This is a genomic window from Streptococcus macacae NCTC 11558 (genome assembly GCF_000187995.2).
In the GTDB taxonomy this organism is placed as follows: domain Bacteria; phylum Bacillota; class Bacilli; order Lactobacillales; family Streptococcaceae; genus Streptococcus; species Streptococcus macacae.
On sequence record NZ_AEUW02000001.1, the window covers coordinates 1,153,430 to 1,916,985 of the forward strand.

Sequence of the window (763,556 nt, forward strand, 5' to 3'; positions counted from 1 at the left end):
GGTCTGATCCTTCAAGATAAAGATCAGCTGGATAACCAAGTTCTTGCCGTGCATTCATAACCCCATTCCATGACGAACCTGAATCAAACCAAACATCCATAATATCTGTTTCTTTAGTAAATTTCCCATTTGGAGACCCTGGATGACTGAAACCTTCCGGAAGAAGATCTTTAGCTTCACGTTCCCACCAGACAACAGAACCATGTTTTTCAAAGAGCTTCGCCACATGATCTATTACTTCCTTAGTCATAATAGCAGTCCCATCTTCTGCGTAGAATATAGGAAGAGGAACTCCCCAAATACGCTGACGAGAGATAACCCAATCTCCACGGTCACGGATCATATTGTAAAGACGGGTACGGCCCCATTCTGGATAAAAACCTGTACGTTCAATTTCATCAAGAATATCTTGACGGAATTTAGAAACTGAAGCAAACCATTGCGGTACTGCTCTCCAAATAATTGGTTTTTTAGTCCGCCAGTCAAAAGGATAGGAGTGAGTTATGACCTCAGAAGCTAGTAGTAAATCACCAAGTTTTTCTTTAACTGTTGGCAGCACTTTATCATAAAACTGCCCTTGAAAATCTGCCCCAGCATTTTCCATCATGATGCCACGCTCATTGACAGTTACAACTACTTCTAATCCATATTTCATACTAACATTGTAGTCATCCTCACCAAATCCAGGAGCTGTATGAACAATTCCAGTACCTGAATCAAGGGTTACATGGTCACCATTCATAACCAACTCTTCTACTTCCTCGTCCCAAGGATGAGCTGTTACAATACGATCAAGTTCAATTCCTTTATGCTGCGAAAGAACTTCAGGATTTTCCCAAGCAAACCGCTCAGTCAATTCTGGAAGCAAAGCTTTGGCAACAACAAATTTACGACTATCATTATTGGGTTTTACAACGACATAATCAAGATCGGGACCAACAGTTAAGCCGCGTGAAGCTGTAATAGTAAAAGGGGTAGTTGTCCAGACTACAATATAAGTCTCTTGATCTAGAACTCCCTTACCATCTTTAACTTGATTGGCATAAAAAAGTGAAGTTGAATCAATATCATGATATTCAATTTCTGCTTCAGCCAAGGCTGATTCCGATGACCATGACCAATACACAGGCTTCGCACCGCGGTAAATATAGCCTTTATCTGCCATAGCTCCAAAAACACGAAGCTGAGCAGCCTCATAAGCTGGAACCAAAGTTATATAAGGATTCTTCCAGTCTGCAGAAACACCTAGACGCTTAAAGTCTTCACGCTGTTTATCAACTTGGCTGAGCGCATAATCATGGCACATTTTTAAATATTCTGAACGATCCAGTTCTTTACGCTTAACGCCTTTTTTAGCTAAGACCTGCTCAATCGGCAGACCATGTGTATCCCAACCAGGAACATAGGGAGCTCTGAAACCTGACATTGACTTTGAACGAACTATAATATCCTTGGAAATTTTATTAAGTGCATGCCCTACATGGATATTTCCATTCGCATAAGGAGGTCCGTCATGCAAGAAGAAAGTCGGTTTATTAGCATTTAATTCCTGACGTCTGGTATAAACATCTGCCTCATCCCATTCCTTTTGCCATTGTGGCTCTTTATTAGGAAGACCTGCACGCATAGGAAATGCTGTTTTTCCAAGATTCAAAGTTTCTTTTAATTTCATAATAACCTCATCAATAAAATAATAAAAAAGAACCTTCATCAAAGGACGAAAGCTCGTGGTACCACCTTGGTTTAGATAAATACAGTATACTATATTTATCCCTCTTTGCTTGTAAGGTAAGCTTACCTCCTATCCTATAAATCATTTCAGATAGGAATAAACAAAAGGATAGGTCTTAATGAAGGGAGCGTAGATCTTCCACTGCCATCTACTCGCTGGATCTATTCATTAAACCTGTGTTTTTGTTAATCATTAATATTCAATTTAAAAGTTTGAGTTTCATTTAAATTAGGCTCATCAGAAGTTGTTTCATCGTCTGCTTCAATAATAATAGGCTGCTGATCAGTCTGAGTTTCTTCCAATTCTTTGTTACTTTCAGCAACACGACGATTCAGCTCTTCCATTTCCTCTGGAGTAAACTGATGTGTCACATCAATAGGTTCTGTTGATGAAGCTTCTGGGACATGTTCATCAAGAACTTTTTCAACAACTTCTTTAAAAGCAGCATCTGAATTTTGAAGATAAACAGCCGTAGGCTGTAAAAGATCTGTCCACTCAGGAGAATTTGCAAGGGTCAATTGCCCTTCAACAACTGATAAGAGGTGCTGATGGAAAACACGGCTTTGCCGTTTTAATTCTTCTGTTTCTACAGCAATACGTTTGGCTTCATCTGTTGAATCACGGAGAATTTGATTAGCTTTAGCTTTGGCTTCATCAATTAATTGCTGTGCCTCATAAGTCGCTTTATTAAGAATATTCGTTGATTCTGTGTTGGCTGAAATCTTAACTTTTTCAGCTGTTTCTTGAGCTAAAATAACGGATTGACTAAGAGATTCTTTCATCTCATCAAAGTATCCCAACTTATCTTCTAACTCTTTGATACGATTATCTTTTTCTCGATTTGTACGCACCAACTCTTCATAATCATCAACAACAATATCCAAGAACTCTTCTACTTCTTGAGTATTGTATCCAAACATTTTTGTACCAAAGGTTTTATCTTTGATTTCAAGTGCCGTAATTGCCATTTTTTTCTCCTTATTTATGTTTATATGTGATGCGATCAATTGTTAACTTATATTTTCCACTTTTTGAAAAACCATTGTCTCTTTTTAGGATAAACCTGCCATAACCTCTTATGCTAACTAAATCACCTACTTCAACCAAACAAGAAATTTTAGATTGAACTAGGTAATTCAGCTTGACTTTTTCACCTTCAATTAATTTACTTGCGGTTCCCCTGGAAACTTTTAAAACAGACGATATTACTTTATCCAAACGCATACTGGAAACCAAAATATCTACTTCTGTATAGTCCGAGGGATTTTCTAACTGCTCATTTAGTTCTAGTTTTTTAAAACTAACAGCAGCTTTACCTATTTTCGAAACCTGAGCTGTTAAATAAGAGACCATTGAGCTTTCAATAAAAAATTGTGCTCTTCTTTCTTGAACAATAATATCTCCAAGTATCTGCCGTTTAACACCAAGCTTATTGAGCAAAGTTCCTAATATCTGTGCATGTGTTAAACGATTAAACTTATTATTATAATTAATTTCAAGTAGACTTATCTCAAAATCTGCTATATCCAGCTCATAATAAACTGGAGCAATTAATAATCTAGCATATTCAGAAGGAATATAATCAGAACTAAGATAGACTTGTAAATCTGTCTGGCTGATAATCGTCTGCATCACTTTAACCTGTCTGGGGTTAATAAAATCTGTTACATAATGAGTATAGCTATCTTCTACCTGTTTGATTATATCATAAGTTTTTTCAATTAAGTCATGCTCTTCTATATTAAAATGCTGATAAATATTTTGTTTTGCCATATTAAACAAGTAACATCATTAGAAGACGTGTTAAACCATTTAAGACTATTATGACAAATATAATCGTAAAATCTAAACCAGCAAATTGAAGATTTAAACGTTCAAACGGTTTTAACACAGGTTCTACGATATCTCTTAATAATCTGCCCAAGAACGTATCGTAAGCATTAGGAAACCAAGACAAAAGAGCATAAAGAGCCAATAAAACAGAATAAATTTCTGTCACCCTTGCCAGAACAAATATGATATAAGCTGAAATCATATTAACGTCTCTTCATATCATAGTTAAAGTTAACATCTTGTCCATTTGCTGCTAAATTCATCTCTTCAATGTCAACAATAACGTTAATTGGAGTTAGAAGATACATAGAAGGTCCAACCTTCTGAAGGTTTCCTGCCAATACCTTACCAGCACCATCAATAAAATCCAAACAACGACGTGCTTGTGCTTCAAGCATATATTGGAAATCAATAAGAACACATTCATTTCTGATCAATAAATCAACAATCTCTTCCGCATCTTCATATTTACGTGGATACTTAAGGGCAATCGTTGTTTTTTCTTGAGCAGACTGCTGATTATTATTGACACGACGTGATGTAGGCAGAGGATGGATTGTCTCCTCACTCGGCCGACGCATTTGCGGTGCTGGCTGTTCTCCTTTTGAAGTTTGCCGAGACTGAGGCATGGGTGCCTGTCTCTGGGTAACAGGACGCTGTTTTGGAGCCTCTTGCTGTCGATTAGAAGAAGCTGCAGGCTCTTCTACTTCGCTAACTTCATCAGTATCAAAGTAAGAAATAATTTTGTTAAAGCTGTCTCTAAGTGCCATTGATCTCTCCGTTTCATTTAAAGAATGCGCTGCCTATTCTGACAAAAGTAGCACCATTTTGGATAGCGATTGGATAATCGCGGCTCATCCCTATGCTCAACTCAGTAAATGGCATATTCTTCAAATTTTTTTCTTTTAAGTTATTCTTTAATTTATTGGCTTTGCTGAAAATATCATCTAAATCTGCTTCTTGAGCATCTATGGGAGCCATAGTCATTAAGCCAACAAGTTCAATTTTATCAAATTGCTGAATTTCTTCAAGCACTTTGCTTATTTCAGATGGTTTAAAACCATGTTTGCTTTCTTCGCCAGAAATATTAACTTGAAGAAAGCATTTAATCTTATGTTGAGCACGTTTTTGAATCTCAGCTGCCAATTTTACAGAATCCAGAGCATGGAAATAATCAACAAGATTAATCACGTCCTTTACCTTTCGGCGCTGCAAACTCCCAATCAAATGCCAGGTTAAATCATAGTCAGTCAATGCTTGGTATTTATCAAGAAACTTATCTACACGATTTTCAGCAATATGCTTAACGCCGGTTTTGACAAGCTCCTCAGCTGTATGACTATCAACATACTTTGTCACAGCAATAATAGTCACCTCATCTTTATGACGGCCTGCTGCCTGAGTATGTGCAGAAACGTCCTGATAAATACGTTCTTTATTATGTTTTAGATCCATCATTAGCGATTTTTAAAGAAAGGAGGTGTTTCCAATTCGTCATCATCATCTGAATCAGCTGAGAAAGTACTCATTTTCAGCTGGCTGTCAATTTCGCCTTCAGTTGGTCGCGCGATACTCTCACGCCTTAAATCCCAATCACCAAAAGCTGATTGCTGATCTTGCGCCTCTTGGCGAGATTGTGTTTGCTGCGGATCAGCTGTTGGCACTTCAGGTGATTCATTCATATCAAAATCAAAATTCTGACGGCGTTCAAAATTTGGTTGATTAGTACGTGAACCACGATTTACAGGAGATTGTTGCTGCGGCCTTGGCTGATTGTATGAAGGAACTGAGCGAATGCCTGAAACTTGTTCTGCTTGATCGGGACGAACACCGGTAGCTACAACAGTTACGCGGATTTCATCTTTCATTGTATCATCAATTGCTGTACCAAGCCAAATATTAACACCTTGGCCAGCAGCCTGACTAACAATTTCTGAAGCTTCTTCCGCTTCTGTCAGAGTCATATCAAGTCCGCCAGTAACATTGACAATAACATCCTCTGCACCATCAATAGTTGTTTCAAGGAGCGGTGAGTAAATTGCTTTACGAGCAGCTTCAACAACACGTTCCTCACCAGTACCAATACCGATCCCCATAAGAGCGTTTCCTTTACTTGCCATAACTGTTTTCACATCAGCAAAGTCAAGATTGATAAGCCCAGGACTCGTAATTAAATCAGTAATGCCTTGCACACCTTGACGAAGAACATTGTCAGCTTCGCTGAGTGCTTCTAGTAAAGGTGTCTTTTTATCAACAATTTCTAATAAATTATTATTTGAAATAATAAGAAGTGTATCCACTTCGCTGCGCAGCTCATTAATACCTTCAACAGCAAAATTACTGCGCTTATTTCCTTCGAAACCAAATGGACGGGTTACAACAGCAACTGTAAGTGAGCCCAGCCCCTTTGCAATTCTTGCAATAACCGGAGCTGCACCTGTACCAGAACCGCCACCCATTCCAGCAGTAATGAATACCATATCTGCCCCTGTAAGGGCTTCTGTCAGAGCTTCTTCGCTTTCTTCTGCTGCTTTGCGGCCGATTTCAGGCTGTCCTCCTGCCCCAAGTCCGCGCGTTAATTTAGGTCCTAGCTGAACAACAGTTTCAGCCTTTGAACTGCTTAAAGCTTGAATATCAGTATTGGCTGCAATAAATTCGACTCCAGCCACGCCTTCATCAATCATACGGTTGATGGCGTTGCCGCCGCCACCGCCAACTCCGATAACTTTAATTACTGCACCTTGAACCGATGCTGCATCAAATGAAAATGCCATGTTACTTTTTCCTCGCTTTATTCTTAATCAAACATGTTACCAAAAAGATTACGTACACGATCACCCATTTTTTGTTTTGGCTGACCTTTTTCTTCACCTTGAGGCGGTAATTGCTCTAACTGAGTTTCAAGACTTGTAGATTCTTGAGGCTGAGCAAAACTTCTAGTCTTAGGAGCAACTCCAGACGGTCTGAGGTCAATTGGTTTTCTTCTTAGTTTTTCATCACCAGAAACAGCACCTTGAGCTATAACATCTACATCCGTAAGAGTTCCAACGTATTCAACAATACTGATAATATTAGCAAACATAGGATTGCGAATACCTACCTGATTGGGAACGTGAAGTTTAACGTTAGGTCCAAAAATTTCCTGAGCAACTTCAACAACTCCAGGCATAATAGCAGCACCGCCAACAATTACAATACCACCTGGCAAATCTAATAATCTGCCGCGTTCTAAATCTTGTTTAATACGGTCAAGCAAATGATGAACCCGAGCAGAGATGATCTCTGATAAATAGCGTTCCGTCACCTCTACGGGTTCCCTTTCACCAACAACTTCAACCTGAACTTTTTCAGTTGGGCTGGCTGCTGTTATATTAGCTTCTCCAAAATTAAATTTCAGAGCTTCAGCAACTTGATGAGAGGTCTTAAGGACTTTTGAAATATCTTTAGTGACATAATCTCCTCCCTCAGCATAAGTATTTGTAAATTGTAATTCCTGCGCCCGCATAGTAGCAACAGTCGTTTGGCCGCCGCCCATATCAATAACCGTAGCCCCGAATTCACGTTCGCCCTCATTTAATACAGACTTAGTCAAAGATAGCGGTGATATGATAATATTTTCCACTTCAATACCTGCGCGTTCCACAGTTGTTCGAAGGTTATGCAAAATAGTACTGGGGCCAGTATAAATCAAACCGCGCATTTCCAAACGGATCCCCATCATTCCACGAGGATCGCGGATCCCTTGAAATCCGTCAACGATAAACTCTTCAGGAATAAGTGAGATTACTTCACGTTCCGGTGTAATACTCTTAGTCAAGGCGGAACGCACTACACTATCAACATCTTCATCTTTAATTTCCTTTGATTCACTAGGAACAGGTATCATACCTTGCGTTGGCTCAATTTGAAGAAGATTGGCAGGAAGGCCGACATTGACTTTACTGATGGACATCCCTGCTTTTTCTTCTGCATCTTCTACTGCTGCTTTAATAGCTTCTGCTGCTGAATCTATGTCAATAATAATACCGTCTTTGACGCCTGAACTTTTGATATTACTGACACCAATGACATTCATACTACCTTCAATAAATTCAGCGACTAAAACTTTAATTGAACTTGTTCCTATATCCAATCCTGTAAAAAAGCCATCTCTAGCCATTTACTCGACCTCTCTATCTTTCCAATCTATTACTATTCAAAACTGTCCTAAACAGAATTATTCAGAAAATATTATACCATAAAAAAAGGTAAAATGTTAAGCATTTTACTCTTTTTGTTATATAAACTTAATTTCTTGTGCTCTATGGCATTACTGAGAAGTCGTGGCTTCCGTTACTGCATCAGAACTGCTTTGTGAACTATCAGCATCAGATGATGTATTTTCTTTGTCAGGAGTTGTCGAATTATTGGATGATTCTGAGTTGGCTTTAGATCTGTTATCATCAAGTTTCGCCTCAATTTCAGGTGATGTGCTATAAAGCCCAACTTCCATGTCAATAATACTGCCGTCTGCTTTATCCTTTTTAATCTTTGGATAGTAAGGCAGCTTGGTGTCAATATCAGACAGAGGAACTCGGATCGTGTAGCCATCCTTCATTTCTAACAAAAGCAAATCTTTTGTTGAGCGAGAATTAGCTGATGAAATTGTCTTAATTTGCTCAACAATCGCTTTATCCACCTTAGCCAACTTTTGAACAAGCCTACGAACAGCTTCCTTATCATCCAAGTTAATCTTTAAAAATGACTCCGGCAGTTCTGAAGCATTGACTGTATCAACCCGGGTGCCATTTTCTAAAATAGGAATATAGCCTTTATCGGTCTGTGTATAGGCCAAAATATTATATTCCTTTACTTTTATGGTAAATTTATTAGGAAAACGATAATCTATTCTGGCTTTTTTTATCCAGTTATCCTTTTGTTCAATGGCCTTTTCATAGTGTTTCCTATTAAAGATTAGATGAGTTAAATAATCGGACTTCTTTATACCAGACTTTTCAATAATCTCTGCTTCAATAGCATTCTTACTGCCAGAAACGCTTACTGTTTTTTGACGGCTGAAAGGACTGATCATAAATAAGGAAGCCATTAAAACAAAAGAGGAAATTATAATAATCAGCAGAGCCTGCCACAATTCTTTTCGAGGAATGACAGGAGCCTTTTTCTTTTTTTTAACTTTCTTCTTTTTGGTCTGAGCTATAGACTTGAAAGATTCCTCTTTAGCTTCCTTGGCGGATTTTTCATCTGTAGTCTCAGTTACCTTTTTAACAGGCTTATCTGTTTCTTTCTCAGCTTGAAACTGGGCCTTTTTTTCAGCCATGCGCTGTTCCTCTTTTTTTTCTTTTTCAAGTTTTTCTTCTTGTCTTTTTTTGAGGAACTCTAAATTACGCTGCTGCCATTGCGTTAAGGAAGCTGTTTCCTTATTTTCTTGTTTTTCCTTATCTCTATCTTTGTCTTTTGCCATTATTTTCCTTTACTTTGCTCTTTTATATCCTGCACTAAAAGAGCATAAAATTCATCAGGTGATTTTACTTCATTTGATAATTTCATAGCCTGCTTAAAACTCTCTTGCTGCATTAGCAAATCTTCTACCTTTGCATGGAGTGCTTCAAAGGTCAAGTCTTTTTCAGATAATTGCTGAGCATAGCCTTGTTTTTCAAAATACAAAGCATTTTCCAATTGATCTCCCCGACTAGCTTCTTTTCCTAAGGGAATGATTAAATGAAGTTTATGCATTGCTAAAAGTTCAAACAAAGTATTGGAACCGCCACGTGTTACAACAAGGTCTGCCATATCCATCAAAGGCTGATAAAGATCTGTAACATAATTCACACGATATAAATGTTTACTTAAACCATTTAAAGCTTGATCCCCAGAAATATTGATAATATTATAGTGCTGCATTAGTTCTGGAGATTCAGAAATAAAACGATTGAATACTTTTGCACCTGCTGAACCTCCAATAAAAAGCAATGTTTTTAAGCTGGGATCAAACTGTTTTTTTATTTCAGCAAGTTGTTTAGCATTAGGCGTTTTTTCAGAATTTTCAATTTTAGTAACAGCACCCACATGTTTTGTTTTATTTAAACTAGAAGCCTGTTTAAAAGTCGTATACATGGTTGTTGCAAACTTATAAGCAATTCTATTAGCTAATCCCATAGATAAGTCCGATTCATGAACAAATACCGGAACTTTTAAAAATCTTGCAGCAATGACTGGAGGAACCGAAACAAATCCTCCTTTAGAAAAAAGAACTTGCGGCCGGAGCCTTGCTATAATCACAAAGGATTGTAGAATTCCCCAACCAACTTTAAAAACGTCCAACATATTCTGCCAGGAAAAATAACGCCTCAACTTTCCTGTTGCAATAGAATGAAAAGTAACATCAAACCCAGACGCTTTAATCTGTTCATATTCAATACCATCTTTAGCGCCAATATAGTGTACCTCCCAGCCATCTTTTAAAAAACGGGGAATTAAAAGGAGATTTAGGGTTACATGCCCCACTGTTCCTCCTCCTGTAAAGACAATCTTCTTATTTGCCATTTTATTCTCCCTTAATTGCTTCAAAAGCTGCAATGAATTCATCACCACGTACTTCGAAATTTTTATACATATCCCAACTTGCATTGGCTGGGCTTAGAAGAATAATGTCACCTGGATTTGCTTCCTCAAAAGCTATGTGTGCTGCATCTGCGACATTTCCAGCATCTTTGTAGCTAACACCTGCCTTATCAGCAGCACGTTTAAGACGCGGAGCCGATTCTCCTAAAATAACCATCTTCTTCACCCCTCTAATATCTGGGATGAGTTCATCAAATTCATTACCACGATCAAGCCCTCCGGCAATTAAAATAACCTTATTTTTGTCAAAACCTGACAAAGCTTTCTGAGTGGCTAAAATATTGGTGGATTTGCTATCATTGTAAAATTGCACGCCTTTTACTTTTCCAAGAAATTGTAAACGATGTTTAACACCGCTAAAATGAGAAAGCGCTGCTGCAATGGCTTCATTTTCTACACCAGAAATTTTAGCTGCCGCAATTGCTGCTAAAGCATTTTCGATATTATGTTCTCCTGGCACACCAATTTCTTCAGCCTTCATGATTACTTGACCTTTAAAGCAGAGCTGATCACCATCCAGATAAGCACCATCAACTTTTTCTTTGGTTGAAAAAGGAATAATAGCCGCTTTTGTTTTTGCAGCCAATTCTTTTGCTAAATCTTGATTGAAGTTAAGAATGACAAAATCTTTTGATGTCATCTTTTTTTGAATATTCCATTTAGCTGCCACATAATTTTCAAAACTTCCATGATAGTCAATATGTGTTGGCATTAAATTGGTTATTAAAGCAATATGTGGATGGAAAGTTTCTGTTCCCATTAATTGAAATGAAGACAGTTCCATGACTAAAGTATCATTGGCTTTTGCCTTTTGTGCTACCTCGCTGGCAGGAAAGCCAATGTTACCAGACAGCAAGGCTGTCTGACCTGCTTGGTTTAATATATTGGCGATCATGGTTGTCGTTGTTGTTTTACCATTTGAACCTGTAATCCCAATGATTGGGGCCTCAGAAATTAAGTAGGCCAACTCAATTTCAGTAATAATCGGTATCCCTTTTTCAGCTGCTCGGACAACCATAGGATTACTGTAGGGAATTCCTGGGTTTTTAACCATGTAAGAAAATTCTTCATCAAGAAGCTCTAAAGGATGGCTGCCGCAGATAACCTTGATGCCTTCTTCCAATAATGTCTGAGCTGATGGATTTTCATCAAAAGCCCTACTATCATTTACGGTTACAATAGCCCCCAGCTCTGCCAGTAAGCGTGCTGCTGCTTCGCCTGAACGCGCCAAACCCAAAACAAGAATCTTTTTATTGTTAAATTGAGTCACATCTTTCATTTTAATTCCCTTCTTGTACAGTACATTCTTTATTATTCTACCTTTAATGGGTAAGTTTTTCAAGATTTAAAAGCAGAAAGAGATCTTCTATTGATTTATTTCCTAATGGCAGCTAAAGGTATTGAAAAAGCACCTCTGATACAGATAATCAGAAAAAAGGTGCTTTCATTATTAATTACTTTTTAATATTTTTCTCTTTTAGATTTTTTGGGCTTTGTACTTAATTTCATAACGTCATTAAGACTATAATACCCCACAGCTGACATACCAATTCCTACAAATATTTCAGGAGGTGATTGGATAAGGCGCATGAGGGCCATTCCTGTTAAAACCAAGAGAAGAGCAATAATGCCTACAAGAGAAATCATATTCATTGTGCTCTTGACTGTCTTAGGAGCGATAAAAATGTAATACATAAGAATTAAAATAGCAATGATAGCATAAAACATTTTTCCTTCCTCCTAGACCGGCCTCTTATCCTATTCTTCAGACGATTTCTTCTTTTTAGCCGCCTTAGCACGCTGGTTTTTATCTAAAATTTGCTTACGCAAACGAATAGATTCTGGTGTTACTTCCATATATTCATCATCATTAAGAAATTCAAGAGATTCTTCAAGCGTCAGAATACGCGGTGTTTTTATAACAGCTGTCTGATCTTTCGTTGCTGAGCGTACATTGGTCATCTGTTTTGCCTTAGTAATATTAACGGTTAAATCGTTATCCCGCGCATTTTCACCAATAATCATCCCTTCATAGACCTCAGTTCCGGGATTAACAAAAATAGTCCCACGCTCTTCAATAGACATGATTGAATAGGTCGTTGCTTTCCCTGTATCGATCGAAACTAAGGCTCCACGGTGGCGGCCGCCAATTTCACTTGGCACAACCGGCATATACTGATCAAAAGTATGATTCATAATACCATAACCATGTGTCATGGAGAGAAATTCTGTAGAATAACCAATAAGCCCGCGTGCAGGAACAAGAAAAACAAGACGTGTCTGTCCATTGCCAGTTGCCTGCATATCTAACATATCACCCTTGCGCTCTGATAAGGACTGAATGACTGAACCTTGATACTCTTCTGGTGTATCAATCTGAACACGTTCAAATGGTTCCATCTTGACGCCGTCAACTTCTTTAATAATCACTTCTGGACGTGATACCTGCAGTTCATAACCTTCTCGGCGCATTGTTTCAATGAGAATAGACAAATGCAGTTCCCCGCGTCCCGAAACAGTCCACTTATCTGGAGAATCTGTCGGATCAACGCGAAGGGAGACATCTGTTTGCAACTCCGCCAAAAGACGTTCTTCAACTTTACGCGAAGTAACCCATTTACCTTCGCGGCCTGCAAAAGGAGAATTATTGACCAAGAAAGTCATTTGGAGGGTCGGTTCGTCAATATGAAGAATTGGGAGCGGTTCTATAGCGTCGGTCGGTGTGATTGTTTCTCCCACAAAAATATCTTCCATACCTGAAACAGCAATCAAGTCACCGGCCTTAGCTTCCTTGATCTCACGGCGTTCCAGTCCGAAAAAGCCAAAAAGCTTGGTCACACGGAAATTTTTAGTCGAACCATCAAGTTTAGAAAGAGTGACTTGATCGCCAACCTTGATATTGCCGCGAAAAACACGTCCAATACCAATTCTTCCGACAAAATCATTATAGTCAAGAAGCGACACCTGGAACTGTAAAGGTTCCTCAGAATTATCTACCGGAGCCGGAATATGCTCAATAATGGTATCAAAGATAGGAGCCATTGTCGGTTCTTGGTCAGCTGGATTATCAGATAAAGATGATGTTCCATTAATAGCAGAGGTATAAACAACAGGAAATTCCAATTGATCGTCATCTGCACCCAGTTCAATAAAAAGCTCCAGCACTTCATCAACAACTTCCTCTGGACGAGCTGATGGTTTATCAATTTTATTAACCACAACAATCGGCGTTAAATTTTGTTCAAGTGCTTTTTTCAAAACAAAACGGGTTTGTGGCATCGTCCCTTCATAGGCATCAACAACAAGTACAACACCATCTACCATTTTCATAATCCGCTCAACTTCTCCCCCAAAGTCCGCATGTCCTGGGGTATCCATGATATTAATACGAACATCATTGTAAGCCACAGCAGTGTTTTTAGCTAAGATGGTAATTCCGCGTTCTTTTTCAAGATCGTTAGAATCCATAGCTCTTTCTTCTAATTCTTTATGTGCATCAAGTGTATGTGATTGCTTTAAAAGCTCATCTACTAAAGTTGTCTTACCATGATCGACGTGAGCAATGATAGCAATATTTCTAATGTCTTCTCTTAATTTCGTCATATTTCCTCTTATATATTTAAATTTATTTCAACTTTTCAATTATACCATAAAATATTTAAAAAATCAGGTCCCATCATCAGAGAATCTTGCTAAAAGAGAATACTTTCAGTTTACGATAAAAAGAAAATTCGATAGATTTTCAGTTTTTTCATTAAAGACTTCTGATATACTGCTTTCTTTAAGTTTTTTATAAATAATAAAAAAACAATTGTAAACAACCCCAACCAAGTTACATACAATTGTTTCTATCACATCAAATACTTTATCATCAAGAACGTTCTTTAACTTTCCCGTTCCAATAATCTAAACCATTTTTTAGGACATAAAGGTCTTTATAACCAGCTTTTTTTAACATAACAACAGAACGTGCAACTGCCTGTCCTCGTGTATTATCATAAAGCAAGATGGGCTTATCCTTTCGAAGAGCAGATAATGAATTTGAAAGCTGTTCAAAAGGGATATTGCGCGCTCCTAAAATATGCTTCTGGCGAAAAGCACTAGCTGAACGAAGATCGACAATCTGTGCGCCTCGCATCATACTTTCGAACTCAGCATTGGGAATATATTTGGCAGACCTGCGGACACGAAAGTAATTCCAAGCAAGCCATCCTAAAAAGCCAAGGATAATGGCCCAGGAAATAATATTAACAATTAACATAATACCCTTTCTATTTTTCTGAAAACTGACGGGCTAAACTGGCTGCTCCAATAATACCAGCATCATTTCCCAACTCTGCTATTTTAATCTTGGTTGATTGTTTTACTTGCGGAAAAGCAAACTCCTCAAAGTATTTTTCAATACGTGAACGCAGAAATTCACCAGATGCAGATACACCTCCGCCAACAACAACTGAGTCCGGATTAAGAATATTACTAATATTAGCAGTTGCCAAGCCCAAATAGAAACTCACTTTTTCTACAACAGAATCTGCAAACTTATCTCCGGCTGCTGCAGCCACAAAAATATCCTTACTTGTAACAGCATCACCATTATCAACTGCTGCCTTAATTTCTGAACTTCCTTCATAAGCTTCTGCTAACTGGCGGGCAAGTCTAACAACACCCGTTGCAGAAGCGACAGTCTCTAAACAGCCTTTATTTCCGCAAGTACATTCAAAACCATCTTTCGTCTCTACGATGATATGGCCGATTTCACCACCGGCTCCTGCAACACCATGAATAAGATTGCCATCAGCAATGATTCCACCGCCAACTCCTGTTCCCAATGTCATAAAAACAACATCTGGCTGATTATCTCCGGCTCCTACCCAGCGTTCTCCAAGAGCTGCAACATTAGCATCATTATCAATAGCAAAAGGGATATTCAGCTCTTCTTCAATGGCAGCTCCGACATCTTGTGTTTCATCCCAATTGAGATTATAAGCTCCTGTTACCGTTTTATTGTCACGATTAACAACACCAGGAGATCCCATACCAATACCAATAAAATCTGATTTAGGCAGGCGATACAGCTCCAAACGGTGCTTAATAGAAGCAATAATATCTGGAACAATGTGCTTTCCGCCTTCTAAAATATTGGTTTCAATAGCCCATTTTTCCTGAACTTCGCCATTTTCAGTAAGAATGCCAAATTTAATACTTGTTCCGCCTAAATCAATCCCTAAAAGTTTTTTGCTCATCTTCTTTTTCCTTTTCTATTTTGTGCTCCCTGCGTAAAACGAATTCAGCCTGCAGATAGACCTCTTTGGAAAGCAAACCGTTTTTATAGAGTTCTTCAAGCTCAATCTTCATCATTTCGATATCATAAAGCCGTTTACCCAAATAAACATAAACACCGAATTGCTTTAGCAGCTGCTGCACATCATATAATGTTTTCATCTCCAAAATTTTATCAAAAATAATAGTAATTTTCAAGATTTTTTGCAAGCGTTTGCTTCCTATTTTAAAAGAAAAAGAAAGTGGGGTTCAAGCGTGATTTAGCAAAAATCAATTTTGTCTCCCTGCATCCTCCTAATTGCTTAGCGTTAAGGTCAGCACAGGTGATCTTATTTATCACCTCCAACAGTCCAATCTTTAAAGGTTTGACCCTAACCACTGATGATAGGACTGCTAAATAAAAGGAGCTTGGGACCATTTCTTGTCCCAAGCTCCTTATGACGCTATTATTATTTTAAATTTCAGGGGATTGACCAAGTTCTGCTTGCAGCATCCAAATTGTTTTTTGAGCAGATGTTTGAGCTGCAGTAAAGATATCATTAGAAACATCATCGCCCTCTTCATCTGTCACATCAAGTCCAACTTTATAGAGGCTTGAGAGATAATGATAAACTTCTGATAAGCGTGTCAGATGTTCACTCATTGATTTATTAAAAGTGCCAGCAGTCTCATCAAGCTTGGAATTTTCATCAAATTCTTTCAGAGTTGAAAACGGAGCCCCTCCAATTGTAATTAAACGCTCGCTGATAACATCTAAATGTTCATTGAGATCATCCATAAGTTCATCCATCTTAGGATGCAGATACAAAAAACCTGTCCCGCGCATATACCAATGTACTTGATGAACAATAGAAGCTGCTTTTGAAATATCAGCTACTGCTTGATTAAGTACTGCTTTGGTTTTTTCGTTTCCTGAATCACCCTTTTTTTCAACTTGATGAACAATAGAAGCATATATGCTCTCAACAATTGTATTTACCATTATAAAAGTCCTCCTTAAAGTAAAATCTTTTATTTATGTTTATATTTTATAATGATTCTAAATAAAAAGCAAATATTTTATTTTTTATACGAATAAAAAAGTATGAAATTCTTTTTATTTTTTTGTCTAGGAAGTTCCCTTGGCTCTTTTATTGGTTTGATTATTGATCGTTTTCCTGAAAAATCAATTATCTTCCCAAACAGTTACTGCAATTACTGTAAACATTCTTTAGCTCCAAGAGATCTGATTCCAATACTGTCACAAATAATCAATAAAAACCGCTGCCGCTTTTGCGGATACCCCATCCCTTTTCATTATTTACTGTTAGAATTGTTTTGCGGCTCTATTTGCCTCCTGTATGCAAATGGCTGCTTTTCCTTTTCACAACTGATTTTGCTTTTTATGGGGATTCTCTTATCTCTCTATGATTTGAAAGATCATTCCTATCCTATCATTTTCTGGCTTGCTTTTACTTTCTTTTTAATGGTTTTCTATCCTTTAAATCTTATCAGCCTTTTTCTTTTCTTTCTAGGTCTTTATGCTGCTCTTAAAAATATTCAAATCGGCAGCGGAGACTTACTTTATTTATCGACTCTAGCTCTTTCTCTTAATTTTCAGGAAATATTATGGGTTGTTCAGATAGCAAGTCTACTAGGCATTGTTTATTACCTTTTCTGCAAAAAAGAAGAAAGTCCCATCGCCTTTGTTCCTTTTTTATTTTCTGGCTATATTGCTGTCCTTTTCTTTTTATAATTAAAATATAGAATTCCAAAGTTATTTTACTTTTGATAGTAACTGCCGGATCGAATAAAATCTGCTATTTCTTTTTGTTGGTTTTTGTGCAAGTCCCTAACAATTTTTGAGCCTACAATAACGCCATCTGAAACTTTATTAAAGCGCTCAATATCCGCTAAAGTAGAAACACCAAATCCAGTCAAAACTGGAATGGAGGCAAGTTCCGTCAAATGCTTTAAGTGTTTATCTAAGTCATCACGATAGCTATTTGCTTTGCCTGTTACACCATTAATGGCTACGGCATAAATAAAACCTTGAGCATCTTTAATCAGTTTTTCTTGCCTATCAAGACCTGTTGTTAGACTAACTAAAGGAATTAAAGCAAGATCTGAATTTTCTAAGTATGGTTTAATAAAGTCTTCTTGTTCATGCGGTAAGTCCGGGATAATTATCCCCTTAACGGAAGTTTCTTTAAGATCTTTAATAAAATTTTCAATCCCATATTGAAAAATAGGATTAAAATAAGTCATGATAACCAGCGGCACTCGTGTATTTTTCTTTTGCAACTCAGTAATAATTCCCGTCAATGTCGTCCCTTTGGCTAGACTGCGCTGACCGGCAAGTTCAATAATCGGCCCATCAGCTACAGGATCTGACCAAGGAACACCAATTTCAATTGCCGATACTCCCTGATCTTCTAAAAATGAAATGGTATCAAAGAGGCCATCCAAACCTTTATCATGATCTCCTGCCATAATATAAGGAATAAAAAGACCCTTTCTTGCTGCTTTAATTGCTTGTAAATGTTTTGTCAGTGTTTTGGCCATGATTTTACTTTCCTTCCTTTACTTCTGCCAAACGTTCCTTGACCTGTGCTACATCTTTATCGCCTCGCCCTGATAAACAAACAATAATAGATTTATCTGTCCCTAATTTTTGAGCAACTTTTTGCGTCAAAGCAATAGCATGGCTAGATTCAAGCGCTGGGATAATGCCTTCTAAGCGAGACAGGAGTTTAAATGCTTCCAGGGCTTCCTCATCTGTGATGGAATCGTAAGTAGCACGGCCAATTTCATTAAAGTAGCAATGCTCAGGACCGACACCAGGATAATCCAGTCCAGCTGAAATAGAAAAAGCTTCCATAATTTGACCATGTTCATCTTGGAGGACATCCATAAGAGCTCCATGTAAGACACCGGGATGACCTTTTGCAAACGTGGCTGCATGTTTATCTGTGTCAAGTCCTAATCCCGAAGCTTCAGCACCATACATAGCAACTGTTTCATCATTAACAAAGGGATAAAAAAGACCAATAGCATTAGAACCGCCGCCTATACAAGCTAATACAGCATCAGGCAAGCCACCATCGCTAAGATCAGCAAACTGGCGTTTAGCTTCTTTACCAATAACTGACTGAAAATCGCGGACGATTTCTGGAAAAGGTGCAGGCCCAAGCGCAGATCCCATGACGTAATGTGTGTCCTCAATATTAGCTACCCAGGCACGCAAAGCTGCATTTACAGCATCCTTGAGCACACGCGATCCATCTGTAACAGAGTGCACCTTAGCCCCCAAAAGCTCCATCCGAAAGACATTTAATGCCTGACGTTTAACATCCTCTTCCCCCATATAGATGGTACAATCCATGTCAAAGAGAGCCGCAGCGGTGGCTGTCGCAACACCATGCTGTCCCGCACCTGTTTCAGCAATAATCTTATTTTTCCCCATGCGCTTAGCTAAAAGAACTTGTCCCAGCGCATTATTAATTTTATGCGCACCTGTGTGATTAAGATCTTCACGTTTAAGATAAATTTTAGCTCCGCCAATATAATCAGTCAGACGTTTGGCAAAATACAAAGGGGTCTCACGGCCAACATAATCTTTTAAGAGTCCATCTAATTCTTTCTGAAAATGAGGATCTTCTTTAGCTTCACGATAAGCTTGGTCAAGCTCAATAACGGCTGTCATCAGTGTTTCGGGAATGAATTGTCCGCCAAAACTGCCATAAAATCCCTTTTTATTAGGTTGTTTATATGTCATTTTTTCACACTTTCTATAAATTTTTTAATTTTCACTACATCTTTTTGTCCATCTGTTTCAACACCAGATGAAACATCAAGAGCATAAGGTTCAAAATATTCAATACATTTTTTAACATTATCAGCCGTCAGACCGCCAGCTATAAAATAGGGCTGTTTAAAGGAAAGTTTGTCCAAAAGCTGCCAGTCAAATGTTTGCCCGCTCCCAGCTATAGGAGCATCAAAAAGCAGATAGTCAGCCTTACTTGTCACATTTTTCTTGCCTTTTTCAATTTGAACAGCCCGAATAAGTGGAACTGGAAGAGAAGTTTGCAAATTTTCATCATAATCACCATGAATCTGTACCAAATCAAGAGGAACTGTCTCTATGGCAATTTCTAATTCTTCCAAAGTTGGACTGACAAAAACACCAACCTTTTTGACCTTTTCAGGAATAGCTTTAGCTAGTTTTTGAGCTTGTTTTAGACTGACCTGACGTTTACTTTTAGCAAAAACAAAACCAATATAATCTGCTCCATTATTGACAGCTGCTGCAATTGCTTCTTGCGTTGATAAACCGCAAATTTTAACTTTTGTCAATAGCCAGCTCCTTTATTTTATCAGCAGCATTATCTGCCTGCATGAGGGCTGTCCCTACCAGAATAGCATTAAAGTAAGGAGCGATAATTTGACTGTCTTGTCTGTTGAAAATACCTGATTCAGAAATATAAACCTTATCATCCCGGAAATAGGCAGATAGCTCTAAGCTAGTATTGATATCGACTTCAAAAGTAACAAGATTGCGATTATTAACACCAATAATTTGTGCTCCAATACGATGGGCTATTTCCAATTCAGCTAAATTATGAATTTCTACTAGAACCTCTAAGCCTAGACCAAGGGCAAAATCATAAAGTTCTTTCAGCCTCTTCTCCGGCAAGGCAGCTACAATGAGTAAAATCACAGTTGCACCTGCATTGCGGCTGCGGACAATCTGCTTCTCATCAATAATGAAATCTTTAGCCAAGGTTGGAATGGATACACTAGTAGATATTTCTGTTAGAAAATCAATTTTCCCTTTAAAAAAAATTTCATCCGTCAAAACAGAAATCATAGCAGCTCCAGCCCTTTCATAAATTTGAGCTTGTTTAACAACATCAATATCTAACTTGATATCTCCCATACTAGGACTAGCTTTTTTTACTTCCGCAATAATCTGCAGCTGGTTTTGATGTTTTTGTAAAAAATCAAAAAGACGATAGCTTAAGCGAAGCGGCTTAAGCTCTTCCATAGTAAGACCAGCTACTTCTTCTTGCTTTTGTTTTAAAATAGTAGGTAAAAATTCTTTAGTCAATTTGTTCCTCCTGTAATGCCTGTAATTTGGCATAAGCTTTTCCTGATGCAATAACTTCACGTGCCAAATCAACACCCTCTTTGATAGAATTCACCTTACCATTAGCATAAAAGCCAAGGCCAGCATTTAAAAGAGTTGTCTCTAGGTAAGGACTAGGTTCATTTTTAAGAACACTGACAAGGATTTGGGCATTTTCTTTGGCATCGCCCCCTTTAATATCAGCAAGATCCACTTCTGGCATATCCAAATCTTCAAAAGTGAAGCTGCCTTGTGAAATTTGGCCTTTATCCAATAAAGTATAATAATTTCTGCCATAAAGGGCTGCTTCATCCATATTATCCGGTCCAGTAATAATAACGGCACGCTTGCGGCCAAGGAGCTTTAATACTTGAGCTAAATCATCTTGTAAATCTGCTTGATAAAGGCCTAATAACTGTGTTTCCAAGTTCATAGGGTGCGTTAGCGGCCCAATGAGATTCATAATTGTTGGAATCCCTAAGGCTTGCCTAGCAGGTGAAATGTAACGCATGGCTGGGTGCATCTTTTGGGCAAAGAGAAAAGCAATACCTGCTTTATCTAAAACCTGTGCTAATTTTTCAGGAGCTAAGCTAACGCTGATTCCTAATTCTTCAAGAACATCGGCTGATCCTGATTTTGAAGAAATAGAGCGATTCCCATGCTTAGCAACATGAACACCACCACCAGCAAGAACAAAGCTGCAAGTCGTGGAGATGTTAAAAGAAAATGATTTATCACCACCTGTGCCACAATTGTCCATTGCATCAGTTGTTTGGCTAGGAATAACAGCTGCATTTTTTTTAATTGTTTTAACGAGACCTAAAATTTCCTCTGGTGTCTCACCTTTGATTTTTAAAGCCATCAAAAAGGCTGCTATTTGTGCTTCTGACAGCTCTCCTTTAAAAATTTGTTCTGCAACCGCAGTCATTTCTTTCTCACTTAAGTTCTCACACACTGCCAGTTTTTCAAAAATGTCTTTCATCATTTATTTGTCCTCTTCTAATCTAACCAACCGTTTTTATAAAATTCTCAATCATTTTTAGGCCTTCAGGTGTGCCGATAGATTCTGGATGATATTGTAAACCATAGATAGGGAGCGTCTTATGCTGAATAGCCATAATTTCATGATCATCAACGGTTCTGGCTATGACTTCAAAATCTTCTGGCAGCTCATCAACTACGATTGAATGATACCGCATGATTTCAAGTTCTTCAGCCATATCCTCAAAAAGCGGAGAAGCCGTTATAAGAGTCATTCGGCTTTGTTTGCCATGCATAACCTGAGAGGCCAGACTAAGCCTACCGCCAAAACTCTCTGCAATCGCTTGATGTCCCAAGCAAATTCCTAAAATAGGCTTTTTCCAAGCAAAGTCTTTAATGAGTTTCTCCATCTTACCAGCAGCTGACGGCCAACCAGGACCAGGGGAAAAAATAAGACCATCAGCTTTTTCTGCTGCTTTATAAAGCTCATCAGCATCATTTCTCAGCACTTTAACATCAGTGAACTGACCAATGAACTGTGCTAAATTATAAGTAAACGAATCATAATTATCAATCAATAATATCATTGTACTTCTCCTATTTTAGTCATAGCCTTTGCTTTATTAATCGTTTCATAATATTCATTCTCAGGAACACTGTCATAAACTATCCCTGCGCCAGCCTGAACATAAGCTTTTTGATTTTTAATAACCATGGTTCGAATAGCGATAGCAAAATCTATATCTCCATTTGACGAAAGATAGCCAATAGCTCCTGCATAGACACCGCGTTTTTCTTTTTCCAGCTCATAAATTCGCTTCATAGCACGAATTTTAGGCGCTCCTGATACAGTACCTGCTGGCAGAGTTGATTTAAGAGCATCCATGCCTGTTAAGCCTTCTAAAAGCTGACCTTTAACAAGACTGGTTAGATGCATAACATAACGAAAAAGTTCAACTTCCATATATTTGGTTAGCTGGACAGTCCCAATCTCAGCAATTTTTCCAATATCATTGCGGCCTAAATCAACCAGCATACGATGTTCAGCTACTTCCTTAACATCTGACAACAAATCCTCGGCTAAGAGTTTATCTTCTTGCTCTGTTTTACCACGAGGGCGTGTCCCTGCTATAGGATTTGTAACCACCTCACCATTTTTAAGAGATACTAAACTTTCTGGACTGGCTCCAAGGATCTGATAATTTCCAAAATCATAGAAATAGAGATAATTGGAAGGATTAGTAACACGCAGATTACGATAAAAGTCAAAAGGATCTCCGGTGATATCTGCTGAAAAACGCTGACTGAGCACACATTGAAACATATCTCCCTGACGAATCAGCTCTTTTGCCTTGGCAACCATATCTTTAAATTCTCTTTCTTGCAAATGATTTGTAAAAGTCAGAGAATGTAAACGACGACTAGAAAATTCACGATCAGATTGTTTTTTTAAATCCGCTAAAACTTTTTGCAAGGCCTTCTTTTGCTCTGCTTCACTTCTATCGCTGTAGATATTATCTTCGACAATCATAATTTTTTCCTTTTTATGATCAAATACTAAGTAGGATTCATAAACAAAAAAATGCAAATCAGGCAATCCAATCGTATCTTTAGGGATAGAGCCAATATTTTCATAGAGGCCAATCATATCATAGCCTACAAAGCCAATAGCACCGCCATTAAATGGCAAATCTTGATTCTTCTGCTTTTTTACAGTTAACTGACTGAGGTAATCCAGCGGATCGCTTTCAATAATCTCGTCATTCTTCTTTAAAATACCATTTTCAAAGACAAGTTCAAAGACAGGATTGTAAGCAATAATTGAAAAACGTGCATTTTCCTTCTCACGCGGAATAGATTCAAGAATCATTTTATGCTGGCCTTGAAGACGCATATAAGCTAAAATTGGAGTAAGTATATCAGCAGGAAGAACTTTTCTCATTTGATTTTTCTACTTTCTATTTTATTTGTTCGTTACAGTGATTAGAAAAAGCTGCAAAAATAAGGTTATTAAGCTGTCTGCTTTCAACCAAAAATAAGCTTATCCTTGTCAAACTTAGCCAATTGACAAAATACTTTAGACAAGCCTATTGCCATTAGTTTTTAGACCTATTAGCCTTTTCTCAAAAGACAGAGCAATAAAAAACCTCACACAGAAATTCTGTGTGAGGGCGTTACATTCAGCTAACACGGTGCCACCTCAATTAACGGAAAAATAGAAATAAAACAGTCCTTCTTCCGTTATCTTAATCTCCTCTAACAAGGAGCTGCACGATAAGGGGTGCCCACCGGAAGAATATTGTTTATCTTCCCTTTATTGAAAACCAGCCCATTTCCTAATAATTCGCTATCTGTTCACAATGACCACAGACTCCCTGAAAACGAAATTACTGCTACTTTTTCTGATTTGCCTATGATTATACACTTTCTAAAAAAGAATTGCAAGCCTTACTTTAGCTCCTATTGATAATAATGATAGAAAGTCAGGTTAACAAAAGGTAATTTGATTACTGCCTCATCACCAGAAAGGACAGAATTGAGGAAGATTATCTCTAAAAACGGCTCCCAATTAACATTGTTTTTTTCTTCTGATTATGCTATAGTTAGAAAGGTTTTATTTATAAAATTATTAAGGAGAATTTATCACTGATGTTAAAAACAAGAGCCGAACTCAAAACAGAAGCTAAAGCACGCCTGAAAGGAAATTGGGCTTATGCTGTTGGCCTATCGGCCTTGCCGTATTTAACCATGCTAGCGATCGGACTGGCTTGTGCTATCGTATGCAGTGTCTTAGCTGCATCACTGTTTATGTCTTTAACTCCTCTAGTAGCTTCTTTGATTTTTGTACCTCCCCTTATTATAATATATCTTGCGCTTTTAGTAATGATGTTTACGGTTGAAATGGGTATTTCTCTTGGTTTTTTAGATTTTTTCAGAGGCAGTAAACCAACTTATACCAGCGCTAGCACTTATATCCTCAGAAAAAATCGCTTTTGGAAATTTTTCTGGACAAATATCATTATGGCTATCTTTTTATATCTGTGGACTATACTTTTTATTGTTCCTGGAATAATTAAAGGTTATGGTTATGTGATGACAAACTATATTCTCAAAGACAAACTAGAAAGAGGAGAAGAAGTAACAGTCACTCAAGCGATCACAGAAAGCCGCCGATTAATGCAGGGACACAAATGGGAATACTTTGTTCTTCAATTAAGTTTCCTTGGCTGGATGATTTTAGCCCTTCTTACCTTTAATATTGGCTTTCTCTGGTTAGTTCCTTATATGCAAACAACAAATAGTGCTTTCTATCAAAATTTACGTGACAATAGCTAAATCGCCAATTCTAAATTTTGACTAATAAAAATTCAACTAATCCTGCTTGTTGGATTACTAAAAAGAGAAGTAAAGACAATAAATTGATGGCATAAGAGACGTAGAAATCTATGACCTGCACTAACTATTAAATGATATTAAGAAGAGGCTAGAAAATGATTTGCACCCCCAAAAGTTAGACCAAAACTCTAACATTGGAGGTGCTTTTCTTATGGAGATAAGTCTAAACTATATGGACGGAAAAAAATCAGGTATTCCATAGTCTGAACGGCACTTTTTTTGTTTCTGCTCATGGATAAATAGGGTGTCAAAAATCATTCAAAAGACTAAAATAACGAATATTTCTCCAAACTCTTATTCGTTTACAATTGATTTCATCAGGAATCCATTATACCTGCCTGCAACTGATACATCTTGTAATAGCTGCCTTTTTTTGCCAGTAACTCTTCATGCGTTCCTGACTCAACAATTTTTCCTTTATCTAAAACGTATATACAATCAGCATCTTGAATAGTCGATAAGCGATGGGCAATAGCAATGGTCGTTCGGCCCTGACGCATTTTTGCCAGAGAATTTTGAACCATTTGTTCAGTCTCTGAATCAATATTAGCGGTTGCTTCATCAAGTATTAAAATTTTGGGTTCCGTGGCAATAGTTCTGGCAAAAGCTAAGAGCTGACGCTGACCTGTTGAAAAACTAGAGCCTCTTTCACTGACGGGTTCATCATATTTTTGCGGCAGTTTTTGAATAAACAAATCTGCATCCACAAATTCTGCAGCAGCCTGAATCGCTTCATCTGTTAAATTCTGATACATTTTAATGTTTGATTTTACTGAGCCATGATAAAGAAAAGGTTCTTGCAGGACCAAGCCGATATTCTGACGAAGCTCTTTGCGCTTATACTGACGAATATCCACACCGTCAATAGTCACTTGCCCCTTTTGAAACTCATAAAAACGCATAAAGACATTAATAATAGATGACTTGCCTGAACCCGTCGGACCTACGAAAGCGATCGTTTCTCCCTTATTCACTTTAAAGGAAATATGATCTAAAATAGGATGCTTTCCATCATAAGAAAATGAAACATCTTTAAATGCAATAGCACCATCTGTTATTTTAACATTCTTATTTTCCTGAGAAGGTTCATAGGCCCTTTCATCGATTAAATCAAAGACGCGGCCAGCTGATACCATCGAAGTTTGCAGCGTTGAAAAGTTTTGAGTCACTTCAATCAAGGGATCAAAAAGACGGTTAACATATTGAATAAAAGCATACATAAGACCTGCTGAAATTCCAATGGTTTGCCAGCTAAATCCAAAGTAAGCCATTAAAAGAGCATAGGCCAGCAGTTTTAATAAGGACATAGCTGGACGCAAAAAGAGACTGTCTAAAGCCATTGAACGGTTAGCATAGCGGACATGTTCTTCATTAATTGCTTCAAATTCAGCTTTCAAACGCTCCTCTTGGCCAAAAGCCTGAATAATCTTTATTCCTTCAATACTTTCGGATAAATTGGCATTAATATCACTTAATAGACTTCTTGTTTTAGCAATAACAGTCATTGATTTTTTACGGTAGAGATTGACTAAAATAAAAATAAAAGGCAAAAAAAGCATGACAAGTAAAGTTAAACGATAATTCAGCATAAACATCGTGTAAAGCGTAACACTGAAAATAAAGACAGCTGAAATAAAGCTGGATAAAATACCTGAAAACATCTCACTGATACTTTCAGTATCGTTTGTGAGACGCGAAACAATGGAACCTGCAGACGTCTTATCAAAGTAAGACATACCTAATTTTTCCATATTAGCAAAAGCATCTCTGCGGATATCACGAACTACACTGTAAGAAACACGTGCAAAAAAGATATTGCCTAAATACTGCAAAAGCGTCTGCAAAAGATAAAGACCATAATAGCCTATGATTAATAGAAGTGCAGCTTGATCAAAATGAGTTAAAAAATGGTCAATGAAATAAGAGGCTACTAAAGGAATGATACTTTTAATGACAGTCGTTGAAAGAAGAAAGAAGAGAGCGAAAAAAGTCAGCCATTTATAAGATTTTAGATAAGACATAAGACGCAAAAAGACAGCCCCTTGTCGGTCATTATTCTTCATAAGCTGCTCCTTTCATTTCCAATTGCTGCGATTCATAAGTTTTAGCATACCAGCCGCCTGCTTGAATCAATTCTTCATGACAGCCTCGCTCAATAATATTCCCATCTTGCAAAACTAAAATGATATCGGCATGGACAACTGCACTTAATCGATGAGCTGTTATTAAGGTGGTTTTGTTCTGTCGTGTCTTTTTAAGATTATCAATAATAGCAAATTCTGTCTTAGCATCTACTGCTGAGAGAGAGTCATCCAAGATAAGAATATCAGGATTTAAGACCATGGCACGGCTCATAGCAATTCTTTGCTTTTGGCCGCCAGATAAAGAGACACCCTTTTCACCAATAATGGTCTCAAATCCTTCAGGCATGTTCATAATATCATGATAAACCTGTGACAGTTTAGCAGCCTCCTCAACTGCTTCTAAACTTAACTTAGGATTGCCAAAACGGATATTATCTAGAATGGACATAGCAAAAAGCACTTGGTCTTGCGGAACATAGCCAATAAGGCTGCGCAAATCAGCCAAACGATAATCGCGAATATCATGGCCAGCTAAAGTAATCTCTCCCTCTTTAACATCATATTCTCTTAAAAGCAGTTTTAGCAAACTGGTCTTCCCTGAACCGGTCTGACCGACAAGTCCTAAGGTTTGGCCTTTTTCTAAGGTAAAATGGATATCTCTTAGCGTCACTTCATTTTCATAAGAAAACTGGTCAATATCATATGTCAAACGGCCATTTTTGATAACTGTCACAGGTGCTTTGGGATCTTTGATATCTGATTCTTCAGATAAAAGGTCAGCAATACGCTCATAAGATACTGCTCCGCGCTGGATAACGTTAAATAAAAAGCCAATAGCCATTAAGGGCCAGACCAGCATATCAAGGTAAGTGACAAAAGTAACCAGACTTCCAACTGTTACCTGACCGTCTTTGACAAAAAAAGACCCTACTAAAAGCGTTAAAGCATATGAAGCACCGACAAATAAAAGAACCAGCGGATCAAACATACTGTCATATTTCATCGTAACCATATTTTTAGCAAAGGTCATGTCATTAGTTTCTTGAAAAGAATGCCACTCATCCGCTTGATAGCCAAACGACTTCGTTACTTTAATCCCGGAGACACTTTCTTGAACTTTATTATTTAACTCAGAAAAAGCAGCCTGGGAATGTTTAAAACTTTCATGTGTCTTGCGTCCCAAACGGCTGGTAGCAAAGGCCATAAAAGGCAAAGGGAGAATGGCTACCAGCGTCATTTGCCAAGAAATACTAAAAAACATAGTCAATAAGGTCACTAAAGCTGTAATCGAAGCATCAACAGCCGACATCACCCCGCCGCCAGCCAAACGCGTTAAGGAATTAATATCATTAGTGGCATGGGCCATAAGATCACCTGTACGATGCTTTTGGTAAAAGGAAGGTGACATTTGAGTAAAATGGCCAAAAAGACGCGACCGCATAATTTGACCTAAACGATATGATGTCCCTAAAATATAAATTCGCCATACATAGCGCAGAGCATACATAGCAAAAGCAGACAGCAGTAAATAAACTAAATTCAGCAAAAGTGTCTCTCTGGTTAGATTTTTTTGGGTGATATGATCAATGACATGCCCCATCACTTTAGGTGGGATCAAATTAAGAACACTGACCAGACTCAAAGCCAGTATACCAATCACATAACGGCGTTTTTCTAACTTAAAAAACCACCATAACTTTTTAATAACAGACATCATTGTCCTTTCTTTTTTCCTATGATAAGAAAAACACCCTCTTATTTGAGGGAATTTTATCTAAAAGCTTTTAGAATTATTCTATTTTTTGAAATCACTATCTTATCATATAAGCAAGTCACTTATTATGCTCAGTTTTAGCAAACTTTTTCAGCTTTCTTTCAGCAAAAAAATAACAGAAAAATGCCAACAAACCGCCTAAGGTATTTGTCCATAGATCGTCAATTTCAAAGACACGGTTCGCATCAATAAACAGGTCTAAAAAAACCTGTGTCGTCTCTATGGCTAAGCTTATTCCAAAACTTAAATAAAGAACCCTTTGCCAGTTCCTTATTTTAGGAAATAAAATAAGCAGGCTCAACATTAGAGGAAAAAGCAAAAAAATATTGACCGCATTTTGTCCCAATACCCAAAAAACTTCCCAGCCATTACGCAGCTCAGCAAAATTCACGAAAGAATTAAAAGGAATTAATAAAACGACAATCCGGCCAAAATGCTGTATTCCAGGGGTTTTAACAGTTGTCAAATGATGCTGCGGCCAAAAGCACATATAAACTAGCAAGCATAAATAGATAAAGAGCAGCCCTTTTACTAGCCATTTCCCTCTGGAAGTTAACTGGGCTTTTTCGTTTAACAGTCCAAACAGCAGCATTATTGTAAGGTATCCGCAACTGCCTTTTGCCGGTCACGTTTCATAGTATTAGAACGCAGCTGTCCGCAGGCAGCATCAATATCAGTCCCATGCTCCTGACGTACCACACAGTTAACGCCGTTTTTCTTTAAAATATCATAAAAGACGTCAACTCTTTCCTTAGGGCTGCGGCTGTATTGGTCATGCTCTGTGACAGGATTATAAGGAATCAAGTTAACATAGGAAAGTTTGCGGATTTTCTTGGTCAAATCAGCCAGTTCCTGAGCATTCTCAGGATTATCATTGACACCGTTAAGCATAATATACTCAAAGGTTACACGGCGATTGGTTGTTTCAATATAATATTCAATTGCTGCAAAAAGTTTTTCTAACGGAAAAGAACGATTAATACGCATGATACTGGAGCGCAGTTCATTGTTAGGGGCATGCAGTGATACAGCTAGATTAACTTGAACACCTTCATGAGCAAATTCACGAATCTTATGGGCTAAACCAGAAGTTGACACTGTAATATGGCGGGCACCAATTGCTAAACCATTGTCATCATTAATCGTACGCAGGAATTTGAGCACATTGTCATAATTATCAAAGGGTTCACCGATTCCCATAACCACAACGTGGCTAACACGCTCTCCCCGGCCGCGCTCATCAAAATATTTTTGCACCAGCATAATCTGTGCTGTGATTTCACCATTAGTCAGATCACGTTGTTTTTTGATTAAGCCGCTAGCACAGAAAGTACAGCCAATATTGCAGCCTACTTGTGTTGTCACACAAACAGAAAGACCATAGTGCTGACGCATCAGCACCGTCTCAATCAGCATACCATCAGGCAGCTCAAACAAATACTTAACCGTTCCATCAGCTGACTCTTGGACAATACGTTGTTTAAGCGGATTGACAAGGAAACTGTCATTTAAAAGAGCGATCAAGTCTTTCGAAAGATTAGTCATCTCTTCAAAAGACTGCACACGCTTTTTATAAAGCCAATCCCAGATTTGTTTGGCTCGAAATTTTTTCTCCCCATGTTCAAGAGTCCATTCAAGAAGGTCTTCACGGGTTAAGCCGTAAATAGATGGTTTCACTACTACATTACCAAAAACGCTGTCTTCAAAGTAAACTAGCCATCTCTTAGAGCTTAAAAAATAGAAAACAAAAGGTCTAACAATCATCTTTCTTTTACTATTAAACAGCAAATAAGCTAGCTGTTTTAACCTTACCTAAAAATAGAAAGGAAGGCATCTGACTTCTATCAATTGTTTCCGTTTTTTATGACTGTTATTATCACTCTAAAACTGTACTAAATATAAACTCATAGCAGAAAACCAAAAACAAAAGGCCAATCAAGACTTCCCTTTATTTTGGTTTTTCATACAATTTTACTTCTTTCTTTCGCGTTTTTCCTTTCTATGATTTCTACTGTTCCTTTTTGCAGATCACAAAATGATGTTTACTATTGCGAATTTCCTGCAGCTGTTTACGTTCCTGATCCTTTTCATGCTGTCTTTTATCTCGCAAATGCATCTTTTCATTTTTACGGAATTTTTTCTTTTTATGACTGTCGCGCTGCTTATTTTTTTGAACAGATTCCTCTTCATTTTTGATTTCTTTTGGTTCAGGATTCTCTAAAACAAAATAAGCGCAGCCAAAATTGCAGTATTCCTTCAAATAGTCTTCTAAGCAATTAATATAAGAAGCCTTGTATTTCTTCTTATTTGTTTCTTTATAAAAACCTTTAAGACGCAGCTGCTCATTGCCCCAATCACCGACAATATAATCATATTTCAGTAAAATATCTGAGAAACGCTGGCTAAAAACAGTAGCATCAAAGCCATTTTTAACATCTTCTAAGATAAGGAGATCAATGTCGCCGCTCTTGACATGGCCGGCAAATACGGCAAACTGCGGTCCAGGAAATTTATTATAATTATACAGTTCTGGAGCAATTTCTTTTTTCATCAAGACTCCTTTCCGATACTATTTCAAGTCATTATTATACTACATTTCAAAAATATTGGATATTAATTTTTCGTCTTTTTCAAATACTGAACTGCTTCTTTAACATTTTTAACAGGAACAATTTTCATCTTAGTTCCTAGCTGTTTAGCTGCTTTTTTTGCTTCCTCATAGTTATTAAGCGCTTTTGGATTTTCCTTTAAAACAGCCTTATCAACTGGATTATTGGGAACAAAGAAAATATCAGCATGAATTTTATCAGCAGAAGCGACTTTCATACTGACACCGCCAATATCACCGACAGCACCATTTTCACCAATCGATCCGGTTCCAGCGATAACACGGCCTTTACGTAAGTCATCCTTTACCAGCTGATCATAAATATCAAGTGTAAACATCAGTCCTGCGCTAGGACCGCCAACACCATCTACACTAAACTTAATTTTATCATCAGACACAACTTTGGTATGATCAACAAGGCCGATTCCAATTCCGTTTTTCCCATTTGATAACTTAATAATTTTTCCTTTAGCTGATTTTTTCTGCCCTTCAGAAATGTACTGAACAGTAACTTGACTGCCCACTTTTAAACTAGATACTGATTTAATCAATTCTTTAGAGCTTGAAAAAGTCTTGCCATTGACACCAGTCACAGTATCTGCAATATTTAAAACACCTTTAAAGCTAGAATTCTTATTAACATTTAAAACATAAACACCTTTATATTTTAAACTGGACTTTTTGCCAGCTAATTTCAAAGCCTCCTGAACAGCGCCGTTTTGAGATGTTTCCATATAAAACTGATTAATGCGCATGTAATCCGCATCGCTAATACCGCCGGTTGTTTCTTGAGCACTGCTGACCTCTGTAAAAGGCGTTAACCAAGCATAAACAACCTGAGCAGGTGTTGCTCTTCCTACCTTGACAGCAACAAAATTATAAGAACCCTTTTCCTTATCCTCTTTATCATTAACAGAAATCACTGAGCGAACATCATAAGCTCCGCCAGGTGTTTCTATATAATAAGGCAAAGGGGCAAAAAAGAAAGCCAAAAGCAAGAGCGTACTAATACCGCTGATGATCCACCATTTAAATCTTTTGATTGTTTTCAAATATCTTCTCCACTTCTTTTAAAACTGAGTAAGGCACATAAGGTCTGATATCAGCCTTAAAATGAATGAGTTCACGTACCCGGCTAGAGCTGAGATAGCGATAGTTCAAAGCCGTTAATAAAAAGACTGTTTCAATCTCATGAGCCAGCTGACTGTTAAAAAAGGCAAGATTTGCCTCATATTCCAAATCTTGAGCATTTCTTAGTCCTCTGACTAAATGAGTAACTTGATGATGCCTGGCAATGGCAACTGCTAAGCTGTCCTGAGCGGTAATCACTTCAATATTGCCTATCCCCTCCAAAGCTTCCGCCAGCATTTTCTGCCGGCTGGCAGGGTCAAAAAGGCCTGACTTTTCCTTATTATAAAAGACGCCAATATAAAGTTTGTCAAAAAGTCTGCTGGCACGTTTAATAATATCCACATGCCCATTTGTCACAGGATCAAAAGAACCTGCAAAAAGTCCAATTTTATCTGACATAAACCGTCACCTTAGAAATTCCATAAATTTTTTGTTTCCAAATACCTAGCCCTGCCGCTTCTTCTGGCAGTACAACAGCCTTATCTGTTTCACAGACGATCATTGCCTCCTCAGACAAAAGACGACGCTCACAGAGTTCTTCAATGGTTTTTATAATTTCCTCCTCAGCATAAGGCGGATCTAAAAAAACCAAATCAAAGGCACCAGTCAAGCTCTTTAAGGCACGCGCAGCCTCCATTTTTAACAGCTGAAACTTACTGGCTTCTTTGGTCATCTTAATATTAGCTGCAATAACAGCCTGAGCTTTGCGATTTTTTTCTACTAAAACGGCCGAGGTCATTCCTCTTGAAACAGCTTCAATAGAAAGACCGCCGCTGCCTGCAAAAAGATCTAAAACCCGGCCGCCGTCAAAGTAAGGCCCAATCATGTTAAAAACAGCGCCTCTAACCTTATCTGAAGTCGGCCGGGTTATTTTTCCCTCCAAAGTTTTTAAGGGACGGCCGCCATAACTACCTGAAACAATTCTCATGTCTTTCATTATATCAAAAAAGAAAGTGGGAAAGAAGTTAAAAAATCAAAGATTGAAGAATTGATCTTTTATCTTTATACAGCACTCATTATCTCCATGCTAAAAAAGAAGAGCAGCTGCTGCTAACTAATCCTTTTGATGGCAATTAACTTCCCTTTCCAACTCAGTAAAGACTGCAATCATAGCAGACCAGATACTCTCAGCAATTTCTGGTGCAAGACCATATTTTTCGGCTAACTGACGGCGTGAGCGTAAAACTGCAGCTGCTCTGTCCTTAGCTTAGCTGCAACAGCATCTAAATTTCCCTTAGACTTCAACTTCTCTGCTTCTTGCACCTATTCTTGCCTTTAGGCTAATAATTGGATTCATTTCAAGTCAATGCGGTCAATAGCATCACGCACTTGCTTCAAAGTTTTATCCGTTTTATCTATCATCTTATTCTCCTTTGAATAACAGTTAATTCTTATTATAGCACAACAGCATATCAAAATTAGCAGCAAGCTATTTCATAAAATTTTACCTATGCCAACTAAAAAGAGGACTAATAGACCATAGAATGAGCTGTGATAATTCGGTCAAATTTAGAAATTAAGAGAGCACATATTTTTTCTAAAATATTACAAAATCTTTACATTTATGTTATACTGTATATAACAAACTTTAGGAGGTTCTTACTTAAACATGAAAAAGAAGAAACTAGTCATGCTAATGGCAGCATTTATTGTTGCTTTAAGCTCCCAGCATTTGCTGTTCTCTAACTCTGGCAATCATTTTTTTAATACCGCCACCGCATCAGCATCAACTCTTGATACTGACGCTGAAAAAGCTGTTAAAAAGCTGGAGGATCACCAGAAGAGAGAAAATCTGGTGAAAGCTCAACAAAAAGTTGATACACTATCAGATGTTACTAAAAAAGAAAAATTACAGCATCGTATTGACTTAGTTGAACAAGCTATTATCATCAAAGAAGCCCAAACAGCTGTTAAATATTTAGAAGATCATCAAGATAGAAATAATATCGCAGATGCCCAAAATAAAACCGCTTTGGTGACAGATGAAGGAACTAAAGCCAATTTAACCAATCGAATCAATCTCGTTGAAAATGCTATTGCAGTCAAAGAAGCTCAAGCAAGCGAAAATACAGTTTCTGCTCAAGAAGACAGAACAGTCTATGTTACTGGCGGCGGAAAATCAAAAGTTTATTGGTACAGCACAGACTCTATGCCTTGGAATACCAATAAAAACAATATTATCCAGATGAAAGAATCACAGGCTATTGCAGCAGGTAAACGGCATTCTCTGACAGAGCCTTAACAAAAACAACAATAGATAATCTTTAATATCCCCCTTTGCTTGATAGGTAAAGGGGGCATTATTTATCAGAAAGTCTGATCAGATCATCAAGCAATAGTTGATAATCTGCCTCTACAAACTTTTTCTGACTTGATCAATCAGTTCTTTAGTCATGCGGCGCGGGCCGCGGATATTGGTGACACCGTATGTTTTGAGACGTTTCATCGGAAAAACATTATCATCATATTTCGTCAGCAATTCCAGTCTCATTCTCTTTTGGCCTAAGTGCAATGTTTTTATATCTGCTTCTAATACTTTACAGGCATAGCGCAGGGCACGCGTTGGAGCTGTTATATAAATAAAGAGATAGTCACCTGCTTTAATGCTGGCTTTTTGCGGCCAATCCACTATTTTACGATCTGCAAATTCAGCATCAATATCATAATATTTGAGATTAGCTGGGATAATCCAGTAATCAGGCCCGTCAAGATTTCCTAAGGTCTTTCCTCCAGCCAAAGCTCTGCTATTAGCCAGCAAAGAAAAAAGAAAGTCATCCGAAACCTTCTCATCTAAGACAGCTGAGATCCAAGTCTTCTTACTCATATGGTAAGAAGGATAAATCCCTGGAATAGCCAGCAAGTCTTTCATATCAGCTGGATTAACTTTGAGATTGATCACTTCAATTTCCTGCTCCAATTCTTCTTGACACCACTCTTCTTCTCCTAAATCCAGCTTACCCCGGGCAATGACCATAATAAGGGCATACCACTTGTGGTTGGCAGGGTGGCGATAAGCAGAAAAGGCCGGATACTTGGCAAAAGGATGATCGTAGCTATCTCCATATTTTTTTGCAATCCTTTGTGCCAGACGATTTGTCTGACTTTTAAGAAAAGGCAGATTTTCAAAGCAGGCAGCGGCTATTTGTTCTAAAATCGCAATATAAGCTGCTCTGACCTGCCCGACAAAATTTCCTGTCTGGCTCTGCACTCGAAAAGCAAAGTATTCCTCTTTAATATCTAAATCAACCACTTTGCCAGATACTTGTCCTGCCTGTGAAATCTCTATCTGTGCCTGAAACTGACCCTCCATGAAATTTTCTTTATAAAAATAATCTTGACCATTTTTAACAAAGCCAAAATCTTCTAACTTTGAAAACTGCACCTGCTTTTTTTTGAAAAAATCCGATTCTAAAGACATAGACTCATCCTCCTTGTCCCATTAATTATCTGCTGCTGCAGTATGATAGTCAATATAATCATGGCCCCATTTTTTTAATTGAAAAAGAATAGGTTTTAGCGTTTCGCCAAATTCGGTCAATTCATAATCTACCCGGGGCGGAACGACAGGAAAGACCGTTCGTTTAATAATACCGCACTCTTCCAGCTTACGAAGCTGGTTGGTCAGCATACGCTGATTAATACCAGGAATTCGCTTTCTAAGCTCACCAAAGCGCAGGACCTTCTCATCTGCAAGATGAAATAAAATAGCTCCTTTCCAGCGCCCGCCGATTGCATCCATAGCAACCTCAACGGCACAGCCAAAAGGACAGTCTTCTTGTGTATCTCTCATTGTGATTATACTCCTTTAGTTACTTATTTGTTAGTATAAGCTAAAAAAGTGCCTACTTGGCTAATCATAACATAGATGTTATAATCAAGGCAAATCATCATTGATGATTTTTTCATTGTTAAGGAGGTATCGCAGATGAAAGCGTTACAAATCACAGACTATAAAGGACCTGAGACGATGAAGTATCAGGAAACCGAAAATCCAAGAGTTCAGAAAAAAGATATTCTCATCAAGGTAGATTATTCTGGAGTTGGGCTGATTGATGTTATTTTCTCCAGAGGCTTTGGCCAACTCCCTCTTCCAGCAACACCGGGGCTTGAAGTGTCAGGAACAGTTATAGAAGTTGGAAAAGAGGTGACTGATTTTCAGATTGGAGACAGTGTTGCTGGATTGACTATTAATACTTTGAAAGGCTTTTCTGAACGGGTCAGTCTTCATGAGGATTATGTGGTGAAAGTGCCTGAGCATTTGGAACTTGATCAGGCTGCAGCCGCTTTGACTAATACTTCCGCTGCTTTAATTCTCTTAAAAGAAATCGTCAATTTTCCCGTAGGCGGCAGTGTTCTTGTTTATGGTCCCACAGGCGGTTTGGGCTCTCAGATCGGCCAAGCTGCAAAACTCTTAGGTGCTAAACGAGTCCTTGCTGCTGCAGGAAATGAAACAAAACGCCAAAAAGCTCTGAAATTAGGCTATGATGCTGCTTACTTGCGAGAAGAATTTTTCACAGCTTCTGAGGAAAAATGCGATCTCATTGTAGACCCCGTAGGCGGAGAAAACCGAAAAAACAATCTGCTCAGGCTGAACGCTTACGGGACACTGGCCATTGTTGGAAATGCTTCTCAAAAAGAGCGGGCAGATATTGATCCCGATATTCTCTGGCTAAATAATATCAATCTGACTGGCTTTAACTTCGGCGGCTACTGTTCACAAAATATAAAAAAAGTAAAGGATTATCTAGTCTGGGCGTTAGAATTAATCGCAAATGAGCAAATCAAGCTGCCCAAACTCCATACTGTCCCTATTGACAATGCTGTTCAAGCTCTGTTAGAGCTAGAAACAGGAGCTATCAGCGGCAAGCTCTTATTAAAGCACTTCTAAAATCACACCAGAAATCATGAAGAAGGGCTATACTTTAAGCGGGCTTTAATACGTTGATAAATTAACTTTTATAGCCCTACTATAATAGTTATTTAAATCAGGTTAACTATGTTAACCTGATTTATTATCTCACACAGAACTGGGAGAACCTAAAAAACAAAAGGCAAGAATGACAAGCAGTGGTGGTTATGATGCTAAAACAGCTAATGAACAATGTCAAGGGTAAGACTAGGGCATTGTCATAAGCAGTCAGCCCGACTTCCAATCACCGCCTTATGCTGCTGTATAAAAAGAGCTTGGGACTATTTTATCCCAAGCCTGCTTCACTAATAATCTAGATGTTCAATAACTCCTTCCTTAATAAAGAGAGGGGTGGTAGGAATCTTTTTACCCTCAGATGTTGATTTATATAAACCACTATTAATCTAATCCCAACTCTCGGTACATTACTCCACTAGACAAATCATTCTTTCCATCAAGTAAGAGATTTTCAAAAAATGCTGTTAAAAATTCAGGGTGTTTCTGCAATACCTTAGCATTATCTAAGACTAAGGCATCTCGGAAAAATTTAGCATGTTTTTGAAAGGGTGTATTGTCAACTGTAAAGCCAAATTCTCGCAGATACTTGATCAGAAAAACTGTTATTGTTCGTGTATTTCTCTCACAAAAAGGATGAATTTGCCAAATGCCTGAAATGAAGGATTGAATGTGCTGAACCATAGTTTCCTTTGAAAGACCAGAGTATTGGAAAATTTTCTCCTGCTGAAAATCATAGTCCAAAGTGGCTTGAATCATAGGATAATCAGCATAAACCACACTTTCACCATTCAGTACCGCTTCTTTTTTGGAAATATTTGTCTGACGAATTTGGCCGACTGGTATAGAATCATCAAAAATATCCTGAAAGAGCTCTTTATGAATGGTCAAAAGTGTAGCCGGACTAAAACTAAAGCCACTTCGGGAAAGAAGTTCCGCAATGCGCAAAGAGACCAAATCTGCCTCAGCCGTGCTATCATCCGTTGATTGATGATAAGCTGTAATTTCCTCATAAACCTGCTCATAAGAATAGCTGCCACGCGCTTGCTTCTCAGCCAATTCCTCCATATAGACCGATGGCTTTAAACCATCTACCTGCTGAAGACCAAATGCCGTTTGCCAAAGGTCATGTTTGGTTTGATAAGGCAAATTGGGATTGTCAATATTATATGTTGGTTGCATACTACAATGATTCCTTTACTATCTTGAAAATGAAAGGTTATTTATCAGTTGGCTACCTTTCATTATACCAAAAAAATAAGCCCAATCGTATGACTGGGCTTGGGTGGGAGATTGCTTTTTAGTCCTTTTTCCTAAACCGATAAACATCTGAGCGCTTTGCTACATGAACATTTAGAATCACAAAATCCTTATCATCAATCTGGGCAATGATACGGTAAGACCCTACACGAAAACGAACATAGCCAGATAAATTCCCTGTCAGATATTTTCCTGGCGCTTTCGGAAAATCAACATCTACTAGATGTTGATTAATCCATCTGGCAATGACTTTCTGCGTTCCCCTATCCAGTTTGTCCATAGCCTTGAAAAGAGTTGAGGCATAACGAACCTGATATTTAGCCATAGCGCTTCATCATGTCATCATGAGAGTAGGTCACTTGCCCATTATCAAGCCAGTCCTGCATCGCTAAATCAGCTTCTTGGATATCAGAAAGATCTTCCAATTTTTCCGCCAAAACCTGCGCAATAAATTCAGACTTGCTAATATTGTGGGAATTGGTCCACAAGGTCAGTTTTTCATTTAACTCATCCGACAAACGGACTGAAGTTGGTACTGCCATGAAATCACTCCTTTTGAAATTTAATTTTTGTCGTAGTTATATTTTACTACAATTTGAAATAGGAAACAAGTTGGATAGGATTCCTAATTATTTATTCGGGAAAGGGTGGAAAATATTCCTCATAATCAAAACAAATTAGCCTTTGTAACTAGACATTTTATTTCCTTTATAAGTAATTACAACGTTTTAGAAAGTATTTGTTTAATATCTGTACGTATCTTCTCAAAAATTATTGCTATTTCAATATCTATCTTGTTACCAGCAATCTCAACATGTTCATTTAAATATACTTCTAAATTTCTAAACAGAAAATCACTAAAGTAATCCTCTTTAGCAAGTGAAATTAAATCATCAACATAGTTCATCATAATCTTTGCATCAATTGATTTATCAAAAAGAGTACTATATTTTTCAAGAAGCGGAGTATTAGGCAAGTTTCCTTTGAAATAATATCTGCGTTCCTCACTAAGCTCCGTACATTTAGTATACCAATAATCATTGATATATTTTTTTATTACTTTTAACAACTCAATAATAGTTTCATTTGAAAAATCTTTATAATGTTCTCTTAAATAATTAATCGAGCTGCCTAATATATCTCCCACACTATCCTTTTCAATTACACCAAGTATTTCTAAATTTTTATTCCCTGTAAAAATTCTATCCGCCACAATTGATTCTAAAATCTGAAACCTATATTGAGAAAATCGTTTCTTTGCAACTCTTTCCCAAGCAATACTATAAATATTTTGTTTGTATATCTCCGTGTTCTCATCTTTGGGTTCGTAATTTTCTTTTTTCTCAATTAAATAATCTGAAAGATAGGAACGTCCTAAATTTTTACTATAATTTAGATCTTCATCATTTTCAACCATACGATAATGAATCGTTATATCTCCTGTGTAATATTGAAAATAAATCTCCTCGTCAAAGTATGTTGTGCATTTCACCACTATCATTTCTAAGTCTTTTAAAGAAAATTCATAAAGGTAGTTACCTGAGTTTTTCGTTCCTAAAATTTGAGGCGTAATCTTAGCCTCTTCATCAAATAGTTTTCGTTCACAAACTAAAATATTTTCTAACGGGACATTATCTTCCATAAAAATTTTAATTTTTGCTTTTGCTGCAGCATTATCTTTTTCAATTATAAAATAGGGGCGTACTGAAGCAAAACGCTTTTCTCTATTTTCGAGATACTCTTTTTCTTCACGATCATTTCTTCTTTGCTCATCCTCAAAACGTAGTCCTTTTTCTTTCTCATTTTGACTATTAAAAATCAAGAAAGTTATAAGAATTGCCAAAGCTGACAGAACAACTCCATAGTAGTCCTTATTTGCTACAGATATAAAGTTATATATACTTGTAGCCAGAGGATTGTGATTCCTAAATAATGGTAAAAGAATAGCTGCTGCAATAACAAATAAATACAATAAAACTTTGAAACTCTTTTTAAACAATATTTAACCACCTTTATTGATTTATTCTCATTATAACAGAACAAATCTACTCATATTCCAAATCAATCTTATCTTAACAATACTATTTTAGAATAAAATAGATTGAAAAATTAAATACAAAAATCAATAAGCAAAACAAAATAAATTTAATTCCAATGTTATTTAATGACTTATCATAGAGGTATATATGGTTTTGTTCCAAAACATGTCTACCTATAATTGCTAAACTTAAAGAATTAACCACAGTTAAATAAATATTAAAAATATTATTTTTTATTATTAGAAATGGATCGCTCTTTATACTTACAGTAACCCATAGTTTAAATTTCTGCCACCATCTCATTTGCTCTAAATAATTATCTATCTTATGTTCCAAATTATTTTTTAGAATAATAAAAATGAATAGCCAAAAAGTAAAGAAGATTATGATTATTATGCCAAATTTCCAATATGGATGGTAATTGTTAGTACTAACTTTCATTTTGCTAGAAAGGTCGTACGAAATATATCCTATAATTAGAAATAATAATAACGCAACTATTAAAATAATAGACATAGTGAAATAGTTTTTATTCCATATAAACATAGTCATCAATACTACGATATTAATTAACCAACTCCATTTCACTATTCCAAGCATTAACCCTTTTACAGGATTGTGTACAAACTTTGCTTCATTATTCTTATTATCATGTATATGAACTGAGTGGTCAGAATTGTCAATCATTGTAGTACTATTATCAACTTCTTGATTAGAAATATTGTTATTATCACCCGTATTATTCTGTTTCCCAACTTGGAACTTACTGTCTTCACTAGAGAAAATATTTTTTAATAATTTTAAAACACTCTTCATTTTTCAAGAACTCTCCTAAATTAATTTTTGATCTTATTCCCCTAACCTCTTCATCTCTTCAATCCGCTCTTTCGTTGCGTCATACTTAGCCTGGTAGTCGGTTTGTTTTTGCCGCTCTTTCGCGACGATTTCTGGTTTGGCGTTGGCGATAAATTTTTCGTTGCTGAGCTTCTTAGCAGTCATAGCCAGCTCTTTCTGCCATTTGCTAAGTTCTTTATTTAGACGAGTCAATTCTTCTTCGACATTGAGCAGATCAGCCAGCGGCAGGAAGATTTCAGCTCCTGTAATGACGCTTGACATAGCCAGCTCTGGAGCGGCAATAGCTGAGCTAATTTCTAAATGCTCTGGATTGGTAAAGCGTTTGATGTAGTTGACATTAGCTTTGAAAAAGTCTTCCAAGCTGCTGTCGCTTGTTTTGATAAGGATAGTAATGGGTTTGCTTGGTGCCGCATTCACCTCTGCTCTGCTATTTCTCACGGCACGAATCAGATCTTTGAGACTTTCCACGCCAGAATGCGCAGCTTCATTTTCAAAAGCAGGATTAACGGTCGGATAGGCTGCTGTCACGATAGAACCTTCAGAAATTTGTCCAAAGATTTCTTCTGTGACAAATGGCATGATAGGATGAAGCAGGCGCAGAATTTTATCCAAAGTGTAGAGAAGGACAGAGCGGGTGATGATTTTTTCGGCTTCATTGTCACTGTAGAGAACTTCCTTGGTCAATTCTACATACCAGTCAGCAAATTCATCCCAGATGAAATTGTAAAGGATGTGGCCAGCCACACCAAACTCAAATTTATCAAAGTTTTCAGTAACCTTAGCGATTGTTTCGTTCAAGTTGTGGAGAATCCAGCGATCGGTCACATTTCCGGCTTTGCCACCGACCACTAGCTCAACATTGGCTGCTGCTTGGTCAAGGGTAAGGCCTTCATTGTTCATGAGGATATAGCGGGAAATATTCCAAATCTTGTTGATGAAATTCCAGGCAGCATCCATCTTTTCATAGCTGAAACGCACGTCTTGACCCGGAGCAGAGCCGTTTGACAGGAACCAGCGCAGAGCGTCAGCACCATATTTATCCACAACCTCCATAGGATCAATCCCATTGCCAAGAGACTTAGACATCTTGCGGCCTTGCTCATCACGGATAAGGCCATGGATAAGGACGTTCTTAAAGGGACGGCGATCGGTGAACTCCAGCGATTGGAAAATCATGCGGGACACCCAGAAGAAGATGATGTCGTAGCCTGTCACCAAGGTTGAGGTTGGGAAATAACGCTTGAAGTCTTCTGATTCAATATCAGGCCAGCCCATGGTTGAAAATGGCCAAAGAGCAGAGCTAAACCAAGTGTCAAGGACATCTTCATCCTGTTTCCAGCCCTCACCTTCCGGTGCTTTTTCACCGACATAGATATCGCCATCAGCATTGTACCAAGCAGGGATTTGATGGCCCCACCAGAGCTGACGCGAAATCACCCAGTCATGGACATTTTCCATCCATTGCAGGAAAGTATCGTTGAAACGCGGTGGATAAAAGTTCACTTTGTCGTCTGTGTCTTGGTTGGCTATAGCATTTTTAGCCAGCTCATCCATCTTGACAAACCATTGGGTTGACAAACGCGGTTCAACCATAACTCCTGTCCGTTCGGAGTGGCCAACAGAATGGATCATTTTTTCAATATTAACAAGGGCACCGAGCTCTTCTAATTTGGCAACGGTTGCTTTACGAGCTTGGAAACGATCCATACCATTAAATTCACCAGCCAGTTCATTCATAGTCCCGTCATCATTCATGACATTAACTTGCGGCAGATTATGGCGCTGACCAACCAGAAAGTCGTTAGGGTCATGAGCTGGTGTGATTTTCACGACACCTGTTCCAAACTCAGGATCCGCATGTTCATCGGCTACGATTGGAATAGGTTTGTTGACGATTGGCAGGATGACATTTTGTCCAATCAGGTCCTTATAACGTTCATCGTTTGGATTGACAGCGACTGCCGTATCTCCAAACATGGTTTCTGGACGGGTGGTCGCAACCTCAAGGGCGCCTGAGCCATCTTCCAGCATGTAGTTCATATGATAGAAGGCGCCTTCTACGTCCTTGTGGATAACCTCGATATCTGACAAAGCCGTGCGGGCAGCCGGGTCCCAGTTGATGATAAATTCACCGCGGTAGATCCAGCCTTTCTTATACAGCTCAACAAAAACCTTGCGCACCGCCTTAGATAAGCCCTCATCCAGGGTAAAACGTTCCCGCGAATAATCAACGGAAATCCCCATCTTGCCCCATTGCTCCTTAATAGTAGCAGCATACTCGTCTTTCCATTCCCAGACTTTATCCAAGAATTTTTCACGGCCGAGATCATAGCGAGAAATGCCTTCTTCAGCAAGGCGTGCTTCAACCTTAGCCTGAGTAGCAATCCCCGCGTGGTCCATGCCGGGCAGCCAAAGCGTATCAAAGCCCTGCATGCGTTTTTGGCGGATAATAATATCCTGCAAGGTCGTATCCCAGGCATGACCAAGATGCAATTTCCCCGTCACATTTGGCGGCGGAATCACGATAGAATAAGGCTTGGCCTTCTTATCACCTGACGGCTTGAAAACATCCTCCCCAAGCCATTTCTGATAGCGCCCAGCCTCAACCTCGGCTGGATTGTATTTTGGTGAAAGTTGTGTCATTTTGATTCTCCCTTAATTTTTATTGTTTTTTCTTTGTAGCACTTGATATGTGGCAATAAATTTTTTCCAATTAGGTAGTTTAATAAGTTCATTGATATTTTTCTTTACCATAGACTTTTTATGTGATCTAGCAATTAATAAGATAATAATACTAGGTACTCCTAATACTATAATAACCCCTATGAATACATATATTCTTATAATACCTTTAGTAAATAAATCATTTAGCTCTTTGTTTTTCGCGATCCAAGATTCAATAAGTGGAGCTATTATTAATGAAATATAAAACAGTAAAGTTAAAATATAGCCCAGAAATTTATTAAATTGCCAACTATATCTCAGAGAAGAGGGAATTTTAACTCCTTTCATTTTACCATTTCTCAAAAATATAATAAATTCCTCAGAATTTATATAATTCCACAACATTAATATTCCAGAGATCAATGCCCATTGTTTAATAGAAAATGTTCCCATAAATAATACAACTAAAGTTGCTATAGAAAATAATATCATCATCAATACAAGGTTAACATTCAGTAAAACTCCGAATATTTCTAACACTAAATAAAGAAGAATAGCTGCCAGTCCCCATAATATTAAGGGGCGAAATTGCAATATCCAACCTAAACTGTTTAGCCATAAAAGTCCTATTAATGATAGAACAATGATATTAAAACAATAAAATAGCCACTTTACAAAAATTTTAATAAAAATTTTTAATGAGAATTCTCCCTTAAATCTTTTAGGGTAAAACAAATAGATATTAAATATTGAACTAATACCTAATATTACTATATCGATATATAATAACGGCGATAGCGGAAGGTTGTTTAACCAACAATAGAGACAAAAGAGGAAAGATAACACAAATAACAACGAAAAGAAAATCTTTTTATTATTCTTACAAAGTTTAAATATTTTCATTTTGATTTTTCCTTTCTTCATCTGACTTCTTCACTGAACTGTTCGGTTTTTCCGAATAGTTCAACTTGCAACAATTCTTTACAGATTCCGGGTTTTCAACTTGTGCAAAATTTACACAGATTCCTAGCTCTTTTTAAACCTAACCCTATTTTCTTTCAGTTTACGAACAGTCGCGGATCAATGCCTGAAATGGCTAAAATTTCTTTTTCAGTGTATTTTTCCAAATCTTCCCGACTCAGAATTCTGCTCATCTCTACAAGCTTAAAGAAATACTGGAAAGTCATAGTAAAGCTTTTGCATTTTAAAAGGTCCTTTCATGCTGTTTTCTCCTTTCTCCCGCTAGCTCTACTAAAAAGTCCCTATCTAGCTATGCTAGACAGGGACGAATAACTCCGCGGTACCACCCAGTTTCGGGACCAAGCCCGCGACTTTCATTTCTATCTGATTAACTATTCAGCAACTAAGATCGACAGCTGTGCGGATTTCTCAGCAATACCGCTTTCTGTAACAGCAAGGACTCAACCCACCTCTGAATAAATTTATTTTAACAAATTCTCAGTTTAAACGCAAAATACTTATCCTTTAAAAGAAAGCCCTTTTTCTCTCAGCTGTTTGATAGTAGCAGGACCAATTCCCTTAAGAGTTAATAATTCTTTCTCCGTCCAATCAGCAAAGTCTTTAGCTGATTTAATCCCTTCAGCAAAGAAGGTTTCTAGACGAGCCTGAGCAACACCTTCTAATTCAGCTGCAAAACTTTCAAAATCGTTACTCTTTTCAGCTTGCTGCTTAGGTTCAACATTTTGGACCGTTCTTGCTTCTGCTCTTTTTGGTGCAGTATGTACTGCTGTTTGCCGGTTAGCCCGGCGTGAATCTGCTAATTGTTTTTTTAAACGTTTCTTGCGGTTTACTTTTTTCTTAGCCACTTTATCGATTTATCTCCTTTTGATTATTAATAATGACGTTGACCAAACAGTCCTTCAGGCATATCATGGAATCCTTTGCCAGCTTTGTAGTTCGCAAATTTTCCTTGTAAAAATTTATAAGCATCTAACCTGCTCTCATAGCGAATATAAGCATCAGCAGCCGTTTTGTCCTGCTCATTTTCTGCTATCAGCTTTTGGCTTTCCTGCATAGCTGCCTCATTGATTATCACCTGGGTATTCACCCAAGCTTCAAATTCTTTCAGAAACTCTGCTTCGTAGGACACGTTTCTTCCTCGCCTTCTAAAATTTTCGTTTATCATTATAGCATGAAAACAGTGACTTCTCAACGCTTTTTCTAATGTTTTTCAAACCTTTAGAAATGTTCTGAGTGTTTCATCTATAATGTATGCTAAAAGAAAGTAAAATTAACTTGCATAGAAGACCAATTAATGATAAGATAGATAAGTCGCCGCTATAGTTAAATGGTATAATAGAGCAATGGTAATGCTCAGTTCCGAGTTCAATTCTCGGTGGTGGCATCATATCTCAGTAAAAAGAGTAGGGACTTTTAAATGCTAGTCATTCAATTGGAGGTAAAATCCAACTTTGAGAAAGCCTTTAGTCCCTACTCTTTTTTATTCATTTATTTTTATCACGACAGATCATTATCTGATCTATTTGCTGCTCTTTACTTAACCTTCTTCTAGGTAAACTCAAGCAGCATCTCTTTAAAAGAAAACTAGACATTGGACACCGTATGAGGTTCCTTAAATAAAGACAGAACTTTATCACCAATTCGTTCAACATCATCTAGCAAACCACGCAATTCAAAGTCATCCAGCATTGGAAAACCAAACTGCTTGGCATACTGTTTTGCTGTTAAGCAATACTGATTGTTAAAATTTTTATTGCCAGAACCGACAATGCCATAACAATAACGATAATTATCGGAAAATGCAAGAAAATCACGCAAAGGTGTTGTCAATATTTCGACATCTCCACTATCAAGTCCATTACCGCCTTCCAGATAAGTTGGCAAAAAGGCAACAAAATAGTCTGACATAGCAAAATAGTCTGCTTGATCTTTAACCAGATCTTTAACATTAAGAAGCTTAACAGGAAGATCTGTTTTTCCTTCTAAATAAGCTTTCAAGCGTTTAACAAAGCTTTCCGTATTTCCGCTTAAGCTAATGTATATTAAATTGATTGATTTTACCATATGTATCATCCTTAATTTTTTAAAAATTATTTTTTTCGTCTCACTAATTTTACCACTGCTTCAGTCCTTGCTGTATGAGGAAACATATCCACTGACTGAATATATTTAACCTCATAGACCTTAAGCAAATGAACCAAATCTCTAGCCAGAGTTGAGACATTGCAAGAAACATAGACCATTTTTTCTGGCTGATAGGCTGTAATAGTATTTAAAAGCTTTTCATCAAGGCCTGTTCTTGGAGGATCTACAATCAGCGCCGACGCTCGGTAGCCATCTTTATACCAATTAGGAATAATAACCTCAGCCTTTCCTGTTTCATAATGCGTATTCGTGCAGCCCATACTTTCAGCATTTCTTTTAGCATCCTCAATAGCCTCAAAGATAATATCCATACCGCGCACAGAGCCCACTTTATCTGCAAAAGCAAGCCCAATAGTTCCTACCCCGCAGTAGGCATCAATTAAATGATCGTCCTTCGTCACATCAAGTGCTTGAAGGACTTGCTCATAGAGAATCTGAGTCTGCTGCGGATTTAGCTGATAAAAAGCTCGCGGAGAAAGGGCAAAGGAATAAGTAAGAACAGTTTCTGAAATGCTGTCATCTCCCCAAAGAACTTTTGTCTCTTGACCATAAATAGCACTGGATTTACTAGGATTAAAGTTGACAGCCACTGTTTTAATGACCTCAAAAGCTGCGGTTAAATCCTGAATAACTGGCGATAAATCAAGTTTTTTACTGGTGACAAAAATAAGCTGAACTTGATTGCTTGCCTGTGCTTTTCTAACCATAATAGTTCTGATACCAGCTTTTTGACGCTCATTATAAATAGGGAAATCATACTTCTCCAGCAACTGACAGGCATGGTTCACAATATCCTGTGTCAGAGGATCCTGAACCAAGCAGTCTTTTATATCTACTAAGCGGTGTGAGCCTTCCTGAAAAAGGCCGGCCCTGAGCTTGCCAGCAAATTTCCTCGTTTGAAATTGCAATTTCGCCCGATAGTGCTCCGGATTATCCATTCCAATCGTCGGACGAATATCAAAATGCTCATAGCCACGCGGCTGAAATTTTTTCAAAGCCTGTTTAAGCAGATCAACTTTAAAATCCAGCTGCTTATCATAGCGTAAGTGCATAATCTGACAGCCGCCGCACTCTTTATATATTGGACATTTAGGGTCCATTCTAAATTTTGATTTTTTCTTAATTGTTAGTAGTTTCGCTTGAACAAAATTCCGTTTTACACTGGTTATCTGGCAAACAATGTCTTCACCTTTCAGAGCCCCAGGTACAAAAACAAGCGTTTTTTTATAAAAACCAATTCCTTCTCCATTAATCCCCATCTTTTTAATCTTTAAGGGAATCTTTTGTTTCACTCGTAAATTCATACTACTATTCTATCATTTTCTGCTATAATAAAGGCATGAAAATTACCAAAATTGAAAAGAAAAAAAGGCTCTACCTAGTAGAAATTGATCATCATAATAAACTCTACGTTACAGAAGATACAATCGTCCGTTTTATGCTAAGCAGAGATAAAGAAATCCTTCCTGAAGAATTGGAAGGCATCAAAGCTTTCGCCCAATTTTCTTACGGCAAAAACCTTGCTCTTTATTATCTTTCTTTTAAACAGCGCACTGAAAAAGAAATTAAAGATTATTTGATAAAACATGACATAAAAACTGCTGTCATCTTTCAGATTCTCACTCAATTAAAAGAAGAAAAATGGCTGGATGACAGCAAATATATTGAAAATATACTGCAGCAAAACCTTCATTGCGGTGATAAGGGAGCTTACGTCCTTAAACAAAAATTATTACGAAAAGGAATTGAAGCTCAGTTGATAGAGAGCGCATTGAAGAATTTTGATTTTACCAGTATTTGCTTGAAAGCTGCTCAAAAACTACTAAAGAAATATCAAAAGAAACTGCCGCAAAGAGCACTTGAAGATAAAATCAAGCAGGCCTTATTAACTAAGGGATTTTCCCATCAAGAAGTCCAAATAGCTCTTGCAGAGCTGGACATTGAAAATGATTCTGAAAATGAAAAAGAGCTTCTTTACAAAGAATTAGATAAACAATATCGGAAATATCAGAAAAAATATGAAGGTTATGAACTCAAACGGCATTTAACTCAGTCATTAGCTAGAAAGGGATTTGACTATCATGATATCAAAAACTCCCTGCGAGAATATTTATAAACGGATTACAGAAAAAAGTGATTTTTTCTTCAATTTATGTTAAACTGTAGAAGACAAACTTAATTGTAGGAAGTTGGTAAGGCAATGAAATTACCTAAAGAAGGCGACTTTATTACAATTCAAAGTTACAAGCACGATGGGAGTCTGCACCGCACATGGCGTGATACTATGGTACTAAAAACAACTGAAAATGCAGTTATTGGTGTAAATGATCACACTCTGGTTACAGAAAGTGATGGCAGACGCTGGGTAACACGTGAACCTGCCATTGTTTATTTTCATAATAAATTCTGGTTTAACATAATAGCTATGATTCGGGATAACGGCGTTTCATACTATTGCAACTTAGCAAGTCCTTACATTATGGACCAAGAAGCCTTAAAATATATTGATTATGATCTGGATGTCAAAGTTTTTGCTGATGGTGAAAAAAAACTTTTAGACGTTGATGAATACGAAGATCACAAGCAGAAAATGGGCTACTCCTTAGATATTGACTATATTTTAAAAGAAAATGTTAAAATCCTGGTTGACTGGATTAATCATAACAAAGGGCCTTTCTCACAGTCTTATATCAATATTTGGTACAAACGTTATCTTGAACTTAAGAATAGATAAAGTTGTCATAAAAGCACTCCAGGCAGTGCTTTCTTTTTATAGAAAGGAGATTAGCACAATGGCATTCGCAAATACAAAAGGACGTTATGCAAGTTTTGGAATAGTAAGCAGTCTGCCGCCTGAAATCATTGATGTTTTTTGGGAAATCCTTGATCAAAATTTAAAAGATGTTTTTCTATTGGATGATTTATTAACTTTTCAACTGATCAATAATAAAGGCCAGCTAAGTTTCAAGTATTATGATAAATACAGTGATACTGCGATCATTTTAGATTATGCTGCAAAATTCGACCCTTTCTATCCCGATATCGTTCAAATAATTGATAATAATGGCAGAGAAACAATCATTCTCCCTCACGAGAAAGAAATCGACCTATAAACAAATGATAGCGTCATTTACCTCAAAACTTAGCTAGTTATTAAATACAAAACCTAAACCCTAACCTTTAGGTTTTTTTGCTACAGCAAAAAAGGCCTTATTAAAGGCCTTTAATTAAATAGTCCATACGGGATTCGAACCCGCGACCCCCACCTTGGCAAGGTGATGTTCTACCACTGAACTACGTTCGCATAAATGCCGGCTACATGACTTGAACACGCGACCCTCTGATTACAAATCAGATGCTCTACCAACTGAGCTAAGCCGGCCTCTCTCTTGCTTTCTCTTAAGCATGCGGGTGAAGGGACTTGAACCCCCACGCCCTTAAGCGCCAGATCCTAAATCTGGTGCGTCTGCCAATTCCGCCACACCCGCTTCTTATGACCCGTACTGGGCTCGAACCAGTGACCCTTTGATTAAAAGTCAAATGCTCTACCAACTGAGCTAACGAGTCCCTCCTCTTATCTTTGAAAGCGCTTCTTGCCTCTTTCAACGGTCCCGACGGGAATTGAACCCGCGATCTTCGCCGTGACAGGGCGACGTGATAACCGCTACACCACGGGACCTATTCGTACTCGGACTAAAGTCCTTAGTAACCTAACGGATGGGAGTTAACGGGATCGAACCGCTGACCCTCTGCTTGTAAGGCAGATGCTCTCCCAGCTGAGCTAAACTCCCTCTGGCTAAGCAACGCCCCTATCTCACAGGAGGCAGCCTCCCACTACTTCAGGCGCGCTAGGGCTTAACGGCTGTGTTCGGCATGGAAACAGGTGTATCCCCTAGGCTATCGTCACTTAACCTCTTCTTGAATGATCGCTCACTCACCATTGAACAGCTAAACCCTCTCCCTCAGCGCCTTGCGGTTAAGGCCTCGAGCGATTAGTATTGGTCCGCTTCACCTGTCACCAGGCTTACACTCCCAACCTATCTACCTGATCTTCTCTCAGGGCTCTTACTAACCTATCGTTAGGGGAAATCTCATCTTGAGGGGGGCTTCACACTTAGATGCTTTCAGCGTTTATCCCTTCCCTACATAGCTACCCAGCTCTGCCTCTGGCGAGACAACTGGTACACCAGCGGTAAGTCCACTCTGGTCCTCTCGTACTAGGAGCAGATCCTCTCAAATTTCCTACGCCCGCGACGGATAGGGACCGAACTGTCTCACGACGTTCTGAACCCAGCTCGCGTGCCGCTTTAATGGGCGAACAGCCCAACCCTTGGGACCGACTACAGCCCCAGGATGCGACGAGCCGACATCGAGGTGCCAAACCTCCCCGTCGATGTGAACTCTTGGGGGAGATAAGCCTGTTATCCCCAGGGTAGCTTTTATCCGTTGAGCGATGGCCCTTCCATACGGTACCACCGGATCACTAAGCCCGACTTTCGTCCCTGCTCGACCTGTCCGTCTCGCAGTCAAGCTCCCTTTTACCTTTACACTCTGCGACTGATTTCCAACCAGTCTGAGGGAACCTTTGGGCGCCTCCGTTACCTTTTAGGAGGCGACCGCCCCAGTCAAACTGCCCGTCAGACACTGTCTCCGTTGAGGTTCACTCAACCGGGTTAGAGTAGCCATCACACAAGGGTAGTATCCCAACAGCGCCTCCAAGTAAACTAGCGTCCACTCTTCCTTGGCTCCTACCTATCCTGTACATGTGTGACAGATACCCAATATCAAACTGCAGTAAAGCTCCATGGGGTCTTTCCGTCCTGTCGCGGGTAACCTGCATCTTCACAGGTACTAAAATTTCACCGAGTCTCTCGTTGAGACAGTGCCCAAATCATTACGCCTTTCGTGCGGGTCGGAACTTACCCGACAAGGAATTTCGCTACCTTAGGACCGTTATAGTTACGGCCGCCGTTTACTGGGGCTTCAATTCACACCTTCGACCTTAATCTAAGCGCTCCTCTTAACCTTCCAGCACCGGGCAGGCGTCACCCCCTATACTTCATCTTACGATTTCGCAGAGAGCTGTGTTTTTGATAAACAGTTGCTTGGGCCTCTTCACTGCGGCTCAGTTGCCTGAGCACCCCTTCTCCCTAAGTTACGGGGTCATTTTGCCGAGTTCCTTAACGAGAGTTCGCTCGCTCACCTGAGGCTACTCGCCTCGACTACCTGTGTCGGTTTGCGGTACGGGTAGAGTCTCTCTTCGATAGAAGCTTTTCTTGGCAGCCTGACATCGCTAACTTCGCTACTTAACTTCGCTCCCCTTCACAGCTCAATGTCTTAGCTAGAAGCATTTGACTCCTAACTCACCTCACTGCTTGGACAGACTCTTCCAATCGTCTGCTTTAGCTAGCCTTCTGCGTCCCTCCTTCTCTCCTGACTCTAGTACAGGAATATCAACCTGTTGGCCATCGGATACACCTTTCGGTCTCTCCTTAGGTCCCGACTAACCCAGGGCGGACGAACCTTCCCCTGGAAACCTTAGTCTTACGGTGGATGGGATTCTCACCCATCTTTCGCTACTCATACCGGCATTCTCACTTCTATGCGCTCCAGTCCTCCTTACGGTAAACCTTCTCTGCCCATAGAACGCTCTCCTACCATCCCTTACGGAATCCACAGCTTCGGTAAATTGTTTCAGCCCCGGTACATTTTCGGCGCAGGGTCACTCGACTAGTGAGCTATTACGCACTCTTTGAATGAATAGCTGCTTCTAAGCTAACATCCTAGTTGTCTGTGCAACCCCACATCCTTTTCCACTTAACAATTATTTGGGGACCTTAGCTGGTGGTCTGGGCTGTTTCCCTTTCGACTACGGATCTTAGCACTCGCAGTCTGACTGCCGACTATAACCGCTTGGCATTCGGAGTTTATCTGAGTTTGGTAATCCGGGATGGACCCCACACCCAAACAGTGCTCTACCTCCAAGGGTCTCTGGTCGACGCTAGCCCTAAAGCTATTTCGGAGAGAACCAGCTATCTCCAAGTTCGTTTGGAATTTCTCCGCTACCCACAAGTCATCCAAACACTTTTCAACGTGTCCTGGTGCGGGCCTCCAGTAAGTCTTACCTTACCTTCACCCTGCTCATGGGTAGATCACCTGGTTTCGGGTCTATAACAAGATACTCTCGCCCTTTTCAGACTCGGTTTCCCTGCGGCTCCGTCTCTTCAACTTAACCTCGCATCTTATCATAACTCGCCGGTTCATTCTACAAAAGGCACGCTCTCACCCATTAACGGGCTCGAACTTCTTGTAGGCACACGGTTTCAGGTTCTCTTTCACTCCCCTCCCGGGGTGCTTTTCACCTTTCCCTCACGGTACTGGTTCACTATCGGTCACTAGGGAGTATTTAGGGTTGGGAGATGGGCCTCCCAGTTTCCGACGGGATTTCGCGTGTCCCGCCGTACTCAGGATACTGCTCGTTTATAAGGCTATGTCGAATACGAGGCTCTTACTCTCTCTGGCTGACTTTCCCAAGTCATCCTTCTATACCCTTATGCACTCCTGCAGTCCTACAACCCCAGAGTGTAAACACTCTGGTTTGCCCTCCTGCCCTTTCGCTCGCCGCTACTCAGGCAATCGCTTTTGCTTTCTCTTCCTGCAGCTACTGAGATGTTTCAGTTCACTGCGTCTTCCCCCGCAACTCCTTAACAGAGTTGGGTAACAGGCATTAACCTGTTGGGTTCCCCCATTCGGATATCTTTGGATCTCCGCTTACTTACAGCTCCCCAAAGCATTTCGTCGTTCGTCACGTCCTTCATCGGCTCCTAGTGCCTAGGCATCCACCGTGCGCCCTTTCTACCTTAACCTCTTCTTGGTTCTTGGCTTTTTCGCTTCGGTTTCTTTTTTGTTATCTCTCTTTCTATAGAGTAATCTATAGAAAGAGGGGTTTAGCTATTCAATTGTCAATGAACCATCTTATGATATTAAGATCCGGTGCGGTTTGCCGCAAAACTTGCGTAGAATAAGGAGACAACCAACGACGTGTCCCTTAGACACTAGGCGCTTGTGACTTATTCCTAGGAAGTTTAGGATCGTATTCTAATATCAACTAAAACAAGACCTTGAGTTGAACGCCAGACTAACTTCTTAGAAAAAGCGAATCGTCTGTTCGTATCCTGTTTTAATGGAGCCTAGCGGGATCGAACCGCTGACCTCCTGCGTGCAAAGCAGGCGCTCTCCCAGCTGAGCTAAGGCCCCACAACCCTCTCAAAACTAAACAAGACGGCAAGTGCTTCTGTAACGCATAACAGAATTTAAGTAATTGTACTCAGGCTAAAAGCTGGTGATTTAGATAAATCGTCTTGTGTTCATCGAACACAGCGTCGATTTCCTAAAATCAAGGCGCTTTTTACGCCCTCTGTTACTTGTTTTTCCTTAGAAAGGAGGTGATCCAGCCGCACCTTCCGATACGGCTACCTTGTTACGACTTCACCCCAATCATCCGTCCCACCTTAGGCGGCTGGCTCCTTTACGGTTACCTCACCGACTTTGGGTGTTACAAACTCTCGTGGTGTGACGGGCGGTGTGTACAAGGCCCGGGAACGTATTCACCGCGGCGTGCTGATCCGCGATTACTAGCGATTCCGACTTCATGGAGGCGAGTTGCAGCCTCCAATCCGAACTGAGATTGGCTTTCAGAGATTAGCTTGCCGTCACCGGCTTGCGACTCGTTGTACCAACCATTGTAGCACGTGTGTAGCCCAGGTCATAAGGGGCATGATGATTTGACGTCATCCCCACCTTCCTCCGGTTTATTACCGGCAGTCTGGCTAGAGTGCCCAACTCAATGATGGCAACTAACCATAAGGGTTGCGCTCGTTGCGGGACTTAACCCAACATCTCACGACACGAGCTGACGACAACCATGCACCACCTGTCTCCGGTGTACCGAAGTAACTTCCTATCTCTAGAAATAGCACCGGGATGTCAAGACCTGGTAAGGTTCTTCGCGTTGCTTCGAATTAAACCACATGCTCCACCGCTTGTGCGGGCCCCCGTCAATTCCTTTGAGTTTCAACCTTGCGGTCGTACTCCCCAGGCGGAGTGCTTATTGCGTTAGCTACGGCACTAAGCCCCTTAGGACCTAACACCTAGCACTCAGCGTTTACGGCGTGGACTACCAGGGTATCTAATCCTGTTCGCTACCCACGCTTTCGAGCCTCAGCGTCAGTCACAGACCAGAGAGCCGCTTTCGCCACTGGTGTTCCTCCATATATCTACGCATTTCACCGCTACACATGGAATTCCACTCTCCCCTTCTGTACTCAAGTCTGACAGTTTCAATAGCTGACATTGGTTAAGCCAATGCTTTTAACTACTGACTTTCCAGACCGCCTGCGCTCCCTTTACGCCCAATAAATCCGGACAACGCTCGGGACCTACGTATTACCGCGGCTGCTGGCACGTAGTTAGCCGTCCCTTTCTGGTTAAGTACCGTCAATTGGAGAACTTTCCACTCTCTCCAACTTGCTTCCTTAACAACAGAGCTTTACGATCCGAAAACCTTCTTCACTCACGCGGCGTTGCTCGGTCAGGGTTCCCCCCATTGCCGAAGATTCCCTACTGCTGCCTCCCGTAGGAGTCTGGGCCGTGTCTCAGTCCCAGTGTGGCCGGTCACCCTCTCAGGTCGGCTATGTATCGTCGCCTTGGTAAGCCTCTACCTTACCAACTAGCTAATACAACGCAGGTCCATCTCTTAGCGATACTGTTGTACCTTTCAATCCCTCTAAAGGCTTAGAGAAATGTTATGCGGTATTACCTATCGTTTCCAATCCTTATCCCCCTCTAAGAGGCAGGTTACCTACGCGTTACTCACCCGTTCGCGACGCCGTCTCAGTTAGCAAGCTAACTCAGAACAGCGTTCCACTTGCATGTATTAGGCACGCCGCCAGCGTTCGTCCTGAGCCAGGATCAAACTCTCTTGTCCAGTCTGATGTGACTCTTACTTTGTTCCTGTCGCTGACAGTTCTTTGTTTGACGGGTACTAGTCCCCTAGCACCCTCACTTGGTCGTCTTGTTCAGTTTTCAAAGGACTCTAGCTGTCTTTATGAAACAGCAGCTTTAATAATATAACAGAAAATATATCAGCTTGTCAACAATTTTTTTAACTTTTTTTAAAAAAATGTTGACTTTGATTTAACTTATACTCAATGAAAGTCAAAAAGCAAACGAGGAAGCTAGGCGACGCTGACCTAGTTTGAAGGGATTTTCAAAGAGTATTAGATAGTTACAGTGATCAGAATTGCTTAAAAACAGTTTGAATCTTTTCAATAATTTGTTTTTTTAGTCTTCATCATCGGGTTTGCGGCCGTGGAGGCCTTTCTGACGCTGAATTTCTTTCAGTTTTTCTGGGGTGATATCCTTGCCTTCTTCATCAACAACTTTGATTCCTTCGATATGGTGGCGAAAGCTGCGGCGGTAACCTTCAATATATTCTTCACGGAGACGCTCTTGCTCAACTTTTTCCTCTCCAGTCAAACCTTCCGTTTTCTTTTTACGAGCTAATTCATTAATTCTTTCAATCTTTTTTTGATCCATAAGTTTTTCCTTTCTCATTTTTAAATAAGGATAACAGCTTTAGTTTACCTGTCATCTCACAGTCAATTGTCCTTTTATTTTGTATTAATTTTGTTAAAGGCTGCAATAGTATTTGCCTTTTCCATCAAATTGCTAAGAATGGCAAGACGGTTATTTCTTAATTCCTGATCCTCAGTCATAACCATAGTGTTATCAAAGAAAGCATCAATAATAGGGCTCAATGTAAATAACCTATCTATATTTTCTGAGACATCTTCTGTAAAACGCAACTCCTCAACAGCATCATATAATTCTTGCTCATGCTCATTTTCAAAAATACTTGTATCAACAGACTTGCTATTATAAGCATTTTCAGCAATATTGAAAACACGTGAAAGACTTTCGACAGAAGATTTAAAATTAGCATCTTCAGCTTTTGCAGCAAGGCTTGCTGCAGCTTCCAGCTGCAAACGGACAACACCAGCAGAACTGCCAAGAACCGCTTCACGGATATCTTTAGGAACTGATTTATCCATTAGCTTTTCAATACGTGCCTGAAGAAAAGCCATCACTTCTGTCTGATTTTTATAGCTTAAACTGTCCAAATGCAGCTGATAAAGATTGCTTATCAATTCATCTAGAGGAATTTCCCACTCAAAGCTATCTAAAATCCGAACAATCCCTTGAGCAGCTCGGCGAAGAGCATAAGGATCATTGGAACCGCTAGGGATTAGCCCGACAGAAAAGAAAGACAGCAAAACATCACATTTATCAGCAATAGCTAAAATGGCCCCAACTTTAGTAAGAGGCAGGTCTCCTTCACTGGTTACAGGTAGATAGTGCTCTCGTATAGCTCTTGCAACAGCTTGGTTTTCTCCAGCTAAAGTCGCATATTTTTCTCCCATAATGCCTTGAAGTTCATCAAATTCACCGACCATGCCGGTTAAAAGGTCAAATTTATAAATACTTGCTGCTCGCTCTACCTGTGCCTTTTCTTGCTCATCAAGTCCTGCCAAGTTTGCTAAATAAGCTGCTATCACTTTTGTTCGCATCATATGATCATATAAAGAACCTATTTTTTCATGAAAAGTAACAAGTTTTAACTTTTCAACTAAATCCTCAATTTGCAGTTTTTGATCTTCGCGCCAGAAAAATTCACCATCTTCAAGACGAGCCACTAAGACTTTCTCGTTCCCTCTAATCACATTCTCAATAAAGTCACTGTTCCCATTACGAACAGAAACAAAGTTCGGTAAAAGCTGTCCTTCTGAAGTGCGAACGACAAAATAGCGCTGATGATTTTTCATAGAGGTTACTAAAACTTCTTCAGGAACTTCAAGATATTTAGAAGCAAAATTTCCCATAAAAGCTGTTGGATACTCGACTAAATTTAGAACTTCATTTAAAAGATCATGGTCAATTTCAACAACAACATTATGATTAGATTCAATTGTTTTAATCTGATCTAAAATGAGTTTTTGACGCTCCTTAGGGTCAACAATCACAAATTGCCTGCGCAGATCTTCCTCATAACTATCTGCTGATCTAATGATGGTTTCCTTCCCTAAAAAACGATGGCCGCGGCTGATATTGCTAGAGACGATATCAAGAAAGGGTACCTGAATCACTTCTTTGTCTAAAAGGATCGTCAGTGTATGAACTGGACGGATATAATCAAACTGATTGGCAGCCCAATGCATACTAACGGGAAAAGAAAGGGAAGAGAGAACTTCTGTTACTTTAGGTACAATTTCAGAGGCATTTTTACCCGCTTCACGCTTGCTGACATAGGCATATTCTTCTCCCTTAACTTCACGAAATTCAATAGCATCTGTTGTGAGGCCCTTGCTGCGGACAAAACCTTGAGCAGCCTTCGTAAAATTTCCTTCACTATCTACAGCAATTTTTTTTGAAGGTCCTTTAAAATCCTCAGATAAATCCTTTTGCTTATCTGACAAACCCATAACACGGACAGCTAAACGGCGTGGAGTGGAGAAGGTTTGGATAGTTTCATAATCAAGGCGGTTTTCTTTTAAAAAGTCCGCCATTTTTTGTCCCAGCTGCTCTTCACTAGGTGTTACAACATAAGCCGGCAGTTCTTCTAAGCCCAGCTCTACCAATAAATTTTTTGTCATCACTTTTCCTCTTATTTAGAAATATACTTTTTAATGTTTTTCAGTTAAGGTTTGACACTGTTAGATGTTTCATAGCTGACACATTGATATCTTTATTAACTCATCTTAGAGCTAATAAATGAAAAGACAAATGCTCAAGACTTCATTTTTCTAAGCCAGCAGCATTAAAGTCTCAACAGCTCCATAACAGGTCTCTTAAACTTCTTTTAGCTATGCGCTAATACTCTAAACATCATCTTTCTCCAGCAATTTTGCTCGTGTGATTTCATCCAGCAGTGGATAGCCCAGCTTCTTGCGCTCTGCTACAAAATTTTTGGCCACAAGGCGAGCCAAATGGCGGATGCGAGCAATATACCCCGCGCGCTCAGTGACAGACACTGCACCGCGCGCATCTAATAAATTAAAGGTGTGCGAACATTTAAGCACATAGTCATAAGCCGGATGAACCAAGCCTTCTTCTAAAGCATGGTGAGCCTCTCTTTCAAATTTATTAAAATTATCAAGAAGCATATCTTGATTTGAAACTTCAAAAGAATATTTTGAGTGCTCATACTCTGGCTGGATAAAAATTTCACCGTATTTAACACCAGGAGCCCATTCAATATCATAAACAGAATCCACTTCTTGAATATAAGAAGCTAAACGTTCAAGACCATAAGTGACCTCGGCTGTTACAGGATCAGTTTCTAAACCACCAACTTGCTGAAAGTAAGTAAACTGGGTTATTTCCATCCCATCAAGCCAAACTTCCCATCCTAAGCCTGCTGAGCCTGTTGATGGGTTTTCCCAGTTATCCTCTACAAAGCGGATATCATGCTCCAGTAAGCTAATCCCCAGTTTTTCCAAAGAGGCAAGGTAAAGCTCTTGAATATTTGAAGGCGACGGTTTCATGACAACTTGAAATTGATGATGCTGATAAAGACGATTAGGATTTTCGCCATAACGGCCATCGGCAGGGCGGCGGGATGGCTCAACATAAGCTGCATTCCATGGCTCAGGGCCAATAGCACGCAAGAAAGTATAAGGACTCATAGTCCCGGCACCTTTTTCGTTATCATAAGCTTGCATAAGCAAACAGCCTTGCTCATTCCAGAACTGCTGAAGTGTTAAAATAATTTCTTGAAAGGTTAGTTTTCTACTCAATTTAGTATCCTCTTTCTGTTTTGATCATTCGGCGGCCTTTTCTTTATTCGATTATTTTTAGTAAGGAAAACTAGTGCGTCAACTAGGCAAATTGCCACAGGATTACCCTTAGATGCTTGCTCCCTTAGGAATACTAGTACCTTTGGCGAGGTAAAATGTTAATTTTTTAAACATTTTTCTCCTTTTATAAATCTTGCAGCTATGCCAAATAAAAAGCTGCTTCTCATTTGAGGAATGAGGGGATCACTGAGACAAGCCTTCTTTTTCTCTGATTACAATAGGATAAGTCTTCTGCCCTAGCACTTTGCAAGACATGATCCTAACAAAATGAAAAGTAAGCTCTTAAGAAACAGAAATTTCCATTTTTATTTTATTAGGTAGAGAGGCAGCAAAAAAGGCAGCACCTACTCTATCCCATACAGATCGCACAGGGGCGCAGAGACGCGGTTCCACCCTAATTTATAACTTCATTTATCTCATTGTAATAACTTGGTTAACTAGCCGTAATAACTTGGTTAACTAGCCAAGAGAAAGCTCCAGCTCCTTACCTCGTTTCACCTGACTCACACTTTCTCAGGTTCGCTGCAGAAAACTCCCATAAGGCCTTCTTTCTGTCTCAGATTATAACAAAAAACAGCAAAACTGTCCAGATTTAATCTATTTTCATCTTCTCAAAAATAAACATAAAGAAATCTCGGCTCACTTCAAAATGTCCATAGCGAAGCTGTCTGGCGTATTTCCCCCACTCTGGATGCTGTCTGGCTGCTTCAATCGAACAGGGACGGATAGACCTGTAATAATCAACGTCCCGCCTGAAAGGGACGAAATCCGGTGCCATTTCAAAGGGATAGACCCGGTCGTCCTTCATTTTGCCGACGGCTGTAAAAGCCTGCAGTTTTTGATTAGAATCCAGAGCTGCTTTGGGACTGTAATAGAGCAGGTAGTCTCCCGGCTTCATCCGTCTTAAGGGGCCGCCCTTGCCATGGCAGACTTGACAAAAGCCGCCTTTAACACCGATTTTAACGTGATTTTCTGAAACTACCCCAACCCAAAATCTAACCATTCATTTCCTCCAATTTTATCAACAGCTGATTGAAATCTGCCACCTGCTCTCTCAATTGACCAAAGTAAGCCTGATCAATTGCCTCAACAAGAGGCAGAGCTTGGTTCATGTGCTCTCTGCCTGAGTCCGTCAGAAAAACAACCTTTGCTCGGCTGTCTTTCGGATGTTCCCGCCGTTCAACCAAGCCCTTTTTTAACAAAAGCTTGAGAACCTGTGAAACCGTCATCACATCCATATCTGAAAAAGCAGCCAGATTGACCTGAGTAATCAAATCCTGCTGTAATTCCAAAGCTCCCAAACTGCTTAAAATGATAAACTGAGGGTGAGTCAAATCAATATTTTTAAGGGTGCTTTTAACCTTAGCATGCCAAGCATTGTATACTTTGGCAAATAAGAAACCTGTCGACTCCTGAGGGTTGTCAGCATACTGGGAATGAAAAGTTTTTGTCATGCTGCCTCCAATAGTTGTTTCAGCTGTCTTACAGATGCCGGCACATCGGCAAAAATCTGTTTCAAAAAGGCTAAGGCTTCCTCTGTCATATCACCGTCCATTAAAGAAACGGAATGTCTCAGTCTAATGGCAGCGGCAGAGCTTTCAAGTATCTCATGCTCAAAGAGAATACTGCCAAAAGGCGTTGCTGTTAAATCAGAAAAATACTGATTCTCACGCACCTCAACTAAAGTGAAGGCAAGTTCAGGCATGCCCTCCATCTTCATTTTTCCCCTTTGTCCTGTAGTGAAATCACCGTCCAAGCTGATCTCTTCTAAATCATTCTCCCAGACAAACCACTGATCAACTTGACAATAGTAGACCCAAGCGTCCTCTTTTTTAGCATTGATGGCCAACTCAAAAGAAAATTTCATAAAAAAACTCCTTCATATTTAATAAATATTTATATTATAAGTTAACTTATAATATATGTCAAGAAAAAAGGCAAAAGTTTGTTTTACCTTTTTTTGATACATAAATACAAGATTTGTAGACAGCATTTCCCTGTTTTCATTCTCTCTGTAAATGATTAGCAAGCTATCTTATTTTATTTTTATCATCTAGTTTCATAGCTTTTTTCACCAGCTAAATAAGTGGCTTGTAAATTCATTGCTGGGTCTAAAATAATAAAGTCAGCTGCATGCCCTTCCTTGATCTGACCGCAAACATCATCCAGTCCGACAGATAAGGCTGGGATAAGTGTTGCCATATGAACAGCTTGAGCTTTTGTCGCGATTCCCCAGTCAACAACATTTTTAACAGCATCTTTGAGCTCTAAAACAGAACCTGCCAAATTGCCTCCTTCTTTTAATCGCGCCGTTCCATCGGCTACTACAACCGGAAGCTCTCCCAGCATATAATCACCATCAGCTAGACCGCCTGCACTCATGCAGTCTGTAATTAAGGCGACATGATCGTGACCTTTTTGTTTCATCAGAATATGGCAGGCCTGCGGATGAACATGATGCCCATCACAGATAAGCTCCGCATAAGTATTGGGAAGCTGATAGACCGCACCGACCATTCCGGGTTCACGATGATTAAGCGAGCGCATGCCATTATAGGCATGCACCCAGATACTAGCACCTGCTTGTGCTGCTTCTACGGCTTGCTGATAAGTGGCATCAGAATGTCCCAAAGCTACCCTTACTCCCTTAGCTTTTGCATAAGCTGTAAAAAGCTGGCTGCCTTCACGCTCAGGAGCAATCGCTATTTTCTTCAAGAGACCCTGGCTGGCTTTTAGCCAGTCATCCAATTCCTGACAGTTAGGATTGCGCATGTAAGCTGGATTTTGAGCACCTTTATAAGTCTCACTGAAATAAGGGCCTTCAAAATAGAGGCCTTGAATATGAGCTCCGCTTTCTTGACCAGCAAAAGAAGCTGCTGTCTGACAGATAGCTCTTAATTCTTCAAAAGGAGCTGTCAAAGCCGTCGGCATAAAGCTGGTAACGCCAGCCGCCAGCAAAGCTTGACTCATTGCTTCTAAAGACTCTTGGCTATTATCCATGGTATCTGCTCCAGCATAACCATGGATATGAGTATCAACCAAACCTGGTGCTAAAGCATAACCACTGTAATCAATAATTTCTGCTCCAGCTGGCACTTTGCTCTGCCACTTTCCAAAAAAGCCATCATTAATTTCTAAGAAACCTTTGCCTTTTACCTCATAGGGATAGAAAAATTGATCTGCTTTGATATATTTTAACACTGTTAACGCCTCACTTTCCTTTATCTATTATACAGCAAATCATTTTTCCAATAAATCAAAAAACAAGAAAAAGTTACTCTTGATTGTTTTGACGATGAGATAAAGCACGGTTAATTTTTTGGGTCTTTAAATAAATATCCAAACGGACAAAACACCAGATAATAAAATAAATAAGGATGAAGTCAAACCAAAACCGAAATAAAGTGAGAAGATATCCCCAGCCATTGTAAATCATCATAGCAGATACCAAACCTAAGATTATCAAAAAATGAATGATTAAAAGCTGTAAAAAGGAGAAGCGATCACTTTCAAAAATCAGGTTAACAACACCGATACAAGCGCTCATAATGAGAACACTTATGATATTGCTTTTGCTGACAGATGATTTTTGAACATCAAAAAGCAAGACTAACAGATAAACGAGACCGCCTGTACGGACTCCTGAAAGTATAGCATTCATTATTTTTTTCATGTCACATTCCCTTCTAGATCCCTAAATGAACCATCAATTCTTTGACATACTTACGACTGACACTTGATTTGATATTATTGCTCAATTTTGCCATCATATTACCTGAAAAACTATCTGATAGAGATTCCAAATGGTCAAGATTAATCAGAGCATGCTTGGAAATTTGGATGAAATTGGCTCTATTTAGACGGTTTGAAAAATGGATTAACGTCTCCGTCGTGGTAAATACGCCATTTAAAGTAAAAATCTTAAGTGTTGTCTGATTAACGTCTGCCAAAACAATATCATCTAGCTTTAACATCACAATTTTATCCATAGTCTTGATAGGAATAGCATTGCTGGAGAGCATTTGATAATTATCAATATAATCCAACAACTGCTGAACTGCAGCCGTTTTTTCTGCCGCCTTAACTAAAACAAAGGGAAAATCTGCTGGAATTTGCGAATCTTGTTCAAATTGACTTTTTACCACCTATTTTTCCTCTCTAAACAAGGGAACGGCGCTGCCTCAAAGCATTTTGCAGACTAAAAATGAGAACAGCAGCCGCTAAGATACCTATCACTATATAGTAAGTGTCAGTATTTGTCAATAAATCCTGCCAATTCAAACGAATTCCCATCAGCTTTTCAAAATGGCCTCTTGCTCTTTCCTGACTAAAATTATCTTTAAGAGCATCCGTCATGAGTGTTTGTCTAAATAAGGAAGCAATATAAGCACCCGGTGTCACTTTCATGATGGTTTGAGCGGTATCGGGCAGAGCACCGATAGGAACATAAGTGCCTACAAGGAAACCCGAAGCAGCTCCAAAAATGGTGGCCAGTTTACCAAGATTATCAACCGATTGAATCCTATTTACAATCAGAGCATTGATAAGGGTAAAAATAAGCGTATTTAAAATCATGATAAAGATGAGCTGCGGAAAAACGGTCCAAGAAAGCGCCACCTTATCCACAAAATAGAAATAAGTGCCCATGATGGTTAGCATCATAAGCTGCATCATAAAACCAACAAAGGCAGCACTGATAATATAACTAAAGGATAAAGGCCAATAACCCAAGTCTGTCATTAAAAGGTCTTGACGCACATGACTTTCTTTGTCTTTTGTCCACTGGGAGAGACTGGATAAAGTGGTTGTAATTCCTGTAATAGTCAGAGTACCGCCAATAAGCCAAGTATCTAAAAGCTGATTGGTATCATCAATCTGAGACCAAGACGATTCAATATTATCCTTTAGAAAGACTAAATAAAGAATAAAAGAAATCAAAGCCCCCATCAGTGAAAAAACAACACCGCTGCGGTTGCGAAAATAAAGCAAACAATTGCGTTTCACTAAAGTCAACATTTAACGTACCTCCCGTCCAGTTAAAGCCATAAAAGCATCGTCCATTGTGCCAGAGCGAAATTCAAAATTATCAATCAAATCACGGCAGTGATTAATCACCTCCAAAGCCAAATGAGCTGTTTCTGGTTTCAAAATAATCTCTCCTTCTTTGACTTCCTCAATGATGGAATCATCCCGCAAGCGATCAAGCAGTGCCTCAACACTGCCTGTTTGCAGTTTAAGAATATTTTTAGCATATTTTTCTTTGATCTGATCTGCCCTTCCCTGTGCAATAATCTGACCATGATCAACAATATAAACGTGATCAGCGCTGTCTGCTTCATCCAGATAATGTGTTGTCAAAACAATTGTCATTTTCTCCTTTTTTTGAAGCAGATTCAGCAAGTCCCAGATAGCTTCTCTGGTCTGGATATCAAGACCTGTTGTCGGTTCATCCAAAAAGAGAATATCCGGACTATTCAGCAGAGCACGCGCAATATCAACGCGTCTCTTTTGTCCTCCCGATAGGCTCCCGTATGGCTGATGCATAAAATTAGTTAAGCCTAATTGTTCCGTCAGTCTCTCGATTTTCTCAAGGGTAACTCCCTTATACTGATGAGCACGAATCTGTAAATTTTCCTCAACACTTAACATATCATCTAAAACACTGTTTTGAAAAACAGCACCGATTTTGACATGTTCACTAGCATAATGAACTCTCCCTGAATCTGGCTGTGACAGTCCAATCAGCATTTGAATGGTCGAAGATTTTCCAGCACCGTTAGGTCCCAAAATAGCTGTAAAACTTCCCTTTTCGATTTCCAAATTGATATTATTTACTGCAATGTGGGAGCCGTAAGTTTTAATGAGACTTTGTGTTTTGAGTATCATAATACATTTCCTTTCTTAACTGATCTGCCCTTAGTCTATCAAAAGCCAAACTAAAAATCTTAGCTTTTTAGATAAGAGGTTAAAATGAATGGATAAGACGTCTCATTAGAAAAATAAAATACTGACTCTCTATAAAAGTATAAAAAAAGCAGGATAAGTTGCCCTGCTTTTGATTTTTACAATTCATATTGGAATTTCTGAAAAGTCTGATTTTCTCTTGCCTTTTCTTACTGCCTGTTTTTTACTATTTATCGCCTTTAAACCAAGCTGGTTTAAAGCTTAAGCTTTCTTTACACTTTTAAGCTGCTGCTTATAAGTTTTTTTGGAAGAGATGGTCATTAATGGCTTGGGCAACACCTGCTTCATCATTGGATTTAGTTACAAAGTCTGCCACAGCCTTGACGTCTGGACTAGCATTTCCCATAGCCACACTAAAACCTGCTGCTGCCATCATTTCAAGATCATTTGCTGCATCTCCAATCGCCATAACATCTTGCATTGGAATCTGCAGCCTGTGAGCAATTTCTTTTAAACCGCTGGCCTTGTTAATACCTTTGGGCAATACCTCAAAGAGATAATCCTGGCTTCTTACTGTACTAAGACGGCTTTTTAATTTTGCTTCATTTTCTTTCTGAAAAGCTGTTATTTTATCTGGCTCCCCCATATACATGGCTTTAAAGACAGGCTTTTGTAAATGCTTTAGCTCTTCCAATGTGGTTGTTTTAGGTGTCGTAAAAACCAAGCTAGCATCATAGGCAACCAAGTCTGCTACCTTATCTGCAACAACTAAATAATCACTATCAACAATCAAAGTAAGATAAATTCCTGACTTCTGCTCCAGCAGATGATAAAGAATGCTAATATCATCGAAAGCTAAACTGTGACAAGCAAGGAGCTGCCACTTTTCATCAATTGTATGCAAAGAACAGCCATTATTTAAAACAGCATACTCCTGTTCATCAGATAGAGCCAACTGAGCAAAATAAGGTTCAACTCCCGACTGCGCTCGGCCCGTACATATCACAATCTTATAGCCTGCATGCGCTGCTTTTTGGAGTGTTTCAATATTTCTCTGAGACAGTTCTTTTTGGCTGTCCAAAAGCGTCCCATCCATGTCAATAGCAATTAATTTAACCACGATCTTACAACCTTTTCTAAATCATTCTATTGTCTAGTCTACCACAATTGAAAACAAAGGGATATAACTAGCGCCCTATTAAGTAAAAATGAGCCGTTTAATTTCAGAAAACAAAAACAGTTTGTAGTAAATCTATTTGATCGCTACACTTCTGCTCCAAGCTCATAGTTGCTTCCCTTTAGAGCACGTTTTAGCGACCACTTGCTTGGATTGCCCCAAATTGTCACTTCATTTTTAGCAAGGTCAACCTTGACATGATCTACTTTTTTTAAGGCTGAAAAACGCTTTGTCACATTATCCGCACAGCCTTGGCATTTTAATCCTTTAATGTTATACGTTCTTTCCATGATTTTCTCCTTTAAAGTTTCTTAATTTTGAGGCGAAGGGCATTTAAAACAACGGAGACAGAACTAAAACTCATAGCAAGTCCCGCAATCATCGGATCTAACAAAGGTCCGCCAAAAAGATAAAGTCCTCCCATAGCAATAGGAATGGATAGGATATTATAGATAAAAGCCCAAAAAAGATTTTCTTTAACAGTGGCAATCGTAGCACGGCTAATTTTAAGCGCCTTAACCATATCAAGCATAGCAGGTTTCATCAGAATAATATCTGCCGATTCCATGGCAATGTCTGCGCCAGAACCCATAGAAATACCAATATCAGCTGTCGCTAGAGCAGGTGCATCATTGATACCATCACCAACCATAGCTACCTTCTTTCCTTGGGCCTGTAAATCAACAATAGCCTGCGTTTTTTCCTGGGGTAAGACTTGACTAATAACAGAAGCAATCCCTGCTTCTTTTGCAATAGCCTGAGCTGTTGCTTCATTATCACCTGTCAGCATAACTACTTCAATCCCCATATTCTCTAAAGCTTTAACGGTTGCTGCACTATCGCTCTTGAGCTTATCAGCAATAGTTATCAGCCCAAGCAATTGCCCATCACCAGCAATAAAAATCGCTGTTTCTCCCTTAGCCGTTGCTGCCTGAAAATCTGCCTGAGCTTGCCTTAGAGAGATACCTTCTTGAAGCAGCAATGTGTCATTACCAACCAGCAGCGTTTGATCAGCAACACGCCCTTTTAGTCCAAGTCCTGTCAGAGCAGCAAAATCCTCTGCGCTTCTTAACGAAATCCCTTCTTTTTTAGCATAATCTACAATTGCCTGACTAAGAGGATGTTCAGAAAGAGCTTCTAAAGAAGCTGTCAGCTGCAGCAAGTCTGCTCTGTCACTGTATACAAAATAACGGATAACTTCCGGCTGGCCTTGTGTAAGAGTCCCAGTCTTATCAAAAACAATGGTACCAAGCTGATGGGCTAATTCTAAGACATCACCGCGTTTATAAAGGATACCATTTTCAGCGGCACGGCCTGTCCCAACCATGATAGCCGTGGGCGTTGCAAGCCCTAAGGCACAAGGGCAGGCAATGACCAGAACTGCCACACTGACCGTCATTGAAAAAGTAAAATTCTCTCCCATAACAAAATACCAAAAGAGACCCGTCAAAACAGCAAGCGCTATAATAACAGGAACAAAGACGGCAGACACCTTATCAGCAATCTTAGCAATTGGCGCCTTGGTTTGCTGCGCATCTTCCACCAATTTAATAATTTGTGCCAGCAGGGTTTCATCACCCACTTTTTCAGCTTCAAAAATCAGGCTCCCCTGACCATTGATAGAGCCAGCATAAACAGGGCTGTCAGGATTTTTCTCAATTGGGACAGACTCTCCGGTTAACATGGACTCATCAATAGTAGAATGCCCTGAGAGAACACGGCCGTCTACCGGAATTTTTTCACCAGGTTTGACCAAAAGATGATCTCCAATTTCCACCTGCTCAATAGCGACTTTAACTTCTTCTCCATCCTGCCAAAGGGTAGCTTCTTTGGCAGATAAATGCATTAATTTTTTAATAGCGTCAGACGTCCGGCCTTTAGATAGCGTTTCAAAATACTTTCCTAAAGTAATAAGCGTTAAAATCACAGCAACCGACTCATAGTAGAGATGATGGGCATGATGAACATGTCCCAGATAAATATGGTAAGTCCCATAGAGACTGTAAAGAAAAGCTGCCGTTGTTGCCAAAGCAACCAGCGAATCCATATTAGGCCGGCCTTTAAAAAGGGCTCTAAATCCTCTGGCATAGAAAGTCCAGCTTAAGGCAATAACAGGAATCGTCAGCAGCAGTAAGACAGTTGCATAAGTCACAGCGGCTCTGCTTGGTGCTAAAAAATGCGGCAAGGGCAAGCCAATCATACTGCCCATGGCAATATAAAAAAGAGGAAGGGTAAAAATTGAAGTCCCTAACAGGCGCTTTTTGATAGCACCTAACTGATCTTCTTCTCGCTCTTCTTGATTCTTATCCAATGTTGGATCATAAACTTTAGCACCATAACCTGCAGACGCAACAGCCTTAGCAATATCTGCTTGGCTAAGCTTAGCCCTGTCATAATCTAGCGTCATTTTTTCTGTAGTGAGATTCACTGCTGCATCTTCAACACCGTCTAATTTCTTAACAGCATTCTCAACAGTGACAGCACAGGAAGCACAGGTCATTCCATCTATTAAAAAGACTTCTTTACTCATCTTGATGTCACCTCCAACGGTTCATGGCAAGAACACTGGCCTAAAATACAATGGCACTCAACCTCAGCTGCAGCACTGGCTTTTTTGGATAATAGCAAAGCTTCTAAGTCTTCAATATCAGACATAGTCATAGGCGTTTCTTGGATTAAGTTTTTGATTAGCGCTTTGTGCTTTTTCAAGCAGATACGCGAAAAAAGATCAGATACCTGCTGATTTAAGGCTTCTTCTTCTGTCATGACACTAGAATAAATGTATTTTCGCCCTTGACGCTGACTGGTCAAATAGCCTTTTTCCGATAAGCGAGTGATCAAGGTTTTGATCGTTGAAGCCGACCAGTCATAGGCCTGCCCCAATACCGCAATGATCTCACTGCTGCTTGTCGCCTTCTTGGCCCAGACTACTCGCATAACTTCCCATTCTGCATTAGAAATAACTGCCATAGCATTCACCTTCATTTACATTTGTAGATTTATTATAAAAAATATATCTACATTTGTCAACAAAAAAAGAAAAAGCCCCCCAAACCCTGCTCGCCCTTTGCTTTTAATAGGCCATGAAAATCAAAAAGCAAAGCAGGCAATGCTAAGGCAGAGCGAGGTGATGCTGGCCTCGTTTGAAGAGATTTTCAAAGCGCATAAAAGAAAAACAAAAAAGGCAGACCCCTGTGATGACTTTTTTTCTGTCATAAGGGGCTGCCTCAGCTTTTACAAATATAAGCTTTATAGCGTTTAGCTATCTTAAAAGCCAAAACACTGCTTCTTAGAAAGAGGCTTTATTTGGTTAAAATAGCTAACGTTTCCAGTAAATTTTCAACATTAACTTCAATCGTATCGCCTGTTGCTTTCATCTTAACTTCAACGACCCCATCTGCTGCTTTTTTGCCGATAGTTACGCGTATAGGCAAGCCGATAAGATCACTGTCTGAGAATTTGGAGCCAACGCGCTCATTTCGATCATCTGTTAAAACACAATAGCCTTCCGCCATTAAAAGCTGCTCAACTTTCTCAGTTAATTCTTGAGACGCTTGGTCTTTAACATTGACCGTTATTAAATGAACATCAAAAGGAGCTAATGTTTTAGGGAAATTAATCCCCCAGGCAAATCGATAAGCTCCTTTAGGAGTCTTATTAACGAAAATACGGGCGTGCTGCTCAATAACGGCTGAGAGAATTCGGCTGACACCTATCCCGTAACTTCCCATGATAACCGGGATAGAACGCCCGTTTTCATCAAGAATATTGGCCTTCATGCTTTCTGAATAGCGGGTTCCTAATTTGAAAATATGACCGATTTCAATGCCTCGGGCAAATTTGAGTACCCCTTTGCCATCCGGTGAGACTTCTCCTTCACAGACCTCGCGGATATCAGCATAATCCGCTTCGAAATCACGCTCAGGATTAACGCCTGTCAGATGATAGCCATCTTCATTAGCCCCGACCACAGCATTCCCTAGATCTTTGACCTTGCGGTCAGCAATAATCTTGACATTTTCAGGTAAATGAACAGGACCTAAAGAGCCAAAAGAAGCACCAAAAACGGATCTAGCTTCTTCTTCACTGGCAGGCTCTAAAAAGTCAGCTCCTAGATAATTTTTTAATTTAACCTTATTGACCTGATCATTGCCAACCAGCAAGGCAACAACAGGTTCTTCATCTGCAATGAAAAACAAGGTTTTGATCGTCTGCGACGAATCTATGCCTAAGAAGGCAGACACATCATCAATGGTTTTACAGTTTGGTGTTTCAACACGTTTGATTTCTTCATGGGCGACAACTTTGTTAGCGGGTTTGTATTCACTGCTTGCCATCTCAAGATTGGCTGCATAGTCGGACTCACTGGAATAAGCCAGGGTATCCTCACCCGAGATTAACCATGAAGACAGCTCCTGCTTAATCTCTTCTAAGACCGTTTCAGGAATTTCTTCAATCGAAGCAATGCTTTTATCCAGAACCAGCCAATGCGCCAAATCTGTACGGTCAGGCGTTACAGCCATAAATTCCTGACTGTCTTTTCCTCCCATAGCACCGCCATCTCCAATGATAGCCTTAAAGTCTAAGCCTACTCGTGTAAAAATAGCTTCATAAGCCTTGCGGTATTCTTCATAAGTTACATCTAAACTTTCATAATCCGCATGAAAGCTATAGCCATCCTTCATGATAAATTCACGCGTACGAAGCAAGCCATTTCTAGGGCGTTTTTCATCACGGTATTTAGGCTGGATTTGATAGAGATTTAAGGGCAGCTGCTTATAAGATTTTACAGAATCGCGAATCAAGGCTGTAAAAGTTTCCTCATGCGTAGGCCCTAAGATAAAATCTGACTGATCGCGGTTTTTCAGCTTGTAAAGATCTTCTCCGTAAGTCTCATAACGCCCTGATTCGCGCCAGAGATCAGCTGTCAAAAGAGCAGGTGCCAGCATTTCAACCGCACCGATCTTTTCAAATTCTTCACGCATAATCTGTTTGATTTTTTCAATCACTCTGTTGGCTAAAGGCAGATAGGAATAAATCCCTGCTGATACTTGACGGACATAGCCGGCACGTACCATAAGCGCATGACTGATTACCTGTGCATCACTTGGCATTTCACGCAAGGTAGGAATCAACATATTACTTTGTTTCATTTTTTCTTATACTCCATTTCATTCAATCAAAAGAATGTTCGCATGATGTCATTCCAGGTTACCGCTATCATAAGCGCAACCATCACCAAGACACCTGCAAGTGTAACATAGGTCTCTGTTTCCTGACGAAGAGGTTTCTTTCTGACGGCTTCAATCAGATTGATTAAAATCTTACCGCCATCTAGAGCAGGTATAGGAATCAAATTAAAAATTCCTAGATTAATCGAAAGCAGAGCCATTAATTCCAAGACCTGAATGATCCCTTCTTTAGCTGCTGTACTGCTCATTTGATAAATCGCTACAGGCCCTCCTAATTTATTAAGATTAGGATGCAAAATAAGATTTTTTAAGGCATTCAAAATCCTAAAAGCACTGTCCCAAGACAGTTTGAAAGCTCCGGCTACCTTATCTGTAAGGCCTGTTTTCAAAGCCGGCATAACACCTATAGTATACCTGCCCTTTACTTTCTTAGGACGGACATTAAAGGTTTTAAGCCCATGCTTGGTTTTAGCCCTAATCTTAATTTTTTCATTGGCTTTCAAATTTGCTGTGGCTTTATGGACAGCATCTGTCAGTGTCGCCCAGTCTTTAACTTTTTCATTTTCAATTTTTAAGATACGGTCATTATCTTGAAAACCCGCCTTTTCAACAGCAGATTGCGGAGAAATACGGACTTGATTGCTGGCTTCATTGGGAACTCCCCCTTGGATAAAAACAAGCAGCATAAAGACCAGAATCCCCAAAATGAAGTTATTCATAGGGCCTGCAAAATTCGTGATTAAACGGCCTTTGATACTGGCTTTTTGGTATTGGACATCAAGGGGAGCAATGCGGATCTCTGTGCCGTCTTCTTCAATGATAGTAGCATCATGGTCTACTTTATAGGTTTTCGTCTCATCAAGCACACGGCCAGTAATCTCAAGCTTATCTTCCAGATCATAGGCCGTAACATAGATAGGCAGGCTCGTTTGATCCTGCTGCTTGTCAGATAGATTGATGCGCGTGACAAGCCCTTGATCATTTAAGGTCAATGCCGCAGGGCTCCCTGTCTTAATCTCAGTGCTGTCTTCCCCCCAGCCGGCCATACGGACATAGCCGCCTAAAGGAAGGATTCTAATGGTATAAGCAGTCCCGTCTTTTCCCTGATGGGCAAAGACCTTAGGCCCCATCCCGATAGCAAACTCACGAACCAAAATACCTGATTTTTTAGCAAAATAGAAATGTCCATATTCATGAACAAGAACTAAGATCCCAAAAATAATGATGAAGGTTATTATTCCTGACATAAAGACAATCTCCCCTTAGAACAATCCAAAGAAGTGCATGATGGGAAAAACAAAGATCATACTGTCAAAACGATCCAAAATACCACCATGTCCTGGAATTAATTTTCCAGAATCTTTCACTCCGTAAAAACGTTTCACAGCACTCTCTACCAAGTCGCCAAATTGGGCAAAAATACTAAAGACAGCGACCAGCAGGAGCATGACAAGAAAAGGATAAGGAGCATAAACAGTCCTGTCTGCTAACATAAAAATAAAAGCCACAACGACTGCTGATAAGATCCCGCCAAGACTTCCTTCAATCGTTTTATTAGGCGATACAGACGGCATCAGCTTTCTTTGGCCAAATTGACGGCCAATCATGTAGGCTCCGATATCTGTAGCCCAAACAATAAAAAGCGCTAAGAAAACCTTATCAAGCCCTGCAATACGAGCGTTAACCAAGTTTTGAAAACCTATCCCCACATATAAACTGGAAGCAATGGGAAAGGCCGCATCTTCAAAAGAATAGCTCCCCATATTTAAAACCGTTCCAGACAAAATGAAAAAGATAACAATACTAAAAGCGCTAAAACTGCTGTCCATAGGCAAAAATGTTAAATAGCTGCCTAAAGGAATGGTCAGGACAAAGGCCGCTAACATAGCTAAAATACCTTCAAATGAAAAGATTTCCAAACCCTTCATTTTTAACAGTTCCATGACACCTATAGCCGCCAAAACAGCAGCAAAAAGCTGGAAAAAAATTCCGCCTAAAAATAAGAAAGGCAGAAAAACAGCCAAGGCTACCCCTCCAAAAATAACGCGTTTCTGCATAGTAAACGACTCCTCTTTCTAAACACCGCCAAAGCGACGGTTGCGACGATTAAATTCTTCAACAGCAAGACGCAGAGCTTCCCTGTCAAAATCAGGCCAGAGTGTGTCTGTAAAGTAGAACTCACTGTAAGCGGCCTGCCAGGGCAGAAAATTGCTCAGCCGCTTTTCACCGCTTGTCCTGATAATCAAATCTGGATCTCGGTAAAGATAAGGCAGCTGATGGGTCATTAGATAATTAGCCAGCAAATCCTCTGTAATATCTCCAGGATTAAAACGAGCATCTAAGACATCCTGGGCGATTAGTTTTACAGCTTGTGTAATCTCTGCTCGTCCGCCATAGTTTAAAGCAAAGTTTAAGATAAGCCCTGAGTTATGCTTGGTCAAGTCCATAGCACGCTCTAAAGCCTCTAATGTCGGTGCCGGAAGCTTTTCTCGCTCACCGATAACGGTGATGCGGACATTGTTTTTATGAAGCTCTGGAACATATTTTTCAAAAAACTCAACCGGCAGCCGCATAATAAAGGCCACCTCATCCTTAGGACGGGTCCAGTTTTCCGTTGAAAAAGCATAGACCGTAAGCACTTTAACGCCTAGATCTGACGCCCCTATCGTCACATCCTGCAAGGCATCCATGCCGGCCTTATGGCCAAAAACCCTAGGCTTCATTCTTTTTTTGGCCCAGCGGCCATTGCCATCCATAATAATAGCAATGTGGCTGGGAATCTTAGCCAGTTTTTTTACTTCTTTTTTTCTTTTACTTTTAAATGTAAACATGCTTTTTCCTTAAAAAAGATACTATTTTTACATTTTACCATAATTTCCACTTTGTGAATAGCTTTTAATGAAGACTTAAAAGGCCCAGCCTTTTCTGTACTGACTGCTAAAAGCCGGACATTCAGCCGAGCGATTAACTGACAGCCTCATGAAAGACTGGACATTTTCCTTATTCTTCAGCAGCAGCGTCTTTGTCAGCAGAATCTGCCGGCTCTTTGTCAGATTCAGCGGATTCAGAAAGCTGCTCAGCTTCCTCATTTTCTGGCTCTTGACTGGCTTGTGAAGTCTCAATCGCCTGGCTGCTTTCTTGATCCTGAGCTCTTTCTTCTTCTGCTGTTTGGCCTGCTTTTTGCACAACTCTTTTTATAGCGGTCATCTCAAAAGGCAGGTAAACACCGTCAACATCAAGTACAAGCTTTTGCTCCTGTGCATCCACTTCATCAACCGTCGCATACAGACCGCCAATGGTAATGACCTCATCTCCTTTAGCAATCGCATTGAGCTGATTTTGACGCTCCTGAGCCTGCTTTCTTTGGGAACGCTGCATAAAAAAGATAGCACCTATCAGGATGATCAACATAACAATAGTAGTATAAGACATAATATTCTCCTCTTTATAAATAAGTCATCACATACTATACCAAAATTAAGCCTTAAGGGCAAGTCAGCAGGCCTAGAAAGATAAAAGGAGCCCCTAGTGCTCACTTTTTGTCTGCTTGCTTATCTTTTTAGATAGGACTTCTGTTTTGAATGAGCAACAAGCCTTTTGCAGTCCCGCTCTTGCCCAGCTGATGGCTGACTGAGGCTTTCCGCAAAGGAGCTGTGCTTTTTTAGCCTTTTAGCCTAAGCGATAAAAGCCGCAATCGCTTCTTCTGACAGTGAAGAGTCACACACCAGCTTGACCTGGCCAGCTTGAGCCACTAAAAGTCCTGGCACCGTCTTGACTGAGTAGCTTTTACGAAGCTGGTTAATAGCAGGCAGGTCCGCTTGATCCTCACTGTTTAAAAAGGCGACAGGCTCTCCTTTTGCCTTAGCTGCACGGCTCAGTTTAGGAGCAAAGCGCTGGCAAAAAGGGCAGGTTGAGCGTCCGATAAAAAGGACAAACTTTTCACCGCTGTTTATCCGGTCTTGGGCGGCCTGAGCAGTGATTGGCTTAAAGTCTTGAATGGCTTCTTCAAATGATAGCATATCTTTCCTCCAAATTTTTTGCTACTACTATCTTAGATGATTTCAGGCTTTTTTTCAATTAATAGGCAATGAAAATCAAAAAGCAAAGGAGAAAGCTAGCCGCAAGCTGTGCTAATACTCAATGAAAATCAAAATTAGACGCGAAAGCGAGTCGCAGGCATAACTGTAGTTAGGCAAGATGAGCTGACAAAGTATCATTTTGATTTTCGAAGAGTATAAGGCAGAAGCAAGCTGATGCTGACCTAATTTGAAGGGATTTTCAAAGAGTATAATAAGCGGCTTGTAAAGCAAAAAAAGCTAGATCTTATGATAGCTGAGCTATCGCAAAATCTAGCTTCTTATCACTCCTTAGAGCTTAAAGCCCATCAACATTGTGGTACACTTTTTGGACATCTTCGTCGTCTTCCAGTGCATCCACCAGCTTTTCAAAGACTTGCAAGTCTTCTTCTGCCAGTGTCACCTCAGATTGGGGAATCATCTCCAGCTCTGTCACTTGAAATTCTGAGATGCCGTTAGCCCGCAGAGCCTCAAGTGCCTTGTGCAGATCTGTCGGAGCCGTATAGACGGTTAGAGAGCCCTCTTCTGCTTCGACATCTTCAACATCAATATCAGCTTCAAGGAGCTGTTCAAAGATACCGTCGGCATCTTCTCCTGCAAAAACAATGACACCTTTCTTATCAAACAGATAAGAAACCGAACCAGCTGAGCCCATATGGCCGCCGTTTTTACCAAAAGCCGTACGGATATTAGCTGCTGTGCGGTTAACATTTGACGTCAAGGTATCCACGATAAGCATGGAGCCATTGGGTCCAAAGCCTTCATAACGGCCTTCTGTAAAGGTTTCATCTGTATTGCCCTTAGCTTTATCGATAGCTTTGTCAATGACATGCTTTGGCACTTGTGCTTGCTTGGCACGCTCCAGTACAAATTTCAGCGCTGAGTTTGACTCAGGATCTGGATCCCCCTGCTTAGCAGCGACATAGATTTCAACGCCAAACTTGGCATACACTTTTGAGTTTGCCCCATCTTTGGCTGTTTTTTTAGCTACGATATTTGCCCATTTACGTCCCATGACTTTCTCCTTTATCTTTTCAATCCTTCCTTATTATAGCATAAGATAGGCCGCTTGCAAACACAGTTTGCCTCTCTTTTTCAGCCTGCAAAAAGCGTAAAAGAAAGCAGGAGGGCAAAAGGCTTGCTGCTAAATCACGATTGCGTCTAAGCTCTCAGTACTGGCAGGCTGTCACTCATCATTTCTCAGATCCTCAATGTTCTGCCGGTCCTGAGCTAAGCTTCCACATAGCCTTGTTTATTGTGATTTGCTCCTTATATGACAAATCAGCTATGTCCATTGCAAAGGAGTCAGCTCCTCTTTTTTATTGGATAGGGACTCGCCCCCATGTCTGCTCTGAGATTTTGGGATTGCCTAGCTGGTAAACCTGGTCAGCTTGCTGGCTCAAGCTATCCCAAGGATTTTGGCCGATACGGGAAATGAAGCGGACCTTATTTTTGACAGCAGCCAAGTGCCTGCGTCCGCTCTCGGTGAAGCCAAGAACACGGACAGCGCTTGGCAGGGCCGTTTCTTCATAGGCACCTACTAAGATATAGGTCAGGATGCGGCGCACACGCGCTTTGGTATAGCGCTTAGTAGCGACAGCTTCCACTAATTGGTCAAGGCTTGTCGCCTGCTGGATAGCTTTTTTGATTCGGCGGGCAAGTTCTTCATTGACTTGAAGGACTTGTGTCAGGTCTGGCTGGGTCACAATCTGGTAGTTAAGAAAGTGAAAATAGTCTGCCCAAGTCACCTGCGGACTGGCCTGAAACCAGTTTGAATTGGGCATGGCCTTAGCGAGAAAGGCTCTGTCCTTGCGATGGTGGCGAAGGCTAGCAGCAGAAGCGTAAAGCAGGTCTTTCTCCTTAGAATGGTAGTCTGCCCCTTGACGCAAAATGGGCTGCAGTTTTATGCTAAAGCCCGCGCAAGCTTTAGCATAGGCCAAGCCTAAAATATGATTGGGCGTTTGGCCTGTGAACCGGACGCCTGCAAATTTTTTCCACATGAGCTGGCTTTTCTGAGGATAGCTGAGGTCTTTTGGCAGAGCCGCAAGAAAGCCGCTCATGTCCTTGCTTTTTTCTTCATAAATCGCTGATAAGCGCTGATAGTCAAGGTCTTCCTCGCTGCCAAAAGCAAGAGTATCGATACCGGCTTTGCTCAAAATATCTACGGCTCCCTTGGCAAAATAATCAGCCGACTGAACAGCCGCCAAAAAAGGAAGCTCAAGCACAAGATCAGCACCATTTGCTAATGCCATCTGAGCACGTGTCCACTTATCAATAATAGCAGGCTCCCCCCGCTGAACAAAGTTGCCTGACATAGCAATGATCTTAAGCCCTTGCGTCTGCTCCAGTAAGTACTTATGCCCATTATGAAAGGGATTGAATTCTGCGATAATACCTGTAACTGTCATGATATGCTCCTGTTCCTTTTTATGCTATTATAGCAAAAAAGAGCGCGCTTCTTTTTGGACTTTTCTATCTTTTGTCTTAATTTTATTGTTAATGAGCTCATGACCAATTAAATTAGCCTTTTTGATAGGACTCAGAAAAAGCTTGCTAAGGTATCGGAGATAGCTTTAACATGATCTTGATTACTCACTGATCTTGTCATAACCAGAAGCCTTAGATTTCATACTTTTCTGAATGGATTTCGATAACTTACCTTTGATACTGCTGTCCATTTTTCCTGCTACAGCCTCTAAATTTGATTTGCTTTCACTGGCAATCTGTTTGACATGTTCATCGAAAAAAAGTTTAGCATCCTCTCGCTCTCCCTTGCGAATTGGCGCATGAACATATTTAATAGCCTCTTTATTCAAGGCCTTTAAAGCTGCTATCGTGTTTTCCCTAGCACCTTCTACACCATCTGAGATTTCACTGCTGACATCATCATAAGCATCCGATACAGCAGCTTTAAAATCATTCCAATTATTATACCAAGCCACCTATTTTCTTCCCCTTTCTTCTTTTTCTGCTAAATCAATCTTAATCAGTTCCCAGCGCAGAGCTTCTACTTTATCTTCTTGTTCTTCGTGCTTCTTTCTATAGTTTTGCTCAAACGCATCTTCTTCATCTATCAGTTTTTGCTGATGCATAAAAAACGCATCTTGATTCATTTGAATAGCCATTTCGGTCAAATCAACCAAACCTTGATAAGCCTCTTCAAAATAAGGATTATCACTATGCTGATGAAGCATCGCCATTGTTTCCTCATAATGCTCATCAATCCCGTATTGAAGCTGCTGTCTGTACTCTTCCAAGTGATTGTATCTTTCTTCAAAAGAGCGCTGTTTAGCACGATAGTTATCTTCCATCTCTTCAAGGATTTCCTGCTCCCGCCTTTGCTGAGCACTGACCTCATCCCACTTTTCATCCCACTTATTTTGCATTGATCATACCTGCTATCTCACTGTCTGTTTGCACGATTGCAGCGATCGTCTGTGCAATGCTTCCTTCTAACTGATTAAAGCTATTTGCCAATTCCTGAAACTTTCTCTGTTTTTCGGAGCAGTGCCTTTCGATCTTGCCGACAATACTGTCATAGGTACAGCCCGCTTCTTCATAAGCAGCTTTGACTTCATCTGGACTTAAAACCATTCCGAAAGGAACATCATCTAATTTGCCATAGATTTCCTCTGCCTTTTGACGAGTTTTCGCTCCTTCTGATGCTGCTTGTGTCACTGCCTCCTGAGAAACCGTCGTCAGCCCTCGACTGACAGCGGAAGCCTGTTCTGTATCCAGAAAGATTTTTTCAGAGCCCGTTAGACCTCCAGAAGAGTATTTGCCCTTCAGCTTTTGGACAGATTTCATCTGGTCATCAACGGTATGGAGAGCTTTTTGAACCTTTAGGTCAGAATCTTGCTTGGCTTTGGCGACAACGGCTCCTACCTGTTTCATTTGTTCACGATCATCTATGATGTCATCTAACGAATGGCTGCCAGAATTGGTAATAGCATAATCATCACCAATATAGACCCCTCCGACAGCCTTGGAAGCCTTGGTCAGCGGATCCCTTTCCGTCCTAAACCGCGTTACTTTCCCAGTAAAGGTCTTCTGATCAGCTATGATAGCATTCATATTAGCTGAGCTGCCAATCACTACTGCTAGAGCTAAGGCAGGATTTTGGGTTAGAGTCCCGACAATCCCTGAAGACGTCGGGACATACAGCGGGGCTGCATTATAGACAATGGTATTTTGAGCATTCTTTTTAAGAGCTACCCGCTGGGCTATATTGCCTCCTAAAGAATGTCCCGTCAGCGTTAAGTTAGCAGAACCGTATTTGGCCGCCATTTTATCGTAAAACTGATAGGCACTGTCATAATGGTAGCCTAGACCAGCAAAAATACTGGCGCCATCCGTCAGAACATCCTGCGCGATATCTCCCTTAGAATTAGTCCCCGTATAAGCGACGATAATTTCGCCAGTCGTTTTGTCCCGGAAAGCTGTCCCACTAGTCCCAATTGCGGCGTCGTGAAAGCTGTCGACGTAGTTGAGGTTGGAGGGTAAACCTTGGTCATGTAACTTGTTATTAGTAGAGTTCTTATTCTTATTTGGATCAATATCATCACTAACTCTCATAGTTTCTACTTTATAAGTAGCTTGCGAAGCATAAGCTGTATCTTGATTGCTATTAACTGCTTTAACTTTTTTCATTTTTTAAATCTCCCTTTCTAATTATAAGGCTTGTTTATTGATTCGCTAAATTCTGAAGTATCATTAAACGTAAATGTTAGAGTTCTAATATGATAATTCTTCCCCGAACCCGTTATTTCAAAATCGGTAATCCTTTGATCTTCTTTTTTTAGTAGTTTATTCACTTTAGAATCTTTTAATTGGTAATTAATTTCAAAAACTCCACTATTGGAATTATATGTATGTTTTTTTTCCTTTAACCCCTCACAGTAAGCTTGATTCAGAGTTAAATGTTGAAAGAGGAAGCCATCTATAGGCCAGTCCTTCTTAACTGTTTCATCAGAAAAAACAACTTGACCGTTTTGAACACCTACATTTGACAGTTTTTGTGTTTTATCATCCGCATAAGGTTCCTTTATAAATTGTCCCTTGATTTCTTTAGTCTTAGCATCTCCTTCTAACTCTAGCTGATACAAAACTCCTTGAGGAGTGGTATAATGTTGAACAATGTCAAACCCATCTGGAAAGACCTTAAACAAATCCTCTGGATTTTTAGTGGGATAGACCTTGTAGATATCCGACACCCGATTTTTTTCGATCCATTCCCGGCTGTTTTTGTTTAGTCCGCATGCTGATAATCCCGTCATAATAATACCTCCTAATATGATGATAAACAGGAATCGTTTCTTTAAGTTCATTTCCAACCTCCTACACTCTAGTATAAATGGATTAAGGTTCCTAATCAACTGATATTAGAGTGTCTGTTTTAAAGAATGTCCCGTCAGCGTTAAGTTAGCCGAGCCGTATTTGGCCGCCATTTTATCGTAAAACTGATAGGCACTGTCATAATGGTAGCCTAGACCAGCAAAGATACTGGCGCCGTCCGTCAGAACATCCTGCGCGATATCACCCCTAGGGTTGGTCCCCGTATAAGCGAGAATGATTTCACCCGTATCAGTGTCCTTAAAGGCTGTCCCGCTGGTTCCAGTACTGACGTCGTGAAAGCTGTCGACGTAGTTGAGGTGGGGAGGAATGTCCTTATCACTGTTATCTATTGCCTTTTGAATCTCCTTTTTTCCTGACTGTGTGCTAGGATCAATGTTATTCTCTACAATGGCTCTCTCTACATCATAAGTGATACTTGACAAATAAGCCGTATCTTGATTACTGTTGACTCCTTTAACCATAATTTTATTTCTCTCCTACCCTATTTGCTGTATTTATCAATCGTTTCAAAAAATTCTATTTTATTTGTAAATTTAAAATATAAAATCCTTTCGTAGTAGTCCTCACCACTACCTGATATTTCAAATTTTTTTATTTCTTCATCCTTTAGACTTAAAAAATTATTTATATCTGAATCAGATAGCTTGTATTCCAGACTGAAACTACCATTTTGAGTGTTAAAGCCATGATAAGTATTTTTTAGATTATTGACATATTCTTGATTAAGACTCCAATGCTGAAAAAGGAAACTATCAATAGGCCAGTAAGTTCTGGCGTTAGAATCTGAGAAAACATAGTGTTTCCCTTCAACTGAGACATCACTGACTTTTTTATTTTCACCAATTGGATCTTTAACGAGATCTCCACTGATTTTTTTCGTGTCAGGATCGCCTTCCACATTTAGCTCGTAAGTTACTCCGTTCTTACCAGTATAGGATTGTCTGATGCCAAACCCATCTGGAAAGACCTTAAACAAGTCTTCTGGATTTTTAGTGGGATAGACCTTGTAGATATCCGCTACTCGATTTTTCTCAATCCACTCGCGACTATTTTTGCTTAAACCGCAGACAATTAAACCAAGTCCTCCTAGTACGGATATTGTCACAAGTCCTTTCAGTACAGCTAGTATTATCAGCGGTAACCATTTCTTTAATTTCATATCTAATCTCCTATACCATCGTATACATAAGTTACTATACTTAGCTATTATAACATATATTACTCGTTTTAATCCGATTCTTAAGACTATATGCTATAATCCTATCATGATACTCCTCTAATATCATGATTAATATAACTGATAGGCATTGCCACAGCGGCAGCCTAGACCAGCAAGAGATTGAATTTTGCAATAATACCTGTAACTGTCATGATTGCTTTTTTATGCTTTCTTAACCTTATTTCTCCGCCACAAAAAACCAGCGCTTGCTTGTTTTTGTCGGTTTTTTATCTTCAAAATCGGCATAGACTTGGACATTTTTAAAGCCGGCCTGCTCTAATAAGATATCATAAGTCAGCAAGTCATAGGTACGCTCTTCATGAACCTCATCAAAGCGCTCAAAGCGCCCGTCCTCATCCTGAATGAAAAAGGTCAATTCATGGACGATAGAATGGGGCGCCTCATCAGCATAAGTATCCCAGACCATAGCAAAGTCTTCTGCATTTTCATGGTAGGCGTAGCCGGGAAAAACCTTATCCGTTTGATAAGTGGAGTGCACATCAAAAATGAAAATGCCGCCGCTGTTTAGATGGGCGTAAACCTGCTCTAAAACGTCGCTGACAGCTTGCTCGTCTTCCATATAGCAAAGAGAGTCCGAATAACAGGCCACCAAATCAAACTGCCCCAGATGGGACAAGTCCTGCATATTGCCCTGCACAAAAGGGATAGCCACTTGTGCTGCTTGGGCACGCTTTCGAGCCAAAGCCAGCATATCATGGCTCAAATCCAGCCCTGTCACCTCAAAGCCTGCCTGTCTGAAGCAGACAGACTGAATGCCTGTCCCACAAGCTAGCTCCAAGAGGGTCTTTTTATCGTTTGGAAAATGACGGAGCGAAAAGTTAGTCCATTGATCATAAAGCGAGTCGTCCATGATACTGTCATAGACAGCTGCGAATTTTTGGTAATTTGTCATCTTTCTATCTTTGATAGTTGGTTTTAAGCAGCGAGATCAAAACGCTTGCCAGCCTTCCTAAAGCGAAAGGCTGAGTCTTTTACTTTCCCTCGCTGGTAACAACGGCCTTTACTATGACTAGCTTTTCCTTACAAGGGCAACTATCGCGTAAAGCTCGCTTTGCTTGCCTTCTATCCTTTCTCTTTATTTTCAAAGAGGCTGGAACAAAAGTCCCCAGCCCCATGCATTTTTGTCGTTTTACCTGCAAGACGAAGTGATGGTTAGGATAGTCTTATCCCTTGCTGTACAAGTGATAGAAGCTATCCTAACCAACTGTGCGGAGGTGACAGTCAAAACAGTCCACAGGACTGTTTGAGGTCAGCAAGCAGAAACGAGGACTTGCTGAAAAATCATATTCTTCAAATGATGGATTTTTCTGTCCCACTCCCGTCTTTTAGGCTAAATATTCTGATACGTCTACTAACGGTGCTTCATGCCACAGTTTTTCGAGATCGTAATGGTAGCGCTCATCTTCTAAAAAGACATGCACAACAACATCATTGAGGTCAAGCAGCACCCAGCCGCCTTTTGAATCGCCTTCAGTATGGCTGGCCTTGCCCTTAGTTTTAAGCACTTTCTCCCGAATATTTTCAGCAATAGCTTCTAGCTGACGGCTATTTATGGCATGCATGATGACAAAGTAATCTGTCAGAGCCGTCAGTCCCTGCAAATCCATCACCACAATATCTTCAGCACGCTTTTCATCAGCAGCTTTCACGATTAATTCCAGTAATTCTTTTTCCTTCATTTAATCCTCTCTTAAAAAATCCACATAAGCATTATAGGTTTCCAGTGTCTGCGGATAAATTTTCAGCCCCTTGCTGGCCAAAAAAGCAACCGTTCTGGCTGTCTCATAAGCGACAGCTCTATCCAATGATTTCTCTGCAATAGCACGGGCTTTATCCACTCCTGGAAAGTCACGGTTGCATTCAATATAATCAGCGACATAAACGATCTTATCCAAGGTTGACATCTGATGTGAGCCCACGGTATGGATCTCAATAGCGTGCAAGATTTCCTGATCCTGCAGACCTAGATCCTCTTGAATTTTATAAATACCGACCATACCATGCCAGATATTATTGCCCCATTTTTTTAACTGCGGATCAAGACCATACTTGTCAATCAGCTCCAAAAAGGCTTGATCTGGCAATTTTTTAGCATAATCATGCAAAAGGCCTGCTAAACCAGCTTTTTCAGTGTCATAATGATTGATCTCAGCTAGATAGATACTAGCCTTTTCGACACCAATCATGTGCCTTAGCCGCTTTTGAGAAACTTTCTCTTTGATTTTTTCAAGCAATTGCTCCCGCGTCATGGCAAGATAAGTTTCATAGGTCATTGATAAAGTCCTTCTTTCTCAATATAATCAAGAACTGGTTTTGGCAAGAGAAAATGCGGTTTTCTATTCTTACGGATAAAATCTCTAATCATGCTGGATGAGATATCCATCAGCGGAACATCGACCCAAATGACTGGATAAGACGTTCCGGCTTTGTATTTAGGACGCTGTACACCTACAAACTGCACCATCTGAATCAATTTGTCAATCTTATGCCATTTAGGCAGATAATCCACCATATCAGCACCAATGATGAAATAATAATCAACATCAGGATTTTGCCCAACCAGATCCTTCATCGTATCGTAGGTATAGGAGATGCCTTTGCGCTTTAGCTCAAGGGTTTCAATATCCAGTCCTTCAATGTCATTAATAGCTAATTCTAACATCTTCAGGCGATGTTTTTCATCAATAGTCGTTTTTTTATCCGCATGCGGCGGCTTGTATTCTGGCATGAGCAAAACCTTATCCAGGCCCAATTGCTGCCGCACCTGATCGGCCACAAGCAAATGAGCATTATGGATAGGGTTAAAATTACCGCCTAAAATACCGATTTGTTTACGATTTGTATCCTTTGTCTCAGTGTCTAATTCAACTTTTGTAAATGGTGTTAAGAGCTCTAAAGCCATTGCTGCCTCCAAATTTTCAGGACTTATATTTATCAACTCAAGCCAATACGTCTAAATAACCTGTTACAGTTAGTCTGAGTCTTTTAAACTGCCTTTACTTTGATCGAAAGTTTCCGATTTTCCTTGCGGCTGGACTCCTTGTAGAGAATTAAAATCCGTCCGATTTTAAGAACCGTCTCAAGGCCTATTTCCTCCTCCAGCACGGCAGCAACATCAGCAAGATTTTCATCTGTATTCTGCAAAAGAGTCACCTTGATTAATTCACGCGCATCCAAGGCCTTTCTGATACTGGTTTTGATTGGGTCATTAAGCCCATTTTTTCCGATTTGAATAATGGGCTTAAGGCTATGTGCTTCTGATTTTAAAAAAGCACGCTGTTTACTTGTAAGCATATTCTTTTTTTCCTTTTTTATAAAATAGCAGAGTAGGTCTGCAGTTCTTAGAATGACAAACTTAACCTTATCAGCAGCAGAAATACTGAAAAATCATGATCAAATCAAAGCTTTTCTAGTCACAACAGCCACTCCTTTTGGTGCCCAGGCAGCAAGCCGCGCCGGCCCCTTGGCACAAATCCAGCCTAAACCTGAAAAAACAAGGTCTGTTTTTTCTTCTATTCTCAATTCGTGTCTGACCAATTGAGGAAAAGCTGCGACTTCTTTCTTATCCGGCGGTGTCAAAAGACTGCCGACATGCTTGTCATAGAAAGCATCTGCAAAAGCCAGCTTAGTCCTGTGTAATTTGAGATTATTATCAAAATAAGCGGTGAAGCCCTGCCTCTCACCCTCTATAAAATCAAAACGGGCTAAGCCGCCTAAAAAGAGCGTCTGTTCCGCATTTAGCTGATAAGTCTTGGGCTTTAGTTCTTTTTTAGGGTTAATATATTTCAGATCTTTAGCAGATAAATAGTGAGCCATTTGATGGCGGTGAATAATCCCCGGTGTATCAAAGATATAAGAGCCGTCATCCAATGGGATTTCTATTTTATCCAATGTTGTTCCTGGGAACCGCGAAGCGGTGATAACATCCTTATCTCCTGTAAGCTCTTGAATCATAGCATTGATAAGCGTTGATTTACCCACATTGGTAACACCGACCACATAGACATCCCGCCCCTGACGAAAGGTCTCAATAGCCGCTATAAGATCCTTAATAGCCTGCTTATTCTGCGCACTGGTCAGCATCACATCAAGAGGATGCAGCCCTTCTTCGTGAGCACGTTCGGTCAGCCACTGCCTTACTTTACTTGTCTTGACCGATCGAGGTAAAATATCCGATTTATTCCCCACTAAAAGAAGGTCATTGCCAGAAATAAAGCGCTGCAGACCAGGAATAACTGACCCGTTAAAATCAAAAATATCAACAACATTGACAACAAGGGCATTGCTGTCGCCTACTTCATGAAGAATCTTCAAAAAGTCATCATCTGAGAGATGCACATCCATGATGTCATTATAATGACGCAGCCTGAAACAGCGCTGACAGTATAATTCACCGCTTTCAAGACCTTTTTCCAAAGCTGATTTTGGCGTATAGCCAGCTTGATCTGGGGCTGTTGTTTGAAGGCATGCACCGCAGCCAATACAAAATAATTTTTCCACTTAAATTTCCTTTTTATAGTCAAGGGTCCCATATTTGTCTTCTAGTTTTTTCCAAACACGCCGCTCCCTTGCACGGTTAAACTTGGTATTCCAAGCATCTGATGTAACCAGAGGCTTAACTAAAATGCTTCGAATACCTGCACGATGAGCTGCTCGAATATCTGTCATTAGCTGGTCTCCCACCATAACGACTTCCTCTTTTGAAAAACCATAACGGTTAACAGCTATATTAATCCCACGCGCAAAAGGTTTCATGGCACGGCTGACAAAATCCACATGAAACTTTTCAACAGCCCGCTTAACACGCGCATATTTATTATTAGAAACAACCACCACAGGCATATCCGCCTCAGTCATACTATCCAGCCAGTCCCTAAGCTCAGGTGTTCCATCTGGATGATTCCAAGCTATCAAGGTATTATCCAAATCAACCAGAACAGCTTTAATCCCATACTTTCGCAGACTGTCAGGTGTCAAATCATAAACGGCTTCCACGACAAAATCGGGTCGATAATCTTCAATAGTCACATAGTTCTCCAAATAAGATATTACCCTTTATTCTATCATAAAATAAAGAATAAGGCGAGAAGGAAAAAGCCCTGCTGTCAGTAAAAACAGCTAGGGCTTCAATTTTTAATTGTCGTAAATAAAGGTCAGCTTAGCATCAGGATAAACAGATTTAAACAGAAGTTTATAATAATTTTCAGCCGATTTTTTTATCATATCAGAATACTGTTTTAAATATTTTTTCTGTTCTTTATTTGTTAGCGAGGCGCTCACTACTTTACCTGTATCTATTTCTTCTGTGGCATTGCTTAATAGCTCTCCGCTTTTATTATACAGTTTGTAGGGATGCCGACTGTCCAGTTCAATACCGATCACTTCAAACTTAGGAATTTTAATTTTAAAATTATTTTCTTTTGTTTTATGGATAGAAACAGCTTTTTTAATGCCTAATTTTGCAGCATAATTTAAGATAAGGATGGCCTTTTTTCGAGAATAAGGAATGGTGAGCCCAAATATCTTTTTGACATTAAAAGCTGTGTCTACTTTTTCAATACCAACATTAAGAAAAACAGTCTCATTTCGTTCTTCAATATATTTCACCATCGAATAAGTCTGAGAACTTTCAGCAAGCTTACTGTTTCTGTGATAGCTCCCGTGCCAGTAAAAAATAATGCCTACTAAGGCAAGCAATAGAACAAACCAAATATAAATTTTATAGCCAAAAAGTTTCTTTAACAGCTTCATCTTACCCTCCTAATCTTTTAAAAGCCAAACACAGGCAACAGCAAGAATTCCCGCTAAATAAGGATTCAAGAAAGCTAATAAGATGATAAGTACTGCTGATATGATCCATAAGTATCTTTTTTTCATATGATTCTCCACGTTTCATTGATTTCTGTCATTCTTATTATACAAAGTTTTCAAAAAGATTACAATATGTTTGGTATTGTTTTACAGATATTTTACTGACAGAATAGTCAAAAATGGAAATAAGATAAAAATCGGTCAGATCAAGTCTTTGATTTTTCAGCAAGTTTAGTTTCTGCTTGATGACCTCAAACAGTCTACAGGACTGTTTTGACTGTCACCTCCGCACAGTTGGTTAGGATAGCTTCTATTACTTGTACAGCAAGGGATAAGATTATCCAACCAACCACTGCGTCTTGCAATAGCTCATAAAAATCAAAAGAGACCAAGGATTTTGGTCCCAGCTTCTTCAGAAGATTTGAGTCCTTGGGCTCAAATCTTAGCTATGGAATTCGTTTGAGAAAAAGCATAACATAAAAGCTGGCTTAGTCTTTTTGCATCCTTTGACGCACTAGAGTCAAGAGATCTTTCAATGAAACCAGCAAGACAGCTAAGACAATAAAAAGCATACCGATAAAATCAAGGGGATAAAAAACTTCTTTCATAATGGTAACGGAAAAAAAGACGGCTGCAATCGGCTCTATAGCAGCTAATAAGCTGCCTTTTACTGCACCAATGAGACTGATACCTTTTAAAAGTGCCGTATAGGCAAAAATACTGCCAATAGCGATCAAGCCAATATAAGCAAAGCCAGTATTTGGCTGAAACTTAAGATCATACTGCCAGGCCTGAGTGAAGAGACCAAATACAAGACCTCCCATAAACATCCCAAGGCCAATGACTAACAGACTCCCCCACTCTCTTATAAGCTGAATAGGCAAAAGCATATAGAGTGTATAGGTGACGGCTGAAAACAGACCCCAAAACAAACCAAGCGGTGTTAGGGCCAAGTTGTTCCATTGGCCATGCGTTGCTATGATAAAAGTTCCCAAAATGGCCAGTATAATAGCTGTTATTTCACTGACTGCCGGCAAACTGCGATTCTTGATACAGGTAAAAGCCAAGACTAAAACCGGCGCCATATACTGCAAAACTGTGGCCGTCCCGGCATTGGTATAATGAATCGCCTGCAGATAGCTGAATTGATTAAGCAAAAGGCCGCAGATACTGAAGAGAAAAATACCAGCTAATACTCTTTTACTGGACAAAGCCCGCTTAAGCTGCTGAGGCTGCTTTATCAGAACAAAAGCTATCAAAACTATCCCTGACAACAAAAGCCGCAAAGATGTCAGCAAATAAACAGAAATCCCCTGCTTCATCAAATACTGGCCTGATACACCGGACAGCCCCCAGGCAATCGCAGCCAGAACAATCAACACAACACCGCTAAACGATTTATTCATAATAACTCCAAAAATAATAGTTTCTTTATTATTTTAGCACAATTTGTTCTGCTGGTAATGGCAGGCTGAATTAAAAATCAATAATAGACATCTGTTTATCCGGTTAAATCAAATGATTTTGCAGGCAAATCAAACTTTCTGGTCAAGTAATTGCTAGTCTGTTTTACTAAAGGTCTCGTGCTTGCCTATCCTTTTTCTATTTATTTCTGATTTATGACTATTTGCCAACCACATAAAAAAACAGCCAGTGCTAGGCTGACTGTGAAAGTTTTTCCATACGATGCTTACGTTTTTCAATGAACCAGCCGCTTAGCCAGCCCACAACCAGCAGATAATTTTCTGCTGCACCAAGACCATTGATCAGAGAGTGCGACTGCAGAAAATGCAAGAGATGATTACTGCCAATTCCGATACCGCCAAGGATAAGCGCTAATAGAACGACTCTTAGATAAAACCAGTCATACTTAATATTAACCGCCAGCAAAACCAGAATAACCGAAATATCCCAAAAAGCTATTTCTCTTTGCCAGCCATATGAAACACCATAACCTGACTGCCTTCCCATATAAGCAGGGAAAAATAATTGCAAAATGGTTGCTCCCATCATAGCTACAAGTACTAGTACAAACATGATTCTTAAAAATTTATTCATTCTTTTCTCCTTTCCACTATTTACTGTTGATTGATCGATACACGTTTTTTAAGTTCCTGACATTTTTCATCCGAAAGGAGAGGAAGCTGCTGACTGTTCAAAAAATAGGCTAAGTAATCAATTTTCTGAGAGAGAGCTAAATGAGATGAATCTGCAATTGTCGGATCCAGCCAAACATCCAGCAAAATGACAAATGAACTAGCCAATTCAAAGGGATAAGGACAGGAAAATTCACCATTTTGATTGCCCTGCTCAATAATCTCACTCACATACCTAGACAGCACATTAACTGTATTTCTTAAAGTAAACAGTAAACCAAAGGGAACCTTTTCCGACCAATTTATCTGAGATAACTGATTCAATCCTTCATCGCCAATCAAAAAATCCAGCAAATCCAGCAAACGCAGCTTCGCAGGCAAGTGTTCAGCTGCTGCCAACGCCTTCATAGCATCTGTTACCTTTCGCATTTCTTCTTCCATGAGCTGCTGTAAAATCTCCTCCTTACTTTGGAAATGATGATAAACCGCCCCTTTCGACAAAGCCGTTAACTGCACGATATCAGACATTGTTGTATCCTGATATCCTTTTTTAGAAAAAAGAGCTAAAGCAGCTTCTTTAATTTTTATCTGTGTTTGTATTGATTTCTCACTTTGTTTCATTTCATTCCTATCCTTCTCTCAAAAAACAGACTATCGGTCTGTTTTTATTATAAATGACCCCTGAAAAATTGTCAACAAGAAAAAAGCCAATAAGAATTGGCTTTTTTCTGAGATTTTTCTATTTTTTTAGAAATAATAAGGGGCTTTCAACAGAAGAATAATTCACATAGATTTGAGTTCTGCCTTGAGCAATATGCTTAACTCGTTCTCTGAATGACCCATTCAAAACAGTATATGCAAACTGTGGATTTAATTCTTTTTTGGAGTTATCATCAGTTCTCTGGTCAATATCATTTGCTATCTAGCCCATAATTTCCATCTGATTCAGTGTCTTTTTCTTAATCTGATATGACACTTACATGGGATACTCCTTTTTTAAAAATATGTCGTTAAAAGTATTACAGTACAAACAGATAGCTTATTCTTTGTCAAAAAGTTCTTTAATTTTATTTTTGTAAGTACTATTTGGAGAAGCAAATTTTACAATTCTTTTAAAAAACTTTTGTAAGTCTTCGTCTTGGATAATATAACGAACTTGACTATTGTGGTAAGCCACTATAAGTAAATCATCTGCTTCTTCATTTGACCACTCACTAATCTTGAACATTTTATTAATGATACGGTGAGTATTCGCAAAAGTATCACTACTTTCTAGTTCGTTAATAAGATCAATTTTTTCTTGTTCAGACTCATCCTGCTTAATATCATGAAATGCTTCATTTTTACATGCATACATTTTATTAAAAATCTTTTCATTATAAACCGTTTTGTCAATAATAAGTTTTAAAAGTCGTTCTAATCCTTCATTCTCAGAATAGTCCGCAGGTTCAAAATAACTAATACGATTATCTCGCATCATCTTGTGAACTTTACTTTTATCATTCTTTTTAGAGTCGTAAACTCCTATAGAATAACCTCCATGGGAATTTACCAGTTTCATACAAGGAATATCTGTATCGCTATCACCAATATAAACCATATTTCTAAAAGGGATTCTGATTTCCTCAGGCTTGAAGAATTCGTTAACACTCTGATCGTTTACATCAAGAACTCCCTTCGAAATCCTAAAAAGGAACTGTGTCTTATTGGTATAATTAACAACTTGAGCAGGCCAAACAGCGACTCCATCTTCGTCATAATAAAAAGAGGTCGCAAATATTTCTTTAAAGTTCGGAGCAATATCCGTCCCTTCAATCATTTCTTTTAAGCCAGAAGAAATAATGTAGTGTTCAACAATAATACCTTTTTCCTCACCATATTGTTCAATTCTTTCAAACCAAGCTTTTACACCTGGGAATAACTTAACTTTCGATCCATACTCAGCCAATTTTTTCTTTGTAAAAAGCATTTGACCTCTTGCTTTCTTTTTCATCGTGTACATATAAGCAAGGTTCTGATCCATGTCATTAGCACTAGCAAGACCATTTGACTCTTCCCAAAATTCTGCAACTTCATCATCACCGCTTTTTTGGACTTTTTGAATATAGCCTTGCGCCTGCATATCATCAGGTGATAAAGTTTTGTCAAAATCATAACAAATAGCAATAACTGGTCTATCTTCTTTTACTTCTCGTTTAAATTCTATTTTGGCCATAATCAATTCTCCTATCTTTCTACTTTCCCAAAATTTCATCTCTTATTAATAGATTGTAAAAGGGGAGTCCTGCGATTAACACTAATACAAGAAAATTTATAGTAACCTTGATTCAGTTTTTTATGAAAATATACTATTTTTCCCATCCCCACTCTCAAAACCGTGCTTCAATACCCAATAATTTTAGCTGTTCTTGAATAGTCTTTTCGAGCTCAGCAATTTCTTGATTGTCTTTTTCAAGGTCGGCTAAGACTTGTGCAAGGTCAATTGGTTCTTCTTCCTCAAAGGTATCAACATAACGCGGGATATTGAGATTATAGTCATTTTCAATAACTTCATCAAGAGTCGCTACATGTGCATACTTTTCAACATCTTTGCGGTTGCGATAAGCTGCTATGATTTTTTCAATATGTGCCTCTGTGATGGTGTTTTGATTTTTACCTTTTTCAAATTCTTTGCTAGCATCAATAAAAAGAATATCACTGCTTGATCGATTTTTTTTGAAAACTAAAATTGTCGTCGGGATACTTGTGCCATAAAAAAGATTAGCTGGCAAGCCGATGACAGTATCCAAATAATTTTTTTCAATTAACGTTTTACGGATAACACCTTCTGCCGCTCCCCTAAAAAGAACGCCGTGAGGAAGAACGATAGCCATTGTCCCTCTAGCATTTAAATGGTAAATACTATGCAAAATAAATGCATAATCTGCCTTTGAAGCAGGAGCCAATTTTCCGTACTCTTTAAAACGCGAGTCTTTTAACTTATTAGCATTGTTATCCCATTTAGCAGAATAGGGAGGATTGGCTACAACGGCATCAAAAGAGCGTGGATGGTCAATGCCGTCAGCATCTATACCGTCAGGCCAGTCAGATTCTAATGTATCCGCGTTGCTTAAGGTCATATTATTATAAGATACATTATGCATCATCAAGTTCATACGAGCCAAGTTATAGGTTGTTGTACTGAGTTCCTGACCGTAAAATTTAACCGCTCCTGCTTTACTGCCACCGTCCAACTCATTTCGAACAGTCAAGAGCAAAGAACCTGATCCCATTGTGGGGTCATAGACCGCAAAATGCTGATCGGTAATGCTAATATCTGCCGTTACCAATTTTGCTAAGATACGCGACACTTCATGAGGTGTATAAAATTCGCCTCCTTTTTTCCCAGCAGAAGCTGCAAATTTGCCAATCAAATATTCATAAATTTCACCAAGGATATCCTTACCGGACTCATCTTTATAAGCGATATTATCAACCAATTTTACAATACTATTGAGCGACTTGGCACGCGCATTGGTTGAACTTCCCAAACGTGAATCTCCAATATTGATGTCATTGAAGACACCTTGGAAATCCTTTGCGGCTTCTTCATTACGACTGGCATTGGCATTAAAATGCTCAAAAAGCGTCTGGTAATCGCTAGGCACAATCTGATTATTATGGATTTTACTAAGAAGTGCTTCCCAAGTGTCTTCTGGTGCAATCGCATAGCCAAGATCAGCTGAGATAGCTTCCAAATAATCCTCTAAACCGTCTTCTTTTACTGCTCTTTCATAAGCCTCGCTGATAGATTCCCCGTCTTCAATATCCACTAATTCATATTTTTGAATATGGGCTTCTTGGTGTTCTGACAAATAACGGTAAAACATGAAAGCTAAAATATAGTTTTTGTATTCTGAAGCATCCATATTCCCTCGCAGTTCATTGGCCATTGCCCATATTTGACTTGTTGTTGCTTGTAACTCTGTTGGCATGGTGTCCTTTCTATAACTCTTCTGTCTTATAAAGTGTATAGCCCTCATAGTAATAACTATGGTCTATACCTTTCATATAAATATCACGGCTGTCCACTTGATCGGTCAGTGCCTGCTGTAAAATATGCTTAATCTCAATAGCTCAAATAGAGCTGCGCTCCATAGCAAGAAGGTAATCTTCCTTATCCACCAAGGACCAGTCAATAACCTGATTAGGTTCACTTTTTAACAAATGATCTAACCACAAGCGCATACTGCGGCCATTACCCTCACGAAAAGGATGGGCAATGTTCATCTCAACATATTTTTCAATAATCTCATCAAAGCTTGTTTGCGGCATTTGTCACTATTGGCTAGGGCTTGTTCAAAAAGCTGCTTAGCGCGTTCTTTGCTGATGTTTTCCTCTGCCTGCGCCAATTCGAAAGAGAAAATTAAACCTAGTTTATTTTTCAATACCCTCTAGCTGCCTCCTAGACAAACATTTGCTGCAAGAGAGCCTTCTTGAGAGACTTCAAATGCTCCAGCTTACGCCGATGAAGGCTAAGCAAGTCATCCAGCTGACGGAAAAAAGTGCCGATGGCAGATTGCTCATCCATAGTAGGATATAGTAAACCAACTTGTTGTAAATCAGAATTCCTAATATGAACAATTGACTTCCCTTGAGCACGTTTTGATAATTCTTTTTGCTGGCTTCCGTTGGAAATTGCTAGCACTAAAAATACGGGATCAATAGTTTTATTGACGTTTATAATATTTAAATCGCCACCTAGAATAATCCCTTTATTTTCAACAACGGAAGCTCTTGCAATATTTTCAGAGGTCTCTCCAGATGCTGGAACAATTACCTCTCCTCCTTTACTCAGGACAGATTTTTCTTGTCGCTCAACAAAAGTATCAATTTCTGTAATCACTATTTCATACTGAGTGTAGAGTCTACCATATAAAATCACAGGACTTCCATCTTGGATTAAATCATTTTTTGAATAACCATTACCTTTAGAAAAATCCGCCACTTCCCCCAACTTCCGCTGTTCCCAGGCGTCAGTGAAGCCAGGAAAACGAACCTCTGGAACAACTTCTCCATTTTTCGGAAACATTTTTTGAAGCAAAGATTTCTTTAAATTTGCCACTGCCTCTAATTTACGCCGATGAAGGCTAAGCAGATCATCCAGCTGACGAAAAAAAGTGCCGATAGCTTCTTGTTCATCTTTATTTGAAGTGTACCAAACGTCTCTACTTTTTAAAATTGTAAAATGTCGTTTATATCCTTGCGGTTTAGGTTTGTAGCATTCCAATGTTACAAATAAATAATCACCATCAAATCCATCTGCACTTAAAATCTTCACTCCATCAGTTGCTACAAAAAACGGTTGCAAGGGATTATACAATGAAACAGTATGATCGCCAAATAATATAACTTTATGAAAATCTTTAAATGGTTTTCCGTTCGCATATCCTACTACCGGCTTATCACCTTGTTGAATAATTTTATATTTCCCCTTTTCAGTTGGCTCGGCTAGATAGTCACGAAACTGATGAGTCTTAAGCACTTTGGCAAACTTATCCTGTTCCCAAGCATCCGTAAATCCAGGAAATCTTAGTTTGGGTACTTTTGCCATTTAAATACCCCCAAAATTTTAGCTCTTTTAATCATCATTTACTGTTTTTCTCCTTGCTCTATTATCTTTTTAATTATAGCACACTGACACTGATTTTCAGCAAAGAACTCACTCTTCCCTGACCAAGGCATCAGCCAGTTCATAGATAGCTGCTCGAAGTTTATTGCGATATTTTACTTTCGACAGAAGTTTAATATCTGCATCTTGTGCCATGATTTGATAGGTCTTAACAGCCTCTTTTTGCCAATTGCTAATGGCGTTTGCATCATTGAGGTCTTGTTTCCCATAAGTATGTTGAGCTAAGATTTCTTTAAAAACGGCATTATTCACAACATCAGTCAGCCCCCATTTATAGCGAAACTCTAAAATTGTTTGATCAATATTAAGCGCATTCGCTTCTTCAATAACAGCCTTGCTGTCATCCAAATCATAAGGATACTTGAGTTTACTATTTTTATCTGGGTAAAGTTTCTTAATAATAGCTGATGCAGCATTTTTGATTTGTTTGGCATGCAAACGATCATCTAAACCATCTGCAAATTGGACAATTTTATCTTGTGTTTCTTGTGCTTCGTCCATTTGTTGATCATGCACTTGCCGAAGAAGCGTGGCAATGAGCTCGGTTAGATAGTCATAGTTGATACGAACATCCTTGATATGGCTCATACGAAGATCCAGCTGATAAACTGGGATTTCTTTATCTGCAGCCAATTTAGCTTTCAGTTGATTGGCTAAGACAGTTGTCAGCATGACTTCTTCTTCTGAGCTGATTCCTAGTTTTTCCAAGACCTTATCTGGTTCTGAATAGTCAAATCCCTCACCATCTTCTGGCTGATACTGTTTAATCTTAGCCATGCCAGCATTATAAGATCTCAGCAATCCATACATCTCTTCACACTTTTTCTCTGATGCTGGAATTTCATTGAAATCTTCTGTCATTTCACGCAGCTGGTCAATAACCTCCTTGACCTCTGTCAAGGTTGAATTAAAATCTTTGGCTGTAAGCCCGTCTTCTTGATTGCGTCTCTTACGCTCTTCATCACTTAGATCAGCAGACTTTTCATCCGCATAAATGGCTAAGGCCTCGTTCATGAGTCGTTCATTTTGTGCTGGCCAACGATAATTGACAATACGTCCCCAAGGTTTGGATTCCATATCAGCGACACGATTAGTACGTGAATAAGCTTGAATTAAACTAGCGTTTTTCAGGGTGCGGTCAACATAGAGAGTATTTAATTCTGGTGCATTAAAACCTGTTAAGAGCTGATCTACCACGATGACAATATCAAGATATTTTCCATCATCTGCTGTCTTTTTTAAGCGATCAACAACATCATCTGTATACTCTGACACATCACTCATGCCGAACTGCGTCCCAAATTCATCGTTGTAAGCTGAGATAGCACGGTGAAGGCCTTTATTGCTCTTTAGACTATGATCGCTATGATTGGTACTGTCTGCAAAAGTAACAGCGACACTCAAGCAGTTATCTGCTTGGCCCTGTTTTTTAAGTTCCTCATTTTTCTTCTGAAAGGCATCAAAATACATCATTGCCATCGGAGTGCTGGCCTTGCCGCCGCCAACATGTGTCGTCAAGAGAGCATTATATTTTCCATTATTAGAGCGATTTTTCCAGTTTTTAAAGACATCTTCTACTACTAATTGAATATGGTCTTGATTTTCATCATAAAAACTAGGTTGTACAGCATCATCCATATCCTCTGGACTTAGATTAGCAATCTTTTCACCAATCTTTTCTTCAGACCAATCGGGATGTTGAGCACGATAAAAGGCTGGAAGGTATTTCTCTTTCATAGCCTCCTGGTCAATTGTTGTTTCAAAATCAACCTTAAATCCTAAAACATTACGATCACGAATGGCATCACGAATGGTATAAGAATGAAGACAAGGACCAAACACTTCCTGCGTATAAGTGCCTTTTGTCGTATCTTCGACCATGGGAGTTCCTGTATAGCCAATCCAGGCAGCTCTTTTAAAGGCATTTTGGATAGCAACAAAACTATTCCCATTTGTAGAGCGATGCGCTTCATCTACAATAAAAACAATATTCTTATCAGGTGATTTGAAAGAGCGGCGTTTAACCAAGGTATCCATTTTTTGGATAGAGGTAACAATAATACTGCTTGATTTATCTTTAAGGCGACGCCCCAAAGCTGTTGTATTTTTAGTATCGTGAATACTGCCAAGAGCTGAGCCGCTTTCAATACTATCCGCTATATGTTCTGGATCGTAAGCCCGATATTCATCTCGCGTTTGATTGGTCAGATTCACACGATCAACCAAGAAGACGACCTTATCTACGTTAGGCAAGCGCGAAGCCAGCCAAGCTGTTTTAAAACTAGTGATGGTTTTTCCTGAACCTGTGGTATGCCAAATATAACCTAATTTATTAGTTCCAAGTTCAAAATCTGTATGCTTCAAGGCCTCAATAACCTTGCGAGTGGCCTCAACTTGATAAGGACGCATGACTTTAAGCATCTCTTTTGTCTTGGTTCCGTCCAAAATCATAAATGACGTTGCCATTTGGTGTGCCATAGGGATAGAGAGAAAGCGCTGAGCAAACTCCTTCCATTGTCTAACAGTGCGATAGCGGCTAACGCCTTTGCTATCCTCTTCTTTGACTTGCCAATTAAAAGCAAAATCTTTATTGAAGCGCTCAGAAGGTGTATTCGCCATATATTTTACATTATTGGGAGTAATCCCTACTAAGATCTGAAGAGTTGAAAAAATATCGCCATACTGCTTTTCATCAATGTATTCTTTCATTTGGTTGAGAGCTGCATTTACATCAATGGTATCTTTCTTCTCTTCAATTTGAACAATAGGAAGTCCATTAATCAAAAGTGTTGTATCAAAGCGACGGTCTATTTTACCAGTAACAATAGCGGGACGTTTAATTTGATTGACTACTTGGTAAATCGTATCATCAGCAGCAACCGCATCCTGTTTAAAAACAGTTAAATAGACATGCTTCCCATCATCCAAATCAATCTCAATTTGGGATGTCCCATTCATACCATAAAGAAATTGCCCAGCTTGATAAGGCGTATGCAGATTTGAAATAATCTTCTTCACCTGTGCAAATTCTGTTGCAGTCATGGAGCGATGTTCTAAGGCTGACTGATTATGCTGCTCCAAAATCTCTTTAAAGTTCTGCCACAGAGCATCTGTCGTACGAATATCAGGACGATACTCCCACATTCTCTGTTGTGGCAAAAAATCAATCAGCTCTTCTGCCACATCATTTTCCCCCAGAACACGCCCTGTCGATAGATATTCAATCAATTCTTTTTCAAAAACCAATTCACGCATATCGGTCTCCCATCTTTTTATTTCTATAACTTATTGACTTCACTTCGCAATTTATTTTTAGTCCAACTCCTGCTATTTCTATGCAGCAGAAAAACCGAAAATTTTAATCATTCATGATGTCATTTAAATTTTCCTTATGCATAAAAAAACCGCCAACAACGTTGACGGCCAAGAATTAATTTAGGAAGACGGCTGGTCGGCGTACCCAGCATCTCAGATACCTTCTCAGGTGCGGCAGGAACCTTTTCTGCCCTCGACTTCCCTTTCTACTCTCATTCTACTATTCTTTGAATAACCTGTCAACTTTTTTCAATCGTCCACTATATAAACGTTGTTTTACTTTATACTCACTAACAGTATACATGGTTGGAATATAATAACAATCATTTTTTCTATCAACCTTTAAGGCTAATAAAATATTAGTATCATACCGTTTAATCAACTCCATACTTTCAGTCTTTTCCTTTGGATTAATGCCTACATAATCTGGCTTTGAAATAATTTCAGCAATCTTATCAAAATAAATGAGAACATCCTTATGGTTTTGTTTTACCAAATGTTTTTTCAATCCCTCTTCAAAGACTGCTACATCTGTGATAGAGCTGTCTAGGCCAACTAATTCTTTGAAGTAAGGTAAAATCTTACCAATAATTTTATATTTCATCTATAATCCCTTTCAACTTCTCCATCATCAGCAAATGTTCTTGACCTAATTTTCTCTTTTTAAGACTTTCCAGTCGCAGCTGATTAAGATAAAGCGAACCAAGCAATTCCTGTTTTTCAAAGTTGGGAAGCGGTGGTAATACAACTTCTTTCAAAACACTTATGGTTACTTTCCGCACTAAGCTTCCTTGTAAATTAAGCTCTATTTGTTTTTTTACTTTTCTACTTTCATTCAACAGATATAGGAGGTATTTCTTTGATATACTTTCCTGAGGCTCTATTTTGACAAAGTTTTGCGTAAATAAATAGTGATCGTGTTCTTTTGAAACAAGAGCCCCTTGCCCTGAAATCATACTATAAACTAAATCGCCTTCTGACAACAGCAAAACATTATCAAGTGTCCGAATTAGCTTATTATTTATTTTTTGATCGGTATTACTATATAGATCTGCTTCCAAATGCTCTTGGGAATAAAAATGATAGATAGGAGCTGATTTCTCTAAGGATTTTTTTATTCTTGTTTGAGGATTGCCTGCTTGCAAAGTTGTATGTTTTTTCATTTTGTAATTTCCCTGTTTTTACCATATAGATTGATTGTAATATAAGATAAAAGAAAAAGCAAGCAAAATCTGCTTGCTTTTTTGTAAAAAGTAAATAATTACATTTTTAATCAGTTAATTTAGCCAATTCCTCATTAAGCAATTTTTGAGCAACTTGCGGATTGGCTTGGCCTTTGGTGGCTTTCATGATTTGGCCAACCAGAGACTTGGCTGCATTTTTGTTGCCGCCTTTGTAGTCATTAAGCGCTTTTTCATTGTTGGCAAAGACTTCTTGGATGATTGGCAGGAGCTGTGCTGGATCAGAAATCTGAATGAGACCTGCTGATTTGACATATTCTTTAGCAGAGCCGCCATTTTTGGCCAAATGAAGGAAAACTTTCTTAGCTATTTTAGAAGAAATAGTGCCATCTGCTACTAATTGAAGCATTTCTGTCAAGTTTTCCGGTGTTAAGCCAATTTGGTCAATCGTTTGATTTTCAGCATTGAGATATTGTGCTACATCTCCTTGCAGCCAATTGGAAACGGTCTTAGCATCTGCCCCTTGTGCAAGAGCTGCTTCAAAGAAATCTGAAACAGCTTTTGAGCTGGTCAGCTGGGCAGCATCATAAGCTGATAGACCCAAGTCATTGACATACTTAGTCCGGCGTTCTTTTGGAAAGGCTGGCAGGCTTGAGCGAACCCGCTCAATCCAATCATCTTCAATTTCAAAGATTGGCAGGTCTGGTTCTGGGAAATAACGGTAATCTGCTGATCCTTCCTTGACACGCATTAGCAGTGTTTCGCCCGTTGCTTCATCATAACGGCGTGTTTCCTGCTGAATTTGACCGCCAGATCGAAGCACTTCTGCCTGGCGTTTTTCTTCATAGGCTAAACCGCGGCGAACAAAGTTGAAGGAGTTCAAATTTTTTAGCTCGGTCTTAACGCCAAATTCTTCCTGTCCATAAGGCCGGATAGAAATGTTGGCATCCACGCGCATAGAGCCCTCTTCCATCTTGACATCTGAAATACCTGTGTATTGGATAATTTCTTTAAGGGCTGTTAAATAAGCATAAGCTTCCTCTGGTGAGCGCATATCAGCTTCTGATACAATTTCGATCAAGGGCACCCCTTGACGGTTGAGGTCTACATAAGAATAGCCATCAGCACCGTGTGTGTTCTTCCCAGCATCTTCTTCCAAATGTGCCCGCTCAATGCGGATTTTCTTGGTGCTGCCGTCTTCTAATTCAATTTCAATCCAGCCATTGTAGCCGATAGGTTCATCAAATTGTGAAATTTGATAGGCCTTTGGATTATCAGGATAGAAATAGTTTTTGCGGTCAAAATGCATGCGCTGATGAATATCCATATTAAGAGCAAGTGCAGCCTTGATTCCATAATCAATAACCCCTTTATTCATGACAGGCAAAACACCGGGGAAAGACCAGTCAACGATATTAGTATTAGCATTTGGATCTTCTCCAAAATGTGCTGGTGCAGGTGAGAAAATTTTAGAATTTGTTTTTAATTCAACGTGGACTTCTAATCCGATGATCGTTTCAAAATTCATTAGTGGCCACCTCCAAAAATAACTGGCTGCTGTTTATGATAATCTGTACTTGCTTCAAAAGCTCCTGCTGCTTGATAGATGGTTTGTTCAGCAAAAGGTTTGCCAATCAGCTGCATACCAACAGGCAAGCCTTCCACAAAACCAGCAGGTATAGAAATTCCTGGCAGACCAGCTAAATTGACAGGAATGGTCAGGAGGTCAGCTAAATACATAGCGACAGGATCGTGATGCTGAGAATCCAAATCATAGGCAACGGTTGGAGCTGTTGGCCCTAAGATTAAATCATAGTCAGCGAAGACTTTCTTGAAGTCTTCCACGATAAGGGTCCGCACTTGGCCCGCTTTTTTGAAATAAGCATCGTAATAACCTGATGAAAGGCTGAAAGTCCCTAGCATGATCCGACGTTTCACTTCTTCACCAAAACCTTCACTGCGGGTATTTACATAGACATCTTCAAGATTTTCATAATCTTCAGTGCGATAGCCATAGCGAATCCCATCAAAACGCTGCAAGTTTGAAGACGCTTCTGATGAAGCAACAATATAGTAAACGGCAACGCCGTATTTACTGTGCGGCAGACTGACTTCCTCAACAATAGCCCCTAAACTTTCAAAATGCTTAGCAGCTTTTAAAATGGTTTCTTTAACCTTTTCATCAATACCTTGGCCCATGTATTCCTTAGGAAGGGCAATCTTCATTCCCTTGATATCTTTACCAATAAACTGGGTGAAGTCTGGCACTTCTTCTTGTGAAGAGGTTGAGTCCTTCTTATCATTTCCCGAAATAACATTGAGCAATTGCGCATTTTCTTTAACCGTTTGTGAAAAAGGCCCGATTTGATCCAAGGAAGAACCAAAAGCAATCAGCCCAAAACGTGATACACGGCCGTAAGTTGGCTTGATACCAACAATTCCATTGAAGGCAGCTGGCTGACGAATAGAACCGCCCGTATCAGAACCAAGTGACAGACGCACCTGACCTGCAGCAACTGCTGTCGCAGAACCGCCTGAGGAACCTCCGGCAACCTTTCCTTGATCCCAGGCATTTTTAGTCAGCTTGAAATAGGAATTTTCGGTAGATCCCCCCATGGCAAATTCATCCATATTAGTTTTACCTACGATAATCATATCTTTACCATAGAGTTTTTCAACAGAAGTGGCATCAAAAATGGGCTTATAGTTGTAAAGCATTTTTGATGCAGCTGTTGTTAAAATATCTTTTGTCGAAATATTATCTTTAACAGCCAAAGGGATACCAGACATAACATTGTCTGCATCAATGCCTTTTTGGTCAATGGCAGCAGCCTGTGCTAAGGCTTCTTCTTCTGTTACAGTAATAAAAGAACCGACTGTTTCTTCACGTTCTTTAATATCCTCTAAGGTCGCTTTGGTCAATTCAACCGCTGAAATATCTTTCTTAACAAGAAGATCATGCAAGTCATCAATCGTTTGATCATTAAAAGTCATTAGGCATCTCCTCCTTCATCAATGATAGCTGGCACTTTAATCAAACCGTCTTCATGCTCTGGGACATTTTTAAAAAGCTGTTTGCGATCCCAGCCAGGTACAGAGACATCTTCTCGCATATAGTTAAGATTGTCTGCTACATTTGATGTAAAAGGCAGGCCTTGCGTATCAACTTCATTTAGTAATTCTACCATGTCAACAATCTTGGTCAAAGTTGTTGCAAACTCTTTCGTTTCATCATCTGAGAATTTTAACTTAGAGAGGTTAGCCACATGGCGAACTTCTGCTTCAGAAATTTTCATTCTTATCTCCTTATTTTCTAGCCAATCACTGCTGTTTTCAAGCAATAAAGCCAAGCAGCTCTATCACCAAAACAAAATCTATTGATAGTTACCGTTTTATTTTATCACAAATTCAGCTGCTTAGTCACGTAAGTCCAAGCGCAAATCTGCCAGCTGTTGATCTGAAACTGAGCTTGGGCTCTCAAGCATAGCATCAGCTCCCTGACCGTTTTTTGGAAAGGCAATCACTTCACGGATATTTTCTTCTCCTGCTAAAATCATCACCAAACGATCCAGTCCTAAGGCTAATCCTCCATGAGGAGGGAAACCATATTCCAAAGCTTCTAAAAAGAAACCAAAATCCCGTTCATAATCTTCTTTCTTCATACCAAGCAGCTCAAACATAGTCTCTTGAGTGCTGCGCTCATGAATACGAAGACTGCCGCCGCCGATTTCATAACCATTTAAAACAATATCATAAGCACGGCTCATCATCTTTTCAGGATTCTCTTTCCAATCACTGCCATCCTCAAAAGCTCCTTGGGTAAAAGGATGGTGCATGGCTTGATAGCGGCCTAGATCGTCATTCCATTCTAGAAGCGGCCAATCAACCACCCAAAGGAAATTCAGCTTGCTGTCATCAATCAAATCCAAATCTTTAGCTAATCTGACACGAAGAGCGCCCAAAGCTTCTTGAACACGTTTGAGCGAACCTGTGACAAAGAAGATGACATCTCCATCTTCAGCTTCGAATCGGTCTAATAATTCAGCATTATGATCCTTAAAGGTTGATTTCAAAGAACCTGTCACTTGACCGTCTGCTATCGTTGCGGTTGCAAAGCCAGCAACACCAAAGTCCATGACCAATTGCTTCAGCGCAGCCATTTGACGGTTAGTAAAAGCCTTACCAGCATTCTTAGCACAGATTCCCATAACCGCACCGTTATCTTTTTTCAGCCCTTTTTGCAAGAAGAGGGAGGAATTGCCTCGCGAAAGCTCTGTTAAGTCCTTGAGTTCCATAGCAAAACGCGTATCGGGCTTATCAGAACCAAAACGGCGCATCGCTTGTTCATAAGATATGATAGGAAAATCTTCTGTCAGTTCAACCCCTCTGCTAGCTTTAACAACGGCCTTAAGCATACCTTCAACAAGATTGCGGACATCTTCTTCACTGACAAAACTCATTTCCAAGTCAACCTGAGTAAACTCTGGCTGGCGATCACCCCGTAAGTCCTCATCACGAAAACAACGGACAATTTGATAATAGCGCTCAAGGCCAGCCCCCATCAGGAGCTGCTTTAGCATCTGCGGACTTTGCGGCAGAGCATAGAATTGATTTTTAAAGACCCGTGAGGGTACTAAGAAATCACGCGCTCCTTCTGGTGTTGACTTGGTTAAATAAGGTGTTTCAACGTCAATGAAATCAGCTTGATTGAGATAATCACGAATCGTTTTTGTGACCTGATGGCGCAGCTTTAAATTAGCAGTCATCTTCTCACGCCGCAAATCCAAATAACGGTATTTCTGCCGGATTTCCTCACCAGCATGCGCATGATTATCCAATTCGAAAGGCAAGGTTTTGCTGCTGGCTATGACTTCAATTTTTTCTGCCCGCAATTCTACTTGGCCTGATTTAAGATGTGGATTAACAAAGCGTTCATCACGCGCTACAATCTCACCAGTCACTGCTAAAATACTTTCTTTATGCAGATCATGGAGCTTATCAAAGTCAGCAATATCGCTATTGACAAAAACCTGCAAGAGCCCTTCACGGTCTCGAAGCTCAATAAAAGCCAATTTCCCATGATTTCTGATATTGGCCACCCAGCCCTTGGCTGTTACTTTTTGACCAACTTGTTCTAATCCGTAATTTCCAATAAATCGTTCTTTCATGCTATCCTCTTTTTCGTAAAAATAAAAAGCACCAGCTTCATCTAAACAGACGAAGACCGTGGTGCCACTGTTGTTTGTCATTAATCAAATCATTAATAACCTCTCGATTCGTAACGTGAATAAGGCGCCTATGTTTTTAAGATAGGAGATTAAAGTATGTTCTTCAGTATCTCTTGACTTGGCATCACTCACAGCAACAGATGCTCTCTGGACAAGTCGCAAGGCTTACTCTACTTCTCTTCATATTAACTTTTATTTGTTGATTATTCTATTATAGTTGCACCAAGCACATTTTGCAAGTGGTTTAGCGCAAATTGATGATTTTCTTGACTCAGGGAAGCTACTGCGGACTGAATCACTTCAATTTGATAACCGAGATTATAGGCATCAATGGCCGTATGCAAAACGCAAATATCTGTTAAAACTCCCGTTAAGACAAGAGTATCAATACGGCGTTCCCGCAGCCGAATATCCAAATCCGTTCCTGAAAAGGCAGAATAATGACGCTTATCTATCCAAAAGACCCGATGGTCATCTCTATACTTCTGGTAAAAATCAGCCAAAGGTCCATACAAGTTACGCCCGCTGGTTCCCTTGATATTATGCGGCGGAAAGAGCTTAGTCTCAGGATGAAAAGTATCACCCTCATCATGCCCGTCAATAGCAAAGAAAATATAATCTCCATTGTTGTAAGCTTTTTGTACCGCTTGGGCAATCGTTTCTGAGATAGCCTGAGCTGGCTTTCCTGCTGTTAACTTGCCATCATCCGCAACAAAATCATAGGTATAATCAATTGAAATCAGTGCCTTTGCCATATTAGCTGTAATCCTTCAGTTTTTCGAAAATCCCTTCATTGATAACTCTTAGGTAAGTTCCTTTCATGCCTAGTGAACGGCTTTCAATAATTCCGGCACTTTCCAGTTTGCGAAGAGCATTAACTATAACACTGCGTGTAATACCGATACGATCTGCAATAACAGAAGCTGTCAAGCGTCCTTCATTGCCATCTAGTTCACTTAAAATAGCCGCAACAGCCTTCATCTCTGAATAGGAAAGTGTGTTAATAGCCATATTAATAGCTGTTTGTTTACGGATGGTCTCTTCAAGATTTTCCGTCTGCAGATTAAGGAGCTGGATCCCTACCACGGTTGAAGCAATTTCAATTAAAATAAGATCATCATCATTAAATTCTTTGTCATTACGCCAGATAATTAAAGAACCAAGACGCATTCCGCCTCCATATATTGGAGCAATTGTTGTTAAACCATCTGGATAGATATCTTTTGATTCTACAGGAAAAATAGTGAGTTCATTTTCTACTGATAAATTGGCTTCCGTATCATAAATACGGCTGGCTGATTTAACATATTCATCTGGCAGCTTCTTGGCCTGGAAAAATTCTTCTACACGGTCTGTATTGGTTTTATACTTCATTGCATAACCAAGGAGATTACCGCTGCCATCAATAATACAGGCATTGCAGTCAATAATATTAGCTAGCTGTGCTGCCATGGTATTATAGGGCAAATCATTTTGGAGGCTCTCAACTGATTTTTGCAAAATCGAAGTAATACGACGTGTTTTCGATAATAAATTAGCCATAATTCACTCTTTCTTTGATAGTCAAAACTATTATATCAAAGCTTTTTTTAGAATGCAAATAATTGTCAGAAAATTCCCTAATATTCGAAATTTTTTGAAAAACCCTACTTTTGGTATTGGCGTAAAAACCGAGTCATCTTTTCCTGAATTTCTGAAAGTTCTTCAACACTTGGCAAATAAACAATGCGAAAATGGTCCGGCTCTATCCAGTTAAATCCCCGTCCATGTACTAGGAGAATTTTTTCCTGCTTTAGAAAGTCAAGAACAAACTGTTCATCATCATCTATCTGATATATTTCTCTGTCAATTTTAGGAAAAATATACAAACCTGCTTTTGGCTTTACTGCTGAGATCCCAGGGATTTCATTAATGGCTTTATAAATGAAATTGCGCTGTTCATATATGCGGCCGCCCGGCAAAAGAAGTTTATCAATAGACTGCACACCGCCTAATGAAGTCTGGATCACTTGCTGAGCAAGTACGTTGGAGCAAAGTCTCATATTAGACAGCATATTTAAGCCTTCAATATAGTCCTTCACATGCTTTTTAGGGCCTGAAAGAACCATCCAGCCTACTCGAAAGCCTGCTACACGGTGCGATTTTGATAGACCATTCATGGAAACACAAAATAAATCCGGTGCAAGACTGGCAATGGCGATATGCTCTTCTCCATCCATAACCAAACGATCGTAAATTTCATCTGCAAAAATAATCAAGTCATTCTGACGCGCTACTTCAACAATCGCCTCTAAAACTTCTTTGGGATAAAGAGCCCCTGTTGGATTATTAGGATTAATAATAACAATAGCTTTAGTGTTAGATGTTATTTTTGATTTGATGTCGTTGATATCTGGATACCAGTCAGCTTTTTCATCACAAATATAATGGACAGCATTGCCGCCTGCAAGACTGATTGAAGCTGTCCAAAGCGGGTAGTCAGGCGTCGGTACAAGGACTTCATCGCCATTATCTAAAAGACCCTGCATAGACATGGTAATCATTTCTGATACACCATTGCCAATATAAATATCATCCACATCAACATCAGGAATATTCTTTAATTGGCAGTACTGCATAATCGCCTTACGAGCAGAAAAAATCCCTTTGGAGTCTGAATAACCTTCACTCTCACGGGCATTCATGATTAAATCACGAATAACCTCGTCCGGCGCTGTCAAACCAAATGCAGCAGGATTCCCTGTATTAAGACGTAGAATTTGTTCACCATTTGCAATCATACGATTTGCTTCTTCTAGTACCGGTCCGCGAATATCATAGGCAACATGATCCAGCTTGACTGATTTTTTAAATTCTTTCATGATTTTACCTCATTGATCCTTGGTTAATCGTGTCATTATTGTAGCTTATTTTGGCTAAAAGCGCAACGAGACAGCAGTATTTTTGATAAATCCTTTACAACTTTTTTCAATGTTGTTTTCTAAAAGAAGTTATGCCATAATATAGTTACCCTAAATTATTTATAAGTTAACTAATGGAGTTTATCTAATGAAAACAAAGACAGTCGCTTCTATGGCAATGATGATTGCTGTCATTATAGTCCTCGGTTTTATTCCTCCTATTCCCTTAGGTATTATACCTGTTCCGATTATCCTGCAAAATATGGGGATTATGCTAGCTGGTGCTCTTTTAGGCGCCAAGCGCGGTTTTTTAGCTGTCCTTATCTTTTTATTTTTAGCAGCCTTAGGACTGCCTGTTCTTAGCGGGGGACATGGCAATATAGCCGTGTTTATGGGGCCTTCAGCTGGTTACTTATTTGCTTATCCATTTGCTGCTGGCTTAATTGGATTTGTAACAGAAAAAACTGGAAATCGTCGTTTTGTTGTTGATTATTTGCTGATTTGGTTGATTGGAGTCTTATTTATTGATAGCTTAGGAGCCCTTGGCTTAAGTATCCAGTCTCATATGCCTCTAGATAAAGCTTTTTGGGCCAACCTTGTTTTCATTCCTGGAGACAGTTTAAAAGTTTTAATGGTAACCCTTCTTTACAGGAGATTCAAAACAGCATAGCTGTGTTACCTATAATATAAAGAAGAATTTTACTTTTTATCTGAAAAAGTTTACAATAGAGTCAGAAAATAAAACGGAGGAAAGGTTATGTCTACTTACAAAAATATCCTTGTTGCTATTGATGGTTCTTATGAATCCGAATTAGCTTTTGAGAAAGGCGTTAGCGTTGCTCTTAGAAACGATGCTAAGCTGCTTTTAGCACATGTGGTTGATACAAGAGCCCTGCAAAGCGTAGCTACCTTTGATGCCTATATTTATGAAAAATTAGAAAAAGAAGCACACAGTGTCTTGGATGATTACGAAAAGCAAGCCCGTGAAAAGGGGATAACCAAGCTTCAGCAGATTATTGAATTTGGCAACCCAAAAACATTACTGGCTACCGAAATACCTGATCGGGAAAAGGTCGATCTTATTATGCTGGGTGCAACAGGACTTAATGCCTTTGAACGGCTGCTTATCGGATCATCTTCTGAATATATTCTCCGTCATGCTAAAGTTGATCTGCTCGTTGTACGCGATCCTGAAAAAACTTTATAACCTTTCATTCAAAGCTAGAAGCTCTTTCTAATTTGACCTAAAAATGACTTTGCATCTTGTAAAGTCATATCCTAAACTAAAAAATATCAGATGAACACTGAACTTCCTCCCAATCGTTAGATTTTATATCTAACTTTTAGGGAACAGCTCACATAAACATCTGATATTTTTTTAATGCTCTTTGCAAATCTCTTCAAGGCAGGTCAGCTTCGCCTATTCATTGTTGATGGCGTCAGTATTAGCTTTAAGAGGCTGAGATAAAAGTTCCCAGCCCCATGCATTTTTGTCGTTTTACTTGCAGCATGCAGTGCTTGCTTAGATAGCTGAAAAATCGAATTGACTTGAATGATTGATATCTGTCCTACTCTTTTGTCTGCGGTTTACTGCCTTGTTTACTCTGTCATTTTCATTGTGTCTAAACTGGCATGTTTTACTTACTGCTTTAGTGATTTTTGGATTTGGCGATCAAGTTCGTGTTTGATAGCTGGCTCTGGTGCAAAGCGTTCCTCCCAATCATCTGGCTTTAATATCTTATGTGTCACAGGATCAAAATGGGCTTTGCCATCTGGAAATATTTTTCCCATATTAGCTTCATGAACGGTATCAAAAAAGGGTTTAGGATCAACTCCCATTAAAACAAAAGAGCCATAGGTCAAATAAAGAAGATCTATTAGAGCATCAACTTGCCCAACTAAAGGAGTTTCAGGGTGTTTTTTTGAAGATACTTTATCTGCTGCTTTATCAATAGCCTTATGAAGATCTGCAATAGTTTGGGTAAAGGTTTCAGAATCACTGCTGCTTGCTGCATATAAGAACTCAACAATTTCCTCTACCTTAAAATCTGCTCTATGACTGCCTTCAAGGACATCATAACTGCGAGGGGTTTCACAGGTTTTACCATCCATTAAGAGATGAAAGTCCTTAACTTTATTAAAATTGTCATCCGAGCTTAAAAAGACCTGCGCCGATGGCTGATGAATGACACCAAAATGAGAGAGAGCTTTTGAAATGCCATCATCATTATTGCTGGCAGTTGTGTAAGCAGCCGCTTCTTTTACGCTTTCTGTTGCATTTCCCATAGCAATTCCTAAACCGACACCTGAAAGCATTTCAAGGTCATTGTCAGAATCTCCAAAAGCCATCACCTCTGACAATTCAATATCAAAGGCAGCTGCAATGCGTTTAATCCCTTGCAATTTAGACATCCCTCTTGAAATCAAATCAATGGAATAAGGACTGCTGTGGGTAACTGTCAAGTGGGGAAACTGCTGAACAATTTCACGGCTTTCACTTTGTGTAGCCACTAAAACAATTTGAAAAACCGGCTGACGCATAATCGTCATTAAATGACTCCGGTTTTGGGGCTTAATACGACGGATAATATTTTTAAAACTGCGCTCTATCGTTTTTGCTATTTTTTTAGAAACAAAGCGGCTAAACCACTGTCCAAACCGGCTTGTTCCCATATTAATAAAATGCGATCCTACCAAACCAGAAGCTGTGCCAAGTGAAATCTCCCGCCGATGTTCCCCAGCATACTTAATAACACGGTAAATGGTTGATTTAGGTATTTGATTTTGATATAAAATACGGTCGCGCGTAAAAATATACTGACCATTGTAAGTAATAGCAAAATCAAGCCCTAAATTTTCCATAAAAGGTTCGACAAAAGCAGGTCCTCTTCCAGTCGCAACACCAATCAGAATTCCCTGCTTTTTCATATTTTTAATTGCTTTTTGCGTTGATTTCGGAACAGTTTTACGGTCATTTAAAAGCGTTCCGTCAATATCAAAAAAAACTGCTTCGATGGCCACAGTATCGCCCTTTCATATCTCTTTAATTATGTTAAAATATAGTATATCACAATTTGAAAGAATTTTAAAAACCATGAAAAAGATCCTTGTTTTGCACACTGGCGGAACTATTTCTATGCAAGCTGATGATAACGGCCAGGTTATCCCAAACAGCTACAATCCAATGAATCAAGTCGGTATTGGACTTGATCAGATTGAAATTGAATCTATTGATTTTTTAAACCTCCCCAGTCCTCAGATCACAGTTGACCATATGCTTTTACTGGCACAGAAAATCAGAGAGACAGCCGGACTGTACGACGGAGTCGTTATCACGCATGGGACAGATACTCTGGAAGAAACTGCTTATTTCCTTGATACTATGACACTGCCTCACATTCCTATCATTTTGACAGGAGCTATGCGCTCTTCCAATGAATTAGGAAGTGATGGCATTTATAATTATCTAACCGCTCTTCGAGTTGCTGGCCATGAAAAAGCAGCTGAAAAAGGGGTCCTTGTCGTTATGAATGATGAAATACATGCCGCTAAATACGTTACTAAAACGCATACTAGTAACTTAGCTACTTTTCAGACGCCTACACACGGACCTCTTGGTATCATCATGAAGCGTGACATTCTCTTTTTTCAAACAGCCGAGCCCAGACGGCGCTTTCGTCTGGAATCTATAAAAGGAACTGTCCCTATTATTAAAGCTTATGCTGGAATGGGAGACTGGCTGTTTAGCAGCCTAAATAAGACAACTATTGACGGGCTTATTATTGAAGCTTTTGGTGCTGGCAATCTCCCGCCAGAAGCCGCTAAAAGTATAGCTAAACTTATTCAAGAAGGTATTCCCGTAGCACTGGTTTCACGCTGCTTTAATGGTATAGCAGAACCTATTTATGCCTATGAGGGCGGCGGTGTCAATCTTTATGAAGCTGGTGTTATGTTTGTCAAGGAAGTCAATGCCCCTAAGGCCAGACTTAAACTTCTCATTGCTCTAAATGCCGGACTTAAAGGTCAAGAGCTAAAAGAATATATAGAAGGCTAATACTCTTCGAAAATCTCTTCAAACTAGGTCAGCGTCACCTTGCCCTAGCTTAGCACTGCTTGCAGCTAGCTTCTTCATTTGCTTTTTGATTTTCATTGCGTATGAAGATAAAAATGAGAAGTTAGGCATCAGCAGTTAGACTTAGAGCTTTGTCCGTTCCAATGGCAATAAGACAAACTAATTAGACATCAAAAATCCCACTTTATCTTGTGGGATTTTTGCTATTTTAAGATCAGCATTATTTTTGCCACTGATTATTGATAACTGGCTGACCATAATTTAGAAATGGCTTGCCTTTTTTAAAATTTTTCTTATAATTTACGTTAATTTTTATGGTCATAACCTGTTCCTCGCTTTCTTTTAATGATGTTATTCTAAAAGCAACAACTTAAAAAAAGCTTAGAAAAAGCTAATACAAACCTTAATCTAAAATCTCTTTTTGCTTAAGATTTTGCACAAGCGCATTCCATCGTTTATCCTTGCGCCAATCTTTATCGGTCACAATCTGGGCAGCAACTTTTCTTGCCTCTTCTAAAATGGGATAGTCTTCTACGATATCAGCAACCTGAAATTCAGGAATACCAGATTGGCGGATACCAAAGATTTCTCCTGATCCGCGCATTTTTAAATCTTCTTCGGCCAAAAGAAATCCATCAGTGGTTTTTGTCATAATCTGCATTCGTTTTTTTCCAGCATTCGTCTTAGGATTAGCAACTAAAATAGCATAAGACTGCTTATCGCCGCGCCCTACACGCCCACGCAGCTGATGCAGCTGACTAAGACCAAAACGATCAGCATCCATAATAATCATGATCGTCGCATTGGGGACATTGACACCAACTTCAATGACAGTCGTAGAAACTAAAATATCAATCTTTCCTTTTTTAAAAGCCTGCATAATAGCCTCTTTTTCCTCATTTTCCATACGGCCATGCATCAAGGCAACATGAGCAGAAGCAGCAAAGTAAGCTTTAATCTCTTCCTCTAAGGCAACAGCATTTTTTAAATCTAAAGTTTCAGATTCTTCAATTAAAGGAGAAATAATGTAAATCTGAGCCTTTTGCTTTACTTGCTGACTAAGCCAAGAAAAAACCCTGTCCAACTGTTCATGTTTTACCCAACGTGTGATAATGGGCTTACGTCCCGCTGGCAGCTCATCAATAACAGAAACATCCATTTCTCCAAAGGCAGTGATGGCCAAAGTTCTAGGAATCGGAGTAGCTGACATCATAAGGACATCAGGATTTTCACCTTTTTCTCTAAAAAGCTGTCTTTGTTTTACACCAAATCGATGCTGTTCATCTGTAATAACTAAACCTAATTTATGATAATTAACGCTTTCTTGAATCAAGGCATGCGTGCCAACAATCATATCCACAGAACCATCAGCAATAGCAGACAAAGCTGCTTGTTTGACAGCAGCTTTCATCCCAGAAGTTAAAAGGGAAATTGAAAGTTCAGGAAATAAGGCTCTCAAACTATCATAGTGCTGTTCAGCTAAGATTTCTGTTGGTACCATCAGAGCTGCTTGCAGCCCCCCAGTATAGGCCGCATACATGGCCAGGCTGGCTATAATCGTCTTGCCAGATCCTACATCACCTTGTAAAAGCCGGTTCATATGAGCTCCTGATTGCATATCACTCAATATATCGTCTAAACTCTGCTGCTGCGCATTGGTCAGCGAGAAGGACAGAGACTGAATTTTCTCTGTGACTTTAGACTTTTGATAAGAAATAGCCAAACCATTAGTTTGAGACCTATTCTCAGCTCTTAGTATTTGCAAATGCATTTGAAAATAAAAAAGCTCTTCAAATTTAATCCGGCGCAAAGCCTGCTGATATTCTGCCAAATCTTTAGGAAAATGCATCGCTCTTGCTGCTGTTTGTCTATCTAACAAATGATATTTTTCCAGTAGTATGCCTGGCAGGTTTTCTGGCAATTCCCTAATATAGCCTGCATCAAAGGCTGATTTTATGGCCTTAATCACAGCAGACTGAGAAATACCCTGGGCTACATGATAAACAGGCTGCATGTCAGCTTCTGCCTGAATTAAGATTTTTATTCCCACCATAGAAGACTTAGCCTGATCCCATTTTCCAAAAATCGCCATTTCCTTTCCCAGCTCAATCTTATCTTTTAAATAAGGCTGATTAAAAAAAGAAATAGCAATGACTGCTTCTCCTTGTTTTAATTTAAAAGAAAGGCGATTCCGCTTAAATCCATAGTAGTGAACATTAGCTGGCGTTACAACAGTACCTGTAATAACAGCCTTTTCACCATCTAGCAAATCAAAAATAGATTTTACCTTAAAGTCTTCATAACGAAAAGGATAGTAAAGCACCAAGTCTTCAATCGTATAAATCCCTAACTTGTGAAATTTTTCAGCTGATTTAGGCCCTAAACCTTTAAGTTGCGCTAGGGGAGCTTGCAAATTCATAAGGACACCTCTAATACTTTTTTATGGCAACAAAAAACGAGCTACATTAGAAAAAGAAAACTAGAGTTCTGACTGTTTTTCATCTGTATACTAGCATTGGCAATATTCTTTTTCACCACTAAAATGGTTATTATCGCTATTATTTATATTTTCTTGGAATACGATCACTCAAGAGACAAAGCACCTCATAATTGATGGTTTCACGCTTTTGCGCAATATCAGTTGCTGAGATGCTGAGACTTCCATCATCACCAATCAAGGTTACCTCAGTACCTAAAGGATAAGCTTTAGGCAGACGAATGGTTATCTGATCCATAGATATACGTCCGACAATTTGACAATACTGTCCATCCACCAAAACATAAAAGTCCTGCAAAGCTCTAGTCCAGCCATCCGCATAACCTATGGGAACCGTTCCGATAAACTCTGCTTGCTTGGCCCTATAAGTTGCCCCATAGCCGATGGTATCACCTGCCTGCACTTCTTTTACCTGAACAAGCATTGACTTTAGCTCTAGAGCAGGCTTAAGCTCATAAGGCAGTTTTAAGGTCTTACCACTGGGGTTTAGACCGTACATCACAATTCCTAAGCGTACAGCATTCATAACAGTATCACTATGCCAAATACTAGTCGCCGAATTAGAAGCATGTATCAGCTGAGGTTTATAGCTTAAGTGAGTCACAATAGCGTTAAATTTTTCCAATTGCTGATTAAACTTAGTGGCAGAAGCTTCATCTGCTGTTGCAAAATGTGTAAAAATGCCATCAACACAAGCACCTGCTTTTTGCAGACCTGCAATAAGCTCATCAGCTTCCTTACTGCTTCTGACACCGATCCTTCCCATACCAGAATCCACTTTAATATGTACTGAAAGGCCATTTAAATCAATCTTTTTTGCCTGTACCCTATCCAGCCATTCTAAGTCAGCAACTGTAACAGTAATGTCTTTTTTATTTGCCAAGGCAACTTCCTCAGGGAGAAGCACTCCTAAAATAAGAATAAAATCTTCTAGCCCTGCCCGGCGCAGTTCTAAAGCCTCATCCAGATTTGATACGCAAAAGCCATCAACCTGCTGCTGAACCGCTTTGGCAACCTGTACAGCTCCATGGCCATAAGCATTTGCTTTGACAACTGCAAAAATTTTAGCATCTTGTTTAATATGCCTTTGAACCTGTTTTATATTAAAGGTGATATTTTCTAGATGAATAAGCGCAGCCGTTGGACGATGAGGGCTTGCTATCATAATTTTTCCTCCAAAATAACACTTGCCTCCACAAAATCTCCCGAATGAGATATGCTGACAAAAATATTCCCTTCAAAAGGAGAACAAGTAAAAACAGGGGCTCCCTTGGAATTAGATAAAATTTCTAAATCTAAAAAACGTAATTTACCAATACCGCTTCCATAAGCTTTGGCAAAAGCCTCCTTAGCAGCCCATCGGCCGGCCAGATACTCTAGCTGACGTTTGGCTTTTAACTGTGAAAAGATTGCGAATTCTCTTTTTGTTAAGACCTTCTGCGCAAAACGGCTGTTTCTTTCAAATGCTCTTTGAACAGCACTGATAGTCTGGAGATCTATTCCATGTCCTATTATCATATCATCTTTCTAAAGAACCTTGAGCCTTCAATTGTTTAATAAATAGACTGCTGCAGCGATTGTATCCCCCAGTAAATGTCACTGCTTTCTAATTAGTCTTATACTTTTAGCAGCATTCTGTTGTCTGTCTAGGTTATTTTAAAGCCTCATAAATTTCATGAATGAGCTTTTCTGTATTATCCCAGCCAAGGCAAGGGTCTGTAATGGATTTGCCAAAAATTTCTGGTTCATCTTGCCGGCCATCTTCCAAATAAGACTCAATCATAAAACCGCGAACATATTGGTTAATTTTATCATTCCAATCACGGTTAATCAGACTATGACGGACAATTCTGACTTGCTCTAAGTAATTTTTACCGGAATTATCATGATTAGTATCAATGACAATAAAAGGATACTTCAATTGCATCTTCTCATACTGTGCAATCAGTTTCAAAAGAATATCATAATAATAATTCGGCTCATATTCACCATGTTCCGTACTGGCACCGCGAAGAATGACATGCGCCATAGGATTTCCGTCTGTTTCAACCTCAGCACTGTTATAAATAAAATTTTGCTGGTTTTGTGCAGCATGAATGGCATTTAGCATGACCTTAAGATTACCAGAAGTTGGATTTTTCATACCAACCGGTGCATCAATACCTGAAGCTACAAAGCGATGTTCCTGGTCTTCAACCGAGCGAGCTCCTACCGCATGATAAGACACCAAGTCATCTATCAAAACCAAGTTAGAAGGATATAACATCTCATCTGCTGTTGTCAAACCTGTTTCTGTGATGACACGATAATGGAGGTTGCGAACAGCATGAATCCCATTAATCAAATCTGGCAGCTGTGATGTATTAGGCTGATGAATTAAACCTTTATAGCCATCTCCGTTTGTTCGTGGCTTAGCAGTGTAAACACGCATAACAATAAAGATATGCTCTTTGATTTCTTCTTGTAATTTTGCTAAACGTCTGGCATACTCCAATACGGCCTCTTCATTATCTGATGAACAAGGACCGATTACCAAAAGGATACGGTCGTCTTCACCTTTAATAATTTTCGATAATTCAGCATCACGTGCTTTTTTATGGGCCAAGTGCTGACCAGTTAAACGAGTATTTTCTTTTATTTCTGTGATATCAATGGCTGTACTTTTTTGATGAATTCCCATTTTATTTTCCTAAAGTCTCATAAATTTCATGAATAAGCTTTTCTGTATTATCCCAGCCAAGGCAAGGATCTGTGATAGATTTGCCGAAAACTTCCGGTTCATTTTGCCGGCCATCTTCCAAATAAGATTCAATCATAAAGCCTCGAACTGCTTGGTGAATTCTATCATTCCAGTCGCGGTTTATTAACGTTTGACGAACAATACGCACCTGCTCCAAGTAATTTTTACCAGAGTTATCATGATTGGTATCCACAACAATAAAAGGATATTTCAAGCCCATTTCCTCATACTGATCAATGGTGTCAATAATATTATCATAATAATAGTTAGGAATGTTTTTGCCGTATTCATTCACAGCTCCGCGCAAAATAACATGAGCCAGCGGATTTCCGCTCGTTTCAACTTCTTCACCGTTGAAAAGGAAAGATTGCTTATTTTGAGCAGCATAAATACCGTTAAACATGATATTAAGATTGCCAGAGGTCGGATTTTTCATACCAGTAGGGACATCAATTCCTGAGGCTACAAAACGGTGCTGCTGATCTTCAACAGAGCGAGCTCCAATTGCAATGTAAGAAACTAAATCATCCACCAAGGGTAAATTTTCAGGATAGAGCATTTCATCTGCCGTTGTAATACCTGTTTCGGTAATAACACGATAATGCAGATTGCGCACCGCTTTAATGCCATTGATTAAACTTGGAGCTGCTTCTGTATCTGGCTGATGCATCATCCCTTTGTAGCCATCTCCATTCGTACGTGGTTTAGCCGTATAAACACGCATAACCATAAAAATACGATCCTGAACTTCTTTTTGCAATTTAGCCAAGCGATGAGCATACTCTAGTACAGCCTCTTCATTATCTGATGAACAAGGCCCAATGACTAAAAGCAAACGATCATCTTCTCCTTTTATAATAGCTTCTAATTCACGGTCTCTTGCTTCTTTTTTTGCTAAAGAATTCCCCGTTAATTTGGATAGATGACGGACTTCTTCAATATTAATTTTTTTACTAACTGCTTTAAAAGACATTTTTTATCCTAACTAATTAACTTAAAACTGTTTGCGGCCATGACAATTTTTGAATTTTTTACCTGAACCGCAAGGGCATTTATCATTACGACCAACACCCTTAAATATAGAATCCTGTTCAGAATCTGCTGCTCTTGAGCGAGCTGCAATATTCTTTTCAGCTGTCGTTGTTGCATGTTCAGCTTCTTTTTCGCGCTCTTGTTCATGAATTTGTGCTTTCATCATTGTTCGTGTGACATCAAATTCAATCGCTCCAATCATATCTTGGAACATTCGGAAACCTTCTGACTGATATTCAACAATAGGATTATTTTGCGCATAGCCGCGTAAGCCAACTGAGCTGCGCAGCTGATCCAGTGCATCAATATGATCCGTCCATTTATTATCCACAACCATAAGAATAAGTACTTTTTGGAATTCCCAAACCGCTTCTTCATTATGCAGTTTCTCAATTTGACGATCATAATTTTTCATAGCTGCATCATACAAAAAATCTTTAATATCATCATATTTCAGATCTTCAATATCATGCATGCTGATGGAATCTTCAGGCAATAGGTTTGTTTTAGCAAAATTAAGAATAGCCTCAAGACTCTCTTCACGATTCAACTGACTGTGCGAATCCACTGTACGGTTGATCGTTCGTTTAATCATTGCTTTAATCTCAGGACCAAGATCACGCTCAGCAGTAATGACATCATAGCGTTCAGCATATATGATTTCACGCTGCTCCCGCATAACATCATCATATTGCAAGACCTGCTTACGCGTATCATAATTATTTCCTTCAACGCGTCTTTGTGCAGATTCCACCTGATTGGTCAGCATCCGTGATCTAATGACAACATCGTTGTCTTCCTCAATAAAGCGATCCAGAAAAGCTTTAATACGCTCAGAACCAAAGCGTCTCATAAGTTCGTCTTCAAGGGAAAGATAGAACTGTGATTCTCCTGGGTCTCCTTGACGGCCAGAACGTCCCCGAAGCTGATTGTCAATACGGCGGCTTTCATGACGCTCAGTACCAATCACACAAAGACCGCCGAGGTCACGCACGCCTTCACCGAGTTTAATATCCGTTCCACGGCCTGCCATATTGGTCGCAATCGTTACAGCACCGCGTTGGCCCGCATTCATGATAATCTGTGCTTCTTTAAAATGGTTCTTGGCATTCAATACTTCATGAGGAACATCTGACTGCACAAGCATCTTAGAGATTAAATCAGATGTTTCAACCGCAACTGTACCAACCAAGACAGGCTGTCCTTTTTCATGACGTTCTTTAACATCAGCAACGACGGCTTTAAACTTAGATTCCAAAGTTGGGTAAAGCAAATCCTGATGGTCAATACGTGCTACTGGACGGTTGGTTGGAATTGGAATAATACGCATATTATAAATTTCACGAAATTCTTCCTCTTCGGTCTTAGCCGTACCTGTCATTCCCGCTAGTTTTTTATACATACGGAACATATTTTGATAAGTTATTGAAGCACTTGTTTTGGATTCATCTTGAATAGGAACGCCTTCTTTAGCCTCAATAGCCTGATGAAGACCATCAGAAAAACGACGTCCTTCCATTGTCCGTCCTGTAAATTGGTCAACAATTAAAATTTCCTGTTCCTGACTGACAACATAGTCAATATCAAGCAGCATAATATAATTAGCCCGAAGCGCATTGTCTATATAGTGCGTCAAGGCAACGTTATCAATATCATAAAGATTGTCTAAACGAAAGTACTCTTCGGCCTTATCAATACCCGAGTCTTTAAGTCCTATCGTTTTAGTCGGTGTATCAATAGCGTAATCATCTTCAGATAAAGTTTTAACAAAACTGTCTGCACGGTGATAAAGCTGACTCGTTTCATTGCTGACTGGACCAGAAACAATTAGCGGAGTTCTTGCTTCATCAATCAAAACAGAATCCACTTCATCTACAAGTGCAAAATTCAGCGGCCGCTGAACCATGTTTTCCTTGCGGACAACCATATTATCACGAAGGTAGTCAAAACCAATCTCAGCATTGGTTGAATAAGTGATATCGCAGTCATAAGCTTCACGTTTTTCACTAGACGACTTAGCAGCTAAATTGATACCGACAGAAAGCCCAAGCCATGAGTATAATTCGCCCATCTCAGTAGCATCGCGTGTTGCCAAATATTCGTTGACCGTTACAACATGAACTCCCTCACCTGACAAAGCATTAAGATAAACTGGCATAGTTGCTGTCAGTGTTTTACCTTCTCCTGTACGCATTTCTGGGACATCTCCATGGTGGAGAACAACCCCTCCCATAATCTGAACGCGGTAAGGATAAAGCCCAAGAACACGTTTTGAAGCCTCACGGACGACTGCAAAAGCTTCCGGCAGCAAATCATCTAAAGTCTCACCGTCTTGGTAGCGTTTCTTAAATTCCTCAGTCTTAGCTTGGAGTTCTTCATCTGAAAGAGACTCCATCTCATCTGCATAACTTTCAACTTTCTTTGCTATTTTTGTTAATTTTCTTACTTCACCTTTATCGTTTTCAACGATAGCACGTAAAATATTTGCCATCTTTATTCCTTTCGAGAGTATTATCAGTTTATTCTATCACAAATAAGGGCTCCATTCAAGAAACAACTGACCTTTTAAAGCTAAATAAAAAAGAGGAAAGAAAAGCCAACTTCTGCCAAGTAATGGCTTTTACTCTACTCCTTTATTTTAGATTCAAAGCGGCGAAACAAGACCCCATAGACTATAAGTCTGCCGCCTCCTTTTTGAGCTGTATCAATAGCAAAACAAGACTTCCTTTTGCTGCTAAAGCTTAGTGATGTTCATTGGGATAACTAGCAATAGCTGTCAGGTCGCCTGTAAATTCCCACTCATTAACATCTGCCGGCAGAATAAAATGATCCCCTTTTTTAAGATCATAATGCTGCCTGTCCACTGTTATACTGCCTGCACCATCAAGTATACTGACCAAAAGATAAGGAAAAGTTCGATACATTTTTATTTCATCTTTGATTTGCCATTTATAGACAGTAAAAAAGGGGCTAGATACAAGCAAAGTAGATTCTAACTGCTCTAAGGACAGGTCAGCTGGGACCGAGTTAGCTGGTTTTCCAATCGTTAAAACATCAATAGATTGCTCAATATGCAGTTCTCGCTTTTGTCCGCTGCTGTCTTTGCGATCAAAATCATAGACACGATAGGTGGTGTCGCTAGACTGCTGCGTTTCAAGAACCATGATTCCCTTACCAATAGCATGCATAGTCCCGCTAGGTACATAGAAAAAATCACCAGCCTTAACAGCTACCTTAGTTAGCAAGCTATCCCACTGGCCAGCAGCAATCATCTGACGGAGTTCCTCTTTAGATTTAGCATGATGTCCATAGATAATTTCTGCGCCTTCTTCAGCAGCAATAATGTACCAGCATTCTGTTTTACCTAATTCTCCTTCGTGCTCAAGCGCATAAGTATCATCAGGATGCACCTGAACACTCAGCCAGTCATTAGCATCTAAAATTTTTGTCAAGAGCGGAAAAACAGGACTGGAACTATTGGCAAACAATTCTCTATGTTCTGCATAAAGCTTATCTAAAGGCATCCCTTTATAAGAGCCGTTTTTAATGACGGATACACCATTAGGGTGCGCTGAAATAGCCCAGTATTCGCCAGTTGTTTCACTAGGAATAGAGTAGCCAAATTCAGTTTTCAAATGATCTCCGCCCCAAATTTTTTCATGCATCTGTGATTGTAAAAACAAAGGTTCTGCCATAGTGTTCTCCTTTAAATTTATTCTATACATAAACTAACCGCCATTTAAGTTTTTCACTAGATGTTCTTAACATCTAATAGTGAGTATCCTCTAGTATCATAACGATTACGGCTCCACGAATACTCAATAGGACGCCCATTTTCTAAGTAAACGACCTGCTCCACCTGTAAAATAGGATCATTTTCTTGACAATTTAAATAATCTATGTCGTAGTTATCTGGCTTCTCAGCAGTGATATGTTTATAAGAACCTGCAAATTTCAAACCTAACTGATTTATCAGAAAATCATAAATAGAACTTTTTAGAACCTCTTCATCCAATCCGGGCACCAAATCAACTGGCATAAACGTGTGTTCAATAACATAAGGAATATCATCAAGTAGACGAAGACGCACAATTTTATAAACGGGAGCTGTCAAATCCAATTGAAGTCTTTCAGCAACTGTATCTTTAGGAAATTCCACCTCAAATTCAACAATCTGACTAGATAGATTAACAGCCTGATCCTGTAAATCCTTACTTAGTCCATTATAATTATCTAATCGAAACTTAGCATCACTCTTATCCCAAAATGAAGAGTCTAAAACCTTGGTCCCGTTTCCTTGCTTTGAAAAAACCAGGCCTTCAATTGTTAAGATTTCAATAGCCTTTTTGACAGTCATCCGACTAACACCAAATTCTTCAGCTAAATCAGACTGAATCGGTAATTTTGTATCAACCGGATAAGTTCCTTTAGAAATTCTGTTTCTAATAATACCGGCTATCTCTTCGTATTTTGGCATAAATTCACTTCCTTATGTTACTTCTGCTACATATCTTATGTTCATTATAACTCAGGATCTGCCTGTCTGTCTAGTACAAGAAGGAACGGATACCAAATAAGTCCAACAATAAGCACATCAATCAATTGTAAAATCCCGCCCATGACAGAATTAGTCGCCATCATTCCACTGAAGAAAACAGGAACAGTCCACGGTACAGAGACACCAGTCGGCGCCGGAACAAGGCCTATTAGCATAACCAAATAATTGATAACGGTTACAATTAGAGGTGATAAAAGCCAAGGAATCAAAATAGTTGCATTCATTACAATTGGTAATCCAAAAATGACAGGCTCATTAACATTGAAAATACCTGCACCAAGTGCTAGACGGCCAACATCTTTGTACATTTTTTTCTTAAGCACAAAAGCCATTATAAGCACAACTGCTAAGGTCATACCAGAACCGCCGAGCCCTACAGTAAAGGTCTCCATAAATGATTTAGAAATGATATGCGGAACGGCTTTCCCAGCTTTATAAGCTTCAAGATTTTCAAGGTTAAGTGTATTCCAGATGGGATCCATTACGGAATTAACCAAAATTTGGCCATGAAGCCCAAAAAACCACAGTAACTGAATAAAGAACAAAGCAACTAAAGTAGCTCCAAGACTTGATCCCAAACCTACCAATGGCTGTTGGATGATTTTATAAATGATATCATGAAGATTCACCTTAAAGACACCTGATAAAACAGCATTTAAAGCGAGAAAAATAAACAGAGTCAATGTTCCCGGAATAAGAGCCGCAAATGATTTAGCAACTGCCGGCGGAACCGTATCCGGCATCTTAATTTGCCAACCCTTATTGCTAAAACGGCTATACAATTCAGCTGCGATAAAAGCCGTTATCATTCCTAGAAACATCCCTTTTGCTCCAAGACGGTCAAGACTTAAAACATTTGAAACAGTTTTGCCACTGTCTGTTTGCATATAAAATGGTGTTAGGAGTAAGAAACTAGACAGAGCCACTGCTCCACCAAAAACTCCTTCAACTTCGTAGCCTTTTGATAAATAATAGCCAATACCAAAGACAACAAATATAGTCATAATAGACATAGTAGCTGATTGACCATTTCCTAGAAGGTCCGACAAAATTCCTTTTTGACTAGTATTTAAGAAGGGTAGATTGGTGATAACAACAATAATAGAACCAAACATAGTAATTGGAAATGCCAGCATAAAAGCATCACGCAATACTGTCAAATACCGATTAGAACCAAGAATATTCGCTAGCGGAAGTAACTTCGCACTAATTGCATCCAAAAACTTATTCATAAGTTTTTACCTACCTTTTTAATTTTTTATCCACTAACAATATATAATATTTCTTTATAAATGTCTATACTTTTAAATAAAAAAGATTGATTTTTTTAAAAAAAGATATATAATAAGGGTATATAATTAATCGAATTAAGGAGTTTCTTATGTCAAAATACACTTTTCCAAAAACATTTTTCTGGGGAACTGCATCCAGTGGTCCTCAAACTGAAGGCCGCTTTGACGGTGACGGTAAGGGCGACAGCATCTGGGATTACTGGTATGCAAAAGAACCTGAGCGTTTCTTTAATCAGGTAGGACCAGACAAAGCTTCTTATAATTACAAATTGTTTAAAGAAGATGTTCAGCTGATGAAAGCAACAGGTCATAACTCATTCCGTACTTCTATTCAATGGAGCCGTCTCATTCCCAACGGTGTTGGTGAAGTTAATCCGGAGGCTGTCACATTTTACAACAATTATATTGATGAATTAATAACAAACGGTATTGAACCTTTCATAAACCTTTATCATTTTGATATGCCAATGTTCCTGCAAGAAAAAGGGGGCTGGTTAAATCGAGAAACAGTTGATGCCTATGTCACTTTTGCTAAAACCTGTTTTGAACTTTTTGGTGATCGTGTCAAATACTGGTTTACTCATAATGAGCCTATTGTTCCAGTTGAAGGTGGCTATCTCTACGACTTTCATTATCCAAATGAAAAAAATTTCAAGCACGCTGTTCAAGTTGGTTTCAATGAAACACTTGCTAGCGCACTTGCCATCAAAGCATATCATGAAACACAGGATGGAAAAATCGGGATCATCCTCAACCTAACCCCAAGCTATCCTCGTGATGAAAATAATCCCGAGGATGTCAAGGCTGCACAAATCGCAGATGTCTTTTTTAACCGTTCATTCTTAGATCCAGCCATTTATGGAACTTTCCCAAAAGAATTGATTGCAATAGTTAAAGAACTTGATATTGTTCCAAAACATACTAAAACTGACCTTGAAATCATCAAGAAAAACACTATTGATCTTTTAGGCATCAACTACTACCAACCACGCCGTATCAAAGTTAAAGAAAATCATGCTGAAGCTAATCCACAAAACCCTATGCCTGAAGATTACTTTGATAATTATGACATGCCAGGTAAAAAAATGAACCCTTATCGTGGATGGGAAATCTATGAAAAAGGGATCTATGATATCATGATTAATGTCCGTGATAACTACGGTAATATCCCTTGCTACATTTCAGAAAATGGTATGGGTGTTGAAGGCGAGGAGCGTTATGTTAACGCAAACGGGCAAATTGAAGATGACTACCGTATTGAATTTATCAAAGATCATCTTCGCTACCTTCATCAAGCTATCCAAGAAGGTGCTAACTGTCTAGGTTACCATATGTGGACTTGTATGGATAACTGGTCTTGGACCAACGCTTACAAAAACCGTTATGGACTTATCGCTGTTGATTTAGACAAGAAAGGCAAACGTACCATCAAGAAATCTGGCTATTTCTTTAAAACATTGGCCGACAAAAATGGATTTGAAGATTAAATTTGTCAAAACTCCCTGAAAGTTTCGATACCTCAGGGAGTTTATTCATATTGTTCTTTGACTTCCTTAGAGTACTTCTTCCAAGTTCTAGACTTTTGAGACTGTCTATACCATCCCTTCTTATACCTTTTAAGTCATTGTCTTAAAGGTGTATTCGGAAATCTGATAAGTCTCTAGTAGCTGACTAAACGCCTTCGTATATTTAAGATACAACTGAACAATCTTTAATTTCTTTTCTGCGGATTTTGAACTTCTTTGGGACATAGGAAAACTCCCCTTATAGCTTCTAGTGAATTTTGTTTTTTCACTGTCCATTATATGGGGAGTATATCAGTATTATCTTCTATAGGCTTATTTTGCTTAGAGAGTATTATTTATTTTGCTTCAACTTTTTTGTAAAGTTCAAGCATCTCTAGTGCCACTTCACGCAAAGTCATTGTTGTCATCAAATGATCTTGAGCATGAACCATGATAATTTCCATATTGATTTCAGCACCACTGGCATAATCTTGGAGAAGTCTCGTTTGAGCATGGTGAGCTTCAAGTAACTCTGTATTAGATGTTTCTAATTTTTCAGCCGCCAGTTCAAGTTTTCCCTCACGCATAGCAACAAAGGCCTCATGAACAGTCGTCCTTGCATTACCGCTATTTAGAATAATGCCAAAGGCTGTCATTTGTAATTCTTCCTTATTCATCAAATGCTGCTCCTATACTTAGATATTATCTGTAATCAACTTAGCCATTTTTTCAACTCCCATTGGAATTGGAATATAGGCTTGAGGTGGTATTTGGACAACAGACTTACCAACCATTTTTCCAGCTTCAGCAAATTGATTGAAATACATTTTAGTTTGAGGACTAACCAAGTAAATATCAAATTGAGCTTCGCTAATTACTTTGTTTCCTTCAGTTGCACTAATAGCATCTACAGAAATATCTTTTCCTTCTTTTTGAAAAAGTTCAGTTGTTTTTTTAGCCATTAGAGATGAAGACATCCCAGATGCACAGATAATTAACGCTTTTGTCATAATAAAAACTCCTTTTTATCTATTAAATCATTACAAATTTGGGAAGGTGGACATAAAATTACTCACTGCACCAAGCAAGTTGGCATTACTTCTGAAATGACAAATTTCCAACTCAAATGATAAATCAGATGCCCCTGTTTCTTTTTGAATCTGCTGAATTCGCTGAATCAATGCATCTCTTAGATTCTTTCCAGCAGAGACAGCTCCGCCTATTGCGACCAACTCAGGGTTGAGGACAACAAGGGTATTGAAAATGCCTCTCGCCAAATCATCATAAAATTGATTAACAGCTTCATTAGCAGTTACATCTCCCTGTTCAGCCAAATCAAACAGGTCTTTACCAGAAAAAGATTCACCTAGTCCATGCCTTTGAGCATAACGCTTTGCTACTTGAACTGGGCTAACCGTTTCACTCAAGGTTTCCTTGCTTGTCAATCGCATAAAACCAAATTCCCCAGCAAACAAATCCGGACCTTTTCTCAACTGCCTATTAAGAACAACAGCTCCTCCAACGCCCGATCCAATGACAAAGAAAAGAGCATCCTTAGCATTCTTCGCCACCCCGAAAGTAAGTTCGGCCAAAGCAGCGCAATTAGCATCATTTTCAATACTTACTGGCAAACTAAGTAAAGATTCAAGCGCTTCCAAAATTTTGAAGTGATGAATATAAGGAACTGCACTTACTCCTTTTACAACGCCGTTATCAGAATCCACTGCACCAGGTGAGCTGATAGCTACACCTTGCAATAGAAAATCTTTACTAAATTCTTCTTTCAAAGAAAGCAACTGCGCTGTCATTTGCTCCCAGGTTTTGGGAGTGCAAAAAGACGATTTACGGTGTAATTTATCATCTTCATAGACAGCATACTTGACCGCCGTTCCACCAATATCAATTGTCAATATTGCCATAACAGCCTCCTTATATTTATGATTTAATTATAGCATCTCTTCGACAAAATGTATAGTCTTTTTTTAAATAAATATATATTTATTTAAAAAAGGATTGAAATAATTTCAATCCTTACTAATCTGATACAATACAAAATAGAAAATAGAAAAAAGTGCAAAGCTGCAGACAATGCTAAAACACATCAAAATAAGTCAACAATGCCTATAAAATGTTACCAATTCTATCTTACATGTTCAGATTTTTTCTTAGCCAAAGCAAAATTACCTAATGTAGCAGAACCATTTTCAGCCACTGCTGGTGTTACAATATAATCTCTGACATCTGGTACTGGCAGATAATCATTTAAAAGTGAAGTAAATTTCTCACGAACTCGGTTGAGCATATGCTCTTGTGCCATAACACCGCCGCCAAATACAATAACCTGCGGACGGTAAAGTAGCGTTGCCTGCACTGCAGCTTGCGCAATATAATAAGCCTGGATATCCCAAACATCAGAATTCTGTTCAATCAGCTCTCCTCGAATACCGGTCCGCGCTTCAAGACTAGGTCCTGCTGCTAAACCTTCCAGACAGCCCTTATGGAAAGGACAGGTCCCGTAAAAATCGTTGGCTGCATCGCTTGGATGGAGAGCTACATAAGTATGCCCTGCTTCCGTGTGTCCACTACCACCAATAAATTCCCCATTTTGAATAGCACCTGCACCAATACCGGTTCCAATAGTATAGTAAACAAGGCTGTTCACATTGTGACGAACAATTGTCTCTCCGTAAGCAGAAGAATTCACATCCGTTGTAAAATAAAAGGGAATGTTAAAATCTTTTGCAATTAAACCAACCAAATCAACATGAGCCCAATCTGGTTTTGGTGTTGAGGTGATATAACCGTAAGTTTCTGAATGCGGATCAATATCTATTGGACCAAAAGAGCCAATAGCAATACTCATTAAATTTGATTCAAACTGTTTGAAAAAAGCTGTGGTTTTCTCAATTGTTTCATAAGGTGTTGTGGTTGGAAATTGAACTTTCTCTACAACTTGAAAGTTATCATCCCCAACAGCACAGACAAATTTCGTTCCACCAGCTTCAATGCTGCCATATAATTTAGCCATTTATTTCCCCTCATCTCTTTTTTTCTGATTTTACATCTTATTCCAAAGACTGCCTAATCATTATATCATATTTTCTGAACCTATTAGTAAAACTTCTTTAGCAGACAGTTCGTTTAGCTTATATTTTATAAAAGCAGATCAAGCAAAGATATAAAAAAGCTTGATTCCTATTTTGAATCAAGCTTTTAGTATCACTTTTTTATAAACCGTTTATTTCTTAACTTCAAGTAAATCGTCTCCGACTGCAGCCCTTCCTGAAGCAAGAGATTCAACTGAAGTATAATCTGCTGTATTTGTAACAATAAACATCGTTGTATTATCAAGGCCAGCTTCTGCAATTTGAGCGCTGTCAAACGTTCCGAGAACATCACCTTTTTTAACTTTTTGATCAGCCTTAACTTTTTGGTCAAAGCCTTTTCCTTCCATTGATACAGTATCAATACCAATATGAATCAGAATCTCTGCCCCTTTATCAGATTTAAGTCCGTAAGCATGACCTGTATCAAAAGCAATCTGGATAATCCCATCAGCAGGTGCATAAACAGTATTATCACTAGGCTTAATAGCAATACCTTTACCCATAGCTTCACTAGAAAAGACGGGATCATCGACAGATGATAGTGCTACTATCTCACCAGCAAGAGGAGCTGCAAGGATTTCATCGCTCACGGATACTTCACTTTTAGCAGCCTCATCAGATACTGCTGTCTTTATTTCTGCTTCCTCAATAGCTTCTTCTGCAACTGCTTCAGCTGTGAAAACATCAGCAGCTTTTGCTTTACCATAAGCATAAGTTACTGCAAAAGCGATTACAAAACTAAGCAATTCACAGACAACATAAAACGGAATTGAAGACGCTTTGATTGAGAGGAAACCAAGGAAACCTGCAGAACCAAGAGAAACAGCAATAATTTGAAGCAAGCCTGCAGTTGCCGCAGCAATAGCTGAGCCCACTAAAGCACAAAAGAATGGGAAGCGGTATTTTAAGTTAACCCCAAAAAGAGCTGGTTCTGTAATCCCAAGAAGTGCTGAAACTCCTGAAGAAGATGAAAGTCCCTTCATTTTTTTATCTTTTGTTAAGAAATAAATAGCAAAGGTTGCTGCTCCCTGAGCGACATTGGCCATTGAAGCCGTAACAAAGATAAAGTCACCATGTCCAGCTCCTCTTTGGAAGGCTGTAATAAGCTGAGTTTCAATAGCTGGAAAACTTTGATGAAGACCTGTCATAACAATTGGTGAATACAAGGCACCAAAAACTCCCATCCCTAGGAAACCAGAGGTATCATACAGCCATACAATACCATTTGTAATCCAATCAGAAACCTCTTTCATCACAGGACCTATAACAATAAAGGTCAAAAATCCAGTAATAATAACAGATAGCAAAGGTGTGAAAGTAAAGTCAACTGCTGAAGGCAATTTTTTATGGAAAAATTTTTCTAAAACAGACAGGATCCATACAGCTACTAAGACTGGAATGACTTGATAGGTATAGCTAGTCTGAGTTACATGCAAACCAAAGATATCCCAAAATCCTGTATAAGCTCCAATGGTTGCTGCTTTTGAAACAGGAGCATTAGCTGCTAAACCAATGATATTGGCTGTCCCAGGTGCAACCATAATCATACCGATCGAAGCACCTAAAAACTGGTTAGCTCCAAAACGTTTAGCCGCAGAAATACCAACTAAAATCGGTAAAAACCAAAAAGGTGCCGCAGACATTAATTGGATCATGTCAGATGCCCCTTTAATAGCTGGGAATTGCTGAACCAAAGATTTAGCACCAAACAGTCCTTCTGATGTTAAAAAGTTATTTAAGGCCATCAAAAGACCGCCAGCTACCAAGGCAGGAATAATAGGAACAAAGATATCAGATAAGAGTTTAATCAAAGCCATTATAGGATTAAATTTTTTCCCACTGGCTGCAATTTTTTTCAAATCATCTGTTGAAACTTCCTTTAAACCTGTTTGCTTAATTAACTCGGCATAGACGAAGTTGACATCACCAGGACCAATGATGACCTGATACTGGCCATCTGTTTTAAAAGTCCCTTTAACATCAGCATTTTTATCCAAGGCCTTCTGATCAACTTGGCTATCATCCTTTAAGACCAAACGCAGACGTGTCGCACAGTGTGCAGCAGCAACAAGATTTTCTTTACCGACAGCCGCAATAACGTCACTGGCTACTTTGCTATAATCCATTTGCAAAAAAACTCCTTTAATAATTTCTTGAAAGCGTTTTTTTAACTTTCTACGCCTTATATTTTATCATCTTTTTACAATATGTCAATCGTTTTGCAGATTTTTATTATTTTTATAGTAAACGTTTGCTTTTTAAGAAGAAAACGTTTACTATAATAAGAAATAAAATAATTAGGAGCTTATTATGAATTTACCTCAGGAACTGAGATACCGTCCCTATGAAGATTGGACTAAAGAAGAAATTAAAAATATCAGAGAAAATGTTGAACGTTCACCTTGGCATGCGACTTACCACATCGAACCCAAGACAGGTTTGCTCAATGATCCCAATGGCTTTTCTTATTATAAGGGAAAATTTCAGCTTTTTTACCAAAACTGGCCCTTTGGAGCAGCTCACGGTTTAAAATCATGGGTACATACCGAAAGCAAGGATCTTGTCCACTTTAAAGAAACAGGTATTATTCTCAAACCAGATAATCCTCATGACAGCCATGGCGCTTATTCAGGAAGCGCTTATGAAATAAATGATAAACTCTTTCTTTTTTATACTGGCAATGTTCGCGATAAAAACTGGATCCGCCACCCTTTGCAGATCGGTGCCTTTATGGATAAAAAAGGGCATATTACAAAATGCAAAAATGTTCTTATTGATCAGCCTGAAGATGTTAGCGAACATTTCCGTGATCCTCAAATCTTTAACTATAAAGGGCAATTTTATGCTATTGTTGGCGCCCAAAACCATGCTAAGCAAGGCTTTATCAAGCTCTATAAAGCTCTTAACAATGATGTACTGCATTGGCAGTTTGTTGGTGATTTAGACTTTGGCGGCAAGGCTTCTGAATATATGATCGAATGCCCAAACCTTGTATTTGTGGGGGACAAACCCGTCCTTTTATACAGTCCTCAAGGTCTCAGCAAGTCTGAACTGCACTATGATAATATCTACCCTAACGCCTATAAAATATGTCAATCGTTTGACACTCACACTCCGGCTCTTAAAGGCGCTTCTGATATTTTGAATTTAGACTTTGGTTTTGAATGCTATGCAACTCAAGGCTTTAATGCCCCTGATGGCCGTGTGCTGACCGTTTCTTGGATTGGCCTGCCAGATATTGACTATCCTACCGATCGATATGACTATCAAGGAGCCATGAGTTTGGTCAAAGAATTGCAAATAAAAAACGGAAAACTCTATCAATATCCAGTAGAAGCTGTCACTTCACTTCGTTCTTCTCAAGAAGACTTCACTTCCAAGAGTGAGACGAACAATTGTTATGAATTAGAGTTACAGTTCAAAGCCAACTCTAAGACTAAGCTGACTCTTTTTGCTGATGACAAAGGCAATGGTCTAACCATCCTTGTTGATACAAGCCAAGGAAAAATTCTTGTTGATCGCTCTAAGGCTGGCGAACAATATGCCCTTGAATTCGGAACAACACGTTCATGCACTATTGAAGCAAAAGCAACAAGTGCTAATATCTTTATTGATAAATCCATTTTTGAAATTTTTATCAATAAAGGCGAAAAAGTTTTTACAGGACGTGTTTTCCCGCAAATGAATCAAACCGGTATTATCATTAATTCTGGTGAGGCAACCGGTAAATATTATGAATTGAAATATTAAAATTATGGTTACAAAATTAACAGATGTTGCTAAACTTGCTGGCGTAAGCCCTACTACTGTCTCTCGTGTTCTTAATAAAAAGGGCTATCTGTCTGAAAAGACAATTGCTAAAGTAAATGCTGCGATTAAGACCTTAGGCTACAAACCCAATAATCTCGCCCGCAGCCTTCAAGGGAAATCTGCCAAATTGATTGGGCTTATCTTTCCTACTATTAGTCACATTTTTTATTCTGAACTCATTGAATATTTAGAAACTAAGTTGTTTAAACAAGGTTATGAAGTGATTATCTGCAACAGTCAAAACAATCCTAAAAAAGAACGAGACTATCTGGAAATGTTAGAAGCCAATCAAGTCGATGGCATCATCTCCAGCAGTCATAATTTAGGTATTGATGACTATGAAAAAATAGCTGCTCCGATAATTGCTTTTGACCGCAATTTAGCACCTCATATTCCTATTGTTTCTTCAGATAATTTTAAAGGCGGCAAACTTGCAGCAGAGACTCTGCAAAAAAGCCAGTGCTGCAAACCTCTTATGATTGCAGGAAATGATAATTCTAATTCTCCGACAGGATTGCGGCAGTTGGGTTTCCAGTCTGTTTTTAAAGACGCTCCTATTTTTCATCTTTCTGGAAATCTATCGGCTATTCGAAAAGAAATGGAAATCAAAATGATCCTCAAAAAGGAAAAACCTGATGCAATCTTCTTATCTGATGATCTCACTGCTATTTTAACCTTAAAAATTATCAAGGATTTAAAATTAAAAGTTCCTCAGGATATCAAAATAATAGGCTATGACGGGACTCACTTCGTGGAACATTTTTATCCCTTCCTGACAACAATTAAACAGCCTATTGAAGAAATTGCTGACCTTCTTGTTGATGTTTTACTCAAAAAAATTGACTGCCAAAAGATTCCCAAAGATTATATCCTTCCAGTCAGTCTTTTATCGGGCCAAAGCATCTAATACATTCACGTTTTTACAAACTAAAAATCAGAGTTTACCTACTTGATAGCAAAGGTTCAAAATGACAGCTAACCTTGCACAAGCAGATGATAAACTCTGATTTTTTAGTTACTGATAAATTGACTCAAGACACCATTGACCAAGCGAATCATTGCTTAAACAAAAATACTTTATAAAATTTGTACAGAAAACTGTTGCCTTTTCATAGCAAAAAAAGCCATCAAACGATGACTTTTTCAGTGAGCTCCTAAATTGGTCCTCTCCAGAGTATAGCTTTTCGTCACCCACTACAGTTGACAATGAGCTTTTTTACATAGCTACCAACTTACAAAGGTTAATGATTCGATAAAGGTTGTTGGGGATACCTCTGTTCACTGATAATCTTTATATTTTTACAAGATAAAGTAGAGAACCAAACAAGCTCAATAGAACATCTAGTCTTGTTCAATTAAGGAGTAATAACATTATATGAAAATGGCGAAATACCAGTAACAGCAAAGAGGATTCTCCATAATTTTATTAATATACTAAAGCCCCTATTAAAAACTATATCCAAAAATTTTAACCATTTCAATTACTTTAAATAATCTGGCAAACATAGGATAGGGTACACAGCTTATATTTATTTTAACTTTTTAACAAATATCTGGGTTAAATCTTCAGATAAGCTTATTGAGCTATAAATAGCCAATATATAGAACATTATAGTCTTCTCTCCCTTCCAAAATAGAAAGATCAAACACATAATAGCTATAAATATAACTGTTGAAATAAATTCAGCCTTTAAGAATTTTTTCACAATGTTAAAACCCATAAGTTGCTCCATATATTAAGCCACCTTTAATTCCGTATCCAACTCCTTTTAAGGCAGCACCTTGCCAAGTACCCGTTTGTACAGCCCCCTTAATAGCTCCTCCAAGAGCTCCAATACCGACAGCTGCAGCTGCACCTTCAATAGTAGCGAGTGCTTCGTTGTCCATCATTTCAAATTTATCAAATGCTTTAATCATAAAAACTCTTTTTTTAAATAATCTATCACATTTTATTATGACCGATTTATTTTTTGCGATTTTTTACTTTTAGAGTAGATACCGAATAGCAATAATCCAGTTCCTACTACACCTAGAACTTTCTGCCACAATTCTGGTGAATCAAACAGCAGATAAACTCCCCAAAGTGTAACGAAAAGAGTCAAAAATAATTTTAGTTTAACTGTCATACAAAGCCTTTCATATTTCTTTTTTAGTATTTTTGTCTGCTTGACCAACCGACAAGTAAATATTTTATACTATTATCTTATCATTTTAATTTACAGTTTTTGAAAATTCGCAAATACGAAAATAAGTTGCTATATAACTAAGGAACTGTAAAAGCGATTCTTAGAAAAGGTGCTTAAATTCTATATTAGTGCTCTAAAAAATAGGATAAAATATTTGCAGCCGCAAATATTGTAAATCCTATAACTGCTAGAATTTTTGAAATAGGCCACAGCACCCAAGCAAGCATAAAAGCAGCCGGCATAAGTACCAACGCTTGTCGTCTTTGATTTCCTTTTTTCATTTTCAAACTCGATTCATTCTTCAAAAGAATCTATCACCTTAAACAAGAGTAAAGAGTCGCACCAGTAGCTAAAGCTTGTGCTCCGAGATACATTGAAACAACTGGTACAGCGGATGATGCAAGTGCTCCGGCACCAGCTGCTAGCGAAGCTGCACCAGCACTTAAGCAGGCATCTCCCATTTTTCCACCCTCAATAGCAGAAAGGGTTTCCTTATTCATTACGTCAAATTGTTCAAATACTGGTGTATTCATAGTATAATACCTCTTTTTATTTTTAATGTTTTGTCTGCTTGGCCAAGCGACACCTAGTATACCTAAATTTTTAAAGCGTGCACGCTTATAGCCTAAATAGGCTCTATTTTACCCTGAATAGCCAAAATCTCAATTTATATTGGCCATTCAGGGTATCACCCTCCATTCTTAAAAATTTCTGGCATAATAGAAGCACGTTTATAAAAGAAAGGAAGAGATATGTTTTATAAATACGTTCCTCAGGTAGATGAGCGGGATTGTGGAGTTGCTGCTTTAGCTTCCCTTGCCAAGTATTACGGCTCAATTCCCTAGCCCATCTACGAGAACTAGCTAAAACGGACAGAGAAGGGACGACAGCACTAGGAATCATCGAAGCTGCTAAGTCTATTGGATTTGAGCAACGCAGTTCATACTTCTGCCTCTGAAAGGCACCTAATAGTTTCGTCCCATTTGCTAAAAGCGTCGTAATCCCTATAGGTGATTGGGAGGTTTGCTGAAAAAATATCACAACTCACCAGTTTTCTATTCTTATTGGTCTTAGATGCTCTATCCGGATAGAGAGCATGAGCAGCTCATTTGAATCTTCAGACATTAAGTTTCTTCTCCAAACAAGTCTTAAAGATTCCGGTTTAGCCGCAACACAAGCACTTAAAAACAACTTTGCTGCTTATATTTTTAATTATAACAAAAAGCCTCATAAAACTTATAATAAAAAGCGTTCAAACAACTCATTAGAAAGTGACTTATGAGACATCTTTCAATACCACAGAATGACTTGGAATAACAGACCAAAACATTAAAATTAGCTTTGTTTCTCATCACCAATCTCACATTGAAAGACAGCCAACCCTTTTGATTATCCTGCTCCGCCTTATCCTCATTACCAAGGCAAAATGATCACATACGACTGGCAGAAACCTTCTAAATCCCTCTACTTATTGAGCAAGCTGGGAGGCCAACGCTTCTCAAGCTCAAGAAACGACGCTTTCAGTGCAAAGACTGCAAAAGAGTGGTCGTTTCTGAAACAAATGTTGTCGAGAAAAACTGCCAGATTTCCACATCTATGATCTACCGAAAGCTCGACCTATTTAGCTTCAAAGAGAGTTATGACAAGCTGCCAGAAGTCATGTCTTGGGATGAGTTCAACTTTCAAAAAGGGTAGCTAGCTTTTATCGCTCAAGACTACCACTCTAAAAATATTATCGCCATCCTTGAGAACAGGCGTCAAACCACTATCCGCAACTACTTCCTCAAATACTCAATCAAGGCTAGACAGGCTGTCAGAGTGATCACCTTGGATATGTCTGGGGCTTATATCCCACTCGCTCGGAGACGATTTCCAAACGCAAAAATCGTACTTACTAGACCGTTTCCACATTATCCAACATCTCAACAGAGCCACAAACCGCACTCGCATCCAAATCATGAATCAGTTTGACCGCCAATCCCTGCCCTATCGGGCTATCAAATACTTTTGGAAATAACTAATAAACTTATCAAGGATATCAAACACCAGGGCTTTGGCTACCGCAATCCCCCCAACTTCAAGAAGCGCATTTTCCTAATCTTGAATATCAAAAAGAAGAGAACCAATCTGATTCTCTCTCGTACCTCCTTATAAATCACCCACTACAGTTGACAAGGAGCCTCATAAACTCTGATTTTTTAGTTAGTGATAAATTGACTCAAGACACCATTGACAAACTTACTGGATGTTTCATCAGAATACTTTTTAGAAATCTCAATGATTTCATTAAGTGCAACACGTTCAGGCGTTTCATTGTGATGCTTAATTTCATATAAACCTAAATGCAGCAAAGTCTTATCAATGAGCGTTAAACGCGAAACCGTCCAGCCTGATTTAAGATGCTTTGAAATATCTTCATCCAGTTCTGTCTGATAGTCAGTAACCCCCTTCATTAAATCAAGTAAAAATAAAGGGAGCTCTTTTTTTTCTTCTTCTTTGTCATAAAAATAAGCAAACTGCGCTGCTGTTAATATATCTCCACCAAACTCTAAAGCAAACAAAGCTTGGAAGGCACGTTCACGGAGATCTCGTCTAGAATCCGCAAATACATTAGTCATCAAGAAAGTCCTCATCAAATAAAGTTTTCAGATCAGGCTTTGGAGCTTTCTCAGGCACAATTCCAACTACATGGACATTAACCGCAGACAAAGTGACTTCTGCCATTTCATAAACAGCCGTTTTAACAGCTCGCTGAATTTCAATGGAAACAGCCGGTACACTGACGCCATATTGCAGGTAAACATAGATATCAGCATCTACCGTTCCATCTTCTTCAGTCTGCAGGTAAACGCCTCTTCCATGAGAAACTTTACTAAGACTGTCGGTTACTGTTTTATTATGAAGTGAATGTACTCCTTCAACCTTAGTTGTCGCAATACCAGTAATTACTTCCAGAACACGCGGAGAAATGACGATTTCTCCTATCATTTCATTTGCCATCGGACCATCCTTTCTAATCAACCCAACTGTGGACACAGAAGCTTAAGCTCGGGAAACGTAAGTTCCTTCGGCTGTATTAATAATTAACTTTTGACCAATTTCAATGAAATCCGGAACATTGACCACTAGCCCTGTTTCCATTGTAGCTGGTTTCCCTGAACCAGTTACAGTAGCACCTTTAATGGATGGCTGAGTTTCAGCTACCGTTAATTCCACTGTTGTCGGAACTGTTACACCAATAACTTCTGTTCCATAAAATTGAATTTTGACTTCTGAGTTTTCTAAAATATAAAATAACTCCTGCTCAATATTTGCTGTCGGAATTTCATATTGCTCATAATTTTCAGCATCCATAAAAAATGCTGTATCATCCATTTGATAAAGATAAGTTGCCGGGCGGGTTTCAATGATGGCTTGTTCAAATTTTTCTTCCGGACGATAAGTCGTATCAAAAGTTGAACCTGTACGAACGTCACGCAGTTTCATGCGCATAACTGTATTGCCTTTACCTGGTTTATGATGGCTTGCTTCAAGTACTTTTATTAATTTGCCATCTGCTGTTTCAAACGTCATACCCGCTTTAAGCTTACTTGCTTCAATCATCTTATGTATACCTCATTATAAAATATTATCATCTCATTCTATCACAATGTAGCAGTATTCTCAAATCTTTTCTTAGACTTTAGCAATAGTAAAAAGCTTCTATGCTATAATGAATAAAAAAGAAAGGCCAAAAATATGCGACAAGCTATCTATAATATAATTGACACTAAAAATAGTAACAATACTATTGGAAAATACTACAACGCCATTATGCTGCTGACAATTGGTTTAAGTTTACTCCCTCTCACAATTAAAGCGAATCACGAATGGAAGTATGATATTGACAATATCACTTCTTTTCTTTTTCTTATTGATTATCTACTAAGGTTTAGTACTGCAGATTTTCATCTAAAGAAAGGAAAAGCTTCATTTCTGTACTATCCTTTTACACCTCTTGCTCTTATTGATTTACTTTGTCTATCTCCTTCCCTTTTACTATGGAATAACAGTCTAAAATTATTAAAAATTATACGTCTCACACGGATGCTGCGGCTCTTTAAAATCATCCGATATTCCAAAAATATTACTATTATCCTTAATGTTTTAAAAAAGCAAAAAGACTCTTTAATCATTGTTGATGTCTTTGCCTTGGGTTATATCTTCTTATCAGCTCTGATTATTTTTAATGTTGAACCCAATACATTTCCAACTTTTTTTGATGCTCTTTACTGGGCAACAATTTCTCTAACTACTGTGGGCTATGGGGATATCTATGCCATTTCCGCTATCGGTAAACTTATTACCATGTTCTCTTCTCTCATTGGTATTGCTATTGTAGCTCTTCCAGCAGGTATTATTACTGCGGGTTACATGGAAGAAATTAGAAACCATAAATAAAAAACTTCTAGAATGCGAACTGCTCTCCTTCAGTTGGTTTTTATATCCAATTTTTGAGATCAGTGAATTCCAAAAGTTTTTTTCATTATTTTTATTTTTCACCTAATTTGACACTTGGGACAGCATGCTGTACATATTCTACCCCTTTTTGTTTCATGAGTTTGACTGCAAAAGGATGTGGACGGTAAGCTGTTTTATAGGTGATTTTATTAATTCCAGCCTGTAAAAGGGCTTTCGTGCAATTAATACAGGGAAAATGTGTCACATAAATTTCTGTATTATTGGTTGAAATACCTTCTTTAGCACACTGAATAAGGGCGTTCATCTCAGCATGTACTGTCCGGATACAGTGGCCATCTTCCATCTCATGCCCGACATCATCACAATTGTCTGTATCAGCTACCCCACCGTTATAACCTGTTGCAATAATGCGATTATTTTTAACTAATACGGCACCAACATAAGCACGATTACAGGTTGAACGTTTAGAGATTAGCTCAGCATTTGCCATAAAATAATCTTGCCAGGATAAACGTTTATTTGTCATCTTTTTCTTCCTTTTTTGCTATCTGAATATAACACTTCAAGCTTTGAGTCTGAAATCGAGCTTAAAGAGACCTTTGTTAACTAACCTGTACGAGTTAATAAACAGGAGCTGTCATTTATTAGCTAGTTTTTTTAGGAGGTATTGTCCTGTAAAACTTTCTGCTACTTGTGATACTTCTTCTGGTGTTCCTGTTGCGATAATCTTACCGCCGCCAACACCGCCTTCTGGCCCTAAATCAATAATATGATCAGCTGTCTTAATAACATCTAAATTATGCTCAATGACCAGTACAGTATTACCATCATCAACAAAACGCTCTAACACCTTTAACAATCTGGCAATATCATCTGTATGAAGACCAGTCGTTGGCTCATCAAGGATATAAAAACTCTTACCTGTAGAGCGTTTATGCAATTCAGACGCCAACTTCATCCGCTGCGCTTCTCCTCCTGACAGTGTCGTTGCTGGCTGCCCAAGAGTGACATAGCCAAGTCCAACATCTTTGATGGTCTGAATTTTACGGGCAATCTTTGGTATAGGCGCAAAAAACTCTGCTGCATCATTGACTGTCATATTTAGGATTTCAGCAATGTTTTTTTCCTTATAATGAACTTCTAATGTTTCACTATTGTAGCGAGTACCATGGCATACCTCACAAGGGACATAAACATCCGGCAAAAAATGCATCTCAATCTTTATAATACCATCTCCAGAACAGGCCTCACAGCGTCCTCCTTTAACATTAAAAGAGAAGCGTCCTTTTTTATAGCCTCGGATTTTAGCTTCATTTGTCTGTGCAAATAAATCCCGAATATCATCAAAAACACCAGTATAAGTGGCTGGATTAGATCGCGGTGTCCGTCCAATCGGACTTTGATCAATGTCAATAAGACGATCAATATGTTCAACACCTGAAATAGAGCCATACTTCCCAGGCTTTTCAGAATTACGGTTAAGTTTCTGAGCAATGACTTTCTTAAGAATACTATTAACTAAAGTAGATTTACCAGAACCTGACACGCCAGTAACTACAGTAAACTTTCCTAAGGGAAACTTTATATTGATGTTTTGCAGGTTGTTCTCAGCAGCTCCCTTAAGTTCTAGAAAGCGGCCGCTGCCTTTGCGGCGTTCAAGCGGGACAGGAATTGCTTTTTTGCCTGATAAATACTGACCTGTGATTGATTTCTTATTTTTAGCAACCTGTTTAGGTGTTCCCGAAGCAATAATTTCACCGCCAAAAGCCCCAGCACCGGGACCGACATCAACGAGCCAATCCGCTTCCATCATAGTATCTTCATCATGCTCTACAACAATCAGTGTATTTCCCAAATCACGCATCTTTTTTAAACTTGAAATCAGACGGTCATTGTCTCTTTGATGAAGGCCAATTGAAGGCTCATCTAAAATATAGAGAACACCGCTCAAATTAGAACCAATCTGAGTCGCCAGACGAATCCGCTGACTTTCTCCTCCAGACAAGGTTCCAGCCGAACGCGATAAGGTGAGGTAGTTCAGTCCTACATTATTTAAAAACGTTAAACGATCCTTAATTTCCTTTAGAATAGGCTTGGCGATAATTTCTTCATTTTGCTTCAGTTGCAGTTGTGAGACTAATTCCAAATGATCGGCTATAGACAAATCAGATATTTGGCCGATATGAAGGCCTTTTTGCCCACCTACTCGAACAGATAAAGCCTGATCATTAAGACGATAGCCATGACAGCTAACACAGGTTAATTCATTCATATAAGCACGCATAACATTGCGTGTGAAATCGCTGTTTGTTTCATGATAGCGGCGGTTGATATTGCTGATAATCCCTTCAAAAGGAATATCAATATCACGAACACCGCCGAATTCATTTTCATAATGAAAATGAAATTCTTTTCCATCTGATCCGTATAAAATTAAATGTTTAGCCTCATCTGATAAATCCTGCCAAGGCGTATCCATATCAACACCAAATGCCTCCATAGCTTGTTCTAACATTTTCGGATAATACTGAGATGAAATAGGATTCCAAGGAGCTAGTGCGCCTTCTCTTAAAGTCTGCGAAGTATCTGGAATGACTAAATCCAGATCCACTTCCAATTTAATCCCCAAACCATCGCAAGTTGGGCAAGAACCAAAGGGAGCATTGAAGGAAAAGAGCCGCGGCTCTAACTCTGGTACCGTAAAACCACAGATAGGGCAGGAATAATGTTCTGAAAAGATCATCTCCTTATCATCCATAGTATCGATGATAACATAGCCTTCTCCCAAGCGCAAAGCTGCTTCAATCGAATCAAACAGTCGGCCTCTAATACCTTCTTTTTGTACTAAACGATCAACGACAACCTCAATGTTATGCATCTTACTTTTGGATAGTTCGGGAACTTCCGCTAGGTCAATAATATCTCCATCTACCCGCACACGAACATAGCCATCTTTTTGAATACGATCAAACACCGCCTTATGCTGTCCTTTTTTCCGACGGACAACTGGGGCTAAGATCTGCATACGTGTTCGTTCAGGCAGAGTTAAAACCTGATCTACAATCTGCTCAACTGAAGAGGCTGTAATCGCTCCATGTCCGTTTTTGCAATAAGGAACACCCACACGCGCATACAAAAGCCTCAGATAATCATTGATTTCTGTGACTGTCCCAACGGTTGAACGTGGGTTCTTACTAGTAGTCTTTTGGTCAATAGAGATAGCAGGGCTAAGACCATCAATCGAATCAACATCGGGCTTTTCCATATTTCCTAAAAACTGCCTCGCATAAGCCGACAAACTCTCAACATAGCGCCTTTGACCCTCGGCATAAATCGTATCAAAAGCTAAACTGGATTTGCCAGATCCTGACAAACCTGTCACAACGACCAATTTATCACGCGGAATTTCAACATCAATATTTTTTAAATTATGAGCACGCGCTCCATGAATAACTAATTTATCCTGCATAATTATGATACAAAAAACTAAACGCAAAGGGAAAATAAAAGATTGGCGGTGTACTTGCAGACAAGAAAAGCCTTCTTTTTTCGCACAGCATTTAGTTCATGTGTATTTCCTTTCTATGACACAAAACCATGAAACACCAAAGCAGGGCTCGCTAGGGCTCAAAAAAGTTTCCTTTTACCTGCAGTGTTTGGGCTGTATCTAATCCTTTCTAAAATACAAAATGCGTAACACTTATCTTCTTATTATAACAAATATTTAAGAATCAGTTCCCAAAAATGTTTTAAATGTAGTATAATGGTACAGAATGTATTTAAGTTAAAGAGAGGGAGGGCTTGTCATGAAGCAAATGTTTCTTTCAACGGCAACAGAATTTAAAAAAATAGAAACATTCGAGCCAGGTGCTTGGATTAATTTGGTTAACCCCTCCCAGGAAGAATCCTTGCAGATTGCTGAAAAGTTTAATATTGACATCACAGATTTGAGAGCTCCGCTTGATGTTGAAGAAACTTCACGTGTTTCTGCCGAAAATGATTATACTTTGGTTATCGTAGACGTTCCAACACACGAAGAACGAAATAACAAGAGCTACTATATCACTATCCCTCTTGGCATTATAGTAACTAAAACTGCTGTTATCACTACCTGTTTGGAACCTTTGGCACTCTTTGATAATTTTTTAAACCATCGTACACGCAATTTCTATACATTTATGAAAACGCGTTTTGTTTTCCAACTGCTTTACCGCAATGCGGGCCTTTACCTTACTGCCCTTCGTTCTATTGATCGTCAGAGTGATAAAATTGAAGCTGAATTGGAAAAAGCAACGCGCAATGAACAGCTGATTGATATGATGGAACTGGAAAAGTCTATTGTCTACTTAAGAGCTTCTCTTAAATTAAATGAGCGGATTGTCAAAAAACTCTCCAGTAATACATCTAGTCTTAAAAAGTATGTTGAAGACGAAGATTTGTTAGAAGATACCCTGATTGAGACCCAGCAAGCGATTGAAATGGCTGGTATTTATGAAAATGTCCTTAATGTTATGACCGAAACATCGGCGTCAATTATTTCCAATAATCAAAATACGATTATGAAAACACTGGCTCTTATGACGATGGCTTTAGATATCCCAACAGTGATCTTCTCAGCTTACGGAATGAATTTTCAAAATAATTGGCTGCCCTTAAATGGTCTGCCTCATGCCTTCTGGTATATTGTTCTCATCGCTGCTGCTATGAGTTCAATAGTGGTTATTTACTTTATTCGAAAGAAATGGTTTTAAGGGGGTAAGAATGCCGGGCACTAAAGTGCCTCGGCATTCTACGCCATCCGCTATCCAAGCGGTATGGCTAACCCCCTTACTTGCTCTAGGCTAAAATAAAATCGATTTTAGCCTCATCGCATCGTAGCTGTTTAACATTGACCGCAATTGCTCTGCCTTTGCTGCAAGAAAATATTTTCTTCAGGGATAAGTTTGCCGGGCACTAAAGTGTCTCGGCATTCTACGCCATCCGCTATCCAAGCGGTATGGCTAACCCCCTTACTTGCTCTAGGCTAAAATAAAATCGATTTTAGCCTCGTCGCATCGTAGCTGTTTAACATTGACCGCAATTGCTCTGCCTTTGCTGCAAGCAAACATTTTTTTCAGGGATAAGTTTGTTAAAAAGACTTTACTATTTTCATAAACAGGAGAATTTTAGCACATGGATTTACAAGATCTTACTAAAAAAAATCAGGATTTCATTAATATCGCTACACATCAATTGATGCAAAATGGTAAAACCGATGAGGATATTAAAATTATTCTGGAAGACGTTCTGCCAGATATCTTAGAACATCAGAAAAAAGGTATTCCTGCTCGATCATTTTTAGGAGCCCCAACAGCTTTTGCAGACCAATTTATCACAGAGTCAAAAGAACCATTGACTAAAAGCAGGCCTAAAAATACCAATCCTTGGCTGATGTGGTTAGATACATCTCTGCTTTTTCTTGCTATCATTACTATCGCAACTGGTCTAATGAATTTCTTTAGCAAACAATCCCCAACTTATGGCCTTATAACACTTCTTATCCTAGGACTTGGCGGAGGAGCTGTTATGTTTGCTAGTTATTATTTTATTTACAGACATTCTGGAAAACCTAAGGACGAACGTCCAAGTCTCTTTAAATCATTTGGCCTGCTTATTGTATTTATGATTTTTTGGATGTTTCTTTATGTTTTAACAGCCTTCTTACCAGCAGCTATAAATCCAAAAATTCCTGATATTGCGCTTATAGTTATTGCAGCTGTTGCTTTTGGCCTGCGTTATTATCTCAAGAAAAAATACAATACAGAGAATGCTTTTTCTCCTCAGCCAAGCTCCAACTAGCTCCTTCATTTAACCAGACTGACAGCTTAGACAAAAGTCCCCAGCCCATGCATTTAAGGCATTAATAAGTAAAAAAGGAGTTTATAATGAAAAAAGGATACATTTGGTATTTATTACTTGCTGCTTTAGCCTGTTATTTTATAGTTACAGCTTTTTTTCCTGCTTTGCATCTAGTGTTTAACACTATGCTTATATTGGCTATCGCCTTTATACTAATGGGATTAGGTAGTAGGAGTGCTATTTTAGCCTTCATCGGTCTAGGCTTTTTGAGTATCTATCTAAAAGATACCTTTCATTTTCACTACTCAATAGGACCGCTATTTGCCGGGCTGGTTCTTATAGGAGTCATCATCAACGGTATCTTAAAACCGCGTTACTCCTATCATTATAAGAAATATTTCAATCCTTATTTTGAAGGGAATAAAAGAACTTATGATAGTGATGATGAGGCAAACATCTATCTTAAAACCCTCTTTTCAGAAAATATGAGTTATATCACCTCTCAGCAAATAAGCCATCTATTTATCACTACTAAATTTGGAGGCCAGTATGTAGATCTATCTCAGGCACAATTTATGACGGATTCTCCTGAAATTCATTTAGATGTTAGCTTTGCTGATACAACTATTCGGATTCCAAGTCATTGGAAGATCATCAATAAGGCAAGTTCTCCTTTTGCAACCATTTCTTTTTCAGGTTATCCAAGCACAGAGGATCAGCAAATAACGGTCCTTCTAACAGGAACAGTAGCTATGGGAACTGTCAACATTCAGTATTAACAACTAACTTCTTTTTTAAATAAAAGTTATTTAAAAAGCCCATCGTAAAGATCTTAAACAGTTCTTCTACAATAGGCTTTTTATTTCAATCATTGTTTAACAATAATAAATAGTTTAGGAATCAATTGTAGAAACTACCGATTCCTAAACTATTTTTAATCCTCATTTACAAAAGGCATAAGCGCCATAACGCGAGCGCGTTTGATTGCTGTTGTTACTTTACGTTGGTTTTTAGCTGAAGTTCCAGTAACACGGCGCGGTAAAATTTTTCCGCGTTCTGAGATGAAACGGCTAAGAAGCTCAGTATCTTTGTAATCAACATATTCAATTTTATTTGCTGCAATATAATCAACTTTTTTACGGCGTTTAAATCCGCCACGACGTTGTTGAGCCATGTTTTTCTCCTTTATATTCTGATATTAAGGGCGTAAAAAAAGCGGCAGAAAAAGAAGAAATCGCTGAAAATTCAAATTTTCAAAATGATCTAACTTTTTCCAGGCTTCTAGCCCGAACTCAAAGTTACTTTGAGCAAAAGTCCAGTCTGCTAGAATGGTAAATCATCATCAGAGATATCCATTGGATTTGAGTTACCAAATGGATTCTCATCTCTGCCAAAGTTTGGTGCTTGCGATTGTGAAGGAGCGGACTGAGATGAAAAATCATTTCCGCTGAAATTATTGTTACCAGCATTATAGCTGCTAGACTGATTCTCACGCGCAGCCCGGCTTTCCAAAATTTGGAAATTGTCCGCAACAACCTCTGTAACATAAACACGCTGACCCTGCTGGTTTTCATAATTACGCGTCTGAATACGGCCTGTAATACCAAGAAGCGTGCCCTTTTTAGCCCAATTGGCCAAATTTTCAGCCTGCTGACGCCAAATAACGATATTAATGAAATCAGCTTCACGTTCACCATTTTGGTTTTTGAAATTACGATTAACCGCCAGAGTGAAAGTTGCGACTGCTTGGTTACTTGGCGTATAACGAAGCTCTGCATCACGTGTCATGCGGCCAACCAGTACGACATTATTAATCATACACTTACACCTTCTTAAGCATCCAATTTAACAATCATATGACGAAGAATGTCATTGTTGATTTTTGAAAGACGATCGAACTCATTGAGAGATACAGCGTCTTCAGTTTCAACAGTAATGACATGGTAAAGTCCCTCATGAAAATCTTGAATTTCATAAGCAAGACGGCGTTTTTCCCAATCTTTTGATTCAGCAATAGACGCACCATTGTCTGTCAAGATGGAATCAAAACGTGCTACCAAAGCATTTTTTGCTTCTTCTTCAATGTTTGGACGAATAATATAAAGAATTTCATATTTTGCCATTGATAGTTCCTCCTTTTGGTCTAATGACCCCAAATCATTGTAAGGGGTAAGTGAGGGTTACTCACAAAACATTATTATACAGGATTATAATCAGTAATGCAAGTAGCTCCTGTTCCATTTTCGCCTATCCTTAATATCTTCATGACCTTTCTAGCAGATCTTTATTGCTATAAGTAAATATGCAAACTAAAAAAGATATTTTTAATGGAATCATTAACCTTTGGAGCGTTTAAAACATTGGCATTTATCCTCTTGCACCAGCTCAAAGTGAAGTTTTTGAGCTGGCAAAGCTTAGCTGCTAAAGGTTTGAAAAGAAGCTATTGCTAGATTTAATCTCGAAAATCAAGGGAACCTATCCTTTTTGCTTTTGCTGAATTAACAGCATAGAACATCTAAATCTGATAACAATGCTATCATTCTTGTCAATAAAAAACTCCTGCTGTTCTCATTAAGAATCTCAGGAGTTTTGTTTTGAGCTTTTTATAATGTCATTGGCTTTCTCCTTTATACTCTTCCTTTAAGCTTAAGAGCTTCTTTTCATCAACACTTTACTTTTACATTTTAGGACTTTTATATCATCTTAAAAGAGTTCATCCTAATGATGTCATTTTTACGAGCAATCCATCTTTTTATACTAAACAGATAGTATCATTTCAAAACTGTAAAATTAAACTGCCTACTTTATCTTTTATCACCATTTTTATAGCGACTGATATCAAAGGTTAACATAAGCGCTACCTCCATATTAATTAAGAAAGAGAACAACTAAGAACAAACAAATAGAAAATTTAATCTCCGTTTTTATACCTTGCCTTATTCATTTTTATCATGTGAATACCTCCTTTTTAATAGGTATTTGTATCTATCCTTCTTTACATTTTTATTATATAGTAAGCGCTTCCATTTGTCAAGAAATAATTCGTATTTTTGGAAAATAAATAAGCTTTTGCTACAATATACCTTATGATAGATTTGAAAGATTATGGTATCCAGATGTGGGATAAGACTAAAATTGCTGATTTTAGAAGAACCCTCTTATCATGGTATGATCAGGAAAAGAGAGATCTTCCTTGGCGCAGAACGAAAGATCCTTATAAGATTTGGATTTCTGAGATTATGCTGCAGCAAACACAAGTTAGTACTGTTATTCCCTATTATAATCGTTTCTTAGAATGGTTTCCATCTATTTGGGATTTAGCTCAAGCTCCTGAAGAAAAACTGCTGAAGGCCTGGGAAGGGCTGGGCTATTACAGCCGCGTTAGGAATATGCAGGCTGCAGCACAGCAAATTATTAAAGACTATAACGGCAGCTTTCCACAGACTTATGCTGAAATAGTTCAATTAAAAGGAATCGGCCCCTATACCGCAGGAGCCATAGCCAGCATTGCTTTTGACTTACCAGAACCAGCTGTTGATGGCAATGTTATGCGTGTGATGGCAAGACTTTTTGAAGTTGATTATGATATTGGGAATCCAAAAAACCGTAAAATCTTTCAGGCTATAACAGAACAGCTTATAGACCCAGTACGGCCTGGAGATTTTAACCAGGCTTTAATGGATCTGGGAACTGATATTGAATCTGCTAAGAATCCAAGACCTGAAGAAAGCCCGGTAAGAGCATTTAGTGCAGCTTATCTGCATAAAACAGTAGATAAATATCCGATCAAACTGCCTAAGAAAAAACCACGGCCCATTCATTTGCAGGCTTTTATCATTCGTAATGATAAAGGAGAATTTTTACTTGAAAAAAATATTCAGGGACGGCTTTTAGGGGGCTTTTGGTCCTTTCCCATTTTAGAAACAGAGCCGATAGCTCAGCAACTTAATCTCTTTGAAAATAAAAGTGATACGATTTTAAAAAACCAGCCGCAAAAAAACTTATTTAGGCAAATTTATCAGTTAAAACCCCAATGGTCAGCAACAGTTTTTAAATCTGTCCAGCATACCTTCAGTCATCAAAAATGGCAAATTGAATTAATCGAAGGCTTCATAGCAGATGAAGTTCCTCTCCTAAAAGACAAAAACCTACGTTGGGTGGCTGCCAAAGAATTTTCAGCTTATCCTTTTGCAGCTCCGCAAAAGAAAATGGTGGACAATTACTTAGCCGCAAAATGGCCTTAACAAAAAACAAGGGAATGGTAAGAACCAATACTTCACTCTTTGGCTTCTTTTCCATTTCCTTGTTTTTAATTGATAATTCCAGATTGAAATCTTTTAAACTCATTTTGCCGCTTAAGCATTTAATTCAGCAATAATGGCTTTAAGTTGGTCTTTGGTATGAACACCAGCAACTTGTTTAACAACTTCTCCGTCTTTTTTAAAAAGAAGGGTTGGTATGCTCATGATACCAAAGTTTTGTGCTGTAGCAGGGTTTTCATCAACATCAATCTTAACAATTGTTAGTTCATCTTCTGAAAATTCTTCAGACAGCTGCTCTAAGATTGGTGCCTGCATGAGACAGGGACCGCACCAGGTTGCCCAAAAATCAACAAGGACGAGACCATCCTTTGTTTCTGCTTCAAAATTAGCATCTGTTACAACTTTTGTCATAAAAATTCTCCTTCTTTGATTTTTATAAATTTATTCTACACTAAAAGACCGTATTTGCCTAATATTTGCTACGTCATTTAAAACTAACAATCGTTGCACCAGATCCTCCTGCATTTTGGGGAGCATAAGCAAAGTCTTTAACATGTTTATTGCGACGCAGATAATTCTTGACACCTTCACGAATAACGCCTGTACCAATACCATGAATAATATCTACCTGAGCCATATTATTTAAAAGAGCTTGATCTATGAATGCATCTAGTTCCCTCATTGCTTCTTCATAGCGCTTGCCTCTTAAATCAAGCCTTGCACTCGGCGCCTTGTGAGAAGTCTTTTTCACAGACCGAGCCTGCTGTTTCTTAGATCCGTGATTTTTTCCTTTTGCTGCTAAATCAAATTCCCTTTCTTTCAAAGTCATTTTTATCAGACCAACCTGGGCTTCCCAGCGTCCGTCTTTAAGCTGTTTTATCAATGTCCCTCTCTGACCGTAGCTGCTGACAATAATATCATCGCCAGCATGGATAGCACGCTGTTTTTTAGCTTTTTTAAGGATTTTGTTTTTCGATAAATCAACTTCTGGTGCTAATTTTTCCAGCTTACTCTTTGCTTCTATCACTTGATGAGGCTTCAGCTGCGCTTTTTCATGAAGGTTTTTAAGGATCTCATTGCTTTCTGTCAAAGCTTTTTCAATAATACTTTGCGCTTCTAACTTAGCTTTATTTAATTCTTTATCTTTAGCATGTGAAAATTCCTGATAAAGTTTCTTGACAGCACGGTTAAACTTTAGATTCTCCTGCTCAACTTCCTGAATATTATCCAGACGTCTGCGGCTCTCAGCCATTTGTTTTTCCAACTGCTCAATCATGCTATTAACATCAGAATCAGCATATGTTAATTTTTCGGCTTCTGAAACAATAATTTCGTCCAAGCCCAAACGGCGAGCTATCTCAAAAGCGTTTGAGCGGCCTGGTACCCCTTGCATAAAACGATAAGTCGGACTCAGACTGGCCATATCAAATTCCATACTGGCATTTTCTACGAATGCTTTTTCAATGCCATAAGCCTTTAGTTCTGGATAATGGGTGGTTGCCATTGTTTTAATATGAGAAAGACGCAGATGTTCCAAAATACTTATCGCTAAAGCAGCACCTTCCTGCGGATCAGTTCCAGCACCTAATTCATCAAATAACACCAAGCTATCACTATCAGCATGAGTCAAAATTTCAACTATATGAGTCATATGACTTGAAAAAGTAGAAAGGCTCTGCTCAATAGACTGCTCATCGCCGATATCAGCAAAAATATCTTTAAAGACAGCTACCTTACTTCCGCTATCTGCTAAAATAGGAAGTCCTGACTGTGCCAATAACTGTGTCAGTCCTAATGTTTTTAGTAAGATTGTTTTTCCGCCTGTATTGGGGCCTGTGATCAAAATTGTTGTCGTTTGATCCCCAAAATACAAATCATTAGCGACTGGATTAAGTAAAAGAGGGTGGCGGACACTTAAAAGTTGGATAGAATGATTTTTGGTGAGGCTTGGCAGGGAAGCTTTTTTCTCTCTCATATAAAGGTATTTAGCCCGAACAAAATCAATATGGCCTAAAAGCCAAGCATTATTATTAATAGCTGGCGCTTGAGGACGCAGACTTTCTGCCAGCTTTTTCAAAATACACGCTATTTCATGGCGTTCATCAGCTTGAGCCTGTGTCAGATCTTCATTGAGCTTAACAACTCCTCTAGGCTCTATATAAACTGTATTTCCCGAAGCAGAAATATCATGCACAACGCCTTGTATCCGGTGACGATAGGTATTTTTCACCGGCAGGACACTGCGGCCATTGCGGCTGGCAACCAGGCTTTCCGCCAGCATCTCTCTCTGATTTTTCAGCATCTCCTGAAGGATTTGCCGAATTTCTTGCTCTTTTTGCTGAATTTTCTGCCTAATTCTGCCTAATTCTGGACTGGCAAAATCTTCAACAAAGCCGCTGTCATTAATAGATTGCAGACTGCCTTGCAAATCAGGAAAAATAACTAAATTTTGAAAAGTATAACCTAAAGTTTTTAAAGAAATATTCTCTAAATCTCTATAAAATTGGTGAGCGTGGGCTGACATCTGCAGAATCCGCTTTAAGGCTAAAAGTTCCTCAATATTAAGATCAGCGCCTAATTCTAAACGGCGCAAAGCTTCTGTAATATCTTGGCTGCTGCCAAATCCAAAACGCCCATATTCTTGGAAGATTTGTTCCATATCCGCAACTTCTGCAAAAGAACGCTCTATTTTTTCTATATTAGTCATGGGCAAAAGTTTGCTCAGCTCTATTTTCCCTTGCTCTGTCTGCAGCAAATCAGCAAAAGGTCTTTTGGCTTTATCAAATTCTAAAATATCTAAAATCTTTGTATTCATGGATTCATTATAACATAAGCATACAAAATGAACTGCACCCAAGCTGGATTTTTATTATCCAGCTTGGGTGCAGTTTAAACTAATCCTCTCTAGTCAGCGCAGTTAACAAAGCACTCTAAAATTTGAGAACTTTTCTTTTAAACTTTCATTTCATGATAGCCAAAAATAATGAATAAGCCATGAAAATAATGGAAAATCAATCAAAAAGCGAATCATGAAACTCTTTGCTAAAAATGACTGGATATTCTGTAAGGGAACAGCAGCCAGAACATTAAAAAACAAACTTAAAGACAGCATCGTCACAAGAACTGCTAGGCCGCCGCTCAAGTAAGTATAAAAGGGTTTATGGAAACGATCTGACTTTACAAAATGAACAAAAATCCCCAATACTCTAAAAACAGTATAAATAGCAAGATAGATGACAAAAAAAGATAGACCTGAATAAAAAATTTTATCTAAATCAAAAAGATCAACTGATTTAAAAAAGTTAACAGAGGTCTCTGGCGTTGCATTTGAAAAAGGAACCCAAAGGGTTAATACTTCTGACAGCCTCTTATAATAGATAGCCGCAGCCCCAATAGAGATGAGGCTGGAAAAAAAATAAAAGGTCTGCAAAATAATACCGCGATGACTGCCAATATAAAAATTCCAAGCCAAAAGCAATAACAGCAAAAGCGAAATCATTTCTTATCTCCGCTTTGCTGTGCACGGTTTTTAAGAATGGATAATTCCTTGGTTCTAAATTTTTCCAGCTCCTCTTCCTTTTTATCAAAATCAATCTCTCGGCTAAGCTGGGTTGATAAAGCATTAATTGCCATTAAAATAGCAATTGTCTCATCATCTGCCTGCGGTAATTTTTCCTTAATAGCCTCATATTTTTCTCTGGCAACACGTTCAATTTCTTCCATAAAAAGATTGTCTTTATCAGTTGTCAGTGTCAGCGTTTTTTCACCAAATGTGAACTTATAGCGATTTTTACTTGTCATAACTCCACCTCAAGTTTTATTATAACGTAAAATAACTTTTTCGTAAATTAAAGATTTTTCAGCAAATAAGCCGTAAATCTTTATCAGAAAAGGAATTTAAGCGATTTTTGACATTAAAATTTTTCTAAAAATATCTACAAAACTAAATCATTTATCAATAATATCTTATTAGATTCTTCCAAAGTTTAGGTACTTTATGCTAAAATGTTAATTATGGAGACTTTTGTTGTAAAACTTGATGAAAAAGCTATTAGCAGTTTAGAAGAAAAATTAAAAAGGCATCAAGTTCAAAATGCCAATGCCTATGTTCGCTTTGCGGCCAAAGTAAAACAAGTCACTGTTCTTATCTATAGCTCTAACAAGGTTGTTTTTCAAGGCAATGCTGCTCAGCAGCTAGCACAGCAGATGGGAGTTCTGCCAAAAAAACAGAACCAAACAGCTCCGTCGAAAAGTCAAAAAAAGGAAAAGAGTTCCGTTCTTGGAACAGACGAGGTAGGAAATGGCTCCTACTTTGGCGGTTTGGCTGTTGTGGCAAGCTTTGTCACACCCCATGAACATGATTTTTTAAAAGAAATGGGAATTGATGATTCTAAAAACTTAACTGATACTAAAATTAGGCAGTTAGCTCCGCTATTAGAAGAAAAAATCCCTCATCGATCACTTCTGCTGACCCCTAAAAAATATAATCAAGTCGTCGGAAAAGGACTAAAGCATAATGCTGTCTCTGTTAAAGTAGCTCTGCATAATCAGGCTATCTTTTTACTTCTAAAAGATGGCATAAAACCAGATAAAATTGTTATTGATGCCTTTACCAGTCCAAAGAATTATGACAGATACCTTCAAAATGAAAAAAATCGCTTCTCTTCTCCCATAAGCCTTGAAGAAAAAGCTGAAGGCAAATACTTGGCAGTGGCTGTCAGCTCTATTATTGCCCGCAGTCTATTCCTTGAGAATCTTGAACATTTAAGCCGGGAGATTGGGTTTCAGCTGCCAAGCGGAGCCGGCAGACAATCAGACAAGGCAGCCAGCCAGATTTTAAAAGTTTATGGAAAATCAGGGCTTGAGTTAACTGCTAAATGGCATTTCAAAAATACAGAAAAAGCCTATCATTTATTAAAAAAGTAAGGATATTATCATGAAAAATTTTCTAAAAGAATGGGGAATCTTTATTCTTTTCATTGCTGCACTTATATTGAGCCGTATCTTTGTTTGGGCTCCTGTACGAGTTGAAGGACACTCTATGGATCCTACCTTGGCCGATAAAGAACAGATTATTATCGTTAAAACAACATCTATAAAAAACTTTGATATTGTTGTTGCCAAAGAAGGCAAAAAAAACATTGTCAAACGTGTAGTCGGAATGCCTGGAGATACAATTTCATTTAACAACGACACGTTATCTATAAATGGTAAAAAAGTTGATGAAACTTATCTTAAGTCCTTTAAGAAAAAATTTGCTAAGGATAAACTGCAAAAAACGTATTCTTATAATAACTATTTCCAGCAGTTAGCTGCAAGTTCAGCTGCCTTTACAACTGACAGTCAAGGAAAAGCAAACTTCACTGTCACTGTTCCTAAAGGACAGTATTTCCTTTTAGGAGATGATCGTATTGTCTCTAAAGACAGCCGCCAAGTAGGAACCTTCTCGAGAAATAAAATTATCGGTGAGGTCAAGTTCCGCTTTTGGCCTTTAAAAGCCATTAAATTTATTTCAAATAAGTAGTTGTTTGCAGACATTGCACTGATGGAACGGGATAGAAACTCACTGTAGGAACTGTTGCCGCTCCTTTTTTGATAAGGAAATGCTATGACATATTATTTTTCAGGTACTATTGAACGCCTTATTTTCGAAAATAGCAGTAATTTTTTTAAAATTATTCTCTTAGAAATTGATGACACAGACAGTGGCTTTGAAGAAGCAGAAATTATTGTAACAGGCACAATTGCTGAGGTCATAGAAGGAGAGTCTTACACTTTTTGGGGAGAGCTGATCCAGCATCCAAAATACGGGGAACAATTAAAAGCAGAACGCTATGAACGTGCCAAGCCTTCTTCAACTGGTCTTATTAAATATTTTTCCGGCAAACATTTTAAAGGAATCGGACAAAAAACGGCGGAAAAAATAGTTCAGGTATATGGCGATAATCCTATTGATAAAATTCTCGAAAATCCTGATAAATTAGATACTATTTCTGGACTTTCTCAAAATAAAAAAGAAGAATTTGTCCAAAAATTGCGGCTGAACTACGGTACTGAACAAATTTTGGCTAAATTGGCAAAATATGGCCTTACTAATAAACTTGCCTTTCAAATTTATGATCATTATAGAGAAGAAAGTCTCAATATAATCAAAGACAATCCCTATCAGCTGGTCGAAGATATCCAAGGAATTGGCTTTAAAATTGCGGATCAGCTAGCTGAGCAAATCGGTATTAAGAGCGATGCAAAAGAGCGTTTTCGTGCCGCACTTCTCCACACTCTCTTAGAGACATCTCTTGATAAGGGAGATACTTATATAGAAGCTAAGGAACTGCTTGAAAGAGCTATTGAATTGCTTGAGGATGCTAGGCAAGTAGAATTAGAGGCTAATCAGGTTGCCCAAGAGTTAACCCAATTGATTAAAGAAGATAAAGTCCAAAATATTGAAACTAAAATTTTTGATAACTCTCTTTTTTATGCTGAAGCAGGTATTCAAAAAAATTTATCGCGCCTTCTTCAGCAAAAACTTGAAAAGAATTTCGATACTAAAACCATTCAAGCAGAAATCAAACAGCTTCAGCAAAAATTTAAATTAACTTATGACAATGTACAAAAAGAAGCTATTCAAAAAGCTATTCAGAGCAAGATTTTTCTATTAACTGGAGGCCCAGGAACTGGCAAAACTACTGTGATCAACGGAATCATAGAAACATATGCTAGTCTTCATAATATTGATCTGAATCAAAAGGACTGCCCTATCATTTTAGCAGCGCCGACTGGACGGGCAGCCAGACGTATGCACGAGTTAACAGGTCTTTCCAGTGCAACAATTCATCGGCATTTAGGTTTAAATGGTGACAGCGACTATCAGACGATTGATGACTACCTTGATTGTGATTTGATCATTATTGACGAGTTTTCCATGGTGGATACTTGGCTAGCCAATCAGCTTTTTAATGCGATTGCCACTCACACGCAAGTCATTATTGTCGGAGACAGCGACCAGCTCCCTTCTGTAGGACCAGGTCAAGTGCTGGCTGATTTACTGAAAGTTCCCCAATTAACGCAGGTTTCACTATCTAAAATCTTCCGACAGTCTGAGGATTCCACCATTGTTACCTTAGCTAGTGAGATCAAGCAAGGTTATTTGCCAGATGATTTCACAGCTAAAAAAGCCGATCGGTCTTACTTTGAAGCACAGAGCAGCCATATCCCTCAGATGGTTGAACAAATTGTCAGCTCTGCTATTCGAAACGGGATTGATGCTCAAGAAATCCAAATTCTAGCACCTATGTATCGCGGACAAGCTGGAATTGATCACCTTAATCATTTAATGCAAGAATTGCTTAATCCTCTAAAAGATCGGACAGAATTTCAATTTAACAACATTCACTTTCGCAAAGCAGATAAAATACTTCATCTTGTAAACGATGCTGAATTAAATATCTTTAATGGTGATATTGGCTATATTACAGACCTTATACCGGCTAAAGACACTGAATCTAAACAGGATGAAATGATTATTGATTTTGATGGTGCTGAAATTCTCTATCCTCGCAGTGAATGGAACAAAATAACTCTAGCTTATGCCATGAGTATCCATAAATCACAAGGAAGCGAATTCAAAGTTGTTATTCTTCCTATCACCAGACAAGGCGGACGGCTTCTAAAACGCAATCTCATTTATACAGCTATTACACGCTCAAAAAGTAAGCTCATCATGCTGGGAGAATTAACAGCCTTTGAGCTGGCTGTTAAAAATGAAGCAACAAGCCGTAAAACTTATCTGGTAGAACGTTTTACTTCTGTGGTTTCTGAAAATTCTAGCAAGCATAAAATTGAGCCAGACCAAGAAACAGCAGGAGAAAATGCAACATACATTTTAAGAGAAAATAATATTTTTGACATTAATCCCATGATTGGTATAACACAGACTGATATTGATTATTTTTTCAAAAAATAATAAGGGCCTGCCATTTAAAATCACTGTAAATTATGTTAAAATAGATGTATTGTAATAAATTTTTACTTTTAAACAAGGAGATTTTTAATGACTTACGAAGAAACAGCTAAATCATTTAGAACCAGCAATATTATCATTATCGTTTTAAATATATTATCGTTAATTTTAGGACTTATCAGCTTGCTAGGGCTTTTTATGACAAACCAAGCGATTAAACAGGGAAATACAGATCAATATAATCTTTCAGCTAGACAAATAGAAATCATTAAGCAAGCTTTGACGCCTTTGTCTCTGACTATTATTATTGTGGCAATAGCTATTAATCTTGCGATTGTTATTTTTTGCTTCATCAATCTATCTAGATTAAACCAAGAAACTGCCGTTACTCCTATCCCTTATTATATTGGACTTGTTCTTTCGGCTATATCAGTGATTAATACTACTTTGGCAGGAAATTTGTCCATTTTGTCTTTGGGTATTCAAGCTGCCTTCATTATTCTTTATTTCTATGCCATTCAAAAAGCGAGAGCTTTAGTCAAACTTCTTTAAGGCTAAGTTCAAGCTGTTTAATTACTTTTTATGATAGGTTAAGAAATTGGGATCTTTTCTCAGTTTCTTTTTTTGTTCAAAAAATTAGAATTCTCTCAGTTTCTTTCAAACCTTATTTGTCTGACTTCTCTTTTTAACTTTCCTAGCCCGTTTACTGTACAAGTTACCTCTTTGTGTTGATTTTTTTTGAAATCTTTTGATATTTTTTGCTTTTCTTTTTCAAAAACTATTGCTTTTTATATGAAAACGTTTTAAAATAATATCGTTCTTAAAATTTCTTTAAAGAAAGAAGAATGGTATTTCTTCTATAAAGTTCCTTCTTCTTTTGTCTAAGAAAAAAATATTATAAGGAGGAAGAACAAGAATGGCTATCGGAATCGTTATCGCCAGTCACGGTGAATTTGCTGCTGGTATCCACCAATCTGGTTCTATGATTTTTGGCGAACAAGAAAAAGTTCAAGTAGTCACTTTCATGCCAAATGAAGGTCCTGATGATCTTTATGCCAAGTTTAACGATGCAGTTGCTGCATTCGATGCTGATGATGAGATCTTGATCTTAGCTGACCTATGGAGTGGATCTCCTTTCAATCAAGCCAGTCGGGTCATGGAAGAAAGTCCTGATCGCAAGTTTGCTGTCATCACCGGACTTAATCTGCCTATGCTTATACAAGCCTATACAGAGCGCATGATGGATGCTTCTGCTGGTGTTGATCAAGTTGTGGCAAACATTATTAAAGAGGCAAAGGGTGGTGTTAAGGCCCTCCCTGAAGAACTTAATCCAGCTGAATCTGAAAAGACAGCAGCTCCTGCAGAGGAAAGCCCTGTTGCGCAGGGGGCTATTCCTGAAGGTACCGTTATTGGTGATGGAAAACTTAAAATTAATTTAGCTAGGGTCGATACACGCCTTTTACACGGACAAGTTGCCACCGGCTGGACACCTGCCTCTAAAGCTGACCGTATCATCGTGGCATCAGATACTGTCGCTAAAGATGAACTTCGTAAAGATTTGATCAAACAAGCTGCGCCAAACGGTGTAAAAGCAAATGTTGTTCCTATTAAGAAATTGATTGAAGCTGCTAAAGATCCTCGTTTTGGCAATACGCATGCTCTCATCCTCTTTGAAACACCGCAAGAAGCACTAGAAGCAATTGAAGGCGGCGTTCCCATCAAAGAATTAAACATTGGCTCTATGGCTCACTCAACTGGTAAAACGATGGTTAATAATGTCTTATCAATGGATAAAAATGACGTTGCTACCTTTGAAAAATTAAGAGACTTAGGTGTTTCATTCGATGTTCGCAAAGTACCTAATGATTCTCAAAAAGACTTGTTTGAGCTCATTGAAAAAGCAAATGTCCAATAAAAAGAGAGAAAACTACAAAGAGCTGCTAGCCTTTGCCTGCTTTTTTAATCTTTAAATGATTTAGTTTTTTCTCTATTTAACTATTTTACTTAATATTTCTTATCGTTTTACTCATTTATATCAGACTCATTGAAAGGATCTAGAAACATGTCAGATATTTCTATTATTTCCATGATTTTGGTCGTTATCATCGCTTTCTTTGCAGGGATGGATGGGATTCTTGACCAATTTCAATTTCATCAACCGCTGGTTTCTTGTACCTTGATCGGTCTTGTCACTGGTCATTTAGAAGCAGGTCTTATACTTGGCGGTTCACTTCAAATGATCGCTCTTGGCTGGGCTAATATTGGCGCAGCTGTTGCACCCGATATCGCACTTGCTGCTTCAGCAGCTGCTATTATCATGGTTAAAGGAGGAGACTTCTCTAATAGAGGTATCGGAGTAGCAACAGCACTTGCTGTACCTCTTGCAGTTGCTGGTCTCGCACTTACAATGATTGTCCGCACCCTATCAGTAGCTGTTGTTCACGGTGCTGATGCAGCAGCAAAACAAGGGAATATCCGGGCAGTAGAACGTGCTCATTATCTTGCCCTTTTCATGCAAGGTCTCCGTATTGCTCTGCCAGCTGCTTTACTTCTTGCTTTGCCTACCTCTACAGTGCAGTCTATGCTTCACTTTATACCTGATTGGTTAAAAGATGGTATGGTCATCGGCGGTGGTATGGTCGTTGCCGTGGGTTATGCTATGGTTATTAACATGATGGCAACTCGTGAAGTTTGGCCTTTCTTTGCTCTTGGTTTCGCACTTGCTGCTTTGACTAATTTAACCCTGATTGCTCTTGGTGCAATCGGTGTCGCTATCGCTCTTATCTACCTCAACCTGTCAAAACAAGGCGGTTCAGGCAATGGTGGTTCCTCAGGCGGTTCCAACGATCCCATTGGCGATATTTTAGAAGATTACTAGAAAGGAGCGAGAAATCATGGCAGAAAAAATCAAACTTTCCAAATCAGATCGCAGAAAAATTTGGTGGCGTTCTACCTTCTTACAAGGTTCTTGGAATTATGAACGTATGCAAAACTTAGGTTGGGCCTACTCACTGATTCCAGCTCTCAAAAAGCTTTACACAAAAAAAGAAGACCGGGCAGCAGCTCTTGAGCGGCACTTAGAATTCTTTAATACTCACCCTTATGTTGCAGCTCCTATTATGGGGGTTACCCTAGCTCTTGAAGAAGAAAAAGCTAACGGTTCTGACATTGATAATACCGCTATTCAAGGAGTTAAAATCGGTATGATGGGACCGCTTGCTGGTGTCGGTGATCCAGTCTTTTGGTTTACAGTACGTCCGATCCTTGGTGCTCTTGGAGCTTCTTTAGCCCAGGCTGGTAATATCATGGGGCCAATTATCTTCTTTCTAGGCTGGAATATTATTCGTATGGCCTTTCTTTGGTACACTCAAGAATTGGGCTATAGAGCAGGTTCTGAAATTACTAAAGACTTATCAGGCGGTATCCTCAAAGATATCACTAAAGGAGCTTCTATCCTTGGTATGTTCATTCTTGCCGCTCTGGTAGAGCGTTGGGTTGCTGTTAAATTTGCCGTTGGGCTGCCAGCAACTAAATTATCAAATGATAATGGTCAGACCTTTATCCCTCTCCCTAAAGGATCTGTCTCTGGTGAGAAACTGAAAGAGGCTATTGAAGGCTATAAGAACGGTCTTAATCTCGGTCCAATCAAGGTTAACACACTTCAAGATCAGCTGGATTCTTTAATCCCAGGACTTATGGGACTGCTCTTAACCTTATTATGTATGTGGCTGCTTAAGAAAAAAGTATCACCAATTACTATTATCATCGGGCTCTTCGTAGTAGGTATTGTTGCCCATGTCATTGGCTTGATGTAATCAAGATCAGCATAAATAGTTTTTATGCATGAGGTTGGATAAAATCCAACCTCTTTTAAAATAGACTAGAGATTTGGTTAAGGCAGCGGTATTGTTCAAATACTTAGCACACTATCTATAATAGTTTTATTTATCATTGCTAATGATAAATAGCCTAAGCTGGCTTTTTTTGATATAATGAGACAGTATCTAATTCAGGAGTAGTTTATGGCACAGTCAATTAATACAAAAGTTGAATACACAGGCAAGGGCGTCTCTTATCTCGGAATAGGCGGGACAGTTGGTAAATTTCTCCTTGGAGATAGAGGATTTGAATTTTATAATGATAATAATGTCGAACATTTTATCCAAATTCCTTGGACTAGTATTATAGAGATGGGAGCAAATGTTCATCGTCAAAAAGTCAGCCGTCATTTTGAGATCATCACAGACAAAGGCAAATTTCTTTTTGCTTCTTCTAACTCTGGCAAAATTTTAAAGATCGCCAGACAGCATGTAGGAAATGACAAAATTGTCCGCTATCCTAGCCTGCTGCAAAAAATCGGCAGCTTCTTTAGGAGAAAAAATAAAGATTAGGTTAGCTTATTATATAAGCAGCAAAGAGAGTCAGTAAACTTTTTTAAAATAAGTTTACTGACTCTCTTCTTCTTTAATTGCACTGTTTTCAAGAGCAATATATTTATCAAGTTTAAGAACTAACTGGCCACTCTTGAGAGATGTTGTTATTTTTTCTTTATAAAATTAAAAATTCTAATGACAGCTTCTTTCGCATTCAGTTATTTACATTCTTTTTCAAATCTTGTATAATAAAAACAACGGATAAGTAAGTTCAGTTATTCTTTCAGAAAGTCTGCGGTTGCTGTAAGCAGACAGAAAATTGACCCGAAATTCTACCGTGAAAATTCATTAAAAATGATAATTGAGAGCACAGTTGTTGTGAAGCTGGATGGAACCGCGCATAAGCGCTCCAGCATCATAATGGCTGTCTTTGTTTTTTAATTAGGAGGTAAGTATGTTAGATATTAAACGCATTCGCCACGATTTTGAGGATATCAGTCAAAAGTTAGCAAGACGCGGTGTTGACCAAGAAACACTGCAGCAATTAAAAGAATTAGATGAAAAACGCCGCCGCTTACTGGTAACAGCTGAAGAAGCAAAGGCTAAGCGTAACACAGCTTCCGCTGCTATCGCTCAGGCCAAACGCAATAAAGAGGATGCCTCAGAACAAATTGCTGCTATGCAAAAGCTAGCTGCTGAAATCAAATCATTAGATAGTGAGCTAGCTGCTGCTGATGACCAATTAACAACACTTACTACGACCTTACCTAATATCCCAGCCAAAGACGTTCCTGTCGGTGCTGATGAAAATGAAAATATTGAAGTCCGCCGCTGGGGAAAACCTCATCACTTTGATTTTACGATCAAAGCTCACTGGGATCTAGGGGAAGACCTCGGCATTCTTGATTGGGAACGCGGTGCCAAAGTAACTGGTTCTCGCTTCCTCTTTTACAAAGGCTTGGGGGCTCGTTTGGAGCGCGCACTTTATAATTTTATGCTGGATGAACATGCTAAGGAAGGTTATACAGAAGTTATCCCGCCTTATATGGTCAATCATGACTCTATGTTCGGTACCGGACAGTATCCCAAATTTAAGGAAGATACTTTTGAGTTAGCAGAAACAGACTATGTCCTCATTCCAACAGCTGAAGTCCCCTTGACCAATTATTATCGTGACGAAATTCTTGATGGCAAAGACTTACCAGTCTATTTCACGGCTATGAGCCCTTCTTTTCGTTCAGAAGCTGGTTCTGCCGGCCGTGATACACGAGGGCTCATCCGCCTCCATCAGTTTCACAAAGTAGAAATGGTCAAGTTTGCCAAACCAGAAGATTCCTATGATGAATTGGAAAAAATGGTTGCTAATGCTGAGAATATCCTGCAAAAATTAGACTTGCCCTACCGTGTCATCACCTTATGTACCGGCGATATGGGATTCTCAGCTGCCAAAACTTATGATTTGGAGGTCTGGATACCTGCGCAAAATACTTATCGTGAAATCTCATCTTGTTCAAATACAGAAGATTTCCAAGCACGCCGGGCACAAATTCGTTACCGCGACGAAGCAGATGGCAAGGTCAAACTGCTCCACACCCTTAATGGTTCAGGACTGGCAGTTGGACGTACCGTCGCAGCTATCCTTGAAAACTATCAAAATGCAGATGGTTCAGTTACTATCCCTGAGGTTCTTCGTCCTTATATGGGTGGTGTCCAAGTCATTTCACCTCAATCATAAAAAAGCAGAACAAATAAAAAGCACCCCAAAAATTAGACTAAAACTCTAACGATTGAGGGGCTTTTCTTATCATCTTATGTTATAAAGAGAAAACTGGTCTGGATAAACTGGAAAAATCAGATCTTCCATGATCTACATTTCACCATCCATTTGGCCTAAAGAGTCACAACTTAGATTATTTGGCTTTACTCATCAAAAGAAATTGTTTGCAAGTTTAAGCAACAAGCCCTTAATAAAATTTTGTTAGAAGGTCAGCAGTTCTAACGACAGTATAAGAAAATCTTTCTTTGGCATTTTGAAGCTGGAAATATTCTGTGGCTATGAAACCCACCTTTAAAAGTATTGGCCAGCTAAAATCAGCTATTACAGATTATATTATTTATACTCTTCAAACTAGGTCAGCTTCACCTTGCCTTAGCACTGCCCATAGCTAGCTTCCTAGTTTGCTTTTTGATTTTCATTGAGTATTACTGCAGTAACAAACAAATCAAGACAAAATTAAAAGGACTGAGTCCTGTCTAATACAGAAACACAATCCTTTTGACAAAATTAATTGTCCAATTTTGGGGATAGCAGAAATCCCGTCTTTAGAAATTTACGCTTAACTTTTACTGTTCCAAGGAATAGTAAAAATGGAATAAGGAATAACTATTCATTGATGCACAATAAATATATTTTTATTGACAGAAATTTGCCCAGCCTAAGCCAGCTCCTGATATAGCTCCTAAATCCCAACCAATTGCTGCACCAGCAATAGGACCGAGACCTCCGCCTTCAGCAGCAGGGGCAGATACAGCAGCACCAATACCAGCACCAGTACCAGCACCAGCTAAACCTCCTGCAAGTGCAGAACTGCCTGTCCCTACAATACATTGACCCCAGTTACCGCCTTCTACAGCAGCCAACATATCTACATCCATAGTATCAAATTGTTCCAATGTTTGAGTGTTCATAATAAAAACCTCATTTCTTTTAAATTTGTTAGCTTTACCTGCTAACACCCTCATTGTAAACCTTTTCATTATGTTTGTTAAGCGAAAAAGAGTAAGATAACCAGATATTAATGATAATGATAACATAAAGAAATGGGATATTAACATCTTGAAATACCATCTGGTCATTTAAAATGTCAGCTGCTTATGACTTCTGCATTAGACCATAAAATAGCAAGTTTTTAGTTTTCACCAGTTTAAACACTTCCAAAATAAAAATTCTCATCACTTTAAATATCAAAAAAGCGACAACAACTGCTATGGATTTTACGATTTATTTGTATTGTCAGCAGAGTAATTTCTCCTATTTTCACTTAGTAAATCTATGGTTGCCTTATAATATTAAAAAATGATTGGTCTTTCTCCAATAGAAAGACCAATCATACAAAATTCATGAGCTTATGAATACTAATAATTAATGTGTGTAATAATAATAAGCTTTACCCACAGCATAGCCTGCACCATAGACAAGTGTCACAGCAGCTATTCCTGTCCCAATAGCTGCCAGAACCTCTCCACCATTAACATCCATTAATTCGTCATCTGTCATCTCTGCATAGTTTGTTATCGAAGTTGTCATTGTCAGTACCATCCTTTGCTATTATTACTATTAGATTAATGAGCTGCATCATTGTAGCCATTATAGGCTCCTAAACCAAAAACAACTATAGCCGGAGCCGGACTAATGGCAACGTATGTAGCGGCAGCCTCTTTCCAAGTCCAACCACCTTCAACAGCAGCGAGAGCTCTTGCATCCATGACATCAAATTGTTCTAATGTTCGAGTGTTCATCATAAAAACCTCATTTCTTTTAAATTTGTTAGCTTTACCTGCTAACACCCTCATTGTAAACCTTTTTATTATGTTTGTTAAGTGAAAAAGAGTAAGATAACCAGATATTAATAATAATGATAACATAAAGAAATGGGATATTAACATCTTGAAATACCATCTGGTCATTTAAAATATCAGCTGCTTATGACTTCTGCATTAGACCATAAAATAGCAAGTTTTTAGTTTTCACCAGTTTAAACACTTCCAAAATAAAAATTCTCATCACTTTAAATATCAAAAAAGCGACAACAACTGCTATGGATTTTACGATTTATTTGTATTGTCAGCAGAGTAATTTCTCCTATTTTCACTTAGTAAATCTATGGTTGCCTTATAATATTAAAAAATGATTGGTCTTTCTCCAATAGAAAGACCAATCATACAAAATTCATGAGCTTATGAATACTAATAATTAATGTGTGTAATAATAATAAGCTTTACCCACAGCATAGCCTGCACCATAGACAAGTGTCACAGCAGCTATTCCTGTCCCAATAGCTGCCAGAACCTCTCCACCATTAACATCCATTAATTCGTCATCTGTCATCTCTGCATAGTTTGTTATCGAAGTTGTCATTGTCAGTACCATCCTTTGCTATTATTAATTACTATTAGATTAATGAGCCGCATCATTGTAGCCATTATAGGCTCCTAAACCAAAAACAGAAGCATTTGATACGATTGGCCATACAGTCGGATTAGTAGCAACGTATATAGCGGCAGCCTCTTTCCAAGTCCAACCACCCTCAACAGCAGCGAGAGCTCTTGCATCCATGACATCAAATTGTTCTAATGTTTGAGTGTTCATAATAAAAACCTCATTTCTTTTAAATTTATTAGCTTTACCTGCTAACATCCTTATTGTAAACCTTTATATTATGTTTGTTAAGCGAAAAAGAATAAAATAACCAGATATTAACATAACGATAAAGCAATAAAATAAAATGTCAATATTTTGAAATATTACCTGGTCGTTTTACAGTGTTAGCTGCTTATGGCTTCTGCATTAGACCATAAAATAGCAAGTTTTTTTGGCATGATACTGCTATTATATTCCAGAAAAATAGGCTCCAAATAACAGTGGAGCCTATTAAAAATTTCTTCAGCTAAATAGTAACATTACAACAACTCAGTTTTTTATTAGCAAAGTTTTTCTGTCTTAAAAGCGGCTGGATGATCCTGAACCGCGCCAAGATCTTCGAAACCAGCGAGCATAGCTTACAACTTGTTCATTTTCAAAAGCAGCAGCAAATCTTGCTATGTTCTCACTTCCTCCTTGGATAATAGCTAGATCAGCTGTATCCAATGCTTCAAATCGTTTCCAGGTTTCAGTTTGTATTTTCATAAAAAACTTACCTCACTTTAATTAGATTTATTAGCCTTTTTAGCTAATGATTTTATTGTATTCCTTTGTAAAAAAAGAGACAGGACTTTTGAAACCCAGCCTCTTCTTTTTATAAAATATTAGTTATAAGCTCCTTATTAACGTACTCTAAAAGGAACAATAACAGGCTTTGGAATGTAAAAAGATCCTATAGTTGCACCAACAATAGCACCTATTTCTGCCCAAGTCATACCGCCTTCTATCGTAGCTAACGTCTCTGTATCCATTGTTTCAAATTGATTGAATTTTTGTGTATTCATTAAAATATCTCCTTAATCATTTAATTTAATATCATGCAAGATTAACAGAATGATGCAATACCTACACCAGCTCCTGATATACCACCTATAATACCTCCCGATACATGGCCGATTATAGGTAAGGTCAACCCACCAGTGGTGCTGCCACCTAAAGCGCCTGTTCCAATCGTACCTGCTGTTCCGGCTACACATTTGAAACCTCTCCAGATACTGCCCCAGCCAAAACCACCTTCAACAGCGGCTAACATGTCTGTATCCATTGTTTCAAATTGATCCAACGCCTTTATTTCCATCATATAAATCCTCATTTCATCCATTTTGTCTGTTGCAACTGACACCTTCACTATAACAAGTTTTGTTTAAAATAAAGTAACAAATAATTGCAGAAAAACAACAAATATTTAATAAAGGATTAAAAAAGTAATATAACTTATGTCAATAATGATTAAGCTATTCAGTTAATAACAATAACTACAGCTATTCTAGGTTTACAAACAAAGAACAAATAAACAGTCTAAAAATTCCAAATTAAACTTTTCGCAGTCTTTTAGGCTGATTAATCCTAAATACCAAGAAGCTAGCCCAAAAATATTATAAAAACATTGTAACTTTCAAAAAAATAACATTATTATAACATTTCTCCTTAATGCCTTGATTATTAGCATTTACTTGATTATTATTAAATGTGTAAAATATAAAAATTTAAGGAGATATTTTTAATGAATACTTTAACTTTCGATCAATTTGACACTATGGATAATGAGGCTCTTTCTTCTGTTGAAGCTGGTGGTGTCATTTTAGGGGTAACTGGAGCAATAGCTGGTGGTGTCGGTGGCTTTTTCGCAGGAGGAGCAGCTGGAGGGGCTGTTGGAACAGTAACACTTCCTGTAGTTGGTACAATTGCAGGAGCCACAGCTGGAGCTATTGGCGGAGCTATAACTGGTGCTGCTACTCTCGGTATATCTGGGGCAAGTGTTAATACTTGGGGACCTTGGATTTAACTCTCTTGAGATGAAAGATTGATATTATGTTAACACCTAAATTTGCTTGGTTTGTTCTTGCCAGCTATCCTATTTTATTGCTTATCTCATTGCTATTGCCTATTAAGCATATCAAAGTGATCGTGTTTACAATACTACTGGCAGAAACCCTTTTAGTGATAGCCTTATATTTTAAAGGAAAATATTTCTCATAAAGTAGTAGGGTATCTACTTCAGTAAAATAAAAGGCACTTTAAAGCAAGAACTTGATTCTGGAGTAAGAAATCAAGTTCTTGCTTTTTTTATTTTGCTTTTTTCCAAAAGCGAAGGAATTCTAAAAATACAATTCCTAGAATATACCTTGCTGGAGCAAGCAGTGACTGCTTGGATATCCAAGCAACTGTCAGAGATGGGGGCAAAGCAGTCTGTGGACTGTTTTAGGTCAGCAGCTAAAAACTAAGACTTGCTGAAAAATCACATTTTTCGAATAATTAATTTTCGATCCCACTCTCATTTTAGATATTTTATACCCAAAAATGATAGAAGCTCTTGAATTTTATTAAAAATATATTATGATGTATGTAAATTATAAATTGGAGCTCGCAGTTATATTTTTAATATAACGTAACAGCAATATCGTAAACGGTAGTGATTTCATCTTAAATGGTTATTGACTAAATGATTTTAAGATTTGATAACATCTATTTACGGTTTTTTAAACTATTTGTGACAAAATTATAAGATAATAGAATTACAATTGTTATAATGAGAAAGGTAGAGGTTATGTTAGATTCCTTCAAATCTGCTTTACAGCAGTTCGCCGCCAGCATACGCTTTAAGTTCAAATCATTACGATCTTATAAATATGTTCCGCAGATAGACTCCAGGGATTGTGGGGTCGCTGCCTTGGCTTCCATCGCCAAATATTATGGCTCGGATTATTCATTAGCTCACTTGCGAGAACTGGCTAAAACCAACAAGGAAGGTACAACTGCACTGGGTATTGTGGAAGCGGCCAAAAAGATGAAATTTGAAACACGCGCTATTAAAGCCGATATGTCTCTCTTTGATGTAGAGGATATTCCTTATCCTTTTATCGTCCATATCGTCAAAGATGGCAAGTTGCAGCACTACTACGTTGTCTACGGTCAGGAAAAAGAAAAAGTAATCATTGGCGACCCTGATCCTACTGTTAAAATAACAAAAATGTCCAAATCGCAATTTGCAGAAGAATGGACAGGTGTTGCTATTTTTCTGGCACCTGAACCTAGTTATGAACCGCATAAAGACGAAAAGAATGGCTTATCTAGTTTTTTCCCTCTCATATTAAAGCAAAAAGCACTTCTTAGTTACATTATCATGGCCAGTTTAATGGTGACACTGATTGATATCGCAGGTTCCTATTATCTACAAGGTATTCTGGATGAATATATCCCTAATCAGCTCATTTCAACACTGGGTATTATCTCTATTGGCTTAATTATCACCTATATCATCCAACAGATGATGGAGTTTGCCAAAGGTTACTTACTGGTGGTCCTAAGTCAGCGTCTTGTTATTGATGTTATCCTTTCTTATATTAGACACATCTTTACCCTGCCGATGTCTTTTTTTGCTACAAGAAGAACAGGGGAAATTACCTCACGTTTCTCTGATGCTAATTCCATTATTGATGCCGTGGCTTCAACCATTTTTTCTATCTTTTTGGACCTTACCATGCTTATTTTAGTCGGCAGTGTCCTATTGATACAAAATGGCAACCTTTTCCTGCTTACACTCATTTCAATTCCTATCTATACAGTGATTATCTTTGTTTTCATGAAACCTTTTGAAAAAATGAATCAGGAAGTCATGCAGAGCAATTCGATGGTTTCTTCTGCCATCATTGAAGATATCAATGGTATTGAAACCATTAAATCTTTAACCAGTGAAACTGCCCGTTATCAAAATATTGACAGTGAATTTGTGGATTATTTGGACAAATCTTTCAAACTCCATAAATATGAAACGCTGCAAACATCACTTAAAAAAGGGGCTCAATTGATTCTCAACGTTGTCATTTTGTGGTGCGGTGCTCAATTGGTTATGGATGATAAAATATCGGTCGGCCAGCTCATTACTTATAATTCTTTATTAACCTACTTTTCTAATCCTATTGAAAATATTATCAACCTGCAAACCAAACTGCAGTCTGCCAGAGTGGCTAATAATCGTTTAAATGAAGTTTATCTTGTCGAATCAGAATTTAACGATACTGGAACTTTATCAGACAGTGACTTCCTTGCTGGAGATATTACTTTTGAAGACTTATCTTATAAGTATGGTTTTGGAAGAGACACTTTATCAGATATTAATTTAAGGATCAAAAAAAATGATAAAGTCAGTATCGTTGGTGTCAGCGGATCTGGAAAGACCACTCTAGCGAAAATGATTGTTCATTTTTATGACCCTTATAAGGGACATATTCGAATTAATGGCAATGACTTAAAAACAATTGACAAAACCACTTTGCGGCAATATATCAATTATCTGCCGCAGCAGGCTTATATCTTTAGTGGAACTATCTTTGAAAACCTAACATTAGGAGCTAAAGAAGGCATTAGTCAGGCAGATGTTCTAAAGGCTTGTGAAATTGCTGAAATTCGCTCAGATATTGAACAAATGCCTATGGGCTATCAAACAGAACTCTCTGACGGAGCCGGTCTATCAGGCGGACAAAAACAGCGGGTTGCTTTAGCACGTGCACTTTTAACAAAGTCTCCTGTTTTAATTCTTGATGAAGCTACCAGCAGTCTTGATGTCCTTACTGAGAAAAAAATTATGGATAACCTGCTGCAGATGGCAGACAAGACTGTTATCTTTGTTGCTCATAGACTCAGTATCTCTCAGCGGACCAATAGAGTTATTGTTATGGATAAAGGAAAAATTATTGAAGAAGGTACACATAGTGAACTTATTGCAGCAAATGGTTTTTATCATCACTTATTTAACAAATAGAAAGGCATGCAGATGAACCCAAATTTATTTAAAAGCGCTGAATTCTACCGAAGACGCTATCATAATTTTGCTACAGTTCTTATTATTCCTTTGGTTTGTTTACTTGTATTTTTATTTATCTTTCTATTATTTGCTAAAAAAGAGGTCACTGTCTTATCTAATGGCGAGATCTCTCCCCTTAAAGTAATTGATGTTATTCAATCTAAAAGCGACTATCCCATTTCTGAAAATAATTTAACAGATAATCGCGCCGTTAAAAAAGGGGATGTTCTCATCCAATATGTTAATCCAGCAGCAAATACAAGACAGGGCGGAAATAATCAGAATCAATCTCAAAACAAGCAAAATAAGAATCAGCAGCAAAACAATAAGAATCAAAAGAACGGCAATCAAGGTCAAAAAAATCAAAATCAGAACCAAAATAAAAAGGATCAGAAAAACAATAACCAATCTCAGCAAAACAAGCAAGGACAAAAGAAAACTAATCAATCCCAAAATCAGCAGAATAAGAATCAAAATAAAAACCAATCTCAAAACAAACAAAATGGGAATCAAAACCAAAATAACTGGAATCAGAATAATCAAAATGATAAAGTCACAGCCAGCCAAGATGGTGTTATCCATACCAACCCCAAATATGAAGGTGAAAACTTAATTCCTCGGGGGACTGAAATCGCACAGCTCTATCCAGATATTAACAAAACAAGACAAGTTCTGATCACTTATTACGTCTCCTCTAAAGATGTCACCCGCCTCAAACAAGGCCAAAAGACTCGTCTTGCTTTAACCAAGGTAGGAAATGATCAAATTTCCATTAGAGGAAAAATTAATAGTATCGCTTCAGCTGCTACAACGACGAAAAAAGGCAATGTCTTTAAAGTGACAGCTAAAGCAAAAGTTTCTAAAAAAGACAGCCAAACCATTAAATACGGCCTCCAAGGTAAAACCATCACAGTTGTTGAAAAAAAGACTTTCTTTGATTATTATAAAGATAAACTGTTAAATAAAAATCAAAAATAAAAAAACTAGGTTTTTAGCCTTTACCAAAAGTAACTCTTAATTAGTGAGTGCCAAAGCTAAAAGCATTTCATACCTTGCGAAAGTCAAAATCAAATGCATCAGTGTTGTCTTAACCTGCCTCAGGGCAGCCTGCAGCTAGCTTCTTGGTTTACTTTTTGATTTTTCATTGAGTTATTGATTAAAGATGACATAACTTATCTTACATATAAAAAACGGGGCTTTTGAACGCTCCGTTTTTTATATGTAAGATAAGTTTTATTATTTTTCTGCTACATTAAAACCTAGCCACTCTCTTGGATCAAGAGAAATAACATTTTCTTTTCTTTGATAAAAAGCACCGCCAACAATAGCCATCAACTCAGTTTCTGTCAATGTCTTTACATGATTTTTTGAATAATTCATCACATACCTCCTTCTATAAAGCTATTATACCCTAATAAGTTTATAAATGGATAAATTTACTGTTATTTATTCTAAAAAATATTCGAAAATATTCCCACCCATGGCTAATATAAAGGCTATAACAGCTATATATTTTGAAATAGGCCACAATAACCAACCTAGAAAAAAAGCAAGGGGTGTAAGAATAATGACTATTATTAGCTTCTTTGTTGTTTTCATTTTTAACTCAAACCATCCTGACTCATACAAGATCTGCTTATCTATTACTAAATAAAACTGTTATTGAATCTTTCAAATTTTTAATTTTGCTAAAGCATCATAAAGAAAAGATAAAAATGCTGTGATAGCCTTAGTCACTAGTTTTTTATCTGCTTCTTCATCTGTCATTTGTGATGAATCTGATTTTTGGCTTGCTGAAACAGCAGATTGTGCTGATTTTTGGCGAGGTGCAGGTCCTCCGCTCCCTGGAACAGTTTTTACTTGCTCAGTAGGATTAGTGGTGTTTTCTTTATCAGCAATAGGAGTATCTTTAAGAGCAGACGTCTGATTTCCAGATTTCAATTCTTCTTTATGATTGCTATTGCTGTATAACTTGTTGTAAAGCTCTTTTGAAGGGATACCGCTTCCTACCCAACCTGAAACTAACTGACCTTTATCAATAAACAAAGTCATTGGAGTCGCAAAAATCCCTACTTTATTCTTGAGAAATTCCTTAGCTGCTATAGTGAAGTCATCTCTGTCCGTATTATAATAATAAAGCTGAGAACCGGTCAAACCGTTAAATTCTTTCAAAATTGGAGAAAAGTCCCGGCAATAGTGACAAGTCGGACGGCCAATATATAAGGTATAGCTGTTTTCTGTGTCATCAAACATGTGGTAAACATCAGCCATGCTCACCGCTTTAAAATGAGAGACATTGGCTTCATATTTTTCCGTTGAAATACTTTCTGCTGCTGTATTTTGATTCTCCGAGGATTGCTCAGCTGAGGTATTAGCAGCAGCTTCCCCTTGAGATAACGGAGACTTTTCATTTTCTGCAGTTTGATCAGATGTCTTTGGTGGGGTTTGCTGTTCAGTATTGTCACCACCATCATTTTCCTTCTGCTCCTCTTTGTTTTCAGAAGAGGATAAGGCTGAAGCAGTCGTTTCTGTTGTTGACACTGTTTCTTTATTAACAGTAGTAGTGTCACTGCTTTGTACTTCTGTCGTTACAGCAGGTGTGCTCATTTCCGTTTTTTCCAAGTTTTCTCCTTGAGATACATCCTCTGCAAAAGCTGCACCGCCTGCTAATAATAGTATTGAGGTGGACAATAATAATATGGATTTGCTAAATTTCATTCTTGATCATTTTCCTTTCATATAGCTATTAAATTTATTTTTTCGAAGTGTACCAACTGCATTCTACGTTTATGCTCAATAAAAATCAAAAGCAAATGAGGAAGCTTACTAAAGGTAGGCTGACGTCATTTGAAGAGTATCAGGACTCTGGTTTAGTTCTTGCCAGGCAAATGCCATCTGCCAAATATTACTTGACGTTAACAGAACCTTAATCCCTAAGAAATGATTATCAAGGCAGAAAGAACAATTAGATATTTTCTCATAACTAGACACTCCTTTTACAGTTATTTATTGATTAGCCAACTGACAAGATTTAGTATAGCACTCTATTTTTGAAATAGAGCAAAATTCCCTGAATGGTAGCTATTTTAGCCTGAATGGTTAAAAAAGGAAGCTCTCGAAAGAGAGTTTCCACTATTACTATCACACTGTTATTGGAAGGTTTAGGATAGTACCAGCCTATTTATTTTTTTTATCTCGAGATGATTTCCGATACAAAATCGCAAAAACAAGGCCAATAAGGATACCAAAAAGAAAAGGATCTTCCATAATACTCACCACCAATAAGTAACTCCATCACTAGCAGCACCTAGACCAGCTGCAGCCGCAGCTGCAAGCAGACTACTTTTTATTCCAAATACTATAGGCCAAACCAATGGCTAGACCAATCAAAAGGCATAGTATATTAGATATAGGCATATTAATCACCACCAACTTTTGCATCCTTGTATAACCAATTAATCTTTTTCTGCGTACGAATATGGATAACATTAACTGAAAGGGCTATTCTTTTTCAGAATCCACCATAGATAAACTAGCTAGTATCCATATCTAATATTTGATAAATCTCTCAATTTCTTTAATTGACTAGACTGATGATTTGATAAAAGAATACCATTTTCTGTCACTATACGGGAAATGTCAACATTCATTCGGCTTAATATAAATGGGATTGAAATTTTTGGATTTTTTACTTCTTCCTTATACTGAAATAATATATTTTGCAAAGGCTGACTATTTCTATCTTCCTTTAGCTCACCTAATAATGCTTCAATGATCACTACTGCCTGCTCTTTTCTAGTTTTACCATCTGAAAACCATTTCAGTTTAGCCATTAAATAACTCCTCCTGAGTGCCAGCCAGCTTTGCCATCAGTAGCCCAATTCATTGCTGAATTATTTAGGATAGTTGTAATAGCTGTTCCCCAGTCCGTTGTACATCCTTTTTTAGTGCAAGTAACCCCATTTCCATAGTAAGTTCCACCTTCAATAATTGAAAGGGCTTCCTTATCCATTACTTCAAATTGTTCAAATACTGGTGTATTCATAGTATAGTACTTCTTTTTCTTTTTAATGTTTTATCTGCTTGGCTAACCGATGATATTACCCCAATTTTCAAACCATACCCGCCTGTATCACGACTGGTCGTTATTTTGCCATGAGCAGGACAAACAGCTACAATGGCTGTTTATCCTAAACTCTAGAATACTGAGTAGTGTACAGTAACTATTTTTTATCTGTTATTTTACAATACAAATCTACCTTTTCTTCCAAAATTTTACTACTAGACCAGCTAAATACAGTAATATACCAATAATTGCAAGCGCTATTTACCATAAATAATTTGAAGTCATTAAAACTGCGGTACCTAGAAACAGGACTATCAACGTACATAGAACGGTGATATTTTCCCATTTGTATAAATACCTTTACTCTATAAATGTTATTATAAGCTCAAATAAGTAATAGCTAAATAATATCATGAATAAAACAACAATAAACGAATAAAATTGCTTATCATTGAACCATTTTCTTTTTTTTAAATAAACTGAAATTAATAAAAAGAAGAAAAAGATAATAACTTTAATAATGAGTTCCATAGAAGTTAGTTATAGTCCTAGAAAAAAGATTCTACAACACCTACTGCGCATCCTGCTGCCATGCCAGCAGGTCCGCCCCATACCCCAAGCAAGGCATCGCCAGCACAATAGCCCGCAGCTTTGAAAATTCCAGACTTCCCTCCTTCAATTTGTGATAATTCATCTTCAGTCAAACTTTTATAGTCCATATAATCATTTTTAAGCATAAGATACCTCCTAGAAAAATCGAGAACTTAATTGTCCACCAACACATTTCAACCCACCTGCAATAACACCAACATGAGCTCCAACAAATGCTCCAACCGGTCCGCCAGCTAAGGCACCTCCAGCGGTTCCACTAGCAACTCCAGTCACAAAATCTCCAGTACAGTTATATCCACCTTCAACAACAGAAAGCGCTTCATTATCCATTACGTCAAATTGTTCAAATACTTGTGTATTCATAGTATAATACCTCTTTTTCTTTTTAATGTTTTGTCTGCTTGGCCAACCGACAAGTAAAATATTTTACACTATTATCTTACCATTTTAATTTACGGTTTTTGAAAATTCGTAAATATGAAAATAATAAAAAAAATAATTTGCATATTTGCGAATAATCTGCTTGTCCAATCTCGCAAATATAATAAGTGCTTTTAGCTACTGCCTTATTATCCTAAAGATAATCGCTTGACTGAGCTAAAAAAGCTAACCTTTGCTAAGAAGAACAGTAGCTATTTTGCCCTGAATGGTAACAAAAATAGAGTTTAGAACAAAAATAATCTCAAGCTCCCTTTCCTCCACCATCAATTCTGGAAAACATATCTATTCTTCGCATTTCATTTCCCTCGTAAACATTTACTCAACGACGAAGAAGAACTTACGGTTCGTTTCTAATGATGGTCATTAGAAATGCTTATTTCTAATATTTTCAATTTCCAAATCTACTAAGGTACCTATAGCAATTAAAAACATAAGCACAAGATACACATCAATAAAATGAGCTTGAGTCGTTATACTGGTGTAAAGATTTATGGCAGCCATAGCGATAAAGCCAAGCGTATAAATCACTAATGTTTCCTTTTTTTCATAAAGGCGAGTGGTTTTAACAGATTGCTTATTTTTTCTAACTTTTCCAGAAATCCATTCTGCTAGCACACAAAGGAATATTATAAATATAAAAATAAGGCTAGGGTCAATAAAATGCATTCCTTTTTTTAGACTTATATACCCCTTCATAAGCGTAATGGCGATAAAAACACAGGTAACTACAATTAGCTCCTTTTTTCTTTCCCGCAGATGATTAACAGTAGTAAACGGTTCATCTCTTTTCATTAGTATCCTCTTTTTGTTTCTATTTTTATACACATATTTGGCCATAACATCAATATATTTAAGACATAACAACTAAAAACAAAGGGAAAGCTAGCCTCTCCCTTTATCTTATCTATTAAATAAACTAACCACCAATCACATAACCCCAATATCCACTATATGCACCTGCACCCGCTGCACAAGCTGCTACTACCCAGGGGCCTCCTAAAGAACAGGCTTTCGCTCCTTCCACAGCACCCATTGCAGCTGATATTACTGCATTTCCCAACCTACGATCTCCTCCGGTAATTGAAGATAATTCTATATTTTTTAGTTCAGTAAATTTTTGATTAATATTTTTCATTGTTAAACTTCCTCCTACTTATGTTTTAAAGTCTTTGCTATAACATTATTGGAGCAAAGAACATAGCCGATGGTATAAACTGTTATAAAAACGTGTATATAAAAGAAAATAGAAAAATGAGATTCATGGTTGATAACAATCATACTGATTACAATGATAGCTAGAGTAATCATAACTAATGCTGTTTTTTTAATAAATTTACCAAATAATTGAAAGGTTTCTCTAAGATTGATATTTGAATGTTCTTTTCGACATAAATAGTGAATTAATAACTCAAGTAAATTACTTCCAATAACCAAAACAGCTATTTTCTTTATTGAAATATCCAATACAATACCAGAGAACTCAATTAACAAATCAGAAAGTGACAAAGCTACAACTATTCTAGTGATATTTTCCTTCATTTCACTACCTCTTTATGGATTAAACGGAAGTTGCGATCGCCCATGCTCCCGTACACCACTGGGAACCTAATATACCTCCAGCCCAAGTTCCTGCTCCAGGAGCAATCAAACTACCAATAGCAAGCTCCACTAGCTGTACAAATAGCACCTGCACGAGCTAGATCACCAGCCGATATTTTGCTTCCACCTTCAACAGCGGCAAGCTCTTGAGCATTCATTACTTCAAACTTTTCAATTGTCATTGTATCACAACAAACTCTTTTTTCTTTTTTAGTATTTTTGTCTGCTTGATCAACCGACAAGTAAAATATTTTACACTATTATCTTACCACTTTAATTTACGGTTTTTAATAATTCGTAAATATGAAAATAATAAAAAAATAATTTGCATATTTACGAATAGTCTACTTGTCCAATCTCGAAAATATGATAAGTGCTTTTAGCTGTTACTTTGTTATCATAAAGATAGCCACTTGACTAAGCGAAAAAGACTAATATTTGCTAAGAAGAACAGTAGCTATTTTGCCCTGAACCGTCATTTTTCTCTCATTTACAGCAAAGATAATGTTGCTCCCTGTAACTAAAAAAACACGTTAATCAGCACAACAAAAAACCTCTCTCTAAAATTCAGTTTAAGAGAAAGGTTCCTTTACTTATACATCTTTTAACAAAGAAAAATACAGAAAGAATTTTGAACTTTGCCAATTCTTCTGCGTCTTCCAATAAAACATAACGGTTCCTGCTATTTTCTTCTTCTTGCGATTAAGTGAATAGGGGTTCCTTCAAATACAAAAGCCTTACGAATTTGATTTTCTAAAAAGCGCAGGTAGGAAAAGTGCATCAGCTCTTCTTCATTGACAAAAATAACAAAGGTTGGCGGCTTGACTGATACTTGAGTGGCATAAAAAATCTTCAGCCGTTTCCCCTTATCTGTCGGTGTTGGGTTAACTGCAACAGCATCCATAATCACTTCGTTTAAAACAGCCGAAGGAATGCGGGTGTTTTGACTTTGACTGATTTGCTTAATCATATCCGGCAGCTTATGAAGACGCTGTTTCGTAAGAGCTGATACAAAAACAATCGGTGCATAGGGAATATATTGAAACTGCTCACGAATATCGGTCTCCCACTGAGCCATTGTATGATTGTCTTTTTTAATAGTATCCCATTTGTTAACAAGGATAACAATTCCCTTACCAGCTTCATGGGCAAATCCAGCTATACGCTTATCATACTCACGAATTCCTTCTTCAGCATTTATTACCATTAGGACAATATCAGAACGATCAATAGCCCGCTTAGCACGCATCACTGAATATTTTTCTGTATTTTCATAGACTTTACCTGATTTACGCATACCTGCAGTATCAATCATCGTAAATTCCTGCCCCTGTGCATCTGTGAAAGTCGTATCAATAGCATCACGTGTAGTCCCTGCTAGCGGTGATGCAATCACGCGCTCTTCACCAAGAATAGCATTAATGAGACTTGATTTACCGACATTGGGACGTCCAATCAAACTAAACTTAATCCTATCTGGATTTTCTTCTTCTGTCTGTATTGGCAGACTTTCTATAATCTTGTCCAAGAGATCTCCTGTACCAATACCGTGTACAGAAGAAACAGGATAAGGATCTCCAAGGCCCAAAGCATAAAAATCATAGATATCATTACGCATTTCAGGATTATCTACCTTATTAACGGCTAAAATAACAGGTTTATGTGTACGGTAAAGAATCTTTGCCACATATTCATCTGCATCTGTCACGCCTTCTTTAGCAGATACCACAAAAACAATGACATCAGCCTCTGTTATCGCAATATCAGCTTGATGCTTAATTTGCTCCATAAAAGGCGCATCAACATCATCAATGCCCCCTGTATCAATGATTGAAAATTGGCGATTAAGCCAGTTGGCATTAGCATAAATACGATCGCGCGTGACCCCTTCAACGTCTTCAACAATAGAAATACGTTCACCAGCAATACGATTAAAAAGCATGGATTTGCCAACATTAGGACGTCCAACAATAGCAACAGTTGGTAAAGACATTATCTCTCCTTTTATCTTCTATTTTCACCTTCTAAGTGAATCTCCTTAGCTAAATAGCGAATACGCTCCAGCACCCGTTTAGCTTGCCAGCTTTCATCACTTCCCTTTATATTAGCTAATTTAGCTTCTAAATCTTTAAAACTATAATTAGATGTGAAAAAGGTTGGCAGCTCTTCTAACATCCGATATTGCAGAATAACCTGCAAAACTTCATCACGAATCCAAGAGGTACTTTGTTCAGCACCAATATCATCAAGAATGAGAATATCAGTCTTCTTAACAGCATCAATCTCTTCTTTAACCGTTCCTGTATTGATAGCATTTTTGACATCAATCGCAAAGCTTGGAAAATGCAAGAGTGTGGTCTTTGCTTCTCTTTTCTTTGACAGTTCATAAGCCATGGCTGCCATTAGATAAGACTTGCCAATTCCCATATCACCATAAAGATATAGCCCTTTTTGCCCAGGGCTTGGATAATGCTCCACGAAATCAGCTATCATTTTAAACACATCTAGACGCTTGACATCATCAAGATTGATATCATCAAAAGAGATATTTTTATAAGAACGCGGTAAACTAATCACATTAATACGATCTGAAACAGCTTGTTTCTTTTGAGCTTCTTTTAATTCTTTGGTTTCTAAATAAGAAACATCAGCATAGCCTTCATTCATAACCAAGAGAGGCTGGTATCCTTTAGCAACATAGGCTTGATCCTTACTTTCAAAACGTTCACGCTCCAAAAGGTACTGATTAAACTTAGGCAGACTTATCTGAACTTGTTCCTGTGTTAAGTGATGGGCAGCAATAAAATCAATAATAGCCTGATCAGACAGAATTGCCTGAATCATCTCTTGATTAGTGTATTTGGAGTGAGTATTCTTTCTTGATAGGGTTTGACCGATTTTTTCCATCTACTCATCATCCTTTCTTAGTCTTGCGAGTGTTTGGCGTTTGATTTCATCCAGACGGCTTTGTTCTTCAGCTGTTGTCTCATTCTTATAGTCTTGATTGCTCCAAGCAGGTATATTGCTTTTTGCTTTTTTTCTGCTGTGATGCTGCTCTTGTTTGCGACGTTCAGTAAAAGAGCGCATCTTTTCAACAGCCTGCTCAGCAGAAGCAACTTTCTGATAGGAAAAATCATTAGCTATTTTCATCAGATAAGAGCGATTTAAATTGGCTGAATTTGTCTTGTTGATCGTATACAAAACCATAACATTGATAACTTCATCCAAAAAATGCATCTCTGCTAAATCTAACAAGAGTTGACGTTCATCCCTTGTAATAGCTGCATGCCTTGCCTTTTTGATCTTAGCCAGAAAAAGTTCAGGATTATCCGCCTTTGCTTCTTTGATAACAACCGTTTCTTCCTTAGAAAATGAAGATAGCTTCCCGATGGATTTTCCTTCCTGCTCTTTTTTGCTTACCATTCGTTTGGTTGCTATTTTATCCTTATAAGCTGTTTCTTTAGCCAGCAGATAAGTATCATACCAAGTTAAGTGATATTTTTCAGAAATAATATAAAGAGCGACAACATCTTTTTGCTCATTAGAAAACTGCAAACCATCTCTTCGCATCAGGCTTTTAAAACTCTCTAAATCAAAGTCTGTCTTACTTCCCAGCGATGCAGATACAACTCTCACCTCACTGTCCATTGTAAAGACATCTGAAAACTGCTGAGAGCGATCAACTGCTTCTTTTGGAAGCTGTAAATCCAAATGTTCCACAGCTACCTGACCGATCTTTTGTTCTAAAAGACTGCGGTAAACAGCGTTTTTAAGAAAGGTTTGCCCGCTTAAAGGAGCTAGTATCTTGATAAAATACTTTCCAGTCTTCTCATAAATGGCAATAAGATCCATTGCTGACAAAAGAGATAAGGATTGCTCCAAACGTGCCATCCCAAACTGGACATGATTAAGGATTTCACTAAATTTATGCCTCTTCTCACCATTATCAAAAAAGCTTATAAAATACTGATACAAGCTAGCAGCATCATTGCCAATTATTGGCAAATAAAATCTAATTAAACTAACTGTGTCAGGGCTTTGAAAATTTTGGCGAATATAGGAAAATTCATCAATCGGTTTCATCTACTTTACTCTTTTTCTTACTTCTCACACGATTTGTGATTTGCTGCAGTAAATCTTCGATTTCATCAACATCCTTGAAACTACGGTAAACACTGGCAAAACGGACATATGTAATCTCATCAAGCTCAGCTAATTCATCCATAACAAGATTCCCAATGACTTCACTGGATACTTCACTATCGTAGTCACTGCGAATTTTTTGCTCAATATCATTTACTACTCTTTCAATAGCACTGCTGGATACAGGACGTTTTTGAGCACTTCTGATAATACCATTAAAGATTTTATCACGTGAAAACTGCTCTCTGGTTCCATCTTTTTTTACCACTAAAAGAGGAAGCTCTTCAATTCTTTCAAAAGTCGTAAAGCGTGTATGGCAGTTTTCACATTCACGGCGGCGTCTGATGGTGTTTCCTTCTTCAGCTTGACGGCTATCAACAACACTTGATTTAAGATAACTACATTTTGGACAACGCATGAAAACTCCTCGCTTTTTAGATTTGATTAATACTTTATTCTACCACAAATCAAATGATAAAAAAAGCATACAAATTGCTTTTTCCTGTATGCTTACTCTTTGATTATTTATCACGAATGACATAGCCCATACCGCGGACAGTCTGAACATAGCTTTCTTTTCCAGGAACATCAATTTTCCCGCGCAGATAACGAATATAGACATCAACAACATTTGTCTCTGCTTCTTGATCGTATTTCCAGACATGTGCCAGCAACTCTTCTCTGGTCATTACTTGATTGATATTTTCCATCAAAACACTCAAAAGATCAAACTCTCGTTTCGTCAATGGAATAGTTTCTCCATTTCGAATAGCTGCTCTATTGTGTACATCAAGCTGTAAATCCCGATAGGTTCCATCTGGCTTAGTGACATATTTAGCTTTTTCAATATCCTGCCGCCGAAAAATAGCACGTACACGTGCTAGTAATTCCTCAATAGCAAATGGTTTCACAATATAGCCATCAGCACCACGATCCAACCCTGTTACGATATCCATAACAGAATCACGGGCCGTTACCATAATCACATATGTTGTTTTCTCCAGCTGCAGGCGGCGCGTTACCTCATAGCCGTCCATCTCCGGCAGCATCAAATCCAAAAGGATTAGATCATAATCTTTTTCAAGAGCTTTATTTAGTCCTGATCGGCCGTCATGTTCAACTTCGACCTCATAACCTTCGTGCTGCAGTTCCAAGGAAACAAATTTTGCTAAATTCTTTTCGTCTTCAATAATTAAAATACTTTTTGCCATACCCTCTCCATTTCATTTTAATGTAACCCTCATTTTTCAAATAGTTTTACAATCAAAGTATTATTTCCGTATAACAGTGGCATTACAGTCATGTAACGCCAAACATTTCTATTATACATGATGGAATAAACCTTTACTAATATAGGAATTCCCCTCTTTTTAAAAAAAAACTTTTTTTATTTTTAGTATTTTTAAAATCCCATCATTTTTTTCATTATACTATTTCTATTTTCTTTTTTCAATGAATATGCAACTTTTATTAAGTATTTTCTAAGAAAAAAATTTGAATTATCGAATAATTGGAATCTTTAAATTTATTTTCTGGCACCTTTTGATGCTTGTAAATCACTCATCAAAAAAGTCAGTCAAAGCTGCAAAGGGACTGTTTTCTGCCTTCTTTTCTTTTTGCATGCTTTGATATTGCTCTTCACTGAGAAGATTCCAATTTTGGCCCGATGGCAGCTTCTCAGCAGCTTTTTCATCTGCTGTTAAGACTTTTAAAGGAATATTAAGCAAAATATTATCCATAATACTTTCTTCTAAATCAATCGCATCATCTTCAAGAACTAAAACCAAATCATCTTCTACTAATTCTTGCTTTTCTTCGGCCTCACTGGCTTCAATAAAAACTTCGTGAACAGGCAGGCTGTTTTCTAATACAACAGCCTCTAACGATCGGCTTGAAGGCAGTGTAATAGTATAGTCAAGCTGATAATTCAAAAGATAGAAGCCATCATCATACTGAAGCTTTCCCTTTGCTGTGACATCATCAAGTGCTAGTACTTGGGAACTTCTCTCCATCAGTTTTGACTCAAGTGATAAGTTTTCATTAAATGAAATACCTTCCGGTATTTTTTTAATATCATTAATATTAAACATTGATTTTCTCCTCTCGATTTTGCAAGTATGTTGCTTTGGGGATTATTAACTGCTATGGTTATTTGTGATTTGATTGTGGTGTAAATGCTGAAAGTCCGAATGGTCACATTCAACAGCTGATTCAACAATATTGTAACGATGAAAAAGATGATGAACTTGATCTTTAATAAGCGCTTCATTTGCCTCAGTCTCTACCATAACATGGATCATAGCGACATGCCGGCGGCCGTCAAAAGACCAAACATTAAACTGAGCAATCCCCTTAATCTGGTCTATAGTAAGAATTTGTGCCTCTATATCTTCCAGATTTAAATTAGCTGGACGTTTTTCCAGAAAGATCTCCAAATTTCTTATAAATTTAGGTAAAGCCTGACTAAGAATAAAGAGAGCAATTAAGATAGATAAAAGCGGATCCAAAAAATACCAGTCAGTAAAGCGCAGAATAATAGAAACAAAGATGACAGCCAGCCAGCCTAAGATATCCTCTAAGAAATGCAGACTCAAAATAGACTCTTGCTCTGAGCTATCCTTATGTAATACACGGCTAGCTAAAAAATTAATAATGACCGCCACAATTCCTAATCCTAGCATACCGTTATAGTTAACAGGCTCTGGATTTTGGATTTTACCAACATTTTCCACTAAAACAATAATAGATCCTGTAATTAAAATAACTGAGGTTAAAATAGCACCTAGAAGGCTAAAACGCATATAGCCTAAAGTATACTTTTGATCACTTTTTTTCTGAGATAATCTTTCAAAATAATAAGAAAAACCAATAGCTAAAGCGTCCCCTGTATCATGAACAGCATCAGCAACAATAGCACTGGAATTAAAAAGAGATCCAAAAATAAATTCAATCAGAGCAAAACCAAAATTAGCTAAAAATGCAATAAAAATAGGTCTGCTGCTTGTTTGTCCTGTAGAATGTTGATGGGGCATATATTTCTCCTTTACTAGTTTTTGATTTATTTTAACATCAGCATAACAACCCTGTCAAAGTTTACAAAAACAAAGCAAGAGAGTGTCATAATTTTAATGACACTCTCTTGCTTTAATTTTACATTTGTTCCAGACGTTTAATCCTGTCTGCTATAGGAGGATGAGTGAAAAAGAGATGCTTCATACTTGATTTTTTCTGCGGATCATTAATATAAAGGGCTGCACTGGCATCATCAACATGATGCGCCATTGGCTGTGACTGTTCTAATTTTTGCAAAGCCTTAATCATTCCTTGCGGATTCCGAGTCAACTCAACAGAGCTGGCATCTGCCAAGTACTCACGCTGGCGGGAGATCGCTAGCTGAACTAAACTTGCTGCCAAAGGAGCTAGAATAATAGCTAAAATAGAAAAAATCAATAAGATAATCTGCAGATAGCCTCCACCTTCGCTATTATTAGAACGGCGGGATCTGCCGCCTCCAAACCACATCATGCGGCCGCCAATGCTAGCAATCAAAGTTACAGCACTGGCAAGAGCTACAGCGATTGTAGAAATACGGATATCATAATTACGAATGTGACTGACTTCGTGTCCTATAACACCTTCCAGCTCTTCTCGATTCATAATAGCGAGCAGGCCTGTTGTTGCTGCTACTGCAGCATTTTTAGGACTTGAACCAGTTGCAAAAGCATTGAGTGAAGGATCATCAATAACGAAAACTCGAGGCATAGGAATCTGTGCCACCATAGCCATATCTTCAACAATATGATAATACTCTGGCATATCTTCAACGGTAATCTCTTGAGCATTATTCATAGACATCACAATATTAGTCGATTGAAAAATCATGCTAAAAGCATAGATAAAACCAATTATCAAAGCTATAATGATACCGCCTACTAAACTGTCTAACCACAGATAGCCAACTGCCCCACCAATAGCTGCTAAAAGGAAAAAGAAAACAAATAAAAGAAGAATCGTTCTTCTTTTATTGCTGGCAATTTGATTAAACAACATAGCCTTCTCCTAAGCCATATCCCCAAAGTCAACTTTAGGAACTGTTTTTTCTTCCTCAGGAGTTTCCAAAAATTCCTTCACTTTAAAGCCAAATAAACCGGCAATTAAGTTGCTAGGGAAAGTTTCTAGCTTAACATTATAATTAGCTGTTGTGGAATTAAAGAGCTGTCGGGAATAAGAAATTTTATTTTCCGTATTGGTCAACTCATCCTGCAGTTTAATAAAATTTTGATTTGCTTTTAAATCAGGGTAATTTTCTGCAACTGCTAAAATACTAGCCATTTGTCTGCCTAAAGCATCACTTGCTTGCATGGCTTCATTTGGCGTACTAGCATTAGCGACTTGACTGCGCAGTTCCGTAACCTTTTCTAAAGTACTTTCTTCATACTTGGCATAGCCTTTTACTGTCTCAATTAAGTTGGGAATAAGGTCATTTCGACGTTTTAATTGAACATCAATTTGGCTCCAAGCTTCTTGCGTCTGCATACGACTTCTAACCAGACTGTTGTAGCCAATGATGACCCATATAACAAGAAGAGCTATAATAATTAAAATAACCCACATAAACATTTTTTGTTCTCCTTAAAATAAAATCCTTTTTTCCATTATATCAGAAAAAAGAGAAATGTGTTAGAATAAATTAATGATCAGTAAGGAGAAGCTATGACCCCTGAAGAATTTTACAAGGCGCTAAAAAAATATGATATTATCTTATCTCATCATCAAAAACAACAGTTTCACCTTTATTTTGAACTGTTAGTAGAATGGAATAAGAAAATGAACTTAACAGCTATTACAAAAGAAAAAGAAGTTTATCTTAAGCATTTTTATGACTCGCTTGCTCCTGTTTTAACAGGTTATATCCCTAATGAACCCTTAACTATTTTAGACATTGGAGCAGGGGCTGGCTTTCCTAGCCTGCCTATGAAAATTATCTGCCCTCAGCTGAAGATAACGATTATTGACTCACTGAACAAACGTATCCTGTTTCTTAAAGCATTGGCAGAGGCATTAGAGCTTACTGATGTTTATTTTTATCATGGCAGAGCAGAAGACTTTGGGCATAACCAGCATTTCCGTGCCCAATTTGATATCGTAACAGCCCGTGCTGTGGCTCGCATACAGGTTTTATCTGAGCTGACTATCCCATTTTTAAAAGTCGGCGGACAGCTTTTAGCCCTTAAGGCAAGTGCTGCAAGCGAAGAATTAGAAGCTGCCAAAAACGCTCTTAGACTTCTTTTCAGCCGAGTTTCTAAAAGTTACAACTATCACTTGCCAAATGGCGATGAAAGAAATCTCATCATTATCAGTAAAAAGAAAGAGACTCCTAATCAATATCCCCGCAAAGCAGGAATACCAAATAAGAAACCTCTCTAAAATAGTTATATAAAATGATTAAAAAGTCATTGTGCTTTCAATAATTTCGCAAAAAAAGTCTGGGAAATAATCCCAAGCTCTCAGATTGAAGAGAAAGTCTTCTTTTGAGACTTTCCTTGGGTGTACAGACGGCAGCCGCCTCCTTTGAAATTCCATATCTAAAATTTGAGCTTAAGGTCTCAAATCTTCCGAAGCAGCAGAAACAGTCATGTTTCTGCTGCTTGCTGCTTTCACCTTTTGGTTTTTAGGTTCAAATCCTTAACAGTCCAGTTTATCCCTTACACTGCAAGCGATAGCAAAAAGAGATTTCTGCCGAAACATGATGGCGTCCTATTTCATTTTCGATATCGTTATTTAAATCCATGTCTATAGTTAAAGGCATTGGCTTCAATTTCTTCAATGGTATCTGGAAACTGCTGCACTAAACGAGCATTCAGCAGTTTAGGAATACTTTGCTTTGGGTTTAACTCTCCAATTTCCAAAGCTTGGCGAATATATTCACGAATATGCCAATACTGTTTACCGTCCTCAACCAGCACTCGTTTAAATTTCTTAGGTCTGTTAAAAACTAATCGAAATAAAGTAACAAACACTATTAATCCTATAAGTGCATTATAGCTTAGAAGAGGAATAAAAGGTATTATCAAAATGGCAAACAATAACGCTGTTAACCATGGATGCCATTTCATAAATTTAAGCAATGTTTCTCCCTTGAAATTTTGGGTTAAATGTAAAATATCCTTTTGCAATTCTGAAAAATTGAGAACTGTTGCTTTCTCCGGAAAAGGATAAGGCCTACTTTGCAGACGGCCATCTACTTCTAAGCGGCACAAATCTTCACGCACAATGATATCGTATAATCTTGAGCGATACTCATTATACTGCCTAAGTCTTTTATCTTCAACAATTACAAGCGTCTTTTGTACTCCTAATTCAGCAGCTGCACTTCCCAAAGTAAGGCCTGCTCCAATTTTTAGACTATCCGTAAATAATCCCATTTCTTCTCCCTATGTATTTTTCTCCTATATAAATTCAAGACTTATCCTAACACCATAGATAACAAAACAAATAGGCAAAGCTATCTTGTGAGCTTTGTCTATAGTGATACTTTTGCACATCCAATATGTAAATAGCTAAGCGCTTGACCTTTTAATATATAGCTTTAGCAAGAGCTTTCGCTTCCACTCATAAACTATTTTATCACAAATTTCATTATCGTAGACTAAATTTTTTAACTTTTAGTTTTGAAGAAAAACAAACCTATAGAAGAAAGTCATTAAACAGCTTATAAATAGAGACAGAAGATCATTTATAAATCATTAGAATAACAAAATCCTTTTATGTTTATGAAAGATATTCTTTCTCATCTTAAAGCCAGGGATTATAAAAACGTCCCTTATTTAAAGAAATGAGATAAAAGCTTACTAATAAGAAGAAGACAGCAAGAAACATTGTTATCATATCTCCTTTATGAAAGGTTTGAAAACTGTACCATGATCTTTTTTTATTTTTTCCAAAACGGCGAAGCTCCATAGCCGTTGATATAGTGTCAATCTTTTCTAATGAACTAAAAATTAAAGGGATAACAATCTGAAGATTTCCTTTAATGCGCTGCCTTAAGGCTGCTTTTCTAGATAGCTCAATACCTCTAGCTTCCTGAGACATTCTTATCATGTAAAATTCTTCTTGAACATCTGGTATATAGCGCAGCGTCAGGCTCACTGAATAAGCTGTTTTATAGGGTATTCCTATCTGATTGAGGCTGGAAGCAAACTGACTTGGATGAGTCGTTATAAGAAAGATAACTGCCAAAGGAACTGTACAAAAGTACTTAATAATAAGATTAAAAAGGTAAAAGAGTTCTTGGCTGCTTAGATAAAAGCGTCCCCAACCTTGAAAAATAATAGTTTTTACCCCATATATTTTCTCGCCATAGGAAGGAGCAAAGAAATAGACCACTAAAACATTAATAAAAGCAAAAACAATGACTAAGAAAAAAATAAAGGAGACTTCTTTAAATTTGATATTGGCGGCTTTAAATAACAATAGAGAGAAAACGGCAATGGTAAGGGTAAAACGCGTATCATAGGTTGTCATACAGGCGATAGACACTAAAATGAAAAATATCAATTTAGAGGCACCAGACAGCTGATAAAGAAAACTATCGCCTGGGCGAAAGCCAATTAATCTATTCGTCATTGCTTTCCTCTCTTTCCATGAATATAAAAATCCGTTAAAGCGGCAGAGCTTATCTTTAGCTTTTCAGCTAATTGAAAAATACTCGTTGTTTTCAGGTGAGCCCGCTCAAGAAGTTCTTTATTTCCCAAAACCTCAATAGGACTCTTGTCAGCGATCACTTTCCCATCTGCAATCACAAGGGAGCGATCAGAATATTCCATCATCAACTGCATATCATGAGTGATCATGATAATCGTATGACCAGCTTTTTGCAGCTGATTCAAAAAGTTCATAATTTCTGTATAATGACGCTGATCCTGTCCAGCTGTTGGCTCATCCAACAAAATAATCTCAGGATTCAAAACTAAAATAGAAGCAATAGTCACTCGTTTTTTCTGTCCAAAAGAAAGTGCAGAAACTGGCCACTTACGAAAAGCATATAAGCCACATGTCCTCAAAGTCTCATGCACTCTTTCTTTAATCATTTTTTCATCAAACCCACGCAAACGCAGCCCCAGAGCTACTTCATCAAAAATCATGGTCTGGCTGATCATTTGATTAGGATTTTGCAAAACATAGCCAATCCGTTCGGCTCGCTCTCTGACAGTATCTTCTTTAATGGACTGATTATGATAGTAAATGTCTCCGTCTGCTGTAATAAATTGGCACATGGCCTTAGCTAACGTTGACTTCCCTGCTCCATTTTTTCCAACGATTGAAATACGTTCCCCTTTACCGATTATTAAAGAAATATCTTTCAAAATAGGGCTGCCTTTAGTATAAGAAAAGGTCACATTTTTTAAAGTAAGTAAGTCAGAATAATCATGGCTAAGCTTTTGATAAGGTCCTATTGTCTTTGTCTGCAATCCTGATAAATCAAGTTGGGACAGTTGGCTTAAGTGCTGCTGCTTGTCAAGTTTAAATCCTAAATCACGTAAAATACTAATATAAAGCGGTTCGCGAATGCCATTTTCAGCCAAGAGAGAGGTCTGCAGCAGACTGTCTGGATCACCATCAAAGAGAATTTCTCCTTCATTAATTAAAATAACCTGATCAACGCAGCGGTATAAAACATCTTCGAGCCGATGTTCAATAATAATCGTTGTAGCCTGATTATCTTTATGTATACGGTCAATTAAATCTATCGTATCCTGCCCTGATTTGGGATCTAAATTAGCTAGAGGTTCATCAAAAAGCAAAATCGGACTTTCGTCGACTAAAACACCTGCCAGACTAACACGCTGCTTCTGACCGCCTGAGAGATCCTGAGGCCGCTGCTGTAACAGATCGACTAAGTCTAATTTCTCCGCCCAAAAATGAACTTTTTCTCTCATCTTCGTTTGACTCAGGCAATCATTTTCCAAAGCAAAAGCGATGTCTTCAGCCACTGTTAAGCCGATAAATTGACTGTCTGGATCCTGTAAAACAGTGCTGACAAGCTCAGATTTATCATAGACAGAACGTTCAAAAACCTCCTGCCCTCCAATAGTCAGCTGACCCGACTTTGTCCCTTTATAAATATTAGGAATAATACCATTTAGGCATTGTCCAAGAGTAGATTTCCCAGATCCTGATGGACCTATAATAAGTACTTTATTTCCCTTTTTAATATTTAAATTAATATGTTTCAGAGTTGACTCACTCTGTGCATTGTACTTAAACGTAAAGTTTTCAAATGTAATAAAATCTGTCATATCGTTCTCTCATTTACCTAGTACCTAGGGAAATATGCTGAAAATTCCTTGTCCATATTTATTCTTTGGAAAGACTGCCTGCCTGTGTCTGTGTTTTAGCATAAATGGCTAAAAGGATTGTTCCGCCAACACCAATTGTCAGAGCATTTGAAACAGAAGCCACAAATCCTTGTACAAACAGATAAGACCAAGACTGCGCAAATTGAATTTTATCACCAATAGGTGCAATCAAAGCATAGCCCACAAATACCGATACTGTCTGAGCTAGATTAAACCAAATAATATTTGGCAGCTTAAAAATTCCTTTTGAAATATCATATTTTTGGCGTAAAAGTCCAATTCCCATGCCTACAATGCCGCTTCCCAAAATCCAAGCCCAAGATAAACTACCATATTGAATACTATCTTTAAGGGCATGACCGATAAAACCAATCAGAAAGCCTGCTACAGGACCAAAAAGGGTTGAAAAGAGAGCCAAAACAGCATATTGAAGCTGAATGCTCGTATTTCCAAAAATAGGAATATTGACAAAAATACCAATGATAATAAAAAGGGCAGAGCCAATACCTGTTGCAACAACTGATTTAATAGAATTATTTTGCATAATCGTTCTCCTTTAACTTCTTCTTTAGCTTCAAGCCATTTTTCTAATCTCAATATGCCAATTAGAACCGACCCCTACATTATAAGCTTTAGCAAATGACCCTTGATTAATAGCAAGGCCAACTCGATAAAGCGAGTTGATATAAATAATGGGCTGCCCGATTCGAACATCGGCAAAGGATTTGCCATAAACAACTTGATTTTGGTAAACCAGCATATCATTGTTATAAATAGTAATTTCGAAGCGTTCTCCAAAAACTGGCTTTAGTGAATAAAACTCATCACGTGTAATAGAAGTCCAAAGAGATCCAAAACGGACATCTAAGATATCCACTGCACCCCGAACAAAGTTTTCTTCAATAACTGTCTCAACTACTGGCAGTTCAATAATATCTTCAACAGCCAATTTGGGACCGACTTCTGCAAAAGTAATATGATTGCTGGCCAGTTTGGCTCCGGTAAAAGCATAAACATCACGTCCATGAAAAGTATAAGACAGTTCTGTATTATTGCGGCGATTGGCAACTTCAGAAATCTCACGGACAGCTTTGATACCAATATGTTTTTTTATAAAAGAAAGTGTTCCATTATCAGGAGTAACAATATATTGACCCTTGTTTGTCAAAGCAACAACGCTTTTGCGTGCAGAGCCTACACCAGGATCTACAACAGAAACAAATGTTGTTCCTTCTGGCCAATATTCTACTGTTTGAAAAAGCCGGTAAGAAGCTTCAAAGATATTATAAGGAGTAATCTCATGGGTTAAATTGTGCACAATAAGAGTAGGATCTTCCTGCAAAGCTACTCCTGTCATAGCAGCTACCGCACCATCAACCAGTCCAAAATCTGACTGTAAAACTAATAATTTATTGCTCATACTTTCTGCCTTTCTCTATGATCAACACCCCATTGTAACATAAGAGGTATTCCTTTTAAATATCCTAAAAGAAATAAAAATAGAATAAGTCTTACTGATAAAAATTGACTGTCTTTCCTTCTTTTGCAAACATATAAAAAGAGCGGAGAAAATAAATTTTAAAACTTCTGCATTTTCTCCGCTGCTCCTTGCCTTTTAATGACTGTCTTAAATACTATTTTTATCGTTCATTTTCTTCAAAACACAACAGATACTTTTTGATTATCTGATAAACGGATATCAATAAAACTCAAAAATACTGTTTACTGACTTGATTGGTCAGCGATGGCTAACTTTGCGAGTCAGCAGATCTCCAATAAACTGGATCGCAAAAATGAGAAGGACGATCAAAAGAGCTGCTACAAAAGTAATATCCATATTGAAATTATTAAAACCATAAGAAATAGCAACATTTCCCAGACCGCCTGCCCCAATAGCTCCTGCCATGGCAGTCTCTCCAACTAGCGAGATTAAAGTGACTGTTGATACACGAATCAAATCTGGCAGACCTTCGCTAAGATAAACTTTTACAATATCCCAAAAAGTAGCGCCTGAGGCTTGTGCTGCCTCAATAACACCACGATCCAATTCAGAAAAAACGACTTGAACCTGACGGGCAAAAAAAGGAAAAGTAGCAAATGACAGAGGTACCAATGCCGCTGTTGCTCCTAAATTTGTCTGCAGCAGCAAATAAGTCAGCGGTGCCAGTATGGCAACTAATATAATAAAAGGTATCGCACGAAAGATAGAAGTAATTTTATCAATAATCCAGCAAAGCTTTTTATTTTCAATAACACCATCTGGCCCCATAAGTACCAATAAAAGACCAAAAAGAAGGCCAACGCTTCCTCCGATAATAAAAGGAAGGACCGTCATATAAAGTGTACTTAAAAAAGCCGTCAGCCACCCTGTATCTCCTGTAAGGCCTAGTTGATAAACGTTTGGCAGATAAGTTTGAATTAAATTCATCATTTAGCTCCCTTCTTTAAAACTGTCACTTTGACATCTGAATTTTTCAAGTCACTGAGTGCCTGCTCTATGCTTGAGACTTCTCCGTCTAAAATAATTATCATTTCTCCCACAGGCGTACTTTCCAAAATTTCAATGTTGCCATAAAGGATATTAGTTGTGACTTGATATTTTTTATAAAGGTCATTTAAAATGGGTTCATCCGTTGCTGAACCTGAATATTTTAGCTGCAAAAGAACTGAACCAGCCGATAAATTTTTAACAAAATCCTGCTCTTCAATTTTGGCTAAGGCTTCATCAATGCCGGTTGCTGTTTTGATAAAGTCTTTTGTTAGACTCTCCTTAGGATTGGAAAAGATATCCAAAACAGAACCCTCTTCGATCAAAGAGCCATCCTGCATTACCGCCACACGGTTGCAAATGTCTTTAACAATTTGCATTTCATGTGTAATCATCACAATGGTTAAATTCAGTTTACGGTTAAGCTCCTGCAGAAGCGTTAAAATTTGTTTCGTTGTTTTAGGATCAAGAGCAGAAGTTGCTTCATCTGAAATTAAAATTTTAGGATCATTAGCCAGAGCACGCGCAATAGCGACACGCTGCTTTTGTCCTCCTGAAAGCTGAGCAGGATAATTATCAGCTCGATCAGAAAGACCAACTAGCTCCAGCAGCTCAGATACCTTCTGATTTTTTTGATCGGCACTAAGATCAGAATGACGCAAGGCAAAAGCAATATTTTCACGGGCAGTCTTCTGAGCCATTAAGTTAAAATGCTGAAAAATCATACCAATATCACGGCGTTTTTGGCGCAACTCCTGATTGGACAGCTGAACTGCGCCTTTTTCAAAAGTAACATCATTATCAATGGTAATTTTTCCTTCATTTGGAATCTGCAAAAGATTAATAACACGAACAAGCGTTGATTTCCCCGCTCCAGAATAACCTACAATACCATAGACATCTCCTTGTTTGATGCTAACACTGACATCTTTTACGGCCTCAATTGTATGCTTTTTTTGATGAAAAGTGATCCCGATATGATCTAATTGGATAATAGCTTCATTCATAACTTCTAATTAACTCCTTGATTAATTCAATATGCCTATAATAATCGGCCAAGCTGACATTTTCATCGCCGCCATGATCCCGGCTGTGAGGATTACCAAGTCCAAAAGCCAGCATAGGTACCCCTAAAGCTTGATATACTGTATACATGGGTCCAGTCCCAGCAGCGGTTGGCAGCACTGAGACTCCTGCCTTATAAAAAGTTTTTGCCAAGTCAATAACATTTAAGATAGCTGGTGCGCTCATATCACTGCGGTAAGATTCTTCCCCCAGAGTAAAAGTCACTTTAACATGCTCAAAGCCATGCCTTCTGAGATGGGTGTTTATCTTATCAAAAACATAACGCGGACTGAGTCCTGGAACCAAGCGCATTTCCATTTTAGCACTGGCAGATGCTGGCAGAATGGTTTTAACCCCCTGTCCCTGATAGCCCGAGGAAATACCTTCAATGGATAAGGCAGGTTCAAAGAAATAAGTTTTAAGAAACTGCCGACGTTCTTTTTTTAATACCGGTAATTTAAGTCCATAGACCCTGCGCAAACCATCACTATTTTCAAGCGCAAATCTTTCTACAAGGTCTAACTCCCGTTCATTAGGAGCTAAAATCTTATCATAAATGCCATCTATCAAAATCTGGCCATCATCTGCACGCATACTAGAAATAGCATTTAGCAGATACCAAGTTGCAGACTCCACTACAGCTCCGTATTTTGAATGAATATCAACTTCCGCACTGGAAACAGATAAATCAAAGGTAATAATTCCTTTATTGCCTCCTGTAATTTCCAACTGTCCTAAATTATTTTTAACCCCTTGCTCCCAAATAAGGAGTTCAGCGGGCAAGAGTCTCTCTGCATATTTTTCTAAATATTTTTCCAGGTCCGTGGAAGCTGACTCTTCTGCACCTTCTATAATAAAAGTAATATTAACAGGGAGCTCGCCAATTTCTCGGATATATTTGCGGACAGCAGTTAAGCGTGCTGTGATATGCCCCTTATCATCATCTACTCCTCGACCGTACATATAGCCTTTACGTACAGTTAATTTAAAGGGATCGTCTGTCCACAGCTGATCATTATCTGCTGGCACTGTATCATAATGATTGTAAAAAATAATGGTTTTTGCGTCAGGATTAGGACTCTTAAATTTTGCGATCACAAAAGGAGCCTTATAGGTTTCATCAATTGTAACTTCTGCACCAACATTTGCAAAAATTTCCCCTAAGTAAGCAGCAACATCTTGCAGACCGATCTGCTGTGCAAAAATAGATTTTTTAGAAACCAAAGTTCGCAAAACTTCAAAATAATGCTGCGCTACTTCATCTTGTTTAAACTTAACAAGCTGTTCTTCTTCCGTTGAAAATGTCATGTTTCTCCCCATTATAAATCAAAGGGCGCTTTGAACACGCCCTGATGTTTATTATGTTGTCATTACCAAACAGGTTCATCCACACCTTTTGCTGTTTTTTCAATAACTTTCTTAACAGCATCTGTGTGATAGGCTTTAATTAACTTTTTGATTGTTGCAGCTTTTTTAGATTTTTTCCAATTTTTTTGTGCAGCAATAATATTCACCCACTGTTTAGAATCGGCTGTTACCTTTTCTTTATAGAGAGAAGTCTTAAAGTCAAGTTTGGCAGGAACGGCATAGCTATTATTGACAACAGCTCCATCAACAGATGATAAATTGCGTGCTGTTTGGCTGGCATCAACTTCCTTGATATCTAAATCTTTAGGATTGGATTTAATATCTTTTTTGGTCGCCAAAGTATCTGCTGAAGATTTCAATTTAATCAAACCAGCAGCCTGAAGAAGGAAAAGAGCTCTGCTTTCATTGGTTGGATCATTGGGAATAGCGATTTGAGCGCCATCTGGAATTTCTTTAACATTTGTATATTTAGCCTTGCCGTTTTCAGTTCCTGGGAAAAGATTAACTGGACTGATATAGGTTTCAGCAGCCGTCACCAAATTGCCATGGTTCTTTTTGTTCCAGTCATTTAAGAAATTACGATGCTGAAAGGCATTGACGTCAACTTCACCATTTTTTAAAGCTTTATTAGGCTGAGAATAATCTGTGAACTCTTTAAATTTCAATTTGATATTCTCTTTTTTAAGAAGTTCTGAAATTTTATCCCAACGTGCCTTATCTGATGATGTCATTGTCATAACACCGACAGTCAATGTATTTTTATCGTTTTTTTGACCGCAGGCTGCAAGGAAAAATACCGCTGCAATAGCTAGTCCTAAAATTCCTAAATATTTCTTTATTCTCATTGCTGTTTCTCCTTTTTAATTAAAGTAAATTCATTTTCTCATATTTCCTTCTAGCTATCAAATTGTTATTTCAAAGACAGCCTTATAGGTATTAGCTATAACCGTTTCAAGAGCGGGATCTACTGCAGCTACAATAAAAGGAGAGCAGAGTGAACGCATCTCCAAAAATTGGGCGTTTAGGTCCCTTTTTTGAAAGATCGTACAGAAAAAAGCTCTCCTTTTATCTGTCTTATATAGTCTGCCAAAAAAGCTAGAGCCTCTTTTCAACTTTAAAATGAGCAGTTGAAAAGGACAATACTGAATTTCTCCTTTCTTTCTTGGTCAGAAATAAGCCCTATTATTTGATATCCTTTTTATTAGGCAGATAGCTTCCGCCGAGGTATTTTTGTGACAGTTTTTCAAGCTTCCCATTATCATAAAGTTTCTTAATACGCTTATTAACATATTTTTGCAGATCTTTTTGATCCTGAGAGAAAATAAAGTAAATATATGGCTTTTGCGCAGAGCTAAGCTCAATTGTTTTGAGATTGTCTAAACCTTGCTGTTTAATGATTGTCTGAGCTGAAATCTTTTCAAAAATTTTAAAATCATAACGGCCGTCGCTGACATTGCGAATCTGCTTAGATAAATCTTCATCTGTATAGTTTATCTTAACTTTATCTGATCCTGATTTTTTAGCATTAAATTTTTTCAGCAAAACTTCACTGGTATTACCAGCAACAACTTGTGTTGAGTGGCCTGCAATATCATCGTATGATTTAATGGCACTATTTTTTGGCACGATTAATACCATAGGATTTGAGGCAGTTGGATTGGAGTAAAGGTACTTTTTAGCACGCTCCTTGGTATAGCTAATATTGTTTGCTCCGATTTGGAAACGGCCGCTATCAAGCCCTGAAAAGACACTTTTCCACTCTGTCTTTTTATATTCTACTTTATATTTATCAGAACCTTTGAAAACCTCTTTTGCTACTTCAATGTCATAACCTGTTAATTTTCCGTCTTTTACAAAAGAAAAGGGATTCGTTGTTCCAACAGTTGTAAGAACAACTTTCTTTTTAGACGACTTTGAGCTGCAGGCGGTTAATAATAATGTTGAGGCCAGCGCAACAGCACCGATTTTTAAAATGGTTTTTAATTTCATAGCTTTCCTCCTAAACTTAACTATTTCTATCTTATCACTTATCGATAACCTTGCCTATTATATAATTTCTATCAGCTGATAACTATTTTCTATCACATTTTAACTGAGTTTAAAAAGAAAAGAGCAGCTGAAACGATCCTAAAAGATCATTTTCAGCCTACTCTTATTTGATGACAATGTTAACTAATTTATTTGGTACGGCAATCACTTTAACAATGGTCTTACCTGCTATTTCAGTCTGAATTTTGGTATCTTCCAAAGCTATTTTTTCAAGTTCTTCACGGCTAGTATCCTTGGGAACAAAGATTCTAGATCGAACCTTTCCTTTAATTTGCAAGACAATTTCAACTTCGTTTTCAATCAGCTTGCTTTCATCATAAGATGGCCAAGATACATAAGAAATAGACTGATCAGACTGCGTCAGCTTCTGCCAAAGCTCCTCCGCTAAATGCGGTGCAAATGGTGCCAGCAGCTGAACAAATCCTTTAGCATAGTCCGCAAAGATCTGCTCTTCTTTATTGGCTGCATTAACAAAAATCATCAGCTGCGAAATAGCTGTATTAAAACGCATAGCTTCTAAATGCTCAGTCACTGTCTTAACAGATTCATGATAAACCTTATCTAAATGGCCATTGTTTTCAGGAACAAATTCTTTAGAAGTGATCAGGCGATAAACACGATCAAGAAATTTGCGGCTTCCTTCCAATCCCTCTTCAGACCAAGCTATTGAAGCATCTAAAGGCCCCATAAACATTTCATAAACACGAAGCGTATCTGCACCGTATTGTTCTATCACATCATCAGGATTTACAACATTCTTAAGTGATTTAGACATCTTAGCCGGTGCTTGCTCTAATTCTTCACCTGTCTCACTATGAAAGAAGGAAGAATCACGCTTTTCTACCTTATCTGTTGCAATGAGAGCTCCGCGGTGATCACGGTAGCTTGTCCCCAAAATCATACCTTGATTAAATAATTTTTGAAAAGGTTCTTTGGTTGGTACGATACCCAAATCATAAAGAAATTTATGCCAAAAACGTGCATAAAGCAGATGAAGAACCGCATGTTCAGCACCGCCGACATAAATATCCACCGGCAGCCATTGTTTGAGCAGCTCTTTATTGGCTAGTTCTGTCTTATTATGGGGATCAATATAGCGAAGGAAATACCAGCTCGATCCTGCCCATTGAGGCATGGTATTTGTCTCACGGCGTCCTTTAACACCATCTTTTCGAGTCACTTCCAGCCAATCTGTTAGATTAGCCAGCGGACTCTCTCCAGTACCAGAAGGCTTGATATCTCCCGTAACTGGTAAAACAAGCGGCAAGTCGCTTTCAGGGACAGCTGTTGAGGTCCCGTCTTCCCAATGAATAATCGGAATAGGCTCTCCCCAATAACGCTGACGGCTAAAGAGCCAATCACGCAAACGATAAGTCACCTTCTTACAGCCCACACCATGCGCCTCTAACCAAGAGATCATCTTCTCAATAGCCGCTTCTTTAGTGAGACCATTTAAGAAGTCTGAATTAATATGCGGTCCATCTTCTGTAAAAGCAGCTTCTGATACATTGCCTCCTTCTAAAACAGGAAGAATAGCAAGGTTGAACTGCTTAGCAAATTCCCAGTCTCGTTCATCATGTGCTGGTACAGCCATGATAGCCCCGGTCCCGTAACTAGCAAGAACATAATCTGCAATCCAAATTGGAATTTCTTTGCCATTGACAGGATTTATGGCATAACTGCCAGTCCAGACACCCGTTTTTTTCTTAGCCAGATCTGTACGTGCTAAATCTGATTTAAGACTGGCTTGATAGCGATAATCAGCTACAGCTTGAGCCTGTTCTTGGCTTGTAATAGCTTCCACCAGTTCATGCTCCGGAGCAAGAACGGCATAAGTTGCCCCAAAAAGCGTATCAGGACGAGTTGTAAAGACCGTGAAGGTCTTATCTGTATCTTTAACTTTAAAAGTCACATTAGCGCCGGTAGATTTGCCAATCCAGTTACGCTGCATATCTTTAATAGACTCTGGCCAATCAAGATCTTCTAAATCTTCTAATAAACGTTCTGCATAGGCCGTTATTTTCAGCATCCACTGGCGCATAGGCTTGCGGACAACTGGATAGCCGCCGCGCTCTGAAGTCCCATCTGGCAGCACCTCTTCGTTAGCAATAGCTGTTCCTAGCTCTTCTACCCAGTTTACAGGGACTTCAGCCTCATAAGCTAAACCTTTTTCATAAAGCTTTGTAAAGATCCATTGAGTCCATTTATAATAATCAGGATCTGTTGTATTAATTTCACGATCCCAGTCATAAGAAAAACCAAGAGATTTAATCTGGCGTTTAAAGGTTTCAATGTTTTTAGCTGTAAATTCAGCTGGGTCATTTCCCGTGTCCATAGCATACTGTTCAGCAGGTAAACCAAAAGCATCCCAACCCATGGGATGAAGGACATTATAGCCTTGAGCACGCTTAAAACGGCTAAGAATATCTGTTGCCGTATAGCCTTCTGGATGCCCTACATGAAGTCCAGCTCCTGAAGGATAAGGAAACATATCCAGGGCATAAAAATTTGGCTTTGAAGCATCTTCGCCAGTTTTAAAAGTCTTATTTTGATCCCAGAATTTCTGCCATTTTTCCTCAATTGCTTTGTGATTATAATAAACCATAGTATTCTCCAAAATATAGTATTGCTATTTTATTATAGCATTTTCAAAAGTGTTTTAAAACATGAAAAAATCACTGAGTTTTTCAGCAAAAAAGTAAAACGCAATCGTGATTTGGCAGACATCAATTTCCCTCGCACTCTTAATTTCAAGACTCTAACCTAAAAATCAAAAGACAAAAATAGCCATCAACAGCAACTGCTAAACTAAAGCAGTCCATAAACAGTACAAGGGTTAAGCCTAAAACGAACAGCGTCAATCAGCCTATCCCAAAAGCTTTGCTGCTACTAGCCTATATCGTTTTACTGAGATTTAGCCTCACTTCAATGATATATCTACTGCTTCTTAGAAACCTTATGGTAATTTTTCAAAAATTGCTCTGTAGAGTTGGGCAAGTTAACAGTTGAGCGATAAACATCAATGTCTTTAACAACTTTTTTTCTCTTGCCATTTTTAGTTTCTTCTGTATAAACGTCTTTGTAAACATAGGTGCCCTTTTGCTTTACCAAAAGGGGTTCAGATGGATAAGCTGGACTTTTAATCTTTTCAATCTGTCTTTTGAAAATCTTCCTTTTTTTGACGTCCTTAACAGACTTAAAAGTAACAGTCGCTGACTTGAGCAGGCGAAAATAATACTTATTATTGTTCTTCTTGTAGGTTCCTTCCAAGAAGGTCAGCTCTGGATTGACTTCATTGGGGTAATTGTCCATGCGTTCATCTTCCAGCTCATCTTCAGATTTATAATTGCTATCATTTATCAGCATGACCCATCGATGATTTTTTAACAATTTAAAATTATCATAGCCTTCATAGGTCTGATTCAGTGCTATTTCTGAAACGGGCTGATTATAAAAACCAGACCATAAAAAATAAGCCAACCCGCCTGATAGAGCAAGGACGAACAATCCTAGACTAATTTTTTTCATTCTTCTTGTCATACTTATTTTCCTTCACCAATTTTTTGTAAGCCCTAATCGCCTTACCAACTCTTTGAAAACTGCTGCTGCCATCTTTAGCATAGTGGCCATTTTTGTTAAAATAGCTATCTTCCCAACGCAGCTGACGATTAGAGAACCTTGATTGTTTCACTTTATTCGGCGCTTTAAAAATAGCCTGATACTTCTGTAAAAATGTTCGGCGAAATTTGGGATCATGCAAACGCACAGGATAAATATCTAAATAGCGGTGCTGGCTGTTATTTTCATTAGCATAGTTAAAACTAGCACCATTAATCACACCATTTTCAGTTGTCACTTCAGGATCCAAGACATTGACAAAATGGCCTGATTCATTAAGGATAAATTCACTATAGAAATTCATAACAATTTTAAAATTAACCTGATCCTTGCCATCAGGATAATACTTCATTTTATTCATTAGTGAATCGCTAAAAACAGCAACTTTGTTGTGCAGGCGGGAGGATTCTCCAAAATTATAATTATAATAATAGTCAGATTTATCAACACCGATTTTTTCGAAAAAATTATTGGTTTCATCCATATCTTTCATGTAATGAGCTAGAGCTTGGGCATCTGTCATACCTGTTTTTCGATAAGTATGGCGCACCCATTGTGCTTGCTGGGCAGAAATGACATAACGCAGCTGATGCACTCTTTGCTCTAAATCACCTGCCCGGGCTAAGCTTCGATCTGGAAAGGCGCGCTGAACAGCTTCTGCCAGTAACTTCCAAAAGTCATCATTAGGTTCTATATCATTTGAAAAATGGCTGATGAGTCTAGCAGACTCTTTTTTGCTGACTGATATTTCCTTAGGCATACCTGCCGTATTGACCGCGATTTTGAGCTGTCTCTTTGCAGCAGACCGGGTTTTTGATTTCCCTTCAATTTCCCACATTTTTTGAAAATCTGAGCTGCCTAAAACTTTGATGGTCTTAAAACGTTTGTCAAAAACAGCTGCAATCTGAGAAGCCCTTATCGTAGCAGACGGCCTTTTCAAGAAAATACTTTGAATGGCTTGATTGCTCCAGCCGAGTTTTTGTAAATCACCTATTTCTGTTTGCAGCTGCTGACGTATGCTTGCTTTCTCTGCTGCTGATAGGTTTTGCTTTAGTCGGTTCACATAAGTTTCTAAATCCTGATAGGGCTTTTTTTCAACGACATTAGCTGCTGGCTGCCGCAAAAGCAGTCCAAAACAGAGGAAAATACTCCAAAATACCATCCTAGATTTCTTCATAAAATGATTGTAACAAAAAGGACACCATAAAAAAAGCTGCTGCCTTTAAAATGAATCCCACCAATAAAGCTGTAAGCTAACCCGTTATTTATTTCCAGTTTGCAAATTCTACCAATTGAACTCGACTGATCTTAACAACTTTGACAATGAAGAGACTGACTATAAAGAGAGTTCTATCGCCAAGTATTCGATCGTTTTTCATAATAGCTGAGATCAAATCAAGCACCGCAATGATCTTATCAAAGGGCGAAGTCTTCTAGAATGAAGCAAGAGAGCAAAGAGATAAGCTTGACATTGAGAAAAGACGCTTGTAGAATTATATTTAGAAACAGTCAATAACTATTTATAATATATAATAAAGAGAGAGGACTTTCTCTATGAGCCAAAAAAGATTACCCGATACTGAATTTCTTGTAATGAAAGCTGTGTGGCAATGTCCAGAACTCCCTGTAAGCACACATGATATTATGAAACATTTGCCAAATGATAGGGGCTGGAAGCCTCAAACCGTTTTAACCTTACTAAAACGTCTGGCAGATAAAGGCTTTTTAGAAAGCGAACGTAAAGGAAAAGAACGCTTTTATACACCTATTATCAGCGAAGCCGATTATCTAGCTATAGAAACAGATAACTTTATGAAACGCTATAAGGGAAATTCCATTAGTTCCTTAGTCCGTACTTTTTTCACCTCCAATGATGTTTCAGCTGAAGAGCTGGAAGAGTTACGTCATTTGCTTGAGGAGTGATTTCTATGATAATTTCCATTTTTTTATCCTTAGTAACAACAAGTATTACTATCTCTTTTTTAATGGTTTTGTTCGCCTTTATCTCACGAGCCTTTCCACGGCTGATGTCGTCTAGAACGCGTTATTCGATTTGGATCCTTATCCTTTTATGCCTCTTACTGCCTATTAGACCTTTGCTGGGAAATGTCTTTTTTACCTTAACCTTACCGCGCATTACTCAACACACGACAGCCATAAATACCGTTGCAGCATCCGTCACGAAAGCAAGTCAAGCAGACAAGAGCTTACCAGCAGCTCAAATGCTGCTTTATGCTTTCTTCCTGCTTTGGTTATTAGGCAGTCTCCTTTTTCTTATACGCCATGCTGTTCAATACTTCAAACTCCGCCGCTTGATCCAAAGAACCGGTCAAAAAATAACAGACAGGCAAATTTTACAGCGTTTTGAAGACCTTATGGACTGCATGCAGATCAAAAATAAACAGATACAGCTCATCCGCTGTGCTTTTATTAAAAGTCCCATGCTTACAGGTTTGCGCCGGCCTGTCATCCTACTTCCCAACCAAGAATTTTCTGACCAGCAAATGGAAATCGTCTTAGAACATGAATTAACCCATTATCAGCACCGTGACCTTTTCATTAATTTACTAATGATTCTTACAGCCAGTCTGCATTGGTTCAACCCCATCATAAGGTTTGCTAATCGTGTTATTCAGGAAGAAGGAGAGATTCTTTGCGATGAGTCTGTTCTACGCGGAAAAAACTTAAATTACCGCCGCTTTTATGGAAAGACTATTCTCAGTCTTATTGAAAACGGTGAACCTAAATCGATTGCCTTATCTACTTGTTTCTTTGAATCTAAAATGAATCTACAGCATCGCCTAATAGCCATTTTAGATATCCACAATCCCATGAAGCGATTATCCTATCTAACCCTTATGGCTTCCATTTTTATTATACTTTTTTCTAATTCTGTTTTTGCTTTTGCAACAAGCATTGAGAAAGACCCTGTCCCGCACAGAACAGCTCAGCATCATAAAATAGTTAATAAAAAGCAAGATACCACTTCCTCTTCTCATAGCAGCAAGCCCCAAAATACCAAAAACAAACAAACCCCGCCGGCTACTTCAAACGCTAGCACTGCAGCTGCTCCTCCTCCTAGATCAGAAGCTCCTCAGCCGACAGCTCCGCCAGCAACAAATCCCGCTACTGGAGCCGTTACTAATCCCTCATATAAATCAAATCCTTCTAAGGAGGCTGATGATGAAAATGAGGCTGATGAACAAGAAGACAATAATGATGATTAAAAATCCCAATAAACATAAAGAGAGGCAGACTGTTACTCCTATAGCAAAGTTTGCCTCTCTTTTTATTTGTGCCGCAAATATCCAAGTTTCATCTGCTTTTAATTATGATAATCAGTTTAAAAATGTTACTGTTCTTTAAAAATTCAAACATAGACATTGACAGTTATTAAAGACAAGTGTAGAATTTTAATAAAGATGTTATCTACATTTGTAGAAGAACATCTGGTACTTAACTTGCATGGCAAACAAAACCTCTCCTTTCATTTATCCCCTCATAACCCTAAATTAGAGAAAGTTTGCCGTGCATTTAAGTATTTCATTAAAAGAGAAAAATAGAAAGAAGGGCAATTATGGCGGCAAAATCCATTCAAAAAGAATTCCAAAGAAGAGAAATTAAATATCTCATTAAACCTGAAATCTGTGAGCAACTGCAAAAAGAATTCATGGAGTATCTAGTCCCTGATAAGTTCTCTCATTCGGTTATCACTAATATCTATTTTGACAGCCCTAACTTTCAAATTATTAAAGACTCCATCAACCATCTCCATGGCAACGAAAAAATCAGGATGCGCACTTACGACCCCAATCCTTCCCTCACCAGCCAAGTCTTTTTAGAAATCAAAAAAAAAGAGCATAGGGGCGAGCAGGAGATAGGTTATAAATTTCGGCTGACTTCTAATCCTATGTCCATTTGCAACTATGTTCAATACGGTATAGCAGATGATAATATTAAACAAGATGACAGAGTAAATAATGAACTGGCTGTCTTACGGCAGCGTTATCAAAAACTGCTTCCAAAAATGTTTATCCATTACAAACGTTTTTCACTAAAAGGGATTCAAGATCCTAAAGTTAGAGTCACCTTTGATCGTGATATTGTTTATCGTAAAGAAGAGGTCAATTTAACCTCTGGATTGGAAGGAAACCCACTTTTACAGGACGGCAAAATGATTATGGAAGTTAAAGTAAAAAATGACCTTCCTCTATGGATGGAAAAAATCTTCAATAAATATCATCTAGTCCCACAGCCCTTTTCAAAGTATACAACTGCTTATTTAAAAGCTTATGGATTAACACCTGAAGCTATTAGAGAGGAGACTATCTCCAATGCTTAGTCAACTATTTAAAAGTGTCTTCTCAAACCGTAGTATCAGCATTAACCCTGATATGTTTATTTTATCTCTAATCATCAGTCTTCTCCTAGGTTTATTGCTAGCCAAAGCTTACAAATATAAAACGATCTATACAAAAGAATTTATCATTACTCTGGCAACTCTGCCTGTCCTTATTTCTATCATTATTTTTCTGGTTAACGGCAGCTTAGGAACCAGTGTTGCTGTTGCAGGAACCTTTGGTTTGATCCGCTTTCGCTCTGCTGCTGGCGGAGCTAAAGAAATCCTTTATGTCTTTTTCGCTACAGCTATTGGCATTGCAACAGGTATGGGATTTTTAGTCTTGGCTATTCTGTTTACCCTTGTTTTGCTGCTAGTGCTATGGCTGTATGAAAATTCAGCTTTTGTTCAGGTCAGCACAAGCAGACGCCAGGCGACTATTACGGTTCCCAACAATCACACAGACTATACACCTATTTTAGAGAAGATTTTAGACAGAAACTGCCGAGAAGCTAATCTCAGATTCATCCAAAACAATAATAAAGACAGCAAGATCCAGATGGATTATGACTTAGAACTTAGACCTCATATCAGCGATACAGGGCTTATCCATGATATCACCGCCTATGATCCCGATATTGAAATTTCTTTGGACACTAGTGCCAAAAAGAAGAAGATTTTATAGAAAATCCATTAACAAATCGCCAAACATTTATAGCCAGCACAGCCCATTTTCATAAATGTTTAGGGATTGATAAGGAAAAAGATTTAAAAGCCCTGTATCTTAAAGTTAGCTACACAAAATCTAACAGTAAGTTACAGGGCTTTTTAGTTGCTATAGTTCTGCAATCTGATATAATTCCAGCTCAGCCTGTGTTTCTGAACCAAACATATTGATCATAATTTTAACTTTATTATTTTCAATTTCAACGACACGTCCTTCTTGTCCCATAAAGGCACCGTCAATAATCTGAACAACATCGCCTTCTTTGATATTAGTATCAATAATATCAACAGTTTGCCCCATCGAAAGAAGAATAGAACGGATTTCTTCCTCAAGAAGCGGAGTTGGTTTTGAACGGTTCCCATGGGAACCAACAAACCCAGTGACGTTTGGTGTATTACGCACTACAAACCAGGCTTCATCGGTCATAACCATTTCAACCAGCACATATCCAGGAAAACGATTTTCCTCAACTTCTTTTGTTTTACCATTTTTCTCAACATTTACCGTCTGAGTCGGAATTTCCACACGTAAAATATTATCCAGCATATTATAAGTCTGAGCTCGCTGCAAAAGATTTTCCTTAACTTTATTTTCATAGCCCGAGTACGTCTGGAGAACAAACCAACCTTTATCAAATGAATCTAACATAATTTTTCCTTTCACTATAAAAAAGCCTAAGCGGCTTTTGGACTTTTCAAAGTTATTATAACATAAAAATAACAAAAGCAATAATTTTATTTTAATGAAAAAAAGCAAGGGCAAACTTGATAGAGCAGTTTTACCCTTGCCTTCTTTCTATTAAAAACGTGCTAATAATTCAGCCAAGCCTAAACTCAACAGTCTATCAAAGATAAAAATAACGACCGTAAAAAAAGCTGAGTATTCAAGGATGGAAATAAAATCATGCCAAGCTTGCTTGCGTGTAGGCCATGTTGTATTTTTCAAAACTGAAAAAACACCTGCAATAAATTTCATTACTTTCTCTCCTAACGTGTTTCCTTATGTAAAGTATACTTTTTACAATGTTTGCAATATTTATTAACAGCCAGCCTATTAGGTTTTGGGCTGCTGCTTACTCCAATAGAATAATTGCGAGACCCGCATTCTGAACAAGCCAGGCTTGCTTTTTTTTGTGCCATAATGCCTCCCATAGCTTTTTTATTTTATCACGCTTTTATGATTCTTGCAAATCATCTAAAATAGCGAACCACGCCATCCCAAAACTTCTTAGCTTTGTCAACAATATTTGAGTCATCCACTTTATTTCTAATCGAATCGGTTGCTTTTTTAGCTTTCTCTTTAACGCTGTCAATAATACTTTGCGAATCTGAATTTGTCTCATTTGACTTATCATCAGGGTCATAAGCAGATCCAATACCGTCTCGTAAGTAGGCATTTTTCACTTTGAATGAAGTCCCCTTTGTATAAGGAAGAATATAGCTGGCCTGTGTACTAAAAATATTAGAAGCCGTTCCTGAGCTGGAATCATTCAAATAGTGATTCTGATCTGTTTTATTAAAGCCTAGCCACTGACTAATGACAACATCAGGAGTATAGCCAATAACCCACTGATCGCTTGAAAGATTAGGATTAAAATCAGTTTCTGTCGTTCCTGTTTTACCAGCTAAAGTATAACCGTAGACATTGGCATTTACACCTGTTCCATTAGAAAAGGTACCCATCATCATACTAGTCATTTTATCCGCAACAGATTTGCTGATAACACGCTTATCTTTTGCTGTAAATTTTTTAAGAATCTTGCCGCTGGCTGTTTCAATACGTGTGATAAGGTGAGCCGTCGGCATGACCCCATCATTAGCAAAAGTAGCATAAGCACGAGCCATCTCAAGCGGATTTGTTGTGACTCCCCCGCCTAAAGCAACTCCAAGCTCTCTTTTAGCAGAATCCATATTTAGACCAAACTGCTTCCCATATGTAAAGGCCTTGTTAATCCCAAGCTTATCCAAAGTATAGACAGCAGGAACGTTATAAGAATTGGCTAAAGCTTGGTACATGGGAATATCTTCCGTTTCAATTCCACCGTAATTGCTTGGTTTATAGCCGTCAAAATCTCTCGTTTTATTTGGCAAGGTCTCATTCATAGACCAGCCAGAAGCAATAGCTGGTGTATAAACAGCCAATGGTTTAATGGTAGAGCCTGGGCTTCGTTTAGACTGAGTTGCATAGTTATAACTTCTAAAGGTAACATCTTTAGTGCTGTTCACTCGGCCAACTAAACCTCTGACTCCGCCAGTTTTAGGATCAAGTGCTACACTAGCTGCCTGAGCTGTTGTATTGTCAGAAGGCGATGTCGGAAAGAGTCCTGTTTGATCAAAAGTCTGCTGGATACCATATTGATAATTTTGATCTAATTCTGTATAAATTTTATAGCCATTATTAACAATATCTTTTTCACTAATCCCATAAACAGAACTAGCCTCACTGATAACGGCATCAAAATAAGAGGGATACTTGTAATCATCTGTTTTAGCTTCATAAGTATCATTGATCCGATTAGCCATACCAACACTTTTAGCACTGTCTGCCTGTTTTTGTGAAATTTTACCAGCTGCTACCATGTTTTGAAGAACGGTATCACGGCGGTTGGTGGCGTTTTGAGTAGAATAAAGCGGATTGTAAACTCCTGGTCCCTTAAGCATGCCAGCGAGAGTAGCTGCTTCATCCAGCGTTAGCTGACTGGCCGAAGTCCCAAAATATTTCTGACTAGCATCCTCAACTCCCCAGACACCATTCCCAAAATAAGCATTATTGAGATACATTGTCAGTATCTCTTTTTTACTGTATTTCTTGGTCAATTCAAGTGCTAAGAAAAATTCGCGTGCCTTTCTTTTAATGGTTTGATCCTGCGTCAAAAAAGCATTCTTAGCAAGCTGCTGGGTGATCGTTGAGCCTCCTCCAGAGATTCCAAAAGTCGCCACTGCCAGAAGCATCCGTTTATAGTTAATCCCGCTGTTCTTATAGAAACTTCTATCTTCTGTAGCAATCACTGCATTTTCTAAATCATCTGAAATAGCATCCAGCTCAACATAAGTCCCTTTTTGTCCATAAAGCGAGCCTGCCTGATGTTCATTTTTATCATAAATGACAGTCGTTGCCTTAAGGGCTTGTTTCAAGTCAGCGACATTGGTTGTTTTAGCGAGGTAAAAAAGATAAGAACCTACTAAAAGAACAAAAATTCCCACAGCAATCAAAAGAATTTTACCAACATTATATCGGCGCCAATACCTACGGATAAAGCCATTTCGGGAGAGCCCCACTTTATTGAGCAGCAGATGAAACTTTCCAGCAGGCTCCTCATCATGTCTTCTATGATAAAGATGGCTTGAAGTATCTTTTTCTTGGCTATCTCTATTTTCTAAATCGCTTTTTTCTTCAGTACTTTCTTTTTTATCTGTATTTGGAAAAAACTTCTTTTTTAATAATTCAAAAATACTCATAGCCCTATTATATCAATTTTAAGGAAAATGATATAATAAAACCATGACTTTTACTGTAAAAATTCAAAATCCTTACTCTGCTGAAACGGTCAAAGAATTACTCGAAGACTATTTGCTCATTCCAAGAAAAATCAGACACTTCCTGCGAATCAAAAAAAACATCACGATAAACGGAGAAACCATTAATTGGCAAACGCCTATAAAAAAAGGTGATCTCGTGGAATTAACTTTTGAGGATGATGATTATCCACAAAAAGATATTTCTTTGGGCAATCAAAAATATGTAGACTGCCTATATGAAGATGAGCACCTTATCATTGTCAATAAAGCAGAAGGGATGAAAACCCATGCTAACCAGCCTAATGAAATCGCCCTTCTCAATCATGTTTCTGCTTATGCAGGAACAACATGCTATGTTGTTCACCGACTTGATAAGGAAACCAGCGGTGCTGTCGTCTTTGCCAAGAATCCTTTCATCCTTCCCATACTCAACCGCATGCTGGAAAAGAAACAAATAAAACGTGAATACTGGGCTTTAGTACAAGGATGTTTTCTCAAGACAAGATGTACTTATACAGATAAAATCGGACGAGACCGCCATGATCCTCGAAAACGGATTGTCAATTCTCAGTACGGCAAGAAAGCCATTACTCAAGTAACCTTATTGCAGCATTATGCTAACTCCAGTCTTATCAAATGCCATTTGCAAACAGGGCGTACCCACCAGATTCGAGTTCATCTTGCTCATCATAAGCACGCCATTATAGGAGATCCACTTTATGGACAAAAAATCTCACCTAGGCTTATGTTGCATGCCTATCAGTTAAGTTTCACACACCCTCTTACTCTTGAGAAAATTAAAGTAACAGCAAGTTCGAAAACATTCAAACAAGGTATTCCAGATAAATGAAATTTTTAAATGGCTGACAGCCCATTAGTAATTTTTAGACCATAATAAATGAGGGGAGGACAAAGGTCCTCCCCTCATTTATTTACATTGGACAGTCTAGCTGACTGTACTAGGGACACGACAAAGCTAAATTGATAAAATCACGCTTTTCATTTCATCATTTTTTAATTGAACAATCTTTTTTATTTTAGATTGCGTCTTATTTCTTAAGCTATCAACTTACAAAGGCTCAACTAAAAGACTGTTACATCATACCGCCCATCATTCCTGGATCCATACCTGGAGCTGCAGGTGCATCAGAAGAAGCTTCAGGATGGTCAGCTACAACTGCCTCTGTTGTCAGGATAAGGCTAGCAACACTTGCGGCATTTTGTAAAGCAGAACGCGTTACCTTCACAGGATCAATGATACCAGCTGCAATCATATTAACCCATTCACCGTTAGCTGCATTAAAGCCTGTTCCTGCTTTGCTTTGTTTCAATTTATCAATAATAACAGAGCCTTCATAACCAGCATTCTTAGCGATTTGACGAACAGGTTCCTCAAGAGCACGAAGAACAAGATTGCGGCCTGTTGCAGCATCATCTGTTAAATCAAGCTTAGCAACTTTTTCCATTACATTGATCAAGGCTGTTCCGCCGCCTGAAACAATACCTTCTTCAACCGCTGCACGTGTAGCATTGAGAGCATCTTCAATACGAAGTTTCATTTCTTTCAGTTCTGTTTCAGTTGCTGCCCCTACTTTAATAACAGCTACACCGCCAGATAACTTAGCCAAGCGTTCTTGCAATTTTTCACGGTCAAATTCTGAAGACGTCGTAGCTATTTGTGATTTAATGAGTTTGACACGGTCATCAATAGCTTCCTTGCTGCCGGAACCTTCTACAATAACTGTTGAATCTTTGTCTACAGTTACTCGAGATGCTTGACCTAGAGCATCAATAGAAGCATCTTTTAATTCCAGTCCCAGATCTTCAGTAATGACAGTTCCTCCTGTCAAGATAGCTATATCTTCAAGCATAGCCTTACGACGATCACCAAAACCAGGCGCTTTAACAGCAACTACATTAAAAGTACCACGGATTTTATTCAAAACAAGTGTTGGCAGTGCTTCACCATCAACGTCATCAGCAATGATCAAAAGCGGACGGTTTGTTTTGAGTACTTCTTCAAGAAGCGGCAGAACATCTTGAATGTTTGAAATTTTCTTATCTGTAATAAGAAGATAAGGATTTTCTAAATCTGCTACCATTTTTTCATTGTCTGTTACCATGTACTGTGAAAGGTAGCCACGGTCAAACTGCATACCTTCAACGACTTCAAGTTCTGTTTCCATACCGCGTGATTCTTCAATAGTAATGACACCATCATTACCAACTTTTTCCATTGCTTCTGATACGTATTCACCAACTTTTTCAGAACGCGAAGAAACAGATGCTACCTGTGCAATAGCTTCCTTGCCGCTAACTGGCTGAGCAATAGCTTTCAATTCTTCCACAGCTGTTGCAACAGCTGTTTCAATTCCACGGCGGATACCAATCGGATTAGCCCCAGCTGTTACATTCTTAAGCCCTTCACGAACAATAGCCTGTGTTAAAACAGTCGCTGTTGTTGTTCCGTCACCTGCAATATCATTTGTTTTGGAAGCTACTTCAGAGACTAATTTTGCCCCCATATTTTCAAAATGATCTTCCAACTCGATTTCTTTAGCAATAGTGACACCATCATTTGTAATCAAGGGAGAACCAAAAGATTTCTCCAAAACAACATTGCGGCCTTTAGGTCCCAAAGTTACCTTTACCGTATCAGCTAAAACATCAACACCACGTACCATGCTACTTCTTGCATCTGCTGAAAATTTAATATCTTTTGCCATTTTCTACTTCCTTCTAATTTCTAATCTCTAAACCTTAGTTTTCTATTATTGCCAAAACGTCTGCTTCACGGATAATAAGATAATCTTTATCATCATCTTTAACAGATGTCCCAACATGATTTTCGATTAAAACAGTATCATCTTTATGAACACTCAAAGCAACTAAGTCGCCATTTAGAGTCCGAACTCCTTCTCCAACAGCAACAACTTGAGCTTTCTTGGTTTTTTCTTGTCCACTGCCGGCAAGGACAAAACCTCCAACTTTTTGCTCTTTTTCTTCTTTTAATTCTACGACCAGACGGTCACCTAAGGGTTTTAACATAAGCTACCTCCATTTTTTATTAGCACTCTTATATGATGAGTGCTAACTTTATCTATTATTCTATCACTTGGTCAGAAATAGTCAAGAAAAAACTTTGCTTTTCAGCAAAGTTTTTTGAAAGAATTGAGATTACTTATTTTCCAAAAAGTGTAACTTTTCCTCAAAGTCATCAACTACTTTTTGGACATTAATCCGACCCTTGTAGATTCCATAACCAAAGACCAGCATAGCTAAAATGCCTAAGACCATTAGAACAATGCCTAATATCAGGCCGATGAGATTCGCTGAGAAAGAATATATCACAACAGCACCGATACTCGCAATAACAAACATTAAAGTGAACCAACGCCCTAGATTTTCAATCATATGCTTTTGATAAGCAATTTCTTTTTCATATCCTTTGATAAATTCTTCTCTCGTTAACATAATCTCTCCCTTCGTTTCTGAGTCTTTGACATTAGTATTTCAATCCTGGATCAAAGAAGCCTGTAACAACACCAAGGAAGGCAATAACGACTAAAAGAAGCATAACCTTAATAGGTGATAGATTTTTCTTAGCCATTAACCACCAGCAAAAAACAGTGAATAAAGCGGTTAAAAGACCTGGATAAACACCATCAAGTTGTTTTTGTAGAACTAAGAAGGATTTTCCAGAAGAATTTTTTAATTCTAGCGCAGTTTTAATAGGTACCCAAGTAGCTGCAACAGCCCCTACAACCATACCACCAACAATGGCAACAGCCTTACGAATAGCTTGACCTTGTGAGCCAACCAAAACTTCAACTGCTTTATCACCAAGTTCATAACCTTTGAAATAAGCAAACCGCATACCAAAGTAAGCAAGCAAATTCCAAACAACAATATAGAAAATTGCACCAACTGGTGAACCATCCGTAGAGAGTCCCATAGCGATTCCTAAGATGATTGGAATTAAAGTACCAACTACAAGTGAATCACCGATACCAGCAATTGGCCCCATAAGACCAGCACGTAGACCATTAATGGTTTCATCATCAACACCATCAGCGCCATTAGCACGCGCTTCTTCAAGTCCTGCTGTAATCCCCACAACCAGTGAACCTAATTGAGGTTCTGTATTAAAGAAGGCTGTATAAGTTTGCATAGAACGCGCTTTGTCATCTTCATTATCATACAACTCTTCTACGATTGGCAGCATTGATGTTAGGTAACCAAATGTTTGCATATGTTCTTGTGAGAAACATGTTAAGTTACCATAAAACCAATGATGGAAAGATTTAGTTAATGTTTTCTTTGAAATTTTAGTTTGAGCCATCTTAAATGTCCTCCTCATCATCGTCATCAAAGTCAGCAGTTCCAGCTGGAGCCGTAGCTCTCATATTCTTAATTGTTTCAAGTTCATAGAATAATGTTGCAAAAATTAAAGAAATAACCGCACATGATACCAAATTCAATCCAAGTGAAGCTGCCAAAGTGAAGCCAACAAAGAATGGAATAAAGTCAACTGCTTTGTCTACAATTTGTTTTAACAAAATAGCGATCCCTACACACGGAAGGAGCGAACCAACAGTAAAGAGGGTTTTCATTGGAATACCATCCATTGGAAGGGCATTTTTAAGAGCAGTAACAGCATCAGCCCCTAATTTACACATGATCAAAGTTGGAATGAAAGAAAAGACAATATGTGAAATCCAAGGAAGTCCCCAGTCTACCAGATAGAGTCTCTTAAATTCTCTTTTTTCAACAGCTTGCCATCCAATATGCTGCCAAACAAGGTTCATCGTAGCAGTTCCATAAAAGAGAACTGTCCCAATAGTTCCTACAAGTGTTCCCATTGATTTAGCGAGGTTAGCTGCATCTGATGAAGTTGCTGATAAACCTTGAGAATGAATAGCAACCATTGCAAGCGGAATACCAATATAAGATACGGCACGCACATCAGCAGAAACAGTACCACCAGGTGTTACAAGAGCAATGTAAACAAGCTGCATAGCAACACCGCAAACAACACCTGTTTTAATATCTCCAAGAACCAATCCACAGACGAGTCCGCCAACTAAGGGACGGCCCAGAGTGTAATTACCAATTGTTGTACCACCAAGACCAGGCATTGAAGATAAACAGGCAAACAATCCCAGTATGGCAGCTTGTAACCAAGAAATTGTCATAATAATTCTCCTTTTATTAAGATATGAAGGGGTCTAAGAATAGCGTATGGTAAAGGAAACAAAATTCTAATACTCCTCTACAATCACTTCAAACTAGGTCAGCATCACCTTGCCCTGCCTTAGCACCACCTAAGGTTAGCTTTCTCGTTTGCCTTTTGATTTTTATTGAGTATAAAAACTCCAAAACCTTTTTCGCTACTGATACTTAGCCCATGTTTAACTGATTTAAACTATAAAAGTTATTCAAGACAGATATAAAGCTTTAATAGCCGAATTTGCTCTTAAAATCTGACCAATAACCAATCGAAACATCTGGCAGAAGTTGGAATTTTACTTTATAGCCAGCTTTTTCAATCGCCTCAATAGCATCTGCTTCTTCCTGAGTAATAGATTGGTTATTGCCAAGTTTAACAGCTCCTGGACGATCATTGGCTGGACCGACAATGATTTCTTTTACATCACCTGGAACAAAGCCTTGATCAACCAGCAGCTCTTTCATATCTATAGGGTTTTTCGTGATCAGAAAATAGCGGCTGTCAGAATCTAACACTTTTTGTGATTTTTGTTTAAAAGCTTCTTTTGTCCAGACAAATGTTTTCTTATCAGAAGCTCCTTTATAAGCTTGTATTAATACTTTATTATCTGCTGCTGCATCATTGACAGCAATCAGCCCATCGCAAGGATACTCCTTAGCCCAACGTGTCACGGTTTGACCGTGAATCATACGATCATCAATACGTACAAATGAAACTGCCATTTTATATCTCCTTTTATTTTATCTATTAAATATCATCATCTTCATCGTCACTATCATCTGAAGCAACTTTAAATTCTTGAAGAGCGGCTTTAGCTTCTGGCAACACAGCTCCTACAAAATCATCACCTTCCAGTGCATCTTTCATAACAACAGATGTTAAGGCCATTGGCAAATTCATACCGCCTAAAACAACTGCTGAATCGAGCTTCCCGAGTTCATCTAGAACACTGCATGCAGTTGTTAATGGGCTGCCACCAACAATATCAGCTAAAACAACCACACGATCTTCTTCTTTAAGCGGCGCTAAAGCTTCTCGAAATTCTAAAGCAAAATCATCAACAGACTTCCCATTTTCCAGTCCTACAGCAATGACTTGATCTATCTTATCGCCAGCAAACATCGCTAAAGAAGTTTTCAAGCCTTCAGCAAAGCCTCCGTGGCTAACGAGCAATAGGTACTTCATTGGTACAACCTACTTTCTTTTAAATTCACCTTTATTTTACGACTAGTGAAACCGTTATCAAAGTATCAATTGTCATTTTTATATACCTGACAAATATCAGTTATAAATTGACAATTGTCATATTTCTTTCTTATTATTCAACTACTGCCAAATCAGAAAAATAGATAATAAAAAAGACACTTGAAATCATTAAAGACTCAAGCGTCTTGTTTGCTGCCTCATAAGAACTGATTAATCAAGCTAAAATGCCAGTTATTGCCACCCTATTCTAATTCATCATTAATTTCTTTTTGGATATCTGATAAATCATTTTCAATAGTATCTTCTTCTAACGATTTGGTAATAAGATAGCCAGCCTTTTCATAAATAGTATTATAGGACTTAAATTTTGGAGTTACCGTAGCTTTTTTCATCATACTATCTAAGGTATTAACGGTTAGAGCTTTTGAACCAAAATTATCATTTTGTAAAAGGGCCTTGCTCTCCTGACTCTTCATGACAGATTTTAAAACAGATGCCCCTTGAGAACTTTCGAATAGTTGCTGCTGGGTTTTCTTATTAGCACACAAAAGTTTGAGAAAGTCCCAAGCCAGTTTAGATTGAGATGTTTTTGCTGACATAGCATATAAGGAGGTATTGAGCTGAGTAGTCATTTTATTGGGATTTTGAGAGGGCATTTCAATACAGGTCCAAGAAAAGGAAGAATACTTAGAGACATGATAAGGATATGGTTTATAAGTTCTATACTGTGCGAGTGTCATTGGATAAAAGGCAACTTTACCTTCATCAAAATCTTTAAGCGTTACATTATGATTGTGAGTTAAGTTTTTTAATTTGGTTACTAAAGATAAGGCTGATCGCACCTTTTTAGTATTAAAATAAGCTTCTGTTCCAGCATTATTAAAGAGTTTAACATTGTAAGCTGCTAGGGCTTCCTCCCAATTGTAGCCTAAGCTGCCGTATTGATCAACAACACCGTCGCCATCTGTATCTCTCGTAATTTTTTTACAAATATTGTAAAATTCATCCACTGTCCAGCCAGACTTAGGAAGACTGATCCCCTCTTTTTCCAGCAAATCTTTATTGATACACATCATCGTCGGATTGCTTTCATAGGGCAAGGCGTATTGTGTATTGCCATATGTCCCTGCCTTATAGGCTGCAGCATAAAAACGAGAGGCATTTAAATTCTGATTAATATATGGGTTTAACTTCTTGAGGACCCCTGTTGAGGCAAGCAAATTAAAATCATTCTCTGGTATCATAAAAATATCAGGTTCTCTTCCCTGAACAATACGATCCGACAGCCAAGAAGAATAATCATCTTTAGAAATACCGCTTTCATAAACAATTTTAACATTGGGATGTTTTTTTTCAAAATCAGCAATTACCTTATCAATGATCTTATATTCATTACCATTAGGTACTCCCCAGCTGCTTCCTGAATAAATACCCAAATTTAAGGTAATTTTTTTATAAGAGCTGTCATAAATAAACCATACTCCTAATCCTATCAATAATAAAATGAATGTTAAAAAAAGTCCCTTTTTCCTTCTGCTCCATTCTCCTTTAGTCATTGCTATCCCCTATATTTTTTGTTGTGACTCCAGTTTGAACAGCCCAAATAGCTAACTGCGTTCTATCTCGTAAATTCAATTTAGACAGGATTGTCGAAAGATAGTTGCGGACAGTTCCTTCAGATAAAAAAAGTTTTGCGGCAATCTCTTTATTAGATAAACCAAAGCCAACCTGCTGGATAATCTTCCATTCTACCTTTGAAAGACCATCAATACTGTTTTCTTCTACTTGAATAGCGAAATTGGACTGTGCCATACGTGAAAAGATTTTAAATACTTTAGTAGCAATATCAGGGTTAATCATGGCACCGCCATTGTAAACAGTTAAGATTGACTGATATAAATCTTCAGTTGAAATTCCTTTTAAAATATAGCCTGAGGCGCCATATTTTAAAGCACTGAAAATAAAATCATCATCATCAAAAGTTGTTAAAATAATAATCTTTATATCAGGATACTGTTCTTTAACTTGTTTCGTACAAAGAACACCGTCTAATTTAGGCATACGAATATCCATTAAGATAAGATCGGGATGGTAGGTTTTTAATTTTTCCATCACCTCTTCACCATCCCCGACGGTATCAATAGTTTCAATATCCTCATAAGAGGATAAAATAATCTGCAAAGATTCCCTGATAAGAGCTTGATCATCTGCAATTAAAATCTTCATTTACCTTCTTCCCCCTTACTCTTTGGAATTGAAATAATGGTTTTAAAGCCATTGTCATTATAAAATTCAGCTTTCCCGCCTATTATAGAAAGACGTTCCTTCATCTGGGTCAATCCATAACCATAATGTAAGTCATCAAATCCAACACCGTCATCTTGTATAATAATATAATAAACTGTATCATTAACCATACTTATAGTGACCGTCTGGGCATGCCCGTGACGCAGGGAATTAGTCACAGACTCTTGGATAACACGAAAAATAACATCTTCTTTGGTCATATCCAAATCAACATCTCCCCATTCATAACTAAAATTGATTTTCAATTTAGAAAGTTCCTGATAATCAGAGACCATTTTTTCCAAACCATCTTTTAACGTCCGTCCTTCAAGGGCGCCAGGGCGCAGCTTTTCCAAAGAACGCCGAACATCACGAATACCGTCGCGGACAACTCCTGACATACTTTTTAACTGTTCTTTGGCCCGGTTTGGATCAAGATCAACAAGCACCCTTACAGCATCAATGCCCGCAGAAATTCCAGTCAGCGCATGTCCTAAGGTATCATGAATTTCTCTGGAAAGCCGTTTCCTCTCACGATCTTCAACGATCTTTTCTGTGACGGCAACATAGCTGTTTAATTCAATGTTTGTCTGAGAAGCCATGCGCAGTTCTTCTTCAATTTTATGATTTTCAGACACTGTGTACATAATATAAGTAACTAAAGAAATGATGAAAACAATAATATTCAAAGATGCTATAAAATTCTTTAATGATAGGGTGATCAAACGCACCGTTGTTGGAAAAAAATCCAAATAGGTATCTAAAGACGGAATTTTGATAACTAACGATAAGATATCATAATTAGAAATCAAGAGAGCTCCAAAACTCAAGGCGATAAAGAAAAACCAATAACGGCGTCTCTGTAAAATGTAAAAGTCTGTAAAACTATAAAACACATCTATAAAAACTAATAAGATAAGACCATTATAGGACGATTGCAAGAAGATAAAGGTGGTTAATAACAATAAGAGCTCCAGACTTAAAAGCCAGCCATTATTTGTCTTTCCTTGTTCTGATAAACGATTGCGCATCTGCATGACCAGTAAAAGACAAAAGAAAGATAAAATAGATGACCAAAACATAACGGTCGGAGCTGCAGGAACAGCATTTAATTTTTCCAGCAAAGAGTGGCTCAAGCCTTTTTCTGTAATATATTTTGTTGCAAATAAATATAAGGAAGCATTATAGACAACAGCCGTAAAATTAATCAAAATCAATAGTTGCCGTAAAAGTCTTATCGCTTTTAAATTACTCATTACTGCCACCCCGAAAGATCAAACTGATTAATATTTTTTTTATCGATCAGTGTCACTGGAACTGTGATAATACGTTTGGTTTTTTCTTCTTTAAAAAGTTTATAAGCTGTTGAAACAGCTATTTTCCCCATAGAAATAGGGGATTGAGCTACCGTTGCCTGAACATCAGAGGTATTATACAAAAGGCTTTTCATATCTGGTGAGCCATCAACTCCATAAATATAAATTTTATTTTTTAATTTCTTTTCTTTGACAGCTGCTAAGGCGCCGATGGCACTGCGATCGTTTAAAGCCATAATGACATCAAAATGCACACCCTGATCAATGACTTTCTCAACAATAGGCATGGCAATTTCTGTTTGACCATAAGATTCCTTGCGAGAAACAACATGGTAATGTGGATTTTTAGAAATAGTATCTAAAAATCCATTAATGCGATCTACTGCAGACAGAGTGTCCTTATGCTCTAAAAGCAGAATATCAGCCTTAGATACGGTACGCATCATCTTTTTAGCATCTAGAACACCTGCCTTATAATTATCAGAAATAATCGTCGTATCAGAAAGCCTCTTATCCCGCAGCTGACTATCGACAACAACGATCTTAATACCTTCTTGTTTGGCTTTTTTAAGGCTTTTATTGATTTTTTGATTGCCGCTGTCAACAGGATTTATAATGATAGTATCCACACCTTTTGATATAAACGATTTAATTTGCTCACACTGCTTATCAACACTTAAAGCAGGATCCCGATTGTAAAGAGTTCCTCCTCTTTCATCCACAACTTTTTCGATCTCATCATTAACAATTTTGTAAAAGGAATTATTCATTGTCATATAAGTTGTGCCAATTTTAATTTTTCTGGGAACTGTTGAAGAAAAAGTATACTGACCGTAAATTCCTAGAACAAGTAAGCCTCCTAATAAAACAGTTACCAAATAGTTCACTTTAGAATTTTTAAACATCGTTTTCACTTTCCTATAGATAAGCCTAAAGGTACTTTTCTAAAACCATAGCAATACCGTCATGATCATGATCGGCTGTACTATTTCCAATTCTGTTTTGAACTTCCTTAGGTCCATTTCCCATAACATAGCCTGTTCCAACAGTCTCCAGCATATCAAGATCATTGAAGTTATCCCCAAATGCAATCGTTTCACTAAGTGCTATTCCCATATGGTCACTCAACACTTTAACAGCATGTCCTTTTTTGATTCCTTCAGTCATTATTTCAATCAAATAAGGGGCTGATTGAGCAATAGATAAACTCGGATACAATCTTTTTAGCTCCCTTTCAAGCGGTCCAATAATCGTCGGAGATCCCATCAAAAGAACTTTATGCACAGATTCTAATGCTTCTAATTGTAACAGAGAACTTTCTTGGGATTTAACATTGACAATAGCTTCTTCTCTTTGAATCCAGTCATTTTGTCTATCCTCAGAGAACCAAGCATGATAACTATACACATTCCAAACTATCTGGGGATATTGGTCTGAAATGAATTGGCAAATCGCTAAAGCTATTTCTGTTTCCATAGTATTGGAGGCAATTATCTCCTTATCCTGATCTTGTATCAAAGCACCATTATAAGAAATAACAGGAGTGACAATACCAATACTGTCCATAATAGGAATAATAGCTTCCGGCATACGGGCAGAAACAGGAATGAAATGCATTCCTTTCTTCACTGCCTGCCAAATAGCTATCTTAGTGCGCTCAGTGACTTGAAAGTGTTTATTGATCAAGGTTCCATCAATATCACTAAAAATAGCTTTCATTTTTCATTATTCCCTTTCTATCAAATTTATATTTATCATTATATTATAACATAATTAAAGTTTTTCTTTGGAGCCTGCCCATATCTATAAGATACAAGAAACAATTCTAGCGAAAATAAATAAAAATTATCCTAGCTCACCAAAGACTTTTTCAGCTCAAACTGCATAGCCAGCTAATCTTTGCTGCCTTGCTTTTGCCGCAAAAGAAAAACAGCCCATCACTGCACTGTCATAATACCTTTTTATAAAAATAAGGGCTAGGACGAGAACTAAAAATCTTCACGGCAAGTTCTGTCCTAGCCCTTGATAAGCTGCTCTTTCGCACCTAAAAGTGAACAAAGAATACCATCAGCTATTCTATCTATATTTGTTTCTCATAAATCTAAGTCTAGAACATTTTGCCCTAGCCTTCTTAACTCGTTAAAACACTTTCTAGTCTCAATTGAAGCTAATCTATTACGGTCTTAAAAAGGCAGCTCTTCACCTTCAAGAACAAGATCTGCTAGGTCTTTTTCCGAATTATTCTCACGCACTGCACGCTGAGCACGGCTTTCCAGCAGCTGAAAAGATTGGCCTAGAACTTCTGTCACAAAATGCGTCCTGCTGTCTTTCTCATATTTTCGTGTACGTATTTCACCATCTAATGAAATAAGACTGCCTTTATTGCCATAAGATGCTAAAGTCTCAGCTAACTTTCCCCAAAGGACAACATTGACAAAATCAGCCTGCCGTTCTCCATCTTTTCCTTTAAAACGGCGATTAACAGCTACTGTTACGCGAGTAACGGACTTATCATTGGATGTTTTAACCATCTCAGGTGCTGCTACCAAACGGCCAATTAAAATAACTTTATTATACATACTTTATCCTCCTACTGTCTCTATTCGCAAACAGCCGAATTATTCGGCAGATTTTGAAAATAAAAAGTCAATAAAGTAGTTCAAAGGTTAATGTTAAAATAACGGGCAAGCAGCTGCTGCTAGTCTTTTGATAATGCTTCCATAGGCAAGTGCATTGCCCTCCAGCCTTCCAGAGCTCCCGCCAGTTCATAAGCTTTAAAGCCCGCTCCTAAAAGAAGAAATAAGGCCTGTTTTCCCAAAATACTCCCGCCATTCCAGTCATAAACAACATAAGTCTTACTTTTATCAAGCGCTGTCAAATGATTTGCTAAGTCTTTAACAGGCAAAGCTCGCGCCCCTTTAATCTGGTCTTTTTTGAGATGAGCTGGAGCATTTCGGATATCTAATATAACATAATCTGAATTTTTTGTTTTTATAGCTTCCAATACTGTAAAATGATCAAGATATAAATCAAGATACATTTCTAAAAATTCTAATTTAGTCATCTTTTCCTCCCTTTATTTTTTCTGACATCATCAGAATAGTCTTTTGCTGACTTTTGCTTAAAGAGTTACTAACCCTTTCTTCTATTTCTCGCATAAGCTCCCACTTCTTTACAACAAGGGACTTCCCCTGAGCAGTTAGAAGGATTCGATTTTGCCTCTTATCCTCAGGATTTTTTTGTCTTTCAAGCAATCCTTTGTCCTCTAACTGATTAATCAGCTGACCAATAGTTGTGCGGTCAATCTGCAATAAGTCCCCAAGATCAATCTGTGTCAGATTGTTATTATTAAATACTTTTACTAAAATACCATAATCCCTAGAGTCAATATCAAAAGTTTTTAAGTCTTGGGAAAAACAGTCATCCATTTTTTGGGCTATTTTGCTCAGATTGAATCCCCAAGATTCTTCAAGATCCATATAATCACTCCTTCTGATAATCAGTTTAACTGATTATTTGTTTCTTGTCAATTTTAAAATATAAAAATATCCAGAAATAATTGCAGGATAACATTTTGAAGCCTACGATTAGTTTAGCTTAGGACTGTAAAATACTGTTCATAGCATTGCTAATATAAAAAGGGCCTTGGTAATCCAAAGTCCTTTTAAAATATTTCCTGATTTTCGTTATTCTGTGAAACTTTTTAAAGATGCTAAATAAAGCGAACCACCAATAATAGCGAGGATACCACCAACCCATCCTAAAAATGGAATAAGCGAAACAGCACCTCCAATAATCATTAAAATACTTGGTGCAGCACCCACTCTACTATCTTCTTTATAATAAACCGCACCTATAATTCCTAAAATGAGAATGGCTAGTTTAACAATATAAACAAAAGCAGTCATTAAGCCTGTAGCAGCGGTTGAGCCTGTGGCTGCAGCTCCAAAAATAAACCAAATGGCAATGAGAAGAAAGATACCTCCAATTAATCCAACAATACCATTTGTTAACGCTAAATTCTTTGTCTTCATCAAATTCTCCTTATTTTTCAGAATATTAACAAATCTATTATATAGATATATATGACAGATGTCAATAACTTTATCAAACTATAAGAATCTAAAGCTTTCGCTTTAGATTCTTGATATTTTTAGATTTGATTAAAATCAACAATAGCCTGCTAAGTTCCTGGCTGAATCAGTGTAAATAAGAAAGAATCTAGTCTTACTGTAAGAGCTAAAAACCTACAAACCCGATAAACAGGCAGTTTACAATAATCACTTGCCTAATCAAAAATTTGAATGAGAGAGCCTGCTTCCAATTGTACCGGTTTTTTAGGCTGTACATGGAGAGTTCCTGGCAAAGAGCCTTCCTTTGAACCATCAAGGGAGATGGTAATATGACCAAGTCCTGTCAGATTTTTCTCAACTACGCTTCCAACAGCTGTAATTTGACATTCATTGCCGTTAAGAATAAGTTTTCCCTTCTGCCGAATGCTTCCTGTCAGTTTTTTATTATCAATCTTATAACAGTATTCAGCTAAATCATCTGGTGCTTCTTCACCAAAAAGGATAATCATGTTAGCATCATTGAGCATACTAAGTGCCTCTGGGCCTACCGTTAATACTTTTGCCTCGAAAATTTTTGTCATTTTACTTTTCCTCTTCTAACAAATGATTTCTTTCTTACTGATAAAGTCCAATGCTTGCGATCCATGCGACAATCACACGCGGGACGCCATTTAGGAATCGCGAATAAAGAACGGATGGGACACCTACTTCGACTGTTTCTGCTGTTGATTCAGACAAGCCAAGTGCAACAGGAATAAAATCACAGCCATTTTGCGTATTGATAGCAAAGAGGGCTGGTAAAGCCATCTGCGGCGGTATTGTCCCCTTACCGATTTCCACCCCAATCAGTGTTCCAATAATTTGTGAAATAACAGCACCTGGTCCCAAGAGAGGCGATAAAAAGGGAAGAGAGCAAATAAAACCAATGATGATCAATCCCCAAATGTTACCAGCCAAGGGAACCATGAGCTTTGCCAGCCATTTTCCAACACCAGAACCTTGAATAACACCAATCAAGAGAGACACAAAGGCCATAAAAGGAAGAATTGTGTTTAACAGTGTCTGAATAGCATCACGCGCAGCCTGATTAAAGACAGCTACTACTTTACCAGCTCCCATACCAATACGGGCGATTAGGCTCTTTTCAGCTCGCTGTTCTGTGATTTTTTTGCTTGTATCATAAGACTTTGTTTGTGCTTCAGCAGCTTTTTCAGCTTTCACATCTGGAGATCCAGCTGTTTCTGCAGTTCCTGTAATTTGATCCATACCAACAGCAGAGACATAAATATCTTCTGTGATATACTGCGCTAAAGGACCGCTTTTTCCTGTTGCTACAATATTGATTGTGGGAATACCTTTTTTAGGATAAATACCGCAGCGCAGAGTACCACCACAATCAATAATTGCCAGAGCGATTTCTTCATCTGGAATAGAAGTTTTAAAACCATTAACAGCTTCCATTCCTGTCAATTCAGCAATTTTATCCACAATTTCAGGCTTTTCACCGCCGCCTGTGACATAGATAAATTTGTGTTTTTCTTCCGTCGGTGTAATAACCAGAGGACCGCCAAAGCCTCCATTACCTTTTTCCACTTTAATACTTCTATAAGTCATAGTCCTTCTCTCTTTCAGTAAGTTAAACGTGCTTGGCTTGTGCACCGCCTTATTTTTGCTTGATCTTGGGCTATATAGAAACGAGATTGGTTTTATGATAGCCAATTCCATTATCAATGAAGTGTTTTACTTAAGCTAACTCCTTGCTGTCTGCAGACCCAAGCCGTTGTAAAATCAGTTGTCCAGCCAGAAATAAAATTCATCAAAAGTCCCACTAGCATATAACGAATAGCCAGATCCATCTGACTCAGACCAAGAGTCTTGATTCCTGAAGCAATCCCCATCCAAACAAATAATTCACCAGGATTGATATGAGGAAAAACACCATTTGAAGTATGGCAAAACTGCATTTGGGCCGCAACATAACTAGGCTTGTAATATTCTGGCATAAAACGTCCCATACTGATAGCCATGGGATTTCCTAACATAAATGCGGCTATAAAGGGCAAAATCATATAACGGCTAATAGGGTTTTTAGCTGACATATGGGCTAATTTGTTGACCTTTTCTTCTCCAAGCAAAGCAATCAAGGCATTCATCGCTACTAAAAGCATCAATACTACCGGTACAATGCTGGTCATCCAGCCGACAAAGTTTTTACCGCCAGCTTGAAAAAGTTTCATAAAACCTTCGGCAAATTGTGTAATATAAGACATAATAAACTTCCTTTTAAAATATGTGAATACGATACTGAAAACCCAAATAGGGATTCATTTCTTAAGTGACATCAGCTATTTTAGGGCTTTCTTATGATTTTTTCAGTTTTTCTTTTACTTGTGCTACTAATAGTTTGGCTCGCAGCCCAATATCAGCCAGCGGAGCTGGCTTAGGAACTTCCTTGTTCCCTTCTGCTTCTGTTTTTAGGAAAACAGATCTAGCATCTTCAACAGCTATGCGCAATAACTTATCTTCCTTTCTGATCAAGGGATTATAACCATCAAAATAATGAATATCTTCGCCGATATAATCTAACATGTCTTTAAAACGCGCCGTTACAGTTACTCCCTGCATCTTTTTCGCATCCAAAACCTTGCCTTTTTGATCAATTGCAAACATAACGATCACACCTGCTCTAAGCTTGCCAGAGCGGCGTCCAATAGCTACACGGCCCTTTCGTCTAAGCTGACCATAAATTTTATTAAAATGCTTAATCTGCTGCAATCCTAAAAAGATTTGAAGGCCATAGGCTATTAGAATAAACAGCCCAAAAATAATCATAAAATGCATTACAGTACTCCTTTTTCCTTGGTAAAAATAACAAATTCTGCCTGATTTTTTACTTGTCGCAAAGCTGTTTTGAGTTCCTTGTCACCGGCAATTTGAAAAATATCATCGTACAAGTCTAAAAGTTCTGCTTCTGTTTGGGATTCAATTTCACTGGGAATCGCAAGCAAAAAAATGAATTCAAGACTTTCTTTGTCTGTCTGATAAGCTTCTTCCAAGATCCCTAGCATCAAAACGGTCTTTGTTGATAATTGATTAATAGTATGAGGAAAGGCCACATCATTGCCAAAAATGGTTGACTGCTGTCTTTCTCTTTCTAAAATACGTCTTCTAAAGTCAGCATCAACTAAGGCTGATTGTTCCAGCTCGGAAATCATCGCCATTAAATACTCTTTATAACTATCAGCCTTAGCCAAGCGGGAAAACTTCAAAGTTATCGTTTTCAGGTTTTTTCGGTGGTAATGGCTGACGCGCTGCCATTCTTCACGCAGCCACTGATCATCAAAAAGATGTGTGATTTGAATGACAGGAGAATTGAGATGTTCCAATTTTAAAGGAATGGTTGTAAAAATAGCAAAGTAATGATCATTAAGCTTAGGATTAAAATCCTCTTCTGAATATTGAGTAATTTCAATCTCATTCCCCAGCACGCGCCTTAATTGACGTTTGATCATATTCGCTGTCCCGCGTCCTGTCGTACAGACCACTGCAATCTGATGCTTTTGCCGGTAGGAAGCGCCTTCATTTCCATGTAATACTAACTCGAAATAAAGCGCCAAATAGCTTATTTCAGATAAGCCTAATGAATAGCCAAAATGAGCAGCTAGCTCTTCACTTGATACTCTAGCCATTTCAAAAGCCAGAGGATATTTGTTTTGAATTTCACCATGGAAAATATCATTTGCTTGGACATGAAAAATAAGCCGATTAAGAAGAAATTTAAAATGGGTCTGCATCTCAAAAAAGAGCTGTTTCTCATCAAAGTCAACTAAGAGCGTATCCTTAACCTGTTTAATCATTTTCCCATAAAGATTCTCCACTTCCTGCCTCTCAATGGGACGATAGGCCAATTTATCAAGGTATTGGATATTAAAAGGAAAACTTAGAAAATCCTGTTCATACTGGCTAAGTGATATTTGATAAGTTAGTTCAACATGGTAAATCAATTGTTCTATCATTTCTGATTCAGCTAGCTCATTGACATAATAGCTGATGGGAGCTGTCAAAAGCTTTTTTTGCTGAACTCGGTCAACTGTTATCGCAATAACCTTTATCAGCAATTCCTGTGTTTTCCTTGGAATCTTATAGTCCCTGCATAAATCTTTTAAAAAACGATACATTTCCTTGGTTAGGATATCTGTTTCAAAATAAGAATAGACATGATGAAGGTAAAATAAACGTAACTGCAATTCTGTCCCAATCATTTCTAAACCGCGATTAGGCCGGCCAGATAAACGAATCTGATAGTCTTTAGCTAGAGATTTAATATGCTTCAAATCTTTATTAATTGTTGTTCGACTGACGCCAATTTCTTCGGCCAGATCATCAATCAGCAGAGGTGAGACTGCTTGAATTAAACGTTTAATGAGATAAGAAGCCCTTTTATTTGAAGAATTGAAATCAGACTCCTTGCGCAAACTGCCTGCTAAGATCGTTTCCAATCTAGCATAGTCATAGACTTCCAAGTACAATCTATTAGTTTTTTGTCTGATTTGAACAGCTTCATCTAAAACGTCATTAAGCTGCTCTATGCTTGTTAATAAAGTCTTCATACTAATACCAAGCTCTTTGCGCATAGCTTCAAGAGAGGTATTAGGCTGAGCTACCAAGATTTCTAAAATACGATACCAGCGATTTACTAAGGCCACAATCTCTCATCCCCTATGCTTATTTATCCACGAGTTTTACCTCCGGCAATATTCGTTGTTATCCCCGTGATATAACTTGAGCGATCTGAAATGTAGTAAGCTGCCAAATCAGCTACTTCTTTCAATTTCCCGCTGCGTCCAATCGGTGTTGTACTGGTTGAAGCATATCCTGCACGAATTTCATCAACTGTTTTCCCTCTAGTATATCCTAGGGCTTCTTCATACGCAAGCGTCCTTAAACCCGTTGCTTCCATGATACCTGGCGCAATACCAACCACTCGCACACCATATTTGCCAAGTTCTTTGGCCCATGAACGCGTATAGCTGTATACAGCAGCTTTGGTCGCCGCATAAGCACTCTGGCCTTCGGAGCCTTCTAAACCAGCCTCTGAAGCCATATTAATGATGACCCCTTTCTTTTTTGCCACTAAAATGCGCCCTACAGCTTGACTGACAAGATAAAGGCCCTTTTGATTAATCAGGGTAATCTTTTCAAAAGTATCGTCATCAAGCTCATATTGCCCATGAGGATCTTTGGGGTCAATTAGGAGACGCGGAATATTGATTCCCGCATTATTAATAAGTGCATCAACTGTACCAAAACGTCCTACGACAGCTCCTACAGCAGTTTCTACCTGCCTGCGTGAAGTGACATCAACTTTTTGAAATAAAAGATTTTCTGCTTTTTTCCCATTATCAGCAAGATCAAAATTGGCTACTTTAACACCCAACTCCAGCAGCTCTTCCACAATTGCCTCCCCTATTCCTGATGAAGCACCCGTTACAATTACTGTTTTTCCAGCAATATTTAACCAATCTGTCATGTTCTTCACTCCTTTGTTTATTTTTATTGAATAGCTTTATTATAAAGCGCTTACAAAAAAGAATTAAGACACTCTTTTTTCAAAGATGGAAAAATTTAGTGTATGAATCTATAGAATATAAACAAAAGGGAGTGAGGCAGACAGCCATGATTGCTGCGCACTCACCCACAGAAAAGGTGTCATCATGAAGATTACGTATAAAAAGTCCCAAGCCCCGTACATTTTTGTCCTTTTACTTGCAAGACGCAGTGGTTGGTTGAATAACTTTATCCTTTGCTGTACAAGTGATAGCAGCTATCTTAACCAACTGTGCAGAGGGAAATTCTAGGTTAACTAAAGTCAACAGAAATTCACCCAACTACTGCGCGTCTTGTAAATAGCTCAGGAAAAACAAACGAGGCCAAGGATTTTTGTCCCTGGCCTCATTTTGAAAGGTCTTAGAAATATTTATTTGACTTTGATGCAGTACTTGAAAGCAGAATTGACCAGCTGTGTTAACTTTAAGAGCAACAGTCTTCTTTCTGACTATCTCAGTCTAAAAATAAAAAAGGAGGAAAATCAATTTCTGCGAAATGACAATTGTGTCCTCCTTTCCTATGATTTATTTACAAACGTGCATTTAGTTCAGCACTAAGCTCTTCAAATCCGGGTTTTCCAAGCAGAGCAAACATATTTTTCTTATAAGCCTCAACTCCCGGCTGATCAAATGGATTAACACCATTTAAGTAACCAGACAGACCGATTGCCAGCTCGAAAAAGTAAATCAGATAGCCCAAAGTGAAAGCATCTTGTTCTGGAATGGTCAAGAAAGTATTAGGTACGCCCCCATCTGTATGAGCTAAGAGAACACCGTCAGTTGCTTTTTTATTGACATAATCCACATCTTTACCTTGAAGATAGCCAAGACCATCAAGATCTTCGCTTTCTTCTGGAACGGCAATATTTTTGCGCGGTTTCTCAACACGAATAACCGTTTCAAATAAATTGCGGTTGCCTTCTTGGATAAATTGACCAAGAGAATGCAGATCTGTTGAAAAATTAGCAGAAGTTGGATAGATACCTTTTTGATCCTTGCCTTCTGACTCACCCGCTAACTGCTTCCACCATTCGCTGAAATACTGAAGAGTAGGCTCATAATTGGCTAACACTTCTGTTACATAGCCCTTACGATAAAGGATATTGCGAATAGCTGCATATTGATAAGCTTCGTTTTCGCTTAATTGGGCAGAAGAATAAGCTTGACGTGCTGCATTAGCACCTTCCATCAATTTTGTAATATCAGCACCGCTTGCTGCAATCGGAAGCAGGCCGACAGCTGTTAAAACAGTAAAACGTCCGCCAACACTGTCTGGTACGACAAAAGTTTCCCAGCCATTAGCGTCAGCTTCAACTTTAACAGCCCCTTTAACACGGTCAGTCGTCGCATAAATCCGCTTGTTAGCTTCCTCTTGTCCATATTTTTTAACCAAAAGTTCCTTGAAAACACGAAAAGCGATAGCTGGTTCAGTGGTCGTGCCTGATTTTGAAATCACATTAACTGAAAAATCCTTATCAGCAACATAGTCTACTAAATCAGCTAGATAATTGGAAGAGATTGAATTTCCAGCATAGAGAATTTGCGGTGCCTTACGCTCTTTTTGACTTTCAAGATTAACAAAAGAACTATTTAAGAAATCAATAGCTGCACGGGCGCCAAGATAAGAACCGCCAATACCAATAACAATCAACACTTCGCTGTCTGCTTGAATTTTAGCTGCTGCCTTTTGAATGCGGGCAAATTCTTCTTTGTCATAATCCTGTGGCAAGTTCAGCCAGCCCGTCATTTCAGCGCCTGGTCCACTACCCTTACGCAATGCCTCATCTGCTGCTGTCACTTGCATTTGAATATAATCCAACTCATGCGCTGCGACAAATTTTCCTAATACTTTTGAATAATCAAATTTAATATGTGCCATTATTTCCTCCATAAATAAATTACAAACGTACTATTATCTTACTCTTTTCCAAGCATTTTTGCAATCATTTTTGCCAATAGTCCTTAAAAAGTGAAAGCCTTATCATTTCTTAAGAATTCGAAAATGAAATCAACTAGCTAAGGGTAAGAAAAGGCAGCTAAAGAGAAACACCGATCTTTACTAAAACTCTTTAAGGTGCAAACTCAAAGAACGATTAGGATAAAAGAGTCTAAGCTCATTAGTAGTTATGGTAGTTTGGCACAGTGGTGGGCGGTTTCTCGCAATCTCATTTTTAGCCGCTGATCATTCATAATCCAGCAGACTGGTTTTTTTTTGCCCTTTGTCAAACTTTTAGCTGCCGAAACCTTAAAAATCTAAAAACGAAAATTCTCATTACTTTAAATACCAAGAAAGAGAGGACAACTTGTCCTCTCTTTTCTGTTTTAAGATAAATCATGTCAAGCCACTATAGCTGCCAATAAATCATCAATTTTTGATAAATGATGAGATACTTTTAATAATATATCAACTATCTCCGAAAAGAAAGAAGTTAAATGCATGAAAAGTACCTCTTTAACAATTAATTTATCTCTTCTAATCCAAAATAAATTAACCTATTTTATTAGTTAGTGATACACTTTAACCAAGTCCTTAATTAAGTTAAAATTGCAGCTCCAACAACTACTCCTGCACCAGTTACAGCTCCTGCAATAAACCAGCCATCTCCATATAGTTCTGAAGAGTCCATTTCTTCAAAAAATAAATTGTGGTTAATACTATTATTTTCTGTCTTTTGCATATCCTTGTTTACTCCTTATTATTTAATATCTTATCTTTCAAGTGAGAGATTAAGTAATAATTGCTCCTGCAATCGTTGCACCAGCTGCTGCTCCTAAAATAAAGTCACGTGCGGCACCATTCAACTCTGTAGTGTCTACTTCTTCAAATAACATTTCTGCTTTTTGTTCTTTCATATCTCTTTTCCTTTTCTTTATTTAAAATTAAGTTAAAATTGCAGCCCCAACAACTACTCCTGCACCAGTTACAGCTCCTGCAATAAACCAGCCATCTCCATATAATTCTGAAGAATCCATTTCTTCAAAAAATAAATTGTGATTAATACTATTATTTTCTGTCTTTTGCATATCCTTATTTACTCCTTATATTTAATATCTTATCTTTCAAGTGAGAGATTAAGTAATAATTGCTCCTGCAATCGTTGCACCAGCTGCTGCTCCTAAAATAAAGTCACGTGCGGCACCATTCAACTCTGTAGTGTCTACTTCTTCAAAAGTAACGAATTGAGAATCTTGAAATTCTTTTTGCATATCCTCACCTCCTTTCAATTCAATATGCTTTACTAATAATTTATTTATTTTGTTTCCCTTGCTATTTTAATGCCAAGGGCTGATAGTACGATAGATAATGCTAACAAAAGGTAAGCAATTGTTGCATGATTTGTTTGCATTAAGACAATAGCAGCACCGTTTAATAATAATAAAGACTCAAAATATTGCATCAACTTCATTAGTTCACCTCCCTTCATACAGTCATCTCTAATTAAAGCTAAGAGAGCAAGGTCATTTTTTATATCCCTGACACTCTTGTCAAGGTTAAACTATTTTAACTTTACTGATATTTCAAAACTTTCTTAGCAATCATTTTCAAGGCCCTTATAAGCACCTCCTCATCACTGTTAAAGGGAGGCATGATGGAAATTCCTTCCTCTTCTTCATTCGCATAAAGATAAACTAACAGGCCAAGTTTTTCTAATTCTTTCATGACTTGAGCTGAATAGCCTTCTTTGATTTTCACCGTCGTCATAATTCCCTCATTACGGTAAGCTAAAGCTTGATCATCAAAAATCTTTCGAATGAGATGAGACAAATGACTGACCCTGCTTTCCAGTTCATTGCTATGTTCAAGATAATAATCTAAAACAATATCAGCACTAGCCATTCCTAAGAGATTACCGTTTTGCGTTGAAAAATGTTCCTTGATACGCTTTGATTGTTGTAAGGAAGCATCTAACTCTTCACTAACACAGACACAGCCAAAAGCAGCGATGCCATTGTTAATCCCCTTACTCAAGCATAAAATATCAGGTGTTTCTGATAAGCGTTTGAAAAAGAAGGAGGAGCCTGTTTTAAAAAATCCTGTTGCGACTTCATCAAAAACAATCAGCACTTTATTTTTCCTTAAAATTTGCAGCAAACGATTAAAGAAATCTACACTAGCACTATAAACTCCTGCTGAGGCTAGGATAGGTTCAATCATCATGACATCATAAAAAGCAGCAAATTTTTCAAGGTCAGCTAAAACGTCTTGTTCTTCTTGAGCCGTTTTGGGATAATCCAAAAAAGTAACTTCTCCATATTTAGGATAGAAAGAATGGTTGATCTCTTGGTCAATACCACTGACTGAAACACCACCAAAAAAAGTTCCATGATAAGAATCTTTAAAAGCTAAGATACGGTTATGCCAAGCTTTTTTATTGACATAGTCTGCTATTTTTAAAGCTAACTCAGTATTTTCTGACCCTGAGTTAGTATAAAGTACTCTTTTAAAAGGAGCACCTGTTAGTTTTAACACTTTTTCAGCTACTTGGTCATAAGCATCATGCTGAAAAGAATGGCTGTCGATATAGGGCAAGTTCTTTGACAGTACCTGCTGAAAACGATTTAAAACGCGCTCATACAAAGCTTCTTCATAGCCGAGCGAAACATTCCAAAGGCCGCTTCTTAGATCGAAATATTTTCTATTTTGCTGGTCATATAAATAAGTATGATCGGCCCGTACAGGCTTAAAGTCATACATCGTTTCATTGGTGTAAGCACCGTTTAATAAAGCATAATTTTTCACAATAGCTCCTAATAATTTAAATAAAAACAGAAATAATGCTGTAAGCAAAGCTGATGATAGACAGTAAAATCAGTATATTATTAATAACTCCTAGAACAAAGATGTCTAAGCGAAATTTATTTTGTCTTGAAAGCATGCCCTTGAAGTAAGCCATATAGTCATCAACCTTCAATAAATGACTAAGATACCAATAACCGTCTAATTTTAGAAAGGGCAGTAAATTAGTGATAATCAACCCTAGATTAACAATCAGCAAACCAACAACAAAAGTTGAAGGATAAACCGTCGCTATGAGAGTTAGGAAAAACCAGATAGCCACTTGAAATTTAACACCTGCTAAAATTAGTTCATTTTTTTCCTTACCCTCCAGCAATCGATAAAAAGGAACTTTAATAAAGAAAACAGGCATTGAAAAATAACGAAGCGAAAAACCAAAAGTAACTTTAGGCGGTTTGAAATACTTATAATAGACTGAAAAATGAGCATACTCATGTAACGGCAAAATCACTAAAGTGGTTGTCATATAAATGAGAAAGACTTCTAGAGCTGAAAATTGATCCATCGAAAACCGACTTAAAGAGTTAGGCAGTACAGAAGTAATCCGTGGCAGGGCAGCAATACTCAGAATCAGCATGATGAGTGTCAAATAGCCCTTATTTAAAAAGAGAGAGACTTTGTAAAAGGACTTAATTTTCAAACTATCCAAAATAATTCTGATAAGATGAAAATTGGTCATTTTTCCTCTCTTATAAGGAGAAATATAGAAATCATGCAAGGGACTGGTTGGCTGATCAATATCTCCTAAATAATTTTCTAAGGGATGTTCAGAGACGATCATTCTGTCATTTCTGATATTATAGAGCCAACGCTTATGATTATGAATACTGTACTGGATGTTTTGGTATTCTTCAATTGTTTGAGGCATCTCTTTTCCTTTCTATACAATGGTGTAACCATAATCTAAAACAAGATTTTGCCCTCTGATAGATTTACTTTGATCACTGAGTAAAAAAGAGATAGAATGACTGACATCTTCTAAATCAACAAATCTTCGATAAGGAATTCGTGCCAATAATCGCTGACCAAAATATGAGTTCAGCAAATCTTTATTCGCTTCATTTTTAACATAAGAAGGTGATATGGTATTTATGCGAATATCTTTATCTTCTACAAGAGCATAATCGACAGACAGATTCCTAGCTAAGTGAATCAAAGCACTCTTAGAAGAACCATAATCTATCCTTTGACTGTGAGCAACAACACCATTTTGTGAAGCAATGAAAACAATTGAGACAGTATCATCTAAGTAATCGTAAATAGCTTTCATGGAGAACAAAGCGGCCTTAACATTGACATCAAAGGTTGCTTCCCAATCTTTTATCGTTACACCAAAGGCATCATTCATATAATTAACAGCTGTAGCAAAAACAACCTGAGAAAAATGCATAGATAGTTCTTTTAAGAATGAGGCTATTTTTTCAAAAGCACTGTTGTCACGAAAGTCAACTGAAAGATAGTCGTCTAACTTATCAGAAGTCTGAGGTAAATCAATACCTACAATATGGTCATAGTGCTTACCATATCTTTCCGCAAAATCCTTACAGACATGGCTTTCTGAACCTATTAACAATAAATTTTTATTCGACATGAAATACTCCTTCAACCATGGTATAATTTTCAGAATCTGTCACGATATGAATAGCCATACCTAGCTCTTCAAAAATCGCTCTCACTATTTGATAAGAATAATAATATTTTATAGAAATCCCTAATTTTTCTGAGTTGACGAGGTTATAGATGATTCTTTTTTTATCCTTATCAAAAAAGTTCGTATGATAATACTTCTTACCATCTATGACATTAGTCTGAATAACTCCCATAGAACTCTCAAAGAAGTCTTCTTTTAGAAAATCAAAAACAATAGATTTAATAGAAGGCTGCTTTTGCAAAAGACTCTTTAAAAAACTTTTCAAATCGCTAGGACTAAAAAGAGAGACTGAGGTAGCTGGAATAATAACGACCTCAATATCATTTTTAGGCAACAGTTCAATATCCTGCAGTGTCAGTTGGTAGATTCTATTCTGCCCTCTTCTTGCAATATAGCGGGACATCTCTGAAGAAGGTTCCAAACCATAGATATCATAACCTTCTTCAAACAAAGGGTTAAAAATACGTCCTGTCCCGCTACCGATTTCTAAAACGGGAGTTTGTTTATTAAAATAATTCTTATATAAAGAAATATCGTTTTCCAGCAAATCATCATGATTCACAACTTGTTTGTAGTAATCCGAAAAAGTCTCATCCTCATATAAGTTATCAATAACTGTCAAATGCTGAGCGCGTTTTTTAAATTTTTCATAAATTAGTGCATCCTTATCCATAGGTTTGCAACATCTCCCTAACTTGTTTCATTTCTTGATCAGCTGGCTCTGATACTTTATTCTTGATAATATATTCAAATTTTTCAATAACAAGATGGTTCACTTTAAAAAGGCGTCCTGTTTGAATATTGAAAACAAAACTGTCTGTATTATTTTGGAAGGCAATCCAGTTTAGTGACTGTGTTTTTTCTTCGATACTCTTTAGATGATAAGCATTATAGGGCGTAATAAAATTGACATCCCTATAAACCTGATGAATACTTACTAAAATAGGAAATAGATAGTTTACTTCATCTCGGGCAGTCACCTTATCTTGAGCAGATAATTTCAAACTTGCTTCATTAAAGAGTTTATAATAGCCATCTCCTGACTGTCCGATAGGACAGCGCTGAGCTGAATCAAGATAAAACTGTTCATTTTCAAAAATCAAAGAATGAAATTGAGCTAAACCTGCCAAGTATCCATAATCTAAAATATTGGACTCAATCTTAATTTCCCCGGTCGCCACAAAATGATCCATATGTCGCTGCAAAGACTCTGCATTAATTTTGACAAAAGTTTCTGTATCAAAGTCAGAAAGTGATTTGATAATGACAGGCAGAGGATTTTCTCTAGATGAAATATCTGAATAAATGGCGCTGTTAATAGCAAAATGGCGCAATAAATCTTGATTCTTTTCTAAAAAACAGTCTAAATTATCCACAGATACATGTTTGAGCAATCCCTTGGTTAAATGAGGATAAAGGCCTGTTCGAAATGCTTTGAAACCATTTTGAAAGACATCTTTAGTGTTTAAGGCTATAGTTTTTTGATAAAAACTGTCTTCTTCTAATGCTGCTTGCAGATTTTCTATTTCCTGATTTGATAATAATTCTTTTAAAGCAGAGAAATCAACCACATTTATCATACATTCCAAATTTTCCTGCAAATAATCAGCTAGACGCTGCAAACGGTTCTTTTCATGTAAAGCGACAAAAATATATTTTTCAAATTCTAAAAACTCTAAGTAATCGATAAAATCATCTATACTTTGATTGTCAAAATCAAAGTAATCAAAACTGTAGTTATCATTTACTTTTGAAGACAAATTCATTGAGTATAATAATTCATCTTTTTCATATACAATATTTAAACCAATCATATTTCCTCCATTTCACCTTCCTAGTAGGGAAGAGCGACAATGAAAAAATGTTTCATTGTCACTTTTCCTCACTAAGTAAGGCAGCCTTAATGAGCTATTGATTAATAAACAATAACTTGAACATGGTCAAAAAACCAACCCAAAACGCCTTTCATCATCTCGCCTCCTTTACAGTAAATTTTAATTCTAAGGCCTCATTCATATCTTTCCAAGCAAATCTAAGCCTATTGAATCGTTTTTCTCTTTTTAATGATAAAAATAGTTAATAACCCTAAGCTAATGATCCAGACAAGCAAGGTAAAACTAGGCAGCAGCTCTTTAGTCCAAGAAAAATCTTCCCATTTCTTGAAAAACTTAGTAAAAAGCCCCATGAAACTGTAATCTGTTATTTTAGCAACTGTTTTATCAAGGTTTGCCATCATCGGTAAAAATGCCACGATAAACAAAGCAGGTACACTGATGACTTGCGCAGCGACCTGTGTCTTAACCAGTAAACCTAACAAAAGGTAAAACAGTATAATGGCGACTGCTGTCAAAAAAGTAACAATAATATAATCAACTGTATTAATGATCGAAACACCTAAGATAAGCGGAGTCACTCCTATAACGATAAAAGTCAAAACAAGAGGAAGAATTAAAGTAGATAGAATGTACTCATACCCCTTAACCCCACTTAGCAACAAGGTACTCAGATTATGTTTTTCCCTTTCTTCCGATAAAATAACAGTAATAGGATTGCCCACAGCCATCGTTAGAGAGAAAGGCAAGCAAATCATTAAATACATCAATAACGTTTCTTTATTCTTCCCCATACCTTGAGTGTCTATAAGGTACTTATAAAAGTAGGTTAAGCCAAATGGTAAAAGGACCTGAAGTAAAATACTTTTATTGGAAAAGATAATCTGGCAGCGCAGCCACAATAAGGCCATTAATCTTTTAAACATTGAGTTTTCCTCCCGTTAAAGTAATAAAGATATCTTCTAAAGTAGGTTCACAGGAATGAATTGCAATCATTTCCTCAGTACTGCCAGCTAGGGTTGAGGCTAGTTCTGAAAAAGCAACAGTTAGCTGATGCTTATCTTGATAAGTGATAGTCACTTTCTTATCAGTATTATACTTTTGGATTAAATTTTCCGGACTGCCTTGTTCTACCAAGACACCTTTGTTTAACAATGCTAAATTATCACATAAGAGAGTAGCTTCATGCATATCATGCGTTGTCAAAAAAATGGTCGTCCCTGCTGCTTTTAATTCCAAAATTAAGTCATGGATGGTCCGAGATGTTGCTGGGTCAAGACCAGATGTCGGTTCATCCAGAAAGAGGACCTCAGGCTGATTGATCAATGCTCTTGCTAAGAGCATCCGTTGTTTCATACCTGTGGATAATTTTTCCACCGCCTTTTTACGACTGTCATACAAACCTACTCTTTTAAGCAGATCATCTAAACGTGATGGAGCCACTTGATAAAACTTACTGTAAAAAAGAAGATTGTTATAAAGCGTCATTTTTTCATAAGAACCGCTGCTGTCACTGACTAAGCCGATTTGTTCTAAGGTATTGCTGCTTAACTGCTGCGAAGCTTTTCCTAAAATCAATGACTGGCCTTTATCAGCTGCCAGCTGACCGGTTAAAATATTGATAGTGGTCGTCTTACCAGAACCAGATGGCCCTAGGAAACCAAAAATCTGGCCTTTCTCAATGGAAAAGCTAATATCTTCCAAGGCAACAGCTTCCCCAAAACGCTTACTGATGTGTTTGACATCAATGATCTTGTAACTCATTCTTTTATTCCTTTTCTTAGTATTACTTCTATATAATGATTAAATAAACATTAACCTTAGCTTATTTAAGCTTATAAGGAGCTCACTCTGATATAAAGATCACCTTTTTAATATGAGCCAAATATCATCCAAGTAACTACTACTGACAACAAAAGTCTTAAAAATTTCATGCTTTCTTTTATCCTTTCAAATGATAGTATTATTATAAATGAGATGGAAATGATTGACCATGACATAAATGTCACCTTCTTTGCCACCATCTCCTAGAGAGGCAAAAGTTAAAGCTTCTTGAGTATAGGTCATGCCTTTAGCTTCAAACTTTATGCTCTTATTATATAAGAAGGTATAAAAGAAGACCATGACATTTATGTCATGGTCTTCTTTTATATTCCATCACTTTTTCTTTCAGCAAGAAGATTTGCTTCTAGGACTTCATCCCCGAAATTTTGTGCTAGCAAAGCAGCTAAATCATAACACTCCTTTGCTTTTTCTTTATTATGTTCTGCATAAAGATAATATTTAGCTTCATATATTAACACTAACGGCTTAGCGCTGTGCTGCTGCGTTTTAGTCACGACCTCACTCATTCTATCAGTTAACGTTTTTAGCCTAGAATAGGACCCATGATCTAAGTAAACACCCGCTACAGCTGTCAATACTCCTAAAAGCTCAATGTTATAATACTCATCGCCTGAAGTTTCTTGCTGTAGAATCTTATTCTCTAGTGTTTGTAAAGTAGCTTCATCATAAGTTTTTGTAGACTGACATTGGATAGCATAATATTTGACTAATAATAAATCATTCAGGGAATAAGTATCTTTTAGTAAGAGCTGTTTAAAGAAATCTTCAAAGATAACTTCTGCTGAAGCGGTCTTGCCAATGGTCAGATAATCTAGAGCGTTATCCATTAATTCTAGGGTAAACAATTCTTCTTCTGGCAAAATCTCAAAATACTTTTCATAAATATCTTCAATCATTTGGACCTTTTTAGACAGCCGTTCTGAATCACCATAGCTAGGAAATTTAAATAATTGATATTTCATAGCGAAATAGTCCTCCGGGATTGTGATATTCTCCCCTGCAAGCAGAGTTGACAAATCAGTCTTCAAAACATCAGCAATGTATTCTAACTTCACAATAGAAGGCAAAGACTGCCCCAACTCAATCCGGACCAACTGCCGAACCGTTAGCTCTTCCTCCCCAGCACACAGCTGCTCTCGTGATAAACCCTTTTTCTCCCTTTCTTCCCTAATCTTCTGACCAATGGTCTCCTTTACACTCATGACTCCTATTTCCTTCCTTCAACTAGTCGTTTATCACGATTTCATAAATTTCTTTTTACTTATTATTTGCCTCTATAACACAAAAATAGAGCACACAGCTTACATCGCTTAGGGCTGCTGAATTCCTCCCCTGACCCGCTTCACGCAAAGCTGTTGCTCCACTATTTATTATAGCATAAATTGAAAAAACTGCCAACTTAAAATGGTTGCTTAAAAAACACGACGTACGCATGAAAGATAATGTTCCACCTTATCTCCTCCCTCTGCTGGTCATTTTTAACTTACAGTAAGTAATCCAAATAATGGGCAAAATCCATACTATGGGGATATTTCCCCTTTTTAATCAGAGTGACGCTCACCAGAACTTGAGCATCTAAGGTCACAAACACGCCTTGCAGCGGTATCATGGGAGAGGATACCATTTTCTAATTTATGAACACAACGTAAAGAAGACTCATAGGCTTTCCCAAAGTCTTCACTATCTTCCCAGTATTTGACTCTTGCATTGATTTACCTTAATCTTTCTAAAATAGGAGGTTTTGGCAATGGGGGCAACGACGGTCTGGTTCAGGCTATACTATCGGTAATATTTTAGAAGACTACTAAGAAGGAAGGAGAACTAGTATGACTGATAAATTACAACTTACAACATCTGATCGCCGTAAATAAGAACCTGTATTCACAAAAAATGTTAAACTAAAGATATGATGAGAAAACCGTATGCTACCGATTTGACCGATCAAGAATGGGCTAAGCTTGAACCTTATTTCTCAAAACACCGCACCTATAAATGGTCTAAACGAGAACTCGTTAATGCGACTTTGTACATCACCAAAACTGGCTGTCAATGGCGGATGCTCCTACACAGTGCCCAATATTTGGCTTGATTGTTCCGACACCGCAAAATTGATTCTTTTTGCTATATTTTCTAAACGCTTTCGTAATTCCTTTTATCTCAATCGGATCTCCTAACATTGTACCTGTGCCATGTGTCTCAATATAACTAACATCACTAGGATTAATATTTGCCCTTTCCCAAGTTTTAATATGAGATTAGTCTGCGCCTGTTGGTCTGGAGCGGTAATTCCATTTGAGGCTCCATCATTATTAATGGCACCCCCTTTGATTACCGCATAGATTTGGTCATGGTCTTGCAAGGCTTTATCTAAGGGTTTTAATACAACTGCTCCAGCACCCTCCCCCCATGCTGTTCCTGTAGAATATTTATCAAATACTCGAAATTTAGTATCCTTATTTTCTATATCCATCAACATCTGATCGTTCAGTGGCATTTCAAAAATATTAATACCTCCTGCAATCGCTAAATCACAATCATGATTATGGAGAGCTGTACAAGCGGTATAAATAGAGACTAAACTTGATGAACAGGCAGTGTCAATACCATACTTGGTCCTTTCAGATCCATAATATAAGCAATTCTACTAGCCAGAACACTTGCTGAATTTCCTACTGTAGCCAAGAAATCCGGTTCTTTGATCGCTGACATATAGGAATATTTGCTATCGCCACTATGGTCTACTCCGACAAAAACACCTGTCTTACTACTACGTATGCGTTCACCCGTACATCCTGCATCTTCCATAGCTTTGTAAGCTGTTTCTAGGAACAGTCTTTGCTTAGGATCCATCAGCTTAGCCTCTTGTGGTGAAAGTCGGAAAAAGGTATTATCAAACTTGTCTATCTCTTCCAAGTACCCCGCTTCAAAGTAGTCTTTTTTCTTAGTCTCTGGAAAAACCTTATTGACATCTTGATAGCGACCATCTGGAATTACCCGAATTGTCTGCTGATGATTGATTAACAGTTTCCAAAATGCCGTTTTATCATTGGCATTTGAGAATTTTGCTTCTAATCCGACCACAGCGATATCAGTGTTCTCTGAAAAATCACTTGAGGTTATTTCTTTTAGCAGATTGGCAGCGATTTTAGGATCTAGGGTTGCGTTCTTAACTTGTTCAAGTATATAGCTTTTAATGTTATTCTTTTTATCCCATTTGCACCTCTGAATTTGTATTTTGCTACACTGCTTTACTATTTTGAGATCACATCTGGCTTATTGAAGTACAGTACATAGTTCTAGATAAGCCCTCCTATTTTTGAGAGGGTGGAACTTTTCTTTTGACTATTCATTCTTTTTATCAGATATATATAAGCGCAAGGAATTTAAGGCAAGTAACCCAAATATCACTGTAGCGACTTGCCAATTGATAAACCAAGTGACAACAGCAATAATGACATATACTACTAGAAATAATAGGTGGGTACGACGATTATTCATTTTATTCTCCTTTATGGTACGCACGCAGTCCATTTTAGCATTCAATTGTAAATAACTAGTTGACAGACAGCATAACAAAATTAGTTAGCTTTTAGCTATCTATTCTTCTTATTAATGACGGCTACGGATTCGGAAATAGTTTGCAACAGCAAATAGAAAAGCTGTAAAAGCTAAGAAAATCAAAAGATGAGCTAGCTCTTTTCCTTGATTAAAGCTAGTACTTGCCCAGTGTGCATTGAGATTATCTCTGAATATCTTAAAAGGGATGAGTTCAGCAACTTTTTCGATCCAGCCTGTAAGTTTAAAGCCACCCATTGTTCCTGTAAGCAGAGCGATTCCAAAGTAAACAATCATTGCCACCCCCTGGATCATATTAAACCCTTTGAAAACTTGGGCAATCGTGAAAGCAACTAGGTACAAGGCGGCAGTTAATAGTAAAACTCCAGCAAATATGTTAATAACTGTCAGAGTACTTGGCTTAGGAAGTGACATTGTATTAAGCAAGACAACTATATAAATCACCGTAACTCCTGTGACCAATATAACAATCGAAACGAACTTAGCAATCAATTGCTTGACTGTCGAATAACCAAAGAGATTCAACCGTGTCACAACTCCAGATTCCGTATCTCGTCCAAAGGCAATGGTAAAGGGAAGGATAACAAGGCCTAATGGAATCATTGGTAACAGAGTGGAGAAAAGGCTGATAGATAAGCTCTGATTAGCAGCTGTATTAGAGGTACTATGATAACCACCAATCGCTAAAATCAACGGAAGTAAGCCGCCAACTATCATGGCAATGCTATAACCTAACGTATTTTTCAGTTCAAATTTAATGTAATGAATCATGCTTCTACCTCTTTCTTTGCAATGTCGGAATCAGCTAGTGCATTCAGATAAATCAGCTCTATGTTTGTATTTGTGATCATAAACTTATAACCTTGTTTAACCAAATCCTCTACGATAGCCTGCTGCTCGTCCTCATCTTTACAAGCAATAGCTACCTTACCCTCTTCTCCTTTGATTACTTTATAACGCTCGAAATTTGATGCTTCTTCAGAATCAACAACGATTGCTGAATAACCGACATATTTTTGGAATAAGTCATTTAGATTTCCAAAATCAATCAACCTTCCTTTTTCGATAATCAAAAGCTTCTTGGCTAGTTGTTCTAGCTCGTCAAAATAGTGTGTAATTAAGAGCAGAGTAGCTTTTTTATCAGCATACCATTCTCGAATTTTCCTCATCAGTTGCGATCTCGTCTCAAAGTCCAAACCTGTGCTCATCTCATCAAAACAAGTCAACTCTGCATCTTGATAGAGAACCATAATGATAGTTAGACGTTGCTTTTGACCACCTGATAATTGAGAAAATTTCTTTTTCAAATTCTTTTCAAAGTCAAAGAAACGAACCAATTCAATAAGTTTTGTATTTTTAGGGTAAGAGGTTTTTAGCAGACCCTCTAAGATAGTTTGACAATTCACTGTGGTTGGGTAGGCATTTTCTTGCAAATGAACTGCTACAGATTTTGGCTTTTCGAGTAACCCTTCATACTTTACTTGATTGGTCAGTGCTTTGATAAGAGTGGATTTCCCAGCTCCATTTCCTCCAATAACACCTACAATCTCCCCTTCATCAATTTCAATTTCTTTATCAATGTTAAGAGCAGTGAAATCTCCATAGTTTACTTTTAGATTTTTAATTTTTAGCATATATAGTAGTTTTCTCCATTTTTATATTCTGTTAATCATAGCCTATTTAATTGTTCCTGTTTCTTAAAATCTAACTTCAGCTGGAATTCTGAAAAGTCTTTATATTGGTAAACTTCTTCATCTTCTGCGTCCCCCCAACATAAATCCTTTCTATATGAGCTCCTGTTTCCGATACCTTTATACCTAGATAGGTATTTTTATTGACAAAATTGTAAAAGTAAAGAGAGAGCAATATAAAAGAGGCACTCATCACAGCAATAGCAAGCAATTTTATCTTCACTTCTTTTCTCATCCTTCCTATCTAAATATGATTTCACTTCAACTTTGATTATATGCTCTTAATGATACAACACTTCTAGACTCACAGAATAAATAGAACCGCTTTATGAGTTTAAAACTATCTTTGCTCCTTCCATATTTTTTGATATTTCCACAGTCTCATTATAGCAATTTCATCTCATTTTTCAAGAATTCCATTAAACCAAGCAAGGCTGGAACAACAATAGTCAATCCTGCCTGCCCGCTATCCATATAAGACCATATGATTTTTGAAAAAGCGGTTATAATCAAAATCAAACCGACTAATTTCCAACTGTGCAGCCAAGTTGCTCAAACGATGACGATTAAAAAACTAATAACCAAACAAGCAAAGAGTCTATTTTTACCTGTCAGACCAGCTTGCAGAAATTTCTGCTCATAAATTAGAAATTCCCTAACTAAAGGAGGAGTCGATTGTGGTACAGGAAACCAAATCATACTGGTAAAAAGAGCTAATATGCTGATTGATACCCCTATAATTTGCCTATGATAAGCAAAAAACAAGATAGGAAGAATCAGAAATAGGACGAATGTACCAGCTTAGCTGATTTTGGTGGTGTTCAAAAGCCCATGCTTGAAAGTCCAATATTCAGTACTAAAAAACTAATAAAATCAAGGTAAGGCCGAGTAAAAAAGCTGAAATAAACCATTGTTTCCGTCTAGTTATTTTTTCTCCTTTGCCTAAAAAAATCCTGCATCATTTTGGCGCATTCCTTCTCAAGAATCCCAGACTCCACTTCCACACGATGGTTGAGGCGCTCATCGGTTAAAATATTGTAGAGGCTGCCTGCTGCGCCAAATTTTTGATTGGCAGCACCGTAAATGACCTGCGAAATACGTGCCAAGCTAATAGCACCGCTGCACATGACACAGGGCTCAATGGTCACAAAAAGTGTACAGTCCAGCAGGCGCCAGCTAGCTTTTGTCTGATTGGCTTCATTGATAGCCATGATTTCAGCATGCATGATAGCTTGATTAAGTTCCTCACGCGCATTGTGGCCTCGGCCAATAATACGTCCGTCCTTAACAATGATACAACCGATGGGTATCTCTTCCTTTTGAAGTGATAACTGAGCTTCCCTCAAAGCTTCTGCCATGAAAAATTCTTTTTCTTCCTGAGTGAAGTCTGCCATCAGCAGTCACCGATTTCCCATGATTTATGCGGCTTTGCCAATTCCACAGAAATGCCATTAGAGTAGGACTCTGTCTGGCTTCTGAGTATTTCTAGATGATTATCTGGGGTGATATCTTTTGGCGGCAGCGGCGGCATGTGGGTCAACACTAAGCGTTTCACACCAGCCGCACTGGCAATTTGCCCAGCTTCTTTGGTCGTTAAGTGAGCTGGGTGATTTTCGTTACCCTCATAAAGATAAACATCCGCTAAAAAGAGATCAGCGCCTGTGACAAATTCAGCCAAACCTTCAAAATAGCCTGTGTCCCCCGTGAAGACAAAGACCTGCCCTGTTTTACGCTCCACAATACGAAAGGCATAACAAGGCACAGGATGCACTGTCTTGATAAAAGTGATGTCAAAAGGACCGATCTGCTCAAGGCCATCAACATCATAGGCTGATCCTTTAGACACACCCTCAAGGGTTAGCTTAGCAAATTCATAAGCATCCTCATCGTGCCCATAAATGGGTAAAACTTTAGGTTCCCAAAGGTGCTTGGGGTAGAGCTGAAAATAATGGCGCAAAACGCCCAAATCAGCTACATGATCTGGATGATAATGGGAAATAATGACCGCGTCCAAATCCAACGGACTGATCTCTTTTTCTAGCTCTGTTACAGCGCGGCTGCCCGCATCTATCAAGAGCTGAAAACCGTCTTCACCTGTCAAGAGATAAGAGGTTGTTCCGCCGTCTTTGTAGGGATAGGCTCCCCAGCAGCCAAGTGTGGTTAATTTCATAAAAACACCTTCTTTGTTTCTAATTGTTTTTATTATAACAAAATGAACTGGCTTTTGAATATCATAAATCTTCTATGTTATTTAAAAAAAATATGAAACAAAGAGACAATAAGCCAAGCATAGAGAATGATAAACAACCATTTGAGATAAACAACAATAGCAATGAATTCGCGGATAAAAGCACTAGGAATATAATAAGGAGCTGTTGAACAGCCTAAGCCATCACCAGCCATATGCAAACGGCGTGCGTAGACACTGGTTCGAAAAACATGATAAGCATTGGTTACAAAAAGAAAGCGCGGCGCTTTCATTTCTTTTTGGGCTAACTGTTTGGAAAAAAGAAGATTTTCATAGGTGGAATGAGATTGTTCTTCTAAGAGAAGTCTGTCCTTTGGAATATCGCTTGCCTGTTCTTTTATATAATTGGCTATAGCTTGTGCTTCAGAAATCGTTTCCTTAGGACCTAAACCACCGCTAGCAATCAGTTTAACTTGTGGATTTTTAGATTTTCTAAAAGCCTCCAAAGCTTTATCAATCCTGCGCTTTAATAAAGGTGTCACTTGATTGCCATCTAAAAGCCCTGCACCATGAATAATAATATAATCATAATGTTTGTTTTTAGGAATCATAAGATACAGAATCGAATAGAGCATGAAAGCAACAAAGGAAATACCAAAAATCAAGAAACTAAACATTCCTACAGCATATAAAAAATCAAAAAATGTCGGCTGAGCAAAGTGAAATGGTTTGCTAAATCTTATATAAATCAAGAAAAAGAAGATATTGATTAGAATCCCCAAAAGAAGAGAGGCAAGATTCAGCTTTGAAAAGCCTTCTTTATGCAAAAGGACAAGGCCATTATAAATTAAGAATAAAGCAGCCCAAAAAATCAGCAGAGGCAGGGCTGTTAAAATCAGTAAAAAAATACCATATGCTGTATGTAAACTATGGCGATAAAAGAAGTCACCTGCCGCCAAATACGCTGTCATTAAAAAAGCTAGAAGTAAAAACGGATTGAGTAAGCTGCGTGCTTCATGATAAATGGAAAATACCAGTAAAGCAAATAAGACCAAAACTAAAATCCCCATCATCAGTCCTCCTTATCTATCTAATCAGAAAAAAAGCTAGAATATACAGCACCCACAAATGCAAGGGATAATAAATGTAAAAGAACCATTTGTGCATAGGCTTAGAGCTGCCCTTTTCACCATTATATAATAATAATAAAGGCAAAAAGAGAAAGGTCAGACTATCACTGTTGTAACAAAATTCCTCAAACCAAAGTCCAAGTGCGGGATAGCCTCCCGGCAAAGGCGGCAGAGCCAATAGCAGATAAAGGCCATTCCAAGCTAAAAAAGCCAATACTTGTTTTCGACGCTTATCATAAAAAGCCCAAAAGATCAGTATAGTAAAAAGAATAGGCAGACCGCCTTCCAAGGCAAACTGATAAGCGCCAAGCGATAGGGGCAGTATAGAGAGCACTAAACCTAAAAGAAAAACCAGTGTCCCCATATAATAAAACTTTTTGCTGCCCTCTTTTCCCTTTTGTAAGAGATAAATGACAGTATAGCCTAGTGCCAAGGTTAAAAAGATATTATCTGTAATCTGATGTTTTAAACCAAAAATAAAAAAAGAGATAAAATCACCACATTGCATTAGAATAGCAGCTAGCCATAGACGGCGCAAATGGTTATGGCGATTTCTTGTATGAAAAAATCCCTCAACTGTAAAAAAGGCAAACAAGGGGGCTACAAAACGAGTCAGTAAATGTATCCAAGAAGGCAGACTGTTTGGAAAAGCAAAAAAGATAGAATCTAAAGTCATGAAAGCAAGAGCCAGATACTTTAATTGGTTGGCATTATAGTTTTTCAATTTTCTTATCTCCTTTAACAAAAAGTTCTTTATAGGTTATTTATTTTCTACCTTTATTGTAACTAAATAAACAAGCATACTCACTTACACTTTTGTAAGTGACTGAAAAAACCTTGATAAAAAGAGGATTTTTAAGAGAAGATCAAGCTGCTGTACTTTCTCATATTGGCTTAAGAAAATAAACTTCTTACTTTGCCAAATTAGTAAATTATAAGAAAAGAGCCTAGGATCGTTTATTATCTGGGCTCTAAAAAAGTATTAAAAATTTCTTTGAGAATGGTTATAACCATACTTTTCTATAAAATCTTCTCGAAATTCTAAAAGATTATCATCCATAATAGCCTGGCGAATGTTGCTCATGAGATTTAATAGAAAATAGAGATTGTGATAGCTTGTTAAGCGAAGTCCAAAAGTCTCATCTGCTTTAATCAGATGGCGAATATAAGCGCGTGTATAATGTTGACAGGTATAACAATCGCAATCATGATCAAGCGGTGTGAAGTCCTCGGCATACTGAGCATTTTTAACCACCAAACGTCCTTGCGAAGTCATACAAGTCCCGTTTCTAGCAATCCGAGTCGGCAAGACACAGTCAAACATATCAATTCCGCGAATGACACCATCAATAAGACTGTCTGGCGCACCAACACCCATAAGGTAGCGCGGCTTGTTTGCAGGAAGTAAAGGGGCTGTAAAATCAAGAACTGCGTTCATTTCTGCATGTGATTCTCCAACAGCAAGACCGCCGATGGAATAGCCAGGAAAGTCCATGGAGACTAAATCAGCTGCCGACTGACGGCGCAAATCTTTAAAACCTGCCCCTTGAACAATGCCAAAAAGCCCCTGATCCTGAGGCCGGCGGTGAGCATTTAGACCTCGCTCTGCCCAGCGGCTGGTTCGCTCAATCGAAGCTTTGACATAGTCATAAGGCTGATAAAACTGCGGACACTCATCAAAGGACATCATGATGTCTGAGCCCAGATTATTTTGAATAGAAATCGCCTTTTCTGGTGTTAGAAACATTTTAGCACCGTTAAGGTGATTTTTAAAAGTAACGCCTTCTTCAGTAATATTGCGTTTTTCAGCTAATGAATAGACTTGAAAACCGCCTGAATCTGTCAAAATAGCTTGGTCCCAATTCATAAATGTGTGCAGTCCCCCAGCTTTTGCGACTAAATCATCTCCTGGCCGCAGCCAGAGATGGTAGGTGTTAGCCAAAATGATGCCAGATCCCATTTCTTTTAATTCTTCGGGGGACTGTGTTTTGACAGTAGCCTGTGTTCCAACGGGCATAAACATAGGTGTAGGAAAAGTCCCATGCGGTGTTATAATTTCTCCTAAGCGTGCTCCAGTATGCTTTTCCCTTTTGATTAAGCGATATTGAATCGGTGAATAAGTCATTTTTACTCCTTGTTTCCAAGAACAAGTCTTGGGCAGTCAACCTTATAAATTTTATCAAAAAAGCCAGCAGATGTCATTAAGTATTTCTTAAACCTCTTTTTAAAAAACATACAGCAGCCCATATTTGACATTTAATCGGATATCAATTAAAAGTCTAAAATTAACATCTTATAAAGTCTATTGCATGCCATTAACACAGTTATTAAGTTCTAATTTTTGAAACGGTTTCAGGTTCACAAAGCTTCTAAAAACGGTTATAATGACCATGTTAGTAGCAATACTAACAATAAAAAAAGGGGGTATTCTCATGAATACAAAAACATTGAAACAATTTAAGGCTATGGATGCTGAAACACTTTCTCATGTCACTGGGGGCGGTCTTTATGATGGCGCTAACGGCTATGCTTACCGCGATGCTCAAGGACATTGGGGTTATAAAGTAACAAAATCTCCTGCTCAAGCATTGGCTAACGTTGTTGTAAACAGCTGGGCTTCATCTGCAGCTAATGGTTTTGGAACTTATTAAACCAATAAATAGACAAACACCTCATCTTTTATCAAAGATGAGGTGTTTTTTTGATATCATTCCCTTACTCTTACAAAAGATAAGCTGATTACTAGGCCTAGAATAAGACATTTTACTTCCTTAAAACAAATAGATAAGGCCTTTTAAAAAGCAATGCTGATGACAGCTCTTCATGAACCTTATGGTAAATGGTGCTGCTTTACTTCAATTTGAAATACTCAATCTTAAGACACTTGTTCATCACAATTTTATGGCGGCCGGCAGAGCGTAAGATTTTTTCTGCTTCTTGACTTTCCAGTCCCAATTGCGCCCAAAAGACATCAGCATCTGTTTCAATGAAGTCCTTGGCAGCATCTGCTAAAAATTCACTGCGCCGAAAAACATCTACAATATCAACATGTTCAGCAATATCCTGCAGGCGGGCATAAACTGTTTCCCCTAAGATTTGCTCTCCGGCCAATCTGGGATTAACAGGTATGATCTTATAGCCAGCCTGTTGCATCCTTTGTGCAACTTCATAGGCTGCGGTTTCTTCTCTTTTAGATAAGCCAACCACAGCAATGGTTTTAGCTTCTTTTAAATAGGCAAAAATTGTATCTTGACTGGGATTTTGAAAACGATAAGCCATAAAGCGGTCTCCTTAAATTTTAACTAGCGGATTCTTAAAGCAGCAAGTAGGATAAAATAGTGATATCATGGCAGCAGGCAGCCCTTGTTATTTTGCTTCGTACCAGGTCTTGCCTGCATTTTCATCTGCTACAAGCGGCACTGAAAGCTCAATAGCTGTTTCCATGATTTCCTTAACTAATTTTTGAACAGATGCAAGTTCAGCATTTGGTACCTCAAGGACAATTTCATCGTGTACTTGTAAGAGCATTCGCGATTGATAATTTCCCGCACTCAAGGCCTTATCTAAATTGATCATGGCCACTTTGAGAATATCAGCTGCGCTGCCTTGAATAGGCGAATTAATAGCTGTTCGCTCTGCAAAAGAGCGAATATTGAAATTACGTGAATTGATATCTGGCAATTCACGGCGCCTATGAAATAAAGTCTCTACATAGCCCTTATCACGCGCTTCGCGAACCACTCTATCCATATAATTTTTAATTCCTGGATAACGCTCAAAATAAGTGTCAATATAATTTTTAGCAGCCTTGCGGCTAATACCTAAATTATTAGCCAGTCCAAAATCAGAAATACCGTAAACAACACCAAAATTAACAGCCTTAGCATTACGGCGGTCATTAGGAGTAACATCTTCTGGTCTTTCAATACCAAAGACACGCATGGCTGTTGAAGTATGAATATCTGCCCCTTCTTTAAAAGCAGCGATCAAGTGCTCATCTCCTGAAATATGGGCTAGAACCCGCAATTCAATCTGTGAATAATCCGAACTGAGCAGCACACTGTCTTTCCATTCAGGTACAAAAGCCTTACGGATCAGACGTCCCTGCTCCAAACGGACAGGAATATTCTGAAGATTGGGATCAATACTTGATAAGCGGCCAGTCTGAGTTAGATCCTGCAGGTAGCGGGTATGAATTTTATCATCAAAGGAAATGGCCTCTTGCAGACCAATGATATAAGTTGACTGTAGTTTAGCGATCTGACGGTATTCCAAAATCTTAGCAACGATTGGTGAGCGGTGAGCTAAACGTTCCAAGACATCAACAGCTGTTGAATAGCCTGTTTTGGTCTTTTTAGTGGCTGACAAAGGCAGACCCAATTTTTCAAAAAGGATCACTCCCAACTGTTTTGGGGAATTGATATTGAACTCCTCGCCAGCTAAATCATAGATTTCCTGCGTTAGAGCCTGCAGTTCAATTTCATTGGCTTGCTCCATGTCCTGCAGTGTTTCTTTTCGAACTGAAATTCCTGCAATTTCCATCTTAGCCAGAACATGAGCTAAAGGAAGTTCCATATCAAAAAGCAATTTCAGCTGATCATTAGCAGACAGCTTTTGACGCATAGGCTGCTCACTGGCAAGCAAAACGCTGACCTTTTTAGCCAAATGGCTAAGCAAAATATCTTTTGGCGGAACAGCGCGTTTGGCACCTTTGCCATAGACTTCATCATCTGTCTCCAAAGGTAAATCTGTGTAAAGTCTGGCAATGGTTGAAATAGTGTTATTTTCAACCGTTGAAAGGAGATACTTAGCTAAGCGGCTGTCAAAACTAGCCGTCGGTAAATCTATATCTAGATGGCTGAGCAAAACTTTGCTGCGTTTAAAATCATAAGTTTTGATCGGTTTTTCAAGTACTGATTTAAACAGAGGGTCGCTCAGCAATTGTGTATCTGTGCTGGCGTAAATACCGTGATCATCCCCCCAAGCAAAACCAATGATTTCTTCAGTATGATAGTTGTCATTCAAAATCTCAAAGTAGAAGAACTGATCTTCTCTAAACATATCAGCTTTTAAGTCCTTCACTTCTGTGTAGGTTACTTCAAAAGTCTGAGGTGAAACCGACTGACTCAGCTGTCCCCTAAATTGCTTGAAATCCATCTCATCATAAAAAGAGATGAGTTGCTCCTTCTGCACTCCCGCATAAGCAATGTCTTCTAAACCAATGGTAAGAGGAGCCTGAGTATTGATCGTTGCCAAAGTCTTCGAAAGGAAAGCCTGCTCTTTATCATTTATCAGATTCTCTTTCATCTTGGATGTTTTAAAAGAATCAATATGCTCATAAATAGCCTCTAGACTGCCGTATTCATGCAGCAGTTTTAGCCCTGTCTTCTCACCAATTTTCGTTACACCTGGAATATTGTCAGACTTATCTCCCATGAGAGCCTTGAGGTCAATAAACTGCTTAGGCGTCAGCCCCATTTTTTCCATGAGATAGGCTGGTGTAAATTCTTCAAACTCAGCAACTCCCTTTTTGGAAATCTCAACTGTTGTATTACTGTCAGTCAGTTGGATAAGATCTTTATCCCCACTAACAATGGTAACATCGTATTCCTCTTCATTTTCAGCTAACTTATCAAGAGTTCCAATGATATCATCTGCTTCATAATTTTCCAGATCATAATAAGAAACGCCTAAGGCTGTCAGCATTTCTCTAATATAGGGCAGCTGCTCACGAAATTCTTCTGGTGTTTTAGCACGGCCCGCCTTATAGTCTGCAAACATCTCTGTTCTAAAAGTCGTTTTACCAGCATCAAAAGCCACTAGAACATGTGTTGGTTCTACCCTTTTCATCATATGATCCAGCATCAGATGAAAGCCATAGATAGCATTGGTATGCAGTCCAGCTGGATTTTTAAAGCGCTCAATTTGATTATAAAGAGCAAAAAAAGCACGATAAGCAACGGATGAGCCGTCAATCAATAATAATTTTTTCTTGTTTCCCATAGACCTATTGTAACATAAATCTTTACTGACATACTGACAATAAGGTTCAAAATAGAAAAACAAACGATAAAAAAGGAGTAAGACAAAAATCAGTCATTTACAAGTCTTCGAATTATTGATTTTCTGTCCCACTCTTTACTCTCATCCCCTTATGTCTTTCAAATAGCTGAAAAAATCAAAGAGGTATTATGGTTTGACCTGAGGCCTATTTTGAAAAGAGAGCAAATTTTGCCATGGCACTTTCATAATTCCCATAAAAAACAGGAGCATGGACGTCCTTTTCTTTGCCACTATCATAAAGACAGCGGCAAACAAACAATAGATCTTGAATATTGCCATGCAGTGTCATGATTTTACGGGTTAGCACTTTTTTGGCAAACATGCGTTTCATAAGAGGGGCAGAAATCATCGCTGGTAATTGATAGGGCAAAAGCTCATTCTTGTAATTCTTCAGATTAACGCCCCGGCTAGCCACGATTTGGGAAGTTTCACGAACAGTTTTGACAGCTTCCTTTAAATAAGGCACAGAATTCATGAGCATTTCTGCAGCTGCACTTGTATCTCCAGCATCTCCAAACTTCCCCATTACTGAAATGACAGCTGCATTGATCCCCATATGCAGCCAGATCCACTCCAGCATATCGTAGGGCTGCTCTAGTTTAATCTGACAGTCCGCAAATAACTCTTCTAATTCTTGATAGTTAGGAATAGCCGCTTTTTCCCTTCTTTCCAGCATGAAATGGTCAAAAAGGCAGCAAGACAGCCTATTATCCATGATATTGCCCCCAGCTACTGGATAAGCTAAAATATAAGGCTGCTCCTTCACCAAACGTTCAATAGAGAGACGATCCTCCCAGATTCCACAGGCAAAAAGCAAGGTGCCAGAAATACCATCTCTTCTCAGACTATCAATAACAGAAGCAATCCTGCCTGATGGGACACTGACAAAGATAAAGTCATAGCTTTTACCTGAACAGTATTTCACTTGATAAGAATCTCTGCTTTGGATGCCATCCTTTTTTGTCCGGCCATCCAGCAAATCCACCTGGAGTTCCTTGATGGCTGTTTTAGGACTGTCTTTTCTGAGATAATGCTCAACTTCATGACCGGCCTTCTGAAACAAATAGCCATAAATACTGCCAATAGTCCCCAGACCAACTATTAAAATTCTCACTTAAAACAACTTCCTTACTAAATCATATTTTTAGGGCAAACTATTGCTGTTTAACAGCAAAAGCTGCCTGCTTGCTCTCGTACAAATAACAACTGTGTCAATGCAAACCTCAAGTGTGTCCGTACTATTACAAGTGTGAACTGGCAAAAGAATGCTTCTAAAATCATTCGCAAAACGATTCTATCTCTTATGACGGCGTTTGATTAAATCATTGATCTCAGCTGTTGTCCGCTTGATATAAAAGATATCCAACAAAAGGGTACAAAAATAAAAGGCAGCCCCCATAGTAACCAAGAGCCAAAGCGACAAAGTGGATAGCCAGTTAAAACACCAGCTAAAGAGCAGTAAAATGCCTTCTATGACTAAGATATTCCCTAATAATTCTAAAAACCTATTTTTTATATCGCAGCGCTCAATCCAAAGAAAACTCAAATGAATCAGGACATTGGCAGCAAGAACCTGAAAGACAGTCGCCAAATACAAAACATGAGCCTGATAATAAAATAAAGCAACCAAAGACAAGAGCACAAGAGAAAGGCTGGTTGTTGCTAAAATATTAACTATTAATTTTTTCACTTAGAGCCTCCTCTTAAAGCCTTTTTAAGACTCGCTAAATAATGACGGCTGATATAGACCTTTTCATTATTTCGTAAAGTCGCTTCCATACGGCTATTAAAAATAGGGCGAACGCTTTCTAAAACATTAAGGTTTAGTAGACAAGCTTTACTAATGCGGATAAAATCATCATTTTTTAAATCTTCCAGTAATTGATAAAGGCGGTTATTTGTCTGGTAGACAGCTTTTTCTAAGTAAACAAAAGTCTTTTTATCCACACTTTCAATATAATAAATATCTGAAAGATTAACCTTCATTTGCCGGCCAGTTTCATCATAACAATCCAGTTGCTTATCAACCGTTGCTAAAAAAGAAAGAAGACGCTGCACCAAATCATCTTCTTTGGGATATTTTAGTGTTACTTCCACATCTTCACAGGTAGGATCTTGTTTGCTATTTACTTTCATCTCTTTACTCTCCCAGTTATTATACCATACGCTTTGCTGACCAGAATATCGCGATGAACTAAGTTACAGTTTTTAAAAACCAACTTACAGCCCTACCTGCAGCACTAACTAAGAATACTGACAAAAAAACTGAGCTGGACTGCAAAAATCCAACTCAGAAATCACGATGATAATAGCAATCTTTTATGCCTCATCCAAGCTCTTAATGATAGTGACAACATTGTCTACTGTGAAACCATAGTTTTCAATGACTTCTGCTGCAGGGGCTGAAGCACCAAATTGATCAATACCAATAACAGCACCGTCAAGGCCAACGTATTTGTACCAAGGCTGACTAGCAGCCATCTCAAGGGCAATACGGCGGCGGACAGTATTAGGTAAAATAGCTTCTTTGTAAGCATCAGGCTGTGCATCAAAAAGATCAGTTGAAGGAACAGAGACTACACGTACCTTTTCACCTTGCGCTTCCAATTCTTTAGCAGCTTTAACAGCTAAGTTTACTTCTGAACCAGATGCTAAGAGAATGGTATTAAAATCAGAGCTGCTTTCGTAAATGACATAAGCACCTTTGGCAACTGACGTAAAGCTTGAACCTGCTTCTACTTCAAGATTTTGGCGTGTCAAAACAAGAGCCGTTGGCGTGTTTTGGCTTGTCAAGGCATAATGCCAGGCAGCTTGCGTCTCACGCGCATCTGCCGGACGAATAACATTTAAGTTTGGAATAGCACGCAGTCCTGCTAAATGTTCAATAGGTTCATGTGTAGGACCATCTTCTCCAACAGCGATAGAATCATGCGTAAAGACATAGGTCACTGGCAAACCCTGTAAAGCAGACAAACGGATAGCCGCTTTCAGATAGTCTGAAAAGACAAAGAAAGTACCGCCATAAACTCTCAGACCACCATGCAGAGCCATCCCATTTAAAACCGCAGCCATAGCAAATTCGCGAACACCAAATTGAATATTGCGGTTGAGAGGATGTTTGGCATCTTGCAAGCCATCTTCTTTAATATAAGTCATATTAGAGTGAGCCAAATCAGCAGAACCCCCAAGAAAAGTTGGCAGGACACTTGCTGCTGCGTTAATAGCATCTTGGGAAGAGTTGCGTGTTGCTTGTGAAAAGCCATCTTCATAAGCCGGAAAGTCTGCTTCTGTAATGACTGCTGGATCTTGACCGGAAATAATGGCATCCACCTCACTAGCTTCTTTAGGATAGGCTTGACGGTACTGACCAACTAGATCTGTCCAGGCATCATAAGCAGCTTTCCCACGATCAGCTACATTGATCTTAAAATCATCATACACTTCTTGAGGAAGCTCAAAAGGAGCATAATTCCAACCCAGGGCTTTACGAGCAGCTGCCAATTCTTCAGCTCCAAGAGGAGCACCGTGAACAGCATTTGTCCCCCCCTTAGTTGGCGCCCCATGGCCAATAACAGTCTTAATTTCGATCAAGCTGGGTTTGCCAGTAGATTTGGCTTCTTCAATAGCAAGATTAATAGCATTAACATCTGTGCCGTCTTCAACCAAACGTGTATGCCAGCCGTAAGCATCATAACGTTCCCGAACATTTTCTGTAAAGGCTTCATTAGTCTCCCCATCCAGACAGATATCATTTGAATCATAAAGAACGATAAGTTTACCCAGCCCTTGCTTAGCAGCGTATGAAGAAGCTTCTCCTGACACTCCCTCCATAAAGTCCCCGTCACCAGCAATCACATAAGTGTAATGATCAAAGAGGGGATAGCCGTCACGATTGTATTTTGCCGCTAGGAAGCGTTCTGCTTGAGCAAGTCCCACAGCTGTTGAAATTCCTTGACCAAGAGGACCAGAAGTTGCATCAACTCCTTTAGTATGACCGAATTCCGGATGCCCTGGCGTCTTTGAATTCCATTGGCGAAAACGTTTAATTTCTTCTAAGCTGACGTCTTCATAACCAATGAGATGAAGGAGGGCATAAAGAAGCATGGATCCATGACCTGCTGAAAGAACAAAGCGATCGCGGTTGATCCAATCAGGTATATCTGGATTGACCCGAACATGGTTGGTGTAAAGACTGTAGGCCATAGGGGCAGCACCCATCACAACACCTGGATGGCCTGATTTAGCTTTTTCAATAGCATCCACACCTAGAAAACGAATGGCATTAACGGATAAATCTGACATAATTTTCTCCTTTTTAAGTAGTATAGTTATTTTATCACAAAACAAAGACTTGTTCCAGAAAGCCCCAAAAGAGTTATGAGTTATTCTAAAGATATCCGCACATCATCTGATATGCGGATATAAAATGCTATAGGATAGTTTCAACGATGTCTTTTCCTTATTTCAGATGAGAGCAAAAGACTGCCTTCTTCCAATTGATCGCTATAGAAAGAACAGCACAATAGCTAACCAGCAGTTTCTATATCTCTTCCCATAAAAGGAAAGGCCGCTCATTAAAATAGACAGAAGCTAAAGAAACCCTCCCTACAATAAAGACACTTATAAGAGAGCTTTAAATTGGATATTAGAATCATGCTCGAAACAGTCATCGAAGCCGCGTGGATGATGGTATTCTATTCTATCCTTATCTTGCGGATAAGTGTACTTACCGCCGACTTCCCAAATAAATGGATGGAACTGATATTGCAGCCGTTCTTTGCGCATCTTCCAAAGGACAAGAATCTCATCTGTTGAAGCCATGAAGTTAGACCAAATATCGTAGTGAACAGGAATAATAACTTTGGCCCGAAGATTTTCAGCCATACGCAGAAGGTCAATCGAGGTCATCTTATCTTGAATACCGACCGGATTGTCGCCGTAATTGTTGATGGCAACATCAATATCAAAGTCCTTACCGTGTTTAGCAAAGTAATTTGAGAAATGAGAATCAGCACCATGATAGATGGTTCCGCCAGGCGTTTCAAAGACATAGTTAACAGCCTTGCGTGCCATTTCTTCGTCTGTAACAGAGAGACCTTTAAGATCATCATTATTTTCTTTAGCCCCTTCAACTGGCAGAGTAACCAGACAAGTGCGGTCAAAGGATTCAACAGCCGTTACCTTGATATCTTTAAACGCAAAGCTCTCACCTGGTTTGATAACGATGATACGTTCTTCTGGAACACCCCATTTTTTCCAAATTTCACCGCATTCATATGGTCCAACAAATTTGACATGATCTAACTTGGGATTATTAACAATAGCAGCAGCTGTATTGATATCAATATGATCACTGTGAAAATGAGAAACAAGATAATAATCTAATTCATTGATAGCAAATGGGTCAATAACCATGGGCTGTACACGAAGATTGGGCTGCAATTTACGAACACCAGCCATATTAGCCATTTGGTGACCCCAAACCATATCTTTTACTTTTTTAGTAGATTTGCCGCGGTTTGACCACAAGTCCATGACAACATTTGCTCCGCCAGGTGTTTTAATCCAAACGCCACAGTTGCCCAGCCACCACATGGCAAAGTTATTAGCAGGAACAACTTCTTCTTCAATTTCTTCATTAAGCCAAGTTCCCCATTCTGGGAAGGTACTCAAAATCCATGATTCTCTTGTAATATCTTTTACATTAGCCATTTTTTTGTTTCCTCCTACATCTTGAATGTTTAATTTATTCCACACGTTTATAATACCGCTGCCAAATGATTTATAAAAGACCAAATAAAGCACAAGCTTGTGTTCACATTTGGACTGTTTATTCTTTTAACCATGCTCAAGCCTATTTCCTTAAGAAAATTATCCTAGAGCTTCATTTATCATCTCTTTGTCTGTCTAAAAAATAGGCCTGGAAAAACTTGTCCCAGACCTTATTCACTTAAAGAAGCGCTGTTTCTTGTTAGCATCATAAAGCAGCTCTTCATTGATCAAACGCTCTATCTTTGTTTTAAGGGCATAAGAATCACTATCATTTTTAACATAATGACGAATATAGGCTTCTAACTTTTTATCAAAATCATTATCATTCTGATCTGTTTGTCCTTGCTGCTTGGCAAAATGAATCAATTTAATAACATCAGCATCTCTTAAAATAGAATGTACAAAAAGAGTTGGCAGCTGCGTGTCTAACGTATCATTTGTTGAAATAACCAAGTCAACAGCAATAATATCAGCAACACTGTGAAATTGTTCAGATGTCAGGACAGCTTCAATCTTACTATGAGGTAAATAGGCTTTGCACTGCTGCATCAATAGTTTTTGCACGCCAATTCCCTCATCACAGACTAAAGCCAAGCTTTTTGGCGGTATTGGCTTGGCTGCCGACTGTTCCAACTCACCGCCAATATGAATGGTGATATAAGCAATATCATCATCGTTCATTTTAATAAACCAAGCATTTTCTAAAATCGAAAGACAGTCCTTGGTCATGGCAAATAAATCTGCATATTTTGTTTTGATTTGGTCTGTCAGAGGATTAGCTGAGACAATCCCATAAGTCTTTCTAAAAAGGAGCGCTTTGCAATGGGTTAATAACTGATTGAGTAAGAGTTGCTTATTCTTAAAATGGATATGATAATCAAGCTCAAAAGCATTTATAAAATGAGTTAAGATCTGCCGCATATCATCATAATCATGACTTTCAAGATGCTTATCTTGGTCTTTTCGATAAGATAAGAGTAAAACAGCGATTAAAGAGGTTTCAATCTCATCTAATGCCATATCAAATTTTTGGTTTAAATCTTCTCTGAGATGTTTTGCAATTTCATATTCCTTACGCTCTTTGATAGGTGAAAATTCTCTTAATAAATCCCTTTGTTCAAGCTCAGATAAGCCTAAGTTCTGATAGCTTAAAAGCTGATAAGGCAGGGTAGCCGCCATAAAATGGATATCTTGGTCATTAATTTTTTTACCAAGCAAGGCTTGAGATGCCTGTAATTCTCTTCTTATAAAACGGGAAACATCATCAGAAAAGTAAGCCGATAGATTGGCAAAATCTCTTAATTTATCACGCATGATAGCAATAAAATTAGGATTGCTGTCTGTATAAATGGTATGAAGAAGCTTGTTTAAATACTGCATTTTAGAGAGAGGGTGGCATTCCAAATGGTAGCCTTTGGACTTAGTAGCCTGCAGCTGAATACTATATTGCTCAAAAGAAAGACGCTGCCGAAGCTCATTGAGGTCATTAAGAATGGTATTGCGGGAAACATCATTGATTTGCATCAATTTTTCAATGGTAACACGGTCTTTGGCAACAGCAATATAAGTGATGCTAAGCAAAAGACGCTCCTGCATGCTCATCACATAAGAATAATCATCTAAATCAGCCAGCAGGCTTTGACAGGCTGTTTTTTGCTGCGGCGAAAGCAAAATACCTATACGGGGATAGCTGATAATTTTTGGAATGTCAGATGGCAGGGCTTCATTTATTTTATCAAGATGATAATAAACTTTACGTCTAGACTGATCTAAAGCCTTAGAAATACTCATAACTGTCTTATGTTCTTCTAACTTTATTAAATAAGAAAGAAGATCATAACTATTTCTATCTAAAATAATCATTTTTACTTCCTTCACTAAGGATTCCTTATGTCCATTATAGCACACTTTTGAGCCGAAACCTGAAACTTTTAAACTTGATAGTTGGCATTCTAAAACAATTCTAATGTTTAACTTTTAATAAATCATTCCATTCTATCTTAAGCAGAAAGGGTCACTTAGTTAGTTAGATCAAACCAATCAGGCATCTAATAGGACAGGTGCCCCTGTTTCTGACTATTACATTATTAAAGTAAATAAAACGGCCTGACTTCCTTACAATTCAGGAGTCAGGCCGCTTGCTTCATGTTTATTATGTAACTGTCTGCTGGACAGAAAAAAGAGGGATTTATGATCTTTTTGGGAATATATTTGCTTTTTACTCTTCAGTTTTGTTCATACGAAAAAAACTGAAAACAGCCATAGCGGTGATTATAATAACTATTAATATGGCTATGATTTTTGAATTTGACCACTCAACCAAAGCAAGGCCCGCAGCAAGCAAAAACCAAGACAGCAAAGTTACCAGCCTTCGTGTTTTTTCATCTTTTATTATCATATTAATGTATCCCAATTATTAATTAGCGCCATAGTAAATGGCCGCAGCACCTGCACAAGCTTCAGCACCTAAATATAATGCAGCACCAACTGCTAGTATTCCCCAGCCAATAGGCTTATTCCTGTTTTTATACTATTGAGCTTTTACCCCTCTTTTTGCTTGTCACCTGCTGAAATGGTGCTTACAAGGCTTTATGAAGAATGTCTCCCTCTCCAATAAAGTATGATGACTAAAATATTCTCTATCATAAATATCATAAACACAATCAGTTTAATATTTTTGATTGGCAATAACACTGAAAGAAGCAATAAAATGGGATAACTGAAAAGAACAAATTGCCCCAGTTTGGATGATCGCATAACTGACTCCTTATATATTAAGTATGCTCTAGGATTAAATAGAGGTGAAGGCACGCTTGTACTTTTTATCTTTAATATACCACTATTATAATACTTATCATTTCTATGTTCAATAATAGTATTTTTGACATAAAATCTCATTTACAAATAATAAGCAGAAGAAAAGCTTTAGCAAGGCCAATGCTGTATAGAATATTATTATCTGCTGCCGAATTAGAGAAGCTTGAGTTGATTATGTATCCGGAATATTGCCCTATACATCGGCATTTTATTCACATTTATAAAAAACTTGGCCTTCGCCTGCCAACAATATTTGAAGTTGACTATAGTGAGTCTACTATTGCTTTTGTAGCCAATTCGGATTTTTTAACCATCCTTCCTAAATCTTTGGCTTTAACTAAGATGACTAATGACACTTTAAATCTCACTATGAAAGAATTAGATTATTCATTTACACGCAGTGTCTCCATATTTTCAAATAAAACCTTCCCAATCTCTGATTTTATAAACAGACTAAATAATATCGCCAAAACCTAAATAAAGAAAAAGACCTAATCGCAAAGTTACGGCTTGCGATTAGGTCTTTTTCTTTATTTTTTAGATTAATGACTGCCCCCTTTTTGGCCATAGTAAGCATTTTTACCATGTTTACGAAGGTAGTGTTTGTCTTTCAGTGCTTGAGGTACTTCCTCTACTTGCGGATTGATACTTTCTGTATAGCGCGCCATGCGGGCAGCTTCTTCGAGAACAACGGCATTGTAAACCGCAGACTTTTCATCCTTACCCCAGGCAAATGGGCCGTGATTGCGCACCGTTACACCAGACACCGCCAAGGGATCAAGACTGCGTTTTTCGAATTCTTCAACGATAACTTTACCCGTTTCTTTTTCATACTCACCATTGATTTCTTCGGGAGTTAGGGCACGCGCACAGGGAATTGGTCCATAAAAAGTATCTGCATGGGTTGTTCCATAACAAGGAATATCCCGTCCAGCTTGAGCCCAAGCTACTCCTTCTGTTGAATGGGTATGAACAATACCGCCAACTTCTGGAAAAGCTTTATAGAGTTCCACATGAGTTGGCAGATCAGATGACGGATTGAGATCGCCTTCAAGGATATGGCCATCAAGGTCTGTCACAACCATATTCTCAGGTGATAATTTAGCATAAGCAACACCAGATGGCTTGATAGCGATATAGCCGCCCTCACGGTCAATGGCAGAAACATTTCCCCAAGTAAACTTGACCAAGCCATGTTCTGGCAGTTCCATATTTGCTTTATAAACACGTTTACGCAATTCAGGTACCAGCATTAGCGTAACCCCGCTTTCTCAATTAATGGATAGAGGAAATCCTGTGCTTCTTTGATAGCTGCACGGGTCTCCTCTACTGTTTCACAATTTTCAGACCACATTTCAATTAAAAATGGGCCATTGTAATTGGTCTCCTTTAAAACATCAAACATAGCTTCCCAATCCACACAGCCTTGACCAAAAGGCACATCGCGAAATTGCCCTTGTGAACTTTCCGTAACAGCATAGGTATCTTTTAAATGAAGCGCTGCAATAGAACGGTGCCCAATATAAAATTCACTCCAGAGATCATTTCCCCAAGCCGAAACATTTCCTGTATCAGGATAGGCAAAGAGATAAGGAGAATCAATTTCCTTTTCAACAGCCAAGTATTTTTCAATAGAATTGATGAAGGGATCATCCATGATTTCAATGGATAAGATAACTTGTGCTTCTTCAGCCCAAGTACAGGCTTTTCGTAAATTTTTAATAAAACGGGCACGGGTTGCTGGAGATTTCTCTTCATAATAGACATCATAACCTGCCAGCTGAATGTTACGAACACCAATGTCCTGTGCAAACTCGATGCATTTTTCCATCATCTCAAGCGATCTCGCTTCTTTTTCTGGATCATTGGAACCAAGCGGATAACGACGGTGTCCGCTGAAAGTAATGGTAGGAATACGTACACCTGTCTCAAAGATAGCTTTAACCAATTCTAGACGTTCTTCTTTAGACCAATCCAAACGAGCCAAGCGCTCGTCGCTTTCATCAATGGACAGTTCCACAAAATCAAAGCCAAGTTCCTTAGCAAAATACAGGCGTTCTAACCAAGTAAAATGCTTAGGAGTAGCCTTTTCATAAATACCAATCGGACGTGCCATAGGCTTACCCCCAAATCCGTTTGATTTCATCTTTAAAGGCACGCGCAGAAGCGGCAGGATCTTCTGCTTCTGTAATCCCGCGGCCGGCAATAAAGGTGAAAACATCAACTCCCTCAAAGAGTTTCAAGGTATCAACACTCAGGCCGCCCGTTACAGAAACACGAAAGCCCATATCAATTAATTTTTTAACCTTATTCAGATCTTTTTCACCCCAAGTCTCCCCAGCAAGCAGGGCATCACGTGACTGATGGTAAATAGCTTGTGAGATCCCAGCATCAAGCCATTGCTGGGCTTGTTCAAAGGTCCAGTCACCATAGAGTTCAATTTGAATTTCGCCTTTATCAGGGTTCACTTCTTCAATAGCCTTGCGGGCAGCAGCCATTGTTGGAATAGTAGCGCAGCAAATACAAGTCATCCAGTCTGCCCCGCGTTTGGCATTATTTTTAGCAACAGTACCACCAGCATCGGCACATTTGGTATCAGCAACGATAATTTTTTTCGGGAAAAGGCTGCGCAGAACTTCTACCAGCTCACTTCCCACTTGGAGCAAACAAACGGTGCCAGCTTCAATAACATCCACTTCTTCACCTACTGAAACAGCTGCAGCAATAGCACCTTTTAAATCAGAATGATCAAGCGCCACCTGCAAATAAGGCAATGTTTTTGTCATTTTAGATCTCCTTCTTTCTTCTATAAAACAGCCATTATGGCAGCTTGCAACTTTTTAAACTATTAAGAAGATACACGTTTAAATATCATCTTCCAAGAAAACTTAACCTTCTAGATCCAGTCCTTCAAGATAAGGGCTGTCTTTAGACGCATCAATCATAGCTAGAACCTCTTCAGGTGTCTTAGCAGCCTGAAGGCGCTTAACAGCATTTTCCAAATCAAAAAGGGCAATAATCTGCGGAATAGCGACTGAAGTATGAATTCTCGAACTAGTTGCTGCCAAAGCTAAGAGAACACTGACTTCTTTGCCGTCTGAAAAAGTAACAGGTTTTTGTAACGTGACTAAAGAAAAAGCATCACGTTCAACACCTGCTTCTGGTCTCGCATGAGGCATAGCCATACCTGGAGTTAAGATATAGTAAGGGCCGTATTCATTAGTAGATTTGATAATAGCATCATAGTATTCTGGTCTAACCGCACCGCTTTCAATTAGAGGATCAACAGATAGCTTTACAGCTTCCTCCCATGTAGCTGCACTTAAACCAAGACGGATAGAATTGTTATCTATTAATGCTTGTTTTAAATTCATAATATTTTTTACCTTTCATTTATCATTAAAAAAGAGAGCAGAATGAAAAGCCGGCAGCCAAACACTGCATCATATAAGGCCATTTCATAAAATGAAGGAGGGCAGGACTTTCATCCCACTCTCTTTTTCCTTTATTTTAATGCTTCCTTCAGTTTTTCTTTGATTTCATTATCATCCATCAAATTATCGAGGCCAATTAATTTACCATTGGTACGGCCGTCTAATTCATGAATCAGATGATTGGAAGCCACAACAATATCATAACCTGAAGCCAGACCTTTTGCTTCTCCTACTGAGCAAGAAGCAGATTCAATATCTGTCACTCCTAACTGACGAAGAGCATTTTCAACTTTCATCTTGATAACCATTGATGACCCCATGCCGTTACCGCATGCTGTAAGTACTTTTACCATAACATTTCCTCCTATTTATGACATTCATCTTTACTTTATAATCTAATAGCATTATTCTTCAGCCTGTAAATCACCGCGATAGTAAGCCTCTTTATCTTTTGCTTTGGCAAATTGTATTTGAGGAATCGCAAGCAGAAACAGACAAACCAAGACAAAACCAATAATACCAGCGTATTTAAAGACATAACCAAACGGAACCCAAGGAATCTCAAAATCAATATTTCCATGATAACCGCCGAATTTTGAGAGACCCAAAAGAGCAACAGCAACAGCTCCAAGAGCTACTTGGACAATCCCTGATATAAAGGAGAGAATAACAGCAGCTCTCCAGCCTCCGCGTTTATCAGCATAAACAGCTATAGCGGCATTATCAAAGAAGACGGGCACAAAACCTGTGATGATAAGAATTGGATTTTTGAAAACAATCAATAAAACAATAGTAATTAATTGACCAATCAAGCCCGTTGCAAAACCAAAGAGTACAGCACTAGGTGAGCCAAAGCCAAAGGATGCTGCCACATCAACCGCTGGAAAGGAACCAGGGAGAAGCTTATTGGAAATACCTTGAAAGGCATTGGTTAATTCAGCAACGAACATTCTGACACCTTGCATCAATACAAAGAGATAAACAGAGAAGGTGAAAGCCGTTTGAACAACATACATAAAGTAGGCTTGTTTAGTGGGATCAAATGGTGTACCTGTCGTAATAATTTTAGCATTGGACATGATATCCGGACCAAGGATAGCTAAAATAGCACCGAAGAAGACGAGCATCAGGGTTGCTGAAGCAACTACTGTATCGTGAAAAATATTTAAGAAAGCCGGCAGTTTTAAGTTGTCCAGATTTTCTTCTTTTTTGCCCAGTTTCGGTGCGATCTTATCTGTGAACCAAATAGCAAATTGCTGCTGATGTCCGATAGCAAAGCCGCCACCGCCAGTTAAACGCTGCGTTGGCTCAACGGTCATATTTGAGCTGACTGCCCAGTAAAGACCGCAGATAATGCCAATGGCCAAAGTTCCCCAAAATGGATGGCGCAAAACCGGTACAAGGAGAATAACCATCAAAGTAACAGTTGCAGCTTGCTGAACCATGATATGGCCAGTGATGAACAAAGTCCGAATCTTTGTCACTTTACGAAGAGCCACTAGTAAAATATTGACAAAAAAGCCAATTAAGAGTGCTGTAGTTGCCGTACCAACAAATTTCGGAAACTCCTCTGCAATTTTTGCATTGGCTGCTGTCAATCCAAAATAGGGGTCTATCACCGCTGCACCTATTTTAAATTTGTAATTCAGAGCCGCTAAAATAGGGCGAAAGGTCGTCACCAAACCAGTAGCGCCGACATCTAGAATCATATAGCCAACAGTTGCTTTAATAAAGCCCGCAAACACATCGTGCAATGGCTTTTTGAGGAGCAAGTAGCCGATAAATACCAAGATACCTACGAAGAAAGCCGGTTTTTGCAAAATATTTTGCGAAAACCAAGTCAGAATAGTGATAATAGCATTCATTGCTTTTCCCCTTTTCTAAATAATTTAACTTTTTGACATTTTTATTATAAATCTTGAAAGCGCTATCAACAAGACCAATAATCACACAAAAAAGTGTTCACACTTGGACTATAAAAAATCCTTAAAAAGGGAAAAACTTAAATCTAAAAAAAGCAAAGCTAAAAAGGATTAGCTTAGCAGCTTAAGCTTATAGGTTTATTTTTAGGAATGATTAAAGCTAGGATCACTTATCCATAGCCTTAATCACTGCTTTGTCTGCTTATTTGTCAGACACAAAGCCGTTAGCCTTCAGGCCTTTTCTATTACAAAGGCCCCCACACGCTCTCTAAGATATTGGTTTGATCACGGTCAGGGCCTACTGAGAAGGTTGAAATCCGCACACCAACCAATTCTCCGATACGGCGGACATAATTGCGGGCATTTTCCGGAAGATCTTCTAAACTGCGAACGCCTGTGATATCTTCTGACCAGCCTGGAAGCTCTTCATAAATAGGCTCGCAGCGTTTCAACTGTTCAAGACTGGCTGGATAATGATCAATACGTTTACCATCTAAGTCATAGGCCACACAAATTTTCACAGTATCTAAGCCCGATAGCACATCAATACAGTTAAGAGAGAGGTTGGTAAGCCCCGACACACGGCGGCTATGGCGCATGACAACCGAGTCAAACCAGCCAACACGCCGCGGACGTCCTGTTGTCGTTCCGTATTCATGACCAACTCTGCGAATACGCTCACCAATCTCATCAAAAAGTTCTGTAGGGAAAGGACCATCACCTACACGGCTGGTATAAGCCTTACAGACTCCAACGACCTTATCTATTTTACTGGGCCCAACACCAGAACCTATCGTAACACCGCCTGCAACAGGGTTAGAAGAAGTAACAAAAGGATAAGTTCCTTGATCAATATCAAGCATAACGCCTTGAGCTCCTTCAAAAAGGACGCGTTTCCCTTTATCCAGAGCGTCATTTAAGATAACAGATGTATCTGTCACATACTGCTTAATTTTCTGCCCGTAAGCATAGTACTCCTCAAAAATAATATCAAAATCTACTGGATCGCACTCATACATTTTTTCAAAAAGCCGGTTTTTTTCTGCTAAATTCATCTGCAGCCGTTCGGCAAAAATATCTTTATCTAAAAGATCTGCGATGCGAATACCAACACGGGCAGCCTTATCCATATAAGCCGGCCCGATACCCTTATTAGTCGTTCCGATCTTATTAGTCCCTTTAGAGGCCTCTTGCAATCGATCTAATTTTATATGGTAAGGCAAAATAATGTGTGCCCGGTCAGAAATGCGAAGGTTAGCAGTTTCAACGCCTTCCTCATGAAGATAGTCCAATTCTGCTACCAACGATTTAGGATTGACCACCATACCATTTCCAATAACAGAAATTTTTTCCGGAAAAAAAATCCCTGAAGGAATGAGATGCAGTTTAAATTTCTTACCATCAATGACGATAGTATGCCCAGCATTGTCACCGCCTTGATAACGTGCAATCACTTCTGCATCAGCAGACAAAAAATCAGTAATTTTGCCTTTTCCTTCATCTCCCCACTGGGTTCCAACAACAACAACTGAAGTCATAATTCTGATACTGAGCTGTCCAAAAACAGCTCCACATCCTTTCTCAATAGACATGGCAGGAGTTTCACCTGCAAGAATATCTTACTTATAAAGTATATGAAATTTCTGCCTATTTTTCAAGAAAGGCTGTAAAGAATTGTCAGAAGACAGCCATTTAGTGTAAACTAGTAGTAAGATAGAAAGAAGCGAGGTAGCTTATGTCAGTCAACCAACTCTTACAAAAAGCACCTGCGGACTTACCTCTCCTTCAGGCTAATTTTGGTTTGGAAAGAGAAAGTCTACGCATTGATAAAAATACCCAGCGCGTGGCTCAGAGCCCTCATCCTGACAAACTCGGCTCACGCACTTACCATCCCTATATTCAAACAGATTACAGTGAACCGCAAATGGAGATGATTACACCTGTTGCCCACTCTACCAAACAAGCTCTGCGCTTTTTAGAAGCTATCACTGATGTTGCTAGTCGCAGTATTGCCACCGATCAGTATCTCTGGCCTTTGTCTATGCCTCCTAAAATTACAGAAGCAGAAATCAAAATGGCTCAGTTAGAAGATCCTTTTGAGTATTCCTACCGTCAATACCTAGGAGAAAAATACGGAAAATTGCTGCAGTCCATGTCAGGAATCCATTACAATATGGAGTTAGGAGCAGATCTGTTCAAAATTCTCTTTAAAAACAGCGGCTATACTTCCTTTCTTGCTTTTAAAAACGATCTGTATCTAAAACTTGCTCAGAATTTTTTGACTTACCGCTGGCTTTTAACTTATCTTTACGGTGCCAGCCCTATTGCCGAAAAAGGGTTTTTTGAGCACAATTTGAAGCAGCCGGTTCGCTCCATTCGAAATAGTCGCTTGGGCTATGCCAACAGTACAGATATACAAGTTCCTTTTGATAATCTCCAAAACTATGTTTCAAAGATTGAGAGCTATGTTCAAAACGGTCAGCTATCTGCAGAAAAAGAATTTTATTCCTCTGTCCGCCTGCGCGGCAGCAAACACAACCGCGACTATCTTACAAAAGGAATTACATATTTAGAATTCCGCTGTTTTGACCTCAATCCCTTTACCAATCTCGCCATCACGCAGGATACTTTGGATACTGTCCACCTCTTTGCCTTAGCTATGCTGTGGCTTGATGCACCTAAAGACAGCCAGCAGACTATTGAAGAAGCACAGGCACTTAATGAAAAAGTGGCTTTAAGCCATCCTTTGGAAAAATTACCCCAAAAAGCACCTTACTCTCTTATCCTTGAAGCAATGGCAGAATTAATTGAACACTTTAAACTGCCCCTTTACTATAAAAAGCTTTTATCTCAAATTAAGGAGCAAATCAAAGATCCTTCTTTAACCATTGGGGGACGCTTGTACCAAAAGATCCAGCAGTCTTCCTTAGAAGTATTCGGACAGCAAAAAGGTCAAAAATATCAGGACTATGCCTGGCAGGCCTACTACGCTTTAAAAGGATATGAAAACATGGAGCTCTCTACTCAAATGCTGCTGTTTGACGTGATTCAAAAGGGCGTTCATTTTGAGCTTTTAGACGAAAATGATCAGTTTCTCAAACTATGGCATAAAAACCATATTGAATATGTCAAAAATGGCAATATGACATCCAAAGATAATTATGTCATTCCGCTAGCCATGGCTAACAAGGTTGTTACTAAGAAAATCCTTAAAGAAGCTGGTTTCTCTGTCCCAGAAGGAGCTGAACTTGACAATAAGGATGATGCCCTGCGCTATTATGCTCAGATCAAAAATAAAGCTATTGTTGTCAAACCTAAATCCACTAACTTTGGTCTTGGCATCTCCATCTTTAAAGAACCAAGCGATCCAGAATCCTATGCAAAGGCCTTAGATATCGCATTTTCTGAAGATAGCTCTATTTTAGTGGAAGAATATATTGCTGGTACCGAATACCGCTTCTTTATTTTAGATGGTAAATGCGAAGCGGTTTTGCTTCGAATTGCGGCAAACGTTGTCGGTGATGGACAAACAAGTATTCGCGAGCTGATTGCAGAAAAAAATCAGAATCCTCTGCGCGGCCGAAACCACCGCTCTCCCCTTGAAATCATTAATCTAGGAAATATCGAATTGCTGATGCTTAGCCAGCAAGGTTATAGTCCAGATGATATCCTGCCTAAGGGTGTTAGAGTCAATCTGCGGGAAAATTCCAATATCTCTACTGGCGGAGACTCTATTGATTTCACTGAAAAGATGCCAGCTTCCTATAAAAAATTAGCCGCTAAGATGGCAAGAGCTATGGGAGCCTGGGCTTGCGGTGTTGATTTGATTATTCCAGATACCAATGTAAAAGCCAGCCAAGAAAATCCTAACTATACCTGCATTGAGCTTAATTTTAATCCTTCTATGTATATGCACACCTATTGCCATGAAGGTCCCGGACAGATTATTACTGGAAAAATTCTGAAAAAACTCTTTCCAGAACTAAATATACACTTTTAAAAAAGAAATAAAAGCAGCCGGAATGAGCTCTAGCTGCTTTTTATTTCCTATATTTTTTTGGTTAACCCCAGTATATCAGAAAGCTAGGCATTTTATGTTGCATCTCATTTTACAAGACGAGTTTTCATCTCTATTTTTTGATATCAGAATAAAATGATACAAGCAGCTTATTTGCAAATATCAAAATTAATTTTCATATTTACGAATTTTTAAAAACTGTAAATTGAAATGGTAAGATAATAGTGTAAAATATTTTACTTATCGGTTGGCCAAGCAAACAAAAATACTAAAAAAGAAAAAGGAGTTTGTTATGAATACAATGACAATTGAAAAGTTTGAAGTAATGAATGCTCAAGAGCTTGCCGCTGTTGAAGGTGGTATTGTAATTACTGGAACAGCGGTTGCTTTGGGTGTCGGTATTGCTGCTGGCAGCTTTGCTATTGGGTATACTATTGGCCAGTCTCTTAAAAGATAAAAAGAGATAAAATATCTAGGAGGTTCCAGATGAAAAAAACAAAGACGATTATTTCTGGAAAGACAGTTTTACGTTTAGTGGCTCTCTTTTATTTCATATTTTTCATCGGCTTTATCATGGAAAGAATACTAAGCCATCGCGAAATACCGCTTAATATTATACTTTTGCTTTTAGGAACCAGCCCTTTATTAGTCCTCTTAATAATATCTAATAGAGGGAAATGATAAAGGCCTCTTCTGTAGTAAAAAAGGAGCAGGAGGCAAATTTATTTATATGGAGGGAATGGGACCGAAAACCAATCATTCGAAGAATTTGATTTTTCAGCAAGTCTTAATTTCTAGTTGCTGACCTAAAACAAACAGTCCACAGGACTGTTTTGACTTTCACCTCCGCACAGTTGGTTGGATAGCAAGGGAAAGGTTATCCAACCAACCACTGCGTCTTGCAAGTAAAATGACAAAAAACAAGGGTACCAAAACCCTTGTTTTTTGCAATATAGAGATAACCTTTAATAAATTATTATTGTCTAGAAATATTTATTTAGAAAGGCTAGCTTCCCAAGCACTTCATTAAAGCAAAGTATACAATAAAAAAATTTTATCTTAATCAATCATGATCTGTGTTCCCCCCTTCTCTGAAATAACTTTTCCGACATTTTCTAAAGAAGTGATAATAGCTTTTCCTTTGGGATAGGCCTCAACAAAGGCAAGCGCCGCCTCTACTTTTGGCAGCATACTGCCTGCTGCAAATTGCTGCTGATCTATCCATGTTTTTAGCTGGCTCGCCCTTATCTTTTCTAATTTTTCCTGATTTGGTTTGCCATAATGAATATAAACATGATCAACACCCGTTAAAATAATCAACAAATCAGCCTCAATCTTTTCAGCTAATAATTGACTGACAAAATCTTTGTCAATGACGGCTTCTACACCTACTAAATCTTTTGTTTTAGGATCTTCAATTACCGGAATCCCTCCGCCGCCAGCTGTAATAACCACAGTCCCTGCTTCCATTAAAGATTTAATAGCTTCTATTTCCTGAATAGCAATCGGTTTAGGAGAAGCAACGACTTTTCGCCAGCCTCTGCCTGCATCCAACTTATAAACCGCACCAGTCATCTTTCCCTGCAAATAAGCTTCTTCTTCACTCAGAAAAGGGCCAATAGGCTTACTAGGATTTTTGAAGGCTGGATCGTTAGCAGACACCAGTACCTCTGTCACTACAGATACAACTTCCTTATCAATGGATTGCTTTCTCAGCTCATTAATTAGAGCATTTTGCAGCCAATAACTAATTGACCCTTCTGTCATAGCCACTAAAGTATCTAAGGGAAGTGCTGGGTTTTCATAAGAATCAGCAGCTGTTTGCTGTAATAATAAATTTCCTACTTGCGGGCCATTTCCATGAGTGATGATTAAATCATCTCCCTTTTTTATGAACTGAACTAAATACTTAGCAGTCTGAGCCAATGCTTCCTGCTGTGCTTTTGCAGAAGCATCTCTTGATAAAATTGCATTTCCTCCCAATGCAATGACAATTTTTCTTTTTGCCATATATTTTCTCCGCTTTCACTGATTTATTTCATTCTTTTAAGTCGCAGGTTCCTGTTGGGTAATACAATGAATGTTACCGCCGCCGTAAGCAATTTCTTCTGTTCTCACGCCAATAATTTTTCTATCTGGAAACATTGCTTTTACTTGCTGCACAGCCAGTTGATCGTTTTCATCTCCATACTGAGGCAAAATGATACCGCCATTAACAATTAGAAAATTCAAGTAAGAAGCGATAGCTATTTCGCCTTCTTCACGCGGAATACTGCTCTCACCATAATCAATGGTATCCGCAGCTTTCAAATAGCACGGCTTTTTAGTGACACACATCTTATGAACCTTTAAATGACGTCCCTTAGCATCTGTCTGTTCAGATAAAAAGTTATAGGCTGCCTTGGCTTCTTTGTAAAAGGGGTGATTTTTATCATCTGTATAAATGCAAGCCACTTCTCCCGGTTGGATAAAGCAGGCAACATCATCAATATGACCGTTTGTTTCATAAGGATCAATACCATCTTTAATCCAAAGAATCTTTTCGGCATTCAAATAATCTTTCAGTTTATTTTCAATATCTCCTTTAGACATATGAGGATTGCGGCTAGGATGCAGGAGACACATTTCCGTTACCAAAACAGTCCCTTCCCCATCTACATGAATGGAACCGCCTTCTAAGACAAAATCTTTCGTCTTATAAGAATCCACACCTTCTATTTCACAAACTTTACGAGCAACTAAAGCATCTTGATCCCAAGGAAAATAAAGGCCGTCAACTAGACCTCCCCAAGCATTGAATTCCCAATCAACTGCTCGTAAACCTCCTTTATCATTAACTAGAAAAGTTGGCCCACAGTCACGAATCCAAGAATCATCATTAGTCATTTCAATAACTCGAATATTATCTCTCCCTAATTCCGATACACGTGCCCAAGCATTTTCATACTGCTGCGGTGGAACACAAAGAGAAACTGGCTCAAATTCACTAATGGCCTTAACCACCTCTATAAAGGCTTTTTGAGCAGGTTTTGCCCCTAGCCTCCAATTATCATTGCGCCAAGGCCAAAGCATCCAAATTTGTTTTTGCCTCTCAAATTCACCCGGCATTCTATAGCCATCTTGTTTAGGTCTAGTATTTATGATACGTTTTGCCATTTTCTTACCTCATTTCTTTATTTTTTTAATCACTATAATAAGCTCGCCTATTCCTATGCAAATGACAGAGCCAAACGTTATCGGTAATTTTGAAGCTAAAGTCTTAGGATCAAATGCCAGTGGTAAAGCTGTAAAAATCAAAGAAATGACAATTAGAATCATTGGAGAAATGACAAGTAATCTCAAGAAGGCTTTATTACCGCTCACTCTAAAGGGACGCGGTGCATCAGGATCTATTTTCCTTAATTTAAAGAAAGCTGGAAATACAGGGACATAAGATAATAAGAACATAACTAAATTTAAGGAAAAGAAGGCCCAAAACAAATCCTGATTGGGTAAAAAAGGCGCCATAACAATCACAATGCTGGCAACAAAGCCATTGGCAAGAGCAGCACCAATTGGCATGTCTCTCTTATGACTTCTTTTAGCAAAAAATTGAGGCAGATCCCCTTTTCCTGCAGCATAAGAAGCAGTATTATTGACACCAAGAGACCAAGAAATCATATTTCCAAACAAGGTTAGCAAAAACAGAAAAGCCATAGCCATAATAAACCAACCGCCGCTTGAGCCGGTCAATAATTTAAAACTATCCATCATACCACTGCTGGTTGAAATTTTATCTGTTGGAATAGAAACTCCAATACCAAAAGCTGAAAAAATATAGATAGCGGCAATAACAAGACCAGCGACAATAATGGACTGAGGTATTTGTTTTTTAGGATTTTCCATATCCCCCGCAAAAGTACATATAACTTCAAAGCCTAGCAAATTAAAAATAATAACTGAAATATAAGATAAACTATTCAGATTAAAGGAGGGCAGAAGTGATTTTAAGGTCATTTCATTCGCCATACCCTTGGTAAAAGCTACATAAAGACCCAGACTGCCTACAAGCAAAGCTAACAGCATTTTGATAACAGCTGCGCCATTTAAAATCCATATGCTGTCACTGACTGGATAAAAACTAATCCAAACAATTAACCAAATAAAAATCAGCTCAACAACAATAGCTTCAAATGTTGAAAAAGAATAGCCCGTAACCGTTGTTAATAAACCCGGTGTCATAACGGCCAAAGAAGCTAGCCAGAGCGGAAAATTAATCCAATAATACCAAGCTACCCGAGCCCCCCATTTATGTCCAAAGGCCTTGGTTACCCAATCATAGATACCTCCGTCACCAATATAAGCCGTTCCTAATTCAGATGAAATAAGTCCATAAGGCAAAAGAAAGGCAATTAATAAAAAGAGCCACCAAAAAAATTGCGAATTGCCAATAGCTGCAACTGGAGCTGCTGCCTCAGCTACAAAAACAACACAAATGACAGAAAGTACCGCGCTAAATAAATTAAATTTTTTCTTTCCTTCCATAGGTATCTTCCTTTCTTTTAAATAGGGAAGTCAAAAAGAGACTTCTCATCAGCTTCCCACTATCAATTACCTACTCTGGCTTCAAAAATGCTTGTAATTCTTCCTTAGCCACTTCCTGTTTCACCAAATCATAAGGATTCTTTTCCCTATAATCTCTCAGAAGATAAACGAGCAGTCCTCTAATAGAAGTCAAACGATTTTCTGCTTCGTCAAAACAAATAGAATTAGGGCCATCTATCACCTCATCTGTCACTTCTTCACCACGTGTTGCTGGCAAACAATGCATAAATTTACAGTTAACACCGGCTCTAGCCATCATTTGGCCATTAACCTGATATTTAGGAAAGAAAATTTGCAGCCGTTTCTCTTCAGACAATTCCGCTTCATACAGTCCATACCAAACATCCGTATAAAGGAAATCTGCCCCTTCAATCGCATCTTCATGATCTGTAACGGTGTATTTCCCACCGGATACTTCACAAATTCGATCCAGTTTTTCTTTGTGCATCTCATTTAATTGGAAACCTTTTGGTCCAAAATGAACAAATTCCATTCCCATTTTTGTTGTTATTAGGGCAAGAGAGAAACAAACCTGTGTGGCGTCACCAACAAAGACGACCTTGCAGTCTTCTAATCTTTTGCCAATCGGCAGATGCTCTATCATGGTACATAGATCACCGAGTTCTTGAGTCGGATGGTTATAATCAGACATCCCATTGATAACGGGGACGAAAGCACATCTAGCTAAATCTACTGCACTTTGATGACGCTCAACACGTGCCATCAAAATATCATCTAATCTAGAAAGAACAGTTGCAGTGTCTTCAATGGTTTCATGGCCACCAAGCTGAATTTGGCCCGGTGCTAAATATTGGGCATGGCCGCCAAGCTGGCTCATAGCCGTCTCAAAAGAAACTCGCGTCCGTGTTGAAGACTGCTGGAAAATCATTCCTAAACTCTTATTTTTTAACAAAGGTGGGTAGTAGCCATTTTTGACACAAGCCTTAATTTTCAAGGATAAATCTGCCATTTTCAGCAGTTCCTCTTTAGAAAAATCCTCTGTCGTAATATAATCTGTCTTATTCATCATAGAATCCTCCTCTTTTTTTCAGTCTTATCATAATGTTTTAATCATTAGTTTACAATAAACTTTAAGCTATAAATCATAATCAAAAGGTTTAGCTGTCTAAACCCTCTGAAATAAGTTCTTTTAAAAAAATAAACTCAAGGTTTAGGTCTTTTTAACAAATGCAATAAAATAAAAGTTTATTTGAATGATATAATTATGATAAGCATTAAAGAGAAACTCAAAGGAGGGTTCTTCCATGAAAACTGAACTCATCTATATTTATAATCTATTGTTAATGATGCTTTATGCTGTTACACTGGCTTTTTCAGTAAGTTTTTTTATAAGAGAAAAAAATAAAAAAAGGAAATCACTTTACTTAATCATTTCCCTTTATCTACTCTTTTTTATCTTAGATAATTCTATTATTTCAATGACTGAAATTATCTCAAGTTTTGGAGCCGACTATAACACATCTTTTCAGGGAACTTCTTTCATTAAAACAACTATTTTTCTCGTTAACAATTTCTGTCAGTTATGGATTATTCACTATTTAAGTAAAAGAAAAATGCCTTGGTGGGAATATCTGATCCTGCTAGCTATTTTCCTCTTTATGCTCTTCCCCTCTTCGCCAAATACAGCCACCAAAGTATACCTCTACTATTTACCCAATCAATTACTATTATTTTATACAGGTCTAATAGCTTTTTTGAGTAGTAAAAAGAACCATTTAAACAATTTAAGCAAAAAATACTTAAAATGGATTGCTCTCTTAGCGATAATTGCTAGCATTGTTATTCTCATTGAAGACACTTTTGTCATTTTCACTATTGATCAATACCGTATTTTCAATGTAAAAATTATGAATAGAAATATTTCAGAAGATCTCTTTTCTATCACTGTTTGTTTACTCCTACTTTATTATTTCTTAAAAGATTATCCTCTCTTTGAAAAAAGAGTCCAAACTTTACTCCCTAAAAATGCTAACCAAGCCTTCTTTGACTACTACCGCCTAACCGAACGAGAGCAAGATATTTGCCGGCTCTTACTGGAACATAAACAAAATCAAGAAATCGCTAAAGAACTCTATCTGTCTATTGGCACAGTCAAAACTCATATTCATAATATCTATATCAAAATGGCCATCAATAAGAGAGAGCAGCTCTTCTCTCTATACAAAGAGTTTCTTGCAAATGACACTTAAATGACTTACTCGATTTTTTAAATAGCAAACTTTGAATCATAAAAGAGAGTGGGACAGATAAATTTGTCTCACTCTCTTTGGTTTATCTTATTAATCAAATAACTCATTTTTATTTTCAGCAATTAGCCGCCAAAAACTTTAAAACGTTCTTGGTCTGCCATAAATTCCTTTTCGCCTGCTGGTGCTTCAATAGAACCAAAAGGTGCTTGTGTGCGAAGTTTCCAATTAGCTGGGATATCATATTTTTCAGCAAGCTTTGCATCAACCAATGGATTATAGTGCTGTACATTCATGCCAATATGCTGCTCTGCTAGGGCTAACCAAGTAGCATAAAGAGCAATGCCATGGGCCTGTTCAGACCAAGGCTGAAAATTATCTGCATAAAGCGGGAAACTTTCTTCTAAATTCTGAATCACATCTTGATCCTCAAAAAAGAGAATCGTCCCCACTCCGGCAGCAAAGCCCGCTAGCTTAGCCTTTGTTCCTTCAAAAGCTTCTTTTGGTGTGACCTTCTCTAATTCACTATAGGCAATTTTATTCCAAAAATCAACAGAATCCTGCCCAAAAAGAATGACAGCACGGCTGCTTTGTGAGTTAAAAGCTGACGGTGCTTGCTTAATGGCATTTTGAATAAGCTCAGTTAGCTCAGTTTTCGATAAATCAACTTTTTTGCCTAAAGCATAAATGCTGCGGCGTTGTTTTTGTAAATCTAAAAAATTTGACATAATAGCCTCCATTTATAATTGTGATATCATTATACAATTATTACTAATTAGTAGCAAATAGTTTGCTTATTATTTTTTAAAAAGCAAAAAATCTATAATCGCAGAGTTCTACAAATACTGCTTCCTTCTGATTTATGTTAAAATAAAAAGTATGGATAAACTCATCAAATCAATCGCAACTTCTGGTTTTTTTCGGGCCTATGTGCTAGATAGTACTGAAACCGTTAAAGAGGCACAAGAAAAACACCAAACTTTATCAAGCTCTACTGTCGCTCTAGGACGTACACTAATAGCTAACCAGATCTTAGCTGCCAATCAAAAGGGAGACAGCAAGGTAACTGTCAAAGTAATCGGCGACTCTTCTTTTGGTCATATAATATCAGTAGCTGATACCAAAGGAAATATTAAAGGCTATATTCAAAATCCTGGTGTAGATGTTAAAAAAACAGCAACAAATGAAATCATTGTAGGACCTTTTATGGGTAAGGGACAGTTTGTCGTTATCACAGATTACGGAACCGGCAGTCCTTATACCTCATCTACACCTTTGATTTCCGGAGAAATCGGCGAAGATTTAGCCTACTATCTGACAGAAAGCGAACAAACGCCATCTGCTGTTGGCCTCAACGTTCTTCTGGATGACAAGGACAAGGTTCAAGTAGCTGGCGGTTTTATGCTGCAAGTTCTGCCAGGAGCTCCAGATGAGGAAATTGCACGTTATGAAAACCGTATCCAAAAAATGCCAGCCATATCAGCCTTACTAGAGGCTGACCAACCTATAGATGCTCTTTTAAAGGCTATTTATGGAGAAGAAAGCTATAAAATCTTATCCCAAGAGAATTGGCACTTTGCTTGTGATTGTTCTCGAGAACGCTTTGAGGCAGCTCTTAAGACACTTGGTCAGGTGGAATTGCAACAAATGAAAGAAGAGGATCACGGTGCAGAAATCACTTGCCAATTTTGCGGCCAAAAATACCAATTTAATGAAAAAGATTTAGAGGAGATGATTCATGACAAAGCTCAATAGTTCATTTACAATCGGTAATGTCGAAATTCCGCATCGTACGGTGTTAGCTCCCATGGCAGGTGTTACCAATTCTGCTTTTCGAATGATTGCTAAAGAATTTGGTGCTGGACTTGTCGTGATGGAAATGGTATCCGATAAAGGCATCCAATACAATAACGAAAAAACGCTTCATATGCTTCATATTGAAGAAGGGGAACATCCTGTTTCTATTCAGCTATTTGGCAGCGACGGTGATAGTTTGGCACGCGCTGCTGAATTTATTCAGAAAAACACTAAAACAGACTTAGTAGATATTAACATGGGCTGTCCCGTTAATAAAATTGTTAAAAATGAAGCTGGTGCTATGTGGCTTAAGGATCCTGAAAAGATTTATTCTGTTATTTCCACGGTCAAATCTGGCCTTGATATTCCTTTAACCGTCAAAATGCGCACAGGCTGGTCAGATCCTTCCTTAGCTGTTGAAAACGCTCTAGCTGCTGAAGCAGCTGGTGCTGCAGCTCTTGCTATGCATGGACGTACTCGTGAACAAATGTATACTGGACAGTGCGATCACAAGACTCTCGCAAAGGTTGCTAAAGCTCTTACTAAAATCCCTTTTATTGCTAATGGTGACATACGTACAGTTGCTGATGCAGATTTTATGCTTGAGGAAATCAAAGCAGATGCTGTGATGATTGGCCGCGGTGCCAGAAACAATCCTTATATCTTCACGCAAATCAATCACTTCTTTGAAACGGGAGAACTGCTTCCAGATCTGCCTTTTAAGCAAATGCTAGCCATAGCCCAAGATCATCTCAGACGGCTCGTTAAACTCAAAGGTGAAGAAATAGCTGTCCGTGAGTTTAGAGGCCTGGCTCCTCATTATCTGCGCGGAACATCTGGAGCTGCTAAAGTTCGCGGAGCAGTAGCGCGTGCTCAAACAGTGGAGCAAGTCCAGCATATTTTTTCACAGATTTCTTAGTCCTTAGCCTAAAATAACACTAAAAAAAACTCTCTGCCCATCTCCTTAGGCAAAGAGTTTTTCGTTTGTTCTAAATAAAGCCCAACTTAAATCAAATCAAATTTAAGCCTGTCCTTATGAACACCAATTTTTAGGGAATGACCGCTAGATAGCTCTCCTGAAAGAAGAAATTCTGCCAGCTTATCCTCTACTTCTGTTTGAAGGGTTCGGCGTAAGGGTCTTGCCCCCATTTCAATGTCATATCCACTTTCTGCCAAAAACTTAAGGGCAGATGGCTGGAATTTAAGAGAAATATTTTTTTCTGCAAGATGCGCAATCAAGGGCTGAACCATAATTTTAACAACGTCACGCATATTGTTCTGACTGAGACTATGAAAGACAACTTTTTCATCAATCCGATTGATAAACTCAGGACGATAAGTCTTTTTAAGTTCCTCTAAGATACGAGATTCCATCGCTTTATAATCATGAGCAATATTTTTAACACCAAAACCGACTGTCTTGTCATCACGTAAAGCCGTTGCCCCCAAGTTAGACGTCATAATAATAATCGTATTGGAAAAATCTACTTTGCGGCCGCGGCTATCCGTTAAAACGCCATCATCTAAAACCTGCAGCAAAATATTGAAAATATCAGGATGGGCCTTTTCTACTTCATCAAAAAGAAGGACAGCATAAGGCTTATTGCGGACTTTTTCAGTTAATTCACCGCCTTCTTCATAGCCTACATAGCCCGGAGGAGCTCCATTCAGACGCGAGGCAGCAAATTTTTCCATATACTCACTCATATCAAAACGAATGAGTGCTGATTCATCATCAAAAAGAATCTCAGCTAAAGCTTTTGCCAATTCTGTCTTTCCAACACCTGTAGGCCCCAAAAACATAAAGGAACCAATAGGGCGTCTCCCAGTACGGATTCCGGATTGATTGCGCCGGATAGCGCGGCTGACACTTGATACAGCCTCGTCTTGACCAATCACACGTTTATGCAGCTCTTTTTCAAGATTAAGGTATTTTCGACTATCTGTCTGGTTTAGTTTGCTGACAGGTATACCAGAGAGCTTGCTTAAAGTTTTCAAAATATCTGTTTCAGTTACTGCTGCACGTTTTTTTAGCAAAGGCTCTTCTTTTTTCTTTAACAGTTTTTTAGCCTGTGTAAAATCACCATTCAATAAAGCATTATCCAATTCGGTTAGAAAAGCTGGTGCTTCTTTTTTTACCAGACCTTGTACAGTCGCGCTTGTTTCATCCAATAGATCAATGGCTGAATCTGGCAGATGCTTACTGGTTAAATAGCGGTGTGCTGACTTGACAGCTGTCATAACCGTCTCATCTGAAATACTGACATAGTGATAATCTTCGTAACTTTTTTTCAAGCCAAGAAGTATTTGATAAGCTTCTTCTACACTTGGTTCTTCAATTGTAATCTTAGCAAAACGGCGTGAAAGTGCGGCATCCTTTTCAATGTGTTTTTGATATTCTTCTTGTGTTGTCGCGCCTACTGTCCTAAGACTGCCTCTGGCTAAAGCAGGCTTTAGAATATTAGCTGCATCAAGTGTGCTGTCAATACCGCTTCCTGATCCCATAATGGTATGCAGCTCATCAATAAAGAGAATGATATGACCATCAGCCTCAATATCAGAGATAATCTGATTCATGCGTTCTTCGAAATCTCCGCGAAAACGAGTTCCTGCAACTACACTCATCATATCCAATTCAAGGACCTTCATAGCTGCCAATTCAAAAGGAACAGCACTATCTACAATACGCTGAGCTAATCCATAAGCCAAAGCTGTCTTACCAACACCAGCTTCTCCAACCAGCACAGGGTTATTTTTAGTTTTACGGCTAAGGATTTGAATCATACGAGAAATTTCTTCTTCACGGCCAACAACAGGCTCTAAGCGGCCTTGGCGGGCCAATTCTGTCAAATCCCTTGTAAAATCAGCTAATTCTCCCGTCATACTAGGCGGTTTCATCAAGTCCGAAAAATGATTTCCTGTTTTATTTTTCTTAGGTTTGCGCATCTCAAAAATAGCCTTAAGATCTTCTTTGGTAAAACCAGCCTGACGCTCTACTACCCTGCGCAAATCAACCAAACGGACAGCTTCTCCATCTTCTTTTGCTCGAAAACCAACCAGCTCTAGAATACGTGTCGCTAATAAATTAGGATTTAAAAGCATAGTAAATAAAACATGCTCTGTCCCAACTTCTTTCGCATGCGTTACCTGACTGATTGCTTCTGCCTCTGCTAAGAGCTTGCGCAAAGCATGCGATTGTTCTAATAAGGTTAGCTTCCCCTTTGGTTTTTGAGGGGTACGGCCCACAGCTAAAATAACAGCAGCTTGATATTCTTCAAATTGAACATCCGCCTCAAATTCTGCAAAACTTAAACCTGCAACCGAACTATCAATCTCCACCATTGCCAGAAGAATATGCCAGCTTTCCAAATAAGCACTCTGGTAGCGGGCAGCTTCAAATTGTGCTAATCTAAAGACTTCTTGCATTTTTAATGAGTAATGGGTCATATAGGTTATCCTTTTCTATCTAAACGTTGTAATATTCTACGAAGCATTCGAGCTCGAATTTTAGGGCCGTCGTCTCCAAGTACCTCATCACAAGAAGCTGCTAAGATAAGATTTCCCTCCTGCTCACTGATAATTTTCTCATCAAACAGCAATTGAATAATATCTGTGAAAACTTGGTCGCTAATCTGCTCACCTATCGTCATTTCCAGATTGTTTAACATCTGATGCTGATCCGAAAAACGAATCTTAGCAATACGAATATAGCCGCCCCCGCCGCGCTTACTCTCAACAGCATAACCGCGGCTCTCAGTAAAACGCGTTTTAATAACATAATTAATTTGACTGGGAACAACACTAAAATTATCAGCAAGAACACTTCTTTTAATTTCTGCAAAACCAGACTGCGCTAATATTTGCTTAATATAGGCTTCAATGCTATCAGAAGTATTTTTTGAAGTCATTACATCACTCTCCTTCCCAGCCACTTTGACTATAACTGACTTTTATTATATCAAAATCTTGGTTATTTTTAAATGAAAAGCACAGTCTAAACTTTTTTGAACATTACAGCTTGTCTTTCTGCCAAAGATAAGCTAAAATGAACTGTAATACAAAAGAGAGGTCTTAGATTGAATGAATTATCTCATTACATTTATTATTTCCATGGTACCGCTAATCGAGCTTAGAGGGGCTGTCCCTTACGCTATCACTACTGGTATTCCTATGTGGCAGGCGATCTCCATTGGTGTTATTGGAAATATGCTCCCTGTTCCGATCATCTTTTTCTTTGCCCGCCGTGTCTTAGAGTGGGGAGCCGACAAGCCAATTATTGGCACATTTTTTACTTGGTGTCTAAAAAAAGGTCACAGCGGCGGTGCTAAATTAGAAAAGGTAGCAGGAGAAAGAGGTGTTTTCCTTGCCCTTATGCTTTTTGTGGGCATACCTATTCCAGGGACAGGAGCTTGGACTGGAACACTCGCTGCCAGCGTCCTGGACTGGAAATTTAAAACCAGTGTCCTGGCTGTTGTTTTAGGCGTTATCTTAGCCGGAATCATTATGGCAGTCCTGACAACTATCGGTTTAAAGGCTTTTGTTTAAAAGCTTTTTTTGATTTGACTCAGAAAAATCAAACGAGGCCATGGACTCTTGTCCCAGCCTCGTTTAATATAAGGAAAAAGAATATTTGAGTTTTTAGAAGAGAAAAAGGATATCATATTCACTGTTTTATCAATATAAAAAGTGGTTAAGTCTTAAAGTCCTCTTAGTTGCGCACATCATCTTTTAGCCAAAAAGCTAAATAGCTTGCTTTTCGATTGATGCATCAGATCTCTTCCTTTCCGTTAAAAAGGCAAGCGGTATACATACTAAAACAATAATACCGCCAATATTAAAGACTTGATCAAAGGCCTTGCTTAACTCATCATTTTTTGATTGGGTAATAGCATGCAAGGAATCCGTTAGTTCTTTTTTCTGAGCTAATAACTGTATAGCTGAAGTCATTTTCTTTTGACCTGCACTCAAAGTAGTTAGGCCTAATTTGATTTGCGGAATCGGAATATTGGCGATAAGTTTTTCAGAACCATTGACTAACAATTTATTGGCATCATAAAGTTTACGATAATCACTTCCTTTTTTAGGTTGAGGCAGTTGACTGGTATCACGCGCAGCCTTCTTAATTCTTTTAATCATGTGGCGTTGTTTACCAGATACCTTAGTGCTATCTTTAGACGTTTTAAAAGTAGCTTTAATCTCTTCACGTGCAACTTTTTTTACTTTTGATGATAAAACATGTCTGTCAATTTGGTGATAGGCCGTATCTTTAATATTTGTTTTTGCTGTATTAATATTTCCATTTAAAATAGTTACCAGCAAGGCTATGCCTAGAGCTTGTCCAATATATCTAGAAGCATTAACAATACCAGAACCTATTCCTGTTTTAGTAACGGGTAAGTATTTTACTGAGGAGGTCAGTGACATGGCCATAAAACCAAGTCCAAGTCCGATAATAATATTGCAGCAAATGATAATGCTCTTAGGGGTGTCATACTCAACAAGTCCCAGCATAAATAAACCGCCAGCTGTAACAACTATTCCAATACCAATTAACAGTTTGGCACTAATTTTTTGATACATTTTTGTTGCTAAAGGCATGCTTACTGCGATAGCTAAAGATGCTGGAACAATTAAATAAGCCGAATGCAAAGCTGAGTAATTGCGAACATTTTGCAAGAAATAATTGACAACAAATGACGGAACAATAATAGCAAAGCCAAAAATCATATAAACAATGCTAGACGCTGTAAATGTCTTTTCTTTAAATAAAGTCAGCTCAATGATTGGTGATTTAACCTTTCTCTCAGTGAAAATAAGAAGAATCAAACCTATCAAACTTGATACAAAGCTTGATACAATCATCTGAGAACTCCAGCCATATTCTCTGCCTTCTAATAGCCCGAAAACGAGACCGCCTAATGTGATCGTCAAAAAAATCATTCCTAGCCAATCAATACTTTTTGAAATAGTCTTATCATAGGATTCCTTGGTTCCAATTAAAATAAGTAAGAATGCTAATATCGCTATTGGAATATTGATACCAAAAATCCAACGATAACTAGTCCAATTAATGATAACACCACCAATAACCGGACCACCAGCTGCTGCAAGCGCCCCAAAGGCTCCCATAACAGCTGTAATACGACTTGTTTTTTCCTTTCCAAATAATTCAATTCCCATTGGTAAAACAATCGGAGTCAAAATGGCACCGCCTAGCCCTTGGAAAAAACGATAAATAATCAGAGGCAGTAAAGAATTGGCAGTCATACAGGCAAATGAAAAGCCTCCAAACAGAACAACTCCGATTAACATGACTAATTTACGGCCATAAATATCTGCTAACTTAGATACCGTAATAATAAAGACTGACATGGCTAAAACGTAAATGGTAGCAACCCAACTAGTCTCCGTCAATCCTGTGTGCAAATCATCCATGATATCTGGAATAGCAATGTTAACAATAGTCGCATCCAAAGCTCCCATAAACATCGCCAAGATGAGACCAATAAAACCTACAGTTTTTCTTGTATTTGACATTAAGATGTCTTCCTTTCTTATTAAAATATGTCAAAATGAATAGCTTTAACGTTAATAGGTTGTAAAGTTATTCTTAAAGAATTATTAATAATATTATTGACAATTCATAAAAAAGAATATAACATTATAGGCAAAATAGCCATAACAAAATTGAACAAGTTGTTAAATTAAGGGAAAAATGAGTAAAACAAGACAGACACACAGCATTGAGCATTTAAAAGAAGCGTTGATTGATTTACTATTAGAAAAAGAATATCATAAAATAACTGTTGGCAATATTACTAAGAAAGCAAGGGTTAGCCGTGGTACTTTTTATCAGCACTTTCTTGATAAGGATGATTTAGCTTATACTATTGGTGAAGAAACCTTACAAAGATTTTGGAATATCCTTGCTCAAAGGAACTTAGACAAAAGAGAAAAAGTTATAGAAGCTTTAGAACATATCCAATTGGATTTTAAACACTTTAAAGCTATCTCTCAAGCTTCTCATGTTCATTTTTCCAAAAAAGTTCAGGATCTCATAAAAAATATAATCAATAATAATCCTGCTTTAAAAAAGAGAATAAAACAGCACACTAAAGTTGATAATGATATTATTATTCAAGTTTTTTGTGCTTCATTTGAAACTATCATTTCAACTTGGATCAAAAACAGTTTAAAAGAGAGCCCTTCAGAAGTGGCTGATACGATTATGAAAATTGAAGATATCTTTTGGAAATAAGAAATGAAACTAAAAAATGCTAATCTCGCTTAATAAGAGATTAGCATTTTTCATTTGCAGTCCTTCTTATCTTCCTTATATTTTTCAAAACAGTAATGAAGCAGAAGCAATCCCAGTTCTATCGTTATTTTATTGAATTTTTTATATAAAAATTTTATAAGAGGATAAACTTTTGACAATTTCCTCTGCTAGGTCTGCCGGTTCTAGCTGAAAATCATTTTCTAACCAATATAAGGAAATATTCCACACTCCGCCAATAACTATCAAATCTGCAAACAGTTCATTTTCACTTGAGTTATGATGCCATGGCAAATCAGAATACGGCAATACTTTAAGAAATTTCTTTCTCTCTATATCAAGAGCAAAGTCCAATAAATTATGCCTTTTAAATAGCTCCAAATAGTATTTATTCTTTTTCCAAAATTCAAAATATATAACCAATAAACTGGTAAAATCCTCTATTTCCCTTTCATCAACAGCCAATAGATAAGCATCTAATAGATCTTCTATAAAAAACTGGACAATAGAATATTTATTTTTAAAGTAGCGATAAAATGTACTTCTAGATAGATTAGCTTCTCCGACTATTTCAGAAATGGTTATTGCATTAAAATTATCTTTTTCAAGCTTTTTAAAAAAAGTATCAGCAATTACCTTTTTTGAAGCATAAACTCTACTTGTCATTACTTTCCTCCTGCTTATAAATGAGACATAATCATTAATTTGTAACATATAGCGATAGCTGCTTGATAATACAAATATGAAGGTATATAATGCTTTTCAGATTTAAAATAATAATGAAAGAGGGTTAAAAATGAATCTATTATCTAATTATTTCATGTTACCGATACTTTTTATCTTACACGATTTCGAAGAAATGATATTTGTTCCTTTATGGAAGAATAGTAAGAAAGTTCAGTCTTTAAACAAAACGGCGAAATTTTTTGGACGAGTTAATAATGGCTCTGCCTTTTCAATAGGAGTATTAGAAGAATTCGTTATATTGCTTATCATTTCAGCTATTTGCCAAGCAACTCATAACACTGAGCTCTATCTAGGTTTTTGTATTGCCTATGCCTATCACTTTTTGATTCACTTTAGAATGTGTATTCAGTATAAAGGATATGTCCCAGGAATATATACCGTTATCCTTCAAATTCCAATTATGGTCATCATTATTTTACATTACTGGAAAGTAGACATTTTTTTCATTTTCTATTTGATACCAATCATGCTTTTATCATACATAAATCTTTACATCATGCATAAAATCATGCCCTCTCTACAGCATTGGCTGTTAAACTTATTTAAAGGCTAAAAATGTAAAAACCATAATCAGCTCACATCCAGACCTAAAGATGCGAGCTTTTAATTTGTACAAATTCTCTTTATTTCAGCCTTTTATTATCCGTTAACACTAATTGCTACCTCCAAGCAGAATGATAGACATTCAAAGGTCTCTTCTAAAGCTTGTTCAGTAATTTTATATAAAATAGTCTCATACCCCTAAAATTATATTATTTCCTCTAAGTTGCTTTCGAAAATATCTGCTAAACGAGTTAAATTGTCACTATTACTCATACTTGTAAAATGATTTCCCGAAATTTTAATTACATTTACATAACCCGAGGTATAATTCTGCCAATCTTTAGCATCAGTTTTCTTCATATTCATATTAATATACATTTCTTCAGGCATATTTTCTTTTGCTGAAAATACAGTTATATCAGAGTTCACTACTTCTTTTGATTGATTTAATAAAGCAATATGATTGGCTTCCCAAATACCAAAGATATCTTTTAGATAATTCGTATCAAAGCTCTTAGGTAAAGCATTATTTTCTTTCATACTATTGATTATAGCCTCAATACTTGAGTAATCCTCAATATAGCTTAAATCCACATTAGAATCTGTCGTTTTAGCGGACATAAAGCTTAATGCCAAAGGAAATATTTTTAAATAAGAATCTCCAGAAGGCTGCTTCTTAGGATATGCTTCTGGCACTAAGCTATCTATCATGTAAATTCTTTTAACTTCAAAACCATCTTTTTCCAATATTCTAGCCATTTCAATTGCTACATTCCCTCCAAATGAGTATCCTCCTAAAAGATATTTTCCTGTAGGTTGTATGCTTCTTATTTGTTGGATATATATTTTAGAGAGTTCTGTAATATTTAGCCTGCTGTCAATAGTTTGAGGGAAAGAAATAGCATAAATATTTAAAAAATCTAAGTCAATATGTTTAAATAATTCTTTAAAGCAGAAAATACTGCCCCCTGCAGGATGTATTAAAAATAAATTTTTCGATCCTTTTTGCCCTTTATTTAAGCAATATACATTTGATAAATCAATATTAGATTGATCAGAGTATTGGAAATCATTTAAAATATGAGCTGCTAATTCCCTTGGAGTTGGGTAATCAAGAAGAGTATCTGTACCCAATTTAACATCAAATTTTTTATTGATTCTATCAATTAAACCTACAGCAATTAGTGAGTCTCCATTTAATTCAAAGAAATCACTTGTCTCTAGAATCTCTTCTCCAAGTTCGTCTTCCCAAATACTACAAATGTCAGAAATAATATCCGACTCAGTCAAGCCTCTATTTTTCGGTTTCGTAGCACTAGTGCTATTTGTCTTTTTCAACAAAGATCCATCCGGAATTAAGGAATAATTTTGCTCATTAAACGAGTATGTTGGCAGTGAAATAAATCTTCCTTCTTGCACAGTGCTAGGACTTTTATCGGTAGTTTCACCATTAAATAATTTCTCAATTAACTCTGGGATGCTAGCTGCTTCAAAATTATACTTATTTTCAAAATGTTTTCGACCTTCATTTAAGGTTCGTACAACATCAATTAAGTTAAGTTCAGAGTGCTTTTCTAGAAATGAGGCCAATTTATTCCTATAGTTATCCAGACTATTTTTACTTTTAGCAGATATCTGAATGACATACTCTTTGAATTCTGCTTTTTTATCATTTTCAGCAGATAAATCACTTTCTAAAATGACATGTACATTTGTACCCCCTATACCAAATGAGGAGACACCTACATAGTTTTTCTTATCTTTTGGAAGCTCAGTGTTGTTTTGCGGGTCTACAAATAAATGAGAACTTTCTAAATTAGCTTGAGGATTTTCTGAGGTAAATCCAATACTTTTTGGAACAATACTATTTTTTAGTATTAGAGCTCCTTTAATCAATCCTGCAATTCCCGATGCCGTATCTAGATGACCAATATTAGATTTTACCGAACCTATTTTATGAGGCTTTTGGAAATGATAGGCTTGCGACAACGCTCTAACTTCAATTGGATCTCCAATTTTGGTTCCTGTTCCGTGAGCCTCTATATAATCAATACACTCAGGATCAACTTTAGAAGAAGCAATAGCATCTTTGATAGCTGCACGCTCTCCACGAATGGATGGAGCCGTGTACCCAACTTTACTATTGCCATCATTGCTAATTCCAATACCAGAAATCACTGCATAAATATTATCATTATCCAATAATGCACGGTCATAAGGTTTTATAACAACTACTCCGCATCCATCTCCCTTAATCATACCATCAGCATCTTTGTCAAAAGCCCTGAGTTGCCCGCTTCTAGAAAAAGTGGTTCCTTCTTTATAACTATAGCCGCTAGCTAATGGAAAAGTGATACTAATACCTCCTACCAAGGCTAAATCACAAGTATCTGAATCCATATTGCGACAGGCTTCATTTAGTGCAACAAGGGCTGAAGAACAGCCACTTTGCACAGACATAGACGGTCCTGTTAAATTTAACTTATAGGATACACGAGTAGCATTAAAGTCTGTTTCATTCCCAATATAAGTAGAGTAGTCAAATCTGATATTTAAACCTTTACTCCTAAAGATATTAGATATTAGATAAGAGCTTTGTGCAGATGAAGCAAATACACCAATTCTGTCTTTACTATTTACTTGCGAAGCATCTTCTAAAGCCTCATAACAGCATTTTAAAAAAATACGTTGTTGAGGATCTGTTAATCTTGCTTCGGCAGCGGTCATTTTAAAGAGATCAATATCAAAATCATAAACATTATCTATTGTTGAAGTCACTGGAATAAAATGTTCATCTTGAGAATAGGGACTTTCTTCTACTTCTTTATTACTTAATTTTCGAAATGACGACTTACCGTTTAACAAATTATCAAAAAATTGAGTCGGAGTATTAGCATCTGGGAAACGTCCTGCCATTCCAATAATTGCATATTTTTTCATTGTTTATTTCTCCTTTAGTATATTCTCAATAAATTTTGATACTTCACTTGGAGTGACATAATCAAACAAATCAATCATGGTCATATCATTCTCTGAAAGTTCAAACTCTTTTAACATCCTATAATATATTTCTGTAATTAAAACTGATGTCCCTCCAACTTCAAAAAAGTTATCATCTCCATTTATTTTAGTTCCTAACACATCACTCCAAATATTTTTGACACTTGCTAAAACAGTTGTTTCCTCGTCAGCAACAAGGGAAACTGATTTTTGCTGCTCTGGTGTTTTCTTTACATTTACTTGAGGTAATTTTGAACTATCTATCTTCCCGCTGGTATTAAGTGGAAATTCTTCAACCTCTATAAAAAATGATGGGATCATATAATCTGGTAATTTTGTTTTAATTTCTTTTCGTATGAGATCTGCCTCTATCTTTCCATATGAGGACAGTCTATAATAGCCAACTAATCTTCTATCTCCAGTAGCAAAATCTTGAGCCATGACATAAGATTCTTCACAACTTTGACAACTATTAATGGCACTTTCAATCTCGCCTAATTCTATTCTATGTCCACTGACTTGTACCTGTTTATCAATTCTGCTAATATATTGTAACTCCCCATTTAATAATACTTTAACTAAATCACCTGTTTTAAATGAATTTGTCTTTTTATCAAATACTTCTTTTGTTTTTACTTCATTCTTATAATAGCCTTTTGATACAGCTGGACCAGAAATAATTAGTTCTCCTTCAAATCCTGGTAACACCATCTTATTATTTTTATTTTTAACATAAACTAAAGTATTATCAATGGATTTCCCAATATTATTTCTTTTTTTATTATCCACATCATATTGCGAAATTTGATGGGCTGTCGAAATAATCGTTGTTTCTGTTAAACCATAAAGATTAAATACTTTTGGATGCTTATAGCCGTACTTATCAAACCATAAAGATAAATCTGCAAATTTAACATCTTCCCCACCAATGAAGATATATTCTAAAGATTCAATGAAATTATCTAGAGATGTATCAACCTTTTGTAAAGATAAAAAGGCTGATGGAGTTTGTGTTAGAATATTAATATCATTCTCAATTAAAAAGTTACGAAAACGATCAGGAAATTTTCTGATATTTGTAGGAACAATATTTAATGTTCCTCCTGAAGTGACAGGTGCAATAATTTCAAAAATAGAGTAATCAAACCCATATGAATGGAATAGAATCCAGTTTTTCCCAAAAGGATTCTTTAATTTCTTTTTGCAGTCACTCATTAAAGTAAATAAGGAACTATGTTTGACTTCAACACCCTTGGGTACTCCCGTTGAACCAGATGTAAAAATAATATAAGCAACCTCATTATTTTTAATAGAGGCTTCTGTTATATTAGTGTAATGTTCAATATCTTCTAATAAATCGTCTATATTTAAGTTTGCTTGCCTATTAAAAATAGGACTGTTATAATCTGTTAAGATCAAAAAATTATCTAATTGCTCTAATATGACAGTTTTCCGCTGTTCAGGCATATTCTTATCTAATGGCACATAAATTTTCCCAGATTTAAATATTCCTAAAATAATGGCAATTAAGCGAGAATCTGATTCCATTGATACTACGATTTTTTCTAAATTAATCGTCCTCAGTTTGTTTGCTATTTTGGTAGATAAAACGTCAAGTTCTTTATAAGTGAGTTCAGTTTCTTTATATCTAACAGCAAGAGAGTCAGGATGTAAAGTGCATTCATCATGAAATAGTTCAAGTACAGACCGATTAATATCTTCTGGTAAGATAGCTTCTATTTTATCATTCTCTAATGCAATCAATTCATTTTTCAGATCTTTTCCCATCGCAAAATCATTTTGAATACTTTTAGTTAGAGAGTCCATACTTAAAAGAATATCTTTAAAATATCGACCAATAAAGTAAGGACTATACTGGCCACTGGTTTGAATATGAACAATAACTTTATCATTACTATTTTCAAATTCCATTGCTAAAGGAAACATTGAGCTTGTCTGTTCAACTATAATATTTTCACAAGCTATATGATTAAAATCAAAATTAACTTCATATTTATAGAGAGTCACTGAATTATTCATAAATTTATAGTTTTCTCTACTATCAACCAACTCTTTTAAATGAGATTGAAGATCAAAAGACTGAAATCTTAAAAGATTATGCAAATTAAAGCTAACATCTTGCAATAAGTCATGAAGCTGTTCCGATTCTCCGACATTAATAATCAATGGAAGATTATTAACAAAGCAACCATGAGAATGCCTTTCTTCAGGATGTCTATTAGCAAGCGGAATACCAATTGTTACAATTTGTTGTGATGTTATACTAGAAAGTAAGATAGTATAGGCAGTAAGTAATACCTCAAATTCTGTTTTCTTAGACAAATTCATTAGCTTTGTAACAACATTTCGGGAAACAGTTATATCAATGTTTCTTCTATTAGATGTATGTTCGATTGTCAAAGAAGGCTGTTCTAATGAACTTATTAACGGTAACCTTGAACTAAAGTAATCCTTAGCTCGTTGTTCCCGTTTTTCACTTATTTTATTAACAGAAAGTGGTTTCTTTTCCTCAATTAAGGTAGTTACCTTATTATTGTATCTATCACTAATTTCATTTATTATTTCATAGGCACTATAAATATCACAAATCAAATGACTCACATTAATAAAAAGAAAATATTCTTCAGAAAAATCACGAGTATTAATAAAAATAATAGCTTGCTGTAATGGCCAAACGTTATTGTTGAATGGAATATTAGCATATATTTTTGCTTGTTCCATAACAGCACTTTCAAATTCTTCATCAGTAAGATAAGTCATTTCGATTATTTTGGGTCTAAATTTTGTATTACTATCATATACTAATTCACCATCTTTCAAAAAAGAATGGTAGACAGCATGATTATTGAATGTATTCATCAGCGAAGCATATAATTTATTAACTTTTACTTGACCTGTAAGTTTCCAAAGATAAGGTAAATTGTAAGAAGCATTATCAGGCTGTAGTTGCTGATTCAAAATAATTGATTGTTGTAAACTAGATAGTTCTTTATTCATTCTTATTTATCCTTCTTTCAATTTAAATTTATATCCGTATTTCCAACTAGTATTTCCGGAACGTGATTGTTTTCTAACAACTGACATAACTTCACGGCCAATCAGACTATGAATACTTTCAATCTCTGAACATTCTATTATTTCTCCTAATACATCCACTCCTTCTGCTAATTCTATTACTGATAAATATCTGGGACTAATCTCTCTATAACCGATAACAGCAACTTGCGAAATTGAATTTATTTCAATATTTTTTATCTTCCCCATACCAGAAAATTTGTAGGTCTTTAAAGATCTACAAAAGCAATAAGGGCAGACAAATCTTCTTGGATAAAATAATTCGTCACAGTGAGGACATTTACTTCCTTCTAACCGAGTTAAGCCTCCTTGCTCTCTCCAGTCTTTAAGAGATGATTCAATAGTAGGATTTGATATTTGTTCATTAGAAAACATTTAATACTCCTCATTTTTTAAAACAATAGCCGCAGCTGTCGCATATGCTCCGCCTATCACAGTTGATAAACCATATTGCCGCTTCTTTATTTGCATACCAGAAGCTCTTCCTTGAAGCTGTTTTACAATTTCAATAATTTGATATAAACTAGCTCCTCCTCCCGCATGACCTCGAGCAATATTACCACCATCTGTATTTATTGCCACTGAACTATCAATAGTTCCTCCCCCATTACAAATATATTCTATTGCTTCTCCTTTCGGGCAAATACCTGCGGCTTCCATAGAAATAAAACTATTGAGACCTTGATCATATAATTCTAGAATATTTAGATCTTTTGCACTTATTTTCGCTTCTGAATACGCTTGATTTATGGATAACTCCAAAGGTATCCCATTAAACATTCCTACTTCATCATTTGAATCCTTATTTTTATGATGAAGTAACTTTTCCTTATATCTATGAGGAATATAATGCGAGGTGTTAGTATACCCTCGACCTGCTATAATCACTTTCTCTTGACTACTATTTTTATTATTAGCTTCCATAGCGGATAATATAACAGCACTGGCTCCTTCTCCAGCACTCATAGCATTCCCAAAAAAAGGTTGGTTTTCAAGTTCTTTTGAAGTTGGAAGCTCTTTTCCAAAATTTGAAGAAACTTTGTTGACTGCACCATACTTCTTCATTAATGTTGAAAACTTTAGCAAAGCTTCCTTTAGTTTTATCGGCTGGATTCCATATTTACTTATGTATTCCTGCTGCAATAAAAAAGCATCAATATGTGAAAAGCCTAAGTTATAATCATACAAACTATCTGTTGACATTAACATATAGTTTTCAAAAGGAAGGATATCCGTCATCTTATCAAAACCTGCTACTAAAACATGCCTATAGCGTCCGCTTTCAATCATTTCACATCCTTGTAAAAGAGCCATATGAGAACTTGCACAATTTCCAATATTAATGTAACCTTCCAGAGGCGCTAAACCTAAAGCATCCACTAATGTAGGGACAATCCCCCCATGTCCAATTTCTCCCTCTCCAGCATAAGAAAAACTAGCGCCATCAATTAAATGAGGAGAAAGAAAAGCATCTTCTAATGCTTTATAAGCAGCTTCTACTAATAGTTCTTTAAAGGATTTATTAATATGCGGTAAGCCAGGAGCATTGGTACAACCTACTCCACTCACTTGAATTTTTATCCCCATACTTATTCTCCTTACTAAATAAATGTCCCTAGAGATATCTCAGGCTGACTGTATTTAAATTCATGCTTCATAGCCTCAGAGTAATTGATATCTTTATAATTTTTTAACTTATCTATTATTTTATTTTTGAATGTTATTTCCTCAGTTACTCTAAAAATAACTGTAGTAGAACCTGAACTATGTCCATATCCACACATTAAAATAATATCTCCTACTTCAGCATTTTCAAGAGCTGCTAACATAGAAATAATAGGAGAAGCAGAACCGATATAACCTAGATTTTTGAAAATATCTTGATTTATCACATTATCAAAATGGAAAAAATGAGAAAATTCTTTATAAGTCTGCTCCGTGCCATCTTGAAAAACAAAATATTTGATATCTTCAGCTTTTAAAGAAGCATTTTCTAAAGCATTATTTATAGATTCCAAACTTCTTTTAATTCTTCCTTCCTTTACAACAGAATAATTCAAATTAGCAAGGACTCGCAAATATCTATTATCCTCTGTTCTTCCTTGCTCAGGAAAAGAAGCATTTGAATTTCCTATACCAATAATTTCAGCTAATATATCTTCACCTTTACCTAATATAATACTAGCTGCTCCTGAGCCAATGTACGGCTCTCTTAGTTCACTTGGAAATATATTTTTACTTAATGTATCAGCACTAAATATTAAACTTGTATTACTTAAACCAGAACTTACTAAAGAATACCCTAAAACTAAAGAGGCAGCCCCTGAGTTCTCAGAGGCTCTAATATCACATCCAAAATAGTCATTTTTATTAAATAAAAATGACATCAGTTGATTAGCATTACTTTTAAAAATATCTGGTGTAGTACAACTACCAAGTAATATACTATCAATTTTTGCAACATCTTCCTTAAAATGTAAAACCGCTTCTTGACCAGCTTCCATAGCTAGCGTCAGCGTGTCCTCATCAGAAGATACTACTGTTCGTCGCTTTACGCCTATTTTATTTTTTATATAATCAACATTATTGTTGTTCCAAACCTTTATTGTTTCTTCCACTGGAAGACGAAAATATGGAATTGATATTCCATAAGATTTTATACCAATTTGTTTATTGCCCATGTCCCCTCCAAAATAAATGAATTATTATTAAAAAGTTTCTTTAATAATACAATTAGACTACCAAGTTTTCATAAAAAATACTATAACAAATGTTAATAATCTGTTTAAATAATGGTCCAAATGATTAAGTAAGCTAATTAATAATGATTGAAACGATGTAAAAAATGCTACCATTTTCTCTTTTACAGATATTAGAGGGTCCTATTTTGACATGCAAAAAGAGGCCAAGGATAGAAGTCCTGCCTCTTTTCAAATATATTAGACACAGCAGTTGGTTGAATAACCTTATCCCTTGCTGTACAAGTGATAGCGGCTATCCTAACCAAACTGTGCGGAAGTGGAACAGAAATCAAATTCTTCGAATTATTGACTTTTCTGTCCCACTTCTCTTTTATTAGTTGGTTTGATCAGTTATTTAAAGCTGCTGCCATTGTAGCGGCAACTTCATTTTCAAAATCATTGGCTGCTTTTTCGATACCTTCTCCAACTTCAAAGCGGACAAAAGCAATAGCTTTAACACCTTGGTCCTCAAGATATTCTTCAACTGTTTTGCTATCATCCATAACATAAAGCTGTGCCAAAAGAGTATATTCTTGATCGACTTTAGTGTTATCAAGTAAGAAGCGAGCCATTTTTCCTGGAATAATTTTATCCCAGATTTTTTCTGGTTTGCCTTCTGCTTTCAGCTCTTCCTTAATGTCTTCTTCAGCCTGAGCTATCACTTCATCTGTAAGCTGACTCTTTGAACCATATTTTAAGAACGGCAGAGCAGGCTTGTTAACCATTGCACGGCTTTCATTGTCTTGTTCAATTTTATGATTCATTTGAGCCAACTCATCGTGAATAAATTCTGAGTCAAGCTCAGCATATGAAAGTACTTTAGGGCTCATAGCTGCAATATGCATTGATAATTGTTTAGCAAGAGCTTCATCTCCGCCCTCAATCACTGAGATAACGCCAATACGGCCACCATTATGCTGATAGGCACCAAAATGCTGACTGTCTGTTTTTTCAATAATCGCAAAACGGCGGAATGAAATTTTTTCACCGATTGTTGCTGTAGCGCTAACATAAGCTTCTGCTAGTGTTTCACCACTGGCTACTTTCAAAGCAAGGGCTTCATCATTAGTAGCTGGTTTACCTTCAGCGATAACTTTAGCTGTTTCATGAACCAAATCTACAAATTGAGCATTTTTAGCAACAAAGTCTGTTTCTGCATTGACTTCTACAATAGCTGCCACATTGCCATTAACATAAAGTCCAGTCAAACCTTCTGCTGCAACACGGTCAGCTTTCTTAGCTGCCTTAGCCATACCCTTTTCACGAAGAAGCTCAACCGCTTTTTCCATATCGCCTTCAACTTCAACTAATGCTTTTTTAGCATCCATAACGCCAGCACCAGTTTTTTCGCGCAATTCTTTAACAAGAGCTGCAGTAATATTTGCCATGATAAATTCCTCCAATATTAGATGATAAGGAGCCTAACAACACTAGCATTCTAAAAAGCCGCTTTAATACTTGAACCTCTATAGCCGCTTCTCTTTTCCCACAGTGTTTAGGCTGATTCCTTTATTGACATAAAAAGGACAAGGGCCTCGCCCTGCCCCTTTCTTAAGTTTTGTGTCATATGATTAGGCTGAACAGCTCATCAAACCAGCTTAAAACAGCCTTTAAAGACTTAATCTTCGTTTGAACCTTCTACAACTTCAACAATTTCTTCAATTGAGTCTGCTTCAGCTTCCTCTGCTGCCAATTCTGCCTCGACAGCTTCAACACTGTCTTCACCTTGACGGCCTTCAATAACGGCATCAGCTAATTTGCTGGTAATCAGTTTAACAGCACGGATAGCATCATCATTTGCTGGAATAATAACATCAATGTCGTCTGGATCAGCATTGGTATCGACCATAGCAACAATTGGAATTCCTAGCTTTTTAGCTTCTTTGACTGCAATTTGTTCTTTATGCGGATCTACGATATAGATAACATCTGGGATGTGCGGCATATCTTCGATACCGCCCAAAAATTTTTCAAGGCGAGCACGTTGCTTATTAAGTAGAGCAACTTCTTTTTTAGGAAGGACTTCAAAAGTTCCGTCAGCTTCCATTTGTTTGATTTCTTTCAAGCGAGCAATGCGCTTTTGGATCGTATCCCAATTGGTCAGCGTTCCCCCCAACCAACGGTGGTTGATATAATATTGACCTGCACGTTCTGCTTCTTCTTTAATCGCTTCAGAAGCTTGTTTTTTCGTACCAACAAACAAAATAACAGCATCATTTGCTGCTGCATCACGCACAAAATCGTAAGCTTGATCAGCTAATTTTACAGTTTGTTGAAGGTCAATAACGTGAATTCCGTTACGTTCTGTAAAGATGTACTTAGCCATCTTAGGGTTCCAGCGACGTGTTTGGTGACCAAAGTGAACACCAGCCTCCAGAAGTTGTTTCATTGAAATAACTGCCATGAGTATTTCTCCTTTATGTTTTTTTTATCCTCTCTCAGACTTCAGCTTGCAATCTAACCTACAAGGCAACCAGACCACAATTCATCTCAGATGAGTATTTGTTGCTCAAGCAACCTATTTAGTATACTAAAAACTTGCAGATTTTGCAAGATCCATAAGTTATAGTGATTCCTAAAGTAAGTCACTTTCAAGAATCCTCTTGACCTGACTGTCTTTTTAAGGTAAAATAATGGAAGTTACGGCGGTATAGCCAAGTGGTAAGGCACGGCTCTGCAAAAGCTTGATCGTCGGTTCAAATCCGTCTACCGCCTTTTAATGACTATCTCCCAGATAAAACTGGGAGATTTTTTGTAACTTTTAGTTTATCTTGAAAGGAAATTTGATGAAAAAATTAACATATGGGGATCATATTAGAGTTCTTAGTCCGTCTAACTCTATTGAAAGCCTAGGCGGCTTCAAGATTAATCTGCCGGCCAAGCGAAATCTTGAAAAATTAGGCTTTTCAGTTTCATTTTCCAATCATTATATGGAAAATGATCTTTTGGGCTCCAGTTCTATCGCCAGTCGTGTTTCTGATATTCACGATGCTTTTAAAGATAATCTTGTCAATGCCATTTTACCTACCATTGGCGGTTTCAATGTTAATGAAATTTTACCCTACCTTGACTATGAATTAATCAAGAGCCACCCTAAAATTATCTGCGGCTATTCAGACACAACAGCCCTTTTAAACGCTATTTATGCCAAAACTGGAATGGAAACCTATATGGGACCTTCTTACTCCAGCTTTAAGATGAAAGAGGGGCAAGATTATCAAAGCAGAATGTGGTTAAATGCTATGACTAGGCGCTCTTATAATCTTGTCCCTAGTAAAGAGTGGACAGATGACCCTTGGTATGACTCCGCACAGCAGCGGCATTTTAAACCAACAGAATGGAAAATTTATAACATGGGCTCTGCACAGGGAACTGCTATTGGAGGCAACTTATCATCTTTTCATCTTTTAGCTGGCACAGAATTTGCACCTAAGCCAGATAAGTATATCCTTTTTTTAGAAGGGGCTGAAGAAGAAGATTACAGAACTTTTTCACGCTGTCTAAGTGCTCTTTTGCAAATCTATCCAGAACCACAGGCTCTTGTTTTTGGGCGCTTTCCTGAAAAATGCGGAATAAGTGAAGAACTTTTTCATTTTATTTTAAATAAATATCCACATCTGCAGCAAATTCCAGTCATGTACGATCTTGATTTTGCTCACACGCAGCCTCTATTTACCTTTACAATCGGCGCAGAAGTCACGATTGACACCATTTCTAGATCCATTCAATTTAAAACAAAATGAGCTCAGACTAGAAACTTATTTTTGCCTAATCAGCCCTTTAGCTAACGAAAAACGCTTGAAGTAAACAATTTCAAGCGTTTTTATTAATTCTTTAAAAGCTGCAACTACCAAATAATAATGCGATCTGCTTCATCCCGCCACATGTTATCCCCTTCTTTGACATCAAAGGCTGTGAAAAAGTCATCAAAATTAGCTACTTGGACGTTAGTCCGTAATTTTCCCGGTGCGTGAACATCAACAGCTGCTAACATCTGCATGTACTCAGGGCGGGCTTTCATTCGCCAAATTCTAGCAAAGTTGGTGAAATAATCACGTGCTGAAAAATCAGCCTCTTTCTTAGCCGCTGCCAAGGCACAAGCCAGACCACCTAAATCTGCGACATTTTCAGAAACGGTCAGCTGACCATTAACCTTAGCACCATAGGAATCCAAACCATCAAATTGTGCAACAACTTTATCCGTTCGTTCTTTAAAGGCCTTATAATCCTCATCGCTCCACCAGTTATTAAGGCTCCCATTTTCATCGAAAGAAGCCCCATTAGTATCAAAAGCATGAGAGATTTCATGGGCAATAACAGCACCAATACCACCGTAATTAGCAGATGAGCTTTGATCTAATGAGTAAAACGGAGCCTGTAAAATAGCAGCCGGAAAGACAATCTGATTTTGCTGCGGATCGTAATAAGCATTGACCATATGAGCCGGCATATGCCATTCCTTGCGATCAACAGGCTTATTCCATTTACTCCAGGCATAAGCTATTGAAATTTCACTGAGCTTCTGAGCATTTTCCACCAGACTAAGATTTTCATCAATAATCTTTTGGCGGTAGGTTTTTGGCAGCTGCTCTGGATAGCCAATATGAGGAGTAATGACATTCAGTTTAGTAATGGCTTTGGCGCGTGTTTCTGAATCCAACCAAGCCGTCTTATTTAAACGCCCTTTATAAACCTCAATCATAGTAGCCACTTTAGCTTCCACATCTCGCTTAGCTTCAGGAGAGAACCGCTCACCAGCATACCAAAGACCTAAGGCTTGATTATAAGGACCCTGAGCTAGATAAAAAGCAGCTTTTTTCTTATCCATAGGCTTAGGTGTTCCAGAAAGGGCACGGTTGTAACTTCCTGAAAGAATCCGAATCTCATCTGTTAAGTAAGCAGTCCAGCTGTTAACAGCAGAAAGCAACAAGCTAGCCTTAAGGTATTCCCAGTTTTTTTCTGAATAAAAGTCTTTGGCATACTTCGTCCAAAAGCGCTCTTCAGGAACGATAACCTTATCAGGCTTTTGGCCCAAAATTTGTGTAAAAATCGCATCCAAAGGCAGCTCGGGCGCTAATGTCGTAAAATCAGACCAATCATAAGGATGATAAAGCTTCACATATTCTGAAGATTCTTCGCTAGAGAGGACATACTGAGCTAGTTTTGCATCTAAAGCGATCACTTTATCTAGAAGATCCTTAATTTCTTCTTTTTTAAAGCCAAATTTAGGTAAAAGCTCCTCATGCATAGCACGCCACTTAGCAAGCAGCTCCTTACCCTTTTCATTATCTTCAGCATAATAAGTGGTATCTGGCAAGATAAGACTTGGTGCCTCTGCCCAAAGAACATTCATTTGAGCGTTCATGAAATCCGGAGCCACACCAAATGGCAGCAGATTAGGCTTGCCAGCCATTTCATAGTCAGCTATTTTTGAAGTAAAATCTGCAAAAGAAGTGAGGTGCTTATATTCTTCTATGAGAGGAAGTACTGGCTTTACTCCAACTTCTTCGCGCTTATCATAATCTGCCACCTGACGATGAAATTTCACAAAGTTTTGCAAAATACTGTTATCAGGAATATCGTTCCCAGCCAGCCACTTGTCTGTAGTTGCAAGCATCAAATCCTCAATCTCGTCAGCCAAATCAGAAAAGCCTCCTGTCCGCGGTTTATCTTCAGGAATGACAGCTGTCTCTTCCCACTCGCCATTGACCGCCTTATAAAAATCATCTTGTAAACGTACCATAACATTCTCCATTTCTATATGCCTTCTATTGTAGCAAAAAAGTTTAATTAAAACAGTATTAGACTTTAAGATAAAGAGAACACCTGCAAAAAATCATACAGATATTCTAGATTGTTCATTTAGTACTTTGCCCAAACTATTTTTAATCCCATTTCTATAGGTCTAAAAATTTTATAATACTTTATCACTCACCAATTAATTTTAATTTTTCTAAGGACAGCACAACAAATCCTTCCTAAAATCTATGATAGTTGCTCTCCTTAACGAAAACGAAAAAGTGATTAGATGCAACTAACTATAGCATTTCTTTACCCTATCATAAAATATTAGCATTTCCAGAAATTTGCCAATATGAAAATTTTTAGTTATTTATTTGCAGATTTGCGAATAATAAAATTTAGGGTTTTTATCTGCTATAATGAATAGTAAGAGAACTTATGATAAGACACACTATTTCATTTGTTCTCTGACTGCTGATTTTCTTTGTACTGTTTTTATTGTAAGAGAAAATTGGTTATTCTTTTTTTCATACTGCTTCAAAAAAGCCATTAGGTCACTGTTCTAATGGCTTTTTTGTCTAATGATCTTGATAGCTTGCAGCACATTTAAGTAGCTTAATTTTTCATTAGTGTAATACAAAAACAAAAATCTTTTTCATCTTAATTCAGACAAATAATACAGCTGAAACCAGTAAATAAATGGAGAAAACAGCTGTATAATCCAGCATACTATAACCCAATAAATGAACACCATATAATACCATGACTAGAACAATCAGATTAAATAAAAGAGAGGTCACAAATACCAAAAGAGTAGGAAGAAAACTTTCAGCCATATGAATCAGAATCATATTTTTTCGGGAAACTCCCAAGGTACGCAATTGTTGAATATCTCTTTTATCTTGATTTGAAGCTAAAATAGTAAGAGAGACGGCATTTGCTAAAATCACTATAATTGGTGCTGCTAAAAAGGACAAAATGGATACTTTCATTTCTGTAGCACTATCTTCTTGAAACCTTACTGAGATATTTTGAAAGAGAAGCAAAAAGCCAGAAATTAAAGTAAGCCCCATTGTCATTGAAGCCTGTAAAGTCTTTAAATAAGCAGTTTTTTGTAAAATATCCCATTTAGCAAGGAGCAAAGCATAATATGATTTTGAATATAATCTGGATCCTAACCGCAGCAAGAAGATTTGAAGACGGGGAGCTAGTATCCTGATTAGTATACAAAATAACACTAAACTACTTTAAACCGTACTTTGAGTATTTATTTTTTATTTTTCTTTTTAGTATCTTTGTCTTTCTTTTTATGGAATGAATCATCAACTGCAAATATTCCGCCAAAAATGGCAAGAAAAATAAGAAGCCAAAATGTAAAAGACATATTATATTTACCTCCTCGAAATTGCTAACGAATACTTATAATAGCATAATTCTCTTATGCCAATTGTCAACTTTGTATTGATAACATCATTTTACCATCAGATTCCATGATTATTATAATTTGCATATTTGCAAATAGAGAGTTTCCACTTATTTATTTGCTATAATAGAAATAGTAAAAGAGAAATATTTATGCGAAAAAGATTAGTTACACTTGGGATTCTACTCCTCTGGCTATTACTATCACTTATTTAATCAAAAAAACCTTTCATGCAATAACTCCAAAAAAGGCCATTAAGATTTTTCTTAGTGGTCTTTTGACTTACTCTTATCATTTTTACAAATCAATTAATATCATCAAGATTATGTACCTTTTTTGTCATTATTTTTCTTATTTTTTCTGTAAGTTGTTGCCGAAAACGATCCACTTATAACTAAAATAAGAACAATAAACCAAAATGTATTAGGCATATTGCCTCCTCTAAAAACTTCCATAAAAATATCAGTAACATTATAAATGTTTCTAGTGCTATTTGTTCTAAATTTACTCTAAAAAACATAGCCATTGTTGGATTGCCCAATTCTTCAGTCATTTCAATATAATGGTACAACCTAGCCTTATTAGACAGCTCCCCCTGCAAGTAAGAAAGAAGCAATTTACAAAAATTTATAGTAGAGCAGGCAATAAAAGAAGTGGTAGACAAAAAATTGATAAAATAATACGTTGAGCCATATAGAATAACCTCCTACTATTATTATAACTGTAAAAATATTAAAAATTCATTATTCGCAAATCTGAAATTTATTTTTTATTTATTTTCAGATTTGCGAATTTATAATAATCATCGAAATTAATAATTATTGAAAATTATATTTCATTATCTCTATGATATCTATATTAAGTACATTTTACTTCGGATGCCATGGAAATTTTTGTTAATTCTTTACTCATATAAATAAAATATTGCTTTGCATAATGTTGATTAAGTGCTAAAATTATCACAGAGTTCATGCCAGACAGGTCTCCAGTAACCCCCTGTGCTTTCCATGCCGACGGCTTCTATATGAAACTGACTGAGAAAATCATGACAGGTTTTTTAATCCTTTTGTCGTTGTATCAAACTGAGCCATCTCACGTTTTGGACGAGTAGAAGTAAGCGGCCCATGCAGAACACAGACAACAACAGTAGCTTAGTGGCCATCAATGCCCGCACAAGATTGATAGAGAACGTCCATTGTGATTCCCTCCATTTATAAAATTAGAGAGCTTGTCTACCGATAACATTGTTGGATTTTTATACTCATGCACAAGGCGATATTTTGGGGTGCTCGTCGATAGAGGGGATTAGTTTGTCTCTCGAGATGATTACTCAAAAACGTATCAACCACAAAGCCCTCATCTAGATTACACTCCTAGATGAGGGCTTTGTCTCTTTCATGCTTCTGTGGGTGAGGGCGCAGCAATCATGGATGTCTGACCCAAACTCTTTTAAAATATTTAATTTAATGATTTGGCAGCAATTGCTTTAGATTTACCCTGAGGAACATAGCCATTGTTGGATTGCCCAACTTCTCAACCATATCAATATAACGCTCTAATTCAGATGTATCTTTTATTTCTCCCTGCAGATAAGCAATCATTTGCTTCAAAAAATTTAAAAATACTGTGGCGAACATATCTTGGTATGTCAACAATTTTTCCAAGTGATTTATAAAATAGGTTGCATGGTAAAGTTCTTTTCCCTCAATCAAAATCATAATTAAATTTAAAAGAGCAATTTGTGCATTTTTCTTATTAATCGGAATGGAAATATATAATTTATTACGCTCTATAAAGGATTTACCCAAAAAGATTAAGTCATTATTTGATAAAATAATCATGGTATTACCAAAAATATAAAGCTCATACTCAGTCCACTCTTCAATACTGTAAAGATAATTTGTGAGAAACTCTTTATCCTCATCTGATATCACATAGCTATTATCCAGAGTATGAATAGCCACACGAATAACTAACTGATTTAAACGATTATAAGTATCAAAACTTTCATAATGACCATAGGTATTGAGAACTTCTTTTAAGCCCTTGATATCTTGCTTAGACTGAAGGTCTACAAGTTTCTTCCCCAATTTAAAAAATGTCGGTTCTTCATAATTATTTAGGGCATGGCTAAATTCTGAAAAAGTCATGTGGATGCCTTCAATAGCTAAGAGCAGTTTATCCGCAGCTAACATACTTTGTCCATTTTCGAATTTTGATAATTGCGACAGTGACAGATTGTCTTTTGCTACATCTTTCAGTTTAAGTCCCCTAGCGATTCTCAGCTCTCGGTAGAGTTCCCCTAACTCTATAGAACGGTTTACTTTCATAAATTCTCCTTTTATAAAAACAGTCATTCCTAGATCAGTGTTTTGCCTTCTTTTTTTCATTCTATCAAAAAGCCTTATAAAATCCTAATTTTTCATACTGTGTAACCTTCTTTTAACCTAAAATAAAAAGAAGCGATAGGTATAGTACCTATTGCTTCTTTCTTAGTACTGCTATTTTGTCTTATACTTTTGCTAATATAGCTATTGTTTGATAAGGTTTTAAAAGAATCTTATCTATCAAGGCATCTTCCTCATAATTACTGATGAGAACAGTCCCTCTTTGATAAGCTGCTGGCAAGTCTAACTCAACTGTCTCAGCAAAGAAATTATTAAGAACGAGTAATTTTTGATCCTGCCATTTACGCTCAAAGGCATAGACCTTAGTGCTGTCTGACAAAGCTGCTTTGTAAGTTCCTTCAGCAATCAACGGCATTTCTTTTCGCAATTGGATCAGCTTTTGGTAAAAAGGAAATATTTTACCCTGCTTTTCACTAGCAACATTAATTTGCTGATAACTTCTGCCTACTTTCAGCCATGGCTTGGCTGTAGAAAAACCTGCGTTTGCTGTATTATCCCACTGCATTGGCGTACGGGAATTATCTCTTGATTTGGCCTGAATTATTTTAAAGGCCTCCTCAGGAGATTTTCCTTTATCTAACATCTCTTGATAGGCATTAAGGCTTTCCACATCAACATAGTCCGACATGGAAGTATAATCTGGGTCAATCATGCCAATTTCTTCTCCCATGTAAATATAAGGTGTCCCACGAGATAAATGGATAGAAGCTGCAAGCATCGTAGCGCCTTCATTGCGGAAGTTTTTGATATCAACAAAGCGATTAAGTGCTCGCGGCTGATCGTGATTATTCCAAAAAAGAGCAGACCAGCCATCACCTTGGCTCATTCCTTCTCCCCATGTGTGGAAAAGTGTCTTTAACTCTTCAAAATCAAAGGTCTTGCGTGTCCACTTTTGGCCATTGTCATAATCTACTTTGAGATGGTGAAAATTGAAAACCATATCCAGTTCATGGCTGTTAGGATTACTATACTGTACACAGTTAGGAATATCTGTAAAACTCATCTCTCCTACCGTCATGCTGTCTTGATCACGGCCAAACGTTTCCTTATTTAGCATTTTAAGATAGTCATGATTAATCGGTTTATCCGTATACTCTGGTTTACCATCAAAGTTAGGATTGTCTTTAAGCTCTTCATCTTTGCCAATCAGATTAATGACATCAAAGCGAAAGCCCTTAACCCCTTTATCACGCCAAAAATTAACAACTTTAAATAGTTCTTCGCGCACATGAGGGTTGCGCCAGTTTAGATCGGCCTGTGTTTTATCAAAAAGATGTAAATAGTACTTGCCTGTATCTCCAAAAGGTGCCCAAGCGCTGCCGCCAAATTTAGAAACCCAATCTGTCGGCTGATCTCTTAAAATAAAGAAATCTTGATAAAATTTATCTCCTGCTAGTGCTTTTTGGAACCATTCATGCTCTGTTGAACAGTGATTAAGCACCATATCCAGCATAAGCTCAATGCCGTATGCTTTCCCCGCATGGACAAGAGCTTCAAAATCGGCCATCGTCCCAAACAAAGGATTTACTGCTGTATAATCAGAAACATCATAGCCGTTATCACGCTGAGGACTTGGATAAAAAGGATTAAGCCAAATGACATCCACGCCTAAATCTTGTAAATAAGGCAGTTTTTCGATAATACCCTGAAGATCTCCAACACCATTGCCTGTCGTATCTTTATAAGATTTAGGATAAATCTGGTAAACCACTTTTGTCTTATCTAGTGTCATATACTACACTCCTTGCTGAATAATAAGTAAGAAAGAGAATGGGACAGTAAATCAACCATTCGAAGAATTTGATTTTTCTGTCCCATCTCCGCACAGTTGGTTAGGATAGCCGCTATCACTTGTACAGTAATATCCAACCAACCACTGCGTCTTGCAAGTAAAACGTTAAAAATACACGAGGCTTGGGACTTTTGTCTTAGCCTCTTACAATTTGTTTTTGCTTTTAAATTTTGCTGGCTTTTAAAAGAGCATCGCCGCGTTTGATCTCATGTGGGAGCTGCTCAGCGGTATCCACTTGATAATCTTCTTGATTGGTTACAATAACAGGGGTTTCAGTAATATAGCCAGCTTCTTTAATGACATCACGATCAAAGCTAATCAGCTTATCCCCTACTGCTACCTTGTCTCCTTGCTTAATGTGGGCTTCAAACCCTTTGCCTTCAAGATTGACTGTGTCCATCCCAATATGCATCAACAATTCTAATCCTTGATCAGTGATCAAACCAACAGCATGCTTTGTCGGAAAAAGGACAGAGACAACACCATCAACAGGAGCCGTCAGAAGTCCTTCACTTGGCTCAATAACGACACCTTGTCCCATAACACCTTGGGCAAAAACAGGATCTGTTGCTTCAGACAAAGCTTTTACCCGTCCAGTCAAAGGACTTTTAACCTCAGCCACTGTTCCTACTTGTACAGTAGCTTTTTCTTCAGCCACAGCAAGTGCTTCGTCCTGAGAATCAACCATCAGTTCATCTTCTGCCTTAGTCAGAAAACCAACCTTGCGGAAGAAGAAGGTCAAGGCTATCGGAACAGCAATAGCGATTAACATGATAAAGAAAAAGGGCAGCATATATTTCACTTTGATAGACAATATGCCTGGAAGGCCTCCAATACCTATAGCATTGGCTGTTACATTAAAGGTAACAGATAAAAAGCCGGCAATAGAAGAGCCAATCATTCCAGCTACCAAAGGATAAACATACTTGACGTTAACCCCAAAGAGAGCCGGTTCTGTTACACCTAAGTAAGCAGAGATCGTCGCTGGGAGTGAGACTTGAGCTTCTCTTTCTTTATGACGGTTCATCAGATAGTAGGCAAAGACAGCTGAACCTTGAGCAATATTGGACAGAGCAATCATCGGCCATAAGCCTGTTCCCCCTGTATCTGTTACCAGCTGGGTATCAATAGCATTGGTCATATGGTGGAGACCTGTAATAACAAATGGTGCATAGACGGCTCCAAAGATAGCACCAAAGAGCCATTTAACAGGACCCGTCAAACCTGCATAGACAATCGTTGAAATCCACTGTCCAATAGTCCAGCCAATCGGACCAAGTACTGTGTGTGCCAAAATCAAGGCTGGAATAAGAGATAGGAAAGGAACAAAAATCATGGAGACCACTTCAGGAATCCTTTTGCGCCAGAAAATTTCAAGATAGGAAAGAGAAAGTCCGGCAAGCAAAGCTGGGATGACCTGACCTTGATAGCCAATACGCCTAACTGTAAAGAAACCAAAATCCCAAACCCATTTTTTAGCAATTTCAGCTGCTGGAGTCGAAGCAACGTCATAAGCATTCAGCAGCTGCGGCGATACCAAACAAATCCCAAGAACAATCCCTAAAATTTGGCTGGTTCCCATTTTACGGCTGACAGACCAGACGATACCGACCGGTAAGAATTGGAAAATAGCTTCACCTGGCAGCCACAAAAAAGCACTGATCCCACTCCAAAATTGAGAATGCTGAGCTATCGTCTGACCGCCCCAAAAGCCCCACTGCACTTGATCAATAATATTACGGAAACCAAGAATAAGACCCCCAACGATGATAGCAGGAATAATCGGTGTAAATATTTCTGCTAATAAAGTCATCACGCGCTGTACAGGGTTCTGATTATTTTTAGCAGCAGATTTAGCTGCTTCTTTTGAAACGCCTTCAATACCTGAAACTGCTGTAAAATCATTGTAAAAAATAGGCACATCATTGCCGATAATAACTTGAAACTGACCTGCATTGGTAAAGGTTCCCTTAACAGCAGGAATCGCTTCAATTGTTTTAACATCTGCTTTTTTTTCGTCATTTAAAACAAAACGCATACGTGTTGCACAATGCGTAACCGCAGAGACATTTTCCTTTCCGCCAATAGCATCTAACAGTACTTTGGCGTCTTTTTCAAATTTTCCCATAAGCTCTTTCTAGGTCCCCCTAGACCTCCTTAAGATTTATTTACTTTAATTGTAAACGATTGCAAGCTTGTAAGCAAGTCCTTCATGGTAAAAAAATAAACTTTTTGTTAAACTAAAGTCAGTTGTATGCTTTTTATTAGACAAGGTAAAAAAATGAAAAAATATGAGCTTATTTATAAAGATCTAGAAAATAAAATCAATAAAGGCGACTATGCCATTGAAGAGTACTTACCAACCGAAGCTGAACTCGCCCAGACTTACCAAGTGAGCCGAGATACCGTCAGAAAAGCTCTCAAGCTTTTAAACAAGGCAGGTCTGATAAGAAAAATGCAAGGGATTGGCTCAAAGGTTATTAAGCATGAGCATATTAACTTTCCTGTCTCCGAATTAACCAGCTATAAGGAAGTCACGGAAAATTTAAAGATCGATTCACAGACCAATGTCATTGCTATCGATAAACTCATCGTTGATGCCAAAGTTAGTCAATTAACCGGTTTTCCCATCCAAAGTTTAGTCTGGCGCATAACTCGGCAGCGTATTGTTGAAGGACTTGCTTCAGTCCTTGATATTGATTACCTGCTAAAAGATTTTGTCCCAGAGATAAGCCGGGAGGTTGCAAAGACCTCAATTTATGCTTATTTAGAAAATCAGCTTCACCTTGAAATTGCCTATGCCCAAAAGGAAATTACCATTGATCAGATTACCGACAGGGACAAAATTTTACTTGATTTAGACTCTGAAAACCATGTTGTCTCTGTTAAATCCAAAGTTTATCTCAGTAATCAGCAGCAATTTCAATTTACAGAAAGCCGGCACAAACTCGAAAAATTCCGCTTTGTTGATTTTGCCAGACGGCAGCATGATTAAAGATATAATAGACTTACTATCGATAGACGACACCATCATAAACTATTTAAACAACAGCCTGCCTCCCCATACCATAAGAAGCAGGTTGTTTTTTGTTAGCTTATCAGCAACTGACTATTGAAAAGGCTGGTTATAATGATCAGTAAATCATATGAAGAGCTAAGAAAAACGAGCCTCTCTTTATTCGTTGTCCAAATAAAGAGAGGCTCGTTTTTTAATGACCTTGTATTTTAGAAAAGCGATTCTTTCTTGTATTATATGATCTTTTGCACACTTTTATTTTCGTTTGTGTCTTAAGCTTAAGAAACCTGCTAGTCCTATCAAGATAACACCTGCTCCGACAGCGGTTAAAAGGCTTGAGCGCTTTTTGTCTCCTGTCTGAGGCAGCTCATTTTCTTGTTTGGGATTTGATACAAGCGGTTTTGCAGAACTGTGATCTGCTTTTTCAAAAACTGGCTGAGGAATTGGTCTTTCTTCGCTTATCTTATTAACCTTTTCAGGATCCTTTTTTTCCTCTGTAGGATGTGGCCTTTCAGGCTGAACAGGGACTTCTGGTGTTTTCGGTGTTGGAAGAGAAGGATTAGCTGGGTCAGCCGGTTTTTCAGGATTTTGCGGCTGATCAGGTGTTTCTGGTGTTTTGGGCTCTTCTGGTTTGACTTTTTCGGCAATATAGATCATATCCCATAGTGTCAGTCTTGGAACTTGAATATGAAGGACAGGATTGCCGGCAGCATCCGTATCTACTTTCGCACTGACTTTCATCATGCTGGATTTTAACCAGTCATCTGGCGAAGTAATATAGACTTGGTTGGCCAAACGGTTCGCTTCTGCCAAAGAAACGCCGCTTAAGGGATAATCTACAACTAAATCAGTTTGTTCTTTAGGTGTTTTATTATTCTCGCTGCCTTCTTCATTTTTCCAATCCGGTGTAATTCCCATCAGATTAAGTAATTGAATCGTTCTGAAATCCGAACCTTTTTTAGCATAGGTCCATACTTGATTTCCTTCAACCCCTGTATCATTCAAAGAAACTTGCTGACCATTAGCATTAAAAGTTTTAACTGAAACAGTATCATTTTCGACCTTGTCTCTTAAAAGATTCTCATAAGCCGTAATAAACTGCTGATAGTCATAATTTTTACGATTCAGTTCATCAGAAACTTTAAGGCTTTGTGTCGGATAATAGGCTGTTTCTAAAACGCCGACATTTTGACCGTCGTTAGGATTGGCCAAAGCAGCCAAAGACATATGATAGCCGCCGGCTGCTGCAATGGCAGCGGTTGTTAAAAGAACAGCATCTTTTTGATAGTAGCCTGCAGCTAAACTATCACGTGCAGCTCCATTCAGTGGATTTCTTTGCTCATCAAATTTAGGCTCTTCCATGTAAGCACCAACAACTAAAGATTTTCCTGTTGCCTGACGAACTTGATCAATACGTGCTTTTAAGTCCCCGTAAGTATTTTGAGAACGGCCGCTTAAAGCAGATGAGCCAAAAGGCCATAGCTCATTATAGATAATATCTTGTTTACTAGAACTGAGTTTTTCAATATTTTCACCGTTAATATCGTTAAGTGTGAAATAATAATCTGGCAGTTTTTCTTTAATAGCATTCACAAAGCTGGCATAAGCATCTGAAAGCATGAAAGGATTTTCTTTATTATCCTTATTTTTATAATCAAGCACTCGGTTATCACCGATAGTATCGCCTTGCCAGCCATCAAAACCACCATTTTTCATAGCTTCTTTCATAGCATTGGCAATGTAATCCTGCCACTTAGTACTCAATGGATTGTAATAATGCTGCAAAGGTTTGCCATCAATGGAATAAGTCATGACATGTCCGCTTTGACCAAAATCACTGCTGTCATAATTATAAGCATATTCAGATTCTGGCAGGACAGCTTTTTCATCGGGATTCTGCGCCAAAATCATATTATAGAGCATGGCAACAGCTCCTGAATCATGAACACGATTGACTAAAGCTTTAACAGCATCTGTTTCTACCTTTGAATGGCTCCACCAGTTCCATTTTTGGTTAAATTGCGAAACATCTGGAAAGGGATCCGTCGCAGATTTATAGGCATCATAAAAGAAGTAAGAATTAATATTCATATGCTTCATTTGTTCCAAAGCTATCTGATAATCAGGTAAATCTTCTTTTAAAATGCTGTTATTATGCTTGCTAGAACCGCCAATCACACCATAACGCGGAAAAGTACGCCAGTCTGTCTCAACAGCAATAGCTTTATTGCTGCGGCCTAGTTCATTTTTGTTTTGATCTGTTACAAGGACCGTTACCAGATAGCCGCGATTATTGGCCAGAGAACCGGCTGGTATTGTCAGCTCACCATTTTTAGTCGTGTAACTTTCACCAGGCAGGAGGTATTTTGTATAATGATAACTATCTAATTTATTTTCAAGAGAATAGACATTGGCTGAGGCTGTGATATTTTGAGCTTGAGCTGTTGTATTTTGAAAAGTTAGGTTTAAATGAACAGCTTCCTGGGGCTGATAGACCGCCTTATCCATTGCTACTTGCTTGACAGCACTTGTACTGGTCTGGGCTGCGGCTGTTTGCTGAGCCTGTACTCCAAAGGAGGACGCAGGAGCTTTCTGGCTTTTAGCTACAGAGGCTTGATCCTCTTTGTTTTCCTGTTTTGAAGCAGGAGAAGTTTCTTCCTTAGGTTTAGCAGACGCAGAAACAGCCGCTTGGCTTTCTCCATTTGTATTCTGACTTGGATTTGCTGCAGACTCTGTATCATTTGCCACCGCCTGCTTATCATTATTTTGTTCCATATTAGGTTCGGCGGTTGTTTGAGAAGCTTGGGGTTCCTGAATCTGAGCCTCAGCCTGTGACTGATCAGAAGCAGGCTGGTTTAAATCACCCGCAGGACTTTCCTGACTGACATTGGCAGTATCTGGCTGAATATCATCAGCATAAACTGCAAGGCCATTGGTAAACAGCAGGATTGTTACGACAGATAATAGGAACATCCTTGCTATTGTTTGTTCATTCTTTTTCATCTTTTCAACTACTCCTAGTAAGTAAAAATTTGATACTAACCGATAAATCCGATTTTATCAAAAATGCAATGAAATTTCAATGTAAATTTCAAGAATCTTTTCAGAAATAGCTTCTTATAGAGCTGACTATTTTCAGACAGGTACTCTTAGCACTTAAAATTAAAAAAGAGTCAAGCGACTCTCAGATATTAAAATATAGCAGCTTAGACAAATTTTTCAGCCCGTTTAACATTTTACTCAGCCATTCTTCGTATCTAAAATGATGGTCACCGGCCCATCATTAAGCAGACTGACTTGCATATCTGCGCCAAAAAGACCTGTTTGGACAGGAAGAAACTGACCTAGTCTTTGATTAAACTGATCATACAAATAACGAGCCCTATCAGGTTTGGCAGCTCCTGTGAAAGCTGGACGGTTTCCTTTTTTAGTATTGGCAAAGAGAGTAAACTGTGAGACTGAAAGAATTTCTCCTTTAATATCTTGAATAGATAGGTTCATCTTACCTTCTTGATCAGAAAAAATCCGCATGTGAACAATTTTTCGGACAGCATAGTCCAGATCTTCTAAAAAGTCATCAGGAGCAATTCCTACAAGTAAGAGAAGGCCTTGCTGAATACTCGCCCTTTGCTCCCCATTAATGGACAGACTGGCTTTAGAAACACGCTGTATTACAATCTTCATAACATCACCCATTTGTTCTTTTGACGGAGTAAACGTCTGGAATAATCTTAATTTTATCAACAACCGCTGTCAAAACTGTCAAGTTAGGAATTCCAAAAGTAACATGAATATTTGCAAACTTCATATCTCGAGTTGGCTGTGCATTGACAGAAGAAATATTCTTGGTCTGATTGGACAAGATTTGCAAAACATCATTTAATAGACCTGGTCGGTTAAGGCCATAAATATCAATTTCTGCCAAGTATTCTTTCGTTGACGGGCTTTCTTCCCACTCAACATCAATCAAACGCTCCTCATACCCTTCTTGACTCTTGATATTATGGCAGTCTGCCCGATGAATAGCTACACCGCGCCCTTTGGTAATATAGCCCTCGATAGGATCACCAGGAACAGGATTGCAGCACTTGGCAATCCGCATAAGCAGTCCTGAAGAGCCTTGAACAATAACGCCGCCTTCACTTTTAACCTTCAGCACTTCCTTTTTGTTATCGTGCTTTACTTCGCCGCCCTTCATAAGCTCTTCTGCTTCGGCTTTTGCTTTGGCCCGTTCCTGTTCACGCCGCTCTTTTTCTGTCAATCGGTTGAAAACAGCCCCTGGTGAAATCTCACCAAAACCTATAGCAGCATACAAAGCTTCCTCATTGCGGTAATTAAGGCGGCCAAGGACAGCTTCAAGATGCTTTTTGTCCAAATATTTATTGGCTACAAACCCTTGCTCTTGAAAATAATTGACTAGGAGGTCATGTCCTTTTGTAATCGAGAGTTCTTTATCTTGATTCTTAAAAAACTGACGAATCTTATTGCGCGCCTTATTGGTCTTAACGATTTTAATCCAGTCGCGGCTAGGACCAAAAGGATTAGGATTAGTGATAATCTCAACAACATCACCAGTTTTTAGTTTAGCTGTTAAGGGAACCATACGGCCATTCACTTTAGCACCAGTTGCTTTCTCCCCAACCTGGGTATGAATAGCATAGGCAAAGTCAATTGGTCCAGATTCTCTAGGAAGTTCCTGAACAGCACCATTGGGTGTAAAAACATAAATCCGCTCTGAAAAAATATCCTCTTTAACGGAGTCCACAAAGTCAATAGCATCCCCATTAGAAGCATCTTGCAGTTCAATGAGCTCTTGAATCCAGTTCATGCCGAGTGCTGACTCTTTATTGTCAACCTTTCCCTTAATACCTTTTTTATAAGCCCAATGAGCTGCTACCCCATACTCAGCCACTTGATGCATTTCTTTGGTGCGAATCTGTACTTCAATCGGACCTTTAGGACCATAAACCGTCGTATGGATAGACTGATAGCCATTAGCTTTTGGATTGGCAATATAATCCTTAAAACGCCCAGGCATAGGCCGCCAAAGTTCATGAATGTAGCCCAGCATAGCATAAACATCGCTTGGTGTGTCCAAAATACAGCGAATAGCAATTAAATCATAAATTTGGTCAAAACGTTTCTTCTTATCCCGCATTTTACGGTAAATAGAATAAATGTGTTTAGGCCGTCCGTAGATTTCTCCATACAAAGACTGCTCTTCTGTATACTCTTTAATTTTTTTAACAATCTCATCAACAAGAGCTTCGCGTTCCCTACGTTTTTCCTTCATAAGACGTGAAATCTTATAAAATTCGACCTCATTAAGATAGCGAAAAGCTAAATCTTCTAGCTCCCATTTAATACGGCTGATCCCTAAACGATGTGCTAAAGGAGCATAGATTTCCATAGTTTCCCGCGAAATGCGCTCCTGCTTATCTTTGCGCAAATGCCTCAATGTACGCATATTATGCAGACGGTCTGCCAGCTTGACTAAAATCACACGAATATCTCTAGACATGGCCATCAGCATCTTGCGGTGATTTTCTGCCAGCTGTTCTTGATGCGATTTATATTCTACTTTTCCTAATTTCGTCACACCGTCTACAATATTGCGAACATCAGTCCCGAATTTTTCCTCTAGATCATCTAAAGTCGCTTCTGTATCTTCAACAACATCATGCAAAAAGCCGCAGGAAACTGTAATAGCATCTAAATGGAGATCTGCTAAAATACCTGCAACCTGAATGGGATGAATAATATAAGGCTCCCCTGATTTACGAAGCTGTCCGCTATGACACTGCTGAGCATAATCTAAAGCTTTTTCAACAAAAGCAACATCTGAAGCATTCATATAGATAGAGCAGATATCAACAACTTCTTGTCCCGTCAAATTTGCATCTTTTGCCATAATTTTCCTCTTTAAAAATATCTTATTCTTATTCTAACACTTTAGGTGAAAAAGAAAAAGAAACCGGGACTTTGATCCCAATCTCATCTTTCATTATTCCTTAAATCTGCTTGGCAGGCCAGTCCAAAATGATCACTGATAACAGGATAGTTTTCTCCATCAAAAATGACTTCTGACTTCTCTGCCTGAAAATCCTGACTCATAAAAATATAATCCACCTTGAGAGCCTGTTGATTTCCTTGCCAGCCATCTATTTCAGCCTGAATAGTCGCCTCACCATAAGAAGTGACAGCCGTTTGATGGCTGTCTTGCAATTGCAAGCGGCTATTAAGGATTAGTTGATAGCCTTCTTTATCATAAGGATTATTGAAGTCTCCCATCAAGATGATAGGAGTCTCTACTCTCAGCAAGGCCTTCTCCAACTTAGCCCATTCTCCTTGAAAGCCTTTGTCCCACCAAGACATATGAAGGCTGGCAACAGTTATCTCTGTGTGATCTAACTTTGTTTTTCCTAAAAGAACCCGTCTGGTATGATAGTCGTGTTCATCATCAGCTTCTGAGATCAAAAGACCTTCACTTATCAAGGGCTGTTTAGATAAAATCGCTACACCTTCCTGAAAACGATCATAGCCAATATGGTTATAAGCCCAAGACCAATAATATGTCTTCCCATTTTCCAGTAAAAAAGTAACCAATTTTAAGGCGTAATTATCCTCATGAATAGCCGGTGTCCCTGCAGCCTGGCAATAGTTAGGCAGGTCCTTGGCTGCTTTTGAGTGCAGCAGCTGGTTCACTTCCTGAACACAGATAATATCATAATCGTTGGCAAGGATCGTTTTTCCTAAAATCTCTAAATTTCGCTGCGGCTCAGCTTCCATCCAGCTGTGACTGTTAATTGTTAATAATGCGACCATAGGCCCTCCTTTATCAATCAAGAAAAGGAGTGGAACACAGAAATCACACTCAAAGTTTTTTTAGATTTTCTGTTCCACTTCCTTTTTATTAGTTAAAGTTCAACTTTAGCAACAATTGTTTTAGCAGCTTGCTGGCCAGTTTTTTCAAGAGCTACAGATTTAAGCTCAGCAGTATTTGTAAAGGCTACGATAGTCGTTGTTTCACGGTCGGCAGATTTAATAGCATCTAAGTCTGCTACCAAAAGCAAATCACCTAACTCTACACGCTGACCGTCTTTTACCTTCGCTGAGAATGGAGCGCCATTTAGAGCTACTGTATCCAAACCAACATGCACTAAAACTTCCAGGCCGTCGTCAGTCAATAGACCAAGAGCATGCTTCGTTGGGAAAACACTGGTGACTAAACCTGATACAGGAGAATAAATATTACCGTTCTCAGGTTCAACTGCAAAGCCATCACCCATCATTTTTTGTGAGAAAACAGGATCCTGAACATCTGTGATAGGAATGACCTCACCATCAGCTACAGTCGCAACTTCTTCTGTTACTCCCTTGAAATCAACTTCTGTTGAAGATTGTTCTTCTACAGCCTCAACATCTGTTTTAGGAATTTCTGCTCCTGAATCCAGTAAATCTTGGATATCGGATTTAAGCACATCTGCTTTAGGTCCATAAACAGCCTGAACACCATTGCCTTTAACAATAAGACCCATAGCTCCTGCTTTTTTCCAGTGTTCTTCATCGCCGACTTTAGAGATATCAGCTACTGTTATACGAAGACGTGTCATACAAGCATCAACATCTGAAATATTTTCTTTACCGCCTAAGAGGTTGATAATTTTAACGATTTGTGAATTGGCATCTGCTGTTCCTTTGTTTGCAGAAGACTCTTCAGATAAATCATCACCTGTATCATAGTTTCCATTACGTCCAGAAGTAGCTAAGTTAAATTTCTTAATCATGAAGTTAGCAATAAAGTACATTGCTACTCCAAAGACCACAGATACAATCACAAAGTTAACAACATCCATAGCCAGTCCTGCTTTAAAAGCCATTGGTGTCCTTGTTAGAAATTCAATATTACCAAATGAGTGAACACGAAGATGGATTAAATCAGCAGTTGCAAAGGCTAAACCTTGAATGAAAGCATATACAATATAAAGCGGAAGGGCTGCAAACATAAACATGTATTCCAAGGGTTCTGTTACACCAGTCAAGAAGACCGCAACAGCAGCTGAAAGGAACATCCCTTTATATTTTTCTTTTTTATCAGGATCAACATTACGGTACATAGCAAGTGTAAGTCCCATAAGAATTCCTGAAGAACCTATCATTTGACCCACTTTGAAACGGGCAGGAGTCACAGTTGTCAGCAAATGATGATACTGACTCATATGGCCTGAACCTTTTAAGTTAATAAGGTCTGTTACCCAAGCTAACCACAGAGGATCTTGTCCTAAAACAGTATGCCCTGCTTGAGCACCTGTCAAAATGTGATAAGTACCGCCAAGCTGCGTATAGTTCATTGGAATCGTCAGCATATGGTGCAATCCAAACGGCAAAAGAAGACGTTCTAAAGTTCCGTAAAGGAAAGGTGCTAAAAATGGTGCCGTATCTTGAGAGGATGCAATCCACATACCAAAGCCATTAATACCAGATTGGACAATTGGCCAAAATACAGAAAGAATCAAAGCAACAATTGTTGAACGTACAATAACAACAAAAGGTACAAACCGTTTTCCATTAAAGAATGACAAAACATCTGGAAGTTTTCGGAAATTGTAATATTTATTGTAAGTTGTTGCACCGACAAAACCTGAAATAATACCGACAAACACACCCATATTCAAGGCAGGCTGTCCAAGTACATTGATAAAGTAATCGGCAACATGCATTCTGCCGCCAAAGATATTATGTACGTAGCTTGATTTATCAGCCAGCATGTCGACTGTAATACCATAAAAATTACCAGTGATCAGGTTAATCAAGATAAAGGCCAGCGCAGCTGCAAAAGCACCTCCAGCCCGCTCCTTAGCCCAGCTGCCGCCGATAGCGATAGCAAACAAAATATGCAGGTTGTTAATAACACCCCAACCTATTTGGGCGATAATGTTAGCGACAGTTACCAGAAGCGTTGACTTTGGATCAATTAAAGCCAAAGAGTTTCCAATAGAAACCATCAAACCTGCCGCAGGCATAACAGCAATAACAACCATTAAACACTTTCCGAATTTTTGCCAAAATTCGAAACTAAAAAGCTGTTTATAATTTTTCATTACATCCTCCTATTACAAATGATTTATGCAAGCGTTTGCAAATCGATAATTTTATTATAGCACTAATTTTATTTTTGTAAAGCCCCTTTTTAAAAAACATGAAAAAATTATAACAGTCAAAAAGTTCCAAGCCTCTACAATGAGAGGAAGCAGCTAAAATATGAAAATGGCTCAAATCTAACTGCTGCTTTACTGCAAAAAGACAGCAAGCTCAAAAATCAAAAGAAGGCAGCTAAAAAAACACTTGACCAAATAAAGGTATCAAGTGCAAAAATAGAATATTAAGAAGTCCCCTTTGCTGCATTTAACTCTAAAGCGTAGCTAACACTCGCTAAAGCATACAAGGGAGCTGTTTCAGCCCTCATAATACGTGGTCCCAAACCTACTTTCATCCCTCCTGCTTGTTCAAAAGCAGCCGCTTCTTCTGGCGAGATACCTCCCTCAGGCCCAAAGATAAAGAGCAGTTTTTCACCAGGATTAATCTCTGCCAGCCTCCTTGCCAAGACAGTGTTCTCGCCTGCTTTAGCTGATTCTTCATAGGCGATAAAAATCTGATCAAAGGACACAAGCTCTTTTAGAAATGCTGCTTTTTGCTCAAACAGCTTAAGCTCAGGAATCACATTACGTTTACTCTGTTCTGCAGCACCTCGAATAATTTTAGCTAATTTGTCTGTTTTCTTTCCTAATTTTTTAAGATCCCACTTAACGACGGACCAGTCTGCCGGGAAAGCCCAAATATGACTGGCCCCAAGCTCAGTTGCTTTTTGGGCAAGAAAATCCAGTTTATCCCCTTTGGGAAAGCCTGCAGCAATGGTGACATCAACCGGTAATTCTGTATTCTCATCTAGCTTCTCCAAGATTTCCAAGGACTTCTGGGCCGGATCCAAGACCCGAGCCAAGCGTTTGATTCCATCCTCAAAAACCAGAATCACCTCATCTCCCTCAGTTAAACGCATAACGTTAAACATGTGCTTGACCGTATCCTTATCTGTGATGGTGACAGGATTTTCAGCTTTACCATTTACGAAATACTGCTGCATACTAGCCTCCAATCACACCTGCTAGATTATTTGTTTTTTTGAAAACACAAGTATTCCATTCTCCTTGAACCATGTGGGTTTCAAGGACAAAGCCTGCGGCTTCGGCCGCCTCCTTCACCAGTTCCCACTTTTCAGAGATGATACCGCTCATGATCAGATAGCCTTCGTCCTTGAGCAGGCGATAGGCATCCTCGGTCAGATCGACCAGAATATCCGCCAGGATATTGGCCACGATGACATCCGCTTCTGTCTCCACCCCCCGCAGTAAATCTCCTGCAGCCACCTGAACATTGTCCATACCGGGGTTGAGTTCAATATTTTCCCGGGCCACGCGCACCGCTACATCATCCAAATCATAAGCATAGATTGCTTTTGCTCCCAAGAGGGAACTGGCAATGGAGAGCACACCTGAACCAGTTCCGACATCAATAACCCTCTCACCGCCGCGCAGCACCTGTTCCAGTGCAAAGAGGCTCATCTTAGTGGTCGGATGAGTTCCCGTACCAAAGGCCATGCCGGGATCCAGCTTGATGATTTTCTCACCCGGATCTGGCTCATAGTCGGTCCAGGAGGGCACAATGGTCAAGTCATGCGTAATACGGGCTGGCTCAAAATACTGCTTCCAGTTGTCCGCCCAGTCTTCCTCTGCCAGTTCCTGAATGGACAGCTGCACATCACCTGTCTGCAGGCCAAAATCAGCCAGCTCAGCCAAACGTTTATTGACCTGCGCAGTGACAATCGCCATATCAGCTGTTTCAGGATAATAAGCTGTGATGCGAACCATCTCAACCTGCTCTACTTCCGGAAAAAGTTCCCCGTACTTACCAATACTGCCTAAGTAGTCCGCGCTATCATCAATCGCCACCCCCTGACTGCCCGACTCAATCAAAATGTTAGAAGCCGCTTCCTCCGCTTCACGATTAACTGTGACGGTTAATTCTTGCCATTTATCCATGTTTTTCTCTCCTTCGTCTTTTCATATTTCTTGTCAAACTATCTAATGAGCTGATAAGAGTAAAATATAATTTCTTTCTTGTGATGAGAATAGTGTTCAAGCTCTCTTGCTCTTCCGATTTCAAACGGTAGTAACGTAAGGCCTTTTCCAAGTTCAACTAAACGGAGAATATTTTCAAAAGAATCCAGATGAATGATTTTTCTGCTATTTGCAAAATCATGCAGTGATTGCTTCCTAAAAGGACAGGCTGGGTCTTTATTTACTAGCAAAGGAAGATTTTGACGAGGTAAATCCAGAGCTTGATAAAAATATGCAGCTTCCAGCTTTTTTTGAAGCATTTGATAACTTGAAAGATTTTTTAAGCGCTGAAAGCAATAAATCAAGTCATACACTTTGCTGCCAATTTGAGAAGGGATTTCAGAAGTTCGTTTGATATCAATTTCATCCTTAGCAATATCAATCTTTTGCTCTGTCTGAATATCAATATTCAAAAGCATTTCAGATGTAAGAATGTGCTGTACTCCTGAATTTATCCCATTTTTAAAACGATTCAGTTCACTGATTGTCTGCTGAGCAAACGAGTAAAATTTCCTTCCTTGCTCCGTCGGTAAGATTCCATTATATCTCCTGAAAAACAAAATGGTCCCTAACTCTTCTTCCATACTTTTTAATCTAGCACTAATGTTAGATTGGGCACAGCCTAATATTTTAGAACTTTTATTCAGAGAACCCGTTTCATATATTTTTAAAAAAATAGTCAAGTCATTTAAATTCATAGTTGGCACCCTATCATTTTTTGTGATAAATATATCATATTTTGGTATTATCCAAAAGAAAAGGGATAAAGTACAATAAAAGAAAAAATAAAGGAGAAGTTCTTATGCAAGCAATGCGATATGATATCACACTTCCATCTGATTATGACATGGCCATTATTCGTAAAAGGGTTCAAAACACAGGATACTTAATGGATCATTTCCCAGGCTTATTCTTTAAAGTTTATCTGATCAATGAAAAACAAGAAGGTGCATTTTGTAATAGCTACAGCCCCCTCTATATTTGGAAAGATACAAAAGGAATGAACCAATTTGTCTTTGATGGCTACTTTGATAATATTATACAATCTTTTGGATGGCAAAACATTGAAATTGGTATTACATCAAGCGTTGAGTTAGCTAAAAACTTTAAACAAAGCAGATATGTAACAGAAGAAACTTTTAATATTTTACCATCGCATCATTCTTTGAAGGGTACGATGGCAAAAGAAATCCTTGCAACTAATGAAACTGGAAAAGTTGTTATCTATAATCCGGATAAATGGAAAAAAACGATTTTTACTTTTTATGAAAAAAAGCCCCAAACGCTCTGCCGGTGTTTTGAAATCTTACATATTTCCAGCTAACCATTTTTATTCATCACCATATGTAACAGTCTCAAAGAAGAGACTGTTTTTTTATCCTATTTCAGTATCAGCCTTTTTCTGCTATATAATAAGACAGGGAAGGTTGAGATACACGCAGAATTGCCAAGGGCTGATTCCCTTTCTTTTCGGAAAATGGCTCAAGCCTCTAATACCTGGGATAAGGATAAAATTCCGTTTCTGTCAGTTTTGCTCGACCCTCATCAAAAGCCTGGCTATTCCAGCTAATCTCAAACTCAGCAGCCTCAGGATCTGCCAAAAAGTCCAGCAGGGCATCCAGGCCTTCCTCAGCTGTCTGGCTCAGGAAATCTACGAAATAAGCCAAAAACTCGCGGGACAGGCCCTTCTTGGGCTCATAAGGCAGGGCGGCCAGATAATCTCCTGCTGCGATTCTGGACTTGGCAGGATTGTAAAAGATCACTGCCTCCTCAAAGAAAATATCCTGATCCATCGTCTCCCCTGCCTCATCCAGCAGCTCGATACCCGACTGGTTTTCTGCCTCCAGCAGAAAGGCCACTTCTACTGCGTGATTTTTCTTGTTCCAATTGATCTCATAATCAAAAGGGAAGGACTTACCCAGTTCCTCATCCAGTACATCTAAAAAACCGTACTTAGCCATTCTATACTCTTTCTAATCATCTGATACGCTATGAAAATCAACAGCAGAGCGCGCAGACACTTCAGACAATAGCCAGAGTTAAGCACAGTAAGCTAACGAACTGCCATTGATTTTCGAAGACTATGAAATATGTTAAAATAGATATCACCATAGTATCATATTTAAGAAGAGAAACAAAGCTGTTAGAAATGAGGTGAACTATGTCAGAAAATCTCGCTATTCGGATGCGGCCGACCAGTATTGACCAGATTATCGGTCAGCAGCACCTGGTCGGCCCTGGAAAAATCATCCGCCGCATGGTCGAAGCCAATCGTCTGTCTTCCATGATTCTCTACGGACCGCCAGGTATTGGCAAGACTTCCATCGCCTCAGCCATCGCTGGGACTACCAAATACGCCTTTCGGACTTTTAATGCGACTGTGGACAGTAAAAAACGCCTGCAGGAAATCGCCGAGGAAGCAAAATTTTCAGGAGGCCTGGTTCTCCTGCTGGATGAAATCCACCGATTGGACAAGACCAAACAGGACTTCCTCTTACCACTCTTAGAAAACGGCTTCATTACTATGATTGGCGCCACAACAGAAAATCCTTTTTTCTCTGTGACCCCTGCTATTAGAAGCCGCGTTCAGATTTTCGAACTAGAGCCTCTCAGCAATGATGATATCCGCTCAGCCATTCAGACAGCCTTGAGCGACAGCGAACGAGGCTTTGACTTTCCGGTAGAGCTGGATGATGATGCATTAGATTTTATCGTTACATCCACTAATGGTGACCTACGTTCTGCTTATAACTCTCTTGATTTAGCTGTTCTATCAACTCCTGAGGATAAAAAAGGCAAACGGCACATTACGCTGGAGATTATGGAAAACAGTCTGCAAAAAAGCTACATTAGCATTGATAAGGACGGTGACGGCCACTATGATGTCCTCTCTGCCTTGCAAAAGTCTATTCGCGGATCAGATGTTAATGCTAGTCTTCACTATGCTGCTCGTCTCATTGAAGCAGGCGATTTGCCAAGTCTGGCTAGACGCTTAACTGTTATTGCCTATGAGGACATTGGGCTTGCCAATCCTGACGCCCAAATTCACACCGTGACAGCTATGGAAGCTGCTCAGAAAATCGGATTCCCAGAAGCACGGATTCCCATTGCTAATGCCGTCATTGACCTTGCTCTTTCACCCAAATCCAATTCTGCCTATGAAGCCATGGATGCTGCGCTGACAGATTTACGCAAAAAGGGGAGTCTGCCTATCCCGCGTCACCTTCGAGACGGACATTACACAGGCAGTAAAGAACTTGGCAACTCAAAAGACTATAAGTATCCTCATGCCTATCCAGAAAAATGGGTTAAACAGCAGTATTTACCAGACAAATTATTACATACCAACTATTTTGAGGCTAATGAAACCGGTAAATACGAGCGGGCTCTTAAAGCCAATAAAGAAAGAATTGACAAACTTTCTCATTGAAGCCTTTTCAAAATTTTCAATTTTTATCTTGAATTTTTTAAGCATTATGGTATGATAAATAAAGAAGAATTGCTGTGGTATACGAATCCACATCTAAGTGTTGACCGACTAAATTTGTATGATTAGGGAAACAAAAGTCTTCTAACAGTATGCAAGCCGTCTCACACGGAAGCGACTAAGTTAGAGCGAGTTGCCCACCTGCTTTTACCGTGCGGGTTCAATACAAATCGTGGATCACCGGTACCAATACAGCTTCTTGCCTCCTTAGCTCAGTTGGTAGAGCAGTGGACTCTTAATCCATGGGTCACAGGTTCGAGCCCTGTAGGGGGCATAGATATATAAAAGAAAAAGCCCTTAGATTGGGCATTTTTTCATCTTAATAAAAATCCTTATCATTTCTATAGGATAATCCTAATAATCCTACAAAAATGATAGTTTAGTTCTTAAATAAGCTGACCTTTTTCACATTTAAAGCAGAGAGAAGCTTTCTAATAGAGGAAGTATCAAATGAAACAAAATATTACCAGTCTAATAAAAGTATACAGGAAAAAAAGAGGGCTCACTCAGTCCGAATTAGCAAAAGGTATTTGCACACAAGCTATTATCAGTAAACTAGAAAACTCTGAAGTTTCTCCTTCTACAGATAACTTTGTAGCCTTATGTAAAAAATTAGAAATTCCAACTTCAGAAATACTTAAAATCTTAGAATTTAAACCTGAAGAAAAGCATGAGGAATTTTTCTTCAGCGAAGAATTTCAAACGATTTATTATAAACAAGATTTTGAGGCAATTAATAAATTTATAGAAAAATTTATTTCATTTGACAGTCTCAATGATGAAGAAAAAGTTTATTACGAATGGCTTAATGCAACCTTAGACTTTTATTGCAGAAACAATCAAGAAGAAGCTATCGCTGCCATCACAAAGATCATAGAAAATCATTCGTTAAATAGCCTAAAGCTTTATGACCGTATAGTACAGTCCTTAGCTATAATGTACCATATACAAGGAGACGAACAAAAAGCCTTAGAATTATTTAAAACCATTGCTTATCGCATTAATGCCTCAATAAGCCTGAAATTTAAAGTCAGCAGCTTATTTTATCTGGCAGAAATCCATCGTTCTTTAAACGATAATCAAACAGCACATCATTATATTTCTCAAGCTATTGATTTATTAATAACAGCAGAGGATTTATTTAAGTTAGGAGAACTTTTCCTACAAGAATCAGAAATTTTATATTCCCAAGAATTATATACCGAATCTTGGGAAAGCTGTAATAAAGCTATCGCCATATTTGATATAGAAAATAAGAATTTTTTAAAAACGAAGGCCTTATCTTTAAAAGTGAACATAAAAAAGCACTTGTAATACCACGAGCCCTTCCGTCATAACATAATACACAAAGCGGCTATTGTTAACTGTAGTAGGTTAACAATAGCCGCTTTGATATGAATTAACTTACTCCTGTCTTTCGTATACAGATTCAATCAAGGTTCGTTTCTTCTTATAAAATTCCAAGACAGCATACTTTGCAACTAATTCACTTAGAAATAAAGAAGATACTAAATATAATAGACTTAACAGATAAAAATTCTTTTTTAAGTGTTAGAAAAATAAAGCCATAATTCCCCCTTAATTTTGTGACACCTTATCATATAGCAACCAAACAGTTTGCAGCATCTAAAGAAGATGAGAAAGCGCTCTAGTCTTTATGATGGACTAGAGCGCTTTCTATCTTTTAATCCCACTCAAAATCATCTTCATCATCTTCTAGTTTCGCATGTCTTCTATGCTTGATTGTTATACTAATCAATAACAAAAGAGAGAAGAAGCTCAACAGACTGCCATAAACAAATCCTTGAGGAATATAATACAGGTCAATCCTATGCTTACCGGAAGTAAGTTTGAAAGCTAGCATAGATTGCCAAACTTTTTGTGTTTTAACCGATTTTCCATCAACCCTAACATGCCAACCTTTATTATACGGTATAGAGGTCAACAGGTAATCTTTACCTTGGACTTGATTTATTTGACCTGAAACAGACAAAGAAGTTACTCGGCTCGGATGCCATTTCGCTATTTTTCCATTTTTCATGAATTCTTGGAAACGCTCATCATTAAAACGATAAATTTGCAGGCCTGTTAAATCAAGCGGCTTATCATCTGACAAAGTAAGCTCAAATGTTTGTTTTTGCGATTTACTGTTAGAAGCTAGACTCCAAAGCTGAGGATGGCGATAACGATCAAAAACAGTATATTTTTCCCCATTCAGACTCAGCTTAAGACGGCTTAAATCTGTTGGCATTATATGAGAAGCAGATAAATAATAAGAATTATCATCAGGCGTAAATTGGTAGCGAATTATACCAGGACGGTCAGAAGATTGCCGTTTATATACTTGTTTACCATTTGTGCTATCTACAGTGACATTTTCCAAAGAAACTGCAGCTTGTTTATCAGGCTCCAAGACATTTTCTAAACTGTCTGTTAAACCATGGTAAATTTTATTTTGATTAGCTGCTGGGTCTTGCTTAGTGAGCCTTTCCTTTAGCATGGCAGCATCCCCAGAGAAACCAAGTCCAAGCACTTGATTGTTTTCTAAGAGCTGTCCATTTTTAACTGTTTGAACAGGTTTATAATATTTCAGCAGATCCTTTCTAGCTGTATAAGACCAAGTCCCATTTGTGACATAATAACGCAGATTGACTAAAGCATCTGTCAGCGGCGTCCCTCCCACATACATAGAAATAGCTGTTGAAGAAGGCAAACCTAATCTTCCTAGAAACTCAAGGTTGCCATATTCGACACTGGAAGTAAAGTGGTTCACTCCATAATAGTTGTAAGTTAGTGAATCATTCCAAGTATTGCCGCTGCTTTTTTCCAGGCGCGATAAATCAGACTGCGAAAGTTTTAACTGTTTATAAAAAGCTTCATTGTTTTTTTCAGCATCTAAAACCGCAGCCGGTGAATGCCATAGATCTCTTTCAATAGTAAACTTAGCATTAACTCCCATATCAATGAGTGTAATAAATAAGGCAAGAGTGAGCTGCCATTTTTTAGAGAGGCCCTTGGAAATTAATAGCAAAAGCACAAGAACTGCTGACAGCATGATAAATTGCTGTCCTGCGGTTACCAGCAAATAACTTTTTTCTTTAACAGCAAAATAAACATAGGCATTGGCTAACAAGGCAAAAGCAAAGGTACAAATCAGTTGGGTATAGTGCCAGGATTTAACCTTTTGGAAAGCTTGATAAGTCAATAATAAAAGAACAGCACTCAGTAACCAAGCATTTCTATAGTAAAAACCAACCGGCATTTGCCCCATGTGCCAAAAACGTGTAACTGCTGCATTTGAAAAGGCAAGAATCAGTACTGCCAGAAAGAGAAAGCTGCCAATCTTCTTACGAGCTGTAATTGTTTTTGTAAAGAAGTAATTGAACAAGCCAATAAAACTAAGAACACCAGCATAAAAATTTGGCAGTGTGTTAAAATCTCCCCATTCTTGTCCGCTAGCAGCCCCAGGAACAAATTTGATCAGTAAACGCAAAGGATTGTAAAGAAAGGAAAATGACCAAGGGAAATGATCCCCTGAAGCAGCTTTGGTATCCAATAAAGCATAAAAAACCGGCAACAGCCAAATAGCACTTAGTCCGACACCTAGCAAAGAATAAAGAAACAGACGCAGCAATTGTTTCACTTTAAATGAAAATGCAGCTTCTTTAATCAATAAATAATAACAGCTATACAAAACGATAAAAAGACAAGCCATGTAAGCTGTATAAAACTGCACAATAAACATGGCAGCTAAAACCAATGAATATTTGATACTGACCTTACCATCTAAAATCTTTTCAATCCCCACCATTAACAGCGGTAAAAAGATCATATTATCCAAAAAGTTTGGATTCATCTGATTGGCAATCAAAAAACCGCTCAGACCATAAATACTGGCAATACAAACTGCTAAAATTCTATTTTGACTAGCTTGATAGCGTTTATGCAAGAAATAGTAAAAAGTAAGCCCAGCAAAACCTTGACGTAAAAGACTAAGACTAAAAATTGCAATGTTCAGATAAGCTGCTGGCGTCAAACCAAGAGCTAAGCTAAAAGGGCTGAGACTGTTAAAGCCCCAGACAGAAGGCATAACGCCACCCAAACCTTTATGCCAGGACCAAAAAAGAGCACCAAAATCTAAATGTTTGAAAGCCTGTCCCAAAGCTCGATAAAGAGGGACATACTGCAAAGTATAGTCTCCACTCATCAATGTATTTTTGCCAAAAGGATACAGCCGCAATACAGCAAAAACAGCTATCATAACTAAAATAGGAAAACTAAATGCTGCTAAAAAGCCTAAAGTATCTTTAAGGCGGGACTTAACAGGCTGCTTATCATCATCTTGCAAAGCCTTTTTTTCTGCTTGTCCTCCTAAGCGTTTTCGATTTACTCTGCTAAACTGTCCGATTGCTTGTTTGCCTGTTTCCTGAGTTTCCATCATATCTCCAGTCATTTTTTATAAACTTTTCCCATTGTATCATAAATTACAAGCTTTGTTAAACCCCTTAGAATGCTCTCTTTTGCAAGTATAAAAAGTTCATCAGCAATGATTGATATTTCTTCAAACTAGGTCAGCGTCACCTTGCCCTAGCTTAGTACTGCCTGCGGCTAGCTCCCTAGTCTGCTTTTTGATTTTCATTGAATATTAGAATACCTGATGCTAAATATTACATGAAAAGCTAGCAAACTAATCAAGAACATGAAACGCAGCACTTTTGGCTTTCGGAGGATGACAGCTTTAAAAAACGCATTCTCATTGCTTTGGATATCAAAAAAGAGAGGACGAAGATCGTCCTCTCACCATGTTAGATTATGGCAACACTACAGTTGACAAAGTGCTTTTTTATAGGAAGCCTAAAGGATAGACTAGAAAACAGTCTGACACTAAGTAAAAAAATTGTTTGAATCCGCTAACCAGAAGATCCAGTTAATTTCTCCACAATACTAACTGTATCCTTTCAAGTCTGATTATTCTTCAAAGCCTAAAGGATGCCGGCACTGCCAGCGCCAAGAATCTTCACACATACGTCTTAAATCAAAATTTGCCTGCCAATGCAATTCTGCTTTGGCCTTTGATACATCAGCATAGGATACTGCAATATCACCTGCTCTTCTCTCTACAAGCTGATAAGCAATAGGATGGCCAACAACGGCTTCCATTTCAGTGATAATATCTAAAACAGAGCTCCCTTTGCCCGTTCCCAAATTATAGATAGAGAGCCTTGATCCTTTGGCTAATTTTTGAATAGCAGCTACATGCCCACGCGCAAGGTCAACGACATGAATATAATCACGCACACCTGTTCCATCTTTGGTCTTGTAGTCAGCGCCAAACACTTGGACTTCTTTCAATTGGCCGCTAGCAACCTGCGTCACATAAGGAAGAAGATTTGTCGGAAGTCCTTTAGGATCTTCTCCTAAATCACCTGACGGATGGGCTCCAATAGGATTGAAATAACGTAAAATAACAATATTCCATTTTGCATCTGAACGAGCTAAATCAATCAGCAAATCTTCAATAATCAGTTTCGTTCTAGCATAAGGAACCGTCGTTGAGCGAGGAGCACTCTCCAAAATAGGGACAGCCGCTAAATCACCATAGACACTGGCTGAAGATGAAAAAATAATATTTTTGCAGGCAAACTTTTTCATCACCTCCAATAAGGTGATTGTCCCAGAGACATTATTTTCATAATATTCTAAAGGAGCATAAATAGATTCACTAACTACCTTAAGCCCAGCAAAATGGATAACAGCATCAATATGTTCATGTTCAAAAATGGCTTCCAGCTGGTCTTGATCCCGAATGTCTATTTGATAAAAACAAATCGAACGAGAGGTTAAGCTTTGTATAACCTCCAGACTTTTAAAACTTGAATGCTGCAGATTATCAACAACAACAAGTTCATAACCTTGATTTAATAGTTCTACACAAGTATGAGAGCCAATGAAACCAGCCCCACCAGTCACTAAAATTTTTTTAATCACATTACCTTCCTTTGCCGCATCGCATATTAATTATAGACAAGATCACACTTTTTGACTATGATCGCGCCATTTCAAAAAGACAATGATAAGGAGAGAAATAAAGGAAACGGCTAGCCCTATCAGTAAACCTTGCGGTCTAAAGGACATTTCAATACGGTGTTTGCCGCTTGTAATCGGGAAGGAGAGAAGGCTTCCCCAAGCTTCACTCGTTTTAACCTTTTTACCATCCACTTTAACAGTCCAGCCAGGGTTATACGGAATACTTGTCATCATCACATTACTTTGGTCTGTTATATTAACATGTCCTTTGACAAGAGTGTTTGTCCATTTGGTGACAGTCATATTTTGTTTGCGTCTCTCCTGCAGGACCTTCTTAATGGCCGTCTGGTCTGCTCGCACTAAGGCCATGTTCGTTAGATCCAGCTGATCTTCTTTGGAAGTTTGCAGCTGGAAGGTCATTGTTTGACCCTTGGCTTTATTGGCCAAATTCCACAGCTGAACCTGATCGTAGCTTTGAGAGTAATGGTACCACTGGTTATTCAGCATAATAGAGACATTTCCCATTGATTTGCGCAAACTATAAGGTGCTTGGAAATAATAAGTATGGTTTGTCTGAGGAGTGAAGATGATACGCACTGTACCTGCTTGTTTTTTATCAATGCGTTTAAAAATACGATGGCCGTTTTCATTTACTTCCTGCATATTAATCAGCTCAATTCGAGGAATACCGATATATTCAAAATATTTGCGATTGGCCCCAGACATTGAAGATAAGATAATATTCTGATTAGAAACAGGGTTGTTAAGTCCAAATTTGATATTACGCGTTAAAGTGTTGGTGCCAAAGGCTGCTGAGAAGACATTTGGATTTTCATAAATAGTAAAACGATTGTTATGGTAAATCGGATGGTAGTAATCTTTTAAATCCGAACGTGTCGCATTGCGGTTAAAGAGATACCAATTAGGATGCTTTTCGATATCAGACGTTGTATAATTTTTAGCATCCATATAGTAACGAACACCATAAAGAGCATCTGTCAGAGGTGTTCCATTAGCGTAGAAAGTTGCCGCATTTCCGCCAACATCCCCCATAGAATTAAAGAGATTAATCGTTGATTTTTCCATATTGGAACTAAAACTGCTCAAACCTGGATAAGAAACAAGGAAAGGGTCATTCTTAGCATAAAGAAAGCTTGAGCCAACACGATAAAAACCAGCCTTATTCTTTTTCTTAATGACATCTGATAATTCTTTCATATTTTTGGAAATATCAGTAAACTTGTAAGCATCTGTATAAGCTAAAGTCACCTGAGAGAGATAAGCATTATAACCAAGTTCAAAAACAGTCATTGCTAACAGGGCCAAACCAACCCACTTGTTTTTAGGCCGCAGAGCCAAATAAACAAGAACAAACAGCCAGGTCATAAGGGTCAAAGAGACCTGTGTCAGTAAGAAGCCCTTGTTTAAAAGATACAGAAAAACAGGAATGGCAAGCAAACAAGCAGCAACTGTACATATACGAGTTTCCCTATACTGTTTTAAATGCGTCCAAGCATAATAAGCTAGAGCACCAAAAATAAGCAAAGCAATGATCAAAACGATCAGCTGATGGGAGTTAACATAGTTTGTAACAGCTGTTGGCTGATATTTAGGCAAATAAGTATAGTTTTGTCCCGATACATAATAAACCGCAGCAAAACTAAAAATAATTCCAGCGACCAAACCCTTCCAGCTCAAATATTTTCCTTCTCTTATAGCCAAATAAGCCAAAAGAACCATAAAGAAAGAAAGAAGCCATGAAAAACGGAAAAAGAAACCAGCAGGGTTTTGTCCCATATGCCAAATCTTATTAACAAATTCATTAACAAAAGAAACAAAGAAAATCAAACCTATAAGAGCTGCTGCTGCTTTTCTAAACTTGTGGGCTTTTGCTTGTGTAAAATATAGGAAAAAGCCAATCAGAGCCAGTGCCCCAATATAAACATTAGGCAGATTAGGGCCTGCTGACCAAGAAGAGTCATTATCAAAACCACCAATCATCAGTTTAGATAAGATGTCCAAAGGATTAATCTGCAAAGCAAAACTAAAGGTCATCGGACTGTCATAAGCTCCCTTGCTTCGCAGAAGATTTAAGAAGATGGGATAAAGAAGAAAGAAAACAGAAGTAATGGCTAAAACAGAATAGCAAATGACACGCCAAAGAGGTTTTAGAAAATCTAGCAGTTTTGTCTTCCAAGCCTTTTCACCTGCTAATTTAGGCGCTGCATAATAGCATGAATAAAGAGCAATAAAGAGACAGATCATATATCCCATGTAAAAATGAAAGAGCATGGTCAGAGCTAAAACAAGTATATATTTAAAAGGTTTCCCTCCATCAATCAGCTCCTCTAAACACAAAATCACAAGCGGCAGCATGATCATAGCATCATAGAAAATAGGATTCATCTGATAAGAAACAATCATCCCTGACAAAGCATAAGCCGTTGCCATTACTGGAATTAACAGATGATTATAAGAAAGAGCCTTATAACGTTTTATTAATAAGTAAGCAAAGCTTAATCCCATAGCTCCATAACGCAGCCAAATCGTTAAAAAGACAGCCCACTTAAATTGCGACAGCGGCAGTAAAATATAAAAGAGGTTAAAAGGACTGATCAAATTAAATCCCCAAACACCAATCATAGCTCCGCCAATGGATTTTGAAAAGGAATAAAACAAGCCCGACCAATCTCCAGTCAGTACAGTCTCTTTTAAGAAACCATAAAGTCCAATATACTGCTGACCAAAATCAACAGCCATTAAACTATTGCGGCCAAAAGGGAAAACTCCCATAAAAAGCCATACAACCAGCATGATCAGCATAGGCAACAGTGCACTGGCCCAAAGAACCTGACTTTTTTTAGTTAAAGAAAAATCTTTTTTTTGTTTATGTGTTGTTCTTGAACGACTCATCCAACCAAATCCTCTTTTGCTTTCTCAATATTTGTTTCATCCACAATATAGTGCGGACGACGTTTAACTTCATAATAAATCTTACCGATGTATTCTCCCAAAACACCAATGGAAATAAGCTGTACACCGCTAAATAAAATAATAGCGGCTAAAGTTGTAAAGTAACCACTGACAAGTATCTCTGGCTTTACAAAATAAGCGACAAACATGGCCAATAAATATAAAAGAGCAAAACCAATACAAACCAAACCAAACTGGATACAAATCCGCAAAGGTTTATCATTAAAGGAAATAATCCCTTGAAAAGCATAATTCATAGACCGTTTAAAGCCAAATTTACTTTCACCAGCTTCTCGAACGTGATTCTTATAAGGGATGACCTTTTCATTAAAACCAATCCAGGAAAAAATACCTTTCGAAAAGCGATTATATTCAGGAAGCGCTAAAATCGTATCAACAGCTTTTCGGCTAAAAAGTTTAAATTCGGATATTCCATCTGTCAGCCGAACATCCATTAAGCGATTAGAAAAACGGTAAAACAGTTTCGCAAAAAAGGTACTCTGCTTAGATTCTCCTTCTCTATTGCGCTGACCACTGACCACATCATAGCCTTCTTTAAAAGCTGCTACAAACTTAGGTATCAAGGCTGGCGGGTGCTGCAAATCACCATCCATTAACATGACAGCATCTCCAGTCGCATATTTTAGACCAGATAAAATAGCCCCTTCACGGCCAAAATTACGACTAAAGCTGATAAACCTGACATGATTATCAGTTTTGGCAATCTCTTTCATAAGATCTAAAGTCCTATCTCTGCTGCCATCATTGATATATACCAGCTCATAAGCATCAATAGTACTACTGGTTAGCATTGTCTGTAATTGTGCCGAAATTTCACTATGCGTCTTTTCTATCATTTTTTCTTCATTATAGAAAGCGACGACGATTGATAATTTCATACTTTTTCCTTCTTAATTGACTTGATTTAGCTCATCTAAGTACTTTAAAATAGCATAATACCAGCTGTATTTTACCATATTTCACAATAGTTTTCGACTATTTTTTAAAACTGACATGAAATTTACACATACAAGTAAAAAAGCAAGAGGCTTTAGCTTTAAAGAATACAATGATTGTGCTTATTGAAGCCTTCGCTTAGGATTCAAAAAGAAGATTAATAATTTCTTTGTTCCTATTTTATATTAAATATTTCTTTCATCTCAGCCAGCCCATTCTTTTTTGAGTAATTACTGATTTTAATTCCTATCGTTTTATATTATAATAAACAGCATGATAAAATTTTTAATTCCAAGCGCCAAAGAAATGAAGTTTACTGCTCAGCCTTCTTCTTTTCTTTCACAGCCTGCGCAAAAATATCAGCCTATTATTGACACATTAAGTGTATTGACTAGTGAACAGTTAGAAAGATTATATAAAGTCAACCCTAAAATGGCTAAAACAGAATGGCAGCACATACAGGCTATAAAAAATCAAACAGCCCTGACCTATCCAGCACTTGATTTATTTAACGGCTTAATGTATCGCCATATCAAACGACAGGATTTATCAGAAAAAGAATATTCTTATCTAAAAGACAGAGCCTTTATTACTTCTGCCTTATACGGTATCATTTCCGTTTTTGATCACATTGCGCCGCACCGTCTTGATTTTAATGTCAAACTAGATATTAAAAAGCAGCCATTAAAAAGTTACTGGCGACAAGAATACGATAATTTTGTTAAAAAAGATGATAAGGTCATTTCATTACTTTCCAGTGAATTTGAAGATGTTTTTTCACCAAAAGTCAGAGCACATTTTCTTAAGCTTAAATTTTTAGAAGAAAAAAACGGCCAACTCAAATCCCACTCTACTATCTCTAAGAAAGCGCGCGGGGCCTTTTTAACTCAGGCACTAAAAAAGCAGTGTCAATCCGTTAATGAGCTAAAAGAAATTCACTTTCAAGGCTTTGCTTATGAAGAACAATTATCAACTAAGAAATTGCTCGTTTTTGTCAAATACAGCAACTCCCAAGGTTTCTTATAAGCTTATTATCAACAAATCAAAAATATGTCATCTATAATTGACATATTTTAATAGTATGTTATAATATTGTCCTATATATAAGACAATATTATAAGGAAAAGGGGAAGGAATACATGTGAATAAAGTAAAAGAATTTCGTAAAATCTTAGGGATTTCTCAATTAACGCTTTCTCAAAAAGCAGGAGTCTCTAGACAAACTATCAATCTTATTGAAAATAATAAATATAATCCCTCTTTGGAAATCTGCATTAAAATAGCAAAAGCATTAAATACAGATCTTAATGCTCTTTTTTGGGAAAAAAATTAAAAGACTAAAAAGAATCCAGAGAGTGATGGAAAAAAAGCTATTTAAATCAGCTGATACTTCTTAAGATATCAATATAAAAGAGAGACAATGATACAATAACTAACAAGGAGGACCAACCCTTATGATAACTTTCGAACATGTTACAAAAATGTACGGTGACAATGCGGCATTAAAAGATCTTAATGTAACAATTGAAAACGGCGAAATATTTGGCCTCATTGGCCATAATGGGGCAGGAAAAACGACTACTATCAGTCTGCTCACTTCGATTATCGAAGCCACAAGCGGCAATATCTTAGTTGATCAGCAAGAACTTAGTCAAAATCGCGAAACCATCAAAAAACGAATCGCCTATGTCCCAGATTCTCCTGATATTTTTCTCAATCTAACAGCAAGAGAATATTGGGAATTCTTAGCAACAATTTATGGGGTCCAGCCTTCTGAGAGAGATAAACGTATTGATGAACTAACTCAACTTTTTGATATCAAAGATCGCCAATATGAAACGATTGATAGTTTTTCCCATGGTATGCGCCAAAAAACCATTGTCATCGGAGCTTTGATTCCCAATCCAGATATTTGGATTTTAGATGAACCCTTGACAGGTCTTGATCCTCAAGCTTCTTTTGATTTAAAGGAAATGATGCGTCAGCATGCTAAAGCAGGCAACACGGTTCTTTTTTCGACCCATGTCTTATCTGTAGCTGAACAGTTATGTGACCGAATTGGTATCTTACGCCGCGGAGAACTTATTTTTGTAGGCAGCTTAGATGAGCTAAAAGCACAATACCCAGAAAAAGATCTAGAAGCGATCTATCTAGAATTAGCAGGGCGCAAAGAACCTCAAAAGGCAGGTGAGGAGGTATGAATTGGAAAAATATTTGGGAACTCATTAAAATTAATATCCTGTATTCCAATCCACAAGCACTGACGAATATTCAAAGAAGACAGGCTAGAAAACCTAATAAAAATTTATCTTCCTATAAATCCGTCATCAGACAGCAAGTAAGTGTCGCCGTTCTTTTCATCTTTATTTATGCCTACATGTTCTTAAATATTGATTATCGCCACTCTAAAGGTTATTTTTCTTTTCAAATTGCCATGTTTATCCTTATTGCAATTGTTTCAGGATTTACCACCTTATTTGCTGTTTTTTACGATAGTAACGATACAAAATTATATTTACCACTTCCTGTTAAAGAAAGCGAAGTTTATATTGCTAAAGTAATGTCCTCTCAAGGCGGGAGCTTGCCCTTTCTCATGCCTATTATACCGCTGTCAATGATTGCTTATTTGCAGCTGTCCAATCCTATTTTAGCTGTTTTTGGAACGCTCATTAATTTTTTGATAGCTCTGTTATTATCTAATGCTATTAGCATTCTTCTGGTCTATTTTATTGGACAGATGCTTGTTAAAAGTCCTTATAAAAAAACCATCTCCACTGTCTTAATGGTTGTATCAACGCTTTTAGCAGTTGGGGTTGTGTTCTACCTATCCTCCCAAAGCAACAATAACAGTATTCAAGGCAATACCAGCATACAAATGCCATTACTGCCTTATTTTAGAGGCTTTATAGATGTCATAATCAATCCTTTATCAACAGCCAGTCTTTTAAATTTCTGGTTGGGCTTATTAGTATTAGCTGGCCTTCTTCTTTTAATCAAACGAGTGATTATCAAAAATTACTTTAAGCAGTTTCTTTCTATACAAGCAACGAAAGCTCATAAAAGAAAGAAAGTAAGAAATACTAAAAACCAAACACTTTCACAAACACTGCGCAGGCACCATTTATCGACGATTAAAGATGGTACTTTGATTCTGCAGACTTATCTGATGCCCTTAATATTTGTCTTTGCTTTTCTTGCTCCAAGTTTATCAAGAGGAGGTCTGACACTTTCTGGAATTAGCAATAGCTTTTTTGGAGTTGCGCTTTTATTAGGAGTCATGTTTGGAAATCTTATTTCTGCTTCTGCTAATACTTTCCTTGCCGTTGGTATTTCTTTGGAAAAGGACAACTATATCTTTTTAAAAACACTTCCTATTTCTTTCAAAAAATTCTTAATCAGCAAATTTTTAACTCTTTCTACCATTCAGTTGTCAATTCCCATTATCATTTACCTATTGGTCGGCCTTTTCTTATTAAAGACCCCAATCATTCTAATAGTAAGCTTTAGCATTGGAACGGCCTTAGCAGCTCTCATCACTGGCCAAATACTGTACTGGAGGGATTACCGACTCCTTAATTTAACTTGGCAAAATGTTACTCAGTTATTCTCCAGAGGAATAGGACAATGGTTTAGTTTTATAACCCTAATGGCAGTGATTATTGGAGGAAGCATGCTTACTGCTCTCAGTATCATTTTAGCTCTTCAAACCTCTGCTTTAATTATTAGTTTTATTTTAACACTTCTGATTTTAGCTCTTCTTGCTCCAATTCAGCTATTCATTTACCATAGATTTTGGAAAAAACTAATCTAAGACACAAGAAAGAATGGTCTAAAAGTCGATTTATATGAATGACGACTTTTAGACCGCTTTTTTCTTCCATCATAAAATAAATATTGCAGCAAAAGGCTCTTTTATAGTCTCTTCACTCGCTAAATCAAACCATCTCTATCTATTTGTTCATAATTTTGCTGCCCATCATTTAGTCTATCCCAAATCACAATTTCACCCGATGTCAGCGATTTAGGAACATCAATGATCCGTTGATTAGAAGAGCCGCGAAACTGCAGCATCAGATTCTTTTTAGCTTTATCAAAACGGCCATCAACCAAAATATCAATCAAATTTAACATTTCCAATTTATCAGGCGTTTCTAACATTAATTCTTCCCAAGTATAACCTGTCCAAGACCAAATATCTTTCTCAGGCAATTCTTTACGGATACGCTTTAATAGGGGCAAAAGTATACCAGTATTCAAAAAGGGTTCCCCTCCTAGAAGTGTTAAACCTTGAACATAGGGCTGAGCCAAATCCTCCATGATCTGTTCCTCTAATTCTTGTGTATAAGGGATACCAGCACTAAAGGACCAAGTCGCTACATTATAGCAGCCTTCGCAATGAAACATACAGCCAGCTACATAAAGAGAGTTACGAACGCCCTCCCCATCCACAAAATTAAAAGCCTTGTAATCAATAATACGCCCTTGGCTTAATTCTTCACTCTTCCATTCTCCTGGTTTTGGGGTATTCCAAGTCATCCTTCTTCCTCCAAATCTATCCAATAACGCTCTATATGATCTCTAACATCTTCCAAAACACCACCATTGGCTATAATAACCGCTCGACTGGCAGCATTATCCGCCTGACAGGTAATAAGAGCCTTTTTAATATTTTTGTTCTTAATCTCTAACAATCCTAAACGCAGTTGTTCTTTTGCGTATCCCTTATTCCGTTTAGATGGGCGGATAGAATAACCAATATGTCCTCCCTGATGGCGTAACAAGTCATTGAGCCGCAGACGAATCTGTAAAAATCCTAGAGCCCGTCCTTTATCATCAAAAGAAACAAACTGAATAGCAGGAACAAAATTATCCGGAAGATGAAGCCCTATTTCATAATCCAAATTCATTTGCAGCCAGTCTTCATAATGAAAATCCTCATTTTCCTTCCAAATACCACCATCATGTTCTGAACCGCTAATGCTAAATTCAGTTAGCATCTCTAAAACAGCCTGTTTATCCTCAGGTCCTGGTCTTCTTAATTTCATTGGCTTTTCACCTTCTCTAAAAATGGCATGTGCCTTTGTACGCAGTGAATGTATCTTTCTTTTTATTCTAATGGGCTAAAATTTTTAGTTCACACTCTTCTTTATGAAATGACGAGTGAGAAAAAAAGAGCAGGATAATCTCCGAAATTCAAAGATTTCCGACTCTCACTGCTCCCTTCTTTTAATCAGCAATGTGATCTATCCCACATAAGCCAGACTGGCCTTTTTCAATATGAAGCTGAACTTTTTATGTCTTTTTAATTTAATCACTCTGGCGATAAAAATAAAATTTATGCTGGGACATGGTGACCAGGATTTTTGATAGTGGAACCATTCATATGTTTCACTCGAGAGGATATCTCTTTATGACGGCCATTGACCATAGGACGTGCCTGCGGATTGCCAAGATAACCACAGGTTCTTTTGACAACATCTACCGTTTTAGGATCGGTATTGCCGCAGTTTGGACATTTAAATCCCCGTTCTGTTGGCTCAAAATCACCCTCAAAATCACATTTATAGCAATGATCAATCGGAGTATTGGTTCCAAGATAACCAACACGATCATATGCATAATCCCAAACAGCTTCAAGAGCCTTTGGATTCTGCTGCAACACCGGATACTCACAATAATGAATAAATCCACCTGTAGCACCCGCATCAGGATAGTCCTTTTCAAAATCTAGTTTTTCAAATGGGGTTGGGTTCTTTCGAACATCATAATGAAATGAATTTGTATAATATTCTTTATCAGTAATGTCTTTAATAACACCGTATTTTTCCGTGTCCAAACGGCAGAAACGATCCGTTAAACTTTCAGATGGCGTTGAGTAAACTGAAAAATGATAATCATATTCATTAGACCATTTCCCACAAAGGTCTTTCATTTGCCGAACAATATCAATCGTAAAGTCTTTAGCAACAGGATTAGATTCCCATTCCCCACCATAAAAGACTGTGGCAACTTCATAAAGTCCTATATAACCAAGTGATACAGTTGCACGGCGTTCTTTAAACAAGTCATCAACAGGGTCCTCTTTACTCAGACGCTTTCCAAAAGCACCATATTGATAAAGAATAGGAGCATTGGCTGGCGTAGCTTCCTTAACACGGTTAATACGATAAACCAAAGCATCTTTGGCAACAGCCATTTTTTCACGGAAAATATCCCAAAACTTCTCAATATCCCCGTTTGACTCAAGAGCAATGCGCGGTAAATTCACTGTCACAACACCAAGATTCATCCGGCCTGAATTAACTTCCCTGCCATTTTCATCTTTCCAGCCTTGAAGGAAAGAACGACAGCCCATAGGAACTTTAAAAGAACCAGTTAACTGAATAATCTTTTCATAAGATAAAATATCTGGGTACATCCGTTTGGTAGCACATTCCAATGCCAATTCCTTAATATCATAATTAGGACTGCCTGGTTCCAGATTAAGACCACGTTTCAAAGTAAAAATCAGTTTAGGGAAAATGGCGGTACGATGTTCACTGCCAAGTCCCTTAATGCGAATATTAAGTATCGCTTTTTGAATTTCACGTTCAAACCAATCTTTTCCTAATCCAAAGCCCAAAGATGTAAAAGGAGTCTGCCCATTTGAAGTAAACAGTGTATTAATTTCATATTCAAGACTTTGCATTGCATCATAGATATCTTTCTTGGTTTTTTCGCGCGCATAGTCTTCTTGTTTATCTTTGGTCACCCATTTCTTTGCATCCTGTAAATGCTTTCGATAATTTAATTCAGCATAAGGCGCTAAAGTCTCATCAATTCGGTCCGCCGAACAGCCTCCATATTGACTTGAAGCAACGTTCGCAATGATTTGAGAAATCTGAGCCGTTGCCGTCTGAATAGATTTGGGGCTTTCAACATCAGCATTCCCAATTTTAAAGCCAGATTCAAGCATGCCTTTAAAGTCAATCAAACAGCAATTGGTCATGGGCGTGTAGGGACTGTAATCCAAATCATGAAAATGAATATCTCCCTTAAGGTGTGCATTGGCAACATGATCCGGCAGCATTTTAAGTCCAATAGATTTACCAACAATGCCAGCTGTTAAATCACGCTGTGTGTTAAAAACATCACTGTCTTTATTAGCATTTTCATTAACAACTGTCTGATCCTTATTAATCAATTTATCAATTGTAAAATTAATATCTGTTGCCTGAGAGCGTTTGAAGTCGCGTTGTGTACGGTAATTAATATATTCCTGAGCAATAGCATATTCACCAGCTTGCAAAAGCTCATGCTCTACAATATTTTGAATTTCATAAATTTTAATATTTTCACTAAACCGATCATAAATTTCAGCAACCACCTTATCAGCAATACCTGTTAATTTTGTCTCAATAAAAGGTGTTAATGGAGCTATTTGGTTACTAGCTCTAACAATAGCCTGATAAATTTTACTTTTGTCAAAAGCAACCTGACGGCCATCACGCTTTATAACCACAACCCCCGGCTTTGCAAAAATATTTTTTTCAAGTGCAATCATGTGTCCATCTCCTTACAGAAAATATTATAGCACAAGAAAGGGAAAAATCAATATGTTGTGTCTAACTTTTTTAGCAAACACAACATATTGATTTTTTATTTTAATTTAGCTTATAAACGGCAAAGTGGGGACTGTTCTTCAAGGAAACTTTCTTATATTTTTTTACAATATCTTTTTTTAAAGTCGGTGACAAATGCTCTGAATCTTCATTAACAACAACATAAGAAGCTTCATTTTGCAGCAGTTCATCCTCCAATGCTTTTTGATTTGATGCTTTAACTGTATTAACCATTGGTAAAGGAAATAAAGCACTCGATCGCCTATCAGAATCCATATAAATCTTTGCACTCGTATCCCAAGTATAAATAACAGCATTTTCTTTGGTATTTTCCCTAATATAATTTACAATATGGGCTCTCTCTTGATTCATACTATAAGAGCCAATATAGTGAACAATAGGCTGAGCTAAACCATATAACAGCAATAAGCAGGGCAGATAAAAATGGCTTAACAAAAAAAGATCAAAAACTCTACGGGATAAACGCCTATTTTGCCGACGGCGCGATCGCCGTTTAAGTGAGTCGCTGTATTTATCATCAAGAAAAAGACTTGTTAAAATTAAACCAAACGGCAAAAGAATTAAAAATTGATAGGTTACAAAACTTTGCGATAAAATGATAAAAATAAGACTGAAAACAAAACTCAAAAATACAATAGACTTCACTAAATCATCACGGTCACCTGCTTGTTTAAGATGATTAAAGAAAGTCAAAGCTCCCATTAACAAACCTGAAGCAAAAAGAATAATAAGCTGAAAGAGAATACTTAATAAAATATCTTCTTTTCCTAAAGCAAAATAAGTAAAATAATAAGCACCTGCCTGATCAATATACGACGATAGTATCTGCATATTGAGAACAAAATAACCAAGTGTATAAAAGATCAGTAAACTACCAAAAACGAAGCAAAGAAACTGGTAAAATCCATGAGCAAAACGGCGCTTTTTCATATTATTAACACAAATAACAGCTAATGAAACCAACCAAAAGAAAAGCGTCCTAGGCTCTATCAAATAAGCTAAGGCTCCTGTTAAACCATAAATAATAAAGCCTTCATCCCTTGTCAAACCAGCAAAATATTTAGTTAGAAACCAAAGCGCGAGTAAAATAAAAGGTGTCGCAAATTGGATAGGATAAAGGCCGCCAAAACCAAGAGCAAAATTTGCCAAATAAAAAAGTAAGATAGCATTAATAGTTACCTCTTCTTTAGAGGTCATATGATAGATAATCTTATAAAGATAAATACCCGAAAAATAAAAGCTAGCAAATTGAACAAAAACTAACCAAATACTGCTTCCCATAAAGTAACTTAAGGCAATCACAGCATAATAAAGAAGACCTCCTGTCGCAAAAATTTCACTATAAGGCAAATGATTTTGCGACATCATCAAACCAGTATAAAGATTTTGCGATTGAACAGCGTTGCCAAAGTCCGTAAAAAAAGGCATAGCAACACAAAAAAAACTAGCAATTACACTAAATATAATGATATAAAATCGATGTAAAGAACTTATTTCAACACTATTTTTCGCTTTATGATTTTGACTGCGCAAATCAGATTCCTGCGAATCTTTGTTAGGATAATTCCCTTGTCTTTTGTCCAAACCTATTCTCCTTGATTTTTCCTATTTAAAAGTATAACAAAATCTATTTATTAGTCAATTTAGTTATTATTAAACAATAGGTTAAAATCTCCCTAAAATAATGTAAGGATTTCTTTTTATAAGTCTCTAAAAATAATTTTTCCTCTAAATTAACTTTTTTTAACTGCTTCAAATGTTCACCCCCATTTTACTATTCGTAAATAAAGAGAATAAAAAAGCAAGGACAAAAGTCCTTGCCTCGTTTGATTTTTCTGAGCCATTTACAAAGTGCAGGGCAGGGGTGAAACGACAAAATCGAAGACTTCGTCTGACCGTTTGTCTCACTCCCTTTTCCATATTAATTTTCATCTAAAAAACTATTAAAGACTTCTTCAATCATATCCCATTCAGCATCTGAATCCTCAGGAATTGGCTGGAGGTTTCCTTCTGTACCATCTTCATTTTCGAGATAAGAATAAGCCTGAATTTCAATTTGACCATTTTCATCTTCTTGAGCACCTGATGGTACTAAAAGTATATAATTCTTTCCAAACTCTTCTTTACCATCAATGGTCAAAAGAATTTCAAACAAGGTTTCATTCCCCTGTTCATCAACAAGAGTAATGAGCTCATGCTCTTGATTATGGTCATGTTCATGATTATGTGACATACAGCCTCCTATTGTTTTTCTCTTTTTAAAACAGCTCTAATACTGCGTTAGAACATACGATCTAAATAATTCTGCAAAATCAACTGAGCAGCTAATTTATCAATAACCTTTTTGCGCTTCCCACGGCTGATATCGGCCTGCTCTACAAGCATGCGTTCAGCCTGAACTGTTGTTAAGCGCTCATCTTGATAGTCAACTGGAATATCAAAATATTCTTTTAATTTTTCAGCATAAGCCTGACTAGCTTCAACTCTTGGCCCGCTAGAATTATTCATATTTTTTGGTAAGCCAACAACAAATTTTTCAACTTGATATTTTTCAACTAATTCAGACAAACGCTGAAAGCCAAATTTTTCTTTGACTTCATCAATTTTAATAATCTCTACACCTTGTGCAGTAAAACCAAGAGGATCACTGACAGCTACGCCGACTGTTTTTGATCCAACATCTAGCCCCATTATCCTCATTAAAAATCAATTCCATTTCCTTGCAAATAGTAACGCACAAGCTCTTCCACAATTTCATCACGTTCATATTTACGGATTTGGTTCCGAGCATCGTTATAGCGGGGAACATATGCCGGATCTCCGCTTAAGACATAACCTACAATCTGATTGATTGGATTGTAGCCTTTTTCCTCCAATGACCGATAAACATGTGTCAATGTTTCGCTAATCTCTTTTTTGTTACCATCGTCAAGGTTAAAACGAACCGTTTCATCTGTAAATCCCACAATAACACCTTCTTTCTCATAGGGAATACCATGTTACATTATATCTTATTTTAAGCATTTTCACAAGGATAAGACCCACTTATCTTAAATTAAGCGCTATTATCCAAAACTATACTGTTTCAGAGCTTTTTTTTAAATAACCTTTGCTTAATTTTCCAACTTTTCTAATAAAAAGAAGGCAGCAACTGCAACAATACACAACTATCTAAAAGCATATTAAACTATAAAACAAACTTAAGAACTTTTCATGGAGTTCTTATAGAATAACTTATTTTCTTTTCCGATAGGCAAAAAAGAAAAGCATAGGATAGATCATAATGATCATATAGCACTCTCAAAAAAACTGGCTGAAACAAAAATGACATGCTCCCTCATATTGAACAACGAATTCAACAATTGGGAGGCATGCCTACATTTTTTAATAATAAAACGATTTGCTGTCTTTTCTAATAATCCTACAAAGCTGCACGCAAACGCGCTTCCGTATTTTCAACATTTCGAATTGCTCGTGGTAAGAAAGCACGTATGTCATCTTCTTTATAGCCGACTTGCAGACGTTTATCATCTATTAAAATCGGACTTTTCAAAATACGCGGATTCTCTTGAATTAAATCAATAACCTCACTAACACTTAATTCTTCGATATTGCAATTTAGAGCTTTAGCATAACGATTTTTTGAGGAAACAATACTTTCAATTCCGTTTTCTGTTTTTGAAAGAATATCTAGTATTTCTTCTTTTGTTAAAGGATCCTTTGCTAAGTTTTGTTCTTTATAAGGGAGTTTATGAGCGTTAAGCCATGTTTTTGCTTTTCTACAGCTTGTACAACTTGAAATTGTATATATCTTAATCATGTTTAATTCTCTCTTTCCTTACATGATACTATCATCTTAGCATAATTTACCTTATAAAGAGTCGGTCTTAGGACCTATTTTTATTTAGTCCTCAAGCTCAATAGCGTCATCGAGCTCTAAGATGAGATCCTTCTTATCTTTTTCTGGACTTTCCTGTCTTTGAGAATCAGTCGTTTGTTTTTCTTCCTCATCCTCTTCAATAAGGCCATAGTGAATACGTACTTTGCGATCAATAGCATCAAAAATTTGGGGATGTTCGGCTAAAAATTTTTTAGCATTTTCGGAACCCTGTCCAATTTTTTCCCCTTCATAAGAATACCATGCACCAGCCTTTTGGATAATTCCTAAGTCACTGGCAATCTTGACTAGTTCACCTGTACGAGAAATACCTTCTCCATACATAATTTCTACGAATGCTTCTTTAAATGGCGGTGCAACTTTATTTTTAACAACTTTAATTTTAGTTTCCTTACCAATATTAGCATCCTTAGTATCACCAGAACCCTTAATCTGCGTATTTCCACGGACATCAAGCCGCACTGATGAGTAAAATTTTAAAGCGCGTCCCCCTGGAGTTGTCTCAGGATTTCCAAACATAATACCAACTTTTTCACGTAATTGATTGATAAAAATAGCAATTGTCTTTGTTTTATTAATAGAAGCTGATAGCTTACGCATGGCTTGACTCATCATACGCGCTTGCAAACCAACATGACTATCACCAATATCACCATCAATTTCAGCACGCGGAACCAAAGCTGCTACAGAGTCAACGACAACTAAGTCAACTGCACCTGAATCAATCAATTTCCCTGCAATTTCTAAGCCTTGCTCTCCTGAATCAGGTTGCGATAAAAGCAATTCGTCAATATTTACTCCTAAAGCTGCTGCATAGGCAGGATCTAAAGCATGCTCTGCATCAATAAAAGCAGCTATTCCTCCGTCCTTTTGAGCTTGCGCTACAGCATGAAGAGCAACAGTTGTCTTCCCGGATGATTCTGGGCCATAAATTTCGATAATCCGGCCTTTAGGATAGCCACCTGCACCTAAAGCAATATCTAAGGCTAGACTGCCCGAGCTCATTACTTGAACTTTTTGCTCAGCACGTTCGCCTAAGCGCATAACAGCGCCCTTGCCAAAATCTTTTTCAATATTTTTTAAAGCATCGTCCAAAGCTTTACGGCGATCATCGCCAAATTTTTTTGTAACTTCTTCTGTTTTTTTTGTTCGTTTTGCCAATATTATTCTCCTAACTTATATTTCAAAAACATCCATTATTATACTAAATTTTCTTCAGATAATAAAGTTTGGCGTATCAGGTTAAAAGCGTGTAAAACCGCTATTTTCCGTACATCAGAACGACTTCGTCCTCCAATAACGACCTTTATAGACTTAACATTTTTTCTAGTAGCAAGACCGATAAAAACAGTTCCTGCTGGCTGGTTCTCCAACTCATCTGGACCAGCAACCCCCGTCAGGCTAACGGCCAAATCAGACTCCGTTAAAATACGTGCTTGCTCTGCCATTTTTTCAGCAGTAAAACTGCTGACTACGCCATGTTCCTGTAAATCCTCTAAAGGGATCTGCAGCATTCTTGCTTTCTCTTTTATGCTGTAAGTGACATAACCACCGTTGAAAACCTGAGAGGAACCCGGAAAATCAGCTAAGTTGGCCTGAAACAAACCCGCTGTCAAACTCTCTGCAGCTGTAAGTGTTTGACTTTTTTTCTTAAGCAATTGAAATACTACTTTGGGCAGGCTATTATCATCTCCATAGCCATAAAGCAAGTCTCTTAATCTATTTTTTTCAAGTGTCTGAACTGTTAAAATCTGTTCTTCTAATTGATCTAACTTAGCATCTGCTTGCACTTGGGTTTGAGCTTTAGTTGACAGGCGAAGTGTAACTTCTCCTGTTTTAGCATAAGGTGCTATTGTAGGGTCTGTCTGTCCTGTAATTAAATCAGACAAAATTGTTACTAACTGGCTTTCACCAATACCAAAAAAACGAAGCACGCGCGAATATAATCTTTGATTGCTTTGCAATAACAACGGCACAAGAGATTTTAAAACCATCGGTTTAAGTTCACTAGGCGGACCAGGCAAAACCACATAAGTTACTCCATCTGCTTTCAGCATCCCTCCAACAGCAAGACCAGTCGTATTTTGAAGGGGATAGGAACCTGCTATTATTTGTGCCTGACGTTCATTATTTGGTGTTCTGGCATACTGCGGCCGGCTTGCAAAAAAATCATCTAAACGCTGATTTGCTTTAGTATCAAATACCAAATCTCGATTTAAAAATTTTGCTAAAGTCTGTTTTGTTAAATCATCTTCAGTAGGTCCCAAACCGCCGCAAAGGACGACTAAATCACTACGGCTTCTAGCAATTTGTAAAATAGACAGAAGACGCATTTCATTGTCACCAACAGTTGTTTGGAAATAAACATCAATTCCCAGCTCTGCAAACTTTTCTGATAAAAATTGGGCATTCGTATTAACTATCTGGCCAGTTAGAATTTCTGTTCCAACTGCAATTATTTCTGCTTTCATTTCTCCTCCTCTTTAATTATTCGTATTTATTTTATCATATTATTATACTAAAAAATTTTTGAGAAATTATTTTAAACGTTGCTGATATTTTAATAAAATGATACAATGAATTTTGTATTGCTATAATAATACAAAAATTAATCTAATTAAGGAGACATTATGACAAGGTTAGAACTAAGACATATTAAAAAAGCCTATAAACTTGGGCGAGAAACATTTCCTGTATTAAAGGGTATTGATTTATCTTTTGACAACGGAGATTTCACTAGTATTTTAGGAGAATCCGGAGGCGGTAAATCAACCCTGATGAATATTATTGGGGGGCTTGACCGTGATTATCAAGGTGACGTCATTTTAAATGGAAAAAAGCAGAAGGATAAGAAAGAAAAGGCTATGGATACTTATCGCAGAGATACCATTGGCTTTATTTTCCAATCCTTCAACCTTGTTAACTACCTTACCGTTTTAGATAATGTTTTACTCAGTCTTAAAATGACTCAGTTATCTCAGCACGATCGCAAAAAACGTGCTGAAGAACTCTTACGTCAAGTTGGCCTCTATGATCATCGTAAGAAAAAGCCTGCTCAATTATCAGGCGGTCAAAAGCAAAGAGTTGCTATTGCACGCGCTTTAGCTAACGATCCAGATATTATTATCGCTGATGAGCCTACAGGAGCCTTAGATAGCCAAAATACGAAAGAAGTATTGGCCATTCTGCAAGATATCGCAGCATCTGGAAAAACTGTCATAGTAGTGACGCATTCACAAGATGTAGCTGACAGCGGCAGCCGAATTGTACGTTTAGTAGATGGTAAAATAACCGAAGATAAACGCATTCGCCCAGCTTTCTCAGATAAAGAGCCTGAAAAGGGCTACAAGTCTAGATCACTAAGCTACATGTCTAGCTGGAAAATGGCTTTCTCTCATTTCAAGAGTGCTTGGAAACAAAATCTTATTATCACGATAGGGACTGCTATTGGACTTTTTTCGGTAATGTTCTTCTTAGGTCTTGGAAATGGCGCCAACAAGTATATGAACCATTTTATTGATGGTATTGCTAATCCTAAAGCTATTCAGGTCAGTCTAAAAGACACAGCAAAAGCAGCCAGCCAAGGTATAACAGCAGACAATTACAAGCAATTAAAAAATATCAAACATGTTCAAAAAGTTAACTATGGTTACTATGCTCCTATATTTAATCTTAGTTATAAGAACAAACGCATCCAATCTCAAATTTTGCAAACCAGCAATGATACTATTTTGAAGAAGTCACTTTCCAACAAAAAATTTCCTAAAGATAATGAAATTATTTTATCAAAGGCTAATGCCAAGAGTTTTGTTGGTAAAAAAACCAAAAAAATTATTGGCCAAAAAGTGACACTGGCTCTTAGCATTGCCAATGGTCAGCAAGCCCCTACTTTAGTCTCCAAAACTTATACTGTTGTTGGAACAACAGAAGGTTCAAACATCGTTTCTTACACAGGGTTAACATCTGCTGCTAAAGCAGCTAATGCTAAACTAAAACCTAACTTTGTCACTTTAACTATTGATGATCTTAATAATACAAAACAAGTTCAAAATAAGGTAAAAGCGCTAAAATCAAACCACAAAACACTCTATTCTATTGAAGGAATCGGAGGAATCTTAGATAATATCGTTCAAATTGTTTATATCGTCAGCTTTGTTTTAGCATTAGTGGCTGGAATTTCACTATTAGTTAGCATTTTAATGATTATAGCAACCACTTATATGAGTGTCGCTGAAAGAACCAAAGAAATTGGAATTTTAAGAGCTATGGGAGCACGCCGTAAGGATATCCGACGGTTATTTGTCAACGAAAGTCTGCTATTAGGGATATCTGCTAATCTCTTAGCTATAATGACCGTTTTCTTGGTGCAATATGGTGTCAATAAATTAGTCTATAACACTATTAAGTTTGATATTATCCAAGTTTCTGCGACAGCCACCCTAGTTACAGTCCTTATAGGAATTATCATCGCTCTGTTAGCAAGCATTGCTCCAGCAGGAAAAGCAGCTAGACTTAATCCAATTGAAGCTTTGGCATCTGAATAATTTTTGATAATTAAAAACAGGGCTTTCTGCCACTGTTAACTTACACCTAAATACAAAAAATGAGGAGTTGGAAAATACTTTAATCCAACTCCTTTTGTTTTATTTGAAGGCACAGTTTTCCTCATGGTCATTAACTAGGCCAACAGCTTGCAAATAAGAATAAATACAAACAGGTCCTATAAACTTAAAACCATAATTTTTTAAATCTTTTGTTATCTCCTCTGATAACTTGGTCTTAGACGCCACTTCTTTATAATCCTTAACAGCATTGATAATTGGCGAAAAATTTACCCAAGACCAAAGGTAACTATCAAAAGAGCCAAACTTTCTTTGTAATATTAAAAAAGCTTGCGCATTAGTTCTAGTGGCATAAATTTTCCGTTTATTCCTAATAATATGCTCATTTTGCAAAAGTTCCTCTAGATCAGCATCCGTCATTTGAGATACTTTTTCTATATTATAATTATAAAAGGCTTCTTTAAAAGCGGCCCGCTTGTTTAAGACGACTTCCCAGGAAAGACCTGATTGATAACTTTCCAAACATAATAATTCAAATAATTTTTGGTCATCATGAAGCGGCTTTCCCCACTCTTTATCATGGTAAGCCACATACAAGGGATTGCTTTCCTTTACCCAGCTACAACGTTGCATATGCTTCTCCTTTATCTAACACTACATGGAAACCCTTTGAATATCTATAAAATAAACCAATAGAAGAGGTTAAATTAGCTTTGCATAGCATTTAGAGATAAAACAGTTTTATTTCATTAGCATTTTAAGGCTAGATTTAATGTAGTTTTCAGCTGTATCGGTCGTTCCTTCGAAAAATTTCTTAATTTTTCGAAGTTCAGCAGCTTTATATCCTAAAGCTAACATAGCTTCCATAGCTTCTTCTAATGCTGTATTCTCCTTAATACTAATTTGGGTCTTTTTAACCGCTATTTCCTTGGAATCCGTAAATTTTCCAGCAAGATCAAGAACCATTTGCTGAGCTGTTTTTTTCCCAATTTTGGGAAATTTAGTTAAGTAGGTAACATCATTATTATCAATAGCGCGGACCAAGCCTTCATTGTCATCAACTGCAATAATAGCTAAGGCTGAAGTAGGACCTATGCCAGAAACTGAAATAAGATTAAGAAAGACAGCTTTTTCTGCTTCTGTATGAAAGCCATAAAGCAGCTGTGCATCTTCCCGAACAAGATGATACAGGTAAACCTGTAGTTCCTGATGCAGCTGTTCTGAAAAACTATAAGGATTAGCCACATTGATCCTATATCCAATACCTGCCACTTCAACAACAATATAATTTGCTGTAACTTGACTTAAAATACCTTTTAAATAATCGTACATATCTTCTCCTTTTTCCTTTTCTAGTATAGCACAATTAATTTAGAAATAAGCTTCCTTTTCTATGGCGATATTGACTTTGGAAAAGATTATAGAGAAAGATTCTATTTTCTACTAAGAAATAGCAGTTCTTGATGTTTTATCTTCTTATTTCTTACAACAAGCAGGCTTTTTATGAATGCTATTGTTATGAAAGACAGCCCCAATAAATCAGTATTTGCCTAATTCTCTTAAGCTCGTATGATTTTCCTGAATACGACGGAACATTTTTTCCATATCTGCTTTCGTAAAATGAACGAGAACCGGTCGACCGTGTGGGCAATTATATGGATTTTTACATTGGGCTAACTGCACTAAAAGATTCCTTGCGGAATGATCATCTAACACATGATTGGCTTTAATGGAGCGTTTGCAAGACATCATAATAGCCAGTTCTGCTCGATATTTTTTAACAGAGACTTTATTTGTTAAGAGCAGCATATCACACATTTCATAAATAGCAGACTCTATTTCATCTTCTTCTAGCCAAATAGGATGTTCGCGCAGAATAAAAGTATTTTCCCCATAAGCTTCTAAATGAATACCCAACTGATTTAAAAAAGGCATTCTCTCTTGCAAAGTCATAAAATCGTTGGCTGGAAACTCAAATAAATAAGGGACTAATAGCTGCTGCAGGCTGTTGTTGACTTCCCCAATTTTTTCACGATAATACTCATATTTAACGCGTTCTTGCGCAGCATGCTGATCAATAATATAAAGGCCTTCTTCTCCTTGTGCAAAAAGATAAGTTCCATGCATCTGCCCAAAATAATCCAATTCTGGGAAAGCAGCATTTCCCTCATTTTCCAAATCAACTACTGCCTTATCCAATTGACGTCTTTTTGACTTATCTGTAAAATTAAAATTTGGATGTTCTCCATAAAGTTTCTCATTTTCTAAGCGTTCAGCATATTTGACAGAGTTCGATTTTTTTGTCTCCTTTACATCTTTGTCAAGAGGTGTAAAGTCAGCTTCTTTTTCATTTACTGTTGTTTCATGAAGGAAAAAATCGTTTTTATCAGTATCATAATAAAGATTAGTCTGCTTTAATGGAAGAGTTGTCTGGGTTGCTTTTTGAGCACTGCGTGTGCTAGATTTAGCCAAATTTTCTAAAGCATCAGGAATAAGATCCTGCTTTCGCAATCCTTCTGAAATAGCTGTACTAATCAGCTGCATTAATTCCTTTTCCTTCGATATGCGGACTTCCTGCTTTGTCGGATGAACATTAACATCTGCAAGATAAGGGTCAATTTGAATGGCTATAACTGCTATGGGAAAGCGCCCCACCATAAGCTTGGACTTATAGCCATCTAAAATAGCACGATTAAGTAAAAAATTTTTTATATAACGTCCATTAATAAGAATAGTAATATAATTTCGATTAGCGCGTGTTAATTCTGGCAGACTGACATAGCCTGTAAGATCAAAATCAAGATCAGAACCTGTAATTTCAATCATTTTTTTAGCCGTATTAAGCCCATATATACCAGCAATAGCTTGTCTAAGATCTCCATTTCCTGAAGTCTTGGTCAACTCTTTCCCATCATTTATCAGAGTAAACGCAATTTCAGGATGTGCTAGGCTCATACGATTGACAGTATCAATAATATGCCCTAATTCAACCTGTAAGCTCTTCATGTATTTTAAACGAGCTGGTGTATTGAAAAAAAGATCTTCTACTGTAACCTTAGTTCCAATTGGTGTACTATAGGGCTCTTCTTGCTCAATTTTTCCACCAATAGATAGCAACAGAGTCCCATGACTTTCTTTAGCAACAGCCGTCTTGATAGTCATTTTGCTTACAGAAGCTATTGAAGGTAGGGCTTCACCACGAAATCCTAAAGTTCGTATACGAAAAAGATCTGATTGATTTTTAATCTTACTAGTAGCATGGCGGCGTAAACTCATAGCAACTTCTTCTTTTTCTATTCCTTGCCCATTATCTGTTACTTGGATCGTTTTTAGACCAGATTCTTCCACTTCAATCGTTATTTGGCTGCTTTTAGCATCGATAGCATTTTCAACTAATTCTTTGACAACACTGGCAGGACGTTCAATAACCTCCCCAGCCGCTATCTGGTTTGCTAATATTTCTGGTAATTCAATAATTTTAGACATAAGATTTCCTCACTAGACGAATTTATATGATATCACAAGTAAAAAGCAAATTTATTTGAAAATAGTTATTAAAGCAGATCTTTTAGATCAAAAAGAGTATTCATTGCCTCTCTTGGCGTCAAATTAGCTACATCTAAATGTTTTAATTTTGCAATCAATTCACTGTGATCATCATCAACATTAAACAAGGATAATTGCTCATCAACAGAGTGGTTTTGTTCTGCTTTTGCCTTTGTCTGGACAGAAACAGCTTGACTACTGCTCTCTAAATCAAAAAGAATATGGTCTGCATGAGAAAGTAATTCATCTGGTAAGCCTGCAATTTTAGCAACATGAATACCATATGACTTATCTGCAGGACCATCTGTTATTTTATGTAAAAAAGTAACTTCTCCATCTTTTTCAAGAGTAGCCACATGAACATTTACAAGGTTTGTCAACTTAGTTGACAGATCTGTCAATTCATGATAATGTGTCGCAAACATAGTTTTAGCTCCTATCCTATCATGAATATGCTCAATAATCGCTTGCGCCAAAGCCATACCATCATAAGTAGCAGTTCCACGGCCTAATTCATCAAAAAGAATGAGTGACTGTCTACTAGCTTTCTTAATAGCCTGATTAGCCTCCATCATTTCTACCATGAAAGTTGATTGACCAGAAATCAGATCATCTGCTGCTCCTATACGTGTAAAGATAGCGTCAAAAATTGGTAAACTTGCTAAATCAGCTGAAACAAAGGACCCTATCTGCGCCATAATAACTGCCAAAGCAAGCTGGCGCATATAAGTGGATTTCCCGCTCATATTTGGTCCAGTAATGAGCTGAATACTAGTTTTAGAATCAAAATAAATGCTATTAGGAATATACTCTTGAATGCCCATGACTTTTTCCACAACAGCATGTCGGCCATTTTCAATTCTTATTTCTTCCTGATCATTAAAAACAGGTTTAATATAATGATTATTTTCAGCAACGACAGCTAGACTCTGGAGGACATCAACAGTAGCCAAGTGCTTAGCGAGTTGCTGCAGCCGTCCGATATACAATTCCACTTGTTTGCGCACGCGCATAAAGATCATATATTCTAAATTTGCTGATTCTTCACGTGCTTCTAACATTTCACCTTCTATCTTAGCTAGTTCCGCCGTTCCAAATCGTTCTGAATTTTTTAGCGTTGCCTTCCTAAAAAAATAATCAGGAACTAAGGATAAGTTGGAATTGGTGACATGAAAATAGTAGCCATCTTTTTTATTATAATCAATTTTTAACGTATTAATCCCGCTGGCTTCTTTTTCCTTTGCTTCAATATCAGCAATCCAACTGGCTCCTTCGCGCATTACTTTACGATATTTATCTAAAGTCTCATCAAAACCGCTTCGAATGATATTTCCTTCAGTAACTGTTATCTGTGCATCAGGATCAATAGCTGTACGGATAATACTTTCCAACTCTGGTAAAGGATCTATTTGATCAACTAGAGCTTTCAGATAAGGACTGTCAAAACTTTCTAAGATGGCCTTAATAGCTGGAACTTGAGCCAAGGTATGACTTAATTGTAAAAGATCCTTGGGATTGGCTTTCCCAAATGATACACGGCTGGCTAAGCGTTCAATGTCATAAACTCCCTTTAGACTGTCACTTAAATCACTGCGCTCAAAAAAATGTTCCAAAAAAACCTGAACGATATTTTGACGATTTATAATGAGATCACGATTAACTAAGGGTCTATCAATCCAAACTCTTAACAGCCGGGTTCCCATAGCTGTTTTAGTTTCATCTAAAAGCCAATAGAGGCTTCCATGTTTTTTCCCGCTTCTAGCATTTTCTAACAAATCCAGACTTGATTTTGTTGCATAGGTCATTTGCAGATAGTCTTTAATTTCATAGTGAACGAGTTTTTGCAAATGGCTTAGTTCACGTTTTTGAGTCATATGAACATACTGCAATAACTTTTCTGCTGCGGTTATCTCTAAAGCATCTAAATTTTGGTCAATTAATTGACTGTCTTTATAGGTTTCTCTTTCAAATGATAGTAACAAATTCATTTGTTTTTGAAAAAGCTGTTCTTCTTCTGCTGTGAGATCAAAACCAATGACTAACTCCCGTGCTTTAAGATTAAGCACTTCACTCCTAACAGCTGCTAAATCTGTTAGGCTGGTAGCATAAAATTCCCCAGTTGACACATCCATATAAGACAAGCCAAAATGAGAATCATCTCGATCAAGAGCTATTAAGAAATTATTAGCATTATCTGGTTTTGCTGAATCTACAACAGTTCCTGGTGTAACAACCTGAATTACCTCACGTTTAACCACTCCGACTGCTGTTTTAGGATCTTCCATTTGTTCAGCGATAGCCACCTTATATCCTAAATCAACTAATATATCAATATACTGCTGAGCAGAATGATAGGGAACACCAGCCATAGGTACCGGATTGTCTGCATTTTTATTACGGCTGGTTAGGCTAATTTCTAAAAGCTGCGCCGCTTTAACCGCGTCTTCATAAAACAATTCATAGAAATCTCCCATACGAAAAAGCAAAAAAGCATCTGGATAGTCTTTTTTGATATCCAAATACTGTTTCATTCCTGGAGAGAGTTTATCATTTGTCATTATTCAACTCCTCATTAATTCGCTCTTCTAACGTTTTTGTAACATACTGCAAAAGATCACTAGCATCCTGCATTTTACTGCGATAATCCTGAACAATTGGCAGTTCATTTAATACTTCACTCATCTGTTTAGCATTTTGGTCTGCCTGCTTTTGAGCTTGTGGTTTTTCAATCTTCTGAAAAAGCACCGCATCTTGCTGATAGGCTTTCATATCATGAACCATTTGAGTTAGTTCAGGTACTTGTCTTATTTTTTCCTCTATCGCTTGATAAGCTTGAATATTTTCGTCTTCTTGCAAAAGGGTCTTTAATATTTTTAATTTTTCTTCAAATAAAGTCATAAATGGGAAAGAATATCATTTTCTAAACGATTGGCTGACGCCTCATCTTTACAGACAACAAGGAGGGTATCTGCACCAGCAATTGTACCAAGAATTTCAGGACTTTCATTATCATCAATTAAGTTAGCTAAAACATCTGCCTCTCCTAAATTGGTGTGCAAAACAAGCATGAAACCAGCTCGAGACACCTTGAGAATATAGGTCAAGACTGCCGAACTAAAAAAGGAAGAATCTCCCTCTGAAAGACTATAGTAAAGCTTGCCTGACTCATCTCGCAATTTTAGCAGTCCGATCTCTCGCAGATCACGTGAAAGCGTCGCCTGTGTAACGACAACACCTTCATTAAGAAGAGAATTTTTTATCTCTTCTTGAGTCCCAATATGCTGTGATTGAATAATTCTTTTGATTTGCTTCTGACGTTCCTTTTTGTTCATTTTTCCCCTCGAATAGCAATTTGCTTCATTATATCAAAAATTCAATCTTTTTTCATTTTCGCAACATTTAAGAGAGCCTATTAAATGACTGTTTTTTATTATTTTCGGCACAAGCTTCATATTTATGTTAAAATAAAATGATTACGATTTAGGAGAAGTACATGAATAACAGACAGTTAGTTGCAGAACAAATTGCTAAAGCAGTAACAGATTTAGATAAGGATACTATTATAAGCCTGCTTGAAAGACCTAAAAAATCTGATATGGGAGACATTGCTTTTCCAACTTTCAGCCTCGCTAAGACACTGCGTAAAGCTCCGCAAAATATTGCTAATGATATCGTCGAAAAAATTGATAGCAGTCATTTTGAAAAGGTCCAGGCTGTAGGCCCTTATATTAACTTTTTCTTAGATAGAGCAACGATTTCCGCGGCTGTTTTAAAAGAAGTCATTGAAAAGAAGGAAGATTATGCGCAGCAAACAGTCGGACAAGGGCGAAATATTACCATTGATATGTCTAGTCCAAACATTGCAAAACCCTTTTCAATCGGACACTTACGCTCAACAGTAATTGGGGACTCTCTTTCAAATATCTTTAAAAAAATGGGCTATAAGACAATAAAGATTAATCATTTGGGCGATTGGGGCAAGCAATTTGGCATGTTAATTGTCGCTTATAAAAAGTGGGGAAATGAAGAAGCCGTAAAAGCCCACCCAATTGATGAGCTTTTACAGCTCTATATCCGTATTAACGCTGAAGCTGAGAAGCATCCAGAACTGGATGAAGAAGCACGAGATTGGTTCCGCAAACTTGAAAAGGGCGATGAAGAAGCCCTTACTTTATGGCAATGGTTTCGTGATGAAAGCTTGATTGAATTTAACCGTCTCTATGCAGAACTTGACATTGACTTTGATAGTTATAATGGCGAAGCCTTTTACAATGATAAAATGGCTGAGATCGTTGATCTATTAGCAGAAAAAGGCTTGCTGGAAACTTCAGAAGGAGCCCAGGTTGTCAATCTTGAAAAATATGGTATTGAAAATCCAGCCTTAATCAAAAAATCCGATGGAACAACTCTCTATATTACACGTGACTTAGCAGCTGCTCTTTACCGTAAACGTCAATATGATTTTGCTAAATCTGTTTATGTTGTCGGGCAAGAACAAGCAGCTCACTTTCAACAATTAAAGGCTGTTTTAAAAGAAATGGGCTATCAATGGAGTGATGATATCCAGCATGTTGCTTTTGGACTTGTGACAAAAAATGGCAAGAAGCTATCAACGCGTAAGGGAAATGTTATCTTACTGGAGCCGACTATCGCCGAAGCTGTCGGACGTTCATTAGCACAAATTGAAGCTAAAAATCCTCATTTAGCAGATAAAGCTGCTGTTGCTCATGCTGTTGGAGTAGGAGCTATCAAATTTTATGATTTAAAAACTGAGCGAACACATGGCTATGATTTTGATTTAGAAGCTATGGTGTCATTTGAAGGGGAAACAGGTCCTTATGTACAATATGCTCATGCACGGATTCAGTCTATTCTTAAAAAGGCAGAATTTACTCCTGATGCAGATGCAACTTACCAACTAAATGATGCTGAAAGCTGGGAGATTATTAAATACATCCAAGACTTCCCTAATGTGATAGCCAAGTCTTTCGAAAATTTAGAACCTTCTGTTATCGCTAAATTTGCTATTAACCTAGCCCAAAGTTTTAATAAATATTATGCCCACACTCGTATTCTTTCGGAAACACCCGAACGCGACAGCCGTCTAGCATTAATCTATGCGACAGCTACAGTCTTAAAAGAAGCCCTTCGTTTACTCGGTGTTGAAGCACCAAATGAAATGTAAGCAATGACAAATATACTAAAATAAGAAAACTAGTGAAAAAAATTCAGCTGAAATAATCTTCACTAGTTTTTTTATACTGTTAAAGCGAATTGAAAATCATAAAATGAACTTCGATGATACTGTTCTGGTTTTTTCGTTCTCACCTCCTAGCTCAAACTTCTATTTCAGACATGATGTCATTAATCTTGTTTTTTCTAGCCATAACAGATGCCTGTGATTTATCCCACGGTCCAAGCCGCTCCTTTTGATACAGGACTCCATCTAATAAGAACCATACTTGATTGGCTTTTGCTGCTACTAACGGATCGTGGGTAACTATCATAATAGTACTGCCCTTCTGATTGATATCAACAAATAAATTCATAATTGCTTCTGAAGATTTTGAATTCAGCGAACCAGTAGGCTCATCAGCAAATACAAGCTTCGGATCATTCATAAAACTGCGGCATATACTGACTCTCTGTGCTTGTCCGCCAGATAAAGACATGGTATCGCGATCGGCCAGTTCATTAATCCCAGTCAGCTCCATTAAGTTTTTTGCTTTTTCATCAATAACACTATCTACTTTTTTATTGCGTATAGAGGCTGCTAATATAATATTTTCCTTGACCGTTAAGGAAGGAATTAAATGCGGCTGCTGAAATACATAACCAAATTTATGCAGTCTTACATCTGCCAGTTCGACTTGGTTCAAGCCACCTATATTCTGTCCTTCAAGAACAACTTCACCGCTTGAAGGCTGATCCATGCCACTGATATTATAAAGCAAGGTTGATTTCCCTGAACCAGAAGGTCCCATGATTGCTATAAAATCGGCTTCCTCAACATCAAAACTGATGCCATTAAGAACGTTTACCGCCTTTTGACCGCTATCATTAAAATCTTTCTTTAAATTTTTAACACTTAATATTGTTGTCATCATTACCTTCCTTTACCTTATTTTTGAATGAGACTTATACGATTGAGCATATAACTGGATACATATATCATAATTGTTGCAACCATCAAGATACTTAGCGGAAACAAACCGTAGACAATAAATGGATTGCTTATCAATACTATTTTAGGGGCTCCAAAGGAGGCTGCGAACATGCTTACCAAAGGCTGTCCCGCTATCAGTACTAAAACAGAACCAACGATGATGCCAACAATTAGTGGAATGATGATTCTCGTTCTATATTGAGATCTGATATCGCTATTTTTATACCCCAAAGCTTTCATAACAGCAATATCATCTTTGTATCTGATGATTAAAGTTCTCATGAAGACAGTAATCGTCAGTATTGTCACTAAAATGGCAATAAGCAGGGTTATCAGTGTAATGATATTAAATTGTGAAATAATATCTCCCAGGCTCTGTCTCACGTAATCAGCAATATCCGTTACCTTTCCGTCTCGGAAATCAGATCCCAAGTTTTCTTTTACAGTCTGTTTCTTCTTTTCAGATGAAAGATTAATATTAATAACACTTCTGATAACTTTCGCATTTGGAACGCTCTTAATGACCTTAGCACTCTTGCCGCCATTTGTGATATCTTGATAGATTCCACTCACTTTATAACTGTATTTAGTGCCAGACAGCGTAAAGGTCACCTTATCCCCGACTTTAATCCCTAAATCGTTTGCTAACAAGTAAGAAACAGCAACTTCATTAGAATGCTTTGGAAGATTACCAGTTAGACAAGATAAAGAAAATACTGAATAATTGCCCCTTTCAAAATTTACTGTAACAGATTCACCCTTTGCATTTTCAGTTTTGGCTGAATAAGTATTAAATATCTGATAATTTTTTATATCATGATACTTTGCAAGAGTTGATGAAGCCTTGCTTTCATTAACTCCGCCCTGCTGAAAATCAATTCGAAGGTCAGATGAAGCAACTCCCATATACGAGGTAAACTGACTTGATTTAAGAGTGCTAGTCATCTGTATTGGCAGTAAAACCAAAAAAGATAAGGCTATAAAGATAAGGACAAGAATGCGGTATGGCTTTTTATAACTTAGTAAGTATTTAATGCCTAGTTTAAAATTAGCCCAAGCCCCACCTTTTCCAAATAAGGAAGGACGCTTAATAACCCTGTCACTGGAAATTTCATTATTATCTTGCAATGCATTGACGGTATTTACCTTTTCAATTCTTTTAATGCTTTTTCTGCATAGAAGAATAATAGAAGCACCTATCATCATAACAGCTAATATTTGGATGCCATAATTGATGAGATCTTTATCAGCTAAGCCCATATAAAGCTCAATATTCTGCTGGACTAATGGCGTTAGTCTAAAAGAAAGCAAATAACCAATCGTACAGCCAGCTATCGTTAGTAAAGAGTATTTGATCTGGTAAATACTTTCGATGTACTTATTAGGAATACCTAAACCCCGCATAACAGCGATATCCATATAATCTTGATTAATACTTGACAACATAGCAAATCTGACACAAAGCACTGAAATAATGACAAGGAATACCACAACGATCATAAGCATTGCTGCTGTCAGTATATCCGTTAAGCCATTCAGCAACTGCATTTCGGAATAAGTAATAGCTGCTCCATTCGATGGCAGTTTTTTATCCTGATAGGCTGTTTCAACAGCATTGGTGTCCTTTATATCCTTCATCCGAAACTCTATGAGGTATTCTAATGTTCCTGTTTTGTTTGCAACCTTATCCCAGTCTTTTTGATTGACTAAAATACGTTTAGAGGAAACAAACGAAGAATTCATCTCAGAATCCTTAACGAAATCTGCAATTTTAAATGTCTTATACTGACTTCCCGCTTTTATTTTTATGGAATCTCCTGCTTTAAGATGATATTTAATCTTATAATAGACAGGAACAAGGGCTTGTCCTTCTTTGACAGAAGCAATCTTATTTTTCGAATTTAATAAAAAATCAAATTTGCTGTTTTGCACAACCAAAGAACAATCTATAACACTGCCACTCTCACTGCTCCCCTTACGATTCATATATAAGTCTTCAGCAGCGATATTTAACATTTTAACAATCTGATAGTCTTTCACAGATTTATTGTTTTCTGCAAAATGACTGATAGCATCTGAATTCAAATGCCCAGAATGCATTTGCAAAAGGTGAGACGTCTTCGCCGTTTTGCTAAAGGTATTGAGTGAGCTATTGAGTGAATATAAAAGATCTGTGGCTGATGCAAATAAAGCAGAAGCCATTGTAATGAAAACAATCAGCGTGATGCAGATAATTTTACCTTTTTGCAGCTCCTTGCAGATTATTCTTTTTTTCATATCTCTTTTAATCCTCCAAATCATAGTTCAAGCAATTGGCTTCCATCTGCTTCAAACTTTTACCGCTCTTCAGAAATGGACTTAAAACAATCATCGAAATGCCGCAAATGATAAGCATCAAGGCAATGCCTCTTTCAGAGCCTGTCCCCACAATTTTTCCAACTGAGTTGGCTAAGGCTCCATTTTTAGACAACAAGGGATTAAAAACATAATCTGCAAGAGCACCAGAAACAGCATAGGCGACAATATAGCCAAGCTGAGAAATAAATGAAATTAATCCCCACGCTCTCCCCTGAGTATCCTTACTAATATTACATCTCATTAGGACATCTAAACACACATTTGAAACCGGAATAGTTAGAAAGAACAAGAAGGCAACCACAGAAAGCCACATGAGATTTGTTAAACACCCAATAATCATTATAGTTATTCCCATGACTAAAAAGGACAATGACAGTGACTTGAGATAGCCTTTCTGTATACCTTTCACACCTAAAATCAAACTTGAAATGAGCATTCCGACAGCACTAAGAGACAATATCATTCCAAGTGTAGAAGAATCCGTTAATTCCAATAGCATTGGTTTTATGAGAGTTTCTATGATGCCCACATAAAATGTAATGATGATGGACAGTAGCAGCAGTATTTTCACACCCTTTGTTTGGGTCAGCTCTTTATAGCCTTCAGCAATATCCTTTACAATATGCACCTTAGAATCTTTAATTTGCTGGCACTCATTCATTACCTTTCTTGAATAAGTTACTGTAAAGAAGGTTGTAAAGAACGTACACATATCAATGACTAATATGAGATAGATGCCAGAAATTTGATAAATTAAACCGGCAAATATGGGTGATAGTAAATATTTGGCAGAAGACGCTAGCTGAACAAGACCTCCAGCTTTGGAGAATTCTTCGGAGGTCAGTAAATCCGTCACTGTTGCTTTGTAGGCCGGATCAAGTATCGCCGCAAAACATGAACTAAGAAATACCCAGATACAAATCGCAGGAATATTGTTGATTCCCATACTAATCATGACAAACATGCCGCCTAAACAGACAGCAGAGAAAAAATCACCAATCAGCATCAATTTCCCTCTGCTAAATTTGTCTGCGATTGCACCAGAGATGGGCGTAAAGAAAACCAGCGGAAAAAAAGCACACAGAGTAACTAGCGAACATGCCAAGGCGCTGCCTGTTTTTTCAAAAACATAAACATTTAAGCCAAAAGAAGTTAAGCCGCTTCCTATACTGGAAATTAATTGTCCTCCCCATAGGACTAGAAAATATTTAAATCTACTTTGATGAATCAATTTTTTGCCTCCAAATTCAAGTTTAAAAATGCTGTTATTCTAGCAGCCACTTCCTCTGTATACTTTTCCAAATACATATGTCCAGCATTAGGTTTATCCTTGCCTGGGAAAGTATATCAAAGTGTGAATTGCTCTTCGCTCAATCTCTATCGCCGTTTCTGGCTAATGACTGCTTTTAACTATTTCTGATAATAGTCAGCTCGGTTCGAAAACCATTTAACTCAATAGAATTCTCTGAGTCTTGAGAAGAAAAATCAGCTGTCTTATGCCCATTATCCTCAAAAGTCAGACTGGTCCCCAGCCCTCTTTTAAGCGCTCTAAAGGCGTAAGCCGCAGGCAGATAGATTTTGGAAGCTGCCAAAACTTGGTTAACAGCAATGTTTCCTTTATGATCAGTGACCTTTATCACCATATCAAGCTTGCTATTGAGCTCCTTCTCCCCCTGACCGCCATCAATGATTACTTCTGACACCCGACCGTCTAACTCAAAGTTCTCACTGCAAATCTGGATTAAGTCCACCTTCTCGCAATTCACAGAAAGTTCAACATCTAAAAGATAATGCTGAGGCAGATCCACAAAAACAACGAGTCCTTCTTTGGCCATTGTCTCTGTCAGCCCGGCTAATTTTTTTAAGCCCACATCCATCTTGCCTTTCGTCTCATCGATTTTAACTTTGAGATCCTTGGCCAAATCCTTAATAGAATTGCTGGCTAAGCGCACTTTGATTTTTTCACTGTCGCTAGATCGCAGAACAAGATGATGAAGACCTCCTAGTTTTAAATCAAAATGCTTCTGAGCATCCAGATCATATTCTGTCCAGCTATCATAAAGAAAATCCTTTTGAGGGCTGCCTGCTTCTCTTGAGGAAAGCAGATCATCTACGGAAACCTGACATAAGTCAGCAATAGCCTTCAAATTAGCAATATCCGGCATACCCCCGCCTGTTTCCCATTTTGTAATAGCTTGTCGAGAGACATGAAGGTTTTCAGCCATTTTTTCTTGTGATAAGCCTAATTGTTTTCGATAAGTTCGTAATGTTTTGCCAAATGCCATCTGTCATTAGCCGCCTTCTAAAATAAATTATCGTTCTAAAACGATTCGTCTGTTCACAGTTTAAGATAAAGCATTGAAAAGAGAAAGAAAGCAGGCATGACATTTCCCAAAAAGACAGCTACTCTTTGTAGCATTTCTCTCTAAAACACCTCTAGCAAGGCTTTTTGGCCAAGCTTGTCAGCTCGGTTCTCTTTTTTTACCCTATAATCTATTTTCCAAACTTTGCAGAGACATTATAAGTAGCGCAAAAATTTAGGAATGTCAGCCTTTGTTTCTCTTTTAAATGTTTTTGAGATGCTATAGTAAAAAGGCATTATTAAAACAAAGGCAGGTAATCATATGACTAAAAAAACAATTATTTCAGCGCGGCATTTAAAAAAGAGTTTCGGTACAGGCAGCAGCATACAAACTGTTTATTCGGATTTAAATATAGATATTTATAAAGGAGATTTTACTGTTATTATGGGCCCTTCTGGTTCTGGAAAATCTACACTAATGTACTCTCTTTCAGGAATGGATAAGCCTGATGCTGGTCAAATTATTTTTGACAATACAGATATAAGCCACTTAACAAGTGATCAATTAGCCAAATTTCGCAGAAAACAATGTGGATTTATCTTTCAGCAAATCTATTTCATGAAGCGTCTCAGTGTGATGGATAATGTGATAACAGCTGCAATACTAACAAATAGAAAGCAAAAAGAAATCGTATCCAGAGCCAAAGAGCTCTTCTCACTAGTCAATCTTCCTGAGCAAACTCAGGAAAAGCTGCCATCAGCCATTTCTGGCGGTGAGGCCCAGCGGGCAGGGGTTATTCGTGCCATTATTAATGATCCAAATATTTTATTTGCAGATGAACCTACAGGAGCATTAAATTCAGCAAATTCTAAAGCTGTACTTGATATTTTCTCTTCATTGCATAAGAAAGGTCAAAGCATTGTTATGGTAACACATGATAAAGAGTCTGCCCTTCGCGGCAATCGTATTGTTTATATCAAAGATGGGCAAATATTTGGAGAATGTAATCTGGGCAACTATAGTCAGTCCGCTGAACGTAAAGCTAAATTTGAAAGCTTTCTTATAGAGATGGGGTGGTAATATGAGGCTTGCTATTCAGAATCTTAAAAAAAATAAAAAACAGTACACTTCTTTTGGAGTCATGCTTTTCATTGCAGCATTTACAATTAATATTGCACTTGTCCTCGCCTTTCAAACATCAAGGGCATACGATAAACAATTTAAAAAGTTAAATACTGCAGCTATAAATGTTCTCATTCCACTTTCTCAGGATCAGAAGAACCTATTAAAACAAATCAACAATATAAAAGGTGTTGCTGCTACAGAAAAACACAAGGGGCTCTACTCAAAAGCAACCATTCACCATTTTGCAGGAACAGATTTCGAAATGAATACTGTTTTTTATAATAAGGAAGAAAGGAGGACACTAAACCACTTAGATATCTTAACTAATACAAAAAATTCTAAAAATGAGATCTATATTCCAAACTTTATTGCAAAATTAGGAAAATTTCATACAGGTGATAAAATAACGTATTCCTTAGGCCAAAAGAAATACTCTTTTACCATTGCAGGAGCAGTCAATGAAATGCAGTATGGTAACTATGGAACAAGTTTAATTGGTGCTTATTTGCCTCAAAAGGCCTATCAAACGATAAGCTCGGAAAATAAGGAAAAGTCAGTTGCGGAATATTCCATAAAAACAAGAAAGCACGCAAATAGTAATACCATAAAAGATCAAATTAGCTCATTGATTTCTAACAAAGGAATCTCATTACTGCATATCAACGATTACAAAACCACCAAACAAGCGCGAATGATGATTTCCAATCTTTTAATCGCTATTTTTATCGCTGTAGCTCTTATCATTTTCCTTATTAGCCTATTTTTAAGCAGCTTTCACATACACAGCCATATTGAAGAAGGAATCATTGATATGGGCGTATTAAAAGCAATCGGGTACACCAGCTCTAATATTATCTTATCTGAAATGATTCCTTACTTACTCATATCAGCACTAGCTACCTTAACCGGGTCTTTGTTTTCTTATACCGTCTTACCTACAATTGCTAATTTTTTAGCTATCCAATCAGGATTTTCTTTTACACCAACCTTTGATTTAGTGAGCATTTTTAGCATCATTGCCACTACAATAGGTATCTTCGCTATTTATACTTATGGTTGTTCAAGGAGAATTTGGACACTTGAAGCTATTAGCGCCATTAGAGGGGGCGGACACCATTCCTATCATCATTATTTCCCACTCGCGACCTCTAAATTAGGAGTAAAGCCTTCACTGATTTTAAAACAAACGTTTACTTCTCCAAGCCAAAATATTTTACTGTCTATCCTTACTTTTGGCATCATGACCCTATTAGCCTTTTCAGGAAGTTTACTTTATAATGTGAACATTAAGCCTGATCATTTTTTTAAGACAATTTCAGAAGAAAATCCATCTGCGATCTTTACAGTCAATACGACTGACAATTTACAAAGGTTAAAAACCACTCTTAAAAAGGATAAGAGAGTCCAAAAAGTATTAGAATATGCTTCAGTACCACTAAATAATGAAGATGAAGCCGTTACAGGCTTTGTAGCTGAAGACTTTTCACGTCTTACAAATAATATTGTCTATAAAGGCAAAAATCCCCTTAAGAGCAATGAAATAGCGATTGGAAGCACCTTAGCTAAAAAGCATAAAATAGGAAGCAAAATAAAAATACGAGAAGGCAATACAAGCTACAAATACACTGTAACCGGCTATATCCAAAGCATAAACTATCAAGGTAAAGTCTGTGAATTAACTAATAAAGGCTATCAAAAAATCAGCCCAACAGCAGCAACTAGTCTCAATGTGTATTTAAAGAAAAAAGGGGCTTCTGCTGCAAACAGATTTATCAAAGCATACAAAAGAAAATTAACACATGTAAAAGTCAGTGCTGTCAATTATGAACAATTAATGAAAAATAATCGGCTATTTTATGCTAGTCTCGTTTCATCAGTAATAGTCATTATTTTTATAATAGCTATGCTTATTATATTATTAGTGATGTTTATGATTATCAACTCACTCATTATGACTCAAAAACAAGAATTTGGTATTTATAAAGCTTTGGGTTGGTCAAACAGTCAGCTCACCTTGCAATTGTCTTTAAGTTTTACACCGATTATTTTTATTTCTGCTGTATTTTCAGCATTAATAGACCTTTCTCTTATTCCCATTATAACGAATAATATGTTTAGGCTGTTAGGAGCTATGAAAAATCATTTTAAGGTCTCATTACATATATTTTTACTGCTCGCCTTTATAGTTGTTGCTATTAGCTTTATTATCAGTATGATTCTAGCTAGGAAAATTAAGAGAATTGACCCTTATTCTCTTTTGAAGGCATAAACTATTATGAATTATAATGAGAGCTAAAAAATCAACAGTTAAAAGCTTGGAACAAAATAGGTCCAAGCTTCTTTTGTCTCCCAGCACTATCATGAGGTCAGCCTTGTTGGTCTTATATTTTATAGTGGCAGCCCAGTGCAAAATACAAAAAACCCAAAAGTTAGATTGATGCGATCTTACTTTTGAGTTCTTATTTTATTGAAATACAGCGGAAAAATGCAAACTAGTCATCTTCTATAAAACGGCCAATAATATTGACATTATCTGCCACGGATACGAAAGCATTTTTATCTGTTTTTTTCATAATATATTTAAAATCATTAAATTCAGCACGTGTGATGATGGCAATCAAAATAGCTTTATGCTCATGATTATAAGTCCCTTCGGCATCATTAATAATAGTAACACCTCGGTGTAATTTATGATGAATCATCCGGATAACGCGACGAGGTTTACTGGTAATAATCATTGCCTGCATTTTCTTTTGTTTTACAAATACAGCATCCGTCATTTGACTAGAGACAAAAATGGTCACCATCGAATAAAGAGCATAACGCCAGCCAAAGATCATACCTGCTATTGTCATAATCAAAATATTAACAATTAAAGATACCCTTCCTACATTGCGGCCCGTTTTTTTACGAATCAGGAGGCTGACTATATCGGTACCGCCGCTAGAGACATTATTGCGCAGAGCAAAGCCAATGCCTACCCCCATCACTAAGCCGCCAAAAATAGCATTCATCATCGGGTCAGGTGTCAAGGTCATTTGAGGGATGACTTGGATAAAAAGAGAGCTTAAGGTTACTGTGATAAATGTAAAAACAGTGAATTTACGGCCAATCATATACCAAGCTATGATCAAAAGCGGTATATTAACAGCATAAAAAGTTACTGAAACAGGAATGACAAGATTCAAATACTTAATGGACAAAGCTGATACAATCTGAGCCAATCCTGTAGCACCGCTCGCATAGACATGTCCAGGCTGAAAAAAGAAATTAACAGCAATCGAGGATAAAAGAGCATAAATAATAGAACCTGAAATACGCTCTCCATATTTTTCTCGAGATATAGAAGATAGGACATGGAATAACTGATAACGTTTCGCCAGTTTTTTTAGGTATCGTTTAAAAATAATCTCAAATTTATCTGTGTTCATTTTTTTCTGAGTGATTTTGTTTTAAAACTTCCAAATAGAGTTCATCCAGCTGTTTAGCAGAAACAAGACTTGGTGCCTGAGTCATTGGATCTGAAGCTTTATTATTTTTAGGAAAAGCGATCACTTCGCGGATATTGTCTTCTTCTGCCAATAGCATCACAAAACGATCAAGGCCAAGAGCTAAACCGCCATGTGGTGGAAAACCATAATCCATAGCTTCAAGTAAAAACCCAAACTGTTCTTTAGCACTTTCATTACTAAAGCCAAGAGCCTGAAACATTCGCTCCTGCATTTCCTTTTGATTGATACGAAGACTGCCGCCACCAAGCTCATAGCCATTGAGAACAATGTCATAAGCAAGAGCACGAACCTTGGACAAGTCTCCTTCCAATTCATGAGCAGTATCAGCTTGAGGCAATGTAAAGGGATGATGAGCACTGACATAGCGTCTTTCTTCTTCTGACCACTCAAACATTGGCCAATCCACAATCCATAAAAAGTTGAATTTAGATTTATCTATGAGATGGAGTTCTTTAGCCAAATGATTGCGCAGAGCACCAAGACTATTATTGACCACTTCAAGTTCATCTGCCACAAAAAGCACTAAATCATTGTCTTCAAGCTGTAAACGCTCTGTCAAGTCCTTTGCAATACTGGTCAAAAATTTGGCAACCGGTCCAGCTATTTCTCCATTGCTATACTTAATCCAAGCAAGGCCTTTGGCTCCAAATTGCTTGGCAAAGTCTGTTAACTTGTCAATATCTTTACGAGAATAGTTATCAGCGGCATTTTTAGCAACAATGGCCTTTACAGCTGGGGCTTGTGAGAATACCTTAAACTCAACATCCTTTACAATATCTGTCAAGTCCTGTAAAGTCATTTCAAAACGTGTATCTGGTTTGTCAGAACCATAAAGATTCATGGCTGTATCATAAGACATTCGAGGAAGAGGTAATTGAAGCTCAATTCCCATCGTCTCTTTCATGACACAGGCAATTAAACCTTCCGTAATATCTTGAATCTCCTGATCAGATAAAAAGGAAGTTTCTAAATCAACCTGCGTAAATTCAGGCTGGCGATCTCCGCGTAAATCTTCATCACGAAAGCATTTTACAATTTGGTAATAACGATCAAAACCTGCATTCATCAAAAGCTGTTTAGTAATTTGCGGACTTTGAGGAAGCGCATAAAAATGGCCTTGACTAATACGGCTTGGCACTAAGTAATCACGAGCACCTTCTGGTGTTGATTTGCTCAGCATTGGGGTCTCAACATCAAGAAACCCCAGCTCATCCAGATAGTTGCGAATAACATGTGTCACTTTAGCACGTAACTTAAAATTTTTCAACATTTCAGGACGGCGGAGATCTAGATAACGATAGCGCAGACGCAAGTCATCATTCACATCAATACCATTTTTTATTTCAAATGGTGTCGTCTGAGAAGTATTTAAAATAATTAGCTCTTCCACCTGCATTTCGACTTGTCCAGTCGGTAATTTGTCATTAACTTGACTCCGTTCAACAACGGTACCTGTCACTTCAATAACAAACTCTGTACGAAGTGTCTCAGCTTTTTCAACAACCTCTGGCAAAGCTTCTTTCGGATTGATAACCAATTGAACAATGCCTTCACGATCACGTAAATCAATAAAAATAAGGCCTCCCAAATCACGACGGCGGGAAACCCAGCCTTTTAGCGTTATTTTTTGACCAATATGTTTTGAGCGAACAGCACCAGCATACATAGAACGTTTCATATCCCATCAAGTTCCTTCTCTTGTGTCTTTTTCTCTATCTATTTTAACACAAAAAAGATGAATTAAAAGCAACTTTATCAAAAAATCATCATACTATCTAAAGCTTACAATAGCCTAAAGTTTTTCCTTAATTTCAGCCATTAAGATATTAAAAAAACAGATCCTATCTAAAAAATTGACATGACCTGCTCTTTTCCAATTATTTTTGTTAGCACAACTCTTCTAGTATACTTGCAAAATTAGATCTGATATCATCAAAATCAGCTAGCACTTCTTGGCGCGTTGTATTATTTTTAACGACAGCTTGATTTGCTTCAACTTCATTCTCACCAAGAGTAATAATCGTTTTAGCTTTAAAGCTATCAGCTGCTTTAAATTGCGCCTTGATTTTACGATTAAGATAATCACGCTCTGCTGTAAATCCCTGATGGCGAATAGCTTGTATAAGCTCTAAAGCTTTACTATTTACGCTGTTATCCAATACAGCTATATAAACATCCAAACTCTCATCAAGCGGCAGTGCAATATTTTGCTTATCTAAAACCAGCAAAAGACGTTCCAAGCCGAGTCCAAAACCAAAACCAGCTGTTGCAGGGCCGCCAAAGTACTCTACCAAGCTATCATAACGGCCGCCGGCACAAATAGTTAGTTCACTATTATCAACCTTAGTAACAAACTCAAAAATGGTATGATGATAGTAATCAAGGCCACGAACCATATTAGTATCTATCACATAAGGAATACTAAGGGCCTCCAGCATATCACGCACAGCATCAAAATGAGCCTGCGATTTCTCATCTAAATAATCAAGAATAGACGGGGCACCCTCCACCGCAGCTTTATCCTCTTTTTCTTTAGAATCTAATACGCGCAAGGGATTTTCTTCCAAACGGCGCTGTGAATCCTTAGAAAGTTTATCTTTCATTGGCAGCAAATAATCTATTAATGCTTGCCGATAAGCTTTACGGCTCTCTGTATTTCCTAAACTATTAAGGTGCAAAACGACATCTTTGATTCCCAATTCATTGAAAAGTTGATAAGCCATGGCTATCGTTTCGGCATCAGTAGCCGGATTAGAAGATCCGAAACATTCCACTCCCAGCTGGTGAAATTCTCGTAGCCGCCCAGCTTGCGGGCGTTCATAGCGAAACATTGAGCCAATATAGAAAACCTTAACCGGTTTTTGCACCTCAGGAGCAAAAAGCTTATTCTCCACATATGATCGTACAACTGGAGCAGTGCCTTCAGGCCGAAGAGTCACATGACGATCTCCTTTATCGTAAAAATCATACATTTCTTTAGTGACAATATCCGTCGTATCGCCTACAGAACGGCTAATCACTTCATAGTGCTCAAACATAGGTGTTCTGATTTCTCCATAATGGTACTTTTTAAAGATTTTACGTGCAAAATCTTCTACATATTGCCACTTAGCCGTTTCCTGAGGTAAAATATCCTGCGTTCCTTTTGGTTTTTGTAATGTCATAATAATATACAAAGTGCACTGCAGATCAAAGCCAAAGCAAATAATCACCTGCATGCCTTTAATACCAGACACTGCGATTTATTGCATAGAGCAGATCTTAAGCCTGTGTTTGATTCCTTTCCATTCCATCTTCTTTAAGCTTATTCTTTTCTATTTTACCATAAAAATAGCAGGTCAGACAGCTGAAATTCTTTCAGCTGCTGTCTGCTCACTTTCTAATGCACATCACACTAAATATAGCCATATCAACAGTAGCAGCATTCAGCCACATTTATTAAAAATGAAGAAATTTATTGATTTTTCCTAAAATTTTTGTCAAGTAACTTTACTTTACAAAAATCTTTTGCTATACTGTTAAAGTTGACGTAAGTCATAGTAATCAAAAACAATTGGAGCTCAAAAGCTCATCATATTTTATGGAGGAAAGAAAAAATGGCAGTACCTGCACGTCGCACTTCAAAAGCGAAGAAAAATAAACGCCGTACGCACTATAATTTGACAGCACCAACTGTGAAATTTGACGAAACTACTGGAGATTACTCACGTTCTCACCGTGTATCCCTCAAAGGATACTACAAAGGACGCAAAATCGCTAAAGCTAAAGCTGCGGAATAAATAGAAGGGAGATACCATGCGCGTAAATATTACACTTGAACACAAAGAATCTGGTGAACGCTTGTACCTTACTTCAAAAAACAAACGTAATACCCCAGACCGTCTTCAATTGAAGAAATATTCACCAAAACTGCGTAAGCACGTGATCTTTACTGAAGTTAAATAAGAAGACACTGCACTTCAATAAATATTAAAAAACGCTTGAAACAAGCGTTTTTTCTTTTGGTTATCATTTATATGTTTTAAAGCAGTTGGAAAGTTGTGGCTTTCTACTTTAGTTTTTCTCTTAATCGTTTTAATTCCTCAATTAAAACTTCTTTTTGTTTTAAGCCAATTTCTAGGCTAAATTTTTGAAATTGATTTACCCGCTTTTCGATTAACTTTTGAAGTTCCAGTAATTGCTCCATACTGTCTTCTTGTCTCATCAATTCAACATCAATCATTTCTCTTTGCTTTTGAATAGATAAGTTATCTGCAAAATACATCCTTACCATAAAATCCCACTTATTTTTTCTGGGCTCAATTTCTGTTTGCAGGTATTGATGAAAGGCTTCCGTCCCCTTTTCAGTAATCGTATATACTTTTTTGTCAGGCTTACCATCTTGATGAACAACTGAAGATTCAATCTTTCCTTGCTGCTCAAGCTTATGTAGAATTGGATAAATACTTCCAAAAGAGGCATTATAAAAATTACGAAAAACAGTTTCAAATTTTTGTTTAATTTCATATCCCGTTGAAGAAGATTCAAACAGAATCCCCAAGACAACATCATCACTTCGCATATTTAGTATCTTTCCTTACTTTTTGAACTGACTTGGAAGGAGTAAAAACAGCAGCGCCAATATCAGTGCAGCAGGTGCTGTATAAAAATAAAGACTGGTAAATGAAGAGATATAATCCTGCAATCCCTTTGCTAATGAGAGATTATAAGTTAATCCGCTAATAAAAAGAGTTGTGGCCAAAACGGTTCCTAACTGCCGCAAGACACCTATAACACTCTGTGAGACTGTTAAACGGCTTCCCTTAAAATCAGAAGTTGATAAAACACTGATTGGCCCAACAATTACTCCGTATCCCGCTCCTATAAATATACTACAAATACTGTAAAAAATATAGTTAAAAGGTAATTTAAGAAAAGATAGACTCAGATAACCAAGGCTAATGATGAAAAAGCCTAAAGCCAGTAGATAGTAGGGGCGTATTTTCCTCATTAACTTTCCTGCAAAAGGAGACAGCAAGAAAATCATAAAAGTAGAAGGGCTAATAAGTAAAGCGGCTTGTAAAGCAGTCTTATGAAAAATAGTTTCAAAAAAGGTTGGCATTAACACCATAAACCCAACAAGTAAAAGCTGTCCTAAAATAGTCCCAATAGCCGCCATATTAAAATGAGAACTCTTAAATAAGCCAAAATCTATAATTGGATAAGCCATTTTCTTTTCATAGCAGATAAAGATAAACAAAGCCAGTATCGAAATACACAACAAGGCTAACATAAATAAAGATAGGCCTTCACTTCTGAGATTTATAAGAAATAGCGTTAATGAGAAAAGACCAGCGACCATACATATTGTTCCAAACCAATCTATTTTTGTTTTTTCTACCTTTTCTTCAGGCAAGGTTAAGTAAAAAATAGTCAGCAGCAGCGAAACTGCAGCAATCGGAAGATTCATAAGAAAAATCCATCGCCACCCTAAGAAATGGATAATAATACCGCCAATAATTGGACCAAAGGCAGAAGCTGAACCTTGAGTAATACCAACAATCAAAGTAGCTTTGCCGCGATTCACTTTTCTCTGAGAAGAGATAGCCATATCCATGCTTAACGGAAAGATAGCACCTGCCCCAATACTTTGTAATATCCTGCCTAAAGTCAGTAACAAAAGGGTTTGAGACCAACCACTAATAAGTGAACCAAAAGCAAATAAAATTAAAGCACAGAGATAAAAACCCTTCTTTCCAAAGATATTGGCGAATTTCCCTAAAGGAATAGTAAGTGAAGCAAAAAGTATTGTGTAAGCATTTAAAGCCCAAGATAAATCTGAAAGCGTAATAGAAAGACTCTTTTGAATACTTGGTAAGGCAATATTCATAATAGTCGTATCTAACATAACAATAAATGTACCTAAACACATTGCAAAAATAGTCAGTTTATGTTTCTTAGTCAAAATAATCCCTCGCTTTATAATATGAATTAAATTTATATAAATTTAATTCATATTATAAGCCTTTTAACTGATTTGTCAAGGGTGACTATTTTAAATAATACTTTTACATAGGCGAAGACAAACTAATAGGGGGCTTCTTAAATCAATGTCCAAATATCCTTTACATACCGATAATCTTTAGCTTTAAAATCAATGATTACGAGTTTATCAAATAAAAGTTTGCTTACTATTCTAGATGCAAAACTGACTTTAATAATAGATCTTATTTTGATATTTTCCATTGTTCATTCTCAAAAATGTATAATCTAAACAAACTCTATCATTTAGATTTTCTTTTTCTAAATGCCCCTGCCTGTGCATAAAGAAGCCAAGCTAAAGCAATCATAATAGCTGCAAAAACAGCAATTCCCGAGAAACCTGTAAATTTCACAAAGAGAATGCCTCCGACAACACCCGCAATCGCCTCTCCTAAATACATGGCTGCATTTGATAATGAGGAAATGGTACTGCGTACCTTTTCAACTGTACCTTGTAAAGTCGTCATAAACAATGGGAAGATAAAACCATTGTTTATATAAATAATAATTAACAAAATTTCTGCAAGCCAAAAATTGGAAGCAAATGGTAAAATAAGATAAAGAATAACAAGTGTAATCAGCTCAGCCTTAAAGGTTTGCTGCAAGCCAAACTTCTTAACAATTCGACTGCCAAATAGGGAACCAAATAAGTTTCCCGCACCAACCGCAATAATAGCCGTACTAATATTAGTCAAGCTCATATTAAAGTCATGGGTAAACCATGTGGAAATAAAGGTGATTGCCGTAAAAGACCCTGTTTGAAAAACGAAATAAGCAATAAGATAACTGATTGATTTTCTATTAGCCAGAATATCTTTATAGGCTTCTGTAACTGAAATTTTGACGGCTTTTCCAACTTCTAATTTAGGTAAATAAATATGAATCAAGATAAGTAATATAAGAGAGGCTATAGCAATTGAATAAAATGGAGTCTGCCAGGAAACACTAGCTAGATAACCACCTATAGGAACCCCAGCCATTTGGGAAGCAGATAATCCTGCAGTAGCGTATCCCATAACCTGTACAATATGTTTTCTTTCAACTATAATAGGAATGGATGCCCAAACTTGAGGGGTTACAAATGAAGCACTAATTCCCGCAAATAGGCGGAACAGCAGCATTAAAGGGAAACTTGTCGCCAATCCACATAAAAATGTCGAAAAGGCGAAAGCAGCTAGTCCATAACTCATTACTTTTTTTCTATCTCGGCCATCAGAAATAGGGCCAGAGACAAGAGCAAAAAACGCGTAGCCAATCGCATAAGCACTAACCATCCACCCTGAAACCGAAGAGTCTATTCCGTATAATCGCGTTAAAGTTGGAAGTAAGGGAGAAATTAAGAATGTATCTGTTCCAATGATAAACATTGTTAAGAAAAATAAAATAGAATATTTTTTCATTGATAAGTACTCCTTGAAAATAATTTAATAGTTCAAAAACTTTTTAACTTTGTTTAAAAGTATAGCATTGACGAATTAAAAATTCAAGAGTAAAATAATTTTATGACTATTAACCAATTTTTTGACAGCCAAGATGAGATAAGAATTAAAATTTTCAAGGCACTAGCTGACCCTATCCGCCTACAGATTATTCGTATCCTAAATGATAAAAAGGAAGAATTAAGCTGTGGTGAAATGGGACAGCTGTTAAATATGAGTAAATCTGCAGCCTCTTATCATTTTAAAACATTACGTGAAGCTGGGCTAACGTCCACACGGAAAGCCGGACAAAATAAATTTGTTCAATTAAACAAGGAATCATTCCAAAGCTTTTTACCAGGATTTTTAGAATCTCTGACCACTGAAAGATAATAAAATCATAAAAATAACCATCCATCAAACGGGAGATGTATTTTCTCGTTCGTATCGTGCAGAGCAAGATGGGCTAAAGTCGCATAATAAACAAAGGGTTTCAGAATAAATCAGCTGAAACCCTTTTTTTAAATAATACTTTTGCACGAACTAGAAGATTATTGATGCTTCTTTTTAATGAATGAGTCTTGCTTTTCCTTTATCATCTAGCTGATAGGTATGTCCTTCATACTCTAGTGTTCGGTTGGTCCAGAGTTCACCGGAATTTGGATCAAAGTAATATTTACTGTGATTAATTTCCACTAATTTTCCTTTGACTTGAACCCCCCGAGTGGTCATTAAAGTATATTTCTTACGCTCAGAAGTATCCTCACCTAGACGGCCGGGACTGAAATAATAGACTTTTCCATCAATAGTCTGCCAGCCTGTTACAGCAACACCATCAGCATTCAAATAATACCAGTTATCATACGATTGGTAGAAACCATTTGATTTCATTTGCCCTGTCTCTGTATCAAATAGATAAACCTCACCATCAATAAGATTGAGTCCTTTAGCTCGTGTATAGGCTAACCGATAAGCAAAAGACATAGCGTTTTCAGGTTCAATGGTATAATAGGTCTGTCCATCCTTTTTGTACCAACCCTGTAAGAGTTTCCCGTCAGGACCGTAATAACCGACTGTATTTTCATAATAGGGATTGTAACCAAAAGTAAACAGTCCGTAGGTCACTAGTTGATCTTTAATAATCTCGTCTTTGCTGACATAATAATAATCGTCATCATATGATAAGGCATGTGAAACATTGCTAGAGACAGAAGCACCATTAGCTCCAAAGTAGTAGAGTTTTCCATCAATTGTCTGAAGTCCGCTGACACCATAACCATCCTTTCCAAAATAGTAGCTGTTATAGTAACGGCTCCCTTTTACGCCATAAAGGAGATTGTCCTTATCTACGATAATTTTATCTCTGACCATTTGCCCTGTCTCTTTATCAAAATAATAATTTTTATGATCAATAACAGTCAAACCTTTAGCATATTCACCGTTTTCTAACTGATAGTAAGTTTGACCATCTTCTTTAGTGATAAAACCGTAGTTTTCCTGAACCTTGCCATCTTGACCCAAAGTATAGTCTTTGCCATCAACAGTTACTGTTTGGTTTCGCAGAAGTTCACCACTATTGGGATCAAAATAATATTTAGCCCCATCAATTATTAGCATTTCTCCCTTGATTTGTCCGAATCTCACACGATGAGAACCCGTATCGTCTAATTTAGCAAAATAATAAGTCTTACCATCAATAGTCTGCCAGCCTTCGGCCAACTGTCCGTTTTGATCGGTGTGATAAAAGATTAGATAATCGTGATCGTCTATCGTGAAATGAATAGGGATAAAAGCATTTTTAACGGAACGGCCATTGCTATCCAAGTAATAAAAACCAGGAAGACTGCCATCTAATCCTTGTTCCTGCTGATGATAGATAGTATCTTTGTACTGACCGCCGTACTTTTTATCAAAGTGATAAAGTACCCCATTAATTATTTGATCTCCTTTGACAGCTGTCCCATCCGCTCCAATGTAAAGCCAGCCGGTTTGATGGGAGATTCTGTTAATATTTGTTGGGTAGTCTTTATCAAAGGCAAAACGATTGCTGACAGTATGTCCATTTTCATCAAAATAGGTGATAGTCGCATTTCCTTGAACAAATTCTCTAAGGACCTTATCGCGATATTGATTGCCATCTTGATCAAAGTAGGTCTTATGCCCATCAATAGTGGCATGGCCGACGGCAAATTCTCCTTGATCTGTAATATATTTCCAATGATGATTGGCGTCTTGGACAAAGTGCCCCTTAGCTTTTTCACTGTTTTGAATAATACCAGTATCCTTATCAGTAACAACGAGTTTTCCTGCAGTATCGTAGCCAGCCCCTTTTAATTGTCGGCCGTCTGGATCAAAGTAATAATTCAAGCCATCTATCGTTTGATAGCCCTGCGCTAAAACACCATCCTTACCAGCAAAGTAGAATTCTAAAGAGCCATTTGCTTGATTAGAGCGGATGATAAATTGATCTTTGTAAAGGGCTCCTGTCTCATCGTTGAAGTAATAAGATTTATCGTCAATTTTTTTGATCCCTTTAGCCATTTCAAAGTTAAAGCCATCGGGCGTAAAATGATAAGTCTGTCCATCAATATTAGCCCAGCCTGTAAGAGCTTTACCATCTTTTCCGAAATACATATTATGTTGAGGATTCCAAGCAGAAGTAAGCAGGCTGAAATCTTTTAAATAATAATGGTAGACTGTTTCGTCCTTTTTGAATACAACATCAGTCCTCGAAGAATAAACAGCTGAATAGTGATTAACATAATACAATTTGTTATTAAAGGTGTAATAACCTTCTTTAAGAACCCGCTTACCTTCTAAATCATAGAGATAGCCTCCTTGGATGCCTTGCGGTGCATTAGTGGCTGCGCCTTTTAAAGCAGCTCCTGTCTCAGGCGTAAAGTAGTATTCAGCACCATCAACTGTTATATACTGATTTTTTATAAGATGACCGTCTGAATTAAAATAGTAAAGATCTTGACCAACACCTTTAAGTCCCTTGCTTACAGCACCTGAATCAGGATCAAAGTAATAGGTCCCTCCATCAATATCTAGAAATTTTCCTTTAGCTTGCCGGCCGTCTGGATCAAAATAAAGTCGAACGCCATCAATAGTCTGCCAGCCGGTTACTTTTTCTTTAGCAGCGTTAAGATAGTACCAATTCCCATTTTCCTCGTAGAAACTATTGGCTCTCTTATCACTATCTTGAGTTTTGCTTTCTGAAAGAGCTGCTGATACCGCTTGATTTTCCTTATCACTGTCAGAAGTGACTGCCTTACTTGTAATTGGCTCGGACTCTGATGGTTCTTGGCTGTCTTGCTTATCTTTCTTTACAGTCTCAGCTGGCGTAGTATCATTATTGGCTTTTGTCGCTTGTGAAGTAACTTGACTGCTTTCAGTAGTCATTTCGTTGTTGATAGCAGCATCCGCTGGGGCTGTGCTATCTGTGTTGCTTTTTACAGTGCTGTCCGTCGTTTGGGCGGACTGTGTTTGGGTGACATCATTTGTCTGTACTTCTGAACGAGTTGTTTGTTCATCAGCCTGTACAAGACCTGTACCGGCTAGTGCAAAGCCTACAATAACCGTTCCGGCAATTGTTATCCAATGTTTTTTAACTTTATGTAGTTTAAAACGTACTTTTTCTTTCATCATTTTCCTCCTTAAATTAAAAGCATTAGCAACACACTGTCACTATAGCATTTTTAAAAAATAATGTAAACGCTATTTTAAAGATTTTTACATTAGACCAGTAAACCTATACACGCGAACCTATTCTGGCATTAAGTAAACTCCTTGATAATGTTCCGTTCAACCAATAGATAGACAATCATTTTTCAGCCTCTATCACTTGTAAATTGTCAAAATGGAAAGCTTGGCGCTTTATTTTAAATCCCCTTCTTTTCAGCTCTTTTAATAGCGTCAACATAAAAAAGCTGTTAATGATTCTGTTTATGCCTTGCTATTTCCATTATATTCAAACGGCTATTATTTGGAGAAAACAAGGGGTTTACAAAGATAGCTTTTCTTTATAAAAATTTATCTTTTCAACAAGCTTTTCTCTATTATGCAACAGAACCGCTATATTTTGATCTAAAACCTGCAAATGTTCTTCCAAGAGCTTTAGCCTCTCCAAGTAAGTCTCCTCCCCTGCTTCTCGCAGTTGGGAGTAATGCTTGATTTCCTTTATGGGCATACCGACAGCTTTCAAACGCAGAATAAAAAGAAGCCATTGATAATCCCGCTCATCATAATACCGCCTGTTGCTGCTGTCCCTTTTCGGTTTTAACAGCCCTTCTTTTTCATAGTACCTCAATGTGTGGATACTAAGATGTGTTAATGTTGAAAATTTTCCGATTGAATAGTGCATTTTATCTCCTTTTTTGGCTTGACCTCTAGTTTACTCTAGGTGTTATCCTTATTATAACTTAAAAGGAGGTATTGAATATATGATAAATTCAAAAAATTATGTTTGCATCACTGGAGCCAGCTCTGGTATTGGACTAGAAAGCGCAAAAGCCTTTGCAAAGCTGGGGAATAATCTTATTTTAGTTGCCAGGCGTCAGCACCGATTAGAAAAACTCAAGAAAGAGATCCTTTCTTGTTTTCCGCAAATCGATGTCGTTATTGAATCAACGGATCTTTCTCTGGCAGAAAATGCTTTTAAACTTTATCAGAAATTAAAAGCTTATCCCATTATAACTTGGATTAACAATGCTGGTTTTGGCAATTATGACAGTGTCTATCATCAAGATCTGGATAAAATTAGACAAATGATTCATCTCAATATTGAAACTTTAACAATTTTGTCAAGTCTTTATGTCAAAGACTACAAAAATACAGAAGGTGCTCAGCTTATCAACCTTTCTTCCAGAGGCGGTTATATGATCGTTCCAAATGCGGTGACCTACTGTGCCAGCAAATTCTATGTCAGCGCTTTTACAGAAGGACTGGCACTCGAATTAAAAGCCAATCATTGTCCTTTAAAAGCAAAGGTTTTAGCTCCTGCTGCCACTAAAAGTGAATTTGGGCAAATTGCCACTGATTCACCTGCTTACAATTACGATGATCATTTTACAACCTATCATACCAGCAAAGAAATGGCCGACTTTCTCATTGAACTCTATCAGAGTGATCAGACGGTAGGATTGGTAGATGTCAGCAATTTTGAGTTTAAGCTGAGCGATCCGCTTTTTAATCACTGATTCCTCTTCCATTTCAAATGAAAATAAAAGCTTTTAAATTAATTAAAGCAATAACCTTAGCCCGTCTTTTTTTAACAAAAAGCCAAAAAGACAGCAAGATGAGATTTACCTTAAGTTACGATTGTCTTATTTTTGTAACATAAGCTTGATATACTATTAAGTAATAGAGAACTTTTAACATTTTAGATATCGCTTAGTTTAAGCTAGGCGTAAACGCTTGTTAAGGAGAAAACTATGGATCAAGAACCAGTTATTGAATTTAAAAGTATTAACAAAATTTATGGTGATAATGTTGCTGTTGAGCATATCAATCTCAAAATTATGCCAGGAGAATTTGTCTGTTTTATCGGTACAAGCGGCTCTGGTAAAACGACCATTATGAGAATGGTCAACAGAATGCTAAGACCAACATCAGGCCAAATTTTAATAAAGGGAGAAGATATTTCTAATCTTAATCCCGTCCAACTGAGACGTAAAACAGGTTATGTTATCCAAAATATTGGTCTTATGCCGCATATGACGATTTATGAAAATATCACACTCGTTCCTAAGCTATTAAAATGGCCAGAAGAAAAGAAAAAAGCTAAAGCCAAAGAACTTATAAAACTTGTTGAGCTGCCTGAGGATTTCTTGGATCGCTATCCTTATGAATTATCAGGAGGCCAGCAACAACGTATCGGTGTTATTCGGGCTTTAGCGGCTGATCAAGATATTATTTTGATGGACGAACCTTTTGGTGCCTTAGATCCCATTACTCGCGAAGGCCTGCAAGATTTGGTGAAATCTTTGCAGGAAAAAACTGGGAAGACCATTGTATTGGTTACTCATGATATGGATGAAGCTTTAAAATTAGCTACTAAAGTTGTTGTTATGGATAAAGGCCATATGATTCAGCAAGACAGCCCTACCAATTTGCTTCGTCACCCTGCGACACCATTTGTTCAAAAAATGATTGGCGAAGATCGTTTAATTCAAGCACGCGCTGATATCACCCCTGTTAAGACAATCATGCTTACAAATCCTGTTTCTATCTCTCCAGATAAAACCTTACAAGACGCAATCTCTCTAATGAGACAACGTCGTGTTGATTCACTCTTAGTAACAGATGAGGATAACAAACTACTAGGCTTTATTGATATTGAAACTTTAAATAATAATTATAAACAAGACCTTTTAGTCTCTAACATTCTAAACAAAGTTAATTTTTATTTAAAAGAAGAACAGCTTTTAAGAGACACTGCCCACCGTATCTTAAAGCGCGGTGTTAAATATGTGCCCGTCATTGATGAAGAAAACCACCTAAAAGGGATTGTAACGCGTTCTTCCCTAGTAGATATGCTCTATGATATTATTTGGGGTAATCAAGATACGGAGGAATCATGATGACTGAATTTTTAGCACAGCACGGCAGTGAACTCGTTATTAAAACTTGGGAACAAATTTACATTTCTGCCTTGGCTCTCCTACTGGGAATCATTGTTGCCGTTCCAATAGGTATCGCTTTGACACGCTTTCCTAAATTAGCAAAAATTTTCATCGGACTTGCCAGCATCCTACAAACTATCCCTAGTCTCGCTCTTTTAGCTATTATGATTCCGTTTTTTGGTATTGGAAAAACACCTGCTATTTTTGCCTTGTTCGTTTATTCCCTTCTCCCAATCATGAGAAACACTTATATTGGTGTCAATAATGTTGACCCTACCTTAAAAGACAGTGCAAAGGGTATGGGAATGACACCTATTCAATCAATCCTTCAGGTTGAGCTGCCGCTGGCAGTTCCCGTCATTATGACAGGAATTCGATTATCTGCCGTTTATGTTATTGCTTGGGCAACGTTAGCATCCTATATTGGAGCAGGCGGCTTAGGCGATCTTATTTTTAGCGGCTTAAGCTTATTCCAGCCCTCTTTAATTATTGGAGGAACTATTCCTGTTATTTTACTTTCTCTGATTGTTGATTACCTACTCGGACGTTTGGAATATTATTTAACACCAAAGCAAAAGGGGAATTTATGATATGAAAAAACGGACTTATTTTCTACTCAGCCTTACCGCTATTTTGATAACTGTTTTAACAGGCTGTCACTCTAACGGCGCCTCTAAAAGCAACAATTCTGCTAACATTAAAATTGCAGCCATGAGCACTACAGAATCTAGTATTATGGCCAATATGATTAGCGAACTAATCCATCATGAGTTGGGATATAACACTACTTTAATATCTAATCTTGGTTCTGCAAATGTAGGACACCAAGCACTCCTGCGAAAAGATGCTGATATTGCAGCTACACGTTACACAGGAACAGACTTAACCGGAACACTGAACTTACCTGCTGAAAAAGATCCTAGTAAGGCAGCCAAAATCGTTAAAAAAGAGTTTACCAAAAGGTATGATCAAACTTGGTTCCCAACCTATGGCTTTGCAGATACTTATGCTTTCATGGTGACAGAAAAATTTGCTCAGGAAAATCAACTGAAATCTGTCTCAGATTTAAAAAAGCTATCTGCAACAGCACGTACAGGAGTTGACAGTACCTGGATGAACCGAAAAGGAGATGGCTATAAAGATTTTAGCCGAGCCTATAAATTCTCTTTTAAAAAGATTTATCCTATGCAAATAGGCCTTGTCTATGATGCTGTTGAAAACAATAAAATGCAGGTTGTTCTTGGATATTCAACAGATGGCCGTATTCAAAGCTATAAACTTAAGATCCTAAAAGACAATAAACACTTCTTCCCTCCTTATGATACTTCAATGGTAGTTAACAATAGTATTCTCAGAAAATACCCTAAATTAAAAAAGCTGCTTCATCGTTTAGATGGCAAAATCAGTCTCAAAACAATGCAAAAACTTAACTACAAAGTAGACGACCAACTATTAGAACCATCACTGGTTGCTCAACAATTTTTGAAAGAACATCACTATTTTCGAGGAGGCGATAAACAATGAGTCATATGGGACTTATACAGCAACTGGTTTATTACTTTAATCATAATGGCAGTTATGTTTTAACGCAATTCTTACGGCATTTTTTAATTTCTATATATGGAGTTCTCCTTGCTGCAATTCTTGGTATTCCATTAGGTATATTAATTGCTAAAAAAGGAAAACTCAAAGGTTTTGTCATCGGTATGGCTAACGTTATCCAAACGATTCCTTCATTAGCAATGATTTCCATTATTATGTTAGGATTGGGACTAGGTACAAAAACCGTTATAACAACAGTATTTTTGTATTCTCTCTTACCAATTATCAGCAATACCTATGCTGGTATCACAAATGTCAACTCTGACTTGGTTGATGCTGCAAAAGGTATGGGAATGACTAGCCAACAGCAATTGCTAATGGTAGAACTCCCCCTTTCACTAGCCGTTATTATGGCTGGAATACGCAATGCCTTAGTTGTTGCAATTGGGATAACAGCTATAGGAGCCTTTGTTGGCGGCGGCGGATTAGGAGATATTATTATTCGCGGAACAAATGCTACTAATGGAGGAGCAATCATTTTAGCGGGTTCCCTGCCAACGGCTTTAATGGCTGTAATGTCTGATATTATACTGGGAATAGTTCAGCGTTATTTAGAGCCTAAAGGCATTGCATCAAATCACTAATCTTGCTTTTTATATGCCTAATATAAAACTTTACGGCCTTATCAAGTTAGTGTAAATTATTTATAAGGGACTAGATACTATGAACAGCTGATATTTTTAGAGAATCCGTATAAAAAAAGCTTTACAGTTTAGTAAAGCTTTTTATTATTCCATGTTTTTTGATCTGGTAACAGAGACTTTTTTGAAATTCTTGAGACATGCCGGTTACCAGAAACATAAAAACAAAGCGGTTCATTTCGCCAATCATCTGTACAAGTCACTCCAATTCGAGGACGAACAGCAATCCGAAGCGGCTGCAAGTTTTCTTTTAACTGAAGCTTTGAAGATTCAATAGATTTTCCATCAAAAGCTTTATCAATACCAGCAAACTTTGTTAACTTTCCAGGACCATTAGCTACTACATTTCCATCAGCTGTTTCAAGCGCTCGAATTAACACAGCTTCTGCTATATCTTGGGGTTTAGTCACTAAATTAAGCATTTGATGGCCATAAATCTGATAGATATACCAATGACCAGCTGCTAAATACATAGACTCATTTTTAGGCGTCCGACGATTGTTAGCACTATGACAAGCACTGTCCTTACTGCCCAAATAAGCTTCTGTTTCAACAATCCTGCCTAACCTTTTTCCATCTAAAAGCAAGTCCATCCCCAATAAAGCCTTGGCTGTTGCAATGGTATCTGTTCTCATTAAATCATAAAATTTTTTTGATAGCATAATATTATTGTAACACGATTAAAGCTTTTGCAGAACTTATAATAAAAGAAGGTAGCCAATTTTTACTTCCTTTATCACTATTATGGCTATAACAGCCGTTTAGGACAGTAGGGGCTTGTAAATTTTAATTATTCTAAGTCCAAAATTAATACATAATCTCTATCATACTATTTAGTTCATTGCTAGCACCCAATTACTAAATATTTTTCAGAAAATAATGACATTTTCCAATAATAGGATGATTAGCTTATTTATTTGTGCTATAATGAGGGTGTTAATATCCTACATATATCATATTATGTCGAAAGGAAGCGGTCAAATGACTGATAAAGAGAAGCTGAAAAATTTAAGAAATCGTAGCTCTGTGTACGATTCAATGGTCAAGTCACCCAATCGTGCTATGTTGCGTGCAACTGGCATGACTGACAAAGATTTCGAAACACCTATTGTTGGTGTGATTTCTACCTGGGCTGAAAATACACCATGTAACATACATTTACATGATTTCGGAAAACTAGCAAAAGTTGGTATTAAAGATGCAGGAGCATGGCCCGTACAATTTGGTACAATCACAGTTGCAGATGGTATTGCTATGGGAACCCAAGGCATGCGTTTCTCCTTAACTTCACGCGATATTATCGCTGACTCAATTGAAGCGGCTATGGGAGGACATAACGCTGATGCTTTTGTTGCTATTGGCGGCTGTGATAAAAACATGCCCGGATCTGTCATTGCTATGGCTAATATGGATATCCCAGCTATCTTTGCCTATGGCGGTACCATTGCTCCTGGCAGTTTAGATGGTAAAGATATTGATTTGGTATCTGTATTTGAAGGAGTCGGTCATTGGAATCATGGAGATATGACTGAAGAAGAAGTTAAAGCTTTAGAATGCAATGCCTGTCCTGGACCTGGTGGCTGTGGGGGAATGTATACTGCAAATACTATGGCAACAGCTATCGAAGTACTAGGACTCAGTCTTCCAGGCTCATCATCTCATCCTGCTGAATCGGCAGATAAAAAAGCTGACATTGAAGAAGCTGGCCGCGCTGTTGTTAAAATGCTTGAGTTAGGAATTAAACCATCAGATATTCTAACGCGTGAAGCTTTTGAAGATGCTATCACTGTGACTATGGCATTAGGAGGCTCCACTAACTCGACGCTTCATCTTTTGGCTATTGCTCATGCTGCTAATGTTGATCTAACTCTTGATGATTTTAATACCTTCCAAGAGAAAGTTCCTCATTTAGCTGATTTAAAACCATCAGGACAATATGTTTTCCAAGATCTTTATGAAGCTGGCGGTGTTCCAGCAGTTATGAAATACCTTTTAGCTAATGGCTTTCTCCATGGAGATCGTATAACTTGCACTGGTAAAACAGTTGCTGAAAATTTGGAAAACTTCTCAGACTTAGCTCCCGGCCAAAAAGTTATCATGCCACTTGATCATCCTAAACGAGCTGATGGTCCCCTTATCATTTTACACGGCAACTTAGCCCCAGATGGTGCTGTTGCTAAAGTCTCTGGTGTTAAAGTTCGCCGCCATGTCGGACCTGCTAAAGTTTTTAATTCAGAAGAAGAAGCCATTGAAGCCGTATTGAATGATGATATTGTTGATGGAGATGTCGTTGTCGTTCGGTTTGTGGGACCTAAAGGCGGTCCTGGTATGCCAGAAATGCTGTCACTATCATCTATGATTGTCGGTAAAGGACAAGGTGAAAAAGTGGCTCTGCTCACAGACGGACGGTTTTCTGGCGGTACTTATGGATTAGTTGTCGGCCATATTGCTCCTGAAGCTCAAGATGGCGGTCCTATTGCTTACCTACAAACAGGTGATATCGTGACGATTGATCAGGATACAAAAGAATTACACTTTGATATCACAGAAGAAGAGTTGAAACACCGTCAGGAAACAACCCAGCTACCACCGCTTTATTCACGTGGAGTACTTGGTAAATACGCTCATATTGTATCATCAGCATCCAAAGGAGCTGTAACAGACTTTTGGAAACCAGAAGAGACTGGTAAAAAATAAGTATCTAACACCATTCTTATTTATAAACAAATAACCTCTCATAAGCTATAGGTATGTCAGTAGCTTATGAGAGGTTATTCTTTTGATAACTTTTAATGGCATGCATAAAAGGAAATCTGGCTGCCCTTTCTTTTAGTATCATTATTTGGGACTAATACCAAGTGCTATTCTGCCAAAACGGCTGATACGTGTTATTTTCCAAGCAGGTGACCAGACCACCTCAACTCCCACCTTATTAATTCCTTCAATTTCTGAAAGAGAATCAATAATCTCTGCCGGAAGTGTGTCAATACAGCCACAATTAACTTCAGTAAAAGTAATCACTAATTTACAAAAACCTGTTTCATCTAAATGGATTTCATAAATCAAACCGAGATTATAGATATCCAACTCTATTTCAGGATCATAAATTTTTTCAAGTTTTTCAATTAGTTGTTCGCTAATAGCTGCAGCTCGATCATTTATTTTAATATCATCTCTCATCCATTTGCTCCTTTGATAAAGTAACTTGGCTATATTTTCCCATAAATAGACATTTTTTTCAATATTAATATTGTTGAATCAAAGCATAAAATGAGATAGAGAATGATTATCATTTATCTCATTTTATTCGAGTTTTAATGGTTGGCATCTTTCAAAACTTTTTTTCGAGCAATAACTAACCCTAAAACAGCAAAAATAAGAAAGAATAAACTCAAAAATCTGATTTGACTGCCGATATTACCTGTCATTGAAATGGTTTCTCGCAGCCCTGAAACAGAATAACTCATAGGCAGATAAGGATTAACCGTTTGGAAAAAGGAATCGCTTAAAGCTAAAGGATAGGTTCCTGCACTGGAACCTAGTTGAAGCAAAAGCAATACTAAAGCAGCGAATGCCCCAAACCTATCATTCCAAGTAACAAGAGTCGTAACTAAAGTCATAAAAGTAATACTTGTTAAAATAGTCAATCCTAATGTTTTAAATTCAAAATTGGCAGATAAGCCTATCATATGAACGCCTAAATAAAGTATAATGGCTCCTAAAACAGCAATTAAGCCATTAACAGCTAATTTTTGATTTACCCACATACCTAAAGAAGTTGCCTTTTTGCCAGATAAAGCTGTTCTAAAAATAGTATTGGTTGACAAGGCCATTACCATAAGAGCTGCTGACATCATATAAGGAGCCATACCAACCCCATTTGTAGCAACATTATCCTTGTCACTATGTTTAACAGAAACTGGACTTGCTAAAGTTTTAGCGTTTGTTTTATCAACAGATACAAAAGATAATTTATTTTTAGCTGTAGATAAAGATTTATGCAGTTTATCATTACCGCTTGACAATATTGACAAGCCACTAACTAGCGTTTGACTGCCATCTGATAATTGACTTGAACCAGTTGACAATTTGTTTATTCCGCTTGCCAGTTGGTTGCTGCCGCTTGTCAAGTTACTTGAATTATTAGACAAAGTATTAGCACCGTTGACAAGCTGATTGACACCACCTAATAATTGATTATTATTAGCCGCTAAAGTATTTGCCCCTGTATTAAGAGTATTTACAGCACCAGCATAACGATTGAAACCAATTGACAATGTATTAGCTCCAGCACTTAAACGATTTCCCATCAAACTAGTATTGTTTACAATTGCTTTGCTTACTGGAATGAATTGGTTGGTCAAGCTTGTATTAATCTGCATTAAAGCACTTGACATACTTGTCAACTGAGATGCAGCTGCAGGAAGTACAGTGTTTGCTGTTTCTTTTAATTGTGTCAGGCTTTGAGAATCTGCAGTTTGCTGTTTTGAAGTTGCAGTCTGTAAAGTTGGTAATAAATTTTGGATACTCTGAACATTATTTATAATAGCTTGTGCTTGATTAGCAATATCTGGGTTAGCCGTTGTCGTAGATGTTGCTGAAGAGCTATTCGTATTGGCTAAAGCTGCAGCAATTTCTGCCTGATCTTCAGAAGATAATTTCTTATAAGCATTAGTAGCTTGAACAGCTGCAAGTGAATTTGTAGGCTGTTGATTTGTTGTAGTTGTCGTTCCTGACGAATTCGCAATAGCCTGTGCTGCTGTTGTAATAGAAGTCAAATAAGCACTGATATTTGAATTTCCTGAAGAAGATGCTGCTGAAGAATTATTTTCACTATAACTTTGAATAGCTTTATTCAAGCTTGTTAGCGAAGCTTCCAAACCTTGGATTTGCTTAAGTTGTTCTCCATTTGGCAACTTTGCTGATAAGGTTGAAAGACCTTGATTTAATTGATTGACTGCTGATACTAATTGATTGATCTGACCAGAACTATTACTTAATTGTGCAAGTCCTCCTAGCAATCTCTGTGATTGTCCATTGAGCAGTTCTGTACCAGTTGCTAATTGATTAACACCTCCTGTATAAGAGGTCACTCCTGTTGATAAACTTGATAAGCCTGTAGAAAGTTGATCTACTCCTCCTGTATAACGTGATAAACCTGAATACAGACTATCTGCCCCTTGAGCTAAAGTACCACTAGCATCCGATAAGCTACCTAAATTATTAGCCAACAATTGTCCACCGTTAAATAATTGCGTAGAACCATCGGCTAATTTTTGACTAGCGTCTGAAGCAGCTCCTAAACCTGTTTGCAATTTTGCTATATTGCTAAAAAGAGCTATGCTATATGAACTGGTCAAATCTTTAGAAACGGATTCCTTTAAAGTTTTTGCAGCAGTTTCACTCATTTTAGAAGCAACAAAGCTATGGCCCTTAGAAGTTTGATAAGGAATGGTCAATTGTTTGGGATTGTGGGTGAGAATACTAGCAGCATTTTTTGATAGATCTTTAGGAAGAGTGACTATCATGTAATAGTCGCCTTTATGAAGCCCAGTCTGAGCTTTTTTGCTATCAACAAAATGATAATCCAAATTTTTATTTTTAGACATGCCAGAAATAACATCCTTACCTACAGTCATACTTTTCCCATTATAAGCTGCAGGTTTATCTTCATTGACAACGGCAACTGGTAATTGAGAAACCTTACCATAAGGATTCCACATTGAACTCAAAAATATGATATTATACAAGGCAGGAACTAAGGCAACTCCAATCATTGTAATCCAAAGCATTGGTTTTTTAATAACCGACTTCAATTCTTTAAACATTTTTTCCTCTCTTTGTACATTATGTCTAAATATTTGATATAATAAATTATACTCATATATACTAATTAAACAAGTTAAAATTTTTATTTTTAGACATGATGTATAATTTTGTTCAAAAGGAGACTTCTAAGATGAAGAATACTAAAAAAGAAAAAACTAAAAAAGCCCTTGAAGAGGCAATGGCAAATTTATTAAAAGAAGAAAGTTTTAACACTATCACTATCACTCAGCTAACACATGCTGCTCATCTCAGCCGCAGTAGTTTTTATACACATTATAAAGATAAATATGAGATGATTGATAAATACCAGCAATCGCTTTTTAATAAACTAGAATACATTTTTGATAAAAACTCAACCAAGCAGGACAAGACAATTCTAGAAATTTTTCAGTTTCTCAATCGTGAACCTTTGTTTGCTGCGCTTTTATCTGAAAATGGAACTAAAGAGATACAAGACTTTTTAAAAAATAAATTTAAGATTTTAATTAAGCACAATTTACAAATTGGAGATTCTATATCTTTTAAACATAAAAAACTATCTCATGTAGAAACTGAATATGGGATTATGTACATTATTAATGCCTTATTTGGTGTTTGTCAAATGTGGATAGCTCGCGGAAAAATTGAAAGCCCAGAACAAATGACTAGTTTTATCATTAAAATGATGCACTAGTATTTTAGGATATAAGAAAAAACCTTATTAGGCTTACCTTTCAATAATTGAATGACTCAACATTAAGTAAAAGGTAAAATTTAGCCATAAATAAGGTTTTTGAATAAATACTAAAGCATTTTGTTATAGAATTCAACGATAAGTGCTTCATTAATTTCTGGATTAATTTCATCGCGTTCAGGAAGGCGAGTTAATGAACCTTCCAGTTTATCAGCATCAAATGACACAAAAGCTGGACGTCCAAGAGTCGCTTCAACAGCTTCAAGGATAGCAGGAACCTTCACTGATTTTTCACGAACCGAAATCACTTGACCAACTTCAACACGGTAGGATGGAATATCAACACGTTTACCATCAACAAGAATGTGCCCATGGTTAACAAATTGACGCGCCTGACGGCGAGTGGTTGCTAAACCAAGACGATAAACAACATTATCAAGGCGACGTTCTAACAAAAGCATAAAGTTGTAACCAAGAATGCCACCTTTAATCTTAGTAGCTTGAACAAAAAGATTACGAAATTGTTTTTCGCCAACACCATAAGTAAAGCGAAGTTTTTGTTTTTCAGCCAATTGCAATCCATATTCTGAAAGTTTCCCACGATTGTTAGGACCGTGCTGTCCCGGCACGTAATTGCGACGTGCTAATTCCTTGCCTGTTCCTGTCAAAGACAGTCCAAGGCGACGTGATTGTTTCCATGATGGTCCTGTATAACGTGACATGTTATAAAGTCCTCCTCTAAAAAGTAAATTTTGAGGAAATAACGATTTAGAAAATCCTGATTCGTGCAGTTAATTTTCATCTAAACAGCCAAGACTACTGACCTCTGCAGAATTTCTATTTAATAAGCTATGCCATAAAACCAGAAAATCTGCTAGAAGAACTAACTGTTGACGAGCTTCATATTTTCCTGCTGTTATTTCACACGAAGAAAAGTATACCATAGAATAAGAGTCTTGTAAAGAGAATTATCACTAAGAAACAGCACTGTATCATTCGAAAGTGATCACATCCCATAGTGCTGTCTTACAATGAAACGATCTCTTTTCAACTTTTAATTGATGGTCAAAATTTTTAAATCTATCTTAACCCTATGCAAAATATCATTAGCCTATTGAAACTACGGAAATTTTAAAGAATCGGTATCCTAAAAGTTAAAATTAATCAAAATAACGAATTAATGTTTTTTCTGTAAGAATATCAGAATATGTGTAAGATTCTACATAGGTATTATCAATTTCACCTGGAACACTAGCTTTATCTTTGTATTCTACAATAAAAAGAGAGGAGTAAACCTCAATTAAACGGCCAACTTTATTTTTCTCACGTTTACGTCCGTTTTCGAGTGTTAACTCAACTTCTTGACCTTCATGAGCTTTAATAGCTTCTTTAATTTTTTTCATTTTTGCAACATCTGTAAATGCATCACTCATTGTTTAACCTCTCTTATCTTTCTTCAAATTGGGCAATACTAGAAAACTTATTATATTCTTTCTGAAACATCAACTTCACCGTTCCTCTAGCTCCTGCACGATTTTTTTCCAAAATAACTTCTATCGTATTATCTACTAACTGATCTTCTCCATCTTTGTCACTGCGCTCATAGTAATCATCACGATACAAGAAAGCAACAATATCTGCATCCTGTTCAATAGAGCCTGATTCACGAATATCAGACAAGACAGGCCTTTTATCTTGCCGCTGCTCAACTCCACGCGATAATTGGCTCAGTGCAATGACTGGGACTCTAAGTTCTTTAGCTAAAATTTTTAACTGACGAGAAATGTCAGAAACCTCCTGCTGACGATTTTCTGGCCGCGTACCAGTAATCAATTGCAAATAATCAATAACAATCAAACCTAAACCATCTTCAAGCTCTTTATCCAGCTTGCGCGCACGCGCTCTAATTTCTGTAACTTTAATTCCTGGAGTGTCATCGATATAAATAGGTGCATCAGCAAGAGTCCCTTGAGCAAGGGTTATATTTTGCCAATCCTGTTCAGTTAACTGACCGGTACGTAAATTATGGGCATCTACCATACCTTCTGAGGCAAGCATCCGATCAACTAAACTTTCTGCCCCCATTTCTAGAGAAAAAATAGCCACAGGTTGTTTCATTTTAGTTCCAATATTTTGAGCAATGTTGAGAACAAAAGCAGTTTTTCCGACAGCCGGTCTGGCAGCTAAAATAACTAGTTGATCAGGGTGTAAACCTGTTGTAATCTTATCTAGATCTCTGAAGCCTGTTGCTAAACCAGTGACATCTGACGTTTGCTTTGAACGTACTTCCAGATTTTCATAATTAACAGCCAGAACATCTGAAATTTTTCGAAAACCGCTTCGATTGCTATGTTCGTTAACATCAATCAGCGCTTTTTCAGCATTTGCAATGATATCCTCAGAATCCGTTGCTCCTTCATAAGCCTGGTTAACTGTTTCTGTCAACTTTGAAATAATACGGCGCAGCATGGCTTTTTCTGATACTATTTTGGCATAATATTCAGCATTTGCACTTGTTGGTACACTATTAACCAACTCTGCTAAATAAGAAATACCTCCAATATTTTGAAGATCACCCTGATTATCAAGCATTGCTCTGACAGTCGTTGCATCAATAGCATCATTTTGATCACTAAGGCTAATCATAGCTTTAAAAATCACACGATGAGCATATTTATAAAAGTCCTCTGGTTCAATAAACTCTCGAACAGCAATCAATTTATCTGGAGATATAAAAATTGATCCTAATACAGACTGTTCCGCAACTAAATCTTGAGGCTGTACACGCAATTCAGATGTATCCGGCAAAAGGCCACCTCCTAACTCCGATATTCATTAATAACTTATTATTCTTATGCCTCATTAATTTGAAGCTTAATAACACTAGCCACATTTTTATGAAGTTTTACAGGAACTTCAATCAAACCAATAGCACGAATGGGATGTTCAAGCTTAATACTGCGTTTGTTAATAGTTATCCCAAACTGCTTTGTTAATTCCTCTGAAATTTTTTTAGCTGTGATAGAACCAAATGTTCTGCCATCTGGACCTACCTTTTCACTAAATTTAAGCAATGTTTTTTCATTTTCTAACTGTGATTTAATGTTCTGTGCCTCAGCTAAAAGTTCTGCTTGAGCCTTTTCTTCTGACTTTTGTTTTCCTTTCAGCTCATTAATGGCTTGATTAGTAGCTTCTTTAGCTAAATTCTTTTTAAGTAAAAAGTTTTGAGCATAGCCAGTAGGAACCTCTTTGATCTCACCTTTTTTGCCTTTGCCTTTAACATCTGCTAAAAAAATAACTTTCATCTTAAGAACCCTCTTCCTCTTTAAATTCTTCTTCAATTTTTTCTATCAACTGCTGACGAGCCTCTTTAATGCTAATATCCTGTAATTGACAAGCCGCCAAATTAAAGTGGCCTCCGCCACCCATTTCTTCCATGATACGTTGGACATTAATTTTATCATGGCTTCTAGCTGATATACAAACTTGTCCTGAACTATTTTTAGTGATTACAAATGTTGCTTCAATACCCGCCATATTTAACATAGTATCAGCAGCTTTACTAGCAATAACATTTGTATAGCTTATATCATCTTCTCCTGTAGCAATAATAAGATTTGGAAAAACTTTCTCTCCATGTAAAATAAGTTCATTTATCTTACGGTATTCATCAAAATCAAGAGCGGATATACTTTGTATTTCGACATTATCACTTCCGAGAGTACGTAAATAGCTAGCAACATCAAATGTACGGCTGGTAACACGTGCAGAAAAGTTTTTAGTATCCAACATAATTCCTGCCATGACGATACTAGCTTGAATTTTACTCAAGCGGATTTTTCCATTTTGAAATTGCAATAGCTCTGTAACCAATTCACTTGCACTGCTAGCACCACTTTCAATAAAGGATAAAACAGCATTATCTGGAAAATCTTCTTCTCTTCGATGATGATCAATAACAATTACTTCTGTAAACTTACTGTAAAGATCCCTTGACAGTGTTAATTGTAATTTAGAGTGGTCAACCATAACAAGAAGAGAATTTTCAGTAACTTTCTCCAGTGCTTCTTCAACTGTCAAAAGCTGGGTCTTTCCATCATCTTTTAATCGTTGAATAGCGCGCTTAACATCATGGCTCATGCTATGCTCATCGTAAACTACATAAGCTTCATCAATGATATTTCTGGCAAAAGTCTGCATACCAACAGAAGCTCCTAAAGCATCCATATCCAGATTTTTATGGCCAACAACAAAGACACAGTCAGCAGTTTTGATTTTATCTGAAAAAGCAGTCATCATTGCACGTGTTCTAGTCCTAGATCGTTTAATCGTTGAAACAGTTCCACCGCCAAAATATAGGAGTTTTTTATGCTCTCCATTTTCACGAATAACGGCTTGATCTCCACCACGAACAAGAGCAATATTAAGATTTTTCAAAGCAACCTGACCAATTTGGTCATGATTAGCAATTCCATAAGAAATTCCCATGCTTAATGTTAAAGGCAGCTGACGTTCCTGTGCTTCTTTTCTAAACTGTTCCAAAACATCAAATTTATCTTCTATCAGTTGATTCAAAATACTATAGTCTGTAAAGAAATAAAAGCGGTCCATACTAACACGACGATAGAAAATTTCTCGATTTTGCGCAAATTCAGAAATGAACCCTGCAATAAAACCGTTAATTTGTGAGACATCAGCGTCAGCTAAAGTTTCAATGATATCATCATAATTATCAATAGAAATAACACCAATAACAGCTTGTAAATCTGAGATCTGTTTTTGATCTTCATTTTCTCTCACTAAATTAAAGAAGTAAAAGATACCATTGATTAAATCTAAATAAACAGAATATTTGTTCTCTCCCACTTCCATTGTTTGGTCAGCCGAACCCTCTTTTCGGTTTTGGATAACTTCACCGATAAATTCATGATCAAATTCTCCATCTTCTTTAGTGAAAATAAGTTCAGCAAAAGGATTAAACCATTCAATTTTATTTGTTTCAGGATCAAATTGAATGACACCTACTGGCATTTGATCAAGCATTGTAATCAATTTATTTTCAGTTTGGCTGTTCAAAAGCTCTATTTGTTCTAACTCAGAAATTTCATAAACACTTTTTTGATAACATAGAATAAGAACAACCACTACACAGACTAAAAAAATAATCAGCATTAATAAGGGCGAATCTGGAAAAACGCGAGTACTGATAGCCAAAACTCCAAATAAAATCATACCAATCATGATGAGATGGCTAGTTGCAAAACGAAATCTTTTCATTATCTAAACCTCTTAAGCCCTAATTATAACACAAATACTTTATAAAATATAGAGGCGGAACTATGTTTAACTTTAATGTTTATCTAGCATTATGAGATTTATTTCGTCCTTCTAAGTAGACCATTAAAATTGAAATATCTGCTGGATTAACTCCAGAAATACGACTAGCCTGACCAATTGTCTCAGGATTGATCTTTTTAAATTTTTGGCGCGCCTCAGTCGCAATCGAATCAATGTTATCCCAGTTGATATTTTTAGGAATTCGCTTTTCCTCCATTCGTTTCATTTTCGCCACCTGATCCAGCGCTTTTTTGATATAACCCTCGTATTTAATTTCAGTTTCCAAAAGTTCAATGACTTTAGCATCTAAAGTTTCAGCAGCAGGACCAATAAATTGAATAACATCAGCATAAGTGACTTCTGGGCGGCGCATAAATTCTTTTGCAGTAACAGCATCTGTTAAAGGCTTAAAACCCAGCTTTTTCACTTTCTCGTTGGTTTCTTTCACTGGTTTTAATTTTAAAGAATTTAAGCGGTTTAATTCATTTTCAAACTGAGCTTTTTTTGCTTTAAATTGACAATAGCGTTCATCATCTACCAAACCAATTTGATAACCTAATTCAGTTAGGCGTCTATCTGCATTATCGTGACGTAAAATGAGCCGATATTCTGCACGGGAAGTTAACAGCCTATAAGGTTCAAGGGTCCCTTTTGTTACCAAATCATCAATCATAACACCAATATAAGCATCACTGCGTTTAAGAATCAACTCTGGCTTACCCTGAATTTTCAGAGCTGCATTAATGCCTGCAATGATCCCTTGACCTGCAGCTTCCTCATAACCTGATGTTCCATTAGTTTGGCCTGCTGTGAAAAGTCCAGATATTTTCTTTGTTTCTAAAGTTGCTCTCAGCTGATGCGGTAAAACAATATCATACTCAATAGCGTATCCAGTACGCATCATTTCAGCCTTCTCGAGCCCTTTAATAGAATGAACTAAGTCCTTTTGGACATCCTCAGGCAGACTTGTAGACAAACCTTGAATGTAAACTTCCTCAGTATCCCGCCCTTCAGGTTCTAAAAACAACTGATGACGTTCTTTATCTGCAAAACGAACAATTTTGTCTTCAATAGAAGGACAATATCTCGGGCCAACCCCTTGAACAATACCTGAAAACATAGGTGCTCTATAAAGATTTTTATTAATAATATCATGACTATTTTGGTTTGTATAAGTTAACCAGCACGGGATTTGATCTTTAAGATAGTCCTCTTCTTTTGAAGAAAATGAAAAAAGATTAGGTTTTTCATCTCCTGGCTGAATTTCCGTTTCATCATAGCTAATAGAATTCGCTTTAACACGTGGAGGAGTTCCCGTCTTAAAGCGCCCCATTTCAAGTCCAAGATCACGTAAATTATCTGCTAGTGTCACTGAAGCCAGACTATTATTAGGGCCTGAAGAATATTTCAATTCACCTAAAATAATTTCACCGCGCAAAGCTGTACCTGTTGTAACAATAACAACTTTGGCACTGTATTTTTGATTAGTTGCCGTTCTAACTCCAATAACTTTACCTTTTTCAACTAGAATTTCATCAATCATGGTTTGCCGTAAAGTTAAATTCTTTTGACGTTCAACAGTATGTTTCATATTTCGAGCATAAAGGCTTTTATCAGCCTGAGCTCGAAGAGCACGTACAGCAGGGCCCTTTCCTGTATTAAGCATTCTCATTTGGATATAGGATTTATCAATATTTTTACCCATTTCACCACCTAAAGCATCAATCTCACGAACGACAATTCCTTTAGCAGAACCACCAATAGATGGATTGCAAGGCATAAAAGCCAGCATTTCAAGATTAATAGTAGCCAGTAAAGTCTTACAACCCATCCGGCTAGTTGCAAGACTAGCTTCAACACCAGCATGTCCTGCGCCAATTACAATAACATCATAGTTTTCAGTAAATTTGTGTGTCATCTTGTTTCCCCCAAAAAACAAAAATGGTCAAAGCTTTAGAAAGGGTATGGCAAAAACCTACCACCTTCTATGAGCTTTGACCATCATAGTTAGTATCATTAAATATTTTAACAAATTAAATCAATATGTCAAGAATCATAGTTTAGCAGTAAACTTGACAGAATTGTAAACTTATATATATTGACAAACCTTCTTTCCTTGGTAAGCATTGTCAATCAATCCACCACCTAAACATTCATCTCCATCATAGAAAACAACTGCTTGTCCAGGAGTTATAGCCCTTTGAGGTTCAGCAAAAACGACCTCGGCATTGTTTCCATTAACATATACAGTCACTTTTGAATCTGGTTGGCGATAACGAAACTTAGCCGTACATTCAAGTGTAAAAGATTTTGGTACATCTCGTGTAAAGTGTATCATACTTGCTGTCAATCTAGTTGACATAAGAGACTTATGATAGAAACCTTGACCAACATATAAAATATTTTGTGATAAATCTTTTCCAACCACAAACCAAGGTTGATTGTCGCCACCGTGTTGACCACCAATACCAAGTCCTCCGCGCTGACCAATAGTATAATACATCAAACCAGAATGCGGTCCCATATCTTTACCATCTATTGTCAGCATACGCCCTGGTTGAGCTGGTAAATATTGGCTAAGAAAATTCTTAAAGTTCTTTTCTCCAATAAAACAAATACCTGTAGAATCTTTTTTCTTTGCAGTGACAAGTCCTGCTTTTTCAGCTATTTCCCGAACTACTGATTTTTCCAGATGTCCCAAAGGGAACATAACTCTTTTTAACTGCTCTTGGGATAATTGACTTAAAAAATAAGTTTGATCTTTATTAGTGTCAACACCGCGTAACATGTGAACTACTCCATTTTGATCACGCATCACCTGAGCATAATGCCCAGTCGCTACATAATCAGCTCCTAAAGTCATAGCATAGTCAAGAAAAGCTTTAAACTTAATTTCTTTATTACACATAACATCAGGATTAGGGGTACGCCCTGCACGATATTCTGACAGAAAATATTCAAACACACGATCCCAGTATTCTTTTTCAAAGTTAACAGAGTAATAAGGGATATCAATCTGGTCAGCTACTGCAGCAACATCTTTATAATCTTCAGTTGCCGTACAAACACCAAATTCATCTGTATCATCCCAGTTCTTCATAAACACTCCAACAACATCATAGCCTTGATTCTTTAATAAAAGAGCCGTTACAGATGAATCAACGCCTCCGCTCATACCAACAACTACACGTGTTTTAGCGTTATTACACATAACTTTCTCTCCCATCTTTTCGTAGAAATAACGATTTGAAGGTCGTATTTCAATCAAATTTGATTTCAAAAAACGATTTGAAGGTCGATTTTGAAACGCACCAAATGCGCAAAAAGTATTATAACACAAATATGAAGCAATACTCAAACTTTAATTTATCAGTTTTAAAAAATAAAAAAACACCTATAAAAAGTGTTTTTACATCCCCCAAGCAGATAAACCTTGAGATTTATAAGCATTGATTGCTGAATTAACTTGATCTTGCACTGTAGCTGTTGAGCCCCATCCTGGCATAGTTTGAAAAAGACCTGCAGCTCCTGAAGCATTTCTAACATTTGATTGGCCATTAGATTCACGTGCAATAATATATTCCCATGTTGATTGCGAAACTCCAGTAGCTGCTGCCATTTGAGCTGCAGCGGCAGAACCTGTAGCTCCTGCAGAATTTCCGTTAGTTAAGTTTCCATTAGCATTAGCAGCTTGGGCTGTCTGCGAAGCATAAGCAGTTTGATAATTCGCCTGTCCTTGATTTTCTGTTTGCGCTTGAGTAACTTCTGCAACAGATATTGTAGATTCGGCTTCAGAAGGTGCTGCAGTCGTTGCAGGAGAATTGACTTCTTGTGCTTGAGCAGCGTTCTTTTTAGCAAGTACAGATTCTGATTTTTTTATATGAGCCTCTGTATTAACAGATTCTCCCGTAAATAGGCTTACTGCTCCTACTAAAAAAGGTAAAACCAGCACCTGGCCTTTCATCATTTTTTTCTTTTTCATTTTTGTTCTATTAACTCTACTATACATAAAAACTGTTTCCTTTCATAATACCTTTTCTATGATAACCAGAAAACATTACTGCAACTTTATTTTTATATTAAAAATATTACAAAATTATTTTAAGTACATAAAAACACTTAAAAATACTAGCTTTTAAGTGTTTTTAAACAATATGGATAATATTTTAGTACCAACCATTAGCATTCCAAAATGCTTGGGCTGCTGTCCATGAACCATAACGCTTGGCCACATAAGCATTTGCGACACGTTCCTGATTTTCAGCTGAATGATCTCCATTTAAATAGGCATCTGTTAACTGATAACGTCCATAATACTGACCATTTTGAGCGTTATAGTTCCCTCCAGATTCTTTCTGAGAAATAAATTCTTTGGCAGCAGCATCGGAAGCACTTAAGCCATTTGTAGTTGTTTGTTTTGTTTCTGCAACAGATTTAGTTTTAGAAGTTACATTAGCAGCTGAAGCCGTTGCTGCTGGGGCTGCTTTTGCTTTAGTTGTAGTTGCTGAAGGTTCTACAGTTGAAGTAGCCGCACTTGCTTTAGTCGTTGCCACAGCAGATGTACTTGCTTCAGTTGTAGTTGAAGTACTTTCTTGTGCCACTGTAGTTGCATCGGTTGTAGCCGGAACTTCTTCTGAAACGGCTGGAGCTGTTTGATTTGCAGCTGAAGCTTCTTCTGAATTTACTGCATTTTCTGCAGATGTAGTTGAAGTTGTTTCCTTTTCTACTGCTGTGGGCTGTGCCGTTTTAGAATTATCAAGTTCTAAAACTTGATTTTCATAAATCATATGCTTATTATCAATTTTGTTCAATTGCGAAAGTTTTTCAACTGTTGTTCCATGTGTTGCCGCAATTTCTGATAAGGTGTCACCTGATTTTACAGTATAAGTATCAGCATTTGCAACTAATGGTAAAATAAGAGAGGCAGCTGTTGCTATTCCAGCAACTCCTGCTTTTACAGTTTTTGTTTTATTTTCTAACATATCTTTAATTAACATTATTTTAACTCCTTTTAATTAGTGCTTTATCTATCATACTGAACTTATATTACTAAAGTTTTGTTTACCTATTAAAAATATTACATTTAGATTTAAATTTAAAAACCATCTATCTAAATAGATGGTTTTAACGATTTTTTAAAAAGAATAAGAGCAGTCCAAGTATGCAAATGACTATTAATGATAAACTATCCTTATATGTCCATTGTAATTTACGATATTTACTGCGCCCCTCACCTCCTTGATAGCCACGAGCTTCCATTGCAGTCGCCAAAGCGTCTGCCCGTTTAAAACTAGAAGCAAATAAAGGGATAAGAATGGGAATAACTGATTTTATTTTTTGTATTAAACTACCTTCACCAAAATCAACTCCACGTGCTTTTTGAGCATTCATTATTCGAGTTGTATCATCCATCAATGTCGGAACAAAACGTAAACTCAACGATAGCATTAATCCGATTTCATGAACAGGGACTTTCAATGGCTTTAGAGGACGTAACAGTGATTCAACTGCATCTGCCAAACTCAGCGGTGTCGTAGTCAAAGTTAAAAGTGTTGAAAAAATAATGATTAAAACAAAACGCATAAAAATTAAAGCTGCCTGATTTAAGCCACCATTGGTTATCCTAATCATCCATAATTGAAAAACAGTCTGCCCGCTTTGTGTAAAAAGAATTTGGAAAAGGGTCGTAAACAAAATTAAGCCTATCATCGGCCTCAATCCTTTTATAAAAAAGGAAATTTTAATACCTGACAAAAAAATTAAAGACAGAGTAAAAAGAAACGTCAAAAAATTTGTTATGACATTATTAGCCCAAAAAATAATTATAATAAAGAGAAACATCGACAAAAGTTTACTTCTGGGGTCTAATTGATGGATAAAAGAATTTCCAGGAATAAAACGTCCGAGAATAAGATTAGTCATCTCTTACTTCCTCCACAAATTCCTTTAAAGTAATTGGTAAAGATTTAAAAGCAATGCCTCTTTTTCTTAGTTGCGCAGCAAATTCTGTTATTTTAGGAACACCTAAATGTTTACTTCTAAGAAATTCAATATTTTGGAAAATTTTTTTAGGACTGCCCGATTGAATAATACGCCCTTTTTCTAAAACGTATACCCAATCAGCATAATTTGCAACATCATCCATTAAGTGAGTCACTAAGACAATTGTCATACCTTTTTGATGCAATTTCTTAAATAGCGCCATCAACTCTTGACGTCCTTTAGGATCAAGTCCTGCAGTTGGTTCATCTAAAACCAAAGTATTAGGTTCCATAGCCAGTATTCCTGCAATAGCCACGCGCCGCATCTGTCCACCTGATAATTCAAAAGGATTTTTTTCAAACAATGTATCTGAAATACCTACTAATTCTAACTTTTCCCGAGCTAATTTTTCAGATTCTGCTTTTGAAACACCAAAGTTTTGAGGGCCAAATGAAACATCCTTTAATACGGTTTCCTCAAAAAGCTGACTCTCCGGAAATTGAAAAACTAACCCTACATTCTTACGAATACTTTTAATATCTTTGCTTTTAGAATTGGACTGTATAAGCACATCACCAATATGAACTGTTCCTTCACTAGGAATATTAAGACCATTTAACAGTTGCATAATTGTGGATTTTCCACTACCTGTATGTCCAATAAAAGCTGTAAAGCTCTTATCTTTGATCTCCAAATCAATATCAAAAAGGGCACGTCCCTCAAAAGGAGTTCCCGCTTGGTAAGTATAGCTTACTTTTTGGAGAGCAATGTCCATAATCGATTTTCTAATTCCTTTTCTAACAAATAATTTTCATCAAATATAAAATGAGCTTTCTTCAATTCTTTTATAACTGCTGAAGTAAATGGAATATCTAAACCTAAACTTAGCAATTCATCCCCTCTGGAAAATAATTCCTGTGGATTTGAAATGGATTCAACCTGACCCTTTTTCATAACAACAACACGATCACTGAGAGAAACTTCATCAAGATCATGAGTAATAGAAATAACAGTCATTCCATATTGCTCTCTTATCTTTTGAATGGTAGCAATAAGTTCAAAACGTCCTTCAGGATCCAGCATACTGGTAGCTTCATCTAATATAATAATCTTAGGGCGCATAGCTATGGCACCAGCAATTGCCACTCTTTGTTTTTGACCTCCAGATAGTCTAGCAGGTTCCCTTGTTTTAAATTCAAACATGTCAACATGCTGTAAAGCTTCATTGACACGAGCTTTCATTTCAGGAAGTGGGAGGCCTATATTTTCTAAACTAAAGGCAACATCATCTTCTACTGTTGCCCCAACAAACTGATTGTCAGGATTTTGAAAAACCATTCCAATTTTACGGCGGATATCCCAAACATTATTGTCTGTTAATATTTGGCCATCTATGAGAATTTGCCCTGATTCAGCCTCTAAAAGCCCATCCATTAAACGGACAGCTGTGGATTTTCCACTACCATTATGTCCTATAATAGATAGCCACTCTCCACGTTTCACGTGAAACGTGATGTCATTCAGCGTTGGTATTTCCTGATTTTCTTCATAGCGAAAAACAATGTTTCTTAATTCGATAATTCTATCTGCCATTTTTTATTTAAAAGTATCCTTAAAAAGGAAACTAGCTCCCTTAAAATAAATATAACCTGAATAAATGGTGAAGAACAGAGCAATATAAAGTAAGATAGTTCCTATTAATTCAAAATGGCACAGTAATAAAATAATAGAAAACATTTGTGTAACAGTCTTTATTTTGCCAGGCATTGCAGCAGCCAAAACTTCTCCACCCGTTTCGACTAAGAGCAAACGTAATCCAGTTACTGCAAGTTCACGACAAATAATAATAGCAGAAACCCAAGCTGGAACTAAATTTATGCCGACAAGCATTATAAAAGCACTCATAACCAACATCTTATCAGCCAAAGGGTCTGCAAACTTACCAAAATTTGTCACAACTTTCCATTTACGTGCTAAATAACCATCTAAATAATCAGTAAAGCTAGCAACTGCAAAAATAACAGCTGCTGCTATATGCCAAGAGATACTGTTTGTTAAAGAAGTCAAAAGCAGAAAAAGTGGGATCATTAAAATTCTAATAACTGTTAATAAATTAGGAATATTTTCTTTTTTAAGCATTAATCCAATCTCCTTATTGAATAGTCAAATTAATGCTATTTAGACCAGCATTAACAAGATTCGACGTATCTAATTTTTGCCCATTAATTGCGATTTCTGCATTGCTCAGTGAATTAATAGTCAACGTCGAATTAGTGGCACCTTCTGCCAAAGTTGCTGTGTAAGATTTATTATCTGCTGTTAAAGTTGTTTGGGCTTCCCCCTCATTTGTATTAGTCACTGAAAGCCAATTATCTTCAGAACCAGTTAAAGTAACTGTAATTTCTACTTTTCCATTAGCATTTGAAACGGTAACATTATTCCCCCCATTTGCAAAATCTGTTTCTAATTTTGTTTGATTTTGAGCAGTACTTGTTTTGTTATCATTGCTATTGGATGATGACTTTTGGCTTGAACTTCTTTCTGTCTTATGAGAATCTGTTTGTAATTGATTATAGACAACATAACCAACATAGCTAACTATTCCCAAAGCCAAAAGAATAAGCACAAGTAAAGTCCAAGGGAATCCCTTTTGCGGTTCTTTGCCATAACTGTGTCTGCTTAAACGAGAAGGAAGCTTTTCAGATTCTTCAGGAGCAATATCTGCATCTGATTTCTTTCTTTTAGATTCTTTATCACTATTCTTTTCAGATTTATTCGATGTGATTTCCTGAGTAACATCTATGTCAATAGGCAATTCTTGAGTGACATTAAAATATTTATCTGCAACCTTAACTTCTATTTCCTCGGTATTATCATCTTTATCATCAGTTTGTGGTTCTGGAGCAGCATTGTCATTAGGAGCCGGGACAATTAGATCATCGCTTAATTCTTGATTTCTATACCCATGAATAATACTAACGGGATCCAAATCAACAGCTCTGGCATATTGTTCCAGATATTCATTTGTTTTGCCTTCTGGCAGTAATTTTAGCTGATCTAATTCCATTGCTAAGATGTAATGAGGAGCAATTCCTGTCTTTTCGACAACATCATCAAAACTTAGCCTTTTCTCAATACGCGCATCACGTAAAAGTTCACCTATTTTATTATTCATACTACCTACCTCAGTCTCTTGTCAATCTATATTTTTAATATATTATAACATTATAACAAATTTTAAATAGTTTTTCTGACTATTTTGGAAATAGTGTAAAATCAGTTATTTGTGCTTCTTTTAAAATCTCTATTCCAAATTTTTGAATATCCTCTAACTTAATATCTTGTAAAATTCTTAAATAATCAAAATAAGTTTCTTTTTCTGTTAAGTATTCTATAAAACGATTAGATAGTTCATCAATCGAATCTAAACTCCTAATAAAATCACCGTATAACTCATTTTTAACTGTCTGTAAAGATTCTTCTGAAAAGTCTAAACTTTTTTCAAAATTTTTAAAACTTTGTCTAATTTGATTAGACATTGCAATCGGCTCTTTTGTATCCAAAAGAATAACCGCAAATTGAGAAAATATGGATACTTCAGTTTTTATATCAAAAGAATCATCAATCCTACCATCTTCGTACCATTTTTGATAATTTTCTGAAGTCCAGCCAAATAACAGTGAGAAAAATATTTTTACTAATAACTTTCTTTTCAACAAAGAATCTTTATTTTTTTTTCTAGTAAAATCAAAACGAAAACCTATCGCCAACTTAGGAATCGTAACTTCTTTTTGTATAGAACTTGCCGATTCTACAGGAAATAAGTCTAAAGGCAAACGTTCAACACTTAATTTTTCTTCTTGTAGGTTTTGTTTTTGAAAAGCTACAATATCTTTATATACTTTTTTAACTTCAAAATTCCCCGCAACTAACAAAGTCAGATTAGTAGGATGATAAAAACATTGAAAATTTCTTCTTAAATCATCAATAGTAATATGATTAATACTTTCTTTGGTACCAGTAATATCAATGCTTAAAGGAGACTTAGGATAAAGTTTAGCCAAAATTCCTTGATAAAGATAATCGTCAGGATCATCTTGATACATGTCAATCTCTTGAGCTATAATAGCCTTTTCCTTTTGTATTGACATATCTGTAAAGGATGGTTTACTCGTAAAATGCTGCAATAGTTCCAGATTAGCACTTATATGATTTACACTGGAGAAATAGTAAACAGTTCTTTCAAAACTCGTATAAGCATTGCTATCAGCACCTAGTTTTGTAAACTCATAAGAAGCATCCTTGTTTTTTTCCATTTCAAATAATTGATGTTCCAAAAAATGAGCAATACCAGCAGGATAAGTTTCAGTTTTACCATTTACTGTAAACTTTGTGTCAATTGAACCAAAATTGCTGCTGACAAGTGCATACGTCTCTTTAAAATCTGTCTTTGGCAAAAGATAAACCTTTATACCACTGGCCAATTGATTATAATAAAATTCTTCTTCAATTTCTGGAAATTTTCGTCTTTTTAATCTTGTCGATGCCAATCTATTCTCCTTCTAAAAAATAAATTGATTGTAATTTAATCAAGCTAGCAACTCTACTAATATCATCTTTACTAACTTTGTCAATCTTATCAATCCATTGACTAAGAGTTAATGATTTTGCTCCAAAAATCTGTTGATTATACATTACTTCAATAAGACTTTTAGGATTATCTTTAGATAAATGGGCAGAGCTTAGCAACATTCTTTTTGTCTGACTGACTAAATGACTCGAAATTCGACCCAATTTTAAATCACTCATTTGCTTATTAACCAACTGCAATGTCTGTGGACGCTGCTTGCTGTCAATTCCGGCGTAAATATGTAGTAAACCTCTGTAAACATCTAAACGACTGCCAATATTATAAGAAAGGCCTGCTGATTCTCTAATTTCTGTAAACAACTTTGAATGCGGATATCCCCCTAAAATACCATTTAAAATTAATAATGGATAATAATCCTCTTCTCCATAAGCTATAGGCGAATAGTAGCCCAGCTGTAAAATAGACTGCTGATTTTCTTTTCGTTCAATTTTTTCATTTGCAATATTTGAATAACCTTGTCTATAATTAAACTGAAGATTCGTTTGACGATCCACTAAAGGAAATTCTTCAAATAGTTGTAAAGCATGGTATTTATCAAAATCGCCCAATACAAATATATCAATCCTATCTTCTCTTAACATTTTTTGAAATTCTTGATAGGCTGTATAAGAATTCTCAGCTTCAACTAAATCAGCAGAGGCATATTTTGAAAACGGTATCGTTTTTTCTTTAAAAAATAGCTTTTGTAGCTCTAAATAACTATAGTAAAAAGGATCTTCCTTATCTGAATCTAGATATCTCATTAAATTTGTTTTTTCAGTTTCAAAAGTTTTAGTCTGATAATGTTCTACAGCAACAAGAGGGTTAAACAGTACTTCTCTTAAAAAAGCAACTGTTTCTTCTAAAAGAGAGCTACCTTCTGGCAGAAAGGAATCTGAAAGAAACGAAATATCAATATCTATAATGTGAACAAGTCCTTTAGTTGAAATGTTTGTTGACAGTTGAACACCGTATAAATCAGCTAATTTTTTTTTAAAAAGCTGAAAACTTGGGTAAGTATTATTAGATGTTGCTAACATCTGTGCGACTAAAACTCGACGGGCAACCGTCTTACTATTAAATACTCCAGAAAAGCGAAAAGTAATATGATTTGTTTTAAATTTAATCATTTTATTCAAATGTAAATAGACATCTTGTGCTAATTTCATAGTCTTTCCTTTACATGATTATTTCTGTTCATTATATCATTTTATAATGCTTAAAAAAAGAACACCACTGCAACTTTACTCTTAACAATCCAATTTTCTATATTTTTTATCTCTTAGGCACAAGTCCCTTTTTATGCTATAATAAACTAACAAAAAAGAATGAGGAAAAATATGGAATATAAACTTTTTGATGACTATATTACTTTACAAGCATTGCTGAAAAGTTTAAGTCTGATTTCCAGCGGTGGTGCTGTAAAATCTTATTTAGCTCATACTGAGGTCTTTTTAAACGGACAAATTGAAACAAGGCGCGGTAAAAAATTACGTATTGGAGATAACATTACAATTCCAGAAGCAAACGTTGCTATTTCTATCAGCTCACCTACTCCTGAAGAAAAAGAGAAACATCTTATAGCTATTGCTGAAAAAGAAAAGGTTAAGACTATTGTGAAAAAAATGAATAAGGCTAACAAAAAGAACCAAAAAAATAATATTGCAAAAAAACCTATAAAATTTCCTGGCACTTAATTATGTGGATTAAAGAAATTAACTTAAAGAATTACCGTAATTACAATTCAATTGAAACGAATTTCTCTCCCAAATTAAATATTTTTGTTGGCCAAAATGCACAAGGCAAAACAAATTTTTTAGAAGCTATTTATTTTCTTTCTTTAACACGCAGTCACCGGACAAGATCTGATAAAGAGTTAATAAAATTTGGAGAAAAAGAACTAATGGTTTCAGGAGTTATTAACCGCGTTAATGGAAAGATACCACTAGAAATTAATTTATCTGATAAAGGTAGGACAACCAAGGTAAATCACCTTAAACAATCCAAATTATCTGATTACATTGGGACAATGACTGTTGTCCTTTTCGCTCCCGAAGATTTACAACTTGTAAAGGGAGCTCCTAGTCTAAGAAGAAAATTTATTGATATCGATTTAGGGCAAATTAAATCAATATATTTATCTGATCTTTCAAATTATAATCATACTCTTAAACAAAGGAATACTTATTTAAAAACACATAAGAAAATAGATTTTAATTTTCTTTCTGTCCTAGATGAACAATTAGTTAATTATGGCAGCAGAGTTATTGAACATCGTTTGAATTTTATCAATGACTTATCAACAGAAGCCAAAAAGCACCACTTAAAAATTTCAAATCAAACAGAAACATTAAGAGTTTCTTATCTTCCTTCCATCAAATATGATGATCAAAAAAATATTCAAGAGAATTTTTTATCTCAATTACAAAAAAACCATCAGCGTGATATTTTTAAAAAAAGTACAGGAATTGGTCCTCATCGTGATGATTTAGAATTTTTTATCAATGAAATAAATGCTAGTTTTGGAAGTCAAGGACAGCATCGCAGTCTTATCTTATCACTAAAGCTAGCAGAACTTGAACTTATTAAATCAGCTTCTGGTGACTATCCTATTCTCTTATTAGATGATGTCATGAGTGAACTAGATCATTTTAGACAAACGAAACTTTTAGAAAGTATAAGTGAAAATGTTCAAGCCTTTATAACAACAACCAGCCTTGAACATCTTACAAGTCTTCCCAAAGAATTTCAGCTATTCACAATTAAACAGGGGCAAATAGTATAAAATTGACACCAGTTAACATTATTGTCAATATAGTTCACTAAAACGTAAACAATCTGTCAACTTTCATTTATTATAACAAGAAATATAGTTTTAATTTGTAAATAGTACTTTTCCAGAGTTGTAAATATAATAAAAAATAGAGTAAAAGATGTAGTTTCATAAATACCAATTCTAATTTTCCTATTTCAAAATAAGTGACTAAAACCAAAACTATAAAGTAAATCTTATTGTTATTTTAATCATCACTCAAATTGTTTAAACTATCATCTTAAGAGTGATCTAGACTAATCTTATGTAAATAAAAGAAGAGGGTGCGGTTCAATTCACTTTGTCCCACCCCTCTTTTATTTATTAAATTATTATTGAACAGAGTAATTTGGCGCTTCATTGGTAATTTGTACATCATGTGGATGACTTTCAATCAATCCTGCACCTGACATTTCTATAAATTGAGCATTATCATGTAATTCTTGAAGAGTTGCTGCTCCCACATACCCCATGCCTGAGCGAATACCGCCAAGCATTTGAAAAACAATATCAGCAGCAGCACCTTTATAAGCCACACGTCCTTCAATACCTTCAGGAACAAGTTTATTTGCTTCATTAACAGAACCTTGGAAGTAACGGTCACTTGAACCTTTTTTCATAGCTGCAATTGAACCCATACCGCGATAAGTCTTAAATTTACGGCCTTGAAAAATCTCCGTTTCACCAGGTGCTTCATCAGTACCTGCAAACATTGAACCAAGCATAACAGCATTTCCCCCTGCCGCTAAAGCTTTTACAATATCACCTGAATACTTAATGCCTCCATCAGCAATAATGGTTTTATTATATTCACGAGCAACATTTGCAGCATCATATATGGCTGTAATTTGAGGAACACCAACACCTGCAACAACACGTGTTGTACAAATTGATCCTGGACCAATACCCACCTTAACAACATCTACACCAGCATCATAAAGTGCACGCGCTCCTGCAGCCGTTGCAATATTTCCTGCAATTAAAGTTTTGTCTGGGAAATATTGACGAATCTCAGCAATTTTACGAAGTACACCAGCAGAATGGCCATGTGCTGTATCAATAACAATGGCATCAGCTCCAGCTTCAAAAAGAGCTTCAGCACGCTCAAAAGTATCTGACGTTACACCAACAGCACCTGCAACAAGAAGGCGGCCAAATTCATCCTTTGCCGCATTAGGAAATTCAATAACTTTTTCAATATCCTTAATAGTAATAAGTCCTGAAAGACGACCTGCTTCATCAACCAGCGGTAGTTTTTCAATACGATGTTCATGTAAGATACGCTCTGCCGTTGCAAGGTCTGTCCCTACAGGAGCTGTTACTAATTTCTCACTCGTCATGTGTTCGGAAATAGGCGTATTATAATCAGAAATAAAACGCATATCACGATTTGTTATAATACCAACTAATTTTCGATTGTTAAGAGTTTCAACTACAGGAACACCGCTAATACGATAACGCTGCATCAGCTCTTCTGCCTCAGAAATTTTATGTTCTGGTGTTAAAAAGAAAGGATCAATAATAACACCGTTTTCTGAACGTTTTACTTTACGCACCTCTTCTGCCTGCTCTTTAATGGACATATTTTTATGCACAACACCTAAACCACCGGCACGTGCAATGGCAATAGCCATTCTACTATCAGTAACAGTATCCATAGCTGCAGTAATAATTGGAATATTCAATGTCAAATTTTTTGCCAATTTTGTCTGCATATCAACTTCGTTTGGAAGAACATGGCTTTCAGCCGGAATAAGTAATACATCATCAAAAGTATAACCTTTTTTTAAAAATTTAGTGTCCCAATTTGACATTAAAATAATCCTCTTTTCTATACATTTTCGCTTATCAGCTAACTATTGTTATTATAATAACACGCTAAAATCATTTGTCAATAAAATTTAAGGAATTGCATAATCATGATAAAGAAAAGCCAGAGGCATCTATATAAAATTAAGCTCTGGCTTTCATTGTTATTCAATCTAAAAATAATTAATCCCCATAGCTTTCTTTACTTCATCAAGTGTTTCTGAAGCCTTACTGCTAGCTTGTTCGCTACCCTTTTTCAAAATATCAAAAACATAGTCCATATTTTGAGCATATTCTAAACGGCGTTTGCGGATAGGTGCTAATTCACGTTCTAAAATATCAATAAGATAACGTTTTGTTTTAACATCTCCTAAGCCTCCTTTTTGGTAATGCTTTTTCATATTTGCGATTTCTTCTTGTTCTTCTTTATGACCAAAAATATCAAGATAATGAAAAACCATATTACCTTCAATTTGTCCCGGATCTTCAACACGTATATGATTAGGATCTGTATACATGCTCATAACTTTTTTATGAACAGTATCAGCATCATCTGATAGGTAAATACCATTCCCAAGAGATTTAGACATTTTTGCATTGCCATCTAAACCAGGTAAACGGCCAGCAGCTTCATTTTCTGGAAAAATTCCTTCTGGCTCAATTAAAATATCAGTTTTATAAGTATGATTAAAAGAGCGAACAATTTCACGAGTCTGTTCAATCATTGGTTTTTGATCATTACCAACTGGTACTAAATTAGCTTTAAAAGCGGTTATATCAGCAGCTTGAGAAATAGGATAAACTAAAAAGCCTGTAGGAATGCTTTCTCCAAAACTTTTTTGAGATATTTCTGTTTTTACAGTTGGATTACGCTCTAAACGTGCAAGAGAAACTAAATTCATATAATACATAGTCAGTTCAGCCAACTCAGGAATTTGACTTTGTATAAAAATCGTAACCTTTTTAGGATCTAAGCCAACAGCTAGATAATCAAGAGCTACATTAGCAATTGAATCTTTAATCATTTCCGATTCTTTGGCGTGATCCGTCAGAGCTTGCTGATCAGCCAAAAAAACAAACATATCATATTTATCTTCATTTTGTAAAAGTACACGTTTTTTAAGGCTGCCAACATAATGTCCTAAGTGCAGATTTCCCGTTGGTCGATCGCCTGTTAAAATAATAGGTCTAGTCATTTTTACTCTCCTAAAATACAATTATCTAAATTATAACATAATTCTTAGAAACAATTTGACGAATAGGAATAAAATCATTTTATCCTCATACTGTTTTCTTTCTGCAAAATTGAAAAAATACTGCTTTTCTTGTAAAATGGAAGAATATTAATCTTGTTGAGGTGAAAAATTGTTAACCGTATCTGATATATCATTGCGTTTTAGTGATCGCAAACTTTTCGACGATGTAAACATTAAGTTTACAGCTGGAAATACCTATGGTTTAATTGGTGCCAATGGTGCAGGTAAATCAACTTTTTTAAAAATTTTAGCAGGTGATATTGAAGCAACCACAGGACATGTCTCTCTTGGTCCTGAAGAACGTTTATCTGTTCTAAGACAAAATCATTTTGATTATGAAGAAGAACGTGTTATTGATGTTGTCATCATGGGTAATCAAGAGCTTTACAATATCATGAAAGAAAAAGATGCCATTTACATGAAAGCAGATTTCTCTGATGAAGATGGTGTTCGCGCTGCCGAACTTGAAGGACAATTTGCTGAACTAGGTGGTTGGGAAGCTGAAAGTGAGGCTTCCCAACTACTGCAAAATCTCAATATTTCAGAAAACCTTCACTACCAAAATATGAGTGAACTTACGAATGGTGATAAAGTTAAAGTCCTTCTAGCAAAAGCACTTTTTGGTAAACCAGATGTTCTTTTACTGGATGAACCTACTAACGGTCTTGATATTCAATCCATTAATTGGTTAGAAAACTTTTTGATTGATTTTGAAAATACTGTAATCGTTGTTTCTCACGATCGTCACTTCCTTAATAAAGTTTGTACTCATATGGCTGACTTAGACTTTGGAAAAATTAAACTTTTTGTTGGAAATTACGATTTTTGGAAGGAATCCTCTGAATTAGCAGCAAAACTTCAGGCTGATCGAAATACCAAAGCAGAAGAAAAAATTAAAGAGCTCCAAGAATTTGTTGCCCGATTCTCAGCCAATGCTTCTAAATCGAAACAAGCAACTTCCCGTAAAAAAATGTTAGATAAAATTGAACTAGAAGAAATTATCCCTTCAAGTCGTAAGTATCCATTTATTCACTTTCAAGCTGAACGTGAAATTGGAAACGATCTTTTAACAGTAGAAAATTTATCTGTTAAGGTTGAAGGCGAAATAATTTTAGAAAACATTAATTTTACTTTATCTCCTGGTGATAAAACAGCAATTATTGGGCAAAATGATATACAAACAACTGCACTTATTCGTGCTCTTATGGGAGATATAGACTATGAAGGAACAATAAAATGGGGTGTGACAACCAGCCGTTCCTATCTTCCTAAAGATAATAGCAATGAATTTATGAATTCCGAATCTATTTTAGAATGGCTTAGACAATTTGCAAGTAAAGAAGAAAATGATAACACATTTCTTCGCGGCTTTTTAGGCCGTATGCTTTTTACTGGTAATGAAGTTAACAAATCTGTCAACGTACTTTCTGGTGGAGAAAAGGTACGTGTAATGTTGTCTAAACTTATGCTTCTTAAGTCAAATGTTTTAATACTTGATGATCCCACTAACCATTTAGATTTGGAATCAATTTCTAGCTTAAATGATGGTTTAAAAGAATTTAAAGAATCTGTTATCTTTGCAAGTCATGATCATGAATTTATTCAAACATTAGCAAATCATATTATTGTTATCTCAAAAAACGGTGTTATTGATCGTATTGATGAAACATATGACGAATTTTTAGAAAATGAAGAAGTTCAAAGAAAAGTGGCAGAACTTTGGAACAAAAATTAAATTTTTCTTTTATTAACTTGACACAACAGAGTATAAATTGACAACGTTATTTACACATAAAATCCATATAATATAGTATTATTTAATTATGTCATCAATATAATGTAAAAAAGAAGTTTACACTATCTTGATAATTTTCAAATCAAATAACTAACAAAAAGGAAATAGATACTCAAAGTTTTATCAATAAGTTCATACTGGTGATTTGTTCTACGGTTATAAGTCGCTCATTCAACTACAACTAGGGATAATGATCTGCTGAATGAATTTCCTCTTTTAGTTTCGTCCCACAAGTATCTACATAATAGCCTTTACACCAAAATTTCCGATTACCATACCTATATTTTAGATTGGCGTATTTATCGATAATTATGAGACTGCTCTTACTTTTTAAATAACCCATAAAACTAGCAACACTGAGTTTCGGAGGAATACTTACTAACAGATGAATATGGTCTGACATCAGATGACCTTCGATGATTTCTACTCCTTTATAGCTGCACAATCGTCGAAATATGGCTCCCAAACTACTTCGATATTGATTATAGATGATTTTTCGTCTATACTTAGGTGTGAAGACAATGTGGTATTTGCACAGCCACTTTGTATGTGATAAACTATGTGCCTTTTGCGCCATATTTTTCTCCTTTCGCTTTACAGTAGGCTTGAACACCTTTATTGTATTGCGTTTGGAGTTTTTTGGTATAACCTTCATCGCGCACCTTACGGAGCGTGACGGACTTAAAGTCACATAATAAAAAACCCTATATCTAATATTAGATATAGGGTTAGTGTCTTATCACTCCGGCAGTAGGACTCGAACCTACGACATCATGATTAACAGTCATGCGCTACTACCAACTGAGCTATGCCGGAATAAATAGTCCGTACGGGATTCGAACCCGTGTTACCGCCGTGAAAAGGCGGTGTCTTAACCCCTTGACCAACGGACCATCAATGTTTGTTCAACACTTTTACTATTATATCAGATATCTTCTATTTGTCTACCTTTTTTTGAAAAAAATATAATAATATTTCTAGTCAATTGACAGTAACATGCTATTTTTGTTAGAATAGAAGAGTTGCTAGGTCTCATAGCTCAGCTGGATAGAGCATTCGCCTTCTAAGCGAACGGTCGCAGGTTCGAATCCTGCTGAGATCATCAACACCCCCCTTTAAACTCTGATATCTCCCTTTTAGTGGACAGTGAAAAAACAAAAATTCACTAGAAAGGAATATATATCAAGTTTTTCTAGGGGGTTTTTCTATATTTAAAAAATAGATTAATATCGCCATTGGTGCAAGTAAAAAATAAAGACTGCTTTCATTTAAATATCGGCATAAAATAGTTGATGACATTACCCCTAACATAAAAGCAATAATAACGAGTACAATATACACACCTTGTCTTATAATTGATTTATTGGCTTCTATTTTTCCTTTCAGTAAAAGATAAGAAGCATTTTTTATATTTCCTGTCATCATTGTATTGGTGTATGTGTACCCTCTAACCCTTTTAAAAGTTGCAAGCTGAAGAGAAGCAAAAAATGCTAAAGCAGATATCGTAAAGATTGAAGGTACGATCGGACTTAAAATTGCGATGATAACCAATAATACAAATAATACATAAGCACTTAATTTATGCCACCGCAAATTTTTATGAGTAACCCATTTTCTAAGAAAATAGTAAAAAAATTGACCAACTATAAAGAAAAGAATTGGTATCAAAAAACTTAAAGCTTCTTTAAAATGACCATTTGAAAATTTAATCATCATATAAAGCAAATTACCAGTTTGCATACTTGCAAAGCGACCCTTCTGAGTTATAAAAGTATAAGCATCAATAAAACCACTTATAAAAGTTAAAAGAGTGGCTACTCTTAAACCTTCAAAATTTTGGTAGTTTTTACTCATTTTGTCTCCTTTTCGTTTCACGTGAAACTTTTTTCCGTACAGTAATTATGCCTTAAATTTTAATTTACTTATGATAAGGACTGCCTTCTTGAATCATAAAAGCACGATATATTTGTTCCATTAAGACAAGTCGCATCATCTGATGAGGGAGTGTCAATAAACCAAAACTCATTAAAAGATCAGCTCTTTCTTTAATCTCCTGTGATAATCCTAAACTTCCTCCAATGATAAAAACAAAACTTGAATATCCTTTTAAAACTGTATCAGCAAGAAGTTGACTAAATTCTTTAGAAGGAAATTGTTTTCCTTCGATAGCTAAAGCAATGGTAAAATCTCGATTTGAGATTTTATTTAAAATTCTCTTCCCCTCTTTTTCAAGAATTTGCTGATTTTCTGCTTGACTAGCAGCTGCTGGCGTTTTTTCATCAGTCAATTCTATAATCTCACATTTTGTAAAAGGTCTGAGGCGCTTTGTATATTCGGCAATACCCTTCTCCAGATACTTTTCTTTTAGTTTACCTACTGTAATAACTTTTATTTTCATATTTTTATTATATCATGCTCAAGGCAGCAAAACTATATCTTTTCTTTTACTGAAATGCTTTTCAAAAGTTTTCCACAGCCTGTGGATTCTTTCTTTTTTTCCCTTTTTAAGGTATAATTAAGTCAAATTATTTAGAGTTTTATTATAAATTTTCGGAGGTCATTTTGAGTGAATAATATGAAATCAAATCCTTTTTTAAAATGGTTTTTGCCATTTTTAGCAGTATTCCTTAGTTTTATACTCGGAATTTCTGCAATACTTATTTTTAACTGGGTATCCGGTAATGGTGGAAAAACAAACCAAAAAACAACTGTCAGCAGTGTCGTTTATGATATTAATACTGAAACAACTAAAGCTGTCAAAAATGTTAAAAATTCTGTAGTCTCAGTTATTAATTATCAAAAAATAGATAATCGCTACTATAATTACGATAATGCTTCTGAAGGAAAAAATAAATCAGAAGATGGGTTAGGTGTATACGGCGAAGGGTCTGGCGTTATTTATAGAAAAAGTGGAAATGATGCTTACGTAGTCACCAATAATCATGTTATTAAAGATGCCAAAAAATTAGAAATTATGTTGGCTAATGGAAAAAAAGTTGTTGGTAAACTTGTGGGTTCAGATACATACTCAGATTTAGCTGTTATTAAAATTTCTTCAAAACAAGTTACTACAGTAGCAGAATTTGCTGATTCTGATAAACTAAAAGTAGGAGAACCAGCCATTGCAATTGGTAGTCCATTGGGTAGTGATTATGCTAATTCTGTTACAGAAGGTATTGTGTCCAGCCTCAGCCGTACCGTAACCTCGCAAAATGAAGAAGGCGAAACTATTTCAACCAATGCTATCCAAACAGATGCTGCAATCAATCCTGGTAACTCAGGAGGTGCTTTAGTCAATATCAAAGGACAAGTCATTGGAATTAATTCAAGTAAAATTGCATCAAGTACTGGCTCTAAAAATGGCGTTGCTGTGGAAGGAATGGGATTTGCCATTCCCGCTAATGACGTTCGTTCCATTATCAATCAATTAGAAGAAAATGGTGAAGTAATTCGCCCTGCCCTCGGTATTTCAATGGCTAATTTAAGTGAAGCTTCAACAAGTGATAGAGATACACTTAAAATCCCAGAAAACGTTACAAGCGGTATTGTCGTTCTTTCGACAGAATCTGGCATGCCAGCCGATAACAAACTGAAGAAATATGATGTCATTACGGAAATTGATGGTAAAAAAGTGGCTTCTATTAGTGACTTACAAAGTGCCCTTTACAAACATAAAAAAGGTGATAAAGTGAAAATTACTTTCTATCGCGGTAATGATAAGAAAAACATTGAAATCGAGTTAACAAAAACAAGTAAAGATCTCAATCATTGAGTTTAATAAATACTAAAAAATGAGGCTGGGACTTTTGTTCCAGCCTTATTAACATTCTCTCAAATTTAGTATTATAAGATCTAGAAACAGACTAACAAATCTTATCTCAAACAACTTTTTAGAGAACTTAAGACAATAATAAAAATTAATTTGGTCTCTATAAAATATTGTTTTAGTATTTTATTTGTTCATTCTTATAGACAGGAGATTAAGATGTCTGAAGAACTCCAATATATAAATTACAAAGATATTAATTCCAACCCTTATCAACCAAGACTTCATTTTGAAGAAAATGAACTAAAAGAACTTGCACAATCTATTAAAGAAAATGGTTTAATTCAACCCATTATAGTCAGAAAATCATCTGTTTTTGGATATGAATTAATCGCAGGAGAAAGACGGCTAAAAGCGCTTAAAATGGCAGGTATTAATAAAGTACCTGCTATTATAAAAGAATTATCTGATAACGACAGTATGAAACAGGCTATTATTGAAAATTTACAACGTTCAGATCTTACTCCTATTGAAGAAGCCAGAGCTTATCAGAATCTGGTTATCAAAAATCAGATGACCCACGATGAAATTGCCAATGTCATAGGAAAATCCAGACCCTATATCACAAATAGTATCAGATTATTAAATTTGCCTTCTAACATTAGCCAAGCACTTGAAAAAGGAATAATCTCACAAGGCCACGCACGATTACTTTTAGGTATTGAAGAGAAAAATGAACAAGAAAAATGGTTTCAAAAAATTATTAATGAAAATTTAAGTGTAAGACAAATGGAAAAAGCTCTAAAGAAGGTAAAAAAATCTCCCAAAATCATAAAGGATATTTTTATATCTGAAAAAGAAAAAGAGCTTAGCAAATCATTAGGTTTAACTGTATCTATTTCTTATAACAAAAAAGGAAAAGGGGCTGTAAAAATTAGCTTTTCTTCAGAAGACGAATTTAACAATTTAATAAACAAGCTGAATTAGCTTGTTTATTTTTCTTTTTTTATCCCCAATTTTTCCACATCTAAAATTTTATAAGTTTATTGTATTAACAAGCAAACAAGAGTTTTCCACAACGTGTGGAAAACTCTTATCCACATTGTGGATTTTCTTTTTTTGCCTGTGGAAAACTTAGTTCTTTTGGTGGAAAACTTTAAACATTTATGATAAAATTTCTTTAATCACAATTTCTCTAGGAGCACACTATGACAGAAAATGAAAAAATTTTTTGGGATAGGGTCTTAGAACTTGCACAAAGTCAATTAAAACAGGCTACTTTTGACTTCTTTGTTTCAGATGCAAAGCTCATCAAAATAGAAGGAAACGTAGCAACAATTCTTCTTGATGATATGAAAAAACTTTTTTGGGAAAAAAATTTACAGCCTGTTATTTTAACAGCTGGATTTGAAGTTTTTAATACAGAAATTTCAATTAATTATGTTTTTGAAGATATACCAATACATGATAATAGAGAAGCCGCTGCTACTAATACAGATACAAGTATTGAAAATCTTCCAATCGTGCAAAATGATCTTAATCCAAAGTATAGTTTTGAAAATTTTGTAATTGGTGATGAAAATCGCTGGGCTTTTACAGCTTCTGTTTCTGTCGCTGATTTACCCGGTACAACCTACAACCCTTTATTTATCTATGGTGGACCTGGTTTAGGAAAAACACACCTTTTAAATGCAATTGGAAATGCTGTTGTGGCCAATAATCCAAATGCGCGTGTGAAATATATTTCTGCTGAAAATTTCATCAATGAATTTGTTGTTCACATTCGACTGCAGAAAATGGATGAACTTAAACAAAAATTTCGTAAATTAGATATACTTCTCATTGATGATATCCAATCTTTAGCTAAAAAAAGCTTAGCAGCAACTCAAGAAGAATTTTTTAACACATTTAACGCACTCCATGAAAATAATAAACAAATTGTACTGACAAGTGACAGAACTCCTGATGACTTAAACGATTTGGAACAACGTTTGGTCACACGCTTCAATTGGGGACTAACAGTAAATATAACCCCTCCTGATTTCGAAACACGCGTTGCTATTTTGAATAATAAAATCCAAGAGTACAATTACAAATTTCGAACAGAAACAATCGAATATTTGGCGGGACAATTTGATTCAAATGTCCGTGATTTAGAGGGAGCTCTGAAAGATATTAACTTAGTGGCCAATTTTAAAAATCTTGATGTCATTACTGTTGAAGTTGCAGCAGAAGCTATACGTGCCCGAAAACAAGACAGCAGTCCTAAAATGATTGTTATTCCCATTGAAGAAATTCAAAAACAAGTCGGGAAGTTTTACGGAGTTACTGTCAAAGAAATCAAATCAACTAAAAGAACACAAAATATCGTTCTTGCTCGTCAAGTAGGTATGTACCTAGCGCGTGAAATGACAGATAATAGCCTTCCAAAGATCGGTAAAGAATTCGGTGGACGCGATCATTCTACAGTTTTACATGCTTATAATAAAATCAAAAATATCTTATCTCAAGATGACAGTCTAAGAATTGAAGTAGATACCATAAAAAATAAGATAAAATAAATTGTGTATAAGTTTAAAAAAGTTCTCAAATTTTCCACAACTTGTGAACAGTTTTTAAAGCTTACAGTTTCTGGGATAAGCTATGTTTTTCCCAGTATACACAAGACCTATTACTACTACTAACCTAATACTTATAAAATAAAGGAGAAATAATGATAAAATTCTCAATCAACAAAACATTTTTCTTACAAGCTTTGAATGCGACTAAACGAGCTATTAGTTCTAAAAATGCTATTCCTATTCTTTCAAGTTTGAAAATTGAAGTTAACTCTCAATCGCTCACTTTAACAGGATCAAATGGACAAATATCTATTGAAAATACTATATCAACAGAAGAAAATGATGCAGGACTTCTAATTACTAATTCAGGTTCTATTCTATTAGAAGCAAACTTTTTTATTAATATTGTTTCAAGCCTTCCTGATATCAGTTTGGATTTTGAAGAAATTGAACAACATCAAATTGTTTTAAAAAGTGGAAAATCAGAGATTACTTTAAAAGGGAAGGATGTTGAACAATATCCTCGTTTACAGGATGTAACAACGACAAAACCTTTAGTTCTGGATACAAAATTGCTAAAAACGATCATTTCAGAAACAGCCTTTGCAGCTAGTACCCAAGAAAGCCGTCCTATCTTGACTGGTGTGCATCTTACTTTAACAGAACATAAAGAATTTAAATCGGTAGCTACCGATTCACATCGTATGAGTCAACGCAAACTAACGTTGGATAGTGCTACGGATAATTTTGATGTTGTTATTCCAAGTCGTTCTTTGCGGGAATTTTCAGCTGTATTTACAGATGAAATTAAAACGGTTGAAGTATTTTTCTCAAATAGTCAAATTCTTTTCAGAAGTGAAAATATCAGCTTTTATGCACGGTTATTAGAAGGAAATTATCCTGATACCGATCGTTTATTAGTTAATAATTTTGAAACAGAAGCTGTCTTTAATACCAATGCTCTTCGTTATGCTATGGAACGTGCTTATTTAATTTCTAATGCTAGTCAAAACGGCACTGTTAAATTAGAAATTAGTAACAATCAAATAACAGCACATGTTAATTCTCCAGAAGTTGGAAAAGTAAATGAAGAATTAGACACAGAAAGCTTATCAGGAAATGATTTAACAATCAGTTTTAATCCAACCTATCTTATTGAATCTTTAAAAGCTTTAAAAAGTGAAACTGTGAAGATTCGTTTTGTTTCTCCTATCCGCCCCTTTACATTGACACCAGGCGATAACAGTGAAAACTTTATCCAACTTATTACTCCGGTACGTACAAACTAATAGAAGCTCCATCTGTGGAGTTTTTATTATGTTATAATTAATTCTAAATAAAATGACATTAATGTAAAGGACAGTATATGTATAATTTAGGATCTTTTGTTGAAATGAAAAAACCCCATGCTTGTCTTATTAAGGAGACAGGAAAAAAGGCTAACTGTTGGGAAATTATTCGATTGGGTGCTGATATCAAAATTCGTTGTAGTAATTGTAACCATATCGTTATGATGAGCCGTCATGATTTTGAGCGGAAAATGAAGAAAGTATTGGAAGCAAAGAAATTCAATCAATAATTTTTAACTAAAGTAATGATGGCGAATAACTAAATTTTCTTTTGAACAAGTTATTATTTTGATGATTATTTTTAATTAAGTTCGAAAGTATTTGAGCTTTTTTTACATTTTCTGCTATAATAATAATGATTGAATAAAATATTGGAGATTAAAGATGGCTTTAACAGCAGGTATTGTTGGTTTACCTAATGTTGGTAAATCAACTCTTTTTAATGCAATTACAAAAGCAGGGGCAGAAGCTGCTAATTACCCTTTTGCTACTATTGACCCAAATGTTGGTATTGTTGAAGTACCAGATATACGTTTACAAAAGTTGACAGAACTTATTGTTCCTAAGAAGACTGTTCCTACAACCTTTGAATTTACAGATATTGCAGGTATTGTCAAAGGAGCCTCAAAAGGTGAAGGGCTTGGAAATAAATTTTTGGCCAATATCCGCGAAGTTGATGCCATCATCCATGTAGTTCGAGCTTTTGATGATGAAAATGTAATGCGCGAGCAAGGACGTGAATCAAAATTTATAGATCCAATTGCAGATATTGAGACCATTAATTTAGAATTAATTTTATCAGATCTTGAGTCCATCAATAAACGCTATGCGCGTGTTGAAAAAATTGCTCGTACACAAAAAGATAAGGATTCTATAGCTGAATTTAAGGTTTTGGAAAAAATAAAACCGGTTTTAGAGGATGGAAAATCAGCTCGTACAATTGAATTTACAAAAGATGAAAAGAAGATTGTTAAAGGTTTATTTTTACTAACAACTAAGCCTGTTCTTTATGTGGCTAATGTTGACGAAGATAAGGTAGCTGATCCAGATTCTATTGCTTATGTTCAGCAAATCCGTGATTTTGCAGCAACAGAGAATGCTGAAGTAGTTGTCATTTCAGCACGTGCTGAGGAAGAAATTTCTGAACTTGATGATGAAGATAAAACCGATTTTTTAGAAGTAATGGGTTTGAATGAATCAGGTGTTGATAAATTGACACGTGCTGCCTATCATTTGCTTGGACTTGGAACATACTTTACAGCAGGCGAAAAAGAAGTTCGTGCTTGGACTTTTAAACGTGGTATTAAGGCTCCACAGGCAGCTGGAATTATTCATTCAGATTTTGAAAAGGGATTTATTCGAGCAGTAACAATGTCCTATGATGATCTTATAAAGTATGGTTCTGAAAAAGCTGTAAGAGAAGCTGGTCGCCTACGTGAAGAAGGTAAAGATTATATCGTTCAAGATGGGGATATTATGGAATTCCGATTTAATGTTTAAAAGAATTGTCCATTATAATTAAAAGGTTGGAAGAACTTTCCAGCCCTTTTAGTCTTAGAGAGGAAATTATGGCTAAATTAATTGTTGGTCTTGGTAACCCAGGAAGTAAATATCATGAAACAAAACATAATATTGGTTTTATGGCTCTTGATAAAATTGTCAAGCCTTTAAATCTTAAATTTACAATGAATCAAACATTTAAAGCAGAAACAGCCTCTACTTTCATCAGTGGAGAAAAAATTTATTTTATTAAGCCAACTACATTTATGAATAGGAGCGGTGTAGCTGTCAGAGCTTTTTTAGCTTATTATAACTTAACTGTAAAAGATCTGATTGTCATTTATGATGATCTTGACATGGAAATAGGAAAAATTCGATTTCGTCAAAAGGGCTCTGCTGGTGGCCATAATGGTATTAAAAGTATTATAAGGGAGATTGGCTCTCAGGATTTTGATCGTGTCAAGATTGGAATTGGACGACCAAAATCTGATATGACAATTATCAATTATGTCTTAGGGAAATTTGATAAAGACAGTCAGATAATTATCTCTGATACACTTGATAAAGTTGACAAAGCTGTAAACTATTATTTACAGACTAAAGATTTTGAAAAAACAATGCAAAAATTTAATGGATAAAATGAACTTAGTAGATTTATTTAAGCAAAACCCAAAACTAACAGAGTGGCTGGATCATCTTACTGCTTCTAATAGACAATTAGTAATGGGATTGACAAACTCTAGTAAAGCACTAGCAATGGCAGCAGCACATGATAGCCAAAAGGGAAAGATTGTTATTGTCACTTCAACACAAAATGAAGCTGAAAGATTAGCAGAAGATTTAGCTAGTTTGATTGGCGATAAAAAAGTTTTTAATTTTTTTGCGGATGATATGGCAGCAGCAGAATTTTTATTTGCTTCACAAAATAAAACAAATTCTCGTGTAGAAAGTCTGAATTTTCTCTTAGATAAAGAGCAAACAGGGATATTAGTCACTAGTATTGTAGGAACAAGAATCTTACTTCCTAATCCTCAAAATTATCAATCTGCCAGATTAAAAATAGAAGTTGGTGGAGAATATGATTTGGATAATTTTGTAAAGAATTTGTCAAGTTTTGGCTATCAAAAAGTTTCACAAGTTTACAATCCTGGAGAGTTTAGTAAAAGAGGAGATATTTTAGATATTTATGAAATAAATCAGAAGTTACCATACCGTCTTGAATTTTTTGGTGATGAGCTTGATGGTATTCGTCAGTTTGATATAATTACTCAAAAATCTCTCAATAATCTTGATTCTTTTATATTGAGTCCATCTGATGATATTATTTTAACAGATAGTGATTTTGAACGGGCTTGCCAACATTTTGAAAAAGCTCTTATTACTGCAGATGAAAATTTACAAATTTATCTAAAAGAAATCTTGTCGGCAACAAAAGCTCATTATCGCCATCAGGATATTAGGAAATTTTTATCATTTTTTTATCAAAAAAAATGTACACTTTTAGACTATTTTCCAAAGCATACGTTGCTATTTTTTGATGATTTTCAAAAAATAATGGAACATAATAGTCGTTTTAATTTGGATATAGCTAATCTTTTAACAGAAGATTTATATAATAGTAAGGCTACTTCAAATATTTCTTATTATTCAGATACATATCAAGACTTGAGACAATATCAATCAACAACTTTTTTTTCTAATTTTCATAAAGGATTGGGAAATCTTAAGTTCGATCATCTATATAACTTTACACAATATCCAATGCAAGAATTTTTCAATCAACTTCCCTTACTAGTTGATGAAATTAAACGATATCAAAAATCTGAAGCAACAGTTCTTGTACAGACCGATTCACAGCAAGGTCAAGAACGTTTACAAAAAACTTTACAAGAATACAATTTAGATTTACCTATAAGTCAATCTAATCAACTTTTAAAACATCAAGCGCAGCTGGTAATTGGTAAACTTTCTGCAGGATTTTATTTTGCTGATGAAAAAATTGCTTTAATTACTGAGAAAGAAATTTTTCATAAAAAAGTAAAACACAAGTTTCGGCGAACTAATATAAACAATGCTGAACGTCTTAAAGATTACAATGAATTAGAAAAAGGGGATTATGTTGTACATAATGTACATGGTATTGGTCGTTTCTTAGGAATTGAAACGATTGAAGTATCTGGTATTCATCGTGATTATTTGACAATTCAGTATCAAAATGCAGATCGTATATCGATTCCTGTTGAACAAATTGAGTTACTTTCTAAGTATGTTGCCAGTAATGGAAAAGAACCAAAGATCAATAAACTCAATGATGGTCGATTTCAAAGAACCAAACAAAAAGTATCCAAGCAGGTGGAAGATATTGCAGAAGATTTGTTAAAACTCTATGCTGAACGCAGTCAGTTAAAAGGTTTTGCATTTTCTCCTGATGATACCAATCAAGAAGAATTTGATAATGAGTTTTCGTATGTTGAAACTGAAGATCAATTGAGGTCTATTAAAGAAATCAAAAAAGACATGCAGAAAGATCAGCCAATGGATAGGCTTCTTGTTGGAGATGTTGGTTTTGGAAAAACAGAAGTTGCTATGAGAGCTGCTTTTAAAGCAGTTAATGATGGTAAACAAGTTGCTGTGTTAGTGCCAACAACTGTTCTTGCTCAGCAGCATTATAATAATTTTAGGGAGCGTTTTGAGAATTTTCCAATTAATATTGATGTAATGAGTCGTTTTAAAACAAGGGCTGAACAGATGGAGACTTTAACAAAACTGTCTAAAGGTCAAATTGATATTATTATTGGAACACATCGTTTGCTTTCTAAAGATATTAATTTTAAGGATTTAGGATTACTTATTATTGACGAAGAACAGCGTTTTGGGGTTAAACATAAAGAAACTTTAAAAGAATTAAGAAAGAAAATTGATGTTTTAACATTAACAGCAACCCCTATTCCACGCACTTTACATATGTCTATGCTAGGAATACGTGATTTATCGATTATTGAAACACCTCCGTCAAATCGTTACCCTGTTCAAACTTATATTATGGAAACTAATGATGAGATAATCCGTGAAGCTATTATCCGTGAAATGGAAAGATCTGGACAAATTTTTTATGTTTACAATAGAGTTGACACAATTGACAAGAAAGTTTCTAAACTACGAGAGCTAATTCCAGAAGCTAATATTGGCTTTGTTCATGGTCAAATGAGTGAAATTCAATTGGAGAATACCTTATTGGACTTTATCAATGGTGAATATGATGTTTTAGTGACAACAACAATCATTGAAACTGGAGTTGATATCTCTAATGTTAATACTCTATTTATTGAGGATGCTGATCATATGGGGCTGTCAACCTTGTATCAACTTAGGGGACGCATAGGGCGAAGTAATCGGATTGCTTACGCTTATCTTATGTATCGTCCTGATAAGGTTTTAACAGAAGTTTCAGAAAAGCGTTTAGAAGCTATTAAAGGTTTTACAGAACTTGGATCAGGCTTTAAAATTGCTATGAGGGATTTATCTATACGTGGGGCTGGCAATATCCTTGGTTCTTCTCAAAGTGGTTTCATTGATTCAGTTGGTTTTGAAATGTATTCACAATTATTAGAAGAAGCCATAGTAGCAAAACAGGGGAAAAAACAGATTCGTTCTAAAGGTAATGCAGAATTAAATTTACAAATTGATGCTTATCTGCCAAATAATTATATTAGTGATGAGCGTCAAAAAATTAATATTTATAAGAAAATACGAGAAATTAATAACCGTAAAGATTATGAAGAATTACAAGATGAGTTGATTGATCGCTTTGGTGAATACCCAGATCAGGTTGCTTACTTACTTGAAATAGGACTTGTTAAATCTTATATGGATAAAGCTTTTGTAGCTTCATTGGAGCGAAAGAAAGATAATCTTATTGTCACATTTGAGACATCATCTCTTTCTTTTTATTCAACACAAGACCATTTTGAAGCTTTATCTAAAACTAATCTTAAGGCACGTATTAGTGAGAATAAAGGAAAAATAGAAATTATTTTTAATATTCATAATAAGAAGGATTATGAAATTCTAGAAGAACTTATCAAATTTGGAGAAGCCTTTGTTAATATTAAGGAAAGAAAGTAAAATATCCTGATAAAAAGTTGATTGGAGTTACAAAAGATAGGTTAACCAAATTAAATGTCACAATTAAGGGCTTTCAGCTCTTTTTTGCTTGATATAGTTTAGAACTGCTATTTTAAAAAAAAAATGCTAAAATAGAAAGAATAGTGAGGAAAAAATGAGATTAGATAAATACTTAAAAGTATCACGTATTATCAAACGCCGTCCAATTGCCAAAGAAATTGCTGATAAAGGACGTGTTAAAGTAAATGGTATCCTAGCAAAAAGTTCAACTGATTTAAAAATAAACGATGAAGTAGAGATACGTTTTGGCAATAAAATATTAACTGTTCGTGTTCTGGAAATGAAAGATAGCACAAAAAAAGAAGATGCTGTAAAGATGTATGACATTATAAATGAGTTGAGGGTTGAGTCAGATGGAGAAGCCTAATATTGTACAGCTAAATAATCAGTATATTAATGATGAAAATATGAAAAAACGCTATGAAGAGGAAGAAACAAGAAGGCGTCACCGTTTTATTGGCTGGATATTAGTATTCATTATTTTACTGTTTATTTTACCTGCCTATAATCTAGTTGCAAGTTATATAAGTCTTCAAAATAAACAGGCACAAATTGTAAGATTACATAAACAGCAAAAACGGCTGGATGCTAAAACAGAATCTGAAAAAAGGTTTGCAGAGCGTTTAAAAAATGATACTTTTGTTGAGAAGTATGCACGTGCCAAATACTATTACTCAATTGATGGAGAGACTATTTATCCGGCACCAAATTTATTGCCTAAGTAAAATGATTATGGAAGAATTAATTCAAACAATTGAAAAATTTTTAGCCCATTCGGATGAAAAATTAGATGAATTAGCCAAAATAAATCAAAGTTTACGGAAAGATCTAGTAAAAGAAAAGGAGGAGTAACATGAAAAAACTATTAGCTTTTATGTTAATATCAGTTTTTTTAGCTCCTTTTACTGTTATTAGTACAGAAAGAAAACAAAGTAAATATTTTGATAAGATTCCTGTAAATCCTAATTTTTCACAAACAATTTCTACTTTTCCTACACAAAATTTAACTGGAAAAACTCAAAAATTAGCACCAAATTCTAGTTTTAAAATTAAAGAACTTACCATAAATAAGAAAAAAATTCCCATCTTCAAACTATCAAACGGCCGTTTTATTAAAGCAAGCCGTAGTAACATTTACGAAGATGTTGTTCTTAAAAAAATGAATTATGACAGGAATTATTGGCTGAAAGCTAATTTTTCAATTTATAACACCCCATATACGGTAAGTGCAGAAAAAATAAATACAAAATTAACCAGCTTTTCCAAGGTACACGTTTCCCAAAGAGCTGTCACAAAACATGGTGTCTACATGAAAGTAGATAATCAAGGTTGGGTCGCTGAAAAAAAATTATCATTACAAGATAATCGTATGGAAAAAGTCCAAAATTTATTAAATAAAAAGTATAATAAAGCTAATTATTCCATTTATGTTAAGCAATTAAGAACTCAAAAATCAGCAGGCATTAACTCTAATAAAGTCATGTATTCTGCCAGTGTTACAAAATTACCTATTTTGTATTTTACAGAAAGACAAATTCAAGAGGGAAAATTTAAACTTTCGGACAAATTAAAGTATGTTGAACAAGTTAATCACTTTAAAGGAGCGTATAAAGTAGAAGGCAGTGGAGAAATGCCCAAAAAGGCAGATAATAAAAATTATACTGTTGACTATTTATTAAAGGCAGTTGCACAGCATTCTGATAATGTAGCAAGTAATATACTTGGTTATTATATTGCTCATAAATATGATGAAGCTTATCAAACGACAATTACAAAAGCAGTAAAAACTAATTGGAATATGGAAAAACGAGATGTATCTTCCAAAACAGCGGCTACTATAATGGAATCTCTTTATTCACAAAAAGACTTGATATTGAAGTATTTGTCATCAACAGATTTTGACAATACACGTATTTCTCGTGATATAACGGTTCCAGTTGCTCATAAAATTGGGGATGCCTATGATTATAAACATGATGTGGCTGTTGTTTATGCTGGTGAACCATTTATTTTATCCATTTTTACGGATAAGGCTTCTTATGAGAACATTACAACAATTGCAAATGATGTCTATGGTGTTTTAAAATGACTTATAAAAAAATATTTAGTTATATTCAAAGCAAAGGATATTTTGCAGATCATAAATATGTTTTAATAGCAGTTTCAGGTGGAGTAGATTCGATGAATTTACTGCATTTTTTACATCGTTATCAACAACAGCTTGGGATTAAAATTGCGATAGCACATATCAATCACAAACAAAGGATTGAGGCGGACAAGGAAGAGGCTTATCTTAACAATTGGGCCAAACAGCATAATGTCCCTTTTTACACTAAAAGTTTTACAGGAAAATTTTCTGAAAACACGGCTCGTCAGTTTCGCTATAACTATTTTAAAAATATAATGTTTGAAAAAGGCTATACAGCATTAGTAACAGCCCATCATGCAGATGATCAGGCAGAAACTGTCTTTTCTCGTTTCATAAGAGGGGTCAGACTTCGCTATTTATCAGGTATTAAAGAAATTCAACATTTTGGTCCTGGTCAATTAATTCGTCCTTTTTTAACTTTTTCAAAAAAAGAATTTCCAGATATTTTTCATTTTTATGATGTTACTAATGCTAAAGACACTTATCTAAGAAATAGAATTCGAAACAACTATTTACCCATTTTAGAAAAAGAGAATTCAAAAATTTCTCAGCATCTTATTCAATTGGGTGAAGAAACACATCTTATTTTTCAGGCCTTTGAAGATTTAACATACCATTTGGATTTTCAAAACTGTTCTGTTTTTCATGAGCAAAGTGAAGCAGTACAATATTTCTTGCTTCAAAATTATATAAAAAAATTTCCCGAATTAGAATTAACAAAGGCTCAATTTGATGAAATTTTACATATTATCAAAACAAGAACAGATTACTACCAATATGTGAAAAATGGCTATTACTTAAAAAAAGATGCTGTAAGGTTTGAATTTTGTAAAATAGGTCCCAAGACGGATAGGTTTAAATCAGAAAAAGTGCTAGAATATGACAGTATGGTCAAATATGGTCAGTATACTTTTTCATTTCAAAAAATGTTGGATTCAGAAGGAGGAATTCCTATAAAATCTGATTCTCCCATCATAATACGTAAAAGAAAACCTGGGGATAAAATTCAATTAGGAAATTATTCAAAAAAAATTCGCCGTTTGTTTATTGATGATAAAATACCAGCTTCAAAACGCTTAGATGCTATAATATTGGAGCAGGATAAAGAGATTCTTTTAATTCTTTTAGATAATGTTACCTATTTGAGAAAAGATTTTAAAGATGATATAATGAAAGGTAAACTGTATATTCAAAAATAGAAAAATGGTGAAAGATGCTCGAACAAGATATTGAAAGGATCCTTTATTCTGAAGAGGATATCATTATTAAAACAAAAGAATTGGGAGCTCAGTTAACAAATGATTATGCAGGGAAAAATCCCTTATTAGTCGGTGTTTTAAAGGGTTCTGTTCCTTTTATGGCTGAGTTAATGAAACATATTGATACACCTATTGAAATTGATTTTATGGTCGTTTCAAGTTATCTTGGTGGAACAACAAGCAGCGGTGAAGTAAAGATTTTAAAGGATGTTGATACTAATGTTGAAGGACGCGATGTTATTTTTATTGAGGATATCATTGATACAGGGCGTACTTTAAAATATCTACGTGATATGTTTAAATATCGGCAAGCAAATTCTGTTAAAATTGCTACTTTATTTGACAAACCAGAAGGACGTGTTGTCGAAATTGCTGCAGATTATGTTTGTTATGATGTCCCTAATGAATTTATTGTTGGGTTTGGCTTAGATTATGCAGAAAACTATCGTAATCTTCCTTATGTTGGGATTTTAAAAGAAAAAGTATATTCAAAATAAAAAAGAAGGTCGTTAATTAAGTAGATGAAAAATAATCGTAATAATGGTTTTATGAGAAATTCCTTTGTTTATATTATATTGATTCTAGCCATTGTGACAGGAATTCAGTATTTTTTCAAAGGTACAAGCTCACAAAGTGAAAAAATAAGCTACACTACTCTGACTAAACGTATCCAATCAGGTGATGTGAAATCACTTACTTATCAGCCAAGTGGGAGTATTGTCCAAGTAACTGGCGAATATAAAAAGCCAAAAGAAACTAAAGTAAATAATGATTTAGCATTTTTTAGTGGAACAACTACAAAAGTGAATAAATTTAATTCAATAGTTCTTCCTAATAGCTCTTCCATTGAAAAAATTGAAAGATTAGCTGATAATAAGGGAACCAAAATTTCTGTAAAACAGGAGAGCTCAAGCGGGACTTGGATATCTTACCTAATGAGTTTCCTGCCTATTGTCATCATGATTTTCTTCTTTGTGATGATGATGAATCAAGGTGGTGGCGGTGCTCGTGGTGCTATGAGTTTTGGCAAAAACAGAGCACGCTCTACTTCTAAGAGTGATGTTAAAGTTCGGTTTTCAGATGTTGCTGGTGCTGAAGAAGAAAAACAAGAACTTATCGAAGTTGTTGATTTCTTGAAAGATCCAAAACGATACAAAGCCCTTGGTGCTCGTATTCCAACAGGGGTTCTTCTTGAAGGTCCTCCCGGGACAGGTAAAACTTTGTTAGCTAAAGCTGTAGCAGGTGAAGCTGGGGTACCATTTTTTAGCATCTCTGGTTCTGATTTTGTGGAAATGTTTGTTGGTGTTGGTGCTAGTCGTGTACGCTCACTTTTTGAAGATGCTAAAAAAGCAGAACGTGCCATAATCTTTATTGATGAAATTGATGCTGTTGGCCGCCGTCGTGGTGCTGGTATGGGCGGCGGAAATGATGAACGCGAACAAACACTTAACCAACTTTTAATTGAGATGGATGGTTTTGAAGGAAATGAAAGTATCATTGTTATTGCAGCCACAAATCGCAGCGATGTACTTGATCCGGCTCTTTTGCGTCCAGGTCGTTTTGATCGTAAGGTTCTTGTTGGTCAGCCTGATGTTAAAGGACGTGAAGCAATTTTACGAGTTCATGCTAAAAATAAACCTTTAGCTAACGATGTTGATTTAAAAGTTGTTGCGCAACAAACCCCAGGTTTTGTTGGTGCAGACTTAGAGAATGTTTTAAATGAAGCAGCTCTTGTTGCAGCTCGTCGCAGCAAAAAAGTCATTGATGCCAGTGATATTGATGAAGCCGAAGATCGTGTTATTGCAGGGCCATCTAAAAAAGATAAAACAATTTCTGAACATGAGCGTCAAATGGTTGCCTACCATGAGGCGGGTCATACCATTGTCGGCCTTGTTCTGTCTAATGCGCGTGTTGTTCATAAGGTAACCATTGTTCCGCGTGGACGTGCAGGTGGATACATGATTGCTTTACCAAAAGAAGATCAGAATCTTTTATCAAAAAGTGATATGAAAGAACAATTAGCTGGTCTGATGGGTGGACGTGTTGCTGAAGAAATTATTTTTAATGCCCAAACAACAGGAGCTTCTAATGACTTTGAACAAGCAACTCAAATGGCGCGGGCAATGGTAACAGAATATGGAATGAGTGATAAGCTTGGTCCTGTTCAATATGAAGGAAACCATTCTATGGCGCCAGGACAGTTTGCACCTGAAAAGACTTATTCATCACAAACAGCTTTGTTAATTGATGAGGAAGTTCGGGAATTGCTCAATGAAGCTCGTAATAAAGCGGCAGATATTATTAATGGTAATCGTGAAGCTCATAAATTAATTGCAGAAGCTCTTCTTAAGTTTGAAACTCTTGATGCAGCGCAAATTAAGTCTATTTATGAGACAGGAAAGATTCCGGAAGAATCTGATGAAGCTTCAGAAGAAGCACATGCTTTGTCTTATGATGAAATTAAAGAAAAGATGACTGAAGAAGAGAAAGATTCTGAAGATAATTAATAACAGTTTTAAAAATTGGAAAGCTTTCATTTCATTTTTATTGATAAGTGAGCAAAATACAAAATAATAGAAATATAAGTTAATCAATCTTTCTTACTTTTTATGGTATAAGTCAGAATAACTTGACTAAATCATATATAGAATAGAGGCTGGTTGTTAAAATCAATTTCTTCTGAAACAATGATTTTTAGCCAGTCTTTTTTCATGCCATTAAATTTACAAGTTCTTGCTACTGTGCTAAACTAATTAAGTTGTTACAAAATTAGGAGACATAATGAATATTTTTAGAAAAAAGAATACAACTTTAGATAGAACTGAAATGAAACGCCATCTTAAAATTATTGATTTGGTATTTCTTGGCTTAGGTTCAATGGTTGGTACAGGAATTTTTACAATAACAGGAATTGGAGCTGCGAATTATGCAGGTCCTGCTTTGGTTATTTCGATTGCTATATCGGCTATAGCGGTTGGTATTTCAGCACTTTTTTATGCAGAGTTTGCTTCCAGAATACCAGCTAATGGCGGAGCTTATAGTTACCTTTATGCAACATTGGGAGAATTTCCTGCATGGTTAACTGGATGGTATATTATCATGGAGTTTTTAACTGCAGTATCTGGGGTAGCTTCAGGATGGGGGAGTTATCTAAAGGGACTATTATCAAATTATAATATACAATTGCCAAAAGCTTTGAATGGAACTTTTAACCCCTCTGAGGGAACATATATTGATCTTTTTCCTGTTTTGGTCATTTTTTTAGTGACAGGTATTGTACTATTAAATTCAAAAATTGCTCTTCGTTTTAACAGCAGCTTGGTTATTATGAAATTTTCTGCTTTAATACTTTTTATTACTGTTGGGCTTTTTTACATTAAACCTGAAAATTGGTCTAATTTTTCCCCATTTGGCTTTGGCCAACTTTATGGTGGAAAAACTGGCATTATGTCAGGTGCTTCACTTATGTTTTTTGCTTTTTTAGGATTTGAATCTATTTCGATGGCAGTAGATGAAGTAAAAGAACCTCAAAAAAATATTCCAAGAGGAATTATTGCCTCTTTATCAATTGTAACAGTGTTATATATTAGTGTTACTTTAGTTCTAACTGGTATTATACCCTATAAAAAGCTAAATGTTGCTGATGCTGTAGCTTTTTCGTTGAGAAGTATTGGTTTAAATTGGGCTGCTAATTATATTTCAGTCATTGCAACATTAACTTTGATTACAGTATGCATTTCAATGACGTATGCTTTAGCAAGAACAGTTTATAGTATAAGTCGCGATGGTTTGCTTCCTAAGCAATTCAGTGTTGTAACAAAGCATAGTAAGGTACCTAAAAACGCTACTCTACTTGTAGGATTCGTATCAATGGTTTGTGCCGGCGTTTTTCCTTTGTCAAGTATTGCTGAATTTTTAAATATATGTACGCTCGCCTATCTTATTCTGCTTGCTATTGGTATTATAAAATTAAGGAAAAATGAAGGAAAAGCAAAAGAAGGGGAATTTAATACCCCATTGGTACCTCTATTACCAATTATTTCAATCATAATTTGTTTTTCGCTTATGAGTCAGTATAAAATAATTATTTGGGTTGCTTTTGGAATCAGTACGATTATAGGCATACTTACCTACTTATTTTATGGTTATAAAAATTCGACTATTAATCAAAAATAAAAAAGCCCAGAAAAGAGGTTGACAAAGTTGTTTAGAGTTGCTAGAATATAATAGTTGTCTCAAGACGAGACGAGTCCTTTGAAAACTGAACAAGACGACCAAGTGAGGGTGCTAGGGGACTAGTACCCGTCAAAACAAAGAACTGTCAGCGACAGGAAAAGAAGAGTCACATCAGACTGGACAAGAGAGTTTGATCCTGGCTCAGGACGAACGCTGGCGGCGTGCCTAATACATGCAAGTGGAACGCTGTTTCTGAGTTAGCTTGCTAACTGAGACGGCGTCGCGAACGGGTGAGTAACGCGTAGGTAACCTGCCTCTTAGAGGGGGATAAGGATTGGAAACGATAGGTAATACCGCATAATATCTCTCTAAGCCTTTAGAGGGATTGAAAGGTACAACAGTATCGCTAAGAGATGGACCTGCGTTGTATTAGCTAGTTGGTAAGGTAGAGGCTTACCAAGGCGACGATACATAGCCGACCTGAGAGGGTGACCGGCCACACTGGGACTGAGACACGGCCCAGACTCCTACGGGAGGCAGCAGTAGGGAATCTTCGGCAATGGGGGGAACCCTGACCGAGCAACGCCGCGTGAGTGAAGAAGGTTTTCGGATCGTAAAGCTCTGTTGTTAAGGAAGCAAGTTGGAGAGAGTGGAAAGTTCTCCAATTGACGGTACTTAACCAGAAAGGGACGGCTAACTACGTGCCAGCAGCCGCGGTAATACGTAGGTCCCGAGCGTTGTCCGGATTTATTGGGCGTAAAGGGAGCGCAGGCGGTCTGGAAAGTCAGTAGTTAAAAGCATTGGCTTAACCAATGTCAGCTATTGAAACTGTCAGACTTGAGTACAGAAGGGGAGAGTGGAATTCCATGTGTAGCGGTGAAATGCGTAGATATATGGAGGAACACCAGTGGCGAAAGCGGCTCTCTGGTCTGTGACTGACGCTGAGGCTCGAAAGCGTGGGTAGCGAACAGGATTAGATACCCTGGTAGTCCACGCCGTAAACGCTGAGTGCTAGGTGTTAGGTCCTAAGGGGCTTAGTGCCGTAGCTAACGCAATAAGCACTCCGCCTGGGGAGTACGACCGCAAGGTTGAAACTCAAAGGAATTGACGGGGGCCCGCACAAGCGGTGGAGCATGTGGTTTAATTCGAAGCAACGCGAAGAACCTTACCAGGTCTTGACATCCCGGTGCCATTTCTAGAGATAGGAAGTTACTTCGGTACACCGGAGACAGGTGGTGCATGGTTGTCGTCAGCTCGTGTCGTGAGATGTTGGGTTAAGTCCCGCAACGAGCGCAACCCTTATGGTTAGTTGCCATCATTGAGTTGGGCACTCTAGCCAGACTGCCGGTAATAAACCGGAGGAAGGTGGGGATGACGTCAAATCATCATGCCCCTTATGACCTGGGCTACACACGTGCTACAATGGTTGGTACAACGAGTCGCAAGCCGGTGACGGCAAGCTAATCTCTGAAAGCCAATCTCAGTTCGGATTGGAGGCTGCAACTCGCCTCCATGAAGTCGGAATCGCTAGTAATCGCGGATCAGCACGCCGCGGTGAATACGTTCCCGGGCCTTGTACACACCGCCCGTCACACCACGAGAGTTTGTAACACCCAAAGTCGGTGAGGTAACCGTAAAGGAGCCAGCCGCCTAAGGTGGGACGGATGATTGGGGTGAAGTCGTAACAAGGTAGCCGTATCGGAAGGTGCGGCTGGATCACCTCCTTTCTAAGGAAAAACAAGTAACAGAGGGCGTAAAAAGCGCCTTGATTTTAGGAAATCGACGCTGTGTTCGATGAACACAAGACGATTTATCTAAATCACCAGCTTTTAGCCTGAGTACAATTACTTAAATTCTGTTATGCGTTACAGAAGCACTTGCCGTCTTGTTTAGTTTTGAGAGGGTTGTGGGGCCTTAGCTCAGCTGGGAGAGCGCCTGCTTTGCACGCAGGAGGTCAGCGGTTCGATCCCGCTAGGCTCCATTAAAACAGGATACGAACAGACGATTCGCTTTTTCTAAGAAGTTAGTCTGGCGTTCAACTCAAGGTCTTGTTTTAGTTGATATTAGAATACGATCCTAAACTTCCTAGGAATAAGTCACAAGCGCCTAGTGTCTAAGGGACACGTCGTTGGTTGTCTCCTTATTCTACGCAAGTTTTGCGGCAAACCGCACCGGATCTTAATATCATAAGATGGTTCATTGACAATTGAATAGCTAAACCCCTCTTTCTATAGATTACTCTATAGAAAGAGAGATAACAAAAAAGAAACCGAAGCGAAAAAGCCAAGAACCAAGAAGAGGTTAAGGTAGAAAGGGCGCACGGTGGATGCCTAGGCACTAGGAGCCGATGAAGGACGTGACGAACGACGAAATGCTTTGGGGAGCTGTAAGTAAGCGGAGATCCAAAGATATCCGAATGGGGGAACCCAACAGGTTAATGCCTGTTACCCAACTCTGTTAAGGAGTTGCGGGGGAAGACGCAGTGAACTGAAACATCTCAGTAGCTGCAGGAAGAGAAAGCAAAAGCGATTGCCTGAGTAGCGGCGAGCGAAAGGGCAGGAGGGCAAACCAGAGTGTTTACACTCTGGGGTTGTAGGACTGCAGGAGTGCATAAGGGTATAGAAGAATGACTTGGGAAAGTCAGCCAGAGAGAGTAAGAGCCTCGTATTCGACATAGCCTTATAAACGAGCAGTATCCTGAGTACGGCGGGACACGCGAAATCCCGTCGGAAACTGGGAGGCCCATCTCCCAACCCTAAATACTCCCTAGTGACCGATAGTGAACCAGTACCGTGAGGGAAAGGTGAAAAGCACCCCGGGAGGGGAGTGAAAGAGAACCTGAAACCGTGTGCCTACAAGAAGTTCGAGCCCGTTAATGGGTGAGAGCGTGCCTTTTGTAGAATGAACCGGCGAGTTATGATAAGATGCGAGGTTAAGTTGAAGAGACGGAGCCGCAGGGAAACCGAGTCTGAAAAGGGCGAGAGTATCTTGTTATAGACCCGAAACCAGGTGATCTACCCATGAGCAGGGTGAAGGTAAGGTAAGACTTACTGGAGGCCCGCACCAGGACACGTTGAAAAGTGTTTGGATGACTTGTGGGTAGCGGAGAAATTCCAAACGAACTTGGAGATAGCTGGTTCTCTCCGAAATAGCTTTAGGGCTAGCGTCGACCAGAGACCCTTGGAGGTAGAGCACTGTTTGGGTGAGGGGTCCATCCCGGATTACCAAACTCAGATAAACTCCGAATGCCAAGCGGTTATAGTCGGCAGTCAGACTGCGAGTGCTAAGATCCGTAGTCGAAAGGGAAACAGCCCAGACCACCAGCTAAGGTCCCCAAATAATTGTTAAGTGGAAAAGGATGTGGGGTTGCACAGACAACTAGGATGTTAGCTTAGAAGCAGCTATTCATTCAAAGAGTGCGTAATAGCTCACTAGTCGAGTGACCCTGCGCCGAAAATGTACCGGGGCTGAAACAATTTACCGAAGCTGTGGATTCCGTAAGGGATGGTAGGAGAGCGTTCTATGGGCAGAGAAGGTTTACCGTAAGGAGGACTGGAGCGCATAGAAGTGAGAATGCCGGTATGAGTAGCGAAAGATGGGTGAGAATCCCATCCACCGTAAGACTAAGGTTTCCAGGGGAAGGTTCGTCCGCCCTGGGTTAGTCGGGACCTAAGGAGAGACCGAAAGGTGTATCCGATGGCCAACAGGTTGATATTCCTGTACTAGAGTCAGGAGAGAAGGAGGGACGCAGAAGGCTAGCTAAAGCAGACGATTGGAAGAGTCTGTCCAAGCAGTGAGGTGAGTTAGGAGTCAAATGCTTCTAGCTAAGACATTGAGCTGTGAAGGGGAGCGAAGTTAAGTAGCGAAGTTAGCGATGTCAGGCTGCCAAGAAAAGCTTCTATCGAAGAGAGACTCTACCCGTACCGCAAACCGACACAGGTAGTCGAGGCGAGTAGCCTCAGGTGAGCGAGCGAACTCTCGTTAAGGAACTCGGCAAAATGACCCCGTAACTTAGGGAGAAGGGGTGCTCAGGCAACTGAGCCGCAGTGAAGAGGCCCAAGCAACTGTTTATCAAAAACACAGCTCTCTGCGAAATCGTAAGATGAAGTATAGGGGGTGACGCCTGCCCGGTGCTGGAAGGTTAAGAGGAGCGCTTAGATTAAGGTCGAAGGTGTGAATTGAAGCCCCAGTAAACGGCGGCCGTAACTATAACGGTCCTAAGGTAGCGAAATTCCTTGTCGGGTAAGTTCCGACCCGCACGAAAGGCGTAATGATTTGGGCACTGTCTCAACGAGAGACTCGGTGAAATTTTAGTACCTGTGAAGATGCAGGTTACCCGCGACAGGACGGAAAGACCCCATGGAGCTTTACTGCAGTTTGATATTGGGTATCTGTCACACATGTACAGGATAGGTAGGAGCCAAGGAAGAGTGGACGCTAGTTTACTTGGAGGCGCTGTTGGGATACTACCCTTGTGTGATGGCTACTCTAACCCGGTTGAGTGAACCTCAACGGAGACAGTGTCTGACGGGCAGTTTGACTGGGGCGGTCGCCTCCTAAAAGGTAACGGAGGCGCCCAAAGGTTCCCTCAGACTGGTTGGAAATCAGTCGCAGAGTGTAAAGGTAAAAGGGAGCTTGACTGCGAGACGGACAGGTCGAGCAGGGACGAAAGTCGGGCTTAGTGATCCGGTGGTACCGTATGGAAGGGCCATCGCTCAACGGATAAAAGCTACCCTGGGGATAACAGGCTTATCTCCCCCAAGAGTTCACATCGACGGGGAGGTTTGGCACCTCGATGTCGGCTCGTCGCATCCTGGGGCTGTAGTCGGTCCCAAGGGTTGGGCTGTTCGCCCATTAAAGCGGCACGCGAGCTGGGTTCAGAACGTCGTGAGACAGTTCGGTCCCTATCCGTCGCGGGCGTAGGAAATTTGAGAGGATCTGCTCCTAGTACGAGAGGACCAGAGTGGACTTACCGCTGGTGTACCAGTTGTCTCGCCAGAGGCAGAGCTGGGTAGCTATGTAGGGAAGGGATAAACGCTGAAAGCATCTAAGTGTGAAGCCCCCCTCAAGATGAGATTTCCCCTAACGATAGGTTAGTAAGAGCCCTGAGAGAAGATCAGGTAGATAGGTTGGGAGTGTAAGCCTGGTGACAGGTGAAGCGGACCAATACTAATCGCTCGAGGCCTTAACCGCAAGGCGCTGAGGGAGAGGGTTTAGCTGTTCAATGGTGAGTGAGCGATCATTCAAGAAGAGGTTAAGTGACGATAGCCTAGGGGATACACCTGTTTCCATGCCGAACACAGCCGTTAAGCCCTAGCGCGCCTGAAGTAGTGGGAGGCTGCCTCCTGTGAGATAGGGGCGTTGCTTAGCCAGAGGGAGTTTAGCTCAGCTGGGAGAGCATCTGCCTTACAAGCAGAGGGTCAGCGGTTCGATCCCGTTAACTCCCATCCGTTAGGTTACTAAGGACTTTAGTCCGAGTACGAATAGGTCCCGTGGTGTAGCTGTTATCACGTCGCCCTGTCACGGCGAAGATCGCGGGTTCAATTCCCGTCGGGACCGTTGAAAGAGGCAAGAAGCGCTTTCAAAGATAAGAGGAGGGACTCGTTAGCTCAGTTGGTAGAGCATTTGACTTTTAATCAAAGGGTCACTGGTTCGAGCCCAGTACGGGTCATAAGAAGCGGGTGTGGCGGAATTGGCAGACGCACCAGATTTAGGATCTGGCGCTTAAGGGCGTGGGGGTTCAAGTCCCTTCACCCGCATGCTTAAGAGAAAGCAAGAGAGAGGCCGGCTTAGCTCAGTTGGTAGAGCATCTGATTTGTAATCAGAGGGTCGCGTGTTCAAGTCATGTAGCCGGCATTTATGCGAACGTAGTTCAGTGGTAGAACATCACCTTGCCAAGGTGGGGGTCGCGGGTTCGAATCCCGTCGTTCGCTTTAAGAGGCCGGGGTGGCGGAACTGGCAGACGCACAGGACTTAAAATCCTGGGAAGGATACCTTCGTACCGGTTCGATTCCGGTCCTCGGCATAAGATAGAAAGAGCACCCTTGGCTCAACTGGATAGAGTACCTGACTACGAATCAGGCGGTTAGAGGTTCGAATCCTCTAGGGTGCATAGGGATGGAAGAAAGGGAGATCAGATAGTGACGGGAAGTAGCTCAGCTTGGTAGAGCACTTGGTTTGGGACCAAGGGGTCGCAGGTTCGAATCCTGTCTTCCCGATTATTGGCGGTGTAGCTCAGCTGGCTAGAGCGTCCGGTTCATACCCGGGAGGTCGGGGGTTCGATCCCCTTCGCCGCTATTTTTGAATATGGATGTTTTGGACCTTTAGCTCAGCTGGTTAGAGCACTCGGCTCATAACCGAGCGGTCGTAGGTTCGAGTCCTACAAGGTCCATGTTTAATCACTGCATTTTTGGAGGATTACCCAAGTCCGGCTGAAGGGAACGGTCTTGAAAACCGTCAGGCGTGTCAAAGCGTGCGTGGGTTCGAATCCCACATCCTCCTTTAGGAAGAACGCGGGATGGAGCAGTTAGGTAGCTCGTCGGGCTCATAACCCGAAGGTCGTAGGTTCAAATCCTGCTCCCGCAATAGCAAGAGGGCTCGGTAGCTCAGTTGGTAGAGCAATGGATTGAAGCTCCATGTGTCGGCGGTTCGATTCCGTCTCGCGCCATTACTTATAATAAGCGGGTGTAGTTTAGTGGTAAAACTACAGCCTTCCAAGCTGTTGTCGCGAGTTCGATTCTCGTCACCCGCTTTTCATAAAATGTAAACCAAGCATTGGCTTGGGCGCGTAGCTCAGCTGGTTAGAGCGCACGCCTGATAAGCGTGAGGTCGGTGGTTCAAGTCCACTCGTGCCCATATATTGGAGAATTACTCAAGAGGCTGAAGAGGACGGTTTGCTAAATCGTTAGGTCGGGAAACCGGCGCGGGGGTTCGAATCCCCCATTCTCCGTAGTTAAACGAGTTATCTAACGATAAACTCGTTTTTATTTTGTTTAGCTTTGGGAGTTAGTGCGTGATGAAAAGGGTTCGGTTTTCTCGTTTTATTGTTTTTGTTACCACTTTAGTGATAGCAATTTCAATAGGTATTTTTTTTATTCTAAATGATAAATTAGTTATAAAGTCTGTTTCAAATCCTGTTAATTTGGTTGTATCAAGTGTTGATAAGGCTGTTCATTTACCAGTACAATTGGTTGAAAATGTTAATAATCTTTTTAAATCTGAATCTGAGAACAAAACTCTTAAAAAGCAACTAACGAATTATCAAGTTAAAAACAGAGACTTTAAAAAATTAAAAGAAGAAAATAGTGCGCTTCGGGATACTTTAAAAGTTAAAGAGAGTTTTTCAGGAAATACAGTTTTAACTTCAAAAGTTATCGTTCGCTCACCTATTTCCTGGTTTGATATTTTAACGGTTAATATTGGGAAATCTAGTGGCGTTAAGAGAAATATGCTGGCTTTATCAAACGGCAATTTAATTGGGAAAGTCAATCAAATTACTCTAGCTTCTACAAGCATCAAATTATTATCAAATACAAAATCAACAGATGAGGTTCCTGTTAAAATTACTTCTGGGCAAAAAGAAGTGTTTGGTATTTTAACAAATTATGATAAAAAATCTGGAAACTATGAAATCACGCAGCTAACTTCTTCTTTAAAAATTAAAAAGGGAGATAAAGTTAGCACAAGTGGTTTAGATGGGAAAAGTCCAGAAGGTTTAACTGTTGGAAAAGTTGATTCTGAAGAAAACAATTCGAATACCCTTTCGCGAAAAGTATTTGTTAAACCGGCGGTTGATTTATCTAATATATCGTATGTAACATTAGTGGGTGAATGATATGGTCTTTTTTAAGAATAAAATGCTTGCATCGTTGCTTGCTTTAATCCTTTTATTATTAGATGGTCAAATTTCTTTGTTTTTTAGATTTTTATTCCATGGTGATTTTGTCATAACCAGCCATATAATGATTATTTTCCTATTATATTACACTATTTTCTTTAATCCCTATTATGTTTTCTTCCTTTCAGTCTCATTAGGTATTATTTATGATTTTTATTATTTAGGCATTTATAATTTAGCTATAGCAACAATCCTTTTTCCTTCTTTTATCGTGTTAACTATAAAAGCTTGGAAACATGTTGCCCCTAAAAGGCTCCAATGCTTTCTAATTTATTTTGTATCGGTGTCGATGCTGGATTTGACAAGTATTGGCTTAGCTTATTTATATCGATTAACAAGCTACCCTTTAAGTGACTTTATTACTTACAATTTAGCACCTTCTCTTATTTTTAATATGCTTCTTTTTCTTTTATTACAGAAACAGCTGAAGAAAATCTATTTGTGAAACGCACCGTTAAAGCATTTTAAACGATATTGTAACACTTCTGTAACAAAACACCTTCCTTTTTCTGTTATAATTATAGGGTCTTATCGAAAAGGAGTTATTTTAGAATGAAAAAAAGAATCTTATCCGCAGTCCTTTTAAGTGGTGTAACCCTTAGTTCTGCATCAACATTATCAACAGTTAGTGCTGACGATTTTGACTCGCAGATTGCTTCGCAAGATACAAAAATCAATAATTTAACTGCGCAGCAACAAGAAGCGCAAAGTCAAGTTAATACGATCCAAGGTCAAGTTAGCACATTAGAATCACAACAGGCTGAATTACAAGCTGAAAATCAAAAGTTAGAAGCACAGTCAGCTGCTTTAGGCCAACAAATTCAAAATCTTTCATCAAAAATTGTTGCACGTAACAATTCATTGAAAGAACAAGCTCGTAGTGCACAAAAGAGCAGCACAGCTTCAAGCTATATTAATGCAATTGTAAACTCAAAATCAGTTTCTGATGCTATTAATCGTGTTTCTGCTATCCGTAAAGTTGTTTCTGCTAATCAAACAATGCTTAAGCAACAAGAAAATGATAAAGCAGCTATTGAGCAAAAACAACAAGAAAATCAATCAGCTATTAATACAGTTGCAGCCAACCAAGCTACTATCGCTCAAAATAAGGATGCTTTAACAACTCAAAAAGCACAATTAGAAGCAGCTAAGTTGAACCTGCAATCTGAGTTGACAACAGCTAAAGATCAAAAAGCTACTTTAGTTGCTAAGAAAGCTGCAGCAGAAGAAGCAGCTCGCCAAGCCGCAGCGGCTCAGGCAGCAGCCCAAGCAAAAGCGGCACAAGAGGCTAAAGCCCTTCAAGAACAACAAGCCGCAGCTCAACAAAAAGCACAGCAAGCAGCGCAAGCTTCTGAACAAGCACAAACATCAGAAGGACAACAGGCACAAGCCGCAGCACCTGCAGCTGAACAAAATAATGCTAATACACAGCAAGCAGCACAGGATTCTGCACAACAGTCTTCTTCATCTGCTTCAGCTTCAACCAATCAACAAAATACGCAACAAGCTGCTCCAGCAGCGCAAGCCGCAGCAAGTCAAACAAGTACTCCAGCTGCCAATACTTCATCAGCTAATACTTATCCAGCAGGTCAATGTACTTGGGGAGTTAAATCATTAGCTCCTTGGGTTGGTAACTACTGGGGAAATGGTGGTCAATGGGCTGCAAGTGCAGCAGCGGCAGGTTATAGAGTTGGTTCTACACCATCAGCTGGTGCTGTAGCAGTATGGAACGATGGAGGTTACGGTCACGTTGCTTATGTAACTGGTGTTAATGGTGGCCAAATCCAAGTTCAAGAAGCTAACTATGCTGGAAACCAATCAATTGGTAACTATCGTGGCTGGTTCAATCCAGGTAGCGTAAGCTATATTTATCCAAATTAAGAAATGATTTTAGAGATCGAAGACAAAAGTCTTTAGGTCTCTTTTTTATTTGTTGAAAATCTAATTTAGCAAGAGACAGTTGTGGAAGTTTTTAATAATTAGGGAAGATTGATTTTTGTTTGTAAATCATAAGCCAACAGAGCTAGTTTTAATGGCTAATAAAGGTTGCTTGAAAATGAGCTATTTAAAAAAATGAAAGATATTATTTTGAGATCGCTCATCTTTTTTACTTCCCTTATTTTTATTATTGATGATAATTGAAAAAACATCAAAAAATGTTAAAATGATAAGGAAGGAAATCTTTGGAGGTATCATGTCTTATTCTAATTTAAAATTGTTTGCACTTTCTTCAAATAGGGAATTAGCGGAAAAAGTGGCTAAAACAATAGGAATTGATCTTGGCAAATCAACAGTTCGTCAGTTTTCTGATGGTGAGATCCAAGTGAATATTGAAGAATCTATTCGAGGGCAACATGTTTTCATTTTACAATCAACCAGCTTACCAGTGAATGATCATTTAATGGAAATTTTAATTATGGTTGATGCTCTTAAGCGTGCTAGTGCGGAAACAGTCAGTGTGGTTATGCCTTATTACGGCTATGCTCGCCAAGATCGTAAGGCGCGTTCTCGTGAACCCATTACCTCTAAACTTGTTGCTAATATGCTGGCTGTGGCTGGTGTTGATCGTTTATTAACGGTAGATCTTCATGCCGCTCAGATTCAAGGTTTCTTTGATATACCTGTGGATCATTTAATGGGGGCTCCCTTGATTGCAGATTATTTTGAGCGCCGCGGTATGTGTGGCAGTGATTATGTTGTTGTTAGTCCTGATCATGGTGGTGTGACGCGAGCTCGAAAATTAGCGCAATTTCTAAGGACCCCTATTGCCATTATTGATAAACGCCGCAGTGTTAATAAAATGAATACGAGTGAAGTGATGCATATTATTGGTAATGTTGCTGGTAAAACCTGCATTTTAATAGATGATATGATTGATACGGCAGGAACAATTGCTCATGCAGCTGATGCTTTAGCAGAAGCAGGAGCTACTGCTGTTTATGCTTCCTGTACTCATCCTGTTTTGTCTGGCTCTGCTTTAGATAATATTCAGAATTCAGCTATCAAAAAACTAGTGGTATTAGATACGATTTATCTGCCAGAAAATCGTTTAATTGATAAAATTGAGCAAATTTCTATTGTTGATTTGATCTCAGAAGCTATTATCCGTATCCATGAAAAACGTCCGCTTTCACCATTATTTGAATTTACTAATCCTAGTTAAAAATAGAATGATGATAAAGTGGCATGACATTGATCATTTTAGAAGATAAGCTCAATTGGCTGTTTTGCCTGGGCTGCAGATAAGTTAATTGTTAGTTAGCATCCATCAAGAGGATAGGACAAGAAGTCTTATCCTTATTTATTTTAGATCTAGGTGAAAAACGATTTATTTTTTTGTATAATAGTGTTAATAGCGTTGCAAGGGAGCTCTACTATGGATTTAACAAAGCATTTTAATAAAAATTTAGATCAGATTGAAGTTTCTATGATTCGTCAGTTTGATCAATCAATTTCAGATATTCCTGGAATTCTAAAACTTACTCTAGGAGAACCGGATTTTCCAACGCCGGATCATATTAAGGAAGCTGCTAAAAAAGCGATTGATGCAGATAAAAGTCACTATACTGGCATGGCAGGTTTATTGGAATTACGTCAGGCAGCCAGTGCTTTTGTCAAGGAAAAATACCATCTCTCTTACCAAGCAGAAAATGAAATTTTAGTCACTATTGGAGCGACAGAAGCCCTGTCGGCTACTTTGATTGCTATTTTAGAAGCTGGTGATAAGGTTTTGCTTCCAGCACCTGCCTATCCTGGTTATGAACCGATTGTTAATCTAGTTGGTGCTGAAGTGGTAGAGATTGATACAAGGGGCAATGACTTCGTTTTGACTCCTCAAATGTTAGAGAAGGCTATCTTGGCAGAAGGAAGCTCCTTGAAAGCAGTCATTTTGAACTATCCAGCAAATCCTACAGGTGTCACTTATTCTCGCCAAGAAATAAAAGCTTTGGCAGATGTTCTTAAGAAATATGATATTTTTGTGATTAGTGACGAAGTTTATGCAGAGTTAACTTATACGGATGAGCCCCATGTATCTATTGCAGAATATCTGCCTGATCAGACAATCCTAATTTCAGGATTATCAAAATCTCATGCTATGACAGGATGGCGTTTAGGCTTTATTTTTGCACCCGCTGCTTTTACAGCTCAGCTTATTAAAAGCCATCAGTATCTGGTTACGGCAGCTGCTACCAGTGTTCAATATGCTGCTATTGAGGCTTTAACCAAGGGTAAAGATGATGCCCTGCCTATGAAAGCGGAATATATTAAACGTCGGGATTATATTATAGAACAAATGGAGAAAATAGGCTTTAAAATTATTAGACCTAACGGCGCTTTTTATATTTTTGCTAAAATTCCTCTTGCGCAAGGGCAGGATTCTTTTCGATTTTTACAAAAATTTGCTAAAGAAAAAGCCGTTGCTTTTATTCCAGGTGTGGCTTTTGGGCAGTATGGAGAAGGCTATTTGAGAATTTCTTATGCGGCAAGTATGACAACAATTAAAGAGGCGATGAAACGCCTGCAAGAATTTATGGAGCAATATGCAGACTAAGAAAAGCCGCGGTTTGATACTTTATAATCGTCCCTTTCGAGAGGATGATAAGTTGGTCAAAATTTTTACGGAGAGTTCAGGAAAACACATGTTTTTTGTTAGGAAGGCTGGGAAATCAAGGTTATCATCAGTTATTCAGCCCCTAACAGTAGCTGATTTTATCTTAAAGATTAATGAGTCTGGGCTTTCTTATATTGAAGATTATCAGGAAGTTACTATTTTTAAAGAAATTAATGCAGATATTTATAAATTAGCTTATGCTTCTTATATAGTAGCTCTGGCTGATGCTGCCATTTCAGATGGTTTTTATGATGCTCATCTCTTTTCCTTTTTGGTAAAGACCTTAGAATTGATGGATGAAGGCCTTGATTATGAAATTTTAACCAATATCTTTGAAGTACAGATTTTAGAGCGCTTTGGTGTTTGGCTTAACTTTCATGAATGCGCTCTTTGCCATCGCGTTGGCTTAGCTTTCGATTTTTCTTACCGTTATACAGGACTTCTGTGCCCTAAACATTATGACAAAGATGAACGCCGCAGCCATTTGGACCCCAATATTTTTTATCTTTTGGATCGCTTTCAGTCACTTCATTTTGATGATTTAAAAACGATTACGATTAAAGCCGATATGAAAAAAAAATTAAGACTGTTTATAGATGATATCTATGACAATTATGTTGGGCTGCGTTTGAAGAGTAAAAAATTTATTGATGATTTAGACAAATGGGGACAAATAATGAAATAAAAAGAACTGTTATTGACACCTAAGAAGAGATTGGTATAAACTTGGTCTGAAAGCTGCAGTCCATACTCTACTCATGCAGAGCAAAGGAGGAAGCAGGCTCCAGCAGAGATTTTGAGTTTGAAGATGATACTGCCCTTTCTGCTAGCAGGGCCAGGTAAAACTGGCTTGGTTTGAAGAGTTTGGGAGAGTATCAATAGACAATAGGGTAAATTAAGTATATAATGGACAAAAATAGAAAAAGGATATCTATGGCCGTTAAGCAAAATCTTTTAAAGGGAAAATCAAAACAGCGTTTTGCTATTGTGATCATCTTGCTTCTATTGATGTATGGAGCTTATGATGTTTATAAGCGTTTCTCTTTTGTTCAAAAAGTGGGCTCTCCTATTGAGCTGATCTTTAAAAGGTATAGAGACAGACCGATTCTTAAAGGTGAAAAGCAAAATACCCCTACGCTGGATAGAGATCTTATTCTCCAAAAAGAAAGCTTCCAAAAGCCTGTTATTTATTGTTTTTATAAGGTGGGCTGCTCAACCTGCCAATCCAATTATCAGGCAGAAAGATCAGCTATAACGCATTATAAAAGCCAGACACCCTTTTATTGGGTCAATGTTGACAATCCAGTAGGGAAAAAGCTGGTAAAAACCTATGGTGTTACCAGAGCATCTACTATAACAGCAGTGGATCGGCTGGGGCATCATCAAAATCATATCCTGCCCAGAAAAGCTGATAAAGAAACGATCCTCCAGATTCTTAGGCTATTGGAAAGCTGAGAAATCAAAGGGCTAAAAAACTGTAGTTTGTCTGCTGCTAGAGACTTTTCTTTTGTGAAGGGGCTGGTATTATTGAGCAGTTTTCAAGTGTTTGGCGTCTATTTTAATCGTATTTGTTATCTGTTTGTAACATTTAGGACTCTTTTGTTCGTGGTATAATTAAACATAATTGTCAAAAAGGAAATTGAAATGAAAAAAATTGCAATTGATGCTATGGGAGGCGATAATGCACCTAAGGCTATTGTCGAAGGTGTTAATCAGGCTCTGGCAGAATTTTCAGATATAGAAATTCAGCTTTATGGTGATAAAGAGGCTATCACAAAATATTTAAAAGCAGAAAAAAGGGTTAGCATCATCCATACGGCTGAAAAGATTGCTTCTGATGATGAGCCTGTTAAGGCAGTCCGAAAGAAAAAGCAGGCTTCCATGGTTTTAGGTGCTCAAGCTGTTAAAGACGGCAAGGCAAATGCTGTTATTTCAGCTGGTAATACAGGGGCTTTGCTGGCTGCGGGTTTATTTGTTGTTGGAAGAATCAAAAATATTGACCGTCCCGGTTTGATGTCTTCTTTGCCGACAGTTGACGGTAAGGGCTTTAATATGCTTGATTTAGGAGCCAATGCGGAAAATACGGCTCATCATCTGCACCAATATGCTATTTTGGGTTCTTTTTATGCCAAAAATGTCAACGGGATTGCTAATCCAAGGATTGGTTTACTAAATAATGGAACTGAAACGACAAAAGGGGATCCTTTGCGTAAGGAGACCTTTGAACTGTTAGCAGCTGATGATTCTCTTCATTTTATAGGAAATGTTGAAGCACGCGATTTGATGGATGGTGTGGCAGATGTTGTTGTAGCAGATGGTTTCACGGGAAACGCTGTTTTGAAATCTATCGAGGGAACGGCTTTGGGCATTATGCGCCAACTTAAAAGCTCTATCCAAGCAGGCGGCTTAAGAGCTAAGTTAGGGGCCTTGCTGCTTAAAAACAGCCTTTATGATATGAAGAACTCTTTGGATTATTCAGGAGCAGGCGGAGCAGTTCTTTTTGGGCTGAAGGCTCCTGTGGTAAAATGCCATGGTTCTAGTGATGCCAAATCTGTTTATTATACGATAAAACAAGTGCGTACTATGCTGGAAACCAATGTTGTCGGTCAGCTTGTAGATGAGTTTTCAAAGAAAGGGGATGCTGATGACTGAAGACGAAATCTTTACAAAAATTTCAACTACTATCAAGGAGCAATTAAATAACAAGGATTTAGTGATTACAAAGGACACTAATATTCAGGATGATTTAAATGTCGATTCAATCGCATTAATGGAATTTGTTATTTCATTAGAAGATGAGTTTAACCTGACTATTCCTGATGAAGATGTTGAAGCCATACAATCCATGGGAGAGATGACAACTTATCTTTCTCATAGATTGAAAGAATAAAAGAATCATTTTTGGGACTGTTTAAGGCTCATGGTCAACTTACAGCAAAGAGACTTATCTTGGCAGCAAGTGAGTCTGGCTTTACCTGTCCTCAAAAATGAAATCAAAAATAGCGAATGAAAGGATTTAGCGACACGAAGGCTAAATCCTTTTTAATTATTGCTCAGGTGACATTTTTGTCACTACTTTTTAGTTTCCTCCCTTTTTATAATAAGGGCATAGCTTGATAGAGTAATCTGATAGCTGATAATTCTAGAATTAAATGGTGAAGAAAGGGGAGAAGACATATGGTTGAAAACAAAATGGATTTTGTGACATTGTCGGATGACGAGTTAGCTGCTATTGAAGGCGGTTTTAACCCTCTTAAAGCGATTGGCGATGCCGCTCATGATTTTGCAAAAGGTTTCCATCGCGGATGGTAAGTCAAAACATGAGAGCAGTTTCTTACTTGAATTTATCGGAGGTAACAAATGGAAGTTTCATATCAAACATTGACAGTGAATGAACTGTCAGAGCTTATCGGCGGCTTCTCAGCTTATCAAGCTGGCTACGCTACTGGACGTGCTATTGCTATTGCAGCAGTTGCAGCTACTTTTGCTGCTTTATAAGGTAGAAGAATATGACTAAAAAATTATTTGCATGGTTTATTGTTATCATAGCGTCGCTTTTATTAGTTATTAAATGGCTCACTAGCCAAACAGCAGATATTGGCGGCTTATTGGGCTTGTTCATTATTATTATGCTTGCTTTGAAACTAGCTGTGAATGGGCATATTGGTGCTGGAAATAGCAGCAAATAATATAAGTCTTTACCGTCCAAGCAAAAACTCTTGCTTGGATGTTAAAGATTTATATGATGAAGGAAAAATGATTTTGGTCTTTTATTATTGATAGGATTAAATTTTGGACTATGGCGGTTAATCAAACTATTTGCTATTACACAGCCTGATCAGCTGCTAGATGGATGGCCATCAAGATGTTCTCATTATGAAAGGAAGAGACAATGTCAGTTTTAGAAGTTAAGCAGCTTCATTTTCAATTTGGCAAACAAACGGTATTGGATAATGTTTCTTTTGCTTTAGACAAGGGAGATATTGCTGGATTGATCGGGGATAATGGTGCAGGGAAAACAACCCTGATGAAGATTATTTCTGGTATTTTGCCTGGTGCTGTTGGAAAGTGTGATTTGTATACAGACAGTGTGGGAGCCCTCATTGAAGAACCTGCTCTTTATCCTTATCTTAGTGTTCAAGAAAATCTTAAGTTTTATTGTAAATTATATGGCAAGGACTATGCTATTATTGATCAGTTTAAAGAAGCTCTTGATGTAACAGTTTATCTCAATCGAAAAGCTTCTAAGCTCTCTCTTGGTATGAGACAGCGTGTGGGACTTTTTATTGCTTTAATTGCTTCAAATGAATTCATTTTGCTGGATGAACCAACAAATGGACTGGATCCTAAAGGCATTAACAGTTTGCTGAATCTTATCAACAAATTAGCAAAGCAATACGGCATTACATTTATCATTTCAAGCCATATCTTAGCCAATTTAGATCAGGTGTGTAACAAGAACTTTTTGCTTCGTCATCATCAGCTAACCTGTCTTGATGATGAAGCACATGCTAAATATAAGATTTACAGCGAAGATAGGAGCCTTAAAGATCTCATCGCTATCTTGACGCGCTATGGTATCACCTTTGAGAGAAAAAATCACACTATTGTTGTTAATGATCTTCAAGCAGTTAAAGATAAGCTAACTAAAGAAGGGATTGTTATCCAATATGAAAAGGCAGGATTAAGTGAGGTATTTTTCGATGAAAACTAAGCAAAGAAGTGTATTTTTAAAGCAAGGGCTTCTCTCAAAAAGTGTTGTTGTCTTCATGGTACTGACATTACTTATGGGAGCTCTTATCATTGTTGCTGATGGCTACTGCCGTACACACTTTGGAGCGGGCAGTCTTATTAGCAGCTATTCCTTTGTAGCTGATATTATGTTTGTTTTCCTAGGTGTTTCTAGCTTTGGCAAGGAATTTCAGTACCGTACCATTAATATGATTCGTATTAGTCATTTATCGGGATTTGAAGTGCTTGTGCGAAAATTACTTGATTTCATTTTTTTAGCACTTCTTTCTGCTAGTTTTTTACTTGCGGAACTGGCCATCTACAAGTATGGTTATCATTATAGTGAAGTCAATCTAGTAACTTATCTTAAACATATCTACCTTGATTTTGCGATTTATGCTTCCATATTAGGTGATTCTGTATTGGAGCTAGAATTAAAGAAAGAAAAGAAAAAAGATGGGCTGTAAGGGAATAACTTTTCAAAAGAACATTCGTAAAAAACGAATGTTCTTTTGAAATTTAATTATAAAGTTTGTGTCATGTTGAATTTAAGCTTGATGTATGTTAAAATAAGATGAATACTTTAGGAAAGGCGAACATTTTGATGACCAGACAACTTATTTATTCAGGTAAAGCAAAGGATATCTTTGCGACGGAAGACGAAAATGTGATTATTGCTCAATATAAGGACCAGGCAACCGCCTTCAATGGTGTGAAAAAGGAACAGATTGCAGGTAAGGGGCAGCTCAATAATCAGATTTCGTCTTTTATTTTTGAAAAATTAAATTCAGCAGGTGTTGCAACACATTTTATTGAAAAGATCTCAGAAACAGAACAGCTGAATAAAAAAGTCCGTATTATTCCTCTGGAAGTTGTTCTGCGTAATGTGACCGCCGGTTCGTTTTCAAAACGTTTTGGTCTTGCAGAAGGTATTGAGCTGGAACAGCCAATTGTTGAGTTTTATTATAAAAATGATGACTTGGATGATCCTTTTATCAATGATGAACATGTAACATTTTTAAAACTTGCTAATGAGAAAGAGATTGCTTTCCTGAAAGAGGAGACGCGTCGCATCAATGGACTTTTGTCAGCTTGGTTCGATCAAATTGGTCTCAAATTAATTGATTTTAAATTAGAATTTGGTTTTGATCAAGAGGGTAAGATTATCTTAGCAGATGAATTTTCACCAGACAACTGCCGGCTTTGGGACGCAAAAGGAAACCATATGGATAAGGATGTCTTTCGAAGAAGTCTTGGTGAGCTGACAGATGTTTATGAAGTCGTTTGGGAAAAATTGCAATTATTAAATTAAGACTAGTAGCAGCTCTTCAAGTCTAAGAGTACCTAAGCTAAACCTGAGGTCTTTTTATTGTACTGGGGAACTGAAAGAAAAGAGCTAGACTGATTCTGAGGGGCAATAGAAGACTGCTGGGTGATATTATCCTAAGGGTCAAAAGACCTAGGCCGGTAAACGGTTATGGGAATTGAGATGTTAATTGAAATTGAGTTAGGGAAAGGCGAAAGCAGTTTTGCCTTTCCATCACATTCAAAAAGAATAAAGGAAGGATTGAAGCCGTCCGGAAAGCTTGGAAAAAAGACAGCCTGTTTCTGAAATTCTGATTTCAGATGGCCTCCTATTTTCTTTCGCTTTCTTGTCGGACTTGGTAGCTTGTTGATGGATAAACGTATTTTCGTTGAGAAAAAAACAAACTTTGGCATTAAATCAGAGTCGCTGGTTAAAGAGCTGACGCATCATTTACAATTAAGCTCATTAAAAACTTTGCGTATTGTGCAGGTTTATGATGTCTTTAATCTAGAAGAAAACTTATTTGCGCGTGCGGAAAAACATATTTTTTCAGAACAAGTAACAGATCATATTTTAAATGAGGAACAAGTGACAAAAGCACTGAAAGATTCGGCTTTCTTTGCTATTGAAAGTTTGCCGGGTCAGTTTGACCAGCGGGCAGCCTCTTCTCAAGAAGCCTTGCTTTTGCTTGGCAGCAACAGCCAGGTGACAGTAAATACGTCACAGCTTTATCTTGTTAATCAAGATATTGCTGCTGCTGAGCTGGATGCGGTGAAGAAATACTTATTGAATCCAGTTGATTCGCGTTTTAAAGATATTACTGCTCCTATCGCCCGGCAAGATTTTTCTGAGTCAGATAAGACCATTCCTCAGCTCGATTTTTTTGAGACTTATACGGCTGAGGACTTTGCTCAGTATAAGGCCGAGCAAGGTTTAGCTATGGAAGTGGCTGATCTGGTCTTCATTCAAGATTATTTCAAGTCAATCGGGCGCGTGCCAACTGAAACTGAGCTCAAGGTTTTGGATACTTACTGGTCAGACCACTGCCGTCACACGACTTTTGAGACAGAGCTGAAGAATATTGACTTTTCAGCTTCAAAATTTGAGGCACAGCTGCAAGCTACTTATGATAAATATGTGGCTATGCGTGATGAATTAGGACGTTCTGAAAAACCACAGACCTTGATGGATATGGCAACCATTTTTGGTCGTTACGAACGTGCTAATGGTCGTTTGGATGACATGGAAGTGTCTGATGAGATTAATGCCTGCTCGGTTGAGATTGAAGTGGATGTTGCAGGTCGAAAAGAGCCTTGGCTTCTTATGTTTAAAAATGAGACCCACAATCATCCAACTGAGATTGAGCCATTTGGGGGTGCTGCGACCTGTATTGGCGGTGCGATTCGCGATCCTTTGTCAGGCCGTTCTTATGTTTATCAGGCCATGCGTATCTCTGGTGCAGGGGATATTACAGCTCCAATCGCTGAAACACGCAAAGGGAAATTACCGCAGCAAGTTATCTCTAAGACGGCAGCACATGGCTACTCTTCCTATGGGAATCAGATTGGTCTGGCGACAACTTATGTCAAAGAGTACTTCCATCCAGGATTTGTTGCTAAACGTATGGAACTTGGTGCGGTTGTTGGGGCAGCGCCAAAAGAAAATGTTGTCCGTGAAAAACCTGAAGCTGGTGATGTGGTCATCTTACTTGGCGGTAAAACTGGGCGTGACGGTGTCGGCGGTGCTACAGGTTCCTCTAAAGTTCAAACCGCTGCATCTGTAGAAACAGCTGGCGCTGAAGTTCAAAAAGGAAATGCTATTGAAGAGCGAAAGATTCAACGTCTTTTCCGCAATGGCGATGTGACGCGTCTGATTAAGAAATCCAACGACTTTGGTGCTGGCGGTGTTTGTGTGGCTATCGGTGAATTAGCAGATGGCCTTAACATTAATCTAGATAAGGTACCGCTTAAATATCAAGGCCTTAACGGAACAGAAATTGCCATTTCAGAATCGCAAGAACGTATGGCAGTGGTCGTTCGTCCAAAAGATGTTGATGCTTTTATTGCTGAATGCCATAAGGAAAATATTGATGCTGTTGCGGTGGCAACCGTAACTGAAAAGCCCAATCTTGTCATGACTTGGAATGGCGATACTATAGTTGACTTGGAACGCGCTTTCCTTGATACAAATGGGGTGCGTGTGGTGGTTGATGCCAATGTTGTTGATAGTCCAGCTGATATGCCAGAACAAGGCACCACCTCAGCTGCAACCCTTGAAGCAGATACCATCAAGGTCTTATCTGACCTTAACCATGCCAGTCAAAAGGGTCTTCAAACCATCTTTGACTCTTCCGTTGGCCGCTCAACTGTCAATCATCCCATTGGCGGCCGTTACCAAATCACCCCAGCGGAAAGTTCAGTGCAAAAACTGCCGGTTCAAGATGGTGAGACAAGGACAGCTTCTGTAATGGCACAAGGTTTCAATCCTTATCTTGCTGAGTGGTCGCCATACCACGGTGCAGCCTATGCCGTTATTGAAGCAACAGCTCGTCTTGTTGCGACAGGAGCAAACTGGTCTAAAGCTCGTTTTTCATATCAAGAATATTTTAAGCGTATGGATAAAGAAGCTGAACGCTTTGGACAGCCAGTCGCAGCTTTATTAGGTTCTATCGAAGCACAAATGCAGCTTGGTTTGCCGTCCATTGGCGGTAAAGATTCGATGTCAGGTACTTTTGAAGAATTAAATGTACCGCCTACTTTGGTTGCCTTTGGTGTCACAACAGCTGACAGCCATCAGGTTCTATCTCCAGAATTCAAAGCAGCCGGTCAAAATATTTACTATATTCCAGGTCAAGCCATCTCTCAAGATATTGACTTTGATCTTATAAAAGCTAATTTTGCTAAATTTGAAGCCATTCAAAAAGCCCATCATATCACTTCAGCGTCTGCTGTTAAATATGGCGGTGTCATTGAAAGTTTGGCACTGGCTGCTTTTGGTAATCACATTGGAGCTAAAGTAGAATTGGCAGAGCTTTCTGCTTGCTTGACAGCACAGCTTGGCGGATTTATCTTTACATCAACAGAAGCTATTGCTGATGTGGTTAAAATTGGTCAGACAGTCGCAGACTTTACAGTAACTGTCAATGATGTCAACTTATCCGGTCTTAAATTACTCAATGCCTTTGAAGGGACCTTAGCAGAAGTTTATCCAACTGAATTTGAACAAAGTGAGGATTTGCAAGATCTGCCAGCTCTTGCTTCAAATGCTGTTATCCAAGCTAAAGAAAAAATTGAGCAGCCGCTTGTTTATATTCCTGTTTTTCCTGGCACTAATTCAGAATATGATTCAGCCAAGGCTTTTGAGAAAGAAGGAGCTGCTGTCAGCATGATACCATTTGTGACCCTCAGTGAAGAAACTATTGCTGCTTCGGTTGACACTATGGTTGACAACATTGTCAAGGCTAACATCATCTTCTTTGCAGGTGGTTTCTCAGCAGCAGATGAGCCAGATGGATCGGCTAAGTTTATCGTTAATATCTTACTCAATGAAAAAGTTCGCACAGCTATTGACAGCTTCATTGCAAAAGGCGGCTTAATGATTGGTATTTGTAATGGTTTCCAAGCTCTTGTCAAATCAGGTCTTCTGCCTTATGGTGACTTTGAAAAAGTTTCCGAAACCAGTCCTACCCTTTTCTGCAATGATGCCAATCAGCACGTGGCTAAAATGGTAGAAACCCGTATTACCAACACCAATTCACCATGGTTGGCAGGCGTTAAAGTCGGTGATATTCACACTATTCCCGTTTCTCATGGTGAAGGGAAGTTTGTCGTGACAGCAGAAGAATTTGCTGAGCTTCGTGACAATGGTCAAATCTTTAGCCAATATGTGGACTTTAACGGCAAGCCTTCTATGGATTCCAAATATAATCCAAATGGATCTGTTAATGCTATTGAAGGTATCACAAGCAAGAACGGTCAAATCATCGGTAAAATGGGACATTCAGAACGCTACGAAGACGGTCTTTTCCAAAATATTCCGGGAAATAAAGATCAGCATCTTTTCCGCAGTGCAGTAGCCTACTTTACTGGGAAATAGATAGATTGAACAGCACAGAGCTTCCTCAAAATTTAATTGTAATGACTATTAGAGAAAATTGTGAGTGAAGCGAGCTCTAACCGTATCTCTCCGCCGCAGTGATATTTGGGAGAAAGTCAGCGAAGAAAGCTAAGAGCCTCCCCGCTGCCTAAGGAGAGCTACAAAAAGATAATTAGGAAAAACATAATGACATACGAAGTAAAATCTCTTAATGAAGAATGCGGTTTGTTTGGTATTTGGGGACATCCCCAAGCTGCGCAGGTGACTTATTTTGGCCTTCACAGCCTCCAGCACCGCGGGCAAGAAGGAGCTGGTATCTTATCCAATGATCAAGGAAAACTTTTGCGTCATCGTGATACAGGTCTGGTTTCAGAAGTTTTTAAAAATCCAGCTAATCTGGAGAAGTTAACAGGTCAGGCAGCTATTGGGCATGTTCGTTATGCAACAGCTGGTGAGGCTTCTATTGATAATATTCAGCCCTTCCATTTCAAATTCTATGATATGGAGTTTGGTTTGGCTCACAATGGAAATTTAACAAATACACAGACCTTAAAGAAAGAATTAGAACATAGTGGTGCTATTTTTTCATCATCATCAGATACGGAAATCTTAGCTCATCTCATTCGGCGCAGCCATAATCCTAGTTTTATCGGTAAGGTCAAGGAAGCTCTCAATACAGTTAAAGGCGGTTTTGCTTATCTTGTCATGTTGGAAGATAAGCTGATAGCGGCCCTTGACCCAAATGGTTTTCGTCCTCTTTCTATCGGGAAAATGGCGAACGGTGCCATTGTCGTTTCCTCTGAAACCTGTGCCTTTGAAGTAGTCGGTGCCAAGTGGATTCGCGATGTTAAGCCTGGAGAATTAGTGGTCATTGATAAAGAGGGGATCCACTATGATCGCTATACAGATGAGACGCAATTAGCTATCTGCTCAATGGAATACATTTACTTTTCACGGCCGGACAGTGTGATTCACGGTGTTAATGTTCATACGGCTCGTAAGAATACGGGTCGCCGTTTGGCACAGGAATTTAAACATAAGGCCGATATTGTAGTCGGGGTGCCTAATTCATCACTTTCAGCAGCCAGCGGTTTTTCCGAAGAATCAGGACTGCCTAATGAAATGGGCTTGATTAAAAACCAGTACACACAGCGTACTTTTATTCAGCCGACACGTGAATTGCGGGAACAAGGGGTTCGTATGAAACTATCTGCGGTGTCTAGCATTGTCAAAGGCAAGCGCGTGGTTATGGTAGATGACTCTATTGTGAGAGGAACAACCAGCCGCCGTATTGTCCAGCTCCTGCGTGAAGCAGGTGCGGCAGAGGTTCATGTCGCTATTGCCAGTCCGCCGCTGGCTTATCCTTGTTTTTATGGGATTGATATTCAGACACGTAAGGAATTGATTGCCGCTAATCATACTGTCGAGGAAACCTGCGAGATCATTGGGGCAGATAGTTTGACTTATTTATCTCTTGATGGCTTGATAGCCTCTATAGGCCTTGAGACAGATGCACCCAATGGCGGTCTTTGTGTAGCTTACTTTGATGGGAAGTATCCAACTCCGCTCTATGATTACGAAGAAGACTATCGTAAGAGTTTGGAAGAGAAAACGAGTTTTTACTAAGACTCTTTGGCAATCAACCTTGGCAGCAGTAGATCTCTTTGATGCACTCTATACCAATCTGCATCGGTCTGCCTTTGTCAATCCTTGATTATCAGTGAGTATAGAATGAAAGGAAAGAGCCATGAAATTAGATATTCGTGCAAGCGATCATAGTAAAAACAAGGATTTCCACTATGAATTTGCAATTTCCGATAAGATCTTGTTGGGTCTTGTGGCTGTGAGTTTTGGAGCAGCAGCTGTGATAGCAGTCTCTAAAAATTGGAAATCCCAACGTAAAAAATGGTGGCAATAAGTTTGCCTGGTTAGTGGAAGTAAGGGAGTTAAATATCTCCATGAGGTCTAGGCTCCACTTTCTTCTCGATAACAAGGGTGTTTACCAAAACATCGCAGTACAATAGAGTTTCTAAAAATAGAAAGGGACTATTATGTCTGAAAATAAAAATGCATACGCCCAATCTGGTGTTGATGTTGAAGCGGGCTATGAAGTGGTTGAACGTATTAAGAAACATGTGGCGCGTACCGAGCGTCTTGGTGCTATGGGAGCGCTTGGTGGTTTTGGCGGTATGTTTGATTTGTCCAAGGTTGCTGTCAAGGAGCCAGTCCTCATTTCAGGTACTGACGGTGTTGGCACCAAGCTTATGTTAGCCATCAAGTACGACAAGCACGATACTATCGGTCAAGACTGTGTGGCCATGTGTGTCAATGACATTATCGCTGCTGGTGCTGAGCCCCTCTACTTCCTTGACTATATCGCGACCGGGAAGAATGATCCGGCTAAGCTGGAGCAAGTCGTAGCTGGCGTTGCTGAAGGCTGTGTGCAATCCGGCGCTGCCCTTATCGGCGGTGAAACCGCTGAAATGCCTGGTATGTATGGCGAGGAGGATTATGACCTGGCTGGTTTTGCAGTCGGTGTAGCTGAAAAATCACAGATGATTGACGGCTCCAAAGTCAAAGAAGGCGATGTTCTCCTTGGCCTTGCTTCCAGTGGGATTCACTCAAACGGCTATTCGCTTGTCCGCCGGGTTTTTGCAGATTATACGGGCGAAGAGGAGCTTCCAGAGTTAGAAGGCAAAAAGCTAAAAGAAGTTCTGCTTGAACCGACACGTATCTACGTTAAAGCAGCTCTGCCGCTTATCAAAGAAGAATTGGTAAATGGAATCGCCCACATCACAGGCGGCGGTTTTATCGAAAATGTCCCGCGTATGTTTGCGGACGATCTGGCAGCAGAAATTGAAGAAGATAAGCTGCCAGTGCTGCCAATCTTTAAGGCCCTTGAAAAATACGGCGAGCTGAAACACGAAGAAATGTTTGAAATCTTCAATATGGGTATTGGTCTCATGCTGGCTGTCAGCCCCCAAAAGGTTGACCGTGTCAAAGACTTGCTTGATGAACCCGTTTATGAGCTGGGCCGTATCGTGAAGAAGGCTGATGCAAGTGTGGTGATGAAATAATGAGCAAAAAAATTGCTGTTTTTGCAAGTGGTAACGGTTCGAATTTCCAAGTTATCGCAGAACAATTCCCAGTTGCATTTGTTTTCTCTGACCACCGCGGTGTCTATGTCTTGGAGCGTGCTAAAAATCTAGATGTTAAAAGCTACGCCTTTGAGCTCAAAGAATTTGCCAGCAAGGCTGCTTATGAACAGGCTATCGTTGACTTGCTGGATCGGCATCAGATTGACCTGATTTGCCTAGCAGGCTACATGAAAATCGTAGGTTCGACCTTACTGGCAGCCTATCAAGGCCGTATCATCAATATCCACCCAGCCTACCTGCCAGAATTTCCCGGTGCTCACGCAATAGAAGATGCTTGGAATGCCGGTGTTAACCAATCCGGTGTCACTATCCACTGGGTAGACAGTGGCGTTGACACAGGGAAAATTATCAAGCAAGTACGCGTGCCGCGCCTGCCAGACGACACCATTGAAAGTTTTGAAGAGCGGATTCATAAACATGAGTATCAACTCTATCCAAGAGTTATTAAAGAATTGATAAACAAGAACTAAAATTATAGGTTAACTATACAATTACGAAGGAATTGAATAATGAAAAGCACAAACTACACCAAACAAATTATCTCTGATTATTGTGTTTTAGATACTGAAACAACAGGATTGTCAGCTTATTATGATGAAGTAATTGAAATTGGTATTCTAAGAATTAGAGATAATAAAATTGTAGGACGATATTCTCAACTAATTCAGCCGAAGTATGAAATTGATCCTTTTATAACTTCATTAACAGGTATCACAAATGAGATGGTTGCAAATATGCCATCCATATTGGATGTTAAAGAAGAGGTGTTAGCATTTATTGGAGATGATATCATTATTGGTCATAACACCTCATTTGATATTAGGTTTCTTAATGAAGGATTTAAAGAATTACTTGATAATAGATATATGGATACTATTCAGTTTGCACGTAAATTATATCCAGAATTAAAACATTATCGGCTTTCTGACTTAACTAAATATTTGGGGCTTTATAATAATGAGCATCGTGCCATTGCTGATTGTATTGCGACAAAGGAATTATATGATGACATAAAATCAACGATGGGTAAGAAAGGTCTAAAAATAGAAAACCTATGGGTAAACAGTAAGTATAATGGTGGGAAGAGTATTGATATTAAATCAATAGCCCCAACAACTGTTGATATAGATGAGGACAATTTTTTCTACGGTCGACATGTTGTGTTCACTGGGAAACTGGAAAAAATGATTAGACGAGATGCTATGCAAATAGTGGTAAATCTTGGTGGGGTTTTAGATAAGAATGTAACTAAACAAACTAATTATTTAATATTAGGTAATAATGATTATAATGCTATTCTTAAGGGAGAAAAGTCTTCAAAACAGAAGAAAGCAGAACGGTTAAAACTTAAAGGTCAGGATATAGAAGTTATAGATGAATTTACTTTTTATGACTTACTCAATAATTAAAAGATCTTAGGCTTATTTTAAGTATTAAATTTCAAAGGAAGACACTTTAAAAAGAAAGGAATTGAAGCCGTCCAGAAAGCTCGGAAAAAAGAGAAACATCTCCTAGACACAAGCGTTTATGTCTAGTTTCCTATTTTTCAGTCGCCTTCTAGTCGGACTTGGTATCTTCATTATGACTAAACGCGCACTTATCAGCGTCTCAGATAAAACGGGCATTGTTGAATTTGCCCAAGAACTTAAAAACTTAGGTTGGGACATCATCTCAACTGGTGGAACCAAGGTTGCCCTTGATAATGCTGGGGTTGCAACCATTGCTATCGATGATGTGACTGGTTTTCCTGAAATGATGGACGGCCGTGTCAAGACCCTTCATCCAAATATCCACGGCGGGCTCTTGGCTCGCCGAGACCTTGACAGCCATTTGCAGGCGGCTAAGGACAACAATATCGAACTTATTGATTTGGTCGTAGTTAACCTCTACCCATTCAAGGAAACCATCCTCAAACCAGATGTAACCTATGCGGATGCTGTAGAAAATATTGACATTGGCGGTCCTTCCATGCTGCGCTCGGCAGCAAAAAACCACGCCAGTGTGACAGTTGTGGTTGATCCAGCCGACTATGCTCTTGTTTTAGAAGAACTGGCTGACGCAGGTCAGACGACATTTGAAATGCGCCAGCGCTTGGCAGCCAAGGTTTACCGCCATACCGCAGCTTATGATGCCTTGATTGCTGAGTATTTCACCGCCCAAGTCGGCGAAAGCAAGCCTGAAAAACTAACCCTTACTTACGACCTTAAACAGCCAATGCGCTACGGTGAAAATCCACAGCAGGATGCGGATTTCTACCAAAAAGCCCTGCCAACAGACTATTCTATCGCCTCTGCTAAACAGCTCAACGGTAAAGAGCTGTCCTTTAACAATATCCGTGATGCTGATGCGGCCATTCGCATCATTCGTGACTTCAGAGAGCGTCCAACCGTTGTGGCGCTTAAGCACATGAACCCATGCGGTATTGGCCAAGCTGACGACATTGAGACAGCTTGGGACTATGCCTATGAAGCCGATCCAGTCTCTATTTTTGGTGGTATCGTAGTTCTTAACCGCCAAGTTGACGCAGCAACAGCAAAGAAAATGCATAGTATTTTCCTTGAAATTATCATTGCACCAAGCTACACTGATGAAGCACTAACCATTCTTACTACTAAAAAGAAAAACTTGCGTATCCTTGAGCTGCCATTTGAATCTCAGGAAGCTAGTGAGACTGAAAAAGAATTGACAGGTGTTGTCGGAGGGCTCCTTGTGCAAAATCAAGATGTTATTGAAGAGAATCCGGCTGACTGGAAGGTTGTTACCAAACGCCAGCCAAGTGAAACTGAAAAAACAGCCCTTGAGTTTGCTTGGAAGGCGATTAAGTATGTCAAGTCTAACGGTATTATCATAACAAACGACCACATGACTCTTGGTGTTGGTCCGGGGCAAACCAACCGTGTGGCTTCTGTCCGTATTGCTATCGACCAAGCTAAAGATCATCTTGATGGTGCTGTCCTTGCTTCTGATGCCTTCTTTCCATTTGCTGATAATGTAGAAGAAATCGCAGCCGCAGGGATCAAGGCCATTATTCAGCCAGGCGGCTCTATCCGCGACCAAGAGTCTATTGACATGGCTGACAAACACGGTATTACTATGATCTTTACCGGTGTGAGACATTTTAGACATTAAGAAAAAGAAAAAAGAACTTTAAGTTTTCTGAAAGAAAAGTTTAAGGACAAGTTAAGCTAGTCCGACTATACTATAGTCATCCTAGCAATAGGATATCCTAAAACTTTTCTTTTTCATAAATCTCCTAGAAAGCACCAACTCTTTTGAGCTGGTGCTTTTGTTGTTTCATCTAAAGGGTATTTTTATCTGATTTCTGTTATAATAAAAGAACAGGATAAGCATAAAATAAAAAAAAAGGGAAATCATGGCACAAATCAAACACTATAATTGGGCAACTTTAGGAACAGGCGTTATCGCTAATCAACTGGCGCAAGCCTTAGAAGATCAAGGCCGAAAACTTTACTCGGTAGCTAATCGCAGTTATGATAAGGGCTTAGCTTTTGCCCAAAAATATGGCATTGCCAAAGTCTATGAAACTATTGATGAGGTCTTTGAGGATCCAGAGGTTGATATTATTTATATTTCGACTCCGCATAACACCCATATCCATTTTTTACGCAAGGCCTTAGCTCATGGGAAACATGTTCTTTGCGAAAAGTCTATCACTCTAAATTCAGAAGAATTAGCCGAGGCTGTCCAGCTAGCTGAGAAAAATCATGTTATCTTAGCAGAAGCCATGACCATTTTTCATATGCCCATTTACCGCAAACTCTCAGAGATTGTGAATGCTGGCAGACTAGGGGAACTAAAGCTCATTCAGATGAATTTTGGCAGCTATAAGGATTATGACATGACAAATCGTTTCTTTAATCGCGATTTAGCAGGAGGTGCCTTGCTGGATATTGGCGTTTATGCTCTCTCTTTTGTCCGCTGGTTTATGACGTCAAGCCCCAATCAAATAGCTTCGCAGGTTAAGCTAGCACCAACCGGTGTGGATGAGCAGGTGGGAATTCTCCTAACCAATGAGGAAGGGCAGATGGCAACGGTTGCTCTCAGTCTTCATGCTAAGCAGCCAAAACGTGGCACTATCGCTTACGACAAGGGCTATATTGAACTTTACGAGTATCCCCGCGGTCAAAAGGCAGTTATTACCTATACTGATGACGGTCATCAAGAAATAATCGAAGCAGGAGACACCGCACAGGCCCTTGCCTATGAAGTAGCAGATATGGAAAAAGCTGTTGCTGGCATCGAAAACACCATGCACCTAGACTACACCCAGGATGTCATGACGATCATGAGCCAGCTGCGCAGAGAATGGGGCATGACTTATCCTGAAGAAGAATAGAGAAGGATTATTTCTTAATCCTTGACAAATTACGGATAACTTTAGTAAAATGAAATCAATAGGACCGCCCACCTCTCTCTCTGATGTGACAAGGCGGACATTTTTTTATATGGATGATGGGATGGAAATTAAAGAATTTAAGACTTTTGAAGAGCAGGTAGCCAAACTAGTTGAACACGGATGCGAGAATATAACCTCCGAGGAATATGCTATCAATATTCTGAAACGTATCAATTATTATCGGCTAACTGCTTATTTTTTACCTTTCAGAGATGAAAAGACTCAAAAATATAATAATAATAAAATATCCCTAGAAAAGGTTTATAGCCTCTATCAGTTTGATTCAGAACTCAGACTACTGTTAATGGAGTATCTTGAAGATATTGAATTATATTTTAGGACACAAATAGCCTATCATCATGCCAACCAATATGGTGCATTAGCTTATAAAAACAGCCAAAACTTTAATAAGTTTCATAAACACGAAGAGTTTATGGAGAATCTCGAAAAAGAGTTAAGCTATCGAAGAAAAGATCCTGTTTATAAACATCATCAACTTAAGTATGATGGCGAATTTCCTCTCTGGGTCTTGGTTGAATTTTTCTCATTTGGTATGACTTCTAAATTTTATGCTGACAGTCTAAATGACATTCAAAGTATTATTGCTCAGGATTTAAAATTAAAAACAACTCAAGTTCGTACCTACCTTGAAGTCGCAGTTGTCCTCAGAAATTATTGTGCCCATTATGGTAGATTGTATTATAGAAGTTTTACAAAAATTCCCCGGCAACTTCCATCTTTTATGACTGAAAATATCAAAATTAAAAATCGCCTCATGGCTCAATTGTATGCCATTAAACAGCTATATGGTGACAATGAAAAATGGAATAAAGATTTTATTTTGCGTTTAAGAGCACTATTTACGAAATACCAATCCAGTATCCGTTTATACCACTTAGGCTTCACCAATGATTGGGAAGTTGTTTTGAAGAAATAAAGATACAAGAAGTGAGCTGGTAGGCTTGCTTTTTTGGTATAATAAATAGAGAATAACTATGTTAAGAAGTTAGGAATATGTCTAAACAGAAGAAATTAAATAACGTTGAATTAGTCAATCATTTAGAGGCAAAAGGGATAACCTTTAGAAATATTTCTAAAGGTCAAGCGATTACTTTTATTGATAAGACTAATTATTATTACAAAATTGCAGCTTTTCGGAAGAATTTTAAAAAAAGAGATGGCAAGTATATTGACTTAGATTTTGAATATTTAAAAGATTTAGCTTCTATAGATATGCAGATTAGAAATTTGTTATTCTCTATTTCGATTAATACTGAACATTTTATAAAAACAGAGATCTCAAGGCTTATAAATAATAATTCTAAAGAAAATGGTTACAATATCATAAAGGAGTTTCAAAACTCTAAAGAATACAAAAGATATTATAATTTAACAAAGAAAAAATTCAAACAATCTCGTTATCAACATGATATGTATGAAAAGAGGAAAAAAGATTATCCTTATTGGGCTTTGTTGGAACATATGGATTATGGCTGTTTAATAAAATTTGTTAAGTTTTACTATTCTAAATATAAAAATAAATCAAAATCATTAAAAAAAGCAGTTGAATTAGGTGATAATGCACGTTATATTAGAAATGCTTGTGCTCACAATAGTGTATTTATCATCAATGTTTTTGAAGAAAACAGTAAATTAAACAATGTTAATGCAAATGTAACGACCTTAGCGAAGCAGATAGGTGTATATAAATTCAAGAATTATAAAAAGGTAAATGACTTGTTATCGTTGTGTGCTTTATCAAAAGCTTATTGTTCAAAACCTGTTTTAGAGTATCAAAGAAAAGATTTAGATAACTTTTTAGAGCGATATTATCGTAACAAGGATTATTATAGAAAAAATCTGGAGCTCACTAAAATGATAACCGTTTTTGAGAAAATTCAAAAAATTATTTGAAGGTTATGGCTTGACGTTTATTTACCATTCGTGATACAATGATAAAAACGTGTAAGACTGATTAAGTTCAGCGCCCTATAACTTATGCGTGCGTAAGTAAGGGAATTCTAATTTATAAAAAGACTAGCTGATTTTTTATCAGCTAGTCTTTTTATGTTTTTAAGTGATCATCTTTTATGTAATCTTTTGCGAAATTTTCTATTATTAATAATTACTTTTACAAGACCATTTTGAGGTTTATAAAAAATAGTTTGGAACAATAACCAGCTTATTATGGATAAGAATACTCCACTGAGGATGCTATAAACGGTTAAAGTGTAATAATCTGAAAACTTATTCAATGTACTTAGAAGAAAAGGTAACTTTTTTGTACTTATTAAATTAGCTAATATGTTAATAGATATTGTAGTGTAAAAGAGTAAAATAGTTAGAAAATTTTTAATGAATTGGAAACTTTTGAAAAAAATAAATTGTTTTTTAATTGTATTTCCTGTTGTAGAAAGGTTTTGAAAAACTATAGGGATAATGGCTGGTAAAGTCAATGTAATGATATTATTACCTTTTTCATTGGGAAACAGTGACATAAGAAAGCCCACTAAAGAAGTTGTACTAATAAAGATTATGATAGCAATAAAAAGTACTTTTGCATCTTTTTGTTTAAAAGAATATTTTGTAAAAAATAGTATTCTAGCGTATAAAGTTAAAATATATATCAATATGATAGCTGGAATAAATGATATTTTCAAATAGTCTGGCTTGGATACTGTGACTATTACCGCTAACAATAGATAGAAAGATAATAATTCTCCAATAATCATGCACTTTTGGTTAAAGAAAAACGACAGCTTTCCAGCTAGTAGTTTTATGATGAATAGATATCTAAAGAGAATTAAAATAATAACAAAAATAGTAGTAGGAAATGGTGATGGATTCCAATAGAATATAGGAGTTAGAATTAATATCGTGAGAAAATCCGTTAGAATATGTACCCAAGGTTTGTTACTTATGAGCCATTTTGTAAAAAAGATTCCCAATAGATTAAGTAAAAAGAACAATAAATAGTTTAGTGAATGAGATAGATCAATTGTTTTAGAAAAATGATCAGTAAGTCGATTTAAAGTGGTAAAGGTTAAAGGCCAAAAGTATAAAAAGAAAAATAAAGAGGATCCAAGCTTAGATTGACATTTTGAATTACTTAATTCTTGACAAAAATAAAATGTGATTATAATTTTAATAAGAGCTATGCATGTAATTAATGAGTAAGTGAATATTAGATTAGTTTTTACAAAATGAACTATAAAACTGTGTACGATTATTGATATTGTGTCAATTAGTAGTAATATAGGAATACTAGGGAGTAAATTCTTTTTCTCAATAACTTTTGCCAGTGCTTTCATATTATATCTCCGTTATCTAAAATAATATAATGTTGCTATTGTACTTTATTATATTATAAATATCAATGCGGGTAAGATTTTACCGAACAAATATGTTATAATAGTCCTATATAATTCGCAAAATGAAAGGAATTGAACTTGTAGAAATTATCCGGGAGATGATTTCTAGACGAGCCTGAAAATGTGAAAGTGAGTAGAAAGCTCTTAAGGTCAATTGTTTCGTAAGTTTTGGTTGGAGAGGTAGATAAAATGAAACTTTTGGTTGTTGGTTCTGGGGGGCGTGAGCATGCGATTGCTAAGAAGCTGCTGGCGTCTCCGCAGGTAGAGCAGGTCTTTGTAGCGCCTGGAAATGATGGTATGATCCTTGATGGTCTGGACTTGGTTGATATCGGAATTTCCGAACATTCCAAACTGATTGACTTTGCGAAAGCAAATGATATCGCTTGGGCCTTTATTGGTCCTGATGATGCGCTAGCGGCTGGTATCGTTGATGATTTTAACAAAGCTGGGCTCAAGGCCTTTGGTCCGACTCGGTTAGCTGCGGAGCTGGAATGGTCTAAAGACTTTGCCAAGGGAATCATGGCCAAATACGGTATTCCAACGGCAGCCTATGCTACATTTTCCAACTTTGAAAAAGCCAAAGTTTACATTGAAGAGCAGGGCGCTCCCATCGTGATCAAGGCAGATGGCTTGGCACTGGGTAAGGGCGTGGTTGTGGCTGAAACCATGGAGCAGGCGGTTGAAGCAGCACAGGAGATGCTGCTGGATAATAAGTTTGGCGATTCCGGTGCACGTGTGGTTATCGAGGAATTTCTGGACGGTGAAGAATTTTCTCTCTTTGCCTTTGTTAACGGCGATAAGTTTTACATGATGCCGACAGCTCAAGACCACAAGCGGGCCTATGACGGTGATAAGGGTCCTAATACAGGCGGTATGGGGGCTTATGCGCCAGTGCCTCAGCTGTCGCAAAGCGTGGTTGACAAGTCGGTTGACACCATTGTCAAGCCAGTCCTTGAAGGCATGCTTAAAGAAGGCCGTCCCTACCTCGGTGTACTTTACGCTGGTCTTATCCTGACGGCTGACGGTCCTAAGGTTATCGAGTTCAATTCGCGCTTTGGTGATCCTGAGACCCAGATTATCCTGCCGCGGCTGACTTCTGATTTTGCACAGAACATCGCGGATATCTTGGAGGGCAAGGAGCCTGATATTACGTGGACAGATGGGGGCGTGACTCTTGGCGTGGTGGTCGCTTCAAACGGCTATCCGCTGGCCTATGAAAAAGGTGTGCTTCTTCCAGAAAAGACCGAGGGCGACATCATCACCTACTACGCCGGGGCTAAGTTTGCTGAAAATGGCAAAGCTTTGCTGTCCAACGGCGGCCGGGTCTATATGCTGGTCACCACAGCCGACAGTGTCCAGGCGGCGCAGGAAAGAATCTATGACCAGCTGGATAAACAAGCCACGGCTGGACTGTTTTACAGAACTGATATCGGAAGCAAAGCTTTATAAATCAGGCGCATGAAATATTGAAACATGAGGCTTGCATATAGAATTTTGGTGTTTGAAACATGAAAAACAGACTGCTATTTTTAGAAGGTTCTAGCTTAACTTCAAGAGAGACTCTAACAGTGTTGCTGAAAGAGGGCTATAAAGTTGATGTTCTGTCCCCTAGTAAGCTTTCCATTGCAGCATTCAGCCGGCTCACTCACAGAATTCCGACAGTAGATGTGAATCGTTTTCCTATAGACTATCTGAAACAGGTTGATCAGCTATGCCGTCAAGAAAATTATGCGGCTATTCTGCCAACACATGAAGAAGGCTGGTTATTGGCAAATGGGAAGAAGTTTTTACCAACTCGTTTGCCAATAGCGCTTGCTGATAAGGAACAATTTGAAAAGCTAGCTGGGAAGATCGCTTTTGCTGAAATGTCAGATCAGTTAAATCTGCCGATTCCTAAATGGGAGCGTGTGGAAAAACTAGAATCTATTTCGCTTCCTTATCCTTATTGGCTAAAGGCAGACTATGGCACTGCCGGACGTTCGGTTTATAAAATTACAAGTAAGGAAGATTTGGCGAGAGCTGCGGACGTTTTATTAGCTAATGATGAAAAATGGATGGTTCAGCAAGATATAAAAGGAGAATATGGGCAAGTTCAAGCCATATTTAATCAAGGGAAATTACTGGCGGTTCATTCTAGTATAAAGATTGCATCTGGTGCTGGCGGTTCAGCTGCTGCTAGATTAAGTATAGAATCTGAAATAACCAAAAAACATGTTGAAAAGTTAGGAAGTTATTTAAAATGGCACGGTAGTCTAACCTTGGATTTTATACGTGTTCATCATCAGTTTTATTATATAGAGTGCAATCCCAGAATGGTGGAGCCTGCTAATGCTTATAAAGCGGGGGTTAATTTCCCGAAAATGATGATAGCATTAAGCAATGGCAGTTACTCTCAGCCTGATATCGGTATAGGAAAGGCTGGAGTAAAAACACACAGTCTGTTGGCATTGATAATTGGCACTGCTGAAAGAACCAAGAGCAGAAAAAAGATATTGCAGACAATAGGGCAGTGGCTTTTTAAAAGTGACAGCGAGGAGGTTTTAACTCCAGTTTGGAAAGATTTCCTAAGTTTTATCCCTCTTGCCACTATTACAATCCGATTATTGATAAATCCTAAAAGTGTCACAAAACTGGTCAATAATACTGTTAAAGATTACAGTGTGGAAGCAGCTGCCCTAAAAAATATTTGAGTAAAAGATTTCAATTATTCAAAGGGTAAAGGAACATTCCCTTAGTTTACTTATTCTTTTCTAAGGGATTTTCGCAAATAATAAAAAGTCGCTATAACATAAAAAAACGAAAGGAACTGAACACGGGACTAATTTCCTAGGAAAAAAGATAAAACTGCCTAGACGCAAGCGTCGTCGTTAGTTTTCCTATTTTTCTACGGAAATTTTCGGTAAACCGAAACGTCCCTTTGTATCTTAATTATGAAATCAATCGTATCCATCATCATGGGCTCCAAGTCCGACTGGGCAACCATGCAAAAAACCGCCCAAGTCTTAGAGAAGTTCGGTGTGGCTTATGAGAAAAAAGTTATCTCTGCTCACCGCACACCAGACCTCATGTTCAAACACGCAGAAGAAGCACGCGCACGCGGTATCAAAGTCATCATTGCAGGGGCTGGCGGTGCAGCTCATCTGCCAGGCATGGTGGCAGCCAAAACAACACTGCCCGTTATCGGTGTGCCTGTCAAATCGCGCGCTCTTAGCGGGCTTGACTCCCTCTACTCTATTGTGCAAATGCCGGGCGGTGTGCCTGTAGCAACAATGGCTATTGGCGAAGCGGGAGCTACCAACGCTGCCTTGACGGCTCTTCGTATCTTGGCTATTGAAGACCAAGACTTGGCGAAGCAGCTTTCTGATTTTGCTCAAGAACAAGGAAAAATCGCGGAGGCCTCAAGCAATGAACTCAACTAAAACAATTGGTATTATCGGCGGCGGCCAGCTGGGACAGATGATGGCTATTTCTGCTATTTATATGGGACACAAGGTAGTGACGCTGGATCCAGCCGCCAACTGCCCAGCTTCACGTGTATCTGATATGATTGTGGCGCCTTACGACGATGTAGATGCTTTGCGGCAATTAGCAGAGCGCTGTGATGTGCTCACCTACGAGTTTGAAAATGTCGATGCCGACGGATTGGACACCGTCATCAAGGAAAATCAGCTGCCGCAGGGGACTGATCTCCTCAGAATCTCGCAAAACCGCATTTTTGAAAAGGACTTTTTAGCTAATAAAGCTGGTGTGACTGTTGCTCCGTATAAGGTGGTCACATCCAGTCTTGATTTAGAAAACCTTGATTTTGCTAAGAATTATGTTCTTAAAACTGCCACAGGCGGCTATGACGGTCATGGCCAAGTTGTCATTAAACTAAAAGAAGATTTAGAAAGAGCCAATCAATTGGCCAATTCAACTGAGTGTGTCTTAGAAGAATTTGTAGACTTCGACCTTGAAATATCGGTTATCGTCTCAGGCAATGGTGAGGATGTGACGATTTTCTCAGTTCAGGAAAATATTCACCGCAATAATATCCTGTCTAAAACCATTGTTCCAGCCCGCATTTCTGCAGAGCTTGCCCGCAAGGCACAGGAGATGGCAGTCAAAATCGCTGTTCAGCTGGAGCTCTCGGGGACACTCTGTGTGGAAATGTTTGCGGCAGGTGATGACATCATTGTCAACGAAATCGCACCGCGCCCTCACAACTCGGGCCACTATTCTATTGAGGCCTGTGACTTCTCGCAGTTTGATACTCATATCCTAGGAGTGCTGGGTCAGCCTCTCCCAGATATCAAGCTTCACGCCCCAGCTGTCATGCTCAATGTTCTGGGCCAGCATGTTGAAAAAGCACAAGATTACGTTCAGGCCAACCCTAGCGCCCACCTCCACCTTTACGGCAAGGAAGAAGCCAAGCATAACCGCAAAATGGGACATGTAACCGTGTTTAGTGATAAGCCGGATGAAGTAGAAGAGTTTGGAGTAGAAGTGGATTGGTAGATTTTATGCTGCAAGTAAATCAATTAGAGAACTGGTATTATATTGCTATAATTCTTGGAAGTATTGTGCCTGCATTTGCTGTAATTGGAAAAGTTGTTAAATATTTTCTTGATAAAAAAGATAAGGAGTACGAGCTATTTATAGAGGAAAAAAGAAATAATCAAGAAAAATTAGCAAAGACCTACAATGAGTTACTTAGGATAATATCTTTATTTCCAAATAGAACTCCATATGATGTCATGACTCTATTACCATATGGACCTACCTTTCGTTCAGAAAACTTTGATACGGTAAACAGAATTTTAGAAATTCAGATTAAAGAGGATTATAAAAGAAGACTAGAAAAGCCTGGATTGACTTATCAAGATGAGGAAGATATAAAAACGGAAATTAGCAATAGGGAGTATTATATAGAGGAAATAGCAGAAATTAAAAATCAATATTTTGCTGCGAAACAAGAGTATGAACAGTTTAGAAATCAGGATAAAACTATTAAATTATATTCAAGTCAAGAAGTAAAAAATTGTTTAATAGAATTTGAGGTGCTCCTGAATAACTCCTTTATAGCTGGTCGTAAATTGGAGTATAATGATGGAAGGTGTAATAAGCTGGATGGCATTCTTTGGAAATTAGAACAGATAATTAGAGCTGATATTGGTGTTCAATAAAAATATAGAGGAATAAGGTTTGAATATTAAGTTTTATTGGTGAATTATCTTAAATGGGAAGCTCATCAGCTTATCAACTTATCAACTTTATAGTGTTGATTCTAAGGTATTGAGTCACTGTCTGCTTTAAAATAGGAGAAACTATGGTAAAATCTAATAGAAAAGCCAGTTTTCCCTATCCTGTTGATAAGGTATGGGAACTTGTCACTGATTTATCAAACCAAACTTGGAGAAGCGATCTTGGCCGCTTTGAAAAAATAGATGATCATCATTTTATTGAATACACGAAAGATGGTATTCAAACGGATTTTAAAGTGACGAAGGCAGATTTACACAAGCTTTGGGAGCTTGAGTTTGAAAATAAAAATATCCGAGGGACTTGGATAGGCCGTTTTGAGGCTCATGAAAATAATACCGTTTTGGATTTTACAGAAGATGTTACAGTCAAAAAGACTTTCATGAAGCCCTTGGTCTGGTTTTATTTGAGAAAACAACAAAGACAATATTTTCGAGATTTGGAAAAAGCGCTGCAGGTTAAATAGTGAAAAACAAAACTGCCTGTTGGGGCAAAGAAAAAGCAGGATAGTGTGTTCTTTGAAATGAACACGGACTAAAAAGCGACACAATTAGTGATAAATGGGAATTTGTTGTGGTAAAATAGGAGTGTAATTACAATAGGATATATGGCTGGTGTCTAGCGATAAGTCAGATGAGGTGCAGGAGTTTTGAAAAGTTATTGAGGCTTGTCTTTATCAATAGAGGATGCTGTAAATTCTCTATAGAAACGTGAGGTAAACTTATGACTGAATATAAAGGAGTTCTTGAAATAACAGATTATGCTCAAGAATTAATTGGTAATGGTCAGGCTCGTATAGAGGGTGCAAATGTAATATGGAATCCAGGTTCAGGGAATACTGGCATTGTTGAATGGGGGAAATTCTATCTTACTAGTCCTGAAGATAGCAAGCATTTAAAAACTACATCAATATTAAGTGGTGGTATTGCAATTGGAGTTGTGACTGTGGGTGTAGGGAATCTTATCTATAAAGGTTTAAAGGCCCGACAAAATAAGGTAAATAGAATAAATAATAATTTGATTAGTAGCTTATCATTATATATTCTAGAAGTTAGCGAAAATACTGTACAACCATCAACAAAGTTAGATTTAAAGTTAGCCATTCAAGAATATATTGATAATACAAAACTATTTAAAAATAAAGTTGATACGAACTTACTACGAAGTATAGATATTGTTCTGAATAATTCAGGGTCTGATGATAAGTTTGAGCTGGATGATAAAATTATTCAATTAAAAAATTTTATAGAAAAAAATAATCAAAGAAAGAATAAAAAAGAACCAAATAATTCGTCTCTGATTAGAAAAATAGATTAAGTTGAAGATAGGTAAAATCATGAAAAATGAAAACCTTATTAGTGAGTTAGAGTTGCTTTTACAAGTAATAAGAGATTACGAAAATGCAATTAGTCGGCAAAAAGAAATAAATAATGCTATTGAAGAATTAAATATATCTAAAAGTAGTTCACTTGAAGCATTCGATAAGGAATATTTATCGAAATATATAAAAGATAAAATTGGTGATAGGCCAAAAGATTTTGCTTTATATAATCCGATGAAGTTTATTAAACCATTTGCAGATAAAAAAAGTTCTGAACTTCAAAAATATAATGAGGCTCAAAAGAAAGTAACTAAACGATACTATATAGATTTTGCTGATCAAAGAAGTAAAATTAAACAAGAGGCAGAAATAGATTTTAGTCAAAAGTTATCAGTTTTGAATGCAGAAGATAATGAGTTACATTTAAAAATTGAAAATCTTAAAAATCAAATTAGCGGTAAAAAACTATTGCCTCAAAAATTTATAAGCAGTAATTCCGTAAAAAAAATAATAACTTATTTGGAAGATTGGAGGGCGGACAGTATAAAAGAAGCAATCGCTATTTTATGCTTTGAGGAAGAATTGAAACGGCATGCTCAAGAAATTGATTTAAAATTAATGAAATTAGAAAAGGATATTTATAATTTCAACGAATCAATAAGGGAAGAGATAGAAATAAAATTTGATGATATCAATTTATCTTTGAGTAATCTGAATAATGAGTTGCACAGTCTAAAAAGTGATTAAATCGGAAATAAATTATAAAAAAAGAATCGAAAGGAACAAGGGATACTGTATTCAGTTTAGAGGATACGGGCTGCGTATTTCCTAATTGTAAATAAAGAAAGGAAATGGGCAGCTAGTTTGCAGAACTGAACCCGGGCAGAAAGCTCGGAAACATCTAGCACCATTCCTACAAATTTGATACTATAATTTTAAGAATAGAAAGGAGTAGAGGGCAAATTCAAGTAGAGAACTCAGACTTGCCCAATCTCCTAAAAAATAAAAATAAAGAAAGGAACAAGGGTCTCGTATTCTGAACTGAATACGGGCTACGGACTTGGCCAAAAAGATAGTTTTTCCTAGAACCTTGAGGTTCTTCGTCAAAACTCCTATTTTGGCTGTGTCCGCTTAACGCCCTTAATATCTTAAACATGATCAACCGTTATTCACGCCCTGAGATGGCGAACATTTGGAGTGAGGAAAACAAGTACCGTGCTTGGCTTGAGGTGGAAATTTTAGCAGATGAAGCCTGGGCTGAGCTGGGTGAGATTCCCAAGGCTGATGTGGCTAAAATCCGTGCTAATGCTGACTTTGACATTGACCGCATTTTGGAAATTGAGCAGGAAACCCGCCACGATGTGGTGGCCTTTACCCGTGCAGTATCTGAAACGCTTGGGGAGGAACGTAAGTGGGTTCACTATGGCTTGACGTCTACTGATGTGGTGGACACAGCTTATGGTTATCTCTATAAGCAAGCTAACGATATCATTCGCAAGGACTTGGAGCATTTTCTTAATATCATAGCTGAGAAGGCGCGTGAGCACAAGTTTACCATCATGATGGGACGCACCCACGGAGTCCATGCAGAACCTACGACTTTCGGTCTGAAGCTCGCCACTTGGTACAGTGAGATGAAGCGCAATATTGAGCGTTTTGAACATGCCGCAAGCGGTGTAGAAGCAGGGAAAATCTCTGGTGCGGTTGGAAACTTTGCCAACATTCCGCCATTTGTGGAAAAATATGTCTGTGACAGGTTGGGCATCCGCGCGCAGGAAATTTCAACGCAAGTGCTTCCGCGTGACTTACATGCTGAGTATTTTGCAGTACTTGCTAGCATTGCTACGTCTATTGAGCGTATGGCGACCGAAATCCGCGGACTGCAAAAATCCGAACAGCGCGAAGTGGAAGAATTCTTTGCTAAAGGGCAAAAGGGCAGCTCTGCCATGCCTCACAAACGCAACCCAATCGGTTCTGAAAATATGACAGGGCTTGCCCGTGTGATCCGCGGTCACATGGTGACAGCTTATGAAAATGTGTCTCTCTGGCACGAACGTGATATTTCCCATTCTTCAGCTGAGCGCATCATTGCTCCGGATACGACTATCCTCATTGACTACATGCTCAACCGCTTTGGCAATATCGTTAAGAATTTAACCGTCTTCCCTGATAATATGAAGCGCAATATGGCTTCTACTTTTGGTCTCATTTTCAGCCAGCGTGCCATGCTGACCTTGATTGAAAAAGGCATGACGCGTGAAGAGGCTTACGATCTTGTGCAGCCTAAGACGGCTCAGTCTTGGGACAATCAAGTGGACTTCAAACCGCTCCTTGAAGCTGATCCGGAAGTGACTTCCCGACTGACTCAGGATGAGATTGATAAGATTTTCAATCCGACCTACTATACCAAGCGCGTGGATGAAATTTTCAAGCGTGTTGGGCTAGAGGAATAAGACGGCTGTCTTGAAAATTGTGCTTTCGCTTTGCCTTGTCTCCTTTTTGACTTATATTTGTTATAACATAAAAACAGCATTCAGCTGTTTTTTTATGCTATAATCAATTTATGAAGACGGAAGAACTTATCCACATTTTTTATCATCAGGCAGACAAGGAGCAAGCAAGAGCTATGGCTGCTTATATGCAAAATCGTTTTTCTTTTCTTGGCCTAGCGCAGCCTAAACGAAGAGCACTAGCCAAAGAATGGTTTAAAGAGGCTAAAAAACGAAAAATAATAGACTGGGATTTTGTAGATCAGTGCTGGTCCTTGCCAGAACGTGAATTTCAATATTTAGCTTGTGATTATTTACGTGCCCTACAATCGTTTTTGATAGAAGATGATCTTCCGCATTTAAAGCAACTGGTGATCACAAAGTCGTGGTGGGATACTGTGGACAGCTTAGCCAGAACGATTGGCAGTATCAACTATCCTAGCCCCATAGTAGATCAAGAAATGCTGGAGTTGTCAGTAGCTGATAATATCTGGCTTCGCCGTATTGCTATCAACCATCAGCTCTTACGCAAAGAACAAATGAATACAGACTTGCTGAGTAAAATCATTGTGAATAATCTTAACCAGACCGAATTTTTTATCAATAAAGCTATCGGCTGGATTTTGCGGGATTACTCTAAAACCAATCCTGCTTGGGTTAAAACGTTTATTAAGAGCCATAAAGAAAATATGGCAAAACTTTCGATAAAAGAAGCAAGCAAATATTTAAAATAGTGGCAGAAAGTTTAAGAAGGATTTGCAATACAGATGGCTGTCGCTATACTATCACTAGCATTTATCGAATAAGGAGATAGCTAAGTTGCTTTAAACGATTAGGGATAAGATAGAAAGGAGTCCATTATGTCAATTGCCCTATTTTCTTTACTTGGTCTGTCTTTGTTTATGATTCATGAATTTGATGAACTGATTTTGGTAAAACCATGGATTGCCAAACAAAGTGAGAATCCAAACTATCAAAAGGAATTATTCATTATGGGGAAAAAACGCTACCCCTCCACAGAAAGTATTGCTGTAATGATTGGTGAAGAATTTCTTTTGGCTAGTCTCCTTTTAGCTTTGGCTTCTTATTTTTCTCTGCCGGAATTAGCAGCGGCAATTTTAATTGGGCATCTGCTGCATTTGCTGAGCCATATCAAAGAAGCTCTTCAGTTTCACCGCTTTGTACCGGGAAGTTTTACCGCTGTTGTCACTTTTCCTCTTCTCTTATTTTTTCTGACTGTCTTTCTTGTCAAACAGCCTTTAAACATTATTTTGCTGCTGTGTCTCATCCCTTTAGTTTTTCTTTTATTGATAGGAAATCTTATGCTGCTGCAGCGAAATGTCCAATCTATTGATAAATGGATTCAAAAGTTTGTTTGCTAGTTTTTGAAAGGCTTGCTCCCAATTCTCTTTCGGTTCCTTTCAGTAGACGCCTTTACTGGTTTTATGATAAAATTCATACGAAGTTTTTGGAATAAGTAAAGTAGAAAGACATTTTAGTTAGAGTGAAAGATTTTGGAAAAAGAGTCAAAAAACTAAGGTTAGAAAGAAAAATCACGAAGGAAGACTTTTGCTGTGACGGTGCTGAATTATCTATTCGTCAACTGACACGGATTGAGTCAGGTCAGTCCTTTCCTACCCTTCCCAAAGCAAAATATATTGCCCAGCGCTTAGGCGTAACACTTGATTATTTGACAGATGGAGAAAAGCTATCTCTTCCTCAGCGTTATAAAGAACTCAAATACCTGTTACTGCGTACCTCAACATTTGGCAGTCATAAGAGACTGATGGAAAGAGAAAACTATTTTGATGAAATTTTCACTTATTTTTATGAGTCCTTGCCTGATGAGGAGCAGTTGGTTATTGAAGTGTTACAGTCAAAGCTGGATATTCATTATACAGAAAATATTGATTTTGGAGTTGGCTTATTAAACGATTGCTTTGATCAAATATTATTAAAGACTACCTATGATGTCAATGACTTGGTCATTATTGATCTTTATTTCTCCTGTATCATTGTCAGCGATTTTGATCTTTCTATTTTTGATTTAGAAAAATACAACCAGCTGATGACGGTTCTGCTCATGCAAGAAAGCTATCTTTCTTTAGAAGATTTACCCATACTAAATAATGTTTTACTGAATAATTTTGAAATTCTTTTTAAGATACAGCAGTATGATACGATTAGGAAAGTGATTACTTTAGCTAATCATATTATGGCGCGGACCCAGAACTTTCAAAAGAAACCCATTGTTAATATTTTAGAGTGGAAATACAGTCTGATTGCTGAGCAGGATCAAGATAAGGCAGAAGAAATTTACAATACAGCTGTTTTATATGCCCAGCTGACGGGAAACCATTTTTTAGAAGAAAGGCTAAATGCGCAGTGGCAAGATGATTTTCAAAAGAGGACATAGATGTCCTGTTCTTTTTGATAGAACTTTTTTATAATAAAGTTATCAAAGAGAAAGGAGAAAAGATTAATGGTACTTTTAAGAGCTTTGCCTTGGTGGAGTCTTTAAAAATAACCCTCTTATTTTAGTCCCCCAGTAAAAGGGCTCTATAATATCTGCAGTGGGTGATCCCATTGCGGAGATTATAGGGTTTTTTAAATACAAAAAACCATATGGCCTCTTATAAAAAGTGATACTCACCTTAAAGAAGAAGCCATATGGAACAGCTTATAAATACTGTATAATGAAGCAGATGAAATCCTAAGATCAGCCATTTTCTTGTGCTTAAGCGTTAAAGGTATAAGAGAGATGGAACTCCATCAGCATTTTAGATTTTACTGCAGTTGATAAGGAGCTCATCTGCTGGCTCAAGCAAACTTATAAAAGTTATGACTTGCTATCCTCACTTGGAGGAGTTCCGTTTCCAGGGAAGGCAGGATGATGCCCATTTGGAAGGAGAGGCACCGTATCTTTTGAGACATGTCTGCCTGAAGGATGAGAAGTTGTTTCCTTTGTTGCTGTAACAGTCGTTTTATGACCATCAGATGTCTTAACCGTATAAGTTTTACCTGCTCTGATAGCCTTACTTGAAAAGACAATATGGTCAAAATCAACATCTGATTTTGTCTCTGCGACAACACAGCCTCTTTCGTCCGTTATAGTAATAGTATCACCAGCTAATCCGGAAACAATTGCAGCGACGTAAGGCTGTTTAGTACCCGTTGAGAAACCTTGAGCAAATCCCATATGCCCTATTGCCCAAGTTGTTCCTCCAGAAGCAAAGCCTTTACCATCATAATCAATGGCTGAACTGTAATCAGTGGTTGATTGAATTTTGAGACTGCCATCAGTAATGTAGAGATTCCCATTTGAATCCACACCGTCGTCTTTACCAATACCACTGACATTAGCACCGGAAATAACAATAGCAACCTCATTTTCGATATCATTCTTACTGTTTTTCAAATGCGATAGGTCAGCATCATCTTTGCTTGTCCACTCAGTCGCGTTGATAGCATCATCACCGGCGTTAATTGTGATCTGACCCTTTTTCAAATTCACATAGCGCCCTTCGATTCCTTCAGAACCAGATGTAATAGTGATGGCTGTTGAACCTTTGACGTCTATCTCGTCGTTAGCTGTGATGCCTTTACTTGTAGAGGTGATTTTGACAGTAGAATCTTTGATCTGGATATCTCCTGAATTAACATCGGTATTATCGTCAGCTTGAATCCCATCGTCTTCTGCTGAAATGGTAATATTTGATTTTGTAATAGAGACGTTTGATGTAGCATTAATCCCATCTTTAGCAGAAGACAGCTCCAAGGTCACTTTATCAGCTTCTAAGCTGTTTGCTTTGATAGCATGGCCAGCTGTGCTTGTCACCTTTAAGCCGCTTTTCCTTTTGCTTGAAATGTAGAGTGCTCCCCCTGCTTCAATGGTATTTTTTAAGGAAGATGAGATAGAACTATTTGACAGGATGTTGATATCCAAGTTCTTTGGTGAATAAATCGTTGAATTAGATAAATTGGCAGAATCCAGTTTAAGTTTAACGGTATCAGCTACATTATCTGCTACTGAGATGTTATAACCGCTGGCAGCCCCCTTAAGGGTGTAAGTCCCTGCAGCTGTAATGGTGATATTTGTCCCATTAACGTTTACACGAGATGATGATGTTTTGACTCCTGTATTATCAAATGTGATATCTGACTTCTTATCTTCACGATCTTCATGATCTTCATGGTCTTCATCCTCATCATCGTCGTCCTCTTTATCATATTTTGCTGCTGATGTTGTGAGGCTGTTTGGCTGCGCGTGCTCGGATGTAGCCTTGCTGTTTGTTTCCTGACTAGAAAGACCTTCATTGGACTGTTCAGTCTGCTCAGAAGTTGCTGCTTTGCTGCTTGTCTCAGCGTCATTGGCTTTAGATGCCGCCTCGCTGCTAGCAGCAGTACTGTTTTCTGATGAAGGAGTCTCAGTATTAGCTTGACTGCTATCCACCGTTTGAGAGTCTGCTGCGGAGTCTTTATCAGTGTTAGCTTGGGATGTGGTATGGCTTTCTGGAGCGGTCAAGTCATCAGCTGTGGCAACTTGGCTGCCTCCCAGTAAAGCTATAGCTCCTGCTAAAATAATTCCTGCGACTAATCCTTTAGAGGATTTGCGTTTGATGCCATGTCCTTTCGCTTTTGAAAAGACCGAGCGATTAAAAAGATAGTTCTTGTTCATTTCAGTTTCTAGCCTTTCTAAAACAGTAGGAATATAAGTTTTGTTAAAAACTTATTCAACCTAAATAAAATATAAAAAAGTATGATAAACGTTTGAAGCTATCATACTTTTTTTTACTGTCTTAACTATTATACCAAAATTCAGAAAATTCACAAGATATAAGCAAAAAGGTTTGTACTACTCTGCTTACTTCGTTTTTGCTATAATAGTCTTATGACTAGAATTTTAGATAATCATTTGATGGGAGACGAAGAATTTGCTGAACGCACGCTTCGTCCGCAATATTTACAGGAATATATTGGTCAGGATAAGGTCAAAACCCAATTAAAGATTTTTATAGAAGCTGCTAAACAGCGTGATGAAGCCTTGGATCACGTTCTTTTATTTGGCCCTCCGGGCTTAGGGAAAACAACCTTAGCCTTTGTGATAGCAAATGAACTAGGAGTAAACCTCAAGCAGACAGCAGGTCCTGCCATTGAAAAAGCGGGGGATTTAGTTGCTATTTTAAATGATTTAGAACCTGGTGATGTTCTTTTTATTGATGAGATTCATCGTTTGCCAATGTCGGTTGAAGAAGTCTTGTACAGCGCGATGGAGGATTTTTATATTGACATTATGATTGGAGCTGGCGAGAATTCCCGCAGTGTGCATTTAGATTTGCCGCCTTTTACCTTAATTGGAGCAACGACACGTGCTGGTATGCTGTCCAATCCTTTGCGTGCTCGTTTTGGCATTACAGGGCATATGGAATACTACACGCAAGCTGACTTAACTGAAATTATTGAACGCACTTCAGATATTTTTGATATGAGCATTACTTCTGAGGCTGCTCTTGAGTTAGCAAGACGTTCACGCGGAACGCCCCGTGTTGCCAATCGCCTGCTTAAGCGTGTGCGTGATTACGCCCAGATTATGGGAGATGGGACTGTTGATGCTAATATTACTGATAAAGCCTTAACGGTATTAGATGTCGATAAAGAAGGACTTGATTATGTTGATCAGAAAATTCTCAAAACAATGATCGAAATGTATCAAGGAGGTCCTGTTGGGCTTGCTACTTTGTCTGTCAATATCGCTGAAGAAAGGGAAACTGTTGAAGATATGTATGAACCTTATCTCATTCAAAAGGGATTTGTCATACGAACACGAAGCGGCCGCATAGCAACTGCCAAAGCTTATACTCATTTAGGATATCATTACGATGAGAAAGCTCCTAAAAACCAGCATGATAGCTAAACCATAAGTACCCGTGTTTCTAGAAGGCAATCAATAAAAGTAAACTGAAAAACACTTAATCCTTTTGGTATATCTCGTTTAACTTTTATGGCATGCTGTAGATATATAATAGTAGAAAGGATTTTAAAATGAGAAAAATATGCTTTGTCTGTCTTGGCAATATTTGCCGCAGTCCAATGGCTGAATTTATGATGAGAGAACTAGCCTCAGATAAAGAGTTAGAGATTGCCAGTCGGGCAACATCAGGCTGGGAACATGGAAATCCTATTCACCATGGAACCCAAAAGATTTTAAAAAAATATAAGATTGCTTACAATTCTTCTAAGTATTCCCAGCAGATCAGTTTGGAAGATTTTGCTTATTTTGATTATATTATTGGGATGGATAAGACTAATGTTGATGATTTGAAGCAACTGTCTATGGGACAATTTAATCAAAAAATTTTCTTATTTAATGATGATGGTGTGCCAGATCCTTACTATACCGGTGATTTTGAAGAAACCTATACTTTGGTTAAAAAAGGATGCCAAAATTGGTTAGAAAAAATTAACTGATATCGCTTGTTATATCTGAAATTTATAGTAAAATGACATATATATTAAGAAGAATTGACTGAATGGGTATCATGAAAAAAATACAGATAACAAGAGAACGTTTAGAATTATTGGCGGTTATTATCATTATTGTGTGCGGATTATCTGTCTTTACAGTAAAGCTAGGCGGTAATGCTACTTTAACTTATGAAGGAGGCAGGCTTAATTATACTGGATATGTGGTTAATCATCGCATGAATGGTCAGGGGAAGCTGACCTATCCTAATGGAGATACTTATGAAGGCCGTTTTGTCAACGGTGTTTTCAACGGCCATGGTACTTTTAAATCTCACATGGGCTGGTCTTATGAAGGTGATTTTAAAAAAGGCCAGGCAGACGGTCAAGGGAAATTGACTGCAAAAGATAAAAAAGTCTATAAGGGAAGGTTTAAACAAGGGATTTATCAAAAATGAGAATAAAATGGTTTTCTTTTGTTAGGGTAACAGGGCTGTTTTTAGTCCTATTTTATCATTTCTTTAAACAAGCTTTTCCGGGCGGATTTATTGGTGTAGATGTCTTTTTCACTTTCTCAGGTTATTTGATTACAGCGCTGTTAATTGATGAGCATGCCCGTCATAAAACGATTGACCTTCTAGGCTTTCTAAAAAGACGTTTTTATCGGATCGTTCCTCCCTTAGTTATCATGGTTTTAGTAACCCTGCCTTTTACCTTGCTGATTCGTAAAGACTTTGTTGCTGATATTGGGCATCAGGTGGCTTCTGTGATCGGCTTTACAACAAATCTATATGAAATTTTAACAGGCAGCAGTTATGAAAGCCAGTTTATTCCGCATCTGTTTGTCCATACATGGAGCTTGGCGATTGAAGTCCATTTTTACTTGTTCTGGGGTATTCTGATTTGGCTTTTATCAAGAAAAATTAAACAGCCCAAGCAGTTCCGCGGTATCATCTTTCTTATATCATTGGGTTTGTTTTTTACCAGCTTTTTGACAATGTTTATACGGGCTTTCTTTGTTAGCAATTTTTCAGTCATTTATTTTTCGACCCTGTCGCATATCTATCCCTTTTTCTTAGGTGCCATCTTTGCGACAATATCAGGTATTTCAGAGACAACAGGCCGCTTTAAGAAAAATGTTATGCTTTGGGATACCAGACGTGTCATTATCTATATAGCGCTTAGTGCTGCTTTATTGTTATTGCTAGGCTTTATACTGGACTTTAATAGCATTATCACTTATTTGTTTGGTTTTGTTCTGGCCAGTCTATTTACAGCTGTAATGGTCTATTCTAGCCGAGTTTTGAATGATAAAACTCCTAATATAAAAGAACCTGTTCTGATCACCTATTTAGCCGACACCAGTTATGGTGTTTACCTCTTTCACTGGCCTCTTTATATTATCTTTGGTCAGTTAATGCCTAATTGGCTGGCTGTGGTTTTTACACTTTTATTCTCTTTTATTTTCGCCAGCCTTTCTTATTATGTGCTTGAACCTTATATTGCAGGAAAACAGCCGGCATTTTTGGGTCTTGAAATAAACCTTAATGCCTATAAAAAATGGCTTTATGCTTGCTTAGGGGTACTAGCAGCTATTGTTTTTGGTATTCTTGCAACAGCTCCAAAAGTAGGTAATTTTGAAACAAGTCTTTTAGTGGATTCACTCAATCAAGCAGAGAATTCACTAAACAGAACTCATACACTTGCTGCTGGTGATGCATCGGCTATTAGCGATATCACTGTAATTGGAGATTCAGTGGCTTTGAGATCAAGCAGTGCTTTTTCAGAACTTTTACCAGAAGCTCAGGTAGATGCGGCTGTCAGTCGTAATTTTGAAAATGCTTATGAAATCTACCAAAACCATATTACTAACAATAGCCTGTCAAAGACAGTTATCATAGCTGTAGGTGTCAATTCGCTTGAAGATTATAAAAATAAGATTAAACAATTTGTTGATGCACTGCCTAAGGGACATCGTCTGATTTTTGTAACACCTTACAATGCCAAAGATGACCGTATCCCTAGTGTTCGTGATTATGAACTTGAATTAGCTAAACAATATAACTATGTTACTGTAGCCGACTGGTATGAAACAGCAGTCAGCCATCCTGATATTTGGGCAGGATCAGACGGTGTTCACTACAGTGACAGCAGCAATAGTGAAGGTGCTAATCTTTACGTAGATACAATCAAGAAAGCTATTGCCAGGTCAGCGAAAAATCCTGCCAAGGGCGAAGCAGCAGAGTAACTATATAGGAGCGGGATATTAAAGTCCTGCTCTTTTTATTTCTAAAATATGAATTTAGTTAGCCTTTTATGCGAGAATGGAGGAGGAATACTATTTTTGAAAAAATTTTTGGATAAATAGAAAGAAATCGTTTACAAATAATTAAAAATAGGATATAATAAAAAACGTAAAAATTGTGAAATTTTTAACAAATAAACTATTTACGTCACTGGAGGAAAAATATGGCTGAAAAAAAAGGAAAACCAGAACAGAAAGTACAAGAAGCACAAGAACATGTAGATGAACTTGTACAAAAAGGTTTGGCTGCTTTAAAGGAGTTTCGTAAGCTAGATCAAGAACAGGTTGATTACATTGTAGCTAAAGCTTCTGTTGCTGCTCTTGATGCTCACGGCATTTTAGCACAGCATGCCGCTGAAGAGACTGGCCGCGGTGTTTTTGAAGATAAGGCAACAAAGAATTTGTTTGCCTGTGAGCATGTTGTCAATAATATGCGGCATACAAAAACAGTCGGTATTATTGAAGAAGATGAGGTCACAGGACTTACTTTAATCGCTGAACCGGTAGGGGTTATTTGCGGTATTACACCGACAACAAATCCTACTTCTACAGCTATTTTCAAATCTTTGATTTCTCTTAAGACACGCAATCCAATCATTTTTGCCTTCCATCCTTCTGCTCAGGAATCGTCAGCTCATGCAGCACAAATTGTCCGTGATGCAGCAGTAGCGGCCGGAGCTCCTGAAAATTGTATCCAATGGATTACCAAACCGTCTATGGAAGCAACATCTGAGTTAATGAATCATGATGGTATTGCAACAATTTTAGCTACAGGCGGCAATGCCATGGTTAAAGCAGCTTATTCATGCGGCAAACCGGCTCTTGGTGTAGGTGCCGGCAATGTTCCTGCTTATGTTGAGAAATCAGCTAATATCCGCCAGGCAGTACATGATATTGTCATGTCTAAATCTTTTGATAATGGTATGGTTTGTGCTTCAGAACAAGCTGCTATTATTGATAAGGAAATTTATGATGATTTTATAAAAGAATTCAAGTCTTATCATACTTATTTTGTTAATAAAAAAGAGAAGGCTCTGCTTGAAGAATTCTGCTTTGGCACAAAAGCCAACAGTAAAAATTGTGCAGGAGCGAAATTGAATCCTGATATTGTCGGTAAATCAGCGGTTTGGATTGCAGAGCAGGCTGGTTTTGAAGTACCGGAAGATACTAATATTTTAGCTGCAGAAGTCTCAGAAGTAGGAGAAAAAGAACCGCTGACACGTGAAAAATTATCTCCAGTGATTGCCGTTTTGAAAGCAGATTCTCGTGAAGACGGAGTTAACAAAGCCCGTCAAATGGTAGAATTTAACGGTTTAGGGCATTCAGCAGCCATTCATACCAAAGATGCTGAATTGGCAAAAGAATTTGGAACTCAAATCCGTGCTATTCGTGTTATTTGGAATTCACCGTCAACATTTGGTGGTATCGGTGATGTTTACAATGCCTTCCTGCCGTCATTGACTTTAGGCTGTGGTTCTTATGGCCGTAACTCTGTAGGGGATAATGTCAGTGCCGTTAATTTATTAAATATCAAAAAAGTAGGAAGACGGAGAAATAATATGCAATGGTTTAAGGTTCCTTCAAAAACATACTTTGAACGCGATTCGATTCAATACCTTCAAAAGTGCCGTGATGTTGAACGTGTGATGATAGTGACTGATCATGCAATGGTTGAACTTGGCTTTTTAGACCGAGTTATAGAACAATTAGATCTTCGTCGCAATAAGGTAACTTACCAGATTTTTGCAGAAGTAGAACCAGATCCAGATATTACTACTGTTTATAAAGGTACAGAATTAATGCGTACCTTTAAACCTGATACTATTATAGCGCTTGGAGGCGGCTCACCAATGGATGCTGCTAAGGTTATGTGGCTCTTCTATGAACAGCCAGAAGTTGATTTTCATGATCTTGTCCAAAAATTTATGGATATCCGTAAACGCGCTTTCAAGTTCCCAGAACTTGGTAAAAAGACTAAATTTATTGGTATTCCAACAACATCAGGTACAGGTTCAGAAGTAACCCCGTTTGCTGTCATCTCTGATAAGGCAAACAATCGTAAATATCCGATTGCAGATTATTCTTTGACTCCTACTGTGGCCATTGTGGATCCAGCACTGGTGCTGACAGTCCCAGACTTTATTGCAGCTGATACGGGTATGGATGTTTTAACACATGCTACAGAAGCTTATGTTTCACAAATGGCTAATGACTTTACAGATGGTTTGGCTTTACAGGCGATTAAAATTGTCTTTGAATACCTTGAAAGATCTGTTAAAGAAGCAGACTTTGAATCTCGTGAAAAAATGCATAATGCCTCAACAATGGCAGGTATGGCATTTGCTAATGCATTCTTAGGTATGTCTCACTCCATGGCTCATAAAATTGGTGCACAGTTCCACACCATTCACGGACGGACAAATGCTATTCTTTTGCCTTATGTTATCCGTTATAATGGGACTCGGCCAGCTAAGACAGCGACTTGGCCAAAATATAATTATTACCGTGCAGATGAAAAATACCAGGATATTGCTAAACTTTTAGGTCTGCCAGCATCAACACCAGAAGAAGGAGTGCAATCCTACGCTAAGGCTGTTTATGATCTTGGCTGTCGTTTAGGCATTAAGATGAACTTTAGAGATCAAGGTATTGATGAAAAAGAATGGAAGAAACACTCTCGTGAGCTTGCCTTTCTCGCTTATGAAGATCAATGTTCACCGGCTAACCCTCGTCTGCCGATGGTTGATCATATGCAAGAAATTATTGAAGATGCTTATTATGGTTATGAAGAACGTCCAGGGCGTCTTAAATAGAAAAATCAAAGGAGGCAGGGACAAAAGTCCTTGTCCTCCTTTGATTTTTCTCAGCTATTCAAGCAAGGCAAGCGGTTAGCAGTCTTTGTTATAAAGAAAAATTGTTTGTCAAAGTTCTCCCAATTTTGACTAAAATTATGATATGATAGATGAAAACGATCTATTTTACAAGAGGATAATTATGACATTAGTTTATCAATCAACGCGGGATGCCCAAAATACTGTGACAGCTAGTCAAGCTATCTTGCAGGGTTTAGCAGCTGACGGCGGCTTATTTACGCCAATCGCTTTTCCAGAGCTAGAGCTTGATTTTGAAAGTTTAAAGGATGCTTCTTATCAAGAAGTCGCTAAGTTAGTCTTAGCAGCTTTTTTGGATGATTTTACAGAAGAAGAACTAGATTATTGTATTGACAATGCTTATGATGGAAAATTTGATACAGCAGTTATTGCACCGCTTATTAAGCTGAATGATCAGTATAATCTTGAACTTTTTCATGGTTCTACAATTGCCTTTAAAGACATGGCTTTATCAATCTTGCCTTATCTTTTAACAACTTCTGCCAAAAAGCAAGGGGTTGACAATAAAATTGTGATTTTAACAGCAACATCAGGGGATACAGGAAAAGCAGCTATGGCTGGCTTTGCAGATGTCCCTGGAACAGAAATCATCGTTTTTTATCCTAAAGATGGTGTCAGTAAGATTCAAGAGCTGCAAATGACCACACAGATAGGTGCCAATACGCATGTTGTTGCCATTGATGGCAATTTTGATGATGCCCAGACACATGTTAAGCAAATGTTTAATGATAAAGAGCTTGGTGCAAAGCTGCTGGCCAATCATGCCCAGTTTTCATCGGCGAATTCCATGAATATAGGACGTTTAATTCCTCAGGTTGTTTACTATGTCTATGCTTATGCACAGCTGCTTAAGACAGGGGCTATTCAAAATGGCGATCACATAAACTTCGCTGTTCCGACAGGAAATTTTGGTAATATCTTAGCTGCTTATTATGCCCGTCAAATTGGCCTGCCAGTTGGCCGGCTGGTTTGTGCTTCAAATGAAAATAACGTTTTAACAGACTTTTTTAAAAGCGGTATTTATGATAAAAAACGTGAATTTCATGTAACAACTAGCCCTTCTATGGATATTTTAGTGTCATCAAATCTTGAACGCTTAATCTTTCATCTTTTGGGCAATAACTCTGCTAAGACAAAAGAGCTGATGGAAGCTTTGCTGGAAAAAGGTGAATATCGTTTAGAAAATGCAGATGCAGCTATTTTAGAACTATTTGCAGCTGATTTTGCAACTGAAAAAGAGACTGCAGCTGAAATAAAGCGCATTTATGATAGCACACACTATATTGAAGATCCTCATACAGCTGTTGCTTCAGCGGTTTATCATAACTATAAACTGGCAACCGATGATAAAAATCCAGGAGTTATCGTATCTACAGCCAGTCCTTATAAGTTTCCCCGTGTAACTGTAGCAGCGGTTACAGAAGAAGATAGCCAAGATGATTTTACAGCAATAGCTGATTTGCAAAAAATATCTGGGACAGCTGTTCCTAAAGCTGTTGCTGGATTAAAGACAGCACCGGTACTTCATAAGAATGTGGTGGCTGCAGCAGATATGCAAAAGGCTGTTGAAGCTTATTTAGGACTTTAAATGAGACAAAGCTGTGATTTTATAATAATCGCTTGCAGATCTTTAGGTCTTTATCCGCTAATTCAAACAATCTTTGGGGCTGTCTGCGCTATCATTTGCTTTTAAAAAAGAGTTAGCAGCCAATCAACTGCATCTGCAGGACTATTTAACACAATGAATGAGGGCAGGACTTTTGTTTCTGCCCTCTCTTTCTCCATACCTATGAAACAAATTAAAGAAATTCTTAATATTGCTCTGCCTGCTATGGCAGAAAATTTTTTACAGATGCTGATGGGCATCGTAGATAACTATTTAGTTGCGCAACTAGGTATACTAGCTATTTCAGGTGTATCTGTTGCTAATAATATTATTACTGTTTATCAGGCTATTTTTATTGCTTTAGGGGCCGCGGTAACAAGCGTTGTCTCAAAAAGTTTTGGAGAAAAAGATGCTTCTGCATTAAAAAACCATGCCAGACAGGCTATCTCTGTAACGATCATCTTGAGCCTTGTTTTAGGCCTCTTTTCTCTTATTTGCGGCAATAAGATACTGACCTTGTTAGGAACAGAAACAAAAGTGAGTGCTATAGGAGGGCTTTATCTGGCAATTGTTGGAGGAGGTATTGTATCTCTTGGCTTAATGACCACACTGGGAAGCCTTTTACGGGCTATAGGGAAAGTACGTTTTCCGATGTATGTCAGTTTATTGAGTAATTTTTTAAACGCTGTTTTGTCTGCTCTTGCTGTTTTTGTTTTAGGCTGGGGTGTTCTTGGTGTTGCCAGTGCAACGGTCATATCACGTTTGCTAGGAACAGTGATACTAATGAAGCGCTTAGAATTAAAACCACACCATTTCCTTCCTCAGTTTCAAATAGACAAAGATTTAATTCAGATCGCTTTTCCTGCAGCTTTAGAGCGTTTAATGATGCGGGCAGGTGATATTGTTATCATTGCTATCATCGTAAAATTTGGCACTAAGATTGTGGCAGGAAATGCTATTGGCGAAGTTTTAACCCAGTTTAATTATATGCCGGGATTTGGTGTGGCCACAGCCAGCGTCATGTTAACGGCCTATTACTTTGGACAGGGAAATCCGGCAGAAATAAAAAAGAGTGTACAAAGTACTTATTATATATCTGTTTTGTTAATGGGTCTTGTCTCTTGCAGCGCCTTTCTTTTAGGACATCCCTTAGGCAGCTTGTTCACTGCTGATAAGAATGTATTAGCAGCCAGTCAAACGGTTTTATTGTTTTCATTTCTTGGAACTCCGGTATCTGCTGGGACACTGATTTATACAGCAGCTTGGCAAGGCTTGGGTAAAGCCAGACTGCCTTTTTATGCTACAACAATCGGCATGTGGCTGATTCGAATTGTTCTGGGTTATTTTTTAGCAGTTCATTTTCACCTAAGTTTAGCTGGTGTCTGGCTAGCTACCTTGGCTGATAATGCCTTTAGACACCTATTTTTGTATAGTTTATATAAAAGGTACCTTAACGATTTATTTAGTACAGCAAGCAGCCGAGAAGATGAAAAAAATTGAAAACAGCTCTCATTTATAATATAATAACGGCGAATCTTATAATATAGAAGGGAAGTGTTTTTTATGAAAGCAGCAACTTATACGGCGGCGAATCAGCTGAAGCTGATTGACCAGGCTAAACCAACTATTATTGATTCAACAGATGCTATTGTTCGAATATTAAAAACGACAATCTGTGGAACAGATCTGCATATATTAGGCGGAGATGTCCCAGAAACAAAACCAGGAACTATTTTAGGGCATGAAGGAATTGGTATTGTAGAAGAAGTTGGCTCAGCAGTTAGTAATTTTAAAGTAGGTGACAAGGTTATTATTTCATGTGTAACGGCATGTAATACTTGTTATTACTGTAAACGTCAGCTGCCTTCCCATTGTTTAAATGGCGGCTGGATTTTAGGCCATTTAATCAACGGAACACAGGCTGAATATGTCCGTATACCTCAAGCTGACGGGAGTCTTTATCATGCGCCAGAGACAGTTAGTGACGATGCTCTGGTTATGCTGTCTGATATTTTTCCGACGTCCTATGAAATCGGTGTCCAATCTTCTAATGTAAAACCGGGAGATACGGTCTGTATTATTGGGGCTGGACCGGTTGGTCTGGCAGCTTTGTTGACGGTTCAGTTCTATTCGCCAAGCAAAATTATTGTGGTTGACTTATCTGAATCACGTTTGGCAGCTGCTAAGAAATTGGGAGCAACAGATACTATCTGCTCTTCTGATATTGAAAAGATTCAAAAAGAGATCAATCATGTAACTTCTGGTCTAGGAGTTGATATTGCGATGGAGTGTGTCGGATACCCAGAAACCTTTGACGTTGCTCAGAAAATTATATCGATCGGGGGCCATGTGGCTAATGTAGGTGTTCATGGAAAACCTGTGCTGTTTGCTCTCCAAAATTTATGGATTAAAAATATTACGCTATCAACCGGCTTAGTTAATGCCAATACTACAGAAATGTTGCTAAGTGTTTTAGAAACTGGCAAAATAGATGCCACAAAGCTAATCACACATCACTTTCATTTATCTGACATTGATCAAGCTTATCACGTTTTCAAAAATGCTGAAGCCAATCAAGCACTTAAAGTAATTATTGAAAACGACATCAGTCCAGCTTAGAATATAGAAGAAAGGCAAAAGGTTAACAGCTATCAGATAACTTTTTGCCTTTCTTTTTTGTGCTTAAATTAATCCATAAAAGCAAAGTGTTAAACTTACTGAGGGCGTATTCTAGATTAAAAAACAAAAAACTTTTAAAAATAATGACACAAGGCCTTGCAAAGCCTTGTGAAATCTGATATCATATTCTAGTGCTGTTTTAAACAGCTTTAGCTTTGATGCAAGAGGTTGCGACACGCTCGGCTGCATTGCCACGCAGGGGGCTATCGGTTTTCTTGTGGAGCTAGCCTATTATTTGAAATAGACGAGAGGAGAAAAGATGGCAAATAAAAAAATCCGCATCCGTTTGAAAGCTTACGAACATCGTACACTTGATACAGCGGCAGAAAAAATTGTAGAGACAGCAACCCGTACAGGTGCAAGTGTAGCTGGTCCGATACCGCTTCCTACTGAGCGTAGTCTTTACACCGTTATTCGCGCGACGCATAAATATAAAGATTCTCGCGAGCAATTTGAAATGCGTACGCACAAGCGTCTCATTGATATTGTAAACCCGACGCAAAAAACTGTTGATGCACTGATGAAGCTGGATCTGCCAAGCGGTGTAAACGTAGAGATTAAACTTTAATCACAAAGGAAACAAAAGCTGAGAAGCTGGTGTTCGATAGAAATTGAACACGGGCTGAAACTTCTGTGTGAAAAAGAGACGCAACCGTTTCAGTGTTAGCTGAATTACGGGTGTTGCTGCCTTTAGGTATAAAATTATCTTGGCTCATCGAGTTTTCGCTGATTCTCCTGTTTTCACCTTGAGTTTGATGCCCTTTGTATCTTGATTTGAGCATAAAAAACGCTCGTAAAAAACTTTTTAATATATTCAGAAAAGGAAATATTTTCTCATGACAAAAGGAATCTTAGGGAAAAAAGTGGGAATGACTCAAGTTTTCACCGAATCAGGTGAGTTTATCCCTGTTACTGTCATTGAAGCGACTCCAAACGTTGTGCTTCAGGTTAAGACTGTCGAAACAGATGGTTATGAAGCGGTTCAGGTTGGTTTTGATGACAAACGTGAAATTTTGAGTAACAAACCTGCCAAAGGCCATGTAGCAAAAGCTAACACAGCTCCTAAGCGCTTCATTCGTGAATTCAAAAACATTGAAGGCTTAGAAGTTGGTTCAGAAATTACTGTTGATACTTTTGAAGCTGGCGATGTTGTTGATGTAACTGGTACGACTAAAGGTAAAGGTTTCCAAGGTGCTATTAAACGCCACGGACAATCACGCGGACCTATGGCGCATGGTTCTCGCTATCACCGTCGTCCAGGTTCTATGGGACCAGTTGCTCCAAACCGTGTGTTTAAAAATAAACATTTAGCTGGACGTATGGGCGGCAATCGTGTCACTGTTCAAAACCTTGAAGTGGTTCAGGTTGTTCCAGAAAAAAATGTCATTCTTATTAAAGGCAATGTCCCAGGTGCTAAGAAATCTCTTATCACCATTAAATCAGCAGTGAAATCTGCTAAATAATAAAGAAAGGGGAAATCAGTTAACATGGCAAACGTAAAACTATTCGACCAAGCCGGTAAAGAAGTGAGCTCGGTTGAACTTAATGATGCTGTCTTTGGTGTTGAACCAAATGAATCAGTAGTATTTGATGTCATCATCAGTCAGCGTGCTAGCCTTCGTCAAGGAACTCATGCTGTTAAAAACCGTTCAGCTGTATCTGGCGGCGGACGCAAACCATGGCGTCAAAAAGGAACGGGACGTGCACGTCAAGGTTCTATTCGTTCACCGCAATGGCGCGGCGGCGGTGTAGTCTTTGGACCAACTCCGCGTTCATATGGCTACAAACTGCCTCAAAAAATACGCCGTCTTGCGTTGAAATCTGTTTATTCAGAAAAAGTTGCTGACGAAAAATTTGTAGCTGTAGATGCTCTTTCTTTTGAAACACCTAAAACGAAAGAATTTGCAAAAACACTTGCTGCCCTTGATATTGACTCAAAAGTACTTGTTATTCTTGAAGAGGGCAACAAAGCTGCTGAATTGGCAGCGCGCAACCTTCCAAATGTAAAAGTTGCAACTGCAGTGACTGCAAGTGTTCTTGATATCGTAAACAGCGACAAACTTCTTGTTACCAAAGAAGCGATCTCTAATATTGAGGAGGTTCTTGCCTAATGAATTTGTACGATGTAATCAAAAAACCTGTTGTTACTGAAAAATCAATGCACGCACTTGAAGAAGGAAAATATACTTTTGAAGTTGATACTCGTGCACATAAACTTTTAATCAAGCAAGCTGTTGAAGCTGCATTTGAGGGAGTCAAAGTGGCAAGTGTTCGCACAGTAAATGTTAAACCAAAACAAAAACGTGTTGGACGTTATACAGGTTTTACAAGCAAAACAAAAAAAGCTATCATCACTCTTACAGCTGATTCCAAAGAAATCGAGTTGTTTGCAGCTGCTGAAGCAGAGTAATCTAAGGAGGAAATCAAGGTGGGTATTAAAATTTATAAACCAACGACAAATGGCCGTCGTAACATGACTTCTTTGGATTTTGCCGAAATCACTGCAACTACTCCTGAGAAATCATTGCTTGTTTCTTTGAAGAATAGGGCAGGCCGCAATAACAATGGCCGTATTACTGTTCGTCATCAAGGCGGAGGCCATAAGCGCCATTACCGCTTGATTGATTTTAAACGCAATAAAGATGGCGTTGAAGCAGTTGTTAAAACAATTGAATACGATCCAAATCGTTCAGCCAATATTGCACTTGTACATTATACGGATGGTGTAAAATCTTATATCATTGCTCCAAAAGGAATTGAAGTAGGACAGCGCATTGTTTCAGGTCCAGAAGCAGATATTAAAGTCGGCAATGCATTACCGCTTGCTAATATCCCGGTTGGTACTATTATTCATAACATTGAGCTTAAGCCTGGAAAGGGTGCTGAATTAGTCCGTGCGGCAGGAACTTCTGCACAAGTACTTGGTCAAGAAGGAAAGTATGTTCTTGTCCGCCTTCAATCAGGTGAAGTCCGGATGATTCTTGCTACTTGCCGTGCTACGGTTGGTACAGTAGGTAACGCTGAACATTCGCTTGTTAATTATGGTAAAGCTGGGCGTAACCGCTGGAGGGGTATCCGTCCTACAGTTCGCGGTTCTGTAATGAACCCTAACGATCACCCGCATGGTGGTGGTGAAGGTAAAGCACCAGTTGGTCGTAAAGCGCCATCTACACCTTGGGGCAAACCAGCTCTTGGCCTTAAAACCCGCAGCAAGAAAGCTAAATCTAATAAGCTTATTGTTCGCCGCCGTAATGAAAAATAGCAGCCAAGCAGCAAAGTCTGTCAGCTAACTAATAGATTTTGCTGTCAGATTTCTGCCATAGATAGGTTGGATACAATTGCCAATTATCTGTAATGGAGCGTGTTTTTTCTGATCTCTATGGTTAGTTAGGCTATTGAAAATTTAATGAAAATAATTTATCCGCCAGCTCGGTAGGGAGCACAGGAGAATCCAGCTTGTTTAACAGCTTATTATTGCCTTATAGGCTCATTAATGTGTTTTTAAGGAGCTATGTAAGGCTGAAAGGCTAAAATACGTTAGGATTTATCTTTTTCCCAAGCCGCTGTGGTACACATTTAAAGGAGAAAACTATAAAATGGGACGCAGTCTTAAAAAAGGGCCTTTCGTCGATGAGCATTTAATGAAAAAAATTGAAGCTCAGGCTAATGACGAAAAGAAAAAAGTAATTAAAACTTGGTCACGTCGTTCAACGATTTTCCCAAGTTTCATTGGATACACAATCGCAGTTTATGATGGACGCAAACATGTTCCTGTTTACATTCAAGAGGACATGGTAGGTCACAAACTTGGTGAATTTGCGCCAACTCGTACTTACAAAGGTCACGCAGCTGACGATAAAAGAACACGTCGTTAATTAGGAGGAGGACACAATGGCAGAAATTACTTCAGCTAAAGCAATGGCTCGTACAGTCCGTGTTTCACCTCGTAAAACACGTCTTGTGCTTGATCTTATTCGTGGTAAGAACGTTGCTGATGCAATCGCAATTTTGAAATTTACTCCAAACAAAGCAGCGCGTATTATTGAAAAAACGCTTAATTCTGCAATTGCAAATGCAGAAAATAACTTTGGTTTGGAAAAAGCTAATCTGGTAGTATCTGAAACATTTGCAAATGAAGGACCAACAATGAAACGTTTCCGTCCGCGTGCAAAAGGTTCAGCTTCACCAATTAATAAACGAACAACTCACGTCACTGTAGTTGTAGCAGAAAAATAAGGAGGTAAAATCGTGGGTCAAAAAGTACATCCAATTGGTATGCGTGTCGGAATCATTCGTGATTGGGATGCAAAATGGTATGCTGAAAAAGAATACGCGGATTACCTTCATGAAGATCTTAGAATCCGTAAATTCATTCAAAAAGAATTAGCTGATGCTGCCGTTTCAACTATTGAAATTGAGCGCGCAGTAAATAAAGTAAATGTTTCGCTGCATACAGCAAAACCAGGTATGGTAATTGGTAAAGGCGGAGCAAATGTTGATGCACTTCGTGCTAAGCTTAATAAATTGACTGGAAAACAAGTTCACATTAATATTGTTGAAATTAAGTCTCCAGACCTTGATGCGCATCTTGTTGGCGAAAATATTGCTCGTCAGTTAGAGCAACGTGTGGCTTTCCGCCGCGCTCAAAAACAAGCGATTCAGCGGACTATGCGCGCAGGAGCTAAAGGAATCAAGACACAAGTATCGGGCCGTCTGAATGGTGCTGATATTGCACGTAGTGAGGGTTATTCAGAAGGAACTGTTCCGCTTCATACACTTCGTGCTGATATTGATTATGCCTGGGAAGAAGCAGATACAACTTATGGTAAGCTTGGTGTTAAAGTTTGGATTTATCGTGGAGAAATTCTTCCAGCTCGTAAAAACACTAAAGGAGGCAAATAACAGATGTTAGTACCTAAACGTGTTAAACACCGTCGCGAATTTCGTGGAAAGATGCGCGGTGAAGCTAAAGGTGGGAAAGAAGTAGCATTTGGGGAGTATGGTCTTCAAGCTACAACTAGTCACTGGATCACAAACCGTCAAATTGAAGCTGCTCGTATTGCTATGACGCGTTATATGAAGCGTGGAGGTAAAGTTTGGATTAAAATTTTCCCTCATAAGTCATACACTGCAAAAGCTATCGGTGTACGTATGGGATCTGGTAAAGGGGCTCCAGAAGGCTGGGTTGCGCCTGTCAAACGTGGCAAAGTGATGTTTGAAATTGCCGGTGTATCAGAAGAAGTTGCCCGTGAAGCTCTTCGTCTTGCAAGTCATAAATTACCGGTCAAGACCAAATTCGTAAGACGTGAAGCAGAATAAGGAGAAAACATGAAACTTCAAGAGATTAAAGATTTTGTTAAAGAGCTTCGTGGTCTTTCTCAAGAAGAACTTGCTAAGAAAGAAAACGAACTTAAGAAAGAACTTTTTGACCTTCGTTTCCAAGCTGCAGCAGGCCAACTTGATCAAACTGCCCGTTTAAACGAAGTCAAAAAGCAAATTGCACGTGTTAAAACAGTGCAATCTGAAATTAAAGAATAGATTGGGAAAGGAGAAATCTAAATGGAACGTAAACAACGTAGAACACTAGTTGGTCGTGTTGTGTCAGATAAAATGGACAAAACAATCACAGTTGTAGTTGAAACAAAACGTAACCACCCAGTCTATGGTAAACGTATTAACTACTCTAAAAAATATAAGGCACATGATGAAAATAATACTGCTAAAGAAGGAGATATTGTTCGCATCATGGAAACTCGCCCGCTTTCAGCTACAAAACATTTCCGCCTTGTTGAAATAGTTGAAGAAGCTGTTATTATTTAATTAAGCCTGAAAGGAGGAAAAAACTTAAATGATTCAATCAGAAAGTCGTTTAAAAGTCGCTGATAACAGTGGTGCTCGCGAAATCTTAACTATCAAAGTTCTTGGTGGTTCTGGACGTAAATTCGCTAACATCGGTGATGTCATCGTTGCTTCAGTTAAACAAGCTACTCCTGGTGGTGCGGTGAAAAAGGGTGACGTTGTCAAAGCCGTTATCGTTCGTACCAAATCAGGTGCTCGCCGTGCAGATGGTTCTTATATCAAGTTTGATGAGAATGCGGCTGTTATTATCCGTGATGATAAAACACCTCGCGGAACTCGTATTTTTGGGCCTGTTGCTCGTGAATTGCGTGAAGGTAACTTCATGAAAATTGTGTCATTGGCACCAGAAGTACTTTAAAACTTGATAACAGTTAGCTTTGCTTTTCATAAGTAAACTAATATTAGAAAGTCAAACTAATCTGTTGTCAAAACAAACTTAGTCCCCTAATGTAGATTAGGGTGCCCTTAGGGCGTAAGAAATTTAAAGGAGTTAACTCAAAATGTTTGTAAAAAAAGGCGACAAAGTTCGCGTTATTGCTGGAAAGGACAAAGGTGTTGAAGCAGTTGTTCTTAAGGCTCTTCCTAAAATAAATAAAGTTGTTGTTGAAGGTGTTGCTATCATTAAGAAGCACCAAAAACCCAATAATGATAACCCTCAAGGTGCTATTGTTGAAAAAGAAGCACCGATCCATGTTTCAAACGTTCAAGTTCTTGATAAAAATGGCGTTGCAGGGCGTGTAGGTTACAAAGTTGTAGATGGCAAGAAAGTTCGCTACAACAAAAAATCAGGCGAAGTGCTTGATTAATCACGAAGGAAAGGAGAAGTATAATGGCAAATCGCTTAAAAGAAAAATATCTTAATGAAGTAGTCCCTGCATTGACAGAAAAATTTAACTATTCATCCGTAATGGCTGTGCCAAAAGTTGAGAAAATTGTTCTTAACATGGGTGTTGGTGATGCTGTTTCCAATGCTAAAAATCTTGAGAAGGCTGCTGAAGAATTAGCACTAATTTCAGGACAAAAACCACTTATTACAAAAGCTAAAAAATCAATCGCCGGCTTCCGTCTTCGTGAAGGAGTTGCTATCGGTGCGAAAGTTACTCTTCGTGGTGAACGTATGTATGAGTTTTTAGATAAGTTAATTTCTGTTTCACTCCCTCGTGTCCGTGATTTTCATGGAGTACCAACTCGTTCATTTGATGGACGCGGAAATTATACGCTTGGAGTAAAAGAACAATTGATCTTTCCAGAAATCAACTTTGATAATGTAGATAAGGTACGTGGACTTGATATTGTTATCGTTACAACAGCTAACACTGATGAAGAGTCACGCGAATTACTTGCAGGCCTTGGAATGCCGTTTGCAAGATAATAAGGAGGTTTAAATTGGCTAAAAAATCTATGATTGCTAAGAGCAAACGCCGAGCAAAATACTCTACGCAAGCTTATACACGCTGTGAAAGATGCGGCCGTCCGCATTCAGTTTACCGTAAATTTAAACTTTGCCGTGTTTGCTTCCGTGAGTTAGCATATAAAGGACAAATTCCTGGTGTTACCAAGGCTTCTTGGTAATTTAAGATGTGAGAGCGTTAAGAGAACGCAGTGAAAATAGGAAGTTTGTTGCCGGAGCATCGCTCCTATGTGAAATCTAACTTTTTGTACAGCTTGTAGCCCGTGTTCTAATCAGCTAGACTCACTTAGGAAATGAAAGCTATAAAAATAATATTTCTGAGCTTAGCTCAATCATTAACTAGCAAGTGAAATCTTCAAACTGCTAGTAAGAGGAGAAAAAAATTAATGGTTATGACAGATCCAATTGCAGACTTTTTGACCCGTATTCGCAATGCTAATCAAGCGAATCATGAAGTACTTGAAGTGCCTGCATCAAATATTAAAAAAGGGATTGCTGAAATCCTTAAACGTGAAGGTTTTGTGAAAAATGTTGAAGTTATCGAAGATAACAAACAAGGGATTATTCGTGTATTCCTTAAATACGGTCAAAATGGCGAAAAGGTTATCACTGGTTTGAAACGTATTTCAAAACCTGGATTACGTATCTATTCAAAACGCGAAGATGTTCCTAAAGTCTTAAATGGACTTGGAATTGCAATCATTTCTACTTCTGAAGGGCTTTTGACCGATAAAGAAGCACGCCAAAAGAATGTTGGTGGAGAAGTAATTGCCTACGTTTGGTAAGATTAAGATACAAAGCTCGTAAAGAACAAAGCAAAATTAGTTAGAGTAGTTTGTTTACAAACAAACCACCTTATCTATTTTGCATAGTTCTTAGAGCGTGTTCAGTTCAACTATTGAACTAAATCGGTATCTGATTTCGTTGAAGAACTAATTGAACACGGGCTAAAGTCTGTGTGAAAAAGATAACCTTTCCTAGAAACTAAAGTTTCCTCGCCAAGTTTCCTATTTTCACTTTGACTTTTTAACGCCCTCTGTATCTTAGTTCCCCGTGAAAACTTGTCACAGAAATGTGATTTGACAATTTAACAGGAGAAAATATATTATGTCACGTATTGGTAATAAAGTAATTACATTGCCTACTGGTGTTGAAATCACTAACAATAACAATGTTGTTACTGTAAAAGGACCTAAAGGCGAACTTACTCGTGAGTTTCCAAAAGCTATTGAAATTAAAACTGAAGGTGCTGAAGTCACTCTTCACCGTCCTAATGATTCAAAAGAAATGAAAACAATTCATGGTACAGCTCGTGCAAATTTAAATAACATGGTTGTTGGTGTTTCTGAAGGTTTTAAAAAAGAGCTTGAAATGCGCGGAGTTGGTTATCGTGCTCAGCTTCAAGGAAATAAACTTGTTCTTTCAGTTGGTAAATCCCATCAAGATGAAGTTGAAGCACCAGAAGGAATAACATTTGAAGTTCCGTCAGCTACAACTATTATTGTTAATGGTATCAATAAAGAAGTTGTCGGCCAAACAGCTGCTTATATTCGCGGTCTTCGTATTCCTGAACCATATAAAGGTAAAGGGATTCGCTATGTTGGCGAATATGTTCGCCGCAAAGAAGGTAAAACAGGTAAGTAAAGTCTGTTTTAGTATCGTGTGGAAGATTGTTTTTCAATCCTCAGGATTGAAAAGATTATCTTTGTCAATAGATAAAACATAAATTTAAGAGGTGAAAATTGTGATTTCGAAACCAGATAAAAATAAAGTCCGTCAAAAACGCCACCGTCGCGTTCGCGGTAAACTCTCTGGAACTGCTGATCGCCCACGTTTGAACGTTTTTCGTTCTAATACAGGCATCTACGCTCAAGTGATTGATGACGTAGCGGGTGTAACGCTCGCAAGTGCTTCAACTCTTGACAAAGAAGTTTCAAAAGGGACTAAAACTGAACAAGCCGTTGTTGTCGGTAAACTTGTTGCTGAACGCGCAGTAGCTAAAGGTATTTCAGAAGTGGTGTTTGACCGCGGTGGATATCTCTATCACGGACGTGTTAAAGCTTTGGCTGAAGCAGCTCGTGAAAACGGATTGAAATTCTAATAGGGAGGAACACTTAATAATGGCATTTAAAGATAATGCAGTAGAACTTGAAGAACGTGTGGTTGCAATTAACCGTGTTACAAAGGTTGTTAAAGGTGGCCGTCGTCTTCGTTTTGCTGCTCTTGTAGTTGTTGGAGATCGTAATGGACGCGTTGGCTTTGGGACAGGTAAAGCACAGGAAGTGCCAGAAGCTATTCGTAAAGCAGTAGAGTCTGCTAAGAAAAATATGATTGCAGTACCAATGGTAGGGACCACAATTCCACATGAAGTTCGTTCTGAATTTGGCGGAGCTCGTGTATTGCTGAAGCCTGCCGTAGAAGGAGCCGGAGTTGCTGCTGGTGGAGCTGTGCGTGCAGTCATTGAATTAGCTGGGGTTGCCGATGTTTCATCAAAATCACTCGGTTCAAATACTCCAATCAATATTGTCCGTGCAACAGTTGAAGGTTTAAAGCAGCTTAAACGTGCTGATGAAGTGGCAGCATTGCGTGGCGTTTCAGTTTCTGATTTAACTTAAGAAAGGAGAAGGTCATGGCACAAATTAAAATTACTTTGACTAAGTCTCCAATCGGCCGTAAGCCAGCACAACGTAAAACAGTTGTTGCACTTGGACTTGGTAAAATGAATAGCTCAGTTGTTAAAGAAGATAATGCAGCTATTCGCGGTATGATTAACACAGTCTCTCATTTGGTAACTGTAGAGGACGTTAAATAAAAAAAGACAAATGGGCACAAGTTAAAGCTATTAGAGGGCATTTTAATAAATAATGACAATGCGATTTTTAATATGCTTACTCTTATTGCCCGTATTTTATGTTGTTGATGAGCTAGGTTAGTTTTTTGTTAAGTTGACTACTAGCTCATCAGGTTCATATTTTAATTTTGAAGTCGCTTTGTGTATACACTTTGCGACTTCAGCTAAATTTTAGTATAGGCGAGTTTTTATAGGGAACACCTTTTCCCCTATAAAGGCGTTAGCATTTTACAAATAAGGAGAAAATAAATGAAACTTCATGAATTAAAATCTGCTGAAGGATCTCGAAAGATTCGCAACCGTGTAGGTCGCGGCTCATCATCAGGAAATGGTAAAACAGCCGGACGCGGTCAAAAAGGCCAAAAAGCTCGCAGCGGCGGCGGAACTCGTCCAGGTTTTGAAGGTGGTCAAACTCCCTTATTCCGCCGTCTTCCAAAACGTGGTTTTACAAATATTAATGCTAAAGAATATGCACTTGTCAATCTTGACCAGTTAAATATTTTTGAAGATGGTACAGAAGTTACTCCAGATATCCTTAAAGAAAAAAGAATTGTTCGTAATGAGAAATCAGGAGTTAAAATTCTTGGCAATGGGGAACTAACAAAAAAATTAACTGTTAAAGCAGCGAAATTTTCAAAATCTGCTGAAACAGCAATCACTGCTAAAGGTGGTTCGATCGAGGTGATCTAATGTTCTTTAGGCTTTTAAAAGACGCTCTGAAGGTAAAAAGTGTTAGAAAGAAAATCTTTTTCACTATTTTTATTATTTTTGTATTCCGTGTTGGAACACACATTACTGTGCCAGGGATCAATGCTAAAAGTCTTGAACAATTAAGTGATTTACCTTTTCTAAATATGCTTAACCTTGTGAGCGGTAATGCAATGAGTAATTTTTCGGTTTTCTCTATGGGGGTTAGTCCCTATATTACAGCTTCCATTGTTGTTCAGCTTTTACAAATGGACATTTTACCTAAGTTTGTAGAATGGGGAAAGCAAGGTGAAGTCGGACGGCGTAAACTTAATCAAGCCACACGCTACATTTCATTGGTTCTTGCTTTTCTGCAATCAGTCGGTATTACAGCAGGTTTCAGTGCTCTTTCCAGTGTTTCGCTTGTCAAAACACCTAATGTTCAGACTTACTTGTTGATCGGTGCTATTTTGACTGCTGGAAGTGTGGTTGTCACTTGGTTGGGAGATCAAATTTCAGACAAAGGCTTTGGTAATGGCGTTTCAATGATTATCTTTGCAGGGATTATTTCATCAATTCCATCAACGATTAAGTCTATCTATGAAGATTATTTCGTTAATGTTCGTTCTGGTGAGTTGACTAATTCCATCATTTTTGTGGGACTTTTAATTTTAGCAAGTTTAATCATTGTATTTTTTACAACATTTGTAGAACAAGCGGAATATAAAATTCCAATCCAATATACAAAATTGACGCAAGGAGCTGCAACAAATTCTTATCTTCCTTTAAAGATAAACCCTGCTGGAGTCATCCCTGTAATCTTTTCAAGTTCAATTACAACTATTCCAAGTACAATTATTCCTTTCTTTCAAAATGGAAGGGATATTCCTTGGCTGACAACTTTACAAGAATGGCTTTCTTATACAAATCCAACAGGTATGGTTGTTTATGCAGTTCTTATTGTCCTTTTCTCATTCTTTTATACATTTGTTCAGGTAAATCCAGAAAAGACAGCTGAGAATTTACAAAAGAACGCTTCTTATATTCCAAGTGTTCGACCTGGACGAGAGACAGAAGAATACCTTGCTTCGCTGTTAAGGAAACTAGCTACAATTGGCTCGATTTTCTTAGCGTTCGTAGCTTTGAGTCCGATTGTTGCTCAGCAGCAATTTGGGCTGTCGTCAAGCGTTGCTTTAGGAGGAACAAGTTTATTGATTGTTATTGCAACAGGTATTGAGGGAATGAAACAATTAGAAGGCTATCTCTTAAAGAGAAAATATGTTGGCTTTATGAATATTACTGAATAAATAAAGAAATACTTTTTAACAAAATAGAACCCAGTTGTTTGTTTTATTAACGCGAAAGTTTATATGCAAACATTTTAAGGGGTAGAAAGCTAATCTTAATAGCTATGCTAAAAGTGGCTTCTACTCCTTTCTATTTTGTTTCCGAATGGGTTCATTAACAATAAGCCCATTCGGAAACAAAATAACTTTACTTTAAAAAATTTTTAGGTATCATTTTTAAAGTTTCTATAATATTGAAAGGGAGTTTATATGAATCTTTTAATTATGGGGCTGCCAGGGGCCGGCAAAGGAACTCAGGCTGCACGAATCGTTGAAAAATTTGGAGTTGTTCATATCTCTACAGGGGATATGTTCCGAGCAGCAATAGCCAACCAGACTGAAATGGGACTTTTAGCTAAGACTTATATTGATAAAGGAGAATTAGTCCCAGATGAAGTAACAAATGGTATTGTTAAAGAACGTTTAGCTCAAGAAGATGTGAAGCAAAAAGGATTCTTACTGGATGGTTATCCTCGTACAGCCGAACAGGCTCATGCTTTAGATACTACCTTATCTACATTGCATATTAAATTAGATGGTGTGATCAACATTATTGTTGACCCGGCTCATTTAGTGGAACGCTTAAGCGGTCGAATTATCAATCGTAAGACAGGCGAAAGTTATCATAAAATATTTAATCCGCCGACAGACTATAACGAGACAGATTATTATCAGCGTGAAGATGATAAGCCAGAAACAGTTAAGCGCCGTTTAGATGTTAATATCGCGCAGAGCCAACCCATTATTGATCACTACCGTACAAAAGGTTTGGTCTACGATATTAAGGGAGACCAAGAGATCGAGTTTGTTTTTGAAGATATAACAGAGGTTTTGTTGAAATTAAAGTAAAATCATTATTTCTTTATTGATTTTTATTGCAAAAAGTGATAGACTAAGATAGTCTGACTTATATTGTTTCCTCTATTATTAGAGGACGCCAAATCGAAATTTAGGGGGTACTTTTGCGTGGCAAAAGAAGATGTGATTGAGATAGAAGGTAAAGTTGTAGAGACTATGCCAAATGCTATGTTTACAGTTGAATTAGAAAATGGACATCAGATTTTAGCGACCGTATCTGGAAAAATTCGAAAGAACTACATTCGAATTTTAGTTGGAGATAAAGTTACTGTCGAAATGAGCCCATATGATTTAACAAGAGGACGTATCACATACCGCTTTAAATAATCGAAATAAATGGAGGGATAAAAATGAAGGTAAGACCATCGGTTAAACCAATTTGCGAATACTGTAAAGTTATTCGCCGCAATGGACGTGTTATGGTAATTTGTCCAACAAATCCAAAACACAAACAACGTCAAGGATAAAATAGAAAGGAGAAAAAATGGCTCGTATTGCTGGAGTTGATATTCCAAATGATAAACGTGTTGTCGTTTCATTAACTTATGTATATGGTATTGGTCTGCCAACTGCTCAAAAGATACTAGCAGCAGCAGGCGTTTCAGAAGATATCCGTGTTAAAGATTTAACATCTGACCAAGAAGATGCTATCCGTCGTGAAGTTGATGCTATTAAGGTTGAAGGTGATCTTCGCCGCGAAGTTAATTTGAATATTAAACGTTTAATGGAAATCGGTTCATACCGTGGAATTCGTCATCGTCGTGGACTTCCTGTCCGTGGACAAAATACGAAAAATAACGCTCGCACTCGTAAAGGTAAAGCTGTAGCGATTGCCGGTAAGAAAAAATAGGAGGTAAATAAATTGGCTAAACCGACACGCAAACGTCGCGTGAAAAAGAATATTGAATCTGGTATTGCTCATATTCACGCAACTTTCAATAACACTATTGTTATGATTACAGATGTGCATGGTAATGCTCTTGCATGGTCATCGGCTGGCGCACTTGGATTTAAAGGTTCACGTAAATCAACTCCTTTTGCGGCACAAATGGCTGCTGAAGCTGCTGCTAAGTCTGCTCAGGAACACGGACTTAAGACAGTTGAAGTAACAGTAAAAGGTCCTGGTTCAGGTCGTGAGTCTGCTATTCGTGCTCTTGCAGCTGCTGGTCTTGAGGTTACTGCTATTCGCGATGTGACTCCTGTACCGCATAATGGTGCTCGTCCTCCAAAACGTCGTCGTGTATAATCATAATAATGGTACTACACTAGATTGTTTTAGAGGAGTAAAAATAGATGATTGAGTTCGAAAAACCAATAATAACAAAAATTGATGAAAATAAAGATTACGGCAGATTTGTCATTGAACCGCTTGAACGTGGATATGGTACAACTTTAGGAAACTCTTTACGTCGTGTACTCTTATCTTCACTTCCGGGTGCAGCTGTAACGTCAGTAAAGATTGATGGAGTATTGCATGAATTTGATACCATTCCAGGTGTTAGAGAAGATGTCATGCAGATTATTCTTAATATCAAGGGACTTGCTGTAAAATCTTACGTTGAAGAAGAAAAAATTATCGAATTGGATGTAGAAGGACCTGCAGAAATTACTGCTGGGGATATTTTAACAGACAGCGATATTGAAATTGTTAATTCTGACCATTATCTTTTTACCATTGCGGAAGGTGCTAGCTTAAAAGCGACAATGACCGTAGAGACAAATCGCGGTTATATTCCAGCTGAAGAAAATAAAAAAGATGGTGCGCCAGTAGGAACCTTAGCAATAGATTCAATCTATACGCCGGTTAAAAAAGTTAACTATCAAGTGGAGCCAGCTCGTGTTGGCAGTAAGGATAGCTTTGATAAATTGACAATTGAAATTATGACAAATGGAACCATCATTCCTGAAGATGCTCTTGGATTGTCTGCTCGTGTTTTGATTGAACATTTAAATCTCTTTACCGATTTGACAGAGGTAGCTAAAACTACTGACGTAATGAAAGAGACAGAACAAGTTTCGGATGAGAAGGTATTGGACCGCACGATTGAAGAACTTGATTTATCAGTGCGTTCATATAACTGTTTGAAACGTGCTGGTATTAATACAGTCTATGATTTAACCGAAAAAACCGAACCTGAGATGATGAAAGTTAGAAACCTTGGACGTAAAAGTCTAGAAGAAGTTAAGGTAAAACTTGCTGAACTTGGTTTAGGATTGAAAAATGATAAATAGAAATAGGAGGAAAAAATGGCTTACCGTAAACTAGGACGTACTAGCTCGCAGCGCAAAGCAATGCTTCGCGATTTAACCACAGATTTATTAATCAATGAATCTATTGTAACGACTGAAGCTCGTGCGAAAGAAATCCGTAAAACAGTTGAAAAAATGATTACTCTTGGTAAACGTGGGGATTTACATGCCCGCCGTCAAGCGGCTGCATTCGTTCGTAATGAAATTGCAACTGAAAGTTATGATGAAGCTAATGATAAATATACTTCAACAACTGCTCTTCAAAAACTTTTTTCAGAAATTGCTCCTCGTTATGCAGAACGCAATGGCGGATATACAAGGATTCTTAAAACAGAACCACGTCGTGGAGATGCTGCCTCAATGGCAATTATTGAATTAGTATAAGATCATCAATTTTGTTGAGTGTTATGATGATGGAATTATTTTTATTCTTAGTCTAGCTCTGGTCTCCCATTAGGCTTTTGCCTAGTGGGAACACTCATCATATTGTTTGGATAGCGTTTATTTAGGAAATGTTTTTCGTTGGAGGCTTTTCCTAAGTAAGCGCTTTTTGCTTTTTTCAGTAAATTTGTTATAATAATTCAAATATACGGAGGAAATTATGACAAAAGCTGTTGAATTGCTAAAGCATTATTATTTACGTAATATTCAGGAAAACCCAGAAAGTTTTATAGGAATTGAACTTGAATATCCCATTGTAAATTTGGAACAAAAAGCAACAGATACGAAAGTGACTAAATCGTTGATGTTTGCTCTTACAAAAGAATTACCATCATTTGAAATAGAAGAATATGATATAGAGGGTAATCCAGTTCAATTATGTGATCAATTAACTGGTGATAAAATTCTGTTTGAAGTTTCCTATAATACACTAGAATTTGCTTTTGGTAAGGTGAAGAAAATACAAGATGCTGAAGAACGTTTTAAGAAATACTTGAATACTATTCAATCTTTTTTAAAACGTTATCACCATGCTATTCAAGGAAAAGGGATACATCCTTATTGGTATTTGAATGATAATAGTGCGGTTAAATTGCCGCGCTATCAGATGTTAATTAAATTTTTGGAATTATCAAAAAAGAAGGAAGATATATTTTTTCATTCTTTTCCAAGATATGGAAGTTTTATTTGTGGAAATCAGGTGCAATTGGATGTCAGCAAAGAAAATTATTTAAGAGTCATAAATGCCTTTAATCAAATAGAAGCAGTGAAAGCTTTTTTGTTTTCAAATTCGCCGTTTGAATTTGAAAATAGCTCTACTAATATATCTCGAGATATATTTTGGGAAAATTCTATGCACGGTGTTTTTGAAGAAAATGTAGGAGTTAATAAAAGCTTATTTCAATCAGAAGATGAATTTTTTGACTATCTTTCTCGTTCTGCTATGTTTTATGTAGAAAGAGACAAAGAAATTTATTACTTTGAGCCCATACAGGTAAAAGATTATTTAGGAAAAAAAGAAATACAGGGATGGAAATTAAATGGTGAAAAGATAGTTATAAAACCTAGAGAGGAAGATATTCAGCACCATAGGAGCTATCAATATCAAGACTTAACAAAACGTGGGACAGTAGAGTTTAGAAGTGTTTGTACACAGCCCCTTGGAAAAACTTTTGCACCTATAGCTTTTCATGTAGGTCTTTTAGAAAATTTGGATAAGCTTGAAGTTCTTTTAAAAGAAAGTGCCTTTCTAAAACGTTACAATTATGATTATAAATTTTTAAGAAGAAAGTTTTCGGAAAATGTTTTGACATCAGAAGAAACTGCAGAAATAACAGACTTTGCTAAAGATATTATCAACTGCAGTATAGTAGGTTTAAAAATGCGTGGTTATGGAGAATCGGCCTATATAAGAGGATTTTTAGAAAAAAGGTAAAAAAAGCCCAGAAAAGAGGTTGACAAAGTTGTTTAGAGTTGCTAGAATATAATAGTTGTCTCAAGACGAGACGAGTCCTTTGAAAACTGAACAAGACGACCAAGTGAGGGTGCTAGGGGACTAGTACCCGTCAAAACAAAGAACTGTCAGCGACAGGAAAAGAAGAGTCACATCAGACTGGACAAGAGAGTTTGATCCTGGCTCAGGACGAACGCTGGCGGCGTGCCTAATACATGCAAGTGGAACGCTGTTTCTGAGTTAGCTTGCTAACTGAGACGGCGTCGCGAACGGGTGAGTAACGCGTAGGTAACCTGCCTCTTAGAGGGGGATAAGGATTGGAAACGATAGGTAATACCGCATAATATCTCTCTAAGCCTTTAGAGGGATTGAAAGGTACAACAGTATCGCTAAGAGATGGACCTGCGTTGTATTAGCTAGTTGGTAAGGTAGAGGCTTACCAAGGCGACGATACATAGCCGACCTGAGAGGGTGACCGGCCACACTGGGACTGAGACACGGCCCAGACTCCTACGGGAGGCAGCAGTAGGGAATCTTCGGCAATGGGGGGAACCCTGACCGAGCAACGCCGCGTGAGTGAAGAAGGTTTTCGGATCGTAAAGCTCTGTTGTTAAGGAAGCAAGTTGGAGAGAGTGGAAAGTTCTCCAATTGACGGTACTTAACCAGAAAGGGACGGCTAACTACGTGCCAGCAGCCGCGGTAATACGTAGGTCCCGAGCGTTGTCCGGATTTATTGGGCGTAAAGGGAGCGCAGGCGGTCTGGAAAGTCAGTAGTTAAAAGCATTGGCTTAACCAATGTCAGCTATTGAAACTGTCAGACTTGAGTACAGAAGGGGAGAGTGGAATTCCATGTGTAGCGGTGAAATGCGTAGATATATGGAGGAACACCAGTGGCGAAAGCGGCTCTCTGGTCTGTGACTGACGCTGAGGCTCGAAAGCGTGGGTAGCGAACAGGATTAGATACCCTGGTAGTCCACGCCGTAAACGCTGAGTGCTAGGTGTTAGGTCCTAAGGGGCTTAGTGCCGTAGCTAACGCAATAAGCACTCCGCCTGGGGAGTACGACCGCAAGGTTGAAACTCAAAGGAATTGACGGGGGCCCGCACAAGCGGTGGAGCATGTGGTTTAATTCGAAGCAACGCGAAGAACCTTACCAGGTCTTGACATCCCGGTGCCATTTCTAGAGATAGGAAGTTACTTCGGTACACCGGAGACAGGTGGTGCATGGTTGTCGTCAGCTCGTGTCGTGAGATGTTGGGTTAAGTCCCGCAACGAGCGCAACCCTTATGGTTAGTTGCCATCATTGAGTTGGGCACTCTAGCCAGACTGCCGGTAATAAACCGGAGGAAGGTGGGGATGACGTCAAATCATCATGCCCCTTATGACCTGGGCTACACACGTGCTACAATGGTTGGTACAACGAGTCGCAAGCCGGTGACGGCAAGCTAATCTCTGAAAGCCAATCTCAGTTCGGATTGGAGGCTGCAACTCGCCTCCATGAAGTCGGAATCGCTAGTAATCGCGGATCAGCACGCCGCGGTGAATACGTTCCCGGGCCTTGTACACACCGCCCGTCACACCACGAGAGTTTGTAACACCCAAAGTCGGTGAGGTAACCGTAAAGGAGCCAGCCGCCTAAGGTGGGACGGATGATTGGGGTGAAGTCGTAACAAGGTAGCCGTATCGGAAGGTGCGGCTGGATCACCTCCTTTCTAAGGAAAAACAAGTAACAGAGGGCGTAAAAAGCGCCTTGATTTTAGGAAATCGACGCTGTGTTCGATGAACACAAGACGATTTATCTAAATCACCAGCTTTTAGCCTGAGTACAATTACTTAAATTCTGTTATGCGTTACAGAAGCACTTGCCGTCTTGTTTAGTTTTGAGAGGGTTGTGGGGCCTTAGCTCAGCTGGGAGAGCGCCTGCTTTGCACGCAGGAGGTCAGCGGTTCGATCCCGCTAGGCTCCATTAAAACAGGATACGAACAGACGATTCGCTTTTTCTAAGAAGTTAGTCTGGCGTTCAACTCAAGGTCTTGTTTTAGTTGATATTAGAATACGATCCTAAACTTCCTAGGAATAAGTCACAAGCGCCTAGTGTCTAAGGGACACGTCGTTGGTTGTCTCCTTATTCTACGCAAGTTTTGCGGCAAACCGCACCGGATCTTAATATCATAAGATGGTTCATTGACAATTGAATAGCTAAACCCCTCTTTCTATAGATTACTCTATAGAAAGAGAGATAACAAAAAAGAAACCGAAGCGAAAAAGCCAAGAACCAAGAAGAGGTTAAGGTAGAAAGGGCGCACGGTGGATGCCTAGGCACTAGGAGCCGATGAAGGACGTGACGAACGACGAAATGCTTTGGGGAGCTGTAAGTAAGCGGAGATCCAAAGATATCCGAATGGGGGAACCCAACAGGTTAATGCCTGTTACCCAACTCTGTTAAGGAGTTGCGGGGGAAGACGCAGTGAACTGAAACATCTCAGTAGCTGCAGGAAGAGAAAGCAAAAGCGATTGCCTGAGTAGCGGCGAGCGAAAGGGCAGGAGGGCAAACCAGAGTGTTTACACTCTGGGGTTGTAGGACTGCAGGAGTGCATAAGGGTATAGAAGAATGACTTGGGAAAGTCAGCCAGAGAGAGTAAGAGCCTCGTATTCGACATAGCCTTATAAACGAGCAGTATCCTGAGTACGGCGGGACACGCGAAATCCCGTCGGAAACTGGGAGGCCCATCTCCCAACCCTAAATACTCCCTAGTGACCGATAGTGAACCAGTACCGTGAGGGAAAGGTGAAAAGCACCCCGGGAGGGGAGTGAAAGAGAACCTGAAACCGTGTGCCTACAAGAAGTTCGAGCCCGTTAATGGGTGAGAGCGTGCCTTTTGTAGAATGAACCGGCGAGTTATGATAAGATGCGAGGTTAAGTTGAAGAGACGGAGCCGCAGGGAAACCGAGTCTGAAAAGGGCGAGAGTATCTTGTTATAGACCCGAAACCAGGTGATCTACCCATGAGCAGGGTGAAGGTAAGGTAAGACTTACTGGAGGCCCGCACCAGGACACGTTGAAAAGTGTTTGGATGACTTGTGGGTAGCGGAGAAATTCCAAACGAACTTGGAGATAGCTGGTTCTCTCCGAAATAGCTTTAGGGCTAGCGTCGACCAGAGACCCTTGGAGGTAGAGCACTGTTTGGGTGAGGGGTCCATCCCGGATTACCAAACTCAGATAAACTCCGAATGCCAAGCGGTTATAGTCGGCAGTCAGACTGCGAGTGCTAAGATCCGTAGTCGAAAGGGAAACAGCCCAGACCACCAGCTAAGGTCCCCAAATAATTGTTAAGTGGAAAAGGATGTGGGGTTGCACAGACAACTAGGATGTTAGCTTAGAAGCAGCTATTCATTCAAAGAGTGCGTAATAGCTCACTAGTCGAGTGACCCTGCGCCGAAAATGTACCGGGGCTGAAACAATTTACCGAAGCTGTGGATTCCGTAAGGGATGGTAGGAGAGCGTTCTATGGGCAGAGAAGGTTTACCGTAAGGAGGACTGGAGCGCATAGAAGTGAGAATGCCGGTATGAGTAGCGAAAGATGGGTGAGAATCCCATCCACCGTAAGACTAAGGTTTCCAGGGGAAGGTTCGTCCGCCCTGGGTTAGTCGGGACCTAAGGAGAGACCGAAAGGTGTATCCGATGGCCAACAGGTTGATATTCCTGTACTAGAGTCAGGAGAGAAGGAGGGACGCAGAAGGCTAGCTAAAGCAGACGATTGGAAGAGTCTGTCCAAGCAGTGAGGTGAGTTAGGAGTCAAATGCTTCTAGCTAAGACATTGAGCTGTGAAGGGGAGCGAAGTTAAGTAGCGAAGTTAGCGATGTCAGGCTGCCAAGAAAAGCTTCTATCGAAGAGAGACTCTACCCGTACCGCAAACCGACACAGGTAGTCGAGGCGAGTAGCCTCAGGTGAGCGAGCGAACTCTCGTTAAGGAACTCGGCAAAATGACCCCGTAACTTAGGGAGAAGGGGTGCTCAGGCAACTGAGCCGCAGTGAAGAGGCCCAAGCAACTGTTTATCAAAAACACAGCTCTCTGCGAAATCGTAAGATGAAGTATAGGGGGTGACGCCTGCCCGGTGCTGGAAGGTTAAGAGGAGCGCTTAGATTAAGGTCGAAGGTGTGAATTGAAGCCCCAGTAAACGGCGGCCGTAACTATAACGGTCCTAAGGTAGCGAAATTCCTTGTCGGGTAAGTTCCGACCCGCACGAAAGGCGTAATGATTTGGGCACTGTCTCAACGAGAGACTCGGTGAAATTTTAGTACCTGTGAAGATGCAGGTTACCCGCGACAGGACGGAAAGACCCCATGGAGCTTTACTGCAGTTTGATATTGGGTATCTGTCACACATGTACAGGATAGGTAGGAGCCAAGGAAGAGTGGACGCTAGTTTACTTGGAGGCGCTGTTGGGATACTACCCTTGTGTGATGGCTACTCTAACCCGGTTGAGTGAACCTCAACGGAGACAGTGTCTGACGGGCAGTTTGACTGGGGCGGTCGCCTCCTAAAAGGTAACGGAGGCGCCCAAAGGTTCCCTCAGACTGGTTGGAAATCAGTCGCAGAGTGTAAAGGTAAAAGGGAGCTTGACTGCGAGACGGACAGGTCGAGCAGGGACGAAAGTCGGGCTTAGTGATCCGGTGGTACCGTATGGAAGGGCCATCGCTCAACGGATAAAAGCTACCCTGGGGATAACAGGCTTATCTCCCCCAAGAGTTCACATCGACGGGGAGGTTTGGCACCTCGATGTCGGCTCGTCGCATCCTGGGGCTGTAGTCGGTCCCAAGGGTTGGGCTGTTCGCCCATTAAAGCGGCACGCGAGCTGGGTTCAGAACGTCGTGAGACAGTTCGGTCCCTATCCGTCGCGGGCGTAGGAAATTTGAGAGGATCTGCTCCTAGTACGAGAGGACCAGAGTGGACTTACCGCTGGTGTACCAGTTGTCTCGCCAGAGGCAGAGCTGGGTAGCTATGTAGGGAAGGGATAAACGCTGAAAGCATCTAAGTGTGAAGCCCCCCTCAAGATGAGATTTCCCCTAACGATAGGTTAGTAAGAGCCCTGAGAGAAGATCAGGTAGATAGGTTGGGAGTGTAAGCCTGGTGACAGGTGAAGCGGACCAATACTAATCGCTCGAGGCCTTAACCGCAAGGCGCTGAGGGAGAGGGTTTAGCTGTTCAATGGTGAGTGAGCGATCATTCAAGAAGAGGTTAAGTGACGATAGCCTAGGGGATACACCTGTTTCCATGCCGAACACAGCCGTTAAGCCCTAGCGCGCCTGAAGTAGTGGGAGGCTGCCTCCTGTGAGATAGGGGCGTTGCTTAGCCAGAGGGAGTTTAGCTCAGCTGGGAGAGCATCTGCCTTACAAGCAGAGGGTCAGCGGTTCGATCCCGTTAACTCCCATAAACTGCGGGTGTAGTTTAGTGGTAAAACTACAGCCTTCCAAGCTGTTGTCGCGAGTTCGATTCTCGTCACCCGCTTTTAATAAAATGTAAACCAAGCATTGGCTTGGGCGCGTAGCTCAGCTGGTTAGAGCGCACGCCTGATAAGCGTGAGGTCGGTGGTTCAAGTCCACTCGTGCCCATAAAATAATGGTCCGTTGGTCAAGGGGTTAAGACACCGCCTTTTCACGGCGGTAACACGGGTTCGAATCCCGTACGGACTATTTGATTTTTGGAGGATTACCCAAGTCCGGCTGAAGGGAACGGTCTTGAAAACCGTCAGGCGTGTCAAAGCGTGCGTGGGTTCGAATCCCACATCCTCCTTTAGGAAGAACGCGGGATGGAGCAGTTAGGTAGCTCGTCGGGCTCATAACCCGAAGGTCGTAGGTTCAAATCCTGCTCCCGCAATAGCAAGAGGGCTCGGTAGCTCAGTTGGTAGAGCAATGGATTGAAGCTCCATGTGTCGGCGGTTCGATTCCGTCTCGCGCCATATAAAATAATCTTTGGAAGGGTAGCGAAGAGGCTAAACGCGGCGGACTGTAAATCCGCTCCTTCGGGTTCGGGGGTTCGAATCCCTCCCCTTCCATATTTTACGGGCATAGTTTAAAGGTAGAACTAAGGTCTCCAAAACCTTCAGTGTGGGTTCAATTCCTACTGCCCGTGTTATAATTACTATAATGGCGAGTGTGGTGAAGTGGTTAACACACCAGATTGTGGCTCTGGCATGCGTGGGTTCGATCCCCATCACTCGCCTTTATTATTGGGGTATAGCCAAGCGGTAAGGCAAGGGACTTTGACTCCCTCATTCGTTGGTTCGAATCCAGCTACCCCAGTTGTTAATATATTATATTGCTTGCCGGCGTGGCGGAATTGGCAGACGCGCTGGACTCAAAATCCAGTGTCCGCAAGGACGTGCCGGTTCGACCCCGGCCGCCGGTAGTATTGATTTGACAAGGTTTTTAGACCTTGTTTTTTTCTTTTCAAAAATTAAGTGTGGAATTGCTAAAAATTTCTAGTTTATTTTTAAAGAACACTTGCTAAAAAAAGCCCTATAATCTCCGAAGTGAATACTTTCACTGCAGGTATTGCAGGGTCAATTAAAATAGATATTTAGGGAAGCAATAGGCTGTGCTTTGAACTGCTTTTTAGCTTATCTATCCCAGAAAATGTAAGATCCCTGTATAGCAAAGCTTATCAAGGGTAACTGTTTTAAAGTCTGTACTAATGCTTGCCATGGCTTCTGCTTGTTTGGCTGTCGGATGGGTTATCGGATAAAGGGAGGAGAGCAAGCTTATCAAGTAATAATCAAAAAGTGTCATTTCCTCCTCTGAAAGAGCAGGATTGATCTTTTTCAGGCCGGAATGAAAGAGCTTAAAGGAGGAAAAAATAAGTGCTTTGAAATTTACTAGGCGTTCAAATGCAACTTTTTCTTCGATGATAGTATAGAGGATGGAAAAGAGGCTCAGCATTTGCGGGTATTGAAGACTGGCGTCAGTCAGGATACGTGCAAAGCTTTCTTTGGTCATATTTTGCTGTTTGGCTAATTGGTCTTCTATTTGGCGTACAAACTTGAGATAGTAATGCTGAAGTAAGTCCAGCATAACCTCTTCACGGGTTTGGTAGTATTTATAAATAGCCTGACGGGTAAAACTGGTTTCTTTAGAAATATTGGTAAAAGTGACAGCCATATGACCCTGGGTTTGGTACAAGTTTTGGGCTACTTTTAAGATTAATTCCCGCCGTTGTGAGATTTGCTCCTTTGTTCGTGCTCGGTAAAATCCCATAATTTCGCCTTCTTTCTCCTGTTTTTCAATATTATTATTGTAAAACAGACACCTCAAAATAGCAAGTTTATCGTTATTTCGTCTATTCTTTTGCCATGAAATTTTTTGAGGACAACTATCAGTAAAAATTTCTTGCGAGCCTTCTGTCTTCTTTTTTGGCGTGAAAATGAATGAGGCCTACTGTATTTAAGGATCTAAAAAGAACTTTCTCTGCCTGCTTGTTGGTGTAGAGAGTTTTTAGTTTTTCAGTGAAATAGTAAGTGCTGATAATGAGGAATTTTTTAGTCTTCTAGTCTGAGCCTCATTTTTGATAATAATATCTTGTTGTGTGTAAAATTTCTACTAGGACTGATGAACAAAATCATATGTACTAGAAGGAATGGATTGAAGGCTGCCTGTCAATGCACAAGGATAGGAATGCTTCTAGAAAACTTAGTTTAATATAGAAAAAGAGATCTGATCATTTAAATGAATGATCAGATCTCTTAACTTGATAGCATTGGGCTTGTCCCCAACCTTCTCGTCTAGCTCTTTAATTTATTTTGGTTTACATAAAGGCTGGTTTGTCCCCATCACTGCCTGGTTTATCAATTCCTATGTTCTCATGGCTGTAAAGGGATGGATTTTTAGCAATCTCTAGGGCAACTGCTGCGACACTGCGGCGGGAAATTTCTGTTCCCTTGAAAGGTTCATCACGAAGAGTGATTTCATAGTCTACTTCCTTTTTATTGGTCAGCCAGGCTGGACGCAAAATGGTGTAGTCCAGGTCAGATGCTTCAATGAGGTCAGATGCCTCACGGTATGGCGGGATGTAAGGGCCAATGTTGGCTGTATTCCATTTACCAAAGGTGCCTGGAACTTCATCAAAGATGCCTAAGGTTGTCACAAAGCTTATACGCTTCACGCCCACTTGATCCATGGCTGCAATGATGGCCTTGGCGTGTGCTGCCATATCACCAGCTAAGCTGGCAAAGACATAGTCCGCACCTTTGATAGCTGGGATTAGGTTTTCTTTTTGATCCGCACTGCCTTCAAAGACCGTCACACGGTCAGCTGGTAGGTTCAGATCGGTCAACTTACTTGCATTGCGCAAGAAAAGATTGAGTTCAGCATCAGTAGTGGTTAAAGCAAGATCAATAGCTTCTAGACCAATCTGACTGTTGGCTCCAATAATGGCAATTTTCATGAGAATTCTCCTTTTCAATTTTAACATAAGGTATGCTGCTCTAGGCGGCGAAGCTTTATAGTCTGTGAAAATCTCTTCAAATTTCGCTAGTGCCGCCTTACCGTAACTCAGTACAAACTGCAGCTAGTTTCCTTGTTTGTTCTTTGATTTTTTGACTATCAGTTTAATTTTTCACTAAAAAAGGCTGCCAGCTTATCAACAGCAGGATTAACATGTTCTCCTTTGTCATAAAGGGATACGTGAGTCGCTCCGTCAATGGTAAAGAGCTCTTTGTCTTTAGAGGCGGCACGCTTGATGACTGACTCTGATTGGTATGCTGTGTCTGCTTGGCTGCCAATGATCATTAAAAGCGGTTGCGTTAACAATTTATCAACAAATTCAAAAGCATCATAAGAAAGAACACGTGGGAAGCTGCGAAGTAAGATAGTGTTGGCTGCTGTTGGGTAGTGAGCACGCGGGGTATTGTAGTATTCATAGGCTTCCTTAGCATACTCAGGCGTTGCATCTGTGAACTCTTCTGGGGAGTTTGGCACATAGCTGGCTGTCAGGAAATCTGCACCTTTTGCTTCAGCACGGCGCCCTTCTGCGACTTGGTCTAAGGTCGCGATGACTGTTGGGAATGGATCTTGGCCAAAAGCATCACGAAAGAGCCAGCCGATATCGATACCTGATACGGTTGCAACGGCTTTGACGCGGCGGTCAATCTGAACAGCATTCAAGGCATAGCCTCCTCCTGCGCAGATTCCCATGAGACCAATGCGGCTGCTGTCAACATTATCATGACGCTCCAGGTAATCCAAAACCCAAGAAATGTCCTCTACACGGTCTGATGGACTTTCAAGGAAGTGGGGCACGCCGCCGCTTTCTCCTTGGTAACTGGCATCGTAGGCGACGGTGATAAAGCCAAAGTTGGCCAATTTTTGTGCATAGAGGCCAGCCGTTTGTTCTTTAACACCACCGCCAGGATGGACAACGATCAAAGCAGGATAAGCTGCTTCTGCATCAAAGTTGTCTGGTGTGTAGATATGAGCTGAAAGATCGATAATATTACGCGGAATGCGGATTTTTGTTTGTTGCGGCATGAGATATTCCTCCTTTTGTTTACATAGGTGATTCGTTGTACAATGTTTTGTTTATTAATTGATTTGCAGAAAGAAAACAGCTTTTCTTTTTAGAGATGTTTTCCGAAGAATTCAGCCATTTTCTCAACACTTTGGGTCACATAGGGCTCTAAGTCATACATGTCAAAGTGATTAGCTCCTTCCACGAGGAAGAGTTCCTTATCGTCACGGTTCAAAGCGTCAAAGGTTTCTTGGCTTTCCCAGAGGGTAAGGGCTTTGCTGCCAGCGATAAAGAGCACAGGCTGTGTGATCAGGTCGGTCAGGTTAAAGGCTGAGAAACCAAGGATTCGGTCAAAGTTGACCAGAGGTACTTGGTTGGTTGATCGTGGGTGGCCTGCACGCGGTGTACGGTAGTAAAGGTGACCTTGCTTGGCTTCCTCGGTCATATCATCACGAAGTTCATTTGCTACCCAAGTGCTGTAGGTGATTTCTGCTCCATTTGCTTCTGCTGTCCGAACTTGGGCAATGGTCTCTAAGAGGGGGAATGCTGTATCAGCTAAGGACTGATCCCCTGTCCAGCCACGACGGAAGATCAAGCCGATATCTGCTCCGCTAATGGTTGCCAGAGCTTTGATCCGTTTGTCCGTAGCAGCTGCCTTAAAGGAGTAGCCACCGCTGGCACAAATCCCAAGGACGCCAATACGATCATTGTCTACATAAGGCAGAGTGGTCAGATAATCAACTGTCGTCCGGAAGTCTTCCACCCGACTGTCTGGATCTTCCATATGATGAGGTTCGCCGTCGCTCTCGCCTTGGTAGCTGGCATCAAAAGCAATGGTGACATAACCATACTTAGCCAAACGTTCTGCGTGGAGGCCTGCTGTTTGTTCTTTGACTCCACCTGCAGGATGTCCCACGATAATGGCTGGTTAAACCTTGTTTTCATTAAAGTTTTCCGGCAGGAAAAGGTTGGCAGCGATTTTCAGACCAGTCGCATTTGGATAAAATACTGTCTTCATTCGTTTTCTCCTTAATATGTCTAGGCAATTTATTTTATAAGCCTAGTTTAAATTTTAAGTTGCACTATGTCAATTATTTTGTTTCAGGACTATAAGAATAATCGAAAAATATAAAAACCAGTCCCGCCGATAGAGGAGAGGCTGGTTTTTATAGCTATAACTATACAAGAATTTTCAGTCAGAATAAACGCAGTTATTCTTATCTCTTTGAAAGTTTTTGACGATACTGGCTGATAGTCTGGCCTGTCCATTTCTTAAAAGCTCGGGAAAAAGAGGAAACCTCGGCATAGCCGATCAGATAAGCCACTTCGTCTGTAGAGAGATCAGGTTTTTTGAGATAATGAAGAGCTAGGATTTTCTGGACATTTTGCAGCTCTTGGTTAAACTTGGTGCCCTCACTGCTGAGGTTGCGCTGCAGGGTCCGGCTGCTGATCCCCAGCATCTGAGCGATGTCTTCAATGGAAAATTCCCCACTTGGAATGGCTTGATAGAGCTTTTGCTGGACGATACCAGTGAAGCTATCGCCAGTTATATTTTCTGCCAGACGTTCCTTAAGCTGGGGCTCTAGGTAGTCCAGCATGATATTGTTAGCCGTGAGGAAGGGCAAGTCCAAATCTGCTTTGGTAAAGATTAGTTCATTGCCTTCCATGAGCTCAATATGGCAAGCAAAGGCAGCCTGCACTTCTGGACCATACTGGTAAGGAGTGCCTAGCCTGACTGGCTTAATATCCTGCCCAGTCCCTGTACGAATCATGTCCAGGAGCAGGTGCTGTTCATTAAGCACAGCAAAGCGAGGGAGGTCTAATCCTGCGTGATCGTAGCGAAAGCTCACGCGCACTAAATCATCAAACTCAGTCATCTCTACAATGACAGGACCGATGATTTTCTTATACTTAGCAAAATGCTCTATAGCTAGTAAGCCATTTTGAGACGATAAAGCTGCAAAGAAAGGCGGCATAAACATCTGGATATTTTGGAGCTGACTCATGGCCAGGATCTGCTCATCTGTCAAAACAGTATCAAAAGCCTGTAATAAATGATAATAATTTAGAGTTGACAGCTTCATCTCTTCCTTCCAGCTGCTATCAGGTAATTGAGCTTTTTCGAGGACTGTTTGAAAATCGACACCAATACTGCTTAAAAACTGAAGATATTGAGGGCTCATACTTAATTTCATAAGATTCTCCTTTATTTTTGAGGGAGATAGGGTTTTGTATCAATTGCTTTTACCAATGATTTGGAAAAAATGGCCAAATGGCTATCTTTACCTATTCTATTTAAATTAGCGCATTTGGCGTAACATAAGGGCGTCGTAAACACGATCGCCAAAGAGACGGCGAAGGCCTACCAAGAAGTGAGAACCTTGGCCGACCAAGTAGCGGGTCTTGGGACGGCGGGCATTGATAATTTTCAAAACGGTGTTTGAAATAACCTTTGGATCAGAACCTTTCATCGGTGGGTTTTCCATGGCTTTGATATAAGCATTGACCACTGTCTTGTAGGGTCCATTTTGTGATTCAAAAGAAAAGTTATCACGCACCCCTTGAGTAAAGCCTGTATTGATCATACCTGGCTCAAGGACAACAACCTTGATGTTAAATTCTTTAAGCTCAATTCGCAAACAGTCACTGAAACCTTCAATAGCATGTTTAGTCGCATGGTACCAAGCCCCAAGTGGGGTGTAGATTTTTCCGCCCATTGAGGAAGTATTGAGGATCAAGCCCTCACGTTTTTCCCGCATATAAGGAAGAACAGCCTTGGTCAGGCGTGCTACGCCGTAGACATTGACTTCAAACTGCTGCTGCACTTTTTCCATAGACAGATCTTCCACTGGTCCATAGAGCCCGTAGCCGGCATTGTTCCAGAGAACATCGATGCGACCCTGCTCCTTGATGACCTTAGCAACCACTGCCTCAATATCTGCTTCATTGGTCACATCCATCTTCATGACATGGCCGCCTATTTGCTCTAAATCTTTCATCTTATCTACGCTGCGAGCTACACAGTAAACGATATGTCCGGCTTTGATAAGATCTTGGGCCGATAGTTTTCCCATGCCAGATGATGCACCTGTGACTAAAATAACTTTTTTGTTTGACATTTTCTATACCTCTATATTTGATTGATAAGTCTATTATAACGGAATATTATGAATAAGACCATAATATTTTACGACAGAGTGATAGCAGTTTATGACACTTAAAAGATTTTGATTAAAAAAGAAACGGCAGGAATTGTAAAAAACCACCGTCTCTTTTCTTATCTCCTTATACTTGATAGCTAAGTGTCCAAACTTATCAGTTTACAGCAGCAGGGATCGCTCATTAGATAGTTTTATCTTTCCCCTCATTTCTAAGAGCACTGCTGTTGAACTGTTGATCCTATCTTTATCCCATATTTCCAATTGAGAAGTTGACAATCTGCTGATTCATAGCATCAGTTGCTTGACGGTCATTATACAAGAAACCTGTTGCGGCAAATTGATCGACTAAGATTGATTTTTCGACATTTTCAAAGTTAAGTGCATTGCCGAAGTTACCAAAGCCTGAAACGAATGTATCTTGGCTTTCTTTACATCCGCCCCATGTCAAGTAAGCATTAAACCAAACCATTGGAGGGGTCGTATTGACAGTGATCCCTCCGTAGTTGAGCTCACTCAAAGCTGCTTGAAAGCTTACTTCGTGATTGGCCTTAGTTTCATCATCTATTAAGATCATGCATCCAAGAGTACCCAGTAATTCTTCGTTGGCAAAAGCTGTCGCTGCTGGCAAGAAAGCTTCTGCAGTTGCAGGGACATCCAAAGCTACTTCACCCATAATCTGACAGAAGGCCTCATGCTTTACCCCATAAGCGTCTTTATCCATATCTGGAATGAAGATGAAATCTGAATGTGGATATTGGTCGTCTTCTGCTGTGATGATTTCTGCTTGTGGATGGTTGTTCAGGAAAGCTTCACGCACCTCTGCGCTCTTTGGATAGTAAGTGCCAACAGCAAAGGTATTAGCAGCTGCTGCACGAATAGCCTCTAAAAATTCCTCACGCTGTTCCCACTGTTTTGACGTGATAAAGGTCTGTGGACGACCGCAGGCTGCTCCGCCATTTCCTTTGGAAATAGATACGATCAGTTCAGCTTGATTTTTGATTTCTTCTGCTGTCCATTTACGGTCACCAGGAACAATAATTGCTGGGTTGTTGCCGCCGCATTCTGAGATGAGAGGCGTATCGGTTGAAGCCATAATATTTTTGGCAACAGCAGTTGAACCAGTGAAGTAGATGGCATCAAGACCTTCTAGCTGAATTAAATCGCGGCTGTATTCTACGCCTGCAAAAGAGAGAGCTTGGCGCTCTACCAGCGGTGCAAAGATTTTCTCCCAAACCTTGTCTGTTTCTTCATTTAAGCGATGGGCTTTGTGGATGACTGTTTTATTGTCAAAGAAAATAGCCTTAATCGTTTCAATAGATGAACTGTAGTTTCCAGCACCAGAAACTGCAATCACGCCAGCCGGTTTGTCCAGTGGACTGACTTGTTTGGGTTTACCATCTACACGCAAGTAACCATGCTGGCTGGCTGCTGCGTATTTGTCTGTTGGTGTGATAGGAAAGACTTCGATCTCATAAGTTCCATCTCCTAAATCACGGATTGCTGCAGGTTCCGGCATTTTTCCTGTTTCTGCCAAAGTTTGGTAGATAAAGCTGCTCGCATTGATGACGTTGGCCACTGCTACAAGAGTTTGCAGCATTCCGTCTGTTTGCGTATAAAGATTAGCTCCGACCAGATTATTTTTCATCTTCATCTCTTTTTGTCCAAGCTCTTCGCCATAGAGGCGCATGTTGGCCTTAATGGCTTCCAAAATTTCTAAACGCTCTGCAATAGAAACCTGTGTCCAAGCTTCTGGTTTCAGTTGATTAAAAGCTTCTTGTGCTGTTAATATCATATTGAATTCCTCATTTCTAGTAACTGAAAACTGCACACACTCAAGTGAAATCCTCAGTCATTATTTTTTTGACAAGTTAGATTATAGTTCTTCTTAAGTCTGTTTTGAATGATAGTTGACGCCGTATTTTTATCAATTTACGCCAAAAGCAGCCGGAATAATTGTTGCAAAATGAGCTAATTTTTCAAAGGAACAAGCAGACTCTTTTCAGTTTACGCGGCTTCGGCACTAAAGATAGTTCGCTAAATAACGCTATACTTGAAAGAATATTCTTTTTCTGACTTTTAATCGTCATTCCTTTTGAATTGTGATAAAATAGTGTTAGTAATTGCGAGGATTGGATATGTCAGAGTTATTTCGAAAATTAATGGATCAAATTGAAATGCCACTTGAAATGAAGTCTTCAAGTGCTTTTTCTTCTGCTGATATTGTGGAGGTGAAGGTTTATCCTGAGAGCCGTATTTGGGACTTTTACTTTTCTTTTGAGACCATCTTACCCATTGAACTTTATCAAGAATTATTTTGGAGATTGACCTCTAGTTTTCAAAAAGCTGATATTAAAGCTGTTTTTTCTATTGAAACAAGGACTGCTATTTTTTCTGATGAGCTTTTACAGGCCTATTATAAAGAGGCTTTTAATCTTCCGCTTTGTAATGGCGCTAGTTTTAAGAGCTCTTTTTCACATTTACCGGTTTATCATCGAGATGAAAAGGTTTTTATTTCGGCTCCGCATTTTGTAAATAATGATCATTTCCGTAAAAATTATATGCCTAAACTGGCAGAACAGTTTGAGGCATTTGGATTTGGGAAACTCGATTTCGATATTGTGACTGATCAGGAAATGACGGAAACATTAAAAAATAATTTCGCTGCCTCTCGTGATCAGCAAATTCAAAAGGCTAGTCAAAAAGCTTTAGAAGCCCAAAAGTCTTTAGAGTCTTCTATGCCGCCTGCAGAAGAAAGCAGCAAGCCATCGTTTCATTTTAAGGAGAAGATCAAAGAGAGACAGGCTGCTTTTGAAAAAGCTGAGATCACTCCTATGGCTGCTGTTGAATCTGAAGAAAACCGTATAACTTTTGAAGGTCTTGTTTTTGACCTTGAACGTCGGACAACACGCACGGGCCGTCATATTATTAATTTTAAAATGACAGACTATACTTCCAGCTTTCCTATGCAGAAATGGGTTAAAGATGATGAAGAGCTAAAAAAATATGATTTGATTACTAAAGGATCGTGGCTGCGCGTGAGGGGAAATATTGAGAACAATCCTTTTACCAAATCATTGACAATGACTGTTCAAAATGTCAAATCGATTGTCCATCATGAACGCAAAGATTTAATGCCTGATAGTGAGAAGCGTGTTGAATTTCATGCCCATACTAATATGTCAACAATGGATGCCCTGCCAACAGTTGAAGAGCTAGTGGCTAAAGCTGCACAGTTTGGGCATCCAGCTGTAGCCATTACAGATCATGGGAATGTTCAAAGTTTTCCCCATGGTTATCATGCTGGCCGCAAACATGGCATTAAAGTTCTTTTTGGTTTAGAAGCTAACCTAGTCGAAGATCGTGTACCGATTGTTTATAATGCGGCTGATTTAGAGATGGATGAAGCTACTTATGTCGTATTTGACGTGGAAACGACAGGACTTTCAGCAGTCAATAATGATTTGATTCAGATTGCGGCTTCTAAGATGTATAAGGGGAACATTATTGAGCAGTTTGATGAGTTTATTGATCCTGGCTACCCCTTAAGTCAATTTACAACAGAGTTAACGGGTATAACAGATCAGCATGTCAAAGGTTCAAAACCCTTGCTCCAAGTTTTGCAGGAATTTCAAGCATTTTGCCGCAATACGGTGCTTGTTGCCCATAATGCTACCTTTGATGTTGGCTTTATGAATGCCAATTATGAGCGAAATGGTCTGGCTAAAATTACGCAGCCGGTTATTGATACCTTGGAATTTGCCCGTAATCTTTATCCCGAATATAAGCGGCATGGTTTAGGACCATTGACTAAAAGGTTCCAAGTTTCGCTAGAACATCACCATATGGCCAATTATGATGCTGAAGCTACCGGCCGTCTCCTTTTTATTTTCTTAAAAGAGGCTAAGGAAAAGCGCGGGGTGACAAATCTTTTAGATTTAAATACAGATATTGTGGATGATAACTCTTATAAGAAAGCACGTGTTAAGCATGTTACGATTTACGTCCGCAATCAGCAGGGACTGAAAAATCTTTTCAAGTTAGTTAGTTTATCAAATGTCCGTTATTTTGAAGGTGTTGCCAGAATTCCAAGGACAGTTCTGGATCAATACCGTGACGGCCTGTTATTAGGAACGGCTTGTTCAGACGGTGAGGTTTTTGATGCTGTTTTATCCAATGGTATAGAAGCTGCCGTTGAAGTTGCAAAATACTATGATTTTATTGAGGTAATGCCGCCAGCATTATATGAGCCGCTTATCGCACGTGAACTGATCAAGGATCAAAAAGGGGTTCAAAAGGTCATTAAAGATCTGATAGAAGTCGGCCGGCGTCTGGATAAACCTGTCTTAGCTACTGGTGATGTTCATTATTTAGAACCAGAAGAGGAAATCTATCGTGAGATTATTGTGAGGAGTTTAGGTCAAGCTGCTATGATCAATCGTCCTCTTGGGAGAGGTGAAAATGCACAGCCAGCCCCGCTTCCTAAGGCTCATTTTAGGACCAGCAATGAAATGCTGGATGATTTTGCTTTTTTAGGTGATGAATTGGCAAAAGAAATTGTTATTCAAAACCCTAATCTTATGTTAGAGCGTTTTGAAGATGTGGAAGTTGTCAAGGAAGATCTCTATACTCCCTTTATTGAGAATTCTGAGGAACAGGTTGCTGAGATGACTTATAAAAAAGCATTTGAAATTTATGGTGATCCTTTACCAGATATCATTGACCTTCGTATTGAAAAGGAATTAACCTCTATACTAGGTAATGGTTTTGCGGTGATCTACCTAGCTTCGCAAATGTTGGTTAACCGGTCAAATGAGCGGGGCTATCTAGTAGGTTCCCGTGGGTCTGTTGGGTCTAGTTTTGTAGCGACCATGATTGGTATTACAGAGGTTAATCCTATGCCGCCTCATTATGTTTGTCCTAACTGTCAGCATTCAGAATTTATTACAGATGGTTCTGTTGGTTCAGGTTATGATTTACCCGATAAAATCTGTCCAAAATGCGGTAGGGACTATCAAAAAAATGGACAGGATATTCCTTTTGAAACCTTTTTAGGTTTTGATGGGGATAAAGTGCCTGATATTGATTTGAATTTCTCAGGTGATGATCAGCCTAGTGCTCACTTGGATGTTAGAGATATTTTTGGAGAACAGTATGCCTTTCGTGCTGGTACAGTGGGTACAGTTGCTGATAGAACAGCTTATGGATTTGTTAAGGGTTATGAACGAGATTATGGCAAGTTTTACCGAGATGCAGAAGTAGATCGCCTAGCTCAGGGAGCTGCTGGTGTTAAACGAACAACTGGTCAGCATCCAGGAGGTATTGTTGTTATCCCTAATTATATGGATGTTTATGACTTTACACCCGTTCAGTATCCGGCAGATGATTTATCCGCTGAATGGCAGACGACCCACTTTAACTTCCACGATATTGATGAGAATGTCCTTAAATTGGATGTACTTGGTCATGATGATCCCACTATGATTCGAAAGTTACAGGATCTATCAGGGATTGACCCAAAAAACATACCGGTTGATGACAGCGAAGTGATGAAACTTTTCTCAGGGACAGACGTTTTAGGCGTTACAGAAGAGCAGATAGGTGCTTCTACTGGTATGCTGGGTATTCCTGAGTTTGGAACCAATTTTGTCCGTGGAATGGTTGAAGAAACGCACCCTACTACTTTTGCCGAATTATTGCAGCTGTCAGGTCTGTCCCATGGGACAGATGTTTGGCTGGGGAATGCGCAAGATTTAATTAAACAAGGAATAGCTACCCTCTCGACTGTCATTGGCTGCCGTGATGATATTATGGTTTACCTCATGCATGCTGGTCTGGATCCTAAGATGGCTTTCACGATTATGGAGCGTGTGCGTAAAGGAGCTTGGCTGAAAATTTCTGAAGAAGAACGAAATGGTTATATACAAGCGATGCGGGATAATAAGGTTCCCGATTGGTATATTGAGTCTTGCGGGAAGATTAAATATATGTTTCCTAAGGCTCATGCTGCTGCCTATGTTTTAATGGCTTTGCGTGTTGCTTACTTCAAAGTGCATTATCCTATTTATTACTATTGTGCTTATTTTTCGATTCGAGCTAAGGCCTTCGAACTTAAGACAATGAGTGCTGGTTTAAACGCTGTAAAAGCACGGATGGAAGATATTAAACAAAAGCGCAAAAATAATGAGGCTAGCAATGTTGAAGTTGATCTTTTTACAACTTTAGAGCTTGTTAATGAAATGCTGGAGCGCGGTTATACATTTGGTCAGCTGGATCTCTATCGCAGCGATGCTGTTGAATTTTTAATTGATGGAGATACTTTAATTCCTCCTTTTATTGCTTTAGAAGGGCTGGGGGAAAATGTAGCCAAACAATTGGTTAAAGCACGCAGTGAAGGAGAGTTTCTTTCGAAGACAGAATTGCGCAAGCGCGGCGGGCTGTCTTCTACCTTAGTTGAAAAAATGAGTGAAATGGGTATTTTAGGAAATATGCCAGAGGATAATCAGCTGTCATTATTTGATGATATTTTTTAAAGTATAGATAAAAGATGAGACAATAAGTAATTTATTATAAAAAAGTTATTTTTGTCTCATTTTTTTAATAAATTTTTTTCTTGCATTTACCACTAATTAGTATTAAAATGAAAAGAGGTAATGGTCATAGGGGGTATTGTATGGGTAGTTTAGACGAGAATCCTGCAGTTAAAGCTATGGTTGTTTTCCGTAAAGCTATGCGAACGATTGATGCTCATGTTGCTTCCAGTTATAAAAATAACGGTCTAACGCAGACTCAGTTTTCTGTTTTAGATGTTTTATATGCAAAAGGAGAGATGACAATCAGCTGTTTAATATCTTCAATATTAGCAACGTCGGGCAATATGACAGTTGTTATTAGAAATATGGAGCGAAATGGTTGGATCTATCGAACTCCGAATCCAGATGACAGGCGTGCGTCTGTTGTCGGTTTAACTGAGATTGGTAAACAATTGATTCAGAAAGCTTTACCTGAACATATCGCTTTGGTAGAAGAGTCTTTTTCTGTTATGACAGAAGAAGAACAATTGACTCTTATTAACTTGTTAAAAAAATTTAAACCGAAACAAAGATAAGACACTTGACAAAAATGAGTTAATCCACTTTTTACTATCAGTTAGTGTTACGTTATTAAATAAAATAATTTAAGGAGACATCATGTCAAAAAGAATTCTATTTATTATTGGATTTTTTAGTGAAGGATCATTTAATCGTCAATTAGCAAAGAAAGCAGAGAAACTCTTAGCTGATAAAGCAACTGTTTCTTATCTTGATTACACTCGTCTGCCATTCTTTAATCAAGATTTAGAAATGCCAGTGCATTCAGAAGTAGCACATACGCGTGAAGAAATTCAAGAAGCAGATGCTATTTGGCTATTCTCGCCAGTTTATAATTACGCTATTCCAGGAGTTGTAAAAAATCTCCTGGATTGGCTATCACGCTCCCTTGATTTATCTGATCCAAGAGGGCCTTCTGTTCTTCAAGATAAGCTTATAACAGTTTCTTCTGTAGCCAATGGAACTTCACCAGAAGAAGTTTTTAAAGATTACCGAGATCTCCTGCCTTTTATTCGTATGAATGTGGTGGACCACTTTACCGGTGTTCCTATCAATCCAGAAGCTTGGGGAACAGGTATACTTAAAGTTTCGGATGATAAATTAGCAGAATTGTCTGCTCAAGCAGATGCTCTTTTAGCTGCTGTTGAGAAATAAAAGCAGCTCATCTAAGAAAGCGGGACTAAATCAGGAGGTATAGGATTGATTTTTCCTTACCTTCTTATTTTTAGGCTGGACTAAAATGGTTACTCTTACCCTTGTAACGATTGATTCGAGTGAGCTTTATCGCTTGAGGGCAGTCATCCATCAGCACCAAAGTATCTAAAGATGAAAGACAAGGTCAAACTGGTCTAGTCAGTCTGGTTTTCAACTGCTGCATCAACAGTTTGTTCTAATGTATTTTAAAAGAGGCTGGAAATTAAAACCCAACCCCTTTTTATTTATCTTATTTTAGCTTTTTTTTGTCCTATAAAAAGTTTGTGAAAAAAATAATTTTTATTTAAAAAATCCTTTATTATAAATAAATAAAGCGGTTAAAAAATTTGCACTTTGTGAAATTTTGGGCTATCATATAAAGAGATAAGATTATTTGGAGGATGTTATGGTAACCTTAGCTAAAGAAGATTACTTGGATATGTTTTTAAAAATGCAGCGTATCCGCGATATAGATATGAAATTAAACAAACTTGTACGCCGTGGCTTTGTACAGGGGATGACTCATTTTTCAGTAGGTGAGGAAGCGGCTTCTGTTGGGGCAATCGCAGGTTTGACAGATCAGGATATCATTTTTTCCAATCACAGAGGTCATGGTCAAACTGTCGCAAAAGGGATTAACATTCCAGCCATGTTTGCTGAATTAGCCGGAAAAGCCACAGGTTCTTCAAAGGGACGCGGTGGTTCTATGCACTTAGCTAATCTTGAAAAGGGCAATTATGGTACTAATGGTATTGTTGGAGGCGGCTATGCTTTGGCAGTTGGGGCTGCTTTGACACAGCAATATCATAATACGGGTAATATTGTTGTTGCTTTTTCAGGAGATTCGGCAACTAATGAAGGATCTTTTCATGAATCGGTCAATTTAGCAGCGGTTTGGAACTTACCTGTTATTTTCTTTATTATTAATAATCGTTATGGAATTTCTACAGATATTTCTTATTCAACCAAGATTCCTCATCTCTATACTCGATCAGATGCTTATGGGATTCCTGGGTATTATGTAGAAGACGGGAATGATGTCATTGCTGTTTATGACAAAATGCAGGAAGTCATTGACCATGTTCGTTCAGGAAATGGCCCCGCCCTTATTGAAGTTGAATCTTATCGTTGGTTTGGACATTCTACTGCTGATGCGGGAGTTTATCGAAGCAAGGAGGAAGTCGATAGCTGGAAAGCTAAAGATCCTCTCAAGAAATACCGTACTTATTTAACTGAGAATAACCTGGCAAGCAATGAAGAACTTGATGCTATTGAGAAAGAAGTGGCAGAGGAAATTGAGGATGCAGTGAAATTTGCCCAAGACAGTCCTGATCCAGACCTGTCTGTGGCCTTTGAGGATGTTTGGGTAGATTAATTAATAAGGTAAAAAATTCTAATTAGTTTACGTGAAATGTCATCATGGCATGCTTCTTCTGAGGTGATTAGATTTATATCACAGGCAAGAGCTAAAGAAAAGCTAGTCGCCTTTGAGCTTTCACGACCAAATAAAAACTAGGAGAGAGAGATGTCAGAAACAAAAGTAGTAGCCTTACGGGAAGCGATTAACCTTGCTATGAGCGAGGAAATGCGTAAGGACGATAACATTATTTTAATGGGGGAAGATGTTGGTATTTACGGCGGTGACTTCGGAACTTCTGTGGGTATGCTGGCCGAATTTGGCGAAAAACGGGTCAAAGATACCCCTATTTCAGAGGCAGCGATTGCTGGATCGGCTGTTGGCGCTGCTCAAACTGGGCTTCGTCCCATTGTAGATTTAACCTTTATGGATTTTGTGACCATTGCTATGGATGCTATTGTAAACCAAGGTGCTAAAGCTAACTATATGTTTGGCGGCGGCCTTAAAACGCCAGTAACTTTCCGTGTGGCGTCTGGATCAGGAATTGGTTCAGCAGCACAGCACTCACAATCGCTAGAGGCTTGGCTGACTCATATTCCGGGGATCAAGGTGGTGGCACCTGGTACGGTTAATGATGCTAAGGGATTGCTAAAATCATCTATTCGTGATAACAACATGGTTATTTTTATGGAGCCAAAGGCTCTTTATGGTAAAAAAGAAGAGGTCAATTTAGATCCAGATTTTTACATCCCGCTTGGAAAAGGCGACATTAAGCGTGAGGGAACGGATATCACTATTGTGTCTTATGGCCGCATGTTAGAACGTGTTCTCAAAGCTGCTGAAGAAGTGGCAGCAGAAGGGATCAGCGTGGAAGTGGTTGATCCGCGGACACTTATTCCGCTGGATAAGGAATTAATTATCAATTCTGTTAAAAAGACTGGCAAGCTTATCTTAGTTAATGATGCTTATAAAACAGGCGGTTTTATTGGAGAGATAGCAACAGTCATCACAGAAAGCGAAGCCTTTGATTATTTGGATGCCCCAATTATCCGTCTGGCTTCAGAAGATGTACCAGTTCCTTACTCTCATGTTCTTGAAAATGCTATTTTACCAAATGTTGAAAAAATAAAAGCGGCTATCTATAAGCAGGTCAATAAGGGCTAATAAAAAGTGAGGACTAATGAGATAGTTCTGTCACTGCATGTTATATCAAATAGTAAGGAAAGGAAATGGAATGGCTATAGAAATTATCATGCCTAAACTCGGTGTGGATATGCAGGAAGGTGAAATCATCGAGTGGAAAAAACAAGAAGGCGATGAGGTTAAAGAAGGCGACATTCTCCTTGAAATTATGTCTGATAAGACAAATATGGAAGTTGAAGCAGAAGAATCAGGCCTTCTTTTAAAAATTGTTCATGGAAATGGTGAGCTTGTTCCTGTTACAGAGGTTATTGGCTATTTAGGCCAAGCAGGTGAATCTGTTGAAACAGCAGCTCCTAAAGCCTCACTTGAGGCTGTTTCTTTAAACAGCAATGAAATGCAAGAAGTTTCTGCTTCAGCAGCCCAACCATCACAAGGAGCTGTTCCAGTACAAGACTTAGAAGGAAAAGTTCGGGCAACACCTGCAGCACGCCAAGCAGCGCGTGATTTAAAGATTGAATTGGAACAGGTCTCTGGGACAGGTGCAAGGGGGCGCATCCATAAAGAAGATGTGGAAACATACTCTAGAAACAATACTGTTCATCTGTCTCCTTTAGCTCAAAAGATGGCTAGGGATTTAGAAATCGATACTGCAGCGATTAAGGGGACTGGTTTTCGCGGTAAAGTTATGAAAGAGGACATCCTTGCGGTACTAGAAACAGAACGATCAGCCCAAAATAAAGATCCAGAAAACACTCCAGATCAAGCTAAAACTTCTGAGTCACCAAAAGGAGTGGAAGTTATCCAAATGAGTGCTATGCGCAAAGCGATTGCTAAAGGAATGGTAAATTCTTACTTTACGGCACCTACCTTTACACTTAACTATGATGTGGATATGACAGAACTAATAGCTCTTCGTAAAAAGTTAATGGATCCGATTATGGAAAAAACGGGTTTGAAAGTAACCTTCACAGATTTGATTGGGCTGGCTGTGGTTAAAACACTGATGAAACCCGAACATGAATACCTCAATGCCTCATTGATAAATGATGCTAAAGAGATTGAATTGCACCGTTTTGTTAATCTAGGTATTGCAGTGGGTCTTGATGAAGGGCTTATTGTCCCTGTTGTCCAAAGAGCAGATAAGATGAGCCTGTCTGACTTTGTTGCAGCCTCTAAAGATGTTATTAAAAAGGCACAGTCAGGGAAACTAAAGGCTGCTGAAATGTCAGGCTCCACCTTTTCCATAACTAATTTAGGTATGTTTGGAACAAAAACATTTAATCCTATTATCAATCAGCCTAATTCGGCTATCTTGGGAGTTGCCGCGACAGTTCAGACCCCAGTTGTTATTGACGGTGATATTCAAATTCGTCCCATCATGGCTCTTTGTTTGACTATTGATCATCGAATAGTTGATGGAATGAATGGTGCAAAATTCATGCTTGATTTGAAAAAATTGCTGGAAAATCCATTTGAATTGCTGATTTAACAGCCCAAAAAGTTCCTTTTTATACAGAGGAACTTCACATTCTATCTTGATATAAACTAAAGTTATAAATAAAAAAAGGAGAGACAAATGGCTGCAGAAGTAATTATGCCTAAGCTCGGTGTGGATATGCAGGAAGGTGAAATCATCGAGTGGAAAAAACAAGAGGGAGATGAGGTCAAAGAAGGCGATATTCTCTTAGAGATTATGTCTGATAAGACAAATATGGAAATTGAAGCCGAAGAGTCTGGTGTCCTGCTTAAAATTGTCAAAGGAAATGGAGAAGTTGTTCCTGTAACGCAAGTGATTGCTTATATTGGTGAGGCAGGTGAGGTTCTTGAAACAGATGATACGTCTGCTTTAGCTAAGGATCTTAAAAAGGCTGGTCTTGAAGTTCCTTTAGAAACAGCTAAAACAGAAGCTCCAGCAGCCCAAACAGCAGCTTTAGCTGCTGATGAGTATGATATCATTGTTGTTGGCGGCGGTCCTGCTGGCTACTATGCTGCTATTCGCGGTGCGCAGCTTGGCGGTAAGATTGCAATTGTTGAAAAGTCTGAATTTGGCGGGACCTGCTTGAATAAGGGCTGCATTCCAACTAAAACCTATCTTAAAAATGCAGAGATTTTAGACGGCCTTAAGATTGCGGCTGGTCGCGGTATTAATCTGGCTTCCACTAATTATACGATTGATATGGATAAGACAGTTGACTTTAAGAATACTGTTGTTAAAACATTGACAAGCGGGGTTCAGGGGCTTCTCAAGGCAAATAAGGTCAGCATTTTCAATGGTTTAGGACAAGTTAATCCTGATAAGACAGTAACTGTTGGTTCAGAAACGCTTAAAGGGCGTAATATTATTCTTGCCACCGGTTCAAAGGTATCTCGTATTAATATTCCAGGTATTGATTCACCTCTTGTTTTAACATCAGATGACATTCTTGATCTTCGTGAAATTCCAAAATCACTGGCTGTTATAGGTGGGGGAGTTGTTGGTATTGAACTGGGACTTGTTTATGCTTCTTATGGAACGGAAGTGACTGTTATTGAAATGGCAGATCGCATTATTCCGGCTATGGACAAAGAGGTATCGCTTGAGCTGCAGAAAATCCTTGTCAAAAAAGGTATAACGATTAAAACTTCTGTTGGCGTTTCAGAAATTATTGAACATCATGATCAATTGACACTGAAACTCAATGATGGTTCAGAAGTAGTTGCTCAAAAAGCGCTATTGTCAATTGGGCGTGTACCTCAGCTAAGGGGGCTTGAAAATCTTAATCTTGAAATGGATGGTAACCGTATCAAAGTAAATGATTATCAAGAGACTTCTATCCCAGGTATCTACGCTCCAGGCGACGTTAACGGAACAAAAATGCTGGCGCATGCAGCCTACCGTATGGGAGAAGTGGCTGCTGAAAATGCTATTTGGGGCAATGTCCGCAAAGCTAATTTGAAATATACGCCGGCTGCCGTTTATACCCATCCAGAAGTTGCTATGTGTGGTTTGACAGAAGAGCAGGCACGTAAGCAGTATGGCAATGTACTTGTCGGTAAAAATAGTTTCAGTGGCAATGGCCGGGCTATTGCCTCAAATGAAGCACAAGGGTTCGTTAAAGTTATCGCAGATACAAAGTATCATGAGATTTTAGGAGTTCATATCATTGGTCCCTCTGCAGCTGAGATCATAAATGAAGCTTCAACCATCATGGAGAATGAATTAACCGTTGATGAATTGCTTCGTTCTATTCATGGGCATCCTACTTTCTCAGAAGTTATGTATGAAGCCTTTGCAGATGTTCTCGGTGAGGCTATCCATAACCCGCCAAAACACCGTTAATACGGATAAAATCCTATTTGATAGGATAGATTAAAGAGCGATTTTAAGCTATCCTCGTTTTTAGACTAAGTGGAGAGAAAATGAAATATATTATCAGTCATTCCAATGATCCAGCTTTTAATATTGCCCAAGAAGCTTATGCTTTTAGAGAAATGCTTGATGAAGAGGACATTTTTATCTTATGGATCAATGAGCCAACAATTGTTATTGGCAAACATCAAAATGCTATTGAGGAAATTAATAAAGAGTATACGGATAGTCACGGTATCCATGTTGTCCGCCGTTTGTCAGGCGGCGGTGCCGTTTATCATGATCTCAATAATCTGAACTATACTATCATTTCTAACAAGGCAGACGAAGGAGCTTTTGATTTTAAAACCTTTTCAAAACCTGTTATTGATACCTTGGCGAAATTAGGAGTTAAGGCTGAGTTCACAGGCCGCAATGACCTTGAAATTGATGGCAAAAAATTCTGTGGTAATGCCCAAGCCTACTACAAAGGCCGAATGATGCACCATGGCTGCCTCATGTTTGATGTAGATACGTCTGTTTTAGCTGATGCTCTTAAGGTTAGTAAGGATAAGATTGAGTCTAAAGGAATCAAATCAGTTCGTGCGCGTGTGACTAATATTAATGAAGAATTACCCCAAAAAATGTCTGTTTTAGAATTTCGGGACGCTCTCTTAAAACAAGTGAAAGAAGAAAATCCAGACATGACTGAGTATGTCTTTTCAGAAGCTGAATTGGAGCGCATCAAGCAATTAGCCAAAGAACAGTTTGGCAATTGGGATTGGATTTATGGAACTGCTCCAGACTATACTGTTAAGCGCAGTGTCCGTTATCCTGCAGGTAAGATCACAACCTATGCTGATGTTGAAAAGTCAGTTATTAAATCCATTAAAATTTACGGTGATTTCTTTGGTATCGGTGATGTTTCAGACATTGAAGAACTGCTAATTGGCTGCCGCTATGACTATAAGGATATTCTAGCAAGGCTTGACATCATTGACACCACTCATTATTTTACGCGTATGACAAGGCAGGAAGTTGCTAAAGCTATTGCAGCTTAGCGATTAAAGGTGAGAATGATAAGCAGTAGTAGCTATGGTGCTAAAGCACCTCAAGAACAATGCAGAGAGTAAGGCTAGGAATGAGAGATGGCATAAGCAGTCATCCTTATTTTCATCTACTACCTTATCAGATTGTGGCTGCACAAAAGGAGCTTGGGACAAAAAACAGTCCCAAGCTCCTTTTGGCATGCTATGAACAATAAAGGTCAAAGCTATAAATTTTTCTTATGAGGCCTTATAAAAAATATAAATTAGGCAAGTTGAAAGAGAGGTGATAAGATAGTTTTAAAGGGAATACCGGGAGGGAAATATGCCAGAGCAGTTATATGAAAGATTAGCAGAAATTCGTCATTATCTTCACCAAAATCCTGAAGTTTCAGAAAATGAATTTAAAACCACTGCTTTTATTAAGGATTATTTGAAAAAACTAGGAATTGAGCCTTTGTCCTATCCTTTGAAAACGGGAGTCATTGCAGAGATCGGTTCAAGTAAGCCCATCATTGCTCTAAGAGCTGATATTGATGCTCTGCCTATTATCGAAAAAACAGGGCTTTCTTATGCCAGTGATAATGGAGCTATGCATGCCTGCGGCCATGATTTCCACCAAACCAGTCTTTTAGGAGCTGCTGAGATTCTTAAAGAAAGAGAAGCTGAAATCAAAGGAACAGTCCGTTTGATTTTTCAGCCTGCTGAAGAAAATTTTCAAGGGGGTCGACAAGTCATTGAAGCTGGTGGTATTGACGGCGTTTCTGCTATTATTGGCTATCATAATAACCCTCATTTAAAACCAGGACAGATTGGCCTGAGATCAGGGGCTATCATGGCTGGAGTGGAACAATTTGAAGTAACAGTTGAGGGTATAAGCTCCCATGCAGCACGTCCCGATTTGGGAGTTGATACGGTCTTAACTACCACTATGATTGTCAATAACCTGCAAAGTATTGTTGCACGCACAGTCTCTCCTTTTGATTCTGCTGTTTTATCAGTGACGCATATTGATGTGGGCACTACTTGGAATGTTCTGCCGGCTAAAGGATTTTTTGAAGGCACAATTCGCACCTTTAATCCAGATGTGCGATTAGCCCTTATTGAAAAGTTTAGCAAGATTGTTGAGCAGACAGCAGAGCAATGTGGTGCGAGGGTTTCTATCCAGTGGGGAAATTCGCCTAAAGTGACTTATAATGATACTGCTTTAACACCTATTGTCTTTGAAAATTCCAAGAAATTTGCCCAAGTAATTGAAACCCTGCCATCAACTGGCGGAGAAGATTTTGCTGCTTATCAGGAAAAAATTCCGGGTGTCTTTGCCTTTGTTGGTTCAAATGGTGATGAGAATGCGCCGGACTGGCACCATGATGATTTCATTGTTAAAGACCAAGCCTTACCGACAGCAGTTCATTATTTTGTTGAGAATGCCTTTAAATTATTAGAATACTATGGAGATCAGCATGGCTAAACGTATTATTCGCATGAGCCCTGCTGAATAGCTCAGAAAAATCAAACGAGGCCAAGGACTTTTGTCCCGGCCTCTTTTTGGATTATGGCGGTACTTATTCAATCAAAAGCAATCCTTCCTTGACCTCAAAAGGATTTTTTTCGTTGATACGATCATAGAACATAATGCCATTGATATGATCAATTTCGTGCTGAACGACGATGGCATTATAGCCTTTGAGCTTGATTTTCTTTTTTTCGCCTGCTTTATTGATGTATTCAACAGTAACACGAGAATGACGGATAACATAACCCTCTACTGTACGATCAACAGAAAGGCAGCCTTCACCGTCAGCCAGTGCAGCATCTTGAACAGAATGAGCAATAATCCTAGGATTATACATGACTTCTTCTAATGCATAGGCCTCTTTAGGAGGATTTCCTTCTTTGTCTTCGGGGTTGGGAACTAAAACAGCAATGATACGTTTGGAAATATCTAATTGAGGCGCAGCGAGACCAACACCGCCGCGCAGCCCCATTTTTTCTGCAATGTCAGGATCTTGAGAATTTTTAAGAAACTGAAGCATTTTTTCACCCAAAAGAATATTTTCATCTGATAAAGGGAAGCTGACATCTTGAGCAACTGCCCGTAATGTTGGATTCCCTTCACGAATGATATCGTTCATATCAATCAAATGACTTGGCTTGGTAATTTTTTTGATAGCAGACATGCTCTTCTCCTTGTTTTAATCATATGATAACTATAGCATAAAATGGTTTGTAAATAAAGTTAGAGCAAGCAGCTCAGTCTTTGATTTGCCACTTACTTAACTGCTTTTTATCCCTAATGTGATAATACGGTTTTTGTTTGCCGATAAGGCCCTGTTTTATAAATTCTTGAATGACTCTTAAAAGATGACGGTAACTAACACCGAATGAATCAGCTAAAGTAGCTAGTTCCAGACGAAAAAATCCCTGATTTTGCACAGCCAAAATATGGGTGGCAAGCCGTTCTTTGACTGTATAGGAAAGGTTGGTAGCTGCTCGGACATTTTGGTCATAAAGTGCTTGCGCTAATCCTTGTCCAAGTTTCAAGAGAAAGCTAGGATCTGTTAAGAGAGCTTCTTTATTTTTTGGCAGCGGCAGCTGAATGACCCAAGCTTTTTCAAGAGCCATGACGGAAGAGACGGTTTTTTGCTTAGTCAATAGTTCAATATCTCCAATAAGAGTCGGTTTATCCTGTATGTCTAAAATATGCTCTTTTCCATTAAAAAGACGACGGACGATCTTGATTTTCCCTTTGATAAAATAAGACAGAGCCCTTAGGTCTTCCCCTTGCTGGCAGATAGCCTGGCCAGGTGAAAAGGACTTGACTTGAAGTTTATCAAAGTAGTGGGCAGGAAAAATATTTTCTAGCTTATAGTCTTCTATCCAATCTTGCAAAGATTTCATTTTCTCACACCATTTAGGACATATGTCCTATTTTTCTTTCTTAAGTTTGATTATACTCTATTTAGTTTAAAAAACAAGTCTAAGGAGTTGCTATGAAAAAATTAATGGAGAAAATGAGCCTCTTATCCTTATCTTTTATGTTGGTATCTACTTTTTCAGTATCCCCGGCGCTTCCTAAAATGATCGCTTATTACCAAACATATGGCTATACAGCTTCTCAGGTTGAAGGCCTCATCTCACTGCCGTCTTTTGCTATTCTAGCAGTACTCCTGTTAAATCCTTGGGTTAATCGGATCTTGCCAGAACGTTTGATTATTATTGTTAGTTTGCTCTTACTGTCGACTGGAGGGATCTTGCCTGTTTTTATCCAGCTCTATCCTTTGGTCTTTTTGTCTAGGCTTCTTCTGGGGGTAGGGATAGGTTTGATTAATGCTCATGCTATTAATATTATCAGTGAGCGCTACTTCGGAAAAGAACGCATCCAGATGCTAGGAATCCGGAGTTCAATTGAGGTTCTAGGTTCGGCTGTTTTGACTTTTCTAGCTGGTCAGTTTTTAGTTTTTTCTTGGACCTTTGCTTTTCTTATTTATGGATTTGGTTTTTTAATTTTTATTGTTTATTTTGGGATTATCCCTAAGACTCAAAAAAGAGAAAAAGAGCAAGATAAACAAATAAACGTTCAGTTTAAAGAAGGTTTTACCTTTCGTCAATGGCTTTATATTTTAGGTTTAGCTTCTTATGCTGGTTTTGTGATCTTGATTAATTCTGCCAATACGCTTCGTATTCCGATCCTTGTTGAAAAATTGAGCCTAGGGACAGCCAGACAGGCTAGTTTTATCCTCAGTTTAATGATGTTAATGGGAATTTTAGCCGGCATACTTTTTAGCCCGCTGCTTCAATGGTTTAAAGATTGGTTGATGCTCATGATTACTCTAGCCTTAGGTCTTGGGATGCTAGTGCTTTGGCAGGCGGCTAGCTTCTTACTTTTAAGCACAGGAGCTCTAATAGTTGGTTTCGTTTATAGTTTGGGGGTTACTTTAGTATTTCATAAGCTTTCTGAAACGGTTTTGAAAAAACAGTTGGCGACAGCTACAACTGTCGCTTTAATTGGCTGCAATTTAGGCGGTGCCTGCGCTTCTTTTGTCTTACACTTATTAGCCGCTTATGGGTTCTCAGAACCTAAAGACAGCTTTGGTATCTTTGCAGCCTTAAGTTTTCTTCTTAGTTTCCTGTTATTTATGCCGTTTATGATGAGGACTGTAATAGGAAGCAGAAAATAAAAATGCTATTAACTGTTTTAGTCTCATTTTTAAAGCAGGACAAAAGAACCTGTTCTCATTGACAAACATTTTAAACACTGGTACAATAGCTAATGTCTGTTAGACATATCAACTTTTTCTTGGTTATAGGAAGATGCCGTCCTATCACTCGGATTAAGGATAAAAAAGGAGAAAAATTATGGCAATCTCAAAAGAGAAAAAAAATGAAATTATCGCTCAATATGCGCGTCATGAAGGTGATACAGGAAGCGTTGAAGTTCAAGTTGCTGTGCTTACATGGGAAATCAACCACTTAAATGAGCATATCAAACAGCACAAAAAAGACCATGCGACTTATCGTGGTTTGATGAAAAAAATTGGACACCGCCGCAATCTTTTAGCTTACCTTCGCCGTACAGATGTTAACCGTTACCGCGAATTAATTAACTCACTTGGACTTCGCCGCTGATCCTTGCAGGCTGTTATGGGTGAGTGTTCAAGGCCATAACGGATTTAAACTTTGCTAAATGCCCTGCTATCTCTAACTAAGTTTTAGATTTTGGATGCAGCATTTAGGATGTGGCGTAAATATAAGGTGTATGGCACTGGCATTCCGAAAGTCAGAGGAAATCTCGCTTTCGGAGTGTTTTTTTATTGTAAAAGCAGAAAAGACTCATTTTAAAGAAATTAGACTGTTTACAAGGAAAAAGCAGCTGATATTAAAGTCTTTAAAAAGGGGCTTGTCTGTCTTTTTCTTTTCCTTAAAAATATGTTAAAATGATTAAAATACGTGGTTTTATGCAAAATTAAGAAAATAACAGCAGAGCTATTATGTCATAAAGCTCTGTATCTAGCGATCAGCTGTTTATGTAATTATTTTAATTTTGTAGAAAATACGTAAAAGAAAACTTTCAGGAGAAAAACATGTCAAAACAAGTGTTTGAAACAATTTTTGCAGGTAAAAAATTAACAGTTGAAATCGGTCAAGTAGCCAAGCAAGCCAATGGATCTGCGATCGTCCGCTATGGCAATTCGACTGTTTTAAGTGCTGCGGTTATGTCGAAAAAAATGGCAGGCGGAGATTTCTTTCCGCTGCAGGTCAATTATGAAGAAAAAATGTATGCGGCCGGTAAATTTCCAGGCGGTTTCAATAAGCGTGAAGGACGGCCGTCAACAGATGCGACTTTAACAGCCCGTCTAATTGACCGTCCCATTCGGCCCATGTTTGCAGAGGGTTTTCGCAATGAAGTGCAGGTGATCAATACTGTGCTTTCTTATGATGAGAATGCCAGTGCACCTATGGCGGCCATGTTTGGCTCTTCATTAGCCTTATCTATTTCGGATATTCCTTTCAATGGTCCGATTGCTGGCGTCCAAGTTGCTTACATCGATGGAGATTATGTTATTAATCCCACAGCAGAGCAAAAAAAGGCTTCTCTTTTGGAATTAACTGTTGCAGGAACTAAGGAAGCTATTAACATGGTGGAATCTGGTGCTAAGGAATTATCAGAAGACATTATGCTGGAAGCTCTTTTCAAGGGACATCAAGCCGTTAAAGAGTTAATTGCTTTTCAAGAAAAGATTGTTGCAGCTGTTGGTAAAGAAAAGACTGAAGTTGAACTGCTTCAAGTTGATGCAGATTTGCAAGCTGAAATTATCGCTAAGTATAATAGTGAACTGCAAAAAGCCGTTCAGATTGAGGAAAAACTGGCGCGTGAAGCTGCAACAGAAGAAGTCAAAGAAACTGTTAAGGCGGAATACGAAGAGAAATTTACTGATTCACAAGAGCTGGAACATCTCATGCGGGATGTTGCCGAGATTCTTGAGCAGATGGAACATGCTGAGGTACGCCGTCTTATCACAGAAGAGAAAGTCCGCCCTGATGGCCGTGGTCTTGATGAGATTCGATCACTTGAAGCTGAAGTAGACTTTTTACCCAATGTACACGGTTCAGGTCTTTTTACACGCGGGCAGACTCAGGCACTTTCAGTTTTGACTTTAGCACCTATGGGTGATACACAAATTGTAGACGGTTTAGATGAAGAATATAAAAAACGCTTTTTGCATCATTATAATTTTCCGCAATATTCTGTAGGTGAAACAGGCCGTTATGGTGCACCTGGACGTCGGGAAATCGGACACGGCGCTCTTGGTGAACGCGCTTTAGCTCAGGTTCTTCCAAGTTTGGAGGAGTTCCCTTATGCCATTCGTTTAGTGGCTGAAGTGCTCGAGTCCAACGGCTCATCTTCTCAAGCTTCAATTTGTGCGGGAACGTTAGCTTTGATGGCCGGAGGTGTTCCTATCAAAGCTCCTGTAGTAGGAATTGCTATGGGACTTATCTCGGATGGTTCTAACTATACAGTCCTAACCGATATTCAAGGTCTAGAAGATCACTTTGGTGATATGGACTTTAAAGTGGCAGGGACCCGCGCAGGTATCACAGCCTTGCAAATGGATATCAAGATTGAAGGCATTACCCCGCAAATTTTAGCAGAAGCTCTGGCACAAGCTAAAAAAGCTCGTTTTGAAATCCTTGATTTGATTGAAGCAACCATTCCTGCACCACGTCCAGAATTAGCACCGACAGCACCTAAGATTGATACGATTAAAATTGATGTTGATAAAATCAAGATTGTCATTGGCAAAGGCGGTGAAACCATCGATAAGATCATTGAAGAAACAGGTGTTAAAATTGATATTGATGAAGAAGGCAATGTTGCTATTTACTCTAACGATCAAGCAGCTATAAAGAGAGCTAAAGAAATCATTAAGAGCTTAGTACGTGAAGCTAAAATTGGTGAAGTCTATGAGGCTAGAGTTGTCCGTATTGAAAAATTTGGTGCTTTTGTTAATCTCTTTGACAATACAGATGCTCTTGTCCATATTTCTGAGATTGCTTGGACCCGTACTAATAAAGTAGAAGATGCCTTGGCTATTGGCGATACGGTCACCGTTAAGGTCATCAAAATTGATGAAAGAGGGCGTGTTGATGCTTCTATGAAGGCTCTTTTACCTCGTCCGCCAAAACCTGAAAATATAACAGATATAGATAAAGAAGAAAAACATGATAAATAAATTTAATAAAGAACTTGATATAGCTTTGAGAAGCTTCATCAAGGAACCAGATAATTTTTTAAATAGTTTGACGCTTGTCAACAGTCTCCATTCTTTTCCGGTTTTAGCCAGCGATCAGCCTTATGCTATTGCTTTAGATGGACAAAAAGTGACCCCGGTCTTTACCGATGCAGATGACTTGAAGCTTTTTAGAGCACAGCAAACCAGTGCTAGAAACCAAAATTGGATTGAGCGCACCAGCTTGGAAGTGCTGCAAGAAGCTATTGCTAACCGTTTAAACGGACTTGTTTACAATATTAAACGAACGGGTGATTTTGGAAATTCAACTATTTTTAAGACGAGTGAAATGGTTGAATTTATCAATAACTATACAAGTATCTTGAATAAAGTTTTTAATGAAGATAATCAGGAAGCAGCTATTTTAGACCGCTACTATCTGGTACCTGCTTTCATTAACCCTAAGGAAAACGGTGATTTTGATAAGGGTTTTCCGACCATGTCAAATCCAGACGGTGAGAGCTATATTCCAGTCTTTTCAAATTTACCTAGCTTTGTCAAATGGTATCACGATCAAGAATTTGGCCTTCCTTTCAGAGAGGCGCAAGGTGTGATTATGACCTGGAAAATTGAAGATATTCAAGAATCAGAAACAAAAGATTCAACTTTGGGGATTGTCATTAATCCATTTGATGACAAACAAATTGTTGTCGAATGGTCAGGCCTAAATTAAAAGACCAAAGGAGGCACTATGGGTTGGTGGAGAGAGACCATTGATATTGTAAAGGAGAAGGATCCGGCAGCACGGACCTCGCTTGAAGTTTTTTTAACTTATCCAGGTGTAAAAGCGCTCGCTGCCCACCGGCTTTCCCATTTTTTGTGGAAGCATCATTTTAAATTACTGGCACGAATGCATAGTCAATTTTGGCGTTTTTGGACACAGATTGAAATTCATCCAGGCGCTGAAATAGCTGAGGGGGTTTTTATTGATCATGGCTCAGGCCTTGTTATTGGTGAAACGGCTATTGTTGAGAAAGGTGCCATGCTTTATCATGGTGTAACTTTGGGGGGAACGGGAAAGGAAACAGGGAAACGGCACCCAACTGTTCGCCGCGGAGCTCTTGTTTCTGCCCATTCACAGGTTATTGGACCGGTTGAGATTGGTGCCAATGCTAAAGTTGGTGCAGCAGCCGTCGTTTTAACAGATGTACCAGAAGATGTTACTGTTGTAGGAGTTCCTGCTAAAGTTGTCCGTGTTCATGGTCAAAAAGATGAGCAAGTGATTAAAACTTTGGAAGAGGCCCGCGAGGCAAGTTACTATTCATCTAAATTATGACTTAGCTTTTAAGTTACTAATGCTTTAGATCTGCTAATAAGCGGCTACAGGAGCTGAGATGAGAAAAACTAAGAATGAAAGGAATAAAAGGCGAAGAACAAAATAGGATTTATAACAGTATTAAGGCAAAAGCTTTTTAGACTTAGCTTTTCTTTGAAACTGGTTATTTTATTAATTCAGGTTTTAGTTTGAAGGCCTTTAATAACTTGATATGATTAGAATTTATGATACAATGACGCGCAGTTTGCGGGATTTTCGGCCGATTGAAGAAGGTAAGGTTAAGATGTATGTCTGTGGACCAACAGTTTATAATTATATTCATGTCGGGAACGGCCGGTCAGTAGTGGCTTTTGATACCATTCGCCGCTATTTAGAATATCGAGGTTATGAGGTAACCTATATTTCTAACTTTACAGATGTGGATGATAAAATCATCAAGGCAGCTGCTAAAGCAAGTATGACCCCTAAGGAATTATCAGACAAATTCATTGCAGCTTTCAAGGAGGATACCGCAGCACTTGGTGTTAAACCTGCAACTGAAAATCCTCGTGTTATTGATTACATGGATGAAATTATAGCTTTTATAGCAGCACTCGTTCAAAAAGGCTTTGCTTACGAATCTGAAGGAGATGTTTATTTTCGTGTTGAGAAGGCCTCTCATTATGCTAAATTAGCTAATAAAACGCTTGCAGATTTAGAAGTTGGTGCTTCTGGGCGTACAGATGAAGAAACAGCGCGCAAAGAAAATCCTGTAGACTTTGCCCTTTGGAAATCAGCTAAAACTGGGGAAGTCTCTTGGAAAAGTCCCTGGGGGAATGGCCGTCCGGGCTGGCATATTGAGTGCTCTGTCATGGCTACTGAAATTTTAGGCCATACTATTGATATCCATGGCGGCGGTGCTGATTTAGAATTTCCGCATCACAGCAATGAAATTGCTCAGTCAGAGGCCAAGACAGGTCAGAAATTTGTGAATTACTGGATGCATAATGGTTTTGTTAATGTGGATAATGAAAAAATGTCTAAATCACTGGGCAATTTTGTAACTGTTCATGATGCTTTAAAAACGGTTGACGGGCAAATTTTACGTTTCTTTCTGGCTACTCAGCACTATCGCAGGCCTCTTAATTTCACGGATAAGGCACTTCATGACGCTGAAACAAATCTTAAATATTTGAAAAATACTTATGAACAGCCCTTTACAAGCACTGTAGATGAGGCTGAATTTGCTGCACTTTTGGAAAAATTCCAAGAAGTTATGGATGAAGATTTTAATACAGCAAATGGTATTACGATTGTTTTTGAAATGGCCAGATGGATTAATTCAGGCAATTATAATCAAGCTGTAAAGGATAAATTGGCAGAAATTCTTCAAATTTTTGGTGTGATTTTTGTTGAAGAAGTTTTGGAGGCTGAGATTGAAAAGTTGATTGAAGAACGCCAAGAAGCGCGTGCCAAGAAAGATTTTGCCAAAGCTGATCGTATTCGTGATGATTTAGCGGCGCAAGGCATTAAGCTTCTTGACACCAAGGATGGAGTGAGGTGGAGCCGTGACTGATATAAGACTCCTTAATGGCATGGCTTTGGCTTTTGAAGGAGATGCTGTTTACTCCCTTTATATCCGCCGATATTTAATTTTTCAAGGGCTGACAAAGCCCAATCATCTTCATAGGCAGACAACCAAGTATGTCTCAGCTAAAGCGCAGGCTAAATTAATTCATAAACTCTTACAAGCAGGCTTGTTAACGCAGGAAGAAGAATTGATTTATAAACGCGGCCGCAATGCTCACAGTCATACCAAAGCTAAAAATACCGATATTGTCACCTACAAGATGTCAACGGGCTTTGAGGCGGTGATGGGCTATCTGCACTTATTAGACAGAATAGATCGTTTGGAGGAATTAATTAATTGGTCTATTCGACAGGTTGAAGACGATAGTCTGTAAAGCGTTTTTGATGATAGTTGAGACAAACAAAGAACTTCCAAGCAGCTCTTCTAGTCTATAATGTTTGATTTTTATTCATTGTGGATTAGAAGGGCTTTTATACTGCCTTATTTAAGCGTTCTGATCGATCTTTATAGGAAGGCTTATACTTGCAGCACTTGATTTTTTCTGCTGTTTATCAGCGGATGCAGTGCATTTTAAGAAAGTGGCGACAAACTATTTAAGTTTGGATAAGCTCGCAATTTTAAAATAGATTTTTCATCACTTTTAGAGAAAAGCGTTAGACTTGGCTTAAAGGAGTATGCTATAATTTTCTTATGGAAACGAAAGATATTGTTTATGGCACTCATGCTGTAAGTGAAAGTCTCATTGCTAATACTGGCAATAAACTTTATATTCAGGAAGATTTACGTGGAAAAACCGTCGAAAAAATAAAAAGATTAGCTGCTCAAAAGAAAGTTCCCATTTCTTGGGTAGCTAAAAAAAGATTGTCAGAGATGACAAATAAAGCTGTACATCAAGGCTTTGTTCTGCGGGTGTCAGCCTTTGCCTATACAGAATTGGATGTTATTTTAAGCAGAGCAGAACAAGAAGATAATCCTTTGCTTCTGATTCTGGATGAGCTCAATGATCCTCATAACTTTGGCTCCATCTTACGCACTGCAGATGCAACCAATGTATGCGGAATCATTATCCCTAAACATCGTTCTGTCGGCGTAACACCAGTTGTTGCTAAGACGTCAACTGGTGCAGTTGAACATATTCCAATTGCTAGAGTAACTAATCTTAGTCAGACCTTAACGAAGCTTAAGGAAGCTGGTTTTTGGATCTTTGGTACGGACATAAAGGGGACGCCTTCCACAAAATGGAATACTTCAGGCAAGTTAGCCTTAATTATTGGCAATGAAGGCAGAGGCGTTTCCGCAAATATTAAAAAACAAGTAGATGAAATGCTGACTATTCCTATGAACGGACATGTCCAAAGCTTAAATGCCAGTGTAGCTGCAGCTATTCTGATGTATGAAGTTTTTCGCAACCGTCTACATGCAGCTAAGTAGGAGAGTACAATGACATTTAAAATAATAACAGATTCGACCGCTGATTTGTCAGAAGATTGGGCGAGAGAAAATGATGTGCAGATATTAGGACTGACTGTCCAGCTAGATGGAGTAACTTATGATACAGTAGGCTCTCATCGTCTGACCAGCGAAGTCTTATTAAAAAAAATGGCTGCTGGCAGTCAGCCAACTACCAGTCAGGTTAATGTAGGGCAATTTGAGGAGGCCTTTCGTCAAGCTGTCCAAGCAGAGCAAGCAGTGCTTTATATTGCTTTTTCTTCCGTCCTATCGGGGACTTATCAGTCTGCTGTTATGGCACGTGACCTTGTTTTAGAAGATTACCCAGATGCAAAAATTGAAATTATTGACACCTTGGCTGCGGCTGGCGGAGAGGGTTATTTGGTGATGTTGGCTGCAAAGGCTAGAAAAGAAGGCAAAACACTTGAGGAGACTCAAAAAATCATTTTTGACATAAGCCCTCGTTTGAGAACCTATTTCCTGGTTGATGATCTCTACCATCTGATGCGTGGCGGACGATTGTCTAAAACTTCTGCGGTTGTCGGTAGTTTGGTTAATATTAAACCTTTACTCTGGATAGATGCAAAGGGTAAACTCGTTCCGATAGCGAAAGTACGCGGACGTAAAAAGGGAATGAAAGAGATGCTTAAAGCAGCTAGTCAGGATATAGGACACGATACAGCTGTTGTGGCCTATGCCAATGATAATGAGGCAGCTGAAAGCCTAAAAGAGCAGCTTTTAGCTTCTGAAGGTATCCGTAATGTTCTTATCATGCCCCTAGGTCCGGTGATTTCAACACATGTCGGTCCCAATACTTTAGCTGTCTTTACCATTGGAAAAAAAGATAGATAAGTTGATTTGTTTGAATATCTTAGACAGTTAGGGTAAAATAAAAGGAGTTTTGTGAAGAAAGGTTTTTTTATGAAGAAGAAATTATTGGAATGGCTGTCCTTATTTTTGATAGGAACTGTTGCTATTTTAGGTGGATTACTGGCAGGCAAGGCCTCAGCTGCTGAGCAGGGAGATGTCATCACAAAGATGTATGTAACAAATAGGGAAGGCAACCCCCTAACAGATGAAATTGATCAGTGGGAACAGTTTCGTTTAAATGCAGATTTTAAGCTTCCAAATAACACCGTAAAAGCAGGTGATACGACAACTGTTAGTTTACCCAAAGAAATTACCTTTGCAACCAGTGCTTCATTTGACGTTCAGGATAGCTCTGGAAATGTTGTTGCAAAAGCAGTGGTAGATAAGGATACTAAAAAGGTCACCTTGACCTATACAGATTTTGTTGAAAATCATTCAGATATCTCAGGGACTTTTTTCTTTTATATCCGAGCAGACCATACGCAGATAACTGAGAAACAGCAGGTTCCTTTAAATATTACTGTCAATAATAAAGTATTTCCTGCTGGCAGCTTTACTTTTAAGGGGATTACTGTACCTAAAGGAGAACCTATTGAAAAGTCTGGTTGGCAAAATGCCTCCAATCCTAGGATTGGCCAATATTATATTGCTGTCAACCGTGCTAACACCAACTTGAAAAACACAAAGATTGTTGACAAACTTCAAGGTTCTTATTTGAATTATGTTCCTGGTTCTTTTATTATTGAAAAGGGAAAGTGGGTCTATGAAAATGGTGACTGGGCTTTAAAAAATGCCAGCACAGTGACCGACCAGTACCCGGCTAAGATTACTGGCTCTAGCTTTAGCATAGATTTTGGAGATCTAGATGCTGATACAGGCTTTGCTATCTCCTATCAAGTTAATATTCCCTATACCCCTGTTGATGGTGAAGCTTTTGGCAACAGTGCAACCCTGACTGCTAATAATAGGAGTGCGCAGACAGTTGACAGTAAATATTACTTTTTAGCAGCCGGCGGTCAAGCTGAGGGCTACACTTACAATGTCAAGATTAAAAAGGTTAACGAACAAGGGCAACCATTAGCCAGTGCTGTTTTTGATCTGATCCGTGTCAAGACAGGTCAAACAGTTGGTCAGCTAACAACTGACAACAGTGGTGAGGCGACTCTTGGAGGACTCTTAAAAGACGCCTATATTCTGCGCGAAACCAGTGCACCCAAAGGCTATGTCAAAGCTGATGACATTTCTGTTTCAGCCGATGATTTTGATACAGGAAGTAAAACAGCTCAAAAAACAATTACTAATAAAGCTGAGGTTACCACAACGACAGAAACTTCTACGACAGAAAGCAGTACAGTAACAACACCAGAAACATCAAGTACGACCAACACAACAACAGAAAGCACAACACTAGAGGACACAACTACCGAAAACTCTACAACAACAGTAACAGAAGGTAGTACGACGACAACAGAAGTATTGACAGAAACGACTGATCCAACCACCACAGCTGTAGAAAATGTGACAACAGCAACTAGTACGACCAGTGCAGAAACTACAGTTTCTAATACCAATACAACAAGTCAGTCTCTATCTACATCCAGTAGCGTAAGGGAAACTTCAACAACTGACCAAACGACAGTTATTCCTCAAAGTTCAGCCTCTACTATTAGCAGTAATGTAGATAAAATCTCTTCTAGTACAAAAAGGTCAGCTGTAGAAAAAACGGCTGCCAAAACATCATCTAGCCAGACTAAAAAGTCCCATAAATGGGGCTTGCCATCAACTGGAGAATATGCTTCTGTTTATCTGTCTCTTTTAGGTCTATTGTTGATCAGTGCTGTCGGTATCTATCACTATAAAAAGAACAGTTCTTTATAAAGAGTATGAATTCCAATGTTTTATCATAACTCTGAAGCGTTAGCTAATGAAAACACAGCTATGGGCTTATCTTAAAAGGCTTCATTTCTGCTGTATTACATTAAAAATGACTTGGCAAATAAGCTTTTATCTGAAGTAAAAGGCCTTTGCTACTATTTATCAAGTCTTATCAATGCTTTTAGCCTAAATTATTTCCTGACAGGAAGCTAAATGAGCTTTCTGTCTTTTGTTTTTCTCAGATTTCGGGGCAATATCAACTAAAGCAGGGAATTTAATATACTCAATGAACATCAAAAAGCAGACAAGAAAGCTAACCGCAGGCAGTGCTAAGGCAGGACCAAGGTGGCCCTGACCTCCTAGTTTAGAGAGATTGTCAAAGAGTATAAAGAATCCTTCCTTTTTGCAGATAGCAAATGGCTTGCTCATCTAGCCTAATAATATGTGCTTTTATGTAAGATACCTAAATAGTATTTTTAACCATTTTGTTTATGAAAGTCTTTCCTTGACAGATGGTTTTTATTTTCATAAAATTAGTTAACAAGAGTAATTACTTTTATTAACTAAAAGGAGAAATCTATGAATTCTATTAGGAAACAATTTTCGGATCTTTATGATAAGGCCTTAATTCGCTACCAAACCAGTCCTCTTCGCAGCACTGATTTCCCCGATATGTCTGCTAATGAGGAACATTATATTGATATTTTATATGGTTTGGGACAAACAACGTTAACAGAGTTCTCAGAAAAAGCTAAAATTTCTAAACCAGCTGCTACACGTATTATTCATGCTTTTTTAAAGAAGGGCTATTTAGAGAAAACACCGTCACAGACAGATAAACGTGTCTTTTATTTGGAACTCATTCCAGATTTACAGGAGCATTGTCGAAAAAATTTTCAGCTAGCAGATACTATCTTTAGCGATATGCTATTGGTTTTGACAGAAGAAGAGCGTGACCAGCTTTCTTATCTGATTACTAAAGTGAATAAGGAGTTTGATGCTTAATGGAACAAAAGAAAATTGAGCAAAGGGCCTTAGTCATAGGAACCATTGTCAATATGCTGATGGGAATTGTTGGCCTAATTGTTTATCGTATTACGATGATTGAATCTCTTTTTATTGATGCTTATTATACCCTTATTGATTTGTTTTCTGGTTTATTAGCTATCTTTATCTCCAAAAATAGTACTAAAAGAACTGCTCTATTTCCTAATGGTTTCTTTATTTTGGAACCTTTGTATGCTTTCTTTAAATCAAGCCTGTTATTAGTGCTTTTGACTTCATCTGTTATTACCGTTTCGATAAGAGCTTATAAATATTTTACTACCGGACAGGGAGAGATTCTCAATGCTTTGCCGATTGTTCCCTATGCTGCTGTTATGGTCTGTCTGTGTCTGGGCTTGTCTTTTTACTATAAAGAACAAAGCAAAAGAATGGGTAATATCAGTACCATGTTAATGTCTGAGACCAAAAATTCTTTCATTGACGGTATGATTTCAGCAGGAATCGGACTTGCTGCTCTTTTGGTGCTTATGATTGATATAAACTCACCTTTAAGTTTTCTCAAATATACTGGGGATTTTTTCATAACAGTTAGCTTGGTAATCTTTACCATTAAAGGACCAATTTCAATTATTCGCAGTGCCAGTTTTGAAATTGCGGGTGGGACTTTGAAAAACGGTTTGGTAAAAAAACATATTGAAAAGTGTATTTATTCCTATTTTGATAAGGGAGGAATGATTCAGCATTGTTTTATTTATAAAATCGGTACTTCTTTTACTATCCATCTTTTATTGAGCGAAGAAGCGGCATTTCTTGATTTAAAAGAGCTTTCAGTTAAAAAACAAATTATCCTTAATGAACTTAAGCAATCTTATGAATTTATTGATTTGAACTACATTTATTAGTTAGGAGAAATGCAAATGAAGATTACTATTTACAATGAATACGCTCCTTTAAAAACAGTCATTATTGGTGATGCTAGCCGCTTGTTCTTTCCAGACAGTCATGCTATTGAAAACGAAAAAAGCAAACCCTGGTGGGAAAAACTGCGGAATAATATTATTTTCCCCTTGCTAAGAGGTAAGGAAGTGCCTCGTTTCCTCACAAAGCATTTTCAAAAAGAATTGGATGATTTTGAACAGTTACTTCGAGAAAATCAGGTAACAGTCTTGAAAGTAGACGCCATCACACCGCCAGCTAGTAAGAACCCTGCAGAATTAGGCACGGGACAAATGTATGCCAGAGATAGTGCTATGTCTATAGGGGATTTATTTATTCAGGGCAATATTCAGATTGAGATGCGTAAAAAAGAACGTTTGGGTTACCAAAGGATTGTCCAGAATATTAAAGAAAATAATAAAGTTGTGACGATGTCACAATCAGATCCAGTCTATCTTGAAGGGGGCGATGTTATTGTTGATTACCCAAATGTTTTTGTTGGTATTGGCAAATATGCTAGTAATTTAGCTGGTATTGAGTGGCTGCGTAAGCAGTTAGATGATTCCTGGAATATTGTTCCTGTTTATTTGAATGACGATGGCATCTTGCATCTAGATTGCTGCATGACCATTATTGGCCCTAAAACAGCTATTATTTGCCGTGAGGTTTTAAAAGATTTGCCAAAGGAATTATCTGATTATACCTTTATTAATATTGATAAAAAAGTAAGACAGGAAATGGCTGGCAATGTTCTGGTTTTGGGGCATAATAAGGTTATTGTTCAAAAGAGGCATAAAAAGCTGCAAGAGGATTTGAGAAAACATGGTTTTACCCCTTTACCGCTATCTTTCACTTGGCATGCTCTGTTGGAAGGTGCTTTTAGGTGTGCCTCTTGTCCCTTGGAACGTGAATAAGTTTCCATGAGGCTGAGTAAGTATTGCTTGCCAGTTATTGTTATAACAGCTATAAGAAAAACTGTTCTATTTGATTATTATTGGCTTTTCTTTATTCTTAAAAACTAAGGCACATACAAGCCAAAAGAGGTCTTGACCCAAAGGTTATTTTTTGATATTATATAAAGCGGTATTGTTTACCCCATTTGAAAGGCCCCGGAACCCTTCAAATAACTTGTGGACCGGAACATCCACTTTGTAAACATAAAGATTCGTATAGGAGAAATCATGAACAAAACAACATACATGGCTAAGCCAGGTGAAGTTGAACGGAAATGGTACATTGTTGATGCAACAGATATCCCTCTTGGACGTCTTTCAGCAGTTGTTGCCAGCGTTCTTCGCGGGAAAAATAAACCTACTTTCACACCGCATACTGATACGGGTGACTTTGTTATCGTTATCAATGCTGAAAAAGTGAAATTGACTGGTAAAAAAGCAACCGACAAGATTTACTACACACACTCAATGTATCCAGGTGGCTTGAAACAGATTCCAGCAGGTGAACTGCGTGCTAAAAATGCTGTTCGCTTGATTGAAAAATCTGTTAAAGGAATGCTTCCGCATAATACTCTTGGACGCGCACAAGGCATGAAATTAAAAGTCTTCGTTGGTTCTGAGCACACACATGCAGCACAACAGCCAGAAGTACTTGATATCACAGGTCTTATCTAAGAGGAAAGGAGAGCAGAAAATAAATGGCACAAGCACAATATGCAGGAACTGGACGCCGTAAGAATGCTGTTGCACGCGTTCGCTTAGTTCCAGGTACTGGTAAAATTACAGTAAATAAAAAAGACGTTGAAGAATACATTCCGCATGCAGATCTTCGCCTTGTTATCAATCAGCCATTCGCAACAACATCTACTGAAGGTTCTTATGATGTTTTTGTTAATGTCATTGGCGGCGGCTACGCTGGTCAGGCAGGTGCAATCCGTCATGGTATTGCACGTGCACTGCTTGAAGTTGATCCTGATTTCCGTGATTCACTCAAACGCGCTGGCCTTCTGACACGTGATGCTCGTATGGTTGAACGTAAGAAACCAGGTCTTAAAAAAGCTCGTAAAGCTAGTCAGTTTAGTAAACGTTAATCTGTTTGTTCAGATTATCTTACAGCTCAGACACTTCTCGATTTCGGGAAGTGTTTTTTATTTAAATTGACGGTAGCTGTTGCGACTTTAGTCGCTTACAGATAGGGAGGTGTGCACAGAAAAACACAATTTTAGCGTCTCAAAACGCTAAGAAACGACTGCAATACAGCAGCATAACACTTCATGGTTCACATCATGGGGTGTTTTTTTGCTGCATTTTTTGGAAAATTGATAGCAATATATTTTAGGTATTAGTGGCAAATAGTAATAGTCAAAGGGTTAGATGATGTATGTAGTGGATGATGTTTCTCAACTCTAAGTATATTACAACACTAATAGGCGTTAAGAATAAAGTGCAGTTGACTTTGATTGTTCCATTTCAAATAGAAATCCAATAATGATAGTAAGGTTGTAATTTTTTAATTTTAATGTTCATCATCATTGATTTAGAGCCTTTGGAAATTGAAGTAGATCAACAGCAAGTTTATTTACCTATTAAGAGAGTTGCATATCCAAGTTTAACTGAAATAAAAATTGTCTCTGATAGAAATCATTTGATTATGTGACTTTAAGTCCGTCACGCTCCGTAAGGTGCGCGATGAAGGTTATACCAAAAAAACTCCAAACACGATACAATAAAGGTGTTCAAGCCTATTGTAAAGTGAAAGGAGAAAAATATGTCGCAAAAGGCACATTGTCTTCACACCTAAGTATAGACGAAAAATCATTTATAATCAATATCGAAGTAGTCTGGGAGAAATATTCCGACGCTTGTACAGTTATAAAGGTTTGGGTAGAGTGGTATACGGTAGGTCTTAATTGAAGCCACGATAAAGAAGTATATTCAGGAACAAGAATGATATAGCTCTTGATAAATTGAGTGTGAAAGAGTATGAAGTTCCCTTTAGGGATAGTGGCAAGTAGTACGAACGCCTCTTTAAGAGGCTAGTGACGAGTCAATAGCGGTTAGGCTTGAACAAAGTGAAAGCCAGCGTCTTTAGGCGCTGGCTGGTGATGTGGGCTTATAGCCCTTGTTCAAACCACCCGTTTGACGGTGGTTATGATTATGCGACTTTTAGACTATTTTACTCTGAAGGCGTAAAATAAATAAACCGCCTCTTTAGCGGTTGCGCGACGCAGGCTATATACGAAAAACGCTAAACGCGATACACTAAACTTTTTGCATGAAGCGAAGTATTATGAGCCAGACGATAAAGTTGTATCAATTCTTGAAAATAATATTGTCAGCTGTCATCTTAGAATTAGTGATAAAATTGAACAAAAATAGGATTAATTTCCAAATTTGAGTGATGGTGAAAAAGTCATTTTGCATTTCAAGTATAATGCAGGAGAAAAAATGATAATTTCATAAGCTTCAGAAATCAATGGAAAAAGTCGAAATTTTGCAAGTAGATTATTGGAAGAGCTTCTGGATAAGGAAATCATAGAATGGCATGGCACTAGTAAACAAGATCAAAATTATTACTATACATTAGATCAATAAAGGTGTAGTCTTTATAAGTAGAGGGTACAGATCATTATTTTTAGATTTATAAAAAAGTTTAAGAAGATCCAAAATTTTAGAGATATTTGAGAATTGATTGATACTTATTTGATTTTCAAATTCTATATTTAAAATAAAAAAGAAATACAGTTATGAAAAAACAGCTGCTGCTAAACAAAATTGCTAGCTTAATCTATAAGTTGGCTATAGGCTGCTAATTGCTGAATTTATGATAAAGTTATCTGTAATTTGTGAAATGTGTAGAGATGAAATAGGTCTCCAAACTGTTTGGCAGAAAGATACCTTTTCTTATTTGAATATATTGGCAATAATACAGTTTTCTAAGCAGTAAATCACTTCTTTTAGATTCTGATATTGTTCATCTTTAGGGATTATCATTAAATCATGGACAGTATCTGGAATAATGAATTAAATATTTTAAAATATCTAACATATTCTATCATATTTATCTTAGCTACAATCATTCTTAGTATTATAGTTAAATTTAGAAAAATAAAATAAAGCAAAGAATTTTTAATGTTACTTTGAAAAAACGGTGTTCAAGATTTTTTTAGGAGAGTGAGAAATGGTGATTGAACTAAATGGAATTAATAAAAAATTGGGACCAAAGAAATTATTAAAAATTTATCTTTGACAATAAATAGAGGGCAAGTATTTGCTTTACTGGGTCCTAATGGAGCAGGAAAGACAAGCTTAATTCGTATTATGTTAGGATTGCTTAAACCGGAGTTTGGGACTGTGAAAATATCAGGCACAGAACTAACAGAAGCCACACGGTCCGATTTACTCCTAACTATTGGGGTTCAAAATGATGGCAATCTTTATGAAAATCTAACAGTTAAAGAAAATTTAGCTATTTGGGGCGAGATATACAGTTTAGAGCAGTTAAGGATAAGCCATAGAATTACGGAAGTTAGTAAAATGTTTCGCTTGGAAGCGTATTTAGAAATGCCTGTAGGAAGTTTAAGTAAGGGAAACAGGCAGAAAGTTTTATTGGCTAGAGCTATGTTTCATAATCCGGATATCTTAATTTTGGATGAACCAACCACTGGTTTAGATCCTGAAGCGGTTGATGAATTTTATACTTTCATTAAGCAACTGAAAAAAGATAATGTTACCATCATTATGTGTACACATTATTTATATGGTCTGGATGATCTTGTTGACAGCATAGGTGTGTTAAAAGATGGGGAGCTGTTAACGAGCGGGGAGATAAGGAAGCTAAGAAATTCAGACAAAATAGTGCATTTTTATGGCAGATTTAATCAAGATGATGTTCTTAGGTTAAACCATCTTGGGACTGTTAGTGGAAATACAAAAGCGGAGTTTAGTATTCTATTGGATAATTATGATATTGTACCGGCTATTGTCAGAGAATTATCCTCTAAGGGAAATGATATTGATGAAATTCATAGGCAGAATGAAACTCTAAAAGAAATTTACTTTAGAATCATTGAAGGAGATTGATTGATATGTTTTGGTACCGGATTAAAGTGATGATAAAAAAAGATTAAATAGAACTGCTTAAGGATAGAGGTTTACTACTATCTTTGATAATTGTACCAATTATTTTTAGTATCGTTTTTCCAGTATTAATATTTTTGCTGGGCACTAACAAGGAAATTTCAGCTAGCATTTCAGGCTTACAGATGTTCTTAGAACATTTTAAAATCTTAGATTATCCCAAATTTATTACCACAGATACACTGCCATTATATGCTATTTTTACTTATTTTTTTCTACCGCTGTTCATGTTAATTCCAATAATGATTTCAACGGTTTTAGCCAGCAGCAGCTTTATTGGTGAGAAGGAGAAAAAAACGCTGGAAGGCTTGCTGTATACTCCGCTGTCTCCTAAGGTGTTAATTCTAGGTAAAGCTTTAGCTTCTGCTATTTCAGCAGTTTTACTAACAATTATGTCGGTTACCGTGTATGCTGTGATTGTTAATGTATTGGGATGGAGATATTTTGGCCATATTATTTTGCCAAATCTTACTTGGGTTTTGGTTATTTTCATTATTTCGCCATTGCTTGTTTTGTTATCCATTTTACTAGTGATTGGAAGTTCACAATATTTAAAAAGCAGCAAATCGGCACAAGGAGTTGCAATGATTATTATTGCTCCTATTCTTGGAATGTTGATTTCTCAATCCACTGGGGTCTTGATACTTGGCCTTACCGAAACGTTGATTTTTGTAGTTGTTTTACTATTATTAACGACAGCAACCTTTATTTATGTTGCAAAAAAATTTGATTTTGAAAAATTTATCTTAAATAACTAGCCTATAAAGACTTGATAAATTATGGGGATAAGGAAGCGGTATTTTTTGACTTAGTGAGAAGTTAGTATATTAACTTTTTCAAATGGGAAAAGCCGTCTGTTTTCTAGAAGGTATGATGATTTGATGACTGAAAATAAAATAGGAAAATTTTTAATATACTATCTTTTTGTCTTTTTATGAAGAAATCATTTAAACTTTTCAATTACTTATATTACTGCTATAATGGAAGGATATTAAACGACTTGTATAGAAAAAACGGAGGATAAAAATGGAACTATTCAAGACCATTCGCAGTATCTTATATACTAGCATGCACTGGGTCTTTCCGCTGTCGCTTATTTATACAGTTGTTGTTATTATTCAAAATCTTTTTTTGCTGCCATCTAGTTTTTTCTCAGTGACAGCAGGTTTAAAACTTTTTAAGATTAGTTGGATGCCCTTCTTGATAGAACATTCTATGCGTTTTAATAGGATTGTGATCTGTCTGATTGCCTGCTTATTTACGGCTCGGTTTATACAGCTCCTCTTGAAGAGACATCAAATAGACTCCTTTGTGCCTAGTATTATTGTGTTTTTAGTGACCTGGCTTTTGTTTGGTCAAATTAATTTTGAGGCGGATATGCGTACCCCTTCTCAGCCTATCTGGCTTTTTTTAATATTGGGTATCTTACTGTTCTACGGTTTTATTTTGCTCAATCAAAAATTTGGTTCTCATTTAGTGACCTTTAGATGGCTTTTGATTTCGGTGTCTCTTTATTTGGCGCTTTATTGGGGAGCAACGGCTTATAAGCTCCCCTTGTTAAATGTGAATTTCTACTTTCAGGAAGGCTTTTCAAATTTGTTAGGGAGCGGCCCTAGCCATTTAGCGGAAGTTATTTTGCTGTCTTTTTTTGCGGTCATCTTTTTTTCAGTTGGGTTAATTGTACCAGATATTTTGAATGCACCAACTTTCTCTTTAGATGTGGTTAGTGACAATTTAGATTCTATTTTAGAGCATTCGACACAAAAAATTCCGCACTTATTTACCTTGTATACCTTGCAGGATGCTTTCGCCCTTTTTGGAGGTGTAGGGTTATTGCTTGCTTTAGCTATAGCGATTATCATTGGAAGTAAGCTAGTGCAACAGAAAACCTATTCTAAGATGGTTTACTGGTCCTTCATTCCTTTATTATTTGACCAGCCTCTGCCTTTATTATTAGGTTTTCCTATCTTATTTCAGCCGCTTTTGTTAATTCCTATGCTGCTGACGACTTTCGCAGCGGAGCTGCTTGGTGCTTTTGTTTTGATGACAGGCATGCTTAATCCATCTGTTTATGAAGTCCCTACGGGGACGCCCAATATTCTTTTTGGCTTTTTAGCTTCTAACGGAGACTGGAGATATTTAGTAATGGTGGCTTTAATCCTGTCTATTTCAGTGATCATTTATCTTCCCTTTGTCAAAATAGTTTTATTAAGAGAGGCTCATGATGAATAAGTTTTTAAAAACTGCTGGTATGATTTTTTTATTTGCGCTGCTAGTAAGTATGCTTATTTTGGGCAGAGGTTATATGAATACCTCCTCTAAAACCAAAATAAGAAATTACAACTCACGGATTAACCCAACGATTATGCTGCCAGGCTCTGAAGCAACTCGAGAAAGGTTCAATGGAACTATTGACTCTTTAAATAAAATGGGGAAGAAGCACAGTGTTTTAAAATTAACAGTACATAAAAATGATAATATCACTTATAGCGGCCAAATAGCTGCTAATGACGTGAACCCTTATATTGTTATTGGTTTTGAAGATAACAGTGACAGCTATGCCAATATTAAGCGGCAGGCCAAATGGTTGGATCATGCACTGGCAGAGTTGCAAAAAAAGTACCATTTCAGAGACTTTAATGCGATTGGCCATTCAAATGGAGGATTGGACTGGACGGTTTATCTGGAGCAGTATTACTCTGATGAAGATTTTAATATGCAAACTTTGATGACGATAGGAACACCTTATAATTTTGAAGTTGTCAACAGTTCTAACCGTACACAGATGCTGCAGGATCTGATTAAAGAACAGGATAATTTACCAGATGACTTGACCGTCTACAATGTAGCAGGAACAAATAATTATGATGGTGATTATATTGTCCCTGTTACCAGCGTTGAAACTGGGAAATACATTTTTCAAAAAACAGTTGACCAATATACACAGGTAACAGTGACAGGCAGTGAAGCGGAACATTCTGACTTGCCTGAAAATAAAGAAGTTTTAGATTTGATTTCAGAAAATATCTTGCATAATAAGTCTAAGAAACTGAAACCTCAAAATTAGACTAAAGCAAAATGACTAGTTTATTTCTGCTTTCTTTTTGCACAGGTAGCTGTAATCCCTTAACTTTCCTTGTTTTTTCCTCTCAGTTTACAAGGCTGCGCGTGTTTGAAGTTTATAGAGACAGCAAAAAAGGAAGCTGCTGGGGAAACCTTTGTTTTGCTTTCTTTTCTTTCAGCATTCCTTCAGAAAAGTGATATAATAAATGGTATGACAAATCCTCAGATTGAAGAAAAAAAAGTTTTAGAAAAAAAGATAGCTAGAGGCAAGGCTTCAGGTAAAATTATTTTAATGGGAGAGCATGCTGTAGTCTATGGCCAGCCGGCTATAGCGATACCTTTTTCTGCTGTAGAAACAGTTTCAGAAGTTAAAACAGAAGGAGAGAAACTAACAGTAACCTGTGATTTCTATGATGGTTTGGTTCATGAAATGCCAGAGATTTTAGAAAGTTTAAAACATGCTATTCGTTTTTCTCTTTATAGGATCAATGCCCCTCAAGATCCAGCCATTCATATTGATATTCGTTCAACAATACCAGCAGAAAGAGGGATGGGGTCAAGTGCAGCGGTAGCTGTGGCTATTGCAAGAAGCCTCTTTAATTTTTATGGTAAAGTACTAACCGATAAGGAATTGTGGGAAATTGTCCAGTCGTCTGAAAAAATCGCCCATGGTAATCCTTCAGGCATAGATACTGTTACAACTAGTGGCAAATCCCCTCTTTTTTTTGTCAAAGATCAGCCTATTGAACAGCTAACTATTCATATGGATGCTTATTTAGTCGTTGCTGATACAGGCCAAACAGGTCAGACTTTCAAAGCAATTCAATCGGTTAAAGAACTTTTGCACAAAAGAGATGACCAGCCAGCTACTAGTTCTGATTCTAGACAAGCAATCCAAGAACTGGGGAAACTAACCCGATTGGCTAAAGAAGCTTTACTGAATAATCAAGTTTTAGAACTAGGAGAGGCGATGAATCGGGCTCAGCAGCTTTTAGCAAGTTTAACAGTTTCTGATCAGCTTTTAGATGAGCTCACTCAAGTGGCTAGACAGGCAGGCGCCTTAGGAGCTAAGCTAACTGGCGGCGGGCTAGGAGGCTGTCTGATTGCTTTAGCTAAAGATAAGGAAAGTGCTAAAAAAGTTTCAGCTGCTCTAGTGAAAAATGGTGCTGAAAAAGTTTGGTGTCAGTATTTGGGCGACCTTTAAACCAACTTGTCTCTTAGTCCCCAAATTAAGAAAGTCCCAAATCCGCTACTCTTTATTTCAGAATAGCAGCATCACTTTTCCTAGATTTTCTAAGACTTGCTTATGCAGCTTGCACCGTTTTGTCAGTCTTATGTGAAGCTCAACAAACCCCATTGGGCTGATTGATTGCAGTTATAAAATCATTAAAAGGTTTTATCCGCAAAAAGGGGGCAATTTGGTATAATATTTCTGACAAAGAAGAGGATAGATATGACACCTAACAAAGAAGATTATTTAAAAATTATTTATGAGCTGGGAGAATACGGAGAAAAAATCAGCAATAAGCAAATTGCAGAAAAAATGTCTGTCTCTGCTCCAGCTGTTTCAGAAATGGTCAAAAAACTTTTGTCAGAAGGATTAATTCTTAAAGATAAGCAGACAGGTTATTTACTAACGAAAAAAGGGCAGATCCTAGCTTCATTTCTCTATCGCAAGCATCGTTTGATTGAAGTTTTTTTAATGAATCATCTTAATTACACAGCAGATGAGATTCATGAAGAAGCTGAAGTACTAGAACATACTGTTTCTAATATCTTTATTGAACGTTTGGACAAGTTACTCCACTATCCAAAGGTCTGTCCGCACGGAGGAACCATTCCTCAATATGGTGAACTCTTAGTTGAAAAATATCATACCACTTTGAAAGATACAAAAGAAGAAGGAACTTATGTGTTAAAACGCGTTCAAGATAATTTCCAGCTTTTGAAATATATGGAGCAGCACCATTTAAGCATTGGCGATGAGCTGACTCTTTTAGAATATAATGATTTTGCAGATGCTTATACGATTGAAAAAGAGGGCAAACAGCTGCAAATAACATCAGCAGTTGCTAGTCAGATTTATGTCGAAAAGAAAAAAAGCTAGCAGGCAATATTTTTTCTTAAAAAGTTTAAAAAAGCAAACAAAAAGAGAGTAAAGCAGCATTCCTTAGATAAATACTGCTTTACTCTCTTTTTATGACTTATCGTTTAATCTTGAGCTTGAAAGCTTAAAGAGCTTGTTTTAAGGACTTACTTAGCCTTAGCAGGGAACAATTAGGCTTCAAGAGGTCTAAAATTTCCCACGATGAGACCGATAATTCTTGGATTTTCCGCGTAGGGAGCAAACATATCAGCGTATTTTTTATTTAGAGAAACAAGACGCAAACCGTCTTTTTCACGATAAACTTTTTTGATATAAGTCTGATCATTCCAGTCTACGGCATAAATAGCGCCGTCATAATCAAAACCTGTTTGCTTGATAAGGGCAACCTCACCGTTTAGGAAGGTTGGCTCCATAGAATCTCCGAAAATCCAAGAAGCAAAATCATGGTCAATTTCTTCATCATAAAAGACAGTATCAAAATTACCGTCTCCAAAATAGGAGTAACCTGTACCAGCCGATAATCTTTCGTAAACTTTATAAGGATAATATTTCTTTTTCATTAAATCTACCACCTTGTTTTGTTGCTCTAATAATTTTTGTGAGTATAGCAATGTTTTATTTTTATTGTCCTCATTCAAATGAGAATAAATTTCAACGATGTCGTATTGGGATAAGAAATAGGCGGAGTCTACCTTTAATAATTGAGCCAGTTTCTTCCAATTTTTTTGATTAGGTTTTGTTTTTCCAGCTTCCCAGTTGAAGTAGGAAGGTCGGCTGATCCCCATTTGATCGGCCAGCTGAGCTTGTGAAAGACCAAGCTCTTGACGTCTCTTTTTCAATTTTTGATTTGCAAACATAGCTTTAACCTCTATTAGTTTATAAACTAATTATAGTTTATCATTTAAGATCAATAAAAGCAAGTATCTGATCAGTAAGGTTTCGAAGATAGTGTGCAAAACTTAAAAAACAGGAAATACTAGTAATTTCCGAACATTACAGCTGTATTTGATATAGAATTTTCAGGTTTTTTATGCTAAAATGTTAAAAATAAAGAATCATAGGAGGCTTTTATGAAGGCGATTATTACAGTTGTTGGTAAGGATAGAGCTGGTATTGTTGCAGGGGTATCAACAAAAATTGCAGATCTGGGGCTCAATATTGACGATATCACGCAAACTGTCCTAGATGAATATTTTACAATGATGGCTCTTGTATCTGCTTCTGATAAAAAAGATTTTACACAATTGCGTTCAGAACTTGAAAAGTTTGGTGCTAGTTTGAACGTCAAAATTAGTATCCAAAGCGCTGCTATTTTTGATGCTATGCACAATTTGTAAAATAGAGGAGTTTGTGTAAATTATGGATATTAAGCAGATTACAGAAACGATTGCAATGATTGAGGAACAAAATTTTGATGTTCGTACCATTACTATGGGAATTTCACTTCTTGACTGTATCGACTCTGATATGAATAAGGCAGCTGAAAAGATATATCACAAAATTGTTGAAAAAGCTGGAAACCTTGTCAAAATAGGTGATGAAATTGCAGCAGAACTAGGAATTCCTATCGTTAATAAGCGCGTTTCGGTTACGCCTATTTCAATTATTGGGGCAGCAACGAAAACAACTGATTATACTCCCTTGGCTAAGGCGCTTGATCGTGCTGCCAAACAAATTGGTGTTAATTTTATTGGAGGTTTCACTGCCTTAGTGCAAAAAGGCTATCAAAAAGGAGACGAAAACCTTATTCACTCCATCCCTAAGGCCTTAGCTGAAACTGATTTTGTGTGTGCTTCTGTTAATATTGGTTCCACGAAATCAGGTATTAATATGACAGCTGTACGTGATATGGGGGATATTATTAAGAAAACAGCAGCTGCTTCTGAAATGGGTCCTGCAAAATTAGTTGTTTTTGCTAATGCTGTTGAAGATAATCCATTTATGGCAGGTGCATTTCATGGTGTTGGTGAGGCAGACGTTGTTATTAATGTCGGTGTATCAGGCCCTGGTGTGGTCAAACGAGCCCTTGAAAAAGTAAGCGGGCAAAGTTTTGATGTTGTGGCTGAGACGGTCAAGAAAACAGCTTTTAAAATTACACGTATTGGGCAGCTTGTTGGTCAGATGGCCAGTGAACGTTTAGGAGTTAAATTTGGGATTGTTGATTTGTCGTTAGCCCCAACCCCAGCTGTGGGAGATTCTGTTGCGCGTGTACTGGAAGAGATGGGGCTAGAAACAGTAGGTACGCACGGGACGACTGCAGCCCTTGCTCTCTTAAATGATCAGGTTAAAAAAGGCGGTGTCATGGCCTGCAATCAAGTGGGCGGTTTATCAGGGGCTTTTATCCCAGTTTCAGAAGATGAAGGAATGATTGAAGCTGTGGAAAAAGGAACTTTGAATCTTGAAAAATTAGAGGCTATGACGGCTATTTGTTCTGTTGGTTTGGATATGATCGCTATTCCCGAAGATACTCCAGCTTCAACCATTGCAGCCATGATTGCTGATGAGGCAGCAATTGGGGTTGTTAATATGAAAACGACTGCTGTTCGCATTATACCTAAAGGTAAAGAAGGAGATAGGATTGAATTTGGTGGTTTGCTCGGATCTGCCCCGGTTATGCCTGTTAATAAAAACTCTTCAGCCGATTTTGTAGCACGCGGCGGCCAAATTCCTGCACCTATCCACTCTTTTAAAAATTAAAGTAGGCCAAAAATGTATTTCATCTTTCCTAGGTAAGACTGCCTAAAGAAGGGTGAACAGAAAAAAAGCCTTAGATATTGTGATTTTTACTGTCAAGCCCAAGCTGCTCTTGCTTCCTATCCTTTTTAGCTGATAAGATAAGTTCTTCCAGCATACGCTCCCCCTTTTGTTTTTAAAATGGTATAATAATAAACGGACAAAATCAGGAGGAATTATGACAAAAACGAGACTATATATTGCGCGTCATGGTAAAACAATGTTTAATACTATTGGCCGTGCTCAAGGGTGGAGCGATACGCCATTGACAGCAGAAGGAGAACGGGGAATTCATGAACTGGGAATTGGTCTGCATAAGGCCTCTATACCCTTTAAATATGCTGCTTCCAGTGACAGCGGCCGAACAATGCAAACGATGGAGATTATTTTAGAAGAGCTGGGTAATCCTACTATTCCTTATTCAAGGGACAAACGTATTCGGGAATGGTGCTTTGGCAGTTTAGACGGAGGCTATGACGGGGATCTTTTTCAAGGAGTGCTTCCTCGGACAGCTGCTTTTAATACAGGGAGATCTTATGATGAAGTTACCTATCCTGAATTGGCTGCTAGTCTTGTTGAAGTAGATACAGCTAATTGGGCTGAGCCTTGGGAAATTTTAAGCAAACGTATTTATGATGGTTTTGAAGCAATTGCTCAGTCTGTGGAAGCCTCAGGCGGAGGCAATGCAATTGTCGTCAGCCATGGCATGACAATCGGTACTTTTATGTGGCTAATTGACCGTAAACAAGAAAAAAAGGCTATTGCTAACGGCAGTGTGACTGTTGTTACTTATGAAAATGGAAAATTTTTCATTGAGACCATTGGTGATATGTCTTACCGTCTTCGAGGAAGGGAATTTTTAGAAAAAAATGAGAAAGAAAATTAGTCCCTTATCTACTTTAGTATTATTGACATTTATTTTGATTTTTGTTTTAGGACTTTACTTCTTTTTGCAAAAAAGTCGTCAGACTGGTACTGATAAAAGCATTCATCAAAAAGTGGAGCGAAGTAAAACATCTTCTGCAGCTCATCCACATAGAGGGATATCATCTAAAGATTGGGAATTGGTTCTCGTTAATCGTGATAACAGAAAATCGGAAATGAACCCTGAGCTAACGGATATCAATGGTATTAAGGTAGATTCGCGAATTGCAGAAAATACAAAGAAATTTTTGGCGGCAGCTCAACAAATTGATGCTAGTGAACATTTAATATCAGGTTATCGAAGTGTTAACTATCAACAGGAGCTTTTTAATAACTATGTTGAACAAGAAAAGGCAGCGGATCCGAGTTTAAGCCAGGAAGATGCTGAGAAAAAAGTACAAACCTATTCGCAGCCTGCAGGAGCCAGTGAACATCAGACCGGTTTAGCTATTGATATGAGTACAGTAGACAGTCTTAATGAAAGTGACCCCAGTGTAGTGGCGAAAGTGGCTTCGATTGCTCCTAAGTATGGTTTTGTATTGCGCTTTCCGAAGGATAAAAAAAGTTCTACGGGGATTGATTATGAAGACTGGCATTATCGCTATGTCGGTGTAAAATCTGCTGAGTATATGACAAAGCATCATTTAACTTTGGAAGACTATTTAAGGGAATTAAAGGAGAAATAGATAGTGAGAACGAGACTAAAATTTAGGTCTTTTATTACCGTTGTTTTCATTCTTTTCTTTATCATTTTTATGCCTATTTTATTTAGCGGGGGATTAGCAAATGCTCAAAAGGAAGTAGCTAGCCCCTATACCCATAAAGAGTTTATAAAAGAGGTGGCTCCTACAGCCCAAAAATTATCCAAATTATATGGAATAAAAAGTTCCATTATCATAGGACAGGCAGCTCTCGCTAGTCATTATGGACATACTTTTGTCTCTAATAAATATCATAATCTTTTTGCTCTCCGAGCTCTTCCAGGTCAAAGCGGCATCCGTCTGCAAGATCGTGAATATAGCAAAGGAGCTTGGCATAAGGTATCCTATCGTTTTCTTGTTTATCCTTCCTGGAAAGAATCGCTCTATGATTATTTAGCTCTCTTGCGAGGAGGTAAACTTTGGGATAGTGCCCTTTATAGAACGATGGCTACCTCAAATGGCTATAAGACAACAGCGAGAGCACTTCAGTCATCAGGTTTCAGTGATGACCCAAATTATGCTGAGAAATTAATTGCTGTTATTGAAGAAAACGGACTCACAGATTACGATCAGTAAAAAAGAAGGTTTGTTGATTCATTAGTTCAGATTGCAAGATAAAGTATTTTTTAAAGAAATAGAAGGATTTTAGCACTCTAAGAAAAAGAGTGCTAAAATTTTGCATTTTTTTCTTGACAGAAATTTAAATTGGAGTATAATAAAAACATGAACTTAGCAGTCTATGCTTAAGAGTGCTAATTTTGTTGTTAAAGATTGGAGGATGGCTTAGATGATTACACAGCGTCAAAAAGACATTCTTGATTTGATTGTTGAGACTTTTACTAAGACTCATGAACCTATTGGTTCAAAAAGCCTTCAAAAGTTTGTTGCTTCAAGCAGTGCTACTATTAGAAATGATATGGCTGTTTTGGAAAAGTTAGGTCTTCTTGAGAAAGCTCATACATCAAGCGGACGGCTTCCAAGTCCTAAAGGCTTTAAATACTTTGCTGAACATTCTTTAAATCCAGCTAGTTTGGATGAACAAGATGTTTATCAAGTGATGAAAGCTTTTGATTTTGAAATTTTTCGTTTGGATGATCTTTTAAAAAAGGCCAGCAAACTACTGGCAGATTTAACAGATTATACAGCCGTCATTCTTGATGTAGAACCAAAAAGACAAAAATTAACAGCTTTTGATATTGTTAAACTCAGCAGCCATGATGCTTTAGCAGTTTTAACCTTAGATGAGGCCAGTTCAATAACCGTTCAGTTTGCGATTCCGAAAAATTTTTTGGATAGTGATTTAGAGACTGTTATTCAAATCGTTCGAGAACGTTTTTTACATCAGACTGTCTTGGATATTCATTATCGTTTGAGAACAGAACTGCCTCAGATCATTCAAAAATATTTTCTGCGTACAGATAATGTGTTAGATTTATTTGATCATATTTTTAACCAAATTTTTCAAGAAAAAGTCTTTATTTCTGGTAAGGTAAATAGTTTAGAATTTGCAGGATTAAAAACTTATCAATTCTTAGAAAACCTACAGTCTGTAGCTTTAGAAATTCGGCAAAGCCTTCCAGAAGAAGAAATCTATCGGGTACAGGTTGCAGAAAGCAGTGAAGCAAGCCTTTCGGGCCTAACGATCATTAGTCAGAGATTTCTCATTCCTTATAGAGGTTTTGGAGTTTTATCTATTATTGGTCCGATAGACTTAAACTATCAAAGGACAGTTAGTCTGCTTAATGTCGTCAGTCGCGTTTTGGCCATTAAACTTGGTGATTTCTACCGCTATCTCAGCAGCAATCATTATGAAGTTCACTAAGGCTAAGTCAGTCGGTTATTGAGTTAGTTATTTTTGGATATAGCCTATCCATATCATATAGAAACTAAAAGGAAAAGAGGTGCATACTTTGTCAAAAAAAGAAGATAACAAAGAGAAAAAAGAAGAAAACACAGCAGAAGCTAAAACAGCCGAAGAAATAACGGAGTCTGTTGAGGGAACTGAGGAAGTTCAAGAAGCTCCTGCTGAAAAATCTGAGCTTGAGCTTGCGAAGGAACGTGCTGATGACTTTGAAAATAAATATCTTCGTGCTCATGCGGAAATGCAAAACATCCAGCGTCGAGCAAATGAAGAGCGTCAAAATCTTCAGAAATATCGTTCACAGGATTTGGCTAAAGCTATTTTACCAAGCCTTGACAATCTCGAACGTGCTCTTGCTGTAGAAGGATTGACAGAGGATGTTAAAAAGGGCCTTGAAATGGTTCAGGAAAGCTTAGTTGCAGCTCTTAAAAATGAAGGAATTGAGGAAATTCCAGTCGAAGAAAAATTTGACCATAATCTCCATATGGCTATTCAAACTTTACCGGCTGATGACGAACATCCAGCAGATACTATTGCACAGATTTTTCAAAAGGGATACAAGCTTCATGATCGTATCCTGCGCCCGGCAATGGTAGTTGTTTACAATTAAGATGCAAAGGGCGATGGAACAATCTAGCTTGTCCGAAATGACAGAAAACTATAATGAAAACGATAGATGCAAGCCTATGGCTTGCTCAATCCGATATTTCCTGCCAAGGTGTGAAACAGGTAACAATTCTTATTATCTGACAGGGAAATTTTGCAGCCATAGGTTCAAAATTTAGCAATGAATTTCCAAGAGTAGTTGCTTGTATTTTCCACCATATAAGGAAAATATCAAAAATAAAAATGGTAAAAAGAGGAAAAAACATTATGTCTAAAATTATTGGTATTGACTTAGGTACAACAAACTCAGCAGTTGCAGTTCTTGAAGGAACTGAAAGTAAAATTATTGCAAATCCAGAAGGCAACCGCACAACCCCTTCTGTAGTCTCCTTTAAAAATGGTGAAATTATTGTTGGTGATGCGGCTAAACGTCAGGCAGTAACAAATCCAGAAACGATTATTTCGATCAAATCTAAAATGGGAACATCTGAAAAAGTTTCTGCCAATGGTAAGGAATACACTCCACAGGAAATTTCAGCTATGATTCTTCAATATATTAAAGGTTATGCTGAAGATTATCTTGGCGAAAAAGTTGAAAAAGCTGTTATCACAGTTCCTGCTTATTTTAATGATGCTCAACGTCAGGCGACTAAAGATGCTGGTAAAATTGCAGGCCTTGAAGTAGAACGTATTGTCAATGAACCCACTGCAGCTGCTCTTGCTTATGGACTTGACAAAACGGAAAAAGATGAAAAGATCTTAGTGTTTGACCTTGGCGGCGGTACTTTTGATGTGTCTATTCTCGAATTAGGAGATGGTGTCTTTGATGTGCTGGCTACTGCAGGTGATAATAAACTTGGCGGAGATGACTTTGATCAAAAAATTATTGATTTCTTAGTGGAAGAATTTAAGAAAGAACACGGTATTGATCTGTCAGCTGATAAAATGGCACTTCAACGTTTGAAAGATGCGGCTGAAAAAGCGAAAAAGGATCTTTCTGGTGTTACTTCTACTCAAATCAGCTTGCCTTTCATTACTGCAGGGGAAGCAGGACCTCTTCACTTGGAGACAAGTCTTTCTCGTGCTAAATTTGATGATTTGACGCGCGATTTGGTTGAGCGCACAAAGACTCCTGTTCGTCAAGCCCTTTCAGATGCAGGTTTATCCTTATCAGATATTGATGAAGTTATTTTAGTGGGAGGTTCAACACGTATTCCAGCTGTTGTTGAAGCTGTTAAATCTGAAACTGGCAAAGAGCCAAATAAATCCGTTAACCCTGATGAAGTTGTAGCAATGGGAGCTGCCATCCAAGGCGGTGTTATTACTGGTGATGTCAAAGACGTTGTCCTTCTTGATGTTACACCGCTATCACTTGGTATTGAAACTATGGGTGGTGTCTTTACTAAATTGATTGAACGTAACACAACAATTCCAACTTCTAAATCACAAGTCTTCTCAACGGCAGCCGATAATCAACCAGCTGTTGATATCCATGTTCTTCAAGGAGAACGTCCAATGGCAGCAGACAATAAGACGCTTGGTCGTTTCCAATTGACAGATATTCCAGCTGCTCCTCGCGGTGTCCCACAAATCGAAGTAACTTTTGATATTGACAAAAATGGTATTGTATCTGTTAAAGCTAAAGACCTTGGCACTCAAAAAGAACAACATATTGTTATTCAATCTAACTCAGGCTTGACTGATGATGAGATTGATAAAATGATGAAGGATGCTGAAGCAAATGCTGAAGCAGATGCAAAACGTAAAGAAGAAGTTGACCTTAAAAATGAAGTAGATCAAGCAATCTTTACAACTGAAAAGACGATCAAAGAAACTGAAGGAAAAGGTTTTGATACTGAGCGCGATGCTGCTCAAACTGCTCTCGATGATTTGAAAAAAGCACAAGAAGCTGGCAATCTTGATGATATGAAGACTAAACTTGAAGCGCTTAATGAAAAAGCTCAAGCTCTTGCGATGAAACTTTATGAACAAGCGGCAGCAGCTCAACAAGCACAAGCAGGCCAAGAAGGTGCTCAAGACTCATCTGATTCATCAAACGGTGGCGGTGATGATGTCGTAGACGGTGAGTTTACAGAAAAATAACACGTTAAGAATGACTAATCACTAAAGTGACTGTCATTCTACGGCAATCGCTATGGCGATTTGCCTAAACGCCTTACTAGCTCGATTTTCGAAAATCTCACGTCGTAAATAGATGAAGAAATCCAGAGGTTGCAAACCAGCCTCTGTTTTTGGCTAAAAGGGCTCAATGCAGCTTATAATTTAGTATAGAAAGGAATCGAACCCGCCCTAAATGCTGTGTGAAAAAGATAAATTCTTTTGTGAGCATCGCTCACGGCAAGAATTTCCTATTTTCACTTTGCATTTTACGGGCTTGGTATCTTATATGAACAATACAGAGTATTATGATCGTCTGGGGGTATCTAAAAATGCCTCTCAAGATGAAATCAAGAAAGCCTATCGTAAAATGTCCAAAAAGTATCACCCGGACATTAATAAAGAGCCTGGTGCTGAAGAAAAGTATAAAGAAATTCAAGAAGCTTATGATACTTTAGGTGATGAGCAAAAACGTGCTAATTATGATCAGTTTGGTCCAGAAGGAGCAGCCAATGGCGGTTTCGGCGGCGGAGCAGGTGGCTTCAGCGGTTTTGACAGTGCTGGTTTTGGCGGTTTTGAAGATATTTTTTCAAGCTTTTTTGGCGGCGGCGGAGCTTCGCGCAATCCTAATGCACCGCGTCAAGGAGACGATCTCCAATATCGTGTCAATCTTAAATTTGAAGAAGCCATTTTTGGAACTGAAAAAGAGGTCCACTATAATCGTGAAGTGACCTGTCATACTTGTGATGGTTCAGGAGCTAAGCCTGGTACTAGCCCTGTTACTTGTAGTAAATGTCATGGCTCAGGTGTTATCAATGTGGATACTCAAACACCGCTTGGTATGATGCGTCGGCAAATGACCTGTGATGTTTGTCATGGCAGCGGTAAAGAAATTAAAGAACCTTGTCCAACCTGCCATGGTTCAGGTCGTGAAAAACAAAGGCATAAAATGGCTGTTACAATTCCAGCAGGTGTTGAAACGGGACATCAAGTGCGTGTCGTTGGTCAAGGGGAAGCAGGTTTTAACGGCGGTCCTTATGGAGACCTCTATGTCATTATTAATGTTTTGGCGAGTGATAAGTTTGAGCGAGATGGTTCAACTATTTATTACAATTTAGATATTAATTTTGTCCAAGCCGCCTTGGGGGATACCGTAGAAGTTCCGACAGTTCATGGAGCAGTTGATCTTAAAATTCCAGCAGGCACACAAGCGGGTAAAGTTATCCGTATTAAGGGGAAAGGTGCTCCTCGTTTGAATGGCAATGGACAGGGAGATCAGCGAGTTACAGTGAATGTTGTGACGCCGACAAAGCTTAATGAAGCTCAAAAAGAGGCCCTTCAAGCTTTTGCTAAAGCAAGCAATATGAATCCTGTTCATCCTAAGAAAAAAGGCTTTTTTGACAAAGTTAAAGATGCTTTTGAAGAGAAATAAGAGAATGAGATTTCAGTGTTGAGTTTGAAGTAGCTCTTAGATGATTTATTCATTGACAACATGATATCATCTGTTAGAAAGATTAATAGCGTATCTAGTGCAGAGTAGCGATAAAAGTCGTTTTAAAATTTTTGGTAGTTATCGCTGAAGTAGTCCATCTGTAATTCGTTTTTATAGAACTCAAGCTGATTCATGATGCACCTCCTCAACTAATGCTATAGAGATGATATGATTTAAACTAATTGAGAGAGTTGGGAACTGTCCAAGAGGGCAGTTCCTTTTTGTATGGTCAAAAAACAAATTGGACTCGGATGTTATCAATAGTCATTTGGGGTTTATCTTATTTTTCCATTGACTCGACCTCATCAATAATGAGATTAAGGCCTGGCTTTCATTGACAAAACCTGACTAGTTAATCACAATGGCTATGGACAGCTCTTGAGCTGTATTTTTTACGAAAAGGAGCTAACACAGTATTGGAAAATAGACGTGTGTTATTGGTCGGTTCAATCTTCATTTAGAGATAATAGAAGTATGACTAAAATTAAATTGAAAAGTATATATTTATTTAGTATCTAAGGGGAGTTCGATGATTGTTCTAAAAAATTGATTTTCTTTGCTTTGAATTTTCATAGTTCCGTTATGTACTTCAATTATTTGTTTAGAGATTTTAAGTCCTATCCCATGGCGACGAATTCCTGAAATATCAAATTCAGTAATTTCTTCTTCGTATAATCTATTAAGTTTATCAATAGTAACACCAATACCATTATCTTCAATAATTACAACTAAAAAAGAATCTTTTTTCTCTAAATAAATAGATATATTACAACCATTTTGGTTATGTAAAACAGAATTGTAGATTATATTGTGGATGACACGAGAAATTAGATTTTTTTCGACTGTTATTGTATGTCCAATCAAGGAATGATCATAATTGAATTCAAAATTTGAATTCTCCCATATCCCTTGATTAATAATCTGAATAATGATTTCTTTGAAAAATGAAATTATTTTTACAGAATCTAAATTTAAGAAAAATTTAGTATTTTTGAGTCTTGCAAATATATTTAAATCATTTACGATGTTTTGTATGTAGTAACTTTCATTAATGATTGAACGGAGATGTCTTTTTTGATCAGAATTATCTGTATCATCACTGATAAGTGAAGCATTTGAAATAATAACAGAAAGAGGTGTCTTTATATCATGTGCAATACCAGAAATCCAGTTTTCTTTAAAACGTTCCTCATCTTTTAATTTTTTATCAACTATATTTATAGCATCAGTCAGTTGTTGCAGTTCATCTTGAGACGGGACTGCTTTGTGAAGTCCCTGCGGTAAATTTTTAATGGCTAGAGCTAGAGGCGTGAGCTTACGTGAAATGAATTTGGTGCTATAAGTATAGATAGCCAATAAATACAGACAGTTTATTATAAGAAGTAGTATAGCTAGAATAATAACATTATGCAAATCTGACTTTTCATAATAATCAAATGGAAAACGAAAGACCTCAGTTTTTGAAAAGCCAAAAACTTCTATTTTATCCCCAATTATTTGTGTGAAAACAGGATAATCATTTAAATAATAGCGTGTAAATTTTACAACATCTGCTAGATTATATTTGTTTGGAATTTCAGAAGGTTTTCTATATTGATAAATTTCATGTCCTGTATTTGCATCTAGAATCATGATCCACACCTTCTTGGTGTTTGCTAGCCTTTTTCCGCTTTTGGAAATTTCAATAGAATCAGATTTAATATCAATTTGCTTAACTAATTGCTTAACTGTATCTATAGAATTGGTCTGTTGAACATGACTAAAAATAAATCCTCCTAGAATAAATAGATTCATGATAGACATGAAAATCAAAGAGATAATAAATTTTTTAATAAACCGAGTCATTGCCTTAAATTTCAACACATGCCCCCCCTCTAGATTACAAGTTTATAGCCTAGTCCCTTTACTGTAATAAGATATTCTGGCTTTGAAGGATTAGATTCAATTTTTTCTCGAATATTTCTAATATGAACCATTAATGATTTTTCATAACCATAACTGTCAATTCCCCAAACAGAGTCACAAATTGATTCGGTAGATACTATATAGTTTTTATTAGTGTATAGCTTACGAATAATTTGAATTTCGATTGGTGTTAAAGAAAATTCTGTTTCATTATTTAAAACAGTAGCATTTCCTAAATTAATGATACTGTTTTTTAATTGAATAATATTGGTATCTTCTTTGTAAGAACGCCTAAGCAGAGAAATAATTCTATAAATTAAAACTTTAGGTAGGAAAGGCTTTGTAATAAAGTCATCACCACCTGATTTTAGCCCTTTTATTTCATCTTCGGGATTGTTTTTAGCTGTTAAGAAAATGATAGGAATGTCTGAAGATTTACGTATATAATCTGAAAGTAAATAGCCTTCTCCATCAGGAAGCATAATATCTAAAATTATCAAATCAATATTTTGGGTGGTGAAAATATTGATTCCTTCAGTGATATTATAGGCGCAGCTAATTTCTTTAAAACCAGATATTATTAAGATTTCTTTTATAGAACTATTTAATTCAACATCATCATCGACTATTAATATATGTTTATTTGGAAATTGTGTTCTGATATCCATAATTCCTCCAGAAACAGTTTGAATTTATTTTATTATATCAAAAATCTCAACCTCAGGTTTGCAACTAACAAATCTTAAGGATTTCTTTAAGTTGGCATTACTTTGTCTTTAACTATTGTTTATAAAATTAAATGGTACAGAAAAAGGTGCTACCTTTTCAATTAATAATATAAAAGAGGTATAAATAAAATGAATAACGTAATTGAACTTAAAAATTTGAGAAAAGATTTTAAAGGATATAATTCAGTTGATTTGAATCAATTAACTGTAAGAGAAGGAGAAATTTATGGTTTCCTAGGTCCAAATGGTGCTGGAAAAACAACAACAATGAAAATGATCTTATCTTTAATAACTCCTTCATCTGGCTATATTGGGATAAAAGGTCAATCAATCACGGATACTATTGACTATTTAAATGAAATTGGTTCAATGATTGAAGAACCTTCCTATTATCCTAATTTGACTGGTTATGAGAATCTTTTAGTATTTCAAAAAATGTTAGGATTTAATAAAGAGAATATTTGGGAAACTCTAGAGTTAGTTGGATTAGCAGAGGAAAAAAATAAAAAAAAGCTAGTAAAAGATTACTCATTGGGAATGAAGCAGAGATTAGCATTAGCTTTTGCTTTAGTCAAAAAACCAAAAATTCTTTTGCTTGATGAACCAACAAATGGACTAGATCCGGCCGGAATACACGAAATAAGAAAATTAATTATTCATTTAGCAAAAAGTGAAGGATTGACGGTATTTATTTCCAGTCATATTTTATCTGAAATTGAACAAATTGCTGATAGAGTAGGAATAATTAATCACGGGCAACTGGTCTACGAAGGAGAAATTGAAAAAATAAACTCTAACAATTGGATAGAGTTTCGAGGTAGATTTGAGCCTAATAAACTGAGACATTTTTTAAATAGTCATTATACACTGAATGAGTTTGAAGTAGATCACAATATTTTAAAAATGAATAATATTGATGATGAAGAAGTTTCATTTGTAGCGAGAGAGTTGATAGAAATGGATTTTCCAATTTTTAGAATAGAGTATAAAAAGGAAAGCCTGGAAGATATCTTTTTACAATTAACAAAGGAGATATAAAATGCTGAATGCGTTAAGGATAGAACTTTTAAAAAGTCGCAGAACAAAATCATTTTTTATTACTGTTGTATTAATGATAGTAGCTTTATTATGGAATATTGTCAGTTTAGGAGATGAGCTGCACTCAATAAAATTTGATTCTGTAGGAGTTTTGTTTAATAATCAGACAATGAATAGTTTCTTTTTACCGATTGCAATTAGTATTTTTACTAGCAGAATTGTGAGTAATGAAATTAATGGACAGACATTTAAATTACAAAATGCCAATGGAACGACAACCACTCAGATATTTAATAGAAAATTGATATTAGCTTCGCTATTTTTCTTGTTTATTTCAGCAGTAGAAACAAGAGCTACTAGTATATTTGCGCTTATCAATGGTACTCATGTCTCTATGCAAATAATTATAGTGCAAACTCTCGGCCAATTTTTGGCTAGTTTTACTTTAATATGTATATATTTATCTCTTGCGATGATTATAAAAAAACAAGGGGTGCTATTATCTTTAGGGTTTATAGGAGGTTTTATAGGTTTAGTCTTAGCCTCAAAAAGCACTTCATTTTGGAGTTTTCTAATTCCCTGGATTGGATGCTCATATTTATCGCCATATAAATTTGCTTTAATTGATAGCACAATCTATAACTATTTTTTGGATCAGTTGATATTGTTTAAAATGCTTGTATATTTACTCTACGCTGTACTATTATATTTTGTTGTACGAGCTATAATAGAGAGGAAGGAGAGGGTTTAGAGTGAGACAATATATATTAGCAGAATGGTATAAGTTGAGAAAAGTTCAATTATTCTGTATAGGAATGGTCTTTGTTGGACTTGCAAGTTTTATTGGTTTAGGTATATATTTTGCGAATCAATCTGTTTTGATTAATGGAACACAAAATGAGGTTATGTGGGGGCAGCTGACGTTTTACTATAGTCAAATTTTATATCCCCCTATGCTAGGAATCTTTTTAGCTATCTCCTTAAATCAAGAATTTGAGCGAAAAAACATAGAGATGTTACGCTCAAATGCTATTTCTATAAAAAATTGCTTTTCAGTAAGATTACTGTACTTATTGGCATTACTATCCCTATCCAGATGTTGCTTCTCTTAGTATATATATTTGGATTGGAAGCTGCACATATTAGATTAACTCCAACTTTATTGTTAAATGTTAAATGGATTTTTTTATCTGTTGCTGCTTCTATTGCTATATTTTATATACAAAGTTATATCTTTGCAAAAACAAGAAATTTTAGCCAGTCAATTGGATTTTCTGCTATTGGTTCAATGGGGGGATTTGTGTTGCTTTTTATCAATGAAAAGCTGGTTCAATTTTATCCATACTCTCAACCAATGATAGCACTACGGAGTCGAGCAATTCAAGATTTTTCGCTTGATGAACTTATTATATTTATTGTTGTGAATCTTATTTTTAGTATTATATTCTATAATTTATCTTGTATAGAATTGGAGAAAACAAAATAATTCATTAATTATAGATAGTTGTGTTAACTTAATAGATTTGAATAACTGAAATTAAGTAACTAAATGTTGTTACTCTGTATCGAAAAATTTAGATAGGGCAATAACGATTTTATACTGATTTTGTGATAAAAGAAAAAGTAGTTAACCGTTCTATCAATCTTAACCTTTTGACTGAGAAAAGCTAAGACCGAACACAATTTTGCCTGTTCTTTTGTTGTCTTAGGTTTTTTTAGTTTCAAAACTGTCCCCTGACAGATGAGTTTAATTATTCTTGCTCTCATCTTTTCAGGGTGATATAATTTCTACTATGGTACGATATAAAGCAATTGTTTCTTATGATGGTAGTAATTTTTCGGGTTTTCAAAAGCAAGTACAAGTAAGAACAGTTCAAGAAGAAATTGAAAAAACTCTTTTACGTTTGAATAGTGGTAAGGAAGTTAAGATACACGGAGCTGGGAGAACGGATGCAGGTGTGCACGCCTATGGTCAAGTCATTCATTTTGATTTGCCTCAAGAAAGGGATTTAGAAAAGCTGCGTTTTGGATTAGATACTCAGACAGCTGAGGATATTGATGTTATTAAGGTAGAGCAAGTAGCAGATGATTTTCATGCTCGTTATCAAAAGCATAGTAAAACTTATGAATTTTTAGTAGATTTGGGACGCCCTAAAAATCCTTTGATGCGCCATTATGCTACTCATTTTCCTTATCCAATAGATTTTTCAGCTATTGAGGCAGCTATTGAAAAACTACAAGGAACTCATGATTTTACAGGTTTTACAGCGGCTGGTGCTAGTGTAGAAAATAAGGTCAGAACCATCAGCCGTGCTGATGTTGAAAAAGATGACAAGATTGGTTTTCTCATTTTTACGTTTACGGGAAATGGTTTTCTTTACAAGCAAGTCAGAAATATGGTAGGGACTTTATTAAAAATCGGCAATGGCCGCATGCCTATTGATCAAATTGACAGAATTTTGGAATCTGGCGATCGCAATTTAGCCGGTCCAACAGCTGCGGGAAATGGACTTTATCTTAAGGAGATTATTTATGACGACTAAGTATATGTTAGCAATTTCGGGTAATGATATTTTTAGCGGAGGAGGCCTTCATGCTGATCTAGCAACCTTTACAAGCAATCACTTGCATGGTTTTGTGGCAGTAACTTGCCTAACAGCGATGACTAACAAGGGGTTTGAAGTATTTGCGACAGACAGTACCGTCTTTGGCCATCAGTTCAATAGTCTCAAGGATGTGCCATTTTCAGGAATTAAGCTTGGACTTTTACCTAATGTAAACATAGCGAAGCAGGCTTTGGATTTTGTTAAGCTGCACACTGATATTCCGGTAGTGCTTGATCCTGTCTTAGTTTGTAAAGAGAGTCATGATGTAGAAGTATCAGCCTTGCGGGAAGAACTCTTGAACTTTTTTCCTTATGCTAGCATTATTACACCAAATCTGGTTGAAGCTGAACTCCTATCTCAAAGGTCAATCAAAACGCTGGCTGATATGAAGTTGGCGGCGAAAAAGCTCTATGATTTAGGTGCGAAAAATGTAGCCATTAAGGGCGGCAATCGTTTGGATGAGAAGATGGCGATTGATATTTTTTATGATGGCAAACGTCTGCAAGTTTTAGAAAAGCCTGTACTCTCAACAAATAATATCGGTGCAGGCTGTACTTTTGCATCAAGTATTGCCAGCCAGCTAGCTCTAGGCAAATCAGCAGCAGAAGCAGTGGTGATTTCGAAAGATTTTGTCTATCAAGCTATTCAACATTCAGATCAATATGGAGTCCATCAACATTATGAAAAGAAATAATTTACAAACAATCACCCTTTTAGCTATTTTGGCAGCCTTAAGTGTTGTTTTTGGTTTGTTTGTTAAAATTCCTACCCCGACTGGATTTTTAACTTTATTGGATGCAGGTATTTATTTTACGGCCTTCTATCTAGGAGCTAAAGAAGCTGCTTTTGTTGGTGCTTTAGCTGGTTTTCTGATCGATTTGATTTCTGGCTATCCTAATTGGATGTTTATTAGTTTGGTAGCTCACGGTTCTCAAGGCTATTTTGCTGGCTGGACTGGGAAAAAGCAAATTTTAGGTCTTCTTTTGGCTTCTCTGGCAATGATTGGTATTTACTTGATTTGCTCCATTCCTATGTATGGACTGGGAGCATCAATTGCAGGTGTTTGGGGAAATGTCCTGCAAAACTTTTTTGGCATGGTTGTTGGCTATACGCTTAATCTTGCTTACAAACGTGTGAATCCTTAAAAATCTGCAAATTACTAATGACAAACGAGAGTAAAGGAGTTGAAAATGGATTTAGAAAAATTAGCAGAAGACGTTAGACTTATTTTAGCAGATCTAGTTCAGCGGAGCGGTATCAAGAAGGGACAGATTTTTGTTTTAGGTCTATCTAGCAGTGAAGTTGCCGGTGGTGTAATTGGAAAGAAGTCCAATCTTGAAATAGGAGAAGTCATTGTCAAGACAATTCTCACTGAACTTAATGACAGAGGGGTTTACCTAGCCGTTCAAGGCTGTGAACACCTCAATCGCGCTCTTGCAGTTGAGCGTGAATTAGCTGAGAAAAAGGATTTAGAAGTTGTAAATGTGCTGCCGACTCTTCATGCAGGAGGGAGCGGTCAGCTGGCAGCTTTTAAATTTATGAATGATCCTGTAGAAGTTGAAAAAATTGAAGCTTTTGCAGGTTTAGACATAGGTGATACGGCTATTGGTATGCATGTTAAGCATGTTCAGGTGCCGCTGCGTCCTTTGCACAAAGAATTAGGAAAGGCGCATCTTACTGCTCTTGCCAGCCGTCCTAAGCTTATTGGCGGGAGCCGTGCCCACTATCAGGCGGATCCCATTCGTAAATTTTAAGCTCCTAAAGATAAACTTGAGTTTATTAGTATTAAGCCCCTCGTTAGATATAATGCTAACGAGGGGCTTTTAGAACTTATAATTATTTTTGAGTCATTATCAACGACAGGGAATTTATGCTAAATGTACTTTTAATCGTTGATGCTGATCATTATCGTCATCTTCTTATTTTTTGGTAATAGGTATCGTATTAGCAGTTGGCAGTGAAATCCCATTAGACAGCAGAGCCTCTTGATAGAGGCGGTAAAAAGTATAGTAGATATGGCTTTGTTTGCCATTTTGGACAAAAATATCGACACGAAAAACGATCTGTCCTGTAGCAAGGGAAGTTGTAGCCCCTAAGATATTAGGAACACCGACAATTTCAGAGAAATGGCTCACATTATCCTCGTTAACTTGTTTGATAATACTTGTTACCTTTTCAAGGTTAGTAGTGGCATAAATAGGAAGGTCAATTTGTGCTCGCATATCTCCGCGGGACAAGTTGCTGACAATAGTAATATTACGATTTGGAATGAAATGCAAAGTACCGTCAAAATCACGAATCTGTGTCGTTCGGATACCAACGCTAGAGACTGTTCCGGAAATCGTTCCTGCTGTAGCATTTAGTTTAACAGAATCTCCTACATCAAACTGACGTTCAAAAAGAATAAAAAAACCGGTAACTAGATCTGTTAGAAAGCCCTGAGCACCGAGACCAATCGCAATCCCTGCGATTCCTGCTCCAGCCAGAAGACTGGAGACAGGCAATCCAATAATGGCTAAAACCCAGTAAATGAGAAGGAAATAGAGACAGTAATCCATGATATTATGGAATAATTTGATCAGTGTTTTTTGTCTTCCTGGTTGATACTTTGCTAAGGATACAGATTTTACAATGGTTTTTTCAAATAAAAAAGTGATCACCCTTTTGCCGATAATAAAGAATACAAGAAGAAGGAGAATAGATAATAACTTAGACAGAAGATCAAATGCCAGTGTTTCTAGATTAAGACTGTTAAAATAAGAGCTTATAAATTTCATAATGTAAGTGTAACAAAAAAAGGATAATTTAAAAACAGATGAAATCATTTTCTTGGCTCATGAAAAGGATTTCATAAGGGGAAAACAAAAGGGCTGTTCTATTAGCAGCTTAAGAAAAATTCTTAAATAAATAGCCAGTAAAACTTTCAAATTAATAACAATTATGATACACTGAAAAGGCAAATAAATTTTAAGGAGAAATGACTTCATGTCTACATCATTTGAAACTAAAGCAACGAATCGTGGTGTTGTTACATTTACGATTGGTCAAGATGATATTAAACCTGCACTTGATCAAGCTTTCAATAAAGTAAAAAAAGAATTAACTGCTCCAGGTTTTCGCAAAGGGCATATGCCGCGTGCAGTTTTCAATCAAAAATATGGAGAAGAAGCGCTTTATGAAGAAGCTTTGAATAGTATTTTACCATCAGCTTACGAAGGAGCTATTGCCGAGCTGGAACTTGATGTCGTTGCACAGCCAAAAATTGATATTAAATCAATGGAAAAAGGCCAAGATTGGGAACTTACTGCAGAAGTTGTAACAAAGCCTGAGGTAAAACTAGGAGCTTATAAAGATCTTGAAGTATCAGTTGATGCTGCAAAAGAAGTGACTGATGCAGAAGTAGATGAGAAAATTGAGCAGGAACGCAATAATTTAGCTGAGCTTGTTCTTAAAGAAGATGCAGCAGCTGAAGGAGATACTGTTGTTATTGATTTTGTCGGTACAGTTGACGGTGTCGAATTTGATGGCGGCAAAGGCGATAACTTCTCACTTGAACTTGGCAGCGGCCAATTTATACCAGGATTTGAAGAACAGTTAATTGGTAAAAAAGCTGGAGAAACCGTTGAAGTCAATGTGACTTTCCCAGAAGATTACCAAGCGGCTGATCTGGCTGGCAAGGATGCTAAGTTTGTCACAACCATTCATGAAGTTAAAACAAAAGAAGTACCAGAGCTAGATGATGAATTAGCTAAAGACATTGATGAGGAAATTGATACTCTTGATGAGCTGAAAGCGAAGTACCGTAAAGAGCTTGAAGACGCTAAAGAAACAGCCTATAATGATGCTGTAGAATCAGCAGTTATTGATTTAGCCGTTGCAAATGCTGAAATTGTTGAATTGCCTGAGGAAATGATTAAAGATGAAGTGAATCGTGCCATGCAGGAATTTATGGGAAATATGCAGCGCCAAGGGATTTCCCCAGAAATGTATTTCCAATTGACAGGAACAAGTGAAGAAGATCTTCAGAAACAATATGAAGCAGATGCTGACAAGCGCGTGAAAACGAATCTTGTTATTGAAGCTATTGCTAAAGCAGAAGGATTTGAAGCTTCAGATGAAGAAATTGAAAAAGAAATCAACGATTTAGCTGTTGAGTACAGTATGGATGTTGATCAAGTTCGCTCCCTTCTTTCACCTGATATGCTAAAGCATGATATTGCTATGAAAAAAGCAATTGATGCCATAACAAGTTCTGTTAAAGTCAAATAAAAAGGTATTTAGTCAATAATATCTTTTCCTTATTGAAATGATTAGCCCTGTTTTTGCTGTAAATCAGTGGCGTTTAAGTTGCAGTATTGCTAGTTGAAGCCACTTTTTTACAATTAAGGCTATGGTTAAACTGTACAGAGTGAGAAAATAAAGCAGCTGTTAAAGGCAGCTTGATTCTCACTCTTTTTATTGTTGGAAGACAAAAAAGATTTTTGACTATTTAATACTTTTAGCGTAAAATAATAAGCAGTGATAAATTTAAAGAATAAAAAGAGTGAGAAAGTCTTGAGCTGGCTTTGCTAGCTTAGTTTCACATTCGGTTAAGGAGAATCAGTTTGGAATTAGAAGTATTTGCCGGACAAGAAAAAAATGAGCTATCAATGATTGAAGTTGCCCGTGCTATTTTAAATGCCCGTGGCCGTGATCATGAAATGTATTTCAGTGATCTGGTCAATGAAATACAAAACTATTTGGAAAAATCGGATTCAGATATTCGTCATGCCTTACCTTACTTTTATTCAGACTTAAATACGGATGGCAGTTTTATTCCGCTTGGTGATAATAAGTGGGGACTGCGTTCTTGGTATGGGATCGATGAGATTGATGAAGAGATTATCACTCTAGAAGATGAAGAAGACGGTACGCCTAAACGGAAAAGAAAGCGTGTCAATGCCTTTATGGACGGAGATGAGGATGCTATTGATTATAGCGATGATGATCCAGAAGATGAAGGATTTGAGGCAGCTCATCAAGAAGAAGAGTACGATGATGACAATCCTGATGATGAAAAATCTGAAGTGGAGTCTTATGATTCTGAAATCAATGAGATCATTCCTGATGAAGACCTTGATGAAAATGTTGATCTTGATGAGGGGGATGAAGAAGATGAAGATGACTATCCTGATGACGAGGAATAAGGGATTTCATCTTTACCTAAACAATAAAGCCAGTAACTATTCTTTTTAAAAATATAGCGACTAATTTTTCATTGACAAAACTCATAAGATAGTTTATATTATCTATTGGGCACCTCTTTGAGGTCAGAATAAGCTCCCTGAATGAGGGAGCTATTTTTATTTTTCCCTCTATTGTGTTTCAGTTTTGCCTGTTTTTAACTTTTAAGGTATTTGAATATTGTCTTAAATCGATTACTAGCATGGTATGGACTGATTTACAATGAGTAAGTTTATTTATGAGGAGTTTATAGTTAATGACGAAGTATATTTTTGTTACTGGTGGTGTTGTTTCGTCAATTGGTAAAGGAATTGTTGCAGCAAGTCTTGGCCGTTTGTTGAAAAATCGAGGTCTTAAAGTAACAATTCAAAAATTTGACCCTTACATTAATATTGATCCAGGGACCATGAGTCCTTACCAGCACGGGGAAGTCTATGTAACAGATGATGGTGCTGAAACAGATTTGGATCTTGGGCATTATGAACGTTTTATAGATATTAATCTTAATAAGTATTCCAATGTAACAACAGGTAAGATCTATAGTGAAGTTTTGCGCAAGGAACGTAAAGGTGAATATCTTGGTGCAACGGTTCAGGTTATTCCTCATATTACAGATGCTTTAAAAGAAAAAATTAAGCGTGCCGCAACGACAACAGATTCAGATGTTATCATTACTGAGGTTGGCGGTACTGTTGGAGATATTGAAAGCCTGCCTTTCCTTGAAGCACTCCGCCAAATGAAAGCCGATGTAGGTGCTGATAATGTCATGTATATTCATACCACTTTGCTTCCTTATCTTAAAGCTGCAGGTGAGATGAAAACCAAACCAACTCAGCACTCTGTTAAGGAATTGCGTGGTTTAGGGATTCAGCCAAACATGCTTGTCATTCGGACTGAACAGCCTGCTGGTCAGGGTATTAAAAATAAACTAGCCCAATTTTGTGATGTTGCTCCAGAAGCTGTCATTGAATCACTTGATGTTGATCACCTTTATCAAATTCCACTGAACCTGCAGGCACAAAATATGGATCAAATTGTTTGTGATCATCTGAAGCTTGATGTACCAGCTGCTGATATGGCAGAATGGTCAGCTATGGTTGATAAGGTGATGAACCTTAAGAAAAAGACCAAGATTGCTTTAGTCGGCAAATATGTCGAACTGCCAGATGCTTATCTGTCAGTTGTTGAGGCTCTCAAACACTCAGGCTATGTTAATGATACAGCTATTGATCTCAAGTGGATTAATGCTAATGAGGTCACAGCTGATACTGTTGCCCAACTATTAGGCGATGCTGATGGTATTATTGTTCCAGGTGGCTTTGGTCATCGCGGGACAGAAGGCAAGATTCAGGCAATTCGCTATGCGCGTGAGAATGATGTTCCTATGCTTGGGATCTGTCTTGGTATGCAGCTGACCTGTGTCGAATACGCTCGCCATGTTCTTAATCTTGAAGGGGCTAATTCTGCAGAATTGGATCCAGACACTCAATATCCTGTTATTGATATTATGCGTGATCAAATTGACATTGAAGACATGGGCGGAACCCTTCGTTTGGGGCTTTATCCATGTAAATTAAAATCAGGAAGCAAAACAGCAGCTGCTTATCATAACCAAGAAGTGATTCAGCGCCGCCATCGTCATCGTTATGAATTTAACAATGATTTTCGCCAGCAGTTTGAAGAGGCAGGGTTTGTTTTTTCAGGAGTATCTCCGGATAATCGCTTAGTAGAAGTTGTTGAGTTGACAGATAAAAAATTCTTTGTTGCGGCTCAGTATCATCCAGAGCTTCAGTCACGTCCTAATCATCCCGAAGAACTTTATACAGCTTTCATAACTGCAGCAGTTGAAAATAGTAAGACCAACTGATATAAAAACAAAGAAAAAAGCAGTGCCTGCCACTGCTTTTAAGTTTTTAGTAGTAGAAGGTATAATAAAACGATTGCCTAAGCTAGCCTTGCTTTAACCAATAGACTTTGCTAAGTCCTTCTTCTTGATCTCGTTTACTGGATTTCAAGAAGAAGACTTTATTTTAGCGCCAGGCCTTTGGTTTTCGCCAGTTTAAAATATAGACAATCTATTTTTCAGCGTCAAATTTTTAGCTTTTATCAATTTCAATTGTCATTTCTCTTATTTAGGCGAGGAAAGCAATCTCCAAACGAGACTTTCCGCCGTGATAAAAGAGAGTGGGACAGAAAATCAATAATCTAAAGAATGTGATTTTTCAGCAAGTCCTAGTTTCTACTTGCTGACCTAAAACAGTCCACAGGACTGTTTTTACTTTCACCTCTGTGTCTTGCAATGGCTCAGAAAAATCAAAGGAGGCCAAGGATTTTGATCCCGGCCTCCAGAAATTAAGATATGTCAACCTACTATGGTTGATATAAAGCATTATCTGTGATGGTACTCATTTCAAAAAGGGATGAATCATGTTAACTATTACTAAGATACACTCCAGCATAAAAATTCCAAAACAGATAAGTTTAACAGCGCCACTTCGGCTATATTTAGAAATCAAGACTAATACTGCAAAACTTAATAATATTAACGAATAAATAATAAACATCATATATTCAACTCAACTTTTTTATAATGGGGTATTATAACCAACTCCAGCACCAAGGACAGCGCCGGCAACAGTACTGACAGCAACGACTCCAGCCTCAGTAGCCCAGCCAAAGCCAGGGATACACATAACAGGAAGTGCCGCAGCACCTCCGGCTTTGGCTCCAGCAAGAGCTCCAGTAACACCGCCAGCGACAGCTCCTACCCAACCTTCACCTTGAATTTATGTGAGGTGATCAGCATCCAAAGATTCAAACTCTTCAAAAGCTAAACTATTCATGCTAAATTCCTTTAAAGAATAAAAATAAATATAATTTTTTATATTCGTTGTGCTAAAAAATGGAACAACAAACGAATATATGTATAGTTTAGTTTTTTTTAAGAAAAGTTCAAGAACATTTTTAATATTGTTGTCATTTTTTTATTTTTTGGAAACTATTTAGTTATTTTTCTGTTTTTTTTATTTTATTTTCATTATAAAATCTTTTAATTAAAATCCATCATAATTATAATTGAAAATGCCATTATTCTTTAAATATCAGTCATTGCATTGATTTCTTTGGAATTAGAACAAGCTGTACTGCGCATAGAAGTATTAGATGGTTTACTTACTTCATAACGATAGCTATGATAGCTTAAATGAGTTTAGAATTGATATGGACTAAGGCTGAAGAATTTTGTAAAAATGAGAAAATATCCTTGACACTACTTCGCTTAGTTGATATAATTTAAAAAGTTGCTGTCGCGGGGATGGCGGAATTGGCAGACGCGCAAGACTAAGGATCTTGTGACCGCTTTTGGTCGTGAGGGTTCAAGTCCCTCTCTCCGCAGTGTAAGAGCTGGCTGTTCAAGCCGGCTCTTTTTGTCTTCCGAAAACCACCAGTTCACACTGGTGGTTTTGATTTTTGGGAGAATTAAAAATAAGAAAGTAAAGTATTTTACCATATAGCTAATTACAAAAATGGTAAGCAAATGGCGGGATAAATAATTCTTTTTAACATAGGGAACCTCAACCTTCTTCATATTTATTTTTATTCTACTAAGAAATTTTTGGAAAACAGCATATTCGCAAATACGAAAATTTTTAAAAAATATCAGATTTGCGAATTTCTAGAAATCGTAAACTGAGATGATAAAATAATGGTGTAAGATATCAACTAAATATCTTACACCATTATTTTATTGAGAATAGTTTTATTCCTAATGATTTGATTAAGGGAGTTGAATATTTAGTATCTAAAAATATAATTAATCATAATCATATTGGTTTAATAGCTTCTAGTGCTGGAGGAATAGTGGCGGGAGCTGCTCTAAACGAAACCCCCCAACTGTTTCGAAGCATACTCCTATTTTCTCCGTTTATTAATCCTTATGACGCACTTCAAAGAGATGATGATCCTCTATCTAAAATGGAGGTTTTAGAATGGGGAGACATAGGCGATAAAAAAGTTCGTGAGTATATTAAAACATATTCCCCTAGACAAAATGTTAACAAGGCAAAGAACTCTCAGACAACTGTGATTAGTTTATTAGGGGGAAAGGATCCATATATTAATAATAGTGATGTGTTTGATTGGAGTAATAAGTTGGAGTCTTACAATGTTAATAGTTTGGTTTATTTGAATGAAAAAGCCGGTCACGGAGGATTAACAATTGCAGATAATACATTGATAGGTGTGCTGAATTATTTTTTTGAAGAAATAGAAAAACAATAGTAATGAAAGGAATCTATATGTTAGAAAAAAAGCATTAACTGCGACTCATCTCTCAAAAAGTTTTCGACTGGATGTTCAGAGGAATATCTCAGTTTTAGAGGATATTTCCCTGAGTGCTGACTATGGTGAATTTATCTCCATTTTAGGTATCAGTGGATCTGGAAAGTCGACGCTATTAAAGTGTCTCGCCAGTTTATCAGAACCTACTAGTGGTCAAGTGAGTATTAATGGTGTTAATCCCTATAGATTACGCGATACAAAACTCGCTAAGCTGAGAAGACAGGATATTTCTGTGATTTTTCAATCTTATAATTTGGTTCCCGCTCTTCCCGTTTTAGAAAATGTTGCCCTCCCATTACGTCTCTCTCATAAAAAGGTCGATAGAGAAGCTATTCGTAAACTGATGAAACAGTTGAGATTTGAAGCTGGTCTAGATGCTTTTGTATCTACCTTATCAGGTGGCGAACAGCAAAAAGTGGCTATTGCTAGAACTATTTTATCTGATAGCAAGGTTATTTTTGCGGATGAACCAACCGGTGCTTTGGATAGTTTATCTCGCCAAGTTATTTTTGATTTATTACGACAGTTAGCCAATCAGGGAAAGTGTATCTTAATGGTGACTCATGATATTGAATTGGCCAGTCAGACAGATCGCTCTCTGATTTTAAAGGATGGTGTCATTTATCAAGAACTCTTAAAGCCCACGTCTCAATCCTTATACCAAGCTCTTGAAGCAGAAACAATAAAATGAGAGGAGACTAACGATGTTAAAACTCATTTACTATCAATTCAACTATAGCAAGAAGCAGTGGTTAGGGACTTTGCCGGTTTTATTGGTTTCTAGTCTGATTATTGGAACTTCAATGAGTGGGATTTTTAATATCACGAAGCATACTGAGATCTTTAAATATTTAGCAGATCCAACGCCACTTTTTGAAATGATCATTTTCTTTGGTGGGTTGACATTATTTTTACTGATTTCAGGATTAATAAATTTTTTGATTTCAATTTTTAAGGAAGATTATCAACTCTGGACTGTTTTAGGTGCCAATCGTTCGCAGCTTTCATTATTGATTGGCGGGCAATTGTTTTTAGTGACCTTTATCTTCAGCATCGCCACAACCATTCTTTCGACTTACTTAGCTGGCGGATACTATTCCCTCATACAGTCCTTTGTAGGTGAAAAGAGCCTTCCTAGTATTCCTTTTTCCTTTGATTGGCGGGCAGCCTTGCTTAGTTTATTCACAGTACCCTTGATTGCCGGGGCTAGCGGATACTATTATTCGAGAAAACTTTTGAAAATTGGAGCGCTTGATAGAGAAAAGATAAGCAATAAAAGGCGTCCTCTTCATTTAATCACTAAGGGGAGCTTTGCACTTCTTGTTCTGGGTTTGTGGCTAAATTGTATCTATCTTTTATATTCAGCCTCCTTCACTAGTTCTCTCAATGTTAGATTTGACAGACTCAGTTCAATTTTCTTTATGCTTTTGCTACATTTGCTCATTATTTACTTGCTGACTCCCTACCTTCAAATTTTTCAACTAAAATTCTTATCCAAAGTTTTAGCGAAATCTAATTACGCCATGATTCTAGCCAAATGGACTATTTTGCATAAACCTTCCTATTTAAAATCCTTACAGAGTTCAGTAGCCATGGGGATTACTTTAATTTCTGGTTTTTTATTATTAGCTCAAAACATCTCTGCTAGGTTCCAAACGGATAGTGTAACAGAGACCAAGGTTAGCTTTTTAGCTTTTCTTGCGGCTCCTATAGTTGTTATATTAGCTAACGTTATTTCTGTCACTATTTTATCTTCTTATCAAGATTTAAAAGATGTTAAACAGTTAAGTATTTTAGGAGTGTCAAAGCAAAATCATCTCTGGCTCTTGCTATCCTATAGCTTGATTCACTCCCTTATTGTTTTTCTCACTTCGCTTTTGTTTAATCTTGTTATTCTTGCGATGGTTATGTTTGGTGTCCATTTATTTAATTATTCGATGGTAGACTATACCCCTGTTTTTACTATTGATTTACTTGTATCAGTTTTACTATTTGTTTTTATATTTATAACTAAATTCATCAGTATATTGCATGCAAATAGTCTTGATATAACAAAAAATGCATAATATTGGCTTATCTAATATCATTTCAAGATTCCACAGGAAAATCTCATCATTCAGAAATCAAAAATATAGAAATAGATAAAGGTCTCCGTGGTGCTAATTAAACTCAAGACAACAAGAAAAAGCCCAAAAGGACTATACTGTAAGTGACGAAAAGCTATATCCTGGAGAGAACCCGCTTGGTTCTCTCTTTTTGATATTCAAGATTAAAAAAATCCGTTTCTTGAAGTTAGGGAAATTGCGATAGCCAAATCCTTGGAGCTTGATATCTTTGATAAATTTATTAATTGCTTCGAGTTTGGCGTTTGAGCAGTCTCATTCTAAAGCGTTTGCCATGTATGGCTTGTATTTTCAAAGGTCTGAAAAACCGTCTGAAATAGCGGATTAGCAGTATCTTTGCGGTCAAACTGATTCATGATTTGGATGCGAGTGCAGTTCATGGATCTGTTGAGAAGCAAAGATAATTTTGATATTTTGGTCTTTTATTCCAAGTAATTCTGTGGTATTGAAAGATGTCTCATAAGTCACTTTCTCATGAGTTGTTTGAACGCTTTTCATTATATGTCTTATGAGGCTTTTTGGGTATTCAAAAAGCCCTATAATCTCCGCAGCGGTTTTACCCACTGCAGAAATTATAGAGCCCCATTATTTGGCTAGGTGTCTTTTTTGTTTTAGAATTTTCAATCCTTTCTTTTATCTGAAAATGATCTAAAATTCTTTTAAGGCTGGTTTTTTATACTAATTTGTGCTAAAATTAACTTTGTAAACGGGTTCAGACCCGAAAAATTAATAGGAGGCCTTTAAAAATGGCAATCGTTTCAGCAGAAAAATTCGTCCAAGCAGCTCGTGATAATGGCTATGCTGTTGGTGGATTTAACACTAATAATCTTGAATGGACTCAAGCTATCTTGCGTGCGGCAGAAGCTAAAAAAGCTCCAGTTCTCATTCAAACTTCTATGGGTGCTGCCAAATATATGGGTGGCTACAAACTTTGTAAGGTTCTTATCGAAACTCTTGTAGAATCAATGGGAATTACTGTTCCTGTTGCGATCCATCTTGACCATGGTCATTATGAAGATGCTCTTGAATGTATCGAAGTAGGTTACACTTCAATTATGTTTGATGGTTCACATCTTCCAGTTGAAGAAAATCTTGAAAAAGCTAAAGAAGTTGTCGCAAAAGCACATGCTAAAGGTATTTCAGTAGAAGCTGAAGTTGGTACTATTGGCGGTGAAGAAGATGGTATTGTTGGCCGCGGTGAATTAGCACCGATTGAAGATGCTAAAGCAATGGTTGAAACTGGTATTGATTTCTTAGCAGCTGGTATTGGTAATATTCATGGTCCATACCCAGCAAACTGGGAAGGCCTTGACCTTGATCACTTGAAGAAATTGACAGAAGCTGTTCCAGGTTTCCCAATTGTCCTTCACGGCGGTTCAGGTATTCCTGATGATCAAATTCGCGCAGCAATCAAACTCGGTGTTGCTAAAGTAAACGTAAACACTGAATGTCAAATTGCATTTGCTAAGGCAACACGTCAATTTGCTGCTGAATACGAAGCAAATGAAGCAGAATACGATAAGAAAAAACTCTTTGATCCGCGTAAGTTCTTGAAACCAGGTTTCGAAGCTATTACAGAAGCGGTTGAAGAACGTATTGATGTTTTCGGTTCAGAAGGCAAGGCTTAATTTTATTGAGCTGGTCAGTCAAAAAATCCCGCTTAAGCGGGATTTTTTTATTATAAGATGAAGATTAATCAGGCAGAAAAAGAATTAAAAATAGGCTTATATCAGTTTGTGCTTATTGACAAAATTTTTAGAAATAGTAAAATACTACTGTTAGCCGATTTAGCTCAGCTGGTAGAGCAACGCACTCGTAACGCGTAGGTCACAGGTTCAAGTCCTGCAATCGGCATGTAAAATGTAATATAAATCAAAAGAGGCAAGGCAGCTCAATTGAGTTCCCTTGCCTCTTTTTGCAGTGTATCAGAAAAGTTATCGAAATTAGTAAAGGAAAAAGGTAAATGACTAATTACATAGATTTAGAAAAAAACAAATTGCAAAGCAAGAATATAATAAAAAACTAAAAGTTGGTAAAGAAGTTACAATTAACAGAGGAGCTAAAATCGGTTTAAAGACCCCATACTAAGTCAAAGACAGATAGACTTATGTTATACTATAAGTAAATTAGTCCTCGTTTATTTATAAAATAACATAAAGGAGAGCAGATGAGCAAAACAATTAAAATTGTTGGTATAGTGATCGCTAGCATTTTAGCTGTCGGAATAGTCATTATAGGAGGATATAAAATCATGCAAAAAGTGGAATACGACCAAATGGTGAGGGTTGTTAAGAGTGAGGAAGTCAAAAAGATTATAGAGGATGATTTGAAAGAAATGGATCAATTTGCTTTGACAGATAAAGGGAAGATTCAGTCCTATCAAATTAATGAGAAATCCATCAAACATAATCCAATGGGAGGGATAAACTTTACAATTCACATTAATAAAAATCAAGAGTTAGAAATAGAATATACTATTGATAAAAATTCAAATACAGGAAAGTTAGAGTATTCAAGTGGAGCTTACTCACCTAAATTAGATGACTTAATAGAAAGGGAAAAATCTCATGAGTAGTGATATATATAGTGAACATGAAAGGCAGAAAATAGCGCAAGCTGAATATAAGAATCTGAAAAGAAAACAAAAATTACGCATCACGAACGATAAAGGCAAGAAAGAAACCATCGGCACTGTCCGTGAGGTTGTCACTAATAAAACGGGTTTAAAGGCCTATGTGGTGGAAAGTCCGGATAAAAAGGAAGTCTCAGTGCTGTATCAAGGCTCAGTTTCCCCTCCGGGGAAAGGCTCAAAAGCTGACTGGCTGGACAATGATATCCCCATGGCTAAAAACATTATAATGAAGAAAAAAGAAGCGACACCCCAGCTGAAGTCGGCTGCGGCTGCTTTGAATCATGTGCTAGCCACATACCCCAAAGCTAAGGTAACAGTCTATGGTCACTCTCTGGGGTCAATGAATGCGCAGTATGCTCTGGCAAATGTCTCTGATGTTAAGCGGATCTCTGGCGCTTATGTTTATGAAGGCCCAAATGTCTATCCCGTTTTAACCGGTAAACAAAAAGCAAAAGTGGCTGCCTTAAAGTACCGAACCCATAATTATATTGATCCTAAAGACTCTGTTCCATTAGGCTACGTCAAAGATACGCTTAACTATAAAGTTGATTTAAACAGTGAGAATGCTGTGGGAATCGTTTATCATGTTGACAGTAAGACTGTTTTTAATCCGATTGAGCAGCATATGTGGGGCGGCTATCAGTGGCGCTCGGATGGTTCGCTAAAAATCGAAAAAGACAGCTCCGCTAGAGAATCGAAGTACCGTTCTGCCTTGGACAGTGTGGCTCTTGGGATGTACCATTTTCCAAAGCTCAAAGCCCAGCGTGAGAAGGGCGGCTTATCTGGCAAAGAAGAGTTTTTCTTAGACAGTACACAGGCAGCGGTGGTTGCCTCTGGTCTGGTTAAAGCAGCCGCAAGGGTTGAAAAAGAGGTGGCGTCCGCTAAGAAGAGCGCCGTTGAAGCGGCGGAAATATTGTTCAATACAACCAAGACAGCCCCTTTTATGGTCACCGAGCTCAGCCCTGAAGAGATCCAGGAAGCCTATGCGGAAGCAGGGGTTACCTATGACAGTATTGTCGGGAAAACCGAACGTCATTTTAGCAAAAAAGTTAAGCAGGCTGAGAAGATTGCCCAAGCCTATACAGATTTGCAGGGCAAGATTCAGTCAGGAGTCGAAGAAGCTTTTGCCGAAGATGCCAAATTAGCAGGAGAATTTAAACAATGGTCAGAGAAATAAGTCGAAAAGTCGATCACCTTGAAGCTGTTATCAAAAAATATAAGGCTGAACTGGATACGCTGGAAGATGATTACAACTTTCAGCGTCGTCAGCTTGAAGAAGCTGCCTTTGATTTAGATGATTTGAATCGCTCTCTCAATGATTATTATGAGGAAACGTACGAAGAAGTGGCGGCTGATTTAAGGCAGCAAGAAGAAGATACTTCGGAAGCCTTTATGGTTTTAAATAACCTGATAGCTGAGTATATGGATGCAACAGAACTCAGTTATCAAAAAGAGCGCCAGCATCTAGATGATAAGCAAGAGGAGCTGTTTCAGGCCTATCAGAAAGAGCGCATTGGTACTGAGGATGCTATAGATGACTGCCTGGCACAAAGGAAGAGGCTTTTAGCGTTTTAGGCATAAGGAGGTGCAAATGGGAAGTGTTGTAGAAACTGTTGAAGAAGTTTTAACGGGTAAAGCAGATCTCAAAGAAGTCAAAAAGAAACTGGAGAGAGCACTGATTAAAAACATCTATGCTCCCTTGATGAAGAACAGCCGGCATGGGATTGTTTCTAAATACGATACGCAAATCACTGAAGCAGCCAGTGAAGGAAAGACAGCGGTAGAGACAATTATTGGTCAGCTGGATACCAGTATTAGAGGAAAAGGCCGCAAGGCAATTGAGTCAACTATTAAGAAACACAAAGCTGATTATGACCATTTATAGAAAGCAGCGATTTTGAAGATTTCCATTATCCTCAAAAACTAAGGCACAGACGACTTTTTAGTAAGTATTGTCAAATGTTCTTTATTTTGCTATAATGTTACGGTATGTGGTGAAAACACCTTAAACTAAACAGGAGGAAATAGATAAATGGCTAAGGTATGTTATTTTACAGGACGTAAAACAGTATCATCTAATAACCGTTCACACGCAATGAATAAGACTAAGCGTGCAGTAAAACCAAATCTCCAAAAGGTAACTGTTCTTATTGACGGAAAACCTAAAAAAGTTTGGGCTTCAGCTCGCGCACTTAAGTCTGGTAAAGTAGAACGTGTTTAAAGAAAAAGCCTGAAGTTTCAGGCCATAACCAAACCTCCATTTGGAGCGTTTGGTTTTTTATTTGATGTTTTTCAGGCATTTAATTTGTTCAATTAAGAAAATCAATCCTAAGGAGCTTTCATCGCCGTTACCAAATGTATGGAAAGAGGCGGTACTTTACTTTTTGGCAGTAAATGTGATAAGCATTGCCAAAATGTTCCTGAAGAGCTTGTTCTTCTGTATGGATACGAATGGCATAGCCTATACTTAAAACTATCAGAACAAGAAGGATGCTAAAAACATTTAACGTTACAAAAGCTAAGCCCAAAATGGAAATGATAGTTCCGCTATAAGCGGGATTGCGCACAAGAGCATAGGGACCGCTCCTTACCAATTCCTGTTCATCTGTAGTCTGAACATTCAAAGTAAAGGCCTTACCCAGATAGTTAATGGCATAAACTCTAAGAATGATCCCGCAAAGCATCAAAATAATACCTAAGTAAATCCCCCACTCTGGCAGAAGAATCGTAATCTTAAAAGGATTATTTAACATAGCTATGGACAGCACAATGCTAATAATAATAACATATCTTGTTCCCTTATCTTGGGAATTATCAGAACCATTGGTTTTAGTCCTGTTTTTAATAAACCATTCTGTCAACCCCCACAGAATCAGTAAACCATAAAGAATAGTCGTTTGGTAATGAATCATTGATAAACCTCCAATTATTAGTATTCATTTTATATGCTATGGAGTAAATTGTAAAGGGGTTAAATCTCTATATTTTTACAAGGGTTTTATATTATGGTAAAATAAACTGATAAAAACTTTTTTGAGGTAGCAAGATGACAGTAAAAATTAATACAAAAGATGGTCAAATTGAATTATCTGATGATGTAATTGCAACGGTAGTTGGCGGATCGGCCAATGAAATCTTTGGTGTTGTAGGTATGGCCAGCAAAAGCGCCATTAAGGATAATTTTCAGGCACTTTTGCGCAGGGAAAATTATTCTAAAGGAGTTGTCATCAAGTCAACGGAGGAAGGCATCTCGATTGATGTTTATACTGTGATGAGCTATGGCGTCAAGATTAGTGAAGTCTCAAAAAATATTCAAGAAAGAGTTAAATTTAATCTTGAAAATCAGCTGGGCATATCTGCTGATATGGTTAACATTTATGTGCAAAATATTAAAGTTGTAGGAGAAGACTAGTGGCAAATATTACAACAAGTTTATTCCAACAGATGGTGCAGGCAGCTGCGACTAGACTTGGTAAACAAGCAGAATATGTTAATTCACTTAATGTTTTCCCTGTTCCAGACGGCGATACCGGAACCAATATGGGAATGACAATGGATAACGGAGCAAAAGAAGTATCAGATAAGCCTGCTGCAAAGGTGGGTGAAGTTGGACAAATCCTTTCCAAAGGACTCTTGATGGGGGCACGCGGAAATTCAGGTGTCATTACTTCTCAGCTGTTTCGCGGCTTTGGCCAAAGTATTAAGGATAAAGATGAGCTGACCGGAAAAGATCTAGCCCAAGCTTTGCAAGCAGGTGTTGAAGTAGCTTATAAGGCTGTTATGAAACCTGTGGAAGGTACTATTCTAACAGTATCACGAGGAGCCGCTACAGCAGCGCTGAAGAAATCTGAAAGTACAAATGATGCTGCTGAAGTGATGCAGGCTGCTTTAGATGGAGCAAAGGCAGCCTTGGCTAAAACACCAGATCTACTGCCTGTTTTAAAGGAAGTTGGTGTCGTAGACTCAGGCGGTCAAGGGCTTGTTTTCATTTATGAAGGCTTTTTATCAGCCATGACAGGTGAGTATACTGTTTCAGAAGACTTTCAAGCAACCCCTGCCAATATGACAGAAATGATTAATGCGCAGCATCATAAGTCTGTAGCTGGCCATGTGGCTACAGAAGATATTACTTTTGGTTACTGTACTGAAATCATGATAGCACTTAAACAAGGACCTACCTATGTCCGAGATTTTGATTATAATGCTTTTCAGAATTATTTAAGCAATCTTGGCGACTCGCTTTTGGTTGTCAATGATGATGAGATTGTGAAAGTGCATGTTCATACGGAAGATCCAGGCCTTGTCATGCAAGAAGGCCTGAAATATGGCGCTCTGGTTAAAGTTAAAGTTGATAATATGCGCAGCCAGCATGATGCGCAGATACAAAAAGAGACTGCACAAGCGGTGCCAAATGATGTTAAAGAATTTGGACTTATCGCTGTAGTTGCTGGTGAAGGCTTAGCTGAAATATTTAAATCGCAAGGAGTGGATTGTATTATTTCTGGCGGACAGACAATGAATCCTTCAACAGAAGACATTGTTCGGGCTATTAAGTCTGTTAATGCTAAGAATATTATTATCTTACCGAATAATAAAAACATTTTTATGGCAGCACAAAGCGCAGCAGATGTTGTTGATGTTCCAGCTGCAGTTATTGAAACAAAAACAGTCCCTCAAGGTTTCACGGCTTTATTGGCTTTTAATGAAGCTAACACACTTGAAACGAACATAGCAGCTATGACTGAAAGTCTGGCAGAAGTGATGAGCGGCAGTGTCACAATGGCTGTCCGTGATACAAGTATTGATGGACTTGATATTCATAAAAATGATGTTATAGGGATGGTGGATGGCCGCATTTTGGTTTCTGCTCCAGAAATGAATAAGGCTCTTCAGCAGACATTTGAAAAGATGATTACTGAAGAAAGTGAGATTGCTACTATATATGTTGGTGAAGAGGGCAGTCAGGACGAGGCACAGGAATTGGCTGCTTATCTTGAAGATAAGTTTTTAGACCTTGAAGTTGAAATTCATCAGGGTGATCAGCCTGTTTATCCTTATCTTTTTAGTGTTGAATAGGAAGAAAAGGCCATTTGGGAATGGCTTTTTCTTTGTGAAAAAATCTTGAAAATAAAGTTAGATTATTAGCAAATTAGCTTGCAATATTTTTCAAAAGTGTTATGATAATAACTAAGTGATTTGAATTTTTTGAAAATTTGAACAATAGCTGAAAAGGAGGGTTCTGTGGAAAAAATACAACTCGAAAATCCTAAGTCGGGATCGGATTTGCTTCTTGACACTTTGGAAAATTTAGGAATCACAACCATTTTTGGCTATCCTGGCGGTGCTGTACTGCCGCTCTATGATGCGATTTATAAGCATCATCGTATTCGTCACATTTTAGCACGTCACGAACAAGGTGCTTTGCATGAGGCAGAAGGTTTTGCGAAATCTACCGGTAATATTGGAGTATCTGTGGTAACAAGCGGACCGGGAGCAACAAATGCTATTACTGGGATTGCTGATGGTATGAGTGACAGTGTTCCTATGCTGATCTTTACTGGCCAAGTTGCAACACCAGGGATTGGTAAAGATGCTTTTCAGGAAGCAGATATTATTGGAATTACAATGCCTATTACTAAGTATAACTACCAAATCCGTAATGTAGCAGATATTCCGCGTATTATTACAGAAGCAGTTCATATTGCAACAACGGGGCGTTCAGGTCCTGTAGTGATTGATCTTCCTAAGGACATTTCAGATCAAAAGACAGATTTCTATTATGATACAGCAGTTGCAGTTCCAGGCTACCAGCCTACGATTGAGCCCAATAATTTACAAATTAAAAAAATTTTAGCCCAGTTAAAAAAGGCTAAGAAGCCTTTGATTCTTGCGGGTGGCGGTGTTAATTATGCTGGAGCCTCATCTGAGTTGATTGCTTTTGCCGAGCGTTATAATATTCCTGTTGTTTCTACCCTCCTTAGTTTGGGAGTTATGCCAATGGCACATCGTTTGTCATTAGGAATGGGCGGAATGCACGGTTCTTATGCTGCTAATATGGCTTTAACTGAGTGTGATTTTTTAATCAATTTTGGTTCACGATTTGCAGACCGTTTAACAGGCAATCCAAAGACCTTTGCTAAAAATGCTGTTGTAGCCCATGTCGATATTGATCCTGCTGAGATTGGTAAAGTTGTAAAAACAGATATTCCTGTTGTAGGAGATGCTAAGCAGGCTTTAAAACAATTATTAGAGTTTGATAAGGTATCTACAAGGCATAGAGAATGGACGGAGAAAGTTTTAGAAAATCAAGCAAAAGCTCCCTTTAGCTATAAATTTGATGAACAAATTATTAAGCCTCAGCATGCTATTGAGATAGTTGGCAGGCTAACTAAGGGAGAGGCAATTGTTGTGACAGATGTTGGCCAGCATCAAATGTGGGCTGCGCAGTTTTATCCTTATCAGAATGAACGTCAAATTGTCACATCGGGCGGTTTAGGAACAATGGGCTTTGGTATTCCAGCTGCCATCGGGGCTAAGTTAGCTAATCCTGATAAAGAAGTCATCTTATTTGTTGGTGATGGCGGCTTTCAGATGACTAATCAAGAGTTGGCTATCTTAAATGGCTACGGTGTTCCTATTAAGCTGATCTTAATTAATAACCACTCACTTGGCATGGTTCGCCAGTGGCAGGAGTCTTTTTATGACGAACGCCGCAGTGAGTCGACTTTTGACGATGAGCCTAATTTCCAATATTTGGCTAAAGCTTATGGCATCAGCCATTATAAATTTTCAGATCCTCTAACTTTAGAAAAGGATTTGGAAGTTATTTTGGAAAATAAACCCATGTTAATTGAGGTGAATATTTCTGATCGTGAACACGTTTATCCAATGGTACCATCGGGTAAAAGCAATGCGGAAATGCTGGGGGTGACTTTTAATGCGTAGAATGTTAACAGCCAAGCTTCAGAATTCCACAGGTGTTCTAAATCGTTTTACGGGTGTTTTATCTAGACGCCAAGTCAACATTGAGTCTATCTCGGTCGGTCATACAGAAAGCCCCAATATTTCAAGAATCACTATTATCATTGATGTAGATTCGCTTGAAGAGGTTGAACAAATCATTAAGCAGCTAAATCGTTTAATTGATGTTGTTCGTGTTCGAGATATTACTGATAAACCTCATTTGGAGCGTGAAGTTATTTTGATAAAGGTTGCTGCTCCTACAAGTAAGCGTGCGGAAATTTTGGCTATTATTCAGCCCTTTCGTGCCAGTGTTGTTGATGTAGCACCTAAATCGATTACTATCCAGATGACAGGTGATGCTGATAAGATTGAAGCTTTGATTCGAGTTATTCAGCCTTATGGTGTAAAAAATGTTGCCCGTACGGGAGCAACAGGATTTACAAGAGATTTATCTTAATTTTAACTTTGTTATCCCTTGCCTTATAGGCAAAATAAAAATATTTTTTAGAAAAGAGACTTTTTATTATGGCAGTAGAAATGTTATATGAAGCAGATGTAAAGGTTCCAGCTCTTGATGGTAAGAAAATTGCTGTTATCGGCTATGGTTCACAAGGGCATGCTCATGCGCAAAATTTGCGTGATTCAGGACATGATGTTATTATTGGTGTTCGCTCAGGAAAATCATTTGATAAAGCAAAAGAGGATGGTTTTGAGACCTATGAAGTTGGTGAAGCAACAAAATTAGCAGATGTCATTATGGTTTTAGCACCAGATGAAATTCAAAAAGATATTTATAAAGCTGAAATTGCGCCTAACTTGAGTGCTGGTAAAGCTATCGGCTTTGCTCATGGTTTTAATATTCACTTTGGTTATATTAAAGCTCCAGAAGACGTAGATGTTTTTATGGTTGCTCCTAAAGGACCAGGTCATCTTGTGCGCCGTACTTATCAAGAAGGTTTTGGGGTGCCTGCACTTTATGCTGTTTATCAAAATGCGACAGGCAATGCAGAAGATATTGCCAAAGATTGGGCTAAAGGTATTGGTTCTGCGCGTGTAGGACTTTTGGTAACGACCTTTAAAGAAGAAACTGAAGAAGATCTTTTTGGCGAACAAGCTGTTCTTATGGGCGGTTTGACACATCTTATTGAAGCTGGATTCGAAGTGCTGACAGAGGCCGGTTATGCTCCCCAATTAGCTTACTTTGAAGTTTTGCATGAAATGAAATTGATCGTTGACCTTATTTATGAGGGTGGCTTTAAAAAGATGCGTCAGTCATGTTCAAATACTGCTGAATTTGGTGATTTTGTAACTGGTCCGCGTGTCATTGGTCCAGAAGTTAAAGAAAATATGAAAGCAGCTCTTGCTGATATTCAATCTGGTAAATTTGCACAAGAATTTGTTGAAGATCATGATGCAGGCTTCCCTCGCTTAAAAGCTTTCCGCAAAGAAGCTGAAAATCTTGAAATTGAAAAAATTGGTGCAGAATTGCGTAAAGCAATGCCATTTGTTAATCAAAATGATGACGACGCCTTCAAAATTTATAATTAATCATTACAATAGCTTGTTTTAACGATATAGGCAGGATTATAATCAAGCTAAGAGAGGATCAAGCGAAAGCGATTCTCTCTTTTTGTTTTGCTATTAAACTTTTGAGCTTTTTTTGTTACAATAATAGATAGAATATTTTGAAAAAGAGGGCCATTATGATTTCAGCTAAAGATGTTGTTGCTGCCAATAACATTTTAAGAGATGTTGTTGTTCGGACACCGCTTGATTTTGATCGTTATCTGTCGGAGAAATATGGGGCAACGATCTATTTAAAGCGTGAAAATATGCAAAAGGTACGTTCATTTAAAATTCGCGGAGCTTACTATGCTATCTCGCAATTAAAAGATGATGAAAAGATTAGAGGTGTGGTTTGTGCAAGTGCTGGAAATCATGCACAAGGCGTTGCTTATACCTGCAATGAAATGAAAATTCCCGCAACCATTTTTATGCCAGTTACCACACCGCACCAAAAGATTACTCAAGTTCAATTTTTTGGTGGCTCATTTGTGACGATTAAGTTAGTGGGCGATACTTTTGATGCTTCTGCTCAGGCTGCTCAGGATTTCACTAAATCTGAAGGAATGACTTTTATTGATCCTTTTAACGATACAAATGTCCAAGCCGGCCAAGGGACAGTAGCTTATGAGATTTATGAACAAGCACAGGAAGAAAATGTCAGTTTTGATAGTATTATTGTTCCTGTTGGCGGCGGAGGGCTTATCGCTGGTGTGGCAACTTACATCAAGGATGCTGCTCCTGAAATCAATGTGATTGGTGTGGAGGCTATGGGAGCCCGAAGCATGCGAGCTGCTTTTGATAAGGGACATCCTGTAAAACTGGAAAAAATTGATAAATTTGCAGATGGTATTGCTGTCCAAAGAGTTGGTGAAAAGACTTATGAGGTGGCCCGTCAAAAAGTAGATCAGCTTATTGGTGTTGATGAAGGTTTAATATCAGAAACTTTGATTGATATGTATTCTCGTCAAGGCATCATTGCTGAGCCTGCCGGAGCTGCCAGTATTGCAGCATTAGAGGGAATGAAGGAAGAAATTAAGGGTAAGACAATCGTTTGTATTGTTTCTGGAGGAAATAATGATATTAACAGAATGCAGGAAATGGAGGAGCGAGCCCTTATTTACGATGGTGTCAAACATTATTTTGTCGTTAATTTTCCTCAACGGCCAGGAGCTCTACGCCAATTTGTAAATGATATTTTGGGACCAAATGATGATATTACGCGTTTTGAGTATATTAAGCGTGCTAATAAAGGGACTGGCCCCGTTTTGATTGGTATTACCTTATCAGATAAAAATGATTATCAAGGCTTGATTGAGCGCTTAGGGGCTTTTGATCCAAGCTATATTAATCTTCATGGCAATGAGAGTCTCTATAATATGTTGGTCTAAATTGCGCTTGTTAGCAGTTAGCAGTTAGCAGAAGGTTTATGTTTATAATGTAGAAAAAATAATAAAAGTAAGGAGTTTTAGCTATGGGAATTTTTATTTTTTTATGCCTCGTTTTACTGTTTGCCATTATTCTTATTTCAAGCGGTCTTTATGTTGTGCGGCAACAAACCGTTGCTATTATCGAACGGTTTGGCCGATATCAAATAACCTCAACCAGTGGTATCCATCTACGGCTGCCTTTTGGTATTGATAAAATTGCAGCACGTGTCCAGCTGCGCTTGCTGCAAACAGAGATTATTGTAGAGACAAAGACCAAAGATAATGTTTTTGTAACACTTAATATAGCTACTCAGTATCGTGTTAGCGAGCAAAATGTAACGGATGCTTATTATAAGCTGATGAAACCTGAAGCCCAGATTAAATCATATATTGAAGATGCTTTACGTTCATCTGTTCCTAAATTAACGCTTGATGAGCTTTTTGAGAAAAAAGATGAAATCGCTCTTGAAGTTCAGCATCAAGTGGCTGAAGAAATGTCAACCTATGGTTATGTTATTGTTAAAACTTTAATTACAAAGGTTGAACCAGATGCTGAAGTGAAGCAGTCTATGAATGAGATCAATGCTGCTCAGCGTAAACGTGTGGCTGCTCAGGAACTAGCTAATGCTGATAAGATTAAAATTGTTACAGCGGCTGAGGCTGAAGCAGAAAAAGACCGTCTTCATGGTGTAGGTATTGCCCAGCAACGTAAAGCTATCGTAGATGGTTTAGCAGAGTCAATTTTAGAACTAAAGGGAGCGAATGTGTCTTTATCAGAAGAACAATTAATGTCTATTCTTTTGACCAATCAATATTTGGATTCCCTCAATACATTTGCTCAGCATGGCAATAGTTCTATCTTTCTTCCGGCAAGTCCAGAAGGAGCAGAGGACATGCGCACACAGGTCTTATCTGCTTTAAAGGCAAATTAAGGAATTGGTTTAATGTAGGACTGTCTATCAAATAAATCCATAATAAAAGTCCCAGCTTTTATTCGTAAAAGCTGGGAACTTTTTGTGCAGCGCTAATGTTTAAGTTGTTAAAAAAGTTAAGATTTGTTTTTCAATTAATTTTAAATCCTGTTCTTCAGACGAACTGGCTATATTTAAAATAAAGCGTTGGGCAAAGTAGGCAAAAAGCAAACCAACATTGGTTCTAATGACCTCCATTTCAGTCAAATCAGGGTTAATTTGAGGGTTGTTTTGTTTCAGTGTCTGCCAATAATCTACAAGATCACTTGTGATAGATAATTGAATATTAACGAGAAGGGTATTTCGCAACTTTTTGTTTACGAGAGCTTCTTGTATGAGAATCTTAATGAGATCAGCATTTTGTGCTAAAAACTGAAAACGATCCTGAACGATGAAATGGATAGCCTCTTTTAGATGGGTATACGTTTTTAATTGGGGAAGAAAAGCCCTTTTTAATTCGGGGATCATGGGCTGCATAATTTCCGATAACAGATCGCTTTTGGTTTTAAAGTATTTAAAAATAGTAGCTTGACTGATATCAGCTTTTTTTGCAATTTGAGCTGTGGAAGTTCCGCTATAGCCTTGCTGAGAAAAGAGTTCAATAGCAGCAATCAATGTCTTCTTTTTTCCAGCGGGCATTTTGTGATGCTCTAACCAGTCTTGATAGTTGTGTAAAATATTATTGTCTTCCATACTTCCCCTCACATTTATTTTACTATCATTATACCTTGCGATAACGTTTAAGTCCAATAATATTAAGAACTGTCAAGATGATTAAGAAAAGAAAGAGAACAAATAAATCGGATTTTAGATCGAAAATGCTAGTACCATGCAGAATAATTTGAGATAAAGCATGTCCAGCATAATAGAGAGGGAGAATTTTTCCAAAAGATTGTACCCAATCTGCCATAGAGCCTAAGGGAATAATGCCTGAGAAAAATATTTGCGGAACAATAATAAGAGGGATAAATTGCATCATTTGAAATTCAGACTGTGCCAAGGTTGACAGTAATAGTCCAAATGACAGAGCAACAAGGGCAAAGAGGATATTGACCGCAATGACGTCTCCAATGCAGCCAAGAACTTCTATGTTTAAAAGCCAAATTGTTGAAAAAACGATAACGGCAGTTTGAAGTGCTGCAATCATGCCATAAGATAGCATATAACCAAAGACAATATCTGAGCGTTTGACTGGAGTGGCTAAGAGACGGTCAAGTGTTCCTGTTGTGCGTTCTTTCAGTAGAGCCATGCCCGAAATAAGAAAGACGAAGAAAAAAACAAAGAATCCCATCAAGATTGGTATCATTTTAATAAAGAAAGTAGTATTTTTGTTGCCATAAACATAATTTTCAAAAAGGTTTGCCTGACTTTGTTTTGTAGGAATCTGTTTGGTTTGATTGCTTTTAGGGCTGTTATTAACTGTTTGATTTTGAACAGCAGTGTTTCCAGCAATTTGAGCTTGTGCCTTCTGAGCTGCTTTGGCGCTTTCTTGCTGGGCTTTTTTGAGGTTTTGGATTAATTCTTGAATTTGGTTTTGTTTCAGAGTATTTTTAATAACCTGACGGGTTAGATTAGTTTTGCTGGAATCTGTGTTAGCATAAGTAATGCTATAATTTTTCCTATCTTTATAGACGAGGACTGCATCAACCCTTTCTTTTTTCAAAGCTTTATTAGCAAGTTTTTCTTTTTTGTATACTTTAATCTGAATGTGTTTAGTATGATCTAATGACTTTGTAATGCTGCTTGGGACTCTAACAGAAGCTAGTGTCACATTAGTATCTGTACTAGCAGAGAAAGTAAGATTTAAAAGCCACATAATAAAAATAGGAGCGATAAACAGTAAGGCTAATGATCGCTTATCTCGCAATAGTTCTGTTATTACTTTTTTTGATATGGCTAAAATTTTCATACTAATTCTCCTTCTGCTTTTAGGAAAACATCCTCAATAGAATGGGCGCCATAATTTGCTTTTAGCTTAGCAGGACTGTCAAAAGCTATGATGTTACCATCTAGCAGCAAGCCAACTTTATCTGTTAATTCAGCTTCGTCCATGACATGTGTCGTCACTAACAGTCCAACTCCTTCTTTTTTTAGTTGGCGCAACTCCTGCCATACTTTTCGCCGCAGAGCAGGATCTATGCCGACAGTTGGTTCATCAAGGATAAGAAGGCGAGGATTTCCTAAAAGTGCAATCGCTAAAGACAGACGTCGTTTCATTCCCCCAGAATAACTTGCGACTGTTTTGTTAAGGTGTTCAGATAAATCAACAAGTTGGGCAGCATGATCAATGGCTGTAGATATTTCTGCTTTAGCTAAACCTTTCATTTGAGCGAAAAATACCATATTTTCGAAACCAGAAAGTGTTTCGTAGAGAGCGTCAGATTGTGCCATATAGCCAATTTCGCCTAAAATATGCCGGTTTGGCATATGATGGTTGAGAACAAGAGCCTCTCCTTCATCTGCTTTTTCCATGCCAAGCATCGTTTTAATCAGGGTTGATTTACCTGCACCAGATGGGCCAATTAAGCCAACAATTTCACCAGCTATTAAACTAAAATTAATACTCTTGAGAACAATTTGGTGATTAAAGCTTTTTTGAAGATTTTGCAGAGCTAATAGTTTTTCCATAAGGACCTCCTTTGATAGGTGATTAATTACTCACCTACATACAAATTATATTATAGTGAGTGGATACTCACTTGTCAAGAAAAATTCTTTAAATATTTTTGATATCAACAAAAAATACAGACATAAAACTTTATGTCTGTAATCATAAAAATTTGAGCCTTATAAAGTGAATTATCAAAACGAGGCTGGAACCAAAGTTCTTGGCCTCTTTGATTTTTTTCAGTTATTTGAAGGACATAAGGAGTTGGGTGAATTTCTGTTGACATTAGTCAGCCTAGAATTTCCCTTCTGCACAGTTCATAAGTTGCTTTAAGGCCAATGAACTGTTGCTTAAGCAGGATCTATTTAGCTGATCAATTACCCTTTTTATGCGAGCAAAGCGAGCTCCAAACGAGACTTTTCGCCGTGATAAAAGAGAGTGGGACAGACAGCCATGATTGCTGCGCATTCACTCTCTTTTATGTTTAAAGCAATCTTATTATTTGCCAATCTGGTTTTCTTTGTTGATAATGTGATTTTGGATCCAGGTTTTTAAATAGGTATAGCGGAAACAGCTGCCGATTATGATACTGAGCAAATTGAGGGTAATATCGCCTAAGTCAAGAACACCTAAATGAAAAACATATTGACAGCTTTCTATTAGTACAAGCCCTAACAAGGTTAAACTGAGGTTTAACTTTGTGAGTGAAAAAAGAAAGCCTAGGGGGATGAACATAACTAGATTCATGAAAGGAACGAATCGGCTTCCGTGACTTATATCCCTAATAAAAGAAAGCGGATTAAGTATTAGTCCTTGACTGCCAATGTTTTTTAAGAAAAGAAGATAGATAAGCGTTAAACCATAAACCATGTAGCAGCTAATGATAGTTGTATTTTGTATTTGCCGTGTCTGACAAAATTTTAGAAAAACATAGGTAAAATACGTTAAGATGAAGGTAATGATGATATTAAGCCCCAAAGCAAAACTAAGACCATAATTAGAGATGTAGTGTGAGTAACTGATTAGAAAGTGGTCATAAAACCATTTTGAAAGGATAAAGGAGAAAAAGACAATTAACAGGTTTTTTGTGTCATATTTTTGATGAGTAATCATGGCCAGCCCTCCTTTAATTGATGATGTTATATTATAACTAAGAAAACTTATACTTTTTTTAACTCAACTAAAAAAACTGCGGGAGCGCAGCATTCCAACTCCCACAGGCCTGTAAACTTAGTGATTTCATTTTATCTTGACTTATTTATACAGTAAAAAGGAAAGGGTAAAAGACCGTTAGGGCAGCAAAGATTTATGACAAATAAAAGCGATCTTGTTCAATCTTGTCAGTTAAGAGAAAGAGACTTGCTTTATTTCAAAAAACGCTGCAGAAAGCTTTTTGTCCGCTCTTCCTTAGGAGCTTCAAAGATTTGTTCAGGTGTTCCGCTTTCAGCAATAAGACCTTGATCCATAAAAATAATGCGATCTGATACATCACGAGCAAAGTCCATCTCATGAGTAACAATAAGCATGGTTAATCCTGATTTAGAGAGATCTTTAATCGTCTTTAAAACTTCATTAACCATTTCGGGATCAAGGGCAGAAGTCGGCTCATCAAAGAGAATTGCTTCTGGATTAACAGATAAGGCACGTGCGATAGCAACGCGTTGCTTTTGTCCCCCTGACAGTTGATTAGGCTTAGCCTTCCAGTACTGTTCGGTCATACCGACTTTGTTAAGATTTTCTTGAGCAATTTTTTCAGCTTCAGCATGATGGCGCTTGAGAACAGTTGTTTGAGCGACAATAGCATTCTCTAGAACATTGAGGTTATTGAAAAGATTGAAAGACTGAAAAACCATTCCTAGGTTTTCCCGGTATTTAGTTAAATCATAATTTTTTTCTAAAACATTTTGTTTATGATAGAGGATTTGGCCGTCCGTTGGTTCTTCAAGGAGGTTTATAGAACGTAAGAGAGTTGACTTACCTGATCCCGAAGAGCCAATAATGGAAATAACTTCTCCTTTTTTGACGGTCAAAGAAATATCTTTAAGAACTTCATTTTTTCCAAATGATTTTTTTAAATGCTTAATTTCTAAAATAGTATCTGACATTAATCTGCGTCCCCTTCAATTTTAGTATAGTTGTCTTGATCCATTTTTCTTTCAACCAAACGAAGAATGCGGGTTACTGTAAAGGTCAAAATAAAGTAAATAACAGCAATAATAAAGAATGTTTGGAAATACTGATAAGTCTGTGTAGCGACAGTATTGCCTGAGAAGTAGAGTTCTACAACAGAGATAACGTTCAGTACAGAGGTATCTTTGATATTAATAACAAATTCATTGCCGGTTGCTGGCAGAATATTGCGGATAACTTGCGGTAAGACAATTTTGCGCATGGTTTGTCCATGTGTAAAACCAAGTGCTGTTGCAGCTTCAAACTGTCCTTTATCGACTGCGAAGATACCGCCACGGACAATTTCACTCATATAAGCACCAGTATTGATAGAAACAATAAAGATAGCTGCCAGTGTGCGGTCAAGTGAAATTCCAAAAGCTTGTGCTGTACCGTAATAAATAACCATGGCTTGTACTATCATAGGAGTTCCGCGAAAGACTTCAATGTAAATATTCAAAATCCAGCCAAAGATTTTTTGCAGCCAAGCAAGAACGATATTTGAAGCTTTAGGTGCTGTGCGATAAACACCAATGAGAAGGCCAATCATTAAACCGACGATTGTACCAATAATGGAAATAAGCAAGGTGATACCTGTACCGCGTACAAGAGCTTTCCAATTATTTTGCAGAATTTTAAGAACTTGATCGAAAAATCCAGATTTCTTTTCTGTATCGTTCTTTTTATCTTGACTAGGCTGGAGCGGAATCATCCTGTTCATGAGAGCTAATTGCTCCTTTAAAGGAAAGTGGGCAAGGCTGGCATTGACTTGACTGATGCGTGTATCACCTTTACGCATACCAACAGCGATAGCAACATCAGAATCAGCAACTTTGAACCCTTTCTTTAAAGAAATTGCCTTGAAATCTGGATTGGCTTTGGTTGAAGAAATAGCTTCAGGGCGTTCTGAGATATAAGCATCAATAACATTAGAAGCTAATGCTTGGCGCATTTGAGAAAAGTCTCCCATAGCAGTTTCTTGAGAAACATTTGGAATTTGGCTGATGAGGTTATAAAGGTAAACCCCTTGCTGGGAAGTTACTTTAGCACCTGAGAAATCTGCCAATTTCTTGGCCTTAGCATATTTACTGTCCTTGCGCACAACTAAGACAGGCTCGCTTGTATAATAACGGTCTGAAAAGGCTATCTGCTGTTTACGTTCTTTTGTGGGGCTCATGCCGGCAATAATCATATCAATTTTACCTGAGGTCAGAGCAGGTACAAGCCCATCCCATTTTGTTTTGACAATTAATGGCTTTTTATTCATTGAGCTGGCAATTTTTTTAGCCACCTGTACATCATAGCCGTTGGCAAATTGGGAAGTGCCTTCAATTTTAACAGCTCCGTTTTTGTTGGTATTTTGAGTCCAGTTAAAAGGAGCATAGGCTGCTTCCATCCCAATACGTAAATAATCATCTGCTTGAGCACTTGATATGCCTATAAAAAGCATAAATACAGCTGCAAAACAGGTAAAAAATGTCTTTTTCATCAGAGACTCCTGTATTCATTTTTTCTTAATTATTTTACAGTAAAAAGAACTGTATTTCAATATTATTGCGTTAATAAGAAAAAGGTATCTTCAATGGGGGAATTTATGATAAAATAAGTATGAAATTTTCAAAATTGAGGGAAAAGAATGAAAAAAATTCTAGCTTGTTTAATACTTTGTTTTTCTTTACTGGCAACAAACCTTGTACAGGCAGATGATATAGAGTATAGCGTCAGTCTTTATAAAGGAAAATTGACTTTGCATCAAGATAATACAGCTACATTTCAGCAGGACATTGTCTATGATTTTGACTCTGCTTACAATGGTCAATATGTAACGCTAGGGACAGCAGGCAATGTTCCTAAGGGTTTTAGGGTAGACAGAAACCCTGAAGTCAGTGCCTATGGAGTTCAAAAGGGCAATTTGAAACCACGTTCTATTACTAGGCAGGTGGAGAAAGTGTCAAAAGGCTATCGTGTTAAAGTCTATAATGGCGGCAAAAGCGGTGATCGAGTTGTCTTATCTGTAAAGTGGAAGCTGCACCATGTGACAAAGCTTTATTCTGATATTGCTGAGCTGAACTGGAAGCCTGTCAGTGATTGGGAAACTTCCTTAAAAAAAGTTATTTTAACAGTGAAAGGACCGACAGATTCTTTGACTAACAGTAAATTGTACGCTCATACAGGCTACTTTAAAAAACAACCTCAAGTTAGCCGAAAAGGGAATCAGTATCGTATTAGTCTGAATAATTTGGGCGAAGGTAAACCTTTAGAATTGCATGCTTATTGGCAGCGTTCAGATTTTACTGCTGCTAGTGACTCCTCAAGCAAGAAGCTTCAGAAATTTCAAGCTTTAGAAAAGAAAATTGCACAAAGGCAGAAATTCTATCCGCTGCTTGTTGGAGGCATTCTGCCATTAGCTATTTTTATGCTTTTGCTGATTTCTCTTGTTTTGTATTTGACTTGGAAGAGTGTCCTTGGACAAAAGAAGACTTCTAAGCGGCTGCATTTATTTGCACCTCCAGAAGACTTACCTCCTCTTGTTTTAGCGCGTTATGTCTATGGTTTAGAAGTCAAAGAATTGTCTCCTTTAGCATCAAAACATAAGCGTTATGACTTAGGCTTTAAAGAACTAATACAAGCTGGTATTTTAGATTTAGTTGATCAAGGAAAAATTTTAATCTCAGATGATCAAGCTTCCTTTGTTGTTTCGGATCCAAATAAGCTAGAAGCTTATGAACAGAGTTTTCTTACCTTTGTTTACGGTAAGGAAAATATGCCTATTGACAGTGCTTTTGCAGATTATAAAGTGGATAAAAGTATCTTTAAGGGTGGCAGTGAAACTGAGGTACGCCAGCGTGGCCAAAAAATTCTTGACTTATTTAAAGGCCGTATGGACAGTTTAGATAAGGCTATTGAAGAAAAGATTGAAGAATTGGGATTGGTGAGTGTTCATAGGCAAAGGACAAAAGAAGAAAAGAGACTATTAGGCCTTGCTTATCTATTTGTTGTTCTTTCTTTTCTCTCAGCTCTTGGACTAGGGATTTTTGCTTTGGTCAAAGGTTACTGGTTAGGCTTAGGAGTCAATGCTTTAATAGTTCTTTTGTCTCTTATTTTCTGTGTTTCCTATTATACAAAGGATGACTATTACAAGGTTTCGGGTATTCTTACTGAAGAAGGCCTAAGTTTAAAGCAGGGTTGGGATTCTTTTGAGAATATGATCCGAGATATTAAAAAATTTGATAAAGTTGAGCTGGAAGGGATTATCGTTTGGAACCGTATTTTGGTTTATGCTACTCTCTATGGCTATGCAGAGCGTATCCAGAACTATCTCAAACTGAATCGTATTGAACTTGAAAATCCACAAATGACGACTTATCTTGATGTTAATTCTAGTTATTATATAGGACTGTCAACTGCTTATTTATCAACCTATACATCGACTGCCACAAGTGCTTCTAATTTTTCAGTATCATCTGGCAGTTCAGGAGGCAGCGGCGGCTTTTCTGGCGGCGGCGGAGGCGGCGGAGGCGGTGCCTTCTAAAAAATCTTGCCTGCGCTTGCTTTATTCAGCTGATAAAAGTTTAAGTTTTGATAATCAGGTATAAAGGAGAAAAAATGCTTATCATTGAAATTATAAAAGCTATTATCTTTGGTGTTGTAGAAGGTATCACAGAGTGGCTGCCAATTTCCAGCACTGGACATTTGATTTTAGTTGAGGAATTTATCAAGTTTAAGAATGCAAATGCAGCCTTTACTAATATGTTTAATGTTGTTATACAGCTGGGTGCCATTTTAGCGGTGGTTGTGACTTATTTTGACCGCTTAAATCCCTTTAAAAGGGGAAAAACAGCGCGCCAAGTACAAATCACTTGGCAGCTGTGGGCTAAGGTTATTATTGCAGCCTTTCCAGCAGCAGTAATAGGTTTGAAGCTAAATGATTGGTTGGATGCTCATTTTCAATATTTTGTTCCTGTGGCTATTATGCTCATTGTTTATGGTATTGCTTTTATCTATGTTGAAAAGCGCCATAAAAACATTGAACCTCAAATAACCAGTCTTGAACGTATGCCCTATAAGACAGCATTTTATATTGGCCTCTTTCAGGTGTTATCCTTAATTCCAGGAACCAGCCGTTCAGGAGCAACGATTCTTGGTGGTATTTTAGTAGGAACCAGTCGGGAAGTAGCAACAGAATTCACATTTTTCCTTGGCATTCCTATTATGTTTGGAGCTAGTTTGTATAAAATTTATAAATTTGTGAAATCAGGAACTATTTTAATGGGCAGTCAATTTTTGATTTTATTAGTCGCTATGGTAACGGCGTTTGCTGTCAGCCTTTATGTTATTCGTTTCTTAACCGATTATGTTAAAAACCATGATTTTACTTTCTTTGGAAAGTATCGTATCGGTCTTGGTCTGCTCTTGATTGCTTATTGGTTAGTAACTTTCATTTTTTAAGTTTTTCTTAAAAGATAATATTTATGAGAGCTTAATTCCGCTTTTTTCTTGTTGGGCTGAAAAAAGAAGTTAGAATTCATTTCTTTGAAAGAATGGTATTTTTCCTTCCTTTTGTTTCTTTAAAATTGAAAAATAACGGCTTTTTCTGTATAATGAATTGACTACTCGCAAAGAGGTAATAACAATGAAAATGAAACAAATCAGTGAGACAACACTAAAAATCACTATCAGTATGGAAGATTTAGAAGAAAGAGGAATGGAATTAAAAGATTTTTTAGTTCCGCAAGAAAAAACAGAAGAATTTTTCTATGCTGTTATGGATGAATTGGAGCTGCCGGAGAATTTTAAAGACAGCGGTATGCTGAGCTTTAGGGTGACACCAAGAAATGATAGAATTGATGTTTTTGTGACGAAATCAGAGATCAATAAAAACCTCAATCTCGAAGATTTATCAGATTTTGAGGATATTTCAAAAATGTCACCGGAAGATTTTTTTAAAACTTTAGAAGAGACGATGCGTGAAAAAGGGGATGCAGAAGCGCTTGACAGGCTGGCGGAAGCTGAAAAGCAAGATGAAGAGAGTGCTGACAAGGAGCAGCCTGAAGAAAGAGAAAATTTGGATTATATCCATTTTGTTCTTGATTTTCCTAATGTCCAATCAGCAGTAAATTTTGCCAAAACAGTAGATTATGAGGTAGAAGCTTCTGAGTTTTTTAAGTCGCAAGATGCTTATCATATGACTATTTTGTTGAATCTTGAAAATAAACCTGATTATTATGCCGATTTAATCTTTGCAAAGATGCTGGAACATGCTGATAAGGGAACAAAGACACGTGCCTATCTCTTAGAGCATGGCGTTCAAATCATGGTGTCAGATGCCTTAAAAGAATTACAAATGATTGGATGAGGTAAATAATGCCGCTTACGCTGAAATACGTTCTTGTACTCATTGCAACTTTTTTGCTGTCTCTTGTTTTAACGCCTTTAGTAAGATTTTTATCTTTTAGAATCGGTGCAGTGGATAAGCCTAATGCTAGAAGAATAAATAAAGTTCCTATGCCAAGTGCAGGGGGCTTGGCCATTGTCATTTCTTTTACCCTGTCCACCTTAGTTTTTATGCCTATGATTCTAAAGACCCATATTTGGGGGCAATCTTACTTTGACTATATTTTACCTGTTGTTTTAGGATCCTTAGTTATTGCTGTTACAGGGTTTATTGATGATATTTATGAGCTGTCTGCTAGATTAAAACTATTAGGTATTTTAATAGGAGCTGTCCTAATTTGGTTTTTGACAGATTTTCGGTTTGATAGTTTTAAAATTCCCTTTGGCGGGCCTATGCTTCATTTTGATCCATGGCTTAGCTTTCTCTTAACAATTTTATGGGTTGTCGCTATTACTAATGCGGTGAATCTTATTGATGGTTTAGATGGTCTTGTCAGTGGTGTTTCCATCATTAGTCTGACAACAATGGGCTTGATTTCTTATTTTTTCCTATTTGGGACAGATATTTTTTTGACGATGACCATTTTTGTTCTGATATTTGCTATCGCCGGTTTCTTTCCTTACAATTATCATCCTGCAATTATTTATTTAGGGGATACAGGTGCTTTATTTATAGGTTTTTTAATAGCAGTTTTATCACTGCAGGGGTTAAAAAATGCTACTGCTGTAGCAGTGGTAACACCTATCATTGTTTTAGGTGTTCCAATCGTTGATACAGCTGTTGCTATTATTAGACGGACCTTGTCGGGTAAAAAATTCTATGAACCTGATAATATGCATTTGCACCATAGGCTTCTTGCACTTGGCTTTACACATAGAGGAGCTGTATTGGTTGTTTATGGCATTGCGATGTTTTTCTCCTTAGTTTCTTTATTGTTGAATGTATCTAGTCGTTTGGGAGGTATTTTACTGATGGCTGGTGTTGCTTTTGCCTTAGAAATTTTTATTGAAAGTTTAGAAATTTGGGGACCAAAAAGGACACCGCTTTTTAAGCTCCTAGCCTTTATTGGCAACAGTGATTACCGTCAGGAAGTAATCACTAAGTATCGTAAAAAGAATAAAAAATAATATTTAAAACAAGAAGAAAGTCCATTTGGACTTTTTTTGTTATAATGATTATTAACAAGAGGAAAGGAGAGTACAATGTCTGTACTAGAAATAAAAGACCTTCATGTTTCTATTGAAGATAAAGAAATTTTAAAGGGTGTTAACCTCACCTTGAAAACGGGAGAAATTGCAGCCATTATGGGACCAAATGGAACTGGGAAATCTACTCTATCAGCAGCCATTATGGGGAACCCTATTTTTGAAGTGACTCAAGGAGAGGTTTTGTTTGATGGTGAGAATATTCTTGAAATGGAAGTTGATGAACGAGCTCGTTTGGGATTGTTTCTTGCCATGCAGTATCCATCTGAAATTCCGGGTATTACCAATGCTGAATTTATCCGTGCAGCCATGAATGCCGGCAAAGAAGATGATGAGAAAGTGTCTGTTCGAGACTTCATTACGAAATTAGATGACAAAATGGAGTTGCTAGGAATGAAGGAGGAAATGGCAGAACGCTATCTTAATGAAGGCTTCTCAGGCGGAGAGAAAAAGCGCAATGAAATTTTACAATTGCTGATGCTTGAACCTACTTTTGCTCTTCTTGACGAAATTGATTCAGGACTTGATATTGATGCTCTTAAAGTAGTTTCAAAGGGCGTTAACGCCATGCGCGGAGAAGGCTTTGGGGCTATGATTATTACGCACTATCAGCGTCTTTTAAATTATATTACACCAGATGTTGTGCATGTGATGATGGAAGGACGTGTTGTCCTTTCAGGTGGACCAGAGTTAGCGGCTCGTCTTGAAAAAGAAGGCTATGCTAAGATTGCTGAAGAACTTGGTCTTGAATATAATGAAGAAGTCTGATTTGTAACTTCTGATAGAATTGAAAGGAGTAACAAATGACACAAGAAACTATTTTAACTTTTTCGCAAAAAAAAGCGGAGCCCGCATGGCTTAGAAGTCTTCGTTTGGATAGTTTTGATAAAATAGAGGAGCTGCCTCTTCCTAAAATTGAACGTGTTAAATTTCAGCGTTGGAATTTGGGAGATGGGACGATTGCAGAAAGTGAAATTTCTGCCAATATTCCTGATTTTACAGAGCTTGGAGAAGGAGCAAGACTTATCCAAGTAGGAACGCAAACAGTATTAGAGAGTTTACCTGCAGAGCTTGCTCGTCAGGGAGTGGTTTTTACAGATTTTTACTCAGCTTTGGCAGAAATTCCAGAAATCGTGGAGACATATTTTACGACAGCTGTTAAGCCCGATGAAGATAAATTATCAGCCTATCACACAGCGTATTTCAACAGCGGTGCAGTACTTTATGTCCCCGATAATATTGAAGTTGATTTTCCTATTGAGGGAATGTTCTACCAAGACAGCAGTAGCGATGTTCCTTTCAATAAACATATTCTAATTATAGCTGGACGTCATTCAAAAATTAATTACTTGGAACGTTTTGAAACCCTAGGAGAATCCTCTGTTGAAGCGACTGCTAATATCACTGTAGAAGTCATTGCACAGGCAGGAAGTCAAGTGAAATTTGCAGCTATTGATCGCTTAGGTGCAAATGTGACTACCTACATTAGCCGCCGCGGGCGTATTGAAGATGATGCTTCTATTGACTGGGCTCTAGGGGTTATGAATGAAGGAAATGTCATTGCTGATTTTGACAGTGACCTAATTGGAAATGCCAGCCATGCAGAGCTTAAAGTCGTCGCTGCTTCCAGCGGACGTCAAATACAAGGTGTAGATACTCGTGTGACTAATTATGGAAATAATTCAGTAGGCCATATTTTGCAGCACGGGGTGATTTTAGAACGCGGGACCTTAACTTTTAACGGTATCGGCCATATTATCAAAGGAGCTAAAGGAGCAGATGCTCAGCAGGAGAGCCGCGTACTTATGCTATCGGATAAAGCCAGAAGTGATGCTAATCCTATTCTTTTAATTGATGAAAATGAAGTAACAGCAGGACACGCCGCTTCTATTGGTCAAGTTGATCCAGAAGATATGTACTATCTGATGAGCAGAGGAATTGATCAAGAAACAGCAGAACGCTTAGTTATCCGGGGTTTTCTTGGAACGGTTATTACTGAAATTCCTGTTAAAGCTGTGCGTGACGAGATGATTGCTGTCTTGGATGAAAAATTGGATAAGAGATAAGATAATGATATTAGATAGTGAAAAAATCAGACAAGACTTTCCTATTTTAAAACAGGATATCAATGATGAACCTTTAGTTTATCTTGATAATGCTGCTACTACGCAAAAACCACAGCAAGTTTTAGCTTGTTTGAATGATTATTATCAGCAGGATAATGCCAATGTTCATCGCGGTGTCCATACTTTGGCTGAACGTGCAACAGCCAAATATGAAGCTAGCCGAGGCAAGGTCCGAGATTTTCTTAACGCTGGATCAGTCAAAGAAATCCTCTTTACGCGTGGAACAACGACTGCTCTCAATTGGGTAGCGAAATTTGCTGAACAGGTATTGCAACCGGGAGATGAAGTCCTGATTTCAATTATGGAGCACCATTCTAATCTTATCCCCTGGCAGGAAGCTTGTCGAAGGAAGAGAGCAAAACTTGTCTATGTTTATCTCAAAGATGGTCAGCTCGATCTAGAAGATTTTAACAATAAGCTGACTGCTAAAACAAAATTTGTTAGTTTAGCGCATGTATCTAATGTGTTAGGCTGTATCAATCCTGTCAAAGAGATTGCAGAGCTAGCGCATTGCTATGGTGCGTATGTAGTTGTTGATGGGGCTCAGTCAGTACCGCATATGCCTATTGATGTTCAGGATTTAGACTGTGATTTTTTTGCCCTTTCAGGTCATAAAATGCTAGCTCCTACTGGTATCGGTGTTCTTTATGGCAAGGAAAAATTACTTGAGCAAATGTCTCCTATTGAGTTTGGCGGTGAGATGATTGATTTTGTGTATGAGCATGAAGCTAGTTGGAAGGAGCTGCCTTGGAAGTTTGAAGCAGGAACACCTAATATTGCTGGAGCTATTGCCTTTGGAGAGGCTATTGATTATCTCATAAAATTGGGAATGGAACAAGTACATGCTCATGAACAGGAATTAGTAGATTATGTTTTACCCAAATTACAGGAAATAAGGGGATTAACTGTCTATGGTCCGGCTGATACTGCTAAGCATACAGGCGTTATTGCCTTTAATCTAGATGGCCTTCACCCTCATGATGTCGCTACGGCCCTTGATTATGAAGGCGTAGCTGTACGTGCAGGCCACCATTGTGCGCAACCCTTGATCAATTATTTAGGTATTCATTCAGCAGTACGTGCAAGCTTTTACATATATAACACAAAAGAAGATTGTGATAAATTAATAGAAGCAATTTTTAAAACAAAGGAGTTCTTTAATGGCACTCTCTAAATTAGATAGTCTTTATATGGCGGTTGTCAGTGATCATTCTAAAAATCCGCATCATCATGGTTTTTTAGAAGATGTCAAACAGATTAATTTAAATAATCCTACCTGCGGGGATGTCATCAGCTTATCGGTTCAATTTGATGGTGATACAATATCAGATATTGCCTTTGCAGGGGAGGGCTGTACGATTTCTACAGCTTCTTCAAGCATGATGACAGATGCCGTTATTGGCAAGACTAAAGAAGAAGCCCTTGAACTGGCAGAAATCTTTTCAAAAATGGTTCAGGGTGAAAAAGATGAACGTCAAAAAGCATTAGGAGATGCAGAATTTCTTGCGGGAGTCTCTAAATTTCCGCAACGTATCAAATGTTCAACTCTGGCATGGAATGCCCTCAAAAAAGCGATTGAACAAGAAGAACAAAAACAATAAAGAAAGGCTTTTATGTCAGAAATCGAAAAAATACAACCGCAGCCTATTGACTTAGGTGATTATCAATTTGGTTTCCATGATGATGTTAAACCAATTGCCTCAACTGGTAAGGGACCAACGAAAGAGGCTGTTGAAGCAATGTCTCGCATCAAAGGTGAACCAGAATGGATGCTGGATTTTCGCCTTAAATCATTGGAAGCATTTTATAAAATGCCTATGCAGGACTGGGGTCCAGATCTATCAGGCATTGATTTTAATGATATTATTTATTACCAAAAACCAACTGATAAACCTGCTCGTTCTTGGGATGAAGTACCAGAGCAGATTAAGGAAACTTTTGAAAAATTGGGAATACCAGAAGCAGAACGTGCTTTCTTAGCCGGTGCATCGGCTCAGTATGAATCAGAAGTTGTTTATCATAATATGAAGGATGAATATGATAAACTTGGTATTATCTTTACAGATACCGATTCTGCTTTAAAAGAATACCCAGAGCTTTTCAAAAAATATTTTGCTAAATTGGTGCCGCCAACTGATAATAAATTAGCTGCCTTAAATTCAGCCTTTTGGTCAGGCGGAACTTTCATTTATGTGCCAAAAGGTGTTAAAGTGGACATTCCTTTGCAGACCTATTTCCGTATCAATAATGAGGGGACGGGCCAGTTTGAGCGAACCCTGATTATTGTTGATGAAGGGGCCAGCGTACATTATGTGGAAGGCTGTACAGCCCCAACTTATTCAACGGCTAGTCTACATGCTGCTATTGTTGAAATTTTTGCACTTGATGGTGCTTATATGCGTTATTCAACCATTCAAAACTGGTCAGATAATGTTTACAATTTGGTTACCAAACGAGCCAAAGCAGCAAAAGACGCAACTGTTGAGTGGATTGACGGCAATCTTGGTGCGCATACCACCATGAAATACCCATCTGTCTATCTTGATGGTGAAGGGGCGCGCGGTACGATGTTATCTATTGCATTTGCCAATCGCGGTCAGCATCAGGATACAGGAGCTAAGATGATTCACAATGCTCCGCGAACCAGTTCTTCTATTGTTTCCAAATCCATTGCTAAGGGTGGGGGCAAGGTAGATTATCGTGGACAAGTGTCTTTTAATAAGTCATCCCAAAAATCTGTTAGTCATATTGAATGTGATACTATTATTATGGATGATATATCAGCATCTGATACGATTCCCTTTAATGAAATTCATAATTCACAAGTCGCTTTGGAACATGAAGCTAAAGTATCTAAGATTTCAGAAGAACAGCTTTATTACCTCATGAGCCGCGGCTTAACAGAAGCAGAAGCTACAGAAATGATTGTTATGGGATTTGTTGAGCCTTTCACCAAGGAACTTCCGATGGAATATGCGGTTGAGCTTAATCGCCTGATTTCCTATGAGATGGAAGGCTCGGTTGGTTAATAGAAATATATAAGTTTTAGAATGGTTTAGCAATCTTTCTAAGACTTTTTTATTTATATATCAGTATAGCAGAAAAAAAGTAAAGTTTAGCGATCAGTAAAAAGGTATCTTAACGTGAAGGCCATAAAAAATGCTAAGACATCCTCTATACATCAGTAAGCAAGTATAGTTTTTAGTCTTAGCCGTTTATCGTTTATAAATTTTTATTGACATATTTAACGAAATGATTCCACAATACTTTTAAAAAGAAACTGCGCTTCACTTCTTTTTGAGCAATTAGTTTAACATGAGGTGGAGATTCAAGATAACCTTGACCAATTGTATTTTTATCTTCTAAGGACGCTCTTGCAATAGTTTGTCCTTTTTTGACAGTTGCAGAAATTTCTTTTTGGGCAGGAATAATTTTTAGCACATTTTGTTTATCAGATGATTTATTGCGGACAACTGAAAAATCCTTTTGAGCAACAGCAGTAACATATGCTTTTTTGCCATCAGTAACCTTAAGCTTACTGCCCTTATAGCTTTCTCCTTTATGAATCAGAGTTGTTAATTCATAGGTTTTATTGATGTAGTTAAGCAAATCATTGGTAGCTTTAAAACGAGCGGATTCATCATTGTTAGAATTATCTGCATTTAGGATAACAGAAATGAGGCGCATGCCGTTTTCATTTGAAGTCGCTACAAATGATGCTCCGGCTAATTCAGTGGTTCCTGTTTTAAGTCCGTCAACTCCTTCGCGTGCATAAGGCATGTTCTGGAGCATATAGTTATATGTTTCCATTTTCGTTCCTGAGAAATCAGCACTTGTTTTTTGACTTATTTTGAGAACCTCAGGAAAATCTTGTATCAAATGTCTTGCTATGATAGCAACATCTTTGGCACTCATCATGTTTTCATCATCGGATTTAGAACCAGGATAGATATTCTTGCCTAGAGTTTTGTTATTAAGACCAGAAGCGTTAACAAGTTTTGCATCAGTGATTCCCCATTCTTTTAACTGTTTGGTCATCATATCAACAAATTTAGGTTCTGTACCGCCGACTTTTTCAGCTAAGGCGATAGCTGCACTGTTAGCACTAGCAATCATTGCTGCTTCGACCAAATCTTTTACAGAGTATCTTCTAGCTTCCATAGGAACATTGCTGGCATCATAATCTCTAGTTAATTGATAAGGATAGTCTGATATTTTTACTTTACTGTTCCAAGATAAGTCACCTGACTGGATCTCTTTATAAACCATATAAACAGTTAAAATTTTGGTGATAGAAGCAATGGCGGCTGAACTATTAGCATCTTTTTCATAAAGTATTTTACCAGTATTAGCTTCAACAGCAATAGCATGTTTGGCAGCGGCATTAAAAGTTTCTTCTGCTTTGACACTGCTGCTAATGAAAGAAAATGCTATCAATAAAAGAAATAGAAACTTTTTCATCATAAGAAATATTATAGCATAATTTTATGGAGCTAACTTTGGTTCTTGTAAAAAGAAAAGCCGAAAGATTTTTCTTTGTAAACTTGCTAAAAGATGTAAAATAAGATAGGATAATATTAACTATTTTCAGGCTATTTTACAATCATATAAAGGGGAACGATATGATAAACAAACAGAAAATGAGGAAATGCGTTAGCTTGGGTGGAGCTGTATTATTACTGGCTTTCATTCTATCAGCTTGTGGCCGTTTTAATATCAATTCGTCAAAGTATGAGATTAACTGGTATTTTCCAGAAGAGATTGCAACTCTTGATATCTCAAAAAGTACAGATGTTCAGTCTGGAATAGCCATTGGTAATTCACAAAGCAATCTGCTTCGTATTAATGATAAGGGAAAGCCAGTGCCTGATTTAGCCTCTAAAGTGGAAGTGTCAAAGGATGGCTTGACTTATGTCGCTACACTTCGTAAAGGGATTAAATGGTCAGATGGCAGTGCGATCACTGCTGAAGATTTTGTGTATTCATGGAAACGTATTGTTAATCCTAAAACAGCTTCTGAGTATTCCAAACTTGCAATTGAATCACATGTTAAAAATGCTAGAGCGATTAATAATGGTCAAATAAAGGATCTGAACGCTTTAGGTGTTAAAGCTCAAGGAAATAAAGTTATTTTTAATTTAGAATCACCTTCGCCGCAAATGCATTATTTTCTGGCTTTTACAAGTTTTATGCCGCAAAAAGAAACTTTTATAAATAAGATCGGTAAAAAATACGGAACCAATGCAGACAGTCAATTGTATTCTGGGCCTTATACCCTTTCAGGATGGAATGGGACAAATGGTAATTTTAAATTGAAAAAAAATAAACATTATTGGAACGCAGGCAAGGTTAAGACCAAAGTTATCAATATTCAAACGATTAAAAAGCCCGATACAGCAGTGCAAATGTATAAACGCGGGGATCTAGATAGTGCTAATATTTCTAATACAGCGGCTCTTTATAAGGCTAATAAGGCTAACAAGGACGCTATTAACATTTTTAGTGCAGCTACTGCCTATATGGAATACAATCAGACTGGCTCTAATAAAGCTTTAGCCAATAAAAAAATCCGTCAGGCTCTAAATTATGCGACGAATCGCCAAGCCTTTGTGAATACAGCAGTTCCCACAGGTTCCAGGCCGGCAACAGGGATTGTACCATATAAATTAGCTAAAGTAGGCAACCAAGATTTATCGGATTACGTTGCACCAGGTTATGAGTATAATATCAATAAAGCGAGACAGTTATTTAAGGAAGGTTTGAAAGAAATTAATGAGACCCACGTGACCTTGTCTATTACATCCGATGCAGACTCCCCAATCGCCAAATCTGGTCTTGATTATATTAAGGGGTCTTGGGAAAAGTCTTTTTCAGGTCTGACTGTGGAAGAAAAGTATGTTCCTTTTAAACAGCGCCTTCAAGATTCACAAATGCATAACTTTGATATCATGATGACCACCTGGGGCGGTGATTATCCTGAAGGTTCAACTTTTTATGCTCTTTTTACAGAGGATTCGCCGCAAAATAATGGCCGCTTTTTAAACTCTGCCTATAATCAAGCTTATAATAAAGCAACGACAACTGATATTTTAAATCCTTTGAAAAGAGCAGATGATTATAAAACAGCCGAAAAAGCTTTGCTGGATGAAGCCAATATTAATCCGCTCTATTTTAGTGCTTCCAAAACGCTGCAAAATCCTAATATCAAAGGGTTGATTCGTAATTCTACAGGTTTAAATGTTGACTTTACCTATGCTTATAAAAAATAAGCATAGAATGTTAACAAATAAAGAAGTAAAGAAGCAGAAAAAAAGCAGCATCTCAAAGACAATTAGTTCTATACTTAAAAGCAAACTCGCCAAATCTCCCAAAAGACAATAGTAATCAAACAAAAAGGAAGGCTTATGCTGAAATATCTTTTCAAACGTTTCATCATTTTATTGATAACTTTATTTATCATTGTCACGCTTACCTTTTTTCTTATGAAAGCAATGAAGGGCAGCCCCTTCAATAATCCTAAATTAAGTCTAGAAAATCTTCTTGTTTTGAAAAAACAGTATGGTTTAGATAAGCCTGAGTGGCAGCAGTATTTGCTTTATTTAAAAAATATTGTTACTGGTGATTTAGGGGTTAGTTTTCAGTATTCAAATCAATCAGTAACGACTTTGCTGCTTCAAAGATTAGGAGTTTCAATACAATTAGGTTTTCAAGCGCTTATTCTAGGTATAGGCCTTGGAATGTTGGCTGGTTCTTTTGCTGCTTTGCATCATCGTACCAAAATAGACCATCTCTTAAGTTTTGTTTCAACTCTTGCTTATTCTATCCCTTCTTTTATTATCGCTGTATTTTTATTAAATAGTTTTGGCTACAGGCTCCAGCTTTTACCAGTATCTGGCTGGGGTTCTTTTCTGCAGACGATTTTGCCAACAATTGCTTTGGCAATCCCTCCCTTTGCTATAATAAGCCGCTTTGTCAGAGCTGAAATGCTTGAAACCTTACATTCAGATTATATTCTATTAGCACGGGCTAAAGGCTTAACGAAACATCAGATTACCAACCAGCATGTCTATCGGAATTCAATAATACCTGTATTAACCGTAATTGGTCCTATGGCAGCTAACCTGTTAACAGGCTCTGTTTTAGTTGAAAGAATCTTTTCTATTCCTGGAATCGGAGAACAATTTGTCAATTCTATTTCATCAAACGATTACCCTGTTATCATGGGAACAACCATTGTTTATGCTATTATATTGATGGTTATGATTTTATTAACTGATATTGCCATAAGTTTGTTTGACCCCCGAGTTCGTTTGCAGCAAGGAGCGTATCATGGCAGATAAAAATAGAAAATTTATTCTTGTTGGCAAGAAGGATATTTTAGCACCAGAAAAGATTGAAGAAAGGCCTTTATCATTTTCTAAGCAGATATGGCAAGAGTTAAAGAAAAATAAACTCTCTATCATTGCTTTAGCTTTTCTCACCCTTCTAATAGTCTTTTCTTTGATCTCACCTTTGCTGGTAAGCCAAAAAGAAGCTAATAGCTTTAATCCTGACAAAGTATCTACTTATAGAAATTTACCACCTAATAGCGGATTAGGAATACCAGGTTGGAATGGTGTTTTTAAAATACCAGGTTCAAATGTAGCTTCTGATGTTTATAAGGAACAATCGGTTCCAGATAACAAAATTTATGTATTTGGGACAGACAATTTAGGACGCAGTTTAGGTAAGCGGCTTATTGTTGGTATTCGTATTTCACTTTTTGTCGCTTTGGCTGCAACTTGTCTTGATTTACTGCTGGGAGTGACTTATGGTCTCATTTCAGGCTATATTGGAGGAGCAGTAGATACTTTTATGCAACGTATCATTGAAATTATCTCTGCAGTTCCTAATTTAATTATCGTGACAATGTTAGGGTTATTATTTGGCAAGGGGATTTTTGCGATTATTTTTTCTATTGGTTTAACCGGTTGGGTAGCTATGGCAAGACAGGTTAGAAATATGACCTTAAGCTATAAGGAAAGGGATTCTATCTTAGCGGCTAAAGTATTGGGGGTAAGTGGTCCAAAAATTGCCTTGAGACATATTTTACCGAATATTTCAGGTGTTATCATTGTTCAGGTTATGATGACTATACCTTCAGCAATAATGTATGAAGCTGTTTTATCAGCTATCAATTTAGGCATTAAACCACCAACTTCGTCTTTGGGAAGTCTTATTGCAGATGCTCAGGAAAATTTACAGTACTATCCCTATCAAGTTATCTTACCATCACTGATTCTTGTACTTATTTCTCTTGCTTTTATTATTTTAGGTGATGGTTTGCGTGACGCATTTGATCCAAAGTCAGATCGATACTAGGAGAAAAAATGGACAAAGAAACAATCTTACAAGTCAGCAATCTTCATGTTAGTTTTCACACTCTGGAAGATACAGTTCAAATTATTCGCGGTGTTAATTTTGATTTAAAAAAAGGGGAAACGTTAGCGATTGTAGGAGAATCAGGTTCTGGAAAATCAGTTCTTGCGCAGGCATTAATGGGTTTATTAACTAAGAATTTTCAGATAAAAGGAGATATAAGCTATAAAAAATGGGCTCTTAATGACTTAAAAGAAGAAGAATGGAACACTATTCGTGGAAAAGAGATCTCTATGGTTTTTCAAGATCCCTTGACCAGTTTAGACCCGACTATGAAAATAGGCTTACAGATTGCTGAACCCCTTATAAGACATCAAAAAATAAAGCGAAAAGAAGCCTTGAAATACGTTCTTGAAATGATGAAAAAGGTGGGATTCGCAAATGCTGAAAAGCATATTAACGATTATCCTTACCAATGGTCTGGCGGAATGCGTCAGCGAGCTGTCCTTGCCATGGCGCTTATAACTAAGCCTGAAATTCTAATAGCTGATGAGCCTACAACAGCTCTTGATGCCACGACTCAATTGCAGATTCTTCATTTCATCAAAGAAAAGCAAAAAAATGAAGGCTCATCAACGATTTTTATTACACATGACCTAGGTGTTGTGGCAGGCATAGCAGATCGTGTAGCCGTTATGTATGCAGGTAAGATTGTAGAGTCTGGGACAGTTGATGAAATCTTTTATAATCCTCAGCATCCTTATACATGGCAGCTTTTAGATTCTCTGCTCTCTGCCAGTGAATCCTGGGAAAAGATGAAATTTATTTCAGAAACTCCTGTGGCTTTCACACAAATCATTGAAGGAGATGCTTTTGCTCCAAGAAATATGTTCGCTCTTGATATTGATTTTGAAGAAGCTCCCCCGCTGTTTCAAGTGAGTCAAACACATTATGCAGCAACATGGTTGCTTGACAGCCGCGCTCCTAAAGTTGTACCGCCAGAAAGTATCTTGAGACGTTGGGAAAAATGGGCGCTATTAAAGGAAAGGCGAAGAAAATGAGTTATAAAAAAGAGAAGTTAGTGGAGCTGAAAAATGTCACTCTAACCTTCAATAAAGGAAAGCCTAATCAAATAAAAGCGCTGAATAATATCAATTTAGATATTTACAAAGGTGAAATTTTTGGTCTTGTAGGAGAATCGGGTTCAGGAAAAACAACTTTAGGAATGTCTCTTCTTGGCTTACAGAATATAGATAAAGGTAAAATAAAATTTGCTGGGAACTCTATCTCACAGTTAAGAGAAAAAGAACTGTTTCGTTTTAGAAAGTTAGCACAGATGATTTTTCAGAATCCACGAGCTAGTCTTGATGGAAGGATGAAAATAAAGGATATCGTTACTGAAGGATTGGTAGCTCATAAAAAAAATATTTCATCTAGGGAACGAGATGTACAAGCAAAGGCATTGTTACAATTAGTAGGTCTAAGTGAAGATTATTTATATCGCTATCCCCACGAACTATCAGGAGGTCAATGCCAACGTGTAGGAATTGCAAGAGCCTTGGCTGTTGAACCCGCCTTTGTCGTTGCAGATGAACCCATATCGGCGTTAGATATGTCTATTCGATCACAAATAGTTCATTTACTAAAAAAGTTACAACTAAACAATGGCTTAACTTATTTATTTATTGCGCATGACTTATCAATAGTTAGTCAATTTTCAGATCGTATAGGTGTTATGCATCAAGGAAAAATTGTAGAAGTAGGGCCTTCACAAGTTATTTGCCGGCGTCCGATTCACCCCTATACCCAGAATCTTTTATCTGCTGTACCAATACCTGATCCTGAAATTGAAAAAAATCGGACCTATAAAGCCTATACTGCTAAAGCTATTGAGTGCAACACTAAAGAACAGCGATTAAGAGAAATTGAGCCAGATCATTTTGCCTTATTAACCGAAAAAGAAGCCAAAAATTTGTAAAAATATTTTTTTATTAACTTAAAGAATCGGCCTATATAAGAGGACTTTTAGAAAAAAGGTAAAAAAAGCCCAGAAAAGAGGTTGACAAAGTTGTTTAGAGTTGCTAGAATATAATAGTTGTCTCAAGACGAGACGAGTCCTTTGAAAACTGAACAAGACGACCAAGTGAGGGTGCTAGGGGACTAGTACCCGTCAAAACAAAGAACTGTCAGCGACAGGAAAAGAAGAGTCACATCAGACTGGACAAGAGAGTTTGATCCTGGCTCAGGACGAACGCTGGCGGCGTGCCTAATACATGCAAGTGGAACGCTGTTTCTGAGTTAGCTTGCTAACTGAGACGGCGTCGCGAACGGGTGAGTAACGCGTAGGTAACCTGCCTCTTAGAGGGGGATAAGGATTGGAAACGATAGGTAATACCGCATAATATCTCTCTAAGCCTTTAGAGGGATTGAAAGGTACAACAGTATCGCTAAGAGATGGACCTGCGTTGTATTAGCTAGTTGGTAAGGTAGAGGCTTACCAAGGCGACGATACATAGCCGACCTGAGAGGGTGACCGGCCACACTGGGACTGAGACACGGCCCAGACTCCTACGGGAGGCAGCAGTAGGGAATCTTCGGCAATGGGGGGAACCCTGACCGAGCAACGCCGCGTGAGTGAAGAAGGTTTTCGGATCGTAAAGCTCTGTTGTTAAGGAAGCAAGTTGGAGAGAGTGGAAAGTTCTCCAATTGACGGTACTTAACCAGAAAGGGACGGCTAACTACGTGCCAGCAGCCGCGGTAATACGTAGGTCCCGAGCGTTGTCCGGATTTATTGGGCGTAAAGGGAGCGCAGGCGGTCTGGAAAGTCAGTAGTTAAAAGCATTGGCTTAACCAATGTCAGCTATTGAAACTGTCAGACTTGAGTACAGAAGGGGAGAGTGGAATTCCATGTGTAGCGGTGAAATGCGTAGATATATGGAGGAACACCAGTGGCGAAAGCGGCTCTCTGGTCTGTGACTGACGCTGAGGCTCGAAAGCGTGGGTAGCGAACAGGATTAGATACCCTGGTAGTCCACGCCGTAAACGCTGAGTGCTAGGTGTTAGGTCCTAAGGGGCTTAGTGCCGTAGCTAACGCAATAAGCACTCCGCCTGGGGAGTACGACCGCAAGGTTGAAACTCAAAGGAATTGACGGGGGCCCGCACAAGCGGTGGAGCATGTGGTTTAATTCGAAGCAACGCGAAGAACCTTACCAGGTCTTGACATCCCGGTGCCATTTCTAGAGATAGGAAGTTACTTCGGTACACCGGAGACAGGTGGTGCATGGTTGTCGTCAGCTCGTGTCGTGAGATGTTGGGTTAAGTCCCGCAACGAGCGCAACCCTTATGGTTAGTTGCCATCATTGAGTTGGGCACTCTAGCCAGACTGCCGGTAATAAACCGGAGGAAGGTGGGGATGACGTCAAATCATCATGCCCCTTATGACCTGGGCTACACACGTGCTACAATGGTTGGTACAACGAGTCGCAAGCCGGTGACGGCAAGCTAATCTCTGAAAGCCAATCTCAGTTCGGATTGGAGGCTGCAACTCGCCTCCATGAAGTCGGAATCGCTAGTAATCGCGGATCAGCACGCCGCGGTGAATACGTTCCCGGGCCTTGTACACACCGCCCGTCACACCACGAGAGTTTGTAACACCCAAAGTCGGTGAGGTAACCGTAAAGGAGCCAGCCGCCTAAGGTGGGACGGATGATTGGGGTGAAGTCGTAACAAGGTAGCCGTATCGGAAGGTGCGGCTGGATCACCTCCTTTCTAAGGAAAAACAAGTAACAGAGGGCGTAAAAAGCGCCTTGATTTTAGGAAATCGACGCTGTGTTCGATGAACACAAGACGATTTATCTAAATCACCAGCTTTTAGCCTGAGTACAATTACTTAAATTCTGTTATGCGTTACAGAAGCACTTGCCGTCTTGTTTAGTTTTGAGAGGGTTGTGGGGCCTTAGCTCAGCTGGGAGAGCGCCTGCTTTGCACGCAGGAGGTCAGCGGTTCGATCCCGCTAGGCTCCATTAAAACAGGATACGAACAGACGATTCGCTTTTTCTAAGAAGTTAGTCTGGCGTTCAACTCAAGGTCTTGTTTTAGTTGATATTAGAATACGATCCTAAACTTCCTAGGAATAAGTCACAAGCGCCTAGTGTCTAAGGGACACGTCGTTGGTTGTCTCCTTATTCTACGCAAGTTTTGCGGCAAACCGCACCGGATCTTAATATCATAAGATGGTTCATTGACAATTGAATAGCTAAACCCCTCTTTCTATAGATTACTCTATAGAAAGAGAGATAACAAAAAGAAACCGAAGCGAAAAAAGCCAAGAACCAAGAAGAGGTTAAGGTAGAAAGGGCGCACGGTGGATGCCTAGGCACTAGGAGCCGATGAAGGACGTGACGAACGACGAAATGCTTTGGGGAGCTGTAAGTAAGCGGAGATCCAAAGATATCCGAATGGGGGAACCCAACAGGTTAATGCCTGTTACCCAACTCTGTTAAGGAGTTGCGGGGGAAGACGCAGTGAACTGAAACATCTCAGTAGCTGCAGGAAGAGAAAGCAAAAGCGATTGCCTGAGTAGCGGCGAGCGAAAGGGCAGGAGGGCAAACCAGAGTGTTTACACTCTGGGGTTGTAGGACTGCAGGAGTGCATAAGGGTATAGAAGAATGACTTGGGAAAGTCAGCCAGAGAGAGTAAGAGCCTCGTATTCGACATAGCCTTATAAACGAGCAGTATCCTGAGTACGGCGGGACACGCGAAATCCCGTCGGAAACTGGGAGGCCCATCTCCCAACCCTAAATACTCCCTAGTGACCGATAGTGAACCAGTACCGTGAGGGAAAGGTGAAAAGCACCCCGGGAGGGGAGTGAAAGAGAACCTGAAACCGTGTGCCTACAAGAAGTTCGAGCCCGTTAATGGGTGAGAGCGTGCCTTTTGTAGAATGAACCGGCGAGTTATGATAAGATGCGAGGTTAAGTTGAAGAGACGGAGCCGCAGGGAAACCGAGTCTGAAAAGGGCGAGAGTATCTTGTTATAGACCCGAAACCAGGTGATCTACCCATGAGCAGGGTGAAGGTAAGGTAAGACTTACTGGAGGCCCGCACCAGGACACGTTGAAAAGTGTTTGGATGACTTGTGGGTAGCGGAGAAATTCCAAACGAACTTGGAGATAGCTGGTTCTCTCCGAAATAGCTTTAGGGCTAGCGTCGACCAGAGACCCTTGGAGGTAGAGCACTGTTTGGGTGAGGGGTCCATCCCGGATTACCAAACTCAGATAAACTCCGAATGCCAAGCGGTTATAGTCGGCAGTCAGACTGCGAGTGCTAAGATCCGTAGTCGAAAGGGAAACAGCCCAGACCACCAGCTAAGGTCCCCAAATAATTGTTAAGTGGAAAAGGATGTGGGGTTGCACAGACAACTAGGATGTTAGCTTAGAAGCAGCTATTCATTCAAAGAGTGCGTAATAGCTCACTAGTCGAGTGACCCTGCGCCGAAAATGTACCGGGGCTGAAACAATTTACCGAAGCTGTGGATTCCGTAAGGGATGGTAGGAGAGCGTTCTATGGGCAGAGAAGGTTTACCGTAAGGAGGACTGGAGCGCATAGAAGTGAGAATGCCGGTATGAGTAGCGAAAGATGGGTGAGAATCCCATCCACCGTAAGACTAAGGTTTCCAGGGGAAGGTTCGTCCGCCCTGGGTTAGTCGGGACCTAAGGAGAGACCGAAAGGTGTATCCGATGGCCAACAGGTTGATATTCCTGTACTAGAGTCAGGAGAGAAGGAGGGACGCAGAAGGCTAGCTAAAGCAGACGATTGGAAGAGTCTGTCCAAGCAGTGAGGTGAGTTAGGAGTCAAATGCTTCTAGCTAAGACATTGAGCTGTGAAGGGGAGCGAAGTTAAGTAGCGAAGTTAGCGATGTCAGGCTGCCAAGAAAAGCTTCTATCGAAGAGAGACTCTACCCGTACCGCAAACCGACACAGGTAGTCGAGGCGAGTAGCCTCAGGTGAGCGAGCGAACTCTCGTTAAGGAACTCGGCAAAATGACCCCGTAACTTAGGGAGAAGGGGTGCTCAGGCAACTGAGCCGCAGTGAAGAGGCCCAAGCAACTGTTTATCAAAAACACAGCTCTCTGCGAAATCGTAAGATGAAGTATAGGGGGTGACGCCTGCCCGGTGCTGGAAGGTTAAGAGGAGCGCTTAGATTAAGGTCGAAGGTGTGAATTGAAGCCCCAGTAAACGGCGGCCGTAACTATAACGGTCCTAAGGTAGCGAAATTCCTTGTCGGGTAAGTTCCGACCCGCACGAAAGGCGTAATGATTTGGGCACTGTCTCAACGAGAGACTCGGTGAAATTTTAGTACCTGTGAAGATGCAGGTTACCCGCGACAGGACGGAAAGACCCCATGGAGCTTTACTGCAGTTTGATATTGGGTATCTGTCACACATGTACAGGATAGGTAGGAGCCAAGGAAGAGTGGACGCTAGTTTACTTGGAGGCGCTGTTGGGATACTACCCTTGTGTGATGGCTACTCTAACCCGGTTGAGTGAACCTCAACGGAGACAGTGTCTGACGGGCAGTTTGACTGGGGCGGTCGCCTCCTAAAAGGTAACGGAGGCGCCCAAAGGTTCCCTCAGACTGGTTGGAAATCAGTCGCAGAGTGTAAAGGTAAAAGGGAGCTTGACTGCGAGACGGACAGGTCGAGCAGGGACGAAAGTCGGGCTTAGTGATCCGGTGGTACCGTATGGAAGGGCCATCGCTCAACGGATAAAAGCTACCCTGGGGATAACAGGCTTATCTCCCCCAAGAGTTCACATCGACGGGGAGGTTTGGCACCTCGATGTCGGCTCGTCGCATCCTGGGGCTGTAGTCGGTCCCAAGGGTTGGGCTGTTCGCCCATTAAAGCGGCACGCGAGCTGGGTTCAGAACGTCGTGAGACAGTTCGGTCCCTATCCGTCGCGGGCGTAGGAAATTTGAGAGGATCTGCTCCTAGTACGAGAGGACCAGAGTGGACTTACCGCTGGTGTACCAGTTGTCTCGCCAGAGGCAGAGCTGGGTAGCTATGTAGGGAAGGGATAAACGCTGAAAGCATCTAAGTGTGAAGCCCCCCTCAAGATGAGATTTCCCCTAACGATAGGTTAGTAAGAGCCCTGAGAGAAGATCAGGTAGATAGGTTGGGAGTGTAAGCCTGGTGACAGGTGAAGCGGACCAATACTAATCGCTCGAGGCCTTAACCGCAAGGCGCTGAGGGAGAGGGTTTAGCTGTTCAATGGTGAGTGAGCGATCATTCAAGAAGAGGTTAAGTGACGATAGCCTAGGGGATACACCTGTTTCCATGCCGAACACAGCCGTTAAGCCCTAGCGCGCCTGAAGTAGTGGGAGGCTGCCTCCTGTGAGATAGGGGCGTTGCTTAGCCAGATTCCGGCATAGCTCAGTTGGTAGTAGCGCATGACTGTTAATCATGATGTCGTAGGTTCGAGTCCTACTGCCGGAGTTATTCTATCAAGTTAAAATAAGATTGGGTTATCCTAGTCTTATTTTTTTATTTGGTCTTTTAATTAGAAGTTTAAGCATCCCTTTACTTTGAAAAATAGATATAAAACAATTCTTATGCTATATTGAAGATAAAGGTATATAGTCTTTTATATTTTTGCTTTATTTTATATTATTTTTAGAACAGGACATTTATGTCCTGTTCTTTTAGAGAATTTATCTATATAATATCCATATGGGAGGAGATTATGAAATATATGAATGAAGATTTTGAAGATATTTTTGAAAAGGTAAAACCAATAGTTTTAAAGATAAAAAGGCATTATTTTATAAAGCTTTGGACCCATGATGATTGGTATCAAGAGGGGATGCTCATACTCTATAAGCTTTTAAAGGAAAGACCTGAAGTGGTAGCAGATGATACTAAATTATTTATTTATTTTAAAACGAAGTTTTCAAATCATATTAAAGATGTATTGAGAAAGCAGGAAAGTAAGAAAAGGCGTTTTAATAAAATGCCCTATGAAGAAGTTGGGGATATTGCTCACTGCCTTTCGGATAAAGGTATGTTGCTTGATGAATATGTTATGTTTCATGAATGTTTAGATCAATTTAAAAAAAGTCTGGATGACAGTGAACAAGAGAAATTTGAACGTTTAATTGCGGGAGAAAAGTTTGCTGGCAGACAAGCATTGCTTAAAAAACTAAGAATAAGTTTGAATGACTTCAAAGAGGAGTAATTCAGTGTTTATATTATGATAAATTAACCTTATCTTTGAACTTTTTGTTATAATGATTTTAATAACTTTTGGAAAGGTAAAGTTAATGGAAATTATTGAGAAGGCTCCTGCTAAAATCAATCTTGGTTTAGATATTGCTGGTAAACGTATAGATGGTTTTCATGAATTATCAATGGTCATGATTAGTGTTGATTTAAATGATTATTTAACATTTACTGAACTAGAAGAAGATAGAGTGATTGTTGAATCTAGTAGCCATAAATTACCTCTTAATAGTAAAAATGATGTTTATAAAGCTGCAAAAATGATTAAAGAGAGATACGGTATTAAAAGAGGCATTCGTATTGTATTAGAAAAATCAATTCCTATTTGTGCTGGGCTTGGAGGAGGCTCTAGTGATGCGGCTGCTACATTGCGGGCACTTAATCGCCTCTGGAAACTCAATATTTCTAAGAAAGACTTGATAGCTATTGGCTTTAAAATTGGCAGCGATGTCCCTTATTGTCTTGAAGGCGGTTGCGCTTTGGTCTCAGGTAAAGGAGAAATTGTAGATTGTTTAACAAATAGTTTTTCTTTATGGGTTGTTTTAGTAAAACCGAATTTTGGAATCTCTACTAGGACAATATTTAAGGAAATTAATACAGAAACGATTACTCGTGTTGATATTGCTGCTTTAAAGAAGGCTATTATCTCTGATGATTATGAAGGCATGCTAAATAATATGGGTAATTCTCTTGAAGATATTACTATCGTAAAAAGACCTATTATTAATAAAATTAAAGATCGTATGGTGAAGTGTGGTGCTGATATCGCCTTAATGACCGGAAGCGGACCTACAGTTTTTGCGCTCTGCCCGACAGAAAAGAGGGCTGATCGAGTTGTTAATAGTATGAAGGGATTTTGTAAAGAAGTTTATAAGGTAAGAATGCTATAGAATCAATTCCATTTGATTCTTTTTTTTGTTTATGGTAATATGAGACAGTGATAAACTTAACTGGTTAATTAAGGGGAATAAAATGCTAGAATATAAAATTGATGAACTGATTAATCGTATTCTTCTAATAGCTGAGAACCAGCATGAATTACTAATTGGTTCTTGTCAGAGTGAAGTACAGTTGACAAATACCCAAGAGCATATTTTAATGTTGCTGTCTCAAGAGAATTTAACAAATTCTGAATTAGCTAAAAAATTGAATATCAGTCAAGCAGCTGTTACGAAAGCAGTTAAATCATTAGTGCAAAAAGAAATGTTACAGGCGATAAAAGACGAAAATGATGCAAGAGTTACTAATTTTTGTCTAACGGATCGGGCTCAGCCGATTGCTGCAGAACATGATCGCCATCATAAATTAACCTTAGCTGTTTATCATGGGTTATTGGAAAATTTTACGAAAGATGAGCAAGAAATTATCAGTCGTTTCCTGAGTGGATTAGAAAAAGAAATAGAGGGTTAATTGTGAGATATATTACAGTAACAAATCTTTCCTATCAATATGATGCAGAGCCTGTTTTAGAAAATATCAATTATTATTTAGATAGCGGTGAATTTGTAACTTTAACTGGCGAAAATGGAGCCGCTAAGTCAACTTTAATTAAAGCTACTTTGGGAATATTAAAACCTAAAGTTGGTTCTGTTGTCTTTTCTAAAAAAAACAAAGATGGAAAAAAACTGCGTTTAGCTTATTTACCGCAGCAAATTGCTAGTTTTAATGCTGGTTTTCCAAGTACTGTTTATGAATTTGTAAAATCAGGACGTTATCCTAGAAACGGTTGGTTTAGAAGACTCACTGAACATGATGAAGAACATATTAAAGCAAGCCTAGAATCTGTTGGAATGTGGGAAAATCGTCATAAACCTATAGGAAGTCTTTCGGGAGGTCAAAAGCAACGTGTTGTTATTGCTAGAATGTTTGCATCTGATCCTGATATTTTTATTTTAGATGAGCCAACTACAGGTATGGATTCTGGCACTACTCAGACTTTTTATGAACTGATGCATCATAATGCTCACAAACATGGAAAGTCTGTATTAATGATTACTCATGATCCAGAAGAAGTTAAAAATTATGCTGATCGTAATATTCATTTAGTTAGAAATCAAGAGTTACCTTGGCGTTGCTTCAATGTACATGAAAAAGATGGAAAGGCGGAAAAACATGTTGGCTAATATTTTATCATATGATTTTATGCAGCGTGCACTTCTTGCTGTTGTTGCTATCAGTATGTTTGCACCGATCCTTGGTTTATTTTTAATTTTGCGTAGGCAGAGTTTGATGAGTGATACATTAAGTCATGTTTCGTTAGCAGGTGTTGCTTTTGGTATTTTATTAGGAATTTCACCAACTTGGACAACGCTTGTTGTTGTTACCATTGCTGCAGTAGTTCTTGAGTATTTGCGCACTGTTTATCGCCACTATATGGAAATTGCTACGGCTATTTTGATGTCAATGGGCTTGGCCATTTCTTTAATTGTAGTAAGTAAGTCTGGAAGTGCTAGCAATGTAAGTCTGGAACAATATCTTTTTGGCTCTATCATCACAATAAGTTTAGAACAGGTGATTGCTCTTTTCGTTATTGCCGTGCTTGTATTGCTCTTAACGATCTTCTTTATTCGTCCCATGTATATTTTAACCTTTGATGAAAATACTGCTTTTGTAGACGGCTTGCCTACTCGTTTAATGTCTGTTTCATTTAATATTGTAACAGGTATTGCTGTATCTTTGATGATCCCAGCTGCGGGGGCTCTACTTGTATCAACCATTATGGTTTTGCCAGCAAGTATTGCAATGCGATTGGGTAAGAGTTTTAAAACAGTGATTTGGTTAGGAGTACTAATCGGATTTATGGGGATGGTATCTGGTATCTTTATTTCTTACTTGGCAGAAACACCGGCTAGTGCAACTATTACTATGATTTTCATTTGTATCTTTATTTTTGTTAGTCTTTTAGATAAAGTATTAAAAGATGATTAATTTGATTTTCGATTTAAAAAGAGGGTAGGACAAAAAAGTCCTACCCTCTTTTAAGGGATTATTTATGGAACAGTGATTGGTCTGCCTATTTTACCTTTATGGACTAAGAGTAAGACAAACTATAGAAAGTGCGATAAAAACAAATAGTCATTTAACTTAAAAAGAGGTGGGAATTAATAAGTCAAAAGGTAATATTTCTTTTTACCGCGACGAATAACACTTAATTTCTGTTCGATTTTATCTTGCTCTGATAGAGTATAATTTAAGTCCTGAATACGATCACCGTTAAGGTAGATGGCTCCGTTTTGAACATCTTCACGTGCTTGACGTTTGGAGGTCACAATGCCAGAAGTAACTAACAATTCAATTATATTAAGATTATCATTGGCTTGTACAGCATAATTGGGTACATTACTTAGTCCCTGCTCAAGTTCTTTAGCAGATAGATTCTTGATATTTCCAGTAAAAAGCTGTTCTGTAATTTTAATAGCTTGGTTGTAAGCTTCTTCACCGTGAACAAATGTTACCACTTCTTTAGCTAATATTTTCTGAGCTAAACGTTCTTGAGGTGCTGCTTCAAATGCTGCTCGAATATTTTCAATTTCATCCAGACTTAAAAAAGTAAAAATTTTAAGAAAACGAATAGCATCATCATCCATGACATTAAGCCAAAATTGATACATTTCATAAGGAGAGGTTTTAGCTGCATCAAGCCAAATAGCATTTCCTTCTGACTTACCAAATTTTTTGCCGCTGGAGTCTGTGATTAAAGGAACTGTTATAACATGCCCTTGTGTATTAGCTTTACGGCGGAGCAGTTCAGTACCGGCTGTCATATTACCCCATTGGTCAGAGCCGCCGATTTGCAGAGTAACTTGATATTTTTGATTGAGAACGTAAAAATCATAGCCTTGCATAATTTGATAAGCAAATTCTGTATATGAGATCCCTGTTTCAATCCTTTTTTTTACGGATTCCTTACTCATCATATAGTTAACAGTAAAGTATTTACCAATATCACGGAGGAAATCAATGAAAGTCATTCTTTCCATCCAATCGTAATTGTTAACCATTTGAGCTTGATTATCACCATTGTTAAAATCAATAAAACGCTCAAGCTGCCTTCGGATATTTCTTACCCAACCTTCCACTGTTTCCTTGGTCTGAAGGCTGCGTTCATCGTCTTTAAAAGAAGGGTCTCCAATAAGTCCTGTAGCCCCGCCAACTAATGGATAAGGTTTATGCCCAGCTAGCTGAAGATGTTTCATAACCAAAATTGGTACTAAATGGCCTAGGTGAAGGCTGTCAGCTGTTGGATCATAGCCTGAATAAAAAGAAACTTGTCCGTCATTTAAAGCTTTTTTAAGAGCTTCCTCATCTGTTGTTTGAAAGATTAAACCTCGTGCTTTGAGTTCTTCGAAAATAGTCATAGCTTTCTCCATATCTTATAGCGCTACAGGTCATTATACCAGAAAAATAGATAGCTATGCAAGTTATGATGAGTGGCTGTTTATTCAAAAGTAAAGTGGGCTTCTATATGTTAACAAAGACTAGAAATTTGGTATAATATATGCTGAGGTGTTGTCATGTCCATATTGAATAAGTTAAAGACAATCAAAAAAAATATTCATGTAAGGTTAAAAAAGATTAGTCGAAGAAGAGTTCATTCTTCAAGTTTTTCTTTTAAAAGATTATTGAAGAATGTTAAAAATTTTTTTAAGAATCAAAAAAAGCAACAGTTGTATCATTCAGATTACCTTGATTTTGGAGCTGTTTTTTTACGTACTCTTAAACTGCTGTCTAATTTTACCTATATTCTAATTCTTTTGTTTGCTTTGCTGGGGCTAGGGGTTGGTTTAGGCTATTTCGCTAGTCAAGTTGACAGCGTTAAAATTCCTAAGAAAAGTACTTTAGTGACAAAAGTCAATGCATTGACTCGTATTTCTAAAATGACTTATTCTGATAATTCTTTAATTTCAAACATTGATGCTGATTTACTAAGGACTCCTGTTGAGAGCAAAGATATTTCTCAAAACATGAAAAAAGCAATCATTGCAACAGAGGATGAAAATTTTAAAACGCATAAAGGGATTGTTCCTAAGGCTGTATTTCGAGCAACGTTCGCTTCTGTATTGGGATTTGGGGAAGGAAGCGGCGGCTCCACTCTAACACAGCAATTATTAAAACAGCAAGTTTTAGGAGATGATCCTACTTTTAAAAGAAAAACCAAAGAAATGATTTATGCCTTGGCTTTGGAACGGTATATCGATAAGGATACTATTTTGACTGATTATCTAAATGTTTCACCCTTTGGACGCAATAATAGAGGTCAAAATATTGCTGGCATTGAAGAGGCAGCTCAAGGTATTTTTGGCGTTTCTTCTAAAGATTTAACGATACCTCAAGCAGCTTTTTTAGCGGGATTACCGCAAAGTCCAATTAATTATTCACCTTATACAGCTGCAGGTCAGTTTAAAAATCAAAAAGAAATGCGTCTAGGACTGAAACGTGCTCAAAATGTTCTTTATAATATGTATCGAACCGGAGTATTGTCTAAATCTGATTATAATAATTATAAGGCTTATGATTTGACAAAAGATTTTAAACAGCCTCAAATTGCAAAAGTAAATGAACATGACTATCTTTATTATTCTGTTTTTAGAGAAGCCAGACAAGCTATGTACGATTACTTGATTAAGCGTGACAAGGTCTCTTCAAAAGATTTAAAGAATGATAAAACTAAGGAGGCTTATAAAGATAAAGCAACACAAGAACTTCGTTTAGGCGGCTACAACATTACAACAACCATCAATAAAAAAGTTTATAATGCTATGCAGACAGCAGTTGCTCAGCATGGAAATGCACTTGATGATAAATCTGGAAAAGTGGAAGTGGGAAATGTTCTTATGGATAATTCCAGCGGAGCTGTTCTTGGCTTTATTGGCGGACGTAACTATAAAGAAAATCAGAATAATCATGCTTTTGATACAGCTCGTTCTCCTGGCTCTAGTATCAAACCAATGCTAGCTTACGGTCCTGCTATTGATCAAGGTCTTATCGGAAGTGCCAGTATGCTGTCCAATTATCCAACAACTTTTTCAGGTGGACAGAAAATCATGCATGGCAGAGACGAAGGGACGGCCATGGTTGATCTTCAGGAGGCTCTTGATGTTTCATGGAATATTCCAGCCTATTGGACTTATCAAAACTTGCTTAAAAAAGGGGTTAATGTTTCTGATTATATGGAAAAAATGAACTATGCTATTGCTGATTATAATATTGAGAGTCTGCCTTTGGGCGGAGGAATTGAAACAAGTGTTGCGCAACAAACAAATGGCTATCAGACAATTGCCAATGGCGGAGTCTATCAAAAGCAATATATGGTTGAGAAAATAACAGATAGTTCTGGAAAAATCATCTATCAGCATAAATCAGACCCTGTCCGTATTTATTCAAAGGCGACAGCAAGTATTTTAAATGAACTGTTAAGGGGACCTATTAGTTCAGGGAGAACAACGACTTTTAAAGATAAATTAAAAAAACTGAATGCAGGCTTGGCTGGAGCTGATTGGACGGGAAAAACAGGGACAACCGACGATTATTCAGATGTTTGGCTGCTTCTTTCAACTCCTAAAGTGACACTTGGTGGCTGGGCAGGTCATGATGATAATAGATCCTTGGAATCTTCAGCAGGCTATCATAATAATGCACAGTATATGGCGTATTTGGTTAATACTATTAATCAAGCAGATCCTCAAGTCTTGGGAACTAATCAGCGTTTTAACCTTGATGCCAATGTCATCAAAACTAATGTTTTAAAATCAACAGGCTTAAAACCTGCAGCTGTCAATGTAAATGGTAAAAAGATTACATTGAGCGGACAGCAAACAACAAGTTATTGGGCTAAAAATGGACCAGGAAATACGACTTATAAGTTTGCTGTTGGTGGCAGTGATAGTGATTATCAAAAAGCATGGAATGCTATTTTGGGACGTTAAAATATTGACAAATTAGCTATTATAAAGTATAATATGTTATAGTATTTGTCGTCTGCTTTAGTTGAAATATTGTCCAATTAAAGCTTACAGCAGTTAAATCAAACTTTCTAAAGTCAGATTTAGCTGCTCTTTTTGTGCCCATTTTTTGGAAAAAAATATTTTGTAAAGAATATTTAAAATTTCTAAAAATTACATTAAGGACAAAGTTGTTAATGCATGACTTATGGATGAGTCTAGAAAGAAAAAGGAGTTAAAACTTGGCAGGACATAAAGTTCAATACGGGAAACACCGTACTCGTCGTAGTTTTTCAAGGATTAAGGAAGTTCTTGATTTACCAAATTTGATTGAAATCCAAACGGATTCATTTCGAGATTTTTTAGATACAGGTTTAAAAGAAGTTTTTGAAGATGTACTTCCAATATCAAACTTTACAGACACGATGGAATTAGAATTCGTTGGTTATGAGTTAAAAGAACCGAAGTATACTCTAGAAGAAGCGCGTGCTCATGATGCCCATTATTCTGCACCTATTTTTGTCACTTTTCGTTTAATTAATAAGGAAACAGGTGAAATTAAAACTCAAGAAGTCTTTTTCGGTGATTTCCCTTTGATGACGGAAATGGGAACTTTTGTTATCAATGGAGCTGAACGTATTATTGTTTCTCAGCTTGTGCGTTCACCAGGTGTTTATTTTAATGATAAAGTAGATAAAAATGGTAAAGTAGGCTATGGTTCAACGGTTATTCCTAATCGTGGTGCTTGGCTTGAACTTGAGACAGATGCTAAAGATATCGCCTATACTCGTATTGATCGTACCCGTAAAATCCCATTTACAACCTTAGTGCGAGCTCTCGGCTTTTCAGGTGATGATGAGATTATTGATATTTTTGGAGATGGTGAACTTGTTCTTAATACGATTGAGAAAGATATCCATAAAAATTCTAATGATTCCCGTACAGATGAGGCTCTGAAAGAAATTTATGAACGCCTTCGTCCAGGGGAACCAAAGACAGCAGACAGTTCCCGCAGTCTTTTGATTGCACGCTTTTTTGATGCGCACCGTTATGATTTGGCAGCTGTTGGCCGTTATAAAATCAATAAAAAATTAAATATTAAAACGCGACTTTTAAATCAAGTTATAGCAGAAAATTTAGTTGATTCAGAAACGGGTGAAATTCTGGTTGAAGCTGGTACAAAAATGACACGCAGTGTTATTGATTCTATTGCTGATTATCTAGACGGAGATCTCAATAAAATCGTTTATACACCTAATGAATATGCTGTGTTGACAGAACCTGTTGTACTGCAAAAATTTAAAGTATTTTCCCCAAATGATCCAGACCGTATTGTTACTATCATCGGCAATGCCAATCCAGATGATAAAATTCGTCACTTGACTCCGGCGGATATTTTAGCTGAAATGTCATATTTCCTCAATCTGTCTGAAGGGCTTGGGAAGGTAGATGATATTGACCACTTAGGTAATCGCCGTATCCGTGCGGTTGGTGAGCTCCTTGCAAATCAGTTTCGTATCGGGCTTGCCCGTATGGAACGCAATGTACGTGAACGTATGTCTGTTCAGGATAATGAGGTTTTGACTCCGCAGCAAATTATCAATATTCGACCTGTTACTGCTGCCATTAAAGAATTTTTTGGCTCCTCTCAGTTGTCTCAATTTATGGATCAGCATAATCCACTTTCTGAACTATCTCACAAACGCCGTCTTTCAGCTTTAGGACCAGGTGGTTTGACACGGGATCGTGCTGGTTATGAAGTGCGTGATGTGCACTATACACATTACGGCCGCATGTGTCCAATTGAAACCCCTGAGGGACCTAATATTGGGCTCATTAATAACTTATCGTCTTACGGACATTTGAACAAATATGGATTTATTCAAACACCTTATCGGAAAGTTGATCCTGCTACTGGCAAAGTGACAAATGAGATTGAATGGCTGACTGCAGATGAGGAAGATGAGTTTACTGTAGCTCAGGCCAATTCTAAACTGAATGAAGATGGAAGCTTTGCTGAAGAGATTGTCATGGGGCGTCACCAAGGTAATAACCAGGAATTTCCAGCAAGTTCAGTTGAGTATATGGATGTGTCGCCAAAACAAGTTGTTGCAGTAGCAACAGCCTGCATTCCTTTCTTGGAAAATGATGACTCTAACCGTGCTCTTATGGGAGCTAATATGCAGCGTCAGGCAGTACCGTTGATTGATCCTAAGGCTCCTTTTGTTGGAACTGGTATGGAATATCAAGCTGCTCATGATTCAGGAGCTGCGATTATCGCTAAAAATGATGGTAAAGTCACTTATTCTGATGCAGATAAAGTAGAAGTTCGCCGTGAAGATGGTTCCCTAGACGTTTATCATGTCACAAAATTCCGCCGTTCCAATTCAGGGACAGCCTACAACCAACGAACATTAGTTAAAGTTGGAGATAGTGTTGAAAAGGGAGACTTTATTGCTGACGGTCCTTCTATGGAAAAAGGGGAAATGGCTTTGGGTCAGAACCCAGTTGTTGCTTATATGACTTGGGAAGGCTACAACTTTGAGGATGCGGTTATTATGAGTGAACGTCTTGTAAAAGATGATGTTTATACTTCTGTTCACTTAGAAGAATTTGAGTCAGAAACGCGTGATACTAAGCTTGGACCTGAAGAAATTACACGCGAAATTCCAAATGTTGGTGAAGAAGCTCTTAAAGATCTTGATGAAATGGGCATTATCCGTATTGGTGCCGAAGTTAAAGAAGGAGATATTCTAGTTGGTAAGGTCACTCCTAAGGGTGAAAAAGACCTTTCTGCAGAAGAACGTCTTTTACATGCTATTTTTGGAGATAAATCACGTGAAGTTCGCGATACCTCTCTTCGTGTCCCTCACGGTGGTGAAGGTGTTGTGCGTGATGTGAAAATCTTTACACGTGCTAATGGAGATGAGCTGCAATCTGGTGTTAACATGCTGGTCCGAGTTTATATTGCTCAAAAACGTAAGATCAAGGTTGGGGATAAAATGGCTGGACGGCATGGGAATAAAGGTGTTGTTTCACGGATTGTTCCTGTGGAAGATATGCCATATCTTCCAGATGGAACACCAGTTGATATCATGCTAAATCCACTTGGGGTGCCATCGCGGATGAATATTGGTCAGGTTATGGAACTTCACCTTGGAATGGCTGCTCGTACGCTTGATATTCATATCGCAACCCCGGTCTTTGATGGAGCGACTTCCGAAGACTTATGGGAAACAGTCAGTGAAGCTGGTATGGACAGTGATGCCAAAACGGTCCTTTACGATGGACGTACTGGGGAACCGTTTGATAACCGTGTATCAGTTGGTGTTATGTATATGATCAAACTTCACCATATGGTTGATGATAAACTTCACGCACGTTCGGTAGGACCTTATGCGACGGTCACTCAGCAGCCTCTTGGAGGTAAAGCTCAGTTTGGCGGTCAGCGGTTTGGAGAGATGGAAGTTTGGGCACTGGAAGCTTATGGTGCATCAAATGTGCTTCAGGAAATTTTGACTTATAAATCAGATGATGTCACTGGCCGACTTAAAGCCTATGAAGCTATTACTAAAGGTAAACCAATTCCAAAACCAGGTGTTCCAGAATCTTTCCGCGTTCTTGTTAAAGAATTGCAATCGCTTGGACTTGATATGAGAGTCTTAGATGAAGATGATGGTGAGGTAGAACTTCGAGATCTTGATGAAGGTGAAGATGATGATGTTATGCATGTTGACGACCTTGAAAAGGCACGTGAAAAACAGGCCTTAGAAGCTGCTGAGTTTGCAGGCAGAGATGAAAAATAAAAAGACAGTAAAATAGAATGGTACTTTACTAATATCAACGATAAAATAAAAGTTATTATCTATTTACTGTTTGCTATGATATAAAAATGATCTAGAGTTATGTGAAGGTTAGGATTTTCTTCTTAACCTTAGTGAGAGTTATTAATAATAAGAAAGGCAAAATTAGTGGTTGACGTAAATCGTTTTAAAAGTATGCAGATTACATTAGCTTCACCAAGTAAGGTCCGTTCATGGTCTTATGGTGAAGTTAAAAAACCTGAAACAATCAACTATCGTACGTTAAAACCTGAGCGTGAAGGCCTCTTTGATGAGGTGATCTTTGGTCCTACTAAAGATTGGGAATGTGCTTGTGGGAAGTATAAACGTATTCGTTATAAAGGAATTATTTGTGACCGTTGCGGTGTTGAAGTAACGCGTACTAAAGTCCGTCGTGAGCGCATGGGGCATATTGAGTTGAAAGCTCCTGTATCACATATTTGGTATTTTAAGGGAATTCCAAGCCGAATGGGCCTAACTCTTGATATGAGTCCTCGTTCTTTAGAAGAAGTTATTTATTTTGCAGCTTATGTAGTGATTGATCCTAAAGAGACACCCCTAGAGGCTAAAACTCTCTTAACAGAGCGTGAATATCGTGAAAAATTGCAAGAGTACGGTCCAGGTTCTTTTGTTGCTAAAATGGGAGCAGAAGCTATTCAAGACCTTCTAAAGCGTGTTGATATTGAAGCAGAGATTGCAGAACTTAAAGAAGAGCTGAAAACGGCGTCAAGTCAAAAACGTATTAAAGCAGTTCGCCGTTTAGATGTGCTTGATGCTTTTCAAAAATCTGGCAATAAACCTGAGTGGATGGTTCTTAATATTCTTCCAGTTATTCCGCCAGATCTTCGTCCTATGCTTCAGTTAGATGGTGGCCGCTTTGCATCATCGGATTTGAATGATCTTTACCGTCGTGTTATTAACCGTAATAATCGTTTAGCACGTCTCTTGGAACTTAATGCTCCAGGAATTATCGTTCAAAATGAGAAGCGTATGCTGCAAGAGGCAGTTGATGCCCTTATTGATAATGGCCGCCGCGGCCGTCCTATTACTGGACCAGGAAGCCGTCCGCTCAAATCATTGAGTCATATGCTTAAAGGGAAACAAGGACGATTTCGTCAAAACCTTCTTGGTAAACGTGTTGATTTTTCAGGACGTTCGGTTATCGCTGTTGGTCCAACGCTTAAAATGTATCAATGTGGTGTACCGCGTGAAATGGCTATTGAACTTTTCAAACCATTTGTTATGCGTGAAATAGTGGCTAAAGATATCGCACAAAATGTAAAAGCTGCTAAGCGTTTGATAGAACGCGGCGATGAACGCATTTGGGATATCCTTGAGGAAGTTATTAAAGAACATCCTGTTCTTCTTAACCGTGCTCCTACTCTGCATAGGCTGGGTATCCAAGCTTTTGAACCTGTTTTGATTGATGGGAAAGCCCTTCGGCTGCATCCGCTTGTATGTGAAGCGTATAATGCAGATTTTGATGGGGACCAAATGGCTATTCATGTTCCATTGTCTGAAGAGGCGCAAGCAGAAGCTCGGCTCTTGATGCTGGCAGCAGAACATATCTTGAATCCTAAAGATGGAAAACCAGTTGTAACGCCGTCACAGGATATGGTTTTAGGGAACTATTATCTTACGATGGAAGTTTCTGGCAGCGAAGGAGAAGGCATGGTTTTCAAAGACCGTGATGAGGCTGTTATGGCTTATCGCAATGGACATGTACATCTTCATAGTCGAGTAGGCATTGCTGTTGATAGTATGCCTCATAAACCATGGACAGATAATCAAAAACATAAAATTATGATTACAACTGTTGGTAAAATTCTCTTTAATGATATTATGCCGGCAGACCTTCCCTACCTTCAAGAACCAAACAATGCTAACCTGACAGATAAGACTCCAGATAAATATTTCTTGGAACCAGGATCTAATATTAAAGAAGCTATTAAAAATCTTGAGATTAATGTTCCATTTAAGAAGAAGAATCTTGGAAGTATTATAGCAGAAACCTTCAAACGTTTTCGTACAACTGAAACTTCGGCTTTTCTTGACCGTTTGAAAGATCTTGGTTACTATCATTCAACGCTTGCTGGTTTAACTGTAGGAATTGCAGATATTCCAGTTATTGATAACAAACAAGAGATTATAGACAATGCACACCGTCGTGTTGATGACATCACCAAAGCTTTCCGCCGAGGCCTCATGACAGATGAGGATCGTTATGAAGCAGTTACCTCAACCTGGCGAGATGCTAAAGAACAGCTGGAAAAACGTTTGGTTGAAACGCAGGATCCTAAAAATCCGATTGTTATGATGATGGATTCAGGTGCCCGCGGTAATATTTCAAACTTCTCCCAGCTTGCTGGTATGCGTGGTTTGATGGCAGCTCCTAACGGCCGTATCATGGAATTACCTATTCTGTCTAATTTCCGTGAAGGTCTCTCTGTTTTGGAAATGTTTTTCTCTACCCATGGAGCTCGTAAAGGTATGACCGACACAGCTCTGAAAACAGCCGACTCTGGTTATCTGACACGACGCTTGGTTGATGTTGCTCAAGATGTTATTATACGAGAAGACGACTGTGGCACTGACCGTGGACTCACTATTGCTGCTATTACAGATGGCAAAGAAGTTACTGAGACATTAGAAGAGCGTTTGCAAGGACGTTATACGAAGAAATCCGTTAGACATCCTGAAACTGGTGAAGTTATAGTTGAACCAAACACCTTAATTACAGAGGATATGGCTCATCAAATTATTGAAGCAGGAGTTGAAGAAGTTACTATCCGTTCAGTCTTTACTTGTAATACACGCCATGGTGTTTGTCGTCATTGTTATGGTATTAATCTTGCGACTGGAGATGCGGTTGAAGTTGGTGAAGCGGTCGGCACGATTGCAGCCCAATCTATCGGTGAACCTGGAACGCAGCTAACCATGCGTACCTTCCATACCGGCGGTGTTGCTTCAAATGCAGATATTACTCAAGGTTTACCGCGTATTCAAGAAATTTTTGAAGCACGTAATCCTAAAGGGGAAGCTGTTATCACAGAAATTAAGGGTCAAGTTACTGATATTGAAGAAGATGCAGCAACTCGTACTAAAAAAGTTTATGTCAAGGGTGAAACCGGCGAAGGCGAATATATTGTACCGTTTACAGCTCGTATGAAAGTTGAAGTTGGTGATGAAATTCATCGCGGAGCACCGTTGACTGAAGGATCCATTCAGCCTAAACATCTCCTTGAGGTTCGAGATACGCTTTCTGTAGAAACTTATTTGCTTGCTGAAGTCCAAAAAGTTTACCGCAGCCAAGGGGTAGAAATTGGTGATAAGCATATTGAGGTTATGGTTCGTCAGATGCTTCGCAAAGTACGTGTTATGGATCCAGGCGACACGGATCTCCTTCCGGGTACACTTATGGATATTTCTGATTTTACAGATGCCAATAGAGATATTGTCATTTCTGGTGGTATTCCTGCTACTAGCAGACCAGTTCTTATGGGAATTACAAAAGCTTCTCTGGAGACAAATTCATTCTTATCAGCAGCTTCATTCCAAGAAACAACCCGTGTTCTTACAGATGCTGCTATTCGAGGTAAGAAAGATCATCTTTTAGGGCTTAAAGAAAATGTGATTATTGGTAAAATCATTCCAGCTGGTACTGGCATGGCACGTTACCGTAACATTGAACCACAAGCTGTCAATGAGGTAGAAGTAATTGAAGAAGTCGTTCCGGTTTTAGAGAACGTAGAAGCAGAAATGGAATAATTTAAAGGTCAGCAATAGTGATTATTGCTGCCTTTTTTTATTAAAAGAGAATAACTAAAATTAAATGAGTTTCTTATGAGTTACATATTTGAAATTAATGAGCAATTTCTTTTAAAAATAACTGAAATTTTTGTATAATGGCTTTGTAAGGAAATTGTATTATGTATCAAGTAATAAGAATGTATGGAGATCTAGAACCATGGTGGTTTTTAGATGATTGGAAAGATGATATTGTAAAGGTTTCTAGCTTTGAGAATTATTATGAAGCTTTAAGATATTATAAAAAAGAATGGCTGTCGTTATATAAATGTTACCCTCAATATGACAGTCGAAGCAGGATAATGACTGCTTTTTGGAATCAAAAAGACCAGCGTTGGTGTGAAGAATGCGGCGATTTTTTACAGCAATATGATTCTATCGCTCTCTTGAAAAATTGGAGGAATATACCCAAAAAATGGTATCGTCCCGGCTATTCCAGACGCTATGATAAGACTTGTACGCATCCAAAGCGTCATAAAATTAGAAGAAAACTGCAAGATTAATCTTGTGGTTTTTTTATTTAAAAGAGTTGTCAAACCCTTTTAAATAATTTTGAATGGCTAAAATCTTTACGAATAATTAAAGTAGGAGGTTTTATGGTTCAAAAATTAGGAAAGGAAATTATTAGCAAGGCGGTTAAGGAAAAAGTCCAAGATATTTATATTGTTCCTAAGAAAGACTTGTATGAATTGTACATGAGGATAGGAAATGAAAGAAAATTTATTGATGTCTATGACCATCATCTCATGGTTAATCTTATTAGCCACTTTAAATTTGTTGCAGGAATGAATGTTGGTGAAAAAAGAAGAAGTCAACTAGGTTCATGTGATTACTATTATAATGAGACTAACATGGTATCTTTAAGACTCTCTACAGTTGGTGATTATCGTGGCTATGAAAGTCTTGTCATTAGGCTTTTATTTGATGGACGTCAAGATTTACATTTTTGGTTTAATGGTGTCCATCAGGTCTTAAATGCTATTAGAGGAAGAGGACTGTACTTATTTTCAGGTCCAGTAGGCAGTGGTAAAACAACTCTTATGTATCAAATAGCAAGGGAAAAATTCTTCAATAAACAAATTATTACTATTGAAGACCCTGTTGAAATAAAAGAAGCCAATATGCTGCAGCTGCAATTGAATGAAAATATCGGTATGACCTATGATAGTTTAATAAAGTTATCTTTAAGACATCGTCCTGATATTCTCATTATTGGAGAAATCCGCGATAGAGAAACGGCTAGAGCCGTTATCAGAGCTAGTTTAACAGGAGTACTTGTCATGTCAACCGTCCATGCTAAAAGTATCCCTGGAGTTTATGCTAGATTGTTAGAATTAGGAGTCAATCCAAAAGAATTAGAAAATACTTTAGGTGGAATCATTTATCAGCGTTTAATAAGTGGGGGAGGTGTTTTAGATTTTGCAAAAGATAAATTTCAAGAGCATTCAGCACAAAAATGGAATGCTCAGATTAATAGGCTTTTTACAGAAGGATATATTACTGAAGAGGAAGCTGAAATCGAAAAAATTAAGAACTAAAAGACAGAAAAAAGTGATTCAGCTGCTGAATAATCTTTTTACAAGCGGTTTTAATTTACCAGAGATTATTAATTTTCTTGATAGAAGCCGTCTATTATCTAAAATTTATATTAAGGAAATGAGAAGAGGACTTTTAAGCGGTATGGGTTTAGCTGAAATCATGAGTTCTTTGGGATTTTCAGATGATGTTGTTACACAATTAGCATTATCAGAAATTCACGGTAATACTCAAAAAAGTTTATTAAAGATAGAATCATATTTAGAAAATGTTATGGCAGTTAAAAAGAAGCTGGTTGAAGTGGCTACCTATCCAATCATTTTACTTGTTTTTTTAGTACTTATTATGCTGGGATTGAAAAATTATTTATTTCCCCAACTTGAAAAAGGAAATGCAGCAACTCAGGTGATTACCCAGTTTCCCACTTTCTTTTTGCTTAGTGTAGTCATTATTATGTTCCTGTTAAGTAGCCTGTACTTGCTGTCACGTAAAGTAAAGAAAATAAAATTAATGGCTTTTTATGCCAGACTGCCCTTTATTGGAAACTATTTTCAACTTTATTTAACAGCCTATTATGCACGAGAATGGGGCAATCTTATTGGTCAAGGGGTGGAAATGAGTCATATTGTAAAATTAATGCAGAGTCAAAAATCCCAACTATTTAAAGAAATTGGAGCTGATATGGAGCAGGCTCTTTTATCTGGACAAGGCTTTCATCAAAAAGTTTTGGATTATCCTTTTTTTCTTAAAGAACTGAGCTTAATGATTGAGTATGGTGAAGTAAAATCTAAGTTAGGCAGTGAATTAGATATTTATGCTGAAGAAACGTGGGAGTCTTTTTTTTCAAAAATTCAAAGGGTAACACAATTGATACAGCCCCTCGTTTTTATTTTAGTCGCTTTTGTGATTGTCATGATTTATGCAGCTATGCTGTTACCCATTTATCAAAACATGGAGGTTCATTTATAATGAAGAAATTAAGAAAAATCAGTGTTAGAGCTTTCACTTTAATTGAGATGTTAGTAGTCCTTCTTATTATCAGTATTCTTTTGTTGCTCTTTGTGCCTAATCTAACTAAACAAAAAGATAAGGTAAAAGATACTGGTGGTTCTGCTGTCATAAAGGTTGTTGAAAGTCAGGCTGAACTTTATGAGTTAAATAAAGCAGGTTCAGCTACCCTTTCAAAATTAGTGGAAAGTGGAGATATTACAAAAGAACAGGCAAAATCTTATAATGATTACTATGCAAAGCATCCAGGGCAAGCACGTCATGTGGCGAATTAAAGCCTTTACATTATTAGAGAGTCTTATAACGTTAGCAGTAACGAGTTTTATTCTTTTAAGCTTTTCTGGAGGAATAAGTCGATCTTTTGCTAAGGTAGAAGAGCAGCTCTTTTTTCTATCCTTTGAGCAGCTTTACCGTGATACACAAAAGTTAAGTATAAGCACCAGACAGATGAAAGTGTTAACAATCAGTAATAAAGAAATTTCTAATGGAAGTCAAGTGCTTGAAGTACCTAAAAATATTAAAACGGTTAAAAAAATGGCCTTAGAATTTGATCAAAAAGGTGGAAACTCCTCACTTACAAAAATAAAGTTTCAAACACCAGAAAAAATAGTGACTTATCAATTATATATAGGGAGTGGTAAATATAAAAAAGCGGAAAGTAAGAGCTTATATTCTCCTTGAAGCTCTGGTATCTTTAGCAATTCTTGTAACAGTTACATCTCTGATATTACATCAACTAACATTAAATCAAAAGCGGTTAGCCAAAAGTATACAGCAGCAAGAAATGTTAAATTTAGCCATTATGGCTGTTCAGACGAAACAAGACAAACTTAATTTAAATAATAATGAGGTGCAAATTGTTCGAAGTGAGAATGGGCTTAAGATTTATCATAATCAAAAGGAGGTTATGAAAGTTGTTAAAAAGATCCCTTAAAGCCTTCACACTTTTAGAATGCTTAGTTGCTTTGTTAACAATAGCAGGAAGTATTAGTATTTATAATGGATTGACAAAAATAGTTAGCAGTAATGTACATTACCTATCTAATAATGAAGAAAGTGATTGGCTGCTATTTTGCCAACAATTTCGTTCAGAACTTGAAGAGACAACTTTTCAAAGAATAGAGGATGGAAAGCTATATGTCAAAAAAGATAATAAGGAGCTGGCGTTTGGTAAGTCAAGGTCAACAGATTTTAGGAAAACAAATGCTGATGGAAGGGGGTATCAACCTATGTTATTAGGGATAAAAGAGGCAACTATCAGTCAATCAGCTAAAATTGTGAGAGTTGACATTGTATTTGAAAATGGATTAGAGAGGACCTTTATGTATGCTTTTGAGGAAAATTAAAGCTGGTATCCTTCTCTATGCTTTACTAATGGCTGCAGTTTTTAGTCTAATGTTACAATTTTATCTAGATCGTGTTGTTGCTACAGAACGTCAGAATAAGATGCAGCTATTATCCAGTAAATCTTATTTAATTGCTCTCATTACACGAGATTCGGTTAAAGAGCACAGTGGGCAATTTGAGTTTTCTGATGGAGTATCTCATTATAATATTGTTAATGGACGTCTGCAGATAGATATCAAAATGAAAGATGATGTTTTTTATCACTATCATTTTCCTTATAAAGTAAAAGACAATCAGAACAAGATAAAAGAAAATAAAGAGATAAAAAGAGAAATGGAAAGAAAAGATATAAAATAAGATCAACTATTTTTGCCACTTTGTTTTATTTTTGATATGATAACTGCTGGAGGTAGATATGAACTTTGAAAATATAGAAACTGCCTATAACTTGATTTTAGAGAATTGCCAGCGCTTAGAGATACAATTACAAACAACAAATCTTTATGAAGCTTTGATTGAACAAAATGTTTGTTTTATAAATTCTGAAGATATCACAGATAAGAAAATTAAAGAAAATAATGAAAAATTGCGCTATCTTAATCTTAGTGAAGAAGAGTGGCGAAGAAGTTTTCAATTTATTTTTATTAAGGCTATGAAAGACCAGTTTTTACAGGCTAATCACCAATTTACACCGGATAGTATAGCTTTCATTCTTCTTTATTTATTAGAAGAATTAACTCACTCGCCTCAATTGGACATTCTTGAAATTGGCTCGGGTACCGGAAATTTAGCAGAAACTTTGGTTATTAATAGTCAGAAAACGCTGGATTATATGGGGATTGAAGTTGATGATCTCTTAATTGATCTAGCGGCGAGTATTGCAGATGTCATAGGGACAGATATTTCTTTTGTTCAGGAAGATGCCATTCGCCCACAGATTTTAAAAGAAAGCGATGTTATCATTAGTGATCTGCCTATCGGTTATTATCCTAACGATAATATTGCAAAGCGATATCAAGTAGCTAGCCTAAGCGAGCATACTTATGCTCATCATCTTTTAATGGAACAATCGCTTAAGTATCTCAAAAAAGATGGAATTGCTTTATTTTTAGCACCAAATAATTTATTAACCAGTCCTCAAAGCGATCTTTTAAAAAAATGGTTAAAGGATTACGCCAACCTCATCGCAGTTATTACTTTGCCGGAAAATTTATTTGAAAATAAGGCTTATGCAAAAACGATTTTTATTTTAAAGAAACATATAGATAATATACCAGAGACTTTTGTTTATCCTCTATCAGATTTGCAAGCTCATGAAAATATAACAGCCTTTATGGAAAGCTTCAAAAAGTGGAAATTGGATAATTCCATTTAATATAAAAATCTGCTATAATATCTTTATCTTGGAAACGCTTTATGAGGTGACTATATGACAAAAACAGTTTCAATCAATGCCGGAAGTTCAAGCCTTAAATGGCAGCTTTATGAAATGCCAGAAGAAAAAGTTTTAGCTAAAGGTTTAATCGAGCGGATTGGTTTAAAAAATTCTATTTCCACTGTAAGATTTGGGGATCAAAAAGAGGAACAGGTGCTTGATATTGCTGATCATATTCAAGCTGTTAAGATTCTTTTAGATGATCTGATAAAGTTAAGGATAATTAAAGATTTTGCAGAGATTACAGGTGTCGGGCATCGTATCGTTGCTGGGGGTGAAGATTTTGAAGATTCTACCATTGTTGATAATGAGGTTTTAGCTAAAATTGAAAAATTATCAGCCCTAGCCCCTCTTCATAATCCAGCTAATGCAGCTGGTATACGTGCTTTCAAAGAAATTTTGCCAGACATTACTAGTGTTGCAGTATTTGATACGGCTTTTCACACAACTATGCAGCCTGCTACGTATTTGTATCCTATTCCTCCTAAATACTATGAAGAATATCAAATACGTAAATATGGTGCACATGGTACAAGCCATCGCTATGTGGCTCAAGAAGCTGCTAAAATATTAGGACGATCTTTAGATGAATTAAAACTCATTACAGCTCATATAGGAAATGGTGTTTCTATTACTGCAAATTATCACGGAAAATCAATAGATACTTCTATGGGATTTACACCTTTAGCAGGACCTATGATGGGGACACGTTCTGGAGATATTGACCCGGCTATCATTCCTTATCTTGTAGAGCATGATCCCAATTTAAAGGATTCAGCGGCAGTCATCAATATGTTAAATAAACAATCTGGTTTAGCAGGTGTTTCAGAGTCTTCTAGTGATATGCGAGATATTGAAGCGGGGATTAAGGCTAAGGATCCTAAAGCTGTTTTAGCCTATAATATGTTTATTGATCGACTTAAAAAATTTATTGGACAATATTTTGCAGTTCTAAATGGAGCCGATGCCATTATTTTTACAGCGGGTATAGGTGAAAATGCTGTTAATATGCGTAATGATGTTATTCAAGGTCTCTCATGGTTTGGTATTGAGCTTGATCCTGCTAAAAATGTTTTTGGGTATACAGGAGAAATTTCCTCTGCTCGTTCGAAAGTGAAAGTATTGGTCATTCCTACGGATGAAGAATTAGTGATTGCTCGTGATGTTGAGCGTTTAAAAAAGAAGATATAGCAATTTGTTCGAGAGACTGAGATTCAGCTAATATCTCAGTCTCTTTTTTATATTCTATTTTATTTTTACGTTCAGCTATTGATCAGAAGTATTCTGAAAATTGTAAAATCATGTTATAATAAGTCTTACTTTAATTTTTAAAAGTATAGTATAATAGTTATTGTTATTATAGAAATTGTATGAAGGCTAAAGCAGTTTTAATAAGAAGTTATAGATAGGAGAAGTAATGAAACGCATTTTAAAAAAGCTACTAGCTGTTTTTGCTATCATAGGTTTGTTTTTATTAAGTCAAATACCGGATATAGTAATGCTGGTTTTGGAAAAAAGGACAAACCATTTGGATCTAGGGCAAACACTGATCATCTTAATGATGCAGCTTTGTGTTATTGTGGGCTTTTATTTTTTAGCTAGGAAGAAAGAGTTAATTAGTCCAGGAACTCAATATTGGTTGAGCTGGAAAAGTGTTAAAATTGCTGTCTTAGGAATTTTGACTTTGTTTGTTGTAAGATTTATCGGAGTGATGATTTTGATTCTTGAAGGTAAAACAACAACAAACAATCAGGAAAATGTTCTTAAACTATTTGATTCTTCACCGCTTTTGCTACTGTTTGTTATGATTGTCATTATGGCCCCTTTGACAGAAGAGATTATTTTTAGAGGTCTTATCCCCAAATTATTTTCAAAGCGCTTTGAAGGACTTGGTTTTGGATTGGGAACTTTACTTTTCAGTTTAGCGCATAGTCCAACAGATATAGGCAGTTTTGTCATTTATGCTGGAATGGGGGCTGTTTTAGCAGTTATTTGCTATAGAACTAAGCATTTGGAATATAGTATTTGGGTACATGCACTTAATAACGGTCTTTCTTTTTTTCAGATTTTACTTGCATTATTTTTGAAAAAATAGATAAAAAAACTGGTGCGGTTCAATTTCTCTTGACTGTTTACTTTGTAAGTCAGTTTATAGAGTTTAATTCAACGTAACCAGTTTTAGTTTTTACATTTTTTCTGATTTATCTATAGTAGCATCAATGGCTGAAATGACACTAGCTGTAAATCCTGTTTTTTCTAACTCCAGCAGCCCAGAAATAGTTGTTCCTCCAGGACTTGAAACTTTATCAATAAGATCATTTGGCTTATCCTGCCCCTGAGCAAGATAAGTAGTGGTTGCCAATATGGTTTGACTAACAATATCAAAGGATAATTCTTTGGAAAATCCGTGTTTAACTCCTGCTTTTGTTAAGGCTTCAATAAAGAGTGCAATATAGGCAGGGCTGGATCCTGCCAGTGCAGTAAAGGTATGGAAATCTTTTTCAGCTATTTCAAAGGTTGTTCCAAATGCATCTGTTATTTGCTTAGCAGTTTTAAAAAGGGCTTCAGTGACATTTTTATTGCGACAAATAGCCGTACTGCTTTGTAGCAGTTGTGCATTAAGATTTGGCATAATACGGATGATAGGCAGGTCTGCTTTACTCAGTTGAGCTAGATCTGCCAGAGATACACCAGCAGCCATGGATAAAAGAGGTTTGGTAATATTTAAATTGTTTAAAACAGAAGGTAAGATTTGAGGTTTGAGGCCTAGAATGATTAGATCGGCCTTTTCAATCAAGTCTTGGTGGGACTGTGCAAAATTAACGTGCAGTGTGTCAGCCTTTTCCTTACTTTTTTGAAGGCTGCTGTCTGAGATAATCAGCTCGAAGTTTGTTTGCTTAAGTCCTGCGATAATAGCACTGGCCATCTTTCCTACGCCAATAAATCCAATTTTCATTATCATATCTTACAGCCAGAAAAATAAAAGTTAAGTCGCTTTCATGCTAAAAACTTTTCTTTAGGCTGTATTTTCCTTTCTAATATTCTTTAATCAAATCAACAGTGGAGCGATCAAGTTTTTTAATGATAGCTTGCAAAAAGGTCTGTGCTTGTACAAAATCATCCATAGCGTAAAGTGTCTGGTGGGAGTGAATATAGCGCGCGCAGACACCGATAGTTGTTGATGGAATGCCTTCGTGTTTTAGGTGGGCAGCACCAGCATCAGTTCCGCCTTTAGCAGCGTAATATTGATAAGGAATTCCAGCTTCTTCGGCGGTTGTTAGTAAAAAGTCACGCATATTTTTGAGCATGATATGACCAGGGTCAAAAAAGCGAATAAGAGGGCCTTCCCCAATTTTTCCTTGGCCGCCATAGACATCACCAGCAGGAGAACAGTCAACTGCTAAAAAAATTTCGGGGTTAAATTTTGTTGTTGAGATATGAGCGCCGCGCAATCCTACCTCTTCTTGAACGTTAGCTCCAGCTATAAGCGTGTTGTTCAATGCTTGGTCTTTTAGGTTTTCTAAAAGTTCTGTTATCATGAGAATTCCATAGCGATTATCCCAAGCTTTGGAAATGATATTTTTGTGGTTAGCAGTTAAGACGGCCTGGGATTTTGGAACAATAATATCACCAGGCGAAACACCATAGCTTATGGCCTCTTCCTTATTTGCAAAACCACCATCAAAGACTACATCTTCAATTTTAGGCAGGGAGCCAGTGCTATTATTAGAATGTAAAAAATGAGGCGGGACAGAGCCGGAAATAATGGGGATAGAGGTTTGATGACGTGTATAGAGAGTGAAGCGCTGTGAGCTAACAACCAATGGGTTCCAGCTTCCAATACTGATGACACGAAAAGTACCATCTTCTTTTATTTCACTCACCATAAAACCAACTTCATCCATATGAGCGGCTGTCATAATGCGTGGGGCATTTTCATTTTGATTATTTTTAAGGCCAAAAATACCTCCAAGGCCGTCTGTGCTTACTTGGTCAACTAAGGGGGTTATTTTAGTACGTAAGAAGTTACGAATATTATATTCATAACCAGCAATTCCGTCTAAGTCAGTAACTTCTTTGATTTTGTTAAATAAAGCTGTCATTTTAGACCTCCATTTATTTCTATCTTATAGTATAGCAAAAAAGAGATGTTTAAGCCCGGAGATTTTGGGAAATAATATAAATTATGATAAAATAAAAATATGAAGAAACAAAAAATAGTTTGGCTTTCTGGAGCTTTGGTTTTAACAGGCTTTACAGTTGCAGGTCTTGTTTTGAAAAAACGCTACAGGCAAAAAAGAAAAAATGAAGTAATAGAACTTGTCCGTACCACGTTTGCTCCTTATGGTGATATTGCTGTGGTTTATATCAATGACTTTGAATCAACAGCCCAATTGATGACTGGAGGACTGGTTCTTGAAAATGGCAGGAATTTTACTTTTAAATTTGAGAAGGGACAGCTTTTCTATCAGGAGGAAAGTAACAAATAAATAATGATTATACCTAAAAATCTTGAAGAGCTAGCAGCTTATACTGAAAAATCAGGTAAGCAGGTTTTCTTTTTTAAAGCAGATTGGTGCGGCGATTGTCAGTTTATTTATCCATTTTTGCCAGAGATTGAGAAAAGATTTCCAGAGATGGCTTTTATCCAAGTTGATCGTGATGAGTATATGGCTTTAGCACAAAAATGGGCTATTTTTGGTATTCCTAGCTTTGTTGTTGTCGAAAATGGGAAAGTACTTGGCCGTTTGGTCAATAGACAAAGAAAAACAAAAGAAGAAATTATCAGTTTTCTAACTGATTTAGATTGAGGAAATATGATTTTTATTTATAATAAAAAATATGTCGGTGATGTTTTGATGATTATCGTGAAAGACAGTAAAGGAGCTAAACAAAACAGTCAACGTAAAGGTAAAATAGCCCGTGTTTTCACGCATGAAAACAATGAGACTGTCGCCTGGAATATCTTTGGCGTCTCTAGTTTATTTGATCTTGAAGGTGCTGGACAAGTGTTTCTGACAGATGAGCAAGTAACAATTTTAAATACTGAGCTTGCTAAAGAAGGTTTTAAGGAGATAATTGAAAATGATACAGCTCCTAAATTTATTGTTGGTGAGATTGAGAGAATGGCTGCACATCCAGACAGTGATCATCTTAATATTTGCCAGGTTAAGATTTCAGATGATCAAACTGTACAAATTGTAGCTGGTGCTCCAAATGCTAGAGTAGGACTAAAAACAATTGTTGCTTTACCAGGAGCTATGCTGCCAAATGGTAGACTTATTTTTTCAGGTTATCTTCGTGGTGAGAAGAGTTTTGGCATGATGTGTTCTCCTCGTGAATTAGCTCTTCCTAATGCCCCGCAAAAGCGTGGAATTATTGAATTAAGTACAGCTGCAACTGTTGGCGAAGCTTTTGATGCCGGCAAACATTGGAAAAGCTGACAACTTAATGGTTCCTAAAAAAGCTTTCTTAAAGTAAGGCTTCTGACTTTGAGAAAGCTATTTGCAGATAGGCTTAGAAATCACTAGCCAAACCATAATTTTTTGCTATAATATTAACGAATAACTTTTAATGGGAGAACAATGATATGACTGTACAAAAAATGTCCGCTCAAGAAATTATCGCTTTTATTGGAAATGCTAAAAAGAAAACCAATGTTAAGGTGACTTTTGAAGGCGATTTAGCTGGAGAAATTCCTGCTTCTGTTATTAAACTTGGAAATGTGCTTTTTGGTGATTGGCAAACTATTGAGCCGCTTTTGGCTAATTTAACTGAAAATGAAGATTATGTGGTAGAGCAAGACGGCCGTAATTCAGCTGTGCCTTTGCTTGATAAGCGCTATCTTAATGCTCGTATTGAACCAGGTGCTATTATTCGTGATCAAGTAACGATTGAAGATAATGCCGTTGTCATGATGGGAGCTGTGATCAATATTGGTGCTGAAATCGGTGCAGGGACTATGATTGATATGGGAGCTATTCTTGGCGGACGTGCAACGGTTGGTAAGAATAGTCATATTGGAGCTGGTGCTGTCCTTGCTGGTGTCATTGAACCTGCTTCAGCAGATCCTGTCCGTATTGGAAACAATGTCTTGGTTGGCGCCAATGCTGTTATTATTGAGGGAGTCCAAGTAGGAGATGGTTCAGTTGTAGCAGCAGGTGCTATTGTTACTCAAGACGTCCCTGAAAATGTTGTGGTAGCTGGTGTTCCTGCACGTGTAATCAAGCAGATTGATGCTAAAACACAGCAAAAAACAGCTCTTGAAGATGCTCTTCGTAATCTGTAAGATAGCTGTTTGTGTGTAATATTTCAATCTCGTTAATGACATGGCTGTTTCATCAAGCAAAGCAAACAGCTTGTTTGATGAATGGTTATTATAGCTGAAAGCTTGTGATTTCACAGGTTTTTCTAACAGTTAAGGGAGACTTTATGGCACTTGATTTGATTAATATCCGACGGAATTTGCATCAAATTCCAGAACTTGGTCTGAAAGAGTTTAAAACACAGACCTATCTTTTGGAAAAAATCGCGGATATAACTGCAGGGAAAGATTTTGTTGAACAAAGAACCTGGCGGACAGGTATTTTAGTATTTCTAAAAGGATCAGCTGCTGAAAAAACGATTGGCTGGCGTACAGATATTGATGCTCTTCCTGTTGTGGAAAAAACGGACCTGCCTTTTGCCAGCCAGCATGAAGGCTGTATGCACGCCTGCGGCCATGATATACATATGACAGTTGCTCTTGGCTTGCTAAATGAATTAGTGCAAACTCAGCCAAAAAACAATGTCCTTTTTCTTTTTCAGCCTGCCGAAGAAAATGAAGCAGGCGGTATGCTCATGTATAAAGATGATGCCTTTGGCAGCTGGCTGCCTGATGAGTTTTATGGGTTGCATGTGCGTCCAGATTTAAAAGTTGGTGATATAGCTACCAACAAGGGAACCCTTTTTGCTGGGACTTGTGAAGTGTTCATTACTTTTAAAGGAAAAGGGGGGCATGCAGCTTTTCCCCATAATGCAAATGATGCTTTAGTTGCGGCCTCCTATTTTATAACACAGGTACAATCTATTGTTAGTCGTAATATTGATCCGATTGAAGGCGGAGTCATAACCTTTGGTTCTATGCATGCAGGAACAACTAATAATGTTATAGCTGAGACAGCAACACTGCATGGGACTATCCGGACTTTAACACAGGATATGAATGTACTGATTCAAAAACGTTTAAAAGAGATGGCTCAAGGAATCGCAGTTTCTTTTGGCTTAAAAGCAGATGTTGAACTTAAGCAAGGTGGTTACCTTCCTGTTGAAAATGATCCTAATCTTGCTCAGCAGCTAATGACTTATTTTGAAAATAGGAGTGATGTTCATTTAATTGATTGTCTACCAGCTATGACAGGAGAAGACTTTGGCTATTTGCTCAACAAAATTCCTGGTGTTATGTTCTGGCTGGGGATTGATACACCTTATGCTCTTCATCATCCTAAAATGAGTCCTAAAGAAGAAGCTCTGCCATTTGCAGTTACAGCTATTAGTGGTTTTTTAAAGACAAGGATTTTATAGCATTCAAAAGATAATATGTTATGTTTTGAAAATAATAAGGCTCAAACGCATAGGCGTTTGAGCCTTATTTATACTTTCATTAAAAAGGAGGCTGAGGCAAAGGCCCCAACCTCTAGGAGATTTATGAAAAAGGAGAAAAAATAGATTATTATTTCTCCAACCACTTAACAAGTGGTCTTTCAGACTACTACTATACTTCATAAAGCTTAAAGAAAACTTAAAACAAAATATGTGAAAAAGGTTCAATTTTACCTTCTGAAATTCTATTGTTACTTATGACTAAAAAATAGGAAAAAATGGAGAATCATGCTATTATAGTAGAATGGATAAAAAAGAAAACCGTGCAAATATCATCAGGCAATTAAAAGAGCAAGAAAAATCTGCCAAGGAGTTGGAAGATAAAAAATTATTAGCTCAGTTTTTACAATTGGAAAGTTATAAAAAGGCTCAGTTTCTTGCAACTTACTTAGCCTTTCCTTTTGAGTTTGATACTTCCTTACTAATTGAACAGGCGCAAAAAGATGGTAAACAGATTGTTGTCCCTAAAACGTATCCTAAAGGACAGATGATTTTTGTGATTTATGATGCAAATGATTTGCAAGAAACGACATTTGGACTTAAGGAACCTAAAAATGAGGAAGCTGTTCCCAAATCTTTGATTGACCTTATTCATGTCCCTGGTCTAGGATTTAACGAGTTAGGCTATCGAATTGGTTACGGCGGTGGTTATTACGACCGCTATTTATCGGATTTTCAGGGAGAGACGGTGAGCACTATTTATTCTTTTCAACAGTTCACTTTTGAGCCTAGTTTTTTTGACATTCCAGTAAAGGAGGTGTTGGTCAGTGGAGACCTTTAAAAAATATCCTGTAACTTCTTTTCTTGTTTTGCTGACGACGCTTGTTTTTTTGGCCATGCAAATTGTTTATTTTGGTGCGGCAGATAGGCCTGCTGCCATTCTTAATTTTGGCGGCATGTACGGTAATTTAGTTATTCAGTCCCCAGATCAGCTTTGGCGATTAGTAACACCAATCTTTGTCCATATTGGTTGGGAACATTTCTTATTTAATACTTTGATTTTATATTTCATTGGTCAGTTAGCTGAGAGTATTTGGGGATCATGGAAATTTTTGCTTCTTTATATTTTATCCGGTATAATGGGCAATATTTTTACACTTTATTTTACAGCTGATGTTGTAGCAGCAGGAGCTTCTACATCTTTATTTGGTCTTTTTTCGGCTATTATTGCTCTTAGTTATTTCACAAAAAATCCTTATTTAAAGCAAATTGGCAGCAGCTACCAAATTTTGATTGCTATTAATCTTGTCTTTAATTTATTTATGCCAAGTATTAGTATAGCAGGACACTTGGGCGGTTTATTTGGAGGAGTTTGCTGTGCGTTTATGCTTCCAAGTGCAGCTGAAAAAAATATTTTTTCAAAAAGACAGCGTTTCTTAGCAGCATTTCTTTATTTAGCTTTTGCAGTGGCTATGCTGTTTTTTGCTTTTTAATAATAGCTGAAATAGAAAAAACTCGGATTTTACCCGAGTTTTTTCTATTTATCTAATTCATGGCCTAATTGGATAATGTAAGCTTTTAGATCTTCTTTAATCTGCGGATGCTTAAGTGCATAATCAATAGATGTTTTCATAAAGCCAAACTTATCTCCAACATCATAACGTTTGCCTTTAAATTCCCGTGCAAAGACACGCTGAGTTTTATTGAGTGTATCAATAGCATCGGTTAGCTGAACCTCGTTTCCAGCACCTGGTTCTTGCGTTTCAAGAATTGTAAAAATTTCAGGTGTTAATAAGTAGCGGCCGATAATAGCCAAATCACTAGGAGCTTCTTCTGGAGCAGGTTTTTCAACAAAAGTATCAACGCTGTATAAACCATTTACACCTTCGCCTTGAGGAGCGATGACACCGTAAGCAGAGACTTCTTCATGGGGAACTTTCATAACAGCTATTGTCGAAGCATGGGTTTCTTCGTAATCATTCATGAGCTGTTTGGTTAAAGGAACAGCCTTATCATCTGTGATATCCATTAGATCATCACCAAGCATGACAACAAAAGGTTCATTGCCAACAAAAGCTTTAGCTTGAAGAACAGCATCTCCTAAACCTCTGGGATGACTTTGACGAATAAAATGAAGATTAATAGCTGTTGTATCATTAACTAATTTGAGAAGGTCGGTCTTTCCCTTTTGTTCTAGATTATATTCGAGTTCAAAGTTTGAGTCAAAGTGATCTTCTATTGAACGCTTTGATTTACCAGTAATGACTAGGATATCTTCAATACCCGATTTTAAGGCTTCCTCAACAATGAATTGGATAGTTGGCTTGTCTACAATAGGAAGCATTTCTTTGGCAAGCGCTTTGGTAGCTGGAAGAAAGCGCGTTCCTAAACCTGCTGCGGGAATAATTGCTTTTTTAACTTTTTGCTTCATTTTTATTTACTCCATTCATTTTCTGCTCTAAATTCATTGGTCATCATGGATATAATGGCTTCTTTGATATTTTTGCCTTCATAAATAGCCTGGTAAATAGCAGTAGTAATTGGCATATAAACATTGCGTTCCTGAGCGAGTTCATAAGCAACTTTGGTTGTTGAAATGCCTTCAATGACCATTCCCATATTTTTTTCAATATCTGCTAATTTTTCGCCGCGTCCCAGAGCATCACCAGCACGCCAATTACGCGAATACGGTGATGTTCCGGTAACGATTAGGTCCCCGACACCTGAAAGACCGCTGTAAGTTAAAGGATCAGCTCCTAAACTGACACCAAGGCGTGTAATTTCAGCCAAACCGCGTGTAATAACAGCAGCTTTCGCATTGTCTCCATATCCCATTCCATGCAGAGCACCTGCTCCAACTGCAATAATATTTTTAAGGGCGCCGGCGGTTTCCACACCAATAACATCTGGATTGGTATAGAGCCGGAAATAATGATTGCTAAAGACTCTCTGTACGTATTTAGCAGCTTCTAAATCTTTTGAAGCTGCTGTAATCAGTGTAATATCACGGACAATCGTTTCCTCAGCATGGCTGGGCCCGGAAACGACGACAATTTCGCTTCGCAGTGAAGCAGGAATTTCTTCTTCCAGAATGACTGATAAACGTTCGTGAGTTCCAGGCTCCAATCCTTTGGAAGCATGCATGATAACTACTTTATGATCTAATATTTCTGCCACTTGTTTAGCTACTAGACGGGTTACTTTAGTAGGAACTACAAAGAGGATAGCATCTACACCTTGAAGCGCTTCGCTTAAATCTTTATAAGCTTTTATGTCATCATCTAAAATAATATCTTTAAAATACTGTTTATTCGTATGGAATTCATTAATTTCATCAACTTGTTCTGGAATATTTCCCCAAATGCGCACTTCATGACCATTATCATTAAGGACCTGAGATAGAGCAGTTCCCCATGAACCGGGACCAAGAACAGCAATCTTTTGTCTTGACATTTTTTTCTCCTATAACTATAGAGCATTTTTTTAATTATATCACAAAGAGAATTCATTTGTCTTTACCCTATTGTAAGAAATATTAGTGTTTGGCTGTTTTTTCAAATTATTTTTGGTTTCTTACTGGCAAGTCATTTTGAACTTTGCTTTTAAAATACGAATACTTTATAATAAGATAAACGATTCGATAAGAATTCATAGGAAGTAAAAGAAAGAGGAAAAATATGACAATCCGTGGTTTTGAACTCATTTCCAAGTATGAAGATGAAAATCTCTTGCCTAAGCGGGAAACTGCCCATGCTGCTGGCTATGATTTGAAAGTGGCAGAGCGGACAGAAATTCCTGCGGGAGCTATTGTTTTGGTTCCAACGGGAGTGAAAGCTTATATGCAGGCTGGCGAAGTTCTATACCTTTTTGACCGTTCTTCTAATCCTCGTAAAAAAGGCTTGGTCTTGATCAATTCAGTCGGTGTTATTGATGGGGACTATTATAACAATCCTAATAATGAAGGTCATATTTTTGCCCAGATGCAAAATATCACAGATGAAACAGTTGTTTTGGAAGCTGGAGAGCGTCTTGTTCAGGGAGTTTTTATGCCCTTCTTAATTGCTGATAGCGATAAGGCCGAGGGTGTTCGCACTGGTGGATTTGGTTCGACAGGGGTATAGGATGGCAGATTATTTACTGGTTATTGATATGCAGGAGGATTATATTGGTGAGGGCTGTCCTTACCCCGATCCGACTCTGGTTCAGACGGTCAATGAAAAAATTCTATCTTATCCAAGTCAGAGAGTTTTCTATGTAACCAATCGCTTTCTTTGGGAATGGCAAAGCCATAAACAGATCGCTAAGAATCTTCTGAAAGTGTCACATTGTGTATATGAAAAACGGCTTCCATCTTGCTTTTCAAATACAGACCTAAAAAAACAGTTGAGCACTGCCTCGTCTCTAGAGTTTGTCGGAGTAGATGGCAATGGCTGTGTCCATTTCTCCGTTTTATCAGCGATCAAACTAGGCTATCAGGTCAGCTGTGATCTAGACTGTATCGGTATTTTGAATAAGGCCAAGTTTGCAAAAACTTTGCAAAAATGGAAAAAGAGAGAAGTTGAAATAAAAGGAGAATTATCATAGCTAAGAAAAAAAGAACTTTTGTTTGTCAAGAATGCGGCTACAACTCGCCTAAATATTTAGGACGCTGCCCTAATTGTTCCTCCTGGTCTTCTTTTGTGGAAGAAGTGGAAGTTTCAGAAGTTAAAAATGCGCGTGTTTCGCTGACAGGTGAAAAAACGCGCCCAGTCAAATTAAATCAGGTAACCTCCAGTCAGGTCTCCAGAACTAAAACCGAGATGGAGGAGTTCAATCGTGTTCTGGGCGGTGGTGTTGTTCCGGGAAGTTTAGTTCTTATTGGCGGAGATCCTGGTATTGGAAAATCGACCTTGCTTCTACAAGTTTCAACGCAGCTAGCCAAACAGGGAATCGTTCTTTACGTTTCTGGAGAAGAATCAGCTCAGCAAATCAAGCTGCGCAGCGAACGTTTAGGTGATATTGACAATGAGTTTTATCTCTATGCGGAAACGAATATGCAGAGTATTCGCGCTGAGATTGAAAAAATTCAGCCTGATTTTTTAATTATTGATTCTATTCAAACAGTTATGAGTCCAGAAATTTCCAGCGTTCAAGGTTCTGTTTCCCAGGTACGCGAAGTAACCGCTGAGCTCATGCAGCTAGCTAAGACCAATAACATCGCTACCTTCATCGTTGGTCATGTCACTAAGGAAGGAACACTGGCTGGACCTCGTATGCTCGAGCATATGGTGGATACTGTACTCTACTTTGAAGGGGAACGTCAGCATACTTTTCGTATCTTAAGAGCTGTTAAAAATCGTTTTGGATCTACGAATGAAATTGGTATTTTTGAAATGCGATCGGGTGGTTTGGTTGAGGTTTTAAATCCTAGTCAAGTCTTTTTGGAAGAGCGCCTAGATGGTGCGACCGGATCAGCTATTGTTGTTACTATGGAAGGGACAAGGCCTATTTTAGCAGAGGTGCAGGCCCTTGTAACGCCAACAGTTTTTGGCAATGCCAAACGGACGACTACTGGTTTGGATTTCAATCGTGTCAGCCTGATTATGGCAGTTTTGGAGAAACGCTGCGGTTTGCTTTTGCAAAATCAGGATGCTTATCTTAAATCAGCTGGAGGTGTACGGCTTGATGAGCCAGCTATTGACTTGGCCGTTGCGGTTGCGATTGCTTCTAGCTATAAAGAAAAGCCAACAAGCCCTAAGGACTGTTTTATCGGTGAGATTGGCTTAACAGGAGAGATACGGCGTGTCAATCGGATAGAACAGCGTATTAATGAAGCTGGTAAATTAGGTTTTACAAAGATTTATGTGCCTAAAAATTCGTTGACGGGATTAGCGGTTTCAAACACTATTCAGATTATTGGAGTAACAACAGTCAATGAAGTATTGGAAAGGGTATTTGCTTCAAGGTGACAAAGTGATAGAAAAATGATATGATACAGCTACGTTTATGAATCAGTTATTTTGATTTCATATTAGTTCATAACTTGAGATAGAAAAGGGATACTATGTCTTATTTTGATCATTTTATAAAAGCTAATCAAGCTTATGTGGACTTGCATGGAACGGCTCACTTACCCCTTAAGCCCAAAACGCATGTTGCCATTGTTACTTGTATGGATTCCCGTTTACATGTGGCGCCTGCTTTGGGCTTGGCCTTAGGAGATGCTCATATTTTGCGCAATGCTGGCGGACGTGTGACAGATGATGTCATTCGCTCTTTAGTGATTTCTGAGCAGCAATTAGGGACACATGAAATTGTAGTGCTGCATCATACAGACTGTGGAGCTCAGACTTTTACTAATGAGGAATTTGCTGCGCAGCTAAAACGAGATTTAGCTGTTGACGTCAAAGGTCAGGACTTCCTTCCTTTTACAGATATTGAAGAGAGTGTACGAGAAGATGTTGCTCTTTTAAAAGCTTCTCCTCTTATTCCTGAAAATATTACCATTTCAGGAGCTATTTATGATGTTGATACAGGGAGAATTACCGAGGTGCATTAATCAAAAAGAGTTTTAGAGATCTTAAATTGTCTCTCAGACCTTATATTTTTTGAGGGCCAGTATACTAAAGGCTCTCTTTTTTTGATTGACAAAGGGCTTTGGAAATTATATAATCTCATTGTACTACTTCAATAATACATAAAATATTTAAGGAGGCTTTGCCATGTCTGATGATCGTATGAAATACACTGTTGATAGTAATATGCAGTTTCCTTTGGTGGAGATTGTGCTGGAAACGGGAGAATCAGCCTATATTCAGCGTGGGAGTATGGTCTATCATACACCAAGCGTAACTCTTAATACCAAAGTTAACGGACGTGGTTCAGGGGTTGGAAAACTAGTGGGAGCTATTGGCCGTTCTGTAACTTCAGGAGAAAGTTTTTTTATTACTCAGGCAGTGTCAAATGCTGATGATGGAAAATTAGCCTTGGCACCTTCTATGCCGGGTCAGGTCATTGCTTTGAAATTGGGAGAAAAGCAATACCGGCTTAATGATGGGGCCTTTCTTGCCTTGGATGGTTCTGCCCGGTATCAAATGAAGAGCCAGAGTATTGGACGAGCTCTTTTTGGAGGTCAAGGCGGTCTTTTTGTGATGACAACAGAGGGTCAGGGGACCTTACTTGTCAATAGCTTTGGCTCTATCAAAAAAATAGAATTGCAAAATCAAGAAATCACAATTGATAATGCCCATGTTGTGGCCTGGAGCAGAGATTTGAACTATGATATCCATTTGGAAAATGGTTTGATGCAATCAATCGGAACAGGTGAAGGCGTTGTTAATACCTTCCGAGGTACAGGTGAAGTTTATGTTCAAAGCCTTAATCTGCGACAATTTGCTGGTGTTCTGCAGAATTTTCTGACGAATGCCAATCGTTAAATTTAACCTTCCTGATGCAATGAACATCGTGACTATAGTTAAAAAAGCGAGAGTGGGACAGAAAAATCAATAATCTAAAGAATTTGATTTTTCAGCAAGTCCCAATTTCTAGTTGCTGACCTAAAACAGTCCTGTAGACTGTTTTGACTTTCACCTCCGCACAGTTGGTTAGGATAGCCGCTGTCACTTGTACAGCAAGGGATAAGGTTATCTAACCAACCACTGCCTCATGCAAGTAAAACGACAAAAATGAATGCACGGGACTTGGGACTTTTGTCCCAGCCTTTTTTCTTAGCCCAAGCAGCAAGGATATGCTATAATAAAAATGATTGAATTTTATGAAAAACAGGCTGGAAACCGTCTCTTTTAGAAGTTTTCTAGGAACTGTTATATCGAAATGACAGGAGAAGATCATGACAAACAAAATTCGTGTACGCTATGCACCAAGTCCAACAGGGCTTTTACACATTGGAAATGCGCGGACTGCGCTCTTTAATTACCTTTATGCCCGCCATTATGGTGGAGATTTTATTATTCGTATTGAAGATACGGATCGTAAACGCCATGTTGAGGATGGGGAGCGTTCGCAGTTAGATAATTTGAAATGGTTAGGTATAGATTGGGATGAAAGCCCTGAAACGCATGACAATTACCGGCAATCAGAACGTTTGGAACTTTATCAAAAGTATATTGACCAATTACTGGCAGAAGGAAAAGCCTACAAGTCTTATATAACCGAAGAAGAATTGAATGCCGAACGCGAACGTCAAGAAGCTGCAGGAGAAACACCGCGTTATATCAATGAATTCCTTGGTATGTCAGAAGCAGAAAAAACAGCTTATATTGCAGAGCGGGAAGCTTCAGGTATCATTCCGACTGTCCGGCTGAAAGTTAATGAGGCTGGTGTTTATAAATGGCATGATATGGTAAAAGGTGATATTGAGTTTGAAGGCAGTAATATTGGCGGTGATTGGGTTATTCAGAAAAAAGATGGCTATCCAACCTATAACTTTGCCGTTGTTGTTGATGATCATGATATGGCAATCTCTCATGTTATCCGCGGAGATGATCACATTGCCAATACGCCAAAGCAACTTATGGTTTATGAAGCGCTGGGTTGGAAAGCTCCTCAATTTGGACATATGACACTTATCATCAATTCTGACACGGGTAAAAAATTATCAAAACGTGATACCGATACTTTACAGTTTATTGAAGATTACCGCAAAAAAGGCTATCTGCCAGAAGCAGTCTTTAACTTTATCGCACTTTTGGGGTGGAATCCTGGCGGTGAAAATGAAATCTTTTCACGTTGTGAACTTATCAACCTTTTTGATGAAAATCGTCTCAGCAAATCACCAGCTGCCTTTGACCAAAAGAAATTAGACTGGATGGATAATGACTATATCAAACATGCTGATTTTAAGACGGTTTTTGAACTTGCAAGACCCTATTTAGAATCAGCTGGCCGTTTGACAGATAAGGCTGAAAAATTAGTTGCCCTTTATCAGCCGCAAATGAAGTCTATTGATGAAATTATACCTTTGACAGATCTCTTTTTCGAAGACTTTCCACAACTCACTGCAAAGGCCAAAGAATTTATGTCTGGAGAAACGGTGCCGATTGTTCTCCAGTCCTTTAAGGCAAAACTGGAAGCTATGCCAGATGAAGATTTCAAATCAGAAAATATTTTTCCGCAAATCAAAGCCGTTCAAAAGGAAACGGGAATCAAAGGCAAAAATCTTTTTATGCCAATTCGTATTGCCGTCTCAGGAGAAATGCATGGACCAGAATTACCAGATACTATCTTTTTGCTTGGAAAAGAAAAATCAATACAGCATCTTTCTGATATGTTAGAACAAATAAAATAAATGATGAAAGCTTTGTTGACGGACGAAGCTTTCATCATTTTTCTTGTAATAAGAAAAGTAAAAGTCATGAAAGAAAGGAAACTTGGAAGTTGAAACGAAGGTTCTATTTACAACAAGCTCACGGCACTTGTCAATATTGAAAATTAAAAGGTTATTGAAAGGGCCTGTTTTTTATAGTACAATTAAGAAAAAGTTTTAAGTTAAGGAGATAAGATGTCAGAAGATTTTAATAATGGAAATAATCCAGAAGGGAAAGATATCCCTAATGCAACTGAGCAGGCAGCGCTAGAAGATCAAAAACAAGACTCTCAGGTAGAGCAGCCCAAAGAAGCTGCTGCAGATATGGCAGCTAATCAAGACAATTCTGTTCAGTCTGTTTCAGATTCAGAAAATAGTGTTGAACCAGCGGCTCCTACGGAGCAGCTGGTTCAGCAGACACCACCAGTAGCACCTGCGGTTTCTAATGTATCTGTAAAACGCAAGGAACTCATTGTGCTGCCTATTATTTCTTTAGTTGTTTCTGTAATAACATTCCTTTTAGCATGTTTTGCACCTATTCCGATTATTTATGTTATTATTGCTTTTCTGGGGATTATTTATGCTGTCGTCAGTTTGATTGTTAATATTAATCGTAAAAAGGTCTTGTCTATCATTGCTTTGGTACTTGCAGGAGTTGTTTTCTTAGCGAGCGGGGCTGTTTTGTTTGTGCGTCAGGCGGATAACCATGATAAGACAGAAAAGATCAGTAAAAGCTCTGATGATGAATCTGATGACAGAGATATAGATGAAGATGATGATGACGATGAAGTGGATAGTACAGATCCTAAGGATTATATAGCGGATTCTTCAGATTATAAATTTAATTGGTCAAAATCTAAATTTAAAAAATTAAAGTTTGCCGGCTATGGTTCTGATTCTAATAAGGGTGATACTCTAAAATCTATTATTAAAAAATATGGAAAAGCTAAAAATGCTAACATGTTAGATGATAGACTTAGATTAGAGTACAAACAAGAAAATTCCAAAGAAACTATTTATAGTGTGCTCTTAACCTTTAAAGAACGCTCTGATGGTAAGTTTATTCTTGAAAGCGGCAATTGTATATTTAACGCAAGTGACGTAAAAACAAATCCTAACTATAAAGCTAATTTGACACGGTCAGATATTAATAGTTTGAAAGTTGGCAGCCTTGCTACAGGGGCTGGCGGTACTAATCTGAAAGATATTATTGCTAAATATGGTGCCCCCAAAGAAGCAAGGATAACACTATCAAATTATGGGAATAAATTAGACAAATTATTAACGGTTATCTATAGTGATTATCATAGGAGTGATCGGTCTAAATTAGATTATGCAGCCTTGCATTTCAGGCAACAAAGAAATGGTGATTATTTACTCATCAATAAATATCCAAGATAATTTGACTTATAGTTATCTCCAGTGGAGGACTTATCTTAATATCGAGAGAGGACAAATTTGTCTTCTCTTTTTTTGCTGTTCCCAGTGATGCAGATTTTTAGCCTTAATGTTCTTTGGCTGCTTAGTTTAGTATTGGCTAGTGTGTTTCGAATTATCTGGTATTTATTTAGGAAGTTTTGGTTACGACCAGCTAATCAACAGTTCTTTTTCAAGGATTATAGTTATGTTATAATAAAAATTAAGATTTTAATAAATAAGAAAAGGAAAATGATTTATGGTCAAAATGGTATTAGGAAGCTCTGATACCCAAGCCAGCTCAGTGGGAACGCTTGCTGATAATTATAAGGCTGGTTTTGAACAGCTGGTCAAATCCATAGACCAGCTGGCTAATGAAGACAGGCTGTCTGGTTCGGCCTACAGCAATATCAAGAACTATGGCAGCAGTGTGGTCAAACCTTTAGCCCAAGCCTTTGTCCTTCGTATAACTTCGTATAATGTATGCTATACGAAGTTATTACGACTCAACCCTTTGCGTTGGAATTTAAGGGACTTTCAATCGGCCAGCAAATGGGCTAAGGGCAGTAAGATACTGGGAGCTGCGGGAACCGTTATCAATGTGGGCTCCAATATCAAGGAGAATTTCTTTGATGATAAGACATCTTCCATGGGGAAGAAGATTCGCAACTTTTCAGTGGATACAGCGGTTGACTTAGGTTCTGGTGCTGGCGCTGCCTATGCCGGAGCTGCCGTTGGCACCATGATTGGCGGACCAATTGGAACGGTTGCTGGCGCTGCGGTAGGTATGGGAATGTCTTGGCTTATGAATTTCAAAGTTAAGGAATTTGGCAATAAATCCGCTACAGATCTTGCCAAGGATGGTTTAAAAGGCGCCACAGATGCCATTGGCGGTGGTTTAAAAACAGTAGGAAGGTGGTTTGGCTGATGACAAAGACAAAAAAGAAAACCAAAGTACCTAAGAATACTATTCCCAGAGATCGCTATCATGGGCCTTTGATAACCGGTGGGGTCAGTCTGGGCTATATTAAGTTCTACCCTTGGCTCAATCTGCCTTTTTCCATTTTCTTCTTTTATCTAGGTCTTTTAGGCGAGTCAGCTGCTCACTTAGGTCTTATTAAAATTCTCTTCTTAACTTGTATCATTATCAATGCAGTCAGTATCCTTTTTTCCTTTTTCCATTCTCTAGTGAATCGTTTTAAATCTCTGGCTTATGTGTTGATTGCTTTAGTGTCTTGGACAACACTGTTATGGATAGATTTTATTGGTTTGATGATGTTTGTGTCATCTGGAGATTCAGGTAGTATCGAAGATTTATATGTCTCTCCATTGACCTTATTTTATGTCATTCCCATGTTGCTGCTCTTTTTCCTTACCTGTGGTTTTTACGCTTGGCATTACCTGCCTCAAAACCAAGGAAAGGTTTGGAAGATTAATCAGTGGGAGACTTATGGTGGCAAAGCGAAAGGTAAGAAAAAAGAGCGGCTGACCAATTTTGGAGCAGCCTTTGGGGTGGTTTTGTTTGTGCCAGCTGTATTAACTGGCTATATTGCCAATGCTTTTGGTGTCTTCTTGGGAATTTTACTAACCTCCACTTTATCCGCTGTCATCGTTGATGCCTTTTATGCAGCTGTTTATATCAGAAAACATCCAGAGGATGATTCTCTTTAATCATACCGTTATTGGTGTAGAGCAGGTATATGAATTTCAAAGTTAAGGAATTTGGCAATAAATCCGCTACAGATCTTGCCAAGGATGGTTTAAAAACAGTAGGAGGGCGGTTTAGCTTGAAAGACCCCATCTCGTTTAGAAAGAATGTAAGAGGAAATCTATGGAAATCAGATCTAAAAAATTAAGCCTTTATCAATTATTCGGCTATAAAGAAAGCGGGTTAACAGCTGTCCCGATTGATCAGCTTTGTCAAGAAGTCTATCCTTTATGCTGGGAGTTTATTGAGGATATGCTGGATACAGTCTATTCAGATGGGCCTGTTTGTTTTAAAAGCTATCCTTTTTCTCAAGCAGGAAATTGGCTTATCTTCACGACATTTGGCAATGAAATACGTCCGACAAGTGATGATGTATACCCGATTTATTTTGAAGACAAACTGTTTATTGAGAGTGAGGATTTTGCTAGTTTTAGGTCAGCTGATTTGCAGGACTATTATGACGATTTAGCAGCCAAGTACGCTGACAGAGATTTAAGCAGCTTAGCTGTCTATCACGTGCTGTATCACCCTAGTGCAGAAGGTATATGGGTTGACGCCTATAGCAGTTGGGAGGAAGTGTAATGGATTATATTGTAGCAGAAGGAGTTACTAACGAAGCTATTTTTGAAGCTCGCTATGTGATTAGAAAGCGTAAGACTTTTCACGTGAGTCAGATGCGAGCAGAACTAGATGCTTTTATGGCAGCGGTTGAGGCGGTAGGGGGGCACCCAGCCGGCCCGCTCGTCTATAGTCTCAATAATGTGCCTTATGAAGGGGAGATGGCGATTGAATTTTTCCTCCCTTTAGAAGAAGATTATATTGAAATTGAGGGGATGCGCTTTTCCTCTTACTTTGAGCTTAACAACGTGATTATGATTTCGCTGGATCATGATTATGAAGAGCTGACCAAAGAAGCTTATGCTCGCTTATTGTGGACTTTAGATCAAAATGGTCAGGAACAGTATACCCCCTTTTATCATGTTTTAAACCCAGAAGAGCCTGGCAGTGTCACGGTCCTGCTGGGCTATGCCTATTGATTGCCGCAGCTGTTTTAGCGTCTCATAGCCACCTGCAGCGCAGGGACTTAACTTAACATCTGGAGAGGACAGATTTGTTCTCTCTCTTTTGCTGTTTCGAGTGCAATAAGGTACTAAGAGGTGAGGAGATTACAATCAATTTTAGAGAGACGGACAACCTTTAACTTAAAACTTACTTACAAAATGCAAAATGCGGCTTTACTGGCTAAAAGTAAGGTGTAAAGGTAAGAATTTTTGAGTCAGATAATGGTATATTGCTATTTATTTAGTGGACTATCTGGAGATTAAGACTAGTAGAAGGTTTATTAGAAATTCTCTATTCAGAAGAAACGAAATTACAAAAGCAAAAGAAGACATTTTTCATGCGTATGCTGTAATTTAAAAGTCGTTAGTATGGATATAGTTTTATTAATTATGGTATACTATTATTTGAAAGTTTAAAAAGGAATAATATTAATGAAAAAGAGTAAAATTTTAACTTTATCAATATTACTAATTTTAGTTAGTCCGCAGTTACTATCTCTTACTGCTATTGCAGATGAAATGGCAGTAACTGCTAGTACTGAAGAAAGGAGGACAGAGTCTTCAGAAGAAGAAAGCAGCGATGGTTCGTCAGTATCCAAAAAAGAAAACTCATCTGATGAACTTAGCCAAACGGAAGCAAAAACCTCTGCAGATTCTACAGCCACTACTTCTACTGAGACTCAAAATTCTTCTACATCTGAACCTTCTTCAACAGAGTCTTCCTCTGAAGCTTCTCAGAATGAAAATAGCACCCAAGCTAAAACTTCTAAAACATCGACTGAAAATAATGGAACTAAGGTTTCCAAACCATCTATAAAAGATAAAAAAAGAGGAGCTGGTTTATCTTCTAAAATATCTTCAAAGGGCTCATTTCTTGCTCGATCTGAATCAAGAACACAAATCCAGAAGGCTGCCTCTTTGTTTAGATCATACAATACAGAAAGTTCAAATTTATTTGATTCAAGTTCCCCATCACTTTCACCATCGGTTATCTCAGTTGCATATGTAGAACATTGGTCAGGTCCGGATGCTTATCATCACAACCTGTTATCTCATCGTTATGGTATTACTGCGGCACAGCTTGATGGCTTCCTAGCTTCGACTAATATTTCCTATGATAAACATCGGATTAATGGAGCTAAATTATTAGAATGGGAAAAAGTCAGCGGATTGGATGTGCGTGCTATCATAGCTATTGCTATGGCTGAAAGTTCTCTTGGTACAGCAGGTGTCGCTACTGTTTCAAAAGCAAACATGTTTGGGTATGGAGCGTTTGACTATAATACTTCCAATGCGATTAATTTTTCTGATGAAGAGGCTGTTAAAAAATTGACAGCAGAAACTATTATTCAAAATAAAAATATAACCTTTAAAATTCAAGATGATAAGGCGAAAAAATATAGCATGAGGCAATTAAATACAGTGGTGGAAGGTGGTGTTTATTTTACAGATACTTCCGGTACTGGAAAGCGTCGTGCTCAGATTATGCAAGAAATTGATTCTTGGATTGATCGGCATGGAGGGACTCCAGCGATACCAGAAAATCTTAAACATTTAAATAGTACCAGTATTGCAACAGTTCCAACTGGCTATAAACTTACAGCTCCCATCAATACTGCAACTTATATAGCATTGTCTTATCCATGGGGGCAATGTACATGGTATGTATATAATCGTGCCCGAGAGTTAGGTTATCTTTTTGATCCCTACATGGGCAATGGGGGTGATTGGCGGTATAAGTCGGGCTATGAACTTACCCACAGCCCCAAGGTTGGGTATGCTATATCATTTGCACCAGGGCAAGCTGGAGCAGATTCAAGTTATGGCCATGTTGCTATTGTTGAAGAGGTGAGAAAAGATGGCTCTATTTTAGTCTCAGAATCCAATGCACTTGGAGAAGGGGTTATTTCTTATCGAACTTTTAATGCACAACAAGCATTAGAATTAACTTATGTTATTGGAAAAAAGATATAATCCAATATAGTACTTTTATTAATGATAATAACTAATTATAATCACTATTTAGTCGTGTAAATAGAGACTATAATCTGACGATTCAGCTGGCTAATAAAAGGTTCAATGCCAACTGTAGTGGATGACTTATAACGAAGCGCGAGAGAGAATCAGATTGGTTCTCTCTTTTGATTTTTTAAGAGACAAGCTAAAACGGTCTCTCCCCAGACTGTTTTACCCATTTTAGAGATTATAGAATTATTTTTATTCAAAAAAATAAATAAAATTCAAAATTACACTTGATTTTTGAATAAATATACATTATAATAAAGTTGTTCGTTGATAATACAGCAAATTTATATAGAAAAGAGTTAATTTATGCCAAAAGAAAAAGTGATTTTAGCCTATTCGGGTGGACTTGATACCTCAGTTGCTATTACCTGGTTAAAAAAAGATTATGATGTAGTAGCTGTTTGTATGGATGTCGGTGAAGGAAAAGATTTAGAATTTATTCATGAGAAAGCCCTCACAGTAGGTGCTATCGAATCTTATGTCCTTGATGTTAAGGATGAATTTGCTGAAGAGTATGTCCTTCCCGCTCTTCAGGCTCATGCTTACTATGAACAAAAGTATCCTTTGGTTTCAGCGCTCAGCCGTCCTATTATTTCTAAAAAGCTGGTTGAAATTGCCCATAAAACAGGTGCGACAACAATTGCTCACGGCTGTACTGGTAAGGGGAATGACCAAGTTCGTTTTGAAGTTGCTATCGCTGCTTTAGATCCTAAATTAAAGGTTATTGCTCCTGTTCGTGAATGGAAATGGTCCCGCGAGGAAGAAATCAATTATGCTAAAGAAAATGGCGTCCCTGTTCCAGCTGATCTAGATAATCCTTACTCAGTCGATCAAAATCTTTGGGGTCGTGCCAATGAATGCGGGGTCTTGGAAAATCCATGGAATGAAGCGCCAGAAGATGCTTTTGGTATTACCAATTCAGTAGAAGAAGCACCTGATACACCTGAATATGTAGAGATAGAGTTTAAGGCTGGTAAACCAGTTGCTATTGATGGTGTTGAGATGAAATTAGCTGATCTTATTCAAAATCTCAATAATCTTGCTGGCAAGCACGGTATCGGCCGTATTGATCATGTGGAAAATCGGTTAGTAGGAATTAAATCACGTGAAATCTATGAATGTCCAGGTGCCTTGGTCCTTTTAACAGCGCATAAAGAAATTGAAGATTTGACTTTGGTACGTGAGGTATCGCACTTTAAACCTATTCTTGAAAATGAGCTGTCTAATCTTATTTATAATGCTCTTTGGTTCAATCCGGCAACTGAAGCTATTTTAGCTTATATAAAAGAAAGTCAAAAAGTTGTGAATGGTACAGCTAAAGTAAAACTTTATAAAGGTTTAGCGAAGGTCGTAGCTCGTAAGTCTCCTAACTCTCTTTATGATGAAAACTTAGCTACTTATACATCTGCTGATACTTTTGATCAAGAAGCAGCTGTAGGCTTTATCAAACTTTGGGGTTTGCCAACAAAAGTAAACGCTCAAGTACAGGAGCATTCAAATAAAGATTAATGGCCATAAAGTTAATTTTATAAGAAAAGAGTTTAGCAATTACCACAAGGCTACAAGACTGACTGTTTGAACAGTTAGGGCCGTTTGACATATAAAAGATGTTAAAAAACTGCTACATTTCAGATAAAAGGGTACAGAGATACCCATCTGAGACTCTTTTCTAATACTATCTGACAAAGGTATTCCAGTGAGGATACTTCAGGCTCAGAAAAAGGCGTTTCTGAGAAAAAGGCTTCCGGCGAGGAGTTCAATAAGTCTGAGACCAGAGTCCCAGACTTATTGTTTATTCTATTAAACTTTTAAGGAATTAGAAAAGAGAGACATTATGACAGGACAAAATCATAAATTATGGGGCGGTAGATTTGAGACTGGTTTAGAACAATGGGTCGAAGAATTCGGAGCTAGTATTTCTTTTGATCAAAAGATGGCAGAATATGATATGAAAGGCTCTATTGCTCATGTAACTATGCTGGGACAAAAGGGAATTATTTCGCAAACAGATGCTGCAGCTATCAAATCAGGCCTAGAAGAGCTTTTAAAAGAATACCAGGAAGGGCAGCTGGTCTTTGACATTAGTAATGAAGATATTCATATGAATATTGAGACTCTCCTGACAGAGAAAATTGGATCAGTTGCAGGGAAATTACATACAGCGCGCTCCAGAAATGATCAGGTTGCAACGGATATGCATCTTTACCTCAAAGCAAAGCTTGATGAAGTTATTGAGAAACTAGACCATTTAAGAAAAACTTTGGTATATGTAGCAGAAAAGCATGTTGATACGATTATGCCAGGCTATACTCATCTTCAGCATGCCCAGCCCATATCTTTTGGCCATCATCTTATGGCTTATTATAATATGTTTACCCGTGACAGTGAGCGTTTTGCCTTTAATAAAAAGCATGCTGATCTTTCACCGCTTGGGGCAGCTGCACTTGCAGGAACAACTTTTCCTATTGATAGGGAAATGACAGCTGATTTAATGGAATTTGCCCAGCCCTATAGCAATTCTCTGGATGCGGTATCAGATCGCGATTTCATTTTAGAATTTTTAGCGAATGCTAGTATGTTGATGGTGCATATGTCGCGTATTTGTGAGGAAATTATTAATTGGTGTTCTCATGAGTACCAATTTATAGTACTTTCGGATACTTTTTCAACAGGCTCTTCTATTATGCCGCAAAAGAAGAATCCTGATATGGCTGAACTGATTCGTGGGAAATCAGGCCGTGTCTTTGGCAATCTTTTTGGTCTATTGACTGTAATGAAGTCTTTACCGCTTGCTTATAACAAAGATCTGCAAGAAGACAAAGAAGGAATGTTTGATACGGCTGAAACAATTACAGTTGCTATTGATATTTTAGCAGGTATGCTGGAAACGATGACAGTCAATAAAGAACGTATGGCAGAATCAACAGAAGAAGATTTTTCAAATGCAACTGAGCTAGCAGACTATCTAGCTAATAAAGGTCTTCCTTTTCGTCAGGCACATGAAATTGTAGGTAAGTTGGTCTTAGAATGTACTAAGAATGGCCATTATTTACAAGACCTTCCTTATGAGCGTTATCAGGAAATTTCAAATCTTATTGAGAAAGATATCTATGAGACACTGAAATCGCATACTGCTGTTGAACGTCGGCATTCGTTTGGAGGAACTGGATTTGATCAGGTGAAATGGCAAATTGAAGAAGCGAAAAAAACCTTTAAATAAGGAATTGGAAAAAGCTAAAAAACAAGATGTTTTTTGGCTTTTTTTTATTTTATGATATAATAGGTTGAATTTAGATAATTTGGAGTTATGTTTTGAAAAAAAGCTATCGCGTCAAAAGTGATAAAGATTTTCAAGCCATTTTTACTAGCGGTCATAATGTTGCTAATCGGAAATTTGTTGTTTACAGTTTGGAAAGAAAGCAGGAACATTTCCGTGTCGGTTTCTCGGTTGGCAAAAAATTAGGAAATGCTGTTACTAGAAATGCTGTCAAACGAAAGATGCGTCATGTGCTTATGGAGCTTATTCCTTATTTAAGTGCAAAAGACTTTGTCGTTATTGCCAGAAAAGGCGTTGAAGAATTGAACTATGGTGAAATCAAGAAAAATATGATCCATGTTTTAAAATTGGCAAACATATATCAGGAAAGGAAGAATCGGTGAAAAAGAATTATAAATTAGTTGGACTGGCTCTGGGAGCGTTCGTGTTTTTATCGGCCTGCGGACGTGGTCAGGTTACAGGACAATCCAGCGGTATGTGGGAAAGATTTGTTTATTTCTTTGCTGAGGTCATCCGCTATCTTTCGATAAATGGTCAAATTGGTATTGGTATTATATTGTTTACACTTATTATCAGGACCATACTTTTACCGCTTTTTAATATGCAGTTGAAGTCCGGCCAAAAGATGCAAGAGCTTCAGCCAGAGTTAAAAGCTCTGCAGGCTAAATATTCTGGAAAAAAAGACAGAGAAAGCCGCCTTCGCTTAACAGAGGAGACTCAGGAGCTCTATAAAAAACACGGTGTCAATCCTTATGCCAGTTTATGGCCTCTTGCCATCCAAATGCCAGTATTGCTGGCACTTTATCAGGCTTTATCAAGAGTGGCTTTTTTAAAGGAAGGAACTTTTTTATGGGTTGATATTGCTAAACCAGACCCTTATTTTATCCTTCCCATCTTAGCGGCAGTATTTACTTTCTTATCTTCTTGGCTGACAAATAAAGCGGCTAAGGAAAGAAATGGAATGATGGTTGTTATGACTATTGTTTTGCCAATTTTTATCCTCGTTATTGGTATAAATATGGCAAGCGGGATCGCTCTTTATTGGGCTTTGTCAAATGCCTATCAAGTATTCCAGATTTTGCTGCTTAATAATCCATTTAAAATCATTGCAGAACGCCAGCGATTGGAAGCTGAGGCTCGTGAATTAGAAGCTAAAAAGAGACGTGCCATGAAAAAAGCACGCAAAAAAAGGAGATAAGGAGAGCAAAATATGGTGTTGTTCACAGGAAAGACGGTTGAAGAGGCTATTGACGATGGTTTAAGACAAATGGGGCTTTCTCGTATGAAGGCTCATATCCAGGTTATTTCTCGTGGGAAAAAGGGGTTTCTTGGGTTTGGAAGAAAACTAGCCCGTGTTGAAATAAAAAATATCAGCGATAACACGATTCATAAGGAGGACAGGCAAGCAATACACGAAGTCCCTGATACTATCAATGAACAAAATCATTCTGCTGCTTCTATGGTAGAAGAAACCAAGGAACAAGTGCCAGATCAGCATCCGTCTCTTCAGGATGGGTCGGATCAAGACTCTAAACAGCTTAAAGAGCAGTCAGAAAAGAGCACAGGTAACAATAAGGAGGCTGCTGAACAGACTTTTGAAGAATTTGTTGCCAATGAATTTGATACGGTGGATGATGGTAAAGACATTGCTTTAGCAAGTGAAGACGTCTCAAAATATGTCCAAACGATTATTTATGAAATGGATTTGGAGGCAAGTATAGAGACAACTTATACCCACCGTCAAATGAATCTGCAAATTGAAACGCCAGATGCTGGAAGAGTTATAGGCTATCATGGAAAAGTTCTAAAATCGCTGCAGTTACTGGCGCAAAATTTTTTACATGATCACTATTCAAAATATTTCACTGTTTCCTTAAATGTTCATGATTATATGGAACATCGGACAGAAACGCTGATTGACTTTGCCCATAAAACAGCTGCTAGAGTATTGGAATCAGGCCGTCCCTTCTTTATGGATCCAATGAGCAATAATGAAAGAAAAGTGGTGCATAAAGCCATTTCAGCTATTGCAGGTGTTGAAAGTTATTCTGAGGGAGACGATCCTAATCGCTATGTTGTTATTGCGGTCAAAAAGTAAAGCATGCATTTGTTGACATTATTGTGACATGAAGGCCAGCGGACTAAGCTAAAATCTGCTGGTCTTTTGACTTTTACCATATTGATATCAAACCGATCTTTCAAAACTAAGATATTATCATTTTCGAATGATACCCAAAGAGAATATATCTTGACACTGTCCTTTCTTTGTTATAAAATAGTCTAGTATGTTTAGTAACTGATCAAATAATAGCCGGCTAAACGAATACGAAAATCTATGAGGAGGTATTCAAAGTGAAACGCACTTTTCAACCAAGTAAAATCCGTCGCCAACGCAAACATGGTTTCCGTCATCGTATGGCGACTAAAAATGGCCGTCGCGTCTTAGCTGCGCGTCGCCGTAAGGGCCGCAAAGTCTTATCAGCTTAATAAAAGGAAATATTAATGCAAAAACCAACAGAAACTCGAGGCTGTTGGTTTTTTGTATATAATTTTATCCTTTGGTCATTTTATCTTAGCCCTTATTAACAGTTTGTATCTTTCTAGGAAACAGCAGACTTGAGCAGATAGCTAAGATAATGACTAAAAGCGAATAGCTGTAAAGTTTTGTGAAAGCTTTGGTGTATCTTTCAACAGAATAATCTTTAATATGCTTAACAGCTGCATTGATCTGCCTATTAATCTGCGCTAATTTTTGCTCTACGCCAGATTTGACCTTTTTATAAATTTTCTGTTTTTGAATTTGAGAAAGACTGCGTGGATATTTTTGCAGTGTTTTTTGATAAGCCTCATTGATAATTTCTTTGCGTTCGGCTTTGGAAAAGTGATCAGAAAGCTTATTACGGCTTTTTCCTTTTCCTAGAGATTTAATAGCAGTTTCCTGAATGGTTTTCTGTTTGGTCTTTGAAACATCAATAGTTTTAACTTCTGTTTTGATGTATCTGACAGCCTCTTTTCTAGCTGTGCTGAGATTTGTATAGAGTCCCGTGACATAGACAGCGACGGCTAGAACAATTCCCACCTGTCTGAGGACACCGGCGACACTTTGGGAGGCTGTTAGCAGATTTCCGGTAAAGTCTGAGGCAGCTAATACCGTGATAGGACCAGCGATAATACCATAACCAGTCCCTAAAATTAAACAAGTTAAGGTGGTTTGGGTGCTGTCTGCCATATCAATTTTTGTAAACAGGATATAGGCAGCTGCCATTAGAGTGAAACCAGTGGCAATGACAAGACGAGGTCCCAATTTATCAATAATGAAAGCAGCGAGTGGTGAAAAAATAAAAATCATGGCAGTAATCGGAGTTACCAGTAAAGCAGCTTCCAATTCGGTCTTGCTTTGCACACGGGTAAAGTAGGTTGGTAAAACAACAGTTACGGCTACTAGAAAGATATTACTGAGAATGATAGCAAGAGCAGAGCCGGTAAATTCCTTATTTTTAAAGAGTTCCAAAGGTACCGTGGGTGCCTGACAGCGTTTCTCCCACAGGATGAAAATGATAAGAAAGATGGCTGAACTAATCAGTAAAGTCAGAATCCCAGGACTCGTCCAACCCCAATCCCGTCCTTTTACAAGCCCCAGAGTCAGTGCAAATAAGGTTGCCATGCTAAGCAGAGCGCCAAGATAATCAATCTTGGCTTTTTCTGTTGCTTCATGCCAGTCTAAACATACCAGACAAATTAGCAGAGAAATAATCATTAATGGAATATTGACAAGAAAAATCCAGCGCCATCCTAAAAACTGTGTCAAAACCCCTCCAATGGTCGGTCCCAAAGCAGCAGCCAATCCTTGCGTAACTCCCAGAGCTGCAATAACACCTTTACGTGCAGTCAGGCTAACCGTATTAATCCCAATTGTCATCGATAGAGGAAAGACAATGGCTGTTCCAATACTCTGCAGCCCGCGCCCAAAAATTAGTAGCTTAAGGTCAGAGCTAACTGCCGAAATAAGAGAGCCTCCCATAAAAATCAGCAGTCCCAGTAAATAAAATTTGTGCTTGCCAAACTTTTCAGCCAGTTTGCTTAAGGGAATGGTCAATGAAGCAAAAATAATAGTGTAGACATTGAGTGACCATTGAAGGTCATTCAGGTTGACGCTTAAGCTGTCCTGAATAGCCGGCAGGGCAATATTCATAACAGTTGTGTCCAGCATACATAGGAAGATACCAATGCACATGGCAATAATAGCAAATAAACGTTTCATAGAAACACCTCTTTTTTATATTAACAATGATAATATAAATTAAATCAATATAATTGTCAATAGTTGATTACTGATGTTATTTATATTATGATAAATAATATAAATAAAGTGAGGTAATCCTATGCAAGGGAAAGACATCATTCTTGGGATTTTAAGCAAACAAAAGCGTTCGGGTTATGAAATTAATGATATATTGCAAAATCAGCTCTCTTATTTTTATGATGGTACTTACGGCATGATTTATCCGACCTTGAGAAGACTTGAAAAAGAAGGAAAGATTTTAAAGGAAGTCGTTATTCAAGAGGGCAGGCCAAATAAAAATATTTATGCCATCACAGAATCCGGCAAGGAAGAATTTGATGCTTATTTACAGTCAGAAATAGATGATGAAACTTTCAAGTCTGATTTTCTGATGAGACTCTTTTTTGGAACGTCCTTAGATAAATCAGCTCTAAAACAGATGCTGACAGAAGAAATAGCGAGGAAAGAAGAAAAAATCAAGAGATTAAATGATAATTTTAAAGTATGGAAAAATGAAGGCGGACTGACTTCCACTCAGGAAATGACTATCAAGTACGGTTTGGCTCAGTATGAAGCAACTAAGAAAGTTTTGGAAGAGGAGCTGGTAAGGTTGGACAAGCCATTGAAATAGATGACAGTTCTATTGTTTGTGCTCAAAGCACAAACAGAAAAAAATCCCAGCAGATTCATTCAGAATTTGCTGGGATTTTAATTATCGTTTTAGTCTAGGAAAGAAATGTACCAAATGCTTTAGATAGAATATTATCATAGTTTGCTGAACCTAAACTCTATCATCTAACTCAGCAAATTATCATATTTAGTTTAGCATATGGTATAATGCTAATATGATAAAAATTTTCGATACACATACTCATCTCAACGTGGAAAACTTCACAGGAAAAGAAGCAGAGGAAATTGCTTTTGCGCGTGAGCTGGGTGTGACTAAAATGAACATTGTTGGTTTTGATCAGGAAACTATTAAAAAATCACTGGCGCTGTCCAATCAGTATAATGAGCTCTACAGCACTATTGGCTGGCACCCGACCGAGGCTGGCTCTTATACGCAGGAAGCAGAGGATATGATTGTCAGTCACCTGCACGATCCTAAGGTCATTGCTTTGGGCGAAATTGGGCTTGATTACCACTGGATGGAAGATCCCAAGGAAGTACAGATGGACGTTTTTAAGCGTCAGATTCAACTGTCTAAGGATCATGATCTGCCTTTTGTTGTCCATACTCGTGATGCTTTAGAAGATACCTACCAAGTTATCAAAGAAGCTGGCCTTGGCCCTCGCGGGGGCATTATGCACTCTTATTCAGGCTCTCTGGAAATGGCTCAGCGTTTTGTTGATTTGGGCATGACTATTTCATTTTCAGGTGTCGTTACTTTTAAAAAGGCTCTGGATGTCCAAAAAGCAGCGCAGCAATTGCCATTGGATAAAATCCTAGTTGAAACAGACGCCCCTTATCTTGCCCCTGTGCCTAAACGCGGCCGTGAAAATCGCACTGCTTACACCCGCTATGTCGTTGATAAAATCGCAGAGCTCCGCGGCCTTACGACCGAAGAAGTCGCCCAAGCTACCTATGACAATGCCATGCGGGTATTTGGATTGAAAGAGTAGATTAGAAGATAGCGACCATAGGTCGCTTAAGCCGATAGTTTCCGTCGTGATGAAAGTAACAGCATTCATGCTGTTACGAGGGATTTTTGAGACTTTAGACTCAAAAATAAGTATGGAACGCCGTAGGCGGTTGCTTACGTCCCCATCACCTGAGGAAACTGTCAAAAAGAGAATTATGAAAAATAAAATTAAAATACAAGAAGTCCTTGTCGTCGAGGGCAAGGATGACACTGCCAATCTCCGCCGTTTCTACGATGTGGACACATATGAAACCAGAGGCTCTGCCATCACTGATGACGATCTTGAGCGTATCGAAAAACTGAATGACCTGCGCGGGGTCATTGTCTTTACTGACCCCGACTACAATGGTGAGCGTATTCGTAAAATCATCATGGAAGCAGTGCCGACTGCCAAGCATGCCTTTCTCAATCGCGGAGAAGCCGTGCCCAAGTCCAAAACTAAGGGACGATCCCTTGGTGTTGAACATGCCAGCTTTGAAAACTTGCAAAAAGCCCTGTCTGGCGTGCTGGGCAGCTATGATGACGACAATCGCTTTGACATCACTAAATCTGATCTTATGCGCCTTGGTCTCCTCATGGGTTCAGACAGTCGCAAACGCCGCGAGTACCTGGGCGAAAAGCTGCGCATCGGCTATTCCAACGGCAAGCAGCTCCTCAAACGCTTGGAGCTGTTTGGTGTGACATTGGCGGAAGTTGAGGGAGTGATGGCAGTGTATGAAACATAAAAAAAGAGAATCGCTTTGTTAGTTCGCTTATCCTAGGTTTAGCCATTGGAAAGGGATGAAAAGTTGCTTTGTTTACAATGAAGGAGAAATTATATGTTTATTATCAATTTAACTTATGTGAAACCCTTAGCAGAGGTTGAAAAGCACTTAGAAGCACACATTGTCTTTTTAAATAAATATTATCAGAGCGGAAAATTTATTTGTTCAGGACGGAAGCATCCTCGAACAGGCGGGATTATTTTACTAAAAGCAGAGAATAAAGAGGATGTGAGACAGATAGTTGCAGAAGATCCTTTTTATCAAAACAAAATAGCAGAGTACGAGATTATTGAATTTTCACCAACAAAGTATGCAGATGGTTTCGAACAAATTTTAAAATAAGTCAGTTCAAGGGAGAAAGTAAAGCATGAAAAAAGTAATCATTACCGGCGGAAACAGCGGGATTGGTTATCAAGCTGCCAAGCAGCTAGCTGAGAAACACTGTCAGGTAACTCTCTTTTGCCGTAATGAAGAGAGAGCTAAGAATGCTTGTGAAACCATTATTCGTGAGACTGGTAATCCCCATGTAACCTCTTTTTTGGCAGATCTTTCTGATATGGACAGTGCCCGGCAGGCAGCTGCAGCCTATATTAAGGAACAGGAGAATCTGGATATCTTAATTAATAATGCAGCTGATTTTGATTTGTCAGTGAAAAAGCCTGTTCTTACAAAAGATGGATTGGAAAAGCAGTTTGCGACCAATGTAGTTGCACCCTTTATACTGTCTCAGAATTTTATGTCTTTGTTGAAAGAATCAGATAGCGGTCGCATTCTTAATATCTCATCACAAGGTTTACAAGCCTATCCTTTTATTCAGTTGGATTTTGATAACCTACAAGGGGAAAAATATTACAGCCCTTCTAAGACCTATTATCAAAATAAGTTGTCTCTCTTAATGCTGTCACTTTACATGAGAAAGCAAGTTAAAGATGTGAAGATTCAGGCTATTAGGGTACCTAGTGTGAAGGTAGATATAAAGCGTTACAGCAATCTCTCGTACTTCATGAAAAAGCTGTATCAACTGAAATCTTATTTTTCAATTTCACCTGACAAAATGGCGAAAACTTATGTTACGCTTGCCACAGAAGATGGGTACAAGGGTTTTTTATATACTGAAAAATGTCAAGAGGTCAAGGCCAACCGTTTTGCCTATGATGCAAATGCACAAAATAGACTCTATCAATTGCTGGGGCACATCACTTCTCCAGAAGCTAATAGAAAAAACTAAAAATGAGAAAAGAGAATACATGAGAATTGCAGATTACAGTGTCACCCGCGCTATCTTGGATCGTCACGGGTTTACCTTTAAAAAAATATTTGGTCAGAACTTTTTGACTGACACTAATATTTTGCAGAAGATTGTTGACACGGCAGAGATTGACAAGAATACTAACGTTATTGAGATTGGTCCCGGTATCGGTGCTCTAACTGAGTTTTTGGCGGAGAATGCCGCTGAGGTCATGGCTTTTGAGATTGATGACCGATTAGTGCCGATCTTGGCAGATACGCTGCGTGATTTTGACAATATCAAGGTAGTCAATGAGGACATTCTCAAATCAGACTTGCAAACGCGTATCAAAGAATTTAGTAATCCAGCTCTACCTATTAAGGTCGTAGCCAACCTGCCTTACTACATTACAACACCTATTCTCATGCACTTGATTGAAAGTAAAATCCCATTTGCAGAGTTTGTAGTCATGATGCAAAAAGAAGTGGCAGACCGTATCTCGGCTGAGCCCAATACCAAGGCTTACGGCAGTTTATCAATTGCAGTGCAATATTATATGGCAGCTAAGCTTGCTTTTATCGTACCGTCTACTGTTTTTGTACCCGCACCCAATGTAGACTCGGCCATTCTCAAGATGACCCGCAGAGAACAGTCCTTGGTGCAAGTTCAGGACGAAGATTTCTTCTTTCATTTAGCAAAGACAGCCTTTGTTCACCGCAGAAAGACTCTGTGGAACAATCTCACCAGCCGCTTTGGTAAGTCAGAAGAAGTCAAGGCTAAATTGGAGCAGGCTCTTGAGAAAGCGGACATCAAGCCATCTATTCGCGGCGAAGCCCTGTCCATTTCAGAATTTGCCAAATTGGCTGATGCTTTGAAGGAAGCAGGATTCTAAATACTTCAAGAACCGATCTAGGGAAATACCCGTACTTTTCTAGTGAAGGGTACAAAGAAGTATTAGTTAGTAGACACAGACTGGGCGGGCAGTCTGCCCCGCTTTTTCAAGGCTATCAAACCATTGGGGATTAGGGTTGAAGATATTGCCTATCTTTTAATTACCCATTATCACCCTGATCATATGGGGTTGGCACAGGATTTGATGAACTTGGGTATTCAGCTGCTGGTTATGGATGTACAAAAGGATTTTATTCATCAGTCAGACAGCATTTTTGAAAAAGAGGGGAGGGCAATCAGGCCTTCAAATCTATTTGTGATGAGAAGATTATTTTGCTTTCTTGTGATGCTAGCCGAGCTTTTCCAGCGAATTTAGGGATTACTGGCGAAGTTATTTCAACCCCTGGTCATAGTGAAGACAGCGTATCTTTGGTTTTAGATAGTGGCGAGGCGGTGGTTGGGGATCTTTATCCTATAGCACAGGTTCCGCTTTATGATAATCCGGTTCTCACAGAGACTTGGCAAAACTTGCCGGCGCATCATCTGGAAACGATTTGCTATGCCCATTCTCTGTCAGATGATATCAGCAGCACTCTTTCATTTAAATAAAAGAGTAGAAATGATAAAAATAAAGTTACTTGCTGTCTTTTGTGCGGTACTCTTTTTATATAGGTTTTCCTGCCTTGTCTAATTTTATCTAGTCTGCCTTTAGGTAACTTTTTTTAGGAAATTTTACGCTGCTTTTCCTCCTTAGCTGAGCCCAGCCAATCTTTTCTTTTGACCTTTATAGCAGTCTTTGCTTCTTATTCCTATCAAAAAATCTCACTGACTCAGTGAGATTTTTTTGATGATATTGCCTGTCTTATACGCAATGAAAATCAAAAAGCAAACGAGGAAGCTAGCTGCAAGTGGTACTGACGTACGGCAAGGTGACGCTGCCCTAGTTTGAAGAGATTTTCAAAGAGTATTAATTTCTGCTATAAGGGATGGTTTATTGGAAGCGATCCTTTAGTAGTGCCATTAAAGGTTTACTGATTTGTGCTGCCTGCTGAAAAGGTGATGATACTTTGGGCAGGTAAGCTAGGAAGGGCTTTAGTCAAGGACTGTAGAATGTAATGCAGAAAGATTTATCGTTAGCAGATTTTTTAAGATTTTGCTTAGTCTGATTTCCTTTGGAGGTTTGTTAGTCTTCTTTTAACTGATTCTTAGGTAAATAGAGCATAATTTCTGTGAAGGAATTTTTTTTAGATTGGATGGTCATATGATAGTCATCACCATATTGAAGTTTCAGGCGCTGATCTACATTTTTTAGACCTATCCCTCCTCGTTTAAGCGGACTTTGACTGCTGGTTTTACCTTCTTTATCATAACCTATGCCATTATCCTTAACACTCAGTATTAAAAAAGTGCTGTCCTGTTTGACTGCTATTTCAATTTTTCCTGGACCTTCCACTTCTTTAATGCCGTGATAGATGGCATTTTCAGCCAAGGGCTGTAAAATGAGCTTGGGAATGCGAACTTTATCAAACATTGGCAGATGGCTTACCTTATAGGATAATTTATCGCCATAGCGCTGTTTTTGAATAAAGAGGTATTGTTCAACGTGTTGGAGTTCATCTGTCAAGGCAATAAGGTCATTTCCTTGGTTGAGAGCTAAGCGAAAATAGCTGGCTAAAGATTTCGTCACTTCTACCACACGCTTGTTATCATTGAATTCAGCCATCCATATAATAGTATCCAAGGTATTATATAAAAAATGCGGATTAATCTGGCTAGCCAAAGCCTGCAAGCGGTACTGTCCAATGGCTTGTTCTTTTTTAGCTACAGAGGACATCAGCTGATCGATTTCGTCCAGCATGGCATTAAATTGCTTAGCTAGAACCGTTAATTCTGGTGAGCCAGTTACTTTAGCCCTGACGCTACTATCTCTATTTTTGATGGTTAAAATTGTCTTTTGTAAATCTCGGATTGGCTTTAACCACAGTCTGGTAGCAAAAAAGATTGCTAGCCCGCAGATGATGACTGCTAAGATACCAGTTCCGATAAATGACCAAAAAATTTGCTGCTGGACCATTTGCAGTTGGTCCAAAGAAGCCACTCCTACCAAGGTCCATTGGCTATTTGGGATCGTCTTTTGATAGACAAAGCGGTGTTTTGTTTTGCTATAGCCATTTTTAACTTTTAGATAGGGTTTCATAGCAGCCATTTCCTGACTAGAGCTATAGACAGACTTTTGAGGGTGATAAACAAATTCATGTTGTTTATTAACAATAAAGGCAAAACCTGATTTTCCCAGATTGAGCTGATCCAGAGAAGCTCTCAAGCTAGTATAGCCAATGTCTAGACGCAGTACGCCTAAATTACGGCCTTGCTCATCAACGACCTCTTGTGTCACTGAAATAACCCAGTCTGCAGAAGAAGCAGAAGCCTGCCTGGCAGGTGTGACTACTGGCATAGCATCTTGATGAATGGCATTCTGATACCATTTTTCCTCCATCATATGATTAGAGGTTTTCATGGTTAATTTGGGGTCTGTAGATACCACTTGTCCTGATTTGGTAACTAAGACTGCTGATTTCAGATCAGAATTGCTAGATAAAATGGTCTTCATCAATCTTAGGACAAAACGGCGATCGTTTTCCTGATTGTTCTTAGCATAAGCCAGAACAGTTTGTTCCTTTGCTAAAGTATCTGTGGTATCCTTTAAATGTTTTAAATAGGTATTAATAGCTTGTCCGCTTTGTCCGATGCTTTGACGGGTATCTTTTTCAATGAGCTGACGAATATTGGCTGAGCTGGTTTGATAGTAGAGGCCGCCTAAGGTTATAATCAAGACTAAAATAATAAGAAAGACAGTAACAATCAATTGCAATAGCAGAGGATAGCGTCTCATGAAGTCTCTCCTTTTTTATATTGTCTAGGCGTCATTCCAACGACCTGTTTAAAACGCTGTGAAAAGTAATTGATATCCTCAAAACCAACCTGTTCTGCGATTTCATATACACGCAGATCTGTCGTTAACAGCAAAAGCTTAGCTTTCTTCATTCGTTCTTGGATTAAATAGTCCTGAAAAGACATTCCTAAGTCTTTTTTGATAAGGACGCTGAGATAATTTGGACTAAATCCTAATTCCTGTGCCAGACTTTTCAGGCTAAAGCTGCTGTCGTCAAGATGATTTAAAATAGCCTTCTTCAAATGCGAGCCTTCTCTTTGTTCTGCCAGCTGCTGAATAGTTTCCTGCCTTCTGGCTAAATCCAATTTTTCCTTTATTTTGAGTAAGATAATTTCCACATCAGTCTTTGAAAAAGGTTTGAGCAGGTAATCATCTGCTCCTAATTTGACAGCAGATAAGGCATAGTCAAACTCATCATAGCCAGTCAAAAAGACCAAATGCGTATCAGATTTTCTTTCCTTAATGAGTTCTGCCAGCTGTATACCATTCATTTTGGGCATATTGATATCTGTTAAGACGATATCAAATTCTTTTTCTTGGTATAATTGCCAAGCTGTGAGACCGTTTTCGGCTTCACAAACCTGTTCAATACCAAATTGTTTAAAATCTACCAAAGAACGAATACCCTGGCGGACAAGGTATTCGTCTTCAACGATTAGTAATGAGTACACCGATTTTCTCCTTATTTTCCTTATCTTGATTATATCAAAATTTTGAGAAATGGTTAGTTGATATAAGGGAGGAGATAGCCATAGCCTTTCTTTTCCATATCAGCTTTGGGAATGAAGCGAATGGATAAGCTATTGATACAGTATCTTAGACCGCCTTGCTTTTTTGGGCCGTCTGTAAAGACATGTCCCAAGTGTGAATTGCCAGATCGGCTTCTTACTTCCGTTCTGACCATATTAAAGCTCGTATCTTCCTTGTAGCGAAGGACATCTGGGCTGATTGGCCTTGAAAAACTTGGCCAGCCGCAGCCAGAGTCAAATTTATCTTTTGATGAAAAGAGCGGCTCACCTGTGACAACATCTACATAAATTCCTGCTTCAAATTGCTTCCAGTAGCGATTGGAAAAGGCCGTTTCAGTCTTATTTTCCTGAGTTACCTGATATTCATCCTTAGATAATTTGGTTTTGATAGCCTCCTTGTTAGGCTTTGGATATTTGGCTGCATCAATAACTGGATAGGTTGCCTGATTAACATTGATATGGCAATAACCATTGGGATGTTTCTTTAAATAGTCCTGATGGTAGTCTTCTGCCTTAATAAAATGTTTTAAAGGTTCCTTTTCCACGACGATTTTCTTATCATAATCGCGGGCCTTTTCCTGAAAGACTTCCTTGATAGTGGTTTTGTCATCTTTATCGGTATAATAAACACCTGTACGGTACTGGCTTCCGTAATCATTTCCTTGTTTATTCAAGCTTGTTGGGTCGATGATTCTAAAGTAATGGAGCAGAATTTCTTTAAGACTGATTTTATTAGCATCATAAGTGACACGGACAGTTTCTGCATGTCCGGTCTGAGACAGAAGCTCGTATTTAGTAGTATCGCTCCTGCCGTTAGCATAGCCTGACACAGCATTCAAAACACCATCAACTCTGGAAAAGTACTCCTCAACGCCCCAGAAACAGCCGCCAGCTAGATAAATTTCTTTTTTCTTTGTATTAGTCATCTTGTCTCCTTTTGACTTGTTTTTTTGAATCGTATTTGGTTGATTGAAGGCCTTTTGATTTTGAAAATTTAGACGAGCAGTTGACGAATTCGATCTATTGAAATGATAGACTGTTAAAAAGATCAGAATTAAACTGATGGCTGCCAACACCCAGAATATCTTGCTTTTCATCATAAATGCCCTCTTCTATTTAATATCTTTTAGTGTTTTTTCAATGTTTTTCTTACTCATATAGCCAATATGTTTTTTTACAAGGACCCCATCGCTTCCTATAAAGGCTGAGGTTGGGTAAGATCGGACACCATAGGCCTTTAGAAGTTCACCTTTTGAATCTAACAAAATAGGTAAGTTCTTATATTCTGTACCAGATAGCCACTTTTTAAAAGTTTTTTCAGATTTTTCGTTATTCTGCTTTGGAGCAACAACAGTTAAGACCTCATAATCTTTATTTTTCATAGCAGCTAGTTCTTTCGTATCAGGCAAAGTTGATAGGCAGATAGAGCACCAAGAAGCCCAGAATTTAAGATAGACTTTCTTTCCTTTATAATCTGAAAGCTTATGCGTTTTCCCCTTGACATCCATCAGGGTAAAATCAGGAGCTCTTTTCCCTGTATTTTTTAGTTTTGTGCGGTCAGATGTCAATTTATGCTGATTGTCCTTCATTTGTTCACCTTTCTTAATTTTGCTGGATGATCTTGTTGTCATTTGTTGTTTTGCTGTCATCGAATCTTTCTTGGGCATTATACTTTCCTTTTGAGCGCAGGCGGTCAGTAAGGCCAAACAAGATAGACTCGTTAAAATCAAGCTTATTTTTTTCATTCGTATCCTCCTTATTCAAAAAGTGATGCAAAAATATTCAGATTGCCAAACATGAGGAGCAGTCCCATCAGAATAATCAGAAAGCCGCCGATTTTTTTCAAAAGGCCCATATAAGGTTTGATTTTTGCAAGATGCTTCATTAAGAAATCTGAAGCAAATGATAAGACTATAAAAGGAATGCCCAGTCCTAGAGTATAAACAATCATCAAGAGTCCGCCTTGGAAAGCGCCATTTCCCCCTCCTGCTGCCAGAGCTAAAACAGAACTTAAGACTGGTCCAACACAAGGTGTCCAGCCAAAACTAAAAGTTAAACCTAGGATAAAGGCGTTTAGAAAACCATTTCTTGACGGTTTATGATGAAAGGTTAGACCCTTTTGAAATTGTAATTTTTTGATGGTAATCCATTCCATCTGATGAATGCCAAGTATAATGATAATTCCGCCTAAAAGATAGCGAAACCAGTCCTCATAGAGGACATTTCCTAAAAAGCCAGCTCCGTAGCCTAAAATGACAAAGACAGCAGATAAACCTAAGATAAAACATAAGGTCTTGATAATTCCCTGCCAATAGGCCTTTTTTGTTTTGCTGGAGTACTGATTGTTGTCTAGCAAAATACCTAAGTAGACGGGCAATAAAGGTAAAATACAGGGAGAAAAGAAGGAAAGTATCCCTGCTAATAGGACTGAAATAAGGTAAACCATCCTTAAGCCTCCTTTCTTAACTAAGTCTATTATAGGAGATCTTTTACTGAGAAAACATAGAAATACTTATTCTAAAACTTGAAAATAATATGCAAGATAAAAAAATCCCACTAACATAAGTGAGATTTCAGTTTGAAGATAAAGTCTCATTTGGAGCACGCCTAAATGAGAGAAATTACAATTGAAATTGACAGATTAAGCTATTTACTTAGACAAGCTGGTTCATTATCTTTTGATGGTTAAGGAAAGGACGGGATTTGAACCCGCGCGTGAACAAAGTCCACTTGCCGGATTTCGAGTCCGGTGCCGTACCAGGCTGGGCCACCTTTCCAAATGAAAACAAAAGCCACAAAAACGGCTAAGGTAATTGAGGCTGTATAAGTGGCTTTTTATCCGAATCTAGAAGAGACAGCCGCTGCAGATAGGATTGATTTGAAATCCATTAAGGTCAACTGACAGCAGCTAGGATAAAAATATGCGGAGAAAGGGATTTGAACCCTCACGCCCTAAAGGGCACATGCGCCTGAAGCATGCGTGTCTGCCGTTCCACCATCTCCGCAATTATTTATATACTAATATTATATCCTTTTTTTCTTATTTGCCAAGAAGGAAATCAGCAAAAAAGCTATTTTTTTGATATAATGAGTCTATTATAATTAAAAAGGAGAACGTTTGCAAGGGAAAATTATTAAGGCTTTGGCCGGTTTTTATTATGTTGAGTCGCAAGGAGATATTTATCAGACCCGCGCACGTGGAAATTTTAGAAAAAAAGGGCACACGCCTTACGTTGGCGATGAGGTTGAATTTTCGGCTAAAGAGCATTCAGAAGGCTATATTTTAGCTATTCATAAGCGTAAAAACAGTTTAGTAAGGCCGCCAATTGTCAATGTTGACCAAGTGGTGGTCATGATATCAGCAAGAGAACCTGACTTTAATCCTAATTTGTTAGATCGTTTCCTCATTCTCTTAGAACATAAGAAAATTAATCCCATAATCTATCTTTCTAAGACAGATTTATTAGAAGATTTAGCTGATCTGAAAACTGTTCAAAAACAGTATCAAGAAATCGGCTATCATTTTATTTATCATTTAGAGGATTTAACGCCTCTTTTAAAAGACAAAATAACTGTTTTTATGGGACAGACAGGTGTTGGAAAATCAACCCTGCTCAACACATTAGCGCCTGATTTAAAACTAGAGACTGCTGAGATATCAGATAGTTTGGGCCGCGGACGGCATACAACGCGGGCTGTTAGTTTATATAAGGTATGCGGCGGTGAAATGGCAGACACTCCGGGATTTAGTTCCCTAGATTATGAAATAACAAGCAGTGAAGACTTAAACGCAGCTTTCCCTGAATTTTTAAAGCGAAGTTCTGCCTGTAAATTTCGATCCTGCACACATACGCATGAACCAGATTGTGCTGTCAAAAAGGCTTTGCATGCCGGTCAAATTTGGCAGAGCCGTTATGATAATTATCTTCAATTTCTTAGTGAAATTGAAAATCGCCGGGAAACTTACAAGAAAACGATTAAAAGAAAGTAGGTTATTTTACAATGAATAAAATCGCTCCTTCTATTCTAGCTGCTGACTATGCTAATTTTGAAAAAGAATTAAAACGCATTGAAGATACAGGTGTGACCTATGTTCATATTGACATTATGGACGGCCAATTTGTTCCAAACATTAGTTTTGGGGCAGGTGTTGTAGCTAGTATGCGTAAGTACAGTAAGTTAGTCTTTGACTGTCATCTTATGGTAGTAAATCCAGAGCGTTATGTTGATGATTTTGCACAAGCTGGTGCAGATATTATGACCATCCATACAGAAGCAACTCCTCATATTCATGGAGCTCTTCAAAAGATTAAGGATGCAGGCATGAAGGCAGGCGTTGCCATCAACCCAGGGACACCAGTTGCCTCTTTAGAAACGGTTTTGAATGTAGTTGACCAAGTCCTGATCATGACCGTCAATCCTGGTTTTGGAGGGCAGGCTTTTATTTTAGAAACACTCGAAAAGGTTAGACAAGTTGCTAAGCTTCGTGAAGAAAAAGGCCTTTCTTTTGATATTGAAGTTGATGGCGGTATTGATAATAAGACTATTGCTTTAGCTAAAAAAGCAGGAGCTAGTGTATTTGTTGCTGGTTCATATCTCTTTAAAAAAGATCTAAAGGCCCAGATTGATACTCTGAAAGCAGCTCTGCATGATTAATATAGCTTTATTTTGTGGCGGGGATCTGGATTATTTTACAGATGATTTTGATTATTTTGTTGGAGTTGACCGTGGCTCTCTAGTTTTGATTGAAAATCATCTGCCTTTAGATCTGGCCATAGGAGATTTTGATTCTGTATCTGCTGATGAAAGGAACCTTATAGGTTCTAAGGCTAAAGAATTTATAACTGCTCCAGCTGAAAAAAATGATACAGACACCGAATTCGCACTTAAGACCATCTTTAATCGTTTTTCAGACACAGCTCAGGTTACTCTCTTTGGAGCTTTTGGAGGAAGAGTGGATCATACTCTGGCGAATATATTTTTACCTAGTGATCCAGAACTGTATCCTTATATGCAAAATATCAAAATACAGGATTGTCAAAATGAGCTTCACTTTTTTCCAGCAGGGAGACATCAAGTTGAACAAAAAAGCGGCATGAGCTATATATCATTTATGACAGCTGATGCTTCTAGAATAGAAATTATGGATGCTAAATACGAATTGTCAGAAAAGAACTATTTTTTGAAAAAAATTTATAGCAGTAATGAATTTGTTGGAAAGCCTATTCATTTCAAGGTTTATTCTGGCTATGCCATTGTAATACAAACAAAAGATAGGATTTAATTTTATCATGACTATTTTAATTATCTTACTGGTTTTAACTGTTATTTTCATCAGCATAGCTATCTATTTGAAGTTGGATAAAAAACAGTTAGAATTAGAAAAAAAGTTAGATAACAATGTAGATAATCTCTCTGATCAACTGTCTTACCAGCTGGAAATGTTTAATAAGAATCAGCTTCTTGAACTGAGTAAGGAAATGACAGGTTTGCGAAATGATCTCCATCAGCAATTCAATGACTTAAGAGAAGTCTTGTATCAAAATCTAAGTGATAGCCGCGATCGTTCTGACAAGCGCTTGGAGCAGATAAACACCCAATTGGCACAATCTGTAAAAGAAATGCAAAGCTCTAATGAAAAACGCCTGGAAGAAATGCGGCAAACAGTCGAAGAAAAACTTGATCAGACACTTCATAATCGCCTAAAAACTTCATTTGAAACTGTTTCTCAGCAACTAGAGAATGTTAATCAAGGTTTAGGAGAGATGAAAACAGTGGCACGTGATGTCGGTACGCTGAATAAGGTCCTTTCAAATACAAAGACACGCGGTATTTTAGGTGAGTTACAATTAGGCCAAATTATCGAAGATATTATGACTGAAGCTCAGTATGAGCGAGAATTTCCAACCGTGGCAGGATCTAGCGAACGAGTGGAGTATGCCATTAAGCTGCCAGGGAACAACAAAGATGATTATGTTTATTTACCGATTGACTCTAAATTTCCTTTAGAGGATTACTATCGCTTAGAGGATGCTTACGAGTTAGGCGAAAAAGAACAGATTGAGCTCTGCAGAAAGGCACTTCTGGCTAGCCTTAAGCGTTTCGCCAAAGATATTCAAAAAAAATATCTGAATCCACCAGAAACAACGAATTTTGGCATTATGTTTTTACCCACTGAAGGACTGTATTCAGAAATAGTGAGAAATGCTAGTTTCTTTGACAGTCTTCGTCGCGATGAACATATCGTTGTTGCAGGACCTTCAACTTTATCAGCTCTTTTAAATTCACTGTCAGTCGGTTTTAAAACCTTAAGTATTCAGAAAAATGCTGATGATATCAGTAAAGTTTTAGGAAATGTTAAAGCAGAGTTTAATAAATTTGGCGGTTTATTAAGCAAGACACAGCGTCAGCTGAACAATGCCAGCAAAAATATTGATAGCTTGTTATCTACACGGACTAATGCGATTGTGAGAGCTTTGAATACTGTAGAAACTTATCAAGATGAAACAGCCAAAACATTGCCAGATATTTCGGCTTTAGAAGGTTTAGAAGGCGAGGAAGCAAATGAAAATTAATCAAATGAAAAAAGATGAACTTTTTGAGGGTTTCTATCTTATTAAATCAGCAGACTTGCGAAAGACACGAGCAGGCAAAGACTATCTTGCTTTCACCTTTCAGGATGATACAGGGGAAATTTCAGGAAATCTCTGGGATGCTCAGTCTTATAAAGTTGAAGAATTTACGGCTGGAAAAGTTGTTCATATGAAGGGGCGGCGCGAAGTTTATAATGGAACTCCGCAGGTTAATCAGATCAGTCTCAGACTCCCTCAAGAAGGAGAGCCAAATAATCCTAAAGATTTTAAACCTAAACCTCCTGTTGATGTTGAAGAAATCAGAGAATATCTGGAACAGATACTTTTTAAGATTGAAAATGCAACTTGGCAGCGCATTGTTCGTGCCTTGTATCGAAAATACAATCAAGAATTTTTCAGTTATCCAGCTGCGAAAACAAACCACCATGCATTTGAAGCAGGTCTAGCTTATCATACTGCAACCATGATAAGATTAGCAGATGCCATGAGTGATATCTATACTAATTTGGACAAGAGTCTTTTATTTGCAGGAATTATGCTTCATGACTTGGCTAAAGTTATTGAACTTTCTGGCCCTGACAAGACTGAATACACTATGCGGGGCAATTTGATCGGCCATATTGCCTTGATTGATGAAGAAATAACAAAGGTATTATCGGAGCTGGATATTGATGATACAAAAGAAGATGTTATTGTCCTTCGCCATGTTGTTCTTAGCCATCATGGTCTTTTAGAATACGGCAGTCCTGTCAGACCTAAAATTATGGAAGCAGAAATCATCCATATGATTGATAATATTGATGCTGAAATGATGATGATGACGACGGCTTTATCCAGAGTAGCAGAAGGAGAAATGACCAGCCGTATTTTTGCAATGGAAAATCGTTCTTTTTACAAACCAACCAAAAAACTTTAAAACACGAAAAAAGACGGATATTAATATTTTAATGTTCGTCTTTTTCTATGAATATGATATAATAGCAAAAAAATATTAAGTAGGTTAGCATGAAATTAAGACGCAGTGAAAGAATGGTTGTTATCTCAAATTATTTGCTTAACAATCCCTATCAATTAATCAGTTTAAATGTATTCGCTGAGAAATATGAGGCAGCCAAATCTTCTATTTCTGAAGATGTGGCTATTATAAAGAAAGCTTTTAATGACGGAGATATTGGCTGCATTGAAACAGTGACGGGAGCTAATGGAGGCGTTGTTTTTACACCGGCGATTTCGACTGATGAAGCAAGAGAAATTGCTAAGGAGCTTTGCCAAAAACTGTCGGAAAACGACCGTATCTTACCGGGAGGCTATATTTATTTATCAGATTTATTGAGTACACCGGCAATTTTAAAAAATGTCGGCCGTATTATAGCCAATGCTTTTAAAGATAAAAAAATTGATGCTGTTATGACGGTAGCGACTAAAGGTGTTCCTTTAGCAAACGCAGTAGCCAATATATTAAATGTTCCTTTTGTCATTGTACGCCGCGATTTAAAGATTACAGAAGGTTCTACAGTCTCTGTTAATTATGCGTCAGGCTCTAGTGATCGTATTGAAAAAATGTTTTTGTCTAAGCGAAGTCTTAAGCCTAACAGTCAAGTTTTGATTGTTGATGATTTTCTAAAGGGCGGCGGTACTATCAGCGGCATGATTAGTTTATTAAAAGAATTTGACAGTAAATTGGTTGGTGTAGCTGTTTTTGCAGATAATATTCAAGAAAGACGCCACCATCTATCTTATAAATCTCTGCTAACGGTCACAAATATTGATGTTAGGACAAACAAAATTGAAGTGCAGTTAGGAAACATTTTTGATAGTTGAATGGCTGATTAAATAGACAAGCAAGAAGAGATAGGGAAATTCCATTTTTAACTCATCAAAACGATTTGTTTGAAGACTGATAAGATTTAAAAAAATATTGACAAAGAAGTGCTTCCATGTTACCATGATACATGGTACTTTTTTACTTTTGGTCTCTCAAAAGTGTACAGAGACGTGCTGACAAATGTTGCAAAAGTACATACGGATTGAGGCTGTCACCAAGCGCTTAATCAACCAAAAATAAAAAAATTACAGGAGAATGTAGATGCCTACAATTAATCAGTTGGTACGTAAACCACGTAAGTCTAAAGTAGAAAAATCTGACTCACCAGCATTGAATATTGGCTATAACAGTCATAAAAAAGTCCATACTAAACTTGCTTCACCTCAAAAACGAGGCGTTGCGACTCGTGTTGGAACAATGACACCTAAGAAGCCTAACTCAGCGCTTCGTAAATTTGCTCGTGTTCGTTTGAGTAACCTTATTGAAGTAACTGCCTATATTCCAGGGATCGGTCACAATTTGCAAGAACACAGTGTTGTTCTTATCCGCGGCGGCCGTGTAAAAGACCTTCCAGGGGTACGTTATCATATTGTTCGCGGAGCACTTGATACAGCAGGTGTTACTGACCGTAAACAAGGCCGTTCCAAATATGGTACTAAGAAACCAAAAGCATAAGAAGGGAGAGATTAGCAAATGAGTCGTAAAAATCGTGCGCCTAAACGCGAAGTATTACCAGATCCATTATACAATTCAAAGCTTGTAACACGTCTTATCAACCGTATTATGCTTGATGGGAAACGAGGTACAGCGGCAAGTATTGTCTATGGAGCTTTCGAGCAAATCGCAAAAACAACAGAAAATGATGCACTGGAAGTTTTCGAAGCAGCAATGGAAAATATCATGCCTGTTCTTGAAGTTCGTGCTCGCCGTGTTGGTGGTTCCAACTATCAAGTTCCAGTTGAGGTCCGTCCAGAACGCCGGACAACTCTTGGCCTTCGTTGGTTAGTTACTGCATCACGTGCTCGTGGTGAACATACTATGAAAGAACGGTTGGCTAAAGAAATTATAGATGCATCAAATAATACGGGTGCATCAGTTAAAAAACGCGAAGATACTCATCGTATGGCTGAAGCTAACCGTGCCTTTGCACACTTCCGCTGGTAAGATAAGATGTAAGGACGTTAAGAAACTTCAAGGAAAAATAGGAAATCTGACGAAGAGCATTTATGCTCTAGGAAGATTTATCTTTTTTCCAGAAGTTTTAGTCCGAACTCAATTTTAAAGTGCGAAAACCTTAAAAGAGTCCAACTAAATATGATACGAAGAACGAAAAAAGGTACAAAGGAAAAATAGAAAATCGAAGCAGGCTGCGGTTGCAACCAATGAAATTGATCTTTTTCTCCAGACTCTTAGTTTGAGCTCGATTTGAGTAGAAAGACTTACAGTTCGGTTTGATTAAACAAATACCCGTTTTGACTTTTGTCAATGGGACAGAAGAAGAAACAATAAGCGGGTAGGTTCTTGCCTATCCGCTTTTATGAATAAAAAATAAAATCTAAAAATAGGAGTAAACAATCTCATGGCTCGTGAATTTTCACTTGAAAAAACTCGTAATATCGGTATCATGGCTCACGTTGATGCTGGTAAAACAACTACAACAGAGCGTATTCTTTATTATACCGGTAAGATTCATAAAATTGGTGAAACACATGAAGGTGCTTCACAAATGGACTGGATGGAGCAAGAGCAAGAACGCGGTATCACCATTACATCTGCTGCGACAACTGCTCAATGGAACAATCACCGTGTAAATATCATCGACACCCCAGGACACGTGGACTTTACTATCGAAGTACAGCGTTCCCTTCGTGTCCTTGACGGGGCTGTAACGGTTCTTGATGCTCAATCAGGGGTTGAACCACAGACAGAAACAGTGTGGCGTCAGGCGACAGAATACGGTGTTCCTCGTATTGTTTTTGCCAATAAGATGGATAAAATTGGAGCTGATTTCCTTTATTCAGTCAGCACACTTCATGACCGTTTGCAAGCAAACGCTCATCCCATCCAGCTGCCAATTGGTTCAGAAGATGATTTTCGTGGTATCATTGACCTGATTACTATGAAAGCAGAAATCTATACAAATGACCTTGGCACGGATATTCTTGAAGAAGATATTCCGGAGGAATATGCAGATCAAGCTAAGGAATATCGAGAAAAGTTGATAGAAGCTGTAGCTGAAACTGATGAAGACTTGATGATGAAGTATCTTGAAGGTGAAGAAATCACTGAAGAAGAATTAAAAGCAGCTATTCGTAAAGCGACTATCAATGTTGAATTCTATCCAGTTCTTTGTGGTTCTGCCTTTAAAAATAAGGGAGTACAAATGATGCTTGATGCAGTTGTTGACTATCTGCCAAGCCCGCTTGATGTACCAGCTATTAAAGGTATTAATCCTGATACAGGTGAAGAAGAAAGCCGTCCGGCTTCTGATGAAGAGCCATTTGCGGCGCTTGCTTTCAAGATTGCGACAGACCCATTTGTAGGTCGTTTGACTTTCATCCGTGTTTATTCAGGTGTTATGAATTCTGGGTCATATGTTTTAAATACAACAAAAGGCAAACGCGAACGTATCGGACGTATCTTGCAGATGCATGCCAACAGCCGTCAGGAAATTGAAACAGTTTATTCTGGTGATATTGCTGCAGCTATCGGATTGAAAGAAACAACTACTGGTGATTCATTAACAGATGAAAAGGCTAAAATTATTCTTGAGTCCATTGAAGTGCCAGAACCTGTTATTCAATTGATGGTAGAGCCTAAAACGAAAGCTGACCAAGATAAGATGGCAATTGGTCTCCAAAAACTTGCTGAAGAAGATCCAACTTTCCGTGTTGAAACAAACCCTGAAACAGGAGAAACAGTTATCTCAGGTATGGGGGAACTCCATCTTGATGTCCTTGTTGACCGCTTGAAACGTGAACATAAAGTTGAAGCTAATGTAGGTGCTCCTCAGGTTTCTTATCGTGAAACTTTCCGCACTCCGACACAGGCTCGTGGATTCTTCAAACGTCAATCAGGCGGTAAAGGTCAGTTTGGTGATGTTTGGATTGAATTTACACCAAATGAAGAAGGTAAAGGATTCGAATTCGAAAATGCTATCGTAGGTGGTGTCGTTCCTCGTGAATTCATCCCGGCAGTTGAAAAGGGACTTCAAGAGTCTATGGCCAACGGTGTTCTTGCCGGTTATCCAATGGTTGATATCAAAGCTAAACTTTACGATGGTTCCTACCATGATGTCGATTCTTCTGAAACGGCTTTCAAGATCGCAGCATCCCTTGCTCTTAAAGAGGCTGCTAAGTCAGCACAGCCTGTCATTCTTGAACCTATGATGTTGGTTACCATCACTGTTCCTGAAGAAAATCTTGGTGATGTTATGGGCCATGTGACAGCCCGCCGAGGACGTGTTGATGGTATGGAAGCACATGGTAATAGTCAAATTGTCCGTGCTTTTGTACCACTTGCTGAAATGTTTGGCTATGCGACTGTTCTTCGTTCTGCATCTCAAGGACGCGGTACCTTTATGATGGTATTTGATCATTATGAAGATGTACCTAAATCTGTTCAAGAAGAAATCATTAAGAAAAATGCTGGAGAAGCTTAATATTAGAATAAGTATATAACCAGTTGTTTATAAAGGGTAAGCTAAGCTTTAAAATGAAACTTAGCTTGCCCTTTTCTTTTTTGGAGATAGAAAATCGTTTGCAATTTTCCTAAAATAGTTATATAATAATTCTGTTGAAAGGTTAGCTTGTGCTTGTATGCTTGTGTAAGTTAATTTTTTCACAGCTGTCTAAAAGGCTGAGCCTTTTAAAATAAATTTTTTTGATTTTCATAAGGAGGAAATCACTAATGGTAGTTAAAGTTGGTATTAACGGTTTCGGTCGTATTGGACGTCTTGCTTTCCGTCGTATCCAAAATGTAGAAGGTGTTGAAGTTACACGTATCAATGACCTTACAGATCCAAACATGCTTGCTCACTTGTTGAAATATGATTCAACTCAAGGACGTTTTGACGGTAACGTTGAAGTCAAAGAAGGCGGATTTGAAGTTAATGGAAAATTCGTTAAGGTTTCAGCTGAACGTGATCCAGAGCAAATTGATTGGGCTGCTGATGGCGTAGAAATCGTTCTTGAAGCAACTGGTTTCTTTGCAAGTAAAGAAGCTGCTGAAAAACATTTGCATGCTAACGGCGGTGCTAAAAAAGTTGTTATTACCGCACCAGGTGGTAATGATATTAAGACAATCGTCTTTAATACCAATCACGATGTTCTTGATGGTACTGAAACAGTTATTTCAGGTGCTTCATGTACTACAAACTGTCTTGCACCAATGGCTAAAGCTTTGCATGATAATTTTGGTATCCAAGAAGGTTTGATGACAACTATTCATGCCTACACTGGTGACCAAATGCTTCTTGATGGACCGCACCGTAAAGGAGATCTTCGCCGTGCTCGTGCTGCAGCTGTAAATATTGTTCCTAATTCAACTGGTGCTGCTAAAGCTATCGGACTTGTTATTCCTGAATTGAATGGTAAACTTGACGGTGCTGCACAGCGTGTTCCAGTTCCAACAGGATCAGTTACTGAATTGGTTGCAGTTCTTGATAAGAAAGTAACTGCTGATGAAGTTAACGCTGCTATGAAAGCTGCTGCAAATGAATCTTACGGTTACACTGAAGATCCAATCGTATCTTCAGATATCGTTGGTATTTCTTACGGATCATTGTTTGATGCAACTCAAACTAAAGTGCTTGATGTTGATGGTAAACAATTGGTTAAAGTTGTTTCATGGTATGACAACGAAATGTCTTATACTTCACAACTTGTACGTACTCTTGAGTACTTCGCAAAAATCGCTAAATAACCACTTATTTACAGTTAAAGAGAGCTTTGGCTCTCTTTTTCTTATGTTATTCATCTTCTGCTTGCACAAAAAGAGAAATTCTTTTTGCTTCTTTAGCTGATTTTGTGATATAATTAGCATGTATAAAAAATTAAAGGAGTCTATATTCATGGCAAAATTGACTGTTAAAGACGTTGATTTGAAAGGGAAGAAAGTCCTTGTTCGTGTTGACTTTAACGTACCTGTAAAAGATGGGGTTATTACAAATGATAACCGTATTACTGCAGCTCTTCCCACAATTAAGTATATCATTGAACACGGTGGTCGTGCCGTTCTTTTCTCTCACCTTGGACGTGTGAAAGAAGAAGCTGATAAAGAAGGGAAGTCACTTGCACCAGTTGCTGCTGATTTAGCTAAAAAATTAGGTCAAGAAGTTGTTTTCATTCCAGGAGTAACTCGTGGAGCAGAACTTGAAGCAGCTATCAATAGCTTGAAAGATGGAGAAGTCCTTCTTGTTGAAAACACACGTTTTGAAGATGTTGATGGCAAGAAAGAATCTAAAAATGACCCAGAACTTGGGAAATACTGGGCATCACTTGGTGATGGCATCTTCGTTAATGATGCATTTGGTACTGCACACCGTTCCCATGCTTCTAATGTAGGTATTTCTGCAAATGTTGAAAAAGCAGTTGCTGGTTTCCTTTTGGAAAATGAAATTGCTTATATTCAAGAAGCTGTTGACAACCCTGTTCGTCCATTTATCGCTATCCTAGGTGGTTCAAAAGTTTCAGATAAAATTGGTGTTATTGAAAACTTGCTGAAGAAAGCTGATAAAGTCCTTATCGGTGGCGGAATGACTTATACTTTTTATAAGGCTCAAGGTATTGAAATCGGTGATTCATTGGTTGAAGAAGATAAACTGGATGTCGCAAGAGAACTTCTTGAGAAATCAAATGGTAAATTAATCTTACCTGTTGACTCAAAAGAAGCTAATGCTTTTGCAGATTATACTGAAGTTAAAGATACAGAAGGTGAAGCCATTGATCCTGGTTTCCTTGGTCTTGATATCGGTCCAAAATCAGTTGCCGAATTTGATAAAGAATTAACAGGTGCGAAAACAGTTGTTTGGAATGGTCCTATGGGTGTCTTTGAAAATCCTGACTTCCAAGCTGGTACAATCGGTGTGATGGATGCTATTGTCAAACAGCCAGGCGTTAAATCAATCATTGGCGGCGGTGATTCAGCTGCAGCTGCAATCAATCTTGGCCGTGCTGATAAATTTTCATGGATTTCTACAGGCGGTGGCGCATCAATGGAACTTCTTGAAGGTAAAGTATTACCTGGCTTGGATGCACTGACTGAAAAATAGGCAGTAAGTTAGAAATCTTTGATTTCATTGACGCAGTTACTGCGCTATAAGTAGATGAAAAGAGCTGACTTCCAGCTCTTTTCTAGTGCATACGCTAAATTTTCTGCGAAAAGAAGTGAGCTTAGAAAATCAGTGAAGGTAAAGAAAAGTACTTCCAGATTTAGCAGCCCTTGCTGATAAGTGATGACATTTTATAAGGAGGCGAGCTTGGAACAAAAAAGTTCCAAGCTCGTTTTTTTATGTAGAGATAAAACTATAAATTCTATATAATGATAACTAAGACTATCTTTTTTCTGACAGAACATGTTAGAATATTAGTATTAGAAGAAAAAGGTAGGAACAGTGTTTAGTAAGTTTAAATTTGATTTTAAAAAATTCAGGTTAGGAATGAGAACTTTTAAATCTGGTTTAGCCGTATTTTTAGTCTTATTACTTTTTGGTCTGCTTGGCTGGAAAGGACTGCAAATTGGAGCTCTAACTGCTGTATTTAGTTTACGTGAAGATTTTGATAAAAGTGTACATTTTGGGACATCACGGATTGTAGGCAATAGTATTGGAGGTATTTATTCTCTTATATTTTTTTGTATCAATAGTCTATTTCATTATCACTATTGGACGACAGTTGTTTTTGTCCCTATATTTACGATGTTAACCATTATGACAAATGTTGCTATAAACAATAAAACAGGTATTATTGGCGGTGTTGCAGCACTGTTAATTATCACTCTTTCTATTCCTAGTGATGAAACGATTTTTTATGTTTTAGCTAGAATATTTGAAACATTTATAGGTGTTTTTATTGCCATTTCTGTAAATTCTGATATTGATAAACTGCGGCAATTTTTAAAGAAGGAAAACTTTTAATTTTTATGTCAGAAAATATAACATATAGGTTGACAGAGAAAAATTTTCAGAATATAATAGAGAACGAAAGGAGGAAGTCATGAAAGAAAAAGAACTGAGACGGTCTATGGCAGTCTTTCCTATTGGAACTGTAATGAAGTTGACGGATTTAACAGCTCGCCAAATTCGTTATTATGAAGATCAAGGTTTGTTGACACCGGATCGCAGTTCAGGAAATCGGCGCTTATATTCACTCAATGATATGGATGTTTTGCTTGAAATCAAGGATTTCTTAGATGAAGGGCTCAACATTGCTGCTATTAAAAAAGAATATGCTGATCGTAGAGATCGTGCGCTGAAAAAGCAAAAAACTTTGACAGATGCAGACGTTCGACGTATCTTACATGATGAACTCCGAAACCAGGGACGTTTTAGCAGCCCAACACAGCACCTTGGTGGTTTACGTATGTAAAATGCGTAACTACAGCAATTGATTTGATTTTTTAAAAGGAGGCCGATATGGCAATCACAGCAGCAGACATTCGTCATGAAGTTGAGGAAAAAAATGTTACCTTTCTTCGTTTAATGTTTACAGACATTTTAGGGATCATGAAAAATGTTGAAATTCCAGCAACTGAAGAACAATTAAATAAAATTCTTTCCAACAAAGCTATGTTTGATGGTTCTTCCATTGAAGGATTTGTACGTATTAATGAATCTGATATGTATCTTTATCCTGATCTCAATACTTGGACTGTTTTCCCTTGGGGTGATGAAAATGGAGCAGTAGGCGGCCTTATCTGTGACGTCTATACGGCAGAAGGAGAACCCTTTGCTGGTGATCCGCGCGGTAATCTGAAAAAAGCTCTTAGGCATATGGAAAATGTTGGTTATAAGTCATTTAACCTTGGTCCAGAACCAGAATTTTTCCTTTTCAAAATGGATGAGCTAGGAAATCCTACTACTGAAGTCAATGACAAGGGTGGATATTTTGATTTAGCACCGACTGATTTGGCTGACAATACTCGCCGTGAAATTGTTAATGTATTAACAAAAATGGGGTTTGAAGTTGAAGCAAGCCATCATGAAGTCGCTGTGGGGCAGCATGAAATTGATTTTAAATATGCCGATGTATTAACTGCCTGTGATAAGATTCAATTATTTAAGCTGGTTGTAAAAACAATTGCTCGCAAACATGGTTTATATGCAACTTTTATGGCAAAACCTAAATTTGGTATTAATGGTTCAGGAATGCATTGTAATATGTCCTTGTTTGATGCGGATGGAAAAAATGTTTTCTTTGATCCAGAGGATCCAAAAGGGATGCAGCTATCTGAAACTGCTTATCAGTTTTTAGGCGGTTTGATAAAACATGCTTATAGCTATACTGCGATTATGAATCCAACGGTTAATTCATACAAGCGTTTGGTTCCTGGTTATGAAGCACCGGTATATATTGCTTGGGCAGGACGTAATCGTTCACCGTTGATTCGTGTTCCTGCTTCTCGCGGTGTTAGTACACGTCTGGAATTGCGTTCTGTTGATCCCACTGCAAACCCCTATTTAGCTTTGGCTGTTCTTCTTGAATCTGGACTTGATGGTATTGAAAATAAAATCGAAGCACCTGCACCTGTAGAATCAAATATTTATGCTATGACCGTTGAAGAACGTAAAGCAGCAGGCATTGCTGATCTTCCATCAACACTTCATAATGCTTTAAAGGCTTTGCAAGAAGATGAAGTCGTTAAAGCAGCCTTAGGCAATCATATTTATACTAGCTTCCTTGAAGCTAAGCGTATTGAATGGTCAAGTTATGCTGCTTTTGTATCGCAATGGGAAGTGGATAATTACTTAGATCTTTATTAAATAAAATATCGCAAATAAAAAGAGTAAACAGATAAGTATGACTGTAGTCCAGTTATAAGCGTTCTGTTTACTCTCTTTTCATCTAAAAAAAGACTTATTTCTATTATTTTGTTACTTTTTTTAATTTCTCCTTAAAATTTTTGAAATAAAAGTAGGTTATTATAGTATTACTACTATGAAGGAGTAAATGAAATAATAGTTATGAAAAAACATTTGTTAGAAAAAGCGGCTTTTACCGTTGCAGCAACAGCAGCAACGGTAGTTTTGGGAAATAAGCTAGCCGATGCAGACACTTACACACTTCAAGAAGGGGATTCCTTCTATACCGTTGCTCAAAAATATAATATGGATGTTTATGAATTAGCAGCACTTAACGGAAAGGATGTTAGTAGTCTTATTTTACCAGGTCAAACTTTAACAGTTAATGGAACTCCGGCAGAACAGCAAGCAGCTCCTGCTAATCAGCCGGCAGCAGAACAAGAGCAGCAACAACAACAGCAAACTACAAATGGCAATACTTATCCAGTCGGTCAATGTACATGGGGAGTTAAGGAAGTAGCTCCTTGGGCAGGAGACTGGTGGGGTAATGGTGGCGATTGGGCTGCCAGCGCTGCTGCACAAGGTCATGCTGTCGGAAATACCCCAACTGTTGGTTCTATTGCCTGCTGGACAGACGGAGGTTATGGGCATGTAGCCTATGTTACTGCTGTTGGTGCAGATGGCAATATTCAAGTCTTAGAGTCTAATTATAAGGATCAACAGTGGATTGATAACTATCGTGGATGGTTTAATCCTAATAATAGTGGGACACCAGGTTCTGTCAGCTATATTTATCCATAATTAAAAAGAAACTAAGCAAAATATGCTGACTTCAAAAGTTAGATAAAAAATATTAATGAGAGATTGAGATTTGTATTAACAAGACTCAATCTTTTTATTTTACTTTTAATCATTTGCTCTTATCCTGTTCTCCATCGTGTTTTAGTTCATCTAAAATGTTTTAGATAGCATAATCTTCTTGTTTGACTTTACCCATTAGTATTTTATTTTTTCTAACTTAATATTTCCCAAAAAACACCCTAAAAGTTAGATATAAAATCTAACTTTTAGGGTGTAAGTTATTTCTTTTTTTAATGTTTATCCGGTGTTAATATCATCGGAATGATAATGGGTTCTCGTTCTGTTTTCTCATATAGATAAGGTCTTAAGGCATTGACAATAGCTCCGTTAACAGATTGAATGCTAGCTTCTTTATTTTTCAAAGCGATACGAATAGCATTGAAAAGAATGCGCTGACTGTTGCGGATCAGATCACCTGATTCACGCATATAAATGAAGCCTCTGCTGAGAATGTCGGGTCCAGCCAAAATCATTTTGGTTTTAAAGTCGACTGTAGCAACGGCTAAAACAACTCCATCTTCTGAGAGATCGTGACGGTCACGCAAAACAGCTGCGCCAATATCGCCAATTCCATTGCCATCAACATAAATATCTTGGGCATTGAAGTGGCCTGCTCGTCTGGCAGAATCTTTTGTCAGAGCCAGAACATCTCCATTTTCCATGATGAAGATGTTTTCTTTAGGAACTCCTGTGTCAATAGCTAGACCTGCATGGACTTTCTGCATACGGTATTCGCCATGAACCGGCATGAAATATTTTGGTTTAATCAGACGAAGCATAAGCTTTTGTTCTTGCTGACCGCCGTGGCCGGATGTGTGGATGTTATTAACCTTACCATGGATGACTTCGACGCCAGCTTCTTGAATCGTATTGATTAGTTTATTAACACTTGTTGTGTTGCCAGGAATGGGGCTGGATGAGAAAATAACAGTATCGCCTGGCTGCAGTTGTACTTGGCGGTGTGTTCCATTGGCAATACGTGAAAGTGCTGCCATAGATTCCCCTTGGCTGCCAGTACACATAATCATGATTTCACTGGCATGGTACTCTTTTATTTCATTTGGTTCAATAAAGGTTCCTTTAGGGACTTTTATATAGCCTAACTCCATCCCATTGACAATAGCTTTTTCCATTGAACGGCCAAAGACAGCAATTTTGCGGCCTGTTTTAACAGCAGCTTCTGCTGCTTGCTGCAGACGGAAAATATTGGAAGCAAAGGAGGCAAAAATAATGCGTCCGTGAATGCCTTCAATGATGTTCATGATTGATTGGCCAACAACTTTTTCAGAATTGGTAAAGGTCGGAATTTCTGCGTTGGTTGAGTCAGACAAGAGACAAAGCACACCATCTTCACCAAGAGCTGCCATACGGTGGATATCAGCAGGTTCTCCAACTGGAGTCCAGTCAAATTTAAAGTCACCTGTGCAGACAACTTTTCCTTGAGGAGTATGAATAACGATACCTAATGGTTCTGGTATGGAATGGGTTGTACGGAAAAAAGTGACATTGAGATTCTTAAAAGTCAGCTCAGTATTATGGTTGATTTCATACATCTTAGCATCACGCAAGAGACCGTGTTCCTCTAATTTGCCGCGAATAAGAGCCAGCGCTAAAGGTCCAGCATAAATAGGGATATTAGCCTGCTTAAGCAAAAAAGGGATTCCGCCAATGTGATCTTCGTGCCCATGTGTGATGACAAGAGCTTTAATACGATCAATATTTTCTATAATGTAAGAATAATCAGGAATAACATAGTCAATACCAAGCAGATCATCTTCAGGAAATTTAATTCCTGCATCAACAATAATAATTTCGTCTTGATATTCAATTCCGTAGGTGTTTTTACCAATTTCTCCTAGTCCGCCTATGGCATAGACACCTACTTCTTCAGATTTTAAATTAATATTTGCCATTTTAGAACTCCGTTAATTGAAAGGCACCTGTTTCTTTTTCGTACTCAAGGTGCTTATCTGAGAGTAACTCAACTAGTTCGATGTTGTAAGAAGTTTTTTCTTCGACCATTTGACGGGCTTTGATGCGTCCTTCAAGTTCGTTTTGAGCATCAACACTGAGGTAGAGAGTTTTAGTCTGTTCACGGCGCGGACTGCGGTCTTTGGTTTCTTGATAGAAAACTTTATAAATCATTTTGTTCCTTTCTGTTATATCATGATTAATCCAAACTACAAAAAATCGGTCAAATATAAGATCTTGTTATATTTGACAGGAAATTATGAAATTTTTATGAGTAATAGGTTTAACCTTGATTCGTTAACAATTAGTTCAATTATATCATAAAAGCAGGAATTGTAAAAGAAAGAGAAAAATAAGGGAGTGAGGCAAACGCTCAGACGAAGTCTTCGATTTTTCAGCAAGTCCCAGTTTCTATTTGCTGACCTCAAACAGTCCACAAAGACTGTTTTGATTCACCTCCGCACAGTTGGTTAAGCTCAAAAGATCCAAGAGGACGTTTTGAGACTATCACTTGTATAGTAAGGGATAAGGATGTCCAACCAACCACTGCATCTTGCCAGTCAAACGACAAAAATACGTGGGGGGTATGGGGCTTGGGACTTTTGTCTTAGCTTTTTATTGAGAAATTCTGCTCTTTTTGAAAGTCATTTTAAGCGGTACCCAATAAAAATTTTACTCATTTTTACATATAGTTCTCCTTTAGAAAATTGATTTCCTAGGACAAATACCCATGATTGCGGTACCATTTGATCGTATCTAGCATGGTTTCTTCAACTGGTCTAAACTGCCCTCCTAATTCATTTTTCATCTTGGTTTGGTCAAAGTGGGTACGTTGGTATTCTTCATTAAAGAGTTCCACCAGATCTTTACTGACTAAAATAGGCTTTCCAGTGATAAAGTGATAAATTTCATTCCAAATGGCAAATAATCGAAGGAGAGGCATGGGGATCCGTTTTTTAGGAGCAGGAATGCCTGAAACCTTCTCCAAAGTTTTCATCACTTCTTCCATGGTCATGTATCTGCCAGCAGCTAAATATCGTTCTCTATTACGTCCGTACTTCATAGCAAGAATATGAATATCAGCAACATCTCTGGCATCCGCAACACTGTAACTGGCTTTGATGATTCCTGGAAGTTTTTGCTGCATGTAATTCAAAATCATCTGTCCAGTTGATGTGGGCCCCATGTCACCTGGACCATACATTGATCCCGGCAGGACAAAAGTGATAAAGGCATCAGGATGCTTATCAAGGAAATTGTGGACAGCTTGATCGCTCAGAATTTTGCTGCGGTAGTATTCAATTTTTGTACTCGGATCTCGTGACATGGTTTCATCAATGAGCTGATTGGGCTCACCTTTAAGGACTGCTATAGAAGAGGTGTGGACTATTTGGCGAATTCCGGCATCATAGGCAGCCTGCAGAAGATCGAGGGTGCCTGTAATATTGGTATCATAGAGTTCTTGCCAATGCTTTCCGCCTTTATGGCTATCGCGGAAAAAAGCGGCTGTGTGAAAAAGACTGTCACAGTCTGCTAGGTAATCTTTGTAACTTTCAGGCTTGAGTATATCTCCTTGAACAAGGTGGATAGGCAGCTGGTCAAACTGTTGTTTAGCTTTATCCATAGAACGTACGAGAGCAGTGACTTCTATATTTTCTTTGAGAAGAGCCCGAACGAGATTATTGCCTAAAAGACCTGTAGCGCCAGTTACAAAGGCGTGTCTAATAGTGCGAGATGAGTTATTAGTATTCATAGTTGCTGTTCTCCTTTTTGGCTTATTGCTAAGAGTATGACGGTAATAGATGACATGTCATCTATTACTTATCGTATCTTTTTAGTATTTTATTGTCAACAATTTGCTTAATCTGGTGTAAAATAGTAGAGAACATTAAATGAAAGAGGAGGAGATATGGCATCCTTAGGGAAACAATTTAGATATTTATTTAGAAGCGCAGATAATATAGCTATGGAAAAATATGGTCATCTAATGGCCTCTTTAGGCCTAACGCCTAATCAAAGCGAAGTTCTCCTCATTTTGAATGAATATGCCCCCTTATCTTTGAAAGCTTTAGGTGAGCTGCTGATTTGTGAGAAAAAAAGTCCCAGTAGGTTGGTAAAAAGCTTGATTCAAAAAGGATTGGTCACAAAAGAAATCTCAAAAGAAGATCGCCGCAGTGCCTTGCTTTTTTTAACGGAAGCTGGCAGACATTTAATTCCTAAAATTGAGCAGCAAGAACAGCTTTTTGATCAATCAATGGAGCAAGCTTATCCGCAAGAATTGAAAATCATCAATGATTTGCTGACAAAGTATATTCAAGGCAGTTTTTACGAAGACAAATTAAAGCGCCGCTCCCTCTGGGATGAAGAGTAGAAGGGAAAGTTATGAAAATTTTAGCATTTGATACATCAAGCACAGCGCTTTCTGTTGCTATCTTAGAAGATGATCAATTATTGGCAGATACTGTTTTGACAATCAAAAAAAGTCATAGCAGCAGTCTGCTGCCAGCCATTGATTTTCTGATGCGATCAGTCCATTTAAGTCCACAAGATTTGGATAGGCTTGTTGTTGCCCAAGGTCCCGGATCTTATACGGGTCTGCGCGTGGCGGCAGCGACAGCTAAAACCTTGGCCTATACCTTGGCTATTGAACTGGTAGGAGTATCTTCCTTGCAGGCCTTGGTGCCTGCAGATACAGTTGGTTTAGTGATACCGATAATAGATGCACGGCGGCAATATGTTTATGTTGGCTTTTATGAAAATGGCAAAGCCAAACAGCCTGATACTTATATTGCTTTGACAGATTTGCTTGAGAAGCTTAAGGATATAGCGCAGCTGACTTTTGTTGGAGAAGTCGAAGCTTTTCGGTCTCAGATTGAGAGGCATTTTCCGCAAGCTAAAATCATTGAGACTTTGCCATCTGCTTTTGAAATTGGGAAATTAGGCCGAAAATTGCAGCCAGTTGACGTTCATGCTTTTGTTCCCAACTATCTCAAAAAAGTAGAAGCAGAGGAAAACTGGCTCAAGACTCACAAAGAATCTGGTCTCAGCTACGTCAAGCGGGTGTAAGCGATGAAAGATGGGAAAAACCAAGAGACAGCAGCTATTATTTTTGAGATTTTAAAAGATGTTTATGAGATCTCCCCTTGGAGTAAAGAGCAAATTTTGGTGGATATGAATCGTCCGGAAGTTGATTACTTTTTTGCCTATGATGGCAAGGAAATTGTTGGTTTTTTATCCATACAGCACTTAGTTGGAGAATTGGAACTGACCAATCTAGCTGTCAAAAAAAATTATCAAGGGCAGGGTTTGGGCAGTCAGTTGCTGGAATTTTTAACCAAGGAGGAGCTTCCTGTTTTTTTGGAAGTTAGAGCTTCCAATCAAACAGCACAAGCCCTGTATCAAAAATTCGGTTTTCAGGCTGTTGCGAAAAGAAAAAATTATTACCGCAGTCCTAAGGAAGATGCGATTTTAATGAAACGTGAAAGTTTAATCGGTTATTAAAAAAAGAAAGAAAGACATGACAGATAGATATATTTTAGCCATTGAATCGTCTTGTGACGAGACTAGTGTGGCCGTTTTAAAAAATGAAGATCAGCTTTTAAGCAATATTATTGCCAGTCAGGTAGAGAGTCATAAACGCTTTGGCGGTGTAGTGCCAGAGGTTGCCAGCCGCCATCATGTTGAAGTGATAACGCTTTGTATTCAGGATGCTTTGCAGGAAGCAGGAATTGAGGCAGGTGACTTAAGGGCTGTTGCGGTGACTTACGGACCGGGTCTTGTTGGAGCCCTCTTAGTAGGGATGGCAGCGGCTAAGGCCTTTGCTTGGGCAAATCATCTGCCTTTAATTCCAGTTAATCATATGGCGGGGCATTTGATGGCAGCACAAAGTGTAGCAAAATTAGACTATCCACTAGTGGCACTTTTAGTATCAGGCGGCCATACTGAGCTTGTATATGTTTCTGAACCGGGAAATTACAGGATTATTGGAGAAACGCGTGATGATGCTGTTGGCGAAGCTTATGATAAGGTAGGGCGTGTCATGGGACTTACCTACCCTGCCGGAAAAGCAATTGATGAGCTGGCTCATCAAGGGCGGGATATCTATGATTTTCCGCGTGCCATGATTAAGGAAGATAATCTTGAATTTTCTTTTTCTGGCTTGAAATCAGCTTTTATTAATCTTCATCATAATGCTCAGCAAAAGGGAGAGCAGCTTTGTTTAGAAGATTTATGCGCTTCCTTTCAGGCGGCTGTTTTAGATATTTTAATGCTAAAAACAAAAAAAGCCCTAAAAGCCTATCCTGTGAAAACTTTAGTTGTTGCTGGCGGTGTGGCAGCCAATCAAGGCCTTCGTGAGCGATTAAAAGAGGAAATAACAGATAGGACTGTGATTATCCCGCCCTTACGCCTTTGCGGCGATAATGCTGGAATGATTGCTTATGCAGCAGCTATTGAGTACGAAAAGAACCATTTTGCAGCACTTGATTTAAATGCCAAACCAAGCTTAGCTTTTGAAGATATAGAATAAAGTGAATACTTCTGATGTCATATTCAAGAGTGTTTTTCTGTGTTATAATGGAAACATTATCTTTTGCGGAGAAGGTATATGCAAGAAAAAGGATTTATGGACGGGGTCAAGGCATCTCTGCCAACAGCCTTAGGCTATGTTAGTATCGGACTTGCCTGTGGAGTTGTAGGGGCTAACTCAGGTCTAACGCCCTTTCAGATGGGTTTGATGAGTTTATTGGTCTATGCTGGCAGTGCCCAATTTGTTATGTGTGCCATGTTTGCAGCTGGTGCGGATTTGTTTTCTATCGTTGTTACTGTTTTTTTGGTTAATTTGAGAATGTTTCTTATGAGTTTACATGCGACAACTATTTTTACAAAATCCAGCCTTTGGCAAAATATTGGCATTGGAACGCTCATTACAGATGAAAGCTACGGTGTTCTTTTGAATGAACGTGTCCATCATCAAAATATTACAGCAGCTTGGATGCATGGCAATAATATGGCAGGTTATATAACTTGGATTATTTCGGTTGTTTTAGGAACTCTTTTGGGTTCTGCCATTCCAAATCCTGAAATGTTGGGACTGGATTTTGCTCTTGTTGCCATGTTTGTCTCTATCTTTGAATCTCAGCTAGCTGCTATGATGCAGTTCACAAAACTAAAAAAAATAGGTCTTATTTTATTAGCGGTAACCCTATCTTACTTTTGCTTGGTTATTGTTGTCTCAGAATCTTTAGCCGTTTTACTCTCAACATTAATAGGCTGTTTTGTGGGGGTGCTGCTTGATGTCAAATAGTTTTATTTTAATGGCTATAGTACTTAGTGCCGTAGTAACATGGCTTCCAAGGATTATCCCTTTTGTTTTGACTAAGTATAAAGCTTTGCCAGATTTTCTTCTTCGTTTTCTTAATTATCTCCCCATTACCATTATTTTCGCTTTAACACTGTCTAGCGTCATTACTGAAAGAACAGGGCATTTGCCCACTATAAAATGGCTGGAGTTGCTAACAGTTTTACCAACCTTTTGGGTGGCTGCTAAGACAAAAAATATTCTTTTGGCAGTGGTTGTGGGAGTCTTCACGATGGCTTGCTTAAGATTGCTTTTTTAAAAGTCTAAAAAGGACAATGCCTTTTTTGTTTCAACAGACGGTAAATACTTTTACTATCTGTCAAATAAAATAAAAAAAGCAAGAACAAACTAATGTCCTTGCTTTTTTTGATGGCGTTTTTCTTGCTTAAGCTGATACTGATATCGTTTTAGAGCTTGGCGCTTTTCCTTATTTTGAGTCTTTTTCTCTTTTTTCAAAGCTTGGTGGAGCTTTTTCATTTCCACCTGAGCCTTAGTAGAAATAGCTCCCTGTTTTTTAGACTTGTTAAGAGCTCTTTGCATCCGTTTGGGATTCATTTTCTTAGGCTGCGGCAGCTCATGGGCATAGGAATCTGTCTCGATACTGTCATATTTTTTGATTAAACGGGGCAATTCTTTAAGAATGAAATACCAAACATCAAAATCCTTAGGCTCCTTGCCGAATGGATAACGAAAAGCCTTATATTGGCCTTTACAGTTGACATGTTCAACTAAGGCAAACCAAAATGTACCATCAAAATAGACTGTCAATTTCATGATAGTCCCCTCCATGTAAAAATTGATAAGGGACGACCTTGGAGGGAAGGTTACTGACATCATCACTATGATGCTTGCAGACTACCAACTGCAATGTGTTTTTATATCGCAGTTATTATAACACGATGAGAAATATGCGTAAAGGCTATTTTTAATAATGAAGTTTATTGAGGAGATAGGCTAGTTGTTCTTGTTCTTTTTGAGATAGAGGAGCCAGCAGTTTATCAGACTGCTCTTTTTCATAGGTATGCAGCTGGGGATAAATAGCTCTGGCCTTTTGCGTTGGATAAATACGCTTAATTTTTTGATTTTTGCTATCCTTTTGAAGATCTAGGTAGCCTTGCTGAGCTAGTTTTTGAACAGTTCTAAAACTGGTTGTCCGATCAATCTGTATACTGTCAGCCAATTCTGCTAAAAACATTCCAGGATTTTCACAAACACGGATAATATAAATGAAAAGATTATTATTGAGTCCTGCAGCTTTAAAATTTTTATTGGAGTCCATTTGAATAGTACGTGTGATAGCTCCGATTGTACGAATGATATGAAACATGGCTTTTCCTTTTTTTATGATTTTTTAAAATTTTATCAAAATAAAGTTGCAAATGCAATCAAAATATTTTATAATAATTGCAAATGCAATAAAAAGGAGAAAGAAATGGTTGCTTTCATCATATTTTTAATCATTATGAGTTTTACACCGGGTCCAAATACTATTTTAGCAATGGATAGCGGTCAAAAGAACGGTTTTAGGAAATCTATTCCTTATAATTTGGGGATTGGAGCAGGTGTCATAGGGGTTGGTTTGGTTGCTATGTGCCTTGGAGAATTTATCAAAAGCAATACTTTTTTTATAACCATGATGAAAATAATTGGCAGTGCTTATTTACTTTATTTGGCTTATCATGTTTTCCTTAGTCAGCCGGTTAAAGATGAGGATAAGCAAGATGCTGGTTTTCAGCAGGCTTTTTTTCTCCAATTTTCTAATATTAAAACTTATCTTTATGCTATAACGAGTTTTACTGGTTTTAGTGTTTTTTCAGATCTTCCTTTTATAAAACTGCTGTTATTAGCTTTGATTGGGATGATAGGTACTTTTTTATGGACTATTGGAGGAAGCTTAATGAAAGCTGTTTATAATCACTATTACCGTATTTTTAATAGCGTCATTGCCCTTTTACTAGTATTTAGCGCCTATGATTTATGGCATTAACTGCTCGCATAAAAAAGAAGCCAAGAAAAGGATTAAGGCTAAGCTTGCGGGACTAACTGGTGAGTGGATTTCTCATATTGATCCTAACTTGACCATTAATAGTGATGTGAGCTGCCTGCAACCCAGCCGGTACATAGAGCTGCTGTAATATTGAAACCTCCGGTGTGAGCATTAATGTCTAAAACTTCACCTGCAAAGTGCAGGCCAGAAACAGTCTTGCTTTCTAGGGTTTTGGGATTAATTTCTTTTAGGTCAACGCCGCCCTTAGTGACAAAAGACTTGGCTAATGACATTTTACCGGTAATAGGGATAGGCAGCCCTTTAATCTGCTGCAATAGTTGGTCAAGTTTTTTGCCTGGTAGCTGTTTGACTTTACAGCCATAATTTTCAGAGAAAAAGGCGGCTAGACGCTCAGGTAAGAATTCTCTCAAGGCATTTTTCAGCGATTTTTCACGGTTTGCCTGTATTTTTTCCAGTAAATCTTTGGGATTAATCTGAGGTAAAAGGTCTAAGTAAGCTATTTCACCGCCCTGAATAAAAGTAGACAAACGCAGGGCTGCAGGGCCGGACAGACCAAAATGAGTAAAAAGTAAATCATGACTTAGCTGATGCTTGCCACAAGTCAAAGACACGTCCTCAAGAGAAATACCTTGTAATTTTTTATGGGGAAAGTCAGTTAGCAGTGGACTTTCAGCAGCTTCTAAGTCCTTTACTTTAAGCTTAAAATGCCTTGCGATATCATACCCAAAACCAGTTGAGCCTGTAGAAGGATAGGACTTTCCGCCGGTAGTGACAATTAATTGCTGGCAAGTAAAAATGTCGTCAGTAGATTTAACAATGAACTGTTTGTCTTTTTTGACGGAAACCACTTGGCATTGCTTTTTAATCTGTCCGCCCAATAGCTTGATTTTCCTTTCAAGACAGTCAATGATAGTACGGGATTTATCTGTCTGCGGAAAAACTCTGCCATGGTCTTCAACTTTTAAAGCTACCCCATTTTCTTCAAAAAAGCTGATAATATCATGATTATCAAACTGGGAAAAGACACTGTAAAGAAAGCGGCCGTTGCCAGGAATCCCAGCTAGTAAATCCTCTAAACTGCCATTATTCGTAACATTGCAGCGGCCGCCGCCAGTTCCTGCTAACTTTTTGCCTAACTGTTTGTTTTTCTCCAGCAAAAGCGTCCGTTTGCCGCAAGAACAAGCCGAAATACTGGCCATCATACCGGCAGGGCCGCCTCCAATAATAATAGTATCAAAATAAGTCATGCCATTATTTTAGCATAATTTTTAGTTCCTCATAACTAGCTTAGAGAAAGAATGCCATTAGAGTTTAGCTTCCCATAAATTGACAGATTTAGGGCGATGTGATACTATTTTCATAGTATTAAATCTGTATTAATGAGGAACTTATGGCAATTGAAAAGACAGTCAGCGAGTTGGCTGAAATCTTAGGAGTAAGCCGACAGGCGGTTAATAACCGTGTAAAAGCTTTTCCGGAAGAATATGTAGAAAAAAATGAAAAGGGAGTTACTGTTGTTAACCGTGCCGGCCTTATCAAATTAGAAGAAATTTACAAGAAGACTATTTTTGAAGATGAGCCGGTTAGTGAAGAGGTAAAACAGCGTGAATTTCTAGAAATTTTAATTGATGAAAAAAATACTGAAATCACGCGCCTTTATGAACAGCTAAAGGCTAAAGACAGTCAAATTGAAACGAAAGATGAGCAGCTGCGCATTAAAGATGTTCAAATAGCTGAAAAAGATAAGCAAATTGATCAGCAGCAGCAATTAACATTAACAGCTATGCAGGATAAAGAAGAGCTTAAGCTGGAACTTGATGAAGCCAAAGCTGAAGTAGAAGAAATTCAGACAAAACAAGTAGAAGCAAGAAAGGGTTTTTTCGCCCGTTTATTTGGCCGCTAAATTAATAAAAAATCTAAGAAGAAAAATAAGGAACCAGATCAATAGCATGGTTCTTTTATTTTGAAAAAAAGTATTGCCCATAGTGAATAAAAAATGATTGATCCTATGCGGGAAGGTTTTGATAAAAGAAATAAAAGCAGGTTCACAGTATCATAGATGCTATGGCAGGCAGATTATTTGACGTTTAACCGACCGTTCGGTACAATTTTAGTAGAAGCAATAGGTAAGAATAAAGCTCAAAGACACTGTGTTAAGGACTATTCTTTTTGGAGGTTTCATAATGAAAAAATATGATTTATTGGTTATCGGTTTTGGTAAAGCTGGGAAGACCCTAGCTGGCAAGATGAGCTCCTTGGGAAAGAAAGTTGCTCTTGTCGAAAAAGATAGTTCCATGTATGGCGGAACCTGCATTAATATAGGCTGTATTCCGACTAAAACCTTGATAAAAGCAGCCGAGAAAAATATGAATTTTGCAGAAGCCATGGCTCAAAAGGAGCTTGTAACCACGCGGCTCCGTCATAAAAATGAAACTGTTTTAACTGCCGCTGGTGTTGATTTATACAATGCGACAGCGCAATTTCTGTCTAACCAAGTTGTTGAAATTTCAGCAGGATCTGATGTGAAACACTTAAGGGCTGATATTATCGTCATTAATACGGGAGCAAGGTCAGCTGTCTTGCCTATACCGGGTTTGCTGGAGACTAAAAATGTTGTAGACAGTACTGGTATTCAAAATCTTAAACAGCAGCCGGAAAGATTAGGTCTCATTGGAGGCGGAAATATAGGTCTTGAATTTGCCAGTCTTTATAGCAGGTTGGGCAGTCAAGTTACTGTTTTTGAGTCTGGGGATACAATCTTTCCCCGAGAAGAACCTATCGCAGCCAAGCTAGCTCAGAGCTATTTAGAAGAAGATGGTGTAAGCTTTAAACTTGGAGCCCGTGTTGAAGGTGTTAGAAATGACGCTGATAATAAAGTCATTTTGACTGCAAATGGTCACGATTATGTCTTTGATACGGTGATGTATGCTACTGGCCGCAAACCTAATACTGAAGGACTTGGTTTGGAAAATACAGATATTGCACTCACTGAAGATGGAGCCATTCAAGTGGATGACTATTGTCAGACAAGTGTTCCCAATATCTATGCTGTCGGTGATGTTAACGGCGGACTGCAATTTACCTATACTTCTTTAGATGATTTTCGTCTTGTTTTTGGGAAATTGACAGGTCAAGGCCATTATAAACGTTCCGATCGAAAAAATGTCCCCCGTACGACTTTTATTGAACCTCCACTTTCAAGTGTCGGTATGATAGAATCTGAAGTTATTGCAGCAGGTTTTCCTTATCAAGTTAATGAGTTAGCTGTTGCTAATATGCCACGAGCCCATGTTAATAATGATCTTCGGGGCATCTTTAAAGTACTTGTTAATAGTCAAACCAAAGAAATCTTAGGAGCGACCATTTTCAGTGCCGATTCACAAGAGATTATTAACATGATTAAAATGGCTATTGATAATCATATTCCCTATACTTATTTGAAAAACCAAATTTTTACGCATCCTAGTTTATCTGAAAATCTTAATGATGTGTTTGCCTTTTAAAAAGGCAAAAAAACGGAGCTTCTATTGAAGCTCCGTTTTTTGTTCTCTTTTATTCAATACTAAAGCAAACTGTCAGCTGTTTAGGCATTTTTGTCTGAGGTTATCCATCAACTCTGTTAAGGTATTGAAATTTTGTGAAAGCTTAAGTAAAACTAGAGCCCCTTGGATTTGAGCAATAAGAGCTTTAGCTTCTGTCTGAGCCTTAGTCTTTGTCCAGTCGGGATGCAATTGAGAGAGATTGGCAGCTAAAGCCATTTGCCAGTCCTGAATAAAGCTCTTAAGCCGTTCTTGAAAATCCTTGTCCTTGGTTGAGAGTTCAACGATGAGATTGCCAACTGGACAGCCATAGTAGATAGATTGATCTTCATGGGCATGGCAAATCCAGTCTAACATTTTTCCAATGTTTCTTTGGGGCTGACTGCTGTCTTTTAAAATATTTTCCAGCAGTTCTTTTTGCCAGTCTGCTAGAAGCTGGTCTGTCACTTCTAGACCGATTTGCTTTTTGGATGAAAAATAATGATAGAGCTGTCCTTTACCAACCTTGGCAGCTGCCGTGATATCGCTGATAGAAGTCGCTTCGAATCCATTTTGATAAATCAGTTCTTGAGCTGAGTCTAAAATATGGCTTCTTACATTCATCATTATCCTCCTCTATTAATATGATCATAAGAGAAAATATCTTCTTCAAAAAGCTTCTCTCCTTTTTCTGCCTTAATAACAGCTGATTGGTAGTGTTGATACTGCTTATACTCTTTGTTAATCGTCTTGGCCCATTTAAGCTGACCCTTACTAGGAAGCGTGAATGGGCCGTTAAAACCAGAAACACCTGAGCAAAAGGGATAGGCCAGAATTTATATTGGCCTCTAAGCCCGCAATATCGCTGAAAAAGCCTGAGGAAGCACCATCATAAGCAATGATCTTATTAAGCTTGTCTTGACGTTTCTTTCTCTCTGCTTTATCGCTGGTAACCGCGTTCTCTGTGATAGATTTATTAGGATCGTCAGCCTTCATACCGCCTAATGCAGCCGTATTAGCGGTAATGGTCGTATTTAGGGCTGCGATTTCTTTTTTAGCCAATATCTTCTACTTTACCCTTAGGGATAGAAGCGCCCTCCTTTTCCAGCCACTTCTGATAAAGTTCTTGATAACGATTTTCTTCTTCATCTTTAAAGCCTTCAAAAACAACTTGATCAATGTTGTCTTCATTGAAATAAAAAATCTGTTTTGCATCCAACCCTACAGGATAGATACAGCCTGAATAATCAAAAATAACTTGCTTCCCTGCAGTTTCAAGTAAAGCTCCTCGATTTAAAATCATAACTTTACGGCTGCCTTCTTTTAAGTAAACAATACTTCCAATCGGTAACATAATAAATTTCCTTTCTTTATAACCATTCATTACTGATGGTCTTTATTAATTTTAATATCTACTATTTTATAAACATACCCTTTCTCCGCACTAAAAGCAATATTAACACATAATAATGCTAAAAATACCATGATAAATGTTGCAAGTAAAAATAATAGATCTTTAAAGTATAGATAAAACCAAGCTGAGAAAAAGGGAATACCTAACATCAAAATAAAATATCCAATAAGTCGTTTATAGTCCACTTTAATAGGTCTGATTTTATAATATATAGGATGACTGATGGTGCTATGAATAAAAGATAGAATACTTTTTTCTCTAGAACGATACACTAACTGGGCTAAAATATAAGATAAAAGCAAAGCCAAAGATAATAAAATAATATTAGTAGTTTCAGAGAAATTTGTTTTAAAAGAGAGATTCACTGCACGAGACCATGCCCCAATAAATACACTCAGACCTGCTCCTAAGGAAGCAGGGATCACAATATGTTTAAACTTATCATTTCGTTGTTTAATTCTCAGATAATTCTCTTCTGTAATAGGATAAACTTTTTGATAGAAAAGCCAATTGAGCGGCAGAAATAAATAACCGATAAAATGACTAGGTCGTCTATCAAAGAGATAATACTGCTGATTAACCTTAAATATCAGATAACGAAAATTGCCATAGAGAAACTGAATAGTCTCCATCATTCCTCCTTAATCAAAATGTAGTTGGATAATAGTGCTTCCTCCTCACCTCACTAAACAACTCAGCTATCCTTTTTAATATCCACAATTTTATAAAACTGATTCACCTCTGTGCCAAAAGCAATGTTTGAACCTATAAAATAAATGAAGCTCAGTGCAATAGTGATTAGGCAGAAAAGGAGATTAGCAGAATAGAGATAGCAGACCGCCATAAAAAGAATAAGTCCTCCCATAACAGCTACATATCCTATTAATTGTTTAAAATCAATTTTTTGTGGCTTTAACTTCATATACTGGGGATGGCGTAATTCTGTGCCAAGCAAAGAAATTATATTCTTCTTTCTATAAACATAAAATAATTTTGCTAAGGTATAAGATAAAATCAGACTAAGTAGCAACAAAATCAGATTTATTTCAAAAGAAAACGTTGTTTTAAAATATATTGAAATATCAATTTTTTTAAATCGAAACCAGTTATAGACAAATACTCCAAGTCCTGCTCCAAAAGAAGCTGGCAGAACAAATTTTTTAGCTCTATCATTTTTTTGTTGAATCTTAGAATAACCTTCTTGAGTAATCAGATAAATCTTTTGATAAAAAAGCCAACTTATTGGGGAAAAAAGATAAGCTATAAAATAACTAGGACTTCTATCTAGTAAATAGTATTGACCTTCTCTCTCAAAAACTAGGTAACGAAAATTCCCATAAGTAAATTGAATAGTGTCCATTATTTGTCACTTGACTTTCTGATATCAACTATCCTATATTTCCATTTTTCATTTGGAGAGATTGCCCCATTTGCTAGTCCTAAAAGAATAAACATCATCAAAATAATTCCTAAGAACATGGCTATATTTCCTAAATATAGGAAAGTTGCTACAAAAATGGCAGTTAGCCCTACTCCAAATAACTGAAATCCTGTAATATTCACCGCAAATTGTAATGGTTTTTCAGGCCTTAACTTATAAAAAAGCGGCGAATCAAGATTTTTACCAATCAAGTTTTGTATACGTTTCTTTTTAGAAGAGTATAGTATTTGAAGTAGCATATAGGAACTAAGCAAACCAATGAGTAGCAAAATTCCCTTAATGACCGGAGAAAGATTTGTATTAAAATATTGGAAAATATCTATATTATTTACTCGCATCCAGGTATTTAAGAACACTGATATCCCTCCTACCAAGGAGGCCGAAATCACAAACTGGCTTGCCTTGGAATGTTTTTCCACAATCTTTTGATACTCTTCAGTCGTAATCGGATAAACTTTATGATAAAATATCCAATTTAATGGAATAAAACAGTAACCGATAAAATGACTAGGTCGTCTATCTATAATATAATATTGCTCATCAACTAGAAACAATGCATATCGAAAATTTCCTTTATAATACAGTTGAATAGTCTCCATCATTCCTCCTTAATCAAATGGGTTGAGAGCACTTAAACCGCCAGAAATAGCGCTGCCAACACCACCTGCAGTATCTTTAGCCCAATTTTTGGTGCCATCAACACTATCAGAGACGGCTTTCCCAACATTTTTACCAGCATTGTCTACCCATTTTCCTGCTGTATCCAGACTATCTTGAAGACCTAAGAAATTGTTTTTATAAGCTGTTTCAAATCCCAAACTGGCTAAAGCGCTGGCCGCTACACCTGCTGCTGCTACACCTGCTGCTGCCCAGCCAACAGGATTGCTTCCTAGTGCAACCGCTGCTAAAGCTGCTGTACCCGCTCCTGCTCCCCAGCTAATCCCTGTTGATAAGCCATTATGAACTGTTGCTTGTCCGACTGACTTACCATTATTAGCTATATCATCAAACATACCTAGCCCAAAACCAAGCCCTACGAGGGCTTTGCCTCCCCACTTACCAACAGAGGCTATTTTGGAACCATTACGAGCTAGCGCTTGTCCGACTCCATTTTTATTGACCAAAACAAAAGCAGTTGAAACACCTTTAGCATCAACTGTAGCAGGCCCCTTAATTCCTCCCAAAACAGAAACCAAGCCGCCTAAGCGCTGTACACCTAAACCAAGTTGTTCAACAACATTAGCATAGATATCATATTTTGTGCTGTTTTTATCGTAGTGATTCTTAACTTTGTTAACATAATCCTTGATCGCTTTCACAACGTTTATATCAACTTTTGCATTTGGATGGCTTTGAGCATAGGCTGTCAAAATTTGAACATCTTTATTCGTTAATTTCTCACCATTTTTAGCTTTTTTTACAACTGCCTCGTACTGCTCTTTTTCTTTGACTCGGCTCATTTTCTTATCAGCCGCCTTAATCACAGACTTATCAATAGTTAAACCTGGGTGCTTCTTCTTATAAGCTTCAACAGCTTTCGCTTCTTCTTCAGTAAGCTTCTCTCCTTTTTCTGCCTTAATAACAGCTGATTGGTAGTGTTGATACTGCTTATACTCTTTGTTAATCGTCTTGGTCCAGGCCAACTCCTTCTTACTGGGCAGGGTGAAAGTCCCATTAAAACCTGAGATCCCGCTTTGCAGCTGAGAAAGACCCGTATTGACCGCACTCTCTAAGCCTGCAATATCGCTGAAAAAGCCAGAAGATTTAGCATTGTACTCCCGGAGCTTGCGCAGCTTCTCTTCCAAATCCCGCTTAGTCCCCTCATCAGCACTAATCGCCTGATCGAAAGACTGCGTATCCGCAGCGCTGTCAATGCGTTTCATAGCCGTTTTAGTCGCGCGGTTGGTAGCAAGCGTAGAGTTCAAGGCATGGATCTGAGCTGTTAAGGTCTCTTCATCCAAATCCTCATTGCCGACACTGGCGCGGTACTCATCCGGCAGCTTCTTGATATCGGCCTTAGCCGCCTCTGCCAGAAGGACAAAGGCTTGGGCTAAAGGTTTGACCACACTGCTGCCATAGTTCTTGATATTACTGTAGGCCGAACCAGACAGCCTGTCTTCATTAGCCAGCTGGTCTATGGATTTGACCAGCTGTTCAAAACCGGCCTTATAATTATCAGCAAGCGTTCCCACTGAGCTGGCTTGGGTATCAGAGCTCCCTAATACCATTTTGACCATAAATCATTGTCCTTTCTTATGATAATAATCTTGTTTATTGTAACACACCGCGCTATTATTCTCAAAATGAGATTTAAAAAGAGACTGTTGCCAGCCCCTTTTTACAGCTAGAACCAGACCTAACCAATTTGCTTGCGCAGAATACTCAAATTAGCTTTCCAATCATAATAGCTTTTCATAAAATGAGTTTCTTCCTCATTTTTATAACTCTCAAAAATCACTTTGTCAATCTTTTCATGCTAGAAAAGAGGGGGAGGCTCAGTCTGTAACTCCCTGAATTGAGGATAAAAAACTCCTATATGATTCACATGTATATGATTTCCGTTATCGTAGTCATTAAAGTATCTACTTACAAATCTGGGAGAGTGTACTGTTAAACTTTAACACATTTGCCTTTATTATCAAAAATATATAGCAAAATAGGCTTTATCATATATTGAAGACAGCGGAATCCTTTAGCATATAAGCTTCTTTATTATTAACAGGTATAGACGAATCAAACTTATTTCTAACGATAATCCTTAAAAAAACCTTGCCGTTATTAAGCGAATTGTGCTAAAATAGAAGTAATCTTAAAGGAAAGGAAGGTTGTATTTATGGCTGGTTTAATTAAATTGACCCCAGATGAGCTGCGTACATCAGCAACTAAGTATACACAGGGTGCTCAAAGTGTGAATGATGTATTGACATCTCTGACAAATGAGCAAGCCGTTATCTCTGAAAACTGGGATGGTAGTGCTTTTGATGCATTTGAACAACAATTTAACGAGTTATCACCAAAAGTAAGCCAATTTGCTGAATTGCTTGAAGCAATCAACCAACAGTTAAATTCTGTTGCTGGCAATCTTGAAGAAGTTGACTCAAACATGGCTTCACAAATTGCAGGCTCATAATGTTTGAAAGGGAGTAGGAAGGGGCTATCCCTCCTTACTCTTATTTATTGTAAAAAATACTTTTTGGTCATGCTTTGTTGTGTGAGCTAGTTACAGTGCTCTATGTACTATAATTAGCTCAAGCAACAAAAGAGTTAATTTATATTTATCTGTTATAAGTATCGCAATAGCGATCTTACTAACATGTTAGTATCATTATGAAAAGGGAATTCAAAGGTTAATGAAATTTTTAAAGTGGGAGCTTCCGAAATCTGTTAAAGTAATTGTCAATATCACTCTTGTTGCTGTGCTATTAAGCGCTGTTATTGCTTTAAATATTGTCGTCCAGAGATCCAGCAATAATAAAAGTGCTGCCAAGCAGCGTGAGCGCTTGAATGTTGCTATTGTCAATGAGGATAAAACGATAGCTGAAAAGGATAAGAGATATAATTTAGGAGCTAATTATATCAAAACCATTGAGCGTGACAATAGCCAGAATTGGACAGTTGCTAGCCGTTCAACTGCAGAAGCTGGTTTGAAAAAAGGGAATTACCAATTAGCGATCTACATTCCAAGTAATTTTTCTGCTAAGATTTTGGACATTAATAGTGTTATTGCCGATAAAGCAATGATCACTTATAAGGTTAATGCCAAAGGCAATACAAGAGTAGAGGCTGCAGCTAATGCGGTTGGCCGTGATGTTGTATCGGATCTTAATAGTCAGTTAGTGAATATGTATTTGGCTTCTATTCTTGGAAATCTTTATACAGCTCAGCAAAATGCTCAAACGATTTCTAAAATACAAAATAATAACATTGGAAATTATTCTGGCAATTTATTAAAGTCCGCTACAGCCTTTCCAAGTACCTTTCCTGCTTTAGCTTCTTTGGCTGATGGCAGTTCATCTCTTCATAGTAAATTTGCGGAAAAGCTTAATTCTGATGCCAATAAAGCTAATCTTGACAGGATTGATAGTTCTGGTCTTTTAGGTGATTTGCGGACTTTAATATCTGACTATAGCAAAGGCAATCTTTCTTCTAAAGACTATACAAAAGATCTCATGGCAATCAATCCTAAAAATTTGTCAGCTCAAATCAGTAATATGATTGCTGTTTTAGAAGGGGATCAAAAAGGGATAGACGCCTTATTAAAAGGTAAGGAGCCTAATGGTCAGGAAGATAATTCTCCTTCTGATGATAAAACATTAAATGATGGCACCAGTAATTTAGAAACGGATCAAAGCAAAGCCTATAAAGAGCTCACAGAAGATCTTAACAGCCAATTGGATGGCTTAGAGGAACAGCTTGAAGCGGTGGTTAAAAAAGATGAAGAAAATCCAAACATTAAAAGTGTTAAAACGCTTGTTGAAGAAGAACTGGCTAGATATTATGGTAAAAAATTAGATACATTAGATACGATTACAGTTGCTGATGTCCTTATGGGCGAAAATAACGGCTTGTCAACAGACCTAGAACGCTATCGAACATCAGTTAACAGCATGGTATCAAATTCTGTTAGTCTTTTGCCGGCTGATAAAGCAGCGGATCTATCAGCTGATTTAAAAGGTGTAACGGCTACAGATTATTTATCAAAAATTAGGCAGTATTCTGATGCGAATCCCGCCTCTAAATATCATTACACCTCTGCTAATACGGATCTGCTGACGAGACTTCATCATGCTGCAGAAGATGTCCGTCATTATAATACAGATGATGTTAAGGCGACAGCTAAGACTAATACGGCAGTTGCTGCCAGCTTGCGCGTTACTGGTGATGTCAAAGTTGAATCTTGGTATGTCGTAACAGATGGTCAAGCTTCTGCTCCTGTCAGTCCTTCAGAGACGATTAATGTTGATCTCAGTAAGAAAAATGAATTTCATTATAATATCAAAACAGCTTCTTCAGAGGGAAATGTCCAAAATGACGAAGACAATAGCAGTCATCAATCGTCAGCTTCCATTCAAGTCAATCTGGGAAATGTAACAAGCACTGAAGCGAAATCGTTTAATCTGGCTGATTATAGTTCTAAAGTTGAAAAATATGCAGCAGCAGCTCAGGAAGCCGTCGGAGCTTACAATACTGCAGGAAATCTGTTAAGGATTTACTATCCTGATGGCAGTCAGGAAAATCTGACGGATTCCTTCTTTAAGCAAAGTGCAAAAACTCTTTTAACTAATCTTTTGACTCAGGCTGTTGAAAATTCGGTAAATACTTATTCTGCTAACAGAGATGTTAATAAGACCTTGCAAAATTTGCGTTCAACTCGAGAAAAATTAGTTAAAAATATGGAAAAAATCCAGCAGACTAATGAGAAACTAAAAAAAGATATCGATGATACTTTGGGACGTTTCAAAGCAGTCTATGGAGATGCGCAAGATGGCAAAACAGGAAGTCAAGAGCTATCTAAAGACAGCAGCAGTGCTAAGGATAAATCAGGCAAATTTTCAGGTCTATCTTCTAAAATTTCAAAGCTGATTTCGCAGTCAGAATCGTTGAAAACATCAGCAGCTTCGAATGCTAAAGCAGCTTCATCTGTTTCTTCATCATTTGCCTCTTTTAACAAGGCTGCTAAAACAGCTGAGTCTGATAGTAAGAAAATGTCAGCTGATGCACAAGAATTGATGAAGAAATTTAGGGTTGAACTAGCTCAAAGCAATGACTTTGTGAAATCATTTGTCAGTGTTTTAGATAAAGCTTATAAGAATGGTGTGCCTAACGAAGCGCTGTTAGAATTCTTATCAAGTCCAGTCGCATCAAGAACATCATCCTACAAATCAAAAGTAAATACTTACCGGCCCTTCACTTGGGTTTTACTGCTGGCTGTTATCAGTCTCTTTACTGCTTATCTATTTGCAGTACAAGATTTGATCAAGCGCGTGAAAAACAAGTTTATCAAAGGCCTTTTAACCAATACTGATCCACTTAATGTGGGGGCACTGTCGGCTTTAGCCTTGGTAGAGGGACTAGTTCTAGGTATTATTTCAAGCAGATCAATGAATCTTGATAGAGATATGGTTCCATCTTGGATATTACTCTTTGTCCTTTGCAGTTTTCTGCTTTTACATGGGCAGTATTTCCTTTTAAAGCATATGAAAGCTCTTGGAATGGGCCTTAGCTTATATAATCTTGTCAGCTTTGTCTATTTCTCAAATGCAGTTGGTACAACAGTTGCAACTGCTGACTTAGCTCAAAAGCTTAAAAAGTGGAATATACTGACTTTTATGGAAACGAAATTAACGCTTTATTTTGATCATATTGCAGTGGATGCTAAATTAATATTACTCTTATTTGCTTTTGCTGTTATCATGATAATTTGTAATATGTTTATCCGTTTCCCTTGGGAAAATCAGACTTATCAAACAAAAATGATTGAAGACTAAGCTTGCTTGCTTTAGTGAAAGAAGGTGGAGATATGAGACGTGTTTTATTGTTTGTATTGCTAATCAGCGGACTGCTGTTGTTACCATCAAGGACATCAGTGGCTGCTGTAAAAGATAATGATTTAACCTTTGATTCTGATCGCCTTTCTCAAGATAAGAAGAAAAGTTTGGGTGAACAATCTAAACGGGTCACTGATTTATTTGGAGAAGAAGATACTCAAAAATTGTCTGATAGTAAAAATGGCAAAGCTGCTTTATCCAGTCAGCAGCGGGAACTTTTTCAAAAGGGCAGAGCTGTTACAACTAGCAGCAAACAAAAAAATGGCCATCTTTTTCAATCATCTGTTAGCCATTCTGTAAGCTTGAGGGGAGATCAGCAGGATGATCAATGGAATTTAGCTAATACGCTTATTTATACTGCGGTCATTTTATTATCAACTGGTATAGCAAGTGCTTTTACTTATCGTTTTAGTAAGAGTAAGGAGGAAATCGATAATGCCATTTATTAATATTAGCTTTGATCTTGGCCAGCAGGCAGTGGACCTGCGTATTCCTACTAAAGTGACGGTTAAACAGCTAAGCCATGAATTAAGTCAAATTTTTAAAATCCCAAAGGCAGAACATGCCTATCAGCTTGTCGTGGTTAATAAAGGACTTCTCCTTTCTGAAACGGCTCTTTTGGCTGACTATCCCATTACTACAGGTGATTATTTACGATTAGAGGAACTCTGAATGATAGAACAGTTTAACTTTTTAGGACAGAACTTTATTTTTGAAAAAAATAAGGATAATTGGCAGTTGGTATTGAAACGTTCAGATATTAACCTATCTCATTTAGAACAGCTCCAGCTTTTAGAAGTAGACTCTCCTCATTTTTTACCTCAAAGCTGGCATTTTGAGGATGAACACATAACCTTTACCTATCAAATTCCACCTTTAGGAGAGTCATTCAGCCATGTGAAACAGCTTAGAATGTCTGAACAATTGCGCTTTTGCCTTAATCTTTTAGAATTGAAAGACACACTTAGATACTCTTTTGGCTTTATCTTGCATCCTATCAATTTTGTCATTAGCAAAGATTTGCGTGTTCAAATAGCCTATCGCAGTCTTATGAATGCTATGATACCTCAGGCTTTAACACCGCTGGATTTTTTGCGGCAGTGTCAATCACTTATTGTCAGTCTCTTTACTGGTGAGGATTTTCTAACATTGTATGAGGGCGGCTTAGAAGTATTAAAATTACCTCGATTTTTAGAAACAGTCCGCCAATCAGAGGATTTAGAAAAACTTGAAGACTATCTTATGGCTCTTTATGAGGAAAAAAGAAAGGAAGAGTCAGAGACTCAGCAGCTTGTTTCTAAGTATCGCTTTAAATTTTATAAATATGCAACGATTTGGCTTACAGCACTGGCAGTCATTTTATGTTTTCCTTTGGTCTATCTTGTCTTTTTCCAAAGTCCTTTTCAAGCAAAAATGCTGCAAGCGGATAAGTCTTTTCTCAAATTCGACTACAATGGCCTTATTGATGATTTAGATAAAGTTCCTCTGAAAAAACTGCCTTACACGCAGAAATATGAGTTAGCTTATGCTTATATCAAAGGACTGGACTTTAATGATGAACAAAGAGGTGTTGTTCTTAATAACGTGACATTAAAGTCTGATGAGCTTTATTTGGATTACTGGATTCAAATTGGGCGTGGAAATAATGGGGCTGCTGTTGATACTGCTAAGCGGCTGGATGATGTTGATTTAATTTTGTATGCTTTAGCAGAAAGTATCACAGCAACCCGTAAAGACAGCAGTCTATCTGCTAAAAAACGAGATGAAAAATTATCCCAACTGCAATCAGAATATGATCAGTATTGGGATGACCGCAAGACTGCACTTGCAGGAGGAAAAGACGGCGAACAATCGAAAGCGTCAGCGAAATCTTCCTCCTCATCTTCAAAAGGAAAGTAGGATTTAAGAAAGGAAGGCTATGGATATCATTGTCCTAAAAGGCACCTATCGGCAAGTTTTAACGGTAGCAGAGACTGGTGAGCTGCCAGTCTCTGAACAGTTGACGGTTTTTCTCAAAGAGGGAGAACTGCATTATACTAGCGAAGGAAAGAGCGGTACGGTAGGGACAGGCCTTCGTATAGGTGATCTAGCTGTTTATCAAAAACCAAAAGAGGTTAGCTACTATGCTGTTAGTGATCAATCGCAGCTAACAATTGGCTCTCAGGCTGTTAGTTCTTTAGTGCCTTCTAATCCAGAGATTTTGCTCATTTTGGATCAAACGGCTTCTGGGGAATGGGAGCTGCAGAATCTAGGAGCCCCAGTTTATCTGAATAATCATTTGCTGCAAGGGAGTCAAACGTTGTCTTTTGGCTCAGAAATAGCTTTTGATGACAGCTTGATTAAGGTTTTTCCAAAAGAGATCTGGGTATGGGGCTCCCTAACAGCAAGGGGCTTGCTAAAAACAACGGTTTCTAGTTATCATTATTATGAAGATTATCCAGATTATCACCGCTCCCCGCGTTTAATCTATCGTTCCAGCGAGGATAAGGTAACGGTCAATGCGCCGCCGCAAGAACCCGCAAAGCCGCGTAATGAATTGATGCGAATGCTGCTTCCGCCCTTGGTTATGATTGGGGTCGTTGTTTTGATTTCTATTTTCCAGCCTAGGGGGATTTATATCTTTCTGTCAGTGGCTATGGGGATCACGACTGCTGTTTTTTCTGTTCAAAATTATTTTCGCAATAAGCGCGACTATAAGCAAAGTTTAGCCGATCGGATCTCAGCCTATCATGCTTATCTTTCTGATAAATCTATCCAATTGACCCAATTGGCTAATGAACAGCGTTCAGGTCAGTTTTACCATTATCCGGATATCTCAATGTTAAGTACACTTGCTCAGGAATTTTCGCATCGTATTTATGAAAAAACCACCGAACAGTTTGATTTTCTGACCTACCGTTTAGGGCTGGGAGAAGTCCCTACTAGCTATCAGCTCAGCTATTCTCAGCAGGAGCGCTCAGGTGTTAAAGATCCCTTGGAAGCAGAAGGTTTTGAGCTTTACCAAAGCCATAAAATTCTAAAAGATATGCCTGTTTTGGCCAATCTGATGCATGGTCCGGTTGGCTATGTGGGAGAGCGTTCTTTGGTGCTTGAACAGCTTGGGCTTTTAGTTCACCAACTGGCTTTTTTTCATTCTTATCATGATTTACGTTTGATAACGATTATGCCTGAATCTGAGAAAGAGCAGTGGGAGTGGATGCGCTGGCTGCCCCACGCGGCGCTTGAAGGAATTAACGTCCGAGGGTTTGTCTATAATCAGCGTACCAGAGATCAGGTGCTCAACAGCTTAATGCAGGTATTGAAGCAGCGTCAGCTCCAAAGAGACAGTTCAGGCCCTAATCAAGAGCTTCGCTTTTCTCCGCATTATGTCGTTTTGATTACAGATGAGTCCTTGGTGATGGATCATGTTATCATGGAGTATTTTGCCAAGGATCCGACATCTTTAGGCTGCAGTTTGATTTTTGTTCAGGATATTATGCGTTCGCTGTCAGAAAATGTTCAGACAGTAGTACGTGTCAAAGACCAGCTGACTGGAGAGCTTGTGATGGAAGAAGGTGCTCTGAAAGAGCAGAATTTTAGTCTAGAGCATTTTCCAAAAGGATATGATAAAGAAAGCCTGAGCCGCCGATTAGCGCCTCTCAATCACTTGACAACACTTAAGTCGGCCATTCCAGACAATGTCAGTTTCTTAGAGATGTATAGAGCCGAGCGAGCGGAAGATTTGGCTATTTTGTCACGCTGGCAATCGCATTCTCCGCATCAGTCTATGGCGGTTCCCTTGGGCTTACGCGGAAGAGATGATGATGTGATGCTGGACTTGCACGAACGTGCGCACGGTCCGCACGGCTTGATTGCAGGGACAACCGGATCTGGTAAGTCTGAGCTGATTCAGTCTTATATCCTCAGCTTAGCTGTCAATTTCCACCCGCATGATGTCGCCTTTCTCTTGATTGACTATAAAGGCGGCGGAATGGCCAATCTCTTTAAGGACTTACCGCATGTCTTGGGGATGATTACCAACTTAGACGGCAATCAAGCCATGCGCGCTTTAGCTTCCATCAAAGCGGAAAATAAGCGGCGCCAGCGTCTGTTTGCCCAGGCAGGGGTCAATCATATCCATGCTTATCAAAAGAAATATAAGCAAGGCGAGGTCAAGGAACCGCTGCCGCATTTGATCATTATCAGTGATGAGTTTGCGGAGCTTAAAAACGAACAGCCGGACTTTATCAGCGAGCTGGTGTCCACAGCTCGCATTGGGCGTTCTTTGGGGGTTAATCTGATTTTGGCGACACAAAAGCCCGCAGGTGTGGTCAATGATCAGATCTGGTCCAACTCCAACTTTCGTATAGCGCTTAAGGTGGCAGATAAGGCCGATTCACAGGAGATGCTTCATACACCGGATGCCGCTGACATTAGGCAGGCAGGGCGGGCTTATTTGCAGGTCGGCAATAACGAAGTTTATGAGCTCTTTCAAAGTGCTTGGTCGGGGGCAGACTATCAGCCTGATAAGGACGATCAGGGGATTGTTGATGAGACGATTTCGCTGATCAATCCGTTAGGCCAGTATGAAGCTCTCAATAAGGATTTATCTGGATTAGATGAAGCCGCTGAAATCCGAGAGATACCGACAGAGCTGGAAGTGGTGGTGGACCACATTCAAGAAGTGGTGCAACATGAGCAGATCGCCCCATTAGCGCAGCCTTGGCTGCCGCCGCTTGGCGAAAGGATTTATTTGGAGAAGCTGCTGGCTTCTGGCCGCTTCAGTGCTTATGATGCCCTTATTGGGGCAGTTGACCTCCCTAGCCAGCAGACTCAGAAAACAGCTTTGTACAATCCTGTCACCCAAGGAAATTTAATTCTGCTGTCTCAGCCTGGCATGGGAAAATCTACTTTTTTACAAACTTTGACAATGTCATTAGCAATGCGCCATACTCCTGAGGAAGTCCAGTTTTATTTATTGGATTTTGGGACTAATGGCTTACTGCCGCTGCGGCAGCTCCCTCATACGGCTGATTTTATGACATCAGATGATGAAGAGAAATTATCAAAATTTATAAAACGTATGAATAATCTGCTGGCTGAGCGTAAAAACTTCTTACAGGAACAAGGAGTTGCCAACAGTACAATGTACCGAGAACTAGGGAATTCTTATCCGCAAATCATGGTGATGATAGACAACTATGAAGGCCATAAGGACAGTTCTTTAGCGGATCAATTAGATGCTTTGGTTCATGTTTTAACCCGTGATGGAAACAGCTTAGGCATTACGGTCGTTATGACAGCTTCGCGCTTGTCCACTCTTAAAGGCAGTCTACAGTCCAATATGCGAGAGCGTTTGGCTTTGAAGATGGCTGAAGATAATGATGTCAGAACCATTATTGGCAAATATGATTATAAACTGGAAGATATTCCGGGACGCGGTTTGATACGCTATCCCGATCCAGAAGTTTTCCAAGTGGCTTTGCCAGCCAGCGGTATGACTAGCCAAGAAGTTCTCATCAATCTTCAAAATAAAATTACTCAGATAGACAATGCTTGGACAGGTATCCGTCCAGCTGCGATTCCGCTCGTTCCAGAAGTTGTGCACTTTTCAGATTTCATGGCTAAATCCAGTGTTGTCAATGCTTTCCAGCATGGAGAACTGCCTCTAGGGCTTAGTATGGAAACTGTTGAAAGTGTCTCTATCCCTTTGGCACGTCTCAAACAAGCAGCTTATATTGCAGATAATGAGGAACATTTGATGATGATCACAAGCCATTTGGTGGCTGTTCTCAGTTCTCTGCCAAATAGTTCGGTCATGCTCTTTGATACGGAAGATCAGTATGATCATTTGGCGGAGCACGTTAGAACATATGTTCCTACGACTGACAAAGCTATGCAAAAACGTTTAGCGCAGCTTATTTTGGAATTAAAACAGCGTGAAACCTTAGATAAGGAAACGGATTACAAAGAATGGTTTGGTATTATTCCAGATTTGGAACATTTCGTGGAACAAAGCCAACTGAGTCTCACACAGCTAACGACTATCTTTGAGCGTGGCTCCAAGGTTAAGATGCATCTCTTTATCGGGGGTCATAAAAACTATCTGGGAATTAGCGGAGATGTCACAGCGAAATACGTTCGCCAACATGCCAGCCATATTCTATTTGGGATGCGGATGCTTGATCAGAATTTCCTGCCGAAGCAGTTCAATTCTAAAGAACCTTACTTAGAGACTGATACGGTTTATCTGCATGATCGCCGGCAGGAACAATTACTCAAAATCACAAGAGACTAAGAGGAGAACAATTCATTTATGGGACAAATCAAATCAGATGCTGGGGCAGCCAGCACTATTGCGACAAACATAAATACGGGAACGGCAACGGTTCTGGGTTACAGTGCTGCTACTAAAGATGGAGATTCCACCATTACAGGCAATGTTAGCAATGCCTCTCCCTTGATAGACAGTCTGTCTAACAGTGCTAATCAGATAGCCACAGGGATTGAAAGCTTTTCAGACTGTGTGACCCAAATTGACAGTCATTTTCAGGAAAAGGATTCGGAGATAGCCAGTGCCGTCTCTGGTCTGACGGGCTGGAGTTCAGATGTTGCCCGGACGAACCGCAGCAATGGAGCCAATGCCAATGGTACAGGTGTTCCAGCTGTTGCTTCTGATTCAGCAGCCTTTAATTAAAGGGCTTAGAAAGGATAATTATTATGGTCAAAATGGTATTAGGGAGCTCTGATACCCAAGCCAGCTCAGTAGGAACGCTTGCTGATAATTATAAGGCTGGTTTTGAACAGCTGGTCAAATCCATAGACCAGCTGGCTAATGAAGACAGGCTGTCTGGTTCGGCCTACAGTAATATCAAGAACTATGGCAGCAGTGTGGTCAAGCCTTTAGCCCAAGCCTTTGTCCTTCTGGCAGAGGCGGCTAAGGCCGATATCAAGAAGCTGCCGGATGAATACCGTGCCAGTGTCGGCAATGAGGATTTGGATGAAGAGACCTTAACAGCTCAGATCCATGCCTTGAACTCTACGCTTGCTACCAACCGCGCGACTAAAACGGCTATGAAACGCGTTGACAGCGCTGCGGATACGCAGTCTTTCGATCAGGCGATTAGTGCTGATGAGGGGACTAAGCGGGATTTGGAAGAGAAGCTGCGCAAGCTCCGGGAGTACGATGCCAAATCTTCTGGTTTTTTCAACGATATTGCAGGCTTAGAGAGTGCGGTCAATACGGGGCTTTCTCAGCTGCAAAGCGGGATCTCAGGTTTTAACGGTACATTCACCCTGCCCAGTAAGAAGGAGTTGGCCTGGACCAAGACGATTAAGTCCCAGTGGGAAAAGCGGGAGGCTTATCAGAGAGCTGTCGCTAAAGTCAATAAGGGCGAAGCTCTTAATGCTAAAGACGCTAAGGCGATTAAGGCTTACCAAAAGGCGCATCCCAATATCAAGTTAGATGAGAAAGTTAAAAGGGCGCTAAAGCAGCAGGAAAATCAGAAAACTCTCTATGAACAGTTTAAAGATGTGATGGGGAGCAATGAAGCCAAACGGCTCAGTCAGGTTATGGCTCTGCTTCCTAAAAACTTCACCAAGGCTGTCCTTAAGTCGGACGGTTTGTGGGAGATTTTAGCGGCTGTGGAGAAAACAGGCGCTAAAGGAGATAAGTTTGTAACAGCGGTTCTAAGCGGTCTGTCCAAGTACGAAAGCATGGGGAAATTCGGTGAGAAATTCTCCAAAGGCTTCAAGTATCTGGAGAAAGCAGCCAGCCCCGTCAAATCAGCTGCCAAATGGGGCTTAGAAAAAGTGACTGGCTTCAAATCTTTAGAAGAGGCTGTCAAAACCGGTAAGAATTTTGTCGGTGAGGCCAAATTTTTAGGGAAAGGCATCAAGTTTTTAGGCAAAGTCGGGACAGTTGCGACGGTTGCCGAACTAGGCATTAGCGGAGTCTCTAGCGGTGTCGATGAGTATCGAAAAACAGGGAATGTCGGAAAAGCAGTTGGCAAAGGAGCTCTTTCTGCTGTTTCCAGTGTCGGACCTTTAGAGGGGGCTACATTGGGTGCTGCGGTAGGAAGTGCGGTTCCTATATTCGGAACAACTGCTGGTGCAGTGGTAGGAGCTGGTATAGGAGTGGGGATCCAAGTCATTAAAATGATCGAACCTAAATTCTTTGATGATCCCGTAAAAGGAACGAAGAATATTATTGGTAAAGTTGGAAAGGGAATTAAAGGAGCAGCCAATGCTGTCTCCAATGCAATTGGTGGAGTCGGCAAGGCACTAGGATTTGGGTGATAGCTTATGAAGAGAAAGTCTATTTTTAAAGCATCATTTGAAGAGAGTCTTAATCTAGAAGATGATGGTTTTTTGCAGTTTCAGAAAAGGGATGTTTTCTCTAAGTTAGAGAAATATTATAAAGCAGGTAGACCAACTATAAGAATCAGAATACAAAACATAATTTCAACTCTTGTTGGACCTATTTTTATAAACTTTATGTTTCTAGTTTTTTCACTATCTTTACACGAGTCCAATCCTAAAGATTTGACAATTCCCATATCCCGATTTGCTTTATTAACAACAGAGGTGTATTTAATTTGCTTCTTACTTTGGATATTTCTGATAATACTTGGTAAAACTTTTAGAAAGGGATACATACTACCCTATCGCAATCATTTTCATGCTATTACGTTTATAATTTGGTTTAGTTTAGAGCTTAATTTATTAGCAATTGATGTCTCCCTACCGGCTTTATCTCTTTGGGGAATTCTTGCTATCTTTGGCTTGATGTTACTCTTAGCCTATGTCATGTTTACCGGCAGAGTTAGACGCCTCAAAACTCTTCTGTATGGAACAGATGTTTCTCCTAGCTTAAGTGATAAAATAGCCAGTAAGCTAGCTGTTTATGGAATGGGGATTTTAGGCTTTGGTGTTATTATCAATTTTATTTTAAAAAGTTTTTCTATAAAATTTTCAACTTCAATGGAAGGTTTAGGCCTTTTTCTGACTTGGATTGTTTTGAATGTGGCTATCATTGCGATGCTTGTATTTCTGGAATTACCTTGTTATCTTCAAGCCTACTACAAATGGAAATACCCAGAGGAATACCGCGAGTGGGAAGGTAAAAGCTTAGAAGAATGGTATGGCAAAAAGTATCTGAAAAAGCATCCAGAACTGCTGAAAAAGGGGTTGCAGTAATTAAAGATATGACGAAAGAATCACTATTTCAAGCCAGTTTTGAAGAAAGCCTCAATCTGGAAGATGATGGATTTCTTCAATATCAATTAAAAGAACAAGATAAGAAATTAGCCAAATTTCCTAAAAAAGGATATTTTTCTTTAAAAACTAGACTTATTAGTTTAGTGCTAACACTTCTTTTTCCAATTGGGCTCAATTTTATATTGGTACCTATTCTTATGGTGTTACGAGATGATGCTGAAAATTTAACAATACCAATATCCAAACATGAATTATTAACAGTTGAAGTTTATTTCTGCTGTTTACTAATATGGTTAGTATTTGTACTAATTGGAAAAAGAATAAAAAGGCTATACCTTTTTCCATATCGGTTTCATTTTCATACTATAACTTATTTGATTTGGTTGGTTCTAGAGTTTGATTTAGCTGGAATAGAACTCACCTTACCAACATTAACTGTATGGGGAATTTTAATTTTTTTTATGGCAATATTATTATTAGGATATTGGATGTTTGGAATTAAATATCGTAGCATAAGAAAACTTTTATATGCAGAAAAGTCCGCTATCACAATACAAAATAAAGTTGCTAAAATATTGTCTATTTATGGCACAGGTATCTTAGGGTTAGCGGTACTTATTAAGCAATTTTTTTCAATTTTCACAAGTGGATTTTCTGATTCATTAAAAGGTTTGGGATTACTATTAACCTGGTTTATTGCCAATTTAGCTATCATTGCGATGCTTATTTTTCTAGAATTTCCCTATTTTCTCCAAGCCTACTACAAATGGAAATACCCAGAGGAATACCGTGAATGGGAAGGTAAAAGCTTAGAAGAATGGTATGGCAAAAAGTATTTGAAAAAGCATCCAGAACTGCTGAAAAAGGGATTGCAGTAATTAAAGATATGACGAAAGAATCACTATTTCAGGCCAGTTTTGAAGAGAGTCTTAATCTAGAAGATGATGGTTTTTTGCAGTTTCAGAAAAAGGATTATTACAATAAGCTTGGCAAAGCCTTTAAGAGAGGTAAACCAAACTTTTGGTTTACCATTCAGAGCTTAATTCTTACCTTCCTTTTTCCTGTTGGTACGAATTTCATGTTCCTTGTTTTTTCACTATCTTTACATGATTCTAATCCTAAAGACTTGAGATTACCTATTTCCCCATATCCTTTACTAACAATTGAAGTTTACCTCATTTGCCTCTTGATATGGTTAATACTAGTGCTAATTGGCAAGCTCTTTAGACGAACCTATATCTTAGCTTACCGCTATCGTTTTCATGTCATTACTTTTATTATTTGGTTAGGTTTAGAACTTGATTTATTAGCAATTGATGTCTCCCTACCGGCTTTATCTCTTTGGGGAATTCTTGCTATCTTTGGCTTGATGTTACTCTTAGCCTATGTCATGTTTACCGGCAGAGTTAGACGCCTCAAAACTCTTCTGTATGGAACAGATGTTTCTCCTAGCTTAAGTGATAAAATAGCCAGTAAGCTAGCTATTTATGGAATGGGGATTTTAGGCTTTGGTGTTATGATCAACATTATTTTAAAAAGTTTTTCTATAAAATTTTCAACTTCAATGGAAGGTTTAGGCCTTTTTTTAACATGGATTCTTTTGAACATAGCACTTATTGCAATACTCACCTTTATGGAATTACCTTTCTTTTTAGAAGCCTACTACAAATGGAAATATCCAGAAGAATACCGCGAATGGGAAGGTAAAAGCTTAGAAGAATGGTATGGCAAAAAATATTTGAAAAAACATAAGGAGTTATTAAACAATGAATAAATCAAAAGACTTACTGCCTTTAGGCAGTATCGTGTACTTGGAAGAAGGCACACAAAAGCTAGTGATTGTCGGCCGCGGTGTGATCTTTGATGATCCGGATACTAATGAGCAAGTATTGGCGGATTACATGGGGGTGCTTTACCCTCAAGGCTTCCAAACGGAGTCTACCCTCTTTTTCCAGCATGACAATATTGATCAGGTGGTCTTTGAAGGTTACAGTGACGAAGAAGAGGAACGCTTTATGGCAGTTTATCATGACTGGGAAGCTGACCTCACGGTTCCTAGAAAAGAAATTTAATGATAGTGTTAAGCAGTCAGTTCGCTGACTTCTTAATCTAAAAGTTTCAGTTGGAAGTGCTGAGCTTTTAGGTTAGGAAAGCCATTCATTTACGTTCTTGTCTCAAATGACGGCTTGATTAATCAAAAACCAAGGAAAGGATAACTAACGATTATGGTCAAAATGGTATTAGGAAGCTCTGATACCCAAGCCAGCTCAGTGGGAACGCTTGCTGATAATTATAAGGCCGGTTTTGAACAGCTGGTCAAATCCATAGACCAGCTGGCTAATGAAGACAGGCTGTCTGGTTCAGCCTACAGTAATATCAAGAACTATGGCAGCAGTGTGGTCAAGCCTTTAGCCCAAGCCTTTGTCCTTCTGGCAGAGGCGGCTAAGGCCGATATCAAGAAGCTGCCGGATGAATACCGTGCCAGTGTCGGCAGTGAGGATTTGGATGAAGAGACCTTAACAGCTCAGATCCATGCCTTGAACTCTACGCTTGCTACCAACCGCGCGACTAAAACAGCTATGAAACGCATTGACAGCGCTGCGGATACGCAGTCTTTCGATCAGGCGATTAGTGCTGATGAGGGGACTAAGCGGGATTTGGAAGAGAAGCTGCGCAAGCTCCGGGAGTACAATGCTAAATCTTCTGGCTTTTTCAGCGATATCGCAGGCTTAGAGAGTGCGGTCAATACGGGGCTTTCTCAGCTGCAAAGCGGGATCTCAGGTTTTAATGGGACTTTCACCCTGCCCAGTAAGAAGGAGTTGGCCTGGACCAAGACGATTAAGTCCCAGTGGGAAAAGCGGGAGGCTTATCAGAGAGCTGTCGCTAAAGTCAATAAGGGCGAAGCTCTTAATGCTAAAGACGCCAAGGCGATTAAGGCTTACCAAAAGGCGCATCCCAATATCAAGTTAGATGAGAAAGTTAAAAGGGCGCTAAAGCAGCAGGAAAATCAGAAAACTCTCTATGAACAGTTTAAAGATGTGATGGATAGTGATACTGCGAAACATCTTAGTGAGGCTTTGAAATTTATGCCACAAACTATGACAGCAAAACTTTTAAAATCACCAGGTTTTTGGGAAATCCTAGCCGGAGTTGAACAACAAGGAGTGACAGGAAAAAAAGCAGTTGACAGTATTTTAAACGGTCTGTCAAAATATGAAGGCCTTGGAGTCATGATTAAGAACAGTAAAGCTGGAAAAGTGGTTAAAGTTACAGAAGATGCATGGAAGAGCTTAAAAATACTAGCAGATCCAGTGAAATCAGCCGTATCAGAAGGACTAAAAAATACAAAAGTCTATAAAACATTATCAAAAGTTGCTGAGGGCGATAGTAAAATAGCGGGAACCCTTAAGTTTTTAGGTAAAGGAGCAAAGATAGTTGAAAAAGGAGCTGTAGCTTTAACCTACGCAGATATTGCTATTTCTGGTGTCTCAGGGGGGGCTAAGGAATATACGAAGTCCCATGATGTTGGTAAGGCAGCAATAGCAGGTACTTTTTCTTCTATCAAGAGTGTTGGACCGCTAGAAGGTGCTACTATAGGTGCCACTATAGGTGGTGGACCAGTTGGTGCAGGTATTGGTCTTGTAGTGGGGACTGCTATATGGGCAATGGATAAAGCGGGATGGATTGATGGGGCACAGAATTTAGCAATGAAAGGTTATGATAAGGCCAAAGAAGCTATTGACACTACTGTAAAGTCGGCTGGAAAAGCTATTAAAGGAGCTGCGAATACAGTTTCTAATACAATAGGTGGCATAGGAAAGGCTCTTAGTTTTGGGTGATAAGCTATGAAGAAAAAATCTATTTTTCAAGCGTCATTTGAAGAAAGTTTAAAACTGAAGAATGATAGTATGATTAATTTACAAAAAAAGGCACACAATAAAACTGAAAAATTTTTCGTTTCTGGTCGGCCATCACTATGGTTTAAAATTAGAAGCTTTCTATTAACATTAATTTTTCCAATAGGTCTTAATTGTCTATGGGTTCTTTTATCAAAACAGTTCCAAAGTAGCAGCTTTAAAAAATTATCATTCTCCCCTCCGCATCATAATTTATTAAATTTTCCAATTTATTTTGCTTTACTTACTGTTTGGTTATTTCTCGTTGTTTTAGGCAAAAAATTTTTTAGACAGGCGAGCGTACTACCCTATCGTTATCAATTTCATTGTTATAGTTTTATGATTATGTTGGTTCTTGTATTAGATCTATTAGCTATAGATATATTCTTATCTAATCTGCCTTTATATATTATTTTGGCTGTGATTCTTATGTTAATAGCTTTGTTTTATCTTATGTATCATTCAAAAATAACTAGTTTGCAAATGTTACTATATCATCAAAATTACAAAGTTAAATTACTAGATAAAATAGCAAAGTTCATAGGAATTTACGGCTTAGGTATCTTAGCAATAATAACTATTTTAAATAAATTACTATTAAGCATTTTAGGGAAACCTTCAGCATCATTAGAAAATTTAGGAATGTCATTAGTGGTCCTAGTAGCAAATTTAATGATATCAGCAATAACCATTTTTATTGGTATCCCCTATTTTCTTCAAGCCTACTACAAATGGAAATATCCAGAAGAATACCGTGAATGGGAAGGTAGAAGCTTAGAAGAATGGTATGGCAAAAAGTATTTGAAAAAGCATCCAGAACTGCTGAAAAAGGAGCTGCAGTAATTAAAGATATGACGAAGACGAAAGAGTCACTATTTCAAGCCAGTTTTGAAGAGAGTCTTAATCTAGAAGATGATGGATTTTTGCAGTTTCAGAAAAAGGATTATTACAATAAGCTTGGAAAGGCTTTTAAGAGAGGGAAACTTTCCTTTGGGTTTAGAATTCAAAGTATCATTTTTAGTTTATTGTTTCCAATAGGCGTAAATTTTATGTTTCTTGTTTTTGCAGTATCCTTGCATGATTCTGATCCTAAGGATTTAAGATTACCTATCTCTCGGTATCCGTTGCTAACAGTTGAAGTCTATTTAATTTGTTTACTGATTTGGTTGTTGCTGGTATTAGTGGGGAAATTCTTTAGGCGCTCTTATATTCTGCCTTATCGTTATCGTTTTCATATTATAACTTTTATGATATGGTTTATGCTAGAATTGAATTTGCTGGGAATCACTGTATCCTTACCAATATTATCAGTATGGGGTATTTTTGCAATTTTCGGACTTATGGCATTGTTGGCTTATTTGATGTTAAGAAGAGAAATCAGAAGTTTAAAAAAACGAATTTATGGTGAAATTAATTCTCCCACTCTACAAGATAAAATTGCCAATATAATAGCTATTTATGGAATGGGGATTTTAGGCTTTGGTGTTATGATCAACATTATTTTAAAAAGTTTTTCTATAAAATTTTCAACTTCAATGGAAGGTTTAGGCCTTTTTTTAACATGGATTCTTTTGAACATAGCACTTATTGCAATACTCACCTTTATGGAATTACCTTTCTTTTTAGAAGCCTACTACAAATGGAAATACCCAGAGGAATACCGCGAGTGGGAAGGTAAAAGCTTAGAAGAATGGTATGGCAAAAAATATTTGAAAAAACATAAGGAGTTATTAAACAATGAATAAATCAAAAGACTTACTGCCTTTAGGCAGTATCGTGTACTTGGAAGAAGGCACACAAAAGCTAGTGATTGTCGGCCGCGGTGTGATCTTTGATGATCCGGATACTAATGAGCCAGTATTGGCGGATTACATGGGGGTGCTTTACCCTCAAGGCTTCCAAACGGAGTCTACCCTCTTTTTCCAGCATGACAATATTGATCAGGTGGTCTTTGAAGGTTACAGTGACGAAGAAGAGGAACGCTTTATGGCAGTTTATCATGACTGGGAAGCTGACCTCACGGTTCCTAGAAAAGAAATTTAATGATAGTGTTAAGCAGTCAGTTCGCTGACTTCTTAATCTAAAAGTTTCAGTTGGAAGTGCTGAGCTTTTAGGTTAGGAAAGCCATTCATTTACGCTCTTGTCTCAAATGACGGCTTGATTAATCAAGAACCAAGGAAAGGATAATTATTATGGTCAAAATGGTATTAGGGAGCTCTGATACCCAAGCCAGCTCAGTAGGAACGCTTGCTGATAATTATAAGGCTGGTTTTGAACAGCTGGTCAAATCCATAGACCAGCTGGCTAATGAAGACAGGCTGTCTGGTTCAGCCTACAGCAATATCAAGAACTATGGCAGCAGTGTGGTCAAGCCTTTAGCCCAAGCCTTTGTCCTTCTGGCAGAGGCGGCTAAGGCCGATATCAAGAAGCTGCCGGATGAATACCGTGCCAGTGTCGGCAGTGAGGATTTGGATGAAGAGACCTTAACAGCTCAGATCCATGCCTTGAACTCTACGCTTGCTACCAACCGCGCGACTAAAACGGCTATGAAACGCATTGACAGCGCTGCGGATACGCAGTCTTTCGATCAGGCGATTAGTGCTGATGAGGGGACTAAGCGGGATTTGGAAGAGAAGCTGCGCAAGCTCCGGGAGTACAATGCTAAATCTTCTGGCTTTTTCAGCGATATTGCAGGCTTAGAGAGTGCGGTCAATACGGGGCTTTCTCAGCTGCAAAGCGGGATCTCAGGTTTTAACGGCACATTCACCCTGCCCAGTAAGAAGGAGTTGGCTTGGACCAAGACGATTAAGTCCCAGTGGGAAAAGCGGGAGGCCAAACTGGCAGAAGCTGATCTCAACAAGGGAGCTCAGGAACTTGCGAAAAAGGCAGGCATTTCCTATGAGGAAGCACTGGACTGGATGCTGAAAGATAAAGTGCCTTCCAGCCTTCGCAAGTGGAGCAAGAATGCACTGAAAATGCGTGACGCTTATATCACTTACAAAGGAGAAAAGGCCTTTATCAATGGCCGCAAAATCGTTGTTGACTCTAAAGGCCGCGTGCGAATGGGGTCAAACCAAATCAATCTCTATAACAGGGACAGCGGGCGCGTTTATAAGAACCGGACGGCAAAAACCTTCCAGGAAGTAACCGGTGAAACGGATATTCGAAAGACCAATATCGGACGGGGAGTCCAGTCAACAGGCTGGAAGAATGCCTTGAAAGATGCCGGGTCTTTCGGTAAGGAGGCCGCTAAGGAGAACCTGAAAAACTCGCTCAACCCTTTGCGTGAATTTAAGGGCTTTCAATCGGCCAGCAAATGGGCTAAGGGCAGTAAGATACTGGGAGCTGCGGGAACCGTTATCAATGTGGGCTCCAATATCAAGGAGAATTTCTTTGATGATAAGACATCTTCCATGGGGAAGAAGATTCGCAACTTTTCAGTGGATACAGCGGTTGACTTAGGTTCTGGTGCTGGCGCTGCCTATGCCGGTGCTGCCGTTGGCACCATGATTGGCGGACCAGTTGGCACCGTTGTTGGCGCTGCGGTAGGTATGGGAATGTCTTGGCTTATGAATCGTAAATGGAGTAAGTCGGAGAGTTCCTCCCTAACCGGTGCTACTAAAGTTGGTTTAAAAGCCTTATTTGGAGGTTAATAATATGAGAAATGAGCGTTATCATGGTCCCTTGATTGAAAGCGGAGCCAACCTTGGATATATAAAGCTATTCCCTTGGATAAGTCTTTTTGTATCTTCAGTATCTTTATGGGGGACTACTTTTATTGATAAGGTTGGAATCTTTCAATGCATGTTCATATTTTGTGTTTCGGTTAGTCTTTTTAGTATTTTATGGTCTTTTAGTCAGCGTCTGTTTCTTCGTTTTCAGAGTTTTACTTATATGCTGGTTGCATTGATTACCTTTATTTTAGTTCTTGACTTTAATTTTATTGGTTTAGTAATGTGTGTAGGAAATAGTGGATTGTACTCAATCATTTCGGCTGTTTATAACGCAGTCATGTTCTTACTCTTTTTCCTCGCTTGTGGCATTTACGCTTGGCATTACCTGCCTCAAAACCAAGGAAAGGTTTGGAAGATTAATCAGTGGGAGACTTATGGTGTCAAATCAAAGGGTAAGAAGAAAGAGTGGCTGACCAATTTTGGAGCAGCTTTTGGAGCGGTTTTATTTGTGCCGGCTCTCTTAACTGGCTATATTGAAAATGCTTTTGGTATTTTTCTGGGTCTTTTGATTACCTCTACTCTTTCTGCAGTCATCGTTGACGCCCTTTATGCAGCTGTCTATGTGAGAAAGCATCCAGAAGATGATTCACCCTAATGGCTTATGCTGCGGTAGGTATGGGAATGTCTTGGCTTATGAATTTCAAAGTTAAGGAATTTGGCAATAAATCCGCTACAGATCTTGCCAAGGATGGTTTAAAAGGCGCCACAGATGCCATTGGCGGTGGTTTAAAAACAGTAGGAGGGTGGTTTAACTGATGACAAAGACAAAAAAGCAAAGCAAAACACCTAAGAATACTATTCCCAGAGATCGCTATCATGGGCCTTTGATAACCGGTGGGGTCAGTCTAAGCTATCTTAAGATCTATCCTTGGATTAATTTGCCCTTTTCTTTCCTTCTCTTTTTTGGATGGGGATATGGGGATCAGTTAGGTCTTATTAAAGGTCTTTTCTTAATTTGTATCATTATCAATGTCGCCAGTATCCTTTTTTCCTTTTTCCATTCTCTAGTGAATCGCCTTAAGTCTCTGGCTTATGTATTGATTGCTTTGGTATCTTGGACAACACTGTTATGGTTAGATTTTATTACTTTGATGATGTTTGTATCCTCTTCAAATGGCAGTACTATTAGTGCGAAAGTAATTTACGATCACCCTTTGACCTTGTTTTACGTCATTCCAATGTTACTGCTCTTTTTCCTTACCTGTGGTTTTTACGCTTGGCATTACCTGCCTCAAAATCAAGGAAAGGTTTGGAAGATTAATCAGTGGGAGACTTATGGTGTCAAAGTGAAAGGTAAGAAAAAAGAGCGACTGATCAATTTTGGAGCAGCTTTTGGGGTGGTTTTGTTTGTTCCAGCTCTCTTAACTGGCTATATTGCCAATGTTTTTGGTGTTTTTTTGGGACTTTTATTTACATTGACCCTGCCAGCTGTCATCGTTGATGCCTTTTATGCGGCTGTTTATATCAGAAAACATCCAGAGGATGATTCTCTTTAATCATACCGTTATTGGTGTAGAGCAGGTATATGAATTTCAAAGTTAAGGAATTTGGCAATAAATCCGCTACAGATCTTGCCAAGGATGGTTTAAAAACAGTAGGAGAGTGGTTTAGCTAATGAGTAGAAGAAAACTAAATAATAAATCGGGGGAAACTAATAATATTAAAGAACGATATCATGGTCCACTAATTACAAATGGTGTCAGTCTAGGTTATATTAAAATCTATCCCTGGATTAGCTTGCCGATTAGTTTGTTTTTGTATTTTGGTGGCGGTTACAAGGATGATATTGGTATTATCAAAATCCTATTTCTTACCTGTGTCATTATTAACGTACTAAGTATTTTAATTGCTCGTTTTAACTCTTTGATAAATCGCTTTAAACCCTTGATATACATTTTAATAGCTTTGGTTTCTTGGACAGTGTTAGTTGAGTTAACCTTTATTGGACTATTGATGTTTGTTTCAAATGAAAGTTCTCTTAGTGCACGAACTGTTTATGATTCAGACTTGACCTTGTTTTACGTCATTCCCATGTTACTGCTCTTTTTCCTTACCTGTGGTTTTTACGCTTGGCATTACCTGCCTCAAAATCAAGGAAAGGTTTGGAAGATTAATCAGTGGGAGACTTATGGTGTCAAAGTGAAAGGTAAGAAAAAAGAGCGGCTGACCAATTTTGGAGCAGCCTTTGGAGTGGTTTTGTTTGTGCCAGCTGTATTAACTGGCTATATTGCCAATGCTTTTGGTGTCTTCTTGGGAATTTTACTAACCTCCACTTTATCCGCTGTCATCGTTGATGCCTTTTATGCGGCTGTTTATATCAGAAAACATCCGGAGGATGATTCTCTTTAATCATACCGTTATTGGTGTAGAGCAGGTATATGAATTTCAAAGTTAAGGAATTTGGCAATAAATCCGCTACAGATCTTGCCAAGGATGGTTTAAAAACAGTAGGAGGGCGGTTTAGCTTGAAAGACCCCATCTCGTTTAGAAAGAATGTAAGAGGAAATCTATGGAAATCAGATCTAAAAAATTAAGCCTTTATCAATTATTTGGCTATAAAGAAAGCGGGTTAACAGCTGTCCCAATTGATCAGCTTTGTCAAGAAGTCTATCCTTTATGCTGGGAGTTTATTGAGGATATGCTGGATACAGTCTATTCAGATGGGCCTGTTTGTTTTAAAAGCTATCCTTTTTCTCAAGCAGGAAATTGGCTTATCTTCACGACATTTGGCAATGAAATACGTCCGACAAGTGATGATGTATACCCGCTTTATTTTGAAGATAAACTGTTTATTGAGAGTGAGGATTTTGCTAGTTTTAGGTCAGCTGATTTGCAGGACTATTATGACGATTTAGCAGCCAAGTACGCTGACAGAGATTTAAGCAGCTTAGCTGTCTATCACGTGCTGTATCACCCTAGTGCAGAAGGTATATGGGTTGATGCCTATAGCAGTTGGGAGGAAGTGTAATGGATTATATTGTAGCAGAAGGAGTTACTAACGAAGCTATTTTTGAAGCTCGCTATGTGATTAGAAAGCGTAAGACTTTTCACGTGAGTCAGATGCGAGCAGAACTAGATGCTTTTATGGCAGCGGTTGAGGCGGCAGGGGGGCACCCAGCCGGCCCGCTCGTCTATAGTCTCAATAATGTGCCTTATGAAGGGGAGATGGCGATTGAATTTTTCCTCCCTTTAGAAGAAGATTATATTGAAATTGAGGGGATGCGCTTTTCCTCTTACTTTGAGCTTAACAACGTGATTATGATTTCGCTGGATCATGATTATGAAGAGCTGACCAAGAAGCTTATGCTCGCTTATTGTGGACTTTAGATCAAAATGATCAGGAACAATATACTCCCTTTTATCATGTTTTAAACCCAGAAGAGCCTGGCAGTGTCACGGTCCTGCTGGGCTATGCCTATTGATTGCCGCAGCTGTTTTAGCGTCTCATAGCCACCTGCAGCGAAGGGACTTAACTTAACATCTGGAGAGGACAGAGTTGTTCTCTCTCTTTTGCTGTTTCGAGTGCAATAAGGTACTAAGAGGTGAAGGGAAATGCAGCACAAATAATTTAGACAAAGGACAAGTTATGAAAAATAAAGAAGAAAAACAAAAACGTTTAGAGTTAGAAGATGAAATAGCTAAGCTAAAATTTGAAGCAGAAAGCTTAGAAAATGAGCAGGTTGAGCTTAAAAAGCAACAGTCACAAATAGATGAAGATTTTGCTTTAAGCTTATCTGAATTGGGTTACTTGGATTACTATGAGTTATCTCAAGAAAATGCCGTTTTATTGTCAACCCTTCAGCAGCGTCAGAACTACTTACGACAGTCTGCTTATGAGTTTTTAGAAAAGCAGCTCAAACATCAACAAGAACGCTATGACAGTTTAACGTCACAACTTCAGGAATTTCGCAAAGAATATTATGCGTTAGAAAGCTGATATTAAGATATTAGATAGGGAAAACTAGAGTTAGCATATAGAGTTGGAGGAGACTGGAATAAA

709 protein-coding genes, 50 tRNA genes, 12 rRNA genes, 2 other RNA genes and 17 pseudogenes (1 of these 790 cut by a window edge) are annotated in these 763,556 nt (G+C 38.0%); 401 read left to right on the forward strand and 389 right to left on the reverse strand.

Annotation, left to right across the window (positions count from 1 at the left end):
* The 17 genes from ileS to dpr all read right to left on the reverse strand — a co-directional run.
* Positions 1-1,672, reverse strand: partial view of an isoleucine--tRNA ligase gene (gene ileS / locus STRMA_RS05450; RefSeq protein ID WP_003082111.1) — the 5' portion only. Its footprint begins 1,121 nt before the window's first position; 1,672 of the gene's 2,793 nt are visible here — the first part of the coding sequence; its start codon is at positions 1,670-1,672; its stop codon lies beyond the left edge, outside the window.
* 245 nt (positions 1,673-1,917) lie between these two features.
* A complete protein-coding gene (locus STRMA_RS05455) occupies positions 1,918-2,700 on the reverse strand; it encodes a DivIVA domain-containing protein (protein ID WP_040841586.1) in 783 nt (260 codons plus the stop codon).
* 10 nt (positions 2,701-2,710) lie between these two features.
* Positions 2,711-3,505 carry a YlmH family RNA-binding protein gene (locus tag STRMA_RS05460; protein WP_003080344.1) on the reverse strand — a complete coding sequence of 265 codons (795 nt, stop codon included), beginning with the start codon at positions 3,503-3,505 and terminating at the stop codon, positions 2,711-2,713.
* A gap of 1 nt (position 3,506) precedes the next feature.
* Positions 3,507-3,767 carry a YggT family protein gene (locus tag STRMA_RS05465; protein WP_003081616.1) on the reverse strand — a complete coding sequence of 87 codons (261 nt, stop codon included), beginning with the start codon at positions 3,765-3,767 and terminating at the stop codon, positions 3,507-3,509.
* 1 nt (position 3,768) lies between these two features.
* The gene (locus tag STRMA_RS05470) at positions 3,769-4,335 is read right to left on the reverse strand and encodes a cell division protein SepF (protein WP_003079125.1); all 567 of its coding nucleotides are present in this window, start codon (positions 4,333-4,335) and stop codon (positions 3,769-3,771) included.
* Positions 4,336-4,348: 13 nt separating this feature from the next.
* Entirely contained in the window at positions 4,349-5,020 is a 672-nt protein-coding gene (locus STRMA_RS05475; RefSeq protein WP_040841814.1) for a YggS family pyridoxal phosphate-dependent enzyme, read from the reverse strand.
* 2 nt (positions 5,021-5,022) lie between these two features.
* Positions 5,023-6,339 (reverse strand): cell division protein FtsZ, encoded by a 1,317-nt coding sequence (gene ftsZ, locus STRMA_RS05480; protein ID WP_003079927.1) that lies wholly within the window; start codon positions 6,337-6,339, stop codon positions 5,023-5,025.
* A 23-nt stretch (positions 6,340-6,362) separates the two neighbouring features.
* Positions 6,363-7,724, reverse strand: a complete 1,362-nt coding sequence (ftsA, locus tag STRMA_RS05485) for a cell division protein FtsA (protein WP_003081242.1) — start codon at positions 7,722-7,724, stop codon at positions 6,363-6,365.
* A 150-nt stretch (positions 7,725-7,874) separates the two neighbouring features.
* Entirely contained in the window at positions 7,875-9,026 is a 1,152-nt protein-coding gene (locus tag STRMA_RS05490; RefSeq protein WP_003079163.1) for a cell division protein FtsQ/DivIB, read from the reverse strand.
* Entirely contained in the window at positions 9,026-10,108 is a 1,083-nt protein-coding gene (locus STRMA_RS05495; protein WP_003082020.1) for a UDP-N-acetylglucosamine--N-acetylmuramyl-(pentapeptide) pyrophosphoryl-undecaprenol N-acetylglucosamine transferase, read from the reverse strand. Before STRMA_RS05495 ends, STRMA_RS05490 begins: the two co-directional genes overlap by 1 nt.
* A 1-nt stretch (position 10,109) precedes the next feature.
* A complete protein-coding gene (gene murD, locus STRMA_RS05500; protein ID WP_003078524.1) occupies positions 10,110-11,465 on the reverse strand; it encodes a UDP-N-acetylmuramoyl-L-alanine--D-glutamate ligase in 1,356 nt (451 codons plus the stop codon).
* A gap of 182 nt (positions 11,466-11,647) precedes the next feature.
* Entirely contained in the window at positions 11,648-11,914 is a 267-nt protein-coding gene (locus STRMA_RS05505; protein WP_003081387.1) for a DUF3165 family protein, read from the reverse strand.
* Positions 11,915-11,944: 30 nt separating this feature from the next.
* Positions 11,945-13,789, reverse strand: a complete 1,845-nt coding sequence (gene typA / locus STRMA_RS05510; RefSeq protein WP_003082058.1) for a translational GTPase TypA — start codon at positions 13,787-13,789, stop codon at positions 11,945-11,947.
* A 268-nt stretch (positions 13,790-14,057) separates the two neighbouring features.
* A complete protein-coding gene (locus STRMA_RS05515) occupies positions 14,058-14,447 on the reverse strand; it encodes a rhodanese-like domain-containing protein (protein WP_003081477.1) in 390 nt (129 codons plus the stop codon).
* A 10-nt stretch (positions 14,448-14,457) separates the two neighbouring features.
* The gene (locus tag STRMA_RS05520) at positions 14,458-15,429 is read right to left on the reverse strand and encodes an ROK family glucokinase (protein WP_003079242.1); all 972 of its coding nucleotides are present in this window, start codon (positions 15,427-15,429) and stop codon (positions 14,458-14,460) included.
* Positions 15,404-15,628 (reverse strand): YqgQ family protein, encoded by a 225-nt coding sequence (locus STRMA_RS05525; RefSeq protein ID WP_040841817.1) that lies wholly within the window; start codon positions 15,626-15,628, stop codon positions 15,404-15,406. Before STRMA_RS05525 ends, STRMA_RS05520 begins: the two co-directional genes overlap by 26 nt.
* A gap of 292 nt (positions 15,629-15,920) precedes the next feature.
* Positions 15,921-16,448 (reverse strand): DNA starvation/stationary phase protection protein, encoded by a 528-nt coding sequence (gene dpr, locus STRMA_RS05530; RefSeq protein WP_003081935.1) that lies wholly within the window; start codon positions 16,446-16,448, stop codon positions 15,921-15,923.
* Between the two features lie 102 nt (positions 16,449-16,550).
* Here dpr and STRMA_RS05535 point away from each other — a divergent pair, with 102 nt between their 5' ends.
* Positions 16,551-17,201, forward strand: coding sequence for a prepilin peptidase (locus tag STRMA_RS05535; RefSeq protein ID WP_003080375.1), 651 nt, complete (start codon positions 16,551-16,553; stop codon positions 17,199-17,201).
* Positions 17,202-17,227: 26 nt separating this feature from the next.
* Here STRMA_RS05535 and trpA read toward each other — a convergent pair whose 3' ends face one another.
* From trpA to trpE, 7 genes are read right to left on the reverse strand one after another with little or no spacing between them, the layout of a single operon-like run.
* Positions 17,228-18,010 carry a tryptophan synthase subunit alpha gene (gene trpA / locus STRMA_RS05540; RefSeq protein WP_003081730.1) on the reverse strand — a complete coding sequence of 261 codons (783 nt, stop codon included), beginning with the start codon at positions 18,008-18,010 and terminating at the stop codon, positions 17,228-17,230.
* Between the two features lie 4 nt (positions 18,011-18,014).
* Complete coding sequence (gene trpB, locus STRMA_RS05545) at positions 18,015-19,223, reverse strand: tryptophan synthase subunit beta (protein ID WP_003081533.1); 1,209 nt, start codon at positions 19,221-19,223, stop codon at positions 18,015-18,017.
* Positions 19,220-19,801 carry a phosphoribosylanthranilate isomerase gene (locus STRMA_RS05550; RefSeq protein ID WP_003079137.1) on the reverse strand — a complete coding sequence of 194 codons (582 nt, stop codon included), beginning with the start codon at positions 19,799-19,801 and terminating at the stop codon, positions 19,220-19,222. The genes trpB and STRMA_RS05550 overlap by 4 nt, the downstream gene beginning before the upstream one ends.
* Positions 19,788-20,555 (reverse strand): indole-3-glycerol phosphate synthase TrpC, encoded by a 768-nt coding sequence (trpC, locus tag STRMA_RS05555; RefSeq protein WP_003081519.1) that lies wholly within the window; start codon positions 20,553-20,555, stop codon positions 19,788-19,790. The genes STRMA_RS05550 and trpC overlap by 14 nt, the downstream gene beginning before the upstream one ends.
* Positions 20,548-21,555: an anthranilate phosphoribosyltransferase gene (gene trpD, locus STRMA_RS05560; protein ID WP_040841821.1), complete on the reverse strand. Its 1,008-nt coding sequence runs from the start codon at positions 21,553-21,555 to the stop codon at positions 20,548-20,550. The genes trpC and trpD overlap by 8 nt, the downstream gene beginning before the upstream one ends.
* 22 nt (positions 21,556-21,577) lie before the next feature.
* Positions 21,578-22,141, reverse strand: a complete 564-nt coding sequence (locus tag STRMA_RS05565; protein ID WP_003081634.1) for an aminodeoxychorismate/anthranilate synthase component II — start codon at positions 22,139-22,141, stop codon at positions 21,578-21,580.
* On the reverse strand, positions 22,138-23,496 hold the full coding sequence (gene trpE / locus STRMA_RS05570; protein WP_003080311.1) for an anthranilate synthase component I: 1,359 nt from the start codon (positions 23,494-23,496) through the stop codon (positions 22,138-22,140). Before trpE ends, STRMA_RS05565 begins: the two co-directional genes overlap by 4 nt.
* Before the next feature lie 707 nt (positions 23,497-24,203).
* Between trpE and STRMA_RS05575 the strand changes: the two genes are divergently transcribed.
* The gene (locus STRMA_RS05575) at positions 24,204-24,890 is read left to right on the forward strand and encodes a DUF975 family protein (protein ID WP_003082031.1); all 687 of its coding nucleotides are present in this window, start codon (positions 24,204-24,206) and stop codon (positions 24,888-24,890) included.
* A gap of 377 nt (positions 24,891-25,267) precedes the next feature.
* Here the strand turns inward: STRMA_RS05575 and STRMA_RS05580 are convergent, their stop codons facing one another.
* The 8 genes from STRMA_RS05580 to rsmD form a co-directional block, all read right to left on the reverse strand.
* Positions 25,268-27,013, reverse strand: coding sequence for an ABC transporter ATP-binding protein (locus STRMA_RS05580; RefSeq protein WP_003081443.1), 1,746 nt, complete (start codon positions 27,011-27,013; stop codon positions 25,268-25,270).
* Positions 27,003-28,748: an ABC transporter ATP-binding protein gene (locus STRMA_RS05585; RefSeq protein WP_040841823.1), complete on the reverse strand. Its 1,746-nt coding sequence runs from the start codon at positions 28,746-28,748 to the stop codon at positions 27,003-27,005. Before STRMA_RS05585 ends, STRMA_RS05580 begins: the two co-directional genes overlap by 11 nt.
* A 118-nt stretch (positions 28,749-28,866) precedes the next feature.
* Complete coding sequence (locus STRMA_RS05590; protein WP_412093834.1) at positions 28,867-29,394, reverse strand: VanZ family protein; 528 nt, start codon at positions 29,392-29,394, stop codon at positions 28,867-28,869.
* 5 nt (positions 29,395-29,399) lie between these two features.
* Positions 29,400-30,485: a dual-specificity RNA methyltransferase RlmN gene (gene rlmN, locus STRMA_RS05595; RefSeq protein ID WP_003079864.1), complete on the reverse strand. Its 1,086-nt coding sequence runs from the start codon at positions 30,483-30,485 to the stop codon at positions 29,400-29,402.
* A 331-nt stretch (positions 30,486-30,816) separates the two neighbouring features.
* Positions 30,817-31,359 (reverse strand): YutD family protein, encoded by a 543-nt coding sequence (locus STRMA_RS05600; RefSeq protein ID WP_003082026.1) that lies wholly within the window; start codon positions 31,357-31,359, stop codon positions 30,817-30,819.
* A gap of 62 nt (positions 31,360-31,421) precedes the next feature.
* Positions 31,422-32,468 (reverse strand): SepM family pheromone-processing serine protease, encoded by a 1,047-nt coding sequence (locus STRMA_RS05605; protein ID WP_003079836.1) that lies wholly within the window; start codon positions 32,466-32,468, stop codon positions 31,422-31,424.
* Positions 32,446-32,946: a pantetheine-phosphate adenylyltransferase gene (gene coaD, locus STRMA_RS05610; protein ID WP_003080699.1), complete on the reverse strand. Its 501-nt coding sequence runs from the start codon at positions 32,944-32,946 to the stop codon at positions 32,446-32,448. The genes STRMA_RS05605 and coaD overlap by 23 nt, the downstream gene beginning before the upstream one ends.
* Complete coding sequence (rsmD, locus tag STRMA_RS05615) at positions 32,936-33,475, reverse strand: 16S rRNA (guanine(966)-N(2))-methyltransferase RsmD (protein WP_003079221.1); 540 nt, start codon at positions 33,473-33,475, stop codon at positions 32,936-32,938. The genes coaD and rsmD overlap by 11 nt, the downstream gene beginning before the upstream one ends.
* A 681-nt stretch (positions 33,476-34,156) precedes the next feature.
* Here rsmD and STRMA_RS05620 point away from each other — a divergent pair.
* Positions 34,157-34,789, forward strand: coding sequence for a hypothetical protein (locus STRMA_RS05620; protein WP_003081035.1), 633 nt, complete (start codon positions 34,157-34,159; stop codon positions 34,787-34,789).
* Positions 34,790-34,900: 111 nt separating this feature from the next.
* On the opposite strand, the gene STRMA_RS05625 is transcribed toward STRMA_RS05620, so the two are convergent.
* Together STRMA_RS05625 and STRMA_RS05630 are read right to left on the reverse strand one after the other, a co-directional pair.
* Entirely contained in the window at positions 34,901-35,965 is a 1,065-nt protein-coding gene (locus tag STRMA_RS05625; RefSeq protein WP_003081917.1) for an MmcQ/YjbR family DNA-binding protein, read from the reverse strand.
* A gap of 21 nt (positions 35,966-35,986) precedes the next feature.
* On the reverse strand, positions 35,987-36,337 hold the full coding sequence (locus STRMA_RS05630; protein ID WP_003079487.1) for a winged helix-turn-helix transcriptional regulator: 351 nt from the start codon (positions 36,335-36,337) through the stop codon (positions 35,987-35,989).
* A gap of 135 nt (positions 36,338-36,472) precedes the next feature.
* Here STRMA_RS05630 and STRMA_RS05635 point away from each other — a divergent pair, with 135 nt between their 5' ends.
* The gene (locus tag STRMA_RS05635; protein WP_003082364.1) at positions 36,473-37,435 is read left to right on the forward strand and encodes a quinone oxidoreductase family protein; all 963 of its coding nucleotides are present in this window, start codon (positions 36,473-36,475) and stop codon (positions 37,433-37,435) included.
* A 420-nt stretch (positions 37,436-37,855) separates the two neighbouring features.
* Here STRMA_RS05635 and STRMA_RS05640 read toward each other — a convergent pair whose 3' ends face one another.
* From STRMA_RS05640 to STRMA_RS05680, 9 genes are all read right to left on the reverse strand, one after another.
* The gene (locus STRMA_RS05640; protein WP_003080108.1) at positions 37,856-38,653 is read right to left on the reverse strand and encodes a Fic family protein; all 798 of its coding nucleotides are present in this window, start codon (positions 38,651-38,653) and stop codon (positions 37,856-37,858) included.
* Positions 38,654-38,771: 118 nt separating this feature from the next.
* Positions 38,772-39,056 (reverse strand): type II toxin-antitoxin system RelE family toxin, encoded by a 285-nt coding sequence (locus STRMA_RS05645; RefSeq protein WP_003080550.1) that lies wholly within the window; start codon positions 39,054-39,056, stop codon positions 38,772-38,774.
* A complete protein-coding gene (gene relB, locus STRMA_RS05650; protein WP_003081402.1) occupies positions 39,049-39,273 on the reverse strand; it encodes a type II toxin-antitoxin system RelB family antitoxin in 225 nt (74 codons plus the stop codon). Before relB ends, STRMA_RS05645 begins: the two co-directional genes overlap by 8 nt.
* 176 nt (positions 39,274-39,449) lie before the next feature.
* Positions 39,450-40,730: a hypothetical protein gene (locus STRMA_RS05655; protein ID WP_003081701.1), complete on the reverse strand. Its 1,281-nt coding sequence runs from the start codon at positions 40,728-40,730 to the stop codon at positions 39,450-39,452.
* An 82-nt stretch (positions 40,731-40,812) separates the two neighbouring features.
* Positions 40,813-41,586: a hypothetical protein gene (locus STRMA_RS09895; RefSeq protein ID WP_003079830.1), complete on the reverse strand. Its 774-nt coding sequence runs from the start codon at positions 41,584-41,586 to the stop codon at positions 40,813-40,815.
* A gap of 33 nt (positions 41,587-41,619) precedes the next feature.
* On the reverse strand, positions 41,620-44,268 hold the full coding sequence (locus STRMA_RS05665) for a valine--tRNA ligase (RefSeq protein ID WP_003081319.1): 2,649 nt from the start codon (positions 44,266-44,268) through the stop codon (positions 41,620-41,622).
* Positions 44,269-44,280: 12 nt separating this feature from the next.
* Positions 44,281-45,213, reverse strand: coding sequence for a hypothetical protein (locus tag STRMA_RS09365; protein WP_050897463.1), 933 nt, complete (start codon positions 45,211-45,213; stop codon positions 44,281-44,283).
* A 554-nt stretch (positions 45,214-45,767) separates the two neighbouring features.
* Positions 45,768-46,115 (reverse strand): helix-hairpin-helix domain-containing protein, encoded by a 348-nt coding sequence (locus tag STRMA_RS05675; RefSeq protein ID WP_003078738.1) that lies wholly within the window; start codon positions 46,113-46,115, stop codon positions 45,768-45,770.
* Between the two features lie 26 nt (positions 46,116-46,141).
* A complete protein-coding gene (locus STRMA_RS05680; protein WP_003081550.1) occupies positions 46,142-46,399 on the reverse strand; it encodes a DUF1912 family protein in 258 nt (85 codons plus the stop codon).
* Positions 46,400-46,583: 184 nt separating this feature from the next.
* Here STRMA_RS05680 and STRMA_RS05685 point away from each other — a divergent pair.
* A tRNA-Thr gene (locus tag STRMA_RS05685) sits at positions 46,584-46,654 on the forward strand.
* Between the two features lie 200 nt (positions 46,655-46,854).
* On the opposite strand, the gene nrdI is transcribed toward STRMA_RS05685, so the two are convergent.
* Complete coding sequence (gene nrdI, locus STRMA_RS05690) at positions 46,855-47,334, reverse strand: class Ib ribonucleoside-diphosphate reductase assembly flavoprotein NrdI (RefSeq protein WP_003080611.1); 480 nt, start codon at positions 47,332-47,334, stop codon at positions 46,855-46,857.
* A gap of 26 nt (positions 47,335-47,360) precedes the next feature.
* The gene (gene rlmD, locus STRMA_RS05695) at positions 47,361-48,719 is read right to left on the reverse strand and encodes a 23S rRNA (uracil(1939)-C(5))-methyltransferase RlmD (RefSeq protein WP_003078855.1); all 1,359 of its coding nucleotides are present in this window, start codon (positions 48,717-48,719) and stop codon (positions 47,361-47,363) included.
* Between the two features lie 35 nt (positions 48,720-48,754).
* Here rlmD and recX point away from each other — a divergent pair, with 35 nt between their 5' ends.
* The 3 genes from recX to STRMA_RS05710 all read left to right on the forward strand — a co-directional run bounded on the left by recX (position 48,755) and on the right by STRMA_RS05710 (position 50,528).
* The gene (recX, locus tag STRMA_RS05700; protein ID WP_003080989.1) at positions 48,755-49,531 is read left to right on the forward strand and encodes a recombination regulator RecX; all 777 of its coding nucleotides are present in this window, start codon (positions 48,755-48,757) and stop codon (positions 49,529-49,531) included.
* 84 nt (positions 49,532-49,615) lie between these two features.
* Positions 49,616-50,149, forward strand: a complete 534-nt coding sequence (gene ntdP, locus STRMA_RS05705; RefSeq protein WP_003078707.1) for a nucleoside tri-diphosphate phosphatase — start codon at positions 49,616-49,618, stop codon at positions 50,147-50,149.
* A 58-nt stretch (positions 50,150-50,207) separates the two neighbouring features.
* Positions 50,208-50,528: a DUF960 domain-containing protein gene (locus STRMA_RS05710; protein ID WP_003082310.1), complete on the forward strand. Its 321-nt coding sequence runs from the start codon at positions 50,208-50,210 to the stop codon at positions 50,526-50,528.
* A 122-nt stretch (positions 50,529-50,650) separates the two neighbouring features.
* On the opposite strand, the gene STRMA_RS09660 is transcribed toward STRMA_RS05710, so the two are convergent.
* From STRMA_RS09660 to STRMA_RS06025, 64 genes and pseudogenes are all read right to left on the reverse strand, one after another.
* Positions 50,651-50,711, reverse strand: a tRNA-Gly gene (locus STRMA_RS09660).
* Between the two features lie 13 nt (positions 50,712-50,724).
* Positions 50,725-50,797 (reverse strand) — tRNA-Thr (locus tag STRMA_RS05715).
* Positions 50,798-50,821: 24 nt separating this feature from the next.
* A tRNA-Leu gene (locus STRMA_RS05720) sits at positions 50,822-50,903 on the reverse strand.
* A 6-nt stretch (positions 50,904-50,909) separates the two neighbouring features.
* Positions 50,910-50,982 (reverse strand) — tRNA-Lys (locus STRMA_RS05725).
* 39 nt (positions 50,983-51,021) lie between these two features.
* Positions 51,022-51,094, reverse strand: a tRNA-Asp gene (locus tag STRMA_RS05730).
* A 39-nt stretch (positions 51,095-51,133) separates the two neighbouring features.
* Positions 51,134-51,206, reverse strand: a tRNA-Val gene (locus STRMA_RS05735).
* 4 nt (positions 51,207-51,210) lie between these two features.
* Positions 51,211-51,326, reverse strand: a 5S ribosomal RNA gene (gene rrf, locus STRMA_RS05740).
* Between the two features lie 61 nt (positions 51,327-51,387).
* Positions 51,388-54,281: ribosomal RNA gene (locus STRMA_RS05745) — 23S ribosomal RNA — on the reverse strand.
* A gap of 318 nt (positions 54,282-54,599) precedes the next feature.
* Positions 54,600-54,672: transfer RNA gene (locus STRMA_RS05750), tRNA-Ala, on the reverse strand.
* A 181-nt stretch (positions 54,673-54,853) separates the two neighbouring features.
* Positions 54,854-56,401 (reverse strand): 16S ribosomal RNA (locus tag STRMA_RS05755).
* A 356-nt stretch (positions 56,402-56,757) separates the two neighbouring features.
* Complete coding sequence (locus tag STRMA_RS05760; RefSeq protein WP_003080209.1) at positions 56,758-57,012, reverse strand: DUF896 family protein; 255 nt, start codon at positions 57,010-57,012, stop codon at positions 56,758-56,760.
* A gap of 74 nt (positions 57,013-57,086) precedes the next feature.
* Positions 57,087-59,126 carry a glycine--tRNA ligase subunit beta gene (gene glyS / locus STRMA_RS05765; protein WP_003078908.1) on the reverse strand — a complete coding sequence of 680 codons (2,040 nt, stop codon included), beginning with the start codon at positions 59,124-59,126 and terminating at the stop codon, positions 57,087-57,089.
* Between the two features lie 225 nt (positions 59,127-59,351).
* Entirely contained in the window at positions 59,352-60,269 is a 918-nt protein-coding gene (gene glyQ / locus STRMA_RS05770; RefSeq protein ID WP_003081405.1) for a glycine--tRNA ligase subunit alpha, read from the reverse strand.
* Between the two features lie 652 nt (positions 60,270-60,921).
* Positions 60,922-61,332, reverse strand: a complete 411-nt coding sequence (locus STRMA_RS05775; protein ID WP_003078557.1) for an EVE domain-containing protein — start codon at positions 61,330-61,332, stop codon at positions 60,922-60,924.
* On the reverse strand, positions 61,325-61,783 hold the full coding sequence (locus STRMA_RS05780; protein ID WP_003080884.1) for a MarR family winged helix-turn-helix transcriptional regulator: 459 nt from the start codon (positions 61,781-61,783) through the stop codon (positions 61,325-61,327). The genes STRMA_RS05775 and STRMA_RS05780 overlap by 8 nt, the downstream gene beginning before the upstream one ends.
* Positions 61,780-62,196 carry an SRPBCC family protein gene (locus STRMA_RS05785; RefSeq protein WP_003081356.1) on the reverse strand — a complete coding sequence of 139 codons (417 nt, stop codon included), beginning with the start codon at positions 62,194-62,196 and terminating at the stop codon, positions 61,780-61,782. The genes STRMA_RS05780 and STRMA_RS05785 overlap by 4 nt, the downstream gene beginning before the upstream one ends.
* 182 nt (positions 62,197-62,378) lie before the next feature.
* On the reverse strand, positions 62,379-63,530 hold the full coding sequence (nagA, locus tag STRMA_RS05790) for an N-acetylglucosamine-6-phosphate deacetylase (protein ID WP_003078536.1): 1,152 nt from the start codon (positions 63,528-63,530) through the stop codon (positions 62,379-62,381).
* A gap of 73 nt (positions 63,531-63,603) precedes the next feature.
* Positions 63,604-64,002 carry a DUF3021 domain-containing protein gene (locus STRMA_RS05795; protein ID WP_003079342.1) on the reverse strand — a complete coding sequence of 133 codons (399 nt, stop codon included), beginning with the start codon at positions 64,000-64,002 and terminating at the stop codon, positions 63,604-63,606.
* A 13-nt stretch (positions 64,003-64,015) separates the two neighbouring features.
* Entirely contained in the window at positions 64,016-64,474 is a 459-nt protein-coding gene (locus STRMA_RS05800; RefSeq protein ID WP_003081530.1) for a LytTR family DNA-binding domain-containing protein, read from the reverse strand.
* A 13-nt stretch (positions 64,475-64,487) separates the two neighbouring features.
* Positions 64,488-65,345 carry an ABC transporter permease gene (locus STRMA_RS05805; protein WP_003078787.1) on the reverse strand — a complete coding sequence of 286 codons (858 nt, stop codon included), beginning with the start codon at positions 65,343-65,345 and terminating at the stop codon, positions 64,488-64,490.
* Positions 65,346-66,215, reverse strand: a complete 870-nt coding sequence (locus tag STRMA_RS05810) for an ABC transporter ATP-binding protein (RefSeq protein ID WP_003082411.1) — start codon at positions 66,213-66,215, stop codon at positions 65,346-65,348.
* Between the two features lie 310 nt (positions 66,216-66,525).
* Entirely contained in the window at positions 66,526-67,353 is an 828-nt protein-coding gene (locus tag STRMA_RS05815; protein ID WP_003081558.1) for a Cof-type HAD-IIB family hydrolase, read from the reverse strand.
* 143 nt (positions 67,354-67,496) lie between these two features.
* Positions 67,497-67,700 carry a copper chaperone CopZ gene (copZ, locus tag STRMA_RS05820; protein ID WP_003081578.1) on the reverse strand — a complete coding sequence of 68 codons (204 nt, stop codon included), beginning with the start codon at positions 67,698-67,700 and terminating at the stop codon, positions 67,497-67,499.
* An 11-nt stretch (positions 67,701-67,711) separates the two neighbouring features.
* Positions 67,712-69,940, reverse strand: a complete 2,229-nt coding sequence (locus tag STRMA_RS05825; protein WP_003081745.1) for a heavy metal translocating P-type ATPase — start codon at positions 69,938-69,940, stop codon at positions 67,712-67,714.
* Positions 69,937-70,380, reverse strand: coding sequence for a CopY/TcrY family copper transport repressor (locus STRMA_RS05830; RefSeq protein WP_003079944.1), 444 nt, complete (start codon positions 70,378-70,380; stop codon positions 69,937-69,939). Before STRMA_RS05830 ends, STRMA_RS05825 begins: the two co-directional genes overlap by 4 nt.
* A 332-nt stretch (positions 70,381-70,712) precedes the next feature.
* Entirely contained in the window at positions 70,713-72,563 is a 1,851-nt protein-coding gene (locus STRMA_RS05835) for a proline--tRNA ligase (RefSeq protein WP_003080904.1), read from the reverse strand.
* Between the two features lie 26 nt (positions 72,564-72,589).
* Complete coding sequence (gene rseP, locus STRMA_RS05840; protein WP_003082170.1) at positions 72,590-73,849, reverse strand: RIP metalloprotease RseP; 1,260 nt, start codon at positions 73,847-73,849, stop codon at positions 72,590-72,592.
* Between the two features lie 15 nt (positions 73,850-73,864).
* On the reverse strand, positions 73,865-74,659 hold the full coding sequence (locus STRMA_RS05845; RefSeq protein WP_003080332.1) for a phosphatidate cytidylyltransferase: 795 nt from the start codon (positions 74,657-74,659) through the stop codon (positions 73,865-73,867).
* An 18-nt stretch (positions 74,660-74,677) separates the two neighbouring features.
* Positions 74,678-75,433, reverse strand: coding sequence for an isoprenyl transferase (locus tag STRMA_RS05850; protein ID WP_003081777.1), 756 nt, complete (start codon positions 75,431-75,433; stop codon positions 74,678-74,680).
* 169 nt (positions 75,434-75,602) lie between these two features.
* Positions 75,603-76,034 (reverse strand): preprotein translocase subunit YajC, encoded by a 432-nt coding sequence (gene yajC, locus STRMA_RS05855; protein WP_003079719.1) that lies wholly within the window; start codon positions 76,032-76,034, stop codon positions 75,603-75,605.
* Positions 76,035-76,276: 242 nt separating this feature from the next.
* Positions 76,277-76,621: a thioredoxin domain-containing protein gene (locus STRMA_RS05860; RefSeq protein ID WP_003082460.1), complete on the reverse strand. Its 345-nt coding sequence runs from the start codon at positions 76,619-76,621 to the stop codon at positions 76,277-76,279.
* A gap of 355 nt (positions 76,622-76,976) precedes the next feature.
* Positions 76,977-77,693: a YebC/PmpR family DNA-binding transcriptional regulator gene (locus tag STRMA_RS05865; RefSeq protein ID WP_003080032.1), complete on the reverse strand. Its 717-nt coding sequence runs from the start codon at positions 77,691-77,693 to the stop codon at positions 76,977-76,979.
* 304 nt (positions 77,694-77,997) lie between these two features.
* Positions 77,998-79,086, reverse strand: a complete 1,089-nt coding sequence (locus tag STRMA_RS05870; RefSeq protein WP_003078793.1) for a nucleotidyltransferase — start codon at positions 79,084-79,086, stop codon at positions 77,998-78,000.
* Between the two features lie 180 nt (positions 79,087-79,266).
* Positions 79,267-79,620 carry a hypothetical protein gene (locus STRMA_RS05875; RefSeq protein WP_003079993.1) on the reverse strand — a complete coding sequence of 118 codons (354 nt, stop codon included), beginning with the start codon at positions 79,618-79,620 and terminating at the stop codon, positions 79,267-79,269.
* On the reverse strand, positions 79,621-80,064 hold the full coding sequence (locus tag STRMA_RS05880) for a hypothetical protein (RefSeq protein WP_003081800.1): 444 nt from the start codon (positions 80,062-80,064) through the stop codon (positions 79,621-79,623).
* On the reverse strand, positions 80,054-81,328 hold the full coding sequence (locus STRMA_RS05885; protein ID WP_003079981.1) for an alpha/beta hydrolase family protein: 1,275 nt from the start codon (positions 81,326-81,328) through the stop codon (positions 80,054-80,056). The genes STRMA_RS05880 and STRMA_RS05885 overlap by 11 nt, the downstream gene beginning before the upstream one ends.
* A gap of 17 nt (positions 81,329-81,345) precedes the next feature.
* Entirely contained in the window at positions 81,346-82,005 is a 660-nt protein-coding gene (locus tag STRMA_RS05890) for a hypothetical protein (RefSeq protein ID WP_003081609.1), read from the reverse strand.
* Between the two features lie 54 nt (positions 82,006-82,059).
* Complete coding sequence (locus STRMA_RS05895; protein WP_003081681.1) at positions 82,060-82,494, reverse strand: alpha/beta hydrolase family protein; 435 nt, start codon at positions 82,492-82,494, stop codon at positions 82,060-82,062.
* Positions 82,495-82,514: 20 nt separating this feature from the next.
* On the reverse strand, positions 82,515-83,192 hold the full coding sequence (locus tag STRMA_RS05900) for a hypothetical protein (protein ID WP_003079709.1): 678 nt from the start codon (positions 83,190-83,192) through the stop codon (positions 82,515-82,517).
* Positions 83,193-83,430: 238 nt separating this feature from the next.
* Positions 83,431-84,165 carry a class I SAM-dependent DNA methyltransferase gene (locus STRMA_RS05905; protein WP_003080874.1) on the reverse strand — a complete coding sequence of 245 codons (735 nt, stop codon included), beginning with the start codon at positions 84,163-84,165 and terminating at the stop codon, positions 83,431-83,433.
* 433 nt (positions 84,166-84,598) lie between these two features.
* The gene (gene rsfS / locus STRMA_RS05910; protein ID WP_003082168.1) at positions 84,599-84,952 is read right to left on the reverse strand and encodes a ribosome silencing factor; all 354 of its coding nucleotides are present in this window, start codon (positions 84,950-84,952) and stop codon (positions 84,599-84,601) included.
* On the reverse strand, positions 84,953-85,546 hold the full coding sequence (yqeK, locus tag STRMA_RS05915) for a bis(5'-nucleosyl)-tetraphosphatase (symmetrical) YqeK (protein WP_003079481.1): 594 nt from the start codon (positions 85,544-85,546) through the stop codon (positions 84,953-84,955).
* Positions 85,543-86,175, reverse strand: coding sequence for a nicotinate-nucleotide adenylyltransferase (locus tag STRMA_RS05920; RefSeq protein ID WP_003082421.1), 633 nt, complete (start codon positions 86,173-86,175; stop codon positions 85,543-85,545). The genes yqeK and STRMA_RS05920 overlap by 4 nt, the downstream gene beginning before the upstream one ends.
* An 83-nt stretch (positions 86,176-86,258) precedes the next feature.
* Positions 86,259-86,567 (reverse strand): ribosome assembly RNA-binding protein YhbY, encoded by a 309-nt coding sequence (yhbY, locus tag STRMA_RS05925; RefSeq protein ID WP_003080110.1) that lies wholly within the window; start codon positions 86,565-86,567, stop codon positions 86,259-86,261.
* Positions 86,568-86,666: 99 nt separating this feature from the next.
* Positions 86,667-87,773, reverse strand: a complete 1,107-nt coding sequence (gene yqeH, locus STRMA_RS05930) for a ribosome biogenesis GTPase YqeH (protein WP_003078771.1) — start codon at positions 87,771-87,773, stop codon at positions 86,667-86,669.
* Positions 87,774-88,301, reverse strand: a complete 528-nt coding sequence (locus STRMA_RS05935; protein WP_003081113.1) for a YqeG family HAD IIIA-type phosphatase — start codon at positions 88,299-88,301, stop codon at positions 87,774-87,776.
* Between the two features lie 105 nt (positions 88,302-88,406).
* A complete protein-coding gene (locus tag STRMA_RS05940; protein ID WP_003079102.1) occupies positions 88,407-89,024 on the reverse strand; it encodes a hypothetical protein in 618 nt (205 codons plus the stop codon).
* A gap of 548 nt (positions 89,025-89,572) precedes the next feature.
* On the reverse strand, positions 89,573-90,490 hold the full coding sequence (locus STRMA_RS05945) for a DMT family transporter (protein WP_003081891.1): 918 nt from the start codon (positions 90,488-90,490) through the stop codon (positions 89,573-89,575).
* A 250-nt stretch (positions 90,491-90,740) separates the two neighbouring features.
* On the reverse strand, positions 90,741-91,142 hold the full coding sequence (locus STRMA_RS05950; protein ID WP_003078898.1) for a hypothetical protein: 402 nt from the start codon (positions 91,140-91,142) through the stop codon (positions 90,741-90,743).
* Positions 91,143-91,162: 20 nt separating this feature from the next.
* A complete protein-coding gene (locus tag STRMA_RS05955) occupies positions 91,163-91,801 on the reverse strand; it encodes a TetR/AcrR family transcriptional regulator (RefSeq protein WP_003080660.1) in 639 nt (212 codons plus the stop codon).
* A gap of 418 nt (positions 91,802-92,219) precedes the next feature.
* Positions 92,220-93,395 (reverse strand): HAD family hydrolase, encoded by a 1,176-nt coding sequence (locus STRMA_RS05960; protein WP_003079445.1) that lies wholly within the window; start codon positions 93,393-93,395, stop codon positions 92,220-92,222.
* Positions 93,396-93,549: 154 nt separating this feature from the next.
* Positions 93,550-95,154, reverse strand: a complete 1,605-nt coding sequence (locus STRMA_RS05965; RefSeq protein WP_003081041.1) for a type I restriction-modification system subunit M — start codon at positions 95,152-95,154, stop codon at positions 93,550-93,552.
* Positions 95,155-95,164: 10 nt separating this feature from the next.
* A pseudogene (locus STRMA_RS05970) lies at positions 95,165-95,607 on the reverse strand (Fic family protein).
* Positions 95,608-95,624: 17 nt separating this feature from the next.
* Positions 95,625-96,773, reverse strand: a complete 1,149-nt coding sequence (locus STRMA_RS09505; protein ID WP_003082281.1) for a restriction endonuclease subunit S — start codon at positions 96,771-96,773, stop codon at positions 95,625-95,627.
* 108 nt (positions 96,774-96,881) lie between these two features.
* The gene (locus tag STRMA_RS05980; RefSeq protein ID WP_003078921.1) at positions 96,882-100,106 is read right to left on the reverse strand and encodes a type I restriction endonuclease subunit R; all 3,225 of its coding nucleotides are present in this window, start codon (positions 100,104-100,106) and stop codon (positions 96,882-96,884) included.
* A gap of 280 nt (positions 100,107-100,386) precedes the next feature.
* A complete protein-coding gene (locus STRMA_RS05985; RefSeq protein WP_003080642.1) occupies positions 100,387-100,770 on the reverse strand; it encodes a PBECR3 domain-containing polyvalent protein in 384 nt (127 codons plus the stop codon).
* Positions 100,760-101,329, reverse strand: a complete 570-nt coding sequence (locus tag STRMA_RS05990) for a restriction endonuclease subunit S domain-containing protein (RefSeq protein WP_003079066.1) — start codon at positions 101,327-101,329, stop codon at positions 100,760-100,762. The genes STRMA_RS05985 and STRMA_RS05990 overlap by 11 nt, the downstream gene beginning before the upstream one ends.
* Before the next feature lie 106 nt (positions 101,330-101,435).
* Positions 101,436-102,875: an Asp-tRNA(Asn)/Glu-tRNA(Gln) amidotransferase subunit GatB gene (gene gatB, locus STRMA_RS05995; RefSeq protein WP_003079891.1), complete on the reverse strand. Its 1,440-nt coding sequence runs from the start codon at positions 102,873-102,875 to the stop codon at positions 101,436-101,438.
* Positions 102,875-104,341, reverse strand: a complete 1,467-nt coding sequence (gatA, locus tag STRMA_RS06000) for an Asp-tRNA(Asn)/Glu-tRNA(Gln) amidotransferase subunit GatA (RefSeq protein WP_003081741.1) — start codon at positions 104,339-104,341, stop codon at positions 102,875-102,877. Before gatA ends, gatB begins: the two co-directional genes overlap by 1 nt.
* Positions 104,341-104,643, reverse strand: a complete 303-nt coding sequence (gene gatC / locus STRMA_RS06005) for an Asp-tRNA(Asn)/Glu-tRNA(Gln) amidotransferase subunit GatC (RefSeq protein WP_003080373.1) — start codon at positions 104,641-104,643, stop codon at positions 104,341-104,343. Before gatC ends, gatA begins: the two co-directional genes overlap by 1 nt.
* 120 nt (positions 104,644-104,763) lie before the next feature.
* Positions 104,764-106,515 carry an aspartate--tRNA ligase gene (aspS, locus tag STRMA_RS06010; RefSeq protein WP_003082036.1) on the reverse strand — a complete coding sequence of 584 codons (1,752 nt, stop codon included), beginning with the start codon at positions 106,513-106,515 and terminating at the stop codon, positions 104,764-104,766.
* A 263-nt stretch (positions 106,516-106,778) separates the two neighbouring features.
* Positions 106,779-107,330: a cysteine hydrolase family protein gene (locus STRMA_RS06015; protein ID WP_003078896.1), complete on the reverse strand. Its 552-nt coding sequence runs from the start codon at positions 107,328-107,330 to the stop codon at positions 106,779-106,781.
* 1 nt (position 107,331) lies between these two features.
* Positions 107,332-108,117: a GTP-sensing pleiotropic transcriptional regulator CodY gene (gene codY, locus STRMA_RS06020; RefSeq protein ID WP_003081366.1), complete on the reverse strand. Its 786-nt coding sequence runs from the start codon at positions 108,115-108,117 to the stop codon at positions 107,332-107,334.
* 104 nt (positions 108,118-108,221) lie between these two features.
* Positions 108,222-109,436 (reverse strand): pyridoxal phosphate-dependent aminotransferase, encoded by a 1,215-nt coding sequence (locus STRMA_RS06025; protein WP_003081597.1) that lies wholly within the window; start codon positions 109,434-109,436, stop codon positions 108,222-108,224.
* A gap of 187 nt (positions 109,437-109,623) precedes the next feature.
* On the opposite strand from STRMA_RS06025, the gene STRMA_RS06030 reads away from it, so the two are divergent.
* Both STRMA_RS06030 and STRMA_RS06035 read left to right on the forward strand, forming a co-directional pair.
* Complete coding sequence (locus STRMA_RS06030; protein ID WP_003079804.1) at positions 109,624-110,145, forward strand: biotin transporter BioY; 522 nt, start codon at positions 109,624-109,626, stop codon at positions 110,143-110,145.
* An 87-nt stretch (positions 110,146-110,232) separates the two neighbouring features.
* Positions 110,233-110,682, forward strand: a complete 450-nt coding sequence (locus STRMA_RS06035; RefSeq protein WP_003082240.1) for a universal stress protein — start codon at positions 110,233-110,235, stop codon at positions 110,680-110,682.
* A 434-nt stretch (positions 110,683-111,116) separates the two neighbouring features.
* Here the strand turns inward: STRMA_RS06035 and STRMA_RS06040 are convergent, their stop codons facing one another.
* Entirely contained in the window at positions 111,117-112,496 is a 1,380-nt protein-coding gene (locus tag STRMA_RS06040) for a Cof-type HAD-IIB family hydrolase (protein ID WP_003080463.1), read from the reverse strand.
* Positions 112,497-112,569: 73 nt separating this feature from the next.
* Between STRMA_RS06040 and STRMA_RS06045 the strand changes: the two genes are divergently transcribed.
* Positions 112,570-113,529, forward strand: a complete 960-nt coding sequence (locus STRMA_RS06045; RefSeq protein ID WP_003081346.1) for an asparaginase — start codon at positions 112,570-112,572, stop codon at positions 113,527-113,529.
* 421 nt (positions 113,530-113,950) lie between these two features.
* On the opposite strand, the gene recG is transcribed toward STRMA_RS06045, so the two are convergent.
* The 9 genes from recG to celB all read right to left on the reverse strand — a co-directional run bounded on the left by recG (position 113,951) and on the right by celB (position 125,606).
* Positions 113,951-115,966, reverse strand: a complete 2,016-nt coding sequence (gene recG / locus STRMA_RS06050; RefSeq protein ID WP_003078531.1) for an ATP-dependent DNA helicase RecG — start codon at positions 115,964-115,966, stop codon at positions 113,951-113,953.
* A gap of 139 nt (positions 115,967-116,105) precedes the next feature.
* A complete protein-coding gene (gene alr, locus STRMA_RS06055) occupies positions 116,106-117,209 on the reverse strand; it encodes an alanine racemase (protein ID WP_003081234.1) in 1,104 nt (367 codons plus the stop codon).
* Positions 117,206-117,562, reverse strand: a complete 357-nt coding sequence (gene acpS / locus STRMA_RS06060) for a holo-ACP synthase (RefSeq protein ID WP_003078791.1) — start codon at positions 117,560-117,562, stop codon at positions 117,206-117,208. The genes alr and acpS overlap by 4 nt, the downstream gene beginning before the upstream one ends.
* A 133-nt stretch (positions 117,563-117,695) precedes the next feature.
* Positions 117,696-118,724, reverse strand: coding sequence for a 3-deoxy-7-phosphoheptulonate synthase (locus tag STRMA_RS06065; protein ID WP_003081652.1), 1,029 nt, complete (start codon positions 118,722-118,724; stop codon positions 117,696-117,698).
* 1 nt (position 118,725) lies between these two features.
* The gene (locus tag STRMA_RS06070; RefSeq protein WP_003080144.1) at positions 118,726-119,757 is read right to left on the reverse strand and encodes a 3-deoxy-7-phosphoheptulonate synthase; all 1,032 of its coding nucleotides are present in this window, start codon (positions 119,755-119,757) and stop codon (positions 118,726-118,728) included.
* 21 nt (positions 119,758-119,778) lie between these two features.
* Positions 119,779-122,307: a preprotein translocase subunit SecA gene (gene secA, locus STRMA_RS06075; RefSeq protein WP_003078869.1), complete on the reverse strand. Its 2,529-nt coding sequence runs from the start codon at positions 122,305-122,307 to the stop codon at positions 119,779-119,781.
* Between the two features lie 250 nt (positions 122,308-122,557).
* Positions 122,558-123,511: a mannose-6-phosphate isomerase, class I gene (gene manA / locus STRMA_RS06080; RefSeq protein WP_003080593.1), complete on the reverse strand. Its 954-nt coding sequence runs from the start codon at positions 123,509-123,511 to the stop codon at positions 122,558-122,560.
* Between the two features lie 56 nt (positions 123,512-123,567).
* Positions 123,568-124,293 carry a GntR family transcriptional regulator gene (locus tag STRMA_RS06085; protein ID WP_003079320.1) on the reverse strand — a complete coding sequence of 242 codons (726 nt, stop codon included), beginning with the start codon at positions 124,291-124,293 and terminating at the stop codon, positions 123,568-123,570.
* A gap of 44 nt (positions 124,294-124,337) precedes the next feature.
* Positions 124,338-125,606, reverse strand: a complete 1,269-nt coding sequence (celB, locus tag STRMA_RS06090) for a PTS cellobiose transporter subunit IIC (RefSeq protein WP_003081082.1) — start codon at positions 125,604-125,606, stop codon at positions 124,338-124,340.
* A 149-nt stretch (positions 125,607-125,755) separates the two neighbouring features.
* Here celB and STRMA_RS06095 point away from each other — a divergent pair, with 149 nt between their 5' ends.
* On the forward strand, positions 125,756-127,153 hold the full coding sequence (locus STRMA_RS06095; protein ID WP_003079863.1) for a glycoside hydrolase family 1 protein: 1,398 nt from the start codon (positions 125,756-125,758) through the stop codon (positions 127,151-127,153).
* Between the two features lie 374 nt (positions 127,154-127,527).
* On the opposite strand, the gene STRMA_RS06105 is transcribed toward STRMA_RS06095, so the two are convergent.
* The 5 genes from STRMA_RS06105 to STRMA_RS06125 form a co-directional block, all read right to left on the reverse strand.
* Positions 127,528-127,848, reverse strand: coding sequence for a PTS cellobiose transporter subunit IIA (locus STRMA_RS06105; protein WP_003082142.1), 321 nt, complete (start codon positions 127,846-127,848; stop codon positions 127,528-127,530).
* A gap of 18 nt (positions 127,849-127,866) precedes the next feature.
* A complete protein-coding gene (locus tag STRMA_RS06110) occupies positions 127,867-128,181 on the reverse strand; it encodes a PTS cellobiose transporter subunit IIB (RefSeq protein WP_003080662.1) in 315 nt (104 codons plus the stop codon).
* Positions 128,182-128,211: 30 nt separating this feature from the next.
* A complete protein-coding gene (locus STRMA_RS06115; protein ID WP_003082479.1) occupies positions 128,212-129,090 on the reverse strand; it encodes an ROK family protein in 879 nt (292 codons plus the stop codon).
* A 221-nt stretch (positions 129,091-129,311) separates the two neighbouring features.
* Positions 129,312-130,199 (reverse strand): fructokinase ScrK, encoded by an 888-nt coding sequence (gene scrK, locus STRMA_RS06120; protein WP_003082469.1) that lies wholly within the window; start codon positions 130,197-130,199, stop codon positions 129,312-129,314.
* Positions 130,200-130,409: 210 nt separating this feature from the next.
* Positions 130,410-132,404 (reverse strand): sucrose-specific PTS transporter subunit IIBC, encoded by a 1,995-nt coding sequence (locus STRMA_RS06125; protein ID WP_003080132.1) that lies wholly within the window; start codon positions 132,402-132,404, stop codon positions 130,410-130,412.
* 184 nt (positions 132,405-132,588) lie between these two features.
* Here STRMA_RS06125 and STRMA_RS06130 point away from each other — a divergent pair, with 184 nt between their 5' ends.
* On the forward strand, positions 132,589-134,028 hold the full coding sequence (locus STRMA_RS06130) for a sucrose-6-phosphate hydrolase (RefSeq protein ID WP_003082410.1): 1,440 nt from the start codon (positions 132,589-132,591) through the stop codon (positions 134,026-134,028).
* Between the two features lie 4 nt (positions 134,029-134,032).
* On the forward strand, positions 134,033-134,995 hold the full coding sequence (locus STRMA_RS06135) for a LacI family DNA-binding transcriptional regulator (protein WP_003080060.1): 963 nt from the start codon (positions 134,033-134,035) through the stop codon (positions 134,993-134,995).
* 803 nt (positions 134,996-135,798) lie between these two features.
* On the opposite strand, the gene STRMA_RS06145 is transcribed toward STRMA_RS06135, so the two are convergent.
* The 3 genes from STRMA_RS06145 to STRMA_RS06155 all read right to left on the reverse strand — a co-directional run bounded on the left by STRMA_RS06145 (position 135,799) and on the right by STRMA_RS06155 (position 136,807).
* Positions 135,799-136,005: a hypothetical protein gene (locus tag STRMA_RS06145; RefSeq protein ID WP_003080571.1), complete on the reverse strand. Its 207-nt coding sequence runs from the start codon at positions 136,003-136,005 to the stop codon at positions 135,799-135,801.
* Positions 136,006-136,399: 394 nt separating this feature from the next.
* Entirely contained in the window at positions 136,400-136,555 is a 156-nt protein-coding gene (locus STRMA_RS09790) for a hypothetical protein (protein ID WP_172459286.1), read from the reverse strand.
* A gap of 33 nt (positions 136,556-136,588) precedes the next feature.
* Positions 136,589-136,807 carry a bacteriocin class II family protein gene (locus tag STRMA_RS06155; protein ID WP_003081761.1) on the reverse strand — a complete coding sequence of 73 codons (219 nt, stop codon included), beginning with the start codon at positions 136,805-136,807 and terminating at the stop codon, positions 136,589-136,591.
* Between the two features lie 219 nt (positions 136,808-137,026).
* On the opposite strand from STRMA_RS06155, the pseudogene STRMA_RS09510 reads away from it, so the two are divergent.
* Both STRMA_RS09510 and STRMA_RS09515 read left to right on the forward strand, forming a co-directional pair.
* A pseudogene (locus tag STRMA_RS09510) lies at positions 137,027-137,214 on the forward strand (cysteine peptidase family C39 domain-containing protein); the annotation flags it as partial.
* Positions 137,215-137,602: 388 nt separating this feature from the next.
* Positions 137,603-138,288 (forward strand): annotated as a pseudogene (locus tag STRMA_RS09515) (transposase); the annotation flags it as partial.
* A gap of 184 nt (positions 138,289-138,472) precedes the next feature.
* Here the strand turns inward: STRMA_RS09515 and nusB are convergent.
* From nusB to efp, 3 genes are read right to left on the reverse strand one after another with little or no spacing between them, the layout of a single operon-like run.
* A complete protein-coding gene (gene nusB, locus STRMA_RS06170; protein ID WP_003082177.1) occupies positions 138,473-138,892 on the reverse strand; it encodes a transcription antitermination factor NusB in 420 nt (139 codons plus the stop codon).
* On the reverse strand, positions 138,885-139,274 hold the full coding sequence (locus tag STRMA_RS06175; protein WP_003081072.1) for an Asp23/Gls24 family envelope stress response protein: 390 nt from the start codon (positions 139,272-139,274) through the stop codon (positions 138,885-138,887). Before STRMA_RS06175 ends, nusB begins: the two co-directional genes overlap by 8 nt.
* 42 nt (positions 139,275-139,316) lie before the next feature.
* On the reverse strand, positions 139,317-139,877 hold the full coding sequence (gene efp / locus STRMA_RS06180) for an elongation factor P (protein WP_003078674.1): 561 nt from the start codon (positions 139,875-139,877) through the stop codon (positions 139,317-139,319).
* Between the two features lie 135 nt (positions 139,878-140,012).
* Here efp and STRMA_RS06185 point away from each other — a divergent pair, with 135 nt between their 5' ends.
* Complete coding sequence (locus STRMA_RS06185) at positions 140,013-140,714, forward strand: potassium channel family protein (RefSeq protein ID WP_003079796.1); 702 nt, start codon at positions 140,013-140,015, stop codon at positions 140,712-140,714.
* A 91-nt stretch (positions 140,715-140,805) separates the two neighbouring features.
* Here the strand turns inward: STRMA_RS06185 and STRMA_RS06190 are convergent, their stop codons facing one another.
* Both STRMA_RS06190 and uvrA read right to left on the reverse strand, forming a co-directional pair.
* A complete protein-coding gene (locus tag STRMA_RS06190; protein WP_003081791.1) occupies positions 140,806-141,261 on the reverse strand; it encodes a deoxycytidylate deaminase in 456 nt (151 codons plus the stop codon).
* Between the two features lie 111 nt (positions 141,262-141,372).
* A complete protein-coding gene (gene uvrA / locus STRMA_RS06195; protein ID WP_003080338.1) occupies positions 141,373-144,204 on the reverse strand; it encodes an excinuclease ABC subunit UvrA in 2,832 nt (943 codons plus the stop codon).
* Between the two features lie 337 nt (positions 144,205-144,541).
* Between uvrA and STRMA_RS06200 the strand changes: the two genes are divergently transcribed.
* The 3 genes from STRMA_RS06200 to STRMA_RS06210 all read left to right on the forward strand — a co-directional run bounded on the left by STRMA_RS06200 (position 144,542) and on the right by STRMA_RS06210 (position 147,352).
* A complete protein-coding gene (locus tag STRMA_RS06200; RefSeq protein WP_003078759.1) occupies positions 144,542-145,486 on the forward strand; it encodes a magnesium transporter CorA family protein in 945 nt (314 codons plus the stop codon).
* Between the two features lie 421 nt (positions 145,487-145,907).
* The gene (locus tag STRMA_RS06205; protein ID WP_003081038.1) at positions 145,908-146,573 is read left to right on the forward strand and encodes a DUF1129 domain-containing protein; all 666 of its coding nucleotides are present in this window, start codon (positions 145,908-145,910) and stop codon (positions 146,571-146,573) included.
* Positions 146,574-146,659: 86 nt separating this feature from the next.
* A complete protein-coding gene (locus tag STRMA_RS06210; RefSeq protein ID WP_003082374.1) occupies positions 146,660-147,352 on the forward strand; it encodes a hypothetical protein in 693 nt (230 codons plus the stop codon).
* A 155-nt stretch (positions 147,353-147,507) separates the two neighbouring features.
* Here the strand turns inward: STRMA_RS06210 and rpsR are convergent, their stop codons facing one another.
* From rpsR to rpsF, 3 genes are all read right to left on the reverse strand, one after another.
* Positions 147,508-147,747, reverse strand: a complete 240-nt coding sequence (gene rpsR / locus STRMA_RS06215; RefSeq protein WP_003080521.1) for a 30S ribosomal protein S18 — start codon at positions 147,745-147,747, stop codon at positions 147,508-147,510.
* A gap of 149 nt (positions 147,748-147,896) precedes the next feature.
* Positions 147,897-148,391, reverse strand: a complete 495-nt coding sequence (locus tag STRMA_RS06220; RefSeq protein WP_003081501.1) for a single-stranded DNA-binding protein — start codon at positions 148,389-148,391, stop codon at positions 147,897-147,899.
* 14 nt (positions 148,392-148,405) lie between these two features.
* Positions 148,406-148,696, reverse strand: coding sequence for a 30S ribosomal protein S6 (gene rpsF / locus STRMA_RS06225; RefSeq protein ID WP_003079004.1), 291 nt, complete (start codon positions 148,694-148,696; stop codon positions 148,406-148,408).
* Positions 148,697-149,659: 963 nt separating this feature from the next.
* Here rpsF and mutY point away from each other — a divergent pair.
* On the forward strand, positions 149,660-150,817 hold the full coding sequence (mutY, locus tag STRMA_RS06230; protein ID WP_003080711.1) for an A/G-specific adenine glycosylase: 1,158 nt from the start codon (positions 149,660-149,662) through the stop codon (positions 150,815-150,817).
* 111 nt (positions 150,818-150,928) lie between these two features.
* On the opposite strand, the gene trxA is transcribed toward mutY, so the two are convergent.
* The 4 genes from trxA to STRMA_RS06250 all read right to left on the reverse strand — a co-directional run bounded on the left by trxA (position 150,929) and on the right by STRMA_RS06250 (position 154,636).
* Positions 150,929-151,246 (reverse strand): thioredoxin, encoded by a 318-nt coding sequence (trxA, locus tag STRMA_RS06235; RefSeq protein WP_003082390.1) that lies wholly within the window; start codon positions 151,244-151,246, stop codon positions 150,929-150,931.
* A 73-nt stretch (positions 151,247-151,319) separates the two neighbouring features.
* Positions 151,320-153,650, reverse strand: a complete 2,331-nt coding sequence (locus tag STRMA_RS06240) for an endonuclease MutS2 (RefSeq protein WP_003080608.1) — start codon at positions 153,648-153,650, stop codon at positions 151,320-151,322.
* Between the two features lie 150 nt (positions 153,651-153,800).
* A complete protein-coding gene (locus STRMA_RS06245) occupies positions 153,801-154,334 on the reverse strand; it encodes a CvpA family protein (protein WP_003079711.1) in 534 nt (177 codons plus the stop codon).
* Positions 154,331-154,636 carry a hypothetical protein gene (locus STRMA_RS06250; RefSeq protein ID WP_003081953.1) on the reverse strand — a complete coding sequence of 102 codons (306 nt, stop codon included), beginning with the start codon at positions 154,634-154,636 and terminating at the stop codon, positions 154,331-154,333. The genes STRMA_RS06245 and STRMA_RS06250 overlap by 4 nt, the downstream gene beginning before the upstream one ends.
* Before the next feature lie 213 nt (positions 154,637-154,849).
* Between STRMA_RS06250 and rnhC the strand changes: the two genes are divergently transcribed.
* The 9 genes from rnhC (at position 154,850) to serS (ending at position 164,903) form a co-directional block, all read left to right on the forward strand.
* The gene (gene rnhC, locus STRMA_RS06255; RefSeq protein ID WP_040841834.1) at positions 154,850-155,761 is read left to right on the forward strand and encodes a ribonuclease HIII; all 912 of its coding nucleotides are present in this window, start codon (positions 154,850-154,852) and stop codon (positions 155,759-155,761) included.
* 10 nt (positions 155,762-155,771) lie between these two features.
* Entirely contained in the window at positions 155,772-156,359 is a 588-nt protein-coding gene (gene lepB / locus STRMA_RS06260; protein WP_003081020.1) for a signal peptidase I, read from the forward strand.
* A gap of 84 nt (positions 156,360-156,443) precedes the next feature.
* The gene (recD2, locus tag STRMA_RS06265; protein WP_003080072.1) at positions 156,444-158,798 is read left to right on the forward strand and encodes an SF1B family DNA helicase RecD2; all 2,355 of its coding nucleotides are present in this window, start codon (positions 156,444-156,446) and stop codon (positions 158,796-158,798) included.
* An 87-nt stretch (positions 158,799-158,885) separates the two neighbouring features.
* Entirely contained in the window at positions 158,886-159,347 is a 462-nt protein-coding gene (locus tag STRMA_RS06270; RefSeq protein ID WP_003080762.1) for a hypothetical protein, read from the forward strand.
* Positions 159,348-159,711: 364 nt separating this feature from the next.
* Complete coding sequence (locus STRMA_RS06275) at positions 159,712-160,710, forward strand: mannose/fructose/sorbose PTS transporter subunit IIA (protein ID WP_003080882.1); 999 nt, start codon at positions 159,712-159,714, stop codon at positions 160,708-160,710.
* A 147-nt stretch (positions 160,711-160,857) separates the two neighbouring features.
* Positions 160,858-161,673 (forward strand): PTS mannose/fructose/sorbose transporter subunit IIC, encoded by an 816-nt coding sequence (locus STRMA_RS06280; RefSeq protein WP_003078575.1) that lies wholly within the window; start codon positions 160,858-160,860, stop codon positions 161,671-161,673.
* A gap of 16 nt (positions 161,674-161,689) precedes the next feature.
* A complete protein-coding gene (locus STRMA_RS06285) occupies positions 161,690-162,610 on the forward strand; it encodes a PTS system mannose/fructose/sorbose family transporter subunit IID (RefSeq protein WP_003080422.1) in 921 nt (306 codons plus the stop codon).
* A gap of 207 nt (positions 162,611-162,817) precedes the next feature.
* Complete coding sequence (locus STRMA_RS06290; protein ID WP_003081790.1) at positions 162,818-163,186, forward strand: DUF956 family protein; 369 nt, start codon at positions 162,818-162,820, stop codon at positions 163,184-163,186.
* A gap of 436 nt (positions 163,187-163,622) precedes the next feature.
* Positions 163,623-164,903, forward strand: coding sequence for a serine--tRNA ligase (gene serS / locus STRMA_RS06295; RefSeq protein WP_003079394.1), 1,281 nt, complete (start codon positions 163,623-163,625; stop codon positions 164,901-164,903).
* Positions 164,904-165,580: 677 nt separating this feature from the next.
* Here the strand turns inward: serS and STRMA_RS06300 are convergent.
* The 8 genes from STRMA_RS06300 to STRMA_RS06335 all read right to left on the reverse strand — a co-directional run bounded on the left by STRMA_RS06300 (position 165,581) and on the right by STRMA_RS06335 (position 168,669).
* Positions 165,581-165,856 carry a Blp family class II bacteriocin gene (locus STRMA_RS06300; RefSeq protein ID WP_003078485.1) on the reverse strand — a complete coding sequence of 92 codons (276 nt, stop codon included), beginning with the start codon at positions 165,854-165,856 and terminating at the stop codon, positions 165,581-165,583.
* Between the two features lie 454 nt (positions 165,857-166,310).
* Positions 166,311-166,475 carry a class IIb bacteriocin, lactobin A/cerein 7B family gene (locus STRMA_RS06305; RefSeq protein ID WP_003080849.1) on the reverse strand — a complete coding sequence of 55 codons (165 nt, stop codon included), beginning with the start codon at positions 166,473-166,475 and terminating at the stop codon, positions 166,311-166,313.
* 35 nt (positions 166,476-166,510) lie between these two features.
* Positions 166,511-166,690 (reverse strand): Blp family class II bacteriocin, encoded by a 180-nt coding sequence (locus STRMA_RS06310; RefSeq protein WP_003078582.1) that lies wholly within the window; start codon positions 166,688-166,690, stop codon positions 166,511-166,513.
* A 451-nt stretch (positions 166,691-167,141) separates the two neighbouring features.
* Positions 167,142-167,306, reverse strand: a complete 165-nt coding sequence (locus STRMA_RS06315) for a class IIb bacteriocin, lactobin A/cerein 7B family (protein WP_003080849.1) — start codon at positions 167,304-167,306, stop codon at positions 167,142-167,144.
* A gap of 39 nt (positions 167,307-167,345) precedes the next feature.
* Entirely contained in the window at positions 167,346-167,537 is a 192-nt protein-coding gene (locus STRMA_RS06320; protein ID WP_115277053.1) for a Blp family class II bacteriocin, read from the reverse strand.
* Between the two features lie 351 nt (positions 167,538-167,888).
* The gene (locus STRMA_RS06325) at positions 167,889-168,074 is read right to left on the reverse strand and encodes a ComC/BlpC family leader-containing pheromone/bacteriocin (protein ID WP_002276162.1); all 186 of its coding nucleotides are present in this window, start codon (positions 168,072-168,074) and stop codon (positions 167,889-167,891) included.
* Between the two features lie 137 nt (positions 168,075-168,211).
* The gene (locus tag STRMA_RS06330; RefSeq protein WP_003078564.1) at positions 168,212-168,373 is read right to left on the reverse strand and encodes a Blp family class II bacteriocin; all 162 of its coding nucleotides are present in this window, start codon (positions 168,371-168,373) and stop codon (positions 168,212-168,214) included.
* A 41-nt stretch (positions 168,374-168,414) separates the two neighbouring features.
* Positions 168,415-168,669 carry a Blp family class II bacteriocin gene (locus STRMA_RS06335; RefSeq protein WP_050584916.1) on the reverse strand — a complete coding sequence of 85 codons (255 nt, stop codon included), beginning with the start codon at positions 168,667-168,669 and terminating at the stop codon, positions 168,415-168,417.
* Between the two features lie 423 nt (positions 168,670-169,092).
* Between STRMA_RS06335 and STRMA_RS06340 the strand changes: the two genes are divergently transcribed.
* The 3 genes from STRMA_RS06340 (at position 169,093) to STRMA_RS06350 (ending at position 173,370) form a co-directional block, all read left to right on the forward strand.
* Positions 169,093-169,374, forward strand: coding sequence for a hypothetical protein (locus STRMA_RS06340; protein WP_003078881.1), 282 nt, complete (start codon positions 169,093-169,095; stop codon positions 169,372-169,374).
* A gap of 744 nt (positions 169,375-170,118) precedes the next feature.
* Positions 170,119-172,350, forward strand: a complete 2,232-nt coding sequence (locus tag STRMA_RS06345) for a peptide cleavage/export ABC transporter (protein ID WP_115277017.1) — start codon at positions 170,119-170,121, stop codon at positions 172,348-172,350.
* A gap of 12 nt (positions 172,351-172,362) precedes the next feature.
* Positions 172,363-173,370 (forward strand): HlyD family efflux transporter periplasmic adaptor subunit, encoded by a 1,008-nt coding sequence (locus STRMA_RS06350; protein WP_003080055.1) that lies wholly within the window; start codon positions 172,363-172,365, stop codon positions 173,368-173,370.
* A gap of 258 nt (positions 173,371-173,628) precedes the next feature.
* Here the strand turns inward: STRMA_RS06350 and STRMA_RS09525 are convergent, their stop codons facing one another.
* The 19 genes from STRMA_RS09525 to STRMA_RS06440 all read right to left on the reverse strand — a co-directional run bounded on the left by STRMA_RS09525 (position 173,629) and on the right by STRMA_RS06440 (position 187,873).
* Complete coding sequence (locus STRMA_RS09525; RefSeq protein WP_003078833.1) at positions 173,629-173,772, reverse strand: bacteriocin; 144 nt, start codon at positions 173,770-173,772, stop codon at positions 173,629-173,631.
* 291 nt (positions 173,773-174,063) lie between these two features.
* Positions 174,064-175,110 carry a thiol reductase thioredoxin gene (locus STRMA_RS09675; protein WP_003080585.1) on the reverse strand — a complete coding sequence of 349 codons (1,047 nt, stop codon included), beginning with the start codon at positions 175,108-175,110 and terminating at the stop codon, positions 174,064-174,066.
* Positions 175,111-175,928: 818 nt separating this feature from the next.
* On the reverse strand, positions 175,929-176,225 hold the full coding sequence (locus STRMA_RS06360; protein ID WP_003080053.1) for a bacteriocin immunity protein: 297 nt from the start codon (positions 176,223-176,225) through the stop codon (positions 175,929-175,931).
* Positions 176,225-176,437: a leucocin A/sakacin P family class II bacteriocin gene (locus STRMA_RS06365; RefSeq protein WP_003079955.1), complete on the reverse strand. Its 213-nt coding sequence runs from the start codon at positions 176,435-176,437 to the stop codon at positions 176,225-176,227. The genes STRMA_RS06360 and STRMA_RS06365 overlap by 1 nt, the downstream gene beginning before the upstream one ends.
* A gap of 569 nt (positions 176,438-177,006) precedes the next feature.
* Complete coding sequence (locus tag STRMA_RS06370; protein ID WP_003079001.1) at positions 177,007-177,195, reverse strand: Blp family class II bacteriocin; 189 nt, start codon at positions 177,193-177,195, stop codon at positions 177,007-177,009.
* Positions 177,196-177,205: 10 nt separating this feature from the next.
* The gene (locus tag STRMA_RS06375) at positions 177,206-177,433 is read right to left on the reverse strand and encodes a Blp family class II bacteriocin (RefSeq protein ID WP_003081384.1); all 228 of its coding nucleotides are present in this window, start codon (positions 177,431-177,433) and stop codon (positions 177,206-177,208) included.
* Positions 177,434-177,874: 441 nt separating this feature from the next.
* Entirely contained in the window at positions 177,875-178,303 is a 429-nt protein-coding gene (locus STRMA_RS06380; RefSeq protein WP_003078653.1) for a hypothetical protein, read from the reverse strand.
* A gap of 124 nt (positions 178,304-178,427) precedes the next feature.
* A complete protein-coding gene (locus STRMA_RS06385) occupies positions 178,428-178,646 on the reverse strand; it encodes a Blp family class II bacteriocin (RefSeq protein WP_003080892.1) in 219 nt (72 codons plus the stop codon).
* Positions 178,647-178,660: 14 nt separating this feature from the next.
* Entirely contained in the window at positions 178,661-179,050 is a 390-nt protein-coding gene (locus STRMA_RS06390; protein ID WP_003082063.1) for a hypothetical protein, read from the reverse strand.
* A gap of 110 nt (positions 179,051-179,160) precedes the next feature.
* The gene (locus STRMA_RS09900) at positions 179,161-179,352 is read right to left on the reverse strand and encodes a Blp family class II bacteriocin (protein WP_234943959.1); all 192 of its coding nucleotides are present in this window, start codon (positions 179,350-179,352) and stop codon (positions 179,161-179,163) included.
* A 440-nt stretch (positions 179,353-179,792) separates the two neighbouring features.
* Positions 179,793-181,103: a ribosome biogenesis GTPase Der gene (der, locus tag STRMA_RS06400; RefSeq protein WP_003079681.1), complete on the reverse strand. Its 1,311-nt coding sequence runs from the start codon at positions 181,101-181,103 to the stop codon at positions 179,793-179,795.
* An 11-nt stretch (positions 181,104-181,114) separates the two neighbouring features.
* Positions 181,115-182,017 carry a primosomal protein DnaI gene (dnaI, locus tag STRMA_RS06405; protein ID WP_003080396.1) on the reverse strand — a complete coding sequence of 301 codons (903 nt, stop codon included), beginning with the start codon at positions 182,015-182,017 and terminating at the stop codon, positions 181,115-181,117.
* Positions 182,018-183,193 (reverse strand): DnaD domain protein, encoded by a 1,176-nt coding sequence (locus tag STRMA_RS06410; protein ID WP_003078553.1) that lies wholly within the window; start codon positions 183,191-183,193, stop codon positions 182,018-182,020.
* Positions 183,180-183,671: a transcriptional regulator NrdR gene (nrdR, locus tag STRMA_RS06415; RefSeq protein WP_003079923.1), complete on the reverse strand. Its 492-nt coding sequence runs from the start codon at positions 183,669-183,671 to the stop codon at positions 183,180-183,182. The genes STRMA_RS06410 and nrdR overlap by 14 nt, the downstream gene beginning before the upstream one ends.
* Before the next feature lie 103 nt (positions 183,672-183,774).
* Complete coding sequence (locus STRMA_RS06420; protein ID WP_003082300.1) at positions 183,775-184,464, reverse strand: response regulator transcription factor; 690 nt, start codon at positions 184,462-184,464, stop codon at positions 183,775-183,777.
* A gap of 345 nt (positions 184,465-184,809) precedes the next feature.
* Complete coding sequence (locus STRMA_RS06425) at positions 184,810-185,343, reverse strand: YceD family protein (RefSeq protein ID WP_003081737.1); 534 nt, start codon at positions 185,341-185,343, stop codon at positions 184,810-184,812.
* A gap of 45 nt (positions 185,344-185,388) precedes the next feature.
* On the reverse strand, positions 185,389-186,285 hold the full coding sequence (locus STRMA_RS06430) for a cation diffusion facilitator family transporter (RefSeq protein ID WP_003080387.1): 897 nt from the start codon (positions 186,283-186,285) through the stop codon (positions 185,389-185,391).
* Between the two features lie 118 nt (positions 186,286-186,403).
* Entirely contained in the window at positions 186,404-187,303 is a 900-nt protein-coding gene (gene htpX, locus STRMA_RS06435; RefSeq protein WP_003082219.1) for a zinc metalloprotease HtpX, read from the reverse strand.
* 9 nt (positions 187,304-187,312) lie between these two features.
* On the reverse strand, positions 187,313-187,873 hold the full coding sequence (locus STRMA_RS06440; protein ID WP_003078840.1) for a LemA family protein: 561 nt from the start codon (positions 187,871-187,873) through the stop codon (positions 187,313-187,315).
* A gap of 93 nt (positions 187,874-187,966) precedes the next feature.
* Here STRMA_RS06440 and rsmG point away from each other — a divergent pair, with 93 nt between their 5' ends.
* A complete protein-coding gene (gene rsmG / locus STRMA_RS06445; RefSeq protein ID WP_003080553.1) occupies positions 187,967-188,680 on the forward strand; it encodes a 16S rRNA (guanine(527)-N(7))-methyltransferase RsmG in 714 nt (237 codons plus the stop codon).
* 350 nt (positions 188,681-189,030) lie between these two features.
* Here rsmG and STRMA_RS06450 read toward each other — a convergent pair whose 3' ends face one another.
* From STRMA_RS06450 to STRMA_RS06510, 13 genes are all read right to left on the reverse strand, one after another.
* Entirely contained in the window at positions 189,031-189,678 is a 648-nt protein-coding gene (locus STRMA_RS06450) for a hypothetical protein (RefSeq protein WP_003079226.1), read from the reverse strand.
* A gap of 370 nt (positions 189,679-190,048) precedes the next feature.
* Positions 190,049-190,879, reverse strand: a complete 831-nt coding sequence (locus tag STRMA_RS06455) for an energy-coupling factor transporter transmembrane component T family protein (RefSeq protein WP_003080666.1) — start codon at positions 190,877-190,879, stop codon at positions 190,049-190,051.
* Positions 190,876-192,552 carry an ABC transporter ATP-binding protein gene (locus tag STRMA_RS06460; RefSeq protein ID WP_003079379.1) on the reverse strand — a complete coding sequence of 559 codons (1,677 nt, stop codon included), beginning with the start codon at positions 192,550-192,552 and terminating at the stop codon, positions 190,876-190,878. The genes STRMA_RS06455 and STRMA_RS06460 overlap by 4 nt, the downstream gene beginning before the upstream one ends.
* A 58-nt stretch (positions 192,553-192,610) precedes the next feature.
* Positions 192,611-193,156 carry an ECF-type riboflavin transporter substrate-binding protein gene (locus tag STRMA_RS06465; protein WP_003081268.1) on the reverse strand — a complete coding sequence of 182 codons (546 nt, stop codon included), beginning with the start codon at positions 193,154-193,156 and terminating at the stop codon, positions 192,611-192,613.
* A 30-nt stretch (positions 193,157-193,186) separates the two neighbouring features.
* Positions 193,187-194,032 carry an SAM hydrolase/SAM-dependent halogenase family protein gene (locus STRMA_RS06470; RefSeq protein WP_003081931.1) on the reverse strand — a complete coding sequence of 282 codons (846 nt, stop codon included), beginning with the start codon at positions 194,030-194,032 and terminating at the stop codon, positions 193,187-193,189.
* 318 nt (positions 194,033-194,350) lie between these two features.
* A complete protein-coding gene (locus tag STRMA_RS06475) occupies positions 194,351-195,040 on the reverse strand; it encodes a methionine ABC transporter permease (protein ID WP_115277054.1) in 690 nt (229 codons plus the stop codon).
* Positions 195,040-196,107, reverse strand: coding sequence for a methionine ABC transporter ATP-binding protein (locus STRMA_RS06480; protein WP_003081239.1), 1,068 nt, complete (start codon positions 196,105-196,107; stop codon positions 195,040-195,042). Before STRMA_RS06480 ends, STRMA_RS06475 begins: the two co-directional genes overlap by 1 nt.
* Positions 196,100-197,473 (reverse strand): M20/M25/M40 family metallo-hydrolase, encoded by a 1,374-nt coding sequence (locus STRMA_RS06485; RefSeq protein WP_003079867.1) that lies wholly within the window; start codon positions 197,471-197,473, stop codon positions 196,100-196,102. The genes STRMA_RS06480 and STRMA_RS06485 overlap by 8 nt, the downstream gene beginning before the upstream one ends.
* A gap of 62 nt (positions 197,474-197,535) precedes the next feature.
* Positions 197,536-198,378: a MetQ/NlpA family ABC transporter substrate-binding protein gene (locus STRMA_RS06490; protein WP_003080488.1), complete on the reverse strand. Its 843-nt coding sequence runs from the start codon at positions 198,376-198,378 to the stop codon at positions 197,536-197,538.
* Between the two features lie 337 nt (positions 198,379-198,715).
* Positions 198,716-199,522 carry an amino acid ABC transporter substrate-binding protein gene (locus STRMA_RS06495; protein WP_003079078.1) on the reverse strand — a complete coding sequence of 269 codons (807 nt, stop codon included), beginning with the start codon at positions 199,520-199,522 and terminating at the stop codon, positions 198,716-198,718.
* A 163-nt stretch (positions 199,523-199,685) separates the two neighbouring features.
* Complete coding sequence (leuS, locus tag STRMA_RS06500; RefSeq protein WP_003081358.1) at positions 199,686-202,187, reverse strand: leucine--tRNA ligase; 2,502 nt, start codon at positions 202,185-202,187, stop codon at positions 199,686-199,688.
* Positions 202,188-202,519: 332 nt separating this feature from the next.
* Complete coding sequence (locus STRMA_RS06505) at positions 202,520-203,122, reverse strand: hypothetical protein (RefSeq protein ID WP_003082452.1); 603 nt, start codon at positions 203,120-203,122, stop codon at positions 202,520-202,522.
* Positions 203,097-204,377, reverse strand: coding sequence for a DUF3114 domain-containing protein (locus STRMA_RS06510; protein WP_115277020.1), 1,281 nt, complete (start codon positions 204,375-204,377; stop codon positions 203,097-203,099). Before STRMA_RS06510 ends, STRMA_RS06505 begins: the two co-directional genes overlap by 26 nt.
* 377 nt (positions 204,378-204,754) lie before the next feature.
* Between STRMA_RS06510 and STRMA_RS06515 the strand changes: the two genes are divergently transcribed.
* From STRMA_RS06515 to STRMA_RS06530, 5 genes are all read left to right on the forward strand, one after another.
* Positions 204,755-205,123: a BlaI/MecI/CopY family transcriptional regulator gene (locus STRMA_RS06515; protein ID WP_003079933.1), complete on the forward strand. Its 369-nt coding sequence runs from the start codon at positions 204,755-204,757 to the stop codon at positions 205,121-205,123.
* A 5-nt stretch (positions 205,124-205,128) separates the two neighbouring features.
* Positions 205,129-206,427, forward strand: a complete 1,299-nt coding sequence (locus STRMA_RS06520; protein ID WP_003078717.1) for a M56 family metallopeptidase — start codon at positions 205,129-205,131, stop codon at positions 206,425-206,427.
* The gene (locus STRMA_RS09685; RefSeq protein WP_155812140.1) at positions 206,399-206,566 is read left to right on the forward strand and encodes a hypothetical protein; all 168 of its coding nucleotides are present in this window, start codon (positions 206,399-206,401) and stop codon (positions 206,564-206,566) included. The genes STRMA_RS06520 and STRMA_RS09685 overlap by 29 nt, the downstream gene beginning before the upstream one ends.
* A gap of 211 nt (positions 206,567-206,777) precedes the next feature.
* Positions 206,778-207,542, forward strand: a complete 765-nt coding sequence (locus STRMA_RS06525; RefSeq protein ID WP_003078770.1) for a polyphosphate polymerase domain-containing protein — start codon at positions 206,778-206,780, stop codon at positions 207,540-207,542.
* On the forward strand, positions 207,535-208,224 hold the full coding sequence (locus STRMA_RS06530) for a DUF4956 domain-containing protein (protein WP_003081067.1): 690 nt from the start codon (positions 207,535-207,537) through the stop codon (positions 208,222-208,224). The genes STRMA_RS06525 and STRMA_RS06530 overlap by 8 nt, the downstream gene beginning before the upstream one ends.
* Before the next feature lie 150 nt (positions 208,225-208,374).
* On the opposite strand, the gene nusG is transcribed toward STRMA_RS06530, so the two are convergent.
* The 4 genes from nusG to pbp2a form a co-directional block, all read right to left on the reverse strand.
* Positions 208,375-208,914 carry a transcription termination/antitermination protein NusG gene (gene nusG / locus STRMA_RS06535; protein WP_003079152.1) on the reverse strand — a complete coding sequence of 180 codons (540 nt, stop codon included), beginning with the start codon at positions 208,912-208,914 and terminating at the stop codon, positions 208,375-208,377.
* Between the two features lie 150 nt (positions 208,915-209,064).
* Positions 209,065-209,241, reverse strand: coding sequence for a preprotein translocase subunit SecE (secE, locus tag STRMA_RS06540; protein WP_003080944.1), 177 nt, complete (start codon positions 209,239-209,241; stop codon positions 209,065-209,067).
* Positions 209,242-209,252: 11 nt separating this feature from the next.
* Entirely contained in the window at positions 209,253-209,405 is a 153-nt protein-coding gene (gene rpmG / locus STRMA_RS06545; RefSeq protein ID WP_003081783.1) for a 50S ribosomal protein L33, read from the reverse strand.
* Between the two features lie 51 nt (positions 209,406-209,456).
* A complete protein-coding gene (pbp2a, locus tag STRMA_RS06550) occupies positions 209,457-211,724 on the reverse strand; it encodes a penicillin-binding protein PBP2A (protein WP_003081399.1) in 2,268 nt (755 codons plus the stop codon).
* Between the two features lie 43 nt (positions 211,725-211,767).
* On the opposite strand from pbp2a, the gene STRMA_RS06555 reads away from it, so the two are divergent.
* Positions 211,768-212,634 (forward strand): RluA family pseudouridine synthase, encoded by an 867-nt coding sequence (locus STRMA_RS06555; protein WP_003082287.1) that lies wholly within the window; start codon positions 211,768-211,770, stop codon positions 212,632-212,634.
* Positions 212,635-212,878: 244 nt separating this feature from the next.
* Here STRMA_RS06555 and groL read toward each other — a convergent pair whose 3' ends face one another.
* The 38 genes from groL to STRMA_RS10050 all read right to left on the reverse strand — a co-directional run bounded on the left by groL (position 212,879) and on the right by STRMA_RS10050 (position 243,236).
* On the reverse strand, positions 212,879-214,510 hold the full coding sequence (gene groL, locus STRMA_RS06560; RefSeq protein WP_003079399.1) for a chaperonin GroEL: 1,632 nt from the start codon (positions 214,508-214,510) through the stop codon (positions 212,879-212,881).
* Positions 214,511-214,544: 34 nt separating this feature from the next.
* The gene (groES, locus tag STRMA_RS06565) at positions 214,545-214,832 is read right to left on the reverse strand and encodes a co-chaperone GroES (RefSeq protein ID WP_003079393.1); all 288 of its coding nucleotides are present in this window, start codon (positions 214,830-214,832) and stop codon (positions 214,545-214,547) included.
* A gap of 129 nt (positions 214,833-214,961) precedes the next feature.
* Positions 214,962-215,258, reverse strand: a complete 297-nt coding sequence (locus STRMA_RS06570; RefSeq protein ID WP_003080568.1) for a hypothetical protein — start codon at positions 215,256-215,258, stop codon at positions 214,962-214,964.
* A 31-nt stretch (positions 215,259-215,289) separates the two neighbouring features.
* On the reverse strand, positions 215,290-216,126 hold the full coding sequence (locus tag STRMA_RS06575; protein WP_003078827.1) for a PTS system mannose/fructose/sorbose family transporter subunit IID: 837 nt from the start codon (positions 216,124-216,126) through the stop codon (positions 215,290-215,292).
* Between the two features lies 1 nt (position 216,127).
* Positions 216,128-216,979, reverse strand: a complete 852-nt coding sequence (locus tag STRMA_RS06580; protein ID WP_003080041.1) for a PTS mannose/fructose/sorbose/N-acetylgalactosamine transporter subunit IIC — start codon at positions 216,977-216,979, stop codon at positions 216,128-216,130.
* Positions 216,980-217,241: 262 nt separating this feature from the next.
* Positions 217,242-217,736 (reverse strand): PTS system mannose/fructose/N-acetylgalactosamine-transporter subunit IIB, encoded by a 495-nt coding sequence (locus tag STRMA_RS06585; RefSeq protein ID WP_003080004.1) that lies wholly within the window; start codon positions 217,734-217,736, stop codon positions 217,242-217,244.
* A gap of 25 nt (positions 217,737-217,761) precedes the next feature.
* Positions 217,762-218,199 (reverse strand): PTS sugar transporter subunit IIA, encoded by a 438-nt coding sequence (locus STRMA_RS06590; protein ID WP_003082430.1) that lies wholly within the window; start codon positions 218,197-218,199, stop codon positions 217,762-217,764.
* 263 nt (positions 218,200-218,462) lie between these two features.
* Positions 218,463-219,776, reverse strand: a complete 1,314-nt coding sequence (locus STRMA_RS06595) for an ABC transporter substrate-binding protein (protein WP_003079676.1) — start codon at positions 219,774-219,776, stop codon at positions 218,463-218,465.
* On the reverse strand, positions 219,769-220,446 hold the full coding sequence (locus STRMA_RS06600) for a response regulator transcription factor (RefSeq protein ID WP_003081947.1): 678 nt from the start codon (positions 220,444-220,446) through the stop codon (positions 219,769-219,771). Before STRMA_RS06600 ends, STRMA_RS06595 begins: the two co-directional genes overlap by 8 nt.
* Positions 220,443-221,762, reverse strand: a complete 1,320-nt coding sequence (locus STRMA_RS06605; RefSeq protein ID WP_003081132.1) for a sensor histidine kinase — start codon at positions 221,760-221,762, stop codon at positions 220,443-220,445. Before STRMA_RS06605 ends, STRMA_RS06600 begins: the two co-directional genes overlap by 4 nt.
* The gene (locus STRMA_RS06610) at positions 221,762-222,727 is read right to left on the reverse strand and encodes a sugar ABC transporter substrate-binding protein (protein ID WP_003081963.1); all 966 of its coding nucleotides are present in this window, start codon (positions 222,725-222,727) and stop codon (positions 221,762-221,764) included. The genes STRMA_RS06605 and STRMA_RS06610 overlap by 1 nt, the downstream gene beginning before the upstream one ends.
* 25 nt (positions 222,728-222,752) lie before the next feature.
* Positions 222,753-223,541, reverse strand: a complete 789-nt coding sequence (locus tag STRMA_RS06615) for a Cof-type HAD-IIB family hydrolase (RefSeq protein WP_003081524.1) — start codon at positions 223,539-223,541, stop codon at positions 222,753-222,755.
* A gap of 464 nt (positions 223,542-224,005) precedes the next feature.
* Positions 224,006-224,401 carry a single-stranded DNA-binding protein gene (locus tag STRMA_RS06620; RefSeq protein ID WP_003078688.1) on the reverse strand — a complete coding sequence of 132 codons (396 nt, stop codon included), beginning with the start codon at positions 224,399-224,401 and terminating at the stop codon, positions 224,006-224,008.
* A 119-nt stretch (positions 224,402-224,520) separates the two neighbouring features.
* Entirely contained in the window at positions 224,521-224,886 is a 366-nt protein-coding gene (locus STRMA_RS06625; protein WP_003080074.1) for a rhodanese-like domain-containing protein, read from the reverse strand.
* Complete coding sequence (locus STRMA_RS06630) at positions 224,879-225,301, reverse strand: MarR family winged helix-turn-helix transcriptional regulator (RefSeq protein ID WP_003082363.1); 423 nt, start codon at positions 225,299-225,301, stop codon at positions 224,879-224,881. The genes STRMA_RS06625 and STRMA_RS06630 overlap by 8 nt, the downstream gene beginning before the upstream one ends.
* A 207-nt stretch (positions 225,302-225,508) precedes the next feature.
* Positions 225,509-225,856, reverse strand: a complete 348-nt coding sequence (locus STRMA_RS06635; protein ID WP_003082439.1) for a hypothetical protein — start codon at positions 225,854-225,856, stop codon at positions 225,509-225,511.
* A gap of 254 nt (positions 225,857-226,110) precedes the next feature.
* A complete protein-coding gene (locus STRMA_RS06640) occupies positions 226,111-226,476 on the reverse strand; it encodes a PTS glucitol/sorbitol transporter subunit IIA (RefSeq protein ID WP_003079826.1) in 366 nt (121 codons plus the stop codon).
* Positions 226,477-226,510: 34 nt separating this feature from the next.
* Positions 226,511-227,509 (reverse strand): PTS glucitol/sorbitol transporter subunit IIB, encoded by a 999-nt coding sequence (gene srlE, locus STRMA_RS06645; RefSeq protein WP_003081153.1) that lies wholly within the window; start codon positions 227,507-227,509, stop codon positions 226,511-226,513.
* A 113-nt stretch (positions 227,510-227,622) separates the two neighbouring features.
* Positions 227,623-228,165 (reverse strand): PTS glucitol/sorbitol transporter subunit IIC, encoded by a 543-nt coding sequence (gene srlA / locus STRMA_RS06650; RefSeq protein ID WP_003079251.1) that lies wholly within the window; start codon positions 228,163-228,165, stop codon positions 227,623-227,625.
* A 91-nt stretch (positions 228,166-228,256) separates the two neighbouring features.
* Complete coding sequence (locus tag STRMA_RS06655) at positions 228,257-228,736, reverse strand: transcriptional regulator GutM (RefSeq protein ID WP_003081876.1); 480 nt, start codon at positions 228,734-228,736, stop codon at positions 228,257-228,259.
* Complete coding sequence (locus STRMA_RS06660; RefSeq protein ID WP_003080043.1) at positions 228,736-230,601, reverse strand: BglG family transcription antiterminator; 1,866 nt, start codon at positions 230,599-230,601, stop codon at positions 228,736-228,738. Before STRMA_RS06660 ends, STRMA_RS06655 begins: the two co-directional genes overlap by 1 nt.
* A gap of 23 nt (positions 230,602-230,624) precedes the next feature.
* Positions 230,625-231,425 (reverse strand): SDR family oxidoreductase, encoded by an 801-nt coding sequence (locus STRMA_RS06665; RefSeq protein ID WP_003079350.1) that lies wholly within the window; start codon positions 231,423-231,425, stop codon positions 230,625-230,627.
* Between the two features lie 605 nt (positions 231,426-232,030).
* Positions 232,031-233,380, reverse strand: coding sequence for a glucose-6-phosphate isomerase (locus STRMA_RS06670; protein WP_003079755.1), 1,350 nt, complete (start codon positions 233,378-233,380; stop codon positions 232,031-232,033).
* A gap of 655 nt (positions 233,381-234,035) precedes the next feature.
* On the reverse strand, positions 234,036-234,179 hold the full coding sequence (locus STRMA_RS09795; RefSeq protein ID WP_003080971.1) for a hypothetical protein: 144 nt from the start codon (positions 234,177-234,179) through the stop codon (positions 234,036-234,038).
* Between the two features lie 49 nt (positions 234,180-234,228).
* Complete coding sequence (locus tag STRMA_RS10000) at positions 234,229-234,354, reverse strand: hypothetical protein (RefSeq protein ID WP_003080085.1); 126 nt, start codon at positions 234,352-234,354, stop codon at positions 234,229-234,231.
* A 27-nt stretch (positions 234,355-234,381) separates the two neighbouring features.
* Positions 234,382-234,525: a hypothetical protein gene (locus tag STRMA_RS09800; RefSeq protein ID WP_003080971.1), complete on the reverse strand. Its 144-nt coding sequence runs from the start codon at positions 234,523-234,525 to the stop codon at positions 234,382-234,384.
* Between the two features lie 48 nt (positions 234,526-234,573).
* Positions 234,574-234,708 carry a hypothetical protein gene (locus tag STRMA_RS10005; protein ID WP_003078540.1) on the reverse strand — a complete coding sequence of 45 codons (135 nt, stop codon included), beginning with the start codon at positions 234,706-234,708 and terminating at the stop codon, positions 234,574-234,576.
* A 44-nt stretch (positions 234,709-234,752) separates the two neighbouring features.
* Positions 234,753-234,908 carry a hypothetical protein gene (locus tag STRMA_RS09805; RefSeq protein WP_003082191.1) on the reverse strand — a complete coding sequence of 52 codons (156 nt, stop codon included), beginning with the start codon at positions 234,906-234,908 and terminating at the stop codon, positions 234,753-234,755.
* 101 nt (positions 234,909-235,009) lie between these two features.
* Positions 235,010-236,242 (reverse strand): aminotransferase class III-fold pyridoxal phosphate-dependent enzyme, encoded by a 1,233-nt coding sequence (locus tag STRMA_RS06675; protein ID WP_003079088.1) that lies wholly within the window; start codon positions 236,240-236,242, stop codon positions 235,010-235,012.
* A gap of 16 nt (positions 236,243-236,258) precedes the next feature.
* Positions 236,259-237,167, reverse strand: a complete 909-nt coding sequence (locus STRMA_RS06680) for a hypothetical protein (RefSeq protein ID WP_003080484.1) — start codon at positions 237,165-237,167, stop codon at positions 236,259-236,261.
* A gap of 12 nt (positions 237,168-237,179) precedes the next feature.
* Positions 237,180-237,890 carry an SDR family NAD(P)-dependent oxidoreductase gene (locus tag STRMA_RS06685; protein ID WP_003081962.1) on the reverse strand — a complete coding sequence of 237 codons (711 nt, stop codon included), beginning with the start codon at positions 237,888-237,890 and terminating at the stop codon, positions 237,180-237,182.
* Positions 237,880-238,623 carry a methyltransferase domain-containing protein gene (locus STRMA_RS06690; protein ID WP_003079181.1) on the reverse strand — a complete coding sequence of 248 codons (744 nt, stop codon included), beginning with the start codon at positions 238,621-238,623 and terminating at the stop codon, positions 237,880-237,882. Before STRMA_RS06690 ends, STRMA_RS06685 begins: the two co-directional genes overlap by 11 nt.
* Positions 238,616-239,764, reverse strand: coding sequence for a hypothetical protein (locus tag STRMA_RS06695; RefSeq protein WP_003081650.1), 1,149 nt, complete (start codon positions 239,762-239,764; stop codon positions 238,616-238,618). Before STRMA_RS06695 ends, STRMA_RS06690 begins: the two co-directional genes overlap by 8 nt.
* A 224-nt stretch (positions 239,765-239,988) precedes the next feature.
* Positions 239,989-240,708, reverse strand: a complete 720-nt coding sequence (locus STRMA_RS06700) for an ABC transporter permease (protein ID WP_003079935.1) — start codon at positions 240,706-240,708, stop codon at positions 239,989-239,991.
* Entirely contained in the window at positions 240,701-241,546 is an 846-nt protein-coding gene (locus tag STRMA_RS06705; protein ID WP_003081858.1) for an ABC transporter ATP-binding protein, read from the reverse strand. The genes STRMA_RS06700 and STRMA_RS06705 overlap by 8 nt, the downstream gene beginning before the upstream one ends.
* Before the next feature lie 383 nt (positions 241,547-241,929).
* Positions 241,930-242,829 carry a helix-turn-helix domain-containing protein gene (locus STRMA_RS06710; protein WP_003081230.1) on the reverse strand — a complete coding sequence of 300 codons (900 nt, stop codon included), beginning with the start codon at positions 242,827-242,829 and terminating at the stop codon, positions 241,930-241,932.
* 73 nt (positions 242,830-242,902) lie between these two features.
* Positions 242,903-242,999: signal recognition particle sRNA small type (ffs, locus tag STRMA_RS09535), an RNA gene on the reverse strand.
* 111 nt (positions 243,000-243,110) lie between these two features.
* Positions 243,111-243,236 carry a hypothetical protein gene (locus STRMA_RS10050; RefSeq protein WP_412093831.1) on the reverse strand — a complete coding sequence of 42 codons (126 nt, stop codon included), beginning with the start codon at positions 243,234-243,236 and terminating at the stop codon, positions 243,111-243,113.
* 300 nt (positions 243,237-243,536) lie between these two features.
* On the opposite strand from STRMA_RS10050, the gene STRMA_RS09540 reads away from it, so the two are divergent.
* The gene (locus STRMA_RS09540; RefSeq protein WP_327078764.1) at positions 243,537-243,716 is read left to right on the forward strand and encodes a transposase; all 180 of its coding nucleotides are present in this window, start codon (positions 243,537-243,539) and stop codon (positions 243,714-243,716) included.
* On the opposite strand, the pseudogene STRMA_RS10025 reads toward STRMA_RS09540, so the two are convergent.
* The 10 genes and pseudogenes from STRMA_RS10025 to tgt all read right to left on the reverse strand — a co-directional run.
* A pseudogene (locus STRMA_RS10025) lies at positions 243,670-244,855 on the reverse strand (beta-ketoacyl [acyl carrier protein] synthase domain-containing protein); the annotation flags it as partial. The gene STRMA_RS09540 and the pseudogene STRMA_RS10025 overlap by 47 nt on opposite strands.
* A 114-nt stretch (positions 244,856-244,969) precedes the next feature.
* A complete protein-coding gene (locus STRMA_RS09810; protein ID WP_172459288.1) occupies positions 244,970-245,125 on the reverse strand; it encodes a hypothetical protein in 156 nt (51 codons plus the stop codon).
* 111 nt (positions 245,126-245,236) lie between these two features.
* Positions 245,237-245,974 carry an ABC transporter permease gene (locus STRMA_RS06720; RefSeq protein ID WP_002275935.1) on the reverse strand — a complete coding sequence of 246 codons (738 nt, stop codon included), beginning with the start codon at positions 245,972-245,974 and terminating at the stop codon, positions 245,237-245,239.
* Positions 245,971-246,837 (reverse strand): ATP-binding cassette domain-containing protein, encoded by an 867-nt coding sequence (locus tag STRMA_RS06725; RefSeq protein ID WP_003079247.1) that lies wholly within the window; start codon positions 246,835-246,837, stop codon positions 245,971-245,973. The genes STRMA_RS06720 and STRMA_RS06725 overlap by 4 nt, the downstream gene beginning before the upstream one ends.
* Before the next feature lie 441 nt (positions 246,838-247,278).
* A pseudogene (locus tag STRMA_RS06735) lies at positions 247,279-247,798 on the reverse strand (hypothetical protein).
* A gap of 16 nt (positions 247,799-247,814) precedes the next feature.
* Positions 247,815-248,288: a tRNA adenosine(34) deaminase TadA gene (gene tadA, locus STRMA_RS06740; RefSeq protein ID WP_003080065.1), complete on the reverse strand. Its 474-nt coding sequence runs from the start codon at positions 248,286-248,288 to the stop codon at positions 247,815-247,817.
* Positions 248,288-249,064 carry an MBL fold metallo-hydrolase gene (locus tag STRMA_RS06745; protein ID WP_003082331.1) on the reverse strand — a complete coding sequence of 259 codons (777 nt, stop codon included), beginning with the start codon at positions 249,062-249,064 and terminating at the stop codon, positions 248,288-248,290. Before STRMA_RS06745 ends, tadA begins: the two co-directional genes overlap by 1 nt.
* Positions 249,065-249,141: 77 nt before the next feature.
* Positions 249,142-250,155: a YdcF family protein gene (locus STRMA_RS06750; protein WP_003079983.1), complete on the reverse strand. Its 1,014-nt coding sequence runs from the start codon at positions 250,153-250,155 to the stop codon at positions 249,142-249,144.
* A gap of 13 nt (positions 250,156-250,168) precedes the next feature.
* Positions 250,169-250,945 carry a TraX family protein gene (locus STRMA_RS06755; protein ID WP_040841850.1) on the reverse strand — a complete coding sequence of 259 codons (777 nt, stop codon included), beginning with the start codon at positions 250,943-250,945 and terminating at the stop codon, positions 250,169-250,171.
* Positions 250,946-251,194: 249 nt separating this feature from the next.
* Complete coding sequence (gene tgt / locus STRMA_RS06760) at positions 251,195-252,337, reverse strand: tRNA guanosine(34) transglycosylase Tgt (RefSeq protein ID WP_003082139.1); 1,143 nt, start codon at positions 252,335-252,337, stop codon at positions 251,195-251,197.
* A 307-nt stretch (positions 252,338-252,644) separates the two neighbouring features.
* Here tgt and STRMA_RS06765 point away from each other — a divergent pair, with 307 nt between their 5' ends.
* Positions 252,645-252,863: a garvicin Q family class II bacteriocin gene (locus tag STRMA_RS06765; RefSeq protein ID WP_003081942.1), complete on the forward strand. Its 219-nt coding sequence runs from the start codon at positions 252,645-252,647 to the stop codon at positions 252,861-252,863.
* A gap of 199 nt (positions 252,864-253,062) precedes the next feature.
* Here the strand turns inward: STRMA_RS06765 and STRMA_RS06770 are convergent, their stop codons facing one another.
* The 8 genes from STRMA_RS06770 to STRMA_RS06805 form a co-directional block, all read right to left on the reverse strand.
* Positions 253,063-253,491 (reverse strand): CoA-binding protein, encoded by a 429-nt coding sequence (locus tag STRMA_RS06770; protein ID WP_003078955.1) that lies wholly within the window; start codon positions 253,489-253,491, stop codon positions 253,063-253,065.
* An 87-nt stretch (positions 253,492-253,578) separates the two neighbouring features.
* Positions 253,579-256,215, reverse strand: coding sequence for a DNA polymerase I (gene polA / locus STRMA_RS06775; RefSeq protein ID WP_003081391.1), 2,637 nt, complete (start codon positions 256,213-256,215; stop codon positions 253,579-253,581).
* Between the two features lie 205 nt (positions 256,216-256,420).
* A complete protein-coding gene (locus STRMA_RS06780; RefSeq protein ID WP_003078482.1) occupies positions 256,421-257,389 on the reverse strand; it encodes a ketopantoate reductase family protein in 969 nt (322 codons plus the stop codon).
* Between the two features lie 180 nt (positions 257,390-257,569).
* Complete coding sequence (locus STRMA_RS06785; protein WP_003080876.1) at positions 257,570-257,965, reverse strand: hypothetical protein; 396 nt, start codon at positions 257,963-257,965, stop codon at positions 257,570-257,572.
* A complete protein-coding gene (locus tag STRMA_RS06790; RefSeq protein WP_003082195.1) occupies positions 257,962-258,411 on the reverse strand; it encodes a LytTR family DNA-binding domain-containing protein in 450 nt (149 codons plus the stop codon). The genes STRMA_RS06785 and STRMA_RS06790 overlap by 4 nt, the downstream gene beginning before the upstream one ends.
* A gap of 183 nt (positions 258,412-258,594) precedes the next feature.
* The gene (gene tkt / locus STRMA_RS06795) at positions 258,595-260,577 is read right to left on the reverse strand and encodes a transketolase (RefSeq protein ID WP_003080361.1); all 1,983 of its coding nucleotides are present in this window, start codon (positions 260,575-260,577) and stop codon (positions 258,595-258,597) included.
* A gap of 318 nt (positions 260,578-260,895) precedes the next feature.
* The gene (ulaG, locus tag STRMA_RS06800) at positions 260,896-261,987 is read right to left on the reverse strand and encodes an L-ascorbate 6-phosphate lactonase (protein WP_003081393.1); all 1,092 of its coding nucleotides are present in this window, start codon (positions 261,985-261,987) and stop codon (positions 260,896-260,898) included.
* Positions 261,988-262,221: 234 nt separating this feature from the next.
* Complete coding sequence (locus STRMA_RS06805) at positions 262,222-263,910, reverse strand: BglG family transcription antiterminator (RefSeq protein WP_003082459.1); 1,689 nt, start codon at positions 263,908-263,910, stop codon at positions 262,222-262,224.
* 425 nt (positions 263,911-264,335) lie between these two features.
* On the opposite strand from STRMA_RS06805, the gene STRMA_RS10010 reads away from it, so the two are divergent.
* On the forward strand, positions 264,336-264,467 hold the full coding sequence (locus tag STRMA_RS10010; RefSeq protein ID WP_268741104.1) for a hypothetical protein: 132 nt from the start codon (positions 264,336-264,338) through the stop codon (positions 264,465-264,467).
* 442 nt (positions 264,468-264,909) lie between these two features.
* Positions 264,910-265,341 (forward strand): LysR family transcriptional regulator substrate-binding protein, encoded by a 432-nt coding sequence (locus STRMA_RS06815; RefSeq protein WP_081479319.1) that lies wholly within the window; start codon positions 264,910-264,912, stop codon positions 265,339-265,341.
* 65 nt (positions 265,342-265,406) lie between these two features.
* Here the strand turns inward: STRMA_RS06815 and STRMA_RS06820 are convergent, their stop codons facing one another.
* The 7 genes from STRMA_RS06820 to STRMA_RS06850 all read right to left on the reverse strand — a co-directional run bounded on the left by STRMA_RS06820 (position 265,407) and on the right by STRMA_RS06850 (position 271,758).
* Positions 265,407-266,117 (reverse strand): L-ribulose-5-phosphate 4-epimerase, encoded by a 711-nt coding sequence (locus tag STRMA_RS06820; RefSeq protein WP_003080497.1) that lies wholly within the window; start codon positions 266,115-266,117, stop codon positions 265,407-265,409.
* Entirely contained in the window at positions 266,117-266,980 is an 864-nt protein-coding gene (locus STRMA_RS06825) for an L-ribulose-5-phosphate 3-epimerase (RefSeq protein ID WP_003079492.1), read from the reverse strand. Before STRMA_RS06825 ends, STRMA_RS06820 begins: the two co-directional genes overlap by 1 nt.
* A 4-nt stretch (positions 266,981-266,984) precedes the next feature.
* The gene (locus tag STRMA_RS06830; protein WP_003081904.1) at positions 266,985-267,650 is read right to left on the reverse strand and encodes a 3-keto-L-gulonate-6-phosphate decarboxylase UlaD; all 666 of its coding nucleotides are present in this window, start codon (positions 267,648-267,650) and stop codon (positions 266,985-266,987) included.
* 102 nt (positions 267,651-267,752) lie between these two features.
* Positions 267,753-268,238 (reverse strand): PTS sugar transporter subunit IIA, encoded by a 486-nt coding sequence (locus tag STRMA_RS06835; RefSeq protein ID WP_003081471.1) that lies wholly within the window; start codon positions 268,236-268,238, stop codon positions 267,753-267,755.
* Positions 268,239-268,369: 131 nt separating this feature from the next.
* Positions 268,370-268,651, reverse strand: a complete 282-nt coding sequence (locus STRMA_RS06840; protein WP_003081421.1) for a PTS sugar transporter subunit IIB — start codon at positions 268,649-268,651, stop codon at positions 268,370-268,372.
* A 51-nt stretch (positions 268,652-268,702) separates the two neighbouring features.
* Positions 268,703-270,163, reverse strand: a complete 1,461-nt coding sequence (locus STRMA_RS06845; protein WP_003078982.1) for a PTS ascorbate transporter subunit IIC — start codon at positions 270,161-270,163, stop codon at positions 268,703-268,705.
* 302 nt (positions 270,164-270,465) lie between these two features.
* Positions 270,466-271,758, reverse strand: a complete 1,293-nt coding sequence (locus tag STRMA_RS06850) for an adenylosuccinate synthase (RefSeq protein ID WP_040841857.1) — start codon at positions 271,756-271,758, stop codon at positions 270,466-270,468.
* 197 nt (positions 271,759-271,955) lie between these two features.
* Here STRMA_RS06850 and gshAB point away from each other — a divergent pair, with 197 nt between their 5' ends.
* From gshAB to STRMA_RS06865, 3 genes are all read left to right on the forward strand, one after another.
* Positions 271,956-274,220: a bifunctional glutamate--cysteine ligase GshA/glutathione synthetase GshB gene (gene gshAB, locus STRMA_RS06855; protein WP_003082264.1), complete on the forward strand. Its 2,265-nt coding sequence runs from the start codon at positions 271,956-271,958 to the stop codon at positions 274,218-274,220.
* Positions 274,221-274,530: 310 nt separating this feature from the next.
* On the forward strand, positions 274,531-274,695 hold the full coding sequence (locus STRMA_RS06860; RefSeq protein ID WP_003080524.1) for a Blp family class II bacteriocin: 165 nt from the start codon (positions 274,531-274,533) through the stop codon (positions 274,693-274,695).
* A 29-nt stretch (positions 274,696-274,724) separates the two neighbouring features.
* Positions 274,725-274,919, forward strand: a complete 195-nt coding sequence (locus STRMA_RS06865) for a hypothetical protein (protein ID WP_003078595.1) — start codon at positions 274,725-274,727, stop codon at positions 274,917-274,919.
* Between the two features lie 378 nt (positions 274,920-275,297).
* Here the strand turns inward: STRMA_RS06865 and arcC are convergent, their stop codons facing one another.
* The 4 genes from arcC to ptcA form a co-directional block, all read right to left on the reverse strand.
* Positions 275,298-276,248, reverse strand: coding sequence for a carbamate kinase (gene arcC / locus STRMA_RS06870; RefSeq protein ID WP_003078834.1), 951 nt, complete (start codon positions 276,246-276,248; stop codon positions 275,298-275,300).
* A gap of 36 nt (positions 276,249-276,284) precedes the next feature.
* Positions 276,285-277,394, reverse strand: coding sequence for an agmatine deiminase (gene aguA, locus STRMA_RS06875; protein ID WP_003080480.1), 1,110 nt, complete (start codon positions 277,392-277,394; stop codon positions 276,285-276,287).
* Positions 277,395-277,403: 9 nt separating this feature from the next.
* Positions 277,404-278,762 carry an APC family permease gene (locus STRMA_RS06880; RefSeq protein ID WP_003079860.1) on the reverse strand — a complete coding sequence of 453 codons (1,359 nt, stop codon included), beginning with the start codon at positions 278,760-278,762 and terminating at the stop codon, positions 277,404-277,406.
* A gap of 70 nt (positions 278,763-278,832) precedes the next feature.
* Complete coding sequence (gene ptcA / locus STRMA_RS06885) at positions 278,833-279,852, reverse strand: putrescine carbamoyltransferase (protein WP_003081109.1); 1,020 nt, start codon at positions 279,850-279,852, stop codon at positions 278,833-278,835.
* A 235-nt stretch (positions 279,853-280,087) separates the two neighbouring features.
* Here ptcA and STRMA_RS06890 point away from each other — a divergent pair, with 235 nt between their 5' ends.
* Positions 280,088-281,032: a response regulator transcription factor gene (locus STRMA_RS06890; protein ID WP_003080449.1), complete on the forward strand. Its 945-nt coding sequence runs from the start codon at positions 280,088-280,090 to the stop codon at positions 281,030-281,032.
* A 122-nt stretch (positions 281,033-281,154) separates the two neighbouring features.
* Here STRMA_RS06890 and STRMA_RS06895 read toward each other — a convergent pair whose 3' ends face one another.
* On the reverse strand, positions 281,155-281,757 hold the full coding sequence (locus STRMA_RS06895; protein WP_003079738.1) for a nitroreductase family protein: 603 nt from the start codon (positions 281,755-281,757) through the stop codon (positions 281,155-281,157).
* Between the two features lie 151 nt (positions 281,758-281,908).
* Between STRMA_RS06895 and hslO the strand changes: the two genes are divergently transcribed.
* On the forward strand, positions 281,909-282,784 hold the full coding sequence (gene hslO, locus STRMA_RS06900) for an Hsp33 family molecular chaperone HslO (RefSeq protein ID WP_003082437.1): 876 nt from the start codon (positions 281,909-281,911) through the stop codon (positions 282,782-282,784).
* Complete coding sequence (gene dusB / locus STRMA_RS06905; RefSeq protein ID WP_003079353.1) at positions 282,768-283,745, forward strand: tRNA dihydrouridine synthase DusB; 978 nt, start codon at positions 282,768-282,770, stop codon at positions 283,743-283,745. Before hslO ends, dusB begins: the two co-directional genes overlap by 17 nt.
* 86 nt (positions 283,746-283,831) lie before the next feature.
* Here dusB and STRMA_RS06910 read toward each other — a convergent pair whose 3' ends face one another.
* Both STRMA_RS06910 and STRMA_RS06915 read right to left on the reverse strand, forming a co-directional pair.
* A complete protein-coding gene (locus tag STRMA_RS06910) occupies positions 283,832-286,273 on the reverse strand; it encodes an ATP-dependent Clp protease ATP-binding subunit (RefSeq protein ID WP_003081149.1) in 2,442 nt (813 codons plus the stop codon).
* Between the two features lie 5 nt (positions 286,274-286,278).
* A complete protein-coding gene (locus STRMA_RS06915) occupies positions 286,279-286,734 on the reverse strand; it encodes a CtsR family transcriptional regulator (protein ID WP_003078775.1) in 456 nt (151 codons plus the stop codon).
* 172 nt (positions 286,735-286,906) lie between these two features.
* Here STRMA_RS06915 and STRMA_RS06920 point away from each other — a divergent pair, with 172 nt between their 5' ends.
* A complete protein-coding gene (locus STRMA_RS06920; protein WP_003082389.1) occupies positions 286,907-287,371 on the forward strand; it encodes a COG2426 family protein in 465 nt (154 codons plus the stop codon).
* Positions 287,372-287,566: 195 nt separating this feature from the next.
* Here STRMA_RS06920 and STRMA_RS06925 read toward each other — a convergent pair whose 3' ends face one another.
* The gene (locus STRMA_RS06925) at positions 287,567-289,363 is read right to left on the reverse strand and encodes a DHA2 family efflux MFS transporter permease subunit (protein ID WP_003080134.1); all 1,797 of its coding nucleotides are present in this window, start codon (positions 289,361-289,363) and stop codon (positions 287,567-287,569) included.
* Positions 289,364-289,541: 178 nt separating this feature from the next.
* Between STRMA_RS06925 and STRMA_RS06930 the strand changes: the two genes are divergently transcribed.
* The gene (locus STRMA_RS06930) at positions 289,542-290,084 is read left to right on the forward strand and encodes a TetR/AcrR family transcriptional regulator (protein WP_003081357.1); all 543 of its coding nucleotides are present in this window, start codon (positions 289,542-289,544) and stop codon (positions 290,082-290,084) included.
* 141 nt (positions 290,085-290,225) lie between these two features.
* Here the strand turns inward: STRMA_RS06930 and STRMA_RS06935 are convergent, their stop codons facing one another.
* On the reverse strand, positions 290,226-290,768 hold the full coding sequence (locus tag STRMA_RS06935) for a TetR/AcrR family transcriptional regulator (RefSeq protein WP_002277500.1): 543 nt from the start codon (positions 290,766-290,768) through the stop codon (positions 290,226-290,228).
* 130 nt (positions 290,769-290,898) lie between these two features.
* Here STRMA_RS06935 and STRMA_RS06940 point away from each other — a divergent pair, with 130 nt between their 5' ends.
* Positions 290,899-291,402 (forward strand): HXXEE domain-containing protein, encoded by a 504-nt coding sequence (locus STRMA_RS06940; protein WP_003079801.1) that lies wholly within the window; start codon positions 290,899-290,901, stop codon positions 291,400-291,402.
* Positions 291,403-291,596: 194 nt separating this feature from the next.
* Here the strand turns inward: STRMA_RS06940 and STRMA_RS06945 are convergent, their stop codons facing one another.
* From STRMA_RS06945 to rpsB, 7 genes are all read right to left on the reverse strand, one after another.
* The gene (locus tag STRMA_RS06945) at positions 291,597-294,332 is read right to left on the reverse strand and encodes a beta-ketoacyl synthase N-terminal-like domain-containing protein (protein ID WP_003081053.1); all 2,736 of its coding nucleotides are present in this window, start codon (positions 294,330-294,332) and stop codon (positions 291,597-291,599) included.
* Between the two features lie 3 nt (positions 294,333-294,335).
* Positions 294,336-297,410, reverse strand: a complete 3,075-nt coding sequence (locus STRMA_RS06950; protein ID WP_003081592.1) for a non-ribosomal peptide synthetase — start codon at positions 297,408-297,410, stop codon at positions 294,336-294,338.
* Positions 297,411-297,416: 6 nt separating this feature from the next.
* Complete coding sequence (locus STRMA_RS06955; RefSeq protein ID WP_002277496.1) at positions 297,417-297,863, reverse strand: Zn-ribbon domain-containing OB-fold protein; 447 nt, start codon at positions 297,861-297,863, stop codon at positions 297,417-297,419.
* Positions 297,864-299,075: a thiolase family protein gene (locus STRMA_RS06960; protein WP_003082100.1), complete on the reverse strand. Its 1,212-nt coding sequence runs from the start codon at positions 299,073-299,075 to the stop codon at positions 297,864-297,866.
* Positions 299,076-299,089: 14 nt separating this feature from the next.
* Complete coding sequence (locus STRMA_RS06965) at positions 299,090-300,169, reverse strand: 3-oxoacyl-[acyl-carrier-protein] synthase III C-terminal domain-containing protein (protein WP_003080777.1); 1,080 nt, start codon at positions 300,167-300,169, stop codon at positions 299,090-299,092.
* 407 nt (positions 300,170-300,576) lie between these two features.
* Entirely contained in the window at positions 300,577-301,617 is a 1,041-nt protein-coding gene (gene tsf, locus STRMA_RS06970; RefSeq protein WP_003080996.1) for a translation elongation factor Ts, read from the reverse strand.
* 230 nt (positions 301,618-301,847) lie between these two features.
* Positions 301,848-302,633: a 30S ribosomal protein S2 gene (gene rpsB / locus STRMA_RS06975; protein WP_003078686.1), complete on the reverse strand. Its 786-nt coding sequence runs from the start codon at positions 302,631-302,633 to the stop codon at positions 301,848-301,850.
* A 240-nt stretch (positions 302,634-302,873) separates the two neighbouring features.
* On the opposite strand from rpsB, the gene STRMA_RS06980 reads away from it, so the two are divergent.
* Together STRMA_RS06980 and STRMA_RS06985 are read left to right on the forward strand one after the other, a co-directional pair.
* A tRNA-Cys gene (locus tag STRMA_RS06980) sits at positions 302,874-302,944 on the forward strand.
* A 71-nt stretch (positions 302,945-303,015) separates the two neighbouring features.
* A complete protein-coding gene (locus STRMA_RS06985) occupies positions 303,016-303,972 on the forward strand; it encodes a S66 family peptidase (RefSeq protein ID WP_003081536.1) in 957 nt (318 codons plus the stop codon).
* 104 nt (positions 303,973-304,076) lie between these two features.
* Here the strand turns inward: STRMA_RS06985 and STRMA_RS06990 are convergent, their stop codons facing one another.
* The 6 genes and pseudogenes from STRMA_RS06990 to treP all read right to left on the reverse strand — a co-directional run bounded on the left by STRMA_RS06990 (position 304,077) and on the right by treP (position 313,722).
* Positions 304,077-305,972, reverse strand: a complete 1,896-nt coding sequence (locus STRMA_RS06990; protein WP_040841860.1) for a M13-type metalloendopeptidase — start codon at positions 305,970-305,972, stop codon at positions 304,077-304,079.
* A gap of 664 nt (positions 305,973-306,636) precedes the next feature.
* The gene (locus STRMA_RS06995) at positions 306,637-307,044 is read right to left on the reverse strand and encodes an FtsX-like permease family protein (protein ID WP_142743720.1); all 408 of its coding nucleotides are present in this window, start codon (positions 307,042-307,044) and stop codon (positions 306,637-306,639) included.
* 1,302 nt (positions 307,045-308,346) lie between these two features.
* Positions 308,347-308,590: pseudogene (locus STRMA_RS09920) on the reverse strand (IS110 family transposase); the annotation flags it as partial.
* A 267-nt stretch (positions 308,591-308,857) separates the two neighbouring features.
* On the reverse strand, positions 308,858-309,724 hold the full coding sequence (locus STRMA_RS07000) for an Rgg/GadR/MutR family transcriptional regulator (RefSeq protein WP_040841621.1): 867 nt from the start codon (positions 309,722-309,724) through the stop codon (positions 308,858-308,860).
* Positions 309,725-309,905: 181 nt separating this feature from the next.
* A complete protein-coding gene (gene treC, locus STRMA_RS07005; RefSeq protein WP_003078767.1) occupies positions 309,906-311,534 on the reverse strand; it encodes an alpha,alpha-phosphotrehalase in 1,629 nt (542 codons plus the stop codon).
* 223 nt (positions 311,535-311,757) lie between these two features.
* Positions 311,758-313,722 (reverse strand): PTS system trehalose-specific EIIBC component, encoded by a 1,965-nt coding sequence (treP, locus tag STRMA_RS07010; RefSeq protein ID WP_003079208.1) that lies wholly within the window; start codon positions 313,720-313,722, stop codon positions 311,758-311,760.
* 153 nt (positions 313,723-313,875) lie between these two features.
* On the opposite strand from treP, the gene treR reads away from it, so the two are divergent.
* Positions 313,876-314,589 carry a trehalose operon repressor gene (treR, locus tag STRMA_RS07015; RefSeq protein ID WP_040841624.1) on the forward strand — a complete coding sequence of 238 codons (714 nt, stop codon included), beginning with the start codon at positions 313,876-313,878 and terminating at the stop codon, positions 314,587-314,589.
* A 276-nt stretch (positions 314,590-314,865) separates the two neighbouring features.
* Here the strand turns inward: treR and STRMA_RS07020 are convergent, their stop codons facing one another.
* The 9 genes and pseudogenes from STRMA_RS07020 to STRMA_RS09930 form a co-directional block, all read right to left on the reverse strand.
* Entirely contained in the window at positions 314,866-317,613 is a 2,748-nt protein-coding gene (locus STRMA_RS07020) for a glycoside hydrolase family 66 protein (RefSeq protein ID WP_003082485.1), read from the reverse strand.
* Positions 317,614-317,850: 237 nt separating this feature from the next.
* Positions 317,851-318,294 carry a D-aminoacyl-tRNA deacylase gene (gene dtd, locus STRMA_RS07025; RefSeq protein ID WP_040841864.1) on the reverse strand — a complete coding sequence of 148 codons (444 nt, stop codon included), beginning with the start codon at positions 318,292-318,294 and terminating at the stop codon, positions 317,851-317,853.
* 4 nt (positions 318,295-318,298) lie between these two features.
* Positions 318,299-320,521 carry a RelA/SpoT family protein gene (locus tag STRMA_RS07030; RefSeq protein ID WP_003079551.1) on the reverse strand — a complete coding sequence of 741 codons (2,223 nt, stop codon included), beginning with the start codon at positions 320,519-320,521 and terminating at the stop codon, positions 318,299-318,301.
* Between the two features lie 83 nt (positions 320,522-320,604).
* Positions 320,605-321,435 carry an endonuclease/exonuclease/phosphatase family protein gene (locus STRMA_RS07035; protein WP_003080901.1) on the reverse strand — a complete coding sequence of 277 codons (831 nt, stop codon included), beginning with the start codon at positions 321,433-321,435 and terminating at the stop codon, positions 320,605-320,607.
* Between the two features lie 92 nt (positions 321,436-321,527).
* The gene (locus STRMA_RS07040; RefSeq protein ID WP_003078588.1) at positions 321,528-323,711 is read right to left on the reverse strand and encodes a PTS transporter subunit IIBC; all 2,184 of its coding nucleotides are present in this window, start codon (positions 323,709-323,711) and stop codon (positions 321,528-321,530) included.
* A 281-nt stretch (positions 323,712-323,992) separates the two neighbouring features.
* The gene (locus tag STRMA_RS07045) at positions 323,993-324,751 is read right to left on the reverse strand and encodes a 16S rRNA (uracil(1498)-N(3))-methyltransferase (RefSeq protein ID WP_003082427.1); all 759 of its coding nucleotides are present in this window, start codon (positions 324,749-324,751) and stop codon (positions 323,993-323,995) included.
* 1 nt (position 324,752) lies between these two features.
* The gene (prmA, locus tag STRMA_RS07050) at positions 324,753-325,706 is read right to left on the reverse strand and encodes a 50S ribosomal protein L11 methyltransferase (RefSeq protein WP_003081980.1); all 954 of its coding nucleotides are present in this window, start codon (positions 325,704-325,706) and stop codon (positions 324,753-324,755) included.
* Positions 325,707-325,744: 38 nt separating this feature from the next.
* Complete coding sequence (locus tag STRMA_RS09925; RefSeq protein ID WP_234943975.1) at positions 325,745-326,197, reverse strand: hypothetical protein; 453 nt, start codon at positions 326,195-326,197, stop codon at positions 325,745-325,747.
* 111 nt (positions 326,198-326,308) lie between these two features.
* A pseudogene (locus tag STRMA_RS09930) lies at positions 326,309-326,482 on the reverse strand (helix-turn-helix domain-containing protein); the annotation flags it as partial.
* A 104-nt stretch (positions 326,483-326,586) separates the two neighbouring features.
* Here STRMA_RS09930 and STRMA_RS07060 point away from each other — a divergent pair.
* Positions 326,587-327,108: a DUF4865 family protein gene (locus STRMA_RS07060; protein ID WP_003079359.1), complete on the forward strand. Its 522-nt coding sequence runs from the start codon at positions 326,587-326,589 to the stop codon at positions 327,106-327,108.
* A gap of 166 nt (positions 327,109-327,274) precedes the next feature.
* Here STRMA_RS07060 and STRMA_RS07065 read toward each other — a convergent pair whose 3' ends face one another.
* Positions 327,275-327,745, reverse strand: coding sequence for a DUF3013 family protein (locus tag STRMA_RS07065; protein WP_003079762.1), 471 nt, complete (start codon positions 327,743-327,745; stop codon positions 327,275-327,277).
* 200 nt (positions 327,746-327,945) lie between these two features.
* On the opposite strand from STRMA_RS07065, the gene STRMA_RS07070 reads away from it, so the two are divergent.
* The 4 genes from STRMA_RS07070 to STRMA_RS07080 all read left to right on the forward strand — a co-directional run bounded on the left by STRMA_RS07070 (position 327,946) and on the right by STRMA_RS07080 (position 330,585).
* Positions 327,946-329,214 (forward strand): replication-associated recombination protein A, encoded by a 1,269-nt coding sequence (locus STRMA_RS07070; RefSeq protein ID WP_003081171.1) that lies wholly within the window; start codon positions 327,946-327,948, stop codon positions 329,212-329,214.
* A 66-nt stretch (positions 329,215-329,280) separates the two neighbouring features.
* Positions 329,281-329,473: non-coding RNA, 6S RNA (gene ssrS / locus STRMA_RS09560), on the forward strand.
* Positions 329,473-329,545, forward strand: a tRNA-Lys gene (locus tag STRMA_RS07075). The genes ssrS and STRMA_RS07075 overlap by 1 nt, the downstream gene beginning before the upstream one ends.
* Before the next feature lie 176 nt (positions 329,546-329,721).
* The gene (locus STRMA_RS07080) at positions 329,722-330,585 is read left to right on the forward strand and encodes a helix-turn-helix domain-containing protein (protein ID WP_003079195.1); all 864 of its coding nucleotides are present in this window, start codon (positions 329,722-329,724) and stop codon (positions 330,583-330,585) included.
* A 370-nt stretch (positions 330,586-330,955) separates the two neighbouring features.
* On the opposite strand, the gene pgfM2 is transcribed toward STRMA_RS07080, so the two are convergent.
* Entirely contained in the window at positions 330,956-333,709 is a 2,754-nt protein-coding gene (gene pgfM2, locus STRMA_RS07085) for a glycosyltransferase PgfM2 (RefSeq protein WP_003082416.1), read from the reverse strand.
* A 243-nt stretch (positions 333,710-333,952) separates the two neighbouring features.
* Here pgfM2 and STRMA_RS09935 point away from each other — a divergent pair.
* Positions 333,953-334,080: pseudogene (locus tag STRMA_RS09935) on the forward strand (ISL3 family transposase); the annotation flags it as partial.
* 159 nt (positions 334,081-334,239) lie between these two features.
* On the opposite strand, the gene galE reads toward STRMA_RS09935, so the two are convergent.
* Genes galE through pgfS form a run of 3 tightly spaced genes read right to left on the reverse strand, consistent with a single transcriptional unit; the run spans position 334,240 to position 339,170 of the window.
* Entirely contained in the window at positions 334,240-335,256 is a 1,017-nt protein-coding gene (gene galE / locus STRMA_RS07090) for a UDP-glucose 4-epimerase GalE (RefSeq protein WP_040841867.1), read from the reverse strand.
* Positions 335,257-335,301: 45 nt separating this feature from the next.
* Complete coding sequence (gene pgfM1 / locus STRMA_RS07095; RefSeq protein WP_003080526.1) at positions 335,302-338,211, reverse strand: glycosyltransferase PgfM1; 2,910 nt, start codon at positions 338,209-338,211, stop codon at positions 335,302-335,304.
* The gene (gene pgfS / locus STRMA_RS07100) at positions 338,208-339,170 is read right to left on the reverse strand and encodes a glycosyltransferase PgfS (RefSeq protein WP_003078812.1); all 963 of its coding nucleotides are present in this window, start codon (positions 339,168-339,170) and stop codon (positions 338,208-338,210) included. The genes pgfM1 and pgfS overlap by 4 nt, the downstream gene beginning before the upstream one ends.
* A 331-nt stretch (positions 339,171-339,501) precedes the next feature.
* Between pgfS and yaaA (STRMA_RS07105) the strand changes: the two genes are divergently transcribed.
* The 4 genes from yaaA (STRMA_RS07105) to STRMA_RS07120 all read left to right on the forward strand — a co-directional run bounded on the left by yaaA (STRMA_RS07105) (position 339,502) and on the right by STRMA_RS07120 (position 343,039).
* On the forward strand, positions 339,502-340,254 hold the full coding sequence (gene yaaA / locus STRMA_RS07105; protein WP_003082080.1) for a peroxide stress protein YaaA: 753 nt from the start codon (positions 339,502-339,504) through the stop codon (positions 340,252-340,254).
* Between the two features lie 115 nt (positions 340,255-340,369).
* Entirely contained in the window at positions 340,370-340,561 is a 192-nt protein-coding gene (locus tag STRMA_RS07110) for a helix-turn-helix transcriptional regulator (protein WP_003078636.1), read from the forward strand.
* A 121-nt stretch (positions 340,562-340,682) separates the two neighbouring features.
* Positions 340,683-341,429 (forward strand): ABC transporter ATP-binding protein, encoded by a 747-nt coding sequence (locus STRMA_RS07115; protein ID WP_003081349.1) that lies wholly within the window; start codon positions 340,683-340,685, stop codon positions 341,427-341,429.
* Complete coding sequence (locus STRMA_RS07120; RefSeq protein WP_003078854.1) at positions 341,426-343,039, forward strand: hypothetical protein; 1,614 nt, start codon at positions 341,426-341,428, stop codon at positions 343,037-343,039. The genes STRMA_RS07115 and STRMA_RS07120 overlap by 4 nt, the downstream gene beginning before the upstream one ends.
* 119 nt (positions 343,040-343,158) lie before the next feature.
* Here the strand turns inward: STRMA_RS07120 and nrdG are convergent, their stop codons facing one another.
* The 10 genes and pseudogenes from nrdG to STRMA_RS07170 all read right to left on the reverse strand — a co-directional run bounded on the left by nrdG (position 343,159) and on the right by STRMA_RS07170 (position 353,219).
* Positions 343,159-343,764 (reverse strand): anaerobic ribonucleoside-triphosphate reductase activating protein, encoded by a 606-nt coding sequence (gene nrdG / locus STRMA_RS07125; RefSeq protein ID WP_003079767.1) that lies wholly within the window; start codon positions 343,762-343,764, stop codon positions 343,159-343,161.
* Positions 343,724-344,273 (reverse strand): annotated as a pseudogene (locus STRMA_RS07130) (GNAT family N-acetyltransferase). Before STRMA_RS07130 ends, nrdG begins: the two are co-directional and overlap by 41 nt.
* Before the next feature lie 290 nt (positions 344,274-344,563).
* Positions 344,564-346,771, reverse strand: a complete 2,208-nt coding sequence (nrdD, locus tag STRMA_RS07135; protein WP_003078649.1) for an anaerobic ribonucleoside-triphosphate reductase — start codon at positions 346,769-346,771, stop codon at positions 344,564-344,566.
* A 100-nt stretch (positions 346,772-346,871) separates the two neighbouring features.
* Entirely contained in the window at positions 346,872-348,440 is a 1,569-nt protein-coding gene (locus tag STRMA_RS07140; protein ID WP_115277023.1) for a glycosyltransferase family protein, read from the reverse strand.
* Between the two features lie 331 nt (positions 348,441-348,771).
* On the reverse strand, positions 348,772-349,083 hold the full coding sequence (locus tag STRMA_RS07145) for a DUF1292 domain-containing protein (protein ID WP_003080359.1): 312 nt from the start codon (positions 349,081-349,083) through the stop codon (positions 348,772-348,774).
* A 47-nt stretch (positions 349,084-349,130) separates the two neighbouring features.
* On the reverse strand, positions 349,131-349,550 hold the full coding sequence (ruvX, locus tag STRMA_RS07150) for a Holliday junction resolvase RuvX (protein ID WP_003082291.1): 420 nt from the start codon (positions 349,548-349,550) through the stop codon (positions 349,131-349,133).
* Entirely contained in the window at positions 349,550-349,816 is a 267-nt protein-coding gene (locus STRMA_RS07155; RefSeq protein WP_003080921.1) for an IreB family regulatory phosphoprotein, read from the reverse strand. Before STRMA_RS07155 ends, ruvX begins: the two co-directional genes overlap by 1 nt.
* Positions 349,817-350,271: 455 nt before the next feature.
* Positions 350,272-350,670: a transcriptional regulator Spx gene (gene spx, locus STRMA_RS07160; protein ID WP_003079254.1), complete on the reverse strand. Its 399-nt coding sequence runs from the start codon at positions 350,668-350,670 to the stop codon at positions 350,272-350,274.
* Between the two features lie 84 nt (positions 350,671-350,754).
* A complete protein-coding gene (recA, locus tag STRMA_RS07165; RefSeq protein ID WP_003081015.1) occupies positions 350,755-351,909 on the reverse strand; it encodes a recombinase RecA in 1,155 nt (384 codons plus the stop codon).
* A 38-nt stretch (positions 351,910-351,947) separates the two neighbouring features.
* Positions 351,948-353,219 carry a competence/damage-inducible protein A gene (locus tag STRMA_RS07170; protein WP_003079770.1) on the reverse strand — a complete coding sequence of 424 codons (1,272 nt, stop codon included), beginning with the start codon at positions 353,217-353,219 and terminating at the stop codon, positions 351,948-351,950.
* A 159-nt stretch (positions 353,220-353,378) separates the two neighbouring features.
* On the opposite strand from STRMA_RS07170, the gene STRMA_RS07175 reads away from it, so the two are divergent.
* Positions 353,379-355,292 (forward strand): ABC transporter ATP-binding protein/permease, encoded by a 1,914-nt coding sequence (locus STRMA_RS07175; RefSeq protein WP_003081804.1) that lies wholly within the window; start codon positions 353,379-353,381, stop codon positions 355,290-355,292.
* A 99-nt stretch (positions 355,293-355,391) separates the two neighbouring features.
* Here the strand turns inward: STRMA_RS07175 and STRMA_RS07180 are convergent, their stop codons facing one another.
* The 6 genes from STRMA_RS07180 to argR all read right to left on the reverse strand — a co-directional run bounded on the left by STRMA_RS07180 (position 355,392) and on the right by argR (position 362,188).
* Positions 355,392-355,943: a DNA-3-methyladenine glycosylase I gene (locus STRMA_RS07180; protein WP_003080355.1), complete on the reverse strand. Its 552-nt coding sequence runs from the start codon at positions 355,941-355,943 to the stop codon at positions 355,392-355,394.
* A gap of 108 nt (positions 355,944-356,051) precedes the next feature.
* The gene (gene ruvA, locus STRMA_RS07185; protein WP_003080505.1) at positions 356,052-356,642 is read right to left on the reverse strand and encodes a Holliday junction branch migration protein RuvA; all 591 of its coding nucleotides are present in this window, start codon (positions 356,640-356,642) and stop codon (positions 356,052-356,054) included.
* Between the two features lie 207 nt (positions 356,643-356,849).
* The gene (gene mutL / locus STRMA_RS07190) at positions 356,850-358,796 is read right to left on the reverse strand and encodes a DNA mismatch repair endonuclease MutL (protein WP_003079332.1); all 1,947 of its coding nucleotides are present in this window, start codon (positions 358,794-358,796) and stop codon (positions 356,850-356,852) included.
* A gap of 68 nt (positions 358,797-358,864) precedes the next feature.
* On the reverse strand, positions 358,865-361,414 hold the full coding sequence (gene mutS / locus STRMA_RS07195) for a DNA mismatch repair protein MutS (RefSeq protein WP_003082394.1): 2,550 nt from the start codon (positions 361,412-361,414) through the stop codon (positions 358,865-358,867).
* Positions 361,404-361,754 (reverse strand): YlbF family regulator, encoded by a 351-nt coding sequence (locus STRMA_RS07200; RefSeq protein ID WP_003079851.1) that lies wholly within the window; start codon positions 361,752-361,754, stop codon positions 361,404-361,406. The genes mutS and STRMA_RS07200 overlap by 11 nt, the downstream gene beginning before the upstream one ends.
* Positions 361,751-362,188, reverse strand: a complete 438-nt coding sequence (gene argR, locus STRMA_RS07205) for an arginine repressor (protein WP_003081702.1) — start codon at positions 362,186-362,188, stop codon at positions 361,751-361,753. Before argR ends, STRMA_RS07200 begins: the two co-directional genes overlap by 4 nt.
* 161 nt (positions 362,189-362,349) lie before the next feature.
* Here argR and argS point away from each other — a divergent pair, with 161 nt between their 5' ends.
* Positions 362,350-364,041 (forward strand): arginine--tRNA ligase, encoded by a 1,692-nt coding sequence (gene argS, locus STRMA_RS07210; protein WP_003079866.1) that lies wholly within the window; start codon positions 362,350-362,352, stop codon positions 364,039-364,041.
* A gap of 151 nt (positions 364,042-364,192) precedes the next feature.
* Here argS and STRMA_RS07215 read toward each other — a convergent pair whose 3' ends face one another.
* The 4 genes from STRMA_RS07215 to STRMA_RS07230 all read right to left on the reverse strand — a co-directional run bounded on the left by STRMA_RS07215 (position 364,193) and on the right by STRMA_RS07230 (position 369,665).
* Positions 364,193-364,960, reverse strand: a complete 768-nt coding sequence (locus STRMA_RS07215; RefSeq protein WP_003081061.1) for an ABC transporter ATP-binding protein — start codon at positions 364,958-364,960, stop codon at positions 364,193-364,195.
* Positions 364,961-364,977: 17 nt separating this feature from the next.
* The gene (locus STRMA_RS07220; RefSeq protein ID WP_003079367.1) at positions 364,978-367,299 is read right to left on the reverse strand and encodes an ABC transporter permease; all 2,322 of its coding nucleotides are present in this window, start codon (positions 367,297-367,299) and stop codon (positions 364,978-364,980) included.
* Between the two features lie 7 nt (positions 367,300-367,306).
* Positions 367,307-368,611 (reverse strand): MFS transporter, encoded by a 1,305-nt coding sequence (locus tag STRMA_RS07225; protein ID WP_003080552.1) that lies wholly within the window; start codon positions 368,609-368,611, stop codon positions 367,307-367,309.
* A gap of 175 nt (positions 368,612-368,786) precedes the next feature.
* Entirely contained in the window at positions 368,787-369,665 is an 879-nt protein-coding gene (locus STRMA_RS07230; RefSeq protein ID WP_003078823.1) for a helix-turn-helix domain-containing protein, read from the reverse strand.
* Between the two features lie 339 nt (positions 369,666-370,004).
* Between STRMA_RS07230 and STRMA_RS07235 the strand changes: the two genes are divergently transcribed.
* Together STRMA_RS07235 and STRMA_RS07240 are read left to right on the forward strand one after the other, a co-directional pair.
* Entirely contained in the window at positions 370,005-370,763 is a 759-nt protein-coding gene (locus STRMA_RS07235) for an ABC transporter ATP-binding protein (RefSeq protein WP_003080706.1), read from the forward strand.
* Between the two features lies 1 nt (position 370,764).
* Complete coding sequence (locus STRMA_RS07240) at positions 370,765-373,077, forward strand: ABC transporter permease (protein ID WP_003082499.1); 2,313 nt, start codon at positions 370,765-370,767, stop codon at positions 373,075-373,077.
* Positions 373,078-373,300: 223 nt separating this feature from the next.
* Here STRMA_RS07240 and STRMA_RS07245 read toward each other — a convergent pair whose 3' ends face one another.
* From STRMA_RS07245 to hisS, 3 genes are all read right to left on the reverse strand, one after another.
* The gene (locus STRMA_RS07245; protein ID WP_003080195.1) at positions 373,301-374,239 is read right to left on the reverse strand and encodes a YitT family protein; all 939 of its coding nucleotides are present in this window, start codon (positions 374,237-374,239) and stop codon (positions 373,301-373,303) included.
* Positions 374,226-375,998, reverse strand: a complete 1,773-nt coding sequence (aspS, locus tag STRMA_RS07250) for an aspartate--tRNA ligase (protein ID WP_003081970.1) — start codon at positions 375,996-375,998, stop codon at positions 374,226-374,228. The genes STRMA_RS07245 and aspS (STRMA_RS07250) overlap by 14 nt, the downstream gene beginning before the upstream one ends.
* 208 nt (positions 375,999-376,206) lie before the next feature.
* Positions 376,207-377,484, reverse strand: coding sequence for a histidine--tRNA ligase (gene hisS, locus STRMA_RS07255; RefSeq protein WP_040841873.1), 1,278 nt, complete (start codon positions 377,482-377,484; stop codon positions 376,207-376,209).
* Positions 377,485-377,916: 432 nt separating this feature from the next.
* Between hisS and rpmF the strand changes: the two genes are divergently transcribed.
* Together rpmF and rpmG (STRMA_RS07265) are read left to right on the forward strand one after the other, a co-directional pair.
* Complete coding sequence (gene rpmF, locus STRMA_RS07260) at positions 377,917-378,099, forward strand: 50S ribosomal protein L32 (RefSeq protein ID WP_003079131.1); 183 nt, start codon at positions 377,917-377,919, stop codon at positions 378,097-378,099.
* A gap of 16 nt (positions 378,100-378,115) precedes the next feature.
* A complete protein-coding gene (gene rpmG / locus STRMA_RS07265; protein ID WP_002262412.1) occupies positions 378,116-378,265 on the forward strand; it encodes a 50S ribosomal protein L33 in 150 nt (49 codons plus the stop codon).
* 103 nt (positions 378,266-378,368) lie between these two features.
* Here the strand turns inward: rpmG (STRMA_RS07265) and STRMA_RS07270 are convergent, their stop codons facing one another.
* From STRMA_RS07270 to STRMA_RS07280, 3 genes are all read right to left on the reverse strand, one after another.
* On the reverse strand, positions 378,369-378,881 hold the full coding sequence (locus STRMA_RS07270; RefSeq protein ID WP_003079018.1) for a PadR family transcriptional regulator: 513 nt from the start codon (positions 378,879-378,881) through the stop codon (positions 378,369-378,371).
* A 15-nt stretch (positions 378,882-378,896) separates the two neighbouring features.
* Positions 378,897-380,264, reverse strand: coding sequence for an MFS transporter (locus tag STRMA_RS07275; protein ID WP_003080961.1), 1,368 nt, complete (start codon positions 380,262-380,264; stop codon positions 378,897-378,899).
* 319 nt (positions 380,265-380,583) lie between these two features.
* Entirely contained in the window at positions 380,584-381,741 is a 1,158-nt protein-coding gene (locus tag STRMA_RS07280; protein ID WP_003080837.1) for an MFS transporter, read from the reverse strand.
* A 102-nt stretch (positions 381,742-381,843) separates the two neighbouring features.
* On the opposite strand from STRMA_RS07280, the gene STRMA_RS07285 reads away from it, so the two are divergent.
* On the forward strand, positions 381,844-382,152 hold the full coding sequence (locus STRMA_RS07285) for an ArsR/SmtB family transcription factor (protein ID WP_003079965.1): 309 nt from the start codon (positions 381,844-381,846) through the stop codon (positions 382,150-382,152).
* Positions 382,153-382,326: 174 nt separating this feature from the next.
* Here the strand turns inward: STRMA_RS07285 and STRMA_RS07290 are convergent, their stop codons facing one another.
* From STRMA_RS07290 to STRMA_RS07295, 3 genes and pseudogenes are all read right to left on the reverse strand, one after another.
* Positions 382,327-385,407 carry a KxYKxGKxW signal peptide domain-containing protein gene (locus STRMA_RS07290; protein WP_003081334.1) on the reverse strand — a complete coding sequence of 1,027 codons (3,081 nt, stop codon included), beginning with the start codon at positions 385,405-385,407 and terminating at the stop codon, positions 382,327-382,329.
* Between the two features lie 178 nt (positions 385,408-385,585).
* A pseudogene (locus tag STRMA_RS09940) lies at positions 385,586-385,702 on the reverse strand (phosphoglycerate mutase family protein); the annotation flags it as partial.
* 63 nt (positions 385,703-385,765) lie between these two features.
* The gene (locus STRMA_RS07295) at positions 385,766-386,125 is read right to left on the reverse strand and encodes a MerR family transcriptional regulator (RefSeq protein ID WP_003082263.1); all 360 of its coding nucleotides are present in this window, start codon (positions 386,123-386,125) and stop codon (positions 385,766-385,768) included.
* 79 nt (positions 386,126-386,204) lie between these two features.
* On the opposite strand from STRMA_RS07295, the gene STRMA_RS07300 reads away from it, so the two are divergent.
* The 5 genes from STRMA_RS07300 (at position 386,205) to STRMA_RS07320 (ending at position 390,571) form a co-directional block, all read left to right on the forward strand.
* Entirely contained in the window at positions 386,205-386,960 is a 756-nt protein-coding gene (locus STRMA_RS07300) for an SDR family NAD(P)-dependent oxidoreductase (RefSeq protein WP_003080390.1), read from the forward strand.
* A 234-nt stretch (positions 386,961-387,194) separates the two neighbouring features.
* Complete coding sequence (locus tag STRMA_RS07305; protein WP_003080998.1) at positions 387,195-388,343, forward strand: betaine/proline/choline family ABC transporter ATP-binding protein; 1,149 nt, start codon at positions 387,195-387,197, stop codon at positions 388,341-388,343.
* Entirely contained in the window at positions 388,343-388,975 is a 633-nt protein-coding gene (locus tag STRMA_RS07310; RefSeq protein ID WP_003081566.1) for an ABC transporter permease, read from the forward strand. The genes STRMA_RS07305 and STRMA_RS07310 overlap by 1 nt, the downstream gene beginning before the upstream one ends.
* 1 nt (position 388,976) lies before the next feature.
* Positions 388,977-389,909: an osmoprotectant ABC transporter substrate-binding protein gene (locus tag STRMA_RS07315; RefSeq protein ID WP_003078527.1), complete on the forward strand. Its 933-nt coding sequence runs from the start codon at positions 388,977-388,979 to the stop codon at positions 389,907-389,909.
* Complete coding sequence (locus STRMA_RS07320) at positions 389,906-390,571, forward strand: ABC transporter permease (RefSeq protein WP_003081668.1); 666 nt, start codon at positions 389,906-389,908, stop codon at positions 390,569-390,571. Before STRMA_RS07315 ends, STRMA_RS07320 begins: the two co-directional genes overlap by 4 nt.
* A gap of 128 nt (positions 390,572-390,699) precedes the next feature.
* Here the strand turns inward: STRMA_RS07320 and STRMA_RS07325 are convergent, their stop codons facing one another.
* Positions 390,700-391,290: a DNA-3-methyladenine glycosylase gene (locus tag STRMA_RS07325; RefSeq protein ID WP_003079800.1), complete on the reverse strand. Its 591-nt coding sequence runs from the start codon at positions 391,288-391,290 to the stop codon at positions 390,700-390,702.
* A gap of 319 nt (positions 391,291-391,609) precedes the next feature.
* Here STRMA_RS07325 and ilvD point away from each other — a divergent pair, with 319 nt between their 5' ends.
* Positions 391,610-393,325, forward strand: coding sequence for a dihydroxy-acid dehydratase (gene ilvD, locus STRMA_RS07330; protein WP_003082227.1), 1,716 nt, complete (start codon positions 391,610-391,612; stop codon positions 393,323-393,325).
* A 141-nt stretch (positions 393,326-393,466) separates the two neighbouring features.
* Here the strand turns inward: ilvD and STRMA_RS07335 are convergent, their stop codons facing one another.
* Together STRMA_RS07335 and STRMA_RS07340 are read right to left on the reverse strand one after the other, a co-directional pair.
* A complete protein-coding gene (locus STRMA_RS07335; RefSeq protein WP_003080443.1) occupies positions 393,467-393,808 on the reverse strand; it encodes a metal-sulfur cluster assembly factor in 342 nt (113 codons plus the stop codon).
* A gap of 134 nt (positions 393,809-393,942) precedes the next feature.
* Complete coding sequence (locus tag STRMA_RS07340) at positions 393,943-396,456, reverse strand: YhgE/Pip domain-containing protein (RefSeq protein ID WP_003078580.1); 2,514 nt, start codon at positions 396,454-396,456, stop codon at positions 393,943-393,945.
* 131 nt (positions 396,457-396,587) lie between these two features.
* Here STRMA_RS07340 and STRMA_RS07345 point away from each other — a divergent pair, with 131 nt between their 5' ends.
* On the forward strand, positions 396,588-397,130 hold the full coding sequence (locus STRMA_RS07345; protein ID WP_003080545.1) for a TetR/AcrR family transcriptional regulator: 543 nt from the start codon (positions 396,588-396,590) through the stop codon (positions 397,128-397,130).
* 110 nt (positions 397,131-397,240) lie between these two features.
* Here the strand turns inward: STRMA_RS07345 and rpsD are convergent, their stop codons facing one another.
* From rpsD to yfmF, 16 genes are all read right to left on the reverse strand, one after another.
* Complete coding sequence (gene rpsD / locus STRMA_RS07350; RefSeq protein ID WP_003079808.1) at positions 397,241-397,852, reverse strand: 30S ribosomal protein S4; 612 nt, start codon at positions 397,850-397,852, stop codon at positions 397,241-397,243.
* A 438-nt stretch (positions 397,853-398,290) separates the two neighbouring features.
* Positions 398,291-398,563, reverse strand: coding sequence for a transcriptional regulator SprV (gene sprV, locus STRMA_RS07355; protein WP_003081296.1), 273 nt, complete (start codon positions 398,561-398,563; stop codon positions 398,291-398,293).
* A gap of 13 nt (positions 398,564-398,576) precedes the next feature.
* Complete coding sequence (gene dnaB / locus STRMA_RS07360; RefSeq protein ID WP_003080852.1) at positions 398,577-399,938, reverse strand: replicative DNA helicase; 1,362 nt, start codon at positions 399,936-399,938, stop codon at positions 398,577-398,579.
* A gap of 44 nt (positions 399,939-399,982) precedes the next feature.
* The gene (gene rplI / locus STRMA_RS07365) at positions 399,983-400,435 is read right to left on the reverse strand and encodes a 50S ribosomal protein L9 (RefSeq protein WP_003082155.1); all 453 of its coding nucleotides are present in this window, start codon (positions 400,433-400,435) and stop codon (positions 399,983-399,985) included.
* Position 400,436: 1 nt separating this feature from the next.
* Complete coding sequence (locus STRMA_RS07370) at positions 400,437-402,407, reverse strand: DHH family phosphoesterase (RefSeq protein WP_003081979.1); 1,971 nt, start codon at positions 402,405-402,407, stop codon at positions 400,437-400,439.
* Between the two features lie 79 nt (positions 402,408-402,486).
* The gene (gene mnmG / locus STRMA_RS07375) at positions 402,487-404,385 is read right to left on the reverse strand and encodes a tRNA uridine-5-carboxymethylaminomethyl(34) synthesis enzyme MnmG (protein ID WP_003081220.1); all 1,899 of its coding nucleotides are present in this window, start codon (positions 404,383-404,385) and stop codon (positions 402,487-402,489) included.
* A gap of 171 nt (positions 404,386-404,556) precedes the next feature.
* Positions 404,557-405,678: a tRNA 2-thiouridine(34) synthase MnmA gene (mnmA, locus tag STRMA_RS07380; RefSeq protein ID WP_003078479.1), complete on the reverse strand. Its 1,122-nt coding sequence runs from the start codon at positions 405,676-405,678 to the stop codon at positions 404,557-404,559.
* A gap of 198 nt (positions 405,679-405,876) precedes the next feature.
* Positions 405,877-406,476 (reverse strand): transglycosylase SLT domain-containing protein, encoded by a 600-nt coding sequence (locus STRMA_RS07385; protein WP_003078513.1) that lies wholly within the window; start codon positions 406,474-406,476, stop codon positions 405,877-405,879.
* Positions 406,477-406,633: 157 nt separating this feature from the next.
* Positions 406,634-407,464 carry an aggregation-promoting factor gene (gene apf / locus STRMA_RS07390; RefSeq protein ID WP_003080809.1) on the reverse strand — a complete coding sequence of 277 codons (831 nt, stop codon included), beginning with the start codon at positions 407,462-407,464 and terminating at the stop codon, positions 406,634-406,636.
* Positions 407,465-407,591: 127 nt separating this feature from the next.
* Entirely contained in the window at positions 407,592-408,389 is a 798-nt protein-coding gene (locus tag STRMA_RS07395) for an energy-coupling factor transporter transmembrane component T family protein (RefSeq protein WP_003080157.1), read from the reverse strand.
* A complete protein-coding gene (locus STRMA_RS07400) occupies positions 408,382-409,224 on the reverse strand; it encodes an energy-coupling factor transporter ATPase (protein WP_003082334.1) in 843 nt (280 codons plus the stop codon). The genes STRMA_RS07395 and STRMA_RS07400 overlap by 8 nt, the downstream gene beginning before the upstream one ends.
* Complete coding sequence (locus STRMA_RS07405) at positions 409,200-410,042, reverse strand: energy-coupling factor ABC transporter ATP-binding protein (RefSeq protein ID WP_003081194.1); 843 nt, start codon at positions 410,040-410,042, stop codon at positions 409,200-409,202. Before STRMA_RS07405 ends, STRMA_RS07400 begins: the two co-directional genes overlap by 25 nt.
* Before the next feature lie 3 nt (positions 410,043-410,045).
* Positions 410,046-410,588, reverse strand: a complete 543-nt coding sequence (gene pgsA / locus STRMA_RS07410; RefSeq protein WP_003079419.1) for a CDP-diacylglycerol--glycerol-3-phosphate 3-phosphatidyltransferase — start codon at positions 410,586-410,588, stop codon at positions 410,046-410,048.
* A gap of 13 nt (positions 410,589-410,601) precedes the next feature.
* Positions 410,602-411,624 carry a helix-turn-helix domain-containing protein gene (locus STRMA_RS07415; RefSeq protein ID WP_003081725.1) on the reverse strand — a complete coding sequence of 341 codons (1,023 nt, stop codon included), beginning with the start codon at positions 411,622-411,624 and terminating at the stop codon, positions 410,602-410,604.
* A gap of 79 nt (positions 411,625-411,703) precedes the next feature.
* Positions 411,704-412,999 carry an EF-P 5-aminopentanol modification-associated protein YfmH gene (gene yfmH / locus STRMA_RS07420; RefSeq protein ID WP_003081614.1) on the reverse strand — a complete coding sequence of 432 codons (1,296 nt, stop codon included), beginning with the start codon at positions 412,997-412,999 and terminating at the stop codon, positions 411,704-411,706.
* Position 413,000: 1 nt separating this feature from the next.
* Positions 413,001-414,248: an EF-P 5-aminopentanol modification-associated protein YfmF gene (gene yfmF, locus STRMA_RS07425; protein WP_003080446.1), complete on the reverse strand. Its 1,248-nt coding sequence runs from the start codon at positions 414,246-414,248 to the stop codon at positions 413,001-413,003.
* Between the two features lie 171 nt (positions 414,249-414,419).
* Between yfmF and yaaA (STRMA_RS07430) the strand changes: the two genes are divergently transcribed.
* Together yaaA (STRMA_RS07430) and recF are read left to right on the forward strand one after the other, a co-directional pair.
* A complete protein-coding gene (gene yaaA / locus STRMA_RS07430; RefSeq protein WP_003082107.1) occupies positions 414,420-414,776 on the forward strand; it encodes a S4 domain-containing protein YaaA in 357 nt (118 codons plus the stop codon).
* 2 nt (positions 414,777-414,778) lie between these two features.
* Complete coding sequence (recF, locus tag STRMA_RS07435; RefSeq protein ID WP_003082156.1) at positions 414,779-415,864, forward strand: DNA replication/repair protein RecF; 1,086 nt, start codon at positions 414,779-414,781, stop codon at positions 415,862-415,864.
* A gap of 359 nt (positions 415,865-416,223) precedes the next feature.
* Here the strand turns inward: recF and guaB are convergent, their stop codons facing one another.
* Positions 416,224-417,705 carry an IMP dehydrogenase gene (gene guaB / locus STRMA_RS07440; RefSeq protein WP_003080756.1) on the reverse strand — a complete coding sequence of 494 codons (1,482 nt, stop codon included), beginning with the start codon at positions 417,703-417,705 and terminating at the stop codon, positions 416,224-416,226.
* A 168-nt stretch (positions 417,706-417,873) separates the two neighbouring features.
* Positions 417,874-418,896, reverse strand: coding sequence for a tryptophan--tRNA ligase (trpS, locus tag STRMA_RS07445; RefSeq protein ID WP_003079823.1), 1,023 nt, complete (start codon positions 418,894-418,896; stop codon positions 417,874-417,876).
* Positions 418,897-419,065: 169 nt separating this feature from the next.
* Between trpS and STRMA_RS07450 the strand changes: the two genes are divergently transcribed.
* The gene (locus STRMA_RS07450; RefSeq protein WP_003081086.1) at positions 419,066-420,691 is read left to right on the forward strand and encodes an ABC-F family ATP-binding cassette domain-containing protein; all 1,626 of its coding nucleotides are present in this window, start codon (positions 419,066-419,068) and stop codon (positions 420,689-420,691) included.
* Between the two features lie 241 nt (positions 420,692-420,932).
* Here the strand turns inward: STRMA_RS07450 and tnpA are convergent, their stop codons facing one another.
* From tnpA to STRMA_RS07465, 3 genes are all read right to left on the reverse strand, one after another.
* Positions 420,933-421,328, reverse strand: coding sequence for an IS200/IS605 family transposase (gene tnpA, locus STRMA_RS07455; protein ID WP_003080128.1), 396 nt, complete (start codon positions 421,326-421,328; stop codon positions 420,933-420,935).
* Between the two features lie 165 nt (positions 421,329-421,493).
* Positions 421,494-421,567 (reverse strand) — tRNA-Asn (locus STRMA_RS07460).
* Between the two features lie 5 nt (positions 421,568-421,572).
* Positions 421,573-421,644: transfer RNA gene (locus tag STRMA_RS07465), tRNA-Glu, on the reverse strand.
* 135 nt (positions 421,645-421,779) lie between these two features.
* Between STRMA_RS07465 and STRMA_RS07470 the strand changes: the two genes are divergently transcribed.
* A tRNA-Arg gene (locus STRMA_RS07470) sits at positions 421,780-421,853 on the forward strand.
* An 80-nt stretch (positions 421,854-421,933) separates the two neighbouring features.
* On the opposite strand, the gene STRMA_RS07475 is transcribed toward STRMA_RS07470, so the two are convergent.
* Together STRMA_RS07475 and rlmH are read right to left on the reverse strand one after the other, a co-directional pair.
* A complete protein-coding gene (locus tag STRMA_RS07475) occupies positions 421,934-422,605 on the reverse strand; it encodes a YoaK family protein (RefSeq protein WP_003082423.1) in 672 nt (223 codons plus the stop codon).
* 64 nt (positions 422,606-422,669) lie between these two features.
* The gene (gene rlmH / locus STRMA_RS07480) at positions 422,670-423,149 is read right to left on the reverse strand and encodes a 23S rRNA (pseudouridine(1915)-N(3))-methyltransferase RlmH (RefSeq protein WP_003079652.1); all 480 of its coding nucleotides are present in this window, start codon (positions 423,147-423,149) and stop codon (positions 422,670-422,672) included.
* Between the two features lie 168 nt (positions 423,150-423,317).
* Here rlmH and STRMA_RS07485 point away from each other — a divergent pair, with 168 nt between their 5' ends.
* The 62 genes from STRMA_RS07485 (at position 423,318) to STRMA_RS07775 (ending at position 473,826) form a co-directional block, all read left to right on the forward strand.
* Entirely contained in the window at positions 423,318-424,523 is a 1,206-nt protein-coding gene (locus tag STRMA_RS07485) for a S1C family serine protease (protein WP_003081517.1), read from the forward strand.
* 213 nt (positions 424,524-424,736) lie between these two features.
* Positions 424,737-425,504 (forward strand): ParB/RepB/Spo0J family partition protein, encoded by a 768-nt coding sequence (locus STRMA_RS07490; RefSeq protein ID WP_003078711.1) that lies wholly within the window; start codon positions 424,737-424,739, stop codon positions 425,502-425,504.
* A gap of 221 nt (positions 425,505-425,725) precedes the next feature.
* Positions 425,726-427,078 carry a chromosomal replication initiator protein DnaA gene (gene dnaA / locus STRMA_RS07495; RefSeq protein WP_003080909.1) on the forward strand — a complete coding sequence of 451 codons (1,353 nt, stop codon included), beginning with the start codon at positions 425,726-425,728 and terminating at the stop codon, positions 427,076-427,078.
* Positions 427,079-427,230: 152 nt separating this feature from the next.
* Positions 427,231-428,367 (forward strand): DNA polymerase III subunit beta, encoded by a 1,137-nt coding sequence (dnaN, locus tag STRMA_RS07500; RefSeq protein ID WP_003080625.1) that lies wholly within the window; start codon positions 427,231-427,233, stop codon positions 428,365-428,367.
* 77 nt (positions 428,368-428,444) lie between these two features.
* Positions 428,445-428,657, forward strand: a complete 213-nt coding sequence (locus tag STRMA_RS07505) for a DUF951 domain-containing protein (RefSeq protein ID WP_003082497.1) — start codon at positions 428,445-428,447, stop codon at positions 428,655-428,657.
* Between the two features lie 154 nt (positions 428,658-428,811).
* A complete protein-coding gene (gene ychF / locus STRMA_RS07510) occupies positions 428,812-429,927 on the forward strand; it encodes a redox-regulated ATPase YchF (RefSeq protein WP_003080267.1) in 1,116 nt (371 codons plus the stop codon).
* A gap of 68 nt (positions 429,928-429,995) precedes the next feature.
* A complete protein-coding gene (pth, locus tag STRMA_RS07515) occupies positions 429,996-430,565 on the forward strand; it encodes an aminoacyl-tRNA hydrolase (protein WP_003078967.1) in 570 nt (189 codons plus the stop codon).
* Positions 430,558-434,052, forward strand: coding sequence for a transcription-repair coupling factor (mfd, locus tag STRMA_RS07520; protein ID WP_003082029.1), 3,495 nt, complete (start codon positions 430,558-430,560; stop codon positions 434,050-434,052). The genes pth and mfd overlap by 8 nt, the downstream gene beginning before the upstream one ends.
* A 154-nt stretch (positions 434,053-434,206) precedes the next feature.
* The gene (locus tag STRMA_RS07525; protein WP_003079554.1) at positions 434,207-434,479 is read left to right on the forward strand and encodes an RNA-binding S4 domain-containing protein; all 273 of its coding nucleotides are present in this window, start codon (positions 434,207-434,209) and stop codon (positions 434,477-434,479) included.
* Positions 434,466-434,837, forward strand: coding sequence for an FtsB family cell division protein (locus STRMA_RS07530; protein WP_003081438.1), 372 nt, complete (start codon positions 434,466-434,468; stop codon positions 434,835-434,837). Before STRMA_RS07525 ends, STRMA_RS07530 begins: the two co-directional genes overlap by 14 nt.
* 7 nt (positions 434,838-434,844) lie before the next feature.
* Positions 434,845-434,964 carry an SP_0009 family protein gene (locus tag STRMA_RS07535; RefSeq protein ID WP_115276988.1) on the forward strand — a complete coding sequence of 40 codons (120 nt, stop codon included), beginning with the start codon at positions 434,845-434,847 and terminating at the stop codon, positions 434,962-434,964.
* Position 434,965: 1 nt separating this feature from the next.
* Entirely contained in the window at positions 434,966-436,201 is a 1,236-nt protein-coding gene (locus tag STRMA_RS07540) for a serine hydrolase (protein ID WP_003079080.1), read from the forward strand.
* Complete coding sequence (tilS, locus tag STRMA_RS07545; RefSeq protein WP_003080605.1) at positions 436,198-437,460, forward strand: tRNA lysidine(34) synthetase TilS; 1,263 nt, start codon at positions 436,198-436,200, stop codon at positions 437,458-437,460. Before STRMA_RS07540 ends, tilS begins: the two co-directional genes overlap by 4 nt.
* Positions 437,461-437,474: 14 nt before the next feature.
* On the forward strand, positions 437,475-438,017 hold the full coding sequence (hpt, locus tag STRMA_RS07550) for a hypoxanthine phosphoribosyltransferase (RefSeq protein WP_003080973.1): 543 nt from the start codon (positions 437,475-437,477) through the stop codon (positions 438,015-438,017).
* Positions 438,018-438,041: 24 nt separating this feature from the next.
* Entirely contained in the window at positions 438,042-440,027 is a 1,986-nt protein-coding gene (gene ftsH / locus STRMA_RS07555; RefSeq protein ID WP_003078628.1) for an ATP-dependent zinc metalloprotease FtsH, read from the forward strand.
* Between the two features lie 274 nt (positions 440,028-440,301).
* Entirely contained in the window at positions 440,302-441,696 is a 1,395-nt protein-coding gene (locus STRMA_RS07560) for an amino acid permease (RefSeq protein WP_003079477.1), read from the forward strand.
* A gap of 178 nt (positions 441,697-441,874) precedes the next feature.
* A 16S ribosomal RNA gene (locus tag STRMA_RS07565) occupies positions 441,875-443,423 on the forward strand.
* Between the two features lie 181 nt (positions 443,424-443,604).
* A tRNA-Ala gene (locus STRMA_RS07570) sits at positions 443,605-443,677 on the forward strand.
* Between the two features lie 318 nt (positions 443,678-443,995).
* Positions 443,996-446,889, forward strand: a 23S ribosomal RNA gene (locus STRMA_RS07575).
* A gap of 61 nt (positions 446,890-446,950) precedes the next feature.
* Positions 446,951-447,066: ribosomal RNA gene (gene rrf / locus STRMA_RS07580) — 5S ribosomal RNA — on the forward strand.
* 4 nt (positions 447,067-447,070) lie between these two features.
* Positions 447,071-447,143: transfer RNA gene (locus tag STRMA_RS07585), tRNA-Val, on the forward strand.
* A 39-nt stretch (positions 447,144-447,182) separates the two neighbouring features.
* Positions 447,183-447,255: transfer RNA gene (locus STRMA_RS07590), tRNA-Asp, on the forward strand.
* Between the two features lie 39 nt (positions 447,256-447,294).
* A tRNA-Lys gene (locus STRMA_RS07595) sits at positions 447,295-447,367 on the forward strand.
* Between the two features lie 6 nt (positions 447,368-447,373).
* A tRNA-Leu gene (locus STRMA_RS07600) sits at positions 447,374-447,455 on the forward strand.
* A 24-nt stretch (positions 447,456-447,479) separates the two neighbouring features.
* Positions 447,480-447,552: transfer RNA gene (locus STRMA_RS07605), tRNA-Thr, on the forward strand.
* Positions 447,553-447,557: 5 nt separating this feature from the next.
* Positions 447,558-447,629: transfer RNA gene (locus tag STRMA_RS07610), tRNA-Gly, on the forward strand.
* 7 nt (positions 447,630-447,636) lie between these two features.
* Positions 447,637-447,721, forward strand: a tRNA-Leu gene (locus STRMA_RS07615).
* A 13-nt stretch (positions 447,722-447,734) separates the two neighbouring features.
* Positions 447,735-447,808: transfer RNA gene (locus tag STRMA_RS07620), tRNA-Arg, on the forward strand.
* A gap of 32 nt (positions 447,809-447,840) precedes the next feature.
* Positions 447,841-447,914: transfer RNA gene (locus STRMA_RS07625), tRNA-Pro, on the forward strand.
* A gap of 5 nt (positions 447,915-447,919) precedes the next feature.
* Positions 447,920-447,993 (forward strand) — tRNA-Met (locus tag STRMA_RS07630).
* 20 nt (positions 447,994-448,013) lie between these two features.
* A tRNA-Ile gene (locus STRMA_RS07635) sits at positions 448,014-448,087 on the forward strand.
* Positions 448,088-448,107: 20 nt separating this feature from the next.
* Positions 448,108-448,197, forward strand: a tRNA-Ser gene (locus STRMA_RS07640).
* Positions 448,198-448,207: 10 nt separating this feature from the next.
* A tRNA-Met gene (locus STRMA_RS07645) sits at positions 448,208-448,281 on the forward strand.
* A 9-nt stretch (positions 448,282-448,290) separates the two neighbouring features.
* A tRNA-Phe gene (locus STRMA_RS07650) sits at positions 448,291-448,363 on the forward strand.
* A gap of 13 nt (positions 448,364-448,376) precedes the next feature.
* A tRNA-Gly gene (locus tag STRMA_RS07655) sits at positions 448,377-448,447 on the forward strand.
* A 30-nt stretch (positions 448,448-448,477) separates the two neighbouring features.
* A tRNA-Ile gene (locus STRMA_RS07660) sits at positions 448,478-448,551 on the forward strand.
* 6 nt (positions 448,552-448,557) lie between these two features.
* Positions 448,558-448,645 (forward strand) — tRNA-Ser (locus tag STRMA_RS07665).
* Between the two features lie 66 nt (positions 448,646-448,711).
* A complete protein-coding gene (gene mreC, locus STRMA_RS07670) occupies positions 448,712-449,530 on the forward strand; it encodes a rod shape-determining protein MreC (protein ID WP_003079139.1) in 819 nt (272 codons plus the stop codon).
* Position 449,531: 1 nt separating this feature from the next.
* Positions 449,532-450,038, forward strand: coding sequence for a rod shape-determining protein MreD (gene mreD, locus STRMA_RS07675; RefSeq protein WP_003081103.1), 507 nt, complete (start codon positions 449,532-449,534; stop codon positions 450,036-450,038).
* A 107-nt stretch (positions 450,039-450,145) separates the two neighbouring features.
* A complete protein-coding gene (locus tag STRMA_RS07680; protein WP_003079347.1) occupies positions 450,146-451,474 on the forward strand; it encodes a CHAP domain-containing protein in 1,329 nt (442 codons plus the stop codon).
* 313 nt (positions 451,475-451,787) lie between these two features.
* Positions 451,788-452,756: a ribose-phosphate diphosphokinase gene (locus STRMA_RS07685; RefSeq protein ID WP_003079921.1), complete on the forward strand. Its 969-nt coding sequence runs from the start codon at positions 451,788-451,790 to the stop codon at positions 452,754-452,756.
* Positions 452,757-452,969: 213 nt separating this feature from the next.
* Complete coding sequence (locus STRMA_RS07690) at positions 452,970-454,145, forward strand: pyridoxal phosphate-dependent aminotransferase (RefSeq protein ID WP_003081731.1); 1,176 nt, start codon at positions 452,970-452,972, stop codon at positions 454,143-454,145.
* The gene (gene recO / locus STRMA_RS07695) at positions 454,135-454,890 is read left to right on the forward strand and encodes a DNA repair protein RecO (protein WP_003079447.1); all 756 of its coding nucleotides are present in this window, start codon (positions 454,135-454,137) and stop codon (positions 454,888-454,890) included. The genes STRMA_RS07690 and recO overlap by 11 nt, the downstream gene beginning before the upstream one ends.
* A 248-nt stretch (positions 454,891-455,138) precedes the next feature.
* Positions 455,139-455,660, forward strand: coding sequence for a hypothetical protein (locus STRMA_RS07700; protein WP_003080356.1), 522 nt, complete (start codon positions 455,139-455,141; stop codon positions 455,658-455,660).
* Positions 455,661-455,849: 189 nt separating this feature from the next.
* Complete coding sequence (gene plsX, locus STRMA_RS07705; protein ID WP_003082158.1) at positions 455,850-456,857, forward strand: phosphate acyltransferase PlsX; 1,008 nt, start codon at positions 455,850-455,852, stop codon at positions 456,855-456,857.
* A complete protein-coding gene (locus STRMA_RS07710) occupies positions 456,850-457,095 on the forward strand; it encodes an acyl carrier protein (protein ID WP_003080987.1) in 246 nt (81 codons plus the stop codon). The genes plsX and STRMA_RS07710 overlap by 8 nt, the downstream gene beginning before the upstream one ends.
* A 287-nt stretch (positions 457,096-457,382) precedes the next feature.
* On the forward strand, positions 457,383-457,517 hold the full coding sequence (locus tag STRMA_RS09695; RefSeq protein WP_003078572.1) for a class IIb bacteriocin, lactobin A/cerein 7B family: 135 nt from the start codon (positions 457,383-457,385) through the stop codon (positions 457,515-457,517).
* Between the two features lie 48 nt (positions 457,518-457,565).
* Positions 457,566-457,703, forward strand: a complete 138-nt coding sequence (locus STRMA_RS09815) for a hypothetical protein (protein WP_003081237.1) — start codon at positions 457,566-457,568, stop codon at positions 457,701-457,703.
* Positions 457,704-457,714: 11 nt separating this feature from the next.
* Positions 457,715-457,894 (forward strand): hypothetical protein, encoded by a 180-nt coding sequence (locus STRMA_RS07715; protein ID WP_003079457.1) that lies wholly within the window; start codon positions 457,715-457,717, stop codon positions 457,892-457,894.
* A 203-nt stretch (positions 457,895-458,097) separates the two neighbouring features.
* Positions 458,098-458,919 (forward strand): ABC transporter ATP-binding protein, encoded by an 822-nt coding sequence (locus STRMA_RS07720; protein ID WP_003080336.1) that lies wholly within the window; start codon positions 458,098-458,100, stop codon positions 458,917-458,919.
* Positions 458,920-458,974: 55 nt separating this feature from the next.
* On the forward strand, positions 458,975-459,403 hold the full coding sequence (locus STRMA_RS07725; protein ID WP_142743715.1) for a hypothetical protein: 429 nt from the start codon (positions 458,975-458,977) through the stop codon (positions 459,401-459,403).
* 137 nt (positions 459,404-459,540) lie between these two features.
* The gene (gene purC, locus STRMA_RS07730) at positions 459,541-460,248 is read left to right on the forward strand and encodes a phosphoribosylaminoimidazolesuccinocarboxamide synthase (RefSeq protein ID WP_040841632.1); all 708 of its coding nucleotides are present in this window, start codon (positions 459,541-459,543) and stop codon (positions 460,246-460,248) included.
* Between the two features lie 363 nt (positions 460,249-460,611).
* Entirely contained in the window at positions 460,612-464,337 is a 3,726-nt protein-coding gene (locus STRMA_RS07735; RefSeq protein WP_003081715.1) for a phosphoribosylformylglycinamidine synthase, read from the forward strand.
* 186 nt (positions 464,338-464,523) lie between these two features.
* Positions 464,524-465,963, forward strand: a complete 1,440-nt coding sequence (gene purF / locus STRMA_RS07740; protein ID WP_003079937.1) for an amidophosphoribosyltransferase — start codon at positions 464,524-464,526, stop codon at positions 465,961-465,963.
* 121 nt (positions 465,964-466,084) lie between these two features.
* The gene (locus STRMA_RS09700; RefSeq protein WP_003082123.1) at positions 466,085-466,255 is read left to right on the forward strand and encodes a hypothetical protein; all 171 of its coding nucleotides are present in this window, start codon (positions 466,085-466,087) and stop codon (positions 466,253-466,255) included.
* Positions 466,256-466,388: 133 nt separating this feature from the next.
* Positions 466,389-467,414 carry a phosphoribosylformylglycinamidine cyclo-ligase gene (purM, locus tag STRMA_RS07745; RefSeq protein WP_003080371.1) on the forward strand — a complete coding sequence of 342 codons (1,026 nt, stop codon included), beginning with the start codon at positions 466,389-466,391 and terminating at the stop codon, positions 467,412-467,414.
* Entirely contained in the window at positions 467,414-467,965 is a 552-nt protein-coding gene (gene purN / locus STRMA_RS07750; protein WP_003081611.1) for a phosphoribosylglycinamide formyltransferase, read from the forward strand. The genes purM and purN overlap by 1 nt, the downstream gene beginning before the upstream one ends.
* 39 nt (positions 467,966-468,004) lie before the next feature.
* Positions 468,005-468,904, forward strand: a complete 900-nt coding sequence (locus STRMA_RS07755; RefSeq protein ID WP_003079802.1) for an exonuclease domain-containing protein — start codon at positions 468,005-468,007, stop codon at positions 468,902-468,904.
* 172 nt (positions 468,905-469,076) lie between these two features.
* Complete coding sequence (gene purH / locus STRMA_RS07760; RefSeq protein WP_040841880.1) at positions 469,077-470,624, forward strand: bifunctional phosphoribosylaminoimidazolecarboxamide formyltransferase/IMP cyclohydrolase; 1,548 nt, start codon at positions 469,077-469,079, stop codon at positions 470,622-470,624.
* Between the two features lie 244 nt (positions 470,625-470,868).
* Entirely contained in the window at positions 470,869-471,852 is a 984-nt protein-coding gene (locus tag STRMA_RS07765; protein ID WP_003081413.1) for a Gfo/Idh/MocA family protein, read from the forward strand.
* A gap of 121 nt (positions 471,853-471,973) precedes the next feature.
* Complete coding sequence (locus tag STRMA_RS07770; protein ID WP_040841883.1) at positions 471,974-472,849, forward strand: Abi family protein; 876 nt, start codon at positions 471,974-471,976, stop codon at positions 472,847-472,849.
* A gap of 77 nt (positions 472,850-472,926) precedes the next feature.
* Complete coding sequence (locus tag STRMA_RS07775) at positions 472,927-473,826, forward strand: Abi family protein (RefSeq protein WP_003081522.1); 900 nt, start codon at positions 472,927-472,929, stop codon at positions 473,824-473,826.
* Positions 473,827-473,993: 167 nt separating this feature from the next.
* Here STRMA_RS07775 and STRMA_RS09945 read toward each other — a convergent pair whose 3' ends face one another.
* On the reverse strand, positions 473,994-474,644 hold the full coding sequence (locus STRMA_RS09945) for a hypothetical protein (protein WP_234943960.1): 651 nt from the start codon (positions 474,642-474,644) through the stop codon (positions 473,994-473,996).
* Between the two features lie 828 nt (positions 474,645-475,472).
* Between STRMA_RS09945 and purD the strand changes: the two genes are divergently transcribed.
* The 12 genes from purD (at position 475,473) to STRMA_RS07840 (ending at position 486,750) form a co-directional block, all read left to right on the forward strand.
* Complete coding sequence (purD, locus tag STRMA_RS07785; RefSeq protein ID WP_003080855.1) at positions 475,473-476,732, forward strand: phosphoribosylamine--glycine ligase; 1,260 nt, start codon at positions 475,473-475,475, stop codon at positions 476,730-476,732.
* Between the two features lie 59 nt (positions 476,733-476,791).
* Positions 476,792-477,973: an ATP-grasp domain-containing protein gene (locus STRMA_RS07790; protein WP_040841635.1), complete on the forward strand. Its 1,182-nt coding sequence runs from the start codon at positions 476,792-476,794 to the stop codon at positions 477,971-477,973.
* Positions 477,974-478,213: 240 nt separating this feature from the next.
* Entirely contained in the window at positions 478,214-478,702 is a 489-nt protein-coding gene (purE, locus tag STRMA_RS07795) for a 5-(carboxyamino)imidazole ribonucleotide mutase (protein ID WP_003080362.1), read from the forward strand.
* Positions 478,689-479,780, forward strand: coding sequence for a 5-(carboxyamino)imidazole ribonucleotide synthase (gene purK / locus STRMA_RS07800; RefSeq protein WP_003081839.1), 1,092 nt, complete (start codon positions 478,689-478,691; stop codon positions 479,778-479,780). The genes purE and purK overlap by 14 nt, the downstream gene beginning before the upstream one ends.
* Positions 479,774-480,448, forward strand: a complete 675-nt coding sequence (locus STRMA_RS07805) for a hypothetical protein (protein ID WP_003079499.1) — start codon at positions 479,774-479,776, stop codon at positions 480,446-480,448. Before purK ends, STRMA_RS07805 begins: the two co-directional genes overlap by 7 nt.
* Before the next feature lie 143 nt (positions 480,449-480,591).
* Complete coding sequence (locus tag STRMA_RS07810; protein ID WP_003081580.1) at positions 480,592-480,990, forward strand: SRPBCC family protein; 399 nt, start codon at positions 480,592-480,594, stop codon at positions 480,988-480,990.
* 257 nt (positions 480,991-481,247) lie between these two features.
* The gene (locus STRMA_RS07815) at positions 481,248-481,841 is read left to right on the forward strand and encodes a hypothetical protein (protein WP_003079118.1); all 594 of its coding nucleotides are present in this window, start codon (positions 481,248-481,250) and stop codon (positions 481,839-481,841) included.
* A gap of 19 nt (positions 481,842-481,860) precedes the next feature.
* Positions 481,861-482,592: a hypothetical protein gene (locus STRMA_RS07820; protein WP_003081456.1), complete on the forward strand. Its 732-nt coding sequence runs from the start codon at positions 481,861-481,863 to the stop codon at positions 482,590-482,592.
* A 407-nt stretch (positions 482,593-482,999) separates the two neighbouring features.
* Positions 483,000-484,298 carry an adenylosuccinate lyase gene (gene purB, locus STRMA_RS07825; protein ID WP_003081632.1) on the forward strand — a complete coding sequence of 433 codons (1,299 nt, stop codon included), beginning with the start codon at positions 483,000-483,002 and terminating at the stop codon, positions 484,296-484,298.
* A 110-nt stretch (positions 484,299-484,408) separates the two neighbouring features.
* The gene (locus STRMA_RS07830) at positions 484,409-485,068 is read left to right on the forward strand and encodes a DNA alkylation repair protein (RefSeq protein WP_003079782.1); all 660 of its coding nucleotides are present in this window, start codon (positions 484,409-484,411) and stop codon (positions 485,066-485,068) included.
* Between the two features lie 126 nt (positions 485,069-485,194).
* Positions 485,195-485,716 carry an HXXEE domain-containing protein gene (locus STRMA_RS07835; protein WP_003081802.1) on the forward strand — a complete coding sequence of 174 codons (522 nt, stop codon included), beginning with the start codon at positions 485,195-485,197 and terminating at the stop codon, positions 485,714-485,716.
* A 122-nt stretch (positions 485,717-485,838) separates the two neighbouring features.
* Positions 485,839-486,750 carry a helix-turn-helix domain-containing protein gene (locus STRMA_RS07840; protein WP_003082163.1) on the forward strand — a complete coding sequence of 304 codons (912 nt, stop codon included), beginning with the start codon at positions 485,839-485,841 and terminating at the stop codon, positions 486,748-486,750.
* A 423-nt stretch (positions 486,751-487,173) separates the two neighbouring features.
* On the opposite strand, the gene STRMA_RS07845 is transcribed toward STRMA_RS07840, so the two are convergent.
* Entirely contained in the window at positions 487,174-489,012 is a 1,839-nt protein-coding gene (locus STRMA_RS07845) for a carbohydrate-binding domain-containing protein (RefSeq protein ID WP_003078556.1), read from the reverse strand.
* A gap of 213 nt (positions 489,013-489,225) precedes the next feature.
* Between STRMA_RS07845 and ruvB the strand changes: the two genes are divergently transcribed.
* The 54 genes from ruvB to STRMA_RS08110 all read left to right on the forward strand — a co-directional run bounded on the left by ruvB (position 489,226) and on the right by STRMA_RS08110 (position 523,840).
* Positions 489,226-490,248, forward strand: coding sequence for a Holliday junction branch migration DNA helicase RuvB (ruvB, locus tag STRMA_RS07850; protein ID WP_003080562.1), 1,023 nt, complete (start codon positions 489,226-489,228; stop codon positions 490,246-490,248).
* Between the two features lie 128 nt (positions 490,249-490,376).
* Complete coding sequence (locus STRMA_RS07855) at positions 490,377-490,802, forward strand: low molecular weight protein-tyrosine-phosphatase (protein ID WP_003079095.1); 426 nt, start codon at positions 490,377-490,379, stop codon at positions 490,800-490,802.
* A 71-nt stretch (positions 490,803-490,873) separates the two neighbouring features.
* Positions 490,874-491,254 carry an MORN repeat-containing protein gene (locus tag STRMA_RS07860; RefSeq protein ID WP_040841637.1) on the forward strand — a complete coding sequence of 127 codons (381 nt, stop codon included), beginning with the start codon at positions 490,874-490,876 and terminating at the stop codon, positions 491,252-491,254.
* Positions 491,251-493,044: an acyltransferase family protein gene (locus STRMA_RS07865; protein WP_003079193.1), complete on the forward strand. Its 1,794-nt coding sequence runs from the start codon at positions 491,251-491,253 to the stop codon at positions 493,042-493,044. The genes STRMA_RS07860 and STRMA_RS07865 overlap by 4 nt, the downstream gene beginning before the upstream one ends.
* 221 nt (positions 493,045-493,265) lie before the next feature.
* Positions 493,266-495,914, forward strand: coding sequence for a bifunctional acetaldehyde-CoA/alcohol dehydrogenase (adhE, locus tag STRMA_RS07870; protein ID WP_003080569.1), 2,649 nt, complete (start codon positions 493,266-493,268; stop codon positions 495,912-495,914).
* Positions 495,915-496,095: 181 nt separating this feature from the next.
* Entirely contained in the window at positions 496,096-497,580 is a 1,485-nt protein-coding gene (thrC, locus tag STRMA_RS07875; protein WP_003080293.1) for a threonine synthase, read from the forward strand.
* Between the two features lie 153 nt (positions 497,581-497,733).
* The gene (locus STRMA_RS07880; protein WP_003081188.1) at positions 497,734-499,098 is read left to right on the forward strand and encodes an MATE family efflux transporter; all 1,365 of its coding nucleotides are present in this window, start codon (positions 497,734-497,736) and stop codon (positions 499,096-499,098) included.
* Positions 499,099-499,161: 63 nt separating this feature from the next.
* A complete protein-coding gene (locus tag STRMA_RS07885; protein ID WP_003080182.1) occupies positions 499,162-500,217 on the forward strand; it encodes a zinc-dependent alcohol dehydrogenase family protein in 1,056 nt (351 codons plus the stop codon).
* A 319-nt stretch (positions 500,218-500,536) separates the two neighbouring features.
* Entirely contained in the window at positions 500,537-500,845 is a 309-nt protein-coding gene (rpsJ, locus tag STRMA_RS07890) for a 30S ribosomal protein S10 (RefSeq protein WP_002959404.1), read from the forward strand.
* A gap of 268 nt (positions 500,846-501,113) precedes the next feature.
* Positions 501,114-501,740, forward strand: coding sequence for a 50S ribosomal protein L3 (rplC, locus tag STRMA_RS07895; protein ID WP_003079204.1), 627 nt, complete (start codon positions 501,114-501,116; stop codon positions 501,738-501,740).
* A gap of 24 nt (positions 501,741-501,764) precedes the next feature.
* Entirely contained in the window at positions 501,765-502,388 is a 624-nt protein-coding gene (rplD, locus tag STRMA_RS07900) for a 50S ribosomal protein L4 (protein ID WP_003079750.1), read from the forward strand.
* Positions 502,388-502,687, forward strand: coding sequence for a 50S ribosomal protein L23 (locus STRMA_RS07905; protein WP_003078703.1), 300 nt, complete (start codon positions 502,388-502,390; stop codon positions 502,685-502,687). The genes rplD and STRMA_RS07905 overlap by 1 nt, the downstream gene beginning before the upstream one ends.
* Positions 502,688-502,705: 18 nt before the next feature.
* Positions 502,706-503,539, forward strand: a complete 834-nt coding sequence (rplB, locus tag STRMA_RS07910; protein WP_003080386.1) for a 50S ribosomal protein L2 — start codon at positions 502,706-502,708, stop codon at positions 503,537-503,539.
* Between the two features lie 334 nt (positions 503,540-503,873).
* A complete protein-coding gene (gene rpsS / locus STRMA_RS07915) occupies positions 503,874-504,152 on the forward strand; it encodes a 30S ribosomal protein S19 (RefSeq protein WP_003079295.1) in 279 nt (92 codons plus the stop codon).
* 16 nt (positions 504,153-504,168) lie between these two features.
* Positions 504,169-504,513: a 50S ribosomal protein L22 gene (rplV, locus tag STRMA_RS07920; RefSeq protein WP_003081074.1), complete on the forward strand. Its 345-nt coding sequence runs from the start codon at positions 504,169-504,171 to the stop codon at positions 504,511-504,513.
* Positions 504,514-504,525: 12 nt separating this feature from the next.
* Positions 504,526-505,179 carry a 30S ribosomal protein S3 gene (rpsC, locus tag STRMA_RS07925; RefSeq protein WP_003079230.1) on the forward strand — a complete coding sequence of 218 codons (654 nt, stop codon included), beginning with the start codon at positions 504,526-504,528 and terminating at the stop codon, positions 505,177-505,179.
* A gap of 3 nt (positions 505,180-505,182) precedes the next feature.
* Positions 505,183-505,596, forward strand: a complete 414-nt coding sequence (gene rplP, locus STRMA_RS07930; protein WP_003081739.1) for a 50S ribosomal protein L16 — start codon at positions 505,183-505,185, stop codon at positions 505,594-505,596.
* Positions 505,597-505,605: 9 nt separating this feature from the next.
* A complete protein-coding gene (gene rpmC, locus STRMA_RS07935; RefSeq protein ID WP_003078699.1) occupies positions 505,606-505,815 on the forward strand; it encodes a 50S ribosomal protein L29 in 210 nt (69 codons plus the stop codon).
* A gap of 21 nt (positions 505,816-505,836) precedes the next feature.
* Positions 505,837-506,097 (forward strand): 30S ribosomal protein S17, encoded by a 261-nt coding sequence (rpsQ, locus tag STRMA_RS07940; protein WP_003079963.1) that lies wholly within the window; start codon positions 505,837-505,839, stop codon positions 506,095-506,097.
* A gap of 28 nt (positions 506,098-506,125) precedes the next feature.
* Positions 506,126-506,494: a 50S ribosomal protein L14 gene (rplN, locus tag STRMA_RS07945; protein ID WP_002262330.1), complete on the forward strand. Its 369-nt coding sequence runs from the start codon at positions 506,126-506,128 to the stop codon at positions 506,492-506,494.
* 142 nt (positions 506,495-506,636) lie between these two features.
* On the forward strand, positions 506,637-506,942 hold the full coding sequence (gene rplX, locus STRMA_RS07950; protein ID WP_003082046.1) for a 50S ribosomal protein L24: 306 nt from the start codon (positions 506,637-506,639) through the stop codon (positions 506,940-506,942).
* Between the two features lie 23 nt (positions 506,943-506,965).
* Complete coding sequence (gene rplE, locus STRMA_RS07955) at positions 506,966-507,508, forward strand: 50S ribosomal protein L5 (protein WP_003080319.1); 543 nt, start codon at positions 506,966-506,968, stop codon at positions 507,506-507,508.
* 14 nt (positions 507,509-507,522) lie between these two features.
* Positions 507,523-507,708 (forward strand): type Z 30S ribosomal protein S14, encoded by a 186-nt coding sequence (locus STRMA_RS07960; protein ID WP_003078521.1) that lies wholly within the window; start codon positions 507,523-507,525, stop codon positions 507,706-507,708.
* 225 nt (positions 507,709-507,933) lie between these two features.
* Entirely contained in the window at positions 507,934-508,332 is a 399-nt protein-coding gene (gene rpsH / locus STRMA_RS07965) for a 30S ribosomal protein S8 (protein ID WP_003078532.1), read from the forward strand.
* A gap of 322 nt (positions 508,333-508,654) precedes the next feature.
* The gene (gene rplF, locus STRMA_RS07970; RefSeq protein ID WP_003080775.1) at positions 508,655-509,191 is read left to right on the forward strand and encodes a 50S ribosomal protein L6; all 537 of its coding nucleotides are present in this window, start codon (positions 508,655-508,657) and stop codon (positions 509,189-509,191) included.
* Positions 509,192-509,291: 100 nt separating this feature from the next.
* Positions 509,292-509,648, forward strand: coding sequence for a 50S ribosomal protein L18 (gene rplR / locus STRMA_RS07975; protein WP_003079112.1), 357 nt, complete (start codon positions 509,292-509,294; stop codon positions 509,646-509,648).
* A gap of 19 nt (positions 509,649-509,667) precedes the next feature.
* Complete coding sequence (gene rpsE, locus STRMA_RS07980) at positions 509,668-510,162, forward strand: 30S ribosomal protein S5 (RefSeq protein ID WP_003081468.1); 495 nt, start codon at positions 509,668-509,670, stop codon at positions 510,160-510,162.
* Between the two features lie 14 nt (positions 510,163-510,176).
* The gene (rpmD, locus tag STRMA_RS07985; RefSeq protein ID WP_003079161.1) at positions 510,177-510,359 is read left to right on the forward strand and encodes a 50S ribosomal protein L30; all 183 of its coding nucleotides are present in this window, start codon (positions 510,177-510,179) and stop codon (positions 510,357-510,359) included.
* 288 nt (positions 510,360-510,647) lie between these two features.
* On the forward strand, positions 510,648-511,088 hold the full coding sequence (gene rplO, locus STRMA_RS07990; protein ID WP_003081625.1) for a 50S ribosomal protein L15: 441 nt from the start codon (positions 510,648-510,650) through the stop codon (positions 511,086-511,088).
* Positions 511,088-512,392 (forward strand): preprotein translocase subunit SecY, encoded by a 1,305-nt coding sequence (gene secY / locus STRMA_RS07995; RefSeq protein ID WP_003079790.1) that lies wholly within the window; start codon positions 511,088-511,090, stop codon positions 512,390-512,392. The genes rplO and secY overlap by 1 nt, the downstream gene beginning before the upstream one ends.
* 249 nt (positions 512,393-512,641) lie before the next feature.
* On the forward strand, positions 512,642-513,280 hold the full coding sequence (locus STRMA_RS08000) for an adenylate kinase (protein ID WP_003082091.1): 639 nt from the start codon (positions 512,642-512,644) through the stop codon (positions 513,278-513,280).
* A 117-nt stretch (positions 513,281-513,397) separates the two neighbouring features.
* Complete coding sequence (infA, locus tag STRMA_RS08005) at positions 513,398-513,616, forward strand: translation initiation factor IF-1 (protein WP_002262318.1); 219 nt, start codon at positions 513,398-513,400, stop codon at positions 513,614-513,616.
* 23 nt (positions 513,617-513,639) lie between these two features.
* Complete coding sequence (gene rpmJ, locus STRMA_RS09570; protein WP_000868345.1) at positions 513,640-513,756, forward strand: 50S ribosomal protein L36; 117 nt, start codon at positions 513,640-513,642, stop codon at positions 513,754-513,756.
* Positions 513,757-513,773: 17 nt separating this feature from the next.
* Positions 513,774-514,139, forward strand: coding sequence for a 30S ribosomal protein S13 (gene rpsM, locus STRMA_RS08010; protein ID WP_003080466.1), 366 nt, complete (start codon positions 513,774-513,776; stop codon positions 514,137-514,139).
* Between the two features lie 12 nt (positions 514,140-514,151).
* Positions 514,152-514,535, forward strand: a complete 384-nt coding sequence (rpsK, locus tag STRMA_RS08015) for a 30S ribosomal protein S11 (RefSeq protein WP_003080097.1) — start codon at positions 514,152-514,154, stop codon at positions 514,533-514,535.
* Between the two features lie 47 nt (positions 514,536-514,582).
* Positions 514,583-515,521: a DNA-directed RNA polymerase subunit alpha gene (locus tag STRMA_RS08020; RefSeq protein ID WP_003082391.1), complete on the forward strand. Its 939-nt coding sequence runs from the start codon at positions 514,583-514,585 to the stop codon at positions 515,519-515,521.
* A 15-nt stretch (positions 515,522-515,536) separates the two neighbouring features.
* On the forward strand, positions 515,537-515,923 hold the full coding sequence (gene rplQ / locus STRMA_RS08025) for a 50S ribosomal protein L17 (RefSeq protein WP_003079202.1): 387 nt from the start codon (positions 515,537-515,539) through the stop codon (positions 515,921-515,923).
* 217 nt (positions 515,924-516,140) lie between these two features.
* Positions 516,141-517,415, forward strand: a complete 1,275-nt coding sequence (locus tag STRMA_RS08030; protein ID WP_003081698.1) for a glutamate--cysteine ligase family protein — start codon at positions 516,141-516,143, stop codon at positions 517,413-517,415.
* A gap of 179 nt (positions 517,416-517,594) precedes the next feature.
* A 16S ribosomal RNA gene (locus STRMA_RS08035) occupies positions 517,595-519,143 on the forward strand.
* A 181-nt stretch (positions 519,144-519,324) separates the two neighbouring features.
* Positions 519,325-519,397 (forward strand) — tRNA-Ala (locus STRMA_RS08040).
* Positions 519,398-519,715: 318 nt separating this feature from the next.
* A 23S ribosomal RNA gene (locus STRMA_RS08045) occupies positions 519,716-522,609 on the forward strand.
* Positions 522,610-522,670: 61 nt separating this feature from the next.
* Positions 522,671-522,786 (forward strand): 5S ribosomal RNA (gene rrf / locus STRMA_RS08050).
* A gap of 4 nt (positions 522,787-522,790) precedes the next feature.
* Positions 522,791-522,863: transfer RNA gene (locus STRMA_RS08055), tRNA-Val, on the forward strand.
* Positions 522,864-522,869: 6 nt separating this feature from the next.
* A tRNA-Gly gene (locus STRMA_RS08060) sits at positions 522,870-522,940 on the forward strand.
* Between the two features lie 30 nt (positions 522,941-522,970).
* Positions 522,971-523,044, forward strand: a tRNA-Ile gene (locus STRMA_RS08065).
* Between the two features lie 9 nt (positions 523,045-523,053).
* Positions 523,054-523,125 (forward strand) — tRNA-Glu (locus STRMA_RS08070).
* A gap of 10 nt (positions 523,126-523,135) precedes the next feature.
* Positions 523,136-523,225 (forward strand) — tRNA-Ser (locus STRMA_RS08075).
* A 10-nt stretch (positions 523,226-523,235) separates the two neighbouring features.
* Positions 523,236-523,309 (forward strand) — tRNA-Met (locus STRMA_RS08080).
* Between the two features lie 9 nt (positions 523,310-523,318).
* A tRNA-Phe gene (locus STRMA_RS08085) sits at positions 523,319-523,391 on the forward strand.
* Between the two features lie 15 nt (positions 523,392-523,406).
* Positions 523,407-523,487 (forward strand) — tRNA-Tyr (locus STRMA_RS08090).
* 6 nt (positions 523,488-523,493) lie between these two features.
* Positions 523,494-523,564: transfer RNA gene (locus tag STRMA_RS08095), tRNA-Trp, on the forward strand.
* Between the two features lie 17 nt (positions 523,565-523,581).
* Positions 523,582-523,654, forward strand: a tRNA-His gene (locus STRMA_RS08100).
* A gap of 8 nt (positions 523,655-523,662) precedes the next feature.
* Positions 523,663-523,734: transfer RNA gene (locus tag STRMA_RS08105), tRNA-Gln, on the forward strand.
* A 22-nt stretch (positions 523,735-523,756) separates the two neighbouring features.
* Positions 523,757-523,840 (forward strand) — tRNA-Leu (locus tag STRMA_RS08110).
* A 215-nt stretch (positions 523,841-524,055) separates the two neighbouring features.
* Here the strand turns inward: STRMA_RS08110 and STRMA_RS08115 are convergent.
* The 7 genes from STRMA_RS08115 to STRMA_RS08145 all read right to left on the reverse strand — a co-directional run bounded on the left by STRMA_RS08115 (position 524,056) and on the right by STRMA_RS08145 (position 531,886).
* Positions 524,056-524,685 carry a TetR family transcriptional regulator gene (locus STRMA_RS08115; RefSeq protein ID WP_003081059.1) on the reverse strand — a complete coding sequence of 210 codons (630 nt, stop codon included), beginning with the start codon at positions 524,683-524,685 and terminating at the stop codon, positions 524,056-524,058.
* Between the two features lie 547 nt (positions 524,686-525,232).
* Positions 525,233-525,871 carry an NAD(P)H-binding protein gene (locus tag STRMA_RS08120; RefSeq protein WP_234943961.1) on the reverse strand — a complete coding sequence of 213 codons (639 nt, stop codon included), beginning with the start codon at positions 525,869-525,871 and terminating at the stop codon, positions 525,233-525,235.
* Positions 525,872-526,029: 158 nt separating this feature from the next.
* Complete coding sequence (locus STRMA_RS08125; protein ID WP_003080652.1) at positions 526,030-526,953, reverse strand: alpha/beta hydrolase; 924 nt, start codon at positions 526,951-526,953, stop codon at positions 526,030-526,032.
* Between the two features lie 89 nt (positions 526,954-527,042).
* Positions 527,043-527,849 carry an alpha/beta hydrolase gene (locus STRMA_RS08130; protein WP_003078741.1) on the reverse strand — a complete coding sequence of 269 codons (807 nt, stop codon included), beginning with the start codon at positions 527,847-527,849 and terminating at the stop codon, positions 527,043-527,045.
* A 301-nt stretch (positions 527,850-528,150) separates the two neighbouring features.
* The gene (locus STRMA_RS08135; protein ID WP_003081183.1) at positions 528,151-529,128 is read right to left on the reverse strand and encodes a helix-turn-helix domain-containing protein; all 978 of its coding nucleotides are present in this window, start codon (positions 529,126-529,128) and stop codon (positions 528,151-528,153) included.
* A 105-nt stretch (positions 529,129-529,233) separates the two neighbouring features.
* On the reverse strand, positions 529,234-530,052 hold the full coding sequence (locus tag STRMA_RS08140) for an oxidoreductase (RefSeq protein WP_003082428.1): 819 nt from the start codon (positions 530,050-530,052) through the stop codon (positions 529,234-529,236).
* Positions 530,053-530,338: 286 nt separating this feature from the next.
* The gene (locus STRMA_RS08145) at positions 530,339-531,886 is read right to left on the reverse strand and encodes an aldehyde dehydrogenase family protein (protein ID WP_003080613.1); all 1,548 of its coding nucleotides are present in this window, start codon (positions 531,884-531,886) and stop codon (positions 530,339-530,341) included.
* Between the two features lie 343 nt (positions 531,887-532,229).
* Between STRMA_RS08145 and STRMA_RS08150 the strand changes: the two genes are divergently transcribed.
* From STRMA_RS08150 to STRMA_RS08190, 9 genes are all read left to right on the forward strand, one after another.
* Positions 532,230-536,624 (forward strand): PolC-type DNA polymerase III, encoded by a 4,395-nt coding sequence (locus STRMA_RS08150; protein ID WP_003082368.1) that lies wholly within the window; start codon positions 532,230-532,232, stop codon positions 536,622-536,624.
* 140 nt (positions 536,625-536,764) lie between these two features.
* Positions 536,765-537,199 carry a MarR family winged helix-turn-helix transcriptional regulator gene (locus tag STRMA_RS08155; protein ID WP_003080002.1) on the forward strand — a complete coding sequence of 145 codons (435 nt, stop codon included), beginning with the start codon at positions 536,765-536,767 and terminating at the stop codon, positions 537,197-537,199.
* 82 nt (positions 537,200-537,281) lie between these two features.
* Positions 537,282-537,836: an NADPH-dependent FMN reductase gene (locus STRMA_RS08160; RefSeq protein WP_003081079.1), complete on the forward strand. Its 555-nt coding sequence runs from the start codon at positions 537,282-537,284 to the stop codon at positions 537,834-537,836.
* A 445-nt stretch (positions 537,837-538,281) separates the two neighbouring features.
* Positions 538,282-539,250: a thiamine pyrophosphate-dependent dehydrogenase E1 component subunit alpha gene (locus STRMA_RS08165; RefSeq protein WP_003078684.1), complete on the forward strand. Its 969-nt coding sequence runs from the start codon at positions 538,282-538,284 to the stop codon at positions 539,248-539,250.
* Between the two features lie 150 nt (positions 539,251-539,400).
* The gene (locus STRMA_RS08170; RefSeq protein ID WP_003081584.1) at positions 539,401-540,396 is read left to right on the forward strand and encodes an alpha-ketoacid dehydrogenase subunit beta; all 996 of its coding nucleotides are present in this window, start codon (positions 539,401-539,403) and stop codon (positions 540,394-540,396) included.
* Between the two features lie 70 nt (positions 540,397-540,466).
* Positions 540,467-541,864, forward strand: a complete 1,398-nt coding sequence (locus tag STRMA_RS08175) for a dihydrolipoamide acetyltransferase (RefSeq protein ID WP_003079142.1) — start codon at positions 540,467-540,469, stop codon at positions 541,862-541,864.
* Between the two features lie 87 nt (positions 541,865-541,951).
* Positions 541,952-543,694, forward strand: coding sequence for a dihydrolipoyl dehydrogenase (gene lpdA / locus STRMA_RS08180; RefSeq protein ID WP_003079848.1), 1,743 nt, complete (start codon positions 541,952-541,954; stop codon positions 543,692-543,694).
* Positions 543,695-543,774: 80 nt separating this feature from the next.
* Positions 543,775-544,764 carry a lipoate--protein ligase gene (locus tag STRMA_RS08185; RefSeq protein ID WP_003082204.1) on the forward strand — a complete coding sequence of 330 codons (990 nt, stop codon included), beginning with the start codon at positions 543,775-543,777 and terminating at the stop codon, positions 544,762-544,764.
* Positions 544,765-545,074: 310 nt separating this feature from the next.
* On the forward strand, positions 545,075-546,220 hold the full coding sequence (locus STRMA_RS08190) for an amidohydrolase (RefSeq protein ID WP_003081623.1): 1,146 nt from the start codon (positions 545,075-545,077) through the stop codon (positions 546,218-546,220).
* Positions 546,221-546,314: 94 nt separating this feature from the next.
* On the opposite strand, the gene def is transcribed toward STRMA_RS08190, so the two are convergent.
* Both def and STRMA_RS08200 read right to left on the reverse strand, forming a co-directional pair.
* Complete coding sequence (def, locus tag STRMA_RS08195; protein WP_003081339.1) at positions 546,315-546,929, reverse strand: peptide deformylase; 615 nt, start codon at positions 546,927-546,929, stop codon at positions 546,315-546,317.
* Positions 546,930-547,002: 73 nt separating this feature from the next.
* A complete protein-coding gene (locus STRMA_RS08200) occupies positions 547,003-547,650 on the reverse strand; it encodes a cyclic nucleotide-binding domain-containing protein (RefSeq protein ID WP_003078920.1) in 648 nt (215 codons plus the stop codon).
* A 92-nt stretch (positions 547,651-547,742) separates the two neighbouring features.
* On the opposite strand from STRMA_RS08200, the gene STRMA_RS08205 reads away from it, so the two are divergent.
* The 23 genes and pseudogenes from STRMA_RS08205 to STRMA_RS08315 all read left to right on the forward strand — a co-directional run bounded on the left by STRMA_RS08205 (position 547,743) and on the right by STRMA_RS08315 (position 571,285).
* Positions 547,743-548,930 (forward strand): MFS transporter, encoded by a 1,188-nt coding sequence (locus tag STRMA_RS08205; protein ID WP_003080672.1) that lies wholly within the window; start codon positions 547,743-547,745, stop codon positions 548,928-548,930.
* A 178-nt stretch (positions 548,931-549,108) separates the two neighbouring features.
* Positions 549,109-549,378, forward strand: coding sequence for a 30S ribosomal protein S15 (gene rpsO, locus STRMA_RS08210; protein WP_003080647.1), 270 nt, complete (start codon positions 549,109-549,111; stop codon positions 549,376-549,378).
* A 455-nt stretch (positions 549,379-549,833) separates the two neighbouring features.
* Positions 549,834-551,984, forward strand: coding sequence for a polyribonucleotide nucleotidyltransferase (gene pnp, locus STRMA_RS08215; RefSeq protein WP_003080464.1), 2,151 nt, complete (start codon positions 549,834-549,836; stop codon positions 551,982-551,984).
* Complete coding sequence (locus tag STRMA_RS08220) at positions 551,974-552,714, forward strand: SseB family protein (RefSeq protein WP_003082247.1); 741 nt, start codon at positions 551,974-551,976, stop codon at positions 552,712-552,714. Before pnp ends, STRMA_RS08220 begins: the two co-directional genes overlap by 11 nt.
* An 18-nt stretch (positions 552,715-552,732) precedes the next feature.
* On the forward strand, positions 552,733-553,317 hold the full coding sequence (cysE, locus tag STRMA_RS08225) for a serine O-acetyltransferase (protein WP_003079758.1): 585 nt from the start codon (positions 552,733-552,735) through the stop codon (positions 553,315-553,317).
* Positions 553,318-553,528: 211 nt separating this feature from the next.
* A complete protein-coding gene (gene cysS / locus STRMA_RS08230; protein ID WP_003081749.1) occupies positions 553,529-554,872 on the forward strand; it encodes a cysteine--tRNA ligase in 1,344 nt (447 codons plus the stop codon).
* A complete protein-coding gene (locus STRMA_RS08235; RefSeq protein WP_003079081.1) occupies positions 554,865-555,260 on the forward strand; it encodes a Mini-ribonuclease 3 in 396 nt (131 codons plus the stop codon). The genes cysS and STRMA_RS08235 overlap by 8 nt, the downstream gene beginning before the upstream one ends.
* A gap of 317 nt (positions 555,261-555,577) precedes the next feature.
* Complete coding sequence (gene rlmB / locus STRMA_RS08240; RefSeq protein WP_003079699.1) at positions 555,578-556,318, forward strand: 23S rRNA (guanosine(2251)-2'-O)-methyltransferase RlmB; 741 nt, start codon at positions 555,578-555,580, stop codon at positions 556,316-556,318.
* A 9-nt stretch (positions 556,319-556,327) separates the two neighbouring features.
* Positions 556,328-557,188, forward strand: coding sequence for a DegV family protein (locus tag STRMA_RS08245; RefSeq protein WP_003082010.1), 861 nt, complete (start codon positions 556,328-556,330; stop codon positions 557,186-557,188).
* A gap of 69 nt (positions 557,189-557,257) precedes the next feature.
* On the forward strand, positions 557,258-559,084 hold the full coding sequence (locus STRMA_RS08250) for an Ig-like domain-containing protein (RefSeq protein WP_040841891.1): 1,827 nt from the start codon (positions 557,258-557,260) through the stop codon (positions 559,082-559,084).
* 576 nt (positions 559,085-559,660) lie between these two features.
* Positions 559,661-560,086, forward strand: coding sequence for a MarR family winged helix-turn-helix transcriptional regulator (locus STRMA_RS08260; RefSeq protein ID WP_003080175.1), 426 nt, complete (start codon positions 559,661-559,663; stop codon positions 560,084-560,086).
* Entirely contained in the window at positions 560,086-560,988 is a 903-nt protein-coding gene (locus STRMA_RS08265; RefSeq protein ID WP_003078468.1) for a cation transporter, read from the forward strand. Before STRMA_RS08260 ends, STRMA_RS08265 begins: the two co-directional genes overlap by 1 nt.
* Before the next feature lie 15 nt (positions 560,989-561,003).
* Positions 561,004-561,936, forward strand: a complete 933-nt coding sequence (locus STRMA_RS08270) for a dimethylarginine dimethylaminohydrolase family protein (RefSeq protein ID WP_003080834.1) — start codon at positions 561,004-561,006, stop codon at positions 561,934-561,936.
* Between the two features lie 267 nt (positions 561,937-562,203).
* Complete coding sequence (rplM, locus tag STRMA_RS08275) at positions 562,204-562,650, forward strand: 50S ribosomal protein L13 (RefSeq protein ID WP_003079083.1); 447 nt, start codon at positions 562,204-562,206, stop codon at positions 562,648-562,650.
* 23 nt (positions 562,651-562,673) lie between these two features.
* A complete protein-coding gene (rpsI, locus tag STRMA_RS08280) occupies positions 562,674-563,066 on the forward strand; it encodes a 30S ribosomal protein S9 (RefSeq protein WP_003082493.1) in 393 nt (130 codons plus the stop codon).
* A 428-nt stretch (positions 563,067-563,494) separates the two neighbouring features.
* Positions 563,495-563,632: an abortive infection system toxin AbiGii family protein gene (locus tag STRMA_RS09710; protein WP_234943962.1), complete on the forward strand. Its 138-nt coding sequence runs from the start codon at positions 563,495-563,497 to the stop codon at positions 563,630-563,632.
* A 109-nt stretch (positions 563,633-563,741) separates the two neighbouring features.
* Positions 563,742-563,990 (forward strand): annotated as a pseudogene (locus STRMA_RS10075) (hypothetical protein).
* A 1,231-nt stretch (positions 563,991-565,221) separates the two neighbouring features.
* Positions 565,222-566,058 (forward strand): ABC transporter ATP-binding protein, encoded by an 837-nt coding sequence (locus STRMA_RS08290; protein ID WP_003081665.1) that lies wholly within the window; start codon positions 565,222-565,224, stop codon positions 566,056-566,058.
* Between the two features lie 83 nt (positions 566,059-566,141).
* Positions 566,142-566,873, forward strand: coding sequence for an ABC transporter permease subunit (locus STRMA_RS08295; RefSeq protein ID WP_003081218.1), 732 nt, complete (start codon positions 566,142-566,144; stop codon positions 566,871-566,873).
* Positions 566,874-567,141: 268 nt separating this feature from the next.
* Positions 567,142-568,347 carry a PTS sugar transporter subunit IIC gene (locus STRMA_RS08300; protein ID WP_003079257.1) on the forward strand — a complete coding sequence of 402 codons (1,206 nt, stop codon included), beginning with the start codon at positions 567,142-567,144 and terminating at the stop codon, positions 568,345-568,347.
* A gap of 19 nt (positions 568,348-568,366) precedes the next feature.
* A complete protein-coding gene (locus tag STRMA_RS08305) occupies positions 568,367-569,182 on the forward strand; it encodes an alpha/beta hydrolase (RefSeq protein WP_412093835.1) in 816 nt (271 codons plus the stop codon).
* 207 nt (positions 569,183-569,389) lie between these two features.
* Complete coding sequence (gene mvk, locus STRMA_RS08310; RefSeq protein ID WP_040841893.1) at positions 569,390-570,382, forward strand: mevalonate kinase; 993 nt, start codon at positions 569,390-569,392, stop codon at positions 570,380-570,382.
* Between the two features lie 249 nt (positions 570,383-570,631).
* Positions 570,632-571,285 carry a metal-dependent transcriptional regulator gene (locus tag STRMA_RS08315; protein WP_003079509.1) on the forward strand — a complete coding sequence of 218 codons (654 nt, stop codon included), beginning with the start codon at positions 570,632-570,634 and terminating at the stop codon, positions 571,283-571,285.
* Between the two features lie 170 nt (positions 571,286-571,455).
* On the opposite strand, the gene STRMA_RS08320 is transcribed toward STRMA_RS08315, so the two are convergent.
* Positions 571,456-572,142 carry a LexA family transcriptional regulator gene (locus tag STRMA_RS08320; protein ID WP_003081796.1) on the reverse strand — a complete coding sequence of 229 codons (687 nt, stop codon included), beginning with the start codon at positions 572,140-572,142 and terminating at the stop codon, positions 571,456-571,458.
* A 213-nt stretch (positions 572,143-572,355) separates the two neighbouring features.
* On the opposite strand from STRMA_RS08320, the gene STRMA_RS08325 reads away from it, so the two are divergent.
* The 9 genes from STRMA_RS08325 to dnaJ all read left to right on the forward strand — a co-directional run bounded on the left by STRMA_RS08325 (position 572,356) and on the right by dnaJ (position 581,660).
* Complete coding sequence (locus STRMA_RS08325; protein WP_003079913.1) at positions 572,356-572,622, forward strand: ACT domain-containing protein; 267 nt, start codon at positions 572,356-572,358, stop codon at positions 572,620-572,622.
* 22 nt (positions 572,623-572,644) lie between these two features.
* Positions 572,645-573,982 (forward strand): PFL family protein, encoded by a 1,338-nt coding sequence (locus tag STRMA_RS08330; RefSeq protein ID WP_003079170.1) that lies wholly within the window; start codon positions 572,645-572,647, stop codon positions 573,980-573,982.
* 214 nt (positions 573,983-574,196) lie between these two features.
* Positions 574,197-574,904 carry a histidine phosphatase family protein gene (locus tag STRMA_RS08335; protein WP_003080420.1) on the forward strand — a complete coding sequence of 236 codons (708 nt, stop codon included), beginning with the start codon at positions 574,197-574,199 and terminating at the stop codon, positions 574,902-574,904.
* Complete coding sequence (locus STRMA_RS08340; RefSeq protein ID WP_003081786.1) at positions 574,888-575,628, forward strand: M15 family metallopeptidase; 741 nt, start codon at positions 574,888-574,890, stop codon at positions 575,626-575,628. Before STRMA_RS08335 ends, STRMA_RS08340 begins: the two co-directional genes overlap by 17 nt.
* Positions 575,629-575,631: 3 nt before the next feature.
* A complete protein-coding gene (locus tag STRMA_RS08345) occupies positions 575,632-576,219 on the forward strand; it encodes a glycoside hydrolase family 73 protein (RefSeq protein ID WP_003078475.1) in 588 nt (195 codons plus the stop codon).
* 211 nt (positions 576,220-576,430) lie between these two features.
* Positions 576,431-577,465 (forward strand): heat-inducible transcriptional repressor HrcA, encoded by a 1,035-nt coding sequence (gene hrcA, locus STRMA_RS08350; protein WP_003080741.1) that lies wholly within the window; start codon positions 576,431-576,433, stop codon positions 577,463-577,465.
* Positions 577,466-577,553: 88 nt separating this feature from the next.
* Positions 577,554-578,114, forward strand: a complete 561-nt coding sequence (grpE, locus tag STRMA_RS08355) for a nucleotide exchange factor GrpE (RefSeq protein WP_040841895.1) — start codon at positions 577,554-577,556, stop codon at positions 578,112-578,114.
* Positions 578,115-578,377: 263 nt separating this feature from the next.
* Positions 578,378-580,213 (forward strand): molecular chaperone DnaK, encoded by a 1,836-nt coding sequence (gene dnaK, locus STRMA_RS08360; RefSeq protein WP_003081996.1) that lies wholly within the window; start codon positions 578,378-578,380, stop codon positions 580,211-580,213.
* Positions 580,214-580,517: 304 nt separating this feature from the next.
* Entirely contained in the window at positions 580,518-581,660 is a 1,143-nt protein-coding gene (gene dnaJ / locus STRMA_RS08365; protein WP_040841898.1) for a molecular chaperone DnaJ, read from the forward strand.
* Positions 581,661-581,671: 11 nt separating this feature from the next.
* On the opposite strand, the pseudogene STRMA_RS09955 reads toward dnaJ, so the two are convergent.
* The 3 genes and pseudogenes from STRMA_RS09955 to STRMA_RS08375 form a co-directional block, all read right to left on the reverse strand.
* Positions 581,672-581,854: pseudogene (locus STRMA_RS09955) on the reverse strand (DUF5960 family protein); the annotation flags it as partial.
* 370 nt (positions 581,855-582,224) lie between these two features.
* Complete coding sequence (locus STRMA_RS08370; RefSeq protein WP_234943963.1) at positions 582,225-583,583, reverse strand: sensor histidine kinase; 1,359 nt, start codon at positions 583,581-583,583, stop codon at positions 582,225-582,227.
* A gap of 11 nt (positions 583,584-583,594) precedes the next feature.
* Positions 583,595-584,293 (reverse strand): response regulator transcription factor, encoded by a 699-nt coding sequence (locus STRMA_RS08375; RefSeq protein WP_003082289.1) that lies wholly within the window; start codon positions 584,291-584,293, stop codon positions 583,595-583,597.
* Positions 584,294-584,482: 189 nt separating this feature from the next.
* Here STRMA_RS08375 and STRMA_RS08380 point away from each other — a divergent pair, with 189 nt between their 5' ends.
* The 7 genes and pseudogenes from STRMA_RS08380 (at position 584,483) to STRMA_RS08410 (ending at position 589,751) form a co-directional block, all read left to right on the forward strand.
* Positions 584,483-585,391 (forward strand): ABC transporter ATP-binding protein, encoded by a 909-nt coding sequence (locus tag STRMA_RS08380; protein ID WP_003081075.1) that lies wholly within the window; start codon positions 584,483-584,485, stop codon positions 585,389-585,391.
* A gap of 1 nt (position 585,392) precedes the next feature.
* Positions 585,393-586,142: an ABC transporter permease gene (locus tag STRMA_RS08385; protein WP_003079418.1), complete on the forward strand. Its 750-nt coding sequence runs from the start codon at positions 585,393-585,395 to the stop codon at positions 586,140-586,142.
* A gap of 1 nt (position 586,143) precedes the next feature.
* Positions 586,144-586,877 (forward strand): annotated as a pseudogene (locus STRMA_RS08390) (ABC transporter permease).
* Between the two features lie 307 nt (positions 586,878-587,184).
* Positions 587,185-587,934, forward strand: coding sequence for a tRNA pseudouridine(38-40) synthase TruA (gene truA / locus STRMA_RS08395; protein ID WP_003079672.1), 750 nt, complete (start codon positions 587,185-587,187; stop codon positions 587,932-587,934).
* Positions 587,924-588,691, forward strand: a complete 768-nt coding sequence (locus STRMA_RS08400) for a bifunctional hydroxymethylpyrimidine kinase/phosphomethylpyrimidine kinase (protein ID WP_003079092.1) — start codon at positions 587,924-587,926, stop codon at positions 588,689-588,691. Before truA ends, STRMA_RS08400 begins: the two co-directional genes overlap by 11 nt.
* Complete coding sequence (locus tag STRMA_RS08405; protein ID WP_003082355.1) at positions 588,678-589,142, forward strand: ECF transporter S component; 465 nt, start codon at positions 588,678-588,680, stop codon at positions 589,140-589,142. The genes STRMA_RS08400 and STRMA_RS08405 overlap by 14 nt, the downstream gene beginning before the upstream one ends.
* Before the next feature lie 45 nt (positions 589,143-589,187).
* The gene (locus STRMA_RS08410) at positions 589,188-589,751 is read left to right on the forward strand and encodes a TIGR01440 family protein (RefSeq protein WP_003079548.1); all 564 of its coding nucleotides are present in this window, start codon (positions 589,188-589,190) and stop codon (positions 589,749-589,751) included.
* 165 nt (positions 589,752-589,916) lie between these two features.
* Here the strand turns inward: STRMA_RS08410 and STRMA_RS08415 are convergent, their stop codons facing one another.
* Positions 589,917-590,774, reverse strand: coding sequence for a mechanosensitive ion channel family protein (locus tag STRMA_RS08415; protein WP_040841902.1), 858 nt, complete (start codon positions 590,772-590,774; stop codon positions 589,917-589,919).
* A 208-nt stretch (positions 590,775-590,982) separates the two neighbouring features.
* Here STRMA_RS08415 and tig point away from each other — a divergent pair, with 208 nt between their 5' ends.
* The 7 genes from tig to STRMA_RS08455 all read left to right on the forward strand — a co-directional run bounded on the left by tig (position 590,983) and on the right by STRMA_RS08455 (position 599,624).
* On the forward strand, positions 590,983-592,266 hold the full coding sequence (gene tig / locus STRMA_RS08420; RefSeq protein ID WP_003080030.1) for a trigger factor: 1,284 nt from the start codon (positions 590,983-590,985) through the stop codon (positions 592,264-592,266).
* Between the two features lie 335 nt (positions 592,267-592,601).
* Positions 592,602-593,183: a DNA-directed RNA polymerase subunit delta gene (gene rpoE, locus STRMA_RS08425; protein ID WP_003079774.1), complete on the forward strand. Its 582-nt coding sequence runs from the start codon at positions 592,602-592,604 to the stop codon at positions 593,181-593,183.
* Positions 593,184-593,476: 293 nt separating this feature from the next.
* The gene (locus STRMA_RS08430) at positions 593,477-595,087 is read left to right on the forward strand and encodes a CTP synthase (protein ID WP_003082084.1); all 1,611 of its coding nucleotides are present in this window, start codon (positions 593,477-593,479) and stop codon (positions 595,085-595,087) included.
* 1,440 nt (positions 595,088-596,527) lie between these two features.
* Positions 596,528-596,613: transfer RNA gene (locus STRMA_RS08440), tRNA-Leu, on the forward strand.
* Positions 596,614-596,991: 378 nt separating this feature from the next.
* On the forward strand, positions 596,992-597,498 hold the full coding sequence (locus tag STRMA_RS08445) for a prolyl oligopeptidase family serine peptidase (protein ID WP_003082162.1): 507 nt from the start codon (positions 596,992-596,994) through the stop codon (positions 597,496-597,498).
* A 67-nt stretch (positions 597,499-597,565) separates the two neighbouring features.
* Positions 597,566-598,249: an ABC transporter ATP-binding protein gene (locus STRMA_RS08450; RefSeq protein WP_050556462.1), complete on the forward strand. Its 684-nt coding sequence runs from the start codon at positions 597,566-597,568 to the stop codon at positions 598,247-598,249.
* Positions 598,250-598,262: 13 nt separating this feature from the next.
* Positions 598,263-599,624 (forward strand): FtsX-like permease family protein, encoded by a 1,362-nt coding sequence (locus tag STRMA_RS08455; protein WP_003078928.1) that lies wholly within the window; start codon positions 598,263-598,265, stop codon positions 599,622-599,624.
* Positions 599,625-599,778: 154 nt separating this feature from the next.
* Here the strand turns inward: STRMA_RS08455 and STRMA_RS09715 are convergent.
* Positions 599,779-600,007: pseudogene (locus tag STRMA_RS09715) on the reverse strand (transposase); the annotation flags it as partial.
* A 420-nt stretch (positions 600,008-600,427) separates the two neighbouring features.
* Between STRMA_RS09715 and STRMA_RS08460 the strand changes: the two are divergent.
* The 7 genes from STRMA_RS08460 (at position 600,428) to rpmB (ending at position 604,534) form a co-directional block, all read left to right on the forward strand.
* A complete protein-coding gene (locus STRMA_RS08460) occupies positions 600,428-601,309 on the forward strand; it encodes a class II fructose-bisphosphate aldolase (RefSeq protein WP_003079680.1) in 882 nt (293 codons plus the stop codon).
* Positions 601,310-601,462: 153 nt separating this feature from the next.
* Positions 601,463-601,535 (forward strand) — tRNA-Thr (locus tag STRMA_RS08465).
* A gap of 313 nt (positions 601,536-601,848) precedes the next feature.
* Positions 601,849-602,256 (forward strand): DUF1310 family protein, encoded by a 408-nt coding sequence (locus STRMA_RS08470; protein WP_003081975.1) that lies wholly within the window; start codon positions 601,849-601,851, stop codon positions 602,254-602,256.
* Positions 602,249-603,490: an Mbeg1-like protein gene (locus STRMA_RS08475; RefSeq protein ID WP_003080323.1), complete on the forward strand. Its 1,242-nt coding sequence runs from the start codon at positions 602,249-602,251 to the stop codon at positions 603,488-603,490. Before STRMA_RS08470 ends, STRMA_RS08475 begins: the two co-directional genes overlap by 8 nt.
* On the forward strand, positions 603,475-603,888 hold the full coding sequence (locus STRMA_RS08480; RefSeq protein WP_003080324.1) for a hypothetical protein: 414 nt from the start codon (positions 603,475-603,477) through the stop codon (positions 603,886-603,888). The genes STRMA_RS08475 and STRMA_RS08480 overlap by 16 nt, the downstream gene beginning before the upstream one ends.
* Before the next feature lie 16 nt (positions 603,889-603,904).
* A complete protein-coding gene (locus STRMA_RS08485) occupies positions 603,905-604,198 on the forward strand; it encodes a hypothetical protein (RefSeq protein ID WP_003081775.1) in 294 nt (97 codons plus the stop codon).
* Between the two features lie 147 nt (positions 604,199-604,345).
* Positions 604,346-604,534, forward strand: coding sequence for a 50S ribosomal protein L28 (gene rpmB, locus STRMA_RS08490; RefSeq protein ID WP_003081633.1), 189 nt, complete (start codon positions 604,346-604,348; stop codon positions 604,532-604,534).
* 127 nt (positions 604,535-604,661) lie between these two features.
* On the opposite strand, the gene STRMA_RS08495 is transcribed toward rpmB, so the two are convergent.
* Positions 604,662-605,225: a methyltransferase family protein gene (locus STRMA_RS08495; RefSeq protein ID WP_003081018.1), complete on the reverse strand. Its 564-nt coding sequence runs from the start codon at positions 605,223-605,225 to the stop codon at positions 604,662-604,664.
* Between the two features lie 134 nt (positions 605,226-605,359).
* Between STRMA_RS08495 and STRMA_RS08500 the strand changes: the two genes are divergently transcribed.
* The 7 genes from STRMA_RS08500 (at position 605,360) to STRMA_RS08530 (ending at position 613,201) form a co-directional block, all read left to right on the forward strand.
* The gene (locus STRMA_RS08500; protein WP_003079288.1) at positions 605,360-605,725 is read left to right on the forward strand and encodes an Asp23/Gls24 family envelope stress response protein; all 366 of its coding nucleotides are present in this window, start codon (positions 605,360-605,362) and stop codon (positions 605,723-605,725) included.
* Positions 605,725-607,389 carry a DAK2 domain-containing protein gene (locus tag STRMA_RS08505; protein WP_003080543.1) on the forward strand — a complete coding sequence of 555 codons (1,665 nt, stop codon included), beginning with the start codon at positions 605,725-605,727 and terminating at the stop codon, positions 607,387-607,389. Before STRMA_RS08500 ends, STRMA_RS08505 begins: the two co-directional genes overlap by 1 nt.
* A 165-nt stretch (positions 607,390-607,554) precedes the next feature.
* Positions 607,555-609,258, forward strand: coding sequence for an acetolactate synthase large subunit (locus STRMA_RS08510; RefSeq protein ID WP_003080576.1), 1,704 nt, complete (start codon positions 607,555-607,557; stop codon positions 609,256-609,258).
* Positions 609,251-609,733, forward strand: a complete 483-nt coding sequence (gene ilvN / locus STRMA_RS08515) for an acetolactate synthase small subunit (RefSeq protein ID WP_003078831.1) — start codon at positions 609,251-609,253, stop codon at positions 609,731-609,733. The genes STRMA_RS08510 and ilvN overlap by 8 nt, the downstream gene beginning before the upstream one ends.
* A gap of 68 nt (positions 609,734-609,801) precedes the next feature.
* Positions 609,802-610,824, forward strand: a complete 1,023-nt coding sequence (ilvC, locus tag STRMA_RS08520; RefSeq protein ID WP_003082393.1) for a ketol-acid reductoisomerase — start codon at positions 609,802-609,804, stop codon at positions 610,822-610,824.
* Between the two features lie 155 nt (positions 610,825-610,979).
* Positions 610,980-612,230, forward strand: a complete 1,251-nt coding sequence (ilvA, locus tag STRMA_RS08525) for a threonine ammonia-lyase IlvA (protein WP_003079636.1) — start codon at positions 610,980-610,982, stop codon at positions 612,228-612,230.
* An 83-nt stretch (positions 612,231-612,313) separates the two neighbouring features.
* Complete coding sequence (locus tag STRMA_RS08530; RefSeq protein ID WP_003078846.1) at positions 612,314-613,201, forward strand: SPFH domain-containing protein; 888 nt, start codon at positions 612,314-612,316, stop codon at positions 613,199-613,201.
* A gap of 99 nt (positions 613,202-613,300) precedes the next feature.
* Here the strand turns inward: STRMA_RS08530 and STRMA_RS08535 are convergent, their stop codons facing one another.
* The 6 genes from STRMA_RS08535 to STRMA_RS08560 form a co-directional block, all read right to left on the reverse strand.
* Positions 613,301-613,933 (reverse strand): TetR/AcrR family transcriptional regulator, encoded by a 633-nt coding sequence (locus STRMA_RS08535; protein ID WP_003081095.1) that lies wholly within the window; start codon positions 613,931-613,933, stop codon positions 613,301-613,303.
* Positions 613,934-613,961: 28 nt separating this feature from the next.
* Positions 613,962-615,149, reverse strand: a complete 1,188-nt coding sequence (locus tag STRMA_RS08540; protein ID WP_003079409.1) for an ABC transporter permease — start codon at positions 615,147-615,149, stop codon at positions 613,962-613,964.
* The gene (locus tag STRMA_RS08545; protein ID WP_003081071.1) at positions 615,146-615,868 is read right to left on the reverse strand and encodes an ABC transporter ATP-binding protein; all 723 of its coding nucleotides are present in this window, start codon (positions 615,866-615,868) and stop codon (positions 615,146-615,148) included. The genes STRMA_RS08540 and STRMA_RS08545 overlap by 4 nt, the downstream gene beginning before the upstream one ends.
* Before the next feature lie 478 nt (positions 615,869-616,346).
* Entirely contained in the window at positions 616,347-616,961 is a 615-nt protein-coding gene (locus tag STRMA_RS08550; RefSeq protein WP_003079505.1) for a VanZ family protein, read from the reverse strand.
* A 251-nt stretch (positions 616,962-617,212) separates the two neighbouring features.
* On the reverse strand, positions 617,213-617,953 hold the full coding sequence (locus tag STRMA_RS08555; RefSeq protein WP_003081843.1) for an amino acid ABC transporter ATP-binding protein: 741 nt from the start codon (positions 617,951-617,953) through the stop codon (positions 617,213-617,215).
* Positions 617,953-619,506 (reverse strand): ABC transporter substrate-binding protein/permease, encoded by a 1,554-nt coding sequence (locus STRMA_RS08560; RefSeq protein WP_003080093.1) that lies wholly within the window; start codon positions 619,504-619,506, stop codon positions 617,953-617,955. Before STRMA_RS08560 ends, STRMA_RS08555 begins: the two co-directional genes overlap by 1 nt.
* Before the next feature lie 147 nt (positions 619,507-619,653).
* On the opposite strand from STRMA_RS08560, the gene STRMA_RS08565 reads away from it, so the two are divergent.
* The 9 genes from STRMA_RS08565 to sufB all read left to right on the forward strand — a co-directional run bounded on the left by STRMA_RS08565 (position 619,654) and on the right by sufB (position 629,772).
* Positions 619,654-621,549: a DUF2207 domain-containing protein gene (locus STRMA_RS08565; protein ID WP_003082365.1), complete on the forward strand. Its 1,896-nt coding sequence runs from the start codon at positions 619,654-619,656 to the stop codon at positions 621,547-621,549.
* A gap of 74 nt (positions 621,550-621,623) precedes the next feature.
* Positions 621,624-622,466 (forward strand): undecaprenyl-diphosphate phosphatase, encoded by an 843-nt coding sequence (locus STRMA_RS08570; protein ID WP_003078591.1) that lies wholly within the window; start codon positions 621,624-621,626, stop codon positions 622,464-622,466.
* 184 nt (positions 622,467-622,650) lie between these two features.
* A complete protein-coding gene (gene mecA / locus STRMA_RS08575; RefSeq protein WP_003080418.1) occupies positions 622,651-623,373 on the forward strand; it encodes an adaptor protein MecA in 723 nt (240 codons plus the stop codon).
* Between the two features lie 5 nt (positions 623,374-623,378).
* The gene (locus STRMA_RS08580) at positions 623,379-624,539 is read left to right on the forward strand and encodes a glycosyltransferase family 4 protein (protein ID WP_040841657.1); all 1,161 of its coding nucleotides are present in this window, start codon (positions 623,379-623,381) and stop codon (positions 624,537-624,539) included.
* A gap of 75 nt (positions 624,540-624,614) precedes the next feature.
* The gene (gene sufC / locus STRMA_RS08585) at positions 624,615-625,385 is read left to right on the forward strand and encodes a Fe-S cluster assembly ATPase SufC (RefSeq protein ID WP_003080743.1); all 771 of its coding nucleotides are present in this window, start codon (positions 624,615-624,617) and stop codon (positions 625,383-625,385) included.
* A 35-nt stretch (positions 625,386-625,420) separates the two neighbouring features.
* Positions 625,421-626,683, forward strand: a complete 1,263-nt coding sequence (gene sufD / locus STRMA_RS08590) for a Fe-S cluster assembly protein SufD (RefSeq protein WP_003081781.1) — start codon at positions 625,421-625,423, stop codon at positions 626,681-626,683.
* A 4-nt stretch (positions 626,684-626,687) separates the two neighbouring features.
* Entirely contained in the window at positions 626,688-627,917 is a 1,230-nt protein-coding gene (locus STRMA_RS08595; protein WP_003079905.1) for a cysteine desulfurase, read from the forward strand.
* Complete coding sequence (gene sufU / locus STRMA_RS08600) at positions 627,904-628,344, forward strand: Fe-S cluster assembly sulfur transfer protein SufU (RefSeq protein WP_003082216.1); 441 nt, start codon at positions 627,904-627,906, stop codon at positions 628,342-628,344. The genes STRMA_RS08595 and sufU overlap by 14 nt, the downstream gene beginning before the upstream one ends.
* A 12-nt stretch (positions 628,345-628,356) precedes the next feature.
* Positions 628,357-629,772 carry a Fe-S cluster assembly protein SufB gene (gene sufB / locus STRMA_RS08605; RefSeq protein ID WP_003080326.1) on the forward strand — a complete coding sequence of 472 codons (1,416 nt, stop codon included), beginning with the start codon at positions 628,357-628,359 and terminating at the stop codon, positions 629,770-629,772.
* A 193-nt stretch (positions 629,773-629,965) separates the two neighbouring features.
* On the opposite strand, the gene pbp3 is transcribed toward sufB, so the two are convergent.
* Entirely contained in the window at positions 629,966-631,204 is a 1,239-nt protein-coding gene (gene pbp3, locus STRMA_RS08610; protein WP_040841908.1) for a D-alanyl-D-alanine carboxypeptidase PBP3, read from the reverse strand.
* 161 nt (positions 631,205-631,365) lie between these two features.
* Between pbp3 and STRMA_RS08615 the strand changes: the two genes are divergently transcribed.
* The 16 genes and pseudogenes from STRMA_RS08615 (at position 631,366) to STRMA_RS08685 (ending at position 646,302) form a co-directional block, all read left to right on the forward strand.
* Positions 631,366-633,012, forward strand: a complete 1,647-nt coding sequence (locus tag STRMA_RS08615; RefSeq protein ID WP_040841659.1) for a peptide ABC transporter substrate-binding protein — start codon at positions 631,366-631,368, stop codon at positions 633,010-633,012.
* 135 nt (positions 633,013-633,147) lie between these two features.
* Positions 633,148-634,083 (forward strand): ABC transporter permease, encoded by a 936-nt coding sequence (locus STRMA_RS08620; protein WP_003081309.1) that lies wholly within the window; start codon positions 633,148-633,150, stop codon positions 634,081-634,083.
* Positions 634,073-635,104: an ABC transporter permease gene (locus STRMA_RS08625; protein WP_003079273.1), complete on the forward strand. Its 1,032-nt coding sequence runs from the start codon at positions 634,073-634,075 to the stop codon at positions 635,102-635,104. The genes STRMA_RS08620 and STRMA_RS08625 overlap by 11 nt, the downstream gene beginning before the upstream one ends.
* Before the next feature lie 8 nt (positions 635,105-635,112).
* Positions 635,113-635,887 (forward strand): annotated as a pseudogene (locus STRMA_RS08630) (ABC transporter ATP-binding protein); the annotation flags it as partial.
* Positions 635,869-636,162: pseudogene (locus STRMA_RS10055) on the forward strand (ABC transporter ATP-binding protein); the annotation flags it as partial. The pseudogenes STRMA_RS08630 and STRMA_RS10055, both read left to right, overlap by 19 nt.
* Positions 636,159-637,079 carry an ATP-binding cassette domain-containing protein gene (locus STRMA_RS08635; protein ID WP_003080148.1) on the forward strand — a complete coding sequence of 307 codons (921 nt, stop codon included), beginning with the start codon at positions 636,159-636,161 and terminating at the stop codon, positions 637,077-637,079. The pseudogene STRMA_RS10055 and the gene STRMA_RS08635, both read left to right, overlap by 4 nt.
* A 241-nt stretch (positions 637,080-637,320) precedes the next feature.
* Positions 637,321-638,869, forward strand: a 16S ribosomal RNA gene (locus STRMA_RS08640).
* Between the two features lie 181 nt (positions 638,870-639,050).
* A tRNA-Ala gene (locus STRMA_RS08645) sits at positions 639,051-639,123 on the forward strand.
* Between the two features lie 318 nt (positions 639,124-639,441).
* A 23S ribosomal RNA gene (locus STRMA_RS08650) occupies positions 639,442-642,335 on the forward strand.
* 61 nt (positions 642,336-642,396) lie between these two features.
* A 5S ribosomal RNA gene (rrf, locus tag STRMA_RS08655) occupies positions 642,397-642,512 on the forward strand.
* A gap of 5 nt (positions 642,513-642,517) precedes the next feature.
* Positions 642,518-642,591 (forward strand) — tRNA-Asn (locus STRMA_RS08660).
* Between the two features lie 256 nt (positions 642,592-642,847).
* A complete protein-coding gene (locus STRMA_RS08665; RefSeq protein ID WP_003082354.1) occupies positions 642,848-643,330 on the forward strand; it encodes a sigma-70 RNA polymerase sigma factor region 4 domain-containing protein in 483 nt (160 codons plus the stop codon).
* A gap of 85 nt (positions 643,331-643,415) precedes the next feature.
* Complete coding sequence (gene ispE, locus STRMA_RS08670; protein WP_003079881.1) at positions 643,416-644,264, forward strand: 4-(cytidine 5'-diphospho)-2-C-methyl-D-erythritol kinase; 849 nt, start codon at positions 643,416-643,418, stop codon at positions 644,262-644,264.
* Between the two features lie 82 nt (positions 644,265-644,346).
* Positions 644,347-644,784 carry a zinc-dependent MarR family transcriptional regulator gene (locus STRMA_RS08675; protein WP_003081941.1) on the forward strand — a complete coding sequence of 146 codons (438 nt, stop codon included), beginning with the start codon at positions 644,347-644,349 and terminating at the stop codon, positions 644,782-644,784.
* 2 nt (positions 644,785-644,786) lie between these two features.
* Positions 644,787-645,497, forward strand: a complete 711-nt coding sequence (locus STRMA_RS08680) for a metal ABC transporter ATP-binding protein (RefSeq protein ID WP_003081503.1) — start codon at positions 644,787-644,789, stop codon at positions 645,495-645,497.
* Positions 645,487-646,302, forward strand: a complete 816-nt coding sequence (locus tag STRMA_RS08685; protein ID WP_003078692.1) for a metal ABC transporter permease — start codon at positions 645,487-645,489, stop codon at positions 646,300-646,302. The genes STRMA_RS08680 and STRMA_RS08685 overlap by 11 nt, the downstream gene beginning before the upstream one ends.
* A gap of 173 nt (positions 646,303-646,475) precedes the next feature.
* Here the strand turns inward: STRMA_RS08685 and tyrS are convergent, their stop codons facing one another.
* The gene (gene tyrS / locus STRMA_RS08690; RefSeq protein ID WP_003080919.1) at positions 646,476-647,732 is read right to left on the reverse strand and encodes a tyrosine--tRNA ligase; all 1,257 of its coding nucleotides are present in this window, start codon (positions 647,730-647,732) and stop codon (positions 646,476-646,478) included.
* A gap of 156 nt (positions 647,733-647,888) precedes the next feature.
* On the opposite strand from tyrS, the gene pbp1b reads away from it, so the two are divergent.
* The 14 genes from pbp1b to STRMA_RS08760 all read left to right on the forward strand — a co-directional run bounded on the left by pbp1b (position 647,889) and on the right by STRMA_RS08760 (position 665,385).
* Entirely contained in the window at positions 647,889-650,300 is a 2,412-nt protein-coding gene (gene pbp1b, locus STRMA_RS08695; protein WP_003080452.1) for a penicillin-binding protein PBP1B, read from the forward strand.
* A 257-nt stretch (positions 650,301-650,557) separates the two neighbouring features.
* Complete coding sequence (gene rpoB / locus STRMA_RS08700) at positions 650,558-654,121, forward strand: DNA-directed RNA polymerase subunit beta (RefSeq protein ID WP_003080702.1); 3,564 nt, start codon at positions 650,558-650,560, stop codon at positions 654,119-654,121.
* Between the two features lie 165 nt (positions 654,122-654,286).
* Positions 654,287-657,925 (forward strand): DNA-directed RNA polymerase subunit beta', encoded by a 3,639-nt coding sequence (rpoC, locus tag STRMA_RS08705; protein WP_003079414.1) that lies wholly within the window; start codon positions 654,287-654,289, stop codon positions 657,923-657,925.
* A 161-nt stretch (positions 657,926-658,086) separates the two neighbouring features.
* On the forward strand, positions 658,087-658,467 hold the full coding sequence (locus STRMA_RS08710) for a DUF1033 family protein (protein ID WP_003081066.1): 381 nt from the start codon (positions 658,087-658,089) through the stop codon (positions 658,465-658,467).
* A gap of 93 nt (positions 658,468-658,560) precedes the next feature.
* On the forward strand, positions 658,561-659,502 hold the full coding sequence (comGA, locus tag STRMA_RS08715) for a competence type IV pilus ATPase ComGA (protein WP_003079951.1): 942 nt from the start codon (positions 658,561-658,563) through the stop codon (positions 659,500-659,502).
* On the forward strand, positions 659,426-660,469 hold the full coding sequence (comGB, locus tag STRMA_RS08720) for a competence type IV pilus assembly protein ComGB (RefSeq protein ID WP_081479323.1): 1,044 nt from the start codon (positions 659,426-659,428) through the stop codon (positions 660,467-660,469). Before comGA ends, comGB begins: the two co-directional genes overlap by 77 nt.
* Positions 660,469-660,783, forward strand: coding sequence for a competence type IV pilus major pilin ComGC (gene comGC / locus STRMA_RS08725; protein ID WP_003080278.1), 315 nt, complete (start codon positions 660,469-660,471; stop codon positions 660,781-660,783). The genes comGB and comGC overlap by 1 nt, the downstream gene beginning before the upstream one ends.
* The gene (gene comGD, locus STRMA_RS08730; protein WP_003082165.1) at positions 660,770-661,189 is read left to right on the forward strand and encodes a competence type IV pilus minor pilin ComGD; all 420 of its coding nucleotides are present in this window, start codon (positions 660,770-660,772) and stop codon (positions 661,187-661,189) included. The genes comGC and comGD overlap by 14 nt, the downstream gene beginning before the upstream one ends.
* Positions 661,143-661,442, forward strand: coding sequence for a competence type IV pilus minor pilin ComGE (gene comGE / locus STRMA_RS08735; RefSeq protein WP_040841662.1), 300 nt, complete (start codon positions 661,143-661,145; stop codon positions 661,440-661,442). Before comGD ends, comGE begins: the two co-directional genes overlap by 47 nt.
* Positions 661,423-661,854 carry a competence type IV pilus minor pilin ComGF gene (gene comGF, locus STRMA_RS08740; protein WP_003079210.1) on the forward strand — a complete coding sequence of 144 codons (432 nt, stop codon included), beginning with the start codon at positions 661,423-661,425 and terminating at the stop codon, positions 661,852-661,854. Before comGE ends, comGF begins: the two co-directional genes overlap by 20 nt.
* Entirely contained in the window at positions 661,835-662,212 is a 378-nt protein-coding gene (comGG, locus tag STRMA_RS10015) for a competence type IV pilus minor pilin ComGG (RefSeq protein WP_040841664.1), read from the forward strand. The genes comGF and comGG overlap by 20 nt, the downstream gene beginning before the upstream one ends.
* A 58-nt stretch (positions 662,213-662,270) precedes the next feature.
* Positions 662,271-663,230, forward strand: a complete 960-nt coding sequence (locus tag STRMA_RS08750; RefSeq protein ID WP_003080448.1) for a class I SAM-dependent methyltransferase — start codon at positions 662,271-662,273, stop codon at positions 663,228-663,230.
* A 54-nt stretch (positions 663,231-663,284) separates the two neighbouring features.
* Entirely contained in the window at positions 663,285-664,481 is a 1,197-nt protein-coding gene (locus tag STRMA_RS08755) for an acetate kinase (RefSeq protein WP_003081585.1), read from the forward strand.
* 226 nt (positions 664,482-664,707) lie between these two features.
* Complete coding sequence (locus tag STRMA_RS08760; RefSeq protein ID WP_003080765.1) at positions 664,708-665,385, forward strand: CPBP family intramembrane glutamic endopeptidase; 678 nt, start codon at positions 664,708-664,710, stop codon at positions 665,383-665,385.
* A gap of 90 nt (positions 665,386-665,475) precedes the next feature.
* On the opposite strand, the gene proC is transcribed toward STRMA_RS08760, so the two are convergent.
* Complete coding sequence (gene proC, locus STRMA_RS08765; RefSeq protein ID WP_003080000.1) at positions 665,476-666,246, reverse strand: pyrroline-5-carboxylate reductase; 771 nt, start codon at positions 666,244-666,246, stop codon at positions 665,476-665,478.
* 79 nt (positions 666,247-666,325) lie between these two features.
* Positions 666,326-667,393, reverse strand: coding sequence for a glutamyl aminopeptidase (gene pepA, locus STRMA_RS08770; protein WP_003081259.1), 1,068 nt, complete (start codon positions 667,391-667,393; stop codon positions 666,326-666,328).
* A 99-nt stretch (positions 667,394-667,492) separates the two neighbouring features.
* On the opposite strand from pepA, the gene STRMA_RS08775 reads away from it, so the two are divergent.
* The 7 genes from STRMA_RS08775 to STRMA_RS08805 all read left to right on the forward strand — a co-directional run bounded on the left by STRMA_RS08775 (position 667,493) and on the right by STRMA_RS08805 (position 672,364).
* Entirely contained in the window at positions 667,493-667,780 is a 288-nt protein-coding gene (locus tag STRMA_RS08775; RefSeq protein WP_003078939.1) for a DUF4651 domain-containing protein, read from the forward strand.
* Positions 667,781-667,783: 3 nt separating this feature from the next.
* Positions 667,784-668,101 carry a thioredoxin family protein gene (locus STRMA_RS08780; RefSeq protein ID WP_003079465.1) on the forward strand — a complete coding sequence of 106 codons (318 nt, stop codon included), beginning with the start codon at positions 667,784-667,786 and terminating at the stop codon, positions 668,099-668,101.
* A gap of 6 nt (positions 668,102-668,107) precedes the next feature.
* A complete protein-coding gene (gene ytpR / locus STRMA_RS08785) occupies positions 668,108-668,734 on the forward strand; it encodes a YtpR family tRNA-binding protein (RefSeq protein ID WP_003081348.1) in 627 nt (208 codons plus the stop codon).
* Positions 668,735-668,880: 146 nt separating this feature from the next.
* Positions 668,881-669,579, forward strand: coding sequence for a 2,3,4,5-tetrahydropyridine-2,6-dicarboxylate N-acetyltransferase (gene dapD / locus STRMA_RS08790; RefSeq protein WP_003081994.1), 699 nt, complete (start codon positions 668,881-668,883; stop codon positions 669,577-669,579).
* A 143-nt stretch (positions 669,580-669,722) separates the two neighbouring features.
* Complete coding sequence (locus STRMA_RS08795; protein ID WP_040841666.1) at positions 669,723-670,853, forward strand: N-acetyldiaminopimelate deacetylase; 1,131 nt, start codon at positions 669,723-669,725, stop codon at positions 670,851-670,853.
* A gap of 322 nt (positions 670,854-671,175) precedes the next feature.
* Positions 671,176-671,712 carry a 5-formyltetrahydrofolate cyclo-ligase gene (locus tag STRMA_RS08800; RefSeq protein WP_003080282.1) on the forward strand — a complete coding sequence of 179 codons (537 nt, stop codon included), beginning with the start codon at positions 671,176-671,178 and terminating at the stop codon, positions 671,710-671,712.
* Positions 671,699-672,364 (forward strand): rhomboid family protein, encoded by a 666-nt coding sequence (locus STRMA_RS08805; protein ID WP_003081543.1) that lies wholly within the window; start codon positions 671,699-671,701, stop codon positions 672,362-672,364. Before STRMA_RS08800 ends, STRMA_RS08805 begins: the two co-directional genes overlap by 14 nt.
* A gap of 44 nt (positions 672,365-672,408) precedes the next feature.
* Here the strand turns inward: STRMA_RS08805 and galU are convergent, their stop codons facing one another.
* Positions 672,409-673,302, reverse strand: coding sequence for a UTP--glucose-1-phosphate uridylyltransferase GalU (galU, locus tag STRMA_RS08810; protein WP_003079692.1), 894 nt, complete (start codon positions 673,300-673,302; stop codon positions 672,409-672,411).
* A 2-nt stretch (positions 673,303-673,304) separates the two neighbouring features.
* Positions 673,305-674,324 (reverse strand): NAD(P)H-dependent glycerol-3-phosphate dehydrogenase, encoded by a 1,020-nt coding sequence (locus STRMA_RS08815; protein ID WP_003080491.1) that lies wholly within the window; start codon positions 674,322-674,324, stop codon positions 673,305-673,307.
* 224 nt (positions 674,325-674,548) lie between these two features.
* Between STRMA_RS08815 and STRMA_RS08820 the strand changes: the two genes are divergently transcribed.
* The 18 genes from STRMA_RS08820 to rpmH all read left to right on the forward strand — a co-directional run bounded on the left by STRMA_RS08820 (position 674,549) and on the right by rpmH (position 692,149).
* A complete protein-coding gene (locus tag STRMA_RS08820; protein ID WP_003079168.1) occupies positions 674,549-674,992 on the forward strand; it encodes a dUTP diphosphatase in 444 nt (147 codons plus the stop codon).
* A 1-nt stretch (position 674,993) separates the two neighbouring features.
* Positions 674,994-675,455 carry an isochorismatase family protein gene (locus tag STRMA_RS08825; protein ID WP_003080399.1) on the forward strand — a complete coding sequence of 154 codons (462 nt, stop codon included), beginning with the start codon at positions 674,994-674,996 and terminating at the stop codon, positions 675,453-675,455.
* A complete protein-coding gene (gene radA / locus STRMA_RS08830) occupies positions 675,452-676,819 on the forward strand; it encodes a DNA repair protein RadA (protein ID WP_081479324.1) in 1,368 nt (455 codons plus the stop codon). Before STRMA_RS08825 ends, radA begins: the two co-directional genes overlap by 4 nt.
* A 95-nt stretch (positions 676,820-676,914) precedes the next feature.
* Positions 676,915-677,409, forward strand: coding sequence for a beta-class carbonic anhydrase (locus STRMA_RS08835; RefSeq protein ID WP_003080782.1), 495 nt, complete (start codon positions 676,915-676,917; stop codon positions 677,407-677,409).
* A gap of 163 nt (positions 677,410-677,572) precedes the next feature.
* On the forward strand, positions 677,573-678,286 hold the full coding sequence (locus tag STRMA_RS08840; protein WP_003079918.1) for a TIGR00266 family protein: 714 nt from the start codon (positions 677,573-677,575) through the stop codon (positions 678,284-678,286).
* A gap of 413 nt (positions 678,287-678,699) precedes the next feature.
* A complete protein-coding gene (gene gltX / locus STRMA_RS08845) occupies positions 678,700-680,157 on the forward strand; it encodes a glutamate--tRNA ligase (protein ID WP_003082214.1) in 1,458 nt (485 codons plus the stop codon).
* 213 nt (positions 680,158-680,370) lie between these two features.
* Positions 680,371-681,576 carry a hypothetical protein gene (locus STRMA_RS08850; protein WP_003080087.1) on the forward strand — a complete coding sequence of 402 codons (1,206 nt, stop codon included), beginning with the start codon at positions 680,371-680,373 and terminating at the stop codon, positions 681,574-681,576.
* 274 nt (positions 681,577-681,850) lie between these two features.
* Positions 681,851-682,519: a hypothetical protein gene (locus STRMA_RS09965; protein ID WP_003080089.1), complete on the forward strand. Its 669-nt coding sequence runs from the start codon at positions 681,851-681,853 to the stop codon at positions 682,517-682,519.
* Complete coding sequence (locus STRMA_RS08860) at positions 682,519-683,262, forward strand: hypothetical protein (protein ID WP_003080806.1); 744 nt, start codon at positions 682,519-682,521, stop codon at positions 683,260-683,262. The genes STRMA_RS09965 and STRMA_RS08860 overlap by 1 nt, the downstream gene beginning before the upstream one ends.
* A 160-nt stretch (positions 683,263-683,422) precedes the next feature.
* The gene (locus STRMA_RS08865) at positions 683,423-683,881 is read left to right on the forward strand and encodes a hypothetical protein (RefSeq protein WP_003080956.1); all 459 of its coding nucleotides are present in this window, start codon (positions 683,423-683,425) and stop codon (positions 683,879-683,881) included.
* The gene (locus STRMA_RS08870; protein ID WP_003081139.1) at positions 683,881-684,336 is read left to right on the forward strand and encodes a DUF5085 family protein; all 456 of its coding nucleotides are present in this window, start codon (positions 683,881-683,883) and stop codon (positions 684,334-684,336) included. The genes STRMA_RS08865 and STRMA_RS08870 overlap by 1 nt, the downstream gene beginning before the upstream one ends.
* Positions 684,337-684,792: 456 nt before the next feature.
* On the forward strand, positions 684,793-686,334 hold the full coding sequence (locus tag STRMA_RS08875) for a CHAP domain-containing protein (protein WP_003079271.1): 1,542 nt from the start codon (positions 684,793-684,795) through the stop codon (positions 686,332-686,334).
* Positions 686,335-686,691: 357 nt separating this feature from the next.
* On the forward strand, positions 686,692-687,894 hold the full coding sequence (locus STRMA_RS08880) for an argininosuccinate synthase (protein WP_003079694.1): 1,203 nt from the start codon (positions 686,692-686,694) through the stop codon (positions 687,892-687,894).
* A 325-nt stretch (positions 687,895-688,219) separates the two neighbouring features.
* A complete protein-coding gene (argH, locus tag STRMA_RS08885) occupies positions 688,220-689,605 on the forward strand; it encodes an argininosuccinate lyase (protein ID WP_003081899.1) in 1,386 nt (461 codons plus the stop codon).
* A gap of 92 nt (positions 689,606-689,697) precedes the next feature.
* Positions 689,698-690,045, forward strand: coding sequence for a ribonuclease P protein component (rnpA, locus tag STRMA_RS08890; RefSeq protein ID WP_003079407.1), 348 nt, complete (start codon positions 689,698-689,700; stop codon positions 690,043-690,045).
* On the forward strand, positions 690,042-690,860 hold the full coding sequence (locus STRMA_RS08895) for a YidC/Oxa1 family membrane protein insertase (protein ID WP_003081466.1): 819 nt from the start codon (positions 690,042-690,044) through the stop codon (positions 690,858-690,860). Before rnpA ends, STRMA_RS08895 begins: the two co-directional genes overlap by 4 nt.
* Before the next feature lie 12 nt (positions 690,861-690,872).
* On the forward strand, positions 690,873-691,760 hold the full coding sequence (gene jag / locus STRMA_RS08900; protein ID WP_003080800.1) for an RNA-binding cell elongation regulator Jag/EloR: 888 nt from the start codon (positions 690,873-690,875) through the stop codon (positions 691,758-691,760).
* A gap of 254 nt (positions 691,761-692,014) precedes the next feature.
* Positions 692,015-692,149, forward strand: a complete 135-nt coding sequence (gene rpmH, locus STRMA_RS08905) for a 50S ribosomal protein L34 (protein ID WP_003082097.1) — start codon at positions 692,015-692,017, stop codon at positions 692,147-692,149.
* A gap of 85 nt (positions 692,150-692,234) precedes the next feature.
* Here the strand turns inward: rpmH and STRMA_RS08910 are convergent, their stop codons facing one another.
* On the reverse strand, positions 692,235-693,923 hold the full coding sequence (locus tag STRMA_RS08910; protein ID WP_003080285.1) for an MFS transporter: 1,689 nt from the start codon (positions 693,921-693,923) through the stop codon (positions 692,235-692,237).
* A 121-nt stretch (positions 693,924-694,044) separates the two neighbouring features.
* On the opposite strand from STRMA_RS08910, the gene STRMA_RS08915 reads away from it, so the two are divergent.
* From STRMA_RS08915 to STRMA_RS09975, 8 genes are all read left to right on the forward strand, one after another.
* On the forward strand, positions 694,045-694,575 hold the full coding sequence (locus STRMA_RS08915; RefSeq protein ID WP_003079815.1) for a PadR family transcriptional regulator: 531 nt from the start codon (positions 694,045-694,047) through the stop codon (positions 694,573-694,575).
* Positions 694,576-694,789: 214 nt separating this feature from the next.
* Positions 694,790-695,566 (forward strand): TatD family hydrolase, encoded by a 777-nt coding sequence (locus tag STRMA_RS08920; protein WP_040841669.1) that lies wholly within the window; start codon positions 694,790-694,792, stop codon positions 695,564-695,566.
* A gap of 175 nt (positions 695,567-695,741) precedes the next feature.
* Positions 695,742-696,311: a ribonuclease M5 gene (gene rnmV / locus STRMA_RS08925; protein WP_003081675.1), complete on the forward strand. Its 570-nt coding sequence runs from the start codon at positions 695,742-695,744 to the stop codon at positions 696,309-696,311.
* Between the two features lie 93 nt (positions 696,312-696,404).
* Positions 696,405-696,692 (forward strand): YciI family protein, encoded by a 288-nt coding sequence (locus STRMA_RS08930; RefSeq protein WP_003080253.1) that lies wholly within the window; start codon positions 696,405-696,407, stop codon positions 696,690-696,692.
* Positions 696,693-696,717: 25 nt separating this feature from the next.
* Positions 696,718-697,578 carry an SDR family NAD(P)-dependent oxidoreductase gene (locus tag STRMA_RS08935; RefSeq protein ID WP_003081954.1) on the forward strand — a complete coding sequence of 287 codons (861 nt, stop codon included), beginning with the start codon at positions 696,718-696,720 and terminating at the stop codon, positions 697,576-697,578.
* A 19-nt stretch (positions 697,579-697,597) separates the two neighbouring features.
* Positions 697,598-698,470 carry a 16S rRNA (adenine(1518)-N(6)/adenine(1519)-N(6))-dimethyltransferase RsmA gene (rsmA, locus tag STRMA_RS08940; protein WP_003078763.1) on the forward strand — a complete coding sequence of 291 codons (873 nt, stop codon included), beginning with the start codon at positions 697,598-697,600 and terminating at the stop codon, positions 698,468-698,470.
* Positions 698,471-698,593: 123 nt separating this feature from the next.
* Positions 698,594-698,845: an MBL fold metallo-hydrolase gene (locus STRMA_RS09970; RefSeq protein WP_003082132.1), complete on the forward strand. Its 252-nt coding sequence runs from the start codon at positions 698,594-698,596 to the stop codon at positions 698,843-698,845.
* A complete protein-coding gene (locus STRMA_RS09975; protein WP_003078681.1) occupies positions 698,803-699,078 on the forward strand; it encodes an MBL fold metallo-hydrolase in 276 nt (91 codons plus the stop codon). Before STRMA_RS09970 ends, STRMA_RS09975 begins: the two co-directional genes overlap by 43 nt.
* Positions 699,079-699,652: 574 nt before the next feature.
* Here the strand turns inward: STRMA_RS09975 and STRMA_RS08950 are convergent.
* The 7 genes from STRMA_RS08950 to STRMA_RS08980 form a co-directional block, all read right to left on the reverse strand.
* Positions 699,653-701,362 (reverse strand): cache domain-containing sensor histidine kinase, encoded by a 1,710-nt coding sequence (locus STRMA_RS08950; RefSeq protein WP_003081009.1) that lies wholly within the window; start codon positions 701,360-701,362, stop codon positions 699,653-699,655.
* On the reverse strand, positions 701,359-702,093 hold the full coding sequence (locus tag STRMA_RS08955) for a response regulator transcription factor (protein ID WP_003081919.1): 735 nt from the start codon (positions 702,091-702,093) through the stop codon (positions 701,359-701,361). The genes STRMA_RS08950 and STRMA_RS08955 overlap by 4 nt, the downstream gene beginning before the upstream one ends.
* A 53-nt stretch (positions 702,094-702,146) precedes the next feature.
* A complete protein-coding gene (msrB, locus tag STRMA_RS08960) occupies positions 702,147-703,097 on the reverse strand; it encodes a peptide-methionine (R)-S-oxide reductase MsrB (RefSeq protein ID WP_003079552.1) in 951 nt (316 codons plus the stop codon).
* Between the two features lie 186 nt (positions 703,098-703,283).
* Positions 703,284-703,916 (reverse strand): TlpA family protein disulfide reductase, encoded by a 633-nt coding sequence (locus STRMA_RS08965; protein WP_003082249.1) that lies wholly within the window; start codon positions 703,914-703,916, stop codon positions 703,284-703,286.
* A gap of 11 nt (positions 703,917-703,927) precedes the next feature.
* A complete protein-coding gene (ccdA2, locus tag STRMA_RS08970; RefSeq protein ID WP_003080405.1) occupies positions 703,928-704,617 on the reverse strand; it encodes a thiol-disulfide oxidoreductase-associated membrane protein CcdA2 in 690 nt (229 codons plus the stop codon).
* Between the two features lie 242 nt (positions 704,618-704,859).
* Positions 704,860-704,948, reverse strand: a tRNA-Ser gene (locus tag STRMA_RS08975).
* A gap of 145 nt (positions 704,949-705,093) precedes the next feature.
* A tRNA-Leu gene (locus tag STRMA_RS08980) sits at positions 705,094-705,176 on the reverse strand.
* A gap of 113 nt (positions 705,177-705,289) precedes the next feature.
* Between STRMA_RS08980 and rsgA the strand changes: the two genes are divergently transcribed.
* From rsgA to purR, 6 genes are all read left to right on the forward strand, one after another.
* Positions 705,290-706,162, forward strand: a complete 873-nt coding sequence (gene rsgA, locus STRMA_RS08985; RefSeq protein WP_003080575.1) for a ribosome small subunit-dependent GTPase A — start codon at positions 705,290-705,292, stop codon at positions 706,160-706,162.
* An 11-nt stretch (positions 706,163-706,173) separates the two neighbouring features.
* Positions 706,174-706,827, forward strand: coding sequence for a ribulose-phosphate 3-epimerase (gene rpe / locus STRMA_RS08990; RefSeq protein WP_003081792.1), 654 nt, complete (start codon positions 706,174-706,176; stop codon positions 706,825-706,827).
* A complete protein-coding gene (locus STRMA_RS08995; RefSeq protein WP_003079442.1) occupies positions 706,820-707,455 on the forward strand; it encodes a thiamine diphosphokinase in 636 nt (211 codons plus the stop codon). Before rpe ends, STRMA_RS08995 begins: the two co-directional genes overlap by 8 nt.
* A 7-nt stretch (positions 707,456-707,462) precedes the next feature.
* Positions 707,463-708,746 carry a DNA recombination protein RmuC gene (locus STRMA_RS09000; RefSeq protein WP_003081229.1) on the forward strand — a complete coding sequence of 428 codons (1,284 nt, stop codon included), beginning with the start codon at positions 707,463-707,465 and terminating at the stop codon, positions 708,744-708,746.
* Positions 708,736-709,680, forward strand: coding sequence for a 3'-5' exoribonuclease YhaM family protein (locus STRMA_RS09005; protein WP_003080597.1), 945 nt, complete (start codon positions 708,736-708,738; stop codon positions 709,678-709,680). The genes STRMA_RS09000 and STRMA_RS09005 overlap by 11 nt, the downstream gene beginning before the upstream one ends.
* 89 nt (positions 709,681-709,769) lie before the next feature.
* A complete protein-coding gene (purR, locus tag STRMA_RS09010) occupies positions 709,770-710,585 on the forward strand; it encodes a pur operon repressor (protein ID WP_003081100.1) in 816 nt (271 codons plus the stop codon).
* On the opposite strand, the gene STRMA_RS09725 is transcribed toward purR, so the two are convergent.
* Positions 710,562-710,711, reverse strand: a complete 150-nt coding sequence (locus STRMA_RS09725) for a hypothetical protein (protein WP_003082302.1) — start codon at positions 710,709-710,711, stop codon at positions 710,562-710,564. The two genes, purR and STRMA_RS09725, sit on opposite strands and share 24 nt — an antisense overlap.
* A 139-nt stretch (positions 710,712-710,850) precedes the next feature.
* Here STRMA_RS09725 and rpsL point away from each other — a divergent pair, with 139 nt between their 5' ends.
* The 9 genes from rpsL (at position 710,851) to STRMA_RS09055 (ending at position 720,409) form a co-directional block, all read left to right on the forward strand.
* Positions 710,851-711,264, forward strand: coding sequence for a 30S ribosomal protein S12 (rpsL, locus tag STRMA_RS09015; protein WP_003079301.1), 414 nt, complete (start codon positions 710,851-710,853; stop codon positions 711,262-711,264).
* Positions 711,265-711,282: 18 nt separating this feature from the next.
* Entirely contained in the window at positions 711,283-711,753 is a 471-nt protein-coding gene (rpsG, locus tag STRMA_RS09020; RefSeq protein ID WP_003081923.1) for a 30S ribosomal protein S7, read from the forward strand.
* A 415-nt stretch (positions 711,754-712,168) separates the two neighbouring features.
* Positions 712,169-714,250 (forward strand): elongation factor G, encoded by a 2,082-nt coding sequence (fusA, locus tag STRMA_RS09025; RefSeq protein WP_003079725.1) that lies wholly within the window; start codon positions 712,169-712,171, stop codon positions 714,248-714,250.
* 248 nt (positions 714,251-714,498) lie between these two features.
* Positions 714,499-715,512, forward strand: coding sequence for a type I glyceraldehyde-3-phosphate dehydrogenase (gene gap / locus STRMA_RS09030; RefSeq protein WP_003082371.1), 1,014 nt, complete (start codon positions 714,499-714,501; stop codon positions 715,510-715,512).
* A 148-nt stretch (positions 715,513-715,660) separates the two neighbouring features.
* Complete coding sequence (locus STRMA_RS09035; protein WP_003081763.1) at positions 715,661-716,860, forward strand: phosphoglycerate kinase; 1,200 nt, start codon at positions 715,661-715,663, stop codon at positions 716,858-716,860.
* 387 nt (positions 716,861-717,247) lie between these two features.
* Entirely contained in the window at positions 717,248-717,724 is a 477-nt protein-coding gene (locus STRMA_RS09040) for an FUSC family protein (RefSeq protein ID WP_003081937.1), read from the forward strand.
* A 79-nt stretch (positions 717,725-717,803) separates the two neighbouring features.
* Positions 717,804-718,175: a MerR family transcriptional regulator gene (locus tag STRMA_RS09045; RefSeq protein ID WP_003079547.1), complete on the forward strand. Its 372-nt coding sequence runs from the start codon at positions 717,804-717,806 to the stop codon at positions 718,173-718,175.
* A gap of 47 nt (positions 718,176-718,222) precedes the next feature.
* The gene (gene glnA, locus STRMA_RS09050; RefSeq protein WP_003079435.1) at positions 718,223-719,569 is read left to right on the forward strand and encodes a type I glutamate--ammonia ligase; all 1,347 of its coding nucleotides are present in this window, start codon (positions 718,223-718,225) and stop codon (positions 719,567-719,569) included.
* 201 nt (positions 719,570-719,770) lie between these two features.
* Positions 719,771-720,409 carry a COG3942 and LysM peptidoglycan-binding domain-containing protein gene (locus STRMA_RS09055; protein WP_003081231.1) on the forward strand — a complete coding sequence of 213 codons (639 nt, stop codon included), beginning with the start codon at positions 719,771-719,773 and terminating at the stop codon, positions 720,407-720,409.
* A 290-nt stretch (positions 720,410-720,699) separates the two neighbouring features.
* Here STRMA_RS09055 and rnjA read toward each other — a convergent pair whose 3' ends face one another.
* From rnjA to STRMA_RS09070, 3 genes are all read right to left on the reverse strand, one after another.
* Positions 720,700-722,382, reverse strand: a complete 1,683-nt coding sequence (gene rnjA, locus STRMA_RS09060; RefSeq protein WP_003081853.1) for a ribonuclease J1 — start codon at positions 722,380-722,382, stop codon at positions 720,700-720,702.
* A gap of 1 nt (position 722,383) precedes the next feature.
* Positions 722,384-722,614: a DNA-dependent RNA polymerase subunit epsilon gene (locus STRMA_RS09065; protein WP_003079028.1), complete on the reverse strand. Its 231-nt coding sequence runs from the start codon at positions 722,612-722,614 to the stop codon at positions 722,384-722,386.
* 541 nt (positions 722,615-723,155) lie between these two features.
* Positions 723,156-724,193, reverse strand: a complete 1,038-nt coding sequence (locus STRMA_RS09070; protein ID WP_003082173.1) for an SDR family oxidoreductase — start codon at positions 724,191-724,193, stop codon at positions 723,156-723,158.
* Positions 724,194-724,349: 156 nt separating this feature from the next.
* Between STRMA_RS09070 and STRMA_RS09075 the strand changes: the two genes are divergently transcribed.
* From STRMA_RS09075 to STRMA_RS09100, 6 genes are all read left to right on the forward strand, one after another.
* Positions 724,350-724,811 carry a MarR family winged helix-turn-helix transcriptional regulator gene (locus tag STRMA_RS09075; RefSeq protein WP_003079533.1) on the forward strand — a complete coding sequence of 154 codons (462 nt, stop codon included), beginning with the start codon at positions 724,350-724,352 and terminating at the stop codon, positions 724,809-724,811.
* An 11-nt stretch (positions 724,812-724,822) separates the two neighbouring features.
* The gene (gene tsaB, locus STRMA_RS09080; protein ID WP_003081560.1) at positions 724,823-725,506 is read left to right on the forward strand and encodes a tRNA (adenosine(37)-N6)-threonylcarbamoyltransferase complex dimerization subunit type 1 TsaB; all 684 of its coding nucleotides are present in this window, start codon (positions 724,823-724,825) and stop codon (positions 725,504-725,506) included.
* A 3-nt stretch (positions 725,507-725,509) separates the two neighbouring features.
* Positions 725,510-725,941 carry a ribosomal protein S18-alanine N-acetyltransferase gene (gene rimI / locus STRMA_RS09085; RefSeq protein WP_003079358.1) on the forward strand — a complete coding sequence of 144 codons (432 nt, stop codon included), beginning with the start codon at positions 725,510-725,512 and terminating at the stop codon, positions 725,939-725,941.
* Between the two features lie 16 nt (positions 725,942-725,957).
* Positions 725,958-726,968 (forward strand): tRNA (adenosine(37)-N6)-threonylcarbamoyltransferase complex transferase subunit TsaD, encoded by a 1,011-nt coding sequence (tsaD, locus tag STRMA_RS09090; RefSeq protein WP_040841674.1) that lies wholly within the window; start codon positions 725,958-725,960, stop codon positions 726,966-726,968.
* Between the two features lie 78 nt (positions 726,969-727,046).
* The gene (locus STRMA_RS09095) at positions 727,047-727,745 is read left to right on the forward strand and encodes an AzlC family ABC transporter permease (protein WP_003079869.1); all 699 of its coding nucleotides are present in this window, start codon (positions 727,047-727,049) and stop codon (positions 727,743-727,745) included.
* Positions 727,735-728,058, forward strand: coding sequence for an AzlD domain-containing protein (locus tag STRMA_RS09100; protein WP_003078893.1), 324 nt, complete (start codon positions 727,735-727,737; stop codon positions 728,056-728,058). Before STRMA_RS09095 ends, STRMA_RS09100 begins: the two co-directional genes overlap by 11 nt.
* Before the next feature lie 89 nt (positions 728,059-728,147).
* Here the strand turns inward: STRMA_RS09100 and STRMA_RS09105 are convergent, their stop codons facing one another.
* Together STRMA_RS09105 and STRMA_RS09110 are read right to left on the reverse strand one after the other, a co-directional pair.
* Complete coding sequence (locus tag STRMA_RS09105; protein WP_003080581.1) at positions 728,148-728,573, reverse strand: YjdF family protein; 426 nt, start codon at positions 728,571-728,573, stop codon at positions 728,148-728,150.
* Positions 728,574-728,724: 151 nt separating this feature from the next.
* Positions 728,725-729,126, reverse strand: a complete 402-nt coding sequence (locus STRMA_RS09110; protein WP_003079291.1) for a MarR family winged helix-turn-helix transcriptional regulator — start codon at positions 729,124-729,126, stop codon at positions 728,725-728,727.
* Between the two features lie 105 nt (positions 729,127-729,231).
* Between STRMA_RS09110 and STRMA_RS09115 the strand changes: the two genes are divergently transcribed.
* Positions 729,232-729,786: a LysE family transporter gene (locus tag STRMA_RS09115; protein ID WP_003081254.1), complete on the forward strand. Its 555-nt coding sequence runs from the start codon at positions 729,232-729,234 to the stop codon at positions 729,784-729,786.
* A gap of 95 nt (positions 729,787-729,881) precedes the next feature.
* On the opposite strand, the gene STRMA_RS09120 is transcribed toward STRMA_RS09115, so the two are convergent.
* Complete coding sequence (locus STRMA_RS09120; protein WP_003079159.1) at positions 729,882-731,054, reverse strand: BaiN/RdsA family NAD(P)/FAD-dependent oxidoreductase; 1,173 nt, start codon at positions 731,052-731,054, stop codon at positions 729,882-729,884.
* Positions 731,055-731,197: 143 nt separating this feature from the next.
* Here STRMA_RS09120 and STRMA_RS09125 point away from each other — a divergent pair, with 143 nt between their 5' ends.
* Positions 731,198-731,710: a DUF536 domain-containing protein gene (locus STRMA_RS09125; protein ID WP_003081057.1), complete on the forward strand. Its 513-nt coding sequence runs from the start codon at positions 731,198-731,200 to the stop codon at positions 731,708-731,710.
* 280 nt (positions 731,711-731,990) lie between these two features.
* A complete protein-coding gene (locus STRMA_RS09130; protein ID WP_003080315.1) occupies positions 731,991-733,310 on the forward strand; it encodes an FAD-containing oxidoreductase in 1,320 nt (439 codons plus the stop codon).
* A gap of 72 nt (positions 733,311-733,382) precedes the next feature.
* On the opposite strand, the gene STRMA_RS09135 is transcribed toward STRMA_RS09130, so the two are convergent.
* From STRMA_RS09135 to STRMA_RS09980, 7 genes are all read right to left on the reverse strand, one after another.
* Positions 733,383-733,952 carry a TetR/AcrR family transcriptional regulator gene (locus STRMA_RS09135; RefSeq protein WP_234943964.1) on the reverse strand — a complete coding sequence of 190 codons (570 nt, stop codon included), beginning with the start codon at positions 733,950-733,952 and terminating at the stop codon, positions 733,383-733,385.
* A gap of 168 nt (positions 733,953-734,120) precedes the next feature.
* Positions 734,121-734,387 (reverse strand): hypothetical protein, encoded by a 267-nt coding sequence (locus STRMA_RS09140; RefSeq protein ID WP_003078964.1) that lies wholly within the window; start codon positions 734,385-734,387, stop codon positions 734,121-734,123.
* Positions 734,380-734,679: a DUF4176 domain-containing protein gene (locus tag STRMA_RS09145; protein ID WP_003080940.1), complete on the reverse strand. Its 300-nt coding sequence runs from the start codon at positions 734,677-734,679 to the stop codon at positions 734,380-734,382. Before STRMA_RS09145 ends, STRMA_RS09140 begins: the two co-directional genes overlap by 8 nt.
* A gap of 29 nt (positions 734,680-734,708) precedes the next feature.
* Positions 734,709-735,371, reverse strand: a complete 663-nt coding sequence (locus tag STRMA_RS09150; RefSeq protein ID WP_003082369.1) for a DUF443 domain-containing protein — start codon at positions 735,369-735,371, stop codon at positions 734,709-734,711.
* Positions 735,372-735,433: 62 nt separating this feature from the next.
* Positions 735,434-736,099, reverse strand: coding sequence for a DUF443 family protein (locus STRMA_RS09155; RefSeq protein WP_003080103.1), 666 nt, complete (start codon positions 736,097-736,099; stop codon positions 735,434-735,436).
* Positions 736,099-736,779: a DUF443 domain-containing protein gene (locus tag STRMA_RS09160; RefSeq protein ID WP_003081842.1), complete on the reverse strand. Its 681-nt coding sequence runs from the start codon at positions 736,777-736,779 to the stop codon at positions 736,099-736,101. Before STRMA_RS09160 ends, STRMA_RS09155 begins: the two co-directional genes overlap by 1 nt.
* Positions 736,780-736,788: 9 nt before the next feature.
* Entirely contained in the window at positions 736,789-738,417 is a 1,629-nt protein-coding gene (locus tag STRMA_RS09980; protein ID WP_003079660.1) for a T7SS effector LXG polymorphic toxin, read from the reverse strand.
* 596 nt (positions 738,418-739,013) lie between these two features.
* Between STRMA_RS09980 and STRMA_RS09180 the strand changes: the two genes are divergently transcribed.
* The 24 genes and pseudogenes from STRMA_RS09180 (at position 739,014) to STRMA_RS09295 (ending at position 763,493) form a co-directional block, all read left to right on the forward strand.
* Positions 739,014-739,310: a WXG100 family type VII secretion target gene (locus STRMA_RS09180; RefSeq protein ID WP_003081486.1), complete on the forward strand. Its 297-nt coding sequence runs from the start codon at positions 739,014-739,016 to the stop codon at positions 739,308-739,310.
* Positions 739,311-739,530: 220 nt separating this feature from the next.
* Positions 739,531-742,668, forward strand: coding sequence for a type VII secretion protein EsaA (gene esaA / locus STRMA_RS09185; RefSeq protein ID WP_003079133.1), 3,138 nt, complete (start codon positions 739,531-739,533; stop codon positions 742,666-742,668).
* A 32-nt stretch (positions 742,669-742,700) separates the two neighbouring features.
* Positions 742,701-743,177 carry a type VII secretion protein EssA gene (gene essA, locus STRMA_RS09190; RefSeq protein WP_040841921.1) on the forward strand — a complete coding sequence of 159 codons (477 nt, stop codon included), beginning with the start codon at positions 742,701-742,703 and terminating at the stop codon, positions 743,175-743,177.
* Positions 743,164-743,400: an EsaB/YukD family protein gene (locus STRMA_RS09195; RefSeq protein WP_003080959.1), complete on the forward strand. Its 237-nt coding sequence runs from the start codon at positions 743,164-743,166 to the stop codon at positions 743,398-743,400. The genes essA and STRMA_RS09195 overlap by 14 nt, the downstream gene beginning before the upstream one ends.
* The gene (gene essB / locus STRMA_RS09200) at positions 743,401-744,627 is read left to right on the forward strand and encodes a type VII secretion protein EssB (protein ID WP_003082307.1); all 1,227 of its coding nucleotides are present in this window, start codon (positions 743,401-743,403) and stop codon (positions 744,625-744,627) included. It abuts the gene before it with no gap.
* A gap of 19 nt (positions 744,628-744,646) precedes the next feature.
* The gene (gene essC / locus STRMA_RS09205) at positions 744,647-749,005 is read left to right on the forward strand and encodes a type VII secretion protein EssC (RefSeq protein ID WP_003080047.1); all 4,359 of its coding nucleotides are present in this window, start codon (positions 744,647-744,649) and stop codon (positions 749,003-749,005) included.
* An 18-nt stretch (positions 749,006-749,023) separates the two neighbouring features.
* The gene (locus STRMA_RS09210; RefSeq protein WP_003082294.1) at positions 749,024-749,404 is read left to right on the forward strand and encodes a TIGR04197 family type VII secretion effector; all 381 of its coding nucleotides are present in this window, start codon (positions 749,024-749,026) and stop codon (positions 749,402-749,404) included.
* A gap of 23 nt (positions 749,405-749,427) precedes the next feature.
* The gene (locus STRMA_RS09215) at positions 749,428-751,005 is read left to right on the forward strand and encodes a T7SS effector LXG polymorphic toxin (protein ID WP_003080456.1); all 1,578 of its coding nucleotides are present in this window, start codon (positions 749,428-749,430) and stop codon (positions 751,003-751,005) included.
* Between the two features lie 6 nt (positions 751,006-751,011).
* Entirely contained in the window at positions 751,012-751,905 is an 894-nt protein-coding gene (locus STRMA_RS09220) for a hypothetical protein (RefSeq protein WP_003081811.1), read from the forward strand.
* Positions 751,906-751,913: 8 nt separating this feature from the next.
* Positions 751,914-752,804, forward strand: a complete 891-nt coding sequence (locus STRMA_RS09225) for a hypothetical protein (RefSeq protein ID WP_003079882.1) — start codon at positions 751,914-751,916, stop codon at positions 752,802-752,804.
* An 8-nt stretch (positions 752,805-752,812) separates the two neighbouring features.
* Positions 752,813-753,700, forward strand: coding sequence for a hypothetical protein (locus STRMA_RS09230; RefSeq protein ID WP_003080547.1), 888 nt, complete (start codon positions 752,813-752,815; stop codon positions 753,698-753,700).
* Positions 753,693-753,998, forward strand: a complete 306-nt coding sequence (locus STRMA_RS09235) for a DUF4176 domain-containing protein (protein WP_003079404.1) — start codon at positions 753,693-753,695, stop codon at positions 753,996-753,998. The genes STRMA_RS09230 and STRMA_RS09235 overlap by 8 nt, the downstream gene beginning before the upstream one ends.
* Before the next feature lie 153 nt (positions 753,999-754,151).
* Positions 754,152-755,765: a T7SS effector LXG polymorphic toxin gene (locus STRMA_RS09390; RefSeq protein ID WP_003080038.1), complete on the forward strand. Its 1,614-nt coding sequence runs from the start codon at positions 754,152-754,154 to the stop codon at positions 755,763-755,765.
* Between the two features lie 6 nt (positions 755,766-755,771).
* Positions 755,772-756,665 carry an LTA synthase family protein gene (locus STRMA_RS09250; RefSeq protein WP_003082489.1) on the forward strand — a complete coding sequence of 298 codons (894 nt, stop codon included), beginning with the start codon at positions 755,772-755,774 and terminating at the stop codon, positions 756,663-756,665.
* A gap of 8 nt (positions 756,666-756,673) precedes the next feature.
* Positions 756,674-757,567 carry a hypothetical protein gene (locus STRMA_RS09255; protein WP_003079070.1) on the forward strand — a complete coding sequence of 298 codons (894 nt, stop codon included), beginning with the start codon at positions 756,674-756,676 and terminating at the stop codon, positions 757,565-757,567.
* On the forward strand, positions 757,560-757,865 hold the full coding sequence (locus STRMA_RS09260) for a DUF4176 domain-containing protein (protein WP_003081864.1): 306 nt from the start codon (positions 757,560-757,562) through the stop codon (positions 757,863-757,865). The genes STRMA_RS09255 and STRMA_RS09260 overlap by 8 nt, the downstream gene beginning before the upstream one ends.
* A 149-nt stretch (positions 757,866-758,014) precedes the next feature.
* Positions 758,015-759,475 carry a T7SS effector LXG polymorphic toxin gene (locus STRMA_RS09265; protein WP_003078568.1) on the forward strand — a complete coding sequence of 487 codons (1,461 nt, stop codon included), beginning with the start codon at positions 758,015-758,017 and terminating at the stop codon, positions 759,473-759,475.
* 4 nt (positions 759,476-759,479) lie between these two features.
* Positions 759,480-760,151, forward strand: coding sequence for a hypothetical protein (locus STRMA_RS09270; protein ID WP_003081418.1), 672 nt, complete (start codon positions 759,480-759,482; stop codon positions 760,149-760,151).
* On the forward strand, positions 760,151-760,312 hold the full coding sequence (locus tag STRMA_RS09820) for a hypothetical protein (RefSeq protein ID WP_003082312.1): 162 nt from the start codon (positions 760,151-760,153) through the stop codon (positions 760,310-760,312). Before STRMA_RS09270 ends, STRMA_RS09820 begins: the two co-directional genes overlap by 1 nt.
* Complete coding sequence (locus STRMA_RS09275) at positions 760,312-761,052, forward strand: hypothetical protein (protein ID WP_003079536.1); 741 nt, start codon at positions 760,312-760,314, stop codon at positions 761,050-761,052. The genes STRMA_RS09820 and STRMA_RS09275 overlap by 1 nt, the downstream gene beginning before the upstream one ends.
* Before the next feature lie 118 nt (positions 761,053-761,170).
* Positions 761,171-761,905 carry a hypothetical protein gene (locus STRMA_RS09280; protein WP_003078659.1) on the forward strand — a complete coding sequence of 245 codons (735 nt, stop codon included), beginning with the start codon at positions 761,171-761,173 and terminating at the stop codon, positions 761,903-761,905.
* A gap of 160 nt (positions 761,906-762,065) precedes the next feature.
* Positions 762,066-762,524: a hypothetical protein gene (locus STRMA_RS09285; protein WP_003081378.1), complete on the forward strand. Its 459-nt coding sequence runs from the start codon at positions 762,066-762,068 to the stop codon at positions 762,522-762,524.
* Positions 762,524-762,978, forward strand: a pseudogene (locus STRMA_RS09290) (DUF5085 family protein). Before STRMA_RS09285 ends, STRMA_RS09290 begins: the two are co-directional and overlap by 1 nt.
* A 164-nt stretch (positions 762,979-763,142) precedes the next feature.
* On the forward strand, positions 763,143-763,493 hold the full coding sequence (locus STRMA_RS09295; RefSeq protein WP_003082299.1) for a hypothetical protein: 351 nt from the start codon (positions 763,143-763,145) through the stop codon (positions 763,491-763,493).
* The last annotated feature ends 63 nt before the right edge of the window (positions 763,494-763,556 follow it).

Bases quoted from the DNA above. Each gene is read 5' to 3' on its own strand.
- STRMA_RS05455 (WP_040841586.1), bottom strand. From the start codon at position 2,700: ATGGCAATTACGGCACTTGAAATCAAAGATAAAACCTTTGGTACAAAA.
- STRMA_RS05460 (WP_003080344.1), bottom strand. From the start codon at position 3,505: ATGGCAAAACAAAATATTTATCAGCATTTTAATATAGAAGAGCATGAC.
- STRMA_RS05465 (WP_003081616.1), bottom strand. From the start codon at position 3,767: ATGATTTCAGCTTATATCATATTTGTTCTGGCAAGGGTGACAGAAATT.
- STRMA_RS05470 (WP_003079125.1), bottom strand. From the start codon at position 4,335: ATGGCACTTAGAGACAGCTTTAACAAAATTATTTCTTACTTTGATACT.
- STRMA_RS05475 (WP_040841814.1), bottom strand. From the start codon at position 5,020: ATGGATCTAAAACATAATAAAGAACGTATTTATCAGGACGTTTCTGCA.
- ftsZ (WP_003079927.1), bottom strand. From the start codon at position 6,339: ATGGCATTTTCATTTGATGCAGCATCGGTTCAAGGTGCAGTAATTAAA.
- ftsA (WP_003081242.1), bottom strand. From the start codon at position 7,724: ATGGCTAGAGATGGCTTTTTTACAGGATTGGATATAGGAACAAGTTCA.
- STRMA_RS05490 (WP_003079163.1), bottom strand. From the start codon at position 9,026: ATGGCAAAAGACAAAGATAGAGATAAGGAAAAACAAGAAAATAAGGAA.
- STRMA_RS05495 (WP_003082020.1), bottom strand. From the start codon at position 10,108: ATGGCAAATAAGAAGATTGTCTTTACAGGAGGAGGAACAGTGGGGCAT.
- murD (WP_003078524.1), bottom strand. From the start codon at position 11,465: ATGAAAGATGTGACTCAATTTAACAATAAAAAGATTCTTGTTTTGGGT.
- STRMA_RS05505 (WP_003081387.1), bottom strand. From the start codon at position 11,914: ATGTTTTATGCTATCATTGCTATTTTAATTCTTATGTATTACATTTTT.
- typA (WP_003082058.1), bottom strand. From the start codon at position 13,789: ATGACGAAATTAAGAGAAGACATTAGAAATATTGCTATCATTGCTCAC.
- STRMA_RS05515 (WP_003081477.1), bottom strand. From the start codon at position 14,447: ATGTTAATTGTTAATATTATTTCCTGGGCCATTATCCTTGGCTTTTTA.
- STRMA_RS05520 (WP_003079242.1), bottom strand. From the start codon at position 15,429: ATGAGCAAAAAACTTTTAGGGATTGATTTAGGCGGAACAAGTATTAAA.
- STRMA_RS05525 (WP_040841817.1), bottom strand. From the start codon at position 15,628: ATGAAAACATTATATGATGTGCAGCAGCTGCTAAAGCAATTCGGTGTT.
- dpr (WP_003081935.1), bottom strand. From the start codon at position 16,448: ATGGTAAATACAATTGTTGAGAGCATATATGCTTCTATTGTTCATCAA.
- STRMA_RS05535 (WP_003080375.1), top strand. From the start codon at position 16,551: ATGAAATTCTTTTTATTTTTTTGTCTAGGAAGTTCCCTTGGCTCTTTT.
- trpA (WP_003081730.1), bottom strand. From the start codon at position 18,010: ATGGCCAAAACACTGACAAAACATTTACAAGCAATTAAAGCAGCAAGA.
- trpB (WP_003081533.1), bottom strand. From the start codon at position 19,223: ATGACATATAAACAACCTAATAAAAAGGGATTTTATGGCAGTTTTGGC.
- trpD (WP_040841821.1), bottom strand. From the start codon at position 21,555: ATGAAAGACATTTTTGAAAAACTGGCAGTGTGTGAGAACTTAAGTGAG.
- STRMA_RS05565 (WP_003081634.1), bottom strand. From the start codon at position 22,141: ATGATATTATTGATTGATAATTATGATTCGTTTACTTATAATTTAGCA.
- trpE (WP_003080311.1), bottom strand. From the start codon at position 23,496: ATGAGAAAAGTTCTTCCTGCTGATATACTTACTCCAATTTTAGCTTAT.
- STRMA_RS05575 (WP_003082031.1), top strand. From the start codon at position 24,204: ATGTTAAAAACAAGAGCCGAACTCAAAACAGAAGCTAAAGCACGCCTG.
- STRMA_RS05580 (WP_003081443.1), bottom strand. From the start codon at position 27,013: ATGAAGAATAATGACCGACAAGGGGCTGTCTTTTTGCGTCTTATGTCT.
- STRMA_RS05585 (WP_040841823.1), bottom strand. From the start codon at position 28,748: ATGTCTGTTATTAAAAAGTTATGGTGGTTTTTTAAGTTAGAAAAACGC.
- STRMA_RS05600 (WP_003082026.1), bottom strand. From the start codon at position 31,359: ATGAAAAAAGAAATTGCTCCAGAACTGTATAATTATAATAAATTTCCT.
- coaD (WP_003080699.1), bottom strand. From the start codon at position 32,946: ATGTCAGATAAAATTGGACTTTTTGCAGGTTCTTTTGATCCTGTGACA.
- rsmD (WP_003079221.1), bottom strand. From the start codon at position 33,475: ATGAGAATTGTTTCAGGTAGTTATGGCGGCCGTCCCTTAAAAACTTTG.
- STRMA_RS05620 (WP_003081035.1), top strand. From the start codon at position 34,157: ATGAAAAAGAAGAAACTAGTCATGCTAATGGCAGCATTTATTGTTGCT.
- STRMA_RS05625 (WP_003081917.1), bottom strand. From the start codon at position 35,965: ATGTCTTTAGAATCGGATTTTTTCAAAAAAAAGCAGGTGCAGTTTTCA.
- STRMA_RS05630 (WP_003079487.1), bottom strand. From the start codon at position 36,337: ATGAGAGATACACAAGAAGACTGTCCTTTTGGCTGTGCCGTTGAGGTT.
- STRMA_RS05635 (WP_003082364.1), top strand. From the start codon at position 36,473: ATGAAAGCGTTACAAATCACAGACTATAAAGGACCTGAGACGATGAAG.
- STRMA_RS05640 (WP_003080108.1), bottom strand. From the start codon at position 38,653: ATGCAACCAACATATAATATTGACAATCCCAATTTGCCTTATCAAACC.
- STRMA_RS05645 (WP_003080550.1), bottom strand. From the start codon at position 39,056: ATGGCTAAATATCAGGTTCGTTATGCCTCAACTCTTTTCAAGGCTATG.
- relB (WP_003081402.1), bottom strand. From the start codon at position 39,273: ATGGCAGTACCAACTTCAGTCCGTTTGTCGGATGAGTTAAATGAAAAA.
- STRMA_RS09895 (WP_003079830.1), bottom strand. From the start codon at position 41,586: ATGAAGAGTGTTTTAAAATTATTAAAAAATATTTTCTCTAGTGAAGAC.
- STRMA_RS05665 (WP_003081319.1), bottom strand. From the start codon at position 44,268: ATGACACAACTTTCACCAAAATACAATCCAGCCGAGGTTGAGGCTGGG.
- STRMA_RS09365 (WP_050897463.1), bottom strand. From the start codon at position 45,213: ATGAAGAAAGGAAAAATCAAAATGAAAATATTTAAACTTTGTAAGAAT.
- nrdI (WP_003080611.1), bottom strand. From the start codon at position 47,334: ATGGTAAAATCAATCAATTTAATATACATTAGCTTAAGCGGAAATACG.
- rlmD (WP_003078855.1), bottom strand. From the start codon at position 48,719: ATGAATTTACGAGTGAAACAAAAGATTCCCTTAAAGATTAAAAAGATG.
- recX (WP_003080989.1), top strand. From the start codon at position 48,755: ATGAAAATTACCAAAATTGAAAAGAAAAAAAGGCTCTACCTAGTAGAA.
- ntdP (WP_003078707.1), top strand. From the start codon at position 49,616: ATGAAATTACCTAAAGAAGGCGACTTTATTACAATTCAAAGTTACAAG.
- STRMA_RS05710 (WP_003082310.1), top strand. From the start codon at position 50,208: ATGGCATTCGCAAATACAAAAGGACGTTATGCAAGTTTTGGAATAGTA.
- STRMA_RS05760 (WP_003080209.1), bottom strand. From the start codon at position 57,012: ATGGATCAAAAAAAGATTGAAAGAATTAATGAATTAGCTCGTAAAAAG.
- glyS (WP_003078908.1), bottom strand. From the start codon at position 59,126: ATGACAAAAAATTTATTGGTAGAGCTGGGCTTAGAAGAACTGCCGGCT.
- STRMA_RS05775 (WP_003078557.1), bottom strand. From the start codon at position 61,332: ATGGTTAGATTTTGGGTTGGGGTAGTTTCAGAAAATCACGTTAAAATC.
- STRMA_RS05780 (WP_003080884.1), bottom strand. From the start codon at position 61,783: ATGACAAAAACTTTTCATTCCCAGTATGCTGACAACCCTCAGGAGTCG.
- STRMA_RS05785 (WP_003081356.1), bottom strand. From the start codon at position 62,196: ATGAAATTTTCTTTTGAGTTGGCCATCAATGCTAAAAAAGAGGACGCT.
- STRMA_RS05795 (WP_003079342.1), bottom strand. From the start codon at position 64,002: ATGAAAAAAATAATGAATGCTATACTTTCAGGAGTCCGTACAGGCGGT.
- STRMA_RS05805 (WP_003078787.1), bottom strand. From the start codon at position 65,345: ATGTTGACTTTAGTGAAACGCAATTGTTTGCTTTATTTTCGCAACCGC.
- STRMA_RS05810 (WP_003082411.1), bottom strand. From the start codon at position 66,215: ATGATACTCAAAACACAAAGTCTCATTAAAACTTACGGCTCCCACATT.
- copZ (WP_003081578.1), bottom strand. From the start codon at position 67,700: ATGGAAAGAACGTATAACATTAAAGGATTAAAATGCCAAGGCTGTGCG.
- STRMA_RS05825 (WP_003081745.1), bottom strand. From the start codon at position 69,940: ATGAGTAAAGAAGTCTTTTTAATAGATGGAATGACCTGTGCTTCCTGT.
- STRMA_RS05830 (WP_003079944.1), bottom strand. From the start codon at position 70,380: ATGGCAGTTATTTCTAATGCAGAATGGGAAGTTATGCGAGTAGTCTGG.
- STRMA_RS05835 (WP_003080904.1), bottom strand. From the start codon at position 72,563: ATGAAACAAAGTAATATGTTGATTCCTACCTTGCGTGAAATGCCAAGT.
- rseP (WP_003082170.1), bottom strand. From the start codon at position 73,849: ATGTCAGGAATAATAACCTTCATCATTATTTTTGGGATCTTAGTTCTT.
- STRMA_RS05845 (WP_003080332.1), bottom strand. From the start codon at position 74,659: ATGCAGAAACGCGTTATTTTTGGAGGGGTAGCCTTGGCTGTTTTTCTG.
- STRMA_RS05850 (WP_003081777.1), bottom strand. From the start codon at position 75,433: ATGTTTACATTTAAAAGTAAAAGAAAAAAAGAAGTAAAAAAACTGGCT.
- yajC (WP_003079719.1), bottom strand. From the start codon at position 76,034: ATGTCTTATACTACTATTGTTATGTTGATCATCCTGATAGGTGCTATC.
- STRMA_RS05860 (WP_003082460.1), bottom strand. From the start codon at position 76,621: ATGCTATCATTTGAAGAAGCCATTCAAGACTTTAAGCCAATCACTGCT.
- STRMA_RS05865 (WP_003080032.1), bottom strand. From the start codon at position 77,693: ATGGGACGTAAATGGGCAAATATCGTAGCTAAAAAAACAGCCAAAGAT.
- STRMA_RS05870 (WP_003078793.1), bottom strand. From the start codon at position 79,086: ATGACAGTTACAGGTATTATCGCAGAATTCAATCCCTTTCATAATGGG.
- STRMA_RS05880 (WP_003081800.1), bottom strand. From the start codon at position 80,064: ATGCAAAATAAGTGGGATGAAAAGTGGGATGAGGTCAGTGCTCAGCAA.
- STRMA_RS05885 (WP_003079981.1), bottom strand. From the start codon at position 81,328: ATGAAAAAAGTTAAAGCAGTTAATAGCAATCAAGATACAGCTTATGCT.
- STRMA_RS05890 (WP_003081609.1), bottom strand. From the start codon at position 82,005: ATGAACTTAAAGAAACGATTCCTGTTTATCATCATATTAGGAGGTATT.
- STRMA_RS05895 (WP_003081681.1), bottom strand. From the start codon at position 82,494: ATGGTTAAAGGAGTCAACAGTAATCAAGATACGGCTTATTTGTCAAGT.
- STRMA_RS05900 (WP_003079709.1), bottom strand. From the start codon at position 83,192: ATGAAATTAAAGAAATGGTTACCGCTGATAATACTAGCTGTACTGAAA.
- STRMA_RS05905 (WP_003080874.1), bottom strand. From the start codon at position 84,165: ATGACAAATTACCAAAAATTCGCAGCTGTCTATGACAGTATCATGGAC.
- rsfS (WP_003082168.1), bottom strand. From the start codon at position 84,952: ATGAAGGAAAAAGAATTACTGGAATTAATCGTGAAAGCTGCTGATGAA.
- yqeK (WP_003079481.1), bottom strand. From the start codon at position 85,546: ATGACCTATGAAACTTATCTTGCCATGACGCGGGAGCAATTGCTTGAA.
- STRMA_RS05920 (WP_003082421.1), bottom strand. From the start codon at position 86,175: ATGGCTTTAGAGCTCTTAACACCATTTACAAAAGTTGAATTAGACACT.
- yhbY (WP_003080110.1), bottom strand. From the start codon at position 86,567: ATGCTTACAAGTAAACAGCGTGCTTTTTTAAAATCAGAAGCACATAGC.
- STRMA_RS05940 (WP_003079102.1), bottom strand. From the start codon at position 89,024: ATGAAGCTGTTAAAGAAACTTTTTGGCTATAAAATTTATATTTGGTTT.
- STRMA_RS05945 (WP_003081891.1), bottom strand. From the start codon at position 90,490: ATGAATAAATCGTTTAGCGGTGTTGTGTTGATTGTTCTGGCTGCGATT.
- STRMA_RS05950 (WP_003078898.1), bottom strand. From the start codon at position 91,142: ATGAATAAATTTTTAAGAATCATGTTTGTACTAGTACTTGTAGCTATG.
- STRMA_RS05955 (WP_003080660.1), bottom strand. From the start codon at position 91,801: ATGAAACAAAGTGAGAAATCAATACAAACACAGATAAAAATTAAAGAA.
- STRMA_RS05960 (WP_003079445.1), bottom strand. From the start codon at position 93,395: ATGGCCAAAATAGAATTTAAACGAGAAGTAAAAGAAGATAGACCAGTT.
- STRMA_RS05965 (WP_003081041.1), bottom strand. From the start codon at position 95,154: ATGCCAACAGAGTTACAAGCAACAACAAGTCAAATATGGGCAATGGCC.
- STRMA_RS09505 (WP_003082281.1), bottom strand. From the start codon at position 96,773: ATGGCAAAAGTACCCAAACTAAGATTTCCTGGATTTACGGATGCTTGG.
- STRMA_RS05980 (WP_003078921.1), bottom strand. From the start codon at position 100,106: ATGCGTGAATTGGTTTTTGAAAAAGAATTGATTGAATATCTATCGACA.
- STRMA_RS05985 (WP_003080642.1), bottom strand. From the start codon at position 100,770: ATGAAATATAAAATTATTGGTAAGATTTTACCTTACTTCAAAGAATTA.
- STRMA_RS05990 (WP_003079066.1), bottom strand. From the start codon at position 101,329: ATGAAAAAACATACAACTTTGCAAGCAGGCAATCCTCAAACAAGAATA.
- gatB (WP_003079891.1), bottom strand. From the start codon at position 102,875: ATGAATTTTGAAACGATCATCGGATTAGAAGTCCACGTTGAATTAAAA.
- gatA (WP_003081741.1), bottom strand. From the start codon at position 104,341: ATGACTTTTAATGATCAAACGATTGATGACTTGCATGATCTTCTTGTT.
- gatC (WP_003080373.1), bottom strand. From the start codon at position 104,643: ATGAAAATTTCTGAAGCAGAAGTTCGCCATGTGGCTAACCTCTCTAAG.
- aspS (WP_003082036.1), bottom strand. From the start codon at position 106,515: ATGAAAGAACGATTTATTGGAAATTACGGATTAGAACAAGTTGGTCAA.
- STRMA_RS06015 (WP_003078896.1), bottom strand. From the start codon at position 107,330: ATGGCAAAGGCACTGATTTCAATTGATTATACCTATGATTTTGTTGCG.
- codY (WP_003081366.1), bottom strand. From the start codon at position 108,117: ATGGCTAATTTATTATCGAAAACACGTCGTATTACTTCGATTTTGCAA.
- STRMA_RS06025 (WP_003081597.1), bottom strand. From the start codon at position 109,436: ATGAAAGAATTTAAAAAATCAGTCAAGCTGGATCATGTTGCCTATGAT.
- STRMA_RS06030 (WP_003079804.1), top strand. From the start codon at position 109,624: ATGAAAACAAAGACAGTCGCTTCTATGGCAATGATGATTGCTGTCATT.
- STRMA_RS06035 (WP_003082240.1), top strand. From the start codon at position 110,233: ATGTCTACTTACAAAAATATCCTTGTTGCTATTGATGGTTCTTATGAA.
- STRMA_RS06045 (WP_003081346.1), top strand. From the start codon at position 112,570: ATGAAAAAGATCCTTGTTTTGCACACTGGCGGAACTATTTCTATGCAA.
- recG (WP_003078531.1), bottom strand. From the start codon at position 115,966: ATGAATTTGCAAGCTCCCCTAGCGCAACTTAAAGGTTTAGGGCCTAAA.
- alr (WP_003081234.1), bottom strand. From the start codon at position 117,209: ATGATAGCAAGCCCTCATCGTCCAACGGCTGCGCTTATTCATCTAGAA.
- acpS (WP_003078791.1), bottom strand. From the start codon at position 117,562: ATGATAATAGGACATGGAATAGATCTCCAGACTATCAGTGCTGTTCAA.
- STRMA_RS06065 (WP_003081652.1), bottom strand. From the start codon at position 118,724: ATGGGAATTCATCAAAAAAGTACAGCCATTGATATCACAGAAATAAAA.
- STRMA_RS06070 (WP_003080144.1), bottom strand. From the start codon at position 119,757: ATGTCTTTTAAAGCAGTTAGTAAAAAAATTAATATTGAAGAAGTCCGT.
- secA (WP_003078869.1), bottom strand. From the start codon at position 122,307: ATGGCAAATATTTTACGTGCTATCGTTGAAAACGATAAAGGTGAAGTA.
- manA (WP_003080593.1), bottom strand. From the start codon at position 123,511: ATGGCAGAACCTTTGTTTTTACAATCACAGATGCATGAAAAAATTTGG.
- STRMA_RS06085 (WP_003079320.1), bottom strand. From the start codon at position 124,293: ATGCCAAAATACGAAGAGATAGCCGGTATTATTAGAAACAGAATTTCT.
- celB (WP_003081082.1), bottom strand. From the start codon at position 125,606: ATGAATAAGTTTTTGGATGCAATTAGTGCGAAGTTACTTCCGCTAGCG.
- STRMA_RS06095 (WP_003079863.1), top strand. From the start codon at position 125,756: ATGTCAAAATACACTTTTCCAAAAACATTTTTCTGGGGAACTGCATCC.
- STRMA_RS06105 (WP_003082142.1), bottom strand. From the start codon at position 127,848: ATGAATAAGGAAGAATTACAAATGACAGCCTTTGGCATTATTCTAAAT.
- STRMA_RS06110 (WP_003080662.1), bottom strand. From the start codon at position 128,181: ATGACAAAAGCGTTAATTATCTGTGCATCTGGGATGTCTTCATCTCTA.
- STRMA_RS06115 (WP_003082479.1), bottom strand. From the start codon at position 129,090: ATGGCAATATTGACAATTGATATTGGTGGAACGGCGGTCAAGTATGCT.
- scrK (WP_003082469.1), bottom strand. From the start codon at position 130,199: ATGGCTAAATTATATGGCAGCATTGAAGCTGGTGGAACGAAATTTGTC.
- STRMA_RS06125 (WP_003080132.1), bottom strand. From the start codon at position 132,404: ATGGATTATAGCAAAGTAGCCAGTGACGTTATTGCGGCTGTCGGTAAA.
- STRMA_RS06130 (WP_003082410.1), top strand. From the start codon at position 132,589: ATGAATTTACCTCAGGAACTGAGATACCGTCCCTATGAAGATTGGACT.
- STRMA_RS06135 (WP_003080060.1), top strand. From the start codon at position 134,033: ATGGTTACAAAATTAACAGATGTTGCTAAACTTGCTGGCGTAAGCCCT.
- STRMA_RS06145 (WP_003080571.1), bottom strand. From the start codon at position 136,005: ATGATTAAAGCATTTGATAAATTTGAAATGATGGACAACGAAGCACTC.
- STRMA_RS09790 (WP_172459286.1), bottom strand. From the start codon at position 136,555: ATGAAAAAAGGAAATCAAAGACGACAAGCGTTGGTACTTATGCCGGCT.
- STRMA_RS06155 (WP_003081761.1), bottom strand. From the start codon at position 136,807: ATGAATACACCAGTATTTGAACAATTTGACGTAATGAATAAGGAAACC.
- nusB (WP_003082177.1), bottom strand. From the start codon at position 138,892: ATGACTAATGTATTTGCGGATTCTAGACGAGATCTCCGTGAACGTGCC.
- STRMA_RS06175 (WP_003081072.1), bottom strand. From the start codon at position 139,274: ATGGCAAATGAAATGATAGGAGAAATCGTCATTTCTCCGCGTGTTCTG.
- efp (WP_003078674.1), bottom strand. From the start codon at position 139,877: ATGATTGAAGCAAGTAAGCTTAAAGCGGGTATGACGTTTGAAACAGCA.
- STRMA_RS06185 (WP_003079796.1), top strand. From the start codon at position 140,013: ATGCGACAAGCTATCTATAATATAATTGACACTAAAAATAGTAACAAT.
- STRMA_RS06190 (WP_003081791.1), bottom strand. From the start codon at position 141,261: ATGACAAATAAACGTTTATCCTGGCAAGATTATTTTATGGCAAATGCT.
- uvrA (WP_003080338.1), bottom strand. From the start codon at position 144,204: ATGCAGGATAAATTAGTTATTCATGGAGCGCGTGCTCATAATTTAAAA.
- STRMA_RS06200 (WP_003078759.1), top strand. From the start codon at position 144,542: ATGAAGCAAATGTTTCTTTCAACGGCAACAGAATTTAAAAAAATAGAA.
- STRMA_RS06205 (WP_003081038.1), top strand. From the start codon at position 145,908: ATGGATTTACAAGATCTTACTAAAAAAAATCAGGATTTCATTAATATC.
- STRMA_RS06210 (WP_003082374.1), top strand. From the start codon at position 146,660: ATGAAAAAAGGATACATTTGGTATTTATTACTTGCTGCTTTAGCCTGT.
- rpsR (WP_003080521.1), bottom strand. From the start codon at position 147,747: ATGGCTCAACAACGTCGTGGCGGATTTAAACGCCGTAAAAAAGTTGAT.
- STRMA_RS06220 (WP_003081501.1), bottom strand. From the start codon at position 148,391: ATGATTAATAATGTCGTACTGGTTGGCCGCATGACACGTGATGCAGAG.
- rpsF (WP_003079004.1), bottom strand. From the start codon at position 148,696: ATGGCAAAATATGAAATTCTTTATATTATTCGTCCAAACATTGAAGAA.
- mutY (WP_003080711.1), top strand. From the start codon at position 149,660: ATGATAGATTTGAAAGATTATGGTATCCAGATGTGGGATAAGACTAAA.
- trxA (WP_003082390.1), bottom strand. From the start codon at position 151,246: ATGACAAAAGTTGTAACAGATGCTAATTTTGAAGCAGAAACAAAGGAT.
- STRMA_RS06240 (WP_003080608.1), bottom strand. From the start codon at position 153,650: ATGAATACAAAGATTTTAGATATTTTAGAATTTGATAAAGCCAAAAGA.
- STRMA_RS06245 (WP_003079711.1), bottom strand. From the start codon at position 154,334: ATGATTTCGCTTTTGCTGTTATTGCTTTTGGCTTGGAATTTTTATATT.
- STRMA_RS06250 (WP_003081953.1), bottom strand. From the start codon at position 154,636: ATGACAAGTAAAAATCGCTATAAGTTCACATTTGGTGAAAAAACGCTG.
- rnhC (WP_040841834.1), top strand. From the start codon at position 154,850: ATGGAGACTTTTGTTGTAAAACTTGATGAAAAAGCTATTAGCAGTTTA.
- lepB (WP_003081020.1), top strand. From the start codon at position 155,772: ATGAAAAATTTTCTAAAAGAATGGGGAATCTTTATTCTTTTCATTGCT.
- recD2 (WP_003080072.1), top strand. From the start codon at position 156,444: ATGACATATTATTTTTCAGGTACTATTGAACGCCTTATTTTCGAAAAT.
- STRMA_RS06270 (WP_003080762.1), top strand. From the start codon at position 158,886: ATGACTTACGAAGAAACAGCTAAATCATTTAGAACCAGCAATATTATC.
- STRMA_RS06275 (WP_003080882.1), top strand. From the start codon at position 159,712: ATGGCTATCGGAATCGTTATCGCCAGTCACGGTGAATTTGCTGCTGGT.
- STRMA_RS06280 (WP_003078575.1), top strand. From the start codon at position 160,858: ATGTCAGATATTTCTATTATTTCCATGATTTTGGTCGTTATCATCGCT.
- STRMA_RS06285 (WP_003080422.1), top strand. From the start codon at position 161,690: ATGGCAGAAAAAATCAAACTTTCCAAATCAGATCGCAGAAAAATTTGG.
- STRMA_RS06290 (WP_003081790.1), top strand. From the start codon at position 162,818: ATGGCACAGTCAATTAATACAAAAGTTGAATACACAGGCAAGGGCGTC.
- serS (WP_003079394.1), top strand. From the start codon at position 163,623: ATGTTAGATATTAAACGCATTCGCCACGATTTTGAGGATATCAGTCAA.
- STRMA_RS06300 (WP_003078485.1), bottom strand. From the start codon at position 165,856: ATGAACACTCAAACATTGGAACAATTTGATACTATGGATGTAGATATG.
- STRMA_RS06305 (WP_003080849.1), bottom strand. From the start codon at position 166,475: ATGACAACTTCGATAACAAACTATGCAGAGATGACAGATGACGAATTA.
- STRMA_RS06310 (WP_003078582.1), bottom strand. From the start codon at position 166,690: ATGATGAACACTCGAACATTAGAACAATTTGATGTCATGGATGCAAGA.
- STRMA_RS06315 (WP_003080849.1), bottom strand. From the start codon at position 167,306: ATGACAACTTCGATAACAAACTATGCAGAGATGACAGATGACGAATTA.
- STRMA_RS06320 (WP_115277053.1), bottom strand. From the start codon at position 167,537: ATGAACACTCAAACATTAGAACAATTTGATGTCATGGATGCAAGAGCT.
- STRMA_RS06325 (WP_002276162.1), bottom strand. From the start codon at position 168,074: ATGAAAATACAAACTGAAACCTGGAAACGATTTGAAGCATTGGATACA.
- STRMA_RS06330 (WP_003078564.1), bottom strand. From the start codon at position 168,373: ATGAATACACAAAAATTCAATCAATTTGAAACAATGGATACAGAGACG.
- STRMA_RS06335 (WP_050584916.1), bottom strand. From the start codon at position 168,669: ATGATGGAAATAAAGGCGTTGGATCAATTTGAAACAATGGATACAGAC.
- STRMA_RS06340 (WP_003078881.1), top strand. From the start codon at position 169,093: ATGAATACTTTAACTTTCGATCAATTTGACACTATGGATAATGAGGCT.
- STRMA_RS06345 (WP_115277017.1), top strand. From the start codon at position 170,119: ATGAGAAAGGTAGAGGTTATGTTAGATTCCTTCAAATCTGCTTTACAG.
- STRMA_RS06350 (WP_003080055.1), top strand. From the start codon at position 172,363: ATGAACCCAAATTTATTTAAAAGCGCTGAATTCTACCGAAGACGCTAT.
- STRMA_RS09525 (WP_003078833.1), bottom strand. From the start codon at position 173,772: ATGAATTATTCAAAAAATCATGTAAAGACATTGACAGAAACTGAGTTG.
- STRMA_RS09675 (WP_003080585.1), bottom strand. From the start codon at position 175,110: ATGAAATTTAGCAAATCCATATTATTATTGTCCACCTCAATACTATTA.
- STRMA_RS06360 (WP_003080053.1), bottom strand. From the start codon at position 176,225: ATGGCTAAACTGAAATGGTTTTCAGATGGTAAAACTAGAAAAGAGCAG.
- STRMA_RS06365 (WP_003079955.1), bottom strand. From the start codon at position 176,437: ATGAATACACCAGTATTTGAACAATTTGAAGTAATGGATAAGGAAGCC.
- STRMA_RS06370 (WP_003079001.1), bottom strand. From the start codon at position 177,195: ATGCTTAAAAATGATTATATGGACTATAAAAGTTTGACTGAAGATGAA.
- STRMA_RS06375 (WP_003081384.1), bottom strand. From the start codon at position 177,433: ATGAATACACAAGTATTTGAACAATTTGACGTAATGGATAATGAAGCG.
- STRMA_RS06380 (WP_003078653.1), bottom strand. From the start codon at position 178,303: ATGAAAAGAGATGAACCGTTTACTACTGTTAATCATCTGCGGGAAAGA.
- STRMA_RS06385 (WP_003080892.1), bottom strand. From the start codon at position 178,646: ATGAAAAATATTAATCAAAAATTTACTGAACTAAAAAATATAGAATTA.
- STRMA_RS06390 (WP_003082063.1), bottom strand. From the start codon at position 179,050: ATGAAGGAAAATATCACTAGAATAGTTGTAGCTTTGTCACTTTCTGAT.
- der (WP_003079681.1), bottom strand. From the start codon at position 181,103: ATGTCTTTACCAACTGTTGCTATTGTTGGACGTCCTAATGTTGGCAAA.
- dnaI (WP_003080396.1), bottom strand. From the start codon at position 182,017: ATGGAAAAAATCGGTCAAACCCTATCAAGAAAGAATACTCACTCCAAA.
- STRMA_RS06410 (WP_003078553.1), bottom strand. From the start codon at position 183,193: ATGAAACCGATTGATGAATTTTCCTATATTCGCCAAAATTTTCAAAGC.
- nrdR (WP_003079923.1), bottom strand. From the start codon at position 183,671: ATGCGTTGTCCAAAATGTAGTTATCTTAAATCAAGTGTTGTTGATAGC.
- STRMA_RS06420 (WP_003082300.1), bottom strand. From the start codon at position 184,464: ATGGCAAAAAGTATTTTAATTATTGAAGACGAAAAGAATTTAGCAAAA.
- STRMA_RS06425 (WP_003081737.1), bottom strand. From the start codon at position 185,343: ATGTTTAATATTAATGATATTAAAAAAATACCGGAAGGTATTTCATTT.
- STRMA_RS06430 (WP_003080387.1), bottom strand. From the start codon at position 186,285: ATGCCCCATCAACATTCTACAGGACAAACAAGCAGCAGACCTATTTTT.
- htpX (WP_003082219.1), bottom strand. From the start codon at position 187,303: ATGTTGTTTAATCAAATTGCCAGCAATAAAAGAAGAACGATTCTTCTT.
- STRMA_RS06440 (WP_003078840.1), bottom strand. From the start codon at position 187,873: ATGTTTATGTGGGTTATTTTAATTATTATAGCTCTTCTTGTTATATGG.
- rsmG (WP_003080553.1), top strand. From the start codon at position 187,967: ATGACCCCTGAAGAATTTTACAAGGCGCTAAAAAAATATGATATTATC.
- STRMA_RS06450 (WP_003079226.1), bottom strand. From the start codon at position 189,678: ATGGGATTATTTACGGATAGTCTAAAAATTGGAGCAGGCCTTACTTTG.
- STRMA_RS06455 (WP_003080666.1), bottom strand. From the start codon at position 190,879: ATGACGAATAGATTAATTGGCTTTCGCCCAGGCGATAGTTTTCTTTAT.
- STRMA_RS06460 (WP_003079379.1), bottom strand. From the start codon at position 192,552: ATGACAGATTTTATTACATTTGAAAACTTTACGTTTAAGTACAATGCA.
- STRMA_RS06465 (WP_003081268.1), bottom strand. From the start codon at position 193,156: ATGCAAAATAATTCTATTAAATCAGTTGTTGCAACAGGTATTGGCTCT.
- STRMA_RS06470 (WP_003081931.1), bottom strand. From the start codon at position 194,032: ATGAGCAATAAATTATTAGTTTTACAGTCAGATTTTGGACTGGTTGAT.
- STRMA_RS06475 (WP_115277054.1), bottom strand. From the start codon at position 195,040: ATGAATTTAATTCAAACTTATCTGCCAAACGTTTATCAACTAGGCCTT.
- STRMA_RS06480 (WP_003081239.1), bottom strand. From the start codon at position 196,107: ATGAATGAAGCTATTATCCAATTAGATCATATCGGGATCACTTTTCAT.
- STRMA_RS06485 (WP_003079867.1), bottom strand. From the start codon at position 197,473: ATGACATTTTCAACGGAAGAAGAACAGCTTGTTAAGTTTAAACAAGAT.
- STRMA_RS06490 (WP_003080488.1), bottom strand. From the start codon at position 198,378: ATGAGAATAAAGAAATATTTAGGAATTTTAGGACTAGCTATTGCAGCG.
- STRMA_RS06495 (WP_003079078.1), bottom strand. From the start codon at position 199,522: ATGAAATTAAAAACCATTTTAAAAATCGGTGCTGTTGCGCTGGCCTCA.
- leuS (WP_003081358.1), bottom strand. From the start codon at position 202,187: ATGGTTTATTATAATCACAAAGCAATTGAGGAAAAATGGCAGAAATTC.
- STRMA_RS06505 (WP_003082452.1), bottom strand. From the start codon at position 203,122: ATGACAAGAAGAATGAAAAAAATTAGTCTAGGATTGTTCGTCCTTGCT.
- STRMA_RS06510 (WP_115277020.1), bottom strand. From the start codon at position 204,377: ATGAAGAAATCTAGGATGGTATTTTGGAGTATTTTCCTCTGTTTTGGA.
- STRMA_RS06515 (WP_003079933.1), top strand. From the start codon at position 204,755: ATGAGCCAAAAAAGATTACCCGATACTGAATTTCTTGTAATGAAAGCT.
- STRMA_RS06520 (WP_003078717.1), top strand. From the start codon at position 205,129: ATGATAATTTCCATTTTTTTATCCTTAGTAACAACAAGTATTACTATC.
- STRMA_RS09685 (WP_155812140.1), top strand. From the start codon at position 206,399: ATGAACAAGAAGACAATAATGATGATTAAAAATCCCAATAAACATAAA.
- STRMA_RS06525 (WP_003078770.1), top strand. From the start codon at position 206,778: ATGGCGGCAAAATCCATTCAAAAAGAATTCCAAAGAAGAGAAATTAAA.
- STRMA_RS06530 (WP_003081067.1), top strand. From the start codon at position 207,535: ATGCTTAGTCAACTATTTAAAAGTGTCTTCTCAAACCGTAGTATCAGC.
- nusG (WP_003079152.1), bottom strand. From the start codon at position 208,914: ATGTTAGATTCATTTGATAAAGGTTGGTTTGTTCTCCAGACGTACTCG.
- secE (WP_003080944.1), bottom strand. From the start codon at position 209,241: ATGAAATTTATTGCAGGTGTTTTTTCAGTTTTGAAAAATACAACATGG.
- rpmG (WP_003081783.1), bottom strand. From the start codon at position 209,405: ATGGCACAAAAAAAAGCAAGCCTGGCTTGTTCAGAATGCGGGTCTCGC.
- pbp2a (WP_003081399.1), bottom strand. From the start codon at position 211,724: ATGAGTATTTTTGAATTATTAAAAAAGAAGTTTTTTCCAAATACAGAT.
- STRMA_RS06555 (WP_003082287.1), top strand. From the start codon at position 211,768: ATGACTTTTACTGTAAAAATTCAAAATCCTTACTCTGCTGAAACGGTC.
- groL (WP_003079399.1), bottom strand. From the start codon at position 214,510: ATGGCAAAAGATATTAAATTTTCAGCAGATGCAAGAAGTAGCATGGTA.
- groES (WP_003079393.1), bottom strand. From the start codon at position 214,832: ATGTTAAAACCCTTAGGTGACCGTCTGGTCGTAGAATTAAAAGAAGAA.
- STRMA_RS06570 (WP_003080568.1), bottom strand. From the start codon at position 215,258: ATGTTAACGAGAGAAGAATTTATCAAAGGATATGAAAAAGAAATTGCT.
- STRMA_RS06575 (WP_003078827.1), bottom strand. From the start codon at position 216,126: ATGGCTCAAACTAAAATTTCAAAGAAAACATTAACTAAATCTTTCCAT.
- STRMA_RS06580 (WP_003080041.1), bottom strand. From the start codon at position 216,979: ATGACAATTTCTTGGTTACAAGCTGCCATACTGGGATTGTTTGCCTGT.
- STRMA_RS06585 (WP_003080004.1), bottom strand. From the start codon at position 217,736: ATGGCAGTTTCATTTGTACGTATTGATGATCGTATGATTCACGGTCAA.
- STRMA_RS06590 (WP_003082430.1), bottom strand. From the start codon at position 218,199: ATGAAGTACCTATTGCTCGTTAGCCACGGAGGCTTTGCTGAAGGCTTG.
- STRMA_RS06595 (WP_003079676.1), bottom strand. From the start codon at position 219,776: ATGACTAAAGGAGAATGGAGCAGAAGGAAAAAGGGACTTTTTTTAACA.
- STRMA_RS06600 (WP_003081947.1), bottom strand. From the start codon at position 220,446: ATGAAGATTTTAATTGCAGATGATCAAGCTCTTATCAGGGAATCTTTG.
- STRMA_RS06605 (WP_003081132.1), bottom strand. From the start codon at position 221,762: ATGAGTAATTTAAAAGCGATAAGACTTTTACGGCAACTATTGATTTTG.
- STRMA_RS06610 (WP_003081963.1), bottom strand. From the start codon at position 222,727: ATGTTTAAAAATTCTAAAGTGAACTATTTGGTAACTGTTTTATTAGGA.
- STRMA_RS06615 (WP_003081524.1), bottom strand. From the start codon at position 223,541: ATGAAAGCTATTTTTAGTGATATTGATGGAACCTTGATCAATAAACAC.
- STRMA_RS06620 (WP_003078688.1), bottom strand. From the start codon at position 224,401: ATGTATAATAAAGTTATTTTAATTGGCCGTTTGGTAGCAGCACCTGAG.
- STRMA_RS06625 (WP_003080074.1), bottom strand. From the start codon at position 224,886: ATGACTAAATTAGAATTTTTAGAAATGTATCTTGATTTATATCTTGAT.
- STRMA_RS06630 (WP_003082363.1), bottom strand. From the start codon at position 225,301: ATGGATCTTGAAGAATCTTGGGGATTCAATCTGAGCAAAATAGCCCAA.
- STRMA_RS06635 (WP_003082439.1), bottom strand. From the start codon at position 225,856: ATGAAGACAAAGAATTTAGCGTTAACAAATGGTATTGTTGGATTAATT.
- STRMA_RS06640 (WP_003079826.1), bottom strand. From the start codon at position 226,476: ATGACAAAAATTTTCGAGGCAAAAGTATTAACGGTAGGCCCAGAGGCA.
- srlE (WP_003081153.1), bottom strand. From the start codon at position 227,509: ATGACTTATAGAAGTATTAAAGTGGAAAAAGGTAATGGAGGCTTTGGC.
- srlA (WP_003079251.1), bottom strand. From the start codon at position 228,165: ATGTCTTATATTACACAATTTGCCGAAGGTTTTATGAAACTTTTTCAA.
- STRMA_RS06655 (WP_003081876.1), bottom strand. From the start codon at position 228,736: ATGCATTTTATGATTATTTTTGGGCTGTTTATTCTAATAGCCTATGGC.
- STRMA_RS06665 (WP_003079350.1), bottom strand. From the start codon at position 231,425: ATGACAGATTGGTTAAATATTGCTGGAAAAACAGTAATTGTAACGGGT.
- STRMA_RS06670 (WP_003079755.1), bottom strand. From the start codon at position 233,380: ATGGCACATATTAAATTTGATTATTCAAAAGTATTAGGAAAATTTGTC.
- STRMA_RS09795 (WP_003080971.1), bottom strand. From the start codon at position 234,179: ATGCAAAAGACAGAAAATAATAGTATTAACCACAATTTATTTTTTGAA.
- STRMA_RS10000 (WP_003080085.1), bottom strand. From the start codon at position 234,354: ATGAAAGAACAAAAAGCAGAAATGTTATTTGAAGAAGTAGACACTACA.
- STRMA_RS09800 (WP_003080971.1), bottom strand. From the start codon at position 234,525: ATGCAAAAGACAGAAAATAATAGTATTAATCACAATTTATTTTTTGAA.
- STRMA_RS10005 (WP_003078540.1), bottom strand. From the start codon at position 234,708: ATGCAAAAAGAATTTCAAGATTCTCAATTCGTTACTTTTGAAGAAGTA.
- STRMA_RS09805 (WP_003082191.1), bottom strand. From the start codon at position 234,908: ATGAAGTTGATGCAATATTTTGAGTCTTTATTATTATTAAACGGTGCT.
- STRMA_RS06680 (WP_003080484.1), bottom strand. From the start codon at position 237,167: ATGCCTCAAACAATTGAAGAATACCAAAACATCCAGTACAGTATTCAT.
- STRMA_RS06685 (WP_003081962.1), bottom strand. From the start codon at position 237,890: ATGTCGAATAAAAATTTATTGTTAATAGGTTCAGAAAGCCATGTCTGT.
- STRMA_RS06690 (WP_003079181.1), bottom strand. From the start codon at position 238,623: ATGGATAAGGATGCACTAATTTATGAAAAATTTAAAAAACGCGCTCAG.
- STRMA_RS06695 (WP_003081650.1), bottom strand. From the start codon at position 239,764: ATGATTGGTTTAAATATTGTATATGAAAAAGATGAATTATTATACTCA.
- STRMA_RS06700 (WP_003079935.1), bottom strand. From the start codon at position 240,708: ATGTTTAAAAGATTAATGGCCTTATTGTGGCTGCGCTGCCAGATTATC.
- STRMA_RS06705 (WP_003081858.1), bottom strand. From the start codon at position 241,546: ATGAGTTACAAGATCATTGATGTCAAACACATCAGTAAGCGTTTTGGG.
- STRMA_RS06710 (WP_003081230.1), bottom strand. From the start codon at position 242,829: ATGAGTGTAAAGGAGACCATTGGTCAGAAGATTAGGGAAGAAAGGGAG.
- STRMA_RS10050 (WP_412093831.1), bottom strand. From the start codon at position 243,236: ATGATACCGCTGCAAGGCGTGTTTGTGACCTTAGATGCTCAAGTTCTG.
- STRMA_RS09540 (WP_327078764.1), top strand. From the start codon at position 243,537: ATGAGAAAACCGTATGCTACCGATTTGACCGATCAAGAATGGGCTAAG.
- STRMA_RS09810 (WP_172459288.1), bottom strand. From the start codon at position 245,125: ATGAATAATCGTCGTACCCACCTATTATTTCTAGTAGTATATGTCATT.
- STRMA_RS06720 (WP_002275935.1), bottom strand. From the start codon at position 245,974: ATGATTCATTACATTAAATTTGAACTGAAAAATACGTTAGGTTATAGC.
- STRMA_RS06725 (WP_003079247.1), bottom strand. From the start codon at position 246,837: ATGCTAAAAATTAAAAATCTAAAAGTAAACTATGGAGATTTCACTGCT.
- tadA (WP_003080065.1), bottom strand. From the start codon at position 248,288: ATGGCAGACTTCACTCAGGAAGAAAAAGAATTTTTCATGGCAGAAGCT.
- STRMA_RS06745 (WP_003082331.1), bottom strand. From the start codon at position 249,064: ATGAAATTAACCACACTTGGCTGCTGGGGAGCCTATCCCTACAAAGAC.
- STRMA_RS06750 (WP_003079983.1), bottom strand. From the start codon at position 250,155: ATGATGGGGATTTTAGTTTTGGTCTTATTTGCTTTACTGGTATTTTCC.
- tgt (WP_003082139.1), bottom strand. From the start codon at position 252,337: ATGACTTATTCACCGATTCAATATCGCTTAATCAAAAGGGAAAAGCAT.
- STRMA_RS06765 (WP_003081942.1), top strand. From the start codon at position 252,645: ATGAATACAAAAACATTGAAACAATTTAAGGCTATGGATGCTGAAACA.
- STRMA_RS06770 (WP_003078955.1), bottom strand. From the start codon at position 253,491: ATGGCTTATCGTTTTCAAAATCCCAGTCAAGATACAATTTTTGCCTAT.
- polA (WP_003081391.1), bottom strand. From the start codon at position 256,215: ATGGGAAACAAGAAAAAATTATTATTGATTGACGGCTCATCCGTTGCT.
- STRMA_RS06790 (WP_003082195.1), bottom strand. From the start codon at position 258,411: ATGAAAGTAAATAGCAAACAAGATCCTACCTGTGAAGATGTGGAAGTA.
- tkt (WP_003080361.1), bottom strand. From the start codon at position 260,577: ATGTCAGATTTATCCGTTAATGCCATTCGTTTTCTAGGTGTGGATGCT.
- ulaG (WP_003081393.1), bottom strand. From the start codon at position 261,987: ATGGCTAATGTAAAAGATATTACAAGAGAATCATGGATTTTGAGTACC.
- STRMA_RS06805 (WP_003082459.1), bottom strand. From the start codon at position 263,910: ATGATTATTTTAGATAGAAATAGTTATGATCTTCTTTCTTATTTAATA.
- STRMA_RS10010 (WP_268741104.1), top strand. From the start codon at position 264,336: ATGGCTATGATTTTTGAATTTGACCACTCAACCAAAGCAAGGCCCGCA.
- STRMA_RS06815 (WP_081479319.1), top strand. From the start codon at position 264,910: ATGTTCAATAATAGTATTTTTGACATAAAATCTCATTTACAAATAATA.
- STRMA_RS06820 (WP_003080497.1), bottom strand. From the start codon at position 266,117: ATGCTGGTACCTGAATTGCGTAAACGTGTTTATAAAGCAAATATGGAA.
- STRMA_RS06825 (WP_003079492.1), bottom strand. From the start codon at position 266,980: ATGGCACGTCCGATTGGTATTTATGAAAAGGCTACTCCTAAGCATTTT.
- STRMA_RS06830 (WP_003081904.1), bottom strand. From the start codon at position 267,650: ATGACAAAAACATTGCCTTATTTGCAGGTGGCGCTTGATCATTCTGAT.
- STRMA_RS06835 (WP_003081471.1), bottom strand. From the start codon at position 268,238: ATGAATTTAAAACAAGCATTAATAGATAACAATTCTATCCGTCTTGGT.
- STRMA_RS06840 (WP_003081421.1), bottom strand. From the start codon at position 268,651: ATGGTAAAAGTACTTACAGCATGCGGTAACGGCATGGGGTCATCAATG.
- STRMA_RS06845 (WP_003078982.1), bottom strand. From the start codon at position 270,163: ATGAATGCTATTATCACTATTCTGACTTGGTTTTCGCAAAATATTTTG.
- STRMA_RS06850 (WP_040841857.1), bottom strand. From the start codon at position 271,758: ATGACTTCAGTTGTTGTTGTTGGAACCCAGTGGGGAGATGAAGGAAAA.
- gshAB (WP_003082264.1), top strand. From the start codon at position 271,956: ATGTCAGTCAACCAACTCTTACAAAAAGCACCTGCGGACTTACCTCTC.
- STRMA_RS06860 (WP_003080524.1), top strand. From the start codon at position 274,531: ATGAATACAATGACAATTGAAAAGTTTGAAGTAATGAATGCTCAAGAG.
- STRMA_RS06865 (WP_003078595.1), top strand. From the start codon at position 274,725: ATGAAAAAAACAAAGACGATTATTTCTGGAAAGACAGTTTTACGTTTA.
- arcC (WP_003078834.1), bottom strand. From the start codon at position 276,248: ATGGCAAAAAGAAAAATTGTCATTGCATTGGGAGGAAATGCAATTTTA.
- aguA (WP_003080480.1), bottom strand. From the start codon at position 277,394: ATGGCAAAACGTATCATAAATACTAGACCTAAACAAGATGGCTATAGA.
- STRMA_RS06880 (WP_003079860.1), bottom strand. From the start codon at position 278,762: ATGGAAGGAAAGAAAAAATTTAATTTATTTAGCGCGGTACTTTCTGTC.
- ptcA (WP_003081109.1), bottom strand. From the start codon at position 279,852: ATGATGAATAAGACAGATTATATTACGACAGAGGATTTTTCTAAAGAG.
- STRMA_RS06890 (WP_003080449.1), top strand. From the start codon at position 280,088: ATGAAAACTGAACTCATCTATATTTATAATCTATTGTTAATGATGCTT.
- STRMA_RS06895 (WP_003079738.1), bottom strand. From the start codon at position 281,757: ATGTCAAATTTTTTAGATTTACAAAAACAACGCCGCAGCATTTATGCT.
- hslO (WP_003082437.1), top strand. From the start codon at position 281,909: ATGGATAAACTCATCAAATCAATCGCAACTTCTGGTTTTTTTCGGGCC.
- dusB (WP_003079353.1), top strand. From the start codon at position 282,768: ATGACAAAGCTCAATAGTTCATTTACAATCGGTAATGTCGAAATTCCG.
- STRMA_RS06910 (WP_003081149.1), bottom strand. From the start codon at position 286,273: ATGACCCATTACTCATTAAAAATGCAAGAAGTCTTTAGATTAGCACAA.
- STRMA_RS06915 (WP_003078775.1), bottom strand. From the start codon at position 286,734: ATGACTTCAAAAAATACTTCTGATAGCATTGAAGCCTATATTAAGCAA.
- STRMA_RS06920 (WP_003082389.1), top strand. From the start codon at position 286,907: ATGAATTATCTCATTACATTTATTATTTCCATGGTACCGCTAATCGAG.
- STRMA_RS06925 (WP_003080134.1), bottom strand. From the start codon at position 289,363: ATGTCAAATACAAGAAAAACTGTAGGTTTTATTGGTCTCATCTTGGCG.
- STRMA_RS06930 (WP_003081357.1), top strand. From the start codon at position 289,542: ATGAGTAAAACAAGACAGACACACAGCATTGAGCATTTAAAAGAAGCG.
- STRMA_RS06935 (WP_002277500.1), bottom strand. From the start codon at position 290,768: ATGACAAGTAGAGTTTATGCTTCAAAAAAGGTAATTGCTGATACTTTT.
- STRMA_RS06940 (WP_003079801.1), top strand. From the start codon at position 290,899: ATGAATCTATTATCTAATTATTTCATGTTACCGATACTTTTTATCTTA.
- STRMA_RS06945 (WP_003081053.1), bottom strand. From the start codon at position 294,332: ATGAAAAAATATGCAATTATTGGAATGGCAGGACGTTTCCCAGATGCT.
- STRMA_RS06950 (WP_003081592.1), bottom strand. From the start codon at position 297,410: ATGAATAAAGAACTATCTAGTTTACAACAATCAATTATTTTGAATCAG.
- STRMA_RS06955 (WP_002277496.1), bottom strand. From the start codon at position 297,863: ATGTTTTCTAATGAACAAATATCAAATCCTACTATTGAATCATCTCTT.
- STRMA_RS06960 (WP_003082100.1), bottom strand. From the start codon at position 299,075: ATGGGGATAAAAATTCAAGTGAGTGGAGTAGGTTGTACCAATGCTCCT.
- STRMA_RS06965 (WP_003080777.1), bottom strand. From the start codon at position 300,169: ATGGGCAATAAACAAATTGGTATAAAATCTTATGGAATATCAATTCCA.
- tsf (WP_003080996.1), bottom strand. From the start codon at position 301,617: ATGGCAAATATTACTGCAGCTCTTGTTAAAGAATTGCGCGAAAAAACT.
- rpsB (WP_003078686.1), bottom strand. From the start codon at position 302,633: ATGGCAGTTATTTCAATGAAACAACTTCTGGAGGCTGGTGTTCACTTT.
- STRMA_RS06985 (WP_003081536.1), top strand. From the start codon at position 303,016: ATGAAAAAATTAACATATGGGGATCATATTAGAGTTCTTAGTCCGTCT.
- STRMA_RS06990 (WP_040841860.1), bottom strand. From the start codon at position 305,972: ATGGTACGTTTACAAGATGATTTTTATAAGGCGGTCAATGGCGAGTGG.
- STRMA_RS06995 (WP_142743720.1), bottom strand. From the start codon at position 307,044: ATGGGGCTTACTTTAATTTCTGGCTTTTTGCTTCTCTTTCAAAATATC.
- STRMA_RS07000 (WP_040841621.1), bottom strand. From the start codon at position 309,724: ATGAAAGTAAACCGTTCTATAGAGTTAGGGGAACTCTACCGAGAGCTG.
- treC (WP_003078767.1), bottom strand. From the start codon at position 311,534: ATGACACTAGATAAGACAAAAGTGGTTTACCAGATTTATCCTAAATCT.
- treP (WP_003079208.1), bottom strand. From the start codon at position 313,722: ATGGGAAAATTTGAAAAAGACGCCAAAGTACTGTTAGATGCTATTGGC.
- treR (WP_040841624.1), top strand. From the start codon at position 313,876: ATGAAAAAATATGAGCTTATTTATAAAGATCTAGAAAATAAAATCAAT.
- STRMA_RS07020 (WP_003082485.1), bottom strand. From the start codon at position 317,613: ATGAAAAAGAATGAACAAACAATAGCAAGGATGTTCCTATTATCTGTC.
- dtd (WP_040841864.1), bottom strand. From the start codon at position 318,294: ATGAAGATTGTAATACAGCGTGTTTCTAAAGCCAGTCTGTCCATTAAT.
- STRMA_RS07030 (WP_003079551.1), bottom strand. From the start codon at position 320,521: ATGGCAAAAGATGCAAATTTGACGGGACAAGAAGTTGTTGATATCTGC.
- STRMA_RS07035 (WP_003080901.1), bottom strand. From the start codon at position 321,435: ATGGTCGCATTATTAACAATTAACAGTCACAGCTGGATGGAAGCTGAG.
- STRMA_RS07040 (WP_003078588.1), bottom strand. From the start codon at position 323,711: ATGAAAAATTATAAACAGCTTTTTAGTTTCGAATTTTGGCAAAAATTC.
- STRMA_RS07045 (WP_003082427.1), bottom strand. From the start codon at position 324,751: ATGCAGCAGTATTTCGTAAATGGTAAAGCTGAAAATCCTGTCACCATC.
- prmA (WP_003081980.1), bottom strand. From the start codon at position 325,706: ATGGATAAATGGCAAGAATTAACCGTCACAGTTAATCGTGAAGCGGAG.
- STRMA_RS07060 (WP_003079359.1), top strand. From the start codon at position 326,587: ATGCAAGCAATGCGATATGATATCACACTTCCATCTGATTATGACATG.
- STRMA_RS07065 (WP_003079762.1), bottom strand. From the start codon at position 327,745: ATGGCTAAGTACGGTTTTTTAGATGTACTGGATGAGGAACTGGGTAAG.
- STRMA_RS07070 (WP_003081171.1), top strand. From the start codon at position 327,946: ATGTCAGAAAATCTCGCTATTCGGATGCGGCCGACCAGTATTGACCAG.
- STRMA_RS07080 (WP_003079195.1), top strand. From the start codon at position 329,722: ATGAAACAAAATATTACCAGTCTAATAAAAGTATACAGGAAAAAAAGA.
- pgfM2 (WP_003082416.1), bottom strand. From the start codon at position 333,709: ATGGAAACTCAGGAAACAGGCAAACAAGCAATCGGACAGTTTAGCAGA.
- pgfM1 (WP_003080526.1), bottom strand. From the start codon at position 338,211: ATGAGTCGTTCAAGAACAACACATAAACAAAAAAAAGATTTTTCTTTA.
- pgfS (WP_003078812.1), bottom strand. From the start codon at position 339,170: ATGAAATTATCAATCGTCGTCGCTTTCTATAATGAAGAAAAAATGATA.
- yaaA (WP_003082080.1), top strand. From the start codon at position 339,502: ATGATAAAATTTTTAATTCCAAGCGCCAAAGAAATGAAGTTTACTGCT.
- STRMA_RS07115 (WP_003081349.1), top strand. From the start codon at position 340,683: ATGATAACTTTCGAACATGTTACAAAAATGTACGGTGACAATGCGGCA.
- STRMA_RS07120 (WP_003078854.1), top strand. From the start codon at position 341,426: ATGAATTGGAAAAATATTTGGGAACTCATTAAAATTAATATCCTGTAT.
- nrdG (WP_003079767.1), bottom strand. From the start codon at position 343,764: ATGACTTGGAATACCCCAAAACCAGGAGAATGGAAGAGTGAAGAATTA.
- nrdD (WP_003078649.1), bottom strand. From the start codon at position 346,771: ATGATTGCACTTGAAAAAAATATTTTTGCAAAGCCGGGGGTTGTGGTT.
- STRMA_RS07145 (WP_003080359.1), bottom strand. From the start codon at position 349,083: ATGTCACATAATCATGAACATGACCATAATCAAGAGCATGAGCTCATT.
- ruvX (WP_003082291.1), bottom strand. From the start codon at position 349,550: ATGAGGATAATGGGGCTAGATGTTGGATCAAAAACAGTCGGCGTAGCT.
- spx (WP_003079254.1), bottom strand. From the start codon at position 350,670: ATGATTAAGATATATACAATTTCAAGTTGTACAAGCTGTAGAAAAGCA.
- STRMA_RS07170 (WP_003079770.1), bottom strand. From the start codon at position 353,219: ATGAAAGCAGAAATAATTGCAGTTGGAACAGAAATTCTAACTGGCCAG.
- STRMA_RS07175 (WP_003081804.1), top strand. From the start codon at position 353,379: ATGACAAGGTTAGAACTAAGACATATTAAAAAAGCCTATAAACTTGGG.
- STRMA_RS07180 (WP_003080355.1), bottom strand. From the start codon at position 355,943: ATGCAACGTTGTAGCTGGGTAAAGGAAAGCAATCCCTTGTATGTGGCT.
- ruvA (WP_003080505.1), bottom strand. From the start codon at position 356,642: ATGTACGATTATTTAAAAGGTATTTTAAGTCAAGTTACAGCAAATTAT.
- mutL (WP_003079332.1), bottom strand. From the start codon at position 358,796: ATGTCTAAAATTATTGAATTACCAGAAATATTAGCAAACCAGATAGCG.
- mutS (WP_003082394.1), bottom strand. From the start codon at position 361,414: ATGACAAATGATAAACTCTCTCCAGGAATGAAACAGTATTTGGATATC.
- STRMA_RS07200 (WP_003079851.1), bottom strand. From the start codon at position 361,754: ATGACTTTATTTGAAGAAAAATTAAAAATATTAAAGACCCTTTTGCAA.
- argR (WP_003081702.1), bottom strand. From the start codon at position 362,188: ATGAACAAAAAGGAACGTCAGAAGCAAATCAAAAGAATTATTCAATCA.
- argS (WP_003079866.1), top strand. From the start codon at position 362,350: ATGAATAACAGACAGTTAGTTGCAGAACAAATTGCTAAAGCAGTAACA.
- STRMA_RS07215 (WP_003081061.1), bottom strand. From the start codon at position 364,960: ATGACAACAATATTAAGTGTTAAAAATTTAAAGAAAGATTTTAATGAT.
- STRMA_RS07220 (WP_003079367.1), bottom strand. From the start codon at position 367,299: ATGAAAAAAAGAATAATCTGCAAGGAGCTGCAAAAAGGTAAAATTATC.
- STRMA_RS07230 (WP_003078823.1), bottom strand. From the start codon at position 369,665: ATGGCATTTGGCAAAACATTACGAACTTATCGAAAACAATTAGGCTTA.
- STRMA_RS07235 (WP_003080706.1), top strand. From the start codon at position 370,005: ATGACTAAAAAAACAATTATTTCAGCGCGGCATTTAAAAAAGAGTTTC.
- STRMA_RS07240 (WP_003082499.1), top strand. From the start codon at position 370,765: ATGAGGCTTGCTATTCAGAATCTTAAAAAAAATAAAAAACAGTACACT.
- STRMA_RS07245 (WP_003080195.1), bottom strand. From the start codon at position 374,239: ATGAACACAGATAAATTTGAGATTATTTTTAAACGATACCTAAAAAAA.
- aspS (WP_003081970.1), bottom strand. From the start codon at position 375,998: ATGAAACGTTCTATGTATGCTGGTGCTGTTCGCTCAAAACATATTGGT.
- hisS (WP_040841873.1), bottom strand. From the start codon at position 377,484: ATGACATTACAAAAACCAAAAGGAACGCAGGATATTTTACCTCAGGAA.
- rpmF (WP_003079131.1), top strand. From the start codon at position 377,917: ATGGCAGTACCTGCACGTCGCACTTCAAAAGCGAAGAAAAATAAACGC.
- rpmG (WP_002262412.1), top strand. From the start codon at position 378,116: ATGCGCGTAAATATTACACTTGAACACAAAGAATCTGGTGAACGCTTG.
- STRMA_RS07270 (WP_003079018.1), bottom strand. From the start codon at position 378,881: ATGCGAAGTGATGATGTTGTCTTGGGGATTCTGTTTGAATCTTCTTCA.
- STRMA_RS07280 (WP_003080837.1), bottom strand. From the start codon at position 381,741: ATGAAAAAATATTCTATTTTATTTTTCTTAACAATGTTTATCATTGGA.
- STRMA_RS07285 (WP_003079965.1), top strand. From the start codon at position 381,844: ATGACTATTAACCAATTTTTTGACAGCCAAGATGAGATAAGAATTAAA.
- STRMA_RS07290 (WP_003081334.1), bottom strand. From the start codon at position 385,407: ATGAAAGAAAAAGTACGTTTTAAACTACATAAAGTTAAAAAACATTGG.
- STRMA_RS07295 (WP_003082263.1), bottom strand. From the start codon at position 386,125: ATGCACTATTCAATCGGAAAATTTTCAACATTAACACATCTTAGTATC.
- STRMA_RS07300 (WP_003080390.1), top strand. From the start codon at position 386,205: ATGATAAATTCAAAAAATTATGTTTGCATCACTGGAGCCAGCTCTGGT.
- STRMA_RS07305 (WP_003080998.1), top strand. From the start codon at position 387,195: ATGGATCAAGAACCAGTTATTGAATTTAAAAGTATTAACAAAATTTAT.
- STRMA_RS07310 (WP_003081566.1), top strand. From the start codon at position 388,343: ATGACTGAATTTTTAGCACAGCACGGCAGTGAACTCGTTATTAAAACT.
- STRMA_RS07315 (WP_003078527.1), top strand. From the start codon at position 388,977: ATGAAAAAACGGACTTATTTTCTACTCAGCCTTACCGCTATTTTGATA.
- STRMA_RS07320 (WP_003081668.1), top strand. From the start codon at position 389,906: ATGAGTCATATGGGACTTATACAGCAACTGGTTTATTACTTTAATCAT.
- STRMA_RS07325 (WP_003079800.1), bottom strand. From the start codon at position 391,290: ATGCTATCAAAAAAATTTTATGATTTAATGAGAACAGATACCATTGCA.
- ilvD (WP_003082227.1), top strand. From the start codon at position 391,610: ATGACTGATAAAGAGAAGCTGAAAAATTTAAGAAATCGTAGCTCTGTG.
- STRMA_RS07335 (WP_003080443.1), bottom strand. From the start codon at position 393,808: ATGAGAGATGATATTAAAATAAATGATCGAGCTGCAGCTATTAGCGAA.
- STRMA_RS07340 (WP_003078580.1), bottom strand. From the start codon at position 396,456: ATGTTTAAAGAATTGAAGTCGGTTATTAAAAAACCAATGCTTTGGATT.
- STRMA_RS07345 (WP_003080545.1), top strand. From the start codon at position 396,588: ATGAAGAATACTAAAAAAGAAAAAACTAAAAAAGCCCTTGAAGAGGCA.
- rpsD (WP_003079808.1), bottom strand. From the start codon at position 397,852: ATGTCACGTTATACAGGACCATCATGGAAACAATCACGTCGCCTTGGA.
- sprV (WP_003081296.1), bottom strand. From the start codon at position 398,563: ATGAGTGATGCATTTACAGATGTTGCAAAAATGAAAAAAATTAAAGAA.
- rplI (WP_003082155.1), bottom strand. From the start codon at position 400,435: ATGAAAGTTATTTTTTTAGCAGATGTTAAAGGCAAAGGCAAAAAAGGT.
- STRMA_RS07370 (WP_003081979.1), bottom strand. From the start codon at position 402,407: ATGAAAAGATTTCGTTTTGCAACTAGCCATCTCATCATGATTGGTATG.
- mnmG (WP_003081220.1), bottom strand. From the start codon at position 404,385: ATGACACACAAATTTACTGAAAACTATGATGTTATTGTAATTGGCGCA.
- mnmA (WP_003078479.1), bottom strand. From the start codon at position 405,678: ATGTGTAATAACGCTAAAACACGTGTAGTTGTTGGTATGAGCGGAGGC.
- STRMA_RS07385 (WP_003078513.1), bottom strand. From the start codon at position 406,476: ATGTATAGTAGAGTTAATAGAACAAAAATGAAAAAGAAAAAAATGATG.
- apf (WP_003080809.1), bottom strand. From the start codon at position 407,464: ATGTTAATTAAAGATATGTTAGAAAATAAAACAAAAACTGTAAAAGCA.
- STRMA_RS07395 (WP_003080157.1), bottom strand. From the start codon at position 408,389: ATGACTAATCTTATTCTCGGACGTTTTATTCCTGGAAATTCTTTTATC.
- STRMA_RS07400 (WP_003082334.1), bottom strand. From the start codon at position 409,224: ATGGACATTGCTCTCCAAAAAGTAAGCTATACTTACCAAGCGGGAACT.
- STRMA_RS07405 (WP_003081194.1), bottom strand. From the start codon at position 410,042: ATGGCAGATAGAATTATCGAATTAAGAAACATTGTTTTTCGCTATGAA.
- pgsA (WP_003079419.1), bottom strand. From the start codon at position 410,588: ATGCTTAAAAAAGAAAATATTCCTAATTTATTAACAGTTATTAGAATT.
- STRMA_RS07415 (WP_003081725.1), bottom strand. From the start codon at position 411,624: ATGAATAATAAAATAGGTGAACTTTTACGTGATGCGCGTATTGAGAAA.
- yfmF (WP_003080446.1), bottom strand. From the start codon at position 414,248: ATGAAATTAGCACAAGATGTCTATTTACATTTGAATAAAATGATTAAA.
- yaaA (WP_003082107.1), top strand. From the start codon at position 414,420: ATGGAATATAAACTTTTTGATGACTATATTACTTTACAAGCATTGCTG.
- recF (WP_003082156.1), top strand. From the start codon at position 414,779: ATGTGGATTAAAGAAATTAACTTAAAGAATTACCGTAATTACAATTCA.
- guaB (WP_003080756.1), bottom strand. From the start codon at position 417,705: ATGTCAAATTGGGACACTAAATTTTTAAAAAAAGGTTATACTTTTGAT.
- trpS (WP_003079823.1), bottom strand. From the start codon at position 418,896: ATGACTAGACCTATTATTTTAACAGGCGATCGACCAACGGGAAATCTG.
- tnpA (WP_003080128.1), bottom strand. From the start codon at position 421,328: ATGGCGCAAAAGGCACATAGTTTATCACATACAAAGTGGCTGTGCAAA.
- STRMA_RS07475 (WP_003082423.1), bottom strand. From the start codon at position 422,605: ATGAGTAAAAACTACCAAAATTTTGAAGGTTTAAGAGTAGCCACTCTT.
- rlmH (WP_003079652.1), bottom strand. From the start codon at position 423,149: ATGAAAATAAAAGTTATTACAGTAGGTAAACTAAAAGAAAAGTATCTG.
- STRMA_RS07490 (WP_003078711.1), top strand. From the start codon at position 424,737: ATGTCTGAAGAACTCCAATATATAAATTACAAAGATATTAATTCCAAC.
- dnaA (WP_003080909.1), top strand. From the start codon at position 425,726: ATGACAGAAAATGAAAAAATTTTTTGGGATAGGGTCTTAGAACTTGCA.
- dnaN (WP_003080625.1), top strand. From the start codon at position 427,231: ATGATAAAATTCTCAATCAACAAAACATTTTTCTTACAAGCTTTGAAT.
- STRMA_RS07505 (WP_003082497.1), top strand. From the start codon at position 428,445: ATGTATAATTTAGGATCTTTTGTTGAAATGAAAAAACCCCATGCTTGT.
- ychF (WP_003080267.1), top strand. From the start codon at position 428,812: ATGGCTTTAACAGCAGGTATTGTTGGTTTACCTAATGTTGGTAAATCA.
- pth (WP_003078967.1), top strand. From the start codon at position 429,996: ATGGCTAAATTAATTGTTGGTCTTGGTAACCCAGGAAGTAAATATCAT.
- mfd (WP_003082029.1), top strand. From the start codon at position 430,558: ATGGATAAAATGAACTTAGTAGATTTATTTAAGCAAAACCCAAAACTA.
- STRMA_RS07525 (WP_003079554.1), top strand. From the start codon at position 434,207: ATGAGATTAGATAAATACTTAAAAGTATCACGTATTATCAAACGCCGT.
- STRMA_RS07530 (WP_003081438.1), top strand. From the start codon at position 434,466: ATGGAGAAGCCTAATATTGTACAGCTAAATAATCAGTATATTAATGAT.
- STRMA_RS07535 (WP_115276988.1), top strand. From the start codon at position 434,845: ATGGAAGAATTAATTCAAACAATTGAAAAATTTTTAGCCCATTCGGAT.
- STRMA_RS07540 (WP_003079080.1), top strand. From the start codon at position 434,966: ATGAAAAAACTATTAGCTTTTATGTTAATATCAGTTTTTTTAGCTCCT.
- tilS (WP_003080605.1), top strand. From the start codon at position 436,198: ATGACTTATAAAAAAATATTTAGTTATATTCAAAGCAAAGGATATTTT.
- hpt (WP_003080973.1), top strand. From the start codon at position 437,475: ATGCTCGAACAAGATATTGAAAGGATCCTTTATTCTGAAGAGGATATC.
- ftsH (WP_003078628.1), top strand. From the start codon at position 438,042: ATGAAAAATAATCGTAATAATGGTTTTATGAGAAATTCCTTTGTTTAT.
- STRMA_RS07560 (WP_003079477.1), top strand. From the start codon at position 440,302: ATGAATATTTTTAGAAAAAAGAATACAACTTTAGATAGAACTGAAATG.
- mreC (WP_003079139.1), top strand. From the start codon at position 448,712: ATGAAAAGGGTTCGGTTTTCTCGTTTTATTGTTTTTGTTACCACTTTA.
- mreD (WP_003081103.1), top strand. From the start codon at position 449,532: ATGGTCTTTTTTAAGAATAAAATGCTTGCATCGTTGCTTGCTTTAATC.
- STRMA_RS07680 (WP_003079347.1), top strand. From the start codon at position 450,146: ATGAAAAAAAGAATCTTATCCGCAGTCCTTTTAAGTGGTGTAACCCTT.
- STRMA_RS07685 (WP_003079921.1), top strand. From the start codon at position 451,788: ATGTCTTATTCTAATTTAAAATTGTTTGCACTTTCTTCAAATAGGGAA.
- STRMA_RS07690 (WP_003081731.1), top strand. From the start codon at position 452,970: ATGGATTTAACAAAGCATTTTAATAAAAATTTAGATCAGATTGAAGTT.
- recO (WP_003079447.1), top strand. From the start codon at position 454,135: ATGCAGACTAAGAAAAGCCGCGGTTTGATACTTTATAATCGTCCCTTT.
- STRMA_RS07700 (WP_003080356.1), top strand. From the start codon at position 455,139: ATGGCCGTTAAGCAAAATCTTTTAAAGGGAAAATCAAAACAGCGTTTT.
- plsX (WP_003082158.1), top strand. From the start codon at position 455,850: ATGAAAAAAATTGCAATTGATGCTATGGGAGGCGATAATGCACCTAAG.
- STRMA_RS07710 (WP_003080987.1), top strand. From the start codon at position 456,850: ATGACTGAAGACGAAATCTTTACAAAAATTTCAACTACTATCAAGGAG.
- STRMA_RS09695 (WP_003078572.1), top strand. From the start codon at position 457,383: ATGGTTGAAAACAAAATGGATTTTGTGACATTGTCGGATGACGAGTTA.
- STRMA_RS09815 (WP_003081237.1), top strand. From the start codon at position 457,566: ATGGAAGTTTCATATCAAACATTGACAGTGAATGAACTGTCAGAGCTT.
- STRMA_RS07715 (WP_003079457.1), top strand. From the start codon at position 457,715: ATGACTAAAAAATTATTTGCATGGTTTATTGTTATCATAGCGTCGCTT.
- STRMA_RS07720 (WP_003080336.1), top strand. From the start codon at position 458,098: ATGTCAGTTTTAGAAGTTAAGCAGCTTCATTTTCAATTTGGCAAACAA.
- STRMA_RS07725 (WP_142743715.1), top strand. From the start codon at position 458,975: ATGGTACTGACATTACTTATGGGAGCTCTTATCATTGTTGCTGATGGC.
- purC (WP_040841632.1), top strand. From the start codon at position 459,541: ATGACCAGACAACTTATTTATTCAGGTAAAGCAAAGGATATCTTTGCG.
- STRMA_RS07735 (WP_003081715.1), top strand. From the start codon at position 460,612: ATGGATAAACGTATTTTCGTTGAGAAAAAAACAAACTTTGGCATTAAA.
- purF (WP_003079937.1), top strand. From the start codon at position 464,524: ATGACATACGAAGTAAAATCTCTTAATGAAGAATGCGGTTTGTTTGGT.
- STRMA_RS09700 (WP_003082123.1), top strand. From the start codon at position 466,085: ATGAAATTAGATATTCGTGCAAGCGATCATAGTAAAAACAAGGATTTC.
- purM (WP_003080371.1), top strand. From the start codon at position 466,389: ATGTCTGAAAATAAAAATGCATACGCCCAATCTGGTGTTGATGTTGAA.
- purN (WP_003081611.1), top strand. From the start codon at position 467,414: ATGAGCAAAAAAATTGCTGTTTTTGCAAGTGGTAACGGTTCGAATTTC.
- STRMA_RS07755 (WP_003079802.1), top strand. From the start codon at position 468,005: ATGAAAAGCACAAACTACACCAAACAAATTATCTCTGATTATTGTGTT.
- purH (WP_040841880.1), top strand. From the start codon at position 469,077: ATGACTAAACGCGCACTTATCAGCGTCTCAGATAAAACGGGCATTGTT.
- STRMA_RS07765 (WP_003081413.1), top strand. From the start codon at position 470,869: ATGGCACAAATCAAACACTATAATTGGGCAACTTTAGGAACAGGCGTT.
- STRMA_RS07770 (WP_040841883.1), top strand. From the start codon at position 471,974: ATGGAAATTAAAGAATTTAAGACTTTTGAAGAGCAGGTAGCCAAACTA.
- STRMA_RS07775 (WP_003081522.1), top strand. From the start codon at position 472,927: ATGTCTAAACAGAAGAAATTAAATAACGTTGAATTAGTCAATCATTTA.
- STRMA_RS09945 (WP_234943960.1), bottom strand. From the start codon at position 474,644: ATGATTATTGGAGAATTATTATCTTTCTATCTATTGTTAGCGGTAATA.
- purD (WP_003080855.1), top strand. From the start codon at position 475,473: ATGAAACTTTTGGTTGTTGGTTCTGGGGGGCGTGAGCATGCGATTGCT.
- STRMA_RS07790 (WP_040841635.1), top strand. From the start codon at position 476,792: ATGAAAAACAGACTGCTATTTTTAGAAGGTTCTAGCTTAACTTCAAGA.
- purE (WP_003080362.1), top strand. From the start codon at position 478,214: ATGAAATCAATCGTATCCATCATCATGGGCTCCAAGTCCGACTGGGCA.
- purK (WP_003081839.1), top strand. From the start codon at position 478,689: ATGAACTCAACTAAAACAATTGGTATTATCGGCGGCGGCCAGCTGGGA.
- STRMA_RS07810 (WP_003081580.1), top strand. From the start codon at position 480,592: ATGGTAAAATCTAATAGAAAAGCCAGTTTTCCCTATCCTGTTGATAAG.
- STRMA_RS07815 (WP_003079118.1), top strand. From the start codon at position 481,248: ATGACTGAATATAAAGGAGTTCTTGAAATAACAGATTATGCTCAAGAA.
- STRMA_RS07820 (WP_003081456.1), top strand. From the start codon at position 481,861: ATGAAAAATGAAAACCTTATTAGTGAGTTAGAGTTGCTTTTACAAGTA.
- purB (WP_003081632.1), top strand. From the start codon at position 483,000: ATGATCAACCGTTATTCACGCCCTGAGATGGCGAACATTTGGAGTGAG.
- STRMA_RS07830 (WP_003079782.1), top strand. From the start codon at position 484,409: ATGAAGACGGAAGAACTTATCCACATTTTTTATCATCAGGCAGACAAG.
- STRMA_RS07835 (WP_003081802.1), top strand. From the start codon at position 485,195: ATGTCAATTGCCCTATTTTCTTTACTTGGTCTGTCTTTGTTTATGATT.
- STRMA_RS07845 (WP_003078556.1), bottom strand. From the start codon at position 489,012: ATGAACAAGAACTATCTTTTTAATCGCTCGGTCTTTTCAAAAGCGAAA.
- ruvB (WP_003080562.1), top strand. From the start codon at position 489,226: ATGACTAGAATTTTAGATAATCATTTGATGGGAGACGAAGAATTTGCT.
- STRMA_RS07855 (WP_003079095.1), top strand. From the start codon at position 490,377: ATGAGAAAAATATGCTTTGTCTGTCTTGGCAATATTTGCCGCAGTCCA.
- STRMA_RS07860 (WP_040841637.1), top strand. From the start codon at position 490,874: ATGAAAAAAATACAGATAACAAGAGAACGTTTAGAATTATTGGCGGTT.
- STRMA_RS07865 (WP_003079193.1), top strand. From the start codon at position 491,251: ATGAGAATAAAATGGTTTTCTTTTGTTAGGGTAACAGGGCTGTTTTTA.
- adhE (WP_003080569.1), top strand. From the start codon at position 493,266: ATGGCTGAAAAAAAAGGAAAACCAGAACAGAAAGTACAAGAAGCACAA.
- thrC (WP_003080293.1), top strand. From the start codon at position 496,096: ATGACATTAGTTTATCAATCAACGCGGGATGCCCAAAATACTGTGACA.
- STRMA_RS07880 (WP_003081188.1), top strand. From the start codon at position 497,734: ATGAATGAGGGCAGGACTTTTGTTTCTGCCCTCTCTTTCTCCATACCT.
- STRMA_RS07885 (WP_003080182.1), top strand. From the start codon at position 499,162: ATGAAAGCAGCAACTTATACGGCGGCGAATCAGCTGAAGCTGATTGAC.
- rpsJ (WP_002959404.1), top strand. From the start codon at position 500,537: ATGGCAAATAAAAAAATCCGCATCCGTTTGAAAGCTTACGAACATCGT.
- rplC (WP_003079204.1), top strand. From the start codon at position 501,114: ATGACAAAAGGAATCTTAGGGAAAAAAGTGGGAATGACTCAAGTTTTC.
- rplD (WP_003079750.1), top strand. From the start codon at position 501,765: ATGGCAAACGTAAAACTATTCGACCAAGCCGGTAAAGAAGTGAGCTCG.
- STRMA_RS07905 (WP_003078703.1), top strand. From the start codon at position 502,388: ATGAATTTGTACGATGTAATCAAAAAACCTGTTGTTACTGAAAAATCA.
- rpsS (WP_003079295.1), top strand. From the start codon at position 503,874: ATGGGACGCAGTCTTAAAAAAGGGCCTTTCGTCGATGAGCATTTAATG.
- rplV (WP_003081074.1), top strand. From the start codon at position 504,169: ATGGCAGAAATTACTTCAGCTAAAGCAATGGCTCGTACAGTCCGTGTT.
- rplP (WP_003081739.1), top strand. From the start codon at position 505,183: ATGTTAGTACCTAAACGTGTTAAACACCGTCGCGAATTTCGTGGAAAG.
- rpmC (WP_003078699.1), top strand. From the start codon at position 505,606: ATGAAACTTCAAGAGATTAAAGATTTTGTTAAAGAGCTTCGTGGTCTT.
- rpsQ (WP_003079963.1), top strand. From the start codon at position 505,837: ATGGAACGTAAACAACGTAGAACACTAGTTGGTCGTGTTGTGTCAGAT.
- rplN (WP_002262330.1), top strand. From the start codon at position 506,126: ATGATTCAATCAGAAAGTCGTTTAAAAGTCGCTGATAACAGTGGTGCT.
- rplX (WP_003082046.1), top strand. From the start codon at position 506,637: ATGTTTGTAAAAAAAGGCGACAAAGTTCGCGTTATTGCTGGAAAGGAC.
- rplE (WP_003080319.1), top strand. From the start codon at position 506,966: ATGGCAAATCGCTTAAAAGAAAAATATCTTAATGAAGTAGTCCCTGCA.
- rpsH (WP_003078532.1), top strand. From the start codon at position 507,934: ATGGTTATGACAGATCCAATTGCAGACTTTTTGACCCGTATTCGCAAT.
- rplF (WP_003080775.1), top strand. From the start codon at position 508,655: ATGTCACGTATTGGTAATAAAGTAATTACATTGCCTACTGGTGTTGAA.
- rpsE (WP_003081468.1), top strand. From the start codon at position 509,668: ATGGCATTTAAAGATAATGCAGTAGAACTTGAAGAACGTGTGGTTGCA.
- rpmD (WP_003079161.1), top strand. From the start codon at position 510,177: ATGGCACAAATTAAAATTACTTTGACTAAGTCTCCAATCGGCCGTAAG.
- rplO (WP_003081625.1), top strand. From the start codon at position 510,648: ATGAAACTTCATGAATTAAAATCTGCTGAAGGATCTCGAAAGATTCGC.
- secY (WP_003079790.1), top strand. From the start codon at position 511,088: ATGTTCTTTAGGCTTTTAAAAGACGCTCTGAAGGTAAAAAGTGTTAGA.
- STRMA_RS08000 (WP_003082091.1), top strand. From the start codon at position 512,642: ATGAATCTTTTAATTATGGGGCTGCCAGGGGCCGGCAAAGGAACTCAG.
- rpmJ (WP_000868345.1), top strand. From the start codon at position 513,640: ATGAAGGTAAGACCATCGGTTAAACCAATTTGCGAATACTGTAAAGTT.
- rpsM (WP_003080466.1), top strand. From the start codon at position 513,774: ATGGCTCGTATTGCTGGAGTTGATATTCCAAATGATAAACGTGTTGTC.
- STRMA_RS08020 (WP_003082391.1), top strand. From the start codon at position 514,583: ATGATTGAGTTCGAAAAACCAATAATAACAAAAATTGATGAAAATAAA.
- rplQ (WP_003079202.1), top strand. From the start codon at position 515,537: ATGGCTTACCGTAAACTAGGACGTACTAGCTCGCAGCGCAAAGCAATG.
- STRMA_RS08030 (WP_003081698.1), top strand. From the start codon at position 516,141: ATGACAAAAGCTGTTGAATTGCTAAAGCATTATTATTTACGTAATATT.
- STRMA_RS08115 (WP_003081059.1), bottom strand. From the start codon at position 524,685: ATGGGATTTTACCGAGCACGAACAAAGGAGCAAATCTCACAACGGCGG.
- STRMA_RS08120 (WP_234943961.1), bottom strand. From the start codon at position 525,871: ATGAAAATTGCCATTATTGGAGCCAACAGTCAGATTGGTCTAGAAGCT.
- STRMA_RS08125 (WP_003080652.1), bottom strand. From the start codon at position 526,953: ATGCCGCAACAAACAAAAATCCGCATTCCGCGTAATATTATCGATCTT.
- STRMA_RS08135 (WP_003081183.1), bottom strand. From the start codon at position 529,128: ATGAAATTAAGTATGAGCCCTCAATATCTTCAGTTTTTAAGCAGTATT.
- STRMA_RS08140 (WP_003082428.1), bottom strand. From the start codon at position 530,052: ATGTCAAACAAAAAAGTTATTTTAGTCACAGGTGCATCATCTGGCATG.
- STRMA_RS08145 (WP_003080613.1), bottom strand. From the start codon at position 531,886: ATGATATTAACAGCACAAGAAGCTTTTAATCAACTGAAACCAGAAGCT.
- STRMA_RS08150 (WP_003082368.1), top strand. From the start codon at position 532,230: ATGTCAGAGTTATTTCGAAAATTAATGGATCAAATTGAAATGCCACTT.
- STRMA_RS08155 (WP_003080002.1), top strand. From the start codon at position 536,765: ATGGGTAGTTTAGACGAGAATCCTGCAGTTAAAGCTATGGTTGTTTTC.
- STRMA_RS08160 (WP_003081079.1), top strand. From the start codon at position 537,282: ATGTCAAAAAGAATTCTATTTATTATTGGATTTTTTAGTGAAGGATCA.
- STRMA_RS08165 (WP_003078684.1), top strand. From the start codon at position 538,282: ATGGTAACCTTAGCTAAAGAAGATTACTTGGATATGTTTTTAAAAATG.
- STRMA_RS08170 (WP_003081584.1), top strand. From the start codon at position 539,401: ATGTCAGAAACAAAAGTAGTAGCCTTACGGGAAGCGATTAACCTTGCT.
- STRMA_RS08175 (WP_003079142.1), top strand. From the start codon at position 540,467: ATGGCTATAGAAATTATCATGCCTAAACTCGGTGTGGATATGCAGGAA.
- lpdA (WP_003079848.1), top strand. From the start codon at position 541,952: ATGGCTGCAGAAGTAATTATGCCTAAGCTCGGTGTGGATATGCAGGAA.
- STRMA_RS08185 (WP_003082204.1), top strand. From the start codon at position 543,775: ATGAAATATATTATCAGTCATTCCAATGATCCAGCTTTTAATATTGCC.
- STRMA_RS08190 (WP_003081623.1), top strand. From the start codon at position 545,075: ATGCCAGAGCAGTTATATGAAAGATTAGCAGAAATTCGTCATTATCTT.
- def (WP_003081339.1), bottom strand. From the start codon at position 546,929: ATGTCTGCTATCAAAAAAATTACCAAGCCAAGTCATTTGATTGATATG.
- STRMA_RS08200 (WP_003078920.1), bottom strand. From the start codon at position 547,650: ATGAAATCTTTGCAAGATTGGATAGAAGACTATAAGCTAGAAAATATT.
- STRMA_RS08205 (WP_003080672.1), top strand. From the start codon at position 547,743: ATGAAAAAATTAATGGAGAAAATGAGCCTCTTATCCTTATCTTTTATG.
- rpsO (WP_003080647.1), top strand. From the start codon at position 549,109: ATGGCAATCTCAAAAGAGAAAAAAAATGAAATTATCGCTCAATATGCG.
- pnp (WP_003080464.1), top strand. From the start codon at position 549,834: ATGTCAAAACAAGTGTTTGAAACAATTTTTGCAGGTAAAAAATTAACA.
- STRMA_RS08220 (WP_003082247.1), top strand. From the start codon at position 551,974: ATGATAAATAAATTTAATAAAGAACTTGATATAGCTTTGAGAAGCTTC.
- cysE (WP_003079758.1), top strand. From the start codon at position 552,733: ATGGGTTGGTGGAGAGAGACCATTGATATTGTAAAGGAGAAGGATCCG.
- cysS (WP_003081749.1), top strand. From the start codon at position 553,529: ATGATTAGAATTTATGATACAATGACGCGCAGTTTGCGGGATTTTCGG.
- rlmB (WP_003079699.1), top strand. From the start codon at position 555,578: ATGGAAACGAAAGATATTGTTTATGGCACTCATGCTGTAAGTGAAAGT.
- STRMA_RS08245 (WP_003082010.1), top strand. From the start codon at position 556,328: ATGACATTTAAAATAATAACAGATTCGACCGCTGATTTGTCAGAAGAT.
- STRMA_RS08250 (WP_040841891.1), top strand. From the start codon at position 557,258: ATGAAGAAGAAATTATTGGAATGGCTGTCCTTATTTTTGATAGGAACT.
- STRMA_RS08260 (WP_003080175.1), top strand. From the start codon at position 559,661: ATGAATTCTATTAGGAAACAATTTTCGGATCTTTATGATAAGGCCTTA.
- STRMA_RS08265 (WP_003078468.1), top strand. From the start codon at position 560,086: ATGGAACAAAAGAAAATTGAGCAAAGGGCCTTAGTCATAGGAACCATT.
- STRMA_RS08270 (WP_003080834.1), top strand. From the start codon at position 561,004: ATGAAGATTACTATTTACAATGAATACGCTCCTTTAAAAACAGTCATT.
- rplM (WP_003079083.1), top strand. From the start codon at position 562,204: ATGAACAAAACAACATACATGGCTAAGCCAGGTGAAGTTGAACGGAAA.
- rpsI (WP_003082493.1), top strand. From the start codon at position 562,674: ATGGCACAAGCACAATATGCAGGAACTGGACGCCGTAAGAATGCTGTT.
- STRMA_RS09710 (WP_234943962.1), top strand. From the start codon at position 563,495: ATGTTCATCATCATTGATTTAGAGCCTTTGGAAATTGAAGTAGATCAA.
- STRMA_RS08300 (WP_003079257.1), top strand. From the start codon at position 567,142: ATGGAACTATTCAAGACCATTCGCAGTATCTTATATACTAGCATGCAC.
- STRMA_RS08305 (WP_412093835.1), top strand. From the start codon at position 568,367: ATGATTTTTTTATTTGCGCTGCTAGTAAGTATGCTTATTTTGGGCAGA.
- mvk (WP_040841893.1), top strand. From the start codon at position 569,390: ATGACAAATCCTCAGATTGAAGAAAAAAAAGTTTTAGAAAAAAAGATA.
- STRMA_RS08315 (WP_003079509.1), top strand. From the start codon at position 570,632: ATGACACCTAACAAAGAAGATTATTTAAAAATTATTTATGAGCTGGGA.
- STRMA_RS08320 (WP_003081796.1), bottom strand. From the start codon at position 572,142: ATGTTTGCAAATCAAAAATTGAAAAAGAGACGTCAAGAGCTTGGTCTT.
- STRMA_RS08325 (WP_003079913.1), top strand. From the start codon at position 572,356: ATGAAGGCGATTATTACAGTTGTTGGTAAGGATAGAGCTGGTATTGTT.
- STRMA_RS08330 (WP_003079170.1), top strand. From the start codon at position 572,645: ATGGATATTAAGCAGATTACAGAAACGATTGCAATGATTGAGGAACAA.
- STRMA_RS08335 (WP_003080420.1), top strand. From the start codon at position 574,197: ATGACAAAAACGAGACTATATATTGCGCGTCATGGTAAAACAATGTTT.
- STRMA_RS08340 (WP_003081786.1), top strand. From the start codon at position 574,888: ATGAGAAAGAAAATTAGTCCCTTATCTACTTTAGTATTATTGACATTT.
- hrcA (WP_003080741.1), top strand. From the start codon at position 576,431: ATGATTACACAGCGTCAAAAAGACATTCTTGATTTGATTGTTGAGACT.
- dnaK (WP_003081996.1), top strand. From the start codon at position 578,378: ATGTCTAAAATTATTGGTATTGACTTAGGTACAACAAACTCAGCAGTT.
- dnaJ (WP_040841898.1), top strand. From the start codon at position 580,518: ATGAACAATACAGAGTATTATGATCGTCTGGGGGTATCTAAAAATGCC.
- STRMA_RS08375 (WP_003082289.1), bottom strand. From the start codon at position 584,293: ATGGATATCAGAACACAATTTCCAAATAAACATATATTAATAGTCGAT.
- STRMA_RS08380 (WP_003081075.1), top strand. From the start codon at position 584,483: ATGAATAACGTAATTGAACTTAAAAATTTGAGAAAAGATTTTAAAGGA.
- STRMA_RS08385 (WP_003079418.1), top strand. From the start codon at position 585,393: ATGCTGAATGCGTTAAGGATAGAACTTTTAAAAAGTCGCAGAACAAAA.
- truA (WP_003079672.1), top strand. From the start codon at position 587,185: ATGGTACGATATAAAGCAATTGTTTCTTATGATGGTAGTAATTTTTCG.
- STRMA_RS08400 (WP_003079092.1), top strand. From the start codon at position 587,924: ATGACGACTAAGTATATGTTAGCAATTTCGGGTAATGATATTTTTAGC.
- STRMA_RS08405 (WP_003082355.1), top strand. From the start codon at position 588,678: ATGAAAAGAAATAATTTACAAACAATCACCCTTTTAGCTATTTTGGCA.
- STRMA_RS08410 (WP_003079548.1), top strand. From the start codon at position 589,188: ATGGATTTAGAAAAATTAGCAGAAGACGTTAGACTTATTTTAGCAGAT.
- STRMA_RS08415 (WP_040841902.1), bottom strand. From the start codon at position 590,774: ATGAAATTTATAAGCTCTTATTTTAACAGTCTTAATCTAGAAACACTG.
- tig (WP_003080030.1), top strand. From the start codon at position 590,983: ATGTCTACATCATTTGAAACTAAAGCAACGAATCGTGGTGTTGTTACA.
- STRMA_RS08430 (WP_003082084.1), top strand. From the start codon at position 593,477: ATGACGAAGTATATTTTTGTTACTGGTGGTGTTGTTTCGTCAATTGGT.
- STRMA_RS08455 (WP_003078928.1), top strand. From the start codon at position 598,263: ATGTTAAAACTCATTTACTATCAATTCAACTATAGCAAGAAGCAGTGG.
- STRMA_RS08460 (WP_003079680.1), top strand. From the start codon at position 600,428: ATGGCAATCGTTTCAGCAGAAAAATTCGTCCAAGCAGCTCGTGATAAT.
- STRMA_RS08470 (WP_003081975.1), top strand. From the start codon at position 601,849: ATGAGCAAAACAATTAAAATTGTTGGTATAGTGATCGCTAGCATTTTA.
- STRMA_RS08475 (WP_003080323.1), top strand. From the start codon at position 602,249: ATGAGTAGTGATATATATAGTGAACATGAAAGGCAGAAAATAGCGCAA.
- STRMA_RS08480 (WP_003080324.1), top strand. From the start codon at position 603,475: ATGGTCAGAGAAATAAGTCGAAAAGTCGATCACCTTGAAGCTGTTATC.
- STRMA_RS08485 (WP_003081775.1), top strand. From the start codon at position 603,905: ATGGGAAGTGTTGTAGAAACTGTTGAAGAAGTTTTAACGGGTAAAGCA.
- rpmB (WP_003081633.1), top strand. From the start codon at position 604,346: ATGGCTAAGGTATGTTATTTTACAGGACGTAAAACAGTATCATCTAAT.
- STRMA_RS08495 (WP_003081018.1), bottom strand. From the start codon at position 605,225: ATGATTCATTACCAAACGACTATTCTTTATGGTTTACTGATTCTGTGG.
- STRMA_RS08500 (WP_003079288.1), top strand. From the start codon at position 605,360: ATGACAGTAAAAATTAATACAAAAGATGGTCAAATTGAATTATCTGAT.
- ilvN (WP_003078831.1), top strand. From the start codon at position 609,251: ATGCGTAGAATGTTAACAGCCAAGCTTCAGAATTCCACAGGTGTTCTA.
- ilvC (WP_003082393.1), top strand. From the start codon at position 609,802: ATGGCAGTAGAAATGTTATATGAAGCAGATGTAAAGGTTCCAGCTCTT.
- ilvA (WP_003079636.1), top strand. From the start codon at position 610,980: ATGATTTCAGCTAAAGATGTTGTTGCTGCCAATAACATTTTAAGAGAT.
- STRMA_RS08530 (WP_003078846.1), top strand. From the start codon at position 612,314: ATGGGAATTTTTATTTTTTTATGCCTCGTTTTACTGTTTGCCATTATT.
- STRMA_RS08535 (WP_003081095.1), bottom strand. From the start codon at position 613,933: ATGGAAGACAATAATATTTTACACAACTATCAAGACTGGTTAGAGCAT.
- STRMA_RS08540 (WP_003079409.1), bottom strand. From the start codon at position 615,149: ATGAAAATTTTAGCCATATCAAAAAAAGTAATAACAGAACTATTGCGA.
- STRMA_RS08545 (WP_003081071.1), bottom strand. From the start codon at position 615,868: ATGGAAAAACTATTAGCTCTGCAAAATCTTCAAAAAAGCTTTAATCAC.
- STRMA_RS08550 (WP_003079505.1), bottom strand. From the start codon at position 616,961: ATGATTACTCATCAAAAATATGACACAAAAAACCTGTTAATTGTCTTT.
- STRMA_RS08555 (WP_003081843.1), bottom strand. From the start codon at position 617,953: ATGTCAGATACTATTTTAGAAATTAAGCATTTAAAAAAATCATTTGGA.
- STRMA_RS08560 (WP_003080093.1), bottom strand. From the start codon at position 619,506: ATGAAAAAGACATTTTTTACCTGTTTTGCAGCTGTATTTATGCTTTTT.
- STRMA_RS08565 (WP_003082365.1), top strand. From the start codon at position 619,654: ATGAAAAAAATTCTAGCTTGTTTAATACTTTGTTTTTCTTTACTGGCA.
- STRMA_RS08570 (WP_003078591.1), top strand. From the start codon at position 621,624: ATGCTTATCATTGAAATTATAAAAGCTATTATCTTTGGTGTTGTAGAA.
- mecA (WP_003080418.1), top strand. From the start codon at position 622,651: ATGAAAATGAAACAAATCAGTGAGACAACACTAAAAATCACTATCAGT.
- sufC (WP_003080743.1), top strand. From the start codon at position 624,615: ATGTCTGTACTAGAAATAAAAGACCTTCATGTTTCTATTGAAGATAAA.
- sufD (WP_003081781.1), top strand. From the start codon at position 625,421: ATGACACAAGAAACTATTTTAACTTTTTCGCAAAAAAAAGCGGAGCCC.
- STRMA_RS08595 (WP_003079905.1), top strand. From the start codon at position 626,688: ATGATATTAGATAGTGAAAAAATCAGACAAGACTTTCCTATTTTAAAA.
- sufU (WP_003082216.1), top strand. From the start codon at position 627,904: ATGGCACTCTCTAAATTAGATAGTCTTTATATGGCGGTTGTCAGTGAT.
- sufB (WP_003080326.1), top strand. From the start codon at position 628,357: ATGTCAGAAATCGAAAAAATACAACCGCAGCCTATTGACTTAGGTGAT.
- pbp3 (WP_040841908.1), bottom strand. From the start codon at position 631,204: ATGAAAAAGTTTCTATTTCTTTTATTGATAGCATTTTCTTTCATTAGC.
- STRMA_RS08615 (WP_040841659.1), top strand. From the start codon at position 631,366: ATGATAAACAAACAGAAAATGAGGAAATGCGTTAGCTTGGGTGGAGCT.
- STRMA_RS08620 (WP_003081309.1), top strand. From the start codon at position 633,148: ATGCTGAAATATCTTTTCAAACGTTTCATCATTTTATTGATAACTTTA.
- STRMA_RS08625 (WP_003079273.1), top strand. From the start codon at position 634,073: ATGGCAGATAAAAATAGAAAATTTATTCTTGTTGGCAAGAAGGATATT.
- STRMA_RS08635 (WP_003080148.1), top strand. From the start codon at position 636,159: ATGAGTTATAAAAAAGAGAAGTTAGTGGAGCTGAAAAATGTCACTCTA.
- STRMA_RS08665 (WP_003082354.1), top strand. From the start codon at position 642,848: ATGAATGAAGATTTTGAAGATATTTTTGAAAAGGTAAAACCAATAGTT.
- ispE (WP_003079881.1), top strand. From the start codon at position 643,416: ATGGAAATTATTGAGAAGGCTCCTGCTAAAATCAATCTTGGTTTAGAT.
- STRMA_RS08675 (WP_003081941.1), top strand. From the start codon at position 644,347: ATGCTAGAATATAAAATTGATGAACTGATTAATCGTATTCTTCTAATA.
- STRMA_RS08685 (WP_003078692.1), top strand. From the start codon at position 645,487: ATGTTGGCTAATATTTTATCATATGATTTTATGCAGCGTGCACTTCTT.
- tyrS (WP_003080919.1), bottom strand. From the start codon at position 647,732: ATGACTATTTTCGAAGAACTCAAAGCACGAGGTTTAATCTTTCAAACA.
- pbp1b (WP_003080452.1), top strand. From the start codon at position 647,889: ATGTCCATATTGAATAAGTTAAAGACAATCAAAAAAAATATTCATGTA.
- STRMA_RS08710 (WP_003081066.1), top strand. From the start codon at position 658,087: ATGTATCAAGTAATAAGAATGTATGGAGATCTAGAACCATGGTGGTTT.
- comGA (WP_003079951.1), top strand. From the start codon at position 658,561: ATGGTTCAAAAATTAGGAAAGGAAATTATTAGCAAGGCGGTTAAGGAA.
- comGB (WP_081479323.1), top strand. From the start codon at position 659,426: ATGCTCAGATTAATAGGCTTTTTACAGAAGGATATATTACTGAAGAGG.
- comGC (WP_003080278.1), top strand. From the start codon at position 660,469: ATGAAGAAATTAAGAAAAATCAGTGTTAGAGCTTTCACTTTAATTGAG.
- comGD (WP_003082165.1), top strand. From the start codon at position 660,770: ATGTGGCGAATTAAAGCCTTTACATTATTAGAGAGTCTTATAACGTTA.
- comGG (WP_040841664.1), top strand. From the start codon at position 661,835: ATGCTTTTGAGGAAAATTAAAGCTGGTATCCTTCTCTATGCTTTACTA.
- STRMA_RS08750 (WP_003080448.1), top strand. From the start codon at position 662,271: ATGAACTTTGAAAATATAGAAACTGCCTATAACTTGATTTTAGAGAAT.
- STRMA_RS08755 (WP_003081585.1), top strand. From the start codon at position 663,285: ATGACAAAAACAGTTTCAATCAATGCCGGAAGTTCAAGCCTTAAATGG.
- STRMA_RS08760 (WP_003080765.1), top strand. From the start codon at position 664,708: ATGAAACGCATTTTAAAAAAGCTACTAGCTGTTTTTGCTATCATAGGT.
- proC (WP_003080000.1), bottom strand. From the start codon at position 666,246: ATGAAAATTGGATTTATTGGCGTAGGAAAGATGGCCAGTGCTATTATC.
- pepA (WP_003081259.1), bottom strand. From the start codon at position 667,393: ATGACAGCTTTATTTAACAAAATCAAAGAAGTTACTGACTTAGACGGA.
- STRMA_RS08775 (WP_003078939.1), top strand. From the start codon at position 667,493: ATGAAGAAACAAAAAATAGTTTGGCTTTCTGGAGCTTTGGTTTTAACA.
- STRMA_RS08780 (WP_003079465.1), top strand. From the start codon at position 667,784: ATGATTATACCTAAAAATCTTGAAGAGCTAGCAGCTTATACTGAAAAA.
- ytpR (WP_003081348.1), top strand. From the start codon at position 668,108: ATGATTTTTATTTATAATAAAAAATATGTCGGTGATGTTTTGATGATT.
- dapD (WP_003081994.1), top strand. From the start codon at position 668,881: ATGACTGTACAAAAAATGTCCGCTCAAGAAATTATCGCTTTTATTGGA.
- STRMA_RS08795 (WP_040841666.1), top strand. From the start codon at position 669,723: ATGGCACTTGATTTGATTAATATCCGACGGAATTTGCATCAAATTCCA.
- STRMA_RS08800 (WP_003080282.1), top strand. From the start codon at position 671,176: ATGGATAAAAAAGAAAACCGTGCAAATATCATCAGGCAATTAAAAGAG.
- galU (WP_003079692.1), bottom strand. From the start codon at position 673,302: ATGAAGCAAAAAGTTAAAAAAGCAATTATTCCCGCAGCAGGTTTAGGA.
- STRMA_RS08815 (WP_003080491.1), bottom strand. From the start codon at position 674,324: ATGTCAAGACAAAAGATTGCTGTTCTTGGTCCCGGTTCATGGGGAACT.
- STRMA_RS08820 (WP_003079168.1), top strand. From the start codon at position 674,549: ATGACAATCCGTGGTTTTGAACTCATTTCCAAGTATGAAGATGAAAAT.
- STRMA_RS08825 (WP_003080399.1), top strand. From the start codon at position 674,994: ATGGCAGATTATTTACTGGTTATTGATATGCAGGAGGATTATATTGGT.
- STRMA_RS08835 (WP_003080782.1), top strand. From the start codon at position 676,915: ATGTCTTATTTTGATCATTTTATAAAAGCTAATCAAGCTTATGTGGAC.
- STRMA_RS08840 (WP_003079918.1), top strand. From the start codon at position 677,573: ATGTCTGATGATCGTATGAAATACACTGTTGATAGTAATATGCAGTTT.
- gltX (WP_003082214.1), top strand. From the start codon at position 678,700: ATGACAAACAAAATTCGTGTACGCTATGCACCAAGTCCAACAGGGCTT.
- STRMA_RS08850 (WP_003080087.1), top strand. From the start codon at position 680,371: ATGTCAGAAGATTTTAATAATGGAAATAATCCAGAAGGGAAAGATATC.
- STRMA_RS09965 (WP_003080089.1), top strand. From the start codon at position 681,851: ATGGTCAAAATGGTATTAGGAAGCTCTGATACCCAAGCCAGCTCAGTG.
- STRMA_RS08860 (WP_003080806.1), top strand. From the start codon at position 682,519: ATGACAAAGACAAAAAAGAAAACCAAAGTACCTAAGAATACTATTCCC.
- STRMA_RS08865 (WP_003080956.1), top strand. From the start codon at position 683,423: ATGGAAATCAGATCTAAAAAATTAAGCCTTTATCAATTATTCGGCTAT.
- STRMA_RS08870 (WP_003081139.1), top strand. From the start codon at position 683,881: ATGGATTATATTGTAGCAGAAGGAGTTACTAACGAAGCTATTTTTGAA.
- STRMA_RS08875 (WP_003079271.1), top strand. From the start codon at position 684,793: ATGAAAAAGAGTAAAATTTTAACTTTATCAATATTACTAATTTTAGTT.
- STRMA_RS08880 (WP_003079694.1), top strand. From the start codon at position 686,692: ATGCCAAAAGAAAAAGTGATTTTAGCCTATTCGGGTGGACTTGATACC.
- argH (WP_003081899.1), top strand. From the start codon at position 688,220: ATGACAGGACAAAATCATAAATTATGGGGCGGTAGATTTGAGACTGGT.
- jag (WP_003080800.1), top strand. From the start codon at position 690,873: ATGGTGTTGTTCACAGGAAAGACGGTTGAAGAGGCTATTGACGATGGT.
- STRMA_RS08910 (WP_003080285.1), bottom strand. From the start codon at position 693,923: ATGAAACGTTTATTTGCTATTATTGCCATGTGCATTGGTATCTTCCTA.
- STRMA_RS08915 (WP_003079815.1), top strand. From the start codon at position 694,045: ATGCAAGGGAAAGACATCATTCTTGGGATTTTAAGCAAACAAAAGCGT.
- STRMA_RS08920 (WP_040841669.1), top strand. From the start codon at position 694,790: ATGATAAAAATTTTCGATACACATACTCATCTCAACGTGGAAAACTTC.
- rnmV (WP_003081675.1), top strand. From the start codon at position 695,742: ATGAAAAATAAAATTAAAATACAAGAAGTCCTTGTCGTCGAGGGCAAG.
- STRMA_RS08930 (WP_003080253.1), top strand. From the start codon at position 696,405: ATGTTTATTATCAATTTAACTTATGTGAAACCCTTAGCAGAGGTTGAA.
- STRMA_RS08935 (WP_003081954.1), top strand. From the start codon at position 696,718: ATGAAAAAAGTAATCATTACCGGCGGAAACAGCGGGATTGGTTATCAA.
- rsmA (WP_003078763.1), top strand. From the start codon at position 697,598: ATGAGAATTGCAGATTACAGTGTCACCCGCGCTATCTTGGATCGTCAC.
- STRMA_RS08950 (WP_003081009.1), bottom strand. From the start codon at position 701,362: ATGAGACGCTATCCTCTGCTATTGCAATTGATTGTTACTGTCTTTCTT.
- msrB (WP_003079552.1), bottom strand. From the start codon at position 703,097: ATGACTAATACAAAGAAAAAAGAAATTTATCTAGCTGGCGGCTGTTTC.
- STRMA_RS08965 (WP_003082249.1), bottom strand. From the start codon at position 703,916: ATGAAAAAAATAAGCTTGATTTTAACGAGTCTATCTTGTTTGGCCTTA.
- ccdA2 (WP_003080405.1), bottom strand. From the start codon at position 704,617: ATGGTTTACCTTATTTCAGTCCTATTAGCAGGGATACTTTCCTTCTTT.
- rpe (WP_003081792.1), top strand. From the start codon at position 706,174: ATGAATAAAATCGCTCCTTCTATTCTAGCTGCTGACTATGCTAATTTT.
- STRMA_RS08995 (WP_003079442.1), top strand. From the start codon at position 706,820: ATGATTAATATAGCTTTATTTTGTGGCGGGGATCTGGATTATTTTACA.
- STRMA_RS09000 (WP_003081229.1), top strand. From the start codon at position 707,463: ATGACTATTTTAATTATCTTACTGGTTTTAACTGTTATTTTCATCAGC.
- STRMA_RS09005 (WP_003080597.1), top strand. From the start codon at position 708,736: ATGAAAATTAATCAAATGAAAAAAGATGAACTTTTTGAGGGTTTCTAT.
- purR (WP_003081100.1), top strand. From the start codon at position 709,770: ATGAAATTAAGACGCAGTGAAAGAATGGTTGTTATCTCAAATTATTTG.
- STRMA_RS09725 (WP_003082302.1), bottom strand. From the start codon at position 710,711: ATGGTAACATGGAAGCACTTCTTTGTCAATATTTTTTTAAATCTTATC.
- rpsL (WP_003079301.1), top strand. From the start codon at position 710,851: ATGCCTACAATTAATCAGTTGGTACGTAAACCACGTAAGTCTAAAGTA.
- rpsG (WP_003081923.1), top strand. From the start codon at position 711,283: ATGAGTCGTAAAAATCGTGCGCCTAAACGCGAAGTATTACCAGATCCA.
- fusA (WP_003079725.1), top strand. From the start codon at position 712,169: ATGGCTCGTGAATTTTCACTTGAAAAAACTCGTAATATCGGTATCATG.
- gap (WP_003082371.1), top strand. From the start codon at position 714,499: ATGGTAGTTAAAGTTGGTATTAACGGTTTCGGTCGTATTGGACGTCTT.
- STRMA_RS09035 (WP_003081763.1), top strand. From the start codon at position 715,661: ATGGCAAAATTGACTGTTAAAGACGTTGATTTGAAAGGGAAGAAAGTC.
- STRMA_RS09040 (WP_003081937.1), top strand. From the start codon at position 717,248: ATGAGAACTTTTAAATCTGGTTTAGCCGTATTTTTAGTCTTATTACTT.
- STRMA_RS09045 (WP_003079547.1), top strand. From the start codon at position 717,804: ATGAAAGAAAAAGAACTGAGACGGTCTATGGCAGTCTTTCCTATTGGA.
- glnA (WP_003079435.1), top strand. From the start codon at position 718,223: ATGGCAATCACAGCAGCAGACATTCGTCATGAAGTTGAGGAAAAAAAT.
- STRMA_RS09055 (WP_003081231.1), top strand. From the start codon at position 719,771: ATGAAAAAACATTTGTTAGAAAAAGCGGCTTTTACCGTTGCAGCAACA.
- rnjA (WP_003081853.1), bottom strand. From the start codon at position 722,382: ATGGCAAATATTAATTTAAAATCTGAAGAAGTAGGTGTCTATGCCATA.
- STRMA_RS09065 (WP_003079028.1), bottom strand. From the start codon at position 722,614: ATGATTTATAAAGTTTTCTATCAAGAAACCAAAGACCGCAGTCCGCGC.
- STRMA_RS09070 (WP_003082173.1), bottom strand. From the start codon at position 724,193: ATGAATACTAATAACTCATCTCGCACTATTAGACACGCCTTTGTAACT.
- STRMA_RS09075 (WP_003079533.1), top strand. From the start codon at position 724,350: ATGGCATCCTTAGGGAAACAATTTAGATATTTATTTAGAAGCGCAGAT.
- tsaB (WP_003081560.1), top strand. From the start codon at position 724,823: ATGAAAATTTTAGCATTTGATACATCAAGCACAGCGCTTTCTGTTGCT.
- rimI (WP_003079358.1), top strand. From the start codon at position 725,510: ATGAAAGATGGGAAAAACCAAGAGACAGCAGCTATTATTTTTGAGATT.
- tsaD (WP_040841674.1), top strand. From the start codon at position 725,958: ATGACAGATAGATATATTTTAGCCATTGAATCGTCTTGTGACGAGACT.
- STRMA_RS09095 (WP_003079869.1), top strand. From the start codon at position 727,047: ATGCAAGAAAAAGGATTTATGGACGGGGTCAAGGCATCTCTGCCAACA.
- STRMA_RS09100 (WP_003078893.1), top strand. From the start codon at position 727,735: ATGTCAAATAGTTTTATTTTAATGGCTATAGTACTTAGTGCCGTAGTA.
- STRMA_RS09105 (WP_003080581.1), bottom strand. From the start codon at position 728,573: ATGAAATTGACAGTCTATTTTGATGGTACATTTTGGTTTGCCTTAGTT.
- STRMA_RS09110 (WP_003079291.1), bottom strand. From the start codon at position 729,126: ATGTTTCATATCATTCGTACAATCGGAGCTATCACACGTACTATTCAA.
- STRMA_RS09115 (WP_003081254.1), top strand. From the start codon at position 729,232: ATGGTTGCTTTCATCATATTTTTAATCATTATGAGTTTTACACCGGGT.
- STRMA_RS09120 (WP_003079159.1), bottom strand. From the start codon at position 731,054: ATGACTTATTTTGATACTATTATTATTGGAGGCGGCCCTGCCGGTATG.
- STRMA_RS09125 (WP_003081057.1), top strand. From the start codon at position 731,198: ATGGCAATTGAAAAGACAGTCAGCGAGTTGGCTGAAATCTTAGGAGTA.
- STRMA_RS09130 (WP_003080315.1), top strand. From the start codon at position 731,991: ATGAAAAAATATGATTTATTGGTTATCGGTTTTGGTAAAGCTGGGAAG.
- STRMA_RS09135 (WP_234943964.1), bottom strand. From the start codon at position 733,952: ATGATGAATGTAAGAAGCCATATTTTAGACTCAGCTCAAGAACTGATT.
- STRMA_RS09145 (WP_003080940.1), bottom strand. From the start codon at position 734,679: ATGTTACCGATTGGAAGTATTGTTTACTTAAAAGAAGGCAGCCGTAAA.
- STRMA_RS09150 (WP_003082369.1), bottom strand. From the start codon at position 735,371: ATGGAGACTATTCAGTTTCTCTATGGCAATTTTCGTTATCTGATATTT.
- STRMA_RS09155 (WP_003080103.1), bottom strand. From the start codon at position 736,099: ATGGACACTATTCAATTTACTTATGGGAATTTTCGTTACCTAGTTTTT.
- STRMA_RS09160 (WP_003081842.1), bottom strand. From the start codon at position 736,779: ATGGAGACTATTCAACTGTATTATAAAGGAAATTTTCGATATGCATTG.
- STRMA_RS09980 (WP_003079660.1), bottom strand. From the start codon at position 738,417: ATGGTCAAAATGGTATTAGGGAGCTCTGATACCCAAGCCAGCTCAGTG.
- STRMA_RS09180 (WP_003081486.1), top strand. From the start codon at position 739,014: ATGGCTGGTTTAATTAAATTGACCCCAGATGAGCTGCGTACATCAGCA.
- esaA (WP_003079133.1), top strand. From the start codon at position 739,531: ATGAAATTTTTAAAGTGGGAGCTTCCGAAATCTGTTAAAGTAATTGTC.
- essA (WP_040841921.1), top strand. From the start codon at position 742,701: ATGAGACGTGTTTTATTGTTTGTATTGCTAATCAGCGGACTGCTGTTG.
- STRMA_RS09195 (WP_003080959.1), top strand. From the start codon at position 743,164: ATGCCATTTATTAATATTAGCTTTGATCTTGGCCAGCAGGCAGTGGAC.
- essB (WP_003082307.1), top strand. From the start codon at position 743,401: ATGATAGAACAGTTTAACTTTTTAGGACAGAACTTTATTTTTGAAAAA.
- essC (WP_003080047.1), top strand. From the start codon at position 744,647: ATGGATATCATTGTCCTAAAAGGCACCTATCGGCAAGTTTTAACGGTA.
- STRMA_RS09210 (WP_003082294.1), top strand. From the start codon at position 749,024: ATGGGACAAATCAAATCAGATGCTGGGGCAGCCAGCACTATTGCGACA.
- STRMA_RS09215 (WP_003080456.1), top strand. From the start codon at position 749,428: ATGGTCAAAATGGTATTAGGGAGCTCTGATACCCAAGCCAGCTCAGTA.
- STRMA_RS09220 (WP_003081811.1), top strand. From the start codon at position 751,012: ATGAAGAGAAAGTCTATTTTTAAAGCATCATTTGAAGAGAGTCTTAAT.
- STRMA_RS09225 (WP_003079882.1), top strand. From the start codon at position 751,914: ATGACGAAAGAATCACTATTTCAAGCCAGTTTTGAAGAAAGCCTCAAT.
- STRMA_RS09230 (WP_003080547.1), top strand. From the start codon at position 752,813: ATGACGAAAGAATCACTATTTCAGGCCAGTTTTGAAGAGAGTCTTAAT.
- STRMA_RS09235 (WP_003079404.1), top strand. From the start codon at position 753,693: ATGAATAAATCAAAAGACTTACTGCCTTTAGGCAGTATCGTGTACTTG.
- STRMA_RS09390 (WP_003080038.1), top strand. From the start codon at position 754,152: ATGGTCAAAATGGTATTAGGAAGCTCTGATACCCAAGCCAGCTCAGTG.
- STRMA_RS09250 (WP_003082489.1), top strand. From the start codon at position 755,772: ATGAAGAAAAAATCTATTTTTCAAGCGTCATTTGAAGAAAGTTTAAAA.
- STRMA_RS09255 (WP_003079070.1), top strand. From the start codon at position 756,674: ATGACGAAGACGAAAGAGTCACTATTTCAAGCCAGTTTTGAAGAGAGT.
- STRMA_RS09260 (WP_003081864.1), top strand. From the start codon at position 757,560: ATGAATAAATCAAAAGACTTACTGCCTTTAGGCAGTATCGTGTACTTG.
- STRMA_RS09265 (WP_003078568.1), top strand. From the start codon at position 758,015: ATGGTCAAAATGGTATTAGGGAGCTCTGATACCCAAGCCAGCTCAGTA.
- STRMA_RS09270 (WP_003081418.1), top strand. From the start codon at position 759,480: ATGAGAAATGAGCGTTATCATGGTCCCTTGATTGAAAGCGGAGCCAAC.
- STRMA_RS09820 (WP_003082312.1), top strand. From the start codon at position 760,151: ATGGCTTATGCTGCGGTAGGTATGGGAATGTCTTGGCTTATGAATTTC.
- STRMA_RS09275 (WP_003079536.1), top strand. From the start codon at position 760,312: ATGACAAAGACAAAAAAGCAAAGCAAAACACCTAAGAATACTATTCCC.
- STRMA_RS09280 (WP_003078659.1), top strand. From the start codon at position 761,171: ATGAGTAGAAGAAAACTAAATAATAAATCGGGGGAAACTAATAATATT.
- STRMA_RS09285 (WP_003081378.1), top strand. From the start codon at position 762,066: ATGGAAATCAGATCTAAAAAATTAAGCCTTTATCAATTATTTGGCTAT.
- STRMA_RS09295 (WP_003082299.1), top strand. From the start codon at position 763,143: ATGAAAAATAAAGAAGAAAAACAAAAACGTTTAGAGTTAGAAGATGAA.